The organism is Streptoverticillium olivoreticuli subsp. olivoreticuli (assembly GCF_003391135.1).
GTDB lineage: Bacteria > Actinomycetota > Actinomycetes > Streptomycetales > Streptomycetaceae > Streptomyces > Streptomyces blastmyceticus.
In genome coordinates this window covers 5,615,297-6,520,583 of the sequence record NZ_CP031455.1, presented here as the reverse complement: position 1 = coordinate 6,520,583, position 905,287 = coordinate 5,615,297, and the positions used below count along the sequence as shown (strand labels likewise).

At 71.4% G+C, this 905,287-nt stretch carries 839 protein-coding genes, 5 tRNA genes, 12 pseudogenes and 2 riboswitches (2 of these 858 cut by a window edge); of the genes and pseudogenes, 394 read left to right on the top strand and 462 right to left on the bottom strand.

Annotated features, from left to right (window positions below):
* Window positions 1-2,274 carry the 5' portion of a DUF6531 domain-containing protein gene (locus DXZ73_RS29050; RefSeq protein ID WP_240351529.1) on the bottom strand. It extends 1,104 nt beyond the left edge of the window, so the window shows 2,274 of its 3,378 coding nt (coding positions 1-2,274); its start codon is at window positions 2,272-2,274; the stop codon falls past the left edge of the window.
* A gap of 436 nt (window positions 2,275-2,710) precedes the next feature.
* Window positions 2,711-3,454 carry an XRE family transcriptional regulator gene (locus tag DXZ73_RS29045; protein ID WP_162890368.1) on the bottom strand — a complete coding sequence of 248 codons (744 nt, stop codon included), beginning with the start codon at window positions 3,452-3,454 and terminating at the stop codon, window positions 2,711-2,713.
* A 278-nt stretch (window positions 3,455-3,732) separates the two neighbouring features.
* Between DXZ73_RS29045 and DXZ73_RS29040 the strand changes: the two genes are divergently transcribed.
* Together DXZ73_RS29040 and DXZ73_RS38430 are read left to right on the top strand one after the other, a co-directional pair.
* Window positions 3,733-3,924 (top strand): hypothetical protein, encoded by a 192-nt coding sequence (locus DXZ73_RS29040; protein ID WP_116213973.1) that lies wholly within the window; start codon window positions 3,733-3,735, stop codon window positions 3,922-3,924.
* Window positions 3,921-4,097 (top strand): hypothetical protein, encoded by a 177-nt coding sequence (locus tag DXZ73_RS38430; RefSeq protein WP_162890367.1) that lies wholly within the window; start codon window positions 3,921-3,923, stop codon window positions 4,095-4,097. Before DXZ73_RS29040 ends, DXZ73_RS38430 begins: the two co-directional genes overlap by 4 nt.
* Before the next feature lie 87 nt (window positions 4,098-4,184).
* Here the strand turns inward: DXZ73_RS38430 and DXZ73_RS29035 are convergent, their stop codons facing one another.
* Entirely contained in the window at window positions 4,185-5,009 is an 825-nt protein-coding gene (locus DXZ73_RS29035) for an NAD(P)H-binding protein (RefSeq protein WP_116213972.1), read from the bottom strand.
* Between the two features lie 196 nt (window positions 5,010-5,205).
* The gene (locus DXZ73_RS29030) at window positions 5,206-6,231 is read right to left on the bottom strand and encodes an ATP-dependent 6-phosphofructokinase (RefSeq protein WP_116213971.1); all 1,026 of its coding nucleotides are present in this window, start codon (window positions 6,229-6,231) and stop codon (window positions 5,206-5,208) included.
* Between the two features lie 201 nt (window positions 6,232-6,432).
* Here DXZ73_RS29030 and pta point away from each other — a divergent pair, with 201 nt between their 5' ends.
* From pta to pyk, 3 genes are all read left to right on the top strand, one after another.
* Window positions 6,433-8,514, top strand: coding sequence for a phosphate acetyltransferase (gene pta, locus DXZ73_RS29025; protein WP_116213970.1), 2,082 nt, complete (start codon window positions 6,433-6,435; stop codon window positions 8,512-8,514).
* Between the two features lie 89 nt (window positions 8,515-8,603).
* Window positions 8,604-9,815, top strand: coding sequence for an acetate kinase (locus tag DXZ73_RS29020; protein ID WP_116213969.1), 1,212 nt, complete (start codon window positions 8,604-8,606; stop codon window positions 9,813-9,815).
* 72 nt (window positions 9,816-9,887) lie between these two features.
* A complete protein-coding gene (gene pyk, locus DXZ73_RS29015) occupies window positions 9,888-11,312 on the top strand; it encodes a pyruvate kinase (RefSeq protein WP_116213968.1) in 1,425 nt (474 codons plus the stop codon).
* Between the two features lie 76 nt (window positions 11,313-11,388).
* On the opposite strand, the gene DXZ73_RS38425 is transcribed toward pyk, so the two are convergent.
* The 4 genes from DXZ73_RS38425 to DXZ73_RS28990 all read right to left on the bottom strand — a co-directional run bounded on the left by DXZ73_RS38425 (window position 11,389) and on the right by DXZ73_RS28990 (window position 15,462).
* Window positions 11,389-12,651, bottom strand: coding sequence for a hypothetical protein (locus DXZ73_RS38425; protein WP_162890366.1), 1,263 nt, complete (start codon window positions 12,649-12,651; stop codon window positions 11,389-11,391).
* Window positions 12,641-13,144 carry a DUF6114 domain-containing protein gene (locus DXZ73_RS29000; RefSeq protein WP_116213966.1) on the bottom strand — a complete coding sequence of 168 codons (504 nt, stop codon included), beginning with the start codon at window positions 13,142-13,144 and terminating at the stop codon, window positions 12,641-12,643. The genes DXZ73_RS38425 and DXZ73_RS29000 overlap by 11 nt, the downstream gene beginning before the upstream one ends.
* Before the next feature lie 129 nt (window positions 13,145-13,273).
* A complete protein-coding gene (locus DXZ73_RS28995; protein ID WP_116213965.1) occupies window positions 13,274-13,912 on the bottom strand; it encodes a DUF6230 family protein in 639 nt (212 codons plus the stop codon).
* A gap of 575 nt (window positions 13,913-14,487) precedes the next feature.
* Window positions 14,488-15,462, bottom strand: a complete 975-nt coding sequence (locus DXZ73_RS28990; protein ID WP_116213964.1) for a tetratricopeptide repeat protein — start codon at window positions 15,460-15,462, stop codon at window positions 14,488-14,490.
* A 222-nt stretch (window positions 15,463-15,684) separates the two neighbouring features.
* On the opposite strand from DXZ73_RS28990, the gene DXZ73_RS28985 reads away from it, so the two are divergent.
* The gene (locus DXZ73_RS28985) at window positions 15,685-16,296 is read left to right on the top strand and encodes a TetR/AcrR family transcriptional regulator (protein WP_116213963.1); all 612 of its coding nucleotides are present in this window, start codon (window positions 15,685-15,687) and stop codon (window positions 16,294-16,296) included.
* 152 nt (window positions 16,297-16,448) lie between these two features.
* On the opposite strand, the gene DXZ73_RS28980 is transcribed toward DXZ73_RS28985, so the two are convergent.
* From DXZ73_RS28980 to DXZ73_RS28965, 4 genes are all read right to left on the bottom strand, one after another.
* Window positions 16,449-18,149, bottom strand: coding sequence for an acyl-CoA mutase large subunit family protein (locus tag DXZ73_RS28980; RefSeq protein ID WP_116213962.1), 1,701 nt, complete (start codon window positions 18,147-18,149; stop codon window positions 16,449-16,451).
* A 129-nt stretch (window positions 18,150-18,278) separates the two neighbouring features.
* A complete protein-coding gene (locus DXZ73_RS28975) occupies window positions 18,279-18,605 on the bottom strand; it encodes a DUF3817 domain-containing protein (protein WP_116215928.1) in 327 nt (108 codons plus the stop codon).
* Between the two features lie 64 nt (window positions 18,606-18,669).
* Window positions 18,670-19,215: a MarR family winged helix-turn-helix transcriptional regulator gene (locus DXZ73_RS28970; RefSeq protein ID WP_116213961.1), complete on the bottom strand. Its 546-nt coding sequence runs from the start codon at window positions 19,213-19,215 to the stop codon at window positions 18,670-18,672.
* A gap of 42 nt (window positions 19,216-19,257) precedes the next feature.
* On the bottom strand, window positions 19,258-19,653 hold the full coding sequence (locus DXZ73_RS28965) for a hypothetical protein (RefSeq protein ID WP_205519254.1): 396 nt from the start codon (window positions 19,651-19,653) through the stop codon (window positions 19,258-19,260).
* A gap of 445 nt (window positions 19,654-20,098) precedes the next feature.
* Between DXZ73_RS28965 and DXZ73_RS28955 the strand changes: the two are divergent.
* The 6 genes and pseudogenes from DXZ73_RS28955 to DXZ73_RS28930 all read left to right on the top strand — a co-directional run.
* Window positions 20,099-20,497, top strand: a pseudogene (locus DXZ73_RS28955) (amino acid permease); the annotation flags it as partial.
* 271 nt (window positions 20,498-20,768) lie between these two features.
* Window positions 20,769-21,998 carry a helix-turn-helix domain-containing protein gene (locus DXZ73_RS28950; protein WP_116215927.1) on the top strand — a complete coding sequence of 410 codons (1,230 nt, stop codon included), beginning with the start codon at window positions 20,769-20,771 and terminating at the stop codon, window positions 21,996-21,998.
* Between the two features lie 56 nt (window positions 21,999-22,054).
* A complete protein-coding gene (locus tag DXZ73_RS28945; protein ID WP_240351528.1) occupies window positions 22,055-22,492 on the top strand; it encodes a hypothetical protein in 438 nt (145 codons plus the stop codon).
* A complete protein-coding gene (locus DXZ73_RS28940; RefSeq protein WP_116213960.1) occupies window positions 22,489-22,686 on the top strand; it encodes a hypothetical protein in 198 nt (65 codons plus the stop codon). The genes DXZ73_RS28945 and DXZ73_RS28940 overlap by 4 nt, the downstream gene beginning before the upstream one ends.
* 91 nt (window positions 22,687-22,777) lie before the next feature.
* Entirely contained in the window at window positions 22,778-23,239 is a 462-nt protein-coding gene (locus DXZ73_RS28935; protein WP_116213959.1) for a glycine-rich domain-containing protein, read from the top strand.
* A gap of 83 nt (window positions 23,240-23,322) precedes the next feature.
* Entirely contained in the window at window positions 23,323-24,126 is an 804-nt protein-coding gene (locus DXZ73_RS28930) for a hypothetical protein (protein WP_116213958.1), read from the top strand.
* A gap of 379 nt (window positions 24,127-24,505) precedes the next feature.
* On the opposite strand, the gene DXZ73_RS38420 is transcribed toward DXZ73_RS28930, so the two are convergent.
* From DXZ73_RS38420 to DXZ73_RS28920, 3 genes are all read right to left on the bottom strand, one after another.
* Window positions 24,506-25,993 carry a hypothetical protein gene (locus tag DXZ73_RS38420; protein WP_162890365.1) on the bottom strand — a complete coding sequence of 496 codons (1,488 nt, stop codon included), beginning with the start codon at window positions 25,991-25,993 and terminating at the stop codon, window positions 24,506-24,508.
* Window positions 25,994-26,326: 333 nt separating this feature from the next.
* Window positions 26,327-27,823: a hypothetical protein gene (locus DXZ73_RS28925; RefSeq protein WP_116213957.1), complete on the bottom strand. Its 1,497-nt coding sequence runs from the start codon at window positions 27,821-27,823 to the stop codon at window positions 26,327-26,329.
* Window positions 27,820-28,527 (bottom strand): bifunctional DNA primase/polymerase, encoded by a 708-nt coding sequence (locus DXZ73_RS28920; protein ID WP_240351527.1) that lies wholly within the window; start codon window positions 28,525-28,527, stop codon window positions 27,820-27,822. The genes DXZ73_RS28925 and DXZ73_RS28920 overlap by 4 nt, the downstream gene beginning before the upstream one ends.
* Window positions 28,528-28,580: 53 nt before the next feature.
* Between DXZ73_RS28920 and DXZ73_RS28915 the strand changes: the two are divergent.
* The 5 genes and pseudogenes from DXZ73_RS28915 to DXZ73_RS28885 form a co-directional block, all read left to right on the top strand.
* Window positions 28,581-29,600: pseudogene (locus tag DXZ73_RS28915) on the top strand (amino acid permease); the annotation flags it as partial.
* 1,298 nt (window positions 29,601-30,898) lie between these two features.
* Complete coding sequence (locus DXZ73_RS28905; protein ID WP_240351526.1) at window positions 30,899-41,059, top strand: LamG-like jellyroll fold domain-containing protein; 10,161 nt, start codon at window positions 30,899-30,901, stop codon at window positions 41,057-41,059.
* A gap of 65 nt (window positions 41,060-41,124) precedes the next feature.
* The gene (locus DXZ73_RS38415) at window positions 41,125-41,589 is read left to right on the top strand and encodes an SMI1/KNR4 family protein (RefSeq protein ID WP_162890364.1); all 465 of its coding nucleotides are present in this window, start codon (window positions 41,125-41,127) and stop codon (window positions 41,587-41,589) included.
* Window positions 41,590-42,164: 575 nt separating this feature from the next.
* On the top strand, window positions 42,165-43,034 hold the full coding sequence (locus DXZ73_RS28890; protein ID WP_162890363.1) for an ALF repeat-containing protein: 870 nt from the start codon (window positions 42,165-42,167) through the stop codon (window positions 43,032-43,034).
* A 159-nt stretch (window positions 43,035-43,193) separates the two neighbouring features.
* Window positions 43,194-44,174, top strand: a complete 981-nt coding sequence (locus DXZ73_RS28885; protein WP_116213952.1) for a hypothetical protein — start codon at window positions 43,194-43,196, stop codon at window positions 44,172-44,174.
* 89 nt (window positions 44,175-44,263) lie between these two features.
* On the opposite strand, the gene DXZ73_RS28880 is transcribed toward DXZ73_RS28885, so the two are convergent.
* Entirely contained in the window at window positions 44,264-45,493 is a 1,230-nt protein-coding gene (locus tag DXZ73_RS28880; RefSeq protein WP_116213951.1) for an MFS transporter, read from the bottom strand.
* A gap of 65 nt (window positions 45,494-45,558) precedes the next feature.
* Here DXZ73_RS28880 and DXZ73_RS28875 point away from each other — a divergent pair, with 65 nt between their 5' ends.
* Window positions 45,559-45,948, top strand: a complete 390-nt coding sequence (locus DXZ73_RS28875; protein ID WP_116215924.1) for a MerR family transcriptional regulator — start codon at window positions 45,559-45,561, stop codon at window positions 45,946-45,948.
* 68 nt (window positions 45,949-46,016) lie between these two features.
* Here the strand turns inward: DXZ73_RS28875 and DXZ73_RS28870 are convergent, their stop codons facing one another.
* On the bottom strand, window positions 46,017-46,313 hold the full coding sequence (locus tag DXZ73_RS28870) for an MTH1187 family thiamine-binding protein (RefSeq protein ID WP_116213950.1): 297 nt from the start codon (window positions 46,311-46,313) through the stop codon (window positions 46,017-46,019).
* Entirely contained in the window at window positions 46,310-46,654 is a 345-nt protein-coding gene (locus DXZ73_RS28865; RefSeq protein ID WP_116213949.1) for a DUF3817 domain-containing protein, read from the bottom strand. The genes DXZ73_RS28870 and DXZ73_RS28865 overlap by 4 nt, the downstream gene beginning before the upstream one ends.
* A gap of 164 nt (window positions 46,655-46,818) precedes the next feature.
* On the opposite strand from DXZ73_RS28865, the gene DXZ73_RS28860 reads away from it, so the two are divergent.
* The 6 genes from DXZ73_RS28860 to DXZ73_RS28835 all read left to right on the top strand — a co-directional run bounded on the left by DXZ73_RS28860 (window position 46,819) and on the right by DXZ73_RS28835 (window position 50,582).
* The gene (locus DXZ73_RS28860; protein ID WP_116213948.1) at window positions 46,819-47,457 is read left to right on the top strand and encodes an AIM24 family protein; all 639 of its coding nucleotides are present in this window, start codon (window positions 46,819-46,821) and stop codon (window positions 47,455-47,457) included.
* A complete protein-coding gene (locus DXZ73_RS28855) occupies window positions 47,457-48,107 on the top strand; it encodes an AIM24 family protein (RefSeq protein WP_116213947.1) in 651 nt (216 codons plus the stop codon). Before DXZ73_RS28860 ends, DXZ73_RS28855 begins: the two co-directional genes overlap by 1 nt.
* On the top strand, window positions 48,104-48,868 hold the full coding sequence (locus DXZ73_RS28850; RefSeq protein WP_116213946.1) for an AIM24 family protein: 765 nt from the start codon (window positions 48,104-48,106) through the stop codon (window positions 48,866-48,868). Before DXZ73_RS28855 ends, DXZ73_RS28850 begins: the two co-directional genes overlap by 4 nt.
* Window positions 48,869-48,967: 99 nt before the next feature.
* Window positions 48,968-49,444, top strand: a complete 477-nt coding sequence (locus tag DXZ73_RS28845) for a MarR family winged helix-turn-helix transcriptional regulator (protein WP_116213945.1) — start codon at window positions 48,968-48,970, stop codon at window positions 49,442-49,444.
* Window positions 49,445-49,593: 149 nt separating this feature from the next.
* On the top strand, window positions 49,594-50,406 hold the full coding sequence (locus DXZ73_RS28840; protein ID WP_116213944.1) for a helix-turn-helix domain-containing protein: 813 nt from the start codon (window positions 49,594-49,596) through the stop codon (window positions 50,404-50,406).
* Window positions 50,403-50,582, top strand: coding sequence for a DUF397 domain-containing protein (locus tag DXZ73_RS28835; protein WP_116213943.1), 180 nt, complete (start codon window positions 50,403-50,405; stop codon window positions 50,580-50,582). Before DXZ73_RS28840 ends, DXZ73_RS28835 begins: the two co-directional genes overlap by 4 nt.
* Here the strand turns inward: DXZ73_RS28835 and DXZ73_RS28830 are convergent.
* Window positions 50,566-51,477, bottom strand: a complete 912-nt coding sequence (locus DXZ73_RS28830; protein WP_116213942.1) for a MerR family transcriptional regulator — start codon at window positions 51,475-51,477, stop codon at window positions 50,566-50,568. The genes DXZ73_RS28835 and DXZ73_RS28830 overlap by 17 nt on opposite strands.
* Before the next feature lie 113 nt (window positions 51,478-51,590).
* On the opposite strand from DXZ73_RS28830, the gene DXZ73_RS28825 reads away from it, so the two are divergent.
* On the top strand, window positions 51,591-52,415 hold the full coding sequence (locus tag DXZ73_RS28825) for an alpha/beta fold hydrolase (RefSeq protein ID WP_116213941.1): 825 nt from the start codon (window positions 51,591-51,593) through the stop codon (window positions 52,413-52,415).
* Here the strand turns inward: DXZ73_RS28825 and DXZ73_RS28820 are convergent.
* The 3 genes from DXZ73_RS28820 to DXZ73_RS28815 all read right to left on the bottom strand — a co-directional run bounded on the left by DXZ73_RS28820 (window position 52,385) and on the right by DXZ73_RS28815 (window position 55,256).
* Window positions 52,385-54,268 (bottom strand): transglycosylase domain-containing protein, encoded by a 1,884-nt coding sequence (locus DXZ73_RS28820; RefSeq protein ID WP_116213940.1) that lies wholly within the window; start codon window positions 54,266-54,268, stop codon window positions 52,385-52,387. The two genes, DXZ73_RS28825 and DXZ73_RS28820, sit on opposite strands and share 31 nt — an antisense overlap.
* A gap of 141 nt (window positions 54,269-54,409) precedes the next feature.
* A complete protein-coding gene (locus tag DXZ73_RS38410) occupies window positions 54,410-54,577 on the bottom strand; it encodes a hypothetical protein (protein ID WP_162890362.1) in 168 nt (55 codons plus the stop codon).
* Window positions 54,578-54,722: 145 nt separating this feature from the next.
* A complete protein-coding gene (locus DXZ73_RS28815; protein WP_116213939.1) occupies window positions 54,723-55,256 on the bottom strand; it encodes a GNAT family N-acetyltransferase in 534 nt (177 codons plus the stop codon).
* A gap of 557 nt (window positions 55,257-55,813) precedes the next feature.
* Between DXZ73_RS28815 and DXZ73_RS28810 the strand changes: the two genes are divergently transcribed.
* Window positions 55,814-57,286, top strand: a complete 1,473-nt coding sequence (locus DXZ73_RS28810; RefSeq protein ID WP_116213938.1) for an amino acid permease — start codon at window positions 55,814-55,816, stop codon at window positions 57,284-57,286.
* Between the two features lie 81 nt (window positions 57,287-57,367).
* On the opposite strand, the gene DXZ73_RS28805 is transcribed toward DXZ73_RS28810, so the two are convergent.
* The 3 genes from DXZ73_RS28805 to DXZ73_RS28795 form a co-directional block, all read right to left on the bottom strand.
* Window positions 57,368-57,862, bottom strand: coding sequence for a peptidylprolyl isomerase (locus DXZ73_RS28805; protein WP_116213937.1), 495 nt, complete (start codon window positions 57,860-57,862; stop codon window positions 57,368-57,370).
* A gap of 60 nt (window positions 57,863-57,922) precedes the next feature.
* Entirely contained in the window at window positions 57,923-58,879 is a 957-nt protein-coding gene (meaB, locus tag DXZ73_RS28800) for a methylmalonyl Co-A mutase-associated GTPase MeaB (RefSeq protein WP_116213936.1), read from the bottom strand.
* 79 nt (window positions 58,880-58,958) lie between these two features.
* Window positions 58,959-60,170, bottom strand: a complete 1,212-nt coding sequence (locus DXZ73_RS28795; RefSeq protein ID WP_116213935.1) for an acetyl-CoA C-acetyltransferase — start codon at window positions 60,168-60,170, stop codon at window positions 58,959-58,961.
* A 138-nt stretch (window positions 60,171-60,308) separates the two neighbouring features.
* Here DXZ73_RS28795 and mce point away from each other — a divergent pair, with 138 nt between their 5' ends.
* The 8 genes from mce (at window position 60,309) to DXZ73_RS28755 (ending at window position 71,814) form a co-directional block, all read left to right on the top strand.
* Window positions 60,309-60,749 carry a methylmalonyl-CoA epimerase gene (gene mce, locus DXZ73_RS28790; RefSeq protein WP_116213934.1) on the top strand — a complete coding sequence of 147 codons (441 nt, stop codon included), beginning with the start codon at window positions 60,309-60,311 and terminating at the stop codon, window positions 60,747-60,749.
* 176 nt (window positions 60,750-60,925) lie between these two features.
* Complete coding sequence (scy, locus tag DXZ73_RS28785; RefSeq protein WP_116213933.1) at window positions 60,926-65,647, top strand: polarized growth protein Scy; 4,722 nt, start codon at window positions 60,926-60,928, stop codon at window positions 65,645-65,647.
* Between the two features lie 114 nt (window positions 65,648-65,761).
* Window positions 65,762-66,700 carry a cellulose-binding protein gene (locus DXZ73_RS28780; RefSeq protein WP_116213932.1) on the top strand — a complete coding sequence of 313 codons (939 nt, stop codon included), beginning with the start codon at window positions 65,762-65,764 and terminating at the stop codon, window positions 66,698-66,700.
* Between the two features lie 163 nt (window positions 66,701-66,863).
* A complete protein-coding gene (locus tag DXZ73_RS28775; protein WP_116213931.1) occupies window positions 66,864-67,847 on the top strand; it encodes an ABC transporter ATP-binding protein in 984 nt (327 codons plus the stop codon).
* A 4-nt stretch (window positions 67,848-67,851) separates the two neighbouring features.
* Window positions 67,852-68,622 (top strand): ABC transporter permease, encoded by a 771-nt coding sequence (locus tag DXZ73_RS28770; RefSeq protein ID WP_116213930.1) that lies wholly within the window; start codon window positions 67,852-67,854, stop codon window positions 68,620-68,622.
* Window positions 68,623-68,729: 107 nt separating this feature from the next.
* On the top strand, window positions 68,730-69,602 hold the full coding sequence (locus DXZ73_RS28765; RefSeq protein ID WP_205519253.1) for a hypothetical protein: 873 nt from the start codon (window positions 68,730-68,732) through the stop codon (window positions 69,600-69,602).
* A gap of 89 nt (window positions 69,603-69,691) precedes the next feature.
* Window positions 69,692-70,924, top strand: a complete 1,233-nt coding sequence (locus tag DXZ73_RS28760; RefSeq protein ID WP_116213929.1) for an ABC transporter ATP-binding protein — start codon at window positions 69,692-69,694, stop codon at window positions 70,922-70,924.
* The gene (locus DXZ73_RS28755) at window positions 70,921-71,814 is read left to right on the top strand and encodes an ABC transporter permease subunit (protein WP_116213928.1); all 894 of its coding nucleotides are present in this window, start codon (window positions 70,921-70,923) and stop codon (window positions 71,812-71,814) included. The genes DXZ73_RS28760 and DXZ73_RS28755 overlap by 4 nt, the downstream gene beginning before the upstream one ends.
* Window positions 71,815-71,846: 32 nt before the next feature.
* Here the strand turns inward: DXZ73_RS28755 and DXZ73_RS28750 are convergent, their stop codons facing one another.
* Window positions 71,847-72,179, bottom strand: coding sequence for an ATP/GTP-binding protein (locus DXZ73_RS28750; protein WP_116213927.1), 333 nt, complete (start codon window positions 72,177-72,179; stop codon window positions 71,847-71,849).
* A gap of 205 nt (window positions 72,180-72,384) precedes the next feature.
* Here DXZ73_RS28750 and DXZ73_RS28745 point away from each other — a divergent pair, with 205 nt between their 5' ends.
* Window positions 72,385-73,410, top strand: coding sequence for an LLM class flavin-dependent oxidoreductase (locus tag DXZ73_RS28745; protein ID WP_116213926.1), 1,026 nt, complete (start codon window positions 72,385-72,387; stop codon window positions 73,408-73,410).
* Window positions 73,411-73,560: 150 nt separating this feature from the next.
* Here DXZ73_RS28745 and DXZ73_RS28740 read toward each other — a convergent pair whose 3' ends face one another.
* Window positions 73,561-73,953, bottom strand: coding sequence for an SCO5389 family protein (locus DXZ73_RS28740; RefSeq protein WP_116213925.1), 393 nt, complete (start codon window positions 73,951-73,953; stop codon window positions 73,561-73,563).
* A gap of 231 nt (window positions 73,954-74,184) precedes the next feature.
* Here DXZ73_RS28740 and nucS point away from each other — a divergent pair, with 231 nt between their 5' ends.
* Complete coding sequence (nucS, locus tag DXZ73_RS28735; protein WP_116213924.1) at window positions 74,185-74,847, top strand: endonuclease NucS; 663 nt, start codon at window positions 74,185-74,187, stop codon at window positions 74,845-74,847.
* A gap of 171 nt (window positions 74,848-75,018) precedes the next feature.
* On the opposite strand, the gene DXZ73_RS28730 is transcribed toward nucS, so the two are convergent.
* The 3 genes from DXZ73_RS28730 to DXZ73_RS28720 all read right to left on the bottom strand — a co-directional run bounded on the left by DXZ73_RS28730 (window position 75,019) and on the right by DXZ73_RS28720 (window position 79,306).
* Entirely contained in the window at window positions 75,019-77,661 is a 2,643-nt protein-coding gene (locus DXZ73_RS28730; RefSeq protein ID WP_116215923.1) for an ATP-binding protein, read from the bottom strand.
* A 336-nt stretch (window positions 77,662-77,997) separates the two neighbouring features.
* Window positions 77,998-78,321 (bottom strand): STAS domain-containing protein, encoded by a 324-nt coding sequence (locus DXZ73_RS28725; protein WP_116213923.1) that lies wholly within the window; start codon window positions 78,319-78,321, stop codon window positions 77,998-78,000.
* A gap of 136 nt (window positions 78,322-78,457) precedes the next feature.
* A complete protein-coding gene (locus DXZ73_RS28720) occupies window positions 78,458-79,306 on the bottom strand; it encodes a 3-hydroxyacyl-CoA dehydrogenase family protein (protein ID WP_116213922.1) in 849 nt (282 codons plus the stop codon).
* A 253-nt stretch (window positions 79,307-79,559) separates the two neighbouring features.
* Between DXZ73_RS28720 and DXZ73_RS28715 the strand changes: the two genes are divergently transcribed.
* Window positions 79,560-80,132, top strand: a complete 573-nt coding sequence (locus DXZ73_RS28715) for a cob(I)yrinic acid a,c-diamide adenosyltransferase (RefSeq protein ID WP_116213921.1) — start codon at window positions 79,560-79,562, stop codon at window positions 80,130-80,132.
* Window positions 80,133-80,321: 189 nt separating this feature from the next.
* Here DXZ73_RS28715 and DXZ73_RS28710 read toward each other — a convergent pair whose 3' ends face one another.
* The gene (locus tag DXZ73_RS28710) at window positions 80,322-80,897 is read right to left on the bottom strand and encodes a hypothetical protein (protein WP_116213920.1); all 576 of its coding nucleotides are present in this window, start codon (window positions 80,895-80,897) and stop codon (window positions 80,322-80,324) included.
* 159 nt (window positions 80,898-81,056) lie between these two features.
* On the opposite strand from DXZ73_RS28710, the gene DXZ73_RS28705 reads away from it, so the two are divergent.
* The 3 genes from DXZ73_RS28705 (at window position 81,057) to DXZ73_RS28695 (ending at window position 85,486) form a co-directional block, all read left to right on the top strand.
* Entirely contained in the window at window positions 81,057-82,277 is a 1,221-nt protein-coding gene (locus DXZ73_RS28705) for a sensor histidine kinase (RefSeq protein WP_116213919.1), read from the top strand.
* Window positions 82,274-83,023 carry a response regulator gene (locus DXZ73_RS28700; RefSeq protein ID WP_116213918.1) on the top strand — a complete coding sequence of 250 codons (750 nt, stop codon included), beginning with the start codon at window positions 82,274-82,276 and terminating at the stop codon, window positions 83,021-83,023. Before DXZ73_RS28705 ends, DXZ73_RS28700 begins: the two co-directional genes overlap by 4 nt.
* Before the next feature lie 132 nt (window positions 83,024-83,155).
* On the top strand, window positions 83,156-85,486 hold the full coding sequence (locus DXZ73_RS28695) for a glycoside hydrolase family 18 chitinase (protein ID WP_116213917.1): 2,331 nt from the start codon (window positions 83,156-83,158) through the stop codon (window positions 85,484-85,486).
* 18 nt (window positions 85,487-85,504) lie between these two features.
* Here the strand turns inward: DXZ73_RS28695 and DXZ73_RS28690 are convergent, their stop codons facing one another.
* The 25 genes from DXZ73_RS28690 to DXZ73_RS28570 form a co-directional block, all read right to left on the bottom strand.
* Window positions 85,505-85,951 carry a DUF2550 domain-containing protein gene (locus DXZ73_RS28690; RefSeq protein ID WP_116213916.1) on the bottom strand — a complete coding sequence of 149 codons (447 nt, stop codon included), beginning with the start codon at window positions 85,949-85,951 and terminating at the stop codon, window positions 85,505-85,507.
* Between the two features lie 118 nt (window positions 85,952-86,069).
* Window positions 86,070-86,444 (bottom strand): F0F1 ATP synthase subunit epsilon, encoded by a 375-nt coding sequence (locus DXZ73_RS28685; protein ID WP_116213915.1) that lies wholly within the window; start codon window positions 86,442-86,444, stop codon window positions 86,070-86,072.
* A gap of 111 nt (window positions 86,445-86,555) precedes the next feature.
* The gene (atpD, locus tag DXZ73_RS28680; RefSeq protein ID WP_116213914.1) at window positions 86,556-87,998 is read right to left on the bottom strand and encodes a F0F1 ATP synthase subunit beta; all 1,443 of its coding nucleotides are present in this window, start codon (window positions 87,996-87,998) and stop codon (window positions 86,556-86,558) included.
* Window positions 87,999-88,003: 5 nt separating this feature from the next.
* Entirely contained in the window at window positions 88,004-88,921 is a 918-nt protein-coding gene (locus DXZ73_RS28675; protein WP_116213913.1) for a F0F1 ATP synthase subunit gamma, read from the bottom strand.
* Window positions 88,922-88,944: 23 nt separating this feature from the next.
* Window positions 88,945-90,537, bottom strand: a complete 1,593-nt coding sequence (gene atpA, locus DXZ73_RS28670; protein WP_087926247.1) for a F0F1 ATP synthase subunit alpha — start codon at window positions 90,535-90,537, stop codon at window positions 88,945-88,947.
* Between the two features lie 140 nt (window positions 90,538-90,677).
* Window positions 90,678-91,493, bottom strand: coding sequence for a F0F1 ATP synthase subunit delta (locus tag DXZ73_RS28665; protein ID WP_116213912.1), 816 nt, complete (start codon window positions 91,491-91,493; stop codon window positions 90,678-90,680).
* Window positions 91,490-92,047: a F0F1 ATP synthase subunit B gene (locus tag DXZ73_RS28660; RefSeq protein WP_116213911.1), complete on the bottom strand. Its 558-nt coding sequence runs from the start codon at window positions 92,045-92,047 to the stop codon at window positions 91,490-91,492. Before DXZ73_RS28660 ends, DXZ73_RS28665 begins: the two co-directional genes overlap by 4 nt.
* A 42-nt stretch (window positions 92,048-92,089) precedes the next feature.
* Window positions 92,090-92,341, bottom strand: coding sequence for an ATP synthase F0 subunit C (gene atpE, locus DXZ73_RS28655; RefSeq protein ID WP_087926250.1), 252 nt, complete (start codon window positions 92,339-92,341; stop codon window positions 92,090-92,092).
* 76 nt (window positions 92,342-92,417) lie between these two features.
* On the bottom strand, window positions 92,418-93,212 hold the full coding sequence (gene atpB, locus DXZ73_RS28650) for a F0F1 ATP synthase subunit A (RefSeq protein WP_205519380.1): 795 nt from the start codon (window positions 93,210-93,212) through the stop codon (window positions 92,418-92,420).
* A gap of 279 nt (window positions 93,213-93,491) precedes the next feature.
* Complete coding sequence (locus DXZ73_RS28645) at window positions 93,492-93,929, bottom strand: hypothetical protein (protein WP_116213909.1); 438 nt, start codon at window positions 93,927-93,929, stop codon at window positions 93,492-93,494.
* A gap of 251 nt (window positions 93,930-94,180) precedes the next feature.
* Entirely contained in the window at window positions 94,181-95,521 is a 1,341-nt protein-coding gene (locus tag DXZ73_RS28640) for an MraY family glycosyltransferase (protein ID WP_116213908.1), read from the bottom strand.
* Between the two features lie 112 nt (window positions 95,522-95,633).
* The gene (gene glyA, locus DXZ73_RS28635) at window positions 95,634-96,929 is read right to left on the bottom strand and encodes a serine hydroxymethyltransferase (protein ID WP_116213907.1); all 1,296 of its coding nucleotides are present in this window, start codon (window positions 96,927-96,929) and stop codon (window positions 95,634-95,636) included.
* Window positions 96,930-97,098: 169 nt separating this feature from the next.
* A complete protein-coding gene (locus DXZ73_RS28630; protein WP_116213906.1) occupies window positions 97,099-97,758 on the bottom strand; it encodes a protein-tyrosine-phosphatase in 660 nt (219 codons plus the stop codon).
* On the bottom strand, window positions 97,755-98,402 hold the full coding sequence (locus tag DXZ73_RS28625) for an L-threonylcarbamoyladenylate synthase (RefSeq protein ID WP_116213905.1): 648 nt from the start codon (window positions 98,400-98,402) through the stop codon (window positions 97,755-97,757). Before DXZ73_RS28625 ends, DXZ73_RS28630 begins: the two co-directional genes overlap by 4 nt.
* Window positions 98,403-98,455: 53 nt before the next feature.
* On the bottom strand, window positions 98,456-99,301 hold the full coding sequence (gene prmC / locus DXZ73_RS28620; protein ID WP_116213904.1) for a peptide chain release factor N(5)-glutamine methyltransferase: 846 nt from the start codon (window positions 99,299-99,301) through the stop codon (window positions 98,456-98,458).
* A gap of 93 nt (window positions 99,302-99,394) precedes the next feature.
* Window positions 99,395-100,474: a peptide chain release factor 1 gene (gene prfA, locus DXZ73_RS28615; RefSeq protein WP_116213903.1), complete on the bottom strand. Its 1,080-nt coding sequence runs from the start codon at window positions 100,472-100,474 to the stop codon at window positions 99,395-99,397.
* 103 nt (window positions 100,475-100,577) lie between these two features.
* Entirely contained in the window at window positions 100,578-100,799 is a 222-nt protein-coding gene (rpmE, locus tag DXZ73_RS28610; RefSeq protein ID WP_116213902.1) for a 50S ribosomal protein L31, read from the bottom strand.
* A 156-nt stretch (window positions 100,800-100,955) separates the two neighbouring features.
* Window positions 100,956-102,074 (bottom strand): LCP family protein, encoded by a 1,119-nt coding sequence (locus DXZ73_RS28605; RefSeq protein WP_425315875.1) that lies wholly within the window; start codon window positions 102,072-102,074, stop codon window positions 100,956-100,958.
* A 295-nt stretch (window positions 102,075-102,369) separates the two neighbouring features.
* Window positions 102,370-104,451: a transcription termination factor Rho gene (gene rho, locus DXZ73_RS28600; protein ID WP_116213901.1), complete on the bottom strand. Its 2,082-nt coding sequence runs from the start codon at window positions 104,449-104,451 to the stop codon at window positions 102,370-102,372.
* Between the two features lie 407 nt (window positions 104,452-104,858).
* Entirely contained in the window at window positions 104,859-105,773 is a 915-nt protein-coding gene (gene thrB / locus DXZ73_RS28595) for a homoserine kinase (RefSeq protein ID WP_116213900.1), read from the bottom strand.
* 252 nt (window positions 105,774-106,025) lie between these two features.
* Window positions 106,026-107,096 carry a threonine synthase gene (thrC, locus tag DXZ73_RS28590; protein WP_116215921.1) on the bottom strand — a complete coding sequence of 357 codons (1,071 nt, stop codon included), beginning with the start codon at window positions 107,094-107,096 and terminating at the stop codon, window positions 106,026-106,028.
* Window positions 107,097-107,130: 34 nt separating this feature from the next.
* Window positions 107,131-108,423 (bottom strand): homoserine dehydrogenase, encoded by a 1,293-nt coding sequence (locus DXZ73_RS28585; RefSeq protein WP_116213899.1) that lies wholly within the window; start codon window positions 108,421-108,423, stop codon window positions 107,131-107,133.
* Window positions 108,424-108,544: 121 nt separating this feature from the next.
* Complete coding sequence (gene lysA / locus DXZ73_RS28580) at window positions 108,545-109,936, bottom strand: diaminopimelate decarboxylase (protein WP_116213898.1); 1,392 nt, start codon at window positions 109,934-109,936, stop codon at window positions 108,545-108,547.
* Window positions 109,937-109,949: 13 nt separating this feature from the next.
* The gene (nrtL, locus tag DXZ73_RS28575; protein ID WP_116213897.1) at window positions 109,950-110,771 is read right to left on the bottom strand and encodes an ArgS-related anticodon-binding protein NrtL; all 822 of its coding nucleotides are present in this window, start codon (window positions 110,769-110,771) and stop codon (window positions 109,950-109,952) included.
* A gap of 73 nt (window positions 110,772-110,844) precedes the next feature.
* Complete coding sequence (locus DXZ73_RS28570; RefSeq protein ID WP_116213896.1) at window positions 110,845-111,384, bottom strand: response regulator; 540 nt, start codon at window positions 111,382-111,384, stop codon at window positions 110,845-110,847.
* 102 nt (window positions 111,385-111,486) lie between these two features.
* Here DXZ73_RS28570 and DXZ73_RS28565 point away from each other — a divergent pair.
* The 3 genes from DXZ73_RS28565 to DXZ73_RS28555 all read left to right on the top strand — a co-directional run bounded on the left by DXZ73_RS28565 (window position 111,487) and on the right by DXZ73_RS28555 (window position 114,453).
* Window positions 111,487-111,558: transfer RNA gene (locus tag DXZ73_RS28565), tRNA-Arg, on the top strand.
* Window positions 111,559-111,871: 313 nt separating this feature from the next.
* Complete coding sequence (locus DXZ73_RS28560; protein WP_240351525.1) at window positions 111,872-112,813, top strand: hypothetical protein; 942 nt, start codon at window positions 111,872-111,874, stop codon at window positions 112,811-112,813.
* Window positions 112,814-112,914: 101 nt separating this feature from the next.
* Window positions 112,915-114,453: an amino acid permease gene (locus tag DXZ73_RS28555; RefSeq protein WP_116213895.1), complete on the top strand. Its 1,539-nt coding sequence runs from the start codon at window positions 112,915-112,917 to the stop codon at window positions 114,451-114,453.
* Between the two features lie 80 nt (window positions 114,454-114,533).
* Here DXZ73_RS28555 and DXZ73_RS28550 read toward each other — a convergent pair whose 3' ends face one another.
* Together DXZ73_RS28550 and DXZ73_RS28545 are read right to left on the bottom strand one after the other, a co-directional pair.
* Window positions 114,534-115,352, bottom strand: coding sequence for a polysaccharide deacetylase family protein (locus DXZ73_RS28550; protein WP_116213894.1), 819 nt, complete (start codon window positions 115,350-115,352; stop codon window positions 114,534-114,536).
* A 150-nt stretch (window positions 115,353-115,502) separates the two neighbouring features.
* A complete protein-coding gene (locus tag DXZ73_RS28545) occupies window positions 115,503-116,621 on the bottom strand; it encodes a ferritin-like domain-containing protein (protein WP_116213893.1) in 1,119 nt (372 codons plus the stop codon).
* A gap of 213 nt (window positions 116,622-116,834) precedes the next feature.
* On the opposite strand from DXZ73_RS28545, the gene DXZ73_RS28540 reads away from it, so the two are divergent.
* The 4 genes from DXZ73_RS28540 (at window position 116,835) to DXZ73_RS28525 (ending at window position 120,284) form a co-directional block, all read left to right on the top strand.
* On the top strand, window positions 116,835-117,767 hold the full coding sequence (locus tag DXZ73_RS28540; RefSeq protein WP_116213892.1) for an AurF N-oxygenase family protein: 933 nt from the start codon (window positions 116,835-116,837) through the stop codon (window positions 117,765-117,767).
* A 57-nt stretch (window positions 117,768-117,824) separates the two neighbouring features.
* Window positions 117,825-118,610 (top strand): TetR/AcrR family transcriptional regulator, encoded by a 786-nt coding sequence (locus DXZ73_RS28535; RefSeq protein ID WP_116213891.1) that lies wholly within the window; start codon window positions 117,825-117,827, stop codon window positions 118,608-118,610.
* 95 nt (window positions 118,611-118,705) lie between these two features.
* Complete coding sequence (locus DXZ73_RS28530; protein WP_116213890.1) at window positions 118,706-118,975, top strand: hypothetical protein; 270 nt, start codon at window positions 118,706-118,708, stop codon at window positions 118,973-118,975.
* Window positions 118,976-119,141: 166 nt separating this feature from the next.
* Complete coding sequence (locus DXZ73_RS28525; RefSeq protein WP_240351524.1) at window positions 119,142-120,284, top strand: C40 family peptidase; 1,143 nt, start codon at window positions 119,142-119,144, stop codon at window positions 120,282-120,284.
* 280 nt (window positions 120,285-120,564) lie between these two features.
* Here the strand turns inward: DXZ73_RS28525 and DXZ73_RS28520 are convergent, their stop codons facing one another.
* The 5 genes from DXZ73_RS28520 to DXZ73_RS28500 are packed head-to-tail and all read right to left on the bottom strand — an operon-like array spanning window position 120,565 to window position 126,065.
* Window positions 120,565-121,818, bottom strand: coding sequence for a styrene monooxygenase/indole monooxygenase family protein (locus DXZ73_RS28520; RefSeq protein WP_116213888.1), 1,254 nt, complete (start codon window positions 121,816-121,818; stop codon window positions 120,565-120,567).
* 57 nt (window positions 121,819-121,875) lie between these two features.
* Complete coding sequence (locus DXZ73_RS28515) at window positions 121,876-122,502, bottom strand: GTP-binding protein (RefSeq protein WP_116213887.1); 627 nt, start codon at window positions 122,500-122,502, stop codon at window positions 121,876-121,878.
* 28 nt (window positions 122,503-122,530) lie between these two features.
* Window positions 122,531-122,944, bottom strand: coding sequence for a DUF742 domain-containing protein (locus tag DXZ73_RS28510; protein ID WP_116213886.1), 414 nt, complete (start codon window positions 122,942-122,944; stop codon window positions 122,531-122,533).
* The gene (locus tag DXZ73_RS28505; RefSeq protein WP_240351523.1) at window positions 122,941-123,426 is read right to left on the bottom strand and encodes a roadblock/LC7 domain-containing protein; all 486 of its coding nucleotides are present in this window, start codon (window positions 123,424-123,426) and stop codon (window positions 122,941-122,943) included. The genes DXZ73_RS28510 and DXZ73_RS28505 overlap by 4 nt, the downstream gene beginning before the upstream one ends.
* A 26-nt stretch (window positions 123,427-123,452) precedes the next feature.
* The gene (locus DXZ73_RS28500; RefSeq protein WP_240351522.1) at window positions 123,453-126,065 is read right to left on the bottom strand and encodes a sensor histidine kinase; all 2,613 of its coding nucleotides are present in this window, start codon (window positions 126,063-126,065) and stop codon (window positions 123,453-123,455) included.
* Between the two features lie 235 nt (window positions 126,066-126,300).
* Here DXZ73_RS28500 and DXZ73_RS28495 point away from each other — a divergent pair, with 235 nt between their 5' ends.
* Window positions 126,301-127,065 (top strand): hypothetical protein, encoded by a 765-nt coding sequence (locus DXZ73_RS28495; protein WP_116213883.1) that lies wholly within the window; start codon window positions 126,301-126,303, stop codon window positions 127,063-127,065.
* Between the two features lie 234 nt (window positions 127,066-127,299).
* Here DXZ73_RS28495 and DXZ73_RS28490 read toward each other — a convergent pair whose 3' ends face one another.
* Window positions 127,300-127,773 (bottom strand): MarR family winged helix-turn-helix transcriptional regulator, encoded by a 474-nt coding sequence (locus DXZ73_RS28490; RefSeq protein WP_240351521.1) that lies wholly within the window; start codon window positions 127,771-127,773, stop codon window positions 127,300-127,302.
* A 218-nt stretch (window positions 127,774-127,991) separates the two neighbouring features.
* Here DXZ73_RS28490 and DXZ73_RS28485 point away from each other — a divergent pair, with 218 nt between their 5' ends.
* Window positions 127,992-128,858 carry a lysozyme gene (locus DXZ73_RS28485; RefSeq protein ID WP_116213881.1) on the top strand — a complete coding sequence of 289 codons (867 nt, stop codon included), beginning with the start codon at window positions 127,992-127,994 and terminating at the stop codon, window positions 128,856-128,858.
* Between the two features lie 73 nt (window positions 128,859-128,931).
* Here the strand turns inward: DXZ73_RS28485 and DXZ73_RS28480 are convergent, their stop codons facing one another.
* The 4 genes from DXZ73_RS28480 to DXZ73_RS28465 form a co-directional block, all read right to left on the bottom strand.
* A complete protein-coding gene (locus tag DXZ73_RS28480; protein WP_116213880.1) occupies window positions 128,932-131,688 on the bottom strand; it encodes a M4 family metallopeptidase in 2,757 nt (918 codons plus the stop codon).
* Between the two features lie 190 nt (window positions 131,689-131,878).
* Window positions 131,879-132,436, bottom strand: a complete 558-nt coding sequence (locus DXZ73_RS28475; RefSeq protein WP_116215919.1) for a Uma2 family endonuclease — start codon at window positions 132,434-132,436, stop codon at window positions 131,879-131,881.
* A 123-nt stretch (window positions 132,437-132,559) separates the two neighbouring features.
* Window positions 132,560-133,018, bottom strand: a complete 459-nt coding sequence (locus DXZ73_RS28470; protein WP_116213879.1) for a (2Fe-2S)-binding protein — start codon at window positions 133,016-133,018, stop codon at window positions 132,560-132,562.
* A gap of 18 nt (window positions 133,019-133,036) precedes the next feature.
* Window positions 133,037-135,223 carry a xanthine dehydrogenase family protein molybdopterin-binding subunit gene (locus tag DXZ73_RS28465; protein WP_116213878.1) on the bottom strand — a complete coding sequence of 729 codons (2,187 nt, stop codon included), beginning with the start codon at window positions 135,221-135,223 and terminating at the stop codon, window positions 133,037-133,039.
* 140 nt (window positions 135,224-135,363) lie between these two features.
* Here DXZ73_RS28465 and DXZ73_RS28460 point away from each other — a divergent pair, with 140 nt between their 5' ends.
* Entirely contained in the window at window positions 135,364-135,684 is a 321-nt protein-coding gene (locus tag DXZ73_RS28460; RefSeq protein ID WP_205519252.1) for a hypothetical protein, read from the top strand.
* A 53-nt stretch (window positions 135,685-135,737) separates the two neighbouring features.
* On the opposite strand, the gene DXZ73_RS38405 is transcribed toward DXZ73_RS28460, so the two are convergent.
* A complete protein-coding gene (locus DXZ73_RS38405; RefSeq protein WP_162890361.1) occupies window positions 135,738-135,911 on the bottom strand; it encodes a hypothetical protein in 174 nt (57 codons plus the stop codon).
* 686 nt (window positions 135,912-136,597) lie between these two features.
* Between DXZ73_RS38405 and DXZ73_RS28450 the strand changes: the two genes are divergently transcribed.
* The 11 genes from DXZ73_RS28450 to DXZ73_RS28400 all read left to right on the top strand — a co-directional run bounded on the left by DXZ73_RS28450 (window position 136,598) and on the right by DXZ73_RS28400 (window position 142,256).
* On the top strand, window positions 136,598-137,419 hold the full coding sequence (locus DXZ73_RS28450; RefSeq protein WP_116215918.1) for a helix-turn-helix domain-containing protein: 822 nt from the start codon (window positions 136,598-136,600) through the stop codon (window positions 137,417-137,419).
* Window positions 137,419-137,631: a DUF397 domain-containing protein gene (locus DXZ73_RS28445; protein WP_116215917.1), complete on the top strand. Its 213-nt coding sequence runs from the start codon at window positions 137,419-137,421 to the stop codon at window positions 137,629-137,631. Before DXZ73_RS28450 ends, DXZ73_RS28445 begins: the two co-directional genes overlap by 1 nt.
* Before the next feature lie 84 nt (window positions 137,632-137,715).
* A complete protein-coding gene (locus DXZ73_RS28440; RefSeq protein ID WP_116213876.1) occupies window positions 137,716-137,925 on the top strand; it encodes a DUF397 domain-containing protein in 210 nt (69 codons plus the stop codon).
* Between the two features lie 347 nt (window positions 137,926-138,272).
* The gene (locus DXZ73_RS28430) at window positions 138,273-138,803 is read left to right on the top strand and encodes a DUF6879 family protein (protein ID WP_116213875.1); all 531 of its coding nucleotides are present in this window, start codon (window positions 138,273-138,275) and stop codon (window positions 138,801-138,803) included.
* A gap of 28 nt (window positions 138,804-138,831) precedes the next feature.
* The gene (locus DXZ73_RS28425; protein WP_116213874.1) at window positions 138,832-139,680 is read left to right on the top strand and encodes a helix-turn-helix domain-containing protein; all 849 of its coding nucleotides are present in this window, start codon (window positions 138,832-138,834) and stop codon (window positions 139,678-139,680) included.
* 63 nt (window positions 139,681-139,743) lie between these two features.
* Window positions 139,744-140,079 (top strand): hypothetical protein, encoded by a 336-nt coding sequence (locus tag DXZ73_RS28420; RefSeq protein WP_116213873.1) that lies wholly within the window; start codon window positions 139,744-139,746, stop codon window positions 140,077-140,079.
* A complete protein-coding gene (locus tag DXZ73_RS28415; RefSeq protein ID WP_116213872.1) occupies window positions 140,076-140,300 on the top strand; it encodes a DUF397 domain-containing protein in 225 nt (74 codons plus the stop codon). The genes DXZ73_RS28420 and DXZ73_RS28415 overlap by 4 nt, the downstream gene beginning before the upstream one ends.
* A gap of 80 nt (window positions 140,301-140,380) precedes the next feature.
* Complete coding sequence (locus DXZ73_RS28410; RefSeq protein ID WP_116213871.1) at window positions 140,381-140,863, top strand: hypothetical protein; 483 nt, start codon at window positions 140,381-140,383, stop codon at window positions 140,861-140,863.
* A 113-nt stretch (window positions 140,864-140,976) separates the two neighbouring features.
* Window positions 140,977-141,105: a hypothetical protein gene (locus DXZ73_RS40155; RefSeq protein ID WP_275898597.1), complete on the top strand. Its 129-nt coding sequence runs from the start codon at window positions 140,977-140,979 to the stop codon at window positions 141,103-141,105.
* A 49-nt stretch (window positions 141,106-141,154) separates the two neighbouring features.
* Window positions 141,155-141,511: a VOC family protein gene (locus DXZ73_RS28405; RefSeq protein ID WP_116213870.1), complete on the top strand. Its 357-nt coding sequence runs from the start codon at window positions 141,155-141,157 to the stop codon at window positions 141,509-141,511.
* 301 nt (window positions 141,512-141,812) lie between these two features.
* Window positions 141,813-142,256 (top strand): hypothetical protein, encoded by a 444-nt coding sequence (locus DXZ73_RS28400; protein WP_116213869.1) that lies wholly within the window; start codon window positions 141,813-141,815, stop codon window positions 142,254-142,256.
* 161 nt (window positions 142,257-142,417) lie between these two features.
* Here DXZ73_RS28400 and DXZ73_RS28395 read toward each other — a convergent pair whose 3' ends face one another.
* Complete coding sequence (locus DXZ73_RS28395) at window positions 142,418-143,092, bottom strand: hypothetical protein (protein ID WP_116213868.1); 675 nt, start codon at window positions 143,090-143,092, stop codon at window positions 142,418-142,420.
* A gap of 229 nt (window positions 143,093-143,321) precedes the next feature.
* Entirely contained in the window at window positions 143,322-144,182 is an 861-nt protein-coding gene (locus tag DXZ73_RS28390; RefSeq protein WP_116213867.1) for a helix-turn-helix domain-containing protein, read from the bottom strand.
* Between the two features lie 171 nt (window positions 144,183-144,353).
* Here DXZ73_RS28390 and DXZ73_RS28385 point away from each other — a divergent pair, with 171 nt between their 5' ends.
* Window positions 144,354-144,944 (top strand): hypothetical protein, encoded by a 591-nt coding sequence (locus DXZ73_RS28385; protein ID WP_116213866.1) that lies wholly within the window; start codon window positions 144,354-144,356, stop codon window positions 144,942-144,944.
* A 64-nt stretch (window positions 144,945-145,008) separates the two neighbouring features.
* Here DXZ73_RS28385 and lon read toward each other — a convergent pair whose 3' ends face one another.
* Together lon and DXZ73_RS28375 are read right to left on the bottom strand one after the other, a co-directional pair.
* Window positions 145,009-147,402, bottom strand: a complete 2,394-nt coding sequence (gene lon, locus DXZ73_RS28380) for an endopeptidase La (protein WP_116213865.1) — start codon at window positions 147,400-147,402, stop codon at window positions 145,009-145,011.
* A 368-nt stretch (window positions 147,403-147,770) separates the two neighbouring features.
* On the bottom strand, window positions 147,771-148,550 hold the full coding sequence (locus tag DXZ73_RS28375; RefSeq protein ID WP_116213864.1) for a rhomboid-like protein: 780 nt from the start codon (window positions 148,548-148,550) through the stop codon (window positions 147,771-147,773).
* Between the two features lie 198 nt (window positions 148,551-148,748).
* Between DXZ73_RS28375 and DXZ73_RS28370 the strand changes: the two genes are divergently transcribed.
* From DXZ73_RS28370 to DXZ73_RS28355, 4 genes are all read left to right on the top strand, one after another.
* Window positions 148,749-149,438 (top strand): spermidine synthase, encoded by a 690-nt coding sequence (locus tag DXZ73_RS28370; protein WP_116213863.1) that lies wholly within the window; start codon window positions 148,749-148,751, stop codon window positions 149,436-149,438.
* Window positions 149,439-149,529: 91 nt separating this feature from the next.
* On the top strand, window positions 149,530-150,267 hold the full coding sequence (locus DXZ73_RS28365) for a response regulator transcription factor (RefSeq protein WP_116213862.1): 738 nt from the start codon (window positions 149,530-149,532) through the stop codon (window positions 150,265-150,267).
* Window positions 150,264-151,466, top strand: coding sequence for a HAMP domain-containing sensor histidine kinase (locus tag DXZ73_RS28360; RefSeq protein WP_240351520.1), 1,203 nt, complete (start codon window positions 150,264-150,266; stop codon window positions 151,464-151,466). Before DXZ73_RS28365 ends, DXZ73_RS28360 begins: the two co-directional genes overlap by 4 nt.
* 240 nt (window positions 151,467-151,706) lie before the next feature.
* Window positions 151,707-155,507: a multifunctional oxoglutarate decarboxylase/oxoglutarate dehydrogenase thiamine pyrophosphate-binding subunit/dihydrolipoyllysine-residue succinyltransferase subunit gene (locus tag DXZ73_RS28355; protein ID WP_116213861.1), complete on the top strand. Its 3,801-nt coding sequence runs from the start codon at window positions 151,707-151,709 to the stop codon at window positions 155,505-155,507.
* Between the two features lie 86 nt (window positions 155,508-155,593).
* On the opposite strand, the gene fxsT is transcribed toward DXZ73_RS28355, so the two are convergent.
* The 7 genes from fxsT to DXZ73_RS38400 all read right to left on the bottom strand — a co-directional run bounded on the left by fxsT (window position 155,594) and on the right by DXZ73_RS38400 (window position 167,150).
* The gene (gene fxsT / locus DXZ73_RS28350; RefSeq protein WP_116213860.1) at window positions 155,594-158,620 is read right to left on the bottom strand and encodes an FxSxx-COOH system tetratricopeptide repeat protein; all 3,027 of its coding nucleotides are present in this window, start codon (window positions 158,618-158,620) and stop codon (window positions 155,594-155,596) included.
* 60 nt (window positions 158,621-158,680) lie between these two features.
* Complete coding sequence (locus DXZ73_RS28345; RefSeq protein WP_116213859.1) at window positions 158,681-160,027, bottom strand: aKG-HExxH-type peptide beta-hydroxylase; 1,347 nt, start codon at window positions 160,025-160,027, stop codon at window positions 158,681-158,683.
* A 57-nt stretch (window positions 160,028-160,084) separates the two neighbouring features.
* A complete protein-coding gene (locus DXZ73_RS28340) occupies window positions 160,085-160,312 on the bottom strand; it encodes a hypothetical protein (protein WP_116213858.1) in 228 nt (75 codons plus the stop codon).
* Between the two features lie 103 nt (window positions 160,313-160,415).
* Window positions 160,416-163,460: an SAV_2336 N-terminal domain-related protein gene (locus DXZ73_RS28335; RefSeq protein ID WP_116213857.1), complete on the bottom strand. Its 3,045-nt coding sequence runs from the start codon at window positions 163,458-163,460 to the stop codon at window positions 160,416-160,418.
* A 6-nt stretch (window positions 163,461-163,466) separates the two neighbouring features.
* A complete protein-coding gene (locus tag DXZ73_RS28330; RefSeq protein WP_116213856.1) occupies window positions 163,467-164,474 on the bottom strand; it encodes an AAA family ATPase in 1,008 nt (335 codons plus the stop codon).
* A 148-nt stretch (window positions 164,475-164,622) separates the two neighbouring features.
* Complete coding sequence (locus tag DXZ73_RS28325; protein WP_162890360.1) at window positions 164,623-166,707, bottom strand: trypsin-like peptidase domain-containing protein; 2,085 nt, start codon at window positions 166,705-166,707, stop codon at window positions 164,623-164,625.
* A gap of 32 nt (window positions 166,708-166,739) precedes the next feature.
* Window positions 166,740-167,150 (bottom strand): CU044_2847 family protein, encoded by a 411-nt coding sequence (locus DXZ73_RS38400; RefSeq protein ID WP_162890359.1) that lies wholly within the window; start codon window positions 167,148-167,150, stop codon window positions 166,740-166,742.
* 181 nt (window positions 167,151-167,331) lie between these two features.
* On the opposite strand from DXZ73_RS38400, the gene DXZ73_RS28320 reads away from it, so the two are divergent.
* Complete coding sequence (locus DXZ73_RS28320) at window positions 167,332-167,514, top strand: DUF6104 family protein (protein ID WP_116213854.1); 183 nt, start codon at window positions 167,332-167,334, stop codon at window positions 167,512-167,514.
* A gap of 52 nt (window positions 167,515-167,566) precedes the next feature.
* On the opposite strand, the gene DXZ73_RS28315 is transcribed toward DXZ73_RS28320, so the two are convergent.
* Window positions 167,567-168,379, bottom strand: a complete 813-nt coding sequence (locus tag DXZ73_RS28315; RefSeq protein ID WP_116213853.1) for a hypothetical protein — start codon at window positions 168,377-168,379, stop codon at window positions 167,567-167,569.
* Window positions 168,380-168,520: 141 nt separating this feature from the next.
* On the opposite strand from DXZ73_RS28315, the gene DXZ73_RS28310 reads away from it, so the two are divergent.
* Together DXZ73_RS28310 and DXZ73_RS28305 are read left to right on the top strand one after the other, a co-directional pair.
* On the top strand, window positions 168,521-169,384 hold the full coding sequence (locus DXZ73_RS28310; RefSeq protein WP_116213852.1) for a DUF4097 family beta strand repeat-containing protein: 864 nt from the start codon (window positions 168,521-168,523) through the stop codon (window positions 169,382-169,384).
* Window positions 169,384-170,325: a helix-turn-helix transcriptional regulator gene (locus DXZ73_RS28305; protein ID WP_116213851.1), complete on the top strand. Its 942-nt coding sequence runs from the start codon at window positions 169,384-169,386 to the stop codon at window positions 170,323-170,325. The genes DXZ73_RS28310 and DXZ73_RS28305 overlap by 1 nt, the downstream gene beginning before the upstream one ends.
* A gap of 382 nt (window positions 170,326-170,707) precedes the next feature.
* On the opposite strand, the gene DXZ73_RS28300 is transcribed toward DXZ73_RS28305, so the two are convergent.
* From DXZ73_RS28300 to DXZ73_RS28290, 3 genes are all read right to left on the bottom strand, one after another.
* A complete protein-coding gene (locus DXZ73_RS28300) occupies window positions 170,708-171,874 on the bottom strand; it encodes a cellulase family glycosylhydrolase (RefSeq protein WP_116213850.1) in 1,167 nt (388 codons plus the stop codon).
* Between the two features lie 16 nt (window positions 171,875-171,890).
* Window positions 171,891-172,853 carry a zinc-binding dehydrogenase gene (locus DXZ73_RS28295; RefSeq protein ID WP_116213849.1) on the bottom strand — a complete coding sequence of 321 codons (963 nt, stop codon included), beginning with the start codon at window positions 172,851-172,853 and terminating at the stop codon, window positions 171,891-171,893.
* A gap of 236 nt (window positions 172,854-173,089) precedes the next feature.
* Entirely contained in the window at window positions 173,090-174,301 is a 1,212-nt protein-coding gene (locus DXZ73_RS28290) for an NAD(P)-dependent malic enzyme (RefSeq protein WP_116213848.1), read from the bottom strand.
* Window positions 174,302-174,804: 503 nt separating this feature from the next.
* Here DXZ73_RS28290 and DXZ73_RS28285 point away from each other — a divergent pair.
* The 4 genes from DXZ73_RS28285 to DXZ73_RS28270 all read left to right on the top strand — a co-directional run bounded on the left by DXZ73_RS28285 (window position 174,805) and on the right by DXZ73_RS28270 (window position 178,423).
* On the top strand, window positions 174,805-175,767 hold the full coding sequence (locus tag DXZ73_RS28285) for an ABC transporter substrate-binding protein (RefSeq protein ID WP_116213847.1): 963 nt from the start codon (window positions 174,805-174,807) through the stop codon (window positions 175,765-175,767).
* Window positions 175,768-175,910: 143 nt separating this feature from the next.
* A complete protein-coding gene (locus tag DXZ73_RS28280; RefSeq protein ID WP_116213846.1) occupies window positions 175,911-176,861 on the top strand; it encodes an amino acid ABC transporter permease in 951 nt (316 codons plus the stop codon).
* Entirely contained in the window at window positions 176,858-177,619 is a 762-nt protein-coding gene (locus tag DXZ73_RS28275) for an amino acid ABC transporter ATP-binding protein (protein ID WP_116213845.1), read from the top strand. Before DXZ73_RS28280 ends, DXZ73_RS28275 begins: the two co-directional genes overlap by 4 nt.
* A gap of 165 nt (window positions 177,620-177,784) precedes the next feature.
* The gene (locus tag DXZ73_RS28270) at window positions 177,785-178,423 is read left to right on the top strand and encodes a CGNR zinc finger domain-containing protein (RefSeq protein ID WP_116213844.1); all 639 of its coding nucleotides are present in this window, start codon (window positions 177,785-177,787) and stop codon (window positions 178,421-178,423) included.
* Here DXZ73_RS28270 and sodX read toward each other — a convergent pair.
* Window positions 178,318-178,779, bottom strand: coding sequence for a nickel-type superoxide dismutase maturation protease (sodX, locus tag DXZ73_RS28265; RefSeq protein WP_205519251.1), 462 nt, complete (start codon window positions 178,777-178,779; stop codon window positions 178,318-178,320). The two genes, DXZ73_RS28270 and sodX, sit on opposite strands and share 106 nt — an antisense overlap.
* A 159-nt stretch (window positions 178,780-178,938) precedes the next feature.
* Between sodX and sodN the strand changes: the two genes are divergently transcribed.
* Window positions 178,939-179,334 (top strand): superoxide dismutase, Ni, encoded by a 396-nt coding sequence (sodN, locus tag DXZ73_RS28260; RefSeq protein WP_116213843.1) that lies wholly within the window; start codon window positions 178,939-178,941, stop codon window positions 179,332-179,334.
* A gap of 81 nt (window positions 179,335-179,415) precedes the next feature.
* On the opposite strand, the gene DXZ73_RS28255 is transcribed toward sodN, so the two are convergent.
* The 3 genes from DXZ73_RS28255 to DXZ73_RS28245 are packed head-to-tail and all read right to left on the bottom strand — an operon-like array spanning window position 179,416 to window position 182,335.
* Window positions 179,416-180,642: a beta-ketoacyl-[acyl-carrier-protein] synthase family protein gene (locus tag DXZ73_RS28255; RefSeq protein WP_116213842.1), complete on the bottom strand. Its 1,227-nt coding sequence runs from the start codon at window positions 180,640-180,642 to the stop codon at window positions 179,416-179,418.
* Window positions 180,639-180,899, bottom strand: coding sequence for an acyl carrier protein (locus DXZ73_RS28250; protein WP_116213841.1), 261 nt, complete (start codon window positions 180,897-180,899; stop codon window positions 180,639-180,641). Before DXZ73_RS28250 ends, DXZ73_RS28255 begins: the two co-directional genes overlap by 4 nt.
* Window positions 180,896-182,335: a condensation domain-containing protein gene (locus tag DXZ73_RS28245; RefSeq protein WP_116213840.1), complete on the bottom strand. Its 1,440-nt coding sequence runs from the start codon at window positions 182,333-182,335 to the stop codon at window positions 180,896-180,898. The genes DXZ73_RS28250 and DXZ73_RS28245 overlap by 4 nt, the downstream gene beginning before the upstream one ends.
* Window positions 182,336-182,657: 322 nt before the next feature.
* On the opposite strand from DXZ73_RS28245, the gene DXZ73_RS38850 reads away from it, so the two are divergent.
* Window positions 182,658-183,272, top strand: coding sequence for a DUF3592 domain-containing protein (locus DXZ73_RS38850; RefSeq protein WP_205519250.1), 615 nt, complete (start codon window positions 182,658-182,660; stop codon window positions 183,270-183,272).
* Between the two features lie 106 nt (window positions 183,273-183,378).
* On the top strand, window positions 183,379-183,759 hold the full coding sequence (locus tag DXZ73_RS28235; protein ID WP_116213839.1) for an ATP-binding protein: 381 nt from the start codon (window positions 183,379-183,381) through the stop codon (window positions 183,757-183,759).
* Between the two features lie 32 nt (window positions 183,760-183,791).
* Here the strand turns inward: DXZ73_RS28235 and DXZ73_RS28230 are convergent, their stop codons facing one another.
* On the bottom strand, window positions 183,792-184,664 hold the full coding sequence (locus DXZ73_RS28230) for an RNA polymerase sigma factor SigF (RefSeq protein WP_205519376.1): 873 nt from the start codon (window positions 184,662-184,664) through the stop codon (window positions 183,792-183,794).
* Between the two features lie 183 nt (window positions 184,665-184,847).
* Between DXZ73_RS28230 and DXZ73_RS28225 the strand changes: the two genes are divergently transcribed.
* Window positions 184,848-185,273, top strand: a complete 426-nt coding sequence (locus tag DXZ73_RS28225) for an ArsR/SmtB family transcription factor (RefSeq protein WP_240351519.1) — start codon at window positions 184,848-184,850, stop codon at window positions 185,271-185,273.
* Window positions 185,257-187,968, top strand: a complete 2,712-nt coding sequence (locus tag DXZ73_RS28220) for a cation-translocating P-type ATPase (RefSeq protein ID WP_205519249.1) — start codon at window positions 185,257-185,259, stop codon at window positions 187,966-187,968. The genes DXZ73_RS28225 and DXZ73_RS28220 overlap by 17 nt, the downstream gene beginning before the upstream one ends.
* 273 nt (window positions 187,969-188,241) lie before the next feature.
* Here the strand turns inward: DXZ73_RS28220 and DXZ73_RS28215 are convergent, their stop codons facing one another.
* Both DXZ73_RS28215 and DXZ73_RS28210 read right to left on the bottom strand, forming a co-directional pair.
* Window positions 188,242-189,600, bottom strand: a complete 1,359-nt coding sequence (locus tag DXZ73_RS28215; protein WP_116213835.1) for a hypothetical protein — start codon at window positions 189,598-189,600, stop codon at window positions 188,242-188,244.
* A gap of 131 nt (window positions 189,601-189,731) precedes the next feature.
* On the bottom strand, window positions 189,732-191,192 hold the full coding sequence (locus DXZ73_RS28210) for an LCP family protein (RefSeq protein WP_240351518.1): 1,461 nt from the start codon (window positions 191,190-191,192) through the stop codon (window positions 189,732-189,734).
* 221 nt (window positions 191,193-191,413) lie between these two features.
* Between DXZ73_RS28210 and tatA the strand changes: the two genes are divergently transcribed.
* Both tatA and DXZ73_RS28200 read left to right on the top strand, forming a co-directional pair.
* On the top strand, window positions 191,414-191,683 hold the full coding sequence (tatA, locus tag DXZ73_RS28205; protein WP_116213834.1) for a Sec-independent protein translocase subunit TatA: 270 nt from the start codon (window positions 191,414-191,416) through the stop codon (window positions 191,681-191,683).
* A 96-nt stretch (window positions 191,684-191,779) separates the two neighbouring features.
* Window positions 191,780-193,159, top strand: coding sequence for an alkaline phosphatase (locus DXZ73_RS28200; protein ID WP_116213833.1), 1,380 nt, complete (start codon window positions 191,780-191,782; stop codon window positions 193,157-193,159).
* Between the two features lie 60 nt (window positions 193,160-193,219).
* Here the strand turns inward: DXZ73_RS28200 and speB are convergent, their stop codons facing one another.
* On the bottom strand, window positions 193,220-194,203 hold the full coding sequence (gene speB / locus DXZ73_RS28195) for an agmatinase (protein WP_116213832.1): 984 nt from the start codon (window positions 194,201-194,203) through the stop codon (window positions 193,220-193,222).
* A gap of 341 nt (window positions 194,204-194,544) precedes the next feature.
* Here speB and DXZ73_RS28190 point away from each other — a divergent pair, with 341 nt between their 5' ends.
* On the top strand, window positions 194,545-195,483 hold the full coding sequence (locus DXZ73_RS28190; protein WP_116213831.1) for a beta-ketoacyl-ACP synthase III: 939 nt from the start codon (window positions 194,545-194,547) through the stop codon (window positions 195,481-195,483).
* 456 nt (window positions 195,484-195,939) lie between these two features.
* On the opposite strand, the gene DXZ73_RS28185 is transcribed toward DXZ73_RS28190, so the two are convergent.
* Both DXZ73_RS28185 and DXZ73_RS28180 read right to left on the bottom strand, forming a co-directional pair.
* Window positions 195,940-196,152, bottom strand: coding sequence for a hypothetical protein (locus DXZ73_RS28185; RefSeq protein ID WP_116213830.1), 213 nt, complete (start codon window positions 196,150-196,152; stop codon window positions 195,940-195,942).
* 40 nt (window positions 196,153-196,192) lie between these two features.
* The gene (locus DXZ73_RS28180) at window positions 196,193-197,104 is read right to left on the bottom strand and encodes a glutaminase (RefSeq protein WP_116213829.1); all 912 of its coding nucleotides are present in this window, start codon (window positions 197,102-197,104) and stop codon (window positions 196,193-196,195) included.
* Window positions 197,105-197,270: 166 nt separating this feature from the next.
* Between DXZ73_RS28180 and DXZ73_RS28175 the strand changes: the two genes are divergently transcribed.
* Both DXZ73_RS28175 and DXZ73_RS28170 read left to right on the top strand, forming a co-directional pair.
* Window positions 197,271-197,861 carry an N-acetylmuramoyl-L-alanine amidase gene (locus tag DXZ73_RS28175; protein ID WP_116213828.1) on the top strand — a complete coding sequence of 197 codons (591 nt, stop codon included), beginning with the start codon at window positions 197,271-197,273 and terminating at the stop codon, window positions 197,859-197,861.
* A 31-nt stretch (window positions 197,862-197,892) separates the two neighbouring features.
* Entirely contained in the window at window positions 197,893-198,843 is a 951-nt protein-coding gene (locus DXZ73_RS28170; RefSeq protein WP_205519247.1) for a 1-aminocyclopropane-1-carboxylate deaminase/D-cysteine desulfhydrase, read from the top strand.
* A gap of 71 nt (window positions 198,844-198,914) precedes the next feature.
* Here the strand turns inward: DXZ73_RS28170 and DXZ73_RS28165 are convergent, their stop codons facing one another.
* Window positions 198,915-200,519 carry a Na+/H+ antiporter gene (locus DXZ73_RS28165; RefSeq protein ID WP_116213827.1) on the bottom strand — a complete coding sequence of 535 codons (1,605 nt, stop codon included), beginning with the start codon at window positions 200,517-200,519 and terminating at the stop codon, window positions 198,915-198,917.
* 55 nt (window positions 200,520-200,574) lie between these two features.
* On the opposite strand from DXZ73_RS28165, the gene DXZ73_RS28160 reads away from it, so the two are divergent.
* The 4 genes from DXZ73_RS28160 to DXZ73_RS28145 all read left to right on the top strand — a co-directional run bounded on the left by DXZ73_RS28160 (window position 200,575) and on the right by DXZ73_RS28145 (window position 203,019).
* Complete coding sequence (locus tag DXZ73_RS28160) at window positions 200,575-200,835, top strand: UBP-type zinc finger domain-containing protein (protein ID WP_116213826.1); 261 nt, start codon at window positions 200,575-200,577, stop codon at window positions 200,833-200,835.
* A gap of 63 nt (window positions 200,836-200,898) precedes the next feature.
* Window positions 200,899-201,444, top strand: a complete 546-nt coding sequence (locus DXZ73_RS28155) for a GNAT family N-acetyltransferase (protein WP_116213825.1) — start codon at window positions 200,899-200,901, stop codon at window positions 201,442-201,444.
* 209 nt (window positions 201,445-201,653) lie between these two features.
* Window positions 201,654-202,067 (top strand): anti-sigma regulatory factor, encoded by a 414-nt coding sequence (locus tag DXZ73_RS28150; protein WP_116213824.1) that lies wholly within the window; start codon window positions 201,654-201,656, stop codon window positions 202,065-202,067.
* Between the two features lie 55 nt (window positions 202,068-202,122).
* Window positions 202,123-203,019: an RNA polymerase sigma factor SigF gene (locus DXZ73_RS28145; protein ID WP_425315924.1), complete on the top strand. Its 897-nt coding sequence runs from the start codon at window positions 202,123-202,125 to the stop codon at window positions 203,017-203,019.
* A 54-nt stretch (window positions 203,020-203,073) separates the two neighbouring features.
* On the opposite strand, the gene DXZ73_RS28140 is transcribed toward DXZ73_RS28145, so the two are convergent.
* Window positions 203,074-203,568 (bottom strand): hypothetical protein, encoded by a 495-nt coding sequence (locus DXZ73_RS28140; protein WP_240351516.1) that lies wholly within the window; start codon window positions 203,566-203,568, stop codon window positions 203,074-203,076.
* Between the two features lie 125 nt (window positions 203,569-203,693).
* On the opposite strand from DXZ73_RS28140, the gene DXZ73_RS28135 reads away from it, so the two are divergent.
* Window positions 203,694-204,662, top strand: a complete 969-nt coding sequence (locus DXZ73_RS28135) for a diacylglycerol/lipid kinase family protein (protein ID WP_116213822.1) — start codon at window positions 203,694-203,696, stop codon at window positions 204,660-204,662.
* 320 nt (window positions 204,663-204,982) lie between these two features.
* Entirely contained in the window at window positions 204,983-205,240 is a 258-nt protein-coding gene (locus DXZ73_RS28130; protein WP_004937597.1) for a WhiB family transcriptional regulator, read from the top strand.
* Window positions 205,241-205,359: 119 nt separating this feature from the next.
* Here DXZ73_RS28130 and DXZ73_RS28125 read toward each other — a convergent pair whose 3' ends face one another.
* Window positions 205,360-206,829: a sensor histidine kinase gene (locus tag DXZ73_RS28125; RefSeq protein ID WP_116215911.1), complete on the bottom strand. Its 1,470-nt coding sequence runs from the start codon at window positions 206,827-206,829 to the stop codon at window positions 205,360-205,362.
* A gap of 533 nt (window positions 206,830-207,362) precedes the next feature.
* Here DXZ73_RS28125 and nagB point away from each other — a divergent pair.
* Window positions 207,363-208,148, top strand: a complete 786-nt coding sequence (gene nagB / locus DXZ73_RS28120) for a glucosamine-6-phosphate deaminase (RefSeq protein ID WP_116213821.1) — start codon at window positions 207,363-207,365, stop codon at window positions 208,146-208,148.
* A gap of 312 nt (window positions 208,149-208,460) precedes the next feature.
* On the opposite strand, the gene DXZ73_RS28115 is transcribed toward nagB, so the two are convergent.
* From DXZ73_RS28115 to DXZ73_RS28100, 4 genes are all read right to left on the bottom strand, one after another.
* Entirely contained in the window at window positions 208,461-209,945 is a 1,485-nt protein-coding gene (locus DXZ73_RS28115; RefSeq protein WP_116213820.1) for a glycoside hydrolase family 3 protein, read from the bottom strand.
* An 11-nt stretch (window positions 209,946-209,956) separates the two neighbouring features.
* On the bottom strand, window positions 209,957-210,787 hold the full coding sequence (locus DXZ73_RS28110; protein WP_116213819.1) for a carbohydrate ABC transporter permease: 831 nt from the start codon (window positions 210,785-210,787) through the stop codon (window positions 209,957-209,959).
* Window positions 210,784-211,755 (bottom strand): carbohydrate ABC transporter permease, encoded by a 972-nt coding sequence (locus tag DXZ73_RS28105; RefSeq protein ID WP_116213818.1) that lies wholly within the window; start codon window positions 211,753-211,755, stop codon window positions 210,784-210,786. The genes DXZ73_RS28110 and DXZ73_RS28105 overlap by 4 nt, the downstream gene beginning before the upstream one ends.
* A 100-nt stretch (window positions 211,756-211,855) precedes the next feature.
* Complete coding sequence (locus DXZ73_RS28100; RefSeq protein WP_116213817.1) at window positions 211,856-213,127, bottom strand: extracellular solute-binding protein; 1,272 nt, start codon at window positions 213,125-213,127, stop codon at window positions 211,856-211,858.
* A gap of 241 nt (window positions 213,128-213,368) precedes the next feature.
* On the opposite strand from DXZ73_RS28100, the gene DXZ73_RS28095 reads away from it, so the two are divergent.
* A complete protein-coding gene (locus tag DXZ73_RS28095) occupies window positions 213,369-214,145 on the top strand; it encodes a GntR family transcriptional regulator (protein ID WP_116213816.1) in 777 nt (258 codons plus the stop codon).
* Between the two features lie 234 nt (window positions 214,146-214,379).
* A complete protein-coding gene (locus DXZ73_RS28090) occupies window positions 214,380-215,138 on the top strand; it encodes a fibronectin type III domain-containing protein (protein WP_116213815.1) in 759 nt (252 codons plus the stop codon).
* 174 nt (window positions 215,139-215,312) lie between these two features.
* Here DXZ73_RS28090 and DXZ73_RS28085 read toward each other — a convergent pair whose 3' ends face one another.
* Complete coding sequence (locus DXZ73_RS28085) at window positions 215,313-216,896, bottom strand: S1 family peptidase (RefSeq protein ID WP_116213814.1); 1,584 nt, start codon at window positions 216,894-216,896, stop codon at window positions 215,313-215,315.
* A gap of 65 nt (window positions 216,897-216,961) precedes the next feature.
* Window positions 216,962-217,468 carry a hypothetical protein gene (locus DXZ73_RS28080; protein WP_240351515.1) on the bottom strand — a complete coding sequence of 169 codons (507 nt, stop codon included), beginning with the start codon at window positions 217,466-217,468 and terminating at the stop codon, window positions 216,962-216,964.
* A 344-nt stretch (window positions 217,469-217,812) separates the two neighbouring features.
* On the opposite strand from DXZ73_RS28080, the gene DXZ73_RS28075 reads away from it, so the two are divergent.
* The 8 genes and pseudogenes from DXZ73_RS28075 to DXZ73_RS28045 all read left to right on the top strand — a co-directional run bounded on the left by DXZ73_RS28075 (window position 217,813) and on the right by DXZ73_RS28045 (window position 227,100).
* Window positions 217,813-221,814, top strand: a complete 4,002-nt coding sequence (locus tag DXZ73_RS28075; RefSeq protein WP_162890358.1) for a polymorphic toxin-type HINT domain-containing protein — start codon at window positions 217,813-217,815, stop codon at window positions 221,812-221,814.
* Between the two features lie 17 nt (window positions 221,815-221,831).
* Entirely contained in the window at window positions 221,832-222,161 is a 330-nt protein-coding gene (locus DXZ73_RS28070) for a hypothetical protein (protein WP_116213812.1), read from the top strand.
* A gap of 683 nt (window positions 222,162-222,844) precedes the next feature.
* Entirely contained in the window at window positions 222,845-223,534 is a 690-nt protein-coding gene (locus tag DXZ73_RS28065; RefSeq protein WP_116213811.1) for a DUF4328 domain-containing protein, read from the top strand.
* Between the two features lie 79 nt (window positions 223,535-223,613).
* Window positions 223,614-224,090: pseudogene (locus DXZ73_RS28060) on the top strand (hypothetical protein); the annotation flags it as partial.
* A gap of 110 nt (window positions 224,091-224,200) precedes the next feature.
* A complete protein-coding gene (locus DXZ73_RS28055; protein ID WP_240351514.1) occupies window positions 224,201-225,709 on the top strand; it encodes an SCO4402 family protein in 1,509 nt (502 codons plus the stop codon).
* A 69-nt stretch (window positions 225,710-225,778) separates the two neighbouring features.
* Complete coding sequence (locus DXZ73_RS28050; protein ID WP_116213810.1) at window positions 225,779-226,087, top strand: DUF6980 family protein; 309 nt, start codon at window positions 225,779-225,781, stop codon at window positions 226,085-226,087.
* A gap of 404 nt (window positions 226,088-226,491) precedes the next feature.
* A complete protein-coding gene (locus tag DXZ73_RS38395) occupies window positions 226,492-226,818 on the top strand; it encodes a hypothetical protein (protein ID WP_162890357.1) in 327 nt (108 codons plus the stop codon).
* Window positions 226,819-226,857: 39 nt separating this feature from the next.
* Entirely contained in the window at window positions 226,858-227,100 is a 243-nt protein-coding gene (locus DXZ73_RS28045) for a hypothetical protein (protein WP_338059142.1), read from the top strand.
* 51 nt (window positions 227,101-227,151) lie between these two features.
* Here DXZ73_RS28045 and DXZ73_RS28040 read toward each other — a convergent pair whose 3' ends face one another.
* Both DXZ73_RS28040 and DXZ73_RS28035 read right to left on the bottom strand, forming a co-directional pair.
* Window positions 227,152-227,694 (bottom strand): NUDIX hydrolase, encoded by a 543-nt coding sequence (locus tag DXZ73_RS28040; RefSeq protein ID WP_116213809.1) that lies wholly within the window; start codon window positions 227,692-227,694, stop codon window positions 227,152-227,154.
* Between the two features lie 8 nt (window positions 227,695-227,702).
* Window positions 227,703-228,827 (bottom strand): adenosylhomocysteinase, encoded by a 1,125-nt coding sequence (locus DXZ73_RS28035; RefSeq protein WP_116213808.1) that lies wholly within the window; start codon window positions 228,825-228,827, stop codon window positions 227,703-227,705.
* Window positions 228,828-229,392: 565 nt separating this feature from the next.
* Here DXZ73_RS28035 and DXZ73_RS28030 point away from each other — a divergent pair.
* On the top strand, window positions 229,393-230,670 hold the full coding sequence (locus DXZ73_RS28030; RefSeq protein ID WP_116215908.1) for a transcriptional regulator: 1,278 nt from the start codon (window positions 229,393-229,395) through the stop codon (window positions 230,668-230,670).
* Here DXZ73_RS28030 and DXZ73_RS28025 read toward each other — a convergent pair.
* Complete coding sequence (locus DXZ73_RS28025) at window positions 230,651-231,313, bottom strand: HAD family hydrolase (protein ID WP_116215907.1); 663 nt, start codon at window positions 231,311-231,313, stop codon at window positions 230,651-230,653. The two genes, DXZ73_RS28030 and DXZ73_RS28025, sit on opposite strands and share 20 nt — an antisense overlap.
* A gap of 192 nt (window positions 231,314-231,505) precedes the next feature.
* Here DXZ73_RS28025 and DXZ73_RS28020 point away from each other — a divergent pair, with 192 nt between their 5' ends.
* The 5 genes from DXZ73_RS28020 to DXZ73_RS28000 all read left to right on the top strand — a co-directional run bounded on the left by DXZ73_RS28020 (window position 231,506) and on the right by DXZ73_RS28000 (window position 238,343).
* Window positions 231,506-232,375 carry a hypothetical protein gene (locus DXZ73_RS28020; protein ID WP_205519245.1) on the top strand — a complete coding sequence of 290 codons (870 nt, stop codon included), beginning with the start codon at window positions 231,506-231,508 and terminating at the stop codon, window positions 232,373-232,375.
* A 101-nt stretch (window positions 232,376-232,476) separates the two neighbouring features.
* The gene (locus DXZ73_RS28015) at window positions 232,477-232,755 is read left to right on the top strand and encodes a DUF3311 domain-containing protein (protein ID WP_116213807.1); all 279 of its coding nucleotides are present in this window, start codon (window positions 232,477-232,479) and stop codon (window positions 232,753-232,755) included.
* Complete coding sequence (mctP, locus tag DXZ73_RS28010; protein ID WP_116213806.1) at window positions 232,752-234,377, top strand: monocarboxylate uptake permease MctP; 1,626 nt, start codon at window positions 232,752-232,754, stop codon at window positions 234,375-234,377. The genes DXZ73_RS28015 and mctP overlap by 4 nt, the downstream gene beginning before the upstream one ends.
* 302 nt (window positions 234,378-234,679) lie before the next feature.
* Window positions 234,680-234,778: riboswitch (adenosylcobalamin-variant (AdoCbl-variant) riboswitch) on the top strand.
* Between the two features lie 170 nt (window positions 234,779-234,948).
* Window positions 234,949-237,327 (top strand): ribonucleoside-diphosphate reductase subunit alpha, encoded by a 2,379-nt coding sequence (locus tag DXZ73_RS28005; RefSeq protein WP_116213805.1) that lies wholly within the window; start codon window positions 234,949-234,951, stop codon window positions 237,325-237,327.
* Window positions 237,327-238,343, top strand: a complete 1,017-nt coding sequence (locus tag DXZ73_RS28000; protein ID WP_116213804.1) for a ribonucleotide-diphosphate reductase subunit beta — start codon at window positions 237,327-237,329, stop codon at window positions 238,341-238,343. The genes DXZ73_RS28005 and DXZ73_RS28000 overlap by 1 nt, the downstream gene beginning before the upstream one ends.
* A gap of 87 nt (window positions 238,344-238,430) precedes the next feature.
* Here DXZ73_RS28000 and def read toward each other — a convergent pair whose 3' ends face one another.
* From def to DXZ73_RS27960, 8 genes are all read right to left on the bottom strand, one after another.
* Window positions 238,431-239,060, bottom strand: coding sequence for a peptide deformylase (def, locus tag DXZ73_RS27995; RefSeq protein WP_116213803.1), 630 nt, complete (start codon window positions 239,058-239,060; stop codon window positions 238,431-238,433).
* 86 nt (window positions 239,061-239,146) lie between these two features.
* A complete protein-coding gene (locus DXZ73_RS27990; RefSeq protein WP_116215906.1) occupies window positions 239,147-240,133 on the bottom strand; it encodes a tetratricopeptide repeat protein in 987 nt (328 codons plus the stop codon).
* Window positions 240,134-240,390: 257 nt separating this feature from the next.
* Entirely contained in the window at window positions 240,391-241,656 is a 1,266-nt protein-coding gene (locus DXZ73_RS27985; RefSeq protein ID WP_425315874.1) for an HD-GYP domain-containing protein, read from the bottom strand.
* Complete coding sequence (locus DXZ73_RS27980; protein ID WP_116213801.1) at window positions 241,656-242,984, bottom strand: HD-GYP domain-containing protein; 1,329 nt, start codon at window positions 242,982-242,984, stop codon at window positions 241,656-241,658. The genes DXZ73_RS27985 and DXZ73_RS27980 overlap by 1 nt, the downstream gene beginning before the upstream one ends.
* A 211-nt stretch (window positions 242,985-243,195) precedes the next feature.
* The gene (gene rsrA / locus DXZ73_RS27975; protein WP_116213800.1) at window positions 243,196-243,525 is read right to left on the bottom strand and encodes a mycothiol system anti-sigma-R factor; all 330 of its coding nucleotides are present in this window, start codon (window positions 243,523-243,525) and stop codon (window positions 243,196-243,198) included.
* On the bottom strand, window positions 243,522-244,202 hold the full coding sequence (locus tag DXZ73_RS27970; RefSeq protein ID WP_240351513.1) for a sigma-70 family RNA polymerase sigma factor: 681 nt from the start codon (window positions 244,200-244,202) through the stop codon (window positions 243,522-243,524). The genes rsrA and DXZ73_RS27970 overlap by 4 nt, the downstream gene beginning before the upstream one ends.
* Before the next feature lie 284 nt (window positions 244,203-244,486).
* Entirely contained in the window at window positions 244,487-245,116 is a 630-nt protein-coding gene (locus DXZ73_RS27965) for an alpha/beta family hydrolase (RefSeq protein ID WP_116213798.1), read from the bottom strand.
* 304 nt (window positions 245,117-245,420) lie between these two features.
* A complete protein-coding gene (locus tag DXZ73_RS27960) occupies window positions 245,421-246,236 on the bottom strand; it encodes an SOS response-associated peptidase (protein WP_116213797.1) in 816 nt (271 codons plus the stop codon).
* 41 nt (window positions 246,237-246,277) lie between these two features.
* Here DXZ73_RS27960 and DXZ73_RS27955 point away from each other — a divergent pair, with 41 nt between their 5' ends.
* The 4 genes from DXZ73_RS27955 to DXZ73_RS27940 all read left to right on the top strand — a co-directional run bounded on the left by DXZ73_RS27955 (window position 246,278) and on the right by DXZ73_RS27940 (window position 249,812).
* Window positions 246,278-246,991 (top strand): M50 family metallopeptidase, encoded by a 714-nt coding sequence (locus DXZ73_RS27955; protein ID WP_116213796.1) that lies wholly within the window; start codon window positions 246,278-246,280, stop codon window positions 246,989-246,991.
* 27 nt (window positions 246,992-247,018) lie between these two features.
* Window positions 247,019-248,377: a 3-phosphoshikimate 1-carboxyvinyltransferase gene (gene aroA / locus DXZ73_RS27950; protein WP_116213795.1), complete on the top strand. Its 1,359-nt coding sequence runs from the start codon at window positions 247,019-247,021 to the stop codon at window positions 248,375-248,377.
* 18 nt (window positions 248,378-248,395) lie between these two features.
* On the top strand, window positions 248,396-249,400 hold the full coding sequence (gene rsgA / locus DXZ73_RS27945) for a ribosome small subunit-dependent GTPase A (RefSeq protein ID WP_116213794.1): 1,005 nt from the start codon (window positions 248,396-248,398) through the stop codon (window positions 249,398-249,400).
* An 88-nt stretch (window positions 249,401-249,488) separates the two neighbouring features.
* A complete protein-coding gene (locus DXZ73_RS27940; protein ID WP_116213793.1) occupies window positions 249,489-249,812 on the top strand; it encodes a DMT family transporter in 324 nt (107 codons plus the stop codon).
* Window positions 249,813-249,867: 55 nt separating this feature from the next.
* Here DXZ73_RS27940 and DXZ73_RS27935 read toward each other — a convergent pair whose 3' ends face one another.
* The 3 genes from DXZ73_RS27935 to DXZ73_RS27925 are packed head-to-tail and all read right to left on the bottom strand — an operon-like array spanning window position 249,868 to window position 253,851.
* Window positions 249,868-251,907: an ABC transporter ATP-binding protein gene (locus DXZ73_RS27935; RefSeq protein ID WP_116213792.1), complete on the bottom strand. Its 2,040-nt coding sequence runs from the start codon at window positions 251,905-251,907 to the stop codon at window positions 249,868-249,870.
* Window positions 251,888-252,835 (bottom strand): ABC transporter permease, encoded by a 948-nt coding sequence (locus tag DXZ73_RS27930; protein WP_116213791.1) that lies wholly within the window; start codon window positions 252,833-252,835, stop codon window positions 251,888-251,890. The genes DXZ73_RS27935 and DXZ73_RS27930 overlap by 20 nt, the downstream gene beginning before the upstream one ends.
* An 8-nt stretch (window positions 252,836-252,843) precedes the next feature.
* Complete coding sequence (locus tag DXZ73_RS27925; protein ID WP_425315873.1) at window positions 252,844-253,851, bottom strand: ABC transporter permease; 1,008 nt, start codon at window positions 253,849-253,851, stop codon at window positions 252,844-252,846.
* Between the two features lie 167 nt (window positions 253,852-254,018).
* Between DXZ73_RS27925 and DXZ73_RS27920 the strand changes: the two genes are divergently transcribed.
* Window positions 254,019-255,719 (top strand): ABC transporter family substrate-binding protein, encoded by a 1,701-nt coding sequence (locus DXZ73_RS27920; protein WP_116213790.1) that lies wholly within the window; start codon window positions 254,019-254,021, stop codon window positions 255,717-255,719.
* Here the strand turns inward: DXZ73_RS27920 and DXZ73_RS27915 are convergent.
* Window positions 255,712-256,392, bottom strand: a complete 681-nt coding sequence (locus tag DXZ73_RS27915) for a TetR/AcrR family transcriptional regulator (protein ID WP_116213789.1) — start codon at window positions 256,390-256,392, stop codon at window positions 255,712-255,714. The two genes, DXZ73_RS27920 and DXZ73_RS27915, sit on opposite strands and share 8 nt — an antisense overlap.
* Window positions 256,393-256,518: 126 nt before the next feature.
* Here DXZ73_RS27915 and hisN point away from each other — a divergent pair, with 126 nt between their 5' ends.
* Window positions 256,519-257,313 carry a histidinol-phosphatase gene (gene hisN / locus DXZ73_RS27910; protein WP_116213788.1) on the top strand — a complete coding sequence of 265 codons (795 nt, stop codon included), beginning with the start codon at window positions 256,519-256,521 and terminating at the stop codon, window positions 257,311-257,313.
* Between the two features lie 216 nt (window positions 257,314-257,529).
* Complete coding sequence (locus tag DXZ73_RS27905) at window positions 257,530-257,931, top strand: CBS domain-containing protein (protein WP_116215904.1); 402 nt, start codon at window positions 257,530-257,532, stop codon at window positions 257,929-257,931.
* A 143-nt stretch (window positions 257,932-258,074) separates the two neighbouring features.
* Here the strand turns inward: DXZ73_RS27905 and DXZ73_RS27900 are convergent, their stop codons facing one another.
* Entirely contained in the window at window positions 258,075-259,550 is a 1,476-nt protein-coding gene (locus DXZ73_RS27900; RefSeq protein WP_116213787.1) for a catalase, read from the bottom strand.
* Window positions 259,551-259,709: 159 nt separating this feature from the next.
* Between DXZ73_RS27900 and DXZ73_RS27895 the strand changes: the two genes are divergently transcribed.
* Window positions 259,710-260,123: a Fur family transcriptional regulator gene (locus DXZ73_RS27895; protein ID WP_116213786.1), complete on the top strand. Its 414-nt coding sequence runs from the start codon at window positions 259,710-259,712 to the stop codon at window positions 260,121-260,123.
* 79 nt (window positions 260,124-260,202) lie between these two features.
* Here the strand turns inward: DXZ73_RS27895 and DXZ73_RS27890 are convergent.
* From DXZ73_RS27890 to DXZ73_RS27875, 4 genes are all read right to left on the bottom strand, one after another.
* A tRNA-Met gene (locus DXZ73_RS27890) sits at window positions 260,203-260,276 on the bottom strand.
* Between the two features lie 115 nt (window positions 260,277-260,391).
* Window positions 260,392-262,278 carry a tetratricopeptide repeat protein gene (locus DXZ73_RS27885; RefSeq protein WP_116213785.1) on the bottom strand — a complete coding sequence of 629 codons (1,887 nt, stop codon included), beginning with the start codon at window positions 262,276-262,278 and terminating at the stop codon, window positions 260,392-260,394.
* 234 nt (window positions 262,279-262,512) lie between these two features.
* A tRNA-Met gene (locus DXZ73_RS27880) sits at window positions 262,513-262,586 on the bottom strand.
* A gap of 54 nt (window positions 262,587-262,640) precedes the next feature.
* Window positions 262,641-265,517 carry a UPF0182 family protein gene (locus DXZ73_RS27875; RefSeq protein WP_116215903.1) on the bottom strand — a complete coding sequence of 959 codons (2,877 nt, stop codon included), beginning with the start codon at window positions 265,515-265,517 and terminating at the stop codon, window positions 262,641-262,643.
* A 144-nt stretch (window positions 265,518-265,661) separates the two neighbouring features.
* On the opposite strand from DXZ73_RS27875, the gene DXZ73_RS27870 reads away from it, so the two are divergent.
* On the top strand, window positions 265,662-266,252 hold the full coding sequence (locus DXZ73_RS27870) for a PPA1309 family protein (RefSeq protein ID WP_425315872.1): 591 nt from the start codon (window positions 265,662-265,664) through the stop codon (window positions 266,250-266,252).
* Between the two features lie 64 nt (window positions 266,253-266,316).
* Here DXZ73_RS27870 and DXZ73_RS27865 read toward each other — a convergent pair whose 3' ends face one another.
* From DXZ73_RS27865 to DXZ73_RS27850, 4 genes are all read right to left on the bottom strand, one after another.
* Complete coding sequence (locus DXZ73_RS27865; protein WP_116213784.1) at window positions 266,317-267,408, bottom strand: YlbL family protein; 1,092 nt, start codon at window positions 267,406-267,408, stop codon at window positions 266,317-266,319.
* A 123-nt stretch (window positions 267,409-267,531) separates the two neighbouring features.
* Window positions 267,532-267,711 (bottom strand): hypothetical protein, encoded by a 180-nt coding sequence (locus DXZ73_RS27860; RefSeq protein WP_116215901.1) that lies wholly within the window; start codon window positions 267,709-267,711, stop codon window positions 267,532-267,534.
* A 164-nt stretch (window positions 267,712-267,875) separates the two neighbouring features.
* Window positions 267,876-268,343, bottom strand: a complete 468-nt coding sequence (locus DXZ73_RS27855; RefSeq protein ID WP_116213783.1) for a molybdopterin synthase catalytic subunit — start codon at window positions 268,341-268,343, stop codon at window positions 267,876-267,878.
* Window positions 268,344-268,473: 130 nt separating this feature from the next.
* Window positions 268,474-269,601: an SDR family oxidoreductase gene (locus tag DXZ73_RS27850; RefSeq protein ID WP_116213782.1), complete on the bottom strand. Its 1,128-nt coding sequence runs from the start codon at window positions 269,599-269,601 to the stop codon at window positions 268,474-268,476.
* 195 nt (window positions 269,602-269,796) lie between these two features.
* On the opposite strand from DXZ73_RS27850, the gene DXZ73_RS27845 reads away from it, so the two are divergent.
* Both DXZ73_RS27845 and DXZ73_RS27840 read left to right on the top strand, forming a co-directional pair.
* A complete protein-coding gene (locus DXZ73_RS27845) occupies window positions 269,797-271,236 on the top strand; it encodes a zinc-dependent metalloprotease (RefSeq protein WP_116213781.1) in 1,440 nt (479 codons plus the stop codon).
* Window positions 271,233-271,757 (top strand): NUDIX hydrolase, encoded by a 525-nt coding sequence (locus DXZ73_RS27840; RefSeq protein ID WP_116213780.1) that lies wholly within the window; start codon window positions 271,233-271,235, stop codon window positions 271,755-271,757. Before DXZ73_RS27845 ends, DXZ73_RS27840 begins: the two co-directional genes overlap by 4 nt.
* 54 nt (window positions 271,758-271,811) lie before the next feature.
* On the opposite strand, the gene DXZ73_RS27835 is transcribed toward DXZ73_RS27840, so the two are convergent.
* The 4 genes from DXZ73_RS27835 to DXZ73_RS27820 form a co-directional block, all read right to left on the bottom strand.
* On the bottom strand, window positions 271,812-272,573 hold the full coding sequence (locus tag DXZ73_RS27835; RefSeq protein ID WP_116213779.1) for an AIM24 family protein: 762 nt from the start codon (window positions 272,571-272,573) through the stop codon (window positions 271,812-271,814).
* 17 nt (window positions 272,574-272,590) lie between these two features.
* Window positions 272,591-273,274 (bottom strand): AIM24 family protein, encoded by a 684-nt coding sequence (locus DXZ73_RS27830; RefSeq protein WP_116215900.1) that lies wholly within the window; start codon window positions 273,272-273,274, stop codon window positions 272,591-272,593.
* A gap of 17 nt (window positions 273,275-273,291) precedes the next feature.
* Window positions 273,292-275,013, bottom strand: coding sequence for a TerD family protein (locus DXZ73_RS27825; protein ID WP_116213778.1), 1,722 nt, complete (start codon window positions 275,011-275,013; stop codon window positions 273,292-273,294).
* Between the two features lie 114 nt (window positions 275,014-275,127).
* Complete coding sequence (locus DXZ73_RS27820) at window positions 275,128-275,724, bottom strand: M48 family metallopeptidase (protein WP_116213777.1); 597 nt, start codon at window positions 275,722-275,724, stop codon at window positions 275,128-275,130.
* Window positions 275,725-276,032: 308 nt separating this feature from the next.
* Between DXZ73_RS27820 and DXZ73_RS27815 the strand changes: the two genes are divergently transcribed.
* Window positions 276,033-277,157 carry a ThiF family adenylyltransferase gene (locus DXZ73_RS27815; protein ID WP_116215899.1) on the top strand — a complete coding sequence of 375 codons (1,125 nt, stop codon included), beginning with the start codon at window positions 276,033-276,035 and terminating at the stop codon, window positions 277,155-277,157.
* Between the two features lie 42 nt (window positions 277,158-277,199).
* Entirely contained in the window at window positions 277,200-278,564 is a 1,365-nt protein-coding gene (locus DXZ73_RS27810; RefSeq protein WP_116213776.1) for an ABC1 kinase family protein, read from the top strand.
* A gap of 18 nt (window positions 278,565-278,582) precedes the next feature.
* Here the strand turns inward: DXZ73_RS27810 and DXZ73_RS27805 are convergent, their stop codons facing one another.
* The 5 genes from DXZ73_RS27805 to DXZ73_RS27785 form a co-directional block, all read right to left on the bottom strand.
* Window positions 278,583-278,798, bottom strand: a complete 216-nt coding sequence (locus tag DXZ73_RS27805) for a hypothetical protein (RefSeq protein WP_425315871.1) — start codon at window positions 278,796-278,798, stop codon at window positions 278,583-278,585.
* Between the two features lie 136 nt (window positions 278,799-278,934).
* Entirely contained in the window at window positions 278,935-279,261 is a 327-nt protein-coding gene (locus tag DXZ73_RS27800; protein ID WP_116213774.1) for a hypothetical protein, read from the bottom strand.
* A complete protein-coding gene (locus DXZ73_RS27795) occupies window positions 279,258-279,620 on the bottom strand; it encodes a WhiB family transcriptional regulator (RefSeq protein ID WP_116213773.1) in 363 nt (120 codons plus the stop codon). The genes DXZ73_RS27800 and DXZ73_RS27795 overlap by 4 nt, the downstream gene beginning before the upstream one ends.
* A 136-nt stretch (window positions 279,621-279,756) precedes the next feature.
* Window positions 279,757-280,056, bottom strand: coding sequence for a hypothetical protein (locus DXZ73_RS27790; RefSeq protein WP_116213772.1), 300 nt, complete (start codon window positions 280,054-280,056; stop codon window positions 279,757-279,759).
* Window positions 280,057-280,197: 141 nt separating this feature from the next.
* On the bottom strand, window positions 280,198-282,411 hold the full coding sequence (locus tag DXZ73_RS27785; protein WP_240351511.1) for an ATP-dependent DNA helicase UvrD2: 2,214 nt from the start codon (window positions 282,409-282,411) through the stop codon (window positions 280,198-280,200).
* A gap of 226 nt (window positions 282,412-282,637) precedes the next feature.
* Between DXZ73_RS27785 and DXZ73_RS27780 the strand changes: the two genes are divergently transcribed.
* Window positions 282,638-282,892, top strand: a complete 255-nt coding sequence (locus DXZ73_RS27780; RefSeq protein WP_116213770.1) for a mycoredoxin — start codon at window positions 282,638-282,640, stop codon at window positions 282,890-282,892.
* A gap of 51 nt (window positions 282,893-282,943) precedes the next feature.
* Here the strand turns inward: DXZ73_RS27780 and nudC are convergent, their stop codons facing one another.
* The 5 genes from nudC to DXZ73_RS27755 form a co-directional block, all read right to left on the bottom strand.
* A complete protein-coding gene (gene nudC, locus DXZ73_RS27775; RefSeq protein ID WP_116213769.1) occupies window positions 282,944-283,885 on the bottom strand; it encodes an NAD(+) diphosphatase in 942 nt (313 codons plus the stop codon).
* A gap of 50 nt (window positions 283,886-283,935) precedes the next feature.
* On the bottom strand, window positions 283,936-285,333 hold the full coding sequence (locus DXZ73_RS27770; RefSeq protein WP_116213768.1) for a dipeptidase: 1,398 nt from the start codon (window positions 285,331-285,333) through the stop codon (window positions 283,936-283,938).
* A 47-nt stretch (window positions 285,334-285,380) separates the two neighbouring features.
* On the bottom strand, window positions 285,381-288,935 hold the full coding sequence (locus DXZ73_RS27765; RefSeq protein ID WP_116213767.1) for an ATP-dependent DNA helicase: 3,555 nt from the start codon (window positions 288,933-288,935) through the stop codon (window positions 285,381-285,383).
* A 76-nt stretch (window positions 288,936-289,011) separates the two neighbouring features.
* The gene (locus DXZ73_RS27760) at window positions 289,012-292,383 is read right to left on the bottom strand and encodes an ATP-dependent helicase (RefSeq protein WP_116213766.1); all 3,372 of its coding nucleotides are present in this window, start codon (window positions 292,381-292,383) and stop codon (window positions 289,012-289,014) included.
* Between the two features lie 230 nt (window positions 292,384-292,613).
* Complete coding sequence (locus DXZ73_RS27755) at window positions 292,614-293,018, bottom strand: MGMT family protein (protein ID WP_116213765.1); 405 nt, start codon at window positions 293,016-293,018, stop codon at window positions 292,614-292,616.
* A 188-nt stretch (window positions 293,019-293,206) separates the two neighbouring features.
* Here DXZ73_RS27755 and DXZ73_RS27750 point away from each other — a divergent pair, with 188 nt between their 5' ends.
* The 7 genes from DXZ73_RS27750 (at window position 293,207) to DXZ73_RS27720 (ending at window position 303,730) form a co-directional block, all read left to right on the top strand.
* Entirely contained in the window at window positions 293,207-295,999 is a 2,793-nt protein-coding gene (locus DXZ73_RS27750) for a lysylphosphatidylglycerol synthase transmembrane domain-containing protein (RefSeq protein WP_205519243.1), read from the top strand.
* 115 nt (window positions 296,000-296,114) lie between these two features.
* A complete protein-coding gene (locus DXZ73_RS27745) occupies window positions 296,115-296,510 on the top strand; it encodes a TOBE domain-containing protein (RefSeq protein ID WP_116213764.1) in 396 nt (131 codons plus the stop codon).
* 20 nt (window positions 296,511-296,530) lie between these two features.
* Window positions 296,531-297,295, top strand: a complete 765-nt coding sequence (gene modA / locus DXZ73_RS27740) for a molybdate ABC transporter substrate-binding protein (protein ID WP_116213763.1) — start codon at window positions 296,531-296,533, stop codon at window positions 297,293-297,295.
* The gene (locus DXZ73_RS27735; RefSeq protein WP_162890356.1) at window positions 297,292-299,238 is read left to right on the top strand and encodes an ABC transporter permease; all 1,947 of its coding nucleotides are present in this window, start codon (window positions 297,292-297,294) and stop codon (window positions 299,236-299,238) included. Before modA ends, DXZ73_RS27735 begins: the two co-directional genes overlap by 4 nt.
* 209 nt (window positions 299,239-299,447) lie before the next feature.
* Window positions 299,448-300,920, top strand: a complete 1,473-nt coding sequence (locus tag DXZ73_RS27730) for an alpha/beta hydrolase (RefSeq protein ID WP_240351798.1) — start codon at window positions 299,448-299,450, stop codon at window positions 300,918-300,920.
* Between the two features lie 108 nt (window positions 300,921-301,028).
* Window positions 301,029-302,126 (top strand): hypothetical protein, encoded by a 1,098-nt coding sequence (locus DXZ73_RS27725; protein ID WP_116213760.1) that lies wholly within the window; start codon window positions 301,029-301,031, stop codon window positions 302,124-302,126.
* Between the two features lie 53 nt (window positions 302,127-302,179).
* On the top strand, window positions 302,180-303,730 hold the full coding sequence (locus tag DXZ73_RS27720; protein WP_116213759.1) for an alpha/beta hydrolase: 1,551 nt from the start codon (window positions 302,180-302,182) through the stop codon (window positions 303,728-303,730).
* A gap of 56 nt (window positions 303,731-303,786) precedes the next feature.
* On the opposite strand, the gene moeZ is transcribed toward DXZ73_RS27720, so the two are convergent.
* The 12 genes from moeZ to DXZ73_RS27665 form a co-directional block, all read right to left on the bottom strand.
* Window positions 303,787-304,965 carry an adenylyltransferase/sulfurtransferase MoeZ gene (moeZ, locus tag DXZ73_RS27715; RefSeq protein ID WP_116213758.1) on the bottom strand — a complete coding sequence of 393 codons (1,179 nt, stop codon included), beginning with the start codon at window positions 304,963-304,965 and terminating at the stop codon, window positions 303,787-303,789.
* 79 nt (window positions 304,966-305,044) lie between these two features.
* Complete coding sequence (locus DXZ73_RS27710; RefSeq protein WP_116213757.1) at window positions 305,045-305,824, bottom strand: spherulation-specific family 4 protein; 780 nt, start codon at window positions 305,822-305,824, stop codon at window positions 305,045-305,047.
* Window positions 305,812-306,726, bottom strand: a complete 915-nt coding sequence (locus DXZ73_RS27705; protein WP_116213756.1) for an NAD-dependent epimerase/dehydratase family protein — start codon at window positions 306,724-306,726, stop codon at window positions 305,812-305,814. The genes DXZ73_RS27710 and DXZ73_RS27705 overlap by 13 nt, the downstream gene beginning before the upstream one ends.
* A gap of 46 nt (window positions 306,727-306,772) precedes the next feature.
* On the bottom strand, window positions 306,773-307,912 hold the full coding sequence (locus DXZ73_RS40150) for a hypothetical protein (protein WP_205519242.1): 1,140 nt from the start codon (window positions 307,910-307,912) through the stop codon (window positions 306,773-306,775).
* Window positions 307,909-309,498 (bottom strand): DUF3492 domain-containing protein, encoded by a 1,590-nt coding sequence (locus tag DXZ73_RS27695; RefSeq protein ID WP_425315870.1) that lies wholly within the window; start codon window positions 309,496-309,498, stop codon window positions 307,909-307,911. The genes DXZ73_RS40150 and DXZ73_RS27695 overlap by 4 nt, the downstream gene beginning before the upstream one ends.
* Window positions 309,499-309,666: 168 nt before the next feature.
* Window positions 309,667-311,280: an ABC transporter ATP-binding protein gene (locus tag DXZ73_RS27690; protein ID WP_116213754.1), complete on the bottom strand. Its 1,614-nt coding sequence runs from the start codon at window positions 311,278-311,280 to the stop codon at window positions 309,667-309,669.
* Window positions 311,277-312,266, bottom strand: coding sequence for an ABC transporter permease (locus tag DXZ73_RS27685; protein WP_116213753.1), 990 nt, complete (start codon window positions 312,264-312,266; stop codon window positions 311,277-311,279). The genes DXZ73_RS27690 and DXZ73_RS27685 overlap by 4 nt, the downstream gene beginning before the upstream one ends.
* The gene (locus DXZ73_RS27680) at window positions 312,263-313,276 is read right to left on the bottom strand and encodes an ABC transporter permease (RefSeq protein ID WP_162890355.1); all 1,014 of its coding nucleotides are present in this window, start codon (window positions 313,274-313,276) and stop codon (window positions 312,263-312,265) included. Before DXZ73_RS27680 ends, DXZ73_RS27685 begins: the two co-directional genes overlap by 4 nt.
* Window positions 313,273-314,994: an ABC transporter substrate-binding protein gene (locus DXZ73_RS27675; RefSeq protein ID WP_116213752.1), complete on the bottom strand. Its 1,722-nt coding sequence runs from the start codon at window positions 314,992-314,994 to the stop codon at window positions 313,273-313,275. The genes DXZ73_RS27680 and DXZ73_RS27675 overlap by 4 nt, the downstream gene beginning before the upstream one ends.
* Window positions 314,995-315,157: 163 nt before the next feature.
* The gene (locus tag DXZ73_RS40310) at window positions 315,158-315,250 is read right to left on the bottom strand and encodes an Ms4533A family Cys-rich leader peptide (protein WP_311775550.1); all 93 of its coding nucleotides are present in this window, start codon (window positions 315,248-315,250) and stop codon (window positions 315,158-315,160) included.
* Window positions 315,251-315,400: 150 nt separating this feature from the next.
* On the bottom strand, window positions 315,401-316,705 hold the full coding sequence (locus DXZ73_RS27670) for a DUF3152 domain-containing protein (RefSeq protein ID WP_116213751.1): 1,305 nt from the start codon (window positions 316,703-316,705) through the stop codon (window positions 315,401-315,403).
* Window positions 316,698-317,684, bottom strand: coding sequence for an alpha/beta fold hydrolase (locus DXZ73_RS27665; RefSeq protein WP_116213750.1), 987 nt, complete (start codon window positions 317,682-317,684; stop codon window positions 316,698-316,700). The genes DXZ73_RS27670 and DXZ73_RS27665 overlap by 8 nt, the downstream gene beginning before the upstream one ends.
* Window positions 317,685-317,817: 133 nt before the next feature.
* On the opposite strand from DXZ73_RS27665, the gene DXZ73_RS27660 reads away from it, so the two are divergent.
* From DXZ73_RS27660 to DXZ73_RS27645, 4 genes are all read left to right on the top strand, one after another.
* Window positions 317,818-318,036: a hypothetical protein gene (locus DXZ73_RS27660; protein WP_116213749.1), complete on the top strand. Its 219-nt coding sequence runs from the start codon at window positions 317,818-317,820 to the stop codon at window positions 318,034-318,036.
* A 187-nt stretch (window positions 318,037-318,223) separates the two neighbouring features.
* Window positions 318,224-318,859 carry a TetR/AcrR family transcriptional regulator gene (locus DXZ73_RS27655; RefSeq protein ID WP_116215896.1) on the top strand — a complete coding sequence of 212 codons (636 nt, stop codon included), beginning with the start codon at window positions 318,224-318,226 and terminating at the stop codon, window positions 318,857-318,859.
* Window positions 318,860-318,988: 129 nt separating this feature from the next.
* Entirely contained in the window at window positions 318,989-319,216 is a 228-nt protein-coding gene (locus DXZ73_RS27650; RefSeq protein ID WP_116213748.1) for a DUF3107 domain-containing protein, read from the top strand.
* Window positions 319,217-319,402: 186 nt separating this feature from the next.
* Complete coding sequence (locus tag DXZ73_RS27645) at window positions 319,403-319,681, top strand: hypothetical protein (protein ID WP_205519241.1); 279 nt, start codon at window positions 319,403-319,405, stop codon at window positions 319,679-319,681.
* A 63-nt stretch (window positions 319,682-319,744) separates the two neighbouring features.
* Here DXZ73_RS27645 and DXZ73_RS27640 read toward each other — a convergent pair whose 3' ends face one another.
* A complete protein-coding gene (locus DXZ73_RS27640) occupies window positions 319,745-320,491 on the bottom strand; it encodes a ferritin-like fold-containing protein (RefSeq protein ID WP_116213747.1) in 747 nt (248 codons plus the stop codon).
* Between the two features lie 517 nt (window positions 320,492-321,008).
* On the opposite strand from DXZ73_RS27640, the gene DXZ73_RS27635 reads away from it, so the two are divergent.
* Entirely contained in the window at window positions 321,009-323,303 is a 2,295-nt protein-coding gene (locus DXZ73_RS27635; protein ID WP_275898596.1) for a DEAD/DEAH box helicase, read from the top strand.
* A gap of 576 nt (window positions 323,304-323,879) precedes the next feature.
* On the top strand, window positions 323,880-324,743 hold the full coding sequence (locus DXZ73_RS27630; protein WP_116213745.1) for an alpha/beta fold hydrolase: 864 nt from the start codon (window positions 323,880-323,882) through the stop codon (window positions 324,741-324,743).
* Between the two features lie 7 nt (window positions 324,744-324,750).
* On the opposite strand, the gene DXZ73_RS27625 is transcribed toward DXZ73_RS27630, so the two are convergent.
* Window positions 324,751-325,554, bottom strand: coding sequence for a VOC family protein (locus DXZ73_RS27625; protein ID WP_116213744.1), 804 nt, complete (start codon window positions 325,552-325,554; stop codon window positions 324,751-324,753).
* Window positions 325,555-325,728: 174 nt separating this feature from the next.
* Entirely contained in the window at window positions 325,729-326,667 is a 939-nt protein-coding gene (locus DXZ73_RS27620) for an NYN domain-containing protein (protein ID WP_116213743.1), read from the bottom strand.
* A gap of 163 nt (window positions 326,668-326,830) precedes the next feature.
* Here DXZ73_RS27620 and DXZ73_RS38390 point away from each other — a divergent pair, with 163 nt between their 5' ends.
* A complete protein-coding gene (locus DXZ73_RS38390) occupies window positions 326,831-326,983 on the top strand; it encodes a hypothetical protein (RefSeq protein ID WP_162890354.1) in 153 nt (50 codons plus the stop codon).
* A gap of 98 nt (window positions 326,984-327,081) precedes the next feature.
* On the opposite strand, the gene DXZ73_RS27615 is transcribed toward DXZ73_RS38390, so the two are convergent.
* The 4 genes from DXZ73_RS27615 to DXZ73_RS27600 form a co-directional block, all read right to left on the bottom strand.
* The gene (locus tag DXZ73_RS27615; RefSeq protein ID WP_116213742.1) at window positions 327,082-327,687 is read right to left on the bottom strand and encodes a MarC family protein; all 606 of its coding nucleotides are present in this window, start codon (window positions 327,685-327,687) and stop codon (window positions 327,082-327,084) included.
* Window positions 327,688-327,925: 238 nt separating this feature from the next.
* Complete coding sequence (locus tag DXZ73_RS27610; protein WP_116213741.1) at window positions 327,926-328,789, bottom strand: PHP domain-containing protein; 864 nt, start codon at window positions 328,787-328,789, stop codon at window positions 327,926-327,928.
* A gap of 113 nt (window positions 328,790-328,902) precedes the next feature.
* Window positions 328,903-329,544 (bottom strand): DUF6758 family protein, encoded by a 642-nt coding sequence (locus tag DXZ73_RS27605; RefSeq protein ID WP_116213740.1) that lies wholly within the window; start codon window positions 329,542-329,544, stop codon window positions 328,903-328,905.
* A gap of 74 nt (window positions 329,545-329,618) precedes the next feature.
* Window positions 329,619-330,203: a suppressor of fused domain protein gene (locus DXZ73_RS27600; protein WP_116213739.1), complete on the bottom strand. Its 585-nt coding sequence runs from the start codon at window positions 330,201-330,203 to the stop codon at window positions 329,619-329,621.
* Window positions 330,204-330,680: 477 nt separating this feature from the next.
* Between DXZ73_RS27600 and DXZ73_RS27595 the strand changes: the two genes are divergently transcribed.
* A complete protein-coding gene (locus tag DXZ73_RS27595) occupies window positions 330,681-331,787 on the top strand; it encodes a magnesium and cobalt transport protein CorA (protein ID WP_116213738.1) in 1,107 nt (368 codons plus the stop codon).
* Window positions 331,788-331,941: 154 nt separating this feature from the next.
* Here DXZ73_RS27595 and DXZ73_RS27590 read toward each other — a convergent pair whose 3' ends face one another.
* The gene (locus DXZ73_RS27590; RefSeq protein ID WP_116213737.1) at window positions 331,942-332,895 is read right to left on the bottom strand and encodes a DMT family transporter; all 954 of its coding nucleotides are present in this window, start codon (window positions 332,893-332,895) and stop codon (window positions 331,942-331,944) included.
* A 34-nt stretch (window positions 332,896-332,929) separates the two neighbouring features.
* On the opposite strand from DXZ73_RS27590, the gene DXZ73_RS27585 reads away from it, so the two are divergent.
* On the top strand, window positions 332,930-333,436 hold the full coding sequence (locus tag DXZ73_RS27585; protein WP_116213736.1) for a hypothetical protein: 507 nt from the start codon (window positions 332,930-332,932) through the stop codon (window positions 333,434-333,436).
* 28 nt (window positions 333,437-333,464) lie between these two features.
* Here the strand turns inward: DXZ73_RS27585 and DXZ73_RS27580 are convergent, their stop codons facing one another.
* Window positions 333,465-334,208 carry a hypothetical protein gene (locus DXZ73_RS27580; protein WP_116213735.1) on the bottom strand — a complete coding sequence of 248 codons (744 nt, stop codon included), beginning with the start codon at window positions 334,206-334,208 and terminating at the stop codon, window positions 333,465-333,467.
* A gap of 169 nt (window positions 334,209-334,377) precedes the next feature.
* On the opposite strand from DXZ73_RS27580, the gene DXZ73_RS27575 reads away from it, so the two are divergent.
* The 3 genes from DXZ73_RS27575 to DXZ73_RS27565 are packed head-to-tail and all read left to right on the top strand — an operon-like array spanning window position 334,378 to window position 337,419.
* Window positions 334,378-335,673 carry a magnesium transporter MgtE N-terminal domain-containing protein gene (locus DXZ73_RS27575; RefSeq protein WP_116213734.1) on the top strand — a complete coding sequence of 432 codons (1,296 nt, stop codon included), beginning with the start codon at window positions 334,378-334,380 and terminating at the stop codon, window positions 335,671-335,673.
* Window positions 335,663-336,214 (top strand): DUF1003 domain-containing protein, encoded by a 552-nt coding sequence (locus DXZ73_RS27570; RefSeq protein WP_116213733.1) that lies wholly within the window; start codon window positions 335,663-335,665, stop codon window positions 336,212-336,214. Before DXZ73_RS27575 ends, DXZ73_RS27570 begins: the two co-directional genes overlap by 11 nt.
* 44 nt (window positions 336,215-336,258) lie before the next feature.
* The gene (locus tag DXZ73_RS27565) at window positions 336,259-337,419 is read left to right on the top strand and encodes an Mrp/NBP35 family ATP-binding protein (protein WP_116213732.1); all 1,161 of its coding nucleotides are present in this window, start codon (window positions 336,259-336,261) and stop codon (window positions 337,417-337,419) included.
* 64 nt (window positions 337,420-337,483) lie between these two features.
* Here DXZ73_RS27565 and DXZ73_RS27560 read toward each other — a convergent pair whose 3' ends face one another.
* The 6 genes from DXZ73_RS27560 to sigE all read right to left on the bottom strand — a co-directional run bounded on the left by DXZ73_RS27560 (window position 337,484) and on the right by sigE (window position 342,414).
* Window positions 337,484-337,675 (bottom strand): YegP family protein, encoded by a 192-nt coding sequence (locus DXZ73_RS27560; RefSeq protein WP_116213731.1) that lies wholly within the window; start codon window positions 337,673-337,675, stop codon window positions 337,484-337,486.
* Between the two features lie 92 nt (window positions 337,676-337,767).
* Complete coding sequence (locus tag DXZ73_RS27555; RefSeq protein ID WP_116213730.1) at window positions 337,768-338,457, bottom strand: hypothetical protein; 690 nt, start codon at window positions 338,455-338,457, stop codon at window positions 337,768-337,770.
* 117 nt (window positions 338,458-338,574) lie between these two features.
* On the bottom strand, window positions 338,575-339,030 hold the full coding sequence (locus DXZ73_RS27550) for a sec-independent translocase (protein WP_116213729.1): 456 nt from the start codon (window positions 339,028-339,030) through the stop codon (window positions 338,575-338,577).
* 106 nt (window positions 339,031-339,136) lie between these two features.
* Window positions 339,137-340,693 carry a S1C family serine protease gene (locus tag DXZ73_RS27545; protein WP_116213728.1) on the bottom strand — a complete coding sequence of 519 codons (1,557 nt, stop codon included), beginning with the start codon at window positions 340,691-340,693 and terminating at the stop codon, window positions 339,137-339,139.
* 144 nt (window positions 340,694-340,837) lie between these two features.
* Window positions 340,838-341,647 carry an anti-sigma factor family protein gene (locus DXZ73_RS27540; protein WP_116213727.1) on the bottom strand — a complete coding sequence of 270 codons (810 nt, stop codon included), beginning with the start codon at window positions 341,645-341,647 and terminating at the stop codon, window positions 340,838-340,840.
* Complete coding sequence (gene sigE / locus DXZ73_RS27535) at window positions 341,644-342,414, bottom strand: RNA polymerase sigma factor SigE (protein ID WP_205519240.1); 771 nt, start codon at window positions 342,412-342,414, stop codon at window positions 341,644-341,646. Before sigE ends, DXZ73_RS27540 begins: the two co-directional genes overlap by 4 nt.
* Before the next feature lie 163 nt (window positions 342,415-342,577).
* Between sigE and DXZ73_RS27530 the strand changes: the two genes are divergently transcribed.
* Window positions 342,578-343,243, top strand: coding sequence for an O-methyltransferase (locus DXZ73_RS27530; protein WP_116213725.1), 666 nt, complete (start codon window positions 342,578-342,580; stop codon window positions 343,241-343,243).
* Window positions 343,244-343,387: 144 nt separating this feature from the next.
* Here the strand turns inward: DXZ73_RS27530 and DXZ73_RS27525 are convergent, their stop codons facing one another.
* Window positions 343,388-343,555: a DUF3117 domain-containing protein gene (locus DXZ73_RS27525; RefSeq protein WP_003985072.1), complete on the bottom strand. Its 168-nt coding sequence runs from the start codon at window positions 343,553-343,555 to the stop codon at window positions 343,388-343,390.
* A 309-nt stretch (window positions 343,556-343,864) separates the two neighbouring features.
* On the opposite strand from DXZ73_RS27525, the gene DXZ73_RS27520 reads away from it, so the two are divergent.
* Window positions 343,865-344,650 (top strand): enoyl-CoA hydratase/isomerase family protein, encoded by a 786-nt coding sequence (locus tag DXZ73_RS27520; RefSeq protein WP_116213724.1) that lies wholly within the window; start codon window positions 343,865-343,867, stop codon window positions 344,648-344,650.
* Between the two features lie 15 nt (window positions 344,651-344,665).
* Here the strand turns inward: DXZ73_RS27520 and DXZ73_RS27515 are convergent, their stop codons facing one another.
* Both DXZ73_RS27515 and DXZ73_RS27510 read right to left on the bottom strand, forming a co-directional pair.
* Window positions 344,666-345,256, bottom strand: coding sequence for a DNA-3-methyladenine glycosylase I (locus tag DXZ73_RS27515; RefSeq protein WP_116213723.1), 591 nt, complete (start codon window positions 345,254-345,256; stop codon window positions 344,666-344,668).
* Window positions 345,253-345,648: a DivIVA domain-containing protein gene (locus DXZ73_RS27510; RefSeq protein ID WP_240351510.1), complete on the bottom strand. Its 396-nt coding sequence runs from the start codon at window positions 345,646-345,648 to the stop codon at window positions 345,253-345,255. Before DXZ73_RS27510 ends, DXZ73_RS27515 begins: the two co-directional genes overlap by 4 nt.
* Before the next feature lie 106 nt (window positions 345,649-345,754).
* Between DXZ73_RS27510 and folP the strand changes: the two genes are divergently transcribed.
* Window positions 345,755-346,615, top strand: a complete 861-nt coding sequence (gene folP / locus DXZ73_RS27505; RefSeq protein WP_116213722.1) for a dihydropteroate synthase — start codon at window positions 345,755-345,757, stop codon at window positions 346,613-346,615.
* Window positions 346,616-346,695: 80 nt separating this feature from the next.
* On the opposite strand, the gene DXZ73_RS27500 is transcribed toward folP, so the two are convergent.
* Together DXZ73_RS27500 and dapE are read right to left on the bottom strand one after the other, a co-directional pair.
* On the bottom strand, window positions 346,696-347,445 hold the full coding sequence (locus DXZ73_RS27500; protein WP_116213721.1) for a TIGR00730 family Rossman fold protein: 750 nt from the start codon (window positions 347,443-347,445) through the stop codon (window positions 346,696-346,698).
* Window positions 347,446-347,510: 65 nt separating this feature from the next.
* Window positions 347,511-348,590, bottom strand: a complete 1,080-nt coding sequence (dapE, locus tag DXZ73_RS27495; RefSeq protein WP_116213720.1) for a succinyl-diaminopimelate desuccinylase — start codon at window positions 348,588-348,590, stop codon at window positions 347,511-347,513.
* A 138-nt stretch (window positions 348,591-348,728) separates the two neighbouring features.
* Here dapE and DXZ73_RS27490 point away from each other — a divergent pair, with 138 nt between their 5' ends.
* Window positions 348,729-349,658, top strand: a complete 930-nt coding sequence (locus DXZ73_RS27490; protein WP_116213719.1) for a hypothetical protein — start codon at window positions 348,729-348,731, stop codon at window positions 349,656-349,658.
* A gap of 287 nt (window positions 349,659-349,945) precedes the next feature.
* Window positions 349,946-350,359, top strand: a complete 414-nt coding sequence (locus DXZ73_RS27485; protein ID WP_116213718.1) for an ATP-binding protein — start codon at window positions 349,946-349,948, stop codon at window positions 350,357-350,359.
* Window positions 350,360-350,433: 74 nt separating this feature from the next.
* Here the strand turns inward: DXZ73_RS27485 and dapC are convergent, their stop codons facing one another.
* On the bottom strand, window positions 350,434-351,531 hold the full coding sequence (gene dapC, locus DXZ73_RS27480) for a succinyldiaminopimelate transaminase (protein ID WP_116213717.1): 1,098 nt from the start codon (window positions 351,529-351,531) through the stop codon (window positions 350,434-350,436).
* Between the two features lie 97 nt (window positions 351,532-351,628).
* Window positions 351,629-351,958, bottom strand: coding sequence for a ferredoxin (gene fdxA / locus DXZ73_RS27475; RefSeq protein WP_030366150.1), 330 nt, complete (start codon window positions 351,956-351,958; stop codon window positions 351,629-351,631).
* 114 nt (window positions 351,959-352,072) lie between these two features.
* Between fdxA and DXZ73_RS27470 the strand changes: the two genes are divergently transcribed.
* Window positions 352,073-353,071 carry a GNAT family N-acetyltransferase gene (locus tag DXZ73_RS27470; protein WP_116213716.1) on the top strand — a complete coding sequence of 333 codons (999 nt, stop codon included), beginning with the start codon at window positions 352,073-352,075 and terminating at the stop codon, window positions 353,069-353,071.
* Between the two features lie 79 nt (window positions 353,072-353,150).
* Complete coding sequence (locus DXZ73_RS27465) at window positions 353,151-353,984, top strand: transglutaminase-like domain-containing protein (protein ID WP_116213715.1); 834 nt, start codon at window positions 353,151-353,153, stop codon at window positions 353,982-353,984.
* Between the two features lie 17 nt (window positions 353,985-354,001).
* On the opposite strand, the gene DXZ73_RS27460 is transcribed toward DXZ73_RS27465, so the two are convergent.
* The 9 genes from DXZ73_RS27460 to DXZ73_RS27415 form a co-directional block, all read right to left on the bottom strand.
* A complete protein-coding gene (locus DXZ73_RS27460; RefSeq protein WP_240351509.1) occupies window positions 354,002-355,144 on the bottom strand; it encodes a PP2C family protein-serine/threonine phosphatase in 1,143 nt (380 codons plus the stop codon).
* Window positions 355,145-355,248: 104 nt separating this feature from the next.
* Window positions 355,249-355,890, bottom strand: a complete 642-nt coding sequence (locus tag DXZ73_RS27455; protein ID WP_275898595.1) for a response regulator transcription factor — start codon at window positions 355,888-355,890, stop codon at window positions 355,249-355,251.
* A gap of 162 nt (window positions 355,891-356,052) precedes the next feature.
* Window positions 356,053-357,264, bottom strand: a complete 1,212-nt coding sequence (locus DXZ73_RS27450; protein WP_116213714.1) for a sensor histidine kinase — start codon at window positions 357,262-357,264, stop codon at window positions 356,053-356,055.
* A gap of 38 nt (window positions 357,265-357,302) precedes the next feature.
* Complete coding sequence (locus DXZ73_RS27445) at window positions 357,303-358,046, bottom strand: ABC transporter permease (RefSeq protein WP_116213713.1); 744 nt, start codon at window positions 358,044-358,046, stop codon at window positions 357,303-357,305.
* The gene (locus tag DXZ73_RS27440) at window positions 358,043-358,996 is read right to left on the bottom strand and encodes an ABC transporter ATP-binding protein (RefSeq protein ID WP_116213712.1); all 954 of its coding nucleotides are present in this window, start codon (window positions 358,994-358,996) and stop codon (window positions 358,043-358,045) included. Before DXZ73_RS27440 ends, DXZ73_RS27445 begins: the two co-directional genes overlap by 4 nt.
* Window positions 358,997-359,161: 165 nt before the next feature.
* Window positions 359,162-361,882 carry a hypothetical protein gene (locus DXZ73_RS27435; protein ID WP_425315869.1) on the bottom strand — a complete coding sequence of 907 codons (2,721 nt, stop codon included), beginning with the start codon at window positions 361,880-361,882 and terminating at the stop codon, window positions 359,162-359,164.
* Between the two features lie 177 nt (window positions 361,883-362,059).
* A complete protein-coding gene (locus DXZ73_RS27425) occupies window positions 362,060-362,440 on the bottom strand; it encodes a DUF6113 family protein (RefSeq protein ID WP_116215892.1) in 381 nt (126 codons plus the stop codon).
* A gap of 5 nt (window positions 362,441-362,445) precedes the next feature.
* Window positions 362,446-363,339, bottom strand: a complete 894-nt coding sequence (gene mshB, locus DXZ73_RS27420) for an N-acetyl-1-D-myo-inositol-2-amino-2-deoxy-alpha-D-glucopyranoside deacetylase (RefSeq protein WP_116213709.1) — start codon at window positions 363,337-363,339, stop codon at window positions 362,446-362,448.
* A gap of 73 nt (window positions 363,340-363,412) precedes the next feature.
* Window positions 363,413-363,607: a hypothetical protein gene (locus DXZ73_RS27415; RefSeq protein WP_116213708.1), complete on the bottom strand. Its 195-nt coding sequence runs from the start codon at window positions 363,605-363,607 to the stop codon at window positions 363,413-363,415.
* Window positions 363,608-363,792: 185 nt separating this feature from the next.
* Here DXZ73_RS27415 and DXZ73_RS27410 point away from each other — a divergent pair, with 185 nt between their 5' ends.
* The 6 genes from DXZ73_RS27410 to DXZ73_RS27385 all read left to right on the top strand — a co-directional run bounded on the left by DXZ73_RS27410 (window position 363,793) and on the right by DXZ73_RS27385 (window position 372,176).
* Complete coding sequence (locus tag DXZ73_RS27410; RefSeq protein ID WP_116213707.1) at window positions 363,793-365,910, top strand: S9 family peptidase; 2,118 nt, start codon at window positions 363,793-363,795, stop codon at window positions 365,908-365,910.
* A 257-nt stretch (window positions 365,911-366,167) separates the two neighbouring features.
* Window positions 366,168-367,145 (top strand): ABC transporter permease, encoded by a 978-nt coding sequence (locus tag DXZ73_RS27405; protein WP_116213706.1) that lies wholly within the window; start codon window positions 366,168-366,170, stop codon window positions 367,143-367,145.
* A gap of 46 nt (window positions 367,146-367,191) precedes the next feature.
* Window positions 367,192-368,997, top strand: a complete 1,806-nt coding sequence (locus tag DXZ73_RS27400; RefSeq protein ID WP_116213705.1) for an ABC transporter substrate-binding protein — start codon at window positions 367,192-367,194, stop codon at window positions 368,995-368,997.
* Between the two features lie 84 nt (window positions 368,998-369,081).
* Window positions 369,082-370,059: an ABC transporter permease gene (locus DXZ73_RS27395; RefSeq protein WP_116213704.1), complete on the top strand. Its 978-nt coding sequence runs from the start codon at window positions 369,082-369,084 to the stop codon at window positions 370,057-370,059.
* Window positions 370,060-370,080: 21 nt separating this feature from the next.
* Window positions 370,081-371,109, top strand: coding sequence for an ABC transporter ATP-binding protein (locus DXZ73_RS27390; RefSeq protein WP_116213703.1), 1,029 nt, complete (start codon window positions 370,081-370,083; stop codon window positions 371,107-371,109).
* 8 nt (window positions 371,110-371,117) lie between these two features.
* Entirely contained in the window at window positions 371,118-372,176 is a 1,059-nt protein-coding gene (locus DXZ73_RS27385; RefSeq protein WP_116213702.1) for an ABC transporter ATP-binding protein, read from the top strand.
* A 213-nt stretch (window positions 372,177-372,389) separates the two neighbouring features.
* Here DXZ73_RS27385 and DXZ73_RS27380 read toward each other — a convergent pair whose 3' ends face one another.
* The 12 genes from DXZ73_RS27380 to DXZ73_RS27325 all read right to left on the bottom strand — a co-directional run bounded on the left by DXZ73_RS27380 (window position 372,390) and on the right by DXZ73_RS27325 (window position 388,646).
* Entirely contained in the window at window positions 372,390-373,442 is a 1,053-nt protein-coding gene (locus DXZ73_RS27380) for an ABC transporter ATP-binding protein (RefSeq protein ID WP_116213701.1), read from the bottom strand.
* Window positions 373,432-374,433 (bottom strand): ABC transporter ATP-binding protein, encoded by a 1,002-nt coding sequence (locus DXZ73_RS27375; RefSeq protein ID WP_116213700.1) that lies wholly within the window; start codon window positions 374,431-374,433, stop codon window positions 373,432-373,434. The genes DXZ73_RS27380 and DXZ73_RS27375 overlap by 11 nt, the downstream gene beginning before the upstream one ends.
* Window positions 374,434-374,444: 11 nt before the next feature.
* The gene (locus DXZ73_RS27370; protein WP_116213699.1) at window positions 374,445-375,416 is read right to left on the bottom strand and encodes an ABC transporter permease; all 972 of its coding nucleotides are present in this window, start codon (window positions 375,414-375,416) and stop codon (window positions 374,445-374,447) included.
* Entirely contained in the window at window positions 375,409-376,332 is a 924-nt protein-coding gene (locus DXZ73_RS27365) for an ABC transporter permease (protein ID WP_116213698.1), read from the bottom strand. The genes DXZ73_RS27370 and DXZ73_RS27365 overlap by 8 nt, the downstream gene beginning before the upstream one ends.
* A gap of 69 nt (window positions 376,333-376,401) precedes the next feature.
* Window positions 376,402-378,021: a peptide ABC transporter substrate-binding protein gene (locus tag DXZ73_RS27360; protein WP_116213697.1), complete on the bottom strand. Its 1,620-nt coding sequence runs from the start codon at window positions 378,019-378,021 to the stop codon at window positions 376,402-376,404.
* A 212-nt stretch (window positions 378,022-378,233) separates the two neighbouring features.
* Complete coding sequence (locus DXZ73_RS27355; RefSeq protein ID WP_116213696.1) at window positions 378,234-379,385, bottom strand: ABC transporter ATP-binding protein; 1,152 nt, start codon at window positions 379,383-379,385, stop codon at window positions 378,234-378,236.
* Entirely contained in the window at window positions 379,378-380,400 is a 1,023-nt protein-coding gene (locus DXZ73_RS27350; RefSeq protein ID WP_240351508.1) for an ABC transporter ATP-binding protein, read from the bottom strand. Before DXZ73_RS27350 ends, DXZ73_RS27355 begins: the two co-directional genes overlap by 8 nt.
* An 11-nt stretch (window positions 380,401-380,411) precedes the next feature.
* The gene (locus DXZ73_RS27345) at window positions 380,412-381,362 is read right to left on the bottom strand and encodes an ABC transporter permease (protein WP_116213695.1); all 951 of its coding nucleotides are present in this window, start codon (window positions 381,360-381,362) and stop codon (window positions 380,412-380,414) included.
* Window positions 381,355-382,284, bottom strand: coding sequence for an ABC transporter permease (locus tag DXZ73_RS27340; RefSeq protein ID WP_116213694.1), 930 nt, complete (start codon window positions 382,282-382,284; stop codon window positions 381,355-381,357). Before DXZ73_RS27340 ends, DXZ73_RS27345 begins: the two co-directional genes overlap by 8 nt.
* A gap of 142 nt (window positions 382,285-382,426) precedes the next feature.
* A complete protein-coding gene (locus DXZ73_RS27335; protein ID WP_116213693.1) occupies window positions 382,427-384,037 on the bottom strand; it encodes a peptide ABC transporter substrate-binding protein in 1,611 nt (536 codons plus the stop codon).
* A gap of 475 nt (window positions 384,038-384,512) precedes the next feature.
* Window positions 384,513-386,417: a translational GTPase TypA gene (gene typA, locus DXZ73_RS27330; RefSeq protein ID WP_116213692.1), complete on the bottom strand. Its 1,905-nt coding sequence runs from the start codon at window positions 386,415-386,417 to the stop codon at window positions 384,513-384,515.
* 189 nt (window positions 386,418-386,606) lie between these two features.
* On the bottom strand, window positions 386,607-388,646 hold the full coding sequence (locus DXZ73_RS27325; RefSeq protein ID WP_116213691.1) for an ABC transporter family substrate-binding protein: 2,040 nt from the start codon (window positions 388,644-388,646) through the stop codon (window positions 386,607-386,609).
* 308 nt (window positions 388,647-388,954) lie between these two features.
* Between DXZ73_RS27325 and DXZ73_RS27320 the strand changes: the two genes are divergently transcribed.
* From DXZ73_RS27320 to DXZ73_RS39630, 5 genes are all read left to right on the top strand, one after another.
* Entirely contained in the window at window positions 388,955-389,239 is a 285-nt protein-coding gene (locus DXZ73_RS27320) for a hypothetical protein (protein WP_116213690.1), read from the top strand.
* Between the two features lie 58 nt (window positions 389,240-389,297).
* Complete coding sequence (locus DXZ73_RS27315; protein ID WP_116213689.1) at window positions 389,298-390,137, top strand: hypothetical protein; 840 nt, start codon at window positions 389,298-389,300, stop codon at window positions 390,135-390,137.
* A gap of 15 nt (window positions 390,138-390,152) precedes the next feature.
* Window positions 390,153-392,096: a fumarate reductase/succinate dehydrogenase flavoprotein subunit gene (locus DXZ73_RS27310; protein ID WP_116213688.1), complete on the top strand. Its 1,944-nt coding sequence runs from the start codon at window positions 390,153-390,155 to the stop codon at window positions 392,094-392,096.
* The gene (locus tag DXZ73_RS27305) at window positions 392,093-392,860 is read left to right on the top strand and encodes a succinate dehydrogenase/fumarate reductase iron-sulfur subunit (RefSeq protein WP_116213687.1); all 768 of its coding nucleotides are present in this window, start codon (window positions 392,093-392,095) and stop codon (window positions 392,858-392,860) included. The genes DXZ73_RS27310 and DXZ73_RS27305 overlap by 4 nt, the downstream gene beginning before the upstream one ends.
* An 89-nt stretch (window positions 392,861-392,949) precedes the next feature.
* Complete coding sequence (locus tag DXZ73_RS39630; RefSeq protein WP_116213686.1) at window positions 392,950-394,959, top strand: TPM domain-containing protein; 2,010 nt, start codon at window positions 392,950-392,952, stop codon at window positions 394,957-394,959.
* A gap of 10 nt (window positions 394,960-394,969) precedes the next feature.
* Here the strand turns inward: DXZ73_RS39630 and DXZ73_RS27295 are convergent, their stop codons facing one another.
* From DXZ73_RS27295 to DXZ73_RS27270, 6 genes are all read right to left on the bottom strand, one after another.
* A complete protein-coding gene (locus tag DXZ73_RS27295) occupies window positions 394,970-397,489 on the bottom strand; it encodes a SpoIIE family protein phosphatase (protein WP_116213685.1) in 2,520 nt (839 codons plus the stop codon).
* Window positions 397,490-397,680: 191 nt separating this feature from the next.
* Window positions 397,681-398,100: an ATP-binding protein gene (locus DXZ73_RS27290; RefSeq protein WP_116215890.1), complete on the bottom strand. Its 420-nt coding sequence runs from the start codon at window positions 398,098-398,100 to the stop codon at window positions 397,681-397,683.
* A 186-nt stretch (window positions 398,101-398,286) separates the two neighbouring features.
* Complete coding sequence (locus tag DXZ73_RS27285; protein ID WP_116213684.1) at window positions 398,287-398,685, bottom strand: (deoxy)nucleoside triphosphate pyrophosphohydrolase; 399 nt, start codon at window positions 398,683-398,685, stop codon at window positions 398,287-398,289.
* Window positions 398,686-398,713: 28 nt separating this feature from the next.
* Window positions 398,714-398,893 carry an SPOR domain-containing protein gene (locus tag DXZ73_RS27280; protein ID WP_116213683.1) on the bottom strand — a complete coding sequence of 60 codons (180 nt, stop codon included), beginning with the start codon at window positions 398,891-398,893 and terminating at the stop codon, window positions 398,714-398,716.
* A 307-nt stretch (window positions 398,894-399,200) separates the two neighbouring features.
* Complete coding sequence (locus DXZ73_RS27275) at window positions 399,201-400,844, bottom strand: APC family permease (protein WP_240351507.1); 1,644 nt, start codon at window positions 400,842-400,844, stop codon at window positions 399,201-399,203.
* 328 nt (window positions 400,845-401,172) lie between these two features.
* Window positions 401,173-401,925 carry a GntR family transcriptional regulator gene (locus DXZ73_RS27270; RefSeq protein ID WP_116215889.1) on the bottom strand — a complete coding sequence of 251 codons (753 nt, stop codon included), beginning with the start codon at window positions 401,923-401,925 and terminating at the stop codon, window positions 401,173-401,175.
* Between the two features lie 361 nt (window positions 401,926-402,286).
* Between DXZ73_RS27270 and DXZ73_RS27265 the strand changes: the two genes are divergently transcribed.
* The 6 genes from DXZ73_RS27265 (at window position 402,287) to DXZ73_RS27240 (ending at window position 408,926) form a co-directional block, all read left to right on the top strand.
* On the top strand, window positions 402,287-403,231 hold the full coding sequence (locus DXZ73_RS27265) for an alpha/beta fold hydrolase (protein WP_116213681.1): 945 nt from the start codon (window positions 402,287-402,289) through the stop codon (window positions 403,229-403,231).
* 68 nt (window positions 403,232-403,299) lie between these two features.
* The gene (locus DXZ73_RS27260; RefSeq protein ID WP_116213680.1) at window positions 403,300-403,875 is read left to right on the top strand and encodes a Uma2 family endonuclease; all 576 of its coding nucleotides are present in this window, start codon (window positions 403,300-403,302) and stop codon (window positions 403,873-403,875) included.
* Window positions 403,876-404,050: 175 nt separating this feature from the next.
* Window positions 404,051-404,560: an SgcJ/EcaC family oxidoreductase gene (locus DXZ73_RS27255; protein ID WP_116215888.1), complete on the top strand. Its 510-nt coding sequence runs from the start codon at window positions 404,051-404,053 to the stop codon at window positions 404,558-404,560.
* A gap of 85 nt (window positions 404,561-404,645) precedes the next feature.
* Window positions 404,646-404,915 carry a type II toxin-antitoxin system Phd/YefM family antitoxin gene (locus tag DXZ73_RS27250; RefSeq protein ID WP_116213679.1) on the top strand — a complete coding sequence of 90 codons (270 nt, stop codon included), beginning with the start codon at window positions 404,646-404,648 and terminating at the stop codon, window positions 404,913-404,915.
* The gene (locus DXZ73_RS27245; protein ID WP_116213678.1) at window positions 404,908-405,171 is read left to right on the top strand and encodes a type II toxin-antitoxin system RelE family toxin; all 264 of its coding nucleotides are present in this window, start codon (window positions 404,908-404,910) and stop codon (window positions 405,169-405,171) included. The genes DXZ73_RS27250 and DXZ73_RS27245 overlap by 8 nt, the downstream gene beginning before the upstream one ends.
* Window positions 405,172-405,407: 236 nt before the next feature.
* Window positions 405,408-408,926: an ATP-binding protein gene (locus DXZ73_RS27240; protein WP_162890351.1), complete on the top strand. Its 3,519-nt coding sequence runs from the start codon at window positions 405,408-405,410 to the stop codon at window positions 408,924-408,926.
* Window positions 408,927-409,031: 105 nt separating this feature from the next.
* Here DXZ73_RS27240 and DXZ73_RS27235 read toward each other — a convergent pair whose 3' ends face one another.
* The 3 genes from DXZ73_RS27235 to ychF all read right to left on the bottom strand — a co-directional run bounded on the left by DXZ73_RS27235 (window position 409,032) and on the right by ychF (window position 410,851).
* The gene (locus tag DXZ73_RS27235) at window positions 409,032-409,286 is read right to left on the bottom strand and encodes a Txe/YoeB family addiction module toxin (protein ID WP_116213677.1); all 255 of its coding nucleotides are present in this window, start codon (window positions 409,284-409,286) and stop codon (window positions 409,032-409,034) included.
* Entirely contained in the window at window positions 409,283-409,564 is a 282-nt protein-coding gene (locus tag DXZ73_RS27230; protein WP_116213676.1) for a type II toxin-antitoxin system Phd/YefM family antitoxin, read from the bottom strand. The genes DXZ73_RS27235 and DXZ73_RS27230 overlap by 4 nt, the downstream gene beginning before the upstream one ends.
* 198 nt (window positions 409,565-409,762) lie before the next feature.
* Complete coding sequence (gene ychF, locus DXZ73_RS27225) at window positions 409,763-410,851, bottom strand: redox-regulated ATPase YchF (protein WP_116213675.1); 1,089 nt, start codon at window positions 410,849-410,851, stop codon at window positions 409,763-409,765.
* Between the two features lie 233 nt (window positions 410,852-411,084).
* Here ychF and DXZ73_RS27220 point away from each other — a divergent pair, with 233 nt between their 5' ends.
* Window positions 411,085-411,693: a DUF6542 domain-containing protein gene (locus tag DXZ73_RS27220; RefSeq protein WP_116213674.1), complete on the top strand. Its 609-nt coding sequence runs from the start codon at window positions 411,085-411,087 to the stop codon at window positions 411,691-411,693.
* Here DXZ73_RS27220 and ppgK read toward each other — a convergent pair.
* Together ppgK and DXZ73_RS27210 are read right to left on the bottom strand one after the other, a co-directional pair.
* Window positions 411,590-412,351: a polyphosphate--glucose phosphotransferase gene (gene ppgK, locus DXZ73_RS27215; RefSeq protein ID WP_116213673.1), complete on the bottom strand. Its 762-nt coding sequence runs from the start codon at window positions 412,349-412,351 to the stop codon at window positions 411,590-411,592. The two genes, DXZ73_RS27220 and ppgK, sit on opposite strands and share 104 nt — an antisense overlap.
* A 64-nt stretch (window positions 412,352-412,415) precedes the next feature.
* On the bottom strand, window positions 412,416-413,429 hold the full coding sequence (locus DXZ73_RS27210; protein ID WP_116215886.1) for a 4-hydroxy-3-methylbut-2-enyl diphosphate reductase: 1,014 nt from the start codon (window positions 413,427-413,429) through the stop codon (window positions 412,416-412,418).
* 97 nt (window positions 413,430-413,526) lie between these two features.
* On the opposite strand from DXZ73_RS27210, the gene DXZ73_RS27205 reads away from it, so the two are divergent.
* The 4 genes from DXZ73_RS27205 to DXZ73_RS27190 all read left to right on the top strand — a co-directional run bounded on the left by DXZ73_RS27205 (window position 413,527) and on the right by DXZ73_RS27190 (window position 417,420).
* Window positions 413,527-414,882, top strand: coding sequence for an APC family permease (locus DXZ73_RS27205; RefSeq protein ID WP_116213672.1), 1,356 nt, complete (start codon window positions 413,527-413,529; stop codon window positions 414,880-414,882).
* A gap of 161 nt (window positions 414,883-415,043) precedes the next feature.
* Complete coding sequence (gene xseA / locus DXZ73_RS27200; RefSeq protein WP_116213671.1) at window positions 415,044-416,264, top strand: exodeoxyribonuclease VII large subunit; 1,221 nt, start codon at window positions 415,044-415,046, stop codon at window positions 416,262-416,264.
* Between the two features lie 10 nt (window positions 416,265-416,274).
* Window positions 416,275-416,541, top strand: coding sequence for an exodeoxyribonuclease VII small subunit (locus DXZ73_RS27195; protein ID WP_116215885.1), 267 nt, complete (start codon window positions 416,275-416,277; stop codon window positions 416,539-416,541).
* A 288-nt stretch (window positions 416,542-416,829) separates the two neighbouring features.
* On the top strand, window positions 416,830-417,420 hold the full coding sequence (locus DXZ73_RS27190) for a malonic semialdehyde reductase (protein ID WP_116213670.1): 591 nt from the start codon (window positions 416,830-416,832) through the stop codon (window positions 417,418-417,420).
* A gap of 246 nt (window positions 417,421-417,666) precedes the next feature.
* Here the strand turns inward: DXZ73_RS27190 and DXZ73_RS27185 are convergent, their stop codons facing one another.
* Window positions 417,667-418,218 carry a DUF4245 domain-containing protein gene (locus tag DXZ73_RS27185; protein ID WP_275898594.1) on the bottom strand — a complete coding sequence of 184 codons (552 nt, stop codon included), beginning with the start codon at window positions 418,216-418,218 and terminating at the stop codon, window positions 417,667-417,669.
* Between the two features lie 184 nt (window positions 418,219-418,402).
* Here DXZ73_RS27185 and glpX point away from each other — a divergent pair, with 184 nt between their 5' ends.
* Entirely contained in the window at window positions 418,403-419,434 is a 1,032-nt protein-coding gene (glpX, locus tag DXZ73_RS27180) for a class II fructose-bisphosphatase (RefSeq protein WP_116213668.1), read from the top strand.
* A gap of 160 nt (window positions 419,435-419,594) precedes the next feature.
* Here the strand turns inward: glpX and DXZ73_RS27175 are convergent, their stop codons facing one another.
* Both DXZ73_RS27175 and DXZ73_RS27170 read right to left on the bottom strand, forming a co-directional pair.
* Window positions 419,595-419,900, bottom strand: coding sequence for a WhiB family transcriptional regulator (locus DXZ73_RS27175; protein ID WP_205519238.1), 306 nt, complete (start codon window positions 419,898-419,900; stop codon window positions 419,595-419,597).
* Window positions 419,901-420,121: 221 nt separating this feature from the next.
* A complete protein-coding gene (locus DXZ73_RS27170) occupies window positions 420,122-420,787 on the bottom strand; it encodes a DUF1707 SHOCT-like domain-containing protein (protein WP_240351506.1) in 666 nt (221 codons plus the stop codon).
* 146 nt (window positions 420,788-420,933) lie between these two features.
* Here DXZ73_RS27170 and DXZ73_RS27165 point away from each other — a divergent pair, with 146 nt between their 5' ends.
* On the top strand, window positions 420,934-422,604 hold the full coding sequence (locus DXZ73_RS27165; RefSeq protein WP_116213665.1) for a fumarate hydratase: 1,671 nt from the start codon (window positions 420,934-420,936) through the stop codon (window positions 422,602-422,604).
* Window positions 422,605-422,676: 72 nt separating this feature from the next.
* Here DXZ73_RS27165 and DXZ73_RS27160 read toward each other — a convergent pair whose 3' ends face one another.
* Window positions 422,677-424,194, bottom strand: a complete 1,518-nt coding sequence (locus tag DXZ73_RS27160; protein ID WP_116213664.1) for a ricin-type beta-trefoil lectin domain protein — start codon at window positions 424,192-424,194, stop codon at window positions 422,677-422,679.
* A gap of 108 nt (window positions 424,195-424,302) precedes the next feature.
* On the opposite strand from DXZ73_RS27160, the gene DXZ73_RS27155 reads away from it, so the two are divergent.
* From DXZ73_RS27155 to DXZ73_RS27135, 5 genes are all read left to right on the top strand, one after another.
* The gene (locus DXZ73_RS27155; protein ID WP_116213663.1) at window positions 424,303-425,697 is read left to right on the top strand and encodes a class II fumarate hydratase; all 1,395 of its coding nucleotides are present in this window, start codon (window positions 424,303-424,305) and stop codon (window positions 425,695-425,697) included.
* 194 nt (window positions 425,698-425,891) lie between these two features.
* Window positions 425,892-426,575, top strand: a complete 684-nt coding sequence (fomD, locus tag DXZ73_RS27150; protein ID WP_116213662.1) for a cytidylyl-2-hydroxypropylphosphonate hydrolase — start codon at window positions 425,892-425,894, stop codon at window positions 426,573-426,575.
* A gap of 140 nt (window positions 426,576-426,715) precedes the next feature.
* Window positions 426,716-427,390, top strand: coding sequence for a class I SAM-dependent DNA methyltransferase (locus DXZ73_RS27145; protein WP_116213661.1), 675 nt, complete (start codon window positions 426,716-426,718; stop codon window positions 427,388-427,390).
* A 58-nt stretch (window positions 427,391-427,448) separates the two neighbouring features.
* The gene (locus DXZ73_RS27140) at window positions 427,449-429,935 is read left to right on the top strand and encodes an ATP-binding SpoIIE family protein phosphatase (RefSeq protein WP_116213660.1); all 2,487 of its coding nucleotides are present in this window, start codon (window positions 427,449-427,451) and stop codon (window positions 429,933-429,935) included.
* A 183-nt stretch (window positions 429,936-430,118) separates the two neighbouring features.
* The gene (locus tag DXZ73_RS27135) at window positions 430,119-431,582 is read left to right on the top strand and encodes a catalase (protein WP_116213659.1); all 1,464 of its coding nucleotides are present in this window, start codon (window positions 430,119-430,121) and stop codon (window positions 431,580-431,582) included.
* Window positions 431,583-431,652: 70 nt separating this feature from the next.
* Here DXZ73_RS27135 and DXZ73_RS27130 read toward each other — a convergent pair whose 3' ends face one another.
* Window positions 431,653-433,911: a transglycosylase domain-containing protein gene (locus tag DXZ73_RS27130; protein ID WP_116213658.1), complete on the bottom strand. Its 2,259-nt coding sequence runs from the start codon at window positions 433,909-433,911 to the stop codon at window positions 431,653-431,655.
* A gap of 241 nt (window positions 433,912-434,152) precedes the next feature.
* Between DXZ73_RS27130 and DXZ73_RS27125 the strand changes: the two genes are divergently transcribed.
* Both DXZ73_RS27125 and DXZ73_RS27120 read left to right on the top strand, forming a co-directional pair.
* Window positions 434,153-435,112: an SPFH domain-containing protein gene (locus DXZ73_RS27125; protein ID WP_116213657.1), complete on the top strand. Its 960-nt coding sequence runs from the start codon at window positions 434,153-434,155 to the stop codon at window positions 435,110-435,112.
* Complete coding sequence (locus DXZ73_RS27120; RefSeq protein ID WP_425315868.1) at window positions 435,058-435,351, top strand: hypothetical protein; 294 nt, start codon at window positions 435,058-435,060, stop codon at window positions 435,349-435,351. The genes DXZ73_RS27125 and DXZ73_RS27120 overlap by 55 nt, the downstream gene beginning before the upstream one ends.
* A 141-nt stretch (window positions 435,352-435,492) precedes the next feature.
* On the opposite strand, the gene DXZ73_RS27115 is transcribed toward DXZ73_RS27120, so the two are convergent.
* On the bottom strand, window positions 435,493-436,509 hold the full coding sequence (locus tag DXZ73_RS27115) for a hydrogen peroxide-inducible genes activator (protein WP_116213655.1): 1,017 nt from the start codon (window positions 436,507-436,509) through the stop codon (window positions 435,493-435,495).
* Between the two features lie 132 nt (window positions 436,510-436,641).
* Here DXZ73_RS27115 and DXZ73_RS27110 point away from each other — a divergent pair, with 132 nt between their 5' ends.
* The 5 genes from DXZ73_RS27110 (at window position 436,642) to DXZ73_RS27090 (ending at window position 443,328) form a co-directional block, all read left to right on the top strand.
* The gene (locus DXZ73_RS27110) at window positions 436,642-437,196 is read left to right on the top strand and encodes a peroxiredoxin (RefSeq protein WP_116213654.1); all 555 of its coding nucleotides are present in this window, start codon (window positions 436,642-436,644) and stop codon (window positions 437,194-437,196) included.
* Between the two features lie 6 nt (window positions 437,197-437,202).
* Entirely contained in the window at window positions 437,203-437,736 is a 534-nt protein-coding gene (locus tag DXZ73_RS27105) for an alkyl hydroperoxide reductase (RefSeq protein WP_116213653.1), read from the top strand.
* Window positions 437,737-438,160: 424 nt separating this feature from the next.
* Window positions 438,161-438,691, top strand: coding sequence for a hypothetical protein (locus tag DXZ73_RS27100; RefSeq protein WP_240351505.1), 531 nt, complete (start codon window positions 438,161-438,163; stop codon window positions 438,689-438,691).
* Between the two features lie 161 nt (window positions 438,692-438,852).
* Window positions 438,853-442,815, top strand: coding sequence for a GDSL-type esterase/lipase family protein (locus DXZ73_RS27095; protein WP_240351504.1), 3,963 nt, complete (start codon window positions 438,853-438,855; stop codon window positions 442,813-442,815).
* A gap of 15 nt (window positions 442,816-442,830) precedes the next feature.
* Window positions 442,831-443,328: a hypothetical protein gene (locus tag DXZ73_RS27090; RefSeq protein ID WP_162890350.1), complete on the top strand. Its 498-nt coding sequence runs from the start codon at window positions 442,831-442,833 to the stop codon at window positions 443,326-443,328.
* 81 nt (window positions 443,329-443,409) lie between these two features.
* Here the strand turns inward: DXZ73_RS27090 and DXZ73_RS27085 are convergent, their stop codons facing one another.
* The 4 genes from DXZ73_RS27085 to DXZ73_RS27070 all read right to left on the bottom strand — a co-directional run bounded on the left by DXZ73_RS27085 (window position 443,410) and on the right by DXZ73_RS27070 (window position 448,578).
* Window positions 443,410-444,840 carry an AI-2E family transporter gene (locus tag DXZ73_RS27085; RefSeq protein WP_116213650.1) on the bottom strand — a complete coding sequence of 477 codons (1,431 nt, stop codon included), beginning with the start codon at window positions 444,838-444,840 and terminating at the stop codon, window positions 443,410-443,412.
* A gap of 137 nt (window positions 444,841-444,977) precedes the next feature.
* Window positions 444,978-445,703, bottom strand: coding sequence for a transglycosylase SLT domain-containing protein (locus DXZ73_RS27080; RefSeq protein ID WP_116213649.1), 726 nt, complete (start codon window positions 445,701-445,703; stop codon window positions 444,978-444,980).
* A 433-nt stretch (window positions 445,704-446,136) separates the two neighbouring features.
* Window positions 446,137-447,459 carry a PhoH family protein gene (locus tag DXZ73_RS27075; RefSeq protein WP_116213648.1) on the bottom strand — a complete coding sequence of 441 codons (1,323 nt, stop codon included), beginning with the start codon at window positions 447,457-447,459 and terminating at the stop codon, window positions 446,137-446,139.
* Window positions 447,460-447,816: 357 nt separating this feature from the next.
* Window positions 447,817-448,578 carry an isoprenyl transferase gene (locus DXZ73_RS27070; protein ID WP_116215883.1) on the bottom strand — a complete coding sequence of 254 codons (762 nt, stop codon included), beginning with the start codon at window positions 448,576-448,578 and terminating at the stop codon, window positions 447,817-447,819.
* A 105-nt stretch (window positions 448,579-448,683) separates the two neighbouring features.
* Here DXZ73_RS27070 and mgrA point away from each other — a divergent pair, with 105 nt between their 5' ends.
* The gene (gene mgrA / locus DXZ73_RS27065; RefSeq protein WP_425315867.1) at window positions 448,684-449,742 is read left to right on the top strand and encodes an L-glyceraldehyde 3-phosphate reductase; all 1,059 of its coding nucleotides are present in this window, start codon (window positions 448,684-448,686) and stop codon (window positions 449,740-449,742) included.
* 408 nt (window positions 449,743-450,150) lie between these two features.
* Here the strand turns inward: mgrA and DXZ73_RS27060 are convergent, their stop codons facing one another.
* The 3 genes from DXZ73_RS27060 to DXZ73_RS27050 form a co-directional block, all read right to left on the bottom strand.
* Window positions 450,151-451,338, bottom strand: a complete 1,188-nt coding sequence (locus tag DXZ73_RS27060) for an MFS transporter (RefSeq protein ID WP_116213647.1) — start codon at window positions 451,336-451,338, stop codon at window positions 450,151-450,153.
* Between the two features lie 127 nt (window positions 451,339-451,465).
* On the bottom strand, window positions 451,466-452,047 hold the full coding sequence (locus tag DXZ73_RS27055) for a TetR/AcrR family transcriptional regulator (protein ID WP_116213646.1): 582 nt from the start codon (window positions 452,045-452,047) through the stop codon (window positions 451,466-451,468).
* Window positions 452,048-452,113: 66 nt separating this feature from the next.
* Window positions 452,114-452,839, bottom strand: coding sequence for a prepilin peptidase (locus tag DXZ73_RS27050; RefSeq protein ID WP_116213645.1), 726 nt, complete (start codon window positions 452,837-452,839; stop codon window positions 452,114-452,116).
* Between the two features lie 101 nt (window positions 452,840-452,940).
* Between DXZ73_RS27050 and DXZ73_RS27045 the strand changes: the two genes are divergently transcribed.
* On the top strand, window positions 452,941-453,336 hold the full coding sequence (locus DXZ73_RS27045; RefSeq protein ID WP_116213644.1) for a DUF192 domain-containing protein: 396 nt from the start codon (window positions 452,941-452,943) through the stop codon (window positions 453,334-453,336).
* A 9-nt stretch (window positions 453,337-453,345) separates the two neighbouring features.
* Here DXZ73_RS27045 and DXZ73_RS27040 read toward each other — a convergent pair whose 3' ends face one another.
* The 12 genes from DXZ73_RS27040 to DXZ73_RS26985 form a co-directional block, all read right to left on the bottom strand.
* On the bottom strand, window positions 453,346-454,602 hold the full coding sequence (locus DXZ73_RS27040; protein ID WP_162890349.1) for a hypothetical protein: 1,257 nt from the start codon (window positions 454,600-454,602) through the stop codon (window positions 453,346-453,348).
* Between the two features lie 189 nt (window positions 454,603-454,791).
* On the bottom strand, window positions 454,792-455,406 hold the full coding sequence (locus tag DXZ73_RS27035; RefSeq protein ID WP_240351503.1) for an OmpA family protein: 615 nt from the start codon (window positions 455,404-455,406) through the stop codon (window positions 454,792-454,794).
* The gene (locus DXZ73_RS27030) at window positions 455,403-455,981 is read right to left on the bottom strand and encodes a hypothetical protein (protein ID WP_116213642.1); all 579 of its coding nucleotides are present in this window, start codon (window positions 455,979-455,981) and stop codon (window positions 455,403-455,405) included. Before DXZ73_RS27030 ends, DXZ73_RS27035 begins: the two co-directional genes overlap by 4 nt.
* A 45-nt stretch (window positions 455,982-456,026) precedes the next feature.
* Complete coding sequence (locus tag DXZ73_RS27025) at window positions 456,027-456,644, bottom strand: pilus assembly protein TadG-related protein (protein WP_116215880.1); 618 nt, start codon at window positions 456,642-456,644, stop codon at window positions 456,027-456,029.
* The gene (locus DXZ73_RS27020) at window positions 456,641-456,865 is read right to left on the bottom strand and encodes a hypothetical protein (protein ID WP_425315947.1); all 225 of its coding nucleotides are present in this window, start codon (window positions 456,863-456,865) and stop codon (window positions 456,641-456,643) included. Before DXZ73_RS27020 ends, DXZ73_RS27025 begins: the two co-directional genes overlap by 4 nt.
* Before the next feature lie 215 nt (window positions 456,866-457,080).
* Complete coding sequence (locus tag DXZ73_RS27015) at window positions 457,081-457,968, bottom strand: DUF5936 domain-containing protein (protein ID WP_205519236.1); 888 nt, start codon at window positions 457,966-457,968, stop codon at window positions 457,081-457,083.
* Window positions 457,969-457,978: 10 nt separating this feature from the next.
* Complete coding sequence (locus DXZ73_RS27010; RefSeq protein WP_116213640.1) at window positions 457,979-458,917, bottom strand: type II secretion system F family protein; 939 nt, start codon at window positions 458,915-458,917, stop codon at window positions 457,979-457,981.
* A 6-nt stretch (window positions 458,918-458,923) separates the two neighbouring features.
* Window positions 458,924-460,267, bottom strand: coding sequence for a CpaF family protein (locus DXZ73_RS27005; protein WP_116213639.1), 1,344 nt, complete (start codon window positions 460,265-460,267; stop codon window positions 458,924-458,926).
* Window positions 460,264-460,599, bottom strand: a complete 336-nt coding sequence (locus DXZ73_RS27000) for a hypothetical protein (protein ID WP_425315866.1) — start codon at window positions 460,597-460,599, stop codon at window positions 460,264-460,266. The genes DXZ73_RS27005 and DXZ73_RS27000 overlap by 4 nt, the downstream gene beginning before the upstream one ends.
* Window positions 460,600-460,820: 221 nt before the next feature.
* A complete protein-coding gene (locus DXZ73_RS26995; protein WP_116213638.1) occupies window positions 460,821-462,500 on the bottom strand; it encodes an AAA family ATPase in 1,680 nt (559 codons plus the stop codon).
* Between the two features lie 38 nt (window positions 462,501-462,538).
* Window positions 462,539-463,258 (bottom strand): Flp pilus assembly protein CpaB, encoded by a 720-nt coding sequence (cpaB, locus tag DXZ73_RS26990; protein ID WP_116213637.1) that lies wholly within the window; start codon window positions 463,256-463,258, stop codon window positions 462,539-462,541.
* 65 nt (window positions 463,259-463,323) lie between these two features.
* Window positions 463,324-464,208, bottom strand: coding sequence for a hypothetical protein (locus tag DXZ73_RS26985; protein WP_116213636.1), 885 nt, complete (start codon window positions 464,206-464,208; stop codon window positions 463,324-463,326).
* A gap of 309 nt (window positions 464,209-464,517) precedes the next feature.
* Between DXZ73_RS26985 and DXZ73_RS26980 the strand changes: the two genes are divergently transcribed.
* Entirely contained in the window at window positions 464,518-466,221 is a 1,704-nt protein-coding gene (locus DXZ73_RS26980; protein WP_116213635.1) for a glycoside hydrolase family 18 protein, read from the top strand.
* Between the two features lie 47 nt (window positions 466,222-466,268).
* On the opposite strand, the gene DXZ73_RS26975 is transcribed toward DXZ73_RS26980, so the two are convergent.
* From DXZ73_RS26975 to DXZ73_RS26950, 6 genes and pseudogenes are all read right to left on the bottom strand, one after another.
* Complete coding sequence (locus DXZ73_RS26975) at window positions 466,269-467,678, bottom strand: hypothetical protein (protein ID WP_116213634.1); 1,410 nt, start codon at window positions 467,676-467,678, stop codon at window positions 466,269-466,271.
* Window positions 467,679-467,775: 97 nt separating this feature from the next.
* The gene (locus DXZ73_RS26970) at window positions 467,776-468,645 is read right to left on the bottom strand and encodes a trypsin-like serine peptidase (protein WP_205519373.1); all 870 of its coding nucleotides are present in this window, start codon (window positions 468,643-468,645) and stop codon (window positions 467,776-467,778) included.
* A 172-nt stretch (window positions 468,646-468,817) separates the two neighbouring features.
* Window positions 468,818-469,066, bottom strand: a pseudogene (locus tag DXZ73_RS26965) (GntP family permease); the annotation flags it as partial.
* Window positions 469,067-469,364: 298 nt separating this feature from the next.
* On the bottom strand, window positions 469,365-469,778 hold the full coding sequence (locus DXZ73_RS26960) for a RidA family protein (protein WP_116213632.1): 414 nt from the start codon (window positions 469,776-469,778) through the stop codon (window positions 469,365-469,367).
* Window positions 469,775-470,551 (bottom strand): IclR family transcriptional regulator, encoded by a 777-nt coding sequence (locus tag DXZ73_RS26955; RefSeq protein ID WP_116213631.1) that lies wholly within the window; start codon window positions 470,549-470,551, stop codon window positions 469,775-469,777. The genes DXZ73_RS26960 and DXZ73_RS26955 overlap by 4 nt, the downstream gene beginning before the upstream one ends.
* Complete coding sequence (locus tag DXZ73_RS26950; RefSeq protein ID WP_275898592.1) at window positions 470,548-471,828, bottom strand: sugar kinase; 1,281 nt, start codon at window positions 471,826-471,828, stop codon at window positions 470,548-470,550. Before DXZ73_RS26950 ends, DXZ73_RS26955 begins: the two co-directional genes overlap by 4 nt.
* A 131-nt stretch (window positions 471,829-471,959) precedes the next feature.
* On the opposite strand from DXZ73_RS26950, the gene DXZ73_RS26945 reads away from it, so the two are divergent.
* The 4 genes and pseudogenes from DXZ73_RS26945 to DXZ73_RS26935 all read left to right on the top strand — a co-directional run bounded on the left by DXZ73_RS26945 (window position 471,960) and on the right by DXZ73_RS26935 (window position 477,013).
* Entirely contained in the window at window positions 471,960-473,240 is a 1,281-nt protein-coding gene (locus DXZ73_RS26945; RefSeq protein ID WP_116213630.1) for an amino acid deaminase, read from the top strand.
* A gap of 343 nt (window positions 473,241-473,583) precedes the next feature.
* Window positions 473,584-475,206 (top strand): annotated as a pseudogene (locus DXZ73_RS38385) (N-acyl-D-amino-acid deacylase family protein); the annotation flags it as partial.
* Window positions 475,207-475,305: 99 nt separating this feature from the next.
* Window positions 475,306-476,517, top strand: coding sequence for an aminotransferase class I/II-fold pyridoxal phosphate-dependent enzyme (locus DXZ73_RS38380; RefSeq protein ID WP_162890519.1), 1,212 nt, complete (start codon window positions 475,306-475,308; stop codon window positions 476,515-476,517).
* Window positions 476,518-476,599: 82 nt separating this feature from the next.
* Window positions 476,600-477,013 carry a hypothetical protein gene (locus tag DXZ73_RS26935; RefSeq protein ID WP_116213628.1) on the top strand — a complete coding sequence of 138 codons (414 nt, stop codon included), beginning with the start codon at window positions 476,600-476,602 and terminating at the stop codon, window positions 477,011-477,013.
* On the opposite strand, the gene DXZ73_RS26930 is transcribed toward DXZ73_RS26935, so the two are convergent.
* The gene (locus tag DXZ73_RS26930) at window positions 477,010-477,210 is read right to left on the bottom strand and encodes a hypothetical protein (RefSeq protein WP_162889883.1); all 201 of its coding nucleotides are present in this window, start codon (window positions 477,208-477,210) and stop codon (window positions 477,010-477,012) included. The two genes, DXZ73_RS26935 and DXZ73_RS26930, sit on opposite strands and share 4 nt — an antisense overlap.
* A 93-nt stretch (window positions 477,211-477,303) precedes the next feature.
* Between DXZ73_RS26930 and DXZ73_RS26925 the strand changes: the two genes are divergently transcribed.
* Window positions 477,304-477,666: a PadR family transcriptional regulator gene (locus tag DXZ73_RS26925; RefSeq protein WP_116213626.1), complete on the top strand. Its 363-nt coding sequence runs from the start codon at window positions 477,304-477,306 to the stop codon at window positions 477,664-477,666.
* Window positions 477,663-478,565 (top strand): hypothetical protein, encoded by a 903-nt coding sequence (locus tag DXZ73_RS26920; RefSeq protein WP_116213625.1) that lies wholly within the window; start codon window positions 477,663-477,665, stop codon window positions 478,563-478,565. The genes DXZ73_RS26925 and DXZ73_RS26920 overlap by 4 nt, the downstream gene beginning before the upstream one ends.
* 27 nt (window positions 478,566-478,592) lie before the next feature.
* Here the strand turns inward: DXZ73_RS26920 and DXZ73_RS26915 are convergent, their stop codons facing one another.
* Window positions 478,593-478,970, bottom strand: a complete 378-nt coding sequence (locus DXZ73_RS26915; RefSeq protein WP_116213624.1) for a hypothetical protein — start codon at window positions 478,968-478,970, stop codon at window positions 478,593-478,595.
* 146 nt (window positions 478,971-479,116) lie between these two features.
* On the opposite strand from DXZ73_RS26915, the pseudogene DXZ73_RS26910 reads away from it, so the two are divergent.
* Window positions 479,117-479,851: pseudogene (locus tag DXZ73_RS26910) on the top strand (helix-turn-helix domain-containing protein); the annotation flags it as partial.
* An 82-nt stretch (window positions 479,852-479,933) separates the two neighbouring features.
* Entirely contained in the window at window positions 479,934-480,137 is a 204-nt protein-coding gene (locus DXZ73_RS39625) for a DUF397 domain-containing protein (RefSeq protein WP_116213622.1), read from the top strand.
* A gap of 143 nt (window positions 480,138-480,280) precedes the next feature.
* On the opposite strand, the gene DXZ73_RS26900 is transcribed toward DXZ73_RS39625, so the two are convergent.
* Complete coding sequence (locus DXZ73_RS26900; protein WP_116213621.1) at window positions 480,281-482,122, bottom strand: phosphoenolpyruvate carboxykinase (GTP); 1,842 nt, start codon at window positions 482,120-482,122, stop codon at window positions 480,281-480,283.
* A gap of 276 nt (window positions 482,123-482,398) precedes the next feature.
* On the opposite strand from DXZ73_RS26900, the gene trhA reads away from it, so the two are divergent.
* The 3 genes from trhA to DXZ73_RS26885 all read left to right on the top strand — a co-directional run bounded on the left by trhA (window position 482,399) and on the right by DXZ73_RS26885 (window position 485,677).
* Window positions 482,399-483,145, top strand: coding sequence for a PAQR family membrane homeostasis protein TrhA (trhA, locus tag DXZ73_RS26895; protein WP_116213620.1), 747 nt, complete (start codon window positions 482,399-482,401; stop codon window positions 483,143-483,145).
* A 356-nt stretch (window positions 483,146-483,501) separates the two neighbouring features.
* A complete protein-coding gene (locus DXZ73_RS26890) occupies window positions 483,502-485,043 on the top strand; it encodes an MFS transporter (protein ID WP_116213619.1) in 1,542 nt (513 codons plus the stop codon).
* Window positions 485,036-485,677 (top strand): TetR/AcrR family transcriptional regulator, encoded by a 642-nt coding sequence (locus tag DXZ73_RS26885; protein ID WP_240351502.1) that lies wholly within the window; start codon window positions 485,036-485,038, stop codon window positions 485,675-485,677. Before DXZ73_RS26890 ends, DXZ73_RS26885 begins: the two co-directional genes overlap by 8 nt.
* 12 nt (window positions 485,678-485,689) lie before the next feature.
* Here the strand turns inward: DXZ73_RS26885 and DXZ73_RS26880 are convergent, their stop codons facing one another.
* A complete protein-coding gene (locus DXZ73_RS26880; RefSeq protein WP_116213617.1) occupies window positions 485,690-487,765 on the bottom strand; it encodes a thioredoxin domain-containing protein in 2,076 nt (691 codons plus the stop codon).
* A gap of 130 nt (window positions 487,766-487,895) precedes the next feature.
* Here DXZ73_RS26880 and DXZ73_RS26875 point away from each other — a divergent pair, with 130 nt between their 5' ends.
* On the top strand, window positions 487,896-491,180 hold the full coding sequence (locus DXZ73_RS26875; protein WP_116213616.1) for an ATP-binding protein: 3,285 nt from the start codon (window positions 487,896-487,898) through the stop codon (window positions 491,178-491,180).
* 3 nt (window positions 491,181-491,183) lie between these two features.
* Here the strand turns inward: DXZ73_RS26875 and DXZ73_RS26870 are convergent, their stop codons facing one another.
* Window positions 491,184-491,480, bottom strand: coding sequence for a hypothetical protein (locus DXZ73_RS26870; protein ID WP_162890348.1), 297 nt, complete (start codon window positions 491,478-491,480; stop codon window positions 491,184-491,186).
* 4 nt (window positions 491,481-491,484) lie between these two features.
* On the bottom strand, window positions 491,485-492,354 hold the full coding sequence (gene mca / locus DXZ73_RS26865) for a mycothiol conjugate amidase Mca (protein ID WP_116213615.1): 870 nt from the start codon (window positions 492,352-492,354) through the stop codon (window positions 491,485-491,487).
* 125 nt (window positions 492,355-492,479) lie between these two features.
* On the opposite strand from mca, the gene DXZ73_RS26860 reads away from it, so the two are divergent.
* The 3 genes from DXZ73_RS26860 (at window position 492,480) to DXZ73_RS26850 (ending at window position 494,886) form a co-directional block, all read left to right on the top strand.
* The gene (locus DXZ73_RS26860) at window positions 492,480-492,890 is read left to right on the top strand and encodes a DUF4307 domain-containing protein (RefSeq protein ID WP_116213614.1); all 411 of its coding nucleotides are present in this window, start codon (window positions 492,480-492,482) and stop codon (window positions 492,888-492,890) included.
* A gap of 186 nt (window positions 492,891-493,076) precedes the next feature.
* Window positions 493,077-493,574, top strand: coding sequence for a transcription elongation factor GreA (gene greA, locus DXZ73_RS26855; RefSeq protein WP_116213613.1), 498 nt, complete (start codon window positions 493,077-493,079; stop codon window positions 493,572-493,574).
* Between the two features lie 73 nt (window positions 493,575-493,647).
* Entirely contained in the window at window positions 493,648-494,886 is a 1,239-nt protein-coding gene (locus DXZ73_RS26850) for an IS30 family transposase (protein ID WP_116212261.1), read from the top strand.
* Window positions 494,887-494,954: 68 nt separating this feature from the next.
* Here the strand turns inward: DXZ73_RS26850 and DXZ73_RS26845 are convergent, their stop codons facing one another.
* From DXZ73_RS26845 to ilvA, 3 genes are all read right to left on the bottom strand, one after another.
* The gene (locus DXZ73_RS26845) at window positions 494,955-495,815 is read right to left on the bottom strand and encodes an ABC transporter permease (RefSeq protein WP_116213612.1); all 861 of its coding nucleotides are present in this window, start codon (window positions 495,813-495,815) and stop codon (window positions 494,955-494,957) included.
* Window positions 495,812-496,789, bottom strand: coding sequence for an ATP-binding cassette domain-containing protein (locus DXZ73_RS26840; RefSeq protein WP_116213611.1), 978 nt, complete (start codon window positions 496,787-496,789; stop codon window positions 495,812-495,814). Before DXZ73_RS26840 ends, DXZ73_RS26845 begins: the two co-directional genes overlap by 4 nt.
* Before the next feature lie 87 nt (window positions 496,790-496,876).
* Window positions 496,877-498,097, bottom strand: coding sequence for a threonine ammonia-lyase (gene ilvA / locus DXZ73_RS26835; protein ID WP_116213610.1), 1,221 nt, complete (start codon window positions 498,095-498,097; stop codon window positions 496,877-496,879).
* Window positions 498,098-498,396: 299 nt separating this feature from the next.
* On the opposite strand from ilvA, the gene DXZ73_RS26830 reads away from it, so the two are divergent.
* From DXZ73_RS26830 to DXZ73_RS26820, 3 genes are all read left to right on the top strand, one after another.
* The gene (locus DXZ73_RS26830; RefSeq protein WP_205519234.1) at window positions 498,397-498,888 is read left to right on the top strand and encodes a MarR family winged helix-turn-helix transcriptional regulator; all 492 of its coding nucleotides are present in this window, start codon (window positions 498,397-498,399) and stop codon (window positions 498,886-498,888) included.
* 69 nt (window positions 498,889-498,957) lie between these two features.
* Window positions 498,958-499,425 carry a sigma factor-like helix-turn-helix DNA-binding protein gene (locus DXZ73_RS26825; RefSeq protein WP_205519233.1) on the top strand — a complete coding sequence of 156 codons (468 nt, stop codon included), beginning with the start codon at window positions 498,958-498,960 and terminating at the stop codon, window positions 499,423-499,425.
* A complete protein-coding gene (locus DXZ73_RS26820) occupies window positions 499,422-499,673 on the top strand; it encodes a hypothetical protein (RefSeq protein ID WP_240351501.1) in 252 nt (83 codons plus the stop codon). Before DXZ73_RS26825 ends, DXZ73_RS26820 begins: the two co-directional genes overlap by 4 nt.
* A 72-nt stretch (window positions 499,674-499,745) precedes the next feature.
* Here the strand turns inward: DXZ73_RS26820 and DXZ73_RS26815 are convergent, their stop codons facing one another.
* Window positions 499,746-500,891 (bottom strand): cystathionine gamma-synthase, encoded by a 1,146-nt coding sequence (locus DXZ73_RS26815; RefSeq protein ID WP_116213609.1) that lies wholly within the window; start codon window positions 500,889-500,891, stop codon window positions 499,746-499,748.
* A 154-nt stretch (window positions 500,892-501,045) separates the two neighbouring features.
* Here DXZ73_RS26815 and DXZ73_RS26810 point away from each other — a divergent pair, with 154 nt between their 5' ends.
* The 4 genes from DXZ73_RS26810 to DXZ73_RS26795 all read left to right on the top strand — a co-directional run bounded on the left by DXZ73_RS26810 (window position 501,046) and on the right by DXZ73_RS26795 (window position 504,315).
* A complete protein-coding gene (locus DXZ73_RS26810; RefSeq protein WP_116213608.1) occupies window positions 501,046-502,131 on the top strand; it encodes a hypothetical protein in 1,086 nt (361 codons plus the stop codon).
* A 78-nt stretch (window positions 502,132-502,209) separates the two neighbouring features.
* Window positions 502,210-502,863: a peptide-methionine (S)-S-oxide reductase MsrA gene (gene msrA / locus DXZ73_RS26805; RefSeq protein WP_116213607.1), complete on the top strand. Its 654-nt coding sequence runs from the start codon at window positions 502,210-502,212 to the stop codon at window positions 502,861-502,863.
* Between the two features lie 194 nt (window positions 502,864-503,057).
* A complete protein-coding gene (locus DXZ73_RS26800; RefSeq protein WP_116213606.1) occupies window positions 503,058-503,711 on the top strand; it encodes an ATP-dependent Clp protease proteolytic subunit in 654 nt (217 codons plus the stop codon).
* 1 nt (window position 503,712) lies between these two features.
* Window positions 503,713-504,315, top strand: a complete 603-nt coding sequence (locus tag DXZ73_RS26795; RefSeq protein ID WP_116213605.1) for a ClpP family protease — start codon at window positions 503,713-503,715, stop codon at window positions 504,313-504,315.
* Window positions 504,316-504,365: 50 nt separating this feature from the next.
* Here DXZ73_RS26795 and DXZ73_RS26790 read toward each other — a convergent pair whose 3' ends face one another.
* Entirely contained in the window at window positions 504,366-504,758 is a 393-nt protein-coding gene (locus tag DXZ73_RS26790; protein ID WP_116213604.1) for a helix-turn-helix domain-containing protein, read from the bottom strand.
* A 63-nt stretch (window positions 504,759-504,821) separates the two neighbouring features.
* Complete coding sequence (locus DXZ73_RS26785) at window positions 504,822-505,388, bottom strand: class I SAM-dependent methyltransferase (protein WP_116213603.1); 567 nt, start codon at window positions 505,386-505,388, stop codon at window positions 504,822-504,824.
* Window positions 505,389-505,443: 55 nt separating this feature from the next.
* Here DXZ73_RS26785 and DXZ73_RS26780 point away from each other — a divergent pair, with 55 nt between their 5' ends.
* Window positions 505,444-506,307 carry a helix-turn-helix domain-containing protein gene (locus tag DXZ73_RS26780; RefSeq protein WP_116213602.1) on the top strand — a complete coding sequence of 288 codons (864 nt, stop codon included), beginning with the start codon at window positions 505,444-505,446 and terminating at the stop codon, window positions 506,305-506,307.
* 42 nt (window positions 506,308-506,349) lie between these two features.
* Here the strand turns inward: DXZ73_RS26780 and DXZ73_RS26775 are convergent, their stop codons facing one another.
* The 3 genes from DXZ73_RS26775 to DXZ73_RS26765 form a co-directional block, all read right to left on the bottom strand.
* A complete protein-coding gene (locus DXZ73_RS26775) occupies window positions 506,350-507,525 on the bottom strand; it encodes a DUF2786 domain-containing protein (protein WP_116215873.1) in 1,176 nt (391 codons plus the stop codon).
* Between the two features lie 148 nt (window positions 507,526-507,673).
* Window positions 507,674-508,678: a GNAT family N-acetyltransferase gene (locus tag DXZ73_RS26770; RefSeq protein ID WP_116213601.1), complete on the bottom strand. Its 1,005-nt coding sequence runs from the start codon at window positions 508,676-508,678 to the stop codon at window positions 507,674-507,676.
* A gap of 123 nt (window positions 508,679-508,801) precedes the next feature.
* Window positions 508,802-510,079: a L,D-transpeptidase gene (locus DXZ73_RS26765; RefSeq protein ID WP_116213600.1), complete on the bottom strand. Its 1,278-nt coding sequence runs from the start codon at window positions 510,077-510,079 to the stop codon at window positions 508,802-508,804.
* A 383-nt stretch (window positions 510,080-510,462) separates the two neighbouring features.
* On the opposite strand from DXZ73_RS26765, the gene DXZ73_RS26760 reads away from it, so the two are divergent.
* The gene (locus DXZ73_RS26760; RefSeq protein WP_116213599.1) at window positions 510,463-510,747 is read left to right on the top strand and encodes a hypothetical protein; all 285 of its coding nucleotides are present in this window, start codon (window positions 510,463-510,465) and stop codon (window positions 510,745-510,747) included.
* 10 nt (window positions 510,748-510,757) lie between these two features.
* Here DXZ73_RS26760 and hutH read toward each other — a convergent pair whose 3' ends face one another.
* The 5 genes from hutH to DXZ73_RS26735 all read right to left on the bottom strand — a co-directional run bounded on the left by hutH (window position 510,758) and on the right by DXZ73_RS26735 (window position 516,957).
* Window positions 510,758-512,302 (bottom strand): histidine ammonia-lyase, encoded by a 1,545-nt coding sequence (gene hutH, locus DXZ73_RS26755; protein WP_116213598.1) that lies wholly within the window; start codon window positions 512,300-512,302, stop codon window positions 510,758-510,760.
* Window positions 512,303-512,378: 76 nt separating this feature from the next.
* Window positions 512,379-513,521 carry a GGDEF domain-containing protein gene (locus DXZ73_RS26750; protein ID WP_116215872.1) on the bottom strand — a complete coding sequence of 381 codons (1,143 nt, stop codon included), beginning with the start codon at window positions 513,519-513,521 and terminating at the stop codon, window positions 512,379-512,381.
* A gap of 404 nt (window positions 513,522-513,925) precedes the next feature.
* Entirely contained in the window at window positions 513,926-514,720 is a 795-nt protein-coding gene (locus tag DXZ73_RS26745) for an enoyl-CoA hydratase/isomerase family protein (protein ID WP_116213597.1), read from the bottom strand.
* A 79-nt stretch (window positions 514,721-514,799) separates the two neighbouring features.
* Window positions 514,800-515,996, bottom strand: a complete 1,197-nt coding sequence (locus tag DXZ73_RS26740; protein ID WP_116213596.1) for an adenylate/guanylate cyclase domain-containing protein — start codon at window positions 515,994-515,996, stop codon at window positions 514,800-514,802.
* A gap of 91 nt (window positions 515,997-516,087) precedes the next feature.
* On the bottom strand, window positions 516,088-516,957 hold the full coding sequence (locus tag DXZ73_RS26735) for a biotin--[acetyl-CoA-carboxylase] ligase (protein WP_205519232.1): 870 nt from the start codon (window positions 516,955-516,957) through the stop codon (window positions 516,088-516,090).
* Window positions 516,958-517,090: 133 nt separating this feature from the next.
* Between DXZ73_RS26735 and DXZ73_RS26730 the strand changes: the two genes are divergently transcribed.
* The 5 genes from DXZ73_RS26730 to DXZ73_RS26715 all read left to right on the top strand — a co-directional run bounded on the left by DXZ73_RS26730 (window position 517,091) and on the right by DXZ73_RS26715 (window position 521,419).
* Window positions 517,091-518,698 (top strand): acyl-CoA carboxylase subunit beta, encoded by a 1,608-nt coding sequence (locus tag DXZ73_RS26730; RefSeq protein ID WP_116213594.1) that lies wholly within the window; start codon window positions 517,091-517,093, stop codon window positions 518,696-518,698.
* A 56-nt stretch (window positions 518,699-518,754) separates the two neighbouring features.
* Complete coding sequence (locus DXZ73_RS26725; RefSeq protein ID WP_116215871.1) at window positions 518,755-518,961, top strand: acyl-CoA carboxylase subunit epsilon; 207 nt, start codon at window positions 518,755-518,757, stop codon at window positions 518,959-518,961.
* Window positions 518,962-519,086: 125 nt separating this feature from the next.
* Window positions 519,087-519,218: a morphogenic membrane protein MmpB gene (mmpB, locus tag DXZ73_RS40145; protein ID WP_275898590.1), complete on the top strand. Its 132-nt coding sequence runs from the start codon at window positions 519,087-519,089 to the stop codon at window positions 519,216-519,218.
* Window positions 519,219-519,321: 103 nt separating this feature from the next.
* Window positions 519,322-520,788 carry a peptidoglycan D,D-transpeptidase FtsI family protein gene (locus tag DXZ73_RS26720; RefSeq protein ID WP_116213593.1) on the top strand — a complete coding sequence of 489 codons (1,467 nt, stop codon included), beginning with the start codon at window positions 519,322-519,324 and terminating at the stop codon, window positions 520,786-520,788.
* Between the two features lie 28 nt (window positions 520,789-520,816).
* Window positions 520,817-521,419, top strand: a complete 603-nt coding sequence (locus tag DXZ73_RS26715) for a Maf family protein (protein WP_116213592.1) — start codon at window positions 520,817-520,819, stop codon at window positions 521,417-521,419.
* An 86-nt stretch (window positions 521,420-521,505) separates the two neighbouring features.
* Here DXZ73_RS26715 and DXZ73_RS26710 read toward each other — a convergent pair whose 3' ends face one another.
* On the bottom strand, window positions 521,506-521,832 hold the full coding sequence (locus tag DXZ73_RS26710; RefSeq protein ID WP_162890347.1) for a hypothetical protein: 327 nt from the start codon (window positions 521,830-521,832) through the stop codon (window positions 521,506-521,508).
* A gap of 193 nt (window positions 521,833-522,025) precedes the next feature.
* On the opposite strand from DXZ73_RS26710, the gene DXZ73_RS26705 reads away from it, so the two are divergent.
* The 4 genes from DXZ73_RS26705 (at window position 522,026) to DXZ73_RS26690 (ending at window position 526,543) form a co-directional block, all read left to right on the top strand.
* A complete protein-coding gene (locus DXZ73_RS26705) occupies window positions 522,026-522,592 on the top strand; it encodes a DJ-1/PfpI family protein (RefSeq protein ID WP_116213590.1) in 567 nt (188 codons plus the stop codon).
* Window positions 522,593-522,681: 89 nt separating this feature from the next.
* Complete coding sequence (locus tag DXZ73_RS26700; RefSeq protein ID WP_116213589.1) at window positions 522,682-523,446, top strand: IclR family transcriptional regulator; 765 nt, start codon at window positions 522,682-522,684, stop codon at window positions 523,444-523,446.
* A gap of 387 nt (window positions 523,447-523,833) precedes the next feature.
* A complete protein-coding gene (locus DXZ73_RS26695; protein WP_116213588.1) occupies window positions 523,834-525,588 on the top strand; it encodes an acetyl/propionyl/methylcrotonyl-CoA carboxylase subunit alpha in 1,755 nt (584 codons plus the stop codon).
* 331 nt (window positions 525,589-525,919) lie between these two features.
* Entirely contained in the window at window positions 525,920-526,543 is a 624-nt protein-coding gene (locus DXZ73_RS26690) for a TetR/AcrR family transcriptional regulator (protein ID WP_116213587.1), read from the top strand.
* 9 nt (window positions 526,544-526,552) lie between these two features.
* Here DXZ73_RS26690 and DXZ73_RS26685 read toward each other — a convergent pair whose 3' ends face one another.
* Both DXZ73_RS26685 and DXZ73_RS26680 read right to left on the bottom strand, forming a co-directional pair.
* The gene (locus DXZ73_RS26685) at window positions 526,553-527,530 is read right to left on the bottom strand and encodes a DeoR/GlpR family DNA-binding transcription regulator (protein WP_240351791.1); all 978 of its coding nucleotides are present in this window, start codon (window positions 527,528-527,530) and stop codon (window positions 526,553-526,555) included.
* Window positions 527,531-527,674: 144 nt separating this feature from the next.
* A complete protein-coding gene (locus tag DXZ73_RS26680; RefSeq protein WP_116213585.1) occupies window positions 527,675-529,147 on the bottom strand; it encodes an NAD(P)H-quinone dehydrogenase in 1,473 nt (490 codons plus the stop codon).
* A gap of 178 nt (window positions 529,148-529,325) precedes the next feature.
* Between DXZ73_RS26680 and DXZ73_RS26675 the strand changes: the two genes are divergently transcribed.
* The 3 genes from DXZ73_RS26675 to DXZ73_RS26665 all read left to right on the top strand — a co-directional run bounded on the left by DXZ73_RS26675 (window position 529,326) and on the right by DXZ73_RS26665 (window position 532,991).
* On the top strand, window positions 529,326-529,763 hold the full coding sequence (locus tag DXZ73_RS26675; protein ID WP_116213584.1) for a gamma-glutamylcyclotransferase: 438 nt from the start codon (window positions 529,326-529,328) through the stop codon (window positions 529,761-529,763).
* 194 nt (window positions 529,764-529,957) lie between these two features.
* Complete coding sequence (locus DXZ73_RS26670; RefSeq protein WP_116213583.1) at window positions 529,958-530,773, top strand: purine-nucleoside phosphorylase; 816 nt, start codon at window positions 529,958-529,960, stop codon at window positions 530,771-530,773.
* 550 nt (window positions 530,774-531,323) lie between these two features.
* The gene (locus DXZ73_RS26665) at window positions 531,324-532,991 is read left to right on the top strand and encodes a phospho-sugar mutase (RefSeq protein ID WP_116213582.1); all 1,668 of its coding nucleotides are present in this window, start codon (window positions 531,324-531,326) and stop codon (window positions 532,989-532,991) included.
* Window positions 532,992-533,492: 501 nt separating this feature from the next.
* Here the strand turns inward: DXZ73_RS26665 and DXZ73_RS26660 are convergent.
* The gene (locus DXZ73_RS26660; RefSeq protein ID WP_116213581.1) at window positions 533,493-534,086 is read right to left on the bottom strand and encodes a PH domain-containing protein; all 594 of its coding nucleotides are present in this window, start codon (window positions 534,084-534,086) and stop codon (window positions 533,493-533,495) included.
* Window positions 534,087-534,220: 134 nt separating this feature from the next.
* Between DXZ73_RS26660 and deoC the strand changes: the two genes are divergently transcribed.
* The 3 genes from deoC to DXZ73_RS26645 are packed head-to-tail and all read left to right on the top strand — an operon-like array spanning window position 534,221 to window position 537,514.
* Window positions 534,221-535,204, top strand: coding sequence for a deoxyribose-phosphate aldolase (deoC, locus tag DXZ73_RS26655; RefSeq protein WP_116213580.1), 984 nt, complete (start codon window positions 534,221-534,223; stop codon window positions 535,202-535,204).
* A 2-nt stretch (window positions 535,205-535,206) separates the two neighbouring features.
* Window positions 535,207-536,637 (top strand): aldehyde dehydrogenase family protein, encoded by a 1,431-nt coding sequence (locus DXZ73_RS26650; protein WP_116213579.1) that lies wholly within the window; start codon window positions 535,207-535,209, stop codon window positions 536,635-536,637.
* Window positions 536,630-537,514 carry an aldehyde dehydrogenase family protein gene (locus tag DXZ73_RS26645; protein WP_116213578.1) on the top strand — a complete coding sequence of 295 codons (885 nt, stop codon included), beginning with the start codon at window positions 536,630-536,632 and terminating at the stop codon, window positions 537,512-537,514. The genes DXZ73_RS26650 and DXZ73_RS26645 overlap by 8 nt, the downstream gene beginning before the upstream one ends.
* Before the next feature lie 78 nt (window positions 537,515-537,592).
* On the opposite strand, the gene DXZ73_RS26640 is transcribed toward DXZ73_RS26645, so the two are convergent.
* Window positions 537,593-538,075: a hypothetical protein gene (locus tag DXZ73_RS26640; protein ID WP_338059140.1), complete on the bottom strand. Its 483-nt coding sequence runs from the start codon at window positions 538,073-538,075 to the stop codon at window positions 537,593-537,595.
* A 51-nt stretch (window positions 538,076-538,126) separates the two neighbouring features.
* On the opposite strand from DXZ73_RS26640, the gene DXZ73_RS26635 reads away from it, so the two are divergent.
* Window positions 538,127-538,783, top strand: a complete 657-nt coding sequence (locus tag DXZ73_RS26635) for a uridine kinase family protein (RefSeq protein ID WP_116213576.1) — start codon at window positions 538,127-538,129, stop codon at window positions 538,781-538,783.
* A gap of 135 nt (window positions 538,784-538,918) precedes the next feature.
* Here the strand turns inward: DXZ73_RS26635 and DXZ73_RS26630 are convergent, their stop codons facing one another.
* Entirely contained in the window at window positions 538,919-539,665 is a 747-nt protein-coding gene (locus DXZ73_RS26630; protein WP_116213575.1) for a SigE family RNA polymerase sigma factor, read from the bottom strand.
* 195 nt (window positions 539,666-539,860) lie between these two features.
* Between DXZ73_RS26630 and afsQ1 the strand changes: the two genes are divergently transcribed.
* The 5 genes from afsQ1 (at window position 539,861) to DXZ73_RS26605 (ending at window position 543,708) form a co-directional block, all read left to right on the top strand.
* Window positions 539,861-540,538 (top strand): two-component system response regulator AfsQ1, encoded by a 678-nt coding sequence (gene afsQ1, locus DXZ73_RS26625; protein WP_205519231.1) that lies wholly within the window; start codon window positions 539,861-539,863, stop codon window positions 540,536-540,538.
* Window positions 540,539-540,638: 100 nt separating this feature from the next.
* Window positions 540,639-542,144, top strand: a complete 1,506-nt coding sequence (locus DXZ73_RS26620; protein ID WP_240351790.1) for a sensor histidine kinase — start codon at window positions 540,639-540,641, stop codon at window positions 542,142-542,144.
* Window positions 542,141-542,746, top strand: coding sequence for a hypothetical protein (locus DXZ73_RS26615; protein WP_240351500.1), 606 nt, complete (start codon window positions 542,141-542,143; stop codon window positions 542,744-542,746). The genes DXZ73_RS26620 and DXZ73_RS26615 overlap by 4 nt, the downstream gene beginning before the upstream one ends.
* A gap of 88 nt (window positions 542,747-542,834) precedes the next feature.
* Window positions 542,835-543,389, top strand: coding sequence for a VanZ family protein (locus tag DXZ73_RS26610; protein WP_116213572.1), 555 nt, complete (start codon window positions 542,835-542,837; stop codon window positions 543,387-543,389).
* 106 nt (window positions 543,390-543,495) lie between these two features.
* The gene (locus DXZ73_RS26605) at window positions 543,496-543,708 is read left to right on the top strand and encodes a PspC domain-containing protein (RefSeq protein ID WP_116213571.1); all 213 of its coding nucleotides are present in this window, start codon (window positions 543,496-543,498) and stop codon (window positions 543,706-543,708) included.
* An 83-nt stretch (window positions 543,709-543,791) separates the two neighbouring features.
* Here DXZ73_RS26605 and DXZ73_RS26600 read toward each other — a convergent pair whose 3' ends face one another.
* Window positions 543,792-544,244: a hypothetical protein gene (locus tag DXZ73_RS26600; protein WP_116213570.1), complete on the bottom strand. Its 453-nt coding sequence runs from the start codon at window positions 544,242-544,244 to the stop codon at window positions 543,792-543,794.
* 164 nt (window positions 544,245-544,408) lie between these two features.
* Window positions 544,409-545,545, bottom strand: coding sequence for an adenosine deaminase (locus DXZ73_RS26595; RefSeq protein ID WP_116213569.1), 1,137 nt, complete (start codon window positions 545,543-545,545; stop codon window positions 544,409-544,411).
* A 103-nt stretch (window positions 545,546-545,648) separates the two neighbouring features.
* Between DXZ73_RS26595 and DXZ73_RS26590 the strand changes: the two genes are divergently transcribed.
* The gene (locus DXZ73_RS26590) at window positions 545,649-546,428 is read left to right on the top strand and encodes an alpha/beta hydrolase (protein WP_116213568.1); all 780 of its coding nucleotides are present in this window, start codon (window positions 545,649-545,651) and stop codon (window positions 546,426-546,428) included.
* A gap of 279 nt (window positions 546,429-546,707) precedes the next feature.
* On the opposite strand, the gene DXZ73_RS26585 is transcribed toward DXZ73_RS26590, so the two are convergent.
* A complete protein-coding gene (locus DXZ73_RS26585) occupies window positions 546,708-547,718 on the bottom strand; it encodes a LysR family transcriptional regulator (protein ID WP_162890346.1) in 1,011 nt (336 codons plus the stop codon).
* Window positions 547,719-547,780: 62 nt separating this feature from the next.
* Here DXZ73_RS26585 and DXZ73_RS26580 point away from each other — a divergent pair, with 62 nt between their 5' ends.
* Complete coding sequence (locus DXZ73_RS26580) at window positions 547,781-549,085, top strand: MFS transporter (protein WP_116213567.1); 1,305 nt, start codon at window positions 547,781-547,783, stop codon at window positions 549,083-549,085.
* Between the two features lie 91 nt (window positions 549,086-549,176).
* Here DXZ73_RS26580 and DXZ73_RS40140 read toward each other — a convergent pair whose 3' ends face one another.
* The 12 genes from DXZ73_RS40140 to DXZ73_RS26520 form a co-directional block, all read right to left on the bottom strand.
* A complete protein-coding gene (locus tag DXZ73_RS40140; RefSeq protein WP_116213566.1) occupies window positions 549,177-550,340 on the bottom strand; it encodes a TerD family protein in 1,164 nt (387 codons plus the stop codon).
* A gap of 176 nt (window positions 550,341-550,516) precedes the next feature.
* Entirely contained in the window at window positions 550,517-551,800 is a 1,284-nt protein-coding gene (locus DXZ73_RS26570) for a thymidine phosphorylase (protein ID WP_162890345.1), read from the bottom strand.
* Between the two features lie 94 nt (window positions 551,801-551,894).
* A complete protein-coding gene (locus DXZ73_RS26565; protein ID WP_116213564.1) occupies window positions 551,895-552,296 on the bottom strand; it encodes a cytidine deaminase in 402 nt (133 codons plus the stop codon).
* The gene (locus DXZ73_RS26560; protein WP_116213563.1) at window positions 552,296-553,582 is read right to left on the bottom strand and encodes an ABC transporter permease; all 1,287 of its coding nucleotides are present in this window, start codon (window positions 553,580-553,582) and stop codon (window positions 552,296-552,298) included. Before DXZ73_RS26560 ends, DXZ73_RS26565 begins: the two co-directional genes overlap by 1 nt.
* A complete protein-coding gene (locus tag DXZ73_RS26555) occupies window positions 553,579-554,694 on the bottom strand; it encodes an ABC transporter permease (RefSeq protein ID WP_116213562.1) in 1,116 nt (371 codons plus the stop codon). The genes DXZ73_RS26560 and DXZ73_RS26555 overlap by 4 nt, the downstream gene beginning before the upstream one ends.
* The gene (locus DXZ73_RS26550; RefSeq protein ID WP_116213561.1) at window positions 554,691-556,241 is read right to left on the bottom strand and encodes an ABC transporter ATP-binding protein; all 1,551 of its coding nucleotides are present in this window, start codon (window positions 556,239-556,241) and stop codon (window positions 554,691-554,693) included. Before DXZ73_RS26550 ends, DXZ73_RS26555 begins: the two co-directional genes overlap by 4 nt.
* Window positions 556,242-556,521: 280 nt before the next feature.
* On the bottom strand, window positions 556,522-557,553 hold the full coding sequence (locus DXZ73_RS26545; protein WP_116213560.1) for a BMP family lipoprotein: 1,032 nt from the start codon (window positions 557,551-557,553) through the stop codon (window positions 556,522-556,524).
* 166 nt (window positions 557,554-557,719) lie between these two features.
* On the bottom strand, window positions 557,720-558,964 hold the full coding sequence (locus DXZ73_RS26540; RefSeq protein WP_116213559.1) for an amidohydrolase: 1,245 nt from the start codon (window positions 558,962-558,964) through the stop codon (window positions 557,720-557,722).
* Window positions 558,965-559,077: 113 nt separating this feature from the next.
* Entirely contained in the window at window positions 559,078-560,247 is a 1,170-nt protein-coding gene (locus DXZ73_RS26535) for a hypothetical protein (protein WP_205519230.1), read from the bottom strand.
* A 12-nt stretch (window positions 560,248-560,259) separates the two neighbouring features.
* A complete protein-coding gene (locus tag DXZ73_RS26530; protein WP_116213557.1) occupies window positions 560,260-561,201 on the bottom strand; it encodes an N-acetylneuraminate synthase family protein in 942 nt (313 codons plus the stop codon).
* Between the two features lie 41 nt (window positions 561,202-561,242).
* A complete protein-coding gene (locus DXZ73_RS26525) occupies window positions 561,243-562,559 on the bottom strand; it encodes an acylneuraminate cytidylyltransferase (protein WP_116213556.1) in 1,317 nt (438 codons plus the stop codon).
* Between the two features lie 32 nt (window positions 562,560-562,591).
* Entirely contained in the window at window positions 562,592-563,881 is a 1,290-nt protein-coding gene (locus tag DXZ73_RS26520; protein WP_116215868.1) for a DUF6716 putative glycosyltransferase, read from the bottom strand.
* A 226-nt stretch (window positions 563,882-564,107) separates the two neighbouring features.
* Between DXZ73_RS26520 and DXZ73_RS26515 the strand changes: the two genes are divergently transcribed.
* From DXZ73_RS26515 to DXZ73_RS26505, 3 genes are read left to right on the top strand one after another with little or no spacing between them, the layout of a single operon-like run.
* Entirely contained in the window at window positions 564,108-565,085 is a 978-nt protein-coding gene (locus tag DXZ73_RS26515) for a glycosyltransferase family 2 protein (protein ID WP_116213555.1), read from the top strand.
* The gene (locus DXZ73_RS26510) at window positions 565,085-566,455 is read left to right on the top strand and encodes a polysialyltransferase family glycosyltransferase (protein ID WP_116213554.1); all 1,371 of its coding nucleotides are present in this window, start codon (window positions 565,085-565,087) and stop codon (window positions 566,453-566,455) included. Before DXZ73_RS26515 ends, DXZ73_RS26510 begins: the two co-directional genes overlap by 1 nt.
* Window positions 566,452-567,618, top strand: coding sequence for an acyltransferase family protein (locus DXZ73_RS26505; protein WP_116213553.1), 1,167 nt, complete (start codon window positions 566,452-566,454; stop codon window positions 567,616-567,618). Before DXZ73_RS26510 ends, DXZ73_RS26505 begins: the two co-directional genes overlap by 4 nt.
* Here DXZ73_RS26505 and DXZ73_RS26500 read toward each other — a convergent pair.
* Window positions 567,559-568,251, bottom strand: coding sequence for a TetR/AcrR family transcriptional regulator C-terminal domain-containing protein (locus tag DXZ73_RS26500; protein WP_116213552.1), 693 nt, complete (start codon window positions 568,249-568,251; stop codon window positions 567,559-567,561). The genes DXZ73_RS26505 and DXZ73_RS26500 overlap by 60 nt on opposite strands.
* Before the next feature lie 71 nt (window positions 568,252-568,322).
* Here DXZ73_RS26500 and DXZ73_RS26495 point away from each other — a divergent pair, with 71 nt between their 5' ends.
* Window positions 568,323-569,924, top strand: a complete 1,602-nt coding sequence (locus DXZ73_RS26495) for an FAD-dependent monooxygenase (RefSeq protein WP_116213551.1) — start codon at window positions 568,323-568,325, stop codon at window positions 569,922-569,924.
* On the opposite strand, the gene DXZ73_RS26490 is transcribed toward DXZ73_RS26495, so the two are convergent.
* Window positions 569,876-570,760 (bottom strand): NAD(P)-dependent oxidoreductase, encoded by an 885-nt coding sequence (locus DXZ73_RS26490; protein ID WP_116213550.1) that lies wholly within the window; start codon window positions 570,758-570,760, stop codon window positions 569,876-569,878. The genes DXZ73_RS26495 and DXZ73_RS26490 overlap by 49 nt on opposite strands.
* Window positions 570,761-570,908: 148 nt before the next feature.
* On the opposite strand from DXZ73_RS26490, the gene DXZ73_RS26485 reads away from it, so the two are divergent.
* The 4 genes from DXZ73_RS26485 to DXZ73_RS26465 all read left to right on the top strand — a co-directional run bounded on the left by DXZ73_RS26485 (window position 570,909) and on the right by DXZ73_RS26465 (window position 575,004).
* Window positions 570,909-571,925, top strand: a complete 1,017-nt coding sequence (locus tag DXZ73_RS26485) for a GlxA family transcriptional regulator (RefSeq protein WP_116213549.1) — start codon at window positions 570,909-570,911, stop codon at window positions 571,923-571,925.
* A gap of 47 nt (window positions 571,926-571,972) precedes the next feature.
* On the top strand, window positions 571,973-572,650 hold the full coding sequence (locus DXZ73_RS26480) for a ribonuclease H family protein (protein WP_116213548.1): 678 nt from the start codon (window positions 571,973-571,975) through the stop codon (window positions 572,648-572,650).
* Between the two features lie 361 nt (window positions 572,651-573,011).
* Window positions 573,012-573,293: a hypothetical protein gene (locus DXZ73_RS26475; protein ID WP_162890344.1), complete on the top strand. Its 282-nt coding sequence runs from the start codon at window positions 573,012-573,014 to the stop codon at window positions 573,291-573,293.
* Window positions 573,294-574,089: 796 nt separating this feature from the next.
* The gene (locus DXZ73_RS26465) at window positions 574,090-575,004 is read left to right on the top strand and encodes a helix-turn-helix transcriptional regulator (RefSeq protein WP_116213546.1); all 915 of its coding nucleotides are present in this window, start codon (window positions 574,090-574,092) and stop codon (window positions 575,002-575,004) included.
* A gap of 27 nt (window positions 575,005-575,031) precedes the next feature.
* On the opposite strand, the gene DXZ73_RS26460 is transcribed toward DXZ73_RS26465, so the two are convergent.
* Entirely contained in the window at window positions 575,032-575,460 is a 429-nt protein-coding gene (locus DXZ73_RS26460; protein ID WP_425315923.1) for a hypothetical protein, read from the bottom strand.
* Between the two features lie 166 nt (window positions 575,461-575,626).
* On the opposite strand from DXZ73_RS26460, the gene DXZ73_RS26455 reads away from it, so the two are divergent.
* Both DXZ73_RS26455 and DXZ73_RS26450 read left to right on the top strand, forming a co-directional pair.
* Entirely contained in the window at window positions 575,627-576,178 is a 552-nt protein-coding gene (locus DXZ73_RS26455) for a DUF6232 family protein (protein WP_116213545.1), read from the top strand.
* Entirely contained in the window at window positions 576,175-576,510 is a 336-nt protein-coding gene (locus DXZ73_RS26450) for a hypothetical protein (RefSeq protein ID WP_116213544.1), read from the top strand. The genes DXZ73_RS26455 and DXZ73_RS26450 overlap by 4 nt, the downstream gene beginning before the upstream one ends.
* On the opposite strand, the gene DXZ73_RS26445 is transcribed toward DXZ73_RS26450, so the two are convergent.
* From DXZ73_RS26445 to DXZ73_RS26425, 5 genes and pseudogenes are all read right to left on the bottom strand, one after another.
* Window positions 576,500-577,102, bottom strand: a complete 603-nt coding sequence (locus DXZ73_RS26445) for a GNAT family N-acetyltransferase (RefSeq protein WP_162890343.1) — start codon at window positions 577,100-577,102, stop codon at window positions 576,500-576,502. The two genes, DXZ73_RS26450 and DXZ73_RS26445, sit on opposite strands and share 11 nt — an antisense overlap.
* Window positions 577,103-577,161: 59 nt before the next feature.
* Entirely contained in the window at window positions 577,162-577,413 is a 252-nt protein-coding gene (locus DXZ73_RS26440; RefSeq protein WP_116213542.1) for a type II toxin-antitoxin system RelE family toxin, read from the bottom strand.
* Window positions 577,410-577,772, bottom strand: coding sequence for a hypothetical protein (locus tag DXZ73_RS26435; RefSeq protein WP_116213541.1), 363 nt, complete (start codon window positions 577,770-577,772; stop codon window positions 577,410-577,412). The genes DXZ73_RS26440 and DXZ73_RS26435 overlap by 4 nt, the downstream gene beginning before the upstream one ends.
* Window positions 577,773-577,843: 71 nt before the next feature.
* The gene (locus DXZ73_RS26430) at window positions 577,844-578,038 is read right to left on the bottom strand and encodes a DUF397 domain-containing protein (protein WP_116215866.1); all 195 of its coding nucleotides are present in this window, start codon (window positions 578,036-578,038) and stop codon (window positions 577,844-577,846) included.
* Window positions 578,017-578,196 (bottom strand): annotated as a pseudogene (locus tag DXZ73_RS26425) (gluconate transporter); the annotation flags it as partial. The gene DXZ73_RS26430 and the pseudogene DXZ73_RS26425, both read right to left, overlap by 22 nt.
* Before the next feature lie 93 nt (window positions 578,197-578,289).
* On the opposite strand from DXZ73_RS26425, the gene DXZ73_RS40135 reads away from it, so the two are divergent.
* The gene (locus DXZ73_RS40135) at window positions 578,290-578,400 is read left to right on the top strand and encodes a DUF397 domain-containing protein (RefSeq protein ID WP_116213540.1); all 111 of its coding nucleotides are present in this window, start codon (window positions 578,290-578,292) and stop codon (window positions 578,398-578,400) included.
* Window positions 578,401-578,444: 44 nt separating this feature from the next.
* Here the strand turns inward: DXZ73_RS40135 and DXZ73_RS26415 are convergent, their stop codons facing one another.
* The 3 genes from DXZ73_RS26415 to DXZ73_RS26405 all read right to left on the bottom strand — a co-directional run bounded on the left by DXZ73_RS26415 (window position 578,445) and on the right by DXZ73_RS26405 (window position 581,048).
* On the bottom strand, window positions 578,445-579,020 hold the full coding sequence (locus tag DXZ73_RS26415; protein WP_116213539.1) for a Uma2 family endonuclease: 576 nt from the start codon (window positions 579,018-579,020) through the stop codon (window positions 578,445-578,447).
* An 89-nt stretch (window positions 579,021-579,109) separates the two neighbouring features.
* On the bottom strand, window positions 579,110-580,507 hold the full coding sequence (locus DXZ73_RS26410) for a GntP family permease (RefSeq protein WP_116213538.1): 1,398 nt from the start codon (window positions 580,505-580,507) through the stop codon (window positions 579,110-579,112).
* A gap of 28 nt (window positions 580,508-580,535) precedes the next feature.
* Window positions 580,536-581,048: a gluconokinase gene (locus DXZ73_RS26405; protein WP_116213537.1), complete on the bottom strand. Its 513-nt coding sequence runs from the start codon at window positions 581,046-581,048 to the stop codon at window positions 580,536-580,538.
* A gap of 151 nt (window positions 581,049-581,199) precedes the next feature.
* On the opposite strand from DXZ73_RS26405, the gene DXZ73_RS26400 reads away from it, so the two are divergent.
* The 3 genes from DXZ73_RS26400 (at window position 581,200) to DXZ73_RS26390 (ending at window position 584,998) form a co-directional block, all read left to right on the top strand.
* Complete coding sequence (locus DXZ73_RS26400; protein ID WP_116213536.1) at window positions 581,200-581,901, top strand: FadR/GntR family transcriptional regulator; 702 nt, start codon at window positions 581,200-581,202, stop codon at window positions 581,899-581,901.
* Between the two features lie 90 nt (window positions 581,902-581,991).
* On the top strand, window positions 581,992-583,419 hold the full coding sequence (locus DXZ73_RS26395) for an amidase (RefSeq protein ID WP_116213535.1): 1,428 nt from the start codon (window positions 581,992-581,994) through the stop codon (window positions 583,417-583,419).
* Window positions 583,420-583,498: 79 nt separating this feature from the next.
* Window positions 583,499-584,998, top strand: coding sequence for an alpha/beta hydrolase (locus tag DXZ73_RS26390; protein ID WP_116213534.1), 1,500 nt, complete (start codon window positions 583,499-583,501; stop codon window positions 584,996-584,998).
* 56 nt (window positions 584,999-585,054) lie between these two features.
* On the opposite strand, the gene DXZ73_RS26385 is transcribed toward DXZ73_RS26390, so the two are convergent.
* Window positions 585,055-585,660, bottom strand: a complete 606-nt coding sequence (locus tag DXZ73_RS26385) for a disulfide bond formation protein DsbA (protein ID WP_116215865.1) — start codon at window positions 585,658-585,660, stop codon at window positions 585,055-585,057.
* Between the two features lie 104 nt (window positions 585,661-585,764).
* On the bottom strand, window positions 585,765-586,274 hold the full coding sequence (locus DXZ73_RS26380) for a hypothetical protein (RefSeq protein ID WP_162890342.1): 510 nt from the start codon (window positions 586,272-586,274) through the stop codon (window positions 585,765-585,767).
* 252 nt (window positions 586,275-586,526) lie between these two features.
* On the opposite strand from DXZ73_RS26380, the gene DXZ73_RS26375 reads away from it, so the two are divergent.
* Window positions 586,527-587,042 carry an EF-hand domain-containing protein gene (locus DXZ73_RS26375; RefSeq protein WP_116213532.1) on the top strand — a complete coding sequence of 172 codons (516 nt, stop codon included), beginning with the start codon at window positions 586,527-586,529 and terminating at the stop codon, window positions 587,040-587,042.
* A 57-nt stretch (window positions 587,043-587,099) separates the two neighbouring features.
* Window positions 587,100-587,780 carry a rhomboid-like protein gene (locus DXZ73_RS26370; RefSeq protein WP_240351498.1) on the top strand — a complete coding sequence of 227 codons (681 nt, stop codon included), beginning with the start codon at window positions 587,100-587,102 and terminating at the stop codon, window positions 587,778-587,780.
* Window positions 587,781-587,799: 19 nt separating this feature from the next.
* Here the strand turns inward: DXZ73_RS26370 and DXZ73_RS26365 are convergent, their stop codons facing one another.
* The 7 genes from DXZ73_RS26365 to DXZ73_RS26335 form a co-directional block, all read right to left on the bottom strand.
* Window positions 587,800-588,414 (bottom strand): ALF repeat-containing protein, encoded by a 615-nt coding sequence (locus DXZ73_RS26365; RefSeq protein ID WP_116213531.1) that lies wholly within the window; start codon window positions 588,412-588,414, stop codon window positions 587,800-587,802.
* A 103-nt stretch (window positions 588,415-588,517) separates the two neighbouring features.
* Window positions 588,518-589,465, bottom strand: coding sequence for a hypothetical protein (locus DXZ73_RS26360; protein ID WP_162890341.1), 948 nt, complete (start codon window positions 589,463-589,465; stop codon window positions 588,518-588,520).
* 189 nt (window positions 589,466-589,654) lie between these two features.
* Window positions 589,655-590,071 carry a lasso peptide biosynthesis B2 protein gene (locus DXZ73_RS26350; protein ID WP_116213528.1) on the bottom strand — a complete coding sequence of 139 codons (417 nt, stop codon included), beginning with the start codon at window positions 590,069-590,071 and terminating at the stop codon, window positions 589,655-589,657.
* A complete protein-coding gene (locus DXZ73_RS26345; RefSeq protein WP_116213527.1) occupies window positions 590,068-591,909 on the bottom strand; it encodes an asparagine synthase-related protein in 1,842 nt (613 codons plus the stop codon). The genes DXZ73_RS26350 and DXZ73_RS26345 overlap by 4 nt, the downstream gene beginning before the upstream one ends.
* A gap of 7 nt (window positions 591,910-591,916) precedes the next feature.
* Window positions 591,917-592,051 carry a lasso RiPP family leader peptide-containing protein gene (locus DXZ73_RS26340; RefSeq protein WP_116213526.1) on the bottom strand — a complete coding sequence of 45 codons (135 nt, stop codon included), beginning with the start codon at window positions 592,049-592,051 and terminating at the stop codon, window positions 591,917-591,919.
* Between the two features lie 110 nt (window positions 592,052-592,161).
* A complete protein-coding gene (locus DXZ73_RS38375; RefSeq protein WP_162890340.1) occupies window positions 592,162-592,398 on the bottom strand; it encodes a DUF6255 family natural product biosynthesis protein in 237 nt (78 codons plus the stop codon).
* Window positions 592,395-592,739: a hypothetical protein gene (locus DXZ73_RS26335; protein WP_116213525.1), complete on the bottom strand. Its 345-nt coding sequence runs from the start codon at window positions 592,737-592,739 to the stop codon at window positions 592,395-592,397. Before DXZ73_RS26335 ends, DXZ73_RS38375 begins: the two co-directional genes overlap by 4 nt.
* A gap of 176 nt (window positions 592,740-592,915) precedes the next feature.
* On the opposite strand from DXZ73_RS26335, the gene DXZ73_RS26330 reads away from it, so the two are divergent.
* From DXZ73_RS26330 to DXZ73_RS26310, 5 genes are all read left to right on the top strand, one after another.
* On the top strand, window positions 592,916-593,791 hold the full coding sequence (locus DXZ73_RS26330) for a helix-turn-helix domain-containing protein (RefSeq protein ID WP_162890339.1): 876 nt from the start codon (window positions 592,916-592,918) through the stop codon (window positions 593,789-593,791).
* Window positions 593,788-594,003 carry a DUF397 domain-containing protein gene (locus tag DXZ73_RS26325; protein WP_116213523.1) on the top strand — a complete coding sequence of 72 codons (216 nt, stop codon included), beginning with the start codon at window positions 593,788-593,790 and terminating at the stop codon, window positions 594,001-594,003. The genes DXZ73_RS26330 and DXZ73_RS26325 overlap by 4 nt, the downstream gene beginning before the upstream one ends.
* 64 nt (window positions 594,004-594,067) lie before the next feature.
* Window positions 594,068-594,409, top strand: coding sequence for a hypothetical protein (locus DXZ73_RS26320; RefSeq protein WP_116213522.1), 342 nt, complete (start codon window positions 594,068-594,070; stop codon window positions 594,407-594,409).
* A 50-nt stretch (window positions 594,410-594,459) separates the two neighbouring features.
* Window positions 594,460-594,909 (top strand): DUF6294 family protein, encoded by a 450-nt coding sequence (locus DXZ73_RS26315; protein WP_116213521.1) that lies wholly within the window; start codon window positions 594,460-594,462, stop codon window positions 594,907-594,909.
* Between the two features lie 111 nt (window positions 594,910-595,020).
* Window positions 595,021-595,410, top strand: coding sequence for a hypothetical protein (locus DXZ73_RS26310; protein ID WP_116213520.1), 390 nt, complete (start codon window positions 595,021-595,023; stop codon window positions 595,408-595,410).
* Here the strand turns inward: DXZ73_RS26310 and DXZ73_RS38370 are convergent.
* Window positions 595,367-595,702 (bottom strand): hypothetical protein, encoded by a 336-nt coding sequence (locus DXZ73_RS38370; RefSeq protein ID WP_162890338.1) that lies wholly within the window; start codon window positions 595,700-595,702, stop codon window positions 595,367-595,369. The two genes, DXZ73_RS26310 and DXZ73_RS38370, sit on opposite strands and share 44 nt — an antisense overlap.
* Before the next feature lie 216 nt (window positions 595,703-595,918).
* Here DXZ73_RS38370 and DXZ73_RS38365 point away from each other — a divergent pair, with 216 nt between their 5' ends.
* Together DXZ73_RS38365 and DXZ73_RS26305 are read left to right on the top strand one after the other, a co-directional pair.
* Complete coding sequence (locus DXZ73_RS38365; protein ID WP_162890337.1) at window positions 595,919-596,086, top strand: hypothetical protein; 168 nt, start codon at window positions 595,919-595,921, stop codon at window positions 596,084-596,086.
* 21 nt (window positions 596,087-596,107) lie between these two features.
* Window positions 596,108-596,419 (top strand): hypothetical protein, encoded by a 312-nt coding sequence (locus tag DXZ73_RS26305; RefSeq protein ID WP_116213519.1) that lies wholly within the window; start codon window positions 596,108-596,110, stop codon window positions 596,417-596,419.
* Between the two features lie 30 nt (window positions 596,420-596,449).
* On the opposite strand, the gene DXZ73_RS26300 is transcribed toward DXZ73_RS26305, so the two are convergent.
* The 3 genes and pseudogenes from DXZ73_RS26300 to DXZ73_RS38840 all read right to left on the bottom strand — a co-directional run.
* Window positions 596,450-597,055, bottom strand: coding sequence for a Uma2 family endonuclease (locus DXZ73_RS26300; RefSeq protein ID WP_240351497.1), 606 nt, complete (start codon window positions 597,053-597,055; stop codon window positions 596,450-596,452).
* A 72-nt stretch (window positions 597,056-597,127) separates the two neighbouring features.
* Window positions 597,128-598,387, bottom strand: a complete 1,260-nt coding sequence (locus tag DXZ73_RS40130; protein WP_116213517.1) for an alpha/beta hydrolase — start codon at window positions 598,385-598,387, stop codon at window positions 597,128-597,130.
* A 135-nt stretch (window positions 598,388-598,522) separates the two neighbouring features.
* Window positions 598,523-598,711: pseudogene (locus DXZ73_RS38840) on the bottom strand (hypothetical protein); the annotation flags it as partial.
* Between the two features lie 123 nt (window positions 598,712-598,834).
* Here DXZ73_RS38840 and DXZ73_RS26285 point away from each other — a divergent pair.
* The gene (locus tag DXZ73_RS26285; protein ID WP_116213516.1) at window positions 598,835-599,176 is read left to right on the top strand and encodes a hypothetical protein; all 342 of its coding nucleotides are present in this window, start codon (window positions 598,835-598,837) and stop codon (window positions 599,174-599,176) included.
* Window positions 599,177-599,249: 73 nt separating this feature from the next.
* On the opposite strand, the gene DXZ73_RS26280 is transcribed toward DXZ73_RS26285, so the two are convergent.
* The 7 genes from DXZ73_RS26280 to DXZ73_RS26250 form a co-directional block, all read right to left on the bottom strand.
* Window positions 599,250-599,462: a hypothetical protein gene (locus DXZ73_RS26280; protein ID WP_116213515.1), complete on the bottom strand. Its 213-nt coding sequence runs from the start codon at window positions 599,460-599,462 to the stop codon at window positions 599,250-599,252.
* Window positions 599,463-599,506: 44 nt separating this feature from the next.
* Window positions 599,507-601,111, bottom strand: a complete 1,605-nt coding sequence (locus DXZ73_RS26275; RefSeq protein ID WP_116213514.1) for an acyl-CoA mutase large subunit family protein — start codon at window positions 601,109-601,111, stop codon at window positions 599,507-599,509.
* Between the two features lie 267 nt (window positions 601,112-601,378).
* Complete coding sequence (locus DXZ73_RS26270) at window positions 601,379-602,917, bottom strand: hypothetical protein (RefSeq protein WP_116213513.1); 1,539 nt, start codon at window positions 602,915-602,917, stop codon at window positions 601,379-601,381.
* Window positions 602,917-603,567, bottom strand: coding sequence for an RNA polymerase sigma factor (locus DXZ73_RS26265; RefSeq protein WP_116215863.1), 651 nt, complete (start codon window positions 603,565-603,567; stop codon window positions 602,917-602,919). Before DXZ73_RS26265 ends, DXZ73_RS26270 begins: the two co-directional genes overlap by 1 nt.
* Before the next feature lie 34 nt (window positions 603,568-603,601).
* Window positions 603,602-604,618 carry a DUF4328 domain-containing protein gene (locus tag DXZ73_RS26260; protein ID WP_162890336.1) on the bottom strand — a complete coding sequence of 339 codons (1,017 nt, stop codon included), beginning with the start codon at window positions 604,616-604,618 and terminating at the stop codon, window positions 603,602-603,604.
* A 600-nt stretch (window positions 604,619-605,218) separates the two neighbouring features.
* Window positions 605,219-607,282: a glycosyltransferase gene (locus DXZ73_RS26255; RefSeq protein ID WP_116213511.1), complete on the bottom strand. Its 2,064-nt coding sequence runs from the start codon at window positions 607,280-607,282 to the stop codon at window positions 605,219-605,221.
* 341 nt (window positions 607,283-607,623) lie between these two features.
* Window positions 607,624-609,234 (bottom strand): beta-N-acetylhexosaminidase, encoded by a 1,611-nt coding sequence (locus DXZ73_RS26250; protein WP_116213510.1) that lies wholly within the window; start codon window positions 609,232-609,234, stop codon window positions 607,624-607,626.
* A 217-nt stretch (window positions 609,235-609,451) separates the two neighbouring features.
* On the opposite strand from DXZ73_RS26250, the gene DXZ73_RS26245 reads away from it, so the two are divergent.
* From DXZ73_RS26245 to DXZ73_RS26220, 6 genes are all read left to right on the top strand, one after another.
* Entirely contained in the window at window positions 609,452-610,126 is a 675-nt protein-coding gene (locus tag DXZ73_RS26245) for a 2-oxo-4-hydroxy-4-carboxy-5-ureidoimidazoline decarboxylase (protein WP_240351496.1), read from the top strand.
* Window positions 610,127-610,354: 228 nt separating this feature from the next.
* Window positions 610,355-610,735 carry a succinate dehydrogenase, cytochrome b556 subunit gene (gene sdhC / locus DXZ73_RS26240; protein ID WP_116213508.1) on the top strand — a complete coding sequence of 127 codons (381 nt, stop codon included), beginning with the start codon at window positions 610,355-610,357 and terminating at the stop codon, window positions 610,733-610,735.
* 6 nt (window positions 610,736-610,741) lie between these two features.
* Window positions 610,742-611,212 (top strand): succinate dehydrogenase hydrophobic membrane anchor subunit, encoded by a 471-nt coding sequence (locus DXZ73_RS26235; protein ID WP_116213507.1) that lies wholly within the window; start codon window positions 610,742-610,744, stop codon window positions 611,210-611,212.
* Between the two features lie 20 nt (window positions 611,213-611,232).
* On the top strand, window positions 611,233-612,987 hold the full coding sequence (sdhA, locus tag DXZ73_RS26230) for a succinate dehydrogenase flavoprotein subunit (RefSeq protein WP_116213506.1): 1,755 nt from the start codon (window positions 611,233-611,235) through the stop codon (window positions 612,985-612,987).
* A complete protein-coding gene (locus tag DXZ73_RS26225) occupies window positions 612,987-613,748 on the top strand; it encodes a succinate dehydrogenase iron-sulfur subunit (RefSeq protein ID WP_116213505.1) in 762 nt (253 codons plus the stop codon). Before sdhA ends, DXZ73_RS26225 begins: the two co-directional genes overlap by 1 nt.
* A gap of 90 nt (window positions 613,749-613,838) precedes the next feature.
* Window positions 613,839-614,621: an alpha/beta fold hydrolase gene (locus tag DXZ73_RS26220; RefSeq protein WP_116213504.1), complete on the top strand. Its 783-nt coding sequence runs from the start codon at window positions 613,839-613,841 to the stop codon at window positions 614,619-614,621.
* Between the two features lie 19 nt (window positions 614,622-614,640).
* Here DXZ73_RS26220 and DXZ73_RS26215 read toward each other — a convergent pair whose 3' ends face one another.
* Together DXZ73_RS26215 and DXZ73_RS26210 are read right to left on the bottom strand one after the other, a co-directional pair.
* Window positions 614,641-616,203: an ABC transporter substrate-binding protein gene (locus DXZ73_RS26215; protein ID WP_116213503.1), complete on the bottom strand. Its 1,563-nt coding sequence runs from the start codon at window positions 616,201-616,203 to the stop codon at window positions 614,641-614,643.
* 115 nt (window positions 616,204-616,318) lie between these two features.
* Entirely contained in the window at window positions 616,319-616,606 is a 288-nt protein-coding gene (locus tag DXZ73_RS26210) for an SCO4848 family membrane protein (RefSeq protein WP_116213502.1), read from the bottom strand.
* Window positions 616,607-616,718: 112 nt separating this feature from the next.
* Here DXZ73_RS26210 and DXZ73_RS39610 point away from each other — a divergent pair, with 112 nt between their 5' ends.
* Window positions 616,719-617,963: a D-alanyl-D-alanine carboxypeptidase gene (locus DXZ73_RS39610; protein WP_338059139.1), complete on the top strand. Its 1,245-nt coding sequence runs from the start codon at window positions 616,719-616,721 to the stop codon at window positions 617,961-617,963.
* 12 nt (window positions 617,964-617,975) lie between these two features.
* Here the strand turns inward: DXZ73_RS39610 and DXZ73_RS39605 are convergent.
* The 3 genes and pseudogenes from DXZ73_RS39605 to trpS form a co-directional block, all read right to left on the bottom strand.
* Window positions 617,976-618,806 (bottom strand): annotated as a pseudogene (locus tag DXZ73_RS39605) (YihY/virulence factor BrkB family protein); the annotation flags it as partial.
* A gap of 75 nt (window positions 618,807-618,881) precedes the next feature.
* Complete coding sequence (locus DXZ73_RS26200; protein WP_116213500.1) at window positions 618,882-619,466, bottom strand: 2'-5' RNA ligase family protein; 585 nt, start codon at window positions 619,464-619,466, stop codon at window positions 618,882-618,884.
* A gap of 173 nt (window positions 619,467-619,639) precedes the next feature.
* Window positions 619,640-620,653 carry a tryptophan--tRNA ligase gene (gene trpS, locus DXZ73_RS26195; protein WP_116213499.1) on the bottom strand — a complete coding sequence of 338 codons (1,014 nt, stop codon included), beginning with the start codon at window positions 620,651-620,653 and terminating at the stop codon, window positions 619,640-619,642.
* Window positions 620,654-620,756: 103 nt separating this feature from the next.
* On the opposite strand from trpS, the gene rocD reads away from it, so the two are divergent.
* Window positions 620,757-621,962, top strand: a complete 1,206-nt coding sequence (gene rocD, locus DXZ73_RS26190; protein WP_116213498.1) for an ornithine--oxo-acid transaminase — start codon at window positions 620,757-620,759, stop codon at window positions 621,960-621,962.
* A gap of 60 nt (window positions 621,963-622,022) precedes the next feature.
* Here rocD and DXZ73_RS38360 read toward each other — a convergent pair whose 3' ends face one another.
* From DXZ73_RS38360 to DXZ73_RS26180, 3 genes are all read right to left on the bottom strand, one after another.
* Window positions 622,023-622,196: a hypothetical protein gene (locus DXZ73_RS38360; RefSeq protein WP_162890335.1), complete on the bottom strand. Its 174-nt coding sequence runs from the start codon at window positions 622,194-622,196 to the stop codon at window positions 622,023-622,025.
* A gap of 101 nt (window positions 622,197-622,297) precedes the next feature.
* The gene (locus DXZ73_RS26185; RefSeq protein ID WP_116213497.1) at window positions 622,298-623,482 is read right to left on the bottom strand and encodes a glutathionylspermidine synthase family protein; all 1,185 of its coding nucleotides are present in this window, start codon (window positions 623,480-623,482) and stop codon (window positions 622,298-622,300) included.
* A gap of 6 nt (window positions 623,483-623,488) precedes the next feature.
* Window positions 623,489-623,794: a hypothetical protein gene (locus DXZ73_RS26180; protein WP_116213496.1), complete on the bottom strand. Its 306-nt coding sequence runs from the start codon at window positions 623,792-623,794 to the stop codon at window positions 623,489-623,491.
* A gap of 107 nt (window positions 623,795-623,901) precedes the next feature.
* Between DXZ73_RS26180 and DXZ73_RS26175 the strand changes: the two genes are divergently transcribed.
* A complete protein-coding gene (locus DXZ73_RS26175; protein ID WP_240351494.1) occupies window positions 623,902-624,735 on the top strand; it encodes a hypothetical protein in 834 nt (277 codons plus the stop codon).
* Between the two features lie 234 nt (window positions 624,736-624,969).
* On the opposite strand, the gene DXZ73_RS26170 is transcribed toward DXZ73_RS26175, so the two are convergent.
* Window positions 624,970-626,385, bottom strand: a complete 1,416-nt coding sequence (locus DXZ73_RS26170; RefSeq protein WP_116213495.1) for a PLP-dependent aminotransferase family protein — start codon at window positions 626,383-626,385, stop codon at window positions 624,970-624,972.
* A gap of 47 nt (window positions 626,386-626,432) precedes the next feature.
* Here DXZ73_RS26170 and DXZ73_RS26165 point away from each other — a divergent pair, with 47 nt between their 5' ends.
* The gene (locus DXZ73_RS26165) at window positions 626,433-626,909 is read left to right on the top strand and encodes a carboxymuconolactone decarboxylase family protein (protein WP_116213494.1); all 477 of its coding nucleotides are present in this window, start codon (window positions 626,433-626,435) and stop codon (window positions 626,907-626,909) included.
* 162 nt (window positions 626,910-627,071) lie between these two features.
* On the opposite strand, the gene DXZ73_RS26160 is transcribed toward DXZ73_RS26165, so the two are convergent.
* The 13 genes from DXZ73_RS26160 to DXZ73_RS26100 form a co-directional block, all read right to left on the bottom strand.
* Window positions 627,072-628,037: an ABC transporter substrate-binding protein gene (locus DXZ73_RS26160; protein WP_116213493.1), complete on the bottom strand. Its 966-nt coding sequence runs from the start codon at window positions 628,035-628,037 to the stop codon at window positions 627,072-627,074.
* A complete protein-coding gene (locus DXZ73_RS26155) occupies window positions 628,027-630,036 on the bottom strand; it encodes an ABC transporter permease (RefSeq protein WP_116213492.1) in 2,010 nt (669 codons plus the stop codon). Before DXZ73_RS26155 ends, DXZ73_RS26160 begins: the two co-directional genes overlap by 11 nt.
* 118 nt (window positions 630,037-630,154) lie before the next feature.
* Window positions 630,155-631,240 carry a quaternary amine ABC transporter ATP-binding protein gene (locus tag DXZ73_RS26150; RefSeq protein ID WP_205519369.1) on the bottom strand — a complete coding sequence of 362 codons (1,086 nt, stop codon included), beginning with the start codon at window positions 631,238-631,240 and terminating at the stop codon, window positions 630,155-630,157.
* Window positions 631,241-631,299: 59 nt separating this feature from the next.
* Window positions 631,300-632,862 carry a GMC family oxidoreductase gene (locus DXZ73_RS26145; protein WP_116213491.1) on the bottom strand — a complete coding sequence of 521 codons (1,563 nt, stop codon included), beginning with the start codon at window positions 632,860-632,862 and terminating at the stop codon, window positions 631,300-631,302.
* Window positions 632,863-632,915: 53 nt separating this feature from the next.
* Window positions 632,916-634,418 carry an aldehyde dehydrogenase family protein gene (locus DXZ73_RS26140; protein ID WP_116213490.1) on the bottom strand — a complete coding sequence of 501 codons (1,503 nt, stop codon included), beginning with the start codon at window positions 634,416-634,418 and terminating at the stop codon, window positions 632,916-632,918.
* Between the two features lie 208 nt (window positions 634,419-634,626).
* Window positions 634,627-635,466 (bottom strand): hypothetical protein, encoded by an 840-nt coding sequence (locus DXZ73_RS26135; protein WP_116213489.1) that lies wholly within the window; start codon window positions 635,464-635,466, stop codon window positions 634,627-634,629.
* 12 nt (window positions 635,467-635,478) lie between these two features.
* Complete coding sequence (locus DXZ73_RS26130; RefSeq protein ID WP_116213488.1) at window positions 635,479-636,015, bottom strand: hypothetical protein; 537 nt, start codon at window positions 636,013-636,015, stop codon at window positions 635,479-635,481.
* On the bottom strand, window positions 636,012-637,604 hold the full coding sequence (locus tag DXZ73_RS26125; RefSeq protein WP_116213487.1) for a hypothetical protein: 1,593 nt from the start codon (window positions 637,602-637,604) through the stop codon (window positions 636,012-636,014). The genes DXZ73_RS26130 and DXZ73_RS26125 overlap by 4 nt, the downstream gene beginning before the upstream one ends.
* Window positions 637,605-637,773: 169 nt before the next feature.
* A complete protein-coding gene (locus DXZ73_RS26120; protein WP_116213486.1) occupies window positions 637,774-638,763 on the bottom strand; it encodes a malate dehydrogenase in 990 nt (329 codons plus the stop codon).
* Between the two features lie 301 nt (window positions 638,764-639,064).
* On the bottom strand, window positions 639,065-640,114 hold the full coding sequence (locus DXZ73_RS26115; protein ID WP_116213485.1) for a helix-turn-helix domain-containing protein: 1,050 nt from the start codon (window positions 640,112-640,114) through the stop codon (window positions 639,065-639,067).
* Between the two features lie 386 nt (window positions 640,115-640,500).
* Window positions 640,501-641,721, bottom strand: coding sequence for an NADP-dependent isocitrate dehydrogenase (locus DXZ73_RS26110; RefSeq protein ID WP_116213484.1), 1,221 nt, complete (start codon window positions 641,719-641,721; stop codon window positions 640,501-640,503).
* A gap of 58 nt (window positions 641,722-641,779) precedes the next feature.
* The gene (locus tag DXZ73_RS26105) at window positions 641,780-642,193 is read right to left on the bottom strand and encodes a DUF3017 domain-containing protein (RefSeq protein ID WP_116213483.1); all 414 of its coding nucleotides are present in this window, start codon (window positions 642,191-642,193) and stop codon (window positions 641,780-641,782) included.
* The gene (locus DXZ73_RS26100; protein WP_116213482.1) at window positions 642,183-643,052 is read right to left on the bottom strand and encodes a bifunctional methylenetetrahydrofolate dehydrogenase/methenyltetrahydrofolate cyclohydrolase; all 870 of its coding nucleotides are present in this window, start codon (window positions 643,050-643,052) and stop codon (window positions 642,183-642,185) included. The genes DXZ73_RS26105 and DXZ73_RS26100 overlap by 11 nt, the downstream gene beginning before the upstream one ends.
* Window positions 643,053-643,213: 161 nt before the next feature.
* Here DXZ73_RS26100 and DXZ73_RS26095 point away from each other — a divergent pair, with 161 nt between their 5' ends.
* Entirely contained in the window at window positions 643,214-643,909 is a 696-nt protein-coding gene (locus DXZ73_RS26095; RefSeq protein ID WP_240351493.1) for an RDD family protein, read from the top strand.
* Window positions 643,910-643,975: 66 nt separating this feature from the next.
* On the opposite strand, the gene purH is transcribed toward DXZ73_RS26095, so the two are convergent.
* Window positions 643,976-645,556, bottom strand: coding sequence for a bifunctional phosphoribosylaminoimidazolecarboxamide formyltransferase/IMP cyclohydrolase (gene purH, locus DXZ73_RS26090; RefSeq protein ID WP_116213480.1), 1,581 nt, complete (start codon window positions 645,554-645,556; stop codon window positions 643,976-643,978).
* Window positions 645,553-646,185, bottom strand: a complete 633-nt coding sequence (gene purN / locus DXZ73_RS26085; protein WP_116213479.1) for a phosphoribosylglycinamide formyltransferase — start codon at window positions 646,183-646,185, stop codon at window positions 645,553-645,555. The genes purH and purN overlap by 4 nt, the downstream gene beginning before the upstream one ends.
* A 391-nt stretch (window positions 646,186-646,576) precedes the next feature.
* Between purN and DXZ73_RS26080 the strand changes: the two genes are divergently transcribed.
* Window positions 646,577-647,305 carry a hypothetical protein gene (locus DXZ73_RS26080; protein WP_116213478.1) on the top strand — a complete coding sequence of 243 codons (729 nt, stop codon included), beginning with the start codon at window positions 646,577-646,579 and terminating at the stop codon, window positions 647,303-647,305.
* Between the two features lie 155 nt (window positions 647,306-647,460).
* On the opposite strand, the gene DXZ73_RS26075 is transcribed toward DXZ73_RS26080, so the two are convergent.
* The 6 genes and pseudogenes from DXZ73_RS26075 to DXZ73_RS26055 all read right to left on the bottom strand — a co-directional run bounded on the left by DXZ73_RS26075 (window position 647,461) and on the right by DXZ73_RS26055 (window position 656,731).
* Window positions 647,461-649,662 (bottom strand): DUF6350 family protein, encoded by a 2,202-nt coding sequence (locus tag DXZ73_RS26075; protein WP_162890333.1) that lies wholly within the window; start codon window positions 649,660-649,662, stop codon window positions 647,461-647,463.
* 197 nt (window positions 649,663-649,859) lie between these two features.
* Window positions 649,860-650,744, bottom strand: a complete 885-nt coding sequence (sucD, locus tag DXZ73_RS26070; protein WP_116213476.1) for a succinate--CoA ligase subunit alpha — start codon at window positions 650,742-650,744, stop codon at window positions 649,860-649,862.
* Window positions 650,745-650,764: 20 nt separating this feature from the next.
* Window positions 650,765-651,940 (bottom strand): ADP-forming succinate--CoA ligase subunit beta, encoded by a 1,176-nt coding sequence (gene sucC, locus DXZ73_RS26065; RefSeq protein ID WP_116213475.1) that lies wholly within the window; start codon window positions 651,938-651,940, stop codon window positions 650,765-650,767.
* Window positions 651,941-652,181: 241 nt separating this feature from the next.
* Window positions 652,182-653,021, bottom strand: coding sequence for a VWA domain-containing protein (locus tag DXZ73_RS39600; protein ID WP_240351787.1), 840 nt, complete (start codon window positions 653,019-653,021; stop codon window positions 652,182-652,184).
* 369 nt (window positions 653,022-653,390) lie between these two features.
* Window positions 653,391-655,673: pseudogene (locus DXZ73_RS39595) on the bottom strand (DUF5682 family protein); the annotation flags it as partial.
* Window positions 655,631-656,731: an ATP-binding protein gene (locus DXZ73_RS26055; protein WP_116213473.1), complete on the bottom strand. Its 1,101-nt coding sequence runs from the start codon at window positions 656,729-656,731 to the stop codon at window positions 655,631-655,633. The pseudogene DXZ73_RS39595 and the gene DXZ73_RS26055, both read right to left, overlap by 43 nt.
* Window positions 656,732-656,859: 128 nt before the next feature.
* Here DXZ73_RS26055 and DXZ73_RS26050 point away from each other — a divergent pair, with 128 nt between their 5' ends.
* Together DXZ73_RS26050 and DXZ73_RS26045 are read left to right on the top strand one after the other, a co-directional pair.
* Complete coding sequence (locus DXZ73_RS26050; RefSeq protein WP_116213472.1) at window positions 656,860-658,233, top strand: SWIM zinc finger family protein; 1,374 nt, start codon at window positions 656,860-656,862, stop codon at window positions 658,231-658,233.
* Window positions 658,234-658,285: 52 nt separating this feature from the next.
* Window positions 658,286-659,875 (top strand): DUF5691 domain-containing protein, encoded by a 1,590-nt coding sequence (locus tag DXZ73_RS26045; RefSeq protein ID WP_116213471.1) that lies wholly within the window; start codon window positions 658,286-658,288, stop codon window positions 659,873-659,875.
* A 12-nt stretch (window positions 659,876-659,887) separates the two neighbouring features.
* Here the strand turns inward: DXZ73_RS26045 and DXZ73_RS26040 are convergent, their stop codons facing one another.
* Window positions 659,888-660,289 (bottom strand): cobalamin B12-binding domain-containing protein, encoded by a 402-nt coding sequence (locus tag DXZ73_RS26040; protein WP_116213470.1) that lies wholly within the window; start codon window positions 660,287-660,289, stop codon window positions 659,888-659,890.
* 384 nt (window positions 660,290-660,673) lie between these two features.
* Between DXZ73_RS26040 and DXZ73_RS26035 the strand changes: the two genes are divergently transcribed.
* A complete protein-coding gene (locus DXZ73_RS26035; RefSeq protein ID WP_116213469.1) occupies window positions 660,674-661,552 on the top strand; it encodes an esterase/lipase family protein in 879 nt (292 codons plus the stop codon).
* 253 nt (window positions 661,553-661,805) lie between these two features.
* Window positions 661,806-663,317: a M23 family metallopeptidase gene (locus DXZ73_RS26030; RefSeq protein WP_116215860.1), complete on the top strand. Its 1,512-nt coding sequence runs from the start codon at window positions 661,806-661,808 to the stop codon at window positions 663,315-663,317.
* A 59-nt stretch (window positions 663,318-663,376) separates the two neighbouring features.
* Here the strand turns inward: DXZ73_RS26030 and pcrA are convergent, their stop codons facing one another.
* Window positions 663,377-665,833 carry a DNA helicase PcrA gene (gene pcrA / locus DXZ73_RS26025; protein WP_116213468.1) on the bottom strand — a complete coding sequence of 819 codons (2,457 nt, stop codon included), beginning with the start codon at window positions 665,831-665,833 and terminating at the stop codon, window positions 663,377-663,379.
* Window positions 665,834-665,932: 99 nt separating this feature from the next.
* A complete protein-coding gene (locus DXZ73_RS26020; RefSeq protein WP_116213467.1) occupies window positions 665,933-666,286 on the bottom strand; it encodes a hypothetical protein in 354 nt (117 codons plus the stop codon).
* Between the two features lie 359 nt (window positions 666,287-666,645).
* Between DXZ73_RS26020 and DXZ73_RS26015 the strand changes: the two genes are divergently transcribed.
* Window positions 666,646-667,707: an NlpC/P60 family protein gene (locus DXZ73_RS26015; protein ID WP_240351492.1), complete on the top strand. Its 1,062-nt coding sequence runs from the start codon at window positions 666,646-666,648 to the stop codon at window positions 667,705-667,707.
* A gap of 164 nt (window positions 667,708-667,871) precedes the next feature.
* Here DXZ73_RS26015 and DXZ73_RS26010 read toward each other — a convergent pair whose 3' ends face one another.
* From DXZ73_RS26010 to DXZ73_RS25995, 4 genes are all read right to left on the bottom strand, one after another.
* Entirely contained in the window at window positions 667,872-668,987 is a 1,116-nt protein-coding gene (locus tag DXZ73_RS26010) for an alpha/beta hydrolase (RefSeq protein ID WP_116213466.1), read from the bottom strand.
* A gap of 147 nt (window positions 668,988-669,134) precedes the next feature.
* Window positions 669,135-669,818, bottom strand: coding sequence for a LuxR C-terminal-related transcriptional regulator (locus DXZ73_RS26005; protein ID WP_116213465.1), 684 nt, complete (start codon window positions 669,816-669,818; stop codon window positions 669,135-669,137).
* A complete protein-coding gene (locus tag DXZ73_RS26000; protein ID WP_240351491.1) occupies window positions 669,815-671,080 on the bottom strand; it encodes an ATP-binding protein in 1,266 nt (421 codons plus the stop codon). The genes DXZ73_RS26005 and DXZ73_RS26000 overlap by 4 nt, the downstream gene beginning before the upstream one ends.
* Window positions 671,081-671,148: 68 nt before the next feature.
* Window positions 671,149-672,753: a protein kinase domain-containing protein gene (locus tag DXZ73_RS25995; RefSeq protein ID WP_240351786.1), complete on the bottom strand. Its 1,605-nt coding sequence runs from the start codon at window positions 672,751-672,753 to the stop codon at window positions 671,149-671,151.
* Window positions 672,754-672,991: 238 nt separating this feature from the next.
* Here DXZ73_RS25995 and DXZ73_RS25990 point away from each other — a divergent pair, with 238 nt between their 5' ends.
* Both DXZ73_RS25990 and DXZ73_RS25985 read left to right on the top strand, forming a co-directional pair.
* On the top strand, window positions 672,992-674,308 hold the full coding sequence (locus DXZ73_RS25990) for a PspC domain-containing protein (protein ID WP_116215858.1): 1,317 nt from the start codon (window positions 672,992-672,994) through the stop codon (window positions 674,306-674,308).
* Entirely contained in the window at window positions 674,295-674,534 is a 240-nt protein-coding gene (locus DXZ73_RS25985; protein ID WP_116213462.1) for a hypothetical protein, read from the top strand. Before DXZ73_RS25990 ends, DXZ73_RS25985 begins: the two co-directional genes overlap by 14 nt.
* Window positions 674,535-674,590: 56 nt before the next feature.
* Here DXZ73_RS25985 and DXZ73_RS25980 read toward each other — a convergent pair whose 3' ends face one another.
* The 5 genes and pseudogenes from DXZ73_RS25980 to guaA form a co-directional block, all read right to left on the bottom strand.
* Window positions 674,591-675,121: a DoxX family protein gene (locus DXZ73_RS25980; protein ID WP_116213461.1), complete on the bottom strand. Its 531-nt coding sequence runs from the start codon at window positions 675,119-675,121 to the stop codon at window positions 674,591-674,593.
* Between the two features lie 128 nt (window positions 675,122-675,249).
* Window positions 675,250-676,275, bottom strand: coding sequence for a L,D-transpeptidase (locus DXZ73_RS25975; RefSeq protein ID WP_116213460.1), 1,026 nt, complete (start codon window positions 676,273-676,275; stop codon window positions 675,250-675,252).
* 157 nt (window positions 676,276-676,432) lie between these two features.
* Window positions 676,433-677,257: pseudogene (locus tag DXZ73_RS25970) on the bottom strand (class II aldolase/adducin family protein); the annotation flags it as partial.
* 88 nt (window positions 677,258-677,345) lie between these two features.
* A complete protein-coding gene (locus DXZ73_RS25965; protein ID WP_116213458.1) occupies window positions 677,346-677,930 on the bottom strand; it encodes a Uma2 family endonuclease in 585 nt (194 codons plus the stop codon).
* Between the two features lie 134 nt (window positions 677,931-678,064).
* Complete coding sequence (gene guaA / locus DXZ73_RS25960) at window positions 678,065-679,669, bottom strand: glutamine-hydrolyzing GMP synthase (RefSeq protein ID WP_116213457.1); 1,605 nt, start codon at window positions 679,667-679,669, stop codon at window positions 678,065-678,067.
* Between the two features lie 315 nt (window positions 679,670-679,984).
* Here guaA and DXZ73_RS25955 point away from each other — a divergent pair, with 315 nt between their 5' ends.
* A complete protein-coding gene (locus tag DXZ73_RS25955; RefSeq protein WP_116213456.1) occupies window positions 679,985-680,272 on the top strand; it encodes a chorismate mutase in 288 nt (95 codons plus the stop codon).
* A gap of 652 nt (window positions 680,273-680,924) precedes the next feature.
* Here the strand turns inward: DXZ73_RS25955 and DXZ73_RS25950 are convergent.
* From DXZ73_RS25950 to DXZ73_RS25930, 6 genes are all read right to left on the bottom strand, one after another.
* The gene (locus tag DXZ73_RS25950) at window positions 680,925-682,694 is read right to left on the bottom strand and encodes a GMC family oxidoreductase N-terminal domain-containing protein (protein WP_205519229.1); all 1,770 of its coding nucleotides are present in this window, start codon (window positions 682,692-682,694) and stop codon (window positions 680,925-680,927) included.
* Window positions 682,695-682,718: 24 nt separating this feature from the next.
* Window positions 682,719-684,359 (bottom strand): succinic semialdehyde dehydrogenase, encoded by a 1,641-nt coding sequence (locus DXZ73_RS25945; protein ID WP_116213454.1) that lies wholly within the window; start codon window positions 684,357-684,359, stop codon window positions 682,719-682,721.
* A 145-nt stretch (window positions 684,360-684,504) separates the two neighbouring features.
* Window positions 684,505-686,184: a serine/threonine-protein kinase gene (locus DXZ73_RS25940; protein WP_116215857.1), complete on the bottom strand. Its 1,680-nt coding sequence runs from the start codon at window positions 686,182-686,184 to the stop codon at window positions 684,505-684,507.
* Between the two features lie 87 nt (window positions 686,185-686,271).
* Window positions 686,272-686,574 (bottom strand): cupin domain-containing protein, encoded by a 303-nt coding sequence (locus DXZ73_RS25935; RefSeq protein ID WP_116213453.1) that lies wholly within the window; start codon window positions 686,572-686,574, stop codon window positions 686,272-686,274.
* Between the two features lie 10 nt (window positions 686,575-686,584).
* A complete protein-coding gene (locus DXZ73_RS40650) occupies window positions 686,585-686,857 on the bottom strand; it encodes a DUF6255 family natural product biosynthesis protein (RefSeq protein ID WP_425315865.1) in 273 nt (90 codons plus the stop codon).
* Window positions 686,854-687,192: a hypothetical protein gene (locus DXZ73_RS25930; protein WP_116213452.1), complete on the bottom strand. Its 339-nt coding sequence runs from the start codon at window positions 687,190-687,192 to the stop codon at window positions 686,854-686,856. The genes DXZ73_RS40650 and DXZ73_RS25930 overlap by 4 nt, the downstream gene beginning before the upstream one ends.
* A gap of 133 nt (window positions 687,193-687,325) precedes the next feature.
* On the opposite strand from DXZ73_RS25930, the gene DXZ73_RS25925 reads away from it, so the two are divergent.
* The 3 genes from DXZ73_RS25925 (at window position 687,326) to DXZ73_RS25915 (ending at window position 688,827) form a co-directional block, all read left to right on the top strand.
* Window positions 687,326-687,865 (top strand): GntR family transcriptional regulator, encoded by a 540-nt coding sequence (locus tag DXZ73_RS25925; protein WP_116213451.1) that lies wholly within the window; start codon window positions 687,326-687,328, stop codon window positions 687,863-687,865.
* A gap of 8 nt (window positions 687,866-687,873) precedes the next feature.
* Entirely contained in the window at window positions 687,874-688,641 is a 768-nt protein-coding gene (locus tag DXZ73_RS25920) for a GntR family transcriptional regulator (protein ID WP_240351490.1), read from the top strand.
* Between the two features lie 113 nt (window positions 688,642-688,754).
* A tRNA-Arg gene (locus DXZ73_RS25915) sits at window positions 688,755-688,827 on the top strand.
* 64 nt (window positions 688,828-688,891) lie between these two features.
* Here DXZ73_RS25915 and DXZ73_RS25910 read toward each other — a convergent pair.
* The 5 genes from DXZ73_RS25910 to DXZ73_RS25890 form a co-directional block, all read right to left on the bottom strand.
* Entirely contained in the window at window positions 688,892-689,530 is a 639-nt protein-coding gene (locus DXZ73_RS25910) for a TetR family transcriptional regulator (protein WP_425315922.1), read from the bottom strand.
* A 78-nt stretch (window positions 689,531-689,608) separates the two neighbouring features.
* A complete protein-coding gene (locus tag DXZ73_RS25905) occupies window positions 689,609-690,124 on the bottom strand; it encodes a thiol-disulfide oxidoreductase DCC family protein (protein ID WP_116215856.1) in 516 nt (171 codons plus the stop codon).
* 5 nt (window positions 690,125-690,129) lie between these two features.
* Window positions 690,130-690,558: a hypothetical protein gene (locus tag DXZ73_RS25900; RefSeq protein ID WP_116213448.1), complete on the bottom strand. Its 429-nt coding sequence runs from the start codon at window positions 690,556-690,558 to the stop codon at window positions 690,130-690,132.
* A 70-nt stretch (window positions 690,559-690,628) separates the two neighbouring features.
* Window positions 690,629-691,129: a GNAT family N-acetyltransferase gene (locus DXZ73_RS25895; RefSeq protein ID WP_116213447.1), complete on the bottom strand. Its 501-nt coding sequence runs from the start codon at window positions 691,127-691,129 to the stop codon at window positions 690,629-690,631.
* A 100-nt stretch (window positions 691,130-691,229) separates the two neighbouring features.
* The gene (locus DXZ73_RS25890) at window positions 691,230-691,940 is read right to left on the bottom strand and encodes a TetR/AcrR family transcriptional regulator (RefSeq protein WP_116213446.1); all 711 of its coding nucleotides are present in this window, start codon (window positions 691,938-691,940) and stop codon (window positions 691,230-691,232) included.
* A gap of 103 nt (window positions 691,941-692,043) precedes the next feature.
* Between DXZ73_RS25890 and DXZ73_RS25885 the strand changes: the two genes are divergently transcribed.
* Both DXZ73_RS25885 and DXZ73_RS25880 read left to right on the top strand, forming a co-directional pair.
* Window positions 692,044-693,555, top strand: a complete 1,512-nt coding sequence (locus DXZ73_RS25885) for an MFS transporter (RefSeq protein WP_116215855.1) — start codon at window positions 692,044-692,046, stop codon at window positions 693,553-693,555.
* 14 nt (window positions 693,556-693,569) lie between these two features.
* A complete protein-coding gene (locus tag DXZ73_RS25880) occupies window positions 693,570-693,995 on the top strand; it encodes a VOC family protein (protein ID WP_116213445.1) in 426 nt (141 codons plus the stop codon).
* A 159-nt stretch (window positions 693,996-694,154) separates the two neighbouring features.
* On the opposite strand, the gene DXZ73_RS25875 is transcribed toward DXZ73_RS25880, so the two are convergent.
* The 3 genes from DXZ73_RS25875 to DXZ73_RS25865 all read right to left on the bottom strand — a co-directional run bounded on the left by DXZ73_RS25875 (window position 694,155) and on the right by DXZ73_RS25865 (window position 698,271).
* Window positions 694,155-695,330 carry a winged helix DNA-binding domain-containing protein gene (locus tag DXZ73_RS25875; RefSeq protein ID WP_116213444.1) on the bottom strand — a complete coding sequence of 392 codons (1,176 nt, stop codon included), beginning with the start codon at window positions 695,328-695,330 and terminating at the stop codon, window positions 694,155-694,157.
* A 73-nt stretch (window positions 695,331-695,403) separates the two neighbouring features.
* A complete protein-coding gene (locus tag DXZ73_RS25870) occupies window positions 695,404-696,696 on the bottom strand; it encodes a M64 family metallopeptidase (RefSeq protein ID WP_116213443.1) in 1,293 nt (430 codons plus the stop codon).
* A 234-nt stretch (window positions 696,697-696,930) separates the two neighbouring features.
* Window positions 696,931-698,271, bottom strand: coding sequence for an alpha/beta fold hydrolase (locus DXZ73_RS25865; protein WP_116213442.1), 1,341 nt, complete (start codon window positions 698,269-698,271; stop codon window positions 696,931-696,933).
* A gap of 146 nt (window positions 698,272-698,417) precedes the next feature.
* Here DXZ73_RS25865 and DXZ73_RS25860 point away from each other — a divergent pair.
* From DXZ73_RS25860 to DXZ73_RS25850, 3 genes and pseudogenes are all read left to right on the top strand, one after another.
* Window positions 698,418-699,803 (top strand): annotated as a pseudogene (locus DXZ73_RS25860) (helix-turn-helix domain-containing protein).
* Between the two features lie 405 nt (window positions 699,804-700,208).
* Window positions 700,209-700,919, top strand: a complete 711-nt coding sequence (locus tag DXZ73_RS25855; protein WP_116213441.1) for a response regulator — start codon at window positions 700,209-700,211, stop codon at window positions 700,917-700,919.
* Window positions 700,920-701,130: 211 nt separating this feature from the next.
* On the top strand, window positions 701,131-702,279 hold the full coding sequence (locus tag DXZ73_RS25850) for a sensor histidine kinase (protein WP_240351489.1): 1,149 nt from the start codon (window positions 701,131-701,133) through the stop codon (window positions 702,277-702,279).
* A 37-nt stretch (window positions 702,280-702,316) separates the two neighbouring features.
* Here the strand turns inward: DXZ73_RS25850 and DXZ73_RS25845 are convergent, their stop codons facing one another.
* A complete protein-coding gene (locus DXZ73_RS25845; RefSeq protein ID WP_116213440.1) occupies window positions 702,317-702,685 on the bottom strand; it encodes an STAS domain-containing protein in 369 nt (122 codons plus the stop codon).
* Window positions 702,686-703,091: 406 nt separating this feature from the next.
* Between DXZ73_RS25845 and DXZ73_RS25840 the strand changes: the two genes are divergently transcribed.
* Both DXZ73_RS25840 and DXZ73_RS25835 read left to right on the top strand, forming a co-directional pair.
* Window positions 703,092-703,655, top strand: coding sequence for a sigma-70 family RNA polymerase sigma factor (locus tag DXZ73_RS25840; protein ID WP_116213439.1), 564 nt, complete (start codon window positions 703,092-703,094; stop codon window positions 703,653-703,655).
* Window positions 703,652-704,800: a maleylpyruvate isomerase N-terminal domain-containing protein gene (locus tag DXZ73_RS25835; protein WP_116213438.1), complete on the top strand. Its 1,149-nt coding sequence runs from the start codon at window positions 703,652-703,654 to the stop codon at window positions 704,798-704,800. The genes DXZ73_RS25840 and DXZ73_RS25835 overlap by 4 nt, the downstream gene beginning before the upstream one ends.
* A 28-nt stretch (window positions 704,801-704,828) precedes the next feature.
* Here the strand turns inward: DXZ73_RS25835 and purU are convergent, their stop codons facing one another.
* From purU to DXZ73_RS25820, 3 genes are all read right to left on the bottom strand, one after another.
* Window positions 704,829-705,713, bottom strand: a complete 885-nt coding sequence (purU, locus tag DXZ73_RS25830) for a formyltetrahydrofolate deformylase (RefSeq protein ID WP_116213437.1) — start codon at window positions 705,711-705,713, stop codon at window positions 704,829-704,831.
* Between the two features lie 57 nt (window positions 705,714-705,770).
* A complete protein-coding gene (locus tag DXZ73_RS25825) occupies window positions 705,771-706,217 on the bottom strand; it encodes an SCO4402 family protein (protein ID WP_205519368.1) in 447 nt (148 codons plus the stop codon).
* A 118-nt stretch (window positions 706,218-706,335) separates the two neighbouring features.
* Complete coding sequence (locus DXZ73_RS25820) at window positions 706,336-707,784, bottom strand: hypothetical protein (protein WP_116213436.1); 1,449 nt, start codon at window positions 707,782-707,784, stop codon at window positions 706,336-706,338.
* A 443-nt stretch (window positions 707,785-708,227) separates the two neighbouring features.
* Between DXZ73_RS25820 and DXZ73_RS25815 the strand changes: the two genes are divergently transcribed.
* The gene (locus DXZ73_RS25815) at window positions 708,228-708,530 is read left to right on the top strand and encodes a hypothetical protein (protein WP_116213435.1); all 303 of its coding nucleotides are present in this window, start codon (window positions 708,228-708,230) and stop codon (window positions 708,528-708,530) included.
* 134 nt (window positions 708,531-708,664) lie between these two features.
* On the opposite strand, the gene DXZ73_RS25810 is transcribed toward DXZ73_RS25815, so the two are convergent.
* The gene (locus tag DXZ73_RS25810) at window positions 708,665-710,053 is read right to left on the bottom strand and encodes a transcriptional regulator (RefSeq protein ID WP_116213434.1); all 1,389 of its coding nucleotides are present in this window, start codon (window positions 710,051-710,053) and stop codon (window positions 708,665-708,667) included.
* A gap of 329 nt (window positions 710,054-710,382) precedes the next feature.
* On the opposite strand from DXZ73_RS25810, the gene DXZ73_RS25805 reads away from it, so the two are divergent.
* Window positions 710,383-711,054, top strand: a complete 672-nt coding sequence (locus tag DXZ73_RS25805) for a bifunctional DNA primase/polymerase (RefSeq protein ID WP_425315921.1) — start codon at window positions 710,383-710,385, stop codon at window positions 711,052-711,054.
* 46 nt (window positions 711,055-711,100) lie between these two features.
* On the opposite strand, the gene DXZ73_RS25800 is transcribed toward DXZ73_RS25805, so the two are convergent.
* The 3 genes from DXZ73_RS25800 to DXZ73_RS25790 form a co-directional block, all read right to left on the bottom strand.
* Window positions 711,101-712,513 (bottom strand): FAD-dependent monooxygenase, encoded by a 1,413-nt coding sequence (locus tag DXZ73_RS25800; RefSeq protein WP_116213432.1) that lies wholly within the window; start codon window positions 712,511-712,513, stop codon window positions 711,101-711,103.
* Between the two features lie 123 nt (window positions 712,514-712,636).
* Window positions 712,637-713,500, bottom strand: coding sequence for an alpha/beta fold hydrolase (locus DXZ73_RS25795; protein WP_116213431.1), 864 nt, complete (start codon window positions 713,498-713,500; stop codon window positions 712,637-712,639).
* Between the two features lie 508 nt (window positions 713,501-714,008).
* The gene (locus DXZ73_RS25790) at window positions 714,009-714,701 is read right to left on the bottom strand and encodes a metal-dependent transcriptional regulator (protein ID WP_116213430.1); all 693 of its coding nucleotides are present in this window, start codon (window positions 714,699-714,701) and stop codon (window positions 714,009-714,011) included.
* A gap of 196 nt (window positions 714,702-714,897) precedes the next feature.
* On the opposite strand from DXZ73_RS25790, the gene DXZ73_RS25785 reads away from it, so the two are divergent.
* Window positions 714,898-715,653, top strand: coding sequence for an SIS domain-containing protein (locus DXZ73_RS25785; RefSeq protein WP_116213429.1), 756 nt, complete (start codon window positions 714,898-714,900; stop codon window positions 715,651-715,653).
* Between the two features lie 17 nt (window positions 715,654-715,670).
* Here the strand turns inward: DXZ73_RS25785 and DXZ73_RS25780 are convergent, their stop codons facing one another.
* Together DXZ73_RS25780 and pdxH are read right to left on the bottom strand one after the other, a co-directional pair.
* On the bottom strand, window positions 715,671-717,074 hold the full coding sequence (locus tag DXZ73_RS25780) for a PAS domain-containing protein (protein WP_240351488.1): 1,404 nt from the start codon (window positions 717,072-717,074) through the stop codon (window positions 715,671-715,673).
* A gap of 373 nt (window positions 717,075-717,447) precedes the next feature.
* A complete protein-coding gene (pdxH, locus tag DXZ73_RS25775) occupies window positions 717,448-718,152 on the bottom strand; it encodes a pyridoxamine 5'-phosphate oxidase (protein WP_116213427.1) in 705 nt (234 codons plus the stop codon).
* Between the two features lie 347 nt (window positions 718,153-718,499).
* Between pdxH and DXZ73_RS25770 the strand changes: the two genes are divergently transcribed.
* Window positions 718,500-719,600 carry a citrate synthase 2 gene (locus DXZ73_RS25770; protein WP_116213426.1) on the top strand — a complete coding sequence of 367 codons (1,101 nt, stop codon included), beginning with the start codon at window positions 718,500-718,502 and terminating at the stop codon, window positions 719,598-719,600.
* Window positions 719,601-719,800: 200 nt separating this feature from the next.
* Here the strand turns inward: DXZ73_RS25770 and DXZ73_RS25765 are convergent, their stop codons facing one another.
* From DXZ73_RS25765 to DXZ73_RS25735, 7 genes are all read right to left on the bottom strand, one after another.
* Window positions 719,801-720,424: a TetR/AcrR family transcriptional regulator gene (locus tag DXZ73_RS25765; RefSeq protein WP_116213425.1), complete on the bottom strand. Its 624-nt coding sequence runs from the start codon at window positions 720,422-720,424 to the stop codon at window positions 719,801-719,803.
* Window positions 720,412-721,152, bottom strand: coding sequence for an enoyl-CoA hydratase family protein (locus DXZ73_RS25760; protein WP_338059138.1), 741 nt, complete (start codon window positions 721,150-721,152; stop codon window positions 720,412-720,414). Before DXZ73_RS25760 ends, DXZ73_RS25765 begins: the two co-directional genes overlap by 13 nt.
* A gap of 33 nt (window positions 721,153-721,185) precedes the next feature.
* The gene (locus DXZ73_RS25755; RefSeq protein WP_116213423.1) at window positions 721,186-722,343 is read right to left on the bottom strand and encodes an acyl-CoA dehydrogenase family protein; all 1,158 of its coding nucleotides are present in this window, start codon (window positions 722,341-722,343) and stop codon (window positions 721,186-721,188) included.
* On the bottom strand, window positions 722,340-724,274 hold the full coding sequence (locus tag DXZ73_RS25750; protein WP_425315864.1) for an acetyl/propionyl/methylcrotonyl-CoA carboxylase subunit alpha: 1,935 nt from the start codon (window positions 724,272-724,274) through the stop codon (window positions 722,340-722,342). Before DXZ73_RS25750 ends, DXZ73_RS25755 begins: the two co-directional genes overlap by 4 nt.
* A 22-nt stretch (window positions 724,275-724,296) precedes the next feature.
* Window positions 724,297-725,895, bottom strand: a complete 1,599-nt coding sequence (locus tag DXZ73_RS25745; RefSeq protein ID WP_240351487.1) for an acyl-CoA carboxylase subunit beta — start codon at window positions 725,893-725,895, stop codon at window positions 724,297-724,299.
* Window positions 725,892-727,637, bottom strand: a complete 1,746-nt coding sequence (locus tag DXZ73_RS25740) for an acyclic terpene utilization AtuA family protein (RefSeq protein WP_116215852.1) — start codon at window positions 727,635-727,637, stop codon at window positions 725,892-725,894. Before DXZ73_RS25740 ends, DXZ73_RS25745 begins: the two co-directional genes overlap by 4 nt.
* Before the next feature lie 152 nt (window positions 727,638-727,789).
* Window positions 727,790-730,723, bottom strand: coding sequence for an FAD-binding and (Fe-S)-binding domain-containing protein (locus tag DXZ73_RS25735; RefSeq protein WP_116213420.1), 2,934 nt, complete (start codon window positions 730,721-730,723; stop codon window positions 727,790-727,792).
* Window positions 730,724-731,051: 328 nt separating this feature from the next.
* Here DXZ73_RS25735 and serC point away from each other — a divergent pair, with 328 nt between their 5' ends.
* From serC to DXZ73_RS25715, 4 genes are all read left to right on the top strand, one after another.
* On the top strand, window positions 731,052-732,170 hold the full coding sequence (gene serC, locus DXZ73_RS25730) for a phosphoserine transaminase (protein ID WP_116213419.1): 1,119 nt from the start codon (window positions 731,052-731,054) through the stop codon (window positions 732,168-732,170).
* A 118-nt stretch (window positions 732,171-732,288) separates the two neighbouring features.
* Window positions 732,289-733,233, top strand: a complete 945-nt coding sequence (locus DXZ73_RS25725) for a hypothetical protein (protein ID WP_116213418.1) — start codon at window positions 732,289-732,291, stop codon at window positions 733,231-733,233.
* Window positions 733,234-733,321: 88 nt separating this feature from the next.
* On the top strand, window positions 733,322-733,516 hold the full coding sequence (locus DXZ73_RS25720; RefSeq protein WP_162890329.1) for a hypothetical protein: 195 nt from the start codon (window positions 733,322-733,324) through the stop codon (window positions 733,514-733,516).
* 147 nt (window positions 733,517-733,663) lie between these two features.
* Window positions 733,664-733,972: a hypothetical protein gene (locus tag DXZ73_RS25715; RefSeq protein ID WP_240351486.1), complete on the top strand. Its 309-nt coding sequence runs from the start codon at window positions 733,664-733,666 to the stop codon at window positions 733,970-733,972.
* A gap of 88 nt (window positions 733,973-734,060) precedes the next feature.
* Here the strand turns inward: DXZ73_RS25715 and DXZ73_RS25710 are convergent, their stop codons facing one another.
* Window positions 734,061-734,333, bottom strand: a complete 273-nt coding sequence (locus DXZ73_RS25710) for a DUF1876 domain-containing protein (protein ID WP_116213416.1) — start codon at window positions 734,331-734,333, stop codon at window positions 734,061-734,063.
* A 175-nt stretch (window positions 734,334-734,508) separates the two neighbouring features.
* On the opposite strand from DXZ73_RS25710, the gene DXZ73_RS25705 reads away from it, so the two are divergent.
* The 6 genes from DXZ73_RS25705 to DXZ73_RS25680 all read left to right on the top strand — a co-directional run bounded on the left by DXZ73_RS25705 (window position 734,509) and on the right by DXZ73_RS25680 (window position 739,316).
* Window positions 734,509-734,985, top strand: a complete 477-nt coding sequence (locus tag DXZ73_RS25705; protein WP_205519228.1) for a hypothetical protein — start codon at window positions 734,509-734,511, stop codon at window positions 734,983-734,985.
* An 80-nt stretch (window positions 734,986-735,065) separates the two neighbouring features.
* Window positions 735,066-736,280 carry a helix-turn-helix domain-containing protein gene (locus DXZ73_RS25700; RefSeq protein ID WP_116213415.1) on the top strand — a complete coding sequence of 405 codons (1,215 nt, stop codon included), beginning with the start codon at window positions 735,066-735,068 and terminating at the stop codon, window positions 736,278-736,280.
* A gap of 101 nt (window positions 736,281-736,381) precedes the next feature.
* A complete protein-coding gene (locus DXZ73_RS25695; RefSeq protein WP_116213414.1) occupies window positions 736,382-736,837 on the top strand; it encodes a hypothetical protein in 456 nt (151 codons plus the stop codon).
* Between the two features lie 48 nt (window positions 736,838-736,885).
* The gene (locus DXZ73_RS25690) at window positions 736,886-737,959 is read left to right on the top strand and encodes a hypothetical protein (RefSeq protein WP_116213413.1); all 1,074 of its coding nucleotides are present in this window, start codon (window positions 736,886-736,888) and stop codon (window positions 737,957-737,959) included.
* On the top strand, window positions 737,929-738,369 hold the full coding sequence (locus tag DXZ73_RS38835; protein WP_205519227.1) for an inorganic pyrophosphatase: 441 nt from the start codon (window positions 737,929-737,931) through the stop codon (window positions 738,367-738,369). The genes DXZ73_RS25690 and DXZ73_RS38835 overlap by 31 nt, the downstream gene beginning before the upstream one ends.
* Window positions 738,370-738,434: 65 nt before the next feature.
* Complete coding sequence (locus DXZ73_RS25680) at window positions 738,435-739,316, top strand: phosphotransferase family protein (RefSeq protein WP_205519226.1); 882 nt, start codon at window positions 738,435-738,437, stop codon at window positions 739,314-739,316.
* On the opposite strand, the gene DXZ73_RS25675 is transcribed toward DXZ73_RS25680, so the two are convergent.
* Together DXZ73_RS25675 and DXZ73_RS38355 are read right to left on the bottom strand one after the other, a co-directional pair.
* The gene (locus tag DXZ73_RS25675) at window positions 739,220-740,131 is read right to left on the bottom strand and encodes a PrsW family intramembrane metalloprotease (RefSeq protein ID WP_116213412.1); all 912 of its coding nucleotides are present in this window, start codon (window positions 740,129-740,131) and stop codon (window positions 739,220-739,222) included. The genes DXZ73_RS25680 and DXZ73_RS25675 overlap by 97 nt on opposite strands.
* Window positions 740,131-740,307 (bottom strand): hypothetical protein, encoded by a 177-nt coding sequence (locus tag DXZ73_RS38355; protein WP_162890328.1) that lies wholly within the window; start codon window positions 740,305-740,307, stop codon window positions 740,131-740,133. The genes DXZ73_RS25675 and DXZ73_RS38355 overlap by 1 nt, the downstream gene beginning before the upstream one ends.
* A gap of 221 nt (window positions 740,308-740,528) precedes the next feature.
* Here DXZ73_RS38355 and DXZ73_RS25670 point away from each other — a divergent pair, with 221 nt between their 5' ends.
* The 3 genes from DXZ73_RS25670 to DXZ73_RS25660 all read left to right on the top strand — a co-directional run bounded on the left by DXZ73_RS25670 (window position 740,529) and on the right by DXZ73_RS25660 (window position 743,039).
* Window positions 740,529-741,197, top strand: coding sequence for an NAD(P)-dependent oxidoreductase (locus DXZ73_RS25670; RefSeq protein ID WP_116213411.1), 669 nt, complete (start codon window positions 740,529-740,531; stop codon window positions 741,195-741,197).
* Window positions 741,198-741,273: 76 nt separating this feature from the next.
* Window positions 741,274-741,960: a GDSL-type esterase/lipase family protein gene (locus DXZ73_RS25665; RefSeq protein ID WP_116213410.1), complete on the top strand. Its 687-nt coding sequence runs from the start codon at window positions 741,274-741,276 to the stop codon at window positions 741,958-741,960.
* A gap of 83 nt (window positions 741,961-742,043) precedes the next feature.
* Entirely contained in the window at window positions 742,044-743,039 is a 996-nt protein-coding gene (locus DXZ73_RS25660; RefSeq protein ID WP_116213409.1) for an aldo/keto reductase, read from the top strand.
* 359 nt (window positions 743,040-743,398) lie between these two features.
* Here the strand turns inward: DXZ73_RS25660 and thpR are convergent, their stop codons facing one another.
* The 4 genes from thpR to DXZ73_RS25640 all read right to left on the bottom strand — a co-directional run bounded on the left by thpR (window position 743,399) and on the right by DXZ73_RS25640 (window position 747,565).
* Window positions 743,399-743,962 (bottom strand): RNA 2',3'-cyclic phosphodiesterase, encoded by a 564-nt coding sequence (gene thpR / locus DXZ73_RS25655; protein WP_116213408.1) that lies wholly within the window; start codon window positions 743,960-743,962, stop codon window positions 743,399-743,401.
* Between the two features lie 78 nt (window positions 743,963-744,040).
* Complete coding sequence (locus DXZ73_RS25650) at window positions 744,041-745,405, bottom strand: MFS transporter (protein WP_116213407.1); 1,365 nt, start codon at window positions 745,403-745,405, stop codon at window positions 744,041-744,043.
* A 30-nt stretch (window positions 745,406-745,435) separates the two neighbouring features.
* A complete protein-coding gene (locus DXZ73_RS25645) occupies window positions 745,436-745,873 on the bottom strand; it encodes a MarR family winged helix-turn-helix transcriptional regulator (protein ID WP_116213406.1) in 438 nt (145 codons plus the stop codon).
* Window positions 745,874-746,098: 225 nt separating this feature from the next.
* Complete coding sequence (locus DXZ73_RS25640; RefSeq protein WP_116213405.1) at window positions 746,099-747,565, bottom strand: NCS2 family permease; 1,467 nt, start codon at window positions 747,563-747,565, stop codon at window positions 746,099-746,101.
* A 226-nt stretch (window positions 747,566-747,791) separates the two neighbouring features.
* On the opposite strand from DXZ73_RS25640, the gene DXZ73_RS25635 reads away from it, so the two are divergent.
* Together DXZ73_RS25635 and DXZ73_RS25630 are read left to right on the top strand one after the other, a co-directional pair.
* Complete coding sequence (locus tag DXZ73_RS25635) at window positions 747,792-748,061, top strand: DUF2530 domain-containing protein (protein WP_116213404.1); 270 nt, start codon at window positions 747,792-747,794, stop codon at window positions 748,059-748,061.
* A 245-nt stretch (window positions 748,062-748,306) separates the two neighbouring features.
* A complete protein-coding gene (locus DXZ73_RS25630) occupies window positions 748,307-750,676 on the top strand; it encodes an HAD-IC family P-type ATPase (RefSeq protein WP_116213403.1) in 2,370 nt (789 codons plus the stop codon).
* 11 nt (window positions 750,677-750,687) lie between these two features.
* On the opposite strand, the gene DXZ73_RS25625 is transcribed toward DXZ73_RS25630, so the two are convergent.
* The 3 genes from DXZ73_RS25625 to DXZ73_RS25615 all read right to left on the bottom strand — a co-directional run bounded on the left by DXZ73_RS25625 (window position 750,688) and on the right by DXZ73_RS25615 (window position 755,517).
* A complete protein-coding gene (locus DXZ73_RS25625) occupies window positions 750,688-750,879 on the bottom strand; it encodes a DUF1059 domain-containing protein (protein WP_116213402.1) in 192 nt (63 codons plus the stop codon).
* Window positions 750,880-751,160: 281 nt separating this feature from the next.
* Complete coding sequence (locus tag DXZ73_RS25620) at window positions 751,161-754,310, bottom strand: sacsin N-terminal ATP-binding-like domain-containing protein (protein ID WP_240351484.1); 3,150 nt, start codon at window positions 754,308-754,310, stop codon at window positions 751,161-751,163.
* Window positions 754,311-754,614: 304 nt separating this feature from the next.
* Window positions 754,615-755,517 carry a DUF3027 domain-containing protein gene (locus DXZ73_RS25615; protein ID WP_116213401.1) on the bottom strand — a complete coding sequence of 301 codons (903 nt, stop codon included), beginning with the start codon at window positions 755,515-755,517 and terminating at the stop codon, window positions 754,615-754,617.
* A gap of 340 nt (window positions 755,518-755,857) precedes the next feature.
* Here DXZ73_RS25615 and DXZ73_RS25610 point away from each other — a divergent pair, with 340 nt between their 5' ends.
* From DXZ73_RS25610 to DXZ73_RS25595, 4 genes are read left to right on the top strand one after another with little or no spacing between them, the layout of a single operon-like run.
* Window positions 755,858-757,291, top strand: a complete 1,434-nt coding sequence (locus tag DXZ73_RS25610; RefSeq protein WP_116215848.1) for an MFS transporter — start codon at window positions 755,858-755,860, stop codon at window positions 757,289-757,291.
* Window positions 757,292-757,317: 26 nt separating this feature from the next.
* Window positions 757,318-757,785: a DUF2771 domain-containing protein gene (locus DXZ73_RS25605; protein ID WP_116213400.1), complete on the top strand. Its 468-nt coding sequence runs from the start codon at window positions 757,318-757,320 to the stop codon at window positions 757,783-757,785.
* Window positions 757,786-757,805: 20 nt separating this feature from the next.
* Window positions 757,806-758,675 (top strand): futalosine hydrolase, encoded by an 870-nt coding sequence (locus DXZ73_RS25600; RefSeq protein ID WP_116213399.1) that lies wholly within the window; start codon window positions 757,806-757,808, stop codon window positions 758,673-758,675.
* Window positions 758,672-759,523, top strand: coding sequence for a 1,4-dihydroxy-6-naphthoate synthase (locus DXZ73_RS25595; protein WP_116213398.1), 852 nt, complete (start codon window positions 758,672-758,674; stop codon window positions 759,521-759,523). Before DXZ73_RS25600 ends, DXZ73_RS25595 begins: the two co-directional genes overlap by 4 nt.
* A 42-nt stretch (window positions 759,524-759,565) precedes the next feature.
* Here the strand turns inward: DXZ73_RS25595 and DXZ73_RS40125 are convergent, their stop codons facing one another.
* Entirely contained in the window at window positions 759,566-759,949 is a 384-nt protein-coding gene (locus tag DXZ73_RS40125) for a cold-shock protein (protein WP_116213397.1), read from the bottom strand.
* 207 nt (window positions 759,950-760,156) lie between these two features.
* On the opposite strand from DXZ73_RS40125, the gene DXZ73_RS25585 reads away from it, so the two are divergent.
* Window positions 760,157-760,441 (top strand): hypothetical protein, encoded by a 285-nt coding sequence (locus DXZ73_RS25585; RefSeq protein WP_116213396.1) that lies wholly within the window; start codon window positions 760,157-760,159, stop codon window positions 760,439-760,441.
* Here DXZ73_RS25585 and DXZ73_RS25580 read toward each other — a convergent pair.
* Window positions 760,372-761,073 carry an HAD family hydrolase gene (locus DXZ73_RS25580; RefSeq protein WP_425315863.1) on the bottom strand — a complete coding sequence of 234 codons (702 nt, stop codon included), beginning with the start codon at window positions 761,071-761,073 and terminating at the stop codon, window positions 760,372-760,374. The two genes, DXZ73_RS25585 and DXZ73_RS25580, sit on opposite strands and share 70 nt — an antisense overlap.
* A gap of 72 nt (window positions 761,074-761,145) precedes the next feature.
* Here DXZ73_RS25580 and DXZ73_RS25575 point away from each other — a divergent pair, with 72 nt between their 5' ends.
* From DXZ73_RS25575 to DXZ73_RS25565, 3 genes are read left to right on the top strand one after another with little or no spacing between them, the layout of a single operon-like run.
* Entirely contained in the window at window positions 761,146-762,180 is a 1,035-nt protein-coding gene (locus DXZ73_RS25575) for a FecCD family ABC transporter permease (RefSeq protein ID WP_116213394.1), read from the top strand.
* Complete coding sequence (locus tag DXZ73_RS25570; protein ID WP_116213393.1) at window positions 762,177-763,229, top strand: FecCD family ABC transporter permease; 1,053 nt, start codon at window positions 762,177-762,179, stop codon at window positions 763,227-763,229. Before DXZ73_RS25575 ends, DXZ73_RS25570 begins: the two co-directional genes overlap by 4 nt.
* Entirely contained in the window at window positions 763,226-764,065 is an 840-nt protein-coding gene (locus tag DXZ73_RS25565; protein WP_240351483.1) for an ABC transporter ATP-binding protein, read from the top strand. The genes DXZ73_RS25570 and DXZ73_RS25565 overlap by 4 nt, the downstream gene beginning before the upstream one ends.
* 13 nt (window positions 764,066-764,078) lie before the next feature.
* On the opposite strand, the gene DXZ73_RS25560 is transcribed toward DXZ73_RS25565, so the two are convergent.
* The gene (locus DXZ73_RS25560) at window positions 764,079-764,981 is read right to left on the bottom strand and encodes a hypothetical protein (protein WP_116213392.1); all 903 of its coding nucleotides are present in this window, start codon (window positions 764,979-764,981) and stop codon (window positions 764,079-764,081) included.
* Between the two features lie 209 nt (window positions 764,982-765,190).
* Here DXZ73_RS25560 and DXZ73_RS25555 point away from each other — a divergent pair, with 209 nt between their 5' ends.
* Window positions 765,191-767,692 (top strand): helicase-associated domain-containing protein, encoded by a 2,502-nt coding sequence (locus tag DXZ73_RS25555; protein WP_116213391.1) that lies wholly within the window; start codon window positions 765,191-765,193, stop codon window positions 767,690-767,692.
* Window positions 767,693-767,893: 201 nt separating this feature from the next.
* Window positions 767,894-769,543, top strand: coding sequence for a DNA repair helicase XPB (locus DXZ73_RS25550; RefSeq protein WP_116213390.1), 1,650 nt, complete (start codon window positions 767,894-767,896; stop codon window positions 769,541-769,543).
* 123 nt (window positions 769,544-769,666) lie between these two features.
* On the opposite strand, the gene DXZ73_RS38350 is transcribed toward DXZ73_RS25550, so the two are convergent.
* Window positions 769,667-769,810, bottom strand: a complete 144-nt coding sequence (locus tag DXZ73_RS38350) for a hypothetical protein (RefSeq protein ID WP_162890327.1) — start codon at window positions 769,808-769,810, stop codon at window positions 769,667-769,669.
* A 280-nt stretch (window positions 769,811-770,090) separates the two neighbouring features.
* On the opposite strand from DXZ73_RS38350, the gene DXZ73_RS25545 reads away from it, so the two are divergent.
* Window positions 770,091-772,148 (top strand): HelD family protein, encoded by a 2,058-nt coding sequence (locus tag DXZ73_RS25545; RefSeq protein WP_240351482.1) that lies wholly within the window; start codon window positions 770,091-770,093, stop codon window positions 772,146-772,148.
* A 20-nt stretch (window positions 772,149-772,168) separates the two neighbouring features.
* Here DXZ73_RS25545 and DXZ73_RS25540 read toward each other — a convergent pair whose 3' ends face one another.
* Window positions 772,169-772,867 carry a copper homeostasis protein CutC gene (locus DXZ73_RS25540; RefSeq protein ID WP_116213389.1) on the bottom strand — a complete coding sequence of 233 codons (699 nt, stop codon included), beginning with the start codon at window positions 772,865-772,867 and terminating at the stop codon, window positions 772,169-772,171.
* A 58-nt stretch (window positions 772,868-772,925) separates the two neighbouring features.
* On the opposite strand from DXZ73_RS25540, the gene DXZ73_RS25535 reads away from it, so the two are divergent.
* On the top strand, window positions 772,926-773,588 hold the full coding sequence (locus DXZ73_RS25535) for an HD domain-containing protein (protein ID WP_116213388.1): 663 nt from the start codon (window positions 772,926-772,928) through the stop codon (window positions 773,586-773,588).
* A 47-nt stretch (window positions 773,589-773,635) separates the two neighbouring features.
* Here DXZ73_RS25535 and DXZ73_RS25530 read toward each other — a convergent pair whose 3' ends face one another.
* Both DXZ73_RS25530 and DXZ73_RS25525 read right to left on the bottom strand, forming a co-directional pair.
* Window positions 773,636-773,917, bottom strand: coding sequence for a DUF4031 domain-containing protein (locus DXZ73_RS25530; RefSeq protein WP_116213387.1), 282 nt, complete (start codon window positions 773,915-773,917; stop codon window positions 773,636-773,638).
* A complete protein-coding gene (locus DXZ73_RS25525; protein WP_116213386.1) occupies window positions 773,914-774,273 on the bottom strand; it encodes a hypothetical protein in 360 nt (119 codons plus the stop codon). The genes DXZ73_RS25530 and DXZ73_RS25525 overlap by 4 nt, the downstream gene beginning before the upstream one ends.
* Before the next feature lie 63 nt (window positions 774,274-774,336).
* Between DXZ73_RS25525 and DXZ73_RS25520 the strand changes: the two genes are divergently transcribed.
* From DXZ73_RS25520 to DXZ73_RS25510, 3 genes are read left to right on the top strand one after another with little or no spacing between them, the layout of a single operon-like run.
* Window positions 774,337-775,269: a MurR/RpiR family transcriptional regulator gene (locus DXZ73_RS25520; protein WP_116213385.1), complete on the top strand. Its 933-nt coding sequence runs from the start codon at window positions 774,337-774,339 to the stop codon at window positions 775,267-775,269.
* A 33-nt stretch (window positions 775,270-775,302) separates the two neighbouring features.
* The gene (gene murQ, locus DXZ73_RS25515) at window positions 775,303-776,238 is read left to right on the top strand and encodes an N-acetylmuramic acid 6-phosphate etherase (RefSeq protein WP_116213384.1); all 936 of its coding nucleotides are present in this window, start codon (window positions 775,303-775,305) and stop codon (window positions 776,236-776,238) included.
* 22 nt (window positions 776,239-776,260) lie between these two features.
* Window positions 776,261-777,724 carry a PTS transporter subunit EIIC gene (locus DXZ73_RS25510; protein WP_116213383.1) on the top strand — a complete coding sequence of 488 codons (1,464 nt, stop codon included), beginning with the start codon at window positions 776,261-776,263 and terminating at the stop codon, window positions 777,722-777,724.
* 10 nt (window positions 777,725-777,734) lie between these two features.
* Here the strand turns inward: DXZ73_RS25510 and groL are convergent, their stop codons facing one another.
* From groL to thrC (DXZ73_RS25490), 4 genes are all read right to left on the bottom strand, one after another.
* Window positions 777,735-779,357, bottom strand: a complete 1,623-nt coding sequence (gene groL / locus DXZ73_RS25505) for a chaperonin GroEL (RefSeq protein ID WP_116213382.1) — start codon at window positions 779,355-779,357, stop codon at window positions 777,735-777,737.
* 434 nt (window positions 779,358-779,791) lie between these two features.
* Window positions 779,792-779,995: a cold-shock protein gene (locus tag DXZ73_RS25500; protein ID WP_005315736.1), complete on the bottom strand. Its 204-nt coding sequence runs from the start codon at window positions 779,993-779,995 to the stop codon at window positions 779,792-779,794.
* A gap of 437 nt (window positions 779,996-780,432) precedes the next feature.
* Window positions 780,433-780,708: a MoaD/ThiS family protein gene (locus DXZ73_RS25495; protein WP_116213381.1), complete on the bottom strand. Its 276-nt coding sequence runs from the start codon at window positions 780,706-780,708 to the stop codon at window positions 780,433-780,435.
* A gap of 58 nt (window positions 780,709-780,766) precedes the next feature.
* Complete coding sequence (gene thrC, locus DXZ73_RS25490; RefSeq protein ID WP_205519225.1) at window positions 780,767-782,050, bottom strand: threonine synthase; 1,284 nt, start codon at window positions 782,048-782,050, stop codon at window positions 780,767-780,769.
* 17 nt (window positions 782,051-782,067) lie between these two features.
* Window positions 782,068-782,209, bottom strand: a riboswitch (SAM riboswitch).
* Window positions 782,210-782,362: 153 nt separating this feature from the next.
* Between thrC (DXZ73_RS25490) and DXZ73_RS25485 the strand changes: the two genes are divergently transcribed.
* The 3 genes from DXZ73_RS25485 to DXZ73_RS25475 all read left to right on the top strand — a co-directional run bounded on the left by DXZ73_RS25485 (window position 782,363) and on the right by DXZ73_RS25475 (window position 785,803).
* Window positions 782,363-783,313 carry a glucosyl-3-phosphoglycerate synthase gene (locus DXZ73_RS25485; protein ID WP_116213379.1) on the top strand — a complete coding sequence of 317 codons (951 nt, stop codon included), beginning with the start codon at window positions 782,363-782,365 and terminating at the stop codon, window positions 783,311-783,313.
* 178 nt (window positions 783,314-783,491) lie between these two features.
* A complete protein-coding gene (locus DXZ73_RS25480; RefSeq protein WP_116213378.1) occupies window positions 783,492-784,940 on the top strand; it encodes an alpha,alpha-trehalose-phosphate synthase (UDP-forming) in 1,449 nt (482 codons plus the stop codon).
* 107 nt (window positions 784,941-785,047) lie between these two features.
* The gene (locus tag DXZ73_RS25475; protein WP_116213377.1) at window positions 785,048-785,803 is read left to right on the top strand and encodes a hypothetical protein; all 756 of its coding nucleotides are present in this window, start codon (window positions 785,048-785,050) and stop codon (window positions 785,801-785,803) included.
* A 2-nt stretch (window positions 785,804-785,805) separates the two neighbouring features.
* Here DXZ73_RS25475 and otsB read toward each other — a convergent pair whose 3' ends face one another.
* The 3 genes from otsB to DXZ73_RS25460 all read right to left on the bottom strand — a co-directional run bounded on the left by otsB (window position 785,806) and on the right by DXZ73_RS25460 (window position 788,394).
* Complete coding sequence (otsB, locus tag DXZ73_RS25470; RefSeq protein ID WP_116213376.1) at window positions 785,806-786,651, bottom strand: trehalose-phosphatase; 846 nt, start codon at window positions 786,649-786,651, stop codon at window positions 785,806-785,808.
* Window positions 786,652-786,846: 195 nt separating this feature from the next.
* Window positions 786,847-787,098, bottom strand: a complete 252-nt coding sequence (locus DXZ73_RS25465) for a DUF3263 domain-containing protein (RefSeq protein ID WP_116213375.1) — start codon at window positions 787,096-787,098, stop codon at window positions 786,847-786,849.
* Window positions 787,099-787,107: 9 nt separating this feature from the next.
* Window positions 787,108-788,394 (bottom strand): extracellular solute-binding protein, encoded by a 1,287-nt coding sequence (locus tag DXZ73_RS25460; RefSeq protein WP_116213374.1) that lies wholly within the window; start codon window positions 788,392-788,394, stop codon window positions 787,108-787,110.
* A gap of 187 nt (window positions 788,395-788,581) precedes the next feature.
* Here DXZ73_RS25460 and DXZ73_RS25455 point away from each other — a divergent pair, with 187 nt between their 5' ends.
* The 5 genes from DXZ73_RS25455 (at window position 788,582) to DXZ73_RS25435 (ending at window position 793,804) form a co-directional block, all read left to right on the top strand.
* Entirely contained in the window at window positions 788,582-789,517 is a 936-nt protein-coding gene (locus DXZ73_RS25455; protein WP_116213373.1) for an SIS domain-containing protein, read from the top strand.
* A gap of 241 nt (window positions 789,518-789,758) precedes the next feature.
* A complete protein-coding gene (locus DXZ73_RS25450) occupies window positions 789,759-790,715 on the top strand; it encodes an ROK family protein (protein WP_116213372.1) in 957 nt (318 codons plus the stop codon).
* A complete protein-coding gene (nagA, locus tag DXZ73_RS25445; protein ID WP_116213371.1) occupies window positions 790,715-791,878 on the top strand; it encodes an N-acetylglucosamine-6-phosphate deacetylase in 1,164 nt (387 codons plus the stop codon). The genes DXZ73_RS25450 and nagA overlap by 1 nt, the downstream gene beginning before the upstream one ends.
* Window positions 791,879-792,017: 139 nt before the next feature.
* Complete coding sequence (locus DXZ73_RS25440) at window positions 792,018-792,947, top strand: 1-phosphofructokinase family hexose kinase (RefSeq protein WP_116213370.1); 930 nt, start codon at window positions 792,018-792,020, stop codon at window positions 792,945-792,947.
* Window positions 792,948-792,952: 5 nt separating this feature from the next.
* On the top strand, window positions 792,953-793,804 hold the full coding sequence (locus DXZ73_RS25435; RefSeq protein ID WP_116213369.1) for a class II fructose-bisphosphate aldolase: 852 nt from the start codon (window positions 792,953-792,955) through the stop codon (window positions 793,802-793,804).
* Between the two features lie 24 nt (window positions 793,805-793,828).
* Here DXZ73_RS25435 and DXZ73_RS38345 read toward each other — a convergent pair whose 3' ends face one another.
* The gene (locus tag DXZ73_RS38345) at window positions 793,829-794,116 is read right to left on the bottom strand and encodes a hypothetical protein (protein WP_162890326.1); all 288 of its coding nucleotides are present in this window, start codon (window positions 794,114-794,116) and stop codon (window positions 793,829-793,831) included.
* Window positions 794,116-795,027 carry a hypothetical protein gene (locus tag DXZ73_RS25425; RefSeq protein ID WP_116213368.1) on the bottom strand — a complete coding sequence of 304 codons (912 nt, stop codon included), beginning with the start codon at window positions 795,025-795,027 and terminating at the stop codon, window positions 794,116-794,118. Before DXZ73_RS25425 ends, DXZ73_RS38345 begins: the two co-directional genes overlap by 1 nt.
* 233 nt (window positions 795,028-795,260) lie before the next feature.
* Between DXZ73_RS25425 and DXZ73_RS25420 the strand changes: the two genes are divergently transcribed.
* From DXZ73_RS25420 to DXZ73_RS25405, 3 genes are all read left to right on the top strand, one after another.
* On the top strand, window positions 795,261-795,638 hold the full coding sequence (locus tag DXZ73_RS25420) for a hypothetical protein (RefSeq protein WP_116213367.1): 378 nt from the start codon (window positions 795,261-795,263) through the stop codon (window positions 795,636-795,638).
* 595 nt (window positions 795,639-796,233) lie between these two features.
* Window positions 796,234-797,061, top strand: a complete 828-nt coding sequence (locus DXZ73_RS25410) for a helix-turn-helix domain-containing protein (RefSeq protein ID WP_116213365.1) — start codon at window positions 796,234-796,236, stop codon at window positions 797,059-797,061.
* Window positions 797,051-797,233, top strand: a complete 183-nt coding sequence (locus tag DXZ73_RS25405) for a DUF397 domain-containing protein (RefSeq protein WP_205519224.1) — start codon at window positions 797,051-797,053, stop codon at window positions 797,231-797,233. Before DXZ73_RS25410 ends, DXZ73_RS25405 begins: the two co-directional genes overlap by 11 nt.
* 465 nt (window positions 797,234-797,698) lie before the next feature.
* On the opposite strand, the gene DXZ73_RS25395 is transcribed toward DXZ73_RS25405, so the two are convergent.
* From DXZ73_RS25395 to DXZ73_RS25380, 4 genes are all read right to left on the bottom strand, one after another.
* Window positions 797,699-797,923, bottom strand: a complete 225-nt coding sequence (locus tag DXZ73_RS25395) for a DUF397 domain-containing protein (protein WP_116213363.1) — start codon at window positions 797,921-797,923, stop codon at window positions 797,699-797,701.
* A 114-nt stretch (window positions 797,924-798,037) separates the two neighbouring features.
* Window positions 798,038-798,883, bottom strand: a complete 846-nt coding sequence (locus DXZ73_RS25390; RefSeq protein WP_116213362.1) for a helix-turn-helix domain-containing protein — start codon at window positions 798,881-798,883, stop codon at window positions 798,038-798,040.
* 24 nt (window positions 798,884-798,907) lie between these two features.
* Window positions 798,908-799,432 (bottom strand): DUF6879 family protein, encoded by a 525-nt coding sequence (locus DXZ73_RS25385; RefSeq protein ID WP_116213361.1) that lies wholly within the window; start codon window positions 799,430-799,432, stop codon window positions 798,908-798,910.
* Window positions 799,404-799,646 carry a hypothetical protein gene (locus tag DXZ73_RS25380; RefSeq protein ID WP_116213360.1) on the bottom strand — a complete coding sequence of 81 codons (243 nt, stop codon included), beginning with the start codon at window positions 799,644-799,646 and terminating at the stop codon, window positions 799,404-799,406. The genes DXZ73_RS25385 and DXZ73_RS25380 overlap by 29 nt, the downstream gene beginning before the upstream one ends.
* A 247-nt stretch (window positions 799,647-799,893) precedes the next feature.
* Between DXZ73_RS25380 and DXZ73_RS25375 the strand changes: the two genes are divergently transcribed.
* The gene (locus tag DXZ73_RS25375) at window positions 799,894-800,994 is read left to right on the top strand and encodes a methyltransferase domain-containing protein (protein WP_116213359.1); all 1,101 of its coding nucleotides are present in this window, start codon (window positions 799,894-799,896) and stop codon (window positions 800,992-800,994) included.
* 45 nt (window positions 800,995-801,039) lie between these two features.
* Here the strand turns inward: DXZ73_RS25375 and DXZ73_RS25370 are convergent, their stop codons facing one another.
* Both DXZ73_RS25370 and cdgB read right to left on the bottom strand, forming a co-directional pair.
* Window positions 801,040-801,972, bottom strand: coding sequence for a carbohydrate-binding protein (locus tag DXZ73_RS25370; RefSeq protein WP_116213358.1), 933 nt, complete (start codon window positions 801,970-801,972; stop codon window positions 801,040-801,042).
* Window positions 801,973-802,167: 195 nt separating this feature from the next.
* On the bottom strand, window positions 802,168-803,922 hold the full coding sequence (gene cdgB / locus DXZ73_RS25365; RefSeq protein ID WP_116213357.1) for a diguanylate cyclase CdgB: 1,755 nt from the start codon (window positions 803,920-803,922) through the stop codon (window positions 802,168-802,170).
* A gap of 421 nt (window positions 803,923-804,343) precedes the next feature.
* Here cdgB and DXZ73_RS25360 point away from each other — a divergent pair, with 421 nt between their 5' ends.
* Window positions 804,344-804,895, top strand: coding sequence for a flavin reductase family protein (locus DXZ73_RS25360; protein ID WP_116215844.1), 552 nt, complete (start codon window positions 804,344-804,346; stop codon window positions 804,893-804,895).
* A 16-nt stretch (window positions 804,896-804,911) separates the two neighbouring features.
* Here the strand turns inward: DXZ73_RS25360 and arfB are convergent, their stop codons facing one another.
* On the bottom strand, window positions 804,912-805,340 hold the full coding sequence (gene arfB / locus DXZ73_RS25355; RefSeq protein ID WP_116213356.1) for an alternative ribosome rescue aminoacyl-tRNA hydrolase ArfB: 429 nt from the start codon (window positions 805,338-805,340) through the stop codon (window positions 804,912-804,914).
* Between the two features lie 220 nt (window positions 805,341-805,560).
* Between arfB and DXZ73_RS25350 the strand changes: the two genes are divergently transcribed.
* Window positions 805,561-806,136 (top strand): TerD family protein, encoded by a 576-nt coding sequence (locus DXZ73_RS25350; protein ID WP_116213355.1) that lies wholly within the window; start codon window positions 805,561-805,563, stop codon window positions 806,134-806,136.
* An 82-nt stretch (window positions 806,137-806,218) separates the two neighbouring features.
* Here the strand turns inward: DXZ73_RS25350 and DXZ73_RS25345 are convergent, their stop codons facing one another.
* Window positions 806,219-807,193, bottom strand: coding sequence for a zinc-binding dehydrogenase (locus DXZ73_RS25345; RefSeq protein ID WP_116213354.1), 975 nt, complete (start codon window positions 807,191-807,193; stop codon window positions 806,219-806,221).
* Between the two features lie 252 nt (window positions 807,194-807,445).
* Between DXZ73_RS25345 and DXZ73_RS25340 the strand changes: the two genes are divergently transcribed.
* From DXZ73_RS25340 to DXZ73_RS25325, 4 genes are all read left to right on the top strand, one after another.
* Window positions 807,446-807,646: a hypothetical protein gene (locus DXZ73_RS25340; protein ID WP_116213353.1), complete on the top strand. Its 201-nt coding sequence runs from the start codon at window positions 807,446-807,448 to the stop codon at window positions 807,644-807,646.
* 257 nt (window positions 807,647-807,903) lie between these two features.
* A complete protein-coding gene (locus tag DXZ73_RS25335) occupies window positions 807,904-808,092 on the top strand; it encodes an antitoxin (RefSeq protein ID WP_116213352.1) in 189 nt (62 codons plus the stop codon).
* 429 nt (window positions 808,093-808,521) lie between these two features.
* Window positions 808,522-810,069 (top strand): M4 family metallopeptidase, encoded by a 1,548-nt coding sequence (locus DXZ73_RS25330; protein WP_425315920.1) that lies wholly within the window; start codon window positions 808,522-808,524, stop codon window positions 810,067-810,069.
* Between the two features lie 158 nt (window positions 810,070-810,227).
* Window positions 810,228-810,725, top strand: a complete 498-nt coding sequence (locus tag DXZ73_RS25325; RefSeq protein WP_116213350.1) for a hypothetical protein — start codon at window positions 810,228-810,230, stop codon at window positions 810,723-810,725.
* Window positions 810,726-810,764: 39 nt separating this feature from the next.
* Here the strand turns inward: DXZ73_RS25325 and DXZ73_RS25320 are convergent, their stop codons facing one another.
* The gene (locus DXZ73_RS25320; RefSeq protein WP_205519222.1) at window positions 810,765-811,469 is read right to left on the bottom strand and encodes a pentapeptide repeat-containing protein; all 705 of its coding nucleotides are present in this window, start codon (window positions 811,467-811,469) and stop codon (window positions 810,765-810,767) included.
* Window positions 811,470-811,557: 88 nt separating this feature from the next.
* On the opposite strand from DXZ73_RS25320, the gene DXZ73_RS25315 reads away from it, so the two are divergent.
* From DXZ73_RS25315 to DXZ73_RS25305, 3 genes are all read left to right on the top strand, one after another.
* Window positions 811,558-812,562 carry a zinc-binding dehydrogenase gene (locus tag DXZ73_RS25315; RefSeq protein WP_116213348.1) on the top strand — a complete coding sequence of 335 codons (1,005 nt, stop codon included), beginning with the start codon at window positions 811,558-811,560 and terminating at the stop codon, window positions 812,560-812,562.
* Window positions 812,563-812,770: 208 nt separating this feature from the next.
* Window positions 812,771-814,375 (top strand): MFS transporter, encoded by a 1,605-nt coding sequence (locus DXZ73_RS25310; RefSeq protein ID WP_116213347.1) that lies wholly within the window; start codon window positions 812,771-812,773, stop codon window positions 814,373-814,375.
* Window positions 814,376-814,451: 76 nt separating this feature from the next.
* Window positions 814,452-814,940 (top strand): GNAT family N-acetyltransferase, encoded by a 489-nt coding sequence (locus tag DXZ73_RS25305; RefSeq protein WP_116213346.1) that lies wholly within the window; start codon window positions 814,452-814,454, stop codon window positions 814,938-814,940.
* Between the two features lie 11 nt (window positions 814,941-814,951).
* On the opposite strand, the gene DXZ73_RS25300 is transcribed toward DXZ73_RS25305, so the two are convergent.
* Window positions 814,952-816,091, bottom strand: a complete 1,140-nt coding sequence (locus DXZ73_RS25300) for an aminopeptidase P family protein (RefSeq protein WP_116213345.1) — start codon at window positions 816,089-816,091, stop codon at window positions 814,952-814,954.
* Window positions 816,092-816,318: 227 nt separating this feature from the next.
* Here DXZ73_RS25300 and DXZ73_RS25295 point away from each other — a divergent pair, with 227 nt between their 5' ends.
* A complete protein-coding gene (locus DXZ73_RS25295; RefSeq protein ID WP_116213344.1) occupies window positions 816,319-818,490 on the top strand; it encodes an MMPL family transporter in 2,172 nt (723 codons plus the stop codon).
* An 80-nt stretch (window positions 818,491-818,570) separates the two neighbouring features.
* Here DXZ73_RS25295 and DXZ73_RS25290 read toward each other — a convergent pair.
* Window positions 818,571-818,644 (bottom strand) — tRNA-Thr (locus DXZ73_RS25290).
* A 241-nt stretch (window positions 818,645-818,885) separates the two neighbouring features.
* On the opposite strand from DXZ73_RS25290, the gene DXZ73_RS25285 reads away from it, so the two are divergent.
* From DXZ73_RS25285 to DXZ73_RS25275, 3 genes are all read left to right on the top strand, one after another.
* Entirely contained in the window at window positions 818,886-820,016 is a 1,131-nt protein-coding gene (locus tag DXZ73_RS25285; protein ID WP_116213343.1) for an ABC transporter ATP-binding protein, read from the top strand.
* A gap of 421 nt (window positions 820,017-820,437) precedes the next feature.
* Complete coding sequence (locus DXZ73_RS25280; protein ID WP_116213342.1) at window positions 820,438-820,854, top strand: hypothetical protein; 417 nt, start codon at window positions 820,438-820,440, stop codon at window positions 820,852-820,854.
* 120 nt (window positions 820,855-820,974) lie between these two features.
* Entirely contained in the window at window positions 820,975-821,697 is a 723-nt protein-coding gene (locus DXZ73_RS25275) for a nucleotidyltransferase family protein (RefSeq protein WP_116213341.1), read from the top strand.
* Between the two features lie 70 nt (window positions 821,698-821,767).
* Here the strand turns inward: DXZ73_RS25275 and DXZ73_RS25270 are convergent, their stop codons facing one another.
* From DXZ73_RS25270 to cysS, 3 genes are all read right to left on the bottom strand, one after another.
* Window positions 821,768-823,399 (bottom strand): DoxX family protein, encoded by a 1,632-nt coding sequence (locus tag DXZ73_RS25270; RefSeq protein ID WP_116213340.1) that lies wholly within the window; start codon window positions 823,397-823,399, stop codon window positions 821,768-821,770.
* A gap of 153 nt (window positions 823,400-823,552) precedes the next feature.
* Entirely contained in the window at window positions 823,553-824,503 is a 951-nt protein-coding gene (gene rlmB, locus DXZ73_RS25265) for a 23S rRNA (guanosine(2251)-2'-O)-methyltransferase RlmB (RefSeq protein ID WP_116213339.1), read from the bottom strand.
* 109 nt (window positions 824,504-824,612) lie between these two features.
* On the bottom strand, window positions 824,613-826,007 hold the full coding sequence (gene cysS / locus DXZ73_RS25260) for a cysteine--tRNA ligase (protein ID WP_116213338.1): 1,395 nt from the start codon (window positions 826,005-826,007) through the stop codon (window positions 824,613-824,615).
* Window positions 826,008-826,191: 184 nt separating this feature from the next.
* Between cysS and DXZ73_RS25255 the strand changes: the two genes are divergently transcribed.
* Window positions 826,192-827,343 (top strand): acyltransferase family protein, encoded by a 1,152-nt coding sequence (locus DXZ73_RS25255; protein WP_425315862.1) that lies wholly within the window; start codon window positions 826,192-826,194, stop codon window positions 827,341-827,343.
* A 173-nt stretch (window positions 827,344-827,516) separates the two neighbouring features.
* Complete coding sequence (locus tag DXZ73_RS25250; protein ID WP_116215843.1) at window positions 827,517-828,737, top strand: acyltransferase family protein; 1,221 nt, start codon at window positions 827,517-827,519, stop codon at window positions 828,735-828,737.
* Window positions 828,738-828,750: 13 nt separating this feature from the next.
* Here the strand turns inward: DXZ73_RS25250 and DXZ73_RS25245 are convergent, their stop codons facing one another.
* The 4 genes from DXZ73_RS25245 to DXZ73_RS25230 all read right to left on the bottom strand — a co-directional run bounded on the left by DXZ73_RS25245 (window position 828,751) and on the right by DXZ73_RS25230 (window position 831,285).
* Window positions 828,751-829,158 carry a PPOX class F420-dependent oxidoreductase gene (locus DXZ73_RS25245; protein ID WP_116213336.1) on the bottom strand — a complete coding sequence of 136 codons (408 nt, stop codon included), beginning with the start codon at window positions 829,156-829,158 and terminating at the stop codon, window positions 828,751-828,753.
* 103 nt (window positions 829,159-829,261) lie between these two features.
* On the bottom strand, window positions 829,262-829,765 hold the full coding sequence (gene ispF / locus DXZ73_RS25240) for a 2-C-methyl-D-erythritol 2,4-cyclodiphosphate synthase (RefSeq protein WP_116213335.1): 504 nt from the start codon (window positions 829,763-829,765) through the stop codon (window positions 829,262-829,264).
* Entirely contained in the window at window positions 829,752-830,522 is a 771-nt protein-coding gene (gene ispD, locus DXZ73_RS25235) for a 2-C-methyl-D-erythritol 4-phosphate cytidylyltransferase (RefSeq protein WP_116213334.1), read from the bottom strand. The genes ispF and ispD overlap by 14 nt, the downstream gene beginning before the upstream one ends.
* A 280-nt stretch (window positions 830,523-830,802) precedes the next feature.
* Entirely contained in the window at window positions 830,803-831,285 is a 483-nt protein-coding gene (locus tag DXZ73_RS25230) for a CarD family transcriptional regulator (RefSeq protein WP_003953493.1), read from the bottom strand.
* 544 nt (window positions 831,286-831,829) lie between these two features.
* On the opposite strand from DXZ73_RS25230, the gene DXZ73_RS25220 reads away from it, so the two are divergent.
* Window positions 831,830-832,519: a DUF461 domain-containing protein gene (locus DXZ73_RS25220; protein ID WP_116213333.1), complete on the top strand. Its 690-nt coding sequence runs from the start codon at window positions 831,830-831,832 to the stop codon at window positions 832,517-832,519.
* Between the two features lie 102 nt (window positions 832,520-832,621).
* On the opposite strand, the gene DXZ73_RS25215 is transcribed toward DXZ73_RS25220, so the two are convergent.
* Together DXZ73_RS25215 and DXZ73_RS25210 are read right to left on the bottom strand one after the other, a co-directional pair.
* Entirely contained in the window at window positions 832,622-833,302 is a 681-nt protein-coding gene (locus DXZ73_RS25215; protein WP_017242433.1) for a response regulator transcription factor, read from the bottom strand.
* A gap of 58 nt (window positions 833,303-833,360) precedes the next feature.
* The gene (locus tag DXZ73_RS25210) at window positions 833,361-834,596 is read right to left on the bottom strand and encodes a sensor histidine kinase (RefSeq protein WP_116213332.1); all 1,236 of its coding nucleotides are present in this window, start codon (window positions 834,594-834,596) and stop codon (window positions 833,361-833,363) included.
* 197 nt (window positions 834,597-834,793) lie between these two features.
* On the opposite strand from DXZ73_RS25210, the gene phoU reads away from it, so the two are divergent.
* On the top strand, window positions 834,794-835,483 hold the full coding sequence (gene phoU / locus DXZ73_RS25205) for a phosphate signaling complex protein PhoU (RefSeq protein WP_116213331.1): 690 nt from the start codon (window positions 834,794-834,796) through the stop codon (window positions 835,481-835,483).
* 320 nt (window positions 835,484-835,803) lie between these two features.
* On the opposite strand, the gene DXZ73_RS25200 is transcribed toward phoU, so the two are convergent.
* From DXZ73_RS25200 to DXZ73_RS25190, 3 genes are all read right to left on the bottom strand, one after another.
* Window positions 835,804-836,610 (bottom strand): class F sortase, encoded by an 807-nt coding sequence (locus DXZ73_RS25200; protein ID WP_116213330.1) that lies wholly within the window; start codon window positions 836,608-836,610, stop codon window positions 835,804-835,806.
* Window positions 836,611-836,634: 24 nt separating this feature from the next.
* Entirely contained in the window at window positions 836,635-837,327 is a 693-nt protein-coding gene (locus DXZ73_RS38340) for a hypothetical protein (protein WP_162890325.1), read from the bottom strand.
* A 202-nt stretch (window positions 837,328-837,529) separates the two neighbouring features.
* Window positions 837,530-838,291, bottom strand: a complete 762-nt coding sequence (locus tag DXZ73_RS25190; protein WP_116215842.1) for a phosphoglyceromutase — start codon at window positions 838,289-838,291, stop codon at window positions 837,530-837,532.
* A 153-nt stretch (window positions 838,292-838,444) separates the two neighbouring features.
* On the opposite strand from DXZ73_RS25190, the gene DXZ73_RS25185 reads away from it, so the two are divergent.
* The gene (locus tag DXZ73_RS25185) at window positions 838,445-839,701 is read left to right on the top strand and encodes an MDR family MFS transporter (protein ID WP_116213329.1); all 1,257 of its coding nucleotides are present in this window, start codon (window positions 838,445-838,447) and stop codon (window positions 839,699-839,701) included.
* Between the two features lie 134 nt (window positions 839,702-839,835).
* Here the strand turns inward: DXZ73_RS25185 and DXZ73_RS25180 are convergent, their stop codons facing one another.
* Complete coding sequence (locus tag DXZ73_RS25180) at window positions 839,836-840,327, bottom strand: YbjN domain-containing protein (RefSeq protein WP_116213328.1); 492 nt, start codon at window positions 840,325-840,327, stop codon at window positions 839,836-839,838.
* A complete protein-coding gene (gene mshA / locus DXZ73_RS25175; protein WP_425315861.1) occupies window positions 840,320-841,681 on the bottom strand; it encodes a D-inositol-3-phosphate glycosyltransferase in 1,362 nt (453 codons plus the stop codon). The genes DXZ73_RS25180 and mshA overlap by 8 nt, the downstream gene beginning before the upstream one ends.
* Before the next feature lie 179 nt (window positions 841,682-841,860).
* Here mshA and DXZ73_RS25170 point away from each other — a divergent pair, with 179 nt between their 5' ends.
* Window positions 841,861-842,697, top strand: a complete 837-nt coding sequence (locus DXZ73_RS25170) for a class I SAM-dependent methyltransferase (RefSeq protein WP_116213327.1) — start codon at window positions 841,861-841,863, stop codon at window positions 842,695-842,697.
* A gap of 140 nt (window positions 842,698-842,837) precedes the next feature.
* On the opposite strand, the gene DXZ73_RS25165 is transcribed toward DXZ73_RS25170, so the two are convergent.
* From DXZ73_RS25165 to mshD, 6 genes are all read right to left on the bottom strand, one after another.
* Window positions 842,838-843,251 (bottom strand): NUDIX hydrolase, encoded by a 414-nt coding sequence (locus tag DXZ73_RS25165; RefSeq protein ID WP_116213326.1) that lies wholly within the window; start codon window positions 843,249-843,251, stop codon window positions 842,838-842,840.
* The gene (locus tag DXZ73_RS25160) at window positions 843,248-844,294 is read right to left on the bottom strand and encodes a CHAD domain-containing protein (protein WP_116213325.1); all 1,047 of its coding nucleotides are present in this window, start codon (window positions 844,292-844,294) and stop codon (window positions 843,248-843,250) included. The genes DXZ73_RS25165 and DXZ73_RS25160 overlap by 4 nt, the downstream gene beginning before the upstream one ends.
* 37 nt (window positions 844,295-844,331) lie before the next feature.
* The gene (locus tag DXZ73_RS25155; protein WP_240351481.1) at window positions 844,332-846,617 is read right to left on the bottom strand and encodes an RNA degradosome polyphosphate kinase; all 2,286 of its coding nucleotides are present in this window, start codon (window positions 846,615-846,617) and stop codon (window positions 844,332-844,334) included.
* 204 nt (window positions 846,618-846,821) lie between these two features.
* The gene (locus tag DXZ73_RS25150) at window positions 846,822-847,817 is read right to left on the bottom strand and encodes an ABC transporter ATP-binding protein (RefSeq protein WP_116213323.1); all 996 of its coding nucleotides are present in this window, start codon (window positions 847,815-847,817) and stop codon (window positions 846,822-846,824) included.
* A 64-nt stretch (window positions 847,818-847,881) separates the two neighbouring features.
* Window positions 847,882-848,271, bottom strand: coding sequence for a GntR family transcriptional regulator (locus DXZ73_RS25145; protein WP_116215840.1), 390 nt, complete (start codon window positions 848,269-848,271; stop codon window positions 847,882-847,884).
* A gap of 82 nt (window positions 848,272-848,353) precedes the next feature.
* A complete protein-coding gene (gene mshD / locus DXZ73_RS25140; protein WP_116213322.1) occupies window positions 848,354-849,277 on the bottom strand; it encodes a mycothiol synthase in 924 nt (307 codons plus the stop codon).
* A 128-nt stretch (window positions 849,278-849,405) separates the two neighbouring features.
* On the opposite strand from mshD, the gene DXZ73_RS25135 reads away from it, so the two are divergent.
* Entirely contained in the window at window positions 849,406-851,199 is a 1,794-nt protein-coding gene (locus tag DXZ73_RS25135; protein ID WP_116213321.1) for a bifunctional metallophosphatase/5'-nucleotidase, read from the top strand.
* 118 nt (window positions 851,200-851,317) lie between these two features.
* On the opposite strand, the gene DXZ73_RS25130 is transcribed toward DXZ73_RS25135, so the two are convergent.
* Complete coding sequence (locus DXZ73_RS25130) at window positions 851,318-851,560, bottom strand: DUF1876 domain-containing protein (RefSeq protein ID WP_116215839.1); 243 nt, start codon at window positions 851,558-851,560, stop codon at window positions 851,318-851,320.
* Between the two features lie 179 nt (window positions 851,561-851,739).
* Here DXZ73_RS25130 and DXZ73_RS25125 point away from each other — a divergent pair, with 179 nt between their 5' ends.
* The 11 genes from DXZ73_RS25125 (at window position 851,740) to DXZ73_RS25075 (ending at window position 863,097) form a co-directional block, all read left to right on the top strand.
* Window positions 851,740-852,882, top strand: a complete 1,143-nt coding sequence (locus tag DXZ73_RS25125; protein ID WP_116213320.1) for a S1C family serine protease — start codon at window positions 851,740-851,742, stop codon at window positions 852,880-852,882.
* An 85-nt stretch (window positions 852,883-852,967) separates the two neighbouring features.
* Window positions 852,968-853,702: a response regulator transcription factor gene (locus tag DXZ73_RS25120; protein ID WP_116213319.1), complete on the top strand. Its 735-nt coding sequence runs from the start codon at window positions 852,968-852,970 to the stop codon at window positions 853,700-853,702.
* Complete coding sequence (locus DXZ73_RS25115) at window positions 853,699-855,078, top strand: sensor histidine kinase (RefSeq protein WP_116213318.1); 1,380 nt, start codon at window positions 853,699-853,701, stop codon at window positions 855,076-855,078. The genes DXZ73_RS25120 and DXZ73_RS25115 overlap by 4 nt, the downstream gene beginning before the upstream one ends.
* A gap of 41 nt (window positions 855,079-855,119) precedes the next feature.
* On the top strand, window positions 855,120-855,944 hold the full coding sequence (locus tag DXZ73_RS25110) for an SAM-dependent methyltransferase (protein ID WP_116213317.1): 825 nt from the start codon (window positions 855,120-855,122) through the stop codon (window positions 855,942-855,944).
* Window positions 855,945-856,289: 345 nt separating this feature from the next.
* Entirely contained in the window at window positions 856,290-857,090 is an 801-nt protein-coding gene (locus DXZ73_RS25105; RefSeq protein ID WP_205519221.1) for a class II aldolase/adducin family protein, read from the top strand.
* Between the two features lie 30 nt (window positions 857,091-857,120).
* Window positions 857,121-858,113: a hypothetical protein gene (locus tag DXZ73_RS25100; protein WP_162890324.1), complete on the top strand. Its 993-nt coding sequence runs from the start codon at window positions 857,121-857,123 to the stop codon at window positions 858,111-858,113.
* A gap of 38 nt (window positions 858,114-858,151) precedes the next feature.
* Window positions 858,152-859,684 (top strand): FAD/NAD(P)-binding protein, encoded by a 1,533-nt coding sequence (locus tag DXZ73_RS25095; protein WP_162890323.1) that lies wholly within the window; start codon window positions 858,152-858,154, stop codon window positions 859,682-859,684.
* A gap of 40 nt (window positions 859,685-859,724) precedes the next feature.
* Complete coding sequence (locus tag DXZ73_RS25090) at window positions 859,725-860,162, top strand: tyrosinase family oxidase copper chaperone (RefSeq protein ID WP_116213313.1); 438 nt, start codon at window positions 859,725-859,727, stop codon at window positions 860,160-860,162.
* Window positions 860,163-860,174: 12 nt separating this feature from the next.
* A complete protein-coding gene (locus DXZ73_RS25085) occupies window positions 860,175-861,041 on the top strand; it encodes a tyrosinase family protein (protein WP_116213312.1) in 867 nt (288 codons plus the stop codon).
* 39 nt (window positions 861,042-861,080) lie between these two features.
* Window positions 861,081-861,536 carry a MoaF-related domain-containing protein gene (locus tag DXZ73_RS25080; RefSeq protein WP_116213311.1) on the top strand — a complete coding sequence of 152 codons (456 nt, stop codon included), beginning with the start codon at window positions 861,081-861,083 and terminating at the stop codon, window positions 861,534-861,536.
* Between the two features lie 64 nt (window positions 861,537-861,600).
* A complete protein-coding gene (locus DXZ73_RS25075) occupies window positions 861,601-863,097 on the top strand; it encodes an amino acid permease (protein ID WP_116213310.1) in 1,497 nt (498 codons plus the stop codon).
* A 92-nt stretch (window positions 863,098-863,189) separates the two neighbouring features.
* On the opposite strand, the gene DXZ73_RS25070 is transcribed toward DXZ73_RS25075, so the two are convergent.
* The gene (locus DXZ73_RS25070) at window positions 863,190-864,047 is read right to left on the bottom strand and encodes a helix-turn-helix transcriptional regulator (protein ID WP_162890322.1); all 858 of its coding nucleotides are present in this window, start codon (window positions 864,045-864,047) and stop codon (window positions 863,190-863,192) included.
* A 272-nt stretch (window positions 864,048-864,319) separates the two neighbouring features.
* Between DXZ73_RS25070 and DXZ73_RS25065 the strand changes: the two genes are divergently transcribed.
* The gene (locus tag DXZ73_RS25065; protein ID WP_116213308.1) at window positions 864,320-864,682 is read left to right on the top strand and encodes a YybH family protein; all 363 of its coding nucleotides are present in this window, start codon (window positions 864,320-864,322) and stop codon (window positions 864,680-864,682) included.
* Window positions 864,683-864,732: 50 nt separating this feature from the next.
* Here the strand turns inward: DXZ73_RS25065 and DXZ73_RS25060 are convergent, their stop codons facing one another.
* Window positions 864,733-865,452, bottom strand: a complete 720-nt coding sequence (locus DXZ73_RS25060) for a hypothetical protein (protein ID WP_162890321.1) — start codon at window positions 865,450-865,452, stop codon at window positions 864,733-864,735.
* A gap of 49 nt (window positions 865,453-865,501) precedes the next feature.
* Between DXZ73_RS25060 and DXZ73_RS38335 the strand changes: the two genes are divergently transcribed.
* Both DXZ73_RS38335 and DXZ73_RS25055 read left to right on the top strand, forming a co-directional pair.
* Window positions 865,502-865,900: a hypothetical protein gene (locus DXZ73_RS38335; protein ID WP_162890320.1), complete on the top strand. Its 399-nt coding sequence runs from the start codon at window positions 865,502-865,504 to the stop codon at window positions 865,898-865,900.
* A gap of 77 nt (window positions 865,901-865,977) precedes the next feature.
* On the top strand, window positions 865,978-866,439 hold the full coding sequence (locus tag DXZ73_RS25055; RefSeq protein ID WP_162890319.1) for an RICIN domain-containing protein: 462 nt from the start codon (window positions 865,978-865,980) through the stop codon (window positions 866,437-866,439).
* 210 nt (window positions 866,440-866,649) lie between these two features.
* Here DXZ73_RS25055 and DXZ73_RS25050 read toward each other — a convergent pair whose 3' ends face one another.
* A complete protein-coding gene (locus DXZ73_RS25050; RefSeq protein ID WP_116213305.1) occupies window positions 866,650-867,156 on the bottom strand; it encodes an ATP-binding protein in 507 nt (168 codons plus the stop codon).
* Between the two features lie 216 nt (window positions 867,157-867,372).
* Between DXZ73_RS25050 and DXZ73_RS25045 the strand changes: the two genes are divergently transcribed.
* Genes DXZ73_RS25045 through DXZ73_RS25030 form a run of 4 tightly spaced genes read left to right on the top strand, consistent with a single transcriptional unit; the run spans window position 867,373 to window position 869,077 of the window.
* A complete protein-coding gene (locus DXZ73_RS25045; RefSeq protein WP_116213304.1) occupies window positions 867,373-868,224 on the top strand; it encodes a helix-turn-helix domain-containing protein in 852 nt (283 codons plus the stop codon).
* A gap of 3 nt (window positions 868,225-868,227) precedes the next feature.
* Window positions 868,228-868,437 (top strand): DUF397 domain-containing protein, encoded by a 210-nt coding sequence (locus DXZ73_RS25040; RefSeq protein ID WP_338059137.1) that lies wholly within the window; start codon window positions 868,228-868,230, stop codon window positions 868,435-868,437.
* Window positions 868,434-868,613 carry a DUF397 domain-containing protein gene (locus tag DXZ73_RS25035; protein ID WP_116213302.1) on the top strand — a complete coding sequence of 60 codons (180 nt, stop codon included), beginning with the start codon at window positions 868,434-868,436 and terminating at the stop codon, window positions 868,611-868,613. The genes DXZ73_RS25040 and DXZ73_RS25035 overlap by 4 nt, the downstream gene beginning before the upstream one ends.
* Window positions 868,610-869,077 (top strand): GNAT family N-acetyltransferase, encoded by a 468-nt coding sequence (locus DXZ73_RS25030; protein ID WP_240351480.1) that lies wholly within the window; start codon window positions 868,610-868,612, stop codon window positions 869,075-869,077. Before DXZ73_RS25035 ends, DXZ73_RS25030 begins: the two co-directional genes overlap by 4 nt.
* Window positions 869,078-869,089: 12 nt before the next feature.
* Here DXZ73_RS25030 and DXZ73_RS25025 read toward each other — a convergent pair whose 3' ends face one another.
* Window positions 869,090-869,302, bottom strand: coding sequence for a hypothetical protein (locus DXZ73_RS25025; RefSeq protein WP_162890318.1), 213 nt, complete (start codon window positions 869,300-869,302; stop codon window positions 869,090-869,092).
* Window positions 869,303-869,600: 298 nt separating this feature from the next.
* Between DXZ73_RS25025 and DXZ73_RS25020 the strand changes: the two genes are divergently transcribed.
* Window positions 869,601-870,605: a hypothetical protein gene (locus tag DXZ73_RS25020; protein ID WP_116213300.1), complete on the top strand. Its 1,005-nt coding sequence runs from the start codon at window positions 869,601-869,603 to the stop codon at window positions 870,603-870,605.
* Window positions 870,606-870,685: 80 nt separating this feature from the next.
* Window positions 870,686-871,129 carry a hypothetical protein gene (locus DXZ73_RS25015; protein WP_116213299.1) on the top strand — a complete coding sequence of 148 codons (444 nt, stop codon included), beginning with the start codon at window positions 870,686-870,688 and terminating at the stop codon, window positions 871,127-871,129.
* 94 nt (window positions 871,130-871,223) lie between these two features.
* On the opposite strand, the gene DXZ73_RS38330 is transcribed toward DXZ73_RS25015, so the two are convergent.
* The 3 genes from DXZ73_RS38330 to DXZ73_RS25005 form a co-directional block, all read right to left on the bottom strand.
* Window positions 871,224-871,361 carry a hypothetical protein gene (locus DXZ73_RS38330; protein ID WP_162890317.1) on the bottom strand — a complete coding sequence of 46 codons (138 nt, stop codon included), beginning with the start codon at window positions 871,359-871,361 and terminating at the stop codon, window positions 871,224-871,226.
* 11 nt (window positions 871,362-871,372) lie between these two features.
* Window positions 871,373-872,443: an SAM-dependent methyltransferase gene (locus tag DXZ73_RS25010; RefSeq protein ID WP_116213298.1), complete on the bottom strand. Its 1,071-nt coding sequence runs from the start codon at window positions 872,441-872,443 to the stop codon at window positions 871,373-871,375.
* A gap of 103 nt (window positions 872,444-872,546) precedes the next feature.
* Window positions 872,547-873,578 carry a helix-turn-helix domain-containing protein gene (locus DXZ73_RS25005; protein WP_116213297.1) on the bottom strand — a complete coding sequence of 344 codons (1,032 nt, stop codon included), beginning with the start codon at window positions 873,576-873,578 and terminating at the stop codon, window positions 872,547-872,549.
* A 120-nt stretch (window positions 873,579-873,698) separates the two neighbouring features.
* On the opposite strand from DXZ73_RS25005, the gene DXZ73_RS25000 reads away from it, so the two are divergent.
* Window positions 873,699-874,595 (top strand): alpha/beta hydrolase, encoded by an 897-nt coding sequence (locus tag DXZ73_RS25000; RefSeq protein ID WP_116215837.1) that lies wholly within the window; start codon window positions 873,699-873,701, stop codon window positions 874,593-874,595.
* Between the two features lie 163 nt (window positions 874,596-874,758).
* The gene (locus tag DXZ73_RS24995) at window positions 874,759-875,898 is read left to right on the top strand and encodes a serine hydrolase domain-containing protein (RefSeq protein ID WP_240351781.1); all 1,140 of its coding nucleotides are present in this window, start codon (window positions 874,759-874,761) and stop codon (window positions 875,896-875,898) included.
* A 255-nt stretch (window positions 875,899-876,153) separates the two neighbouring features.
* Here DXZ73_RS24995 and DXZ73_RS24990 read toward each other — a convergent pair whose 3' ends face one another.
* From DXZ73_RS24990 to DXZ73_RS24965, 6 genes are all read right to left on the bottom strand, one after another.
* Window positions 876,154-877,137: a hypothetical protein gene (locus DXZ73_RS24990; protein WP_116213296.1), complete on the bottom strand. Its 984-nt coding sequence runs from the start codon at window positions 877,135-877,137 to the stop codon at window positions 876,154-876,156.
* Window positions 877,134-877,691, bottom strand: a complete 558-nt coding sequence (locus DXZ73_RS24985) for an RNA polymerase sigma factor (protein ID WP_116213295.1) — start codon at window positions 877,689-877,691, stop codon at window positions 877,134-877,136. Before DXZ73_RS24985 ends, DXZ73_RS24990 begins: the two co-directional genes overlap by 4 nt.
* A 99-nt stretch (window positions 877,692-877,790) precedes the next feature.
* Window positions 877,791-878,816 (bottom strand): LacI family DNA-binding transcriptional regulator, encoded by a 1,026-nt coding sequence (locus tag DXZ73_RS24980; RefSeq protein ID WP_116215835.1) that lies wholly within the window; start codon window positions 878,814-878,816, stop codon window positions 877,791-877,793.
* A 24-nt stretch (window positions 878,817-878,840) separates the two neighbouring features.
* On the bottom strand, window positions 878,841-879,629 hold the full coding sequence (locus DXZ73_RS24975; RefSeq protein WP_116213294.1) for a response regulator transcription factor: 789 nt from the start codon (window positions 879,627-879,629) through the stop codon (window positions 878,841-878,843).
* 445 nt (window positions 879,630-880,074) lie between these two features.
* Complete coding sequence (locus DXZ73_RS24970) at window positions 880,075-881,970, bottom strand: ABC transporter ATP-binding protein (RefSeq protein ID WP_116215834.1); 1,896 nt, start codon at window positions 881,968-881,970, stop codon at window positions 880,075-880,077.
* A gap of 110 nt (window positions 881,971-882,080) precedes the next feature.
* Window positions 882,081-883,814: an ABC transporter ATP-binding protein gene (locus DXZ73_RS24965; RefSeq protein WP_116213293.1), complete on the bottom strand. Its 1,734-nt coding sequence runs from the start codon at window positions 883,812-883,814 to the stop codon at window positions 882,081-882,083.
* Between the two features lie 173 nt (window positions 883,815-883,987).
* Here DXZ73_RS24965 and DXZ73_RS24960 point away from each other — a divergent pair, with 173 nt between their 5' ends.
* The 7 genes from DXZ73_RS24960 to DXZ73_RS24935 all read left to right on the top strand — a co-directional run bounded on the left by DXZ73_RS24960 (window position 883,988) and on the right by DXZ73_RS24935 (window position 888,252).
* Window positions 883,988-884,263 carry a MoaD/ThiS family protein gene (locus tag DXZ73_RS24960; protein ID WP_116215833.1) on the top strand — a complete coding sequence of 92 codons (276 nt, stop codon included), beginning with the start codon at window positions 883,988-883,990 and terminating at the stop codon, window positions 884,261-884,263.
* Window positions 884,264-884,273: 10 nt separating this feature from the next.
* On the top strand, window positions 884,274-885,485 hold the full coding sequence (locus DXZ73_RS24955; protein WP_116213292.1) for a hypothetical protein: 1,212 nt from the start codon (window positions 884,274-884,276) through the stop codon (window positions 885,483-885,485).
* Window positions 885,486-885,597: 112 nt separating this feature from the next.
* Window positions 885,598-886,305, top strand: coding sequence for an LmeA family phospholipid-binding protein (locus DXZ73_RS24950; RefSeq protein WP_116213291.1), 708 nt, complete (start codon window positions 885,598-885,600; stop codon window positions 886,303-886,305).
* Window positions 886,306-886,483: 178 nt separating this feature from the next.
* A complete protein-coding gene (locus DXZ73_RS40645; protein WP_359364022.1) occupies window positions 886,484-886,564 on the top strand; it encodes a putative leader peptide in 81 nt (26 codons plus the stop codon).
* Window positions 886,565-886,731: 167 nt separating this feature from the next.
* The gene (locus DXZ73_RS24945; protein WP_116213290.1) at window positions 886,732-887,568 is read left to right on the top strand and encodes a sulfurtransferase; all 837 of its coding nucleotides are present in this window, start codon (window positions 886,732-886,734) and stop codon (window positions 887,566-887,568) included.
* A gap of 35 nt (window positions 887,569-887,603) precedes the next feature.
* Complete coding sequence (locus tag DXZ73_RS24940; protein WP_116213289.1) at window positions 887,604-887,894, top strand: DUF1416 domain-containing protein; 291 nt, start codon at window positions 887,604-887,606, stop codon at window positions 887,892-887,894.
* Window positions 887,895-887,994: 100 nt separating this feature from the next.
* Window positions 887,995-888,252: a DUF3099 domain-containing protein gene (locus DXZ73_RS24935; protein ID WP_116215832.1), complete on the top strand. Its 258-nt coding sequence runs from the start codon at window positions 887,995-887,997 to the stop codon at window positions 888,250-888,252.
* Between the two features lie 44 nt (window positions 888,253-888,296).
* Here the strand turns inward: DXZ73_RS24935 and DXZ73_RS24930 are convergent, their stop codons facing one another.
* Window positions 888,297-888,665: a DsrE family protein gene (locus DXZ73_RS24930; protein ID WP_116213288.1), complete on the bottom strand. Its 369-nt coding sequence runs from the start codon at window positions 888,663-888,665 to the stop codon at window positions 888,297-888,299.
* Window positions 888,666-888,927: 262 nt separating this feature from the next.
* Between DXZ73_RS24930 and DXZ73_RS24925 the strand changes: the two genes are divergently transcribed.
* The 6 genes from DXZ73_RS24925 (at window position 888,928) to DXZ73_RS24900 (ending at window position 894,103) form a co-directional block, all read left to right on the top strand.
* On the top strand, window positions 888,928-889,515 hold the full coding sequence (locus DXZ73_RS24925) for an FABP family protein (RefSeq protein ID WP_116213287.1): 588 nt from the start codon (window positions 888,928-888,930) through the stop codon (window positions 889,513-889,515).
* 240 nt (window positions 889,516-889,755) lie between these two features.
* Window positions 889,756-890,847, top strand: a complete 1,092-nt coding sequence (locus DXZ73_RS24920) for a FecCD family ABC transporter permease (protein WP_116213286.1) — start codon at window positions 889,756-889,758, stop codon at window positions 890,845-890,847.
* A gap of 2 nt (window positions 890,848-890,849) precedes the next feature.
* Window positions 890,850-891,623, top strand: a complete 774-nt coding sequence (locus DXZ73_RS24915; RefSeq protein WP_116213285.1) for an ABC transporter ATP-binding protein — start codon at window positions 890,850-890,852, stop codon at window positions 891,621-891,623.
* A gap of 12 nt (window positions 891,624-891,635) precedes the next feature.
* A complete protein-coding gene (locus tag DXZ73_RS24910) occupies window positions 891,636-892,652 on the top strand; it encodes an ABC transporter substrate-binding protein (RefSeq protein ID WP_116213284.1) in 1,017 nt (338 codons plus the stop codon).
* A gap of 19 nt (window positions 892,653-892,671) precedes the next feature.
* A complete protein-coding gene (locus DXZ73_RS24905) occupies window positions 892,672-893,109 on the top strand; it encodes a Fur family transcriptional regulator (protein ID WP_116213283.1) in 438 nt (145 codons plus the stop codon).
* A 10-nt stretch (window positions 893,110-893,119) separates the two neighbouring features.
* The gene (locus DXZ73_RS24900) at window positions 893,120-894,103 is read left to right on the top strand and encodes a YgfZ/GcvT domain-containing protein (RefSeq protein WP_116213282.1); all 984 of its coding nucleotides are present in this window, start codon (window positions 893,120-893,122) and stop codon (window positions 894,101-894,103) included.
* 43 nt (window positions 894,104-894,146) lie between these two features.
* Here DXZ73_RS24900 and dtd read toward each other — a convergent pair whose 3' ends face one another.
* Window positions 894,147-894,572 carry a D-aminoacyl-tRNA deacylase gene (gene dtd, locus DXZ73_RS24895; RefSeq protein ID WP_116215831.1) on the bottom strand — a complete coding sequence of 142 codons (426 nt, stop codon included), beginning with the start codon at window positions 894,570-894,572 and terminating at the stop codon, window positions 894,147-894,149.
* A 148-nt stretch (window positions 894,573-894,720) separates the two neighbouring features.
* On the opposite strand from dtd, the gene DXZ73_RS24890 reads away from it, so the two are divergent.
* The 6 genes from DXZ73_RS24890 (at window position 894,721) to DXZ73_RS24865 (ending at window position 900,343) form a co-directional block, all read left to right on the top strand.
* Window positions 894,721-895,311, top strand: coding sequence for a hypothetical protein (locus DXZ73_RS24890; protein WP_240351479.1), 591 nt, complete (start codon window positions 894,721-894,723; stop codon window positions 895,309-895,311).
* A 43-nt stretch (window positions 895,312-895,354) separates the two neighbouring features.
* On the top strand, window positions 895,355-896,338 hold the full coding sequence (locus DXZ73_RS24885) for an asparaginase (RefSeq protein WP_116213280.1): 984 nt from the start codon (window positions 895,355-895,357) through the stop codon (window positions 896,336-896,338).
* Between the two features lie 174 nt (window positions 896,339-896,512).
* Window positions 896,513-897,751 (top strand): GNAT family N-acetyltransferase, encoded by a 1,239-nt coding sequence (locus DXZ73_RS24880; RefSeq protein WP_116213279.1) that lies wholly within the window; start codon window positions 896,513-896,515, stop codon window positions 897,749-897,751.
* A 103-nt stretch (window positions 897,752-897,854) separates the two neighbouring features.
* Entirely contained in the window at window positions 897,855-898,448 is a 594-nt protein-coding gene (locus DXZ73_RS24875; RefSeq protein WP_116213278.1) for an NADPH-dependent FMN reductase, read from the top strand.
* 105 nt (window positions 898,449-898,553) lie between these two features.
* On the top strand, window positions 898,554-899,411 hold the full coding sequence (locus tag DXZ73_RS24870) for a hypothetical protein (protein ID WP_116213277.1): 858 nt from the start codon (window positions 898,554-898,556) through the stop codon (window positions 899,409-899,411).
* 143 nt (window positions 899,412-899,554) lie between these two features.
* Window positions 899,555-900,343, top strand: coding sequence for a putative protein N(5)-glutamine methyltransferase (locus tag DXZ73_RS24865; RefSeq protein WP_116213276.1), 789 nt, complete (start codon window positions 899,555-899,557; stop codon window positions 900,341-900,343).
* A gap of 4 nt (window positions 900,344-900,347) precedes the next feature.
* Here DXZ73_RS24865 and DXZ73_RS24860 read toward each other — a convergent pair whose 3' ends face one another.
* From DXZ73_RS24860 to DXZ73_RS24840, 5 genes are all read right to left on the bottom strand, one after another.
* Window positions 900,348-900,806 carry a pyridoxamine 5'-phosphate oxidase family protein gene (locus DXZ73_RS24860; protein WP_116213275.1) on the bottom strand — a complete coding sequence of 153 codons (459 nt, stop codon included), beginning with the start codon at window positions 900,804-900,806 and terminating at the stop codon, window positions 900,348-900,350.
* Between the two features lie 87 nt (window positions 900,807-900,893).
* The gene (locus DXZ73_RS24855) at window positions 900,894-901,655 is read right to left on the bottom strand and encodes an SDR family oxidoreductase (protein ID WP_116213274.1); all 762 of its coding nucleotides are present in this window, start codon (window positions 901,653-901,655) and stop codon (window positions 900,894-900,896) included.
* Window positions 901,656-901,769: 114 nt separating this feature from the next.
* A complete protein-coding gene (locus DXZ73_RS24850; protein ID WP_116213273.1) occupies window positions 901,770-902,264 on the bottom strand; it encodes a cupin domain-containing protein in 495 nt (164 codons plus the stop codon).
* A gap of 137 nt (window positions 902,265-902,401) precedes the next feature.
* Entirely contained in the window at window positions 902,402-902,869 is a 468-nt protein-coding gene (locus DXZ73_RS24845; RefSeq protein ID WP_116213272.1) for an SRPBCC family protein, read from the bottom strand.
* The gene (locus tag DXZ73_RS24840) at window positions 902,857-903,753 is read right to left on the bottom strand and encodes an RNA polymerase sigma-70 factor (RefSeq protein WP_116213271.1); all 897 of its coding nucleotides are present in this window, start codon (window positions 903,751-903,753) and stop codon (window positions 902,857-902,859) included. Before DXZ73_RS24840 ends, DXZ73_RS24845 begins: the two co-directional genes overlap by 13 nt.
* 201 nt (window positions 903,754-903,954) lie before the next feature.
* Here DXZ73_RS24840 and DXZ73_RS24835 point away from each other — a divergent pair, with 201 nt between their 5' ends.
* Window positions 903,955-904,986 (top strand): alpha/beta hydrolase, encoded by a 1,032-nt coding sequence (locus DXZ73_RS24835; protein ID WP_240351478.1) that lies wholly within the window; start codon window positions 903,955-903,957, stop codon window positions 904,984-904,986.
* A 22-nt stretch (window positions 904,987-905,008) separates the two neighbouring features.
* Here the strand turns inward: DXZ73_RS24835 and DXZ73_RS24830 are convergent, their stop codons facing one another.
* Window positions 905,009-905,287, bottom strand: partial view of a DUF4232 domain-containing protein gene (locus DXZ73_RS24830; RefSeq protein ID WP_162890316.1) — the end only. It continues 306 nt past the right edge of the window; the window shows 279 of its 585 coding nt (coding positions 307-585); the start codon falls outside the window, past its right edge; its stop codon occupies window positions 905,009-905,011.

The window sequence follows — 905,287 nt, the reverse complement described above, 5'->3', positions numbered from 1 at the left end:
GGCTCCCGTGGGGTCGGTCGCCTTCGTGCGGTTGCCGTTGGCGTCGTAGCCGTAGCTCGTGGTGTAGGCCGCTGCGTTGGCCCCGGAGACATTGCCACGCGGCGAGACCACACTGATCAGCCGGTTCGCCTTGTCATAGGCGTAGGTGGTCCGGTTGCCGAGGGCGTCGGTGACCGAGGCGAGGTTCCCGTTGGCGTCGTAGGCACGGGTCTGCTTCTTGCCGGCCGGGTTGGTGGTTTCCGTGAGGCGGCCGGAACTGTCGTAGGCATACGCAGTGATGCGCCCTGCCGGGTCCTTCACGGAGGTGAGGCGACCGGCACCGTCGTAGCCATAGGCGGTCGTATGTCCCAAGGGATCCGTTGCCGCGCTGAGGAGACCCCGCCCGTCATAGGTATAGGTCGTGGTGAAGGCGACGGGTTCGGCGCCTGCGACATTGCCGCGCGGGTCTGTCATCGCAGTGACCCGACCGGCTGCGTCATAGCGGAAGGTCGTCTTCTCACCGAGCGGCGTCGTCACCGCAGTGCGGTTGCCCGCCGCGTCATGGATGTAGGCCGTTGTCCTGCCTCGCGGCGTGGTGACGCTCGCAAGGGCGCCTTGCTCCGTGTACGAGTAAGCGACCGTACCGCCCGCAGGGTCCTTGCCGACTACTACCCGATTGGCCTTGTCATAGGCATATGTTGAAGCCTTGCCCCGGCCATCAGTGTGACTGGAGATATTTCCCTGGGCATCGTAGTTCCAGGTCTCCGCCAGCCCCACCGAGGAGGGGGATCTCCGCGTGATCAGGTGGCCGGCCGCATCGTATGTCATCTCCGTCGTGTTGCCGGACGCGTCCGTGATGGAGACGGGATGCAGATTCCGGTCGTAGCTGTACGAGACCTTGTCGCCGTACGGGTTGAGGCTTTCCAGCAGCACGTTGCCGGAGTACACGTCGGTCCAGACGCCGCCGTTCGGATCGGTCACATGGGACTCGCGCTTGTTGTCCCAGATAAACGTCGACGTTTTGCCCGAGCCATCCGTCTGTGAGACCACTCGCCCTGAAGCGTCGTACGTGTTCGAGACCTTCCCACCGCCGCGCCCGGTGGCAATGGAAAGTCGCTTGTTGCCGTCGTAGGTGTACGTGCTGGTCTTGCCGATTTGGTCCTTCACGGACGTCAGCAGGCCATCGGTGTAACCGTAGGAAACCGACGTGCCGTCCGGCAGTGCCACTTGGGTCAGCAGCCCCGAACCGTCCAGGGTGAACGAGACCGAGCGCCCCGCCGCGTCCTTGACCGATGCGAGACGCCCGGACGAATAGGCCAACGTAAGTCCCTGGCCGCCGGCGCCCGTAATGGAGGTCAGCTGACCCGAGGTGCTGAACGTACGCCGAGTTCCATCAGGGCTGGTGACGGTGTACGCCGCCCCCACCTTGGTGAGCACGAGTGACGAGCCTGCCGGGGCCGTATAGCTGTTGCCACCTCCCTGGTCTTTGAACACCACCCGAGCACCGTCCGCGTCCTGGAGCGTGGCGCTGTTGCCTGTGGCGATCGTCAGCTTGGAGTCGAAAGGAGTCGACCAGCCTCGGCCGAGGAGCCCGGCTTCACCCGAATCGGACCTGTAGGTGCGGTCCAGCGAAAAGGGAGTGCCAACACCGACCAGGGCAACGTCCGTGCTCCGGTCGTAGAACGCTCCAGTGGCGGTGTTCACCGGATCCGCGCGGCGTACCTGCCCGTAGCAGTTGCAGAGCCCGGCCTGTGCCCCGGGAATGTCCGGTGTGTAGAAGGCCTGGACGAACGGCGACGTCGTTCCTCCGGGGCTCCCCGAACCGTCCGTCCCCTCCAGGAAGATCCAGGCGTAGTACTTCTTGCCGTCTTGGAGATGTCCACCATTCAGAGAAGAACTCCACCAGAAGCACTGGTCGGCAGGGTATGGATTGGACGGCCACCAGCCGTAGCACCAAGCCCCGTTCTCGAGGTACTTACCCGTCGGGTCGCCGGTTGAGCGCTTGATCTCCTGCTGAAGGACCGGGTACTTGTTCTCGTCCATGACATACAGCCACAGCCCGGAGACGGATGACGCGCTGACCGACGAGAACTTCGCCTGTCCGCCGATCGACAGCATGCCCGGGTAGGCGCTCGCGTAGGCCGATACCCAGTCCGGGTTGGGCACTCCTGCCGCAACACGCGCGGGCGACCCCTGCGCAGGCTTCGCCGCCGGTCCGATCTTCAGCGGCTTGTCAGGCTTCGGAGCGGACTCGGCGGGTGACTGCGGAGGCTTCGGCTTGAGAAACTCGCGCATCGGCGAGTAGCTCCCCTGCGAACTACGCACCTGAGCCTTGCGCTGTGCCAAGGTCATGGCCTTGGGCGGCTTCGGCAGGTCCTTCGCCGTACGTGTTGCGACAGTGGGCACTGTGTGCGGCCCACTTCGATCAACTGCCGCCCTGGCCCAGGCCGTGTCGGCGACCCCCACGGTTGCAAGTAATGCGCATGTCAAGGTTATGACAAGACTACGCCGCGCAGATTTGAACATGACTCACCCCACCCTCTCCTGATGGAAAACGAGGGGATCATCTGTCACACAGGCGTGACCGGGGGCGGAAACTCGAATCCATGGCCGAGAATGTGCGTTTAGCGGACTCGACTCACCTGCAGAGTCACAGGCCCTTTGGGCGTGGCGATCCCTTTTGGCTGGAACTCGCCGGATGAGGTGCGTGCTGCCGTCAAGGCGCAGACGCTCAGCCTTCGGCCGGAACCTCTACGGGCACGCCCCTCTCCCACAACTCTTCGGAGTGCTCGGCGAAGCGGGAGAACAGCCCGCAGTCACCTTGGCGGCGCAAGTGCAGCAGCGGGGAGTCGTGCCCGACCAGCCGCGCCAGATGTGGGGTCACCAAAAGCTCGTCATCGGAGCGAAAGACGGAAAGTGAGACATGGTTGACCGCATCCGCGGGAGCGGAGAAGCGGGCCTCCACCCCGTCCGCGGCGCCCAGCTTCCCCAGATGCTCCAAGGTGATCCTGATGCGCGTGGAAACCGTCAGCGCGACGTCTTCGAGCTGCTCGCGCTGACGCGTGACGTCACCTTCCGGGTCACCCAGAAGGAAGCGCACCCGGCATCCTTCGCCCGCCTTGCGGCGCAGAGTGCCGACGAAGTCGGGCTGGTCCAGCCAGAGGAAGTAATTCGTGTATCCGGCGAAGAGGAGATCCTGGGAAGAGCTCTCGATCAGCCCTCCCCACACCGTGGACGGACACGCGGACCGGTAGGGATAGCTGTGGACCAGTTCCCTGTCCGTACCGGTCTTGATGCGGTCCTTCACGGATTTCGGCCACAGCATCTCTTCGTCAACTCCCAGCTCGACGCAGGCGTCTTGGCGGTTCTTCCGGTGCGGAATCAACTCCGGATCGTTCAGCCACCGCTCCACGGTCTTGCCTGACACCCCGACTCTCATGGCCAGCTTGCGAGGGGTGAGGCCGGCATCGGCCATAGCCGATCGCAGAGCAGTGTTCAAGACCCAGCCTCCAGACGTTTGGGACGTCTTCCACGCTAGCGCCGAAACAGCCCAACTGTCCGGAGTTCAAGGCCGATACGTCCTTCTTGGGAGCCGAAGATGGCCCCGTGCCACCCGAGGCGAGCCGACCAGGCCGTCCGAAGGCCGGATGAGGAAGGACAGGCCATGAACGACACACCTGACACGGAGAAGCGCGACGCCGCTCTCCGCGACAAGGTCCGCGAGACCAACAAGCGCAGCATCGGGGGCCGTACATGATCGCTGTCGCGCACGCCTCCGCGGGGCCGTACACGATCGTCAAAGGGGACGCCAAGAGCTGCCGCACGTGCCGCCAGCTGGACGGCGCCCGGGCCCTGGCCCGGTCCCGACGGGACGCCACCGCCGAGGCGGCCTGCGCCGAGCGCGCCATGCGGCACTTCTACGACGCGCATCGAGTGAGCCCATGAAGTCGGACAACACCTGGTGCCTCACCTGCGCACGGCTCACCCTCACCCGCGCCGCCGCCTTCCGCTGCGGCGAGCACCAAGAGGTGCGTGCGGCCGACGCCGATCTACGGCGCCACCAGAACGACGCGCATTCCGGCGCCTCGGTCCCAATCCCGCTCCGCCCCCGCTGCTGAGACAGCGAGCACAAGTGCGGACGGGCTCCGAGACGGCCCGCACGCCCTCGAGGATCCCTGAGCGCGTGCGGGCCTGCCGTCAGCGAATCACTGGAAGTCGGCCGCGTGGTCCTTCGCCCACTGCGAGAACGGGACGGCCGGACGCCCCGTGGCCTCCCGCACGCCGTCGTGCACCGCGGCGGGTACGCCGTCGTGCGCGACGCGGTACGCGAGCAGGGCGTCGGCGATGGCAGGGGTCGCGAACCGCGCCGTACGCGCGTGCTCCTCCTCGCGGCTGACCAGCTCGATCCGGACCGGCTTGCCGATGGCGCGCGCGACGAGCCCGACCATCTGCTCCTCGCTGAGCGACTCGGGCCCGGTCAGGTGGTACGTCGCCTTGCGGTGCGCGTCGTCGAGCAGCGCCTGGACCGCCACCGCGGCGATGTCCCGTTCGTGCACGGGCGAGTTGTGCGCGCCCGGGAACGCGGACCGCACCACACCCTCCGCACGGATCGAGGACGCCCACTGGAGCGCGTTCGTGGCGAACGCGCCGGGCCGCACGAGCGTCCAGTCGATGCCCGATCCGGTCAGCGCCCGCTCCGCAGCAACGTGGAACGCGCCGATCGCGTTCGACTCCGGGTCCTTCTCCGCCGCCGACAGCGACGACAGCAGCACGATGTGCTCCACGCCCGCGGCGCGCGCCGCGTCGAGGAACGCGCCGATGCCCGCGGGATCCGCGTACAGGAACACCTTGCGGACCCCGTCGAGAGCGGCCTCGAACGTGCCGGGCTCGGAGAGGTCGAGCCGCACGGCCGCCGCCCCGCTCTCCTCGGGCCTGCGCCCGGCGGCCCGCACCACCGCGCCACGCTCCCGCAGGTCACTCAGTACGGCCGCGCTCACACGACCGCGCGCGCCGGTCACCAGAATCGTCATGGGATCTCCTGTCGACGGATGGAGCGACGAGTGCCGGGCACCGCCCGGCCGTGATCCGATCGTCCGCCCGAACCTGACGAACAGCCTTCTCAACTCACCACCGGGCCCCGGAATTCCCCCGTGCGACAGATGAACGCCAAGGCCCGGTACCGGAATTCCGGTACCGGGCCTTGGCAGCCGGTCTTGAGTCGACGGTCTAGAAGACCGACTCCGCCTCGTCCATGCGGCTCTCAGGCACCCGCTTCAGCTCGGTCACCGCGTCCGCGAGCGGCACCATCTTGATGTCCGTGCCGCGCAGCGCGGTCATCCGGCCGAAGTCGCCCCGGTGGGCGGCCTCGACCGCGTGCCAGCCGAAGCGCGTCGCGAGGACGCGGTCGTACGCGGTGGGCGTGCCGCCGCGCTGGACGTGGCCGAGGATGACCGGGCGGGCCTCCTTGCCGAGGCGCTTCTCCAGCTCCGCCGCGAGCTTGGTGCCGATGCCGGCGAAGCGCTCGTGGCCGAACTGGTCTATGGCGCCCTTGGCGTACTCCATGGACCCCTCGGCCGGGTGCGCGCCCTCGGCGACGCAGATGACGGCGAACTTCTTGCCGCGGGCGAACCGCTCCTCGACCATGGTGACCAGGTCGGCGACGTCGAAGGGGCGCTCCGGCAGGCAGATGCCGTGCGCGCCGCCGGCCATGCCGGACTCCAGGGCGATCCAGCCCGCGTGGCGGCCCATGACCTCGACGACCATGACGCGCTGGTGCGACTCGGCGGTGGTCTTCAGCCGGTCGATGGCCTCGGTGGCGACACCGACGGCGGTGTCGAAGCCGAAGGTGCGGTCGGTGGAGGAGATGTCGTTGTCGATGGTCTTCGGCACGCCGACGACGGGCAGGCCCGCGTCGGAGAGCATCTTGGACGCCGTGAGCGTGCCCTCGCCGCCGATGGGGATGAGCACGTCGATGCCGAGGTCGCGGGCGAGTTCCTTGGAGCTCTCGCAGGCCTCGCGCAGCCGGGCGCGCTCCAGGCGGGAGGAGCCGAGGATGGTGCCGCCGCGGGCGAGGATGCCGCTGACAGCGTCGAGGTCGAGCTTGCGGTGGCGGCCGTCGAGCAGGCCCTTGAAGCCATCCTCGAAGCCGATCACCTCGTCGTTGTGGCCGACGACCGCGCGGTGCACCACCGAGCGGATGACAGCGTTCAGGCCGGGGCAGTCGCCGCCTGCGGTGAGGACTCCGATGCGCATCTGGCTGTGTCTCCTGCTCGCTACTGGTACATGTGAGCCGAACCGATTGTTTCACGGGCCGGGAGGTGGGTGTGCGCACCTCATGAACCGCCCACTGACGCGCGCCTTATCCAGGGGCGCAGGTATTGTCAAGAGGGCAAGCCCACCATAACGGGTAATTTTTTACCGCATAAACACGGCGATGGAGCAAGGAGAGCACGCGTGACGCGCAGCGTGTACGTGACCGGGACCGACCGGGGCGACGGCCGCCAGGTCATCGAGCTGGGAGTCATGGAGCTCCTGACCCGCCATGTCGACCGGGTGGGTGTCTTCCGCCCGCTCGTCCACGGTGACGGCCCGGACCGCCTGTTCGACCTGCTGCGCTCCCGCTACCGGCTGAACCAGTCGCCGGAGAGCGTCAACGGCATGTCCTACGGCGACGCCTCCGCCCTGCAGGCGGAGCGGGGCACCGACGAGCTGGTCGTGGCCCTCGTCGAGCGCTTCCTGGCGGTCGCCCGAGAGTACGAGTACGTGCTGGTGCTCGGCACCGACTACGTGGGCTCCAACCTGCCGGACGAGCTGGCCCTGAACGCGCGCCTGGCGAACGAGTTCGGCGCCTCCGTGATCACGGTCGTCGGCGGCCAGGACCAGGACGCCGAGTCGGTGCGGGCCGAGGCGCGCAACGCCTACCGCGCCTACGAGGCGCTGGGCTGCGACGTCGTCGCGCTCGTCGTCAACCGGGTCGCCCCGGCCGACCGCACGGCCGTGGCCGAGCGGCTCGCCGCGAGCCTGCCGGTCCCCTGCTACGCGCTCCCCGAGGACGCCTCGCTGTCGGCGCCGACCGTGGCGCAGATCGTCCGCAAGCTGGGTGCCGAGGTGCTGCTGGGCGACGATTCCGGGCTCAACCGCGACGCCCGCGACTTCGTCTTCGGCGGTGCGATGCTCCCGGCGTTCCTGCCGGCGCTGACCGAGGGCTGCCTGGTGGTGACCCCGGGCGACCGCACGGACCTGATCATCGGCGCGCTGGCCGCGCACAGCGCGGGCGCCCCGCCGATAGCCGGCGTGCTGCTGACCCTCGACGAGCGGCCGGGCCCGGACATCCTGGCGCTGGCGGGCCGGCTGGCCCCGGGCACGCCGGTGATCTCGGTGCCGGGCGGCTCCTTCCCGACGGCCCAGGAGCTGTTCGCGATCGAGGGCAAGCTCAACGCCGCGTCGCCGCGCAAGTCTGAGACGGCCCTCGGCCTCTTCGAACGCCACGTGGACACCGCCGAGCTGACGAACCGCATCTCCGTGGCCCGCTCCAGCCGGGTCACCCCGATGATGTTCGAGCACGAGCTGATCGAGCGCTCCCGCTCCGGCCGCCGCCGCGTCGTGCTGCCGGAGGGCACCGAGGAGCGCGTGCTGCGCGCCGCGGACGTGCTGCTGCGCCGCGACGTCTGCGACCTCACCCTGCTGGGCGAGGAGGACGCGATCCGCAAGCGCGCCGGTGAGCTGGGCATCGACCTGGCCGGGGCGCAGATCGTCGACCCGCAGACCTCGGAGCTGCGCGAGCGCTTCGCCGAGCTCTACGCGCAGGTGCGCGCCCACAAGGGCATGACCGTCGAGCTGGCCCACGACATCGTCGCCGACGTGTCGTACTTCGGCACGCTGATGGTCCAGGAGGGCCTGGCCGACGGCATGGTCTCGGGCGCGGTGCACTCCACCGCCGCCACCATCCGCCCCGCCTTCGAGATCATCAAGACGGCGCCGGGCGCGCAGATCGTCTCCTCGGTCTTCTTCATGTGCCTGGCCGACCGGGTGCTCGTCTACGGCGACTGCGCGGTCAACCCGGACCCGAACGCCGAGCAGCTCGCGGACATCGCCATCCAGTCCGCGGCGACGGCCGCGCAGTTCGGCGTGGAGCCGCGGATCGCGATGCTGTCGTACTCCACCGGCACCTCCGGCTCGGGCGCCGACGTCGACAAGGTCCGCAAGGCCACCGAGCTGGTGCGCGAGCGCCGCCCGGACCTGCTGGTCGAGGGCCCGATCCAGTACGACGCCGCCGTGGACGCCGCGGTCGCCGCGACCAAGCTCCCCGGCTCCGAGGTCGCGGGCAAGGCCACCGTGCTGGTCTTCCCCGACCTCAACACCGGCAACAACACCTACAAGGCCGTGCAGCGCTCCGCGGGCGCCGTCGCGGTCGGCCCGGTCCTCCAGGGCCTGCGCAAGCCGGTCAACGACCTGTCGCGCGGCGCGCTGGTCCAGGACATCGTGAACACCGTCGCGATCACCGCCATCCAGGCTCAGGGCGAGCAGCGCCCCTGACGGCCGTTACTGTCGGTACGGGAGCCGCGCGGCCCCCGTACCGACAGAGCCTCCCGCGAGACCCCCCACAAACGACCCGGAAAGCCTTCATGACTGCCAACCCCACCCGAGTTCTCGTCCTCAACTCCGGCTCCTCGTCGGTCAAGTACCAGCTGCTCGACATGGCCGACCGCTCCCGGCTGGCCGTGGGCCTGGTCGAGCGCATCGGTGAGGAGACCTCCCGGCTGGCGCACACCCCGCTCGCGACCGGTGGCGCGAAGCGCGAGCGCGAGGAGCCGATCGCCGACCACGAGGCCGCGCTGCAGGCCGTCGCGCGGGAGCTGGCCGCGGACGGCCTCGGCCTGGACTCGCCGGAGCTGGCCGCGATCGGGCACCGGGTCGTGCACGGCGGCAAGAAGTTCACCGAGCCGACCGTGATCACCGACGAGGTGGTGGCGGAGATCGAGCGGCTGATCCCGGTCGCGCCGCTGCACAACCCGGCCAACATCACCGGCATCCGCACCGCCCAGGCGCTCCGCCCGGACCTGCCGCAGGTCGCGGTCTTCGACACGGCCTTCCACACCACGATGCCGGAGTCGGCGGCGCGCTACGCGATCGACGTGGAGACCGCCGACGCGCACCGCATCCGCCGCTACGGCTTCCACGGCACCTCGCACGCGTACGTCTCCCGCGAGACCGCGCGGCTGCTGGGCAAGGACCCGTCCGAGGTCAACGTCATCGTGCTGCACCTGGGCAACGGCGCCTCCGCCTCGGCGGTCCGCGGCGGCCGCTGCGTGGACACCTCGATGGGCCTGACCCCGCTGGAGGGCCTGGTCATGGGCACCCGCTCGGGCGACCTGGACCCGGCGGTGATCTTCCACCTGGCGCGCAACGCCGGCATGTCCGTCGACGAGATCGACTCGCTGCTGAACAAGAAGAGCGGTCTGATCGGTCTGTGCGGCGACAACGACATGCGCGAGATCCGCCGGCGCATCGACGCGGGCGACGAGAAGGCCGCGCTGGCCTTCGAGATCTACGTGCACCGACTGAAGAAGTACATCGGCGCGTACTACGCCGTTCTCGGCAAGGTCGACGCCGTGGCCTTCACTGCCGGTGTGGGCGAGAACGCCGCCCCCGTCCGGGAGGCCGCCGTCGCGGGCCTGGAGGAGCTCGGCCTGGCCGTGGACGCCGGCCGCAACGCCGTCCGGGCGGACGAGCCGCGGCTGATCTCCCCCGAGCACGCCCGGGTCGCCGTCGCCGTGGTGCCCACCGACGAGGAGCTGGAGATCGCCACCCAGTCGTACGCCCTGGTCAGCGCTTGATCACGGGTGGACTCCTGTCCTTTCCCACAGCTCGAATATTCCGCTCCGAAACAAACCGATAGGATCTGCCCCATGCGCCGTTCCAAAATCGTCTGCACCCTGGGCCCCGCCGTCGACTCCTTCGACCAGCTGAAGACGCTGATCGAGGCGGGTATGAATGTGGCCCGTTTCAACATGAGCCACGGGACCCACTCGGAGCACGAGGAGCGGTACCACCGCCTCCGTAAGGCCGTCGAGGACACCGGCCGCGCGGTCGGCGTCCTCGCCGACCTCCAGGGCCCGAAGATCCGCCTGGAGACCTTCGCGGACGGCCCCGTGGAGCTGGTGCGCGGTGACGAGTTCACCATCACGACCGAGGACGTCCCCGGCGACCGGACGATCTGCGGCACGACCTACAAGGGTCTGCCCGGCGACGTCTCCAAGGGCGACCAGATCCTGATCAACGACGGCAACGTCGAGCTCCGGGTCACCGAGGTCGAGGGCCCGCGCGTGCGGACCATCGTCATCGAGGGCGGTGTCATCTCCGACCACAAGGGCATCAACCTGCCCGGCGCGGCGGTGAACGTCCCGGCGCTGTCCGAGAAGGACATCGAGGACCTGAAGTTCGCCCTCGCGATGGGCTGCGACATGGTCGCGCTGTCCTTCGTCCGCGACGCCAAGGACGTCCTCGACGTGCACCGCGTCATGGACGAGGTCGGCCGCCGGGTGCCGGTCATCGCCAAGGTCGAGAAGCCGCAGGCCGTCGCCAACATGGAGGGCGTCGTCGCGGCGTTCGACGGTGTGATGGTGGCCCGTGGCGACCTCGCGGTGGAGTATCCGCTGGAGAAGGTCCCGATGGTGCAGAAGCGCCTCGTGGAGATGTGCCGCCGCAACGCCAAGCCGGTGATCGTCGCGACCCAGATGATGGAGTCGATGATCACCAACTCCCGGCCGACCCGCGCCGAGGCGTCCGACGTCGCGAACGCGATCCTGGACGGCGCGGACGCGGTCATGCTGTCGGCCGAGTCCAGCGTCGGCGCCTACCCGATCGAGACCGTCAAGACGATGTCCCGCATCGTCGAGGCGGCCGAGGAGGAGCTCCTCTCCAAGGGCCTCCAGCCGCTCGTCCCGGGCAAGAAGCCGCGCACGCAGGGCGGCTCGGTCGCCCGCGCCGCCTGCGAGATCGCCGACTTCCTCGGCGCGAAGTCGCTGGTCGCCTTCACCAAGTCCGGTGACACGGCCCGCCGCCTGTCCCGCTACCGCGCGGCCCAGCCGATCCTGGCCTTCACCACGGACGCCTCCACCCGCAACCAGCTCACGCTGAGCTGGGGCGTCGAGACGTACGTCGTGCCGCACGTCGACAACACCGACGCGATGGTCGACCTGGTCGACGCGGAGCTGCTGAAGCTGAAGCGCTACAGCAAGGGCGACACGATGATCATCACCGCCGGCTCGCCCCCCGGCATCCCCGGCACCACCAACATGGTGCGGGTCCACCACCTGGGCGGCGAGGGCTGAGCCCACACCGCACACGAACGCCGGACGGGCTGGATGCTTCCAGCCGGTCCGGCGTTCGCCGTTTCGGGGGGACGGCCTACGGATACGTGCCGTCCGTCAAGTACTGGTGCAGGTTCGGGATGTGCAGCGTCCCGCCGAACTGGCCGCCCTGCCGGAGCTTCACATTCGTGTAGAAGACGGGGATCGGCAGCTTCAGGCCGGGGATCAGCGGCGGCGGACTCGCCGGGCTCGCGGTCGACGGGATCAGACCCAGCAGCTTGCCCTTCAACTCCTCGGTGTACATCGTCACTTGCCCGCCGGTCACGGTCGAATCCGTGCCCGGCCCGGCGACGTGGTACTCCTTGCCGTTGCTGTTGACGATCTGGTGCAGGTCCTTGATGGTGAGCGCGTCCGCGGTGAACTTGAGCACGGACTTCTGCTGCCCGTTCACCATGGTGATCTTCTTGATGCCCTCGTACGTCAGCCCCTTGAGGGTGAGCACGCTCGCCTCCAGATACCAGGGCTGGATCGGGAAGGCGTGCCCCTCGTTCCCGTCCACCGCCTGCCCCTTGGGGCAGGGAGGCAGGGCCCCCGGGGAGCCGCTCGCCCCCGGCGAGGGCGTGGAGGGCGAGGTGCTCGGAGGCGCCGTGGACGGCTCGGTGGGCGGCTCGGTGGACGGCTGTCCACTGGGCGTACGGGCCCGGTCCGACGGGGCTCCGGCACCCTTGGGCGCGGCGGGGGCGGAAGAAGGCGCGGAGGGCGAGCCCGACGGGCCGGGTGCGGCACTGCGCGGCGCCGACGGCTGACCGTCGGGCTTCCTGCCGCCGTCCAGGATGTCCCTCAGCTTGTCGCCGAGACCCAAGGGGTCCAACGGGTTGAAGGACTTGGACGGCGAGGGCGACGTGGACGGCGGGGCCGAGGGTGGGGCGGACGACGGGCCGGTCTTCGCGGCCTTGCCCTTGTCCGGGCTCCTGCCAGGGTCCGGCTCGGCGCCGGGCTTGTCCTGAGGCTTCGCGGACGGGGACGTCGCCGGGGCCGGCTCCTTGGTGGGCTCCTTGGGCTTGGCCGCGTCCGTCTTCGCGCTCCGGCTCGGCTCCGGGCTCGCGCTCGTGCCCGGCTCCTCCGGCGACGCGTCCGGCGCCGTCGCGCACTGCCCCTCGAACGGCTCGGGCAACGGCGGCTTCGCCGAGGCCAGTTGAGGCGTGAGCCCCATGCCCATCAGGACGGCGGTCGGCATCGCCGCGATGGCGACGGCCTTGCCCGCGGGCATATGGAGCCGGGCGAGCAGCGGTTTGCGGGGGGCGGCGTGCCGGGGGCCGGATCTCACACCCTCGCCCTCGGGCTCTTCGTCAAGCGGCACTGTGGCCCCCGTCGGTGTCCTTGAGCAGGCTCAGTCCCGGCGGCGGCACGTCGGACCGCGGCTCGGAGCCGCCGTCCGGGTCCGCCTCGACGACCGGCTTGCCCGGCGCCCAGGAGACGCCGAGCGCGCCGCCGATCAGGGCCAGCAGGAAACCGACCAGGAACGCCCCGAAGTTGGACACCACCAGCGACACCAGCGCGAGCAGGATCGCCGCGACACCGGCGAAGATCCGCGACTGCTGCTGGAACCAGAGCGTCAGCCCGAGGACGACCAGCAGCACGCCGATGATCAGCGAGCCCGCGCCCGCCGTGGTGGCCATGCGGATGTGCAGATCGCCCAGCGTCATGGTCTGATACGGGATGTACATGATCGGGAAGCCGGCCAGCAGGGTCCACAGCCCGCCCCAGAACGGACGCCGCCCGCGCCAGTCCCGGAAAGAATGACGGGCGCGGCCGAACGATCCTGTGGGCCGGGGTCGCGTGTCGGCGCTCATGTCGTACAGCTCCTCGGGGGGCGATCGGGTGGAACGTGTTGCTCGATGTCTGGGCCGGGCCCGGCGAGCGGTGCGCGCGGTACGGGTACGGGATCGCGCTTCCCTTCCCGCACCCGTCCGTTCAGCGCGTCACTGCTTCTTCAGCTCGCACTTGGCCGCGCCCTTGGCAACGCTCAGGTGCAGACCCGGCAGCGTGAAGGTGCCCGCCGAGGTCGCCCAGGCCTTCTGGTCCACCGTGTCGAACCAGACCTCGTCGGCCTGCTGGGCGAAGGAGCCGGGCACATGCGCCCCCGCGGTACCCTTACCCGCCGCCGGGCCCGGGCCCTTGGTCGTGTCGTCCACGGACACGCCGATGTCGACGTTCTTGAACTTCGCGTTGGCGGTCATGTCGTCCGCGTCGATGTACAGCTTCGACGCCGTGACCTGCTTGTCCCCGCCCCCGGCCTTCAGTGTCATCGACACGTCGAAGCCGAAGGGGGTGGGAATGGTGACCGCCTGGCAAAGACCGTTGATCTCGGCGGTGTCGATGCCGACCACCGCGACCGGCTTCTGGCCCGCCTTGGTCTCGTCCAAGGCGCCGTACTGAACGAATCCGGTGCCATGAAGCTTGTCGGCCGTCACCTGGAACTGCTGGCCGGAGACACTGAACGAAGCCGCCAGCGCCCCCTGTGCCACCGCCACACCGATCGCGGCCGTCGCCGCCATACTGGGCACCATCACGACGGCGAACCGGCGCCATCTGGTCCCACCACGAGTCTGGGACTGCATGACTTTCCTCCTTCTCGGACGTACATCTCCGGTCGGGGCCTCATGGCCCGGGCCCGGGATGGGAGAAGTGCTACGTCCTCGGGAAGAAGAGCGCCGCCGCACCCGGTGGCGCGAAACGCCTCCGACGGCACCGGCGATCACCCCCGAGCGACAACCACTGGCCACGCGTTCGCGCAACCGCCGGGACAGGCCCTGCCGTTGACGGCGGGGACCCCCCTGTCCCTGGGCCGGCCCGACTGCGGGACGGCCCGCCCGGTGGGGACCCACGCCCCGCACACCGACCGGCTGCCGGGTAAGGGAATGGACCGAGCTTGGCCGATCGTGGTCCATTCACGGCCGGGGCACAAGAGGTTCATTACTAGCGAGTAACGGGCCGATAACCAAGGGGGGTCCGGAGCGCGTCGGCCGGTGCCGGGAGGGTTCCGCACCGTGTGCGGAAGAAGCGGGAGTCATACGAAAAAACCCGGGCGAATGCCCGGGTTTTTCTTACTCGCAGTAACGGCGCTCGCGATTACCAAGTTTTGGTAAAGCGCGGCCGTCCGTGCCGCCTGGGGCACAGGGGGAACAAGGGTCCGTCAGAACAGCGCGCGCGACAGCGCCGTACGCGCGGCGCCCACCCGCGGATCGTCCGCCCCGATCACCTCGAAGAGCTCCAGCAGCCGCACGCGGGCGGCGTCCCGGTCCTCACCGGCGGTCCGCTTGACCGCGTCCAGCAGTCGGCCGAAAGCGTCCTCCACATGCCCGCCGACCAGATCGAGGTCGGCCGCGGCGATCTGCGCCCGCACATCGGCGGGACCCTCCGCGGCGGCCTTGCGGACCTGCTGCGGGTCCATGTCCTGGACGCGCTGGAGCAGTTCGGCCTGCGCGAGGCCCAGCTTGGCCTCGGCGTTGCCCGGGTCGTCGGACAGCACGTTCTTGTACGCCCGCACGGCGCCGCCCAGGTCACCCGCGTCCAGCGCCTCGTGGGCCAGGCCCAGGGCGCTGTCGTGCGGGCCCGCGGGCGCGGCCGGGGCGGCAGCGGCCGCCTCGTCGGCGGCACCCGGCTCGACCGGGGCACCCACGATCCCGAAGCGCTGCTCCGAGACCTGGATGAGCTGGTCCAGCACCTCCCGGATCTGCGCTTCGGGCGCCGCGCCCTGGAAGAGCGGCAGGGCCTGGCCGGCCACCACCGCGAAGACCGCGGGGATGGACTGGACGCCGAACTGCTGGAAGAGGAGCTGATTGGCCTCGACGTCGATCTTGGCGAGCACGAACCGGCCGGCGTACTCCGCCGCCAGCCGCTCCAGCAGCGGGCCGAGCTGCTTGCACGGCTCGCACCAGTCGGCCCAGAAGTCGATGACGACGGGCACCTCCGCGGAGCGCTGGAGGACCTCCGCCTCGAACCCCGCCTCGTCTACGTCGAAGACCAGGCGCTGCGCGGCGGGGGCGGGCGCGCCGCCCCGGCGGGCGGCCTCGGCACGTGCCTGCTCCGCCTTCTGCTTGGCTTCCCCGGCGGCCTTCACCGCGGCGAGGTCGACCACTCCACTCATGGACATGTTCCGTGGCTGCATGGGCCTATCCTCCCCCCTCGGCGCGGCGATCGGAAAAGCGCGCCGTCGTAGGGCGCTCGGAGCATCGTTTCGGCGCCGGGTCCCCACCTGGCGCCTGTGGTTGTCGCTCTTTCGCTACGAGTCGTAGCGTAACTGGAAGCCGGTGCTCTGTAACGGGGCTTCCCCGGGCTTTTGCGTGATCTGGCTCATACCCGCGTGGCTACTCGGCGGTAAGGTCGCGGCATGACTTCCGCCCGCGCCCGTACGGGTCGGCCCCGCAGCGCCGAGGCCGACCGGGCGATCCTCGACGCGACGCGCGCCGCCCTGGTCGAACTCGGCTGGGGGAAGCTGACCATGGGCGACGTCGCGGCCCGCGCCGGGGTCGCCAAGACCACGCTCTACCGGCGCTGGGCGGGCAAGAACGAGCTGGTCGTGGACGCGGTGGCGGCGCTCTTCGACGAGCACCTGGACCTGCCCGACCTCGGCAGCCTCGCCGCCGACATCGAGGGCGTGGTGCTGCGGTTCGCCGCGCTGCTGGAGCGCCCGGAGACGAAGACGGCCCTCATGGCCGTGGTCGCGGAGTCCACGCGCGACGAGGCGCTGCGCGTACGGATCCGCCGCGCGATCGTGGACCGCCAGAAGCGGCTCGTCCTCCTCGGACGGGAGCGGGCGCAGGCGCGCGGCGAACTCCCGCTGGAGGAGGACGCGACGGCGGCCGCGCGCAACGCGGACCTGATCTTCGACGTGATCGCGGGAGCGGTGGTCCACCGGGCGCTGGTCAGCGGCCAGTCGGTGGACGAGGAGTGGGCCCGGGGCTTCACGGCTCTGCTGGTGGGCGGCTTGTCGGGCGTGTGATCCTGACGCACGCCGGACGGGCCGAATTCAGCCCGTCCGGCGTTTGAGGACGCGCCCGCAGGGCGCTCCCGCCGCAGGCGGTAACGGACCCGCAGCCGGGGGTCTGGGGCACAAGCCCCAGTTTCGGGAAGGGGCGGGGCTGGGGAAAAAACCTAGAAGCCGGCCGGCTCCACGTACGTCCCCCACTCCTCGCGGAGCACATCGCAGATCTCGCCCAGCGTCGCCTCCGCCCGCACAGCGTCGAGCATCGGCGAGATCATGTTCGCCCCGGACCGCGCAGCGGCCAGCATCTCGTCCAAAGAGGCACGTACGCGAGCGTCATCCCGCCCGGCCTTGCGGCCGGAGAGCGCACGCACCTGCTCCCGCTCCACCTCATGGCTGACGCGCAGGATCTCCAGGTCGCCGGTCACGGACCCGTGGTGGCAGTTGACGCCCACGACCCGCTTCTCGCCCTTCTCCAGCGCCTGCTGGTAGCGGAAGGCGCTCTCGGCGATCTCGCCCGTGAACCAGCCGTCCTCGATGCCCCGCAGGATGCCGGAGGTCATGGGCCCTATCGGGTGCGCGCCGTTCGGCACGGCCCGCGCGCCCCGCTCCTTGATCTGCTCGAAGATCTTCTCGGCGTCGGCCTCGATGCGGTCGGTGAGCTGCTCCACGTACCACGAACCGCCCAGCGGGTCCGCGACGTTGACGATGCCGGTCTCCTCCATCAGCACCTGCTGCGTGCGCAGCGCGATCTCCGCGGCCTGCTCGCTGGGGAGGGCGAGGGTCTCGTCGAGGGCGTTGGTGTGCAGCGAGTTCGTGCCGCCGAGGACGGCGGAGAGGGCCTCGACGGCGGTGCGGACGACGTTGTTGTACGGCTGCTGGGCGGTGAGCGAGACGCCGGCCGTCTGGGTGTGGAAGCGCAGCCACTGCGCCTTGTCGGTCTTCGCGCCGTAGACGTCGCGCATCCAGCGGGCCCAGATGCGGCGGGCGGCGCGGAACTTGGCGATCTCCTCGAAGAAGTCGAGGTGGGCGTCGAAGAAGAAGGAGAGGCCGGGGGCGAAGGTGTCGACGTCCAGGCCCCGGCTCAGGCCCAGTTCGACGTAGCCGAAGCCGTCGGCGAGGGTGTACGCCAGCTCCTGCGCGGCCGTCGCGCCGGCCTCGCGGATGTGGTAGCCGGAGACGGAGAGCGGCTTGTAGGCGGGGATGGAGCGGGTGCAGTGCTCCATGAGATCCCCTATGAGCCTGAGGTGGGGCTCCGGCGGGAAGAGCCACTCCTTCTGTGCGATGTACTCCTTGAAGATGTCCGTCTGGAGCGTGCCGTTGAGGACGGCGGGGTCGATGCCCTGCCGCTCGGCGGCGACCAGGTACATGCAGAAGACGGGCACCGCGGGCCCGCTGATCGTCATCGAGGTGGTGACGTCGCCCAGCGGGATGTCCTTGAAGAGGACCTCCATGTCGGCGGCGGAGTCGATGGCGACGCCGCAGTGCCCGACCTCGCCCAGGGAGCGCGGGTCGTCGGAGTCGCGGCCCATGAGCGTCGGCATGTCGAAGGCGACGGAGAGCCCGCCGCCACCGGCGGCGAGGATCATCTTGTAGCGCTCGTTGGTCTGCTCGGCGTTGCCGAAGCCGGCGAACTGGCGGATGGTCCACGTCCGGCCGCGGTAGCCCGTCGGGTGCAGGCCGCGGGTGAAGGGATACTCCCCCGGCCAGCCGATCCGCTCGAAGCCCTCGTACGCGTCGCCGGGGCGGGGTCCGTAGACGGGCTCGACCGGGTCGCCGGACAGTGTGGTGAAGTCCGCGTCGCGCTTGCGGGCCTTGTCGTACCGCGCCTGCCAGCGGCCGCGCCCCGCCTCGATCGCCTCTGCGTCCATGTGCTCCGAACCGCCTTTCCGCGCCCCGCGAATTTACTAGGACGTCCTAGTAAATGGTCGCGCAAGAAAGCCCCGAACACAAGGGTGTCCGGGGCTGTGCCGCGTGGCGCGAGGGCCCGCGCGCGAGGATCAGGCGGTGGCGGCCGCCTCCGCGACGAGCGGCTCCAGGTCGCGGGTGGCCTTGCGCTCGACGAAGAAGGCCGCCGTCGGGATGGTGCCGGCGACCAGCACCCACACCAGCCGGCCGAACGGCCACTTGGCCTTGGAGGCCATGTCGAAGGCGAAGACCAGGTAGAGGACGTAGAGCCAGCCGTGCGCGATGGCGACGACGCGGACCGGACCCGAGACGTCCATGTCCAGCCCGTACTTCGCGATCATGCCGATCGTCAGGAGGATCAGCAGCACACCCGTGATGTACGCCAAGACGCGGTAGCGGGTCAGCACGCTTTGTTTCATGCCCACGAGCGTAACCGCCCGTTCCGGGGCGATCTTCGCCACCCCCGGCGCGCGCCGGAGGGTGTCACCCGTCCGTGAGATCGTCCGCCCGGTCCCCGGCGGAATCCCCCGCGAAGTCCTCCGCCGCGACCCGCAGCGGCCGCAGCATCTCGAAGATCGCGCCGCACTCGTCCGCGCCGTACACCCCGAGCCCGAAGTCCATCGCCATCAGGTCGCGGGTGGCGTCCTCGACGACCTGCCGCCCCTTCTCGGTGATCGAGGCGAGCGTGCCGCGCCCGTCGTTGGGGTTGGGCCGCTTGGCGACGAGGCCGGAGACCACCAGGCGGTCGACGGTGTTGGTCACCGAGGTCGGGTGCACCATCAGCCGCTCGCCGATCTTGGACATCGGCAGCTCGCCGGCCCGGCTGAAGGTGAGCAGCACCAGTGCCTCGTAGCGCGCGAAGGTCAGCCCGTACGGCTTGACGACCGCGTCGACCTGGCCGAGCAGGATCTGGTGGGCGCGCATGATCGAGGTGATCGCGGCCATGGACGGCGCGGACCCCCAGCGCTGCTTCCAGAGCTCGTCGGCTCGGGCGATGGGATCGAAGGAGAGGCTGAGCGGCTTCGGCACGCGTCGAGCCTACCGTCAGGTCACATCGTGGGCGCCGTCATCTCACCTTCCGGGACCGGCCCCGCGGGGCCCCTGATCCGCCTGCTCCTGATCCGCCTGCTCCTGATCCGCCTGCTCCGCCGCGGTCTGCACCTCGCGCACCAGCTGCACCGCCTGCGCCAGGCCCAGCCCCGGCCGCGCCTGGCGCAGCGTCTTCACGGCGTGCACCTCCCGCTCGCGGGCGTCGACGCCCGCCTCGGCGAGGATGCCGCGCGCCCACTCCGCCCGCACCTCGTGCTCGGGGCGCTCCGCCTGCCGGGCGATCAGCTCGGCGGCCAGTTCCAGCCCCGGCCGCAGCTCCTCGCTCGCGCCGGCCAGCGCCTCGCGCACGGCCTCGGCGATCGCCTGCGAATCCCGCAGGACGACCACCTGCTCGCTCCTCCTGCTCCCGCCGAACATCCGCGCTCCCCCTTCGGGCCCTGAAGATCACTTGCTGGGCCGAGAGCGTACGACACTCCGTATCGCCGTCCCCGCCACCACCGTGCCGAGCGCACCCGCCCCGGCCACCACGTCGTGCACCGGGACGAATTCGGCCGCCGCGCCCGCGAGCGCCAGCTACCTCCCCCAGACTCCGTCCGGGGGTGCCCCCAGAGGTGCCTCCAGCGGGGTGGGCTTGTTCCCCTACCCCGCCCCTTCCCGAAACTGGGGCTCGTGCCCCAGGCCCCCGAGTGCGGGTCCGTTGCCGCCTGCGGCGGGAGCGGCCTGCGGCCGCGTCCTCAAACGCCGGACGGGCTGGATTTCCGCACCCCCGGCGGAGCCCTCGCAGAGCCGAAAGAGACTTGTCGCCGACGCCGTCGCTACTTAAGGTCGCCAGCCCAAGATCCGCGCGAGAAGGGCTTCGCGCATGCAGCCACCGACATCAGGCGAAACCACAGCGAAAGGCACGCGCGGCCCCGCTCAGGACGACTCGCCCGAGGGCTACAAGCGCGGCCTGGGATCCCGTCAGATCCAGATGATCGCCATCGGCGGCACGATCGGGACCGGACTCTTCCTCGGTGCCGGTACCGCGATATCCCAGGCCGGTCCCAGCCTCATCATCTGGTACGCCGCTGCGGGCGTCGTGCTCCTCTTCGCCATGCGCGCGCTCGGCGAGCTGCTCACCCACAAGCCCGTGTCGGGCAGTTTCGCGGAATACGCGCGGGAGTTCCTCGGACCGTTCTGGGGATACGCCACCGCGTGGACGTACTGGATCATGTGGGTCACGACCGGCATGGCCGAGATCACCGCGGCCGGACAGTATGTGAAGAACCGCCCGCATGATCCACTGACCTGCGCTGATCCACGGAAACCCCGGTTGACGTGCTAAAACTACGTTCAGTAGTTGCCGCCGTTTTCCGGGGTCTTCCTGGGTCTTGTGCCCTGGGTGTGCCCTCGAGGGCACAGAGTGCAAAGGCTTCCCTGCCCCACCACGGGCATGGGTACCGTTCTGGGGGATGAGCCCGAACGGATGGAGCCACGATGCCCTGCCGACCGCTTGAGCACAGCAGCCCCGCCGCAGCGTGGGAGGTGTGCTGATGTTGGAAGAAGCCGAAGAGATCGGCCGCCGCGCACGCAGGGCCCGCCTGCGGCTCGGCATGCCGCAGGCCGACCTCGCCGCCGCCCTGGGCAAGTCTCAGGGGTGGGTGTCCAAGATGGAGCGCGGCCAGATCGAGATAGACCGGGTCGGCCTGCTCAACCTGCTCGCCGCCGAGCTGCACGTGCACCCCAACGACCTGATCGGTCGCCCGTACACCAGCAGCCCTGCCGAGAATCAGTGGCAGGTCGCCGCGGCCTCGATCCTGCGGGAGCTGCGCCGCTACGACCTCACGCCAGTGTTCGACGGAACACCCCGCCCCTCTGGTGAGCTGTGGCGGGAGATGACGCGCCTGCACCGGCTGCGGGACACGGCGGCCAACGTCGCGATCCTGCGCGTCTTGCCCGACCTGCTGCGCGAGGCCCGCGCGCTCGCCGAGGTGGCCACGGGGCACGAGCGCGAGGAGGCGTACGCGGTCTACGCGGTCGCCTGCAAGTTCGCCCACACCGCCGCCCACGCCCTGGGGCACCCCGAGCTGATCGCTATGGCAGCCGAGCGCGCTGTGTGGTCCGCCCGTCTGTCCGGCGACCCCGTGATGCCCTCCCTCGCTGACTGGATGCGGGTATGGGACATGTGGGCGACTGCCGATTGGGCCGACTCCCTCGCGCTGTCGGACAAGGCCCTCGCCAACATCCAGGACGACTACGACCGTGGCGCCCCGCTCGCCGTGCGCATGTGGGGTTCGCTCCAGCTTCGGGCCGCTGTATCAGCCGCACGTGCGGGACGGACGTCCGAAGCCGAGGACCGCATCGGGTACGCGCGCAGCGCCGCCGACCGTATGCGCGATCACCAGGGCCCGCCGGTCTACGACCGGCACTCGGTCACGTTCTCCCCTGGCAACGTGCAGATCCACGCGATCAGCATCGCCCTCGAGACGGGCGAGCAGACCAAGGCCCTGGCCATAAACCGCCGCACCAGCCCCGAACTGGTCGCCGCGCTTCCCGGCTCCCGCCAGGGGCACCACCACATGGACCTCGCCCGCGCGTGGCTGTGGGACGGCAACCGAGACAAGGCGCTCGCCGAACTGGAGACCGCCGAGCGGATCGCTCCCCAGCTCGTGCGCAACCACCCCATCGCCCGGGCCACGCTCCGGAGCATCGTCTACGCCGAGCGAGCCGCGACGCGGGAGAAGCTGCGGCGCATGTCCGACCGCTTCCACCTGGACGGATGAGGGCCATATTCCTCCCATTCATATTCGCCCCCTGACGCGCTCCTAGCGTCGGGGGCATGACTGGACGACCGGCCCAACCCCGTTCGTTAGGCGCCGAGTTACTTGCGGCAGCCCCCTTCTTCCCCCAGCTCGGCGACCTCGCCCACGACACCGCCCGCGACGGGCGGATCGGCGTTGTGGTCGCCCTGCCCGGCCAGGGAGCAGCGACCTACCACCTGCGCCCGCCCGGCGGCGGCGCCGAGTGGTCCGCCCCGGCCGACGGAACCACCCTGCGACCGGTCCCGGCACAAGCCACTCACGTCACGCCCATGAAGCGGGACGCGGTCTACGACCACCATGCGCAGCAGGGCACCGTGCCCGTCCAGATCCACTATGAGGACGGCGGCACGAGCGAGGCGCTCCTCGTCCTCACCCCCGATCAGATGGAGCTCTACCACTACCAGGTAGGGCGCATCATCGGACTGCGCGGGAAGGCTCGCGAGGACGCCTCATGAGCGCCCGCCACGCCCACGCCGCCCACTCGCCGCGGAGCTCCGACCCCTTGGGTCTCGTCCTGGGCTGGCTGTGGGCCCTGGGCACGCTCGTCGGGTTCGTCTGCCTCGGCGCCATTGTCGGCAACGGCCTCGGCGACCGGGGAGACACCGGGCCCGCGCTGGCTGTCCCCGATTCCGCTCCTCCGGCGGTCTAGAACTCCCCGCCCGGTCGGCTGGACACGCCCCGGCCGGGCGGGGATCGCGAAGCACGTCCTACGCACCACCGAATCAAGGAGGCAAAGGACCGTGACCGTAGTTCAGGAACGTTCCGCGACCGACGCGCGAACGCTGCTCAGCGCCGACCTGCGGGCAACCCTCGCAGCCAACATCCGCGCCAAGTTCCCGGACATGACCGAGGGCAAGGCGCACCGCGGCATCGGACAGATGCTCGCCTTCCTCGCCGCGGGCGTCCACAGCCCCGTACCGCTCAGCCCGTCCCCGCTCCTGGATGACTTCTGGCACGCCTTCCTGCTCCACACCAAGGCGTATCAAGACTTCTGCGCGCAGACGCTCGGGAAGTTCGTGCACCATCAGCCCGGCTTCCTCGACAAGGAGGAGCACGGCGGCGGCAAGGCCCTGCGGGCACGCACGGTGGACGCCATCACTGCCGCCGGGTTCCTGATCGACATGGAGTTCTGGCCGGAGCTGGACATCGCCGACTGCTCGCAGTGCCACGCGAACTGCCACAACAGCCCCAAGCACGCCTGACAGTTCCCTGCGCCGGTCCTCTGCTTGTGCCACGCTGTGGCCGAGCCGGGGGCCGGCTTCTGTTCGTACGAGGAGAGACGCGGGTGGATCGAACGCCATGGCATGAACTCCCGCCCACCGCACGGCACGCCGTCGAGGCGCACACGGGTCCGGTCGAGTGGGCGGAGACCGCCGACAAGGGTGTGATGTCGCCTGTTGCCTGCGTCCTGCGCACCGGCTCGGGGCGCGTGTTCGTCAAGGGCGTCCGGCTCGACGACCCATCGGCATGGATGTACCGCAGCGAAGCGCGAGTGACAGATCGCGCGCCGCTCGCTCCGCGTCTGCTGTGGCAGGTGGAGGCGGGCGAATGGCTGCTCGTGGGGTACGAGTACGTCGACGGTCACCACCCCGATCTCTCGCCCGGCTCCGCCGATCTCGCCCCGCTCGTCGACGCGCTCACCGCGATGTCTGCCGCTCCGTGGCCCGAGGCGGTGCGTAAGAAGCCGCTGCACACCCGATGGGGCGCGCTCGTCCCGGACGGCCACGCGCACGACCTCGAGGGACGGGCACTCGTCCACACGGACATGTCGCCGTTGAACATGCTGGCCACAGCCGACGGGCTCGTTCTGGTCGACTGGGCGCTCGCCTGCCCGGCGCCGGACTGGGCCGACACCGCATTCACCGTGCCGCGCCTCATCCACGCAGGACACACCCCCCACCAGGCCGAATCCATCGCCCGACGGGTTCCGGCATACCGCGCGGCCTCCCCTGGTGCAGTCGACACCTTCACGCATGCCCTGTACGCGGTTTGGGAGAGCAGAGAACGGACAGACCCGCTACCGCACAGAGCAGCGCTCATCGCTGCCGCCGGAGCCTGGGTTGAGCACCGGGCTCTCACCGTGGCCTGAGCCGGGATTGGAGTCGGCGGCGCTCGCGCGCGTGGGGAAGGCATCGACCGGTCGCGGCGCGGACATTTGGCAGCTTCGGATGGGGACAGCGGGGACGCTGTCGCCGGACTCCTCTTCCTTTCTCCATCCTCTGCTTGCTGGGACAGAAGAGAAGGGGGTTTGGGGCATCCCTGCATCCCCCATGCTGGGCGGTGTGGTTGCTCCAGCGGAGTAAGCGGGGCTCTGTGGGGGACGCCCTGCGGTGCGGAACGCGTCCCCTGAGCGTCCCCCCTTTTTTTCGGCTATGCGAATGGCGGGACATGTCGGCCGCCCCATCGCAAGCCGGGCTCGTGTCGCACCGACCTCTGAGCTAGCATGCCACAGCCGAATCCTCCCGCAGCTAATTCACAAGGGCCTTAAACCTGCGGAACAGTAGCGGATAGCCCTCTACCCTCGGTTGAGTCTCCGGCTCGGCTTGAGGCCGATCTGAAGGTTTCCAATTAATGACTTCCATGACATCTGCAACAATCTCTCGAAGGTCATTGTCATCCAGCGCGATAACGTACCCTCGATGATCTAGAGCCGTATCCCTGCACCTCTTCAGAAACCGATCCTTGTCATCGAAGGAACGGCAGGCAAGTATTCCAAACCGCCCTCGAAGTGGCGAGAAACGCGAAGATAGCTGATCCAACTCTGGATTCCCTACCTCTTTCCCGTAGTTCTTGCATTCGATTATTACGTATGTGGACTTGATTTTGTGGCGCCCGAGAAATTGGAAGAATCCATCTTGGGCGACGTTTGTGTACGAGATGTCGACGCGTTTGCGCCCGTTGTGTATTTCCTCTTCCATCTCCGGCATCGTTAGAGATGGGTAAAATAGGGCGGTGAACAGTGCTTCGATTCGGTGGTGGTACTTGCCTGCATCGGCTTTTCCTGCCGGGGTGTCAAGGACATCTGCGAGCAACTTCTCGTAATCTGGGAGCGACGTGCGGTTGGCTTGGCTGAGCTCCTCGTGTGAGATTGGCGGCGGAGCGATATTCCTCTTGAGGCTCCTGTAGTTTGCGTAGACGTCAGGGCGAAGCAAAGATTCGCGTGTGATGTCAGTCTTTGAGCTCCCGTAACGCTCTTGAATGTCCCGCGTGTACACTTTCTTGCTGCCGTTCTTGAGAGTCCGAACGAGGTTACTGCTCGGGTTGTCTAGCTCCTCTGATCGGAGTGTCGGCACAAGGTGATTTCGATAGTACTCCGCGCGCGACAGGTACATGTCGCGACGCACTATCACCTTAGGGACCAGTAGCAGCTTATGGTCGCCAGGTATGGGGAGGCGTGTGTATCCGTGTTCCCATTCAAGGGTGTGGGGGTTCCAGACGGGGCCGCTAGTCACATCCTCATCGAGCGGGATTCCAAACACTGAGGCCATCTGTTGCGTGTAGGCGATAAGAGGTCCACGAATTATATTAGTCGTGATGTCTGAGACTATATCCTTGCCCACTTTGTCAATGAAGAAGGCCGTATCTTCGAGGTCCTCAATCAAGCCAGTCTGAGCTGCTTGGCTCGCTGCCAATTTCTCGGCAAGAAGATCACCCATCTGCCTGCCGAAGCCGCGACCCGCACTTCTTCCCGAGGAAAAACCGAGATGCGTCTCGTTAGGTTCGCCAAGGTTCCCGAGGAGACGCCTAGCTCGATCTTTGTCTCCTGAGCGCACTGCGTCCAGGACGCTATCGAAAAACGTGGTGAGCATGATGAGGCACTCCTTGCCCCAATCGTCGGGTAGGTGCCTGATCATGCCCGGATCGATATAGACTGGCACGTCGTCGGTTATGTCGACATCAATGAAATCAAGAGTTCCTTGGCTTCGGCCGATGTTGTAGAACTCTGAAACTCGCACGAACTCCCACCCCGCGTTCGCTAGACCTGATAACGGACCATCTGGTCCGTCCTACCCCACTTCGCCTGGTCTGCAAACCAAGATGGAGTTTGTCTGATACTCCAATCCGCTGCCTCCTCTGTAGGTACAGCCTCGGCTGCTTCACGATCTATGGAGGTAGAGATCGCGGGCATCCCATCTGCGCAGAAATCATCAGAGCTGCCTGACCAGGGGAAGTTCGACCGTCGATGGCCGAGGATCAAGGGTCACGACGAGGTGCGGGGATGAGTCAGGTTGGCGGGGTGTGGGTGACGGCCCACACTTTGCCGTTCTTGTTGCTGCCCGAGGCGCGCGCTACGTGGATGCCGCGGGCGCGACCTGGCGGATGCGAGCGCTGAGAACGGCGGATGTCTTGGGCCAGCCGTCGGCGAGGCCGCGCCCGTCGCTGCCGAGCATCCGGTGCAGCTCGGCCATGGTCCCCTGCCAACCGTTGGACGGGAAGGCGGGCGAGACGGTCCACTCGCGCAGCGCGGCGGCGACCGGGTGACCGTCGAGGACGGCGTCGTTCAGCGCGTCTTGCGAGCTGTTGAAGGCGGCGAGGCTGTGCCAGCCGGTGACGCGATCGAGGGCGTGCAGCAGCTCGGCGAAGTCGGCCAGCCGCGGGCGCTCGGTGAGGTCGACGGCGGCGGCGTACGGGAGGTCTGCCCATACGGCGGTGGCGAGGTCGAGCAGCGCGCCGAGGAAGCGCGGGTGCGCCTGCTCGTACGCGCTCCACAGAGCGCCCGCGGTGCGCCGCTTGTGCCGGGGGATGGGGGCGAGTTCGAGCGGCAGCATGCGCTCGGCGAGGTCGTTGCGCAGTGCGCCGAGGTCGATGCCGGTGAGCAGGACGGGGCGTTGGTAGGTGAGGACGTTCACGTCGTCGTCGGTGTACAGGGCGCGGGTCACCTGTGCCTCGCCCGTGACGACGCGGCACAGGGCGTCGGAGAGCCAGCCGGGCATGCCCGAGAGGTTGTCGAGCGCGAGTATCCATCCAGCGGCGGTGGTCGGCCCGAGGTCGCGCAGAGACTCGGGAGCCTGCCGCAGTGGCGCGCGGGCGCCCTCGATCACGCCGGCGAGCATCTGACCCGACGTGCTCTTGCCCGTGCCCTGCTCGCCGGTGAGGTAGGCGATGGGGCGAGGGATGCCGGGGCGCAGCGCGGCCAGCAGCCAGCCGACGGCGAGCGGCAACGTCTCGGGCGTGAACGGCAGCAAGGCGCCGAACTCCTCGAGCCCCGCGCGCCAGCCACCCGCCACCCGGTCTGGGCGCGGCAGGGGACTGACGAGCTTGCTGCGCCGCCATACCAGTCCGGCCTCGGGGCCGGGGTAGGTCAGTGCCCACCCATCGGGAGCGAGGCACACCGACTCCCCGTCGGGGCGCCCGAGGTCGAGCCAGGACACGGCAGGGTCCTCGGGGTCCGGAGCCACGCGCAGGTGCAGCTCGGTCTCGGGGACGCGCATGGCGAGAGCGTCGAGCGCGGCCAAGGCGTCGGCGAGGGCCGTCTGCGAGGGCGTCCGGTTGTGCTCGGTCACGTACGCGAGCGTGAGGTGCTGGCGCAGGCTTCCGGTGCCGGTGTGGGCGGCGGCGCGTAGCGGTACGGCGATGGTCGGGCCGTCGTACGGGACGGCGTACGGGGCGCCGTTGTGGTGGAGGTACCGGAAGCGGTTCTGTCCGAGCACGCGCAGCACTTCGGCCTGCGGTGGCCGGCGTTCCTGCTTCGGCACACGCGGCTGCTCCGCGCTCGCTTCCTGCCGGGGGAAGGGGACGATGGAGCGCGCGGCGGCGGCCGGATTGAAGGCGGGGGCGTAGGTCATGCTGCGGCTCCGGAGAGGGTGCGCGGGTGCCGCTCGCCTGCGGAGAGGCCCGAGCGTATTGCCGCATCGGCTTCCCGTTCGGGCAGTCCGGCGTGCTGGGCGGCGTCGCGCAGGACGTCGGCGAGCTGGTCGTGCTCGAGGCGCCCCACGGCGCACAGGGTGCCGAGGCTGAAGGCGGCGCGGTTGAGCGTGGCGTTGCGGGTGCCGGGCTGCGCCTCGGCGACCGCGCGCAGCTCGCTCTCGACGGCGGCGGCAACGTACCCACTACCCACGCTGCGAGAGCGCCAGGGCAGCGCGACGCGGGGCCGCTCGGGGCGTACGCGGTGCCCAGTGCGCTCGAGGTCGCGGGCGAGCCACACGGGCAGTTCGGTGACCGCACGGCAGTCTCCGAGTGCGGTGTACGCGCCATCACGGGTGACCGTGCCTGGCGCCACGGCGTACGACGATCCGGCGCGTACGTCCAACTGCCAGCCCAGCGCCCCCGCCTGCGGGCGCCAGGCCGTACCGGCGGGCGCCCGGAACCAGTAGTGAAACCCTCCCGAGGGGGTGCGCACGATGAGGGTTTCCGGGGCGCAGCCGGGGAGCGTGGCGCAGCGTACCTCGACGAGCAGCGCGAGCACGTCGCGGCCGTCAACGATGCTGCCCGGGGCGGTGTCGTTGGGCAGCTCAACGCCGGGCAGCAGCCGCTCGGGGTCGGTCGGCACATCTCCCCCGTGACAGTCGACATCGAGGATCACCAGTCCGGACGTACTGGTACCCCGGGATCGCGCAATGGCAGACGGCCCTGGTGGCCCTCGTCGTCCTGCTCGCCGTCAACCTCATCTCGGTGAAGGCGTTCGGTGAGCTCGAATTCTGGTTCGCCCTGGTCAAGGTCGTCGCGATCGTCGCGATGATCCTCATCGGGCTCGGGGTGCTCCTCATCGGTTTCGGCGACGTCGGGAAAACCGCCTCGGTGACCCACCTGTGGCAGGACGGCGGCATCGCCCCCAATGGCGTGCACGACTCCCTGATGACCCTCCAGATCGTGCTGTTCGCCTATCTCGGCGTGGAACTCGTCGGTGTCACCGCCGATGAGGCGGAGGACCCCCAGAAGAACATCCCGCGGGCGATCAACAGCCTTCCGCTGCGCTTCGGCCTGTTCTACATCGGCACCCTGCTGGTGATCCTCTCCGTGGTGAGCTGGACCGAATTCCACCCGGGCGTCAGCCCGTTCGTCGCGGCCTTCGCCAAGATCGGAATTCCGGCGGCGGCGGGAATCGTCAATTTCATCGTGCTCACCGCGGCCCTCTCCTCCTGCAACGCGGGCGGCCTCTACTCGACGGCGCGCATGCTGCGCACGGCCTCGGTCAACGGCCACGCGCCCAAGTCGCTGTCCAGGCTGACGGGCCGGGGCGTGCCCGCACAGGCGCTTGCGGTCTCGGCGGTGACCATGGGAGCGGGGGTGCTCATCAACGCGCTCGACCCCGAGCACGCGTTCACGTACATCACCTCGGTCTCCACCGGCGGCGCGATCCTCGTCTGGAGCATCATTCTGGTAACGCACATGCGCTACCGGCGCGCGGTGGCCGACGGCCGCGCGGAGCGCTCGCCCTATCGCATGCCCGGCGCGCCTTATACAAATTGGCTCGCGCTCGCCTTCTTCGCCCTGGTGACGGTGCTCATCGCATGGAGTTCGGACAGCAGGGTCGCGCTGTATGTGATGGGCGTGTGGGTGGCCCTGCTGGCGGCCGGGTGGGTGGTGCTGCGGAACAGGAGGGCGCGGCGCACGGCCTCTTAGTACTGCAACGACGGTTACGGGGGTGGGTGGCCTCGGCGGTGGTAGTGGCTGATACGGGATCGTCGCTGCTGCCGTCTGCGCCAATGTGAGCAGTACAGAATGTGTCCGATGTCGTCGTGGGTGGTGTGGACAATTCTGCTGAGCAGACGCCGGATCTCGTTCGGACCGAGCTGGACGAGATCGCGGCTGGTTCTGCATTTCCCAAGTCCCGACAGGTGGCTCGGAGCGCGGTGAAGCAGGCGGCGGCTGCCATTTCGAGAGTGGTATGCCAGTACCGGCCCCGGTGGAAACGGACCTGGTAGTGGTCAAGTCCGGCCTCGTTCTTCGCAGCCTGGAACGCTTCCCCGATCGGCCGCCGGGACCCGGCGGCACGCACGAGCCCGGGAAGCGGGTGCCTTCGGGTGCGTGCACCCGGTGGTAGGAGAGCTCGCCGTCCGTCATGCTGCGGCGGATCAGAAGGCCATCCTCGAACCTGTCGATGCTGCCGGGGAACTGGACCAACGCCCGGTCGTACTCGCGAAGCCCATGGGTGCCTCGACTGACGGATCGGGTCTCGAAAGCCTCCTGGGGCAGGATTGCCGCGAGAGTCCGGGCGTTCTGCCCGCGTGGGCCGCACCGGAACGACCAGGCACGGCTTGGCCGCAAAGCCGGCCTCGGGGCCGATCCGGGCAGCCGTCCGCCGTCGTAGTCCTCGGTCAAGGTGCTGGAACAGCTCACGGTCGATCACCACAAGAGCCTCTACGGCGACCAGAACAACCACTCCCGCTCCCGGATAAAACCGCGCTGGCTGGTGACGGACACACGGAAGGCCGAGGGCCGAGTCCGGAACAGTTGGGCCCGTCCCCTCATGCCCTGAGGTACCACCTTCACCACGCCGCGCACCGTTATGCCCATCTTTTTACTTGAGTAAAGATCGCGTGAGGTTGTAGACATGACAAGCTTTTACTCACGCCATAGGGATACCCATGCGTTTTTCACGCTATATAGCCTTTGCCATGGCTCTGATAATGGCCGTGCTATGCGGAACCGATCAGGTTGCACTGGCCGTTGGCCAATGGAGCCGCAGTACGTCCGGCCGAGACCCGGGCAAAAAACCCGACCAGCACTGGGGTTCCGCCGCAGGCCGCGGTCACCGGATGCCAGGAAGTACTACGGAGGCATCTGCCGCCGGTGGTCACCGCGGAGCGCTGGAGGCCCCGAACCAGTTGCCGCAAGAGCACAAGCTGTCGCAGCAGGATCTGGCCGGCACCCACAAGAAGCCCAGAATGGGGGCGGCGAAGGAAGTCAAGAATCCCGCCTTGTCGACTCCACAGGGCTTCTCGGAGAAGAAGAGCCGGGAAGTGCCTTCGGCGCGCAAGGAGCGGCAGCGCACCTTCCGCAACGAGGACGGCACGTACACCACTCGTTTCTACAATCAGCCCGTCAACTTCCCCGGCCGCGACGGCGCCTGGCAACCGATCGACCCGACCCTGGTCCGGACGACCCGGAGCGCCCGGGCCGTCGCCACGGACGGTCCGCTCTGGCAGACCCGCTCGACCGCCGCCGACATCACCTTCGCGCCTTCGGCGCACACCGACCCCGTGCTAACCATAAAGCTGGGCAACGGTCCCTCACTCGGCTACGGCCTCGCGGAAGCCGCTGACGTCATGGGCAAGGCCGACGGCAGCGTCATCACCTACCCGGATGTGCGCCACTCCGCGGATCTGCGGTACACCGCAAGCAGTGACTCCGTGAAGGAGACACTGATCCTCAAAGGCAAGGACGCTCCGACGGAGTGGCGGTTCCCCCTCCGCACGGACGGCCTCACCGCCCACCTCGACGACCAGGGCGCCGTGGTCTTCGCCGACCAGGACGGCCAGCAGCGCGCCCGGATGCCCGCAGGCTGGATGGAGGACTCCCACCTTGCGGAGAACGCCAACCAGGGCGAGATCTCCTCGGGCGTCCGCTACCGCCTCGACACGCAGAACGGCCGCCAGGTCCTCGTCGTATCGCTCGACAAGGAATGGCTGAGTGCGCCGGAACGTATCTTCCCCGTCAAGGTCGACCCGTCAGTCAACGGCATCGACGCCACCGCCAGCACCTACGTCCAGACCCCCTACAGCCAGGACTTCTCCAGCGACACCATCCTCAAGGCAGGAAGCTACGACGGCGGTACGCACAAGGCCGCGTCATTCCTCCGCTTCAACGGCGTCGAGAACTCGCTCAAGAACGCGTGGGTGCTGGATGCCAAACTGGCGCTTTACAACACCTGGTCGTACTCGTGCGACGCGCGGCCGGTGACGGTGCACGCCATCACCTCGGACTGGTCCGAGTCGTCGGTCAGGTCGTTCCCCGGCCCGGACGCCGGGCCCTCCTTGGTGTCGAAGAGCTTCGCGCACGGCTGGCGACCGCCGGACACCAACTCCTGGTCCTGTGATCCGGCGTGGGAGGCCATAGGCCTCGGCTCGGACGGTCGTCAACTCGTCGATGACTGGACGCACGGACGCAAGAAAAACTACGGTCTGGCCGTCAAAGCCTCGGATTCGGATTCCAAGGCATGGAAGCAGTTCGGCTCGGACAACTACCCCAATGGCAAGCCCAGCCTGGACATCACCTGGACCAGGTACGGAGCGACGTACGACGTCGGCGACTTCACCCAGCCGGTGACGGTCACGTCCCAGGGTTCGATGAAGGTCACCGTCACCAACCAGGGCCAGGAAACCTGGACCAAGGGCGGCCACATCCAGCTGCGCTACAACCTCTACGACGACTCGGGCAAGGAGATCACCGACCAGTCGAAGGTTGCCTGGACCCCGATGCCGGATGACGTCGCGCCAGGCCGAAGCATCACGCTCGACGCCAAGGTCGCGCCACTCCAGCCCGCCACTTACACGCTCGTGTGGACCATGGACGTCCTGGACGGCCCGAGGTTCACCTCCGAAGGCGTGCCGGGCCCGGCCATCAAGTTCGCCGCGGTGAATCTCCCTCCGCAGCTGACGGCCGAATCACCGGCCAGCGGCGCGGTGCTCTCCTCATTGACACCGACCCTGTGGGCCACCGGCAAGGACGCGGACCGCTCTCCGTCCAGCACCCTGCAGTACACCTTCGAGATCTGCGAGGTCGAAGGCAAGGACGCACGCAAGAACTGTCGCAGCGGTTCCCGCGGCACCGCCGAGCAGTGGACGGTTCCGAGCGGCTGGCTGTCGTGGAGCAAGAACTACGCCTGGTACGCCTACGCGTACGACGGGAAGGACACCTCGTCCCAGCCCACTCCCGCGTACTTCAGTACCCAGGTGGCCCAGCCGGCCGTGACAGGTCGCCTCGGCGGTGACGGCGATCACGAATTCGGCACCCGGGCCGGGAACTACTCCACCGCCGCCACCGACGCGGCGATTCCCACCGTCGGTCCCGAGCTGGCAGTCGTCCGCAACTACAACTCCCTCGATCCCCGGGTCGACAACGTCTTCGGCACCGGCTGGTCGACCCGCTGGGACATGCGAGCTGTCGCCGAGGACACCGGCAGCATCGTCGTCACCACCAAGGACGGAAGCCGCATACGCTTCGGCCGCAATGCGGACGGCGGCTACGCCGCACCGGCGGGCAGTCTGACCGCGCTCACCGCTGACAACGGCGGTGGCTGGGTGCTGCGCGACAAGTCGGCTGCCACGTACTCCTTCGACTCCTCCGGGCGCCTTTCCAGGATCGTCGACGGATCGGGCCGTGAACAGCGGCTGACCTACACCGACGGCAGGCTGACCGAGGCCCGGGACATGCTCTCGGGCCGCGCACTGAGCTTCTCCTGGAACGACGGCAGGGTCGCCTCGGTCACCACGAACGGGACCGGCCCCGGGACCGCCGGGCTGAAGTGGGCCTACAGCTACACCGGCAACCGCCTCACCAAGGTCTGCCCACCCGCCTCCATGGACAAGTGCACCGTGTACGAGTACGGCGACGGCTCGCTGTACCGCAGCATGGTGCTCGACCAGAACCCGGTGTCCTACTGGCGGCTGGGGGAGTCGACGGGGCCTGCGGCTGCCAGTGACGCCCCCTCCGGCACCGGCCTGAACCAGGCGGTTTACCGGGACGTGAAGCTGGGCGCCGCAGGGGCGGTATCCGGCACGAGCAACACGGCTGCCTCGTTCGATGGCACTAATTCCTATGCCGAGTTGCCCGAGGATACGATCCGCACCTCGACCCTCCTGACGACCGAGCTGTGGTTCAAGACTGCCAACCCCGGCGTTCTGGTCGGCTTCCAGGACAGGCGTCTGGCCGATGGCCAGCCCGGCGACTGGACCCCCGCTCTGTCCATCGACAAGTCCGGCAAGCTTGTCGGGCAGTACTGGACAGGACATGTCCAGCCCATCGTCAGCACCACCGCCGTCACCGACGACACCTGGCACCACGCCGCGCTCACCGCGGCCGGTACCACGCAGTCGCTCTACCTTGACGGTTTCCTAGTCGGCACGCTGGCCGGCCCCATCGATCACCGCAAGCAGTCGTTCACCTACCTCGGCGCCGGATATTCCAGTGCCGGCTGGGACGGGCAGGCCAGCGGTGTACGGCACTTCGCCGGTCTCATGGATGAGGTGGCCGTCTATCACCAGGCTCTCGATGCCGCCACGGTCGCCGAGCACTACCGCGCCCGAAACGCGTCGGGACGGCTGACCAGGGTCACACTCCCCTCGGGGCGCGTCCATGCCCAGGTTTCCTACGACGGAAGCACAGGACGGGTCGTCCAGGCCACCGACGGCAACGGCGGCACCTGGAAGATCTCCGCGCCCGCTTACTCCGCAGGATCGGCTGCCTACTCCGACGCTGTACGCGCGGCGGGCCCGGTCGACTACTGGCGGTTGGGAGACCGCAGCGGTTCCACCGCAGCGAATGACATCAGTGGAGGAGCCGACGGCGCCTACCGCGACGGCGTGACTCTCGGTGCGGTAGGCGCCTTTGCCGACGGCGACGACGGCTCGGCGACGCTCGACGGCTCGGCGGGCGCCGTGCAGGTCCCGACCGACCAGCTCAAGAACGCTGTCGCTCTCTCCTTCGAGCTGTGGTTCCGCACGGGCAAGCCGAACGGAGTGCTGCTGGGCATCCAGGACGTGGATCTCGGCGCGACACCGAAGGACTGGAATCCGAGTCTGCTGGTGGACGCCGACGGCAAGCTGCGCGGCCAGCTGTGGCACGGCGGCTCGTGGAAACCCATCGTCTCCGGGTCGGCGGTCACGGACAACGCCTGGCACCACGCCGTGCTCACCGGTTCCGGCAGCGGTCAGTCGCTGTACCTGGACGGGACAAAGGTCGGCAGCCTGAACGAGCCCTCGAAGTCGGAGACCCTGGCCCGCGCCTATCTCGGTGCCGGATTCTCCAGCGAGGGCTGGGACGGACAGAAGCCCGGAACCCGCTACTTCGCCGGCCAGCTCGACGAAGCCGCCTTCTACACCAAGGAGCTGACCGAGAGCACAGTCGCCGAGCACTACCGCTCGCGTACCGCGCTGGTCTCCGGTGACGGCGCTCACTACCGGAGCACGGTCACTGCGGATGCGCCCACGGGCTACTGGCGGCTGGACGAGACCAGCGGCGATAAGGCGCACAGCCGGACAGCGGCATATGCCGGGGACGGCACGTACAGCAAGGCCACGCTGGGAACGACCGGCGCCTTCGGGCCCGGTGACAACACCGCCGTGGCCCTGAACGGAGACGGTTCCATCGAGCTGCCGTACCAGGCCATGGGCAACACGGCCTCGATGTCGGCGGAACTGTGGTTCCGTACAACCAAGGCGAACGGTGTACTGCTCGGACTTCAGGACGCAGCGCTGGGCACCACGCCCACGAGTTGGAATCCGAGTCTGTTGGTGGACGCCGACGGCAAGCTGCGCGGCCAGCTGTGGCACGGTGGCACAGGGAAGCCGATCATTTCGCCGGCTCCGGTCACCGACAACGAGTGGCACCACGTGGTGATCACCGGCTCCGGTACCGGCCAGTCCCTGTACCTGGACGGCACCAAGGTCGGAGATCTCAACGCGGCCTCCAAGCCGGAGACCCTGGCCCACGCCTATCTCGGTGCCGGATTCTCCAGCGAGGGCTGGGACGGACAGAAGCCCGGAACCCGCCGCTTCACCGGGCAGCTCGACGAATTCGCCGTCTACCCAAAGGCACTGACCGAGGACCAGGTCACCGAGCACTACAGTGCCATGCGCCACTCCAGCGCGTCCTCGCTCACCTCGACGGTCACCGTCACCGACCCTGCCGACGGCACCCGCAGCGTCTCCTACGACGCCCTGCGCGGCCAGCGACTGCTGTCGGCCACCGATGCCGAAGGCGGTCGTACCACCTACGCGTACGACACCGGCGGCTTCCTGCACGCGGTGACCGACCCCAATGGGCACGTCACCGTCACAGGACACGACACGCGCGGCAATACGGTCTCCCGGACCATCTGCCGGGATGCGAACTCCTGCTGGACGTCGTTCACCGACTATTACTTCAACGACAAGGACCCGCTGGACCCGCGCAACGACAAGCCGACGGGCGTGCGCGACGCCCGCTCCACGAGCGCCGCCGACGACCGCTACCGCACATCGTTGAGCTACACGGCGCTCGGCCTGCCGGACACGACGACGCTCGCGGACGGACGGAAGTCCGCCACGGCCTACACCACCGGCAGGGAAGCGGCTGTCGGCGGGGGCACCGTCCCGGCCGGACTGGTCGCTACCGTCACCACACCCGGCGGCGGGGTCACCACATACGACTACAGCTCCCGTGGCGACCTAGTCCAGACGACAGCACCGTCCGGGCTGATTACGCGTTACGCCTACGACGGCATAGGCCGCAAGCTCTCGGAAACCCAGGTCTCCGACAGCTACCCGCAGGGTGTGACGACCACCTTCGCGTACGACACCATGTCCCGGGTCGTCTACGAGACCGGCGCCGCAGTGAAGAATGAGATCACCGGTACCGCCCACACGTCCCGGATCACACGTGACTTCGACCCCGACGGCAAGCTGCTGACGGAGTCCACGGAGGACGCCACGGGCGGCGACGCCAAGCGCACCGTCACTCACCACTACGACGACCACGGCCTGGAGGACAGGACCGCTAACGCCGAGGGCGGCGAGACGGCCTTCGCCCACGACATGTTCGGCCGCACATCCCGTACGACCGATGCCGTCGGCACCAGCTACGAGTTCCAGTACACGCCGGCCGGCCGCCATGCCGCGACGGTCCTGAAAGGCTGGAAGGGCGACCCCTCCAGCACCACCAAGGACCTGGTGCTCGTCTCCAGCGCCTATGACCCGGCCGGCCGACTGGCCACCACGACCGACGCCATGGGCGCCACCACCGCCTACACCTACTACGACGACGGAACTCTCGCCACGAAGACAGCCAAAGACGTCACCCAGGCCGATGGCAGCAAACACGACATCGTGCTGGAAGCCGACACCTACGACGGCGCCAGCCACATGACCAAGCGGACCACCGGCGGTGGTGCCACCACCGTCACCAGCGACGTGGACATCACCGGCCGAGTGACCCGCAGCGTCCTCGACCCGAATGGGCTGAACCGCTGGACCGAGTACACGTACGACGAGGAGGACCGGCCGGTCGAGCAGAAGACCGCGCTCAGCTCGGAGCGGTTCACCTACGACAAGGCCGGTGACCCCCTCACCCGAACCGTCGACGACGGATCGCACACGCGCACGGCGAAGTTCGCCTATGACCAGCGCGGCCTGCGCACTGCGGCGACCAGCCCGCGCGGCACCGAGGACGGCGCGGACGCCGCCGCCTTCACCGCCATCTACCGCTACGACCCCCTGGGCCGTCTCGTGGAGCAGATCGCCCCACAGGTCAATGAGGAGAAGCCCGGCACGCCGGCCGCAGCGGTCAAGCCGTCCACGGTCACGGGCTACAACACCTTCGGCGAGGCCACGGAAGCCCGGGACCCGAACGGTGCGGTGACGCGCACCGCAGTCGACAGGCTCGGCCGTGCCACCACTATGGCCCTGCCCGACTACACCCCTCCGGGAGGAGACAAGATCACCGCAGTTTCCCGGTTCTCGTACGACGCCGTGGGCCGCAGGACGACGAACACCGATCCGCTGGGCCGGACCGTGACATACGCATACGACCAGCTGGGGCATCTGATCCGGCAGGCGCTGCCGGTCACGAACCCGCTGGACCCGGCCCAGACGTCGTCGCCTCTCGACGACAAGGCGAACCGCTACACCTGGACGCCTACGGGTCTGCAGCTCTCGGCTACCGGCCCCACCGGGGCGCGGACCGAAGCCACCTACGACGAGCTCGGTCGGCAGATGACCGCGACGGCCATCGAGCGATACCCCGCTCCGGCGAACCTGACCACGCGCTATGCCTGGGACGACGCGGGGCACCAGACCGCATCCACCAGCCCGGCGGGCCGCATCACTTCGGCCACGTACAACGTGGCGGGCGAGGCTTTGACCGTCACCACACCCGGTGGCGGGGCGACGAAGTTCGCGTATGACGCCCTGGGCCGCAAGACCGACGTCGTCGATGCAACGGGTCGTAGGAGCACGACGCGCTACGACGCCTTTGGCGAGGTGGTCGGCACTGCGGACTTCGGCACGGGTGACACGACTCTGCGCTCGACCGCTGCCGAGTACGATGCCGACGGCCATCCCACCTCTGTGACGACGGCGGCGGGGGTGAAGACCGCTCTCACCTACGACGCCCTGGGCCACCTGACCCGACGGGTCGAGCCGGTCGCCGATGGCAAGTCCGTCACCACGGGCTTCGGTTACGACGCGGCGGGCCACCGTACGCGCCTGACCGACGGCCGTGGCAACGTCACCAACTATTCCTTCACGCCGTGGGGTCTTCCAGAATCCACGGTCGAGCCCGCGACCAAGGACCACCCGAAGCCGGAGGACCGCACGTGGACGTCCGTGTATGACGCGGCCGGCCAGAGTGTGGCCGAACTGCTGCCGGGCGGCGTGCAGCGCCACCGCACGTACGACGTCTACGGCCAGTTGATGAGGGAAACAGGCACCGGTGCCGAAGCCGACACCACCGACCGCCTCCTCAAATACGACCCTGCGGGACGCCTCATGGCCGCCGGCACGGGCGACCCGTTCAACCAGAACACCTACACCTACAACGACCGTGGCCAGCTGCTGAGCAGCGATGGCCCTGGAGGCAAGTCCGCCTACGCCTATGACGACGACGGCCATATGACGTCGCGCACAGACAAGTCGGGCACGACGGCATACGTCTACAACGGTCAGGGCCGTCTCTCCCGGACCGAGGACGCCATCACCGGTGCACAGACTTGGACCGACTATGACGCGGCGGGCCGCCCCAGCCAGGAGCAGTACGCGACCAGGTCGGCCGGAGGCGGCGACTGGGGCGTCGGCGCCAAGCGCACATATGACTACGACACGCTTGGCCGTCTGACGGCGGACAAGGTCACCAGCGTCGACGGCAAGACGGAGGTCATGTCAACGACTTACGGCTATGACGCGGACGACCGACTGACAAAGAAGGTCGCGAGTGGCACCGCCGGGGCCGGAACCAACGAATACGGCTACGACCCGTCGGGCCGTATGACCTCTTGGACGGCGGACGGCAAGACCACCCTCTACGCCTGGGACGAGGCGGGCAACCGTGTCAAGGCCGGTGACACGCAGTCGGCATACGACGAGCGGAACCGTCTGCTCAACGATGGCGCCGTGAGCTACTCGTACACTCCCCGAGGCACCCTGGCCTCGGCCGGCACGGGCAGCGGCACCCCACGCAAGCTGCGCTCCGACGCCTTCGAACGCCGGATCAGCGACGGCGACACGACGTACGCCTACGACTCACTGGACCGAGTGAAGCAGCGAGGTGACATCTCCTTCACCTATGACGGTGGTTCCAACTCGCTGGTCTCCGACGGTGCGAACACCTACAGCCGCACCCTCGGCGGCGGGCTGCTCGCGAGCACCGACGGCAAAACGGCCCAGCACGCGGTGACCGACGGCCACTCGGATGTGACGGCCGGTCTCTCGGCCGACGGCACGAAGCTGGTGGGCTCGACGGGGTACGACCCGTTCGGCACAGTACGCGCCAAGGGCGGCTCCCGCTCCTCCCTCGGCTACCAGTCCGGCTGGACGGATCCGCAGAGCGGTGACGTCAATATGGCCGCGCGCTGGTACCAATCGGGGGCGGGACGCTTCGCGTCGCGCGACACATGGCAACTGGAGCCATCACCTGCGGCGCAGGCGAACCGGTACGGGTACGGGAACGCTTCTCCTCTCAATGGCACCGACCCTTCGGGACACTGCATCGAGGACCTGTGTATCGGTGAGGGCGTCGTCTTCGGCGCGGCCTGGGGGCTCTCCGAGGCATGCGCCGCTTACTGCCAGGGCCTGTCGGACAGTTTGAACGACGCCGTGGACTGGACCCGCGAGAAGGTGCACGACTGGTGGAACAGCGACGACACGGACTCCGGGGGATATTCCGGCGAGGCTGATTTCAGCGAGACCGTTGAGGCCGAGAACGATCTCTTGAGTGCCCGCTTGCTGGAGCAGGCCGAGGATTTTGAGGCCCAGGCAGAAGATGAGGCCGCCAACGACGACGGCGGTGACGGCGGTCCGGACTACGGAGATCCCGAGGCCGACGATCCCGAAGGCGCGGACGACGAGCCGTCCTACCGCTCCTCGTACCGCACCGGCGAACGCGGCTCCGGCAGGACGGGAACCCGAACTCGCCCGGCCCGCCCCCCGCGACCGCGCATCCAGCAGAACCCCAACCGCGGCCGTTTCCCGAGACCCGCGCCCAAGCGCCCACCGCTGAAGCCCGACTGGGACCCGGGCAGGGGTGGCTGGAAGCCGGGCGATGTCGTGAAGGCGGTTGTCACCGCAGCGCGGATGCTCGACCTGTTCAGTAACGGACAGTTCCATCCGGATCAGTCGCAGCAGGCAAATCCGCATTCGGCACCCGGTGCCGACCCATCTCCCGGTGGGCGGACGGGTGGAGGCCATGGTGACGACGACCCGTGCTCCACACCGCGCCAAGCCCGCTATCACTACCAGCCGTTGGAGAACGGGCGGCCGATGGGAGCAACAGCCCTGATGTGCAAGGACGACATCAAGCCGACTGGCAGCAAGCGGGATGACGGCGCCACTGTCAACGTCGACGGATTCCCCGAAGGTAGCAACATCGGCCCGGACGGCACACCGATCTACAATCGGACCCACATAGTAGGCGACCGTTTCTACGGCGAATGGAAGTCCGAGAACCTCTTTACAGGCTACGCCCGCATGAACACCAGCGGAATGAAGCGGTGTGAGAACAGGATGGCGAGTCAGCTGAAGAAGGGAAATTGGGTGGAGTACTCGGGCCAGTTGGATTACGACGAAACGTCCGTCATCCCCAAGGGGATACAGATGACGGCAAGAACCAAGGACGGACCCTTGTTCAACGTATACGTCAAGAACCAAGCAGACTGGCAGGAGACGTGCTAATGCTTCACGAATTGGAGTCAGCGGTACCAGAGCTTTTTCGACAGCGCCCCAAAAATGTCCGGCAGGTGGACTGGCACAGCATTGAGGAACAGCTGCAGGTTGCCCTGCCTGCTGACTACAAGGAGCTGGCGGAGACGTACCCACCCTTCGTGGTCGACGCTTTCCTGAGCGTCCACATCCCCCGAGTCGGGCAGGAATCCGCCTTCTCTGACGGAGTAGCAAGCGGCTTGGAGACGCTGGCCGACCTGGTCGAGGAGGACGAGGCACATGGATATGTCGCTCACCCCGAGCCGGGCGGCCTCATTCCCTGCGCCTCCTCCTTCTCCGGGGATGTCTTCTACTGGCGGAACTGCGATGCAGATCCGAACCAGTGGCCAGTGGTCGTCAGTGGCAGGAACGACGACTGGTGGGAGTTTTCCGGTGGAATCGTGAAATTTCTTGCGGCTTGGCTCGGCGGAACCTTGGACAGGCGAGGCCTTCCAGACAACGTGCCGTCTGCGAATCCCCGGGCGCAAATCATAGGTAGCTAGCCAGGTCTGTATCCAGCAGAAGCGGCGGCCTCTCGCTCGAGATGCCGCCGCTTTTCAGGCCGTGACACCCACACCCGGCCGTACAGCATTCCGGAGTTCATGCCGCGCCGCGAAGAGGTCGGGTCATCTCGCACCCGGCCCCGAGGAATTCCGTCTCCGCTCTCACCCGGCCGTGCTGACCCAGCCTGGTTTTCGGGGGCCGATGGGGCGGGAGTCCTAGCACTTCGTGCAACGTGCGGCCTTCCGCGGCCCATCGCCGCAAGCAGTCCCGGTCCACCCAGTGCACATGGTGACGGTCGCCCCAGATGCAGGCGTACCGGGTACGTGCTCGCACTGCACCACGACCTCGCTGCCGATCTGGTCGCACCGACGCAGATGGAAACAGCAACGATCCTGCGTCAGCCACTATCACCACCGAGGCCACTCACCCGCCATAACCGTCGTTGCGGCACTAGCCAAGGAGGATCTGGAATTCGCGGCCCGGCCGGACCGACCCCCGGGTAAAGAGAACATCAAGGATATCCTACGATGATCAGGAAGTTTTGCGTTTTCCTGAGAAAAAGTTGGTGCAGCGCATGAAGTTGGCCCGAGTCTCTGCCGTGGTCGCGGCCGTCGCGATCGCCCCGGCGGTTCTGTTCTCCTCCCCGGCGGTCGCCGCCGACACCGTTCCGGCCACGGCCGCCTCCACGCCCGACAAGGCGGCGGAGGCCACGCCGGAAAAGAAGCCGGAGACGAAGCCGGACGCCGGCGTGAAGGACAAGCCCGCGAAGGAGCCCGTCAAGGAGCCTGCGAAGGAGCCGGGCAAGGAGGCCGCGAAGGCCGACGAGGACAACTTCATTGCCATCCTCAGGATGCTCAAGGGCGCCGGCCCCACCCTCTACGAAGCCGCGCAGGCAGCCCTCAAGGGCACCCCCGAGGACCGCGTGCGCTTCCTGGAGGACGGCCAGCACTTCGCCCGCCTGACGGACCTGCGGCTGCGCGTCACCCGGACCACGAACGGCGCCGGACACCATGTGAAGGAAGCCGCCAAGGTGGCGCTGGACAGCGACTCCATGGAGGACCTCCAGCACTACCTGGACGTCGGCCAGTACGAGGCCCGCGCCAAGGACGAGGCTGACGCGGCCGCGGCCAAGGAGAAGGCCGACAAGGACAAGGCCGACGCCGAGAAGGCGGAGAAGGACAAGGCCGAGAAGGACAAGAGCGAGGCCAAGGACGACAACGGCAAGCAGGACGCCAAGGGCGACCAGCAGAAGCCGGCCACCGTCAAGCCCGCGGTCGCGGCCGTGTCCGACAACGCCGCCAAGCCCGCCGGCGACACCACCGAACTCGCCTCCACCGGCGCGGGTTCCGCCACCCCCTGGGCGATCGGCGGCACCGCCGCCGCCCTCGCGACGGGCGCGGCCCTGGTCCTGACGGCCCGCCGCCGCATGCCTTCCGAGCGCTGACGACGCGGGGCCGGGGCGGCAACCGCAAGCGCGAGCGAACCCGCACCCGGCGGAAGCCGCGGCCAATATCCGCCGACCCTGTCGGCGAGCTTGCGGTGGTGCGCCTCCCGCGCCATGTTCGTGCGGCTGATGGACAGCCAACCCCGGCAGGAGGCATGGATGTTCCACTTACCGCTGATACGCGGCCGCGCCCGCCACGCGCTGTGCGCGGCCGCCGCGCTGCTCGCCGCGCTGGTGGCGCAGCCCCAGGCGGCGCACGCCGCGGGCTCGGACCGGGCCACCCGCGTGGCCGACAGGCCCGTCATGGCGTGGCGTGGTACGGGTCCGGACAATCTCATCTGGTGGTCGCAGTTCGACGGAACCAACTGGTCCACGCAACAGCCCCTCACCGACCGCCGCACCGAAGCCGCACCCGCCCTCACCCGCGGCACCAACGGGCAGCTCCTGATGGCCTGGCGGGGCGCGGCCGACAACCACATCTGGTGGTCGCAGTACGACGGCACCGGCTGGTCCGCGCAGCAGCCGCTGAACGACCGAAGAACCGACGGGTCCCCGGCACTGGGCACCGGAGCGGACGGTACGCCCGTCATGGTGTGGCGGGGTACGGGTACGGACAATCTCATCTGGTGGTCGCAGTTCGACGGAACCAACTGGTCCACGCAACAGCCCCTCACCGACCGCCGCACCGAGGCGGCGCCCGCCCTCACCCGCGGCACCAACGGGCGGCTTCTCATGGCCTGGCGGGGCGCGGCCGACAACCACATCTGGTGGTCGCAGTACAACGGCTACAGCTGGTCCGCGCAGCAATCACTCGACGACCGCAGGACCGACGGCTCCCCGGCGCTGGGGACGGGCGCGGACGGTACGCCGGTGATGGCGTGGCGAGGGACGGGTCCCGACACCCTCGTCTGGTGGTCGCACTTCGACGGTACGTCCTGGTCCGCGCAACAGCCCCTGGCGGACCGCCGCACCGAGGCGGCGCCCGCCCTCACCCGCGGCACCAACGGGCAGCTCCTGATGGCCTGGCGGGGCGCGAGCGACAACCACATCCTGTGGTCGCAGTACACCGGCTACAACTGGTCCGCACCGCAAGAGCTCTACGACCGCAGGACCGACGGCGCCCCCGCGCTGGGGTTCTGACAGCTCGTACCCGACACGAAAGGCCGGACGGGCTGGGGGTTCCAGCCCGTCCGGCGCACGAGGACAACGCGAGGGAAAAGCGCGCCCGTTCAGGAGCGCGAGCCCGGGCGCCGTGCCGGGAACCCGTGTTTGCGGGCCGCCAGCACCACGATCAGCACCGGGGCCAGGAGGACGAGCACGCTCCAGGGGAAGGCCGCCGACCCCACCAGGCCGAGCAGGACGCCGCCGAGCACTCCCCCGCCGGCCATCGCCACGTTCCAGAGCGTGACCAGCATCGCCTGTGCGGCGTCGGCCTGTTCACCGCCCGCGTCGCCCGCGGCCGTCTGGAGGATCGTGGGCGCGCCGCCCCAGCCGAGCCCCCACAGCGTCACCGCGACGTAGACCATGACCGGGCTCGCGGAGAGGACGGCCAGGGTCGCGGCCGCCACGGCGATCAGGAAGGCGCCGGCGATGGTGAGGGCGCGCAGGCGGCGGTTGATCTGCGCGCCGACGATCCAGATGCTCAGCAGGGAGGCGCCGCCGAAGACCAGGAGTACGAGGTCGGTCGAGCCGCCCATGCCGATGCGGTCGAGGTAGGTGGCGATGAAGGTGTAGAGGATGGTGTGGGCCAGCACGAAGACCAGGGTGACGAACAGGACGGGCGTCACGCCGGGCACACGGAGGGCCCGCAGCATGGGAGTTCCGCCGTCCTGGCGCTGCCCCGGGTGGTCCGGGACGACCGCGGTGATCCACGCGAGCAGGGCGACGGTCAGCGCGGTCATGGCGAGGAACGCCACCTGCCAGCCGGTCGCCTTGCCGAGGAACGTCCCGGCGGGCACGCCGAGCGCCAGGGCGACCGGGATGCCGGACATGGCGATCGCGATCGCCTTGCCCTGGAGGTGTACGGGCGCGAGGCGCCGGGCGTACCCCGCGAGCAGCGCCCAGGCCAGGCCCGCGGCCACCCCGGCGACGAACCGGGCCGCCATGGTCAGGGGGTAGTTCGCGGAGAGCGCCGTGACCGTGTTGGCGGCGGCGAACCCCGCCATCGACGTCAGCAGGAGCCGCTTGCGCCGCCACGCCGCGGTGGCGGCGGTCAGGGGGATCGCCGTGAGCGCGGTGCCGATCGCGTAGACGGTCACCGTCTGCCCGGCCGCGGACTCCCCGACGTGCAGGTCGGCGCTCATCGCGGGCAGCAGGCCCGCGGGCAGGGTCTCGGTCAGGCTGGTGACGAACACGGCCGTGGCGAGCGCGAGCAGCGCCGACATGGGCAGTTTGGGGGCTTCTTGGCCGTGGGTCCGGGTGCGGGGGCCGAGGGAGGGTTGCGTCTTGGTCGTTGCCATGCACAGGATGCTCGAACCTTCACATCTATGTGAGGGTCAACGCGACGGGCTGTGAGGTCGATCACATGCGTATCGGAGAGCTGTCGGAGCGCACCGGCACGCCGCGCCGGCTGCTGCGCTACTACGAGGAGCAGGGGCTGATCGTCGCCGATCGCGCGCCCAACGGCTACCGCGACTACGACGAGTCCAACGTCGACCGGGTCATGCAGATCCGCGGCCTGCTCGACGCGGGCCTGCCGACCAGGATCATCAAACAGATCCTGCCGTGCCTGGACAAGCCCCGGGTCATCCACTTCGCCGACGCGACTCCGGAGATGCTCGCGACACTGACCCACGAACGCGACCGGATCACCGACCGCATCTCGTGCCTGATCCGCAACAGGGACGCGATAGGCGAATACCTCGAAGCGGTGAGCGTCAACCGCCGCCCGGAGGCGGTCCCGACGGGGTCGTGACGGGCCCGGGAGCCGCACGGCGAAGGGCCCGGCCCCGGGACGGAGCGGGCCCTGACCAGAAGGGGAGGTCACCCCTCGGAGAGGTAGCGCTCCACCGTTTCGACCTTCGACGTGAGGCCGTTCGTGACGCCCGGGCGGATGTCCGCCTTCAGGACCAGCGAGACCCTGCCGCAGCGCGCCTCGACCGCCGCGACCGCGCGCTTGATCACGTCCATGACCTCGTCCCACTCGCCCTCGATGGACGTGAACATCGCGTCCGTGCGGTTGGGCAGGCCCGACTCGCGGACGACGCGCACCGCGTCCGCCACGTACTCACCGACGTCCTCACCCGCACCGACCGGGGAGACGGAAAAGGCGACGATCATGCGTTGACCGTACCTTCCTTGCGGGCGCGGGCGGCGATGACGCTCGCCTCGGCCTCGCGGCGCAGCATCCGCTCGGCGAAGAAGCCGCCGGTGGGCAGGACGGAGAGGATGAAGTAGAGGGCGGCGGTCTTCACGCTCCACTTGGTCTTGTTCCAGGCGTCGACCCAGAAGATCACGTAGATGATGAAGAGGACCGCGTGGACCGCGCCCATCACCGGCACGGCATTGAAGTCCGTGGTCCGCTTGAGGACCGAGCAGACGAGCAGCACGAGGAAGGAAACGGCCTCCGGGGCGGAGACCAGGCGGAGCCGGCGCAGGGCGGAGGCGGTCTTGATGTCCACGGGGGCACCTTCGGGTTCGGGACGTATCGGGACGACTACAGCTTGTGAGGGTATTCACAAGCGTGGCAGCCATTCTTGCAGCAGCGTTGTCGATCACCGGATCCGGGTCCGTTCAGGGGTCAGGGCCCTGTCGGAGGGGTACGGGCTGCCGCTAGCGTCGGGGCGTGGCTCAGTTTCGGCTCCAAGGGAGCAAAGTTCTTGCCGTCGATCTCTCCGGGGACACGGTCAAGGCAAAGAACGGCGCGATGGTCGCGTACGAGGGCGAGATGTCGTTCAAGAAGATGACCGGTGGCGGTGACGGCCTGCGCGGCATGGTCACCCGCAGGCTCACCGGCGAACAGATGGCGGTCATGGAGGTGAAGGGGCGCGGCACCTGCTATTTCGCCGACCGCGCGAGCGAGATCAACCTCGTGACCCTGCGCGGCGAGACCCTCTATGTGGAGTCCAGCAATCTGCTCTGCACGGACGGCGGCCTGCGCACGGGCACCACGTTCACCGGACTGCGCGGCGCCTCGCAGGGCAATGGCCTCTTCACGACGACCGTCGAGGGCACGGGCCAGGCGGCGATCATGTCCGACGGCTCGGCGATCGTGCTGCGCGTGGCTCCGGACATGCCGCTCCAGGTCGACCCCGGCGCGTACATCGCCCACACCGGCCGGCTCAAGCAGCACTTCCAGTCGGGCGTGAACTTCCGGACCTTCATCGGCGAGGGCTCGGGCGAGGCGTTCCAGATCCGCTTCGAGGGCGACGGCCTGGTGTACGTGCAGCCCAGCGAGCGCAACACGATCGGCGGCGACCTCTGATGCCCTTCCGCCTCCTCAACTCGCGCATGGTCGAGGCCCGGGTCGTGCCCGGGCAGCGGATGTTCAGCCAGCGCGGCGCGATGCTCGCCTACAAGGGCGACGTCTCCTTCACGCCCAGCATCACCGGCGGCCAGGGCGGCGTCATGGGCATGATCGGCCGCCGCATCGCCAACGAGGCCACGCCCCTGATGACCGTCGAGGGCGACGGCACGGTGATGTTCGGCCACGGCGGCCACCACATCCACGTCATAGAGCTGAACGGCGAGACCCTCTACGTGGAGGCCGACCGCCTCCTCGCCTTCGACGGGTCCCTCCAGCAGGGCACGATGTTCATGGGCTCGCAGGGCGGCGTCATGGGCATGGTCCGCGGCCAGGTCACCGGGCAGGGGCTGTTCACCACGACGCTCAAGGGCAAGGGCGACGTCGCGGTCATGGCGCACGGCGGCTTCATCGAGCTGCCCATCACCCCGCAGCGCCCCGTCCACGTCGACCCGCAGGCGTACGTCGCCCACCGCGGCGACGTACGCAACAAGCTTTCCACCGCCATCGGCTGGCGCGAAATGATCGGCCGTGGGTCCGGAGAAGCCTTCCAGCTCGAACTCTCGGGCCAGGGCACGGTGTACGTACAGGCGTCGGAGGAAAAACTGTGAACGGCCCCGTCATCCATGACGCGAATACGCTCCCGGTCGACGACAACGTCAATCCGTACGCCTTCAGCGTGGACCTCGACGGCCAGTGGTTCCTGCAAAAAGGCAAGATGATCGCCTATTACGGGCGCATCGAATTCCACGGCATCGGCCACGGTTACCTGGACGCGCTGATCCGCACCAGCTTCCACAGCCCCATGCACGCCGCGGACTGGGTCGTCGCCGAGGGCCGGGGCAAGATGCTGCTCGCGGACCGCTCCTTCGACGTCAATTCCTATGACCTCGAGGACGGCAACCTCACCGTCCGCTCGGGCAATCTGCTGGCCTTCCAGCCCTCGCTGTCCCTGAAGCAGTCGATCATCCCCGGATTCCTGACCCTGATCGGCACCGGCAAATTCGTGGCCGCCTCCAACGGCCCCGTCGTCTTCGCCGAACCCCCGATCCGCGTCGCCCCCCAGGCCCTCGTCGGCTGGGCCGACTGCCCCTCCCCCTGCCACCACTACGACCACCAGTACCTGCGGGGCGTGCTCGGCGGCGTACGGGCCTGGACCGGGTTCGGCGGCACGTCGGGAGAGGAGCACCAATTCGAGTTCGTCGGCGCCGGCACGGTGCTGCTCCAGTCCACGGAACAGCTGATGGAGGAAATTCCGACCGGCGAGACCCCCGAGCAGGACGGCGTCCCGCACGCAAGCCCGCATAATCAGCCATCTATGCCCCGCATGCCCGGCCAGCTAGGGGACCTCCAGCGCCGCTTCGGGCTGTGAGCGGTACCCTGCGGAGTGTGACGTCGAACGCCTGATCTCGCGTCCCGCACCCATACTGGTTAAGTTTTCAACTTTCTTAGGTAGAATTCCTCTATGTCTATGGACACCGAGAACGGCACTCGCTGGCTCAGCGAAGAGGAACAGCGCGCCTGGCGCGCCCATCTGGATGTCAGCCGGCTGCTGATGCATCAGCTCGAAAGGGACCTCCAGCCCTTCGGGCTCACCAACAACGACTACGAGATCCTGGTGAACCTCTCGGAGTCCGAGGACCACCGGATGCGGATGAGCGACCTCGCCACGGCCACCCTGCAGTCCAAGAGCAGGCTCTCCCACCAGATCACCCGGATGGAGAACGCGGGCCTCGTCCGCCGCGAGAACTGCGAGTCCGACCGCCGCGGTCTGTACGCCGTCCTCACCGAACAGGGGTGGGAAACGATGCGCAAGGTGGCTCCCCACCATGTCGCGTCCGTGCGGGAACACTTCATCGACCTGCTCGGCGATTCGGACCTCAAGGCGCTGTACGGCTCCCTGGCCCCGGTCGCCCAACACCTGCGCACGACGCGCGGCCGCGTCTGACAACTCCCCGCCGGGGCCCCTGCGTACGCGCGGGGGCCCCGCTTTCCGTCACCCGTGCGTGCGGAATCCGATTCGAACCCGACGTGTTCGACGCTTGCCCGTCCTAGCCTCCCTTGCTACCGACAGGAGTAGGGAAAGGCGGAGTTGCGATGACGGGTGACACCACCCAGCCACCGTTGGCATGGCGGTACTGCGGCAATCAAATGAAACTGTGGCGCACGGAAGCGGGGGTCAGCCGCGAGGAGTTGGCGGCGGAGGCGGGGTACGGCTCCGAGACGATCAAGTCGATGGAGCAGGGCCGACGGCGTCCGACCCTCCGGGTCCTTGAGATCGCGGACGACATGTGCGGCGCGCAGGGGAAGTTGAAGGCCGCGTATGTGTATCTGCAGCCGGACAAGGCACCTTCGCGCGTGCTCGCCTTCCTGGAGGCGGAGTCCAGGGCAGTCGCCGAGCATTCATACCAACCACTGCTCATCCCAGGACTGCTCCAGACCGAGGAGTACGCGCGGGCCCTGCTCCGCAGCCACTACCCGCCCACTGCCGAAGAGACCATCGAGGAGCGGCTGGCATCTCGGCTGCATCGCCAAGGGCGACTGGCTCAAAGCCCGTCCGTGCTCTTCACCTTCGTCATCTACGAGGCCGCGTTGCGCACCGGCGTCGGCGGACCAGCCGGGATGAAGAGGCAGCTGCACTACCTGCTGGAGGTCGGCGAACTACGCAATGTGTCCATCCAGGTTCTTCCTGCCAGTCAAGGCGTCCACGACTGCCTCAACGGGTCCCTGGTACTGCTGGAGACCTCCGAGCACGATCGGTACGCCTACTCGGAAGGTCAGGCAACCAGCAATCTGCTCTCGGAACCCGAAAAAGTCAGCGCCCTCACTGAGCGCTACGGCATGCTCCGTGCGCAAGCCCTCAATGTCGAGGATTCGGCAGAGTACATCAGGAAGTTGGCGGAGGAATGACGATCAACGAGTCGGCATGGTTCAAGTCCAGCTACAGCGACACCGAAGGCGCGGAATGCGTCGAAATCGCAGCAAGCCCCCACACCGTCCACATACGCGACTCGAAGCGCAAGAACGGCCCCCGACTCGACATACCCCACACCGCCTGGGCCCACTTCATCACCTACTGTCGCTAGACCCGAGCGCCGCCCGGAGCCACGTATCGGTCGCCCCCGGCGTCGGCTCCTGTGAAGCGTTCACTTCGGCGACGAGTTGCCAGTAGTGGTCGATGCGCGGCTCCGTGGCCAGCTGGACGCCGAGTTCACGGCGGAAGGCGGGAGTGTCCCGTACGCCGCGCGCGCCCGCGTGGGCGGAGACGAAGCAGTCGAGCGCCTCGCCCTCGCGCGGCGGGCGCCGCAACCGTACGTCCGCCGACGCCAGCGCGTACGCCTCGACGAGGCCGTCGTAGAGCACGGCGGGGCGGTAGCCCTTGCCCGGTTGGTGCACCTCGGGCTGGCCGCGGTCGGAGGAGCCCCGGCAAGGGCGGGAGGCGAAGGCGTGCAGCCGGGCGAAGGCCAGCACCTGGGCCGGGGTCGGCTCGGCGGGCGGTTGCGGAACGGCCTCTTCGATGATCGCGGAGACCAGCCGGGCCGGGAGCCGCGCGGGCAGCCAGCCCCGCCAGAACCGCGCGAGAGCGGCCGTGCTGGGCGGGGTGGCCACGGCGCCGACCAGGCGCAGCCGGTCGGCGCGCTCCTCGGGGGCACAGTCCTGGATCAGCTGGAGGGCCGCCTCCCGCCAGCGCAGGGCGGCCAGTTGCGAACCGAGCTCCCGCAGCTGTCCCGCGACCGCGTCCTCCAGCGCGTCCTCCAGCCCGTCGTCCTCCTTCTCCAGGACCCGGCCCACCTCAGGGACCGGCAGGTCGAGGGCGCGCAGCGAGCGGATCAGGCGGAGCCGGTCGAGCGCCTCGGGGCCGTACCGGCGGTGGCCGCCGGAGCTGCGGACGGCCTCGGGCAGCAGACCGCGGTCGGAGTAGAAGCGCACGGTCTTGACGGTGACGCCCGCGTGCTCGGCGAGCGCTCCGATGCTCCACATATCGTCATGCAACAAAGCTTGAACCTCCCCCTGGGGGAGTTTCTACCGTACTGCTGAGCCGCACGGCCCACGGGGGTGACCGTGCGGACGGAAAGCATCGCGAGGAGGCAGTCATGACGGCATTCGTGCTGGTACCGGGCACGCACATGGGCGGCTGGCTTTGGCGGGAGGTGGCCGACCGGCTGCGGGAGACGGGGGCCGAGGCGTACGAGGCGACGCTCACCGGCATGGGCGACCGCCGCCATCTGGCCGGGCCGGGGACGGATCTGGAGACGCACATCGAGGATCTGGTGCAGCTGATCGACCACGTGGACGCGCGGGAGGTCGTGCTGGTGGCCCACTGCTACGGCAGCTACCCCGTGCTGGGCGCCGCCGACCGGCGCCCCGAGCGGGTCTCCCGGATCGTCTATGTGAACACCCCTCTGCCGCAGGACGGCTACTCGATGCTCGGCCAGGTGCGGGAGCAGATGCAGGACGAGGCGACCCGCGAGGGGATGCTGCGCCGGGCAGAGGAGGCCGAGGACGGCTGGCGGATGATGCCGCCGACACTGGAGGAGCCGCGGAACTCGGCGAGCCTCACGGGGGTGTCCGAGGACGCGCTCGTGCGGCTGAACCGGCTCGCCGCACCGCAGCCGCTGGGCACGTTCACCCAGCCGCTGCGGCTGTCGGGCGGAACGGCAGAGATGCCGATGACCGGCGTCTTCTGCACGGAATCGGGGCCGGGCATCGCCATGGTCGAGGCCCTGGTGGCGACGGGGGACCCGCGCTTCCAGGAGCTCGCCGACCCCCGGTGGGGCTTCTTCGAACTCGCCACCGGGCACTGGCCGATGCTCTCCTGCCCCGACGAGCTGGCCGGGGTGCTGCACCGGGCCGCCGCGGACGAAGGGCGGCGGGTGACCGCCGGCGGTCAGGACGCGGACCGCGTCGCGGCCGCGTAGTCGGCCCAGATCCGCTCCGGGAAGCCGTTGCCCCGCTGCGACGTGTCACCGCCCACGTCCGACATGGGCAGCAGCTTCCCGTCCTCGGGCTTCATCCGGAACATGGTCACCGCCGTGGAGACCTCCTTCGTACAGCCGACGTACCAGGCCGACCTCAGCCGGTCCTGGTCGCCGGTGCGGCCCGCTCCACCCAGCGCGTCGGAGACGTCCTTCGCCACCGCCTTGGGCAGCGCGTGCCGCGCCTTGGCCCGGCTCTCGAAACCGCCGACCGGCTGGCCGTCCTTGAGCAGCTTGGTCACCGAATAGGGGTCGTTCTGCAGGCCCTGATTGGCGAATGTGCCGTACGCGCCGGCCATGCGGATCGTGCTGGGCGTGGACGTGCCGACGGAAAAGGAATCGTCCGGCTTGGCCATGCTGTCCTTGAGCAGGCCGGAGCGGACGGCGGTGTCCCGCACCTGGTCGAGCCCCACCTCCTTGCCGAGCCGTACGTAGGTGGCGTTGCCGCCCTTGGCGAGGGCCTGGCGGAGGCTGGGGTGGGAGTCGTCGGGCTGTGAATCCGCCGACGGATTCTGCAGGGTGCCGTCGTTGCCGTAGAAGCTGTCGGGCTCCACGTCCTTGCGGTCGCCGCCTTTCGTCTCCGCACCGTGCTGGAGGGCGGCGGCGAGGACGAACGGCTTGAACGCGGAGCCGACCGGGACGCCGGAGGTATCGGCGTTGTTGGTGAAGTGCTTGGTCGCGTCGGGGCCGCCGTAAAGAGCGAGGATCGCGCCGTCCGAGGGGCGTACGGAGGCGGCGCCCACCTGGACGTCCTCGTCGGCCGGACGCTTCTTGGGGTCGATGTTCTTGTCCAGCACACCCTGCACCGACCGGGTCAATTGCTGGACCCGGTTCTTGTCGAATGTGGTGTGAATCTTGTAGCCGCCGTGGGCCAGATCCTGATCGGTCAGCATCGAGTGCGACTTGATGTATTTGTTGGCGACGTCGACGAGATATCCGGTCTGGCCGCCGAGGTTGGTTGCCATGGACTGCTTGTGGGGCTCGGGGAAGGTCCGGTACTTCTCCCGCTCCTCCTCGGTCATCCGGCCGGTCTTGACCTGCCGGTCGAGGATCCACTTCCAGCGTTCCTCGGCGCGCTTGTGGTTGTTGGAGCCGGCCGAGGGGTCGTAAAGCTCGGCGCCCTTCAACAGCGAGGCCAGCAGCGCGCCTTGGCCCGGGTCGAGCTTCTTGGCGGGAATGCCGTAGTACGCCTGGGCCGCGGCGTCTATCCCGTACGCGCCGCGGCCGAACCAGCTGGTGTTCAGATAGCCCTGGAGCACATCCTTCTTGCTCTTGGTCCGGTCGACCTTGAGCGAGATGATGAATTCCTTGGCCTTGCGGGTGACGGTCTGTTCCTGGGAGAGGTACGTGTTCTTCACGTACTGCTGGGTGATCGTCGAACCGCCCTGTGTCTCCTGCCCCTGCGCGGTGCTGACGATGGCCCGGAAGATGCCCTTCGGTGACACGCCGCGGTCGCTGTAGAAAGTCTCGTTCTCCGCCGCTATCACCGCGTTCTGCACGGATTCCGGGACGTCGGAGAGCCGCACGATATTGCGGTTGACCTTGCCGATGCTGACCATCTGGGTGCCGTCCGCCCAGTAGTAGGTGTTCGCCTCCTGGACGGCGGCCGCGTTCTCGTCGGGAATGTCCACGCTCGCGTACACCCACGCGAACAGTCCGGCCAGCGCGCCGACGCCCAGCACGAACGTGCTCAGCCACTGCCGCCACGACGGCAGCCATCGGCGAATGCCGGCTCTTCCGTGCCGCGGGTAGTCGATGAACCGCTTACCGCGTGCGTGCCGCTGTCTCGTGCCCAAGGTTCGAAACGCTCCTGCAGATCGGCGTTGCCGTCGAAGACGGCCGCGCCGGGGGGCGCGGTTGGCCGATCTGTATGAGCGTTGTGTGACAGGCACTTCGGGCGTGGACCGGTTTCGGGCGATACGTCGCCGTTGACGGATTCAGACGGTGACGACACCCGCTTCCCCGGCGCCGGGGAGAGGACCACCGGCCTCGGGGAGCGAGATCCCGTCGGGGGTGCGGGAACCGTCCTTGACGTAGGCCACCCCCGTCGTCCCGAAGATCATCATGATGCCGACCAGGACAAGAAGCCCGAATCGCTTGACCATCAGCCCTCCCAAGGAGCACGAACAAAAGCCAACTCAGGCTGCCCGGTGCCGTGTTGGCCATTCCCGGTCCGCCCACAATGACCCCCACCGAGCGCCCTGGAGAACTCAAGTCCGACGGAGGCGGCGCCGACGGCGCCCCGCCCCGTTACGCCTGGTACTCCGTGAGGTCGATGGCGTGGATGCTCAGCGCGTGACCGTACTCCGGGTGCGCGGTCTCGCGCTCCGGTTCCATGCCGAGCTTGCGGATGACGTTCTCGGAGGCGTCGTCGCCCAGGCGGCTGACGCTGATGACGCGGTCCAGGCCGCGGTCCGTGAGCGCGAACTCCAGCGTGGCCTGCGCGGCCTCGGAGGCGTACCCCTGGCCCCAGAACTGGGAGCCGAGCCGCCAGCAGATCGACACCTCGGACCGCGCCTCCGGCAGGAACTCCGGCACGGTCAGGCCCGTGAACCCGATCAGCTCACCGGAGCCGAGGAGCTCGACGGCGAAGAGGCCGAAGCCCTCGTCGTCCCACTCCTCCTCCCACCGCTCGATGTCCTCCGCGGTCTGCTCCAGATCGCGCACGGCGCCGTCACCGACCCACCGCATGACCTGGGGGTCGGCGTTGATGTCCGCCATGGGCGCGAGGTCGTCGTCGTGCCAGCGGCGCAGGAGGAGGCGGGGGGTGCGGATCTCTGTCATGCACCTATCTTCGCCGGTCATCGGCGCGGGCCGCGCACCACCCACATTGGATGCAGTGCCACATACACATAAAAGAAGAGTGGAAGCGCATTTCCATTTCCACCCCGGGCGACGTGGAACACATTCCGGCCACGGGTAAGTGTTCTTCTCCACATTCCGGCGGGCGATCCACGACTTCCGGCGGGTCCCGCACATGCCGCCGCGATTCGGGAGCCGGTGAACTCTCGCACCCGACAAGGGAATCCGCACGTCGGGACCCCCCGGAAAATCACCCACGGCGCATAAAGCGTGTAAGCGGCCCATTAGCCGAGCACCCCTGACCCGCACAAGCCCTTACCCCGAGTACGACCGAAAATCAAATCTTCACAAACTCTTGACGTCCGGAGTGCGCGACTCACACCATTCACCGCAAGGCCTGCTCGACCGACACACCGGCCAGGACGGAATCCCGCCCTCTCCGGGCGGTACCCCCGGCCCCGCTCCCCCACAGCGGCCGCACCGCGGGACTCCCCGAGACATGGCCCGGCCCCGCTCCCCCCAATGAAGGCGATACCTCTATGAGTGACCGCACGCTCACCGCGGGCGACACCCGGCCCGACACGGCCGTCACGGCAACGGCGTCCCAGCACGTCGACGCCGGTGACGCGGGCTACAGCAAGGACCTCAAGTCCCGGCACGTCAACATGATCGCCATCGGCGGAGCGATCGGCACCGGCCTCTTCCTCGGCGCGGGCGGCCGCCTCTCCAGCGCCGGCCCCTCCCTCTTCATCGCCTACGCGGTGTGCGGCGTCTTCGCCTTCTTCGTCGTGCGGGCCCTCGGTGAGCTCGTCCTCTACCGCCCCTCCTCCGGCGCGTTCGTCAGCTACGCCCGCGAGTTCATGGGCGAGAAGGGCGCGTACACCGCCGGCTGGCTCTACTTCCTCAACTGGGCCACCACCGGCATCGCCGACATCACCGCGGTCGCCACGTACACCCACTACTGGGGGATGTTCAGCAGCCTGCCGCAGTGGGTGATCGCCCTGATAGCCCTCGCGGTCGTCCTCACCGTGAACCTGATCTCGGTGAAGTACTTCGGCGAGATGGAGTTCTGGTTCGCGATCATCAAGGTCGCCGCACTGATGGCCTTCATGGTCATCGGCATCTTCCTGCTGATGTCCCAGCACGACGTGGGCGGCCACACCCCGGGCCTGGGCAACGTCCTCGACCACGGCGGCGTCTTCCCCACCGGCGTGATGCCGATGCTGATGGTCATCCAGGGTGTCGTCTTCGCCTACGCCTCGGTCGAGCTGTGCGGCGTCGCGGCGGGCGAGACCAAGAACCCCGAGAAGATCATGCCGAAGGCGATCAACTCGATCATGTGGCGCGTCGGCATCTTCTACGTCGGCTCGGTGATCCTCCTCGCGCTGCTGCTCCCGTACACCTCGTTCACCGGCGACGAGAGCCCGTTCGTCACCGTGCTGTCCAAGATCGGTGTGCCGTACGCGGCCGGCGTGATGAACCTCGTCGTGCTCACCGCGGCCCTCTCCAGCCTCAACTCCGGCCTCTACTCCACCGGCCGCATCCTGCGCTCGATGGCGATGTCCGGCTCCGCGCCGAAGTTCACCGGCCGCATGAACAAGGGCCAGGTGCCCTACGGCGGCATCCTGCTGACCGCCTTCTTCTGTGTCCTGGGCGTCGGTCTGAACTTCGTCGTCCCCAAGGACGCCTTCGAGATCGTCCTGAACTTCGCGGCGATCGGCATCATCGGCACCTGGGGCATGATCATGCTCTGCTCCCTGCTGTTCTGGTACCGCTCCAAGGACGGCCGGGTCACCCGCCCCGGCTACCGCCTGCCGTGGGCCCCGTACACCCAGATCGTCACGCTGGTCTTCCTGGCCGGTGTGCTCGGCCTGATGGCCTCCGAGCCCGGCGCGAGCCGCACCACGGTCCTGTGCCTGCCGCTGATCGGGGCGATGCTGGTCGGCGGCTGGTTCCTCGTCCGCGGCCGGGTGGCCCGCACCCAGCGGGAGAAGGAGCTCCAGCAGGGGTAAGTGCTTCCAACGCCGAAGGGCCGGCCGGTACGGATGATCCGTACCGGCCGGCCCTTCGGCGTTGTCGGGGTGCGGGCGTCGTTACGCCACGGTCCCGGACTTCGCGATGGTGATCTTCGCGCGGGTCGCGCCCGAGTGGGTGCCCAGGGACTCGATCTTCTTCACCAGGTCCATGCCCTCGACGACCTCGCCGAAGACGACGTGCTTGCCGTCCAGCCACGGGGTGACGACGGTGGTGATGAAGAACTGCGAGCCGTTGGTGTTCTTCCCGGCGTTCGCCATGGAGAGCAGACCCGGCTTGCTGTGCTTCAGCTGGAAGTTCTCGTCGGCGAACTTCTCGCCGTAGATGCTCTTGCCGCCCGTGCCGTTGCCGGCGGTGAAGTCGCCGCCCTGGAGCATGAAGTCCGGGATGACCCGGTGGAAGCTCGAACCCTCGTAACCGAAGCCGTGCTGGCCGGTGGCGAGCTCACGGAAGTTCTTCGCCGTGTTGGGAACGACGTCGTCGTGCAGCTTGAAGACGATACGGCCCGCGGCCTCGCCGTCAATGGTGATATCGAAGAAGACGTTGGAAGACATGGAGGCATCCTGTCACAGGCGTCGCACGAGGTGGCGGAGGGCGCTCGCCGGCCGCGGGTGTCAGCTCTGCGTGATGCCCGTGATCAGTTCGTCCGCCGCCGCGTACGGGTCCAGGCCGCCGCTGACGATGCGCTCCGCCAGGGCGTCCAGGCGGCGGTCGCCGTGGAGGTCGCCGATGCGTGCGCGGAGGGCGGTGACCGCGATCGTCTCGACCTCGCGGGCCGCGCGGGCGATGCGGCGCTCGGCGAGGACGCCGTGCTCCTCCATCCAGGCGCGGTGCTTCTCCAGGGCCTCGACCAGCTCGTCCGTGCCCTGGCCGCGGGCCGCGACGGTCTTGACGATGGGGGGCCGCCAGTCGCCGGGGCCACGGGCCTCGCCGAGGCCGAGCATGTGGTTCAGCTCGTGGGCCGTGGCGTCGGCGCCGTCGCGGTCGGCCTTGTTCACGACGTAGACGTCGCCGATCTCCAGGATCCCGGCCTTGGCCGCCTGGATGCCGTCGCCCATCCCGGGGGCGAGCAGCACCACGCTGGTGTCGGCCTGGGAGGCGATCTCGACCTCGGACTGGCCGACGCCGACGGTCTCCACGAGGATCACGTCGCAGCCGGCCGCGTCGAGGACGCGGATGGCCTGGGGGGCGGCCCAGGCGAGGCCGCCGAGGTGGCCCCGGGTGGCCATGGAGCGGATGTAGACGCCGGGGTCGGAGGCGTGGTCGGACATCCGCACGCGGTCGCCGAGCAGGGCGCCGCCCGAGAAGGGCGAGGAGGGGTCGACGGCGAGCACGCCGACCCGCTTCCCGGCCTTGCGGTAGGCGCTGACCAGGGCCGAGGTGGAGGTCGACTTGCCGACGCCGGGCGAGCCGGTGAGGCCGACGACGTAGGCCCCGCCGGTCAGGGGGGCCAGGGCCGCCATCACCTCGCGCAGTTGGGGGGACGCCCCTTCCACCAGGGAGATCAGCCGGGCGACGGCGCGCGGCCGCCCCTCCCGGGCCTGCTCGACCAGTGCGGGGACGTCCGCCATGACTGCTCCGTTCCGACGTTTGCGACGTTTGCGACGTTTTCCAGGGGTTGCCGTGCGACCGCCTGTCGGCTGCCGGGCGTCAGTTCCCCGGGACGCGGACGATCAGGGCGTCGCCCTGTCCGCCGCCGCCGCAGAGCGCGGCCGCGCCGACCCCGCCGCCGCGCCGCTTGAGCTCCAGGGCGAGGTGGAGGACCGTGCGGGCGCCGGACATGCCGATGGGGTGGCCCAGCGCGATGGCCCCACCGTTGACGTTCACCTTTTCGGGGGAAACGCCCAGATCCTTTATCGACTGCACCAGAACGGCGGCGAATGCCTCGTTGATCTCGATCAGGTCGAGGTCGTCGACGGTCAGCCCCTCCTTGCGCAGCGCGTGCAGGATCGCGTTGGACGGCTGCGAGTGGAGGGAGTTGTCGGGGCCGGCCACATTGCCGTGGGCGCCGATCTCGGCGATCCAGGCGAGGCCCAGCTCCTCGGCCTTGGCCTTGCTCATCACGACCACGGCGGCGGCGCCGTCGGAGATCTGCGAGGAGGTGCCGGGCGTGATCGTGCCGTCCTTGGCGAAGGAGGGGCGCAGCTTGCCGAGGACCTCGACGGTGGTGTCGGGGCGCACGCCCTCGTCCTTGCTGAAGAGGACGGGGTCGCCCTTGCGCTGCGGGATCTCCACGGGGGTGATCTCCGCGTCGAAGAGGCCGTTCTTCTGGGCGGCGGCGGCGCGCTGGTGGGAGCGGGCGCCGATCTCGTCCTGCTCGGCGCGGCGGATGCCCAGGCGGGTGTTGTGCTTCTCGGTGGACTCGCCCATGGCGATGCCCTCGTAGGCGTCCGAGAGGCCGTCGTGGTGCATCGAGTCGAGCATCTCGATGGAGCCGTACTTGTAGCCCTCGCGGGACTTGGGCAGCAGGTGCGGGGCGTTGGTCATCGACTCCTGGCCGCCTGCCACCACGATGTCGAACTCACCGGCGCGGATGAGCTGGTCGGCCAGCGCGATGGCGTCGAGGCCGGAAAGGCAGACCTTGTTGACCGTGAGGGCGGGCACGCTCATGGGGATGCCGCCCTTGACGGCCGCCTGGCGGGCCGGGATCTGGCCGGCGCCCGCCTGGAGCACCTGGCCCATGATCACGTACTGCACCTGGTCGCCGCCGATGCCCGCCCGGTCGAGGGCGGCCTTGATGGCGAACCCGCCGAGTTCGGCGGCGGAGAAGGAGCGCAGGGAGCCGAGCAGCCTGCCCATGGGCGTACGGGCGCCCGCGACGATCACAGATGTGGTGCCGGTCGAACCGTTCGTACCAGTCATGAGGCGCGGCCCCTTCGAGGCGGAGAGGTTAACGATGGTTCCCGTCAATGTACTGAGCGGTAGGCGCCCGGTCACCGGGCCGAAGGTGTGATCGCGCGCACGTTGCGTAACCACGCCGGAGAGCGGTGCACTGGTTCCATGCTGACTCGTATCGACCACATCGGGATCGCCTGCTCGGACCTCGACACCACCGTCGAGTTCTACCGTGCCACGTATGGCTTCGAGGTGTTCCACACCGAGGTCAACGAGGAGCAGGGGGTGCGCGAGGCCATGCTCAGGATCAACGGGACCGACGACGGCGGCGCCTCCTACATCCAGCTGCTGGAGCCCACCCGCCCGGATTCCGCGGTCGGCAAGTGGCTCGCCAAGAACGGCGAGGGCGTTCACCACATCGCGTTCGGTACGCCGGATGTCGACGCCGACGCCGCTGCGATCGGCGGCAAGGGCGTACGCGTCCTCTACGAGCAGCCGCGTACCGGATCCATGGGCTCCCGCATCACCTTCCTGCACCCCAAGGACTGCCACGGCGTACTGACCGAACTGGTCACCTCGGCGCCTCCGGCGGACCCGGAGCACTGACCCGCACCTCCCCCGGCCGGTAGAGTGCAGGTTCGGCCGGGGTACGGGTGGGGCCCGGGCCGAGCTGTACCGATGATCTGACACCATTTCTTCGGAAGGGCAGGCTCCGGGTTCCTCCGGTTTATGCGGGACGGGGCCGGCCGCCAACGCGACCAGGGGACGGATGGGACCGCGCAGTGCGGGGCAACGACCGCTACGAGGCTGACGACCACCTCTCGCAATTCGAAGCCGAGATGGAGCGGCTGAAGAAGGAGCGGGAGAAGGCGGTCCAGCACGCCGACGACCTCGGCTATCAGGTCGAGGTGCTGCGCGCCAAGCTGCACGAGGCGCGCCGCAATCTCGCCCACCGTCCGGCATACGACACCGCCGATATGGGCTACCAGGCGGAGCAGTTGCTCCGTAATGCCCAGATTCAGGCAGAGCAGATGCGGACCGACGCGGAGCGCGAGCTCCGCGAGGCGCGCGCCCAGACGCAGCGCCTGCTCCAGGAGCAGGCGGAGCGGCAGGCCCGGATGGAGTCCGAGCTGCACGCGGAGGCCGTCGCCCGCCGCCAGCGCCTGGACGAGGAGCTCAACGAGCGCCGCCAGACCGTCGAATCGCACGTCAACGAGAACGTCGCGTGGGCGGAACAGCTGCGCGCCCGGACGGAGTCCCAGGCCCGGCGCCTGATGGAGGAGTCCCGGGCGGAGGCCGAGCAGTCCCTGTCGGCGGCCCGCGCGGAGGCCCAGCGGCTGACCGAGCAGGCCCGCGGCCGGCTCAGCGCCGCCGCGGAGGAGACGCGTGCCGAGGCCGAGGCGCTGCTGCGCCGTGCCCGCGCCGACGCGGAGCGGCTGCTGGCGGCGGCTTCCGCGCAGGCGCAGGAGGCCACCGACCACGCCGAGCAGCTGCGGACGGCGACCAGCACGGAGTCCGACCAGGCCCGCGCGGTCGCGGCCGAGCTGACGCGCACGGCGGAGGCGCGCCTGTCGGAGGCCGACGCCGCGCTGCGCGAGGCGCGGACCGAGGCGGAGAAGGTCGTCACCGAGGCGACCGAGTCGGCCACCCGCACGCTGTCGTCGGCGGAGTCCGAGCACGAGCAGCGGTCCCGTACGGCGAAGGCCGAGATCGCCCGCCTCGTCGGCGAGGCCACCAAGGAGGCCGAGGCCCTGCGGGCCGAGGCCGAGCAGCTGCGCGACGACGCCCGCGCCAAGGCCGAGCGGCTGCTGGCGGAGGCCGCGGAGAACGCCCGCAGCGCCGCCGCGGAGGACTCCGCGGCGCAGCTGGCGAAGGCCGCGCGCACGGCCGAGGAGGTGCTGACCAAGGCGTCCGAGGACGCCCAGGCCACCACGAAGGCCGCGGCGGCGGAGGCCGAGCGGATCCGGGGCGAGGCGGAGGCGGAGGCCGAGCGGCTGCGCGAGCAGGCCGCGGACACCGCCGAGCAGCTCAAGGGCGCCGCGAAGGACGACACCAAGGAGTACCGCGCCAAGACCGTCGAGCTCCAGGAGGAGGCACGGCGGCTGCGCGGCGAGGCCGAGCAGCTGCGGGCCGACGCGGTCGCCGAGGGCGAGCGGCTGCGGAGCGAGGCCCGGCGGGAGGCGCTCCAGCAGATCGAGGAGGCCGCCAGCACCGCCGAGGAGCTGCTCGCGAAGGCGAAGGCCGACGCGGAAGAGACCCGCGGCGGGGCGAGCGCGGAGAGCGAGCGCGTGCGCGGCGAGGCCGCCGAGCGCGCGGCGAGCCTGCGCAAGCAGGCCGAGGAGGCGCTGGAGCGGGCCCGCACCGAGGCCGAGGAGATGGCCGAGGAGGCCGAGGACCACGCGGAGCGGACCCGCACGGAGGCCGCCGAGGCCGCGAAGCAGCTGCGCGAGGAGGCCGAGCGGGCCGCGGAGGCGCGGCGCGCGGAGGCCGCCGAGGAGCTGACGCGGCTGCACGCCGAGGCGGAGACGCGCGTCGAGTCCGCCGAGAAGGCGCTGCGCGAGGCCCGTGCGGAGGCGGAGCGGCTGCGCCGGGAGGCCGCGGAGGAGACGGAGCGGTCCCGTACGGAGGCCGCGGAGCGGGTGCGCGCGCTGCGGGCGCAGGCCGAGACGGAGGCGGAGCGGCTGCGTGCCGAGGCCGCCGAGGAGGCGTCGGCCGCCCGTACGGAGGGCGAGTCCGTGGCCGCGCGGCTGCGGAGCGAGGCCGCCGCGGAGGCGGAGCGGCTGAAGTCGGAGGCGCAGGAGACCGCGGACCGGATGCGGGCCGAGGCGAACGCCGCCGCGGAGCGCACGGCCGCCGAGGCCGCCGAGGCCCTCGCGGCCGCGCAGGAGGAGGCCGTCCGGCGCCGCCGTGAGGCGGAGGAGCTGCTGGGCGACGCCCGCACCGAGGCGCAGGCGGAGCGCGAGGCGGCGCGCGAGCAGAGCGAGGAGCTGCTGGCTTCGGCGCGCAAGCGGGTCGGCGAGGCGCAGGAGGAGGCCCGGCGCCTGGTCGAGGAGGCCGAGCAGCGCGCCACCGAGCTGGTGACGGCCGCGGAGCAGACCGCCCAGCAGGTGCGGGACTCCGTCGCGGGGCTGCACGAGCAGGCCGAGGAGGAGATCGCCGGGCTGCGCTCGGCCGCCGAGCACAACGCAAAGCGGACGGTCACCGAGGCGCAGGAGGAGGCGGACCGGGTCCGTGCCGACGCCTACGCGGAGCGGGAGCGGGCCGGCGAGGACGCCGCCCGTACGCGCTCGGAGGCGCAGGCCGCGTCCGAGGCCGCGAAGGCGCTCGCGGAGCGCACGGTCTCCGAGGCGATCGCCGAGGGGCAGCGCCTGGAGGCGGAGGCCGCCCGGGTGCTGGACGAGGCGCGCGAGACCGCCAACTCCCGCCGTTCGGAGGCCGCGGAGCAGGCGGACGAGCTGCTCGCCGAGGCCATGGCCGAGGCGGAGAAGCTGATCACCGAGGCCGAGGCCGCGGTCGTGACGGCGCAGCAGGAGGCCGACGGCCACCGGGCACAGGCCGCGGAGCAGGCCGACCGCCTCAAGGCGGACGCCGAGGCGGAAGCCGAACGGCTGCGCGCCGAAGGCGCCGAGGCCCTGGAGACCGCACAGCACGAGGCCGCCCGTACGACGGACGAGGCACGCGAGGCCGCCAACGCCCGCCGCACCGAGGCCGCCGAGCAGGCCGACGAGCTGATCACCGAGGCGACGACCGAGGCGGAGAAACTCGTCGCCGAGGCGAAGCGCACCGTCGTGGACGCCCGGGAGGAGGCCGACGGCCACCGCGCGGAGGCCGCCGCCGAGGCGGAGCGGCTGGTCGCCGAGGCCACCCGTACCCTCGAGGAGGCGCGGGCGACCGCCGAGGAGCTGGTCGCGAAGGCGTCGGCCGAGGCCGACCGCATGGTGTCCGACGCGTCGGCGAAGGCGCAGCAGATGCGTACGGACGCGTCCGACGCGCTGGCCTCCGCCGAGCAGGACGCGGCGCGGGCGCGGGCCGAGGCCCGCGAGGACGCGAACCGGATGCGGACCGAGGGCCACGCCGAGGCGGAACGGATCGTCAACACGGCGGCCGAGCTGACCTCTTCGGCGCAGGACGACGCCGACAAGATCGTGGACGAGGCGCGCGAGGCGGCGGGCGCCCGCCGCACCGAGGCCGCCGAGCAGGCCGACGAGCTGATCGCCGAGGCCACGGCCGAGGCGGAGAAGCTGATCGCCGAGGCCGGCCGAAGGGTGGAGGAGGCCCGCGAGGCCGCCGAGGCCCATCGGGCGGAGGCCGCGGAAGCGGCCGACCGCCTCAAGGCGGACGCCGAGGCGGAAGCCGAACGGCTGCGCACCGAAGGCGCCGAGGCCCTGGAGACCGCACAGCACGAGGCCGCCCGCACCACCGACGAGGCACGCGAGGCCGCCAACGCCCGCCGCACCGAAGCCGCCGAGCAGGCCGACAGCCTGGTCGCGGAGGCGACGGCCGAGGCGGAGCGGATGGCCGTGGAGGCCGCGGAGGCGCTGAGCTCCGCGCAGGAGAACGCCAACAGCACGCGCGCGGACTCCGCGAAGCTCAAGGCCGACGCCGTCCTGGAGGCGGAGCGGGTGCTCGCCGAGGCGCGCGCCGAGGGCGACCGGACGGTCGACGCGGCGCGGGACGCGGGCGCGCAGAAGCTGACGGAGGCCGCCGAGAAGGCGGACGCCCTGATCGCCAAGGCGCAGGAGGAGGCCGTACGGACGGCCGCCACCGCCGAGGAGCAGGCCGACACCATGGTCGGTGTGGCCCGCCGTGAGGCGGAGCGGATCGTCACGGAGGCCACCGGCGAGGGCAACGCGCTGGTGGAGCAGGCCCGTACGGACGCCAACACGCTGCTGGCCGAGGCCCGCGGGGACGCGACCGCCATAAGGGAGCGCGCGGACGAGCTGCGCACCCGGGTGGAGACCGAGGTCGAGGAGCTGCACGACCGGGCACGCCGGGAGGCGTCCGAGGCGATGCAGTCGGCCGGCGAGCGCTGCGACAAGCTCGTGGTCGCCGCGACCGAGCAGCTCGCGGAGGCGGAGGAGAAGGCGAAGAAGCTGGTCTCCGACGCCAGCAGCGAGGCGAGCAAGGTCCGTATCGCCGCGGTGAAGAAGGCCGAGGGGCTGCTCAAGGAGGCGGAGACGAAGAAGGCCGCCGTCCTGCGGGAGTCCCAGGCGCTGCTGAAGGACGCCGAGGAGAAGAAGGCCGCCGCCGTACGCGAGTCGGAGCGCCTGCGCACCGAGGGTGCGGAGGAGGCCAAGCGCCTTGTCGAGGAAGGAAAGCGGGAGTTGGAGGTGCTGGTCCGGCGTCGCGAGGACATCAATGCCGAGATTTCCCGTGTCCAGGACGTGTTGGAAGCGTTGGAATCTTTTGAAGCCCCGGGGGCGGGAAGCGCCAAAGAGGGCGGGGTGAAGGCAGCAGCGGGTGCGGGTGCAACTCGATCGGGTGGCAAGCAGTCCCAGAAGTAGCCACTCAAACGAGGGGTCATTCTCCAGATCTGCCAACCGTCCACTCGATGACACGCCGCTCGCACCCCTAGGATTCCCTCTATCACCTCACCGGTCTCTTATGACAGGAACCCCATGAGCGACACTTCCTCCCCCTTCGGCTTCGAGCTCGTGCGGCGTGGATACGACCGCGGCCAGGTGGACGACCGAATTACCAAGCTCGTCGCCGACCGTGACAGCGCACTGACCCGAATCACCTCTCTGGAAAAGCGCATCGAGGAGCTTCACCTCGAAACGCAGAATGCTCAGGCCCAGGTCAACGACGCGGAACCGTCCTATGCGGGGCTGGGTGCGCGGGTCGAGAAGATCCTTCGGCTGGCCGAGGAAGAGGCCAAGGATCTGCGTGAGGAGGCCCGGCGCGCGGCCGAACAGCACCGTGAGCTGGCCGAGTCCGCCGCCCAGCAGGTGCGCAACGACGCCGAGTCGTTCGCCGCCGACCGCAAGGCGAAGGCGGAGGACGAGGGCGCCCGCATCGTCGAGAAGGCCAAGGGCGACGCCGCCACCCTGCGGGGCGAGGCGCAGAAGGACGCGCAGTCCAAGCGCGAGGAGGCCGACGCCCTCTTCGAGGAGACCCGCGCCAAGGCCGCCCAGGCCGCCGCGGACTTCGAGACCAACCTGGCCAAGCGCCGCGAGCAGTCCGAGCGCGACCTGGCGTCCCGTCAGGCCAAGGCCGAGAAGCGGCTGGCGGAGATCGAGCACCGCGCCGAGCAGCTGCGCCTGGAGGCGGAGAAGCTGCGCACGGACGCCGAGCGCCGGGCCCGTCAGACGGTGGAGACCGCGCAGCGCCAGGCCGAGGACATCGTGGCCGACGCCAACGCGAAGGCGGACCGCATCCGCAGCGAGTCCGAGCGCGAGCTGGCGGCGCTGACCAACCGCCGCGACAGCATCAACGCCCAGCTGACCAACGTCCGCGAGATGCTGGCCACGCTGACCGGCGCGGCCGTGGCCGCGGCCGGTGTCCCCGGTGACGACGAGCCGATCTCGCGCGGCGTCCCGGCGCAGCAGAGCCGCTGAGCCGCACCGCACGCCCCCGTACGAACCCCCGTACGCCGACGCCCCGTGTCCCGCCGAAAGGTGCCGCGCGGGGCGTCGGCGTCTTCCGCTCCGCTTGTGGCCGGGTCATCCGGATGGGCGGCCACCGGTGGCGCGGCGGCGGGTACGCCCTTAACGTGGCGGAATGATCGAGCTGCAGGGTCTGACCAAGCGCTACGGCGACAAGCTCGCCGTGGACGGCCTCACCTGCACCGTACGCCCCGGGATCGTCACCGGCTTCCTGGGTCCCAACGGCGCGGGCAAGTCCACGACGATGCGGATGATGCTCGATCTGGACCGGCCCACCGCCGGCTCGGTCCACCTGGACGGCAAGCACTACCGCCAGCTGAGGGATCCGCTGAAGGTCGTCGGCGCGCTGCTGGACGCCAAGGCGATGCACGGCGGGCGCAGCGCCTACAACCACCTGCTGTGCCTGGCGCAGAGCAATGGCATCCCCCGGGCCCGGGTGGCGGAGGTGCTGGACACGGTGGGCCTGACGTCGGTGGCGAAGAAGCGCTCCAAGGGCTTCTCGCTCGGCATGGGCCAGCGGCTCGGGATCGCGGGCGCGCTGCTGGGCGACCCGCAGGTGCTGCTCTTCGACGAGCCGGTCAACGGCCTGGACCCCGAGGGCATCCACTGGATCCGCAATCTGATGAAGAACCTCGCCTCCCAGGGGCGTACGGTCTTCGTCTCCTCGCACCTGATGAGCGAGATGGCCCTGACCGCCGAGCACCTGATCGTCATCGGCCAGGGGCGGCTGCTGGCCGACACCTCGATGGCGGACTTCATCGCGCAGAACTCCCGCTCGTACGTGCGGCTGCGCTCGCCCGAGCGCGAGCGGCTGCTGGATGTCCTGTCGGGCTCGGGCATCACCGCCGTGACGGCCGGCGACGGCTCGCTGGAGGTGGACGGGGCGGACGGGGCGCGCCTCGGTGAGCTCGCGGCCCGGCACCAGATCGTGCTGCACGAGCTGAGCCCTCAGCAGGCTTCGCTGGAGGAGGCGTTCATGCAGCTCACCGCCGAGTCGGTGGAGTACCACGCGCACAGCGCGCCGGCCCCGGGCCCCGCTCCGGGTCCGCAGCCCCCGGGGTCCGGCTGGGGCACCGACTGGCAGAAGAAGGGATCCTGAAGCGATGGCGGTGGCGACCCAGGTCCTCCAGTCCGAATGGACAAAGATCAAATCCGTTCGCTCCACGGTGTGGACGCTCGGCCTCGCCCTGGTCGTGACGGTCGCGCTGGGCATTCTGATCAGCGCTCTTTCCAAAAGCAACTTCGACAAACTGTCGCCGAAGGAGAGGCTCACTTTCGATCCGACGTTCACGAGTTTCGCGGGCATGGGACTGGGCCAGCTCGCAATGATCGTTTTCGGGGTGCTGGTCGTCTCCAACGAATACAGCACCGGAATGATCCGCACTTCGCTCGCGGCCGTGCCGCAGCGCGGCACATTTCTCTTCAGCAAGATCACCATTGCGACGCTGCTGACGCTGGCCGTCAGCATGGTCACGAGTTTTCTGGCGTTCTTTCTCGGCCAGGCGATGCTGGGCGAGCACAAGGCGTCCATCGGCGACCCGGGGGTGCTGCGCGCCGTCATCGGCGGCGGCCTCTACATGACCCTGATCACCGTCTTCTCCATGGGCATCGCCACGATGCTGCGCAGCCCGATGCTGTCGCTGGGCATCCTGATGCCGTTCTTCTTCCTGATCTCGAACATCCTCGGCGCGGTGCCGGCCACGAAGAAGGTGGCCCAGTACTTCCCGGACCAGGCGGGCCGCAAGGTCATGCAGGTGATCACGCTGGACGACGACGCCCCGTACGGCCCCTGGGGCGGTTTCGCGATCATGGTGCTTTGGGTGGTGGCGGCGCTGGTGGGGGCGTATGTGGTCCTGCGGGAGAGGGACGCGTGACCTGTACCAGCCCGTCCGGCGTTTGAGGACAGCGCGCGGAGCGTGCTGCGGGGTCTGGGGCGGAGCCCCAGTTTCGGGAAGGGGCGGGGCTGGGGAAAGAATGCAGCGTGACCCGCCACAGCCTGGGCCGCGCCCCCGCGGAGCACCCGCTCACCTACCCCGGCCGACCCGCCACCGAGCCCGTCCTGCTCAACGGCCGCACGCTGACCCCGCTGACCCCCGTACCCCACAAGCGCCTCGGCGACTGGACAGTCACCGCAGACGACGAGCCGACGCTCGACACCCTGCTCAAAAGCCTTCGCACCCCCACCACCGCCCACCGCCACCCCGTCATCGCCGTCGGCTCCAACGCCTCCCCCGCCCAGCTCCACCACAAGCTCGCCCGCCGGGGCCTGCCCACGGCCACCCCCATGGTCCCGGTGCGCGTGCGCGGCATCGGCGTCGGCTGCTCCGGGCACATCGGCCGGAACGGATACGTGGCGGCCGCCCCGTACGCCGAGCCGGACGCCGAGCTCGCCCTGGTGATCAGCTGGCTGGACACCGAGCAGCTGGGCGCGGTGGACGCGACGGAGTCCAACTACCGGCGCGTCCTGCTGCCCGGCGCCCGCTTCCCCATGACCATGCCGTCCGGTGAGGCGCTCGGCGGGGCGTATCTCTACGTCAGCCTGCACGGCGTCCTGACCGACACGGCGGACGGCCGCCCGCTCCCCGGCGGCGGCGACCAGCGCGTCCTGCTCACCCGGCTGCTGACCTCCTCTCCCGCCCTGCGGGACCTGCTCGGGCCCGGCCCGGAGAGCTGGGTGGAGCGGGCGCGGGCGGATGAGGCGGTGCGCCGGGAAGGCAGGCGGATCTTCCGGCGCCACGGCTGGGTGCTGACCGGCGGCGGCTTCCCCGCACCGGAGGAGACGTCCGCCACGCCACGCACCTACGACGAGCTGTCCCCGCCCCACGACGACACGCCTTACCCACCAGTCACATAAATCTCACATAACGGGAACCGTCAGCTCCTCGTTATGCTCCTAACCCTTACGGGGGCTTATGCCTCGAAGAAGCTCGCGAGGGGCGGAGAATGATCGAGGCAGTCGGCCTCACGAAGCGCTACGGCGCCAAGACGGCCGTGCACAATCTGTCGTTCCAGGTGCGGCCCGGGACCGTCACCGGCTTCCTGGGTCCCAACGGATCCGGCAAGTCGACCACGATGCGCATGATCCTCGGCCTGGACGTGCCGACGTCCGGCAGTGTCACCATCGGCGGTTACCCCTTCGCCAAGCTGCCCAACGCGCCCCGCCAGGTCGGCGCCCTCCTCGACGCGAAGGCGGTGCACGGCGGGCGCAGCGCCCGGCTGCACCTGCTCTCGCTCGCCCAGCTCGCGGGCCTGCCCGCGCGCCGCGTGGACGAGGTGCTCGGCGTCGTCGGCCTCCAGGACGTGGCCCGCAAGCGCTCCAAGGGCTTCTCCCTCGGCATGGGCCAGCGCCTGGGCATCGCGGCCGCGCTGCTGGGCGACCCGCAGGTGCTGCTCTTCGACGAGCCGGTCAACGGCCTCGACCCCGAGGGCATCCTGTGGGTCCGCAACCTGATGAAGCAGCTCGCGGCGGAGGGCCGTACCGTCTTCGTCTCCTCGCACCTGATGAGCGAGATGGCCCTCACCGCCGAGCACCTGATCGTCATCGGCCGCGGCCAGCTGCTCGCCGACATGACCGTCAAGGACTTCATCTCCGCGAACTCCGCGGACTTCGCGCGCGTGCGGACCGCGGACACCGAGCCCGAGGGCCGCGAGAAGCTGACGGCCGCGCTGGTCGAGGCGGGCGGCCAGGTGCTGGCCGAGCCGGGCGGCGCCCTGCGCGTCACCGGTGTGCCGCTCCCCCGGATCAGCGACCTCGCGCACGACGCGGACGTCCGCCTCTGGGAGCTCTCCCCGCACCAGGCGTCCCTGGAGGAGGCGTACATGCGGATGACCCAGGGCGCGGTCGACTACCGCTCGACCGCCGACCAGCGCGCGGGTCTGATGCAGGCCGACCCGTACGCCCAGGGGTACGGCTACGGCGCGACGCCCCCGCAGGGCCAGGGCTGGGGCCAGCCCGCGCAGGGCTGGGGGCAGCCGGGACAGGGCTGGGGGCAGCCCGCACCGGGCAACCCCTATCCCACGCTGACGGGCGAGCAGCCGAATCCCTACGCCCCGCCGCAGCCCGCCCAGGCCCCGGCCGCGCCGCCCGCCGGGCCTTCCGCGCCCGCCGCCCCGGCCGGCGCGCCCGCCACCGCCCCCGCCGACCTGACCAAGCGTGACAGCGAGGACGCCCGATGACCGCCCCCCAGCACCCGCAGCCGGCCGCGCCGCAGGCACCGGCCTTCGCGCCGGAGGCCCCTCAGTGGACCGGCGGGTACCTCTCCCCGATCCCGGTGCGGAAGGCGACCCTCGCCGACGCGCTCGCCTCCGAGTGGACCAAGATCCGCTCGCTGCGGTCCACGATGTGGACGCTGGGCGTCATGGTCGCGCTGGTCTTCGGCATCGGCTGCGCGATCGCGGCGGCGGCCACCGCCGTCGACGACAACGGCGGCGGCGGGAAGGACATGTCGGCGCTGAGCTTCGGCGTCTTCGGCGTGCTGCTCGGTGTCATCTGCGTCATCACGCTCGGTGTGCTGACGATCTCCTCCGAGTTCGGCACGGGGATGATCCGCACCACGCTGACCGCCTGCCCGAACCGCGCCCGCGTGCTGACGGCGAAGGCGATCGTCTTCTTCCTGCTGGTGTTCACGATCACCCTGGTGTCGACGACGCTGGTCGGCATGGTCGCCGAGTCGATGCTCCAGGGGCAGTGGACCGACCGCACGACGGGTGAGATGTGGCTGCGCGCGACGGTCGGCGTCAGCCTGTTCGTGGCGCTGATCGGGCTGCTGGCGCTGGCCGTGGGCACGATCGTGCGGCACTCCGCGGGGGCGATCACGGCGATGCTCGGCCTGATGCTGCTGCCGCTGGTCATGACGATGTTCATGTACGCGAGCGCGCTGTCGGAGGTACGGAAGTTCCTGCTCCAGTACTCGATCCCGTACGAGCTGTTCGTGCTCTTCGCCTCGGGTACCGACGGGCCCGACTCCTCCGGCCCCACGGGCTGGGACCCGGTCTGGATCATGATGGGTGTGGTGGCGGTCGCCCTGGGCGGCGCGTACGCGGCCCTGATGAAGCGCGACGCGTAGGACCGCGGCCGGCCGGAAGCCGGCCGATCGCCTCAATACCGAGGCGCGTTACGGGACCGCTGGAGCCGCGCGCTCCGGCGGTCCTTCGCGTTCCAGCACGCCTTGTGCCAGTGCCGCCGGTCCTCCACGCCGCCGCCGTGGAGCGGCCACGCGACGAGGTGCGGGACACCGGGCGGGATCTCCTGGTCGCACCCCGGGCACCGGTAGTGCTTCGCCGCCGCGCCGCCGCCGACCGTGCGGACGGCCCAGTCCTCGCCCTGCCAGCTCTCGCTGTGCTCCAGGCCGTAGCGGTCGCCGACGAACTCGCGCGGGGCGTCGGCTTGATGTTCTGCGCCGCCTCGCGGGCGGTTTCGGCGCGGGGACACGGGGCACCTCGGAGGTCTGGGGAGCTACGGGCCGTAACCAGGTTACGCGTCACCGTCACCGTCCCGGGCGGGCATCCCTCAAGCACCACCCGAGCACTCTCCGATCATCGTTAAAACTTAACGCGAGGCCGTGCCCATGGCACGTGTCAGCCGTTGATTCCGGTGGGGGATGCCGCGTCGGTCGCCAGCAAGGAGATTGAGAGCGATGCGCGTTGGAGCATTCGTCCTGGCCGCGCAGTTCCCCGGCCAGGGGCATGGGGAGGCACTGCACCGGGCCGTCCGGACGGCGGTGGTCGCCGAGGAGGCCGGGCTGGACGCGGTCTGGCTCGCGGAGCACCACTTCATTCCGTACGGGGTCTGCCCGTCGGCGGTGACGCTGGCCGGGCTGATGCTGGGGCGCACCCGGCGGATCGAGGTGGGAACGGCGGTGAGCGTGCTGCCCACCGTGCACCCCGTGGCGCTGGGCGAGCAGGCGGCGCTGCTGCACCTCGCCTCCGAGGGCCGGTTCACGCTGGGGGTGGGCCGCGGCGGCCCCTGGGTCGACCTTGAGGTCTTCGGCACCGGCCTGGAGGCGTACGAGGAGGGGTTCCCCGAGTCGCTCGACCTGCTGATGCGGTGGCTGCGCACGCCCCGGGTGAGCGCGACCGGGCCCCGCTTCCACTTCCGCGAAGTGCCCGTCGTGCCGCGCCCGGACGATCTGGAGGATCGTTCCGGCCCGCCGGTGCTCCTCGCCTGCACCTCGCCCGCGAGCGTCCGGCTGGCGGCCGCGCACGGGCTGCCGATGCTGCTCGGGATGCACAGCGCCGACGAGGAGAAGGCGGAGATGGTCGCCTTCTGGCGCAAGTGCGCGCTGGAGGCCGGGAGTTCACCCGAGGAGGTGGCGGCGGCGGGCCATGTGTCGGCCGGTGTCGCCCAGGTCGGGGACAGGCGGCAGGAGGCGGCGGAGACCCTCGCCAAGGCCATGCCGGGCTGGTTCCACCACGGGCTCGCCGCCTATGAGACGGTCGACGGCAGGCCGCGGCGGATGCGCGACCCGCTCGCGTACACCCAGCGGCTCTGCGAGCTCCACCCGGTGGGCCCGCCGCGGCTGTGCGCGGACCGCCTCGCGGCCACCTCCGAGCGCACGGGCATCACCCGCTTCGCCCTGCTGGCCGAGGGCTCCGGCGACCTGGCCGCCACCGAGGAGAACCTCCGCCGGCTGGGCTCCGAGGTACTGCCACTGCTCACCTGACCATCCGTTGCGGCCCGCAGTTTGAGGACGTGCCCGAAGGGCGCTCCCGCCGCAGGCAGCAACAGGCCCGCACCCGGCAACGCACCGTCCCCAGAGCTGCCGCCCGGCACTGATCGCACCTCCCGCGTGCGGAGCGGCAGCACGGATGCGTCAGCAGTCCCGCAGGATCGGGGACTGATTCAGCAGCTGGCCGCGGATCGAGGTGAAGCGGGCGAGGCGGTCGTCGGCCGACGGGTCGAGCGGGAAGACCGCCACCCGGTGGCAGTTCTGGAACGCCAGGCGCACGCCGAAGTGCCGCTCAAGCGCACCGCGGATCGCGTCACTCGCCAGGGCCCGCAGCAGCTGGCCACGGGCCTGCTCGTCCGGCGGAGGCGTCTGGTTGTCGGCGAACTCGCCACCGTCGATCTTGAGCCGGGCCACCAGGGAGCTGATCATCTCCCACGCATACGGCAGGGAGGTCCGGACGCAGTCGACGAATTCCGCTTCGTCGACCTCGCCTCGCTCGGCCTGTTCAAGGAGGGCCGGTGAGACGTCGAGCGACATGAGTTCTCCTCTCGCGACCCCGCGAGCGGGGTCTCAGGGATGGGCGAGCGGACGACGACGCCCTGTGCCCGTACGGCGACCGCCCGCTTCAACGGTAAATCGGCCACTGCGGGGGCACCAGGAGAACGGCACAACAACCGGCCACGGCCCAGGGCGTTCGGCGGTACCGCCGAAGGGGTTCAACAAGGGCGAATCGCGCCGAGGGGCGGGTGTCGAGTAGCGTGACTCACCATGCGTCTCGTCATCGCCCGTTGCTCCGTGGACTACGCGGGCCGGCTCACCGCCCACCTCCCCTCCGCCCCGCGACTGATCCTCGTCAAGGCGGACGGCAGTGTCTCCATCCACGCGGACGACAGGGCCTACAAACCCCTCAACTGGATGTCCCCGCCGTGCACCCTCAAGGAGGGGGACGGCTCCGTGTGGACGGTGGTCAACAAGGCGGGCGAGAAGCTGATCATCACTATGGAGGAAGTGCTGCACGATTCCTCCCATGAACTCGGCGTCGACCCGGGCCTGATCAAGGACGGCGTGGAAGCGCACCTCCAGGAGCTGCTGGCCGACCGGATCGAGACGCTCGGCGAGGGCTACACGCTGATCCGCCGGGAGTACCCGACGGCGATCGGGCCCGTGGACATCCTCTGCCGCGACGCGGACGGCGCGACGGTGGCCGTGGAGCTGAAGCGGCGCGGCGACATCGACGGTGTGGAACAGCTCACGCGCTACCTGGAGCTGCTCAACCGCGATCCGCACCTCGCGCCCGTCCGGGGCGTCTTCGCCGCACAGGAGATCAAGCCGCAGGCCCGCGTCCTGGCGACGGACCGCGGCATCGGCTGCCTCGTCCTCGACTACGACGCGATGCGCGGCATCGAGGACGACAAGCTTCGTCTTTTCTGACCTGGGTGTGTCAGCCGCAGGCCGAGCGCCTGCGGCGCTGTCCTCAAACGCCGGACGGGCTGGGAATCCAGCCCGTCCGGCGTTTGAGGACACGCGGCGAAGCCGCGTCGGGGGGCTGGGGGCAGAGCCCCCAGTTGCGGGAAGGGGCGGGTAGGGGAAAAGAAACCCCCGCTACGCCGAAGGGCTGCCCGCGCCCCCGTCCGACGGACGGCTGCCGGAGGAGCCCGCCGAGTGGCCACCGGTCGGCGGTCCGGCCACCGAACTCGACCCGCCCCCGCCCGTCGGCGGCTGCGACGGAGTCACCGGCGGAGAGGTGGGGCCCTTCGTCGGGTCCTTCGTCGGGTCCTTGGACGGAACGGGCGGCGTGGTCGGGTCCTTCGTGGGCTGCTTGGAAGGCGACTCCGACGGAGTCGAAGGCTGCGACGGCCCACCGGACGGCTTGCCGCCGCTGCTCGGCCCCGCGCTAGGAGCCGAACTGCCGGACGCGCCGGGGGACGCGCTGCCCGACGCCCCCGGAGAGGCCGACTGACCGGGCTTCCCCGGCTGTCCCGGCACCTGCGCGTGCCCCGCCTCGCCCGGCCGCGGCTGATCCGCGGTGAGGCTGTTGTCGCCGTCCTGCTGCGACGCGGACCGGTCGGGCGTCACCTTGCCGTCGGAGGCGTCCCCGTCGTGGCTGCCGGACGTGGCGCCGAGCGTCACGACGGTGCCGAGCACGGCGGCGAGCAGCGCCCCGGCGCCCGCCGCGGCGAGATTGCGCCGGCTGCCGCTCACCATCAGCTTTCTCGCCCACGGCTGGGACGACAGGCGCTTGCCCGCGCCGCCGACCGAACCCGCGCCCGCGCCGAGCCTGTTGATGGCCTCGGTCGTGACGCGGTCCTGGTCGACGGGCGTGACGAAGGGCGCCGCCGGCATCGCGGAGGGCGGCGTGGCCGACTCCTCGCGGCGCGCGTCGGGGATCTCCTCACCGGCGGTCGGCCGGGCGGCCGGGGGCACCGGCGGCGGGAAGGCGGGGGCCGGCGCGGACGGCACGGGGGCCGCCGGGGTCGCGCCGGGCTCGGTCCGTGGCACCGCGGGCCCGTTCGGCGTCCGACCGGAGCGGTCGGCGACGAGGGCGAGGGCGCGACGGCCCGCTATGGCACCGCGTTTGTCCGCCAGCACCCCGCGCATCCCGACGGACGCCTCCAGCTCGGCGCGCGCCCGGTCGATGTTGCCGGTGCACAGGGCGAGCACGCCCAACTCGTGGTGGAAGTACGCCTCTTCACCGACCTCACCCGCCCGCCGGGCCGCGGCCTGGCCGTGCCGCAGGCAGCGCTCCCACGCGCTCCAGTGCAGGGCCGCCGCGAAGGCGGGTGCCGCCGTGCGGGCCAGCCGCACCGCCGCTTCCGCGTGCGCGGCCTCGCCGTCGGTGGCCGAGGCCGCCAGCGCGGCGAGGATCGCGTCGGCCTCCTGGGCGGCCCGCTCGGGGGTGACGGAGGGGTGCCCGGTCCACCAGCCGTAGTGCTGGGCGGCGGAGTGCGCGAGGTCGGCGGAGTCCCGTCCGTACCCCTCCGCGAGCAGCTGGTCGGCGACGCCCGCCGCCAGCCGGTAGTGCGCGCCGGTGGCGGTGATCAGCCCTGCGGCGAGGAGTTCGCCGAGGGCCGCGTCGGCGTGGGTGTCGCCCACGAGGGCGGGCAGGTGCGCCTGGTGCGGGACCTCGCCGCCGAGGGCGACGGCGAAGCGCAGGGTGTCGCGGGCGGCCTCGCCGAGCCGGGAGGCGAGCCGGGGCGCGGGGGCCGTGGCCGAGGCGAGGGCGGGCAGCGGCACGTCGGACCGGTCGGCCGCGGCGGCGGGCTCCGGGTCGGCGGTCTCGGCGGCGGCGACGTAGGGCCGCTCGGCGAAGACGCCGAACTCGTCGGCCACGGCCGCCTCCGCGCCCGGCGGGTTGTCACGCTGCCGCAGCAGCGCCCCCGCCTGGACGAAGCGCAGCGGCAGCCCCTCGGACGCGAACCACAGGTCCGCCGCCCAGTCGGCCTCCTCGTCGCTGAGCGGTCGGCCGACGGCGTGCTCCAGCAGCTCCAGGCAGCCGGTGCGGTCGAGCCCGCCGAGGAAGACCTCTTCGAGGTGGGAGTCGGCGGAGGGCGCGGCGATCTCGGGCGTGGCCGAGAGGAGGAACGCGCACTCGGGGGTGGCGTCGAGGAGCTCGTCGAGCGCGCCGCCGCCGAATTCGAGGTCGTCCAGGACGACGACCGCGCCGATCTCGTGGACCAGCGCCAGGAGTTCGGCCCGGTCGGGCCGGTGCAGCGGCGCGTCGTGGACGGCGGCGAAGAGCTCGTACAGCAGGTCGGTGGTGGTGCGGTGGTGGCCGCTGAGGCGCACGACGCCGTCCGGCGCGAGGTCCGCGCAGTCCGCGGCGACGGCGTCGAGCAGGGCACTGCGGCCGGAGCCGGACGGGCCGGTCAGGCGTACGGAACGGCCGCGCGAGAGCAGCCGGACGAGTCGCTCGCGCTCCTCCTGCCGTTCCAGCAGGGGGAGTTCGGGGCCGGCCGCGCGGGCGGGCGGCGGCGGGCCCGCGGCGCGGAGCCGCTCGGCGCGCTCGGCGGGGCCGTGCTTGCCGGGGCGGCCGGGCTGCTGCCCGGGCAGGCAGGGTTCGATCTCGCTGCCGTCGACCGGGTTGACGGTGAGGACGTAGTCGCCGGCGACCAGCCGGACGACGCGGACGGGCGCGGGCCCCTGCCCGCCGCTCTCCTGACCCTGCGTCTCCCGCGCCGGGCCGCCGTCGGTGGCGGGCTCGTGGGCGCCGTCGCCGAATTCCTCGGATCGGTTCGTCGGGTCCATGGTGAAAGCCCCCAAATGCGTGGCGTGCCGTCGTGCCCTCCCGGCCTGTCCGCACTCCCTCGACTTCGGCCGGGTGCCGCCCGGCCGGCGCTCAGGGTCCGGTGCCCGCCGTGTGGGCATGGTTGTACGGCCTTATGCGGCGGGAAAACCGAACCTCAGACCTGCGCACAGTATCCATGAATCCGGTGGGGCCCCGCCGCCCGGGGGACGTCACAGTCTCGTGAGGATCGGCGGACGAAGCGGGCGAAAGCCGGAGCGGGGCACGGACGCCCCAACGGCCCCGGGCCGGGCCCTTCCTCGCAATTCCCCCGCTCCCCCATGCGCCCCTCCGGCGTCTCACACCCTGGGCAGGGACTCGGCCTCGATGCCGCCCTCGATGGCGAGGATGCGGTGCAGCCGGGTGGCGACCAGCAGCCGCTGCATCCGGTCGGGCACTCCGCGCAGGACCAGCCGCCGGCCGGTGCGCCCGGCGCGGCGGTGGGCGCCCATGATGACGCCCAGCCCCGTGGCGTCCCAGGAGTCCAGCTCGGTGAGGTCGAGCACCAGGTCACCGCGGCCCGCGTCGAGCGCGGAGTGCAGGACCGTACGGGCGTCCGCCGCACTGCGGACGTCGAGGCGCCCCCCGACGACCAGTTCGGCGTGGTCGCCCCTGATGTGCATATGCGCTCCCGGGAGTGGTGCGTGATGTGGATGAGGTTCTAAAGAACTGACTGCCTCTCACACGACAAGGTTGCCGCTTATTGGCGAACCGATACCTAATTCACCCTCGCGGGTGAACCAGATAGCGGATGTCCCGTCAGTGCTGGTAAAAGCCCTGACCGCTCTTGCGGCCGAGGTCTCCCGCGTCGACCATGCGGCGCATGATCTCCGGCGGCGCGAACTTCTCGTCCTGGCACTCGGCGTAGATGTTCCCGGTGGCGTGCGTCAGGATGTCGACGCCGGTCAGGTCGGCGGTGGCCAGCGGGCCCATCGCGTGGCCGAAGCCCAGCCTGCAGGCGATGTCGATGTCCTCGGCGGTGGCCACGCCCGACTCGTAGAGCTTCGCCGCCTCGACGACGAGCGCCGAGATGAGGCGGGTGGTGACGAAGCCCGCGACGTCGCGGTTGACGACGATGCACGTCTTGCCGACGCCCTCCGCGAACTCCCGTGCGGTGGCGAGGGTTTCGTCGCTGGTCTTGTGGCCGCGGACCAGCTCGCAGAGCTGCATCATGGGCACCGGCGAGAAGAAGTGCGTGCCGACGACCCGCTCGGGCCGCCGCGTGGCGGCGGCGATCTTGGTGATCGGGATGGCGGAGGTGTTGGAGGCGAGGACCGTCTCGTCCTTCACCAGGCCGTCCAGGGTGCGGAAGATGTCCCGCTTGGTGTCGACGTCCTCGAAGACCGCCTCGACGACGATGTCCGCGTCGGCGGCACCGTCGAGGTCGGTGGTGGTGGTGATCCGGGCGAGGGCCTGCCCGGCCGCGTCCGCGTCGAGCTTGCCCTTGGCGACGAACCGGTCGTACGAAGCCTTGATGCCGTCCGTGCCCCGCTGCAGCGCCGCGTCGGTGACGTCCCGCAGGACGACGTCCCAGCCGGCCTGGGCGGAGACCTGGGCGATGCCCGATCCCATCAGTCCGGCACCGATGACGGCGAGCTTCTTGGCCACGGTTGTCCCCTTACTCCCTGTGCACAACGCTGTTCTGTTCCGTACGCACTCTCTCGGCGGACATTAGCGCCCGTGGGGGCCGCTTTGGGCGGTTAGAGATGCGCGTCACGTCCCACATGACGGACATCACACCGAGACGGCTACGAGCCGCGCCTCACGCAGCAGTTGAGCCCCTTGCGCACCACCGATCACATGTCGCACGCCATGGCGGGGCGCTGCCGGGAACCCCCGCGCGGCGCATACGCTCGTCCCCATGGTCAATCTGACGCGCATCTACACCCGCACCGGAGACAGCGGCACCACCGCCCTCGGCGACATGAGCCGCACGGTGAAGACCGACACCCGGATCGCCGCCTACGCCGACGCCAACGAGGCCAACGCCGCCATCGGCGTCGCCATCGCGCTCGGGCAGCTGCCGGAGGAGGTCGTCAAGGTGCTCGTCCGCATCCAGAACGACCTCTTCGACGTGGGCGCGGACCTGGCGACCCCGGTGGCGGAGAACCCCAAGTACCCACCGCTGCGCGTCGAGCAGTCCTACATCGACAAGCTGGAGGCGGACTGCGACCGCTTCCTGGAGGACCTGGAGAAGCTCCGCAGCTTCATCCTCCCCGGCGGCACCCCGGGCGCGGCCCTCCTCCACCAGGCCTGCACGGTGGTCCGCCGGGCGGAGCGCTCCACCTGGGCGGCGATGGAGCTCCACGCCGACATCATGAACCCGCTGGCGGCGACCTACCTCAACCGCCTCTCGGACCTGCTCTTCATCTTGGCGCGCACGGCGAACAAGGAGCTGGGCGACATCCTCTGGGTACCGGGCGAGAACCGCTGACCGCACCGCCACTCCGGCTGGGGGTCCGGGGGTCACCCCCCGAGGGACGCAGCATCCTGGCGCGCACGGCGAACAAGGAACTGGGCGACATCCTCTGGGTACCGGGCGAGAACCGCTGACCGCGCCACCACTCCGGCTGGGGGTTCGGGGGTCACCCCCCGAGGGACGCAGCGCTGAGGTGAGGCGTGGTCAGAGCTTCTCGTACGTCCGGGGCGGCTCCTCCGTCGCCCCGGGCTCCGGCTGCTTGGGCCAGATCGTGTAGCTCACCGCGATCACCACGTTGACGCCGATCACCAGCAGCATCTTCGTCTGCCACGCCCGCAGCGAGCTGGTGTCGCCGGAGTCCCCGACGTACCAGACCGCGGCCTGGAGCAGCCCCGCCGCGACCGCCGCGGCCAGGCACCACCGGGCCGCCGACCTCCATTCGCGCACCGTGCGCGCCCGCCCGTGCTTCGGCGGCTTGACCGGGGGCGGGCCGCCCGCGAAGCGGTGGGCGAAGCGCTGGTCGGCCCAGGTGATGGTGGAGTGGCCGAGGCCGACGGAGAAGCCGATGTAGACCGCGGCCAGGCCGTGCTTCCAGTCGGCCTGGGCGCCGTTCTTCAGGTCGATCGCGGTGACCACCAGCAGGACCAGCTCCAGCACGGGCTCCAGCAGCAGCACCGCGAGGCCCGCGCGCGGCCTCCGGGCCAGGTAGCGCAGGCTCAGCCCGCCGGCCAGCAGCACCCAGAAGCCGACCTCACACGTGACGATCAACGCGACGATCACGGGGTTCTCCCTTCCCTCACCACCAGCGTCGCCCCCGCTCCCGCCCGTTTCCTCGTCGTCGGCGACGATCCCGCACTGCATCCTTCGATGTACCGCGGCCGCCCGCACCGCCCCCGGCAACGGACGCCCGCACCCCCTCCGACGTGCTGTGATGGACCCATGGCCCGACCCCACCGCGAAGAGGTGCCCATCGCCGCCGCCGGGCTGCTCGGCGGAGCCGCGCTGTACGCGCTGGGGCTGAGCAGCTCGCCGGCCTCGGCGATGCCCGGGCAGCTCGCGCTGGTGGCGCTGGCGGCCATGGCCGGTGCCGAACTGCTGCGCCGCAGGGCACCGCTGACGGGCCTCGCCATCGGGGTGGCCGCCCTGACGCTCGACGTGCTCTCGGGCAGCCTCATGGCGAACGTCGCGATGTTCACCGACCTCGTCTACGCGGCGGTGCTCTACGGCTCTCCGGCCGCGTACCGCCTCATCCCGCGCGCCGCCGAAGTGCTCACCGTCGTGGGCACGCTGCTGGCCGCCGCGATCGTCCGCTCCCCCACCGCACTGCTGGTCGGCATCGGGCTCGGCGTGATCACCATCGTCCCCGCGTGGACCGGGGTGGGGGTCCGGGTGCACCGGGACGACGCCCGGGCGGCCCGGCTGGAGGCCGAGCGGACCGCGCTGCTGGCCGAGTTGGACCGCCGGGAGGCGGTCGGCGCGGAGCGCGCCCGGATGGCGCGCGAGCTGCACGACGTGGTGGCCGGGCACCTGTCCGCCATCGCGATCCACTCCACGGCCGCGCTGTCGATCGGCGACCCGAAGGCGTCCGACGAGGCGCTGGCCGTCATCCGGGAGAACAGCGTGCAGGGCCTCGCCGAGATGCGCCGCCTCATCGGCATCCTGCGGGACGCGGGCGTGGCGGACGGGCCCGCGGCCGTGCCCCGGCTGGACGGCGTCGAGGCGCTGCTCGCCCACGCCCGCGGGGCGGTGCGGGACGACGGCCTCGCCTTCGTCCTCCACGACGAGCGGGGCCCGGGGCCGCTGCCCGCGCCGGTCGAGCTCGCGGCGTACCGCATCGTCCAGGAGTCGCTGACCAACGCGGTGAAACACGCGGGACGGGGTCCGGTGACGGTCGAACTGACGCGCCCCGGGCGGCGCCCCGGCCCGCTCGTCGTCCGGGTGACCAGCGGGCTGGACGACCGCCGCGGACCTCGTGTCCCGGGCGCCGGCGCGGGGCTCATCGGCATGCGCGAACGCGTCGCCCTGGTGGGCGGGCGGCTGACGGCCGGGCCGGTGCCCGGCCCGGAGCGCGGCGCGACGGTCTGGGAGGTACGGGCCGAACTGCCCGTGGCAGGCCCCGAGGAAGATACGGAGAACGTGGAGAGCGAGGGCAGCGCATGACCAGTCGGAACGAGAACCGCCCACCGGTCGCGGGCGGCACCCACCCGGTGCCGGGTGCCACGGGGGACAGCGCGCCGCCCCGCGAGGGGATTCGCGTGGTCGTCGCCGAGGACCAGGCCGCCGTGCGGTCGGGGCTCGTGCTCATCCTGCGCTCGGCGCCCGGCGTCGAGGTCGTGGGCGAGGCCGCCGACGGCGAGGAGGCCGTGCGCCTGGCCCGGGCGCTGGAGCCGGACCTGGTGCTGATGGATGTGCAGATGCCGCGCCTGGACGGGGTGTCGGCCACCCGGGTCATCACCGGGGAGCGGCTCGCGGACGTGCTGGTGCTGACCACCTTCGACCTGGACGAGTACGTCTTCGGGGCGCTGCGCGCGGGGGCCGCCGGGTTCCTGCTCAAGGACAGCGAGGCCGCCGACCTGATCGCGGCGGTGCGGACGGTGGCGCGGGGCGAGGGGCTGATCTCCCCGGCGGTGACGCGGCGGCTGATCGCGGAGTTCGCGCGGCCCGCGACCGTACGGCCGGCGGGCGCGCCGGACCCGGCGGTCCTGGAGCCGCTCACCCGCCGTGAGCGCGAGGTGCTGGTGTGTCTGGGCGAGGGGCTGTCCAACGCGGAGATCTCCGGGCGGCTGACGATGGCGGAGGCGACGGTGAAGACGCACGTCAGCCGTCTGCTGGGCAAGCTGGGGCTGCGCAGCCGGGTGCAAGCGGCCGTGCTGGCACAGGAATTGGGGCTGGTCCAGACCTCTTGACCATTGGTACGGACCTTTTTACTCTCCCCTCCACAGTCGCGGTGAACATGTCCGGATAGCGCACGCTCACCGGTCGCACCACGGCTCCCCACGCCCATCCCCCACCACCGAGGCCCCACTCGAGGAGCTCCCTTGAGCACAGGATCCTTACGACTCAGCAGACACCCCCTCTCCAGAACCGTCGCGGCGCTGTCCGCGCTGCTCCTTCCGGCCGCCGCGGTCGTCGGCCTGGCCTCCTCCCCCTCGCACGCCGCCCCCGCCCCGAAGGCGGCCTCGGTCACCGCCGCCTTCGTCAAGACCTCGGACTGGGGCACGGGCTTCCAGGCCGAGTGGACGGTCAAGAACACCGGCACGACCGCCGTCAACGGCTGGACCGTGGAATGGGACTTCCCCGCCACCACCACGGTCGGCGCCTACTGGGACGCCCTGATCACCGGCTCGGGCACGCACTTCACGGCCAAGAACCGGGAGTACAACGGCGCCATCGCGCCCGGCGCCGCCGTCACCTTCGGCTTCGTCGCCGCCGGTGACGGCTCCCCCGGCGGCTGCAAGGTCAACGGCGGCCCCTGTGACGGCTCCCCCGTCGACACCCCGCCGAGCGCGCCCGGGCAGCCCGTCTCCACCGGGGTGACGTCCACCAGCATCTCGCTGGGCTGGGCGGCCGCCACGGACGACCACGGGATCAAGAACTACGACGTCTACCGCGGTGAGACCGTTGTCGGCACGGTCTCGACCACCTCGTTCACCGACACCGGGCTCACCCCCGACACCGCGTACACCTACAAGGTCGTCGCCCGCGACACCGCCGGCCAGACCGGCCCCGCGAGCCCTCCGGCCACCCTCCGCACGAGCACCGGCGGTGGCACCGACAACCCGCCGTCCGCGCCGGGCACCCCGCAGGCGACGGCCATAACGGACACCTCCGTCTCCCTGAAGTGGCCCGCGGCCACGGACGACCACGGCATCAAGAACTACGACGTCTACCGCGGCACGGTGAAGGCCGCCACCGTCGCCAAGCTCGCCTACACCGACACCGGCCTGACGCCGGGCACCGACTACACCTACACCGTCGTCGCCCGCGACACCGCCGACCAGACCGGCAAGGCGAGCCCGCCGCTGACCGTGCGCACCACGGGCGGCGGCACGAAGCCGCCGGCCGGCTACGCCCGGGTCGGGTACTTCGTGCAGTGGGGCATCTACGGGCGCGGCTACACCGTGAAGTCCCTGGAGAACACCGGCGCGGCCGCGCGCCTGACGCACCTCAACTACGCGTTCTCCAACATCGACCCGACCAACCTCACCTGTCTCAACGGCGTCACCAAGGCCACCACGCCCAACCCCGAGGACCCCAGCCAGGGCGACGGAGCGGGCGACTCCTGGGCGGACTACGAGAAGGGGTTCGCGGCCGGTGAGTCGGTCGACGGCGTCGGGGACACCTGGGACCAGCCGCTGGCGGGCAACTTCAACCAGCTGAAGAAGCTCAAGGCCAAGCACCCCGACCTCAAGATCAATATCTCGGTGGGCGGCTGGACCTACAGCAAGTACTTCTCCGACGTCGCGAAGACCGACGCCTCCAGGCAGAAGTTCGTCAAGTCCTGCATCGACATGTACATCAAGGGCAATCTGCCGGTCAGCAACGGGCGCGGCGGCGACGGCACGGCCGCCGGGATCTTCGACGGCTTCGACATCGACTGGGAGTGGCCGGGCGCCGACGGCCACCCGGGCAACCACGTGTCGAAGGACGACAAGGCGAACAACACCCTGCTGTTCGCGGAGTTCCGCAGGCAGCTCGACGCGCTGTCCACCACGACCGGGAAGAAGTACCTGCTCACGGCCTTCACCCCGGCCGACCCTGCCAAGATCGACGCGGGCTGGGACATCACCACCAAGGACGGCACGCCCAGCGTCTTCGACTACATGGACTACGCGAACGTCCAGGGCTACGACTTCCACGGCTCCGGCAGCGACAACAGCTGGGAGCCCAACCTCACCGGGCACCAGGGCAACCTCTACGCCGACCCCAAGGATCCGTACACCACGAAGTTCAGCGTGGACAAGGCCGTGCAGACCTATCTCGACGCGGGCGTCGACCCGCGCAAGGTGATGCTCGGCCTGGCCTTCTACGGGCGCGGCTGGCAGCAGGTCACCGACGGCGGCGCGCACGGCACATGGCAGAAGGCGAACGGGGCGGCCCCCGGCCAGTTCCCCGAGGAGGCGGGCACGCGCGGCTACGACAACCTGATCGCGTCCGTGGCCAACCTGACCGTCTACCACGACGAGCAGACCGTCGCCACGTACGGCTACACCGGTGACAACGGCCAGTGGTGGTCCTTCGACGACGCGTGGTCCATCGGCAAGAAGGCGGCCTGGCTCCGCGGCAAGGGGCTGGGCGGCGTGATGATCTGGGAGATGTCCGGGGACAGCGGCACGCTGATGTCGGCCGTCGACGGCGGACTCAAATAATCACGACGGGACGCCGACTCAAGCCACATTGACTCTCTGCCCGGGAGGCGCCGCCTCCAGCCACGCCAGGAACCCGGTCAGCGCGTCCTCGCTCATCGCGAGCTCCAGGCGCGTGCCCTGGTGCGAGCAGATCAGCACGACCGCGTCGGAGAGCAGGGCGAGCTCCTCGTCACCGAAGGGCGGGCGCCGTTCGAGAACCTCGATCGACGCCCGCTCCAGCAGCCGGCGCGGCCGGTACGCGTAGGAGAAGACCCGGAACCACTCGATCCGGTCACTGTTGTAGCGGGCGACCCCGTAGACCCACCCCTTGCCGTCCAGCGGCACGTCCTCCGGCACGTTCCACCGCAGGCTGCAGTCGAACGTACCGCCCGACCGCTGGATGAGCCGCCTGCGCAGCCCGAAGACAAAGAGTCCGATCAACACCAGCAAGACGACGACGCCGCTCACGAGCAGAGCGAGGACCATCTCCACCGACCTCCTCGCATCATCTAGAGCAACCGCACCTGTATTGCCTCAGCCGCGGACCGCCCTGGAGTGATCCAGTGCGGTCCGCGGCTGAGGGACGATCTCTGTGGGTCGCGGGCTAGTGAACGCCCGTGACCGCACGCAGCCGGACATCCGCGCGACGCTCGGCGGCCGCGTCGGCCTCCGACTTCGCGCGCTCCAGCGCCCGCTCGGCGCGCTGGACATCGATCTCGTCGGCGAGCTCCGCGATCTCGGCGACCAGCGAGAGCTTGTCGTCCGCGAACGAGATGAACCCGCCGTGCACCGCGGCGACGACATTGCCGTCGGCGGTCTTGATGGTCACCGGGCCGGACTCCAGCACACCGAGCAGCGGCTGGTGGCCGGGCATGACGCCGATGTCACCCGATGTGGTACGCGCGATGACCAGAGTGGCCTCGCCGGACCAGACGCTTCGGTCCGCCGCGACCAGCTCGACGTGCAGCTCAGCAGCCAACGTGGCTCCTCGGGTCTGTCACCTGCCGAATCCGGCAGGTGTTGGGTCAAAGAATAGGGGACGTGACGACCGGGGGCGGGATCGCCCCACCCCCGGCCGTGAGCACGGGGCTCAGGAGACGCCCAGCTCCTTGGCGTTGGCCTTGAGGTCCTCGATGCCACCGCACATGAAGAACGCCTGCTCGGGGAAGTGGTCGTAGTCACCGTCGCAGATCGCGTTGAACGCGGTGATCGACTCGTCGAGCGAGACGTCCGAACCGTCCACGCCGGTGAACTGCTTCGCCACGTGGGTGTTCTGCGACAGGAAGCGCTCGACGCGACGGGCACGGTGGACGACGAGCTTGTCCTCCTCGCCCAGCTCGTCGATACCGAGGATCGCGATGATGTCCTGGAGGTCCTTGTACTTCTGCAGGATCGTCTTGACGCGCATGGCGCAGTCGTAGTGCTCCTGCGCGATGTAGCGCGGGTCCAGGATGCGGGACGTCGAGTCCAGCGGGTCGACCGCCGGGTAGATGCCCTTCTCCGAGATCGGACGCGACAGAACGGTCGTCGCGTCCAGGTGGGCGAAGGTGGTGGCCGGCGCCGGGTCGGTCAGGTCGTCCGCGGGGACGTAGATCGCCTGCATCGAGGTGATCGAGTGACCGCGGGTCGAGGTGATGCGCTCCTGCAGCAGACCCATCTCGTCCGCCAGGTTCGGCTGGTAACCCACCGCGGACGGCATACGGCCGAGCAGGGTGGACACCTCGGAACCGGCCTGGGTGTAACGGAAGATGTTGTCGATGAAGAAGAGCACGTCCTGCTTCTGCACATCGCGGAAGTACTCCGCCATGGTCAGACCGGCCAGGGCGACGCGCAGACGGGTGCCCGGGGGCTCGTCCATCTGACCGAAGACGAGCGCCGTCTTGTCGATGACGCCCGAGTCGGTCATTTCCTCGATGAGGTCGTTGCCCTCACGGGTGCGCTCACCGACACCGGCGAACACCGACACACCGTCGTGGTTGTTGGCCACGCGGTAGATCATTTCCTGGATCAGCACGGTCTTGCCGACACCGGCACCACCGAACAGACCGATCTTGCCGCCCTTGACGTACGGGGTCAGCAGGTCGATGACCTTGACGCCGGTCTCGAACATCTCGGTCTTGGACTCGAGCTGGTCGAAGTTCGGCGCCTTGCGGTGGATCGCCCAGCGCTCGGTGACCTCGGACTCGGCCTCCGGCTTGTTCAGGATCTCACCGAGGGTGTTGAACACCTTGCCCTTGGTGACGTCGCCGACGGGGACGGTGATGCCCGTGCCCGTGTCGGTGACGGCGGCCTGGCGGACCAGACCGTCGGTGGGCTGCATCGAGATGGCGCGGACCAGGCCCTCGCCCAGGTGCTGCGCGACCTCGAGGGTCAGCGTCTTGAGCTTGCCGTCCTCGGCCGGGTCGGCGACCTGGACGTGCAGCGCGTTGTAGATCTCCGGCATCGCGTCGACGGGGAACTCCACGTCGACGACCGGGCCGATGACCCGCGCGACGCGGCCGGTGGCCGTGGCGGTTTCAACAGTCGTGGTCATAGTGGTCAGTCACTCCCCGCGTTAGCGTCGGCCAGGGCACTGGAGCCACCGACGATCTCGCTGATTTCCTGGGTGATTTCGGCCTGGCGGGCCGCATTGGCAAGCCGCGACAGCGACTTGATGAGTTCGCCGGCGTTGTCGGTCGCCGACTTCATCGCGCGGCGGCGGGCGGCGTGCTCGGAAGCGGCCGACTGCAGCAGCGCGTTGTAGATCCGGCTCTCGACGTACCGCGGCAGCAGCGCGTCGAGGACGTCCTCGGCCGACGGCTCGAAGTCGAAGAGCGGAAGGATCTTGCCCTTCGCGGCCTCCTCGGGCTCCTCCGACTTGTCGAGGGTGAGCGGCAGCAGCCGCTTCTCGACGGGCGACTGCGTCATCATCGAGACGAACTCGGTGAAGACGATGTGCAGCTCGTCGACGCCGCCCTCGGCGGTGTCCAGCTGGACGGCCTCGATCAGCGGACCCGCGACGCGCTTGGCGTCCGCGTACGTCGGGCTGTCGGTGAAGCCGGTCCACGACTCCGCCACCGGACGCTCCCGGAAGCCGTAGTACGCAACGCCCTTGCGGCCGATGATGTACGTGACGACGTCCTTGCCCTCCGAGCGCAGGCGCCCGGTGAGGCGGTCCGCGGCCTTGATGGCGTTGGAGGAGTAGCCGCCGGCCAGACCGCGGTCGCTCGTGACGAGCAGGACCGCGGCCCGGACCGGGCGCTCGACCTCGGTGGTCAGCGCGTGCTTGGTGTTCGAACCGGTCGCAACCGCCGTCACCGCGCGGGTGAGTTCACTCGCGTACGGCGTCGATGCCGCCACCTGGCGCTGCGCCTTGACGATGCGCGAGGCGGCGATCATCTCCATCGCCTTGGTGATCTTCTTGGTCGCGGTGACGGAGCGGATGCGACGCTTGTAGACCCGGAGCTGGGCTCCCATGGATCAGGTCCCTTCCGTCGTCGTCACTTCGCGGAGCCGGCCGTGGCGTCGTCACCGAGAAGCTTGCCGTCCGAGGTCTCGAACTGCTTCTTGAAGGTGGCGATGGCGTCGGCGAGCGCCTGGAGGGTGTCGTCGGACATCTTGCCGCCCTCGACGATGCTGGTCATCAGGCCCTTGTGCTCGCGGCCCAGGTAGTCGAGCATCTCGCGCTCGAAGCGCTGGATGTCCTCGACCGGCACGTCGTCCATCTTGCCGGTGGTGCCGGCCCAGACGGAGACGACCTGGTCCTCGACCGAGTACGGGGCGTACTGGCCCTGCTTCAGCAGCTCGACCATGCGCTTGCCGCGCTCCAGCTGCGACTTCGAGGCCGCGTCCAGGTCGGAACCGAAGGCGGCGAACGCCTCCAGCTCGCGGTACTGGGCGAGGTCCACGCGAAGCCGGCCGGAGACCTGCTTCATGGCCTTGTGCTGGGCGGAACCACCGACGCGGGAGACCGAGATACCGACGTTCAGCGCCGGGCGCTGGCCCGCGTTGAACAGGTCGGACTCCAGGAAGCACTGGCCGTCGGTGATGGAGATGACGTTGGTCGGGATGAACGCCGAGACGTCGTTGGCCTTGGTCTCGACGATCGGCAGACCGGTCATCGAGCCGGCACCCATCTCGTCGGAGAGCTTGGCGCAGCGCTCCAGCAGACGCGAGTGCAGGTAGAAGACGTCACCCGGGTAGGCCTCACGGCCCGGCGGGCGGCGCAGCAGCAGGGACACGGCGCGGTAGGCGTCGGCCTGCTTCGACAGGTCGTCGAAGACGATCAGGACGTGCTTGCCCTGGTACATCCAGTGCTGGCCGATGGCCGAGCCGGTGTACGGGGCGAGGTACTTGAAGCCGGCCGGGTCGGACGCGGGAGCGGCGACGATCGTCGTGTACTCCAGGGCGCCCGCCTCCTCCAGCGCGCCGCGCACGGACGCGATGGTGGAGCCCTTCTGGCCGATGGCGACGTAGATGCAGCGGACCTGCTTCTTCGGGTCGCCGGAGCGCCAGTTGTCGCGCTGGTTGATGATCGTGTCGACGGCCAGCGCGGTCTTGCCGGTCTGGCGGTCGCCGATGATCAGCTGTCGCTGGCCACGGCCGATCGGCACCATGGCGTCGACGGCCTTGAGGCCGGTCTGCATCGGCTCGTGGACCGACTTGCGGACCATGACGCCCGGGGCCTGCAGCTCCAGGGCGCGGCGACCTTCGGTCGCGATCTCGCCGAGGCCGTCGATCGGGTTGCCCAGCGGGTCGACGACGCGGCCGAGGTAGCCCTCGCCGACCGCGACGGAGAGCACCTCACCGGTGCGCTGCACCGGCTGGCCCTCCTCGATGCCGCTGAACTCGCCGAGGACAACGGCACCGATCTCGCGCTCCTCGAGGTTGAGGGCGAGACCGAGGGTTCCGTCCTCGAACCGCAGCAGCTCGTTCGCCATGGCCGAGGGAAGACCCTCGACCTTAGCGATGCCGTCGCCGGCAACGCTGACCGTACCGACCTCCTCGCGCGAGGCCGCGTCCGGCTTGTACGCCTGGACAAAGTTCTCCAGCGCGTCCCGGATCTCCTCCGGCCGGATCGTGAGCTCCGCCATCTGGGTTCCCTGCTCTCCTTGTTGGGCCCGAAGTATTTCTTCTCCGGGGGCCGGTTTCCGCAGCGGTCGTGCTGCGGGCCCCCGGAGGACACCGTCGGCCCAACTCGGGCCGTCAGTCATGCTCTTGAGTTGGTGGCCGGTCAGCCGGCCATCCGCCGCTCCGCCTCGGCGAGGCGGTCGGCGATGCTGCCGTTGATGACCTCGTCGCCGATCCGCACCTGGACGCCGCCGAGGATCTCGGGGTCGACGTCCATGTTGAGGTGGACCCGGCGCCCGTACAGCTTGGCCAGCGAGTCACCGAGGCGCTGCTTCTGCGCATCGCTCAGCGGCACCGCGGAGGTGACCACCGCGACCATCCGGTCCCGGCGGTCGGCGGCCAGCTTGGACAGGGCGTTCAGCCCTGCCTCCAGGCTACGGCCACGCGGCTGACCCACCAGGCGGATCACGAGGCGCTCGGTGACCGGGTTGGCCCGGCCGCCCAGCAGCTCGCTCACCAGTCCGGTCTTGGCCGTGCGGTTCGCGACCTTGTCCGTCAGCGCGGAACGCAGCTCGGGGCTGCCGCCCACGATCCGGCCGAAGCGGAACAGCTCGTCCTCGACATCGTCCAGGACACCGGCCCGCTCGGCGGCGACGAGGTCGGCACCGGAGGCCAGCTCCTCGAGCGCGTCCACCAGGTCGCGCGAGCGCGACCAGCGGGAGCGGACCATGCCGGCCACCAGGTCGGCGGTCTCGCCGCCCACCTGGGTGCCGAGCAGGCGCCGGGCCAGCTCGGCCTTGGCCTCGCCGGACTGCGCCGGGTCGGTCAGGACCCGACGCAGCGACACCTCGCGGTCGAGCAGCCCGGTGACGGCGGCCAGCTCTTCGGCGAGCTTCGCCGCGTCCACGGAGGTGTTGTCCGCCAGTGCGTCGAGGCGCTCACGTGCGGAGGCCAGGGCCTCCCGGCTCGCTCCGCTCATCGGGTGGCCTCGACCTTCGTCACGTCGCCCGCCTTGACCTCGAGGTCGTCGAGGAAGCGGTCGATGGTGCGGCTCTGCCGGGCGTGGTCCACGAGGGACTCGCCGACGATCCTGCCTGCCAGGTCGGTGGCGAGCTTGCCCACGTCCTGGCGGAGCGAGGCCGAGGCGGCCTTGCGGTCGGCCTCGATCTGGGCGTGGCCGGCAGCGATGATCTCCTCGCGCTGACGCTGTCCCTCGGACCGCATCTCGGCGATCACCGCGACACCCTGCTCCTGCGCCTCCTGGCGCATCCGAGCGGCCTCGTGGCGGGCGTCGGCAAGCTGGGCCCGGTAGTCCTCGAGCACCTGCTGGGCCTCGGCCTGGGCGGCCTCGGCCTTCTCCATACCGCCTTCGATGGCCGCCCGACGCTCGTCCAGAGTCTTGTTGATGATCGGGAGGAGCTTCTTGGCCAGGAAGATGAAGACGATGGCGAAGGCGATCAGACCGATGACGAGCTCTGGGATCGGCGGGAGGAGGGGGTTCTCCACTTCCTCCGCCAATGTCAGGGCGTTCACATCAATGCCTTCCGTCGAAAACAGTGGTCGTCAGGCTGCGGATCAGGCAGACGGGTAGACGAACGGCATGACCAGACCGATCAGGGCGAGCGCCTCACAGAAGGCGAAGCCGAGGATCTGGTTGGCGCGGATCAGGCCGGCGGCCTCGGGCTGACGGGCCAGCGCCTGGGTGCCGTTACCGAAGACGATGCCGACGCCGACGCCGGGGCCGATCGCGGCGAGGCCGTAGCCGATCGAGCCCAGGTTGCCCTTGATCTCGACACCAGCGGCGATGGTCTGGAGAGCAGCAGACATGCTCGTTCTTCCTTCTCTTTCACGGACCGGTGGGGGTTGGCCACCGGACGATTGTTGGTCTGGGGAGCGGGGGTGCTCAGTGGTGCTCGGCGAGCGCGCCCTGGACGTAGTTGGTGGCCAGCAGCACGAAGACGTACGCCTGGACGGCCTGGATGAAGAGCTCGAACGCGGTCATGACGACGGTCATCACGAACGAGACGCCGGCGTAGGCGAAGCCGATGCCGTTCATCAGGTACCAGCTGGCGATGGTGAACATCAGGATCAGCACGTGACCCGCGAACATGTTCGCGAAGAGTCGCACCGCGTGGGTGAAGGGCCGCACCAGGACGTTCGAGAAGAACTCGATGGTCATGGCGAGCGGCAGCACCGGGCCGAGGGACTTGTCGTAGCCGGTGATGTTCTTCAGACCGCCGACGAAGCCGTGCTTCTTGAAGGTCAGGTACATCCAGAGGACGTAGACGATCAGCGCGAGGGCCGCCGGGAAGGCGATGATCGACGTCACGGGGAACTGGGCGACCGGAATGATCGACCACAGGTTCATGATCCATACGAAGAAGAACAGCGAGACCATGAGGGGGACGTACTTCTCCCCCTCCTTCTTGCCGAGCGCCTCGTAGACGATTCCGCGGCGGACGAAGTCGTAACCCGCCTCACCGACCATCTGAAGCTTGCCGGGGACCACCTTGGCCCGGCCGAACGCCGCCCAGAAGAAACCGATGACGATGACCGTGGTGAGCACGGCCAGCAGCATGGGCTTGTTGAAGTCGTAGCCGCCGACAGTGAAGAGCGGTTCAAACAAGAACGAGTGGAGCCCTGGGGCTGGGAAGCCGCACCCATCGAAGATGTGGCAATCGGTCTCGAAGGCGAGCATCTCGTTAGCACTCACCGCGAGCTCCTTCAGCGTGGCGCATAGGTACGGCAACCTCGTTGTGTCGGCGCGGCGCACAGCCGCGGAACGGCACTGGACTGGTCTTGCGGATGGGGGGGCAGGTGATCGGCGCGGGGCCGGTCGGGGTATTCGGCATCAGCTGCATGGACTGCCGATTCCGTCCCGGGAAACTCGGGTGTTCAGCTGCCTGCGCCCACTGTGCCTCAGATGGCACCGGACGATAGCAGGTGAGCGCCGGCACCTTTATCGCGGCCCTACCGGTCACGTCGGGGACCCGGCGGGCGCGGACTTCTTCGCCTCGACGGATTCCGGATCGACATAAAGGATCTTGGCCTTCAGGTAGGCGCGGGTCTGGGCGGCGGTCCACACGAGGACCGCGCCGAGCAGCGCGAAGGCGAAGGCCCGGGTGTTGAACAGCGTGGTGTCGCGGAAGACCGCCAGCACGACGGCGGCGATCAGGAACTGCGTCACGTAGAGCACCAGACCCATGGCCTGGAACAAGTGCGGAAACGACTTGGCGGTGCGCTGGAGAACGTAGAGACCCATGCCCATCACGCCGCCCGCGACCAAGGTGCCGACAGCGGCACCGATCGCGCCGTGACCGCCGGCCAGCACACCGCTGACGGCGACCGCGACCGCGCCTGCGGCGGCGGTCGGGACGGCGCACTGAAGGAGTGTTCGGGCGTCGTTGGACTGCATGAAGGGTTTCTCCGGCGATCGGTCGGAAGCAACGATTCGTCGTGAACGAGCGTATCCCCGGGAGTGAGACATGACTCTCGACGAAGGGCCGTCGCACTACGGTCCTTCGGCTCTAGCACCGGGTTTCGTGAACGGTATCACAAACTATTTGATGAGGTCTTTACCTACTTCGTGTGCCGGACGTCACACGTACGTGTCAACCCGCTGGTCATTGAGCTGACGCGACCGCGTTTCCTCTGCTAATGCGCGTCTCAGCGACGGTTGGTGATCTTCCTGGCGTGGTGGAAACGGGAGCGGTCGCCGATGGCGGTCGCCCCGTGGATCCCGGCCGGCACGGGCTCGCGTTCGCGCTCCTCGGGGGCGCCCGCGAGCGCCGGGGTCGCGGCGTGCGCGGCGGCGGTCTCCGGGGCGCCGGCCGCGCGCGCCTTGCGCCGGTAGCGCGGCGGAACGAACGCCTCCGCCCAACGCGGCGCACGCGGCTTGAAGCGCGGCAGCAGCAACAGCACCAGGCCGACGGCGCTGAGCGCCACGATGAGGAACACGATCCACCCACTGGCCGAGTGCACGGAGTACGCCACCGTGCCGAAGCCGATGAGCGCCGACCAGAAGTACATGATCAGCACGGCGCGGCTGTGCGAGTGCCCCAGCTCCAGCAGCCGGTGGTGCAGGTGACCGCGGTCGGCCGCGAACGGCGACTGGCCGTTCCAGGTGCGCCGCACGATCGCCAGCAGCAGGTCGGCCACCGGCACGGCGATGACCGTCAGCGGCAGCAGCAGCGGGATGTAGACCGGCACCATCGCCTGGATGGCCTGCCGCTCGCCGCCCACCTGCTGGTAGAGCAGGTCCGGGTCGACCTGGCCGGTGATGGAGATGGCGCCCGCGGCCAGCACGAGGCCGATGAGCATGGAACCGGAGTCGCCCATGAAGATGCGGGCGGGGTGCATGTTGTGCGGCAGGAAGCCCAGGCACATGCCCATCAGCACGGCGGCGAAGAGCGTCGCGGGGGCGGCCGCCTCGATGTTGTGTCCGTACCAGAGCCGGTAGGCGTAGAGGAAGAACGCCGCGGCGGCGATGCAGACCATGCCCGAGGCGAGGCCGTCCAGGCCGTCGACGAAGTTCACCGCGTTGATGGTGATCACGACGAGGGCGACCGTGAGCAGGGTGCCCTGCATGGAGGTGAGCGCGACCGTGCCGACGCCGGGCACCGGGATCCACAGGATCGTCAGGCCCTGGAGCACCATCACGCCGGCGGCGATCATCTGGCCGCCGAGCTTCACCAAGGCGTCCACGCCCCACTTGTCGTCCAGCACGCCGAGCAGCCAGATCAGCCCGGCGCCGGAGAGCAGGGCGCGTGGCTCGTTGCCGAGGTCGAAGACCTTCCCGAGGTTCGACAGGTGCGCGGCGACGAGCAGGCCGGCGCAGAGCCCGCCGAACATGGCGATGCCGCCGAGCCGCGGTGTGGGCTCACGGTGCACGTCCCGCGCGCGGATCTCCGGCATGGCGCCGGCCACGATCGCGAACTTCCGCACCGGTCCCGTCAGCAGGTAGGTGACCGCCGCGGTGACGCACAGCGTCAGGAGGTATTCACGCACGGGCCGCCCCAGAGGTCGCGCTGGTCATCACAGCCCCACACCATATTCGCGTCCGCCCCCGATACGTGAATACAGCTGTAGACGTACGGCCATCCCGAGATGGTTGCAGCCGTCAGATGTGGGCGGGATAAGGAGGGAAGGCCCGCACGAGCTCGGTGACCGCCGCGCGTGGCCCGCCGTCGGGGCCGCCGCCGAGCGCCGCGCCCAGCAGGACGGCGATCCGGGCCATCTCGGGCTCGCGCATGCCCTGGGTGGTGACCGCGGCGGTGCCCAGCCGCAGGCCGTGGGCGGTGCCGTGGGGCAGGCCGCAGATGTCGAGGACGATGCCCGCCGCGGCGAGCCGGGCGCGGGCCGTGACGGCGTCCAGGGCGAGCGCGGAGACGTCGCCGGTGACAATGTGCGTGTCGGTGCCGCCCGTGGTCACAGCGACGCCCTCAGCGGCCAGGGCGGCGGCAAGGATACGAGCGTTGGCCACGACCTGATGGGCGTACGCGGTGAAGGCGGGGGTCGCGGCCTCGCCGAAGGCCACGGCCTTGGCCGCGACGGTGTGCATCTGCGCGCCGCCCTGGGTGAAGGGGAAGACCGCGCGGTCGACGCGGCCCGCGAGCGCGGCGCGGCACAGGATCAGCCCGCCGCGCGGCCCGCGCAGCACCTTGTGGGTGGTCGCGCAGACGACGTCCGCGTACGGCACGGGGCTGGGGGCCGCTCCCCCGGCGATCAGGCCGATGGGGTGGGCGGCGTCGGCGACGAGGTACGCGCCCACGTCGTCGGCGATGTCCCGGAAGGCGGCGTAGTCGGGGTGGCGGGGGTAGGAGATCGAGCCGCAGACGATCGCCTGCGGCCGGTGTTCCCTGGCGAGGTCGCGCACCTGGTCGTAGTCGATCAGGCCGGTGTCGCGGCGCACCCCGTAGCCGACGAAGTCGAACCAGCGGCCCGAGAAGTTCGCCGGGGAGCCGTGGGTGAGGTGGCCGCCCTGCGGGAGGGCCATGGCGAGCACGGTGTCGCCGGGGCGCAGCAGGGCCGCGTAGGCGGCGAGGACGGCGGCGGAGCCGGAGTGCGGCTGGACGTTGGCGTGCTCGGCGCCGAAGAGCGCCTTGGCGCGTTCGACGGCGGTGCGCTCGGCGAGGTCGACCACTTCGCAGCCGCCGTGGTGGCGGGCGCCGGGGTAGCCCTCGGCGTATTTGTTGGCGAGCGGGGAGCCGAGGGCGGCGAGGACGGCGGGTGAGGTGAAGTTCTCGGCGGCGATCAGCTGGAGGCCCCTGGCCTGGCGGTCGGCCTCGGCTAGGAGGAGGCCGGCGATCTCCGGGTCCTGCCGCGTCAGCGCGTCCAGGCCGTGGGCCCAGTCGCCGCGCGGCCAGTCGGGTGCCGCGGCGGCACTGACGCCCTGGGTGGGCAGAGGGGTGGACATCGCGGACTCCGACCTGTGCGGTGCGATGGGCTCAGCACCAATGTAGGCCCGCGGTGTCCCGGATGCCCGGTTTTGCCGCTGATTGTTTCCGCACTGCTCCGGACTTTCCGGACTGTTCCGCGCTGTTCCGAATCGGCGTACCGCGGCGCCGCGGTACGCGAGCCGCGCGTCAGGGGCGGCCCGGTACCCCGGTGAGGGCGGTGAGGACCGGGTCGAGCGCCTGGTTGATCTCGTCGCCGATGGAGCGGAAGAAGGTGATGGGCGCGCCGTAGGGGTCGTGGACCTCGTCGGCCTCCGCGTTGGGCGCCAGCAGCCAGCCGCGCAGCGCGGCCGCGGCCTGCACCAGGGCGCGGGCGCGGTCGACCACCCCGCCGGCCCGCTCGGGGTCCGGGAGGGTCGCGGGGTCTATGGCCCGCACCAGCCGGGTGAACTCCTTCAGCGTGAAGGTGCGCAGGCCCGCGGAGTGGCCCATGGAGATGACCTGGGCACGGTGGTCGCGGGTGGCGGTGAGCACCAGGTCGGCACGGATGACGTGCTCGTCCAGGAGCTCCCGGCCGATGAAGCCGTGCGGGTCGGCGCCGAGGTCGGCCAGGACGGTGGCGGCGTGCGCCTCCATCGGGGCGCCCTCGTGTCCCCAGGTGCCCGCGCTCTCCACCACCAGGCCGCCCGTGAAGGGGTCGCCGAGGCGGTCGGTGAGGGCATGGCGGGTCAGCCGCTCGGTGATGGGCGAGCGGCAGACGTTGCCGGTGCTGACGTGGAGGATGCGGAAGGTGTCGGTGGAACTGTCCGTGCCCGGTCCCGCTATGCCACGCCCCTGCGGGGCGATCAATTCGCCACCTCGAGGTCGGGCACTACCTCGCGGAGCTGCTCGGCGCTGATGGCACCGGCGCGCAGCAGGACGGGGACCTTGCCGGTGACGTCCACGATGGAGGACGGCACGTCGGCGGGGGTGGGCCCGCCGTCGAGGTAGACGGAGACGGAGTCGCCGAGCATGCCCTGGGCGGCGTCGCAGTCCTGCGGCGCCGGGTGGCCGGTGAGGTTGGCGCTGGAGACGGCCATCGGGCCGAACTCGGTGAGCAGCTCGATGGCGACCGGGTGCAGCGGCATCCGGACGGCGACGGTGCCGCGGGTCTCCCCCAGGTCCCAGGTGAGCGACGGCTGGTGGGTGGCGACGAGGGTGAGCGCGCCGGGCCAGAAGGCGTCGACGAGCTCCCAGGCCTGCTCGGAGAAGTCCGTGACGAGCCCGTGCAGGGTGTTCGGGGAGCCGACCAGGACGGGCGAGGGCATGCCCCGGCCGCGGCCCTTGGCCTCCAGGAGGTCGCCCACGGCGTCCCGGCTGAAGGCGTCCGCACCGATGCCGTACACGGTGTCGGTGGGCAGCACGACCAGCTCGCCGCGGCGGACCGCGGCAACGGCCTCGCGCAGACCGGTCCTGCGGTCGGTCGCGTCGCTGCAGTCGTATCGCCGTGCCATCTAACGGACCTCCTCGTACGGGGCAAACAGGGCAGTTGTCCGGAGTGCCGTGGTCACGGCGTCGCCTTCCGGGCGGTGGCGAACCGGGGGCGGTTGTTGAGGTCGGGGTGGTCGGCCGCGTCGGCCCAGCCCCGCTCCTCGGTGAAGATCCACGGCACCTGGCCGCCCTGGGTGTCGGCGTGCTCGATGACGACGACGCCGCCCGGGCGGAGCAGCCGGTGGGCGGTGCGCTCGATGCCGCGGATGGTGTCGAGGCCGTCCTCACCGGAGAAGAGCGCGAGCTCGGGGTCGTGGTCGCGGGCCTCGGGGGCGACGTACTCCCACTCGGTGAGCGGGATGTACGGCGGGTTGGAGATCACCAGGTCGACCTGGCCGTCGAGCTCGGGGAGCGCGGTGAGGGCGTTGCCGTGGTGCAGGTTGACGCGCGAGCCCTCGACGTTCTTGCGGGCCCAGCCGAGGGCGCCCTCGTCGAGCTCGACGGCGTGCACGCGCGAGCGCGGCACTTCCTGGGCGAGGGCGAGGGCGATGGCCCCGGAGCCGGTGCACAGGTCGACGATGAGGGGTTCGACGACGTCCATGGCGCGCACGGCGTCTATGGCCCAGCCGACGACCGACTCGGTCTCGGGGCGGGGCACGAAGACGCCGGGGCCCACCTGGAGCTCCAGGTAGCGGAAGAAGGCGCGGCCGGTGATGTGCTGGAGAGGTTCGCGGGCCTCGCGGCGGGCGACGGCCTCCCAGTAGCGGGCGTCGAAGTCGGCGTCCGCCACGTTGTGCAGCTCACCCCGCTTGACGCCGTGCACAAAGGCGGCGAGCTCCTCCGCGTCGAAGCGCGGAGAAGGTACGCCGGCGTCGGCCAGCCGCTGAGTGGCTTGCGCCACCTCGGCGAGCAGCAGATTCACAGTGGTCCTCTCGCGCGTTCGTTCGGTCGTTCCGTCGTCGGGCGGTCCCGTTGCCGGGCCCGTCCGGCGATCGATGACGGGTCTGTCCTCGGATCAGCTCGCGTCGGCGAGCTTGGCCGCCGAGTCCGCGTCGACGCAAGCCTGGATCATCGCGTCCAGGTCGCCGTCGAGCACCTGGTCCAAGTTGTACGCCTTGAAGCCGACCCGGTGGTCCGAGATGCGGTTTTCAGGGAAGTTGTACGTCCGGATCTTTTCGGAGCGGTCCACGGTACGGACCTGGCTGCGGCGGGCGTCCGCGGCGTTCTTCTCGGCCTCTTCCTGGGCGGCGGCGAGCAGCCGGGACCGCAGGATGCGCAGGGCCTGCTCCTTGTTCTGGAGCTGGCTCTTCTCGTTCTGGCAGGAGGCGACGATACCGGTCGGCAGGTGGGTGATGCGGACGGCCGAGTCGGTGGTGTTGACGGACTGGCCGCCGGGACCCGACGAGCGGTAGACGTCGATGCGCAGGTCGTTGGCGTGGATCTCGACGTCGATCTCCTCGGCCTCGGGCGTGACGAGCACGCCGGCGGCGGAGGTGTGGATCCGGCCCTGGGACTCGGTGGCGGGCACGCGCTGGACGCGGTGCACCCCGCCCTCGTACTTCAGCCGGGCCCAGACGCCCTGGCCGGGCTCGGTGGCGCCCTGGCCACCCTTGGTCTTCACGGCGACCTGGACGTCCTTGTAGCCGCCCAGCTCCGACTCGGTGGAGTCGATGATCTCGGTCTTCCAGCCCACGCGCTCGGCGTAGCGGAGGTACATCCGCAGCAGGTCGCCGGCGAAGAGCGCGGACTCGTCGCCGCCCGCGCCCGCCTTGACCTCGAGGATGACGTCCTTGTCGTCGCTGGGGTCGCGCGGGACGAGCAGCAGGCGGAGCTTCTCGGTGAGCTGCTCGCGCTGCTTCTCCAGCTCCTTGACCTCGGCGGCGAAGTCGGGGTCGTCGGCCGCGAACTCGCGCGCGGTCGCGATGTCCTCGCCGGTCTGCTTCCAGGAGCGGTACGTCCCGACGATCGGGGTCAGCTCGGCGTAGCGCTTGTTGAGCTTGCGGGCGTTGGCCTGGTCCGCGTGTACGGCGGGGTCGGCGAGCCGCTTCTCGAGGTCGGCGTGCTCACCGATCAGTTCCTCGACTGCCTCGAACATCAAGTTTCCCTAGCTGGAAGTGACGGGCCTGCTGGACGACAAAGCGCCGGTCCGGTCACCCCTCGCACGCGAAGGGCGACCGAGAACCGGCGCCTGCGGGTCGCTACTTCTTGGCCGCAGCGGCCTTGCCGAAGCGGGCCTCGAACCGCGCCACACGGCCACCGGTGTCGAGGATCTTCTGCTTGCCCGTGTAGAACGGGTGGCACTCGGAGCACACGTCGGCACGGATGTTGCCGCCGGCGACGGTGCTACGCGTGGTGAACGAGGCGCCACAGGTGCAGCTGACCTGGGTCTCGACGTAATCCGGGTGGATTTCGCGCTTCAAGGGGATCTCCTAGGTTCGGGAGGGCTCCGGGTCGCAGGGCGGGATTGCCTTACGTGAACCGGGGCCGACGTACCAGTTTGCCAGCACTGGCCGTATCCCCCAAAACGAGAGGTGGCGGCCGGTTATTCCAGCGGGCCCCGAGGGGCCGCCGGGGCCCTATTTCACGACGTCGTCGGCGCCGGTCTTGGCCCCCGCACCGTCCTTGACCGCGGAGTCCGGGATCGGCTGGTCGCTCCGGAGGGCGTCCCAGAGCTGCTTGGACTGCTCGGGCATCGGGGCGACGCGGTTGGCGTCGATGGGGTCGTCGCCGACCGGCAGCGTCACCATGTGCATGTCGCCGGAACCGATGCCCTTGAGCCCGTCGGCGAAGGAGGAGAGCTTCTCCAGGGAGCCCAGCTCGCTGTCGGTGGTGAGCGTCTTGGTGGCGGTGTCGGCGATCCCGTAGAGCTTGGTGGGGCTGGTGAACAGGCCGATGTGCTTGACCTGGTCGAGCAGGGCCTTGATGAACGCCTGCTGGAGCTTGATCCGCCCGAGGTCGCTGCCGTCGCCGACGCCGTGCCGGGTGCGGACGAGCCCGAGGGACTGCTCGCCGTTGAGGGTGTGGGTGCCCGGCTCCAGATTGAGGTGGCTCCACTTGTCGCGGATCGGCTTGGTGGTGGTGACCTGCACCCCGCCCAGCTTGTCGATCAGCTTCTGGAAGCCGGCGAAGTCGACCTCCATGTAGTGGTCCATGCGGATGTTGGTCATCTGCTCGACGGTGGCGACCGCGCAGGCCGCGCCGCCCACCGTGTACGCCTCGTTGAACTGCGCGCGCTTGACGGCCGGGCTGGTCTTGCCGTCGGGCATCTTGCACGCGGGGCGGGGGACCATCGTGTCGCGCGGGATGCTGACGACGCTGGCCTTCTTGTGACCCGCGTAGACATGCACGATCATCGCCGTGTCGGAGCGGGAGCTGCCCTCGTCCTTGCCGTACTTGCCGTTGTCACCGGCGCGCGAGTCGGAGCCGAGGACGAGGATGTCCTGGGAGCCGTTGTCGATGTTGGCCGGGCGGTTCTTGCCCAGGGCCGCGTTGATGTCGACGCTGGTGAGGTTGCCGTTGAACTTGAAGTAGAGGAAACCGGCGCCGACGCCTCCGGCGACGACCACACCGGCCGTCGTCCACGCGGCTATTCGCCAGCCCTTGCGACGGGCCCGGACCTTGCGCCGCCGGCCACGCCCACCGCCGGCACGGCGGCGGTGCGAACCCGTCGGCGTACCCATGCTGTCGTCGCCCATGCGCTCCTCAGTCCTTCGCTGTCTGTCTGCCCCCTGCTGGTTGACGGGGAAGTCTGCGTCAGGGTTGCACAGCGGAATCTGAGGACCTTCTTAGAAAAGCCCCGGCCAGTGGCCCGTACACCTAACCGCCTCGCCCGCCGTCACCTGCGGTTTCGGCCATCCGCGGGGCATCGGTTCCGGCCAGGTTCACATGGCGGTCCCGTGACGCAGATCTCAGAAGATCACAAGCGGATAACGAAGCACGGGACCTCCCCGCCGGGCGGCGGGGAGGTCCCGTGTCGTGCGCGCTTACGGATCAGTCGTTGCCGTTGCCCGAGGAGGGCGTGGTCTTCGCGATCTGCATCAGGAACTCGGCGTTGGACTTCGTCTGCTTCATCTTGTCGAGAAGCAGCTCGATGGCCTGCTGCGAGTCGAGCGCGTGCAGCACCCGGCGGAGCTTCCAGACGATGGCCAGCTCCTCGCCACCCAGGAGGATCTCCTCCTTGCGGGTGCCGGAGGCGTCCACGTCCACGGCCGGGAAGATGCGCTTGTCGGCGAGCTTCCGGTCGAGCTTGAGCTCCATGTTGCCGGTGCCCTTGAACTCCTCGAAGATCACCTCGTCCATGCGCGAGCCGGTCTCGACCAGCGCGGTGGCCAGGATGGTCAGCGAGCCGCCGTCCTCGATGTTGCGCGCGGCGCCGAAGAACTTCTTCGGCGGGTAGAGCGCGGTCGAGTCGACACCACCGGACAGGATGCGGCCCGAGGCCGGGGCGGCCAGGTTGTAGGCGCGGCCCAGACGGGTGATCGAGTCCAGCAGGACCACCACGTCGTGACCCAGCTCCACCAGGCGCTTGGCGCGCTCGATGGCCAGCTCGGCGACCGTGGTGTGGTCCTCGGCCGGGCGGTCGAAGGTCGAGGAGATGACCTCGCCCTTGACCGACCGCTGCATGTCGGTGACCTCTTCCGGACGCTCGTCGACCAGGACGACCATCAGGTGGCACTCGGGGTTGTTGATGGTGATCGCGTTGGCGATCGCCTGCATGATCATGGTCTTGCCGGTCTTCGGCGGGGCCACGATCAGACCGCGCTGGCCCTTGCCGATCGGCGCGACCAGGTCGATGATCCGGGTCGTCAGCACACCCGGGTCCGACTCCAACCGCAGGCGGTCCTGCGGGTAGAGCGGGGTGAGCTTGCCGAACTCCGGCCGACCGCGCCCGGTTTCGGGCGCCATGCCGTTCACCGAGTCGAGGCGGACGAGGGCGTTGAACTTCTCGCGCCGCTCGCCGTCCTTCGGCTGCCGGACCGCGCCGGTGACGTGGTCACCCTTGCGCAGGCCGTTCTTGCGGACCTGGGCGAGGGAGACATAGACGTCGTTCGGGCCCGGGAGGTAGCCGGACGTCCGGATGAACGCGTAGTTGTCGAGGATGTCCAAAATGCCCGCGACGGGGATCAGGACGTCGTCGTCCGAGACCTGCGGCTCGTTGCCGAAGCCCTCGTCACGGCCACGACGGCCACGGCGGTCGCGGTAGCGGCCGCGGCGGCCGCGGCGGCCGCCCTCGAAGTCGTCCTCGTCCTGCGGGCCGCCCTGGGGGCCGCCCTGCGGCGCGCCACGGTTGTCGCGCTGCTGGCGGTTGCCGCCCTGCTGGCCGGCGTCCTCGCCGCGGTTGCCCCGGCGGTCGCGGTCGCCGCGCTCGCGGTCACCACGCTCGCCGCGGTCACCACGCTCACCGCGCTCGCCCCGCTGGCCGCGCTCGCCGCGGTCACGGCGCTCGCCCTTCTGGCCGCGGTCGCGCTCGCCGGCCTTGGCGGCCCTGCCCTCGGCGCTGTCCGCCGCGGCCTCGGCCCGCTCCTCGGTGCGCGCCTCGGCCTTGGCCTCGACGGCGGGCTCGGGGCTGCCCGAAGGCGCGGTCGCCCGGCGGCGACGGCGCTCGCCGGCCGGCTGCTCATCGCTGCTCGGCTGGCCCGGGATCTCGATCTGCTGCTGCGTCGCGGCCTTCTCGGCCGGCTTCTCGGCCTTCTCGGCCGCCTCGCCCGTACGCGCCTTGGAGGTGGCGCGCCGCTTGGGCTTGGTCTCGGTGTCGGACGCCGCCTTGGCGGGCTCGGCGCTCGTGGTCTTGGCGGGCGCGGCGGAGCCGGCCTGCTTCTCCTTGATGACCTCGATCAGCTGGCCTTTGCGCATCCGCGCGGTGCCCTTGATGCCGAGGCTGGAGGCGAGCTGCTGGAGCTCGGCCAGGACCATGGCGTCGAGGCCCGTGCCCGAACGTCGCCGCTTGGGGGCGGTGGCAGCACCGGTGGCAGGCGCGGCGGGAGCGTCCGTGGCGGGCGCGGAGGCATTGCCCGAGGCACTGTTGGCAGTGCCGGAGGCGGTCACGCCCATCAGATCGGTGGTGTCGCTCACGAAGGGGTCCTTCCCTGGAGCGGGCGTCGGCCTGTCTGGCTCGGCGACCGGTTGTGCTGTCCGGCTGCGGTCTGGCTTTGCGGACCGGGCCGGGGCGGTGGTCCGCCGGTACGGCGGAAGAATCAGTTCATTGGTTCCGGCGTGAAGAAATGAGGTGAAGACATGACGCATCAACTTCACTCATGTCGCCCACGCCGATTCCGGAGCGTGCTCGAATCTGCTCAGGCAGGCTGCTCAGGCAGTTTGGGAGGCTCCCGGAAGAAAAGCGGTCCCTGATCGGGACACAGAGCACCGAGCCGATGTGGCTTCGAGTGCAGACTTGAGGTTAACACTACCGGATCCCACAAACATTCCCCCTCTCAAAGACCGGCAACCGCTATTTTCGCGAGCCCCGGGGCCCGCGCTGGTCAGGCGAGCGGAAGCACGCTCGTCCCCCCGGCGTCGAGGGCCAGCCGGTTGGCCGCCCACCCCTCGCCCGCCAGCCGTGCGACCTGGGCGGCCGCACCGTTCTCGGCCAGCGCGAGCACCGTGGGGCCCGCGCCGGAGATGACCGCGGGGACGCCGTCCGCGCGCAGTCGGTTGACCAGGGCCACGCTCTCCGGCATCGCCGGAGCCCGGTATTCCTGGTGGAGCCGGTCCTCGGTGGCCGGCAGCAGCAGCTCGGGGCGCCTGGTCATCGCCTCGACGAGCAGCGCCGCGCGCCCGGCGTTGGCCGCGGCGTCCACATGGGGGACGCTGCGCGGCAGCAGCCCGCGCGCGGTCTCGGTCAGTACGGGTTTCGACGGCACGAAGACCACCGGAACGATGGAATCCGCAGGGTTCATCCGAATGGCCCGTGCCACGCCCGACTCCATCCACGCCAAGGTGAATCCGCCGAGCAGGCAGGCCGCGACATTGTCCGGGTGGCCCTCGATCTCCGTGGCGAGCTCCAGCAGCGCCGCGTCGTCGAGCTTCTCGGCCCCGCCTATGGTCACGGCGCGGGCGGCGACTATGCCCGCGCAGATGGCGGCCGAGGAGGAGCCCAGGCCCCGGCCGTGCGGGATGCGGTTGGCACAGACGACCTCCAGGCCGCGCGGCTGGCCGCCGAGCAGGTCGAAGGCGGTGCGCAGGGCCCGTACGAGCAGGTGGCTCTCGTCGCGCGGCAGGGTCTCGGCGCCCTCGCCCGCGATGTCGATGTGCAGCCCGGACTCGGCCACCCGGACCACGACGTCGTCGTAGAGCCCCAGCGACAGACCCAGGGCGTCGAAGCCGGGGCCGAGGTTTGCGCTGGTGGCGGGGGTGCGCACGCGGACAGCGGCGGCGCGGAACGCGGGACCGGCCATCGCTCGATGACTCTCCTTGGTGTGGCCTCGGCAGGGCGTGCAACATCCGCAAGGGCCGCGACGAGATGCCGCACGGTGACGGCGGGGGTCTGCGACGGGGCGGAGTGAGTACAGCCTATCGAAGGAAGGTTCAGCGGCGACATAGGGCACGGGAGGCGCGTCGCCTGCGCCGGACGGGCTCTCCCCGATTCGGGGGCCCGGCCCGTCCGGCGGTTTCGGGACCGGTCCGGGGCGGGGCCCCGGTTTCTGACGTCAGACCAGACCGAGCTGGCGGGCGGCGGCCTTCGCGTCCACCGGCACGGTGAGCGGCTGCGGAGCGCCCGCGACCGCCCAGTCCGGGTCCTTGAGGCCGTTGCCCGTGACCGTACAGACGATGCGCTGGCCCGGGTCGACCAGGCCCTGCTCGGCGGCCTTGAGCAGGCCGGCGACGCTCGCGGCCGAGGCCGGCTCGACGAAGACGCCCTCCTGCGAGGCCAACAGGCGGTAGGCGGCCAGGATCTGTCGGTCGGTCACCTCGTCGATGAGGCCGCCCGATTCGTCGCGCGCCTCCTCGGCGAACCGCCACGAGGCGGGGTTGCCGATGCGGATCGCGGTGGCGATGGTGTGCGGGTCCTTCACCGGCTCGCCGCGCACGATGGGCGCGGAACCGGACGCCTGGAATCCCCACATCCGGGGCCTGCGGGTGGCGATCCCGTCCGTGGCGTACTCGCGGTAACCGCGCCAGTAGGCCGTGATGTTGCCCGCGTTGCCGACCGGCAGGACATGGATGTCCGGCGCGTCGCCGAGCGCGTCCACGATCTCGAAGGCGGCGGTCTTCTGGCCCTCGATCCGCACCGGGTTCACGGAGTTGACCAGCGCGACGGGGTACTCCTCGGACAGCCCGCGCGCCAGCGTCAGGCAGTCGTCGAAGTTGCCGTCGACCTGGAGGATGCGCGCGCCGTGGACCAGCGCCTGGCCCATCTTCCCGAGTGCGATCTTGCCCTGCGGCACCAGGACGGCGCAGACCATCCCGGCCCGAACGGCGTAGGCGGCGGCCGAGGCGGAGGTGTTGCCGGTGGAGGCGCAGATGACGGCCTTGGCGCCCTCCTCCTTGGCCCGGGTGATGGCCATGGTCATCCCGCGGTCCTTGAAGGACCCGGTCGGGTTCGCGCCCTCGACCTTGAGGTGGACGTCACATCCGGTGCGCTCCGAGAGCACCTGCGCGGGGACGAGCGGCGTGCCGCCCTCGCGCAGGGTGACGACCGGCGTGTCGGCCGAGACGGGGAGCCGGTCGCGGTACTCCTCGATGATGCCGCGCCACTGGTGGGTGCCGGAGGTCCGCAGACCGTTGTTGGCAGACATTGCTTCCTTGCTCCCCTTATTCGCCTTCGACCCGCATGATGCTCGCGACACCGCGGACCGTGTCCAGCTTGCGCAGCGCCTCGACGGTCGCCGAGAGGGCGGCGTCGGGGGCGCGGTGCGTGACGACGACGAGGGACGCCTCGCCGTCCTTGCCCGTCTGGCGGACCGTGTCGATCGACACGCCGTGCGCGGCGAAGACCGTGGCGACCTGTGCCAGGACACCGGGCTTGTCGGCCACGTCGAGGCTGATGTGGTAGCGGGTGACCACATCGCCCATCGGGCTCACGGGCAGCCGGGTGTAAGCGGATTCGCCTGGTCCGGTGGTCTCCGCCACCTTGTTGCGGCAGACGGCGACGAGGTCGCCGAGTACCGCGGACGCGGTGGGCGAACCGCCGGCCCCGGGCCCGTAGAACATCAGCCGGCCGGCCGCCTCGGCCTCCACGAACACCGCGTTGTACGCCTCGCGCACCGACGCCAGCGGGTGGCTCAGCGGGATCATCGCCGGGTGCACGCGGGCGGTGACCGACCGGCCGTCGGCGGCGCGCTCGCAGATGGCGAGCAGCTTGATGGTGCAGCCCATCCGCTTCGCGGACGCGAAGTCCGCGGCGGTGACCTCCGTCATGCCCTCGCGATAGACGTCGTCGAGGCGCACCCGCGTGTGGAAGGCGATACCGGCCAGGATCGCGGCCTTCGCGGCGGCGTCGAAGCCCTCGACGTCGGCGGTCGGGTCGGCCTCCGCGTAGCCGAGCGCGGTGGCCTCGTCCAGCGCTTCGGAGTAGCCCGCTCCGCTGGTGTCCATCTTGTCGAGGATGAAGTTGGTCGTGCCGTTGACGATGCCGAGCACCCGGTTGACCTTGTCGCCGGCCAGCGACTCGCGCAGCGGCCGTACGAGCGGGATGGCGCCGGCGACGGCGGCCTCGTAGTAGAGGTCCGCGCCCTGGGCCTCGGCCGCGGCGTGCAGGGCCGCGCCGTCCCCGGCGAGCAGCGCCTTGTTGGCGGACACGACGCTCGCGCCGTGCTCGAAGGCCGTGGTGATCAGCGTGCGGGCCGGCTCGATGCCGCCGATGACCTCGACGACCACGTCGATGTCACCGCGTTTGACGAGCGCGGTGGCGTCGGTGGTGATCAGCTCCTCCGGCACCCCCGCCCGCACCCGGCCCGGACGGCGCACGGCGATACCGGCGAGCTCGACGGGTGCGCCGATGCGCGCCGTGAGGTCGTCCGCGTGCGTCGTCATGATGCGCGCCACCTCTGAGCCGACCACTCCACAGCCCAGCAGCGCCACTTTCAGCGGACGCGTACGCATCATCCGACCTCGTTTCTGTACATCTTCGGTGGTACACCAGTCTCACTCACCGGACGAGGGTTTCCGTCCCTCGTCCAGTATCCGAGATTTTTACTTCGGCTTTTCCATCGGCTTTCCCGTCGGATCAGCCGACGTCGAGGCGGAAGAGGTCCTCTTCCGTCTCCCGCCGGACGATCACCCGGGCCGCGCCGTCCTTGACCGCGACGACCGGCGGGCGCAGCGCGTGGTTGTAGTTGCTGGCCATGGAGCGGCAGTACGCGCCGGTCGCGGGCACGGCCAGCAGGTCGCCGGGGGCCAGGTCGGCGGGGAGGAAGGCGTCGCGCACGACGATGTCGCCGGACTCGCAGTGCTTGCCGACGACGCGCGAGAGCATCGGCTCGGCGGTGGAGGTCCGGGAGACCAGGGCGACGCTGTACTCCGCGTCGTAGAGCGCGGTGCGGATGTTGTCCGACATGCCGCCGTCCACGCTCACATACGTCCGCAGGCCCGGCAGCTCCTTGACGGTGCCGACCTCGTAGAGGGTGAAGGCGGTCGGTCCGGCGATGGCGCGCCCCGGCTCCACGGACAGCCGCGGCACCGCGAGACCCGCGGCCGCGCACTCGCGGGTGACGATGTCGCCGAGCGCCTTGGCGATCTCGTGCGGCTCGCGCGGGTCGTCGTCGGAGGTGTAGGCGATGCCGAGGCCGCCGCCGAGGTCGATCTCGGGCAGCTCGACGCCGTGCTCGTCGCGGATGTCCTTGAGCAGCCCGACGACGCGGTGCGCGGCCACCTCGAAGCCCGAGGTGTCGAAGATCTGCGACCCGATGTGGGAGTGGATGCCGATGAGCTCCAGGCCGTCGAGCTTGAGCGCGCGGCGGACGGCCTCGGCGGCCTGTCCCCCGGCGAGCGCGAGCCCGAACTTCTGGTCCTCGTGCGCGGTCGCGATGAATTCGTGGGTGTGCGCCTCGACGCCGACGGTCACCCGGATCTGCACGCGCTGGCGCCTGCCGAGCCGCTCGGCGATGTGCGCGACACGGACGATCTCCTGGAAGGAGTCCAGGACGATCCGTCCGACGCCCGCCTCGACGGCGCGGGTGATCTCGCGGGTGGACTTGTTGTTGCCGTGCAACGCGATGCGCTCGGCGGGCATCCCGGCGTCGAGGGCGGTGGCCAGCTCGCCCTCCGAGCAGACGTCGAGGTTGAGCCCCTCCTCGTGCAGCCAGCGGACGACGGCGCGGGAGAGGAACGCCTTGCCCGCGTAGAAGACGTCGGCCTCCGTGCCGAAGGCGTCGCGCCAGGCCCGGCAGCGCGCCCGGAAGTCCTCCTCGTCGAGGAAGAAGGCGGGCGTCCCGAACTCCTCTGCGAGGTCGGTCACCTTGATCCCGCCGACGGTGGCCACCCCGTCGGCGTCCCGCGAGACCGTACGGGCCCACACCCGCGGGTCCAGGTCGTTGAGGTCCGCGGGCGGGGCGGCGTAGTGCCCCTCGGGAAGGACGTCGGCGTAGCGGGGCCCGGCGGGGTGGGCGGAACGGCTCATGGCTCTGATCTCCTCAGAGGTGTGCGGGTGCGGTGATGCCGAGCTGGTGGAGGCCGTCGGCCAGCACCTTGCCCGTGGCCTCGGCGAGGGCCAGTCGGGCGCGGTGGACGGCCAAGGGTTTCTCGTCACCGCGCGGCAGCGTGGGACACGCCGCCTGCCAGCGGAGGAAGGCGTCGGCGAGACGTTCGAGGTGCCGGGCGAGCCGGTCGGGCGCGCGGGTGGCGCCGATGCGGGCGTGGTCCGCGAGGGCGGCGAGCACGGGGGCCGCGGTCTCGTCCGGGACGTCCCCCGGCTCGGAGCCGAAGCCCAGGTCATGGGCGTTGCGCAGCAGGGCCCGGCTGCGGGCGTGGGCGTACCGGACGCGGAAGAGGGGGTTGCTCTCGCGCTGCACCAGCAGCAGGTCGCGGTCCGTGCCCGGGGGGCAGAGCAGGCTCCAGCGGGCGGCGTCGGCGCCGAGTCGGCGGATGAGGTCGGGCGGCGGATCGGGCAGGTCCATCGGCCTGCCCGGCTCCCCCGCGTCGAGCACGTCCCGTACGAGCCGGATGTAGGAAGCGCCCTCAAGGGTGATGTTGAGGAACCCGGGTCCTGCGATCTCGACCGTCGCGATGCCGGGCTCGGCGGCGAGCCTGCGCCGCAGCACTTCGGCGATCTCGGGGGCCGGTCTGCCGCTCTCCTGGGCGAGCCGCAGGGCGACATTGGTGGCGTAGTCCCCGCACCCCGGCCGGGGCGGGACCCGCACGGTGACCCGGTCGGGCACGACGGCGCTCAGCTCGTCGGCCTCGATGGCACGTCGCACCGTGTGCAGAACGGTGCGGGAGAGATCGGCGGGGGTCACGGGGCCAAGCCTAGGCGAGAAGGGGGGAGGCTCGGCGAGCAGGTTTCGACAGGTGGGACACGGTCGTCGCGGGCTAGTCCGCTCTCCTCGCGGATTCCGCGCGGCAGACGGAACCCACGCCGTGGACGGAGCCGGTGTCCCCGGGGGCCGGGGCCCCCGGCAACCCGTCGTCGCCCTCTGCCTTGCGGTGCCGCATCAGCCTCCGGACGAGCCGGACCATCTCCGTCGGTTCGAAGGGCTTCGCCAGGAACGCGTCGACCCCGGCGGACCGCCCGCTGTCGACCTCCGGCTGGGTGCAGGCGCTGATGATCGCGATCGGTATGTCCCGGGTCCGCGCGTCGGCCCGCAGCCGCGCGGCCGTGAGCAACCCGTCGAGCCGGGGCATGACGACATCCAGGGTCACGACATCGGGACGCACGCGATGCACGATCTCCAGGCACTCGGCACCATCGGCCGCGGTCACGACCTCGAAGCCCTCCAGCTCGAGGTTGACCCTGATCAGCTGCCGGATGACCTTGTTGTCGTCGACGACAAGGACCCGGCCGGACAAGCCAGGCACACCCCGAGAGTAAGCGCGCCCGCCACGCTGCGTCCGGGTTTTCCCCACTTCCACCCCGTGCGGGCGACCTCCCCCGCCCCCACCTCCAACGACGTTGCGGGACACCCGTCCGGAGCTGGTAATGTTCTACCCGTCACCGCAACAAGCGGCCGACACGCCCCCGTAGCTCAGGGGATAGAGCAACGGCCTCCGGAGCCGTGTGCGCAGGTTCGAATCCTGCCGGGGGCACTTCGCTTCAGTCGGCGCCGCAAGGCCGCTGACCAGCCGAAGTGCCGGACATCGAGAGCGGGATCCAGTTTCACTGGGTCCCGCTCTTCGTCGTTCCCGGAGAAGTCCGCGCGAAGGCGGTGGGGCGGCGGCGGGGGTCCTCAAGGGCCCCGACGGGGCACCGCGGCGGGCCGTCAAGGGGTATGGTGCGGCCGTCGAGCAGCCGTGTACGCGTCATGTCCGTTTGCGGAGCGGCTATTTGACGTCGCATCAGGCACATGCAGGGACCGGCGTCGGAGCGGGGATGGTGGCTGATGGGTGGGGGCCGGGGGCTGTGAGGGGTCGGCGGGGTGGGGGGCAGGGGCTGGACGCGCATCCCGCCCGGGACGACCTCGCTCTGCGCTCCGTGCTGGAGGACGCCTCGATGGGGCGGTGGGAGGGGCCCCGGGATCTGCTCGCGGCGACCGGGGGCGACTGGGACCGGCGCATCTTCCGGCTCCAGGTGCTGGCGCGGGCGGGGGCGCCGTTGCGGTTCGCGGACACCTGGGCGCGGGCCGAGCCCAGGTCGGCGGACGCGCTCGCGCTGCTGGCGCATGTGCAGGCGCTGCGGTCGATTATCAGTGGAGTGGACGCGGGCCGCGCGGAGATGGAGCGCTCCTGGGGCACGTGTCTGGCCGCCGCCGAGGCCGGGCCGGCGGACCCCTCCCCCTGGGTGGTGATGCTCGCCCTGATCCGGGTGCACGCCCCCGGCCGGGAGGTGCTGCGGCAGGTGTGGGCCGAGGTGGTGGCCCGCGACCCGTACAACCGGGAGGCGCATCACGAGGTCCTCACCTATCTCTTCGGCCGGAACCACGGTTCGGGCGCGGAGATGTTCCACTGGGCGCAGGAGCGGGCGGACACCGCACCCAAGGGGCTGCCGATCGCGGTGCTGCCGCTGGTGGCGCTGGCGGAGTCGCACCGGCAGCGGATGCGGACCGAGGCGGGCAGCTACGGCCTGAGCATCCATCCCTGGATCGACTGCCCGCACATCGACCAGGTGCTGGAGAACTGGTGGCGCCACCGGCCGCCGCGCCCGCACGCGCAGTTCATGGACGACGCGAACTACCTGGCGCACGCGCTCGCCTTCGCCGGGCGCCACGTGGAGGCGTACGACGTCTTCCGGGCCATAGGGCCGTACGCCACGGATGTGCCCTGGGCGTACTGCGGGGACGCGCCGGAGCTGTTCCTCCGGCACCGGGGGTGGGCGGCCCGCGCCGTCCGGCCGCGCACCACGTAATCAAAGAAGCACCACATAGATAGAAGCACCACATAACCGAAGAGCGCATCGCACATTCCTTGACCGTCGTTCATCGCAACGATCACGAGAAAGAGAATCGCGTGCCACTCGACGTACCCGGCGTTTCCGACGAAGAGCGCCTGCGACAGCTCGGCTATACCCAGGTGCTGGCCCGGCGGATGTCCGGCTTCGCCAATTTCGCCGTTTCGTTCACGATCATTTCGGTCCTCTCCGGATGCATGACGATGTACGGCTTCGGAATGCGGACCGGTGGCCCGTCGATGCTGATGTGGGGCTGGGTCGGCGTCGGTGCCATGACGCTGGTCGTCGGGCTGGCGATGGCGGAGGTGTGTTCCTCCTATCCGACCTCGGCGGGGCTGTATTTCTGGGCGCACCGGATGGCGCCCGAGCGGTCACGGGCGGCGTGGGCGTGGTTCACCGGGTGGTTCAACGTGCTGGGGCAGATCGCGTGCACCGCGGGCATCGACTTCGGGGCGGCGTCCTTCCTCAACGCCTATCTGGACCTGCAGTTCGGATTCGCGGCGACTCCCGGCCATACGATCGCCCTCTTCGGGGCCGTGCTCCTGCTCCACGCGCTGCTGAACACCTTCGGCGTCCGGCTGGTCGCCTTCCTCAATTCCGTGAGCGTGTGGTGGCACCTGCTCGGGGTGCTGCTGATCGTCGGCGCGCTGGCATTCGTGCCGGACGGACATCGGTCGACGTCGTTCGTCTTCACCCATTTCGTGAACGACACCGGCTGGGGTTCCGGCCTTTACGTGGGGCTGCTCTCGCTGCTGGTGGCGCAGTACACCTTCACCGGTTACGACGCGTCCGCCCATATGACCGAGGAGACCAACGACGCCTCGGTGGCCGGGCCGCGGGGCATCGTGCGCTCGATCTGGGTGTCGTGGATCGCCGGCTTCGTGCTGCTGGCCGGGTTGACGTACGCGATCCAGGACTGGCCGGGCACCGTGGGCACCGAGACCGGGGTGCCCCCGGCGCAGATCTTCATGGACGCGCTCGGCGCCTCGGCGGGGAAGCTGCTGCTGCTCGTGGTGATCGTCGCGCAGCTCTTCTGCGGGATGGCCTCGGTGACCGCCAACTCCCGGATGATCTACGCCTTCTCCCGGGACGGCGCGCTGCCCTTCTCGCGGGTGTGGCACCGCATCAACCCGCAGACGCGCACGCCCACCAACGCGGTGTGGCTGGCCGCGGGCGGCGCCTTCCTCCTGGGGCTGCCCTATCTGGTCAACTCCACGGCGTACGCGGCGGTCACCTCGATCGCCACGATCGGCCTCTACCTCGCCTACGCGGCGCCGACGCTGCTGCGGCTGCGCAAGGGCGAGGCGTTCGAGCGCGGGCCGTGGCACCTGGGGCGGTGGTCGAAGCCGGTCGGGGTCACCGCCATCTCCTGGGTGGCCGTGATCACGGTGCTGTTCATGCTGCCGCAGTCCGGTCCCGTCACCGTCGACACCTTCAACTACGCGCCGATCGCGGTGGCCGCGGTCGGCGGCTTCGCGGGCGTGTGGTGGCTGGTGTCGGCCCGCCGCTGGTTCCTCGACCCGCGGCACCCGCGCAACCGGGCGGCGTCCGCCGAGGGTCCGGCCGCCCCGCCGTCGATGGACGCCTTCCGCTGGTGACCCCGCCCCCGTACCGCGGACGGCCCGGCCGCGTACGTGCGGCGGGCCGTCCGCAGGATCGGTTCCGCACCAGGGCGGTGTCAGACCTTCGGGTAGCCGAACGCGTAGCCCTGGCTCTTGAGCCAGGGGAGGATCTGGTCCAGGGCGGCCGCGGTCTGGCTGCGGTTCCCGCCTCCGTCGTGGAAGAGGATGGTGGGGCCCTCGTGGAGGTCCCGGTGGACCGCGTCGACGATCCGCTGGACGCCGGGGTTGGTCCAGTCGTGGGTGTCGACGTTCCAGCCGAGCGGGCGCATGCCGTGGGAGGCGGCGACCTCGCGGCTGTACGGGGTGAACGCGCCGCCGGGAGCGCGGTAGTAGAACACCCGGGCGTCCCGGCCGGCCGCGTCGAGGATCATCTTCTGGGCGTCGACTATCTGTTGCTGCTGATAGGACTCGGGACTTTTGTCCATGGCGGTGTTGTGATCCACGGAGTGGTCACAGAGCCGGTGCCCGGCGGCGACGACCTTCTTGACGAGCTCCGGGTACTCCTTCGCGCGCGAGCCGATGATGCAGAAGGTGGCCTTCGCGTCGTACTTCTTCAGTACGTCCAGCACCTTCAGCGTCCAGATCGGTTCCGGACCGTCGTCGATGGTGAGGTTGACGGCCTTGCCGGGGGTCTCCGATTCGTGGCTGATCGAGTCCGACACACGCCCCGGTGCGGCCGGTGCGGACGCCGAGGGCGACCGCGACTGCGAGGAGGACGGCGACTGCATCGCGTTCCGCTTGCCGTCCTGGCGGTGTTCCGGGCTCCTCGGGTCCTCCGTGGCCATGGCCACACAGCCCGGTATCGTCGCGGCGAGCGCCAGAACCGATGCCGCCGCCATCGCGAGGCGCCGCGTCCGGGCAGTGAGTCGCGCCATGAACTTCCCCTCCCTCGGTACGAGTTGTCCCGCAGGTGCACAGCAAAGACGCCCATAACGAAAAGAAGGTTCCAACCGCACGCAAGGCCTACACACCGTGCTATCGACACCTACATCCACCCCGAACGAAGTGGACGAAAACCTTCCGGTTCACTCCCCGGCCGGCACTCCCGCCCCGTCGGCGATCACCGCCGCCACCTCCGCCCGCCGGGCCGCCTCCTCGGCGGCGATGCGCCCCGCGTCGAGCCGCTCGGCGGCCTCCTCGTCCTGGGCCATGAGGAGGTCCAGGCTGCTGTCGCCGAGGTCGAGGACGCCCATGTCGACGTACGCGCGCTGGAGCCGCTCGCCCCACAGGCCGATGTCCCTCACACAGGGGACGATGCGGCTGAAGAGCAGCTTCCGGAACAGCCGCAGGAATGCGGACCGTTCGGCGAGCTCGACGGCGTCGGCGGCCGGTATGCCGAAGTCGGTGAGCACCACCTCGCCGCGCAGCCGGTCGCGCATCAGGTAACAGCCCTCGATGACGAATTCCTCGCGCTCGCGCAGCTCGGCCTCGGTCAGCTGCCGGTAGTGGTCGCGCAGCGCCATGCGGCCGAAGGCGACGTGGCGGGCCTCGTCCTGCATGACGTAGGCGAGGATCTGCTTGGGCAGCGGCTTGTCGGTGGTGTCGCGCAGCATGCCGAAGGCGGCGAGGGCGAGGCCCTCGATGAGCACCTGCATACCGAGGTAGGGCATGTCCCAGCGCGAGTCCCGCAGGGTGTCGTCCAGCAGCGCGCGGAGGTTGCCGTCGACGGGATAGACCAGCCCGACCTTCTCCCGCAGGAAGCGGCTGTAGATCTCCGCGTGCCGGGCCTCGTCCATGACCTGGGTCGCGGAGTAGAACTTCGCGTCCAGGTCCGGCACGGACTCCACGATGCGCGCCGCGCACACCATCGCGCCCTGCTCGCCGTGCAGGAACTGGCTGAACTGCCAGGACGCGAAACGGCGGCGCAGCTCGCGTCTGTCGGCCCCGCTCATCCGGTCCCAGTACGGGCTGTCATGGACGGGGAGGTTCCGGTCCGGGACGCCGAGCGGGTCGTACGGGTCGACGGGCAGGTCCCAGTCGATGCGGGTGACGGCGTCCCACTGTTTGTCCTTGCCCTTCTGGTAGAGGGCGAGCAGGTTGTCCCTGCCGTCCCCGTAGCCCCAGGCGAAGCGGGCGGCGCCGGTCGCCGGCACCTCCCAGGTGGGGTCTCCGGGGTCGTGGGCGTAGAAATTCCGCGTCGTCATGACGCCTCCCGTCCCTCACTGGACCGGTATGTCCCTTGCACGGGTGGACAGTTGGCAGGCTCACACAATGGTTACCGCCGGGTCAATGACCGGGCGGGCGGTCCCGTCGGCCGGATGCCGGGAGGTTGCCCCGGGGGGGATTGACGTCCTTGCTGACAGGCAGTCTCATAAGCAGGTGACCGCGGGTAACCCACAGACGAGGTGTCCTCAGCCATGACCACCGAGACCGCAGGACAGCCGCTCCGGGACGCGCTCGGCCTGCTCAGGGACCGCGAGAAGGTCGCCGAACGCCTGCTGGAGTCCTCGGCGAAGCACTCCTTCGACCCGGACACCGAACTGGACTGGGACGCACCCCTCGACGAGGGCAAGTGGTTCTGGCCGCCCGAGCTGCTCTCCCTCTACGGCACCCCGATGTGGCGGCGGATGCCGGAGGAGCAGCGCCTGGAGCTCTCCCGGCACGAGGCCGCGTCCCTCGCCTCCCTCGGCATCTGGTTCGAGATCATCCTGATGCAGCTGCTGGTCCGGCACATCTACGACAAGCCGGTCGGCAGCGCGCACGTCCGCTACGCGCTCACCGAGATAGCCGACGAGTGCCGGCACTCCCGGATGTTCGCCCGCATGATCGAGAAGTCGGACGCCCCCACCTACCCGGTCTCCGGGCTGCACCAGAACCTGGCCAGGATCCTCAAGTCCGTCTCCACCACGCCCGGTTCCTTCGCCTGCACCCTCCTCGGCGAGGAGATCCTCGACTACATGCAGCGGCTGACCTTCCCGGACGACCGCGTGCAGACGATCGTCCGCGGCGTCACCCGCATCCACGTCGTGGAGGAGGCGCGCCACGTGCGGTACGCCCGCGAGGAGCTGCGCCGCCAGATGGTGACCTGCCCGCGCTGGGAGGCGGGGCTGACCCGGCTGAGCTCCGGCGAGGCGTCCCGCGTCTTCTCGCTCGCGTTCGTCAACCCCGCCGTCTATACGAACGTGGGGCTCGACCACCGCGAGGCCGTCGCCCAGGTCAGGGCGAGCGGCCACCGGCGGGAGGTCATGCAGGCGGGCGCGAAGCGGCTGACGGACTTCCTGGACGAGATCGGGGTGATGCGGGGCGTCGGGCGGCGGCTGTGGCAGAGCTCGGGGCTGCTCGCGAGGTGACCCGGGGCGATTCCCGGCGGGGGCCACGGCCGTTACCGGGCGGATACCCTGCCGTGCATGAACGGCAGCGGAACCGCACCGACTCCGTCCCCCCGCACCACCTACCGCAGGCTCGGCGTCGAGGAGCGCCGCACCCAGCTGATCGCCGCCGCGCTCGCGCTCTTCGCGCACCGCGCGCCCGAGGACGTGTCCCTGGACGAGGTCGCGGCCGCCGCCGAGGTGTCACGGCCGCTCGTCTACCGCTACTTCCCCGGCGGCAAGCCCCAGTTGTACGAGGCCGCCCTGCGCAGCGCCGCCGACGACCTCCAGCTGTGCTTCGCCGAACCGCAGACCGGCCCCCTCACCGGCCGGCTGTCCGCCGCCCTCGACCGCTACCTCGGCTTCGTCGACGAGCACGACGCGGGGTTCAGCGCCCTGCTCCAGGGCGGCAGCGTCGTCGAGACCTCCCGCACGGGCGCGATCGTGGACGGCGTCCGCCGCGCCGCCGCCGAGCAGGTCCTCGCCCACCTGCGGGTACCCGAACCCGGGCCCCGGCTGCGGATGACGGTCCGTACGTGGATCACGGCGGTCGAGGCGGCGTCCCTGATCTGGCTGGACGAGGGCAAGCAACCGCCGCTGCCGGAGCTGCGCGACTGGCTGGTCGACGAGTTCCTGGCCCTGCTGCTCGCCACGGGGGCCGGGGACGAGCAGGTGTCGAAGGTGGTGCGGGCCGTGCTTTCGCTGGAGACACCGGAGGGGCGGGCGGGGCTGCTGGCGCGGCGGGTGGCACCGATGCTCTCGGCGGCGGACCACCTGCTGTGTCGGCCTCGGGTGCCGGGCGGTACGAGTGATCCGGGGGCGTAGCTCCGCCGCCTCATACCGCTCGGCGGGCACGGCCGGCCCGGATGGACCGCCCTACGGACGCGGGGTCCCGGGCGGGGCTGACGCAGACTGGTGATGTGAGAAGCGAAAATACGCCCTTCGTGGGCGGTCCCCTGGACGGGCGCGTACTGCCGGTACTGCTCGGGCTCTCCGGGCACCCGCCGAAGACCTACGAGATCCCCGTGCCGGACGGGAACGGGGGGACCGAGGTCGTACACGTGTACAGGCGGGTCCAGGCGGGCACGACGCGGCGGCTGGGGCTGCACAAGGGCTGGAAGTACGAGTACGACCCGGAGGGCGAGCCCGGCGGCGGCCTCAAGTGGCCGTGGTCGCGCCCCGGCGCGTAGGGCGGGCCGGGGGCCGGTGACGAGCGCCCCGCCGAACGGGTGACGGGCGGGCGACCGAGGGGTGAGCGGGTTAGGCGGATTCGCCCACCCCACTGCCGCAACCCCGGCCACCATGGCACGATCCTCCTTGGGCAAACGATCACGCCCACTCATCGGAGGTGAGCCCGTGTCAGGACGGTTCGTGCGTTCTGTCTGCACGGCGGCGCTGATAGCCGGCGCCGCGTCGCTCGTACTGCCCGCGCCCACGGCGTCGGCGGCACCCGCCGACCCGCCCGACCAGCCCGTGAGCTCCCTGCTCTCCCAGCTCCAGTCGCTCTACCGCAGGACCGAGGAAGCGACGGAGAAGTACAACGCGACCGAGGAGCGCCTGAAGAAACAGCGCGACCGGGTGAAGAAGATAGACGAGGACCTCGCCGACGCGCGGATCGCGCTCACCGGCAGCCGGGATGCCGCCGGGCGGCTGGCCCGGGAGCAGTACCAGGGCACCAGCGGCACCCTCTCCCCGTACATGGGCTTCCTCTTCGGCTCCGACCCCCAGCAGGCCCTCGACCGGGGCCACCAGCTCCAGCGGGCCGCCGGGCAGCGCGCCGCCACCGTCGGCCGGCTCGCGGAGAACGAGAAGCGGGCCGCGGACCTCGCGGGCAAGGCGCAGGACGCCCTCAACGCACAGCAGACGCTCGCCGCCCAGCAGAAGCAGCAGCGCGACGACGTGCGCAAGAGCCTCAACCAGGTCGAGAAGATGCTGGCCTCGCTGACCGGCGAGCAGCTCTCCGAGCTGCGGAAGCTGGAGCAGAAGGACATCGGCGAGGCCCAGCGCAAGCTGCTGGCCTCCGGGCGGCTGGGCAGATCGGCCATGCCGTCCGCGCTCGGCGGGAAGGCCCTGGAGTACGCGTACCAGCAGATAGGCAAGCCCTACGTGTGGGGCGCGGCCGGCCCGGACTCCTTCGACTGCTCCGGCCTCACGTCCCAGGCGTGGGCCCACGCGGGTGACGTCATCCCGCGGACGAGCCAGGAGCAGTGGAAGTCCCTGCCGAGGGTTCCGCTGGACGAGATCCGCCCCGGTGACCTGGTGATCTACTTCGAGGGGGCGACGCACGTCGCGATCTACATCGGCAACGGCCTCGTCATACAGGCGCCGCGGCCGGGGGCGACGGTGAAGGTCTCGCCGATCGCGGCGAACCCGCTGCTGGGGGTGGTGCGGCCGGACGCGGCGGCGCCGGCGTTGCGGGCGTACGATCCGCCGTCTTTGCCGAGTGGTTCGGCTACGGGGTCCGACGCGGGGTACGGGCGCCCGGGCGCGCCCTCCTGAACCCGGGGCTCCGCCCCAGACCCCGAAGCACGCTCCGCGCGCTGTCCTCAATCGCCGGACGGGCTGATTGTGCTGGCCACGGTCAGCACAATCAGCCCGTCCGGCGATTGAGGACGCGCCCGCAGGGCGCCCCCGCCGCAGGCGGCGAACCGGCCCGCAGCCGGGGGTCCGGGGCGGAGCCCCGGCCTCGGCGGAGCCGAGTATCAGACGCTGCGGGAAGGGGCGGGGCTGGGGAAACAAACCCGCCGGGCCGCACCCGAGCACGGGTCCGGGGCAGAGGCTAACCCTCCGCCACGCTCGACACATACGCCGCCGCCCGCTCCGCGTCGTAGAAGAAGTCCTCAAGGTCCGACGGATCGTCCACGCCCCGCGCCAAGCGGTCCGCCACCGGCTGGTGAGTCGCCGCCGCAGTCATGAGGTCCAGGACATGCTCCGGCCAGGAGTCGAGCATCGCGTTCGTCCACCGCGTCGTGTGGCGCGCCGATTCCCAGTGCCGGTCGAAGGCGGTCCGCATCCACGCCTCGTCGAAGGGCCGCTCCCCCCGCTCCACGATCGAGGCGAGATAGGAAGCCGCGCACTTCGCGGCCGAGCCGGCGCCCTGGCCGGTGACGGGGTCGTCGGCTACGACCGTGTCCGCCACGCCGAGGACCAGGCCGCCGGAGGGCAGCCGGGCGACGGGGTGCCGGACGGTGGGGGCGTGGCGGCCGACGGCCAGCGTGGCGTTGGCGTCGGTCAGTTCGACCTCCGTGGCCCGCGCGTATTCCCACGGGGCGAACCGTTCCAGCAGCTCCAGCGTCCGGGCCAGGTGCTCGCTCGGGCCCGTCGTCTCCCGGAAGACGTCCAGCGGACCGCCGGGCAGGCCCGCCCAGAGCAGGAGGTCGGCGCGGCCGGAGAGAGTGAGGGTGGGGACGACGAAGAGCTCGCCGACGCCGGGGACGAGGGTGCAGCGGACCGCGTCGAGACCGGGGTGCTCGGGGCGGGGGCCGAGCCCGTGCACACAGGCGACGGCGAGGGCCCGCCGCGGGGCGGAGTGCGGGGAGCGGTCCGCGTCCCGGCCGAACAGGGACGCCAGCTCGCCCCTGCCCACGGCGGCAAGCACCAGGTCGTAGCGCCCGGCGAGGACGTCGAGGTCGGAGACGGTCGCGGCGTGGATGACGAGCCGGCCGCCGCGCTCGGCGAAGGTGTCCAGCCAGCCGGCCGTCTTCACCCGCCGGTCGACGGACTGGGCGCAGCCGTCGAGCCTGCCGAGCCAGTCGACGACCCGGGTGCGGCCGCCGGTGGCCGGCTCGGGGCCGGCCACGGAGACGCCCAGGCCCTCGATCCGCGGGGCGCGGGCCGTCCAGAAGTCGAGCCCGAGCTCGCGCTCGTGGCGCAGCGCGGCCGGGAAGAGGCACTGGGGTGCCATGATCCGGCCGGAGCGCACCTCGTCGGCGGTGCGGTGGGACAGCAGGGTCACGTCGTACCCCTTGGACTGCAGGCCGAGGGCCAGCTGGAGGCCGGACTGGCCCGCTCCGACGATGAGGATCCGGCGCATGGGTGAAGCTCCTTCGTACGGGCGTGGCGCCGCGCCGCACCGGGCGGGGTGTGGCGGTTATCCGGGTGTGGTGTCGAGGGCCCGGCCGACGAGGATCAGCAGGGTGTCGACGACCGCGACCCGCTGCCTGGCGTCCATCTGGACCAGGGGCACCTGGTGGGGCAGGGCGAGGGCCTCGCGCACCTCTTCCGGGTCGTGGCGCGCGGTGCCCTCGAACTGGTTGACGGCGACGATGTACGGCAGGCCCGCGCTGTCGAAGTAGTCGAGGGCGGGGAAGCAGTCGGCCAGGCGCCGGGTGTCGGCCATGACGACCGCGCCGATCGCGCCGCGCACCAGGTCGTCCCACATGAACCAGAAGCGCTTCTGGCCGGGGGTGCCGAAGAGGTAGAGCACCAGGTCGGTGTCGAGGGTGATGCGCCCGAAGTCCATGGCGACGGTGGTCGTCGTCTTGTCCGGGGTGGCGGTGCGGTCGTCGACGGCCTCGCCCGCGACCGTCATGACCGCCTCGGTCCGCAGCGGGGTGATCTCGGAGACGGAGCCGACGAAGGTCGTCTTGCCGACGCCGAAGCCGCCCGCCACGACGATCTTCGTGGCGTGCGGGGCGCGGCTGCGGTCGGTCTGCCAGCCGCGGGGGACGTCGAGTGCGGCGGGCGGTCCCCCGCGCGTGGGGTCCTCGCCCCGCACCGCGAGGGCCGCCCTCCGGGGATCGGCGTCAGAGCCTGTGAAGTCCACCCAGCACCCTTTCCAGCAGCGCGCGGTCGGGCCGGCCCGTGCCGTGGCCGGTGTCGAAGACGCGGATCCTGCCCTGGTCGGCCAGTTCGAGGAGCAGGACCCGCACCACCCCGAGGGGCATTTTCAGCAGTGCGGCGATCTCCGCGACCGAGCGCAGCCGGAAGCAGAGTTCGACGATGGCGCGGGCCTCGGGCACGGCCCGTACCTCCGGGACGGAGCGGGGCGGCAGCGGCCCGCTCCCGTCCGGCGGCGGGCCGGGCGGGCCGTCGCCCGGGGTGTCGAGCGCCGCCACGAAGGTCTCGACGAGGAGCACCCGGCACCGGCGTTGCCTGCCGCCGGTGAGGGAGTAGGGGCGCACGCGGGCCGGTTTGCGGCAGAGGACCGCCTGGCTCATTCGACCGCCTCCACCGACTGCCGCAACTCCCTGCGGAGTTCGGGGGTGAGGACGTGCCCGGCCCGGCCGACGAAGAGCGCCATCTGATAGGCGACGACGCTCATGTCGCAGTCGGGGTCGGTGTGCACGCCCAGGAGCGAGCCATCGCTGATCGTCATCACGAACAGGCTCCCGTCCTCCATGGCGACCATCGTCTGCTTGACGACGCCGCCGTCCATCAGGCAGGCGGCTCCCGTCGTCAGGCTGCCCAGGCCCGCCACGATGGTGGCGAGGTCACCGGTGGAGCCGCGGGGGCCCGCGGGCCGGTCGAGGCCGGGCCGGGGGTCGCACTCGGGGTCGGAGGAGAGCAGGAGCAGACCGTCGGAGGAGACGACGGCGACGGACCGTACGCCCGGCACCTCGTCGACGAGACCGGCCAGCAGCCAGTGCAGATTGCGGGCTTCGTGGCTCAGCCCGTACACGGCGGGGCCGACAGGGGTCACGGGAGTCGCCTCCCGGGGAAATGCAGTCAACCGCGTGCCTCCTCGACAGTGCCGCCCTGAGCCGGCGGCCCCGCTTGGTTCGAATCAGTGGTGCGCGCCGCGATCTCCGCCACGGCGTCGCGCCGCCCCTCGGCCGCGCCCCGCTGGAATCCCGCGAGCTTGCGCCGCAGGGCCTCCGCGTCGACGCCCTGCCGCACCTGGGGCGCCTCGGCGCGCTGCGGTACGGGCTGGGGGGTGCGGCGGGGCAGGCCGTTGCCGGTGACCTGGGCCGAGCCCTGGCCGGGGACGGTGGGCGCGGGGCCGGCCGGGGCGCCGAGCGCCGACGGCCGGGCGTGCCGTCCCACGGGGACCGCGGGCGGCGGGCCGGTGGGCCGTATCCCGTCCGGGAGCTGCCCGGCGGGCGGATCCGCCGGGTGGACGGGCAGGGGGGACAGGGGCGGCAGGGGCGCGGGGGCGGCGTGTGCGCGGTTCCGACTGCCGGGGATCGTCGGCGAGTTGGCCTCGGCGACGGAGCCGGGGAGGTGGATCGGGGGTGCGGCCGCGGCGCCCGGCACGGGCGGGATGTCGCCGAGGCCGGTGACGGTGGGCGGCCCGTCGGCCAGGAGCACCGCGGGCAGGACGACGACGGCCGCGATGCCGCCCGTGGTCTGCTCGCGGAGCTGGACGCGGATGCCGTGCCGGGCGGCGAGCCGCGCGACCACATAGAGGCCGAGGCCCGGCGCCTGGCCGCCGTCGGCCGGGTGGGGGTCCGCGCCGCCCCCGACTCGTACCGGGCCGTCCGGGTCGGGGGCGGCGAGCAGGGAGTTGAGCCCGGCGAGCCGGTCGGGGGCGATGCCGATGCCCTCGTCCTGGACGGACAGCGCGATGTCGCCGGTCTCCAGGAGCCAGCCGGAGAGCTGGACCTGGGCGTCGGGCGGGGAGAACGTCGTGGCGTTCTCCAGGAGTTCGGCGACGAGGTGGCTGACGTCCTCGGAGGCGTGGCCGAAGAGCCGGGCGTGCGGGGGCAGCGACTGGATCCGCACGCGCTGGTACCGCTCGATCTCCCCCGCCGAGGCCCGCAGGACGTCCAGCAGGGGCACGGGCTCGGGGCGCCCGGTGACGCTGTCGGTCCCGGCGAGGACGAGCAGGTTCTCGCTGTTGCGGCGCATGCGGGTGGCGAGGTGGTCGAGCGTGAAGAGGGTCTCCAGGCGCTCGGGGTCGGTCTCGTGGGTCTCCATGCCCTCGATGACGGCGAGTTGGCGCTCGACGAGGCCGAGGGTGCGCAGGGAGAGCCCCACGAAGAGGCCGCGGGCCCGCTCGGCCGCGTCGCCGGGGTGCTCCGCCGTGCGGGCGGCCGCCTCCTGGGCCAGCTGCCCGGCGAGCTCCTCGTGCCGGTCGCGCAGGGCTTCGTGTTCCTCGGCGAGCAGGTGGCGGGCGGCGATGAGGCGGGTGCGCTCGCCTTCGAGGACGGCGATGCGCTCCTGCTGCCGGACGGCGGTCTCGTGGAGGACGTCGACGGCCCGCGCGGTCTCGGCGAACTCGTCGTCGCGGCCCTTGAAGCCGATGGGCTTCTCGGCGACGGGGTCGGAGCAGACGCGGCGGGCGCCGAGCCGCAGCGAGGTGAGCGGGCGGGTGATGGACCGGGCGGTCCGTACGCCGGTGAAGAGGGCGACGACCAGGCACAGCACGATCAGCCCGGCGCGCAGCTCCAGCGCGGTGAGCGCGGCGTGCCGCTGCGCTTCGAGGCGGTCCGTCCGGCCCACGGCGAGGTCCGACTCGGCCTGGCGCATCAGGTCCAGGCGGGAGCTGAGCGCCGAGCGCACCGGCTCGACGGGCTCGGCGGCCAGGGCCGCCGCGGTGACCTGGGGCCGGGTGAGGCGGTCGGTGTGGCCCGCGGCGGCGGCGACGTCGGGGCCGCTGACCGTACCGGCGTACGCGGAGCGGGACTTGGAGGTGGCGAGCCGGTCGAAGTCGGCGAGCGCGCCCTTCTCCGCCGCGGCGCTGCGCCGGGCGGCGGAGACGAGGGTGGCGTCGCCGTGCGCCGCGATGGCGCCGAGGAGCAGGGCGCGGGTGGCGGAGTCCTCCTCGACGGCGTGGCCGAGGGCGGGGAGGGCCGCGGCGTCGCCCCCGGTGCCGCCGTCGCCGTGCAGGGCGGCGGTGTCGGCGACGTTGTGAAGCGCCTGGACGATGCCGGTGTAGGCGGTGAAGACGGCCATGGCGTCGTCGCTGTCGAGGGCCTGGTGGCGGGCGCCGGTGAGGGCGTCGAGCCGGTCGCGCACGGCCGCGGGGGCGGCGGACCCGAAGTCCTCGATCTGCTGGTCGACATGGGCGCGTTGGCTCTTGATGGCGGCCGCCGCCGCGGTGTCGGAGCGGCCGCCCGCCACGTACTGCGTCGCGGCGTCGCGCTCGTCCGCGAGGGAGTGGGCGAGGGCGAGGGCCGGTGCGTCGGTGTCGGCGAGGGCCGCGAGCCGCTGGGCGCGGCTGAGTTCGCGGTCGGCGTCCACGGCGCCGAAGGCGCTCGCCGCGAGGACGGTGAGGGCGGTGACCGCGACGGAGGCGGTCAGCCGGTTACGCACGCGGGCGGTGCGCTCCCGCACCGCCGTGGACTGCCGCTCCCGCTCGCCGCCCCGCAGCCGCTTCTTCCGCACCGGTGCTCTCATTCTTCTCTCGCCTGCCCCACCCCTGGTACGGATTTGACCCTTTCAGCACCTCTGAGGAGAGGGTGCCCTTCGCCCGCCCGGCCACTCGAACGAGTGAACCTGGCCGAGGAATTGACTCGCGGTGCTTCACTCATCGCATACGGGCCAGGTCAGCACGTCACCTGGAGAACGCGGCATGTGCCTACAGGATGCGCACCCGCACGCCTTGATTTCCGGCATCCGGCACACTGGCCCCATGCGCATCGAACTCGCCACCCAGCCGGGGGATCCCCACCACCCGAACGAGGACTTTGCGTCCGTCGCCCTGCCGGCCTCGGGGCGCGGTGGCGCGCTGGTGCTGCTCGACGGGGTGACCCCGCCGCCGTCCGGCGGCACGGGCTGTACGCACGGCGTCCCCTGGTTCACCGCGCGGCTCGGCGGCGCCCTCCTGGAACTCGCCGTCTCACGGCCCGGCCTCGCGCTCGCCGACTGCCTCGCGGAGGCGATCTCCCGTACGGCGGACGCCCATCGCACCACCTGCGACCTCACCCACCGCCGCACGCCCCAGGCCACCGTCGTCGTGGCGCGCTGGGACGACGAGCGCGTGGAACACCTCGTCCTCTCCGACTCCGCCCTGCTCGTCGAGGCACCGGACGGCACGGTGACCGCGGTCCTCGACGACCGCATCGACCGCCTGCGCGCGCTCGGCCCCGTGACGGACGCGCAACGCAACGCGGACGGCGGCTTCTTCACGGCCGCGGCGTCCCCGTCCGTCGCCGGACTGGCGGTGACGGGGGTCTCCGAGCGCTCCTCGGTACGGGCGCTGGCGGCACTCACGGACGGGGCGGGGCGGTGGGTGGAGGTCTTCGGCGTCGGTGACTGGACGGAGTGCTTCGCGCTGGTGTCGAAGAGCGGGCCGCAGGCGCTGATCGATGCGGTGCGCTGCGCGGAGTCCGAGCCGGGGTGGCGGAGCGGGGGCAAGCGGCATGACGATGCGGCGGTGGTGTACGCGGAGCTCTAGGTGGGGGCGGGGGTTTTTCCCCAGCCCCGCCCCTTCCCGAAACTGGGGGGCAAGCCCCCCAGACCCCGGTCCTCAAACGCCGGACGGGCTGAATTCAGCCCGTGGGGGCACCTCCCAGCGGTAGCTGGGGGAGTTTGAGGACGCGCCCGCAAGGCGCTCCCGCCGCAGGCGGCAACGGACCCGCACCCAGCGGAAAGCGCAGGCGGCAGCGGACCCGCACCCAACAACAGACGGCTAACCCTCCGCGCTCACATTCAGCTGTCGGAGCAAGCGCGCCAGCTCCGCGATCTCCAGCCGATCCCAGTCCGCCAGCTTGCGTACGTACTGCGCCCGCCGGGCGTCCCGCACGCGCGTGAAGCGCGCGCGGCCCTCCTCCGTGATGCGGACCAGGGACGCGCGGCCGTCGGCCGGGTCGGGGGTGCGGGTGACGAGGCCGAGGTCGCCGAGGGCGCGCAGCTGCCGGCTCATGGTCGCCTTGCCGACGCCGAAGTACGCGGCGAGGTCCGTCGCGCGCTGCTCCCCCGCGTCCTCCAGCCGGACGAGGAGGCCGTAGGCGGCCGCCTCCAGTTCGGGGTGGACGGCGCGGGCCATCTCGCCGGACGAGGCGCGGGCGCGGCGGAGGAAGACGGCCAGCTCTCGTTCCAGCGCGAGGTAGGCCTGGTCCACACCACTGCTGTCCTCGGGACGCGGGGGAGTCGTCTGGTGCACGTCAGGGCCCTCTCCGGCTTTTCCGGCTGCTGAGAATTTCCGTCGGCCGCGGCACATAGCCGCAGCTCCGCCAGTATTTCGCAGGATCAGACCAACAACAGCACCGCGTCCCCACATGCCCGACGCGTCCGTGCTCGATATTTTGGGTATGACATGGTCACACCAATGCCGTGGCCTTCCGACCCCTCCCCCCACCCTGTCTCCCCCCGGAGTCCGCCATGCCCGCGCTCAGACCAGCTGCGGCCCGCCGCGAGCCCCCCACGGCCGTCGGCGTCCGCGTGCCCCTCCTGTCGTTACTTGTCGCCCTGTTGGCCCTGCTCGTCGCCCTGCCCGGCACCGCGTACGCCTCCCCCACGGCGAGCGGCAAGCGGCCGGCCCACCCCGAGCGGGACTGGCTCGGCTCCACCGTCCGCGGCCACGAGCACCCCACGGGCCGTATGCCGCCCCCCTCGCTCACCGCCTCCGTCGAGGGCGTCGACGTCAGCAGCCACAACGGCAACGTCCCCTGGTCCACCCTCTGGAACAGCGGCAACCGCTTCGCCTACGTCAAGGCCACCGAGGGCACGAGCTACACCAACCCGTACTTCGCCCAGCAGTACAACGGCTCCTACGACGTCGGGATGATCCGCGGCGCGTACCACTTCGCCCTGCCCGACAACTCCAGCGGTGCCGACCAGGCGACGTACTTCGCCACGCACGGCGGCGGCTGGTCCGGTGACGGCAGGACGCTGCCGGGGGTGCTCGACATCGAGTACAACCCCTACGGCTCGGTCTGTTACGGCATGGGCGCGGGCGCGCTGACCGACTGGATCGCGGACTTCCTCCGTACGTACCGGGCGCGCACCGGCCGGGACGCGGTGATCTACACCGCGACGGGCTGGTGGAAGCAGTGCACCGGCAACTACGGCGGCTTCGGCTCCACCGACCCGCTCTGGGCCCCGCGCTACGGCTCCTCCGTCGGCGAGCTCCCGGCGGGCTGGGGCTTCCACACCTTCTGGCAGTACACCGACACGGGCCCGACCGTCGGTGACCACAACCGCTTCAACGGCGCCTACAGCCGGCTCCAGGCGCTCGCCGACGGCTGAGGCACACCGGAAAAGACGCCGGGCCCCCCGCACATCGGCGCCGGGGGCCCGGTTCATTGCCTCATCTCACAGGTCAGCCGCAGGAGCCCGCCGGGCGGGTGCGGGTGACCAGGTCGGCGTAGCCGGTGGTGCCGTCGAGCCACACCACCTGCTTGCCCCCGGCCGCCGCGGCGGACGACTGCTCACCGCGGTTGCAGGAGACGCGGGCCCGCGTGGGGTCGGTCGAACCGTCCGTCGCGAACTGGAAGAGCTTCGGCAGCGCCTCGTTCTGCACGGCGCTCTCCGGCGGCAGGGAGGTGACCGTCACGGCGCTCTCCGAGGCCGTCAGGTCGAGGGGGAAGTACGCCTGCGCGCCCGTCTCCTTGCTGAGGTCGGTCACGCCGGTGCCGTCGAGGTTCGCGCGGCGCACCGAGGAACTGCCCTTGCCCTGGGCGTCGAAGTCGTACGCCAGCCAGAAGACGTGCTTGCCGTTGATGCCGGTCTGCCCGATGGCCGACGGCGTGTCGACCTGACCCATCACCGTCTTCTTGCCGGTCTTCAGGTCCAGCACCTCGGTGGTGGAGCGGAAACCGCCGCCCTCGGGAGCGACCCTCGCATAGGCGATCCGGCCGCCGTTGATCGACGCCGTGGCCGTGTCGGTCCCGGCGCGCCGGTCGTCCACCCAGGTCGGGGTCTTGTCGCCGGTCCGCAGGTAGCCGACGTGGCGGTCACCGAGAGCGACCTGCTCCTCGACGACCACGGTGTCGCCCTCGACACGCACCGCGTTGATCCCTGCGCTGGAGTAGAGCTTCTTGATCGTGCCGCCCGCGAGCGGCCGGGACAGCACGTCCATGCCCTTCGGGCCGACCGCCACCCACGCCACCGTCTTACCGTCCGTGGCCGGGTAGGCGTGGTAGCGCCCGTCGTTGGGGCTGATCAGCTTCTTCTCGCCGGTGCCGTCGGTGCGGCCCGCCCAGACCGAGTACGGCTCGGAGCCGTCGTCGTTGGACCGCGACGCGGCCCACCAGCCGCCGCCCGCGCCCACCCCGGTGCCCGCGGTGTTCACCTTGCCGGAGAGCAGGTCGGTGTCGACGCCGAGGGCCTGCTCCCAGTTGGGGACGATGCCGTGGGCGTTGAAGGAGCGTGTGACGGTGCCCAGTTCCTTCGCGGAGACGCCGAGCGCCTTGGCGGCGGCGATCACCGCGTCACGGCCCTCGGTGAAGCCGTCGAGCGGGGTCATGTACTCGGTGAGCGCCTTGTAGGCGATCTTGTCGGCGAGGGTGCGGCCGAGGTCCTGGCGGATGTTCCACAGCGCGCCCGAGAAGATGGTGGAGTTCAGGTGCACTCCGCCGTTGTCGGTGCCGAAGCCGACGCCCAGGAAGTTCTTGGAGGTCGTCTTGCCGTCGTTGAGGTCGCGGAACGCGCACTCGCGCGGCGACTTCTTGCGGCAGAGGTTCCCGCCGAGCAGGCCCGCGTCGGGGTCGTCCATGGAGATGCCGGCGGCGTCCACGGCGATGGCGTTGCCGAAGTAGTCGGCGAGCGCCTCGTTGAGGGCGCCGGACTGGCCCGCGTAGACGAGGTTGGCGGAGTTCTCCACGACGCCGTGCGTCATCTCGTGGCCGACCACGTCGAGGTCGGCGGAGAGCGTCTTGTACTCCTCGTCGCCCCCGCCGTACACCATCTTGGTGCCGTCCCAGAAGGCGTTGACGTACGCGCGGCCGCGGTCCGTGACGCCGACCAGGGAGTTGATGGCCATGCCCCGGCCGTCCAGGCTGTTCCGGCCGTGGACCTTCTTGTAGTAGTCGTAGACCTTGCCCGCCGCCCAGTGGGCGTCGACGGCGCCGGCCTCGGTGGCGTCCTTGCCGAAGTTCGGGCCGGGCGAGCCGAACTCCTTGATGCCGGAGGGCCAGCCGCCGGACGTCTCGCTGACATCCTTGCCTCGGGCGTCCCAGGTGGAGATCAGGTTCTGGGTGGAGTCCCACATCCGGGAGTAGTCGGTCATGACGTACTCGTTGCGGGCGGTGTCCTTGAACAGGCCGAGCTCGACGGTGGTGCCGTCGTACCTCACGCCGGAGCCCGCGACGCCGGGGCTGACGCCGTCGGCCTTGCCGGGGGTCCTGCCCACGGCGGACTTCGCGGAGGCCTCGGCGAGGGCCTTGCCCTTGCCGTCGGCTCCGAACGTCTTGATGCCGCTGTACTGCAGCACCGGGAAACCGGCCTTGGCGTCGATGTAGACCTCGCGCAGCACGGGCTTGCCGTCGGCCGGGTCGGTGCCGCGCACGGTGATGTGGTGCGTGAGGACGCCGGGGCCCTTGGGCACGATCACCAGGCCGTGCGCGGTGCCGGTCAGCGAGCGCGCCGCCCCGGGCTTGCCGGGCTGCTTGCCGCCGAGCTCGCGCAGGGTCGCCTCGACGGCCCTGCGCACCGCGAGCTCCTCGCCGACCTCGGCCTTCGTGTCGGCCTTCAGGCCGGTGAAGTACTTGCCGGAGGTGCCGGTGACGACGCGCTCGCCGTCCTTCTTCTCCATCCGTACGACGTACTGCCCGCCGAGTACGTCCACCCCGCGGTGCTTCTGCTGGAGCCGGACGATCTCGTCCCGGCCCGATCCCACGGTCTGCACGGGCCGCAGATCCCGCCCCGGGGCGGCGATGTGATAGCGGCCCTGCTTGTCGGCGAGGTGCTCGCGCGCGGCGTCGGCCGCGCTGCCGGTCGCCTTCACACCTTCGCGGATGCCGTCGACCAGGGAGGGGGTGGAGGTTCCCTTCCCCGGAATCACCTCGGCGGGCGCCGCGCCACCCGCGGCGACGGCCTGCCCGGGCACCACGGACACGACAAGGGCGGCAGCGCCCATCAGCGCCGCCGCCCCTGCTATGCCGCTCTTGGCGGCAGATCTTCCTGAACGCGCTCTGGATTTACGCAAGGTTGTTCCCCCTTGTACCTTCCGGAACATGTGCGGTCGTGGCACATGCAACCGGTGGGGTGGGGGCTGATCAATGATGCATGAGATTTGACCGGTGGCTTTCGGCCGCGCGGCGACGCGCTCAGTCGCGGGGGAACTCGTCGGTGGCGAGGGTCAGGCCGACGACGGTGTCGGTGAGGTCGATGGGGTCGCCGAACTTGAGCGGCGGCCCGGAGCGGTACTTGCCGTCTTTGGGGTCCGTGAAGAGCAGACACTCGCCGACATACGGGTCCACGATGATGTACACCGGCACACCCGCCAAAGCGAAGGCATCCTTCTTCGGCCCGTAGTCGTTCCTCGCGGTGCTCTTGGAGATCACCTCGGCGACGAACTCGACGTTCTCGTAACGCCAACGCCCCTCATCGTCCCTTGCCGCCCCTTCCTTGAACGTCGCGACATCACAGCAGAAACCGTTCAACTGGCCCGGGAAGTCGATGCGCACATCCGATGCCGTGCGACTCCTCGGGTACTTCGCCCGAAGTTGCTCGACAATGCCGAGAATGATCTCCCAGTGGATGTGCCGTTGCGGCGACATGTAGATGGCCCCCTCGACGATCTCTACCTTGTAGCCCTCGGGGACGGGCATCCGCTCCAGCCTGTCGAACAATTCGTCCAGGCTGAGCTTGTTGCTGTCGGCCATCACGATCCTGTCGGTCAGCGTGGCAGTCACTGTGCACTCCTCCCCGCTGCCCGTGGAATTCGGGCAGCCGGGTAGTACAACGATACGCACGGAAAACGGACACGCGACCGATCCCGGCCCATGTCACCCCATCCTCGCCGCCGCGCTCCGGATCGCCTCGCGGATGCGGAAGTACGTGCCGCAGCGGCAGACGTTGGCGATCTCGTCGAGGTCGGCGTCCGTGGGGTTCTTCGTGCGCTTCAGCAGGGCGACCGCCGCCATGATCTGGCCGGGCTGGCAGTAGCCGCACTGGGCGACGTCCTGCTCCAGCCACGCCTCCTGGACCGGGTGCAGGCGTTCGCCGTCGGCGAGGCCCTCGATGGTGGTCACCTCGCGGCCCTCGACGGTGGAGACGGGCACGACGCAGGGGCGTACGGCCTCGCCGTCCAGGTGGCTGGTGCACGCCTTGCAGACGTCGATGCCGCAGCCGTACTTGGGCCCGCGGATCCCGAGGTGATCGCGCAGCGCCCAGAGGAGGGGCAGGTCGTCGGGGGCGTCCACGGTGACGGCCTGGCCGTTGACGGTGAAACGGTGGGTGGGCATGGGGGCTCCTGTGGGGGCTCAGCGGGGGAAGGGGGTGAAGTCCACGTCGAAGTTGACCGGAAAGCGCCGCGGGCGCGTACCCGTGGCACGGGCGTACGCGTTCGCGATCGCCCCCACCGCCGCGGGCACCCCCAACTCCCCCGCCCCGCCCGGCTCTCCGGACGCCGGCATCACGAACACCCGCACATCCGTCGGCACGTCCCGCTGCCGCGCGTAGTGGAACTGCGAGTAGCTGCCCTCCAGCGGCAGCCCCTTGTCGAGGTGCAGCCCCGCCCTCAGGGTCGTCGAGATCGCGTCCGTCAGCCCGCCCAGCAGCTGCGCCTCCAGCCCTCGCGGGTTGACCGCCCTCCCGACGTCGGCCACGATCACCGCCTTGGTGACCCGGGGGCGCCGGGGGTCGGTCGCGTCGATCTCGACCAGGCAGGCCGTACGGGACTTGTACTCCTCGTGGAAGCCGATCCCCTGCGCGTGCCCGGCGGGCATCGGCCGCCCCCAGTCGCCCTCGCGCGCCGCCCTGTCGAGGACGGCCCGCTGGGCGGAGCTCTTGAGGGACGCACGCCGGAAGGCGACCGGGTCCTGGCCGAGCCGCTCCGCGAGTTCGTCGACGACGATCTCCTCGGCGCCGCGGGTGTTCGCCGAGTACACGGACCGCCAGGACGCGGTGGGCATCCGCAGCGGCACCTCGGTCAGGTGCTGGGTGGTGAGGCCGAAGCCGTAGGGCGACTTCACCGTCGTATGGAAGAGCGTCTGCGCGAACGTCGCGTTGCCGACGCTCCCGGGCAGCCGCGCCGCGGTCGCGGTGAGGATCTCGCCGAGCCCGTGCCGGAAGTCGGTCTCCACCGCGGCCACCCGGTGCTCGAAGCTCAGCACCCTGCCGAGCGCGTACGTGGCGCGGAGCCGGTGGTGGGTGGCGGGCCGCATCCGGCCGTGCCGCATGTCGTCGATGCGGGACCACATCAGCCGTACGGGCCGCCCGGCCGCCTTCGACACCTGGGCCGCCTCAAGCGCCGCGTCGAAGAACAGCCGCCGCCCGAACGAGCCGCCCGCCTGCACCACATGGACGGTGACCTTGTCGACGGGCAGGCCGAGTTCCTCGGCGATGGACTGCTGGGCGATGATCGGCGCCTTCAGCCCGGACCAGATCGTGGCCCGGTCCGGCGTGACGTCCGCGACCGCGGAGTTCGTCTCCATCGGCGCGTGGCTGACGAACGCGAAGTCGAACTCCGCGTCCAGGTGCGCGGTCAGCGGCGGAAGTTCGACCAGCGGGGCGGCCGCGTCGCGGAGCCTGGCGCGTACGTCGTCGTCGGAGAGGCCGTCGACGGTGCCGGGCCCCCAGACCACGTCGAGCGCGTTCTTCGCGTCGAGCGCCTGCCCGAACGTCTCGGCGACGACGGCCACACCGGTGGGGATCGCGAAGGTGCCGAGGACCCCGGGCATGGCCCGTACGGCGGCCTCGTTCCGTACGGACTTCACCGTGCCGCCCACGGTCGGCGGGCGGCGCACCATGCACGGCTTGGCGCCGGGGATGTCCAGGTCCAGGGTGTACTGCTGCTTGCCGGTGACCATCGCGCGGGCGTCGATGCGCGAGGCCGGGGTGCCGACGAGCCTGTGCGCGGACTCCGGCTTGGGCGTGGCGGTGAGCGCTCCGAGATCGCGCGCGGCGGCCGCGACCGCGAGCGAGGCGTACGGAGCGGTACGGCCGTCCGGCGCGTGGACGGCCCCGTCCCGGGTCGTGAGGGCGCCCGCCCCGAGGCCCCACTGGCGGGCGGCGGCCCGTACGAGCCGGGAGCGCGCGGCGGCCGCGGTCTGCCGGACGGGGTCGTAGAGCGATCGGATGGAGTTGGAGCTGCCCGTGAACTGACTGAACATCAGCTCGGGCCGGGCGTCCTCCAGTTGAACGCGCACCTGCCCGAGCGGCATGTCCAGCTCCTCGGCCACCAGCATCGCGACGGCCGTCGTCAGCCCCTGCCCGACCTCTTCCCTCGGCAGCCGGAAGGTGACACCACCGTCCTCGCCGACGGTCAGCACGAGCATGTGCGCGGTGGGCGCCCCGGCCAGGATCAGGATGTCGCCGAGGTCGACGATGTCGGCGACGGCCGCCTCGGCAGGCGCCTGGGCAGTGGCCACGGCGAGCGTCGGGGCGGCGATGAGGTAGGTGAGGAAGCGGCGTCTGCTGGGCGCGGTGGGCGCAGCCGGCTCCGTCATGGGGGCTCCTGTCGTGGGGGCGGCCGCTTGATCATTTACCGGCGGGTAGCGCGGGGGCAAGGGCGGGGGCCGCGCATCGGCGGTTTTTCCCCGCTGACCGGCGGGTGCCCTGACGGGAGGACGCACGTAGCCTCAGGGCCATGGACGATTTACTGCCACCCTTGGCGATCTTCGGCGGCCTGGCCGCGGTCCTGTGCGGCTTCGCCTGGCTGGCGTTCCACGTGCGCCGCCGGGGCACCGCGGGCACGGGCGTCACCGCGGCGCTGGCGGCGTGGGAGGAGGCGTACCGCGTGACGTCCCATGAGTCCTACTTGGAGATCAAGGCGCAGGCGGAGCGGCAGTCCCCCATGGTGTCGCCGGACGGCCACTGGCGACCGGGCGTCCGCGACGCGAGCCGGAAGAGCGCTCCTGCTGGGCGCGTGCGCCTTCGGCGCATGGGGCGGCGGTGGCGGCGCAGCTGATCGGGCGGTACTTCGGGGCGCGGCACGCATGGCCACGCCCCGAAGCACTTCCGTCACGCATGCGCCTCCCAGATGTGGACGCCCATGGCCTCGGTCATCTTCGCTGCTGCCTGACGGTCGCCGTTAGCCAGCGCTTGCGCTCTCTTGTGCTTGATGTCGCGACACTTCTGACACCGGGGAGGCCGGGGCTCGGACGGGGTCCCGTGTTCGGTGACCTTGTCGCTCATGCCAGGCCCTGCTCTCGCCTGCTCCGGTCGTTGACCTCGGTCACCTTCGTGCTCAGTTGGTCACCGGCGGTCGCCGGACGGACGTCGCACGGGAACGCCTCCCACTCCCGCCCACCGGCGGGAGGCCGCAACGCCAACCGCCCACCGGTGGAGGCCATCACTTCACCGATGCGGTTCCGTCGGACGTCGACGACCAATGTCCCTACGCGGGGCGCCCATTCGACTCCTTCGGCGGCCGTCATCGGCTCACTTCCGCGCCGTGCGGCTGCCGGGGGCGGAAGTCGATGCCGTGGGCGGTGATCCAGATGAAGTGGGGGTTGCTGGCGGTGGGCGGATCGGCGAGGGGGGGCTCGGGCATCGGCGAAGGCACCCGCGCCCCCTGGGCGGGGCGGCATGCAGGTGACTCGCAGCCGGGGGTCTCCGGCCGGAAGACTGCTCTCGCCCACGCGAGGCACCGGAGGATAAAGTCGTGCATTGCTAGCGCTCCTTGTCAGCGTTGGCCAAGCCCCCGGACCGGCGACACGGTCGCGGGGGTCTCGTATGCGGCATGTCCTGCCTGCCAAAGGGCAGGGGCGTCGACACCTCTGCGGTCCGTGATCAGGCGGTTACCAGGATTGAGCAGAGGGGCATACCCTCGCCAGGGGGAACGTGTACACAACTCGCGGATGGTGACGGGCGGTTGTTCGATGACAGAACGGGAGCAGGATGAGCGACTGACGGAGCGCCAAGTGCTCGGCGCGATGATCCAACACCTTCGAAAGCGCGAAGGGTTGTCGTTGCGGGACCTCGCCGAAGAAACACGCTACGGACACAGCTACATCAACAGGGTGGAGCTGGGGACCCAGTTGCCGTCCGACGCCCTGACAGATGCACTTGATCAGCGATTCGACATGGGTGGAACCCTCGTCAAGTTCCTTGAGATGACTCGCGAGGGATCAGTGCAGGAATACGGCCGAAAGGCCGCCGCACGGGAGGCCCAGGCCGAACGCATTCAGGTCTTCACAAGTAGTGCGATCCCGGCACTGTTGCAGACCGAAGATTACGCGAGAGCCCTGCTCCGAACAGCTCGGCCGAAAGCACCGAAGAACCACTTCGATGAAGCCGTAGCCAACCGGATGGCCCGCCAGCAGGTCTTCAATCGCGAGGAACGACCGCCGTACTGGGCAGTCATGGATGAGTCGGCACTCAGACGGCCCGTCGGCGGCCAGGCGACGATGCATGGGCAACTGCTTCACACGCTGAAGGTTGCCGAAGATCCTGACGTCACCATTCAGGTACTACCCTTCGAGCGGGGCGAGTACTGGATGCTCGGGGGCAGCCTGACACTCCTCACGGCACCCAACGGCTCGACAATCGCCTACGTCGAATCGTTCGGATCCGGCGAGTTGGTAGGGTCCCCAAAGCGGGTCGTGGAGCTCTCACAACGATTCGACACCGTACGCGGGTTGGCGCTACCGGAGTGCGAATCGCTGGAGCTCGTTCGTAAGCACTTGGAGGAATACCAGTGATCGAGATACCCGGTCTGGATGCCGCCAGATGGCGAAAATCCAGTTACAGCGGCTTGGAAAACGATTGCGTTGAGGTTGCCGATGGCTTCCCCGGTTTCGTTCCTGTCCGTGACAGCAAGACCCCGGATGTGCCCGCCATCATTCTCGGCTCCGGCGCCTGGTCGGCGTTCGTGGCCGAGATCAAGGCGGGGTCCTCTCCGGCCACCGATTGACCTCAGTGCGACTATGAACAGCCCAGGTTCGGGCACCCGGCCGGGGCGGATGCTTGCCAGTCAGCGACTCGGGAGGTAGCCGACATGGCTCACGATCTCGCCAACGCCCGGTGGCACAAGAGCACGTACAGCGGTGACTCCGGGGATTGCGTCGAAGTGGCCGACGGCTTCCCCGACGTAGTGCCCGTCCGTGATTCCAAAGACGCACTGGGCCCTTCCCTCCGGGTCGCCACAAGAACCTGGTCCGAGTTCATATCGGGCGTACAGGCCGGATCTTTCCGGACCGTCGACTGACCCCGTACCGCGTCAGCCCGGGCACAAGCGCTGGGCCGGGGCTGACGCACGCTCTCTTGACCGAGCCGGTGCGGACGGCCGACGGTCGTGCAACTGACCGCAACGGGTTCGACACGGGAGGTAGCCATGGCACTAACGTTCATCGGCATCGACCCCAACACTGGTCACAACGAGTGCCCGGCGGTGGGTCGATGCAGATGCGGAGCCCGAACCCGAACTCCTCTTCCAGGGCTGGCTGGCCAACCAAGCGACTCAAGCCGAGCGCCTGAAGGACAGCCCCAAACCCGACACGGAGGCTGTGGTCCGCATCCCTGTACGGATGGTGCCGCTGATCAGGAAGGCGTGCGATGTCGCAGAGCAAGCAGCAGCCCAGCTTTAAGGAACTGCTGGAGTCGGCGCAGGGGCCAGCAGTGCACCTGGAGATGCGCGACGCCTACGGGATCGGGCCGGAGGCAAGCGACTTCGAGGGGTGGAAGCGTACGGGCCGGCGGGATGTCGATGCGGCCTCGGACTACTGGGCTCCGTGGGTGGATCTCATCCGCCGGACGGTCGCCCGGGGGGCCGTCGTTCGCAGGGCTCACATTGTGTCCGAGCCGGTGACCGAGTACATCAGGTACGAACACGCGGGCACCCCTGTCAACATCGCAGCCGGGGAACAGATCCGCTGGCTGCCCCGTCGGCAGGCATCGGACATCGCGCTGCCGGGCAACGACTTCTGGTTGTTCGACGGCCGGGTCGTGATGTTCAACCACTTCGCTGGCGACGGCGCTTCGGCAGGCCCTTCAGCGACTGAGCCCCTTGCCACCGCCAAGCTGTGTGCCTCCGCGTTCGAGGCGGTGTGGGAGCGGGGCATCCCGCACGAGAGGTACACGGTCTGAGGCTCGCCACCACCAAGCTGACAACAACATGCCTACGTCGCCATCTCCCAGAGCCCAGGTCGCCCGTGAAGCACTTGCCGAACGGTTGAAGGAAATCCGGCAGGACGCAGGACTGACGGGCCACGACCTGGCCGTCCGGTGCGGCTGGCACAAGGCCAAGTCCAGCCGGATCGAGAATGCCAAGACGGCACCCTCGGACGCCGACATCCAGGCGTGGTGCCATGCCTGCGGCGCGGCAGAGCAAGCCGCTGATCTCGTCGCGGCGAACCGGACCGCTGACTCGCTGTACGTCCAGTGGAAACGCCTCCACCGGACGGGACTCCGCAGGATTCAGGAGTCCTATATTCCCTTGTACGAGCAGACGCGCCACTTCCGTGTCTACTGCTCAAGCGTCGTGCCCGGATTCCTCCAGACCGAGGCGTACGCAACGGCCCTGCTGTCGTCCGTCGCAGCCTTCCGCGAGTCGCCCAACGATGTCACCGATGCCGTCGCGGCCCGCCTCGCTCGCTCCCACGTCGTCTGCGACGGAAACAGGCGCTTCGCCATGCTCGTGGAGGAATCAGTCCTGCGCTACCGGCTGGGCGACGCCGAAGCAATGGCCGGCCAGCTCGGCTATCTGCTGTCGGTGATGTCCTTGCCATCCGTCTCTCTGGGCGTGATCCCGTTCGAGGCGATCCGCAGCCTGTGGCCGCTGGAGACATTCAACGTCTTCGATGACAAGCAAGCCGCCGTCGAACTCCTCACCGCACAGGTCACCGTGACCGCTCCTGGAGAGGTTGCCATGTACGTGAAGGCCTTCGTCGATCTCCAGTCCCACGCGGTGTACGGGTCCCGGGCAAGGTCACTGATCACAGCCGCGATCGATGTCCTCGGATGATTGCCCTGCAACCGTCTGCAACTTCGTAGCTGCGGACACTCCCCAGTTCCTACCGTCTTGCCCATGACCACGGACATCGAAGCAGCCGCACAGCAAGCCGACGCCTTCTTGGCAGGCAAGAAGAAGGCCGACGACACGGCCTTCATGCTGGGACGAGTGCTGGCGGAGATGGGCGTCAGGGTCGGTGACAGGGACTCGTGGGCCCAGCTGACGGGACGCGCGTCCCTCTCGGGTGAGCCGTACGTGTACCTGGGGACGGTGCCGCTGGCCACGGCCCGCAAGCTGATCAATGCCCTGATCCACGCGGAGTCGGCGAGGCGGAGCGCGCCCGAACAGCGCGAGTTCGGCCGCGACGTCCGGCCCGGTGTCCGTCCCGCCTATCAGGAAGGCTCATCATGACCGACCTGTACAGCCTCGCTCTCGACGGCGCCCGGTTCTCGAAGGCGTGCGGAGGCAACACGCACCCGGATGGCGAATCGTGCGTGACTCTCGCCCGGATCGGTGAGGGCGCCTATGCCCTCGGCGACAGCAAGCGGCCGGACGCGGAGCCGCTGAGGTTCACCGCCGCGGAGCTGGAAACCGCCGGTATCGACCCGGCCCGCTTCGGCCTCACGGCCTGACCGTCCGTTCACCGACTGGCGGCTTCCGCCCTCTGGGGAGGGCGGGGGCCGCCTCCAACTGTCCGGAACGGGAAGAACAATTGCACTTCCATGCGTATCTCTGGTCCGGCGACAAAGCACTGTTCGACAAGGAAAGCGTCCGCCGTCCACCGCCGTCGGCAGAGCCGACCGCCACAAGCCCCGCCGAAGTGGCGGCGCGGTACCGGGAAGCCGTGGCGGAGTGGAAGACGACCGGCGTCCCTCCGATCGAGACCGCCCTCTGGCTGGTGAAGCCGGCGAGGATGGTCCGGGGAACGTGGAAGCACCCGAAGGAAGCCGCCGACTGGCTGAGGGAGCGGCTCGCCGAGCACGCGCCTCGGTTCTCCTCCGAGCAGGACAAGGACCCGACACGATTGGCGGTTCTCGTCGCCTCGGCTGCCGAGCAGCTGGGACGGGGCGGTGACGTGTCCCACGGGTTCTATTTGGGGCAGCCGACGTTCCTGTCGCTGGCCTTGGTGACGTGCTCCCCGAACCGCGCGGAGCCGGAGCTGAGCTGCCCTCTCGGCCAGCAGGTCGAAGTATGACGTTCACCGGCCTGGAGAGAGGCACCCTTGCACCGCTTGTCGCCCTGGAACGTCGCGGCGTAGCCGTTGGTGAGCGGCCCCAGCCGGACGAGCCCGGACCGACACTCCGCGGGATGCGTCACATCTACCTGCGCCATGTCAACGAACTCGGCGCGCAGTGGAACGACCACAGCCCCGTACACGCCCTCACGGCGTTCGCCTCCGCCACCGGCCTGCGTTCCCTGCACGGCGCCCACGAGTGACCGACACGGCGGTACCGTGCCAACTCCCCGACGCATAGGAGAACCCCGAGTGCTGCGCGGTATCCGCACCGTCATGGTCTTCGTCGACGACCCCGAAGTCGCCGCCCGTTGGTGGGGCGACATCTTCGGATCCGAGGTCAAGCTCGACATCAACGGCACCGCCGTCTACGCCTGGCTGGATCTCGACGGACTCGAGTTCGGTTTCCACCAGGCGTCCCCCAAGGCCAACCCCCATGGTGGAAGCACCGTCCCGTACTGGAACGTCGAAGACCTCGACACCGAACGCAAGCGCCTCCTGGATGCCGGCTGCATTCACCACCGCGGCCCCCTCGACGTGGAACCCGGGCGACGCATCTGCCAGCTCGTCGACCCGTTCGGCACGATCTTCGGACTCGACGGGCCCTGACACCGGAGCCCGCCCATGCGCCACGGGGCAGCCGATATTCCTGTCGCCGACCCTGGTGGCCTGCTCCCCGAACCGCGCGCGGCCGGAGCTGAGCCGCCCTCTCGGTCAGGCAGTGTCCGATGGGTCAGAGCCTGAAGGCTCACCGGCAAGCCCCCCATCCCGAGTCGGAGCCGCCGAGCGGAAGCTCGGAGGTCGGCCGGGTGCGGCCACCAGGGGAAGTCTTGAAACGACCGGTTGTGCACTGCCCTACGGGGTATCTCGTGTCGGCGTCTTCAACCCGGACAGGAAAGAAGGCACCGACGTGAGACGGATACGAAGATCCCCCCTGGTCGTCGCGGCACTGCTGGCCGCAGTGGCCGGAATCCCGGCCGCGGCCGCCGGCCAGGCTCCGGCCCCGGAGCGGAGCGCCGCCGCTGCCAAGGTCCGAGCCGATGTCGACATCACCGGCCTCTACCGGCTCAACGCCAATGGCAGCACGGGCACGTTGCACATCCTGAGCGTCAACCAGGGCCAGGTAAAGGCCGACTTCCGCTACGACGTGATCAACCAGGACGAGCACGTGAGCGGCACCTGGGATGCCGCCAACTGGGTCCTCACCCTTGTGCGCCCGTTCGAGCCCACGCAGGTCTACACCCTGTGGTACGGCGGTAGTCCCACCTACCCGTCCCGTGTGGTCCTCGGCGGCTACTTCACCCAGAGCGGCAGTCGCATAGGCACCATCGCCGAGTTCATGTGGCGCGGATGAGCGGCGAGGAGTAGGAGACTTACGCAGGCGCCCGCTTGTCGAAATGCCCCGCACCATCCGCCGCACCGCCACCTGGTGGAACCATCCCACACCCTGTAGCCCGGACACGACAGCGCCCCAGCCACCGGGCCGGGGCGCTGCATTGGCGGCGCGCTGCTGCTTCAGCTCACGAACTCTTCGCCTCCGTAGCGCACTTCGGCCTTGTGCCAGTCGACGCCGAGGGCCTTCGTGAACTTCTGGGCCAGCGGCAGATCGGCGAGCGGGGCGACCAGGATGAGCCGCCCGCCGAGGGTGACCGAGCCGCCGCCCAGCTCGTCGCGGGCCTCGGGGTTCGCGAGCAGTGCGTCGTGGAGCCTGGTCGCGGAGACGCCGGGGGCCTGGATCTCGACCGCGTCGGTCTCCGGCGAGGTGCGCGGCAGACAGCGGAAGGTCAGCACCGACTCCTGGTGGTACTGCTTGGCGATGAGGCCGGCCATGTGGTGCAGCCCCTCCCGGCCGACCTTGTTGACGTCGAACTCCCGTGAGCGCTCATAGGTGGCCTGCTTGAGATGGCCCGACCAGAAGACGCCGTCGAGCAGCTTCGAGGCGCCGGGCCTCGCACCGTTGGCGCGGATGATCTGCCGCACCTCGCGGTCGAAGCGCGTCAGGCGGGTCTTGAGCCGGGGGTCGGCCGGATCCGTGATGATCGCGGTGTTGTCGGTGGCGAAGATCTCCCCCGCTGGGCAACCATGCCCCGCCGCGCCCGCCTGAGCACTTCCCGCGCCCGCAACCCCCAGCGTCAGGGCGGAGACCACGATCAGGATACGCGGCTGCCGCCGCGCGATGACGTTCCTCATACTGTGAGCAACGAGCTCCGGCGGAGTTCGTTGCGTCTGCCACAGGGCCGGTCGGCAGTCCGTGCGGACGACGCCGAGTTGCGCTCCTGCCCGCCTGTACAGGACGAAGGTCGGCAACAATCAGCCCGGCCGGCGATTGAGGCCGCGACCGCAGGGTGCCACCGCCGCAGGCGGCAACGGGCAGCCCGAAGCCGGCAAAACGGCCGCACCCAGCGGAAGGCGCACCCCGTCAGCGCGCCAGCAGAACGCTCGTCACATGCTCCGGGAGAAAGTCCAGGGAGTCATCCGGGCCGCCGCCCGACGAGCGCGCGTCGTGGAAGCGGCCCGGCGTGCAGCCGATCATCGTGCTGAACGTATGGGAGAAGTGCGCCTGGTCGTGGAAGCCCGCTCCGGTCGCCGCCAGGGTCCAGGACATGCCCGCCCGCTTCAGCCGCAGCGCCGCCTGGAGGCGCAGCACCTGCGCGGCGCCCTTGGGCGTGGGGCCGAGCTGTTCGCGGAAGCGTCGTTCGAGGTGGCGGCGGCTCCAGCCCGTGCCGGTGGCGAGGTCCTCGATGCGGATCCGGCCGTCCGTGCGTCGTAACTCGCCCCAGGCCCAGGCCACTTCGGGGTGGACTCGCGGGCCGGTGCGCAGCCGGGTGGCCAGGGCGTGGTCGAGCAGGGCGAAGCGGGCGGGCCAGTCCGGGCATTCGGCGAGCCGTTCGGTGAGCTGTCCGGCGCCGTGGCCCAGGAGGTCGCCGGGGTCGAGCGTGAGGTGGGCCCACTCGGCCATGGGGACGGCGAAGAGCCTGTAGGCCGCCGGAGGGGACAGCAGGACGGTGACGCCGTGCAGCAGCCCGCGGTGCACGCCGATGGCCGCGGTGGTGCGCAGGCCGTTGACGAGGGAGGTGGCCGTGGTCACGGCGCCCGGTTCGACCGCGTCGACCATGTCGAGCGGGGCGCCGAAGCCGAGCATCACCTTCACCACGCCGTCGGGCACCACGAGCCGGCGGCGCGGGCCGCGTACCCCGAAGTGGAAGCCGCGGTAGCCCAGGACCGATCCGCGCAGCTCGGCGGCCGGCGCGCTGCGGACCAGTTGCTGTATCGCGGCCACGGCTCCCCCACCCGGCGCGTGCCTATGACATCCGCTTCACCGTACGTCCTCGCGGGCCGGAACCCAGGCGGGAAATCGGTCGCTTTCCTACAATCCACGCCGCCGCCCGGCCGCCAGACTCGGCGTCGCGGGCATGGACATGCCCGCGACATACAAGGGGGAGGGAACACCGTGACCACACACCGGATCAGAGGCAAACGCCTGCTCGCCGTGCCCGCGTGCATGGCGCTGGCGCTCACCGCGGGGCTCGGGGCGTCGCACGCCACCGCGGCCGGGAGCGGCCGCTACGCGGCACAGGCGGAGCACGCCGGGCTGACCGGCGCGCAGTCCGTCGCGCTCCAGAAGGACGTGGACCGCTACGTCGCCCGGACCGGCGGCAAGCAGGTCTCGGCCAACCGGGTCGACGTGAAGGACGGCTTCCTGCTCGTCGCCGTACCGGGCGAGAAGTACGCCCGTGACCTGCGCACCACCACGCACCCGACGAGCGTGGCCGACTGCGACTACCTCAACTTCTGCGGCTGGCCGGAGGCGTACTACCAGGGCACCGTGTGGGAGCACTCCAAGTGCGGTGTCTTCTGGGAGATCCCGGACGGCTGGAACAGCGGCGGTTCGTGGTGGAACAACCAGTCGAAGGGCCGCGTGTCCAAGATGTACAACAAGAGCAAAAAACTCGTCTACTCGACGCCACCGGCCCAGGTGGGCGACGGCTCGTTCGACGCCACCGCCGACTGGCACCCGGTCTGGTACGTGAAGGTCTGCTGACCCGGCACCGAGGAGAGGCTCCCGCACGGGGGCGGGAGCCTCTCCTCGGTGGTGCCGGTGGGCGCTACGCCGCCATCGCCACCTGCGACGACGCCGGCTGGAGGGCCAGTTCGAGGACCTGGCGGACGTCGGCCACCGGGTGGACGTCGAGCTTGGAGAGGATCTCCTCCGGGACGTCGTCCAGGTCGGGTTCGTTCCGCTTGGGGATGACGACCGTGGTCACCCCGGCGCGGTGGGCCGCCAGCAGCTTCTGCTTCACGCCGCCGACGGGGAGCACCCGGCCGGTCAGCGAGACCTCGCCGGTCATCGCCACGTCGGGGCGGACCTGGCGGCCGGACAGCAGGGAGGCCAGCGCGGTCGTCATCGTCACGCCCGCGCTCGGGCCGTCCTTGGGGACCGCGCCCGCGGGGACGTGGAGGTGGACGCCCCGCTCCTTGAAGTCGCCGACCGGGAGCTCCAGTTCGGCGCCGTGGGAGCGGAGGAAGGACAGCGCGATCTGCGCGGACTCCTTCATCACGTCGCCCAGCTGACCGGTCAGGGTCAGCCCCGCGCCGCCCGTCTCCGGGTCGGCCAGCGACGCCTCCACGAAGAGCACGTCGCCGCCCGCCCCGGTCACCGCGAGGCCGGTCGCCACGCCGGGCACGGCCGTGCGCCGCTCGGCCGGGTCCTGCGCGGACTCCGGCGTGTGGTGCGGGCGGCCGATCAGGGCGCGCAGGTCGTCCGCGCCGAGGGTCACCGGCAGCTCGCGCTCGCCGAGTTCGTGCTGAGCGGCCACCTTGCGCAGCAGCCTGGCGAGGGCGCGCTCCAGGGTGCGTACGCCCGCCTCGCGGGTGTACTCGCCGGCCAGCGTGCGCAGCGCCCCGTCCTCCAGGGTCACCTCGTCGCCCGCCAGGCCCGCGCGCTCCAGCTGCCGGGGCAGCAGGTGGTCGCGGGCGATGACGACCTTCTCGTCCTCGGTGTAGCCGTCGAGGCGGACGAGCTCCATACGGTCCAGGAGGGCCTCCGGGATGGAGTCCAGGACATTGGCCGTGGCGAGGAAGACGACGTCCGAGAGGTCGAGTTCGACCTCCAGGTAGTGGTCGCGGAAGGTGTGGTTCTGCGCCGGGTCCAGGACCTCCAGGAGGGCGGCCGCCGGGTCGCCGCGGAAGTCCGAGCCGACCTTGTCGATCTCGTCCAGGAGGACGACCGGGTTCATCGAGCCCGCTTCCTTGACCGCGCGGACGATCCGGCCGGGGAGCGCGCCGACATACGTGCGCCGGTGGCCGCGGATCTCCGCCTCGTCGCGCACGCCGCCCAGGGCGACCCGGACGAACTTGCGGCCCATCGCGCGGGCGACGCTCTCCCCCAGCGAGGTCTTCCCGACGCCGGGCGGACCGACGAGCGCGAGCACCGCGCCCCCGCGCCGCCCGCCGATCACGCCCAGCCCCCGGTCGGCGCGCCGCTTGCGCACCGCCAGGTATTCGGTGATCCGCTCCTTCACGTCCGCGAGGCCCGCGTGGTCCGCGTCGAGGACGGCCTTGGCGCCGGGGATGTCGTACGCGTCCTCGGTGCGCTCGTTCCAGGGGAGCTCCAGGACCGTGTCGAGCCAGGTGCGGATCCAGCCGCCCTCGGGGCTCTGGTCGGAGGCCCGCTCCAGCTTCTCGACCTCCTTGAGCGCGGCCTCGCGGACCTTTTCCGGCAGGTCGGCGGCCTCGACACGGGCACGGTAGTCGTCCGGCTCGCTCTCGGGGTCTCCGTTGAGGTCGGCGAGCTCCTTGCGGACGGCCTCCAGCTGGCGGCGGAGCAGGAACTCGCGCTGCTGCTTGTCGACGCCCTCCTGTACATCCTTGGCGATCGACTCGGCGACGTCCTGCTCGGCGAGGTGCTCGCCGAGCCAGCCCACGGCGAGCTTCAGCCGGGCCACCGGATCGGCGGTCTCCAGCAGCTCGACGCGTTGGGCGACGGTGAGGAACGGGGAGTAGCCGGAGTTGTCGGCGAGCTGGGCCACGTCGTCGATCTGCTGGACGCGGTCCACGACCTGCCAGGCGCCGCGCTTGCGGAGCCAGCTGGTGGCGAGCGCCTTGTACTCCTTCATCAGCTCGGTGACCGAGCCGGGCAGGGGGTCGGGGGTGGCCTCCTCGATCCGGGTGCCCTCGACCCACAGCGCGGCGCCGGGCCCCGTCGTGCCGGCCCCGATCCGGACGCGCCCCAGCCCTCGGATGAGCGCGCCGGGGTCGCCGTCGGAGAGGCGGCCGACCTGCTCCACGCGGCCGAGCGTGCCGGTGCCCGCGTACGAACCCTCGACGCGCGGCACGAGCAGCACCTGTGGCTTGCCGTCACCGGCGGCGGCCTGCGCGGCCTCCACGGCGGCGCGCACTTCGCCGTCGGACAGGTCGAGGGGGACGACCATGCCGGGCAGTACGACCTCGTCGTCGAGGGGCAGGACGGGCAGGGTGAGCGGTGTGGACGTGAAAGCCATGATCTCCCCTTCGGCAGGCAAGTTGAGCTATGCCGACTCAATGCGTTTGGCTCCGCCGGTGTTCCCGGGTGGGTGTTCGCTCTGAGCGATCGGCTGGGCGCCGGGCCGTTGCCGCCTGCGGCGGGCTTGTTCCCCAGCCCCGCCCCTTCCCGAACTGGGGCTCCGCCCCAGACCCCGGAGCACGCTCCGCGCGCTGTCCTCAATCGCCGGACGGGCTGAAATCAGCCCGTCCGGCGATTGAGGACGCGCCCGCAGGGCGCCCCCGCCGCAGGCGGCAACGGACCGGCGGCCGGGGGTCTGGGGCACGCGCCCCAGTTTCGGGAAGGGGCGGGATAGGGGAACAAGCCCGCCGCAGGCGGCAAAAGCGGTCAGGCTTCGGGGGTGCCGGGGTCCGGCGCAGGCGGGCGGCGGGCGTCGCGGATGAAGGGGCCACAGGCCATCCCGGTGAGCAGCGCTATGGGATGGCCCCAGCTCGCCAGGGGGTCCGCGAAGTCGATCAAGTCCTGCGCGCACATCAGCACCGCGAAGCCCCGCAGCATCCAGCCCGCCGGGCGTCGCAGCAGACCGGCCAGGGCGCCCGTGCAGGCCATCACACCGAAGCTGATGCCGTAGTCCAGCCGGTGCAGCGACGCCTCCGGCAGCCGGCCCGCCGCCACCGCGCCGGCCACCGGCAGTTCCGTGGCGAGGGTGGCCAGGACGTGGCCGAGGAGGAAGACCCCGGCCGTGCGGGCGGGGCCGATGCGGCGTTCCAGGGCGCTGAGGACGAGGGCGAAGAAGATCCCGTACAGCGAATAGAGGCCGCCCGCCACCCACAGGGCGCTGGCGACGAGGACGACGAGGGGCTGTTCCGCGAGGTGGGCGGCGTCGGTGCTGGAGTCGCGCAGGAGCTGGTTGACGGTGGCCTCGTCGCCGAGGTCGGCGTAGAGCGCGGTGCCGAGCAGCACGAGTCCGTAGACGAAGGTGAACGGCGTACCGGTCGGCGTCGGCAGCACGCGCCGCGCCCACCCGAGCGGGGAGAACCGCCGCCGCGTCCGAGGGGGCGGAGCGGGCACGCCCTCGACCGGCTCGCGCTGGGCCGGCAGAGGGCCGGGCATGCCGCCCGGAGCGTCGTCCTCGGCCGTCCGCTCCCCGGGGTCAACCACAGTCACTCGGCCAGGCCCCTTTCCGGCGGCTGCGCGGCGGATCGCGGGCGGTCGTGCCCCATGCCTCACGCTCCGCCCTCACTGTGAACATTAAGGTCCCAGTGGCCCGGCAAATCAACCTCTGCCCGTGACTCCTGCCACGGGCCTCAACCGAAGATCCGTCCGCTGCGTCCGCCGGGCTCCCCGATCTACGGAGGCCCCGCCATGACCGATCAGGATGTCCGTTACGAGTCGCCCGTCACGGTGGACCGCCGCGAGGGCCCCCACGGCGAGGTCGTACTGCGCCGGAGGGGCGGGATCTACGAGATCATCGCGAACGGCTGCTTCCTGATGGACACCTCCGACGGGCGCTCGGAGCGCCTCCTGGTCGACGCGGCGCTGGCCGCCCTGCCCGCCGGGCGGCGGGACCCGGCGGTGCTGATCGGCGGCCTGGGCGTCGGCTTCTCGCTGGCGCGGGCGGCCGGGGAGCCGCGCTGGGGGCGGATCTCCGTGGTGGAGCGCGAGGCGGCGGTGATCGACTGGCACCGGAGCGGACCGCTGGCCGCGTTCTCGGGTCCGGCGCTCGCCGACCCGCGTACGGAGATCGTGCACGCGGACCTGGTCGCGTACGTAGGGACGACTCCTGTCACTTATGACGCGCTGTGCCTGGACATCGACAACGGCCCGGGCTGGACCGTCACCGAGGACAACGGGGGCCTCTACTCCCCCGCCGGGCTGCTGGCCTGCCACGACCGGCTGGCGCCCGGCGGCGTGCTGGCCGTGTGGTCGGCGCGGCCGTCGGAGGCGTTCGAGGACGCGCTCCGGAATGCCGGGTTCGAAGGGGTAAGAACCGAAGAGATCGCCGTTGCCCGGGGCGTCCCCGACGTAGTCCACCTCGCGCTCCGTGCCGCGTAGCCGTCCCCCGCCACCTGCCCGTACTCTGCTTGCCACAGCCGCAGGACTGTGTGGAGACGCAGGCCAACGGAAGACGCTAGGGGCGGGGCGCATGGAGCAGACACACATCGGCCCGAACGGTGCCGCAGCCTCCGCCGGGGCACAGCGCCGGGTGCTCGTCGTCGAGGACGACCGGACCATCGTCGACGCCATCGCGGCCCGGCTGCGGGCCGAGGGGTTCCAGGTGCGGACCGCGGGCGACGGCCCGGCCGCCGTGGACGCGGCGGAGGCCTGGCAGCCGGATCTGCTGGTCCTGGACGTGATGCTGCCGGGCTTCGACGGCCTGGAGGTCTGCCGCCGGGTGCAGGCGCAGCGGCCGGTGCCCGTGCTGATGCTCACCGCGCGCGACGACGAGACCGACATGCTGGTCGGCCTGGGCGTGGGCGCGGACGACTACATGACCAAGCCGTTCTCGATGCGGGAGCTGGCGGCGCGGGTGCATGTGCTGCTGCGCCGGGTGGAGCGGGCGGCGCTCGCCGCGCACACGCCGCGCACCGGCATCCTGCGCCTGGGCGAGCTGGAGATCGACCACGCGCAGCGGCGGGTGCGGGTGCGCGGCACGGACGTGCACCTGACGCCGACCGAGTTCGACCTGCTGGTCTGTCTGGCGAACACCCCGCGCGCCGTCCTCTCCCGGGAGCAGCTGCTCGCGGAGGTGTGGGACTGGGCGGACGCCTCCGGGACCCGGACCGTGGACAGCCACATCAAGGCGCTCCGCCGGAAGATCGGCGCCGAGCGGATCCGTACGGTCCACGGGGTCGGCTACGCGCTGGAGACCCCGGCGGCATGAGCGGCGGGACCGGCTGCGGGCCGGGCCGCACCGGCGGGGCGGGTGCCGCCGCCCGCGCCGCCGGGATCCGCGGCGCGGACGGCGGCGGTGCCACGGGCGCGCAGGACCGCCCCGTGGCGCCGGCGGGGCTGGGCGGCCGGGTCTGGGAGGCCCTGCGGCCGCTGGATCCCTACCGCTCGGTGAAGGCGGCGCTGGGCGCGCTGGTCATCGGGTCGGTGGTGATAACGACCTTCCTGGTCTTCGTGGCGCTGCACTCGGCGACCGAGCTCCGGGTGATCACCGTCTTCTCGATCATCGCCTCGCTGTTGATAACGCAGTTCGTGGCGCACGGGCTGACCGCGCCGCTGGACGAGATGACCGAGGTCACCCGGGCGATGGCGCAGGGGGACTACACACGGCGGGTGGGGGCCGGGCGGCGGGACGAGTTCGGGGACCTGGCCACGGCCTTCAACCGGATGGCGGCCGACCTGGAGGCGGTGGACACCCACCGCAAGGAGCTGGTCGCCAATGTCTCGCACGAGCTGCGCACCCCGATCGCTGGCCTGCGGGCGGTGCTGGAGAACGTGGTGGACGGGGTCTCGGCCGCCGATCCGGAGACCATGCGCACCGCGCTGCGCCAGACCGAGCGGCTGGGCCGCCTGGTGGAGCAGCTGCTGGATCTCTCCCGGCTGGACAACGGGGTCGTGCCGCTGCACGCGCGGCGCTTCGAGGTGTGGCCGTATCTGGCGGGCGTGCTGAAGGAGGCGGGGATGGCCAGCGGCTCGGGCTCCTCCCCGCACGCGCGCAAGGACGTCCATCTGCACCTGGACGTGTCGCCGCCGGAGCTCACGGCGCACGCCGACGCGGAGCGGCTGCACCAGGTCGTGGCGAATCTGGTGGACAACGCGGTCAAGCACAGCCCCCCGCACGGCCGGGTCACGGTGCGGGCGCGCCGGGGCGAGGGCGCCCAGTCGCTGGACCTGGAGGTGCTGGACGAGGGGCCGGGCATCCCGGAGGCGGAGCGGCACCGTGTCTTCGAGCGTTTCAACCGCGGCGGCTCGGGTCAGCAGGGGCCGGGCAGCGACGGCGGTACGGGCCTGGGGCTGGCGATCGCGCGCTGGGCGGTGGATCTGCACGGGGGAAGCATCGGCGTGGCCGAATCCCCTCAGGGGTGCCGCATACAGGTCACCCTTCCGGGAGGGCCTCGCGATCAAGGTTGACGTAGGGTCGGTGGCGGAAGCACACATTCGAGGGAGTGTGGGGCACGCTCAAGCGAACCCTGAATCTCTCCGGACCCGCGGAACCCCGTGTGTTTCCCGCCAAGTCATGCCTCGAAACCCCTCGAGGAATGTGACTTGCGCGACGACTGGCCCGGGTGGCCTGCATCATCGGTACAGACAGGCGTAGCCTTTATTTCCGCTGTCCATCACCTTGTGAAGCGGAAGAGGGCGGTTGCCGCCGTGTCGCCACAGTCCCCCAACACCTCGAGCATCTCGACCGGCCAGGACGGGCAGGGCAAGAGCCCTGCCGATGTCTTCGGTCCCAATGAGTGGCTCGTCGACGAGATCTACCAGCAGTACCTCCAGGACCCGAACTCGGTCGACCGAGCCTGGTGGGACTTCTTCGCCGACTACAAGCCGGGCCAGACGGCGGCTGCACCGCCGCCGGGTCTGACCGCGAGCGCTCCGGCGCCCGCGGCGCAGGCTCCCGCCGCCCTGGCTCCGGCCGCACCCGCGGCTGCGGCCCCCGCCGTGGCGAAGCCCGCGGTCGTGGCTCCGGCCACCCCGGTGGCCCAGCCCGCCGTGGCGAAGCCCGCAGCCGCGCCCGCGGCCAAGGCTCCGGCCGCCAAGCCGGCTGCCGCCGCCAAGGCCGCCGAGCCGACGGAGCCCGCCAAGGGTCCGGAGTTCGTGACGCTGCGCGGCCCCGCCGCCGCGGTCGCCAAGAACATGAACGCCTCGCTGGAGCTGCCGACGGCCACGTCCGTCCGCGCGGTCCCCGTGAAGCTGCTGTTCGACCAGCGCATCGTCATCAACAACCACCTCAAGCGAGCCCGGGGCGGGAAGGTCTCCTTCACCCACCTCATCGGCTTCGCCATGGTGCAGGCGCTGAAGCTGATGCCGTCGATGAACCACTCCTTCACGGAGAAGGACGGCAAGCCCACCCTCGTCAAGCCCGCGCACGTCAACCTCGGCCTGGCCATCGACCTGGTCAAGCCGAACGGTGACCGCCAGCTCGTGGTCGCGGCCATCAAGAAGGCCGAGACGCTCAACTTCTTCGAGTTCTGGCAGGCGTACGAGGACATCGTCCGCCGCGCCCGGGTCGGCAAGCTGACGATGGACGACTTCACCGGGGTCACCGCGTCGCTGACGAACCCCGGCGGCATCGGCACCGTGCACTCCGTGCCGCGCCTGATGCCCGGCCAGGGCCTCATCCTGGGCGTGGGCGCCATGGACTACCCCGCCGAGTTCCAGGGCACGTCGCAGGACACCCTGAACAAGATGGGCATCTCGAAGGTCATGACCCTGACCTCGACGTACGACCACCGGGTGATCCAGGGCGCCGCCTCCGGCGAGTTCCTGCGCATCATGAGCCAGCTGCTGCTCGGCGAGAACGAGTTCTACGACGAGATCTTCAAGGCGCTGCGCATCCCCTACGAGCCGGTCCGCTGGCTCAAGGACATCGACGCCTCGCACGACGACGACGTCACCAAGGCCGCCCGGGTCTTCGAGCTGATCCACTCCTACCGGGTCCGCGGCCACGTCATGGCCGACACCGACCCGCTGGAGTACCGCCAGCGCAAGCACCCCGACCTGGACATCACCGAGCACGGCCTCACTCTGTGGGACCTGGAGCGCGACTTCGCGGTCGGCGGCTTCGCGGGCAAGTCCCTGATGAAGCTGCGCGACATCCTCGGCGTGCTGCGCGACTCGTACTGCCGCACCACCGGCATCGAGTTCATGCACATCCAGGACCCCAAGCAGCGCAAGTGGATCCAGGACCGGGTCGAGCGCGGCCACTCCAAGCCGGAGCGCGAGGAGCAGCTGCGCATCCTGCGCCGGCTGAACGCCGCCGAGGCGTTCGAGACCTTCCTGCAGACGAAGTACGTCGGCCAGAAGCGGTTCTCCCTGGAGGGCGGCGAGTCCGTCATCCCGCTGCTGGACGCGGTGCTGGACGCGGCCGCCGAGTCGCGCCTGGACGAGGTCGTCGTCGGCATGGCCCACCGTGGCCGCCTGAACGTGCTGGCGAACATCGTCGGCAAGTCGTACGCGCAGATCTTCCGCGAGTTCGAGGGCAACCTCGACCCGAAGTCGATGCACGGCTCCGGCGACGTGAAGTACCACCTGGGCGCGGAGGGCACCTTCACGGGCCTGGACGGCGAGCAGATCAAGGTCTCGCTGGCCGCCAACCCCTCGCACCTGGAGACCGTCGACCCGGTCGTCGAGGGCATCGCGCGGGCCAAGCAGGACATCATCGGCAAGGCGGGCACGGACTTCACCGTCCTCCCCGTCCAGCTGCACGGCGACGCGGCCTTCGCGGGCCAGGGCGTGGTCGCGGAGACGCTGAACATGTCGCAGCTGCGCGGCTACCGCACCGGCGGCACCGTGCACATCGTCATCAACAACCAGGTCGGCTTCACCGCGCCGCCGGAGTCCTCGCGCTCGTCGATGTACTGCACCGACGTCGCCCGGATGATCGAGGCGCCGATCTTCCATGTGAACGGTGACGACCCGGAGGCCGTGGTCCGCGTCGCGCGGCTCGCCTTCGAGTTCCGCCAGGCGTTCAACAAGGACGTCGTCATCGACCTGATCTGCTACCGCCGCCGGGGTCACAACGAGGCCGACAACCCCTCGTTCACCCAGCCGCTGATGTACGACCTGATCGACAAGAAGCGCTCGGTGCGCAAGCTCTACACCGAGTCGCTGATCGGCCGTGGCGACATCACCCTGGAAGAGGCCGAGCAGGCCCTCCAGGACTACCAGGGCCAGCTGGAGAAGGTCTTCACCGAGGTCCGCGACGCCGCGGCCGCCCCGGCGGACTACGCGGCCCCGGCCGCGCTGCCGGAGTTCCCGGCCCAGGTGAACACCGCGATCTCCCAGGAGATCGTCAAGCGGATCGCCGAGTCGCAGGTCAACCTGCCCGACGGCGTCACCGTGCACCCGCGTCTGCTGCCGCAGCTGCAGCGCCGCGCGGCCAGCGTCGAGGACGGCACCATCGACTGGGCCATGGGCGAGACCCTCGCCTTCGGCTCGCTGCTGATGGAGGGCACCCCGGTCCGGCTCGCCGGCCAGGACTCGCGCCGCGGCACCTTCGGCCAGCGGCACGCGGTGCTCGTCGACCGGGTGACCGGCGACGACTACACCCCGCTGCTCTACCTCTCCGAGGACCAGGCGCGCTACAACGTCTACGACTCGCTGCTCAGCGAGTACGCGGCGATGGGCTTCGAGTACGGCTACTCCCTGGCCCGCCCGGACGCGCTGGTGCTGTGGGAGGCCCAGTTCGGTGACTTCGTCAACGGTGCGCAGAGCATCACGGACGAGTTCATCTCCTCCTCGGAGCAGAAGTGGGGCCAGACCTCCGGCGTCACGCTGCTGCTGCCGCACGGCTACGAGGGCCAGGGCCCGGACCACTCCTCGGCCCGGATCGAGCGCTTCCTCCAGCTCTGCGCGCAGAACAACATGACGGTCGCCATGCCGACGGTGCCGTCGAACTACTTCCACCTGCTGCGCTGGCAGGTCCACAACCCGCACCACAAGCCGCTGATCGTCTTCACCCCGAAGTCGATGCTGCGTCTGAAGGCCGCGGCGTCGAAGGTGGAGGAGTTCACCAGCGGTGCCTTCCGTCCGCTGATCGGTGACGACACCGTGGTCACCGAGGACGTCCGCAAGGTCGTCTTCTGCTCCGGCAAGGTCTACTACGACCTGGTCGCCGAGCGGACCAAGCGGGGCGCGAACGACACGGCGATCGTCCGTATCGAGCGGCTCTACCCGCTGCCCGGCGAGGAGCTCCAGGCCGAGTTCGCCAAGTACTCGGCGGCGGAGAAGTTCGTGTGGGCCCAGGAGGAGCCGGCGAACCAGGGTGCGTGGCCGTTCATCGCGCTGAACCTGATCGACCACCTGGACCTGGCCGTCGGTTCCGACATCCCGGCCCGTGAGCGACTGCGCCGGATCTCCCGGCCGCACTCCTCCTCCCCGGCGGTCGGCTCGGCCAAGCGCCACCAGGCGGAGCAGCAGGCACTGGTCGCCGAGGTCTTCGACATCTGATCCCGGCGCGCCCGCGCACACGCGAGGACAGGGCCCCCACCGCTGCGGCGGTGGGGGCCCTGTGCCGTCCCCGGCCGGGGCTGCGGTCAGCCCAGGTAGGGCTCGAAGTCCCAGTACGGGCGGGTGCGCTGGCGGGCGGAGAGGGCGTGCGGGTGCTGGGCGCCCAGGGTGCGGGTGAGCCGCTGGAGGGCGTCCTGCTCGACCTTGGACGCCTCCTCGTGCTCGCGCAGCGCCCTGAGGTCGGCGGCGAGGGCGACCTCGCAGGACAGGGTCAGGGGGTGGTCCTCGCCGAGGACGTGCCGGGCCCGGCGGAGGGTGTCGCGGCTGAGCTCCAGGGCGGCGTCGAGGCGACCGTTGAAGTTGCGCCCGGCGGCGGCGTTGAGGGCGCAGCCCAGCACCCAGGGGTGCTCGGGACCGAGGGTCGCGGACAGCCCGGCGTAGGCGGACTCGAACATGGTGAGCGCCTCGGCCCGCTCCCCGGACGCCTGGAGGACGAGGCCGGTGTTGGTGAGCATGCCGGTGGCGACGGGGTGGGCGGGGCCCAGGAGGGCGCGGAAGCCGGCCTCGCCCTCCTCGATGAGGTCGCGGGCGTGGCCGAGGTCGCCGTGCTCGCGGGCGTGGTTGCCGTAGTCGACGACGAGGCCGATGGTGGCGTAGTGGGAGCGGCCGTGCACCTGCTCCATCTGTTCGAGGAGGCTGGCCATGGCGGCGCCCACGTCCTGGAAGCCGCCCGCTCGCCGCTCGCACAGGACGAGGTTGTGGTGGGCGCGCAGGGTCTGCGGGTGCTGGGGGCCGAGGACCTGGAGGTGCAGCCGCATGCCGAGCTCCTGGCGGGCCAGCGCGTCGCGGTAGCGGCCCATCAGCCGCAGGTCGCGGGCGCAGGCGATGCCGGAGACGAGGGTGGCGGCGTGCCGGGTGCGCAGCAGGGACTCGCGCCTGCGGAGGTTCTCCAGGTCGGTGTCGTACGCCTCGGCGTAGCGGCCCAGCAGTCTGAGGCCGACGCCGAGATTGTGGTGGGCGTTGAGGGTGAAGTAGTCGTCGGGGCCGAGGAGTTCCTGGGCGGTGCGCAGGACCTCGCGCTGGAGCTGGAGGGCTTCGGTGTACTGGCCGAGATAGCGCTGGTCGGCGGCGAGGCAGCTGGTGGCGGTCATCAGGGCGGTGCCGCTGCCGGGCCGGGGGGCGGCGGGGGCGCTCGCGCGCAGCCGCTCCAGCATGCCCCGGTCGATTTCGTAGGCGGCGCGGAAGACGCCGTACGACCGGAGGATGTTGCCCTGGCGGACGGTGAGGTCGAGCATGCGGTGGTGCTCGGGCGGGAAGAGCTCGGACCAGCGGGCGCGGACCTGCTCGCCGAGCTCGATGCCGGTGCGGAACTCCCCGCTGCGGTGGCAGTAGTGCAGGCAGTTGAGGACGGTCTCCTGGACCCGCTCGTCGTGGCTGCCGAGGGCGCCGGAGGGCTCCAGGTGCGGGAGGAGCTCGGCGTAGCGCGGCCAGAGCCGGGTGTCCTGGGGGTTGCCGGGGTCGGCGGCGGCGAGCATCCGGCGGACGATGCGGCGGTGTTCGGCCCGCTCCTCGGGTGAGGTGAGGCGGGCGACGATGTCGTGGACGAGCCGGTGCATGCGCACGGACTCCTGCTCGGGGCCCGGCTCGCCGGGGATGGTGCCGCGGGTGTCGCGGGTGAAGACCGAGTAGTTGACGAGGGAGTCCAACGCCCGGGTCCAGCTGGGCAGGTCGGTGGCGAGCCAGCCGAGGCTCTCGGGCAGCTCGGCGGGCGGGAGGTGGCGAACGAGGCCGATGGGGATCCGGCCGGGGGCGAAGGAGGTGCACAGGGTGAGGAGTTCGACCGCGTGCGGCTGGGTCTCGCGGAGCCGGTTGATCAGTATCGACCAGGAGGTGAGGGAGGAGCGGGGCACTCCGTCGAAGTCGCCCTGGTCGGCGAGGCCGGAGAGCTCGCCGTCGCGGACCATGCGGAGGTAGTCGGCGACCTCCATGTCGGACTCGCCGAGCCAGGCGGCCGCCTGGACGAGGGCGAGGGGGATGTCGCCGAGCTCGGCGGCGACCTCGGTGGCCTCCTCGGCGGTGATCCGGGGCGCGCGGCGCATCAGATAGCCGGTGGACTCGTGGCGCTGGAAGCCGGGGACCTCGAGCGGGGTCGCGCCCTGGGTGGTCCAGCTGCGGTTGCGGGAGGTGATCAGCACATGGCCGGGGCCCTCGGGGAGGAGCTCGCGGGCGCCGTCGATGTCGTCCCAGCCGTCGAAGATCAGCAGCCAGCGGCCGTAGGGGTCGCCGCGGCGCAGGGCCTCGCGGACGGCGCGGATGCGCTCGCCGGGCTCGGAGCCGCTGGTCAGGCCGAGCTCGGCGGCGAGTTCGCCGAGGCGCTCGCGCTGGGTGCCGCGCATGTCGGAGTTGACCCACCAGATGACGTCGTAGTCGGAGCTGAAGCGGTGGGCGTACTCGGCGGCGAGCTGGGTCTTGCCGATGCCGGACATGCCGAGCAGCGCGCAGACGGCGGTGCCCTGCTCGGCGTCGGTCAGCTGCTCCTGGAGCTGGTTGAGGAGGTCGTCGCGGCCGGTGAACCGGGCGTCGCGGCGCGGCACCTCGCCCCACACGGCCGGCGGGTCGCCCGGGTAGCGGGAGCCGGGGCCGACGGGGATGCTGCGGCGCGGCGGGCCGGGCGGCAGGCCGAGCCGCCCGAGGAGGCGGCGCTCGGCCTCCTGGGAGCCGATGCCGTAGAGGTCGACGGGCTCCAGGACGGCGGTGGCGGGCAGCAGGGCGCGGTTGGTGAGGCTGACGGCGGCGAACCGCTCGGCGTTGGCGGCGACGATGCCGCGCAGCGCCTCGCTCCACTCGCCGTCGCGGCGCGGGCCCAGCTGGAAGAACCAGTCGCTCAGGACGAGCAGCAGCCGCCCCGAGGCCATCAGCAGGTCGCCGAGGGCGCTCTCCAGGGGGACCTCCCGGCGGGGGTCCCAGCGGTGCAGGGTGACCCGGTGGCCGTGGCTCTCCAGCCGGTGGCCGATCCAGGTGGCCCAGGGCCGGTGGAAGCCGGCGAACACCACGACGAAGTGCTCGCCCGCGGGGCCCGGCCGACTCCGCGCACCACCGGTTGGCTCACTCATGCGCACGTCCCCTCATCGCTCCGCGCCGCGGCGGCCGGGTGGGCCGACACGGCACCAAGATTACTGTACGTCACCGAATGGTGACGGTCCGCCGATGGCCTCGGCCGGCCCGGCGGTCCGCCCCAGGCCCGCGTGGTGCTGCCGCATGCCTGTCGCGAACTCGACGCCCGCGGGGGTGAGTTCATTGGATTCAAGCAGGATGGGCAGGGCTTCCGCGACCTGTCGGCGGTAGGAATCATGACGGGCGCGCGCGGCGGACCGGGCGCCGGCCGGCAGCCCCGCGCGCCCCGCGACACGGCCCCAGAAGTCGGCCAGCGCCAGATGCGCGTAGGTGCCCTGGAGGACACCCGCGAGCGGGCGCGGGTCGGGGCGCCAGGCGACCCGGTAGGCGGCGTACGGACCGGCGTGGTGCAGCGGCAGCAGGTCGTGGAGCACCGCCAGCTTGCCGTGCTGGGTCTCGTGGACGAGCACGGCGGCGAGGTCGGCGGCGGTCTCCGGCAGCGTGGCGAGGACCGCGCCGGGCGCCGCCCTGAAGGTCGCGCTCACCCCGCGCGCCCCCTGGCCGTACGGGCCGCTGCGGGCGAGCGGGACCAGGCAGCGCAGGAGGGCCGTGGTCTCCGCGGCGCGCCGCGGGTCGGTGGCGCGCAGCAGGGCGAGGGCGGAGCGCCACAGGCGGGGCCAGGGTTCGCGGCCGGTGTCGGCCCGGGGCGCGGCGGGCAGCGCGGCGTGGCCGACGCCCTCGGGCGGGGCGCGGTGGAGGTCGAGGTCGTCCAGGAAGGCGGTGGTGCCGGGCAGTCGGCGCAGGCCGCGCCAGCCGGGGCCCACGCCGTGGACCCGGCCGCCGGTGCGCAGCAGGACCGTCCCGGTGCCGCGCCCCCGCGGGCCGTCGGTGGTCAGGTGCGCGGTGTGCGCGCGGGCGGTGAGCCGCACGGCGGGGGCGGGGGTCGCGAGGGCGCCGATGCCGGGCAGGGCGAGCAGGCCGCCCCGGGGGTTGAGGGTGAGGGTGAAGGGGGTGCCCGCGCGGAGCGCGGCCGCGGCGGCGACGGCGCCGAAGTGGCCCAGGCCGCAGGCCAGATCGAGGCCGGCGGGGGCCGACAGGGTGCGGGCCAGCCAGATGCCGACGGTGGGGTAGTCGAGGGTGTCGTGGACGGCGGCGGGGTCGTGGTCCTCGGCGCGCTCCAGCAGCCGCCAGTGCTCCTCGAAGCGCGCGCGGACGGCGGCGGGCACGCTCTCCGCGCTCCGGTCCAGCCTGGCCAGCAGGGACTTGAGCAGGATCAGGCGGCGGCTGCGCCGGCCGCGGAGCAGGAGGTCGAGGTCGGCGGGGGCGGAGCGGGTGCGGGCGAGGCGCGCCAGGGCCGCGGGCGTCAGGGCCTGCGCCCCGCCCGCGTCGACGCGATCGACGGTCATCCCGGCTTCCCCGCTCCCCCGTGTCGTCCGGATGTCGTCCGGTTCTCGCCCCCGTGCTCAGGACCTGTCGGGCGCCCGCCCTCCGGTCGCGTCGTCGCCGCCGGAGTACCAGATCTCCTCGAACCCGCCCGGGTCCAGCAGGACTTCCTCCACGGCGGCGCCCAGGCGGGGATCTTCGGTGTGGCGCAGGGTCCGCAGGTCGATGCCGGTGAGGTCGGGCACCGTCGGCACCCGTTCCGCGACGCCCGCCGAGCGGGCCGCCGCGGTGCGCTTGAGCTTCGGCACTCTTGTCTCCTTCCCTGCCGCCCTCCACCGGCCTGTGGCCCCCGCGGCTGCACGGTTCTTCCCGGGGGCCGTCGGGCGGAAACCCGTTCGGGTGGCGTTCCGGTCACGGTCCTGTCAGGCGTGCCACGCTCTCCCGTGTCTCCTGGACCTCGGCCCAGGGGACCTCGGCGAGCCGGGCGGTGAGGTCGCTCCACTCGTGTGCGGCCTCGCGGTAGGCGGCGAGGGCCGCCCGTGGCCGTCCCATGCGTTCGAGCACCTCGCCGTGGCGGTGGGCGGCGCGCGCGGCGAGCACCGAGCCGGGCGCGCCGTCGCCTCCGCGCCGGGCCTCGCTCACGGCGGAGGTGAAGGCGGCGGCCGCGCTGTCGAGGGGTGCGGGTCCGCTCCGGTCGTGCAGGGTGAGCCGGGCCGTGCCCAGCTCCAGCCAGGCCTCGGCGCGGGTGCGCGCGTCGGGGGCGTGGCGGGCGGCCTGTTCGAGCAGGTGGACGCTCTCGTAGAGGTCGGGCAGGAAGGTCTGCCGGTCGAAGCGGAGGGCGAGCGCGCGCCCGAGGAGCAGTTGGAGGCGGGGGCGCCCCGGGTCCCGGCCGGGGCTGATCGCGAAGGCTTCCCGGAGCACCGACTCGGCCCGCGCGAGCGCCTCGGGGGCGGAGTCGCGCCGGGCGCGGTGCAGCAGCGCCTCGCCCCATTCGGCGAGGAGCGCGCAACGCCAGGGGCTGTAGGGGCCGGTGAGGTCGACGGCCTCGGTGTAGGCGTCGTCGGCCCCGGCCCAGGACCCGGCGGCCGTGCGGGCCCTGGCCAGCTCGGTGAGGCGGCGCAGGCGCAGCGGGTCGTCGGCGGCGAGGTGCCCGGCGCGGTCGAGGACGGCGAGGGTCTCGTCGGTGGGCGCGGCGGAGAGCCGCAGCGCCGTGGCGAGGTCGAGGAGGGCCGCGCACAGCTGGGGTTCGGGGGCGTCCGCGGCCTCCAGGAGGGCGCAGGCGGTGTGGAGTTCGACAGCGGCCTCGGGTGCGTACCGAAGGGGGTCGGGTGTCGCCTGGGCGAGGGCGAGGAGGACGCGGCCCAGGCGCAGCGCGCGGGTGGGGTCGTCGGCGGGGAGGGCGCGCAGGGCGCGTTCGGCGGCGAGCAGGTGGGCGGTGTCCCCGTCGTCCTGCCAGCGGGCGTGGTGGGCGGAGGCGAGTTCGAGCGCGGCATCGGTGTGCGGGGTGCTGCCGGGTTCTGCGTGGTCGTGGGCCTCGGTGAGCAGGGCGACGGCCTCCGTCAGGGTCGCGGTGCGGGCGGTGGGTTCGCGGCGTACGGCCTCGGTGCCGGCGAGGGCCCGGAGGATGCCGCCGAGCACGAGGCGGCCGCGGATGCCCTCGGGGGTGCCGGCGGGGCGGCGGGCATGGGGCGTGGCGTGCTCGCGGGCCTCGTGGAGGAGGGTGGGGTCGGCCTGGAGGTGCCAGAGCCTCAGCAGGCGCTCCGCCTCGCCGAGTTCACCGCTCCCGCCGGCGTCGGCGGGCAGGGGCCGGTACCAGCGCACCACGCGCGCGGGGACCTCGGCGAAGAGCTCGGGCTCGGTGCCCGCGCCGTCCTCGTCGGTGTCCGGCCGGTGTCCGTCGAGCGGTTCGGTGGTGCGGTGGGAGAGCTGGGCGACGGCGAGCGCGGAGAAGTTGCGGGCGCCCTTGCCGAAGTGCCGTTCGACGAACTCGGAGCAGTGCTTGAGGACGAGGGCGGCGGCGCCCTGGTCGAGGGAGAGCAGGAGCATCTCCCGTACGCCGTCGACGAATTCGTACGAGTGCCCGATGCCGGTCTCCGGGCCGGGCAGTTGCCACAGCAGGCCGCTGAGCAGCACCTCGGCCAGTTCCATGGGGCCGGTGTCGGGCAGCATGGCGCGCTGCACCACCTGCATCACGGGCAGGGCCAGCGGCACGGCGGCGAGGTGCACGGCAAGGCGCAGGGCACCCGGGGAGGCGCTGGCGCGGAAGGCCCGGAGCAGTTCGTCGGCGGTCGGCGCGGGGCCCGTGCCGGGGGTGGGGCCGGGGAGCGCGGGGTGGCGCGGGGCCACCCAGCCGGCGGCGCCGCGGACGGTGGTGCGGCCGGGCCCGGAGAGCAGCCGGGCCCAGGTGCCGAGGGCCTCGCGGGTGGGCAGCAGCACGGGGACGGGCAGGGCGCCGGGCGCGGGCCCGGGTCCGTAGCCCTCGGGGTCGAAGACCAGCCTGCCGCCGGAGGCGGGGTCGCGGGTCAGCAGCCCGGCGTCGGCGGGCAGGGCGGTGCGCGGCCACAGGCGGGGCGGCAGGGGCTGGACGACGGCGAGCGGCGAGGTCGGCGACCAGTGGTGGAGGAGCCGCTGGGCCCGGCCCTCCTGCCACAGCGGTCCCACGCAGTCGCTGATGACGAGGGTGAGGCGGCGGCCGGTGGGGTCGCGGAACTGGTCGGCAGGGCGCGGGTGGTGGGCGCTGCCGGGCCCCCGGCCGGGGGCGGCGGAGGTGCCGACCAGGGGGGTGCCGTCGGCGGCCCGGTGCAGATAGCGCACCTGGACGTCGCTGAAGACGCCCAACTGGGCGCAGGTCTGGCGCAGTTCCTCCAGCATCCGCTCCCAGACGACCATGGACGGGGAGACGTCCATGAGCAGCTGGATGGCGGCGGCGCGGCGCCCGCCCCGGCGGTAGAGGGGGTCGAGGACCCCGGTGCGGGCCGCCTGGTCGGCGGTGGCCTCCTCGTCGAGGGGGCCGCGCGGGGGCGTGGCGAGCGGGCGGTAGCCGCGCAGGGGCCGCAGGGCCCGCTGGAGGTCCAGGAGGCCGGGCAGCGACGCGGCCATGGGCACCCGTACGGGGAAGGCGTCGCCCCCGTCCCGGGCCCGCCGCCCCGGGTGCCGGCCGCTCTCCGCGTACAGCGCCACGGGGCCGGAGCGCTCGGTGTGCCGTACGGGCCGGCGGGCCGCGGCGGACGCCGGGGGCGCGTCGGCCGCGGGGGCGGTGGTCTCCGCGGCCGGCGACCCGCCGCGGGACGGCGCGTCACCGGACCGCGGCCCCGGTTCGGGGCAGGGGCGGTCGGCCGGGGTGGCCCACTGGGCGAGCCAGACCGCGTCGGCGATCTCCACGGGCGTGAGGTCCCAGGTCGCGGCCCGCAGGCGGGCGATCAGTTGCCCCAGCCGTGGGTCGGGGGGCGCCGTCATACCTCATCACCTCGGACGGTCCAGTGGCTGCATCAGCATGTCGGCGAGCCGGTCGCGCGTGACCCGTTCGGCACGGGGGGTGTGCTGGGTGAGGAAGAGGGCGTTGAGGAGCTGGTCGGCGGCGATGACCTCGCCGGGCTCCCGGTCGAGGAAGCGCTGGATGAGCTCGCCGCCCTCGCCGACCGCCTCGTCGCCGAGGTGGGCTCTGACCATCGCGGTGAGCTGCTCCTCGCCCGGCGGTTCGAGGTCGAGCTGGATGCAGCGGCGCAACAGGGCGGCGGGGAAGTCGCGTTCGCCGTTGGAGGTCAGCACGATCAGCGGGAAGGTGGTGCAGCGCACCCGGCCGCCGCTGATCACGGCCCGCCCGCCGTCGTCGGTGAGCACCTCCACCTCGGGCTCGCGGTCGGCGATGCGCTCCAGCTCCGGAAGCGTGAACTCGCCTTCCTCCAGGGCGTTGAGCAGGTCGTTGGGCAGGTCGAGGTCGCCCTTGTCGAGCTCGTCGACGAGCAGCACCCGCGGCCGGCCGGCGGGCAGCAGCGCGGTGCCGAGGGGGCCGAGGCGGACGTACGACCCGATGGACCGGCGCCCGTCGCCGTCCGCGCCCCCGGCCCGCTCCAGCTGGACGTCCTGGAGGCGGGCGATCGCGTCGTAGCGGTAGAGGCCGTCGTGGAGGGCGGAGCGGCTCACGATGGGCCAGCGGAGCACCCGGCCGAGGCCGAGCTCGTGGGCGACGGCGTGGGCGAGGGTGGACTTGCCGGTGCCGGGGTTGCCGGTGACCAGGAGCGGGCGGCGGAGGTAGAGGGCGGCGTTGACGGCCTCCACCTCGTCGGGGCGCGGGTGGTGGTTCTCCACCAGCCGGCGCAGCACGCCGAGCCTGCGGGCGGCGCTCGGGTCGCTGTCGGCGCCCGTGTCGGGGCCGGAGGAGGCGAAGTCGCGCCAGGGCGGGGGCGGCGGGAGGTGCCGTATCCCGTCGTGCGGCAGGCCCGCTCCCCGGTAGATGCGCCAGTCGTTCACACCGGTCTCCTCACAGCTGGTGGTGTCACCCTGCGGCCTGCTGTGCCGGGTGCCCCGCCGGGCCCCGGTCCCCGCTCGAAGGTACCGTCACGGCGCCGGGCCGCCGGGGCCCGGCACGGTCTCCTGTCACGCACTTGACGCCCCGTCATCATGGACCCCCGGGCCGGGGGCCGGGTGCGTACAGCGGGAGGTCGGGCAGCGGCGGGCGGTCCGGCGAGTCGAAGAGCAGGGCAATCGACCGCGCCCAGAGGACCTCGGGGTCGGGGTACTCGGGGTCGCCGCTGCGGATGCGCAGGCTGCGGATGCGCCGGTGGAGTCCGTCCGCGGTCTTGGCCTCGCACACGAGTTCAGCCACCTGCCGGTGAAATTCGGCGCAATCCGTATGCCCGGTGGCGCATCTGCGCCAGATCACGACCGCGTGTCCGGCGGCCAGCGCGGCCTCCATCGCGGCGGCCCCCGGTCCGGCCGCGACCGGCCCGCAGTAGACGGGCACGGCGCCGTCCTCGGCGCCGGACAGCCGGTCGTAGATGACGTGGCCGCTCTCCCGCCCCGGCCCGTCGTGCCCCCGCAGCTGTGCCTCGCGACGCAGCGGCACGGCGGTCAGCGGGCCGCGCGCGGCGCCGCTCCAGCGGCGCCGCCACTCGGGGATCGCGGGGTGGTCGCGCCGCCGCCGGTCGCGCAGCACGACGACGCGGCGCTGGCCCAGCGGCAGGGTGTCGGGGTCCAGGAAGGCCCCGGGGGCGCCGGGCGGGGAGAGCCGCCAGGAGTCCAGGGGCTCGTCCAGGAGTTCGCGCGGCACGACGACCTCGACGGCGGCCAGGTGCTCGCCCACGTCGCCCTGGCGCACGGCCTCGGCGATCGGCTCGCGCAGGGCCTCGCGCAACTGCGCCCGGGGGACGCCCTGTTCGTCGCCGCGCAGCGTGACGAGGTCGTCCTCGCGGAGCAGCTTGACGCGCCAGGGGTAGCTGTCGCCGTAGAGGAGGGGGTCTATCTCCACGAGCACGTCGGCGCGGGCGCGGGCGTCCGGCACGTCCGGCTCGACCTTGCGGCGCTCGGGCTTGCGCAGCTCGACGGTGCCGGGCGCCGGGTGCTCGCGCGGCTCCCGCGGGTCGGTGGCGCCGCCGTGCAGGATCTGGCCGATCTCCTCCCGTATGACGGGCTGGATCGGCTCCTCGCGCCCGGTCAGCCAGCCGCTCAGCTCACGCAGCGGCGTCTCGTCGTCCGGCCGCCCGGCGCGGCTGACGGCGGCGGCGACGCGCGCCGCGTAGAGCAGCACGGCCTCCAGCTCCAGATCCCGCTCGGGCGCGCGCCCTTCGTCGTCCCGGAGGTCGTAGAGCAGGCCCACGCCCTCCCGCCAGGTGCGCGGGTCGTGCTCGATGCCGGGCTGGTAAGGGGCCTGGATCATCCGGCGCTTGACCTCGTCGACGAGCGTCATGACCTCGCCGGGCGTGCCGGGCGGCGACAGCTCGGCGAGCCGGGCGAACAGGTGCGTGCGCAGGACCGGCGTGAAGCCGCCCGACCCGGCGGGCCGCAGGGCGTGCTGGAAGCCGGTCCAGCTGCCGCCCGTACCGACCGTGCGGTAGCGCCGCAGGTGGTGCAGGTCGTGGGCGCGGATCAGCGCGTGCAGCCGGTCCCGGCCGGGCCGTTCGTTGGCCATCCGGCGCAGCGCGGTGACGGGGACCGCGAGCCCGGCGGTGTCCTGGCCGCGCCCCTTGCACACCCCGACGACGGCGCCGCGCGCCACGTCGACGACGGGCCCGCCCGAGCATCCGGCGACGGGTATCTCGCCCCGCAGGAGCATGGCGCTGCCCTCGGGCCCGTCGGTGCCGCTGGCCGTGCCGACGCCGGAGCGCAGGGCCAGGTCGCCGGTCTCCGTCGACCAGCCGTGCAGGCTGATCCGGGCGGGCACGACGGCCGAACGGTCGCTGAGCCACAGGCACTCGGCGTCCTCGCCGCCGTCCACCTCGACCAGGGCCAGGTCGGGCAGCTTCCAGCTGCGGGGCGGGCGGTCGGGGTCGTCGGGCGGCGGCAGCACGAGGGCGACGCGGCCCTCGGTGGTGCGCTCGCGCGAGTCGGTGATGTCGATGGCCGCAGCGCCGCTCAGCACGTCACCACCCCCGTTCCCCACCACATGGGCGCAGGTAAGCACCCACCCGGGGGCGATGAAGAACCCGCTGCCCCAGAACCGGGCGCCGCTCGGGTCATACCCGCCGCCCGGCGCGGAAATGCGCACGACGGACCGGCGTACGGTCCCGTCCAGGGCGCTCAAGGAGCGCTGGGGGTAGCGGGCGGCTCCGCGGTCGCGGGCGGTGGCTCCCCGCGCTCCGACCAGGTGAGCGAGACGGTGATCGACGCCTTGCCCTCCCCGTCGGCGAGGAGGCTGATGACGTGGCCCGCCTTCGCGGACAGCTCGATGCCGAACTCGACCGTGACCTCCTGCGGCGCGACCGCCGCGAGCGCCGGGCGCAGGGAGCCGACGACGCCCCGTACGACATCGGTCAGCCCGCCCGCGAGCCCCGCGACGCGCCGGGCGGCGCCCCCGGCGCTGGAGTCCTCGTACCCCCCGGCGTATCCCCCGGCGCGGTCGCCTGGCCGGTCCAGTTCCTGTGCCTCGCTGATCCGCGCCCAGACGACCGTGCCGTCGTCCAGGCGGACCTGAGTGATCCCGTCGGACACGCGCCACCCCCGATCCCCGCGTCGTGTTGCAGCAGGCTAGCCCTCGGGCGGGACGGGCGCGAGAGGCCGTGGCCAAGGCCCCGCCTATCCTGGGCAGGAATGCAGTTATGCCCCTGGCAGGCGCCGGGCACTCCTGCTGTCGACCTCTTGTTGACCCCGACTATCCCTGACGGAGAGCACGTTGTACTTCACCGACCGCGGCATCGAGGAGCTCGAGAACCGGCGTGGCGAGGAGGAGGTCTCCCTCGGCTGGGTCGCCGAGCGCCTCCGCGAGTTCGTCGACCTCAACCCGGACTTCGAGGTCCCGGTGGAGCGCCTGGCGACGTGGCTGGCCCGCCTGGACGACGAGGACGACGACCTGTAGGGCCGTCCCGTCGGTGACCGGGGCCCGGGGCGGGGCCCCGGGACCCCGCGGCTCAGACCCGCTCGCGCCACCAGTCGTACGCGAGCGTGAGCGCCCCGTCCAGGGCCAGCACCCCGCCCGCCGTCGCCCAGCCGCGGCGCCCGGACCGGCGCCCCCAGCAGGCCAGCGACAGCCCCGCCACCAGCTCCGTGGCGCCGAGCGCCCGCGCCCGGGGCCCGCGCGTCCACGTCCCGAAGAACCCGCGCTCGGCCGCGTCGAGCCCGGACCGCACCGCCTCCCGCCACCCCGGCCAGTCGACCGCCTCCGCGACGGGGGCCGCGGCCGCGCGCAGCCGGGCGGCGCTCGCCCCCGGCGCGAGGCCGGACGGCAGCGTGAGGCCCGTACGGGAGAGCACCGCGATCAGGCCGAGCACCCGCGCGGCGGCGTCCGCGTCGGAGTCGGGCCGGGTGAGCTCGTCGAGCGCGGCCCCGTCGAGCACCGGGTCGAGGCCGACCCGGGCGCGCAGGGAGGCCATGGCGCTCTCCTCGCCGATCGGGGTGCCGTCGGCGGCCCAGGTGTAGCCGACCGTACGGCGGAAGCCCGCCGCCACCACGAAGCCCGCGTCGCCCGCGTCCCACCACAGCCCGACCACCGGCCAGGTCTCGGCCACGGCCAGCGCGTGCGCCCAGCCCGCCGCGGCGGCGGCCGGGTCGGTGTCCTCGGAGCGCCAGGAGTCCTCGCCGGGGATCAGCGCGCTCCAGCCTTCGCCCGCGGGGGCGAGGAGCAGTGGTTCGTTCAGGAGCTGCGCGGAGGGACGGACGCGGTCGGGCTCGGCCCGGCAGAGCAGCAGAACCCCGGCCGCGCGGCTGTGATCAGTTGCGGACATGCGACAACGCTATGCCACGGGGAAGGCACTTGACTTCACGAGACCGCGATATATCGTGTTTATCAGAGACGCGATAGGTTGCGTTCAGCTCCGTGTCGCGACAGTCGCGACGGTCGAGTCATGACATCAAGGAGGCCCGGCATGCCGGCCCAGTCGAAGTGGTCACTGTCCACGCCGCGGAAAGTCACCTTCGAGGAGCCGGTCACGGCTCTCGCCGTCCGGATCATCGGCGGCACGGTCAATGTCGTGGGCGACGCCACCGGGCCCGCCCGGCTGGAGCTCTCCGAGATCGACGGCCCGCCGCTGATCGTCACCCTCGACGGAGGCACCCTCACCGTCGCCTATGACGACCTCCCCTGGAGGAAGTGGCTCTCCCGCGGGATCTGGGGGCGCACCGCCACCGTCACCCTCACCGTGCCGACCGGCACCGACGTCGAGGTCGGCGTCGCCGGGGCGAGCGCCGTCGTCTCCAACGTCACCGGGCGCACGGCCGTCCGCGGAGTCAGCGGCGACGTCACCCTCGTCGGCATCACGGGACCGGTCCAGGCCGAGACCGTCTCCGGGCGGCTGGAGGCCCAAGGGATAGGCGGCGACCTGCACTTCAAGTCCGTCTCCGGCGACCTCACCCTCGTCGAGAGCTCGGGCGGCACGGTCAGGGCCGACTCCATCAGCGGCAATGTGGTCGTCGACCTCTCCCCCGCCGCCCCCGGCCCGTCCCTCGCGCTCGGCACCGTCTCAGGCGACGTCGCCATCCGCCTCCCGAACACCGCGGACGCCGAGGTGGACGCCAACACCACCAGCGGCGCGCTCTCCTGCGGCTTCGAGGAGCTGCACGTCAGCAGCCAGTTCGGTGCCAAGAGGATCACCGGCAGGCTCGGCGCGGGCCGCGGCAGCCTCAAGGTCACCAGCGTCTCCGGCGCGGTCGCGCTGCTGCGCCGCCCGGAGACCGACGACTGGACCCGGGCCGACCCCACCGACAGCACCCCCCAGGGAAAGGTCCTCTGATGCCCCCCGTCTTCGCCCACGGCAGGCTGCGGCTCTATCTGCTCAAGCTCCTCGACGAGTCGCCCCGCCACGGCTACGAGATCATCCGGCTGCTGGAGGAGCGCTTCCAGGGGCTGTACGCGCCCTCGGCCGGCACCGTCTACCCGCGCCTCGCCAAGCTGGAGGCCGAGGGCCTGGTCACCCACTCCACCGAGGGCGGCCGCAAGGTCTACTCCCTCACCCCCTCCGGCCGGGCCGAACTCGCCGACCGCCAGGGCGAGCTGGCCGAGCTGGAGCTCGACATCCGCGAGTCCGTCTCCACGCTCGCCGCCGACATCCGCGAGGACGTCCGCGGCGCGGCGGGCGACCTGCGGCGCGAGATGCTCGAAGCGGCCCGCCGCAGCCGCACCACCGGCAAGGAACCCGTCGATTTCCTCGGCGGCGCGTTCGGCGACAGCGAGGCGTGGCGACAGGCCAAGGAGGAGTTCCGGCACGCGAAGGAGGAGTGGAAGGAGCAGGCCCGCCGGGCGAAGGAGGAGAGCCGCCGCGCCCGCCAGGACGCGCAGCAGGCCCGCCGCCAGGCGAAGCAGGCGCAGGACCACGCGCGCGAGGAGGTCCGCCGCATCTCCCAGCGCGTGCAGGAGGAGGTCCAGGAGCACGTCCGCCACGGCGACTGGCCCAAGGGCATCGCCGAGGGCATCACCGCCCTCACCCAGGAACTGGGCAACCTCGCCGGGGGCCGGCCGGTGCCACCCGCGCCTCCGGAGTGGGCGACGTCCTCCGACGCGCTCTCCAAGGACCCGGCGCGCGATCTGGACCGCCTGCTGGACCGCTTCCGCGACGACATCCGCGACGCGGCGCGCGATCATGGTGTGACGGTGGATCAACTGGCGGCTTCCCGCGAGGCCTTGGCGGAGGCGGCGGCGCGCATCACGTCGATCCTGACCCCACCGCGGTCCTGACGGACGGTCTCCTTCCCCAACCCCGCCCCTTCCGGCTGTATCCGATATGCGGCTCCGCCCCCAGACCCCCAGGGGTGCGCAAACTCAGCCCGTCCGGCGTTTGAGGACGCGCCCGCAGGGCGCTCCGCCGCAGGCGCAATGGACCCGCGGTTGGGGGTCTGGGGCACGCGCCCCAGTTTCGGGAAGGGGCGGGGCTGGGGAACAAGCCCGCCGGGCCGCACCCGAGCACGGGTCCGGGGCGGAGCCCCGGCCGCGGCGGAGCCGCGCATCAGATTGGGGGCACCTCCCAGCGGTAGCTGGGGGAGGGAAGGGGCGGGGCTGGGGAAACAAACCCACCGGGCCGCACCCGAGCGAGGGTCAGGGGCGGAGCCCCCCGGCAGGGTCACCCCGGGCGATTCGCCGGCGCCACCACACGCGGCCAAGACAGCCGCTCCTTGTTGGGCCTGAAGCGACCCGCCTCGTCGACCGCGCAGTAGCCGCCCCCGTAGCACCACGTATAGCCCGCCCAGCCGGACGCGTAGCGCGCGAGGGACGCCAGGGCGTCGTCGTAGAAGCGGCGCATGTTCGGGAGGGAGGAGTCGGGCGGGCCCCACTCGCCGATCACTACGGGGACGCGCTGTTCGCGCGGGTAGCGGGTCACCGCTGACTCGTACGCCTCGATCCAGCGGGCGGCCGGGTCGTAGTCCCGCCCGGCTTCCATGGCGGTGTTGTAGAAGTGCGGGGCGTAGACGACCTTCGGGTCGTGGATGCGGCCGAGGCCGGTGGGGACGGCCTCGCCGACGACGGGGGTCGGTTCCACGAAGAGGTGGTGGCGCCGGTCGGCGCGGCGGACCGCCGCCGCGAGGCGGTTGTACATCGGGGTCAGCTGGTCCCGTTCGATGCGGCGGGCCGCGGCCGGCGGGTCCTCGCCGGAACGGAGCCTGCCCATCGGCTCGTTGATCAGGTCGTAGCCGAACACGGCCGGGTGCCGGCCGAGCCGTCCGGCGAGGAGCTCCCACATCCTCGCCTGGGCGCCGCGCAGGTCCGCGTCCTCGTAGAGGTGCTCGAAGGCGGCCTGCACGGCGGGCTCGTAGTATTCGGCGAACCAGTCGTCCGGGTGCGGCACATAGGCCAGCCCGTCGGTGCGCGTGGCCCACTCGGGGATGCCCCGGTGGCCGCCGAAGGCGGGCCCGAAGACGTCCTGGTGGGCGTCGATCACCACCCGGAAGCGGTAGCGGTGCGCCCAGTCCAGGATGTGTTCGATCCGGCGGAGATAGCGCTCGCTGTACTGCCCGGGCCGTGGCTCCAGGTCGTCCCAGAAGACCAGCAGCCGCGCCAGGCCGAACCCGGCGCGGGCCATGTCGCGGAAGTGCCGTTCGGTGACGCCGGTGAGGGCGTCGGCGCCGCGGTGGGTCTTGTCCTCGACGTTCCAGCCGCGCAGGTCCAGAACCCGCCCGCGCCCGTCGGTGAGGCGCGGGACGGACCCGTCCGTACGGGCCAGGGCGCTGCCCGGCGCGAGGAGCGCCGCCACCGCGGCGAGCACGGTCACCACCGCCCGCAGCCTGCGCACGGCACTCCCCCATGGGCTAGACGGTCAGGACCACCTTGCCGAACAGGTCACCGCCGGCCATCTTCTCGAAGCCCTCCCGCGCCCGGTCAAGGGGCAGGACGGAGTCGATCACCGGCCGTACGCCCGTCGCCGCGCAGAAGCTCAGCAGACCGGCCAGCTCCTCCTTGCTGCCCATGGTCGAGCCGACGACCTTCAGCTCCAGGAAGAAGATGCGGTTGAGCTCCGCCGACGCCGGGCTCTGGCCGCTGGTGGCGCCGGAGATGACGAGCGTCCCGCCGGGCTTGAGGGACTTGACGGAGTGTGACCAGGTGGCGGCGCCCACCGTCTCGATGACGGCGTCGACGCGGTGCGGCAGCCGGGCCCCCGGCTCGTACGCGCCCTCCGCGCCCAGCTCCACGGCGCGCCGCCGCTTGGCCTCGTCGCGGCTGGTGGCGAAGACCCGCAGTCCGGCCGCGGCCCCGAGCGCGATCGCCGCGGTGGCCACGCCGCCGCCCGCGCCCTGGACGAGGACGCTGTCGCCGGGGCGCACGTCCGCGTTGGTGAAGAGCATGCGGTACGCGGTCAGCCAGGCGGTCGGCAGGCAGGCGGCCTCCTCGAAGGAGAGCTCCTTCGGCTTCGGCAGGACGTTCCACGCGGGGACGGCCACGCGCTCGGCGAAGGTGCCCTGGTAGCGCTCGGTGAGGATGGAGCGCGACTCGCGCGGGCCAACGCCGTGGCCGGTCTGGCCGATGACGGAGTGGACGACGACCTCGTTGCCGTCCTCGTCGAGTCCGGCGGCGTCGCAGCCGAGGATCATCGGCAGCGCTTCCTCGCCGAGGCCGACGCCGCGCAGCGACCACAGGTCGTGGTGGTTGAGCGACGCGGCCTTGACGTTGACAACGGTCCAGCCGGGCGGAGCCTGGGGTTCCGGGCGTTCGCCCAACTCCAGTCCGTCGAGCGGCTGATCACGGTCGATGCGGGCGGCGTAGGCGGCGAACATGGTCCGAACCTAGCGCCGGGGGTAGGCCCGGTGGAACCACGCGGCGCTGTGACGCGCGTCGCCGCGCTTTTTCCCCACCCCGGACGAGCTGGATTTCGCGGACCGTAACCAGCGAAATCAGCCCGTCCGGCGTTTGAGGACGCTCCCCCAGACTCCGTCCGGGGGGACCCCCAAGGGCGCTCCCGCCGCAGGCGGCAACAAACCCGCACCCGGAAGCGCACCCGCACCCAGCGGAATCAGCGCCGCGCCACACCCTCCGCGCGGGCCGCCGCGGCCACAGCGGCTGTCACCGCGGGAGCGACGCGTTCGTCGAACGGCGACGGGATCACGCACTCGGCGCTCAGCTCGTCGGCGACCACGGCGGCGAGCGCCTCGGCCGCGGCGAGCTTCATGCCCTCGGTGATCCGCGAGGCCCGCACCTGGAGGGCGCCGGCGAAGATGCCGGGGAAGGCGAGGACGTTGTTGATCTGGTTGGGGTAGTCGCTGCGCCCGGTGGCGACGACGGCCGCGTACTTGTGGGCGACGTCCGGGTGGATCTCCGGGGTCGGGTTGGCCATGGCGAAGATCAGCGCGTCGGCGGCCATGGTGGCGACGGCCGACTCCGGGACCGTACCGCCGGAGACGCCGATGAAGACGTCCGCGCCCTTCAGCGCCGACTCCAGCGGGCCAAAGAGCCCGGCCTTGTTGGTGAAGCCGGCGAGTTCGCGCTTGACCGGGTTGAGGTCGTCGCGGTCCGCCGAGACGATGCCCTTGCGGTCGCAGACGGCGACGTCGCCGATGCCCGCCTCCACCAGGATCTTGGCGATGGCCACCCCGGCCGCGCCCGCGCCCGAGATGACGGCGCGCAGCCGGCCGAGCGGGCGGCCGGTGAGCTTGGCGGCGTTGCGCAGCGCGGCGAGGGTGACGACGGCGGTGCCGTGCTGGTCGTCGTGGAAGACCGGGATGTCCACGCGCTCCTGGAGCTTGCGCTCGACCTCGAAGCAGCGCGGCGCGGAGATGTCCTCCAGGTTGACGCCGCCGAAGGAGGGCGCGAGGCGGGCGACGGTCTCGACGATCTCGTCGACCTCCCGGCAGTCGAGCGCGATCGGCACCGCGTCCACGCCGCCGAACTGCTTGAAGAGGATCGCCTTGCCCTCCATCACGGGCAGGGACGCCTCCGGCCCGATGTCCCCGAGCCCGAGCACCGCGCTGCCGTCCGTCACGACCGCGACGACCTGGGACTTCCAGGTGTAGTCGTGGACGAGCTCGGGCTGTTCGGCGATGGCGCTGCACACCTTGGCGACGCCTGGTGTGTAGGCGAGGGACAGGTCGTCCCGGTCGCGCACGGGCACGGTCGCCTGGATGGCCATCTTGCCACCGCGGTGCAGCGCGAAGGCCGGATCGAAGAGCTCGTCGCGAGCTTCGTCCGCACCGTGGGCGCCGCGAGGATTCACAATCTCCGCTGCCACTTCATTGACCCCTTTGTCGAATTAGCTGTCGAGGGTAGCCGCCCGAGGTTGCGGACCGCCGGGCGCACCGCACATACGCCCTGAGCCCCGGGTCCGGGGGGTTGTAGCAGGTCTTTCTACCGGATGAGCGCTACGGCCGCCGAGTGAGTTCCCGGACGCCGCGGGTCATGGCATCGCCACAAGCACGTCGAAAGCGTGTCGACTGGTGCCGGAAGTCCATGGAGTGAGACAAGAGGTGCGTGAGATAGGTCTCGCACCGGAGAGGCACACCGAAGTCCGGTAGTACGAACCGACCTGGTACCGCACGGGGATCGCCCGTTATCCGATTTTGACATAGCTAGCCCCCCGAACGGTGCAGTCCAGATGGCAAGATGCCCAAATCACACGAGGTCGCGAACACCCATGGTGTGTGCTTGCGGCCCCGTATGTCCCCCCCGTGTTCCCACGCAGTGACCCCAGTGTTTAACAGTCGGCTATCCCCTCACCCGCAGGAGGAACCAGCAATGACCGCAAGCACCACCCCCCGCCCGGCTGCCGCCAGGAGTCGTTTGGCCGCCGCCGGCGCGATCGCGGTCGCCGGCGCCCTGCTGCTGACCGGCTGCGGCGACCAGCGGAACAAGCACGGCGGCGGGTCCGAGACCGCCTCGGGCTCCACGGCCCCGCTCTTCGCCAAGCTCCCCAAGGACATCCAGGACTCCAAGGTCATCAAGGTCGGCTCCGACATCGCCTATCCGCCGGTGGAGTTCAAGAAGGACGGCAAGACGGTCGGGATCGACCCCGATATCGCCGATGCCCTGGGCAAGGAACTCGGCGTGAAGTTCGAGTTCGACAACGGCACCTTCGACGCCCTGCTGACGGGTCTGCGCTCCAAGCGCTACAACATCGCGATGTCCGCGATGACCGACTCCAAGGACCGGCAGAACGGTGTCGACCCGAAGACGGGCAAGAAGGTGACCGAGGGCGTCGACTTCGTCGACTATTTCACCGCCGGTGTCTCGATCTACACCAAGAAGGGCGACACCAAGGGCATCAAGACCTGGGACGACCTCTGCGGCAAGAAGATCGCCGTGCAGCGCGGCACCGTCTCCCACGACCTGGCGAAGTCCGAGTCCGACAAGTGCGACAAGGCCGGCAAGGGCAGCATCGGCATCGAGGCGTTCGACACCGACGTGGAGGCGCAGACCCGGCTGAAGGCCGGTGGCGTCGACGCCGTGTCCAGCGACTTCCCGGTCGCCGCCTACGCGGTGAAGACCGCGGGCGGCGGCAACGACTTCGAGACGGTCGGCGACCAGGTGCAGGCCGCGCCCTACGGCATCGCCGTCCCCAAGGGCGACGCCCAGCTGCGGGACGCCCTGCAGGCCGCCCTTGACGCGATCATCAAGAACGGTGCGTACGAGAAGGTCCTCAAGACCTGGGGTGTCGAGGCCGGCGCGGTCAAGGAAGCCAAGACCAACGGCGGTTCCTGACCCGGCCGCCACGGGCCGTCATCTCCGCGCCGCCGCCCCTCCCCCGGGCGGACGGCTCCCCCCGCCGTACCCGCACGCGCGGCGGACGGCCCGCCCGGCGCCCCCTTTCTTCCCCCGAATACGGACCGCTGAAAGGCCATACCGTGACTGCTGCTCCCGAAAAGACGGGGCCCGCCGACGCCCCGCCCCCCGGCCGTGAGCCGGAGACCATCAAGGCCATTCCCGTACGGCACTACGGGCGGTGGGTCTCCGCCGTCGTGGTGCTGGTGCTGCTCGGGCTGCTGGTCAATGCCTTCGCCAACGCCAAGGTCAACTACCACGCCATCCCTGATTACCTGTTCAACTCGAACGTCCTCACCGGTCTCGGCAAGACAGTCCTGATCTCGGTGCTCGCCATGCTGCTCGGCCTGGTGCTCGGCATCGTGCTGGCGGTGATGCGGCTGTCGAAGAACCCCGTGACCTCTTCGGTCTCCTGGGCCTACATCTGGTTCTTCCGCGGCACCCCGGTCTACGTCCAGCTGCTGCTCTGGTTCAACCTCGCGCTGATCTTCCCGGAGATCAACCTCGGGTTCATCTACCGGGACTACACGAGCTCGTTCATGACCCCCTTCATGGCCGCGCTGCTCGGCCTGGGGCTCAACGAGGCCGCGTACATGTCGGAGATCGTCCGGGCCGGCATCCAGTCCGTCGACGAGGGCCAGACCGAGGCGTCGCACGCGCTCGGCATGAGCCAGGGCAGGACGCTGCGCCGGATCGTGCTGCCGCAGGCGATGCGGGTCATCGTGCCGCCGACCGGCAACGAGTTCATCAACATGCTCAAGACCTCGTCGCTGGCGGCGAGCGCGGCCCAGTACCTGGAGCTGCTGCGCTCCACCTCCGACATCGGCCAGACCACCGGCGCCACGGTCGAGATGCTCTTCCTCGCCGCGACCTGGTACCTGATCCTGACCAGCGTCTTCAGCGTCGGCCAGTTCTATCTGGAGCGGTACTACGCCCGTGGCTCGCTGCGCAGCCTGCCGCTCACCCCCTGGCAGAAGGTCAGGGCCAACCTGGCGATGATCGGCCAGCGCTCCAAGGAAGGCGTCCGCGCATGAACGCGATGGTGAAGGCCGAGGGCGTGCACAAGTCCTTCGGCGCAGCGCACATCCTCAAGGGGATCGACCTGGAGGTCGCCCAGGGTGAGGTGTTCTGTCTGATCGGCCCGTCCGGCTCCGGGAAGTCCACCTTCCTGCGGTGCATCAACCACCTGGAGAAGATCAACGCCGGGCGGCTGTACGTCGACGGCGAGCTGGTGGGCTACCGGCAGAAGGGCGACAAGCTCTACGAGCTCAAGGACAGCGAGGTGGCCCGCAACCGCCGGGACATCGGCATGGTCTTCCAGCGCTTCAACCTCTTCCCCCACATGACGGCGCTCGCCAACGTCATGGAGGCGCCGATCCAGGTGAAGGGCGAGTCCAAGGCGTCGGCCAAGGAGCGGGCCGTGAAGCTGCTGGACCGGGTGGGCCTCGCCGACAAGGCCGGCAACTACCCCTCCCAGCTCTCCGGCGGCCAGCAGCAGCGCGTGGCGATCGCCCGTGCGCTCGCCATGGAGCCGAAGCTGATGCTCTTCGACGAGCCGACCTCGGCCCTCGACCCGGAGCTGGTGGGCGACGTCCTCGACGTCATGCGCGGTCTCGCGGAGGACGGCATGACGATGATCGTCGTCACCCACGAGATGGGCTTCGCCCGGGAGGTCGGCGACGCGCTGGTCTTCATGGACGACGGCGTGGTGGTGGAATCCGGCCACCCTCGCGAGGTGCTCACCAACCCCCGGCACGACCGCACGAAGTCGTTCCTGTCGAAGGTGCTGTAGGGGTCCGCGGGCGGGAAGGGGCGGTGGCACGGGCGAGCCGTGCCACCGCCTCGGCTTTTGCCCCGCGCCGAGTAATACCCTCGATAGAGTGAGGGCTATTACCTTTAGCCGGGCGCCCGGAAAAACGCCTTGAGTCGCCGCTCGCACAAGCCATAAGGACCGAAAGTGGAACTGGCCTATTACTCGGACTATGCCGTGCGGCTGGTCAACACCGAGGAGCCCGCGCGCGGCACCGACTCGCTCACCTCCGTCGAGGCGGTGCGCGAGCTCTTCGGCGCCGGGGCGCAGGCCGCCCGCCGCGCGTCCGACAGCGACGTCACCCGGCTGCGGTCCGTACGGACCCGGCTGCGCGCGGTCTTCGAGGCGGCCGACGCGGGCGAGGAGGTGCGGGCGGTGGACCTGCTCAACGCCCTGCTGATGGAGTTCCCCGTCAGCCCGCAGATCTCCGGCCACGAGTACCGCGACGAGGACGGCCGCCCCAAGTGGCACATGCACATCGCCGATCACGCCGCCAGCGCCAGCGCCTCCTACACGGCCACCGCCTGCATGGGCCTGGCCGTCCACCTCACCGAGCTGGGCGTGGACCGCCTCGGCATCTGCCAGGCCGCCCCCTGCCGCAACGCCTACCTCGACACCTCGACCAACCGCTCGCGCCGCTACTGCTCCGACCGCTGCGCCACCCGCGCCAACGTCGCCGCCTACCGCGCCCGCAAGCGCCTGGAGAGCCGGGCGGCCGCGGGCGCCGCGCGCAGCGGCCGCAGCGCGGACGCCAGCCAGGACAGCAGCGCCCCCGGCGAGCGCTGACCCGCGCCCGGCGGGCGCCGCAGCCGCACCCAGGCGCGGGCCACCACGAACTCCTCGGGCACCGTGCCGAACTCCCGGCTGTCGTTCTCCACCAGCGGGTTGTCCCCCATCACCCACCAGCCGCCCTCGCGCCGCTCGACCACCCGCTTGACGATCAGCAGGTCCTGCCGGAACGGGTGCCGCAGCACCACCACATCACCCGGCCGGACGGCCGCCCCGTACTGCACGACGAGCTGGTCCCCCGGGTTCAGCGTCGGCACCATCGACGGGTTGTAGACCTCGGCCAGCCCGATCCGCAGCAGTCCGCGACGCTCGCGGTCCTGCTCCTGCCCGCGCTCGTCCACTTGCTCCTGCACCTCGGCACCTCCCGGTCCGTTTTTTCCTCCACCAGTCCCGGCAGCAGTTCCAGACTGACACCGGACTTTTGTCCTAAGCCCCCCGGGGCACCCGAGAAAAGCCTTCCCACACCGAGTAATCTCGCACCTGAGAAGACGATCACGAGGAAGGACAGTTTTATGCTCTCCCGCCTGTTCGCCCCCAAGGTGCAGGTCAGCGCGCACTGCGACCTGCCGTGCGGCGTTTATGACCCCGCCCAGGCCCGTATCGAGGCCGAGTCGGTCAAGGCAGTCCAGGAGAAGTACCAGGCCAACGAGGACCCGGACTTCCGCACGCGCGCCCTCATCATCAAGGAACAGCGCGCCGAGCTGGCCAAGCACCACGTCTCGGTGCTGTGGAGCGACTACTTCAAGCCGCCGCACTTCGAGAAGTTCCCCGAGCTGCACCAGCTGGTCAACGACACCCTCAAGGCCCTGAGCGCGGCCAAGGCGTCGAACGACCCGAAGACGGGCGAGAAGGCGCTGGAGCTCATCGCCGAGATCGACCGCATCTTCAAGGAGACGAAGAAGGCCTGACCCGTATCTCACGCGCGGCCGCACCCGGTCCGCGGCTCCGTCGGGAGCCCGCGGGCCGGGTGCGGCCGTTTCCGGGCGGGGTCAGGACCAGGGGCGGAAGGCCAGGACCTCGTTGTGGCCGCCGAAGCCGAACGCGTTGCTCACCGCGAGGCCGACCTCCTGCTCGCGCGGGGCCTTGTGGACGAGGTCCAGCTCGAAGTCCGGGTCGGCCGTCTCCAGGTTGGCCGTCGGCGGGACCAGCCGGTGCTGGAGCGTCAGCACGGTGAGGGCCGCCTCCACCGCGCCGCCCGCGCCCAGGCAGTGGCCCAGCGCCCCCTTGGCCGAGGTCACGCTGGGGGCGTGCGGGAAGACCCGGGCGAGCAGGGCGGCTTCGGTGGAGTCGTTGATCCGGGTCGAGGTGCCGTGCGCGTTGACGTGGTCCACCTCCCGGGGCGCGGCGCCCGCCTCGGCGAGCGCCGCGCGCAACGCGGCCTCGGCGCCCCGGTGTTCGGGGTGCGGGGCGGTGACGTGGTACGCGTCGCTCGTGGAGCCGCAGCCGGCCAGGACCGCGCGCGGCACCGCGCCGCGCCGCCGGGCGGCGTCCGCGCGCTCCAGGACCAGCACGGCGGCGGCCTCGCCGAGCACGAAGCCGTCGCGCGTGGCGTCGAAGGGACGGGAGGCCGCGGCCGGGTCGTCGCGGCGCCCCGAGAGGGTGCCCATGCGCTGGAACCCCACGGCGATCAGGGGGGTGACGGCCGCGTCCGCGCCACCGGCGACCACGATGTCGCAGGCACCGGACAGCAGCAGGGCCCGGCCCAGCGCGATGGCGCCGGCGCCCGAGGCGCACGCCGTCGACACGCTCAGGCTCATCCCGCGGACCTTCAGGTCCATGGAGACCTCGGCGGCGGGCATGCTGGGGATCATCTTCGGCACGAGCGCCGGGGAGACCCCCTCGTGCCCGTCCCGGAGCAGGTCGCGGTGGCCGTCCTCGCACGCTTGCTGACCGCCGAAGCAGGTGCCGACGACCACGGCCACCCGGCTGGCGTCCCAGACGCCGGGGTCGAGTCCCGCGTCCCGTACCCCCTCCCGGGCGGCGGCGACCGCCAGTTGGGAGCAGCGGTCCGTCCGCCACAGGGCCCGGCGCCCGAGGTGCGCCCCGGGGTCGAAGCCCGGGACGCGGCAGGAGAAGTCGACGGGCAGGCCCGCCAGCCGGGGGTCGGGCGACGCGGCCGGGCGGCCGTCGCGCACGCCCTCCCAGGTGGCCTCCGCCCCGACCCCGGCCGGGGTGACCATGCCGAGGCCGGTCACGGCGACCCCGGTACGGGTCACGGCATCACTCCCTGCGCCGCCCGCAGCGCGCGCTTCTCCTCCAGCAGGGCGACCAGCTGCGGGAGGGTGTGGTGCGAGGTCACCTCGTCCTCGCCGACTTTGACGTCCAGCTCCCTGCCCAGGGTGTAGAGCAGCTCGATCACGGCCAGCGAGTCCAGGTCCATGGAAGCCAGCGTCCCGTCGGCCGCCAGCTCCTCGGGAAGCACCTGGAACTTGCTCGTCAGAATCGCTTCCACGATCTCCCGCACTGGGGTCATGCAGTCACTCCTGTGGCACTCGTTGGGTCGGCGAAGGCGTAGTTGCCCGTCTTCGCCACGCTGTGGAGCACGTCCCGCACACGGTCGGCGAAAACGGCGACGCTGATTCCGGCGAGCTCCGTGTCGGGATGGCGTGCGGTGAACCGCACTCCGTCGTGGGTGCGGTTCACCCAGATGTTGGCCTTGTTGCCGCGGGTCATCCGGAACAGCGTCCGGGCGTTCCACTCGGTCCACCGCCCCGCGCCGGGGAACACCCGCATGTCGGCGAAGGAGACGAACGGGAAGAACTCGGGCATCGAGCGCTCCAAGTCCCGCTCCATGCCGAGGAGTTCGACGACCCTGAGGAACGGCACCCGGGTGAGCCGCATCGCCGTCCTGGCGGACCGGTGCGCACCGTGCACGGCGTCCTGGAACGTCCCCGCCGGACCGAGGTCGATCTCGACCGGGCCCACCCCGATGAACCAGCCCATCGAGCGCGCCCACTCCGGCCGGGAGCGCGTGTGCATCGGCATCACGGTCCGGTAGACCCGCGCGCCGGTGAGCTGGTGGGCGGCGATCGCGAAGGCGGCGAGCAGCCCGGCGAGGAAGCCGCCGTCCGCCGCGTGGCAGATCTCCTCGACCGCGTCGGCCTCGGCGGCGTCGACCAGCAAGGTGTCCAGCATGGTGTGCGGCACCAGTTCGCCCTCGGCGACACCGAGGTCGAGGGGGAAGCGCGGCATCCGTCCGCCGGCGTTCTCGACGAAGCGGCCCCAGTCCGCGACGGCGGGGTGGTCGGCGCCGATCTGTTCGGCGGTGGCGCGCTCCGCGACGCTGAAATCCACATAGCTGCCGATGCCGTCGTGCCCGATCGTTTCTCCGGTGGCGATCGCGGCGTAGAGGTCCTGCAGCTCCTGGACGGCCATCGCGACGGAGTACCCGTCGGCGTGCGCATGGTCCAGTCCCACGACGACGGTGGTGGAATCTGCGCGCTCCACGGTCTCCACCACGAAGCTGGGCAGCCGGAACGCCTCGGCGGCGCCGTCGATGCGCTCCTGGAGGTACCCGCAGATCTCCTCGCCGCTCGTGAAGTCGCCCAGGGCCACGTCCCGTACGGACACCGCGCGGCTGTCGACGGTGAACCGCTCGGGCTTCCCGCCCTCCAGCCGGAAGCCGCTGCGCAGCGTCTCGTGCCGTTCGGCCCAGGCGCGCACCGTCTCGCGGAACGCCTCGGCGTCGAGGGGCCCGGGGATCTCGAACCCGAATCCCAGCCAGTCCGGTGTTCCGAGACCGCGCTCCATGAGCTTCAGGAAGAATTTCAGGTGCAGTTGCTGGTTGTACGACAGGGGCGTCGCGTTCCCCGCCGTCCGCGCCGCCTCGTGGAAGGGTGCCGCGTCCAGCGTCCACTCCCGGAGCCGGCCGGGGGCCACGTAGTAGTCGGAGAGGGGGGTCATCAGCATCCGCGGACCCCGTCCCCGGTGCGCAGCCGATCCTCGGAGCCGGTTCCGACAACCCTCGCCACGCCCACGTGCAGCTCCCAGACCTCGCCGTCCGTCATGTCTCCGCGTTCAGTGCCCAACGGGGGTCCGACTCATGGCGCGCGGACCGACCGCGTACACGGATTGGCGAACCGTCCCCGAACCGGTGGCAGGGCCGACTCCCGTGGCGTAAAAGGCGGCGGGCAGCCCACCGGGACTCAAGTCGCTCGCGCGCAGGGCCCCGACCCGCTTGGATACGGGAACACACGTCCGTATCGCGGGGTCGGGAAAAGGTAACGGGAGCATGTTCGACGTATTCGTCCTGGCCGTGCCGGGGCTGATGGCAGCCGGTGGCATCGCGGGAATGGTGTGGGCGGTGCTGCGGATCGGACGGCTGAGAGCCGCGTGGCGCAGCGGCATCGAGGTGCGGGGGCGCTGCCTGCGGCTGTACGCGGCCACGACCACGCGCGGGCGCCGGCACGGCGCGCACGTCTCCTCCTCGACGACGCTGCACCACGTCTACGAGTTCACGACGCCCGAGGGCCGGGTGACGCGGTTCGAGGAGGCGGGCGGCCCGGCGACGGTCGTCGAGGGGGACACGGTCGTCGTCCGCTATCCGCGGGGACGGCCGGACCGGGCCACGGCGCTCGCGCCGGGGGACTCCCGGACGCTGGTGGGCACGGGGGTGCTGCTGGCCTTCCTCACGGTGTTCGTGGCGGCGTGCGTGGGTTTCGGCGTCTTCTATCTGTCGGTGTTCAAGCCGGCGAAGGAGAAGGTCGTGGAGCGGATCGAGCACTTCCCCGAAGACGCGACCCGGCCGCCCGAGGTGACCCCTCCGCCGTTCCCGACGCTTCCGACGGGCCCGCCGGACGGCTTCCCGACCGGCCCGCCCGAGGGGTTCCCGACGCCGCCGCGCTAGCCGGCGCGACGGTCGCGACGGCCCGCGGAATCGGACGCGCACTTTTCGGTCATGACCGGGCGAAGCCTGGGTAGGCGCCGTGACGAGGAGAGAAGGAGCCGCACAGATGGTCGTGATCGAATTTCCGTACGGGGATGCCGCCGGGGCCCGCCACGCGACGGCGGAGTTCCTGGCCCGGCACTGCCCGTGGGCGGATCTCGACGCCGTCGTGCTCGTGGTGTCCGAGCTGGTGGCCAACGCGATCCGGCACACCGGCGGCTGGTGGCGGCTGTGCGTGCGGGCCGTGCAGGGGCGGCTGGTGGTGGAGATCGCCGACGCCAGCCCCCGCCCGCCCGAGCCGCGCTCCCCGGACCTGACCGGTGGCGGCGGCTTCGGCTGGCACATGGTCGAGCGGCTGGCGAACCGGCTGGAGGTGGTGGACCGGCAGCCGGAGGGCAAGACCGTACGGGCCACCTGGCTGCGGCCCGTCCTCCCGGTCGGCGGCTGAGGCGCCGCCGCGGATCGAGCGGATCGATACGCCTAGCGCAGGCCAAGCAGTCCCAGCCGCAGCCTGCCCAGGATGCGGGACAGCAGCCGCGACACGTGCATCTGCGAGATGCCCAGCTCGGCGCCGATCTCCGACTGCGTCATCTCCCCGCCGAACCGCATGCGCAGGATCTGCCGTTCGCGGTCGCTCAACTCGGCGACCAGCGGCTTGAGGGCATGGAGGTTCTCCACGCCCTCCAGGGCCGGGTCGACGTCGCCGAGCCGGTCGGCGTAGCTGGTGCCCGCCTGGTCGGAGCCCTCGTCCACGGGCACGTCGATGGAGCCGGCGGTGTAGCCGTTGCTGGCGACGATGCCCTCGACGACCTCTTCCCGGGTGATCCCGAGGTGCTCGGCCAGCTCGGCGGGGGTCGGCGAGTGGTCCAGCTCCTGGGAGAGCTCGCCGGTGGCCTTGGCCAGTTCGACGCGCAGCTCCTGCAGGCGCCGCGGCACGTGCACGGACCAGCTGGTGTCCCGGAAGTGCCGTTTGATCTCACCGACGATGTACGGCACGGCGAAGGTCGTGAACTCCACCTCGCGCGAGAGGTCGAAGCGGTCGATGGCCTTGATCAGCCCGATGGTGCCGACCTGGACGATGTCCTCCATCTGGTCACCGCGGCTGCGGAAGCGGGACGCGGCGAAGCGCACGAGCGAGAGGTTCATCTCGATCAGCGCGTTGCGCGCGTACTGGTACGCGCGGGTGCCCTCCTCGAGCTCGGTGAGGCGGTCGAAGAAGAGCTTGGACAGCGCGCGGGCGTCCCGTGGCGCCACCGTCGTCGCGTCCTCGATGAACGGCAGCCCCCCGACCGACGCTTCGAACCGCCGCGCAACAGCGGCCGAACGCTCTGTCGTAACCGTGGATGCCGTGATGGTCACGTCGTCCTCCCCAGATCCGTTGCTGACGTCCGCCGCCTACCCGGGGACCCGGCGGGCATGCCTCCCTTTTCGCCGGGCGGGTCCGGCCCGCGGCGCTGTCCGCCCGTCCGTCCGTGCGGCCCCGCCTAGACTGGTCGTGCCGGGCGCCGGATGCCCGACAAGGACGGGAGAGCGACAGTGGCCGCAGGAGTCGGAAGGGTCGGAGGCTTCGAAGGGAGCCTCGACGAAGGCTTCGGCGACCCCTCGACGGAGGTGCTGTCGGAGGCCGCCGCGGCGTTCGGGCTGCTCGCCTCGTCGGCCCGGCTGCATCTCGTGTGGGCCCTGTCCCAGGGCGAGAGCGACGTCAGCGGGCTTGCCGAGCGGGTGGGCGGGGCGCTCCCCGCGATCAGCCAGCACCTGGCGAAGCTGAAGCTCGCGGGGCTGGTGCGGTCCCGGCGCGAGGGGCGCCGCGTGGTCTATCTCGTGGACGACCCCGACGTCGTCACGATCGTCCGTCTCATGGTCGGCCAGCTCGTCGACCGCAAGACCGGTGCGGAGGCCGTTCCCGGCGCGGCCGCCGGGTCGCGTGCCGGTTCCGGGCGCCTCCGTGGTCTGGGCGCCTGAGGGCCCTGCCGCGGGCGGGGCAGCGGCTGAGGAGGACACCCGGGAGAACACGGGGGAGCACGGCAGCGCCCTCGAAGTCCTGCGCGCGCTGGACAGCGGACCGCGCGGGCTCGTGGAGGCGGAGGCCGAGGAACGGCTCGCGCGCCACGGCGAGAACACCTTCCCCGGGCGCCGCCCGGCCTCCTGGCCGCGGCGGTTCGCCCGCAGCCTGCGCGACCCCTTCACCGCCGTGCTGCTCTGCCTCGGGCTGGTCTCGGCGGTCATGTCCGCGTGGGCCACGTCCTGTGTGATCGCGATCCTGGTCACGGTCAGCTGCGTCCTGCGGTCGACCGGCGAGCACCGCGCGGACCGGTCCGCCGCGGCGCTGCGCGACATGATCGCGACCACGGCGACAGTCCGGCGGCGGCCGTCGGCCGACGCGCCTCCCCTGACCCGCGAACTCCCCGTCGACCAGCTCGTCCCGGGCGACGTGGTCCTGCTCGCGCCGGGCGACCTGGTCCCGGCGGACCTGCGGCTGCTGCGGGCGACGGGCCTGACGGTCCATGAGGCGGCCCTGACGGGCGAGTCGACGCCGGCCTCCAAATCCGTACATAACGGGCATGGTTCGGAGCCGGCCCGCGCCGGCCTCTGCTTCCAGGGAAGCAGCATCGTCTCCGGCACCGGCATGGGCGTCGTGGTCGCGACCGGCGCCGGCACCGTGCTGTCGGGCGCGCTGCCCGACCGCGACCGCGAGCCGTACGGATGGCGCCGCCGGTCCGCCGCGGCCAGCCCGTTCGACCGGTCGGTCAACGGCATCGCCTGGACGCTCGTGCGCTTCATGCTGCTCACCGCCCCGCTCGTGCTGATCGCGGGTGCCCTGCTGCGCGGGCGCGGCATGGAGACCCTGCCGTTCGCGGTGGCGGTCGCGGTGGGGCTCACCCCCGAGATGCTGCCGGTCGTCGTGACGACCGCGCTGGCGCGGGGCGCGGCGCTGCTCGCGCGCGGCGGCGAGGTCATCGTCCGGCGGCTGCCCGCGCTGCACGACCTCGGCGCCGTCGACGTGCTGTGCGTGGACAAGACCGGCACGCTCACCCAGGACGCTCCCGTCGTCACCTGCGCGGTCGACGGCGACGGCCGGGACGACCCGGCGGTGCTGCACTGGGCGGCGGTCAACGCCCTGTGGACGCTCCAGCTGGCGGAACTGCCCGCGCCCGACGCCCTGGACGAGGCGATCCTCGACGCGGACGAGGAGCGCGGCGGCGGGGTGCTCGGCGCGGACAGCGTCGAGGGCGTCGCCGCGCTGCCGTGCGGACCGGGGCGCCTGGTCGCGACGGCCGTCGTACGCGGCCCGGCCCGTTACGAACCCGGCGGCACCGAAACGCCCGGCAACGTCCGCGCGCTCACCGGCGGTCCCGTACCGACGGCGGTGCACACGCTGGTGGTCAAGGGCGCGCCGGAGGAAGTGCTCCGGCGCTGCACGCGCCGGGCGGGCTCCCCCCTCGACGACGGGGAGCGGGCCCGGCTGGGCGAGCGCGCCGCCGCGCTGGCCGCCGACGGGCTGCGGGTGCTCGCCGTCGCGGTCGCGGAACGGCCCGCGCGGGGGCGGCCCTACACCCCGGCCGACGAGCACGACCTGACCTTCCTCGGCTTCGTCGGCCTCAGCGACGCGCTCGCGCCCACCGCCGCCGAGGCGCTCACCGCCCTCGCGGACCGCGGCGTCACGGTGAAGGTGCTCACCGGCGACCACCCGGGTACCGCCGCCCGCGTCTGCCGCGAGCTGGGCCTCGCGCCCGGCGAGGTCGTCACCGCCGACCGGATCGACGGGCTCGGCCCGCTGGAGCTGGCCCGCCTCGCCACCCGTACGACGGTGTTCGCGCGGTGCACGCCCGAGCACAAGGCCCGGGTCGTCCGGGCGCTGCGCGAGGGCGGGGGCCATACGGTCGGCTTCCTCGGCGACGGGGTCAACGACCTGTCCGCGCTGCACGCCGCGGACGTCGGGATCTGCCCGCGCGACGGGGTGGACGTGGCGCGCGAGGCGTCCGACGTGGTGCTCGCCTCGAAGGACCTCACCGCGCTGGAACGGGCGATCCTCGCCGGGCGGCGCAGCACCGGCAACATCGCCGCCTATCTGCGCATCACCCTCTCCTCCAACCTCGGCAACGTCATCGCGATGCTGGCGGCCGGGCTGCTGCTGCCGTTCCTGCCGATGCTGCCGGCGCAGGTGCTGGTGCAGAACCTGTGCTTCGACGCCGCGCAACTGGCCCTGGCCTTCGACCGGCCCGGAGCGTACGCGCTGCGGCACCCTGCGGTGCTGCGGCCGCGCTCGCTGTTCCGCTTCATGACCGGCTTCGGGCTGCTGAACGCGGTGGCCGACCTGACGACGTTCGGGGTGCTGGCGCTGGCCGTCCGGTCGTTCGACGACGAGCGGGGCCAGGCGGCCTTCCACGCGGGGTGGTTCACGGAGAACCTGCTGACGCAGGCCCTGGTGATGCTGCTGCTCCGCTCGGGCCGCCGGGCGGCCGAGGGCCGGACACCGGGCCCGATCCGGCTGGCGGCGTCGGCGCTGGCGGTGCTGGGTCTGCTGTTGCCGGTGTCTCCGGTGGGGCCGGCGCTGGGGATGACGGTGTTGCCGCCGCTGTATTACGGGCTGATGGCTGTGGTGCTGGCGCTCTATGGCGGGGCGCTGGTGGTGGCGCGATCACGTCAGCGGGGCTGAGCTCCGGGGGCTTTTTCCCCAGCCCCGCCCCTTCCCGAAACTGGGGCTCCGCCCCAGACCCCGAAGCACGCTCCGCGCGCTGTCCTCAAACGCCGGACGGGCTGGATATCCAGCCCGTCCGGCGTTTGAGGACGCTCCCGCAGGGAGCTCCCGCCGCAGGCGGCAACCGGCCCGCGGCCGGGGGTCTGGGGCACGCGCCCCAGTTGCGGGAAGGGGCGGGGTGGGGAACAAGCCCGCCGCAGGCGCACCGCACCCGCACTCGTAAGCCCGCCCTCACCAATCGCCGCCCCCGAAACCACCACCGTCGCCACCGCCGCCGAAGCCGCCCCCGTCACCCCATCCGCCACCGGAAAAGTCGTCGGAGTTGAAGTCGGACCCCGAGTAGTCGCCCCCCTCCGGCCCCGCCTCCGGCGAAGCCGCGTACGCGGGGCCGCTGAAGACGCCGCCGAGCATCGTGCCGACGAGAAGCGCCGGCAGCAGGCCGCCGCCGAAGTAGCCGCCGGCCCACGGCGCGTAGGCCGGTCCCGCGTTCCAGTACGGCTGGGGACCGCTCGCGGTCTGGACCTCGCGGGACATCGGCTCCACGCCGTCGGCGATCCGGGCGGCGTCGGCGGCGCAGGCCGGCACGGTCCGTACGGCGCCGCCGGGCGGTGCCCACTCGACGTCCTGGACGGAGGGCCCGTGGCGCGGGTCGAAGAAGCACGGGACGCGGCGCTCGGGCAGCGGCGACTTCGTGCGGCGCGCGGCGAGGGTGGCGAGGGCGAAGCGGCCCTTGTCGAGGGACTCGGTCACGCCCGTGACGTCCTGCGGCTTCGCGGCCGCGGCCATCTTGGACTTGGCCTCCTCGTAGGCGTCGAGGGCCTCCTCGTAGTCCTTGCGCATCGCGTCGTCCGCGCCGGGCTCGGCAGGGGAGAAGTCGAGCCGGTCGAGCTCCTCGCCGAAGGCGGTGATGTCCTCGTCGACCACGACCCGCAGGGCGTCGAGCTCGGCGCGCTCGCGCTCCTCGCGCTTCTTGCGGTTGCGGCGGTAGAGGGCGTACGCCCCGGCGCCACCGGCGACGATCACGGCGCCGCCGGTGATCAGCCCGGTCGCGCCGACGCCCCCGGCCCCCGAACCGCCCCAGGAGCCCGGCTCGCGGCCCTTGGCCTGCCGGTCGGCCTGGTCGACGAAGCTGTTGAGCTGGGTCTTGGCGTCGCCACCGGAGCGCCGGACGGAGTCGACGAGGTTGCGGGTGGCGTTCTTGGACATCACGCGGGGGTCGGCGCCCGCGTTGATGGCGTCGCCCAGGTGGATCACGTAGACGCCGGTGACGCCGACCTTGGTGCGCAGGTCCTGGAGGACGGTGGCCTTGGGGTATTCGGAGGCGGCGGACAGCACGGCGACGAACACCGGCTTGCCCGCGTCCCTGATCTTCTTCGCCAGCGCCTGGGCGTCGGCCGCCGGCAGCTGGTCGGTGGCCCGGGGGTCGACGTAGACCGGGCCCTTCCGCAGCGCGTCGGCGGCGGCGTCCAGGCCGGTGGTGCTGGTGTCGGCGTGGGCGGCCGGTGCGTACAGCGCCGCGCCGACCAGCACGAACAGGGCGGCGATCAGGGCCAACAGCGGCCTGGGCAGCGCCCGGGGGAAGGCGGGCATGGTGTTGCTCCTCGGAGACGGACTGCTCATGGAACTCTTCGGGCTCACGGGACTCACTCTGCGCTTACCACCAAAACGGAACAATCAGGCACGGGGTTCCCTCTCGACCACTCTTCCCCCCTTTGCACGGCTCAGCCGTAGGACAGGTTGGCGCAGGGGTCGTCGTCGGCCGACCGGGCCTTGTCCGCGATGTCGGAGGAGAGCGCGCCGCCGCCCGGCTGCGCCGGGGAGGGCGAGGCGGACGAGGCGGACGCGGGCCCGTCGGCGTAGTCGCGGCCGAGGACGATCGAGATCCCCGGTGTGGACGATCCCCGCACATAGGCGCCGGGGAAGAGCCGGGCCGCGGTCCGGGCGTGCTCCGCCTCGCCGGGGCCGAACTCGATCACGGTGGTGGACTGGCCCTGGGCGGCCGCGGTCGCGGTGCCGGTGACGGTGTAGCCGTGCTCCTCGAGGGTGCTCGCGGCCCGCGCGGCGAGGCCCTGGACGGTGGTGCCGTTGGTGACGGCGACGCTCACGCCCTTGCCGGAGACCGGGGCGTCCGCCTGGGTGGCCTGCTGCGGCTTCCGCGTCTGCCCGGCGTCGCCGTGCCCGCCCGCTCCCGCGTCCTTGCCGTCGATGGTGCGGTCGGCCTTGAGGGAGGCCCACAGGGCGTCGGCGTCGGGCTGCACGATGTCGACGCGGTTGCCCGCGTAACGCCAGGGCACGGTGATGAACTTGATGTTGTGCAAGTCGATGTTCTTCATCGACATCGCGAAGGACAGCAGCTTGTCGGCGGAGCCGAGGCCGGGGTCGACGGTCATCGACTTGGTGGCCGCGTCGGCCAGCGGCAGCAGGGTGGTGGGGTTGAACCCCTGCGAGCGCACCTTCTTGATCATGCTGGAGACGAAGGCCTGCTGTCGCTGTATGCGCCCGATGTCGGAGCCGTCGCCTATCCCGTGGCGCACGCGCACATAGTCCAGCGCCTTCCGGCCCGAGACGCTCTGCCGGCCCTTGGGGAAGAGAAGGTCGCCGCGCGAGCCGAGGTTCGGGTTGAGGTCGCCCTGATAGACGTCCTTCGGCACGCACACCTGGACGCCGCCCACGGCGGAGGTCATCGAGGAGAAGCCCGCGAAGTCGACGACGAGCGTGTGGTCCACCCGCAGACCGGTGAGCTTCTCGACGGTGTTCTGGGTGCAGGCGGGGTTGCCCTTGGCGGAATCCCCCACGGAGAAGGCCGAGTTGAACATCACATGGGTCTGCTCGGAGGTCCAGCTGCCGTCGGGCAGCTTGCACGGCGGGATGTCCACCAGGCTGTCCCGGGGTATGGAGACCCCGATGGCGTGCTTGCGGTCGCCGTAGACGTGCAGCAGGAAGGCGGTGTCCGAGCGGCCCACGTCGCCCTCGCCGCCGCCGAGGCTCGCGTTGCTCCCTGAGCGCGAGTCCGAGCCGATGACCAGGACGTTCTGCCCCGCGGCGCTCGCGCCGGGGCGGTTCTCGGAGAGGCCGTCGGCGCCGAAGGTGCTGATGTTGCCGTTGAGCTTCAGATAGAGCCAGCCGACGCCTGTGGCCAGCAGCACCACGAAAGCCAGGGCGACCAGGCCGAGGGTCCGCATTCTGTGATGCGCGCGCCTGTCCCGGGTGCCAGTCATGTGCGAGCCCTCATCCACTCCCCCGCTCCGTACGTCTCCCCACCGGAATAGACGGACGAGCACGGCCTTAGGTTGTCCAGTTGCGCAATCTAGCAAGTATGGTGAAGGCGGCCGTCGTACAGAGGGCCGGTGGAAGACAACCCAGACCAACCCAGCTCAACGCGGAAGAGAGAGGTGGATCCGTCATGTTTCGCAATGCCCTGGAGCCCTGGCACATCCTCGTCGTCGTACTCGTCGTGGTCGTTCTGTTCGGGTCCAAGAAGCTGCCCGACACCGCCCGCGCGCTCGGCAAGTCCATGCGCATCCTCAAGAGCGAGGCCAAGGCGATGAAGGACGAGGGCGGCACCGAGGCCGGCACCGTGGTGACCCCCGCCCCCGCCCCCGCGGCCACGGTGACCACTGCCAACAACGTGACCCCCACCACCCCCGTGAACCCCGTCGACAGCCCCAGGTGACCCACAGGCCACTCGACGGCCTCCTGAGGTACACCCTCCCCTGGTGAGCTTCCCCCGGCCGGGCATTCCCGCCGGGTCACCGAGGGAGGAAACACCATGGGTTCTCGTCCGTACGGGCGCCGTCTCGCCTGGGGCGCCGCCGCACTGCTCGTCGCCGGGGTCGCCGTACCGGCCGCGGCCTCCGCGTCGCAGTCGGGCGGCGCGTCGGACGTCTCCGCGCTGGGTGCCGGCCACGGCGCCAAGAAGGCCAAGAACGTCATCCTGCTCATCGGTGACGGCATGGGCGACTCGGAGATCACCCTGGCCCGCGACTACACCGTGGGCGCGGCCGGCCGGCTGAACATGGACACGTTCCCGCTGACCGGCGCGTACACCACGTACTCCGTCGACAAGAACGGCAAGCCGGACTACGTCACCGACTCCGCGGCCAGCGGCACCGGCTGGGCGACCGGGCAGAAGACGGTCAACGGCCGGATATCCAAGACGCCCGGCACGGACAAGCCGATGACGACGATCCTGGAGCTGGCCCAGAAGAACGGCCTGGCGACCGGCAGCGTCACCACCGCCGAGCTCACCGACGCCACCCCCGCCGTGCTCGCCTCGCACGCCACCGACCGCAGCTGCCAGGGCCCCGCCGACATGAAGGCGTGCCCGTCCGACACCGTCGCCAAGGGCGGCCCGGGCTCGATCGCCGAGCAGAGCGTGAACCACAAGGTGGACGTGCTCCTCGGCGGCGGCAAGGCCCGCTTCGACCAGAAGATCACCGAGGGCCCGTACCGGGGCATGACCGTCACCGAGCAGGCGCAGAAGCTCGGCTACCAGGTGGTGACCGACGACAAGGGCCTGGGGGGCGCCCGTTCCGGCAAGCCCGTGCTCGGCCTCTTCGCCCCCGGCAACGTCCCCGTCGAGTGGACCGGCAAGCCCGCCGCCCAGGGCGGCACGGACCCGCAGCGCTGTGTGACGAGCAACCCCGAGCGCGCGGCCGGCACACCGAGCCTGGAGGCGCAGACCCGCAAGGCGCTCCAGCTGCTGGAGCAGAAGCAGAAGGGCTCGGGCGACCGGAAGAAGGGCTTCTTCCTCCAGGTCGAGGGCGCGTCGATCGACAAGCGCGACCACGCGGCCGACCCCTGCGGCCAGATCGGTGAGACCGCGTCCCTGGACCGCGCCGTGAAGGTCGCCCGCGCGTACGCCGCCGAGCACCCCGACACCCTGGTGGTCACCACCGCCGATCACGCCCACACCAGCCAGATCGTGCCGCTGGAGGCCACCCCGCCCGGGCTGTCCTCGACGCTCGTGACCAATGAGGGCCAGCAGCTCAAGGTGAACTACTCCACCAACACGCCGGGCAAGTCGCAGGAGCACACCGGTACCCAGGTGCGCATCGCCGCGCAGGGCCCGCAGGCGGAGCGCGTCCTCGGGGTCACCGACCAGACCCAGCTGTTCACCACGATCCGCACGGCCCTGTCGCTGCGCTGATCACCGTCGCGAATCCGGCGTCCGGCCCACCGGCCGGACGCCGAATCGCGTTCCGTGCCGCTAGGGCTTGGTCCAGTAAACCGGGGCCATCTGCTTCGACATGATCGAGACCATTTCGTACGCCACGTGGGAGGCCGCCACCGCGGTGATGTCGGCGTGGTCGTAGGCCGGGGCGACCTCGACCACGTCGGCGGAGACCAGACGGCATTCGGACAGCCCGCGGATGATCTCCAGCAGCTCGCGGGAGGTCATGCCGCCGGCCTCCGGGGTGCCGGTGCCGGGGGCGTGGGCCGGGTCGAGGACATCGATGTCGACGGAGATGTACAGGGGGCGGTCGCCGATGCGCTGCCGCAGCTGGTCGATGACCTCGTCGACGCCGCGCCGCATCACGTCCGCCGAGGTGACGATGCCGAAGCCCAGCTTCTCGTCGTCCTCCAGGTCCTGCTTGCCGTACAGCGGGCCGCGCGTGCCGACGTGGGACAGCGCGGAGGTGTCGAGGATGCCCTCCTCGACGGCCCGGCGGAACGGCGTCCCGTGGGTGTACTCGGCACCGAAGTAGGTGTCCCAGGTGTCCAGGTGCGCGTCGAAGTGCAGCAGGGCCACCGGACCGTGCTTCTTGGCGACCGAGCGCAGCAGCGGTAACGCGATGGTGTGGTCGCCGCCCAGGGTCATCAGCCGGGTATCCGTGGCCAGCAGGCCGTCGGCCGCGGCCTCGATGGTCTCCACGGCCTCGTTGATGTCGAACGGGTTCGCGCTGATGTCACCCGCGTCCGCGACCTGGGAGTAGTGGAACGGATAGACATCCTGCGCCGGGTTGTACGGGCGCAGCATGCGCGAGGCCTCGCGGATGGCGTTGCCGCCGAAGCGGGCGCCGGGCCGGTAGGAGACGCCGGAGTCGAAGGGCACGCCGACCACGGCGACGTTCGCCTCCTTGACGTCCTCGATTCGGGGTAACCGGCCGAAGGTCGGCAGGCCCGCGAATCGCAGGGTCCGCTCGGACTCCTCCGGGGCGACCGGTGGGGTCTTGTCGTTGGGGAACGTCATTTCGGCCTCGTGTGGTGGGGGAATGTGGAATGTAAATTTCGCCTCTACCCTGACAAGGGCCGCGCTCCCCGAGAAACCCCTCACAACCCCACCCGGCGTCGAGCAGCCCCTGTTACCCCCGATATCGCCTCCGCGTGCGGACGCGGGCCCGGCCCCGTGACCGCGTCCGCGGCGGCATCCTGGAAGGTGGGCCCGCCGGGCGGAGGCCGGGCCCCTGCGGGTTGTGCCAGTTATACGGGCCGAACATTGGCGGATCACATACCTCCGGGCGGCCCCGCAGCACCGAGACTGGCAACCCCGTACCACCACCGCCCGTCCGCCCCGCGCAGGAGGAACCGCCGATGACCGGGTCCCGCATCCTCGCCCTCGGCCACTACCAGCCCGCAAGGGTGCTGACCAACGACGAGCTGGCGACCATGGTCGACACCAGCGACGAGTGGATCCGCTCCCGCGTCGGGATCCGTACGCGCCGGGTGGCCGAACCCGACGAGACCGTCGCGTCGATGGCCACGCAGGCCGCGGCGAAGGCCCTCGCGAACAGCGGGCTCGACGCCGAGGACATCGACCTCGTGCTCGTCGCCACCTGCACGGCGGTCGACCGCAGCCCCAACACGGCCGCGCGCGTGGCCGCCGCGCTGGGGCTGCCCTCCCCCGCCGTCATGGACGTCAACGTCGTCTGCGCGGGCTTCACCCACGCCCTCGCCAGCGCCGACCACGCGATCCGGGCCGGGGCCTCGACGAACGCGCTGGTCATCGGCGTGGAGAAGTTCACCGCCGTCGCGGACTGGACCGACCGCACCACGTGTGTCCTGGTCGGTGACGGCGCGGGGGCCGCGGTGGTCACGGCCTCGGCCACCCCCGAGATCGGCCCGGTCGTCTGGGGCTCCGTGCCGGGCATGGGCCACGCCGTACGGATCGAGGGCACGCCGTCCCGCTTCGCCCAGGAGGGGCAGTCCGTCTACCGCTGGGCCACGACGCAGCTGCCGCCGATCGCGCGCCGGGTGTGCGAGCGGGCCGGCATCGGCCCGGAGGACCTGGCGGCGGTCGTGCTCCACCAGGCGAATCTGCGGATCATCGAGCCGGTGGCCCGCAAGCTCGGCGCGGTCAACGCGGTGATCGCCACCGACGTCACCGAGTCCGGCAACACGTCCGCCGCGAGCATCCCGCTCGCCCTCTCCAAGCTCGTCTCCCGCGGCGAGGTGGCCTCCGGCGAGCCGATTCTCCTCTTCGGCTTCGGAGGCAACCTCTCGTACGCGGGCCAGGTGGTGCGCTGCCCGTAGGGCGAACGCGGCGAGGTGCGACGCCGTTGCCGCCTGCGGCGGGCTTGTTCCCCAGCCCCGCCCCTTCCCGCAGCATCTGATGCTCGGCTCCGCCGAGGCCGGGGCTCCGCCCCGGACCTCCGGTCGGGTGCGGCCCGGCGGGCACTTGTTCCCCAGCCCCGCCCCTTCCCGCAGCGTTTGATGCTCGGCTCCGCCGAGGCCGGGGCTCCGCCCCGGACCCCCGGTCGGGTGCGGCCCGGCGGGCACTTGTTCCCCAGCCCCGCCCCTTCCCGAAACCGGGGAGACCCCGGACCCCCTGAAGCGGCTGCGCCGCTTGTCCTCAATCTCCCCCAGCTACCGCTGGGAGGTGCCCCCACGGGCTGAATTCAGCCCGTCCGGCGATTGAGGACGCTCCCGCAGGGAGCTCCCGCCGCAGGCGGCAATCGGCCCGCACCCGGGGCCCGGGCGGAGCCCCGGCTACGGGGCCTCGCGCAGATACAGCGCCCCACACGCGTGGCACAGGTCGAGACCAGGCGTCCCCCAGTCGTCGGCGGAGCGCACCGCCGCCGCGGGCGAGAGCTCACGCCCGCACATGGCCGTCACGCCTTCCTCCCGCACCACATGCCACGTCTTGACCGCCGCTCCCGGCGACCCACCGTCCACGTACTCGGCCCGCAGCTCATGCTCCATGGCCCCACCATGCGACACAGCCGCACCACGCGCCACCGCGTCAGAAGACCGACCACCCCGTCAGCGTCGTGAAGTGGTCGAGCGCCGCGACGCCCGCGACCGAGTTGCCCCGCGCGTCCAGCCCGGGGCTCCAGACGCACAGCGTGCAGCGGCCCGGTATGACGGCGACGATGCCGCCGCCGACACCGCTCTTGCCCGGCAGCCCCACGCGGTAGGCGAAGTCGCCCGCGGCGTCGTACGTCCCACAGGTGAGCATGACCGCGTTGACCTGTTTGGCCTCGCGGCGCGGCAGCAGGCGCGTGCCGTCGGCGCGCAGGCCGTGGCGGGCGAGGAAGCCGCTCGCCAGGGCGAGGTCGCGGCAGCTCATCTCGATGGAGCACTGCCAGAAGTAGTGCTCCAGCACCGTGGGTACGGGGTTGTCGAGGTTGCCGTAGCTGGCCATGAAGTGCGCGAGGGCCGCGTTGCGGTCGCCGTGCTCGGTCTCGGAGGCGGCGACGGCCGGGTCGAAGGAGACGTCCGGGTTGCCGCTCTCCGCGCGCAGGAACTCCAGCATCGTGGTGCTGGCGTCGCCGGTCAGGGTCTGGAGCCGGTCGGTGACGACGAGGGCGCCCGCGTTGATGAAGGGGTTGCGGGGGATGCCGTTCTCGTATTCGAGTTGCACCAGGGAGTTGAAGGGGTTTCCGGACGGTTCCGTTCCGACGCGGTCCCAGATCCGGTCGCCGCCCTCGGCGAGGACGAGCGCGAGGCTGAACGCCTTGGAGATGGACTGTACGGAGAACGGCTGCTCCCAGTCCCCCACCCCGTACACCCCGCCGTCGACGTCCACGACGGCCATCCCGAAGCTGCCGATGTCGACGCCGGCCAGCGCCGGGATGTAGTCGGCCACCTGCCCACGGCCGACCAGCGGCCGCGCGAACGCGGCGACCTCTTCGAGAACGGTCTGGTAGTCCACTGTCCCGGGGCTCGCGTTTCCGTGTCGACGATGAGATTTTCGGCCTGAGGCCGGATCGGCTCGCACGATATCCGAACGCCCGGCCCACCTGCGAACTTTTGGGTACAAGGGGGTCATTCGGCCTACGCGTCCGGCGTACGCCACCCGGTTTCGCAAGGAGGGCGGCATGGCCCCACCCATGTCCGCGAACGAGTTCCTCGCCGCGCTCAGGCGCGAGGGCGCCACGGTCGTCGAGGTCGACGGCTGGCGCAACCACAACCGTGCCGGACACGGCCCCTGGGGCCCCGTCAACGGCGTGATGATCCACCACACGGCCTCCTCGGGCACCGACAGCACCGTACGGCTCTGCTGGAACGGCTACGACCAGCTCCCCGGCCCCCTGTGCCACGGCGTGATCGCCAAGGACGGCCGGATCCACCTCGTCGGCTGCGGCCGCGCCAATCACGCGGGCGGCGGCGACGGGGACGTGCTCCAGGCGGTGATCGCCGAGAAGCGGCTGCCACCCGTCCGCTGGGCGGACACCGACGGCAACGTCCACTTCTACGGCTTCGAGTGCGTCAACCTCGGTGACGGCAAGGACCCCTGGCCGGAGGAGCAACTGCTGGCCATCGAGCAGGTGGCCGCCGCGATCTGCCGCTTCCACGGCTGGACCGAGCGGTCCGTGATCGGGCACCTCGAATGGCGGCCGGGCAAGGTCGACCCCACCGGGTTCTCCATGGACCGGCTGCGCGAGCGCATCGGCGAGCGGCTCAAGTGACGGCCGCGCCCATCGCGGCGAGAATGGGGGCGTGACCAGCGATCTCCCCACCGTCCCCGCCGGGCTCGCCGCGCTGCGGCCCCTGCTGCCGTCCCCGCTGGAAGAGCTGCGGGACGAGCGGTTCGCACGCCGGGGCGTGACACTGCTGCTCAAGCGCGACGACCTGATACACCCCGACCTCCCGGGCAACAAGTGGCGCAAGCTGGAGCCCAATCTGCGGGCCGCCGCCGAGGCCGGGCGGCGCACGCTGCTGACCTTCGGCGGCGCGTACTCCAACCACCTGCGGGCGACCGCCGCCGCGGGCCGGCTGCTGGGCTTCGCCACGGTCGGCGTCGTCCGGGGCGAGGAGCTCGCCGACCGGCCGCTCAACTGGTCGCTCACGGCCTGCGCGGCCGACGGCATGCGGCTGCGCTTCGTCGACCGCGCCACGTACCGGCGCAAGACCGAGCCCGACGTCCTCGCCGGGCCGGCCGACGAGGACTGCTTCGTGATCCCCGAGGGCGGCAGCAACGCGGCCGCCGCGCGCGGCTGCGCCGGACTCGGCCGCGAACTGCGCGGCACGGCGGACGTCGTCGGCATCGCCTGCGGCACGGGCGGCACCCTCGCGGGCCTCGCGGCGGGGCTGTCCGGCACACAGCGGGCGATCGGCTTCCCCGTGCTCAAGGGAGGCTTCCTGGGCGAGGAGATACGACGCTTGCAGCGCGAGGCGTTCGGTGGGCCGCGGGGTGACTGGGCCTTGGACGAGCGCTTCCACTGCGGCGGTTATGCGCGGCTCTCACCGGAGTTGCTCGCTTTCGCGGACGATTTCGCCGTCCGGCACGGTATTCCGCTGGAGCGGCTGTACGTGGCGAAGATGCTGTACGGCCTGACGGCCTTGGTCGAGGAGGGAGCCTTCAGGCAGGGCACGACGGTGGCAGCGGTGATCACTGGGAGCGAGCCCCCAGACCCCCAGGTGCGCAAAATCAGCCCGTCCGGCGTTTGAGGACGCGCCCGCAGGGCGCTCCCGCCGCAGGCGGAAATGGACCCGCACCCGGACGCAGGGGCAGCAGCCTGCTACCCCGCCTCTTCCTCCCGATACGCCGCCGCCTCCTCCAGATCCAGCCGACGCAGCAGAAGACGAAGCATCTCGTCATCGATCCGCCGGGCGTCCCGCAACGACACGAACACCTCCCGCTCCGCCCCGATCATCTCGCGCGCCAGCCGCCGGTACGTGTCGTCCGCCGACTCCCCCGTCACCTCGTTGACCGCTCCGAGCCGCTCCCACACCGCGTTGCGGCGGCGTTCCATGACCGCGCGGAGGCGGTCGGCGAGGGGTTCGGGGAGGGCGTTGCGGTCGTCGGCGAGGAGTTCGTCGAGGCGGCGGTCGGCGGCGGCCGACGCCTCGCTCTGGGCCTGTGCCTCGGCGAGGGTGACGGCGCTCGGGTCGGGCGCGGGCAGCCGCAGCCGGCGGATGAGCGGGGGGAGGGTGAGGCCCTGGACGACGAGCGTGCCGATGACCGTGGCGAAGGTGAGGAAGAGGACCAGGTTGCGGGCGGGGAAGGGCTGCCCGTCGTGCGTGGTGACGGGGATCGAGAAGGCGATGGCGAGCGAGACCACGCCGCGCATCCCGGCCCAGCCGACGACGAGCGGCGCCTTCCAGGTCGTGTCGGGCTCCCGTTCGCGGATGCGGGCGGAGAGGGCGCGCGGCAGGAACGTCGCGGGGAAGACCCAGACGAAGCGGGCGGCCACGACGGCGGCGAAGACGGCGGAGGCGTACCAGAGGGCGGCCTGCCCCAGGTCGTACTCCCCCAGGCCCCGCATCACCACGGGCAGTTGGAGCCCGATGAGCGCGAAGACCCCGGACTCCAGGATGAAGGCGACCATGCGCCAGACGGCGGCCTCCTGGAGGCGGGTCGCGAAGTCGACCTGCCAGGCGTGGTGGCCGAGGTAGAGGGCGACGACCACGACGGCGAGCACCCCGGAGGCCTCGACCTCCTCGGCGGCGGCGTAGGCGGCGAAGGGGATGAGGAGGGAGAGGGTGTTCTGGAGGAGCGGTTCGCGCAGCCGCTTGCGCAGCCAGTGCAGCGGCACCATGAGGACCAGGCCGACGCCGATGCCGCCGACCGAGGCGAGCGCGAACTCGCGGAAGCCCTCGCCCCAGGTGGCCCCCTCGCCCACGGCGGCGGCGAGGGCCACCTTGTAGGCGGTGATCGCGGTGGCGTCGTTCACCAGGGACTCGCCCTGGAGGATGGTGGTGATGCGGGAGGGCAGGCCGAGGCGGCGCGCGATGGCGGTGGCGGCGACGGCGTCGGGCGGGGCGACGACCGCGCCGAGCACCAGCGCGGCGGTGAGCGGCAGCCCGGGCACGATCAGGAAGGTCGCGTAGCCGACGGCGAGGGTCGCGAAGAGGACGTAGCCGACCGACAGCAGGGCCACGGGCCGGATGTTGGCCCGGATGTCGAGGTAGGAGCTGTCGAGCGCGGCCGTGTGCAGCAGGGGCGGCAGCAGCAGGGGCAGCACGATGCCGGGGTCGAGGGTGTAGTCGGGTACGCCGGGCACGTAGGCGGCGACGAGCCCGACGGCGACGAGCAGCAGGGGGGCGGGCACGGGGGTGCGCCGGGCGGCGCCCGCGACCGCGGCGCTGGCCGCGATCAGCATCAGCAGTGGCATGACATCCATCGGTCCCGGCCGTCTCCGTTCGAAGCCCTCGGCAGTGCGAACTAGTCTGGCAATCATGAGCGAGTGCCCGCATGTTCCCGAGCTGCCGCGCCCCGAGCCCGTGCCGCTGCACGCGACCTGCCCGGAGTGCGAGGCGGCGGGCAGCCACCCGGTGCAGTTGCGGTTGTGCCTGGTCTGCGGGCATGTCGGGTGCTGCGACTCCTCGCCCTACCGCCACGCTACGGGGCATTTCGAGGAGACCGGGCACGCGGTGATGCGCAGCTTCGAGCCGGGGCAGAGCTGGCGCTGGTGCTACACGGACCAGCGGATCGTCTGAGGGAGCGGGGTGAGTGCCCGCGGTTGCCGGAGCGCTGTCACCGCCGACCGCTAGCATGCAGACATGATCCGACCCGCCACGCCCGACGACGTTCCCGTCATCCACGCCATGATCCGCGAACTGGCGGAGTACGAAAGGGCGCTGGAGGACGTGAAGGCGACCGAGGAGCAGCTGCGCGCGGCGCTCTTCGGCGCGGAACCGGCGGTCTTCGCGCTGATAGCGGAGAGTGACGAATCCGTCGTCGAGGGCGGGATATCGGCGGGCGACCCGGTCGGCTTCGCGCTCTGGTTCCGCAACTTCTCCACCTGGACGGGTACGCACGGTATCTATCTGGAGGATCTCTACGTACGGCCGGGGGCGCGCGGCGCGGGTCACGGCAAGGCGCTCCTCGCCACCCTCGCGCGGATCTGCGTGGACCGCGGCTACCAGCGTTTCGAATGGTCAGTGCTGGACTGGAACGCACCCTCGATCGCGTTCTACAAATCGCTCGGCGCCGAGCCGATGGACGAGTGGACGGTGCGACGGATGTCCGGAGAACCGCTCCGCACTCTTGCGGCGCTCGCGCAGAGTGACGAAAATCCCAACAGGGCGACTGCTCTTTCGATTTGAGACCGCAAGCCCCTAGCCACTGTCCGTGCTCATGGGTTTACCATGAGTGACAGTCGCGGGGCTGCTCCACAGAACCGCAGATCGCGATAGCGTCGCAGCCGAACCATGTGCCGCACCGGGCCGTGCGAAAGCCCTTCGTCCGAGGGGCGATCAGCGCGGGGCCGGTGCTCGTAACAGCTCAAGAAGCTTGTGCCACCTTGGAGGTGAGGGTGTCCCAGATCGCAGGCGAGCCCGGGACCCAGGACTTCGTGGAAGTCCGGCTGCCCGCTGCGGGTGCCTACCTGTCGGTGCTGCGTACGGCTACGGCCGGTCTCGCGGCCCGCTTGGACTTCACCCTCGACGAGATCGAGGACTTGCGTATCGCGGTGGACGAGGCGTGCGCGATCCTTCTGCAACAAGCCGTGCCCGGCTCCGTTCTCAGCTGCGTCTTCCGCCTGGTGGGCGACGCGCTGCGGGTGACCGTCTCGGCACCCACGACGGACGGCCGCGCGCCCGAGCGCGACACCTTCGCCTGGACGGTGCTCTCCGCGCTGGCCGGCGAGGTCGACTCGACGGTCGCGGACGACCGCACGGTCAGCATCAGCCTGCACAAGAAGCGCGGCGCCGGCCCCGGACAGCCGTGACGGAAGAGGGGGCTCCGTGAGTACTGCATCGTCGCGGGGAGTGCGTGCCCCGGCCATCCCGCAGCAGCCTGCCCGACAGCTTCCGGCGGAACCGGGAGAACCGGTGACACCGGTGCCGGGCGAGGCGAGCGACCCACCAGAGCGGGCGGACCACATGGAACAGCACCGGCATCAACAGTGGCACCAGCACCCCACCGCGCAGGACCGCAGTGGTGCCCGGGCCCTGTTCATCGAGCTGCGGGCGCTGCCGGACGGCTCGCTCGAACGGGCCGAGCTGCGCAATCACCTGGTGCAGATGCACCTGCCCCTGGTGGAGCATCTGGCCCGGCGGTTCCGCAACCGCGGTGAGCCGCTCGACGACCTCACCCAGGTCGCCACGATCGGGCTGATCAAGTCCGTGGACCGCTTCGACCCCGACCGCGGGGTGGAGTTCTCCACCTATGCGACGCCCACGGTCGTCGGCGAGATCAAGCGGCACTTCCGCGACAAGGGCTGGGCGGTGCGGGTGCCGCGCCGCCTCCAGGAGCTGCGGCTGGCGCTGACCACGGCCACCGCCGAGCTCTCCCAGCGGCACGGCCGCGCCCCCACCGTCCACGAGCTGGCCGAGCAGCTGGGGATCTCCGAGGAGGAGGTGCTGGAGGGGCTGGAGTCCGCCAACGCCTACAGCACGCTCTCCCTGGACGTCCCCGACACGGACGACGAGTCCCCGGCCGTCGCGGACACCCTGGGCGCGGAGGACGAGGCGCTGGAGGGCGTCGAGTACCGCGAGTCGCTCAAGCCACTGCTGGAGGACCTGCCGCCGCGCGAGAAGAAGATCCTGCTGCTGCGCTTCTTCGGCAACATGACCCAGTCCCAGATCGCCCAGGAGGTCGGGATCTCCCAGATGCACGTCTCCCGGCTGCTGGCGCGCACCCTCGCCCAGCTCCGGGACCGCCTGCTCATCGAGGAGTAGCCGGAGCGGACACCGGCGGAGACGGAGCGGACGGGGCCCTCCGGGGCCCCCGCGTCAGCTTTCGCGCGGGCCGATGCCGAGTGCCTCGGTCGCGGTGGGGTTCACCAGCATGACCAGGGTGGCCACGGCCACCAGTGCGAGCGCCACGCCCGCGGCGATCAGCGCGCCCCCGGCGTTGGCGAGCGTCCAGGCGACGGGCAGCGCCATGATCTGGGTGATCATCGCGGGTCCCCGGCTCCAGCGCTTCCGCTGCCACAGCCCCCGTGCCGCCGCCAGCGGCAGCACGGCGAGGGCGAGCACGGTCACCGCGAGCATCTCCGCCTGCTGGGGGCTCTCCGGCTTCCCGGCGAAGCCCATGATCAGCAGATACACCCCGCCGGCCAGAAGGGTCACACCCTCCAGCGCGGTGAGCGCGGCGGCCGCCGTCAGCCGCCCCGGGCGGGGGTCCGCGGGCTCGGGGGTACGGCTCTTCTCACCGGCCCGGCTCACCCGGTTGTCGTCACGGGTGCTCTTACGGGCGGACTTCGGCGCGGACTGCTTGCTGCTCACCCCGTCAGGGTAGCCCTGGCCCATTCCGTGCGGGGTCCTGCGGGCGCTCGACGTGACCGACGGGACACCGGTGGACCGCGGGCCGGGGATGGGTCGTGTACCGACAGGTAGGTAGGCTGGCGCGCATGCGTGCGCTTCTTGTGGTCAATCCGTCGGCCACCACCACCAGTGCCCGTACCCGTGATGTCCTGATGCACGCGCTCGCCAGCGACCTCAAGCTGGAGGTCGCCACCACGGAGTACCGGGGGCACGCCCGGGACCTGGCGCGGCGGGCAGCGGAGGACGGCACCACGGGCCTGGTGGTCGCGCTCGGCGGCGACGGCACGGTCAACGAAGTCGTCAACGGCCTCCTGCACGGCGGCCCCGACCCGGAGGGCCTGCCCCGCCTCGCGGTGGTGCCCGGCGGCTCGACGAATGTCTTCGCCCGCGCGCTGGGGCTGCCCAACGACGCGGTGGAGGCCACGGGCGCCCTGCTGGACGCGCTGCGCGACGGGACCGAACGCACGGTCGGCCTGGGGCTCGCCGCGGGCACCCCGGGCACGGCGGACGAGGGCGTTCCGTCCCGCTGGTTCACTTTCTGTGCCGGCTTCGGATTCGACGCGGGCGTCGTGGGCCGGGTGGAGCAGCAGCGCGAGCGCGGCAAGCGTTCGACACACGCCCTGTATGTGCGACAGGTGATGCGTCAATTCCTCGGCGAACCGAATCGCCGGCACGGCACGATCACCCTCGAACGACCGGGCGAGGAGCCACTCGAGAATCTCGTCATGTCGATAATCTGCAACACCGCGCCGTGGTCGTACCTGGGCAACCGCCCGCTCTACGCCTCGCCGCAGGCCTCCTTCGACACCGCCCTTGACGTGCTGGGATTCACCAAGCTGTCCACGGCGGCGGCCGGTCGCCATATCGCTCAGTTGATGACGTCGACGCCCGAACGAGGACCGCGCGGAAAGCATGCCGTGTCCCTGCACGACCAGACCGCGTTCACCTTGCATTCGCAGGTTCCACTGCCATTCCAGATGGACGGTGACCACCTCGGACTGCGTACGAGCGTGACGTTCACAGGCGTACGCCGTGCACTGCGTGTGATTGTGTGAGTGGTAGGGCCTAAAGTCCTTCCACTCGAACGTTTAGGCTGGGTTCCACCCCCTGGAAGTACGGCTGTGACCTAGCTGACACCGAGGAATCAAAAAAAACTTTCCAGAAGGGGTTGTATCCGCCGCCGAGGTTTGCGAGTCTCTTCATGGCGATCGGGACGGCCGCTCATCAAGGCTCCCCGACTCAGCCCGAACCCCCTCCCTTTTTCCTGGACTGCCCCAGTTTCGGCTGGGTATCAGCCCTTCCCTTGCGGGGGGATTCGTGAAAGCGTTCACATTCACAAGCAACGTAGCCGCAATAACGAGGAGATGGAGCAGCCATGGACTGGCGTCACAACGCCGTTTGCCGCGAGGAAGACCCCGAGCTGTTCTTCCCCATCGGCAACACCGGTCCTGCGCTGCTGCAGATCGAGGAAGCCAAGGCCGTCTGCCGCCGCTGCCCCGTCATGGAGCAGTGCCTGCAGTGGGCGCTCGAGTCCGGCCAGGACTCCGGCGTCTGGGGTGGACTCAGCGAGGACGAGCGCCGCGCCATGAAGCGCCGTGCCGCTCGCAACCGGGCGCGTAACGCGACCGCCTGACCCAACACCCCTTCGGCCACCCGAGCCGCAGCGCGCAGTACCCCCCGATGCGCATAGCTTTGAGCCCCGGACCTCTTGGTTCGGGGCTCGTTGCGTTGTGCGGCACCACGGGCCGGAAGCTACGGCTTGTCCGCCCTGACCGGCAGGTCCAGGACCACCTTCGTGCCGCCCCCGGCGGAAGGCCGCATGTCGAACGTGCCCCCCATCTCGCCCTCCACCAGCGTCCGCACGATCTGCAGGCCGAGATTCCCCGCGCGCTGCGGATCGAAGCCCTCCGGCAGGCCGCGGCCGTCGTCCTGGACGGAGATCAGCAGGCGCGCTTCCTTGCGGGTGCCGCTGCGGACCGCGGTGACCTCGACCGTGCCGGTCTCCCCCGGGCCGAAGCCGTGTTCCATCGCGTTCTGGAGCAGCTCGGTCAGCACCATCGACAGCGGCGTCGCGACCTCCGCGTCGAGGATGCCGAAGCGGCCCGTACGCCGCCCGGCGACCCGGCCCGGGGAGATCTCGGCGACCATGGCGAGCACCCGGTCGGCGATCTCGTCGAATTCGACGCGCTCGTCGAGGTTCTGCGACAGCGTCTCGTGGACGATCGCGATCGAGCCGACCCGGCGGACGGCCTCCTCCAGCGCCTCGCGCCCCTCGGCGGAGCCGATGCGGCGGGCCTGGAGGCGGAGCAGCGCGGCGACCGTCTGGAGGTTGTTCTTCACCCGGTGGTGGATCTCCCGGATGGTCGCGTCCTTGGTGATCAACTCGCGCTCGCGCCGACGCAGTTCGGTGACGTCGCGCAGGAGTACGAGCGAACCGATGTGATTTCCCTTGGGCTTGAGGGGAATCGCCCGCAGCTGGATGACGCCGTCGCTGCCCTCCACCTCGAACTCGCGCGGGGCCCAGCCGCTGGCGAGCTTGGCGAGGGACTCGTCCACCGGTCCGCGCGAGGGCGCCAACTGAGCGGTGGTCTCGCCCAGATGATGCCCCACGAGGTCGGCGGCGAGGCCGAGGCGGTGATAGGCGGAGAGCGCGTTGGGGCTGGCGTACTGCACGATGCCGTCCGCGTCGAGCCTGATCAGGCCGTCGCCGGCGCGCGGCGAGGCGTCCATGTCGACTTGTTGACCAGGGAACGGGAAGGTCCCGTTCGCGATCATCTGGGCGAGGTCCGAGGCGCTCTGGAGATAGGTGAGCTCCAGCCGGCTCGGCGTCCGCACGGTCAGCAGGTTCGTGTTGCGGGCGATGACCCCGAGCACCCGGCCCTCCCGGCGCACGGGGATGGACTCGACCCGGACCGGGACCTCCTCGCGCCACTCCGGGTCGCCCTCGCGGACGATCCGGCCCTCGTCGAGCGCGGCGTCGAGCATCGGCCGGCGGCCGCGCGGCACGAGGTGGCCGACCATGTCGTCCTGATAGGAGGTCGGTCCGGTGTTGGGCCGCATCTGGGCGACGGACACATAGCGGGTGCCGTCGAGCGTGGGGACCCACAGGACGAGGTCGGCGAAGGACAGGTCGGAGAGCAGCTGCCACTCCGAGACCAGCAGGTGGAGCCACTCCAGGTCGGAGTCGCTCAGGGCGGTGTGCTGGCGTACGAGGTCGTTCATGGAGGGCACGGCTGTGAGCCTACCCGCGCCCGGCTGCCTCATTTTGTTCCACCTGTCGGCCGCACGGGCATGGACATGGGCGAATGGTCTAGTCCACAATGAGTAAGCAAAGTTTCCGCCTTCCCCGCACAGGAGGGTGGATCGAGGCCCGGCGTCTTCTGCCCTGATCGCGCCATGGCCTCCGGTCGGCCGCTCCGGCCGCGGGGCCCGCACACCCCGCGCCACCGGTGGGCCGATGCCGGCTCCGGGCTGCGGCGCCTGGCCGGGCCGAGGGTCCCGGCCAGGCGCCGCGGCCCGTAGTGGCACATCCCCCGGGGCGGCTCACCCCCAGCCGCCGCCTCCCGCCGATATCCCCGGCCCCGCTTCGTCCTCAAACTCCGGGCGGGCCGATTTCCCGGGCCGTACGACCGGTCCCGGACGGGCCCCCGGTACGCGGGCGGGCAGGGAGGGGAAGCATCTCCTGGACACCCCACTCTGTTAGATTGGTCTATACCACAACCCCACAGCCCACTCTCCAGATCGGCAGGCACAGCGTGGAAGTTGTCATCGTCCCGGACGCCAAGGCAGGCGGCGAGCTCATCGCGGAGGCCATGGCCGAGCTCCTGCGCCGCAAGCCGGACGCCCTGCTGGGCGTGGCCACCGGCTCCACCCCGCTGCCCATCTACGAGGCGCTGACGGCCAAGGTCCGCGGGGGCGCCGTGGACGCCTCGCGCGCCCGCATCTGCCAGCTCGACGAGTACGTCGGCCTGCCCGCCGACCACCCCGAGTCCTACCGCTCGGTGGTGCTGCGCGAGGTCGTGGAGCCGCTCGGGCTCACCGAGGACTCCTTCATGGGGCCCGACGGCACCGCCCAGGACGTCCAGGCGGCCTGCGAGGCGTACGACCGGGCGCTGGCCGGGGCCGGCGGCGTGGACCTCCAGCTGCTCGGCATCGGCACCGACGGGCACATCGGCTTCAACGAGCCGTGCTCCTCGCTCGCCTCCCGCACCCGGATCAAGACGCTCACCGAGCAGACCCGCGTCGACAACGCGCGGTTCTTCGAGGGCGACATCGAGCAGGTGCCGCACCACGTCATCACCCAGGGCATCGGCACGATCCTGGAGGCCCGCCACCTGGTCCTGCTGGCCACCGGCGAGGGCAAGGCCGACGCGGTCGCGGCGACCGTCGAAGGCCCGGTCTCCGCCCTGGTCCCGGCCTCGGCGCTCCAGCTCCACCCGCACGCCACCGTCGTCGTCGACGAGGCCGCGGCGTCCAAGCTGAAGCTGGCGGACTACTTCCGCCACACGTACGCCAACAAGCCGACCTGGCAGGGGCTGTAGGCGCCCCTGCCAGGAGTGGCTGCTCCCGGGTGCGGCCCGGGGCGCCTGCGGCGGGCTTGTTCCCCAGCCCCGCCCCTTCCCGAAACCGGGGAGACCCCGGACCCCCTGAAGCGGCTGCGCCGCTTGTCCTCAAACGCCGGACGGGCTGGATTTTCCAGCCCGTCCGGCGATTGAGGACGCGCCCGAAGGGCGCTCCCGCCGCAGGCGGCAACGAACCCGCAGCCGGGGGTCTGGGGCACGAGCCCCAGTTACGGGAAGGGGCGGGGTGGGGAACAAAGCCCGCCGCAGGCGGCAACGGGCCCGCACCCCGGATCAGGCGCGAGCCACCCCGGTCACAACCTCCGCCGCCGCCACGCCGCAAACGCGCGCAGCCCCATGCGTGGCCACATGCAGCGCCCCCACCGCAGGCGCGACGTTCAGCCCCATCTCGACAACGACCGTGTCCGGCCGAGCGGCGAGCAGCTCGGAGAGCACCTTCGCCATCCACCCGTGCCGGTGCGCATCCCGCACCACCGCCACCACCCGCCGCGCCCCCGCGTCGGCCAGGACGCGCTCCACGCCCGCCTCGGCCGAGCCGTACGTACCGGTCGAAGTCCCCGGCAACAGCCGGGAGAGCTCGGCCGCCACCCCCCACGGCGTCTCGTCGCCGACGGCGAAGTTCGCGACGGGGGTGAAGGCGGCGACATGGGCGGGCCCGGTCAGCGGCTCGTACCCCGTCGGCGGAGTCACCCGCAGCGCGCGCCGGGCCGCCACCAGGCCCACCTCGGGCGCGGGCTTCACCTCGGCAGGCCCGCGGGCCACGTCGTGCGCCAGCGCCCGTACCCGCGCCGCCGCGTCGGCGAGCCGCTCCTCCGTCAGTTCCCCGGTGCGCACTGCGTGGACGAGCGCGTCGCGCAGCCGCAGCACCGTCTCCTCGTCGGCCAGACCGCCGCCGACGCAGATCGCGTCGGCGCCCGCGGCGACGGCCATGACGCTGCCGCGTTCGATGCCGTAGGCCGCGGCGATGGCCTGCATCTCCATGCCGTCGGTGACGATCAGGCCGCCGAAGCCGAGGCCGCCCTCGGTGACGGGGGCGCGCAGCAGCCCGTGCAGGGCGGCCGGGCTGAGGGTGGCGGGGAGCGCGGGGTCGAGCGCGGGCAGCAGGATGTGCGCGCTCATCACGGCCTTGGTGCCCGCGGCGACGGCCGCCCGGAACGGCACCAGTTCGCGTGTGTGGAGCGTGCGGAGGTCCGCGTCGATGCGCGGCATGTCGTGGTGGGAGTCGACGGCGGTGTCGCCGTGGCCGGGGAAGTGCTTGGTGCAGGCGGCGACGCCCGCGGCCTGCATCCCCTCGACGTAGGCGGCGGTGTGCCGGGCGACGAGTGCCGGGTCGGCGCCGAAGGACCGTACGCCGATGACGGGGTTGTCGGGATCGGAGTTGACGTCCGCGGACGGCGCCCAGTTGAGGTTGACGCCGCAGGCGGCGAGGCGGCGGCCGAGTTCCAGGGCGACGGCCCGGGTCAGCGCGGTGTCGTCGACGGCGCCGAGCGCGAGGTTGCCGGGGAAGGAGGAGCCCGTACGGACCTCGAGGCGGGTGACGTCGCCGCCTTCCTCGTCGATGGCCACGAGCACGTCGCCGCGTTCCGCCCGCAGCTGCGCGGTGAGGGCGGCGAGCTGTTCCGGCGTGGCGATGTTGCGGCCGAACAGGCCGACGGCCGCCAGCCCTTCGCCGAGTCTGCGCAGCAGCCAGCCGGGGGCGGCGGTGCCGGTGAAGCCTGGCTGGAGGACCGTGAGGGCGTCCCGGGTGAGCGTGTCCATGGAAGTAAGTGCTAGCCCTTCACTGCGCCGGACGTAAGGCCACCGACCGCCTTGCGCTGGAGGATGACGAAGAGGATGAGGATGGGGAGGGCGAAGAGCGAGGAGGCGGCCATCGTGGCACCCCAGTCGTCGCCGAAGGTGGAGCGGAAGCTGGTGAGCCACAGCGGGAGGGTCTGCGCGCCGGGCTCCTTGCTGAGGATCAGGACCATCGGGAACTCGTTCCAGACGGTGATGAAGCCGAAGAGCGAGGTGGCCATCACCCCGGGGGCGAGCAGCGGGAAGATCACCTTGATGAAGGCCTGGGCGCGGGTGCACCCGTCGACCATCGCCGACTCCTCCAGCTCCTTGGGCACGGCGGCGACGTAGCCGCGCAGCGTCAGCACGGTGAAGGGCAGCACCATGACCGTGTAGATGGCGATGAGCGGCGGGAGGCTGTTCAGCATCTCGGCGTCGCGCACGATCATGTAGTACGCGATGACCATGACCTCCCAGGGGGCCATCTGGGCCATCATCATCACGAGGATGAAGCTCTTGCGGCCCTTGAAGCGCATCCGCGCCACGGCGAACGACGCGAGCAGCGCGATCACCAGCGACAGCCCGACGGCGACCAGCGTCACGGTGAGGGAGTTGCCGACGAGCGTCCAGAAGCCGTCCGCGTCCACCGCCTTGCGGAAGTGCTCGAAGGTGGGGCTCGCGGGGATCCACTGGGGGGTGTCGCCGACGATGTCCTTGTTGGCCTTGAAGGCCGTGGAGAACATCCAGTAGACGGGGAAGACGAAGACCGCGAAGAGGACGACGGCGATCGCCCCGGGCCAGGCGCGGCCAAGAAGGGAGCGGTTCACAGCTCGTCCTCCTCTTGCTTGAGGACAAGGCGCAGGTAGTACGCCGTCAGGGCCAGCAGGATGACGATGGTGAGGATGGAGATCGCGGCGCCGACACCGAAGTGCTGGCTGCCCATGCCCTCCTGGAAGGCGTAGACCGGCAGGGTCTCGGTGAGCCGGTCGGGCCCGCCCTCGTTGATCGCGAAGATCTGGGTGAACGACTTGAAGACCCAGATGACTTCGAGGAACGTCGTGGCGAGGAAGAACGGCTTGAGGAAGGGGAAGGTCACCGAGGTGAACTGCTTCCAGCTGCCCGCGCCGTCCAACGAGGCCGCTTCGTAGAGCTCCTTGGGGATCGTGGTCGTCGCCGCGTAGAGGTTGATCGCCACGAAGGGGATCGACTGCCACACGATGAGCACGGTCACCACGAAGAAGGTGGAGAACTGGCTGCTGGTCCAGTTGTAGTCGGCCATGGAGTGCCAGCCGAGCTTGTCCAGCACGTAGTTGACGACACCGAACCGCTGGGCGAACAGCCACTGGAAGACGGTGGTCGCGGCCACGACGGGCATGGCCCAGGCGAGGACGAGGCCGAGCGCCAGCAGCAGCCGCGTCTTGGTGCCGAGGCGGGCGAGCAGCAGTCCGACGAGACAGCCGAGCGCCATGATCAGTACGACGTTGGCGGCGGTGAAGACCACCGAGCGTGCGGTGACCTTCCAGAAGTCGGAACTGCCGAGCTGCTCGCTGTAGTTGTCGAAGCCGATCCACTCGGTGAGGTGCCGGATCAGCTGCCGCCGGCCCAGGTCCTGGAAGGACAGCAGCCCGTTCTTGACCATCGTCCAGCCGAGCAGCAGCACGGTGACGAGGCCGGCGGGGAGGATCAGGAGGTACGGGGCGCCGGCCGCGGCCCGGCCGCGGCGGGGCGGCGGGGCGCCGCCTCTGCTGATCCGGGCGGCGGGATCGGCCGCCACCTCTTCGATCTGCGCTGACATCGTCGTCCGCCTTCTCCCCTGTCGAACGGTATTGCGTGGTGCGCGGCGGTGGTGAGAGGAGGTCCTACGGAAGGAGGGCCTCCTCTCACCACCGGCCGGGTCACTGCTTCTTGCTGAGGCGCTTGTTCATGTCGGCCTCGACCTGCTTGGCGGCTTCCTCCGGCGACTTGCCGCCCAGGACGGCCGTCATATAGGCCTTGATCGGGTTCGGGGCGTTCTCCACCTCGGCCCACTCGGGGATCAGCGGGGTGGTGCCACCGCCCTTGGCGGCGGGGGCCGCGGCCTCGGCGGCCGCGTTGCCCTTCACGTTCGCCAGCAGGGAGTCCTTGTTGGGGATGTTGCCGACCTCCTTGGCCAGCGCGCCCTCGTTCTTGTCGGACAGCGCGATCTTCAGGAACTCCTTGGCGAGGTCCTGCTTCTTGCTGCCCTCGGCGATGGCGAGGTTGGAGCCGCCGAGGAAGACGCCCTCGGGCTTGTCGGCGGTCTCACCGGGGATGGTGAAGTAGCCGATCTCCTTCTCGATGGCCGGGTTCGCCTTGATGGCGGTGGCCGCCTCCCAGCCCATGCCGATGAACGCGCCGGTCTTGCCCTTGGCGAAGACGTCGGCCTGCTGCGGGGTGGCCTCGTCCTTGTCCTTGGGCGCCTTGCTGAACGCCTGGTACTGCTTGTAGATGTCCATGGCCTTGGCGACCTTGGGGTCACCGAGGTTGGACACGTACTTCTTGCCGTCCTGCTTCACCAGGTCGGCGCCGGTGCCGATGGTGAGGCCGTCGAAGAAGTACCAGTTCTGGCCGGGCAGGTAGAGCGGCTCGGCGTCGCCCTTCTTCTGGATGGCGTCCAGGTCCTTGAAGAAGTCGGCGCGGGTCTTCGGGACGTCCTTGATGCCCGCGTCCGCCCAGATCTTCTTGTTGTAGATCACGACGCGGTTGGCGGCGTACCAGGGGGCGGCGTACTGCTTGCCCTCGAAGACGGACGGCTTGTTGAGGGACTCGGTCCAGTCCCCGCCGATCTCCTTCTTGAGGTCGCCGAGGTCGGCGAGGCCACCGGTCTGGGCGTACGAGGGGGTCTGCGTGTTGCCGACCTCGATGACGTCCGGCGGGGAGGACTCGGAGAGGGCGGTGGTCAGCTTCTGCTGGATGCCGTCCCACTTCTGGGTCTGGATGTTGAGCTTGGCGCCGGTCTTCTGCTCGAACTCGGCCTGCACCGACTTCGTCCAGCCCGCCGGGTTCGAGCCATCCATGAACCACACGGTCAGGCTCTTGTCCTTGGAACCGCTGTCGCCCGATCCCTTGTCACTGTCGCTGGACCCACAGGCAGCAACACTCACCAACATGGCCGCGACACCCGTCGCCGCTATGAGCCCACGCTTCACAGCACTCTCCTCAAGGACCGAATGTGGTCTTTAATGGTTTAGACCAGTGCCCGCAGCTTGGCCTAGACCTTTTGGGGTGTCAAGGGTGTATAAGAGTCGCTGTCGGCTCCGTTATCGGACCGACACCTCGAGGTCGACCTGGGCGTCTCCGGGCTCCTCGGGCTCTGCCCGTGCCACGATGTGACCGCGACAGACGGAGGAGCCGGTGACAGCAGCAGGATCGGAGTCGGGAAGGCACACGATGGTGACCGACGGTGGTACGGCAGGTGCGACGGAGGGCGGCAGCGCGTCGGGCGGCGCGCGGATCGCGCGCGTCCCCAAGTACTACCGCCTCAAACGCCACTTGCTGGAAATGACCGAAACCATGCCCCCCGGCACCCCGGTGCCGCCGGAGCGGACGCTGGCCGCCGAGTTCGACACCTCTCGTACGACGGTCCGCCAGGCCCTCCAGGAGCTGGTGGTCGAGGGGCGGCTGGAGCGCATCCAGGGCAAGGGGACATTCGTCGCGAAACCGAAGGTCTCCCAGGCGCTGCAACTGACCTCCTACACGGAGGACATGCGCGCCCAGGGCCTCGAACCGACCTCGCAGCTGCTCGACATCGGCTATGTCACCGCCGACGACCGGCTCGCCTCCCTCCTCGACATCACCACGGGCGGCCGCGTCCTGCGCATCGAACGCCTGCGCCTCGCCAGCGGCGAGCCCATGGCGATCGAGACGACCCACCTCTCCGCGAAGCGCTTCCCGGCGCTGCGCCGCAGCCTGGTGAAGTACACCTCGCTCTACACGGCCCTGGCCGAGGTCTACGACGTCCGCCTGGCGGAGGCCGAGGAAACGATCGAGACCTCCCTGGCGACCCCACGGGAAGCGGGCCTGCTCGGCACGGACGTGGGCCTGCCGATGCTGATGCTCTCGCGCCACTCACTGGACGCGCAGGGGGAGCCTGTGGAGTGGGTGCGGTCGGTGTACCGGGGGGACCGGTACAAGTTCGTGGCGCGGCTGCGGCGGCCGGCGGAGTAGTCGGCGGAGGCCCTTGTCGAGTGATCGGCGAGGGCCTTTCCTATTTCCCGGTTCAGCCCCGGGCCCAGCAACTCCGCCAGGTCCCGCCCCGCACCGCCGGGGCGCGGCCGCCGTGCGGCCCTGCCCCGGCGAACATTCACGGACGACGCATTAGTAGCTATCCGGACATGACATGATCTAACCGCCCCCCCCCACACACCTTGCGCCACAAGCTCCACAGCCAGGACTCACACCATGCTTCACAAGAACGGCGCACGCCGCGCCGCCCTGATCTGCGCCGCCGTCACTCTGGGTCTCGCCATCCCGGCGACAGCCGCCCACGCCGCGCCCACCGCCTCCGCGGCCGCTGCCTCAAGCACCCAGAACCTCACGCCTCCCAAGCCCGTATCGGGACTCCTCGCGTCCGAATCCGAGGACGGCATCTGGATTCACTGGGACGAGAACTACGCGAATCCGTGGGATCGATTCCCGACCGTGGACAAGAACGTCAAGTCCTTCGAGCTGTACCGGGCAGACGACAACGGCGAGCCTTTCAAGCACATCGCCACTCTGCCGGGAGAGTCCGCGGACAACGGCTTCATCGACGCGGAGATCAAGCGCAATCGGTACGCCATCTATTACGTGACCACGGTGGACATCGCCGGAAATGAGTCCGAGGCGTCCGACACGGCGACCGGAACGCCCATGATGCGGATCACGCGCGAGACCCCGGACACGCCTCAGGGGCTGAAGGCGAAGAGCGTCTCCGGCTCGGTCGAACTGAGCTGGACGACCGACCCCTACGGCACGCTTCCCTCGAAGTACCTGGTCTACCGCTACGACAAGGACCGGCTCAACCCGACCCTGGTCTTCGAGACGGACGCGACCACGTACTCCGACAGCCGCGACCTCAAGCCGGGCGCGAGCTACACCTACCGCGTCGTGGGCGTCAACTCGAAGGGCGAGGAAGGCCGTCGCTCGGACGCTGCGCAGATCACGGTTCCGCAGTCCTGAGGCGTCGGGCTTCCGCCTGCCCGTACGCGGCCGGGCGGGCGGAGGCCGCGCCACCGTTCCAGTCGCCCAACGCTGAGCGCCTGCCAAGTTGATACTCGTGGGCCCAATGCCGCAGCCCGTGTTCTGCCCGGCGGGTGCTGGGCAGAACACGGGCTGCGATGCGAGCGAGGCAGGTCAGTCGACGAGCTGGACCTCGCCGTGGGTGCCGGCGGCGTCGACGCCGGGGTAGTAGCTGAGCGGTCCGGCGGCCCAACGGACGAGGATGTCGTTGGGGCGGTTGGCGGCGGTGAAGGACCCGGTGGTGAGGATCTGGGCGTTCTTCCAGGCGGATTGCGGGGAACGGATGCCGGTGCGCCCGTGGTATCCGGTGGAGTCGACGTTCCTGAGGAGGCTTGCGCTGCCGTCGCTCCAGCGGATCACGAGGTCGGCGGTGCTGCCGCCGGTGAATTCGCCAGAGGTGATCTGCTCGGCTGCGGCCCAGGAGTCTCCCTTGTTGATCTGGTATTCCTTCGAGACCTGGTTGGTATCGGTGTCGGCGTAGAGCCCCGTCTTGCCGTCGTCCCAGACGACGACGAGGTCGTCGCGGAGGGCGTTGGCGGTGTAACGGCCCGCGGTGATCAGACGGGCGCGCTTCCAGGTGTCACTGTAGGCGAGGGTCTTCTCGTCGTGGAAGCCGTTCTGGTCGACGTGGGTGTACGTCGAGAGCTTGCCGCTGGCCCAGCGCACGGTGATGCCGTCCGAGCCGCTGCCGGTGAAGTTGCCGGCGGTGACGGCGCGGGCGTCCTTCCAGTAGCTGCCCGCGGGTGCGACCTTGTGCTCCATGGAGAAGGCGGGCTTGGGGTTGTTGTGGTCGGCACCCTGGAAGATGCTGGCCGAGCCGTCCTTCCACGCGACGAACAGGTCCATCCGGCGCTTGGCACCGGCGGAGTTGCCCGTGAAGTAACCGGACGCCATGTAGGCGGCGTTCTTCCAGTCGACCCGGGACAGGAGGTTCCGCGAGGAGACGGTCTGAATCCACCCGGCGATGTCGTCGACGCGGGTGTCGACGGCACCCTTACGGGTCTCGGACTCGTCACTGCCGAAGCAGCCGCCCTGCCCGGAGGTGCTGTTCACGCCGACCAGCTCGTACCGGCCGCCGATGTCACGGAATGCCGGGCCACCGGTGTCGCCCTGGCACACCACCGCGTCACCGGACTTGCCGGTGAGGCCGAGGGACGTGTCGTTGACCGTGCCCACAGAGAATTTCGCGTAGTGCAGGCGATCGGGCACCCACTCGTCCTTGGTGCGGCCATAACCGGAGACCCACAGATCCTCACCCGGCAGCACGGCGTTGAAACCGACACCGACAGGGGTGACCCCGGTGACGCGCTGGTCCAGCCGGGCCATCACCAGGTCACGGCCCTCGCTCGGCACGAGCTCCACGACATTCGCCACAACGCCGCTGTCACGGGTCAGGTCGGTACGCCCGATGGTGGCCGTCGTCTTCAGCTTCGGCGCACCAGCGGCAACCTTGAACCCCTGGGCCGGGTTGTCGGCGAAGCAGCTCGCGGCGGTGACCAGCCACTCCTGCTCGACCAGGGCCGCGGAGCAGCTGCGCTGCCCGCCACCGATGTCGAGCTTGGCTGTGAACGCGAAGGTGCCGTCCTTGGCCGCTTCGCCGACAACCGCGTGGGCGGGCACGCCGGTCAACAGACTCGTCGTGACAGCAGATGCGAGAAGCCCGGTCACCCACGCTGCGCGGGGACGTATGGCAGGCATGTTCTCTTCCTTACGAGGGTGGGGAGTTCGGGATGCGTGCACCCCTTGAGGAGCGTGACTGAGCGTCAGCCAGTGATGCGGAGCTCGACCAGAACGGTCGGGCTGCCGGGCGGGTTGGTGGCCTGCCCCACGGATTCCCCGTCGTTCTTCGCCACGTTGATGTCCTGGGTACGGCCGTCGGCGGTGAGGCTGGCGCGGACGGCATAGTCACCGGTCGCGATGCGATAGACCTTGGGGATCTCCAGGGAGAGGTAGCCGGCCTTGCCCGAACCGGTGACCTTGAAGCAGTACTGGCCCCGGTCCGGATTGGGCTCCTCGATCCGGGACGACCACACGACAATGTCCGTCGTGGCAGCACAGTCGGAGAGAAGGATATGCCCGTCACCCTTGCGCAGCGCGATGCCACGCTCCTTGAGGATCTTCGCCGCGTTCGGGTACTCGAACGTCTCGACGGCGGACGGGAGGGGCGCGTCGCCCCCGGGATTGGGCGCGGCCGTGGCGGTGAAAAGTGCCGAGCTTCCAAGAACGGCGGAGGCGGCTCCGACGGCACCGGCAAATGCGATTCTACGCACGCGAGACAACACCGATAATCCCTTCCAGGATTTCCGCAGAAGAAGTAAGTCGTTGGTAATGGCCAAACAAAGATGACGGGACGAGAACGTATCACCTCACGTGATCCGGCGGTTACTTGACGGTGCGTGATGCCTATCTCCCCTTGGCCTGCCTGGCGTTACCCTCGGTAGATAATTGTCAAGAGCATGACACTACCTTCTCCTCTCATGCAGGCCTGTGGGTCAACTCGCCCTTTGCCAAGCTAGATTTGAGTCAAGGTGACCTCGTATTCCGCTCAAGGATGCGGCTATGCTCCCGCGAGCCGAATAACGGCAACCGGAAACCTGCAAAGGGAATCTGATCGGTGAGAGACAGCATTTACTTCACAAGAGCCGAGGGAGGGTGGGCATTCGTCATACGCGCGCTGTGCCTGGCCCTGCTCCCCTTGGCCCTCCTCGCAGGGCTGCTGGCCGCGAACAGCCCCGCGTCCGCGGCGGACAAACCGGATGGCTCTGCTCCGGTTGACGGTCTGCCGATGTCCGACCGGGCTCGCGTCGTGGACCTTTGGGTGCGCGGTGGGCCCCAGGTCAAGGCCGCCGCGGAGGCAGCGCTCGTAGGCACCGACGCGGACATACGCAAGTTCCTCGACCATGACGAGGAACTTGCGGGGCTCAATGACGACCGCATCAACGCGTCCCAGATCTACTCCATCGGCGGGCCGGGCATCCGCGAGGCCGCAAGCAAGGCCCTTCTGGGTTCCGACGAGGACCTGCTCAAATTCCTGAGGTACGGCTGGAAGGCTCCCCTGGAGCAGGACCAGCGGATCCAGGTCGCGCAGATCATCGACGACGCCGGGCCGACCATCAAGGAAGCCGGGCAGAAAGCCCTCAACGGCTCGATCGACGACGTACGCAAGTTCCTGAACGACACCCAGTACACGGCCCAGGAAGCCGACGACCGGCTCCGGCTCGCCCAGATCATCAGCATCGGCGGCCCGGCCACCAAGGAAGCCGGCAATGTCGTCTTCAAGGGCTCCATCCAGGACGTCCGCGAGTTCCTGAACGTAGGCCAGTACATCGCCCGCAATCGCGACCAGGAGCGCCTGACCGTCGCCCAGTTGGCCAAACTGGCGGAAGACGCGGGCAAGGTGGCCAAGCGCGAGACCGACGCCGCGAAGAAGGCATCGGACCGCGCTGTGAAGGCCGCCGAGCTGGCGAAGAAGGCCGCCGAGAAGGCCCGCGACGAGACCAAGGCAGCCGCGAAGGACGTCAGCCGCGCGGCCGAGGCCGCAGGGCGCGCCGCGAGGGCGGCGAAGGGTGCCGCGGAAGCCGCACAGGAAGCCATCGGCGCTGCACAGGCGGCCAATTACGCGGCCCGCATGGCAGCCAATGCCGCAGCGAACGCCGCGGCGGCGGCGGCAGGTGCAGCCGAAGCGGCATCACGTGCTCGCAACGCCGCGGCGGATGCGGCGTCGGACGCCGGGCGTGCGTCGGACGCACGCCAGGCCGCCGAGGACGCCCGCGACGCTGCCGATGCAGCCACGGAAGCGAAGCAGATCGCCGGTCAGGTGAAGATCGCTGCGAAGGCTGCGGGTGATGCGGCGGAGGCTGCTGCCAACGCGGTCGGCAACGCCAATGCGGCAGCTGACGCGGCCGACGAATCCGGAGCCTTCGCCGACGCGGCAGGGGCGGACGCGTCGGAGGCCAGGGAGTGGGCGGCAACGGCCCGCAGTCAGGCCCGCGAGGCCGGACGTGCCGCCGGCAGGTCCCGGGCACTGGCCTACGAGGCCGCGGACGCGGCGGACGACGCAGCACAGGCGGCCGGTTCCGCCGCCGTGCACGCCGCGAACGCGGCCAAGGCGGCGGAGGAAGCCGCCAAGCATGCCGGGGAAGCAGCTACTGCTGCCGCTGAGTCGAAGAAGCACGCCACGGCCGCCAAGGAAGCGGCCGACACGGCGAAGGGCGCGGTCGACACGGCCATCAAGGTCCACAAGATCGCGGCCAAGATCGAGGAGGAGGAGCTCAAGTCCAGGACAGCCGCCAGACTGGAACAGGCCAAGGTCCTGAAGAAGGCGGATGACCGGCGTAAGGCCGATGCCGCACGCCAGGACAAGGCTCGCAAGGACCTCGACGCTCTGGCCGCAAGCCTGGCGGACGAGGCAGCCAAGCCGGGTACCGACACCAAGGCCCTGGCTGTCAAGGGACGCACGTTCGCGGTCCAGGTCATGAAGACCGGCGCCCCCTGGAGTCAGGCCGCCGCGAAGACCGCGCTCGCCGGTACTGACGACGACATCCGCACCTATCTGCGGACAGGTCGGCAGGAGGCTATCCGGGAGGACGAACGCGCCAGCGTCCAGCGCCTCGCGGTCGAAAGCCGCATAGATACCGTCCGCGGCGCGGCGAACAAGGCGCTCAAGGGCGACGCCAAGCAGATCTCCGAGTTCCTGCGCACTGGCCAGCATGACGTCGCGCTCAATGACTACCGCATCCGCGTCTCTCAGATCGCCGACGGCGCCGGCACCGAAGTGCGGAGCGCGGCGAACAAGGCGATGCTCGACAAGGACCCGGCCAAGCTCCGCGACTTCCTCACCACGGTGCAGTACACCGCCCGGGAAGCCGACGAGCGTGTCCGCGCCGCCCAGCTCATCGACAGCGGCGGCCCCGAAACCAAGGCAGCCGCCCAGGTTGCTCTGGAAAGCCCTCCGCAGCTCCTGCACGACTTCATCCGGGTCGGCCAGTACAGCACCGCCCGCCTCGATCACCTGACCGCAACCCACGTCGCAGGCATCAAACAGCTCATCGCCAACGCGTCCGCTGTGGCCGCGACCGCACAGCAGAACGCGGCCCAGGCAGCCGCAGCTTCCGCCGTAGCCGACAAGGCCGCGGCCCAGGCAGCCGACTACGCAAAACAGGCCAAGGAACAGGCGGGCCAGGCCAAACAATTCGCCGCCCAGGCAGCCGACTACGCCAAGCAGGCCCAGGCATCGGCAGCGGATGCAGCCAAATCGGCACAGGCTGCGGACAAGGCGGCGAAATCCGCCGCAGCGGATGCCGACGCTGCCGAAGCTTACGCGGCTCAGGCCGGGGAGTCGGCTGCTTCAGCACGCGCATCCGCTGACGATGCTTATCTCGCAGCGGCAGAAGCGCGAGCCGATGCCGAGAAAGCAGGCAAGGACGCCGACGCGGCCTCGATCGCGTATGCGCAGGTCAAGGCGGACTCCATGGCGCTCTGGATGAAGGAGCGCCAAAAGGAACTCAACGCGCAAGAGGAGAAAGAGGAGAAAGAAGAACGCGAAGCAGCCGCGAAACGTCGTGATGCCGAGATCGAAGAACAGGCTTCCAGTGACGGCCGCGAGAGCGCTCTCGAGCGCAGCATCCGAGAGTGCATGGACGCCCCTTGGTACAACCTCCCATGCGATGATGCTGTCCTCCTCGGGAGGGAAATTTTCGGCTTCAATGATGCAATTGACTGCAAAAACGACCTGGGGTGGAATGCGCAGTGCGGCTGGACTGCCCTCACGCTGATCCCCGTCGCGGGGTGGTTCGGGAAGCTTGCCAAGGCCAGCGGCAAGTTCGCGAAGATAGCGGAGATCGCGGAGCGCGTACGGATCCTGAAGGGGTGCAAGTGTTTCATCGCCGGCACCCAGGTTCTGATGGCCGACCGCTCCACGCGGAATATCGAAAACATCAACGAGGGTGACCGGGTTCTCGCGACCGACCCAGTCACAGGCCGAACAGAAGCCCGCGCGGTGACTCGCCTGATCGTCACCGACGACGACAAGCGCTTCAACGACCTGATGATCACTACCCCCGACGGCCCCAAGAAGATCACGGCCACCCATGAGCACCCCTTCTGGAGCCCCTCCAAGCATCGCTGGGTCGAAGCAGGCGACCTCAGGGCAGGCTCTGATCTTCTGAGCACCGATGGCGCCATCATCCGCGTCGAGGGAAATCAGGCCTACGAGCAGCAGGTACGCACCTATAACCTCACGGTCGAAGGGCTTCACACGTACTATGTGCTGGCGGGACAGACGCCAGTATTGGTACACAATTCGGGGCCGTGCCCAACTGGTGTTGACGCTGTCTGGCACGAGGGCACTTTCGAAAATCCCGGGGGCAGCTTCCAATATCACTGGGGAAAGCACGGCGAGCCATTGAATGTCACGCGTGAGAAGTACTTGCAAGATTCGAGCGACTGGGTAAAGCGGCTGGCTGAGCCAGGAGGAAAGAAGGGGTATAACGCAAAGAGGATGCCATTCGATGACGGCAAGTGGGGTGTGAAGTACTCGGATCCCAACGGAGGCAAGGGCGGGATCATCGGGCCGGACGGACGAGTCGTTTCCTTCTGGTACGACGAGGCTCATTAGAAATAGAGGAAAACACGATGCTCAGCTTCATTGACGCCTACACCCTATGGCGCAATCTGCCGTTCCCCCGGAGCGGGTCGAGCAAGGATCTGATTCTGACGCGCAGCGATCTGGCGGAAGCCGACGAATATGTGACGACGGTGATCCGATATGTGGAACGCGGGATCTTCAAGCCAGCACCCGTTGATGTCCTCGCAATGCTTCAAGCGCTGATGCGGCGAATGGATCGACTCGGTGACATAGCATCGGGTGACGACCAAACCGTCGCCCGCTCGCAGCACGCATACGCAGCACTGCTAGATCTCGTTTATCGACAGTTCCTGCAGGCGGGGCGCCCGAGTGAGTAGCGGAGTCGCCTTCCTCAGCACTAACCGACTCGGGGCGAAATAATGAGGACGGGCTGAAATTTCAGAGGACCCATCGGGTTTACCTCCAGCGATTAAGCGATAGAAATAAGCGTACCGCCCAAGCTGTCGCGGAAGAGCCGATGTGTCAAAACCGCGTCACGAGTGGCCCAAATTCTGCCGACCTTCGAAGCATCATCGACAGGGTAGGCAAGGCCAACTGCACGACGTCAGTGACATCTCGGCAGCCTTGAAACGAGGCCCTCCTGAAGTCTCAGGAGGGCCTCGTGCCGTTTGACGGCGGCAGTGGTGAGACCGCTCCGGATTCGGACATGGGAGCTTGCCCTCGACGACCACCCGAGCGTCCAGTCCGGCCGCGCCGACGAACACATCCACGCGATGCGCCCACGCATTCGCCCCTGCTTCAGGAACCACGCTGCACGTGATCTCTACGTGCGCGTACGGCTGGTCCATGTTGCCGCAGCCTGATCAAGCCACCCGCGGGCACACCGCTGCTTGAGCTGATCCCCAGCGCTGCCTGCGGGCGGGCGTCGATTACCCGCCAGGTCATCCGGCCTCCAGCTTCGCACGATTTTCGTTGGGCATGACATCTAAAGTGGCGTATGTTCCTTTCTGCGCCCGCCTGAGCGAGTGCGCTTTTTTGTTCCCGTGGGGGGTTCCGAACCATGTCCTTCAACGCTGTCCCGGTATCGGTCGGCAGACCTGCCCGTCAGCCATCGCGTGGCTGGGCGACAGCCGTTACCGTGCTGCTCGCATTGACCGCGGTCGCCGACCTCTTCGCGGTCTACGCCGATTACAACGTCTACTCGTTGATGGGTGACGTGCTGTCCACCAGTGACGAAGACCTGTCCCGTGCTGACGTTTTGTACGCGGCGGCCGGCCTCTGGCAGGCGGTGAGCATGCTCGCCACGGCCGTCGTCTTCATCGTCTGGTTCCATCGCGCCCGGGTCAACGCCGAATACTTCGCCCAGAACATCTGCACGATGGGCCGCGGCTGGGCCATCGGCGCCTGGTTCGTGCCGGTCGCCAACCTGTGGCTGCCGTACCGCGTGGCCCGCCAGGTGTGGGAGGTCAGCGCCCAGTCCACATCCGACGGCTCTTGGCGCAAGGTGTCCTATGCGCCGGTGAAGGCGTGGTGGTTCCTGTGGATCGGAGCCCTGGCGGTCGACAGGATCGGCTCGACCTTCTACAACCACGCGGATTCCGCGCACGCCCTGCGGCAGGCTGCGACCGTCGTGATGATTTCCGACCTGCTGTCCATTGCTGCGGCCGTCTTCGCCATTCTCTTCGTACGGAAGCTGACCGCCATGCAAGAGGTATCCGTTACCCCTGAGCCGACCACCGCCGCCCGGTAGCCGCTGCCGCAGGGACCCCTATGGGTTGGGCAAGGAAATCGGGTATGCGTCGAGAGAGTGCGGCGGGCAGGATGGCGGGGTGGCTGATCTATTGTGGGACGACGTCAAATGCTTCTTCGACCCCCGCCTGATGGGGTCGCTGCCGGACGTGATTGTTCCCGAGACTTCGGTGCAGGACTGGCAGGCGGTTCTCGACCTCGTCGGCGCGAGCGGCTGGAAATACCAATACTCCGAAGGCGAGACGATGCTTCCGGTGCCTCGGGCGGAGGCGCCGCTGTCCCGCCCGGCTGACGCCGAGTGCCCGCAGCTGCGGGTCTGGCCGACTGCTGATGTGCTGGCGATCTTCCGCTTCTATTCGGCCAAGCAGATCGACTTCGATGTCGACCTGCGGGAGCTCCAGGGCCAAGAACGACTCGACGTGTTCTACGGCTTCCTCACGGCGATCGGTCGGCGGCTGGGTAAGCCGGTGCTGATGGATTCCGAGGGCAGCAACCACAGTCGTCCGGCACTCGGGTTCGACGTTGAGACCGATCAAGTGATCCTGATGGCGGAGCCCTGGCCAGGTGAGCACTGCTTGTCAGGAGAGATGGGGGCACCCACCGACAGCTCGATCAAACAAAGCCCTCAGGACGCGCACGTCCTGCAAATGGAAACGCAGAACCAGCCATGAACCTCAAGCCTCGATCAATTCAACTCCCCGAGATGAGGGCAGAAGTAATTACCGCGGTACGGGCGCTCTCAGATCCTGAGTATCAGAAGAGGGTTTGGGTTGATCGACAGTACCCAAGCCCAGGGTACTTCGACGACTTCACCCTCAACGTGAACATCCTGGACGATGCCACGGTTCTCGATGCCCCCTACGCGACCATTGGGTTCACCCTGGCATCCGACGAGGAGGCTGGGGCGATGGCCGAGCTTGCAGGCTGCCTCGGCGAAGTTCTCGATGCCGTTGGCGCTGAAAGCCCCGATGATGCTTTCCTGGCATCACCCTTGTGGGAGAAAGTAGTGGCAGCCGCCAAGGCTGCCCTTGATGAGCTGACGCACCGAGGGAGTGTTCCGAAGTTCCTTCTGGTGGCCGAGAACAATGACGGCGCCGAGCAGTTGCTGACACGGTGCGCTGATGTCGATGGGCTGTTCGTAGCCCCGGAGCCAGCACCGAGAGAACGTTTGACCTTCCTCGGATGTACTCCACAAGGCCGGCTACGTACCATTATCGATCAGCCCGGCCCGACGAATGGCCGACTGGGCGACCTGTGCATCGAGGTCTCAAACGACGAGCGCCCGGTCGAATGGTGGGAGCTGTCCAATGCCGTCGTCCTGGCCCATCAGGTGAACGACGGCAATCCTTCACTGCTCGATATCGTTGTCGAGGCAGAGGTGGAAGAGCCCGATTGGGGCCTCGTCGAGCTGCCCGCGTCACCGCGGTTCGAGCTGTTCAAGGGAGATGAATCCCTCATCGAATCCTGCGAGGCGGTCGACGGCCTCCGCATCGCGCGGTCGGGCCCGGCCGAGGTCCCGATGACACTCATCGGGTGCCAGCCGGCGGAGCCACTGCTCGCCACGCTTCAGGAGTCCCGGCGAGGAGGGTGGGCCGAGCTATGGGCGTTGGACCGTACGGGCCGCCCGATGGCGCGTAGGAGCCTTGATCTGAACATCGTGGAATCGGGCCCCTCTGTTCTCGGCGGCGGCCTGATCGACATCACATTTGCCGACGGTCCCTACAGCCCGCCGCCACTGCTTGCCCGACCGGTGTGGGCAGCGTGGTATGAGGGGATCCCCAGCACGTTGAACCAATGGGCTCAATACAGCCCGGAGGGCAGGAATGAGTGGCTCATGCTCGCATTCCACAACAGGACCAACAGGGGTGCCGACCAGTCCGGCGCCACGTATCACCTCGACGGCAGATTCGTCACGGACGTCTCCAGCATGCACTGCGCAATGGGCGAGGCGCTTGCTGGACCTGGCGGGTACTTCGGCTCAGGATGGCAGGCGTTCAACGACTGTCTCGGGGGTGGATTCGGTGTGGCAGTGCCCTTCACACTGATCTGGCACGACGCGGAGATCGCACGCCGCTCGCTGGCCGGGGTCGTATACGACCTCGAGGGGCACCTCAACTACTTCGAGGAGACAGTGCAGCGCCTTGAACGCTACGGCGTCACAGTCGTCCTCCGATGATGAGGCGCACGTCTTGCCGATCTGCCGATGCCGGAAGAGGCCATCTGCCTTGGCTAGGAGAATGAGCGGATGACTGAGCACTGTTGTGAAGAGATGACACGCCACGTGGACTGGCACTGCGATACCCACGCCGACCCGTTCGCCTGCCCGGACGCGCTCGTTGACTTCAGTGCGAAGTTCCGGGAGTACGGACTGATCGTCCACGACGGCGGTACCTCGCGCATCGGCATGCTCTTCTGTCCGTGGTGCGGTCAGCGTCTGCCCGAATCTCAGCGGGACCGGTGGTTCGACGAACTTGAGGCTCGTGGCATCGATCCGTGGAAGGACGATGTGCCCGCAGAGTTCCAGGACGGCAGCTGGCTTCAAACGGCGTCATGAAATCTCCCGAGCACGGAATTCAGAACACGTAGCGGCGAGTAACTCGACTTACACGAACACGGTCCCGGGCCGACGGCGCCCAACAAGCGCGAAGCCCCGCCCACGCTCCTCGGATTGGGGGCACGGACGGGGCCACCGCATAGCCTCCGCTACGACCGACTGTTCTCCCGCACGCAGCCCAGATCACGAAGCGGTTGCTCGGAGGCGACGGGTGCGACTGGGGAGTAGTGAGCGCGAGTGAACGGCGTTGAGGTTCACCACGTACGTAATAAGGTCACCGGTGAAGTCGATGACTGCAAATTCAAGTAGGAGAGCTCGTGATCGTCAGGTGTGTCGCTAATAAAGGATCAGATATCGGGCCGTATCACCAAGGCCTCTTCTACACTCCGGAGACACGCTACGACTTGTCCATCGGCAGCTCTTACGAAGTCTTCGCGATGGCCTTGCTCAACAGTTCCCTGACCGTGCTCGTAGCTGACGACTACGATCAGCCCGCCTGGCTGCCGCTCCAGCTGTTCGAAGTGGAAGATTCGAGCCTTCCTGGTCACTGGGAATTTGCCGCTGGCGAAGCCGGTACGCCTCCTCCTGAGTCCGGTGAACTGATCTGCGGGGGGCGATGGGGTTATAGCGAGGTAGTGCACTCCGACACGCACTACTACGACCTCGAAGAACGAGACAGTGAGGCGCTGCGCGTGTTCAACGAGCAGCGTTCCAGAAGTTCTCACAGCTGAAGAGATCGACCACCTGCCCATGCGCCCCAGCATCCGGCGATGGTGGGCCGGGCACAGCGTCTCGTGACCAGCTGCGGATTCCATGTCGCCGTCATCGACGCGCCCGGTCACGGCGACCAGCCGCGTACAGCGCACGACACCGCGATCGGAATACCGCTGACGGCGATCGACCCCAGGATCACCGCCGCGGTCTTCAGTCAGCACTGGCCCGATGTCCTGTCCGACAGCACGGTCCGGTTCTTCACCCCTCACTTCGGCCGAGCGGTCACCTCGCTGTCCTGACGTGCGCGGTTACGGCGTCCGGCGACGGGTCGGCCGGGGCTAGGGTGCCAGTCACCGCAAGGCCCGCACGATGCGGCGGCGCAAGGTCTCGTCCTCGATGTTCTCGGCACTGCGCCAAGCTGCGGCAGTGACCTCCTCCGCCTGGATCTCGCCGATGTCGGCCGACGTGCGGAAGAGGAACCGGAAGTCGAAGTGTTGGTGTTCGGGCTCGCCCTTGGCGTCGTTGGCCGGGATGGGGTGCGCGTCGATGTGTACGGGGCACAGCCCGGCGGGGACGACGGCCGAGGCCGGAATGCCTGTCTCCTCGGTCAGTTCCCGCTGCGCCGCGTCGACGAGTCGGGCGTCCTCGGGCTCGATGTGGCCGCCGGGGAGGAGCCAGCGGTCGAGCGCGAGGTGCCGGATGTGGAGTACGCGGCCGGCCGGGTCGGTGAGGATCGCCCCGGCCGTGGCGTGGCCCCGGAATTCCTTCCGCGAGGTGAGATCGGCCTCGGCGTCGAGGAGATCGAGGGCGGGCGCGAGCCGCGTCTTCTCCTCGGGGTGTGCGTCGAGGTAGTCGTCGATGGTGTCGCGGATGTGGTGGGGCGCGATGGGCACGCCTGCTCCTATCGGTTGAAGTAGTCGAGCCATGTCGCCGCGATGACAGCGCGGTCGGCGGCGCTGATCTCGTGCAGGCCGGTGTCCAGGTCCCCGCGAGCGAGCGCAGCGGAGGCGGCGAGTATCTCGGCTTGCACGAGGAAGATGAACGGCCCCACGCTGGCCCCGTGCAGGAAGTTCACAGCGTTGCCACCGTTGAGCAGGTAGAAGTAGTGGCCGGTCGTGAGGTACCGAGTGATGTGGTCGCCGACGTGGGCTCGTTCGTAGACGTCCGGCAGTCCGGCGAGCTCGAGTTCGTCCTCGCTGCTGGTCACGGTGGCCACGTACGCGCCGTTGCGCAACCGCGGGAAGTCCTCACCGCGCAGCGCGAGTGAGCCCGTCGCACACAGCACGAGCCCGGCGTCCTTGAGCCCTGTCTCGCGATCGCGGGCCACTGCGAAGCCCTGCGAGAGTGCCTGTGTGCGGCGTACGGGGTCGATGTCGTACACCGTGACCCGTACGCCCTTGGCATGCAGGAGACGGGCAATGGAACTGCCCAGCTTGCCGAACCCGATCACGAGCGCGGCGCGACCGTGCAGGATGTCGCCCCGGCCGCGCATGAGCGCCTCGGTGGAAAAGACGACCGACTGCCCGACGAGGAAGTCCTCGGGGTCCTTCAGCGGCGAGCGTGCCACGGAGACGACGGGGCAGGCCGGCTTGCCGAGGTCGGCGTAGCGGCGGTGACCGTTCTCGGTGTCCTCGACGACCCCCAGCAAGCGCCCCGAGAAGCGGTCGCACAATGCGCTGAGGGCTGGGGCGAAGTACCCGCCTACGTCGAGAAGAACGACCGGACGTCCGGCGGCGCGCGCCTCGATGTACCGCACGGCGCGATCAGGATCCGCGAACATGTCACGCGACAACCTGTCGCACGCGTGACCGTCGCTCTCGACCTGGCGCAGCGCTTCGGCGTGCACGGACTTCGGCTTGGGCAGCACGGCACGCAGCTCGGTCACCCCTGCGATTCCGCGCACGAATGCCGGGCGCTCCGGCAGCAGGTGCGTGATCAGGAACGAGACCGGGCGTTCCTCGGGCGCGAATCGCGACGCGATGCGTCCGAAGTAGGCGTCGAGGCGGGCGAGCTCGAAGGTTTCCATTCCGGCCTCTCTGTGGTCTCGGCTGGTGGTGTTGAGTCGGCCGGCCGACGTTCATCAGACACTTCAGATGTACGGGTCAGGGGGATGATCGGCCGCGGCATCAGCATTGGGCCCGCCCGAGGCCCGGCCATGCTGCGGAGTCCGGCGCGCCCGCACCTGCGCGGTGCTGGTCGCACTGACACGGGGCGAGGGCCAGGGGTCCGGTGGACCTGTCCGGGCCATCAGCCGATTCCCCAAGGTCGCGCCGGATCACCAGCACCCCGCTCGCGCCACGGGGAGCCGCCATCCGGGCGAGCCTGGCTCGCGCTTCGCTCTTCATGCTTCCGCCTCTTCCGGTCCGATGCTTGCCGCCCATGCACTGCATGGCGATGAGTAACCATGGGAGTCCCATGGGCAGTTGGGGTCTTACGTGTGCACAGCGTCCTAGCCGTGTGCGCACGATTCGAGGGCTCTCAGAGGCCGTCAAGCGGACTTCCAAAGGACTTTGTTGCACCCACATGGGTGACTGCACGTCCGGGTGCAAACGACGTACCTTGTGGCCGAGAGCAGCATCCGAAGGGGAGCCATGTCGCGACCATCCGGCAATATCCGCCTCAAATCAGCACGAATGGCTGCTGGTTACTCCTCGCAACAAGCCCTTGCGGACGCCATCGCCGACACGGCGCCCAAGCTCGGGATGCGCGGGGTGGGTACGGGCGTACGCCAAGTCCGGCGCTGGGAGTCTGCCACGCCACCCTGGCCGCAACCCGACATCGGCCGGGTGCTCGTTCATCTTCTGGGGCAACCGCTCGAAGAGCTCGGATTCACGCCCCCGTGGGGAATGAGCGACGCGCAGAGACCGGTCCATCTCTCTCATCGCCTCGGCGTTGGGGCTGTTGCCGCGGCCGGCCCGACCGCAGTGCCGTCCCAGACCTGTGCCGAGCCTCAGCCTGCGAGTGTCGGATTCGACTTCAAGACCGTGACGACTTCCCATCGCCGTCTGTACTGGTCCGTGGCACCCGCGACCCTGCATCCCGCTGTCCTCGGGCACACCCGCCTGGGCTGTTCGCTGCTGCCGCAGACAAACGGCAGCTGCCACCGTGTTCTCGCGGCGGCGCTGGCCGAGAGCTATCTGCTCGCGGGGCGCATCGAATTCTTCGACTTACGGCAACCGGATCAGGCGAGCGAGACGCTGTTGCATGCCCTGCAGGCCGCGGGCGAGGCGGACGACCATCTGCTGGGCAGTGCTGTCCTTGCGCACACCGCGTTCATTCCCGGATGGGCCGGGCGGAGGGACGAAGCAGTCGAGCGCCTGGTCGCCGCCCGTGCCTACGCCCGCCGCGGCCCGGCCTCCGCGGAATTCTGGGCATGGCTGGACGCCGTCGAGGCAGAATGCGAGACCAGGTGCGGTGATATGCGAACAGCGCTCCACCTGATCCGGCACGGCGAGGACATTCTGGTAGCGGGATCCGAGCACCGGTCCCCGGAATGGCTCGACTGGTTCGATGAAACAAGACTCGCCGCGTTCAAGGGCAACACCCAGCTGAAGGCGGGGCATCTGCCCCAGGCTCGGGAGACCCTTCTGCATGTGCTCGATCAGCTGCCCGCCGCCTCGGCCAAGCAACGCACCGTCGTCTTCGGCGATCTCGCAGCGGTCGAGGCAGCGGCGAGCGACCCCGAGAAAGCCTGTGCATACGCAGGGCGGGCCCTGGATCAGCTTGGCGCAACGTGGTACGCGACCGGTATGGATCGGGTGCGGGAGGTGCGGCGGGCGCTCGGTCCCTGGCAGCACGAACGCTGCGTGCGGGATCTGGACGACCGCCTTTACGACTGGGGAACGACGGTCAGCGCTCTTCAGCGTTGAATTTGGCGACCTTTTCGGGAAGTTCCAGGAGCGAGTCGAGGCGCATGGTGGTCAGGCGATCCGCTTCAGGGTCGTTGCGCTGGATGGTTCCCCACGGCCCGCGCCGGATGAGGGCGGTCTTCATGCCCGCGGCGACGGCTGGACGAATGTCGTTGTCGATCCGGTCGCCAACGTACAAGATCTCGCCCGCCGTAAACGGCACGACCTCTGCCACCCGCGTGAAGAAGGCGGGATCGGGCTTGGACGCACCCCAGTCGTCCGACGTACCGATAAGGTCGACATCCGCGGTGAAGAGATCCCGCAGTATCCCGCCGGCGCGTACGGTCTGATTGCCCGCGATCGCCAGCCACAGACCGTCGGCACGGAGCTCGGCGAGAGCGGGCCGTACATCGGGGTAGAGATCCTTCTCGTCGAAGTGCTCGGGCTGCCCCGCCGCTGCTCGCTTTTCACGCTCCGCGTACAGGTCGAAGCCCCGCCGGAACTCCTGGAACGTCTCGCGATAGTCGCGCCCCTGAGCAATGACGGCGCCGAACATCGCGGCGAACGTATGCCTTGGCACACCCAGCCAGTCGGCCCAGGTCCCGTACTCACGAGTCTCATCCACAAGGCACTCGCCGACATCGAATACCACTGCACGAATCATGACGGCAGAGTAAGGCATGGGCAACGGCCCGGAACAAGGGCCGCACATCCACTCGAAGGGATCAACTTTCCTGAAGCGCCAGGGAAGTTGCTCCGCGCTGGGCTACCGTCGCTCACACGAAAACGACCCCCCACGCCGGGTGCAACCAGCGAAGGGGGTCTACACCCACCAGGAGTAAGGCCCTCCCAGCAAATGCTCAAGCATGCTATCGCCCCCGCACGCTTCTTCTCGCAGATCCCCAACGAGATCATCCGCCACCCCCGACTCTCCTCCGACGCCGTCCGTCTCCTCACCTGGCAGCTCTCGCTCCCCGACGGCGTCGATCAGAGGCTGTCGAAGACCGCCGAGCAGGCCGGGATCAAGAAGACCGCGTTCACCCGCGCCAAGCGGGAGTTGGCCGCCGAGGGGTACTTCCACGAGTGGCGGGGGCAGGGGGCCGGAGGGCTGTGGAGGACGCGGCAGTTGGTGTCCAACGTGCCGTTGTCGGAGGAGCAGGCGCTCGCTGTGCGGGACGGGATCACGCCACCGGGTGACGCGCGACCGGCCGTCGGTGAGCCGAGTCGCCCGGTCGTCGGTCGTTCCCAAGAAGAGAACACCGGGGAGAACACCTCCCACCCGCTCGCCGAGCGTGGGGCGCGGGCGCTCGTCGCGGTGTGCCACGCGGAGCGGCGGTTGCGGATTTCCGGGCGGGATCTGAAAGAGCTCGCGCCGCTCGCCGGGGAGTGGCTGTCGCGCGGGGCCACGCTCTCGGAGATGCGGGAGGCGCTCACCGACGGGCTGCCGGAGCCCGTCCGCTCCCCCGTCGGGATCCTTCGCGACCGGCTCACGCGGAAGATGCCGGAACCGGCTCCCGAGCCCGCGCCGCGCCCCAACCCCCTGCGCGCGTGCGGCGGTGGCTGTGGCCGCGTGATCCGGCCCGTCGCCGATGAAACCGAGTGCCGTGACTGCCGTTTGGAGACGGCCGGAAGCGACGCTTCCGGGGCGGTGGCAGCAACTCGGCGCGGCATGAGCGCCGTTCGAGCCTCGCTGGAGGCGTACGTACAGGCACGGCCCGCCGGATGACGTTGTCATACCGATATGCGGACAGGGGGTGACGCCCAGCAGGACCCTGACCTAGATTTCCTGCGCATCACGCAGTGATCACCAAAGGGGGAGTCGCCACCATGACCGAACCACCGATGGAACCACCGGAGAGCGGCCGCAGGGCTGCAGTCGTCACGGTGCCGATGATCGTGGCGGGGGTGTGTCTCGCCATCCCCTTCGTCGCGATGCTGTGGGTCGGCTCCTATGCCCGGCTCACGCCCACGTTCATCGGCATTCCGTTCTTCTACTGGTACCAGATGGCCTGGGTGCCGATATCCACCGGGCTCACCGTCATCGCGTACGTCATCGTGCGCCGCCACGAGCGGGCCCATAAGGCGGAAGCGGGTGAGCGGGCATGAAGGACGGCGTGAACGGCGTGGCACTCGCCGTGTTCATCTTCTTCTTCCTGGTCGTCACGGTCATGGGATTCGTCGCCTCGCGCTGGCGGCGGGCGGAGAACGCGGACAACCTCGACGAGTGGGGACTGGGCGGCCGTTCGTTCGGCACCTGGATAACGTGGTTCCTGCTGGGCGGCGACCTCTATACCGCGTACACCTTCGTCGCCGTGCCGGCGGCCATCTACGCGGGCGGCGCGGCGGGATTCTTCGCGGTGCCGTACACGATCCTCTGTTATCCGCTGGTGTTCACCTTCCTGCCCCGCCTGTGGTCGGTGGCGCACAAGCACGGCTATGTGACGTCCTCGGACTTCGTCCGCGGGCGGTTCGGTTCGAAGGGGCTCTCACTGGCCCTGGCGCTGACCGGACTTCTCGCGACCATGCCGTACATCGCGCTCCAGCTCGTCGGCATCCAGGCCGTACTGGACGTGCTGGGGGTCGGTGGCGGGTCCAACTGGTTCATGAAGGACCTGCCGCTGCTCATCGCGTTCGGCGTGCTCGCGGCCTATACGTATTCGGCCGGACTGCGGGCCCCCGCGCTGATCGCCTTCGTCAAGGACGCGCTGATCTACATAGTGATCATCGTGGCCATCATCTACATCCCCATCAAGCTGGGGGGTTTCGAGCACATCTTCGCGAAGGCGGGTGACGCCTTCGCCCAGAAGAATCCGGCGACGGGCAAACCGCGCGGCTCCCTGGTGAGCGGTCCGGACGCGCAATGGGCGTACGCGACGCTCGCGCTCGGCTCGGCGATGGCGCTGTTCCTCTATCCGCATTCGGTGACCGCGGTCCTCTCCAGCAAGAGCCGCAACGTCATCCGCCGCAACACCACGATCCTGCCGCTCTACTCGCTGATGCTGGGCCTGCTGGCCATGCTCGGCTTCATGGCGATCGCCGCGGGCGTCAAGGTGAAGAATGGCCAGCTGGCCATTCCGCAGCTCTTCGAGGACATGTTCCCGGACTGGTTCACGGGCGTGGCCTTCGCGGCGATCGGCATCGGCGCGCTGGTGCCGGCGGCCATCATGTCGATCGCGGCGGCGAATCTCTTCACGCGCAACATCTACAAGGACTTCATCAAGCCGGACGCCTCCCCCGAGCACGAGGCCAAGGTCTCCAAGCTCGCCTCGCTGCTGGTGAAGGTCGGCGCCCTGATCTTCGTCCTGACGATGGACAAGACGGTCGCGATCAATTTCCAGCTGCTCGGTGGCATCTGGATCCTGCAGACCGTGCCGGCGCTCGTCGGCGGGCTCTTCACCCGCTGGTTCCATCGGTGGGGGCTGCTGGCGGGCTGGGCGGTGGGCATGACGTACGGGACATGGCGGGCGTACGACACGCCTAGTGCCACACAGGATCATTTCGGGAATACCAACCTGATTCCGTTCATCGGGGAGAAGGGGTACATCGGGCTCACCGCGTTCGCGCTCAATGTGATCGTGGCCGTCGTGCTCACGCTTGTGTTCAAGGCGACGGGCGTGCGGGATGGTGTGGACGAGACGAAGCCGTCGGATTACACGGCGGATGCGGGCGATCCGGGCGTGGCGGAGGAGCTGCCGCCGGCGACGGCGGGGGCAACCGGGGGGCACTGACGCCTCCGGCGGAGCTCCCTGCGGGAGCGTCCCCAAACGCCGGACGGGCTGGATTGCGCACCCCAGGGGCCCGGGTGCTTGACCCCTAGACGCCCCTCAGGGCACCCCCAGGCGGGCCGCCGGGCGGCCCGCCACCCGCCGGATCACCGAGGGCCGTCGCGCGCCGGACAGGCGCGCGACGGCCCTTCGTCATGCCCCTTGCCGCCAGGCCCTGTTAGCACATTCAGACCCATCCGATTACCGCGCGACACAAGATGTGGTGGTGCATGCGACGGCCAGCACTAGATGTATGCTCGTCCTCGCTGTCGTCGCAGGGGAATCCGGTGGAAATCCGGAACTGTCCCGCAACGGTGCATGTATGCCGTAATGACGCATGCAGGAGTCCGAGTACCTGCCGACAGCACGCCCACCGCCGCGCCGCCCCGGCCGGCACCGGGCGTTTTGTATTCGTCCGGGCCTCGCGGGTTGGGCCGATGGACGCTACGAGCATGCCCTGGTGCAAAGAGGCATGCCCGTACGCGCCCGTCGCGCGCCACCCGCCCGGCCCTTTGCCGAGCGAGGGAGAGCCTCAGTGACCATCGCGCCCGCCGATCCGGTCTCAGCGTCCGCGGAAGCGACCGGCGGCCCCGGGACCGCGCTGCTGCGCACCCTGACCGACCTCACCGCCGATCTGCCCGCCACCGACCCCGGAAAGGTCGCCGCCGCCGCGCTGCGGGGCCGCCACCCGGGCTCGGACGAGGCCGAACTGCGGTCCCTGGCCACCGAGGCCGCCGCCGGTCTGATCGCCGAGGAGCCCGAGTACTCCAAGCTCGCCGCCCGGCTGCTCACCCTCGCCATCGCCGAAGAGGCCGCCGGACAGGGCGCGCTCTCCTTCTCCGCGTCCGTCGCGACCGGGCACCGCGAGGGCCTGATCGCGGACGACACCGCCGCCTTCGTCACGACCCACGCCGAGCGGCTGGACTCCCTCGTCGACGCGGCCCTGCTCGACGGCGCGGACGACCGCTTCGGCTACTTCGGCCTGCGCACGCTGCACAGCCGCTACCTGCTGCGCCACCCGATCACCCGGCAGGTCATCGAGACCCCGCAGCACTTCCTGCTGCGCGTGGCCTGCGGCCTGGCCGAGAACCACACGAAGCAGGCCCTGGAGGACGTCGCCGAGCTGTACCGGCTGACGAGCACCCTCTCGTACCTGCCCTCCTCCCCCACGCTCTTCAACTCCGGCACCCGCCACCCGCAGATGTCGTCCTGCTACCTGCTGGACTCCCCGCTGGACGAGCTGGACTCGATCTACGACCGCTACCACCAGGTGGCGCGCCTGTCGAAGCACGCCGGCGGCATCGGCCTGTCCTACAGCCGCATCCGCTCGCGCGGCTCGCTGATCCGGGGCACCAACGGGCACTCCAACGGCATCGTGCCGTTCCTGCGCACGCTCGACGCCTCCGTCGCGGCGGTCAACCAGGGCGGCCGGCGCAAGGGCGCGGCCTGTGTCTACCTGGAGACCTGGCACGCGGACATCGAGGAGTTCCTGGAGCTCCGCGACAACACCGGTGAGGAGGCCCGCCGCACGCACAACCTCAACACCGCGCACTGGATCCCGGACGAGTTCATGCGCCGCGTGGAGGCGGACGCCGACTGGTCGCTGTTCTCCCCGGCGGACACGCCCGACCTGGTCGACCTCTACGGCGACGAGTTCGACGCCGCGTACCGCGCCTACGAGGCCGCGGGCAAGGCCGTCAAGCAGATCCCCGCGCGGGTGCTGTACTCCCGGATGATGCGCACCCTCGCGCAGACCGGCAACGGCTGGATGACCTTCAAGGACGCGTCCAACCGCACCGCGAACCAGACCGCCGAGCCCGGCAAGGTCGTCCACTCCTCGAACCTCTGCACCGAGATCCTCGAGGTCACCGACGACGGCGAGACGGCCGTCTGCAACCTCGGCTCGGTCAACCTGGCCCAGCACCTGGGCACCGACGGCGAGATGGACTGGGAGAAGCTCGACCGTACGGTCCGTACGGCCGTGACGTTCCTCGACCGCGTCGTGGACATCAACTTCTACCCGACCGAGCAGGCCGGGAACTCCAACAGCCGCTGGCGCCCGGTGGGCCTGGGCCTGATGGGCCTCCAGGACGTCTTCTTCCGGCTGCGGCTGCCCTTCGACTCCCCCGAGGCGAAGGAGCTGTCCACCCGGATCTCCGAGCGGATCATGCTCGCGGCCTACGAGGCGTCCGCCGACCTCGCCGAGCGGCACGGCCCGCACCCGGCCTGGTCCGCGACCCGCACCGCCCGCGGCGTGCTGCACCCGGACCACTACCCGAACGCCGAGCAGCGCTGGGCCGGCCGCTGGGACGCGCTGCGCGCCCGCATCGCCCAGGTCGGCATGCGCAACTCGCTGCTGCTGGCGATCGCGCCGACGGCCACCATCGCGTCCATCGCGGGCGTGTACGAGTGCATCGAGCCGCAGGTCTCCAACCTCTTCAAGCGCGAGACCCTCAGCGGTGAGTTCCTCCAGGTCAACACCTACCTGGTGGAGGACCTGAAGAAGCTCGGCGTGTGGGACCGCACCACGCGTGACGCGATGACCGACGCCAACGGCTCGATCCAGGACATGCAGTGGATCCCCAAGGAGGTGCGCGACCTCTACCGCACCGCCTGGGAGATCCCGCAGCGCTTCCTGATCGACATGGCCGCGGCCCGTACGCCGTACCTGGACCAGAGCCAGTCGCTGAACCTCTTCATGGCGTCGCCCACCATCGGCAAGCTCAGCTCGATGTACGCGTACGCCTGGAAGCAGGGCATCAAGACGACGTACTACCTGCGCTCGCGCCCGGCCACCCGGATCGCGCGCTCCGCCGGTGCCGCCGCCACCGTCCCCGTGCAGCAGGCCGTGCCCGACGCCGACGCCGTCGCCTGCTCCCTTGAGAACCCCGAGTCCTGCGAGGCCTGCCAGTAATGTCGACCGCTGAACAGAAGAACCTGCTGGACCCGGGCTTCGAGCTGACCCTGCGCCCGATGCGGTACCCGGACTTCTACGACCGCTACCGCGACGCGATCAAGAACACCTGGACCGTCGAGGAGGTCGACCTCCACTCCGACGTCGCCGACCTGGCGAAGCTGTCCCCGGGTGAGCAGCACATGATCGGCCGCCTGGTCGCGTTCTTCGCGACCGGTGACTCGATCGTGGCGAACAACCTCGTGCTGACGCTGTACAAGCACATCAACTCCCCCGAGGCGCGGCTGTACCTGTCGCGGCAGCTCTTCGAGGAGGCCGTGCACGTCCAGTTCTATCTGACGCTGCTGGACACCTACCTCCCCGACCCGGACGACCGTGCCGCCGCCTTCGACGCGGTGGAGAACATCCCGTCGATCCGCGAGAAGGCCCAGTTCTGCTTCAAGTGGATCAACGAGGTCGAGAAGCTGGACCGGCTGGAGACGAAGGCCGACCGCCGTCGCTTCCTGCTCAACCTGATCTGCTTCGCGGCGTGCATCGAGGGGCTGTTCTTCTACGGCGCCTTCGCGTACGTCTACTGGTTCCGCTCGCGCGGTCTGCTGCACGGCCTGGCCACCGGCACCAACTGGGTGTTCCGTGACGAGACCATGCACATGAACTTCGCGTTCGAGGTCGTGGACACGGTCCGCCAGGAGGAGCCCGACCTCTTCGACGACGAGCTCCAGCAGCAGGTCACCGACATGCTGCGGGAGGCCGTCGAGGCGGAGCTGCAGTTCGGCCGCGACCTGTGCGGCGAGGGCCTGCCGGGCATGAACACCGAGTCCATGCGCGAGTACCTCCAGTGCGTCGCCGACCAGCGCCTCCAGCGCCTCGGCTTCGCCCCGGTCTACGGCTCGGAGAACCCGTTCTCCTTCATGGAGCTGCAGAACGTCCAGGAGCTGACCAACTTCTTCGAGCGCCGCGCGTCCGCGTACCAGGTGGCGGTCGAGGGCTCGGTCTCCTTCGACGACGAGTTCTAGCAGACGGTTTCCATCTGCCATGCCGAAGGGCCCGTACGGATCGCTCCGTACGGGCCCTTCGGCGTTGCTTCAAGCCGTGTGCCGCGCTCAGTCGTTGGGGACGACCTCGTACCGCGGCGTGCCCTCCGCCATCTGGCGAAGCGCGTCCTTGCGGTCGCGCTTGGAGAGGCGGTCGATGTAGAGGTAGCCGTAGAGGTGGTCCGTCTCGTGCTGGAGGCAGCGGGCGAAGTAGCCCGTGCCCTCGACCGCGATGGGGTTGCCCTCGGCGTCCTGACCGCGGACGACCGCGTAGTCCGGGCGGGCCAGCGAGGCGTAGGCGGTCGGGACGGACAGGCAGCCCTCGTTGGAGTCGTCGAGGATGCGGCGGTCGGCCGGGATCTCGTCGAGGACGGGGTTGCAGACGGCGCCCACGTGCCGCACGCCCTCGTCGTCCATGCAGTCGTAGACGAAGACCTTGAGGTCGACGCCGATCTGGTTGGCGGCCAGGCCCACGCCCTCGGCGGTGCGCTGGCTGGCGAACATGTCGTCGACGAGCTGCGCGAGCTCGTCGCCGAACTCGGTGACGTCCTTGCACTCCTTGTGCAGCACGGGGTTGCCGACGACGGTGATCGGGCGGGACGTGCCACGCTCGCGGTGCGCGAGCTCGCGCGCCTCGCAGTCCTCGGTGTCCACGATGAACTCGCCGGTCATCGGCTGATCGGTCTCTTGCTGCGCCATGCCGCCGTTACGCCTCTCTGCAAAACTCGGAAGTCAAACCCGGAAAAAGGGATGCCTGTACAGGGTACGGGGGCCACGGGCGCACCTCAGCAGACTTCTTCCAGATCCCGCCACTCCCGGGTGTCCGGGCTGTCCGCGACCCAGCCGTCGAGCAGGCCGCGCACGAGGCCGGCCGGGGCGGCGATGCCGCACTCGCGCTCGGGCACCCACAGCGAGCCGGAACCGGCCGTGCGGTGGCCGAGCGGGCCCGGGTGGCCCGGCTCGCTGTGGTCGTGCGGGTCGAGGTGCTCGCCGTCGCCCTCGTCGCTGGGCATCCGGCTCTCGGAGCAGGTGCGGCACAGCAGCCGCACGGAGGAGGACCAGTCCTCGGCGGCGAAGCCCGCGTCGGCCGCGAGCCGCTCCAGGGCGTCCCGGTCGGCCTCGGTGGCGGCCTCCAGGAGGACCACCCAGGTCGGCACGGGCGAGGGGGCCCACAGCTCGATCTCGTCGAAGACGGGGTAGGAGGGCCCGGCGGCGGTGACCCGCTCGCCGTGCGGGACGCCGTCGTGCAGCACGACCTCGCCCCAGCGCCGCCCGGACGACGGCAGCGGGATGGAGAGGACCTCCATCCGGGCCGGGTCGAGCCGGCGGCCCCAGACGACCTCCGCCTCGCCCTCCGGCGAGAGCCGTACGGCCGCGCTGCCCAGCTCCATGCCGACCGGCTCACCGGCCGGGGCGGCCTCGCCGGGCACCCGCAGGCCGTACGCCTGCCAGGCGCGGCGGGCCAGCGGCCAGTCCTGGAGGGCGGTGGCGGCGATGCCCACGTTCCACCAGTCGGGGGCGCCCGCCTCGCGGTCCAGCAGGGCGACGGCCCGCAGCCCGGCGGCGCGGGCCTGCTCCCAGTCGTGCCGGAACTTGTGCAGCAAGGCGAGGTTGAACCACGACTCGGACAGCCACGGCTCCATGTCGGCGGCACGGGTCAGCAGTGCGCCCGCGTCCTCGTACCGGCCGTCGCCGATCAAAGTGAAAGCACGGTCGGTGGCCTGCCGCCACGAGGCGGAAGGCCGATGCCGTACCTTGCCGAAGATCCTCACGATTCCCGCCTGCCGGTTTCTGCGTGCGACCACGCCGGATGACCCAGGTGACGGTCGCCGTCCTCCCTGACGACAACCTGCCACATCTCTTCTGCTCCGGGAAGCTGCGCCCGCCACTCCTCGATGGCGACGCGAGCGGCACCCCCCGTAGTCCGCGCTCTGTGTGTCGTTTTCTTCTCTTCGCATCCAACCATGCCCCTTTGGACGCCCGCTCATTACCCGTGGGTTCAGCGACCGCGCGGGCTTTGCCGGGGCTCCTACGGGTCAGGGGGCGGGGTCCGGGGCGGGCAGGGGGCGCGCGCCAGCACCCGGGCCAGGGCCTCGACGACCTGGGGGTCGTGGTCGTGGGCCGTGGCCAGGCGCAGCCGCTCCAGGGCGCGCAGCGGGCCGCAGGCGGCGGTCCCGGCGAGGTCGTCGTAGGCGTTGACGGTACGGACGATGCGGGCGGTGAGCGGCTGCTCACGGAAGGGGTCCGCCTGCCGCTCCACGACCACCGCGACCTCGGAGGGGACGCCGGTCTGCCGGACGACCGCGCCGCCCAGCAGGGCGATGCGGCGGCGTTCCGCGGGCGGCAGCGGCTCGGTCGCCCCGGCGGGCACGGGGTCCAGCAGCGAGAGCTGGCCGATGTCGTGCATCAGCGCCGCGTACTCCAGAACGGTGAGATCCGCCTCGGTCAGACCGAGCTCGCGGCCGGTGGCGCGGCTGAGCGCGGCGACCCTGCGGGCGTGCCCGGCCGGGGTGTGGCCGGCGATCTCCGTGGAGCGGGCCAGGGAGGCGATGGTCTGGTGACAGGTGGCGCGCACGGCGGTGTAGCGGCGGAAGGACAGCTGGGTGAGCAGCAGCGGCAGGCAGAAGACCGGCAGCGCCCAGAGCCCGGCGACGGCCACGGCGAGCGCCATGACGACGCCGGTCGCGCAGATCGCCGTGCCGATGCCGGGCAGGGCGCGCAGCTCGTCGCGCAGGGCCGGGCCGTACGGTCCGCCGGTGCGGGCCCGGGACAGGGCGGCGGCCAGGACGGCGTCGCACAGTGCGGTGAGGGCGAGCAGGAGCAGCAGGAACGGCGCGTAGTACGGGCTGTGGCCGGGCCAGCGGTCGAGGGCGCCGGTGTTGTGCAGGGGCTGGAAGCAGACGGCGGCGAAGCCGGTGGTGAGCAGGCGGCGCGCGAGGTGGTCGCGCGCGGGCGGGCGGCCGAGCGCGCCGGCGAGCGTGGCGGCGAGGACGACGGCGACGACCTGGGCCGGGCCGTGCGTGGTGGGCCGCCCGCCGACCTCGCCGAGCAGGGCGTACGCGAGGGCCCCGGCGGCTCCGACGGGCGCGGTCTCGCGGGCCTCGGCGGTGGCCGTGGGGCGGCGTCGCACGGCTTCACCGAGGGTGATCAACACTCCGTACGCGAAGGCCACTTGGGGCTGCGCCACGCCGCCGCGGGCGGTCCACGCGAGCGCGGTCACGGCGGCGGCCGCGGCGGCGGCGTGCACCCAGCGGACGGCCAGGGTGGCGTTCGACGGTTTCGATGGTGCGCTCATCATCCCTCGCCGCCGTGAAGGGTCGCTCCGGTGACCGAATCCCGCGCAGAAGGGACGTTTCCGCTGGGCAGAATTATGCATTCCGTGAGCAGGGAGCCCTCCGAAGTGACGGTCGGGTGCCAGCCGTGGTGCTCCAGCGCGGCCTCCAGCGCGTCGACCATGTGCGGGTCGAACTGGGTGCCGGAGCAGCGGTGCAGCTCGGCCATCGCGGTGGCGACCGGCCGGGCGCGGCTGTAACTGCGGGTGGAGGTCATCGCGTCGAAGGCGTCGGCGACGGCGACGATCCGCGCGAACTGCGGGATCTGCCGGCCGCTGAGCCCGTACGGATAGCCGCTGCCGTCCAGCCGCTCGTGGTGGTGGAGGATCGCCGCGCGCGCCTCGTCCAGGAAGCCGATGCCGCGGACCATCTCGTGCCCGTACTCCGGGTGGAGCTCGATGACGCGCCGCTCCTCGGGGGTCAGCGGGCCGTCCTTGCGCAACAGCCGGGTGGGGATGCCGAGTTTGCCGATGTCGTGCAGGATGCCCGCGAAGCGCAGCGCCTCCAGCCGCTCCCCCGCCAGGCCCAGCTCGCGGGCGATCAGCACCGACGCGCGGCCGACGCGCTCGCTGTGGCCGCGCGTGTAGCGGTCCTTGAGGTCGACGGCCTGCACCAGGGCCCGGATCGTGGCCTGGTGGGCGGCGCGCTCCCGCTCATAGCGGTCCAGGAACCAGGACGAGACGGACATCGGCAGCAGGACGAGCAGGGCGGCCAGCGGCCCGTACGCGCTGCGCCAGAGCACCGCCGTCATCAGGCCCGTGGGCCCGTGCACCAGCGCGGGCAGCAGCGCGCCCGGCAGCAGGCCGCACCAGGCGGCCCGGGGCGAGCGGCGCTCGGCGGTGAACCGGATGACGCCGTCGAGGACGGCGGCGGCGAGGGAGAAGGCGAGGGCGGCCGCGAGGGCGGGCGGCAGCGCGGCGGTGAACGCGGCGCCGGACGGGGCGGTGAGGGCGAAGACGTACGAGGCGGCGCACGCGGCGAGCGACAGCTGGGCGGCGTGCCACCAGCGCCGCGCCCACACCGGGCGCTGCTCGACGCGGCCCGCGAGGGCGCCCGGCACGGCGACGAGCGCGGCGGCGGCCGGGGGCAGCAGGAACGCGCCGGCGAGCAGGACGGGGAGCGTCAGCGTGCGGCGGGGCAGCCGCTCACAGGCGGCGCAGACGGCGGCGAGCAGGGCGGTCGCGGCCCAGGGGGCCGCGGTTCCGGCCCGCACGGCGGGCGCGGCACACAGGGCCGCGGCGACCACGGCGCAGGCGACACAGCCGCGTGCCACCGCCGGAAGTGCCCACATGGCGCGTCCTCCCCGTCCCGTACGAAGCAGGCCAGCTTGCCGTCAGGATGGGGAGAATAGGCTGAGGGGACGCCCTGGAACGGCGCATTCGGGTATTACCCCGGCCGAACCGACCGGTTGCACACCTTCGGGTGATGTTGCCCCGGGAGGGTGTTTGCCCAGGGGGCAGGCCCGCCGAAACGGCTCTTCGCCGAGCCCGGGGAGCGTGCGGTCAGTCCTGCGCGACCTTGCGCGCCGCCTCCGCCGCCCTGGCCTCGGCCACCACGTCGTGGTCCGGCACCGCCTGTCCGGCACGGATCATCTCGATGCGGCCCATGACCTTGGAGCGGAGGTCGGCGGGGACGTCGTCGTGGCCGCAGCAGCGCTTGACGAGCTTCTTCACCGCCTGCTCCAGGCCGTACTTCTCCAGGCACGGGGAGCACTCGTCGATGTGCACCTCGAACTTGGCGCAGTCGCCGTCGGGCATCTCGTGGTCGAGGAACTCGTAGAGATGGTCGAGGACTTCAGAGCAGTCCGTCTCGTGCGGGTCTCCGCAGCTCATGAGTCCGAGCCTTTCCGATTGTGCGACTCGTCGGAACCGTTCGGCGCCGGAGCTGTACCGGCCGGGACCAGACCGCGCTCGCGGGCGTAATCCTCCAGCATTCCGCGCAGCTGGCGGCGGCCCCGGTGCAGTCGGGACATGACCGTGCCGATGGGCGTACCCATGATGTCCGCGATCTCCTTGTAGGCAAAGCCCTCCACGTCCGCGAGGTAGACCGCTATGCGGAATTCCTCGGGAATGGCCTGAAGGGCCTCCTTGACATCGGAGTCGGGGAGGTGGTCCAGGGCCTGGGACTCGGCGGACCGCAGACCGGTCGACATGTGCGACTCGGCGCGGGCGAGCTGCCAGTCCTCGATCTCCTCCGACGCGCTGCGCAGGGGCTCACGCTGCTTCTTGCGGTAGGAGTTGATGAACGTGTTGGTCAGGATGCGGTACAGCCACGCCTTGAGGTTCGTACCGTCGCGGAACTGATGGAAGGAGGCGTACGCCTTGGCATACGTCTCCTGGACCAGGTCCTCCGCGTCAGCGGGGTTGCGCGTCATGCGCAGGGCGGCCGAGTACATCTGGTCGAGGAAGGTCAGAGCGTCCCGCTCGAAGCGGGCGTTGCGTGCCGCGGCGCTCTCGGCGCCGACGGTGCCGTCATCGGTCCCCTCGTCGGTCCCAGATACCGGACCCACCTCCTCCAACACCCTGGCGGATCCGGAAACGGGCCCGCTCGAATCGGAGAATAGACGACGATCCGGCCCGTCCGCCGCTCCAGCGGAAGCGGGCTGCGCCACATGCAGTGCCGACCATCCCAGGTCAGCGGTCTGCGGGCGGCGGGACAGGCAAGCGGTCGAACCCATGCTGCGAGCTCCCATTCCTCTGTCGTGCCAGTGCGTGGTGACGTTGTGCACAACAGCGGTGCCCGGTCCCGCATTCCCGAAGCGCGGGACGCTTTCCGCGGGGTCGGCCGAACGGGTCAGCCGGGCAGCCCGGCGAGCCACGCGGCGACCGCCTCGGTGATCACGGCGAGGGCGCCGTCCTGGCCGATGGCCGCCTTCTTCGGTACGGCGAAGCCGTGGTCGCCGTCCGGGACGGCGACCAGCTCGGTGCCGGACGGGAATTCCTGAGGGCGCCCGAAAGGGTCCTTGGCGCCCTGGACGACGAGCGTGGGCAGCGGCGCGGCGCCTGTCAGTTCCTCCGCGCGGGACTTCTCGGGCCTGCCCGGCGGGTGCAGCGGAAAGCTCAGAGCGAGGACGCCGACCGCGCCGAGCTCCTTCGCCGTGCGGCAGGCGACGCGGGCACCGGCGCTGCGGCCGCCCGCGACGACCGGCCGCCCCGGCTCGGCCAGCGCGGGCCACAGCGCGGTCCAGGCGGAGTCGAGCGTCTTCGGCGCGGGGGCGACCTTCTTGCCCGCGACGCGCCAGGGTTGTTCGACGAGGGCGACGGTGATCTTGTGCGTGGGGAGGGTGGCGGCGATCGCTTGAAGGTCGCGAGCCTCTACGCCGCCGCCGGCGCCGTGCCCGAGGGCGAGGATCAGGCGGGGCTTCGGGGCGGGGTACCAGTGGATTCTGGCTTCGCCGGTGGGGGTGCGCACTGTTTCGATCACGGGTCCATGGTGCGGCACGGCTGCGCCTGCGGCGGGCTTTGTCCCCACCCCGCCCCTTCCCACAGCGTCTGATGCTCGGCTCCGCCGAGGCCGGGGCTCCGCCCCGGACCCATGCTCGGGTGCGGCCCAGCGGTTTGTTCCCCACCCCGCCCCTTCCCGAACTGGGGCTCCGCCCCAGACCCCGAAGCACGCTCCGCGCACTGTCCTCAAACGCCGGACGGGCTGAATTCAGCCCGTCCGGCGTTTGAGGACGCGCCCGCAGAGCGCTCCCGCCGCAGGCGGCGACGGACCCGCACCCTGGCACTCAGAACAGCGTCGACTCCTCCGGTGCCTCCAGTTCGCGCAAAAGCTCCGGCGTGTTGTTGCGGACGTCGCTGACCGCCGTCGACACCGGATACGCGCGCACCAGCGAGGACCGCGGCGGCACCAGCAGCGACCGCAGGTCGGAAGGGTCCGTGCGGGAGGGGTCGAGCCAGGCGTCCCACCGGTCCGGCGGCAGGATCAGCGGCATGCGCGGATGGATCTCCGCCAGGGACCGCGGCCCCTCGCCGCCCGCCAGGGCGAACGGTTCCGGGGACGCCTCCGTCGTGATCACCGTGCACGTCGCCCACCACGCCTGCGGATGGTCGGCGGGCAGCGTCGGGTCGCGCCAGAACTCGTACAGCCCGGCCATGGCCATGACCGAGCCGTCCGCCGGGGTCACGAAGTACGGCTGCTTGCGGGAGCGCTTCCTGCGGCCGCGCTCCTCCAGCTCGCGCTCGGCCGCGCCGGTGACCCACTCGTAGTAGCCGTCGGCGGGTATCAGGCAGCGGCGCGCCTCGAAGGCCCGCCGGTAGGACGGCTTCTCGTGGACGGTCTCCGCCCGCGCGTTGATCATCTTCGCGGCTCCCTCGGGCGATTTCGCCCAGGACGGAACCAATCCCCACCGCAGCGAGCGGAGCTGGCGAACCGGACCGCGCTCCCTGGCGTCTTTAAGAGGACGTTCGAGCACCACGGGCACGCTCTTCGTCGGCGCCACGTTCCAGTCCGGAGCGAGCGTCTCCTCCGGTTCCCACTTCCCGACGCCGAAGAGCCCCACGAGATCCTCGGGACTCCGGCTCGCCGCATATCGACCACACATGTTCGCCACCCTGCCACGGACCCCTGAGGAGCCGCGCACAAATGGACACCACCAACGCCACCGCCCTGTGGGACCGGGTGGTCGGGACCCAGCCCGACCCCACGCTGTGGCTGGTGGTCGCCACCGGGGTCGTCGCGCTCGCCGCGGTCCTCCCGCGCCGGGTCTGGCTGGTCACCCGCAACGCCATCACGATCGCCCACGAGGGTGGCCACGGCCTCGTGGCCCTGCTCAGCGGCCGCCGCCTGGACGGCATCCGGCTGCACTCGGACACCTCGGGGCTGACCGTCTCCCGGGGCAGGCCCACCGGCCTCGGCATGATCCTGACCGCGGCGGCGGGCTACACCGCCCCCTCGCTGCTCGGCCTGGGCGGGGCCTGGCTGCTCGCGGCCGGGCACATCACGGCCCTGCTGTGGGGTGCCACGGCGCTGCTCGCCGCGCTGCTGGTGATGGTCCGCAACGCCTTCGGCGTGCTGACCGTGGTGCTCACCGGCGCCGCCTTCGTCCTGGTGTCCTGGCTGGCGGGCCCGGCGGTGCAGGCGCTGTTCGCGTACGGGGTCGTCTGGTTCATGCTGCTGGGCGGCGTCCGGCCGGCCTTCGAGCTCCAGGCGAAGCGGCGGCACGGCCGGTCCGGGGACTCCGACGCCGATCAGCTCGCCCGGCTCACGAACGTGCCCCCGGTGGTCTGGCTGCTGTTCTTCCACGTGGTCTCGCTGTGCGCGCTGACCGGAGGGGGCCGCTGGCTGCTCGGGCTGTGACCCGGTACGAGCCACTAAGGTAAAGACATGACCGAGAGCCCTGCGCCCACCGACCTCTGGCCTGCCCCCCTCGCGAGCGGGGCCGTCGACGCGACCGTCACCGTGCCGGGATCGAAATCGGTCACCAACCGTGCCCTGGTCCTGGCGGCCCTGGCCGCCGAGCCCGGCTGGGTCCGCCGGCCGCTGCGCTCGCGTGACACGCTGCTGATGGCCGAGGCGCTGCGCGCCATGGGCGTGGGCATCGAGGAGACCGTCTCGTCGAGCTCCACGGGCGCCGGTTCCGGCGAGGCGTGGCGGGTGATCCCCGCGCGGCTGCACGGCCCGGCCACGGTCGACGTCGGCAACGCCGGCACGGTCATGCGCTTCCTGCCGCCCGTCGCCGCGCTGGCCGACGGCCCGATCCGCTTCGACGGCGACCCGCGCAGCTACGAGCGGCCGCTGCACGGCGTGATCGACGCGCTGCGCGCCCTGGGCGCGCGTATAGACGACAACGAGCGGGGCGCGCTGCCGCTGACCGTGCACGGCGGCGGGGCGCTGGACGGCGGGACGGTCGAGATCGACGCGTCCTCGTCCTCGCAGTTCGTGAGCGCCCTGCTGCTGTCCGCGCCGCGCTTCAACCAGGGCGTGGAGGTGCGTCACACCGGCGCCGTCCTGCCGTCGATGCCGCACATCCGGATGACCGTGGACATGCTGCGCATGGCGGGCGCCCAGGTCGACACCCCGGAGTCGGGCGGCGAGCCCAATGTGTGGCGGGTCTCCTCCAGTGCCCTCCTCGGCCGCGACATCGTCGTGGAGCCCGACCTGTCCAACGCCGCGCCGTTCCTGGCGGCGGCCCTGGTCACCGGCGGCCGGGTCACCATCCCCGACTGGCCCGAGCGCACCACCCAGCCGGGCGACGCGCTGCGGGAGATCTTCACCGCCATGGGCGGCGCCTGCGAGCTGTCCGACGCGGGGCTGACCTTCACCGGCACGGGCCGGATCACCGGCATCGAGGCCGACCTGCACGAGGTCGGCGAGCTGACCCCGGTGATCGCGGCCGTCGCCGCGCTCGCCGACTCCGAGTCCGTCCTGAGCGGCATCGCGCACCTGCGGCTGCACGAGACGGACCGGCTGGCCGCGCTCGCCAAGGAGATCAACGAGCTCGGCGGCGACGTCACCGAGACCGAGGACGGCCTGCGCATCCGCCCGCGCCCGCTGCACGGCGGCGTCTTCCACACCTACGAGGACCACCGGCTGGCCACCGCGGCGGCCGTGATCGGCCTCGCGGTCGACGGTGTCCAGGTGGAGAACGTGGCGACGACCGCCAAGACCCTGCCGGACTTCCCGGAGCTGTGGACCGGGATGCTGGGGCCCGTCGCGGGGGCGACGACGGTGTCGAGAGCCTGAGAAGAGCGGAAGAGCACCATGCGCCGCTACGGCAAGAACCCCGACGAGGACGACATCCGCGTCCGCCCCAACCGCAAGGGCAACCGGCCCCGCACCAACATCCGCCCGAAGCACGAGGACGCAGCCGAGGGCTTCGTCCTCACCGTCGACCGGGGCCGGCTCCACGTCCTCGTCGAGGACCGCACCATCATCGCGATGAAGGCGCGTGAGCTGGGGCGCAAGGGGGCCGTGGTCGGGGACCGGGTCGCGGTGGTCGGCGACCTCAGCGGCGCCAAGGACACCCTGGCGCGGATCGTCCGGGTCGAGGAGCGCTCCTCCGTGCTGCGCCGTACGGCCGACGACGACGACCCCTTCGAGCGAGTCGTCGTCGCCAACGCCGACCAGCTCGCGATCGTCACCGCCCTCGCCGACCCCGAGCCGCGCCCCCGGCTGATCGACCGCTGCCTGGTCGCGGCGTACGACGCGGGCCTGGAGCCGCTGCTCGTCCTGACCAAGTCGGACCTGGCCTCGCCGGACAAACTGCTGGAGTCGTACGGCGCGCTGGGCGTGCCCCATGTGGTCACCAGCCGTGAGGAGCTGGCGAGCGGCGGGGCCGCCGACCGGGTCCGGGAGCGGCTGACGGACCGCGTCACGGCCTTCGTCGGGCACTCCGGCGTCGGCAAGACCACGCTCGTCAACGCCCTCGTCGAACGGCAGCGCGCCACCGGCCACGTCAACGCCGTGACCGGCCGCGGGCGGCACACCACGACCTCGGCGCTGGCCCTGCCGCTGCCCGGCGACTCGGGCTGGGTCATCGACACCCCGGGCGTGCGGTCCTTCGGCCTGCACCACGTGGACCCCTCCCGCGTCATCCTCGCCTTCCCCGACCTGGTGCCGGGCACCGAGGACTGCCCGCGCGCGTGCAGCCACGACGAGCCGGACTGCGCGCTGGACCAGTGGGTCGAGGACGGTCACGCCGATCCCCAGCGGCTGTACTCCCTGCGGCGGCTGCTTGCCACGAGGGAGCGGCGCGAAGGCGACTGATCGCCTACGTTTGCGAGTGACCGCCTGTGGCAAGTGCAACAAACACACCGGACGGAACGGCGGTCACCGAGACACGGGAGGCAAACTGATGGCGTGGCTGCTGGTCGTGGTCGCCGGTCTGCTGGAGACCGGCTTCGCCGTCTGTCTCAAGCTCTCGCACGGTTTCACCCGGCTGTGGCCGACGATTGCGTTCGCGTGCTTCGCCCTCGGCAGCTTCGGCCTGCTGACGATGTCCCTGAAGAAACTCGACGTGGGCCCGGCGTACGCGGTGTGGACGGGCATCGGCGCGGCGGGCACGGCGATCTACGGCATGATCTTCCTGGGCGACCTGGTGTCGACCCTGAAGCTCGTCTCGATCGGCCTGGTGATCCTGGGCGTGATGGGCCTCCAACTGTCGGGCTCGGCCCACTGAGGGCAGGGGGTCCGGGGGTCTGGGGCGGAGCCCCCCACGCGGCGGAGCCGCAAATCTACGCAGCCGGGAAGGGGCGGGGCTGGGGAAAGTGACAGGCGACCTCCCCCACCGGCCGCTCCCCTGCACACCGCGCCCGATCCCCCGCCCCCAGCCCGGCATACACAGGGCACCGCCCCACAAACCCGCACCCCTCCGCCCGCAGCACAGCGCTGGGCGGGTCTCCCGCCAGCAGGACGCGCGAGCGAGACCGCTCCGCCACAGGATCCGGCACCGGCACCGCCGACAGCAGCGCCTGCGTATAGGGGTGCCGAGGCCGGGCGAAGACCTCCTCGACGGCGCCCGATTCGACCGTACGCCCGAGGTACATGACGCTCACCCGGTCCGCGATGTGCCGTACGACGGACAGGTCGTGGGAGACGAAGAGGTAGGCGAGCCCGAGCTCGTCCTTGAGTCTGCGCAGCAGGTTGAGGATGCCCGCCTGCACGGACACGTCCAGCGCGGACACCGGCTCGTCAAGGACCAGCAGCCGCGGTTCCACGGCGAGCGCGCGGGCGATGCCGATGCGCTGCCGCTGTCCGCCGGAGAACTCGTGGGGGAAGCGCGCCGCGTGCGCCGCCTCCAGGCCGACCAGGCGCAGGAGTTCGGGGATCCGGCGGGCCACCGCGCCCCGGTCGGCGCCCTGCGCGCGCAGGGGTTCGGCGACGATCTCGCCGACGGGCTGCCGGGGGTCGAGACTGGCCATGGGGTCCTGGAAGACGATCTGCACGGAGCCGCGCAGCGCCTTGATCTGACGTTTCGTCAATTCCGAGGTGCGGTGGCCCAGTACCTCCACCTCGCCCGCCTCGGGGGCGGCCAGCCGGAGGATCTCCAGCAGGGTGGTGGACTTGCCGGACCCCGACTCCCCCACCAGGCCCAGCGTCTCGCCGCGCCGGATGTCGAGGTCCACGCCGTCCACCGCGTGGACGCTGCCGACCCGGCGTCCGAACGCGGCGCCCTTGAGGAGGGGGAAGGTCTTGGTGAGGCCTTCGACGCGCAGGACGGCGGGGAGTTCGCCGCGGGGCGTGACGGCGCGTACGGGCGCGGGCTCGTCCACCGGATAGACGTCCGTGGCGGCCAGGTCGCGGGCGGCGATCTCCGGTGCCTTCACACAGGCCGTGCGGTGCTCCTCCGGGCCCGCGAGCTCGGGTTCGGCCGTGCGGCAGGTGTCGTCGGCGAGCGGGCAGCGGGGCGCGAACGCGCAGCCCCGCGGCAGAAGGCGGAGCTCGGGCGGCGCGCCCGGCACAGGGGTGAGCACCCGGCTCCCGGGCCGGGGCACGGCGCCGAGGAGGCCCATGGTGTACGGCATGCGGGGCGCGGCGAACAGCTCGGGCGCGGGGGCGCTCTCCACGATCCGGCCCGCGTACATCACCGCGACCCGGTCGGCCATGCCCGCGATCACCCCGAGGTCGTGGCTGACGAGCAGCAGGGCGGCGCCGGTCTCCCGCTGCGCGGTCCGCAGCACCTCCAGGACCTGGGCCTGCACGGTGACGTCGAGGGCGGTGGTGGGCTCGTCGGCGAGGATGACGTCGGGGTCGTTGGCGATGGCCATGGCGATCATCGCGCGCTGGCGCATACCGCCGGAGAACTCGTGCGGGTAGGCGCGGGAGCGGTGCTCCGGGTCGGGGATGCCGACGAGGTCGAGGAGTTCGACGGCGCGGCGCCGGGCGTGGACGCGGCCGACATCCTGGTGGGTCCGTACGGCTTCGGCGATCTGGTCGCCGACGCGGTGGACGGGGGTGAGCGCGGAGAGGGGGTCCTGGAAGACCATGGCCATGCGGCGGCCGCGCAGCCGGGACAGCTCCCGGTCCCCCGCGCCGATCAGCTCGGTGCCGCCGGCCCGCACCGAGCCGCGGACCCGTGCCGTGCGGGGCAGCAGGCCCATGGCGGCGAGGGCGACGGTGGACTTGCCGGAGCCCGACTCGCCTACCAGGCCGAGGACTTCGCCGCGGCGCAGCGCGAGGTCCACGCCGCGTACGGCGGGGGCTCCGTCGAAGTCGACGTGCAGGCCGGTGATGTCGAGGACGGGCGGGTCCGCGTCAGCGTGCGGCGCGGTCATGGGTGGTTCCCTTCCGGCGCCGGCGGCGCCTGTGCTGTCCCGAGGTGGGGTCCAGTGCGTCGCGCAGGCCGTCGCCGAGGAAGTTCACGGCGAGGACGAAGACCACGAGCAGTCCGGCGGCGAAGAAGAACATCCACGGGTAGGTGACCGCGGCCCCCGAGCCGTCGGCGATGAGCGTGCCGAGGGAGACGTCGGGCGGCTGGACCCCGAACCCGAAGTACGAAAGCCCGGTCTCGCTCATCACCGCGCCGCCGACGGCGATGGTGGCGTCGACGATCAGGAACGAGGAGACGTTGGGCAGGATGTGCCGGAAGATGATGCGCAGCGGGTGCACGCCCATGAGTTCGGCGGCGCGGACGAAGTCGCGCTCCTTGAGGGACCGGGTCATCGACCGGACGACGCGGGCGGTGATCATCCAGCCGAAGACGGCGAGCAGCCCGACGAAGGCGAGCCAGCCGGTGTCGCGCAGCCGGGGCGAGACGATGGCGATGATCAGGAACGCGGGGAAGACCAGCAGCAGGTCGATGAAGAAGGTGACGAGCCGGTCGGTCCAGCCGCCGAAGTAGCCCGCGCAGGCGCCGACCACGGAGGCGAGGACGGTGGCGAACAGCGCCACCAGCAGCCCGATCAGCAGGGACTTCTGGAGCCCGTGCAGCACCTGGGCGTAGACGTCCTGCCCGATGCGGTTGGTGCCCCACCAGTGGGTGGCGGAGGGGGCCTGCCGCAGCGCGCTGTAGTCGATGTCCGTGTGGCTCCAGTGGGTGAGGTACGGGCCGCCGAAGGCGAGCAGGAAGAGCAGCAGGAGGGCGGCGGCGCCGACGACGGCATTGGTGCTGGCGGCGAAGCGGCGCAGGGCGACGCGGGTCCGTCCGGTGGGCTCGGGCGCTTCCGGGGCGGCGGTTTCGGGCGGGGTGGCGGTGATCGTCATGGGCGTTCCTAGCTGGTCCGGACGCGGGGGTCGAGCGCGGCGTGGAGCACGTCGGCCAGGAAGCCGGAGAGCAGCACCATCACGGCGGCGAACACGTTGACCGCGACGACGGAGTTGACGTCGCTCTTGCCGATGGCGTCGATGAACCAGGAGCCCATGCCGTGCCAGCCGAAGATCTTCTCCGTGAAGGCGGCGCCGGTGAACAGCGCGAGGAAGCCGTAGGCGAAGAACGTCGACATGGGGACGAGCGCGGTCCGCAGCCCGTGCTTGAGCACCGCCCGGCCGCGCGTCAGCCCCTTGGCGCGGGCGGTGCGCAGGAAGTCGGAGCCGAGGACGTCGAGCATCGTGCCGCGCTGGTAGCGGCTGTACGCGGCGGCGGTGCCCAGCGCGATGGACAGGGTGGGCAGCAGCAGATGGATGGCGCGGTCGCCGAGCAGGGTGGCGGTGGAGCCGGTGAGTCCGGGGGTCTTCTCGCCGGTGAAGGCGATGAGTTCGCTGCCCGCGCTCTGGTTGAGCCTCATCGCGCCGATCTTGAGCAGGACGGCGAGGAGGAAGGTGGGCGTGGAGAGCAGCAGGAACGCGAAGAGGGTGACGGCCCGGTCGGAGAAGCGGTACTGCCGTACGGCTCCCCAGGCGCCCGCCAGGATCCCCGCCAGGGTGCCGAGCGCCGTGCCCGCGAGGAGCAGCCGCAGGCTGACCCCGATCCGGCGCCCGAACTCCTCGCCCACGCTGCCGCTGTCGATGGTGCGCCCGAGGTCGCCGCGCACCGCGTGGGAGGCCCAGGTGGTGAAGCGGTCCATGAGCGGCGTGTGGTCGTTGATGCCGAGCGCGGTCAGCTGCGCCTCCACCGACGAGGCGGGCGGCGGTGGTTGGCGGCCCTCGAAGTAGCCGCGCGGGGACAGCGCGAGGGAGGACAGGACGTACGACAGGAAGACTGCCACGGCCAGGAGAACGGCGTAGTAGCCCAGCCGCTTGGTCAGGTAGGCGAGCACGGTGCGTGACGCTATCCGGCGCATTCGACGGCTCCGTTGCTCCCCATGTCCGCAATATGTCGGGTGGGATAAATGCACTGGCCCGGAGCTTCCCGGGCCTGTCGGGGGCACGGCGACGTGCTTACGGTGACCGGGCTCCGCCCAGCCGCCGCGCGCGTCGTGCCGTGCGCACCGACGAGAGGAAACCCGCCATGATCAAGGCTGTCAGAGCCGCCGCCGTCGTCGCCACGACCGTCTCCGCCGCCCTGGTGCTCACCGCCTGTGGCAGTGGCGGGGACGGCTCCTCCGACGACGGCGCGCAGGCGAAGGCGGCCCCCGCGGCCGGTGTGCAGGACCTCAATCCGCACCCGGTGGGCGACTTGAAGCAGGGCGGCGTCCACAAGGTGTCGATCGAGCAGTGGATCAACCAGTACAACTCCAACCAGACGGACGGCACCCAGGGCGACGCCACCGCGATCACCCAGCTGGTGGAGCCCGATCTCTTCACCTTCGACCCCAAGGGCGTGCCGCAGGCCAACCCCGACTTCCTGGTCTCGGCCGAGGTGACCTCGGCCGATCCCCAGGTCGTGACGTACGAGCTGAACCCGAAGGCCAAGTGGTCCGACGGGAAGCCGCTGGGCGTCGCGGACTTCGAGGCGCAGTGGAAGGCGCTGAACGGCACCGACGACCGCTTCCAGGTGGCGAACACCAGCGGCTACGACCAGATCGGCAAGGTCGAGCAGGGCAAGGACGCCCACGAGGTGCGCGTCACCTTCAAGACCCCGTACGCCGACTGGCAGGGCCTCTTCGACCCGCTGCTGCCGGCCTCCCTCAACGCCACCCCGGACAGCTTCAACAAGGGCTGGACGGGCCGGATCCCGGTGACGGCCAACGCCTGGAAGATAGGCGAGTACGACCGGACCGCGAAGACCATCACCGCGGTGCCGGACCCGGACTGGTGGGGCGAGAAGCCCCGGCTGGACAAGTACATCTTCTGGGCCATCGACGGCACCGCCAAGGTCGACGCCTATCTCAACAAGGAGATCGACGACACCAGCGCCGCCGCACCCGAGGCGTACAAGCGGCTGAAGCAGGACAAGGACACCGACTTCCGCATCGGTGCCCGCTGGGACCAGGTCACCCTCAGCCTCAACGGCGGCCGGGGCCCGCTCCAGGACGTGAAGGTCCGCCAGGCGGTCACGCTGGGCGTGGACCGCGAGGCGCTCGCGAACGTCGCGGGCAAGGACCTGCCGTTCCGGCCCAAGGTGGTCGGCAACCACTTCTTCATGCCGAACCAGGAGGGCTACCAGGACAACGCGGGCAGCTTCGCCAAGCGCGACCTGGAGCGCGCGAAGAAGCTGCTGGAGGAGGCCGGCTGGAAGGACGGGGGCGCCGGCAAGCCCCGTACCAAGGACGGCAAGCCGCTCTCCCTGGACTACGTCATGCCGTCGGACTCCACCGGGCTCGCCGAGGACCAGGCCAAGCTCACCCAGCAGATGCTCGGCGAGATCGGCGTCAAGGTCGAACTGCGCAAGGTGCCCGGTGACGACTACTTCGACAAGTACGTCCACCGGGGCAACTACGACCTGACGCAGTTCCGCCAGGTCGACCGGGTCTACCGCTCCAGCTCCTACCAGGACTACCGCATGCCGCAGGGCGGGAACGCCTTCGGCAACTACGGCCGGGTCAGCTCGCCGGAGGTCGACAAGCTGCTCGTGGAGGCGTCCCGGACCACCGACGCGAAGCGGCAGATCGCGCTCTACAACGAGGCCGACGCCAAGGTGTGGGAGCTGGGCCACTCGCTGCCGCTCTACCAGCGCCCGCAGATCCTGGCCGTCCGCAAGGGTCTGGCCAACACCGGCGCGCCCGGCCTCGGCGAGGAGAACCCCATCCACATCGGATGGCTCAAATAATGCGGTCGCCCTCCGCGGTGTCCGCCCCGTCCTCCGCGTCGCCCTCCTCGTAGCTCAGAAGGGCGCGGACCAGACGGGCGACTTGTCCGGCCGCCTCCTCGTACGACACGGCCGGGGCGAGCACATAGGACAGCGTCAGCCGGACGGCCGCCTCGCAGGCCCACAGCACCGCGTCCGCGGCGGGCTCCGGCCCCGCCCGCCGCAGGTCCGCCGTGACCGCGCGGGCCGTACGGTCGCGGATGCCGTCGGCCAGCGCCCAGGGCGTGGGGGTGCCGCGCGCCGGGGCGGGTCCGGACGGGCCGCGCGGTGCGGGCACGGCGGGCGCCGCGACGGCCGGGAGCCGGTCGCCGCGGCAGCCGGTCAGCGCGGCCCGCACGAGGGGGTTGGTGCGGGCCGCGCGCAGGATCCAGCCGGTCGCCGCGGCGCAGCGGTCACCGGCGTCGGCACAGTCCCCCGCGTCCGCGAGGGTGCGCTCCACACCGGCCAGCAGGGCGTCCGCCTCGCGGCGCACCAGGGCGCGCGCCAGGCCGGCCTTGCTGCCGAACTCGTTGTAGAGCGTCTGCCGGGACACCCCGGCCGCGGCCGCGACGTCGACCATCCGGACCCCGTTCCAGGGCCGTCTGTCGAGCGCCGCGTAGGCCGCGTCCAGCAGGAGCTCTCGTGCCGCGGGCATCGTCGCCTCCCCGGCCGTGCGGCCGCACGGCGGTAGTGGGCACAGAATTGACGTGCGACCGGACGGTGTCAAGAGCCCCGGGCGGGCCGCCGGTGTCCTGAGGGCACCCACAGGTACTGTTCAGCCATGTCCGACTACCACGATGATCTGCGCCTGGCCCACGTCCTGGCGGACGCCGCCGACGCGGCGACCATGGACCGGTTCAAGGCCCTCGACCTGAAGGTCGAGACGAAACCGGACATGACTCCGGTGAGCGAGGCGGACAAGGCCGCCGAGGAGCTGATCCGCGGCCATCTCCAGCGCGCGCGGCCGCGGGACGCCGTGCTGGGCGAGGAGTTCGGCGCCGAGGGCACGGGCCCGCGCCGCTGGGTGATCGACCCCATCGACGGCACCAAGAACTATGTGCGCGGGGTGCCCGTCTGGGCCACCCTGATCTCCCTGATGGTGCAGGTCGAGGGCGGCTTCGAGCCGGTCGTCGGGGTGGTGTCGGCGCCCGCGCTGGGCCGCCGCTGGTGGGCCGCGAAGGGCTCGGGCGCCTTCACCGGGCGCAGCCTGCTCTCGGCGAGCCGCCTGCAGGTGTCGCGGGTCGGCCGGATCGAGGACGCGTCGTTCGCGTACTCCTCGCTGACCGGCTGGGAGGAGCGCGGCCTGCTGCCCGGCTTCCTGGACCTGACGCGGGACTGCTGGCGGACGCGCGGCTACGGCGACTTCTGGCCTTACATGATGGTGGCCGAGGGCTCGGTGGACATCTGCGCGGAGCCGGAGCTGTCCCTGTGGGACATGGCGGCGAACGTGGTCATCGTCGAGGAGGCGGGCGGCCGCTTCACCGGCCTGGACGGCCGGCCGGGGCCGCACAGCGGTGACGCCGCGGCGTCGAACGGGCTGCTGCACGACGAGCTGCTGGGCTATCTGCGCACGTAGGCCCGTCCTCGGGGGCGCGCCCGCTTCTGTCCTTGGCGCGCGCTCCCGGTTCAAACATGGGCGCGGGAGCGGGAAGAAGCGGAATTCCGGCTCCACGCGCCTCTTGTTGTGTCCGCGCGGACATGTGACGATGAGGGGCCCCACGCTTGTGAACTTGTGAATTCCTTCCCGGAGTTCGCACCGGAGTTCACAGTCGCCAAGGAGGTGGCTCCGACCATGCTCGTCCGCGACGCCATGAGCACGGTGGTCCTCACCATCGGCCCCGCGCACACCCTTCGGCAGGCCGCGCGGCTGATGTCCGCGCGCAGGATCGGCGCAGCAGTCGTGCTCGACCCCGACACCTGCGGGATCGGCATCATCACCGAGCGCGACATCCTCAACTCCGTCGGCGCGGGCCAGGACCCGGACCGCGAGACCGCCCACGCCCACACCACCACCGACGTCGTCTTCGCCGCACCCGAGTGGACGCTGGACGAGGCCGCGTCCGCCATGTCGCGCGGCGGCTTCCGGCACCTGATCGTCCTCGACGGGCACGGCCCGGTCGGCGTGGTGTCGGTGCGCGACATCATCCGCTGCTGGGCGCCCGCGCGGACCCGGGCGGGCGCGCTGTCGTTCTGACCGGCCGCCGGGCCCGGGACGGAACAGCCGGAGAGGCCGGAGCCCTTTGGCGTCCGGCCTCTCCGGTTCTCACGGCAAGCCACTGGTGGGACAACCCCCGGCCGGTTCACCGCCGCTGACGGCGGATCAGCCGGCCTTCGGGGTCAGCCGCGCAGGGCCTGGACCGCGGCTTCCAGCCGCTTGCCGTAGTCGGGGTCCGCCTGGCGGAAGTTGTTGATCGCGCGCTCGGCGATGTCGTCGCGCGACACCTTGGCGATGAAGCCGGCGAGGTTGTCGATCAGACGGCCCTTCTCCTCCTCCGACATCAGGCGGTAGAGGTTGCCCGCCTGGACGAAGTCGTTGTCCTCGGCGTGCGAGGGGGCCTCGATGTTGCCCGTGGCGCCGGTGACGGTGACCGGCTGCCACAGCGGACGGCCGGTCTCCTTCGGGCCGCCGAAGCTGTTGGGCTCGTAGTTCTTGGCGCGGCCGTGGCGGCCGTCGTAGGCATAGCCGTCACGGCCGTACGTGCGCGCCTCGGTGGCGTGCGGGCGGTTCACCGGCAGGTGGTCGGCGTTGATGCCGACGCGGTAGCGGTGGGCGTCGCCGTAGGCGAAGAGGCGGCCCTGGAGCATCTTGTCGGGCGACGGGCCGATGCCGGGGACGAAGTGCGCCGGGGAGAAGATGGACTGCTCGACCTCGGCGAAGATGTTCTCCGGATTGCGGTTGAGCTCCAGCCTGCCGATCTCGATCGGCGGGTAGTCCTCGTGCGGCCAGACCTTGGTGAGGTCGAACGGGTTGAAGCGGTAGGTCGCGGCCTCGGCCGCGGGCATGATCTGCACCTGCACGGTCCAGGACGGGAAGTCGCCGCGCTCGATGGCCTCGCGCAGGTCGCGCTGGTGGCTGTCCGGGTCCTCGCCGGCGAGCTTGTTGGCCTCGGCCTGGGTGAGGTTCTTGATGCCCTGGTCGGTCTTGAAGTGGTACTTGACCCAGAAGACCTCGCCGGCCTCGTTGTTCCACTGGTAGGTGTGCGAGCCGTAGCCGTTCATGTGGCGCAGCGTCGCGGGGATGCCACGGTCGCCGAACAGCCAGGTCACCTGGTGCGTGGACTCCGGCGACAGGCCCCAGAAGTCCCAGACGTTGTCCGCCTCCTGCGAGCCGGTGTACGGGTCGCGCTTCTGGGTGTGGATGAAGTCGGGGAACTTGATGGCGTCCTGGATGAAGAACACCGGGGTGTTGTTGCCGACGAGGTCGTAGTTGCCCTCTTCGGTGTAGAACTTCAGCGCGAAGCCACGGGGGTCGCGCACCGCGTCGGCCGAGCCGAGGTTGCCGGCCACGGTGGAGAACCGCAGGAACGTCTCCGTCTGCTTGCCGACCTCGGAGAGGAACTTCGCCCGCGTCCACCGCGACACGTCGCGGGTCAGCGTGAAGGTGCCGTACGCGCCGGCGCCGCGGGCGTGCACGATGCGCTCCGGGATGCGCTCGCGGTTGAAGTGCGCGAGCTTCTCCAGCAGCAGCTGGTCCTGGACCAGAACCGGGCCGCCGATGCCCGCGGTCTCGCTGTTCTGGTTGTCCGCGACCGGAGCTCCGGACTCCGTGGTCAGCGGGCCCGCATTCGTCCTGGCCTCGTCCTGAACCGACACGTTCGCCTCCGTCTGATCGTCCTGCCACCTTGGCCTGCGCCGAGATCGATCCTACATTGGACTCTGTCTAAGTCAAGATGGATCCCATGGCGATATCCGATCCAGGGATGGACGAGGGCCGCTGCTACGCTGGTCCTATCTGACTGATAGGTGAATGGCATGAGTGACCTGCTGGAACGGCTCCGGGGACGCGGCTGGCGGCTGACCGCGCAGCGACGCGTCGTCGCCGAGGTCCTCGACGGGGACCACGTGCACTACACGGCGGACGAGGTGCACGCCAAGGCGGCGCACCTGCTGCCGGAGATCTCGCGTGCGACGGTGTACAACACCCTCGGGGAGCTGGTCTCCCTGGGCGAGGTCCTGGAAGTGAGCACGGACGGCCGCGCCAAGCGCTACGACCCGAACGCCCACCACGCGCACCAGCACCTGGTGTGCTCCCGGTGCGGCACGATCCGCGACGTCCACCCCTCCGGCGACCTGCTCGCGGAGCTCCCGGCGGAGGAGCGCTTCGGCTTCCAGGTCGCGGCGGTCGAGGTCACCTACCGCGGCATCTGCCCGAACTGCGCGTCGTGAGCGAGCGCGGCCGGGCCGGCGGGTCCGGCCGAGCACGACAAAGGCCCGGATCCTGAGGATCCGGGCCTGAGCACTTGAGTAGCGGGGACAGGATTTGAACCTGCGACCTCTGGGTTATGAGCCCAGCGAGCTACCGAGCTGCTCCACCCCGCGTCGGTAAACCAACCTTAACCCGCTCGGCCCACGAGAAGCAAACGGCTCTGCCGCCCCCGTACGGGGACCTTGCGGCCGCGGAGGCGCCACAGAGCGCACCCCGCAGCCGCGAACCCTAAGCGCTCAGCTCCTGCTGGAGCGCGTCCCGCAAGCGCGCGGCCCGCTCCGAGACCTCCGCGGGGCCCAGCTGCACGGCGCAGTCGCACCAGTGCCGCCCTTCGGTCAGGTCGCCCCGCCGCGCCGCCAGCAGGGCGAGCCGCAGCGCGGCGCGCCCGTGCCCGGCCTCCGCCGCCCGCGCCCACCAGAGCGCCGCTTCCGGTTCGCTGCCCTCCCGGGCGAGCAGCAGCCCGAGGTTGAAGGCGCCGTTGCGGCTGCCGGCCTCGGCCGCCTCGCGGTACCAGTGCGCGGCCTCGACCACGTCGCCCCGCTCGGCGACGAGCATGCCGAGCCGCACCTGGGCGCGCCGGTGACCCTGCCGGGCGGCCCGCCCGTACCACTCCTCGCACTCCTCGTGCGCGTGGTCGTCGCGGTCGAGGAGCGCGCCCAGCCGGAAGGCGGCCTCGGAGCTGCCACCGCGGACGGCGACCCTCAGGTGCCGCTCGGCGGCCTCCTCGTCGCCGTCCCGCAGGAGGGCGATGGCGACCTGGAGGGCCGCTTCGGTGTGCCCGGCGGTGGCCGCCCGCTCGTACCACTGGAGGGCCATGCGCTCCTCGCCGCGCCCGGCGTAGAGGATGCCCAGGTTGAACGCGGCGTCGACGCTGCCGGCCTCGGCCGCCTTGGAGAACCACGGTTCGGCCCCGGCCGCGTCGCCGCCCTGGAGCAGCAGCACGGCCAGCGCGTTGGCCGCCTCGCGGTGCCCGGCGTAGGCGGCGCGGCGGTACCACTGCTCGGCCTGGGCGGTGCGGCCCTGCTCGGCGCAGAGCAGCCCGAGGTTGTACGCGCCGTTGACGTCGCCGTGGTCGAGCGCCGTGCGGTACCAGCGCTCGGCCTCGCCGGACTCGCCGCGGTCCGCGTGCATGGCGCCCAGGGCGTTGGCGGCGTTGCCGTCGCCGTCCTGGGCCGCGCGGCGCCACCAGACGGCCGCGCTCTCGGAGTCACCGGCGTCGCGCAGCAGGAAGCCGAGCGCGCACGCGGCACGCGACTCGCCGTCCTTGGCGGACGTCAGATACCAGCGCGCGGCCTCCTGGGTCTCGCCGCGCCCCTCCAGCAGCGTGCCGAGGTGCAGGGCGGCGCGGCGGTGGCCGCGCGCGGCGGCCTGCCGGTACCACTGCTCGGCCTCGCGGGCCGGGCCTCCGTCGCGGCCGTCCGCGGCGGCGGCGCGCAGCTCGCGGACGGAGGTCTCCACACCGCCGGGGCCGAGGCCGCCCGCGAGCCCGCCGGAGCGGGCGCGGGGCGCCCGGCCGTCCAGGATGCGGGCCAGGCGGTACGCGGCCTCGCGGTGCCCGCGCTCGGCGGCGGCCCGGAACCAGCGCTCGGCGCCGACGTCGCTGCGGTGCTCCAGGAGGTCGGCGAGGGCATAGGCCCCGAGCGCGTGCCCGGATTCAGCCGATTGGCGCAGCCAGTACTCGGCGGCGGGCTCGTCGCCGCGCTCACGGTGGTAGCGGCCGAGCGCGTGCGCGGCGGCGGCGGAGCCGGCCACGGCGGCGATCCGCCACCAGCTCGCGGCCTCGTCGCCGTAGCCGCGCTGGTGCAGCAGCACGCCGAGGTTGTTGGCGGCGGAGCGGTCCCCGTCGGCGGTGGCGGCCCGCAGGTGACGCTCGGCGCCGTCGAGGTCGCCACGGCGCAGCAGGAGCGCGCCGAGCATGCTCAGGGCGGCCGGGTCGCCGGTCTCCGCGGCCCGGCGGCGCGCGGTCTCCAACTCGAGGTCGGCGGGGTCGCCCGCGTCGGCGGTCGCCGCCGCCTCCGGCCCGTACGCCGTCAGATCCTGTTCGCTCCCGTCACCGGGAGCCTCTACAAGCCGACGTGTCTCCCACAGCCTCGTCCTGTCCCCCATAAGCCCCATCGTCGCACCACCCGCAACCCGCGTACACCTGGTATGCCGCAGCCAGTGAGGTCACTTCAGCGTTTTGTCGACTTCCCGACTTCCCGACACGACGGGGCTCCAAACTCTCCACAGAAGCCCCGCACACAACCCGCACACACCGCGCCCTCCCGGACACCTTGCGGTACGACCGACCGCCCGGGTCCGGGCACAGAGAAGGCCCGGAGTCCGAGGACTCCGGGCCTTGTCTTTGAGTAGCGGGGACAGGATTTGAACCTGCGACCTCTGGGTTATGAGCCCAGCGAGCTACCGAGCTGCTCCACCCCGCGCCGTTGTGTGACAACCGTACCACGACGGCGCGGGGCAGATCTCCCGAATGGGTGTCAGCTGCCCGGCTTGCCGCTCTTGTCGGAGCTCCCGGACTCCGCCTTGGCGATCCGGTCGAGGGCGTCCTTCAGGTCCTTCTGGGCCTTGCCGTACGCGCCCCAGTCCTTGTCCCCGAGCGCCTTCTGTCCGGCGTCGTAGGCGTCCTGGGCGTCCTTCACGGCCTGCTTCACCGTCTGGTTGGCGGGCGGCTGTCCGGAGGGCTGCCCGGGCGGCTGCTTGGTGCCGTTGTCCGGCACCTTCCCGCCGAAGACCTCGTCGAGGGCCTCGTCCAGGGTGTCCTTGAAGGCGATCTTCTCGCCGTAGTTCACCAGGACCTTCTTGAGCAGGGGGTAATTCGTGCCCGCGCCCCGGAGATAGACCGGCTCGACGTAGAGCAGCCCGCCGTCCAGGGGAACGGTCAGCAGATTGCCGTACTCGACCTCGGAGTCGCCCCTCTTCCAGATGTTGATCGCGTTGGCGACCGCCGCGTCACTGTTGAATTTGCTCTGCGCCTGCTGGGGACCCCAGACCGTGGTCTCCGACGGCAGTTTCAGCACTCTGATGGCGCCGTAGTCCGGACTCTTCGCATCGGCGTCGACGGCCATGAAGGCACCGAGGTTCGGCCGGCTCTTGGGCGTGAAGGTCGTCGTCAGCGAGAAGGTCTGCTTCTGCTGGTCCGGCATCTTCATGCTCAGGTAATACGGCGGTACCGCGTTGCCTTCCTTGGTGGTCGGGTCGTCCGGCACCTGCCAGCGCTCGCTGCCCGTGTAGAACGTGCCCGGGTCGGTCACGTGATAGCGGGTCAGCAGCTCGCGCTGCACCTTGAAGAGGTCCTGCGGATAGCGCAGGTGGTCCATCAGCGCGGGGCTGATCTCGCTCTTGGCCTTCACCGTGCCCGGGAACGACTTCATCCAGGTCTTCAGCACCGGGTCCTTGGTGTCCCACTGGTACAGGCTGACCTTGCCGTCATAGGCGTCGACGGTCGCCTTGACGGAATTGCGGATGTAGTTGACCTGGTTCTGCTGGGCCACCACCGCCCGCTGCCCGGTCGTCAGCGAGTCCGCCGTGGTGTCACCGAGCGTGGTGCGGGAGGCGTACGGATAGCCGTTCGTCGTGGTGTACGCGTCCACGATCCACTGGATCCGGCCGTCCACGACCGCCGGATAGGCGTCGCCGTCGATGGTCAGCCAGGGGGCGACCGCCTCGACGCGCTCCTTGGGCGTGCGGTTGTAGAGAATCCGCGAACCCTCGCCGATGGCGCCCGCGTAGAGCATCTTCGGCTCACCGAAGGCCACGGCGTAAGCGGCGCGGTTCACGGGGTTCGAGAGGTTCACACCGCTCTTGCCCTGATAGCTGTAGCTCTTCTCGCCCTGGTCGCTGGAGTAGTCCAGCTCCTTCTGGGGACCGCCCACGATCGAATACTGGGTGGTCTTCTCGCCGTAGTAGATCCGCTGCTCGTACTTCCCGAGCACGCCCTCGGTGGGCAGGTTCTTCTCCGTGAAGTCCGGCTCGCCCTCACTCGTGATGGACGTGCCCTTCGCGGTGATGGCGCCGTAGCCGTGGGTGTATTTGAAGTGGTCGTTGATCCAGTTGCGCTCGGGAATCCCCTTGATGTTCAGCTCGCGCAGACCGATGACTGTGTCCTGCTCCTTGCCGTCCTTCTTGTAGCGGTCGACGTCGAGCGTGGACGGGAACTGGTAATAGCCACGGACCTGTTGCTGCTGCTGGAACGTGGGCGAGACGATATTGGGGTCCAGGAGCCGCAGGCTGGCCGTGGCGTTCACGTCCGCCCGCAGCTTGTCCTTGTCCTTCGGATCGCTCTTGCCCGCGTACTCCTTCACGTCGGTGCCGTCGATGCCATAGGCCTCGCGGGTCGCCGTGATGTTCTTCTTGATGTACGGCGCTTCCTTGGCCTGCTCATTGGGCTGGACCTGGAACTTCTGCACGATCGCCGGGTAGAGCCCGCCGATCAGCACCGCCGAGAGCACCATCAGGCCGAAACCGATGACCGGCAGCTGCCAGGTGCGGCGCCACAGCGTCGCGAAGAACAGCAGGGCGCAGATCAGCGCGATGATGAAGAGAATCGTCTTGGCCGGCAGATAGGCATTGGCGTCGACATAGCGCAGGCCGGTCCAGCCGTCGGTCGACTTCAGCCCGCTGGACTTCACCGCCAGGCCGTAGCGGTCCAGCCAGTACGCGATGGCCTTCAGGCCCACGAAGAGGCCCAGCAGCACGGACAGGTGCCCGGTGGCGGCGGAAGTGGCCCGGCCGCCGGGGCTGGTGAGCCGCAGCCCGCCGTAGAGGTAGTGCACCAGGGCGGCGGCGATCAGCGAGAGGACGACGGCGGCGAAGCCGAAGCTCAGCAGGAAGCGGTACCACGGCAGGTCGAAGGTGTAGAAGGAGATGTCCTTGTGGAACTGCGGGTCCTTCTGCCCGAACGGCACGCCGTTGATCCACAGGAGCCAGGTGCGCCACTGCCCGGCCGCGGACGCGCCCGCCACGAGCCCCACGAGCGTGGAGATCGCCAGCAGCGCCCATTTCTTGTACGGCGCGATGCTCATCCGGTAGCGGTCGAGGTTCTGCTGCTCCATCGACATCGCGCTGAGCGGCGGCCGCAGCCGGTGCGCCAGCCAGATGTTGATCCCCACCGCGAGGGTCATCAGCACCCCGAAGACGGCGAAGAGGCCGATCTTGGTGCCGAGGGTGGTGGTGAAGACCGAGGAGTACCGCACGGAGCGGTACCAGAGCCAGTCCGTCCAGAACCCGGCGAACATCACAAAGAGCATGACCAGCGCGGCCAGTACGCCCAAGGTCATCAGCAGGGTCCGGATCCGCCGGGACGGGCGGCCGACTCTGATCCGTGGCCCTGTCGGGCCTCCGCCGCGGTCCGGCATCTGGAAAGCCAAGGTGCGCACCTCGAAGTTCGCTGTGAGTGGAGCTGTCGATCAGGGCCCAGCGATCCTAGGGCCCAGTGTGGCAACTTACCGAGGCTTTACTCAGTTCCCATTTTTGGTCACTCTCAGGGCACGATATTGAGCATGTCCAGCACTTCCAGCATTCCCGACCCCGCCGACTCCTCCGGGCCCGCGCTGCCCAATACCCCGATGGCGGCCAGCCCGCTCACCCGTGCCGTGCTCGAGATCGACGAGTACGCGTCCACCCTGGGCTGGGATCAGCCCGCCCGGCTCTTCGCCCTGGTCGACACCGCGAAGCTGCGCGCCCAGGAGCCCGGCCTGGCCTCCCAGCTCGGCCTCGACGAGACCGCGCAGTCCACGCTCACCCCGATCGAGCAGGACGAGGTGCCGGCCGGCACGGCCCTGGACAAGTTCCTCGGCACCATCGCCTGGCCGGACGCGGTCACCGGCTGCGCCCTGACCGTGGAGCGGCTCATGCTGCCGCCGTCCGCGGAGGGCACCGTGCCCAACGGGCTGAACGAGAAGCAGCTCGCCAAGTGGGTCGCGGCGCACCCGGACCGCCAGGAGGTCCGGATGACGGTCGCGGTGCTGCGCGACGGCGCCCGCGAGTCCGCGGTGCGGCTGCGCGAGAAGGACTCCCCCACGGAGGTCCTCACGGGCGCCGATCTCGTCCCGGGTCTCGCGGAGGCCCTGGCCGCCACCTTCGAGGACTAGCCCTCCCGGCTCCTCGACCGCCGGACGGGCTCGGCCCCCGAGCCCGTCCGGGGGGAGGAAACGGCTACTTGCCCGCCGTGCACTGCGCCAGCCCGGCCGTGTCGCCCTTGCGGATCTTCTCCAGGGCGCCGAGCGCGTCCTTCATCGTGTCGACCTTCACCAGGGTGAGGCCGGACGGCCTGTCCTTCGCGGCGGCCGCGCAGTTGTCCTTCGGCGTCAGGAAATACTGCGCGCCCTTGGAGCGCGCGCCCACCGTCTTCATCTCGACGCCACCGATCGGCCCGACCTTGCCGCTGTCGTCGATCGTGCCCGTACCGGCGACGAACTTGCCCCCGGTCAGGTCGTCCGGGGTGAGCTTGTCGACTATCCCGAGGGCGAACATCAGCCCGGCGCTCGGCCCGCCGACGTCCGCCAGCTTGATGTTGATCGAGAACGGGAAGGTGTGGTCGGTCCCGGCCTGGATGCCGACCACGGCCCGCTTGTCGTCGGTGGCCTTGGTGGTGGTGAGGGTGACGGTGTCCTCCCCCTTGGGCTGCCGCTTCTCCTTCTCCGCCGCGGCCGCCTCCTTGGCCGGGACGATCAGGAAGGTGACCTTCTCACCGGGCTGGTGCTTGGTGACCAGCTTGGCGACGTCGCCGGGCTGCTTGATCTCCGTACCGTCGACGGCCTTGATCACGTCGCCCGCGTGCAGCTTGCCCTCCGCCGGGCTGCCCTTGACGACGGACGAGACGACGACACGGGTGCCGACCGGGATGTCCAACTGCTTGAGGGCCGCGACCTTGGCGCTCTCCTGGGACTGGCTGAACTCCTCGGCCGTCTCCTGGTTGAGCTCGTCGGGGCTCTTGTCGTCGGGATAGAGCGTGCTGTGCGGGACCACGAGATTGTCGTGCCCGAGCCAGCCGGCGATCGCCTCGACCAGATTCATGCGGTACTGCGAGCCGGTCACCCTGACCGTCGTCATGTTGAGGTTGCCGGTGGTCGGATAGGTCTTGTGCCCGGAGATCTGGAGCACCGGCTCGCCGCCGTGCTCACCGAGCGTGTTGACGGTCGGCCCCGGGGACATCTCCGAATACGGCACCGGGATCAGCACACCCGCGCAGAGCAGCGCGATCAGCATCAGGAGGGAGGCGAGCATCGTCGCTGTGCGGCGGGGCATGGAACGACAGTACGGGACGGGTCCGACAGTCCACCTTCGGGGCGGTCCGTACGGGGAAGCAGACGGGGGCGCGCCTTGCACAGAGGGGCGCCCGGTGGTGTCCGGGCGCGGTTCCGGACGGCGCTAGGAGACGCCGCTGCCCGTGTCCGAGCGCTCCATCGCCTCCCGGAAGCGCGCGTATCCGGCGAGCTCGGCGACGTCGCCCGATTTGCGGTTGCGGGCCGCCCAAGCTGCCCAGCTTCCCCACATGACGGCGACGATGACCGCGGCGACGGGAATCAGCAACCACACGAGCGCTGCCATGCCACCCTCCCGGCCCCAGTGCACCACCATGACTGACTGATGAGCAGATTAATCGTCCGTTCCCTCAACGCTCACGTCAGGGGGGCGGTTACGCAACCGGGGGCGGTCCGTGAGGGGTTGACGCAAGTGACTGGAGGGAGCCGTGTGCCGTCAAACGCGGAGCTTCACGCCCCCACCCATTCATCCGTCCCGTCCGCGAACGTCTGGTGCTTCCAGATGGGCACCTCGCGCTTGAGGTCGTCGATCAGCCGACGGCAGGCCGCGAACGCCTCCGCGCGGTGCGGGCACGACACCGCCACCACGACGGCCAGGTCGCCGATGGAGAGCTCGCCGACCCGGTGCACGGCGGCCAGCGCGCGTACCGGGAAGTCCGCGGCGACCTTCTCGGCGATCCGGCGCATCTCCGCCTCCGCGGACGGGTGCGCGGAATAGCCGAGTCCGGCGACGTCCGTGCCGCCGTCGTGGTCACGCACGGTGCCCACGAACAGCGCGGTGCCGCCCGCGGCGTCGTCACCGGCCGCGGCGAAGACCTCGTCCACGGACAGGGGGGTGTCGCGGATCGCCAGCAGGCGGATCGGGTCCGTCGCGGCGAGCTCGCCGGGGTGCTCGTAGATGGCGTCCATACGGTCCATCGTGCCGCACCCGGGCGGACGTCCGGGCATGGGCGTTCGACAGGCTGTTCGTGCGCCCGTATGGACGCTTCTCCAGCCGTTGCCGGGCTTCCGGGCCGTACGGGCGCCTCCGCGGCCCGTACGGGGGCCGCTACAGCCTGCGGCGGGCCTTGCGGGCGCGGCGGACCAGGGCGGCGGTGCCCAGCAGTGCCACGGTCGCCCCCGCGGCACCCGCGGCGGTGGCGTCCTTGCGGCCGAGCCGGCGGCCCGCGACCGTGTGCCGCCCGGCGACCTCCTCCAGCAGCTCCGCGAGGACCTCCTCGTTGGTCCAGCGGGGCCGCCAGCCCGCGTCGTGCAGCCTGCTCCCGCTGACCACCCACGGGTGCATCGTGTATTCCAGGTCGCCCGCGGGCGAGGGGGTCAGCCCCAGGCGGTGCAGCCGGGAGGCCGCGCCGAGCGCGACGGCCGAGGGCAGCTCCATGCGCCGGATGCCGGTGAGCTCCTCGACCTCCTCCTGCTCCAGCCAGCCGTCGCAGCCCACCGCCAGCTCGCCCTCGGCCTTCTCCAGGGCGGCGAACTCCAGCGCGCTCACGAGGTCCTCCACGTGGCAGAACTGCCACGTCGGCCGGGACCCGGCGACGACCAAGAGGCGGGGCGATTCGAAGTAACGCGTCAGGGCCGTGTCGGTGCCGCCGACGAGGACGGCGGGACGCAGCACCGTGACGTTCAGCCCGGGGTGCGCGCGAGGCGCCCTCCGGGCGAGCCGCTCTATCTCCAGCAGATCGCCCACACCCGTGGCCTCCGCGGTCGCCCGGAGCTCCGCATCCTCGGCGAGCGGCACGTCGTTGTCCGGCAGCGCGCCGTAGACCATCGCGGAGGTGCACAGCACCACGCGGTGCACCCCGGCGGCCGCGGCGGCCGTCAGCACGGTCTGGGTGCCCCGCACGTTGTAGGCGGTGCGGGCCGCCGGGTCGCTCTCCAGGTCGAGGTCGAGCGCGAGGTGCACGACGACGTCGGCGCCCCGCAGCTTCTCGGCGATCACCGGGTCCCGTACGTCCAGGACGTGCCACTGCGCCTCGGACACGTCGCCGCGGCGCTCGTCGATGGCGACGACCTGCTTGATCTCCTCGGAGGCGGCGAGCCGCTGCGTGAGCAGCGCGCCGACGCCGCGGGCGGCGCCGGTGACCGCGACGACCGGCCGACGGCGGGCATGCGGGCTCGTACTGTCACGCGCGGAACCGTTTCGCGCTGCGCGAACTTCTCGGTCAGGGGAACTCACCGGGCATCTCCAGCGGTTGTCTTCAGTACGTACGGGTCATGACACGTACGTACCAGGTGACGTCCATCCTGCCGCAGGCCCGGGGTCGGCGAAGCACCAAGCCCGGATACGGGCGGGGGTGTCTACGCTGGGTGGTGATGTCGGGCATTCGCCGTCGGTTCTCGAAGCCGGCGGCCCTACGAGCCGAGGAAACCCGTGAGTGACAACCCATTCGGATTCGGTCTGCCGCCGGAGGAGCCGGAGAACGGCGGCGACGGCAAGAGGAAGGGCGACGGCCAGGGCGGCCAGGGACCCGCGAATCCGTTCGGGTTCGGCGGCCCCGCGGGCGGTGGGGACAACCCCTTCGCCGCGATGTTCGGTTCCCTGAACCCGAACGACCTGGGCGCGGCCTTCCAGCAGCTCGGGCAGATGCTCTCCTACGAGGGCGGCCCGGTGAACTGGGACATGGCCAAGGACATCGCGCGGCAGACCGTCGCGCAGGGCACCGCCGACGGCTCCAAGGACGCCAGCGTCACGTCCGGTGAGCGGGCCGCGGTCGAGGAGGCCGTGCGCCTGGCGGACCTGTGGCTGGACGGCGTGACGTCGCTGCCGTCGGGCTCGGGCACGGCGGTGGCCTGGAGCCGCGCCGAGTGGGTCGAGGCGACCCTGCCGGTGTGGAAGGACCTGGTCGACCCGGTCGCCGAGCGCGTCGGCGCGGCCATGGGCGACGTGCTGCCCGAGGAGATGCAGGCCATGGCGGGCCCGCTGCTCGGCATGATGCGGTCCATGGGCGGCGCCATGTTCGGCACGCAGATCGGCCAGGCCGTGGGCGTGCTGGCGGGCGAGGTCGTCGGTTCCACCGACATCGGCCTGCCGCTCGGCCCCGCGGGCAAGGCCGCGCTGCTGCCGGTGAACATCGAGGCCTTCGGCTCCGGCCTCGGCGTCCCTCAGGACGAGGTCCGGCTGTACCTGGCCCTGCGCGAGGCCGCGCACCAGCGTCTCTTCGCCCACGTGCCGTGGCTGCGCTCGCACCTCTTCGGTGCCGTCGAGGGCTACGCCCGGGGCATCAAGGTCGACACCTCCAAGCTGGAGGACGTGGTCGGCCAGCTCGACCCCTCGCACCCCGAGCAGCTGCAGGACGCCCTCCAGCAGGGCATGTTCCAGCCGCAGGACACCCCCGAGCAGAAGGCCGCCCTGGCCCGCCTGGAGACCGCGCTCGCGCTGGTCGAGGGCTGGGTGGACGCGGTCGTGCACGCGGCCGCCGAACCGCACCTGCCATCGGCAGGCGCGCTGCGCGAGACCCTGCGCAGGCGGCGTGCCTCCGGTGGCCCGGCGGAGCAGACCTTCGCCACGCTGATCGGCCTGGAGCTGCGTCCGCGCCGGCTGCGCGACGCCTCCCGGCTGTGGGCGTCGCTGACCGACGCGCGTGGTCTGGAGGGCCGTGACGGCCTCTGGGAGCACCCGGACATGCTGCCGACGGCCGCCGACCTGGACGACCCGGACGGGTTCGTCCACCGCGAGCACCTGGACTTCTCCGAGATCGACAAGATGCTGGGCGAGGCGGCCGGTGGCGCCGCGAAGCCGGATCTGACGAAGGACTCCGGCACGGAGCCCAGTGCGGGCGACGACTCCGGCGAAGGTGACGACAAGAAGTGAGCCTGCACGAGAACGCCGTCCTCGTCCTGAAGGAGTACGAGGACCAGGAGGAGCTGCGCGGGCTCTATCTGGACCACCTCGCCGAGCACCCGGACGGCATGTGGAAGGCCTGCGGCGCCGGGCACATCACGGCGAGCGCGCTGGTGATCGACCCGGCGCGCGGCCGGGTGCTGCTCACGCTGCACCGCAAGCTGCGGATGTGGCTCCAGATGGGCGGCCACTGCGAGCCGGGCGACGGCACGCTCATGGAGGCCGCGCTCCGGGAGGCCACGGAGGAGTCGGGGATCGCGGGTCTGACGCTGCTGCCGGGCGGTCCGGTGCGGCTCGACCGGCATCCGATCCCGGCGCCCTGCCACTGGCATCTGGACGTGCAGTACGCGGCGCTGGTCCCGGAGGGCGCGGTCGAGGCCATCAGTGACGAGTCGCTGGACCTGCGGTGGTTCCCGTACGACGAGGTGGCCCAGGTCGCGGACGACTCGGTCGTCCAACTGCTGAAGCGGACACTGGCGCGGCTGTCGTAGCGAGCTGATGCGTGTGTAAGGGGCGGTCGCCTGGGCGACCGCCCCTTACACGGCTCAGCGGCTGGACCAGCTGTTGCCCTGGTTCTGGGCGTGCGCGCCCTGCTGGCCGATGCCGTACTGCGCCATGAGCCCCTGGCCGATCTCCGCGCCCTGCGGCGGGAGGAGCTCGCTGGGCTGGACGAGGGCCATACCGTGGCCCTGGAAGTTCAGCTCCCAGCCCTCACCCGTGCTGCCCCGGCGCCGCCAGACGCCCGACGAGGACGTGGGTGCCTGCATCTGGACGACCAGGGAGGTCGACCAGGCGACGACGGCGTCCGCGTCGGCGTTGACGTACTTGTCCGGGGTGACCTGGAGCATCAGCGGCTGGCCGGAGGTCATCAGGGCGACCTTGCCCTGTCCGCTGATGACGAGGTTGTACGCGCCGGTGCCGGAGATCCCGAACTGGCTGTCCACCGCGATGGTGTCCCAGTGCAGGGTGGAGTCCAGCGCGAGGACGTAGGCGCTGTCGACGGTGAGGCCGTTGTGGTCCACGTCGACCACGTGGACGTGCTGGGCGAGGTTGGCGAAAAAGACCGTGCCCTGCCCCGAGCAGCGCATCAGGTCCAGGCCCTCGCCGGTGCGCGTGAGCGAGGCGTGCTGACCGCGGGACTGGTACTCGCCGTCGAACTCCATCATGCCCTGGTAGGCGACCATGGAGCCCTTCCGGGCGAGGACGTCGTCGTGGCCGGTGAGGGAGACCCGCAGCAGCTGCGGGTTCTGCAGGGCGTAGCGCTCCTGCGTCTGTGCTTCGGTGTGGCCGAAAAGCGGGCTCTGCATGCTGTCTTCGCTCCCCCTCAGCCCCGCGCCCGGAGCCGGTCAGTGCTGTCCTCGCTGGGCTGTACGACCACGAATCCCTGGCCGGAGAAGCCCAGTTGATAGGCCTCGCCACTGCCCCGGCCGATCATGGAGGAGGCCTTGAAGCTGCGCTTCCCCTTCATCTTGAGGCCGGTGGACCAGGCGACGAGCGCGTCGGGGTCCACATAGGTCTCGTCGTCGCCACGGCCGCAGTCGACGACGATCGGGGTGCCGCGGGAGGTGAGCGCCACCCACCCGGTGCCGGAGACGGCCACGTTGAACAGGCCCTGCCCCGCGAACTTCGCCATCCCCTTCACGCGCTGCACGCCCCACTGCAGGTGGGCGTCGAAGGCGAGGATGTTGGTGCCGTTGACGGAGAGCGAGTCCCCGTCGAGCTGGAGGCAGACGACGTCCGCGCCGTAGTCGGCGAGGTAGAGCAGCCCGTCGCCGTGGCACTTCATCAGCGGCATGCCCTCTCCGGTGAGCCACTGGGAGGCCATCTGCCGGAGGGCGGGCGGGTTCGCCTCGTACTGGACGTAGCCCTCGTACGCGATCATCGAGCCCGTCCGGGCGAACAGGTCGTGGCCGGACTGCATGGCGACCTTCAGCATGTTGCTGCCGTGGTTCTCCATGCGCGCCACGACGGGGGTCGGGGCATGGCCCGCGAACGGTGTCTGATGCATGGTCATTTCGGGCTCCCTCAGACCTCGTAGGGCTGGACGACGATGAAATTGCCGGGCGCGCCGCGGAATTGGAGGTTCACGGTCTCTCCGCTGTGGCCCGGGTAGGAGTTGCGGCGCAGCCGCACCTGGCTGGAAATGATCACCTGTGCGGCGGCGGACCAGGCGACGACGGCGTTGCTGTCCGCGTAGGTCGTCGGGGTGACCGGCAGCACTACGGGAACCCCGTGGGTCTTGACGACGACGGTGCCGTGGCCCTGGAACTGCATGGTGAACAGGGCGCCGCCGGGGATGCCGTGGCCCTCGATCCGGCGGACCTCGTGCTGGAGCGACTCGTCGAAGGCGAGCACCGCGTCCGCGGAGACGCAGATGGCGTCGCCCTGGAGCTCGATCGGGTGCACATGGGCGGAGTTCTCGGCCAGGAAGACCTGTCCGCGGCCGGTGCAGCGCATCAGCTGCATCTCCTGGCCGGTGACATTGCCCATGATGCGCCCGGCGAAGCCCGCGCCCTTGTAGCCGAAGTCGACCTTGCCCTGGTAGAGCACCATGCTGCCCTGCCGGGCCAGCACGGGCTGCTGGTCGACTCCGAGGTCGACGCGGACGAGCTTGGAGTTCTGGAGCGTCCACCGCTGCCCGGTGGGCACTTCGCGGTACTTCTCGAAGGCCGCCTGGGCACCGCCCGACGCGGAGGCGCCGGGCGCGGCCTGGCCGTACGGCGCGGGCCGGCCGGGGTAGGGCACACCCTGCTGGGGCGCCGCCTGCGGAGACACGCCGTAGGGCTGCGGCGGCGGGCCGGGGTATCCGTACCCGCCCGGCTGCTGCCGGCCGTACGGAGCGTGCTGACCGGGCGCTCCCGGCGGGCCGGGCGGGTGCGGGAGCTGACCGCCGAGCGCGCCGCCACCGTGCTCGGCGAAGTAACCGGGCGGGGCGATCGGCGCGGCGAGCGTGGGCGCCGCGTGCATCTGCGGGGAGGAGGGCGCCGGGGGCGGGGTGCTGCCCTGCGGCGGCGGGGTCCGGTGCTGGTACGGGGGCGCGGGCGCCGGGGGCGGCGGGGTCTGGAAAGGGGCCTGCGGCGCGCTCGGGGGCGGTGGCGGTCCCTGCTGGGCCGGGGCCGCGAAGGCGGGAGGCGCCGCGGCCTGCGCCGGGGGCGCGAAGGCGGGGGCGGGAGCGGGGGCGGACACGGGGGCCGGTGCCTGGGCGGGCTCGGGCTCCTCGTCCAGCACCTCGCCGCCGAAATTCTTGAGGAGCGCTTCCAGTCCGCCGTCGAAGCCCTGTCCCACGGCGGCGAACCGCCAGAAGTCCTTCATATAGAAGTCGGCGAGCATCACCGCGCGTTCGGTGCTGAATTCCGCGCCGGTGAAGGAGTAGCGCGCGACTTCCTCGCCGCCGGCGACGACGCGGAGATACCCGGGCCCGATCTGCGACATCTGGCCGGCGCCGTCGACGGTGGCCGTGAAGGTCAGTTTCCGCACGTGCGCGGGAATCCGGTCGAGCGTGACGCGGAAGGATTCCGTGTCACCGGCCTGCGCGCCGAGTTGCCGAATGGCGCCCTCGGGCGACTCCGGCTGGTTGAAGAAGATGAAGTACCGGTCGTCGGACAGCCGCTCCTGGGCGTCGAGGCCGAAGCAGCTGATGTCGAAGGTCAGGCCGGGGCCGGCGATCTGCACACCCACGTACAGATCGGTCCCCGCCGTCAGATCACTGATCTTGGCCTTGTGGCCGCGCTGGAATTCCCTGGCCATGCGTAACGACCGTCCCCCATCCGAACGTGTGATGAATGCGTTGCGTCAGGCTAACGGCTGAGCCGGACCCTTACGGCTCCGGGCCGTTCGCACCCGGGCCGAAACGCGTTCGCGCTATTCGCTGCGCGCCGCGGGAAGATGGGGCAACCGGTCGGCGGCGACCACACCTTCGAGGTATCCACGGGCGCGCTCGGTCCGCGGATACGCCTCCAGGAGCCGCCAGAATCCGGGCCCGTGCCCGGGGACGAGCAGATGCGCCAACTCGTGGAGCAGCACATAGTCCACGACGTACTCCGGCATGCCCTTCAGCCGGTGCGAGAGGCGGATGCTGCCCTCGGCCGGGGTGCACGAACCCCAGCGGGTGTTCTGATTGGTCACCCAGCGGACCGTCTCCGGGCGGGCCCGGCCGCCGAGATACTGCGCCGAGAGCCGCCCCGCCCGGTCGGCGAGCTCGGCGTCGCCGAGCATCCGCTTGCTCTCCTGGGCAGCGAGCTTGTCGAGCATCACCGTCACCCAGCGCTGCTCCTCCGCATCCGACATCCGGGCGGGGATCAGCACGACGGTCCGGTCCCCCTCGCGGTACGCGGAGACCGTTCTGCGGCGGCGCGCGCTCCGTCTGACCTCGACCGCACTGGTATCCGATCCGCTGGTCAGCGGGCTCGGAATGCTGCGCGGTGGTCTTGCGGCACTGTGCAGAGGATCGACGGGCACGCCCCGACGTTACCCGCTGGCGGCGCGTGAAGTCCCGCCCATCGCTCCTTGTCGGGGGAAAGACACCGGAGAGTGCACGGCTTGTACGACAATCACCCAGCGCTTGTGGATAACTTCGCGCGGCGCACCGCCGGGAGGCCCACTCTGGAGGCCGACGGAGGGGGAAGACCATGCAGAGGAACGCAACGACGTGCGCGGACACCGCGTGGGACGGTGTCACGCGGCCCGGCTCCCCGCGGACGGCTCCGGGCGCCGGGGATACGAGCTCCGCGCCGCCGGGCCCCACCCAGCCGGACCGCGCGCACCCGATGCTCAAACCCGCGCTGCGCCGGAGCTGGCGCAATCGGGACACGGTGCAGTTCGGCGTGGCTCCCGCGCACGCGGTGGCCGTCGGGCCGGTGGACACGGCGACGGGCAGCTTCCTGCCCCTGCTGGACGGGACACGCGGCATGCCACTGCTCAGGGAGGAGGCCAGAGCCGTCGGCCTGCCCGAGGGGCGGGCCGACGCCCTGGTCGAGCGGTTGACCCGGGCCGGGCTGCTCGACGACCCACGGGCCGGGGGCGGAGGTGCCGCTGCCTTGCGCGACCAGGGTCCGGCGCTGGAGCGGCTGCGGCCGGACCTGGCCTCCTTGTCCGTCCTCCACGCCGGCGCGGGGGCGGCGATGGGGATCATGGCCGCCCGCCGTGCGCTGCGGGTGCAGGTGCGCGGCGCCGGACGGGTGGGCGCGGCCGTCGCGGCACTGCTGTCGGCGTCGGGGGTGGGACAGGTCGACGTCCAGGACGGCGGCTGTGTGGAACCTTGGGACGTGGGCCCGGGCGGTGTGGGTTTCGAGCGGATCGGGGAGCGTCGCGATGGCGCCGCGCGGCGGGTGGTCCGGCAGGCCGCGCCGGGTCCGCGGCCACGCTCCCCGGGTGGCGCCGGTGCCGAGCCCCCGCTGGCCCTGGTGGTGTTCGCCCCGCGTGACGGGCTCGCCGCCTATGCCCCCGACCCGGCGGCCGCGGAGGAGCTCGTCCTGTCCGGAACTCCCCATATGTACGCGGGCGTCCTGGAAGCCACCGGAGTGGTGGGGCCGCTGGTGGTGCCCGGCGGGTCGGCGTGCGCGGGCTGTGTGGAGCTCGGGCGGGCCGAGCGGGATCCGGCCTGGCCCCGGATGCTCGCCCAGTGGCGGTCCGGCCGTGGCTCGGGGGTACCGTCGTGCGACATGGCACTGGCCACGGTTGTGGCGGGGCTGACCGTGGGGCGGGCGCTGTCCTTCCTCGACGGCGGGTCCCCGGCGAGCGCGGGGGTGCGGCTGGAGCTGGCCCTGCCGGGCCCGGCCTGGTCCCCGCGGCCCGTCGAGCCGCATCCGCGGTGCCCGTGCGGCGCGGCGGGATCTCCGGATCCCGGATATGCCTCGGCCGCGGGGGCACCGCACGGGACAATGAGCAGGTAACCGCCGTCCGCGGCGTGGCTGTTCAGCTAGTTGGAGGGTCGCATGTCCGATCTACCCCGCAAGGCGGTCACACGTACCGCCAAGTTGGCCGCGCTGCCGTTGGGGTTCGCGGGGCGCACGGCGCTCGGGCTCGGCAAACGCATCGGCGGCCGGTCCGCGGAGCTGATCGCCACGGAGTTGCAGCAGCGCACGGCCGAGCAGCTGTTCGCGACCCTGGGCCAGCTCAAGGGGGGTGCGATGAAGCTGGGTCAGGCGTTGTCCGTCTTTGAGTCGGCGCTCCCGGAGCAGGTGGCGGGCCCCTATCGGGCGGCGCTGACCAAGCTTCAGGAGGCGGCCCCTCCGATGCCGACGAAGTCGGTGCACGCGGCGCTGGCGGAGCGGCTCGGCCCAAACTGGCGGGAGCTGTTCGAGGAGTTCGAGGACCAGCCCGCGGCGGCCGCGTCGATCGGGCAGGTGCACCGGGCGGTCTGGCACGACGGGCGCGAGGTTGCCGTGAAGGTGCAGTACCCGGGCGCGGGCGAGGCACTGCTGTCCGACCTCACCCAATTGGGGCGCTTCGCCCGGCTGCTGGGGCCGCTGATCCCGGGCATAGACATCAAGCCGCTCATCTCCGAGCTCCGCGACCGGGTGGCCGAGGAGCTGGACTACGAGCTGGAGGCCCGCGCGCAGGCGGCGCACGCCCGGGAGTTCGCGAGCGATCCGGATGTGACCGTCCCGGAGGTGGTGCACCAGAGCGATCAGGTGCTGGTCACGGAGTGGATGGAAGGGGTGCCGCTGTCCGAGGTGATAGCGGACGGCACCCAGGAGCAGCGGGACCGGGCCGGTCAGCTGCTGGCGCGCTTCCTCTTCTCGGGCGCGGCGCGCACCGGGTTGCTGCACGCCGATCCGCACCCGGGCAATTTCCGGCTGCTGACCGGGGACGCCCCCGACGGCCCGCCGGAGAAGTGGCGGCTGGGCGTGCTGGACTTCGGCACGGTGGACCGGCTGCCGCAGGGGCTGCCGCCGACGATCGGCACGGCGCTGCGGCTGACGCTGGACGGCGACGCGGAGGCGGTCCACGAGCTGCTGCGGGACGAGGGGTTCGTCAAGCCGGAGATCGAGCTGGACCCCGGGGCGGTGCTGGATTATCTGCTGCCGATCATCGAGCCCGCCCAGGTGGCGGAGTTCACCTTCACCCGGGGCTGGATGCGCGCCCAGGCGACGCGGATCGCCGATCCGCGCTCGCCCGCCTATCAGCTGGGGCGGCAGCTCAATCTGCCACCGGCCTATCTGCTGATACACCGGGTGACGACCAGCACCATCGGAGTGCTGTGTCAGCTGGGTGCGACCGTGCGGCTGAGAGACGAGATGGAGGCGTGGGTGCCCGGCTTCGCGGCGGCGGACGAGAGTCAGGAGACGCCCGCCTGACGGGCCGGGGGCGGGCCCTCACCACCAGGACGAGTCGAGTCGGCTCTCGATCGCTCTGAGGTTGGCACGGGCGCAGTCGTCGCAGAAGTAGCGGCGGCTGCCGTTCTCGACGGAGCAGGTCCAGGTCGGCGGCGTACCGTCGGCGGCGGTGCCACAGCGAGCGCACGTCACGGGCGCGGCGGTCTCGGTGGCCTCAGGGTCCAACTGCACTGATTCATGCGTCTTCTGGTCCACTCCCAGACGATATCCCCGTGGACGCGCCGGGAGGGCACAACGCACCCAACGCCCCGCGGGGCCGGTCCGTTCGGACCGGCCCCGCGGGGATCGGGATGAGCTCCGGGTGAGCCCTGGGCCCGGGCTGTGGCCCGGCTCAGTGCATCACGGCCATGGCCAGCGCGCGGCGGGCGCGCAGCGAGGCGCGCTCGGCGCGGCGCTGCATCCGACGGGCGGTGACCAGCCGGACGGCCCTTCGCTCGGCCTCGGCCACCCGGAGGCGTTCGTGCATATGAGCACGGGCCAGGGCTTCTGGGATGAGTTGCATTTCAAGGTTCCTGTTCTGGCGCGGGGCGGTCGCGCCGGCGGTGTCACGGGTGAGGGCTTCGGGGCCGAATGGCTCGGCGGAGGGGCGGTTCATCGTCGGATCCTGCTTCTTGGGGTCGTGCGTGGTGGGGCGGTCGATGGTGCCGAAGACGCTCATGCGGCGACCGGGTTCTTGCGCGGACGGCCACGGGGCCGCTTGCGGGCCACCACGACGCCCTGGACGAAGAGCTCGCCGCCCCAGACACCCCACGGCTCACGCCGGTCCAGGGCACCGGCCAGGCAGGCCTCGCGGAGCGGGCAGGTCTGGCAGAGCGACTTGGCGTACTCCACGTCGGCCGGGGTCTCGGCGAAGAAGACCTCCGGGTCGTAGCTGCGGCAGGGGACGGGCGTGCCCAAGTTCTCGATGGCGTCGTCGAGGTCGGTGAGGGCGGTGAGCGGGGTCAAGGAGTCCTCCGTGGGGACAGGCGGGGGGATCAGGTCGGTCGCTACTGACGGGGTGTGTGCCTTGAGTTGCACGGTGTTTGTTCCTCGTCTTGTCTTCCGGCTTGTGGCCGGGCTGGTTCCCCCCGCACGGGCGAGGGGGCAAACAAAAGGGCCGCGGATCCCGGTGTGGGTTCCGCGGCCCTGGAAGGTGCCGACCTGATCATGCCGATCAGGCTGGATCTCTCCAGGGTTCGAGCCCACGGAAGGCCCACATCGTGAGGTGCTGCTGCTGCGCGTTCAGGGATCCGGCGCCGTCGGTCGCCGCTTCAATGGCATAGGCCTGGGCCTGTGCCGCTGCTGCTGCCCTTACCGCGGACGCCTTGGTCGGTCGCTCATTGACCGGGGCAAAGCCTGCGATGGACAGACCGGTGCCCTGGAACAGGGAGAGAGAGCCGACAGTGAGGCCGAGGGGACGGGTGGCGACGACCGGACGATCGGTCATTTTGTTGCAGGTCTTGAAGCTGATCATTGGTCTCCGCCTCCTCTCGGCGTCTTGGGGACCGGTTGAAACCGGTCCGGACGGTTCAGTACAGCACGGATCCACCGGAACTCGAAAGAGCCGCTGTCTCCGTGCTCGGAAGGCTATGGGTATGCCGTCCGCGTGCGCAAACTATTTTTCCGGAGTTTCTTCCGAGGCGTCTTCCGAGGTCACTTCGGACGCGTCTTCCGATGCCGGTTCCCTGCCCGCGCACAGGGCCAGGACGTCGGCGCCGAACTTGTCGAGCTTCCGTCCTCCCACCCCTGAGATGCCCACGAGCTCCGATTCGGTTCCCGGCACGGCCTCGGCGATCGCCAGCAGGGTCTTGTCGGTGAAGACGCAGTAGGCGGGCTGGCCCAGCAGGCCCGCCTGCCCGGCCCGCCAGTCGCGCAGCCGCTCGTAGAGCGCCTCGTCCAGGTCGGAGGGGCAGTCCTCGCAGCGCGTCAGTTTGATCTCGCCCGCGTCCGTCAGGGTCTTGCCGCAGACCCGGCACCGCGCGGGCCCACGGCGCCTGCGCGGGCCGCCCCGCTCGACGCCCGCCGTGCCGCCGGTGAGGGCGGGCGCCCCTCCCCCGCCGGGGCGGGCGACGGAGCCGGGCCGCAGCCCGCTCAGGAAGCGGGTGGGGCGCCGGGTCGCGCGGCCGCCCGGGGTGCGGGACAGCGCCCACGACAGGGAGAGGTCGCGACGGGCGCGGGTGACCCCCACATAGAGCAGGCGGCGCTCCTCCTCGACCTGTTCGTCGGTCTTGGCATAGGTGATCGGCATCATGCCCTCGGCCAGCCCGACGAGGAAGACGGCGTCCCACTCCAGACCCTTGGCCGCGTGGAGTGAGGCGAGAGTCACACCTTCGACGGTCGGCGCGTGCTGGGCGGCCGCCCGTTCGCCGAGTTCGGTGACGAGGTCGGCGAGGGTGGCCGCCGGTCTGGCCCGTACGAAGTCCTCCGCCAGCCGCACCAGGGCCGCCAGGGACTCCCAGCGGTCCCGGACCGCCCCCGAGCCCGCGGGGGGCTCAGCGGTCCAGCCACGGGTGCCGAGCACGGCCCGCACCTGGGAGGGCACGTCGTCGGCGTCGGCGAGCTGGGGGTCGGAGTGCCCTCCGGCACGGGCGGCGCCCCGCAGCAGCAGGGTGGCCTCACGGACCTCCGGGCGCTCGAAGAACCGCTCGGCGCCGCGCAGCTGATAGGGCACCCCGGCGTCGGCGAGGGCCTGCTCATAGACCTCGGACTGGGCGTTGATGCGATAGAGGATCGCGATCTCGCTGGCCGGGACCCCGGAGCCGATGAGCTCGCGGACCCGGCGCGCGGTGCCCTCGGCCTCGGCGGGCTCGTCCGCGAACTCGGTGTAGCGGGGCTCGGGGCCCGCCGGGCGCTGGGAGACCAGCTCCAGCCGGTGCTCGGCGGCCCGGCCCCGGGCCTGCGAGAGGAGGCCGTTGGCGAGGTGGACCACCTGAGGGGTGGAGCGGTAGTCCCGGATGAGCTTCACGACGGTCGCGCGCGGGTGGCGGGTGCGGAAGTTCAGCAGGTGGTCGGGGGTGGCGCCGGTGAAGGAGTAGATGGTCTGGCTGGCGTCGCCGACCACGCAGAGGTTGTCGCGGTCGCCAAGCCACAGCTCCAGCAGCCGCTGCTGGAGCGGGCTGACGTCCTGGTACTCGTCGACCACGAAGTGCTGGTACTGGCGGCGCACCGTCTCCGCGATGTCGTGCCGGTCCTGGAGGACGCCGACGGTCAGCAGCAGGACGTCCTCGAAGTCGATCACGCCGCGGTCGCGCTTGAGCTGCTCGTACGTCCCGTAGATCAGGCCGATCTCGGCGGGGTCGCGGGGGGCTTCCCGGCCGGCCTTCGCGGCGGCGGGAGCGTAGTCCTCGGGGACGGTCTGGGTGACCTTCGACCACTCGATCTCGCCCGTCACGTCGCGCAGCTCGTTGCGGTCGAGCCGGATCCGGCAGCGGGCCGCGGCCTCCGCGACGAGCTGGACCTTCCGCTCGACCAGGCGCGGCACCTCGCCGCCCACGGCCTTGGGCCAGAAGTACTGGAGCTGGCGCAGCGCGGCCGAGTGGAACGTGCGCGCCTGGACGCCGCCCGCGCCCAGCTGGCGGAGCCGGCCGCGCATCTCTCCGGCGGCGCGGTTGGTGAAGGTGACGGCAAGCACACTCGCGGGCTGGAGCATCCCGGAGCGGACGCCGTAGGCGATCCGGTGGGTGATCGCGCGCGTCTTGCCCGTGCCCGCTCCGGCCAGCACGCACACCGGACCGCTGAGGGCCGTCGCGACCTCGCGCTGCTCGGGGTCGAGCCCGTCGAGCACGGCGTCGGCAGAGTCCGGGACCTGCGGGAAGAGGGTTGCTGTCACCCCGCCATGCTGCCAGGTCGGCGGGGGCGACCGGGAATGTCGTCCACAGGGACGGCCGACCGGTCGTATTAATGGCCGGGTCCACTCGGAGCGGCGGACGGGACCGCCGTACGGGCCGTGGGCGGCTCGGCGGCCGCCCCGTCGCGGCAGCCGCCCGGGAATGGTCCTGTACGAGCGCGCGTTCTACTCCTGGCACCACACCCACCACCGAAGGAGCACGAGGCGCATGTCGGGCACCGTGACGATGTACAGCACCACCTGGTGCGGCTACTGCCGTCGGCTGAAGAGCCAGCTGGACCGCGAGGGAATCGCGTACAACGAGATCAACATCGAGCACGACGCCGACTCCGCGGCCTTCGTGGAAAAGGCGAACGACGGCAACCAGACGGTCCCGACCGTCCTGGTGGTCTCCCCCAAGGGCACCGAGCTGGTCATGACGAACCCGAGCCTCGCCCAGGTGAAGGAAGCTCTGGCCGCCTGACCCCGGCCCGGCCGCGGGGCACCGGCTCGTGAGAACGGTGCCCCGGACGGCTCAGCTCGGGCTCTGCGGCAGCGGCTCGCCGTACCAGAGCTCCAGGAGGCGGGCCGCGATGGAGATGCCGGTGGGCGGCAGCACCTCGCCGGAGGCGAAGGCCGCCCGCAGCTCCTCCCGCGAGAACCAGCGGGCCTCGTGGATCTCCTCGCCGTCCACCTGGATGTCCGCGGACGTGGCCCGCGCCATGAAGCCCAGCATCAGGCTGGACGGGAAGGGCCAGGGCTGGCTGGCGACGTACTCCACGTCGCCGACGACCACGCCCGCTTCCTCGGCGACCTCCCGCCGCACGGCCTGCTCGATGGACTCGCCCGGCTCGACGAAGCCCGCGAGCGTCGAGAAGCGGCCCTCCGGCCAGTGCATCTGCCGGCCCAGCAGCGCCCGGTCCTCCTTGTCGGTGACGAGCATGATGACGGCCGGGTCGGTGCGGGGGTAGTGCTCCGCGCCGCAGGCGGGGCAGCGGCGGATATGGCCCGCGGCCGCCACCACCGTGCGCTCACCGCAGCGCGAGCAGAAGCGGTGCAGTCGCTGCCAGTTCTCCAGGGCCACCGCGTGCACCAGCAGCCCGGCGTCGCGCGGCGACAGCAGCAGCCCCGCCTCGCGGAGCCCGGCCGGGCGCGCCGACTGGTCCATGCGCCCGGGCAGCGTGTCCTTCTGGAGCGCGAAGTAGGCGACGCCCTTCTCGTCCTCGCCCAGGAAATAGCGGTGCGTCTCGGTGACCGGCGCCTCGAAGGCCGGAGTCATCACCAGCTCGGTGCGGCCGTCGGGAGTGTCGTCGATCAGCACCTGCCCGCCGGAGACCACGAAGACCCTCGTGGAGGGGTGGCTCCACGCGGCGGCGAGCCACGCCTCGTCGAGGCGGTGGTGCGCGGCGCGGTCGATGCCGCTGTCGCCGCTGAGCGTGATGGGCCGGGCGGCTGACAGATCGGTCCAGGTGGTCACGGCTGCTTCCAACTCCCCCTACGGATGGTGGTGTACGTCAAGAACGCGAGCTACCGGTCACTGCTTCCGGCCAGGTCGGACCAGAGATAGGCGCTGGTCTCGACGCCCTTCATGAGGAGGTCCAGCTCGACCTTCTCGTTCGGCGCGTGCCAGCCGTCCGACGGCACCGAGATGCCGAGGAACAGCACCGGCACGCCGAGCACGTCCTGGAGGTCGGCGGCCGGGCCGGAGCCGCCCTCGCGCGTGAAGAGGATCTTCTGCCCGAAGGCGCGGCCCATGGCCCGGACGACCGACTGGAGGTACGGGTGGTCGAGCGGGGTCAGGCAGGGGCGGGTCACGCCCCAGAAGTTGATCTCGTGGCGGATGCCCTCCGGCAGGCTGTCGGCCACCCACTTGCGCACGGCCTGCTGCACACCGTCGGTGTCCTGGCCCGCGACGAGCCGGAAGGACAGCTTGAGCTGCGCGGTGGACGGCACGATCGTCTTGCCGCCGGGGCCCTGGTAGCCGCCGCCCATGCCGTTGACCTCGGCGGTGGGGCGGGCCCAGATCCGCTCCAGGGTGGTGTAGCCCTTCTCGCCGAGGGAGGCGTGGGAGTGCGCGATGCGCAGCCACTGCTTCTCGTCGAAGGGCAGCTCCGCGAACAGCTCGCGCTCGCGGTCGGTCAGCTCCACGACGCCGTCGTAGAAACCGGGGATCGCGACCTTGCGGTCCTCGTCGTGCAGGGCGGCGACCAGGCGCGCCGCCTCGGTGGCCGGGTTGGGCACGGCACCGCCGAAGGAGCCCGAGTGGATGTCCTGCCCCGGCCCGTACAGGTCGATCTGGCAGTCCGTGAGGCCGCGCATGCCCGTGCAGACGGTCGGGGTGTCCTCGGACCACATGCCGGTGTCGGAGACGATCACGGTGTCGCACGCGAGGCGGTCGGCGCGGGCGCGGACGAGGGCCGGGAAGTGCGGCGAACCGGACTCCTCCTCGCCCTCGATGATCAGCTTGAGGTTGACCGCGGGCGCGGTGCGGCCGGTCGCGGCGAGGTGGGCCCGCAGGCCCAGGGTGTGGAAGAAGACCTGGCCCTTGTCGTCCGCGGCACCGCGGGCGTGGAGCCGGCCGTCCTTGAGGACGGGCTCGAAGGGCTCGGTGTCCCAGCCGTCCTCGCGGGCGGCGGGCTGCACGTCGTGGTGGCCGTAGACCAGGACGGTCGGGGCGCCGGCGTCGCCGGAGGGCCACTCGGCGAACACCGCCGGGGCGCCGTCGGTCTCCCAGACCTCGACGGTCGGGAAGCCGGTCGCGGTGAGCTTCCCGGCCAGCCAGTCAGCACTGCGGCGCACATCGGAGGCGCGGCCGGGATCCGCCGACACGGAGGGGATGCGGAGCCACTCGACCAGGTCGTCGAGGAAGGCGTCGCGGTGCTCTTCGATATACGCGCGGACAGCGCTGTCCGGGGTGTCGCTCATGACATCGAGCCTATCCGGCCACACGGCGTGACCATGACCGGGCTTGCTCATGCGCCCTCCCCGAGCAGGACCTCTTCGAGCCCCGCGCGGTCCGGCAGGCCCTCGGGGCGGACGGTCTCGCCGTCGCGCACGTAGACGAAGGCGGCCGTGACGGCGGACAGCGGCAGACCGTGCTGTTCCGCCCAGGCGACGCGGTAGATCGCGAGCTGGAGGGGGTCCGCATTGTGGGTGCGGCTCGTCTTCCAGTCGACGATCTCGTACGTGTCGCCGTGGGGGCCGCGCTCGCGGTAGACGGCGTCAATGCGGCCGCGGATCACTCGGCCCGAGAGGGTGAGCTGGATCGGCGCCTCCACGCGGTACGGCGTGCGGTGGGCGTACGGAGTGCGCTCGAAGGCGGCCTTGAGCGCGGCGAGGTCCCGTTCGTCGGCGATCTCCGGGGCGTCCGTGCCGTCCTCGGCGGCGCCCGGCAGCTCGTCGGGTCCCAGCATCGGGAGGGGCAGCGCCTCGAACCGGGACTCGATCCAGGCGTGGAAGCGGGTGCCCCGGCGGGCGGCGGGCTGCGGAGGGCGCGGCATCGGGCGGGCCAGCTCGTGCGCGAACCCGTCCGGGTCGGCGGCGAGCCGCACCAGCTGCGAGGCGCTCAGGGCCCCGGGCAGGACCACCTCGCGCACGCTCGCGCGTGCCCGGCGCAGCTCCCCGGCCAGCGCCTCCAGATCCCGGTCCCACGACCCGACGAGCCGGGCCTCCTCGGGCACGAGCGAGTGCCCCGCGGGCGGCTCGTCGAAGTCGAAGTGGTGACGCGGAGGGCCGGATCCGGGGTCGCCCTCCGGCCGCACGCGCGCGTGCGGCGTGCGTACGGGTCCGCCCGCGCCGTCCTCGTCCGGTGTCTGCCGGGGGGCGGGCAGGGGCGGCTGCGGGCGCGTCGTCGGCAGCGCGTCCCAGTCCGTGAGGTCCTCGTCGGCCGACGGCGGGCCCTCGTCGTAGGCGTCCGGGTGGTCCTCGTCCTCCGGCGGCGGCCAGTCCGGGTCGTGGGCGGGCTCCGGGTCGGGGTCGGTGGGGCGCGGGGGCTCGTCCTGCCGGGCCGCCACGCGGTCGAGGTGGGCGAGGACCGCGTCGGCGGCGGCCCGGCGGCGGGTCAGTGAGACCGGGTCGAGGGGCAGCGGCCAGGAGTGGTCCGTGTCCGGCTCGGCCAGGGCGGGGTTCTCCGCGCCCTCCTCGGGCTCCTCGGCCCAGACCTCGATCTCGCCGTTGCCCGCCTCGCAGTGCGCGCGCAGGGCCTGGAGGAAGTCGGACGGGCCGCGCGGCTGCTTCTGGCTGGGGCCCCACCAGTGGCCGGAGCCGAGGAGCAGGGACCGGGGGCGGGTGAAGGTGACGTAGCCGAGGCGGAGTTCCTCGGTCCGCTGGTGTTCCTTCATGGCTGCCTTGAACGCGGCCAGGCCCTTGCCGTCCCAGGCCCCGACGTCGGGCAGCGTGTCCGCGTCGCCGCGCAGGGCGTGCGGCAGCACCTTGGCCTGGGCGGTCCAGGACTCGCGGGACTGCTCGCTGGGGAAGGTCTTGGTGACGAGCCCGGGGACGGCGACCACGTCCCACTCCAGGCCCTTGGACTTGTGCGCGGTGAGGACCTTGACGGTGTTCTCCCCGCCGGGCAGGGAGCTGTCGAGGCCCTTCTCGTACTGCGCGGCGGTGCGCAGGAAGCCGAGGAAGGCGAGCAGGCCGGCCTCGCCGTCGACGGCGGCGAAGCCCGCGGCGATGTCCAGGAAGTGCGAGAGCGTCTCGCGTCTGCGGGCGGCCAGCGCGTGCGGGGAGGCGGACAGCTCGACCTCCAGGCCGGTGGCGGCGAGCACCCGGTGGAGGACGTCCATGAGCGGGTCGGCCAGCGAGCGCCGCAGGTCGCGGAGTTCGGCGGCGAGGCGGGCGAAACGGACGCGGGCCTCGGACGAGAAGGGCAGGCCGGCGTCCTGGCCCGCACCGGGCTCCGCCCGGGAGGGGCCGCCGGCCGTCAGGAAGCTGTCGAGGGCGTCGGCGAGGGAGACGACCTCGGCCGGGTCGACGCCCTCGACGGCCTCGGCGAGCCTGCGCTCGGGGTCCGTCCCGGCGCCGCCGTGGGGCACGAGCGTGCGGGCGAGGCGGCCGAGCAGCGCGAGGTCGCGCGGGCCGATGCGCCAGCGCGGGCCGATCAGCAGCCGCACGAGCGCGGCGTTGGCGGTGGGGTCCTGGAGGACCTCGCAGACGGCGACGAGGTCGGCGATCTCGGGCAGGTGCAGCAGCCCGGACAGGCCGACGACCTCCACGGGGACGTCCCGCTCGACGAGCGCGCCCTGGATCTGCGCGAAGTCGACGGCGGTGCGGCACAGGACGGCGATGTCGCCGGGCCGGGTGCCCGTGCGCACCAGGTGGTCGAGGGAGTCGGCGAGCCACTGGAGCTCCTCGGCGTGGGTGGGCAGCAGGGCGCAGCGCACCACGCCGTCCCGCTCGGCGCCGGGGGCGGGCCGCAGGGCCTCCACGCCCGCGTGGCGCGCGCGCAGCGGGGCGGCCAGGCCGTTGGCGAGGTCGAGGAGGCGGCCGCCGCTGCGGCGGTTCTCGCTGAGCGCGAACCGCCGGGCGGGGCTGCCGTCGGCGTGCGGGAAGTGGAGCGGGAAGTCGTCCAGGTTGGCCACGGAGGCGCCGCGCCAGCCGTAGATGGCCTGGCAGGGGTCGCCCACGGCGGTGACGGCGTGGCCGGTGCCGCCGCCGAAGAGGCCGGAGAGGAGCAGCCGCTGGGCGACGGAGGTGTCCTGGTACTCGTCGAGGAGGACGACGGCGAACTGCTCGCGCATGATCTGCCCGACCTCCGGCCTGCTGCGGGCCAGCTCGGCGGAGAGGGCGATCTGGTCGCCGAAGTCGAGGAGGTCGCGCTTGCGCTTCTCCTCGCGGTACGCCTCGACCAGGTGGAGGAGTTCGAGCCGGGCGCGGGCGGTGTCGGGCACGCGCCGCAGGTCGGCGTTGGAGAGCTTGGCCCCTTCGAGGGCGGTCAGCAGCCCGGTGTCGTACGCCCGGAGCCCCGCGGGCGCGACGAGGTGCTCGGCGAGCTCGCCGTCGAGGGCGAGGAGGTCGGGGACGAGGTCGCCGAAGGAGCGGGTGAGCGCGGGATACGGGCCCGGGGAGGTGCGCAGGACGCGGGCGGCGAGCTGGAAGCGGGTGGCGTCGGCGAGCAGCCGGGCGCTGGGCTCCAGGCCGATGCGCAGGCCGTGCTCCTTGAGGAGGCGGCCGGCGAACGCGTGGTACGTGGAGATCTGCGGCTCGCCGGGGGCCTGGTCGGGGTCGCCGGGCCTGGGGTCGGGGTCGGTGACCCCGGCCTCGACGAGGGCCTTGCGCACGCGCTCGGACAGCTCGCCCGCGGCCTTGTTGGTGAACGTGAGGCCGAGGACCTGCTCGGGGGCGACCTGCCCGGTGCCGACGAGCCAGACGACGCGGGCGGCCATGACGGTGGTCTTGCCGGACCCGGCGCCGGCCACGATGACCTGCGGGGCGGGCGGCGCGGTGATGCAGGCCGTCTGCTCCGGGGTGAACGGGATGCCCAGCAGCTCCTTGAGCTGCTCGGGGTCGGTCAGGCGCGGGGTCACCCGAAAACGCTAACCGGCGCCACTGACAATCCGGCACCGCCGCAGGTCGGGGCCGGTCCTGAGCAGCGGCCCCCGCTCACTCCACCACCTGCCGCCCCTCCGGCCGCGCCGTGCAGGAGGCCCGGAACGAGCAGTGCGTGCAGTGCGCGCCGGGCCGTGGGGCGAAGCGCTCCTCCAGGACCCGGCCCGCTGCCTCGGCGAGGAGGTCGCCGATCCACGCGGCGCCGTCCAGCGGTTCCTGCGCCTGCACCTTGGGGACGGTGTCCCCGCCGTTCTTCTTGATCGCGCCCTGCCGCAGCTGGACGAGTTCGGCGCCGCCCGCGGCGGGCCGTCCGCCGTCGAAGAGGTCGTCGACGGCGCCCTGTTCGACGGCGAGCTGGTAGACGGCGAGCTGCGGGTGGCGGGCGACGTCGTCCGCGGACACCGTGCCCTTGCCGGTCTTGAAGTCGACGACGTAGGCGCGGCCGTGGGCGTCGGTCTCCACGCGGTCCATGGAGCCGCGGATGCGCACCAGGTGGTCGGCGGCCTTGAGGGTGACCTCGAAGGGGTGTTCCGTGGCGACGGGCTCCCGCCCGCCGCGCTCCATCACGTGCCAGCGCAGGAAGCGTTCCAGGGCCGCGCGGGCGTTCTCCTTCTCCTGGACCGACTTCCAGGGCGCGTCGAAGGCCAGCGCGTCCCACACGGAGTCGAGGCGCTCCATGAGGACGGCGAGGTCGGCCGGGGTGCGGCCGGAGGCGACCTCGTCGGCGAGCACGTGCACGACGTTGCCGAAGCCCTGGGCGGCGGTGGAGGGGGCGTCCGCCTTCACCTCGCGGCCGAGGAACCACTGGAGCGAGCAGGTCCCCGCCGTACCCGCCAGCTGGCCGACGGCCGAGCCGGACAGGGCGACGGGCCGTGTGCGGTCGCGCAGCGGCACCTCGCTGTGCGTCGGCTCGTACAGGCCCCACCAGCGGTACGGGTGGGCGGCCGGCACGAGCGGCTGGCCCTCGTCGTCGCGCAGCGCGGCGAGCCGGGCGAGGCGTTCCGCGGCGGCCGCCCGCAGCGCGTCCGACACCTGCGGGTCCACCGTGGTGGCGCGCAGCTCGGCGACCAGCGCGGCGACGGCCAGGGGGCGGCGCGGGCGCTGGGTGACGTCCACGGGCTCGGTGCCCAGCTCGGCCAGGAAGCGGGAGGGCTGGTCGCCGTCCTCGGCCGCCGCCTTGACGGCGGTGACGACCAGGCGCTCGCGCGCACGCGTGGCCGCCACGTAGAACAGGCGGCGCTCCTCCGCCAGCAGCGCGCCGGGGCTGAGCGGCTCGGCGAGGCCGTCGCGCCCGATGCGGTCGGCCTCCAGGAGCGAGCCGCGGCGGCGCAGGTCGGGCCAGAGGCCCTCCTGGACGCCCGCGACGACCACGAGCCGCCACTCCAGGCCCTTGGAGCGGTGCGCGGTCATCAGGCGTACGGCGTCGGGGCGTACGGCCTTGCGGGTGAGCGTGTCCGCGGCTATGTCCTGGGCCTCCAGCTCGTCCAGGAAGTTCAGGGCGCCCCGGCCGCCGGTGCGTTCCTCGGCGCGGGCGGCGGTCTCGAAGAGGGCGCAGACGGCGTCCAGGTCGCGGTCGGCGTTGCGGCCCGCGGCGCCGCCGCGGCGGGCGGCGCGCTCCAGCCGCTGCGGCCAGGGGGTGCCGTTCCACAGCTCCCACAAGGCCGTCTCGGCCGTGCCGCCGGCCGCGAGGAGTTCGCGGGCCGCGAGGAGGAGCGTGCCCAGGCGCTGTGCGCCCCTGGCGTACGCCGTGTCGTGGGTGGCCAGGCGCCCGGGCTGGGCGAGGGCCTCGGCGATCAGGTCGTCCGAGGGCCGCGGCACGGGGCGGCCGGCGGCCCGCTCCTCGTCCCTGAGGGCCCGGCCCAGCCGGCGGAGGTCCGCCGCGTCCATGCCGCCCAGGGGGGACGTGAGGAGGGCGAGGGCGGTCTCGGCGTCGAGCCAGGGCCGCGGGTCGTCGGCCGGCGGTTCCTCGGCCGTCTCCTCCGGAGGGGTCCCGTGGGGTGCGGCCGCCGGTTCGGCCACTGCCCGCAGCGCCGTCAGCAGGGGGGCCACCGCCGGTTCGTGGCGCAGCGGTACGTCGTCGCCGTCGACCTCCACGGGGACGCCCGCCGAGGTCAGGGCGCGCCGCAGGCCCGGCATGGAGCGGGAACCCGCGCGCACGAGGACGGCCATGTCGTGCCAGGGGACGCCGTCCTCCAGGTGCGCGCGACGCAGGATGTCGGCGATGTTGTCGGTCTCGGCGCCCGCGGTCGGGTAGGTGTACGCCTCCACCCGGCCGCCCTCGCGCACGGCGGCGAGCTCCCGGTGTGCGCGTACGGCCTGTGCCGGGAGGCGGGTGAGAGGCATCCGGCGGGTGAGCAGCCGGGTGGCGGCCAGGAGGTCCGCGGCGGAGCGGCACGAGGTGGTGAGGACCTCGACGGGCGCCGGTGTGCCGTCCCGGCGCGGGAAGGCGTCCGGGAAGTCGAGGATGCCGTTGATGTCGGCGCCCCGGAAGGCGTAGATCGACTGGTCGGGGTCGCCGAAGGCGACCAGCGTCCGGCCGTCGCCCGCGAGTGCGTGCAACAGCCGCACCTGGGCCACGTCGGTGTCCTGGTACTCGTCCACGAAGACGGCGTCGTAGGCCTGCGCGAGGCCGGCGCCGATCTCGGACCGCTCGGTGAGGAGCACGGCGCGGTGGACGAGCTCGGCGTAGTCGAGCACCCCCCGCATGTCGAGCAGGTCCAGGTATTCGGCGAGGAAGGAGGCGGCGGCGCTCCAGTCGGGGCGCCCGGTGCGGTCGGCGAAGGCGCCGAGCGCGTCCGGGCCGAGCCCCAGCTCGCGGCTGCGGGCGAGCACCGCGCGCACCTCGTCGGCGAAGCCCCGCGTGGTCAGGCAGGCGCGCAGTTCGTCGGGCCAGCGCACCGCGCCGCGCCCCTCGCGCTCCAGGTCGGCCTGCCCGGCGAGCAGTTCGCGCACGACGGCGTCCTGCTCGGGGCCGGACAGCAGCCGCAGCGGGTCGACGAACAGGTCGGCGTCCTGGTGGGCGCGGACCAGGGCATAGCAGTACGAGTGGAAGGTCGTGGCCTGCGGTCCCCGGGCGCCGCCGAGCCGGGCGGCCATCCGGTCGCGGAGCTCGACGGCCGCCTTGCGGCTGAAGGTGAGGACGAGGATGCGCTCCGGGTCGGTGCCCCGCCGCACCCGGTCCGCGACGGCCTCGACGAGCGTGGTCGTCTTGCCCGTGCCGGGGCCCGCGAGGACCAGCAGCGGCCCTTCCCTGTGGTCAACCACGGCGCGCTGCCGCGCGTCCAGCTCAGGAGGGGCCGTGGGGCCCGGCCGGGTCCGCACGAGGCGGTACGCGCCCTGGGAGGGCTGCCGTGCCTGCCGCGGCGGGCGGACGGCACCGGGCGCGCCGGTCGTACCGGCCGTGCCGGGAGAAGGGGAGGAGCTCACGTGGGTTGCCGGTCCTGGTGGGGGTGCGGGGTGCCGTGCGGCGGGGTGCGCCGTACGGCCGGGAGGGGGTCCCGGGCGTGACGGCGGTTCTCGACGCTACGCCAGACGGCACGCGGGGCGCAGGGCGTACCGCGGGCCGGCGCACGGTCGTACGGCTCTCACCCGTTCGGGTCAGCCCTTGGGCGCACTGGCCGGGGTGTGGTCCGGGGGTTCCCGGACGGCGGATGCTGTCAGGTGTGAGGAGTCACACCGGCCGGGCCGCCGTCCTCGGCGGTGCCGTCCCAGCGCGCCCGTGCCATGGCGAGCCGCGGCACGTGCCCCTGGGCCGAGCGGCCGGCCTCGCGCAGCGGTGTGCCCTCCTCGCGGTAGTGGGCGAGCGCGCGCAGTTCGTGGCCGGGCAGCAGGGCGCCGTCCGAGCGGACCACCCGCCACCAGGGCACCGCGCCGCCGTAGAGCGCCATGACGCGCCCCACCTGGCGGGGTCCGCCCTCGCCCAGCCACTCGGCGACGTCGCCGTAGGTCATCACCCGGCCGGGCGGAATCCGCTCCGCCACGTCCAGCACCCGTTCCGCGTATTCGGGAAGCTCGGCGGCCTCTCCCCGGCCCGTGCGTACGTCCTCGCTCACCCGGCCCATCCTGCCGCACCCCGTCGGCGCCCGGCCGGGCGCCCGCCCGTACGCGGCACCGCCCGCCCGTCCGGCAAGATCACCCAGAGTGCGTATCCGTACTACAGGGCGTACGATCCGGAGTCCGCGCCCCCGAACCACACCCTGATGCCCCCTCGCCCGGCGGGGCCATGCCACCATCTTCCGGGCGGTGACTGGTGATACGAGACCAAGACGAGAAGACGGAGCGACAGCAGGGCGCGGAGCCTCAGGGAGGCGACCGCGCCCCCGAAGCGCTGTCCGGCTCCGACGGCCCCGCGGCCGGGGACCCGGACGGGCCCCGCGCCGAGCGGGCGGCACAGGCGTCCCCCGAGGGGGCGCGCGGCGGGTACGACTGCCAGGACGGCGAGGCGCACATCGACCAGGTGTCGGGTGACGAGCCGCTGCTGCCCGCCCGCGTCCACCGCCCCGCGGACCTGGTGCGGCTCTTCCTGGGCATCGTCGGCATCGCCCTCGTCCTCGCCCTCGCGGCCTTCGCCCACGGCACCACCCAGGGCCTGGAGAAGGACATCGGCGACAGCACCGGCCGGGCGCCGCAGCTGCTGGCGAACTTCGCGGGGCTCGCCGCCAACATCGCCATCTTCATCGTCCCGGTGGCGTTCGCCATCGAGCGGCTCATCAAACGCGACGGGCTGCGCATCGCCGACGGCGTGCTCGCCGCCGTCCTGGCGCACGGCGTGTCCCTCGCCACCGACCTCTGGGTGGCCGACACCGCGCCCGCCTCGATCCGTGACGCGCTGACCCAGCAGGCGCCCACCGGCGGCCTCACCGATCCGGTGCACGGCTATCTCGCCCCCGTGATCGCCTATATGACGGCCGTCGGAATGTCGCGACGGCCGCGCTGGCGGGTCGTGATGTGGGCCGTGCTGCTGCTGGACGCCTTCGCCGTGCTGGTGAACGGCTACACCACACCGTTCTCGATCGTCACCACCGTGCTGATCGGCTGGACGGTCGCCTACGGCACGCTCTACGCCGTCGGCTCGCCGAACGTCCGGCCCACCGGCCGCCACCTCCTCGCCGGGCTGCGCCGCGTCGGCTTCAAGCCGGTCACCGCGCTGCGCGCGGAGGACAGCGCCGACGCCGTGGGCACCGAGCCGTCGCACCCCCACGACCGGGGCCGCCGCTACATCGTCACCCTGGAGGACGGCCCGCCGCTCGACGTCACGGTCGTCGACCGCGAACAGCAGGCGCAGGGCTTCTTCTACCGCCTCTGGCAGCGGCTGGCGCTGCGCGGCATCACCCAGCCCCGCAGCCTCCAGTCCCTCCGGCAGGCCCTCGAACAGGAGGCGCTGCTCGCCTACGCGGCCATCGCCGCGGGCGCCAACGCCCCCAAGCTGATCGCCACCTCCGAGCTCGGCCCGGACGCCGTGATGCTCGTCTACGAGCACATCGGCGGCCGCACCCTCGGCGCGGTCCCCACCGAGGAGATCACCGACGAGCTGATGGCCGGTGCCTGGCGCCAGGTGCAGGCCCTCCAGTCGCGGCGGATCGCCCACCGCAGGCTCGACGGCGACGCCCTCCTGGTGGATCGTTCCGGCAATGTCGTCCTGACCGACCTGCGCGGCGGAGAGATCGCCGCGGGCGATCTGGTGCTGCGCATGGACGTCGCGCAGCTGCTGGTGACCCTCGGCCTGCGGGTCGGCGCGGAGCGGGCGGTGGCCACGGGCGTGGACGTGCTCGGCCCGGACGCCGTCGCCGACAGCCTGCCGCTGCTCCAGCCGCTGGCGCTCACCCGCATCAGCCGCGCGACCCTGCGGCAGCTCGCCCGGGAGCGCTCGCAGCGGGAGCGGGAGACCGTCCTGGAGGCCGCGCGCGCGGCCAAGGAGGCCAAGGAGACCGGGGCCGCCGAGGCGGGCTCGGAGGAGATGCCGGCGGAGGACCGCAAGGCGCTCAAGGCCGAGCGGCAGGCCCAGAAGAAGGCCATGGAAGAGGCCCTGGAGGAGGCGCGCGAGGAGGACCTGCTCGCGCAGATCCGCCGCCAGGTGCTGCTGATCCGTCCCCAGGCCCCGATAGAGCCCGTGCGCCTGGAGCGCATCAAGCTGCGCACGCTGCTCAGCTTCGTGGCCGGCGCCTTCGCCGCGTACTTCCTCCTCTCGCAGTTCACCCACGTCCAGTTCGGCGACCTCGTCGACAAGGCGAACTGGGCCTGGGTCGCGGTGGCCGTGGCCTTCCAGGTGCTGACCTATGTCGCCGCCACGATGAGCCTGCTGGGCTTCGTGCCGGAGAAGGTGGCGTTCGGACGCGCGGTCCTGGCACAGGTCGCGGGCTCGTTCGTGAAGGTCGTCGCCCCGGCGGCGGTGGGCGGCGTGGCGCTCAACACACGCTTCCTCCAGCGCGCGGGCATCCGCCCCGGCCTGGCCGTCGCGAGCGTCGGCGCCTCCCAGCTCTTCGGTCTGGCCTGTCACATCCTGCTGCTGCTGTCCTTCGGCTATGTGACCGGTACGGAGCGCAGCTCGTCGCTGGGCCCCTCGCGGACGATCATCGGCGGGCTGCTGACGGCGGCCGTGCTCGTGCTCGTCGTGGCGGCCGTGCCGGTGCTGCGGAAGTTCGTATCGACTCGGGTGCGGTCCCTGTTCGCGGGCGTCGTGCCGCGCATGCTGGACGTGCTCCAGCGGCCGCAGAAGCTCTTCGCGGGCATCGGCGGCATGCTGCTGCTGACGGCGGCGAACGTGATGTGCCTCGACGCCTCGATCCGCGCGTTCGGCGGCGATCTGAGCTACGCGAGCATCGCGGTGGTCTTCCTGACGGCCAACGCGCTGGGTTCGGCCGCACCGACGCCGGGCGGTGTGGGAGCGGTCGAGATCGCGCTGACCGGTGTGCTGACGATCGCGGGGCTGCCGGCGGAGCAGGCCACTCCCGCGGTGCTTCTGTTCCGTTTGATGACGCTGTGGCTGCCGGTGCTGCCGGGATGGATCTCGTTCAGCTATCTGACCCGCAAGGGAGCGATCTAGCCGACCGGGCGGGGTGCCCGCCGCTGCCGGGCCCTACGCACTCGCCGCCGCATCTGCCAGGCGAACCGGCCCATCGGCCTTGCACATGCGAGCCACCTGCTCATACCGTGCGCTCATGCAGACCTACACCATCGGCCAGGCCGCCAGGCTGCTCGGTGTCAGTCCCGACACCGTGCGGCGGTGGGCGGACGCCGGGCGGATACCCACGTCGCGGGACGAGACGGGCAAGCGGCTCATCGGCGGGTCCGATCTGGCGGCCTACTCGGTGGCGCTCGCCGCGGAGGCGAACGAGGGCGAGGAAACGGCGTACACCACCGCCCGCAACGCCTTCCCCGGCATCATCACCGCCGTCAAGCTCGGCGACGTCGCCGCCCAGGTGGAGATCCAGGCCGGCCCGCACCGCCTCGTCTCCCTGCTGACCAGGGAGGCCGTGGAGGAGCTCGGCCTGGCCGTCGGCATGGAGGCCGTGGCCCGGGTGAAGGCCACCAACGTGCACATCGACCGCGCTTGACCCGGCACCTGGAGAACCCGATGCACCGCACGCCCGTACGCGCCGCCCTCGCCGCCGCGCTCCTCGTCCCGCTCGTGGCCGCCTGCGGCGGCGGCGAGGACAAGAAGGACACCAAGTCCTCGACGACGCTCACCGTGCTCGCCGCCGCGTCCCTGACGGACGTCTTCAAGCAGGCCGGCGCGGCGTACGAGAAGGCGCACCCGGGCACCACGGTGAAGTTCTCCTTCGCCGGTTCGCAGGAGCTCGCCTCGCAGGTGCGCCAGGGCGTGCCCGCCGACGCGCTGGTGACCGCCGACACCACGACCATGGACGGCCTGAAGTCCGACACGGACAAGCCGGCGGTCATCGCCAGGAACCGGCTCACCATCGCGACCGCCCAGGGCAACCCGAAGGGCGTCAAGGGCCTCTCCGACCTCTCCAGGAGCGACCTCAAGGTCGTGCTGGCCGCGCCCGAGGTGCCGGTGGGCCGCTACAGCAAGAAGGTGCTCGACCAGCAGCACGTCACGCTCAAGCCGGTGTCCCAGGAGCCGAACGTCCGGGCCGTCCTCGGCAAGGTCTCGCTCGGTGAGGCGGACGCGGGGATCGTCTATCTCACGGACGCGGCGGCGGCCAAGGGCAAGGTCTCCACCGTCACCGTCCCGGACGCGCAGAACGCCGTCGCCTCCTACCCGGCCGCGACCCTCAAGAGCTCGAAGCACACCAAGGACGCCGCGGACTTCGTGAAGTGGCTCGGCTCGGACGAGGCGCAGAAGCTGCTGCGCGCGGCGGGCTTCCAGCAGCCGTGACCGGCGGGACGCGCCCGGGGCGCACGCCCTGGGCGCTCGGGCTGCCCGCCGCGCTGGCGGTGGGCTTCCTTCTCCTGCCCCTGGCCGGGATCCTGGCCCGTACGCCCTGGACCACCCTCCCCTCCCGCCTCGGCTCGCACGAGGTCACCGAGGCGCTCGGGCTGTCGCTCCTGGTCTCCGGCTGGGCCCTGCTGCTGTCCCTGCTCCTCGGCGTCCCGCTCGCGTGGCTGCTCGCCCGCGTGGACTTCCCCGGCAAGGCTCTGGTGCGCTGTCTGGTGATGCTGCCGATGGTGCTGCCCCCGACGGTCGCGGGCGTGGCCCTGCTCCAGGGCTACGGCCGCAGGGGCGTGCTGGGCCCCTGGCTGGAGTCCTGGTTCGGCATCACGCTGCCGTTCTCGACGGCGGGCGCGGTGATGGCCTCCACCTTTGTGGCGATGCCTTTCCTGGTGATCAGCCTGGAGGGCGCGCTGGCGGGCCTGCACCCCCGCTACGAGGAGACGGCGACGTCCCTGGGGGCGACCCCGCTGCGGGTCTTCCGTACCGTCACCCTCCCCATGGTCCTGCCGGGCCTGGTCGCGGGCGCGGCCCTGAGCTGGGCGAGGGCGCTGGGCGAGTTCGGCGCGACGATCACCTTCGCGGGCAACCTCCCGGGCACCACGCAGACCCTCCCCCTCCAGGTCTATCTGCTCCTCCAGGACGACCCCGAGGGCGCGACGGCCGTATCGCTCCTCCTGCTGGCGATCGCGACAGCGGTCCTGCTGTCGCTGAGAGGCCGCTGGCTGACGACGAAGAAACAGACCGGTCCGCAGCAGTCTTCCGGCCTCTCCGGGAGGCCGGAACGGCCGACAGGGTCCGTGGATCAGAGCGCCCCGGAGGGCCTGGACCGCCCCGGCCCCGCACCCGCGCCGCTCCCTCTGCGCACCACGGTGACCGGCGCGACGGCAGCGGAACTCGACGTGCGGCCGGGCACCACCATCGCCGTGGTGGGCCCCAACGGCGCAGGGAAGACAACGCTCCTGAGAGCCCTCCTGGGGCTCACGGACAGGGCCACGGCGCGCCCTCTGACCATTGGTGACACGGACGCGTCCGAACTCCCCCCGCACGAAAGGCGCATCGCCTGGGTCCCCCAGGACGGCGCCCTCTTCCCGCACCTCACCACCCTGGCCAACACCGCCTACGGCCTCCGCGCCCAGGGCGTCCCCAGGAAGGACGCGCACCGCGAGGCCCGCCACTGGCTCGCCCGGCTGGACGTGGGCGACCTCGCCCACCGCCGCCCCGGCGAGCTCAGCGGCGGCCAGGCCCAGCGCGTGGCCCTGGCCAGGGCCCTGGCCGCGCGCCCCCGTCTCCTGCTGCTGGACGAGCCGCTGGCCGCGCTGGACCAGTCGACGCGCGCCCGGGTCCGCCACACGCTGCGCACCCACCTCGCGGATTTCCCGGGCGTCTGCCTGATCGTCACCCACGACCCCGTGGAGGCCGTGTCGCTGGCCGACCGGATCCTCGTCCTGGAGGACGGCCGCACGGTCCAGTACGCGTCGCCGACGGAGCTGACCCGGCACCCCCGTTCCCCCTGGGTGGCGCGGATGCTGGGACGCAACGCCTGGCAGGGCACGTCCACGGCGGAGGGCACCCTGCTGCTCGAGGGCGGGGCGAGCCTGGTCGCGGCGGACCCGCTGCCCGGGGAGGCCGCGAGCGGGCTCGCCGTCGTGGGTCCGGAGGCGGTGTCCCTGCACGTGGAGCGGCCGGCCGGGAGCCCCCGCAACGTCTGGCGGGGAACGGTCCGCGAGATCACGGCACAAGGCGGGCGGCTACGCGTCCTGGTGGCGGGCGAGCCGGACGTGGTCGCGGAGATCACGCCGTCGGCGGCGGCGGACCTGGCGCTGAAGGAGGGCCTGCCGGTGTGGGTGAGCGTCAAGGCCACCGAGGTCACGTTCGTGGCCCTGTGAGCCTCGCGCGGCGGCCCCGGCACGGCGTCCGGGCCGGCGCGCGCGACCCGCGCCCGGCGGCCCACTACTAACCCGTACGCCCGCACCGCGCGCGCCCCTCACCGCCCGCCCGGACGATGGCAGTCCAACGCCTGCCGTCGACCCCCGGGAGTGCCGCCGTGTCCAGATCCGTAAGGGCCGGGGGGCTGCTCACCGCCGTGCTGCTGACGATGGCGGCGGTCACGACGGCCGCCGGTTGCGGCGGAGGGGACGACAAGCCGGTGGCGGACGTCTCGGACCGCCAGAAGCTCGCCTGGAAGGCGTGTCCGGCGCCGAGCGGCAGTCAGGGCGGCACGACGGACAAGGCGCCCGGCAACGACTGGGAGTGCGCGACCCTGCGGGCGCCCCTCGACTACGCCGCCCCCAAGGGCGAGACGATCGACATCGCGATGATCCGCGCGAGGGCCACGGACCCGGCGCACCGCATCGGCTCACTGGTCTTCAACTTCGGTGGCCCCGGCGGCTCCGGGGTCACCACGCTCCCGGCGTTCGCCGACGACTACAAGAAGCTGCGCACGCGCTACGACCTGGTGAGCTTCGACCCGCGCGGGGTGGGCCGCAGCAGCGGGGTCACCTGTCTGAGCGACAAGGAACTGGACGCCTATTACGCGGCCGACGCCACCCCGGACACCAAGGAGAAGGAAAGGGCGTTGGTCGACCGGGTGGCGAAATACGCCACCGCGTGCGCGAAGCACTCGGGGAAGATCCTGCCGTATGTGGGCACGACGAACGCCGCCCGCGACATGGATCTGATGCGCCAGGTGCTGGGCGAGGAGAAGCTGCACTACTTCGGGGTGTCCTACGGAACCGAACTGGGCGGTGTCTACGCCCACTTGTTCCCGGACAGGGTGGGCCGCGCCCTCTTCGACGGTGTCGTGGACCCGACGAGCGACCCCGTGCAGGGCTCCCTCGGCCAGGCGAAGGGCTTCCAACTGGCCCTGGGCAACTACATGGAGGCCTGTGTGAAGACCTCCGACAACTGCCCGACCGAGCAGCAGATCGGCGATCTGCTGCGACGCCTGGAGAAGAAGCCGATCCCCGGCACGGGCGGCCGTCTGCTGACGCGGTCCCTCGCCACCGGCGGGATCGCCCAGTCGCTCTACTCCAAGGACTTCTGGGACTACCTCACCGAGGGCCTGGAGGACGCCGGGAACGGTGACGGCAGGCTGTTGCTCTCCCTGTCCGACTCCATGAACGGGCGGGGCCAGGACGGGCGTTACAGCTCGCTCCAGTCCTCCCTCAACGCCATCACGTGCGCCGACTCCGCGCAGCGCTACACCACGGCCGAGGTCGAGGGGAAGGTGCCGGAGTTCCGCAGGGCGTCGGCCGTCTTCGGCGACTTCATGGCCTGGAGCCTCACCCAGTGCACGGGCTGGCCCGTCAAGGGCGAGTGGCGGACGCCCGACGTGAGCGCCGAGGGGGCGGCGCCCATCCTCGTCGTCGGCAACACCGGTGACCCCGCGACCCCTTACGAGGGAGCGCACCGGATGGCGCAGCAGCTCGGCACGGGCGTCGGCGTGGAGCTGACCTTCCGCGGCCAGGGGCACGGCGCCTACGACAGCGGCAACGCGTGCGTCAAGGGGGCTGTGGACGCCTACCTGTTGGAGGGTACGGTCCCTCAAGCCGGTAAGATCTGCTCATAGCACACATAGCACATATCACCGGTGGCCCGAACGACATGGATCGAATGTCAGTGGCCCGCACTACGATCGCCCGCACAGCAGTTCCGTGACGGACGGTCGGGGGACAAGGTGTCGTACAGCACGCTTCGCGACGGCGGCCGGACCGGCCGCAGGAGCCGGGTCCTGACCGGCGTCCTGGCCATCGCCGCGCTGGTGGCCGCCCTCGTGGCGCTCTGGCAGACCCAGTCCACCCCGCTCGCCCGGCGTTCGTACTGCTGGGGCGCCTGGCCCGAGGACGGCGGCCTCTTCCACCGCGGCGCCCACGACCGCACCGCGCGGGAGAGCGCCCCCGCGCCCGGCCGCCCCAGCGGCCTCTGCACGCTCAGCTGGCGCGGCGGCCAGGGCTCCGGGGCGTACGAGCAGCGGGTCGAGCTCCGTCTCGGCACCGGCCCCGGCGAGGCCGTGGCGCGCCGCGCGTGGCTCGACGGCCTCTTCGAAGGGGGCGACACCGCGCTCCCGGGCCGGCTGCCCGGATTCACGGCCGCCGGTTCCGGCGCCCTGGTGCTGCCCGCGAGCTGCGACGTGGGCGGCAGGCCGTCCGTCGTGACGTTCACCAGCTCCTACACGGACGCGGCCGGTCGCGGCGGCCACCCGGGCTTCCCCGACGGCACGTCCCCGGCGAACACGGGTGCGTTATTGGTGAGCGCCGCCAACCGCGCCGCCGAGGCGACGGGTTGTTCGTCGGCGCCACCGATGAGACTGCGCGCACGGGCGATGACGACGAGGCCCGTACGGGTGAACCCTGGCGCGTCGCCGGGGCGTTGCGCCATCCCCGGGCTCGGGGCCGAAGGAGCCCCTGCGGGCGGGCCGGACGACCGGCTGACCGACACCGTGGGCAGCGTCCACGACGACTTCCAGACCTGCGCGGTCTCGGGCGACGGGCAGTGGGCCGCCCGCTTCACCATGGTCGGCAGGCCCAGGATCGTCGCCCTCTTCGACGGCCTCACCGGGGACAGCCCGCCCGCCCCCGGCTGGCGGGCGCACGGCCGGATCGACGCGACCGGCGCGCTCATACGGGCCGACTGCGACGGCCGCGCCACGGTGTTCACCATGCGGACGGGCCCGGGCCGCACCCACACCGGCCTGGACGACCCGCGCCGGTCGTTCCCCGTCTTCGTCGACGCGGTGGGAGAGCGCATAGGCTGCGCGCGCCTGCGCGCCCGCTGAGCACTCCCTCTCCCGCGGGGACGGCGGGCCCGCCGCCTCGTAGAGTCGGTGGAATGACTCCCCTACGGCCACGGGCCGGCGCCCTCCTCCCCACCGCGCTCGCGGTCGCCCTCGCCACCGCCGGGTGCGGTGGCGGCTCAGGCGGCACGTCGGACGGCGCGGACGGCAAGCGCGGCGGCGCGTCCGTCGGCACCCAGGCGGCACCGCGCTGGTCGGCGTGCGCCGCGCCCACCGACGCGCAGGGCGGCGACGGCAAGGCGCCCGGCAAGGAGTGGGAGTGCGCCAAGCTGTCCGTCCCCCTGGACTACGCCGAGCCGGACGGCGAGAAGATCGACCTCGCCCTCATCCGTACGAAGGCCCGCGACCGGAACCACCGCATCGGCTCGCTGGTGTTCAACTTCGGCGGGCCCGGCGGCTCCGGGGTGGCGACGCTGCCGGGGCTGGCCGCCAGCTACGAGAAGCTGCGCGACCGCTACGACCTCGTGAGCTTCGACCCGCGCGGCGTGGGCGAGAGCGCGGGCGTGCGCTGCCAGAGCGACACGGAGCTGGACACCGCCGCGCAGATCGACGCCACCCCCGACGACGACGCGGAGCTCCGCACGACCCTGGCGGCCGACAAGGCGTACATCGACGCCTGCGCGAAGAACTCCGCCAAGCTGCTCCCCCACGTGGGCACGGTGAACGCCGCCCGCGACATGGACCGGCTGCGCGCCGCCCTGGGCGACGACAAGCTCTCCTACTTCGGCATCTCCTACGGCACCGAACTGGGCGGGGTCTACGCCCACTTGTTCCCCAAGAACGTGGGCCGCGCGGTCCTCGACGCCGTCGTGGACCCGACGCAGGACCCCGTGCAGGGCAGCCTGGGGCAGACCAAGGGCTTCCAGCTCGCCCTCGACGACTACCTCAAGGACTGCGCCACCCGCACCCCGGAGGCGGGCTGCGTCACACAGGACCGCATCACCGCCCTGTTGAAGCAGCTCGACGCGAACCCGCTGCCGACCTCCCAGGGGCGCAAGCTCACGCAGGACGAGGCGGTGAACGGCATCGCCTCCGCGCTCTACTCCAAGGACACCTGGCGCTATCTGACCGCCGGGCTCAGGGAGGCCACGACCAAGGGCACCGGCAACACCCTGCTGGTGCTCTTCGACGCCATCAACGGCCGCAACCCGAACGGCCATTACAGCAATCTCCAGGCGGCCAACCGGGCGATCTCCTGTGTGGACGCGGAGCAGCGCTACTCGGTGGACGACGTGCGGAAGTACCTGCCCCAGTTCCAGGAGGCGTCGCCGGTCTTCGGGGAGGACGCCGCCTGGTCCCTGCTCGGCTGCACGGGCTGGCCCGTCAAGGGCGGCTGGAAGACGCCGGACGTGAGCGCCGAGGGCTCCGCGCCGATCGTCGTCGTCGGCAACACGGGGGACCCCGCGACGCCGTACGCCGGTGCGCGGCAGATGGTCCGGCAGCTCGGGCAGGGCGTGGGCGTCGAGGTGACGTACAAGGGCGAGGGGCACGGGGCGTACAACAGCGGCAACCCGTGCATGGTGAACACGGTCAACAGCTATCTGCTGGACGGCAAGGTCCCGGCAGAGGGCACGACCTGCTCGTGAAAAAGGCGCCGGACGGGCCGAAAATTCAGCCCGCCCGGCGCCCGGGAAAAACAAGGTCAGTAGACCGGTTTCTCCGGCTCGATCTGGTTGACCCAGCCGATCACGCCGCCGCCCACGTGCACCGCGTCCGAGAAGCCCGCGGACTTCAGGACGGCCAGGACCTCCGCGGAGCGGACACCCGTCTTGCAGTGCAGGACGATCTTCTTGTCCTGGGGCAGGTCCTGGAGGGCGTTGCCCATCAGGAACTCGTTCTTCGGGATCAGCCGGGCGCCCGGGATGGAGACGATCTCGTACTCATTGGGCTCGCGGACGTCGATGATGTCGATGGTCTCGCCGCCGTCGATCCACTCCTTGAGCTGCTTGGGAGTGATCGTGGAGCCCATGGCCGCTTCCTGGGCCTCCTCGGAGACGACGCCGCAGAAGGCCTCGTAGTCGATGAGCTCGGTGACCGTCGGGTTCTCCCCGCAGACCGCGCAGCCGGGGTCCTTGCGGACCTTGACCTGGCGGTAGGTCATCTCCAGGGCGTCATAGATCATCAGCCGGCCCACCAGCGGCTCGCCTATGCCGGCCAGCAGCTTGATGGCCTCGTTGACCTGGATCGAACCGATCGAGGCGCACAGCACGCCCAGCACGCCGCCCTCGGCGCAGGAGGGCACCATGCCCGGCGGCGGGGGCTCGGGGTAGAGGCAGCGGTAGCAGGGGCCGTGCTCGGACCAGAAGACCGAGGCCTGGCCGTCGAAGCGGTAGATCGAACCCCACACGTACGGCTTGTTCAGCAGGACGCAGGCGTCGTTGACGAGATAGCGGGTGGCGAAGTTGTCGGTGCCGTCCACGATCAGGTCGTACTGGGAGAAGATCTCCTTGACGTTCTCCGCCTCCAGGCGCTCCTGGTGGAGGACGACGTTCACATACGGGTTGATCCCCTGCACCGAGTCCCGGGCGGACTCCGCCTTGGAGCGGCCGATGTCGGCCTGGCTGTGGATGATCTGCCGCTGGAGGTTGGACTCGTCGACCTCGTCGAACTCCACGATGCCGAGCGTGCCCACGCCCGCCGCCGCCAGGTACATCAGCGCCGGCGACCCCAGACCGCCCGCGCCCACGCAGAGCACCTTGGCGTTCTTCAGCCGCTTCTGCCCGTCCATCCCCACATCCGGGATGATCAGGTGGCGGGAGTACCTGCGAACCTCGTCAACGGTGAGCTCGGCAGCCGGTTCGACTAGGGGTGGCAGCGACACGGGGTCTCCGTAGGTCGGACGGAAGGGTCGTCCCCGCAGGTGCGGGGTGCTCTTCGGCGTAACACTGCCACGCCCCGCCTCATTCCGAGACACCAGGTCCGATGCGCGAGACGAGTTCGTCCCAGTAGCCGGGCATCACCTCCCAGGGGTCCGTTTCGTCCTGATCCGAGCGGTCGGTGACGTAGACCGTGCCCGCGCCCTGTCCCCGGGCGAGGCGCAGGGCCTCGTCCAGGTGCTGCCGGGGCACGCCGTGCACGAGGTGGCAGAAGCGCTCGGGCGGGTGGGCGGCCGTCCAGTCGGGCGCCTGCGACCGGCGGTACGCGGACCACGGTCCCCGGAAGGTCACCAACTGGTCGGCGAGACCGGCGTAGGCGGGGCAGGGGTGGGTGCCGTGCTGGAGCACGACGTAGGCGCGCTCCAGCAGCGTGCGCAGGCCCGCGACGGTGCGGCGGGTGCCGGGGAGCGCGGCCGGACCCGTGGGGGTGGCGTCCAGCGAGAAGCCGTCCACCTTGTACCAGTTGAGGTAGCGCTGCGCCTCCGACAGCAGCTCCGCGAAGGGCCGTTCGCCGAAGCCCGCGTCCAGGTGCCCGAGGACCCGGACGCCCGCCTCGTGCAGCCGGGTGGCGGCGGCGAGGCAGTGCGGGTCCGGCCGGGTGCCGGGGCCGCCCGACGCCTTGCCGCACTCCCCCAGCGCCCCGGCCCCGAACACCACCCAGTCCACGGGCACGTCGGGGCGCACCAGCTCGCCCCACTCGGCCGGCGCGAGCAGCGGGTGGGCGAAGCCGGGGACGCCGAAGCGCAGCGGCCGCCCGGCGGCCCGCGCGGCGCGGCGGTGGCCCGAGGGGCTCAGATGCGACACGCGGCCTCCATCCAGATGTCGGCCAGCGACTCCTCCAGGCCGATTCTGGGGCGCCAGCCGAGCCGGTCGCGGGCGGTGCGGACGTCGGCCTGCTGCCAGCTGCCGCAGCCGTCCGGGTAGGGGTACGCGGGCGGGCTGCCCAGGTGCGGGTCGTCCAGCTCGTGCAGGGCGCCGCCGAAGCCCGCGACCCTGGCCAGCAGGGACGCCGCGTCGCGCAGGCGCACGGCGCGGCCGGTGCCGATGTTGACGGCGCCCTGGGCGGCGGACAGGGAGGCGGCGTGGACGGCGCGGGCGACGTCCCGTACGTCGACGAAGTCCCGCTGCACGCCGAGTCCGCTGAGCTTCAGCTCGCTGTCGCCGCTCTGCATGGCGCGCCGCATGGCGTCGGCGAGCCGGCCGAGAGGGGACCCGGCGGGCGTGCCCGGTCCGACGGGCGAGAAGACGCGCAGCACGATGGCGTCGAGGCCGGAGCCCAGCACGAGTTCGGTGGCGGCGAGCTTGCTGACGCCGTACGGGCCGCCGGGGCGCGGCACCGCGTCCTCGGCGGTGGAGGAGCCGGGCTGCGAGGGGCCGTACTCGGAGGAGCAGCCCAGCTGGACCAGGCGGGCGCCGCAGCCGCTGCGGCGCAGCGACTCGCAGACGGTGGCGACCGCGACGGTGTTGTGCCGGGTGAGGTCGCGGGCGCCGCCGCGGGTGGCGCCCGCGCAGTTGATCACGACCCCGGGGTGGACGGCGTTGAGGAACCGGGTGAGCGCGCCGGGGCTGCCGCTGGCGAGGTCGAAGCGGACGTCCGCGTCGTCGCCGCGGCCGAGGGCGGTGAGCTGGACGGCGGGGTCGGCGAGCAGCCGGTCGGCCACATAGCGGCCGAGGTAGCCGTTGGCACCGAGCAACAGGACCCTCATCGGTCGCGCCCTCGCTCTCGCCCGGCGGTGCGGGTGGGGTGAACGGTCATCTTCCTTGCTCCTCTGACGGGGTGTGCGGCTCGGGGTGCGGTGGCCGGACCGGGGGTCCCGGTGCCTGTGGCATGGGGGGTGTGCCCGGGTCGGCGGGGTCGGTGAGGCCGTCGGGTGCGGTGGCGGGCGCCCCGCGCCGGTGGGCGGAGGCCCGGGACAGCGCGGTGAGCGCGTGGCCCAGCAGGGCGAGCGCGGGGACGGCACAGGCCACGAGGGGGATGGCGGCGGGGCCGTGGGCGGCAGCCGCGGAGGCGAGGGCGGCGGGCGGCCCGCCGCCCGGCAGCCACGCGCCGAGCAGGGGCACGGCCTCGGCCGCGCAGGCGGCCAGGACGGCGAGGGCGCCCGCCCTGGCGCAGCCGCGCACGGCCGTCAGCCGGGCGAGGAAGAGCAGTCCGCCGAGTGCCGTGGTGGCGGCGAGCGGGGCCGCGGGGTACGGGAGGGGGTGCCGGTCCAGTGCCGCGTGCAGGGCCCACAGGAGCGCGAGGAGCGCACCGAGGAACAGCCCGGTCGCACTCACCAGGGCGGGCCAGGCGCGCGTGCGGAAGGCGCCGAGGGTCCGGCTGACCGCCAGGGCGTGGCCCATGCGCAGGGCGTACCAGCGCGCGCACCAGGCGGCGAGCGCGACGGCGCAGGCCAGGGCGACGGCCGTGGGCGCGGCGGCCGACAGGGCGCGGACAAGGTCCATTCGGCCCGCCGGACGGCCGTCGAGCAGCACGGTGAGCAGCGGGTCGCCGAGGAGGCCGTAGGCGATCAGCCAGAGGGCCGCGAACCGCCCGGCGGTCCACCACCCGTCCGGGCCCGGAAGGCGCGCCGGGGGCGCCTCCCGGAATGCCGTGTGCCGGCCGGATCCCCAAACGGTCGGTGCCGGGTCGCGGCGCACGCGCGCGTAGAGCTCCTCGGCGAGGGAGAAGACGTCGCGGTGCCGGCATTCGGCGGCCACGCGCTCGGCGATGCCCCGGGCCTCCAGGACCGCCGCGATCTCCAGCGGGTCGACCGCCCGGGCGCACAGTTCGCGGTGGCGGTGCAGCAGCGCCTTCACCGGGTCGCCGGGCGCCGGGGTCACCGGCGTGGCGGTGTCGGCGGAGGGTATGCCGGCGGACGTCGGGGCGTTGCCGTCGCACAGGGGTGCGCTCATCGGCGGCCCGCCCAGGTGGGGGCCTGGCGCGCCGACCAGGAGAGCGGTGGGTGCGCCCCGGTGGCGTGGGCGAAGGGGACCGACGGATCGGCGGGGGCGTCCTGCCGCGCCGGCGCATGGGAGATGAGTTCGAGGTAGATGCCACCGAAGGCCGTCACGTGCCGCTCGACGGTGAAGAGTTCGAGGGCACGGGCGCGCGCGGCCGCGCCGAGGCGGGCGCGCCGCTCGGGGTCGCGCAGGAGGGCGAGGCAGGCGTCGGCGAGCTCGCGGGGGGCGCGCGGCGGGACGACCAGGCCCGTGCCGCCGATGACTTCCCGTACGGTGCCCGCGTCCGGTGAGACCGTGGCGCGGCCGCAGAACATCGCCTCCACCAGCGGCAGCGGGAAGCCGTCCGCGGCGCCGGCGAGGACGACGCTGCCCGCCGCGTACGTCTCCGGGCTCGCGAACTCCTCGAAGCAGACCCCGTCGGGCGGCTGGTTGCCCGGCAGGGGGGTGCCGACGACCCGCAGCCGGACGCCGGGCTCGGCCTCGCGCACTATGTCGAGGGCCTCCCACAGATAGGGCTCGGCGCGCCCGCCCGCCCACACCAGCGTCCGCCCGTCGTCGACGACCGTGCCCTCGGCGCCCTCGCCCACGTCCTCATAAGGCCGTTCGTCGACGCCGGGGGGCACGGTGCGCAGCCGCTCGCGGTCGGCTCCGCAGCGCTCCTGCCAGCGCCGCACCTGGGCGTCGCCGGGGGTGATGAGGTCGGCCCGGCGGTAGACCTCGGCGGTCAGCAGCCGGTGGAAGGCGGCGAGCAGGGTCCGTACGGGCAGGGACAGGCCCGCGGCGCTCGCGGCGCTGTTGAGGTAGTACGCGCGGAGCCGGACCTCGTACTCGGTGACGAGGAGCGGGGTACCGAAGAAGCGCTTGGCCAGCAGGCCCGGGAGCGCGGCGGGTCCCGCGGAGGTGGCGTGGCAGAGGTCGACGGCGGCGAGCCCCCGGTCGCCGTCGCGGGCGCCGTACCAGTCGAGGGACAGCGGCCGCAGCGCGCGTTCGAGCAGCGCGGAGGCGGCGAGCAGGTCGGCGACGCGGGTGCCGTAGACCGCGGGGTGTGCGCCGGGCGCGCGGCAGGCCGATTCCAGGGTGCGCAGGGCCTGTTCGGAGCGGAGGGCCGGGCCGAGTCCGCCGGCGTCGTGGGCCAGGTCGGCGAGGCCGTGGAGAGCGTCGGCGAAACGGTACGCCTGATCACTGGGGGAGCCGGTGGGACCCGGGTCGTCGGCCGGGTCGGAGGGGGGCGCACCGACCGAGCCGATGGCCGCCGCGAGCTCCCCGAAGTGCTCGCCGAACCGGCGCCGTTCGCGCTTGCCGTACGCGCCGCCCGCCGTTCCCTCCAGGGCCTCGGGCGGGTCGCCCCACAGGGGGGCGGTGCGCACCCGACGGACCTGCTCCGGCAGGCCGTACCACCCGCAGCGCTCCTGGCGGGCGCCCCGGCTCAGGGCATAGATCTCGAACTCGTGCCCGCCGAGCCCGCGCACCAGTTGGTCGCACCACTGACCGCCCTCACCCGCGGCATACGGATACCCACCCTCCGTGAGGAGTCCCACGCGCACGCACGCACCCCCGTCTGTCCACTGTGGCCACGCCGACCGCCGCCGAACGGCAGCGGGAGCACGCTATGCGCGCCGCCACGGGGCGCGACGGACGGTTGTCCGTCGCGCCACCGGAAGGGGTGAACAGAGGTGACTTTCCCGGAGATGGGACGTTGCTCCGCGCTATGCGGCGGCTTCCTCCCGTTCGAGCCGCGGGACGGCCGCCAGCAGGCCCTGCGTATAGGGGTGCCGGGGGTTCTCGTAGACGGAGTCCGCCGGTCCCTCCTCCACGATCCGCCCGCCGCGCATCACGACCAGCCGGTCGCTGACCTGGCGCACGACGGCGAGGTCGTGCGCGATGAAGACGAGCGCAAGACCCAGGTCGCGCTGCAGCTCCCCGAGCAGCTTGACGACCTGCGCCTGGGTGGTGACGTCGAGGGCGGACACCGGCTCGTCGCAGACGATCAGCCTGGGCTCGGGCGCGAGCGCCCGCGCGATGCCGACCCGCTGCCGCTGGCCGCCGCTGAACTCGTGCGGATAGCGGTGGTACGCGCCGGGGTCGAGCCCCACCCGCTCCAGCAGTTCGCGCACCCGGGCGGCGATCTCGGCGTCGGTGAGCTTCCCGGCCACGCGCAGCGGGTCGGCGATGGACTCGCCGATGCTGCGGCGGGGGTTGAGCGAGGAGACGGGGTCCTGGAAGACCATCTGGAGCTCGGCGCGGAAGGGCCGCAACCCGCTCTCCTTCAGGCCGCCGATGTCCCGCCCCCGGTAGCGCAGTTCGCCGCCGGTGGGCTCCAGGAGCCGTACGAGCATCCGCCCGAGCGTCGTCTTGCCGCTGCCGGACTCCCCCACGACGCCGACGGTCTCCCCGGCCCGTACGGTCAGCGAGACCTGGTCGACGGCGGTGACGGCCCGCTTGCCGCGGCCGAACTCCCGGGTCAGGCCGGTGGCTTCGAGCAGGACCGCGTCGTCGGCCTTCGCGGGACGTGCGCCCGGACGGCGGACGTTCATCCGCGGAACGGCCGCCAGCAGAGCGCGCGTGTAGTCCTCGCCCGGCGCGTCGAGCACCTTGCGGACCGCCCCGCGCTCGACGGCGCGGCCGTCCTTCATCACCAGCAGCTCGTCGACGCTGTCGGCGGCCACCCCCAGGTCGTGGGTGACCAGGATCAGGCCCATGCCGGTCTCGGCGCGCAGTTCGCGCAGGAGGCCGAGGATCTGGGCCTGCACGGTGACGTCGAGAGCGGTGGTGGGTTCGTCGGCGACCAGGAGGCGCGGTTCGCAGGCGAGCGCCATGGCGATGAGGGCGCGCTGGCGCATGCCGCCGCTGAACTCGTGCGGGCGGGAGCGGGCGCGCCGGGACGCGTCCGGGATGCCCACCCGGTCGAGCACCTCGACGGCGCGGGCGCGGGCCGCGCGCCGGGTCGTGCCGCGCCGGTGGACGCGGTGGACCTCGGCGATCTGGTCGCCGATGGCCTGGTAGGGGTCGAGCGAGGAGAGCGGGTCCTGGAAGACCATGGCCGCCACCCCGCCGCGCACCCGCCGCAGTTCGGCCTCGTCGGCGGCGAGCACGTCGTGGCCCGCGACCCGCACCTCGCCCGTGGCCTCGGCACCGGTGGAGCGGTGCAGGCCCAGCAGCCCGTACGCCACCGTGCTCTTGCCCGAGCCGGACTCGCCGACGAGGGCGAGCGCGCCGCCGGGCGCGAGCTCGAAGGAGAGCCCGTCCACGGCTCGGACGAAGCCGTCGCCCGCGGGGAAGGAGACGGCGAGGTCGGTGACCTTCACCAGGGGATCGGTCATCGCAGGGCCACCCTCCGGTCGGCGGCGGCGTAGAGCACGTCGCCGATGATGTTGGCGATCACCACGGCGGCGCCGATGACCATGACGATCGCGACGACGACCGGCAGGTCGACGGTCTGCACGGAGTGCACCAGCAGCTGTCCGACGCCGGGCAGGCCGAACATCGTCTCGGTGAGCATCGTGCCGCCCACCATCGACCCGAAGTCGACGGCCGCCATCGCGATGACCGGCGCGACCGCGCCGCGCAGCGCGTGCCTGCCGACGATCGCGCGTTCGGAGACGCCGTAGGCACGGAAGGTGCGGACGTGGTCCTCGGCGAGGGTCTCCAGCATGGAACTGCGGGTCATCCGGGCGTACTTCGAGGATTCGAGCAGGGCGAGCGCGACCCAGGGCAGCAGCATGTTCCAGGCCCACTGCTCGGGGTCGTCGGTCAGCGCCACATAGGACGGGAAGGGCAGCCACTCCAGGTACGCGCAGAAGACCATCAGCAGCGCGAGTCCGCTGATGAAGACCGGGGTCGCGATGCCGGCGAGGGTGAGCCAGGTGAGCGCGCGCTCGACCACGCCGCCGCGCCGGACGACGGACAGCAGGCCGGTGCCGATGCCCAGCAGCAGCGTCAGGGCCATCGCGCCGGCCGCCAGCGAGAGGGTGGCGGGCAGCCGCTGCGCGATCAGCTCGGTGACCTGCTGGTCGTTCTGGTACGACAGGCCGAAGCAGGGCGCGTCGCAGTGCATCACGCCGGTGCCGGTGGAGTAGTCGTGCCCGACGAAGACGCCCTGCAGGAAGTGCCAGTACTGCAGGTACACCGGGTCGTCGAGGCTCAGCTGCTCCCGTACCTGCCGGAGCTGTTCGGGGTTGCAGCGCGGTCCGCACGCGAGCTTCGCGGGGTCGCCGGGGGCGACGTAGAAGGTCGCGTAGATGACCACGGAGATCGCCAGGAGCACGAGGACGGCGCCGAGCGCGCGGCGCAGGAAGTACAGGCTCATGCCGCCTCTCCCCCCGCGGGCGCGGCGGCCTTGCGCGCCTTGGCGCGGCCGACGCGCAGCCGGGACGCGACGCGCGGGTCGAGCGCGACGCGCACGGCGTCGCCGAGCACGGTGAAGGCGAGCGTGGTGACGAACAGCAGCAGCGCCGGGAGCACCACGTACGTCGGGTCCGCGCGGAACCACGTGGTGGCCGAGGAGAGCATCTGCCCCCAGGAGGGGGTGGGAGGCTTCACGCCGACGCCGAGGAACGACATGGACGCCTCCAGGACGATGTTGGAGGGCAGCAGGTAGACCGCGTAGGTGATCACGGGTGCGGCGATGCCGGGCAGCAGTTCGCGCCGGGCGACGCGCCAGGTCGAGCCGCCGGCCAGCCGTGCGGCCGACACGTAGTCGAGCTTCTTCAGGCTGAGCGCCTGGGCGCGGACGACGCGGGCCAGGCCGCCCCAGGCGATCAGGCCGATCACGACGACGAGCAGCAGTGGCCGGGGGAAGTCGGTGGGGACGACGGCCGTCAGGGCGATCGCGAAGACCAGCAGGGGCAGCGCGATCATCACCTCGGTGATCCGGCTGAGGAAGCTGTCCACGAAGCGGTTGCCGAGCGCGGCGGCGAGCCCCACGACGACGGCGACGAGCACCTGCACCAGCGTCGCCCCGACGGCGACCATGAGCGAGACGCGCGCGCCGTACAGGAGGCGGACGAACAGGTCGCGTCCGGTGCCCGGTTCGACGCCGAGCCAGTGGTCGGCGCTGACGCCGCCGAAGGAGCCGGACGGCACGCCGCCGCGCGCGGAGTCGACGAGCGTGTCGTGGTAGGCGTTGACGTCCTGGCCCTCCAGCGCGGCCAGCAGGGGTGCGCCGAGGGCGAGGAGTACGAGCAGGCCCAGCACGGCGGCGGCCACGAGCGCGGACTTGCGCGCGCGCAGCCGCCGCCACACCTGCCGGGCGCCGGAGGCGGCGACTCCGGACGGAGTCACCGCCTCCGGCTCCTTGGTGCCGATGAGGTCCGTCACTTGACCGCGACCTGCGAGATGTCGAGGACGCCGGTCCAGTCGCTGATGACGACGTTCTTGATGTCCTTGCCGAAGAGGCGCTTGTAGACGGGGTGGAACAGCGGCACGGTCAGGGCCTGCTCACCGATCGTCCGGTCGAGAGCGCCCCAGCGCTTGGCGGCGGCGGCGAGGTCCGTCACCTTGTTGATGCCGTCGATCTCGTCGTTGACCTTGGAGTCGTCGAGCTGGGCGGAGTTGTAGTTCGAGCCGTCCTTGACGATCTGCCGGCCGTCGAAGATCGGGGCGAGGAAGGGGCCGCCGGACGGCCAGTCGGCGCCCCAGTGGGCGAGGAAGAGGTCCGGCTGCGTCTTGACCTGGTGGACCTTCTCGTCGTAGTCGTTGGTCTCCAGGCCCTGGAGCTTGACCGTGATGCCCGCCTGCTTGAGCGCCGCCTGGATCGCCGTGGCGATCTCGGGGCTGGTCTCGAAGTCCTGCGCGGTGGAGTGGGTGAGGGTGATCTCCAGGCCGTTCTCGTAACCGGCCTCCTTCAGCAGCTCCTTGGCCTTCTCCGGGTTGCCGGTCGCGCCCGCCGGGAAGTGGTCGTAGGGCGTGTAGCCGAAGGACTTCTGGTTGGGCAGGAAGGTCGTCGCCGGCTCGGCGAGCGAGGAGCCGCCCGCGGCGTTCACCACGCTGGTGCGGTTGATCGCGTACGCGATGGCCTGGCGGACCTTGGGGTTGTCGAACGGCTTCGCCTTGGGGTTGAAGGCGAGGTAGTTGGTGTAGCCGAAGTGGCCGGTGCCGACCCGGTCGGCGAGCTTCTTGTCGCCGGTGACCTGGGCGAGTTCGGCCGGGCCGAGGTTGTTGTCGGTGGTGACGGCGGCCGCGTCGGCGCCCTGGCCGGTCGAGAGCCGCTGGTTGATGACCGCGGAGTTCAGGCCCGCCTGCACATCGATGCTGTCGGGGTAGGCGTGGCGCTCCTTGTCGGTCTCCTCCGACCAGTTGGTGTTGCGCTCCAGCACCAGGTGCTCGCCGTCGCCCGTGTTCTTGACGACCTTGTACGGGCCGGACGAGACCGGGTGCTCGGCGTACTTCGCGCCGGTGTCCTTGGCCTTGGGCACCGGGGCGAACTGGGTCTGGGTGGCGACGAAGGGGAAGTCGCCCTCGGACTTGCGCAGGTGGAAGACGATCGTCTTCGCGTCCGGGGTCTCGATCGAGGCGAGGCCCTTGGAGTCCTTGTAGATGCCCTGGTAGTTCTCGCCGCCGACCAGCCAGTCGCGCAGATAGGGGGCGCCGCCGGAGAGTTCGGGGGCGAAGGAGCGCTCGATGCCGTACTTGATGTCGGCGGTGGTGATGGGCGAGCCGTCCTCGTACTTCAGCCCGTCCTTGAGCTTGAACGTCCAGACCCTGGCGTCGTCGCTGGGCGTGCCGGTGTCGGTGGCGAGGTCGGGCACGACCTTGGTGCCCTCGGCGCCGTTGGCGCGGTGGCGGGTGGTGAGCGTGCGGAAGACGAGCGAGGGGACGTTGCCGCCGCCGGAGGTGTAGAGCCGGGCGGGGTCGAACTGCTTCTGCGGCTGTCTGTTGAGGACGGTCAGGGTGCCGCCCTTCTTCGGCGCGCCGTCGGCGCCGCCGCCCTTGGCATCGCCGCTCTTCTCCGGACCGCACGCCGCCGCGCCTCCGAGCAGGACCACACTGACGGCTGCCGCGGCGACGCGGCGGGATATGGCGGGAAGTTGACGCATGACGAAGAGAGCCTTTCGCGGGACACGACGGGACGAATGCGAACGAAATGCACCCACGGAAGGCGGTTGGGAAGCGCGCGGACAGACGCGGGACCGCCCCCGGCGGACGCGACGCTAATGCGCGAGGGCGCAACGCGGAAGTACGCGGGGGGAAAGTGCGGTCTCAGCGACAGAGAATGTCGGCGACTGCGTGCGCGGCCACGCCGATCAGCGCCAGCTCGAAGCCGGCGTTCTCGGAGGCGTGGTGGTGCGACATGCGCAGAACACTGGACGAATTTTCGCCCAGTGGCAAAGGTGTCTCAGGCATAGAGACGGGGCGTCCCGCAGAACGAGACATTGGATCACGACATGCCGGACATGCCGGAGGTGGGGCCGGAATACCGGTTCATGGAACCGGCCGCTCCGGTCACTCCTTGGGGAAGGGCCAGGGGTTCGCCCGGCAGGTGACGCCCTCCGGCGACTTCAGGAACTTCGTCTGCTGCATCATCACCGGCGCCAGGGCGCCCTCCTTGGAGCAGCTCTCGTGGTCGTGCCCGAGCCGGTGACCGACCTCGTGGTTGATCAGCATCTGCCGGTACATGTGCATCTGGTCGCCGTAGGTCTGCGCGCCCTGCGCCCACCGATAGGCGTTGATCATGACCCGGTCGGTGGCGGCGGAGTCGCAGGAGACGTTGTCCTCGGTGGTGTCCAGGCCCGACTTGGCGCACCAGGCCGCCGTCGTGCCGGGAGTGGCGAGGGTGACCACGAAGTCGGCGTGACCGGAGGAGACGCGTTCGAACGTACGGGTACCGCCGTGGCCCCAGCTGCGGTCGTCGTTCAGCGTCCGCTGGACGGCCGTCGCGAAGAGCTCGCCGTCGAGCGGAAGCCCCTTTTCCACGTCAACGCGGTACCGCAGCACTTCACCCTTACCGGGGGCCTTGTCGTGGCCGCCCACGGTCTCGAAGTCACCCGATCCGTGGGCCTTCTCGTCCAGCGGGTACTTCTTGGCCATCTTCTCCTCATAGGTGGCCGCGACCGCGGCACCGCCGTTGGGCGTCGGCCTGCTGTCGGAGCGGGAGGCGGCGTCCGGGCTGCCGCGCTCGACGTCAGCGGACCGGGCCTGGGCCTTGCTGTCCGTGCTGTCATCGACCTGACCTGCGATGATGACGGCGAGAACGGCGGTAATCAGGGCGGCCGCGACGCCCGTCGCGGTCCGTGCCACGCCCTGGCCGGACTTCGCGGGAGCGGCCCGGCGCCGCGGGGCCGCGGTGCTCGTCTCGGGCCGCGGTGCGGGCACGCGCGCGGGTGCGGCGGCAGCGGCGGCCGGGACGGTGGCGGCCGGTGCGGCGGGCGCGCCGCCCTGCCAGTAGGCCGCGGACGCATATCCGGTGGAGTGCTGGGCAGACTCGGGTACGGGCTCGAATTCAGCGGCGTACCCCGGGCTGTAGGAGGCCCCGTAGCCGGCCGCCCGGCCCGCGTCCTGACCGCGCTGCACACCGATGACACCCCAGCCGACACCCTGCGTCCGCGGCTCGGGGTGCCCCTCGCCCGCGGACGGCTCCTCGGGCGCCCGCGACCCGTCCCCGCCCGTACCGACATCCTCCGGGGAAGGCTCCTCGGCGGCCTCGGACCCCTCGGCGGGCCGGGCCGATCGGCGTCCCGTGCCCCCCTCGGCCCCGGCGGCCGGGGGCCGGCGAGTGGCATGGGAGGCGCGTGCGCTGTGTTTACCCACGAGGCGTAGCGCTCCGTTCAGCAGTGGCGGCGGTGTCCGTGAGGAGGTCGCGGAAGGCACGAGCCACCGCGTCCGGGTCCTCCATCATGGCGACATGTCCTGATTCCAGGAGCGTCAGCAACCGCGAGTCGCGGAAAGTCTTGCTCGCGCGGTGCGCCATGCGGAAGGAGACGAGCTGGTCGCGCTTTCCGTAGACGAGCAGCGTAGGGGCAAGCACCTTCTCCGCCTGACGCCACAGCGAATGCTGGCCACCGAGGGTGTAGGAGTCGACTATGCCGCGCGCGGCGCGCGCCATGACGTCCCAGAAGTAGGGCAGCTCCAGCCGCCGCTCGAATTCCGCGACCGCCCGTTCGAATTCTTCCGGTGCCACCCGGCCGGGGTCCCCGTAACAGAGTGCGAGCACCTCGCGCGTACGTCTCTCGGGTGTCCAGTCCTTGGTCGCGCGGGCGAAGAGGGAGACGATCCCGGGCACGGCGAGCAGTCCGGTGGGCACCGCCGTGCGCTGCGGGCGCAGCTCGGGGAGCGCGGGCGAGATCAGGGTGAGCGTGCGGACCAGGTCGGGGCGGACGGCGGCGACGCGCGTGGCGACCGCCCCGCCCATCGAGTTGCCGAAGAGGTGCACGGGCCCGCGTCCACGGGCGTCCAGATAGCGGATGACCACGCGGGCGCAGCCGGTGATGGAGAAGTCCCGGTCGTCCGGTGGCGGTGAGTCGCCGAAGCCCGGCAGGTCGAGGGCCTCGCCGTCGACGTGACCGGCGAGCCGGTCCATGAGCGCGGACCAGTTCTGCGAGGAGCCGCCGAGCCCGTGCACGTAGAGCGCGGGCGGCAGCCCCTCCTGCGCGGGCTTCCGGGAGCGCACCGACATGGTGACGCCCGGCAGGGTCACCGTGCGGACCTCCTCGCCCCGGCTGACCCACGAGGGCCGCCCGGGCGGCACCACGGGGACGGCGCGGGCATCGGGCGACTCGGTCGAAGACATGCGGGCAATGTTACGAGACGATCACGCCGGGACTTCTGTGGCGGGCGTCACAGATCACCTGGCGTCGCGGGGCCGCCTCTCCTAGGCTCGTACCACGGAGTAAGAGGGCTTCCTCCCTGAGAAGGGGTACCGCATGACCGTTGACCCGTCCGACCCGGAAACCTTCGACGAAGCGACCGACGTCACGGAGTTCGACGTCGAGGCCCCGGAGGCGGACGCCGCGGAGCAGCACGCCGACATCGCACCGCGCCGGGACGATCCGCTGTCCGCCATCGACCCGGACAGCGCCAACGAAGCCGACGTGGCCGAGCAGGCCAGGGTGGTGGAGCTGGACGAGGACGACTACCGCTGAGAGCGGCCCCGTACGGCCGACGCCGGGGAGCAGGGAGTGAGCTGCGCGTCAATTGTCAGGATTTTGTTGACTTCCCACAGCGTCCGGTACATGAAATTCTCCGCTCCGACCACGCACGGCCCGGTTACCCAAAAGTACGATGGCGGGCGCGGTGCACACCGTGCAGGGAACGATCATGGGAGGCGGCGTGACAGCCATCGAGCAGACCGAGGCGCGGCCGCGAGGCACGCGTCTGCCGCGCCGAGCCCGACGCAATCAGCTGCTGGGCGCGGCCCAGGAAGTCTTTGTCGCACAGGGTTACCACGCGGCGGCGATGGACGACATCGCCGAGCGCGCCGGCGTCAGCAAGCCGGTCCTCTACCAGCACTTCCCCGGCAAGCTGGACCTCTATCTGGCCCTGCTGGACCAGCACTGCGAGGCCCTGCTGACCGCGGTCCGCACCGCGCTCGCCTCGACCAGCGACAACAAGCTGCGCGTGGCGGCCACCATGGACGCCTATTTCGCGTACGTGGAGGACGAGGGCGGCGCCTTCCGGCTGGTCTTCGAGTCGGACCTCACCAATGAGCCGGCCGTCCGCGAGCGCGTCGACAAGGTGTCGCTGGAGTGCGCGCAGGAGATCAGCGACGTCATCGCCGAGGACACCGGCCTGTCGAAGGACGAGGCGATGCTGCTGGCCGTCGGGCTCGGCGGGGTCTCCCAGGTCGTCGCCCGCTACTGGCTCTCCAGCGAGAGCAGCGTGCCGCGCGACACGGCGGTGCAGTTGCTGACGTCGCTGGCGTGGCGGGGCATCGCCGGCTTCCCGAAGAACCCGGCCGACCACTAGAGCGCGTCCGCCGTCCGTCCCGGGCGGGCACTGTTCGCTGCCAGCGTGGACGCACCCGCTCGGCTCGTGCCCGTACCGGGCTAATGTGTGGAAGGTACGGGACCCCAAACCTTCGGAGGGACATAAGCCGTGGAGGTCAAGATCGGCGTGCAGCACGCGCCCCGCGAGATCGTTCTCGAGAGCGGGCAGTCTGCCGAAGAGGTCGAGCGTGCGGTTGCCGACGCGCTCGGCGGCAAGGCGCAGCTGCTGAGCCTGGTGGACGACCACGGCCGCAAGGTCCTGGTTCCGGCCGACCGGCTGGCCTATGTGGAGATCGGCGAGCCGACCACCCGTAAGGTCGGTTTCAGCGCTCTCTGAGCGAGCGCGGACGCAGCAGCGAACGGCGGGGCCCCGGTGAGGAATTCACCGGGGCCCCGCTGTTGTCATAAGGGTCAGGAGCAGCGCCGCGGAGGGTTGCCGGGCCGCCCGGAGGGGTAGTACGGCTTCGACCGATTTGCACCTGCTCCTCGATCTCGCACGATCTCAGCACGGGAGGAAGTGACCATGATCCTCTGGGAAGCGCTCGGCTCGGTCCTCATCGGCCTCGCCGTCTCCTACGGAGCCCTGCGCTGGCTGCCCGCGCGGTACGGGCAGTTCCGCCCCCGGAGCCTGGCGCTGGCCACGGGTCCGGTCGCCGCGCTCTTCGGCGCCCTGATCGGCCACTCCGTGCTGGGCCCCGGCCACGCGCCGGCCGTCCTGGCCGTCTCGCTCGGCGTTTCCGTGGCGCTGCTGTCCCTCTTGGTGCGGCAGGGCGACCGGCCCCGCCGATCAGCCACCGCCTGACCCGGGCCCGCCCGGCTCCGGGGGCGCGTCGTGCGCCGCACGCAGCCGGACGGGCGAGGTGAGTCAGGCCGCCAGGCCCAGCGCGGCCATCCGCTTGGTGTGCGCCTCGGTGATCCGGGAGAACATCTTGCCGACCTCGGCGAGGTCGAAGCCGTCGGCCACGCCGCCCACCAGCATCGTCGACAGCGCGTCACGGTCGGCGACCACGCGCTGCGCCTGCGAGAGCGCCTCGCCCATCAGGCGCCGCGCCCACAGCGCGAGCCGGCCGCCCACCCGGGGCTCCGCCTCGATCGCGGCGCGCACCTTTTCGACCGCGAAGCTCGCGTGGCCGGTGTCGTCCAGGACGGCCAGCACCAGCGCGCGGGTGTCGGAGTCCAGGCGGGCGGCGACCTCGCGGTAGAAGTCGCTGGCGATCGAGTCGCCGACGTACGCCTTGACCAGGCCCTCCAGCCAGTCCGAGGGCGCGGTCTGGCGGTGGAACTCGTCCAGCGCCGCCGCGAAGGGCTCCATCGCGCCGGTCGGCTCCACGTCGATGGCCGCGAGGCGGTCGCGCAGCCGCTGGAAGTGCTGGAACTCCGCCGCGGCCATCTTCGCCAGCTCAGCCTTGTCGTCCAGCGTCGGCGCCAGTTTGGCGTCCTCCGCGAGCCGCTCGAAGGCGGCCAGCTCGCCGTAGGCGAGGGCGCCCAGCAGGTCCACGACCGCCGCCCGGTACTGCGGGTCGGCGGATGCCCGGGACCAGTCCTGGGCGGCGATTCCGGTGTGTGCGGCTACGGGCTCGGTGGCGTTCTCAGCGTTGTCGGGCGTCTCCATGGAGCGCACAATAGCCCGCCTGGGATCAGGGGGAAGGCCCTGGTCAGCCAGTTCCTCCTCATCTGTCCGAAGGATTGTCCGGACACACATGCGTGTTTCCGGGGTACAGTGGTAATGCGCCTGCCGAGTATTCGGCGGGCTGTCCCATGCTGTGTCTTCCGGTGGCGTCACTCGCCCGGCCCCCGGATCCCCAGCGGATGCCCGGTCGGTGGCCCGATCGGCTTCCAAAACCGACCGCCCTCCGCGCGGCGCATGCGAGACGTATGCGCTTGGAGGGATCCGCTCGCGGCACGTGTGCAAGAGCGAAGGCAGTGGTCCCGCGCGTCACCCGGCTTCTCCAAGGCCGGACAGTACCCCGGCGCGGTACGTACGACCCCCTTCGCCGCCTCGCGCCGCGTCTCACAGAAGAGGCAAGATCCTGTCTACTCTCTCCACCTTCCGAGAAATCGGGATTCTTCCCGAGACCGCCGAAGCCCTTGAAGCCGTCGGCATCGTCCACCCCTTCCCCATCCAGGAGATGACGCTCCCCGTGGCCCTGTCGGGCTCGGACGTCATCGGCCAGGCCAAGACCGGCACCGGAAAGACGCTGGGCTTCGGCCTTCCCCTGCTGGAGCGCGTCGTCGTCCCCGCGGACGTCGAGGCCGGCCGGGCCAAGCCCGAGCAGCTCACCGACGCCCCGCAGGCGCTCGTGGTCGTCCCCACCCGTGAGCTGTGCCAGCAGGTCACCAACGACCTCCTCACCGCCGGCAAGGTCCGCAACGTACGCGTGCTGGCGATCTACGGCGGCCGTGCCTACGAGCCGCAGGTCGAGGCGCTCAAGAAGGGCGTCGACGTCATCGTCGGCACCCCGGGCCGACTGCTCGACCTCGCGGGCCAGAAGAAGCTGGACCTCTCGCACATCAAGGCGCTCGTCCTGGACGAGGCCGACGAGATGCTCGACCTGGGCTTCCTGCCCGACGTCGAGCGGATCATGATGATGCTGCCCGCCAAGCGCCAGACGATGCTGTTCTCGGCCACCATGCCGGGCGCCGTCATCAACCTCGCGCGGCGCTACATGTCGCAGCCCACGCACATCCGCGCCACCGCGCCGGACGACGAGGGCCAGACCGTCGCCAACATCGAGCAGCACGTCTTCCGCGCGCACAACATGGACAAGCCGGAGATGGTCTCCCGCATCCTCCAGGCCGAGGAGCGCGCCCTCGCGATGGTCTTCTGCCGTACGAAGCGGACGGCCGCCGACATCGCCGACCAGCTGGCCCGCCGCGGCTTCGCCTCCGGCGCGGTCCACGGCGACCTCGGCCAGGGCGCCCGCGAGCAGGCGCTGCGCGCCTTCCGCAACGGCAAGGTCGACGTGCTGGTCTGCACCGACGTCGCCGCCCGAGGCATCGACGTCGACAACGTCACGCACGTCATCAACTACCAGTCCCCCGAGGACGAGAAGACCTACCTGCACCGCATCGGCCGTACGGGCCGCGCGGGCAAGTCGGGTACGGCCGTCACCCTCGTCGACTGGGACGACATCCCGCGCTGGAAGCTGATCAACAAGGCGCTGGACCTGCCGTTCGACGAGCCGGAGGAGACGTACTCCACCTCCCCGCACCTCTACGAGCTGCTGAACATCCCCGCGGGGACCAAGGGCATACTGCCGCGCTCCGAGCGGACCCGTGCCGGGCTCGCGGCGGAGGAGATCGAGGACCTCGGCGAGACGGGTGGCCGTGGCGCCCGTGGCCGCGGCCCGAAGCAGGCGCCCGTGGCGGAGGAGCGCCCCGCGCGCACCCGCACCCCGCGTCAGCGCCGCCGCACCCGTGGCGGTGCGACGGCCGGCGACGAGGCGCCGCTCACCACCGTCGCGACGCCCGCCGTGGCGGAGCCGGTGGCCGAGCCCGCCGCCCGGCCCGTGGCGGAGGGCGCTCCCGAGACGCCCTCGAAGCCGCGTCGCCGTCGCCGTACGCGCCACAGCGCGTCGTCGGCCGCACCTTCGGCTCCCGCCGTGACCGCGACGCCCGAGGCCGTTCCGGCTCCGGCCGCCGCTGTCGAGCCCGAGCAGCCGCGCCGTCGTCGTGCGCGGGTGGCGAAGCCGGTGACCACCGACACCGAGGCCGGTTTCCAGACCGTCGAGACCGCGGCCGCGGCCCTGGCGGCGGCGACGGCCACGATCCCGTCGCAGGCCACGGAGTCGACTCCGGTCGAGGCCGAGGAGAAGCCGAAGCGGACCCGCAAGGCGGCGGCCCCGAAGGCCGACGCGGCGGAGACGCCGGTGAAGCGCACCCGCAAGACCGCGGCCCCCAAGACCGAGGCGGACGCCGAGGTCACCGAGGAGAAGCCGAAGCGCACGCGCAAGGCGGCAGCCCCCAAGGCCGAGGCCGAGACGCCCGAGGCCGAGGCCAAGCCGAAGCGCACCCGCAAGACGGCAGCCCCGAAGGCCGAGGCCGAAACGGCCGAAGCAGAGGCCAAGCCCAAGCGCACGCGCAAGGCGGCAGCCCCCAAGGCCGAGGCCGAGACGCCCGAGGCGGAAGCCAAGCCGAAGCGCACGCGCAAGGCTGCGGCTCCCAAGGTCGAGGCCGAAACGGCCGAGGCCGAGGAGAAGCCGAAGCGGACCCGCAAGGTGGCGGCCCCGAAGGCCGACGCGGCGGAGACGCCGGTGAAGCGCACCCGCAAGACCGCGGCCCCCAAGACCGAGGCGGACGCCGAGGTCACCGAGGAGAAGCCGAAGCGCACGCGCAAGGCGGCGGCCCCCAAGGCTGACGCGGCGGAGACGCCGGTGAAGCGCACCCGCAAGGCGGCGGCTCCCAAGGCCACTGCCACGAGCTGACGCTCACCCTCTGACGACGGCCGGTCCCCCACGACGGGGTGACCGGCCGTCGCCGTCCCACGGCGGGTCGCTACCGCGACGGGGAGACACCCACCCGCGGCCCTGCGGACCGTCGCCCCCCGCCCGCCGCGGTCGGCTGCCCGCCGCTACCGCGGCGGGACACACCCACCCGCGACCGCCCGGCACTCAGAAGGTGATGGGCACCCTTTTCGGTGCCAACCACCCGCCGTCGGCGGCGTACGGCCGTCGCCCGGAGGACACCCCGAACGGTCCGCAGCTTGCCCTCCGGCGGAGGGGGTGGGGCCGCAGGGGTAGGGGTTCTGGACGCTGTCGTGTATTTGCGGCGCAAGCCCCGGGTGATCAATACCCCAGAGGGCAACGCGCCGTAAATATACGGTCCAGGACCCCTGCCCCGGAGGCCACGCCCCCGGCCCAGCCACAACCCAGCCCGTGGGGGCACCTCCCAGCGGTAGCTGGGGGAGCTTGAGGCCGCGCCCGCAGGGCGCCCCGCCGCAGGCGCAAACAAAGCCGCACCCACAAACAAACCGCCCCCACCCAACGGCTAGCCTCACCCCCATGAGCCGCCCTCCCTTCCTCACCCCGCCCCCTCAGGCCCAGGCCCGCCCCCTCCCCACCCCCCGCGGCGAGTTCGCGACGCACGACGCCCTCCCGGACGCGGCCGGGGTCGCGACCCGCGGCACCGTCCTGCTCGTGCCGGGGTTCACCGGGAGCAAGGAGGACTTCATCGCGTTGCTGGAGCCGCTCGCGGCGGCCGGTTATCGGGCGGTGGCCGTGGACGGGCGGGGGCAGAACGAGAGCGCGGGGCCGCGCGAGGCGTCGGCGTACGCGCAGGACGAGCTGGCCCGGGACGTCATCGCGCAGGCGGAGGCCCTCGGCGGTGGAGTGCACCTGCTGGGGCACTCGTTCGGCGGTCTGGTCTGCCGTGCGGCGGTGCTGCTGGACGCCTCGCCCTTCCGCTCGCTCACGATCATGAGCTGTGGCCCGGCGGCGATCGCGGCGGAGCAGCAGGCGCGTACCCGGCTACTGCTCGCCGCCCTGGGGCAGTTGGACAAGGAAGCGGTCTGGCGGGAGATGCAGGAACAGGATCGGGAGACGGCAGCCACGGAGCCCCGGGACCCCGCTCTGGAAGAGTTCCTGCACCGCCGCTGGACGCTCACGACGACGGAGCAACTCCTCGCCGCCGGGCACCAGTTGACCGTCGAGCCGGACCGTACGGCGGAGCTGGCGGCGGTCCCGCTGCCCAAGCACGTACTCTCCGGCCGCCTGGACTACGCCTGGCCGGTGCCGTCGATCGACGCGATGGCGAAGGAGCTGTCGGCGGTCCGTACGGTCGTCGAGGGCGCGGGCCACTCCCCCAACGCGGAGCGCCCGGCGGCGACGGCGGAGGCCCTCGTGCGCTTCTGGGACCTGGTGGTCTGAGGGCGGTCTACGAGGGATCCGGGGCGACGCCCGCCCCGCTCGTGGTCACGGTGAAGAGCCCGCCCTGGGGGTCGCGGAGCGTCGCCTCGCGGCCCACCTGGGACTGGCCCGGCTCGGCGGCGACCGTGCCGCCCGCGGCGAGGGCGGTCTCGACGGCCTTCTCGACGTCGTCGACGCAGAAGTAGACGTGCCAGCGGGGCCGGATCCTCGGGTCGGGCGCCGCTTCCACCGCGCCGCCGCGCAGGCAGGCGACGGTGTGCCCGGCGGAGCGGACCATCACGGCGTCGTCCTCGTAGCGCACCTCGCAGCGGTCGGGGCGGCCGGTGGCCCACTCGAAGACCTCGCCGTAGAACATGGCGGCGGCGAAGGCGTCGCGCGTGCGCAGCTCCAGCCAGGCGGGCGCGCTCTCCCGGCCGACGCGCCACTCGCGGAGGGTCTCGCCCTCCCAGAAGCCGAAGACGGCGCCGGCGGAGTCGGCGGCGAGGGCAGCCCGGCCGTGGCCGACGGCGATCGGTCCGACGGCGACGGTGCCGCCGCGCTCGCGGATGCGGGAGGCCACCACGTCGGCGTCCTCGACGGCGAAGTAGGAGGTCCAGGAGACGGCGACGCCCATGGTGCGGGCGACGTTGCCGATGCCGGCGACGGGTTTGCCGTCGGCGAGCGCCACGGTGAAGTTCTCGCCCAGCCTGCCGGACCGGAAGGTCCAGCCCATCACCGGGCCGTAGAAGTCCTGGGCGGCGGTGAGGTCGTGGGTCAGCAGGGACACCCAGCACGGCGCGCCCGGCACGGCACGGTCGGAGGACGACGCCATGGCCGATCGCCTCGATTCTGTTCGGGGTCTCTTCCGGGGATTTCCGGATTCCGGACGGTGGCAGCACTCTGGGGTGGCCGTGCCCCGGGGGCCACGACCACCCGAAGCAAGGGTTCCACTCACCGTCCCCGCGCGCATTCCGGCACGCGCACGCGCCACGCTGGTTCCGTATGTTCAGTACTGGGTGCCCAGGTGGTCCCAGAATCCGTCGCGCAGCGCCCGGCGCAGGTCCGCGTGGCCGCGCAGCGAGAGGCCGAGCAGTGCCTCGGCCTCCACCAGGAGTTCCTGGTCGACAGCGCCGGGGAGATAGGGGTGGCCGGGCAGCAGCTCGGCGAGGGTGTCGCGGCCGCGGGAGCCCAGCCACTGGGCGGCGACCTGGGCGCCGACGAAGCGCACGTCGTCGCGGCTGGGCGCGGGTGCCTGGTGGGCGGCGGCCTCGCCGTAGGGCTCGGGTACGGCGCGGCGGGCGACGTAGGGCTTGCAGAAGTCGAGGTCGAAGGTGCGCTGGCTGTCGACCTCCCAGAGCAGGGGCTCGGCCTGGTTGCGGCCGCCGACGGCCTCGATGCCCCAGAGGTGGACGCGGGCGCCGTAGCCCTGCGCGGCCTCGACGGCCGAGACGAGGTCCTCGTCGCCGCCGATGAGCGCGGCGTCGCTGATGGCGCGGTGCCGGGCGAGGGATTCGAGGTCGCTGCGGATGAGGGAGTCGACGCCCTTCTGCTGGTTGTTGGCGTTGAGGTTGCCGAGGCGGACCTTGACGTCGGGGAGTTCGGCGATGCTCTGCTGCTCGGCGGTGTGGATGCGGCGCCGGGCGCCGTCGTACCAGTAGACCCGCAGCAGCCTGCTGTCGGGGAAGATCATGCGGGCCTTGTCGATGAACGCCTCGATCAGCCCTTCGGCGTCGAGGTCGAAGGACCGCCGGTCCTCGGTGCCGGCGACGAGCCGGCCCGCGGCGGCGTAGACGTAGCCGGCGTCCACGAAGATCGCGTGGGTGGAGGGGGTGGTGGCGACCTCGGCGAGGACGCGGTTGAGCAGCTCATTGGTGCGCTCGATGCCCGCGGTGATCGCGGCCAGGTCCGGGGTCTGCGGGGGGTGTGCGACGGGGTGGTCGGTCATGTGCGAGCTCTCAGTAATTAGTCACGTTAAAAATTTCCTTAGCGTAGGGAATGTTTGAAGTGATCACCTCGTTGGACACGTATGTGAGCAGGTCGCACCGTCGCGACTCTCGTTCACCTACTCATGGAGTTCTCCTCAGGAGGATCAGACGAAGGGAGAAGCCTTGCGCTTCGAAATCATGCGCCTGGACGACATCGACGGCAGCGCCGTCGACAGCACCGTCGTGGACGCCGCCTCCGTCAACAGGATCGTGCAGCAGGCCGCGTCAACAGGCCAGCGCATCTACATCCGCCCGGCCCACACCGCGGCCCGGTAGTGCGCGAGCACTCCCACGTGCACGACACCCCCGTACGGGACCGTACGGGGGTGTCGTGCGTTTGCGGGTGAGCCGCGCCGGGTGCGGCGCCCGCGCGGTCAGCGGTTGGCGATGACCTGGGTGATGCCGTTGATGATCTGCTGGACGGCCAGCGCCGAGAGCATCATGCCCGCGAGCCGCGTCACCAGCACCACGCCGCCGTCCTTGATGACGCGGATGATCAGCAGCGAATAGCGCATCACCAGCCACAGCACGACGTGCATCGCGGCGATGGCGACCCACACCGAGATCTGGGCGCTGACCGAGTTCGCGTGCTGGACGGCGAGGATCACCGAGACGATCGCGCCGGGCCCGGCCAGCAGCGGCATGCCGAGCGGGACGAGCGCGACATTGACGTCCTTGGTCTGGGTGGGCTCCTCGGACTTGCCCGTCAGCAGGTCCAGCGCGATCAGCAGCAGGAGCAGACCGCCCGCGATCATCAGCGCGGGCGTGGTGATGTGCAGGTAGTCCAGGATCTGCTGGCCGCAGATGCCGAAGACGGCGATGACGCCGAAGGCGACCGCGGCCGCCTGCCAGGCCATGCGCCGCTGGACCTTGGCCGGGCGGCCGGAGGTGAGCGCGAGGAAGATGGGGGTGATCCCCGGCGGGTCCATGATCACGAAAAGCGTGAGGAAGAGGGATCCGAAGACGGCGAAGTCGAACACAGTGAGGCCTTGCGAGAGTGGTGCGAGCAGGAGCTGGGGGGGGGGAGGGAGCGGACGCGGGCGCGGGACAGCGCACGGCGGTGGGCAGAGGAGTGCGTACGAGCGGTACGCGCCGGTCGCACGGCAAAGGTGCTCAGGGGCGTACAGAGGTTCCCCCAGCTACCGCTGGGAGGTGCCCCCTGTCACGCACGTGCGGTCGGCACGCGCGCGGCCCGGAGGGACCGGGAAGAGGGAGGGGTCAGCCGCCGGCGCCCGGGACGGGGAACGCGCCCGTGGCCCGGCGGGTGATCTCGCCGTAGATCTCCGGGTCGGTGGTGAACTCACCGAGCCGGCAGGTCTTGCGGCTTCCGTGGTAGTCGCTGGAGCCGGTGGCCAGCAGGGAGAGGTCGGCGGCCAGGCCGCGCAGCCGGGCGCGTGTGGGCGCGTCGTGGTCCATGTGGTCCACCTCGACGCCGTCGAGACCGGCCGAGGCCAGCTCGGCTATCCCGCGCTCGGAGACACAGTTGCCCCGCTTGATCGCGAAGGGGTGCGCGAGGACGGCGACCCCGCCCGCCGCCTTGATCAGGCGGATCGCGTCGAAGGGGTCGAGCTCGTGCTTCTCGACGTGGGCGCGGCCGCCATCGGCCAGCCAGTCGGAGGTGAAGGCGTCGGAGACGGTGTCGACCACGCCCAGCTCGACCATGGCGCTGGCCACGTGCGGCCGGCCCACGGCACCGCCCGCGGCGAGCTCCGTGACGCGCTCCCAGGTGACGGGCACGCCCAGCTCGTTGAGCTTGCCGACCATGGCCCGGGCGCGCGGCACCCGGTCGTCGCGCACGAGCTCCCGCTCGCGGGCGAGCTCCGGCTCCAGCGGGTCGAAGAGGTAGGCCAGCATGTGGACGCCGAAGCCGTCGGGTCCCGCGAAGCGGCAGGAGAGCTCGGCGCCCGTGACCAGGGTCAGCCCGGCGGGCAGCGCGGCGATGGCCTCGGCGTGGCCGCCGACCCCGTCGTGGTCGGTCAGCGCGACGACGTCCAGCCCGGCGGCGGCCGCGTTGCGGACCAGCTCGGCGGGGGTGTCCGTACCGTCCGAGGCCGTGGAGTGGGTGTGCAGATCGATGCGCACGACTCGGACTCCTGGCAGTGGTACGGACGGGACCGGTTCAGGATAACCGGCGACCGGAAGTCTCCGGCCCCTGCGGGCTTATGAGATCGCTTACGCCCGCGGGGCCGTCCCGGTCAGGGCGCCAGCAGGCGCGGGGACAGCGCCCCGCAGGGCAGCAGCTCCACCTCCGCGCCCGCCTCGCGCAGATCCGTGAGCACCAGCTCGTCGTACATCAGCAGGCCCGAGCGCTCCGGCCAGACGACCGCCCACAGCCACAGCCCGCGCGCCTCGCCCGCGAAGACCGCCCGGTCCTCGGGCGCGCCGTCGACGTGCCAGAGGGGGGTGGGGCGGCCCGCCGCGTGCACCTTGGCGTGGGGAGAGCGGTCGACGGAGATATAGGGGCCGGGGTCGGGTCCGTCGATCCCCGCGTAGCGGGCGCCGAGGCCGACGCCGAGCTCCTCGGCGACGAGCAGCAGCTCGCCGGGGCCGCCGAGCGGGCTCGGCCCCGAGCAGGCGACGGCGGTGGCCCGGCCGCCGCTGCGGTCGTCGCCCGCGCACACCACGCCAGTGAAGAGCCAGCCGACGGGCAGCGGCCAGGGCATCCACACCGGGACCCGGGCACGGTTGACGACGACGGCGAGCGCCTCGACGCTCGGCGGAACGACCGGCTGCAAGGGGTGCACCGGGCCGTGCACGGAGCACTGCCAGGAGTCGGCGAAGAGACCGGGCGCGCGCACCCGGCCTCCGCACTTCGGGCAACTGGGTTCGCCCCTCATAAGGCCCAACGGTCCTCCGAGGCCGCCGTCGCGTCAAGGATGATCACCCGTCCGGACGCCGACACCCCGGAGCGTCACCCCAGGGGCACCCCGGGCCGCAGTGGGTCACGCAGATCGGTGCCGTGCCGCAGCCACCGCTCCTCCAGCGCGGCCGCTCCCTGGACCCGCTTCCACGCCGCCTCGTTCGGTGTCATCGGCAGCAGCGGGAGGAAGCGGACGGGGTCCATCGGGGCGTCCAGTTCGAGGTCCTCGACCAGGCCGCCGGACTCCGCGACGAGCACGGAGGTGAAGGGCGCCCCCGGCCACAGCGGCTCGCCCGTGTCCAGCGAGGCGCCGGGCGCCACGACGAGGCCCTCCACCTGTGGTGACGCGGCGAGCACGGCCAGCGGGCGGAGCACCTTGTCGGTGTCCGCGCGGCCGGCGCGCACGGAAAGGACCAGCTCGGCACGAGGGCCGCGCAGGGGGTCGGTGACAACGGCGGCCGGGTCGGCCATGGGCTGGGCGGACATGCCGAGGGTGGCGTAGCGGACGACGTCTCCGTCGAGAAAGCGGAGAACCTCGATCCGGTCCGTGCCGAGGAAGGTGATCGCGGCACGCGCGTCCGGTTCGCCCAGGGCTGTCCGCAGCCGGGCCTCGACCAGTGCGAGAACGTCTGACATGCAGTGAGCATAGAACGCGTATCGAACGGGCAAAGGAGGGTATTGACGGGTCCAGTGGCTGCTAGCCTTGGCCTCTGGTCAGGGAGTTACGTTCGTCCCCCAGCGGGGACCGGCCGGAGGAGGTGGGGCTGCGGTGGATCCTAGTCGACCGTGCAGTACCGATAGTTCTCCCGTCCCTCCGCTCCGGACGCGCTCCTTGTGACCTGAAGACTTCCCGCACCGGCCGCTTTTGCCGGAATTCGCCGGGATTCTCCCTGGAAGTCCTTTCGCGCCCGCAGCAATTGACGGAAGAGCGCCTTCTCTCGCTTTGTTCCGTGTTCTCTGCGAAGTTCTTGCGCACTGCCGTCAGTCCACCGCACCACGCGAAGCGCCGCCCGCTTTGCGGACGTACACCCTCCGCAATGGGACTACGTCCACGTTCCGGGCAGCGTTGCGCTCGCCCCCGTGACTGACGGCCGGCCCGTGAAGGAGCCTGCCATGTCGATGATCCGCGACCTGCGTGCCGCCGTCCGCCCCGCTCTGCGCCGGGGTGCCACTCCCTATGAGTACGACTCCACCCGGGATCCCTCGGTCAGCAGCGCCGTCGTCGACTGCGCCATCTACCGCGATGGCAGGCGGTCGAGCGACCACGTCGGCCCGGCCGAGGCCATGCGGCGCGTACGGGCCGACGGCGGCTTCGCGTGGATCGGGCTGCACGAGCCGACGGAGCGTGAGTTCTCCGGCATCGCCCAGGAGTTCGGGCTGCACCCGCTCGCCGTGGAGGACGCGGTCCACGCCCACCAGCGGCCCAAGCTGGAGCGCTACGACGACACGCTGTTCACCGTCTTCAAGACCATCCACTACGTCGAGCACGCCGAACTGACCGCCACCAGCGAGGTCGTGGAGACCGGCGAGGTGATGTGCTTCACCGGCCCGGACTTCATCATCACCGTCCGGCACGGCGGCCAGGGCTCGTTGCGCGCGCTGCGCCACCGCCTCCAGGACGACCCGGAGCTGCTCGCCAAGGGGCCCTCCGCGGTGCTGCACGCCATCGCCGACCAGGTCGTCGACGGCTACATCGCGGTCGCCGACGCCGTGCAGGACGACATCGACGAGGTCGAGATCGACGTCTTCTCCGCGCCCAGCAAGGGGTCCTCGCGCGGTGGTGACGCGGGCCGGATCTACCAGCTCAAGCGGGAGGTCCTGGAGTTCAAGCGGGCGGTCTCGCCGCTGATGCGGCCGATGCAGCAGCTCAGCGAGCGGCCGATGCGGCTGGTGGACCCGGACATCCAGAAGTACTTCCGCGACGTCGCCGACCACCTCGCGCGCGTGCACGAGCAGGTCGTGTCCTTCGACGACCTGCTCAACTCCATCCTCCAGGCGAACCTGGCCCAGGCGTCGGTCGCCCAGAACGAGGACATGCGGAAGATCACGTCGTGGGCGGCGATCTGCGCGGTGCCGACGATGATCGCCGGGGTGTACGGCATGAACTTCACGTACATGCCCGAGCTCAAGTGGAAGTACGGCTACCCGACAGTGATGGTCGTGACGGTGGCGATCTGTGTCGCGATCCACCGGGGTTTCAAGCGGAACGGGTGGCTGTAGCCGGGGGCAAGGTGCGTTTGCGGGTGCCGGTCCGTTGCTCCCCCGGCTACCGCTGGGAGGTACCCCCAGCGGCCCGAGCGGCCTCAATCGCCGGCCGGGCCGAATCTGCCGCACATGGTCGCCGACCTGCGGCACGTCCAAGCCCTCGCCCCGATCACCTGCCCCCGCGATCCCCTCTGATCACCAGGGTCAGGCCCGCCAGGATCACCAGGAGTGCCGGGTAGGCCGCCGCCGGTGGGAGCTGGTTCAGCCACAGTGCCGCGATCAGCGCCGCTCCCGGTGTCTCCAGCAGGATCGCCGTCGAGGTGACCGACGGACCGAGGCCCTTCACGACGCGGTTGATGAGCGAGTGCCCGAGCAGCTGCGCGGTGACCGTCAGCAGGGCCAGCTTCAGCCACGTACCGCCGCTGTAGCCGCCGAGCGAGGCGCCGGACAGCAGGCAGGTGCCGAGCAGCAGGACCGTCGTCGTGATGTACAGGACGTAGGTGTACGCCACGGTGCCCACCGTCCGCCGCACCTCCGCGCCCAGCAGGACGTACCCGGCGGCCGCGATGCCGCCCGCGAGTGCGAGCGCGTCCCCGGCGAGCGCGCGGGCGGATACCGCGAAGTCGACGCCCGTCAGGATCACGACACCGAGGAAGGCGAGCCCGGTGCCCGCCCAGACCAGCGCGGGCGGGCGGTGGCCGCGCAGGCGCAGCAGGAGCGTCGTCCAGATCGGGGTCGTCGTGACCAGCGCGGTCGAGGACGCGACCGAGGTCATCCGCAGGCTCGGCAGCCACACCGCGAAGTGCACGGCGAGCAGCACGCCCGCGGCCAGGGACAGCAGCACCGCCCGGCGCCCCATGCCGCGCAGCTCGCCGCGGTGGCGCACGAGCGCGAGCGGGGTGAGGGCACCGACCGCCATGGCGTTGCGCCAGAAGGCGATGGCGAGGGCCGGTGCGGCGATGGTCGCGGTGAGCGGCGCGGAGAGCGAGATCCCGGCGATGGCCACGGCGAGCAGGACGATGTCCGTACGGACCGGGGACGCGGCGCCCGGGCCTGGCGCCGTCGGCGGGGCGGCGGGGCCCCTGCGGGCGGTCCTGGCAGTCCTGGCGGTCCGGGCAGTCATCACCCGTCCAGCGTAGGCGGCATAAGGTGACCGTATGACGCAGACGCTGGCGCTGATCGAAGAGGCCACCAAGAAGTCCGGCCTCATCTGGGTGCAGGGTCCGACGGGTCCCAGCCGTGCGCTGTGGCACGTGTGGCACGAGGGCGCCGCCCACCTCGTCGGCGGGCCCGGCGAGCAGCCGCTGGAGGATCTCGGGCTCACGGACGGCGCGCGGGCGACCGTGACGGTGCGCAGCAAGGACAAGGGCGGCCGCCTGGTGACGTGGACCGCGCTCGTGGGCGAGCCCGCGGTGCGGGGCGAGGAGTGGACGGCCGCCGTCGCCGAGCTCAAGGGCAAGCGGCTCAACGCCCCGGACGCGGAGCGGATCGAGGAGCGCTGGGCCACGGAGTGCCGGGTGCTCCGCCTGGAGCCGACGGGTTCGACGGTGGAGCTGCCCTCGGGGGCGCTGGCCGCGGTGCCGTTGCCGACGGCGGCCACCACGCGCCTGCCCATGCCCGCGGCCCTGCCGCGGCTGCTGCGCGGCCGGCGCCGCCGGGGCTGACCGCACGCTCGGGCTCCGGAGGGCCGGCCTAGGGCTTGCCCGAGGACGGGTCCGCCCCGGTGGGGATCTTCTTGCCGTAGTCGACCGTGGCGCCCTTGTCGGGGACGGAGAGGGCGAAGTCCTGGCCCCAGTCGCCCAGTTCCAGCTGACCCGCCCCGCCGGCCCGCTGCACCCGCACGGGATACGGCGTGCCCGTCAGGGAGACGTCGAGCGTGCCGCCGCTGCCGTTGCCGCCGGTGACGCGGATCGTGCGGACCCCGGCGACCGTCCCGTGGTCGCCGCGCGTGAGCTTGCCGTGCAGGCCGAGGAGGCCGTCCAGCAGGACGTCCTTGTCGGTGAAGCCCTTGAACTGCTGGTAGGAGGGGTCGCCGGACGGGACCTTCACATACTTCTTCTCCAGCTTGCCGCCCGCCGCGCCGCCGCCGCTGCCCTGCGACCAGAACGCCGCCGGCGCCTTGAGGTAGAGCTCGTCGCCGACCCGCAGCAGCTCGAACGCGGTGGCGCCGGTGGAGAGCTGCCCGGTCCCGCCGTTCTTCTTCAGCCGCATGTCGATCTTGTACGTGCGGCCCTGGCTGACGACGTTGCCGGACAGATGGACCGCGTCCGCGCCCCGGGCGGCCTCGCGGGCCTTGTCCTGGATCTTCGCGGCGTCGAGCTTGCCCACGCCGTTGGTGCCCGCGTCGGGGTCCGTGGCCCCGCTGCCACAGGCCGTGAGCGCGGCGGACAGGCCGACGCAGAGCGCTCCGACGAGTGCCGCCTTCCGGGTTCGCACGTCTGCTCATGCCTCCTGTGACCGATGGAGTACGGCAGCGTACCCGGGCCGTACGGGGGCGGAAGCCGGGGCTCCGTACGGCCCTCTCTCCCGCGCCGGGGAGAAGCCGGTCACGTTAGCCTGAAACCGGACATCGCCCCTTCGGGAGCCCGGAGAAGGAGGACGCGCCATGGCGGGAGGCGTCCACCGGGTGTTCGTCTCGCACCTCTCCGGCGTGGCCGTCTTCGACCCCAACGGCGACCAGGTGGGCCGGGTGCAGGACCTCGTGGCGATGCTGCGCGTCGGCGGGCGGCCACCGCGCGTGCTGGGGCTGGTCGTGGAGGTCGTCAGCCGCCGCCGGATCTTCCTGCCGATGACCCGGGTGACGGGCGTGGAGTCCGGCCAGGTCATCACCACCGGCGTGATCAACCTGCGGCGCTTCGAGCAGCGGCCCACGGAGACGCTGGTCGTCGGCGAGCTGCTGGACCGCCGGGTGCGGCTGGCCGACGGGGGCGAGGAGGTCACCGTCCTCGACGTGTCGATCACCCGGCTGCCGGCCCGCCGGGACTGGGAGATCGACAAGGTCTTCGTCCGCAAGGGCAAGGGCGGGGCGCTGCGCCGCAAGGGCGAGACGCTGACGGTGGAGTGGTCGGCGGTGACCGGCTTCTCGCTGGAGGAGCACGGGCAGGGCGCGGCGAACCTCCTGGCCACCTTCGAGCGGCTGCGCCCGGCCGACCTCGCCAATGTGCTGCACCACCTGTCGCCGAAGCGGCGCGCGGAGGTGGCGGCGGCGCTGGACGACGACCGGCTCGCGGACGTCCTGGAGGAGCTCCCGGACGACGACCAGATCGAGATCCTCGGCAAGCTCCAGGAGGAGCGCGCGGCCGACGTCCTGGAGGCCATGGACCCGGACGACGCCGCCGACCTGCTGTCGGAGCTGCCCGAGGACGACATGGAGCGGCTGCTGACGCTGATGCAGCCGGACGACGCGGCCGACGTGCGGCGGCTGCTGGCCTACGAGGACCGGACGGCGGGCGGCCTGATGACCACGGAGCCGATCGTGCTCCGCCCGGACGCCACGGTCGCCGACGCCCTCGCGCGGGTCCGCAACCCCGACCTCTCCCCCGCGCTGGCCGCGCAGGTCTACGTGTGCAGGCCGCCGGACGAGACGCCGACGGGCAAGTACCTGGGCACGGTGCACTTCCAGCGGCTGCTGCGCGACCCGCCGTTCACGCTCGTCGGGTCGATCGTGGACACCGATCTGCGGCCGCTGCCGCCGGACACCCCGCTGCCCTCCGTCACCAGCTATCTGGCGACCTACAACATGGTCGCCGCGCCCGTGGTGGACGAGAGCGGCGCGCTGCTGGGCGCCGTGACCGTCGACGACGTGCTGGACCACCTGCTGCCGGACGACTGGCGGGAGACCGAGCTGCACTCCGGTGCACTGGGCATGAGCGATCTGCCGGAGGCCGCCGATGGGCACTGAACGCACCCGTGAGGAACGGGCCAAGGAGCGGGTGGCGCACACGCCGCGGGTGCGGCTGGACCTGCCGAGGGTGCGGCGGCGCAGCTGGCTGCCCGCGTACGACCCGGAGGCGTTCGGGCGCACCTCGGAGCGGATCGCACGGTTCCTGGGGACGGGCCGGTTCATCGTCTGGATGACGGTCGTCATCGTGCTGTGGGTGCTGTGGAACACCACCGTGCCGGGGCATCTGCGGTTCGACAACTATCCGTTCATCTTCCTCACCCTGGTGCTGTCGCTCCAGGCGTCCTACGCGGCGCCGCTGATCCTCCTCGCGCAGAACCGGCAGGACGACCGCGACCGGGTCAACCTGGAGCAGGACCGCAACCAGAACGAACGGTCGATCGCGGACACGGAGTACCTGACGCGGGAGATCGCGGCGCTGCGGATGGGCCTGGGCGAGGTCGCCACAAGGGACTGGATCCGCTCGGAGTTCCAGGATCTGGTGAAGGAGCTGGAGCAGCGGCGGATATTCCCGTACGAGAGTGAGGAACGCGACCGCTGAAGGGCCTTTCCGGAGGCCCCCTCGGGCGCCGTACCATCGTCTTCATGGCTACCGACACGAACGGCACGTCTGTGAGCGAGGACGCGATCCGCGCCGCGCTCGCGACGGTGAACGACCCCGAGATCCACCGTCCGATCACCGATCTCGGCATGGTCAAATCGGTGGAGATCGGTGCGGACGGCGCGGTCGCGGTAGCGGTCTATCTGACGGTCCAGGGCTGCCCGATGCGCGAGACGATCACGAGCAACGTGCGCAACGCGGTGGCGTCCGTCGAGGGCGTCACGGAGGTCTCCGTCGAGCTCGACGTGATGAGCGACGAGCAGCGCAAGGAGCTGGCGGCCTCGCTGCGCGGGGGCACGGCCGAGCGCGAGGTGCCCTTCGCCAAGCCCGGTTCGCTGACCCGGGTCTACGCGGTGGCGTCCGGCAAGGGCGGCGTCGGCAAGTCCTCGGTGACGGTCAACCTGGCGGCGGCGATGGCCGCCGACGGCCTGAAGGTCGGCGTCGTGGACGCGGACATCTACGGCCACTCGGTGCCCCGCATGCTGGGCGCGGGCGACAGCAGGCCCACCCAGGTCGAGAACATGATCATGCCGCCGTCGGCGAACGGCGTGAAGGTCATCTCGATCGGGATGTTCACCCCGGGCAACGCCCCGGTGGTGTGGCGCGGCCCGATGCTGCACCGCGCGCTCCAGCAGTTCCTGGCGGATGTCTACTGGGGCGACCTGGACGTCCTCCTGCTCGACCTCCCGCCGGGCACCGGTGACATCGCGATCTCCGTCGCGCAGCTCGTCCCGAACGCCGAGATCCTGGTGGTGACGACGCCTCAGCAGGCCGCCGCCGAGGTCGCCGAGCGCGCCGGTTCGATCGCCGTGCAGACGCACCAGAAGATCGTCGGCGTCGTGGAGAACATGTCCGGGCTGCCCTGCCCGCACTGCGACGAGATGGTCGACGTGTTCGGCACGGGCGGCGGCCAGACGGTCGCCGACGGGCTGACGAGGACGACCGGGGCGAACGTGCCCGTGCTGGGCTCGATCCCGATCGACGTCCGGCTGCGCGAGGGCGGCGACGACGGCAGGCCGGTCGTCCTGACGGACCCGGAGTCCCCTGCGGGCGCCGCGCTGCGGGCCATCGCGGGCAAGCTCGGAGGGCGCCGGCGCGGCCTCTCGGGGATGTCGCTGGGGATCACCCCGCGCAACAAGTTCTGACCGCCGTACGACGGCATGAGCACATGAGTAAGGGGCGCCCTCCATGGAGGGCGCCCCTTACGCGCTACTGCTTCCCCGTCTCCAGGTCCTTGACGGGTGCGTCGGCGGCGTTGTTCTTCACGGACGCGATGCCCTTCTCGGCCGCGGCCTTGCTGTTGTACGCCTCGCCGACGGCGATGATCTCGCCGTTGCCGGCCTTGAGGCGGAACCGGTGCTGACCGGCCTTGTCCTTGTAGAGCTCGAACGAACCACCCATGTCGTCTCACCTCTCCGAGTGCTGCCCCTGCCAGGCATTCAAGCCCGGCACCGGGGCGCACGCAGCTCGGGTGGGCCCGATGGGTGGCGTCCTCAGCTCCCGTAGGCGGCGAGGTCCTTGATCACCGAGAAGCCCATGCCGTACGCGCTCATGCCCCGCCCGTACGCGCCGAGGTGGACGCCCTCGGCGGAACCGGCGAGGACCCAGCCGTACTCGGACTCGCGGTAGCGGAAGTCGGTGGGCACCCCGTCGACCGGGAGCGACAGCGTCGACCAGGCGGGCTCGTCCAGGTGGTCCGCGAGCTCCCAGGCGAGGGCCGTCTGCTGGTCCAGCCAGTCCTGCCGCAGGGCGCGCTCCATCTGCGCGGGCCAGGTGCACGACAGCAGCCCCGAGCCGGCCAGCCAGGCGGCGGAGGAGACCGAGGTGGCCTCCAGCACGCCCGTGCCGTCGGCGCTGCGCCGGACGGGGCGGCTCGCGACGGTCACCACGACGGCGAAGCGCTGCTTCTCGGCGGCGGGGTCGACCCGCTCGCCGCGCGGCGAGGGCTCCTCGCCGTGGCCCGTGGAACCGTGCTCCACGGTCCCGTCGGCGGCGGAGCCGACCTGCATCAGCCAGCGCGGCCCGCTGTACGCCTCGTCCAGGCCGTACCACGGGAACGAGGCCAGCAGATAGCCGTCGACGGACCGCCGGGTACCGGGGCCGCTCTGTGCCGCATCCTGTGCGGCGGACGCACCGGCCTCACCGGCCGGTCCCTGCGCCCCTACCCGACTCGTCGTCTCCATCTGCGCGGCGCCTCCTCGTTGCCCGACGTCCTGGGCGAGCCCGCCCCCCTAGGACGACTTCACCCCAAACACAGGGAGGATAGCCACCCCCGTCAATGGCGCACGGGATGCGCGGACTCAGGTGGCGTCGGAATCGAAGGGCGGACGCTCACCGGGGTGCAGCCCTTCGCGCTTTTTGAGCAGGTCAGGGCCACCGGACGGGGACGAGGGGCCGGGGGCGGCCGGGCCGGAGGTCGGCTCCGGGGCACTGCTGCGCCCGTGGACGGCGTCGGCCACGTCGCCCATCTCCGCCTTGAAGTCGAAGCCGTTGCGGATCTCCTTCAGGCCCAGCTCGTCCTTGTCGAGCACATGCTTGCGCACGAAGGTCTTGGGGTTGAGGTCCTCGAATTCGAAGTCCTTGAACTCCGGGCCCAGCTCCGAGCGGATGTCCTGCTTGGCGTTCTCCGAGAACTGCCGGATCTTGCGCAACGTCCGCGACACGTCCTGGATCATCTTCGGCAGCTTGTCGGGGCCGAAGATGAGCACCGCGATCACCACGAGCGCGACCAGCTCGAGGGGTCCTATGTCGAGCACGTTGCAGCTCCTTGAGGCGTCGATGGCCGGGGGTCGCGGCCACCTATCACGGTACCTGGCCCGGGAACCCCCGCGGGCGTCGCCCGGGCCAACATCAGGCCAAAGGTCATCGCGCGCCCGCGGAGCCCAGGGTCAGCTCCACGGTCCGCTCCTTGCCGTCGTGCTCCACGGTGAGGGCGAGCCGGTCACCCGGACGGTGACTGCGGACCTTGACGATCAGCTCCTGGCCGCTGTGCACCGGCGCCCCGTCGATCTTCCTGATCACGTCCTGGTCCCGGATGCCCGCCTTGTCGCCGGGTCCGCCCGGGGTGACGGCCGGTCCGTCGGCGCCCTTGGAGTTCACCCGGGCGCCGTCGCCCGCGTACGTCATGTCCAGGGTCACGCCGATGACCGGGTGGGTGGCCCTGCCGGTGTTGATGAGCTCCTCGGCGACGCGCTTGGCCTGGTTGATCGGTATGGCGAAGCCGAGGCCGATGCTGCCGCCCTGGCCGCCGCCGAGGTCGGAGCCGTCGCCCGCGGAGCGGATCGCGCTGTTGATGCCGATGACACGGGCCTCGGAGTCCACCAGCGGTCCGCCCGAGTTGCCCGGGTTGATCGGGGCGTCGGTCTGGAGCGCGTCCACATAGCTGACGTCGCTGCCGTCCTGCTTCTGGCCGCCCGCGGTGATCGGGCGCTCCTTGGCGCTGATGATCCCGGTGGTGACGGTGCCCGCGAGGTCGAAGGGAGCACCGATGGCGACCACGGAGTCGCCGACGCGGACGGAGTCGGAGTTGCCGAGGGCGAGCGGGGTAAGACCGGACACCCCGGAGACCTTGATCACGGCCAGGTCGTAGCCGCTGTCCCGGCCGACGACGGTGGCCTTCGCGCTCTGGCCGCCGTTGAAGGTCACCGATATGTCGCCGCCGGAGCCCGCGGGCTCCACGACGTGGTTGTTGGTGAGGATGCGGCCTTCCCTGTCCAGGACGAAGCCGGTGCCGGTGCCCTGGTCGCTGCCGCCGCGCACATGGATGGTCACCACGCCGGGCAGGGTGCGCGCGGCGATCCCGGCGACGCTGCCCGGGGCCCGCCCGGACCGGTCGACGGGCGCCTGCGGCAGCCGCACGTGGTGTCCCACGACGCCGTCCCGCTCCAGATACGACCCGACGGCCCCGCCGGCGCCTCCGGCGACGAGCGCCACGATCAGCGCCCCGACGACGATGCGCCCCCGCCGCCGCCCGGCGGCCGGACCGGCCGGGGCTTCGGGGCGGGACGCGGGCGACACGGCCCAGGGGTCGTACTGCCAGGGCGCGGGCGCCCCGTACGGAAGGGGAGGTGTGAACTGCGGGCCGTGACCGGGCGGCACGGGGGGCATGCCCGCCGGCGGGAGGCGGGTGCCGTGCGCCGGGGTGACCGGGCGCTGGACGGGCGGCGCGGGCGCCCACGGGCCGGGACGGCCGTACGGCGGCGTGCTGTACGGGTCGGGCGCGTGCAGGGGCGCCGGGTCCTGGCCGGCCTCCGCGTCGTACGAAGGCGGGGGCGTGGCGTCCGCGGGGGCCGTGCCCGTCGGGACAGGTCCGGGCTGGCCCTCAGGGCCTGGTGACGTAGCGTCAGGCGGTGTCGTACGCCGGGGACGGCTCCACCACTGCGGCTTGGGGCCCATGGGCCGCGCCTTCCCCTCGTCCATCTTCTCCCCACCGTTCGCCGGAGGGCGCACGGCATCGCCCGAGGGATCCGCGGCCCACCAGGAATTCAACCAGGTCCGCGCGGACCTGCGCAGAGGGCCCGGGGCCGCCGACCGGATCCGACGGGCGCGGCCGGGTGGGACCGGTCAGTGACTGATCGGCGCGCTGTCCGCCGTCGAGAGGCCCGGGGCGGGGAGCGCGGCACGGATCAGGGGCGGGAACAGCGCCGCGCCGGAGGGCCGCAGCAGCGACACCTCCGCGGCCGGAGCCGCGGGCGCGGCCGGGGCGCCCGGCACACCGGGGCCGTCCCGCCCGGCGAGCGTGAGGGCCAGCGCGCGGCGGTCCTCGGCGGTGACACCGGGGGTCAGGGCGAGCGGCGCCGTGGCGACGCGTGGGTCCTCCGAGCGCGCGCTGGTGGTCTCACCGACCGAGGCGAGCGGCTGCGCGCTGCCCAGCGCGAACGCGGCGAGCGAGACCGCGCCCGCCGCCGCGAAGGCGAAGCGGCGCCCTCGCGAGGCGCCGCGGGACGCGTCGGGGAAGTCATGGATGCGGAAGCCGCGGTCACGCTGCCAGGGGGCGACGGCGGGGAAGAGGGCAAAGGTTTCAGCCCGGGTGCCGGCGCCGCCTTTTCCCTGACCTCCGGGCCGCCCGCGGCCGTCCGGGCCGGGCTCCGCGCCCTCACCGCGCGGCCTCTCGGCGCCATCGCCACCGGGGCCGGTGCCGGGCAGATTCTGCAGGCGGGCGAGCAGCGCGTCGGAGAGCGGCGGGGCGGCCGCTTCGGCGAACACGCTCTTGAGCCGGCGCTGGGCGTCGGCTTCTGCTTTGCATTTCCAACAGGTCGCCAGGTGCGCGAGCACCCGCTCCCGAGAGTCGTGTCCCAACTCCCCGTCGACCAGGGCCGCGAGGCGGTCGCCGAGATGGTGCTCGGCGGGGGACTGACCGCCTGAACCGGTCACGCGATCCCTACCTCCCCACTCAGCGGAACGCCTGCCACGGCCACAGCGCGCTGCTCGGCCCGGGCGGCGGGCGAGCGGTGCTGGAGCGCCTTGCGGAGGTGGGAGCGGCCGCGGTGGATGCGGCTGCGCACGGTGCCGAGCTTCACGCCGAGCGTCGCGGCGATCTCCTCGTACGAAAGGCCTTCGATGTCGCACAGGACGACGGCGGCGCGGAACTCCGGGGCGAGGGTGTCCAGCGCCTGCTGGACGTCCGCGTCGAAGTGGGTGTCGTTGAAGTGCTGCTGGGGGGAGGGCTCGCGGCTGGGCAGCCGCTCCGCGGCGTCCTCGCCGAGGGCGTCGAAACGGATGCGCTGGCGGCGCCGGACCATGTCCAGGAAGAGGTTGGTGGTGATGCGGTGCAGCCACCCCTCGAACGTGCCCGGGGTGTACGTGGACAGCGAGCGGAAGACGCGCACGAACACCTCCTGCGTGAGGTCCTCGGCGTCGTGCTGATTGCCGGTGAGGCGGTAGGCCAGGCGGTAGACCCGTGCACTGTGCGTGCTGACGATCTCCTCCCAGGAGGGAGGGGCCCACGCCTGCGAATCCGCATCGGTGGCGAAGGTCGCGGTGGGTGCGGAGTCGATGGTGCGCGAACGGTCAGCGGTCTTGGTCACGGATTTCGGCTCGCCGAGGGACCTGCGAAAGCGCTTCAGCACGCCCCGACGGTCTCCGGCCGCAGCCGCACCTCCCCTGTCGGCTCTGGTGGTGTCCAGTGGAGCCCCTACCATATCCATCCCACCCGTTAGCTCAGGATAAGGAATTTTGACCTTTATTTGGTCTTGATCCCCCGTCTTCGGCGTCTCCCCCCGGCTTCTCCCGCCGTAGCCCTCCGATTCTTCCCAACGCGCGGTCCCATCTGCGGGTTCCCGTGGTCAGCGGATACAGTCACGGTTGCGTCGACTACGGGGACAGGAGAGGGCCATTACCGGCAACCAGCAGACGAGCTGGGCGTTCGCCGATGCGTTCGTCGCCGAGGGAGAGGCGCTGCGCTGGGCCCGGGACCGGGCTCATGAGGCAGGTCTCCGCTCGGTGTCGTCCGGCACCGGCGCCGCGCTGCGCCTGCTCGCCGCGGCGGTGGACGCCAAGGCGGTGGCCGAGATCGGCACCGGCACCGGCGTCTCCGGCATCCACCTCCTGCACGGCATGCGGCCCGACGGCGTGCTGACGACCGTGGACAGCGACCCCGAGTGCCAGCAGTTCGCCCGGCAGGCGTTCCGCGCCGCGGGCTTCGCGGGCAACCGCGCGCGCTTCATCCCCGGCCGCGCGCTGGAGGTACTGCCGCGCCTCGCCGACGGCGGATACGACCTGGTGTTCTGCGACGGCGACCGGCTGGAGTGCCTCGACTATCTAGCCGAATCGTTGCGCCTGCTGCGGCCCGGCGGACTCGTCTGCTTCGAGGGCGTCTTCGCGGACGGCCGCACGGTCGACTCGGCCGCCCAGCCCGCCGAGGTGCAGCGACTGCGCGAGCTGCTGCGCGCGGTGCGCGAGTCCACCGTGCTGCTGCCCTCGCTGCTGCCGGTCGGCGACGGGCTGCTGTGCGCGGCCCGGCGCGGCTGACCCGCGGCACGGGACGCGTACGCCCACCGGGGCGCTCCACGGGCCGCCGCGCGCCCGGGGCGTGCGCCGGGCGTGGATACACCGCTGCCCCGGAGCCGGGAACGGGCCGGCGGCCGGGGCAGCGTGAGATTCGCAGGCCGTGCGTCAGACGGTGACCTTCTCCAGGGCCTCGCCGAGAGCCTTGGCCTCGTCCGGGGTCAGCTCGACGACGAGACGACCGCCGCCCTCGAGCGGAACCCGCATGACGATGCCCCGCCCCTCCTTGGTCACCTCGAGCGGGCCATCGCCCGTCCGCGGCTTCATGGCCGCCATGCTCGTTCCCCTTCCTGAAACCAGCTCGCCGCAGCCGACAACCCAGGTGTCACCGGCATCGAACACATTGCTTCCAGGCCATTATCCCGCATCGCGTGACCCGATGACCAACATCGGTCCGCATCCGGTCGGCAACGCGCTCTCGCAAAACCACCCAATTCGGCGATCGGACTGCGATACTGCGCGGCCATCGCGCCGCCTTGATGGCCGGTTTCTTTGACGCAGGTCACATATCGGCCGCCGGTGATCTCCGGCATGCTGAGCCCTGACGGCTGTCGACGCAGCCGCGACGAGGGAGGGAGCGGCTCCATGGCCGACACCGTGCTGTACGACGTGACGGACGGGCTCGCGACGGTCACACTCAACCGTCCCGACGCCATGAACGCGCTCGACATCGGAACGAAGATCGCCCTCCGCGACGTGCTGGGCGAGGCCGGCGCGGATCCGGCGGTGCGCGCCGTCCTGCTGACCGCCACGGGGCGCGCCTTCTGCGTCGGGCAGGACCTCAAGGAGCACGTCGAGCTGCTGGCGCGGGCCGAGTCCGTGATGAGCACGGTCAAGGAGCACTACAACCCCATCGTCACCGCGATCACCGGGATGCGGAAGCCCGTCGTGGCCGGGGTCAACGGGGTCGCGGCGGGCGCGGGCGCGGGCTTCGCCTTCGCGGCGGACTACCGCGTGGTCGCGGACACCGCCTCCTTCAACACGTCCTTCGCCGGGGTCGCGCTCACCGCGGACTCGGGCGTCTCCTGGACCCTCCCCCGCCTCGTCGGCCACAGCCGCGCCTCGGACCTGCTGCTGTTCCCCCGCAACGTGCCCGCCCAGGAGGCGTACGAGCTGGGCATCGCGAACAAGGTCGTGCCCGCCGCGGAGCTCGCCGCGGAGGCGGCGGCGGTGGCCCGCCGCCTCGCGGAGGGCCCGACCGCGGCCTACGCGGCGCTCAAGGAGTCGCTGGCCTACGGTGCGGACCACTCGCTGGCCCAGGCGCTGGCCAAGGAGGACGAGCTCCAGGCGCGCGCCGGGGCGTCGGAGGACCACCGCATCGCGGTGGACGCCTTCCTGAAGAAGCAGAAGCCACGGTTCGTGGGGCGCTGACGGCCCGGGCCGCCGCTACGCGGCCTCCCGCGCGTGGCACTTCGCCAAGTGGTCGTTCACCAGGCCGCACGCCTGCATCATCGCGTACGCCGTCGTGGGCCCGACGAAGCGGAAGCCCCGCTTCTTGAGCTCCTTCGCGAGGGCCGTGGACTCCGGGGTCGTCCCCGGCACGTCCGCCGCCGTGCGCGGCGCCCTGCGGGCTCCGTCCGGTGCGTACGACCAGATGAAGGCGTCCAGCTCGCCGGGCGCCCACTCCGCAGCCACCCGGGCGTTGCCGATCGCCGCGCTGATCTTCGCGCGGTTGCGGATGATGCCCGGGTCGGCGAGCAGCCGCTCCGCGTCCGCCTCCGTGAAGGCCGCCACCTCGGCGATGGAGAAGTCGGCGAAGGCCGCGCGGAAACCCTCGCGGCGGCGCAGGATCGTCAGCCACGACAGCCCGGACTGGAACGCCTCCAGGCACATCCGTTCGTAGAGGGCGTCGTCGCCGTGCACCGGGTGGCCCCACTCGGTGTCGTGATAGCGGCGGTAGTCCTCCATGGACTCCGCCTCCAGGCCCCATGGACAGCGCGCCAGCCCGTCCGGGCCGACGACCACTCCTGTGCTCATGCTTCCGTACCCCCGTTCCGCTCGCCCGGCGCGGCGTCGCTCGGCGCCTGCCCGGGGCTCTCCTCGTCCTTCTTCGCCGCGCCCCGCGCCGCCTCCGCCCGCGCGACCGCGAGAGCCCGCTCCAGCTCGGCGATCCGGGCGTCGCGCTCGGCCAGTTCGGCGCCGAGCCGGTCCAGGACGTCGTCGGTCTCGGTCATGCGATAGCCGCGCAACGCCAGCGGCAGCCGCACCGCGTCGACGTCGGCCCGGCTCGTGGGCCGGTCCGCGGGCAGCGGCCAGGCGATCCGGTCCGGCTCGGCCTCGGACAGCGAGACACCGCTCCCGCCGCCCACGACGAAGAGCGTGACCGCGGCCACCACCACGACCAGCGCGATGAGCAAGAACCAGAACACGACCATCTCCCAGGTGCGCCCGCCACACGAATCCGTCCTCCACGATCGTGCCATGCCCCACTGACGGTTAAGGTCGCTGGCGGACCACGCGAAGAGGAGTACGGAAATGCTGCGGCTGGGACGACGCGAGTTCGATGCGCACGAGCCGGTGATCATGGCGATCGTCAACCGGACCCCCGACTCCTTCTACGACCAGGGGGCGACGTTCCAGGACGAGGCCGCGCTGGCCCGCGTGGAGCAGGCGGTGTCGGAGGGCGCCGCCATCATCGACATCGGCGGTGTGAAGGCGGGCCCGGGCGAGGAGGTCACCGCCGAGGAGGAGGCACGGCGCACCGTCGGCTTCGTGGCCGAGGTCCGCCGGCGCCACCCGGACGTGGTGATCAGCGTGGACACCTGGCGGCACGACGTCGGCGAGGCGGTCTGCGAGGCGGGCGCGGACGTGCTCAACGACGCGTGGGGCGGCTTCGATCCCAAGCTGGCCGAGGTCGCGGCGCGCTACGGGGCGGGCCTGGTGTGCACGCACGCGGGCGGCGTCGACCCCCGGACGCGGCCGCACCGCGTCGCGTACGACGACGTGATGGCGGACATCCTGCGCGTGACGCTCGGGCTGGCCGAGCGGGCCGTCGCGCTCGGCGTCCGGCGCGACGCGATCATGATCGACCCGGGCCACGACTTCGGCAAGAACACCCGGCACTCGCTGGAGGCGACCCGGCGGCTGGGCGAGATGGCGGAGACGGGCTGGCCCGTCCTCGTCTCCCTGTCCAACAAGGACTTCGTCGGGGAGACGCTCGACAGGCCGGTGAAGGAACGGGTGCTGGGCACGCTGGCGACGACGGCCGTGTCGGCGTGGCTGGGTGCGCGGGTCTATCGCGTGCACGAGGTCGCGGAGACGAAGCAGGTGCTCGACATGGTCGCGTCGATCGCGGGGCATCGCGCGCCTGCGGTTGCCCGCCGCGGACTGGCTTGACCCCCGGAGCACGCTTCGCGCGCTGTCCTCGAACGCCGGACGGGCTGTTTCCGGCCCGTCCGGCGTTCGAGGACCCCCGGTTAGGCCCCGGCCTCCTTCGTCACCAAGGCGACCGCCTCGTCCACGTCGTCCGTCACATGGAAGAGATGCAGGTCGTGGAGGCCCGCCTTGCCCTCCGCGATCAGGGTGTCGCGGAACCACTCGACCAGCCCGCGCCAGTACGCCGTCCCGAAGAGGACGATCGGGAAGCGCGTGACCTTCTTCGTCTGCACCAGCGTCAGTGCCTCGAACAGCTCGTCCAGCGTGCCGAGTCCGCCCGGCAGCACGACGAACCCGCTCGCGTACTTCACGAACATCGTCTTGCGGACGAAGAAGTAGCGGAAGTCCACGCCGAGGTTGACGTAGGGGTTGAGCCCCTGCTCGAAGGGCAGCTCGATGCCGAGGCCGACGGAGACGCCGCCCGCCTCCATCGCGCCCTTGTTGGCGGCCTCCATCGCGCCGGGCCCGCCGCCGGTGATGACCGCGAAGCCCGCCTCGACCAGGCCGCGGCCGATGGCCACCCCCGCCTCGTACTCCGCCGAGTCCACCGGTGTGCGGGCCGAGCCGAACACGCTGATGGCGGGTGGCAGTTCGGCGAGCGCGCCGAAGCCCTCGACGAACTCGGACTGGATGCGCATCACCCGGAAGGGATCCTCGTGCACCCAGTCCGCGGTACCTCTGGTGTCCAGCAGATGCTGGTCGGTGGTGCCCTGTTGCATCTGGCCGTGCCTGCGCACGACCGGCCCGCGGCGCTGCTCCCGCTGGGCACGGGCTCCTTCGGGATGTGCCATTCCGCTCTCCCTACGCTGATCGTTGCTGTTCAGCGTAGGCCCCCACGGCGCCACGGGCGGGCCCGTCAGGAGGTGAGCCAGGCGCGCAGCCGCTCCTCGCACTCCGGGATCAGCGCCATACGGACTCGCTCGTCCCGCTTGTGTGCGACTATCGGGTCGCCGGGACCGTAGTTGACGGCGGGCACGCCGAGCGCGCTGAAGCGCGAGACGTCCGTCCAGCCGAACTTGGGCTTCGGCGTGGCCCCGACGGCCTCGATGAAGGCCGCGGCGGCCGGGTGGGACAGGCCGGGCAGCGCGCCGGGCGAGTGGTCGTCGACGACGAACTCGGCGACCCCGCAGTCCGCGAAGACCTCGCGGACGTGCGCCAGCGCCTCCTCCTCGCTCCGGTCGGGGGCGTAGCGGAAGTTGACGGTGACCGTGCAGGCGTCGGGGATCACATTGCCCGCGACGCCGCCCTCGATCCGTACGGCGTTGAGCCCCTCGTGGTACTCCAGGCCGTCGACGACGGGCCGGCGCGGCTCGTACGCCGCCAGCCGGGCCAGGATCGGGGCGGCCGCGTGGATGGCGTTGCTGCCCATCCAGCTGCGCGCCGAGTGGGCGCGCTCGCCCGCCGTGCGCAGCAGGACCCGCAGGGTGCCCTGGCAGCCGCCCTCGACCTGGGCGACGGTCGGCTCCAGCAGGATGGCGAAGTCGGCGGTGAGCCAGTCGGGGTGGGCGGCCGCGACGTGGCCGAGGCCGTTGAGGTGGGCGGCGACCTCCTCGTTGTCGTAGAAGACGAACGTCAGGTCGCGGTTGGGCTCGGGCACGGTCGCGGCGATGCGCAGCTGCACCGCGACACCGGACTTCATGTCGCTGGTGCCGCAGCCCCACAGATAGCCGTCGTCGTCCACGTGGGAGGGGACGTTGTCGGCGATGGGCACGGTGTCGATGTGCCCGGCGAGCACCACGCGCTCGGCGCGGCCCAGGTTCGTGCGGGCGACGACGTTGTTGCCGTACCGGTCGACGGTCAGGTGCGGCAGTTCGCGCAGCGCGCGCTCCACGGCGTCGGCGAGCGTCTTCTCGTTCCCGCTCTCGGAAGGGACGTCGACGAGCCGGGCGGTGAGGGCGGCGGCGTCGAGGGACAGGTCGAGTACGGCGTCATCCATGCCCGCGACTCTAACGCGGCCCGCAGGGCACCGGCCGTCGGGCCGGAAGGGCCCGCGGGAGCCCGCGCGGGGCGGGCGGGACACCGGTCGGGGATCCGGCCCTCATGATTCTCATATCTCTCCAGTAACGTTTGCCGCATGTCCCGGATCTTCGTCACCCGCCGTGGTCGCCTGCTGCGCGTCGTGGCCGCCTGCGCCGTGCTGCTGGCGCTGATCGGCTACGGCGTGGCCCAGCTGGTGACGGGCGGCCCCGGCGCCCCCCGCTGCACCGTGCGGGCCAACGGCGAGTCGTACGCCATGGCCCCCGAGCAGGCGGTGAACGCCGCCACGATCTCCGCCGTGGGCACCGCCCGCGGGCTGCCGGAGCGCGCGGTGACGATCGCGCTGGCGACGGCCATGCAGGAGTCGGGGCTGCGCAACATCCACCACGGCGACCGCGATTCGCTGGGCCTGTTCCAGCAGCGGCCGACGCAGGGCTGGGGCACGGCGGAGCAGATCACCGACCCGGTGTACTCGGCGGGCAAGTTCTACGACCACCTCGTGCAGGTGCCGGGCTATTCGCGGCTGCCCCTGACGGTGGCCGCGCAGAAGGTGCAGCGCAGCGGGTTCCCGCAGGCGTACGCCAAGCACGAGCCGGACGCCTCGCTGCTGGCGTCGGGGCTGACGGGCCGGGCGGAGGCCGCGTTCAGCTGCACGACGAGCCCGTCGGACGGCAAGCACGGGGACCCGTCGGCGGTACGGACGAAGCTGCGGCGCGAGTTCGGCGCGACGGTGCTGCCGGCCACGGACGGCACCGGGGGCGCGGGCACCAACGGCTCGGCGGGCGCGGCCGCCCGCACGGTGACGGTGCCCGCGCGGTCCGCGGCGGACGCTCCGGACGACGCACCGGCGCGGCGGGGCTGGCAGGTGGCCTCCTGGGCGATGGCCCACGCTTCGGAGCTGCGGATCGAGCGCATCGCCTTCAGCGGCCGGGAGTGGACGGCCGAGGACTCCCGCGACGGCTGGCGCAAGACGTCGGACGCCTCGGCCGCCTCGCCGTCAGAGGTCCGGATCACCACCGTTCAGTAGTACGAGGACCCCCTCCTGCGGGGCATCCGCCCGGGGCGCGGGCGGAAATTCGGCGTGCCCCGCCGTTCCCGGTCGGCTTCCCCCAAGTTCCTTGCGACTAAAGGCTTGTACGCCTTTAGGACAACGTCGCACCCGGTGCGTTTTGCCCGGGATTTCCCGAAACCGATAATGCGACGCATTACCAAGGCTTTACCTTCGGGCACCGCAACCTTCGAGGCTCTCACGCGGTAGTCACTGCGTCCGCTCGCCGGACAGCTAACGTCCTCAACTCCGCCAAAAGGAGCATCATGTCCCTCCCCCTTTCGCGTCGGATCGCCCGGGCCGCCCTGCTGGTCGCCGCCAGCGCGGCACCCGTCATCGGCGTGGCCGGAGCTGCCAACGCCGCGGACCTCAAGGCCCCCGACCTGGGCGGTCTGAGCGCGGTGGACGGCGCGAACCTGGGCAACAACATCGCCGCGACCTCGCACAAGGCCGGTGTCACCACGGCCGAGGTGGGCCACAAGGCCGTCGACACCGCCGCGCCGGGCGCCACGGACACGCTCGGCAAGACCGCCCAGTCCACCACCCCGGCCGCGCAGAAGGTCGCGGGCGACCTCGGCGGGTCCGCGGCGGGTGTCGTGAGCAGCACGGCGGAGACCGCGACGAAGGGCGGTCTCCCGACCAAGGGACTGCCCACCGGCGGACTCCCGATCGGCGGCTGACCTCGGTCAACCGGATCGTTCGGCGAAGAGGGCCCGGGAGGTGTCTCCCGGGCCCTCTCTCCGTGTGCCGGGGTTCAGGCGGACAGGCGGCGGACCGCCGCCTCCACCCGCTCGTCCGTGGCCGTGAAGGCGACGCGGACGAACCGCTCGCCCGCCACGCCGTAGAAGTCGCCCGGAGCGACCAGGATGCCCCGCTTCGAGAGGTCCGCCACCGTGTCCCAGCACGGCTCGTCGCGCGTGGCCCACAGATACAGCGACGCCTCGCTGTGCTCGATCCGGAAGCCCGCGCGCTCGAGCGCCGCGCGCAGTGCTTCGCGCCGGCGCGCGTAGCGCTCGCGCTGCTCGGCGACGTGCGCCGAGTCCCCCAGGGCGGCGACGGTGGCCGCCTGGACGGGGGCGGCGACCATCATGCCGCCGTGCTTGCGGATCTGGAGCAGCTCGCCGAGGACCGCGGCGTCACCGGCGAGGAACGCCGCGCGGTAGCCGGCCAGGTTGGAGCGCTTGGACAGCGAGTGGACGGCGACGATCCCCTCGTACGAGCCGCCGCACACGTCCGGGTGCAGCACCGAGACCGGGTCCGCCTCCCAGCCCAGCTCCAGATAGCACTCGTCGCTGAAGACCAGCACGCCGTGCTCGCGCGCCCAGGCGACCGCCCGGCGCAGCTCGTCGACGGTGAGGACCCGGCCGGTGGGGTTCGACGGGGAGTTCAGCCACAGCAGCCTCACCCCGGCCGGGTCGAGCTCCCACGGGTCGTCGTAGACGACGGGCTCGGCGCCCGCGAGCCGCGCGCCGACCTCGTAGGTCGGGTAGGCGAGCCGGGGATAGGCGACCTTGTCGCCCGCGGTGAGCCCGAGCTGGGTCGGCAGCCAGGCCACCAGCTCCTTGGAGCCGACGATGGGCAGGACGTTGGCGTGCGTCAGGCCCCGGGCGCCCAGGCGGCGCTCCGCCCAGCCGGTGAGCGCGTCGCGCAGCGCGACCGTGCCCCACACCGTCGGATAGCCGGGGCTGTCGGCGGCGTCGGTGAGGGCCCGCTGGATCAGCGCGGGGACGGGGTCGACCGGGGTGCCGACCGACAGGTCCACGATGCCGTCCGGGTGGGCGGCGGCCGTCGCCTTGTACGGGTCGAGCCGGTCCCAGGGGAACGCGGGAAGGCGGGAAGAGACTGCGCCCACGGTGCTCGCTCGCTCTCTTGCAGATAGGTGCTCGGTGTCAATGCCGCGGCCCCGCACGGCGTGAGGGCCGTACGGGGCCGTTGGCGGCTGCCGCGAATCAGTGCTCGGGGTTGATGTCCGCCGGCAGCGCGGCGATGAAGGGGTGGTCGCGCTCGATCAGGCCGAGCTTGGAGGCACCACCGGGCGAACCGAGCTCGTCGAAGAACTCGACGTTCGCCTTGTAGTAGTCCTTCCACTCCTCAGGAGTGTCGTCCTCGTAGAAAATCGCTTCGACCGGGCAGACCGGTTCACAGGCACCACAGTCGACGCATTCGTCCGGGTGGATATACAAGGACCGGGAGCCCTCGTAGATGCAGTCGACGGGGCACTCCTCGATGCACGCCTTGTCCTTCACGTCGACACAAGGCTGCGCGATGACGTAGGTCACGCTGTCGTTCCTCCTCGGTAGGGCTCATCTCGCGCGGGAGCGCGGCGTCGTCGATGCCCACACCTAGTATCTCCGTTCCCGGGCACTTGACGAACAAGAGGGGCGAGGAGAGCTGTGGAATTCACCACGGGCGGACGGCTCGAAGTCAGGATCAGTACCGCCGATGTGGGAAAAAGGGTATCTGTCCGCCGACTGAACGACCCGGGACGGTCCCCCGAGCGGTTCACGGACACGGTCGGGGTGCTCGACTCCTGGGACGCCGGTGTGCTGCGGATCACACGCCGGACCGGTGAGACGGTGGTGATCGAGGAGTCCGCGCTCGTCGCGGGCAAGGTGGTCCCGGCCGCCCCGGCCCGCCGGCGCGGGCCCGCCACGACGGTGCGGGAGCTCCAGGAGATCGCGACGCGCGGCTGGCCCGCGCGGGAGACGGCGGCGCTGGGCGGCTGGACGCTGCGGGCCGCGGGCGGGTTCACCTGCCGGGCCAACTCGGTGCTGCCCCTGGGCGATTGCGGGCTGCCGCTGCCGGACGCGCTGGAGCGCGTCGGCACCTGGTACGGGGAGCGCGGGCTGCCCGCGGTCGTGCAGGTCACCACCGGCGACCCGGAGCAGGACGAGCGGCTGGACGCGGAGCTGGCGCGGCGCGGCTGGACGGAGGAGCGGCATGCCGTGATGCGCACGGCCGCGCTGGCCCCCCTCGCCGACACCGGGGCCGACACCGGCCGCGTGCTGCTCTCCCGGCGGCCCGACGAGGCGTGGCTGCGGGCATACGGGCGTACGTCCGCGTCCGCAGCGGACGCGATGGCCGTGCTGACGGGCGGGCCCTCGGTGTGGTTCGCGACGGTGCCGGGCGAGGAGCGGCCCGCGGCCGTCGGACGCTGTGTGGTCGACGGCCGCTGGGCGGGGTTCTCGGCCCTGGACGTGGATCCGGCCCGGCGCCGGGAGGGCCTGGGCACCCTGGTCATGGCCGCGCTGGCCGAGCGGGCGCTGGCCGAGGGCGCCTCGGCCGCGTACCTCCAGGTGATGACGGACAACGGCGGCGCCGACGCGCTCTACGACGGGCTCGGCTTCACCACCCACCACGCGTACCACTACCGCCGCGCGCCACAGGGGTAGGCGGACGGGGCGGGCAGGGCCGCACCATGGACACCGGCGGTGGGACTTCACCCACCGCCCCGAGCGGGTACGAGGACCTATGGACGACGACACCACCGGCCGGCGGCGGCGGTTCGCGGAAGCGGCGCGGGAGGAGCGCCCCGACCTCGCGCTGCTCTGCCTCCTGATCGGCACCGAGGCAGACCCCATGGAGGGCGAGGCCGCGATCGACGCGGCGCAGATAGAACTGGACCGGCTGGCGGGGCTGCTCCCCGCGCTGGGCCGGGGCGCCGAGCCCCGGCGGTGGGCCGCGGCCCTCGCGGACCTGCTCGGGGAGCGCTGCGGGTTCCGCGGCTCCCCCGCCGACTACCGGCGGCTGGAGTCCTCGCTGCTCGGCGAGGTGCTGCGGCGGCGGCGCGGGCTGCCGATTCTGCTGTCCGTGGTGTGGATGGAGGTGGCCCGGCGGGCGGGCGCCCCGGTGTACGGGGTGGCGCTGCCCGGCCACTTCGTCATCGGCTTCGGTGAGCCGTACGGGTCGCACGTGCTGGCCGACCCCTTCGACGGCGGGCGGCAGCTGTCCGAGGCCGGGCTGCTGGTCGCGGGCGCGACCGGGGCGCCGCTGACGCCGTCGATGTTCTCCCCGGCCGAGCCGCTGGAGATCGTGCTGCGCGTCCTCAACAACATCCGCGCCTGGGCCGCGGCCCGCCCCGAGCGGAGCGAGGTGCAGCTGTGGGCGGTCGACCTCTCGCTGCTGCTGCCGAGCCATCCGGCGCGGCTGCGGTACGAGCGGGCGGAGCTGCTGGTGGAACGGGGGGATTTCGTGGGCGGGGCGCGGGAGATGGAGGAGTACGCGGAGGTCATCGACGCGCTGGAGCCGACGGTGGCGCAGTCGGTCCGGCGCGAGGCGCGGGCGGCGCGGGCGATGCTGAACTGACGGCCGTGGCCGCGTCCTCACGCCCGTCCGGCCTGTGAGGACAGCGGGACGCGCTCGCCGCACGCGAGCGCGTCCCGGACGATCAGGACCGCCGCGTCGTCCTTGAGCTCGCCCTCAGTGAAGGCCTCCAGATCCGCGCGGAGCGCACGCGCGAGGTCCGCCGGCGGCAGCCGCACCCAGCGGGTCAGCCGCTCACGCAGGGGGTAGAAGCGGCCCTCGGGGTCGCGGGCCTCGGTGACCCCGTCCGTGCACAGCACCAGCCACTCCGGCGAGGCCGGACCCGTACGGCAGGCCTCCGAATCGACGGCCCGGCGCGGCGCGCCGGTGAGCCCGCCGAGCCCCAGCGGCAGCCCGTGGTGTCCGGGCAGCCGCTCCTCGACCCGGTCGCCGCTGATGACGTAGTACGGGATGTGGCCGCAGGACAGCACCCGGGTCGTGGTGCCCGGCGGACCGACCTCCAGCAGCAGCGCGGTGACGAAGCGTTCGTCCGTACCGGTCAGCGACAGCGCGCTGTTGTGGCGCAGCAGCGCGCCCTCCATGTGGTCGGCGACGGCCTCCAGCGCGGCCTCGTGGTAGGCCGCCTCCCGGAACGACGTGAGCACCGCGTGCCCCGCGCCGATCGCCGGCATGCCCTTGCCCTGGACGTCGCCGATGAGGATGCGCTGTCCGTACGGGCTCTCCACCACCTCGTAGATGTCGCCGCCGACCCGGGCGCCCTCCTGCGCGGAGATGTAGAACCCGGCGATCCGCAGCAGCCCCGCGGTGATGGGCAGTTCCCGCAGCATCGTGCGCTGCACGGCGTCCGCGACCATCCGGGTCCGGTCGTACGCCGCCTCCCGCTCCAGCAGCGCCGCGCACAGGGCCACGGCGAAGCCCCCGACGAGGAGCGCGCCGAGGACGGCGACGAACACGCTCGCGACGTCCCAGCGCGGCACGATCACGCAGTGGATCACCGTCTGGGCCACCGCGAAGACCGCGGCGACGACGACCGTGCGGCGGAAGGAGCACAGCCGGGCGGCGATCAGCGGCATGACGCTCGCGATCAGGGCGAGCCGCAGCCGGGTGCCCGTCACGCAGTCGAGCACGGCCAGCGCGGCGATCCCGGCGATCAGTGCGACGGTCAGGACGCGCCCGCCGTCGGGAACGCGCTTGATGTGCACGGCGGCGTTCCCCTTCCCCCTCGCGTCTTCATGGTCGTAGGGACCCTACGACGGCCATATGACGGCCTTGCGACAGAGTGCCCGGTGCCCATGATCCCCTGCCGCTACAGCCAGCCCTTGTCCCGGGCGATCCGGACGGCCTCGGCGCGGTTGCGGGCCCCGCTCTTCTGGATGGCCGTGGAGAGGTAGTTGCGAACCGTGCCGGGAGACAGGTGCAGGGCCTTCGCCAGCTCCGCGTTGGTCGAGCCGTCGGCGGAGGCGCGGAGCACGGCGCGTTCGCGGTCGGTCAGCGGATTCGCGCCCTCCGCGAGCGCGGCGGCGGCGAGGGTCGGGTCGATCACCCGCTCCCCGCGCAGCACCCTGCGCAGGGCGTCCGCGAGCTGTGCCGCGGGCGCGTCCTTGACGAGGAACGCCTCCGCGCCGGACTCCATCGCCCGGCGCAGATAGCCGGGGCGGCCGAAGGTCGTGAGGATCACCACCTTGAGCGCGGGCAGTTCGCGCCGCAGCAGCGCGGCGGCGTCGAGACCGGTCATCCCGGGCATCTCGATGTCGAGCAGGGCGACGTCCGGGGCGTGGGCACGGGCGGCGTCGAGCACTTCGTCACCCCGGGCGACCTGCGAGACGACCTCGATGTCACCCTCCAGCCCGAGCAGCGCGGCGAGGGCCTCGCGGACCATGGACTGATCCTCGGCGAGCAGGACTTTGATCGTGCGCTGGGGTGGAACGGGGCTGGGCTGGTCGGTCACAGCGCCAGGGTAGGCGGTCCGGGACACCCCGCCGTACGCCCGAGGCGCCCCCCACCCCCGTGAGAGGCGCCTCGCCGCGGACCGGCCCACCCGGCGCCGGAGGGCGGGACCGGACTGGGTGTTGAACCCACATCAGCCGACAACGCCCGCCCCCGCCCACCGCTAGGCCTCCAACCGCACGCTCCGCGAGAGCGGCACGCAAGCCCGCAGGCGGAAGCCGCCCTTGGGGCCCGGGCCCGTCTCCAGGCGGCCGTCCGCGAGGGCGAGCCGTTCCGTCAGGCCGGTCAGGCCGTTGCCGTGCGCGCCCCGCGGGCCCCGGCCGTCGTCCGTGACGGTCAGGCACAGCTCGTCGCCCGCCTCCACCAGCGAGACCTCGCAGCGGCGCGCCCCGCTGTGCCGCACCACGTTGGTCACGGCCTCCCGGAGCGCCCAGGCGAGGGCCCCCTCCTCGTCGGGCGGCAGGTCCGCGTGGTGGGTCTCGACCCGGTCGAGGTCCGCGGCGATGCCCGCGGCGGCGAGGGCCGTACGGGCTCCGGCGATCTCCGCGTCGAGGGTGGGGCGGCGAAAGCCGCTCACCGCCTCCCGCACGTCGACCAGCGCCTGCCTGCTGACCCGCTCGATGTCCGCGACCTGCTGCGCGGCCTGGTCCGGCTTGTCCGGCAGCATCCGCCCCGCCAGCTCGCTCTTGAGCGTGATGAGCGACAGCGAGTGGCCGAGGAGGTCGTGCAGGTCACGGGCGAGCCGCAGCCGCTCCTCGTTGGCGGCGAGGTGGGCGACGGTGGCCCGGGCCTCGCGCAGCGCCCTGGTCGTACGGGCCATCTGCCGCACCCCGACCATCGCGAAACCGCCCAGCAGCGCCGGGAGGACGAGCGCGGGCATGTAGTCGCCGGCCTTCGGTGTGTTCGTTCCGACGGCGATCAGCAGACCCGTGGTCAGCAGGATCGGGTAGCGCGACACCGTCGTCGGCAGGACGGCCCCGCAGGCGACGCAGATATAGACGAAGAGGACGAGCCAGGGGGCGCCGAGCGCCAGTGACAGCACGAGCGCCATCGCCAGCAGCAGGACGAGCGTGGGGAACACCCGGATCCGCTCCAGCGGCCGCGAGGTCTGCCGGAAGACGAGGGCGAGGTAGGCGATCACGAAGACCACCAGGCCCAGCCCGCCGAGGACGTCGGCGGCCGCCGTGTGGTGGTCGCCGAGGATGTCCGCGGCCGGTGCCGCGAGATAGGCGAACCAGATGCCGATCCAGGCCAGCTTCACCAGTACCTGTCGGCGGTTGTCGGGCGTGGCCCCGATGCCGACGAACTCCACCTGCCCGTCCTCGGCCGCGAGGGCGCCCCGCCACAGTTCCCGGCAGCGCGTGAGCACGCTCATCGGTTCTCCCTCCTCGCGACCGTCCGGCACCGGGTGTGTCAGGCCTTGCGGGTGTCCTTGCGGTACAGCCAGGCGGCCGCACCCGCGAAGAGCACAAGATAGGCGACCAGGATGGACACGTCCTTCATGTGCGGGGCGTTGCCCTGCTCGATGGCCTGGCCGAGCGCGGCGTAGGCGTGGGTGGGCACCCACTCCGCGATGTCCTGGAGCCACTTCGGGAACGTCGAGGTCGGCATCCACAGACCGCCCAGGATGGACAGGCCGAAGTAGATGATCATCGTGATGGGGCGCACGGCGTCGCCGGTGGCGAGGTAGCCGACCGCCACGCCGAGGGCCGCGAAGACGATGCTGCCCGCCCAGATCGCGCCCGTCAGCGCGAACCACTGCCAGGCCGCGTCCATCCGCACGTTCTTGACGGCCGCGGCGACGGCGAAGACGACCAGGATCGACGGGAGCGACACCACGGCGGCGGAGGCGACCTTCGCCGTCACATAGCCGCGGCCGGGCAGCGCGGTGAGCCGCAGCTGGCGCACCCAGCCCTTCTCGCGCTCCTTGGCTATGCGCTCGCTGTTGCCCATGAGCACGGCGGTGATCGCGCCGAAGGAGGCCATGGAGACCATCATCAGCAGCGGCAGCGTCAGGTGCGTGCCCTTGACGACCTCCGTGGTGCTCGCGCCGCCCGCGATCAGCAGATAGAGGGCCGCCGGGTAGAGCACGGAGAAGAACATGAACTTCTTGTTGCGCAGGGTGCGCACGATTTCCAGCTTGATCAGCGTGTTCATCGGGCCGCCTCCTCGGCGGTCGCGGCGTCGGTGATGGCGATGAATGCCTGCTCCAGGCCGAGGCCCGCGACCTCGAGGTTGCGCGGGTAGAGACCGAGGCCGTAGAGGGCGTGGACGGTGGCGTCGGCGTCGTGCGACTGGATGCGCACGGTGCGGCCGGATATCTCCAGGGAGGAGAGGAACGGCAGTTCGCGCAGCGCGGCCTCGCCGATGTGCCCGTCCAGGTCGAAGACGATGCGCCGGGCGCCCGCCTTGGCCTTGATCTCGGCGGCCGAACCGTCGGCGAGGACCCGCCCGCGGTGCAGCACGATCACCCGGTCGGCGATCGCGTCGGCCTCTTCCAGATAGTGCGTGGCGAAGAGGATCGCGCGGCCCTCCCGGGCCTGCTGCCGCATCACGCTCCAGAACGCCTGCCGGGCGGTGACGTCCATCCCGGTCGTCGGCTCGTCGAGCACGACGAGCTCGTTGGCCCCGGCCGTCGCGAGGGCGAACCGCACCCGCTGCTCCTGGCCGCCGGAGAGCTTGTTGACCATGCGGTCGGCGATCTCGGTGAGATCCGCCTGCTCCAGCACCTGCTCCAGCGGATAGGCGCGGGGGTGCAGGTCGCAGGCGAGCTTCACCAGCTCGCGGACCTTCACGTCCTCCATGAGGCCGCCGCTCTGCAGCATCGCGCCGACCTTGCCCCGCGCGATGGCCTGCTGCGGAGTGGTCCCGAACAGCTCCACGCGCCCGGCGTCGGGGGTGCGCAGGCCGAGGAGGAGGTCCAGGGTGGAGGACTTGCCGGCGCCATTGGGGCCGAGCAGGGCGACGGTCTCCCCGGGATACAGCTCGAGGTCCAGATCGGCGACGGCCCGCACTTCGCCAAAGCTCTTGCTCACATGCTCAAAGCTGACCACGGGGGCGCCGGTGCGGCGCCCTTCCCCCGTGAACGTGCTCATTGTGGTGGTCATACGGATGATGGTTCCAGGCCGGGGCGCCGGTCGGCAGTGTCAGCCGTCGTGTACTGCCGATGACAGATGTCATGGATCCGATAACCAGCAGGTCACGGCGGTGAACACGGGCGAGCCCCCGTGCCGGGTGGGGCACGGGGGCTCGCACGGGCCGTCGGGCGTCGGTCAGCTCGGGTTGACCGGGATGACGCCGATGCGCTCGGCGGGCGTCTTGCCCATCAGGGCCTTGCGCAGGGGGCCTACGACATCCTGCGGGGTGACGTCGGTCCTGCTGCCGTCACCGCGCTGGATCTTGACCCCGGCGAAGACCGTCCCGTACAGCTCCTTGATCGCTTCGAGGTTGTAGGAGTCGACGAGCTTGCCGTTGACCTCCTTCACCGAAAGGATCTTCGGCAGCGAGCGTTCGGGACCGAACTGGATCTTGTGCGTCGCATCGGTCTGCACGGTGACCAGGCCGGACATGGCGGGCTTCGCGAAGCTCTCCATCTCCCGGTCGACCTCCGCCTTGTCCACCTTGGGCTGCTGCCCGGCGCTGGGCAGCTCGACGGTCTTGTCCTGGCCGGTGGCGGCGCGGTCGCGGTACGCCTGGGCGACGGCCGCGACGGCCTTGTCGGTGTCCAGGCCCTGGTAGGGCTGCCCGTAGACCGGCACGGCCTTGCCCGACTCGAACTTGATCGTGCCTTCCTTGGCCGCGCCCGTCTCGCCGGAGGCCCGCTTCAGGGCGTCCGCGATCTTCTCCTCGTCGGCGCCGATCGAGGGCTCGGCCGTACGGGTGCCGCCGACCAGGGAGCCGATGACGGTGAGCGGGTTGTAGTCCCGCCCGGCCGCATCCCGCACCGTGGCCTGCGTGTCGATGGTCAGCCCGGCCACCGACGGCTTGAGCGTCGCCTGCTTGCCGCCGATCGACACCTTCAGCGGCGCGGTCGCGCGGTCGCCGAGCGCGGAGTCGAGCTTCTGCACGGCCTGCTCCTTGGAGCTGCCGCCGATGGCCACGCCCAGCACGGTGGTGCCGTTCGGCACGTCGGCGTGGTCGAGCAGCAGCCCGGCGCCGTACGCGACACCGACGAGCGCGACGAGCGCGCCACCGGCCAGGACGAGCTTGGAGCGGCCCTTCTTCTTCGGGGCGCTCTTCGCGGGAGCGCTCTTGGCCGCCGGAGCGGCCGGGACCGCCGGCTTGGCGCCCGGTGCGGGCACCTTCGGCTTCGGCACGGCCACGCGGGGCGCGCCGCTGTCCACGGGCGCCGCCTTCGCGCCCGGACCCGCGGGCGGGGGCACGACGGGGACGCCGCTGACGAGCGTCTCGCCGGCCACCTTCTGCCCGGCGGGCGGGGGCACCTTGGGGCCGCCCTTCTTGGCCGCGCCCTTGCCGCCCTTGGGCTGCTTCGGCGCCTTGGCGGCCGCGGGGGCCTGCGGCGCCGCCTGCGCGCCGGTGGCCGGGCCCGGTACGCGCGGGAAGCCCTCGCGCGGCGTGTCCGTACGGCCCTCGGCGAAGGCACCGCCACCGGGCGGGGCGGGGGCGAACGGCGCGGCGCCGGCGCCCTGGCCCATGGTGGGCGCGGGGAACTGCTGCGTGGACTCCACGGCCGCGTCCCACGGCGCGGCACCGGCCGCCGGGGAGGCGCCCGGGGTGCCGCCGGCCATGGGGTCGGCGGGCCAGGGAGTGGCACCGGTCGTGGAGGGGTCGGCGGGCCACGGCGTGCTGCTCGTGGTGGACGCGTCGCCCGGAGCCCCGCCGGGCCACGGCGCGGCGCCGCCGACGGCCCCGCCCTGCGTGGGCTGCTGCGGCACGGCACCGGTCGTCGAGGAGCCCTCGGGCCACGCCGTGGCACCGGTCGTCGAGGACCCGCCGGGCCAGTCGTCGACCTGCGAACCGGAACGGCGCGCGGCGCGCGCCGCCGAGGCGTTGCCCTGCCAGGGCGCGGCTCCGCCGCCGGACGCGTCGAGCGGCCAGTCGTCGGCGGGGGCGGGCGCGGGCGCGGCCAGGCCGGCGCCCGGCCAGGGGCTCGCACCGGTGGTCTGGGAACCGCCGGGCCAGTCGTCGGCCGGGGCGGCCGGGGCGCCGTTCTGCCAGGGCGTGGCGCTCGTCGTGGAGGGGTCGAGCGGCCAGTCGTCCACGGGCGCGGCGACGGCCGGGGGCTCCTGCATCACGGGGTTCGCACCCGTGGCCATGGGGTCCGCGGGCCAGGGGGTGGCAGCGGTGGTGGAGGGGTTCTGGGCGCCGGGCATGGGCGCCTGTCCGGGGGCGCCCATGCCCGGGACACCACCGGAAGCGGAACCTCCACCGAAGCCGCCGGGAGCGCCGTTCGACGGGCCGCCGACACCGGCCGGACCGCCGGGCACGCCACCGGCCGCGCCGGAGCCGCCTGCTGACGCACCGCCGACAGCGCCGCCCTGCGCACCCGCCCGCCGGTTCGCACCGGTCGAGGGGCCGGGGGCCGACGGGCCGGACTTGCGCGGCGCGAACCAGTCGCTCGCCTTCTCCTTCTCGCCCGTGCCGCCCTGCCGCTCCGCCTCCGCGCGCGCCGGGGCCGCGGACGGCTCGGGGCGGCGGGGCAGGGCGGGCTTGCGCTCACCGACGGCGGGGCCGGCCGCGGCCGGAGCACCCGGCGCCGCGGGGGCGTCGTCGCCCGCGGCCGCCTCGTCACCGACGGGCGTGCGCATGATGACCGGCGGAATGGGTCGCGAACCCGGGATGTTGATGCGGATCCGCGTCGTCAGCGTGGTCTCGGTCCTGGGCTCTTCCGGCTTCGGCGACACGGCCGGCTCCTCGCTGACGCCACCGTCCGAGGACGCGTGGCGGGTTCCGTACGGCGGGGTCCCCGACGGGTAAGCGGCGCCACCGCGCCCCTGGGGCCCGGAGGACGAACTGTCAGATTCACGGCTCAAAGCAGGCTCTCCCGGTTGGCTCCGCCGCCCGTCATGACCTCGTTCGGGCGGCTCGGCGGCGCGCACCACCATACTGGGCACCGCGGACACGCACTTGACGGCCGCCGGATCGCCCCGGCGACAGGGAGCGCGGGGCGCGTCTTCGCGCCTCGCTCTCCTCAGGCAGAAATCGTCACGTCACTTGCCAAGTCGGACTGAAGGCCCGCCCGGTTGCGGCAGTTTCGGGAGGGTGGCGCACATCACAGCCACGGCCATCCCGCCCAGCAGGTAGGCGTACGAGCCCAGTCCGGCACCGAAGAGGAAGTCCCCCTCCGGCCTGCTCGTGGTCAGCAGCAGCACCGCGACGATCCAGCCGATGCCGGGCGCCATCCCGCCGGCTCTGGCGCGGGTCGCGAGGAGCCCGCCGTAGCTCAGCCCGGCGATGGCCAGCAGAGCCAGCATCAACCCGCCGGGGAACCAGCCGCCTTGCACGAGCGATCCGGCGACCCCGGCCAGCGCCCCGAGGACGGCCAGGCCGAGGTAGCCGCCGAGGCGCCCGGCGCCGAGCGGAGAGGCCATGCCGGTCACGCGTCCACCCCCGCGAACAGGTCGTCCTCGTGCGCGGCACCCGCGGTGCCCCGCACGAGCCGGTAGCACTCGGTGACGAAGAGCGGCTGTCCCAGGTCGTTGGAGAGCGCGAAGAAGGGGCCGTCCACCGCGATCTGCGTCGCGTGGGCACGCATCGCGGCGGCCTTCGCCGCGGCGAAGGCCGAGCCGTCGACGGCCGCCGTCACCTCGGCGTCGTCGACCACACCCGGCACGTCCGCCGGGGAGGCGACGCCCGGGAAGGGCTTCTCGAAGCCCTGCTCGCGCAGCCGCGCGAAGCCTTCCTCCAGGACGGAGCGCGGCACGCAGTTCCAGTAGACCTTCGCGATCTCGTGCGGGTCGCCGAGGTCGCGGCGGAACGCGGGCTCGCCCGCGAGCTCCACGGCGCGCATCGCGACGCGGTGCGCCTGGATGTGGTCGGGGTGGCCGTAGCCGCCCTCGGGGTCGTAGGTGACCAGCACCTGGGGCCGCACCTCGCGGATCACCTCCACGAGGGAGGTGGCGGCCTCGTCCACATCGGCCCGCCAGAAGCACTGGGGGCGCTCGTTCTGCGGGGCGCCCATCATCCCGGAGTCGCGGTAGCGCCCGGGGCCGCCGAGGAAGCGGTGGTCGGTGACGCCCAGCTCCCGCATCGCGTCGGCGAGCTCGCCGGCGCGGTACGGCCCGAGGGCGTCGTCCCGGTCGGCCACCAGGTGGGCCAGCCCTCCCGGGATCACCTCGCCCTCTTCACCCAGGGTGCAGGTCACGAGGGTGACACGGGCCCCTTCGGCGGCGTACTTGGCCATGGTCGCGCCGTTGTTGATCGATTCGTCGTCCGGGTGCGCGTGCACCAGGAGCAGCCGGCGGCCCGTCGAGGGGAAGCTGTCGGTCATGGGAACAGCCTACGAGCCCGATCGGCCCGGCGGGGCGCCCGCCCGCACTGTCGCCGGCGCCCACGGGCCGCCGTCAGAACTTGATGTTGCTGATGACGTCGGTTGCGCTCTTGGTCAGCTGGTTGAGCGTCGGGGCGATCGACGAGCTCGAGAGGTAGAACCCCAGCAGCACGCAGACCGCGGCGTGGCCCGCCTTCAGCCCGGACTTCCGGACCAGCAGGAAGACGATGATCGCCAGCAGCACCACCGCCGAAATCGAGAGTGCCACAGCGGTTCACCTCCATGTACGCGCGGTCGGACGGACAAGGGGCGGATGACATACGGATGCCAGCCGCGACATACCAACTATGCGTCAGTGATCATAACTTTCCGGTGCCCCGACCTCACTCGGTGCACAGGAGCAAATCCGGGGCGCACGGCGAGATCGCGCCGCCCCGCCGTAGGCTCACCGGCATGACCGGACAGCTCACGTTCCCACGGCAGTACGCCAGAACCCAGCGCTTCTCGCTCGGCGCGCCGCGCGCATTCACCGTGTCGCCGGATGGCTCGCGTGTCGTCTTCCTGCGCTCCCGCACCGGTGTCGATCGGGCAAACGTTCTGTGGGTGCTCGACCCCGGCACCGGACGGGAGCATCCGGCCGCCGATCCCGCGGTGTTGCTCGGCGGCGCCGACGAGGAACTGTCCGCGGAGGAGCGGGCACGGCGCGAGCGCATCCGCGAGGGCGCGGGGGGCGTTGTCGCCTATGCGGTGGACAGCGCAGTGGAGTTGGCGGCGTTCACCCTCTCGGGGCGGCTGTTCATCGCGGAGTTGCGCGGCGGGACCGCCCGCGAGCTGGTGGTTCCGGGCCCGGTGGCCGACCCGCGCCCGTCGCCCGACGGCCGCCGGATCGCCTATGTCGCCCATGGCGTGCTGCGGGTCGTCGAGGCGGACGGCAGCGGTGACCGCGCCCTGGCCGGGCCGGAGGGTGCCACGGTCACCTGGGGGCTGGCCGAATTCATCGCGGCCGAGGAGATGCACCGGACGCGGGGCTTCTGGTGGGCGCCGGACGGGCGGTCCCTGCTGGTCGCACGCGTGGACGACGCGCCCGTACGCCGCTGGTGGATCGCCGACCCCGCCAACCCCGACCGGGAGCCCGCCGAGGTCGCCTATCCGGCCGCCGGCACCCCGAACGCCCTGGTCACGCTGTCCCTGCTCGGTCTGGACGGCTCCCGTACGGACGTCGAGTGGGACCGCGAGCACTATCCGTATCTCGCACAGGTGCACTGGTCGGAGGGGCATCCCCCACTGCTGCTCGCACAGGCGCGCGACCAGCGCAGCCAGGTGTATCTGACGGTGGATACGGCGACCGGCAAGACCCACGTCCTGCACACGGAGGAGGACGGAAAGTGGCTGGATCTTTTCCCTGGCGTGCCCGCGTGGACCCCGGACGGCCGGCTCGTACGGATCTCCGACGAGGGCGGCGTACGGGCCCTGGCGGTGGGTGACCGGACCCTGACCGGACCGCGGCTGCACGTGCGCGCCGTACTCGACGTCGGCGCCGACGACCTGCTCGTCTCCGCCTCCGCCGGGCCCGGGGCGAAGGACCCGGAGACCGGTGAGACCCATGTCTACCGCGTCGGCGAGGAGGGCGTGGAGCGCGTCTCGGAGGGCCGTGGGTGGCACTCGGCGGTGCGTTCCGGCGCCGTCACCGTCCTGGTGTCGACGTCCCTGGAGCGCAGCGGGGCGACGGTTCGGGTCGTGCGCGACGGCGTACGGACCGCCACGGTCACCTCCCACGCGGAAGCGCCGGTGCTGGCCTCCCGCGCACGGCTCGTCGAGGCGGGCGCGCGGCGCATCCCGTGCGCCGTCCTGCTGCCGACCGGTTATTCGGAGGGTGACGGGCCGCTCCCGGTGCTCATGGACCCGTACGGGGGACCGCACGGGCCGCGCGTAGTGGCCGCGCACAACTCCCACCTGACTTCGCAGTGGTTCGCCGACCAGGGCTTCGCGGTGGTGGTCGCCGACGGCCGCGGCACCCCGCACCGCTCCCCCGACTGGGAGAAGGCGATCCGGGACGACTTCGCGGGCGCGACCCTGGACGACCAGGTCGAGGCGGTCCGGGCGCTCGCCGAGGACCACCCCCTGGATCTGGGCCGGGTCGCGATCCGCGGCTGGTCGTACGGCGGTTATCTCGCGGCGCTGGCCGTGCTGCGCCGCCCCGACGTCTTCCACGCGGGCATCGCGGGCGCCCCGGTCACGGACTGGCGGCTGTACGACACCCACTACACCGAGCGCTACCTGGGCGACCCGGCGGAGCGGCCCGCGGTCTACGCCCGCAATTCGCTGGTCACGGACGAGGGGCTGGGCGAGGCGGCCGAACAGGCACGGCCGTTGATGATCGTTCACGGCCTGGCCGACGACAACGTGGTCGCCGCGCACACCCTGCGGCTGTCCTCCGCACTGCTCTCCGCGGGCCGCCCGCACGAGGTGCTGCCGCTGTCCGGGGTGACGCACATGACGCCCCAGGAACAGGTCGCGGAAAACCTGCTGCTGCTCCAGGTCGACTTCCTCAAGCGGTCCTTGGGCATGTAGCCGGAACTCGCACGGGGCCCCGACCGGCGGGCTCGATGTGCCGCAGGCGACCGTCAACCTGCGGCACGTCCAAGCCCGGCAGGGCTGTCAAGCACAGCCCGCGCTCGATCCCCTCAACCTTCGCCAAAGAAGCACCACCGACAAGCGCAGCCCTCTTGACTGCGCCGTGAATCCATTGCCAAAGTCCGCGTCAACCCACCGTGCGTTCCACAGGTCCGCGATGGGCCAACTGGTCTACAGTGCGGGGGATTTACGCGATGACGAGTCCTTCCCGGGGCACCGTGGCACAACCGGAGCTGGCGGGCCGGTCACCCGGACAGTTGATGTGGCGGCGCTTCAAGCGCGACCGGGCGGGGGTGCTCTCCGCGTACGTGGTGCTGTTCTTCTTCCTCGTCGCGGTGGCGGCCCCGCTGATCTCCAAGGTCTACGGGAAGGACGCGACGACGACGTACGGGCTGAACGAACAGGGGCTGCTCAACGAGTTCGGCTACCCCGTGAAGCCCAACGGCGGTGTTTCCGGCCGTTTCTGGTTCGGCATCGAACCGACCCTGGGCCGTGACGTGCTCTCCCAGCTCGTCTACGGAATCCGCACGTCCCTGCTCATCGCGACCGCCGCCACCGTCCTGTGCGTGCTCACGGGCGTCCTGGTGGGGGTGACGGCCGGATATCTGGGCGGGCGGACGGACTATTTCCTGGGGCGCTTCATCGACCTGTTGCTGGCCTTCCCCTCCCAGCTGTCCTTCATCGCCTTCACACCGGTCGTCTACTCCCTTTTCGTCAGCCCGGAAAAGGAGACGCCCACCTATCTGCGGGTGGTGACCCTGATCCTGGTCCTGTGGGTGCTGGGCTGGATGGGGCTGGCGCGACTGCTGCGAGGGCAGGTGCTCAGCCTGCGGGAGCGGGAGTTCGTCGAGGCGGCCAAGGTCACCGGCGCCTCCCCCTGGCGGATCATCAGCAAGGAGCTGCTGCCCAACCTCTGGACCCCGATCCTGGTGCAGTCGACGCTGATGCTGCCCTCGATCGTGACCGTCGAGGCGGGCCTGTCCTTCATCGGCGTCGGCATCGTGGAGCCCACGCCCGACTGGGGCCGGATGTTCGCGAACGGCGCCCACTACTACGAGAGCGACATCACCTACATCTTCTTCCCCGGCCTCGCGATGATCGTTTTCGTGGTCGCCTTCAACCTGCTCGGGGACTCGGTCCGGGACGCCTTCGATCCCAGGACCGGACGCTGACGCAGTGCCCTACCAGTTATCGACGGACAGGCAGGTGCATCGACCCATGAACCCGCTGACGAGATACCGCAGATCCGGAGCCCGGTTGTCCACCGCCGTGGCCCTGGCGGCCGGGGCCCTGGTGCTCTCCGCGTGCAGCAGCGGAGGAGGCGGCGGGGGCGGCGGCAAGGACGAGGGGCCCGGCACGGACAAGAACAAGTCCTCGAACTACTCGGTCGGCACCAAGGCGGACTCGGCCGGCCCCGCCCCCGACGTCCCGGGCGCCAAGAAGGGCGGCACCGTCGGCGTCCTCCAGCGCGACGCCTTCGTCCACCTGGACCCGGCGCAGATCTACTACAACGACATGCTCGCCAACCAGATGCTCTACAACCGCACGCTGACCTCGTACAAGGTGGACGACAAGGGCCAGGTCAAGATCGTCGGCGATCTGGCGACCGACCCCGGCACCGCCTCCGACGGCGGGAAGACCTGGAAGTTCACCCTCAAGGACGGGCTCAAGTTCGAGGACGGCTCACCGATCACCTCCCAGGACATCCGGTGGGGCATCGAGCGGCTCTACGCCGACTTCGAGACGGACGGCCCGCAGTACGTCCCGCAGTGGCTCTCCGGCGACGGCGTCGCCTTCCGCAAGGCGCTGCCCGACGGCCCGTACAAGGGCAAGCACCTGCCCGCGTCCGTGCTGGACACCCCGGACGACAAGACGATCGTCTTCCACTTCCTGGCGCCGCACGCCGACGCCCCGTTCGCGACCGCGATGCCCAACATCGGCCCGGTCAAGGCGGCGAAGGACACCCAGCGGAAGTACGACAACGCGCCCTTCTCCTCCGGCCCGTACAAGGTCGGGGACTACAAGGTCGGCAAGTCGCTGACGCTGGTGCGCAACGACCAGTGGGACCCGAAGACCGACCCGGTCCGCCACCAGTACGCCGACCGGTTCGAGATCAGCTTCGGCCATCAGTTCGCCGACTCCACGCGCCGCTTCCTCGCCGACCAGGGAGGCGACAAGAACGCCCTGTCGTTCACCAACGCCGTCGCGCCGGAGATGACCGAGAAGGTGCTGAACCAGGCGGACACCAAGGCCCGCCGCTTCGTGGAGATCCAGCCGTACGTCGACTACATCAGCTTCAACATGGACCGGCTCAAGGACGTCAAGGTCCGCAAGGCCCTCGCGTACGCCATGCCCAACGGGCAGATCCTCCAGCAGGTCGGCGGCGCGACCGCCGGGGTGCTGGCCACCAACTACCTCTCCCCCGCCATGGACGGCTACAAGCCGACCGACCCGTACGGGAAGAAGGCCAAGCCCGCCGGTGACCCCGACAAGGCCAGGGAGCTGCTGAAGGAGGCCGGCAAGGAGGGGCAGGAGATCGTCTACGCCTACCCCAACACGGACATCCAGCAGAAGGTCTCCGTGGTCGTCACCCAGGCGCTGGAGCGCGCGGGCTTCAAGGTGCAGAAGAAGGAGATCGACTCCAACACCTGGCGGACCGCGATCGCCGAGGTGAAGAACAAGTTCGACATCTACCGCACCTCGTGGGGCGCGGACTGGCCCGTCTCCTCGACCGTGGTGCCCCCGCTCTTCGACGGCCGGCAGATCGCCGACGGCGGCCAGAACTACGGCCACATCAACGACCCCGCGGTCAACTCCGAGATCGACCGGATCGGCGCCGTCCCGGATGTGAAGAAGGCCGCGCCCGAGTGGCAGAAGCTCGCCGACAAGATCTTCACGGACGACGTCCCGGGCGTGCCGACCTTCTACAACAGCCAGTTCTCGCTGTGGGGTTCGAACCTCGGCGGGGTCCGCTACCACCCGGTCTACGGCACCGTCGACCCGACCGCCGTCTACGTCAAATAGCGCCCGCTCCCGTGCGGCCGGGCGCCCGCCGGCCCGGCCGCACCCCTCGCCGGCCCCGCACCGCCGACCGGAAGACCGCGACCCATGCTTCGATTCCTCGCCCGCCGCTCGCTCGGCGCGATCGTGATCATCCTGCTGATCAGCGCGATCACCTTCCTGCTCTTCTTCGCGCTGCCCTCCGAGCCGGCCCTGATGTCCTGCGGCAAGAACTGCACCCCGGACGCCATCGCCGTCATCAACAAGAACCTGGGGCTCGACCAGCCGGTGCCCGTCCAGTACTGGCACTACATGACGGGCATCTTCGTCGGCCGCGACTTCACCGTCGGCCACTGCCCGGCCCCCTGCTTCGGCTACTCCTTCTCCAACCAGCAGCCGGTCTGGGGCACCATCGTGGACCGCTTCCCGACCACCTTGTCCATCACCCTCGGCGGCGCGGCCGTCTTCCTCTTCGTGGGCGTCGGCATCGGGATGATCGCCGCCGCCTTCCGCGGCACCTGGATCGACAAGTTCTTCAGCTCCCTGTCGCTGGTCGGCAACGCCCTCCAGATCTACTTCGTCGGCGTGATCGCGCTCGCCGTCCTCGTCAGCGGGCTGCACTGGATGGACAACCCCGCCTACTACCCGATCACACAGAACCCCGGGAAGTGGTTCATGGGGATGCTCATCCCCTGGCTGGTGCTCTCCATCATCTTCATCGCCAACTACAGCCGCATGACGCGCTCCCAGATGATCGAGCAGCTGGGCGAGGACCATGTGCGCACCGCGCGCGCCAAGGGCCTCAGCCGGCGCGCCGTCTTCTTCCGCTACGCCTGGCGGGGCGCGCTCGCCCCCATCGTCACCATCTTCGGCATCGACCTCGGGTCGCTCTTCGGCGGCGCGATCATCACCGAGTTCACCTTCAGCCTGCACGGGCTGGGGCGGCTGGCCGTCTCCTCGGTGAGCGAGACCGACCTGCCCACCCTGATGGCCGTGATGCTCGTCGGCTGCACGGCCATCGTCGTCGCCAACATCGTCGTGGACGCCGCCTACGCCGTCATCGACCCGCGCGTGCGCCTCGCCTGACACTTTACGGAGAACCCCACCGTGACCACATCCGAGGGCGCGTTCCTGTCCGTACGGGACCTGTTCGTCCGCTTCGACACCGAGGACGGCGTCGTCAAGGCCGTCGACGGGCTCGGCTTCGAGCTGGAGCGCGGCCGCACGCTCGGCATCGTCGGCGAGTCCGGCTCCGGGAAGTCCGTCACCAACCTCGCGGTCCTCGGGCTGCACGACCCGCGCCACACCGAGATCAGGGGCGAGATCCTGCTCGACGGACAGGAGCTGACCGGCGCGCCCGAATCGGTGCTGGAGAAGCTCCGCGGCAACAAGATGGCCATGATCTTCCAGGACTCCCTCACCGCGCTCTCGCCGTACTACACCGTCGGCCGCCAGATCGCCGAGCCCTACCGCAAGCACACCGGCGCCACCCGGCGCGAGGCCCGGCAGCGCGCCGTCGAGATGCTCGACAAGGTCGGCATCCCCAACGCCGCGCTCCGCGTGGACGACTACCCGCACCAGTTCTCCGGCGGGATGCGCCAGCGGGCGATGATCGCGATGGCGCTCGTCTGCGACCCCGAGCTGCTGATCGCCGACGAGCCGACGACGGCCCTCGACGTGACCGTGCAGGCGCAGATCCTCGACCTGCTCAAGGAGCTCCAGCAGCAGACCGGTTCGGCGATCATCCTCATCACCCACGACCTCGGGGTCGTCGCCCACACGGTGGACGAGCTGCTGGTGATGTACGCGGGCCGGGCCGTCGAGCGCGGCACCGTCCGCGAGGTGCTGAGCGAGCCCCGCCACCCCTACACCTGGGGGCTGCTGGGCTCCATGCCGCTGCTGGACTCCGACGTCGAGGAGCCCCTCGTCCCCATCCCCGGCACCCCGCCGAGCCTGCTCAACCCGCCGCCCGGCTGCCCCTTCCACCCGCGCTGCGCCCACGTCGCCGAGGTCGGCGGCGACCGGTGCCGCACGGAGCGCCCCGAGCTGCCCCCGGGCCGCGGCGCCGCCTGCCACCTCCCGGCCGCCCGGCAGCGGACGGCCTTCCCCCAGCAGACCAAGCCCCGACCGGCCTGAGGAGTCCCATGAGCGAGCAGGTGTCCCCGGGCGAGCCGCTGCTCGTCGCCGAGGGGCTGACCAAGCACTTCCCGGTCATGGGCGGCTTCCCGTTCCGCCGGAAGGTGGGCGCGGTGCAGGCCGTGGACGGCATCGACCTGACCGTACGCGCGGGCGAGAGCTTCGGGCTGGTCGGCGAGTCGGGCTGCGGCAAGTCCACCACCGGGCGGCTGCTCACCCGCCTGCTGGAGCCCACGGCCGGCCGGATCACCTATCAGGGCCGCGACATCACCCACGCGAGCCGCACGGAGCTCGCGCCGGTCCGCGCCCAGATCCAGATGATCTTCCAGGACCCGTACGCGTCGCTGAACCCCCGGCAGACGGTCGGCCGGATCGTCTCCGGGCCGATGGAGATCAACGGCATCCACCCGGCGGGTGGCCGCGAGGCCCGCGTGCGGGAGCTCCTGGAGACCGTGGGCCTCAACCCCGAGCACTACAACCGCTTCCCGCACGAGTTCTCCGGCGGCCAGCGGCAGCGCATCGGGGTGGCCCGCGCGCTCGCGCTGGAACCGCGGCTGGTGGTGGCGGACGAGCCGGTGTCCGCGCTCGACGTGTCCATCCAGGCGCAGGTGGTCAACCTGCTCCGGTCCCTCCAGCGGGAGCTGGGCATCGCGTTCCTCTTCATCGCCCACGACCTCGCCGTCGTCCGGCACTTCTCGCAGCGCGTGGCCGTGATGTACCTCGGGCGCATCGTCGAGGTGGGCGACCGCGACGACATCTACCGCCGCCCGCGCCACCCCTATACGCACGCGCTGCTGTCCGCGGTCCCGGAGGCGCTCTCGGCAGGCACGCCCCGCGAACGCATCCGCCTGGCGGGCGACGTCCCGTCCCCCATCAGCCCGCCGTCGGGGTGCCGCTTCCGTACGCGGTGCTGGAAGGCGGAGCCGCGCTGCGGCGCGGAGGAGCCGCCGTTGGTACGGCTGGAGGGCAACGCGGAGGGCCACTTGACGGCCTGCCACTTCCCGGAGGCGGGCTCCACGACGGCCCGCACCCAGGACGTCGTCCTGGACCCGGCCCTGTCCGGCTGATTTTTCCCCAGCCCCGCCCCTTCCCGAAACCAGGGAGACCCCGGACCCCCTGAAGCGGCTGCGCCGCTTGTCCTCAAACGCCGGACGGGCTGATTTCAGCCCGTCCGGCGTTTGAGGACAGCGCGCGAAGCGTGCTTCGGGGTCTGGGGCGAAGCCCCAGTTACGGGAAGGGGCGGGACAGGGGAACAAAGCCCGCCGCAGGCGCCACGGACCTCAGCCCGGATCAGCCTCCGTCGGGGGCAACACATCCCGCTCTTCAGCGAAATGACACGCAGACTCATGCGTCGACCCCCCACCCCCCTCCCGGAACCAATCCGGCACTTCCAGCGGCGGCACAACCTCCGCACACTTCACCTGCGCCTTCCAGCACCGCGTACGGAAGCGGCACCCCGACGGCGGATGCGCGGGCGACGGCACGTCACCGGCCAGCAGGATCCGCTCCCGGCGCGTCCGCGCGCGCGGATCCGGCACGGGCACGGCGGAGAGCAGCGCCTGGGTGTAGGGGTGCGTCGGGTGTTCGTAGATCTGCGCGTCCGTGCCGACCTCCGCGAGCCGCCCGAGGTACATCACCGCGACCCGGTCGGAGATGTGCCGCACCACGGACAGGTCGTGCGCGATGAAGACGTACGACAGGTCGAACTCGTCCTGGAGCCGCTCCAGCAGATTGACGACCTGCGCCTGTACGGAGACGTCCAGGGCCGAGACCGGCTCGTCGGCGACGATCACCTCCGGGCGCAGGGCGAGGCCGCGGGCGATGCCGATGCGCTGGCGCTGGCCGCCGGAGAACTGGTGCGGATAGCGGTTGATGTATTCGGGGTTGAGGCCGACGACGTCCAGCAGGTCGCGCACCTTCTGCCGCCGGCTGCCCTTGGGTGCCACCTCGGGGTGGATCTCGAAGGGCTCGCCGATGATGTCACCGACGGTCATGCGCGGGTTGAGCGAGGTGTACGGGTCCTGGAAGACCATCTGGATGTTGCGCCGCACGGCCTTCAGCGCGCGCCCCGACAGCTTGGTGATGTCCTCGCCCTTGTAGCGGATCTGCCCGCTCGTCGGCCGTTCCAGGTTGACCAGCATCTTCGCGACCGTGGACTTGCCGCAGCCGGACTCGCCGACGATGCCGAGCGTCTCGCCGCGCCGCAGGTCGAAGGAGATCCCGGAGACCGCCTGGACCGCGCCGACCTGCCGCTTGAAGAGGATGCCCTGGGTGAGCGGGTAGTGCTTGACGAGGTCCCGTACCTCCAGAATCACCTCGCCGTCAGCTCTCATCGAGGGTGTCCTTCCAGAAGTGGCAGGCGCTGGTCCGGCCGGGGGCGACGGCGAAGAGCGGTGGCCGGTCGGTGCGGCAGATGTCCTGGGCGCGGGGGCAGCGGGGGTTGAAGGGGCAGCCCGGCGGGATGGCCATCAGGTTGGGCGGCAGGCCCTTGATCGCGTAGAGCTGCTGCCCCTTGCGGTCCAGGCGCGGGATGGAGTCGAGGAGGCCGCGGGTGTAGGGGTGGGCGGGCGCGGCGTAGAGGTCGTGGACGGGGGCGGTCTCGACGATCCGGCCCGCGTACATCACGGCGATCTTGTCTGCGACGTCCGCCACCACACCCAGGTCGTGGGTGATGAGGATGAGCCCCATGTTGTACTCGCGCTGGAGCTCGGCGAGCAGGTCCATCACCTGCGCCTGGACGGTGACGTCCAGGGCGGTCGTCGGCTCGTCCGCGATGATCAGGTCCGGCTCCAGGGCGATCGCCATCGCGATCATGATGCGCTGGCGCATGCCGCCGGAGAACTGGTGCGGGTAGTCGCCGACCCGCTCCCTGGCCGCCGGGATGCGGACCCGGTCCATCAGCTGGACCGCCTTGGCCCGGGAATCCTTGCGGGTCATCCCTTCGTGCACCTCGAACATCTCGCTGAGCTGGGCGCCCACGCTCAGCACGGGGTTGAGCGAGGACAGCGCGTCCTGGAAGACCATGGCGAGCTTGGCACCCCGCACCCGGCGGCGCGTCTCGGCGGGCATGGTCAGCAGGTCCTCGCCGCGGAAGAAGACCCGGCCGCCGGTGATGTGGCCCGGCGGCGAGTCGAGGATGCCCATGATCGCCTGCGCGGTCACCGACTTGCCCGACCCGGACTCCCCCAGCACGGCGAGCGTCTCGCCCTCGCCGACGCTGTAACTGACGCCGTTGACCGCCTTGGCCACTCCGTCGCGGGTGCGGAACTCCACTTGGAGGTCGCGTACGTCCAGCAGGACCGGCTGTGCTTCCTGGTGCTCCATCCGCCCGCTCCTCAGCGCAGTTTGGGGTCGAGGGCGTCGCGCACCGCGTCGCCGAGCATGATGAACGCCAGCACCGTGATGCTCAGCGCTCCCGCGGGCCACAGCAGCATGTGCGGGGCGTTGCGGATCTGGACGGAGGCGTTGGAGATGTCGATGCCCCAGGACACGGTGGGCGGTTTGAGGCCGACGCCGATGAAGGACAGCGTCGCCTCCAGGGCGATGTAGGTGCCCAGCGCGATGGTCGCCACGACGATGACCGGCGCGACGGCGTTGGGCGCGATGTGCCGCAGCAGCATCCGGCCGTTGCCCGCGCCGAGGGCCCGCGCGGCCTGGACGTAGTCGTTCTGCCTGGCGGTGACCACGGCGCCGCGGGCGATGCGGGAGATCTGCGGCCAGCCCAGCAGCACGATGAACCCGACGACGGGCCACACCGAGCCGCTGGTGACCACGGAGAGGAAGACCAGCCCGCCCAGGATGATCGGGATGCCGAAGAAGATGTCGGCGAGCCGCGACAGCAGCGCGTCCCACCAGCCGCCGAAGAACCCGGCGAGCCCGCCGAGCACGCTGCCGAGCAGGGTGGCACCGGCCGTGGCGCAGATGCCGACGGTGATGGAGGCGCGCGCACCGTGGACCGTACGGGTGTAGACGTCGCAGCCCTGCGCGTCGTAGCCGAAGGGGTGACCGGGCGCGGAACCGTCCTGGGCCTTGGCGAGGTCGCACTGGAGGGGGTTCCCGCTCGCGATCATCTCCGGCCAGATCGCGATCAGGACCAGAAAGACGATGATCAGCGCCGAGACCACGAAGACGGGGTTGCGGCGGAGGTCCTGCCAGGCGTCGGACCACAGGCTGCGGGGCCGGCCCGTGGGCACGCCGCCGGACGGCGGCGGCCCCTTCTCCAGCGTCTCCGCCTCGCTGGTCGCCAGGCTCATCGCACCGCCCCCGGCGGGGGTGATGGCGTCCTGTGGCTCAAGGGACTCAGGCATAGCGGATCCTCGGGTCGAGCACGGCGTAGAGGAGGTCGACCAGCAGGTTCGCCAGCAGGAAGACGATGACCAGGATCGTCACGAAGCCCACCACGGTCGGCGAGTTCTGCCGCAGGATGCCCTGGAACAGCTGGTAGCCGACGCCGTGGATGTTGAAGATCCGCTCGGTGACGATGGCGCCGCCCATCAGCGCCCCGACGTCGGTGCCGATGAAGGTGACCACGGGGATCAGGGAATTGCGCAGCAGGTGCCGGGTGATGATCCGGCGCCGCGGCAGACCCTTGGCCACGGCCGTGCGGATGTAGTCCGCGCGGGAGTTCTCCGCGATGGACGTACGCGTCAGCCGGGTGACGTACGCCAGCGAGGTCAGGCCCAGCACCACGCCGGGCAGGATCAGTTCGTCGACCGGTGCCTCGGGCGAGACCGCGGGCGGCACCAGCCCCCATTTCACGCCGAAGAGGAATTGCAGCACATAGCCGCTGACGAAGGTCGGGATGGAGACCACGACCAGGGTGAGCAGCAGCACCGAGGTGTCCACGGAGCGGCCGCGCCGCAGCCCGCTGAGGACGCCGAGCACGATGCCCACGACGATCTCGAAGACGATGGCGACGAGCGTGAGGCGCAGGGTCACCGGAAAGGCGTTGGACATCAGCTCGGTGACCTTCTGGCCGTTGAACGCCGTGCCGAAGTCACCGGTGAGGATCTGCCCCATGTAGTGCAGGTACTGCTTCCACAGCGGCTCGTCGAGATAGAGCTCCTGGCGGATGCGCGCGGCGGTCGCGGGGTCGGGCGCCTTGTCGCCGAAGAGCGCGGCGACGGGGTCGCCCAGGGTGTAGACCATGAAGAAGATCAGGAACGTGCTGCCGATGAACACCGGGATCATCTGGAGCAGCCGCCGGATCACATACCGTCCCATGGGGGCTCCGGGGGTCGTGGCGGGAGGGCCCGGCGGCGGGGCGCCGGGCCCGGTCCGTACGAAGGCTCGTCAGCCGACCTTGATCTGCTCGTAGACGGGCACGCTGAAGGGGTTGAGCGTGACGTCGGAGAGCCGCTCCGAATAGCCGGCGCTGCCGTTCTGGTACCACAGCGGAATGGCCGGCATCTGCTCGGCGAGGATCTTCTCCGCGTCCTGGAATTTGGCGTTCGCCTTGTCGGCCGAGCTCTCGGCGTTGGCCTCGTCGACGAGGTTGTCGAACTTCGGGTCCGAGAACTTCCCGTAATTCGACGAGGCGTCCGTGTAGTAGAGCGGCTGCAGGAAGTTCTGGATGAGCGGGTAGTCCATCTGCCAGCCCGAGCGGAAGGGATTGGTCATCCGCTGCTCGGTGGTCTGGGCCCGGAAGTCCGCGAAGGTGCCGATGGGGTTGACCGTGCACGCCCGGTCGTTGCCCAGGGCGTTGTTGATGCTGTTGCAGACGGCGTCCATCCACACGCGGTGCGAGCCGGTGTCGACGTTGGAGGTGAGGGTGATCCGGCCGCCCGGCAGCCCGCCGCCGTCCTGGATCAGCTTCTTCGCGGCGGTGGCGTCGTACTTGCACGCGTCCCCGCACAGACCCGCCTTGTAGCCGCCCTTGTCGCCGAGGGCCGGTGAGGTCCAGTCCGTCGCGGGCGTCCGGGTCTTCCGGTAGATCTGATCGGTGATCTGGTCGCGGTTGATGGCCATGGAAAGGCCCCTGCGGACCTTTTCCAGTCCGCTCTTCGACCAGGCCGGGTCGTACATCGGGAAGGCCAGCGTCTGGATGATGCCCGCGGGCTGGTTGATGTAGCGGTCGCCCAGGTCGTTCTTGACGTTCTTGAGCTGCGCGCTCGGAATGTCGTCGACCAGGTCGAGGTTCCCCGCCTGGAGATCGGTGTACGCGGTGTTGTTGTCGGTGTAGACCCGCAGCTCCACCCCGCTGTTCTGCGCCTTGTCGGGGCCGGGATAGGCGTCCCATTTGGAGAGCTTCATCGACGAGCCCTTGTCGTAGGAGTCGACGAGGTACGGGCCGTTGCCGACGGGCTTCTTCAGCCAGGCCGCGTGGTTCTCGAAGAAGGCCGCGGGCAGCGGGGCGTACGCGACGTAGCCGAGGGTGTCGGGCCAGGTCGAGAACTTCGTCCGCAGCTTGACCGTGAAGGTCCTGTCGTCCTTCACGGACAGGCCGGAGAGGGTCTTGGCGGTGGCCGTGCCGCTGGTCGGGTGGACCTTGTCGTAGCCGTCGACATAGGCGAAGAAGGAGGCGTTCTTCTGTTTGTTGTCGACCAGGGCCGCGTAGTTCCAGGCGTCCACGAAGGATTTCGAGGTGATCTTCTCACCGTTGCTGAAGGTCCAGCCGTCCTTGACGGTGACGGTGAAATTCTGCTGGTCGGACGTCTCGATCTTGTCGGCCAGCATGTTCTCGGCCGCGCCGCTGCGGGGGTCGTAGCGCTTGAGCCCCCGGAAGATCATGTCCAGCACCTTGCCGCCCTGGACCTCATTGGTGTTGGCGGGCTCCAGCTGATTCTGGGGGTCGCCCCAGGAGGCCCGCACCACTCCGGAACCGCCGCTGCTCCCGCCTCCCCCGCAGCCCGACGCCACCAGCGCCACCGACAGCGCACAGACGACCCACCGGGCGCGCGCGACTCCCCGCATGGAGTGCCTCCTCGTCCAAAGTCTTGCTTAGGACGAGATAACACCGTATTTGGTGACCTCTTGGGGCCTTCCGGGTGCTGGACGGGGCGGAAACCGCCCGTATGCGTGAGTGCGGTGTCCTCAAATGCCGGACGGGCTGGAAAACCAGCCTGTCCGGCGTTTGAGGACCGGGGTCCGGGGCGGAGCCCCGGCAACCGGCCCGCAGACGAAAACTACGCCGCCGGAACCACTCGCTTCTCCTCGGCGAAGTGGCACGCCGAATCGTGCGCCGCCGGGGTGTCCTTCCCCTTGAAGACCTCGGGGATCGCCAGCACCGGCAGCTCCTCCGCGCACTTGTCCTGCGCCTTCCAGCACCGCGTGCGGAAGCGGCACCCGGACGGCGGGTTCGCGGGCGACGGCACATCACCGGTGAGGATGATCCGCTCCCGGCCCTCGCGCGCCTCCGGGTCCGGCACGGGCACGGCGGAGAGCAGCGCCTGGGTGTACGGGTGCGTCGGGTGCTCGTAGATCTGCGCGTCCGTGCCGATCTCGGCCATCTTGCCGAGGTACATCACGCCGACGCGGTCGGAGATGTGCCGGACGATGGACAGGTCGTGCGCGATGAAGATGTAGGAGAGGTTGAACTCGTCCTGGAGCTTCCCCATCAGGTTGATGACCTGCGCCTGCACCGAGACGTCCAGCGCCGAGACCGGCTCGTCGCAGACGATGATCTCCGGGTTGAGCGCGAGGCCGCGGGCGATGCCGATGCGCTGGCGCTGGCCGCCGGAGAACTGGTGCGGATAGCGGTTGACGTACTCGGGGTTGAGGCCGACGACGTCCAGCAGTTCCTGCACCCGCTTGCGCCGGTCGCCCTTCGGTGCCACCTCGGGGTGGATCTCGAAGGGCTCGCCGATGATGTCACCGACGGTCATGCGCGGGTTGAGCGAGGTGTACGGGTCCTGGAACACCATCTGGATGTTGCGGCGCACGGCCTTCAGCGCGCGCCCCGACAGCTTGGTGATGTCCTCGCCCTTGTAGAAGACCTCGCCCGAGGTGGCCGTCTCCAGGGTCATCAGCAGCCTGGCGACCGTGGACTTGCCGCAGCCGGACTCGCCGACGATGCCGAGCGTCTCGCCCTGGTAGAGGTCGAAGGAGATGTCGTCGACGGCCTTGACCGCGCCGACCTGCCGCTTGAAGAGGATCCCCTGGTTCAGCGGGAAGTGCTTGACGAGGTTGCGGACCTGGAGAATCGGCTCACCCCGCTCGACCGGGGCGTCGAGAACCGCCTCGACCTCCGCGGTCGTGCTCGCGTCGCTGGAGACGACCTCGGTGACGTGCGGCGTCGCCTCGCCCACGGCCTCGTCCTTCTTGCCGGTCTCAGCCATGGATCGTCTCCTTCCAGAAGTGGCAGGCGCTGCCGCGGCCGGCGAGCACGTCGCCGTCCCGCTCGGTCACCTGGTGCAGGACGGGCACGTCCGTGCGGCAGGTGTCCTGTGCCATCGGGCAGCGGGGGTTGAAGGCGCAACCGGCCGGGATGTTCAGCAGGTTGGGCGGCAGGCCCTTGATCGCGTAGAGCTCCTGGCCCTTCTGGTCCAGGCGCGGGATCGAGTCGAGCAGGCCGCGCGAGTAGGGGTGCGCGGGGCGCTTGTAGAGCTCGTGCACCGGCGCGGTCTCGACGATCCGGCCCGCGTACATCACGGCGATCTTGTCCGCGACGTCCGCCACCACACCCAGGTCGTGGGTGATGAGGATGAGCCCCATGTTGTACTCGCGCTGGAGCTCGGCGAGCAGGTCCATCACCTGCGCCTGGACCGTCACGTCCAGGGCGGTCGTCGGCTCGTCCGCGATGATCAGGTCCGGCTCCAGGGCCAGCGCCATCGCGATCATGATGCGCTGGCGCATACCGCCGGAGAACTGGTGCGGATAGTCGTTGACCCGCTCCTTGGCCGCGGGGATCCGGACCCGGTCCATCAGCTCGATGGCCTTGGCCTTGGCTTCCTTCTTGGACATGCCCTTGTGCACGCGGAACATCTCGCCGAGCTGGTAGCCGACGCTGAGCACGGGGTTCAGGGAGGAGAGCGCGTCCTGGAAGATCATGGCGATCTTGGCGCCACGGATCTTCCGCCGCTCCTCGGCGGACATCTTCAGCATGTCCTCGCCGCGGAAGAGGATCTCGCCCTGCGGGATCTTCCCTGGCGGCATGTCGAGGATGCCCATGATGGCCTGCGCCGTCACGGACTTGCCGGAGCCGGACTCGCCGAGCACGGCGAGCGTCTCCCCGGAGTCCACGGAGTAGTTGACACCGTTGACGGCCTTGGCGACGCCGTCGCGGGTGTGGAACTCCACGTGCAGGTCACGGACTTCGAGCAGGGGCACTTTTTTGGCGTTCTTGTCGGTCACGTACGCCTCCCTCAGCGCAGCTTGGGGTCGAGGGCGTTGCGGACCGCATCGCCGAGCATGATGAAGGCCAGCACCGTGATGGAGACCATCAGCGCCGGGAACAGCAGGACGTGCGGCGCGTTGCGCAGCTGGTCCTTGCCCGCGGAGACGTCGATGCCCCAGGACACGACCGGGTCGGCAAGGCCGATGCCCAGGTAGGAAAGGGTGGCCTCGGCGGAGATGTAGCCACCGAGCGCGATGGTCGCGACCACGATCACCGGTGCGACGGCGTTGGGCAGGATGTGCCGCAGCAGGATCCGGCCGGTGCCGGCGCCGAGGGCCTTGGCGGCCACGACGTAGTCCGCCTGCTTGCAGGAGATCACCGAGCCTCGCATGACACGGGCGATCTGGGTCCAGCCGAGGAAGACCAGGGCCGCGGAGACCACCCAGACGGAGCGCACGTCGAAAGAAGTGAGCACGACCATGGCGCCGAGGAGGAACGGGATGCCCGCGAAGATGTCGGTGAGGCGGGAGAGCAGGCTGTCGAGCCAGCCGCCGAAGTAGCCCGCCAGCATGCCCACGAGGCCGCCGAAGAGGGTGACGGCGGCGGTGACCACGACACCGACGATGACGGAGGCGCGGGCGCCGTAGACGAGGCGGGCCCAGATGCTGCGGCCCTGGCCGTCGTAGCCGAGCCACTCGGCCGAGAAGACCTTCCCGTACTCCGGGTCCTTGAGGAAGGCGCCCTGCAGGTTGCCGTCGCGTGGCGAGGCGTCGGTGAACAGGCTCGGGAAGGCCGTCATGACCAGGAGCAGCAGGATCAGCACGGCCGACGCCACGAACAGCGGGTTGCGGCGCAGATCGCGCCAGGCGTCGGACCACAGGCTGCGCGGCTTGGCGCCGTCGCTCCTGCCCTGGCTCTTGGGCACGGCCTGCTCCTCGGCGGCCGGGAGCGTGGCGGTCCCTTCGGTTGCCTCAGGCATAACGGATCCTCGGGTCCAGGACCGCGTAAAGCAGGTCGACGATCAGGCTGGCCAGGAGATAGACGATGACGAGCAGCGTCACGACACCGGTGACGGTGGAGCCCTCATGGCGGTTGAGGGCCTCGTAGATGACGCGTCCGACACCGTTGATGTTGAAGATGCCCTCGGTGACGACCGCGCCTCCCAGCAGAGCGCCGAGGTCTGTCCCGAGGAAAGTCACCACAGGGATCAGGGAGTTGCGCAGCAGGTGGACGCCGACCACGCGGCGCCGCGGCAGGCCCTTGGCAACGGCGGTACGGATGTAGTCCGCGCGCAGGTTCTCCGCGATGGAGGTCCGGGTCAGCCTGGTGACGTACGCGAGGGACAGCGAGCCCAGCACGATGGCCGGCATGAACAACTGCCCGAAGTCCTCGGAGTTCTGGACGGTGGGCGTCAACCAGCCCAGCTTCATGGCGAACAGGAACTGGAACGCGTAGCCGAGGACGAAGGACGGCACGGAGACCAGCAACAGGGTGAAGAAGAGCACCCCCTTGTCCAGCAGGCGATCGGCGCGCAGACCGGCCAGCACACCGAGGCTGATGCCGACGACCACGGTGAAGACGAACGCGAAGAGCGCCAGCCTGATGGTCACCGGGAAGGCGTCGGCGATCACATCGGCCACAGGTCTCTGGCTGGCGATCTGAGTACCGAAGTCGCCCTGGAACAGCCCGCTCAGGTAGTTCCAGTACTGGTGCCAGAGCGGCAGGTCGAGCCCGAGGTCGTGCTTGACACGGGCGATCTGCGACGGATCGATGGCCTGCTCTCCCCACATCGCCCGCACGGGATCACCGGGCAGGGCGTGCATCATGAGGAAGATCAGCAAGGTTGACCCGAGGAAGACCGGGATCATCTGGAGCAGTCGCCGCGCGACATAGCGCCCCATGGTGCCTCCATATGGATAACGACGGCACCGGGGGCCGCCCCGACAGCGGGGCTGTGGGGGCGGCCCCCGGCGCCTTCCCGCCCGTACCGGATTACGGGGGTGGCGGGGGAACCGGTTGCGAAGGAATCCGCGAGGGCGGGGACTACTTGGGGGTGATCTCGGTGACGACGGGGTCGCCGCGGAAGTCGAACTTCACGTTCTCGACCTTCTTGGAGAACCCGGCGTTGGCCTTGTAGTTCCACAGCGGGATGGCCGGCATCTTCTGCGCCATGGCCTTCTCGGCCTCCTGGTAGAGCTTGACCGACTCGTCCAGGGTCTTGGCGTTGTCGCCCTTGTCGAAGAGCTCGTCGATGCTCTTGTCCGAGAAGCGGCCGCTGTTGGCCTCGGCACCGGTGCGGTAGAGCTCGCGCATGAAGTTGACGTTCAGCGGGTAGTCGGCGACCCAGCCACCGCGGTACATCGCCTTGACCTTGTTCTGGTCACGGACGTCGAGGTCGGCCTGGAAGTCCGGCTTGGCGTCGCCGAGGCACTCGATGCCGGTGTTCTGCCGGATGTTCTGGCAGACGGCGGTGATCCATTCCTTGTGGCCGCCGTCGCCGTTGTACTGGATCCAGATCTTGTTGCCCGGGACGCCGCCGCCCTCCTTGATGAGCTCCTTGGCCTTCGTCGGGTCGAACTTGAAGATGTCGACACCGAGGTCGGTCTGGTTGCCCATGACACCCGGCGCCGTGAAGCTGGTGGCGGGGACGCGGGTGTTGTTCAGGACGGTCTTGGTGATGGTCGGGCGGTCGATGGCCATCGACAGGCCCTGGATCACCTTGGGGTTGACGTTCTTGAACGGCTCGCTGTAGTAGGCCGGGACGATGCTCTGGACGGCCGCGTAGGGCTGCTCGATCGCCCGGTCGCCCAGGTCCGACTTGTACTTCGGCAGGTCCTTGGGCCCGACCTGGCGGATCACGTCCAGGTTGTCGGAGAGCAGGTCCTGGTAGGCGGCCTCGACCGTGGAGTAGGCCTTGAACTGGACGCCCTTGTTCTTGGGCTTGTCGTCACCCTTGTAGCCGTCGAAGGCGCCGACCTGGATGAGCTTCTTGTGCTCCCACTTCTCGAACTTGTACGGGCCGTTGCCGATCGGCTTCTGGCCGGCAGCCTTCGGGTCCTTGAAGAACTCCTTCGACTGCGGCATGAACGGCACGTAGCCCAGCTTGTACTGGAAGTACGGGACGGCGTGGCTGAGTTCAACGGTGAACGTGGTCTCGTCCACGGCCTTGAGCCCCGACATCTTGTCGGACTTCGGGTCGCCCTTCTCCGGGTGGACGTCCTCGTAGCCCTTGATGTCGTTGAACCAGAGGCTGTCCTTCTGGTTGTTCTTGACGTTGGCGCCCCAGTTCCAGGCGTCGATGTACGACTGGGCGGTGACCTTCTCGCCGTTGTGGAACGTCCAGCCGGATTTGATCTTGATCGTCCAGATCTTGGAGTCCTCCGTCGAGATCTTCTCGGCGGCGTCGTTCACGATCTTGCCCTGGTCGCCGAACTGCACCAGCGGCGAGTACAGCGCGGTGACGACCTGGTGACCGAAGGTCTCGTTCACATCCGACGGGATGAGCGGGTTCTGCGGCTCACCGTTGTCGATGGAGACATACCCCTGGGGTTTGCCCGAATCTGACGAGCTGTCGGATCCACCGCCACAAGCAGTTGCGGCCATCGCCACGACTATCGCGCTTGTGACCCACTTCGCACTCTTGGCACCGCGCATGGGTATGCCTCCTCAGGAGTCCACTGTCCACTACAAGAGAGGCGCCGGTCCCACGCTGACACCCCTGACAGCGGAGACGGAACCGGCACCTCGAGTGTGCTCGTGAGTCGGCGCTCCCCACAGCGCGTGACCCATTGACCCGAGCTCAATGAACCCAACTATTGAGTACGTCCGGCTTGTAAACCACACTTAAAGGGTCTCGCTTTGGTCACATCGATCACATTCACCTGTCCGAAATCCGGACAAAGCGAGGACAGACAGACACCCGCGAAACGGACTGTTAACACAACAACAGGTTCCGCATGTCCGCTATTCGGACACTCGGCGGTTAAACCTGGCGATAAATCACTTGTCTTGAGGGCACCGGAAGGGCAGCCGCACCCCGAGCATGCCAGAGGCCCGGCCCCACCACTTCGGAAAGTGGTGAAGCCGGGCCTCGGTGAACTGGCGGAGCGTCAGCGCTTCGCGCGGTCCTTTAGCGCTTCGCGCGGGACGCGGTGCGGCCGCGCTCCTTCTGGTCCAGGACGACCTTGCGGATGCGGACGGCCTCCGGGGTCACCTCGACGCACTCGTCGTCGCGGCAGAACTCCAGGGACTGCTCCAGCGACAGCTTGCGCGGCGGGACGATCGCCTCGAAGGAGTCGGCGGAGGAGGAGCGCATGTTGGTGAGCTTCTTCTCCTTGGTGATGTTGACGTCCATGTCGTCGGCGCGGGAGTTCTCGCCGACGATCATGCCCTCGTAGACCTCGGTGCCGGGGTCGGTGAAGAGGACGCCGCGCTCCTGGAGGTTCGTCATCGCGAAGGCGGTGACGGCACCGGCGCGGTCGGCGACCAGGGAGCCGTTGTTACGGGTCTTCAGCTCACCGAACCACGGCTCGTGGCCCTCGTGGATGGAGTGGGCGATGCCGGTGCCGCGGGTGTTCGTCAGGAACTCCGTACGGAAGCCGATCAGGCCGCGGGACGGGACGACGAACTCCATGCGGACCCAGCCGGAGCCGTGGTTGGACATGTTGTCCATGCGGCCCTTGCGGGTGCCCATGAGCTGGGTGACGGCGCCCATGTGCTCCTCGGGCACGTCGACCGTGAGGCGCTCGACCGGCTCGTAGGTCTTGCCGTCGACCTGCTTGGTGACGACCTGCGGCTTGCCGATGGTCATCTCGAAGCCCTCGCGGCGCATCTGCTCGACCAGGATGGCCAGCGCCAGCTCACCGCGGCCCTGCACCTCCCAGGCGTCGGGGCGCTCGGTGTCCAGGACGCGCAGCGAGACGTTACCGACCAGCTCGCGGTCCAGGCGGTCCTTGACCTGGCGGGCGGTGACCTTGCGGTCCTTGACGGCGGACTTGGCGTCCGCGCCCTTGCCCGTGCCACCACGGCCGACCAGCGGCGAGGTGTTGGTGCCGATGGTCATGGAGATCGCCGGCTCGTCGACCGTGATCAGCGGCAGCGCGATCGGGTTCTCCGGGTCGGCCAGGGTCTCGCCGATCATGATGTCGGGGATACCGGCGACGGCGCAGATGTCACCCGGGCCCGCCACCTCGGCGGGCTTGCGGGTGAGGGCCTCGGTCATCATCAGCTCGGTGATGCGGACGTTGGACGTCGTGCCGTCACGCTTGATCCACGCGACCGTCTGGCCCTTGCGCAGCTCGCCCTGCTCGACGCGGAGCAGCGCGATGCGGCCGAGGAAGTTGTCGGCGTCGAGGTTGGTGACGTGCGCCTGGAGCGGCGCCTCCTCCTCGAACGTCGGGGCCGGGACGTGCTCCAGGATGGTGGAGAAGAACGGCTCCAGGTTGGTGCTGTCCGCGGGGACGGTGCCGTCCTCCGGCTTGGTCAGCGAGGCGACGCCGTCACGGCCGCAGGCGTAGACGATCGGGAACTCGATCTGGTCCTCGTCCGCGTCCAGGTCGAGGAAGAGGTCGTACGTCTCGTTGACGACCTCGTCGATGCGGGAGTCCGGACGGTCCGTCTTGTTGATGCACAGGATGACCGGCATGCGCTTGGCGAGCGCCTTGCGCAGCACGAAGCGGGTCTGGGGCAGCGGACCCTCGGAGGCGTCCACCAGCAGCACGACCGCGTCCACCATCGACAGACCGCGCTCGACCTCGCCACCGAAGTCGGCGTGGCCGGGGGTGTCGATGATGTTGATCGTGATCGGGTCCCCGCCGTCCTTGGGGTGATACTTCACCGCCGTGTTCTTGGCGAGGATCGTGATGCCCTTCTCACGCTCCAGGTCGTTCGAGTCCATGACGCGGTCGTCGACGGACTCGAGCTGGTGCGCGGCGAAGGCGCCGGCCTGCTTGAGCATGGCGTCGACGATGGTCGTCTTGCCGTGGTCGACGTGGGCGACGATGGCGACGTTACGGATGTCGTGGCGGGTGGGCATACTTGCGGCGCTTCTCCCGGAATCGTGGATGGCGGCGCGTACGGTCCGGTACGCGTGCCTGCCGGGCAGAACACGCCACGGCCTCTCAGCCTCCATGGTACGGGCCCGGGCCGACTTCGGCGGCCCGGGGATGCGTACGAGTACTCTGACCTGCTCTTATTCTTTGAACCTGGCCGGAATCGAGCCCGCTCAGCCCCTGAAGCCCAGGTCCTGGTACCGCGGAGTGGCGAAGCCGAACGCCCCGGCGTTGGCCACGGTGTCGCGGGCGGCGACCAGCTCGGGGCGCTGGTAGAGGGGGATCGAGCCGGCCGCCGCCCAGATCCGGGCGTCCGCGCGGTCGACGAGCTCGCGGGAGACGTCCGCGTCCAGCTCGGTCGACGCCTGCTCGAAGAGCTGGTCGATCTGGTCCGTGCCGACCCGGGTGTAGTTCTGTTCCACCAGCAGCGAGCCGTCGGCCGCGGGCTGCGGCTTGGCGAAGACGGGCCGCGCGTCGGTCGCGGGGAAGGCGGTGGCGGGCCAGGAGTAGAGGGCGAGGTCGTAGGTGCCCGCTGCGATGTGGTCCTTGAAGTAGCCCGAGTCGCCGACCTTGGTGATGTCGGTGCGGATGCCGACCGCTTCCAGGCGCTGGGCGATGCGCTCGCCGACGGCCCGCACCGGCTCGGCGCCCGAGCCCTCCGGCAGGATGAAGCGGAGGGTGAGCTTCTTGCCGTCCTTCATCCGGACCGGGGCGGCGGCCGCCTTGCCGCCGGTGTCGCGGGAGCCCTTCTCGTCGACGTCCCCCGGCTGCCCGGTGCGCTCCTCGCGCTCCTGCCGCTCCGCGGCCGACTCCTCGGCGGCGTCCGCGCCCGGTTCGTCGCCGGTCCGGGTGCCCTCCTCGTCCTCCGCCGGGTCGGTGTCGCGGCCGGGACGGCCCGCCTTGTCCGCTTCCGCCTGCCTCCTCGCCAGCGCCGAGCCGCGGGGGCCCTTCTCCTGCCAGCCCGCGTCCGCGAGCAGCGCCTCGGCGGCCTTGGGGTCGGGCCCGCCGATGGCGTCGCTGTTGTCCTCGTACCCCTGCTGGCCGGCCATGAAGAGGTGGCTGCCGAGCGGGGCGGCGGGCAGCCCGAGCGGCGCCAGCACCGACTCGGCGAGGTCCTTGCGGTCGATGGCGCGGGCCACCGCGCGGCGGACCCGCTCGTCGGACAGCGGGCCGGAGGCGCCGTTGAGGGCGAGCTGGGTGTAGGCGGGCTCCAGGGACCTGCGGACGGCCAGCCCGCGCAGCGCCTCCGCCTCGGGGGGCCTGCCCACCACGGCCCTGTTCCCCTTCTCCCCGTCCCCCTTCTTCAGGGGCTTGTTCGCGGCAATGATGCGGTTCGCGACGGACGGGTTCACCTCGGCGAGGTCGAGCTTGCCGTCGGCCAGCGCGTCGGCCCGCTCGCCGCTCGGCACGGCCCGCAGCACGAGGCGGTCCAGCTTGGCCCGGTCGCCCCACCACTTCGGGTCGCGCACGAGCGTGAGCGTGCCCTCGTCCTTGTCGCGGGAGTCGACCCGGAAGGGGCCCGCGGAGACCTTCAGCTCGTTGCGGGCGCTGTCGTTGAAGCCGCCCGGGCTGCCCATCACGGACCTCGGGTAGAGCGGGGTGAAGAGCGAGGGCCAGTCGGCGAAGGGCTTGGCGAAGGTGACCTTGACCTCCTGGGCGTTCGTGCCCCGCTCGATCCGGTCGATGCGGTCGTAGCCGGCGTTGCGCGCCGTCCAGTACGCGCTGTCCTTGCCGCGCAGCGCCTTCCACTGGGCCTCGAAGTCGGCGGCGGACAGGGCCTTCCCGTCGCTCCAGGCCGCCTTGGGGTTGAGCTTGTAGACGACGACCTGCCGGGGCTCGCGCTCGACGACGGTGGCGGCCGTCAGGTAGTCGGCATCGCGCTGCGGCCGGCCGCGCCGGTCCATGGTGAACAGGGCGGGCAGCACCGCGCCCGCGACCCGCTGGGTGGCGGTGTCGGCGTCGGCCTGGAAGGTGTTGAAGGTCGCGGGCAGCGCGTCCACCGCCCAGCGCAGGGTGCCGCGGTCGGCGACCTTGGCCCGGGGGGCGGCGGCGATGTCGGGCGGGGTGACCGAGCCCTCGGCGCCGTCGTGGTCCGCGCCGCCGCAGCCGGCCAGGACGGGCAGCGGGAGCAGGACGCCCGCGGCGAGCAGCACGGCGGAGCGGCCCGTACGGGACCGGGCCAGGGTCGAGAGAGGGGCCGAGAGGGGTGCCATGGGATACCTCCGCCGGACGGGGCCGGCTGCCGGACGGTGCTCGATCGGCGCAATGCGCGGTTGATCGCATCTACCGACAACCACTGAAGGCGACGGGCATGGCGGAGAAGCGCCGACACGGCGCCGCCGGCCCGTACGCCACCCACGTGGGCGAACGATGCCCCGGGCCCCCGGCGCGGGGGGAACGCCTCCCCCGAAAGGGCGATCGCGAACGCTATCTTCCCCCGGAGGGGTGTGACGCGCGACACTCACTGTCGCAACACCGTCGCCACCCGCAACCGCCGACCGCGGAAGTGAGGGCAGGACCCATGTCCCTGAACGATGAAGTGACGGCAGTCCAGCGCTGCCTGGACGACCTCGGCCGGGCGCTCGCACGGCTCGAACCCCTCCTGGGCGCCAGGGACCTGGAGCTGCGACGCGTGCGCACCGACGCCGCCCACCTGCGCGAGAGCGTCACGCTCCTGCGCTCCGCCCACCCCACCGACCAGCCTCGCCCCGAGCCGGTGCAGGTCCCCGACGCCCCGTACGACGCCTCGCTGTGGAAGGACGCCGACGAGGAGGGGCTCGGGGCCCACGACCGGCACGCCCCCTGACACCCCCGGGCAGCGCGGCGAGAGACCGACCACCACCCACTCCTCCCCGGAGTCCCACTTGGCCACTGGTACCGATCCCCGGACAGGCACCGCCCCCAGCCCGGCCCCCGGCGGTGTGCACCACGCGTCGCGCGCCGCGATCGCCGCCCGCCACCTGCGCACCGACCGGTGGTGGCTCGCCCCCGCGGCCACGGCCGCCGGGCTGCTGGCGTTCGTCGTCTACTCCACCTGGCGGGCGTTCGCCAACGGCGACTACTACGCCGCCCCGTACGTCTCCCCGTTCTACTCCCCCTGCATCGCGAAGAACTGCGTCCCCATGAAGGACGGCGCGGACTGGGGCCTCTTCGGCTCGTGGTGGGGGCTGTCACCGGCCCTGCTGGTCCTGATCTTCCCGCTGGGCTTCCGGCTGACCTGCTACTACTACCGCAAGGCGTACTACCGCGGCTTCTGGGCCTCGCCCCCGGCCTGCGCGGTCGCCGAGCCGCACAAGAAGTACAGCGGGGAGACCCGCTTCCCGCTGATCCTCCAGAACGTCCACCGCTACTTCTTCTACTTCGCGGTGATCGTCGCGGGCATCCTCACCTATGACGCGGTGCTCGGCTTCCGCAACGCGCGGGGCGAGTGGGGCCACATGGGGCTCGGCACGCTGGTGCTGCTCGCCAATATCGCCCTGATCTGGGCGTACACCCTCTCCTGCCATTCGTGCCGGCACATCGTCGGCGGCCGGCTGCGCAATTTCTCCCGGCACCCGGTCCGCTATCGCATGTGGGGCTGGGTCAGCGCGCTCAACGCCCGCCACATGCAGCTGGCCTGGGCCTCGCTGGTCAGCGTGGGGGTCGCCGACTTCTACGTCTATCTCGTCGCCAGTGGCGCCTTCGACGATCCGCGCTTTTTCTAGAGAGGGGCAATCTTGATGTCGCGTACGGCCCGGCAATCCTGGGACGTGGTCGTGGTCGGTGCCGGAGGCGCGGGGCTGCGGGCCGCCATCGAGGCCCGGGAGCAGGGCCTGCGCTGCGCGGTGATCTGCAAGTCCCTGTTCGGCAAGGCCCATACGGTCATGGCCGAGGGCGGCATCGCCGCCAGCATGGGCAACGTCAACCAGGGCGACAACTGGCAGGTCCACTTCCGCGACACCATGCGCGGCGGCAAATTCCTCAACCAGTGGCGGATGGCCGAGCTGCACGCCCAGGAGGCGCCCGAGCGGGTCTGGGAGCTGGAGACCTGGGGCGCGCTCTTCGACCGCACCCCCGACGGGCGGATCTCGCAGCGCAACTTCGGCGGCCACGAGTACCCGCGGCTGGCGCACGTCGGCGACCGCACGGGCCTGGAGCTGATCCGCACCCTCCAGCAGAAGATCGTCTCGCTGCAGCAGGAGGACCACCGGGAGACCGGTGACCACGAGTCCCGGCTGAAGGTCTTCCAGGAGTACACGGTCACCCGCCTGCTCAAGAGCGGCGACCGGATCTCCGGCGCCTTCGGCTACGAGCGCGAGTCCGGCCGCTTCTTCACCCTCGAGGCGCCTGCCGTGGTGCTGGCCACCGGCGGCATCGGCAAGTCCTTCAAGGTGACGTCCAACTCCTGGGAGTACACGGGCGACGGGCACGCGCTCGCGCTGCTGGCCGGGGCGTCGCTGATCAACATGGAGTTCGTGCAGTTCCACCCGACCGGCATGGTCTGGCCGCCGTCCGTCAAGGGCATCCTGGTCACCGAGTCCGTGCGCGGCGACGGCGGGGTGCTGCGCAACAGCGACGGCAAGCGGTTCATGTTCGACTACGTCCCGGACGTCTTCAAGGAGAAGTACGCCGAGTCCGAGGCCGAGGGCGAGCGCTGGTACGAGGACCCCGACCACAACCGCCGCCCGCCCGAGCTGCTCCCCCGCGACGAGGTGGCCCGCGCCATCAACTCCGAGGTGAAGGCGGGCCGCGGCAGCCCGCACGGCGGGGTCTTCCTGGACATCTCCAGCAGGCTGCCCGCCGAGGAGATCCGCCGCAGGCTCCCCTCCATGCACCACCAGTTCAAGGAGCTGGCGGACGTGGACATCACCGCCGAGCCGATGGAGGTCGGGCCCACCTGCCACTACGTGATGGGCGGGGTGGACGTCGACCCGGACACGGCCGCGGCGGTCGGCGTGCCCGGCCTCTTCGCCGCGGGCGAGGTCGCGGGCGGCATGCACGGCTCCAACCGGCTGGGCGGCAACTCCCTCTCCGACCTGCTGGTCTTCGGACGGCGGGCCGGGCTGCACGCCGCCCGGTACGCGGCGGGGCTCGCGGCGGCGGACCGGCCGGCCGTGGCCGACGCCGACATCGAGGCGGCCGAGGCGGAGGCGCTGCGCCCGTTCGGCGTGGAGGGCGGCGACCCGGCCGTCTCGCACGGCGCGGCGGAGAATCCGTACGCCCTCCACCAGGAGCTCCAGCAGTCGATGAACGACCTGGTGGGCATCATCCGCAAGGGCCCCGAGATGTCGGAGGCGCTGCGCCGGCTGGCGGCGCTGCGGGAGCGCTCCCGGCGGGCGGGGGTGGAGGGCCACCGGCAGTTCAACCCCGGCTGGCACCTGGCCCTGGACCTGCGGAACATGCTGCTGGTCAGCGAGTGCGTGGCGCGCGCGGCCCTGGAGCGCACCGAGAGCCGGGGCGGGCACACCCGCGACGACCACCCGGCGATGGACCGGCAGTGGCGGCGGGTGAACCTCGTGTGCCGGCTGTCGGAGGAGAGCCCGGGCTCCGCGGCGGCCGATTCCCTGCTGGGTCTGGTGCGGGTGGCGCGCCGCGAGATGCCGCCGATCCGCGGTGACCTGCTGGCGCTCTTCGAGAAGGACGAGCTGGTGAAGTACCTGACGGACGAGGAGCTGACGACTTGAGCTACGACGCCCATTTCCGGGTCTGGCGGGGTGACGCGGACGGCGGGGGTCTCGTCGACTACACCGTGGCCGTCCACGAGGGCGAGGTGGTCCTCGACGTCATCCACCGGCTCCAGGCCACCGAGGCCGCCGACCTGGCCGTCCGGTGGAACTGCAAGGCGGGCAAGTGCGGTTCGTGCAGTGCGGAGATCAACGGCCGGCCGCGGCTGATGTGCATGACCCGGATGTCGTCCCTCGACCCGGACGAGACGGTGACGGTCACCCCGATGCGGGCCTTCCCGGTGCTGCGGGATTTGGTGACGGACGTGTCCTTCAACTACGCGAAGGCGCGCGAGGTGCCCGCGTTCGTACCGCCGCCGGGGGTGGCGCCCGGGGACTACCGGATGAAGCAGGAGGACGTCAGCCGGTCGCAGGAGTTCCGCAAGTGCATCGAGTGCTTCCTGTGCCAGGACACCTGCCATGTGGTGCGCGACCACGAGGAGAACAAGACCGCCTTCGCCGGGCCCCGCTTCCTGATGCGCGTCGCCGAGCTGGACATGCACCCCCTGGACGCGGCGGACGGGGCGGGCATCGACCGCAAGCGCACCGCGCAGGACGAGCACGGGCTGGGCTACTGCAACATCACCAAGTGCTGCACGGAGGTCTGCCCCGAACACATCAAGATCACCGACAACGCCCTGATCCCCCTCAAGGAGCGGGCCGCCGACCGTAAGTACGACCCACTGGTGTGGCTCGGGAACAAGATCCGGCGCCGCGGGGAGTGAGCCCGGCGCAAGCCGGGCGCGAACACGCTCCGTGGAGGGCTCCGAGCTCCCGGTAGCGAGTCGGGCAGTACCGCCATACGCTCCCAAATGTGACACGGCTTTCCAGGCGGTACGGGCCGGGGGCGCCGGGCCGGGCCAGGGTCAGGGCCCCCCTCGCCCTCCTCACGCTGTGCGCGCTCCTGGTCCCGGCCCCGCCCTCCCGTGCCGACACGCCCCTCGACCTGGACACCGGCGGCCGGATCACCGACACCGTCGGCGCCCTCGGGCAGCGCCGCACACAGGTCACCAGCGCCCTGAACCGGCTCCACACCGCCCACCACATCCAGCTGTACGTCACCTATGTGCGCGACTTCTCCGGCCGCTCCGGGCACGACTGGGCGAACGCCACCGCCGACCGCAACGGCCTCGGCCCGCACGACGTGCTGCTCGCCATCGCCACCCACGAGCAGCAGTACGCGGTCTCCGCCGCCCCCGACTCCGGCTTCCGCCAGGAGCAGCTGAGGGCCGTCGCCGGCACCGCGATCGCGCCCGCCCTGGCCCAGCACGACTGGGCGGGCGCCGCCATCGGCGCCGCCGAGGGCTACGGCGCCGTGCTCCAGGGCAAGCCGGTCCAGCTCCCCGCGATCTCGCCCGGCAGCAGCGACCCGGGCGGCGACGGGCTGGTGCCGGGCCACCGCCGGGTCTGGCTGCCGGTGACCGTGGCGGTCCTGGCCCTGCTGACCGGGCTCTACCTCTGCTTCTGCTCCCGCCGGGCGGCCCGCCGCCGCGCCGCCCGGCGGGAGCGGCCCACCGTCGCCACCTCGACCCCGCCCGGCCTCGCCCGGATGGCCCAGCCGCTCACGCCGTTGCCCGCGCTGGAGGCCGAGGCCGCGCGGAACCTCGTCGAGACCGACGACGCGGTCCGTACGAGCGCCGAGGAACTCCTCTTCACGACCGCACAGTTGGGCAAGTCGGCCACCCGCCCCTTCGCCGAGGCCGTCGCCTACGCGAAGAGCGAACTCGCCCACGCCTTCCGGCTGCGGCAGGGCCTGGACGACGCGCCGTACGAGGACGAGGAGATCCGCCGCCGCACCCTGGACGAGATCTGCTCGCACTGCACCAGCGCCAACCGCCGGCTGGACGCGGAGTCCGCGGCCTTCGACCGGCTGCGGGCCCTGAAGGTCAACGCCACCGGCATCCTGGAGCACGCCGAGGGCACCGCGCGGGCGCTCGGGCCGCGCGTCGATGTCGCGGAGGCCGCGCTGGCCTCCCTCGCCGACTGCTGCGCCACCACCGCGCTCTCCCCCGTGGCCCGGCACCCCGCCGAGGCCCGCGACCGTCTCGCCTTCGCCACGGCGGGCCTGGCGGAGGCGCGGCGCGCCCTGGCGGAGGGTGACTCGGACGGCGCGGCGATCTCCCTGCGCGCCGCCGAGGCCGCCCTCGCGCAGGCCCGCACGCTCACCACCTCGGCGCTGCGCCGGGCCCGCGAGCTCACCGGCACGGCCGCCCGGCTGCCGGTCGCCCTGGCCGACGCGGAGGCGAGCCTGCTGGCCGCCCGGGCCGCGGGCACCGCGGACGCCGAGCGGGTGGCGGCCGCCGAAGCGGCCCTCGTGGCGGCGCACCGGGAGATCGCGGGCGGGCGCTACGACCCCCGGGCGGTGCTGCGGCGCCTGCAGGAGACGGCCGCCGTCCTCGACGCGGAGGCCGGGGACCACGCCGACGAGGGGCGCGCCCGGCGGCGCGTGGAGCGGGCGCTGGGCGCCGCGCGGGGCGAGGTGGCGGCGGCGCGGGACTTCATCAGCACCCACCGGGGCGCGATCGGCTGCCGCGCCCGCACCCGGCTGGCCGAGGCGGAGCGCCATCTGGCCGTGGCCCGCGCCCTGGTGCCCGTGGGCGGCCGGGCGGTCCTCCACGCGACGGGCGACGCGGACTCCCTGGCCCGCCAGGCCCGCGCCCTCGCCGAACACGACGTCGCCGACTACGCCACCCCGTACGACCCGCACACCCCCCACCCCGCCCGGGCCCTCTGCGGGGCGCTGCTGGGCGGCATCATCCTGACGGGCCTCCTCCCCGCGACGTTCGGCGGCGGCGCGACGAGGGGCCGTCTGGCGGCGGACTGAGGGGCCCGGTTCAGTACAGGCTCATCAGCGCCTCCACCGCGTCCGGCGTGGGGGTGTCACCGTCAGGCAGGGCCAGTTCGAACCACACCGTCTTCCCGTGCGGCGTGCGCCGGCTGCCCCACGCCGAGCTGAGCAGCCCCACGAGCTGGAGCCCGCGCCCCCCTTCGTCCGTGTCGCGCGCCCGGCGCCGCCGGGGCTGGACCAGCCCGCCGTCCCAGACCTCGCACACCAGCGTCCGGTCGAGGAGCAGCCGCAGCCGGATCTCGCCCTCGCCGTACCGCAGGGCGTTGGTGGCCAGCTCGCTGACCAGCAGTTCCGTGGTGTCCACGAGGCTCTCCAGGCCCCAGGAGAGCAGTTGCTCGCGCGCCAGTTCACGGGCCCGGGCCACGGAACGGGCGTCGGGCGGCAGCGTCCAGTCGCCGACGCAGTCCGCGGGCAGGCCCCGCAGCCGCGCCATGAGCAGCGCGATGTCGTCCTCGCCGTGGTGGGTGTCCAGCGCGCCGAGTACGTGGTCGCAGACGTCCTCCAGCGGGCGCGAGGGGTCGGTGAGGGCGTCGCGGAACGCCTCCAGGCCCTCGTCCAGCGGGTGGTCGCGGGACTCCACGAGGCCGTCGGTGTAGAGGACGAGCAGCGCGCGGTCCGGCAGGTCGATCTCCACCTGCTCGAAGGGCTCGCCGCCGACGCCCAGCGGCATGCCGGGCGGCACGTCCAGCAGGAGCGCGGGCTCGCCCGCCTCGACGAGGACCGGCGGCAGGTGTCCGGCGTTGGCGACCGTGCAGCGCCGGGTGACCGGGTCGTAGACCGCGTAGACGCACGTGGCCAGATAGACCTCGGAGAGGTCGGCCGCCCGCACGCCGCCGCGCACGCCCCGCGACGCCGACTGCTTGCCGCCCGGCCGACCGAGGCCGTGGGCGATCTCGTCGAGCGCGGAGAGCACCTCGGCGGGCTCCAGGTCGAGCATGGCCAAGGTCCGCACGGCCGTGCGGAGTTCGCCCATGGCGACGGCGGCCCGCAGCCCGCGGCCCATGACGTCGCCGACGACCAGGGCGGTGCGGTGGCCGGGCAGCTCGATGACGTCGAACCAGTCGCCGCCCACCTCGGTGGCCGCGTTGGCCGGGAGATAGCGGCAGGCGATCTCCAGCCCGGCGGCGTCGGGGTCGCCCGGGGGCAGCAGGCTGCGCTGGAGGATCAGCGCGCGCTCGTGCTCGCGCCGGTAGAGCCAGGCGTTGTCGATGCAGACCGCGGCGCGCGCCGCGAGCTCCACGGCGAGCGCGGTGTCGCGCTCCCCGAACGGCTCGCTGCCCTTCGTACGGGAGAACCGCGCCAGCCCGACCACCGTGTCCCGGGCGACCATCGGCACCGCGAGCGTCGACTGCACGACCGCGCCCAGCTCCGGGCCGTCCTCGCGCTCGCGGCTCGGGACCACCTGCACCTGCGCGGTGCGCAGCGCCCCGGCGTACGGCGAGTGGAAGGCGTAGCGGTGCACCTCGCCGACCTGTACGGGCTTGTCGGCGCCGTCGACGGGCACGCCGGAGACCGCGCTGGCGTAGGCGACGCGACGCAGCTCGCCGCTGCCGTCGGCGAGGCCGGGCGGCGCCTCGTCACCGGCGAGCAGCCCCTGGTAGAGGTCGACGGAGGCGAGGTCGCAGAACTGGGGCACGGCGACGTCCAGCAGCTCCCGGGCGGTGGTCTCCAGGTCCAGGGAGTTGCCGATGCGCGCGCCCGCCTCGTTGAGCAGCGCGAGGTTGCGGCGCACGCCCGCGGCCTCCCGCTCCGCGCGGCGGCGCCCGGTGACGTCGGTGGCGAGCGCGGCCACCCCGATGGGCCGTCCGCTGCCGCTGTGCAGCCGGTAGAGCGAGACGGACCAGCGGCGGCGCTCGCTCTGGCCGGGCACCGGCCCCACGAGCTGGACGTCGGACACCGGCCGCCCGGTGTCGAGGACCTGTCGCAGCGCCGCGGTCAGCCGCTCGGCCTCGCCGCGGGGCAGGAAGTCGTGCGGGGTGCGGCCGCGGTGCCAGGCGGCGGGGCGGCCGAAGGTCTGGGCGAAGCTCTCGTTGACGCGGAGCAGGGTGAGGTCCGTGCCGAAGAAGAAGAATCCCAGGGGAGATTGGCCGAAAACGGCCTCGGAGGCCGCGATGTCGGTCTCTATTCCCCGCAGCGCCCGGGCGTCCACGGCCACGCAGAGCGCGCCGCGCTCGCCGTTCTCGCTCCGGGTGGGCATCACATAGATCTCGGCCAGCCCCGGTGACCGTTCGCCGCGTGGATAGGGCACGATGCCCGTCCACTCCCGGCCGTCGAGCCCGCCCTCGCCCAGGAACGGGGCGGCGGCGGGGTCCGGACCCCGCCTCGCCCCCGGCGCGGCGGGGGCGAAGATCTCCAGGGGGTCCTTGCCGACGGCGTGCCGGGCCGCTATTCCGAAGAGCTCCGCCGCGCGCTCGCTCCACTGCTGGATGCGCCCGTCGGCGCCCAGGGAGAACGAGGCCACGCGGATGTAGTCGTAGAGGGATCCCGGCGGGCTGTTCTGCCACATCGCGGTGGCCTGTGTTCCCTCCGGCGTACCGCTCGCCGTACCCGCTGGCTTTTCGCTCACGTGCCCGTCCCCTCCGGCTCATGTGCTCGCACCGGCATCAGAAGCCCGAGTATCCAGCACCGGGGCCTCTCGGAACACGGACTTCACGATCACAGCACGGTCTCAACCCGCTATGTCTCCCCAGGGGGTTACTAACCGGGCAGGCCCAGCTCGAACCACACGGTCTTGCCGGTGTTTCCCCTGCGCGTTCCCCACCGGCGGGATGTGCATGCCACCAATTGCAGGCCGCGTCCGCCCTCGTCGTCGGGGTGGGCCGCGCGCTCCTGGGGCGGGTCGGGCAGCGGGTCGGAGACCTCGACGAGCAGGACGGGGCCGGCGCGGGAGTACATCCGTACGCCGATGGGGCCGCTCGCGTACCGCAGGGAATTGGTGACCAGCTCGCTGACCAGCAGCACCGTCACATCGGTGACCGCCTCGAGGCCCCAGTCGCGCAGGGTGTCGCGCACGAGCGTACGAGCGGTCCGTACGGCGCCCGCCTCGGCGGGGAAGCTCCACTCGGCGAATCCGGGCGTGGACGCCAGGGTCCCTGCGCTGTCGCTCACGCCGACCACTTCCCAGACCGCTGCGAACCCCACCGGGATTGCCCCGGTTCGGGGAGAATAATCAGCACATACCCGATATGGCAGGCCGACTATCTTCTTGGCGGCGGCGGGCGGGGTCTGTGACACGGATGGAGTACGGCGCGACGGGCGGGTGACGGGGCCCGGCCAAGATCGCATGGCCCCGGCGGGCGGCCCCTACGCGCCCGCGAGCAGGCGGACGGCCGCCGCCACGGCGGGCCTGTCCTCGTCCAGCCAGTCGACCTCGTCGACGCGGTCGGGCGTCAACCAGCGCACCTCGTCGTGGTCCTGAAGGGCGCGCACCGTGCCCGAGACGAGCTTCGCCGTCCACACGTGCAGCACGAACGGCGGCCGCAGGGGCCACTCCCCCGCGACCCGCTCCAGCGGCTCGACCTCGACGCCGAGCTCCTCGCGCAGCTCCCGGACCAGCGCCTGCTCGGCCGTCTCACCGGGTTCGAGCTTGCCTCCGGGCAGCTCCCAGCGACCGGCCAGCTCGGGCGGCGCACTGCGCCGCGCGGCGAGCAGCCGCCCCTGGTCGAACACCGCTCCACCCACCACCACACGCGCCGTCGTCATGGGGTGCAGCCTATGCGCCGGGCTCGCGTCAGGAGACCGCGCGCCCCACCCGCACGACGACGTAGAGCTGTCGGCGGCCACCGGCGTCGAGCCGGTCGGCGACCTCCTCGGCCTCCGTCTTCGTGGCATAGCGCCCGACGCGGTAGCGGTTGCCGTTGCCCTCCTGACGGATCACCAGCCAGGGCAGGACCGGTCCGCTGTCAGTCATCGCCCCCGCCTTCCCGCCGCCGTGCCCACCGGCGCATACCGTCTGGCGTTTCCCGGAGAAACCGCAGTCCGCATATGCCCGAGCCTACGCCCGACCTTTACTCAGCGGATACGCTTTTTCACGAAGAGGTACGCATTTGGCCAAGCGGTCCCTCGCCGCTTCCCCGAGGCCGCTCCTGGCCGTTACCCGGACTTGCCCGCGGCATGCGCACGCGCAACCGCCGGATCTCCCCCGGAACGCCGCAGGGGGCGGTCGCAGGCCCGTCGTGGACCCGTGACCGCCCCCTGCGGGGACACTGCTTGCGGAGTTACGCCTTGGCGTCCGAGAGCGCGGCTTCCTCGTGCTCCTGCTCGGCGCGCATCTCCTTCTCGGTCTCGACCAGGGTGGGGTTGCGCCAGGCGCTCCGTACGCCCCACATGTAGAAGCCGAGCGCGAGCAGCACGACGACGGCGATGTCCCAGCCCTGGGCCAGGTAGCCCTTGCCGCCGAACTCCGTGCCGCCGGCCCACGACACAAAGGCCATGACCAGCAGGTACGCGACCATCCAGACGCCGGCCTTGAGGTGCGGCTTGAGCTCGGCCCACGGCTTGCGCAGCTCGTACCAGGCCCAGATCGGCAGGCCGACGGCCATGATCAGGATGACCTTGCCGGTGAGCGGCCAGCGGGCCCAGTACAGGACCAGCGAGCCGAAGACCATCGCGACGGGGGCGATGACCGGCATGGCCTTCAGCATGACCGGGCGCTTGATGTCCGGCGCGATGCGGCGCAGCGACATCACGGCGACGGGGCCGGTGATGTACGAGATGACGGTGGCCACCGAGACGATCTCGGCGAGCGAGCCCCAGCCGCGGAAGACGGCCAGGAACATGAACGCGACGACGAGGTTGAGCAGCAGCGCCGGGCGCGGCACGCCGGTCTTCTTGTCGACCTTGCCGAAGACGCCGGGCAGGTGGCCGTTCTCCTGCACGCCCTGGATCATGCGCGAGGTGGTGGCGGCGTAGATCATGCCCGTGCCGGACGGGGAGATGAAGGCGTCCGCGTACAGCAGCATCGCGAGCCAGTTCAGGCCCCAGGCGACGGCCAGGTCGGCGAGCGGCGAGTTGTAGATCTTGCCCAGGTCCACCCAGCCGTGGCTGGAGAGGTCGCTCGCCGGCACGGCCATCAGGAAGGCGATCTGGAGCGCGATGTAGATGACCAGCGCGATCAGGATCGAGCTGATGACGGCCTTCGGCAGCGACTTGCCCGGGTTGCGGGCCTCGCCGGCCATGTTCAGCGGGGACTGGAAGCCGTTGAAGGCCCAGACGATGCCGGAGAGCGCGACCGCGGTGAAGACCGAGCTCCAGCCGTTCGGCGTGAAGCCGCCCGCGGACTCGATGTTCTTGGTGTCGAAGTGCGCCCACATCAGGGCGCCCGCGGTCAGGACCGGGATGACGACCTTGAACACGGTGATCGCGTTGTTGGTCTTCGCGAAGAGGGTGATCGCGAACCAGTTGAGGAAGAAGTAGAAGAGCAGCAGGACGCTGGCCAGCGCCACACCGCTGCCCGTCAGCTCCTTGCCGTCGTACAGCTCCTTGGCCCAGCTCCACTTCCAGGAGCTCATGTACTGCACGGAGGCGGTCGCCTCACCGGGGATGACGGAGACGATCGCGATCCAGTTGGCCCACGCGGCGAGGTAGCCGGCGAGCGAGCCGTGCGAGTACTGGCCGTAGCGGACCATGCCGCCGGCCTTGGGGAACATCGCGCCGAGCTCGCTGTAGGTGAGCGCGATGGTCAGTGCGACGGCCGCGCCTATGACCCAGGCGAGGATCGCGGCGGGACCGGCGATGGCCGCGGCCCGCTGGGCGCCGAAGAGCCAGCCGGAGCCGATGATCGACCCGAGGCCGACGGCGGTCAACGCCACCGGACCGAGGGTCCGGCGGTAGTTGGAGTGGGAACCCTGCTCGGTACTCAACGCCCCGGATCTCCTTTGCTTTCTTCTCCCCCACGGGCAGGACACAAACCGCGCCATCGTACGAGCGATTTGGACGATTGCATTCCGCGAAAAGGCTCTGACCTGGCCGTATGTGAGGTTTGCAACACTAAAAAACGCCCTGCCCTATCGGGGCAAAGCGGTACACAATGCACACTTCCTACCTGCCGGTACAGATCGGGGAGTGGATCACGGGCGGCCGAAAACCGATCTTCAGGACGCGTACGCCGGACGTCCGGAGGCAGTTCACGCGGACTTCATGGCCGCTTGACGAGCAGGTGGTAGCGGACGCGGGTCCGGCGCGGCCTGGCTATTTGACCGGCAGGTGGTACGCGACGCGATAGCGCTCGGCGAGCACCACCACATCCGCCGTCTCGACCGGACAGCCGCCCGCGAAATAGGTGCGCGAGACCACCACCACGTAGTGCCCGGGGACGCCGCCGAGTGCCAGCACCTCCTCCGCGAGGCCGGGCCGCGCGCTGACCTCCTCCGCGACGTTGTCGACGATCAGGTCGATGGCGGCCATCCGCTCGACGACACCGCGCCCGGCCAGCGGCCCCTCCTCGGGGAGCATCACGGGCGTGCGCCCGGTGAGCGCGAGGGGCTCCCAGGAGGTGGAGAGCATCACCGGCTCGCCCCCGGCCCGGAAGAGATAGTCGGTGCGCATCGCGCGGTCGCCCGCGGCGACGCGCAGCCTGCGCGCCAGCACGGAGTCCACCGCGACCTGCTCGCTGCGCGACTCCCAGGTGCCCTTGACCCTGCTGTCGGCCTGCTCCTGACGGAACGGCGTGGACTCGCCGGCCGTGCGGTAGCCCGTACGCGCCAGGGCTCGCGGCACGGGCTGCTCGCGCACATAGGTGCCGGACCCGGATCTCCCCTCCACCAGACCCTCGGCCATCAGGACCTTGCGGGCCTCCAGGGCGACGGTGTCCGAGACGCCGTACTGCTCGCGGATGCGGGCCTGGGAGGGGAGGCGTGTGTGCGGCGGCAGCTCGCCTGCGACGATCTTCTGGCGAAGATCACCGGCGACTCGGAGGTATGCGGGCTGGTCACCGAAGGCCACGGCCACTCCCAACAGGTTGACAGTCCGCAACAGCTTGGCAACCCTGGGTTGCGATGCGCAACTACAGGCCAAGGATTCACTAGATGCAGTGAATTGCAGTTCAGGGACGTGTAGTTGGCGGCGAGAGCAGCATGTGCGACCGGCACTCCCCCCAGGCACTTCTGCAATTATGCGCCGCACGCTCACCATCCGATACCGCGCGTCCGCCACTCTCCGTGACGGAGCGGCAAGGTCGTCAACTACCGCTCCGGGCGCTCCAGTTGCCTCCCGAGGGCCTCTGGCCGATCTCCCCCGATGTTGTTATCTTCATCGAAATCACAGGGTTTGAAGTTCAAACCCACCGGGTTGAGGGGGAAGCGAAATGTCGACGGACACCGACACGGCACCGGATCCGGTCACGGGCGTCACGGGCGTCACGAGCGGGGAAACCACCGACACCCATCTGGCGGCGTCCCTGGACGGCGCCTTCAGCAGCCGGTACGCGAAGGTCAACGGGGTCGGACTGCACTATGTGACGGGCGGCGAGGGGACCCCGCTGGTCCTGCTGCCCGGCTGGCCCGAGACGTGGTGGGAGTACCGCAAGGTCATGCCCGCCCTGGCCGAGCGCCATCAGGTCATCGCGGTCGACATCCGGGGCATGGGCGGCTCGGAGAAGCCGCGGTCCGGCTTCACGAAGAAGAACATGGCCCGGGACGTCCACGAGCTGGCCCGCCACCTCGGCCACGAGCGGATCAATATCGCCGGGCACGGCATCGGTGCCATGGTCGCCTTCGCCCACGCCGCCAACCACCCGGCGGCCACGGCGAAGGTGGCGATCCTCAACACCACCCACATCGACGACAGTTACTACGACTTCCCCATGGTCCCCCGCCCCGGCGACCAGGGCCCCCACCGCTGGTGGCTCGCCTTCCAACAGGTCCAGGACCTCCCGGAGCAGCTCCTCGCCGACGGCCGCTACCGCCACCTCGTCGACTACATGTTCAACCTGAGCCTGCTGAACCCGGACGCGATCACCCCGCGCGACCGCGACATCTACGCCCGCGCCTACTCCGCGCCGGAGGCGATCCGCGCCGGCCAGGGCTGGTTCCAGGCCTACCGCGAGGACATCGCGGACTTCAACGCCTACCCCAAGGTGACCGCCCCGATGCTGGGCCTGGCCTACGGCGCCTTCTACGACTACATGCGCCGCGCCCTCCCCGCCCAGGGCACGGACGTCGAGGTCAAGGAGATCAAGAACACCCGCAACTACCTGGTGGAGGAACAACCGGAAGCGGTGACGGAGGCGCTGCTGGACTTCTTCGGGTGACGCGGGCAGGCGAGCGCACTGCCCGGGATCTCGTGGCCGGGGCCCGGCCGAATCGCTACGGTGGAGCCATGACCGCCCTGCCTGACTGGATGCATCCGCCCCGGCCCGAGGGCTGGGTCGCGGAGGATCTGGACCGACTCCCGCATGCGCCACGGCACACCGAGCTGATCGACGGAGCCCTTGTATTCATGATGTCGCCGCAGCGGTCCTGGCATGGCCGCCTTGTCACCGTTCTGACCGCGACCCTCATGGATCGGGCACCGACCGGCATCGAGATCGAGCGCGAGATGACGATCCGTCTCGACGAACACAACCGCCCCGAACCCGATGTTCTGGTGACCACCGCTCCCTTCGCCCCCGACCGCACCTGGTTCGCGCCGGAGGAGGTGCAGCTGGTGGTGGAGGTGGTCTCACCCGAGTCCGCGCACCGCGACCGGACAGTGAAGCTACACAAGTACGCCAAAGCGGGGATTCCGAATTACTGGTGCATCGAGGAGGAGGACGGCGCACCGGTCGTCCACGTCTACGAGCTGGACGGGCCGACCGGCCGCTACGCCCCGGCCGGGATCTTCCGGGGCACCCTGAAGCGTCCCGTGCCGTTCGACATCGAGCTCGACCTGGACGCGCTCGTTCCCGGCAAGTGAACGGCCGCCCGGGGCGGTGACGAACGTAAGGGCCGAGCTCACCGGAGCTCGGCCCTTACGTGTGTGCCGGTGACGAGCCCTGCCCCGCTTGCCGTCGGTCGGCGTGCCCTGGTCCCTGCGGGAGGTGATGCTGAAAGCGGACTTGATCGTTCCGCTGAGGATCACCGGAGGACCCATGACACGGAGAACCCCCGTCCGGACAGCCGTCGTCGCCGCCGCGGTTCTGCTCGCCGGCGCGGGTCCGGCCCACGCCGCCGGGGGTCCGCCCCCTGACGCGCGTACGGCGCACCACGCGGTTGTCGCGAAGCCCACCCCGCGGCGGATCGCCGCCCTGTTCGACCGGTGGAACGCGGCGCTGGCCACACGGAACGCCCGTGCCGTCGCGGCTCTCTACGCGCCCGACGCCGTCCTGCTGCCGACGCAGTCGTCAGAGATCCGCACCACTCACGACAGAATCGTCGACTACTTCGAGCACTTCCTCCAGCAGAAGCCCCAGGGCAGGATCCAGGAGCGGCACATCACCGTTCTCGGTCCCAGGTCGGCGATCGACACCGGCCTGTACCAGTTCACCCTGACGGACAAGAACGGCAAGGCCGGCAAGACCGACGCGCGCTACACATTCGTCTATGAACTGCGCGGCGGGCACTGGCTGATCGTCAACCACCACTCGTCGGTGGTGCCGTAGGGCCACCCCCAGGGACTCATCCGGCACGGGCCGATGGCAGCGAGAGCCGTTGTGTACACATGGTACATCCGGTACCCTTGAGCACATGACGCAGCCGCTGCCCATAGAGTCCATCCGTGACGTCCGCGCGCACTTGGCCGAAGTCGTCGAACGGGCCGACCGTGACGACGTGCCCACCGTGATCACACGACGGGGCAAGGAGGTCGCCGCCGTCGTCTCGATCGACGTCCTGCGCAAGTACCAGAAGTGGGAAGAGCAGGAGATCAACCGGATCATCGACGAGCGCATGGCGAACCGTTCGGCTGGCATCCCGATCGAGGACGTCATGAAGGAGACGCTGGCGCGCAGTGAGTAACTACCGCACCGTCTTTCGTCCCGAGGCCCATGCCGAGCTTCGAAAGATCCCACGGGACATGGCCCTGCGCATCCTGGCCAAGCTGACAGAGCTGGAGAGTGACCCCTTCGGCTTCAACACCACCGCACTCGTCTCCCAGCCGGAGCGCCGCCGCCTACGAGTCGGCGACTACCGGGTCGTCTACACCATCGACAACGGCGAACTGGTCGTGTGGGTCGTTCACGTCGGACATCGCTCCACCGTTTACGAGACCTGATCACCACTGACCCCGCGTCGGAATATCCAGCACCCATCCAGCACGGGAGCAGCGCAACCGCGCTTGCCTCCTTCGAAGGCTGGACAGCCACATCAGGGGCGAGAGCCACATAGCGTTCTGCACGACACCAGTCCCGGGTTCGAGGATCGCGGGGAGGACTGTCAGTGGGGTCCGGCATGCTGGAGGCAGCCCAGGGCAGAGGGGGAGACGTGGGTGGAGTTGACACAGCGCGGGGCATGGGGTTCCAGACAGCATGTGCCATTCTGCAACTGATTCGCACCCCGGAGCAGTATCCGGAGGCCGACACCTTTCGGGTTGAGGGCGCCGACGAAGCCATCGACTTCGAAGTACGAGACGTACAGGGGCAGCCGCTCTTGCTGGCCCAGGCCAAGACTCGGGTCGAGCCGGGCTCGTGGTCCGGCCCGGAGCTGGTGCGGCTCGCCCGTCGGTGGGGAGAGGCCGATCCGGGCGGCACGGCGGTGTTGCGGTTCCTCTCCGATGCTCCAGTGCACCCGTCATCGGGGCAGGCCGTGCGGGATGCGGCGGAGCTGGCCCGCACCGTTCCAGAACCGGACCGGTGGCTGGCCAAGTGCGCGGGCCTGCGGACCTCGATCACGCTCACCGCAGACGACCACGCGCTCCTGCGTCGGCTCGAGACCGACACCCGGATCGGCCCGTGGGAACAAGTCCTCGACCAGGCCCGGCTGGAGCTGTTGCGGATGTCCCCCACCGCCATGGCAGCGGCCGAGGTCGACGGCACCATCGACGCGTTGTTCGTGAAGATGTTTCAGTGGTCCGCGGACCGTCAACTCGCCCGACGTACGCTTCGGCTGGACGAGCTTCCGGGACTCCTGCATGGACACCGGACCGTGCCCGGGGCGAAGCCGGGCGAGCTGTCCGGACCAAGCCGCGCCCTGTTCCGCGGCGTACCCTCGGCCGCGGGCGTGCGCGGCAGGGAGCAGGAACTGACCGCACTGCGGGAGCGGTTCGAAAGAGACCCCGACACGGGGACGGTCCGCGTGGTCGTGTCCGGACTCGGGGGCATCGGCAAATCGAGTATCGCCCGGCTGTATGCCCACCGTTACCGGGATCAGTACGAATTTGTCTGGTGGATCCCCTCCGACACCCGGGAAGGCGTACTCGCCGCCTATCGGCGGATCGTCGCCGAGGAGCGACAGGAAGCCGAGCCGACCACAGAAGAGGAGGTCCTCGCCCAAGTCGGCTTCCGTCTCGCGCATCTGGGCACGCGACTGCTGCTCGTCTACGACAACGTCGCGAACCGGGAGCTGCTGCACGGGCTGCTGCCAGCCTGTGAGGGTACGCACGCACTGATCACCACCCGCGACTCGGCCTGGGCCGCGGCTGACGGTGGACTGGTCGTGAAACGGATGACCACCGAGGAGGCCACCGCCTGGGCCGGGGAGCGACTGCCGGATGTCTCCAAGACCGAGGTGTCCGAACTGGTCGACGCGGTGGAGGGCATCCCGCTCGGCATCGCCCAGGCCACCGGCTACATCGCGGCGACTCAGTGCCCGGTCGGTGTCTATCTGACAGAACTCGCCGCCTGCCGAGCCCGGTTGCTCGATGACTCCGGATTCGTGCCGCTCGACTACCAGGAGGGTGCGACGCTGACGGCGGCGGTGGCCCTCAGCGTCGGCAAGGTCCTAGATCAGGCGCTGCACTCGCCCGAGAATTCGGGACGGCATCTCGCCGCCGGCCTGCTCGCCCGCTGTGCTCTGCTCGCCCCGGACTTCATTCCGCTTCACCTCGCAACGCTCGACCTTCCGACCGGATCGGGCGTCTACAGTGCCGTGGCGGAGCTGCGCAGGTTCTCCCTGGTCGACCCCCGGGACGGCATGCTGGCAATCCATCGCATCGTCCAAGAGGTAGTCAGCGCGCTGATGGACGGCGAGGCCGTCGACATGATGCAAGAGCGCTTCCAGTACGAGCTGGTGAATCGGTTGGTGGACTGCCAGAAGCAGCACACGTGGACCGAAGCAGCCGCACTGATCGAGCATGCGGTACACGTGACGCATCACGTGATCGGCAGCGGCCACGCGGACGGCAGCACCGTGGCGTTGCTGGCGAATGTCGCGGGAGCGATCTCGAACATCCACGGCGATCTGGTGCGCAGTGAGGCGCTGTTGCGTGAGGCACTCGAGATCGTGGAACACGCCGACGAGGGGGCAGTGGACGATCCCGTGTACCGGCGGGCCGCGACGACGACCACACTGGCCCAGTGCCTTCTGAATCAGTCGCGGTTCGATGAGGCCGCGGAGGCGGCACGGATCAGCTGGAACCTGTTGGAAAGCAGGAACGCACTCGACGCTGAGGGCGTGCAGCACCTACTGCTGGCCCACGCAACCGACATGCGCGCGGCCGTGGCAACGGACCGCTTCGCCGACATCGCCCGCGCCAACGCCAGACTCGATGAGGTTCTGCAGCGCGAGGACGTGACCCCCTCAGTTGCCTTGGGGTTCCGGTTGGAACAAGTGCAGGTGCTCGTATGGATCCAGAACTGGGATGGCGCAGCCATGGCCATCGACCAGACCAAGGCGGAAGCCCCGGCAGAGGCGGAGACGAACGCGGAGCTGCACTTCCTGGACGCCATCGTGAAAGCGTCCACAGGCCAGCTGGAGGAGGCTCTCGCCGTCGCCGCAAGAATCCCCGAGCCCGCCGAGCGGGTAGCCGTGAACATCATGCGCCACCACGCGGACCACATGGTGGACACGGCCCATGCTGTGATGGTCGGCAGCCTCCACCGACAGAAGCACGAGCTGACCACTGACGTCTGGATCCTGCAGGCCGCAGAGTCATTGATCGACCGGGCCGAGGCCCTCCTCAGAGCGCACGCCGAAGCCGGGCCGGACGTACTGGCCTATGTCGTAAACCGGCGCGCAATTCTCGCCTGGACTCGGCATCTGCTGGGACATCCGGACGGAGATCCGGACCTGTGCCGCGCTCTCATACGAGAGAGTCTGGAGCTGTTCGAGGCAGCGGGACAGGCTCATGTACCGCTCGCGATCACCGCGCGCCAGTTCCTGGAACTGCACGAGCAGAGCTCCCATGACGAACCGTCCGAAACAGTGGGCGAGGACGGGCCTCCTCGCGTCCCGCTGCCACCGTCGAGCGGCAACGGTACACACCGGATATCCGAATACCCCTGGCGCGACGCCGTGGCCCTGACCCAGGCCGTTCCCCCGGATGCGCGCTTGGTGTATGGCCTGCTCGGAGCCACCTCCTACCACCTGGGCGGGCATGCGGCGCCCTCCTCCGCCTTCCTCGCCCTGGCGTTCGCCGCGGCTCTGCGCTCCATGGGCTTGGAATGCAGGCTGCTCCCGACCAGGTTGCGGGTGGCACGGGGTGACGACGAACCACTTGATCTGCCAGGCTGGCAGCAGCCGCCGATGGTTCTGCCGGACGGAGAGGTCCGCGGGCACGTGACCATCTGGTGCGAGGAAGCTGGGCGGCTGGTGGATCCGGCCCTGCTGCTCGGCCAGAGCCGATTCGCCCCCGGCACCACGGAGCGCAAGATCTTCCGGACCCCTGCGGTCTTGCCGGCGCCTGGACTGGAGACCCTGCTCAACGTCAGGCTGTCCACTCACCGTGAAGGGCACCTGCTCACATACGATTTCCGTCCCGACTGGGGCGACCGACTCGGTAACGTGGTCGCGTATCTGGACAAGACGGCGGTCGCCGACTTCGCGCGGCTGCTCGCCACCTCCGCAGCCCTTGCCACCAGCATCGATCGATAGCGGAGAAGACCCCGTGTGGCGGCTCCACGTCGCCTCTCTCAACCGTCTACAACACCTGAAGGGGGCAGGTCCAACACAGGATCTGCCCCTTCGACAGCGATGCGTCTAGTAGTGATAGCGAGCTGCGAGGATCACGATCTTCTTGTCCGTGACCAGGTAGACGAGGCGGCGCTCATCGTCGATCCGCCTCGACCACGCTCCAGGCAAGTGGTACTTAAGCGGCTCGGGCTTGCCGATCCCCGAGAAGGGATCGCGCTTGACGTCTTCGATGAGCTTGTTGATCCGGGTGAGCATCTTGCGGTCGTTCTTGAGCCAGGACGTGTAGTCGTCCCAGCCCTGATCCTCGAAGAGGAGCCTCACTCGGCACCCGCGCCTGCGTCCACCGAATCCGGATCGATCAGCTCACGCTCCGACACGCTGATGTTGGCCAGGGCATTCTCGTACGCCTTGAGGAGTCGGCGGGCGTTCGCCGGGGAGCGCAGCAGGTACGCGCCCTCGCGCAGCGCCGCGTAGTCCTCGGCCGAGACGAGCACGGCGTTGCCGTGCTTGGAGACGATCTCGATGGCGTCGTGGTCTTCGTCGACCTTTTTGATCAGCGGAAAGAGAGCCTTGCGGGCTTCGCTCGCGGTTATGGACATGACCTGCCCCCTTCCCTCAAGCGGTACCTAATGACGTACCACTCTCGGTGTCATTTGGGAGGGGAAAGCGGCTGATGGACGATCGGCTATCCCAGCACCGATCCAGCACGGGAAAAGCGTAGGGGCCCACCCCCGGAGGAGTGGACCCCTTCTGACCTGCATGTTTGCCAGATCAGCGACGTGGCGGTATGTCACCCACTACACGTTGAACCGGAACTCCACCACGTCCCCGTCCGCCATCACATAGTCCTTGCCCTCCATGCGGGCCTTGCCCGCCGCGCGGGCCTCGGTCACCGAGCCGGTGGCCACGAGGTCCTCGAAGGAGATGACCTCGGCCTTGATGAAGCCCTTCTGGAAGTCGGTGTGGATGACACCGGCCGCCTCGGGGGCCGTGGCGCCCTTCTTGATGGTCCAGGCGCGGGTCTCCTTGGGGCCTGCCGTGAGGTAGGTCTGGAGGCCCAGGGTGTCGAAGCCGACGCGGCCGAGGGTGGCGAGGCCGGGCTCGTCCTGGCCCATGGACTGGAGGAGCTCCAGCGCCTCGTCGTCGTCGAGCTCGATCAGCTCGGACTCGATCTTGGCGTTGAGGAAGATCGCCTCGGCGGGCGCCACCAGGGCGCGCTGCTCGTTCTTGAAGTCCTCGTCGACCAGCTCGTCCTCGTCGACGTTGAAGACGTAGAGGAACGGCTTGGTGGTGAGCAGGTGCAGCTCGTGCAGGAGGTCGCCCTGCTCGGTGCCCTTGGTGATGCCGGCGGAGAAGAGCGTCTGGCCGGACTCCAGGATCTTCTGGGCGGCCTCGACGGCGGCGAGGACGGCCACCTTCTCCTTCTGGAGGCGGGACTCCTTCGTCAGGCGCGGGACCGCCTTCTCGACCGACTGGAGGTCCGCGAGGATCAGCTCGGTGTTGATGGTCTCGATGTCGTCCTTGGGCGAGACCTTGCCGTCGACGTGGACGACGTTCTCGTCCTTGAAGGCGCGGATGACCTGGCAGATCGCGTCGGACTCGCGGATGTTCGCGAGGAACTTGTTGCCCAGGCCCTCACCCTCGGAGGCGCCGCGCACGATGCCCGCGATGTCGACGAAGTCGACCGTGGCGGGGAGGATCTTCTGCGAGCCGAAGATCTCCGCGAGCTTGTTCAGCCGGGGGTCCGGGACGCCGACGACACCCACGTTGGGCTCGATGGTGGCGAACGGGTAGTTGGCCGCCAGCACGTCGTTCTTGGTCAGGGCGTTGAACAGGGTCGACTTGCCGACATTCGGCAGACCGACGATTCCGATCGTGAGCGACACGTGGCGACTTCCCGTAGCGAGATTCCCGGGTCGGTTCCGGCAGCGGGTCGGCCGCCGCCTTCCCCGGGAAGGGTGTAAAGGGTCCGCGGCCCACGGCGGGGCCGGTGAACCAGTCTACGGGTCCGTGCCGCACCGCGGCCCCGGAAGGACTATCAGTCGAACGCGCGGCCAAGGTGGCCCAAACCGCGTGTCCAACGTCGGATTCCTCCCGCTTCTCGACCTAGTTTGGTCGGGTGGAGCAACCCAGCACCCGTGCGCCCCAGCCCAAGGTCCGCCGCACGCCCCCCGTGCCCAGGCCGTCCTCCCCCGTGGGAAACCCCGTGGGAAAGGGCGGGACAGCGACGGTCTACCGCGCGCGCTCCGGGCGCGCCTCTCCCCCGCTGCGGGTGCCCGGCCCCCGGCTGACCGGCTTCGGCTGCGGGCTCCTGACCACGCTGGCCATGCTGGCCGTCGGCGCCCTGGACTCCGTGGCGGGCCGCTCGCCCGCCGTCTACGGCGTCTTCTTCCTGCTGGCGGGCTCGGCCTGCGCGCTGTGGGTGAGGCCGGCCGACCTGGTGACCGCGCCGGTGACCGCGCCCATCGCCTTCGCGGTCGGCGCGGTGCCCCTCGCCGAGGGCCCGGACAGCTTCGCCGGGCAGGCCATGGGCCTGGTCACCGTGCTGTCCCTGCACGCCGGATGGCTCTACGCGGGCACCGCGCTGACCGGGCTGATCGCGCTCACCCGCCGGATGCTGCTGATCAGGCAGCAGCGGCGGGACCGGGCCAGGCCGCGCCGGCGGCCATCGCGGCCCCTACGATCCCCGCGTTGTTCTGCAGCTGAGCGGGCAAAATCTCCGCGCTGACGCCCTCGATCAGCGGGAGGAACTTGTCCGCCTTGCGGCTGACGCCGCCGCCGATGACGAAGAGCTCGGGGGTGAAGAGCTTCTCCACATGGGCGAGATAGCGCTGCACCCGGCGCGCCCAGCGCTGCCAGCTCAGATCTTCCTCGTCCTTGGCGCGGGTCGAGGCCCGCGTCTCGGCGTCGTGGCCCTGCAGCTCCAGATGGCCCAGCTCGGTGTTGGGGACGAGCTTGCCGTCGGTGAAGACGGCGCTGCCGATGCCGGTGCCGAAGGTGAGCACGACGACCGTGCCCCGGCGGCCGCGCGCGGCGCCGTAGTGCAGCTCGGCGAGGCCCGCGGCGTCCGCGTCGTTCAGCACGGTCACGGGCGAGTCGAGCCGCTCGCCGAGCAGCCCGGCCGCGTCCACGCCCACCCACTCCTCGGCGACATTGGCGGCCGTGCACGTCGTGCCGTCGACGACCACGCCCGGGAACGTCACCCCGACCGGCCCGGACCAGCCGAAATTCGCCACGACTTCCCGGACGCTGTCCGCGACGGCGTCCGGGGTGGCCGGCTTCGGCGTGAGGATCTTGAAGCGCTCCTCGGTCAGCTCGCCCCGCTTCAGGTCGACCGGTGCGCCCTTGATGCCCGATCCGCCGATGTCCACGCCGAATACGTCCATGCCGACCACGCTAAGGGGTGGGACCGACACTCACCCCTCGGAAAGCCCGGGCGGACCGCCCGGTTCAGGCCTTCCGCGCGCCGTCGCCCTCGGCCGACACCGCCGCGGCGGCCTCCGCCCGCAGATCCCGGCGCAGCTCCTTCGGCAGCGAGAAGGTGATCGACTCCTGGGCGGCGGTGATCGTCTCGACGTCGCCGTAGCCCCGCGCCGCGAGCCACTCCAGGACGCCCTCGACGAGGATCTCCGGCACCGAGGCGCCCGAGGTGACGCCGACCGTGCCGACGCCCTCCAGCCATGCCTCGTCGATCTCGTCGGCGAAGTCGACCAGGTGGGCGGCGCGGGCGCCGGCGCCCAGGGCGACCTCGACCAGGCGGACGGAGTTGGAGGAGTTCTTCGAGCCGACGACGATCACCAGGTCGGCGTCGGCGCCCATCTGCTTGACGGCGATCTGCCGGTTCTGCGTGGCGTAGCAGATGTCGTCGCTCGGCGGGCTGATCAGCTGCGGGAAGCGGCCCTTGAGCGCGTCCACCGTCTCCATCGTCTCGTCGACGGACAGAGTGGTCTGGGAGAGCCAGACGACCTTGGACTCGTCGCGGACCGTCACGTTGCCGACGTCGCCGGGGCCGTCGACCAGGGTGATGTGGTCGGGCGCCTCACCGCTGGTGCCGATGACCTCCTCGTGGCCCTCGTGGCCGATGAGGAGGATGTCGTAGTCGTCCTTGGCGAAGCGGACGGCTTCCTTGTGGACCTTGGTGACCAGGGGGCAGGTCGCGTCGATGGTGGCCAGCTTGCCGCGCGCGGCCTCCTCGTGGACGACGGGGGCGACGCCGTGCGCGGAGAAGATGACGATGTTGCCCTCCGGCACTTCCTCCGTCTCCTCGACGAAGATCGCGCCCTTCTTCTCCAGCGTCTGGACCACGTACTTGTTGTGGACGATCTCGTGGCGCACGTAGACCGGCGCACCGTACTGTTCCAGGGCCTTCTCGACGGCGATCACGGCGCGGTCCACACCCGCGCAGTAGCCACGGGGGGCGGCGAGCAGGACCTTGCGGGCGGCGGCAGCAGTCATGCCCTCCATCGTACGGGCCCGCCCTCCGGGGGCGTTCCGCCGACCGGCGTCGCGGCCGGAGCTGGTGCACGATGACGGGAGGTACGGACCGACGAGGGGCGACTTCATGGCCACACCACCCGGCGACGGCCGGAAGGACGCGCTCCGCCGCACGCTCTCGTTCCGGGACCTCGTGGTGTACGGCCTGCTCTTCATCGCCCCGATGGCGCCCGTCGGCATCTTCGGCACGCTCGACGCGAAGGCGCACGGCGCGGTCGCCCTGGTCTACGCGGTGGCGACCGTGGCGATGACCTTCACCGCCGTCTCGTACGCGCAGATGGTGCGCGTCGCCCCGCAGGCGGGCTCGGTCTACACCTACGCGCGCGTGGGGCTCGGCGAAGGGGCCGGGTTCGTCGCCGGCTGGATGGCGCTGCTCGACTACCTGCTGATCCCGGCGGTCGCGTATCTCTTCTCCGGCATCGCGATGCACGCGCTCGTGCCGTCCGTCCCGCAGTGGGTGTGGACCGCGCTCGCGGTGGTGGTGACGACCGGGCTGAACCTGTGGGGCGTACGGGCCGCGGCGGCGGTCGGGTTCCTGGTGCTGGCCATGGAGATCGCCGTGCTGCTGGTCTTCGTCGCCTCGGCGGTCTTCGCGCTGTCGGAGCACGGCACCCGGCGCGGGTGGCTGTCACCGCTGACCGGGGACGGCGGCCTGTCGACGGGGGCGGTGTTCACGGCGGTGTCGGTGGCGGTCCTTTCGTATCTCGGGTTCGACGCGATCGCCGCGTTCGCGGAAGAGTCGGCCGGGGGCTCCGAGCGGGTCGCGCGGGCCGTGCTCACGTGTCTGGCGGTGGCGGGCGTGCTGTTCGTCCTCCAGACCTACCTGGCGGCGCTGCTCGCCCCCATGTCCCCCGCGGAGCTGGCGGCGCACCCGGCCGACCAGGGGTCGGCGTTCTACGACACGGTCGACTCGGCGACCGGCGCCTGGCTGCACGACCTGGTGGCCGCCAGCAAGGCGATCGGCGCCGCCTTCGCCGCGCTGGCCGGTCAGGCGGCGGCGGGCCGGCTGCTGTTCGCCATGGCCCGCGACAGGCGGCTGCCGAACCTGCTGGCGAAGGTGGACCGCGGCTCCGGCGTCCCGCGGCCCGCGCTGCTGGGCGCGGCGACGGTGACCCTGGTGGCGGCGGTGTGGGCGGCCCGGCGCGACGACGGGCTGGACCGGCTGGTGTCGGTGGTCGACGTGGGGGCGCTGGCCGCCTTCGCCCTGCTGCACCTGTCGGTGATCGGGTGGTTCGCGGTACGGAAACGGGGCGGGCCCGTGCGGGCGGTGCGGCATGTGGTGGTGCCGTTGCTGGGGCTGGCGGTGGTGGTCGCGGTGATCGTGAAGGCGGCGGGGGCGGCGCAGTCGGTCGGAGCGATCTGGTGCGCGGTGGGGTTGGGCGTGCTGGGGGTGCAGACGTTCCGGCGGGCGCGGGTGGGCTGACGCGTCTTTTTCCCCAGCCCCGCCGCTTCCCTCCCCCAGCTACCGCTGGGAGGTGCCCCCACGGGCTGAATTCAGCCCGTCCGGCGATTGAGGACGCGGCCGCAGGCCGCCCCCGCCGCAGGCGGCAACGGGCCCGCACCCCCGCCGCTACCCTCAAGCGCATGGCCCTCAACACGTCACCCGACGCTCCGATCCCCGTAGGGCAGGTGTCCCGTCTCATCGGCGGGTGGATCGACCGGCTGGGCGCCGTATGGGTCGAAGGGCAGATCACCCAGCTGTCCCGCCGTCCGGGCGCGGGTGTCGTGTTCCTGACCCTGCGCGACCCGTCGCACGACATCTCGCTGTCCGTCACCTGCTACCGCGCCGTGTTCGACGAGGTCGCCGACGTCGTCTCGGAGGGCGCGCGCGTCGTCGTGCACGCCAAGCCCGAGTGGTACGCGCCGCGCGGCTCGCTCTCGCTGCGCGCCGCCGCGATCAGGCCGGTCGGCGTCGGTGAGCTGCTGGCGCGGCTGGAGCAGCTGAAGAAGTCGCTCGCCGCGGAGGGCCTGTTCGCCGCCGAGCGCAAGCGGCCGCTGCCGTTCCTGCCGCAGCTCGTCGGGCTGGTCTGCGGCCGCGCCTCCGCCGCGGAGCGCGACGTGCTGGAGAACGCCCGGCACCGCTGGCCCGCGGTCCGCTTCGAGGTGCGCAACGTCCCGGTGCAGGGCGTGCACGCCGTGCCGCGCGTGATCGAGGCGGTGGCCGAGCTGGACGCCGACCCGGACGTGGACGTGATCGTCGTGGCGCGCGGCGGCGGCAGCGTGGAGGACCTGCTGCCGTTCTCGGACGAGCAGCTCGTACGGGCGGTGGCCGCGTGCCGTACGCCGGTGGTGTCCGCGATCGGCCACGAACCGGACACCCCCCTGCTGGACCTGGTCGCCGACCTGCGCGCGTCCACGCCCACGGACGCGGCGAAGCGGGTCGTGCCGGACGTGGGCGAGGAACTGCTCCGCGTACGGCAGCTGCGGGACCGCGCGCTGCGCTGTGTCACCGGGCACCTGGAGCGCGAGGAGCGCGGGCTGGCCTCCGTGCGGGCGCGCCCGAGCATGGAGCGGCCGCAGCGGATGGTGGACGAGCGGGAGGCCCATGTCGCGGCGTTCACGGAACGCGGGCGGCGCGCCTTCGGCAACCGGCTGGACCGCGCGGACTCGGAGCTGACGCACACCCACGCGCGCGTGGTCGGCCTGTCCCCGGCGGCGACGCTGCGCCGCGGGTACGCGGTGCTCCAGCACGCGGACGGCTCGGTGGTGCGCGCCGCCGACGAGGTCGCGGCGGAGGAGGAACTGCGGGCGCGGGTCGCGGAGGGCGAGTTCACGGTGCGGGCCGTTGTCACACCCCCCGCTTAGGCTTGGCCGCATGGCGAAGACGGATGCGGCTGCCGCTGCCGATGCTGAGGGCGACGCGGGCGAGAGCGTGCTGGGGTACGAGCAGGCGCGGGATGAGCTGATCGAGGTCGTGCGGCGCTTGGAGGCGGGCGGTACGACGCTGGAGGAGTCGCTGGCGCTGTGGGAGCGGGGTGAGGAGCTCTCGAAGGTGTGCCGGCATTGGCTGGAGGGGGCGCGCGCCCGCCTCGACGCCGCGCTTGCGGCGGATTCCCCGGCCGCTGAAGGCCCGCAGGACTGACTCCCGCAGCGTCTGATGCGCGGCTCCGCCGCGGCCGGGGCTCCGCCCCCAGACCCCCGGGGTGCGCAAACTCAGCCCGTCCGGCGATTGAGGACGCGGCCGCAGGCCGCTCCCGCCGCAGGCGGCAACGGACCCGCACCCGGGACACAGCCGCGACCCGAGCAACCGCACCCCCACCGGAGGTGAGTCGCATCACAATGCCCAGGATTTAGTTGAAAGTTAACGTACTGCGCGCCAAAGTATCTCTTACCGCACACATTTCCGTACCCAAAGAGAAGGCGTGCCCCGATGACCCTCGCACTCGACCCCGCCGCCCAGGACCTGCTCTTCCGTGAGGCCCGTACATCCAACACCTTCTCCGACGAGCCGGTGACCGACGAGCAGATCCAGGCCGTCTACGACCTGGTGAAGTACGCCCCGACCGCGTTCAACGGGTCGCCGCTGCGCGTCGTCCTGGTCCGCTCCGAGGAGGCCCGTGAGCGCCTGGTGGCGCACATGGCGGAGGGCAACCAGCCCAAGACCCGTACGGCGCCGCTCGTCGCGATCCTCGCCGCGGACAACGAGTTCCACGAGGAGCTCCCGACGCTGTTCCCGCACTTCCCGCAGGCCAAGGACGTCTTCTTCAGCGAGCGTTCGGCCCGTGAGGGTGCGGCCTCGGTCAACGGCGCCCTCCAGGCCGCGTACTTCATCCTCGGCATCCGCGCCGCCGGTCTGGCCGCGGGCCCGATGACCGGCTTCGACTTCGCGGGCGTCCAGAAGGAGTTCCTGGACGACGACCACACCCCGCTGATGGTCGTCAACATCGGCAAGCCGGGCGAGAACCCGTGGTTCCCGCGCTCGCCGCGTCTGTCGTACGACGAGGTCGTCACCACCGTCTGAGAACCGACGGCAGTCGCGCCCCCGACCCCCGGCTGGGGGTCCGGGGGTTACCCCCCGAAGGACACAGTCCGCGCTCGCCGCGCCTGTCGTACGACGAGGTCGTCACGACCGTCTGAGAACCGACGGGAGACGCGCCCCCGACCCCCGGCTGGGGGTCCGGGGGTTACCCCCCGAAGGACACAGTCCGCGCTCGCCGCGCCTGTCCTACGACGAGGTCGTCACCACCGTCTGATCCAGCCGTCGCGCTCAGGCCTTTCCGGCCTTGAGCGCGGCGGCCATTTTCGTCAGCCGCTCCGGCGCGGCGGTGCCGGTGACCACCGTCGTCACGCCGTGCTCCTCGCGCACCAGGGCGTTGTACTTCTCGCCCTCGTAGCGCCGCCAGGTGGCGTCCCCCACCTTCTCGGTCCTGGGGGTCTTCGTCGCGCCCTGCGTCACGTTGTCGACGAACGACGCGGACGGGCCGTCGCTCTGCTCGACCGCGACGTACTGCGTGTCCGGGTCGAGGAAGCCGAGGTGCCAGGCCGAGCCGTCCTTGCCGCCCGCGCGGTACGAGACCGAGGTCGCGCGCCAGCCCGCGGCCAGCCCCTCGGGCGCGGCGACGGGGTACGGCGCGGCGCGCCGGGCCGTGTCGAGCTCCACCCGGTAGTCGACGGTCCTGACGGGGTCCTTCTTGTCGTCGTGCGGGATGAAGACATAGCTGACGAGGGCCACCGGGACGATCACCACCAGTGCCAGCAACATGTTCCGTACGGTCTGCGCCTTAGGGTTCCTACCTGCCACGCCCCCATCGTCCCTCATGGCCGCGCCGATCTTGACGCCGGTGCCGCACCGGGAGTCACCGGAAGACCTTGACGCCGCTCATGCGTGGGGTGGCCTGCTCACTCTCGCGGTCAACCGATAAAGTCAGCAGCACCCTCACCCTCTGCCCCCTTCGGGGGACGAGGGGTTCCACGGCCGTCGCCGTACAGAAAGGTGCGCTCCGATGACCGAAAATCATCTGCCGTCCCCGCTCGAGGTCAGCCCCGAGGCCCCCGACCGCAACCTCGCCCTGGAGCTCGTCCGGGTCACCGAGGCCGGCGCGATGGCGTCGGGCCGCTGGGTCGGGCGCGGTGACAAGAACGGCGCGGACGGCGCCGCGGTCAAGGCCATGCGCGCCCTCATCGGCACCGTCTCCATGAACGGCGTCGTCGTCATCGGCGAGGGCGAGAAGGACAACGCCCCCATGCTCTACAACGGCGAGCGCGTGGGCGACGGGACCGGCGCCGAGTGCGACGTCGCCGTGGACCCGGTGGACGGCACGACCCTCACGGCCAAGGGCATGGCCAACGCGGTCTCCGTCATGGCCGTCGCCGACCGGGGCTCCATGTTCGACCCGTCCGCGGTCTTCTACATGGACAAACTGGTCACCGGCCCCGAGGCCGCCGACTACGTCGACATCGACGCCCCGGTGGGCGTCAACATCCGCCGCGTTGCGAAGGCGAAGCACTCCTCGCCGGAGGACGTGACCGTCGTCGTCCTCGACCGCCCCCGCCACGACGGCATCGTCAAGGAGATCCGCGAGGCCGGCGCCCGCATCAAGTTCATCTCCGACGGCGACGTGGCCGGCGCCATCATGGCCGTGCGCGAGGGCACGGGCGTGGACCTGCTGCTCGGCATCGGCGGTACGCCCGAGGGCATCATCACGGCCTGTGCCATCAAGTGCCTCGGCGGCACGATCCAGGCCAAGCTGTGGCCCAAGGACGAGGAGGAGCGGGAGCGCGCGCTGGGCGCGGGCCACGACCTCGGCAAGGTCCTGCACACGAACGACCTGGTCAGCGGCGAGAACGTCTTCTTCGTCGCCACCGGCATCACGGACGGCGAGCTGCTGCGCGGGGTGCGCTACCGCGCGGAGACCGCGACCACGCAGTCCCTGGTGATGCGGTCCAAGTCGGGCACCATCCGGCAGATCGACTCCACGCACCGGCTGTCCAAGCTGCGCGCCTACAGCAGGGTCGACTTCGAGCGCCCCAGCTGACGCTCCGCCCCGGCGGCCTGCGCACGCGCCGGGTCACACGCCGAGGCCGCCGGGCGGGCTCCATCGGTGCGGGCCGGCCCGCACCCCCGAGCCCGCCCGGCGGCCCGGGACGGGATCCGCACCCGGGCTGCCCCCTGCCTGCCCGGGCACGGTCGAACGGTCAGCCCGCCGCGGCGATGCGCGTCGTACGCTGCAGTTCCGCCTCGCGCCGACGGCGCCGGGCCAGGACGACGCGGCGCTCCGCAGCGGTCAGCCCGCCCCACACTCCATAGGGCTCCGGCTGGAGCAGCGCGTGCTCCCGGCACTCGACCATCACGGGGCAGCGCGCGCAGACGCGCTTGGCGGCCTCCTCCCGGGAGAGCCGAGCGGCCGTTGGTTCCTTGGATGGTGCGAAGAAGAGCCCGGCTTCATCCCGGCGGCACACCGCCTCCGAATGCCAGGGGCCGGCCTGATCCCGGGCGGGCATCCGCTGGGACGGTACGGCGGCTTCAGGCAGGGGCTGATGCGGTAGCAGCACGGTCTACTCCTGACGACGGCTTGGCTTGGCCGATTGAGTCACCTTTGCCCGCCTCCACTGCGCACGGCCATTCGCACCGGCAGCCGTACGAGAGACGATGCACCAAGCTTTACCCGCTGTGCGCGTGCTTATTCACACCGTTGCCATGAGCGGAACGGAGTGACCCGCGATCAGGCGCGCGCCCGGAGGTTCCGAAGGCGCTTGCCGCGCTTGGGTTTGGCCTCCACGCCCCCGAAGATCGCGAAGCCCATCACCGTCACGACCGGGGCGGCCTCGTCCGGCGCCTCGGAGACCTTCACCTCGAAACCGCCGAAAATGCCGGTGCCCGTGGAGCGCAGGGTGACGTTCTCCGGCACCCTGATCTCGACGCCGCCGAAGATCGCGGTGGCGTTGATGACGATCTCCCGCTGCTCGAAGACCGCCTCCGTCAGGTCGATCTCCACCCCGCCGAACAGGGCGAAGGCATTGGTCCGCCGGGGAACGCGCCAGCGGCCCTTGCGCGTGGCGCCGCCGAAGACGGCGATGAGATTCTCGGCGGGCTCACCACCGGGGCGCACCGATGCGTCGTACGGGCGCGTGACCGCGGCGGGCGCGGACCGGTCCGGGAGGGGGAGGTCGCGGATCAGCGGCTCCAGCTCGCCGACGGTGCGCGCCTCGTACACCGCGCCGACCCGCTCTGCGTGCTCCTCGGCCGTGATCCGGCCCTCGCCCAGCGCCTCGCGCAGGATGTCCGCCGTCCGGTCCCGGTCGGCGTCGGAGGCGCGCAGCGCCCCCTCCGCCGGAGCGGTCTTCTCCAGCTTCACCGGGGAGCGCTTCTCGCGCGATGACTCGTCCACCCCGTCAGGGTAGCGAAACGCGATAGATCGCGACAGGGGCGGATGCCGGTGAGCCTTACCTCACAGCCGCGCGCCGGGCCCCGCGCTCTACGCTTGTGGGTGCTGTCGCAGTAGCCAGCATGTCTGCCGAGTGAGGAATGGCCGCAATGCCAGAGTTTGCCTACACGGATCTTCTGCCCCTGGGCGAGGACAACACTCCGTACCGTCTGGTGACTTCGGAGGGCGTGAGCACCTTCGAGGCCGACGGCCGTACGTTCCTCAAGGTGGAGCCGGAGGCGCTGCGGAAGCTGGCCGCCGAGGCCATGCACGACATCTCGCACTACCTGCGCCCCGCGCACCTCGCGCAGCTGCGCCGCATCCTCGACGACCCCGAGGCCTCGGCCAACGACCGCTTCGTCGCGCTCGACCTGCTGAAGAACGCCAACATCGCCGCGGCCGGCGTGCTGCCGATGTGCCAGGACACCGGCACGGCGATCGTCATGGGCAAGCGCGGCCAGAACGTCCTCACCGAGGGAGGGGACGAGGAAGCGCTCTCGCACGGCATCTACGACGCCTACACCGAGCTCAACCTGCGCTACTCCCAGATGGCGCCGCTGACCATGTGGGACGAGAAGAACACCGGCTCGAACCTGCCCGCGCAGATCGAGCTGTACGCGACGGACGGCGGCGCGTACAAGTTCCTCTTCATGGCCAAGGGCGGCGGCTCGGCCAACAAGTCCTTCCTCTACCAGGAGACGAAGGCGGTGCTCAACGAGTCCTCCATGATGAAGTTCCTGGAGGAGAAGATCCGCTCGCTGGGCACCGCCGCGTGCCCGCCGTACCACCTGGCGATCGTCGTCGGCGGCACGAGCGCGGAGTACGCGCTGAAGACCGCGAAGTACGCCTCCGCGCACTACCTCGACGAGCTGCCGGAGGAGGGCTCCCCGCTCGGTCACGGCTTCCGTGACAAGGAGCTGGAGGAGAAGGTCTTCGAGCTGACGCAGAAGATCGGCATCGGCGCGCAGTTCGGCGGCAAGTACTTCTGCCACGACGTGCGCGTCGTCCGGCTGCCGCGGCACGGCGCCTCCTGCCCGGTCGCCATCGCCGTCTCCTGCTCCGCCGACCGCCAGGCCCTGGCGAAGATCACGCCGGAGGGCGTCTTCCTGGAGCAGCTGGAGACCGACCCGGCGCGCTTCCTGCCGGACACCACCGAGGAGGAGCTGACCGCGGGCGCGGGCCCCGACCTCGACGCGGTCGCCATCGACCTGGACCGGCCGATGGACGAGATCCTCGCCGAGCTGTCCAAGCACCCGGTCAAGACCCGGCTGTCGCTGACCGGCACGCTGGTCGTCGCCCGCGACATCGCCCACGCCAAGATCAAGGAACTGCTGGACGCGGGCGAGGAGATGCCCGCGTACCTCAAGAACCACCCGGTCTACTACGCGGGCCCGGCGAAGACGCCCGAGGGCTACGCGTCCGGCTCCTTCGGGCCGACGACGGCCGGCCGGATGGACGCGTACGTCGAGCAGTTCCAGGCGGCGGGCGGCTCCAAGGTCATGCTCGCCAAGGGCAACCGCTCGAAGCAGGTCACCGACGCGTGTGCCGCTCATGGTGGCTTCTACCTCGGGTCGATCGGTGGTCCCGCGGCGCGTCTCGCGCAGGACTGCATCAAGAAGGTCGAGGTCCTGGAGTACGAGGAGCTCGGCATGGAGGCGGTCTGGCGGATCGAGGTCGAGGACTTCCCGGCGTTCATCGTCGTCGACGACAAGGGCAACGACTTCTTCGTCGACCCGTCCCCGGCCCCGACGTTCACGTCCATTCCCGTACGCCAGGCATAACGCTGGTCCTCAAGCGCCGGACGGGCTGATTTCGGCCCGTCCGGCGCTTGAGGCCGCGCCCGCAGGGCGCTCCTACGCGAAGCGCTGGGCCGACGAGCCGTCGCAGCGCTGCAACTTCACCGGATCCTTCGCCGCAGCGAGCGTCAAGCACAGATCAGGCGCGCCCACCGGGCGGAACGTCGAACCGTCCCGTACGAACTGCTGGTTGACGCCACCGTGGCAATCCCACAGCTCGACAGCCGCACCGGCCGCATACTTTCCACCCGGCACATCCACACACCGGTCCTGCGACAACTCCGTGTGCACGGACTTCCGCGACGCGTCGTACCACCAGCCCTGGTTGCGCGCACCGGAGCAGGGCCAGCCCCCGACCTCCGTGCCGTTGCGGCTGCTCGCCGCGTACGCGTCCACGCACGCGCCCGTCGCCTCGTTCTTCAGCGGCTTGTACGCGTCGTCCCACGCGCCCTTGTACAGCACCGGTGACCCCGTGCTCGCCGGGTCCGTGCAGCCCGCCTCGCGGTAGCCGGAGGCGTAGAGCCGGCTCAGGCAGGACGCGAAGGCGCCGTGGCCGCGGTAGTTGGGGTGGAAGGACTGGCGCACGGAGTTGGCGTCCGGGGGGAAGGGGTTGGACAGGTCGATGTAGAGGCCGCGCGCCCAGGTGTTCTCCGTGCACACCTCGTGGCCGTGGAAGAGGCGCGAGTTGTCGAGGAAGATCGCGCCGGTGTCGCGGGCGACCTCGCGCATGCCGCGCTCGAAGGCGGGCACGGCGGTGTTGCGCCCCCACGCGGCGTCGGAGGTGTAGCCGACGCAGCCGCCCGGGATCTTGCCCGGGTAGTCGGGGTTGTCCTCGAAGTCGGGCGAGATGGGGCTGGGGTAGCCCATGACGACGAGCTTGTAGTCGCCGTCGGCGTAGCCCGCGCCCGTCATGACGGTCCGCAGGTCCCGTACGGTCTGCTCGACCTTGGGCACGAGGCCGTCGACGCGGGCCTGCCACCCCGGCGCGTACTTCGGCTCGCAGGTGCCCTGGAGCAGCAGGTAGCGCTCGACGCAGTCGGTCATCACGGGGCCGAACTGGAGGTCGTCGTTGGCTCCCGCGACCAGCAGGACCAGCTTGACGTGGGTGTTGCGGGCCTTGATCGCCAGCGCGTCGCTCTGCACCAGCTCGTCCGCGTACTGCTTGCCGCCGCCGATGCGGATGTTGCCGGTGGCGGCGCCGGAGCAGGCGACGTTGTAGGTCACGTCGGCGGGGATGGTGGTGCGGTGGATGGCGGAGTCGGGCGAGCGGTGGCACCAGTTGGTGGGGCCGGCGGTGCCCGGCTCGTAGGTGCCGACGCCCTCGCCGGAGATCTCGCTGTCGCCGAGCGAGACCAGCGAGGTCTTGCGGTCGGCGAGCGGGCGCTCGGTGGCGTCGCCGTACAGCCCGGTCGCCTCGGCGGCGCGGATCTTCTCCAGTTCCGGGCTCAGGGGGGTGGAGGCGGCCGTACGGCCGGCGGCCTGGGCGGTGGGTCCGGTGGCGGCCATGCCGCCGAGCGCCGCGGTGAACGCGGCGACGGCGGCGAGGGCACAGCGCAGGGTGGGTCTGCGTGTCATGGAGCCTCCCCGATTTCAGTTGTTACCCGCGGTATTTACTAGGTGGGAGTGCCTCTTGGGAACACGTCGGACCGGACAAACGCTGTGCTGGACAGGAGGTAAGTGACGATGACCGACAGTGAGCAGTACCGGACCGAGCACGACTCCATGGGAGAGGTGCGGGTCCCGGCCCGTGCCAAGTGGCGCGCGCAGACCCAGCGGGCGGTGGAGAACTTCCCCGTCAGCGGGCAGCGCCTGGAGCGGGCGCACATCGAGGCGCTGGCCCGGATCAAGGCCGCCGCCGCCAAGGTCAACGCCGAGCTCGGCGTGATCGACAAGGATGTCGCGGAGGCCGTCGCGGAGGCGGCGGACGAGGTGGCGGAAGGGCGCTGGGACGACCACTTCCCGATCGACGTCTTCCAGACCGGCTCGGGCACGTCGTCCAACATGAACGCCAACGAAGTCATCGCCACCCTCGCCACCGAGCGCCTCGGCCGTGACGTGCACCCCAACGACCACGTCAACGCCTCGCAGAGCTCCAACGACGTCTTCCCCTCCAGCATCCACATCGCCGCCACCGCGGCCGTCACGGGCGATCTGATCCCGGCGCTGGAGCACCTGGCGGAAGCGCTGGAGCGCAAGGCCGCCGAGTTCGCGGACGTCGTCAAGTCGGGCCGCACACACCTGATGGACGCCACGCCCGTCACCCTCGGCCAGGAGTTCGGCGGCTACGCGGCGCAGGTGCGCTACGGCGTCGAGCGGCTGCTCGCCTCCCTGCCCCGCCTCGCCGAACTCCCCCTCGGCGGCACGGCCGTGGGCACCGGCATCAACACCCCGGCGGGCTTCTCCGCCGCCGTCATCGCGGAGGTCGCCCGCACCACCGGGCTGCCGCTGACCGAGGCGCGTGACCACTTCGAGGCGCAGGGCGCGCGCGACGGCCTGGTGGAGACCAGCGGCCAGCTGCGCACGATCGCGGTCGGCCTCACCAAGATCTCCAACGATCTGCGCTGGATGTCCTCCGGCCCGCGCACCGGCCTGGCCGAGATCAGCCTCCCCGACCTCCAGCCGGGCTCGTCGATCATGCCGGGGAAGGTCAACCCGGTGATCCCCGAGGCGGTCCTGATGGTGGCCGCGCAGGTCGTCGGCAACGACGCGACCGTGGCCACGGCGGGCGCCGCCGGGAACTTCGAGCTCAACGTGATGCTCCCGGTCATGGCGAAGAACCTGCTGGAGTCCGTCCGGCTGCTCGCGAACGCGTCCCGGCTGCTGGCGGACCGCACGGTCGACGGCATCACCGCCAATGTGGAGCGGGCGCGGGAGTACGCGGAGTCCTCGCCGTCCGTCGTCACACCGCTGAATCGCTACATCGGGTACGAGGAGGCGGCGAAGGTGGCGAAGAAGTCGCTCGCGGAGCGGAAGACGATCCGGGACGTGGTGCTGGAATCGGGCTATGTGGAGCGGGGGTTGCTGACGCGCGAGGAGCTGGACGCGGCGCTGGACGTACTGCGGATGACGCGGCCTTGAGATCTGCGGGCCCGCGCTTCGCGGACTGCGGTCCGGCGAACCAGCCCGTCCGGAGATCGAGGACACCGCCGCGCAGCGGTGGTGCGGACGGGACGGTCCGCAGACAAACACCCGCGTCAACCCCCGCCTCTGGACCGTACCAATTGCGGCGCACATCACGGCGCACCTGCCACCACCCCGCCTAGGATCTGCGCATGACAGCGGACACCGTGGACACGACAGCAGGCAGCGCCGCCCCCTGGGCGCCGGGGGACCACATCCTCTGGCGCTACCGGGGCAACGGCACCGATCGCGTCCACATCTGCCGTCCCGTCACCGTCGTCCAGGACACCGACGAGCTCCTCGCCGTGTGGATGGCGCCCGGCACCGACTGCGTCAAGCCGCGGCTCGCGGACGGCACGTCCATCCACGAGGAGCCGCTGGCCACCCGCTACACCAAGCCGCGTACCACCGTCGTCTCCCGCTGGTTCGGCACCGGCGTGCTCAAGCTCGCCCGGCCCGGCGAGGCCTGGTCGGTCTGGCTGTTCTGGGACCGTGACTGGGGCTTCAAGAACTGGTACGTGAACCTCGAGGAACCGCTCGCGCGCTGGGCGGGCGGCGTCGACTCCGAGGACCATTTCCTGGACATCGCCGTCTATCCGGACCGCAGTTGGGAGTGGAAGGACGAGGACGAGTTCACCCAGGCGCAGCGCGCGGGCCTGATGTCCGCCGGCCAGGCGGCCAGGGTGCGGGCGGCCGGGCACGACGCGGTCGCGCGCATCGAGTCCTGGGGGGCGCCGTTCGCCGGCGGCTGGGAGGACTGGCGCCCCGACCCCGCCTGGACCGTGCCCGCGCTCCCCGCCGACTGGGACCGCTCCCCGGCCCGGATCCGGGCGTAACCTCGGGAACCGCTTGGCGGGCCCCCGACGGACAACCGTAGGATCGGCCTCCGCGATACTGCACAGCAGCACGGCACGGCGCGAACAAAGCACGGCATGTGACGCATGATCACAGAAGACGGTCACAGGAGGGCGGAGCCGTGAGCGGTGACGAGGGGCGGGACTACGAGGGCTACGCCCGCTTAGGGCTGGACCGCAGTGGTCAGGCCGAGGCGTTCGACGCGATAGGCGAGCGCTACGACGAGGCCTTCCCGCACAAGGAGGGCCAGCTCGCGGCCGGTGCCTGGCTGGCGGGGACGCTGCCGCCGGGCTCCCGGATCCTGGACCTGGGCTGCGGTACGGGCCTGCCGACCGCCCGGCAGCTCAGCGACGCGGGCCACGAGGTGGTCGGCGTCGACCTCTCCCCCGGCATGCTGGACCTGGCCCGCGGCAACGTCCCCGGGGCCGAGTTCCTCCGCCTGGACCTGGCCGAACTGCGGGACGGGCGGCTGGGCTCGTTCGACGGGGTCGCCGCGTTCTTCTCCCTGCTGATGCTGCCGCGCGCGGAGATCCCGCACGCCCTGCGGATGGTGCGCGGGCTGCTGAGACCCGGGGGGCTGCTGGCCCTGTCGATGGTCGAGGCCGACGTGGACGACTTCGCGATCCCGTTCCTGGGGAACACGATCCGGGTATCCGGATATCTGCGGGACGAATTGCGCCAGGTCGTCTGCGAGGCGGGCTTCGACGTCGCCGGGGAAAGCGCGCTGGCGTACGCCCCGGCGAGTACGGACGTACCACCAGAGATCCAGCTCTTCTTCAATCTGCGACGCGCCTGACCCATGGTGCGCCCCTGAACGACCCGGGCGTACGGCCCCGACGGATGGAACCCCACGCGTGACGGAGCATCCCAACTCCCACGGAAGACAGCGGACCGCGCCGACGCGGCAGGCTGCCGCCCGGCAGCCCGCTGCCCCTGCGCCGGGTACGGCCGCGCTTGGCTCTGAGGCCGCCGCCGCGGCCGCCCGCCTGCCGCGCCAGCCGGACGGTCGCGCGGGTGGTCCGCGCGACCTCAGCCGTCCGGAATCCAGCGATCCGGCCACCGGCCGGGCCCACGCTTCCGCCGAGCCCGCCGAGCCCGGCCGCGCCGGGGAGCACGACGCTTCCACCGGCGGCCCTGCGGACGGGCCGGACCGGCAGGAACCGGGATCCGGCGATCCGGCATCCGGCCGGGCCCGCGCTTCCGGCGCCGCCGCGGACGGCCCGGCCCACCGGGGTCCGGATACCGCCGAGCCCGGCGGACCGGGCCGGGCGGCTTCCGGCCGGGGCGACCGCGACGACTCCGGCCGTGCCGGGGAGCAGGCCGTGGCGCACGACGACCCGGACGGCAGCGGCGCCCCTGACCCGTCCGGCAGCGGCAGGGCGCGGCCCGAGCCGGGCGCGGGCGCCCGGGGAGCGGCCGGTGGCTCCGAGGCGGCCGGCGGGGCGCACAGCGGGCCCGAGGCGCCGAGCGCCGGGCATCGCACGCCTGGAAAAGGCTCACCCTCCGAAGCGGCCGGCAGCGGGCGCCGCGCGCCCGGAAAGGGCTCACCCTCCGAGGCTGCCGACGCCGGGCGCCGTGCGCCGGAGGCGCCCGGTGCGGCCGGGATGCCCAGCGCCGGGACCACCGGTGGGGAGCGGCTGCGGTTCGTGGGGGCCGCGACGCGGCGGATCGCGCGCGGGATCGACCTGGACGAGATCGTGCTGGGCCTGTGCCGGGCCACCGTGCCGACCTTCGCCGACGCGATCCTCGTCTATCTGCGCGACCCGCTGCCCGTGGGCGACGAGCGGCCCGTGGGCCCCGTCGTCCTGCGGCTGCGCCGCACCGACCAGCTGCCCGAGCACGTACGGGGCCTGGGCGACCCCGCCGACCCCGACGCCCCGGCGGACCGCGGCGACCCCGCCACCGACCTGGCGGCCGTCGCGGCCGAGCGCTGCGAGGTGCGCATAGGAGGGCCGCTCGCGGAGGTGCTGCGAGGGGTCAGGCCCGTCTACGGCGACTCCTCCGCCGCGCGGGCGGCGCTCCCGGAGCTGCTGGGCGAGGACCGTACGGTGCCGGACCGGCAGCGGACGATCCTCGCGCCGCTGCGGGGCCGGCGGCGGGTGATCGGCGCGGCGGTGTTCATCCGCCGCGCGGACCGGCCCGCGTTCGAGGGCGACGACCTGCTGGTGGCGGCGCAGCTGGCCACCCACACCGCCCTGGGCGTGGACAAGGCCGTGCTCTACGGCCGCGAGGTCTACATCGCGGACGAGCTCCAGCGCACCATGCTCCCCGACTCCCTGCCACAGCCGACGGGCGTCCGGCTCGCCAGCCGCTATCTCCCGGCGGCCGAGACGGCCCGGGTGGGCGGCGACTGGTACGACGCGATCCCGCTGCCGGGCAACCGGGTGGCGCTGGTCGTCGGTGACGTGATGGGTCACTCGATGACCTCCGCCGCGATCATGGGCCAGCTGCGGACCACCGCGCAGACCCTCGCGGGCCTGGACCTGCCCCCGGCCGAGGTGCTGCACCACCTGGACGAGCAGGCGCAGCGGCTCGGCTCGGACCGCATGGCCACCTGCCTGTACGCGGTCTACGACCCGGTCGCCCACCGCATCGTCATCGCCAACGCCGGGCACCCACCGCCGATCATGCTGCACCGCGGCGGGCGCGCGGAGGTGCTGCGCGTGCCGCCGGGCGCGCCCATCGGCGTGGGCGGGGTCGACTTCGAGGCGGTGGAGCTGGACGCGCCGGCCGGGGCGACGCTGCTGCTGTACACCGACGGCCTGGTGGAGTCCCGGATAAGGGACGTGTGGACCGGCATAGAGCAGCTGCGGGAGCGGCTGATCGAGACGGCCCGGCTGACCGGCCCGAATCCGCCCCCGCTGGAGCCGCTGTGCGACGAGGTGCTGGGCATGCTCGGCCCCGGCGACCGGGACGACGACATCGCGCTGCTCGCGGCCCGCTTCGAGGGGATCGCGCCGAGCGACGTGGCGTACTGGTTCCTCGACCCGCGCCCGCAGACGGCCCGCCAGGCGCGCAGGCTGGCGAAGCGCGCGCTGGCGCGCTGGGGTCTCGACGAGCTCAGCGACGCGGTGGAGCTGCTGGTCAGCGAGGTGATCACCAATGCGGTGCGGTACGCCGAACGGCCCATATCCCTGCGGTTGCTCCGGACGGACGTGCTGCGCTGCGAGGTCGGCGACGATGTGCCCCAGCTGCCGCGGCTGCGGCAGGCGCGGCCCTCGGACGAGGGCGGCCGGGGGCTGTATCTGGTGAACAGGCTGGCCAGGCGGTGGGGAGCCACCCGGCTCAGCACCGGGAAGGTGGTGTGGTTCGAGATGGCGCTGCCCGCGCACGCCCGCTGAGGGCGCCGCGCACGCGCCGGGGTGCCGGGGCTTCCGGCGGGCCTTCCGTTTCGCCCGTACGGGGTGAAATTCTGGACAGTGTCCAGGCTCCTGTTGCCGACGCGCTGTCGGCGGAGTTCACTGGCTCGGGTGGAGGGCGGCACGGACGCGCCCTCTCCCAATCCCCGTTCCGGGAGGCGTCCCATGACCGACTCGGCGCAGCAGGTTCCGTACACCACGAACAATGCCGGCATTCCCGTGGAGAGCGACGAGCATTCGCTCACCATCGGCGATACCGGCCCCATCCTGCTCCAGGATCACTATCTGATCGAGAAGATGGCCCAGTTCAACCGGGAGCGGGTCCCGGAGCGGGTGGTCCATGCCAAGGGCGGCGGTGCTTACGGCGTCTTCGAAGTCACCAATGATGTCAGCCAGTTCACCAAGGCCGATCTGTTCCAGCCCGGCAAGCGGTGCGAGATGCTGGCCCGTTTCTCGACCGTCGCGGGCGAGCAGGGCAGCCCGGACACCTGGCGCGACCCGCGTGGTTTCGCCCTGAAGTTCTACACGGAACACGGCAACTACGACCTGGTCGGCAACAACACCCCGGTCTTCTTCGTGCGTGATCCGCAGAAGTTCCAGGACTTCATCCGCTCGCAGAAGCGCCGGCCCGACAACGGGCTGCGCGACAACGACATGCAGTGGGACTTCTGGACGCTGTCCCCGGAATCCGCGCACATGGTCACCTGGCTGATGGGCGACCGCGGCATTCCCAGGAACTGGCGCCACATGAACGGCTACAGCTCCCACACCTATATGTGGGTGAACGGCGGTGGCGAGAAATTCTGGGTGAAGTACCACATCAAGACCGACCAGGGCATCGACTTCCTCACCCAGGAGGAGGCGGACCGGCTGGCGGGTGCCGACGGGGACAACCACCGCCGGGATCTGTACGAGGCGATCGCGTCCGGCAACGCCCCGTCGTGGACCGTGAACGTCCAGGTGATGCCCTTCGAGGACGCCGCGGACTACCGCTTCAACCCCTTCGACCTCACCAAGGTGTGGCCGCACGGCGACTATCCGCTGATCGAGGTCGGCCGGATGACGCTGGACCGGAACCCGGAGGACTTCTTCGTCCACATCGAGCAGGCGGCCTTCGAGCCGTCCAACCTGGTGCCGGGCATCGGCCCGTCGCCGGACAAGATGCTGCTGGGCCGGCTGTTCTCGTATCCGGACACCCACCGCTACCGCATCGGCCCGAACTACGCCCAGCTGCCGCCCAACCGCCCGCGCTCGGTCCTCAACTCGTACGCGAAGGACGGTCCGATGCGCTACGAGCCGGCGAACACGCCCCGGCCGTACGCGCCGAACTCGTACGGCGGACCGGCCGCCGACACCGGCCGCTTCGGTGAGATCGCGGGCTGGGCGGCGGCGGGCGAGATGGTGCGCGAGGCGTACAAGCTGCACCGCGAGGACGACGACTGGGGGCAGCCGGGCACGATGGTCCGCCAGGTCCTCGACGACGCCGCGCGCGACCGGCTGGTCGCCAACGTCTCCGGCCACCTGCGGCAGGGCGTGAGCAGGCCCGTGCTGGACCGCGCCTTCCAGTACTGGCGCAACATCGACAAGAAGGTGGGCGACCGGATCGCCACCGCGGTCAACGGCGGCTGACGAGCCCGTACAACGCCTCCGGCCGCCGTCCCGCAGGTGCGGGGCGGCGGCCGGAGGGGTGTTCACCGGGTCAGTCGCGGTTGTTGAGCGGCGGGTCTCCGCCGTCACCGCCTGTGGGCGGCGTCGGCGGCGTGGGCGGCGTCGGCTTGGTCGTCGGCGGCGTGGGCGGCGTCGGCTTGGTCGTCGGCGGCGTCGGGCCGTGCGACGGCACGTTCCTGGAGTTGCTCGGCGACGGCGGCGTCGACGGGCCGGTGGACGGCGGCGGGGACGGCTTGCCGGACGGCGCCGTGGAGGGCCTGGTGGAGGCCGTCGGGGCCGGCGGCGGGGGCACCGCGCCCGCGTCGTCGGTCTTCAGGTCGAACTCGGTGTCGCCGTCGGCGACCTGGCCGGTGTACGCGGCCCAGATCTCGGCCGGGTAGCCACCGCCGTTGACACGGCCGCCCTCGACACCGCCGGTGCCCGTCAGCGGGACCTGCTTGCCGCCGGGGCCCTCGCCGAACATGCCGACCGAGGTGATGAGGTCCGGGGTGTAGCCGGAGAACCAGGCCGACTTGTTGTCGTCGGAGGTGCCGGTCTTGCCCGCCACCGCGTACTGCGAGCTCTGCACGACGCTGGCCGTACCGTCGTTGACCACGCCCTTGAGGACCTGGGTGACGTCGTCGGCGCTGGTGCGGTCGAGGATCTGCGGGCCGACCGCGTCCGGCAGGGCGGCCTTCTCACCGCCGCGGCTCAGGGAGGCGACGATGCTCGGGGTGGTCTGCTTGCCGTGGTTGGCGAGCGTGGCGTAGACCCCGGCCATGTGCAGCGGGCTCGCGCTCATGGAGCCGAGCGACATGGCGGGCCGCTCGACGAAGCCGCCGGCCTCGCCGTTCATGCCCATGGCGACCGCGGTCTTCTTGACCTTGTCGAGGCCGACATCGACGGCCATCTGCGCGAACGCGGAGTTGATCGACTTGTTCATCGACTCCTGGACCGTCACCGAGCCATAGCTCGTGTGGTCCTCGTTCTGCGGCGCGAACGGGGTGTCACTGCCCTTGACGGGCCGCTCGTTGGTGCCGTCGTACATCGAACCCGCCGTGATCGGCTGGCCGTCCTGCGTCTTGGACTTGTTCTCCAGGGCCGAGGCGAAGATCACCGGCTTGAAGGTGGAGGCCGGCTGGTAGTCCTCGCGGGTGGCGTTGCTGATCTGGTGCTTGGCGAAGTCCTGGCCGCCGTACAAGGCCACGACCTTGCCGGTCTTGCGGTCCACCGACACGGCGCCGACCTGGGCGTACGCGTCGACCTTGCGGGCCTGCGGGTCGAGCTTGGAGGTGACCTTGTCCTTGACCGCCTGCTCAAGGGCCTTCTGGCGCTTGGGGTCGATGCTGAGGGTGATCGTCCAGCCGCCGGCCGCGAACGCGCTCTCGCCACGCCCGTTCTTGCGGAAGGCCTGCTCGACCTCCTTCTTGGCCGCCTCGACCAGATAGCCGTTCTGCCCGTTCAGTCCCTTGGGGGGCGTGGGCTGCCTCGGCTCCTCGAACTTCATGTCCTTGCGCTTCGCGGGGTCGAGCCACTTCTGCTCGACCTCCTTGTCCAGGACGTAGTTCCAGCGCGCCAGGGCGTTGCGCTTGCCCGCGTCGGTGGCCGCCGTCCAGTCGTACTGGCTCGGCGCCTGGAGCAGGGCGGCGAGGTAGGCGCCCTCCTCGGCGGTGATGTCCTTGACGTCCTTGTCGAAGTACGCGCGGGACGCGGCCTGGATGCCGTAGGCGTTGCGGCCGAAGTAGCTGGTGTTCAGGTACCCGGCGAGGATTTCCTTCTTGTCGACCTTCTGGTCCACCTTGAGCGTGATGATGAGCTCCTTCACCTTGCGGGTGATGGTCTGCTCCTGGCTCAGGTAGGAGTTCTTCACGTACTGCTGGGTGATGGTCGAACCACCCTGCTTGCCACGGCCCATGACGGTGTTGAAGATGCCGCGCGCGGTGCCCTTGATGTCGACGCCGGAGTCGGTCCAGAAGTTCTTGTTCTCGGCGGCGACGACGGCGTTCTTGACGCTGTCGGGGACCTTGTCCAGCGTCACTTCCTCACGGTTGACCTGGCCCGTACGGGCCAGCACCGTGCCGTTCTCGAGCTTGTAGACGTTGCTCTGCAGCCGCATCTCGAGCTTGCCGTCGGGCACATCGACGTACATGTAGAGCGCCACGAAGGCGCCGGCGCCGAGGGCGATGACGGCCACGAAGTAGGCAAGCAGCTTCTTCCAGGTGAAGAAGCGGCGTATGCCGGTCTTCTTGGGCCTCTTGCCCTTTGCTGTGCGGGTGCTCTTCTGCGCCCGTCGCGCTTCCGCTCGGCCCATCTCTCCCGTAGCTCCACTCTGTCCGCCCCCAACCCAGCTCACGAAGCTAACACCGCAACTGTCACCAAACGCCCATCGATCAAGGCTTTGCGGCACGTGACATACAGCACCCCGGGTGGCGGGAACCGGGTACGGCGCCAGTGCGGAAAACCGTACAGGGCGGTAAAGTGATATCACTTTGCTAGACACCCACCGGGGTGCGGCCGACCACCGCGCGCCGCCGAGGAAACGGGGAACCTCCATGCAGGACACCGCCATCGCCTCCGCCGACACCGCGCCCGCGGCGGACGTTCCGGCCGAGCGGAAACCACGTGTGCGCGAGTTCCCCGCCCGTGACATCGGCGGCGGGACCGCCCTGTTGCTCGGGCTGGTGGGGCTGCTCGTCGCCGCGGGCGCCATCGCCCTCGCGGTGTCCTTCGGCCACGACGGCAAGAGCGCGCTGTGCGCCGCGCTCGTCGCCTGCGGCATCCTCATAGGCATCGGTTCGCTGACGGCCATGAGCGGGCTCAACACCATCGCCCCGGGCGAGACGCGCGTCGTCCAGCTCTTCGGCCGCTACCGCGGCACGATCCGCACCGAGGGCCTGCGCTGGGTCAACCCCCTCACCAGCCGCGACAAGGTCTCCACCCGGGTGCGCAACCACGAGACCGCCGTCATGAAGGTCAACGACGCCTACGGCAACCCCATCGAGCTGGCCGCGGTCGTGGTCTGGCGGGTCGAGGACACCGCGCAGGCGATGTTCGAGGTGGAGGACTTCCAGGAGTTCGTCGCCACCCAGACCGAGGCGGCCGTCCGGCACATCGCCATCGAGTACCCCTACGACGCGCACGACGACGACGCGCTGTCGCTGCGCGGCAACGCCGAGGAGATCACCGAGAAGCTCGCCGTCGAGCTGCACGCCCGCGTCGAGGCCGCCGGCGTCCAGATCATCGAGTCGCGCTTCACCCACCTCGCGTACGCGCCGGAGATCGCCTCTGCCATGCTCCAGCGACAGCAGGCGGGCGCCGTCGTGGCCGCCAGGAAGCTGATCGTGGAAGGCGCGGTGGGCATGGTCGAGGAGGCGCTGTCGCGGATCAGCGAGCAGGGCATCGTGGAGCTCGACGAGGAGCGGAAGGCGGCCATGGTCAGCAATCTGATGGTGGTGCTGTGCGGCGACCGCGCCGCACAGCCCGTCCTGAACACGGGCACTCTCTACCAGTGACAGAAGATCTCCCACCGCAGCAGCGGGGGCCGCGGCAGCGCAAGCAGGTGCTGCTGCGGCTCGACCCGCTCGTCCACGACGCGCTGACGCGCTGGGCCGAGGACGAGCTGCGCAGCGCGAACGCTCAGATCGAATTCCTGCTGCGCAAGGCCCTGGCGGACGCGGGCCGCCTGCCCCGAGGCACGACCGCCCTCCCCCGCAGAGGCCGCCCCCGCAAGTCCGAACCCGAAGCGGACTGAGTACCACCGCGAATTCAGCCCGTCCGGCGATTGAGGACAGCGCGCGAAGCGTGCTTCGGGGTCTGGGGCGGAGCCCCAGTTGTGGGAAGGGGCGGGTAGGGGAAAAGGCCCGCCGCAGGCGGCAACGGACCCGCACCCAAGTCACGCCTCAGCGATACGTACCGGCAAAGACGCAAGCGCCCCCCGCAACGCCCCCGCGAACTGCTCGAATTCGCCCTGCCGCGCCGCCCCCGACCGCATCGCGAGCGCCACCGTCCGCGACGGTGCCGGATCGGCGAAGTACCCCGTGGCCAGCTGGTCGTCGCGGCCGGTCTCCACCCGCAGCGCCGTCCGCGGCAGCAACGTGACGCCCATGCCGCCACCGACGAGCTGGACCAGCGTGGACAGCCCGGCGGCGCTGGTGGTGACGGGGAGCCCGGCCGTACGCCCCGCCTCGCGGCAGATGTCGAGGGCCTGGTCGCGCAGGCAGTGGCCCTCGTCGAGCAGCAGCAGGTCGAGTTCGCGCAGCGCGTCCCGCGGGATGTCCTCCCGCCCGGCCAGCCAGTGGTCACTCGGAGTGACCAGTACGAAGTCCTCGTCGAAGAGCGGCAGCTCGACGACCCCGGGCGCGCCGAGCGGCACGGCGAGCAGCAGCAGGTCGAGCCGCCCCTGGGACAGCCCGTCCAGCAGCGAGGAGGTCTGCTCCTCGTGCACCTGGAGGTCGAGGTCCGGATAGGAGTCGCGGACCAGCCGGAGCACCGTGGGCAGCAGATACGGCGCCACCGTCGGGATCACGCCGAGCCGGAGCACCCCGGTGAAGGGCGCGCGGGCGGCGTCGGCCTCCTCCAGGAGCGCGCCGACGGCGTCGAGGACGGCGCGGGCCCGTACGGCCAGGCGCTCGCCCGCGGGGCTGAGCAGCACCTTTCTCGTCGTACGCTCGAGGAGCTGCACGTCGAGCACCTCCTCCAGCGCCGAGACGGCACCGGAGAGCGCGGGCTGGCTCATGCCGATGGCGGACGCCGCGTCGCGGAAGTGCAGGTGCTCGGCGACCGCGACGAAGGCACGGAGCTGGGCGAGGCTGGGCTGGCGCGGCCGGGTCGGCACGGCCTTGGCGGGGCCGGTGCGCGGGGGTTCCGCGGGGGTACCGGAGGGCTCCGCCTCCGGGCTTATGGACGACATACTGATAACCACCTCCGATCAACTTCACTCAGTCTAGCTATTTCCGTTATCAATGCCTCCTGTGGCAGGGTGGCCGGAGTCCAACCCCCGCAGGAAGTTCCACGATGGTCTTCCTCGATGCAAGGAGAGCGCGTGCTCACTGTCGGTGACCAGTTCCCCCAGTACGACCTGACTGCCTGTGTGGACCTCGACGCGGACAAGGCCTTCGCGCAGATCGACAACAAGTCCTACGAGGGCAAGTGGCGCGTCGTCTTCTTCTGGCCGAAGGACTTCACCTTCGTCTGCCCGACCGAGATCGCCGCGTTCGGCAAGCTGAACGACGAGTTCGCCGACCGTGACGCCCAGATCCTCGGCGTCTCCGGCGACTCCGAGTTCGTGCACCACGCCTGGCGCAAGGACCACGCCGACCTGCGTGACCTGCCCTTCCCGATGCTGGCCGACGCCAAGCACGAGCTGATGCAGGCCTGCGGCGTCGAGGGCGAGGACGGCTACGCCCAGCGCGCCGTCTTCATCGTGGACCCGAACAACGAGATCCAGTTCACCATGGTGACCGCCGGTTCCGTCGGCCGTAACCCCAAGGAGGTCCTGCGGGTCCTCGACGCGCTGCAGACCGACGAGCTGTGCCCGTGCAACTGGAACAAGGGCGAGACGACCCTCGACCCGGTCGCGCTGCTCGCGGGCGAGTGACCTGAGATGGCCCTCGACGAGCTGAAGTCCCGGATACCGGACTTCGCCAAGGACCTGAAGCTGAACCTCGGTTCGGTCATCGGCAACTCCCCGCTCCCGCAGCAGCAGCTGTGGGGCACGGTCCTCGCCTGCGCGATCGCGAGCCGCTCGCCGATCGTGCTGCGGGAACTGGAGCCGGAGGCCAAGGCCAACCTCTCCCCCGAGGCGTACACCGCGGCCAAGTCGGCCGCCGCCATCATGGCGATGAACAACGTCTACTACCGCACCCGGCACCTGCTGTCGGACCCGGAGTACGGCAACCTGCGCGCGGGCCTGCGGATGAACGTCATCGGCAACCCGGGCGTGGAGAAGGTCGACTTCGAGCTGTGGTCGCTGGCCGTCTCCGCGATCAACGGCTGCGGCATGTGCCTCGACTCGCACGAGCAGGTGCTCCGCAAGGCCGGCGTGGACCGCGAGACGATCCAGGAGGCGTTCAAGATCGCCGCCGTCCTCCAGGCGGTCGGCGCGACGCTCGACTCCGAGGCGGTGCTGGCCGAGTAATTCGGCCCACAGCCCGGCGACACGAACAGGGCCCCACCAGGCATTCGCCTGGTGGGGCCCTGTTCGTGTCGCCGGTTCGCCCTGAAGGCAAATGGAATAGGAACTTCCGCCTCCAAGGCGTCAATTGAGCCCATCCACGACCTTTCGTGATCAAGGTCATAGTCACTCCCGGTGACCGTCCCCATCCCGCGACATCAGCGCGCCCACTACATACCGACCTTGCGGGATGTTTTCCGTGACGTTCAGTAGCGCGTGATCCACCTCCGTCCGGCGAGATCGGTCTCCCCCCTTTCCGGCATGCCCCTGTCAGCCGTAGGTTCCTCCTCGATCACCGAGGCGACCCACCCCGCACGACCGGCGGGCCAGGGGAATCGCCTTCTCCGTGATCCCGACCATTCAAGGAACCCAGGGGGAAGGGACAGCCATGTCCATCACCATCAAGTCCGCCGTGCGCGCCATGTCGGCCGTCGCCGTGATCGCCGCGTTCGGCCTCACCGCCCCGCAGGCATCCGCCGCCGACCACTCCGCACCGCGTGCCGGCCTCTCGGCCAAGGCCGACAGCAAGACCCGCGCGTTCGCGGCGGCCAACCCGAAGGCGGTCGCGGCGGCGGGGAACGCCTGCGGCGAGGGTTACGAACTGCAGCGGGCCATTCCGCTCCCGAAGGGCGTCGACCCGAAAATGCGCCTGGCGACCCTTTTCAATTACACCAAGGGCGGCAACAAGGGCGGCTGTTCCATCTATGACAACAACACGGGAAAGTCCCAGACCATGAGCGTCAAGGTGTGCGCATCGATGAGGGGCGCCTGCCAGGAGGACAAGGGTAATTTCACCCAGTACGCCGGGCCGGTCCGCACCGACGAGCCCGTGTGCGCGACCGTCACCGCGTACATGCAGGCCAGCAACGGTGTCCACTTCGCGGACTACAACTCCGAGTACGCCTACCTGTGCGACTGACCGCACCCCGGAATTCGTTGAATTTGGCATGAATTTAATTCACTGAATTCACGATTGCCTGCCGGATTTTTTTGTGTAGCGTATGACCCTGTTGCCGATATCGGCAATTCAAATGACACGGGGTCGATCACGTGAAACGAAGAAATCATTCCATAGCCGTCGTGGCCGCGATAATGGCCGCGGGGGCAACGGCATTCCAGGGGCCGACGTCCTGGGCGCTGGACCGGGCGGCCGCACCGGCCGCCGGTTCCCGGGCCGTACAGCAGGAAGGGTCCTCGCCCGCCGCGGTGGCCCCGAAGGACCGGAAGGCCACCCTCGGCAAGGGGTGGGAGGAGTCGGCGGACCGCGCCTGGACGTCCAGCGGCGACGCCGACGGATTCCACCTCCTCGTCGCGGACAAGAAGAACGGCTATGCCTGGCGGACCGCCGCGACGCTGTCGGAGCCCGGCTTCGACACGGACACGTGGATCGGCAACGCCTGCGTGACCGGCTCCGGGCAGCGCGCGGTGGTCGCCTACGCGCCGCGGACCTTCACCAACAAGGCCGAACTGATGGCCCGTGGCGCGTTCACCGCCGTGGTGGACCTGGCCTCGGGCAAGGTGACCAAGCTGGACAAGCAGGCGTCACTGGCCTACTTCAGCCCCGGCTGCGGCACGGGCGAGACGGCGGTGCTGACACAGGCCGGCGGCGAGGACAAGAACGCCACCCGGCTGATGAAGGTCGACACGCAGGCGGGCACGCTCGCCAAGCCGATCGAGCTCAAGGGCCAGGTCACCTCGGCGGTGCCGGTCGGCAAGGACATCGTCGCGGCGGACGACGCCCGGCTCGTGAGGATCGACGACTCCGGCAGGCGGACCGCGATCGCCACGACGGCCCGGATCCCCTTCCAGCTCAAGCCGGACGGCGACGGCGGCGTGGTCTATCTGGACCGCCCGGTGGACAAGTCCTCCTCGCTCGCCGCCCGGACGGACGCCTCGGCGAAGGGCGAGGTCCGGCGGGTCACCGCCCAGGACATCGCCAAGGGGGACGCGAAGAAGGCCAGGCCCGCGGTCCTGGCCAGCGGTGCCCTGACGAAGATGGACCTTTCGAGCAGTGCCCGCGGCACGGTGTTCATCACCGGTGAGACCAAGGCCGGGGCCGAGCTGCCCGGCTCGGTGAAACGGCCGTCCGGCGCGCCCAAGGAGGCGCAGGCGTCCACCCGCGGCGAGGCGCTCGTCACCGACACCACCTGGGTGGGAACCAAGGACTCCAAGGTCCGCCCGGAGGAGGCGCTCGCCGCCCGTACGGTCAAGATCGGCCTGAAGGTGCTCGGCACCGGCAAGGGCGCCGGGTTCGAGGTCGCACCGGCCAGTGCCGAGAAGACCGCGGCCACGGGCCGCGCGCCTTCGCCGAGCCTGACCGCGGGCGCCCCGGCGAAGGGCTCGGCCAGGCCCCGCGGCGTGACGGGCTCGCCGAGCAACCCCGTCGAGGACGAGCGGTACTGCGCGGTGCCCCGCAACGACCCGGGCAAGCAGGCCATGCAGCCGAAGCCGCGTCAGGTCGAGTGGGCCGTCGACCAGGCCATCACCAACAACCTCAACAAGTTCATCTCGCGCCCGGCGAACTGGAAGAACACGGGGATGTCGGCGTACCAGCCGCAGTCCCTCTTCCCGCGCACCGAACTCGACGGCGGCGGCCGCATTCCGGCCCAGGTGATGCTCGGCATCACCGCGCAGGAGTCGAACATGTGGCAGGCCGCCCGCATGGCCGTGCCCGGTGTCACCGCCAACTCGCTGATCGGCAACTTCTACGGCATCCAGTACAACCCCGACGGCAAGCAGGCCGACCCGTGGGCCATCAACTGGGACAAGGCCGACTGCGGTTACGGCATCACCCAGGTCACCGACGGCATGCGCATGCACGGCAAGGAGAAGCCGGACGAGAAGCCGCTCTCCACGACGCAGCAGGAAGCCGCCGCGCTGGACTACACCGCCAACATCGCCGACGGCATCAACGTCCTCATCGAGAAGTGGAACCAGACCCGCCGTGACGGTCTGATCGTCAACAACGGCAAGCCGCAGTACATGGAGAACTGGTTCTTCGCGCTGTGGGCCTACAACGCGGGCTACTACCCGAAGTCCGAGGCGGGCAAGCACGACGGCCTCTGGGGCGTCGGCTTCACCAACAACCCCGCGAACCCGCTGTGGAAGGCGAACCGTCTGCCCTTCCTGGAGGACGAGAACGGGCGCGACCGCTACAAGGACGCGGCGCACCCCCAGGACTGGCCCTACCAGGAGAAGGTGCTCGGCTGGGCCGCACGGCCCCTCGAAGCCCTGGAGTCGCCGGGCAAGATGGTCTCCGGCTTCCGTCCGGCGTGGTGGACCAACAACTCCGCCCGTACGACGGTGAAGCCCCCGGAGGGCCTGTTCTGCACGGCGTCCAACAGCTGTGACAAGAGCAAGATCGGGCCGAACGACTCGAACATGCCCGGTCTCGGCGCGTGCACCCGGCAGGACCTCAAGTGCTGGTGGAACGAGCCGACCGTGTGGAAGGACTGCGACACGGCCCGCGCGTGCGGGAACGAGATCCTGCGCTTCGACCCCACCTACCCGGAGGAGGCCGACGGCGAGGCCTACAAGCCGAACTGCTCCAAGGACGGCCTGCCCGCGGGCGCGCTCGTCGTCGACGACCTGCCGAACAGTACGCCGACGACCCGGCCGGGCTGCGGCAACAGCTCCTCCGACGGATCGTTCAAGTTCACCTTCGCCGGCAACGAGGGCGGCAACGGCCTCTACCCGTCCAAGATGGATGTCCATCAGCTGGGTGCCGGATACGGTGGCCACTTCTACTTCACCCACACCCGCGGCGACGGCACCGTGACCGACAACCACGACCTGACCGTCACCGGCACCTGGACGCTCGGCCAGCAGATCAACGGCTGGTCCCGGGTCATGGTCCACATACCCGACAACGGTGCGCACACCCGCCAGGCGAAGTATGTGATCGACACCGGCAAGGGCACCAAGTTCCGCGTCGTGCCGCAGCGCACGCAGGAGAACAGGTGGGTCTCCCTGGGCGTCTTCGAGTTCGCCGGCACCCCGAAGGTCTCCCTCGACAACCACTCGCTGGACGGGGACGGCAGCGAGGACGTCGCGTGGGACGCGGTCGCGTTCCAGAAGCTGCCCGGCAAGCCCAAGGACATCGTGGTCGCCATGGGCGACTCGTACTCCTCCGGTGAGGGCGCCTCGAAGTCCGGCGGCGGCGACTACTACAAGGAAACCGACGTCTACGGCGACAACGACAAGCTCCGCAACGCCTGTCACCGGTCCCGCTACGCGTGGTCGCGCCAGGCGAAGCTCGCCGACTCCGGCAGCTCGATCGGTGACCGGTCGGACTCCTGGGACTCCTCCATGGATTACCACCTGATCGCCTGCTCCGGCGCCACGACCGACAACATCCTGCCGGGCGGCGAGGGCGGCAGGGCCGCGTGGGACCAGATGCACTGGGGTGAGCTGACCCAGCTGGACCAGGGCTATCTGGACGAGAACACCTCGCTCGTCACCATCTCCATCGGTGGCAACGACTCCCGGTTCTCGAAGATCATCACCAAGTGCATCTTCGGCGGGATCGGCTGGCCCGAGGTCTGCCAGGAGGGCAAGCTGGGCAACGACGGCGAAGCGCTCAAGGACTCCCAGCCCAAGGTCATGAAGGGCGAGGTGCGGTCCAAGATCGCCCAGACCATGAAGGCCATCCACGCGAAGGCCCCCAACGCCAGGATCGTGCTGATGGGCTACCCGATCCTGCTGGAGAAGGCCGGCTCGTGCATCCCCGGCGTCGGCTCCGCGGAGGCACCCTGGATCAACGAGATGGGTGATCTCATGCTCCAGGTGATGCAGGACGCCACGGCGGACGCCAATGCCGCCGGAGCGAACGTCACGTTCTCCAACCCCAAGGAGTTCTTCAAGGGCAAGGCGGTCTGCGGCGATCCGGAGAGAATTCACGGCATCGTCCTGGACAAGACCCCGGGCGACAACCCGAGCACCTCTGATCAGCCGGCGTCGGGGCAGTCGTTCCACCCGAAGGTCGAGGGGGCCCGGCTCTACGCCGACTCCCTGGAGAGCACTCTCCGGACGATGGGCATGTAGCGAAGGGAGAGGAAGATGCGGAGCGCAGCCCGGGAGGACGGTCCCTCGGCACCACGCGTGAGCGACGACCGGCTGAAGGTTCTCGGCGCAGCCGTGGGCGGCGCCGCCATCGGCTGGGCCGGTCTCGAGATACAGCGCTGGGCCGATGCCGCCGAGTCCCGCGTGTGCCGACGGCACCCCCTCGACGGCTGCCTCACTCTCTACCCCGAGATGGGCATCGCCGGCTGGATCGCGGTGACGCTGGTCGGTTTCGTGGTCCTGCTGTGGGTCCTCGATGTCCGACCGCTGGCCGGGACGGTCACGGCGTGCCTGGCCCTGTCGCTGTGCACGCTGATGACCTGGGCGGATGTCGGAGGGCTCGCACGGTCCTGGATCTTCTACGCGCTGAGCGCGGCCGGGCCCGGGCTGGTAGCCGCCATACGGTCACCCCGTATGCGGCTCCCGGCGTCGATAGCCCTGGCCGTCCTGCTCGCCCCGCTCGTCGTATGGCTGGGGTGGCGGGCCGCCCGTTGATCATCCGGCTCTGAAACGTCGAGGCCGCAGCATCACTGCTGCGGCCTCGACGCGTGTGAGGGGTGGCGGGCCCCACCGGGGTCAGTGCCCGGGTTCGGAGCCTGTCGGTACCGGTGCCGGTGCCGGTGTCTGCGCCGGTTCCGCCGTGCTGACGGCGTGCTCTCTCGAATACGCCCGTAGGTATCCCACGACCGTGTTGGTGACCGCCACCAGCGGCACCGCGACCACCGCGCCGCCGACGCCCGCGATCAGCGAGCCGGCCACGACCGAGAGGATCACGGCCAGCGGATGGACGCGCACGGCGCGGCCGAGGATGAAGGGCTGGAGGACATGGCCCTCGATCTGCTGCACCGCGAGCACCACGACCAGCACCATCGCCGCCGTGAAGATGTCACGCGTCACCAGCGCCACGACGACGGCGAGCGCGCCGGAGGCGACCGCGCCGACGAGGGGGATGAAGGCGAAGAGGAAGATGAAGACGGCCAGCGGCACGGCCAGCGGGACGTCGAGGAAGAACAGCCCCACGCCGATGAAGATCGCGTCGATCAGGGCCACTATCACCGTGCCGCGCACATACGCGGTCAGCGTGGCCCACGCGCGCGGACCCGCGCCCGCCACGCCGTCGCGGGCGGCGCTCGGCACCAGCTTGAGCAGCCACTCCCAGATCTTGGGGCCGTCGTAGAGCAGGAAGAGCGTGCTGAACATCGCCAGCAGGATGCCGGTCAGCACCTCGAGGATCACCTGGACGCCCTCTATGCCGGCCGAGGTGATGTCCTTGGTGTTGCTGCCGATCGCCTTGCTGAGGTTGTCGGCGATGTTGTTGATCTGCACCTCGGTGACATGGAACGGGCTGTTCAGCAGCCAGCGCTTGAGTTCCTTGATGCCGTGCTGCACCTGTTGGGACAGGTCGTCGAGGTTGTCCGTCACCTGCCAGACCACGAACCAGCCGACCAGCCCCATCACGATGAAGCCGGAGACGAAGGTCATGACCGTGGCGAGCCCGCGCGGCACACCGCGCCGCTTGAGCATGGCGACGGTGGGCTGGAGCAGCGCGGTGATCAGCAGACCGGCGACGAAGGCCAGCACCACCAGGCGCACCGCGCTGATCACCCGCATCAGCACCCAGAGCGTTCCGGCCAGGATCAGCAGCCGCCAGCCCACCTCGGCCGCGACCCGCACGCCCCACGGGACGGCGGCGACCGGGTCGGGCCGCGCCGAGACGGCGGGCGCGTAGCTGGGCGGCGGAGGCACGGACTCCTGGGCGGCGGGGGGTTCGGGATCGGTCACCCGCGAACCGGGCGGCCCGGCGGTGGGCGACTCGGCGGCGGGCTGCTCGGTGACGGGCGCGGTGGCCGGATCCGGACGGGGGGCGGGGTCGGAGCCGGATGCGGGGCGGGGCGCCGACTGCGCGTCCGACGCGTCCGACGTCGCCGCCCCGCGGCTGTCGAGACGGTCGGCGAGTCGTATCAGACCCGTCCCCAGGCCGCCGACCCATTGTGGCAATCTGGACATTCTTCTTCCTCTACCCCTCGTCCCCCGTGGTCATCCGTGTCGACGGTACCTGTCTCAAGACGCCACGAAGCCCCCGACCGGTTGAGGTCGGGGGCTTCGTGAAGGCATGGGTCGGGACCGTCAGCGGTCCGGCCGCTCTAGTACCACTGGTTGGCCTGCCAGAACGACCAGGCGGCACAGGGGCTGCCGTAGGCCTCGTTCATGTAGTTGAGGCCCCACTTGATCTGGGTGGCCGGGTTGGTGCGCCAGTCGGCACCGGCCGAGGCCATCTTGCTCGCCGGGAGCGACTGCACCAGACCGTAGGCGCCGGAGGAGGCGTTGGTGGCGGTGTAGTCCCAGCTGCTCTCGTTGTTCACGATGTTGCTGAAGCACTGGAACTGGCCACCGGGGACGATCTGCCGCGCCATCGCCTGGATCTCGGCGACGGAGTAGGAGCCCTTGACCGCGAAGTCGGAGGCGTCGCGGGTGGCGGACCGGCTGCTGACCGCGTCCTTGTCCTCGCGCTCCTTGGCTTCCTTGGCCGCCTTGTCTTCCGCTTCCTTCTTGGCCGCGGCGTCCGCGGCCTCCTTCTTGGCGGTGGCGTCCTCGGCGGCCTGCTTGCGCGCGGTCTCCTCGGCGTCCTTCTTCGCGACCGTGTCGGCGGCGTCGGACTGGGTGTCCGCCTGCTGCGTCAGGAAAGCGGCCTGCTCCTGGACGTTCTGTCCGGCGGGGATGTCCGCGAGGAGGGTCGTGTCGGCTGCGGTGGCCTCGACCTGACCGGTCGTGCCCTGGTCGCTGCCCGACGCGACACCTACGACGGCGCCAACGGTGGTGACCGCGGTGGCGGATGCCACGGCGAACCCCCGGACCGAAATCCGGCTCACACGGTTTCCTTCCAGCATCGCCCGCTTAGGTGACCTCGCGGGCGCAATCGTGCCCCTGGCGCTGGCCCCCGTCTTGCGCGGCCCCGCGGGAAGGCGGGACCGGCCGGTCACAGGAGGCACTGACCCGGTGGGCCCTCCGCAGGGAGGTCCGCGTGATGCTCGGGCGGCATACGACGACGCTGTTCAGTTCTTGTGGTGCAGCACCCGGAGGGTGCTGAAGTGCCGTATGCGGGGCCTGACAGGACCCAGACTCTGCCCGACGTCGACGCCCCGAGGCAATTCCGCGTTGCGTGGGAAAGCTCACATGGTGTTTGGTCCAGGCGATTCACGGAAAGTGCGGCGCGGCACAACAGCGCGCGGCTAAGCTCCTTCGCTCCGCCGCGCGCCGCCGGTTCGGATCACCCCCGGTGGGGCGATTCCCCTGCCCACTCCCTCAGATGCGGCCGTCCTCCAGCATTTCGGTCACCAGTGCCGCGATGGGCGAACGCTCCGAACGCGTCAGCGTGACATGGGAGAAGAGCGGATGTCCCTTCAGCTTTTCGACCACGGCGACCACGCCGTCGTAGCGTCCGACCCGGAGGTTGTCGCGCTGGGCCACGTCATGGGTGAGCACCACCCGCGAATTGGACCCGATGCGCGACAGAACGGTCAGCAGGACATTCCTTTCGAGCGACTGCGCCTCGTCCACGATCACAAAGGCGTCGTGCAGCGACCGCCCGCGGATGTGCGTCAGTGGCAGCACTTCCAGCATGCCGCGCCCGACGACCTCCTCGATCACCTCGGCGCTCGTCACGGCGGAGAGGGTGTCGAAGACGGCCTGCGCCCAGGGGCTCATCTTCTCGGCCTCGCTGCCGGGCAGATACCCCAACTCCTGCCCGCCGACGGCGTACAGCGGGCGGAAGACCATCACCTTCCGGTGCTGCCGGCGCTCCAGGACGGCCTCCAGGCCTGCGCACAGCGCCAGCGCGGACTTGCCCGTGCCCGCCCGGCCGCCCATCGACACGATGCCGATGTCCGGGTCGAGGAGCATGTCGAGCGCCACCCGCTGCTCGGCGCTGCGCCCGTGGATCCCGAACGCCTCGCGGTCGCCCCGCACCAGCCGCACCGAGCCGTCGGCCGTGACCCGGCCCAGCGCCTTGCCGCGCTCCGACTGGAGCACCAGGCCGGTGTGCACGGGCAGTTCGGCCGCTTCCGGCACATATGCCACCTCGGCGGAGTAGAGCTCGTCCACCTGCTCGGCGGTGACGGCGAGTTCCGCCATCCCCGTCCAGCCCGAGTCGGTGATGGCGAGCTCCGCGCGGTACTCCTCCGCGAGCAGCCCGACCGCGGACGCCTTGATCCGCAGCGGCAGGTCCTTGGAGACGACGGTGACGTCGTACCCCTCGGCCTGGAGGTTGCGGGCCACGGCGAGAATGCGCGAGTCGTTGTCACCGAGGCGGAACCCGGCGGGCAGTATGCCGGGGTCCGAGTGATTGAGCTCGACCCGGAGCGTCCCGCCCAGCTCGCCGATCGGGATCGGCGAGTCGAGGCGGCCGAATTGCACCCGGTACCCGTCCAGCAGGCGCAGCGCCTGCCGCGCGAAGTAACCGAGCTCGGGGTGTTGCCTCTTGGCCTCCAGCTCCGTGACCACCACTACGGGCAGCACGACCTCGTGCTCCTCGAAGCGGGCCATGGCACCTGGGTCGGCCAGCAGGACGCTGGTGTCGAGGACATAGGTGCGCCGGTCGTTCTCACGGCGCTTCTTGCTGGTCACCACGGGTGGACGAACCCCCTCGGGGAGAGGTCGGGGCGCGACGACGTCGCCTGGGGAAGTGGGCCGGGTCCATGCCCTTCGAGGGCCGGACGCCGGCCCTCCGCGTCGTCCGCACGGGCCCGCGGGTCCGCTCGGTCCGCACGGTCGTCGTCCGTGTGCAAAGGGCCTCCCGGGCGGGCGGCCCCATGCCACCCGCTGGCAGAGCGACGGTCTTTGGACAGACCGTCGACCTGGAGGGGATATTCCCGCTGGACCGCTTGACCATGCAACGGCATATGCGACGGCGAGGTGAACGCCCGATCCGTCAGCGGCCGTAGCCGCGCCCGAACTCCGCCCGCGGAGCCCGCTCCCGTGCCGCGCTCAGTAGCCGTAGCGGCGGTGCCGCGCCGCGTAATCACGCAGCGCGCGGAGGAAATCGACCTTTCGGAAGGCCGGCCAGAAGACCTCGCAGAAGTAGTACTCCGAGTGCGCGCTCTGCCAGAGCATGAAGCCGGACAGCCGCTGTTCGCCGCTGGTGCGGATCACCAGATCCGGGTCGGGCTGGCCGCGCGTATAGAGGTGCTTGGAAATGTGCTCCACGTCGACCATCTCGGCGAGTTCCTCGAAAGAGGTGCCGTTGTCGGCCGCTTCGAGCACCAGCGAGCGCACCGCGTCCGCGATCTCCTGCCGACCGCCGTAGCCGACCGCGACATTGACCAGTATTCCGTCGACGCCGATGGTGTCCTGCTCGGCCTCCTTGAGCACGGACTGCGTACGGGCGGGCAGCAGGTCCATGGTGCCGACGTGGTGGACGCGCCAGCGGCCGTCCGCGGCGAGTCCGCGCACCGTGTTCTCGATGATGCCGAGCAGCGGGTTGAGCTGGTCCGCGGGCCGGTCGAGGTTGTCGGTGGAGAGCATCCAGAGCGTCACGACCTCGACGTCGGTCTCGGCGCACCAGCCGAGCAGCTCATGGATCTTGTCGGCGCCCGCCTGGTGGCCCTGCTCCAGCGTCCGGCCGTCGGCGCGCGCCCAGCGGCGGTTGCCGTCGAGGATGACTCCGATGTGCTTGGGCACCTGCGCATGGTCGAGGCGGCCTTCCACCCGGCGTGCGTAGAGCCTGTACACCAGGTCGCGCAACTTCACGTCTTCCAGCCCCTCCATGCCACGGCGGTCGCCCCGAGGGCGCCACACTACTGCCCGCGTGTCACGAGAACCCAACTCGGTCTGTCACAGGACCGTGATAGTCAGATGCACATGACCGATTCCACTCATTCCGCTCACCATCGTGCAGCCGAAAATCGCTATGACGCGATGGAGTACCGCCGCACGGGGCACAGCGGCCTCAAGCTGCCCGCCATCTCGCTCGGGCTGTGGCACAACTTCGGCGACGACCGCGCCCTGGAGTCCCAGCGCGCCATTCTCCGCAGGGCCTTCGACCTGGGCGTCACCCACTTCGACCTGGCCAACAACTACGGCCCGCCGCCCGGCTCCGCGGAGCTGAACTTCGGCAAGATCTTCGCGCAGGACTTCCGCCCGTACCGCGATGAAATCGTGCTCGCCACCAAGGCCGGCTATCTCATGCACCCCGGCCCGTACGGCGAGTGGGGCTCCCGGAAATACCTGCTCTCGTCCCTCGACGCGTCGTTGCGCCGAATGGGTGTCGACTACGTCGACATCTTCTACTCGCACCGCTTCGACCCGGAGACCCCGCTGGAGGAGACGATGGGCGCGCTCGCGTCCGCCGTCCAGCAGGGCAAGGCGCTCTACGCGGGCGTGTCGTCGTACAGCGCGGAGAACACCCGTGAGGCGGCGCGCATCCTGCGGGCGATGGGCGTGCCCGCGCTGATCCACCAGCCGTCCTACTCGATGATCAACCGCTGGACGGAGGACGACGGGCTGCTGGACGCCCTGGAGACGGAGGGCATGGGCTGCATCTCCTTCGCGCCGCTGGCGCAGGGGCTGCTCACCGACAAGTACCTGCACGGCGTCCCGGAGGGCTCGCGGGCGTCGCAGGGCAAGTCGCTGGACCCGGGGCTGCTGACGGAGGACGTCGTGCGGCGGCTGCGCGGGCTCGACGGGATCGCCCGGGGGCGCGGCCAGTCGCTGGCCCAGCTCGCCCTGACGTGGGTGCTGCGCGACCCGCGGATGACCTCGGCGCTGATCGGCGCGTCCAGCGTGCGTCAGCTGGAGGCGAACGTGGCCGCGCTCGGTGCTCCGAAGCTGACCGATGAGGAGCTGGTGGAGATCGATTCCTTCGCGGTAAGCACCGAGGGTGTCAATATCTGGGCGCGCCGCAACGGCTCCTAGCCCGTCTCTCAAACCTCATACGAATCATCACGCACCGTGATGTGAGGGAAAGAAAACGGGCCGGTCCGTGGGGGGGATACGGACCGGCCCGAGGGGGGGTTTCCACCTTAACCCCCCTGAGGCCGTGCTCCGCGCACCGACGAGGGTGACGGCGCGTGCGATGCTGACGCTCGGTGACGTTATTGATCTTGAACTCGACGGCGGAGCGACATCGCCCACGACCGCATAGGGCCTGCCAGCGCTGGGCTTACGGCGTAGAACAAGCCATTCGGGACTCGGCCGGATGTCTCCCCTCGGCCCTTACGAAAACTTCCTGAAAATTCATCATCAGCTTGACGCCTTTGACGTCTTTTGGCGGCTGACGGTCCGGGTCTGCCCCACGAGGGGTTCCTGGTGGATTGCACTCTTTTAGGCGATATACCCCTCCGATGGGGCGACCGGGCCCGCCGGTCCGGCCGGGCGGCGGGTGAGGGCGGGGACGAGGGTCAGGATGCCGATCGCGGCCATGCCCGCCCCGATCCACAGCGGCGCCCGCAGCCCGAAGGCGTCGATGGCCGGTCCGCCGACCGAGGTCCCGAAAACGATGCCGAAGGTGATGAACGAGGAGTGGATCGTGTTGACCAGCGGCCCGGCGTTGCCCGCGCGCTGGACGCGGGTGACCATCGCGGGGTTCATGGTGACGCCGACGAGGCCGACGCCCAGCATGAACGCGACCGCCGGTACGGGCAGGTGGGCGAACAGCGCGAACCCGGTGAGGAACGCCAGGTTCAGGGCGAGGCCGCACAGCAGGACGCCGAGGGTGTGGCGGTCGGCGAGGCGCCCGACGACGGTGTTGCCGACCACGGTGGCGGCGCCGTACGCGATGAGGAGCAGCGGCACGGTCCCGGCGGTGAAGCCCGTGACCTCGGTGAGGATCGGGGTGAGGTAGCTGAACGCGGAGAACGTCGCGCCGATGATGAAGGTGCTGGTGGAGAGGGCCAGCCACAGCGCGGGGCGGCGGAAGACGCCCAGTTCGCCCCGCACGCTCCCGCCGTTCTCGCCAGGGGCGCGGTCCAGGCGGGGGACGCCGGCGAGGGTGCACAGCGCGGCGGCGACGGTGAGCGCGGTGACGGCCCAGAAGGCCGCGCGCCAGCCGAGGTGTTCGCCGATCACGGTGGACAGCGGCAGCCCGAGCAGGGTGCCCAGCATCAGGCCGTTCATGGCCACCGCGATGGCGCGGCCGCGCGCCTCGGGGCGGGCCAGTTGGGCGCACAGCGAGATGGAGACGCCGAAGAACGCCTGTGAGGCGACGCCGGTGACGACGCGGGCCACCACCATGGCTCCGTAGGTGGGCGCGGTGGCGGCCAGCACATTGCCGGCCAGGAAGACGGCGAACAGCACCATCAGCGCCTGTTTCTGCCGCAGCCTCAGCACGGCCACGGTGAGGAACGGACCCCCGACGGCCATGGCCACCGCGAAGGCGGTGATGAGGTAGCCGATCTCCGGAATCGTCGCGTCCAACCCCTCGGCCATCTGCGGCATCAGCCCGGCGACGACGAACTCGCCGGTCACCATGGCGAAGATGCCGAGGGCGAGGACATATACGGCTCGTGGCACGGCAGGTCACCTTGTCGTTGTTTCGGAACACGTTCGGGAACAGGTTTTGGAACGCGCAGTTCAAAATCAGGGCGTGAAAAAGCAGGACGGAGGAGGGCGTCGACAGCGGGGGCGGTACGCGGGTGGGTCAGATCGCGGCGAGCGTGGCGCGGGCGACGCCTTCCAGCGCCGAACGGCCGGCCCCCGCGCAGGCGGAGACCCGCATGCCTCCGATGGCGGCGATGACGAAGTGCGCGAGGGCGCGGGCGTCCTTGCCCGCGTCGATGTCACCGGCGCGCTGCCCCTCGGCGATGGCGCCGGTCAGGAGCTCCAGCCGTCTGCCGTAGTCGCGCTCCAGCTCGCGCGCCACCTCGGCGTCACGGCCGGCGAGCTCGACGGCGGTGTTGACGACCAGACAGCCGCGGCGCTCGCCGGGCGGCCCGCATTCCTCCACGACGACGGAATCCAGCAGCGTGCGGAGCTTCTCCCGTACGGGCAGGTCGCCGCCGAACAGGGCCTGTTGGAACTCGGCCCTGCCGTCCATATAGCGCAGCAGGGCCCTGCGGAAGAGGTCGTGCTTGCTCTTGAAGGTGTTGTAGATGCTGCTGCGGCCCAGCCCTGTGGCATCGCACAGATCCTGGGTCGAGGTCGCCTCGTACCCGGCGGTCCAGAACGCCTGCAACGCGGCGTCGACCGCCCTCTCCTCGTCGAACATCCTCGGCCGGGCCATGCCTCGAACCGTACCTGTTTTGGATCACGCGGTCCAATACCTTGGCCCTCGGTGCGCATCCCCCGCTCACGCCCCTGTGGCACCTCCCAGCAGGAGGCCCAGCCACGCGCCCGCGAGCATGAAGGGCCCGAGCGCCAGGGCCGTGCCGCGGGCCGCCCGGCGGGTCATGAGCAGCGTCGTGCCGTAGAGCGAGCCCAGCAGCAGGCCCGCGAAGGCCCCCAGGAAGAGGACCTGCCAGCCGTACCACCCCAGGGCGCAGCCCAGGCCGACCGCCAGCTTCACGTCGCCGAAACCCATGCCGCTCGGGTGGATCAGGAACAGCGCGAGATAGCAGCCGCCCAGCACCGGCCCGCCCAGCAGCGCGCCCGGCCAGGACCCCGCCGACCCGGGTATGAGGGCCGCGAGGCCCAGCAGCGCCGCGACGCCCGCCGCCAGGGGCAGCGTCAGCACGTCCGGCAGCCGCCGCACCGACCGGTCGACCGCCGCGAGCAGCACCGCCACCGGCGCCGCCAGCAGCCACACCGCGAGCTCGGGCCGCGCCCCGACCACCGCGGCGAGCCCCGCGCACACCAGGGCGGTCGCCGCGGCCCACCACGGCGCGCCCGGCGCGTACCGCTCACCGCACTCCCCGCACCGGCCCCGCCCCAGCCAGCCCGCGAGCGCGTGCCCGCACGAGCCCACCGACCGCCACGGCTCCTCCGGCTCCACGCTCAGCCGATAGCGCGCCCGGGGCAGCGACACCCCTGCGACGGCCCCGTACAGGGCGGCGAGAACGATCAACAACGCGTCCATGAACCGAGGTTACGCAGAACCGCCGATCCCCGTCGGAGCCTGTGGATAAAGTGCCCGCGGGGCACCGCGCACCGCACGGGCCACGGCCGAAGGGACCTCTCATGCCGCGTCGGCACGACGGCACCGCAAGGCTCCGCGTCCCGCACGGGGACGGCGCGCCCGGCACGGAAGAGGGCACCGGCCACGACGCCGGCCTCGTGATCCCCCTGGAGGTCGCCGCGTCCTACCGCGCCCGCACCCGCGGTCTCCTCGGCCGTGACTTCTTCGAGGGCGCGCTGCTCCTCACCCCGGCGTCGTCGGTCCACACCTTCCGGATGCGCTTCCCCATCGACGTGGCCTATCTGGACCGGAACTTGACCGTCCTGGCCGTACGCACCATGCGTCCCTGGCGCCTGGGGGCGCCGCGCGTCCGCTCGCGCCATGTGCTGGAGGCGCCGGCGGGGGCCATGCGGCTCTGGGGCCTGCGGCCCGGGGTGCGCGTCGAGATCCTTCCCTGAACGGCGTCCTCACTCCTCGCCGCGCCGGGCCGCCAGCGTCCACCCGCCGAGGCCGAGGAGCAGCAGCGACCCGGTGGTGACGCCCGCGTAGCCGACGGCCCGCAGCCGTCCGTCCCGGTGCCGCACGGCGACCGCCGCCATCGGGCGCGTGCTCCCTCCGGGCTGCCGCGCCTCCTTCCGGGCCGCGCCGACGTCCACGGTGAGCGTGACGGGCACCCGGTCCGGCTTCCCCTGGCCCACCTTGGGGTTCAGACTGACCTGGAGGTAGTACCAGCCCGCGAGGCGCATGCCCCGGGCGGCGTCCCCGCCCGCGCCGCCACTGTCGCCCGCCGCGGCGGGCGTGGTCAGCGAGAGGGTGGCGGGCCTGCCCTGATAGCCGCCGGTCTTGTTCATGACGTAGCCGCGGGCCGCGTTGCTCAGCCCCATCCGCACCCCGGTGATCACATACGGCGGGCCCGCGGCGTCCGGGGCGCTCCCGAACCGGGCCTCCGCCGCGAGCTGCTCGCCGGCGCCGACGGGGACGCGGTAGAAGTGGGTCTCCCCGGGCCGGAGTTCGTCCTTCCAGACGCCGGGGCGGATCTCCGCGGCATCGTTGAACCCGGAACCTCCCTGGACGCCACCGCCCTGGACGCCCACTCCACCACCTCCCTGCCCTGGCGCGGCCCGCGCCGTCCGGTCCCCGGCCGGATCGCTCGCGGACGCCGAATTCGCGGGCACGCTCACGTACTTCAGCTCGACCGGCACGGCGGCCGGGTCGCCGCCCGCCGCGTCGCCGCGCTCCACGACGAGGCGGTACGTCCCCGCCGCCCTGCACGCACCGCCCGCGCCCGCGACCCGCTCCGCGTAGTCGGCGACCGGATAGGCGCCACCGGCCGAGAGGAACGTGCGGTGGCGGCCCACGCCGCACTGTGTGCCGTCCATGGCCTCCAGGGACACCGAAATCCCGTCCCGCGCCCCCATCGAGCTGCCGGGCCGGGGCACGGCCACGGCCGAGACGTACGCGCTGGACTCCGCGTCCAGTTGCACGGCGTAGTGCTTGCGCCGGCCGGGCTCGACGCGGTCCTTGTAGGTGTGCGCGCCCGGCTTCAGCAAGGGGGCGTCGGCGGTGGTCTCGGAGCCGTTCAGCTCCTGCGCGTCCGGGGCCATCCTGTACGAGGTGACGGGGGCGGTGCCCTCCCCTGTCGCTTCCGTCTTCGCGGCGGCGGCGACCAGCATGCTCAGGGCTGCCGCCCCGATGAGTCCGCCTCTCGCTCTCCCCCGGCGCATCTTCCGCCTCCCTAACACGTTCTGGCTTCCCGGGACTTATCCTGCCGCGTGGTGGGTGCTGTACGCGAGGCGCCTGCGGCGGGCTTTGTCCCCTACCCGCCCCTTCCCGAACTGGGGCTCCGCCCCAGACCCCGAAGCACGCTCCGCGCGCTGTCCTCAATCGCCGGACGGGCTGAAATTGCGCACCCACTAGCCGCGTGCGGGGAAGCTCACCTCCACTCGGCGGTTGCGGCGGCGGCCCTCCTCCGAGGAGTTGTCCGCGATCGGGTAGTCCTCGCCGTAGCCCCGTATCTGGTACGTGACGCCCGACGACCCGACATCCAGCGCCAGTTGGCGCTGCACCGCGTTCGCCCGCTGCTTCGACAGCTCCACCCCGTGCTCCGCGGAACCCAGGTTGTCCGTGAACCCGAAGACGCGGAGCGTGGTCGCGTGCCGCTTCCTGACCTCGTCCGCGATCGTCCGGATCCGTTTGTCCGCCTCCCCGCCGAGCGTCGCGCTGTCCTTGTCGAAGAGCACCTCCGCCTGGAGGGCGAAGGTGACGTCGACGTTGGTGTCCTCGCGCCGTTCGCCGCCGTCGCCCGTCTCGACGACGGACTTGATGTCCAGGACCCGGCCGGGCGCGAGCTTCGCGCCGGGGCGCATGCGCAGGCCGTGGGCGGAACCGTCGATCTTCACCGGCGGTCTGGTTTCGGCCTGGCTGCCGGGCCCGCTCTGCGCGCGGGCGGGGGCGGGGGCCGGGGCGGTGACCAGCAGGGCGGTGGACAGGGCCACGGCGACGGCCGGTCCCCAGCCGATCCGGCTCACCCCGAGATCCGCACGCGGACGGACGGCATGGTCGGCACCTGGAAGTCGACGTCCGTGACGTTCTCGGGCGGCGCGGGGAACTGCGCGAATACGGGCCTGCTCTCCTGCGGCTTGATGTTGGTCAGGCCCGTGCTGCACAGGCACTCGCCGTCCGTGTCGCGCAGCACCAGATAGCGCTTCTTGCTCGACCCGTCGACGAGCGAGGCGCCGGAGATGGAGGAGCGGGACTTCATGTCCGTCTCCTTCGACAGCCAGTGGATGGCGTTGAACGGTTTGCTCCCGCCGTTCGTCAGCGTGCCGCTGACGGTGACGAAACCGCCGCTGTCCCGTACCGCGGAATTGACGGCGATGACGACGCCGTCAGGTCCCTTCATCTCGCCTATGACTTCACCGGGCTTGCCGGAGGGGGCGTTCTTCGCGCTGCCCGGAGGGCCGGCCGACTTCTTGGCCGATGCCGCGTCCGCGTCCTTCCCGCCACTGTCGCCGCCGCAGCCGGACACGGCGAGGGCCAGGAGGGACACGGCCGCCACCGCCGCCGCGCGGCTACGGGACTTCGTGCTGTGCCGCATGCTCATGAGGACGCGTCCTTTCGGGGAACGTAAACCGCCGGGAGGGTCGCTTCAGTCGGCGAGGCGTACGGAGAAGAGCGCTCCGAGCGCTCTCGCGAGGTCGTCGGGGCGCGTCGGGTCGATCGTCACCACCCGCCCGTCGCACACGATGTCGAGGGGTGGCTTCCGGCTCTCGGGGGACCTTCCCGCGCAGCGCGGTTCCACGACCGCGCGGGCCGTGGCCGTCGCGTGGACGTCCTCGGTGCCGGGGACAACCGAGCGGCCGACGGCCGCCGAGGAGCGGACGGTGACGGTGAAGGCGACCGGGAGCGTCCCCGGGGCGGACGTCCCGCACCCGCCGACGACTTCGGCGCCGTTGCTGCGGGCGTACGTCCCGGCCTCGCCGCAGGCGGCCTCCGGGTCGCCCGTGCGCCCGTCGAGCCAGTCCGCCCAGCCGGTTCCGGCCCCCAGGGCCGTCAGCAGCCCCGTACGCAGCTGATCCCGGTAGCTCTGGGCCGCGGCGAGGGCGGCGGCGTCCGCGGCCGTCTGCGCGCCGTTCTTGTTCGCTCCCGCCTGGCCCACGGCGAAGAACGCCAGCGCGAGGAAGAGCAGTCCGGCGACGGCCGTGACGTAGATCGGGAACGCCTGTCCCCTGTCGCCCCGCGCGCGAAGGGCGGCGGCGCGGGTCAGCCGCTCGTGACCTGGGAGATCTTGTCGGAGATGGCGCTGGCGATCGCGCTGCCGAAGTCCGTCCGGGTCAGCACCAGGACGATCGCCACGACCACGGCGATGATGCCCAGGTACTCGATCGCGGTCTGCCCCCGGTCGCACCGGAATGAACGGCGGCGCTCCCCGGGGTCTCTCCCCGGGGAGCGGTCGTTTCCCGGGATGTGCTCGCGCGACGTCTCCATGCTGTTCCCCTCCATCGACGACAACCCCCGTGCGGTACGGAATCCGGGTGTGGTGCGTGGTGTCGCTCACGACACATGAAAAGTACGCCGGAACGGCACTTGCGGAACAGTGCGTCCGGCACCATTCCCTTCCCTTGAACGGGAGTTGGGACACCACCGAACAGATATGCCTCACGGAACCCGCTCGCCCCACACGCCTCACCCCCTACTCGGGCTCAACGCCCCATGATCGTCCCGAAGTTCGTCCCCGATCCCAGGAAGAATCCCGCCACCATCAGGATCATCGTGCCCGGCACCATGCAGGTGGTGATCACGACCGTGGCCTTGGGCACGGCGCGGGCCGCGCGGCGGCGGGCCCGCTGGGCGTCCGTGCGGCGCATGTCGTCGGCGATGGCGATCAGCGTGTCCACGATGGGCGCGCCGAGCTCCTCGCCCTGCTGCAGGGCCGTGACGAACTGCGCCACCTGTTCGGAGTCGTTGCGGACGCGCAGTTCCTCGAACGCCTGTCGCCTGCTGACGCCCATGTCCAGCTGGCGCAGGGTGATGCGGAGTTCGTCGGCCCACGGCCCCTCGTACTTCTCCGCCACCCGGTCGAGCGCCTGCCGGAAGCTCAGCCCCGCGCTCACGACCACGGCGAGGACGTCCAGGAAGTCCGGCAGCGTGCGGTCGATGGCGTCCTTGCGTTCGCGTACGGCGGCCCAGATGCCGACCTCGATCCAGAAGAGCCCGAAGGCGACCAGCAGCAGGGCGACGACCAGCCGCCCGTCGAGGAGCATGACGAGGGCGCCGCCGAAGCCCAGGAAACCGTAGACGGCGCGGCGGGCGGCGTAGCGGTCGACCGTGAGGCCGCCGGGGTTGCCCGCGCGGTCGATCCGGCCGCGCACCCTGGCGACCCGTTTCTCGCCCATCAGGCGCAGCACGAGCGGCGCGTACCGCATGCCGAGCCGGTCGACGGCCGAGCCCACGGCCGTGGTCCTGGTCGAGCCGACCTCCAGGGCCAGGACCAGGTCCGTCGGCAGCTTCACCTCGCTGCGGTAGAGCGCGATGCCCGCGCAGGCGCCCGCGGCGGACAGCGCGGCCAGCAGCCCCAGCAGAAAGCCCATGCCCACCCCCTCAGACGTCGATCCTGGACAGGCGGCGGATCGCGAGGAAGCCGAGCCCGTAGAGGCAGAACGCGGCGACGACGGCCGCCTGGCCGAGGAAGGTGGACGTCATGCGGTCGATCGACCCGGGGGCGATGCGGTCCATCAGCAGCAGGGTGCCGATGCCCATCAGGGGGACGACATAGGCCGTGACGGTCACCTGGGACAGCTGGGTGCGCACCTCCCGGCGGGTCTCCTTCCGCTCCTCCAGCGTCTTGGTGAGGTTGCGCAGGGACGTGACGACCGTGCCGCCCGCCCTGTTCGACAGCACCAAGGTCGTCACCAGGACGACGAGTTCGCGTGAGGGCAGCCGTTCGGCGAGCTCTCCGAGGGCGTCGTCGACCGAGTGTCCGATCGCCAGCTTGTCGGCGACCTTGGCGAGCTCCTCGCCCGCCGGTGCCTCCATCTCGTCGGCGGCCATGCCGAGGGCGGTACGGAGGGCGAGTCCGGCCTGGGTGGCGTTGGCGAGGATGCGGGAGAGCTCGGGCAGCTGGTTGATGAACCGCTCGATGCGCTTGCGGCGTTGCAGGCCGAGGAAGGCGGACGCGGACCACAGGGCGGCCAGGGCGGCCGGCGGCCCGAAGAAGGGCGCGAGGACGGAGGCCGCGACGAGCCACAACCCGGCCGCCCCGGCGACCGCGCAGACGGTGAACTCGCCCGGTGTGACGTCCAGTCCCGTCGACGCGAGCCGCCTCTCCAGGCGCCGCCCGGCCCGCGTGGCGCGCAGCCGCCGGTCGAGTCCCCGGAAGTGCCGCGCGCGCCCCGCGGGCGGCAGGGCCGGGGCGTCGGAGAGCCGCTCCACCAGTGACTGCCGCTGTGCCTTCCCGGCCGCGTACACCAGCACGCCTGCGGTGCCCAGCGCGCAGCACAGCAGGGTGGCCCCCGCGGTCAGCAGTACAAGAGCGTTCATGGGCGGCTACCTCTGCCTCGCCTCTCGGACGGTGAGCTCGGTGGGGAACGCGGCGACGCCGAACGCCGCGGGCACGGCCTCGTCGGCCATCCGCAGCCGTTCGGCGACGCGCTCGGGGACGGGGAAGCACGTGAACTGCCCGCGCACGATGCGGTCCGAGTCCATCGGCCGGGCGTCGAAGCGGCAGACGGTGGCCAGCCGGTAGTCCTCCCGGCCGTGCGAGTCGAGGAGGGCGATCTCGACGACGCGCCGTGAGCCGTCGGCGTGCCGGGTGAGCTGGACGATGCAGTCGACGGCGCTGTTGATCTGGTCGCGCAGCGCCTCGTACGGGATCTTCACCTCGGACATCGACGCGAGCGTCTGCAGGCGCATCAGGGCGTCCTCCGCGCTGTTGGCGTGCACGGTGGCGAGCGAGCCGTCGTGGCCGGTGGACATGGCCTGGAGCATGTCGAGCGTCTCGCCGCCGCGGACCTCGCCGACGATGATGCGGTCCGGGCGCATCCGCAGGGAGTTGCGGACGAGGTCGCGGATGGTGATGCGGCCCTTGCCCTCGACGTTGGGCGGCCGGGACTCCAGCCGGATGACGTGCGCCTGCTGGAGCTGGAGCTCGGCGGCGTCCTCGACGGTGATGATGCGCTCGCCCTCCGGGATGAGCCCGGAGAGCGCGTTCAGCAGGGTGGTCTTGCCGGAGCCGGTCGGGCCGGAGACGACGACGTTGAACTTCGCCCGGACGAGCGCGGAGAGCAGCACCAGCATCCGCTCGTCGAGCGTCCCCATGCCGATGAGCTCCGGCAGGGTGTACGCGCGGGGGAAGCGGCGGATGGTCAGCGTCGCGCCGTTCAGCGCGAGCGGCGGGATGATGACGTTGACGCGCTCGCCGCTGGGCAGCCGGGCGTCGACCATCGGATTCGACTCGTCCACCCGCCGGTTGACGGTGGAGACGATGCGTTCGATGGTCTGCATCAGCTGTTCGTTGGACGCGAACCGCACGGGTACGAGCTCCACTCGGCCGGCGCGTTCCACGAAGATCTGGTCGGGTCCGTTCACCATGATCTCGGTGACCGAGGGGTCCTCCAGGAGCGGTTCGAGGACACCGAGCCCGAGCGCCTCGTCGACGACGCGGCGGATGAGCCGGTCGCGCTCGGAGGTGGAGAGGACCGGGCCCTCCCGGCTGATGATGTGGCCGAGGACCCGCTCCAGCCGGGTGCGGCGCTCGGCGGCGGCGAGCGCGGACATCTCGGCGAGGTCGATCTCCTCCAGCAGCTTCGCGCGGTAGACGGGGACGAGATGGCTCGACTCCCGCCCGTCCGTGGGTGCTTCCGGTGCGGCGATCCGCGCCCGCAGGCTCATGGCGCACTCCTCGGCAGGGGCAGCGGTTCGGTTGGGCAGCGCATGGTGGCCCGGCGGGTGACGGCACGGTCGCCCAGGAGCGGCAGGACGGCCGGGATCCTGACGGTCACGGTGGCGGTGGTCTCCCCGGCCCCCTCGCAGGGGGGCGCGTCGGGCGCGCCGTCGGTCCGCAGCCACCCGCTGAGCGCCGCGCGGCCCGCGGCGGCCGGGGTGGTCCTCGGGTCGTCCTGGGAGGCCGTACGGGCTGCCGCCCGGGCCGCACTGCCGGCTTGTTGGGCGGCGAATGCGGCGAGACCGAGTTGCAGGGCGGCGAGTGCGACGAGGAGCAGCACGGGGAGGAAGCCGAGCAGCTCGATGGAGGCGGATCCGCGGTCGGGGTGACCTTGTGTGGGTGCGGCTCCGGTTTCGCCTGCGGCGGGCTTTTTCCCCAGCCCCGCCCCTTCCCGAAACTGGGGCGCGTGCCCCAGACCCCCGACTGCGGGTCCGTTGCCGCCTGCGGCGGGAGCGCCCTGCGGGCGCGTCCTCAAACGCCGGACGGGCTGAATGCACACCCTCACTCGCCCTCCTCCGACGCCGCGCCCGCCGATCCCTCCACCCGCCACGGCCAGCTGACCGCCCCCGGAAAGAGCACCGGCACCGACAGCGAGACCTTCGCGCGGTAGACGCCGTCCTCGGGGCCGCAGCCGATGCCGTCCGTGCCCCACGCGCCCGGTACGTCCGCGGACGCCGCCGCCGCGCAGTCGCCGCCCGCCGCTCCGGCGCGTGCGCCCTTGTCCGCCGCGTCGCCGGCGAGGGAGTACGTGTAGCCGATCAGTACGCACTGCCAGACCACGGCCAGCACCACCAGGATCAGCGGCAGGACGCCGAGGAACTCCACCGCCACCTGGCCCCGGTCGCCTCCGCGCCTGCGGAAGCGGCTCGTCGGTACGGGCGCGAGCTGGTCGGGGCCGGTGCCGCCCGAGCCGCCGGGCCCTATCGCCGCCCGGCGCCTGCGCAGGCCTCCGGTGAGCGAGCGGTCCGCGTGGGCGGCGGCGCGCGGCCTGCCCGCCGGGGCGGACCCGGAGGCGAGGCCGAGTTCGGCGGCGAGGGCCCACAGGGCCTGCCGGACGGCGGACCGGGCGTCGAGGTCCTGCATCCGGCCGGAGTCGACGGCGGCCTGGAGTTCCTTGTAGCCGGCCGGGACCGTCGTGCGGGCCGCCCGGGTGCCGGTGGCGCGCTCGACGAGGGGCGGCTGGATCTCCGCGCTGCGGGTGTGCCGGTTGACGACGGTGACGGTCTCGGCGGCCTTGCGGATCTGGAGCCGTTCCCAGAGCCGGACCATGCGCTTGGCGGCCCGTACGGACACCACGTCCGGTGTGGTGACGAGCAGGGCCACGTCGGCCGTCTCGACGACCGCGGCGCAGGCGGCGGTGATCTGGGTGCCGCAGTCCACGACGACGAGCTCGTAGCGGCCGCGCAGGGCGCCCACGATCTGCCGGGACGCGAGGTCGCCGACCTCCTCGCCGCGTTCGCCCTCCGCCGGGGCGAGCAGCAGGCCGAGCCCGGAGGGGTGCGGGAAGACGGCGTCCTGGAGGACGCGCGGGGAGATGTCGCTGATGCCGGCCAGGTCGGCGATGGACCGCCGGAACTGCACGTCGAGATAGGAGGCGATGTCACCGGACTGGAGGTCCATGTCGACCAGGGCGACGCTGCGCCCGGCGGCGCGGGCGGCCAGCGCGAGCTGGACGGCGGTGACGGTCGTGCCGACGCCGCCCTTGGCGCCGGTGACCGCGACGAGCGTGCCGCCGGGCCCCGTTCCGGCGGCCGCGTCGCCGCCGCTGCCGAGGTGGCGGCGCACGCCCGCGGCCCACTGGGCGGCGGCCTGCACCCGGACGCCCAGTTCGTCGTAGGAGAGCGGCAGCCCGGCGAGGCCGCGGGCGCCGGAGTCCATGGCGGCGGCGTAGAGCGCGGGGCTGGGGGACGCGGTGACGAGGACGACCCCGGTGGCGGGGAAGCGGAGGGCCACTTCCCGGATGAGTTCGAGCGCCGGTAACGGCCCGAGGCGCTCGTGGACGAGGACGACCTCGGGCAGCTCCTCGACCGAGGCGGCGCCCAGGACGGCGAGCGTGTCGAGGAGGCGGGTGGAGTCGCCCGCGGTCGGCAGGGGTTCGACGCCGGGGAGCTGGCCGAGGAGCCCGCCGATGGCGCGGGCGGCGTCCGGGTCGCCGATGGCCGGGAGAATTCTGATCGTCACCGTGTCCCTTGCCTCTCCTGGACCGCTGTCCGTCGCCGTTACTTGTCGCTGTCGAGCGTGTAGGTGCGGTCCGCGCCGCTGATCCCGTCGTCGCCGCCGGGGGCGACCAGGGCGAGCCGTACGTGGGAGGCGAACGACTCCGCGTAGGCGACGCGCTGGGCGTCCTTGGTGTCGAGGGCGAAGGTGATCGGCACGGCCTCCCCGGCGCGCCGGGTGGTGGTCCCCGTGGAGCCGTCGCGGTCGAGGGCCTTCAGCTTGCCGACGGCGATGACCCGGGCGCCGCTCACGATGACCTTGGAGACGGGCTTGGCGCCCTGGTCCTTGCCGTCGAAGGTGGCGAAGATGTTGACCTTCGAACCGGCGTTGATCTTCCCGGCGACGCCCGTCGCCGCGTCGATCATGATGGCGATCTCCTGCTGGCCCGGCTTGAGTTCGGGCCGGTCGGCCATCATGTCCTCCTGGAGGAGGGAGCCCTTGCGCAGGGGGGTGACGGCGATCTTCCCGGACAGCTCGCCCAGGTCGGTGACGGCGGTGGAGGGCAGCCAGCGCTTGGGCATGGAGATCCTCTCGAACCGGTCCCGGGCCTCTTCGAGCGGCTGGTAGGCGGGGATGTCGGCGCGCAGCCGGTACGCGGTGGTCCCGGGGCCGACCTTGGACTCCGCGTCGTGGATGACCGAGAAGACCCCGGCGAACGCTCCGAGGGCGCAGAGGACCGACAGGAGCAGCAGGATGATCCCGCGGCGCTGACGTGAGTTCATGGGGCGGCGGACCTCGTTCGGGGACGGTACCGGTGGTCGTGCGGCAGGGGCGGCGGCACGGCGGCTCAGCCTCCGGCCGGTGCGAGGCGGTGGCGCGCGGGCGGGTCGAGCGCGTGGCCCCCGGCCGCACGCGGCAGGGGGCCGGCGCAGAACCCGCAGCGGTCACCGATGAGTTCGAGTCCGCACCAGTGGCACTCCTCGCGCCTTACGGACGACACGAGCTGGTAGAGCACGGAGGGGTCGGGGATGGCGGCCGCGAACTCGACGGCCCGGTGGGTGCCCCACCAGCGGCCCGATTCGGCGGGCAGGGCGGTCTCCTGGACGCCCTGGACGCGCCAGTGCGGGGCGAGGGTGTCCACGACCCAGTCGTCGCCCCTGAGGGCCTTGCCGCGGGCGACGGTGAGCCGGGTGCCGAAGCCGGGGCCCTCGGGCGCCTCGTCACCGTTGATCCTGGACAGCCGGGGCACCGGGTTGACTAGGACCGCGAACCGGGCGCCCGGGAGTAACGAGCCGAGGTGGGTGGCGAGCCCCACGTCCACCCGGTCGAGCCGGGCGACGCTGGCGAGTTGGGCGCCCGCGTAGATGTAGTGCGCGAGCAGCCGGGCGGCGGAGGCGAGCACGCCGGGGCTGAGGTCGGAGACGGACAGCTGGCGCAGCTGGCGGGCCAGGACGCCGACGGCGAGCGGCGGCAGCGCGACGGGCAGGAGGGCGAGCCGGTCGCTCTCCAGGACGGACCGGATCATGTGGAGGCGCCGGACGTACGGGCCGGGGAGCGAGTCCGGGTAGAGGGTGACCACATAGCCGCACTGGTCGAGGAGGATCGCGGCCTGGGTGACCGCGGTGTCGAGCGGCTGCGCCTCGGGTGGCTGGAACACTGCGGCGTCGGGGGTCTGCCCATCGGGGGGTGGGAGCACCAGGTCGGGGCTGGTGACTGCTATCGCAATGGGCACGTCGGCTTCCCCGTTCACTCCGGCCGCTGGGGGCTGCGGCGGACGCAGATCGATACTGCCCTGTGCTGGCGCCTCCGCACTTTATCCACGAACGGGGCGGCTGAGAACCGCTCCTGGGGGTTTGAGCCGGGTGCCCCCGCGGTGGCCTGGGGGTCTTCACGGAAAGCCGTGCCGAATGTATTGACGGACGCATTGGACTAGACCATCTTTACGCCAGACGGCGGCGGCCGTCCGTCACATCCCCCACGTACAGACACCCGGGCATTCCCCGGAACCCCGCCCTCAACTCCCTTCCCACCGGAGGCAGTAGTGCACCATGCGATACGCAGCACCCGCACCGGAACGAGACGCCGCCTGGGCGCCTTCCTGGCGACCGCGCTCGCGGCCACCGGCCTGGCGGCGCTCGGCGGCTCGCCCGCGCATGCCGCGGACGTGAACCTCGTCAAGAACCCGGGATTCGAGTCCGGGATCTCCAACTGGACCTGTTCGAGCGACAGCGGCACCACGGTCGGTTCACCCGTGCACAGCGGCACGAGCGCCCTGAAGGCCACTCCGGCCGGCTCCGACGACGCCCAGTGCGCGCAGACCGTCAGCGTGAAGCCCAACTCCTCGTACGCCTTGAGCGCATGGGTGCAGGGGTCGTACGTCTACCTCGGCGCGAGCGGCACCGGCACCACGGACGTGTCGACGTGGACGCCGTCCGCGAGCGGCTGGCAGCAGCTGAGCACGACGTTCACCACCGGCGCGAACACCACGTCCGTCACCGTCTACACCCACGGCTGGTACGGGCAGCCCGCGTACCTCGCGGACGACGTCACCCTGACCGGCCCCGGCGGCGACCCGGGCAACCCCGGTGACCCCGCTCCCGCCGCGCCCGGCGGGCTCACGGCCGGGGCGGTGACGCCCACGTCGGTGGCGCTCTCCTGGAACCCGTCCTCCGGCGCGACCGGATACAACGTCTACCAGGACGGCACCAAGGTGCAGTCCGTGAGCGGCACCTCGGCGACCGCGACCGGGCTCGCCCCGTCGACCGCGTACCGCTTCGAGGTGACGGCCACGAACGCCACCGGCGAGTCCCCCAAGTCGGCACCCGTCACCGCCACGACCGGCGCGGGCAGCGGCAACGGCCCGTCCGTGCCCAAGCACGCGGTGACCGGCTACTGGCAGAACTTCAACAACGGCGCCACCGTGCAGAAGATCGCGGACGTCCAGAGCCAGTACGACATCATCGCCGTCGCCTTCGCGGACGCGACGACCACGCCGGGGGCGGTCGGCTTCACGCTCGATCCGTCGCTGAACTATTCGGAAGCCGCGTTCAAAGCCGACATCGCCGCCAAACAGTCGGCCGGGAAGAACGTCGTCATCTCCATCGGCGGCGAACGGGGCACCGTGAGCGTCAACGACTCCGCGTCCGCGAACAACTTCGCCGACAGCGTCTACGCCCTCATGCAGAAATACGGCTTCAACGGTGTCGACATCGACCTGGAGAACGGGCTCAACCCGACGCACATGACGCAGGCGCTGCGCGCCCTGTCGGCGAAGGCGGGCAGCAAGCTCGTCATCACGATGGCCCCGCAGACCATCGACATGCAGTCGGCGTCCGCGGGCTACTTCAAGACCGCGCTGAACATCAAGGACATCCTGACGGTCGTCAACATGCAGTACTACAACAGCGGTTCCATGAACGGCTGCGACGGCAAGGTCTACTCCCAGGGCACGGTGGACTTCCTCACCGCCCTCGCCTGCATCCAGCTGGAAGGCGGCCTCGACCCCTCGCAGGTGGGCCTCGGCCTGCCCGCGTCGACGCGGGGCGCGGGAAGCGGCTACGTCGACCCGTCGGTGGTGAACAACGCGCTGGACTGCCTGGCGAAGGGCACGTCCTGCGGCTCCTTCAAGCCGTCCAGGACGTACCCGGGCATCCGGGGAGCGATGACGTGGTCGACGAACTGGGACGCGACGGCGGCCAACACCTGGTCGAACGGCGTGGGCCCGCACGTGCACGGCCTGCCGTAGCGGCCAAGGGGGTGCGCACTCGCCGCGTGCACCCCTTCAGTCTCCCGTCATCCCTTGGGGAAGACGAAGATCCCGTCGTCCAGCGCCACCGCACCGTGGCCGTCCGTGCTGAAGACCGGGACCTGGTCCTCGTCGAGCTTCTCGGCGAGGACCTTCTTGGTCTTGATGTCAACGGCGAGCGGGTCGTGGAACTCGCCCGCGGTCTGGCCGGTGTAGCCGAACAGCACACCGTTCCCGGCGGCCACCGGCGAGAGCTCGCTCTCGTCCTTGTCCTGGGTCCACACCTGCTTGCCGGTGTTCACGTCGAAGACGGTCGTGCGATCGCTGTAACCGAGAGCCTGGCCGGACACGGCGACGAGGCCGGTCGCCGGGTCGGTCACGGTGTGCAGGAACGGGTCGCCGCCCGCGCGGTCGGTGTCGAACCCCACCCGCTGGGCAGTGACGGCCGGGCCGGTCGCGAGGAGCCGCCCGGTCTTGATGTCGTGCACGCCCATCACCCAGGACAGCTCGGACGACAGACTGTCCTTCTTCGGCATCAGCCACGCGACGACGAGCTTGTCGCCCACAACGGTGACCGGCCGGGCGTATGTCTGGCTGTCGGCCTTGTCCTCGGGCGCCGCCCCGTCGGGCCGCTGCGCGTCCTGCGACGTCCACGCCTTCTTGCCGGATCCCAGCTCGCTGACGATCAGGCGCTTGGGGTGGGCGAAGGGCCCCGCCTGACCCTCCTCCCAGGTGAAGCCGTAGCCGCCCGCGCTCAGCAACTGGGACTCGGGCACCCCGTCGCGCCCCGTTCCGGCCGGTCCCTGCATCCGCCAGACGTCACCGGCCCCGTCGAGCTTGTGCTCGGCCCCTCCTTCGGCGGGGCCGACCGCCCGGTCGTCCCTGAAGACCCACCCGTCCGCGAGCCGCTGCGACATCGAGTGCTCACCGAAGTCGACGCGGCCGAGCTTCTTGCCGTCGGCACCGTAGACGTCCGAGACGACGGTCCGCTTGGCGGCGGTCAGCCCGTCGGAGGCGGTGTGGGTGCTGGACTCCACCCGCAGCGCGGGCCTGCCGTGCCAGGTGGACGCGTACACCTGGCCGTCGTCGACGTTGACCGTCTGCCGCACCGTGCCGCTCCTGGCGTCCCGGAACTCGACCTTCTTCGCCCCCTCGCGCTCCGCGAACGGCCGCTTCTCGTCACTCGGCGGTCCGGCCTTGGAAGGGCCGGTGACCACGGCGAACGACTCCCCCACGGCGATGACGGCCGCGCTCCCGTCCCCCTTGGGCGCACTCCAGGCGGCGTCGCGCGCGAGGCCGGGCAGCCGGCCCCCGTTGTAGACCGGCCCGCTCCCCTTCGCCTTCGCCGCGGCGGACTGCTCGGGCGCGGACGACGGATCGGACTTGCCCCCGCAGCCGGACAGCAGGACGGCAAGAGCAGCGGCCGGCACGACGGCGGCGCGCTTGGTGAAACCCACGGAGTACCCCCATGATCGAATATGTGCAGGTCAGGAGGGTACTTCGGCGACTGCCGGACGAGCGCTCCGGCCCGTCCGGCAGGTGTTGGACCGCCGGCTACCGCTGCCGCGCCGGCCCGTCGTCCGTCGTGCGGGGGAGTTCACAGCCCGGCAGGGTCAGGTCCAGCTTGTTGCCGGAGCCGAAGCACTTGCCGATACCGTAGGTCTCCTCCGCGTAGTTGGTGCCCTGCCGCACGGTCACCTGGCCGTTCTCGTCCACCTCACAGGGGTTGTTCACGGTGCACTGCTCACCGTTCTCGTTGCCCGTGTTGTTGATGGCGATGACCTTGCCGGTGTTCGCGTCGATGACGGGCGAACCGGACGTCCCGCCTATCGTGTTGCACGACGGCGTGTAGCGCAGGGAGTCCTTCCAGGTCCAGTCGCCCTCGCGCAGTTGGTAGACGAAGCCGTCGACGTTGCAGGAGTAGATCTTCTTCCAGTAGCCGGAGACCACCTTGATCGGCGTGCCCGCGGCGGGGTGGTCGGCGGAGAGGTTCAGCGCGTCGATCCTGTAGCGCTGCTTGATCTGCGCGTACGTCATGTCCAGCTCGTACAGCGTGACGTCCGTGTCGGTCATCGTGGAGTACGAGACCTTGGTGGCGCGGAGCGTACCGGCCTTGCCCGCCGAGGAGTTGAGCAGCGTGAACGTGCGGGACGACGGCTGGTCGGTGATGACCTCGCCGGGGCCCGGCATGCCCGTCTCCAGACAGTGGCCGTTGGTCATGACGAGACCGGGGTCGTTGTCCGACGAGTTGGGCATCTTGATCAGCGATCCGGAGCAGTTGCTGAGCGCGACCGTGCCGGCGAAGTCGACAGCCTTGGTCTTGCCCGCGGGCGCCTGCGAGGCCGCGGACGCCGTGCCGGCGCCGGCGACGGTGGCCCCGGCGAGCAGGAGCGTCGCGAGCGTGCCGACGAGGGGTCTTCTGATGCGCGTCATGGGGGGTGGGTCCTCTCTGGAGGCATCCGGGACGTGCGTTCGCTTTGACGTGTGCATTGTTGGGGGTGGTGGGGCCCGGCGCAATGGGATCGGCCCGGATAGGTGATCTCAAATGTCACTCGGCAGGCCGGAGTTCACAGCCGCAACAACCGGAACACGTCCGTCAGACGACCGCACTCAGCGCGCAGACCACCCCGAACCCCACCACCGACAGCACCGATTCGAGTACCGTCCACGACGCGAGCGTGTCCCGTTCGGAGATGCCGAAGTACGTCGAGACCATCCAGAAACCGCCGTCGTTGACGTGCGAGGCGAAGATCGAGCCCGCCGAGATCGCGACGATGACCAGCGCGAGCTGCGGCTGCGAGTAGTGGCCGTCCGACAGCATCGGCGCGACGATGCCCGCCGCTCGCCGAACAGCGCCAGCAGCCGCGAACTCAGCGCCTCCGCACCACCATGGTGCAACGGCGTTGTCGGGTGCGGGTCCGTTGCCGCCTGCGGCGGGGGCGGCCTGCGGGCGCGTCCTCAATCGCCGGACGGGCTGAATTCAGCCCGCGGGGGCACCTCCCAGCGGTAGCTGGGGGAGATTGAGGACAGCGCGCGAAGCGTGCTCCGGGGTCCGGGGCGAAGCCCCCACGCGGCGGAGCCGCAAATCGACACAGCCGGGAAGGGGCGGGGCAGGGGAACAAAGCCCGCCGCAGGCGGGAGCCTCAGCCCAGAACGGCCAGCGCGTCCATCTCGATCAGCAGATCACCCGGCAGCCCGACATACACCGTCGTACGAGCGGAAGGCACCGACTTCAGATCGGCGAAGTACTCGTTGTAGATCGCGTTCATCTCGTCGAACTGCGACGGATCCGTCAGATAGATGCGCAGCATGATGACGTCCTCCCACGCCGCGCCCCCCTCCTCCAGAATCGCCTTCACATTGGCCAGAGTCTGCAGCGTCTGATCGCGCAGCGTCGGCCCCGCCGCGACCGGCTCCTCGCCCTCCGCGGCCGGCAGGAAGCCGACCTGACCGGCGACCTGGAGGATGTTCCCCTTCTTCACCCCGTGCGAGAACTTCGCGGGCGGCGCGCTGTGCCCGGCGGGGGTGATCGCTATCTTTTCGAGCTTCTCGGTCATGCCTTCTCCTTGGGGGAGTTCATGGGCGGTGTGGTGTTTCCGGAGTACTCCGCGCTGATGGCGTCGGCGGTGCGGCGCAACAGCGGGAGAAGGTGAAGGAGTTCCTCGGCGGAGACGACGACGTTCGGCGCGGAGATCGAGCACGCGGCGACCACGCGCCCGTCGACGCCCCGGACCGGCGCCCCGACGCAGTTGATGGACTCCTCGTGACCGCCGAGATCGGTGGCCCACCCCTGCGCGCGTACGGTCGCGAGCTCCTTGAGGAACGCGGCGGCGTTGGGTGTGGAACGGGCGGTGTACGAGGGGTAGTCGAGCCGCTCGGCGACGGCCCGCCGCTCCGGCTCCGGCAGGTCGGCGAGGAGCAGCTTGGCGACGGCGGCGACGGTGATCGCGACGGGCTTGCCGATGCGGGAGTACATCCGTACGGGATAACGGCTGTCGACCTTGTCGATGTAGAGGACCTCGTTGTCCTCCAGTACGGCCAGGTGCACGGTGTGGCCGCAGCGCTCGTTGAGGGCGACGAGGTGGGGGTGGGCGATCTCCCGTACGTCGAGGCTCTCCACGGCCTGCTGGGCGAGGGCGAAGAGGCGGGCGCCCAGGCGGTACCGCTGGTCCTGCTGCCGGTAGACGAACCCGTGCTCGTGCAGGGTGCGCAGCAGCCGCAGCGCGGTCGACTTGTGGACGTCCAGCCGCCGCGCGACCTGTTCGAGGTTGGCGGGCCCCTCGGCGAGCAGCGGCAGGATGCTGAGAGCGCGGTCGACGGTCTGACTCATACGGCGGTGCCTTCTTCCACACTCGCGCTCCGACCGGTCCAGCCGGGGCCGAGTCGCAGTCTCCCCCACGCGTCGTCGTCGAGCGCGACCAGCCGGTCGGCGTACGCCCGCTCCGGCGGCACGGCGAGATCCCCGGGCACGGTCAGCGCGGCGGCGGCGGCGAGATGCGCATGCCTTACGCGGGCTTCGAGGGGCAGCCCGCGCAGTGTTCCGGAGAGGAAACCTGCGGCGAAGGCGTCGCCTGCGCCTACGGGGGCTACTACGTCTACGTGCAATGCGGGAACGGTAACTGCGGCGGAGCGCCCTTGGGGGTCCCCCCGGACGAAGTCTGGGGGAGCGTCCTCAAGCGCCGGACGGGCTGAATTTGCGCACCCCGGGGGTCTGGGGGCGGAGCCCCCAGTTTCGGGAAGGGGCGGGGTAGGGGAACAAACCCGCCGGGCCGCACCCGAGCACGGGTCCGGGGCGGAGCCCCGGCCGCGGCGGAGCCGCGCATCAGACGCTGCGGGAAGGGGCGGGGCTGGGGAACAAAACGCCGTCGCCCCCACCGCACCCCCCTTCACCACCAAAACCGACGGCTCCGGCAAAAACGACCGCACCGCGTCAGCCCCCCGCACGCCCCAGACCGCCTCCGCCTCGTCCTCCCCCACAAAGACAATGTCCGAGCCCCGAGCAAGCCCGGCAAGAACATCAGCCGCTTCCGGCCCCCACAACCCCGCCCGGTAATTCACATCGAAAGACACCACCGGCCGCCCAGCCCCCCGAACCACAAGCTGACGCATGAGCGCCAGGCAATCCGCCGACAACGCGGCAGTGATCCCGGACAGATGCAGAATCCGACCGGACCACACATCCGAAGCAGGAATCAGCGCCGGGGACATCGCCGAAGCCGCCGACCCGGCCCGGTAGTAGACGACTTCGGAAGCGCCGGACTGAGGCAGGTCACCGAGCACCCGCTCCCCCGCCGTGCGGAAATACACCCCCGTAGGCCGCGAAGGGTCGCGCCGCACGCCGCTCACATCCACGCCGTACGCGGCGATCGCCTCCACCACATGGTCGCCGAAGCCGTCCGTGCCCACCCGGCTGATCCACCGCGTGCGGTGCCCGGCGGCGGCGAGCGCGCAGGCGACGTTCGACTCGGCGCCGCCGATGCCGCGCTCGAAGGAGGGGACGTCCGCGAGACGCCCGGGGCGGGAGGGCCGGAAGGTGACCATGGATTCACCGAGGCAGACGACGTCGGCAGCCACGATCCCGCTCCTTGATCCGCGCTTTATGCGCACTCTGTGACGGTCTCCCGGGGAGCCGGACGAACCGTTGACCCGGCGCTTGTCGGGATGTTAGACAGCGACGAGCGCCACACGCAATGGAAGTTGCACATGCTGCAATGCCACCGACACACCCTGGAGGCTCCATGGCCGCCGCCGGAGACGCCCTCGCCCGCCTCGCCGAGGAGCACGTCGACCACCGTTTCAAGGGCCTGCCCCCGGATGCCGAGGGGCTGACGGTCGGCGCGCTGGCGGCGGAGCGCCGTTCGCTGTTCACCGGTGGCTTCACCACGCCCGTACTCGCCCTCTCCGCCGAGGCGCTCGACCACAACCTCGCGCTCATGGAGCGCTGGTCCGCCGAGCACGGCCTCGCGTTCGCGCCCCACGGCAAGACCTCCCTCGCTCCGCAGCTGCTGGAGCGCCAACTGGCCCACGGCGCCTGGGGGATCACGGCGGCCGTGCCCACGCAGGTCCGCGTGTACCGCGCCTTCGGCGTCCGGCGCATCTTCCTCGCCAACGAGGTCGTGGACGAGGCCGCCCTGCGCTGGCTGGCCGCCGAGCTCGCCGCCGACCCCGACTTCCGCCTGGTCACGTACGTCGACTCCGTGCGCGGCGTCGAGCTGATGGACACCGCCCTGCGCGCGGCCGGCGCCAACCGCCCCCTCGACGTCGTCGTCGAACTGGGCGCCGAGGGCGGCCGTACGGGCATCCGCACCGAGGCCGACGGCACCGCCGTCGCCGACGCCGTGGCGGCCACGGAGACGCTGCGCCTGGTGGGCGTCGCCGGGTACGAGGCCGAGATCCCGGGCGCCGACGGCGAGCTCGTACGCGCCTGGCTGCGGCGGATGACCGCGCTGGCCGTCGAGTTCGACAAGGCGGGCCGGTTCGCGGGCGTGGAGGAGATCGTCGTCAGCGCGGGCGGCAGCGCGTGGTTCGACGCGGTCGCCGAGGTCTTCGCGGAGCTTCCGCCGCTGTCCGCACCGGTGTTGAAGCTGCTGCGTTCCGGGGCTTACGTGACGCACGACGACGGTTCGTACCGCCAGAAGACACCGTTCAACCGCAACCCCGAAGAGGGCGCCCTGCGCCCCGCGTTCCGCCTCTGGGCCCAGGTCGTCTCCCGCCCGGAACCGGGCCGCGCCTACCTCAACGCGGGCAAGCGGGACGCGGCGTACGACCTTGACCTCCCCGAACCCCAGACAGTCCGCTCCGCCCGCGACGGCTCCGTACGCCCGGCGACGGGCATGCGCGTGGTGGGCCTGGCGGATCAGCACGCGTTCGTCTCCCTGACGGAGGAAGCGGAGCTGGAGGTCGGCGACTGGGTGGCCCTGGGGTTGTCGCACCCGTGCACGGTCTTCGACAAGTGGCAACTCATCCCACTGGCGGAGGATTCTGGCACGGTCACGGATTACATCCGCACGTTTTTCTAAGCCGAGCGGACGCCTGCGGCGGGCTTTTGTTCCCCACCCCGCCCCTTCCCACAGCGTCTGATGCTCGGCTCCGCCGAGGCCGGGGCTCCGCCCCGGACCCCCAGTCGGGTGCGGCCCGGTGGGCACTTGTTCCCCAGCCCCGCCCCTTCCCGAAACCGGGGAGACCCCGGACCCCCTGAAGCGGCTGCGCCGCTTGTCCTCAATCGCCGGACGGGCTGATTTCAGCCCGTCCGGCGATTGAGGACAGCGCGCGAAGCGTGCTCCGGGGTCCGGGGCGAAGCCCCCCACGCGGCGGAGCCGCAAATCGGATGCAGCCGGGAAGGGGCGGGGTGGGGGAAAAACCCGCCCGCCACAGCGAAAGGCAGCGCATCCCATGGACCTCGTCATCCAGAACGCCGCCATCATCGACGGCACCGGCAAGCCCGCCTACAAAGCCGACATCGCCCTGGCCAACGGCCGAATAAAAGAAATCCACCCCGAAGGCCACGGAAACCGCCCCACAGCCAAGCGCACCCTCGACGCCACCGGCCTAGCCCTATCCCCCGGTTTCATAGACATGCACGCCCACTCCGACCTCGCCCTCCTCCAAGACCCCGCCCACACCGCGAAAGCCGCCCAAGGCGTAACCCTCGAAGTCATAGGCCAGGACGGCCTCTCCTACGCCCCCGTCACCCCCCGCACGCTCGAAGAGATCCGCACCCAGATCACCGGCTGGAACGGCCACGGCGAGGACATCGAATTCGACTGGCGCACCGTGGGCGAATACCTGGACCGCCTCGACCGCCAAGGGACGGCCGTCAACGCGGCCTACCTCATCCCCCAAGGCACCGTCCGCGCCATGACGACCGGCTGGGAGGACCGCCGAGCGACCCCCGCCGAGATCGAGCGCATGAAACAACTGGTCGCGGAGGGCCTGGAGCAGGGTGCGGTCGGCATGTCCTCCGGGCTCACATACACACCCGGCATGTATGCGACCGACGCCGAGCTGACGGAGCTGTGCCGTGTCGTGGCCGCGTACGGCGGCTACTACTGCCCGCACCACCGTTCGTACGGGGCGGGGGCCCTCGCCGCGTACGAGGAGATGATCGCCCTCACCCGCGAGGCGGGATGCGCGCTGCACCTCGCGCACGCCACCATGAACTTCGGGGTCAACAAGGGCCGCGCCCCGGAGCTGTTGGCCCTCCTGGACAAGGCGCTCGCGGAGGGCGCGGACATCACGCTGGACACCTATCCGTACACCCCCGGCTGCACCACGCTCGCCGCGATGCTGCCGAGCTGGGCGAGCGAAGGCGGACCGGAGGCGGTCCTCGCGCGGCTGCGGGACGACGCGACGGCCGAGCGCATCCGGCATGTGATGGAGGTCGAGGGCGCGGACGGCTGTCACGGCGTGCCGATCGACTGGGACACCGTAGAGATCTCCGGCGTCACGGAGCCGGCCCTCGGCGATCACGTCGGCAGGACGGTCGCGGAGACGGCCCGGCTGCGCGGCGAGGAGCCGTGGACGACGGCTCGCAGGCTGCTGGTCGCCGACCGGCTGGGGCCGACGATCCTCCAGCACGTGGGGCACGAGGAGAACGTCCGAGCGATCATGCGGCACTCCGTGCACACGGCCGGCAGCGACGGGATCCTGCACGGCAGCAAGCCGCATCCGAGGGCGTACGGCACGTTCCCGCACTACCTCGGACACTACGTGCGCGAGCTCGGCGTGCTGTCGCTGGAGGAGTGCGTGGCGCATCTCACGTCGCGCCCGGCGGCACGGTTGAGGCTGCCGGACAGGGGTCTCGTGCGCGAGGGATTCCGTGCGGATCTCGTTCTCTTCGATCCGGAGACAGTCTCCGCGGGCGCTACTTTCGAAGCCCCGAGGACCCTTCCGACCGGCATTCCTTTTGTCCTGATTGACGGGCGCTTTGTAATGGAAGACAGCAGGCGTACGGACGTGATCGCGGGGCGCACGGTCAGGCGCACGCCGGTCGCGTTATCCAGGGCGCGCCGGGCCCGTCCGCAGGCAACCCGGGCGGCCTTAAACCGCGCGCGACCCCATTTACGCCCCCGTAAGGTGGCCGTCATGCAGGTGATCCAGTCAACGAAGCTCGCCAATGTCTGCTACGAAATCCGTGGCCCGGTGCTCGAGGAGGCAATGCGGCTGGAAGCGGCAGGTCACCGCATCCTCAAGCTCAACACGGGCAACCCCGCCATCTTCGGTTTCGAGTGCCCGCCCGAGATCCTCGAGGACATGCTGCGCAATGTGGGCGACGCGCACGGTTACGGTGACGCGAAGGGCCTGCTGTCCGCGCGGCGCGCGGTGGTGCAGCACTACGAGACCAAGGGCATCGAACTGTCCGTCGAGGACGTCTATCTCGGCAACGGCGTCTCGGAGCTGATCCAGATGTCGATGCAGGCGCTGCTCGACGACGGCGACGAGGTGCTCGTCCCGGCGCCGGACTATCCGCTGTGGACGGCGTCGGTGTCGCTGGCCGGCGGCACGGCCGTGCACTACCGCTGCGACGAGCAGGCGGACTGGATGCCGGACCTCGCCGACATCGAGCGCAAGGTCACCGACCGCACCAAGGCCATCGTCATCATCAACCCCAACAACCCCACGGGTGCGGTGTACGACGACGAGATGCTGCGCGGTCTGACGGAGATCGCCCGCCGTCACAACCTGATCGTCTGCTCCGACGAGATCTACGACAAGATCCTCTACGACGGCGTGACGCACACGCCGACCGCCGCCATCGCACCGGACCTGCTGACGCTCACCTTCAACGGCCTCTCCAAGGCGTACCGCGTCGCCGGCTACCGCAGCGGCTGGCTGGCGGTCTGCGGTCCGAAGGCGCACGCCGAGAGCTATATCGAGGGTCTGACGATCCTCGCCAACATGCGGCTGTGCGCCAACATGCCCGCGCAGTACGCGGTGGCCACGGCGCTCGGCGGGCGGCAGACGATCAAGGACCTGGTGCTGCCGGGCGGCCGGCTGCTGGAGCAGCGTGACGTCGCGTACGACCTGCTGACGCAGATCCCGGGCGTGACGTGCGTGAAGCCGAAGGGCGCGCTGTACGCGTTCCCGAGGCTCGACCCGAAGGTCTACAAGATCAAGGACGACCGGCAGATGGTCCTGGACCTGCTGCGGGCCGAGAAGATCATGGTGGTGCACGGCACGGGCTTCAACTGGCCGGAGCCGGACCACTTCCGCCTGGTCACGCTGCCGAACACCAAGGATCTGGCGGAGGCCGTGACCCGGATCGGCAACTTCCTGGACGGTTACAGCCAGCCATAGATCCGGCCCGATCTGTAAGCGGAACAACTTTAGACGCCGTCTAAGTTAGGATGGCCTTCTTAGCGATTGCAGGAGGCCATCCATGTACGAGCCGATCCGCACGAAGTCGGTCCACACCATGGCCGAGCCGTGCCGCAGGACCCGCGGGCCGCAGCGCTCCCGCGAGGAGGAGCTGGACATCCGGCTCGCGGGCCACCTGACCGCGCTGCTCACCGTGACGGACGAGCTCCGCGCCCTGACGCCCGCGCCCGCGCTGGACGAAGCCGCGCAGCGCCTCGCGGACCGCGTGACGGCCCTGAACGACGGCCGCCCGCCCCTGCGGGCGACCCCGACGACGCCCGGCGCCACGGCGCCCCGCGTCACCGCCCTCCACCAGCGCGCCCACACCCTCGCGGGCCAGGCACTGGTCGTGGCGACGTCCTGCGCGGACGAGGCGGGCGCCCAACTGGCGGCCGAGCGGCTGCACTTCCACGCGACGGCGCTCGGCATCGCCTAGACCTGACGGGCATCCCCCTCGGAGTCGCCCGGGAACATCAGCTTCGCGCTGCCGCCGACCAAGCCCAACACGCCCAGCCCCAGGGCGAAACGCAACAGCTTCAGGCCGCCGTCCCACTCGTGGGGAGCTCCGAAGGCCAACCACAGGCCGAGGGCTATGCCGGCGAGGAGCACGACCACAGCGCTTAAGCGACGCATCACAAGACTCATGCGTTCATGATCTCAGCGGCAGCGCCGGGCACACAAACTCAATCGACCTCCATATGCCGATGATCGTCATATAGTGTTCGCATGACTGACCGACCGATGCAGGAGCCGACACTGCTGCTCCTGACCGCCCTGAGTGACCAGCCGCGGCACGGGTACGGCATCGTCCAGGAGGTCCTGGCCATCTCCGGCGGCCGGGTGAAGCTGCGTACCGGAACGCTGTACGCGGCCCTCCAACGGCTCGTGGACGAGGGGCTGATCGAGGTGCACCACGAGGAGATCGTCGACGGCCGGGCACGTCGCAGCTACGCCCTCACCGGCGGCGGCCGGGTGCGCCTGGCCGCCGAGGCCGAGCGGCTGGAGGCCACGGCGCGCGAGGCCCGGCGCCGCCTGAGCCTGGCCGACCGGAGCGGCTTCGGCCCGGCGCCGAAGGGGGCGACCGCGTGAGCCGGCCGCCCAGAGCGCTGTCGCTCTACCCCCGCGCGTACCGCATGGCGTACGGCGAGGAAATCGCCGCCCACTACGCCGAGTCCACCGCCGGCGCCTCACGCCTGGAGCGGTGGCGGGAGGAGGCGGACCTGGCCGGACACGGGGTGCGCCTCCGGTCCCGGCTGACCTCGACCGATACCGCAGGCCGGATACTGGCCGCGGCCGCTCCGTACGCCGCGATCGGGGCGGCGGCCTACGCCGCGCTCGTCTTCGCCCAATGGGCCGTGCTCGCGGCCCTGATGACCTCCCAGCCGGACGCACCCGCAGGGCTCCTGTTGGGGGCGGGGGCAGCGGGTGACCTGCTGCTGGCAGCGGCCGGTGCCACGGCTCTCGCAGGGCGGTGGCACGCCACGCGGCGACTGATGCTGCTCGGCACGCTGTTGCTGGCCGTCCAGTGGATCGGCGACAGGGTCTACGTTGTCGAAGGCCCGAGCCGGCCCCTGTCGCTCGGCCTCGCCCTGGTACTGGTCTTCGGCTGCCCGCCCGACACCCCGCCGGTCCGCAAGGGGCAGCGCGGACGAATGGCCGTCTTCGCCGCGCTCACTCTCGTCCTGCTGCCGGCCATGCTGTTCTCCGGCATCAACCCGGAAGTCGTCTTCGTGGGCCTCGGCAGCGCCGCGCTGCCCGTCCTGGTGCTCACGGTGCTCCTGGCCGTCGAAGGAGCACGTTCGGCCACCCCGGTGGTGCAGACGGCAGGCGTCGCGCTGTCGGTGTTGCCGTGGCTGACCTTCTTCGTACAGATCCTGCACTGGGAGCTGGACGTTCTGGCGCTCTACGGGATTCTCTTGGCGGTCGCCGTCCTCACCGTCTGGGCATGGCACTTCCGCCGATCCCGGTCCGTCGGCTCACCTGTCTGAGAAGTCCGGGCGGGGCCGGGGAAAACCTCACCGCCCCGCGGCCCGCAACGGCGGATGCCCCGCCCGGGCATGCTCCGCCAGCTCCCCGTCGAGCCGGAGCACTCGCTCCGAATCCAATTCCCTGAGCGCGACCGCCCGGTCCAGCCGCAACCGGTCGCAATAGCGGCATGAAACACGCCCCGTGGAACGGACATTGACCTCCGCCACCCGGTTTCTCAATGCCTGCTCCCGACTCAGCGGCCGAATATCGGGCAGCGCCGCATCCCACTCCCGTCCACCCCCGAGCGGACGCAGAGCGTAGAACTCTTTGCCCTTCGCCATGACCTCTCCGACCCGGTTCCGTGCGATATCGAGCACGGTCTCGCCGATTTCCGGCACATAGGGGGAGGGCGTCGTGTGCGGCATGCGGGGTTCCTCACGCATTTCGGTCCCATAGACAGTAACTTCCCTGACACACAACAGGTTTGCCTGTCAGGGGAGGGGGCCGCAACGCCCCCGTCGTTCCAAGGTCATCTGTCACGGGACACGGAGGGGAACCAGTGAATCGACGCATGTCCAGGCCGGAGCCGGGCGCGAGCACGGCTGCGGTGTTCGGGGAGCTCTTGAAGCACTTGCGCGAGGCGGCGGGCCACACGCAGGAGACGCTGGGGAAGCTGATCCCGTGCGACCGCTCGCAGGTAGCCAGGGTCGAGTCTGCGACGCGGGTACCGAAGGAGGAGTTCGTCGCTCGGTGCGATGAAGTGCTGGACACAGGCGGCATGTTGCTGCGCCTGTGGGTTCGCATCGACTGGTACCAGGAGGTGGAACGGCCGGACTGGTTCAAGCGGCGGGTCGAGATGGAGAAGGAAGCTGTATCCATCCACGAGTACGAGTCGCAGGTAGTGCTAGGGCTTCTGCAGACGGAGGATTACGCGCGAGCTCTGTTCTCCACAGCCACGGATCGGACGGAGTCCGAGGGTCGCGTACGCGCTCGCATGAGTAGACAGGAGCGCTTCCTCTGTCCGGATGGGCCAATGCTGTTCGCGGTGATGGATGAGAGCTGCATCCGCAATGTATTTGGGGGCCGACAAGTGATGCGCCGACAGTGCGCTCACCTGCTCGCCCTCGGAGAGCAGCCCAATATCCGCATCCAGTTCGCACCTGCCCAGGTCGCCAACCTCCTGCGCCCCAAGGCCCCCATGTCCATCCTCAGACTCCCGGACGGACATCAGTGGATCTACACGGAGTCGCTGCACCGGGGCCACTTCAGCGACGATCCAACAGTCGTGGCCCGACACTCCCGGACCTATGATGTGCTCAGAGCTGACGCCCTGTCGGCCAGCCAGTCAGCCGCCCTGATCAGCGAGGCGATGAAAGGGTACGAGCACGATGAAGAGGATCGAGCTCAGCTCAGCGACTTGGACGAAGAGCAGCCACAGCGACAACGACCACGGCAACTGCATCGAAGCAGCCCTCGATATCCCCGGCTCCGTCCCCGTCCGCGACAGTAAGAACCCCACCGGCCCCGTACTCGACCTCTCCCCCGCCGCGTGGGCGACCTTCGTCACCGCCGTACGCCAACAGCGGATCTGAAAATTGGCCGTATTTCCGGACACGCTTACCGGAAATGTAACAGCATGCAGAGGGCATCGATCTGCCGATGGTCCGTCAGGCGCCGGGCGAGGGTGGCCACATGTCGGCAGGGGCCCGCCCCGGAAGCCGGGGCGGGCGGGGCATCAGCCCAGGCGCTGGACCAGCGCGCGGTACTCGTCCCACAGCTCCTTCGGCGTGTGGTCACCGAAGGTGTTGAGGTGCTCGGGGATCAGGGACGCCTCCTCGCGCCAGACGTCCTTGTCGACGGTCAGCAGGAAGTCGAGGTCGGCGTCGTCGAGGTCGAGACCGGCGGTGTCCAGCGCGGCCTTCGTCGGCAGAATGCCGATCGGTGTCTCGACGCCCTCCGCCTTGCCCTCGAGGCGCTCGACGATCCACTTCAGGACCCGGCTGTTCTCGCCGAAGCCCGGCCACACGAACCGGCCGTCCGCGTCCTTGCGGAACCAGTTCACGTAGTAGATCTTCGGCAGCTCGGCGGCGTCCTTGTCCTTGCCGACCTCCAGCCAATGACCCATGTAGTCACCCATGTTGTACCCGCAGAAGGGCAGCATGGCGAAGGGGTCGCGGCGCAGCTCGCCGACCTTGCCCTCGGCGGCGGCGGTCTTCTCGGAGGCGACGTTGGCTCCGAGGAAGACGCCGTGCTGCCAGTCGAAGGACTCGGTGACCAGCGGGACGGCCGAGGCGCGGCGGCCGCCGAAGAGGATCGCGGAGATCGGGACGCCCTTGGGGTCCTCCCACTCGGGCGCGATGATCGGGCACTGCGAGGCGGGGACGGTGAAGCGGGCGTTGGGGTGGGCGGCGGGGGTCCCGGAGGCCGGGGTCCAGTCGTTGCCCTTCCAGTCCGTGAGGTGCGCGGGCTGCTCCTCGGTCATGCCCTCCCACCACACGTCGTTGTCGTCGGTGAGCGCGACGTTGGTGAAGACGGAGTTGCCCCACATGGTCTTCATGGCGTTGGCGTTGGTGTGCTCGCCGGTGCCGGGCGCGACGCCGAAGAAGCCGGCCTCGGGGTTGATCGCGTAGAGGCGGCCGTCGTCACCGAAGCGCATCCAGGCGATGTCGTCGCCGATGGTCTCCACCGTCCAGCCGGAGATGGTGGGCTCCAGCATGGCGAGGTTGGTCTTGCCGCAGGCCGAGGGGAACGCGGCGGCGACGTACTTCGACTCGCCCTGCGGCGGGGTCAGCTTGAGGATGAGCATGTGCTCGGCCAGCCAGCCCTCGTCGCGGGCCATGACGGAGGCGATGCGCAGGGCGTAACACTTCTTGCCCAGCAGGGCGTTGCCGCCGTAGCCGGAGCCGTAGGACCAGATCTCGCGGTCCTCGGGGAAGTGCGAGATGTACTTCGTGGTGTTGCACGGCCACGGGACGTCGGCCTCGCCCTCGGCGAGCGGGGCGCCGAGCGTGTGGACGGCCTTGACGAAGAAGCCGTCGGTGCCGAGCTCGTCGAGGACGGCCTGGCCCATGCGGGTCATGGTGCGCATCGAGACGGCGACATAGGCGGAGTCGGTGATCTCGACGCCGATCGCGGACAGCGGCGAGCCGACCGGGCCCATGCAGAACGGCACGACGTACATCGTGCGGCCGCGCATCGAGCCCCGGAAGATGCCCTGCTCGCCGGCGAAGCCGCTCCCTTCTCCGGTAAAGATGGCCCGCATCTCGGCGGGGGCCTTCCAGTGGTTGGTCGGACCGGCGTCCTCCTCCTTCTCGGAGCAGATGAACGTACGGTCCTCGACGCGGGCCACGTCGCTGGGGTCGGAGGCGGCGTAGTACGAGTTGGGGCGCTTGACGGGGTCAAGCTTCTTGAACGTGCCCTTGGCGACGAGCTCCTCGCACAGGCGCTCGTACTCGGCCTCGGAACCGTCGCACCAGACCACCCGGTCCGGCTCGGTGAGGGCGGCGATCTCGTCGACCCAGGAGATCAGCTCCTGGTGGTTGGTGAGGGTGGTGGGAGCCGCATTGCTGCGCGCCACGATCGCTCCGTCCCGCCGGAAACCACGCTGCCCCGGCGTCAGGTGTTGAGGGTTGAACGGGCCGGGCCGCGGCAGCTGCTCCGACGGCGTAGTCCGTTTCTGTGGAAGGTTGCCCCTTGGGGGCTGCGACCCAGACGCTTCGTGACCGCTCATCCGGTGCCGCCCGCACTCATTTGATCATCCGACTCCGATTCCGTTCTGTCCAGGGGGCGCTCCCGTGACCATCGCCACGTGATACTGATCCGTAACTTACGGTGGCGTAGGTAGCATGGCGCCATGACTCCCGCGCCCGACGCAGCGCCTTCCGCGCGCCCCGCTCCCGCCGGCGCCGCGGCCGCCGCACCCCCCGCCGCTCCCTCCTCTTCCGGCGCATCCGACACGGCACTTGACGCCAAGCCGCGACTGCGCGGCTGGCTGCACGCCGGGATGTTTCCCGCCGTGCTGATCTCCGGTGTCTTCCTGACCGCGCTCGCCGACAGCACCCGCGGCCGGATCGCGTGCGCGGTCTATGTGCTCTCCGCGTGCCTGCTCTTCGGCATCAGCGCGCTCTACCACCGCGGCAACTGGAGCCCCCGCGCCAACGCGGTGCTCCGCCGCCTCGACCACGCCAACATCTTCCTGATCATCGCGGGCACCTACACCCCGCTGACCATGCTGCTCGTCCCCGGCGGCCGGGGTCAGGTGCTGCTGTGGGCGGTGTGGGCGGCGGCCGCCGCGGGCATCGCCTTCCGCGTCTTCTGGGTCGGCGCGCCGCGCTGGCTCTACACCCCCTGCTACATCGCCATGGGCTGGGCGGCCGTCTTCTTCCTGCCCGACTTCCTGCGCACGGGCGGCATCGCCGTGCTCGTCTGCGTGATCGTCGGCGGCCTCCTCTACAGCGTGGGCGGCGTGATCTACGGGATCAAGCGGCCCAATCCGTCACCGCGGTGGTTCGGCTTCCACGAGGTCTTCCACTCACTGACGCTGGCGGCCTTCATCGTCCACTACGTGGGCATCTCGCTCGTCGCCTATTCGCACGCCTGACCCTCTCGGCGCCAGGCGCGCGGCACGCCCCGCACCCGCCGTCCCCAGTGGCCGTGGCCTCGACGCCACGGCCACTCGCCATGCCAGGGCCCCGACACCGGCCAGCGCCACCAGCACCACGGCGATCTCGCCGACGATCACATAGCCCCCGACGCACAGCGCCCCCACCAGCACGGCGAGCAACTTCACCATGACCAGCATGGTCACCACCCCTTATCGATCATCGCTGATCTCACCCCTGCCCAGCACCCAGCGTCACACACCCCACTGACAGTCAGCATGCCATTAAGAGTCCGCGCGATTGACAGCCTCAATCTTTTGAGAGTTACTGCCATTTAACGCCGACTCCCGGAGGTATGCCCGTGAGCAATCGACCCGACCCGCGGCGCTGGTGGGCGCTGGGCGCCCTCGTCGCCTGCATGCTCGTCCTCGGTTTCGACGCCACGATCCTCAATGTCGCGCTGCCGACCATGGCCACCCAACTGGGCGCCGACACCGGTCAGCAGCAGTGGATAGCCAACTCCTACCTCGTGGTCTTCGCCGCCCTGATGCTCCCCGCGGGCCTGCTCGGCGACCGCTACGGCCGCCGCCGCATGCTGATCACCGGGCTGACGGTCTTCCTCGGCGGCTCCCTGCTCGGCACCCTCGCCGACAGCCCCGGCCCGGTCATCGCCGCCCGCTCGGTCCTCGGCGTCGGCGGCGCGCTGATCATGCCCCTCGCCCTGTCCGTCCTGCCCACGCTCTTCCCGCCCGAGGAGCGCACCAAGGCCGTGGGCATGGTCTCCGCCGCCTCCGCGCTCGGCATGCCGCTCGGCCCGATCGTCGGCGGCTGGCTCCTCGACCACTACTGGTGGGGGGCGATCTTCCTGATCAACGTCCCGCTGGTGCTCGTCGGCATCCTCGCCTGCGTCTTCCTCCTCCCCGAGACCAGCGCTCCCTCCTCCCCCGCCGTGGACCCCCTCTCCACCGGCCTCACCGTCACCGGCCTCGGCGCCTTCGTCTTCGCCCTCAACGAAGGCCCGACCCGCGGCTGGACCTCCGCCACCGTGCTCGGCACGCTCGCCGCCTCGGTGCTGCTGCTCGCCTCCCTCGTCGGCCGGGAGCGGCGCCGCTCCCGGCCGATGCTCGACCTGGCCCTCCTGCGTCACCGCGGTTTCCTGTGGAACACCGTCACCGCGGCACTGGTCACCTTCACGTTCATGGGCCTGCTGTTCGTCCTGCCCACCTACCTCCAGGTGGTCAAGGGCCAGGACGCCTTCGGCACCGGGCTGCGGATGCTGCCGATGATGGGCGGGCTGCTCGTCGCCTCCCGGGCGGCCGGTCCGCTCGTCCAGCGCTTCGGGCCGCGGCCGGTCGTCACCGGCGCCCTGCTCGTCATGGCCGTCGCCGCGCTGCTGGGCAGCCGTACGGACGTCCACGACGGCTACGGCTGGACGGCCCTGTGGCTGACCCTCACGGGCTTCGGATTCGGCTTCGGCATCATTCCCGCCATGGACGGCGCACTGGGCGCCCTGCCGCGCGACCGCGCGGGCAACGGCTCGGGACTACTGATGACGCTGCGTCAGGTCGCCGGTGCCGTCGGCATCGCCGCACTCGGCAGCCTGATCGCGGGCACGTACACCCACCACCTCGACACCGCCGGGCTCCCGCCCGCGGCGGCCGACGCCGCCGAGGCCTCCGTCGGGAGCGCCCACCAGGTGGCCGCCGAGCTGGGCAGCGAGGCCCTCGCCCGCTCGGCGGACGCCGCGTACCTCCACGGCATGGACCTCGCCCTCCTCGTCGCCGGCATCGCCGCCACCCTGGCCGCGATGCTGACCACCGCCTGCCTGCCCGACACCCGCCCCGGCCGGCCCGCCTCCCGGGACCACGCTGTGGTCGCCGAGAAGACCGATGCCTGAGAATGCAGACATGGCCCCCGCGAACACCTCGTCCGCCGCGACGTCCGAGCCCAGGCTCGGGCTGCGCGAGCGGAAGAAGATCCAGACCCGTCAGGCGATCCGCCGCGCCGCCTACCTGCTCTTCGAGCGGCAGGGCTACGACGGGACCCCGATCGACCAGATCGCCGAGGCCGCGGACGTCTCCCCCAGCACCGTCTTCCGCTACTTCCCGACCAAGGAGGACATCGTCCTCACCGACGAGTACGACCCGGTGATGGAGGCCGCCATCCGGGCCCGCCCCGCCGACGAGAGCCCGGTCGAGGCCATCCGGCAGGGCGTCCACGTGGCCATGCGCCACATCATGGAGAACGACATCGTCGAGCTCAGGCAGCGCACCCGGCTCGTCCGCGAGGTGCCCTCCCTGCGCGGCCGCCAGGCCGAGGGCATGGGCCAGTCGGCCCGGATGCTGTGCACCGTCCTCGCCGAGCGCTCCGGCCGCGACGCGAACGACGTCGAACTGCGCGTCGTCACCAGCGCGATCCTCGGCGCCATGCACGAAGCCCTCATGTACTGGGTCGAACAGGGCCAGCAGGAAGACCTCATCGCCCTCATCGACCGCACCCTGGACGTCCTGGACCGCGGCCTCACCCTCTGACCGCGCCCCGCCTCACGCCTCCCCCGCCAGGCGCTCCGCCAACACCTCCGGATCGCCCGTCGGCGCCTCGCAGGTGAAGGCACGGCACACATAGGCGGCCGGACGGCCGTCGAGAAGCGTCCGGTGCGCCAGCAACGGCACCTCGGCGCCCGCCCCGTCACCGTCCGCGGGCGGGCCGCCGACCGCGACAGCCAGACCGGGCGCGGTGGACAGCAGGGCCGTGCGGTGCAGCTCGCGCGTGGCCGGATGGTCCTCCGGGCCGACCACCGCGACCTCCCGGGGGCCGTCGAGCAGCGCCTCCGCCACCGCCAGCCCCCAGCTGATGAAGCGCGGAGCCCGCGGCCCCAGCGCCCGTACGACACCGAGCGCCCGCTCCGCCGCCTCCCGGTGCGCACTGCTGCCGGTGTACGCGGCATACGTCAGCAGCGCACCACAAGCGGCGGTCCAGCCGGACGGGGTGGCGGTGTCGGTGGGGTCCTGCGGGCGGCGGATGAGCGCCTCGGCGTCGTCGGCGGTGTCGAACAGGCTGCCGTCCGGGCCGGTGAAGTGAATCAGCACCGTGTCCAGGAGCAGCCCCGCGAAGTCGACCCAGACGCCCTCGCCGGTGACCGCGCTGAGCGTGAGGAAGCCCTCGGCGACATCGGCGTAGTCCTCCAGGACACCCGCGTGGGACCCCGCGGCACCGTCCAGGGAGGTGCGGAACAGCCGCGCGTGCCAGTCCATATGGGTGCGCACGAGCAGATCGGCGGCGTCCGTCGCGGCCTGGATCAGATCCGGGCGGTCGAAGTACGCGCCGGTCTCGGCGAGCGCTGCGACGGCCAGACCGTTCCACGCGGCCACGACCTTGTCGTCGCGGCCGGGCCGGGGCCGCTGCTCGCGCGCCGCCAGCAGCCTGGACCGCACCGACGCGAGCTTCCCGGCGTCGAAGAGCCGCTCGCGGTCGGGCAGCTGAAGGACGGAGGCACCCTCCTCGAACGTGCCCTCCTCGGTGACGCCGAAGTGCGCGGCCGCCTGCAGCGCGTCCTCCTCGCCCAGGACCTCCCGCAGCTGCTCGGGGGTCCAGACGTAGAACGCCCCCTCCGCGTGCTCGTCCGACCCGTCGGCCACGGCGCTGTCGGCGTCCAGCGCGGACGCGAACCCGCCCTGGTCCGTGCGCATTTCACGGACCAGGAAGTCGGCCGTCTCCAGGGCCACGCGCCGCGCGAGGTCGGATCCCGTCGCCCGCCACAGGTGCGCGTAGACGCGGCACAGCAGGGCGTTGTCGTAGAGCATCTTCTCGAAGTGCGGCACCGTCCAGGTGGCGTCCACCGCGTACCGCGCGAAGCCGCCGCCGAGCTGGTCGTAGATCCCGCCGCGCGCCATCGCCTCGCACGTGGCCTGCGCCATCTGGAGCGCGGCCTCCGAGCCCGTACGGGCGTGATGGCGCAGCAGGAACTCCAGGGCCATGGACGGCGGGAACTTCGGCGCGCCCCCGAACCCGCCGCGCACGGCGTCGAATTCCCGGGTCAGACCCATCAGCGCCTGGTGGAGGTCCTCGGCGGCCGGCGGCCGCGCGCCCTCCTTCTCACCGGGCATGCCGAGGGCGAGGGTGCGCTCGGACAGATCCCGGACGATCCGGCCCGCGACCTGCCCGACCTCGTCGCGGCGGTCCGCCCACGCGGTCCGTACGCCCTCCAGGACCTGGGGGAACGACGCCGAGCCGTGCCGGGGCGCGGGCGGGAAGTAGGTGCCGAAGTAGAAGGGCTCGGCGTCGGGCGTGAGGAAGACGGTCATGGGCCAGCCGCCGTGCCCGGTGGCGGCCTGGACGGCCTCCATGTACACGGCGTCGATGTCGGGCCGCTCCTCGCGGTCGACCTTGACCGAGACGAAGTGCTCGTTGAGGAAACCGGCGGTCTCCTCGTCCTCGAAGGACTCGTGAGCCATCACATGACACCAGTGACAACTCGAGTACCCGACGCTCAGCAGCACGGGCACATCGCGGCGCCGGGCTTCTTCGAAGGCCTCGGGCGACCACGGCCACCAGTCGACCGGGTTCTCGGCGTGCTGGAGGAGGTAGGGGGACGTCTCATGCGCCAGGCGGTTCGGCATGACCCCCATCCTTCCCCACGCGGGCCCGAGGGCGAGTTATCCACAGGGCTGCCGGAAATCTCGCGGAGACGGAACACTTGAGGCACTGAGCACTTGAGGCACAGAGCGATCGCTGGTGGAGGGGGAAGCCATGGCGGGAGTGCGGGCCGTTCTGAGGGACAGTCACCGAACGGAAGTCGAGGATCTGCTGGGCCGGATGGCGGAGGAGGAGGTCCGCCGTTCGGGCGGGGCCACCGACGGCGCGGCGCTGCTGCGCCGCGCGCGGACGGAGCTCGAGGCGATAGCGGCCAAGGCCACCGAGGAGTACGAGGCGTATGTGCGCGCGCTCGACGAGGAGGCGGCCGCCCGGCGGCCTCTGACGGCCGGGCTCACCCGTTCGGCGCTGGCCGCCCCCGCGCTGGTCACGGCGGTGGCGGCGCTCTCGGCGGTGGGCACGGACCTCGGTTTCGGCACCTCGGCGGGCACGGCGCTGGGCGCGGGCGTCGGCGTGGCGGTGGCGGGCTCCGCGGCCACGGTCCTCAAGCTGACCGCGGGGCACTGGCCCGCCGCGCACCGGCGGGCCGGGCTGCGGGGGCAGCCGGGCGGCGCGCAGCAGTTGAGGCTGGCGTGGCTGACGGCGGTCGAGGTGCGCGGGGTGCGGCCGTTCCTGGACCAGCAGCGGATGCTGTCCGCGGCGACGCGGGCGGGCGGCGGCGGGCGGACGACGGGGCGGCCCGGCGCGAACGGCACGGCCCGGGGGCCGGTGCTGCGCGGAGCGGACCGCAGCGCGGCGGCCCGGCGGCGCAATGTGCTGGAGCACTCCTTCGACCACATCCCGGAGGCGGTGGGCCCGTTCGCGGGCCGCCGCGACCACCTCGCGCGGATCACCCAGTGGGTGCACCAGGCGCGGGCGAGCACGGAGACCAAGCCGACGGTGGTGCTGCTGCACGGGCCGCCCGGCTCGGGGCGCTCCACGCTCGCGATCCGGGCGGCGCACCACCTGCGCGACCAGTTCCGCGGCGCGTGCGTGGTGGATCTGCGCGGCGAGTCCGACGAGCCGCCGCTGCCGACGCGCGACGCCCTGCTGCATCTGCTCAACCGGCTGGGCGCACCCCGTGACCAGCTGCTCTTCCGCGAGCGGTCCTCGCACGAACAGCACCTCAAGAAGCTCTCCGAGCTCTATCACCAGCACCTCACCGACCTGCCGGTGACGGTCGTGCTGGACGACGCCTCGGACGCCGAGCAGGTCCGCACCCTGATCCCCGAGCGCTCCGAGAGCCTCGTCCTGGTCACGACGCGGGCCCCGCTGGCCCTGCCGCCCGATCTGGTGGCGTGGGTGCACGAGCTGCCCGTCGGCCCGCTGGACGAGGCGGGCGCGGAGGAGCTCCTGCGGGCGGCGTCCGAGGAGCCGCAGGCCGCTTCGTACGACGAGAAGGCCCTGGCCCAGGTGCGCGAGCTGTGCGGCGGGCTGCCGCTGGCCCTGCGGGTGGCGGGTTCCTCCCTGGGCGAGCGCGCCCCCCACCTGCTGGCCGCGGAGCTCGCGGCGTCCGGGCAGGACGACCCGGTGGAGCGCGTGCTGTGGCTGCGCTACATCGACCAGAGCGACAGCGCCCGGCAGCTGCTGCGGCGGATGGCGCTGGCGGGCCGGGCCTCGCTGGGCGCGGCCGCGGCGGCGGCGCTGCTCGCGCAGGACGAGCGGGAGGCCGGGCGCGAGCTGGCGGCCCTGGCCCGCGCGGGCCTGATCGAGCAGGTCCGCGCCGGCCGGTATCGGATGCACGACCTGGTCCGGGCCTTCGCTCACGCGCGGCTGCACGAGGAGGAGGGGCCGGGCGAGCTGAGCGCGGCGCAGGAGCGGCTGATCCGCAGCTACGCGGAGCTGGCGGACTCCGTGATCCGGATGGTCGACGGCAAGACCTCGACGCGGGCCGACATGTTCGTCAAGGGCGCGGCGAGCGGCCACGGCTTCACCTCGCTGGACGCGGCGCTGCGCTGGCTGGACGACGAATCGAGCTTCATCACGGCGGCGCTGCGGCACACCGAGGGCGTCGACCAGGCGGCGGTGCTGCATCTGCTGGGCGCCCTGTGCGACTACTGCCTGCTGCGCGGCGACCTGTACCGCCTGGGTGAGCTGAGCGAGCTGACCCAGGCGACCGACCGGAGCCTGCTGGTCCGCTCGGTGCAGTGGCGTACGGGCATCGCGGCCAGGCAGCTGGGCGAGCTGGACACCTCCCGTACGACGCTCTCGTCCGTCGTGGATCTGTATTTCGACGCCGAGCACCCCGCGGGCGCCGCCCGGGCGCTGCGCGATCTGGGCGTCACCCTCCAGCACCAGGGCCATCTGCGCGAGGCGACGGACAAGCTGCGGGAGGCGCTCGCCCTCCAGGAGGCCCGGGAGCTGAGCGGGGACCGGGCGTGGACGCTGCACGCGCTGGCCGCCGTGGAGCGCGACCGCGGCGGGATAGCGCGGGCGCTGGAGCTGCTGACCGAGGCGCTGGAGCTGCACCGGGAGAGCGAGAGCCTGCACGGGCAGGCGTGGGCGCACTTCCAGCTCGGTCAGGTGCGGCTGCGGATGGGCCAGGTCGAGCGGGCGGAGGCGGACTTCCGCGAGGCCCAGGAGCTCTACGGCCGCACCCAGGACGGCCGCGGCGGGGCCTGGGCGCTGACCCAGCTGGCGCGGGCCCGGCTGGTGGCGGGCGACGCGGGCGCGGCGGTGGAGCAGTTGCACCGGGCCGCGGCCCGGCACCGGGAGAACGAGGACGCCCGCGGCGAGGCCTGGTCGCTGTACTACCTGGGCCTGTCGCTGGAGGAGAGCGGCGACCGGGCGGCGGCCCTGCGCGCGCTGGAGCGGGCGCGCACCATGTTCAACCGGATGAGGGACGCCTACGGCCTGGCCTGTGCCCGGCACCACGCGGCGCGGGTGACCCGCGACCAGCGAGCGGCGCAGACGGGCAACCTGCGCAACAGCGGCTTCGCCCGGCAGCTGCTCCAGGACGCGCGGGCGGACTTCCGGCGGCTGGGCGTGCCGCACGGCGAGGCGTGGTCCTGTGTGGAGCTGGCCGTCGTCGACGCGGGCAACGGCCGGTCCGACTCCGCGCTGGAGCTGGTGACGGAGGCGGAGCGGCTGTTCACGGGCTACGGAGACCGGCGGGGCGCGGCCTGGGCCCGGTTCCTGCGGTGCACGCTGCTGCCGCTGACCTCGGCGGGCGGCTCCGTGGTGGGCACGGCGGTGGCACAGGAGGAGCTGGCGCAGCTGCTGTTCGAGCTGCGGTCCGCAGACTGGGCGACGGACCCGACGCTGGAGGACTGCGCGGACGCGTTCGCCCTGCTGCTGGAGCGCGGCATCGAGCCGGAAGAGGGATGGCAGGCATGGCGGCTCGGCATGGTGCCGGGCCGCCGTGCCCGGGAGGTCATGGCGGTGCTGTCCCGTGACAGCTGACCGTCAGCCCTCGGTGGAGTCGCCCTTGCCGTCGGCCTTGGCGGCGCCGCGGGCCGGCGAGGCCGAGGCGGCGGCCGGAGCGGCGGCCGTGGCCATGGCCACGCCGCCCTCCGGGATCTCGTCGAAGGCGACCTTCTTCATGTGCTTGTTCATGCTCTTCATCAGCATCCACACGGCGGCGCCGAGGAGAGCGAAGACGATGAAGCCGAGGACGCCGGGGGTGACCTTGTTCTTGTCAAGATCCTCAGCGGCGAGCGGCACGAGGTGGGTGGCGGCGAGGGAGACAGTCGCGCTCATCATGGGCTCAATTGTTGCGGATGCCCGCGAAGAGGTCGTCCTCGGGGAGGGATGTCCCGACGAGAGACTTCGCCAGTTCGTACTCCTCGGTGGGCCAGACCTCGCGCTGGAGGTCCAGCGGCACCCGGAACCAGCCGCCGTCGGGGTCGATCTGCGTGGCGTGCGCGATCAGCGCCTTGTCACGGATCTCGAAGAAGTCGCCGCAGGGCACATACGTGGTCAGGGTCCGCTCGCGGCCCATCTTGTGCCACCGCTCCAGCCACTCGCCGTACGGGGACTCCATGCCCCGCGCCAGGAGCGCCTCGTGGAGGGCGAGGGTGCGCGGCCGGTTGAAGCCCTGGTTGTAGTAGAGCTTCAGCGGCTGCCAGGGCTCGCCGGCCTCGGGGAAGCGCTCGGGGTCGCCCGCCGCCTCGAAGGCCACCATCGAGATCTTGTGGGTCATGATGTGGTCGGGGTGCGGATAGCCGCCGTTCTCGTCGTACGTGGTGACCACGTGCGGGCGGAACTCCCGGATGAGCTTCACCAGCGCGCCGGCCGCCTCGTCGACGTCCTGGAGCGCGAAGCAGCCCTCGGGCAGCGGGGGCAGCGGGTCGCCCTCGGGCAGCCCGGAGTCCACGAAGCCCAGCCACTCCTGCTTCACTCCGAGGATGTCGCGCGCCTCGTCCATCTCCTTGGCGCGCACCTCGTGGATGTGCTCCTCGATGTACGGGTCGCCCTGGAGCTTGGGGTTGAGGATGGAGCCGCGCTCACCGCCCGTGCAGGTCGCGACCAGCACGTCCACCCCCTCGGACACGTACTTGGCCATCGTGGCGGCGCCCTTGCTCGACTCGTCGTCGGGGTGGGCGTGCACGGCCATCAGTCGCAGCTGCTCAGTCAAGGCTTGATCCTCAGTCACTGGTCACGGCCCGTCTTATCGGTGTTTCGGGGCGCCTCCTATAGTGACCGAAGCAGGCGACGTTTCATTCCGGTCGATGGGACCGGTCCCCGACCAGGAGGAAGATCATGGCTGCGGCACGCGAGGGGCTGCCCGACGGTCGTTACGGCCGGTCGGCGGACCAGCGCGCGGACCGCAAGCTCAAGATCGTCGCCGCGGTGCTGGGCGTCGCGCTGGCCGGGGTGCTCGTCTGGTTCGGTGTGCACTACCTCACCAAGACGGATGTCAGCGCCCAGTTGATCCGCTCCAAGCCGATGACGGACACCTCCGTGCAGGCGGTGCTGGAGGTCCGCAAGAACAAGGGCGACACGGGCGTCTGCACACTGCGCTCGCTGGGCAGCGACGGCTCCGAGGTCGGCCGGGTGGATGTCACGCTGGACCGCCGTGAGGATCACTTCACCGAGCGCGTCACGTTCCGCACCACCAGGCACGCCGCCGCCACCGAGCTTGAGGGCTGCACCACCACGTCCCGGGGCTGACCGGCACTGACCTGCGTTGACGCGTTTCTTGCGCAGTTTCTCCCCGCGGCTTCTTCCCCCTTTCCGGACCTAATTGTTAGGCTCGTGGTTTCGCCCACCTTTGAAGGTGCACCCTTCTGAGTAGGGCGTTCATTTGTATCCCCGATGTATCCCCAAGTTTTTCCCCAGTACCGACGAGGAGCACCTGTGACCCAGACCAGCGACAACGTCACCTGGCTGACTCAGGAGGCGTACGACCAGCTCAAGGCCGAGCTGGAGTACCTGTCTGGTCCCGCTCGCACCGAGATCGCGATGAAGATCGCGGCGGCCCGCGAGGAGGGTGACCTGCGAGAGAACGGCGGTTACCACGCGGCCAAGGAGGAGCAGGGCAAGCAGGAGCTCCGCGTGCGCCAGCTCACCCAGCTGCTGGAGAACGCCAAGGTCGGCGAGGCTCCGGCGGCGGACGGCATGGTCGCCCCCGGCATGGTCGTCACCATCGCCTTCGACGGCGACCCGGACGACACCCTGGACTTCCTGCTGGCCTCCCGGGAGTACGCGAGCTCGGACATCGAGACCTACTCCCCGCAGTCCCCGCTGGGCACCGGCGTGAACGGCAAGAAGATCGGCGCCGACGCGGAGTACGAGCTGCCCAACGGCCGCAAGGCCAAGGTCCGCATCCTGGACGCCAAGCCGTACCAGGGCTGAGCCCTCGCGAAGAGCCCCGGGCCCTCACTTAGGTTCTAGTGGTCGTTGCAACACCCCAGCTCAGGGGATTGCGATGGACCATCAGATCCGGGAGGACCGGAGGCCGCAGGGACGGAAGAAGCTGATCGCTGAGCGGACGGCATACTTCCAGCTCATGCGGCAGGGCTACAGCAACAAAGAGGCGTGCCGGATCGTGGGTATCAACCCGCGGACCGGCAAGGTGTGGCGCAACGGCCGCCATGCTCACAAGGGCTTGTCGAAGGCGCGTCCCCCGGTCCACCGGGAGCCGTCTTCGGCAGGCCCTGGCCGCTATCTGCGGGAGTCCGAGCGCATCCATATCGCTGACCGGCGGCGGGAGAAGGCGTCCATCCGGACCATCGCGGCCGAGCTGGGCCGCAGCCCCTCAACAATCAGCCGGGAGATACGCCGCAACGGCATACCGCTGCACAGGGGCGGCTCCGGCTGGGCCTACCGGCCTCACGCCGCACAGGCCCGTGCTGATGCCCGCCGGCCCCGTCCGAAGCCCGGGAAGATCGGCCAGAACCCGGAATTGCGGGACTTCATCCAGGACCACCTGTCGACACGGTGGAGCCCTGAGCAGATCTGCCAGGCTCTGCGGGCACGCTTCCCCGACCAGCCGGAGATGCACGTGACCCACGAGACGATCTACCAGGCCCTCTACGTCCAGGGCCGCGGAGAACTCCGGCGCGGGCTGACCCGCGCTCTGCGCACCGGACGGGCCATACGTCGGCCGCACCGCCAGTCCCACAAGCGCCAGCCGCGCATGTCGACAGGCATGGTGATGATCAGCGAGCGTCCGGCAGAGGCAGCCGACCGGGCGGTCCCCGGACACTGGGAGGGCGACCTCATCATCGGCAAGGCGCACAAGTCCGCGATCGGGACGCTGGTCGAGCGGTCCAGCCGCTTTGTCGCCCTGGTCCACCTGCCCGACGGCCGCCAGCCCGCCCAGATGCGCGACGCGCTCATACACACCGTCTCAGCCCTGCCCGCCCAGCTCAGACGCTCACTCACCTGGGACCAGGGCTCCGAGATGCACCTGCACCAGCAGTTCAGCACCGCCACAGACATGCCCGTCTACTTCTGCGATCCCGGCAGCCCCTGGCAGCGCGGCTCGAACGAGAACACGAACGGCCTGCTACGGCAGTACTTCCCCAAGGGCACCGACCTGTCCGGCCACGACCCTGAGCACCTCAAGGCCGTAGCCATCGAACTGAACAGCCGCCCACGCAAAACGCTCGGCTGGGAAACCCCAGCCGAGCGTCTCGCTAAGCTTCTGGCCACAGCCAGTTGATCACTGTGTTGCAACGACCCCTGGAATTCGCCTCATGGGTCCGGGGCTCTTCGCGTGCCACGGGCCGCTCAGGCGGTGGCCGAGCGGTATTTGCGCACCGACAGCGTCCGGAAGGCCACGATGATCAGCACCGACCAGATCAGCGAGGCCCACACCGGGTGCTGCATCGGCCACGCGGACGGCACCGGATAGCCGTCCGGCAGATTGCCGAAGAGCTGCCGGGCCGCCTGCACGGTCGCGCTGAAGGGGTTCCACTCTGCGATGTTGCGCAGCACCATCGGCATGTTGTCGGACGGCACGAACGCGTTCGAGATGAAGGTCAGCGGGAAGAGCCAGATCAGCCCGCCCGAGGTGGCCGCCTCCGGGGTGCGCACGGACAGCCCGATCAGGGCGCCGATCCAGGAGAAGGCGTAGCCGAGCAGGAGCAGCAGGGCGAAGCCCGCCACCGCCTTGGGGATGCCCGCGTGCGTCCGCCACCCCACGATCACCGCGACGACCGCCAGCACCACCAGCGTCAGCGCGGTCTGCACCAGGTCCGCGAGCGTACGGCCCGTGAGCACGGCCCCGCGGGCCATCGGCAGCGACCGGAAGCGGTCGATGAGCCCCTTGTGCATGTCGTCGGCGATGCCCGCGCCCGCCCCCGCCGTGGCGAAGGTCACGGTCTGGGCGAAGATGCCCGCCATCAGGAACTGCCGGTAGGTGGAGGGGTCGGTGTTGCCGCCCACGGCGATCGAGCCGCCGAAGACATAGCTGAACAGCACCACGAACATGATCGGCTGGATCAGCCCGAAGATGACCACTTCCGGGATCCGCGCCATCCGGATCAGATTGCGCTTGGCGACGACGAGGGAGTCGCGCACGGACTGGCCGACACCGCCGAGCGCCCTGGGCGTCACGGTCCCGGCAGCGGCGCCGCCGAGGGTGCTCACGAGGCCGCCTCCTTCCTGTCCTGCTCCTCCTCGCTCACGGCGGCGTGCCCCGTGAGCGAGATGAAGACGTCGTCCAGCGTCGGGCGGCGCAGCGCGATGTCGTCGATCTCGATGCCGCGCCCGTCGAGCTCTCTGATGACCTCGACGAGCAGTTTGGCGCCGCCGGAGACCGGGACGGTGACCTTGCGGGTGTGTGCCTCGATCTTGGAGTCGCCCTTGCCGAAGCCGCGCAGGACCTCGTCGGCGACGCCGATGTGCTCGGGCGCGTGCACGACGACCTCGACGCGCTCGCCGCCCGTGCGGGCCTTGAGCGCGTCGGAGGTGCCGCGCGCGATGACCCGGCCGTGGTCGACCACCGCGATGTCGTGCGCGAGGTGGTCGGCCTCCTCCAGATACTGGGTGGTGAGCAGCAGGGTCGTGCCCCCGGCGACGAGCTCCTGGATGACCTCCCACAGCTGCTGGCGGTTGCGCGGGTCGAGGCCGGTGGTCGGCTCGTCCATGAACATCACGGGCGGGCTGACGACCAGGGCCGCGGCGAGGTCGAGGCGGCGGCGCATGCCGCCGGAATAGGTCTTGGCGATGCGGTCCGCGGCGTCGCCGAGATTGAAGCGCTCCAGCAATTCGCCCGCGCGGGCCTTCGCGTCGCGCGCGCTCATCTGGTAGAGCTGGCCGACCATCCGCAAATTCTCACGGCCCGTCAGATATTCGTCGACGGCGGCGAATTGGCCGGAGAGTCCGATGGCGCGGCGGACCTCGTTCGGTTTCTTCAGTACGTCGATGCCCGCCACCACGGCCGTTCCCCGGTCGGGTTTGAGTAGCGTGGTGAGCACACGTACGGCGGTGGTCTTGCCGGCGCCGTTGGGGCCGAGCAGTCCTAGAACGGTTCCTTCCGGTACGTCGAGATCGACGCCGTCCAGAGCCCTGACATCGCCGAAAGTCTTGACCAGGCCTTCGGCAAAAATGGCGCCTGGCATGGAGGTTCTCCCCGTTTGGGTGACGTATTACGCGATTTTACGTTCGTAGTAGTCGTTCCGCCCTGTGAATGAACCTCCCTCGCCGGATCAGTCCATGACCAGATATCCCGCGTCCCGCAAAGCCGATCCCACCTCGGCACAGTGCTCCGGCCCCTTGGTCTCCAGGTGCAACTCCACCTCCGCCTCCGTGAGCCCGAGCCGCGGATCGGTCCGCACATGGCTCACGTCGAGGACGTTCGCGTCGACCTCCGACAGCACCTCCAAGAGCGCGGCCAGCGCCCCGGGGCGGTCCGTCAGCCGCAGCCGCAGCGACAGATAGCGGCCCGCCGCCGCCATGCCGTGCCGCAGGATGCGCTGCATCAGCAGCGGGTCCACGTTGCCGCCCGACAGCACCGCGACCACGGGCCCCTCGAACGCCCCGGGATCGGACAGCAGCGCCGCCACCGGGCTCGCCCCGGCCGGCTCCACCACCAGCTTCGCCCGCTCCAGCAGGAGCAGCAGCGCGCTGGAGAGCTCGTCCTCGGAGACCGTGCGGACCTCGTCCACCAGCTCCTCGACGATGCGGAACGGCACCTCGCCGGGCCGCCCCACCTTGATGCCGTCCGCCATCGTCGCCGGCGCCTCGACCGAGACCGGGTGCCCGGCGGCCAGCGAGGGCGGATAGGCGGCCGCTCCGGCGGCCTGGACCCCCACGATCCGCACGTCAGGCCGCAGCGCCTTCACCGCCACCGCGATGCCCGCGGCCAGCCCGCCGCCGCCGATACCCACCACGACGGTGCGCACCTCGGGGCACTGCTCCAGGATCTCCAGGCCCACCGTGCCCTGGCCCGCGATGACGTCCGGGTGGTCGAAGGGGTGGATGAAGACCGCGCCGGTCGCCCGCGCGTACTCCTGCGCCGCCCGCATCGTCTCGTCCACGATCTGCCCGTAGAGGCGCACCTCGGCACCGTACTCCCGGGTCGCGGCGACCTTCGGCAGGGGCGCGCCCTCCGGCATGAACACCGTGGAGCGCACGCCCAGGAGCGCGGCCGCCAGGGCCACGCCCTGCGCGTGGTTGCCCGCGCTGGCGGCCACCACGCCCGCCGCGCGCTCCTGTTCGGAGAGCCCCGCGATGCGCACATACGCGCCGCGCACCTTGAAGGAGCCCGTCCGCTGGAGGTTCTCGCACTTCAGGTGGACCGGCGCCCCGACCAGCCCGGACAGGAAACGGCTGCCTTCGAGCACGGTGGTCCGGGCCACCCCGGAGAGCATCTTCTGGGCTTCGCGCACCTCGTCGAGGGACACAGCCGACACGGACGTACCGGACATCGGTGGAACCGCACCCGACTGGGCGGATACGTCGGACATGGCGGACGCCCCGAGGCCGTCCTCGTCACCAACTCGTGCAGCCATGCCGCCCAGTCTCGCAGCTCGCACCTGTGACGACCGACGCAGGAGGGATACAGCACGACATACCGGCACGGCGTACGGCGAGGCGTACGCGACCACGCATGACACCGCATACCGAGCGGTTTGCGAAGCACCCGTACGGGCGCCCTTCCGGCCGCGTACTCTGTCCCCCAATCCTCAGCGATTCCCTGCCCGCCGCACGAAGTGAGCCCCAGGCCATGCCCACCCCTTCGGACATGACGACCGACCTCGCCCCAGGCGTCCTCGACGCCCTCCAGCACCAGGTGGCCGTTTTCGCCCGCCGCGCCGAACAGACCCGGCTCGGCGGTGTAGGCCAGGTCCGCAACTCCATGGACCGCGCCGCGTATCTGCTGCTCAACCGCCTAGACCAGGAAGGCCCGATGGGCGTCAAGGCGCTCGCCGCGGGCATGGGCATCGACTCCTCGACCGTCACCCGCCAGGTGGCGCCGCTGGTCGACACCGGCCTCGTCAAGCGCACCTCGCACCCCGAGGACGGCCGCGCCGTCGTCCTCCAGCTCTCCCCCCGCGGCAAGGCCCGCCTCGACGAGGTACGGGCCTCACGGCGCGAGCTGATGGCCCTCGTCACGGAGGGCTGGACCGAGGACGAGCGGGATGTCTTCTGCACCCTGCTCACCCGCTTCAACTCCGCGCTCTCCGACGCCCTCCTCCCGATCGCGCCCACTTCTTGACGACCTCTTGACCGGGCGCCGCCGTCTGCCCTCTCCTGGTGCGTACGAACAGGAGCGCGCGGAGGCGCGGTGCGAGAGCGACAGGCGGCCAGGGAGCGCCGCCGCGCCCGGGAGTTCGAGGCGTTCGTCGGGGGCGCGGGCGGCAGGCTGCTGCGTGCCGCCGTCCTGCTCACCGGGGAGACCGGCCCGGTCGGCACGGGTCCGCACGAGGCCGCCGAGCGGCTGCTGACGGCTGCCCTGGCCGACACCTACGCCTGCTGGGACCGGCTGCGCGGCGAGGACCCGTACGACCACGCCCGGCAGGAACTCGCGACCCGCTTCGCGCGCTCCGCCCGGCGCTACCGCCATGCCCGCGGCGGGATCCTGGAGCGCCTCGCTCCGCGGGAGCGGCTGGTGCTCGTGCTGCGCCTCCACGAAGGCGTCGCCGAGGAACAGGTCGCGGCCTGCCTGGGCCTGCCCGCGGAGCGCGTACGCGTCCTGTGCACGCGCGCGGTCGCCGTCCTGCGCAGCCGCCGGACACCGTCGGGTGTGCCGTGAGCCCGTACGACCGCAAGGAGGACGAGATACGCCGGATGCTGGAGGGCCCGCATCCGGCGCTGCCGCCGGACCTGGCCCTGCGTGCGGCCGAGCGGGGCCGTCGCCTGCTGCGCAGACGGCGGGCCGTGCAGGTGGCGGCGTGGGGGCTGCTGGTGGTCGCGCTGGCGGTGTTCTGCGTGTGGGCGGCCACCGCGAGGCCCTGGGCCGTGCCGCCGGTGGACGTGGCGCCGCCGTTGCGCGACTGGTAGCGGCCGGTGGCGCCGCCTCCTCGGACGCCGGCCCCCCTGGTGGCACGGCGTCCGGGGAACGGCGGGCGTCGGCTAGCCCAGCGCCCGCGCCAGGTCGGCCAGGAGGTCGTCCGCCGACTCGATGCCGACCGACAGGCGCACGAGGTCCGCGGGGACCTCCAGCGGGGAGCCGGCCGTGGACGCGTGCGTCATCCGGCCCGGGTGCTCGATGAGCGACTCCACGCCGCCAAGCGACTCACCGAGGGTGAACAGCTCGGCGCGGTTGCAGACCTCGACCGCCGCCTCCTCGCCGCCCGCGACGCGGAACGACACCATGCCGCCGAAGGCGCGCATCTGCTTGGCCGCGACCTCGTGCAGCGCGTGCTCCGGCAGACCCGGGTAGAAGACCTGGGTCACCTTCGGGTGCGAGACGAGCATCTCGGCCACGCGCTCCGCGTTGGCGCTGTGGCGGTCCATGCGGACGGCCAGCGTCTTGATGCCCCGCAGCGTCAGCCAGGAGTCGAACGGGCCCGCGACGGCACCCATCGCGTTCTGGTGGTACGCCAGCTCCTCGGCCAGCGTGGTGTCCGCCGTGATGAGCGCGCCGCCGACGACGTCGGAGTGGCCGCCCATGTACTTCGTGGTGGAGTGGACGACGACGTCCGCGCCCAGCGACAGCGGCTGCTGCAGGTAGGGGCTGGCGAAGGTGTTGTCGACGACCAGCTTCGCGCCCGCCTCGTGGGCGACGCCCGCGACGGCCGCGATGTCGGTGATGCCGAGCAGCGGGTTGGACGGCGTCTCGACCCAGACGGCCTTCGTGCGGGGCGTGATCGCGGCCCGCACCGCCGCCGGGTCCGAGGTGTTGGCCACCGACCACTCGACGCCCCAGCGGCTGACGACCTTGGCGAAGAGCCGGAACGTTCCGCCGTAGGCGTCGTCCGGGATGACGACGTGGTCACCGGGCGACAGGAGCGTACGCAGCAGGCAGTCCTCGGCCGCCAGGCCCGACGCGAAGGCGAGGCCGCGGCGGCCGCCCTCCAGCGCCGCCAGGTTCTCCTCCAGCGCGGTGCGCGTGGGGTTGGCACTGCGGCTGTACTCGTAGCCGTTGCGCAGGCCGCCGACGCCGTCCTGCTTGTAGGTGGAGACTTGGTAGATGGGCGGGACCACGGCCCCGGTCAGCGGATCCGCCTCCTGACCTGCGTGGATGGCGAGGGTTTCAAAAGAGTGCTGGTCGCTCATTCCACCGAGGGTAGTACCCCGTTCACGTGAACACTCCTGTCATTTGTAACTGGAGGATGAACGATCCGCGGGGCTGCGGCGTTGTCACTCAGAGGGCCGCCGTTTCCGCCCCCGCCCTGTCTCCCGTTTCTGCCCCGTTCTGTCAGGAAAGCCCATGGAGTATCTGTTCATCCTGTTCGCCGTCGTCGTCATCTGCGGCGTCCTGGTCGTCCCCGCACTGCGTCGCAGGCGCGCCGGACAGGACGTCCTCCAGGGGCACCAGGCGGCCGTCGACCCGGCCGGGGCGTACGGCTTCGTCCCCGCCGAGCAGCTCGACGTGCGCCTGCCCGGGCCCGACCCGCAGCTGCTCGCGGCCGTCGAGGAGGCGAGCCGCACACAGGACTGGAAGCCCGCCGCCGAGCTCCTGGCCCGCACGGACGCCACCACGGACACCGAGCTGCGCTGGCAGCGCGTGCAGACCCTGGCGGGCGCGGCCGCCCACGAGCTGGCCCGGACGCCGGGCACCGGCGGGATGTGGCTGCGCCACTGGCGGGTCGTGGCCCCGAAGGACGCGGGCGGCGCGGCCGTGCAGGCGGAGTTCCTCGTCCAGCAGGCGCTGCGCGACCCGTCCTCGCAGGACTTCCGGATGATCCTGGAGGAGGCCCGCACGGTGTGCGGGGAGGCCGCCCTGCTGGCCCCGGGCGATCCTGTGCCGTACATCGTCCAGCTGGGCGTCGCGCGGGGGCTCGGCGCGAGCGAAGCGGAATTCCAGTCCGTCTGGGAGACGGTCGTCAGCCGCACGCCACACCACATGGGGGCGCACCTGGCCGCCCTGCGCTACTGGAGCGCGAAGTGGCACGGCTCGCGGGAGCAGGCCGACGCCTTCGCCCGGCGCGCCGCCGCGTCCGCGCCGTCCGGCAGCCTGCTGCCGGCCCTCCCGCTCTTCGCCGTCCACGACCACCTGCCGGACATGCTGTCCCGCGACGCGTTCCTCGGCACCGTCGTGTCCGAGGCGATCGAGGGGGCCCGGTTCGCGGTGGCGGGCGCGCCCGCCGACCACCCCGTGCTGCCGCACGTGCGCCACTTGCTGGTGTGGTTCCTGGTCCGGGCCGAGCGGTACGCGGAGGCGATGGAGCAGCTGCGCGCGGTCGACGGGCACATCGGCGCGGTGCCGTGGTCCTACGAGGCGGACCCGGTCGCGGCGTACGCGACGTACCGCGCGCTGGCCGTAGCGGGCTGGGAGCAGTCGGGCCGGCGCTGAGGGCGGAAACCGGGAGCGGGAATCGGCCTCCGCTCTCGTACGTTGTAGGGAGGACGCCACCTCCCTGGAGCCGCCGCCATGCTGTTCTCGCGCCACGAAACCCGCCTGCCGACCCCGGACGAGGCCCTCAAGGGCCGCCCGGAGCCGGAATTCCAGCTCCCCGGACGCCACACCGTCCTGGGCAATCCGCCGGCCGGCCCCTACCCCGAGGGCCTGGTCGTCGCCGACTTCGCCCTGGGCTGCTTCTGGGGCGCCGAGCGCAAGTTCTGGCAGACGCCGGGGGTGTGGACGACGCTGGTCGGCTATCAGGGCGGCCACACGCCGAACCCGGCCTACGAAGAGGTGTGCAGCGGGCTCACCGGCCACACGGAGGCCGTGCGCGTCGTCTTCGACCCGTCGGCGGTCTCCTACGAGTCCCTGCTGAAGCTCTTCTGGGAGTCCCACGACCCCACCCAGGGCTTCCGCCAGGGCAACGACAGGGGCACGCAGTACCGCTCCGCGATCTACACCCACTCCCCCGCGCACCAGTCGACGGCGGAGGCGTCCCGCGACGCCTACCAGTCGGTCCTGCGGTCCTCGGGCTACGGCGCCATCACCACGGAAATCCTCCCGGCGGGCCCGTTCTACGCGGCGGAGCCGTACCACCAGCAATACCTGGACAAGAACCCCACGGGCTACTGCGGCATCGGCGGTACGGGCGTGAGCTGCCCTATCGGCGTGGCCAAGGCCTGATCGGGTTCGTCGGCCTTCACCGAGCCCCCGTCTGTTCTTGCAGGCGGGGGCTCGGGGCTTTCCACGGAAGCCTGTTGGCGCTCTGCCCTCGGCAGATCTGCCAGGGGCAGAGAAAGCTGACGTCGGGGCGGGGCTGAGCCGAGAGTGGGAGGGCGCGGCCGGGAGCGGTCGCGTACGTCCCGAGGAGGCACCGCATGTCCACGCTCATCACCGGATGGGATCCGGCCCTCGCCCCGCGAGCCGCCGAAGGGGACACCCTTCCGTCGCGGTTCGACGACCACCTGTCCGCCCAACTCCTCGCGCAGCGCATCATCTTCCTCGGCACGCAGGTGGACGAGGTCTCCGCGAACCGCGTCTGCGCGCAGCTGCTCCTGCTCTCCGCGGAGGACCCGCGGACCGACATCAGCCTCTGCGTCAACAGCCCCGGCGGGTCGGTGACGGCGGGGCTCGCGATCTACGACACGATGCGGCTGATCCCGAACGACGTCTCCACGCTCGCCATGGGCTTCGCCGCGAGCATGGGCCAGTTCCTGCTCACCGTGGGGGCGGAGGGCAAGCGCTACGCCCTGCCGAACGCCCGGATCATGATGCACCAGCCGTCCGCGGGCATCGGCGGGACCGTCGCCGATATCGAGATCCAGGCGGAGAACCTGGAGTTCACCAAGAAGGCCATCGAGCGGATCACCGCGCGGCACACCGGGCAGAGCGAGGAGACGATCTCCCGCGACAGCGACCGCGACCGGTGGTTCACGGCCGGGCAGGCGAAGGAGTACGGCATGGTGGACCGCGTCGTCGAGTCGCTCGACGACGTCCGCCCGGCCGGTTCGCGTCGGCGGATGGGGATCTGAGATGAGCCAGTACACGATCCCGACCGTCGTCGAGCGCACCTCCAACGGCGAGCGGGCGTACGACATCTACAGCCGGCTGCTGTCCGAGCGGATCATCTTCCTCGGGACGGAGATCGACGACGGCGTCGCGAACGTCGTCATCGCCCAGCTGCTCCACCTCGAATCGTCGAGCCCGGAAGCCGAGATCGCGATCTACCTCAACTCCCCCGGCGGCTCGTTCACTTCCCTCATGGCGATCTACGACACGATGACGTTCATCGGCTCGCCGATCTCGACGTTCTGCGTCGGACAGGCGGTCTCGACCGCGGCGGTGCTGCTGGCCGGAGGGGACCCGGGGCGGCGGTTCATCCTCGAGCACTCCCGGGTCCTGCTGGGGCAGCCCGCGACCGGCGGCCACCAGGGCACGGTCTCGGACCTGGCCCTCCAGGCCAAGGAGATGCTGCGGGTCCGCTCCCAGGTCGAGGAGGTCCTCTCCCGGCACACGCACCACGACGTGGCGACGCTGCGCGCGGACATGGACCGCGACAAGGTCTTCACGGCGCACGAGGCGGTGGCGTACGGACTGGCCGACCAGGTGCTCGCCCGACGGCGGCCGGCCGCCTGATACGCCCGCGGGCTCCGGCGGCCGTCGTTCAGCGGGGGTACGGCCGCCGGTCAGGCCGCGAGGCGCACCTCGCCCTGCCGGCGGGCCACCGGCGCGCCGAGGGAGGTCACCGTGGAGCCGCGTCCGGCGGACGCGAGGCGGACGAGCTCGCCCTGGGCCAGGGCGAGGAGGTCGGCCAGGGTGAGACCGAGCGCGTGCGCGGCGGCGGCGAGCACCTCGGACGACGCCTCCTTGCGGCCGCGTTCGAGCTCGGAGAGATACGGCATCGAGATCCGCGCGGCGTCGGCCACGTCCTTGAGCGTGCGTTCCTGCGCGAGGCGTTCACGGCGCAGGACGTCACCGACGACGTGCCGCCACAGCGGCTCCTTGACCCCTGCCGCCGGAGCCTCCTGGGCCGGGCGCAGCGGAACGACACGGGCTCGGTTCGACGCGTGGCTGGTCACCTCTTCAGAGTAGAAGCGCGATGCCCGAGGAAGAACCAACCGGGTTCCGCCCGGGGCGAACGCTCACCGCCGGTACGCCAGGAAGCGGAAGCTGCCCTTTCCCAGAGCGACTTCGCAGTCGGCGAAGCCCGCCGCGCGCAGGCGCGCGGGCAGGGTCCGCGGGGGTACGGGCACACAGGTGTCGCCCAGGTGGACCAGCCGGAAGCCCCAACTGCCGAGGGCGTCGCAGCCGGTGAAGAGACCGCCGGGACGCAGCACGCGGTGGGCCTCGGCGAAGAGGCGGTCCTGCGCGGCGGGCGACGGCACATGGTGGAGCATCGTGAAGCAGGCGACGGAGTCGAAGCGGGCGTCGGGCAGCGGGAGGTCCGCGCCGTCGCCGTGGATGACCTCGACACGGCCGCCGAACTCGCGCCGCAGGCGCGCCGCGTAGCCCGCGTCGGCCTCCACCGCGCTGAGGTTGGCGACCTGGCGGAGCAGTACGCGCGTGGTGGCGCCGTAACCCGGGCCGATCTCCAGCGTGTCGGGCCCCAGCGGCACGCCCTCCAGGGCCCAGGGCAACAGCTCGTCCTCGACGGCGCGGGCCCACTTGTCGGAGGAGCAGAGACGGCGGTGGATGAGGTTCATCGGCATGCTCCGAGGCTAGGAAGAGGGCAGGTGTGTCGGATACGGGCCAGGAGGTCAACTCATGTCGCCAAAAGGACAACGGCCGTCCCCGGGCGAGCGACAGCCCTGGGACGGCCGGTTGAGCGCGGACGACCGGCACAGTGCCCCGCACCCCGCCGCGGGCAAGGCGGGCACCGGCCACCTCGTCGCCCCGCCCGGCGGCGCCGTCGCCGTGGGCAGCTTCGCGCTCGACGGCGGCGAGTGGTTCGACAGCCATGCGCACGGGGCGCATCAGCTCGCCTGGGCGCCGCACGGCGTCCTGGCCGTACGGGCCCGCGGCCGTACGTGGGTGCTGCCGTCGACCGTCGCCCTGTGGATCCCCGCGGGCACCGAGCACTCCACCGGCGCGACGAGCACGGCCCTGCTGCGCAGCCTGTACTTCTGGCCGGACCGCTGTCCGATCGCGTGGCGAGAACCTCAAGTCGTGCCCATGCCAGGGCTGTTGCGGGAGCTGATCGGCCATCTCGCGCAGGGCGCGGACGCGCTCACCGAGGAGGCCCGGCGGCGCGCGGAGAGCGTCGTCCTCGACCTGCTGCGCCCCGTGTCGGTGACGACCGTGCGCGCTCCCATGCCGGCGGACCCCCGTGCGCGCCGCGTCGCGCGGGCACTGCTCGCGGACCCGGCCGACAACCGCACGCTGGCCGAGTGGGGGACGGTCGTGGGGGCGGCGGGCCGGACGCTGGCCCGGGCGTTCGTGTCGGGGACGGGCATGACGTTCGGGCAGTGGCGCACGCAGCTGCGGTTGCAGGCGGCGATGCCCCTGCTGGCCGGGGGCGCGACGGTTTCCGCGGTGGCGCGGCGGGTGGGGTACGGGTCGCCGAGCGCGTTCGTGGCGGCGTTCCGCAGGGGGGTGGGGGTGCCGCCGGGGACGTACTTCGCGCCGTGAGCGAAGTGGTCGCACAGCCGCGGCCGGGCACCCGGCGCACCGCTAGCGCAGCTTCGCCGCGTCCGCCGCTTCCTCGCCCCGGGCCCAGCCGTCCGCGTCGCGGCCCTTCAGGCGGTGCGCCGTCGTCGTCGGGAACAGGCGTTCCGCCGTCTCGCCGACCGCCACCTCCCGCGCCGCCAGCACGGGCAGGACCTCGGTCTCGGTCGCCTCCTCCGCCCGGGCGGCCACCGTCAGGCGGTCGCGGATGCGGGCCGCGTAGGCGATGAGGAAGGACTGCCGGAAGTCACGGGTGCGGCGGGAGCGGCCGCGGGCGTGGTGGTCGTCGCCCGCGCGCCCCATCGCCGTGGTGGCCTGCACCAGCAGCGAGGTGTACATCAGCTCCACCAGCTCCAGGTCCGCCTCGAAGCCGACGACCGTCGAGAAGTCGTAGTCGCTCGACCACACCGACCGGCAGTGGTTGGCGGCGGCCACCGCGTCGAGGAGCAGCGCCTTCGCGGATTCGTACGGGCCCTCGACGCCGATCCTGCAGGTGCTCGGGCCGTCCACGGGCCCGGTGGCGTGGGCGGCGAGCAGCGCCTCGTCCATGGAGTGCCGCGCCATGAGCTGCTGTGCCTTGGCCGACAGGGCCTCGGCCTCCTCCGCGAACTGCGTCGACTCCGCCTTCGCCAGCAGCGCGCGGATCCTGGCGAGCATCTTCGGCGGGGCCGCGGGGGCGTCCGCCAGCCGGTGCCCGGCGCCCGGCAGCGGGCCGGCCGCGCCGATCCGGGGCAGTCCGCCGGCCAGCCGCAGCGCGCCGAGCGCGCAGGCCACCGTCTCGAAGCGGCTCAGCCGCTCGCGCCCCGCGAAGCCGTCCAGGAAGGCGTCGTCCGCCGCCCACCACACGCGGGCGTCGAGGTCCCGCAGCTGTGCCGCCCAGCGCGCGCCGAGCGTGTCCGGGGCATAGCGCCGTGCCTCCGCCGCGACGGCGTCGACGGTGAAGCGGACCTCCGCGGCGGTCAGCTCCCGCCGCGCGAGCCGGACCACGTCGGCGGGCTGCCAACCGCCTTCCCAGGCCCGGCGCAGCGCCGTGGTGGCCGCGCGCAGCAGGACGCGTCCGACGGCGGCGGGACCGGCCGGGGAGGCGGCCAGGGCCGACGCGGCGGCGTAGACGGCGTCGTCGAGGGCGTCCGCGCGCAGCCCGCGCAGCCCGGCCAGCGTGGTCTCGACGCCCGCGAGCAGCTCGTCGTCACCGGGCGGCTGCTCGGGCCGGCCTCCGGGCCGCTCCTGCTGCCGGTCGCTTCGCTTGGCCACGGGTCTCACTTCCGGGAAGGGGTACGTCAACGTCCGTACGCCCCATTCTCCCGGAAGGGGGACCCACGGCCGGACGTCACCCGGACGGGAGCCGCGCCTGGAACAGCCCGACCGACCGCTCGGGCCGGTAGCCGAGCAGCTTGTTGACGGCGCGCATCGGGCCGTTGTCGTCGGCGACGGTCGTGGCGATCTCCCGTACGGGCAGCCCCTGCTCGCGCAGCAGGCCCAGCAGCCGCCGTTTGACGGCGAGGCCGAGCCCGCGGCCGCGGTGGGCGGGGGCGACGCCGGTCGCGAACTGGATGGCCCGTACGTCGCCCGGGGAGCGCTGGACGACCTCCGTGTAGGCGGCGTGAGAGCCGTCCGGGGCGACCACGACGACGGTGAGCATCCGCCCGCCGCGCTCGACGACGGCCCGCTGCGCGTGGGTGACGCGCTCCGCGGTCGCCCGGGGCGGGCCGAGCTCCAGGTCGCCGTGCGGGGCGTCCCGCATGGCCTCGTGGACGACGGCGAGCCGCTCGGCGTGCTCGGCGGGGACGACGCCGGTCCACTCGGCGAAGCGGTAGCCGTCGGGGAGGCTCGGCTCGGTGGTCTCGTCGGCCACCCGCTGGACGTACCAGACCATCGGCAGCGCGCTGTCGAAGCCGCGCGCCTTGGCGAACTGTTCGCCCGGACCGCCGATTTCGACCGACACGGTCGCCGATGTCCGGCCCTCGTCGGTGACCGCCTTCCGCAGTTCCTGCCACAACCGGGTGCCGATGCCGCGGCGCCGCCGGTCGGGGCGGACGGCGAAGTCGCCTATGTAGGCGGTCGAAAGGTTCTCCTCGTCGTCGAACAACCGCACCCAGCCGACGCCCGCGTACGCGGGCCGGCCGTGGGAACCGGGGAGCGGCACGGCCACCTTGACGTAGTGGCTCAGCATGGCCGGCACCTGGAGGTGACCCGCGGTCTCGGCGCGGCCGGGCGGGGGCACGGTGGGGGGCATGTCGTGGAGGTGCGCGGTTCTGACGACGTCGTACCAGGCGTCCGTCTCGGCGGCGGTGGGGCACGGATCCAGTCGCACCACGGTCAGTTCATCGCTCATCCGGGGGACGGTACGTCGTGCGGTGCGGGCTGTCGCCGGGATTTTTCCCCCGGACGCCTCAAACGCCGGACGGGCGGGATGTGGCCAAGCTCGGCCACATCCCGCCCGTCGTCGGGTCAGGCGCTACGCGCCGGTCGCGCTGCCCGCCACCCACGCGTTCCAGTCCATGTTCCAGCCGTTGAGGCCGTTGTCCGGAGCGATGGTCTTGTCGTTCGAGTTCTTGATCTCGACGACGTCGCCGATCTGCGAGTTGTTGAAGAACCAGGCACCCGACGTGGACGGGTCGTCCGCGCCCTGCTTGTCCTCCAGGCCGACGCAGCCGTGGCTGGTGTTGGCCACGCCGAAGATGCCGCTGCCCCAGTAGTTGCCGTGGATGAACGTGCCCGACGTGGACAGGCGCATCGCGTGCGGCACGTCCTTGATGTCGTACTCGCCCTTGCCGTCGGCCTTGCTGAAGCCGACGGTGGAGCCGTCCATCCGGGTCTCCTTGAACTTCTCGGAGATCACCATCTTGCCGTTGTACGTGGGGTTCTCGGGGCTGCCGGCCGAGATCGGGATGGTCTTGAGGGTCTTGCCGTCCCGGACGACCGTCATCTGGTGGGTCTTCGCGTCGACCGTGGAGACCTGGGAGTGACCGATCTTGAAGGAGACCGTCTTCTTCTGCACGCCCTTGATGCCCGGGGCACCCTCGACACCGTCGAGGTCGAGCTTCAGGGTGACGTCGGAGTTGGCCTTCCAGTAGTCCTGCGGGCGGAAGTCGAGGCGCTGGTCACCGAACCAGTGGCCGACGACCTTCTGGCCGCTGCTGGAGTTGACGGTGATGCCCGACTGGACGGCCTTGCGGTCCTTGATCGGCTTGTCGAAGTTGATCGACACCGGCATGCCGACACCGACGGTGGAGCCGTCCTCCGGCGTGAAGGAGCCGATGAAGCTGTTGGTGGGCGAGACGGTGGCGAAGGAGGAGTTCTCCGTGGCCTTGCGGCCCTCGGAGTCCTTGGCCTCGACGACCACCTTGTACTTGGTCGACCGCTCGAGCTGCTTCGCGGGCTGCCACGACTTCTTGTCGGGCGATATCGTGCCCTCGACCGGAGTGCCCTTGTCGTCGGTCATCTTGACGCTGGTCAGCTCGCCGTCACTGACGGTGACCTTGGCGGCGTCGGTGGTGATCCCGGCGTTGGTCGAGCCGTCCTTCTGCGCGATCTTGATCTGCGCCTTGGAGGCTTCCTTGGCGGCCGCGGCGTCGACCTTGTTCTGCGCCTTGCCGTTGTTGCCGCCGGAGCCGTTCTTGCCGTCGTCGTCGCCACCGCCACAGGCGGCGAGGGTCAGCACACCACCGAGCACAGCGGCCGCGGCCACCAGGGCCTTGCGGCGCTTGCCGTCCGTCATCACACGCTTCTCCATTGCTCCTGGACCCCGAATCCCCGAGCCGAATCGTGGGGCAACACGTATACCGGCTACTGCTTGAGGAACGCCTGGACCGATTCGCCCGTTCCACCCCTCGGGGAAGTGTGGGGAAGACCACGCCAGTAAAGCCCCTCAGAGGGCCGACATGATAGCCGGGGTCTTGGTATGACCGTGTTGTCCATGATGCAGGCGGGGCGAGGACCCGGACCAGGGTCGAGGGCCCCTTGACATTCCTTCGGGGCGTCCCGGCGCGGCTCACGCGGTTCCGGGCCACTCTCCGGCTTCCCCCGGGCCCGTTCGTATCACTAACATCGGGTCAGTTGAGACGGCGCGCCGCTGCCGCTCCCTCAACCTCCGGCACATCGAGGGGGATTCGTTCCGTGACCGCACGCCGCCCGCTGCTGACCGCCGTCGCCGCCGGCTCGCTCCTGTGCGCGGTCTGGTTCATGCCGAGCGCGCACGCGACGCCCGAGCGGACCGCGCCCGCCCCTCGCGGGCACAGCCTGGAGCAGACCGCCGATCCGGCCGCTGACCAGCAGCTCTCCCTGGCCGACACCGGCAGCGTGGACACCACGCCGTACGTCTTCGGGGGCGTGGCCTTCGTCGCGGCGGGCGGTGCGCTGGTCACGGCCGCCGTGCGCAGATCGCGCACGACGGCTCGCTGACCCCGGTCGTTCAGGCCAGTCGCCCGGTCACCGGCTCGACGGTCTCCACCAGCTTCCCGGCACGGACGAACTCCTCCGCCGCCGCCAGGTCCGGGGCCAGGAAGCGGTCCCCGCCGGGGCCCTCGACACCGGCCTCGCGGACGGCCTTCACCACCGCCTGGCTCGCCGGTGCGGCCACAAGGCCCGTACGCAGCTCTATCGCGCGGGTCGCGGCGACCAGCTCGACCGCGATGACGCGGGTGAGGGCGTCAACAGCCGTACGCAGCTTGCGCGCCGCGGACCACCCCATCGATACATGGTCCTCCTGCATCGCGGAGGACGGGATGGAGTCCACGGACGCCGGCACGGCCAGCCGCTTCATCTCGCTGACCAGGGCGGCCTGGGTGTACTGCGCGATCATCAGACCGGAGTCGACGCCCGGGTCCCCGGCCAGGAACGGCGGCAGGCCGTGCGAGCGGTTCTTGTCCAGCAGCCGGTCCGTACGGCGCTCGGCGATCGAGGCGAGGTCGGCGGCGGCGATGGCGAGGAAGTCCAGGACGTACGCGACGGGGGCGCCGTGGAAGTTGCCGTTGGACTCGACCCGGCCGTCGGGCAGCACGACGGGGTTGTCGACGGCGGCGGCCAGCTCGCGGTCGGCGACCAGCCGGGCGTGGGCGAGGGTGTCCCGGCCCGCGCCGGCGACCTGCGGGGCGCAGCGGATGGAGTAGGCGTCCTGGACCCGCGGCGCGTCGTCCTGGTGATGCCCGGTCAGCCCCGAACCGGCCAGCACGCGCAGCATGTTGTCCGCGCTCGCGCCCTGGCCCGGGTGCGGGCGGATGGTGTGCAGCTCGGGCGCGAGGACCTTCTCGGAGCCGAGCAGCGCCTCCAGGGACAGCGCGGCGGTGACGTCGGCCGAGGTGATCAGCCGGGCGAGGTCCGCGCAGGCCATGACCAGCATGCCCAGCATGCCGTCGGTGCCGTTGAGGAGCGCGAGCCCCTCCTTCTCGCGCAGCTCGACGGGCTCGATGCCATGCACGGCGAGCAGCTCGCCGGCCGGGCGCAGCACGCCGTCCGGGCCCTCCGCCTGACCCTCTCCCATGAGGGTGAGCGCGCAGTGGGAGAGCGGCGCGAGGTCGCCGGAGCAGCCGAGGGAGCCGTACTCGTGCACGACCGGGGTGATGCCCGCGTTGAGGATCGCGGCCATCGTCTCGACGACGAGGGGCCGTACGCCCGTACGCCCCGAGGCGAGCGTCTTCAGCCGCAGGAACATCAGCGCGCGGACGACCTCGCGCTCCACGCGCGGGCCCATCCCGGCGGCGTGCGAGCGCACGATGTTGCGCTGGAGCTGGGCGCGCAGGTCGGGGCTGATGTGGCGGACGGCGAGGGCACCGAAGCCGGTGGAGACGCCGTAGACGGGGTCGGGCTTGGCGGCGAGGTCGTCGATGACCTGCCGGGAGGCGGCGACGGCGGCCAGCGCCTCTTCGGACACGACGACGCGCGCGCCGTTACGCGCCACGGCGATCACATCTTCCGCGGTCGTCCCGGCCGTCCCCACCACCACAGTGTGCATATCCATATTCAGGCACCCTAGAGACTGAATCGCCACCTGTCACTAGTCGTTTCGACCAGGCGTACTCCGGGCCCGGCCTCGGCTACTCACGGCGACCGCGGAAGCGGCGCCGTTCGGCGGGCTGCGGGGCCGGCGGGTGGTCCGCGAGCTCGATCACCGTCTCCCCCGGCCCGTCGCGGCCGGCGACAACCGGTTTCTCGGCGAGCGCCGCCTTCGCGCGGTACTGCGCCGCGTCCGCGAGCCGGAAGAGCCGCCGGGCCGTGCGCACCGGCCCGATCGGGTCCCCCGTGGAGGCGACCCCGCACGCGACGCCCTCGCCGAGCTCGAGGCCGCCCGCCCGGCGGCACAGTTCATCGGCGACGCGCACCACTTCGTCGGCCGTCGGCCCGACCGTCAGCAGGCAGAACTCGTCACCGCCCAGCCGCGCCGCGAGCGTCCCCGGCAGCATCGCCCCGCACAGGGACAGCACCGAGCCGAACCGTTCCAGCAGCCGGTCCCCGACCGCGTGCCCCAGGGTGTCGTTGACCCGCTTGAGGCCGTTGAGGTCGCACACCACGAGGCTGACGACCACGCCTTCCGCGAGGTGCCGCTCCACGGCCTCGTCGAGGCGGGCGTCGACCGCGCGGCGGTTGCCGAGGCCGGTGAGGGGGTCGGTGAAGGCGAGGCGGCGGACCTCCTCCAGCCGCTCGGTCTGGGCGATCCCGGCCGCCGCCACGGCCGCGAGCACGGTCGCGAAGTCCGCGTCCGTACGGTCGAAGGCGGGCGCACCGGGCGGGCGGGCCACGTACAGCTCGCCCCAGGCCCGGCCGTGCAGCACGATCGGGGCGACCACGCAGCAGCCCCGCCCGCGCCGCCGCAGCGCGGCCACCCGCTCCCAGCCGCCTCCGGTGGCCGCGCCGAGGTGGCGGTACGTGCCCTCCAGGCCGTACGCGCCGGACTCCGCCCCGCCCTCCGCGCACTCCACCCACGCGCGCGGCCCGTGGCCGCCTCCGGCCCACTCCTCGTGCAGGAACTCCGCGATCTCGGGGAAATCGTGCACCGGATAGGACTCGTCCTCCGGATAGCGCTCCTCGCCCTCGGCGAGCTCACCGGCGTTCACCAGCACGCGCAGCCGGCCATGCCCGCGCTCCCACGCCGAGATGGCCGCGAAGGTGCCGCCCAGCGCCGCCCGGGCCCGCTCCGCGGCGGCACCGACGGAGTCCAGGGGGGACTGGGCCGCCGCCATCGCCTGCGCGAGCTCCACCACGGCGCGCAGCCGGATGTCGCACTCCCCGCGTTCTGCCACCCGAGTGCCTCACATTCTTTCGCCGCGCGCGGATTATGCACCCAGCGTATGAATGTTGTCGGCGTTCCGCGCCGCGACCGGATTCTTGGACTCCGGTCGCAGGTTCCGGGCAGTGCCGCTGCCGCCTGCGGCGGGCTCGTTCCACTGCGGGTCCGTTGCCGCCTGCGGCGGGAGCTCCCTTCGGGAGCGTCCTCAAACGCCGGACGGGCTGATTCCGCGGACCGTAGCCAGCAAATTCAGCCCGTCCGGCGTTTGAGGACAGCGCGCGGAGCGTGCTTCGGGGTCTGGGGCGGAGCCCCAGTTCGGGAAGGGGCGGGGTGGGGAACAAGCCCGCCGCAGGCGCGCTACTCCCCCGGCCACTCCGGCGGGCGTCGCTCGTTGAATGCCGCTACTCCCTCCACCCGGTCGCCCGAGAAGGCCACCGTGCGCCAAGCCGCGTCCTCGACCTCCAGCCCCGTGCGGAGGTCCAGGCCATGGCCCAGCCGCAGCGCCCGCTTCGCCGCGCGCAGGCCCACAGGGGAGTTCGCCGCCATGCTCGCGGCCAGCGCCAGCGCCGACGCACGGTCCTCGCCCTCCGGTACGAGCTGGTCCACCAGGCCCAGGTCATGGGCCTCCGCGGCCGGTACCCGCCGCGCCGTGAAGATCAGTTCGGCCGCCCGCGCGGCGCCGACGCGGCGGGGCAGCAGCTGTGTGCCGCCGCCGCCCGGGATCACCCCGACCGACACCTCGGGCAGGCCCACCACGGCCGTGCTGTCGGCCACGATCACATCGCAGGACAGGGCCAGTTCGAACCCGCCGCCCAGAGCGAACCCGTGCACCGCCGCGACGGTCGGCATCGGCAGCTCCAGCACGCCGGTGTACGCGGCGCGGGCGTGCGGGCGCTGCCGCGCGAGGTCGGCGTCGGTGAAGGAGTTGCGCTCCTTGAGGTCGGCCCCGACGCAGAACGCGCGCTCGTGCGTGGACGTGAGCACGACGACCCGCACCGAGGGGTCGGCGGCGAGGGCCGCGGTGGCCTCCGCGATGCGGCGGCCCATCTCGGTGGAGACGGCGTTCATGGCCTTGGGGCGGTCGAGTACGAGCTCGGCGACGTGGCCGTGCCGCTGGATCCGGATCCATTCGCCGAAGCGCTGCTCACTCATGCGACCTCCTGTTAACGACCGTGAACCTTTCGCAAGGATCTTCGCCCGCCGAGGAGATGTCCAGAGCGGGGGCGAGCCGTCAGCCGCCCCTGCGGGTGAGCAGCCAGGGTTCCACCACGCCCAGGCCTCGCACCGGCCGCTGCCACATCGGCTGGAGCGCGAACCGGTACTGGTCGTCCGCCTCCGGCCCCACCTCCGCCTCCGACTTCGGGGCGTCGCCGCTGCGGGCCAGTTCCTCGGCGAAGGCGCTGTCGACGAGGACGGCGTCCTTCGGCGCTATCGACGTCAGCCGGGAGGCCAGGTTCACGGTCGTGCCGAAGACGTCGCCCATGCGGGTCGTGACGGTGCCGAAGGCGATGCCGACGCGGAGTTCGGGCATCGTCTCGTCGTGGGTCATGGTCTCGATCAGCCGCAGACCGATCTCGGCGGCGGTGCCCGCGTCGTCGGCCGCGTAGAGCACCTCGTCGCCGAGGGTCTTGATCAGCCGGCCGCCGTGCGCGGCCACGAGGTCGGCGGCGGTGGTCTCGAACGCCTCGACCAGCTCGCCCAGCTCCTCCTCCTCCAGACGGCGCGTCAGGCGGGTGAAGCCCACGAGGTCGGCGAAGCCCACGGCGAGGCGCCGGTCGACCATCTCCGCGTCGTCCTGGGCCTGGACGACGCGGCCGGTGGCGGCGGCGAGCTGGCGCCGCCAGACGTAGATGAGGAACTCCTCCAGCTCCGGCAGCAGCAGCTCGACCAGCGGATAGGTGATCTCCGTCCGGGTCATGCCCGGTTCCTGAGGCTCGGTCAGGCCCTCCAGGAAGGAGTCGATCTGCCAGTCGGCGAGCCGGGCCGTGGTCTGCCCGGTGGAGCGGGCGACCTGCACGGCCATCGGCTCGCTGAGCAGCCCGGCCTCGACCAGGCCGGCGAGGCGCCGCAGGGCGAGGACGTCCGCCTCGGTCAGCGCGCGGGCCTGGCCGATGTCGGCGAAGCCCATGGCGCGCCAGAAGCGGGAGGCCAGGTCCATGGAGACGCCGGCCGCGCGCGCGGCCTGGAAGGGGGTGTAGCGGCGCTCGGCGCCGAGGATCAGCGCTTCCAGCCGCAGGGCGATGGGGTCGCCGCCCTCGTCGCCGTACTCCTCGACACCCTTGGCGGCCGCGCGGCCGGTGTTCTCCGCGCCGCCGCCCGCGCCGGACCGGCCGGTGTCGCCCTCGGCTCCCCCGGCGTTCCCGTGCGCGGCACCGTCGTCACCCGTGGCCTCAACGGCACGGGAGGTTCCCCCACCGTCGGCGGTCACCGCCCGCCCCCTGTCAGTTCCGTGCGCACTGCCCTGCCGATCACTGCTCGCTTAGGTTCCGGGCACAACGATACGACAGGTGTGCCGTAGCTCACTCTTCCGACAGCGCGGGCCGTAGGTGAACGATGTCGCCCGCGCCCACCGGCTGCCGCACCCCGCCGCCCGTCGCCAGCACCAGCCGGCCGTCCCCGTCCACGGCCACAGCCTCCCCGACGAGCTCGCGCCCGCCGGGCAGTTCGGCCCGTACGGTGCGGCCGAGCGTGGCGCAGCCCGCCGCGTACGCCTCCTGGAGACGGCACGCGCCGGGGTCGCCCCCGGCGCGCCGCCACTCGCCGTACCACTCCTCCAGGGAGCGGAGCACGGCCCGCAGCAGTGGGTCGCGGTCCACGGAGTGCGCTCCGGCCAGGGCCAGCGAACCGGCCGTCGGCACGGGCAGTTCGTCGGCGCGCAGGGAGACGTTGAGCCCGATGCCCACGACAACGCTGTCACCGGCGCGCTCGGCGAGGATGCCGCCGGCCTTGCGCTCGGCGCCGTCGACGGTGACCAGCAGGTCGTTGGGCCACTTCAGGGCGGTGTCGACGCCCGCGGCCCGGGAGAGCGCGGTCGCCGTCGCCACACCGGCGAGCAGCGGCAGCCAGCCCCAGAGCCCGGCGGGCACGCCGGGGCCCGGGGTGAGGAGGACGGAGAAGAACAGCCCGGAGCGCGGCGGCGCCGACCAGGTACGGTCCAGCCGCCCGCGCCCGGCGGACTGTTCCTCGGCGACCAGCACCGCGCCTTCCTTCGCCGCGCCGGACGCGGCGGCGGCGACCAGGTCCGAGTTGGTCGACCCGGTCCGGGCGACCACGTCCAGGGAGGTCCACAGCCCGTCGGGCCGCAGCAGTCCGCGCCGGAGCGCGGGGGTGTTGAGGGGCGGGCGGTCCAGGTCGGACCAGCGGTTGCCGGAGGTGTCGGAGGGCGTCATAGGAGCCACCATAGGAGGCGGTCGGCGAGTGACGGGTGTGGCCAACGACGCAGTGCCGTAGCGCATCCACGCGGATACGCTACGAACCGGTAGCCCAGTCAGCCCCCTCTGGACGAGCAGGAGCCGCATCCCGATGTCCGAGCCAGACACCACCCGTGGATCCGATATCGACATCCACACCACCGCGGGCAAGCTCGCGGACCTCCAGCGCCGGATCGAGGAGGCGACGCACGCGGGCTCCGCGCGGGCGGTGGAGAAGCAGCACGCCAAAGGCAAGTTGACGGCCCGCGAGCGCATCGGACTGCTGCTGGATGAAGGTTCCTTCGTCGAGCTGGACGAGTTCGCCCGGCACCGCTCGACCAACTTCGGCATCGAGAAGAACCGGCCGTACGGGGACGGCGTCGTCACCGGCTACGGCACCGTCGACGGCCGGACGATCTGCGTCTACTCCCAGGACTTCACGATCTTCGGCGGTTCGCTCGGCGAGGTCTACGGCGAGAAGATCGTCAAGGTCATGGACTTCGCACTGAAGAACGGCTGCCCGGTCGTCGGCATCAACGACGGTGGCGGCGCGCGGATTCAGGAGGGCGTGGTCGCCCTCGGTCTGTTCGCCGAGATCTTCCGCCGCAATGTGCACGCCTCCGGGGTGGTCCCGCAGATCTCCCTGATCGTCGGCCCCTGCGCGGGCGGCGCGGTCTACTCCCCCGCGATCACCGACTTCACGGTGATGGTCGATCAGACCTCGCACATGTTCATCACGGGCCCGGACGTCATCAAGACCGTCACCGGCGAGGACGTCGGCTTCGAGGAGCTGGGCGGCGCCCGTACGCACAACACCACCTCGGGCGTGGCGCACCACATGGCGGGTGACGAGAAGGACGCCATCGAGTACGTCAAGGCGCTGCTGTCCTACCTCCCGTCCAACAACCTCTCCGAGCCGCCCGCCTTCCCCGAGGAGGCGGACCTGGAGCTGTCGGACACCGACCGCGAGCTCGACACCCTGATCCCGGACTCGGCCAACCAGCCGTACGACATGCACACCGCGATCGAACACGTGCTGGACGACGGCGAGTTCCTGGAGACCCAGGCGCTGTTCGCCCCGAACATGCTCACGGGCTTCGGCCGGGTCGAGGGCCACCCGGTGGGCGTCGTCGCCAACCAGCCCCTCCAGTTCGCCGGCTGTCTGGACATCAACGCGAGCGAGAAGGCGGCCCGGTTCGTCCGGACCTGCGACGCCTTCAACATCCCGGTGCTCACCTTCGTGGACGTGCCGGGCTTCCTCCCGGGCACCGACCAGGAGTACAACGGCATCATCCGGCGCGGCGCCAAGCTGATCTACGCCTACGCCGAGGCCACGGTCCCGCTGATCACGGTGATCACCCGCAAGGCGTTCGGCGGGGCGTACGACGTCATGGGCTCCAAGCACCTCGGCGCGGACCTCAACCTCGCCTGGCCCACCGCCCAGATCGCGGTCATGGGCGCCCAGGGCGCGGTCAACATCCTGCACCGCAGGACGATCGCGGCCGCGGACACCCCGGAGGAGCAGGAGGAGCTGCGCGCGAAGCTCATCGCCGACTACGAGGACACGCTGCTCAACCCGTACGCGGCCGCCGAGCGCGGCTACGTCGACGCGGTGATCATGCCGCACGAGACGCGCGCCCACATCGTGCGCGGGCTGCGGGCGCTGCGGGACAAGCGCGAGAGCCTGCCGCCCAAGAAGCACGGCAACATCCCGCTGTAGGCGGCCGGGCCGTGCCGGAGCCGCCGGAGAAACGACACGCCGTCGAGGAGCTGACCATGATCAAGGTCGTACGGGGCAACCCGACCCCCGAGGAGCTGGCCGCCGCCCTGGCGGTGGTCCAGGCCCGCGCGGCGGCCCGGGCGACCGCCACGCCGGAGGGCTCCGCCCGCACGGAGTGGGCCGACCCGGCCCGCCGGGTCACCGCCCGGCGCACGCCCCGCCCGGGGCCGCGCTCCTGGCGGACGTCGTACTGGCCCGCCTGAGCGCTCCTCCCGCCGGGCCCCGCGCGGGGCCCGGCACCGGCTTTTGCCGGAGTTGACCCTCGTACCGGCGTGCCTGAGTACGCGTACTCAGGCGCCGGAGGCGGTCCGGCAGCAGCATGGGAGCCATGCTGTGGTCGGACCCGCCCGAAGAGCCTCCCGAGGAGCTGCGCGAAGTCCAGGCGATGCTCCGCCGGGCGGGCTTCGTGCTGGCCATCGGCGTGGTGGCGCTGTTCGTCCTGCTCGGGCTGAGCCCCTGACGCACCCCGGGCGACACGCCCGGCCCCGGCGCATCTGCAACCGAAAACACGGCATTCACGTCATCCCCAGTGAATTGCCGCGATTCCGGGAGTGCGTCACAACATGAACAAACCCGTGCGTCACATATCCGTCTTCGTCGGAGTGCTGGTGCTCGCCCTGCTGGCGCAGGCGACCCTGCTCCAGTTCGTGCGCGGCAACGAACTCTCCGACAACGAGCACAACCGGCGCACGAAGATCGCCACCTTCTCCCAGCCCCGCGGAAACATCATCGTCGGCGGAGAGGCCGTCACCGGCTCCGTCGAGACCAACAGCGGCGATCTCAAGTACAAGCGGACCTACAAGGACGGCGAGATGTACGCCCCCGTCACGGGCTACTCCTCGCAGATCTACCTCAGCTCGCAGCTGGAGAACCTCAACGACAAGCTGCTGAGCGGCCGCGACGACAAGCTCCTCTTCCAGCACACCACCGACCTGCTCACCGGCAAGAAGCCGCGCGGCGGCGACGTGGTCACCACCATCGACCCCAAGGCGCAGAAGGCGGCCTACGAGGGCCTCGGCAAGTACAAGGGCGCCGTCGTCGCCCTGGACCCGCGCACCGGCAAGGTCCTGGCCCTCGCCTCGACCCCCTCCTACGACCCGTCGGTCTTCGCCGGTGACCGGACCAAGGACTCGGACGCCTGGAAGAAGCTGGAGGCCGACAAGAACAAGCCGCTGCTCAACCGAGCGCTGAAGGACCGCTACCCGCCGGGCTCCACCTTCAAGATCCTCACCGCGGCGGCGGCCCTGGAGCACGGTGTCGTCTCCGACATCAACGCCAAGGGCGACGCCCCCACCCCGTACAGGCTCCCCAACACCACGACCTACGTCCGCAACGACGTGCAGACCCCGGACTGCGACAAGGGCTCGCTGAAGTCCGGCCTCCAGTGGTCGTGCAACAACGTCTTCCTCGACCTCGCGGACAAGCTGGGCGTCGACAAGATGCGCGAGACGGCGGAGAAGTTCGGGTTCAACAACCCCAAGGTGGACATCCCCGTCCGGGCCGTCGAGAGCATCTACCCCAAGAAGCTCGACCGCCCGCAGACCGCGCTGACCGGCATGGGCCAGGGCAGCCTCGACAGCACCCCGCTCCAGATCGCCATGATGACCGCCGGGCTCGCCAACGACGGCAAGCTGATGAAGCCCTACATGGTGGAGGAGCTGCGCGGACCCGACCTCAGTGTCCTGGAGAAGCACAAGCCCGAGGTGATGGAGCAGGCCGTCTCCGCCGACACCGCGCGCAAGGTGCAGTCGATGATGGAGAACACCGCCGAGAACGGCACCGGCAAGAAGGCCCTGATCGACGGCGTCACCGTCGGCGCCAAGACCGGCACCGCGCAGCACGGCGTCAACAACGAGAAGCTGCCGTACGCCTGGTTCGTCTCCTACGCCAAGCAGGGCGACGGTTCGCCGGTCGCGGTCGCCGTCTTCATCGACCCGGAGGGCTCGGGCATCGACCGCGAGGAGATCTCCGGCGGCGGCCTCGCGGGCCCCATCGCCAAGAGCGTCATGCAGGCCGTGCTCAAGAAGTAGCCCGCCGGGGCCCCTCTACGATGGCGGGATGACCGCTCAGCGCCGCCTCGTCCTCGCCTCCCAGTCCCCCGCCCGCCTCGGGCTGCTCCGCAACGCGGGGCTCGCGCCCGAGGTGATCGTCAGCGGGGTGGACGAGGACGCGATCACCGCCCCGACCCCCGCCGAGCTCGCCCGGGTCCTCGCCGAGGCCAAGGCCGGGGCGGTCGCCGCGCGGGCGGAGGCGGCGGGAGCGCTGGTCGTCGGCTGCGACTCGGTGCTGGAGCTGGACGGCCGGGCGCTCGGCAAGCCGGCGGACGCCGAGGACGCCACGGCCCGCTGGAAGTCGATGCGCGGCCGCTCGGGCGTGCTGCGGACGGGCCACTGCGTGATCGATACGGCCACCGGGCGGAGCACCTCGGCGACGGCCTCCACGACCGTGCGGTTCGGCGAGCCGACCGACGCCGAGATCGCCGCGTACGTGGCCTCCGGCGAACCGCTGCACGTCGCGGGCGCCTTCACCCTCGACGGCCGGTCCGCGCCCTTCGTCGAGGGCATCGACGGCGACCACGGCAACGTCATCGGCCTGTCGCTCCCGCTGCTGCGCCGGCTCCTGGCCGACCTGGACACCCCGATCACGGACCTGTGGGTGTGACACCGCGCGGGTGAGACCGCAGCACGAACGCCGGTACGGGCCGGGTCTCGGCTCGTACCGGCGTTCGTGGGCCGGGGTGTCCGGGGTCAGGCCGGCACGAGCCCGGTGATCGGCGACAGCAGGCCCAGCAACGGATCCGCCGCCTTGGTGACCTGGGTGACCTGACCGAGCTGATTGAGCTTGCTCAGCTCCCTCGTGCCGTCCGGGGAGATGCTGGTCGGCGGCGCATCCGGGATCGACCCCATGTTCGGTGGGGCGACGGTCTCCCCCGCGTTCGAGGTGGGGGTATGCGGCATGGGTGCGGCCGAGGCGACGGTGGCGGTCATGGTGAGGGCGGCGCCGGCGAGAACGGCGGCGGCTGCAATGCGCTTGATCATGCCCCACCAACGAGGTCGGCGCGCGTCGGTCACCATTCCTTGCGCCACTCGGGGGGCCCGCCCCTCTGCGAGGCGCACAGGGCCGCCGACGGCCGCCGCGCGGGCCCGTGCCGCCCGCCCGAAGTCGGCGGGCGCGCCGCGCCGTTGACCGGACGACGGGCGCCCCGCCGGTTTTCCCGTCCGCGCCCCGGCGCATATTCGGGTTAACCGACACCGAGGAGCGCCAGCCATGCCGAGGATCCTCATCACCACCGGCGACGCCGCCGAGGACCTGGAGGTCATGTACCCCTACCAGCGCCTGCTGGAGGAGGGCTACGACGTCGACATCGCCGCACCGACCGTGAAGAAGCTCCAGTTCGTGGTGCACGACTTCGTGTCCGACTTCGACACCTACACCGAGAAGCCCGGCCACTGCTGGCCCGCCGACATCGCCCTCGCGCAGGTGAACCCCGCCGACTACGCGGCCGTGGTGGTCCCGGGCGGCCGGGCGCCCGAGTTCCTGCGCCTGAACGCCGACTTCCAGCGGATCATCACGGCCTTCTTCGCCGCCGACAAGCCCGTCGCGCACATCTGCCACGCCGTGGTGGCCCTCGCCCCGCTGGGCGTGCTCCAGGGCCGCAGGACCGCCGCCTGGCCCGCCTGCGAGCCGGACGTGCGGATGGCCGGGGGGACGTTCGTGGACGCCGAGGCCGTCGTGGACGGCAACATGGTGTCCGCCCGGGCCTGGAACGACCACCCGGCGTGGATGCGCGCGTTCGTCGACCTCCTGCGGGAGAAGGCGCCGCTCAAGGGCTGACACGGGCGCTCCCGGGCGCTGTGCCAAGCTGGAGGGTCCACGTCCGCATTCCGGTCCGGCCACGCCGGCGCCCGAGGAGCCCCGCCGCCATGCCCCAGTCCGTCGACCGCGCCCTCGACGTCCTCGACGCCGTCGCGAGCTCCTCCGGGCCCGTGACCGCCAAGGCGCTCGCCCGGCTGACCGGCTGCGGGCTGTCCACGGTGTACGAGCTGCTGGGCGCCCTCACGGCCCGGGGCCACGTCGTCCGGACCGCGGGCGGCTACACCCTCGGCTACCGCGTGCCGTCCCTGCACCGCGCCTTCCAGCGGCAGATGCGGCTGGACGACGAGGTGCACGGACTGCTGCTCTCGGCCCGGCTGGCGGTGGGCGCGGACACGTACTTCAGCACCTACCGGGACGGGGACATCGCCGTCCTCGCCGGAACCTCCGCCTCCGTTCCGGCCACCGGGGGCTTCGGCGTCGGGCAGGACCCCGACGGGCACGCGACGGCCCACGGCAAGATGCTGCTCTCCGCCCTCCCGCGCGCCGCGCGCCTGCGCTATCTGACCGCGACCGGCATGCGGGCCATCACCCCACGCACCATCACCTCGCCCGAGCGGCTCGACCAGGAGCTGATGCGGGTGCGACGGGAAGGGGTCGCGGTGGAGATCGAGGAGTGCGCGCCGGGAGTGGCGTGCGTGGCCGTGCCCGTGCCGTCCACCGACGGCGGCGCGATGACGGCCGTCTCCGCCGCGCTGCCGCTGGAGGACTTCCACCGGCGCAGGCGGGAGCTGACCCGGACGCTGCGCCATGTGGCGGCGGAGGCGGGCAAGTTGGCTGCCCGTCAGTGCGCCGGAGGTCCACCGGCGCACTGAGCGGACCGGAACGCTCCGCTCGGCCGGGTGGTTACCAACGGGTAGGCGAAGGATCGGCGCTACCCATGGGTACACCGGAGAAAGGGAGGGAGACGCGGCCCCCGCGTCCACTGCGACCGTCCGGCGACCGCGCAAACTTTCTGTCACCCCTTCGTAGGGAGTCAACAAAGAATGCGCACCGCATCTCAGGATCATTGATCGAGATCTTGCCCACACGCCCGGACCGCCATCGGCCGCGGAACCCGGCGTACCGTGGGAGAACCGGGATTTCCGGCCTCTTCCCGGCCCGTCTTTCACGCTCCGTGTGGGCAAGCTCACCCCGGGAGTCGGGTCGGCACAGAGTGTTGCCTGTACCTAAACTCACCTTGTTTCAAGGAGGGAGCCATCGTGCGCAAGGTGCTCATCGCCAACCGTGGCGAAATCGCTGTCCGCGTCGCTCGTGCATGCCGGGACGCCGGGATCGGAAGTGTGGCGGTCTACGCCGATCCGGACCGGGACGCTCTGCACGTCCGCGTCGCCGACGAGGCGTACGCGCTGGGCGGTGACACCCCGGCGACGAGCTACCTCGACGTGGCCAAGGTGCTTGCCGCAGCAGCCGAGTCGGGCGCGGACGCCGTCCACCCCGGATACGGATTCCTGTCCGAGAACGCGGAATTCGCGCAGGCCGTCATCGACGCAGGCCTGACGTGGATCGGCCCGCCGCCGCAGGCCATCCGCGATCTCGGCGACAAGGTGGCGGCCCGTCACATCGCCCAGCGCGCCGGTGCGCCGCTGGTCGCCGGGACCCCCGACCCCGTCTCGGGCTCGGACGAGGTCGTGGCGTTCGCCCGTGAACACGGCCTGCCCATCGCCATCAAGGCCGCCTTCGGCGGCGGCGGACGCGGCCTGAAGGTCGCCCGCACGCTGGAGGAGGTCCCCGAGCTCTACGACTCCGCCGTCCGCGAGGCGGTCGCCGCCTTCGGCCGCGGCGAGTGCTTCGTCGAGCGCTACCTCGACCGGCCCCGCCACGTCGAGACCCAGTGCCTGGCCGACAAGCACGGCAACGTCGTCGTGGTCTCCACCCGCGACTGCTCGCTCCAGCGCCGCCACCAGAAGCTCGTCGAGGAGGCCCCGGCACCGTTCCTGACCGAGGAGCAGAACGCCGAGCTCTACCGCGCCTCCAAGGCCATCCTCCGCGAGGCCGGATACGAAGGCGCCGGCACGTGCGAGTTCCTGGTCGGCCAGGACGGGACGATCTCCTTCCTGGAGGTCAACACCCGCCTCCAGGTCGAGCACCCCGTCACCGAAGAGGTCACCGGCATCGACCTCGTACGGGAGATGTTCCGCATCGCCGACGGCGAGGAACTCGGCTACGACGACCCGCCGCTGCGCGGACACTCCTTCGAGTTCCGCATCAACGGCGAGGACCCGGGCCGGAACTTCCTGCCCGCCCCCGGCACCGTCACCCGCTTCGACGCCCCCTCGGGCCCCGGCGTCCGCCTCGACGCGGGCGTGGAGGCCGGCTCGGTCATCGGCCCCGCCTGGGACTCCCTCCTCGCCAAGCTCATCGTGACGGGCGCGACCCGCGAGCAGGCGCTCCAGCGCGCGGCCCGCGCGCTGGGCGAGTTCACGGTCGAGGGCATGGCCACCGCCATCCCCTTCCACCGCGCCGTCGTCACCGACCCCGCCTTCACCTCCGACCCCTTCCGCGTCCACACCCGGTGGATCGAGACGGAATTCGTCAACGAGATCCCGGCCTTCGCGGGCGCGGTCGCCGAGGACGAGGAAGAGGCCCCCGGGCGCGAGACGGTCGTCGTCGAGGTCGGCGGCAAGCGGCTCGAGGTCTCCCTGCCGTCGTCGCTGGGCATGACCATCGCCCGTACGGCGGCGGCGGGCGGCGCGAAGCCGAAGCGGCGCGCGACGAAGAAGGCGGGCTCCGCGGCTTCGGGTGACGCGCTCACGTCCCCGATGCAGGGCACGATCGTCAAGGTCGCGGTCGAGGAGGGCCAGGAGGTCGCCGAGGGCGATCTCATCGTGGTCCTCGAGGCGATGAAGATGGAACAGCCGCTGAACGCGCACCGCGCGGGCACGGTCAAGGGCATCACGGCGGAGGTCGGCGCGTCGGTCTCCTCCGGAGCGGTCATCTGCGAGATCAAGGACTGACCCGGATCGAGCCCGCCGCGGGTACGCCTGCGGCGGGCTTTCCCCTACCCGCCCCTTCCCGGCTGTGTCGATTTGCGGCTCCGCCGCGTGGGGGCTCCGCCCCAGACCCCGAAGCACGCTCCGCGCGCTGTCCTCAATCGCCGGACGGGCTGAATTCCGCGGACCGTAGCCCGGAATTCAGCCCGTCCGGCGTTTGAGGACGCGGCCGCAGGCCGCCCCCGCCGCAGGCGGCAACGTACCCGCACCCGAAGGCAAAGGCGCGCCCACCCCAACCCGCCCCCGCGCAAGCGAATGGCATTCTTGAGCCGCGGGGACCCCAAGGGAGGCGGCAATGACCACGGAGACCACACACGCGCCACGCCCCATGCGCGCGGACGCCCGGCGCAACTACGAGCGGCTGCTCGTGGAAGCCCGTACCGCCTTCACCGCGCACGGCACGGACGCCTCCCTCGAAGACATCGCCCGCCGCGCGGGCGTCGGCATCGGGACCCTCTACCGGCACTTCCCCAACCGCACGGCCCTGATGAGCGCCGTCTTCCAGGGCGAGGTCGACGCCCTGCTGGCCCGGTCGCGGGAGCTGCTGGCCTCGCCCGAGCCCTGCCGGGCGCTCGTGGACTGGCTGCGGACGATCGTGGCGCACGCCAGCACCTACCGGGGGCTGTCGCGCGCCCTGATGGCCGCGCAGAGCGACGAGGCGTCCGCGATGTCGCGGTGCAGCCTGCCGATGCGGGAGGCTGGCAGCGAGCTGCTCGCCCGCGCCCAGGGGGCGGGGGCGGTCCGGGAGGACGTCGGCATCGTGGATCTGATGCAGCTGACCAACGCGATCTCCCTGGCCGTCGAGCAGTCGCCGGACGACCCCGGTCTTGCGGACCGGCTCCTGATGCTCACGCTCACCGGTCTGAAGGCGCCCGCGAGCGCCGGACGGGACTGCGAAGACACCCCGTCCGACGCCTGAGGCCCCGGGTCAGCGCCGCCTGGGCGCCAGGTCGGCCACCCGCGCGGTCGCCTGGTCGCCCAGGGACACCGCGCTGCGCAGCTGGGGGCCCGGCGGCCCCCCCTGCACCGGCCCGGGCGGCTGCCCGGGCCCCATCGGGTGGGTGCGCCGCTGTCCCGGCAGCGGCACGTCGCGGCGGCGACCCGGCGGCACCGCCTCGCCCCCGCCGGGGACGCCCGCCGGTCCCGAGCCCGACCCCGCGCCGGGCCCCGCGACCGAGATGTGGACGCCCTGGTCCGCGAGGGCCTGGAGCTCCGTGGCCGCGCGGTCGTCGTGCCCCGGGGGCGCGTCCGTCACCAGGCGGGTGATCACGTCGGTGGGCACCGTCTGGAACATGGTGTCGGTGCCCAGCTTCGTGTGGTCCGCCAGCACCACGACCTCCGCCGCCGCCTGCACCAGCGCCCGGTCCACGCTCGCGGAGAGCATGTTGGACGTGGACAGGCCGCGCTCGGCGGTCAGCCCGCTGCCGGACAGGAACGCTCTGGACACCCGCAGCCCGTGCAGCGACTGCTCGGCCCCGCTGCCCACCAGGGCGTAGTTGGAGCCGCGCAGCGTGCCGCCGGTCATCACGACCTCGACCCGGTTGGCGTGGGCCAGTGCCTGTGCGACGAGCAGGGAGTTGGTGACCACGGTCAGGCCCGGCACGCGCGCGAGCCGGCGGGCCAGCTCCTGCGTGGTCGTACCGGCGCCGACGACTACCGCTTCGCCCTCTTCGACAAAGCTCGCCGCGAGATCGGCGATGGCCGTCTTCTCCGCGGTCGCTAGATGGGATTTCTGCGGGAAGCCGGACTCCCTGGTGAAACCGCCCGGCAACACCGCACCGCCGTGCCGGCGGTCGAGCAGTCCTTCTGCCTCCAATGCCCGCACGTCCCGCCGTACGGTCACTTCGGAGGTCTGGACGACGCGGGCGAGCTCACGGAGCGAAACCGCTCCGTTGGCGCGCACCATTTCGAGGATCAATTGACGACGTTCTGCAGCGAACACGAAACCGACAGTAACGCCAACGACCATCCGTTTTCAGCAGGTTGCAGAATTTTACGGAAGTTGTCCGCTGCGGACCGTATGACGTGGTATAGGGAACCCCCCGGTCCGCTACCCCTCGCGCTGCGTCTTCCTCGCGTGCAGCTGGCGGGCCACCTCGGCGAGGGAGCCGGACAGCGAGGGGTAGACGGTGAACGCGTTGGCGATCTGCTCCACGGTCAGGTTGTTGTCGACCGCGATCGAAATCGGGTGAATCAGCTCGCTCGCGCGGGGCGCGACCACCACGCCGCCGACCACGATGCCCGTACCCGGACGGCAGAACATCTTCACGAAACCGTCGCGAATACCCTGCATCTTCGCCCGCGGATTCCGCAGCAGCGGCAGCTTCACCATGCGGGCGTCAATCTTGCCGCTGTCGACATCGGCCTGCGTATAGCCGACCGTCGCAATCTCCGGATCCGTAAATACGTTCGCGGATACAGCCTTGAGATTGAGCGGCGCCACCGCGTCACCCAGGAAGTGGTACATCGCGATGCGGCCCTGCATCGCCGCGACCGACGCGAGCGCCAGCACCCCGGTGCAGTCACCGGCCGCGTAGACGCCGGGCGCGCTCGTGCGCGAGACCCGGTCCGTCCAGATGTGGCCGGACTCCTTGAGCCGGACGCCGGACTCCTCCAGGCCGATCCCCTCCGTGTTGGGGATCGAGCCGACGGCCATCAGACAGTGCGTACCCGTGATCACCCGGCCGTCGGCCAGCGTCACCTCCACGCGGTCGCCGACGCGCTTCGCGGACTGCGCCCGCGACCGCGCCATCACGTTCATCCCGCGCCGCCGGAAGACGTCCTCCAGCACCGCGGCCGCGTCGGGGTCCTCGCCCGGCAGCACGCGGTCGCGCGAGGACACCAGCGTGACCTTGGACCCGAGGGCCTGGTAGGCACCCGCGAACTCCGCGCCGGTGACACCCGAGCCGACCACGATGAGCTCCTCGGGGAGCTCGTCCAGGTCGTAGACCTGCGTCCAGTTCAGGATCCGCTCGCCGTCCGGCAGCGCGTCCGGGATCTCCCGCGGGTGCGCGCCCGTGGCGATCAGCACCGCGTCCGCGACCAGGGTCTCCTCGGTGCCGTCGACGGCCCGCACGACGACCTTGCGCGAGCCGTCCGGGGCCTGGTGCGGCTCCAGCCGGCCGCGGCCGCGCAGCACGCGCGCGCCCGCCCGGGTGACGGACGCGGTGATGTCGTGCGACTGCGCCAGCGCCAGCCGCTTCACACGGCGGTTGACCTTGCCCAGGTCCACGCCCACGACCCGCGCCGCCTGTTCCTGCGGTGGACCCGCGGCGCAGCCGCTGTCGGATGCAGTGTCCGCGACGATGATCCCCAGCTCCTCGTACGAGGAGTCGAAGGTAGTCATCACCTCGGCCGTCGCAATAAGGGTCTTCGAGGGCACACAGTCGGTGAGCACCGACGCCCCGCCCAGACCGTCGCAGTCGACGACGGTCACCTCCGCGCCGAGCTGCGCGGCGACGAGCGCCGCCTCATAGCCGCCGGGTCCGCCACCGATGATCACGATCCGAGTCACGTACTCCATTGTCCCGCACCCATCAAAGCGACTTCTCCCGGGGCCTCCCCCGGCGGATCCGTACGTAAATACCTACGTACATCCCTACGGGCATCCGTGCGAGGACCGGCAGGAGGTTCCGGACGAACCTCCCTTCGAGACTGCCACCCCAAATGCCGTTCCGCCTCACTCCCGTACTCTCGGAGCCATGTCGCTCTACGCCGCGTACGCCGGCAACCTCGACGCGCGGCTGATGTCCCGCCGCGCACCCCACTCGCCCCTGCGCGGCACGGGCTGGCTCGCCGACTGGCGACTGACGTTCGGCGGGGAGCAGCTGGGCTGGGAGGGAGCGCTCGCGACCGTCGTCGAGGCGCCGCGCTCCCAGGTCTTCGTCGCGCTCTACGACATCGCCCCGATGGACGAGGACTCGATGGACCGTTGGGAGGGTGTCGGCCTCGACATCTACCGCCGGATGAGGGTCCGCGTGCACACCCTGGACGGCGAGGAGCCCGCCTGGGTGTACGTCCTCAACGGCTACGAGGGCGGGCTGCCCTCCGCGCGCTACCTCGGCGAGATCGCCGACGCCGCGGAGTCGGCCGGGGCGCCGCACGACTATGTGATGGAGCTCCGGAAGCGGCCCTGCTGAGGGCATCGGCGGTGCCTTGGCTGCGCCCTGGCCGTGTTGCTCGTACGGCGTCCGTGGCGGCCTGCGGGCCGCCGCGCCGGGCCCGGCGGATTTCTCTGACGAATGCGTCTCGTCGCATTCCACAAAGCAACAATCGGAACACCGTCACCAGCGACATCTACGCGCGTAGGCGAATAGCGGCTACCCTCGTCCGCGTGAACGCATCAGTTACCCCCCAGACCGACCCGTACACCGCGGCCGACGCCGCCGCCTCCCGCCTGCGCGAGCTCACGGGCGCCGAGACCCACGACGTCGCCCTGGTCATGGGCTCCGGATGGGTTCCCGCCACCGAAGCCCTCGGCACCCCCGAGATCGAGTTCCAGGTCACCGAGCTCCCGGGCTTCTCCGCCGCCGCCGTCGCCGGCCACGCGGGCACCGTCCGCTCGTACAAGGTCAACGACAAGCGCGTCCTGGTCTTCCTCGGCCGCACGCACTACTACGAGGGCCGCGGTGTCGCCTCCGTCGTGCACGGCGTCCGCACCGCCGTCGCCGCCGGCTGCAAGACCATCGTCCTGACCAACGGCTGCGGCGGCCTCCGCGAGGGCATGCGCCCCGGCCAGCCGGTGCTGATCAGCGACCACATCAACCTCACGGCGACCTCGCCGATCGTCGGCGCCAACTTCGTCGACCTCACCGACCTCTACTCGCCGCGGCTGCGCAGCCTCTGCCAGGAGGTCGACCCGACCCTCGAAGAGGGCGTCTACGTCCAGTTCCCCGGCCCGCACTACGAGACGCCCGCGGAGATCAAGATGATCCGCACGCTCGGTGCGGACCTGGTCGGCATGTCCACCACCCTCGAGGCCATCGCCGCCCGTGAGGCCGGCGCCGAGGTCCTCGGCATCTCCCTGGTCACGAACCTGGCCGCGGGCATGACGGGCGAGCCGCTCAACCACGAAGAGGTCCTCCAGGCCGGGCGCGACTCCGCGACCGCGATGGGGGCGCTGCTGGCTTCGGTGCTCGACCGCCTGTAGGTCTGTTGGGTGCGCTTTCCGCTGGGTGCGGTTCGCTTTGTGGGTGCGGCTTTGTTCGCGCCTGCGGCGGGGCGCCCTGCGGGCGCGGCCTCAAACGCCGGCCGGGCTGGGTTGTGGTGGGTGCCGGGGGCGTGGCCTCCGGGCTGGGAACCTGGAACGCGGTGCGTGGCGCTGTGACGCGTATTGCGTGCTGTGACAACGCACCGCGTTCCAGAACCCCACCCTGCGGCCCCACCCCCTCCCGCCGGAGAGCAACGTACGGGCCGTTCGGGGCAACCCACGCGGTACGGCCGTACGCCGCCGACGGCGGGTGGGTGGCACCGGAAGGGGTGCCCGTCACCTTCTGAGTGCCGGGCGGTCGCGGGTGGGTGTGTCCCGCCGCGGTAGCGGCGGGCAGCCGACGACGGCGAGTGGCCTGCCCCACAGCGCATCAACGTGTGATTTACCAGCCCTGCGTCAGGGCAACGATGCAACACCCGGCGACGGACCTGCGCACCCGGCAGAGCGCAGCGGACCCGCGCCCAGACTCGACCACTCCGGAGGAGAAACCGTGGAGCGAGACCTCATCGCGCGAGCCAAGTCGTGGCTGGCCGAGGACCCCGACCCCGACACCCGTGACGAGCTCGCCCGGCTCATCGACGCCGGGGACACCGCCGAGCTGAGCATCCGCTTCGGCGGCACCCTCCAGTTCGGTACGGCCGGTCTCCGCGGTGAGCTGGGCGCCGGTCCCATGCGCATGAACCGCGCCGTCGTGATCCGCGCGGCCGCCGGTCTCGCCGCGTACCTCAAGAAGCAGGGCCACGCCGGCGGCACCGTCGTCATCGGCTACGACGCCCGCCACAAGAGCGCCGACTTCGCCCTGGACACCGCGGCCGTGATGGTCGGCGCGGGACTCAAGGCCGCGCTGCTCCCCCGGCCGCTGCCCACCCCCGTGCTCGCCTTCGCGATCCGCCACCTCGGCGCGGTCGCGGGCGTCGAGGTGACCGCCAGCCACAACCCGCCGCGCGACAACGGCTACAAGGTCTACCTCGGCGACGGCTCCCAGATCGTGCCCCCGGCCGACGCGGAGATCGCCGCCGAGATCGCCGCGGTCGAGAGCCTGGACGACGTGCCCCGCCCCTCCGCCGGCTGGGAGACCCTCCGCGACACGATCGTGCAGGCCTACCTGGAGCGTACGGACGCGGTCCTGACCAATGGCTCCGCCCGGGACGTACGCGTCGTCTACACGCCCATGCACGGCGTCGGCCGCACCGTACTGACCGCCGCCTTCGAGCGGGCGGGCTTCCCCGCGCCGACGGTGGTCGCCGAGCAGGCCGAGCCCGACCCGGACTTCCCGACCGTCTCCTTCCCCAACCCGGAGGAGCCGGGCGCGATGGACCTGGCGTTCGCGACGGCCCGCGAGGCCCAGCCGGACATCGTCATCGCCAACGACCCCGACGCCGACCGCTGTGCCGTCGCCGTGCCGGACCCCGAGTCCGCCGAGGGCTGGCGCATGCTGCGCGGCGACGAGGTGGGCGCGCTGCTGGCCACGCACCTGGTGCACAAGAAGGCGCAGGGCACGTTCGCGACCACGATCGTCTCCTCGTCCCTCCTCTCCCGCATCGCGGCCGCCGCCCCCGGCGCCGACTACGAGGAGACCCTCACCGGCTTCAAGTGGCTGGCCCGCGTGGACGGCCTGCGCTACGCGTACGAGGAGGCGCTGGGTTACTGCGTCGACCCCGAGGGCGTACGCGACAAGGACGGCATCACCGCCGCCCTGCTGGTCGCCGAGCTGGCGGCCGAGCTCAAGGAGACCGGCCGTACGCTCACGGACCTGCTGGACGACCTCGCGGTCGAGCACGGCCTGCACGCCACGGACCAGCTCTCGGCGCGCGTCGAGGACCTGTCCCTGATCTCCGACGCGATGCGCCGCCTGCGCGAGCAGCCGCCCGCGATGCTGGCCGGTCTCCAGGTGACGTCGGCCGAGGACCTGGCCAAGGGCTCGGAGGCGCTGCCGCCGACGGACGGCCTGCGCTATCACCTCGCCGGTGACGCGTCCGGAACGGTCTCGGGGGCGCGGGTCATCGTCCGGCCGTCGGGCACGGAGCCGAAGATCAAGTGCTACCTGGAGGTCGTGGTCCCGGTCGCGTCGGCGATCGCCCTGACGGACGCGCGCGCCCGCGCGACGGATGTCCTGACCCACATCAAGCGCGACCTGTCCCAGGCGGCGGGCATCTAGGGCCCTTTCACGTCCCGCCGCGGCCGGCTGCCCGCTGCTACCGCGGCGGGACACACCCACCCGCGACCGCCCGTTACTCAGAAGGCGATGGGCACCCTTTCCGGTGCCAGCCGCTCGCCGTCGGCGACATACGGCCGCACCGGCGAGGGTTGCCCCACACGGGCCGCAGCCGCCCGGCACTCAGAAGATGACGCGCACCCCTTCCGGTGACGGCCCGCAGCCGTCCTCCGGCGGGAGGGGGTGGGGCCGCAGGGGTAGGGGTCCTGGACGCTGTCGTGTATTTGCGGCGCAAGCCCCGGGCACTCAACACACTCAGGGGCAACGCGCCGTAAATATACGGTCCAGGACCCCTGCCCCGGAGGCCACGCCCCCGGCCCAGCCACAACCCAGCCCGTGGGGGCACCTCCCAGCGGTAGCTGGGGGAGCTTGAGGCCGCGCCCGCAGGGCGCCCCGCCGCAGGCGCAACGAACCCGCAGCGGACCAAAACTCAGCCCAAAACCCTCAGCCCATAACCCCGAGCACAACCAAAAGCACAACCCCCACCCCCACCGGCACCAACACCTCATAAGCCCACCGCACCAACACCCCGCCGCCATCATCGGACGCATGGCGCGCCGCCAACTCCCGGATCTCCTCGATCGCCTGATCCGCCGGCGCCCGCACAGCACCGTCACCGGCCTCGGCCCCAGTCGACCCCCGCCGCGCCGCAGCCTTCCGCTTGCGCAGCGACACCGGGATCGACCAGAGCTGATACTTCGCGCCCCCGGCGTAGAGCTCGCTGGAGTACCCGGCCCGCACATCCTCGACGCAACCCCACGGCACGGTGATCGTCCGGAACGGGTTCCGCACCAGCAGCCGCTTCTCGCCCGCCCACACCGCGGGGCGCAGCGTGAAGGCGACGATCAGCGGTACGACGCACAGCAGGCCGGCGAGGGCCAGCCACGGCGTCCGGCCGGAGCCGCGGAAGACGGCGTCGCCGCCCAGCCAGGCGGCGAGGAGGAGCAGCAGCACGCCGCTCGCGATCCCCGCGGGCGAGCGGTAACACCGGTCGGCGTAAGGGGTCTGCGGGGCGGAGGAGTCGTCCGGGCTCGTCATGCGGCGATTGTGCCCCACCCGTCCCGGGAGAGGGCGGCGGGAGGACAGCAGACCACAAGGGAAGGTGCCGGACACCGGATCCGGCACAGGGGGGTGACACGCGCTACGCGCGTAGATATGCTCATCTGGTGACCATGCCCACCACAGTTCCCGCACACGGCAACGACGCCGCGGGGCGGCTGAAGGACCTGGCGGACGTGACCGCCTCCGACAGCACGCTGCGCCGCTTCCTGCACGGCCTCCCGGGCGTCGACGCGGTCGGGCTGGAGGCCCGCGCCGCCTCGCTCGGCACCCGCTCGATCAAGACGACGGCGAAGGCCTATGCCATCGACCTCGCGATCTCGATGATCGACCTGACGACGCTGGAAGGCGCAGACACCCCGGGCAAGGTCCGGGCGCTCGCCGCCAAGGCCGTCCACCCCGACCCGACCGACCGTACGACGCCCACGACCGCCGCGGTCTGCGTCTATCCGGACATGGTGGCGACCGCCAAGGCCGCCCTGAAGGGCACGGACGTCAAGGTCGCGTCCGTCGCCACCGCGTTCCCCGCCGGCCGCGCCGCGCTGCCGGTGAAGCTGGCCGACACCCGGGACGCCATCGCCGCCGGGGCGGACGAGATCGACATGGTCATCGACCGCGGGGCGTTCCTCGCCGGCCGGTACATGGACGTCTTCGAGGAGATCCGCACGGTCAGGGCGGAGTGCGGCGACAAGGCCCGCCTCAAGGTCATCTTCGAGACCGGTGAGCTGTCGACGTACGACAACATCCGCCGCGCGTCCTGGATCGGGATGCTCGCGGGCGCCGACTTCATCAAGACCTCGACCGGCAAGGTCGCGGTCAACGCGACTCCGGCCAACACGCTGCTGATGCTGGAGGCCGTGCGCGACTTCCGGGCGCAGACGGGCGTCCAGGTCGGCGTGAAGCCGGCCGGTGGCATCCGCACCACCAAGGACGCGATCAAGTTCCTGGTCCTGGTCAACGAGACCGTGGGCGAGGAGTGGCTGGACAACACCTGGTTCCGCTTCGGTGCCTCCAGCCTGCTGAACGACCTGCTGATGCAGCGGCAGAAGCTGAGCACCGGGCGCTACTCCGGTCCCGACTACGTCACGGTGGACTGATCATGTCTTTCACTTACGCACCGGCCCTCGAGTCGCGGGCGGTCGTCGACATCGCCCCGTCCTACGGCCTGTTCATCGACGGCGAGTTCACCGAGGCGACCGGCGGCAAGGTCTTCAAGACGGTCAGCCCCTCCTCCGAGGAGGTGCTGTCCGAGGTCGCGCAGGGTTCCGCGGAGGACGTGGACCGCGCGGTGAAGGCGGCCCGCAAGGCGTTCGAGAAGTGGTCGGCGCTGCCCGGCTCGGAGCGCGCGAAGTACCTCTTCCGCATCGCGCGGATCATCCAGGAGCGCTCGCGCGAGCTGGCCGTCCTGGAGACCCTGGACAACGGCAAGCCGATCAAGGAGACCCGCGACGCGGACCTCCCGCTGGTCGCCGCGCACTTCTTCTACTACGCGGGCTGGGCCGACAAGCTCGACCACGCGGGCTACGGCGCGAACCCCCGCCCGCTGGGCGTCGCGGGCCAGGTCATCCCGTGGAACTTCCCGCTGCTGATGCTGGCGTGGAAGATCGCCCCGGCGCTGGCGACGGGCAACACCGTCGTCCTGAAGCCGGCCGAGACGACCCCGCTGTCGGCGCTGTTCTTCGCGGACATCTGCCGCCAGGCCGGGCTGCCGAAGGGCGTCGTCAACATCGTCACGGGCGACGGCACCACGGGCGCCGCGCTGGTGGCGCACGAGGACGTGAACAAGGTCGCGTTCACCGGCTCCACGGCGGTCGGCAAGGCCATCGCCCGCACGGTCGCGGGGACGGACAAGAAGCTCACGCTGGAGCTGGGCGGCAAGGGCGCCAACATCGTCTTCGACGACGCCCCCATCGACCAGGCCGTCGAGGGCATCGTCCAGGGCATCTTCTTCAACCAGGGCCAGGTCTGCTGCGCGGGCTCCCGCCTGCTGGTCCAGGAGTCGATCCAGGACGAGCTGCTGGACTCCCTCAAGCGCCGTCTGTCGACGCTGCGCCTGGGCGACCCGCTGGACAAGAACACCGACATCGGCGCGATCAACTCCGCCGAGCAGCTGGCCCGGATCACCGAGCTGGCCGACAGCGGCGAGGCGGAGGGCGCGGAGCGCTGGGCCCCGGCCTGCGAGCTGCCGTCCGCGGGTTACTGGTTCGCGCCGACGCTGTTCACGAACGTCACCCAGGCCCACCGGATCGCCCGCGAGGAGATCTTCGGCCCGGTGCTGTCGGTGCTGTCCTTCCGCACCCCGGCCGAGGCGGTCGCCAAGGCGAACAACTCGCAGTACGGCCTCTCCGCCGGCATCTGGACGGAGAAGGGCTCGCGGATGCTGGCCGTCGCGGGCAAGCTGCGCGCGGGTGTCGTCTGGGCCAACACGTTCAACAAGTTCGACCCGACCTCGCCGTTCGGCGGCTTCAAGGAGTCGGGCTTCGGCCGCGAGGGCGGCCGTCACGGTCTGGAGGCCTACCTCGATGTCTGATCGCCTGGCTGTCTTCAAGACCTACAAGCTGTTCGTCGGGGGCAAGTTCCCCCGGTCCGAGAGCGGACGGGTGTACGAGGTGACCGACTCCAAGGGCAACTGGCTCGCCAACGCCCCGCAGTCCTCCCGCAAGGACGCCCGTGACGCGGTCGTCGCGGCCCGCAAGGCCGTCGGCGGCTGGTCGGGGGCGACCGCGTACAACCGCGGCCAGGTCCTCTACCGCGTCGCCGAGATGCTGGAGGGCCGCCGCGACCAGTTCGTGGCGGAGGTCGCCGACGCCGAGGGCCTGTCCAAGGCGAAGGCCGCGGCCCAGGTGGACGCCGCGATCGACCGCTGGGTCTGGTACGCGGGCTGGACCGACAAGATCGGCCAGATCACCGGCGCCACCAACCCGGTCGCCGGCCCGTACTTCAACGTCTCCTCCACCGAGCCGACCGGCGTCGTCGCCGTGCTGGCCCCGCAGGAGTCGTCGTTCCTCGGCCTGGTCTCGGTGATCGCCCCCGCGATCGCCACCGGCAACACGGTCGTGGTCGTGGCCTCCGAGAAGGCCCCGCTGCCCGCGCTGTCCCTGGGCGAGGTGCTGGCGACGTCCGACCTCCCCGGCGGTGTCGTCAACGTCCTGTCGGGCCGTACGGCGGAGATCGCGCCGTCGCTGGCCGCGCACCAGGACGTCAACGCGATCGACCTGGCGGGTGCGGACGCCGCGCTCGCGACGGAGCTGGAGATCGCGGCGGCGGACAACCTCAAGCGCGTTCTCCGTCCACAGGCTGTGGACTGGGCCGCGACGCCGGGCACCGACCGGATGACGGCGTTCCTGGAGACGCGCACGGTCTGGCACCCGACGGGTTCGCTGGGTGCGGGCGGCTCGTCCTACTGACGCCCCACGACCGGACGGGCTGGATTTTGGCTGAGCTCAGCCAAAATCCAGCCCGTCCGGAGTTTTGCGGGCGCCTGCCTAAATCGGCAACGGCGGCAACAGGCCCGCCGCCTGGTCCAGCAGGGCCAGGTCCCGGAGCGCGCCGCCGTTCGTCAGCGGCTCCGTGACGGAGGACGTGCTCACCGGCTCGAAGTCGGCGACCTGTGTGCCCACCGCGTTGGCGAACGGGTCGCTGCCCGTGCCCGCGAGCGGGTTGAGCTTCAGCGCCTCCAGGGACCGCAGCGCGCCCTCCGAGGACGCGCCGAGCGCCGTGTCCGCACCGGCCGTGGCCGCGTCGATGGACGTCACCCCCAGCTCGGCCCGGGGGCCCGCCTTGGGCGCCATGGGCGCGGCGTTCGCGGCTCCCGCGCCGCCCGCGACGATGGCCGCACCCGCCGAGACGGTCAGCCCGACGCGCACCAGACCGCGCGAGGAGGAGGGGCGGGAAGAGCGTGCGTGTCGTGCGTGCGAGGCCATGGGCACCTGCCGGGTCGTGAGGTACAGGATGGAACGACAACGCACCGTAGCGGGATCGTGACACTGCGCGCACCCTCCGACCCGGGGGGATCCCCCATGCGGCCCAATGCCTCACACTGGTGTCCCGTGACTCCCCATATGACCCCCGCGCGCGTCATCCTGCTGACCGGCCCGTCCGGTTCCGGAAAGTCGTCCCTCGCGGCCCGCACCGGGCTGCCCGTACTCAACCTCGACGACTTCTACAAGGAGGGGCACGACCCGACGCTCCCGCTGCTCGCGGACGGCTCGGGCACCGACTGGGACTCGCCCCTGTCGTGGGACGCCGACACGGCCGTGGGCGCGATAGAGGAGCTGTGCCGCACGTCCCGTACGAGCGTGCCGGTGTACGACATCGCCACCAGCTCGCGGACCGGTGCGAGCGCCCTGGACATCGGCCGCACCCCGCTGTTCATAGCGGAGGGCATCTTCGCCGCCGACATCATCGACCGCTGCCGTGAGCTGGGGGTGCTCGCCGACGCCCTGTGTCTGCGCGGCCGCCCCTCGACGACGTTCCGCCGCCGGCTGCTGCGCGACCTGCGGGAGGGCCGCAAGCCCGCGCCGTATCTCATCCGCCGCGGCCTGCGGCTGATGCGCGCCGAACGCGGCATCGTGGCCCGCCAGACGGCGCTCGGCGCGTACGCCTGCGGCAAGGAGACCGCCATGGGCCGGATAGCCGCCGCGGCCGCGGGCCGCCGGGAGGGCGTCCGCGTCTGACGCGGTGCCCGCTCCGGAAAACAGTGGAGCGGGCGGACATACCCCCCGGCTGTCCGCCCGCTCCTCCCCCGTGGCCCCATACGCTCCCCCGAGCGTTCCCCGTCCCCCCGGGGCCCCTTGGTTCTCCTGGTCCCCTCAGGCCACCAGCTCGCCGAAGGACTCCGCGACGCCCCGGCCGGAGCCGATGACCTCGTCGTCGCGCAGCCGGCGCAGGGAGCGCCAGATGCTGCTCTTGACCGTGCCGACGCTGATGTCGAGGATCTCCGCGATCTCCGGGTCCGTACGGCCCTCGTAGTAGCGCAGGACGAGCATCGTGCGCTGGAGTTCGGGCAGCCGGGCCAGTGCCTGCCAGAGGACGGCGCGCAGTTCGGTGCCACGCATCGCGTCGGTCTCGCCGACCGTCTCCGGCAGCTCCTCCGTCGGGTACTCGTTCAGCTTGCGCCGACGCCAGGCGCTGATGTGCAGATTGGTCATCGTGCGGCGGAGGTAACCGCCGACGGCCGCCTTGTCGGTGATCCGGTCCCAGGCGCGGTACGTGGAGAACAGCGCGCTCTGGAGCAGGTCCTCCGCCTCGTGCCGGTCACCGGTCAGGTGGTAGGCGGTCGCGTACAGGGAGGCCCGGCGCTCCTGGACATAGGCGGTGAACGCCGCTTCGGCGTCCGCCTGCTTCGTCCGGGACGCGCCCTTGCCCTCCCCCGAGGCCCCCGTGGCCTCCCCGTACGTGACCGCGTCGATCGCCACCATGTACGGCGGCCGTACACGTCCGGTGCCGCGGGCGCACCCCCGCCCGCCCACGGCACCGGACTTCTCCGGGCCCCGCCCGGCGTCGTGCAGGCGCGTGCGAATGACTGCGCTGGTCGTGGTGCTGTGCAGTGTGTTCATCTCGCGCCCCCCGTCGGTGGAGCCAGCTCGGTCCGTTTGCGTTCCCGGGCCGCCCTGCTGCCCGATGTCCCCAAGCCTGGCGGGCCAGTTTCATCGCGTTGTCCGCCGACTGTCACAGCCCTGCAACAGGCTGCGGGCCGCATGCGCGGCGGCTTCGGTCGAACTACCGGCCAGTCGTAGGCCAGAATGACCACCGTGCCTTTCCTGTTGCTGATCGAGGACGACGACGCCATCCGCACGGCTCTTGAGTTCTCCCTGTCCCGCCAGGGCCACCGTGTGGTGACCGCGGCGACGGGTGAGGACGGCCTGAAACTGCTGCGCGAGCAGCGGCCGGACCTGATCGTGCTGGACGTCATGCTGCCCGGTATCGACGGTTTCGAGGTGTGCCGGCGGATCCGTCGCACCGACCAGCTGCCGATCATCCTGCTGACCGCGCGCAACGACGACATCGACGTCGTGGTCGGGCTGGAGTCCGGCGCGGACGACTATGTGGTCAAGCCCGTGCAGGGCCGGGTGCTCGACGCCCGGATCCGCGCGGTGCTGCGCCGCGGCGAGCGGGAGTCGAACGACTCCGCGTCGTTCGGTTCCCTGGTCATCGACCGGGCCGCCATGACGGTCACCAAGAACGGCGAGGACCTCCAGCTGACCCCGACCGAGCTGCGGCTGCTGCTGGAGCTCAGCCGCAGGCCGGGGCAGGCGCTGTCGCGGCAGCAGCTGCTGCGCCTGGTGTGGGAGCACGACTATCTGGGCGACTCGCGGCTGGTGGACGCCTGTGTGCAGCGGCTGCGCGCCAAGGTCGAGGACGTCCCGTCGTCGCCGACCCTGATCCGTACGGTCCGTGGCGTCGGTTACCGCCTGGACACCCCGCAGTGATCGCCCCGGCCCGCCGCAACAGCACAGAGAGCACACCGTGACAGAAGAGCCCGGCCGGGAACGGGATCGGCGTCCGGCCAGGAACGCGCTGAAGCTGAGCATGCGGTGGATCAGCCTGCGGCTGCGGCTGATGCTGGTCTTCGCGCTGGTGGCGCTGGCCGCCGCCGTCTCCGCGTCCGCCATCGCCTATTGGCTCAACCGCGACGCGGTCCTCACCCGTACCCAGGACGCCGCGCTCGACGACTTCCGCAAGTCCTTGCAGGACAACACCGGTTCGCTGCCGCTGGCGCCGACCTGCCAGGAGCTCCAGGCGGCCGCGGACCGGATGGCGGCGACCTCGCAGAAGTACGAGGTGCTGCTGATCGGCAAGTCCGGTGGCGGCGACTGCGTCGCGCCCTCCAAGCCCGATCTGTTCACGCCGAAGGTCGTGCCGGAGTCGCTGCGGGCGGCGGTGGACCGCGAGCGCCGGATCGACGACTCCAACCGCTACGCGTACCACCTGTACTGGCAGCGGATCACGCTCGGCGGCAAGCCGTATCTGATCGGCGGCGCCAAGGTGATCGGCGGCGGCCCCACCGGCTATCTGCTGAAGTCCCTGGAGAACGAGCGCCAGGACCTGAACTCGCTGGCCTGGTCGCTCGGCATCGCCACCGGCCTCGCGCTGATCGGCTCCGCCCTGCTCGCCCAGGCCGCGGCGTCCACGGTGCTGCGGCCCGTGCAGCGGCTCGGCGACGCGGCCCGGCGGCTCGGCGAGGGGAAGCTGGACACGCGGCTCCAGGTGTCGGGCACGGACGAGCTGGCCGATCTGTCGCGCACGTTCAACAGGACCGCGGAGTCGCTCCAGAAGCGGGTCGAGGAGCTCAGCGCCCGGGAGGCGTCCAGCCGCCGCTTCGTCGCCGACATGTCGCACGAGCTGCGGACCCCGCTCACGGCGATCACCGCGGTGACGGAGGTGCTGGAGGACGAGGCGGACAACCTCGACCCCATGATCGCGCCCGCGGTGCAGCTGGTGGTGAGCGAGACCCGCCGGCTGAACGACCTGGTGGAGAACCTGATGGAGGTCACCCGCTTCGACGCGGGCACGGCCCGGCTGGTCCTGGACGACGTGGACGTCGCCGACCAGGTCACCGCCTGCATCGACGCCCGCGCCTGGCTGGACGCCGTCGAGCTGGACGCCGAGCGCGGCATGATGGCCCGGCTCGACCCCCGCAGGCTCGACGTCATCCTCGCCAACCTCATCGGCAACGCCCTCAAGCACGGCGGGTCGCCGGTCCGGGTGTCGGTGCGGACGGAGGAGGGCTCGCTGCGGATCGACGTGCGCGACCACGGCCCCGGCATCCCCGAGGACGTCCTGCCGCACGTCTTCGACCGCTTCTACAAGGCGAGCGCGTCCCGGCCGCGCTCCGAGGGCAGCGGCCTCGGCCTGTCGATCGCCCTGGAGAACGCCCACATCCACGGCGGCGGGATCACCGCCGCCAACTCCCCCGAAGGCGGCGCGGTCTTCACCCTGACCCTCCCCCTGGGCGAGGACCCGGCGGAGGCCGGCGGCACCTCCCTGCTCACGGACGAGCAGGGCCGGGACCGGGCGGAGGAGAGCGGAAAGTGAAGACGCCCAATGTGAGGATCGGAACCGCCGCCCTGGCACTGACGCTGCTCGGCTCCTTCCCCGCGCTCTCCGCGTGCGGGATCCGGGGCACCGCCGTGCCGGTGGACGCGGGCGGCGCGCCGTCCCGGGCGTCGTGCGTCGCCCGCCCCGACCCGAGCGCGGCCGCGGGCCTGGCCACCGTGACCGTGCAGCTGGAGTGCGCCTCGCAGCTGGTGCCGGTGACCCGCCGGGTCCCGCTGCCCGACAAGCCCGACGACGCGGCGGTCGTCGCCGGCGCGCTCCTCGACGAGCTGCGGAAGGTGCCGTCCGGGGAGGAGGCCGACGCAGGGCTGATCACCGTGGTCCCGCAGCGGCTGACCGTCGCCGGGCCGCGGCCGGGCGACCCGGCGGGCACGCTGCGGCTGAGCCGGGAGCCCGGTGAGCTGCCGCAGGTCGCGCTGGCACAGGTGGTGTGCTCGTTCGTGGGGACGGCCGCGGCCGACGGCAGGTCGACGGTGATCCTGGGCGGGCCGGGCGAGACGCGGCCGCTGAGCTTCGGCTGCACCGAGGAGATGCGGACGCATCCGGACACCGCGGACATCAGCGGTACGGCCGTCTCCTGACCCGGGCACTCTCCGTCACCGCGGCCGTCCGCCACTCTCCGTCGTCGAGGGCGGAACCGGACGGCGCACACCCCGCGTCCTGTGGGGCGTGCAGGGTCATGGTTACGGCGGTACGCCCGCCCTCCGATACCGCTACCGCGTCGCGGGGTGCGTGCTGCTCGTCGCCCATCTCCTGGCTGTCGGCTGGCTGGCCCTGCGTCCGCTGACGGCGCCCTGGGTGACGGCCGCGCCGCTGGAGCCGCTGGCCACGATCCGTGCCGACCTCGCCCTGAGTCCCTGGGAGGCGACGCGCGCGATCGGCGCGGGGATGCTGCCGCTGGCGCCGCTGGGGGTGCTGCTGCCGTGGGCGGGAGGGCGGCTCGACGCCTCGCCGCTGGGCTCGCTGACCCGCACGGTCTTCACCAGCGCGATGCTGTCGCTGGCCCTCCAGGTCGTCCAGAGCGGTGTGGTGGGCCAGGTGCTGGACGTGGACGCGCTGCTGCTGAACGTGACGGGCGTCGCCGTCGCGCACCTCGCGGTGGTGCCCGCGGTACGGGCCCGGCTCCGTCGCAGGGGTGACGGACGGCGACCGGAGGCCCTCCGCCGGAAGGAGCCGTCCCAGGGTCGGACCCCGACGATCCCCAGGGTCGGGATCGCCCCGTAGAGCGATGCTTCGCCCCGGCTCGTGGCCGTAGCGTCGTAGGCATCGGGAAACGTTCCCGCACGGCGCGTCCCCGACGCCGCCGGACCGACGACGAGGAGTCGCCATCATGTCCGCTCCCCTGGTCCGCCCCCGTGACCACAGGATGATCGCCGGCGTCTGCGCGGGCCTGGCCGAGCGCTTCGGCACCTCCCGCACCACGATGCGCGTCATCTTCCTGGCCTCGTGCCTGCTGCCCGGCCCGCAGTTCCTGCTCTATCTCGCGCTGTGGGTGCTGCTGCCCGCCGAGAAGGGCCACGGCGGGACTGCCACGTCCTGGTGATGCTCCCTGCCGTGCGGTTGACGCGACGGCGGGCCGCGCACCCCGGTGCGGGGGATGCGCGGCCCGCCGTTCGCGCAGGGGGTTCAGCCGCCGATGCTCGGCAGGGGCAGACCGTTGGTGGGCAGCGTCGGCAGACCGCCGAGCAGGCCCTTGTTGCCGGAGTTGTTCATCCTGCCGCTCGCGCTGCCGCCGCCGGTGCCGTTGCCGGCCGGGCTGCTGTCGGACTTCTTCGACACCACCGGGAGGTCGGGCGTCTTCGGGAGGTTGGGCGCCATGGCCTTGTCCACGGCCTGGGAGGGCGCCTTCAGGATGCCGCCCTGGACCGCGCGGTCCGCGGCGGCGACGACGGGGCCCCCGGCCGGGGCGAGCTTCGCGGCCTGCTGGATGGGCAGCCCGCCCATCGTGGTCGCGGCGGTGCCGGTGACCGACTCCACGGCACCCGAGGTCCCGAGCGCGGCTGCGTTGCCCACCGCCGTGGCGGCGAAGGCGACACCGAGCACAGCGACACCGAGAGTCTTGATGGTTCCCTGCTTCATCTGAATTCTGTCCTCGCGACGGGGGAATTTGGAGCGGCACTGCAACCTAGTCACGAGAGCCGGGAAGCCGCAATGAATGACACGGCCGGGACCTGAAGTCCCGGCCGTTTTCACGCTATTACCCGTGGATTCACCGTCGGTTGCGACGGGAACAGAATTGCTGGTCAGGCGGTGCCCGTCACGGTCTGCCGGAAGAGCCACTCCGACTTGAGCTCGGCATATCCGGGCTTGATGACGTCATTGATCATCGCGAGACGTTCATCGAATGGGATGAACGCGGACTTCATCGCGTTGACGGAGAACCACTGCATGTCGTCCAGGGTGTAGCCGAACGTCTTGACCAGGTGCTCGAATTCGAGGCTCATGCTGGTGCCGCTCATCAGCCGATTATCGGTATTCACCGTGGCCCGGAAGTGCAGCTTGCGCAGCAGGCTGATCGGGTGCTCTTCATAAGAAGTGGCCGCACCGGTCTGGAGGTTGGAGGTCGGGCACAGCTCCAGCGGAATGCGCTTGTCCCGCACATAGGACGCGAGCCGGCCGAGCCTGACCGTGCCGTCCTCGGCGATCTCGATGTCGTCGATGATGCGCACACCGTGGCCGAGCCGGTCCGCGCCGCACCACTGGAGCGCCTGCCAGATCGACGGCAGGCCGAATGCCTCGCCCGCGTGAATGGTGAAGTGGTTGTTCTCGCGCTTGAGGTACTCGAACGCGTCCAGGTGGCGGGTGGGCGGGAAGCCCGCCTCCGCGCCCGCGATGTCGAAGCCGGCCACGCCCGAGTCGCGGTAGCGGTTGGCGAGTTCGGCGATCTCCAGGGCGCGGGCCGCGTGCCGCATGGCGGTGAGCAGCGCGCCCACGCGGATGCGGTGACCGTTGGCGCGGGCGCGGCGCTCGCCCTCGCGGAAGCCCTCGTTGACGGCCTCGACGACCTCTTCGAGGGTGAGACCGCCCTCCAGGTGCTGCTCGGGGGCGTAGCGCACCTCGGCGTAGACGACGCCGTCCTCGGCCAGGTCCTCGGCGCACTCGGCGGCCACCCGGACCAGGGCCTCGCGGGTCTGCATCACGGCGCAGGTGTGCGCGAAGGTCTCCAGATAGCGCTCCAGCGAGCCGGAGTCGGCGGCTTCGCGGAACCAGACGCCCAGCTTGTCCGGGTCGGTCTCGGGCAGGCCGTCATAGCCCGTGGCGCGGGCCAGGTCGACGACGGTGCCGGGGCGCAGTCCGCCGTCGAGGTGATCGTGCAGCAGCACCTTGGGGGCGCGGCGGATCTGCTCGGGGGTGGGTTGGGAGGTGGTCTCGGTCGTCATTTCGGCACTCTAGCCCCTACGCGCGTAGATATCGGCGAACGATACGGAACGGTGACCCATCGGCGGGGTGGACACCGCGCGGCGTTCTGCCATCGTTTCTGCCATGCCTCAGCAAGCGTTGCCGCAGCGGGACCCACGGGGGCCGGGGACCGGCTCCCCCCGCCTCGGAAAACCGCTCGGCGCGGAGCATTCCGTGCACGGCGTGGCCCTGTTACTCCCCGGCGGGCGCCCCGCCGGGACCCGCCGCCCCTCGGCGCTGACACTGGCCGCGCAGCGGCCGCTGGCCCGCCGGCTGGCCCGCTCGGGCACGGCGGAGGGGCTCGTCACCCACGTCGTCCGCTACCGCCACCGCGGGTGGAACGGTTCCGCGGCCGATCCCGTACGGGACGCGGAGTGGGCCGCGGACGAAGTGCTGCGGCGCTACGGCGACGTACCGGTGTGCCTGGTCGGTACGGACATGGGCGGCCGGGCCGCGCTGCGCGCCGCGGGGCACCCGGCCGTCACCTCCGTACTGGCGCTGGCCCCCTGGCTGCCCGAGCCGGAGTCCGTGCTCGACCCCGATCCGGTGCGGCAGCTCGCGGGGCGGCGGGTGCTGCTGGTGCACGGCACCAACGATGAACGCACCGACCCCGATCTGTCGTTCCGGCTCGCCGAGCGGGCGAAGAAGGTCAATCGGGACGTGTGCCGCTTCGAGGTGCACTCCGATGGGCACGCGCTGCATCAGCATCGGGCCGAAGTGCTCGCCCTTGCCGTCGACTTCGTGCTCGGGTCGCTCTTCGGGCGCCACTACGCACGACCGGTGGCCGACGCGCTCGCGGCTCCGCCGCCGCTCGGGCTGCGCATGCCGCTCGCTTCTGGGTTCGGTGCGTCGCTGGGTTACTGACCATTGCCGAGCGCGGCACCGTTGCGCCTGCGGCGGGCTTGTTCCCCACCCCGCCCCTTCCCGGCTGTATCCGATTTGCGGCTCCGCCGCGTGGGGGGCTTCGCCCCAGACCCCGAAGCACGCTCCGCGCGCTGTCCTCAAACGCCGGACGGGCTGGAAAACCAGCCCGTCCGGCGTTTGAGGACGCGCCCGCAGGGCACTGGGGGTCCGGGGGTCTCCCCCGGTTTCGGGAAGGGGCGGGGCTGGGGAACAAAGGTCCAGGCCCGGGGCGGAGTCCCGTCAGCGCGGCAGCAACTGCCCCCTCCTGGACAGGAGGAAGCGCTTGAAGGCCGCCACCGGGGGCGTGTCCGGGTGCCCGTCCAACCACGCCACACCGATCTCGCGGACCGCACGCGGCGCCGTGACCGTCAGTTCCACGACGCCGGGCCGCGGCACCGCCGGCGGTGGCAGCAGCGCCACGCCCAGGCCCGCGGCGACGAGGCCGCGCAGGGTCTCCGGGTCCTCGCCCTCGAAGGCGACCTTGGGCGTGAAGCCCGCCTCCGCGCAGAGGGCGTCGGTGATCCGGCGCAGGCCGTAGCCGGGTTCGAGGGTGACGAAGAGCTCCGTGGCCGCCTCCGCGAGGCGGACCCGCTTGCGCCCGGCCAGCGGATGGTCGTCCGGGACGACGAGGCGGAGCTTCTGCTCGTCGAGGCGGCGGGCGACGAGGTCGGGCGCGTCGGGGAGCGGTGAGGTCAGGCAGAGGTCGAGGTCGCCGAAGCGCAGCCGTTCCAGCATGGCCTCGCCGTAGTTCTGCACGAGCTGGAACCGCACGCGCGGATGGTCGGCGCGGAAGGCGCGGATCAGCTCCGGCACGGTCTCGGAGCCCAGGGTGTGCAGGAAGCCGAAGGCGATCTTCCCGGCGGTGGGGTCGGCGTCGGCCCGTACGGACTCGGCGGCCCGCTCGACCTCCGCCAGGGCCCGCTCGACGGAGGCGAGGAACGTGCGGCCCGCGGCGGTGAGGGAGAGCGTGCGGCCATGGCGGGCGAACAGCGCGACGCCCAGGTCCTGTTCGACGCGCGCCATCGAGCGGCTGAGGGTGGACTGCGGCATCTCCAGCTGGTGCGCGGCCCGGGTGACGTGCTCGTGCCGGGCGACGGCGACGAACTGCGCGAGGCGGGGCGTGAGGGTCGCGGCCCAGGAATCCGCCTTGATGTCAGGAGTGTCGGGTGTTACCGAGTTGTCAAAAATCCTCGTCACGCTTTCATTGCCGGTTGGTGACAGAGACGCCCCTGGCCTGCGGTCATGCTGCATGGGATCGATTATCGCGAATTTGTGCATTGGACGCATGAGCGTTGCGTGCATACGGTCGATACATGCCTCCTGCCGATACCGGGGCATCCGTCGTCACCGTGCGCTCGGGTGCCTCCGCACTGTCGTCCCTCACTCCTTCCTCCGCCGATGACAACAAGCTGGTGCCCGGCGGGCCCGGCTACCGCAGGACGAGCCTCGCGCTCTTCGCCGCGGGTGTCGCCACCTTCGCCCTGCTCTACTCCACGCAGGCCCTGCTCCCCGCGATCTCCGACGACCTCGGTGTGACGCCGGATCAGGCGAGTTGGACCGTCTCGGCCGCGACCGGCGGACTCGCCGTCGCCGTCGTCCCGCTCAGCGCGCTGTCCGAGCGCTACGGGCGGCGGGCGATGATGACCGCCTCGCTGTGTGTGGCCGCCCTCGTGGCCCTGCTCGTGCCCTTCGCCCCCGACCTGGGCTGGCTGGTGGCGCTGCGCGCCGTGCAGGGTGCCGCGCTGGCGGGGCTGCCCGCCTCCGCGATGGCGTATCTGGCCGAGGAGGTGCGCGCCAAGGCCCTGGTCGGCGCGATCGGCCTGTTCGTGGCGGGCAACAGCCTGGGTGGCATGTCCGGGCGCATCCTCGCGGGCTGGGTCGCCCAGGCGTGGGGCTGGCGGGCCGGGCTCGGCGCGGTGGGCGTCCTGGCGGTGGTGTGCGCGGTGGCCTTCCGGCTGCTGATCCCCAAGGCGCGGCACTTCACCCCGACCACGGTCTCGCCGCGCGCGCTGGCCCGTACGGTCGGCGGCCACCTCGCGGATCCGCTGCTGCGCCGGCTGTACGCGATCGGCGCGCTCTTCATGACCGTCTTCGGCGCGGTCTACACCGTCATCGGCTACCGGCTGGCGGCGGAGCCGTTCAACCTGCCGCAGGGGGTCGTCGGCTCGATCTTCCTGGTCTACCTGGTGGGTACGGTCTCGTCGGCCGCGGCCGGGAAGCTGGTGGGGCGGCTGGGGCGGCGCGGGGCGCTGTATCTGGCGATGGGCACGACCACGCTCGGTCTGCTGCTCTCCCTGACGGATTCGCTGACCGCGGTGCTGCTGGGTCTGGTGCTCATCACGGCGGGCTTCTTCGCGGGGCACGCGGTGGCGTCGTCGTCGGTGAGCCGTACGGCGAAGACGGGCCGGGCGCAGGCGTCGGCGCTGTACCAGACGGCGTACTACCTGGGCAGTTCGGTCGGCGGCACGCTGGGCGCGCTCGCGTTCCGCAGCGCGGGGTGGGACGGCACGGTGGTGCTGGGCTTCCTGGCCATGCTGGCCGCGGCCTCGATCACGCTGTACGCGACGCGGCGCGCGCTGGTGGAGCGGCGCTCCCCGGCCGCGGTGGCCCGCCGCTAGGACCTCGCGAGAGGGCCACGGAAACCCGAAGGGCCCGTCCCACCACCTGTCCTGGTGGGGCGGGCCCTTCGCCGTTCACGGCGCCCGATGACTAGTAGTCGTCGTCGCCCTCGTAGTAGTTGTTGACGACGACGTCCGGCTCGTCGTCGCTCATCGCCTCGTTGAGGAGCGCGCCGCCGACGAGACCGGCCGCGCCGGCGCCGATGAGCGCGCCCGTGCCGAAGCGGCGGCCGCCCTGCTGCTGGTTGCCCTGCTGCGGGTAACCCTGCTGAACCGGCTGCTGGGGGTAGCCCTGCTGCGGGTAGCCCTGCTGGACGGGCTGGGGGTAGCCGGCCTGCGGGTAGCCCGCCTGGGGCTGGGGGGCCGTGTAGTACGGCGGCGGCGTGGTCTGCACCCGCTGCGCACAGCCGTTGCACGTCTGGATCTGGCGGGGCACACCCCACTGCGGGGACCACATCACGGACGCCATGCCGGGGCCATGGTTCGGGTCGAAGAAGCACGTCACGGTGGAACTCCCTGAGGATTGCTGAGGTACTGCAATGGGTGCGGCGACCGTGGGAGCCTGCGGCACGGTGCCGGCAAACGGTGCGGACGCCGTGGACGGCACGGGCGGTTCCGCCTTCGCGGTGGCCGCCTTCTCGGTGACCACCGGTGCCGGGCGGGCGTCGGAGGAGGGCGGGGTCTCGCGCAGGACGTCGACGCCGTAATCGGTGGCGATGCCCGCGAGCCCGGAGGCGTATCCCTGGCCGACCGCGCGGAACTTCCACTCCGCGCCGTGCCGGTACAGCTCGCCGAAGACCATGGCGGTCTCGGCCGAGCCCGCGCCGCCCCTGAGGTCGAAGCGCGCCAGCTCGGCGCCGCCGGCCTGGTCGACGACGCGGATGTGCGCGCTGTCGATCCGGTCGAAGCTCTGCCCCCGCTGCTCCGCCTCGTAGAGGGAGACGGGGAAGACGATCTTCGCGACCTCGGCCGGGACCCGGGCGAGGTCGACGTGGATCTGCTCGTCGTCACCCCCGGCGGCACTGCCGGAGTGGCTGACCGAACCGTCGGGGCTGCGCCGGTTGTTGAAGAAGACGAAGTGCTGGTCCGAGAGGACCTTCCCGGCCTGGTCGCACAGCAGCGCGCTGGCGTCCAGGTCGTATCCGGCCCCCGCGGTGGCACCCACCCGCCATCCCAGCCCGACCGTCACGGCGGTCAGACCCGGGGCCTGCCTGCTCAGTGACACGTTGCCGCCCTTGGCCAGGGACACGCCCATGAACTCTCCTCCAACTGTCCTGGCTTCCCGCGTTCATCGCGAACAACGGGGCACTCGCGCTCACAGTTCCTGGATTGCGCAACAGACAAAATATGCGATGCGGCCGACAACGCATCGGGCGCCCCGGCCGACGGCTTCCGTCGGCCGGGGCGCCCGGTCACCTCTTGTCGGACCGCTTACGCGATGCGGTCCAGCACGATCGGGTTCGGCGTGAAGGCCGTGCCCGGGGCCGAGATCTCGACGCCGCCCTCCAGGGACTGGAGCGCGTAACCGAACTTCTCGGGGGTGTCGGTGTGCAGGGTCATCAGGGGCTGGCCCTCCTTGACCTCGTCGCCCGGCTTCGCGTGGAGCTCCACGCCCGCGCCGGCCTGGACCACGTCCTCCTTGCGCGCGCGGCCCGCGCCCAGGCGCCAGGCGGCGACGCCGACGGCGTAGGCGTCGAGGCCGGTCAGGACACCGGTCGAGGTCGCCGTGACGATGTGCTGCTCGCGCGCCACCGGCAGGGTCGCGTCCGGGTCGCCGCCCTGCGCCCGGATCATGCGGCGCCAGTGGTCCATCGCGGAGCCGTCCTTGAGCGCCTTGGCCGGGTCGGCGTCCGGCAGGCCCGCCGCGGCGAGCATCTCGCGCGCCAGGGCGAGGGTCAGCTCGACGACGTCGGCCGGGCCGCCGCCCGCCAGCACCTCGACCGACTCGCGGACCTCGAGGGCGTTGCCCGCGGTCAGGCCGAGCGGGGTCGACATGTCGGTGAGCAGGGCGACGGTCTTCACGCCGTGGTCCGTGCCCAGGCCGACCATCGTGGAGGCGAGCTCGCGCGCGTCCTCGATGTTCTTCATGAAGGCGCCGGAGCCGACCTTGACGTCGAGGACGAGCGAGCCCGTACCCTCGGCGATCTTCTTCGACATGATGGACGAGGCGATCAGCGGGATCGCCTCCACCGTGCCGGTCACGTCGCGCAGCGCGTAGAGCTTCTTGTCGGCCGGGGCGAGACCGTCGCCCGCGGCGCAGATGACCGAGCCGACGTCGCGCAGGACCTGCATCATCTCGTCGTTCGACAGCAGCGCGCGCCAGCCGGGGATGGACTCCAGCTTGTCGAGCGTGCCACCGGTGTGGCCGAGGCCCCGGCCGGACAGCTGCGGCACGGCCGCGCCGCAGGCGGCGACGAGCGGGGCGAGCGGCAGGGTGATCTTGTCGCCGACGCCGCCGGTGGAGTGCTTGTCCGAGGTCGGGACGGGCAGGGACGAGAAGTCCATGCGCTCGCCCGACTTGATCATCGCGGCGGTCCAGCGGGCGATCTCGGCCCGGTCCATGCCGTTGAGCAGGATCGCCATCGCGAGCGAGGACATCTGCTCGTCGGCGACCTCGCCGCGCGTGTACGCGTCGATCATCCAGTCGATCTGCTCGTCGGTCAGACGGCCGCGGTCGCGCTTGGTGCGGATTACGGAAATGGCGTCCATCAGCACATTTTCCTTAAGTTCGTGCGTCCTCAGTCTTCCCGGGGCCGGAAAGTGACCCGGACGGGCTGATCATCAGCCCGTCCGGCGCTTGAGGACATCTTCAACGATTCAGGTCGGCGGGCCCAAACGCATCGGGCAGCAGCTCCGACAGCGGGCGGATGCCCGTCGTCGTGTCCACGGCCAGCTCGGGGCCGCCGTGCTCCCACAGCAGCTGACGGCAGCGGCCGCACGGCATCAGGACATTGCCCTTGCGGTCGCAGCAGGTGAAGGCCGTCAGACGGCCGCCGCCGGAGGAGAACAGCTCGGAGATCAGCCCGCATTCGGCGCACAGGGCGACACCGTAGGCGGCGTTCTCCACGTTGCAGCCGGTCACGGTGCGGCCGTCGTCGACGAGCGCCGCGGCGCCCACGGGGAAGTCGGAGTACGGGGCGTAGGCCCGGGACATGGCGTCCCGGGCCTGCGACCGCAGCTCGTCCCAGTCGACGGACTGAGAAGAAGACATCACTTGCCTTGGCCCTTCCGGTACGGCTTACCGTTCGCCTTGGGCATCCGCAGGCGTTGCGCGGAGACGCACAGCACCAGCAGCGTCACGACGTACGGGGTGGCGTCGACGAACTCCAGCGGCACCGTCTTGGTCAGCGCGTACCAGACGATCAGCGCGACGGCGAGGACACCGGCCGCGATCGCGACCTGGCGCTTGCCGGTCCGCAGCCGCCAGGCGGCGAAGCCGACGAGCAGCACGGCGAGCAGGAGCAGCAGCGCGTGGACGGTCGCGCCGCCGCCGCGCAGCTGGAGGCTGTCCATGAAGCCGAACAGGCCCGCGCTCATCGCGACGCCGCCCGGCCGCCAGTTGCCGGAGATCATGGTGGCGAGACCGATGTAGCCGCGCCCGCCGGTCTGGCCGTCGGAGTACATGTGCGTGCCGATGGCGAGGAACGCGCCGCCCAGGCCCGCGAGGGCGCCGGAGACGACCACGGCCGCGTACTTGTAGGTGTAGACGTTGACGCCGAGGGACTCGGCGGCGACGGGGCTCTCGCCGCAGGAGCGCAGGCGCAGGCCGAAGGCCGTGCGCCACAGCACGTAGAAGGTGCCGGCGAAGAGCGCCACGGCGACGATCGTCAGCCAGGACACGTCGGTGACCAGGCCGTCGACCATGCCGGCGAGGTCGGAGACGAGGAACCAGTGGTGCTTCTCCACGCTGTTCAGCCAGTCCGACAGGCCGGGGATGGAGAAGTTCGGCATGTTCTCCATGACGGGCGACTGCTTGTCGTTGCCGCCCGCCCTCTGGGCCGCGCTGCCTTCCGCGCCGAACGTCAGCTTGGCGAGGTACTGCGTGACACCGAGCGCCAGGATGTTGATGGCCACACCGGAGATGATGTGGTCGACGCCGAAGGTGACGGTGGCGATGGCGTGCACGAGGCCGCCCAGCGCGCCGCCGATGACACCGGCGAGCGCCGCGGCCCAGGGGCCGTGCTGCCAGCCCATCCAGCCCGCGCAGAAGGTGCCGAGCATCATCATGCCTTCGAGGCCGATGTTGACGACGCCCGCGCGCTCGGCCCACAGGCCGCCGAGGCCGGCGAGGCCGATCGGCACGGCGGCGGCGAGGGCGCCGCCGAACTGGCCGGAGGAGGTGAGGTCACCGGCACCGGTGATCGCGCGCAGCGCGGACACCAGGATCAGCGCGCCCGCGATGACCAGCAGGACGACGGGGGTGGAGAGCCTGCGCCCCCCGGGCTTGTTCTTGCCGCTGAGCGCGTTGCTCACGGCGTCGGTAAAGGTGGTGCTCACGCGGATACCTCCGCCTTGTCGCTCTTGCGGGCCTGGGCGGCGAGCTCCTCGCCGACCTTCCGCTGCTGGGTCTTGAGTCCGTAGCGGCGGACGATCTCGTACGCGATGACGACGCAGAGGACGATGACGCCCTGGACCACGCCGACGATCTCCTGCGCGTACCCCTCGAACTCCAGCTGGGTGCCGGTGCGCTCGAGGAAGCCCCACAGGAGGGCGGCCAGCGCCATGCCGACGGGGTTGTTGCGGCCGAGCAGCGCGATGGCGATACCGGTGAAGCCGATGCCGACGGGGAAGTCGGTGCCGTAGTTGTACGAGATGCCGAGCAGGGTCGGCATGCCGACGAGGCCCGCGGTCGCGCCGGAGAGCACCATCGAGGTGATCACCATGCGCTTGACGTTGACGCCGCTGGCCGCGGCCGCGGACTCGGACTGGCCGACGGTGCGCAGGTCGAAGCCGAACCGGGTGCGGTTGAGCACGAACCAGTAGGCGAGGCCGGCGATGGCCGCGATCACGACGAAGCCGTAGATCGGCTTGGGCTGGGTCGGGATCTCGAAGAAGTGCGCGGAGTCGGGCAGGACGGGCGTGTGGACCATGTTGCCCTCCTTCTTCCCGAGCCGGCCGTCCTGGAGGAAGTAACCGATGATCGAGCCGCCGATGGCGTTCAGCATGATCGTGCTGATCACCTCGTTGACGCCGCGGGTGACCTTCAGCAGGCCGGCGATGCCCGCCCAGATCGCGCCCACGACCATGGCGGTGATGATGATGACCGGGATCTGGATGAAGCCCGGCATCGTCATGGCGCCGCCGACGACGGCGGCGAAGAAGGCCGCGATGCGGTACTGGCCGTCGACGCCGATGTTGAAGAGGTTCATCCGGAAGCCGATGGCGACGGCCAGCGCGGACAGGTAGTACGGGACCGCCTTGTTGATGATCCAGACCTGGGAGTCGCTCTTGGACCCGTAGTCGACCATGACCTGGTAGGCGTGGAAGGGGTCCTTCCCGGTGATCGCGATGATCACCGAGGTGACGGCCACGGCCGCCACGATCGCCAGCAGCGGCGCGGCGAGGCCCAGGATCAGTTTGTTCTTGTCGAACTTCTTCGCGAGGCTCATGCGTCGTCGCCCCCTTCCTCTTCCTGCTCGTCTACGTGCTCAAGGTGGCCGGAGGCGGCGCCGGTCATGGCCGAGCCCAGCTCCTCCGGGGTGATCGCCGCGGGGTCGGCGTCGGCGACCAGGCGGCCGCGGAACATCACCCGCAGGGTGTCGGAGAGCCCGATCAGCTCGTCCAGGTCGGCGGAGATCAGCAGCACCGCCAGGCCCTCGTGGCGCGCCTCGCGGATCTGGTCCCAGATCTGCGCCTGCGCGCCGACGTCCACGCCCCGGGTGGGGTGCGCGGCGATGAGCAGCTTGGGCAGGTGGCTCATCTCGCGGCCGACGATCAGCTTCTGCTGGTTGCCGCCGGACAGGGACGCCGCGGTGACCTCGATGCCGGGGGTGCGCACGTCGTACTCGCGGACGATGCGCTCGGTGTCGGCGCGAGCGGCCTTGGGGTCGAGGAGCGCGCCCTTGCTGTTGGGCTTCTCGGTGACGTGGCCGAGGATGCGGTTCTCCCACAGCGGGGCTTCCAGCAGCAGGCCGTGCCGGTGGCGGTCCTCGGGGATGTAGCCGATGCCGTCCTCGCGCCGCTTGCGCGTCGGGGCCTGGCTGACGTCGGTGCCGTCGAGGGTGACGGTGCCGGAGTCCAGCGGGCGCATGCCCATGATGGCCTCGACGAGCTCGGCCTGGCCGTTGCCCTCCACGCCCGCGATGCCGAGGACCTCGCCCTTGCGGATGGTGAAGGAGATCCCGCCGAGCACGTCCCGGACGACGCCGTCGGGGTCGACGGCGGACATCTTGAGGTCCTCGACGGTGAGCATCGGGGTGTCGGTGACCGTCGACTCACGGGTCTCGGGCGAGGGCAGCTCGCTGCCGACCATCAGCTCGGCGAGCTGCTTGGGGGTGGTCTCGCTGGGCACCGCGCTGCCGACGGTGGTGCCGCGCCGGATGACGGTGATGTCGTCGGCGACGGAGAGCACCTCGCCGAGCTTGTGCGAGATGAAGATGACCGTCAGGCCCTCGGCCTTGAGCTCGCGGAGGTTGTCGAAGAGCGCGTCGACCTCCTGCGGGACGAGGACGGCGGTGGGCTCGTCGAGGATCAGCGTGCGGGCGCCGCGGTAGAGGACCTTGAGGATCTCCACGCGCTGGCGGTCGGCGACACCGAGGTCCTCGACCATGGCGTCGGGGCGGACGCCGAGGCCGTAGGAGTCGGAGATCTCCTTGATCTTCGCGCGCGCCTTGCCGCCGATGCCGTGGAGCTTCTCGGCGCCGAGGACGACGTTCTCCAGGACGGTGAGGTTGTCGGCGAGCATGAAGTGCTGGTGCACCATGCCGATGCCGCGCGCGATCGCGTCGCCGGGGGTGTGCAGGGTGACCTGCTCACCGTCGAGCGTGATGGTGCCCTCGTCCGGCTTCTGCATGCCGTAGAGGATCTTCATCAGGGTCGACTTGCCGGCACCGTTCTCGCCGCAGAGGGCATGGACGGTGCCGCGACGGACCGTGAGGTGGATGTCGTGGTTGGCCACGACGCCGGGGAACCGCTTGGTGATGCCGGCGAGTTCCACCGCGGGGGCTGTGGAACCGCTGGATTCTTTGGACGCTTTGATGGCGCACTCTCCTCGGGGAAGGGAGCGGGAGGAAACCGGGGCCGGCCGGGCGGGGACCGGGGTGGGCTCCGGGAGGGCGGGGGCGACGCTACAGCGTCAACAGGAAGCTACGCGCGTAGCGTTGGCCGGAGGCTCCCCGAGCGTTGTCGCGGGGAGCATGTGCGGGCCCGGCGGCGGGGGCACTCCCCCGCCACCGGGCCCGTGGCCGCGCAGGACCGGCCGGAGCCGGTCCCGCAGGTCACGGGGAGGTCTTGACCGTGATCTTGCCGTCCACGATGTTCTTCTTGGCTTCCTCGATCTTCGGCTTGATGTCGTCGATGAAGCCGCCCGAGGTCGCCAGCGAGACGCCGTTGTCCTTGAGCAGGTACTTGTGCTCGCCCGTGAAGGGCTTGCCGTCCTGGACGCTCTTGATGAGGTCGAAGACCGCCACGTCGACGTTCTTCACGACCGAGGTGAGGATGGAGCTCTTGTACTTCTCCAGGCCCGGCTGCTGGTACTGGTCGGAGTCGACCCCGATGGACCAGGCGCCCTTCTTGCCCGCGACGGCCTCCATCGAACCGTTGCCGGAGAGACCGGCCGCGCTGTAGATCACGTCGATGTCCGAGTCGAGCATGCCCTTGGCCTTGTCCTTGGCGGCCGCCGGGTCGTTGAAGCCCTTGTCGTTGTTCGTGTAGAGGTACTCGGAACGGATCTCCGCCTTGGAGTCCGTGTCCTTGACGCCCTGCTCGAATCCGGCCTGGAACTTCTGGATCAGCGCGTTCTGCACACCGCCGATGAAGCCGACCTTGTGGGTCTTGGACTTCAGCGCGGCGGCGACACCGGCGAGGTAGGAGCCCTCGTGCTCACCGAAGGTGATGCTGGCGACGTTCGAGCCGTTGGCGATCGAGTCGACGACCGCGAAGGTGGTCTTCGGGAAGTCCTTGGCCACCTTCTCGATCGAGTTCTTGTAGTTGAAGCCGACGCCGATGACCGGGTTGTAGCCCGCGTCGGCGAGCGAGCTCAGCCGCTGCTCGCGCTCCGCCTCGGTCTCGCCGTTCTTGGCGGTCATCATCTTGCCGCCGACCTTGAGTTCCTTCTCCGCCTTGTCCAGGCCGCGGGCGGCGGACTCGTTGAAGGAGTGGTCGTCACGGCCGCCGACGTCGAACGCCAGGCCGACGCCCTTGTCCTTGCTGCCACCCGAATCGGTGGAGGACTCACCACAAGCGGTGAGGGTGAATGCGAGAGCCGCGGTGGTGACACCCGCGACAGTGATTGTGGATACCCGGCGCACGAAGGGGCCCCTTCACTCGAAGCGCCTCCGTCGGCGCTGGTTCGCGGGCATCGTAACGCGCGTAGATGGAGATAAAAGGGGTGCTTCAAAGCCGTTATCGGATCGACGCGAACGCCTCTTGACCCGATTGCCGACGGATTGCCGACCGATTGCCGACGGATTTTGTCTATGAAGCGCGTCCGTCCAGCAGTGCCGCCGCGGTGAACAGCTCGACGCCGGCCTCGATGGACCCCTCGTCCACGTCGAAATCACCGCGATGCAGGTCACGCCGGGTGTTGTCGCCCACCGGCCGGACCCCGAGCCTGGCCATCGCGCCGGGGACGTGCTCCAGGTACCAGGAGAAGTCCTCCCCGCCCAGGCTCTGCTCGGTGTCCTCGACGGAGTGCGGCCCGCGGCGCGCCGTCATGGCCCGCCGGAGCAGCTCCGTGACCTCGGGGTCGTTGATGACCGGGGGCACCCCGCGGACGTAATTGATCTCCGACTTCGCGCGGTGCAGGGTCGCGACCTCGTCGATCGCGGCGTGCACCAGGTCGGGCGCGTCCCGCCAGGCGTGCAGGTCCAGGCAGCGGACCGTGCCGGAGAGCTCGCCGTGCTGCGGGATGACGTTGCAGGCGTGCCCGGCCTCCATCCGCCCCCAGGTGAGGGACAGGCCCGAGCGGGCGTCGACCCGGCGCGCGAGCACCGCGGGGACGTCCGTGGCCACCCGGGCCACGGCGGTCACCAGGTCGGTGGTGAAGTGCGGCCGCGCGGTGTGGCCGCCGGGGCCGTCCAGCGACACCTCCAGCCGGTCGCAGGCCGAGGTGATCGCGCCCTGCCGCAGGCCGATGCGGCCGACCTCGACCTTGGGGTCGCAGTGCACCGCGATGATCCGGCCCACGCCCTCCAGCGCCCCGCACTCGATGGCGTCGAGGGCGCCGCCGGGCAGCACCTCCTCGGCGGGCTGGAAGATCAGCCGGACCGGGTGCGGCAGCAGGCCCTTCGCGGCCAGGTCCGCGAGGACGAGACCGGCGCCGAGCACGGCGGTGGTGTGCACGTCGTGACCGCAGGCGTGCGCCATTCTGGGGACGGTCGAGCGGTACGGGACCGTCTTGGTGTCCGGGATGGGCAGCGCGTCGAGGTCGGCGCGCAGCGCGAGCATGCCCCGGGCGACGGTGGTGTGCCGGCCCGCCTCCCGCACGGCGTCCCGCCCGATGTCGCAGAACAGCCCGGTGCCTGTGGAGAGGGTGCGGGGCTTGAGCCCCGCCTTCTCCAGCCTCGCTTTGACCGCCGCGGTGGTACGGAACTCGCGGTTCCCCAGCTCCGGGTGCATGTGCAAGTCCCGGCGGAACGCGATGAGTTCGGCGCGCAGCGCGGAGGGGAGTGCACCGGGCAGCTTGGCGTCGACGGTGTCGGGTTCGGCGTCCAAAGGCATCAGATGGTTCACGCAGTGAAGGGTAGAGCCCTCACCCGGGCAACTGCCCCCAGATCTAGAAAAGTTCAGCCGCATGGATGGGTCGCGGGGAGGGTATGACCAATTATTACGGCTCAGGGGGCCGTCAGCGGCATGACCGGGAGTCGTCGCACATCAGGGGCGGTGTCGGTCACCTCGGAGAGGAAGCCCTCGGCCCTGGGCGAGGCGCCCTCGGTGAGCCATACGGGGTCGATGTCACAGACGGCGACGGTGACGCCGGTCCCGGCGAGGGCGAGCGGCAGGGTGTGCACCACGGTCGAGGGGAAGCTGAGGACGGTGCGGCCGATGGGGCCCCGGCGCGCGATCAGCTCCAGCGGCAGCTCGGGGCGTACGACCTCCAGGCCCACCACGGCCCCGATGCGCCGCAGCTTGTCGGTGCTCTCCCGGCGGTGCGCGAAGTAGCGGGTGGCACCGTGGGTGCGGGCGAGGGCCGCGACGGCGTCCAGATAGCGGTCCGGGTCGACGACGCCGGTCTCGACGAGCGAGGTGCCCACGAGGTCCGTGCCACGGGTGAGGCGGGGCGGGCCGAAGGTGGCGCGGGTCCAGGCGAAGTCGTTGGGCGTGACGGTCACGCCGGGCGGCGGCTCGACGGGCATCGCGGTGAACACCTCTACCGCCCGGCGGTCGTTCGGGGTGAGCCGACGGCGCGCGGAAGCGGAGACAGGCGCGAAGGCGATGTCACGCGCCCCACGGCTGCCGCGCCGGTGCCACCGCACGAGGCGCTCCCCGCGCGCGAGTTGGGAGACGAACTCCATGGTGGCGGTCCCGTCGTCCACCACGACCAGCTCCCGGGCCCGGGTGATCGTCAGCAGCAGCTGCACATAGCGCGAGAACGGGTCCCCGATGACGACGCGGTGCGCCTTGCGCAGGGCGCCCGCGAGGCCGCCGACGGTCTGCACCGGCGCCCCCGGCCCGCCCCGCGCCTCCTCCCAGCGCACCTGGTGCCCCTGGTCCCGCGCCAGCTCGGCCATGCGCCGCAGCTGACCCCGCGTCATGGGGTCGTGCGGGGCGAGGACGACGACCACGAGGCCGGTGTCGGCGGGCCTGACCGGCGCCGGGTCGCGGTCCCTGGGCTGGCGCGGGATGCCGTCGCGCAGCGGCCGGTCCCCTTCGCGCGGTCCGGGCACGGGGGTGTCCGTCCCCGGACCGCCGGTGACGTGCGCCCATTCGAGGACGTTGAGGAGCTGCACCGGGCTCTCGACGAAGGCGAGGGTGCGGGCGGACGGCCCGGCGGGCGCGGTCACCTTCAGGGCCCGTCAGACCGCGGCGGGTTCGCGGTCGGCGGCCTGCTCGCGGTCGCCCTGGGCGACGACGCCCGCGACGCGGCGCAGTTTGCGCATCGGCCCCAGCTCGCTCTCGTACACCCGCTTCACCCCGTCCCCCAGCGACTCCTCCACGACGCGGATGTCGCGCACGAGCCGCTGGAGGCCGCCCGGCTCGACGGACGCGGCCTGGTCGGAGCCCCACATCGCCCGGTCGAGGGTGATGTGCCGCTCGACGAAGGTGGCGCCCAGGGCGACGGCGGCCAGGGTGGTCTGCAGGCCCGTCTCGTGGCCGGAGTAGCCGATCGGCACGTTGGGGTACTCCGCCTGGAGCGTGTGGATCACCCGGAGGTTGAGCTCGGCGGCCTTCGCCGGGTAGGTCGAGGTGGCGTGGCAGAGCAGGATGTTGTCGCTGCCGAGCACCTCCACCGCGTGCCTGATCTGCTTCGGGGTGGACATGCCGGTGGAGAGGATGACCGTACGGCCGGTGGCGCGCAGGGCCCGCAGGAGTTCGTCGTCGGTGAGCGAGGCGGAGGCGACCTTGTGCGCGGGCAGGTCGAACTTCTCCAGGAACGCGACGGCCTCGGTGTCCCAGGGCGAGGCGAACCAGTCGATGCCGCGCTCGCGGCAGTGCTCGTCGATCCGGCGGTACTCCTCCTCGCCGAACTCCACCCGGTGGCGGTAGTCGATGTAGGTCATCCGGCCCCACGGCGTGTCGCGTTCGACGTCCCACTGGTCGCGCGGGGTGCAGATCTCGGGGGTGCGCTTCTGGAACTTCACGGCGTCGCAGCCGGCGTCGGCGGCCGCGTCGATGAGGGCGAAGGCCTTGTCGAGGTCGCCGTTGTGGTTGATGCCGATCTCGCCGGTGATGTAGACGGGGTGGCCGGGTCCGGCGGTCTTGGTGCCGAGGGGGCGGGTGCGCTGGGCGGGGCTCATCTGGGGCGGTTCCTTAGGGCTCGGAGAGGGCTCGGGGACAATCAGGCGGATCGGAGGGTGGGGCCGAGGATCCAGGAGGCGATCTCGCGGAGGGCTCCGCTGCCACCGGGTGCGGAGGTCACCGCGCGGGCCGCGCCGCGCACGGCGTCGTGGGCGTTCCCGACGGCGACGGGCCAGCCGACGAGGCCGAAGCACGGCAGGTCGTTGACGTCGTTGCCGACGTAGAGCACACGCTCGGGTGCGATGCCGCGCTCGTCGCACCACTGCTTGAGGGCCACGTCCTTGCGGTCGATGCCGTGCAGCACCGGCACGTCGAGCTTGCGGCCGCGCGCGGCGACCACCGGGTTGGCCTCGGTGGACAGGATCAGCAGCGCGAGCCCGGCGCGGCGCAGGGCGGCCACGCCGAGGCCGTCGCCGCGGTGCACGGCGACGATCTCCCGGCCGTCCGCGTCGATGAGCACCCGGTCGTCGGTCTGGGTGCCGTCGAAGTCCATGACGACGGCGTCGACGTCCTCCCGCGCGGGCAGCGCGGCGGTGGGGCCGTCGAGCAGCGGCGCGAGCGCCCGGGCCCGCGCGAGGTCGTGCGGGTCGTCGATCTCCAGCACGCGGGCGGGGTCGGTGCGGACGAGTTCGGTGCGGCCGAAGAACCGGTGGCGCTCCGCGCGGAAGCGGTCGGCGCGCATGGCGTAGGCGGCGCCGGTCTCCAGCAGGTCCTGGGGGCGGTCCTGGCGTCGGGGGCGGTGCGCTTTGTCGTGGTTGACGCCGCAGCCGCCGACGGGGGCGGATGTCTTTTCCCCGATCCCGCCCCTTCCCGAAACCGGGGGCAAGCCCCCGGACCCCCGAACCGCGCTTCGCGCGGTGTCCTCAATCGCCGGACGGGCTTGGCCGGGAAGGGGCGGGGCTGGGGAAAAATCGCCCTCCTCCCGCCACACGAAGCCGTGGAACGGGGCCACCGTCAGCGCCGTGTCCGCGCCCTGTTCGACCACCGCCGCCGCGACGCCGTCGACATCGGCCGCGGTCAGGAAGGGGCTGGTGCACTGCACCAACAGGACGGTGCCGATCTCCCGGCCGTACATCTCCTCGTACGCATCCATCGCATGCAGCACAGCCGCCTCGCTCGACGCCGTGTCCCCCGCGATCGCGGGTGGCCGCTGCACCACCACCGCCCCGGCCCCCCGCGCGACCGCCGCGATGCCGGGGTCGTCCGTCGAGACCACGACGTCCGTGACCAGGCGGGCCGCCCGGCACTCCCGTACCGCGCGGGCGACGAGCGGCACGCCGCCGACGGCCGCGAGGTTCTTGGCGGGGACGCCCTTCGACCCCCCGCGGGCGGGGATGACGGCCAGGACTGCGGACATGGTGGCTCCTTCAGCAGATGCGGCGGGCGCGCTCACAGCTCCCCCAGCCGCCGGATGACGGGCGCGACGCGCTGCACGCCGTGGCGGTACGCGCCGCGCGCCGCTTCCCGTACCGCCCGGCGCAGGGCGCTCGGTTCGCCGGGCGGCCGGGCGGCACCGGGGAGCGGCCGGCCCTGGGGGTCGAGGCCGTGGCGGGCGAGGACGGCGGGGAGGTAGCCGGGGGCGGTCGCTGCGGTGTAGTAGGGGGCGAGCGGCGGGAGCGCGGGGCGGGCGACGAGCGCGGCGACGCGCCGCCGGGCGGCGTCGTGGACGGTGCCGTGGGCGTACGGGCCGACGGCGGCGACGCCCTGGCGCGCGACCCAGTCCGCGTCCGCCTCGGGGAGGTGCCCGGCGTCGAGGCGGTCCCAGGAGGCGAGGCAGCCGGACCCGAGGAAGTGGTGGTTGCCGAGGGCCTCGCGGATGCCGAGGTCGGTGAGGACGGCCGTGGGCACGCCCCGGTGCAGGGACTCCAGGGCGGCCGTGGAGCTGACGGTGACGAGGAGGTCGGTGCGGTCGAGCACCTCGCCCATGTGGCCGTAGACGAGACGGCAGTTGGGGGGCAGGCCGCCACGGAGCCGGGCGGCCAGCTTCTGGTACGGGAGTTCCTCGATGTGCGTGGTGTGCTCGCCGGGCTTGCTGCGGAGCTTGATGAGGACGTCGCGCCGCGGGTGCTTCCGGGCGTGCTGGGCCGCGCGGTTCAGCAGATACGCACGGTCCGCGCGGCTCTCGGGCACGGAGGGCTGGGCGGCGAACACCACGGTGAACGGCCGGGGTTCGGGCTCCTCCTTGGAGATCTCGTCCGACAGGAACGGCAGCGCCCATTCCGTCACACTGTCCACGGGCGCCCCCACTCCCTCGTACACCTCACGGAAACGCTCCGCGTCCTGCGGGGAGTTGGCGAGGACGACGTCCGCGCCGTGGCGCAGGAGGAGGCCGTCGGCCAGCTTCTCGTAGACGACGCCGACGTAGCCGGTGACGACGACCGGGCGGGCGGGCGCGGACCCCCAGGCGCGGGCCAGTCCGTGGAGCATGGTCTGCACGGCGCCGCCGACACAGGCCAGCACGACGATGTCGTACCGCTCGCGGTCGGCCGTGCGGACGAACTCGACGCCCGTCACCTCGCGCAGCGTCTCCGCGCGCACGCCGACCTCGGCGAGCTGGCGGACGGTGGGCGTCGCGCGGCCCCTCAGCAGCAGGCCGTCGAGCCGGGCGCCCGGGGCGAGGCGGTGCGCCGTGAGCGCACCCCATTTCCACCGGGTGTCGGAGTCGGCGAGCACGGCGATCCGCGGCGCGGACGAGGAAGAGGCAGCTCGTGATGGCACGTCGCCGACGATAGAAATCCATTCCGTTTGGCTGCCCAACGCCAGCACAACAACCGGTAAACAGCACACCGACGATCGGCGAATCGGCTTGTCCACGCGGCGGGTTCATCATTCCGCCGCGCTTCGTTCACCTTCGCGCCCGCCCCAGGACAAGACGAATGCCGGGGGGCCACCTAATGTCCGGTGAGTGGTCAAGCTCTCCGTCATCGTGCCGTTCTTCAATGTGCAGACCTATGCGCCCGACACATTGAGGAGCCTGCAAGCGAACACCCGTGAGGATTTCGAATTCATTCTCGTGGACGACTGCTCGACCGACGGCACGCCGGAGCTCCTGGAGCGCGCCGCGCGCGACCTGCCGGGCGCCAGGGTCGTGCGGCACGCGAAGAACGGCGGCCTCGCCACCGCCCGGAACACCGGGCTGGACGCGGCGAGCGGCGAGTACCTGACCTTCCTCGACGGCGACGACTGGCTCGCCCCCGGCCACTACCCCCAACTGCTCGACGTGATCGAGGAGTTGGCGGTGGACTTCGTGCGCACGGACCACGTCCAGTGCACGGGCCGCGTCCGCACCGTGCAGCGCGTGCCGCACGGCAGGCGCGGGGTGGTGCTCGATCCGCGCGGCGCGATACTGCCCGCCGACCGCTCGACGTCCGTCGACTACGCCTACGCCTGGGCCGGGATCTACCACCGGCGGCTGCTGGACGAGGGGCTGCTGCACTTCCGGGACGGCCTGCGCACCGCCGAGGACCGGCCGTGGATCTGGCGATTGCACCGCGAGGCGCGGACCTTTGCCGTGACCGGACTGCTGGGTGTTTTCTACCGCCGGGGAGTGGCCACTTCGCTCACCCAGATCGGCGATGTGCGACAACTCGATTTCCTTCGCGCATTCGATCAGGTAATCGAGGAGACGGCGCGGGACAAGGACGCGGAAGCGCTTCTCCCGAAAGCCGTTCGAACATACTGCGCCATCATGTCCCACCAGCTCGGCACGATCGAACGCTTTGAACCCGCCGTGGCCCGCGCACTGCGTTCGAGAAGCGCGGCCGCACTTCGGCGAATGCCCCAGGAACTGGTCAAGGACGCTTTGAATTCCATGGATTACGACCGCGCCGCCCGGCTGCGCCGACTGCGCCGCCGGCCCACCGCCCCGGGGGTCTCCGCCTGATGCACGGCCGCCCCCGCACCCAGATCTTCCTGGCGTCGACCCTCTACGGGGCCGCGACGCTCGCCGCCGCCCTGGACACCGGCTGCTTCTCCCCCGCCGACCGCAGGCTGCTGCTCGTCGCCAACACCGCGGCCGTCCCGGAGACGACCCCGGCCCTGGACGAGGCGCCCGGCTTCGACCGGCTGCGCGCCCGCTTCGACGGGGTGCTGTCCTGGAACGCGGCGATCAGCCCCTTCCACCCCAACGGCTGGACGCCCCGCCCGGACGACGCCCCGCTGTGGGAGCGGCACTTGAGGCTGCTGTGGGGCCTGGGCTCCGACGATCTGGAGCTGATCGTGGAGTCGATCCAGGTCAGCCCGGCGCAGGCGCTGGCCCTGTGCTTCGCGGACGCCCCGCTGGAGGTCTACGCCGACGGGCTGATGAGCTACGGGCCCACGCGCAGCAAGCTGGACCCGCTCGTCGGCACCCGCGTCCGCCGGCTCCTGCACCTGGACCTGGTGCCCGGCCTGCGCCCGCTGCTGCTGACCGAGTTCGGGGTCGAGCCGGAGATCGTGCCGACGGCCGCCTTCACCGCCGTACTGGCCGAACTCGCCGACGCCGCACCCCCGGTGACCGCACCCGGGGGTGCGGCTCTGTTGCTCGGGCAGTATCTGTCGGCGCTGGAGATCCTCACGCCCGAGGAGGAGGAGCGGCTGCACGTGCGCATGCTGCGCGGCGCGGCCGCTCGCGGCCACCGGCAGCTGGTGTTCAAGCCCCACCCCTCGGCCCCGGCCCGCTGGTCGCGGATGCTGGAGGAGGAGGCGGAGCGCCTCGGTGTGGGGCTGACGGTGCTGGACACGCCCGTGCTGGCCGAGGTGGTCTTCCTGCGGATCCGGCCCGTGCTGGTGGCCGGCTGCTTCTCGACCGCGCTGCTGACGGCGAGCACGTTCTACGGGCTTCCGGTCGCCCGCACCGGCACGGATCTGCTGCTGGAGCGGCTCACTCCGTACCAGAACAGCAATCGCGTCCCCGTCACCCTCGTCGACGCGCTGCTGCCCGGTCTCGAGGACGCATCGGCGCACCGGCAGCTGTCGGTCGAGGAGGCCCAGGGGCTGCTGGCCGCCGTCGGCTTCGCCATGCAGCCGCAGGTCCTGCCCGGTCTGCGGGAGGCCGCGGAGCGGTATCTCGCCGCGCACCTCGACGCCCGTACGCGCCCCTATTTCAAGCGGCGCCGCCTGACCGCCCTCGCGCTGCCGGGGGCGGTCCCCTCCCAGCTCGCCTTCCTGCCGCGCAGTCCGACCGTACGGAAGGTGGCCCGCCGCGCGCGGGCCGTGCAGCGGCGGCTGGCCCGCAAGACGGCGAAAACGACGAAGACGACGGTGACGGCATGACGGCCCCGACCCTGCCCGAGGCCCGTACGGCTCCGCTCGCCACCGGCGCCGCCCCGCCGGCGAAGGAGTCGGGCAGCCGACTGAGGGCGCTGGACGGGCTGCGGCTGATCGCCGCGCTCATGGTGGCGCTCTATCACTACGGGGGCCGCGACGGCGATGTCAGCCGGGCGTGGGGCTCCTCGCCGCGCCATGAATTCCCCACGCTGTCCGGGGCGTTCGCGTACGGCTGCCTCGGCGTGGAGATCTTCTTCGTCATCAGCGGCTTCGTGATCTGCATGAGCGGCTGGGGGCGCCCGCTGCGCTCGTTCTTCGCCTCGCGGGTGGCCCGTCTCTATCCCGCCTACTGGGCGGCGATCGTGCTGGTGACGCTGGCGTTCGCGCTGCCGTGGGTGGCGTACAGGACGGTCTCGCCGAGCGACTTCCTGGCGAACCTCACCATGCTCCAGCAGCCGGTGGGCGCGCAGCGGGTGCTGGGGGTGTGCTGGACGCTCTGGGCGGAGCTGCGCTTCTACGCGCTGTTCGCGCTGTTCGTCGTCCTGCCGGGGGCGACGCGCCGCCGGGTGGTGCTCTTCTGCGCAGTGTGGACGCTGGCGACGGTGGTGACGACCGCGTCGCACGTGGAGCTGCTGCGGGTGGTGGTCATGCCGGAGTACTCCTCGTTCTTCATCGGCGGCATCGGCCTCTACCTGATCCACCGCTACGGCCATGACGCGCTGGCCTGGGGCATCGTCGGGGTGAGCTTCCTGATCGGGCAGCACTACGCGGTGGCGGGGCTGTGGCACCCGCCGAACCCGCACTACTTCTCCTACCGTTCGGCGTACGTCATCATCGCCGTGATCGCCCTGGGGTACGCGGCCGTCGCCCTGATCGCGCTCGGCAAGGTGCGCCGGGCGAACTGGCGTTGGCTCACCGTGGCGGGGGCGCTGACCTACCCCTTCTATCTGGTGCACGAGCACCTGGGGTGGGTGGTGATCGGGGCGCTGCACCGGAAGCTGGGCGTCCCGGCGTACGGGACGTTCGCGCTGACGATCGCCCTGATGCTCGGGCTGGCGTGGGTGCTGAACCGCTGGGTGGAGCGGCGGTTCACCCCCGCCCTGCGGCGGTCACTGCTGCGCGGGGTCCCCGGGAGCCTCTCCGGAAGCGGCGGAGCGGCCGCCCGGTAGCAGTGTGGCCTCGATGCCCGCTATGACGACGCGCAGCCCGTCCTCGTAGCCCGCGTCGAGGTCGTCGAAGAACTCCCAGCCCGCTTCGTCGGCCAGCGGGTGCCCGGCCAGGCGGCGGGCGCGCTCCTCCTTCTCGTAGGCGGGGTCGCGGTCGTCGCTCTCCGGCGTGGGGTGGACGGACTGCTCCTCGATCACATAGCCGACGGTGTACGTGCTGAGCGTGAACCAGGCGCGGGCGGCAGCGCGCGGGGTGAACCCGGCCTCGATGCAGTCGCGCAGCATCTTCTCCAGCGGGGTGGCGTAGCTGTCGTCGGTGAAGCGCGTGCCGCTGAAGACCTTGGCGCCGTCGCGGTAGCCGAGCAGGAAGCGGCGCTGCTCACGGATCGCGGCGGCCATCCGCTCCTGCCAGGTGTCGCCCTTGGCGTGCGCGATGGGCGCGGCCATGCGGCGGAACATCTCCGTCGCCACCTCGTCGAGCAGCTCCTGCTTGTTCTTGAAGTGCCAGTAGAGCGCGGGGGCCTGGACGTCGAGCTCCTTGGCGATCCTGCGCAGGGTGAGGCCTTCGAGGCCCACTTCGTTGAGCAGGCGCAGTGCGGTGTCCGCGACGAGGGCGCGGTCGATTCGGGTTGCCACCTTGACAGCTTAACGCTGTTCAGTTCACGCTGGGGGCAGAGCGAATTTAACGTTGTTAAGGGGGGTCCTCGATGGACACCATCACGACCACGTCCACGTCCGCATCCACGTCCTCCGACACCGAGGTGCTGATCGCCGGTGCGGGCCCGACCGGTCTCGTCCTCGCCGCCGATCTCGCCCGCCGGGGCGTCCGCCACCGGATCGTCGAGCGCGCCGGGCGCGGCTTCCCGGGCTCGCGGGGCACGGGCATCCAGCCGCGCACGCTGGAGGTGCTCGACGATCTGGGCCTCGCGCCCGCGTTCCTGGCGGAGGCCGGGCCGTGCCCGCCGGTGCAGACCTGGGAGGGCGCCGAGCGCCTGCGCACCTGGGATCTCGTCGAGCGGGGCGAGCCGACGCCCGCCGTGCCGTATCCCGAGACCCTGATGCTCCCCCAGTGGCGCACGGTGGAGCTGCTCTACGCCCGGCTCGAAGAGCTGGGCGGCCGGGTGGAGTTCAACGCCGAGCTCACCGGCTTCACCCAGGACGAGGACGGCGTCACGGCAACCCTGCGGCACACCGACGGCTCCGCCGAAAGCGTGCGGGCGCGGTATCTGGTCGGCACCGACGGCAGCCGCAGCACCGTCCGCAGGACGCTGGGCACGCCCTTCACCCGCACCCCCGTCGACGCGCGTCCGGTGCTCCTCGCCGACTTCATGCTGGACGGGATCGACCGCGACCACTGGCACATGTGGCCCACGGCGCCGGGCGGGATGATCGCCCTGCGGCCGCTGGAGAATGTGGAGACGTTCCAGCTCATCGCCGGGTTCGACGACACCGCCCACGAGCCGGACCCCGAGCGCGACGCCACGCCCGAGGCCCTGGCCCGCCTCCTCGCCGAGCGCACCGGGCTGAAGGGGCTGCGGGTGGGCGAGGTCCGCTGGTCCTCCGCGTTCCGGGCCAACGCCGCCATGGCGGAGCGGTTCCGCACGGGCCGGGTCCTCCTCGCCGGGGACGCCGCCCACATCCACGCCCCGGCGGGCGGCCAGGGCCTCAACACCGGTGTGCAGGACGCGTACAACCTCGGCTGGAAGCTGGGTGCCGTGCTGCGGCACGGCGCACCCGACGCCGTGCTCGACTCCTACGACACCGAGCGGGTGCCCGTGGCGGCCGGCGTGCTCAGCCTGTCCACCCGTCAGAACGCGGCGGACCGGGCCGCAGGCTCCGGCCTCTCGCCCCGCGGCTCCGAGACCCTCCAGCTGAACATCTCCTACCGCGAGAGCCCCCTCGCCCAGGAGCGCCGCCGCCACGTACCCGAGGACGGCCTCCGCGCGGGCGACCGCGCGCCGGACGCCCCCTGCCACGACCGCGCGGTCGAACCCGTCCGCCTCTTCGACGTCTTCCGGGGCCCGCACTTCACCCTGCTGGACCTCACGGAGCAGGGCGCCGACCTGCCGTCCGCCGAGTGGCTGCGCACCTGCCGCGTCGGGGGCCCGGAGGCGGACCTGCTGGACACGAGCGGCCACGCCAAGTCGGCGTACGGACCGGGGCTGTTCGTGATCCGCCCGGACGGCTATGTCGGCCTGGCCACGGACGACCCGGCGGACGTGCGGGAGTATGTGGCGGCGCTGCTCCCCCGCGCCGGCGGTCACTTCCCGTCCGACGAGCCCCTCAGGACCTCGATGACGCTCCCGTAGCTGTCGGAGCCGTGCCCGGCGCCCTTGGCGCGCTCCATGAAGGACTTCAGGAGAGCGGGCAGCGCGGTGTCAACACCACGCGCCTGGGCCGCGTGCAGCAGGTGGTCGATCGCCGCGATCTGCACATCGACCGTCGCGTCGTCGCCCGGGTAGCGCCCGGCGTCCACCTGCGGCGCGTAGGTCGCCATGAAGCCGGTCACGGCGGTGAGCCAGCGAATGGCGACGGGAGTGAAGGCCGTCGCCTCGGTGTTCTCCGCCGTGACGAGAGCGGTGCCGTGCAGCCAGCCGGTCAGGGTGGCCCACATCAGGCCGAGCAGGGCGGCGTCGTAGAGGGAGGCGAGCCCCGGGTCGGTGCCCAGGTGCAGCGGGTCGCCGAGAGCGGACAGGGCGGGCCTGTGGGCCTCGACGACCTCCGATGAGCCGCTGTAGAAGAACATCATCTCGGGGCTGCCGACGCCCGGCGGCGTGGTCATGATCGCGCCGTCGAGGTAGTCGGCACCGTGCCCGCGGGCCCATGCGGCGGTCTCGTGGGCCTGTTCCGGGGAGCCCGACGTGAGGTTGACCAGGGTCCGGCCCGCCAGGGTGCCGGCCACGGGGTCGAGGAGCTCGTGCATGACCCCGTAGTCCAGTACGCACACGATCGTGAGCGGGCTCGCGGCAACCGCCTCGGCGACGGACTCCGCGCGCCGCGCGCCCCGGGCGACCAGGGCGTCGGCCTTCCGCGGCGAGCGGTTCCACACGGTGGTGGGGTGCCCCTGCTCCAGGAGCGCGGCGGCCAGTGCCGAGCCCATCGAGCCCAGTCCGACGACAGTCACGGCCTCGCGTTCGCGGTTCATTGCTGTTTCTCCTTGATGCCCGTACATATCCGTCAACAGGCGCTTGTTCGCGTGTCGACCACGTACGGACCACTTTCGTGGAGCGCGACGGGCCGGGACAGTGACAGGGATGACTGCCGTCACCAAATTCCTGCCATACGCTCCGGGCATGAACGCTGGCTCCGTCGCGGTCGTCGTGACGCAAGACGTCGATGTGCCCTCCTGGGACCTGTACGAACTGAGCATCCCGTGCACGCTCTTCGGCAAGCCGCAGCCCGACCTGGTGGACACCTGGTACGACCTCCGGCTGTGCGCGGACGAAGCGGGGACGGGGCCCCGGGACGGTTCCCCGGCCGGGCTCTCGCTGCGGACCCCCTACGGCCTGGACGACCTCGCCGACGCCGACACGGTCATCGTGCCCTCCGTCCCGGACGCCTGCGTGGAGGACGGCATGCCCCTGCCGCCGAAGCTGATCAGTGCCCTGCGCCGGGCGCACGAGGCGGGCGCCCGGATGGTCTCCCTGTGCACCGGGGCGTTCGCGCTCGCCGAAGCCGGGCTGCTCGACGGCCGCCGCGCGACGGCCCACTGGATGCACACCGCCCAGCTCGCGGAGCGCTATCCGAAGGTGCGGGTCGACGACTCCGTGCTGTACGTGGACGACGGCGACGTCCTGACGAGCGCGGGCCTGACGGCGGGCCTCGATCTGTGCCTGCACCTCGTGCGCCGCGACCTGGGCTCGCACGTCGCCAATCAGCTGGCCCGCCGCATGGTGGTCCCCGCCCACCGGCCGGGCGGGCAGGCCCAGTTCATCGACCTGTCGGTGCCCACTGCCGACGACGAGGGCCTGGGCCCCGTACTGGAGTGGGCGCTCCAGCGCCTCGACCAGCCGCTCACGGTCGACGACCTGGCCCGGCGGGCGGCGATGAGCCCCCGCACCTTCTACCGGCGGATCCAGGCCGCCACCGGCACGACCCCGGTGCAGTGGCTGCTCAACCAGCGCATCGGACGGGCGCAGGGCCTGCTGGAGGCCACCGACCTGCCGGTCGAGAGGGTCGGCGAACTCAGCGGCCTCGGCACGGCGAACAATCTGCGGCACCACTTCACGCGCCACGTGGGGGTGTCCCCGACGGAGTACCGCCGGGCGTTCCCCGGAGCGGCACCGCACTCCCGGCCGTCCGGTGTGTGAGCTCCTCCCTTTTTCGTCCCCTGCGCCTCCACTGGCATGATCGGGGGATGTCTGACCGCATCATTGCCGCCTGCGACGGCGCGTCGAAGGGGAACCCCGGGCCTGCCGCATGGGCCTGGGTCATCGCCGATCCGCACGGGCGGCCCGAACGCTGGGCCGCCGGGCCGCTGGGCAAGGCCACCAACAACGTGGCGGAGCTGACCGCCCTGAAGGACCTCCTGGAGACCGTCCCGCCGGGGACGCCCCTGGAGGTGCGCATGGATTCGCAGTACGCCATGAAGGCGGTCACCCAGTGGCTGCCCGGCTGGAAGCGCAACGGCTGGAAGACCTCGGGCGGCAAGCCGGTCGCCAACCGTGAACTGGTCGAGCGCATCGACGAGTTGCTGACCGGCCGGGAGGTGGAGTTCCGCTACGTCCCGGCGCACCGCGAGGACGGCGATCACCTCAACGCGATCGCGGACCAGGCGGCCAGCGACGCCGCCGCGACCCAGCAGCCGGCCGGCACGGCGCTGGGCGCCGAGACCATGCCCGTACCGGCACCGGCCCGCAGCACCCCGGCGCGTACGGCGAAGAAGTCCACCGGCCCGAAGTCGGCGCCCCGGGGCGGCACCCGCACCATCAAGGCGAAGTTCTCCGGCCGCTGCCCGTGCGGGACGCCGTACGCGGCGGGGGAGGACATCACCAAGCTGGAGAAGGGCTGGGGACACCCGGCCTGCCGCGTCTGAGAGGGGCGCCTGAGGGAGAGCTTCCGCATCTTCCGGTCGTTTTCCGGTCAAACAGTGCCGCGAACACGTCATAGCCGTGCACGGTGGATCCTTCCGCCACGGCCTTGCTGACAGAGTCCCGGTGCGGTGCCCTGCCGGGCGCCGCACCGAGGTACCACCTGACGCAAGGAGTTCTCTGGTGAAGAAGAAAGTCGCCACACTTCTCGCAACCTCAGCACTCGCCGCCATGACACTCGCCGGGCAGGCGAGCGCGGCCCCTACGGACCACGCCTCCTCCGACGCCGCTAGACAGCCGGCGAGCGCGGCCATCAGAGCGAGCCAGGTATACAACGCGCCGTTCGCCCTGGGTCGCGGCGAGTCCGTGAGTTCCGACACGGCCACGCTGGTCATGCAGACCGACGGCAACCTCGTCATCTACGACGAGTTCGGCCGCGCCCGCTGGAACTCCAACACCGTCGGCCAGGGCTGGACGGCCCAGTTCCAGACGGACGGCAACTTCGTCGTCTACACCCGCTCCGGCCGCGCGGTATGGCACTCCCACACCTGGGGCCACCCGGGCTCCCGCCTGGCCGTCCAGGACGACGGCAACGTCGTGATCTACGACGGCAGCCAGGCGATCTGGTGGTCGGGCACGAACCACTGATCCTCCGCTTTCGCTTGCGGCCGGGCCCTGTACAGGGTCCGGCCGCACTTGCGCGTGCACCGCGCGAAAGCGCCGAACAGGGCGACCATGACGTGGAGTTGTATGGACACGCAACGGCAGCTCGGCAGGTCGACCACCCGGGTTCGGTCACTTGATCCGGTAGATCCGGGCGCACGACCGCAGTTGGGAGTATCTTGGTCCGAACAGTGCCAGAGAGCGACACGTCCGGCACGAATAGCAACGCGCCTCGGGGAGTGGCCGGTCCCGCATCGAGGCCGGCATCGGAGGAGAATCCCCCTCAGTGTCATCTGACAACCATAGCCGCATACCTCTTGCGATCGTTGGCGAGCTCCGGCTTCCAGCACGGCTCGCCAACTTCTGGCCGGTTGACCCCTCTTGCCGTTCGGGGGTGAGTTGATGGTCGGCAAACCCCTGGATGCGTCGAGCATCCAATCCAAGGACGTGCGCAAGGTCGTCGAGGAGCTGCTGAAAGAGGGCGGCTGGACCCTCCGCAAAGAAGGGCACGGCGCCCGCTTGCACTGCCCGTGCGACAACGCGTGCACAACGATTCCGGTTGCAGGGACACCGCGGAACGAGGGCAATCTCGCCAGACGGATCGCTCGCATGGCACGGCGATGCCCTCTTCCGCCAGACGCCCCGAACAGGAGTCTGACAGGGAGGCCTCGCGAGTGATATCCCACTCACAGGCTTGCAATTTGCCCCAATATGGGAGACCTTACTGTTGACGGTTGCCAACAGCTCAGGCACTCTAGCCACCAACACAGGGGGCATTCATATGGAGTATGAGTTCACGTTCGTCGTGGACGGAGCGACTGTCGACGACGACACAGCAGTCAACCGCCTCACAGATGAACTGGACGCAATGCTCGCCCGGGCCGGCGGTCAAAACCTCCTCAGCGTCTCTTCCTATGGGGACAATGCCGTCGAGGCCGCGCTCTCCGTGGCCCACATCGCCCGCGACCTGATTCCCGGGCTGCGACTGCTGCGACTGGACCGCGATCTGGTCGGGGTGCAAGAGATCGCCGAGCGAACAGGCCGTTCGCGTCAGAACGTTCATCAGTGGGCGACCGGCGCACGCCTCGCCGACAAAGAGCCCTTTCCCCAGCCGGAAGGCACCGTGGGCCGGGCACATGCCTGGCTGTGGAGCGAGGTGAATGCCTGGCTCCACCAGCACGGTCTTGACGACGGCGCCCTTTACCCGACTCGACACGAGATGACACAGATCGACTATCTCCTGGCGAACGGTCTGAGTTTCTCGTTCCGCTCCACTCCTGCGCAGGGGTTCAACGAGTCGAGGGAGGAAGTCGTCGCCGCGCTGATGGAACATCTCGTCGACTTCTCCCAGTTCCTGTCCCGCCTTCCACTGGAGAACGCAGCCGATCAGCACATCCTGGCCGTCGCCGGCCACGACGAGCCCGCTCATGAAGTCATGCGCTTCATAGCCGAGGCGAACCGGGATGTCGTACTGGTCAGCTCCAGGGACGGCGTGATCACGGGCGTCCACTTCTCAGTGGATACGAAGGGGCCGCAGAAGGTTGTCTATGTGCGGCATGACTTCACAGTGTGGGACTGGATGGACCTGGTGAGGGACGAGCCTTCAGCGACGTTTGTTGCCGAGAATCCCGCCCTCTTGGCGGCTCCACACTTCCATCACAGGCAAACACTGTCTTTCAACACGGCCGCGGCCTAGCCGGTCCAATCGTCAAAGCGGACGCTGCTACGCCGCGAGTTCGTACGCCTCCAGCCGCTTGATCATGCGCCGGACGATCAGCAACGGGATCACCCCGAAGAGTCCGAACGACATGTCGATCAGCTGCCAGTAGAAGGGGATTCCCCGGATCGGCCCGCAGATCAGGGCCAGCGGGACGATGGCGACGCACGCGATCATTCCGAATTCGATGACCCGGATATTGCGGACCGGGTCGCGGTAGGGGCCGTAGAAGGCGATCGCGATGACCAGGTGGGCGAAGGCCGGCCAGTCCGTTCCGTACAGCACGAACGGATATTTCGCGTCGGTCGCCTCCAGCCCCTCGCGAGCCCTGCCGACCCAGTCCACCAGCCCGGGCAACTGCCCGGGGACCGGCGATCCGTCGGACCGCGCCCATCGCCGTTCCCGCACCGGGTCCGTCGCCAGGGTCGGGTTGATCGGTTATCTGCACACTCCGTCGTAGCCACGGCTACGCCCATGAACCGGGAAGGGGGGCGTGCGGCAACTGATTACGCCCCCCAATTCCCCTTGTTCTCACATTAGTTCGTGAGGATTCTTGTCTACGACAGTGGGCTCCGCTCACGTCCGGCACGGGGGATCAGCCATGGCCAAACGCAAGGTCATCAACGTGAGCATCCGCGATCGGATTCTCTGGGTCGGCAGTGCGGCTTACCCCGTGCAGAACATCGCCCGGGCGATGACGGTCACATACGCTCCCAGGCGCGCGGCAGCCGTAGGTCGCTTCCTGGTGTCCATGCTGGTCCTGGCACTCGTGATGGTTGCTGCGACCGCCGCGATCGATAACACCCCCTGGCCTCTTGCGGACAAGGAAACCGCCAGGCGTGCCCTACGGCTCCTTGCGCTGGGGCTGATCGCCATCTTCACCATCCAGCTGCTCCGGGTGCTGCTGGCGAAGACGCGCCATGCGGTCTTCATCGAGACGTCGGGAAGCCCTCTTGCCGTGCTCGCCAGCACAAAGGAACAGAAGATGCGCGAGATCGTCGGCGAGGTCGCGAAGGCGATCAACAACCCACTCGCCCTTTACCACACCACGGTCAACAACCACCTCGGCGACAAGGTATTCGGAGACAAGGTCTCCGGTGACAAGTTCAACGTGTTCGGCAAACACAACGTGGGAAAGAGGAGGGAAAATTGACCGGCAACGGCGACAACGTCCACGGCGACAAGGTGTTCGGAGACAAGTTCACCGTGGAAGGGCACCACAACACCGGCAAGATCCAGAATCAGTATCACGATCGACAGGACGCCTTGATCAGTGCGGTCCAGGCGCTGAGGGTCCGGGTCTCGGCCGAAAACCGCCACGTTCTGGACGAGTCTCTGGACATAGTCCGGGCCGGCGACAACACCGATCCGGGAACCCTGCACCAGGCGCTCTGGAGCATTTCCGCGATCGCCCGGCGGGTCGGGGAGATCGGGGTCCCTGTGGCAAGGGCGGTCCACGAGGTGATGTCACTGCTCAACATGTAGGACAAGGGATGGGCAGGCGCAGCAGCAGGCCAGGGCAGTGACAGGGGCGACCGCACTGGGGGCAGGACTGGTCGCCGGTCGTTGTGGCCTGCAGCCAGTAGTCGTGGAGGATGGCGACCGGCTGCCAGCCGAGGGCCCTGAACAGGCCTTCACTGCGACCCTCCTGGTTGTGCAGCCAGGAAATCGTGTACGCCTCGGTGCACCGCTCTCCCAGCCACTCGGTGCGGTGTGCGGTAAGGGCACGACCAAGGCCACGTCCGCGCATCGGCGCGGTCACGGCCAAGGAGTTCAGCCGGCCGATCCGGCGGCCGTCGGCTGAGGGTGGAGCGGCGGGGAGGGTGCCGGATGGCATAGGGGCGATGAAGTCGCGGTAGCCGTCGTCGTCCAGCACACGCGCGGTCGCCACGCCCACCGGAACAGGAGGCTTCCCCGCGTATGCGGTCAGGAAGAGCAGGGCGCCGTCGCGGAGGTCGTCAAGGACTTGTTCGACAGTGAACATGCCACGTCCCAAGATGCTGTCGGCCAGGCTGCCGGCGTCCGCCACGGCTTGCCGGTCGTGTGGACCGAGTTCGGAGATGGCCCAAGTGGTCACAGCGTGATGCTGCCGGGCGTGTCGTGTCACCGTGCTTCAACGGACCGGCGAGGACGCACTCAGCCGGGGATGCGGCCGACGGTGATGACGTCGATGGAGACGCGCTGTCCGTCGATCTTGTAGGTGACGCGGTACGGGCCGACGCGCAGCCGATAGATCGGCCCGAGGCGGCTGACCCCAGCGGGCTGCGGGTCGTGGGCGAGTGCGTTGACGGCCGTCTTTACGGGCTTGAGTGCGTCGCTGCCGTCGCGGGCCTTGAGCTCACGGAACCCTGCCGTCGCGCGCGGGGTCCAGATGACCGTGTAGGTCATGCGGCATCCTCGGCATCGTTCAGCAGGGCTTCGACCTGGTCGTTGGTCAAGTCTCGTTCGCTGCTGCGAGTGTGCAGGGCCCACAGGGTGACGGCGAGGTCGGCGACGTCGATGGCGCGTTCCCGGCCATCGTCGGTGGCGGCAGAGACGGTGGCCTGGGTCCACCAGTTGTCGAGGAACGCTTCGAACATCCCGCCCTCGCCCAGAGTCGCCAGCTCGTTGTAGAAGGCACCCCGGTGATCCAGGGGGAGGGCGTCGCCGATCGCGGTCACGGTGCGGTCGATGAGGACGGGGAGGGTGTGTCCGAGCTGCCGCTCGGCGTCGGCCACGGCGTCGCGCCACGTCGCGTAGGTCGTCATGCCGGGCAGCCTAGCGTCGGGCCGGTCGCTCGGTCAGGTGGACAGGGCGGGCTGCTCGTCCTGGACCGTCCCTATGCGGTGAGGGTGTCGGCACTCACTGCGGTGATGAACGAGGACCAGGCGCCGGACGGGATTGCCAGGGCCGGTCCAGTGGGGTTCTTGCTGTCCCGTACAGGGACGATGCCGGGGAGGTCGTCGGCGACCTCGACGCACGTTTCCCCGTTGCTGCTGTACGAACTCTTACGAAGTACTCCTTCACCATCCAGAAGCCCGCGTCGTTCACATGGCTGAAGAAGAGCGAGCCCGCGCCCACGGCCAGTACCAGGAGCGCCGCGTGGGAGGTGCTCATGTCGGCGGCGAGGGGGGTCACCAGGCCCGCCGCGGAGATCGTGGCGACCGTCGCCGAGCCCGTCGCGAGGCGGATGCCGAACCCCGAAGGCGTCGTTTGCCCTTGGCGGCACGGCGGCCGCGGCGGCCGGGCTCGTGGCCTGGGCCGTACTGAGGGGCGGCCGGGCCCGTGGCGTGCGGCGACAGCAAAAGGCCCGACGGTCCCGCACTCTCGCTCACGCCGGCAGCATGGAGCTCGTTCGTCGACGAGATCAAGAGTGCGGGGCTCGGGACCGATTAGGGCGCGCCCTGCAACACCAGCGACACAACGGAGGGTTCTCGAGGTCAGCGGACGTAGTTCTTCAGCCGTTCGGTCGCCAGGGAAATGCCAAGGCCCGGAAGCGCGACGGTGTTCCCGAAGTCGGCAATGTGGGTGTTGCTGTACCGGCCATTCTCAGGCTGGGAGAACACCGTCACCGTGCATTGCTCCCTGTCGACCAGCAGGTACACGGGGATACCGCTCTCGGCGTAGGCGCGGGGCTTTTCCTTCCGGTCGCGCTGGTCGGTGTCCCGGTCCCAGGAGGTGATCTCCAACGTCATCAGCACGCCGTCCGGGTCGGCATACTCTCCCTGGCCGGTGAAGTGCTCTTCGGGGGCCAGAACGCCATCCGGCTTGACCCGGCCGTGACGGTAGGTTTCGACCTTCAGTCCTTGCTCGGGGAAGAGGTTCAGATCAGGCCGCTGCTGAATACATTGCCGGATGAGCCACATGATGATCTGGCTATGATCGCCATCGGGCACCGGCTTCGCTCCGATCTTTCCGTAGAGAAATTCGAGGGTCACGGTCTCCGGTGCCCGGAGGGAAAGCTCTTCGAAGTCCGCCACGTACATCTGCGGCCGTTCCCGCGCCGTGGGTGTCATAGCATGCGCTCCTTCATCGGTGCTCGGCCATCCTACTGAGGAGATCGGGAGCGCGGGGCTCGGGACCAACTGGGGCGCACCCAAAGGGCCTACAACACCAGCGACAGCAGCAGCACGAACCCCAGCGACACCACCGAGATCACCGTCTCCATCAACGACCACGTCTTGATCGTCTGGCCGACGTCCATGCCGAAGTACTCCTTCACCATCCAGAAGCCCGCGTCGTTCACATGGCTGAAGAAGAGCGAGCCCGCGCCCACGGCCAGTACCAGGAGCGCCGCGTGGGAGGTGCTCATGTCGGCGGCGAGGGGGGTCACCAGGCCCGCCGCGGAGATCGTGGCGACCGTCGCCGAGCCCGTCGCGAGGCGGATGCCGACGGCGATCAGCCAGGCCAACAGCAGTGCGGGGACGGACCAGTTCTGCGAGATGTCGAGGATCATGCGGCCGACGCCGACGTCGATCAGGGTCTGCTTGAAGCCGCCGCCCGCGCCGACGATCAGCAGGATGCCCGCGATCGGGATCAGCGACTTCTCGACGGTCGTGGCGAGCCGGTCGCGGCCGAAGCCGGCGGCGCGGCCGAGGGTGAAGAGGCCCACGAGCACGGCGGCGAGGAGGGCGATCAGCGGGGAGCCTATGACGTCGGTGACGCGCTGGACGTGGTCCTTGGGGTCGTCGACGACGATGTCGACGAGCGCCTTGGCGAGCATCAGCACGACGGGCAGCAGCACCGTTCCCACCGTGGCGGCGAAGCCGGGGCGGCGCTCCAGCTCCTCCGAGGGGCGCTGCGGGATGAGCTTCTCGGGCGGGGCGATGTCCACCCAGCGGGCGGCGATACGGGAGAAGAGCGGCCCCGCGATCACGGCGGTCGGCACGGCGACGAGCACGCCGAGCGCCAGGGTCACGCCCAGGTTGGCGCCGATGGCGTCGATGGCGGCGAGCGGGCCGGGGTGCGGCGGCACCAGGCCGTGCATCACGGAGAGCCCGGCCAGCGCGGGGATGCCGATGCGCATGAGGGAGAAGTTGCCGCGCTTGGCGACCAGCAGCACCACCGGGATCAGCAGCACGATCCCGACCTCGAAGAAGAGCGGCAGCCCGATGATGCCCGCGATCAGCACCATCGCCCAGGGCATGGTCCGGTTGCTCGCGCGGGCGAGGATCGTGTCCACGATCTGGTCGGCGCCGCCCGAGTCGGCGAGCAGCTTGCCCAGTATCGCGCCGAGCGCGATCAGGACGCCGACGCCCGCGACGGTCGCGCCGAGTCCGGTGGTGAAGCTGGTGATGACCTTGTCCATCGGGGCGCCCGCGACGGCGCCGAGCACCAGCGAGCCGATGGTCAGGGCCAGAAAGGCGTGCAGCTTCAGGCGGGTGATGAGGAGGACGATGACGGCGATGCCGACGAGGACGGCGATCCCGAGCTGTGCGTGACCCGCCGAAGTGATCGGTCCGGCGGGGGCCGCGGCCAGCATCTCGACGCTGAGAGTGCTCACGGGGCTTCCTAAGGGGGGAGGGAAAGGGTCAGAGCTTCCGCAGTGCGGCGGTCGCGCGCTCGGCGACGGCCTCGGGGCCGGGCGCGACGTCCACGGCGACGCCCGCCTCGTCCGCTTCGAGCGGTTCGAGGGTCGCGAACTGCGAGTCCAGGAGCCGGCCCGTCATGAAGTGGCCCTTGCGGGCGGCCATCCGCTCGGCGATCAGCGCGCGGTCGCCGGTGAGGTGGAGGAAGACGATGCCGGGGGCGGCCGCGCGCAGCCGGTCGCGGTAGGCGCGCTTGAGGGCGGAGCAGCTGACGACCCCGCCCAGCCCGGCGCGGCTGTGCGCCCAGGCGCCGACGGCGTCCAGCCAGGGGGCGCGGTCGGCGTCGTCCAGCGGGGTGCCGGACGACATCTTGGCGATGTTGGCCGGCGGGTGGAAGTCGTCCCCCTCGGCGTAGGGGACACCGAGGGCGTCCGCCACCAGGGGGCCGATCGTGGTCTTGCCCGTACCGGACACTCCCATGACGGCCACGACGTGGGGGGCGTGGGGGGCCTGCATCGCTACCTCGCTGTCTCCATTGACCTCGACGTCCGACCTCGACGTCGTCGGCGATGCGGCTCACTCAAGCTCATTGGTACGACGTATTCAAGCCCCTGTGACCTAAAAGTCATACTTAATTGCCGGTCCCCGGAAACCGTAGGCTGACCCCATGGAAAACCAGGGGCAGGGGCTGCACGCGCGCGTGCTGGAATCCCTCGGGCCCGCGATCACGGCAGGCGAGTACGCACCGGGCACGGTGCTGCGCACCGACGAGCTGGAGGAGCGGTTCGCCGTCTCGCGCACGGTCGTCCGCGAGGCCGTCCGCGTCCTGGAGTCCATGCGGCTGGTCACCTCGCGGCGCCGCGTCGGCGTGACCGTGCTCCCCACCGAGGAGTGGAACGTCTACGACCCGCGGGTCATCCGCTGGCGCCTCGCCGGCGCCGACCGGCCGCGCCAGCTCCGCTCGCTCACCGTGCTCCGCTCCGCCGTGGAACCCGTAGCCGCCGGGCTCGCCGCCCGCCTCGCCACCCCCGCGCAGTGCGCCGAGCTCACCGAGCACGCCCTCGGCATGGTCGCCACCTCGCGCGGCCAGCAGCTGGCCGGCTATCTGGTGCACGACATCGCCTTCCACCGCGTGATCCTGCGCGCCTCGGGCAACGAGATGTTCGCCCGCCTGGGCGACGTCGTCGCCGAGGTCCTCACGGGCCGCACGCAGCACGAGGTCATGTTCACCGACCCCGACCCGGCGGCGGTCACCCTGCACGTACGCGTGGCGGAGGCCGTACGCGAACACGACTCCGTCCGCGCGGAGGCCCTCACCCGCGAGATCACGGCGGGCGCGATGGCGGAACTGGACATTCTGGCGCCGTAGCCGGCCTCCCCGCCTCTGGCCTTCGGGTGACTGTTCCGGACAACTCGCGCACTACTAGCGTGTGTTCGAACGGGGGAAGGGGAACACACGATGGACCGCACAGCCGCCGGACTCGGCGAACAGGCGCGGGCGCTCGCAGCGGGGGACGTGACCTCGCGGACGCTCGTGGAAGAAGCACTGCGACGCATCGAGGAGACGCAGCCCGTACTGAACGCCTTCCGGCGGGTGCGGGCCGAGGCCGCACTGGCCGAGGCCGACGCCGCGGACCGGAGGCTCGCGGCGGGGCACCGGGCGCCCCTCCTCGGCGTGCCGCTGGCGGTGAAGGACGACATGGACGTGGCCGGGGAGCCGACCGCGTTCGGCTGCGCGGGCGACTTCCCGCCACGGCCCGCGGACAGCGAGGCCGTCCGCAGGCTGCGGGCCGCGGGCGCGGTGATCGTGGGCAAGACGAACACCCCGGAACTGGGACAGTTCCCCGTCACGGAGGGCCCCGCCTTCGGCGCCACCCGCAACCCGTGGAGCCACGAGCACACACCCGGCGGGTCGTCGGGCGGGGCAGCGGCGGCGGTCGCCGCGGGCCTGGTGCCGGCCGCGCTCGGCTCGGACGGCGCCGGTTCGCTGCGCATCCCCGCGGCCTGGTCGCACCTCGTCGGCATCAAACCGCAGCGCGGGCGCGTCTCGACCTGGCCGGAGCCGGAGTCCTTCCACGGCATCACCTGTCACGGCCCGCTGGCCCGTACGGTCGCGGACGCGGCGCTGCTGCTGCACGTGGTGAGCGGTTCGCACCGCGGCGACCTGCACCGGCCGCCCGCCGTCGACCTGCTCGCGGCGGCGGGCCGGGAACCGCGGCGGCTGCGGATCGCGCTGTCCTTCCGGCCCGCGTACGCCGTGGCCCGGCAGTGGCTGGACCCGGCCGTACGGTCCGCGACCCTGCGGATCGCCGAGCGGCTGGCGGCGCTGGGCCACGAGGTGGTCGAGGCGGAGCCGCGCTACGGACCGATCGGGCTCACCTTCGTACCGCGCTCGATGGCCGGGATCCGCGACTGGGCGGAGCGGGCCCCCGACCGGACGCTCCTCGACCCCCGTACGAACGCGAACGCGCGGAACGGGCGGCTGCTCGGCGGCCCCCTCCTGCGGGCCGCGCGGGCGGCGGAGGGCCCGCTGCGCCGCCGGGTCGGCGAGCTCTTCGGGCGCTTCGACGTGCTCCTGACGCCGACAACGGCCGTACCGCCCCTGCGGATCGGCGCACTGGACGGCCTCTCCACCCGGCACACGGACGAGGCGATGATCGGCGCGTGCCCGTACGCGTGGCCGTGGAACGTGCTGGGGTGGCCGGGGATCAGCGTACCGGCGGGCCTCACGGACGAGGGCCTGCCGATGGGCGCGCAGCTGCTCGGACCGGAGTCGAGCGAGCCGCTGCTGATCTCACTGGCGGCGCAACTCGAAGCGGATCAGCGATGGTTCGAGAGGTGGCCCGCGGGCACAGCCCCGGGGCTCCGCGAAGCCGGGCAGGCCTGAAAGGAGGGGGTTATCCCCACCCTTCAAGGAACGGCTGGCCGGATGGGCAGGCGGGCCCCGCCCGCATCACCCTTACCCCATGCGACCGTTGACACGTAAAGCCCTCCTGACCACCCTCTCCGCCGCCGCCTGCGCCGCCACTCTGACCGCTCCCACCCACGCCGCCACGCCCACCGCGAAGGCGCCGCGGCTCACCTGGCAGCCCTGCGCGGAGAAGGACGGGCGCGAGTGCGCCGTCCTTCCCATGCCGTTGGACTACAGCCGTCCCGGCGGGCCGACTGTCGACATCGCCGTGTCCCGGCTGCGCAGCGACCACCCGGAGGCCCGGCGCGGCACGCTGCTGCTGATACCCGGCGGACCGGGCGGCTCCGGGCGGGAGGAGGTGGCCCGCAGGGGTGCGCAGCTGCGCAAGGAGACCGGCGGCGCGTACGACATCGTCGGGCTCGACCCGCGCGGCGTCGGCGGCAGCACCCAGGCCGACTGCGGCATCTCCGACGACGACCGGCGGCCGGTCAACCTCCGCCCCTGGCCCGGGCCCGACGGCGACATCAGCGCCAACGTCGCCCGCGCGCGCCGGGTCGCCGACGCGTGCGCCCGCAACGGCGGCGCGCTCGTACGCAGCCTCTCCACGGCCAACGAGGTCCGCGACCTCGACCGCTTCCGGCAGGCGCTGGGCGAGGAGAAGCTGTCGGCCTTGGGCGTTTCGTACGGTACGTACGTGGGTGCCGTGTACGCGCAGAAGTTCCCGCAGCACACCGACCGTTGGGTGCTCGACAGCAGCGGCGACCCCGACCCGGAGCGGGTGGAGCGCGGCTGGCTCGCGAACATGTCGGGCGCCGCCGACGACCGCTTCCCCGACTTCGCCGAGTGGGCGGCCGACCCGGCGCGCGGCGATCAGCGGCTGGCCGCGAAGGCGGCGGACGTGCGGCCGATGTTCCTCGCGCTGGCGGCCGGGCTGGACCGCGAGCCGCGCGAGTTCGCCGACACCGGGCACGAGCTGACCGGCAACCTCCTGCGGCAGGTCATGCAGAACAGCCTCTACTCCGACGCGGATTTCCCCCGCCTCGCCGACCTGATCCGCGCCGCCCGCACGGGGACCGGCCCGCTGACCGTCGCAGACCCGGCGCCCCAGCCCCTGTCGCAGTCCGACGCGGCCGTCTTCGCCGGTGTCGTGTGCAACGACGTCGGCACCTGGCCGCGCTCGATCCCCTCGTACGCCCGCGCCGTCGCCACCGACCGCGCCCGCCACCCCCTCACGGCGGGCATGCCGGCGGGCATCCTCCCCTGCGCCTTCTGGAAGACGCCCTCGGCCGACAAGCCGACCCGCATCACACCGAACGGCCCGTCCAACGTCCTCATGATCCAGAACCTGCGCGACCCGTCGACGCCGTACAGGGGGGCACTCAAGATGCGCGCCGCGTTCGGGGAGCGGGCTCGGATGGTGACGGTGGACGCGGGTGGACACGGGGTGTATCTGGACAACGGGAACGCGTGCGGGGACCGGGCGGTGACGAAGTTCCTGGTACGGGGTGAGCGGCCGGGTGCGGACGCGTTCTGTTCAGCGGAGCCGCGCCACTGAGCAGAGGTGCGCTCCGGCCCCCAAGACGCCCCCTTCGCGGTGGGACCGTGAGTGCGTCAGCTGAAGTCCAGACCGCCCGTGCGAGTGCGCTTGAGCTCGAAGAAGTGCGGGTTGCCGGCCAGCAGTCGTACGCCGTCGAAGATCCGGGCGGCTTCCTCTCCGCGCGGTATCGCGTTCAGGACCGGGCCGAAGAACGCGACACCGTCGACGTGCAAGGTGGGGGTGCCGACGTCCTCGCCGACCGGGTCCATGCCCTCGTGGTGGCTCTTGCGCAGTTCCTCGTCGTACTCCGTGGTGTGCGCCGCGTCGGCCAGCGCCTCCGGAAGGCCGGCCTCGGCCAGCGCCTCCCGGATGAGGGCGTCGGAGACCTCGCGGTCGGCGTCGTGGATGCGCGTGCCGAGGGCGGTGTACAGATCGCGCAGTACGTGCTCCCCGTGCTCGCGCGCCGCGGCGATGCACACCCGCACCGGCCCCCAGCCCACGTCGAACAGCCGCTGGTACCGCTCGGGAAGGTCGGCGCGGCCCTCGTTGAGGACGGACAGGCTCATGACGCGGAACCGCAGATCGAGATCGCGGTGGCGCTCCACCTCGAGGATCCAGCGGGAGGTGATCCAGGCGAAGGGGCAGATGGGGTCGAAGTAGAAGTCGGCTTTGTGTGTCATGCCCATGAGGCTATGGCGCGGAACGGCCCATCGGGCAGGTCCATTTCCCATCGAAGATCATGGGCCAATCAGAGGCGGCGGATCGCCGAGTGGCCGGGTCGGCGCTACGGCAGGATCTCCAGCTGAACCGCGCTCCAAGTGCCCTGGAGGCCGGAGGCGAGGCAGTCCGTGGGCGATTGCCGGGGTGTCGAGGTCACGGTCCGGCGTACGAAGTGGCCTTCACCGCGGCCCTCGGTGACCCGGCCCGACTGTTGGGCGTCCAGCAAGCCCACGGCGCGGGCGGTGACACCGTCGATGACGATCACCGACCGGCCGCCGCCTTCGTAGCGGATGGTCTCGGTACCGCCGGCGCCGGACAGCGAGAGGCAGGACGCCGTGGGCGCGACGGCGTCGAAGGAGCCTGTCGCCGGGACGGTGTGGCCGGGGGCAGTGGTGCAGGTGTAGCGCACGTCGGCGTGGATGCGGGTCTCCTGGGGCCGGAGGGTGAGCGGCGGGTCGTAGCGTCCGTGGGCATTGCCCACACAGGTGACGGCCTCGTACTCGCCCGTCCCGGCCCGACCGGCCGGCGCCCACACCAGCGACGAGACCACCAGGGCCAGGGATCCCAGCATCACCGTCGTACCGCGGCCTCGAAACACATTCCCCTCCAGCAAGTTGTGCTCTTTTATGGGCACTTGCCTACCCCGGGGCCGCATCGGCTGATCCAGTGTCTCGAAGCGCGCCACCGGCGCGTGTCCGCCTCGGCGCACTGTCGCGCACGCCCACCCCCTCCCGGCGACCCGCTTGGCACCCGGGACGCGCCGGGTAGGAGGCGTCGGACGACCCCTCGTCGAGCGGGATCACGAACCGACCAGGAGGAGACCCGAGTGAGCCGTACGACTGCCACAGCCGCCACTGCCGCGAGAGTGCGCGTGTTCGCCATGATGGACGCCGACGGGGACCGGGTCGTCACACGGCACGACTACCTCTCCCGCATCGACCGGACCGTCCTGGCCACGGAGCGCATGGAAGATGACCCCCTTGTCGTCGCCGCCCGCGCGGCAGGCCTCAAGGCCTGGGACGAGATGGACGCGGACGGCGACGGGAAGCTGACCTTCGACGAGTACAACGCGTGGGTGGGCGCCGACAAGTTCGACAACATCTGCCGCTTCGCGCTCGGCGCGCTCTTCGACCTCGTCGACGCGGACGGCGACGGCGCCCTGGACAAGGCCGAGTTCACCACGCTGCGCACCGCGCTGAACAACCCGCCCGGGAACGCCGCCGCCGCGTTCGACGCGCTGGACGCCGACGGCGACGGCCGGGTGGGCCGCGCCGCGTACCTCGCGTCGATCCGCGCCTACATCGTCGGCGACAGCTCCCCGATGGGCGAGGCCCTGTACTAGCGGCACTGCCGACGGCCCTTACCGCGGCATGACACGCGTCTCGCCTACAGTTCCCTGATGGTCGGGAACAACATGGTGCGCGCCGTCCGGCGGCTGCCCGCGACGACGGCGTACGTCGCGCTGCTGGTCACCACCGCCGCGTGGATGTCCAGCCAGTCACTGCGCGAGCAGGCGCGGTTCGTGCGGCACAACAGCAGCAACGTCCACCACCTGGAGGTCGGGAAGTGGTGGACGCTGTTCACCAGCGGGCTGGTGGTCGACGGTGTGCCCGTGCTGCTCGGGATCGCCGCCGTGGCCGCGGTGCTCGGGCTGGCGGAGTGGCGGTGGGGGTCGCTGCGCGGGTTCGGTGTGTTCCTGCTGGGCCACCTCGTGGCGACCCTGCTGACCGAGGGCGCCATGTGGCTGATGCACCTCGCGCACCTGCCGGGCGTCCTGGCCAGGGCCCGTGACGTCGGGATCAGTTACGGCCTGGTGGCCACCGCCGCCTGCCTGCTCGCCCTCGGCGGCCACCGGGCCCGCCGCTACGGGCTCCCGGCCCTCACCGCGGCGCTCACCGTCGCCTGGATCGTCAACCACGAACTGGCCGACGCCGGGCACCTGGTGGCCCTCGGCCTCGGCGTCCTCGGGGCGCGCACCCGCTGGCTGCGCACGCCGAGAAGGGCTCCCCGAGAAGCCCCCCAGGAAGCCCTTCAGGCACGTGCGGCGACCGAGGCGCCCCCGGTCGCCGCCGTGCGCTAGCGCCGGACCGGGCCCCTGGCTAGCGCTTCTTGGCGGTGGGCTTCTTCTGCTCGTCGAGCTTGCGGGCCTCGTACTGGCCGACCTCGATGAAGTGACGTACGTCGGCGGCGGTGCCCTTCAGCGCCTTGTCGCCCGCCGCCTTCACGGCCTTGCCGCCCTTGGCCATGATGGTCAGGGCCTCGACGCGGTCGTCCTCCTCACGAGCCCGGAACTGACCCACCTCGATGAAGCGGCGTACGTCGGCGGGGGTGCCGTCCAGCGCCTGGCTGCCCGCGTCCTTCACAGCCCGACCACCCTTGCCCATGATCGTCAAAGCCTCGACGCGGTCATCCTCCTCACGAGCCCGGAACTGACCCACCTCAAGGAAGTGACGCAGGTCCGCGACAGTGCCGTTCATCGCCGCGTTGCCCGCGTCCTTCACGGCCCGGCCGCCCTTGCCCATGATCGTCAGCACCGCGACCCGCAGGTCGTCGTCCGACATGTCGGAGACCTTGGTGGTCTCGCCCTGCTTCGCCGTCGACACGGCGGCGGGCGACTTGGCGGCACCACCGGCGGCGAAGGACGGCGAGGACAGCAGGACCGCCGGAGCGATCGCGGCGGCCACGACGACGGCGGACACACGTGCCAACTTCATGCGGTACACCCACTCTTAGCTTTCAAGATCGTTAAATTGCTCCACAGGCTACGCCCCCTCCAGGCTCCGGCCACGGCGGGTCGGCGTCAGAGAAGCGTCAAGGTCAGACGAGCCTGATCCCGATGGTCCACGCCCAGGTGGTACCCGTGGCGGCCTCGGCATGGTCCTTGGCGCGCGCGGTGAAGGACTGATACCCGGAGTTGTCGATCGATGGCTCCAGACTCCACAGCGCGCAGCCCCAGCCGGCGCATTTGACCTGGCCACCGCCGCCGGTCATCACATACCCCGGCTGGACGCGGGCCGACGCCGACGGGTGGTTCGACACCCCCGAAGGCACCGGGTACGACGGGTAGGTGTCGATCCAGCCGACCGGAAGATTCCGCTTGATGCCGATGGCCCAGGTCTGGATGGTTCCCGGGGACGCGTGCAAATGGTCCTTCGAGCCGGCCGTCCACTCCACCGGGCCCGACGGGTAGGAACCGGTGGCCAGTTGACCCCACCCGTTCCAGTAGGTCCGGAACCCGCCGCCGAGCAGCACGTCGGTGTCGGAGTTCAGGTGCGACGAGGCCGAAGGGGTCGAACCGTACGCCTGTCCGTCGCTGTTGTAGACCAGGTAGTTCTTCAGCTCGTCCCGGGTCATGCCGGCGATCTTCAGCCCGATGACGTAGGTCGTGAGCTGGTAGGACTGCGCGATCGCGTGGTCCTTCGCGCTGACGATCCACCCCGTACGCGAATCGTTCGGATAGGACGCGGTCAGCAGGGCGCCCGCGGGGTACTCGACCGCGGTGGCACCGCCGCCGATGGCGACCATGGCGTCGTCGCCGACGGTCACCTCCTGGTTGTCCCAGATCTCCCGGTAGTCGGAGCTGACGTTCTTGAACACCGTGACCGTCACCCGGCCGGACGCGTCGTGCGCGGTGTACAGCGGCGATCCGCCGACGCTCCTCGGCGCCGCCACGGTCGCCGACGCCGTGAACTGGGAACTGAATATGAGCCCGACGGCCGCGGCCAGCACCAGCGACCAGAATCTTCGCGCAGGTCTCGATCCCATGCTTGTGTTCATCCTCATCTCTGCGTCCGTCGATGTGCGGTACGCCACCGGATAGTGCCCACGGCCCGCTCGGCGGACGCCCGTACGGATGCGGGTGCGCACAACCCGGCCACGTCGCCGACCGGGACGGATCACCGACCTGCGCCGGATCGGCGACGGCGGTTCCACAATCGGCTGAAACACTCGCGCTCAGCGCCCGGCCGCCACCCTCATCAGCGGTCGGTAGTAACCGGCCGGGAACGGCTCGCCGACCGGCTCGCCTTCCGCTTCGACCCAGGCATGGGCCCGGAACGGCGCCGTCCGCACGCCCGTGCACCAGTCCGGCCAGACGCCGCGCAGGCGGCACAGCAGTGCGGTCGCCACGGAACGCTGCAGGCAGCCCTCGCCCGCGCAGCGCGCGCTGGTCGCGACGACCGCCTGCCGGGCCGCGAGGGCCTGCGCCATCGTGGCGGGGGCGGCGCCCCGGCGGAGGAACGACAGGATCCGGCGGATCCGCCGGGGCGGCAGGAGGACGAGCAGCCGGGCGGTGGCCGCGGCCATGAACGCGGCGGGCCGCCCGGCGCGGGCGAAGAAGCCACGGGAGTACGGAACTTGGTGGATGCTCATCCGACCACCGCCTCCGGACCCGGGCCGCCCGCGCCGAGCGCCGAGCGCAGCCACATCTCGCAGGCCAGGGTGTTGTCGAGCGAGCGCATCAGGTCGGGCGACAGCTCGGGGCGCCGCAGGCTCGCGCGGAGGGCCGCCGCGTCCAGGAGCCCCGCGCGGGCGAGACGGGACTCGGCGACGATCTCCGCGAGCGCGGCCTTGTTCCGCCGCAGGCCGAGGTGGAAGTCGGCGCTGTACTCCCCCTTGGTGGAGCGCGCCAGCACGGTGTCCGGAACGATCCCGCTCATCGCCGTCGCGAGCACCGGTTTATAGCGGTCACGCGCACTGCGCTCGGCGACGCGTACGGAGAGGGCCGCCTCGATCACCCGGTCGTCGAGATACGGGGCGGCGTACGGCAGCCCCTGGGCGGAAGTCACCTGATCGACCTGCCGGAAGCCACGGCCGCACATCTGCACACAGGACAGGGCGGCGTGCTGGCCGCGCTGGGCCGCGAGCGGCTCCGGAAGGTCGGCGGCCGCCGCGCGCAGCAGACTCTGCACGGAACGGACCGCGTCCGGAGAGGCCCAGGGCGGCATCCGCAGGTCCGCTCCCCAGGCGGTGGAGGTACGGGCGGGGGACGGCCTACGCGTCCCGGTGAGGCCGTCGGCCCAGGCGGCCAGCCACTGACTGAACGTGCTGCGGTCCGCCAGCCCCCGGAGCAGGGGCCACAGCGACCACCTCTGAAGCAGTCGCTGTCTGCGCACCAGGCCGAGCGTGGGCAGCGGGTGACTGCGGAGGCTGTCGTGCACATACGAAGGGAAAGCACAGAAGAGCTCGTCACCACCGCCGCCCGACAGGTGCAGCTGCGAGCCGTGCTCGGTCATCAGCCCTACGAGCGTGGCGAGCCGGGCGCCGTCGCGCACCCAGCTGCCCGGTTCGTCGGCCGCCGCCTCCAGGTCGGCCAGTCCGCTGAACCACAGGGGCGCGCGCGACCGTTCGGGAACCACGTGCTCGGCGCTGCCCGGCAGCCGGGCGGCCGCCAGCCCGGCCCAGGCCGCGTCGTCGTTCGCCGCGTCGACGCTCTCCCAGCGGAAGGTGACCAGGCGGGCCTGGCCACGGGCGGCGAGGAAGCACAGGCTGGTGGAGTCCATCCCGCCGGAGAGGTCCGAGCTCACGGTCTTGGCGTCGGCGGTGCAGGAATCCACGGCGGCGGTGAGCGCCCGGCCCACCTCGACGGCACCCTCCGCCAGGGACAGTTGGGGTTCGGGGGGATTCCACCACCGGTGCACCTCGGCGCGCCCGTCAGCTTCGAGCAGCAGGAAGCTCCCCGCGGGCAGCGCCTCGACGCCCCGCCACAGGCCTGGACCCGCGTCGAGCGGATACGGCGGCGGGGAGGACAGCAGGTGGAGAGCCACCCGGCGCTCGTCGACCCCCGCGCCGACGGCCCGCGCCAGCACATCGGCACGGCTCGCCGCCACCGTCACCCCGTCCACCCGCGCCCGGAAGACGCGCCGCACGGCCGAGGCACTCCCGCGCACCCTGACCCGGCCGCCCACCGACGCGACCGCGTGGAAGCTGCCCTCCAGCCCCGCGAGCGCCCCCTCGACGTCGGCGACATCCCGCACCCGTCTCAGCCTCGACGCCAGCGCATCGGTGGTGACGGGACACCGCCCGATCACCGCCAGCCGCGCACCACCCACCGCGGCGACCACCACCTGCCCGGCCGGCCAGCTGCCCACCAGCCATGGACGGCCGGAGTGGTGGTCGATCACCTCAGTGGTACCGCGACGCAGCGCCCGCGCCGCGGTGCCCCCGGATTCGCCGTCGGGAAGGACCGCGAACCACGCCTCACTGGTCAACGTCCCGTCAGCTCGGTCGGACGTACCACGGGGCGTAGCCGCCTTCGAAATACGTGCCGTTGCCCGTGCCCAGCGTCAGCTCGGCGAAGTCACCGACCTCCATCAACTCGGGCGGCTCGTAGACCTCTTCCTGCTGCTCCACGACATTCCCCTCCCAACGTGATCAGCCCCAACAGCCGGGTAACTTCCCGATATCGCCCCCTAATTACTCCTGATCAACACTTCATCCACCCAAATGGGTGAGGATTACTGTCAGTTGACGGCCCGTCCCCACCACTCCGTACGGCGCCGCGTCCGCCTCATCACCCACAGCGCGGCCGCACGGTCCGCGCTCCCGCCGTGGGGCGGTTTCACCGCCTCGGCCAGGCCCGGCGGGCGCAGCGCGCCGTACTCCGTGAAGCGCACCACCCCACAACTCCCGCACCGCGCCTCACCCTTGCCCCGCACCCACCCCGCGCGGTGCGCGCACGTCGCCACCGCCGTACTCACGCCCTGCCTCCCGGCAGCATGTGCACCACCCGGCCGTGGCGCCGCAGCGCGACGAGCGCGGTCGCCTCCTTCAGCTTGTCGCCCCCTTCGGCGGCGTCCCGCCACGCGAGCTCCAGCGCCGGGCATTCCGGGCACCCCTTCCGCGACCGCGTGCCTCTCGGCCAGAGCCCGACCTCGTCCCGCTCCTCGCGCGTCGCCAACCGCAGGACGGAGAACGGCACTTCCCATTCGGCGCCGCCGCCGGGGGCTCGTACGTGTACGCGGCTGCCCGCGCTGTCGATCACTTGCCCGATCCATCCCTCGCGCGTGTCGACTACGAACGCGCCGTTTCTGTACGTCATTGCCGTGGGCCTCCCGGGTTCGCTCCACGCTGCCGCACTCGACAGCGACCTCATTCTGAGGCGGGCGCGAATCGCGCGAGCAACTTACGCCGGGCAAACCAACTCGATAGGGTGAACATTGGCATATGCCAAGCCAGTTGATGTCGGTAGAGTCGCTCGCAGAAGGGGGTGATCACATGTCTGACGCCAAACCGACCATGCTGCGCCGGAGGCTCGGAGCGATCCTGAAAACGATGCGAGTGCGGACGGGGCTCAATCTCGCGGAAGCCGCCAAACTGTTGGGCCTGGCCGGCCCGCCCGCCTTGAGCAAGATCGAGAATGGTAAACAGCGCCCCGATCTGGAGAAGTTCTTCACCGTGTACGGGGTGAAGGACGCGGTGCGCATCGCGGAGACGATGGAGATCGCGAGGCTCTCCGACAGTGCCCGCCAGCGGAGGATCTTCACGCAGTTCAAAGATGTGATCCGCCCGCAGTTCGCCGACTTCCTGGAGTTGGAGGAAATCGCCACCCACACGGATACCTACGCGGCGCTCGCCATCCCCGGTCTGTTACAGACCGCGGCGTATGCCAACGCGATCATCCAAGGAGGCAGCGTATGGAGCACGGCACGTGACGTGCGCGACTTCGTGGAGCTGCGCATGAAGCGCCAAGACGTCCTGGCGCTCACACCCGGCGACGAAGCCTCCAGAACCCCGCTCGCGCTCCGGTGCGTCCTCGACGAGGCATGCTTGAGGCGCGCGGTCGGCGGGCCCGACACCCTGCAAGGGCAGCTTGAGCACCTGCTCCTCATGTCGAAACTGCCGAACATCGAACTGCGGGTTCTCCCGTTCACGACAGGCGCGCACACTGGGATGGACGGCAGCTTCACGATCTTCCACCTGGCCGCAGGTGAGCCCGTGGTTGCCGTGGAGCCGCTGACGCACTCGCTCTACCTGGACGAGGACGCCCGGGTCGCTCGATACACCCATGCATTCGAGTACCTGCTGGACCAGGCACTGGCCCCCGCCGCATCACGGGACTTCATCACGCGGATCGCCAAGGAAACGACATGAGCCGATTCATAAAGAGCAGCTACAGCTCCGTGGTCGAGAACTGCGTGGAGATATCCCTCTCCCCCGACCTCATATCCATACGCGACTCCAAGAACCCCAACGGCCCCGCACTGCACTTCACTTCACTCGCGTACCGCCTATTTATTCACGCTCTTATGAACTGCGAACTCTGCTCACCCATTCGAGTGGCCGCACGTCAACACTCTTCCTAAACTCCCCAAAAAGTTGGGACGCTCCCATTCCATCCCCTGCCAAGAGGGAAGGGAGAGCGTCCTCATGCGCGCACTCCGAAAAATCGGCAGGATCGGCCTCACCATTGGCGCGGCCGCCGCGCTGGTGACGGGACTGACCGCCAACGCCCAGGCCGCCGACGGACCGTTCTCGTACATCAGGGCCGACACGGGAGCCCCCGACGAGCTCGACAACCCGCCGAACGACGTGTGCCTCCCCATCCCCGGCGGCGCGGCCCACGCCGAAAACGACACGGACGCCACGGCTTTCGTCTACTCCGACGGCTCGTGCCGCCGGCTTCTGGCGATCGTGGGAGTCGGGGGCACCTGGGACGAGACGGGCCCGCCGCCCGAGCCGGCCCACTCCGTGGGATTCGGCTCCGGATAAGAGCGCACGGCAATTGAAGGGGCTGCCCTCCTCCCGAACGGAGAACCCCCATGAAATCCCCCCGGCGGGCCATCAGGACTCTGCTGGCCGCGGCCGTCCTCGTCACGGCATTCGCCGCCCCGGCGGCGGCAGTTCCGGCCGACACGGACCCCGCAGCCTCGGGCACGGTCAGGCAGGGCATCGCCACGGACTACAAATGGTGGACCTGGGGCGACCTGAGCGCGGGCGACTGCCACCAGACCGGCGGAGAGCTGCGGCTCTACTCCGACGGCAAACTCACCTTCACCGCAAAGACGCAGACGACTTTCACGCTGAGCGGCGACATCTGGCACGCGCGCTTCGGCCTGAAGAACACGAGCGGCCAGGAGCTCTACAGGACCACGACCTACGACAGCCCGACGATGTGGCCGAGCAAGTGGTACGACATGAACGCACAGGGCACGTTCGAACCCAGCGTGTACGCGGCCACGGCCCAGGTCACGCAGTACTACTCCTGCTGACGGCCCGGCCGCCACGCCGTGCTCCAGGCCGCGCGAGCGGCTCGGAGTGCGGCGTTTGCCGTGCGTCCGGCCGATGCGGTTCCCTTGATCTACCCGGCGGAGGAGGAAACAGTGGAGTGGGCACGCAGGGAGGACGAAAGGTGGGCAGCCGCCTTCAAACTCCACCTGGTCACGACGTACGACCCGCCCAAGGGGCTGGCACAGCAGGCGCTGTCCGAGATCCACGAGACGGTGACCGAGGCCGACAGACCAGCGGAGGCGCTATTCGGCGACCCGCGACAGTACGCGGCCCAACTGGCCGGCCCACACCGCGCGCGACAGGCGCGGCGTCGAAAGACGTACGCGGCCGTGGCATTCGCACTGACCATCACCGTGGCGAGCACCGACGCCCTACGCGGCCTGTGCATGACCTCGTTCTGGTTCTGGATCGGCTTGCTGGCGGTGGTCTTCTCGGTGGTCAACGCGGTTGTGCTGTACGGGGATTTCCGCCGCCATCGGTGACGGGCGGCGGCACGGGACGACGCATCCGCCCGACCGCCGGGGGCTCCACCTCGGCACCGGACTGGGCGACGACGTCCTGACCGGGGTGCGTGGTCACGAGCTGGGCATTGATCTGCCGCACGATGCGGGTGGCGATGGCCTCGTGGCGCTTGACCGGGCTCATCATGACGACGACACCCGCCGCCCCGATCTCAACTGCCCATGCGCCTGGCATGCGTTCGATGATCGGCCAGAGCTCGTCGGCGATCTTCCGCATGCGCGCGTAGGTTTGTGGATCTACGACATCGGCCACGGCGCCTCCCCGGTCGCTCAGCTCCCACCACGCCGGACACCTCGACCGTACAAGGCGCGGCGCGCCGCCCGCTCTCACCGTTCCAGATACGCCAGAACCGCCGGCACCCGCCGGTTGCCGCCCTCGTTCGGGTGCACGCCCAGCTTCAGGGAGATACAGCGGGCTGCGGCAGGAGGTGGCCGCTCGCTATCCTCGGGGTGTCGAGGGGAGCCGCCGATGCCCGCACCGCAGGAGCAGACGTGCACGGCCTGCAACGGCGAGGGCATCACCACCAAGGTCGAGTACACCGTCGAGACCGATGCCCACGGGCACCAGAATCCCGTTACCCACACCAGCTATTCGTCCTGCACTCTCTGCGGCGGCACGGGCAGCACGTCGGGCTAGCCGTACAGGGAAGAGGTTCTCGTGCCATCCGAGCAGACCGAGCCGATGCGTCCTGTGTTCACCTGCGTGGTCTGCGGGTGCGTCTACATGCCGCCCAAGACCATGACCTACCCGCACCTGGGCCTGACCGCATCCCCTCTCCACTGCGGCGAAGCCCCCTGCCGACAGGTCGTCGCACGGCTGCCCCGACAGCTCCAGGGCCTCTACGCCAAGGCCGCCTGGTCCCGGGCGAAGGCATGGATGGCCAAGGAACCCACGGCCGCCCCCGCACACGCACGCCGCCGCGCCCGCGCGGCCACCCGGCCGCAGGGCGGCCGCTCCAAACTGCGCTGAGTACGAGCGCGGCCCTGGAAGCCCGTCCGCTCAGGCGTCGGCGTAGCGCTTGAAGTCGGTCGTATCGATGTTCCACGGGCCGAAAGGCACCTGGTCGCCGAAGACGTAGGGCAACACCGTCGCGTAGTGCGGCCCGTTGGAGCCGGGGGCGGGGTCGGCGTAGGTGTGGACGAGGCCCTTGCGAGGGTCGACCAGCAGGTACAACGGGATGCCCATGGCCGGGTAGTCGGCGGCCTTCTCGACGTAGTCGTTGTCCGGGTTGGGCTCGGACACCACCTCGACCACGGCGAGAAGGTCGGCGGGATCAACCGTCGCTCCCGGCTCGTCCAGAACAGCGAGCGGGACGACCACGGCGTCCGGGCGGCGCATCCGCCCAACCACCGGGTGCTCCACCTCGGCACCGGACTGGGCGACGACGTCCTGACCGGGGTGCGTGGTCACGAGCTGGGCATTGATCTGCCGCACGATGCGGGTGGCGATGGCCTCGTGGCGCTTGACCGGGCTCATCATGACGACGACACCCGCCGCCCCGATCTCAACTGCCCATGCGCCTGGCAAGCGTTCGACGATCGGCCAGAGCTCGTCGGCGATCTTCCGCATGCGCGCGTAGGTTTGTGGATCTACGACATCGGCCACGTTGTCTCCTGGTCGCTCGGCGCCCATCACGCCGGACACCTCGACCGTACAAGGTCCGGCGCGCGGCGCCCCCTACCTGCCGTCCGCCGGAAAGCGCTCCTCGAACCACGCGAGCACCCTGGGAAGTGCCGCCCGACGCGAGGGCGAATACTCCACGTCGCCGACGTCCGTGAGTGTCACCCTGGCACCGGCGGCGGTCAGTGCTCGTTCGCAGAGCAGGGAGTTCTCGTAGGCCACGTCCTTGTCGCCGTGGGCCGCGAAGAGGTGGACGGGGACGCGGGGGCGCCAGTCGGTGCAGCTGGTGTCGTTCTCCTCGTAGGCGCGCAGCAGGTTGCCCGTGGGGTGCAGGGCCCAGGCGATGACCTTCGGGGTGAGGAGTTGCCGCGGGGTGTCGGGGAGGGCGGTGAAGATCTCGGCGTCGCCGTGCGTGCCGTCGTAGAGGGATTCGACGGAGGCCGCGTACGGCGCCCGGAACACCTCGGACGGGTCGTCGTACAGGTGGTATTTGCGGTTCATGGCGATGAGCCAATAGGCGAAGAGGTAGTTGGTGTCCTTGCCCCGCAGCGTGCCGCGCTCCAGGCCCGCCGGTGCCTCGGCGTGCTGGGCGTCGTAGGGGCCGCTGACCGGGGCGAGCGACGCCAGGCCGAAGTGCGGGGCGGCGCCGCGCTGCAGGGCCCGGCCCAGGGCCATCGCGGCGGGACCGCCCTGTGAGAACCCGGTGACCTGGACGCCCCGGGCGAGGCGGCGCCCTTGGCCGTGGGCCACCGTGCGGGCGGCGCGCAACAGGTCGACCGAGGCGGTGGTCTCGGAGGCCAGGTCGTCGTAGGGGTGGAGGCCCGGGCCGCTGCCCAGGCCCAGGTAGTCGGGGGCCACTGTGGCGTAGCCGGCACCCGCGAAGAGCACCGAGTCGGCCCGCACCGACGGAGCCGCTGGCACGCGCGGGTCGCCGGACGGCGCGTCGCCCCGCGCGGCGAACGTACCGTGCTCGTAGACCACCACGCGCAGCTCCCGCCGGTCGTTCTCCGGCAGGCTGACCAGGCCGCTCGCGGTGGTGGGGCGGCCCTGCGGGTCGATCGTGCGGTAGAGCACCCGGTAGTGGTCCACTCCGTAGCGCGGCACCGCGGCGTCGTCGGCGTAGCCGCGGTCGTGCACCTGCTGGGCGGCGGTGGACTGCGGGATTCTGGCGACGAGCTCCGCGGAGACCAACTGGCCGCGCCGCAGGCCGTGATCGTCGGCGGTGGCCGAAGCGGGGACGGCCGAGGCGGCGAAGGCCACGGCGGCGCCGAGCACGGCGAGACAGTGGCGCGCGGCGGCGCGATCGGGGATTCTCATGCGCTCATCGTGCGCACCGCGGCACGCACCACGCCTCCGGGAACTCCCCTGCGAATACCCCGAGTTCACCCTGATCGGGGAGGCGCGCTCTCACCGCTCCAGATACGCCAGAACCGCCAGCACCCGCCGGTTGTCGCCCTCGTCCGGGTGCAGGCCCGGCTTCGGACGCAGTCCGGTGAGGGAGGTCAGCAGGTCGGAGCCGTTGTCGACGGCCGCGACGATCTCGTGGCCGAACGCCCCGAGCAGCCGTATCAGACCGTCCCTGAGCAGGAAGTGGTCTTCTGCGAGGACAACGCGGCCCGGGAAGCCCGTCCGTCCGCTCAGGCGTCGGCACACCTCGACCGTACAAGGGCCACAGCCGCTCCGAACTGCGCTGAGTACGAGCGCACGTACGAATGAGTACGCGCGCGCTGCCGGTACGACGACCCGCCGCGGTGGACTGGGTTCATGAACCCGACGCCGTCCCCACTGCCCTGCCCACCCCGCCCCGCGCCCGAGCCGGACGAGCTGTGGTGGCTGGCGCCCGCGATCTGCACACCCCTCGCCCTGCTGCTCGCGTACGCGGACTTCGCGGGCTCCGGCTTCCCGCTCGTCTGGGCCCTCGGCTACGCGCTGCCGCTCGCCTTCGTGGCGGGCGCGTGGGGCGGCGCGAAGGTGCGGTACAAGCGGGTGCAGCGCATCGTCCTCGGCATCACGGGCTGCGCTTTCGCGTTCGTGTACACCAAGGCCGTGATAGCGGCGTTCATGCCGATAGCCATCGTGCTGTGGCTCATCCACGGCGACGGGTGAGCGCGCTCAGGCCGTGGGTTCGCGCCGCCCCCACATCGACCGTCCGATATCCGGTCGAGGCTATGCGAAGGCCTCAGAACAGCTGCCCCTGCCCCTTCATGTCCGGTTCCTCCGGGTCGAAGAGGCGGGGTTCCGTCGAGAGGAGGGGGGCCGAGCGGCGGGAGCCGGGGCAGGAGATGAGGTCGTAGGACGCGCGGCGGCCCGGGGGGTCGTGGCGGGCGAAGCGACCGCCGACCACGGCGATCTCTCGGGAGCAGACGGGGCACGTGCGGCGCGGAGAGGACATCCCGCCATTTTCCCTCACCCGGCGGGCGCGGGTCCCCGGTCCGGTCAGAACGACTCCCTCGGCGCATAGGTGCCCCACACCTCGCGCAGCGCCCCGCACACCTCCCCCACCGTCGCCCGCTCCCTGAGCGCGGTCTTCATGGGGGGCAGGACGTTGTCCGTTCCCCCGGCCGCCTTCTTCAGACGGGCCAGCGCGGCCTCCACCGCCGCCGCGTCGCGGGCGGCGCGCAGCCGCCGCAGGCGCTCCACCTGCTGCTCCTCGATCGCGGGGTCGACGCGGAGCGGTTCGTAGGGCTCCTCCTCGTCCAGCCGGTAGCGGTTGACGCCGACGACGACGCGCTCGCCGCTGTCGGTCTCCTGGGCGATGCGGTACGCGTTGCGTTCGATCTCGGCCTTCTGGAAGCCCTCCTCGATGGCGGCGACCGCCCCGCCGCGGTCCGCCACCCGGGCCATGAGGCCGAGCACCGCCTCCTCGACGGCGTCGGTCAGCGACTCCACCGCGTACGACCCGGCGAAGGGGTCGACCGTGGCCGTCACGTCCGTCTCGTGGGCCAGCACCTGCTGCGTGCGCAGGGCCAGCCGGGCCGACTTGTCGGTGGGCAGGGCGATGGCCTCGTCGAAGGCGTTGGTGTGCAGCGACTGGGTGCCGCCGAGCACCGCCGCCAGGCCCTGCACTGCGACCCGTACGAGATTGAGCTCCGGCTGCTGCGCGGTCAGCTGCACACCCGCCGTCTGCGTGTGGAAGCGCAGCATCAGCGACTTGGGGTCGCGCGCGCCGAACTCCTCGCGCATCACCCGCGCCCAGATCCGCCGCGCCGCGCGGAACTTCGCGACCTCCTCCAGGAACGTGGTCCGCGCGACGAAGAAGAACGACAGCCGGGGCGCGAAGGCGTCGACGTCCATGCCGGCGGCGACGGCGGTGCGCACGTACTCGATGCCGTCGGCCAGGGTGAACGCGATCTCCTGCGCGGGCGAGGCACCCGCCTCGGCCATGTGGTAGCCGGAGATCGAGATCGTGTTCCACCGCGGCATCACCTCACCGCAGTACCGGAACATGTCCGCGACGAGCCGCAGCGACGGCTGCGGCGGGAAGATGTACGTGCCGCGGGCGATGTACTCCTTGAGGATGTCGTTCTGCACCGTGCCGGTGAGGCGGTCGGCCGGCACGCCCTGCTCCTCGGCGACCAGCTCGTACAGCAGCAGGAGCGGCGCGGCGGGCGCGTTGATGGTCATCGACGTGGAGACCTCGCCGAGCGGGATGCCGTCGAAGAGCACCCGCATGTCCTCGACGGAATCGATCGCGACGCCGACCTTGCCGACCTCGCCGCTCGCCAGTGGCGTGTCCGAGTCGTGGCCCATCTGGGTGGGCAGGTCGAAGGCGACCGAGAGGCCCATGGTGCCGTGCGCGATGAGCTGCCGGTAGCGCGCGTTGGACTCGGCGGCGGTGCCGAAGCCCGCGTACTGCCGCATGGTCCAGGGGCGGCCGGTGTACATCGTCGGGTAGACGCCGCGGGTGAAGGGGTACGCGCCGGGGGCGCCGAGCCGCTCGGCGGGATCCCAGCCGACGAGCGCCCCGGGTCCGTAGACGGGTTCGACGGTCAGCCCGGACTCGGTCGACCGCGTGCTGCTGCTGTCCGGCTCGCGCGCCATGGGTGCCGCCTCCCGCTGCTGCTCGTCACGCCGTGCGGTGTCGTCCTTCGGTACGTCTTCCGTACGTACAGGATGCTCCGCCGGGTGGCGAAGGGAAGCACCGGCGCGACGGCTGAGAGGTGACGGCTGAGGGGGGCGCGGGCAGAGCCGGGGGAAGAGCCCCGCCCGCGCCGGTGCGCCGAGCCGACGGTATGGGGGGAACTCCGGCTCGTACGCGGCCGATGACCAGTCGGCACACTTCTTACAGCGCCGGCGGCACGGAAAACGTCACACCAAGGGGGTGAGCGGGACCGGAAGCACCTTCGGGAGCTGGAGGCCGGGGCCGCCGAGGACGGGCGGCAACAGCCCGGTGGGCCGGCCGCGGTGGCCGCCGTCGCCGTCGTCACCGCCCTTGGCCTTGCCGTCGTCGCCGCCCTTGCCCGGGGCGCTCTTGCTGCCGCCGTCCGACGCATGGCGCTCGCAGTACGCGCGCAGGGCGTCCGCGCCCGCCGCGCCCACGACGTGTTCCAAGTCGCGGAGGTCGTGCTCGTCGACACCCTGGCCGGGGTGCTGCTGCGCGGCGAGGAAGTCACGGCACATGCGGGCGGCCCAGTCGGAGCCGCGCTTGGCCGTGTCCCCGTCGTCGTCGCCGTGGCCACCGCCGTCGCGGCGGGGGGTCGCCGAGGGGCCGCCCCCGGGTCCGTCCTCCTTGCCGCCGTGCCCGGTGGTGGCACCGCCGCCCTTCGGTGCGGGGGTGTACGGGCTGCCGCTCGGGCGGGAGTTGCCGTCCTTGCCGGGCGAGGGCGAGGGACCGGGCGTGCCGGAGGGAGGCAGCGGGGTCGCCATGCCGGTGTCGTCGAGGGCGGAGACGCTGGTGCTGGTCTCGGGCTCGCTCGTCGTACGCCCGAAGGGTGCCGACAACACGCCCGTACCGGCCGCGACCGCGACCCCGCCGAGCGCGCACCCGGCGACGGCCATCGCCACCGCGACCTTCACGGGCCGCCACCGCTGCCCGAACAGCCCCCGCGCTCTCTCGACGACGCCGATCCGGGCGACGGGGCCGGGGGGAGTTACGCGCGTAGTGGATGCGCTTGCGGCTGTCGCCGCGAGACCGGATGTGGGTGCGACATCGGCCGCGATGCGGGCGGCCCGCGCGTCTGCGGCTGCCGCCGCGGGGCCGGACTCGGCCGCGAGGGGGTGGGTGGCCGGGGCGTCCGCGCGCCCGGCGATTACCGACACACCGTCAGCTGTCCGGGCCGGACCGGTGGCGTCCGTCACCGACGGCGTGGCCCCGGGTATGAGTCCGTGCGCGTCCGCTCCGGGAGCGCCCTCCGAAGCACTCGCGGCCGCGAGACCCCGCACCGGTCCAGGGCCGTCCGCCGCGAACGCCCGGCCCGTACCGGGAGCGTCCGCCGCCGACGGCGCGACCCCGTACGCGTCCGCGCCGGGCGCGAACTCCGAAGCGCTCGCGGCCGCGGGACCGTGCGCCATGCCAGAGCCGTCCGCCGTGAAAGCGCGGCCCGCGCCGGAGGTGTCCGCCGACAACGAAACAGCCGTCGCATGGCCACCCGGCGCCGTGCCCGGAGCGGTCTCCTCCGCGAAGGCGTGCGCGTCGCGCGTGCGTTCCGCGCGGGCCGCCCGGAACGCCGCCAGGGCCGCTTCCTCGCCCGGCAGGGCGCAGGGCTGTGCCGGGGTCAGGGAGCGCAGGAGCGCTGCCAGCCGGCGCTCCTCCGCCGCCTCGGGGTCCGCCGAAGGCGACTGCGCGGGCGTGAGCAGACGCTCCACGGCGTCGTCATCCAGCCACTCGTACCGGTGGTCGTCCGCCATCACATGTCCTTCTGCGTCCGCGTACGCAATTGCGTCACACCGGTGGAAGCGTTCGCTCCGGTGTGTGACGGTTGTGCCTGCCGCTGCCCGGGGACGGCCTCGGGGGCCGTCACCAGTTCGGCCAGCCGCCGCAGGCCCCGATGGGCGGCGGTGCGGACCGCGCCCGGCCGCTTGCCGAGGACCCCGGCCGCGCTCTTCGCGTCGAGGCCGACGACCACCCGCAGCACGACGGCCTCCGCCTGGTCCTGCGGGAGCTGGGCTATGAGCGCGAAGGTGTGGTCCGTGCCGAGGGACTCCAGGGCCTCCCCTGCGGTGTCCGCGTCGGCCGCGCGGCCCGCGAGCTCGCTCTCGTCACCGCCGATGGCCGGGCGCCGGCCGCGCATCCGTATGTGGTCGAGGGCGCGGTTGCGAGCGATCCGGGCCGCCCAGCCGCGGAAGCGGTCCGCGTCCCCGGTGAACCGCTCCAGGTCGCGGGCGATCTGGAGCCACGCCTCGGACGCGACGTCCTCGGCCTCCGCGTCCCCGACGAGGGTGCGCAGATAGCCGAGCAGGCGGGGATGGACAGCCCGGTAGACGGTACGGAACGCCGTCTCGTCCCCGCTCTGCGCCGCGCGCACCGCGGCGGTCAGCTCAGTGTCGTCCCCCTGCACACCCTCATCCTGCCCCACTGGGAGAATCCTCGGCTCAGTAGCCGGCCGGGCCGTTGCCGTAAGGATTCTGCGATGGATGCGGCGGATGCGGCGGATTGCCCCAACCGCCCGCCATGGGACCGGCCATGGGACCCGCCATGGGACCGGCCACCGGACCACCCATCGGGCCGCCCATCGGACCCGGCATCTGGCCCGGCATCGGAACGCCCATCGGGCCCATCGGGCCCATGGCTCCCATCGGCGGTCCCATCGGCGCGGGACCCATCAGGGCACGCTGCTCCTGGAGCCGCGCCAACTGCCGTACGACGAAGATCGCGAGGACACCCGCCGCCGCCGTCAGCAGCGCCGCGAACCCGGCGAGGTTGGCCGCGGACTTCAGGGCGTCGACGTCGTTCTGCCAGGTGGAGCCGTCATAGTTCCGGGACCGGAGCCGGGCGCCAGCCGAGGCGGCCATGACGGTCGAGACCATGTTGAGGGCGAACGAGCCGATCCACAGGCTCCACCAGGTGTTCAGCAGTCCCTTGGGCGCGCTCTGCGGGCCCGCCGGGGCGCTGGCCCGGTAGATGTCGTTGACGATCTGCTTGGGGAACCAGAGGTTGACCACGGGGGTGAACCACGCGCCCGCCGCCCAGCCGGTGCCCATGCGGTGCGTACCGGGGGCGAAGAGCTCCGCGTTCAGCCGCGCGCGCCGGAACCACACGGCCCACAGCGCGGAGGTCACGGCGAGCGTCAGGAAGTAGAAGAGCTGCGCCGCCATGACGTAGCCGTCCGCGTCCTCGGCGCCGTTCGCCGCGCCACCGCCGACGCCGTCGTCGATGACCGTCTGGATCGCCGAACGCTGCTCCGTGCGCGCCCAGAAGACGAGCAGCAGCGCCACCACGCTCACCGACAGCATCACGCTCAGCGCGATCCGCAGGCCGCGGCGCAGGTCGGCGGCGCCGACGGGCATCGCGGCGGCGTACGGGTACGGCGGCGCGGGCGGCATGCCCATCGGCGGGGCCGGCTGCTGCTGATACGAGCCGCAGGCGGCGCAGCGGCCGTCCGGGCCCACGGCGGCAGCGCGGCATCGACCGCACGGATACATTTCTCAGACCCCCTGGGGACGTGGCCGAACTTACGGATACCCCCCGGTTCCCCGGCCACCGGGACCGAACGGGAGAGACGCGCGCCGCCTCGGGCGCGGACCCGCACGTTACGGGCAGGGGCCCGGCCTCGTCCAGAAACGGCCTCCGCCTTGCCGGTATGACAGTGTGACGGATTTCGGGGCTTCGGCGCTGTAGGTAGTGCGGGCCCCACCAGGGTTCGCACCGGATGGCGGTCGGGGCCTCTCCTGTGGGGGGTGGCGGCCCCGGCCGTCTCCGTCTGGCGCATGGGGCTGCGCGCGCCTTTTCTTTTCCCCAGCCCCGCCCCTTCCCGAACTGGGGGCTCCGCCCCCAGACCCCCGAGGTACGCGGATTCAGCCCGTCCGGCGTTTGAGGACGCGCCCGCAGGGCGCTCCCGCCGCAGGCGGCAACAGACCCGCGGCCGGGGGCCTGGGGCACGAGCCCCAGTTCGGGAAGGGGCGGGGCTGGGGAACAAGCCCGCCGCAGGCGGCAACGGACCCGCGCCCGACAGACGAACCGCACCCAGCGGAAAGCGCACCCAAAAACCGCTACGCGGCGTCCGCCGCTGACGCGTCCTTCACCGTCACCGTCAGATCGTTCGTCACCGTGAAGTACGGCCGCAGCCGCACCTCACCCCGCGCCGCCGCCGGGAACGTGTCGATGCCCTTGCGGTCGGCGAAGTCGCCCTCGATGCGGCCGACGCGTACGAGGGACGCGCCGGAGGCGGGGCGCGCCCACAGGTCCCACAGGTCCTGTTCGTCGGCGATGCGCTTCTGCATCGGCTCGTAGGGGAGGACGCCGGTGCCGTCCTCCAGGGGCACCCGGACGTCCCCGGCCGCGCCGTCGCCGTCGCGGAGCCGGGCGACGAGTTCGGCGCCGTCGCCCAGGGGCGTGCCGTGGAGCGAGACGGTGACGGTGATCCCGTCGGCGCCGACGCGCACCTCGGTGGCCTCGGCGTGCCGCTCGCGCAGCCACGTGCGGACGGCGAGGAAGCCGTCGCTCGTCTCGTACGGCACCCAGGCCGCGACCCCGGCGGCGCCCTCGGTGAGCGGGAGGCCGAGAAGCGCCTTCTGTTCGACGAGCGCGGCGGCCAGACGGCGCCGGGACTTGTCGCCGGCCCGCTCGACGTACGTGTCCCAGCGGCCCTCGGCCATGGTGTGCGCGGCGCGCTCGATCCGGGCCGTGCCGTCGGCGGACAGCGGTACGCGCACGGCCTCCTTGCCCTTGGTGCCGCGGTGGCGGAGCAGGACGTGGGTGTCGGCGCCGGTGAGCTGCTCCGGGCGCAGCCGTACGGTCAGGGAGCCGTCGGCGTCGACGGCGCAGCGGGCCTCGGGGTGGGCGGTGTCGCCCTGGGGCGAGGGGGCCTCGGCCGCCGGCTGCTTGGGGCGGCCGCCGCCGAAGAGGCCGCGCAGGAAGCCGCCCTTCTTCTCGGGGGCGGGCGCGGCGGCGGTGGAGCCGGGGCGGAGTTCCTCGAAGAGCTCTTCGTAGCGCTGGGCGATCCGGGACGGCTCGTAGCGGTGGGCGGTCTCGCGGGCCGCCGTGCCGAGGCGGCGGCGGAGGTCTGCGTCACCGGTGATCTTCAGGAGCGCCTCGGCGTAGGCGTCGACGGCGTCCGCGTCGTCGAGCGGGACGAGTACGCCGTCGGTGCCGTCGGTGAGGATCTCGCGGGGGCCGTACGGGCAGTCGGTGGCGACGACGGGGAGCCCGGCGTGCATGGCCTCGACGATGGTCATGCCGAAGGACTCGGCGTCGGAGGCGACGGCGGCGACGGCGCCCTTCGACCACTCGGTCTCGATGGGCGAGCGGGCGCCCATGAGCGTGACGCGCTCGTACAGCCCGAGCTCCTCGATCTGCTTGCGCAGCTTGGCCTTGGCGGGGCCACGGCCGTAGATCCGCAGGTTCCAGTCCGGGCGCTCGGCGGCGACCTTGGCGAAGGCGGCGACCAGGCGGTCGTAGCGCTTCACCGCGACGAGGCGGCCCGCGGAGACGATGGTCCGCGACGTGCCGTCGGAGGGTTCCGCGACGGGCGCCGGGACGGCGTTGGGGATGGAGAGGATGCGCGCGCGGGCGTCGGGGAGGGCCTCGCGGTAGTGCCCCGCGTCCGCCTCGGAGACGGTGGCGAACGCGTCGAGCGCGGCGATCGCCGGGTCCATCACGGCGTGCAGCTCGGGGACGTGCGCCTCGTGGGTGAGGTGCTCCTGGCCGAGGCGCAGGAAGCGGTCGCTGCCGTACTTCGCGAGGTAGCCGATGAGCTTGGGGCGGGTGGCGATGACGACGTCGGCATCGGTGGCGGCGAGGTGCGCGGCCACGCGCTCGTCAGTGAGGGCCGTCGCGGCCATCCGGCCGTTGTCGATGCGCTCGTCCCGGAAGATCTCGCTGGGCCGCTGGTTGAGGGGGGCCTCGTACTCGTCGGTGTCCGTGCCCTCGCGCAGGTCGACGAGCGGTGTGAGGCGCACGCGGGGGTCGATGGTGAGCTCGGGTTCGTCCACGGGGCGGTTGACACTGACGATGCGCACCTCGTGCCGGTCCGCGAGGGCGGCGGCGAGGTTGACGGTGGAGCGGATGGTGCCGCCGATGCCGTAGGCGTTGTGCAGCAAGAATTCGATCTTCATCGGGCCCTCGTTCAAGTGCGCGTGCGTACCTCCCGGAGGGTAGGGCCTATTGGTCCTGCGGGGGTATCCGGGCAGCTTGGGGTGCGGGCCGTTGCCTGGTGCGGGCCGGTTGCGCCTGCGGCGGGCTTGTTCCCCAGCCCCGCCCCTTCCCGAAACCGGGGCGCGTGCCCCGGACCCCCGGCTGCCGGTCCGTTGCTCCCCCAGCTACCGCTGGGAGGTGCCCCCAGCGGCGGAGCGCCCTGCGGGCGCGTCCTCAAACGCCGGACGGACTGGATTTCGCGAACCCTAGCCCGCAAATTCAGCCCGTCCGGCGTTTGAGGACACACGGAGCCCCGCAGTCGTCAGTGGACCTTTTGAGTGAGTGCCGTGAAGTCCTTCCAGGGCATCGGCGGCGGGCCCGCGTTCCAGAGGCGTTGGGCGAGGGCGGCCAGTGGCAGGTGGATTCCGTCGGCGACCTGCTGGGGCGACTGCGCGTCGGCGCGATCGCACCAGACCGCCAACCTGCCGCCGGGCACGCGCGCGGGCGTCGCGCCCCCTTCCACGGGAGTGGTGCCGCGCAGCACGGACGGCGACCACTGTTCGTAGATCCGCTGCCCGGTGGGGTACGTGAACTGGTTCGGCTGGCCGAGCACGTAATAGAGGTACTCGTCGTTGAGGTTGACGACCGTGCGTCCCTCGTTCAGGTATTCCTGCGGATCGCGCGCGCCGAGCTCCTTGCCGGTCCAGTACTCGACCTCGATGTCCTTGTCCGCGGTGATGACGCCGCCGGTGAAGAAGCCGTCGTTCCACGCCTTGGGCTTCCTGCCGAGGGTGTGCAGCACGGCCGCCCGGTCGTTGAGCCAGCCGGTGGCGAGGTCCTGGACGCGGGCCTGGGGTCCGTAGCGGCGGCGGGCCTCCTCGGCGAGGCGCGGGAAGGAGGACTCCGGGTCCTTGTACGTCAGCGCCCGGTACTCGTCGGCGCCGAGGTGGAAGTACGGGCCGGGGAAGAGGGGCGCGTACTCGCGCAGCAGGTCGTCGATCAGGCCGGCGGCATCGGGGTTCGCGATGTCGACGGCGCCGCGCAGGGCGGTGCCCGTGGTGTCGCGGAGCTGGAGGTCGGGGTGGGCGTCGATGACGGCGCCGAGGTGGCCGGGCGAGTCGATCTCGGGGACGACGGTGATGTGCAGGGAGTCCGCGAGGGCGAGGATGTGGCGGACCTCGGCCTTGGTGAGGTGCTCCGGGGAGACGATCTCGGGGTGGGTGTCGCTCTCGATACGGAAGCCCTGGTCGTCGGAGAAGTGCAGGCCGAACTGGTTGAGCTTGAGGTCGGCCAGCTCCCGCAGCCGGTCCTCGATCCAGGCGGCGGTGAAGTGCTTGCGCGCGGTGTCGAGGTTGAGCCCGCGCTGCGCGCGGTCCGGCGCGTCGCGCACGACGCCTTCGGGGAGCCCGCCGCCGGAGCGCACGGCCTGCAGGACGGTGCGGGTGCCGTAGAACACGCCCGCCTCGCCCTGCGAGGTGATCAGGACCTTCCGGTCGTGCGTGGCCAGTTCGTACGCCTCGGGGCCGCCGGCCTGGCCCGGGCGCAGCGCCAGTTCGATGTCGCCGGGGTGGGCGGGGCCGGCGGCGGTGCCGAGCTTCAGCTCGTCGGCCAGGCGGCGGGCCTCGTCGGCGAGGGGTCCGGCCTGGTCGGTGACGACGCGGGCGCCGGGGGCGGGCCGCCAGCCGGGCCCGGCCGCGGGCGTCGCGGAGCGCAGGGCGGGCACGGTGCGCGGGGTGCCCTGCGCCACGGGCGCCTGGCCGGCCGGCGGGGCGGCGGAGGAGGGGGATGCCTGGGGGGAGCGGGAGTCGTCCCGTGCGGGGTGGGTGGCGCTGTCCCGGGGGCAGCCCATGATCGTCATGGTGGCGACGAGCGCTACTCCGGTGACGGTGCCCCGCACCACGCCCGCCCGGGTGATTCTGACTGGTGGACCCATGGGAGCAAAGCCTCCTATTTGGGGCAAATATGAGGCGACCGTAATCTGCGCGTGCCCGTGGCGGGTGTCCACCACGCGCCCAGGAGCGGCCCGTCCGAAGGAAATTCGCGCATCCGTCGGACAGTGGCCGATAACCATCGCTACGGTGGCGGCCCAGTGTGCACGCCGGACCGTGGAGTTCTCACGCGTCCCCGCATCACAAGACCGTCACAACCGCATGACGAACCCGCATGCCGCGCCCGTCCCGTCCCGCATGGCCCCGCATCGCCCGTACGGCCCCGTGCACCGCTTCTCGTCCCCTGTGCGCGGATTCGTACGTCTTCACATCCGCACTCCCGAGGAGGCCACGCTGCACGGCCCCGCCCGCCACGGCCTCGACCGCCTCAACTCCGCGGTGCCCGGCGCCGCCGAAGCCGCCCTCCTGGCCTGCTGCGGCAGCCGCCGGTGGGCCCGGCAGCTGGTGGCCGGGCGCCCGTACCCCGATCTGGCCGCCCTGCTCCGGGCCGCCGACCGGGCCGCCCACGCCCTGACCCCCGCCGACCTCGCCGAGGCGCTCGCGGACGAGAGCGGCCCGTATCCGGCGCTCGTCCGCCGTACGGCCCCCGGCATATCCGCCGGCTCCGCCGCGCTCGCCGCACTGCGCCGGGCCCAGGCCGCCTACGAGCACAGATTCGGCCACGTCTTCGTGATGTGCCTCGACGGCTGCCGCCCCGCCGAGGCCCTCGACCGCGCCCTCGCCGCGCTCCGCGCCCGGCTGGAGGGCTCCGTCGGGGAGGAGGCCGCCGTCACCGCCGCCGAGCTCGCCCGGCTGGCCCGCGGCCGGCTGGTCCGGCTCGCCCCCGACACTCCGTGCACCCGGAACCACGACATCCGGCAGCACCACGGGACATAGCGCCTGAAGATCATCAAACCGGTGCCTGTCCGGCACTCGGACGCCCCCGAACAGCCCCTTTTGGGCCTCACACTGGGCCGTACGTGCGTGATTGACCACACCCGACGACCCCGGGAGAAAGAACCGACAAGGCGTCGCTACGATGGCCAGGGCCGGTGGACCGTACCCGGCCGGGCCCGCTGACAGTGAAGCCGGCAGGCCCCGATCCCCGCTCCCGGAGGGTTTTCCGTGCCGGCTGGAACGCTGTACCGCGGCCGGGAAGGCATGTGGTCATGGGTGGCTCATCGAGTCACCGGCGTCCTCATTTTCTTCTTCCTGTTCGTGCACGTCCTCGACACCGCTCTCGTTCGCGTCTCCCCGGAGGCGTACGACGATGTCGTCGCGACGTACAAGACGCCCGTCGTCAATGTGATGGAGTACGGCCTCGTCGCCGCCATCCTCTTCCACGCCCTCAATGGTCTGCGCGTCGTCGCGGTGGACTTCTGGTCCAAGGGCGCGCGGTACCAGAAGCAGATGCTCTGGACCGTGGTCGCCATCTGGGTCGTGCTCATGGCCGGCGCCTTCTACCCCGTGCTCCAGCACACGCTGCGCACGCTGTTCGGGAGCTGACGCGAGATGTCCGCTGACACCACCCCCGCTGTGAACGACACCGTGTCGCTGTACGACGTGGACCACCCGGCTCCGGTCATCGAGGCGCCGCGCAAGCGCACCAAGAAGACCCCGAAGTCGACCCGCACCAACTTCGAGATGTACGGCTGGCTGTTCATGCGGCTGTCCGGCATCGTCCTGGTCGTGCTGGTCCTCGGCCACCTGCTGATCCAGCTGGTGCTCGACGGCGGCGTGTCCAAGGTCGGGTTCGCCTTCGTGGCCGGCCGCTGGGCCTCCCCGTTCTGGCAGGCCTGGGACCTGATCATGCTGTGGCTGGCGATGCTGCACGGCGCCAACGGCCTGCGCACGGTCATCAACGACTACGCGGAGCGGGCCACGACCCGCTTCTGGCTGAAGAACCTGCTGTACGCCGCCACGGTGTTCACCGTCCTGCTGGGCACGCTGGTGATCTTCACCTTCGACCCGAACATCCGCTAGAGCCCGGGGCTGACGCGACCATGAAGATCCACAAGTACGACACCGTCATCGTCGGCGCGGGTGGCGCCGGCATGCGCGCGGCCATCGAGTCGACCAAGCGCAGCCGCACCGCGGTGCTGACGAAGCTCTACCCCACCCGCTCCCACACCGGCGCCGCCCAGGGCGGCATGGCCGCCGCCCTCGCGAACGTCGAGGAGGACAACTGGGAGTGGCACACCTTCGACACGATCAAGGGCGGCGACTACCTGGTCGACCAGGACGCCGCCGAGATCCTGGCGAAGGAGGCCATCGACGCGGTCCTCGACCTGGAGAAGATGGGCCTGCCGTTCAACCGCACCCCGGACGGCACCATCGACCAGCGCCGCTTCGGCGGGCACAGCCGCAACCACGGCGAGGCCCCGGTCCGCCGGTCCTGCTACGCCGCGGACCGCACCGGCCACATGATCCTCCAGACGCTGTACCAGAACTGCGTCAAGGAGGGTGTGGAGTTCTTCAACGAGTTCTACGTCCTGGACCAGCTGATCACCGAGGTCGACGGCGTCAAGAAGTCGGCCGGTGTGGTCGCCTTCGAGCTGGCCACCGGCGAGATCCACGTCTTCCAGGCGAAGTCGGTCATCTACGCCTCCGGCGGCACCGGCAAGTTCTTCAAGGTGACCTCCAACGCGCACACCCTCACGGGTGACGGCCAGGCGGCCTGCTACCGCCGCGGCCTGCCGCTTGAGGACATGGAGTTCTTCCAGTTCCACCCGACGGGCATCTGGCGCATGGGCATCCTGCTGACGGAGGGCGCCCGCGGTGAGGGCGGCATCCTCCGCAACAAGGACGGCGAGCGCTTCATGGAGAAGTACGCGCCGGTCATGAAGGACCTCGCGTCCCGTGACGTCGTCTCGCGCTCCATCTACACGGAGATCCGCGAGGGCCGCGGCTGCGGTCCCGAGGGCGACCACGTCTACCTCGACCTCACCCACCTGCCGCCGGAGCAGCTCGACGCCAAGCTCCCGGACATCACCGAGTTCGCGCGGACCTACCTCGGCATCGAGCCCTACACGGACCCGATCCCGATCCAGCCCACCGCGCACTACGCCATGGGCGGCATCCCGACCAACGTCGCGGGCGAGGTGCTCTCCGACAACGACACCGTCGTGCCGGGTCTGTACGCCGCCGGCGAGGTCGCCTGCGTCTCCGTGCACGGCGCCAACCGCCTGGGCACCAACTCGCTGCTGGACATCAACGTCTTCGGCAAGCGGGCCGGCATCGCCGCCGCGGAGTACGCGCACCGCTCCGACTTCGTCGAGCTGCCGGAGAACCCGGCGCAGCTCGTCGTCGACCAGGTCGAGAGGCTGCGCGAGTCCACGGGCAACGAGCGGGTCGCGGAGATCCGCAAGGAGCTCCAGGAGACCATGGACGCCAACGTCATGGTCTTCCGCACCGAGCAGACCATCAAGACGGCCGTCGAGAAGATCGCCGAGCTGCGCGAGCGCTACAAGAACGTGTCCGTCCAGGACAAGGGCAAGCGCTTCAACACCGACCTGCTGGAGGCCATCGAGCTGGGCAACCTGCTCGACCTGGCCGAGGTGATGGCCGTGTCCGCGCTCGCGCGCAAGGAGTCCCGCGGCGGTCACTACCGCGAGGACTACCCGAACCGCGACGACGTCAACTTCATGCGCCACACCATGGCGTACCGCGAGGTCGGCAAGGACGGCAAGGACTCGATCCGCCTCGACTACAAGCCGGTAGTGCAGACCCGCTACCAGCCGATGGAGCGTAAGTACTGATGGCAACCCCGACGACCCTGGACAAGCTCGAGGCGGACTCCACCACCTCGCACCTCATCACGGTCACCTTCCGGGTCCGCCGGTTCAACCCGGAGGTCGCGGCCGAGGCGAGCTGGCAGGACTTCCAGCTGGAGATCGACCCCAAGGAGCGGGTCCTCGACGGCCTCCACAAGATCAAGTGGGACCAGGACGGCTCGCTGACGTTCCGGCGTTCCTGCGCGCACGGCATCTGCGGCTCCGACGCGATGCGCATCAACGGCAAGAACCGCCTGGCGTGCAAGACGCTGATCAAGGACCTCAACCCGAGCAAGCCGATCACGGTCGAGCCCATCAAGGGCCTCACGGTCCTGAAGGACCTCGTGGTCGACATGGACCCGTTCTTCCAGGCGTACCGCGACGTCATGCCGTTCCTCATCACCAAGGGGAACGAGCCGACGCGCGAGCGCCTGCAGACGGCCGAGGACCGCGAGCGGTTCGACGACACCACCAAGTGCATCCTGTGCGCCGCGTGCACGTCGTCCTGCCCGGTGTTCTGGAACGACGGGCAGTACTTCGGCCCGGCGGCCATCGTCAACGCCCACCGCTTCATCTTCGACTCGCGTGACGAGGCCGGCGAGCAGCGGCTGGAGATCCTGAACGACAAGGACGGCGTGTGGCGCTGCCGCACGACGTTCAACTGCACCGACGCGTGCCCCCGTGGCATCGAGGTCACCAAGGCGATCCAGGAGGTCAAGCGCGCGCTGATCACGCGCCGCTACTGATCCCCGGTCGCAGCCGCGCATGAGGCCCCGCCCCCGCGAGGGAGCGGGGCCTCATGCGTTGACGGTGCGTCACATGACAGGCTCGACGGCATGACACAGCTTCCGATATCCCTGTCCGCCACGGTCCGCGGCTCCGGCCCCGGCGTGCTGCTCGCGCACGGCGCGGGCGGCAGCGTCGCGGGCAATTTCACGACGCTGATCCCCTCCCTCGTCGCGCACCACACCGTGGTGGCGCCCGACTTCCCCGGCTCCGGTGCCTCCCCGCGCGCGGACGTCCTGACGGCCGACCTGCTGGCCGACGCGCTCGTCGCGCAGGCCGACGCGGCCGGGCTCGACACCTTCACCGTGATCGGCTACTCGATGGGCACCCTGGTGTCCGTACGGCTCGCGGCCCGGCATCCCGAGCGGGTGCGGGGGCTGGTGCTGACGGCGGGTCTGGCCAAGGCCGACAACCGGTTGCTGGCCTCCCTCGACCTGTGGCAGAAGCTGCTTGCGGACGGCGACCTGGAGGCCTTCGCGCGGTTCACCGCGCTGAGCGGCTTCAGCCCGGGTTTCTTCAACGCCATGCCCGAGTACCAGCTCCCGGCCTTCTACAACCTGCTGATCAAGGGCGTCCCGGCCGGTGCCGCCGAGCAGGCGGCCGTGGTGCAGACGACGGACACCACGGGCGACCTCGCGGGCATCTCCGTGCCCACCCTGGTCATCGCCACCCTGCAGGACACCCTGGTCTCGCCCGACAACTCCCGGATCCTGGCCGACGGCATCCCGGGCGCGGAGTACGCCGAACTCGACACGGGCCACATAACCATGGCCGAACGCCCCGACCAGTGGTCCAAGCTCATCCTGGACTTCCTCTCCCGCCACGGCCTCTGAGCCCGCCCGCCGCCCGGGATCAGATGCGGTCGAGTTGCCACAGGCGCCAGGTGCCCGTGCCGTCCGAGAGGTATTCCGTGCCCGAGATGTCGGCGTCGCCCAGGACGTATTCCTTCTTCTGCCACAGCGGCACCAGCGGTACGTCCTCCGCGATGATCTTCTGGATGGCGCGGAAGTCGTCGGACGTGCGGATGCGCTGTTCCTCCTGCTGGGTGCCGCGGATGAGCCGTTCGACGCGGGCGCTGGTGTAGCCGGAGTGCAGGGCGGAGTCCTTGCCGACGACGGAGGTGGTGAAGGTGTCCGGGTCGGGGAAGTCCGCGAGCCAGCTGACGCAGTAGGTGTCGTAGGCGCCGCGGGCGTAGCCCGCCAGGAACTCCGTCCACTCCACGTGCTTGGTGGTCACCTTGAACAGCCCGGTGGCCTCCAGCTGCTTCTTCAGCAGGGCCGCCTCCTCGTCGGTGGCGGCCCCCTGCGAATAGGCGAGGCCGAAGCGCACCGGCTCGGTGATGCCCGCCTGGCTCAGCAGGGTCCGGGCCTTCTCCGGGTCGGGCGCCGGGTAGGCGTCGAAGAAGGACGTGCTGTGGCCGGTGAGGCCCTGCGGGATGAGCGCGTACAGCGGCTCGACGGTGCGCAGGTGGACGTCGCGCGCGAGGGCCTCGCGGTCGACGACCGCGGCGATCGCCCTGCGCACCGCGGCCTGCCGCACCGGCGAGCCGTCCCGCAGGTTGAAGACCAGCGAGCGGGCCACCGAGCCCGAGGACTCCATCAGCTTGGCGCTGGAGTCCGACGGCGACTGCCGGGCGATGTCCGCCGGTGGCAGCTGGCGGCCCGCGACCTCGATGCCCCGCCGCTTCCACGCCTCGCTCAGCTTCGCGGGCCCCGCGAAGTAGCGCACGTCGACGGCGTTGCCCTTGGGCTTGACCGCGCCCTGGTAGTGCTTGGCGGGCCTCAGCTCGGCGCGCACCCCCGGCCGGTAGCTCTTGAGGACGTACGGGCCCGAGCCGTCGGCCTCCGCCCCCGGCCGCAGGGCGTCCGCGGGATAGAGCGTGGAGTCCACGATCGACCCGGCACCCGTGGCGATCTTGAACGGGAAGGTGGCGTCCGGCGCCTTCAGCCGGAAGGTCACCGTCGCCCCGGCCGTCTCCACCGCGTCCAGCGTCGCCAGCAGCGCCGAGGGGCCCTGCTCGGCGTGGATGCGCCGGATCCGGTCGAAGGAGAACTTCACGTCCTTCGCCGTCAGTTCGTTCCCGTTGCCGAACTTCAGCCCGTCGCGCAGGGTGCACACGTACGTCTGCAGGCTCCGGCCCCGGAAGCCGCAGCGGCTCGCCGCGTCCGGCACCGGGGTGGTGGAGCCGGGCGTGAAGGTCAGCAGTGACTGGTAGAGGTTGCCGAACAGCGCCCAGGAGCCCACGTCATAGGCGCCCGCCGGGTCCAGCGCGGTGACCGTGTCGGTCGTGCCGACCGTGATCGGGCCCCGGTCCCCGTCGCCCGGTGACACCAGCCCGCAGCCGGCCGCCACCGCCGTCAGCAGCACCGCTCCCGCGGCCGCCGCCGCACCCGTCCGTAACCGGCCAGCACGCATCCCCCACGCCCCCTCCGCCCGTGATGCGCATCACCCAAACACACGAGCGCCCGTACGTCCCGGGAATCGGCCAAGTGATCGGCACCGGCCGGAGGAGGTGGCCGGAATCATCCCGCTATGAGGTGCGCCGCAACGCCCGCACCCCGCGCAACCCGATGACCCCTACAACCGTCCCCAGGAGAAACGAGGTGATCGCGAGCAGGAGATGCACCCAGAAGTACGTGGTCGGGTCACCCGCGTCGTCGAAGGCGAGCCCGCTGCCGTCCTTCCACAGATTCTTCGCGAAGGTGATCCAGATGACCCAAGACCACGCGCCGAAGGCGAGCAGGAACCAGGACACGCGACGGGAGAGGACGGCGGGGGCGGGAGAGGCGCCGGTGGTCTCCCGGGAAGAACTCAGCATGCGTTTCAGTATGCGTTCGGCCGCCTCGACTCCCCCTATCGGGTCCCCGGGCGGCACCCGCACCGGTGAGGCACCATCCACAGGCCACGGGCGGCGGGGTACGTTCACGGACGTGCCGACGACATCACACCCCCCGCGGTACGCCGCGACGCGCCGCTACCGCGCCGCCCTCGCGGCTGCCGCCTCGTTGCTCCTCCCGCTGATGACCGCCGCTCCCGCCGTCGCCGACAACCCGGCCGACGGCAAGGGCGCCCCCAAGACCCCGCCTCCCCGGATGTCCACGGTGGGCGGCGAACTGCTCGGCAGGCCCGGTCCCCAGGTGCAGCTGGGTCCGGGCGCGCCGCAGCTGCCCCAGGGCCTCAGCGGCCGCTCCTGGCTGGTCGCCGACGCCGAGTCCGGCGAGATCCTCGCCGCGAACAACGCGCACTGGCGACTGCCCCCGGCCTCCACCCTGAAGATGCTCTTCGCCGACACGGTGCTGCCGAAGCTCCCCCGCGACAAGGTCCACAAGGTGGTGCCCACCGACCTGGAGGGCATGGGCGCGGGCAGCAGCGCCGTCGGCCTCCACGAGGGCTCCTCCTACACCGTCCACGACCTGTGGCTCGGCGTCTTCCTGCGCTCCGGCAACGACGCGGTGCGGACGCTGGCCACGATGAACGGCGGCATCCCCCAGACCGTCAAGGACATGCAGGCCCACGCGGACGAACTCCAGGCCGCCGACACCCACGTCGTCAGCCCCGACGGCTACGACGAGGAGGGCCAGGTCTCCAGCGCGTACGACCTGACGCTCTTCGCCCGCTCCGGCCTCCAGAAGGCGGACTTCCGGGAGTACTGCTCGACGGTGACCGCGCAGTTCCCGGACGAGGAGAAGAAGGGCGAGAAGCGCACGTCGTCCACGATCGTCAACACCAACCGGCTCCTCACCGGACAGGGTGTACCCGCGTACAAGGGCATGGCCGGCGTGAAGAACGGCTCCACCACGAACGCGGGCAACACGTTCACCGGCGTCGCCCAGCACGACGGCCGCAAGCTGCTGGTGACCGTCATGAACCCCGAGAAGAGCGAGCAGTACGAGGTCTACACCGAGACCGCGAAGCTCCTCGACTGGGGCTTCGAGGCGGCCGGGCACGTCAAGCCGGTCGGCATGCTCGTCCCGCCCAAGGGCACGGCGGGCAAGTCCGGCGACGGGTCGGGCCGGCCGTCCGCGGACCGCACGCAGGCGTCGGTCGCCGGGTCCGGCGGCGGCATGTGGACGGCGGTGGGCATCGCGGGCGGCGCTCTCGCCGCGCTGGCGGTGGCGGGGTTCATCGTCCACCGCCGCCACCCGCTCCCCGACCTGGTGCGCAAGAAGCGCTGACGCGCTTGAGGGCGGCGTCGCCGTCCACGCCGCGCAGAAGAGCATCAGCTTCGCCGTGAAGTTGATCCAGAGGAGCAGCGCCACCGGGGCGCCGAACGCGCCGTACATGCTCTTGGCCGCGACGCCCTGGAGATAGCCGCTCAGCAGCAGCTTGAGGAGTTCGAAGCCGATCGCGCCGATCAGCGCGCCCTGCACGAGCCGCCACCGGTCCGGATGGACGCCCGGCAGGCGCGACAGCACGTAGATCATCAGCAGGAGGTCGGCGAGCACGGCGATGCAGAAGCCCGCCGCCGTGAGCAGGCCGCCGACGCCCTGCAGCCCGGCCTTCTCGACGACCCACCCCACGGCCGACGTGGCGAACGTGGAGCAGCCCAGCGAGACCAGGGCGACCCCTCCCAGGCCCAGCAGCACGGCCGCGTCCTTCAGCCGCAGCAGGACCGGGTTGCCGGGGCTCTCCTCGTACTCCCAGACGGCGCGCAGGCACTCGCGCAGGGAGCCGATCCAGCCCAGGCCGGTGAAGAGCAGTGCGGCGCCGGCGACGACACCGATGGTGCCCGCGTTGTCCACGAGGGTGCTGAGGTCGAGCTTGCCGGAGATTCCGGGCACCTGCTCGGCGAGCTTGCGTTCGAGCTCCTGCATCCGCTGGGTGCTGAGTATGGCGGCGCCGATGGCCGCGCCGACGGTGATCAGCGGGAAGAGGGACAGGAAGCTGGTGAAGGTGATCGCGGCGGCCAGGCGGCTCCACTTCACCCGGTCGAGGGTCTCGTAGGAACGCCATGCGTGGGTGCGCATGAGCCGGGCGATCAGGGGCCCGATCCAGGGCAGTCGGGTCAGCCATTGCATGGACCCACACATTGCCACTCCGGAGCACCCCGAATCCTCCGGGGAGGTGCCCTCACGGGCCGGTTTCCGGCCCGGCTAGCGCGAAGGCGCCGGGGGGCGGGCCACGTCCGACTGGCTGGGGACGGACGATTCCGCGCCCTCACCGAAGGGGTACTCCCGCTCCAGGCGCCACACCGCGTCGTCACCCTGTTCGTACAGCGCGAAGCCCGTGATCGTCCAGGCCGCCTCGAACTCCGACAGCTCCGCGTACGCCCGGTCCATCGCCTCCTCGGCGATGCCGTGGGCGATGGTCACGTGCGGGTGGTAGGGGAACTGGAGCTCGCGCGCGACCGGGCCGGACCCGTCGCGGATGCGCTTCTGGAGCCAGGCGCAGGAGGAGGAGCCCTCGACCACGTTGACGTAGACGACCGGCGACAGGGGGCGGAACGTGCCGGTGCCGGACAGGCGCATCCGGAAGGGGCGGCCGAGGGCCGCGACGTCGGCGAGGTGCCGCTCGATGGCGGGCAGGGACGAGGCGTCGACCTCGGTGGGCGGCAGCAGGGTCACGTGTGTGGGGATGCCGTGCGCGTGCGGGTCCCCGAAGCCCTCGCGGCGCTTCTGGAGGAAGCTGCCGTACGGCTCCGGGACCGCGATCGAAACGCCGAGCGTTACGGTCCCCATTGCGTTCTCCCTCCTGTGCGCCTGTGTGTCCCCGTGGCCAGTGTGACGGCTGGGCCGCCCCTGGTGCCAGGTTTCCTGGTCCCGCGCGCCCGGGGCACATGGTCCCGGGCGCGCGGCCGGCCGCCACCGGTCCGCTCGGCGCTTGATCGATGCCTGCTGCGTGCTCGCCGTGCTCAGTGCTTCGCGGGCAGGAAGCCCATCCTGTCGTACGCCTGCGCCAGGGTCTCGGCGGCGACCGCACGGGCCTTCTCGGCGCCCTTGGCCAAAATCGCGTCCAGCGTCTCCGGGTCGTCGAGATATTCCTGCGTACGAGCGCGGAACGGGGTCACCCACTCCACCATGACCTCGGCGAGGTCGGTCTTGAGCGCACCGTAGCCCTTGCCCTCGTACTTCTGCTCCAGTTCCGGGATTCCCGTGCCGGTGAGCGTGGCGTAGATGGTCAGCAGATTGCTGACGCCCGGCTTGTTCTCGGCGTCGAAGCGGATCACCGTGTCGGTGTCGGTGACCGCGCTCTTGATCTTCTTCGCGGAGACCTTGGGCTCGTCGAGCAGGTTGATCAGGCCCTTGGGGGTGGACGCCGACTTGCTCATCTTGGCGTGCGGGTCCTGGAGGTCGTAGATCTTCGCCGTCTCGCGGACGATGTGCGCGGCGGGCACGGTGAAGGTGTCACCGAAACGAGCGTTGAAGCGCTCGGCGAGATCACGGGTGAGCTCGACGTGCTGACGCTGGTCCTCACCCACCGGAACCGCGTTCGCCTGGTAGAGCAGGATGTCCGCGACCTGGAGGATCGGGTAGGTGAACAGGCCCACCGTGGTCTGGCCGGCGCCGTGCTTCGCCGACTTGTCCTTGAACTGCGTCATCCGCGACGCCTCGCCGAAGCCGGTGAGGCAGTTCATCAGCCAGCCGAGCTGGGCGTGCTCGGGCACATGGCTCTGCACGAAGAGCGTGCAGCGCTCCGGGTCGAGACCCGCGGCCAGCAGCTGGGCGGCGGCGCTGCGGGTGTTGGCGCGCAGCTCCTTGGGGTCCTGCGGCACGGTGATCGCGTGCAGGTCGACGACCATGTAGTAGGCGTCGTGGGTGTCTTGCAGCGCCACGTACTGCCGGACGGCACCGAGGTAGTTCCCGAGGTGGAACGAACCTGCGGTGGGCTGGATACCGGAGAGAGCGCGCGGACGATCGAGGGCCATGAGCACATTCTCTCAGGTGCGCAACCGGACCAGGTCCTGCGGTACGGGTGGGGGTGTAGAAAAGCAAGAGCAGCATGCCCCGCACACCGGAACGGAGCACACGGTGACATCCACGGAACGCAGCATCGCAGCCGCCGAGGCCCACAGCGCGCACAACTACCACCCGTTGCCGGTCGTCGTCGCGTATGCGGAGGGCGCGTGGATGACCGACGTCGAGGGGCGGCGCTACCTCGACATGCTCGCCGGGTACTCGGCGCTCAACTTCGGCCACGGCAACCGCCGGCTGATCAACGCGGCCAAAGCACAGCTCGATCGGGTGACGCTCACCTCGCGCGCCTTCCACCACGACCGCTTCGGCGACTTCTGCACCGAGCTGGCCGCGCTGTGCGGCAAGGACATGGTGCTGCCGATGAACACGGGCGCGGAGGCGGTCGAGACGGCCGTGAAGACCGCCCGCAAGTGGGGCTACCGCGTCAAGGGCGTGCCGGACGGGCAGGCGAAGATCATCGTCGCCGACAACAACTTCCACGGCCGGACCACCACGATCATCAGCTTCTCCACGGACGAGGAGGCCCGCGCCGACTACGGCCCCTACACCCCGGGCTTCGAGATCGTCCCGTACGGCGACCTCGCCGCGCTGGAGGCGGCCGTCGACGAGAACACCGTGGCCGTGCTGCTGGAGCCCGTCCAGGGCGAGGCCGGGGTGCTGGTGCCGCCCCCCGGCTATCTGCCGGGCGTGCGGCGGCTGACGGCCGAGCGCGGGGTGCTGTTCATCGCGGACGAGATCCAGTCGGGGCTGGGCCGCACGGGCCGGACCTTCGCCTGCGACCACGAGGACGTGGTGCCCGACATGTACGTCCTGGGCAAGGCGCTCGGCGGCGGGGTGGTGCCGGTGTCCGCGGTGGCCGCCTCCCGCGAGGTACTGGGCGTCTTCCGCCCCGGCGAGCACGGGTCGACCTTCGGCGGCAACCCGCTGGCCTGCGCGGTGGCACTGGAGGTCATCGCGATGCTCAGGTCGGGCGAGTTCCAGCAGCGTGCGACGGAGCTCGGCGAGCACCTGCACCACGAGCTCGGGCTGCTGGTGGGCGGCGGCGCGGTGGAGGCCGTACGCGGCAGGGGCCTGTGGGCGGGCGTCGACATCGCCCCCGCGAAGGGCACCGGCCGGCAGATCTCGGAGCAGCTGATGGAGCGCGGGGTCCTGGTCAAGGACACCCACGGCTCCACGATCCGCATCGCCCCGCCGCTGGTGATCAGCAAGGAGGACCTGGACTGGGGCCTCGACCAGCTGCGGGCGGTTCTGGCGGACTGAGGAGGGCGCGGCGGGGCGCCGGGCGGCGGCCGGGCCGCCGTCCTCGCACCCGTTCAGGCTTCAGGCATCGAAGTTCTTGTCGAAGATCTCGCGGGCCTTCCACTCCTCGACCTCGGCGTCCACCTTGGCCCGGCGGGCGCGGTCGTCGGCCTTCTCCCGCTCCTGGGCGGCCTTGGACTTCGCCTGGTCCTTCTTCTGCTCGGCCTTGTCCCGGGACTTGTCTCCACCGGCCATCTGCGTTCACTCCCCAGGGGTGACTTCGGGGATTCCGCTCTCGCCGTCAGGCTGTCACAGCCCCCGATCACCCGCAATCCCGTCGGGGACGGGCCCGCCCGTCAGCGGATGACGTGCGGCAGGAACCGGGCGTACCCGTCCGTGACCAGCCCCGCCGACTCGCGGATCCCCAGCCCCGCGGGGGCGCCGTCGACGGTCCACGCGCCGAGCACGACGTGGTTGCCGTCGAAGCCGGGCAGCGGCGCCAGTGCCTGGTAGCAGCACGGCTCCCCGGGCACGTGGCGTTCCGCGCCCGGCGGGTGCACGGTGACGCCCGCGCCCTCGCGGCCCAGGAGCGGCTTGGTCACATAGCCGCTCGTACGGGCCAGCTCGCGGGGCCCGTCGAGGTAGGCGGGCAGCAGGTTCGGGTGGCCGGGGAAGAGCTCCCACAGGACGGCGAGCAGCGCCTTGTTGGACAGGAGCATCTTCCAGGCCGGTTCGATCCACAGGGTGGAGCCCGTGCCGCCGCCGTTGTCGAGGGTGTCGAGGGCGTGCGGGCCGAAGCGGTCCGTGGCCAGCCACTCCCAGGGGTAGAGCTTGAAGCAGGCGCGGATGAAGGCGTACCGCTCGTCGACGAAGCGGCCGGAGAGCGGGTCCCAGCCGATGTCCTCCATGGAGATCGCGCGGGTGGCGATCCCGGCCTGCTCCGCGGTCTCCCGCAGATAGGCGACGGTCATCAGGTCCTCGCCGATCTCGTCGCCGGCGGAGTGCGCGAAGTGCAGCGGGGCGCCGGGCGGCAGCAGGTCCGCCTGGCGCTCCCAGGCGGCGACGAGGCGCTCGTGGAGGGAGTTCCACTGGTCGCCGTCGGGGAAGCGGTCCTCCATCCAGAACCACTGGGCGCTCGCCGCCTCCACGAGCGAGGTCGGCGTGTCGGCGTTGTACTCCAGCATCGTGGCCGGGCCGCGCCCGTCGTAGCGCAGGTCGAACCGCCCGTAGACGGAGGGCAGTTCGTCCCGCCGCCGCCAGGACTCGGCGACCAGGTCCGCCAGGCGCGGGTCGGTGATGCCGAGGTCGGCGAAGCGGTCGCGGCCGACGATGTGCGCCGCGGCGGTCAGGCACATCTCGTGCAGCTCCGCCACGACGGCTTCCAGCTCCTCGACCTCGGCGAGCGAGAAGGAGTAGTACGCGCTCTCGTCCCAGTACGGGCGCAGCGAGCCGTCCGGGTGGCGGGTGAGCGGATAGACGACGCCCTGTTCCTCGACGGTGGTCTGCCAGTCGGGGCGGGCGGTGATGCGGTGGCGTCGCACGGCCGGTCAGCCGCCGCTCGGACCGGAGCAGCCGAAGCCGCCGCGGTCGACGGCCTTGCTCCTGTCGAAGGTGCCGCTGCCGGTGTACGTGCCGGACTTGCCGCTGTTGTAGTACCACTTCCCCGAACCCTGGGACTTGCACGCCTTCGCGTCGAGGACGCGGTAGCCGCCCTGGGCCACGTCGTAACTCCTGGGGTCCACGCAGCGCTTGTCCGGCTCGGAGCCGCAGGAGGTGAGGGCGGCCGCGAGGGCTCCCATGCTGCCGAGTACCACCGTGGACGAGCGCAAGCGCCGTCGCCCTTTCTCCGCCATGTTCCGACCCCCGTCAGAATGCGTTCTGTTCAGCGTGTTCCCCCTGAGGCGTTCACCTTAAAGGGGGAATTCCTGTGGCGGGACGCCGGGCGGCCTACAGTCGGGGCGTGCTTCTAGGGATCCTCTGCGCGCTCGGTTCGGCGGTCTGTTTCGGCACCGCGTCCGTCCTCCAGGCCGTCGCCGCCCGGGCCTCCGCGCCCGGCAGCGGCTCGGGCGTGGACCCGGTGCTGCTGCTGCGGGTGCTGCGGCAGTGGCGCTATCTGGCGGGCCTGGCGCTCGACGGCGTCGGCTTCCTGCTGGAGCTGGTCGCACTGCGGTCCCTGCCCATCTACGCCGTGGGCGCCGCCCTCGCCGCGAGCCTCGCGGTGACGGCCGTGGTGGCCTCCCGGGTGCTGGGCGTGCGGCTCAGCGGCATGGAGTGGGGCGCGGTGTGCGTGGTCTGCGGGGGCCTGGCGCTGCTGGGGCTGGCCTCGGGGGCGGAGGGCCATGGCACGGGCTCCACGGCCCTGCGCGTGGGCACCCTCGCGGCCGCCGCCGCGGTGCTGGGCCTGGGCGCGGTGGCCGGCCGCCTGCCGGGCCGGGCGCGGGCGGCGGCGCTGGGTCTGGGCGCGGGCTTCGGCTTCGGCGTCGTGGAGGTGGCCGTCCGCCTGATCGACGACCTGTCGGTGGTGCGGGTGCTGACGAACCCGGCGTCGTACGCGCTGCTGCTGGGTGGGGGTGCGGCGTTCCTGCTGCTGACGTCTGCGCTGCAGCGGGGGTCTGTGACGGTGGCGACGGCGGGCATGGTGATCGGCGAAACGTTGGGGCCGGCGCTGGTGGGTGTGGCGTGGCTGGGTGACCGTACGCGGCCCGGTCTCGAGCCGTTGGCTGTGGCGGGGTTCGTGCTGGCGGTGCTCGGCGCTTTGGCGCTGGCACGCTTCGGTGAGGTGGCGGGGGAGTAATTCCCCGCAGCGTCTGTTGCGCGGCTCCGCCGCGGCCGGGGCTCCGCCCCGGACCCGTGCTCGGGTGCGGCCCGGCGGGGCTTTGTTCCCCTACCCCGCCCCTTCCCGAAACCGGGGAGACCCCGGACCCCCAGCGCCCTGCGGGCGCGTCCTCAAACTCCCCCAGCTACCGCTGGGAGGTGCCCCCACGGGCTGAATTTGCGCACCCTCTGGGGGCCTGGGGGCGGAGCCCCCTCACCCCGCCGGAAGGACTCGCAGCAACGCGGACAGTGCCCCCTCGAACGCGTGGGACGGTGGCGTCGCGTAGCCCACCACCAGGCCCTCCTCGCCCGTCGTCGGGCCCTGGCGGAAGCGGGAGAGGCCCTCCAGGGCCAGGCCCTCCCAGGCGCCCGCGCGCACCGTGTCCTGTTCCGTGCCGGGCGGGAGGGAGAGCACCGCGTGGAGGCCCGCCGCGATCCCGGTGACCCGGATGTGCGGCGCGTGGGCGGCGAGCGCGTCCACGAGCTGGTCGCGGCGCCGCCGGTAGCTCAGCCGCATCGCCCGTACGTGGCGGTCGTACGCCCCGCTGGTGATCAGTTCCGCGAGCGTGAGCTGGTCGAGGGCGCCCGAGCTCCACTCCCCCGCCCGCTTCAGCCGCACCACGTCGCCCACGAGGTGCTCCGGCAGCACCATCCACGCCAGACGCAGGCCCGGCGCGAGGGACTTGCTCGCGGTGCCGAAGTAGACGGCGTGCTCGGGGGCGAGTCCCTGGAGGCAGCCGACGGGCTGGCGGTCGTAGCGGAACTCGCCGTCGTAGTCGTCCTCCAGGATCAGCCCGCCGGTGCGCACCGCCCAGTCGACGACGGCCGCGCGCCGGTCGGGGTGCAGGGGGACGCCGGTGGGGAACTGGTGGGCGGGGGTGAGCATGACGGCCCGCAGGCCCTTGCGTTCCTCCAATTCCTCGACGCGCGCGCCGGATTCGTCGACGGTCAGCGGGGACGTGCGCAGCCCGTGCCGTTCGAGCGCCTCGTGGTGGAACCAGAGCCCGTACGACTCGACGCCCAGTTCGCGGGTCCCGCGCTCGCGCAGGACCCGGCTCAGCAGGGCGAGGCCCTGGGTGAAGCCCGCGCACACCACGATCCGTTCCGGGTCGGCGCGCACGCCGCGCGCCCGGGACAGATAGCCGGCGAGGGCCGTCCGCAGCTCGACGCGGCCGCGCTCGTCGACGTGGCCGAACGCGTCGGCGGGCGCCGCCGCCAGCGCCCGCCGGGCGGCGGTCAGCCACGCGGCGCGCGGGAAGGCGGAGACGTCGGCGGTGCCGCCCCGCAGGTCGTACACGGGGCGCGGGCGGGTCCGGGGCACGGGGGACCTGCGCTCGGGCGCGCCGGGCGCCGCGCGCGGGGCCACCCGGGTGCCGGAGCCCTGCCGGGCGGTGAGCCAGCCCTCGGCGACGAGCTCGCCGTAGGCGTCGGCGACGGTGTTGCGGGCCAGGCCGAGGTCGGCGGCGAGCGTGCGGGAGGCGGGCAGCCGGGTGCCGGGGGCGAGCCTGCCGGTGCGGACGGCGTCGCGCAGGGCGCGGATCAGCGAGGCCCGTACGCCGCCGGGACCGGTCAGGTCGAGGTGCAGGTCGGCGCCCGCGCCGGCACCGGAAATGGCCCACGTTCTCTCCATGGGAATGGACCATACCCGTGGGCTATCGGGAGCCTAGTGTCGTAGTCATGACGAACGAGACCACGCACCACCACAGCCCCCGGATGTTCCTCCACCAGCTCGCCCCCGAGGTGCAGAAGGCGATGATCGCCCTCTCCAAGGCCGCCACGAAGGGCCTGGAGCCGTCCCTCGTCGAGCTCGTCCAGATGCGCGCCTCGCAGCTGAACCACTGCGCGTTCTGCCTGGACATGCACAGCAAGGACGCGCGCAAGGCGGGCGAGACGGAGGAGCGGATCTTCCTCCTTCCCGCGTGGGAGGAGGCGCACGGCTTCTACACCGAGAAGGAGCGCGCGGCCCTCGCCCTCACCGAGGCGGTGACGGTCCTGACGGACGGCTTCGTGCCGGACGAGGTCTACGAGCGGGCCGCGCGCCACTTCCCCGAGCAGGAGCTGGCCCACCTGATCTCGCTGATCATCACGATCAACTCGTGGAACCGCATCGCCGTGACCACGCGGCTGGCGCCGGGCGCGTACGAGGTCCACTGACCTTCCGCAGGTCACAGGGGGTTTCCCGTCTCCCGCCCGAGGAGGAAACCGGGAAACGTCTTCACTGCCGGCCGTTTCCCGGCTGAACTGTTCCCCATCGGCCGGGCCAGGACGGTACGGGGGTCCGTCCCGGCCCGGCCGGTCCCGCGGGCAATCGGCCTTCTACGGAATCCACCGCTTCCAGACGTCCGGATGCTCCTTGACCCACCGCTTCGCCGCCTCGTCGGCGGAGAGCTTGTCCTCGGCGATCAGCTGTGCCACTTCGTTCTGGTCGCGCTTGGTCCAGTTGAAGTCGGCGAGGAAGCGGGCCGCCTTGCCGCCCTTGTGGGTGAATTCGGCGTTGAGGTACTTCTTCAGCGACGTCGTCGGGTACGCGCAGTCGACGGTGGAGGGGTCGGCCGTGCCCTTCTCCTCGCACGCGGAGGTGTGTTCGGGGAGCTTCACCTCCACCATCGGCACCTCGTTGAAGAGCCACTGCGGCTCGTACCAGTAGGTGAGGAACGGCTTCCGGTCCTTGGCGAACTGCTTGATCTGGGTGATCTGCGCGGCCTCGGAGCCGGCGAAGACGACCTGGTAGTCCAGGCCGAGGTTCTTCACCAGGGCCTTGTCGTTGGTGACGTAGGACGGGGAGCCGTCGAGCAGCTGGCCCTTGCCGCCGCTCTCGGGGGTGCGCAGCTGCGACGCGTACTTGTTGAGGTTCCGCCAGTCCAGGACGTCCGGGTGGGCGTCGGCGAAGTACTTGGGGACGAACCAGCCGATGTGCCCGGTGACCCCGAGCTCGCCGCCGGGCGCGATCGTCTTCTTGTCCTCGACGTAGCGCTTCTCCTGGTCCTGGTGGCCCCAGTCCTCCAGGATCGCGTCGACGCGGCCCTGGCTGAGCGCGTCCCAGGCGGGCACCTCGTCCACCTGCACGGTGTCGACGCGGTACCCGAGTTCGTGCTCCAGGAGGTACGTCGCGACGGCCGCGTTGGCCCGCGCGCCCACCCACGACTGCACGGACAGGGTGACGGACTTCGCGCCCCGCACGTTCGCGTACGGGGAGGACTGCTTGGTCATGTCGGCCGCGCCGCAGCCGGTGACGGCGAGCAGGCCGAGGGCGCCCGCCGCCACGATCCACTTACGAGCCATCACGGGCTCCTCCCTTCGTCGGCTGCGTGACCCGGTCGAGCATCAGCCCCAGGCACACGATCGCCGCGCCCGCGACGAGGCCGGTGGCCAGGTCGCCCTGGGCGAGGCCGAACACCACCTCGTAGCCGAGCGCGCCGCCGCCGACGAGACCGCCGATGATGACGACGGACAGCACCAGCACCACGGCCTGGTTGACGGCCAGCAGCAGCTCCGGGCGGGCCAGCGGGAACTGCACCTGGCGCAGCTGCTGGCCGCTCGTCGCGCCCAGCGAGCGCGCGGACTCCAGCGCGGCCGGGTCGGCCTGGCGCAGGCCCTGGCTGGTGATGCGGACGACGGCGGGCAGCGCGTAGACGATCGCGGCCGCCGCGGCCGGGGCCCGGCCGACGCCGAAGAGGGCGACGACGGGGATCAGGTACACGAACTGCGGCATCGTCTGGCACACGTCCAGGACCGGGCGCAGCAGCCGCTCGGCCCGGGCGCTGCGCGCCGCGGGCACGGCGATCGCGAAGCCGAGGACGAGCGTGACGGCGACGGCCGCCAGCACCTGGGACAGGGTGTCCAGGGAGGTGTCCCAGCGGCCCAGCACGCCGATCGCGGCCAGGGCGAGGACGGCGGTCAGCGCGGTGCGCCAGGTGCCGATCAACCAGGCCAGGGCGGCGACCAGCAGCAGCGCGCCCCACCAGGGGAGGGCCTGGAGGCCGTCGCGCAGCGGGTCGAGGACCCAGCCGGTGTAGTGCGCCGCCCAGTCGGCGGTGCCGCCGACGCCGGGCAGACCGGAGTAGAGGTGGTCGACCATCCAGTCCTTGGCGTCGTTGACGGGACCGGCGATGGCCACGTTCCAGCCGCCGGGCCAGTCGAGTGCGGACAGCGCCCGGCCCGCGAGGGCGACGGCGGCGGTGGCGCCCGCGACGAACAGCCAGGCCGTGCGCCCGCCGGTCCGCCGCCCGGAGTCCCCGGCCGCGCCCGCGGCGGCCGTCGTGCGGTCCATGACGACCGCCAGCAGCACGATGGGGATGCCCGCGGCCAGCGCGCTGCCGACGTCGACGGTCGACAGCGCCTGGTAGACGCGGTCGCCGAGGCCGTCCGCGCCGATGACGGACGCGATCACGGCCATCGACAGGGCCATCATGATGGTCTGGTTGACGCCCAGCAGGAGTTCGCGGCGGGCCAGCGGCAGGCGCGCGGTCAGCAGCCGCTGCCGTCCGGTCGCGCCGAGCGACTCCACGGCCTCCAGGACGCCCTTGTCGGTGGAGCGCAGGCCGAGCGCGGTGAGGCGGGCCATCGGCGGGGCCGCGTAGACGACGGTCGCGAGGACGGCCGGTGCCACGCCGATCCCGAAGATCAGCACGACGGGCATCAGATAGGCGAACGCGGGCAGCGCCTGCATGGTGTCAAGTACGGGGCGCAGGGCGCGGAACGTACGGTCCGACAGCCCGGCCGCGAGGCCCAGCAGCGCGCCCACCGCGACGGACGCGGCGACGGCCACGACCATCAGCGCGAGCGTGCGCATGGTGGGCACCCACATGCCGAGCAGCCCGCACACGGCGAACGACACGAGCGTGGTGACGGCCACCCGTACGCCCGCGACCCGCCAGGCGAGCAGCGTGGCGCCCGCGGCGACCCCGGCCCAGCCGAGGGCGAGGAGCACGGTGTAGACGGCGTGGACGGCGGCGATGATGCCGCCGCTGATGTAGCCGAAGAAGTAGAGGAACAGCCAGTGGCTGTCGCGGTTGTCGATGATCCAGTCGTTGGCCCGGCCGAGCGGCCCGCTCAGGTCGACGGTCAGCGCGTGCGGCCAGCTGCCGCTGCCCCACGTGGCCGCCGCAACGGGGACCAGGACGGCGGCCGCGACGGCGAGCACGAGGAGTTTGCGGGCGGCGGGGTTCCGGGTGAGAGCGCGCAGGCGCTCGTCCTGGCGGACAGGAGCGGTGTCGCCGCCCGCGGGCGCGGCGGGCGGTGCGGACACGGCGGTGTCGGCAGGGGTGGTCGTGATGCTCATACGGGGCTCCCGTCCGGGCGGGTGGCTCCGGGTCGTGTCCGGCGCGCGGGCTGCCGGGCCGAGGGCGGACGCCCGGAGCCGGTGGCGGGGCGCACGGCCGCGCGACACGCGTACTCCGTCATGCCGCCGCCTTCCCGTCGCTGTCCAGGCCGGCCACCACGCCGAGCAGGCTGCGGTGGTCCACGATGCCCAGACAGCGGCCGTCGTCCACGACGCGGGCCGCGGAGCCCGTACGGGCGACGGTCTCGATCGCGTCGGCGACCGTCGTCGCCGGGGTGAGGGCGGGGCCCGCGTCCTCCTCGCCCGGCAGGGCGGCGCGCATGGCGCGGCGGACGGTGAGGACCTGCTCGCGCGGTACGTCGCGGACGAAGTCCCGTACGTAGTCGTCCGCCGGGGAGCCGACGATCTCCTCCGGCGTGCCGCACTGCACGACGCGCCCGCCGCGCATCAGCGCGATCCGGTCGCCGACGCGCAGCGCCTCGGACAGGTCGTGGGTGATGAAGACCATCGTGCGGCCCTCGTCGTGGTGCAGGCGGACGACCTCCTCCTGCATGTCCCGCCGGATCAGCGGGTCGAGGGCGCTGAACGGCTCGTCGAACAGCAGGACTTCGGGGTCGGCGGCGAGCGCGCGGGCGAGGCCGACGCGCTGCTGCTGGCCGCCGGAGAGCTGGGTGGGGCGGCGGCCTTCCAGTCCGGCGAGGCCCACCTTCTCCACCATCTCGCCCGCCTTGGCCCGGCGTTCGGCCCGGCCGACGCCCTGGATCTCCAGGCCGTACGCGACGTTGTCGAGGACGGTGCGGTGCGGGAGCAGGCCGAAGTGCTGGAAGACCATCGCGGCGCGGTGGCGGCGCAGGTCGCGCAGGGCGCCGCTGTCCATGCCGCACACGTCCTCGCCGTCGATGGCGATGGTGCCGGAGGTCGGCTCGATGAGCCGGGTCAGGCAGCGGACGAGCGTGGACTTGCCGGAGCCGGACAGGCCCATGACGACGAAGACCTCGCCCTGGCGGACGTCGAAGGACACGTCGCGGACGGCCACGGTGCAGTTGGCGCGTTCGCGCAGCTCCTCCGGGGTGAGGTCGGCGAGGGAACTGCCGGGCACGCGCTCGGCCTTGGGGCCGAACACCTTCCACAGGTTGCGGACGGAGAAGACGGCCGGGGGGCCGTCGGGGACACTGCCGTCCGCGGCCGGGGCCGCGCCCCGCACCGGACCGTCCCCGACGATCTCCGCAGGAGAGCCCGGCGCGCCGGCGCCATCTGTGCCGTTCACTCGCGGTCACCCCCACCCGGTATGCCTGCTGCAAGCAAAGCGGCACACTTCTCTCCGACCATCAGGACGCCGATCATCGGGTTCACGGCGGGCATGGTCGGGAAGACGGAGGCGTCGGCGATGCGGACGCCCTCCAGGCCGCGGACGCGCAGCTGCGGGTCGACGACGGCCCCGGGGTCGTCGGCGGCGCCCATGCGGCACGTGCCGGCGGGGTGGTAGACGGTGTGCGCGACCTTCCGCGCGTACTCGCCGATCTCCTCGTCCGAGGTGATCTCCGGGCCGGGGCACACCTCGCGCTTGAGCCAGGTCGCCAGCGGCTCGGACTTGGCTATCTCGCGGGCGATCCTGATGCCGTCGACCAGGGTGCGGCCGTCGTAGTCGTCCTCGTCCGTGAAGTAGCGGAAGTCGAGGGCGGGCTTGACGGCCGGGTCGGCGCTGGTGAGGTAGAGCCGGCCGCGGCTGCGCGGCTTGGGGATGTTGGGGGTCATCGACACGCCGTGCGCGGGCTTCTCGTAGCCGAGGCGCTCGGGGTTGTCGGTGAAGGGGATCTGGTAGAAGTGGAACATCAGGTCGGGGCCCGGGGATTCGGGGTCCCGGCGCACGAAGAGGCCCGCGTCGGAGTCCATCGCCGAGTTCTCGGGGATCGGCCCGTGGGTCTCCCACACGATGACCGACTCGGGGTGGTCGAGGAGGTTCTCGCCGACGCCCGGCAGGTCGTGGACGGGGGGAATGCCCAGCGCGTCCAGGTCGGCCTTGGGGCCGATGCCGGAGTGCATGAGCAGCCGGGGCGTGTCGATCGCACCGGCGCACAGCAGGACCTCGCGGCCCGCCTCGACGAGGAGTTCCTCGCCGTCCTTGGTGCGCACGCGCACGCCCGTGGCGCGGGTGCCGTCGAGTTCGAGCTTGTACGCCCAGGTCTCCAGCAGGATGCGGAGGTTGGGGCGGTCGCCGGCCTCGATGTGCGGGTGCAGATAGGCGACGGAGGCGGAGGACCGCTTGTTGTTCTCCGGGTGGTAGGCGAGGTCGAAGAAGCCGACGCCCTCGTGGAACGGCTTCTTGTTGAAGCCCTCCACGCGCGGCACGTCGACGGCCGTCCGCGCGGCCTCCACGAAGTCGCGGGCGATGGCGTTGCGGTCCTTCTCGTCCACGGCGACGATGTTGTTGCGCAGCCGCGTGAAGTACGGGTCCATGGACGCCGCGTCCCAGCCCTCGGCGCCCGCGGCCACCCACTCGTCCCAGTCGCCCGGCAGCGGCTTGAAGGCGATGAGGGTGTTGTGCGAGGAGCAGCCGCCGAGCACCTTCGCCCGGCTGTGCCGGATGTGGGAGTTGCCGCGCGGCTGTTCGGTCGTCGGGTAGTCGTAGTCGAGGTCGCCGCCGAGGAGCCCGAGCCAGCGGCGCAGCGTGAGCACGTCGGGGCGGTCGATGTCGGACGGGCCGCCCTCGATGACGACGACGGACGTTCCGGGGTCCTCGGCGAGCCGGGAGGCGATCACCGATCCGGCGGTGCCGCCGCCGACGACGACGTAGTCAGCGGTGATCTTCTGGACTGCGGGGGGCATGGGCGTACTCCTCGGGGCAGAAAGGTTCTTCGCGTCGGGTCCTGCGGGCGGCCTCAGCCGGCGAACCAGCGCACCGGCTTCGGAGCGAGGTTCTGATAAATGTGCTTCGCCTCGCGGTACTCCGCCAGACCCGTGGGGCCGAGCTCGCGGCCCGTGCCGGACTTGCCGAAGCCGCCCCACTCCGCCTGCGGCAGGTAGGGGTGGTAGTCGTTGATCCACACGGTGCCGTGGCGCAGCCGCCCGGCGACGCGGCGGGCCCGGCCGGCGTCCTTGGTCCAGACGGCGCCCGCGAGGCCGTACTCGGTGTCGTTGGCGAGCTCGACGGCCTCGTCCTCGGTGCGGAAGGTCTCTACGGTGAGGATCGGCCCGAAGGTCTCCTCCCGGACGACCTTCATGCCGCGGTGGCAGCGGTCGAGGACGGTCGGCGAGTAGAAGTAGCCGGTCGCGGGCCGGACGTCGCCCGGCTCGGGCTGGCCGCCGCCGCAGCGCAGCACGGCGCCCTCGGCCAGCGCGGAGGCGACGTACGCCTCGGTCTTGTCGAGCTGCTGCGCGGAGACGAGCGGGCCGCACTCGACGCCCTCCTCGGTGCCCCGGCCGAGCTTGATCTTCTCGGCGCGGCGGGCGAGTTCGGCGACGAACCGCTCCCGCACGGACTCCTCGACGATGAGGCGGGAGCCGGCCGAGCAGACCTGGCCGCTGTGGATGAACGCGGCGTTGAGGGCCTGGTCGACGGCGGTGTCGAAGTCCTCGTCGGTTTCGCAGGCGTCGGCGAACACGACGTTGGGGTTCTTCCCGCCGAGTTCGAGTGCGACCTTCTTCACGCTCGGCGCGGCGGCCTGGGCGACCTTGACGCCGCTGGTGAGACCTCCGGTGAACGAGATCAGGTCGACGTCCGGGTGCTCGGACAGGCGGGCGCCGACGGGGTCGCCCGCGCCGGTGACCAGGTTGGCGGCACCGGCCGGCAGGCCCGCCTCGGCCAGCAGCCGGACGAGGTGCACGGTGGACAGCGGGGTGACCTCGCTGGGCTTGATGACGAAGGTGTTGCCCGCGGCCAGGGCCGGGGCGATCTTCCAGCTGGCCTGGAGCAGCGGGTAGTTCCACGGGGTGATCAGCGCGCAGACGCCGACCGGCTCGTGGACGACGATGCTGTGGACCTCGTCCGAGCCCGCGTCCACCACGCGCCCGCCGCCCTCGTTGATGACAAGATCGGCGAAATAGCGGAAGGCGTTGGTGACGTCGTCGACGTCGACCCGGCCCTCCTCCAGGGTCTTGCCGGTGTCCCGGCTCTCGGTCAGCGCGATCGTCTCGCGGTCGCGCTGGAGCAGATCGGCCACGCGCCGCAGCAGCGCGGCCCGTTCGGCGACGGGCGTACGCGGCCAGGCGCCGGTGTCGAAGGCGCGGCGGGCGGCGGCGACCGCGGCGTCGGTGTCGTCCACGCCGCCCTCGGCCACCACGGTCAGGGGCCTGGCGTCTGCGGGGTCGAGGACCTCCCGCTGCGCGCCGGATGCGGCGGCACGCCACACCCCGTCCACAAGGATGGTCTCGACTGACGACATGTCTCTTCTGCCTTCCGGTCCACTGGGCACTTCCCTGCCGTCCGGGCCCTACGGGGCCCGGCAACGGGGCGCGCCTAACCAGAAGGCGGCAACATATGTCACTTCTCTACCGAAGAGTGACCCGAGTCACTTATTTCTCACTACTGACGGGTAGGGCCGGGCCCGCCCCCTCCCGTTCGGGAAAGGGCGGGTGAGGCAGAACGCCCGGTCAGCCTCCGTTCGCGCAGTAGCCCGTCGGGCAGAAGGAGTTCAGCAGGACCTGGAAGACGCGGGCGTGTGCCGGCCAGTCCCCCGACGGCCCGGCCACCAGCAGTGCGTACTGCTGGTGGTCCGGTGCCACGAGGTCGTGGACGGCGACGTGGCGCGCGCCGCCGTCGCTGCGTGTGTAGGTGTACTCCAGCTCCGCCGCGCCGCTGCCGAGCCGGTCCATCCTGAGCCTGCGGTAGTCCGCGTTCTTCGACATGGCCGCCTCGGTGGCCACTATGGCGTCGTACGGCGTGGCCTCGGGCCCGTGCAGCTGGAACACCTGGATGAAGCTCTCGTCACCGGCCGTCCGGAAGAAGACGCTGGTGCCGTCCGTGGTGCGCTGCCACCCCAGCGGCACGTCGAGCGTGAAGCCCGCCGGGTCCCGGGTGCGCAGATAGCCCGCGGGGGCGGCGGCCGCGCTCGCGAAGGTGCTGGGCGGTGCGTACGTCGGCACGCCCGTCGCGCCGCCGATGACACCGCCCGAGACGGTCGAAGGGTCGTAGGACGGCCCGATGGTCGCGGGGGCGCTCGCGGTGGACGGGCCGCCGCCCCCGGGCGTGCCGCCCCCGCCGCCGTGGCTCAGTTCCCAGATGCCGAAGCCGATGCCGCCCGCCAGGACCACCCCGGCCAGCACACCGGCCAGGACCGCCGCGTGCGAGGGGCCCTCCGGCCCGTCGTCCGCGGGCCTCGGGCCCGACAGGACGTCCGGCTCGGTCGGCTCATGGGGCCCGTGGTGATGGGGCCTTCGGGGTGGCGGGTCGTCATCCACCCACTGCTGGAGATCAGCGTCCCAGCGGCTCATGTGCCCGCCTCCTCACGCCAGCAGCTGGCTGATCGCCTGGACGACGGCGAGCGCGGACGCGAGGCCCGCCGCCACCGTGGCGCCGCCGGTCAGTAAGGACCGCAGCCGTTCCAGCCGGCCGCGGTCGGCCCGGCCGGTCCGCTCGGCCTCGTCCTCCAGGCCGGCGAGCTCGCCGTCGACCGCGTCGAGCCCGTCGCCCTCGGCCCGTGCGAGCAGGGGCAGTTGGCCGCGCAGTTCCCGTACGGCGGTGAGCAGCGCGGCCGGCACCGGCAGGGGCTCCCGGGTGGAGTCCACCGCCTCGGCCTCGGGGCCCGCGGCGAGCGCGCCCCCCTCCAGCTCCCCCACCGCGATGCCGCCCTCGCCGGGCGCCTGCCGCGGCACGGGGGCTAAGCCGTCCCCTCTGGACGCGGCCCGGGCGACGCGCTCCGAGCGGTCCTCCGCCCGTGCCTCGCGGCCGCTGGCGACCGCGCCGCCGGTCATCCGCCCGATGGCGATGCCGCCGCCCTGCCGCGGTCCGCGGTCGTGTTCGTGCTCGTTCCGATCGGTCATGATCCCCCGCTTTTCACCGTGTTCTTGGCCTGCGCTCCGGCGCCCGTGGCGACCGCGCCGCCGCTCATCGAGCCGATGAAGACGCCGCCCTCGCTGATCTGCACGATCTGCTGCTCGAACTGGTCGGTCTCGAAGCCCTGGGAGCGCAGCGCCTCCCGTACGCCGCTGGCGATGCGGTCCTGGACCGTCTTCACATAGCGGCTGATGTCCATCTCCTGGAACAGCGACACCGACCGCGTGCCGCCCAGCTCCCGCACGGAGGTCGCCGGGCCGTCCGGCAGCCCGCGCCGCGGTTCGGCCAGCCAGGTGCGGAAGCCGGAGACGCCCGCGGAGAGCGTGGAGAGCGCGGACGCGAAGCCGGCGGCGGGTCCGCTCAGCAGCGCCCGTACGCCGTCGCGCAGCAGGTCGTCCTCCCCGCGCGCCGCGATCACGTCGACCGCCCGGAACTCCGGCCTGATCGGCGTCAGGACGTGCGGCACGACCTCCAGCACCAGCATGCCGCCCTGGGTGTGCACCCGGACCAGGACGGACACCACGACCTGCTCGTCCCAGGCGCCGACCCGCACCCGGAGGAAGTAGCGGCGCGCCTCGCCGCCCTCGTCGACCGACTCGGCGAGGTGGCGCAGGACGGTGGCTTCCGCGTAGTCGAGGCGGGCCCGCGGCGGGCCGACCGGGAGATAGACGAACTCCTCGATCTCCAGATCCTTCAGCCGGTCCCGGCTGGTCTCGGCGGCGGCCTGCCGCAGCGCCTCCAGGCGCGGGCGTACGAGCTCGACGACCGTGCGCCCGGTGAACGGGGCCGTGGCGTTGCCGAGACCGGCCGGCTCCTTGCGCCGCTTGAGCTCCAGGACGAACGACCAGGGCTCGTAGGGCTTCCCCATGCCGATGAAGGGACGGCCCGCGTCGTAGATGGTCAGTCCCGCGTACTGCTCGCGGTCGACGGCCCGCGCGATCCGCTGGTGGTACGGGGTGGTGGGCTCGGCCCTGCGCGCCTGGGCGAACGCCTCGCGGCTCAGTTCGTCGCGCATCACGGCCGCCACCCGCGTGCGGTGCGCCCACACGGGGAGGACCAGCAGCAGCGGGAAGACGACGCCGATCCAGTTGCCCGCGCCCGTGGCGAGGGAGTAGAAGGCGTAGACCCAGTAGGCGATCGCGAGCACCGCCGGGACCACGGGGACCAGCGCGCGCACGTTCCCCTTCATCGCCTCGCGCAGCGTGCGCTTGTCGACCACGTACACGGAAGAGCCGCGCCCGGCGGAAGCCGCGGCACCCCACTGGAAGAAGCTCACCAGCGCGTAGAGCCCGGACCAGAACGGGAAGCCGCCCTCGGCGGCGGTGCCCACCTCTATGCCGATGAAGGTGCCCCAGAGGGCGAGGAGCAACAGCGCGGTCCGGCCGTCCTGTCTGCGGGCGCGCAGCGCGTGCGCCAGCACCGGCACGACGTCGACGCCGAGCGACGGCGCTATGGGTCTCTCCTCGTGTTCCACCAGCTCCTCGATGACCCGGCGGCGGAACTCGATGTCCAGATAGGTCCCGGCACACAGAAGTCTGGTGGCCTCGGTGCGGGAGTCATGTCGAACACTTGCCATACAGTCCCCCGATCGTCGAACTGGCCTGCGTACGCACGGCAGTTGACGTATTTTCGGAGAACTCAGAATAAGCCAGAAGGCCCGCCATCGACCCCGGTCGGGGGTGAATGACGGGCCGGAAACCGACGCGTACGGGCGTACCCAGGCACGCCCGTACGAATGGGGTCGATCAGATGAGGCCGAGGGCGCGCACCGCGTCGCGCTCCTCGACGAGCTCCTGCACGGAGGCGTCGATGCGGGTGCGGGAGAACTCGTTGATCTCCAGGCCCTGGACGATCTCGTACTTGCCGTCCTTCGTGGTGACCGGGAAGGAGGAGATGATGCCCTCGGGCACGCCGTAGGAGCCGTCCGACGGGATGCCCATCGAGGTCCAGTCGCCGGCGGCGGTGCCGTTGACCCAGGTGTGCACGTGGTCGATCGCGGCGTTGGCGGCAGAGGCGGCCGACGAGGCGCCACGGGCCTCGATGATCGCGGCACCGCGCTTGGCGACGGTCGGGATGAAGGTGTCGGCCAGCCACGCCTCGTCGCTGACGACCTCGGCGGCGTTCTTGCCGGCGATCTCCGCGTGGAAGACGTCCGGGTACTGGGTGGCCGAGTGGTTGCCCCAGATCGTCAGGCGCTTGATGTCGGCGACGGACGTGCCGGTCTTCTGGGCCAGCTGCGAGAGCGCGCGGTTGTGGTCCAGGCGGGTCATCGCGGTGAAGCGCTCGGCCGGGACGTCCGGCGCGGCGGCCTGGGCGATCAGGGCGTTGGTGTTGGCCGGGTTGCCGACGACGAGGACCTTGATGTCGTCCGCGGCGTGGTCGTTGATGGCCTTGCCCTGCGGCTTGAAGATGCCGCCGTTGGCCTCCAGGAGGTCACCGCGCTCCATGCCCTTGGTGCGCGGGCGGGCGCCGACCAGCAGCGCGACGTTGGCGCCGGCGAAGCCGACGTTCGGGTCGTCGGTGATGTCGATGCCGCGGAGCAGCGGGAAGGCGCAGTCGTCGAGCTCCATCGCGGTGCCCTCGGCGGCCTTCAGGCCCTGCGGGATCTCCAGCAGGCGGAGCTTGACCGGCACGTCCGCGCCGAGCAGCTGGCCGGAGGCGATGCGGAAGAGCAGCGCGTAGCCGATCTGACCGGCCGCGCCGGTGACGGTGACATTGACGGGAGTGCGGGTCATGGCGATCTCCTGCTGCGAACTGGGGTTGGGTGTCCCTGCCCATTTGTGGGGATCTCTCTCGGTGTCAAGAGATCCGGCGTCAGGCTATCCGACGCGGCGCTCGCAGAACGTTCGCCCCCGTGTGGAACGCCTCACCGCTGCGCTCGGCTCGCGTACGGCCTTCCGGTGCGGCGGCTGACGCGCAGCGCCTGCGGCGCTGTCCTCACCCCGCCGGCTACCGCCGGGGGAGTTCGAGGACCGGGGGCCGGGGCGGAGCCCCGGCAACGGACCCGCACCCGGAGACGGAGGCCGCCCCCACGGATCACCGCGACAGCGAAGTGCACCCCCGGGGCCCCGACAGGAGCGTCGCGCAGGCCGTCGCCTGGTCCGGGGCGGACACCGTCACCATGGGCGTGTAGCCGTCCGCCGCGTGACCGGGGGTGGCCCCGACCCGGCCGGCCTCCGTGCGGCCCGGCGCCGAGCCGGTCGGGCGGGCGTTTATGCGCACGGCGTCACCGCTCGCGGCCTGGGTGATGCGGCCCCACGCCGCCCGGCAGACCTCGCTGTAGCGGACCTCGACGTAGGACGTGCCGACCGTCGCCGAGCCGGCCGTCGTGGCGCGGTTGCCACCGCAGCCCATCGCCTCGGGGTCCTTGCCCGCGCAGCTCTCACCGGCGCACTTCACCCCGGTCGGCAGGTCCGTGGAGGCGCTGACGGCCGGCGGGGCGGCGGGCGCCGTCGCGCCCTTGCGCTTGCCGTCGCCTCCCGAGCCGAGCAGCAGCGCGGCCGCGGCGACGAGGAGGAGGGCGCCCACGACGCCGGTGACGAAGAGCGCGACCCGGCGGCGCGGCGGCTGCCCGACGGGGATGGCCTTGGCGCGGTAGTCGGGCGGCCGGGGCGAGCGCGGCACGGAGGGGGCGCGGGGCGCCGGGGCCTCCTCGGCGAATGCGGTCCGCACCGCCTCGGGCCGCGGCGGGACCTCCTGGCACAGCGGCTCGGCGCGGACCGGTTCCGGGCGCGGGGCCGACGGGCCGAACTCGCCCAGCGCGGCCCGCGCCTGGGCGACCCGGACGGCCTCCATCGTCACGTCGTGCCGCAGCTCGGAGCGGCTCCAGGACCGCTCGGCCAGCTCCCACATGGTGCTCAGGTGCCCGACGTCGGCGCCCGTCACCTCGGCGAGCGCCTCGGCGGCGCCGAGCGGCGGCAGCAGCCGCCCGTTGAGATAGCGCTCCCAGGACGTCTTGCTGTAGCCGGTGCGATCGGCGACGGCACCGAGGCTCAGCCCGCTGCGCTCGACGAGTCTGCGCAGCTGTTCGGTGAATTCGCCGACCAGCGGATCGAGTTCTTCCGGTAGCGCCCTCCAGCGAGGCATTGCCGTCCCCCTGTCCCCCGATGCGTACGGATGTCCCCACGGTCCCGGTGCTGGCTACCCAAGGGGATGCCACAACCCAGCATGGCAGTTCCCGGCCGAGGGGCGCACGGTGGCATTTGGGGTGAACGGCCCGGCCGATACGCGCCCTTGTGACACCGCGGGCACAACTGGTACACGACGGGGACCTCGTCCCAGAACCGTCACTTCCCGGCCACAGGAGGCTTGAAGATCTTGATCGGTGCCGTCCCGATCATGATTCTCGATGTCGGGCGGTGTCCCGTCTTCCCACGGGGGTGGAAGACAGGACACCGTGGCCGCTCACCGAAGGGAAGGCGGTCCGTCCTCCCCCGCCAGGGGAGGACGGACCGCCTTCCCGCGTCGGGGGGTCAGCGGTCGGCCATCCGCTTGCCGAGCCTCTCGTCCAGCGCGTCCAGGAACTGCTCCGTGGTCAGCCACGGGGTGTCCTTGGAGATCAGCAGCGCCAGGTCCCTGGTCATCCGGCCGCTCTCGACGGTCTCGACGCACACCCGCTCCAGCGTCTGCGCGAACCCGGTGACCTCGGGGGTGCCGTCCAGCCTCCCCCGGTGGGCGAGGGCCCGGGTCCAGGCGAAGATCGAGGCGATCGGGTTGGTCGAGGTCGGCTTGCCCTGCTGGTGGTGGCGGTAGTGGCGGGTGACCGTGCCGTGCGCGGCCTCGGCCTCCAGGGTGCGGCCGTCGGGCGACATCAGGACCGAGGTCATCAGGCCCAGCGAGCCGAAGCCCTGCGCGACGATGTCGGACTGCACGTCGCCGTCGTAGTTCTTACAGGCCCAGACATAGCCGCCCGGCCACTTCAGCGCCGAGGCGACCATGTCGTCGATCAGCCGGTGCTCGTAGGCCAGCCCCGCCCGCTCGAAGTCCGCCCGGAACTCGGCGTCGAAGACCTCCTGGAAAAGGTCCTTGAACCGCCCGTCGTACTTCTTCAGGATCGTGTTCTTCGTGGAGAGGTAGACGGGGTAGTTCCGCGCCAGGCCGTAGCGGAACGAGGCGCGCGCGAAGTCGCGGATCGAATCGTCGTGGTTGTACATCCCGAGCGCCACCCCCGGCCCCGGGAACCTGTGCACCTCCAGCTCGGTCGGCTCGGAGCCGTCCTCGGGGGTGAAGGTCATGGTGAGGGTGCCGGGGCCGGGGACCTTGAAGTCGGTCGCGCGGTACTGGTCGCCGAAGGCGTGGCGGCCGACGACGATCGGCTCGGTCCAGCCCGGCACCAGCCGCGGCACGTTGGCCATGATGATCGGCTCACGGAAGATCACCCCGCCGAGGATGTTGCGGATCGTGCCGTTGGGCGAGCGGTACATCGCCTTCAGGCCGAACTCCTCGACCCGCGCCTCGTCCGGCGTGATCGTCGCGCACTTCACCCCGACGCCGTACTCCGCGATGGCCCTGGCGGCGTCGACCGTCACCTGGTCACTGGTGGCGTCGCGGTGCTCGATGCCCAGGTCGAAGTACTTCAGCTCGACGTCGAGGTACGGAAGGATCAGCTTGTCCTTGATGAAGGACCAGATGATGCGGGTCATCTCGTCGCCGTCGAGCTCGACGACGGGGTTGGCAACCTTGATCTTGGCCATGGGGAGATCTTCGTCCCGCGCGCCCGCCCAGTCACGTTTCTCCGCGCGCGCCACGCCCCTAGACCGTGAAGTGCAGTACGTCCTCCAGCAGCGGGATCTTCACCCAGGCGTGCGGCTGCGCCATCAGCGTCAGCAGGACGATCGCCAGGCCCAGCCCGCCGTACGTCACCAGGTCGGTGAACCGCGAGCGCACGGCCAGCATGCCCACCGACGGCAGCGCCCAGCGCAGCACCGCGCCGCCGAGCATCGCCACGCCGACCAGCAGCGTCCCGACCCGGAAGACGTCGAACGCGACGAGCAGCAGGCCCAGGCCCGTCACCCCCAGCACGGCCAGCAGCGGCCACTGGCGCGCGGGGGCCGGAGCGTCACCGGGGGCCGCGCGCCCGCCCCCCTCGGGGCGGGCGGTGTCCCGGGTGAGCTGGAAGCGGCGCGACTTGCCCGGGCCCGGGCCCGGGCCCGTCTCAGCCCGCATTGCCGATCCCGGCGGCGCGCTCCGCGGCCTCCACGACGTTGACCAGCAGCAGCGCGCGGGTCATCGGGCCGACGCCGCCGGGGTTCGGGGAGATCCAGCCGGCCACCTCGGAGACGCCCGGGTCCACATCGCCCATGATCTTGCCCTCGCCGTCCCGGCTGACGCCCACGTCGAGCACCGCGGCGCCCGGCTTGACGTCCTCCGGCTTGATCAGGTGCCCGACGCCCGCCGCGGCGACGATGATGTCCGCCTGGCGCAGCTGGGCCGGCAGGTCACGGGTGCCGGTGTGGCAGAGGGTGACGGTGGCGTTCTCGGAACGGCGGGTCAGCAGCAGCCCGATGGAGCGGCCGACGGTGATGCCGCGGCCGACGACCACAACGTGCGCGCCGTTGATCTCCACCTTGTGGTGGCGGAGCAGCTCGATGATGCCGTTGGGGGTGCAGGGCAGCGGGCCGGGCACGCCCAGGACGAGGCGGCCGAGGCTCATCGGGTGCAGGCCGTCCGCGTCCTTGGCCGGGTCCATCAGCTCCAGCACGCGGTTGGTGTCGATGCCCTTGGGGAGCGGGAGTTGGACGATGTAACCCGTGCACTCGGGGTTGTCGTTGAGCTCGCGTACGACCGCCTCGATCTCCTCCTGCGTGGCGGTGTCGGGCAGTTCGCGCTGGATCGACGCGATGCCGACCTGGGCGCAGTCACGGTGCTTGCCGGCCACGTACCACTTGCTGCCGGGGTCGTCGCCGACGAGGAGGGTGCCGAGACCGGGCGTGACGCCCTTGGCCTTCAGCGCTTCCACGCGGGTGGTGAGTTCGGACTTGATCGCGGCTGCGGTGGCCTTGCCATCGAGAATCTGGGCGGTCATGCCCCCCATACTCCCGGATGGACCGGCGCTCGTTCCAATCAGGTCACGTCCTTACGCGCGCCGTATATCACGCGTCCCCTGTGCCTACGATGATCCGCGCCGTGGCGGATGCCCCGGCCGTCCCCAGTTCAGCCCGGCACCGACCGCTCGAAGGACCTCAGGTGACCCACCCGAACCCGCCCGGCCAGTACCCGTCCTACCCCCAGCAGCAGCCGGGCCAGCCGTATGGGCAGGTTCCGCAGCAGCCGTACCCGGGACAGCCGTATCCGGGGCAGCCCTACCCCGGCCAGCCCTACCCGGGGCAGCAGTACCCCGGCGCCGGCTACGGCCACCCCGGCCAGGACCCGTACGCCATGCAGCGCCCGCCGCTCGCCGGCTGGGGCTCGCGCGTGGGCGCCAGCCTGCTCGACGGCCTGATCGGCGGCCTGATCCCGATGGTCCTGTTCGTCGTCGGCCTCGTCATGATGGTCTCGGCCGCGAAGGACACCACCTGCGACAGCTACTCCAGCTCCTCCGCGTACCAGAGAACCTGCACGGTCGACTCGGTCGACACGGGTGCGATGACGACCGGCGTGATCATGTTCCTCATCGGCGCCGTCGCCGCGCTCGTGATCGGCCTCGTGATGCTCTACAAGCAGGGCAAGACCGGCCAGACGTGGGGCAAGAAGATCGTGGGCATCAGCGTCCTGCGCGAGCGCGACGGGATGCCGACCGGCTTCGGCATGGCCTTCGTCCGCAACCTCTGCCACATCGCCGACGGCTTCTTCTACCTCGGCTACCTGTGGCCGCTGTGGGACGAGAAGAAGCAGACCTTCGCCGACAAGATCGTCAGCACGGTGGTCGTCCGCACCAAGTGACCGGCCGGTCACGGCAGGACGAGGCCGCGCCCCGGGGTTCCGGGGCGCGGCCTCGTCCGTTCGTCATCAGTGGAAGAAGTGGCGCGTGCCCGTGAAGTACATCGTCGCGCCCGCCGCCTTCGCGGCCTCCACGACCTGCTCGTCACGGACCGAACCGCCCGGCTGGACCACGGCCTTGACGCCCGCCGCCAGGAGGACCTCCAGGCCGTCCGGGAAGGGGAAGAAGGCGTCGGAGGCCGCGTACGAACCGGCCGCGCGCTCCTCGCCCGCGCGCTGCACCGCGAGCTTCGCCGAGTCGACGCGGTTGACCTGGCCCATGCCGACGCCGACCGTGGCACCGCCCTTGGCCAGCAGGATCGCGTTGGACTTCACGGAGCGGCACGCCCGCCAGGCGAAGGCCAGCTCGGCCAGCTCGTCGGCGGAGAGCGCCTCGCCCGTGGCGAGCGTCCAGTTGGCGGGGTCGTCGCCCTCCGCCTGGAGGCGGTCCTTGGCCTGGACGAGCGCGCCGCCCTCGATCGGGCGGTACTCGCCGACCGCGCCGGGGGCGTCGGGGCAGCGCAGCACGCGGATGTTCTTCTTGCGGGCCAGCGCCTCGACCGCGCCGTCCTCGTAACCGGGCGCGACGATGACCTCGGTGAAGATCTCCGCGACCTGCTCGGCCATCGCCACCGACACCGGGCGGTTGACGGCGATGACACCGCCGAACGCCGACAGCGGGTCGCAGGCGTGCGCCTTGCGGTGCGCCTCGGCGACGTCCGAACCGACCGCGATGCCGCAGGGGTTGGCGTGCTTGATGATCGCGACGCAGGGCGCGTCGTGGTCGTACGCGGCCCGGCGCGCGGCCTCGGTGTCGACGTAGTTGTTGTACGACATCTCCTTGCCGTGCAGCTGCTCGGCGACCGCCAGACCGGTGCCCGTGCCGTCGGTGTAGAGCGCGGCGGGCTGGTGCGGGTTCTCGCCGTAGCGCAGGACCTGCTTGCGGCTGAGGACGACACCGGCAAAGTCCGGCCACGGGCCCTCGTCGGCCGCGTAGCCGTCGGCGAACCAGCTGGCCACGGCCACGTCGTACGCGGCCGTGTGCTGGAACGCCTCGGCCGCGAGCCGCTTGCGCGCGGTCAGGTCGAACCCGCCGTCCGCGACGGCCTTGAGCACCTCGGCGTAGCGGCCGGGGTTGACCACGACGGCGACCGAGGGGTGGTTCTTGGCGGCGGCGCGGACCATGGAGGGGCCGCCGATGTCGATCTGCTCCACGCACTCGTCGGGCGAGGCGCCGGAGGCGACCGTCTCCTTGAAGGGGTAGAGGTTGACGATCACGAGCTCGAAGGGCTCCACGCCCAGCTCGGCGAGCTGCTCCCGGTGCGAGGCGAGCCGCTGGTCGGCGAGGATCCCCGCGTGGACGCGCGGGTGGAGGGTCTTCACCCGGCCGTCCAGACACTCGGGGAAGCCCGTCAGCTCCTCGACCTTGGTGACCGGGACGCCCGCGGCGGCGATCCGCCCGGCCGTCGAACCGGTCGAGACGAGCTGGACGCCGGCCGCGTGCAGCCCCTGGGCCAGCTCCTCGAGCCCCGTCTTGTCGTAGACGCTGACCAGCGCGCGGCGGATGGGCCGCTTCGCGCCGTTCGTACCGTTGGTGCCTTCGGCAGTCACGGGATTCTTACCTTTCGTCCCTCTATGCGGTAGCCGTTGTGGGCCAGACGCCCCACGACATCGACGAGCAGCTCTCGCTCGACTTCCTTGATCCGCTCGTGCAGCGCGGATTCGTCGTCCTCGTCCTGGACCTCGACCACGCCCTGCGCGATGATCGGCCCGGTGTCGACGCCGTCGTCGACGAAGTGGACGGTGCACCCGGTCACTTTCGCGCCGTACGCGAGCGCGTCGCGCACGCCGTGGGCGCCGGGGAAGCTGGGCAGCAGGGCGGGGTGCGTATTGATGATCCGCCCCCCGAAGCGGGCCAGGAACTCCTTGCCCACGATCTTCATGAACCCGGCGGAGACCACGAGGTCCGGCGCGTACGCCGCCGTCGCCCCGGTCAGCGCCCGGTCCCAGGCCTCGCGCGTCGGGTGGTCCTTCACCTTGCAGACGAAGGTGGGCAGGCCGGCGCGCTCGGCGCGCTCCAGCCCGGCGATGCCGTCCCGGTCGGCGCCCACCGCCACGATCCGCGCGCCGTAGCCGTCCGGGTCGGCGGCGATCGCGTCGAGCAGGGCCTGGAGATTGGTGCCCGAGCCGGAGACCAGCACGACGAGCCGGGCGGGGAGCGCGGGAGGCGGGGAGGCCACGGTGGGGCCCTTTCTCGCGGGTGGTGCGGTTTGTATGGTCGTACAAGTCGGAGGGGTCCCCGAATACGGGGGACTCTACGAAGCCGCCGACCGCCAGCAACGATACCGGCACGCGGAACGGCCCCCACGGGACGGGGGCACGCACGGGAGGTAGCGTCTGGAAGCAGCGCACGGAAAGCGCGGGCCACGCGCATGGAATCCGAGCGCGACGCCGTACGTTCGGTGTGCAGTACGTCATGGCGTGCGGGGCACGCCTGCGACGTACAGGACGACGACACAAGGGGAAGACACACTCCACATGCCGGACCGACGCCTCCACGCGGCTCACCGCTTCCCGCTGCCCACCGAGGCCCTCCGGGGAGCGGCCGTTCATCCGGGGAGGACCGCCCGCATGTCCCACGACCGCCCCTCCCTGGACAAGCAGCCGCCCTCGGAGGAGCACCAGGACAACCCCTTCGCACCGCCGCCGGAGGGCGGGCCCGACCAGCCCTGGCAGCCGCGCGAGCACCCCGAGGGGCGCGGCGGCGAGAACGGCGACGACACCGGGGAGGGATCCGGCCGGGAGGGCGGGCAGCCCCCCGCCTGGGGCAGCCAGTGGAGCAGCAGGCAGCCCGGCCGCCACGACGGCGGCTTCGGCGGCGGCCCGGGCGGGCAGCGCCCGCAGCCCGGCGGCCCGGGCGGGCAGGGCGGCGGCCTCCGCTGGGACCCGACGGACCCGGCACAGCGCCGGGCGCGCTACGCGCTGCTGGCGGGCCTGTGGGGGTTCTTCTTCGCCCTCTTCAGCATTCCGCAGGTCGCGCTGCTCCTGGGTGCCCTGTCCGTGTACTGGGCCATCAGCTCCCTGCGCGCGAAGCCGCAAGCGGAACGGCGCCCGGACCCCGACACCCCGCCCCCGCCGCCCCCCGCCCCCGGCACGGCCCGCCCGCAGACCACGGCGGCCGTGAGCGGCCTGGTCATGGGCGGCCTGTCCCTCGCGATCGTGGCGGCGACGTTCGCCTTCCAGATCGTCTACAGCGACTACTACACCTGCGTGGACGACGCCCTGACCCAGACGTCCCGCCAGTCCTGCGAAACCCACTTGCCGAAGCAGCTGCGGCCGCTGCTGGGGGCGCAGGACTGAGGGGGCTCCTCAATCGCCGGACGGGCTGGAAAACCAGCCCGTCCGGCGATTGAGGACAGCGCGCGAAGCGTGCTTCGGGGTCTGGGGCGAAGCCCCAGTTCGGGAAGGGGCGGGGCTGGGGAAAAAGCCCGCCGCAGGCGGCAACGGACCCGCGCTCACGCCCCATCCGACGGCCGGCTCAAATCGCGCGGCTCGAACTCCGGCACCAGCCCGCCCCCGGAATCCCGCAGTGCAGCCCACCGCACCTGCCGCGCCCCCGTCTCGTGCCAGGCCGCGACCCCCGCGTCGTACGCCGCCCCCACGACCACCCCCTCCACCGGCACCCGCACCGCTTCGGCGGCCGCGGCGTGCCGCCCGCGCCCCTTCTTCGCCGCGGGCCGCCACCAGCCACGCGCCCACGGCCACTTCGGCTCGCGCTCGGCCTCCAGGACCGCGGCCCCCGCCCGCTGCCGGACGGCGGGCCCGGGCAGGACCAGGGAGGCGGGCGACGGCGCGGGCCGCACCGGCAGCTCCTCCACGGCCTGGGCCCCCTCGGGCTCGCGAACCTCCGGTTCAAGTGGCTCGGGCACCTCGGGCTCACGCACCCCGGATTGCCGCGCCCGGACCTCACGGATCCGGCGCTCACGCCGTGAGGTCTCGCGCCTCGCGCCCCCGCGCCTCGACGGCTCACGAGCCGTCGCCTCGCTCCTCGGGGCCCCGGGGTCCGGAGCCTCACGGACCAGGGCGGCCGCACCGGCCGGACCTTCCGACGGCTCCTCCTCCGCGCTCTCCACCGGCTCCGCCTCCTCCGGAGGAGAGCTCGCGCAGAACCCCAGCCACGCCCCGGCCGCCCGCGCCGCCGCGCCACCCGGCCACCGGCGCGGCCGCGCGACCGGTTCGGGCCCCGGCTCCGCCGGGACCTCGCCGGACCCCGGCGGGACCATCCCCAGGGCCGCCACGGCCCCCTTGCACCACGCGGGCACCGGCTCCGGCTGCCGTGCCCGGTGGCGGGGCGCGCGGGCCGGTGCCGGGGGCACGGCCGGCTTCCGCCGGGCGTGCCGCCGCACCCAGCGCAGGATCAGCGCGCCGGGCACGCCGAGGACCGTCGTCCAGACCAGCGCCGCGGCGCCCACGAGCCACCAGGGCGGGCCGAAGTCCTCGAGCGTGGCGTGCCCGAGCGGGCCGGACGCCGCGTAGGACAGGACGGCCATCAGCACCGCGCAGAGCACCGCGCCCAGCGCGGCGGTCGCGGCCGTGCGGCCGGCCTTCGACCGGCGCAGCGCCTTCGGCTCCCGCGGTACGGTCGCGAAGGCAATCGCCACCCCCGCGCCGACCGACAGCGCCGACGCCAGCGCCAGGGCCGCCGGACCGGACGCGCCGGGCGGCGGCAGGGCCGCGAAGAGGGGGAAGCGCGGCATCAGCGGATAGCCGGCCACCCCCAGCGGGCCGACGACGCCGTCCACGCCGACGGTGAACCCGGGCCCCAGCCCGTACGCCACCGCCCACACGACCGCGTTCGGCAGCAGCGCCAGGCACAGCAGCAGCACGGCGACGCGGCCGGACCACGCGACGGTCATCTGGAGCAGCGACTGCTGGGCCACGGCCGCGTGCGCGACGAGCGAGCACGCCAGCAGCAGCGTGCCGCCGCCGAGCAGGGCGCCGGTGCCGACGGCCCCGGTCCGTACGATCTCCGCCAGCCGGGGGCGCGTGAACCAGCGCCGTACGCCCCTGGGGAGCCCCTCCAGCGCCCGGCGCGCGAACGGCGGGGGCGTGATGCCGGGGAAGCCCGCGGCCGCCCACGCCCCGCCGCCCACGGTCACGCCCGCGAAGAGCGGCAGGTGCAGCAGGGCGCTCAGCGGCGCCACCGGGAGGGGGCCGGAGGAGGCGTAGAGCGCGGCGGCCGCGGCCACCAGGAAGTAGCCGCCGAGCAGGACCGCGATCGCCTTGCGCGGGGTCAGCCCGGCGTGGCCGTCCGGGCCGGGCCCCGGGAGGCCGTCCGGCGCGTCGTCCGGCGGCGGGTCCTCCACCGGGTCGAGCGCGTGCCGGGTCGCCCGGTAGAGCAGCCAGCCCGGGAGCACCGTGAACAGCAGGGGCGTCAGGCCGATCGGCGCGGGCGTGCCGGAGAGCGTCTCGGTGCGTACGAGGTGCGCGCCGTGCGCGAGCAGCCACAGTGCGGCGGCGACGCGCAGGGCCGTCGCGGGGCCGCTGTCGGGATACGGGGAGGAGATCCACAGCGCCAGGACGACCACGGCGAGCGTGCCGAGCCCGAGGCCCGCGGCGACCATCCCGCCGAGGAACACCGCGCCCGCCGGTGGCCCCGCGGCGGTGGACCTGCTCCGCGAAGGCAACGGCGGGCTGTGATCGGCAAAAGGGGTCACGGGGCCATGCTGCCAACAAGATGGCTTTCGTACGGGTAGCAGGCAAATAGCCGTCGTGTCGCCCGGATTCGTTTATGCACCTTTTAACCCTGGCGGGCGCGCGACTTCACCCGGGCGGCCCCGCCGAACGGCCGTGGGCCCGCACCCCTCACGGGATGCGGGCCCACGGCCTGGAACCGTACGGCTCAGACGGACACTCAGGCGGAGAGCGCCTCGCGCGCCAGCAGGGCGGTCTCGGACGGCGTCTTGCCGACCTTCACGCCCGCGGCCTCGAGGGCCTCCTTCTTCGCCTGGGCGGTGCCGGACGAACCGGACACGATCGCGCCGGCGTGGCCCATCGTCTTGCCCTCGGGCGCGGTGAAACCGGCCACGTAGCCGACGACCGGCTTGGTGACATTGGCCTTGATGAAGTCCGCGGCCCGCTCCTCCGCGTCGCCGCCGATCTCACCGATCATGACGATCAGGTCGGTCTCGGGGTCGGCCTCGAACGCGGCGAGCGCGTCGATGTGCGTGGTGCCGATGACCGGGTCGCCACCGATGCCGACGGCCGAGGAGAAGCCGATGTCACGGAGCTCGTACATCATCTGGTAGGTCAGCGTGCCCGACTTGGACACCAGACCGATGCGGCCGGGCTTGGTGATGTCGCCCGGGATGATGCCGGCGTTGGACTGGCCCGGGGTGATGAGACCGGGGCAGTTCGGGCCGATGATGCGGGTCTTGTTGCCCTTCGAGCCCGCGTACGCCCAGAAGGCGGCGGAGTCGTGGACGGCGATGCCCTCGGTGATCACGACGGCCAGCGGGATCTCGGCGTCGATCGCCTCGACCACGGCGGCCTTGGCGAACGCCGGCGGCACGAAGACGACGGTGACGTTCGCACCGGTCTTCTCCATCGCCTCGGCGACGGAGCCGAAGACGGGCACCTCGGTGCCGTCGAAGTCGACGCTCGTGCCCGCCTTGCGCGGGTTCACGCCACCGACGATGTTGGTGCCGTCGGCCAGCATGAGCTTGGTGTGCTTCATGCCCGTGGCGCCGGTCATCCCCTGGACGATGACCTTGCTGTCCTTGGTGAGGAAGATAGCCATGGTTGTGGAGTCCTCGTCCCTTACTTCGCAGCCAGCTCGGCGGCCTTGTCGGCCGCGCCGTCCATGGTGTCCACGCGCTGCACCAGCGGGTGGTTGGCGTCGGACAGGATCTTGCGACCCAGCTCCGCGTTGTTGCCGTCGAGGCGGACGACGAGCGGCTTGCTGACGTCCTCGCCCTTGGCCTTGAGCAGCTCCAGGGCCTGGACGATGCCCTTGGCGACCTCGTCGCACGCGGTGATGCCACCGAAGACGTTGACGAAGACGGACTTGACGTCCGGGTCGCCCAGGATGATCTCAAGACCGTTGGCCATGACCTCGGCGGAGGCACCGCCACCGATGTCGAGGAAGTTGGCCGGCTTGACGTTGCCGTGCTTCTCACCGGCGTACGCGACGACGTCCAGGGTGCTCATGACGAGACCCGCGCCGTTGCCGATGATGCCGACCTCGCCGTCGAGCTTGACGTAGTTGAGGCCCTTGGCCTTGGCGGCGGCCTCGAGGGGGTTGGCCGCGGCCTTGTCCTCGAGCGCCTCGTGCTCCGGCTGGCGGAAGTCGGCGTTCTCGTCGAGCGAGACCTTGCCGTCGAGGGCCAGGACGTCGCCGTTAGCGACCTTGGCCAGCGGGTTGACCTCGACGAGGAGCGCGTCCTCGGCGACGAAGGTCTTCCACAGGGTCACCATGACCTCGGCGACCTTCTCGGCGACCTCGGCCGGGAACTTCGCCTGGGCGACGATCTCGCGGGCCTTCTCGATGGTCACACCCTCGTTGGAGTCGACCGGGACCTTCGCGAGGGCCTCGGGGGTCTTCTCCGCGACCTCCTCGATGTCCATGCCGCCCTGCACCGAGGCCATGGCCAGGAAGGTGCGGTTGGTGCGGTCGAGGAGGTACGAGACGTAGTACTCCTCGAGAATCTCGGGAGCGGTCTCGGCGATCATCACCTTGTGGACCGTGTGGCCCTTGATGTCCATGCCGAGGATGTCCGTCGCGCGGGCGACGGCCTCGTCCGGGGTGGCGGCCAGCTTCACGCCGCCGGCCTTGCCGCGGCCGCCGACCTTCACCTGCGCCTTGACGACCGACTTGCCGCCCAGCCGCTCAGTGGCCTTGCGCGCCGCCTCAGGCGTGTCAATGACTTCACCGGCCAGCACCGGTACACCGTGCTTGGCGAAGAGGTCCCTCGCCTGGTACTCGAACAGGTCCACGCGCGTCCGTCCCTTTTCCATGGATATCGCGGTTCGTTGTCTGCGCGGGCGTGCCGCAGGCCAGCGTGACGACGCGATCTTTTACGAGGGCGGCACACGTTCACCGTTGACGCGGCATGTCCGTCTCGCAGGTTATCCCCGAGGGACGGAGGTCCCTAAATCGCAGGTCACACTCCGGCCGTGATTACGCTCACAGATCGCACACGGGTCGCTCACGGATCGCACGCGGAGCCGCCTTTCGTCAGGGCTCCGGGACGGGCAGCGGACGCTTCTCCAGCGCGGCGGCCATCACCTCCGGGAAGAGGTCGGGAGTGCAGGCGAAGGCAGGCGTGCCCAGGGCGGCGAGGGCCGCCGCGTGCTCGCGGTCGTAGGCGGGGGCGCCCTCGTCGGACAGCGCGAGCAGCGTCACGAAGCACACGCCGGACGCCTTCATCGCCGCGACCCGCCCGATCATCTCGTGGCGTATCCCGCCCTCGTAGAGATCACTGATGAGGACGACAACGGTCTCCGCCGGGCGGGTGATCCGTGACTGACAGTAGGCGAGCGCCCGGTTGATGTCGGTGCCGCCGCCGAGCTGGGTGCCGAAGAGCACCTCGACCGGGTCGGCCAACTGGTCGGTGAGGTCGACCACGGCCGTGTCGAAGACGACGAGCCGCGTGTCGAGGGACCGCATCGAGGCGAGGACCGCGCCGAACACCGCGGCGTGCACGACCGAGGCCGCCATCGAACCGGACTGGTCGATACAGAGGATCACCTCCTTCCGCACCGAGCGCGCCGCCCGCCCGTGGCCGACGAGCCGCTCCGGGACGACCGTGCGGTGAGCGGGCAGGTAGTTCTTGAGGTTGGCCCGGATGGTGCGGTCCCAGTCGATGTCCCGGTGCCGGGGCCGGGCGACGCGGGCCGACCGGTCGAGGGCGCCGCCGACCACCGCCCGGGTCCGCTGCGTCAGGCGCTTCTCCAGCTCCTGGACGACCTTGCGGACGACGGCCCGCGCGGTCTCCCTCGTGGTCTCCGGCAACACCTTGCCGAGCGACAGCAGGGTGCCGACGAGATGCACGTCCGCCTCCACGGCCTCCAGCATCTCCGGCTCCAGCAGCAGGGTGGACAGCCCGAGCCGGTCGATGGCGTCACGCTGCATCACCTGAACGACGGACACCGGGAAATACGAGCGGATGTCCCCCAGCCAGCGGGCCACGTACGGCGCGGACCCCCCGAGCCCCGCGCTCCCGCGCGCGTCCCCGTAGAGCGCGTCGAGGGTCCGGTCCATATGGACGTCGTCCCCTCGAAGCGCCGGACTGTCGCCACCCCCGTCACCCCCGAGCACAAGCCGCCACCGCCGCAGCCGCTCGGGGTCGGGGTGCGAAGAATCAGCCCGTCCGGCATTTGAGGACAAGGGGGTCCGGGGGCTCGCCCCCGGTTCGGGAAGGGGCGGGGCTGGGGAAAAATCCGCCACCCCCAACAGCACGCGCAGCACAGGCACCACCGCCGCCGCCCGCGCCTCGTCCACCCCCGCCCCAAACCCGGACGCATCCCGCGAGGCCACCGCCCCGCCCCGCCGGATCAGCTCGCCCAGAACCCGCCGCACCCCCGCCCCGTACGCGGAGAACGTGCGCCGCAAGAGCGGCAACACCCCGGTGAAAGCGGGCGGCGGCACGGACACCAGCCACGAATCCACCAGCCCGCGCAACCGCTCGTCGTGGACGAGCAGCATCCCGCCGGAGTCCCCGTCGCCCAGGAACCCCTCGATCCACGCGGCCGCCTCCACCGGTGCGACCGCGCCCGAGAGGGCGAGCCCCATGAGCAGGGCGGCGCGGTCCTGCGTCAGCCCGCCGTCGTCCAGCAGCAGTCGTGCGGCCCGCCCCCGGATCCCGCCGGGCAGGGCGTCCCGCCCGGCGAGCAGCCGCAGCACTCCGGCCCAGCGCTCCCGTATGCCGGGGGCCACCGCGGACCCCGGTCCGGCGAGCAGGCCCACCGCGTGGTGCACCGCGTCCAGATGGCCGCGCATGTCCGCCGCCGCGTCCGCGTCCAGGCCGGCGCAGGCGGCGGGGAGGCCGACGAAGACGCGCTCGGCGAGGCCCGCGGCCACCTCGCCGAGGGCGGCGGTGTCCGTACGGCGCACGTCGCCGTACCGCATCGAGCGGACCAGCGCGGGCAGGGCCGAGGCCAGGTGCGCGACGTCCGCGTCGAGCGCGGCGCGGTCGGCGAGGACGCGCATCACCGTGGGGAGGGCGTCGGGAAGCCCGGCGAGCAGGCACCGCTCGGCGAGGGCGGTGAGACCGGCGAGTGCCGGTGTGGCGGCCGCCTCGGCCTCGGCCTTCGCCGTCGCGGCGGCCTCGACGGTCGTCCCCCAGGAGCCCGCCTCGGCGACCCGCACGGACAACTCGGGCTCCCAGCAAAGCCGCCAGGTCTCCCGGAAGGTGCCCGTGCCGCCGCGGGGCCGCGACGGTTCGCCCCAGTCGACGCCGAGGAGCCGCAGCCGGTGCAGCAGCCGGCTGCGGGCGGCGTCGGTGTCCTTGCGCAGGTCGAGCTCCCGGTCCCGGGCGGCCGCCTCCGGCTTGAGCCGCAGCGTGCGCTGGAGGCGGGTCAGGTCCCGCCGCAAGGGGGTGGCGGGCGCGGAGTCGGGCACTTCGCCGAGGTCGTCCCCGATGACGAGGCGCTCCTCCACCAGGGTCAGGGGCGCGTCGGAGCCGTCGCACATCACGGACCGGACGGCGTCGAGGGTCTCGGTGAGCCCGGCGAGCGGGCGGCCGCGCAGGGTGGCGAGGGTGTCGGCGAGCCGTACGGCCTCGATGACGTGCGCCGGGGAGACGGGGTGGTCCTCGGCGCGCAGCAGCCGGGCGACCTCGGTCATCCAGCGCTCGACGGGCCGGTCGGGGGCGTGGAAGAGGTGGCCGTACCAGCCGGGGGACTCGATCCCCGCGCCGTAACCGCTGTGGCGGGCGAGGCGCCTGTGGGTCCAGGGCACCCAGCTGAGCTCGGTCCTGGTCTTGGGCAGCCCCTTGAGCTCGGCCCGGTCGGCGGCGACGGTCCGCTTTCCGGTGAGCGCCGGGACGTGCCAGGCGCCGCAGACCACGGCGACCGCGTCGCCGAACTCCCGCCGTGCCTCCCGCAGTTTCAGCCGCATGTGCGCCTCGCGCGCGGCGTCCCGGCCGCCGGTGTCGCCGTGCGCGGCCCGCAGCTCGGCCATGGCCTCGGCGAGGGCGTGGAACGGCGCGAGCGCGTCGCCCGCGCGCGGGGTGCCGCGGTGCTCGACGGCGTCCTCCCACCAGCGCTCGGGGTCGTCGTGGCCCGCGGCCTCCGCGAGCGCGGCCAGCGGGTCGGCCCGCTCCTTCCGGCTTTCTTCGCCGGGCAGTTGCTCCTGGTCGCGCAGTGCGAGGGTGTGGGCCGCGGGCAGGTCGATGAAGCGTACGGGCACGCCGCGGGCGAGGGCCCAGCGGATCGCGGTCCACTCCGGGGAGAACGCGGCGAGCGGCCAGAACACGGACCGCCCGGGGTCGTCGACGGCGTGGGCGAGGAGGGCGACGGGCGGCCGCATGCCCTCGTCGTCGGCGAGGTGGACGATCGCGTCGGCCTCGGGCGGGCCCTCGACGAGCACGGCCCGCGGCTCGCACAGGTCGAGTGCCGCCCGGACGGCCCGCGCGGAACCGGGGCCGTGGTGGCGGACGCCCAGCAGGGCCGGGCCGGTCCCGCTCACGCGGCGGCCTCCCGGCACGCGCGGTAGAAGTCCTTCCAGCCGTCCCGTTCGCGGACGACCGTCTCCAGATACTCCTGCCACACGAGGCGGTCCGCCGCCGGGTCGCGGACCACCGCGCCCTGGATCCCGGCGGCCACGTCGCCCGCGCGCAGGACGCCGTCGCCGAAGTGGGCGGCCAGCGCGAGCCCGCCGGTGACGACGGAGATCGCCTCGGCCGTCGAGAGCGTCCCCGAAGGGGATTTGACCTTGGTGCGGCCGTCGGCGGTGACCCCGTCACGCAGCTCGCGGAAGACGGTGACGACGCGCCGGATCTCGGCGGCGCCGTCGGGGACGGCGGGCAGGTCGAGCGAGCGGCCGATCTGGTCGACACGCCGGGCGACGATGTCGACCTCGGCCTCCGCGGTGGCGGGCAGGGGCAGGACGACGGTGTTGAAACGGCGGCGCAGGGCGCTGGAGAGCTCGTTGACCCCGCGGTCGCGGTCGTTGGCGGTGGCGATCAGGTTGAAACCGCGCACCGCCTGCACCTCCTCCCCCAACTCGGGGATGGGGAGGGTCCTTTCGGACAGGGCGGTGATGAGCGTGTCCTGCACGTCGGCGGGGATGCGGGTGAGCTCCTCGACGCGGACGGTCGCGCCCGCGGCCATGGCGCGCATGACGGGGCTGGGCACGAGGGCCGCGCGGCTGGGGCCTTCGGCGAGGAGCCGGGCGTAGTTCCAGCCGTAGCGCATGGCCTCCTCCGGGGTGCCGGCCGTGCCCTGCACCAGCAGGGTGGAGTCGCCGCTGACGGCGGCGGCCAGGTGCTCGGAGACCCAGGTCTTGGCGGTGCCGGGCACGCCGAGCAGGAGGAGCGCGCGGTCGGTGGCGAGGGTGGTCACGGCCACCTCGACGGTGCGGCGCGGGCCCACGTACTTGGGAGTGATCACCATGCCGTCGGGCAGGGTGCCGCCGAGCAGATAGGTGGCGACGGCCCACGGCGACAGCCGCCAGCGCTCGGGGCGGGGCCGGTCGTCGGCCGCCGCGAGGGCCTTGAGCTCCTCCGCGAAGGCGTCCTCCGCGTGCGGGCGCAGAGCTTCGGTCTCGATTCCGGGCACGGTCACAAGTCCCCCTCGTTCGTGCGGTTCCGGGTCACGTGGACAACCCTGCACCACACCACTGACAATCGGCCCCGGCGCCGGGAAGCCGCAGGTCAGGGCGATTGTCAGTGGGGGGTCGTAGCGTTTGGGACATGAATCCGCAGGGGGAACGCTGGACGGGGGATCAGGTGCTGGCGCTGGCGCCTGACGATCCATCACGCAAGGCGGGCGGCAGGCTCGCGGTGCCGGGTCCGTGGTCGGGCGCGGGGGCGCGCACGGGCGGGGGCGCGGTGTGGGGGGAGTGCGCGGGCAGCGGCGGCACGCCTTATCGGACGGTCGTGGATCTCGACAGCGCCGAGGGGCCCGGCTTCCACTGCTCGTGCCCGAGCCGCAAGTTCCCGTGCAAGCACGCGCTCGGCCTGTTGCTGCTGTGGTCGGCGGGTGAGGAATCAGTGCCGGTCGCGGACGGGCCGCCGCCGGACTGGGCCGGGCAGTGGCTGGACCGGAGGCGGCAGCGGGCGGAGTCCGCGGCGCCGCCCTCCGCACCCCCGGATGCCGACGCGGCGCGAGGTCGCGCGGAGCGCCGGGTGCGGCGCATCGCCTCGGGGGCGCGGGAGTTGGAGCAGCGGCTCGGCGATCTGCTGCGCGGCGGTCTCGCGGCCGCGGACGGCTCGGAGTACGGACCGTGGGACGAAACGGCCGCCCGCATGGTCGACGCGCAGGCCCCCGGACTGGCCTCGCGGGTGCGGGAGTTGGCGTCCGTGCGCGGTTCCGGCGGCGACTGGGCGTCGCGGCTGCTGGCGGAGTGCGCCCTGCTGCACACGCTCAACCAGGGCTTCCTGCGCCTGGACGGGCTCCCCGGGCCCTTGGCCGCCACGGTGCGGACGCGGGTCGGCATCACCGCGGACTCCGCGTCCCTGCTCGCCTCCGCCACCCCCGTCCGCGATCACTGGCTGGTCCTGGCGCAGTCCGACGGCGACGACGGCCGCCTGATCACCCGCCGGATCTGGCTCCGCGGCCGGCGTACGGGCCGCATGGCGCTGCTCCTGTCCTACGGAGCGGCGGGCCGGGCGCCGGAGTTGTCACTGCCCACGGGTCTTTCCCTGGACGCGGACCTCGCCTATTACCCGTCGGCGCGCCCCCTGCGCGCCGCCCTGGGCACCCGCCATGCCGCCCCCGGGCCCAGCCCCGGGCCGCCTCCGGGCGGCGATGCCGGCCGGGCGCTGGCGGCGTACGGCGAGGCGCTGCGCGACGACCCGTGGCTGGACGCCTGGCCTGTGCTCCTGGAATCCGTCGTCCCGATACCGGACCCGGAGGGCGGCTGGCAACTGGCCGACGCCCAGGGCGACTCGGCGCTCCCCGTCGACCCCCGTCACCGGGACCGTACGGGCCTGTGGCAGCTCGCCGCGATATCCGGCGGCCGCCCCGTCACGGTCTTCGGAGAATGCGGCCACCGCGGCTTCACCCCGCTGTCCACGTGGGCCCCGGAACCGGTCCTGCTGTCACCCGGCCTGTCCGGCATCTGAGAACAGGAGGTCCGGGACCGGCGCCCGTACGACCACACGAAAGGGCAAGCGCATGAACACCACCTGGGACGAGCTGGTCTCCGCCGCCCTGCTCGGCACCGAGCGGCGCACCCCGCCCGTGCGGCCACGGGAGGGCCAGGACGTCACCGCGGCCCTGCTGGACGCCGCGGCCCTGCACACCGTCCGGCGGCGCGCCGGGCTCGTGCCCGCCGCCGCCCGCGCCCGGCCGGAGCCCGCGCCCGCGGACCCCCGGCCCGCGCTGCCGCCCGCGGCGCGGCGGCGGCTGGCGCTGCTGCTCGCCGACCGCTCCGGGTCCGGGAGCGGCGGAGGGCGGCGGATCGGCGCGCCCGATCTCACGGAGCTGCTGCCGCAGTGGCTGGCGACCGCCAATGGGCACGGCTATCAGGCACCCGCCGATCTGCTGCCCGCGCTGCTGGAAGCGGCCCGCGCCCGCACGGATCTGCGTCCCGCGGCGCTCGCGCTCGGCGGACCCCGGGCGCGGTGGCTGGCCGGGCTCAACCCGCAGTGGAAGTACGCGCTCCGCGCCGGGTCGGCCACGGCGCCCGGCCGCGCGGCGGCAGCGGGCCGGGCCGGCACCGACGAGGCGCGCCAGGTGTGGGAGGAGGGGCTGTTCGCCGAGCGGGTGGCCCTCCTCGGCTCCGCGCGGCGCCACGATCCGGCGGCCGCGCGGGAGCTGCTCACGAGCACCTGGCAGACGGAGCGCGCCGAGGACCGGCTGATGTTCCTGGACTCGCTGCGCGAGGGGCTCTCCCCCGGCGACGAGCCGTTCCTGGAGCGGGCCCTGGCCGACCGGAGCCGCAACGTCCGGAGCACGGCGGCCGAGCTGCTGGCGGCCCTCCCCCACTCCGCCCTCGCGCGGCGGATGGCCGAGCGGGCGCGTACGTGCGTGGCCCTGGAGCGGACGGGCGGTGCCGCCCGGATAGCGGTCGAGGCGCCGCACGAGTGCGACAAGGGCATGCAGCGGGACGGCGTCGTCGCCACTCCGCCGTCCGGCCGCGGCGAGCGGTCGTGGTGGCTGAGCCAAGTCGTGGAGGCGGCACCGCTGGCCATGTGGCGGGAGCGGTTCGGGGGCCGCGGCGCCGAGGCGGTCGTGACCCTGCCGGTCGCCGACGGCTGGCAGCCGGAGCTGCACGCGGCCTGGTGCCGGGCCGCCGTGCGCCAACGGGACGCGGAGTGGTCACGGGCCCTGCTCGGCCCGGCGACGGCGCCCCAGGAAGGCTCGTCGTGGCGGGACCCGGCGAAGCTCCTGTCGGCGCTGCCGCCGAGGGAACGGGCGGAGTGGGTGGCGGAGTTCATCGCGGCGCACGGGCTGTCGGAGGCGTTCCGGCTGCTGGGCGTGTGCGAGGTGCCGTGGGCGGAGCCGCTGGGCACGGCCCTGGTCGACGCGCTCGACATCGCCCGGGACGCGGGCAGCTATCCCTGGAGCTTCAGCGGGGTGATGGGCCTGGCCGAGCGCTGTCTGGACCCGGCGCAGGCGGACCGGCTGGAGATGCTCACGGCGCTGTCCGACGAGCCGCCCTCCGCGTCACCCGGCGCGGTCGCCTATTGGGCGGAGGCGTTCGGCCGGCTCGTCGGTACGTTGCGCCTGCGTGCGGTGATGGCCGCGGAGTTGGCGGGCTGAGGCGTGGGCCCCTCACGCCCTGACGTGCTCGTTGACCCACTCCACGATCGACGCCGTCGTCGCGCCCGGGGTGAAGATCGCGGCCACGCCCTGCTCCTTGAGCGGGGCGATGTCCGCCTCGGGGATGATGCCGCCGCCGAAGACCTTGATGTCCGCCGCGTCGCGCTCCTTCAGCAGCTCGATCACCTTGGCGAAGAGCGTGTTGTGCGCGCCGGAGAGGATGGACAGGCCGATCGCGTCGGCGTCCTCCTGGATCGCGGTGTCCACGATCTGCTCCGGTGTCTGGTGCAGGCCGGTGTAGATGACCTCCATGCCGGCGTCACGCAACGCACGGGCGATGACCTTGGCCCCGCGGTCGTGACCGTCGAGCCCCGGCTTGGCCACCACTACGCGGATCGGACCGGTCACTCCCATCACTGCCTCCAAGTACGACAAGTACGACGCCGGCGACCGGCCGAGAGGATTCCCCGCGCCTCGGGGGGCGGGGATGTGAACGAACGTTATCCCCAGCATCCCGCACGCGGCCGTTTCGCGGTGGAGAGGGAGGGGGAAATCACACGTGGGACAACACGTTCGCTACGCACCGCCCTCGCGCTTCCGTATCTCACGGGCCATGGAGCCTCTCGTGTCACCGGGGCGGCGGGGCAGCGGGCGGTCGCGAGGGGAGCCGCGGCGAACCCGCCGTATCACTGTGCCGACAGCCGCACGGCACAGCGGTGCGGCCGGTGGCGCACAGCTGCCCGTGAATGCGCACGGGGGGAGAGAGCCACCTTCTGTGTGCCGTTCAGGAGGTCGGCCATGGTGGCCCTTCGCTTGCTCACCATCCTCTCCGCCCTGCTGCGCCCCTCGGCGCTGCTCGTCCGGTCCACTCTGCTGGAGCTGGCGATCCTCACCGGCCACGCGCTGCTCTACCCCACCGGCCTGGCCCAGGAGCGCCGCCCGCCGCCCCTGCCCCCGCCACCCACAGGGCGCAACGACACGCCCGACGCCGAATCCGAATCGGGAACAAAAGGCCAAACAGCACAGAAAACAGAACAGGAGTCCCACCCGCCCGTGCTCCTCCTGCACGGTTTCATCGACAACCGTTCGGTTTTCGTCCTCCTTCGCCGCTCCCTCCGCAGGCACGGCTGGCAGCAGGTCGAGTCCCTGAACTACTCCCCGCTGACCTGCGACGCCCGGGCCGCGGCCGAGCTGCTGGCCCGCTACGTGGAGGAGCTCTGCGCGCGGACGGGCCGGGCGGAGGTCGACGTGGTGGGGCACAGCCTGGGCGGACTGATCGCGCGCTATTACGTCCAACGCCTGGGCGGCGACGCCCGGGTGAGGACCCTGGTCACCCTCGGCACCCCGCACGGCGGCACCCGCGTCGCGCCGTTGATGTCCGCGCATCCCCTTGTCCGGCAGATGCGCCCGGGGTCGGACGTCATAGCCGAACTCGCCGCCCCCGCCCCCGATTGCCGAACGCATTTCATCAGCTTCTGGAGCGACCTGGACCAGATAATGGTGCCGGTCGAGACAGCGCGCATCGATCACCCGGACCTGATCACCCGCAATGTCCGCGTGACCGGTGTCGGCCATCTCGCGCTGCCGGTGCACGGGGCGGTGGCGGCGGGCATCCGCCAGGCCCTGACCACGGAGGAAACCGCAGCTGACGCGTCCGGCGCGGCGTCGGTCGCCTGATCCCGGGCCGCCTCCCGAACGGCGTGCGCGGCCCCGCGCGTTCACCCCTGAGGGGGCACAAACTCGAATCCGCCCGACAGAAAACCGAACAAGTATCGAACGTCAAATCGGTTTCCCGGGATTCAGTCCACCGAAAGGCGGCCAAATGCCCGCCCCAGGACCACCTGAAACGTGACGAAGATTGTCGCCATCCCGAACCGCCGGGTACAGTCGCCGCTAATTCTCCTGCTCCCGAGGCGAAAGAGAAGTGGTGGTGAACGACCGTCACCCGTCGGCGGGCTCGAGCCCGGCCGGTCCCGCTCAGGACATCTCCTACGGGCACTACACGTCGTACGAGCAGCAGGCCACCCCGCACGGCTACCCCGGCTACGAAGGCCAGGACTCCGGCCAGTGGGACACCTCCGCCTGGGGCCACTCCCCCGACGCCTCCTGGGGCGGCAACACCTCGGGCTGGGGCCAGTTCGCCGACGGCGGCTGGGACCAGGGCGCCACCGGGCAGACCCAGACCTGGGAGTTCACCGGCTACGACACCGGGCAGACCGGCCAGTGGGACACCTCCGCCTGGGGCCACCCGGGCGGCGCCCAGGCCCCGGACACGGGCTCCTGGAACACGGCCGGCGCGTACGACACCTCCGGCTCCGGCTGGGGCCAGTTCGCCGACGGCGGCTGGGCCCCCGACACCTCCGTCCACGCCCAGAGCTGGGACACCACCGGACAGCACGCGACGACCGGGACGGCCCCCGACTGGGGACGGCAGCAGGCCGCCGGCTGGGGCGATGTCAGCGAGCAGCAGACGCAGACCTGGGACGCCGGCGCGTACGCGGCCGTGGAAGAGCCCGAGGCACAGCGCACCCCCACCCTCATGGTCGACCTCTCCGGCGCCGACCTGGACCCCGGACCCGGCGCCCGGTCCGTCGCCGACGCCGAGACCCGGACCATGTCGGTGATCGAGCCGCCGGAGCCCGGGGACGAGCAGGACGTGCCGACCGGACCGGGCATCCCGGCGCAGAGCCGCAGCCGCCGCAAGGGCGCACCCTCCCGGACCAACTACCGGCCGCGCCGCAAGGCCCTGTTGACCGTCGCCGTGCCGTCGGTCGCGGTCATGGGCGTCGCGGGCATCGCCGCCGCCTCCGTCTCCGGCGGCGGCAAGAGCGATTCCAAACAGACCCAGGCGGCCTCCGCTCCGGACGCCGCGGCCGTGCCCTCGATCGCCAACAGCAAGCTGGACACCCAGCTCGCCGGGCTCAGCCGGGGCGCCGACGACTTCGCCACCCGCGCCACCCGCACCCAGGAACGCCTCGACCTCAAGGCGCGCCAGGAGGAGGAGAAGAAGCGCAAGGCGGAGGAGGCGGCGCGCAAGGAGGCCGAGCGCCCCAAGTTCGCGCTCCCCGTCACCCAGCACGGGCTGAGCGCGTACTACGGACAGGCCGGCGTCAACTGGATGTCCGTGCACACCGGCATCGACTTCCCCGTCAGCTACGGCACGCCGGTCATGGCCGCGACCGACGGCACGGTCCGTACGCAGTACAACGTCGCCTACGGCAACATGGCCATGGTGACGTCGCCCGACGGCACCGAGACCTGGTACTGCCACCTCAGCAGCACCAAGCTCCGCTCCGGCCAGGTCAAGGCCGGTGACGTCATCGCCTACTCCGGTAACTCCGGCAACTCCACCGGCCCGCACCTCCACTTCGAGGTCCGCCCGGGCGGCTCGGCGGTCGACCCGCTGCCGTGGCTCCGGGCGCACGACCTGGACCCGACCTAGGCATACCCACCGCGCTTGTTCCGGCTGAGCTCAGCCGGAACAAGCGCGCCTCGTCAGGGCTAGAGCTTCTCCACCGGCGCGTACCGCAGCAGCAACCGCTTCGGCTTCTCCGCGCCGAAGTCGACCGTCGCCTCCGCGTTGTCACCGCTGCCCTTGACGCCGACGACCGTGCCCAGGCCGAACGAGTCGTGCGTGACCCGGTCGCCGACGGCGAGCGCCACCACCTGCCGGTCCTTCGCGCGCCGCGTCGCGAAGCCGCTCGGACCCGCCTTCTTGCCGCCGCCGGTGCGCGACGACGAGAAGCCGGACGTGAGCCCCGAGACCGCGCCCATCGACGCGGACGGCGTCGCGGGACCGGTGCGGCGCCACTGGAGATACTGCTCGGGGATCTCCTCCAGGAACCGCGACGGCGGGTTGTACGCGGGCTGTCCCCAGGCGCTGCGCATGCTCGCCCGGGTCAGATACAGCCGCTCGCGCGCCCGGGTGATGCCCACATAGGCGAGCCGCCGCTCCTCCTCCAGCTCCTTCGTCTGGCCGAGGGCGCGCATGTGCGGGAACACGCCGTCCTCCATGCCGGTGAGGAAGACGACGGGGAACTCCAGGCCCTTCGCGGTGTGCAGGGTCATCAGCGTGATGACGCCCGTGCCCTCCGTGTCCTCGTCCGGGATCTGGTCGGAGTCCGCGACCAGCGCGACCTTCTCCAGGAACTCCGCGAGCGTGCCCTGATCCTCGCCCTCCCGCTCCTGCTCGAACTCCAGGGCGACGGCCGCCAGCTCCTGGAGGTTCTCGATGCGGGTCTCGTCCTGCGGGTCGGTGGACGCCTGGAGCTCGGCGAGATAGCCCGTGCGCTCCAGCACCGCTTCCAGGACGGTCGCGGGCCCCGCCCCCGACTCGACGACGGTGCGCAGCTCCTCCATCAGGACGTTGAAGCGGTTGACCGCGTTGGCCGAGCGCGCGGCCATGCCGTACGCCTCGTCCACGCGCCGCAGCGCCTGCGCGAAGCTGATCTTCTCGCGCAGCGACAGCGCGTCGATCATCGCCTCCGCGCGCTCGCCGATGCCGCGCTTGGGGACGTTGAGGATGCGCCGCAGCGGCACGGTGTCCTCGGGGTTGGCGAGCACCCGCAGGTACGCGAGCACGTCGCGGACCTCCTTGCGCTCGTAGAAGCGCACTCCGCCGACGACCTTGTAGGGCAGGCCGACGCGGATGAAGATCTCTTCGAAGACGCGCGACTGGGCGTTGGTGCGGTAGAAGATCGCGACGTCGCCGGCCTTGGCGTCGCCGGCGTCGGTCAGCCGGTCGATCTCGTCGGCGACGAACTGGGCCTCGTCGTGCTCGGTGTCGGCGACATAGCCGGTGATGGACGCGCCCGCCCCGGCCTCGGTCCACAGGTTCTTCGGGCGGCGGTTCTGGTTCCGCTCGATCACGGCGTTGGCGGCGCTGAGGATCGTCTGGGTGGAGCGGTAGTTCTGCTCCAGCAGGATCGTGGTGGCGTCCGGGTAGTCCTCCTCGAACTGGAGGATGTTCCGGATCGTCGCGCCGCGGAAGGCGTAGATCGACTGGTCGGCGTCACCGACGACGCACAGCTCGGCGACGCCGTCCTCGGGGGCGTTGTCGGGGGTGCCGACCAGCTCGCGCACGAGGGTGTACTGCGCGTGGTTGGTGTCCTGGTACTCGTCGACCAGCACGTGCCGGAAGCGGCGGCGGTAGTGGTCGGCCACGTCCGGGAAGGCCTGGAGCAGGTGGACCGTGGTCATGATGATGTCGTCGAAGTCCAGCGCGTTCGCCTCGCGCAGCCGCGACTGGTACATCGCGTACGCCTGCGCCAGCGTCTTCTCGAAACCGTCGGCCGCCTGCGCCGCGAAGTCCTCCTCGTCGATCAGCTCGTTCTTGAGGTTGGAGATCTTCGCGCTGAACGACTTCGGCGGGAACTTCTTCGGGTCGAGGTCGAGGTCCCGGCAGACGAGCGCCATCAGCCGCTTGGAATCGGCGGCGTCGTAGATCGAGAAGGAGGACGTGAAGCCCAGCTTCTTGCTCTCCCGGCGCAGGATCCGCACGCACGCGCTGTGGAAGGTCATCACCCACATCGCGTTGGCGCGCGGGCCGACGAGCTCCTCGACGCGCTCCTTCATCTCGCCCGCGGCCTTGTTGGTGAAGGTGATCGCGAGGATCTGGCCGGGGTGGACATGGCGGGCGCCCAGCAGGTGGGCGATGCGGTGGGTGAGCACGCGCGTCTTGCCGGACCCGGCGCCCGCGACGATCAGCAGCGGCGAGCCCGTGTGCACCACGGCGGCGCGCTGCTGGTCGTTCATCCCCTCCAGCAGCGCGGCGGGGTCGACGGCGGGCCGGGCCGCGCCGTCGCGGTAATACGCCTCCCGGGGCACGGGCGCGTCGAAAGCGCCCCCGAAGAGGTCGTGCGGCACCGGCTCAGGGGCCGCGTCCTCCGGGGGCGGCGGGGGCTCCTCGCCGCTGGGGCCGAGATCCGCCAGGAAGCTGTCGTCAAAGAGGCTGCTCATCGCCTCCCGAGTCTAGGCCGCCCCACTGACAGCCGGTCCCACTTCCCCGGGCACCCCGCGAATCGGCCATGATCCGCGCCGGGCCCGGGGATCGCGGGGCTACGTCCAGAGCACCGCGATGAAGATGTTGGCCGCGGTCAGCGCGCCGACCGTGCCGAAGGCGGCCGCCTCGACCTTCTCGTCGTCCCGCTTCACATAGACCAGCCCGAGGATCACGATCAGGAACGCCAGCTTCACGCCGATCTTGAAGGTGTCCAGGGTGTAACCCTGGGCCTGGTTCAGGCCGACCAGCGCCATGCCGGTGACCAGCATCGTCAGGGCCCCGTGCAGCATCGCCGGGACCATGCGCGCCTCGCCCTTGCCCATGGCCTTCATCTGGGTCATGAAGCCGCCGAGCAGGGCGGCGATGCCGATGATGTGGAGGCCGACGACGGCGTGAATGAGTACGTCCATGAGGACCGACCCTAGCCGGGGCCATAGCACCCCCCGACGGCGAGGTGGGCCTCAATCGTCACTTCGATCACGCACGGCATATATCCATCCGTACCGACGCGTTCCGCTCGATCAACGGCAGTCGCATCATGGCCGATTCCATCCAGTACCGGTCATGTGCGTTCTCGGGCGTGACCCCTCGGATTAGCGTCCTGCCCCAGACGGCGGCGGTCCGCGCTCTCCCCCCTCCTGGCGGGCCGCCGCCGTCTGGGCCGCACGGCCGCGACAAGCCGTACGGCAGGACAGGGACAAGTCAGCACCACCAGCGCGAACCGCACCACCAGCACCACCAGCCGGTGTGGAAGGAAGTGACGGCCGACGTGGCATCGCACCGAAAGCCCAAGCAGCACCCGCTCACCAGCAACACCGTGCGGACCGCGGCCACACTGGCCCTGGCGGGCGCCGCCACCGCCACCCTGCTCGACGGCACCGGCCATGCCGCCCCCCGCCTGACCACCGCCCAGCTGCGGGACCGGGTCGACCGGTTCTACCAGCAGGCCGAGGTCGCCACCGAGCGCTACAACGGTGCGAAGGAGAAGGCCCACGCCGCGGAGACGGCGCTCGGCGGCCTGCAGGACGAGGCGGCGCGCAAGACCCAGCGGCTCAACGCCGCCCGGGACGCGCTGGGCTCCGTGGCCACCGCGCAGTACCGCGACGGCAGCGTCCCGACGGGCATGCGGCTCCTGCTGTCGTCCACACCGGGCCAGTACCTGGACCGGGCGTCCCTGGCCGACCAGGCGGGCAGCCGCGAGGCCGTCGCGGTCGACCGCTTCCGGCACGAACTGCGGGACGTCCAGCAGGTGCGGACCACCGCCGGCACCCGGCTCGCCGAGCTCAAGCGCCAGCAGTCCTCGATCGCGCGCGACAAGCACACCATCGAGGCGAAGCTCAACGAGGCCCGGCAGCTGCTCGACCGGATGCCCGCCCCGGCCCGTACGGCCGTCGAGCAGGGCGACATCACCTCCGCCCCCGCGCACGCCGTCGCCGCCGTCGTCCCCGCCGCGGCACAGGCCGTCCACACCGCTTCCACCACGGGGCGCGCCGCCAAGGCCGTGGCCTTCGCGTACGCGGCGCTCGGCAAGCCGTACGTCTGGGGGGCCACCGGGCCGTCGGCGTTCGACTGCTCCGGTCTGACCCAGGCCGCGTGGCAGGCGGCGGGGGTGTCACTGCCGCGTACGACCTACACCCAGATCAACTCCGGCCGGCGGATCGCCCGGGGTCAGTTGGCACCCGGGGACCTGGTGTTCTTCTACTCCGGCGTCAGCCATGTCGGCATCTACGTGGGCAACGGACAGATGATCCACGCACCGCACCCGGGCGCTCCGGTGCGGCTGGCCCCGGTCGACGAAATGCCTTTCGCCGGGGCGGCGCGGCCGGCTTGAGTGAGCGTCTGTTGCCGGGTGCGGCTCCGTTGCCGCCTGCGGCGGAGCGCCCTGCGGGCGCGTCCTCAAACGCCGGACGGGCTGAATATCCGCACCCGGGGGTCTGGGGGCTTGCCCCCGGTTTCGGGAAGGGGCGGGACTGGGGAACAACCCGCACCCACCGCTCAGTGCCTGATCTGCTTCGTCAGCCACCGGAAGACGTCCGGGACCTGGTGTTCCCAGACCACCGTGCCATGGCCGCCCGCGCCCGCCGGGACCTTCACCACGTCCACCGTCGTCGGCGCCTTCGCCGCCTGCTTGATCGCCATCCCGCCCTGGTAGCCGTCGCCCTCCGCGCCGGAGATGAACAGCGCCACCCGCGGCGGCGTCTTGGCCCGCTGGAGCATCTTCCAGGGGTTGTTCTCGTCGCGCAGCTCGGGCGTCCTGGCGGTCAGGGAGGCCGGCTCGCCCGAGGGGTCGTTGTAGCCGGACAGGCTGACACCGGCGCGGTAGCGGTCGGGGTGGGCGATGGCCAGCTTCGCGGCGCAGTGCGCGCCCGCCGAGTAGCCCGCGACGGCCCAGCCGTCCGGCTTGTCCTCCGCGCGGAAGTTGTCGACGACCATCTTGCGGACGTCGACGCTCAGCCAGGTGTCGGCGTTGACCTTGCCGGGGATGTTGGCGCAGCCGGTGTCCACGTCGCCGAGGAGGGTCGTGCGGGGCGCCACGATGATGAAGGGCGCGACCTCGCCCTTCTCCATCATCGGCTTGAGCTGCGTATTGACCTCCAGCGAGCCGAACCACGCCTTCGCCGACCCGGGGAAGCCGGGCAGCACCTCCACGACGGGGAACTTCTTGTCCTGGTACGCGGGGTCGTCGTACTGCGGCGGCAGCCAGACGTAGACCTCGCCCTCCACACCCGATATGTGCCCCTTCAGCTGGGTTTCCTGGACCCCGGCGCCCATGCGCTTGTCCGACGCGGGCGTGAACTTCTGGAGCACCTTCGGCTCGTCCTTCACCGACTTGCCGCCGGTGCCGTCGGGGCCGAGATCGGCGGCGGCCCGGACGTGGTTGCCGGTGCCGAGGAGGTCGGCCCAGTTGTCGAAGAGCCCGTTGGCGTTGTTGACGAGAACAAACACCAGGGTGATCGCGGTCGCCTGCGCGAACAGCAGCATGAAGAACCGGGTGACGTGCCGTACGGCCTTGGGGCCGCCGACCTTGCCCCACAGGGTCAGCGGCAGGGCGAGGGCCACCACGACCAGCACGATCGTGGTGAGGAGGAAGGGCGTCCCCGTCAGGCTCATCGGGCTCTCGTTTCGGATCGAAGGGCCCGTCCGGGGCCTCGGCCCTGCGGGAGTGAGAGCCTCTCGTCCGTTCTAGATGGCCTGGGGGCCGCGCAGGTTCCCGCCGGGCCCGGCCGCCGGACGGAGCGGCCGGGCGGGACGGACGCCTCAGACCAGCCGGCGGGCGGTCGCCCAGCGGGTCAGCTCGTGACGGTTGGACAGCTGGAGCTTGCGCAGCACCGCCGACACATGGGACTCCACCGTCTTCACCGAGATGAAGAGCTGCTTGGCGATCTCCTTGTACGCGTAGCCGCGCGCGATCAGGCGCAGCACCTCGCGCTCGCGCTGGGTGAGTCGGTCCAGGTCCTCGTCGACCGGCGGGGCGTCGGTGGAGGCGAAGGCGTCGAGGACGAAGCCCGCGAGCCGCGGGGAGAACACGGCGTCGCCGTCCTTGACCCGGAAGACGGCGTCGACCAGGTCGGTGCCGGTGATGGTCTTGGTGACATAGCCGCGCGCGCCGCCGCGGATGACGCCGATGACGTCCTCGGCGGCGTCCGAGACGGACAGCGCGAGGAAGCGCACCGGGTTCTCCGGGTCGGCCATCAGGGGAGCGCTGCGGCGCAGCACCTCGACGCCGCCGCCACCGGGGAGGTGGACGTCCAGGAGGACGACCTCGGGGCGGGTCGCGGTGATGACCGTGATCGCCTGGTCGACGTCCGCGGCCTCCCCCACGACCTCGACGCCCGTGCGGTCGGTGGCCCCGATCTCCGCCTGCACCCCGGTCCGGAACATCCGGTGGTCGTCCACCAGGACCACCCGCACATGGCGCTCCGCCGTCTCTTCGGTCGTCATGACGCCCTCTCCATTTCCAGCTCCACTTCGGTTCCCCCACCGGGCACGGAGCGCAGTCTCGCCGTGCCGCCGTTGCGCTGCATCCTGCCGATGATGGATTCGCGGACGCCCATCCGGTCGTCCGGCACCGCGTCCACGTCGAAGCCCGGGCCGCGGTCGCGCACGGAGACAAAGACCGTACGCCCCTCGACCTCGGCGTAGACCTGGACGGCGCCGCCCTCGCCACCGTACTTGGCGGCGTTGACCATGGCTTCACGGGCGGCCTGCATCTGTGCGGCCAGCCGCTCGTCCAGGGGGCAGTCGCCGACCACGACGACCTCGATGGGCACGCCGTGGTGGTCCTCGACCTCGGCGGCGGCGGCCTTGACCGCGTCGGCGAGGGTGGTGGGCTCCTCGGCCTCGTCCTTGCCGCGGCCCTCCGGCTTGTAGAGCCAGGCGCGCAGCTCGCGCTCCTGCGCCCGGGCGAGGCGGGCGACCTCGCGGGGGTCCTCGGCGTTCCGCTGGATCAGGGTGAGGGTGTGCAGGACGGAGTCGTGGACGTGGGCGGCGACCTCGGCCCGCTCCTGCGCCCGGATGCGCATGGTGCGCTCGGCGGAGAGGTCCTGGGTCATGCGGACGACCGAGGGGCCCGCCAGCAGCGCGATGCCGACGAGGACGGCCAGTGACGCCTGGAGGACCGTGCCCAGGTGCTCGGCCGAGCCCTGGAGGACGACGATGCCGGTGACGCCGACGCCCGCGAGCACGACGCCCGCCGCACCGCGTGCCAGCGGCAGGACGCGCTTGCGGCGGCTGACCTCCATCCAGTGCGCGCGCCGGGCGTTGTCGGCCTGCCGCCATACGAGGGCGACGCCCGCGCCGACCAGCAGCAGCGGCCAGATGTAGGCGTTGGCGCGGCCGAGGTGGAGGTTGTCGACGAAGATCGCGGCGCCGATGACGAGCGCGATCAGCGCGAAGACCTGTCCCCGGTCGGGCTTGCGGGCGAAGAGGCCACGCCGCCCGTCGGGGTAGGTCTCCACGGGCGCCGGGCGGGGCGCGTCGACCCCGCCGACACCGAGCGGCACGACGAACCAGAAGACGGCGTAGAGCACCGCGCCCATGCCCTGGGCGAGCAGCAGCGCCAGGAACACTATGCGCACCCACGACACCGGCACCCCGAGGTGCCCGGCGAGGCCGCGCGCCACGCCGCCGAGCATCCGTCCCTCGGCGCTGCGGTAGAGCTTGCGCAGGGGGCGGTCGTCGGCGTGGGGGGTGGCGGTGGTCATGGTCCGATCGTCACACGCGGGAGCGGCAGGGGGCATCAGGGTCGACCCTGACAAGACCCGGGGTCGGGCTACCGCCTGGGTCTGAAGCCCTCGCTCACCGCGTCGAAGACCGGCAAGTGGTGGTCCCAGTCGGCCGCCGGGGCGGAGAGGTAGATCGCGTACTCCTTGCCGCCCTCCCGCCCGAACCCGAGGTCGATCGCGCGGTAGTCGCGCGCCCGGCCCTTGAACGTGAACTCCCAGACCGCCGCGGGCTCGTCGCGGAAGCGCGTCCGCTGCATGCGCTTGAGCCTGTAGCCGCTGACCTCCGTCTTGAGCTGGCCCTCGACGTCCTTCCAGTGCTGGAGGTGGTCGGGTCCCGCGAAGTCGAGCGCGTTGATCTTGAGGTCGACCCGGCCTGTGGGGTCGATGTAGTCGACCTCCACCGCCGATTTCTCCTGCCGGGTCCAGCCGTTGGGCACAGGGAAGGACACGCCGAGCTTCTTCTCCTCCACCAGCCGGTAGCCGGGCGGCACGGGAGGCGGCGAGAAGAGCGTGGCGGGGCTCGGGGGCGCCGACGGCCGGGGCCCGCCGGACGCGGCCTCCTTGCCGGGCTCTTCGCGGGCGACGGTCTCCTCGGAGGATCCGCCGCCGCCCTGGAGCGCGAGGTAGAGGCCGCCCGCGATCCCCGCGGCCGCGACCACGGCCACCGCGCTCCACAGGAGCGCGCGCCCCTTGCGGGCCCCGCTGCCGCCGTCCGTGGGCGGGGTGACGGGCGCGGGCTCCGTCCTGACCTCCGTCGCCGCCTCGCTCGCGGCACGACGGCCGCCGTCCGCGGCACCGGCGCCGTCGGTACGCGCCTGCGTGTCCGTACGGGTCCCGGGCGGCCGCTCCCCCTCGCGGGCGGGCGGCACCGCCTCCGACACCGTCGGGTGCACCGCCGTCTCCGACTCGGCGGCGGGCTCCCGCAGGATCTGCTCGGCCAGCTCGGCCGGGGGCCGGATCGCCGGGTCCTTGGCCAGCAGCGTCTCGATCAGCCTGGTGAGCGGTCCCGCGTGGCGCGGCGGCGGCAGCGGGTCCATGGCGATGGCGTAGGCCGTCTCGACCGCGGTGTCCTTGCGGAACGGCGGGCGGCCCTCCAGCGCCTGGTACAGCGTGGCGCCCAGCGCCCACAGGTCGGAGGCCGGACCGGGCTTGGCGCCCTTGACCCGCTCGGGCGCGATGTAGTCGATCGAACCGACCATCTCGCCGGTCTTGGTGAGCGTCGAGGTGCCGGTGGAGTGCGCGATGCCGAAGTCGGTCAGCACGATGCGCCCGTCGTCGCCGAGCAGGACGTTGCCGGGCTTGACGTCACGGTGCAGCACCCCGGCCGCGTGGGCCGCGCGCAGGGCGGCGATCATGCCGCGGCCGATCCGGGCGGCCTCGTCCGGGGTGATCGTGCCGTCCTTGAGGACGTCGCCGAGCGTTGTCGACGGCACGTACTCCATCACGATGCAGGGCAGGCCACGGTCCTCGACCACGTCGTGGACGACGACCACATTGGGGTGGTTGATCCGGGCGGCGCTGCGGGCCTCGCGCCGGGTGCGCTCGTAGAGCGTGGCGAGCTCGTCCTCGTCCAGATAGGGCGAGACGTGCAGCTGTTTGAGGGCGACCTGACGGTCCAGCAGCGAGTCCTCGGCGCGCCAGACGGTGCCCATGCCGCCCCGGCCTATCCGGTCGAGCAGCCGGTAGCGGCCGGCGACCAGCCGACCGCGGTCCGACCCCGGCCCCACCGCCGCGGCCCCGGACACTGACTCAGACACCGTGCACCCCTCCGGTTCCCCCGTAAGTGTTCGATGCGCCACGATATCCGGCACCGTCTCAGGGGTGATCTCAGGGAACGGCCAGGGTTGTGAGGTGTGCCGAAAGCGCGTTCCGGTTGACACCATGTTCCGTATGACCGACACACCCACCACCGAGGACGCGCAACAGGCGGGCGCGGTTCACGGCTCCCCGCCGGATGTCCGGCCACCGCTGCGGCGCAGCCGTGAGCACAAGGTGGTCGCGGGCGTGTGCGGCGGTCTCGGCCGCTGCTTCGACCTCGACCCCGTCATCTTCCGAGTGGTGCTGGGCGTGCTCGCGGTCACCGGCGGCCTGGGCCTGATCGTCTACGGCTTCGCCTGGCTGCTGATCCCGCTGGAGGGCGACGAGGAGAACGAGGGCAAGCGGCTGCTGTCCGGGCGGGTCGAGGGCCCGGCCCTGACCGCCGTGCTGTGCGCGCTGGTGGGCTGCGGCCTGTTCCTCTCCATGCTCAACAACAGCGCGGTGATGTCGTTCTCGCTGATGCTGACGCTCGCCATGGCCGGGGCGGCCTACTGGTCGATCCACCGCCACCGGCCGGAGGCCGCCGAGGAGACGGCCGCCACCGCTCAGAAACCGCAGAAGACACAGAAGACCGTGGAGGCCCCTCCGGAGACCAAGGCGCCGCCCGCTCCGGGCACCCCGTCGTGGTGGCGCGACCCGATCGTCAAGGACGGCACCACCGGCCCCATGGGCTCGGAGACCGGCTATCTGTGGGGGCCCGACGACGGTCCGTACGACAAGGAGACCGCCAGGCGCACCCGGTCCCGCCCGGTCCGCCGCCCCCGCCCGCTCGGCGGCTGGACGTTCCTGCTGGCCTGCCTCCTCTTCGCGCTCGGCTCCGGCCTGTCCTGGCACCACCAGCCGCTGGGCACCAGCCTGGAGATCGGTCTGGCCTGCGCCCTGGGGGTCTACGGGCTCGGCATCGCGATCAGCTCGCTGTACGGGCGCACGGGCGGCGGCACGGTCGTCATGGCCGTGCTGACGGCGGCGCTGCTGGCGGGCGCGGCCGCGCTGCCCAAGTCGGTCACCACCGACTGGAGGCGGTCGACCTGGCACCCGGCGAGCGCGACCGCCGTGCAGGACACCTATCGGGTGGGCAGTGGCGTGGGCGTGCTCGATCTGACGGGCCTGCAGTGGCCGAAGGACACCCCGGTCCGTACTGCCGCCGAGGTCGGCGCGGGACAGCTCAGGCTGGTGGTCCCGGAGGACGTGACGACGAAGCTGACCGTCGACGTGGGCGTCGGTGACATCCGGATGCCCGGCGAGGGCCGCGACGACGTCGACATCAGGCCGGGCCAGAAGCAGCATCTGACGTTGGAGCCACGCGTCGGGCAGTCCTCGCGCGGCACCTTGGAGATCCGGTTGAAGGTCGGCATCGGCCAGGTGGAGGTGGACCGTGCGGCGGCATGAATTCGAGCCGGGCAAGCTCGTCGTCGGACTGGTGCTGCTGGGCGGCTGCTTCGCCTATCTCGCCATGGCCCACGGCTCCTGGCGCTTCCCCTCCTACGCCGTGCTGCCCGCCCTGGGCGTCGGCTTCTGCGTGGCCGGGCTGGTCTCCTCCCTCGCCTTCGCGGTGCGCCGGCACCGGACCCGCGGCGGCGACGCGGCCGAGCCCGTGGACCGGTCCCTGCGCTGAGGCCGCCGGGGCCGACAGAGCCGGCGATCCCCCGCGGGGCTCGGCGCGATGGCGGGTCAGCCGAAGAGCCTGCCCCGCCGCGCGTGGTCCCGGCGGCCGCGGGTCCATATCGCGTCCACCGACAGATACGGCGCGCCCGCGAGTATCAAGGGCAGCCAGGCCATCAGATAGGCGAGGTCGTTGCCGTAGTAGTAGGGCGTGGACGACCAGCTCACCGTCAGCCACAGGCTCAGCGAGATCAGGGCACCACCCGCCGCCGCGACACGGGCGAGCACACCGAAGAGGGTGCCTATGCCCACCGCCAGCTCCCCGAGGGCTATGGCGTAGCCGAAGCCGACCGGGCTCTTGAGCGCGAGGTCGACCAGGGCCGGGACCGCGCTGGTGTCCCGCACCGAGCGCAGCAGCTCGCCGAGGGAGCCGGCCCCGCCGCTCGCGAGGAAGGCTGCGTCGGTGAGCTTGTCGAGCCCGGCGTAGATGAAGGTGACGCCGAGGAAGATCCTCAGCGGCAGCAGGGCGTACCGGGACAGGGCGGACCGTCGCCCGCCCGCGCCACCGCCCACCGCCTCCCCGCGACCCAGGAGTGTCATGCCGTCCGCCGCCTCTCCGTCTCTGTCGTCATCCGACCATACGTACGGGAGGCGGTGCGTGTTCAGCCCTGTGGACAACCTGCCTGTGGACAACCCCCTCGGCTTCACCCACAAGGCTTGCGGATTTCTCAGCCCGTGCGGACGCCCAGCGCGCTGCCGTCCAGCCACTCCTGCCAGCTGAGGTTCCAGTCGCCGTAGCCGTTGCCGAAGTTGTCCATCGGCTTCGGCTTGGAACTGCCGGTGACCTGCACGACGTCGCCCTTGAGGCTCAGCCCGTACAGCCACTTGGCGTCCTCGGTGGACATGCCGATGCAGCCGTGGCTGACGTTCTCCTTGCCGAAGGCCTCGGCGTTGTCGGGGGCCGCGTGCACATACTCGCCGCTGATCGTCTCGCGCATGCTGAAGTCGTACGAGCCGTAGAACCCGTCCGGGTGGCTGCGCGGAATGCCGATGGACAGCGAGTCCATGACGACCCGGCCCTCCTTGGCGAGGATGGTCTTGACGCCGTCGCGGGTCTGGAAGTTCTTCGACTCGTCGCCGCCGCTGATGGGGATGGAGCGCAGCGTCCTGCCGTTGCGCACGACGGTCATCCTGTGAGCCTTGAGGTCCACGGTGTTGATCATCGAGTCGCCGACGGTGAAGGAGACCGTGCGGTCGCCGCCGCCCGCGGCCGTGCCGTCGGCGAGCTGGACGCCCGCGAGGCGCGCGTCCAGCGTGACCTTGGTCCCGGCGGGCCAGTACTTCTCGGGGCGGAAGTGGACGCGGGTATCGCCCTTCGTCTCGTTCCAGTGCCAGGCACCGGGGACGTTCGGCGAGGTGGAGACCTTCAGCCGGCCCTCGATGCCCGCGCGCAGCTCCTTCGGGACCTTCTGCTGCTTGAAGACCAGGGCGATGGGCTGACCGACGCCGACCTTCTCGCCGCCCGCGGGGGCTATCTCCGGCCGTACGACCTTGGCCGCGTTGGTCAGCATGCGGGCGGGCGGAGCGGGCTTCTCCGTGACGGGCGTGGCGGAAGGGGCCGGCGAGGACGGTGCCGACGAGGAGGACTTCGCGGCGGGCCGCTCCTCGGCCTCGGCGCCACCGCCGCAGCCGGTGACGGCCAGGCCCGCCAGGGCCAGGGCGGCGGACAGCCCGACGGAACGGGAGAGGCGCATGGTTCTCCAACCGGTTCATTGCTTCCAGGCACGACGGAGCCGAGGCGGCCACGCCCCGGCTCTCGACCATCGTAAGCAGGGCGAATGCCCCGAAAAGGCGCCCGGAAGAACGAGCGACCCCCGCCTGTCGGAGGGGGTCCGGCCACCGGCGCCGACCTCAGCCCAGCAGCTCCGGCTCGCTCCGCGTGATCTGCTGGTAGAGCGGCTGGTAGTTGATCCACGCCGCCAGGTCGCTGCCCAGCCTCTCCCGCGTCTCCTCGGCGTGCGCGGCGTCGATGTGCACCGGCTTCCCCGCGGCCTTGGCCAGGAGCTGCACCTGGCACGAGCGCTCCATGGTGATGAACCACCAGGCCGCCGCGTCCACGGAGTCCCCGACCGTGAGCAGCCCGTGGTTGCGCAGGATGACGGCCTTGTGCGGCCCCAGGGCGGTCGCGATGCGACGCCCTTCCTCCAGGTCCACGACGACTCCCGTGTAGTCGTCGAAGAGGGCGTGGTCCTGGTAGAAGGGGCAGACGTCCTGCGTGATCGGCTCCAGCAGCTCCCCGAGGGCGGACAGCGCGCGCCCGTACGTGGAGTGGCTGTGCGCCGCGGCCACGACATCGGGGCGGGCCCGGTGGATCTGCGAATGGATCGCGAACGCCGCCTCGTTGACGTGGTGGCGCCCTTCCACGACCTGCCCTTCGTGGTTGACCATGATCAGGTCGCTGACGGTGATGTGCTTGAAGGACATCCCGAAGGGGTTCACCCAGAAGCAGTCCGTGAACTCCGGGTCCCGCGCGGTGATATGACCCGCGACGCCCTCCTCGAAGCCGAACCGCCCGAAGAGCCGCAGCGCCGCGGCCAGCCGCTCCTTGCGGTGCCGCCGTTCGTCCTCGACGTTCTCGTGCCGGGGCGGCAGCGCGAACCGGAGCTGATCCGCGGGTACGGGCTCGGGCCTTGGCGACATGGGCTTCTCCTTACGATGCGCACGCGGTTCCGTACGCCACGGAAGCTACCTCCGGGTACGCGAGGAGAACAGGGTCCCGGCGCCGCGGGATAAGCAACCGCCGTGTGCGCCAGGACCGCTTCGGCTACAACTGGTTGATCTCCGTGAGGTCGATGTCGATATCGAAGGGGACGGAGAGCTTGAGGGTGTCGCGGTACGTACCGGTCGGGACGTAAGTGCGCGTCTCCTTGTCGAGCTCGAAGACCTGGACAATGGGCTGAAGGTCCGTACCGGCCATCTCGACCCGCCAGAAGTGCGGGATGCCCGCAGCGGCGTACTTGTGCGGCTTGGTGTCGGTGTCACGGGCCTCGGACTCCGGGGACACCACCTCGACCGCGAGCAGGACATCCCTGACCTGGAAGTAGGTCTGCTCCATGCTCCGCACCGCCCCGGCGCGGACGACGGAGATGTCCGGCTCTGGGCCGTTGCGCCTGTCAAGCACCACCGACATCTCCCGGGCGGCCCGCAGTTCGGGTGGCGCAGTGCGACGCAGCCCACTCACCAACAGGTCGATCACGATGCTGTGGAAATATCGCTGCGGACTCACGAAAACCAGGCTCCCGTCGATCAACTCCGTGTGCGGCGGGAGGTCGGGCAGCGTCAGCAGGTCGTCCACGGTGTAACCGTCCTGCGGCGGCACCGGCCAGGGGTGCGCGATCTCAGCGGTCATGAGTCCTCCCATGAACGGGATTCTGGGCCGTACGGTCAGCGTACCCACCCCAAATGACAATGCCGCCGCCCAAATGAATGAGCGACGGCACTGGCGTTCGACCTCAAGGAGCCTCAGGAGGTCTCAGGGGAGGACTACTCCCACTCGATGGTCCCCGGCGGCTTGCTGGTGATGTCGAGGACGACGCGGTTGACGTCGTCGACCTCGTTGGTGATGCGGGTCGAGATCTTCCCCAGGACGTCGTACGGCAGGCGCGACCAGTCGGCCGTCATGGCGTCCTCGGAGGAGACCGGGCGCAGCACGATCGGGTGGCCGTAGGTGCGGCCGTCGCCCTGGACGCCGACGCTGCGGACGTCCGCGAGCAGGACGACCGGGCACTGCCAGATCTCGCGGTCGAGACCGGCGGCGGTCAGCTCCTCGCGGGCGATGGCGTCGGCCTCGCGCAGTAGGTCCAGGCGCTCCTTGGTGACCTCGCCGACGATGCGGATGCCGAGGCCCGGGCCGGGGAAGGGCTGGCGCTGGACGATCTCGTCCGGCAGGCCCAGCTCGGAGCCGACCATGCGGACCTCGTCCTTGAAGAGCTGGCGGAGCGGCTCGACGAGCTCGAACTCCAGGTCCTCGGGGAGGCCGCCCACGTTGTGGTGGGACTTGATGTTGGCGGTTCCGGTGCCGCCACCGGACTCGACCACGTCGGGGTAGAGCGTGCCCTGGACGAGGAACGCGACGTCCTCGCCCTCGGCGCCCGCCTCGGCCACGATCTCGGCCTGGGCCTGCTCGAAGACGCGGATGAACTCCCGGCCGATGATCTTGCGCTTGGCCTCCGGCTCGGAGACGCCGGCGAGGGCGGTCAGGAAGCGCTCCTGCGCGTCGACGACCTTCAGCTGGACGCCGGTCGCGGCGACGAAGTCCTTCTCGACCTGCTCGGTCTCGCCCTTGCGCATCAGGCCGTGGTCGACGTAGACGCAGGTGAGCTGGTCGCCGATGGCCTTCTGGACGAGGGCGGCGGCGACGGCGGAGTCCACGCCGCCGGAGAGGCCGCAGATGGCGCGCTTGGTGCCGACCTGGGCACGGATCGCGGCGACCTGCTCCTCGATGACGTTGCCGGTGGTCCAGCTGGGCTCGATCCCGGCGCCGCGGTAGAGGAAGTGCTCCAGCACCTGCTGGCCGTGCGTGGAGTGCATGACCTCGGGGTGGTACTGGACGCCGTAGAGCTTCTTCTCGTCGTTCTCGAAGGCGGCGACGGCCACGACGTCCGTGGACGCGGTGACCGTGAAGCCCTCGGGGGCGGCCGAGCAGGCGTCGCCGTGCGACATCCACACCGACTGCTCGACCGGGGTGCCCTCGAAGAGGGTCGAGCCCGGCTTGGTCACGGTCAGAGGCGTACGGCCGTACTCACGCGCGCCGGAGTTGTCGACCGTGCCGCCGAGGGTGGTGGCCATCAGCTGGAAGCCGTAGCACATGCCGAAGACCGGGACGCCGGCCTCGAAGAGGCCGCGGGCGTCGTCGAGGCGGGGGGCGCCCTCCTCGTAGACGGACGACGGACCGCCGGAGAGGATGATCGCCTTCGGGTTCTTCGCGAGCATCTCCGCCACCGGCATGGTGGACGGGACGATCTCGCTGTAGACCCGCGCTTCACGGACTCGACGGGCGATGAGCTGGGCATACTGCGCACCGAAGTCGACAACGAGCACCGGTTCCGCGGTGTTGTCGTGGGCGGCGGCGGGGGGTGCTGCTGACACGGGAGCGGCCTTCCGGCGGTCGGTGAGGGGGTCTCTATTTGTCGATTCTACCGGGGCGCGGGTGCTTGCTTTTGTCTCACCATCCGAATCCGCGTTGGCCCCGGGGCCTCCCCCGGGCCATACTGTCCGCCATGCGCAAGCACCTGACCTACGTCTTTACCTATGGCAACCGGCCCGTCCGGCTGCCATGGTCGTGCTGCTTGAGCCACTGACAAGCGACTTCGACAGGCGCCCCGGGCCGACAAGGCCCGGGGCGCCTGTCGTTTTCCCGGACCTTGTCGCTCCGGGGGGCCGCGCCCCTTTGGAGGAACACACATGAGCACGCAGACCGTCGCGGAGACCGGAGCCCGTACCGACGAGGCCGCGGGCGTCATCACCGACGCGCGCGGGCGGATCGACGACCTGGACGGCCGGATCATCGGGCTCGTGCAGGAACGGATGGCCGTCTCGGCGGTGATCCAGCGCGAACGCATCGCCTCCGGCGGCCGGCGCGTGAACCTGGCGCGCGAGATGGAGATCCTCACCCACTACAGCGATCAGCTGGGCAAGCCGGGCACGACGCTGGCCATGACGCTGCTGGAGCTGTGCAGGGGGCGCGTCTGAGCCGGTGGTCCGCTCCCGCACCACCCCCTCGTCACTCGTACGACGCGTGACCGCGCCCTGACGCCTTCGTTGGACCCGGTGTCGCGCCAGCCAGGAGCGGCCCACCAGATCCACGCGTGGCTTCCGTCCCTGTTCATCTGGGCGCCCGGCAACGACAGGGCGGATCCACCGGAATGCGAGACGTACGCGTACGTACGTCGTGGGACCGCCTTCCGGTGGCACGGCGACCGGTCAGCAGGGGACAGCAGCCCGGCCGCCACTCGAAGGACGGTCGGTTCCGGGGACGCCTGGAACCGACCGTATCCGGTCGAAACGGTTGCGCTGGGCACGGCGTATCCCGCACGATGCCAAGGGACACCAAAGCCCCGGTTCCGTACCGCCATTGGTTCGACCACTGCGCCGCACGGACCGCCGCCGAGGCGCCCGTACGAGCCCGGCACGCATCAGCCGGGGCGCACTCAGGACCCGCAGCAAGCGACGCACCACCCCGAAGCCCGCGGCGCTCCCCCCGGCGCCGCTCCGCGGCACCGACTCCGCCCTGCCCCTCGGTGCCGGCAGTCAAGGGCCCCGTGGCCGCCCGCACGCCCCCGCGGAGGCGGCCCGGGGCCCTTCGCCGTGCGCGCCGCCGCAGGGGTCACAGGCCCGCTCCCGGCTAGGGCAGCCGCAGCGCCGCGAACGCCCCCTTCGGGACCGCCGGGTGCCGCGGGCGCACCACCGGCACGCGCTCGTACGCGGCGCCCTGCACAGGGCGCGTGTCGGGGTCGCCCTTGTTGGGCCAGAAGGACATCGCGCGTTCCGCCTGAGCCGTGATCGTCAGGGACGGGTTGACGCCGAGGTTCGCCGAGACCGTGGCGCCGTCGACGACCGAGATCCCCGGGTGTCCGTACAGCCGGTGGTACGGGTCGATGACGCCCTGCGAGGCGTCCGCGCCGATCGGGCAGCCGCCCAGGAAGTGCGCGGTGAGCGGGGTGCCCATCAGCTCGCCGACGTTGCTGCCCGCGAAGCCGTTGATCTCCCGCGCGATCAGCGTCGCGGCCTGTGCCGCCTCGGGGATCTGCGTCGGGTTGGGCGCGCCGTGCCCCTGTCGCGCGGTGAGCAGTCCCTTGCCGAGGCCCTTCTCCTTCCGGTACGTCGTCAGGGAGTTGTCCAGCGACTGCATGACGAGCCCGATGATCGTGCGCTCGGACCAGCGGTGGTTGGACAGCGACCGCAGCAGCTGCACCGGGTGCCGCGCGCAGTGCGCCGCGAAGGCGACGGCCCGCGGCGCGCGCGTGTCCACCGGCACCTGGAGGATCGACAGCGCGCCCATCGCGTTGGAGCCCTTGCCGTAACGGACCGGCTCGATGTGCGTGTTGGCGTTCGGGTGGATCGACGACGTGATCGCGACGCCCCGGGTGAAGTCGACCTCCGGCACGCCATGGGCCGCGCGGTAGCGGCGGTTGTCGGTCTGGGCGCCGACCACCGCCTCGGAGTTCGTACGGGTCAGCCGCCCGAGCCCGTCCGGGATGCGGGGCAGCAGCCCCTTGTCCTTCATGGTGTGCAGCAGCGTCTGCGTGCCGTACGTGCCCGCCGCGATCACCACCCGCTCCGCGCGCAGCACCCGGGGGCGGGCCTTGCGCCGTTTGTCGGTGGGGAGGGTGACGACGCGGTAGCCGCCCTCCCGGTGTTCCGTGACGGCGACGACCGTCGTCATCGGGTGGATGACCGCCCCGGCCCGTTCGGCGAGGTGGAGGTAGTTCTCATTGAGGGTGTTCTTCGCGCCGCGCCGGCAGCCGGTCATGCACTCGCCGCACTCGATACACGCCTTGCGCGCCGGACCCGCGCCTCCGAAGTACGGGTCGGCGACCTCCTCCCCGGGCCGCGCCCGGGCCGCGCCGTCGGCGTCCTGCCCGTCCCCGAAGAACACGCCCACCGGCGCGAGATGGAAGGTGTCCCCCACGCCCATCTTCTCGGCCGCCGCCCGCAGATGGACGTCCGACGGCGTCATGGTCGGGTTGAGCCGTACGCCCAGCATGCGCTGCGCCTGTGCGTAGTACGGCTTCAGCTCCTCCTGCCAGTCGGTGATGCCGGCCCACTGCGGGTCGTCGAAGAACGCCTTCGGCGGGACGTACAGCGTGTTGGCGTAGTTGAGCGATCCGCCGCCGACGCCGGCGCCCGCCAGGACCATCACATTGCCGAGCAGATGGATGCGCTGGATGCCGTAGAGCCCGAGGGCGGGGGCCCACAGGTAGTTGCGCAGGTCCCAGGAGTTCCTGGGCAGGGTGTCGCGCGTGAAGCGGCGGCCCGCCTCCAGCACGCCCACCCGGTAGCCCTTCTCGGTCAGGCGCAGGGCGGACACCGCGCCGCCGAAGCCCGAGCCGACGACGATCACGTCGTAGTCGTAGCCGCCCTCGCGGTCCTTTTCGTGAGCAGACGCCGGCACCAATACCTCCGTGAGAGCTTCCGGTCAGCGCAGGCGCAGTGCCTTCAGCGCGCGCAGGCTGCGGGTCATGAACTCCGCGTACTTCTCGTCCGTCATCCCGAAGGACGGTGCGAGCGGCATGACCCGCTGCTGGGCGACGGTCTGGGACTCGGTGTACTTCAGGATGCCCTCGGAGCCGTGCCTGCGGCCGAGCCCCGAGTCGCCCATGCCGCCCATGGGCGACTGCGCGCTGCCGTACGCCGCCGCGTACGCCTCGTTGACGTTGACGGTGCCCGCCCGCAGCCGGGCGGCGAGCGCGCGGCCGCGCCGCCCGTCCCTGGTCCAGACGGACGCGTTCAGTCCGTACGGGGTGGCGTTGGCCAGTGCGACCGCCTCGTCCTCGTCACGGAAGCGGTATACGGAGACGACCGGGCCGAACGTCTCCTCCGCGCAGACCGCCATCGGCGCCTCGACGCCTTCGAGGACGGTCGGTTCGTAGAAGAGCGGGCCGATGTCCGGCCGGGGGCGACCTCCCGTGAGGACGGTGGCGCCCTTGGCCACGGCTTCCTCGACGTGCCGGGTCACGGTCTCCAGCTGTCTGCCGGAGACGAGCGACCCCATGTCGGCGCCGTACGCGAGGCCCGTACCGAGCCGCATCGCGCGCGTGCGGGCGACGAAGCGCTCCACGAAGGCGTCGGCGACCGATTCGTGGACGTACAGGCGCTCGATGGAGATGCACAGCTGCCCCGCGGACGAGAAGCAGCCGCGGACCGCGCCCGCCGCCGCCTTCTCGACGTCGGCGTCGTGCAGGACCAGCATGGCGTTCTTGCCGCCGAGTTCGAGCGAGCAGCCGACCAGCCGGGCGGCGGCGCCCTCGGCGACCTCGCGGCCGGTGCGGGTGGAGCCGGTGAACGAGACGTAGTCGGCGTGCGCCACGACGGCGGGCCCGACGACCGGCCCCTCCCCCAGCACCATCTGCCAGACGGGCGCGGGCAGCCCCGCCTCGATCAGCAGCTCACGGGCCCACAGGGCGGTCAGCGCGGTCTCGGTGTCGGGCTTGGTGACCACGGTGTTGCCCGCGACCAGCGCGGGCAGCGCGTCGCCGACGGACAGCTCGAACGGGTAGTTCCACGGCGAGATCTGGCCGACGACACCGCGCGGCTGGCGCAGTTCGGTGACCTTGGTGAGCGTCGGCACGACGCCGGTGTGCCCCCTGGGCCGCAGATAGGCGGGGGCCTTGCGCCCGTAGTGCCGGGCGGCGACGGCCACCGCCTGCACCTCCTCGTGCGCGTGCAGGCGGGCCTTGCCGGTCTCCACCTGGATCAGGTCCAGCACCTCCGACTGGCGGGCCAGCACGAGGTCGTGGAAGCGCAGCAGGACGGCGGCGCGCTCCCGCACGGGCACGGCCGCCCACGCCCGCTGCGCCTGGCGCGCCCGCCCGAACGCGGCCGCCACGTCCTCCGGGCCCGACTCCGGCAGGTCAGCCAGCTTCCGCCCGGTGAGCGGCGTGTGGCTGACGGTCGTACCGGACCCGGTCAGCCCCCGGGTCAGCCGGGCGACGAGCGCGGGCGTGACGACGTCCGCGGCGGTACGGGCTCCGGGCGGGGCGACCGGGTTGCCGCCTTCCACGGGTATCGCCGCCTGTGCCGTTACCTCTGCTGCTGCGCCATGCCGCGAGTCGGTCATGAGGGCGAGCGTAGGCGGGCTCGCACACTTTGGGTACCCGGCAGTAACCACTTTCCGCCGGACCGGGACGGACGGCTGCGTCGCTTCCGTGACGGCCGTCAAGGGATTCCCGACGACCGTCGCGGACGACGTCCCGTGACGGCCGTCAGGGAACCGATACGGGTCTGACGCGCACGAACGTGTCGAGCGCCGTCTGCGCGTAGCGGCGCCCCTCGTCGGTCTGGTCGGCGGGCGACGCCACCCACACGTCGTACCTCCTGTCGCCTTCGTCCCAACAGACGTCGTACATATGCCGAGCGCTCCCGTCGTCGCCCGGATCCTCGTTCCAGGTGAACTCCCACCGGGCGGCGAAGGCGTCCTTGTGCTCGGTCGGCGCGACCGTGGCGTCGCGGTATCCCGGATAGCGGTCGGGGGCCTCCTCGGCGGCGGTGCGCAGCGCGCCCATGGGGCCGTCCTCCTGCCGGTCCTGGATCGTGACGCCGATGACGAACTTCCCGCCGGGCGAACGGAAGAGGACGCGCGGCGGCTCGAAGGAGCGGGTGAAGCCGTCCGGGACGGCGAGGGCGAACCCGGCGGGGTCCCGGACCGCCCGGTAGCCGGCCGGGGCGTCGACGACGGCGGTGGCGGGCGGCCCGGAGGGCGAGCGGGGCGAGGGCGTCAGCGGGCCGCTCGTCACATGGGGCGGCTTGTCGTCCACCCCTGTGGTGTGCGAGTCCGTCAGCAAGGTGGCGAGCCCGGCGCCCATTCCGGCCAGGGTCATCACGGCGACCCCGGTCATCAGGGCGAGCCGGGCACGGCCTTGAGACGGGGGCTCGAAGGGCGGCGGCTCGCACGGCGAAGGCAGTGCCGAGGTCGCGGCGCCGGGCGGTGGGGGCGTGGGGGCGTCGTGAACGCGCCGTCGGGCGCGCAGCCTCCCCCGGCGGCGGGGCCGCCCGGCCGTGCGGTCGCCGGTACCGGAGGGGGCGGCCGCCTCCGGCATGCGCCCCGACGCGAGATAGGCCAGCAGCAGCCACTCCGCCTCGTCCACGCGCATCCGGCGCTCGGGGTCGCGCTCCAGCAGCCCCCGTACGACCGGCAGCAGTGGTTCGGCCGCGGCCGGTGGCCGGATCTCGTCCTGGACGACGGCCTGCAGGATGCCGCCCAACGAGTCGCGGCGGAAGGGGGATTCACCGCTGAGCACCACGCAGAGCAGCACTCCCAGTGACCACAGGTCCGACGCCGGTCCGGTGCTGCGGCCCGCGATCCGCTCCGGCGCGGTGTATTCGGGCGAGCCGACGAACGCGCCGGACTCCGTGATCGTCGTGGCTCCGGACACCCGGGCGATGCCGAAGTCCGTCAGCACGACGCGCCCCGTACCGGCCTCCAGCAGGACGTTCGGCGGCTTGATGTCACGGTGCAGGACGCCCCGGGCGTGCGCGGCCCGCAGCGCTCCCAGCAGCGCGGTCCCGATGCGGGCCGCCTCCCGCGCGCCCACCGGCCCGTCCGTCGCCAGGACGTCGGACAGCGCGCGCCCCTCGATCAGCTCCATCACGATCCACGGGCGCCCCTCCTGGATCACTATGTCGTGCAGGGCGACCACATTCGGGTGATTGATCAGCGCGGCCGCACGGGCTTCCCTCAGGGTGCGGTCGACGCCGGACGCGGGAAGGGTGGCGGCTCCGGACAGCGGACGACCGTCGTCCATGTGCAGCTCTTTGACCGCGACTTCACGGGCGAGCAGCTCATCGGTGGCACGCCAGACGGTACCCATGCCACCGCGCCCGATCTTCTCCCTCAGGCGGTAGCGGCCGACGATCAGACCATCGTGCGCGGCGAAGGTCCCCATGAACACATCTTGCCCCTCCTCCCCCCACCTCACCGCGTGCGTACCGGCCGGTTGTGCGCATACGGATGACACGCCCCCGGAACCGCCCTACCGGGAGCTCTCCACGATCAGCAGCACGCCCTCGCTGCCGGGCCGTACGGAGTGCGGGGTGCGCGCCGGCACGACGCAGAGCTCACCGGCCGCCACGGTCAGACGGGTGCCCCGTATGTCGAGCTCCAGCCGCCCGTCGACCACGAACAGGACCTCGGCGCAGTCGTGCACTTCCTCTTCGAGCGGCAGCCCGTCCATCCGCAGCGCCTTGACGGCCACCCCGTCCACGTCACCGAGCACCCGCGAACGCCACGCGCCGGGGAGGGCGGCGGCCAGATCTCTCACCTTGATCGCTTCCATGAGGTGGACGCTAGTGGCGCGGGGCGAGGCGTTGGCTGACCGTTGGGCAAAGGTTCCCGGCCTCCGGCCGGAGCCACGGTTTTGGGCGCGGGGCGTTCCGCGCCACCCAGTGCGCGGCCGTGCGGTCGGCGCGGAGGGCGCTCCCCCGTGAGACGGTCACCGCCTGCGGCAGGCCGGGCGGGCGCAGCGCGCCGTAATCCGTGAACCGCACGACGCCGCAGCCCTCGCACCGCACCGCGCCGCGCGCCGGTGCCCATCCCATACGGTGCAGGCACGCGCTCACCGCGCCTCCCCTGCGAGCGTGTGCGCGTTCGTCCAGTGCATGCGCTGCGCGACGAGGGCGGTGTCCACGTCGGCCCTGCCCCCTCCGGCCTCGGCTTCCCGCAGCGCCACTTTCAGCTCCTCGCACTCCGCGCAACGCGCCGGTGCCCCTTCGGCCCACAACCCCACCGTGCCCCGCTCCTCCCGGGTCGCCAACCGCAGCGCGCCGAACGGCACTTCCCACTCGGCCCCGCCGCCGGGCTCCCGCACATTCACACGCTGCCCGCGGCCGCCGGTAACCTGCGCGATGCGACCGTCCCTGGTGTCCACGACGAACACACCGTTCCTGTAGGTCATCCCTCACACCCCCTCGATCGACCGTACTGCCATTCGCGAAATGCAGCCATGCCACGAAAGGGTGGCATTCTCCGAGAGGTCGCATACCGTGTGGGACAACACGGTGTAGGTCAACGGCCAGTGGGAGGACATCGTGAGCAACAGCCGGTGGGTCAGCAGCTCGATGCCGTATCTGACGCCGGACGCCGCCCGACCGGACGCCTGGGGCGCCGAAGCCGCTGCTCAGGGGCGCAAGGGGACTCAGCGCGTCATCCGCGCCGAGGAGGTTCCCGCACCGCCCGACGTCGCACTTCTGCTCGGACTGCACGAGGGAGAGTCCGTCGCCGTACGTCGCCGGATCATGTATCTGGACGACCGGCCCAATGAGTTGACGGACACCTACTACCCCGTCGGCATCGCCCGCGGCACGCGTCTTGCCGGGACGGCCAAGATCCCCGGTGGGGCGATCCGGCTGCTCGCCGAGCTCGGGTACGTGGGCGCGAGAGTCCGTGAGGACGTGGTCGCACGGATGCCGGATCCGGAAGAACGCACGCTGCTTCAGACCGCGCAGGACGAGCCGGTCCTGCAGCTGACCCGAGTCACCGCCGACAGCCAGGACCGGCCGTTCCAGGTCGACATGATGACCATGCCCGCGCACCGCCAGCGCCTGCGGTACGAGCTCACGATCGGATGAACCCGCCCATGACCGAACCCGGCACCTCCGACCGCCGATGCCTGCACGAGCGGATCGCCGCCGATCTGCGTGACGAAATCATGAGCGGCGACCTGGCCCCGGGGGCCGACCTGCCCTCCACCGCGCAGCTCAAGGCCAGGTTCGACGCCTCCAGCGCGACGGTGCAGAAAGCACTGCAACTGCTCAAGGACGAGCGCCTGATCATCGGGCGGCCCGGCACCGCGGTCACCGTGCGCGAGCGCCGGCAGCGGACCATGCGACCGGCCGCGTACATGGCGCCGTCGGCAGCGGGCGAACCGTACCGCTGGCTGACCGAGGCAGCCGGTCGCGGCCGCCGGGCCCGGAGCAAACTCCTCGGCGTCTCGGAAGCCACACCTCCCGCAGACGTCTCCGCGGCCTTGGAGCTGCCCGAGAACGGCACCGCGCTGCTCCGCCGCCAGGTGCTGCTGATCGACGACGAGCCGGTGGAGCTCGTGAAGTGCTACTACCCACTGGACATCGCCCACGGCACGCCCATCATGGAGCGCCGCAGGATCAGGGGCGGGACACCGACCCTCCTCGCCGGTCTCGGCTTCCCGCCCCGGCTCAGCGTGGACAAGGTCTCCGCGCGGGTGCCCACCCAGGAGCAGTACAACGCGCTCCGGCTGCCCACCAGCCTTCCGGTCCTGCGGACCCTCCGGGTCGTGTACAGCGACGACGAGCGACCGGTCGAGGCCGCCGTGATGGTCAAGGCCGGGCACCTGTACGAGTTGCGGTACGAATTCACACCGGAGTGACCTGCCGGACACGGCACCCCGTCGGCCGGGCGGGAAGGATCACGGAAATGTTCGGGTAATATTGCTCCCGCAACGCCGACCGGCAGCCTCTCGAAGGCCACCGGAAGCGCCGAGCACTCGTAGCTCAACGGATAGAGCACTTGACTACGGATCAAGAGGTTGCAGGTTCGAATCCTGCCGAGTGCACACTCACCGCCCCGGACGAATCATCGTCCGGGGCGGTTCTGCGTTGCCGCGCCGCACCCGTCGGTCACTTGCGCGAAGCCACCGTCTGCGCCATCCCCGGCAGGAAGTCCGTGAACAGTTCGTGGACTTCGTGGACGAGCGGGCGCAGTACGCGGAAGCGGGCCAGGGAGACGCCGCGTGTGGTCAGGCGGGCGCCGCGGTCGGCGAGGCGGCGGCTGCGGGTGCGGTCGGGGGAGCGGTCGAAGACCCAGTACAGGACGAGGCCCATCTGGGACAGCCACATCAGCTCGGGCAGCACGTCGGCGAGCTCGGCCGGGACCTTCGCCTTGGAGCCCGCCAGCACCTCGCGGTGCACGGCGATGGCCGCCTCGCGCGCGTGCTCGGACTCGGGCGAGAAGGGGCTGAGGGGGCTCTCGGGGTCGGCGGCGTTCTTGAAGAACTGCGCCGCGAACTCGTGGTACGGCGCGGCGATGTCCAGCCACGCCTGCAGGACCCCGGCGAGCCGCGCCTCCAGGTCGGTCTCCCGGTCGAGCACGTCGCGGACGGCCGTCTGGTGCTCGGCGGCGATCCGGTCGTAGAAGCCCTGGATCAGGTGCTCCTTGCCGGCGAAGTAGTAGTAGGCGTTGCCGACGGAGACCCCGGCCTCCTTGGCGATGGCCCGCATCGTGGTCTTGTCGTAGCCCCGCTCCTGGAAGAGCCGCATCGCGGTCTCCAGGATCAGGGTGCGGGTCTGCTCGCTCTTGGCGGGCCGGGGCTCGTTCTCTGCTGGCACGCTCAGAGCCTAATCGGGCGCGGCACAGCCGGTGTCGCAGGCCGAGGGGCCCACGAAGACCCACCCGGCCGCCGGGTCGTACGCCCAGCCGCTCCGCCCGCCGTACGCGTCACGGCCGGCCTTCCCGGAGCGCTGCCGCCACTGCGCCCCGCGGTACTTGGCCGCGGCCAGCACCGCACCGCGTGCCAGGCGGAGGCCGGATGGAGTGCTGAACCTGTGCGAGAGCGGGCGGTACTCGGCGAGCGCCCACAGGCACACCACCCAGGCGGCGGGCCCCCGGTAGACCTGTCCGCCGTCCCCGACCACGGTGATCTCCTCGAAGGTCGAGGCGTGATCGAGGTAGGGAAAGCGGCTCCGGGCCTCCTCGGAGCCGACCGGCACCGCGTCGAGCGGCACGAGCTGCCGCTGCCTCATGAGCCAGTCGCGCAGGAAGCGGCAGAGCGAGCACTGCGCGTCGTACAGCACGGTGAGCCGGCGGACCGGCGCGTACTGGACGCCCCGGCCGCCGACGGTGGTGGTCGTCACCGGACTCAGGCCCCGCCGGCCGGCGTGGCCCACGGCCCGGGCTGACCCATGTATCCCTGCGGCGGGACCGGCGGGATCTGCTCCCGCTCCACCATTCCGCGGCGGCGGAACTTGTTGAGCACGAAGACATTGCCGAGGTGCATGACGCCGAGCACGAGCAGCACGACACCGAGCTTCTTCGACAGCGCCTCGAACACGCCCCGGGCGTTGGCGATCGCGTTGTCGTCCTGCAGGTACAGGGCGATGAAGCCCATGTTCACCAGGTAGAAGCCGACCACCAGCAGGTGGTTCACGGCTTCCGCGAGCTTCTCGTTCCCGTGCAGCACGTCGGCGAGGAAGACCCGGCCGTTCCGGCTGAGCGTCCGCGCGACCCAGACCGTGAGGCCCAGGCTGATCACCAGGTAGATGACGTACGCGACGACTGTGAGGTCCACGCTCCCCACCCCTTCTTGAACGTGTTCAAAACTCTCTTGTCGGCGACTGTAGACCTGTTTTTGAACACGTTCAAGCGCGGAGTCGGGGGTGCCCTCCGGACGGCACCCCCGGCCAGACGTAGCGGATGTCCGGCTCCCTCTCCTCGTTCGCGCTGCCGTCCGTCCGCTCCGCCTCCGTGAAGCCGTGGCGTTCGTAGAAGCGGTGGGCCGGGATGTTGACCTGGAAGGTCCAGAGGTCGAGGCCGGCGGGGTGGCGCCGCTTCGCCAGGGCTACGAAGCGGTCGCCGAGGCCCCGGCCACGCCGGTCCGGCGCCAGGTAGAGCTGGTCGATGCGACCCTCGTGGAGGACCAGCACGCCGACGACCGGCCCGCCCGGTTCCTCCGCCACCCAGGTCTCGCGCTCCGGGATCACCACTGCCCGGAAGTAGTCACGGACCTCGTCGTCGGAGTGCGCCCGCCGGACCGTGGGCAGCGCCGCGTCGTACGAACGGAGCCAGACCTCGGCCGCCGGCCCCGCGTCGAGCGCCCCGGCCCGCCTGATGATCGCCTCGTGGGCGGTGTCGTCATCCATGCGGCGCACGGTTCCAGCGCCACCGCGTCACCGCACGCGAATTACTTCTCCCCGCGCGCCGTGCGCGCCGCGGGCCCCCAAATGCCGGACAGGACCGCCCTCAAGCCCCCGCGTCCAGCACGTCCGAGTCCGCGTACGCCCGGCCGAGGCGGTCGGCGGCGCGGTCGAGTGTCTCCCGGACCGCAGCGCGGACGCGGGCGGGCGGCTCGTCCGCCGCGAGCGTCACGTGCAGCACGTCGAACACCAACTGCCGCACGGCTACGGCGAGGGAAGCGAAGAGCTCCAGCTCCGCGCGGAGCCCCGGCTCGGCGAGCACGCGGGGGCCCGCGCGCTCGACGAGCATCTCCAGGAGCCGCTCCTGGCGGCGCCGCATGAAGGGCAGATAGCTGCGACCGAGGACGGAACTGCCGAGCAGCACCCGGGAGAAGACGCGCCCCTGGGCGATGGAGTCCTCGTCGGCGAGCGCCAGTTCACAGGCGTCCACGCACGCGACGATCAGGCCGTCGAGGAGCTCGGCACCGGTCGAACCGGGCCGCACCGCTTCCCACAGCCGCGCGTCGAACTCCTCACGGCGGCCGAAGAAGATGTCCTCCTTCGAGGCGAAGTGGGTGAAGACCGTGGCCGGCGCCACGTCCGCCTCGGCGGCGATCCGGGTGAGGGTGACGGCGTCGAACCCCTCCTCGGCGAAGAGCCGGAAGGCCGCGTCGGAGATCGCGCGGCGGGTGCGCTCCCGCTTGCGGCCGCGCAGCCCGGTCGCGGGCACGCAAGCGGGCCGCGTGGCGGAGGCGTCGGCGGTGACGTGCGTGGTCATGGACCCAAGGATACGTCCCCGGGAAACCAAAATTAGAGGTGCTACATTTTTAGAGCATCTCTAATTCCGGGGTGTGGTCAACCCTCGTGAGGACGTCTTCGCCATGCCCGATCCATCAGCACCGACGACCCGGACCCCGGCCCGGCCGGACGCGCCCCACCCGGCCGCGGCCCCCACGGGCCCCGCGTCCGGCGCGCCCGCCCGAGGCCCCCGGTCCACCGCCGCGATCCTGTTCATCGCCTGCGCGGCCCAGTTCATGGTCATCCTCGATGTGTCGATCGTGAACGTGGCCCTCCCCTCCATCCGCGCCGAACTGCACCTCAGCGGCGCCGGCCAGCAGTGGATCGTCAACGCCTACACGCTCGGCTTCGCCGGGCTCCTGCTGCTCGGCGGCCGCGCGGCCGACCTCGTCGGCACCAAGCGCGCCTTCCTGACCGGCCTCGCCGCCTTCACCCTGGCCTCCCTCGCGGGCGGCCTCGCGAACGACGGCGCACTGCTGATCGCCGCCCGCGCCGTACAGGGCATCGGCGGCGCGGTGCTCGCCCCGGCCACGCTCACCCTGATCATGACGACGTTCACCGAACCGGCGGCCCGGACAAGGGCGATGGGCGCCTGGAGCGCCGTCATGGCGGCCGGCGGCGCGGCGGGCGCGGTCGTCGGCGGCGTGCTCACCGAGTACGCGGGCTGGCGCTGGGTACTGTTCGTCAATGTGCCCATCGGCGTCGCGCTGCTGGCAGCCGCCCTGGTGTACGTCCCGGCCGCCGCCTCCGGGCGCGGTGGCGGACTGCGCCGCCTCGACCTCCCGGGTGCCGTGTCCGTGACCGCGGGTCTGACCGCGCTCGTCTACGGGATCATCTCCACCGAGACCCACGGCTGGGGCTCCCCCACGGTGTGGGCGCCGCTCGCCGCCGGGGTGCTGCTGCTCCTGGCCTTCCTCGCCGTCGAGTCGAAGGTGGCCCACCCGCTCGTACCGCTCGCCATCCTGCGCCGCCGCAGCCTGGCCACCGCCAACCTCGTCGTGATCGGGATGGGCGCGGCCACCTTCGCGATGTGGTTCCTGCTGTCGCTCTACTTCCAGCAGATCCTCGGCTACAGCGCGGTCAAGGCGGGCCTGTGCTTCCTGCCCGGCTCGCTCGCCATCATCGCGGGCGCGCAGCTCGCCACCCGGATCATCGCCCGCACGGGGCCGCGCCCGCTGCTCGTCATCGGCATGGCGCTCAGCACCGCGGGCTTCATCTGGCTCTCCTGGATCCGGGCCGACGGGAATTATGCAACTGATGTGGCGGCACCGTTCGTTCTCGCCACCTTCGGCGCGGGACTCGCGATGATGCCCGCCACCGTCGCCGCGACCAGCGGCACCGACCGCGCCGAGGCGGGGCTCGCCTCGGGTCTCGTCAACACCTCACGCCAGGTCGGCGGCGCGCTCGGCCTCGCCCTCCTGGCGACCGTCGCGACGCACATCACGGCCGGCCGACTGGCCGCCCACCCCCATGACGTCCAGCAGGCACTGACCGCTGGATACGGCAGGGCCCTGCTGATCGCCGCCGCGTTCACGGCATGCGCGGCCCTCGGAGCGCTCGCCGTGCCCGGCAGGGCGCGCAGGGTCATCTCATGAAGGAAGGATCCATCATGGCCAACGAGTTGAACCACATCATCGTCCACGTCAAGGACCGCCGGCAGAGCGCCGCGTTCGTCGCGGGGCTGATGGACACCGAAGCGCCGCTCGACTGGGGCCCGTTCACGCAGATCACCAGCTCCAACGGCGTGGGCATCGACTTCGCGGACGACCACGTGGCGCCGGACGCCATCAACGGCAGCCACCTCGCGTACCTCGTGACGGACGAGGAGTTCGACGCCATCTTCGAGCGGATCGAGAAGGGGGGCGTGCGGTACTGGGCGGATCCCGCGATGTCCCGCGAGGGCGAGATCAACCGCCACTACGGTGGGCGGGGGGTGTACGTCCTGGACCCGGGCGGCACGTGTGTGGTCGAGTTCATCACCACGCCGTACGGTGAGACGCCGTCGCCCGAGGTGAAGCACCCCGGGCGTATGTGACCCTGCTCGGGGCTCCGCCCCGGCCCCCGGTCGACCTGTGTCGGCGCCCCGGCCGCTGCTCCGTTGCCGCCTGCGGCGGGGGCGCCCTGCGGGCGCGTCCTCAAACGCCGGACGGGCTGGGTACGGTGCGGCCGGTGGATGGACTTCCAGTCCGTCGGGCTAGCCCACCAGCTCCCGTTCCAGCGGGGTGCGGAAGCGTGGGGTGACCCTCACCTCGCCCAGCCACGAGGACAGGCGCGCGGCCTCCGCCTCGATCGCGGAGGCCGCGTCGGTGCCCGCGTCCGACAGCAGCCGCCAGGCGATCTCGCCGTCCGGGCGCTGCGCCCAGCCGCCGACGACGCGGCCGTTCCACCACACGGTGGGGCCGATGTTGCCCGCGCGGTCGAAGAGGGCGGGCACGTGGTCCGGTGACAGGTACCAGTCGCGGTCACGCCAGCCCATGGCCGTGGGGTCGAGACCCGGGAGGAGCGCCGCCCACGGTTCCGCGGGTTCGACGTCCTCCAGGTCGTCCGGCAGCACGAAGCCGGGGCCGTGCGCCAGTTCCACGTTGTGGGCGCCCACGTCGGCCAGCGCCCGGCGGGTGTCGCCGAGCGTCCAGCCCGTCCACCACTTCAGGTCCGCCTCGGTCGCCGGTCCGAAGGACGCGAGCCACCGCCGTGCCACCTCCGCCTTGGATTCCCGCACGGGGAGTTCCGGCAACTGGTCCACGGGCGCCCATGCATACATGCTGCTGGTCCACGATCCGCGCGGGCGGCTGCGGCGTACGTGCCCGTCCGAGGCCAGCAGCCGCAGCAGTCGGCTGCCGACGCTCTGCCGCGCCGCGTACGGCTTGCCCGCCGAGACCAGGATCGTCTCCCGCAGGGCGGGCACGTCCTTGGCGAGCTCGGCCGTCGTCGCCTCACCGCGGGCGGCGAGGGCGGCCAGCACCTCCCGCTCGGTCCGCGCGAGCCGCTGTTCGTCCCAGCTGCCCTCGGTGCCCTGCTGCAGGAACTTCAGGAACGCCGCCCGCTCCCGCGCCGCGATCGCCCGGGCGGTGGAGGCGTCGACATACGGGGCGAGCCCGGAGCTCACGGCGAAGATGGTGCGCCGCATGGACAGCAGCTTCACCAGCGTCACGTCGTCGTACAGCCCGCGCTCCACCTCCGCCGTCGACGGCTCCACCAGCCGCGCGCACGCGGAGAGATACACGGTCGCCGCGTCGGTGGCGTGCAGCCCCACGAGGGCGTCCGCCACGTCCTCCACGGCGGTGACGCGGTGCGCGGGCGAGAGGAGGTGCCGACGGCCGAGGCGGGCGCGGCGCTGGTCATCGGTGATGCGGGGGCGGAGGCTGCTCATGGGGGTGAGCGTAGGAGGGATGTAGGACGGATCCTGTCCTATGGCGCGCGGGAGTCCGGGCGGCGCACCGGGTTCAGCACGCCGTCTCCCACGTCAGCGAGCTCCGCATCCGCTCGCGCAGCCGCGGGTCCCGTACGGCGTCCGTGCCGTCCACCGCCCTCGCCGTCACCGCGTGCGTCCGCCCGTCCGCGGGGACACCGAGCGAGCGGGGGGTCACCGAGACCCGTCCGCGCGCGTCGACGGCCTCGCGCCCGTCGACGTACCAGCGCACCACCGCGCTGCTCGCGGACAGCCGCACCGTGACGCGCTCGGCCCGGCCGATCCTGCTGTCCGTGCGGCGGTCGCTCGTCAGCACGCTCGCGTGCCGGTAGAACCCGGCGATCATCGCCTCGCGTCCGGGCAGGTTGAACTCGTGCCCCAGGGTGCGCATGATCGAGTTTTCGGTGGGCCGGAAGAGGCCCTTGGGGTAGTAGCCGCCGCCTTCGTACGCGCCGACCGTGCCGCCGTCCGGTGAGGTCCGGCCGATCCAGCGGTACCACTTCTGCCGTTGCGCGGCCATCTCGTCGGCGCTCAGCTTGGTGATGTTCGCCTCGGCGGGTTCGGCGCCGGTGTAGGTGCCGTACTCGTCGTACTGGTACTCGTCCGCGAGCTTCCCCAGCGAGTGGCCGGTCTCGTGGACGGCGATCTGGTCGGACTTGGCGTGGTCCGAGGAGGCGGTGGCGATGCCGTCGTAGCCCACCTTGGAGACGACGTCGTTGTAGCCCGCCCCGCCGTATTTGGTGGAGTTGGACAGGACCACCACGAGGTCGGCGGCGGGCGCCTTGGCGGCGTACGACTCGACCCTGCCGGTGTCGACGCACAGCAGCCGCTCGATGCCGTCGCAGAAGAAGGCGGAGCGGAGCGCGGTGTCCTTGACGACGTCCTTGCCCGGGTCTCCGGAGACGCCGGACTCCCGGGAGACGGCGTCCACGGCCCATACGTTGAACAGGTTCTTGTAGGAGGCGTACGGCTCGACGGCCGACATCTTCGCCCACTTGGCGCGTACGGCGGTGTGGAAGTCGCCCTGCTGGCCCGCCGTGTAGCCGTCGCCGACGAAGACGACGTCGAGCTTGCTGCCGACCGGGCCGTTCTCGACGATCGGGGTGACGTCGCCGTCGCCGCGGACCGACGGCCGCAGGGACCTGGGCGGCGTGGGGGACGCGGGGACGGTGGTGTGGCGGGGGTGGCCGTCGGGGCCGGTGAAGTATTCGACGTGCTGGGTGCGTTCGGGTCCCGGTGTGGCACCGGAGGCCACCGGTGCGGCCGTGGCGGCCAGCGCCGCCGTCAGGGCGGTCACGCCGACCGCGAGGGATATTCGTCTGCGCATGGGGGGTTCCTCCCGAATCCCCACCGCGGTGTAAGCGGCGGGTCAAGTCGAGTTAAGGCGCCGCTCAACGTAGGGGCTCGGGAGGAACTGGGCAATGGTTGCGGCGCAAGTGACGACTCGGAAAGAGGCGGGAACTTCCGGTGCGTCACGGGGAGTTATCACTCCGGTACGGCCACCCGCCGGTCCGTACCGGCCATGAGCACCACGGTCACCACCACCCGCCCCGAGCCACGGTCACCCGTCGTCCCGTACGAGCGTCAGCAGCCGGTCCAGCACCACGCGACCGCTCGCCCGTACGCCGTCGTGCTCGTATTCGTCGGTGACCCAGGTGCGCAGGCCGCCGATGGCGCGGGCGGTGCGCAGGGAGTGATCGGTGTCGACGTAAAGGTCGTCGTGATAGATCGCGGCGGCCACGGGGACGGTGTTGCGGGCGAGGCGGTCGGGGTCGTAGAGGGGCGTCCAGCCCTTGCGCTCGGCGAGGAGTTCCGCGGTGTGGCGCAGGGGGCGCAGGGCGGGGTGGGTGCGCAGCATCCAGGGGTGGACGGTCTCACCGGTGAAGAGGAAGCGCGCGCCGGGCTCGAAGTGGCGGTCGAACTGCGGGAATTCGGCCCGTACGCGCTCGGCGGACCAGTGCGTCGCACGCCCGTCCTGGGCATAAATGGCCTCATGGAGGATCGCGTAGAGCGGGCAGTGGGCGCGGGAGAGCACCGCGGCGACCGCTTCGGCGAACGCGTCGGACAGCCGCGGGCCCGCGACCGTGTCCACGAAGGCGTCCTCCAGGAGGTAGTGCAGCCGGTGCGAGCCGTCGCCGGTGCCGAGCAGGATGCCGAGCTGCTGGAACGCCTCGACGGTGAGCAGGGTGCCGTCGGGCAGCACCTCCTCGCGCCCGGCGAGGTGGGCGGCTATGCGCCGGGCGGCGGCCTCGTCGCCGGGGTAACGCGCGTAGTGCGCGAGGTTCTTGCGCTCCATGCGCGGATAGGCGGCGCGGTAGACGGCGTCCGGGTCGGCGTCGAGCGAGGGCAGGCCGCCGGTGATGATCACCTCCGCGAGCCCCTCGGGGGCGTACGAGAGGTAGGTGACCGCGCAGAAGCCGCCGAAGCTCTGGCCGAGCACGGTCCAGGGCCGCCCGCCGGTCAGCCGGGGGCGGATCAGCTCGCAGTCGCGGACGATGGAGTCGGCCCGGAAGTGGGCGAGGTAGTCGGCCTGTTCGGCGGGCGTGCCGCGGAGCGGGAGCGTCTGGCGGCCGGCGGGCGTGGAGCGGCCGGTCCCGCGCTGGTCGAGGAGGAGGACGCGGTAGTCCTCCAAGGCGCGGTCGAGCCAGTGCTCCCTGCCGACAGGGCGGCCCGCGGCGAAGCCGGGCCCGCCCTGGAGGTAGACCAGCCAGGGCAGGTCGTCGTGCTCGCGGCGGGTGGCGACGACCTCGCGGGCGTAGAGCCGGATCGTCGCGCCGCCGGGGTCGGCGTGGTCGAGCGGCACGTCGAAGTGGTGGTCGGTGAGGACGAGTCCGGGCTGCCGGAAGGTGGCCGTCCCGGCGGCTCTCGTCGTGGCGGCCGCCTCGCGGACGGTCTCCGGCATGGTTCTCCACCCTCATTCGGACGGGCCCGTCGGATGTCGGCCGGACATCGGACAGGCATCAGTAAGACATCGGACAGCCGTGAGCGGTCCCGGACGGGTTTGACTCACCGCGTGCATCGCACGGCGTAACCTACCGAGGGGCACCAGTGGCGGAGAACAGCACCCACGGCATACGGGCGGACGAGCCCGCCGACATCGGGCGGCGCGTGCTGCGGCTGCGCACGGAGAAGGGCCTCACCCAGCGCCAGCTGGCCGAGCCCGCCTATACGGCCGCGTACGTCTCCACCCTCGAGGCCGGGCGGGTGCGCCCCTCGGAGAACGCCCTGCGCCACCTCGCCGAGCGCCTCGGCACCACGGTGGAGGAACTCGCCACCGGCCGGCCGCCGCACCTGGCGACCGGGCTGCGGATGCGGCTGACGGACGCCCGGCGGACGCTGGCCACCGGAGCGGCGCAGGACGCGGCGGAGCAATTCCGCGCGCTGCGCGACGAGGCCGCCGGGCTGACGCTCGTCACGGAGCAGAGCGCCGCGCTCCTCGGGCTCGGCGACTGCGCCCTGGAGACCGGCGACCTGGTCGAGGCCCGCGACCACTTCGCCGCCGCCGAACAGCTCCTCGCGGACGAGCCGCTGCCGCGCCGCGTCCCCGCTCTCCGGGGGCGCGCCACCGCGCACCTGCTCGCCGGTGAACTGCGCTACGCCTGCTATCTGCTGGAGACCGCCGTCGACGAGCTGAACGCCTCGGGGATGCACGATCCGGACGCGCTGCTGCTCCTCTACACGGCCTCCATCGCGCCCTATATGGACATGGGGGCGCACGCACGGGCCGTGCACGCCGCGGAGCTCGCGCTGGCGCTCGCACCCAAGGTGGACGACCCGGCGCTCGTCGCGGGGATGCACCGGGGAGTGGCCCGTACGCTCATCGCCGAGGGGCGCATCGCCGAGGCCGACGCGTCCCTGGCCTAGGCGCAGGAGCTCTACCTCCAGCTGCACATCCGCACCGAACTCGCCCACTGCCACTGGATGCGCGGCTACGTCCGCGCGCAGGACGGCGACCTGAAGGGCGCCGAGAGCGAGCTGCGCACGGCCCGGGACATGCTGGCGTCCAAGCGGGCCGCGCTGTTCACCGTGCAGGTCGAGGTGGAGCTGGCGGACGTGCTGCGGCGGCGCGGCAAGACCGGCGAGGCGGAGCGGCTGCTGCGGCCCCTCCTGTCGCCCTCGGCGCTGGGCGCCGAGCGCGGCGCCGTCCACGCGGGCGGCGCGCACCGGCTGCTGGGTCTGATCGCGGAGGAGCGCGGCGAGACCGAGACCGCGGAGGAGCACTACTGCTCCGCCCTGTCCCTCCTGGAGCGCACCGGAGCCGCGGGCGACCTCGCCGACCTGTGCCGGCTGCTGGGCGATCTGCTGCGGCGTACGGGCCGGACGGAGGCGGCCCTCGACGCGTACCGCACGGGCCTGGGGCACCGCGCCGCGCCGGGGACGACGACGCTGGGGCCCGCGCCCACGGAGCCGCCCTTCCGGGGCGGGGTGCTGTAGCGGGGCCTTCCGAACCGCATATTTTCACCCCGAATTTTTCCGGTCGCGGCTCTCACGTCACAGGCCGCCGCTTGTGGGGGACGCGGCGGCCTGCGACCGCGAGCTGCCCGTGCCGTCACCGGTGGGGCGCGCGGGCGCGCCACGGGCGGCCGGGCGTACCGACGCGGGTCCCGGCATGGTGCAGCATGGACGTCACTCTGCCGGGCGATGCGCCCGGACGGTATCCGTCCCGGGTCAGAGCGGCACCCCCTCCGGTCGGCGGGGGTGCGTCACGGAGCGGACAAACCGACGACTGGAGCCTTACGCTCCGTTTCTAGCGGTCCGCACCGGAACGGTGCGGCAGGCTGGAGATCCGCCGGGTGGTCCGGACCGGCGGACAGAGCGCACAGGAAGAGGTAGCTGTCGGTGATCCGTGTTGCGGTGGTGGACGACGAGCAGCTCGTCCGGTCCGGGCTGCGGATGATCCTGGGCACGGCCCCGGACATCGAGGTCGTCGCGGACTGCGGCGGGGGCGAGGCCGTGGACACCGTGCGCGGATCCGCCCCGGACGTCGTCCTGCTCGACATCCGGATGCCGGACGTCGACGGCCTGACCGTGCTGCGCGGCCTGCGCGACCTTCCGCGGCCGCCCGCCGTCGCCATGCTCACCACCTTCGACGCCAACGAGTACCTCGCGGCGGCGCTGCGCGGCGGGGCCACCGGCTTCCTGCTCAAGGACACCGACCCGGAGCAGCTCGTCCAGGCCGTGCGCACCCTCGCGGCCGGTGGCAGCGTCCTCGACCCGGGCGTGACGCGCGCGGTCATCGGCGGCTACCTCGCCGCGGAGGCCGAGTCGACGGCCGCGCGGGCGGTGGCCACGCTGACCCCGCGCGAGCGCGAGGTCCTCACCCACCTCGGCGCGGGCCTGGCCAACCCCCAGATCGCCGAACGCATGGGGCTGGCCCCCAGCACGGTCAAGGACCACGTGCGCGCCGTCCTCGGCAAGCTGGGCGGCCTCAACCGCGTCCAGGCCGCGATCATCGCCGACCGCGCGGGCCTGGTCGCGACCCCCCGCCCGGCCCCCGCCCGCGCCCCGGCCCGCCCGGGCGACCACCCGGCGCCGCGGGACGCGCGGTGAGGCACACCGCGGCGGGCACACGGCGTGGCGACACGGCGGCGGCCGGACGGGGACCGCGCCGCGTGCCCGTGGACGTACGGGCCCGGTGCGCGAACCCGGCACACGTGGCGGACCACAGCGCACGGCGCGGGCCTGTGGACGCGGGCGGGCGCAGACCGCGACCCGCACGCGCGGCCCGGCCGGCCCCGCCTGCACCGTCCAGGAGTCCGCGGTGATCGGGAGAGCGGGGCGCCGGCTGCCCGCGAGGGTGCGGTCGGCCGTGCCCGTCCTCGTGCCCGCGCTGCTCGCCGCCGTGGACGCGCTGCTCGTCAACGGCGCCGGGTTCGGCCTGGGCATGGGCATGTCCCTGCTCGCCGCGGTGGCGCTGCTGTGGCGGCGGCGGTTCCCCGTTCTCGTCTTCCTGACCACGCTGCCGGGCATCTACATCGGCTACATCTGGTTCGCCCCGATGATCGCCCTCTACACCGTGGCCACCCACCGCACCGACCGCCGGCTGCTCGGCGCCGCCGGACTGCTGCTGGCCGTCGCGCACTTCGTGCCGTACCCGGTCTCCGACTTCTCCCTCTCCGACCGCCGCCAGACCGCCCTCCTGCTCGTCGACGCGCTGGTCACCGCCGCGACCCCCATCGCCCTCGGACTCCTCACCCGCACCCGCCGCGAACTCGCCACCCGGCTCGACGAGCTGACCCGCAGCCGCGCCCGCGAGGACCGGCTCCTCGCCGACCAGGTGCTGGCCACCGAACGCGCCCGGCTCGCACGGGAGATGCACGACGTCGTCGCCCACCAGGTCAGCCTGATCAGCCTCCAGGCGGGCGCCGTGCAGATCAGCACGCGGGACGCGCAGGCGCGCGAAGGGGCCACGAGGATCCGCGAACTGTCCGTGCGCACCCTGGAGGAGCTCCGCCACATGGTCGGCATCCTGCGCGCAGCGGGCGCGGACACCGAGGAGCTCACCCCGCAGCCGAGCCTCGCCGATCTGCCGCGGCTGATCGAACTGAGCGCGCTGGACGTCACGTACGACAGCGAGTGCGACCCGGCGGCGGAGCGCTCGGAGCCCGTGGAGCGCGCGGCCTTCCGCACGGTCCAGGAGGCACTGACCAACGCCCGCAAGCACGCACCCGGCGCGCGCGTACGCGTGCGCGTGGCCGAGACAGGTACGGGGACGGCGGCGCCCGGCCTGCTGGTCGAGGTGCGCAACGGCCCGCCGGACGCGGCCGCGGCCGCGCCGGACCTGCCGGGAGGCGGGCACGGTCTGGTGGGCCTGCGCGAGCGGGCGCAGAGCCTCGGCGGAACGCTCCAGGCGCACCGGACGGAGGACGGGGGCTTCGTCGTACGGGCGGAACTCCCCCTGGGGAGTTAGGCGCCCGACGGAGCCCCGGCCGACGCCCGAAGAACCGCTAGGCGGAAAGCGGCTCTTCGTGCGTCGCCGTCGCCAGGTCGGGGTAGATGTCGAAGAGACGGCGCACCCCGAGCGCCGCGAGGACCCTGTTGATGTGTGATCCGTCCGCACCGCCCTGCGCAGGCAGGATGAGTCTCAGCCGACCCTGACAGGAGCGCATCAGACGGCGGGCGGCGATCAGCACGCCGACGCCGCTGGAGTCGCAGAAGCGCACCTCGGCCAGGTCGAGCACCAGACTGCGGCGGCCCTCCGCGACCGCGTCGTGCACGCGTTGCCGGACCACCGGCGACGTCACCAGGTCCATCTCACCGGAGACCAGGAGGACTGCCCAGTCTCCCTGCTCGGCGTCCTTCACCTTCAGCGTCACGCGCTCGAAGCCCCTTCGCTCGGTTTCTCGTTCCCCGGAACGGACCCTTCCTCGGTTGCGGCTGCCCGACCGCTCTTCCGTGAAACGCCACAGCGCCAACCGGCCCTCAACGAGCCTATGCCCAGCTCGAACCCCGAATTCTCCTGGATCCGGTCACACACGCATAACACATCGGCACATTCGCGCACGTACGATCTATAACGATCGGACAATGGTGCGGAAAGTGACCGGGGCAATACCATCCGCAGCCACCGAGGGGCCTGCTTTGCCGCAAACGCGTCTGCGTTGTCACACCCGGCGACTAGATTCGAGAAGCATGTGACGCCGAGCACAAGCACGAGCGATCATCAGTACGAGCCACGGCACGGGCCACGCGACGACGGCAGGGACGCACGGAGGGGGCGGCATGGCGACCGACGCACCACCCAAGTGGGACCGCAAGATGCAACAGCGGCTCGCGCACGGTGAGGCGGCGGCGCTCGGCGAGCTCTACGACCGCTTCGCCTCCCTCGTCCACACCCAGGCCCAGCGGGTGCTCGGCGACGAGAGCGGCGCCGACCGCGTCACCCGCGAGGTCTTCGGCTATGTCTGGGAGCACCCCGGCGCCTACGACCCCAAGCAGGGCTCCCTGCGCTCCTGGATCGCCGCCCTCACCCACCAGCAGGCCGTCGAGCGGCTCCGGCGGGCGAAGAGCGACGACCGGAGCAGCCCGGAGGAGATCGAGGAGAAGGTCCGCGCGGCCTCCGCCGCCGCCCGCGCCGACTACATCGTCACCTCCATGCCCGCCCCGCTGCGCGCCGCCCTGGACCTCGCCTATCTGCGCCGCCTCGACTACCGCCAGGCCGCCGCCCACCTCGGCGTCACCGAGGACGAGGCCCGCCGCCGGCTGCGGCTCGGGCTGCAACTGCTGTCCACCGCGCACCACGGGCCCCGTGTGACCGCGCCTCGCACCCACGGAGGCGCACGATGAGCGGCACCGCTTCGGAGACCCGCCGGCCCCAGGCGACCCACAAGGTGCTCAAGTCGCTGCTCGGCGCCTGGGCGCTGGCCGCCTGCTCCAACGAGGAGACGGCCGCCGTCGAGGAGCACCTGACCGACTGCGCCACCTGCGCGGACGAGGCCGTGCGGCTGCGGGACGCGGTCGCGCTGCTGCACCCGGAGGACAGCCTCGACCTCGACCCGAGGCTGCGCTCCCGGGTGCTCGCCTCCTGTCTGGCCCGCCGCCCCGCCCGCGTCCCCGTGCCGGACTGGGCCGCGCCCTACGACGCCGAGACGGCCCGGCTCGACGCCCTGCTGCGCGACATCGGCGAGGCGGAGTGGCGGGCGCCGGTGCGGCTGAGGTGGTTCGACGGCGAGCGGCCCGTGGCCCGCGACCTCTCGGCGGCCGCCGTGATCGGCCATCTGATGGCCGTGGACGGCCTCGTCGCCGCCGCGCTCGGCCTCCCCGACCCCGTGGGCCCCGGCGCCACCGACTCGCCCACGGAGCGCACCGAGGCGCTCTGGGCACACCAGGCGGCCTCCGGCGCGCCCGACCGGCACGGCCCCGGCACGGCGCACGCGGCCTGGCGCGACCAGAGCACGGCGCTGATCCGCGGCGCGTCGTTCGCCGCCGACGAGGTGGCGGAGCTGCCCGTGTCCTACGGCGCGTTCAGCCTGCCGCTGCGCGACTCCTTCGTGGACCGCGCCTTCGAGTGCTGGGTGCACGCCTCGGACATCGCGGAAGCCGTCGACTATCCGTACGGCCCGCCCGCGCCCGGCCACCTCCGGCACATGGTGGGCCTGGCGGCGCGGATGCTGCCCGTCGCCCTGGCGGGCCGCCGCCGGGCCGGGCTCGCCCCACCGGCCCGCACCCTGGTCGCGGCGGGCGCCCCGGGCCGCACGCTCCATCTGGAGGTCGAGGGCAGCGGCGGTGGCCATTGGTACGTCCCGCTGGACTCCCCGGGCGCCCTCGGTTCACCCGAGGGGACGGTGGCGCACGTCGCGCTGGACGGCATCGAGTTCTGCAGGCTGGCCGCGGGCCACATACCTCCCGAGGACGCGGCCGTCGGCCGGACCGGCGACAGCGAGGCCATCGAGGACGTCCTCCTGGCCACCGCCTCCCTCTCCCGGCTGTGACCGGAGCGGGCGGAACGGGGGCGTCCGCCTAGGCGAAGACGACCGTCCGCCGGCCGTTGAGGAGCACGCGGTGCTCGCTGTGCCACTTCACGGCACGGGCCAGCGCCTGGCACTCCACGTCACGGCCGATCGCCACCAGCTGGTCGGGGGTGACGCCGTGACCGACGCGCTCGACCTCCTGCTCGATGATCGGGCCCTCGTCGAGGTCGGCGGTCACGTAGTGCGCGGTGGCACCGATCAGCTTCACACCACGCGCGTGCGCCTGGTGGTACGGGCGGGCGCCCTTGAAGCTCGGCAGGAAGGAGTGGTGGATGTTGATGATCTTCCCGGAGAGCACCTTGCACAGGTCGTCCGAGAGCACCTGCATATAGCGCGCCAGCACGACCAGCTCGACGTTCTCCGCCTGGACGAGCTCCAGCAGCCGCGCCTCGGCCTCCGCCTTGTTGTCCTTCGTCACCGGGATGTGGTGGAAGGGGACGCCGTACGAGCCGACCAGCTCGGCGAAGTCGGTGTGGTTGGAGACGACCGCGGCGATCTCGACCGGCAACGCGCCGATCCGCGAGCGGAACAGCAGGTCGTTGAGGCAGTGCCCGAACTTGGACACCATCAGCACGATGCGCATCTTCGCGTCGGCCCGGTGGATCTGCCAGTCCATCCGGAAGGAGTCACCGATCGCCGCGAAGCTGGCCCGCAGCTTCTCCAGCGTCACCGGCGCGTCCGCACCGAAGTGCACGCGCATGAAGAAGAGCCCGGTGTCACGGTCGCCGAACTGCTGGCTGTCCTCGATGTTGCAACCGGTCATGAAGAGATAACTGGACACCGCGTGCACGATGCCCTTCTTGTCCGGGCAGGAGAGGGTGAGGACGTACTGTTCCGGGGCCCCTTCGGTGACAGGGGACTGCGAGGCGTTCATAGCCCAATAGCGTCGCACACCCGGCGGCCCCTCCCGACCGCGCCGGCCGCGGCCCGCTCAGCGGGCGCCGGTGGCCAGGGCCAGGATCTCCAGCGAACGGGGCGGCGCGTCCGGGTCGTCACCGTCGTTCGCCGCCAGCCGGACGTGCGCCTCACGGGCGGCCCGTACGGCGTCCGGCCAGCCGTGGTGCTCCAGATACGCCGAGACCGGGGCGTCGGCCCCCACCTGGTGCATGATCCGCAGCACCCGCAGCACGGCGACGTCGACGACGGCGACCTCGGCGGAGTCCCGGAAGATCGTTCCGAGGTACTTCTCGGCCGACCAGTTGTCCAGCCAGGTGTCCTCGACCAGCCGGTAGACGGCGTCGGTCACGTCACCGAATCCCGCGCGCCCGGTCAGCCAGCACTCCTGCTGGAACACCGGGTCGGAGAGCATGTGCAGCGCGGAGCGCACGTTCACGCGCCAGCGCCACCACGGCATGTCATTGAGCGGCATGCCGTCCATGGTGGTCGAGCGGCGGCCGCGGCGGGGAGACTTCTCCGAAGCTTGCACGCGTCCGATCGTACGTTCCCCTCCCGGGCCCCCGGTCGGGGGTCCGGGCACGGCCACCCGCCACCCGCTGCTACAGCTGGGTCCATTTGTGCTGGGACAGGTGGTATTTCCTCGCGATCGGGTTCCACAGGTCGGCCGCCTTCTTCTTGGCAGCCGTCGCGTCGTCGCTCGCCTTGTCGCCCGCCGTACTGTCACCCGTCGGCTTCGGACGGCCCTTGACGCAGCCGCCCTTGCCGCCCGCCTGCCCCGCCCACGCCGCGTAGTGGCTGTCCGCCGCCGACGACGACTGCCAGGCCTTCGTCAGCTGCGCCGACAGCTCCGCACTGTCCGGAAGCTTGTCGACCGAGGTCTGCTGAAGGCGGGTCACCAGGCCGTCGCGCTGCTTCGCCGCGTCCCGGAGGTCGCTCGCCGACTTGTCGAGGTCCTTGCAGCTCCGGGTCGAGTCGACCGCCTTGATGACGGCGTCACGGCTGTTGTTGCTGTCCTTGAGGAGCGCGTCCAGCGCCTTCGCCTGCGCGAGTGCCGGGTCGTCGGCCTTGGGCGCCGGCTCCTGCTTGCCGCTGTCGGCCGACTGCTCGGGGGCGGGCGAGCTCGACGCCGTGTTCTGCTGGTCGCTCTTCTTGTCGTCGCCACCACCGCTGAGCAGCGCACCGGCGCCGAGCCCGGCCGCGGCACAGGCCGCGACGACGATGCCGACGATCGCGGCGGTCGGCAGCTTCTTGCGAGGCGCGGGGGGCTCCTGGGGCCGGGGCCGGGGCGGCGGGCCCGCGTGGGGGCCGCGCGGCGGCGGCACCTGCTGCCGGGGACCGGGCGCGGCGCCGCTCTCCCGGAACAGCCCGTCGAACTCGGCCGGCGGCGGCCGCTCCCCCGTCTGTGCGAAGGCCGCGCCACCGGCCTGGGGTATGTGCGGGGCGGCCGGATCCGGGCGGCCGGACGACACCGGCGGCAGGTACTGCGTGGCGGCGTCGTTGGTCACCGGGGGCAGGTACTGCGTCGCGGCGGACTCCTGCACCGGCGGCAGGTACTGCGTGGCCGCGCCGTTGTCGACCGGCGGCAGGTACTGGGGAAGCTCGGGCCCGCCCGGCTGCGGGGGAATGAGCTGCGTGGCCTCGCCGTGCGGGCCCGCGGGCACGGGCGGCAGGTACTGCGTCGCCGCGGACGCGGCGTCGGGCAGCGGCCCGCCGCCCACGGGCGGTATGTACCGGGTCGCCTCGTTCGCCGAGGTGGGCGGCAGGTACTGGGTCGCCTCCGACGCGGAGTCCCGCACCGGCGGCAGATACTGCGTGGCCTCCGGGGCACCCGGCGCATGGGCGGGCGGACGCGGCGCACCCGGCGGCGCCTCCGGCGGCAGCGGCGCACGCTGCGCGTCCGGCCCCCAGGGCTGACCCCACGGGCGGCCCGGCGCCGGGGCCTGGTGCCCGTCGGCGCCCCACGACTCCTGCTGAGCGGGCAGCACGACACCCTCGCGCGGCGCCTGCGCGGGAGGCTGCGGCGCGTTTCCCTGTCCGCTCTGCGTCACCGGGACTCCTAGCTGTACGGGACTTACGGAAGCGTCGGCTCACGCTACCGGTCGTCGTACGCCGGTGCCATGTCCGCTGGGTGCGGTTGCTTTTGTGGGTGCGGCTTGTTCGCGCCTGCGGCGGGGCGCCCTTGGGGGTCCCCCCGGACGGAGTCTGGGGGAGCGGCCTCAAACGCCGGCCGGGCTGGGATTGTGGTGCCGGGGCGTGACCTCCGGGGCAGGGGTCCTGGACCGTATATTTACGGCGCGTTGCCCCGAAGTGCGCTGATTGCCCCGAAGTTGCGCCGCAAATAGCACGTCAGCGTCCAGGACCCCCACCCCTCCCGCCGTGGAGATCGAATGCATCCGCCAGGGTCGCTTGTCAAGCGCGTGTGCGTGGGGTTGCGGGGTGCCCTAGCGTGCTCCCAAGTAGCCAGGAAACCATGGGCAGAAGGAGGGGAAGCGTGGACGAGGAGGAGGACCGGCGGCTGCGGGCGATCGCACCGGAGATCTCCCACACCACGATCGGCCTGATGCGGAAGGTCGTCGGACTCGAACCGGCCGAGCGGGTGCCCGAGGAGGCCATGCGGGTCGCCGACGAGGTGCTCGCCAAGCACGGCACCGACGGTCTGCGCGTACTCATCATGAGCCTGTCGGGATGGATGGCGGTCGGGATCGAGAACGTCGCCCACCTCACCCACCAGACGAACGAGGCCGTCATCGACAGCATCGAACTGACCTGCCTGGAGGCCAACCCCGACGGCTGACCTCCGGCGAGAGGGGCGGGGCCGCAGGGGCGGGGGTCCCCCGGCCCCACACCCCGGCCCGGTGGGGGCACGAGAGCGAGGCCGCCCGCCGCAGGCGCGAACAAGCCGCACTCAACGGAAGGCTCAGCCCCCGACTACGCCGCCACAACCTCCAAGCGCGCCCCGAACTCCCTCACCACCGGCTCCTCCCGGTACGGCGCCAGCCTCTGCTGGAAGTCGTCGAGATACTCCGCGCCCCGGTTGGAGCGCAGCGTGCCGAGCAGTTCCAGGGCCCGCGTGCCCGTCGCGCACGCCTCGTCCACGTCGCGCTGCTGCACCTGTGCCGTGGCCAGCAGCAGCATTCCGATGGCGCGGCGGCGCACCCGCCCCTCGGGGTGGCCCGCGATGGCGTCCTCCGCCTGGCGCCGCGCCTGGTCGGCCTGGCCGAGGTCGCGGTGGCAGTGGGCGAGTTCATCGGCGAGGTAGGCGTGGTCGAAGTGCCGGATCCACGGCGGGTCGTCGCCGGTGTCCTTGCCGGCGCCGGCCTGTTCGAGGTGGTTCAGGGCCCGCCCGGCGGCGGTCTGGAAGGCGCGCGCGTCGCCCATGAGCGCGTGCCCCCGTGCCTCGGCCGCGCAGAACATCGCTTCAGCGCGCGGGGTGACCTGCCCCCGCGCCCCTTCCTGCGCGGCCTTGGCGAGTTGGGCGATCTCCCGTGGGTTGCCGAGGGACGCGGCGAGGTGGCTCATGCCCGCCGCCAGTACGTATCCGCCGTAGCCGCGGTCCCCGGCGGCCTGGGCGAGCCGCAGGGCCTGGATGTAGTAGCGCTGGGCGAGCCCCGGCTGGCCGGTGTCGACGGCCATGTACCCGGCGAGCTCCGTCAACCGGGCGACGGCAGCGAAGAGTTCACGTCCGACGGATTCCCGGTACGAGCCGGCGAGCAGCCCGGAGACGACGCTGTTGAGGTAGTGGACGACGACGGGCCGGACGTGTCCGCTGCCGTAGCGGTGGTCGAGCTCGACGAGGGCGTCGGTGGTCGCCCGTACGGCCTCGACGTCGGAGGCGCCCACGCGGGCCCCGGCGTTGCGCGCGACCTGGGGGTCGGCGCCGGTGATCAGCCAGTCGCGGCTGGGCTCGACGAGGGCGGAGGACGCCACGGACGTACCGCTGAGGAAGTCCCGCCGTCCGACATCACTGCGCCACAGTTCGCAGACCTGCTCGATGGCTCCCAGTACGGTCGGGGAGAACTGGAGGCCGACGCCGGACGCGAGGTTCTTGCCGTTGGCCATGCCGATCTCGTCGATCGTGACCGTACGGCCGAGCTTGCGGCCCAGCGCCTCGGCGATGATGCCGGGAGCGCGGCCGCGGGGCTGCTGGCCGCGGAGCCAGCGCGCTACGGATGTTTTGTCGTACCGCAGGTCGAGGCCGTGCTCGGCGCCGCACATATTGACGCGGCGCGCCAACCCGGCGTTGGAGCAGGCTGCTTCCTGGATGAGCGCCTGCAGCCGTTCGTTCGGCTGCCGCGCCACGAGTGGCCGTGCGGCCATGCTGTACCCCCTGAGACTGCTAAGCGTTCGCGGCTCGCGCCGCGAGATGCGGAGAAGCTGAGACAGCTGCTGAGAGCGCCTTCCCCTGTGATCTTTGCCCCCTGAATGTCCGGAGAATGCGGACTTAACGGTAATGACAGCAAAGGCGGTAATGGCCAAACAATGACTGTCTCGCCCTTTCGCCTCGGAGGTGGCTACCCACCTGGGCGGGGAACCCGCGCCTGCGCCCCCGTACATGCATCCGTGCGCCCCATGTGCATATCCGACCGCCACCGACAAGCCCGACCCTGAGCCGTAACCCCTCGTGACAAGGGGGAGTTGTGAAGGACGTGGAAGAGACCATCGGAGTAGTAGGAGCACCGCTCGTCCCCCAACAGCGCGGCGAGCGGCTGCTCGACGCGGCTGTCCGGTATGCGGAAGAACGGCACTGGGACGTCTTCGCCGGCACCTGGCTGGAGGCCGAGGAGGGCCGGGAGCGCTGCTCGTGCGGCGAACTCGGCTGCCCCGCCCCGGGTGCGCACCCCGCCCGCCCCGACTGGGCGACCCAGGCCACCGGGAGCGCCGTCGCCGCCCGCCGGATGTGGGCCAGGCAGCCCGACTCCTCGGTCCTGCTGCCGACGGGGCGCACGTTCGACGCGCTGGACGTGCCGGACACGGCCGGGTGCCTGGCGCTCGCCCGCATGGAGCGGATGGGCACCCCGCTGGGGCCCGTGACCTGCACTCCGTACGGCCGGATGCTGTTCTTCGTGCTGCCCGGCGGGGCGTTGAAGGTCGGAGACCTCGCGCGGAAGCTGGGCTGGCACCCCTCCACGCTCGACCTGGTCGCCCGCGGCGAGGGTGACTACGTGGTGGCCCCGCCGACCCGGATGGGCTCGCGCGGCTCGGTGCTGTGGGCGCGCGAACCCACCGCCGCCAACCGCTGGCTCCCCGACGCGGAGGAGCTGGTCAGCTCGCTGGCGTACGCGTGCGGCCGGGACGCGGCGGACGCCCGGCGCAGGTGACCCCGCCCGGACGTCCCCGTTCCGCGGCACCCGCGCCCGGCCTGTGTCACGACACCTCGGCCACGTGCCCGTCCGGCCGCACGAGCAGCGTCAGCGGCAGCGCGTCGGCCCGGGTCACCGTGGTGACGTCCGGCTCGGGCCCCGCCTTCGCGCCGCGCGGCAGGACGCGTACGTACGCACCTGCGCGCAGCGCCTCGTACAGCCTCGACGGGCCGTCGGCGGTCTCGGCCAGCGGCAGGTCGGGGGCGCGGCGGCCGGTCATCGGGTGGGCGCCGGGAGGCGCGGGGTAGTCGATGCCGATGCCGGACACCAGGCTCGCGCCGCGGTCGACGGCGAAGGGCAGGGCGCCGACGGCACCGGCCGCGACATCGCGCAGGGCGCGCCCGGCGGGCGAGCCGATGAGGGCGGCGCGCACGATGGCTCCGCTGAGGCGGAGGATCAGCTTGCCGACCGGGTGGCGTTCGTCGTGGTAGCTGTCGAGCAGCGCGTCGGCGGCCCGCCCCTGGAGGACGGCGGCGAGCTTCCAGCCGAGGTTGGCGGCGTCCTGGAGCCCGGCGTTCATGCCCATGCCGCCCGCGGGCGAGTGGACGTGCGCGGCGTCGCCCGCGAGGAGGACCCGGCCCTCGCGGTAACGCGGCACCTGCCGCTCGTCGCTGTGGAAGCGCGAGGTCCAACGGGCGTCACGCATACCGAAGTCGGTGCCGAAGGCGTCGCGGGTGACGGCCCGCAGATTGTCCATGTCCACGGGCACGTCCGACGGCAGGCTGCTGCCGCGCTCCCAGGCGATCGCGCGGTACCAGCCGTCGCCGAACGGCACCAGGAACGCGAAGCCGCCGGTTCCCGCCTCGAACGCGGGCAGTCCGGGCGGCTCGGTGTCGACCCGGACGTCCGCGAGCATCACGGACCGCAGGACGGACTTCCCCGGGAAGGGCATCCCCAGCGCCCGCCGCACGGCGCTGTGCACCCCGTCGGCCCCCACCACATACGCGGCGCGCAGCCGCCGGGTCTCCCCGCCCTTCTCGCGCACGTCCACGTCGACGCCGTCGGCGTCCTGGCGCAGCCCGGTCACCTCGGCGCCCCGCCGGATCTCGGCGCCGAGGGCGACGGCGCGCTCCTCCAGCACGCGCTCCGTCTCGTACTGCGCGGTGAACAGGACGCCGGGGAAGCGGGTGGGCAGCCGGGTGAGGTCGATCCGGCCCCGCCCGAAGAGGCGCACGGAGCCGGTGAACGTCCCCGTGGCCAGCAGCTGTTCGGCGATCCCCCGGGCGTCGAACAGCTCCAGGGTGCGCGCGTGCACCGCGAACGCCCTGGTCAGATTGGACTCCTCGGCCCGCCGCTCCAGCAGCGCGACCCGCACTCCGGCGGCGGCGAGGTCCCCCGCGAGCAGCAGCCCGGTGGGGCCGGCGCCGACGACGAGGACATCGGCGGACAGGGACGTGGAAGGCAGCTGGGAGGACATGGTGTCTCCTCGGGTGCGCACGGTCGGTGCTCGGTGAGCCGTACCTCCAGTGCACACCCGCCGCCGAATTATGTCAACGCTTGTTGAATTAATCCCGGGCCGGGCCGGAGGGCCCGCTCCCGCCTACGCCGGGAGCGCCGTCTCCAGAAAGCGCTCGACCACGCGCCGCCAGGCGTCCGGCTGGTCGTAGTGGACGAAGTGCCCCGCGTCATGGACCTCCGCGTAGACCCCGCGCGGGAGCACCCGCACCATCTCGTGGGCCTCGGCCCGCCCCAGCTCGCCGTCGAGCCCCCGGACGACCAGCGTCGGGCACTGCACCAGCGCCAGGTCCTCCCAGTGCGCGTCACGTGCGTACGTCTCGCGGGCGATCAGCATCTGGCGGCGCGAGAAGACCGGGCGCCAGCCGTCGGAGCGCTCGGCCATCACCTCGGCGTAGAAATCACCGCGGGCGGGCTTGGGGCGCTCCAGGGCCGGGTCGTCCTCCCCGAACCACTTGCGGACGTCCGCGAGCGTGGCGAAGGGCACGGGCCAGGACTTGAACCACTCGCCCCACTCCCGCCGCCCGGCCACCCCCAGCGCGGAGGCCCGCATCTCGCAGATCACCAGGGCCCGCACGAGGTCGGGGCGGCGGGCGGCGAGCTGCCAGGCGGTGAGGGCGCCCATCGCGTGACCGATGAGGGTGACGGGCGCGAGGCCCAGGCGCTCGACGGCGGCCTGGGCGTCGGCGACATACGCCTCGCGGGTGAAGGGGCCGTCGACGGGGCGCTCGCTGCGGCCGTGGCCCCGCATGTCCAGGGCGACCGCGCGATGGCGGGTGGAGAGCCAGCGGGCGGTCTCCGCCCAGTGCGCGGCGCGGCCCATCAGGCCGTGGAGCAGCAGCACCGCGCCGGGGCCGCCCGCGCCGTCGCCGCCCTTCGGCGGGTCGGCGAACTCCCAGGCGGCGAGCCGCACTCCGCCGCTTCCACTCACGTCGATACGCCGCGCCATGAGCCTGGCACCCCCTCTTCTCCCCCGAGCAGCTCCACTGTATAGAACTGGTATTCGAACACTCGGCCGTCGCGCGCAACACCCCTCGTTCGAGTGACCTTGCAGAAGGGTTGACCGGCGGAGCCCAGGGGAGTAATCGACCTGGGCGTGGACCGCTCGGGGAAGAAGGTCCACGGGGCGGACCCTGGGAGCTCGGGGCTCCGGGTCGCCACGGGGGTACATGGGGAGGCGGGGCCCCGGCAGCTCGCAAGGGCGCCGGGGCCCTCGCCATGACCGTCCACCGACCTCATCGGAGCCCCTCCCCAGGACGACGGCGCGCCGCGCATATGCGTCAGCGCCAGCGTGGCACGCGAATGGGCGCTTCGCGCCCTATACGCGGAGTCCGGGCCTGAGTTGGCCGTCGGCCAAGGGTCCGTCGCGACCGCGGCGCGTCAAGGGCCCGGGGAGGAGCCCCGGGAGCCCGCGGGCAGCCGGACCGGCCGCCCGTCACCCACCGCGCCGCCGTCGGCTACCTCTTCGCCACGAACACGTGCGTGGCGATGTCCGCCTCCAGCTCCGCCGCCTCGCCGCCGCTGCCGACGAGGACGCCGCCCGCGGACTCCGTCACGCTGACGACCGCGCCCGGCTGCACGCCCGCCCGGCGCAGCGTGTACATCAGCTGGGGGTCCGTCTGGATGGGCTCGCCGATGCGGCGGACGACGACGGTCTTGCCGTCGGCGCCCGGCTCCAGGTCCATCAGGCTGACCATGCCGTCGTTGAGGAAGGGGTCCGGCTCGGGCTTCTCGCCCAGCTCCTCCAGGCCCGGGATGGGGTTGCCGTACGGCGACTCCGTCGGGTGGCGCAGCAGCTCCAGCACGCGCCGCTCCACCGCCTCGCTCATCACGTGCTCCCAGCGGCAGGCCTCGGCGTGCACCTGCTCCCACTCCAGGCCGATCACGTCGACGAGCAGGCATTCCGCGAGCCGGTGCTTGCGCATGACGCGCGTCGCCAGCCGGCGGCCCTCCTCGGTGAGCTCCAGGTGCCGGTCGCCCGCGACCGAGACCAGGCCGTCACGCTCCATGCGCGCCACCGTCTGGCTCACCGTCGGGCCGCTCTGGTCGAGCCGCTCGGCGATGCGGGCACGCATGGGGATCACACCCTCCTCCTCGAGCTCGAGAATGGTGCGGAGATACATCTCCGTGGTGTCGATCAGTCCGGACATGCGTGCCCCTTGATAAGTCGTGCGCTGGCCCTGGACTCAATTCTGACGCATATCACCGACAACGGTGCCGCGGACGGCCACGCCCGCCGCCGCCGTATTGACAGGGCCCAGGTCCAGACCGCAACGTGATCCGCGCCACGAGCGTACGCCCAGACGGTACGCGCCACCGGATCCCTAGCTAAGGAGCCCCGCAGCGATGAGCGAGAACAAGCTGGCCGGGCAGTTCTTCGACGCCGCGATCGGGCTGCTCCAGCGGGTGCGCGACGAAGAGGCGGGGCACATCGCCGAGGCGGGATCCGTGCTGGCCGACGCCGTGGCGGCCGGGGGCAGGCTCTTCGTCTTCGGCGCCGGGCACTCCTCGCTGCCCGCGCAGGACGTCGTCTACCGCGCCGGCGGCCTCGCCCTGATCAACCTCCTCGCCGTGCCCGGTGTCATCGGCCTCGACGTCATGCCCGCCACCCTCGGCAGCGCCCTGGAGCGGGTCGACGGCCTCGCCGGGGCGGTGCTGGACACGAGTCCGGCTCGGCCCGGTGACGTACTGATCGTCATCTCCCTGTCCGGGCGCAATTCGCTGCCCGTCGAGATGGCCATGAACGCCCGCGCGCTCGGGCTCACGGTCGTCGGCGTGACCTCGCTCGCGTACGCCGAGCACACCAGGTCGCGGCACACGTCCGGGACGTTCCTCAAGGACCACTGCGACCTCGTCATCGACAGCAAGATCGGCATCGGTGACGCGGAACTGACCGCCGACGGCATCGCCGCGCCCTTCGGGCCCGCGTCCACGGTGGTCACGAGCGCGCTGATGCAGGCGGTCGTGGCCTCCGCCGCCGGGGAGCTCGCCGCGCGGGGGATCGACCCGCCGATGCTCCGGTCCGGGAACGTCGACGGGGGCCACGAGTGGAACGGCCGCGTCATGGACGAGTACGGCGACCGCATCTTCTTCCGCCACTGACCGCTTCCGCGGACCCCTCACTCCCCCGTCGCCACCGCCAGGTCGACCGACGCCGCCACCCGTGAGGCGATGTCCTCCGCGTACGTCGCGTCCGCCCGGTCGAAGGGGCGGCGGGACGGGCCGCGCAGGAAGGTGACCACGCCGACCGTCCGGCCCCGGCTGCGCAGGGTCGTGGACAGGGCGTGCAGGGTGCCGTCGGGCCATTTGCGCGCCGCCGCCCACCCCTCGGAGCAGTCCGAGACCGCCCGTACGCTGCCGCAGCGCTCGACCGCCTGGAGCGCCGGGTGGCCCTCCGCATACGGGACCGGGATGCCGCCCCGGACGGTCGCCGGGGAGGCGGCCGGGCCGGGCATGCCGGCGGGCGTGGCCGCGGCCCGTACGAGCCTGACCGGCTCGCGCGGGGTCGCCTCCGGCTCCGGCAGCAGGTCGACCAGGGCGTGGTCGGCGAAGCCCGCGAGCGCGAAGTCCAGATAGAGGGTGGCGGCCTCCATCGGGTCCTCGCACTCGGCGACCGCCCGGCCCGCCCGGTGCAGTTGGCTGCTGCGGAAGCGCAGCCGCGCGCTGTCCTGCTCCACCAGCCGTGCCGCCGTCACGTCCAGGAACAGCCAGGCCACCCCCAGCGGCACCGGCTCCTCCGCCAGCGGCGAGGCCAGCCGCAGGAAGCCGCTGCGCCAGCAGCGCCGCTCCGGCGGAGCCCCGCCCTGGTCCCGCAGCGTCACCCACAGATCGGTGGGAGCGGGCGGCGCACCGGCCGCCAGTACGTGCTGGAGGGCGCCCTCGATCTCCTCCACGCCCTGGTCCAGCAGCTCACCGAGGGGGCGCCCCAACAAGGCCGTGCGCCCCGAGCGCAGGGCGCGCGCCGCGTGCGCGTTGGCGAGCGCCGGGCGCAGGTCGGCGTCCACGAGGACCACGCCCCACGACGCGTCCCCGAACAGCGCCTCGCTCAGGGCGATCGACCGTTCCAGGTCGATCTGGGTGTGCACCTCGCTGAAGGCGCAGTACGCGCCCGCGGGCCTGCCGTCCGCGCCGGGCACCGCCGACAGCTGCGTACGGACCAGGACCCGCCCGCCGTCCTTGGTGAGCAGCGCGAACTCGTGCACCTGGCGGCCGTGCGCCCGCATCGCGGCCATCAGCCGCGCGGTGACCTCCTCGGCGTCCGCGGAGCGCACCGCCCAGCCGGCCAGCCCCTGCCGCCCGACGGCCTCGGCCGCGGTCCAGCCCAGTATCCGCTCGGCCTCGCGGTTCCAGTGGGTGACCGTGCCGTCGGCGTCGAACGCGCACAGGGCCGCGTCCATGCCGTCGAGGAGCGCGGCGAGAAGGTCCGAGTCGTCGCAGTCGGCGCCGGGGACGGAGCCGGACCCGGACCCGGGCCCGGCGAGTGCTTCCGGGCGGGCAGGCCCGGACTGGTGTGGTGCGGTCACGAGGTACCCCCAGCTGGACGCGTCTGCATGTCCTGCACGACGGGTCATTCAACTCGACCGTGCTGGGCACCACACCGACTTCGGAGAAATCGTTGCCCACAGGAAATTGGGTTGTGGGCCCCGGACGCGCTTCCTAGGGTGGTGCGCACACGAGAAGGGAGGTGGTTCGGAACATGATTTCAATCCGGACGCGTGAGGTGACTGCGGGCTAGACGCCCGTCGTCGCGCATTGCGCAGCGCCGGCGTCGCCGGCCAATCCCGAGCAGTCACCCGATCCGTGGGCTGCCGAGTCGTCCGCTCGGCGTTCGTCATGACGACGAACAGTGGCCCACGGATCGCTGCGTTTCGAAAGCCCCTGCGGGTTTCGAAGCCCCTACGGGCAGAGGCGCTCCACCCGCCAGCCGTCGCCGGACCGCACATAGCGCAGACGGTCGTGCAGCCGGTTCTCCCGCCCCTGCCAGAATTCCACGGATTGCGCGGTCACCCGGAAACCGCCCCACCCCGTGGGGACCGGCACCGGTTCGCCCTCCGGATAGCGCGCGGCCAGCCGCTCGTACGCCGCGTCGATCTCCGCGCGCGAGCCGACGACCGTCGACTGCGCGCTCGCCCACGCGCCGAGCTGCGAGCCGTGCGGGCGGGAGTGGAAGTACGCGGCGGTCTCCTCCTGGCTCACGCGCTCCGCGGTGCCCGTGACGATGACCTGCCGGGCGAGCGGGTGCCAGGGGAAGAGCAGGCAGACGTGCGGATTGCCGTCGATCTCACCGGCCTTGCGCGAGCCGTAGTTGGTGTAGAAGACGAAGCCGCGTCCGTCGTAGCCCTTGAGCAGCACGGTCCGTGCGCTGGGCCGTCCTTCGGCGTCCGCGGTCGAGAGGATCATGGCATTGGGTTCCTGGAGCCCGCTCGCGAACGCCTCGGCGAACCAGACGGCGAACTGCTCGTACGGGCTCGCGGCCAGGTCCGCCTCCAGCAGGCCCGTGGAGCCGTACTGCTCGCGCATGGCGGCCGGGTCGAGGGCGCCCGCGTGGAACTCCGGTGCGTGGAACTCATCGGCGTGGGTCACGCGCCCATCTTCCAGCATCCGCCCGCTTCCCCCACTCGGGCGTAGCCGCTCAGTTTGCCCGGTGCGGGCCCTCGCCAACCCCTCGATCGGCAAAACCCGCGGTGTGCCGGACATCACCCTTCCCCGCGTCTGTCCGGACACCCCAAAATCGCAGGGCGGGAGGCTGTGGGACCCGCACATCACCAGCTATCGTGTCCGGCCTGAATCCGGCACCCGGCGCCCGCGAAGGGCCGGGCGCGGAGGCCGGGTGAAAGCCAGCCGCACGGGGCATGACCGGGTTGACCGTTCCGGACCGCGAGCCGCGCCGAGCGGCCGTGTAACCGGCCCGGCACCCGCTTGTCGCACACATCATGAGGAGCCGCCTGATGTCCGACTTCGTACCCGGACTCGAAGGAGTCGTCGCGTTCGAGACGGAGATCGCAGAACCCGACAAGGAAGGCGGCTCCCTCCGCTACCGAGGCGTGGACATCGAGGACCTGGTCGGTCAGGTGTCCTTCGGGAATGTCTGGGGTCTGCTGGTCGACGGTTCGTTCAACCCCGGTCTGCCGCCCGCCGAACCGTTCCCGATCCCCGTGCACTCGGGCGACATCCGCGTCGACGTGCAGTCGGCGCTGGCGATGCTCGCCCCCGTATGGGGCCTGAAGCCCCTCCTCGACATCGACGAGGCGACCGCCCGCGACAACCTCGCCCGCGCCGCCGTCATGGCGCTCTCCTACGTCGCCCAGTCGGCGCGCGGACAGGGCCTGCCGATGGTGCCGCAGCGGGAGATCGACAAGGCGGAGACCGTCGTCGAGCGCTTCATGAAGCGCTGGCGCGGCGAGCCGGACCCGCGGCACGTCAAGGCCGTCGACGCGTACTGGACGTCCGCCGCCGAACACGGCATGAACGCCTCGACGTTCACCGCGCGCGTCATCGCTTCGACCGGCGCGGACGTCGCGGCCGCCCTGTCCGGCGCGGTCGGCGCGATGTCCGGCCCGCTGCACGGCGGGGCGCCCTCCCGGGTCCTCGGCATGATCGAGGAGATCGAGCGCACGGGCGACGCGACGGCGTACGTCAAACAGGCCCTGGACCGCGGCGAGCGCCTCATGGGCTTCGGCCACCGCGTCTACCGCGCCGAGGACCCCCGCGCGCGCGTCCTGCGGCGCACGGCCAAGGAGTTGGCCGCGCCCCGCTTCGAGGTCGCCGAGGCGCTGGAGAAGGCGGCCCTGGAGGAACTCCACAACCGCCGCCCGGACCGGGTGCTCGCCACGAACGTCGAGTTCTGGGCGGCGATCGTGCTGGACTTCGCGGAGGTACCGGCGCACATGTTCACGTCGATGTTCACGTGTGCCCGCACGGCGGGCTGGAGCGCGCACATCCTCGAACAGAAGCGGACGGGCCGACTGGTCCGGCCGTCGGCCCGCTATGTGGGGCCCGGGCCCCGCAACCCCCGCGAGGTCACCGGCTACGCCGACATCGCCGGCTGACCGTTGCCGCCTGCGGCGGAGCTCCCTGCGGGAGCGTCCTCAATCGCCGGACGGGCTGGATTTCGCGGACCGTAGCCAGCGAATTCAGCCCGTCCGGCGTTTGAGGACAAGCGGCGCAGCCGCTTCGGGGGTCCGGGGTCTCCCCGGTTTCGGGAAGGGGCGGGGCTGGGGAACAAAGCCCGCCGGGCCGCACCCGAACCTCAGCGCGACGCCGCGGCAGCAGCGCGAAGCATCTCGTCCAAGACCCCCGACCAGTGCGCCACCACCCGCTCCCGACGCGCGCTGTCGTCCGTCAGCAAGTTGGCCAGCCCCAGCCCCCGGGCCATGTCCAAGAAGCCCTGCACAGTCTCCCGCACGCCCGGACGGCGCTCGTCCGCACCCAGCAGTTCGACGGCCATCCGGTGCACCTCGCGCCCCACCCGTGTCTCCAGGTCGGTCACCCGGGCCCGCAGCTGCTCCTCGTTCGTGGCGGCGATCCACAGCTGGAGGGCCGCGCGGAAGAGCGGGCCGGTGAACAGGCCGACGAGTTCCCGGACGGCGCCGTACGTCCGCGCGGGGCCCGAGATCAGCTGCACGGGGACGAGCGCGTTCCGCAGGACGGCCAGGCGCTGCTCGGCGACGTATTCGACGGCCGCCGTGAACAGGTCCTCCCGCGTACGGAAATGGTGCTGCGCGGCACCCCGCGACACCCCCGCCCGCTCGGCGACCACGGAGACCGTCGACCCGGCCCACCCGTACTCGGCGAGGCACTCGACGGCCGCCTCCAGCAGCCGCTGCCGGGTGGCCCTGCTGCGGTCCTGCTTGGGCGCGCTCACCGTGCCCATACGGGGTCCCTCCGCTCCAGGAACGCCGTCATGCCCTCGCGCGCCTCCTCCGACGCGAACAGCCGCGCGGACCGCCCGGCCAGCTCCTGCGTGTCGCGGTCGAGGACGCGCAGGAGCTCCGCCGTCACCAGGCGCTTGGACTCGGCGAGCCCCTGCGGCGACCCGCGCCGCAGTCCGTCCAGCACCGGCCCGAGCACCTCACCGGGCTCCCCGGCCAGCGTGATCAGCCCCATGCCGGCGGCTTCCCGCGCCCCGAAGCGCTCCCCGGTCAGGAAGTACCGCGAGGCCGCGCGGGCGTCCAGCCGCGGCAGCAGCAGCATGGAGATCACCGCGGGCGCCAGCCCCAGCCGCGCCTCGGTGAAGGCGAACGAGGACTTCTCCCCCGCCACGGCGATGTCGCAGGCCCCCAACAGCCCGAGCCCACCGGCCCGTACGTGCCCGTCGACGACGGCGACGACGGGCTTGGGCAGCTCCACCACCGCGCGCATCAGCCGTACGAGCCCCAGCGGGGCCGTCGCGTCCGACCCCGCCTCGCTCAGGTCGGCACCGGCGCAGAACGTGTTTCCGGTGTGCGTCAGCAGCACCGCCCGGACGTCGGGATCCTCCGCGGCCCGCGCGAGGGCGTCGTGCAGCTCACCGACGAGCCGTGCGGACAGGGCGTTGCGATTGTGCGGCGAATCGAGCGTGAGGGTGGCCATCCCCCGCTCGGAGGAACGACGGACCAGCATCCGGCAAACCACCTTCATTCATCGGGACTTGGTTCAGTAGGACTTGGGCAGTCCGAGGGTCCGGTGCGAGACATAGTTCAGGATCATCTCGCGGCTGATCGGCGCGACCCGTGCCACCCGGGACGCCGTGATCAGCTGTGCGAGCCCGTACTCGGTGGACAGCCCGTTGCCGCCCAGCGTGTGCACGGCCTGGTCGACGGCGCGCACGGCGGCCTCGGCGGCGGCGTACTTCGCCATGTTCGCGGCCTCCCCCGCGGCGATGTCGTCACCGGCGTCGTAGAGATGAGCGGCCTTCTGCATCATCAGCCGGGCGAGCTCGACCTCGATGTGCGACTGGGCGAGGGGGTGCGCGATGGCCTGGTGCGCCCCGATGGGCTGCTGCCACACCTGACGCGTACGGGCGTAGTCGACCGCCCGCCCCAGCGCGTAGCGGGCCATCCCGATGGCGAACGCGGCGGTCATGATGCGCTCGGGGTTGAGCCCGGCGAACAGCTGGAGCAGCCCGGCGTCCTCGTCCCCCACCAGGGCGTCCCCTGACAGCCGTACGTCGTCCAGGACCAGCTCGAACTGCAGCTCCGGCGAGGCGAGTTCCATGGGGATCCGGCGGAACGAGAACCCGGGCGCCTCGCGGTCGACGATGAACAGGCAGGGCTTGAGCTTCCCCGTCCGCGCGTCCTCCGTGCGCCCGACGATCAAGGTGGCGTCGGCGGCGTCGACCCCTGAGATGAAGACCTTCCGCCCGCTGAGCACCCACCCGTCGCCGTCCCGGCGGGCCGTGGTGGTGATGCGGTGCGCGTTGGACCCGGCCTCGGGCTCGGTGATGCCGAAGGCCATCCGGAGCGTTCCGGCGGCGAGGCCGGGCAGCCAGCGGCGCTTCTGCGCGTCCGTGCCGAAGCGGGATATCACGGTGCCGCAGATGGCGGGCGAGACGACCATCAGCAGCAGCGGGCTTCCGGCGGCGCCCAATTCCTCCAGCACGATGGAGAGTTCGGCGATGCCGCCACCACCGCCACCGTACTCGACCGGCAGATTGACCCCCAGATAGCCGAGCTCGCCGGCCTCCGCCCAGAGCTCGTCGGTGTGCTTCCCCTCCCGTACGGCCTGGGAGACGTACTCCCGCCCGTAGCGCCGCCCGAGAGCGGCGACGGCGGCGCGGAGATCGGCGTGTTCCGTGGTCTCGACAAGGGTCATGGCGTCGGCTCCTCGGTGACGACAGCGAGCAGGGCGCCGACCTCGACCTGGCGGCCGGGGACGGCGTGCAGGGCGGTGAGCGTGCCTGCGGCGGGCGAGACCACCCGGTGCTCCATCTTCATGGCCTCCAGCCACACCAACGGCTGCCCGGCGCGCACGGCTTCACCGACCGCGAGTCCGTCGGCGAGCCGCGTGACGACACCGGGCATGGGCGCGAGCAACGAGCCGGGCACGGCGTGGGTGCGGGGCTCGGGAAAGCGCGGCAGGGCGGTGAACGCGTGGGAGCCGCCGGGGGTGTCCACGTGAATCAGCGACCCGTAGGCCGCCACGTCGAAGACCCGGCGCACACCGTCGGATTCCAGTGCGACCCGGTGGGGATCGGCGCTCAGCAGCCGCACCCCGTCATGGGATTCCGCGACGAGCCCACCGCGCGCGAGCCGGTAGCGGACCTCGATCTCCTCGCCTTCGGGTTCGGCGCGATAGCGCTTGATCTGCGGCTGGGAGGGAAGATTGCGCCATCCGCCGATATGGCGGGGTACGGCGGGCGATCGCGCTGTCCGCCGCGCGGCGGAATCGGCGAGCGCGGCGGCAAGGGCGGCGAGTCGTACGGATTTGCCGTCGCCTTCGGCCGTGAGTGCGGCCAAGTGCCGGTCGAAGAACCCGGTGTCCATCTCCCCGGCGAGGAACTCCGGATGCCGAAGGGAGCGCACGAGCAATTCCCTGTTGGTCACGAGCCCATGGACGCGGGCACGCTCCAATTCATGGGCGAGCCGTCGGACGGCCTCGTCGCGCGTGGGCGCCCAGGTGATGACCTTGGCGAGCATGGGGTCGTAATGCACGCTGACGGCATCACCGCTCTCGACACCGGCGTCGACACGTACACGAGCGCCGCCGTCCCCCACGGACAGGCACCGCACGACCCCGCTCTGAGGGGCGAATTCCCGCGCCGGATCCTCGGCATACAGCCGGGCGGAAACCGCGTGCCCCGAAGGCGATGGCGCCTCGCCCAGGGGCGATCCCTCCGCCACCCGGATCTGGAGCGCGACCAGATCCACCCCGTACACGCATTCCGTCACCGGATGCTCGACCTGCAACCGCGTGTTCATCTCCAAAAACGCGGGCCGCCCGTCCCGCCCCACCAGGAACTCGACCGTTCCCGCCCCCACATATCCCACGGCCCGGGCCGCGGCGACGGCGGCGGACAGCAACCCGGACCGCACCTCCTCGGGGAGCAGCGGCGCGGGCGCCTCCTCGATCACCTTCTGATGGCGTCGCTGGAGCGAGCAGTCCCGGGTCCCGAGGGCCCATACGGAGCCGTGCGCGTCGGCGAGCACCTGCACCTCGACATGGCGCCCGCCCTCGACGTACGGCTCGACGAACACCTCGCCGTCGCCGAACGCGGCGAGCGCCTCGGCCCGGGCTGAGGCCAGCGCGGCGTCCAGCTCCGGGAGCGCCCGTACGACCCGCATCCCGCGACCGCCCCCGCCCGCTGCGGCCTTGACCAGTACGGGCAGGTCGGCGGCGCGGATCCCGGCGGGATCGAGGGGCGCGAGCAGCGGCACCCCGGCCGCCGCCATCAGTTCCTTGGCCCGGGTCTTCGACGCCATGGCCTCGATCGCGGACGGCGGGGGCCCCACCCACACCAGCCCGGCGTCGAGGACGGCACGGGCGAAGGCGGCGCTCTCGGACAGGAAGCCGTACCCGGGGTGCACGGCATCGGCCCCGGCCGTGAGCGCGGCCTTCACCACCAGGTCGCCGCGCAGATACGTATCGGAGGCGGCGGATCCCGGCAGCACGACGGCGGTGTCCGCCTCCCTTGCGTGCCGGGCGGTGGAATCGGCGTCGGAATGCACGGCGACGGTGGCTATTCCGAGTTCACGGCAGGTGCGGAAGACGCGGCAGGCTATCTCGCCCCGATTGGCGACCAGCACGGAATGAATCGTCACGAGAGCCTCACATCCGGAAGACGCCGAAGCCGCCACGCGCGCCCTCGACCGGCGCGGTGTGTACGGCGGAAAGGCAGAGCCCCAGCACGGTCCGCGTGTCGCGCGGGTCGATGACGCCGTCGTCGTAGAGCCGCCCGGAGAGGAACGCGGCCAGCGACTCGGATTCGATCTGCCGCTCCACGACGGCACGCAGAGCGGCGTCGGCCTCGTCGTCGTAGGGCTGTCTCTTGGCCGCCGCGGAGGCGCGGGCGACGATGGAGAGCACCCCGGCGAGCTGCTGCGGGCCCATGACGGCGGATTTCGCGCTGGGCCAGGCGAAGAGGAACCGGGGGTCGTACGCCCGCCCGCACATCCCGTAGTGCCCGGCGCCGTACGAGGCGCCCATGAGCACGGAGAGGTGCGGGACCCGGGAATTGGACACGGCGTTGATCATCATCGCGCCGTGCTTGATGATGCCGCCCTGCTCGTACTCCTGGCCGACCATATAGCCGGTGGTGTTGTGCAGGAAGATCAGCGGGGTGTCGAGCCGGTTGGCCAACTGGATGAATTGCGCGGCTTTTTGGGACTCGGCGCTGAAGAGGACGCCCTGGGCATTGGCCAGCACGCCCACGGGATATCCGTAGACCCGCGCCCACCCGGTCACCAGGCTGCTCCCGTAGAGCGGCTTGAACTCGTCGAAGTCGGAGCCGTCGACTACGCGCGCGATGACTTCCCGGGGGTCGAACGGCACCTTCAGATCGCCGGGGACGATCCCCAGCAGCTCGTCCTCGTCGAAAACGGGCTGCTCGAACAATTGCGAACCCGCGCCCGCTTTCCGCCAGTTGAACCGGGCGACGACCCGGCGGGCCTGCCGCAGCGCGTCGAGCTCGTCGACGGCCAGATAATCCGCGAGCCCGGACACCCGCGCGTGCATCTCGGCCCCGCCGAGCGACTCGTCGTCCGCGTCCTCCCCGGTGGCCATCTTGACCAGCGGCGGCCCGCCGAGAAAGACCTTGGCCCGCTCCTTGACCATGATGACGTGGTCGGACATTCCGGGGATGTACGCGCCACCGGCGGTCGAATTCCCGAAGACGACCGCGACGGTCGGCACACCGGCGGCGGACAGCCGGGTGATGTCCTTGAACAGGGCGCCGCCGGGGATGAAGATCTCCTTCTGACTGGGGAGATCGGCACCGCCGGACTCGACGAGCGAAATGCAGGGCAGGCGGTTCGCGTAGGCGATCTCGTTGGCGCGCAGGGCCTTCTTCAGCGTCCAGGGATTGCTGGCGCCGCCCCGTACGGTCGGGTCGTTCGCCGTGACGAGGCATTCCACGCCCTCGACCACGCCGATCCCGGTGACGATGGACGCCCCCACCGCGTAATCGCTGCCCCAGCCGGCCAGCGGTGACAGCTCCAGGAAAGGGGTGTCGGGGTCCAGGAGCAATTCGATGCGCTCCCGGGCGAGCAGCTTGCCGCGGGCGCGGTGCCGGGCGATGTATTTCTCCCCGCCTCCGGCGACGGCCTTCGCGTGCTCGGCGTCGAGCTCGGCGAGTTTGGTGAGCATCGCCTCGTGGCGGTCGCGGTATTCGGGGCCGGCCGGATCGAGCCCGGACGCCAGGGTGGTCACAGCAGCACCTCCGGTATCTCCAGGTGGCGTGCGCGCAGCCATTCGCCGAGGGCCTTGGCCTGCGGGTCGAAGCGCGCCTGGGAGGCGACGCCCTCGCCGAGGAGCCCGTCGACGGTGAAGTTGAGCGCCCGGAGGTTGGGCAGCACATGCCGCTCGACGGTGAACCGGGCGGTCTCCGGGAGGAGTTCGCGCAGCCGGTCGACGGTCAGCTCGTGGGCGAGCCAGCGCCAGGCCTCGTCGGTGCGGACCCAGACGCCGACGTTGGCGGACCCGCCCTTGTCACCGCTGCGCGCACCGGCGATCGTCCCGAGCGGAACGCGACGGGTGGGGCCGGGGGGAAGGGGCAGGGGCAGTGTGACACCAGGGTCGGGGGTCCCGTCCCCGAACACCGGGCAGGCCGGTTCCTGCGGACCGTGGCCGTCGGGCACGCACGCCGGGATCCTCACCCGCGTCGCATCGGGGAGAACCGCCACATGCCGCACCGCGTACGCGTCGATGTACGCCGCCTCGAAGACCCCGTACGGCATGCTCTTCCCCGGCGGCGCCGTGACGTGGAAGCCCGGATAGCTGGCCAGGGCGAGCTGGATCGCCGCGCTGCTGACGGCCCGGCCGACCACCTCGGGGTCGGGGTCGCGCACGACGAGCCGCAGCAGGGCGCTCGCCTCCTCCTGCACATCCGCGTCGGCCCGGTCCGTGCGGGCCAGGGTCCACCGGACCTCCGCCGGGCGCCGCCGGGCGAGCGCCGCTTCGAGCTGCTCGCGGACGAGGGCCGCCTTGGCCTCGATGTCGAGGCCGGTGAGGACGAACACGATCTCGTTGCGCCAGCCGCCCACCCGCGTCAGACCGGTCTTGAGGAACGGCGGCGGCGCCTCGCCCCGCACCCCGTCGATCCGCACCCGGTCCGGGCCGTCCTCCGTGAGCCGTACGGTGTCGAGCCGGGCCGTCACGTCCGGCCCGAGGTAGCGGGGGCCCGCCGTCTCGTACAGCAGCTGCGCGGTGACCGTGCCGACGGTCACCGCGCCGCCCGTGCCCGGGTGCTTGGTGATGACGGCGGACCCGTCCGCGTGGATCTCGGCGATGGGGAAGCCGGGGTGGTGGACGCCGTGCGGCCCGGAAATCTCCCGGAAGAAGGAGTAGTTGCCGCCTGTCGCCTGGGCGCCGCACTCCAGGACGTGCCCGGCGACGACCGCGCCCGCGAGCCGGTCCAGGTCCTCCGCGAGCCAGCCGAAGTGCGCGGTCGCGGGGCCGGTGACGAGCGCGGCGTCGGTCACCCGCCCGGTCACCACGACGTCGGCGCCCGCCCGCAGACAGGCGGCGATCCCGGCGCCGCCGAGATAGGCGTTGGCGGTGAGCACGCCCGGCCCCCACTCCCGCTCGGCGAGCAGGTCGTCGCCCTCGACATGCGCGACCCGCACGGGCACGCCGACGCGCTCGGCCAGGGCCCGGATCTCCTGGGCGAGCCCGGCCGGATTGAGCCCGCCCGCGTTCGTGACGAGCCGCACCCCGCGATCGACGGCGAGCCCGAGCCCCTCCTCCAGCTGCCCGAGGAAGGTCTTGGCGTAGCCGCGCTGGGGGTTCTTGAGCCGGTCCCGGCCGAGGATGAGCATGGTCATCTCGGCGAGGTAGTCACCGGTGAGCACGTCCAGGGGGCCGCCGGTGAGCATCTCGCGCAGGGCGTCGAACCGGTCTCCGTAGAAACCGGAGGCGTTGCCGACGCGGAGCGGGGAACGGTCCCCGGCCATCCGTAGGTCCTCGGCTGCCTCGACGGGGTTGACCACCGCGTACTCCTCTGGGACAGGTGATGTGACGAACGGCTGCGCCTACCCCCGTGCCTGACGTTTCCGCCGGCACCGAGCGTCCCAGCCCCCGGAGAAACAAGCAAGCGTGCTTGCCTTTATTTTTCGCCGTACTGACGGGAGTTGCCGGCGATCCCCTCCGCGAGCACCTCCGCCAGGTGGCGCCCGCGCCGCCCCGCCAGCTGCGCCAGCTGCGTACGGCAGGAGAACCCGTCGGCCAGCACCTCCGCCCCTTCTTCCGCCCCGCGCACGGACGGCAGCAGTTGCTCCTCCGCGCAGGCCACGGACACGTCGTAATGACCTTTCTCGAACCCGAAGTTCCCGGCGAGGCCGCAGCATCCGCCGCTCAACTCTCCGTGGAGTCCTGCTCTTCGCCTCAACCTCCGCTCCGCGTCATCCCCCAGCACGGCGTGCTGATGGCAGTGCGTCTGACCGACGACGGGACGGTCGAGGCGCGGCGGCTCCCAGTGCGGGGCGAGCTCTTCGAGCGTCTGGGCGAAGGTGCGGACGGAGGCGGCGAGCCGGTGCGCGCGCGGGTCGTCGGGGAGCAGCTCGGGCAGGTCGGTACGGAGCGCGGCGGCGCAGCTCGGTTCGAGAACGGTGACGGTGAGCCCGGCGTCGAGGGCGGGGGCCATGGTGTCAAGGGTCTGCTTGAGCTTCCGCCGGGCGGTCCTGAGCTGGCCGGTGGAGATCCAGGTGAGGGCGCAGCATGTGGTTTTTGCGGGGAGGGTGGGGGTGAGGCCGGCGTCCTGGAGTACGGCGACGGCGGCACGGCCGACGTTCGGGGCGAGGTAGTTGGTGAAGGTGTCGGGCCACAGCACGATGTGGACGCGATCCGGAAGATCCAGCCCGTCCGGCGTTTGAGGACAGCGCGCGGAGCGTGCTTCGGGGTCCGGGGCGGAGCCCCTCACGCGGCGGAGCCGCATAATCCGATACAGCGGGAAGGGGCGGGTAGGGGAAAAAGCCCACCACTCCCGGAACGTCATCGGCGGCAGCACCGGCAAGGCCCGTTCCCGCGCGATCCCCCCAACCCGCTTGGCCACCGCCCCCAACGGCCCGCGCGCCAGCGCATTGAGCAGCCCACTCAGCCGCAAAACCGAAACCCCCCGCAACCACACCGGCAGCCACCCCATCGAGTAGTGCCCCGCGGGCCGCACCCGCCCCGCATAGTGGTGGTGGAGGAACTCCGCCTTGTACGTGGCCATGTCCACGCCCACAGGGCAGTCGCTGCGGCACCCCTTGCACGACAGGCACAGGTCGAGCGCCTCCCGCACCTCCTCCGAGCGCCAGCCGTCCCGCACGACCTCGCCCGCCAGCATCTCGTGCAGCAGGCGGGCGCGGCCGCGCGTGGAGTGCCGTTCCTCGCGCGTCACGCGGTACGAGGGGCACATCACGGCCGTGCCGCCCACGGACGTCTCGCGGCACTTGGCGACGCCCACGCACCGCCGGACCGCCGCCGTGAAGTCCCCGCCATCACCCGGATAGGTGAACTCCACGGGCACCGGGCCCTTGGGCAGGGGTGCGAAGCGGAGGTTCTCGTCCAGGCGGTGGGGGCGGACGAGCATGCCGGGGTTGAGGCCGTTCGCCGGGTCCCAGAGGTCCTTGAAGCGCTCGAAGGCCCGCACCAGCTCAGGCCCGTACATCCTGGGCAGCAGCTCCGCCCGCGCCTGCCCGTCGCCGTGCTCGCCCGACAGCGAGCCGCCGTGCGCGACGACCAGCTCCGCGACCTCCCCGGAGAACTCCCGGAAGCGCCGCACCCCGTCCGCGCTCACCAGGTCGAAGTCGACGCGTACGTGGACGCAGCCGTCGCCGAAGTGCCCGTACGGCGCGCCGCGCAGCCCGTGGCGGCCCAACAGCGCCCGGAATTCCCGCAGATACGCGCCCAGCCGGGCCGGTGGGACCGCGCAGTCCTCCCAGCCGGGCCACGCCTCGGTGCCGTCCGGCATGCGGGTGGCCGTGCCGGCGGCGTCGTCCCGTACGCGCCACAGCGCGCGCTGCGCCGCCGGGTCGGTGAGCACCGTGTGCCCGGTCGTCTCCGGCGCCGCCGCCCGTACGATCTCCCGCGCGCGGGCCGCCGCCCCGTCCGCCGAGTCCCCGCCGGTCTCCACGAACAGCCAGGCCGTGCCCCGCGGCAGCGCGGAGGCGTCGCCCACGAGGTCGGCGGCCATGCCTTCGACGGTCAGCGGCCCGTACGGCAGCAGCAGGTGCGCCGCGTCGGCTGCCGCGCTCTCGTGCCCGTACCCCAGCACCGCCAGGGCGCGGGCGCGCGGCGCCGCCACCAGGCGGACCGTCGCCTCCGTCAGCACCCCGAGCGTGCCCTCGCTCCCCGTGAAGGCGCGGGCCACGTCGACGTGCTTCTCGGGCAGCAGCTGGTCCAGCGCGTACCCCGAGATCCGCCGCGGCAGCTCCGGGAAGCCCGTGCGCAGCAGCGCCAACTGCCCGTCGGCGAACCCCCGGAGCCCGTCGGCCAGCCGCGGCGGCAGCCCGCCGAGGCCGCGCGCGAGCCGGGCCCGCTCCCCGCCGTAGGTGAGAACCCTCAGCTCCGCTACGTTGTCGGCCGTCGTGCCCCAGGCGACGGAGTGCGCGCCGCACGCGTTGTTGCCGATCATCCCGCCGAGCGTGCACCGCGCGTGCGTCGAGGGGTCGGGCCCGAACGTCAGCCCGTACGCCCCCGCCGCCGCCCGCAGCGCGTCCAGCACGACTCCCGGCTGCACCACGGCGGTACGGGCCTCCGGGTCGATGCCGGTGATCGCGTCCATGTGCCGGGTGAAGTCCAGGACCACGCCCACGCCGGTGGCCTGCCCGGCGATCGACGTCCCCCCACCCCGCGCAACGACCGGCACCCCGCGCTCCCGGCAGACCGCGAGCACCGCCTCGACGTCGTCTTCGTCGCGCGGCGCGACGACGCCGAGGGGGACGCGCCGGTAGTTCGAGGCGTCCATGGTGACCAGGGCGCGGCTCCCGTCGTCGAAGGCGACGTCTCCTTGGATGACGGCTCTCAGGGCGCGCTGGAGATCGCGGGTTTCCTTCATGTCCCACAGCGTGCCCTCTTTTGGGACGGGTGTGGGCGCGGCCCGTCGCGCCTGCGGCGGGCTTCTTCCCCGGCCCCGCCCCTTCCCGAAACTGGGGGCTCCGCCCCCAGACCCCCAGGGTGCGCGAATTCAGCCCGTCCGGCGTTTGAGGACGCTCCCGCCGCAGGCGGCGAACCGGCCCGCAGCCGGGGGCCTGGGGCACGAGCCCCAGTTTCGGGAAGGGGCGGGGTGGGGAACAAAGCCCGCCGCAGGCGGAAACGGACCCGCACCCATCTCACCCGATGGACCACCCTCGAGCCCCACCCACGGTGCCGCTAGGCTCAGTCGCGTGGCTGATATCCAGATCCCCGCTGACATCAAGCCCGCCGACGGTCGCTTCGGCGCGGGCCCGTCCAAGGTGCGTACGGAGGCGCTCGGCGCCCTGGCTGCCACCGGAACCTCTCTGCTCGGCACGTCCCACCGCCAGGCCCCGGTCAAGAACCTGGTCGGCAAGGTGCGCGACGGTGTCCGTGACCTCTTCTCGCTGCCCGAGGGCTATGAGGTGATCCTCGGCAACGGCGGGTCCACCGCCTTCTGGGACATCGCGACGCACGGGCTGATCGAGTCCAAGTCGCAGCACCTTTCCTTCGGCGAGTTCTCCTCGAAGTTCGCGAAGGCGGCAAAGCTCGCGCCGTGGCTCCAGGAGCCCACGGTCGTCGCCTCGGAGCCGGGTACGCACCCGGAGCCGTACGCCGAGGCGGGTGTCGACGTCTACGCCTTCACCCACAACGAGACCTCCACCGGTGTCGCCGCGCCCGTACGGCGTGTCGAGGGTGCCGACGCGGGCGCGCTCGTCCTGGTGGACGCCACGTCCGGCGCGGGCGGGCTGCCCGTGGACATCGCGCAGAGCGACGTCTACTACTTCGCCCCGCAGAAGTCCTTCGCGTCCGACGGCGGGCTGTGGCTGGCCGTGTTCTCCCCGGCGGCCCTGGAGCGCGCGGCGCGCGTCCACGCGTCCGGGCGGCACATCCCGGAGTTCTTCTCGCTGCCGACGGCGATCGACAACTCCCTGAAGAACCAGACGTACAACACCCCCGCCCTCTCCACCCTCTTCCTGCTCAACGAGCAGCTGGAGTGGCTCAACGGGCAGGGCGGCCTGGACTGGTCGGTCGCGCGGACCGCCGACTCCTCCTCCCGGCTCTACACCTGGGCGGAGAAGTCCTCGTACGCTTCCCCCTTCGTCTCCGACCCGGCCAAGCGGTCGCAGGTCATCGGCACGATCGACTTCTCCGACGACGTGGACGCGGCGGCGGTCGCGAAGACGCTGCGGGCGAACGGCATCGTCGACACCGAGCCGTACCGGAAGCTGGGCCGCAACCAGCTGCGCGTGGCGATGTTCCCGGCGATCGAGCCGTCGGACGTCGAGGCGCTGACGGTGTGCGTCGACTATGTGATCGAGCGCCTCTGACCGTCGGGTGCTCCGTCCCGGCCGGGGACGGAGCGCCTCATTCGGGTGAATCTCCACCATTCCTCTTGTATTGCCGCGGGCGCGTCGCAAGCATTCGCAACACAGAGGAGGCGCGTCGATGACCAACTCACCCGACACTCCCGTCCCCACACCCAACACCGACCAGGAGCCGTCCGCCCCGCACTCGGACGAGCGCGAGACCTTCCGCCCCGCGGTCGACTATCGGCCCGACGAGCGTGCCGAGCAGGCGTTCCTGGCGAGCAAGGTGCACATCGCCCGTACGCACCCCACGCTGCACCCCGCAGAACGGCAGGCCACGCTCACCGAGTTGGCCGAGCGGCTCGGCGAACCGGCGCTCGGGCTGCGCGACCGCGAGGACGCCCCGACGCCCGGCGGCGTCGGCTACGGCGTCTTCTACAACACTCCGTTCAAGACCGGTTTCGCCCAGGGCACTTCCCTCTATTGGGAAGTGATCTGCCCGACCGCGCCCGGTGGCAACGTCAATACGTGGCTCTATCTCACCGCCATGAACAGGGCGGGCAAGGGCCTCGAGGCATTCGTCTCCTATTACGCCCAGGACGCTCCGCGTTTCAAGGTCTTCGACTGGGCGCGCGACGATCACTGGCAGATCGACATTCCATGGTCGTCCCTGGGCAGCTATCTGATGACCAGGTCCGCCCATGGCCAGAACTACCAGGCTCTGGGTGTGTGGAACAGCACCTGGCAGCTCTCCCCCAACCTCTGGCGGAATCAGGCGCTGCTGTGGAATCAAGCCGCCCAGCGGTACGACCTGATCTATCAGTACGACTACGCCGCCGCGCTCGCGGATCAGACCGGAGGGTGGATCGGCTCCTGGGGTCCGATCGTCGAGACCTTCCAGCCGTCGTACAGCCACACCAACCGCTTCGGTGCGCTCCGCACGATGCTGATCACCCGGGACAGCGGCGGCAGTTGGGGCTCCTGGCAGCTGCTGAGCAGCGGCGACAGCTATATCCGCACCGACAACACCGGATTCCGCTCGGTCTTCCTCGACCCGAACTACGCCTTCGCCGTAGAGAGCTGAGCGGGCCGCGATGTCCCGGCCTCCCGGCCCGCCGAGCGACCGCCGACCGGGCGACCCGGAAGCGGAGGAGCCGGCACCGATCGCGGACATGCGGAAGGAATTCGCCCGCAAATCCTCCCGTGAGCCACGGGACCGGGAAGCGGAACGCGCCTTCCTCAAAAACAAGATCGAAATTCTGCGCTCGGACCGGAAGCTCTCGGAATCCGAAAAGGAGGAGGCCGTCGCGGCGCTGCTGCGCGAACTGGACCGGCTGGAGGAAGAAGATCCCGACGGCCGATCATAGCCAACCCCTTTGACCGGGCCCGGATCCCCAGGATCCGGGCCTGATCCAATTTGCGGGGGAACATGTTGGCGAATTTCGACGCTTCGACCCGGGCCCGCCGCCTATAGGTTCACGTCGACCAGTGCAGCGATCCATGGGAGGGAATTCATGAAGCTCATGAAACGCCGCTTGACGTACGCCGCCGTATCCTCGGTCCTCGCAGCCGGCGGGCTGGTGGCAGGCGCGACCGCCGCCTCGGCCGCGCCCGCGCACGTCTCGTCCTGCGACAGCTTCCGCAACACGGGCACCGTCTGGACCGCCAACTGCCGCGTCGACTACGGCAGCACCCAGTCCTGGACCCAGTGCTCCGACGGCACCTGGCTGTACGGCGCGTGGGTCGGCCCGGGCTACTGGATCTTCAGAGGCGACTGCGGCGGACACGGCTACGTGGTGAACTACGGCTGGACCGACAGCTGATCGCGCGCAGCGCACCCTGAGGTTCTCCCTTCGTTCTGCCCCGTCGACCGGTCGGCGGGGCAGAACGCTGCTCCGGGCGTACTCGGCCCTAGGAGTCCAGCCCTGTGACGTGCTCCTGGGTGTGCGCCTCGATGTCCTCCACGGCGCTGTGGACGAGCTGGTGCGTCAGCCCCGACAGGGCCCGCGCCACCGCCAGCTCGTCCCCGATCTCCGGAACGTTCTCGTCCGCCGGATGGCAGCGGGCCGTCCCCTCACCGACCAGCTGCCCCGGCTTCTTGCCCGTGAGCCGGGCCTCGGCCGTGACCGTGTGGTCGTGCTCCTCGATGGTGATCTCCACCGTCCACAACTTCGCACCGCTCATGAGTGGGCTCCTTAACCACCGGCCGCACACCCTGCCACTCTCCACGTTGGCACCGTCTCCCCCCACCCGCACGCCGGGGCGTCCCCGCCGTCTCCGCCCGGGGGGGGCATGCGATACCGGTCTGCGACTACGCTCCGGGCGTGTGACCGAACGTGCCTGTGAGCGAGAGGGACGCATGAGGATCGGTATCACCGGGCACCGGGGTCTGTCCGACGACGTCGAACGGCTTGTGCGGCAGCAACTCGTCGAGGCAGTGAGCGCCCGTACACCCGACGGCCTCGTAGGTGTCAGCTGCATCGCGGACGGGCCGGACGCCTGGTTCGCGCAGGCCGTGCTCGATCACGGCGGCCGGATCGAGGTCGTCGTCCCCGCGGAGCGGTACCGGAACGGCCTGCCCGACTGGCACCACGAGACCTACGACGAACTGCTCCACCGCGCTTCGGACGTCCACCACACGGGCATGGCGGAGTCCGACTCACAGGCACATATGGCAGGCAGTGAACTGCTCATCGGCCTGGTCGACGAGGTGCTCGCGGTGTGGGACGGCCAACCCTCACGCGGCTACGGAGGCACCGCCGACGTAGTCGCCCACGCCATCCGCACCGGGGTGCCCGTGCGCGTTCTGTGGCCGGACAACGCATCACGGGACTGACGCCCCGGCTGACCGGACAACAGGATGAAGCTCCTGGCTTACGCGTCCACTTCGCCCCGACGCGGCGTAGCGTCGAAGGTATGAGCAGCGAGCACTTGGGCGATCGTGTGTACCGGCTTCGCCGAACGGCCGGCCTCACCCAGGAGGGTCTGGCCGGGCGGTCGGGTGTCTCGGTGGACGTGGTGCGCAAGCTGGAGCAGAAGCGCAAGAGCTCCGCCCGGCTGCCGACCCTCCACGCCCTCGCCAAGGGGCTGGGAGTCGAGGTCACCGCGCTGTTGGGCGATCCGCCCGCCGTGCCCTCCACAGGGGAGGCCGAGCCGCCCGCGCTGGTCGCCGTGCGGCGCGCCATCATGCCGCCGCTGTTCGCATCGCCCGTCGAACCGAGTGGAGTGGAGACCCTGTCGCTTCCCCTGCTCCGGGCCGAGATCGCGGCAGCGTGGACGCTGTACCACTCGGCGGACTTCGCCCAGGTGATGGAGATGCTCCCGGGCATCATCGCCGACGCTCGCCTCACCTCCGCCGTGGGAAGCATCGATCAACGTGCCACTGGGCAAGGCGCCTTGGCCAAGTCGCTCCAGCTGGGCGGCCATCTGGCCGTCAGGCTGGGCAAGACGGACTTGGCCCTGTCCAGCCTCGAACGCGCCCTCACCGCTGCCGACTCCTCGGACGACCCACTGCTCGCTCCGATGATCTGCGGCTCGGTCGCGTGGGCGTACCAACGCCAGAACCGGTTGGACGACGCGGGGAGCCTCGCGGTCCACGCGGCCGACAGCGTGGAGCGCGGTCACCTCCACCGCGCGGAAGGGGTACGCGTCTGGGGCGGACTGCTCATGTCCGCCGCTACCAGCGCGGCCCGCTCCGGCGACTACGACACCGCGAACGACATGATGCGTACAGCCGAACGCGCCACCCACCGGCTGTCCACCCTGCCTCCGCCGGCCGACGGCAGGCTGGTGAGCGTCTTCAGCAAGTCATCCGTACGGATCGAACGCGTACGCCTGGCCGTCCAGCACGCCCGCCCCGAGGAGGCCCTGCGGCTCGCGAGCGGCATGCGGCTGAGCACGGATACTCCGCTCTCCTGGCGCACCTGGCTGCTCCTGGACGTGGCCCGTGCGTACGCGGACACCGGTAACGCACGGGGCGCCGCCGACTCCTTGACGAAACTCCATCGCCTGGCCCCCGCCTGGATGCGCCACCACACCTTGGCAGTGGCGATCGTCCAGGACCTCCGAGCCGACTCCCCCGGAACCCCGGGGCTGCGCAGACTGGCCGACTTCCTGAACATCGCCGATTAGCGAGGCAAAACTAGGACGTTCCGTCCCTGGGCCATCCGGGTCCGCCGCGAAAACCTTGGGTGACGGGCGAGCAACGCCCGGTCCGCGGAAGGAGCGTCAACATGCTTGGTTTCATCTCCCGGTGGTTCGCACGGGTACGGGCACCCTTCGTACCCGGCACGCCCGGACGGGACCAACGCGCCGACGACGCCACCCCCGTAGCGCCCTCGGCGTCCACCCCCGACGTGCCGAGCGCGTACCGCTCACGCCCGCCGCAAGGCACCACGGGCGAGACCTACCTGTGGGTGACCGCGCACGGCATCGACCTCAAGCCGCACCATCAGCCGACCGCGCCACAGGGAGTGCCAGTCATCGGAATGTTCGTCATCGACACCGTCACCGGAGGCGCCGGAAAAGTAACGGCCGTGGACGGCAACGGAATGATCAGCATCCAGCACCCCAACGGCCACGCCTGGAGGTCCTGCACCGTCCGCCCCGCCGACCGGGTGGAGCGGCTCAACCTCCTCGCTGCGGACGCCTTGGCCGCGCAGCGCACCATCCAGTGGTCGGACGACTAGAAACACCCATCGCGCTTTCCCGCACCACAGCCTGGAGGAAGCACGACCATGACCTACACCTCCGACTGGCCGCGCGACATCCCGGTCGCGGTCAACGACTGCTACGGCGATCCGTTCATCATCGAGCAGGTCCCCGGCACGCTGGACAAGGTCCAGCAGCTGATGGACCAGACAGCGCCCATCGCGCTGTTCACCAAAGCACCGCTGAACCCAGCGGTGTTGCCCTACCTGCGTGACATCGCCGCCAACCCGATGGTGATCCCGTTCTACTCTCTGACAGGCCTCGGTGAAGGTGGCTACGACTTCGACCATCGGCGCCGCATGATCGACACCATGGGCGCCATCTTCGGCGATGTCGTGATCCTCACCCGGCCGATCATCGCCGGCCGCAACGACCATCCCGACAACCTTGCCCGCCTCGTCCGTGTGGCCGCCGAGGGAAGCCGGATCATGGTCCTCGGCGGCATCCATGACGCGAAGAAGCGCAAGCGCATGGACAACGATGTCGAGCAGATGCTGTTCGACATGTGCCGGGCCGGGGGTGTACGGGCCTTCCACAAGTCCAGCTGCCTCGGCGCCTACCTCTACGGCCTGGAGTGCTGGAACCACGACATGGGCACTCCACGGAACCTGAACGCCCTGCCGGAACTCGGATACGCCCACACCCTCGACGAGGACGGCGGCATTGTTCTCGGTGAAGCTTCGACCGGCGACCTGAACTTCCTGCGCATCCTGACCATGTCGGAGATCAGGGCCGGGTCGATCATCAGCAACTACAACCTGCTGACCGTCCCCAGCGGTGACCGCCCGTACGAGTGCACATCCAGCTGGATGGAGTGGTCGGAAAACATCGACACCTGCCTCGGCTGCAGCTACTGCATCATCCTGCAGATCGAGTACCTGAAGAAAACGCCCCGGAAGGTCGGCACCCACCCCAGAGACATGATCGCCACCATCCGGAGCGCCGACGGGGCAACGGACTTCTCCCGGTTCCGCAAGACGAAGCTGCCCGGCCCCGGGGACCAGCTCCACTCCTACGGTGATGTGCGGGTGGTGAAGTCATGCATGCGGCACGCGTACGATGCAGCGCCATGGCGCGGAGCGACAAGGATGACGGTGTGATGCCCGGGACCTCAGGTGCAGCCGCCCAGGGCAGAGAGTTCTGGCAGAAGCTGGACGCCTTCACCCAGGAGGCGGAGCTGAGGATCGACCGGCCGAAGTCAACGCCGCACCCACGCTTCCCCCAGTACGTCTACCCCGTCGATTACGGGTACCTCGACGGCACACAGGGCGGCGACGGCGAAGGGATCGACGTCTGGCGCGGCACGGGGGAGCCCCATGTGGTCGGCGTGGTCGCGACCCTCGATCCGTTCAAGAGGAATGCCGAGATCAAGATTCTCTTCGGGTGCCTGCCGGAAGAGATCAAGTCGATCGAGGACTTCTACGACGGCCAGCCACAGTCCGCGCTCCTCGTTATCCGCCCCAGCATGACCCTGCCGCCCGGCACGGGCGAGAACGGACAGGCGAGATAGCCCTGTTGTTCGGCGGATGCAACCCGCACGCCGTCGCCGCGGCCCCGTTCCGTCGAGGAAAGGTTGTGACGCGATTGCGAGTCGACTGGGCCACACTCCCCGAAGCCGTGCGCGCCGCGATCGAGCAGCGGAGCGGTGCCGTGCGGGCCGTGCAGGACATTCCGTACGGGATCACCTGCCGGTTCGCCGCGGCGCTGCGCACCCGCTCCGGGGCCGTCTTCGTCAAAGGCGTGCCCGTCGACGACGAGCGAGGGCGGACGGCTCAAGCACAGGAAGTGGCCATGAGCGGCGCCGTTCCCCGCGCGGTCGGGCCGCCGTTTCTGTGGCAGGTGGTGGCGGGCGGGTGGGACGTGGTCGCGTTCGTGTGGGTGGACGGGCGGCACGCCGATCTGGCGCCCGGGTCCCGTGACCTGCCGCTCGTCGCGGACGTCCTGCGCAAGGCGCAAGCGCTGCGCGCGCCCGCCGACCTCCCGCCGCTGGCCGACCGTTGGCCCGATCTCGGTGATGACGACCGCGCCCTGCTGGCCGGGGAGACCCTGCTGCACACGGACACCAATCCGCACAACCTCCTGGTCGGCCCGGAGCGGGCCTGGCTGATCGACTGGGCGATGCCCGCGTCCGGCCCCGCGTGGGTCGACGTCGCGTACACAGCGGTACGGCTGATGGAGAGCGGCCACGCTCCCGGCGACGCCCTCGCCTGGGCCGGCGCCTTCCCCTGCTGGCGGGCCGCGGACCCGCGCGCCGTCGCGGTGTTCGTGGAGGCGACGTGCCGGCAGTGGTCGGCCAGGGTGGGGGTACGCGGCGCCCGTGCGAGCAACGAGCGGTTCGCCGCGCTGCCGACGACGTCCCGTCAGCGCCGCCTCGACCCGCCGCGCGACACCGACAGCAGCCACGCCACCCCCAGCAGGGCCACCACGATCAGGCCTCCGTCGGACAACAGCGTGTAGAGATGCTTCTGTTCACCCGTGGGGCGCGGGATGTAGCCGTGGTCGAACAAGGCGTGCTGCTGCGGGCTCGCCGTCAGGACGTACACCAGCCAGACGGCGATGCCGCTGACCGAGTCCCACAGTGCGTGCAGCACGGACACGCCCGCGTACGTGCCGACGACGCGGCCGGTGAGGCGGAAGCGGCCGGCCTCGCGGTCGGCCAGCAGGGCGCCGCCGAGGATGGCCGTCCACAGCCCGTGGCCGAAGGGGGCCAGCAGACCGCGCAGGATCTCCGTCTCGACCAGGCCGCGCAGCGACATCCCGTGCAGGGTGAAGAGCGCGTTGAAGGCGTAGCCCGCGCTCTCGAAGGCGGCGAAGCCGAAGCCGACCGCCGCGCCGAGCACCAGGCCCGCGCGCAGGCCGTGGATCTCGCGGTGGCGGCGCAGCACGAACATCAGGGCGGCCGCCTTGACCGCCTCCTCGATCAGGCCCACGCCGAGGAAGAGCCAGAGGGAGGGGTGCAGCAGGTAGTACTCCAGGACGGACGCGCCGAGCACCCCCAGCACGCCGCCGACGACGAAGCAGCCGAGCAGCACGTCCAGCCCGAGGCCACGCTCCTTCTCGTAGGCCCACAGCGCGAAGCAGAAGGGGACGAGGAAGCTGCCCAGCAGGATGAGGGTGGGCAGCAGGTTCGTGTTCTGCGTCGCGTAGGTGACGACGAGGGCGAGCACCCACAGCGCCAGTCCGCCGAGGAAGCAGCGCCACCACATGGCCCGCGGGGCGGGGGCGGCGGGCGGGCCGCCGCGCCACTGGGCGGGCGGGCCCACCGAGGGCATCAGACGCCGGCCCGGAGCACGGACAGGGCGCCGCCCGCGAGCCGGAGCGTCAGCATCCGGTGGCCCTCCATGGACCGCTCGGACACTTCCAGGCCGAGCGTCCCGCCGTAGAACTCCTCGGCGCGCTCGGTGTCGTTCACCGCGAAGCTGCCGAATGCCTCGGTGTCCTTGAACATGGGTCGCGTTCCTTCCCTCGTACCGCGTGGTGATCAGCGGGTACGAGTCTTCGGCCCGCGCGCGTACGGGCCGCCGCCGAACCGCGGCGGCCCGGCGGAATGGCCGTGCCGATTCGCCCAGGAGAGGGACCGGAGAGGGAGTCGCCCGCGCGGCGGTGCGCGTCGTGCGGTCACATCGGCCCGGCGCGGTACGTCATAGGGGAGCGACGAGGGAGCAGCAGATGAAACTCACGATCTTCGCGGCGACCGGCGGCATCGGCCGGCGCCTTCTCGAACAGGCGGTCGCCGCTGGCCACGAGGTCACGGCGGCCGTACGCAGCCCCGCCACGCTCATGACCCCGCAGGTGCGCATCGTGACGGCCGACCTGGCGGCCGCCGGTCCGCAGACACTGCGGGCCGCCGTCGAGGGGGCCGACGCGGTCCTGTCCGCCCTCGGTCCCCGGTCGGGAGCCGAGGTCGGGGTGGCCCGGCAGGGCACGCAGGCGATCGTCACGGCGATGCGGGCGGCGGGGGTGCGGCGCCTCGTCGTGGTGAGCGCGGCGCCGGTCGGCACGGTGCCGTCGCCCGGCCGCCCGAGCCCGCCCCGGCACGATCCGGGCGACGGCTTCCTCATGCGCCACCTGGGCGCGCCCCTGATCAAGAGGGTGCTGCGCGAACGCTATGCCGACCTCGCCGCGATGGAGGACGTCCTGCGGGACAGCGGACTCGACTGGACGGCCGTGCGACCGCCCCGGCTGACCGACGAGCCGCCGGCCGGCGCGTACCGCACGGCCTACGGGCAGAACGTGCGCGGCGGCCGCAGCATCCCCCGCGCGGATGTCGCCCACTGCATGCTCCACGTCCTCGAACGCCCCGACACGATCGGCCGGACGATCGGGCTCGCGACGTAGGGCCACCGCCGGAAAGACGGCAGGCCACCGCCGGACACGCGTCCGACCGGCCCCGGCCGTGCGGGATGATGGAGGCATGCGGATCATGTTCGTCGGCGACTCCATGACGATCGGTAGCGCCGGTGACTTCACCTGGCGCTACCGCATGTGGCAGCACCTCAACGCCTCCTACGGCGGCCCGTACAAGATCGTCGGGCCGCGCGAGGAGCTGTACGAACCGGCCGCCGACGCGCCCGTCTCCCTCGACTACGGCGACCCGGACTTCCCCGGGCGCGCCCGCGCGCACCTCGCCGGCTGGGGCGAGGGCTGGCAGCACATGGCGCCGCTGATCGAGGACGCCGTACGGGCCGGGCGGGCCGACACGCTGCTGGTCTCGCTCGGCCTCATCGACCTCGGCTTCTACACCGACGCCGGGCAGACCGCCGCCAACGTCCGCCGCTTCCTCGCCGCGGCCCGCGAGGCGAACCCGCGCGTACGGGCCGTGCTGATGCCCGTCATCCCCAACGTCCGCGCGCTGGCCGACCCCGACTTCGCGGCCGAGGTCGAGCGGTTCAACGAGCTGCTCGGCAAGGTGGTCGCCGACCTCGACGCCCCCGGTTCGCCCCTGCTCCTCGCCTCGCACCCGCGGGACTGGGACATCGACGGCGACACCTACGACGGCACGCACCCCAACGCGTCCGGCGAGCACCGGATCGCCGCCGCGTTCGCCGAAGCGATGCACCAGGCGTGGGACGTGGGCGGGCCGTACGAGGGCCGCCCGTAGCGGCGTACGGCACCGCGACTCCGACGCCCCGTCAGGCGTGTGGCTCTTGATCGGAGCGCACTCGAAGGCGTTGGCTGGTTGCCATGGAGTACACGCAGCTCGGACGCACGGGGCTCAAGGTCGGCCGGATCGTTCTGGGGACGATGAATTTCGGTCCCCAGACGGACGAGGCCGACAGCCACGCCATCATGGACGCCGCGCTCGACGCGGGCATCAACTTCTTCGACACCGCCAACGTCTACGGCTGGGGCGAGAACAAGGGCCGCACCGAGGAGATCATCGGCACCTGGTTCGCCAAGGGCGGCGAGCGGCGCGACAAGGTCGTCCTCGCCACCAAGGTCTTCGGCCACATGGGCCCCGACGGTCCCGTCTGGCCCAACCGGGACCATCTGTCCGCCCTCAACATCCGCCGCGCCGTCGACGCCAGCCTCAAGCGGCTGCAGACGGACCACATCGACCTCTACCAGTTCCACCACGTCGACCGCGGCACGCCGTGGGACGAGATCTGGCAGGCCATGGACGTCCTGATCCAGCAGGGCAAGATCCTCTACGTGGGCTCGTCCAACCACGCCGGCTGGCACATCGCGCAGGCGAACGAGGCGGCCCGGCGCCGCAACGCGCTCGGCCTCGTCAGCGAGCAGTGCCACTACAACCTCGCCGAACGGCGCGCCGAGATGGAGGTCATCCCGGCCGCGCAGGCGTACGGGCTCGGCGTCATCCCCTGGTCGCCGCTGGGCGGCGGCCTCCTGGGCGGCGCCCTCCGCAAGCAGCGCGAGGGCGGCAGCGCCCGCACGGCGTCCGGGCGGTCGGCGGACGCGCTCGCCAGCACGCAGGTCCGTGAGCGGATCCAGGCCTACGAGGACCTGCTCGACAAGCACGGTCTCGCGCCGGGTGAAGTTGCTCTGGCCTGGCTCCTCACCCGGCCGGGGGTGACGGGGCCGATCGTGGGGCCGCGCACGTCCGATCAGCTCTCTTCCGCGCTGCGGGCGGTTGAGCTGAAGCTTTCGGAAGAGCTGCTCGGGGAACTGGACGCGATCTTCCCGGGGCCGGGGCCGTCGCCGGAGGCGTTCGCCTGGTAGGCGGCGGGGCTTTTTCCCCTACCCGCCCCTTCCCGAACTGGGGCTCGTGCCCCAGGCCCCCGGCTGCGGGTCCGTTGCCGCCTGCGGCGGGGGCGCCCTGCGGGCGCGTCCTCAAACGCCGGACGGGCTGGATTTGCGCACCCCGGGGGTCTGGGGGCGGAGCCCCCAGTTTCGGGAAGGGGCGGGGCTGGGGAAAAAGCCCGCCGCAGGCGCAACGGACCCGCACCCACAGGGGGCAAAACTCACCTCACCGCAGCCACCACGGCAACAACGACAAGCATCACGGCAAGCACACCGGTCATGATCCGGTTCCTGGTCTTCGGGTCCACCCCTTGAGCGTAACCGCCACGCGTAACCGCTCAGTGCCCCAGCCCCCACGCCGCCACCGTCTCGTAGCGCGGCCGCTCGCCGCGGATGCCGGACGCGGGAAGGACGCTGCGGACGAGTTCTAGGCGGTCGACCGTCCACGGCGTACCGGCGAAGTCCGCGAGGCCCTCCGCGTACGGGCGCAGGTGCACCGGGTCCGTGGCGCGGGCGAGTGTGAGGTGGGCGCGGAAGTCGTGCGTGCTGTCCACCGCGACCCCGGCGCGGCGGGCCCCGGCGGCGGTGGAGCGGGCGAGGTCGCGCAGCACGGTGCGTTCGCCGTCGGCGCCGACCCACAGGATCCGGTCGCCGAACCGCCCGCCGCCGGCGAACCTCAGCTCGTGCGGCGGGTGCCGGTGCGCGGCGCGCGCGAGCCGCTCGGTGAGCTCGGGCAGCAGCGCCTCGTCGACCTCGCCGAGGAAGGCGAGGGTGAAGTGCCAGGTGCGGGGCTCGGTCCACCGCAGGTGCTCCGCGCCGGGCAGCGAGTGCAACGGGTCGACGGCGGCCGCGAGTTCCGCGACGACCTCCGGCGGCGGGCTCACGGCGGCGAAAAGTCGCATGGGGTCAGTGTGCTCCCCCGTCGCCGGACGAGCTTCGCAAAGCCCGTCCGGCGCGTGAGGGCGGCCGTGACGGCGGCCTCAGGCGGCGGTCGTCAGCACGCGCGCCGGCTCCTTGGGGACGAACGCGACATGCGGATGGCCACGGCGCAGGTCGATCTTCAGGCGGAGTCCGCCCAGCCGGGCCAGGACGACGCCGACGCCGACCGCGGCCAGCGCGGAGACCGCGCCGCCCGCGCAGAAGCCGACGCGGGCGCCGTACTCGTCGGTGACCCAGCCGACCAGGGGGGCGCCCAGCGGGGTGCCCCCCATGAAGACCATCATGAACAGGCTCATCACCCGGCCCCGCATCGCGGGATCCGTGGCGAGCTGGATGCTCGAGTTGGCGGTGACGTTGATCGTCAGTCCGCACATCCCGATCGGCACCAGCAGCAGCGCGAAGAGCCAGAACTCGGGTGCCAGCGCGGCCGTGATCTCCAGCAGGCCGAAGAACAGGGCGGCGCCGACGAGCAGGCGCAGCCGTGAGGTGCCGCGCCGGGCGGCGAGCAGGGCACCGGCCAGCGAGCCGCCCGCCATCAGGGTGTTGAGCAGGCCGTAGGTGCCGGCTCCGGCGTGGAAGACGTCGTTGACGTACGCCGTGAGCCAGATCGGGAAGTTGAAGCCGAAGGTGCCGATGAAGCCGACGAGCACGATCGGCCAGATCAGGTCGGGGCGCCCTGCGACATAGCGCAGGCCCTCGCGGAGCTGGCCCTTGCCGCGGGGCGCGCGGTCGACCTTGTGGAGCTCGGCCGTGCGCATCAGCAGCAGACCGGTGATGGGGGCGATGAAGGACAGGCCGTTGAGCAGGAACGCCCAGCCGCTGCCCACGGCGGTGATGAGCACACCGGCGACGGCGGGGCCGACGAGGCGGGCGGACTGGAAGTTGGCGGAGTTCAGGCTGACGGCGTTGCGGAGGTCGTCCGGGCCGACCATCTCGACGACGAACGCCTGCCGGGCGGGGTTGTCCAGGACGGTGACGAGGCCGCCGGCGAGGGCGGTCAGATAGACGTGCCAGACCTGCACATGGCCGGAGAGGGTGAGCGCGGCGAGCGCGAGGCCGGTGACTCCCATCGCGCTCTGGGTGATGAGGAGCAGCCGCCGCTTGGGGCACCGGTCGGCGATGACGCCGCCGTAGAGCCCGAGGAGCAGCATGGGCAGGAACTGCAGGGCCGTGGTGATGCCGACGGCGGTGGAGGAACCGGTGAGGCTGAGGACCAGCCAGTCCTGGGCGATGCGCTGCATCCAGGTGCCCGTGTTGGAGACCACCTGGCCGGTGGCGAAGAGCCGGTAGTTACGGATCCTCAGTGAGCTGAACGTGCCGCCCTTGGGTTTGGTCAGGGCGGTGGTGCGTATGTCGTCGGGGGTGTTCGGTGCGGGTGCGGAGTCTGCTCCGGGTCCCGTACTCAAAGTGGGTTCGCCTCCTCACTTGTGTGGGTGTTACAGGTGCGCGAGCTTCTCCAGTACGGGTGCGGCGGCGCGCAGCGTCGCCCACTCGTCCTCGTCGAGCTTCCCGACCAGTTCGCTGAGCCAGACGTTGCGCTTGCGCCGGCTCTCCTCGAGCATGGCCTCGGCCCGCTCGGTCTGGGTGACCACCTTCTGGCGGCGGTCCTCGGGGTGCGGCTCAAGCCGGACCAGGCCCTTGGCCTCGAGCAGGGCGACGATGCGGGTCATCGACGGGGGCTGCACGTGCTCCTTGCGGGCGAGCTCGCCCGGGGTGGCGTGGCCACAGCGGGCGAGGGTGCCCAGCACCGACATCTCGGTGGGGCTGAGCGACTCGTCGACCCTCTGGTGCTTGAGCCGACGCGACAGACGCATGACACCGGAGCGCAGGGAGTCCACTGCGGCGGTGTTGTCTTTGGGGTCAGGGTCCGACATGTTCCTTAGGTTAACTCATTACCCGCGCTAAATAAAGCGGGAAGGCAGGGGCGCTCGGGGCGGGACGGGGGCGTCCGGCAGCAGGGGGCCCTGGGGCGGAACGCGTGCGCCCTGTCGCGCTCCCGCCCGCGCGGTTCCAGCCGTCCCGGCAGTGGCCCCACGACATGAGGGGCGGCCGGGTGCGTGTGCACCCGGCCGCCCCTCACGCGCGTACTGCCGCTGTCGCTACTTCACGCCCAGCATCTGCTCGATCGGGTTGAGCAGGAAGTAGACGAGGAAGCAGAGCCCGACCACGTTCAGCAGCCAGGGGATCTCCCGCGCCCGCTTGTCGGCGATCCGCAGCAGGATGAAGGCGAGGACGCCGATGCCGATGCCGTTGGTGATCGAGTACGTGAACGGCATCGAGATGGTCGTCAGGAACGCGGGGATCGCGATCGTGAAGTCGCTCCAGTCGATCTCCTTGACGTTGGCCGCCATGATCAGGAAGCCGACGACGAGCAGCGCGGGCGTCGCCGCCTGCGAGGGGACGATCCTGGCGAGCGGGGTGAAGACGAGGGCCAGCAGGAAGAGCCCGCCGGTCATCAGGTTCGCCAGGCCCGTGCGGGCACCCTCGCCGACGCCCGCCGTGGACTCCACGAAGCAGGTGTTGGCGGAGGCCGAGCCGAGGCCGCCCGCGGCGACGGCGACGCCGTCGACCATCAGGATCTTGCCCATGTTGGGCAGCTGGCCGTTCTCGTCGGTCAGCCCGGCCTCCTCGCCGACGCCGATGATCGTGCCCATCGCGTCGAAGAAGCCGGACAGCAGCACGGTGAAGACGAAGAGGCAGCCGGTCAGCCAGCCCACCTCGTGGAAGCCGCCGAAGAGGCTGACGTTGCCGACGAGGCCGAAGTCGGGGGTGCCGACGACGCTGTCCGGCACCTGCGGGATGCTCAGGCCCCAGTTGGCGTCCGGGATCGTGGCCAGCGAGTTGATGACGATCGCGATGAAGGTCATCACGACGATCCCGATGAGGATCGCGCCCCGCGTCCTGCGGACCACGAGGATGAACGTCAGCGCGAGGCCGACCGCGAAGACCAGCACCGGCCAGCCGTGCAGCTGCCCGCCCTCACCGAGGCCCATCGGCACGGTGGTGTGCGCGCCGTCCGGGTTGCGGGTGACGAAGCCGGAGTCGACCAGGCCGATCAGCGAGATGAACATGCCGATGCCGATGGCGATCGCGCGCCGCAGCCCGCCCGGGATCGCGTCCATCACGCGCTGCCGCAGACCGGAGGCGACCAGCAGCATCAGCACCAGACCGGCAAGCACCACCATGCCCATGGCGTCGGGCCAGCTCATCTTGGGCGCGAGCTGGAGCGAGACGACGGCGTTGATGCCGAGGCCCGCGGCGCAGGCGATCGGCACATTGCCGATCACGCCCATGAGGACGGTGGAGAGCCCGGCCATCAGCGCGGTGGCCGTGACCAGCTGACCGTTGTCGAGCTGGTGCCCGAACTTGTCGTGGCCGGCCCCGAGGATGATCGGGTTCAGCACGATGATGTACGCCATCGCAAAGAAGGTGGCCAGTCCGCCGCGCAGCTCACCCGTGATGGACGAGCCCCGCTCGGTGATCCGGAAGTACCGGTCGAGCGGATTGCCGGGCGGCGTGGGGGGCGACTGCTGGGCGTCGACCGGGGAGGTGGCCGAGGAGGGCATACGAGACCTCAGTCGTACGGGCCTGGGGGGAGGCGGGGGCAGCTGGGGGAGAACGGAAAGGATCTTGATTGGACGATCGAACGAAAGAATCCCATCAGATCCGGTTCGATTCAGTATGAATAAACAAACGCGGAATTGCTATCTCCGCGCGTAGACCCCTATAGGGCAAGGGCTCCCCCCGTGGCCGCCACGGGCGCGCCGGACCGCACGGACTAGGCTTTGCGCCATGACGAAGTGGACACCCAGGCACGAGGCACCGGAGCCGCTGGAGGGGCCGGTGGTGGCCACGATCACCGGTGGCACGATCTTGTGGTTCGTCCTCTTCTTGGCGCAGCTGCCGTTCTATGGCTGGTTCGAGGACCACGGACATCTGTGGTGGGTGTGGACGTGCGCGGCCGGGGGCGGGCTGGGCTTGATCGGCATCTGGTACGTGCGCGGGCGGGACGCGGCGATCCGTCGGCACGCGGCTGCGCAGGACGATGGCGTAACGGGCTGAGGTCCGCTTCCGCCTGCGGCGGGCTTCTCCCCACCCCGCCCCTTCCCGCAACTGGGGCTCCGCCCCAGACCCCGAAGCACGCTTCGCGCGCTGTCCTCAAACGCCGGCCGGGCTGAAATCAGCCCGTCCGGCGATTGAGGACGCGGCCGCAGGCCGCTCCCGCCGCAGGCGGCAACGGAGCTCAGCCCAGCCCGAAAGGTCGGTTCGGCGGGTAGATCTGCCGAACCGCCCGTACCGTCGGACTCATGAGCGATCCCGCCCACCCCCCGGCACCGCACACCGGCCTCACCAAGGCCGAGGTCGCCGAGCGCGTGGCGAGAGGCGAGGTCAACGACGTCCCCGTGCGCTCCTCGCGCTCGACCGCGGAGATCGTCCGGGCGAACGTCTTCACCCGCTTCAACGCCATCATCGGCGTCCTCTTCCTGATCATCCTGGTCGTCGGGCCGATCCAGGACGGCCTCTTCGGCTTCGTGATCGTCGCCAACACCGCGATCGGCATCATCCAGGAGCTCCGCGCGAAGAAGACCCTCGACTCCCTCGCCGTGATCGGCGAGGCGAAGCCGACCGTCCGCCGCGACGGCGTGCCCATCGCGATCGCCACCGGGGAGATCGTCCTCGGCGACCTCATCGAGCTGGGCCCCGGCGACAAGTGCGTCGTCGACGGCGAGGTCGTGGAGGCCGACGGGCTGGAGATCGACGAGTCGCTGCTCACCGGCGAGGCCGACCCCGTGCTGAAGAAGCCGGGCGACAAGGTCATGTCCGGGTCCTTCGTCGTCGCCGGCGGCGGTGCCCACACCGCCACCAAGGTCGGCCGCGAGGCGTACGCCGCCCAGCTCGCCGAGGAGGCGTCCCGCTTCACGCTCGTCCACTCCGAACTGCGCACCGGCATCAGCCAGATCCTCAAGTACGTGACGTGGATGATGCTCCCGACCGCCGTCGGCCTCGTCATCAGCCAGCTCGTCGTGCAGAACCACGACTGGAGGGAGGCGGTCCGGCGGATGGTCGCCGGCATCGTGCCGATGGTCCCCGAGGGCCTGGTGCTGCTGACCTCCGTCGCCTTCGCGATCGGCGTGATCCGGCTGGGCCGGAAGCAGTGCCTGGTCCAGGAGCTGCCCGCGATCGAGGGCCTCGCCCGCGTCGACACCGTCTGCCTCGACAAGACCGGCACCCTCACCGAGGGCGGCATGGACGTGAGCGAGCTGCGGGTGCTGCTGAAGAGCGCGGACGAGGCGTACGTACGCCAGGTGCTCGGCGCCCTCGGCGAGTCCGACCCCCGGCCCAACGCCAGTCTCCAGGCCATCATCGACGCCTACCCCGACGGCTCGGGCTGGCGCTGCACCGAGTCGCTGCCCTTCTCCTCCGCCCGCAAGTACAGCGGCGCCGCCTTCAACGGCCCCGACGCCGAGAGCAGCAACTGGCTCCTCGGCGCCCCCGACGTCCTGCTGCCGGACGGCCACCCCTCCCTTTCCGACGTCGAACAGCTCAACGCCCAGGGGCTGCGCGTCCTGCTCCTGGCCCGTGCCGAGCGCGAGCTCGACGACCCGCGCGTCGTCGAGGGCGTACGGCCCACCGCCCTCGTCGTCCTCGAACAGCGGCTGCGCCCCGACGCCGGGGAGACCCTGCGCTACTTCGCCCGGCAGGACGTCTCCGCCAAGGTCATCTCCGGTGACAACGCCGTCTCCGTCGGCGCCGTCGCCGCCAAGCTCGGCCTGCCCGGCGCGGAGGCCCCCGTGGACGCGCGCCGGCTGCCCGCCGAGAAGGAATCCATGGCCAAGGCCCTGGAGGCCGGTGCCGTCTTCGGCCGCGTCTCCCCGCAGCAGAAGCGCGACATGGTCGCCGCCCTCCAGTCCCGCGGCCACACCGTCGCCATGACCGGCGACGGCGTCAACGACGTCCTGGCGCTCAAGGACGCCGACATCGGGGTCTCCATGGGCTCCGGCTCCGAGGCGACCCGGGCCGTCGCCCAGATCGTCCTGCTGAACAACAGCTTCGCCACCCTGCCGTCGGTCGTCGCCGAGGGGCGCCGGGTCATCGGCAACATCACCCGGGTCGCGACGCTCTTCCTGACCAAGACCGTCTACTCCGTGCTGCTGGCGATCCTCGTCATCTGCTCCCGGGTGCCGTATCCCTTCCTGCCGCGCCATCTGACCCTGCTGTCGACGCTCACCATCGGCGTACCGGCCTTCTTCCTGGCCCTGGCCCCGAACACCGAGCGCGCCAGGCCGCACTTCGTGCGCCGGGTGATGCGGTACGCCGTCCCGGCGGGGCTGGTCGCGGGTCTGGCCACCTTCGCCGCGTATCTGATCTCCCGGGCCTACTACACCGGGCCGGACACCCTCGCCGCCGAGACCAGCGTGGCGACGCTGACGCTGTTCCTGATCTCGATGTGGGTCCTCGCGATCATCGCCCGGCCCTATACGTGGTGGCGGATCGCCCTCGTCCTCGCCATGGGCCTGGGCTTCCTCGTCGTACTGGCCACGCCCTGGCTCCAGCGCTTCTTCGCGCTGAAACTGGTGGGCACGACCATGCCGTGGACCGCCGTCGCGATCTCCGCGGTGGCGGCCGTGGCGCTGGAGCTGGTGTGGCGCCTGGTGGGACGCCGCTTCCCCGCCTGACGTCCGGGCGTTTAAGCCTTCGCCTTCTCGTCCTCCAGGAACTCCTTGATCTGCTCGCGCAGCTCGGGGCCTTCCTGGTGCTTGTGCACGGAGACGGCGTGCTGGGTGGCGGCTTCGAGGACCTCGTCCTCTTCGCCGGTGATGGTGAGCGTGCAGTTGGTTTCGCTGGGGAATCTGCGGCAGTCGGCGACTTTTCTGGTCATGACGGCCTCCTGGGTGGGTCCTCTTCCAGGGTAGATCGGGGTGGTGCGCGGCCTGGGCTCCGCCCTGGGCCCTCGTTCCCGGTGCGGCCCGGAGGTTCTGTTCCCCTACCCCGCCCCTTCCCGAAACTGGGGCGCGTGCCCCAGACCCCCGGCCGCCGGTCCGTTGCCGCCTGCGGCGGGAGCGCCCTGCGGGCGCGTCCTCAAACTCCCCCAGCTACCTCCCCCAGACTCCGTCCGGGGGTGCCCCCAGAGGTGCCCCCACGGGCTGGATTTACGCACCCTCAGTCGAACCAGCGTGCCCGGGCCAATTCCGTCGTGCGGGACAGGTCCTCCAGCAACGCCGCCGCCTCGAAGCGGCGGGACCACGCGCCGGACGCCCACGCGAGGCCCGCCGCCACGCCCTCCAGCGTCGTCGCGTGGAGCACGCCGTCCTGGCCGTAGCACCAGTCGAGCTCGACGCCGCCGACGACGAGCCCCTCGTGCTCGACGTACGTGGCCGGCGCGCCCGGCAGCAGCGCGCGGACGCCCTCGGGCACGCTCCGCGGCGCGCCCTCGCCGTCGGGGACGCGCACCGCGAAGACCTCGCTCAGCCGTCGCACCTGGAGCAGTTCCGCCAGCTCCGCGGCGCGCGCGGGCCGTACGGGCAGCAGCGGGCGCCCGGCCGCGAGCGGGAGCACGTCGGGGGCGTCGGCGACCAGCGCGTCCGCGGCGTCGACGACCCGGACCTCGCCGTCGACGACGGCGCGGAGCTCGTCCGGCAGGGTGACCTGGTCGGGGTCGAGCTCGGCCAGGATGCCGTAGACGGCGTGCAGTTGGGCCGCGTCGACCGGGCGGTCCTCGTCGGCGAGCCGCGCGAGCAGCTCCGCGGCGCCGCCCGGCTCGTCGAGGAGGGCGGCCACGGAGGTGCGCACGCCCAGCGCCCGCAGCACCTGGTCGTCGGCGAGGCCGGCCGCGTCGGCCGGTTCGTACAGCCCGCGCAGCAGCGGGTCGCCGCCCGCGACGCGCAGCCCGGCGGGCCTGCGGCCGTCCAGGACGGGGTGGCCGCGCAGCCACCACGCGGTGTAGGGCCGTACTGACTCGGTCGTGCCGTCGGGCAGCAGGACGCGCACGGGCGCGGTCAGCGCGTCCCGCAGCGGCGGCTGCGCCAGCATCGCGAGCGCCCGCGGCCAGGCGTCGTCGTCGACGAGGTCGAGGTCGCGCACGGCGACGATCTCGGTGGCGACGGGCGGCACGGAGGTGTCGGGCAGCTGGTCCAGGACGTCCTCGCACCAGACGTCGACGGCTTCGAGCAGGCCGACGTCGTCGGGCTCGGCGAAGTCGGTGTCGCGCGGCTCCAGTTCGTCCGGGTCGAGGACGACGTCCGTGGCGCGCACGAGCGCGAAGGTGGCCATCACCCCCACGGCGGCCAGCGGCTGCTCGCCCCAGCGTTCGGCCAGCGCGGCGTCGCAGGCGGCGAGCTCGCCGGGGCGGATGACGCTCTCGAAGGGGCTGCCGGGCAGGACGAGTTCACCGGCCGGGGCCGGCTCGCCGTCCTCGTCGGGCAGGGCGAGCGCGGCGAGCCAGGGCTCGTCGCCGGGGGCGAGGTTCGCGTCGCGGACGAGCGCGAGGACGGTCTCCGCGAGGGCCTCGCTGTCGAGGGTGTCCTCGTCCCAGATCTCGTCGGCGTCGAGCGACCCGGCGACGGCGGCCCGCACCTGAGGGGTCGTCAGGATCGCGCGGGGCGAGGCGGGCGTGGCGCCGAGCTTCTCCAGCAGCTGGTGGGCGGCGTCGGGGTGGACGACCTTGAGGCCGAGCCTGGACAGCCGCTCCGTGCCGCCCGGCGGCGGCAGCAGGACCTGCCGGGGGCCGATGGCCGTACGCCCTCCTCCGGCGAGGGGCACGGGCAGTCCGCTGAGCCGGTCGGGGTCGACACCGGCGAGGCTGTCGTAGAGCCGCCGCCACCACGAGGGTTCGCGCTCGACGCCCGCGAGGCGGTCGACGGCCTCGCCCAGCGGGACCCGGGTGACACCGAGGGCGCGCAGCTCGGGGCGGCGCTCGAGCCCGGCGGGCAGCAGGCTCGGGAACAGCTCGCCGAGCACGGCGGCGGTCTCCGACCCGGCGCCCTCCACCACCTCGGCCTCGACGGGCCGCAGCGGCTGGGCGTACGCGTCCCGCGCCTCCTCCGGCACGTCCGCGGGCCGCACGGCGCGCGGCAGGAAGGCGACGCGGGGCAGCTGCTCGAGGACCTGGCGGCGCACCTCCGCGTCCACGGCGCTGCTGGCCAGCGGCGACGGGACCAGGTCGAGGGTGCCGGTGGACACGGGCTGCCAGTCGCGCAGCAGCGCGGTGTAGGACTCGGCGGCGCGCTCGACGAGGAAGTCCGTCAGCGGGCCGGGGGCGGTGTGCCTGCGGGTGGGTTCGAGGGGGAACGTCGCGATGAGGAGCGCGGGCAGGCCCAGCGGCTCGTCGGTGGGGGTGGGCGCGTGCAGCACGGGCGCGGTCTCCGGCCGTGCGGGCGCGCCGTCCGGGCCCACCGGCACCGCCCAGGCCAGCGACCAGTGGGGGCGCAGCTTCTCCTCCACCGGCCGGTCGGCGAGCAGCTCCGGTTCCAGCCGGCCGCCCGCGCGCTCGACGCGCCAGCGGGTCGTGGCGCCGCGCGCGGTGTCGCGGACGAGGACGTACGGGCTCTCGTCGCGCCGGTCCAGGATGCGTACGGGCTCGCCGGGCATCTCCACGACGACCTCGGCCAGGCCGGGCAGGGCCAGCAGCAACGCGTCGTCGATCCCGGCCAGCAGACGCCTGGTCAGGTCCTCGGCGGCGCCGTCGCGCAGCGGGAGGACGACCACGGTCTCGTAGCCGTCGGGCGCGGAGCCCTCGGCGGGCAGCGGGAGCCGCAGCAGCGGCACATGGCCGTCGCGGCGGCGGATCTCCTCGGCGAGGTCGCGGTTGCCCGCGGCGGCCCCGGCGGCGAGGGCCTGTGCCTCCGCGAGGGACCAGCGGACGCCGCCGGAGCGGCCGACGACGGCGGGCTCGTCACTGACGGCCAGCACCGCGGAGAAGCCCACGCCGAACCGGCCGACCGCCTCCCGGGCGTCGTCCCGCTTCGCGGAGGCCCGCAGCGTGGCCAGGGACGCGACGCCCGCGGAGTCCAGCGGGGCACCGGTGTTGGCGGCGGCCAGCACGGCGGGCGCCCCGGCCGTGGCGGGGTGCAGGGTCAGGCGCAGCCTGCCGCGCACCCCGGCGCGGGCGGCGGCGTCGGCGGCGTTCTGGGCGAGCTCGACGACGAGGCGGTCGCGGTAACCGCCGAGGACCAGGTCCTCCTCGGCGTTGGCGTCCTCCCGGAACCGCGCGGGGGCGGTGATCCAGGAGTCCAGCGCGTTGCGTCGCAGCCGCGCGGTCCCGAACGGGTCCGTCCCGTCGGCTTCGCGGGGCGCGGATCGGATGCCGCTCACGTGTTCTCCCTGACCTTGGGGGTTGTATGGCCGAACGTACCGCTACGTCTTCCGCGCTTTCCGCCGGGTGCGGTTGCGGGTATCGGATTACCCCATTAATGAGGGTGCCTGGTCATGACCCCGCCGTCGCCGTCCGCCCGCCGCTGCCGCGGCGGGTTTCACCCACCCGCACCACTCGATACGCCGAAGGTGAAGGGTGGACTTTCCGGTGCCGCCGACTCACCGTCGGCGACGCCGAGGCCGCCCGCCGGCAGAGGGGGCGGGCCCGCGGGGCGCCGCGCCGCAGGCGCGGACAGAGCCGCGGCTACGAGTGACCGAGCTCCTCGTCCGGGCCGTCGGGCTCGACAGAGCCCTGCCGCACCGGATGCAGCTGCAAAGGATCCACCAGCGTCTCGTCGATCACCGGAAGCGAGGGCCGCGGAGCCTTCGGCATGACCGCCGCCTCGGAGTGCCCGCCGCAGCCGTACGCGAGCGACACGACATGGCCGTCCGCGGGCCCGAACTCGTTCGCGCAGATGCCGAACGCCTGCCCGAGGGAGCCGCCGAGCCGGACCAGGAAGCCACAGCTGACGCAGGACGCCGGGGCGGCCTGGGCCATGGGGGTCTTCGCGCCGTGGGACTCGTCCCAGCGGTCGGCCGCGGAGTAGAGGCCGTAGCGGGAGAGGACGCGCGCGCGCCGCATGCCGAGCTCCTCGGCGACGGCGGCGATGGAGCCACGGGCGGGGGGCACGGCCTGGACGGCGGGGGAACCGACGGTGACGTCGGCGTCCTCGGCCTCGGCGAGGCGGTCCATCTCCTCGGCGAGGGCGGAGTTCGGCGGCGGGGTGTCCTCGCCGGTCCAGCCGGGCTCCAGGCGGAGGTCGTCGGCCTCGGTGGGCAGCAGGTCGCCGGGGCCCATGTCACCGGGGCGCAGCCGCTCGCTCCAGGGGACCCACTCGGGGGCCAGCAGGGCGTCGGGGCCGGGCAGCAGGACGGTCTCGTCGAGGGTGACGGCCTTGGCGCGGGAGGCGCGGGCGACGGTGACGGCCCAGCGCCAGCCGCGGTAGCCGGGGTCCTCGCAGGCGAAGTAGTGGGTGACGACGCGGTCCCCGTCGGCGACGACCTCGACGTGGTCGCCGACCATGCCCGGCAGCGCCGCTTCCTCAGCGGCCGTACGGGCGAGTTCGACCGCCTCGGCGCACAGGCGGTCCGGGGTACGGCTTCGCATCGCAGCACTCACAAGAATCGATTCTCTCTTCCACGCCGTCTCACGAGTGCGCCAGCCGAACGGCCGGGTCGGCGGACGGAGCGGACCGGAGGACCGCGTCGACGTCCGCGCCCGAACGGCCTCGGGCGCACCTAGTCACTCCCATTCTGCGGGATCCAGACTCGGTGCGCGGCCAAGAACGACCACCGGTGGCGCGCTACGCACGCTACCCCGCCAGGACACCCGGGGGATACCCGGGCTTCGGCGAGCCCCCCGACGGGCTGCCGGTGAGGGCGCCTGGCACGCCCCGCGGAAGTACCGAAAGTGCCACGCCCCGTGGCAGTTGGGGCAGTATGGCGTGGTGGGAGCCATCCGGTCAGCCGAAGGCGGTCCGCTCCGCCGTACGGCCCGGGGCGCCGGCCGCGTGTTGCGCAGCCCGTTCGCATGGGCGGCGCGGGGCGTCCGCAAGGCCACGCACGCGCACGGCGCGGGCGAGTCGGGGCTGGGCAAACTGATCGAGCTGCACGCCGTGCACTCGGCGGGCGACATGCTGATCACGGTGGCGCTGGCGTCGACGGTGTTCTTCTCGGTGCCCACGGACCAGGCGCGCGGGCGGGTGGCGCTGTACCTGGCGGTCACGATGGCGCCGTTCACCCTCCTGGCCCCGGTGATCGGCCCGCTGCTGGACCGGCTGCCGCACGGCCGCCGGGCGGCGATGGCGGGCGCGATGATCACGCGGGCGGTGCTGGCGCTGATGATGTCGGGCGCGGTGGCGAGCGGCGGTCTCGAGCTGTATCCGGCGGCGCTGGGCGTACTGGTGGCGTCGAAGGCGTACGGCGTGGTGCGGTCGGCGGTGGTGCCCCGGCTGCTGCCACCGCGCATCTCCTTGGTGAAGGCCAATTCGAGAGTGACGCTCGGCGGGCTGCTGGCCACGGGTGTGGCGGCCCCGCTGGGTGCGGGGCTGCATCAGCTGGGGCCGCAGTGGCCGCTGTACGGGGCGTTCGTCGTGTTCGTCGGGGGCACGCTGCTGTCGTTCTCGCTGCCGCACAAGGTGGACTCCTCGAAGGGCGAGGCGCGGGCGCAGCTGGTCTCGGGCGAGCACCGCCCCCACCTGCGGCCCGCGCTCGAACGGCACCGCGGCGCCGTACGGCGCAAGGGCGCCCCGAAGCGGCAGCGGAAGAGCTCCAAGGCCCCCCGGCCCGGTCTGCGCACCGTGGGCAGCTCGGTCCTGCACGCCCTGCAGGCCAACAGCGCGATGCGCATGCTGTCCGGCTTCCTCACCTTCTTCCTGGCCTTCCTGCTGCGCGTACACCCGATCGGGGGGCTGAGCCCGGCGTTCTCGCTGGGCATCGTGGCGGTCGCGGCGGGCGGCGGCAACGCCCTGGGCACGGCGATCGGCGCGCTGCTGCGCTCCCGCGGCCCGGAGAAGACGATCGCGCTGGTGCTGACGCTGTCCCTGGGGGCGACGGTCGCCGCGGCGGCCTTCTTCAGCGCCTTCTTCGTGGCGGTCGTGGCGGCCGTCGCGGGCATCGCGCAGGCGCTGGGCAAGCAGTCGCTGGACTCGCTGATCCAGCGGGACGTTCCGGAGGAGGTGCGGACGTCGGCGTTCGCCCGTTCCGAGACGCTGCTCCAGATGTGCTGGGTGGTCGGCGGGGCGATCGGCATCCTGCTGCCGCTCAACGGCACCCTGGGCATGGCGGTGGCCGCCGGGGTCCTCGCGCTGGGCGTGGCCACTGCCGTACGGGGCCTGCTGACGGCGGCCCGGCGCGGCTCGCCGCACCCGCGCGTGGCGTGACGAGGCGGGCCCGATAGCCTGCGCGCATGACCGATGCGTTTTTCCAGGGCAAGCGCCGACGTGCCGCTGCCGCTGTCGGCGCCGTCGCCTTCGGCCTCGTCGCCCTTTCCGCCTGCGACAAGCCGACGCCCCTGGCAACGGTGACCGTCGGCACCACCACGGTGACCACCGAGGCCGCGTGCTTCGACGAGAGCAAGACGCTCGACGAGGCCGCTCTCCAGAAGTGCCTGGCCGACAAGTCGGTCAAGAGCATCAAGGTGAAGCAGGGCGACAAGATCCGCGTGGGCGTCGAGCCCAAGATCGCTGAGGAGAGCTGGTTCCTGGTGGCCGGCAACCAGCCGCGCTCCAACCAGACGAAGCAGACCTACACCTCGCTCAACGGCGACCAGCTCTTCTACAACCAGCAGATGGGCACCCTGGACAAGTCCACGGTCCTGTCGGTCGTCAGCAAGAACGGTGTGTGGAGCGTCAAGCTCGAGCTCGACAAGGACTGACGGCCCGGAGGCCCCCGCTGATGCGCGTACTCGTCGTCACCGCCGTCGCGGCCGAACGTGACGCGGTCACCCGAGGCACGGCAGGGGCCACCGCCCCGGCCGGCGGCCCCGCGGAGACCGTGGAGCGGGCCGTGCCGGGCTTCGTCCTGCACCGCACGGCCACTGCGGCCGGTCCCTTCCCGCTGGTCGTCGACGCGCTGGCCGCCGGTGTCGGCCCCGCCGCCGCTGCCGCGGGTGCCGCGACCGCCCTGACGGCCGCGGCGGTCTCCGGCAGCCCGTACGACCTGGTGGTCTCGGCGGGCATCGGCGGCGGCTTCACGGGCGCGGCGGCGGACGCCCCGGTGGGTTCCCTCGTCGTGTCCGACGCGATCGTCGCCGCGGACCTGGGCGCCGAGACGCCCGACGGCTTCCTCCCGGTCACCGAGCTGGGCTTCGGGACCGTGGAACACCTCCCGCCCGAGCCGCTCGTACGGGCCGTGGCCCGCGCGACCGGCGCGCGCCGCGGCGAGGTGCTGACCGTGTCGACGGTGACGGGTTCCGCCGAGCGGGCCCGCGCGCTGATCGCGCTGCGCCCCGGCGCGCTGATCGAGGCCATGGAGGGCTTCGGCGTGGCCGAGGCCGCCGCCGCGCACGGGGTGCCGGTGCTGGAGCTCCGCGCGGTCTCCAACCCCGTCGGCCCGCGCGACCGCGCCGCGTGGCGCATCGGTGACGCGCTCGCGGCGCTCGCGGACGCGTTCACGGTGCTGCCCGGGGCCCTCGCGGAAGCGGGTGCCGAGGTCTTCCCGCACGCCGCGCCCGGCCCGCACGACCTTCACGACGGCCGGCCCACGGACCCTCAGGGCGCGCCGGCCTCCGCAGCACCGTCACCGCACGCGAGGAGGACCCCGTGAGTGAACCGCTCAAGATCGCCTATTCGCCCTGCCCCAACGACACCTTCGTCTTCGACGCCTGGGCGCACGGCCGCGTCCCCGGCGCACCCGCCCTCGATGTCACCTTCGCCGACATCGACATCACCAACGGCATGGCCGAGCGCGGCGAGTTCGACGTGCTGAAGGTGTCGTACGCGGTGCTGCCCTGGGTCCTGGAGGAGTACGCGCTACTGCCGTGCGGCGGCGCCCTCGGCCGGGGCTGCGGCCCGCTGGTGCTGACCCGCGAGCCGGGCGAGGCCGCCGGTCTGGCCGGGAAGACGATCGCCGTGCCGAGCGAGCGCTCGACGGCCTATCTGCTGTTCCGGCTATGGGCCGCGACGGAGGTGCCGGGCGGGGTCGGCGAGGTCGTCGTCATGCCGTTCCACGAGATCATGCCGGCCGTCCGGGACGGCAAGGTGGACGCCGGACTCGTCATCCACGAGGCGCGGTTCACCTACCAGCAGTACGGGCTCGACTGCCTGGCCGACATGGGGCAGCACTGGGAGTCGACGACGGGGCTGCCGATCCCGCTCGGCGCGATCATCGCCAAGCGCTCGCTGGGCGCGGCCAGGCTGCGCGAACTGGCGCAGGCGGCACGGACGTCCGTGCAGATGGCCTGGGACGACCCGGAGGTCTCCCGGCCGTATGTGCTGGAGCACGCCCAGGAGATGGACCCGGCGGTCGCCGACCAGCACATCGGGCTCTACGTCAACGAGTTCACCGCCGGCCTCGGCGAGGCCGGCTATGCCGCGGTGCGCGGGCTGCTGACCCGCGCCGCGGCCGAGGGGCTGGTGCCGCCCCTCGGCCCGGAGGCACTGGAGTTCGCCTGACGGTTCGCACTTCCTGCGAACTCCTTCAAAGAGAAGCGGTGGTCAGACGTCCAGCTGGTCGGCCACCGCCCGCAGCATCCCGGCGATCTTCGAACCATGGGCCTTGTCGGGGTAACGGCCGCGCTCCAGCTGCTGGGTGACGTTCTCCAGGAGCGTGGTGAGGTCCTGGACGATCGACGCCAGCTCGTCGGGCTTGCGGCGCTGTGCGGCCGCGACCGACGGGGCGGGGTCGAGGAGCGTCACGGTGAGCGCCTGGTCGCCGCGCTGGCCGGCCACGACACCGAATTCCACCCGCTGTCCGGGCTTGAGGACGTCCACCCCGTCCGGGAGCACCGAGGAGTGCACGAAGACGTCTCCGCCGTCGTCGCGGGAGAGAAAGCCGAAGCCCTTCTCACTGTTGAACCACTTGACCTTGCCGGTAGGCACGTCTGTCCTCGTCCTCGTGTCTCGTCGGAAATACGGAAAACGTCTGCAATCAACGGAAAAACGGCTCTTGATAGCACTACAGCGGGTCGTAAGACCCGCTCCCCCCAAGGCTAATGGTCCCGGGCCCGGTGACAAGACGTCCTTTTCCGTACGGCGCCGGGGGCGACCGTGCCTCCACGCCGTCGGCTATGGATCTACCCTGGTCAGGTGAGTAGCGAAACTCCCCGGGACGGGGATCTGCTGGTACGCATCGGCGCCATCGTCTTTCTCGTAGGCGCGGTGGCCACCCTGGCGACGGTCGCCCCGCTGTTCCTGGGCGCCGATCCGCTGCCGTCGGCAGCGTACTTCGTCTGCATGCTGATGGGGGTCGGATTCCTGATCGCGGCCGCCGGGGTGCTGCGTTCCGTCGCGGCGCAGCGCCGTCAGGCGCGCGCCTCGCTGTCGGCGGCGATCTCCGGCGCGGTGTCCGGCACGGCCGCCTCGCCGCGGTAGCCGCGCAGCCAGCCGGGGAAGGCCGTGAGGTCGGCGAGGAGCACATCCGCCCCGGCGGCGCGCAGTTCCTCCTCGTCACACGGACCCGTCGCCACCGCTACGGACAGCGCACCCGCCGTACGCGCCCCGCGCACGTCCCCGGTGTGGTCGCCGACGTAGACCACCGCGCCGTGCGCGCGCAGCGCCGTCGCCTTGCCCTCCGCCCAGAGGTCGCCGACGAGGGCGTCGGGGGCGAGGCCGAGGTGGTCGAGGTGGAGCCGGGCGTTGCGCTCGTACTTCGCGGTGACGACGACCGACCGCCCGCCCAGCTCGCGCACGGCGTCGAGCGCCTCGTGCGCGCCCGGCATGGCGGGTGACGCCCCGATCGCGAGCGCGGGGTAGACCGCGCGGTAGGCGTCGGCGGCCGCGGCGACCCGGTCCGCGGGGAACCAGTGGGCCAGCTCCTGCTCCAGCGGCGGCCCCAGCCTGCTGCACACCAGGCCGACGTCGATGTACGTGCCCGTCGAGGCGGCCAGCGACTCGTACGCGGCCCTGATGCCCGGGACGGAGTCGACCAGGGTCAGGTCGAGGTCGAAGCCGACCGTGAACCGGGGGCGGTGCGGGGGCCGCGTACGCAAGGTCATGCCCCACATTCTGCCGTGATGCCCGACCCGTACACTTAGCCTCGCCTAACTTCCCCCGGTACCAGCCACGAAGTGGAAGCGATGTCAGCCGCCGTCCCGATCAGCAGCCCCCGATCCCCACGGGTCCGGCGCCGCGTCGGCTGGACGGCGGCCGCGGTCGTCGCCCTGCTGGCGGCGGTGCTGCTCAGCCTCGCCGTGGGCGCCCGCGCCACCGCGCCGTCCCAGGTCCTCGACGCGCTCTGGTACGGCACCCCGGGGAAGGCCACCGCCGTCGTGCGCGACATGCGGCTGCCCCGTACCGTCGTCGGGCTGATGGTCGGCGCGGCACTCGCCATCGCCGGAACGGTTCTTCAGGGCATCACCCGCAACCCCATCGCCGACCCCGGCATCCTCGGCATCAGCCACGGCGCCTCGCTGGGCGTCGTCCTCGCGATGACCCTCGCCGGGGTGCAGACCCTCTCCGGCTATGTGTGGTGGGCCTTCGCGGGCGCGGCCCTCGCCTCCGTCGCCGTCTACGCCGTCGCCGCGCGCGGCCGCGGCGGCGCCACCCCCGTGAAGCTGGCGCTGGCCGGAGCCGCGATCAACGCGCTGCTGCTGTCCGTCGTGCACGCCGTCCTCACCACCCACGCCGCCGTCCTGGACCGCTTCCGGTTCTGGCAGGTCGGCTCGCTGCCAAGCCAGGACACCGGGATCGCGGCCCAGATCTGGCCCTTCCTGCTGGTCGGCGTGGTGCTGGTGGCGAGCGTGGCCCGCGGCCTCGACGCGCTCGCGCTCGGCGAGGACGTCGCCAAGGGCCTCGGCCAGAACGTCGCCACCGTACGGATCGTCGGCGGCATCGGCGCGACGATCCTCGTCGGCGTCGGCGTCGCCGCGGCCGGGCCGATCGCCTTCGTCGGCCTCGCCGTCCCGCACATCGCCCGCGCGATCGTCGGCACCGACCACCGCTGGCTGCTGCCCATGGCCGCCCTCGTCGGACCCGTGATGCTGCTCGTCGCCGACACGGTCGGCCGGATCGTCTTCCCGCCGAGCGAGGTCCCCTCGGGCGTGATGACGGCGCTCATCGGGGTGCCGTTCCTGATCGCGCTCGTCCGCCGCAAGAAGGCGGTGGCCGCGTGACGCTCTCCCTCGCCCGCCCCGCCGGGTACACCCTCGTACGCGCCGGACGCGCCTCCTTCCTCGTGCACCGGCGGGCCACCGCCGTCGCCCTCGCCCTGACCCTGCTGCTGGCCGCCGCGTGCCTGACGTACCTGTGCGCGGCCCAGTCCTACGTGGCGCCCTCCGAGGCCCTGAAGGTCGTCCTCGGGCAGCCCTCGCCGGACGAGCTGACCGTCGGCACCTTCCGGCTCCCCCGGATGACCGTGGGCCTGCTCGTCGGCGCGGCCTTCGGGGTGGCCGGGGCGCTGATCCAGACCGTCTCCCGCAACCCCCTGGCCAGCCCCGACATCATCGGCGTCACCCAGGGCGCGAGCGCGCTGACGGTGGGCGCGCTGACCTTCGGCGTCACCTCGTACGCGTACCTCCCCTACCTGTCCGTCGCCGGCGGCCTGCTCGCGGCCGCCCTCGTCTACGTCTTCGCCTGGCGCGGCGGGCTGCACGCCACCCGCTTCGTCCTCATCGGCATCGGCTTCGCGGTCGCGCTGCGCTCGGTCACCAACCTCTTCATGACCAAGGGCGACTACCTGGTCGCCCAGCAGGCCAAGGTGTGGATGACCGGCTCGCTCGCCGACCGCGGCTGGGACGAGGCCGTCCCCGTGACCTGGGCGCTGCTCCTGCTCACGCCCTTCGTCTGCTGGGCGGCCCGCGCGCAGCGCACCGTGTCGATGGACGACGACACCGCGACCGCGCTCGGCATCCGGCTGGGCCGGGTCCGGCTCGGCCTCGCCCTCCTCGGCGTCGTACTGGCCTCCATCGCCACCGGCGCCGCCGGGCCCGTCGACTTCGTCGCCCTGCTCGCCCCGCAGCTGGCCCGCCGGATGACCCGCACGGCCCAGATCCCCCTGCTCTCCTCGGCGCTGACCGGCGCGGTCATCGTGGTCGTCGCGGACCTGCTCGGCCGCAAGCTCTTCGAACCGACGCAGCTGCCCGTGGGCGTCCTGACCGCCGCCGTCGGCGCCCCCTATCTGATCTGGCTCATCATCAGGGGCCGCACCGGAGGAAAAGCGTGACCGAGACCGATATCGAGACCGGGACCGGGACCGGTCGGCGCCCGGCCCGGCTCAGCGCCCGCGACCTGACCCTCGCCTACGAGGACCGCACCGTCGTCGACGGCCTCGACGTGGACATCCCGGACGGCGCCGTCACCGTCATCGTCGGCCCCAACGCCTGCGGCAAGTCGACCCTGCTGCGGGCCCTCGGACGCCTCCTCAAACCGGCCCGCGGCTCCGTGCTCCTCGACGGCACCGAACTGGCCCGGATACCCACCCGCGCCATCGCCCGGTCCCTCGGCCTGCTGCCGCAGAGCCCTGTCGCCCCCGAGGCCATCACCGTCGCCGACCTCGTCTCCCGCGGCCGCCAGCCGCACCAGCGCTGGTGGCAGCAGTGGTCCGACGCCGACGAACACGCCGTCACCGAGGCGATGACCCGCACCGACACGGCCGCCCTCGCCGAGCGCTCCGTCGACGAACTCTCCGGCGGGCAGCGGCAGCGCGTCTGGATCGCGATGGCCCTCGCCCAGGAGACGGACCTGCTGCTCCTCGACGAGCCCACCACATACCTGGACATCTCCCACCAGGTGGAGGTCCTCGACCTCTGCCGCCGCCTCAACCACGAGCGCGGCCGCACGGTCGTCGCGGTCCTCCACGACCTCAACCAGGCCGCGCGCTACGCGGACCACCTGATAGCGATGAAGTCGGGCCGGATCGTGGCCCAGGGCGCGCCGTCGGACATCGTGACGGCGGATCTCGTACGGGACGTCTTCGGCCTGGAGTCGGTCGTGGTCCCGGACCCGGTGACGGGCAGCCCTCTGGTGGTGGCGGGCCGTCCTTGGGGCGCGGGGGACTGACGGCGCCGCACCGCTATCCAGGGCGGCGGGAGCGCCAGACCACGTACAGCGCCGAGGCGACGGCCGCCGCGCGGATGGTCCAGGGCCAGGAGTCCGACAGGGCCGCGCCCAGGCCGCCCTCCGGGACGGGAGCGCCCCAGCGGCCCTCCGTGCGGCCCCACAGCCAGACCGCCCAGGCCGCGAGCGTCAGGCCCGGCACGCCCATGACCGCCCACTGCGACTCGGTGTGCGAGAGCTTGCGCGTGAGGTAGGCCAGCGCCCACCCCCCGGCGAGCACGAACCAGTTGCCCAGCACCGCGCCCACCAGCAGCACCAGGGCCACCAGGAGCAGCAGCACGCTGACGGGCTCCCCGTCCGGGCGGCGCAGCAGGCTGGGGCGGCGCCGGGTCTCCTCGGCCTCCTCCGCCTCCTCTTCCGGCTCCGCCGGGGCGGCCTCGGACGGCGCCGCCTCCACCGGCTCGCGGGACGGTGGCTTCAGTATCTCGGGGATCTCGATCCCGCCGACGAACCCGTGGACCGCCTCCCCCTTGCCGAACGGCCCCGGGTCCACCCGCCACCAGTCCGGCACCTCCCCGGAGGGGCTCAGCTCCTCCGGGGTCGCGAGATGCGGCGGTGTCACCGTGGGCACGGTCCGGACGGGCTCGTCCTCACGGCGCTGCGCCGGGACCCTGCCACTCTCGGCGGTGACGAAGCCGTTCGCGTCCGCGACGGCCTCGTCCGGGGTACCGAGCCCGGACAGGATGCGCTGCACGGCGGCGGGGCTGTCCGCGCCCTCGGACGATCTGCGGCGCTCGATCTCCGTACGCAGCCGCGAGACGAGCCGCATGCGGTCGGCGGAGGTCAGCGCGGTGCGTTGCGCGATGTCGCCGACTCGGCTCAGGTAGTCAAAAACAAGCTGATCGCTCTCGATCCCCACCGAATCCCCTAAGACCGCTCCTTCCCCGAAGGTACCGTCCCCTTCGGGGTGGCCGGTGGGTTTTGCGGCAGGTTGCGGCCTACGTGCGGCACATTCAGCCCGGCCGGCGATTGAGGCCGCCCGCCGCAGGCGCCGCGGACCGCACCCGACCGCGCACAGCAACCCGCACACCAAGCAGCAAAGCGCAGCGGACGGGTACCGTAAGCAGAATGACCACCCCGCGCCGTCCCACCAGCACCACCGGCGCCCCCCGAACCCTCGCGGAGGAGCTGCGCGGCCGGCCCGACGACGCCCTCGCCGCCCTCCTCCTCGCCCGGCCGGATCTCATCAATCCCATGCCCGGCGACCTCACGCAGCTGGCGACCCGCGCCGGCACCCGCGCGTCCGTCGTCCGCGCGCTGGAGCGGCTGGACCGGTTCGCGCTGCAGGTCGCGGAGGCGCTCGCGGTGGCCCCGGACCCCTGTCCGTACGCCACGCTGGACGCGCTGATGGGCGGCGACGAGCGCACCGACCCACGGGTCGCGCGCGAGCTGCCGCGGGCCGTGGCGACACTGCGCGACCAGGCCCTGGTGTGGGGCGGCGAGGACCGGCTGCGCCTGGTGCGCACGGCCCGCGAGCTGCTCGCGCCCAGCGCCGCGCACCCCTCCCCCACCGGCCTCGGCCCGTCCGTCGCGGAGGCCACGGCCGGCATGTCGCCGGGCCGGATCCAGCAGATCATCGCGGCGGCCGGGCTGCCCGCGACGCACGATCCGGTGACGGCCGTCGGCGCGCTGACCGAGCTGTTCGAGGACCGTACGCGCATGGCGGCGCTGCTCGACGCGGCCCCCGCCGACGCTACGGCCGTGCTCGGCAAGCTGCTGTGGGGCCCGCCGTACGGCACGGTCACCGCCCACCCCGCCCCGCACCTGCGCTGGCTGCTGGACCGCGGCCTGCTGCTGTCGGCCGGGCCCGGCAATGTGGTGCTGCCCCGCGAGGTGGCCCTGCACCTGCGCGCCGGGCGCGCGCACCGTACGCCCGAGCCGGTGGCACCCGGGCTCGCGCCGGTGACCGAGCACGCGGAGCGGACGGTGGACGCGACGGCGGCCGGGCAGGCGTTCACGGCGCTGGCGACCGTCGAGGAGCTGCTCAAGGAGTGGGAGACCGGCGGCCCGCCGGTGCTGCGCGCGGGCGGCCTCAGCGTGCGCGACCTCAAGCGCGCGGCGGCCGTCCTCGACACCACGGAGCCGATGACCGCGTTCTGGGCGGAGCTGGCGTACGCGGCCGGGCTGCTCGCCTCCGACGGCGAGGTCGACGAGCGGTACGCCCCGACCCCCGCCTACGACGACTGGCTCCAGCTGCCCACCGAACAGCGCTGGACCCGGCTGGCCACCGCCTGGCTCGCCGCCACCCGCGCCGCGGGGCTCGTCGGCGGCCGGGACGCCAAGGCCCGTACGCTCGCCGCGCTCGGACCCGACCTCGACCGCGGCCCGGCCCCCGAGGTCCGCCACCGCGTCCTCGCGCTCCTCGCGACCCTGCCGCCGGGCGCCTCCGTCACCCCGGACACCCTCCTGGCCCGGCTGCACTGGGAGCGCCCGCCGCGCGCCACCACCGGCCCGGAAGAGGACCTCCGCACCCGCCTCGCCCGCTGGACGGTCACCGAGGCCGAGCTGCTCGGCGTCATCAACCGCGGCGCGCTCTCCGCCCACGGCCGCGCCCTGCTCCCCGCCTCCGAGGCGGACGGGGTACGGGCCGCGTGGCGGCCGCCGACCGACGCGGAGCTGGGCGCCGCGGGCGTACGGGCCGCGGCCCTGCTCGCCCCGCTGCTGCCCGAACCGCTCGACCACATCCTGCTCCAGGCCGACCTCACGGCCGTCGCCCCCGGCCCGCTCGTCCGGCCGCTCGCGCAGACGCTGGGCGTGCTCGCCGACATCGAGTCCAAGGGCGGGGCCACGGTCTACCGCTTCACCCCCGCCTCCGTACGGCGGGCCCTGGACGCCGGGCGGACCGCCGACGACCTCAAGGCGTTCCTCACCGGCCACTCGCGCACTCCCGTGCCGCAGCCGCTCGCCTATCTCATCGACGACATCGCCCGCCGCCACGGCCATCTGCGGGTGGGCGCGGCCTCCTCCTACCTCCGCTGCGACGACGAGGCGGTACTCGCCGAGATCCTCGCCGACCGCCGCTCCGCACCGCTGCGGCTGCGCCGCCTCGCCCCGACGGTGCTGGCCGCGCAGGCGGCCCCCGACGCGCTCCTCGCGGGCCTGCGCGACATGGGCTACGCGCCCGCCGCGGAGTCCGCCGAGGGCGACGTGCTGATCTCCCGCGCCGACGCGCACCGCACCCCGCCGCGCACGGCCCCGGCCCCCGTCCCCGAGGGCCCGCCCGCACCCGACGCGACGCTGCTGGGCGCGGCCGTACGGGCCATCCGCGCGGGCGACATGGCGGCGACCGCCGAACGCAAACCGGTGGCCTCCGCCGGCCCCGCCCCCGGCGGCCTGCCGCGCACCACGTCCGCGGACACGCTGGCCGCCGTGCAGGCGGCCGTCCTCACCGGCACGCCGGTATGGATCGGCTACGTCAACGCGGAGGGCGCGGCCAGCCAGCGCGTCATCGCACCGGTACGGGTCGAGGGCGGCTTCGTCACCGCGTACGACCACACGGCGGACGAGGTCCGCACGTTCCCCTTGCACCGCATCACGGGCGCGGCGGAACTGGCGGACGACCCGGCGTAACGCTGTCCTCGCCGGACGGGCTTGATTTCGCAGGCTACGGTCCGCGAAATCAAGCCCGTCCGGCGATTGAGGACGCGCCCGCAGGGCGCTCCGCCGCAGGCGGCAACGGGCACCCCGAAGAGAAAAGCGCACCCAACCCCGCCCGGCCGAGCGCAGCGATCAGGCACACTGGACGTTTGGCCGAAAGAAATGGGTGAAGCGTTGAACGGACCCCTGATCGTCCAGAGCGACAAGACGTTGCTGCTGGAAGTGGACCACGACCAGGCAGACGCATGCCGCCGCGCGATCGCCCCGTTCGCGGAGCTGGAGCGCGCGCCGGAGCACATTCACACCTACCGGGTCACCCCGCTCGGCCTGTGGAACGCCCGGGCGGCCGGGCACGACGCGGAGCAGGTCGTCGACGCCCTGGTCGCCTTTTCCCGCTATCCCGTGCCGCACGCCCTGCTCGTCGACATCGCCGAGACCATGGCCCGCTACGGGCGGCTCAAGCTCGTGAAGCACCCCACGCACGGCCTGGTCCTGGAGTGCACGGACCGGCCGGTGCTGGAGGAGATCCTGCGGTCGAAGAAGATCCAGCCGCTGGTCGGCGCCCGGATCGACCCGGACACGGTGGCGGTGCACCCCTCCGAGCGCGGCCAGATCAAGCAGACGCTGCTGAAGCTCGGCTGGCCCGCCGAGGACCTCGCGGGCTACGTCGACGGCGAGGCGCACCCCATCGAGCTGAACGAGGACGGCTGGGCCCTGCGCCCGTACCAGAAGCAGGCCGTCGAGGGCTTCTGGCACGGCGGCTCCGGCGTCGTCGTGCTGCCCTGCGGCGCGGGCAAGACGCTCGTCGGCGCGGGCGCGATGGCCCAGGCGAAGGCCACGACGCTGATCCTGGTGACCAACACCGTCTCCGCGCGGCAGTGGAAGCACGAACTGGTCAAGCGGACGTCGCTGACCGAGGACGAGATCGGTGAGTACAGCGGCACGCGCAAGGAGATCCGCCCGGTCACCATCGCCACGTACCAGGTCCTGACGACGAAGCGGAAGGGCATCTACCCGCACCTGGAGCTCTTCGACTCGCGCGACTGGGGCCTGGTCGTCTACGACGAGGTGCACCTGCTGCCCGCGCCGGTCTTCAAGTTCACCGCCGACCTCCAGGCGCGCCGCCGCCTCGGGCTGACCGCCACGCTCGTGCGCGAGGACGGCCGCGAGTCGGACGTCTTCTCCCTCATCGGCCCGAAGCGCTTCGACGCGCCGTGGAAGGAGATCGAGGCGCAGGGCTACATCGCGCCCGCCGACTGCGTCGAGGTCCGCGTCAACCTGACGGACAGCGAGCGGCTGGCGTACGCGACGGCCGAGGCGGAGGAGAAGTACCGCTACTGCGCGACCACCGCCACCAAGCGGAAGGTCACCGAGGCGCTGGTCGCCAAGCATCAGGGCGAGCAGACGCTGGTCATCGGCCAGTACATCGACCAGCTCGACGAGCTGGGCGAGCACCTGGGCGCGCCCGTCATCAAGGGCGAGACGACCAACGCCCAGCGCGAGAAGCTCTTCGACGCGTTCCGCCAGGGCGAGCTGAGCGTCCTGGTGGTTTCGAAGGTCGCCAACTTCTCCATCGACCTGCCCGAGGCGACGGTCGCCATCCAGGTCTCCGGCACGTTCGGCTCCCGCCAGGAGGAGGCGCAGCGCCTCGGCCGCGTCCTGCGGCCGAAGGCGGACGGCCATGAGGCGCGCTTCTACTCGGTGGTGGCGCGCGACACGGTCGACCAGGACTTCGCGGCACACCGCCAGCGGTTCCTGGCGGAGCAGGGATATGCGTACCGGATCATGGATGCGGACTCGTTGCTGGCGGGCGAGGACGCGTAGCCGACTGCGGGTTCGTTGCCCCCCAGAGGTGCCCCCAGCGGCGGGGGCGCCCTGCGCGCGAAGCGTGCTTCGGGGTCCGGGGCGGAGCCCCGGGCAACGGACCCGCACCCGCTTGCGCCGAAATCAGACCGCTCGGACGGCCGGTTTGTCGCTGGTCTCGCCGAGCAGCACCACACTGACGGCCGCACCGGCGAAAACCTTGATCGCTCGGAGCGCCTGGGCGAAGGAGAAGGGCGTCGTGTCCTGGGTGACGGATGCGGTGGTCATGTCCTCCATGATGGTTCCCGGCGGCCCTCCGCCACATCGACCTGCCGGTGTAACCGCACCTGCGGCTCTGTACGACCCAAGGCGCATGCCGCCCCCTACGGAAGTGGGACGGCGACCCTGAGAAGGGCCGGGGTCATGGTCGAAAAAACCATTCGCCCGGCGGTTCGCCGCTGACTACAATCGCCCGTCTTGCCGCCTCCCGCCGCCCCGGGAGCGCCCCCGTCCGGACGGAAACCGGCGGGTCCCCGCTCGTCCACAGCACTCTCCCGGAGGCCCTGCCGTGCCCGCGCATGCAACGAACGCGAACGACCCCCTCTCCCGCGAGCGCGCCCACCTCTCCTCGTCCCGGGCAGCGCTGCGCGCGATGCGCGCCGACGTCGAGTCCCTGGACATCAAGGACGTGACCGCGAACTGGGTCAACGCCGCGGTCCTGCAACGCCAGATCGACGAGCGCATCACCGCCCTCGCGGACCTCGCGCACACCCCCCTCTTCTTCGGCCGCCTCGACTATCTGCACGCGCCCGGCGCCGATCAGGCGGAGGGCGCGGAGGGCGAGCGGTTCTATATCGGCCGCCGTCACGTCCACGACGCCGACGGCGATCCGATGGTGATCGACTGGCGCGCGCCCGTCTCCCAGCCGTTCTACCGGGCGTCCAAGAAGGACCCGATGGGCGTCCGTACGCGCCGCCGGTTCGGTTACACCGGCGGCGAGTTGACGGCGTACGAGGACGAGGACCTCACCGACACCGCGGGCGCCGAGCAGGCGAGCCGGCTCCTCCAGTCCGAGATCGAGCGGCCGCGCGTCGGCCCGATGCGGGACATCGTCGCCACGATCCAGCCGGAGCAGGACGAGATCGTCCGCGCGGGCATCGGCGGCACCGTGTGCGTCCAGGGCGCCCCGGGCACCGGCAAGACCGCCGTCGGCCTGCACCGTGTCGCCTATCTGCTCTACGCCCACCGCGAGCGGCTCGCCCGCACCGGCACGCTGGTCATCGGCCCGAACCGGTCCTTCCTGCACTACATCGAGCAGGTTCTGCCCGCCCTGGGCGAGTTGAACGTCGCCCAGGCCACCGTCGACGACCTCGTCGCCCACGTCGAGGTCCGCGGCACCGACTCCCCCGCCGCCGCCTGTGTCAAGGGCGACGCCCGCATGGCCGAGGTGCTGCGGCGGGCCGTGCGGTCCGGCGTGACGATGCCGGTGGAGCCGCTCGTGGTCGTGCGCGGTTCGCGGCGGTGGCGGGTCCCGGCGTACGAGATCGAGGAGATCGTCCGCGAGCTGCTCGCCCGCGACATCCGCTACGGCGCCGCCCGCGACGCCCTGCCGCAGCGCATCGCCCACGCCGTGCTCGTGCGGATGGAGGCCGCCGGTGAGGCGCCCGACGACCGCGTGCAGGACGCCGTGGCCCGCAACGCGGCCGTGAAGGCCACCGTCAAGACCGTCTGGCCGCAGGTCGACCCGGCGAAGCTCGTGCTGCGGCTGCTCTCCGACGCGGACTTCCTGGCCGAGCACGCGGACGGCGTCCTCACCCCGGAGGAGCAGGCGGAGATCCTCATGGACCGGCCCGCCCGGAGCGTCCGCTCGGCCAAGTGGTCCTCCGCGGACGCCGTGTTGATCGACGAGGCGTCCGACCTCGTCGCCCGCACGTCCTCGCTCGGACACGTCGTCCTCGACGAGGCGCAGGACCTCTCCCCCATGCAGTACCGCGCCGTCGGCCGCCGCTGCACGACCGGCTCCGCGACGATCCTCGGCGACCTCGCCCAGGGCACGACCCCCTGGGCCACCCGCAGTTGGACCGAGGCCCTCACCCACCTGGGCAAGCCGGACGCCTCCGTCGAGGAGCTCACCCAGGGCTTCCGCGTGCCCCGGGAGGTCATCGCCTACGCGTCCCGCCTCCTGCCCGCCATCGCGCCGGAGCTCAGCGAGGCGACGTCCGTGCGCGAGGCCGCGGGCGACTTCTCCGTACGGTCCGTGCCGGCCGGCTCCCTCGACGCCACGGTGGTGGCCGCCTGTCGCGCGTCCCTCGCGCACGAGGGCTCGATCGGCCTGATCGCGGCCGACTCGCGCATCCCCGCCCTCGCCTCCGCCCTGGCCGCCGCCGGACTGCCCTTCCTCGCCCCCGGCGAGGAGACGAGCGATTCGGCCCGGCTGACGCTGGTCCCGGCGACGCTGGCGAAGGGTCTCGAGTACGACTACGTCGTGCTGGACGAGCCGGAGGCCGTGGTGTCGGGGGAACCGGACGAGAGGACGGGGTTGCGCCGGCTGTACGTGGCGCTGACGCGGGCGGTCTCCGGTCTGACGGTGCTTCACGCCTCGCCGCTGCCGGGGGCGTTGGCCTAGCCCGTTCCGCGGGTGCGGCCTCAGCCGCCCACGGCCTCCCGCCAGATCGCGACCGCCTCCGGGGAAACCCCGCCCTCCCACCCCGAGGGCCGGGCCGCGCCCCCGATGTGGAAGCCCGTGATGCCCGCGCCCAGGAGCACCGGCACATGCTTGAGCTGGAGCCCGCCGCCGACCAGGATGCGCGGTTCGTAGCCGGGGTCGTCCGAGCGTCCGGCCTCGGCGAGCAGCGTGGCGATGCCGTCGTCGACACCGGAGGCGGAGCCGGCGGTCAGGTAGGTGTCGAGGCCGGGGAAGTCGACGAGCTGCTTGCGCAGCGCGTCCCGGTCCGCGGCGCGGTCGATGGCGCGGTGGAAGGTCCAGCGGGCGCGCGGCCCGACCGCCTCGGCGAGGGCGGCGACGGCGGTGAGGTCGGCGCGGCCGTCGTCGGTCAGGAAGCCGAGGACGAACTCGTCCGCGCCTTCCGCGGCCAGCGCCCGGGCGGACTCGCACAGGGCGGAGAGCTCGGCGGCGGTCCCGGCGGAGAAGCCGTCGGCGGCGCGCAGCATGACGCGCACGGGGAGGGAGACGGCCGCCCGGACGGCGGCGAACGTCCCGACGGAGGGGGTGAGGCCGTCCGCGGCCATGTCGGTGACCAGTTCGAGGCGGTCCGCCCCTCCGGCCTGGGCCGCCACCGCGTCCTCGGGGGTGAGCGCGATGACCTCAAGAATTGGTCTAGACATGTAACACAGACTGCCACACCGGCACCCGGCGTCAAAAGCCGTGCTCCACAATTGGCCTATGGCAGACACGTCCGAGCACCCGTCCGGCCCCGCACTGCGCGCCCGCTGGCGGGAGACCGTCGTACGGGCCCGCGGCGGGGCCCCCGCACCGGACCCCGGCCCGTACGCGGAGGACCTGCTGCGCCGCTGGTCGGAGCCGCAGCGCAGGTACCACACGGTCGATCACCTCGCGGCGGTCCTCGCCCGGATCGACGAGCTGGCGGAGCACGCGGACGACGTGGACGCGGTCCGCTTCGCGGCCTGGTTCCACGACGCCGTCTACCGCCCGGACCGCTCGGAGAACGAGGAGCGCAGCGCGCACCTCGCGGAGCGCGCCCTCCCGGAGCTGGGTCTTGACGCGGACCGGACGGCGGAGACCGCCCGGCTCGTACGGCTGACGGTGTCGCACGACCCGGCGGCCGGCGACCACAACGGCGAGGTGCTGTGCGACGCGGACCTGGCGGTGCTGGCGGGGGCGCCGCAGGAGTACGCGGCGTACGCGGCGGCGGTCCGCGAGGAGTACGGCTTCGTGCCGGACGCGGCGTTCCGCGAGGGCCGGGCGGCGGTGCTGCGCCAGCTGCTGGGGCTGCCGCGCCTGTTCCGCACGCCGCTGGGAGCCGGCCGCTGGGAGCCGACGGCGCGCCGCAACCTCGCCACCGAGCTGGAGCTGCTGACGGCCTGAGGGCCCAAGAGCCTAAGGGCCCGGAAGAGCCCGAGGGGCCGGAAGAGCTAGAGGAGCCCGCCCGCGGGCCGCTCGTGCTTGGGCCTGCGCAGCCCCGCCCCCACCAGCAGCCGCACCAGCTCCTTGCTGCCCACCTCCCGCGCACCCATCTGCACGGCCTTCCCGTACGACGTCGAGGGGATGTCGTAGTGGTCCCGGTCGAACGCCCGCGGGGGCGCGCCGAGCCGCGCCGCGAAGTCGTGCAGCTCGGCGTACGACACGTCGCTGACCAGGTGCGACCACATCCGGCCGTGGCCCGGCCAGGTCGGCGGGTCGATGTAGAGGGTCACCGCAGCGCCGTCCCCAGCGACCCCACCCGCGCCACCAGCACCGCCTGCTTGGCGCAGGCCCAGTGCGGGTCGGGGCCGAGCTCGGGCTCGACCTCCAGCGCGTGGGGATCGCCGGAATCCGTGCAGACCGGGCACAGCGGCCACCGGCCGTGCCGCTCCAGCAGCGCGTCCTGGACGTCCTGGGCGATCAGCCCGACGACGTACGACACGCCCTCCGGCCACTGCTCGACCCACCACCGGCGATGGACGACCGCGTCCTCGACGAGGGAGACGACATCGGCCTCCGCCACATCGCCGGCCACGAGGTCGGCGAGGACGAGGGCGCGCGCCGCGTGCAGTGCCTGTTCGAGCTCCATATGGTCCATTGTCCGGGACGCGGAGGGTTGACGGTTCACCGGTCCGAAAATACCTTTCATGAGGTGAGCAGCAAACTGAAAGAAACTTTCACGGCCGCCGACCGGGCACCCGCCGCCACGCCCCCGGCCCCCGGCGCCCTCGCCGCCAAGGTCCGCACGCTGGTGCCCTCGATGACCCGCTCCATGCAGCGCGTCGCCGAGGCCGTGGCGGGCGATCCGGCGGGCTCCGCCGCGCTCACGGTCACCGGCCTCGCGGAGCGCACCGGCACCAGCGAGGCCACCGTCGTCCGCACCGCCCGCATCCTCGGCTACCCCGGCTACCGCGACCTGCGCCTGGCCCTGGCCGCGCTCGCGGCCGAGCAGGCGGCGGGCCGGGCCCCGGCCGTCACGGCCGACATCGCCGTGGACGACCCCCTCGCCCGCGTGGTCGCCAAGCTCGCCCACGAGGAGGCCCAGTGCCTGGCGGACACCGCCGCCGCGCTGGACACCGCGCAGCTGGAGGCCGCCGTCGGCGCGCTGTCCGCCGCCCGGCGCGTCGACGTCTACGGCATCGGCGCGTCCAACCTCGTCGGCCAGGACCTGGTGCAGAAGCTCCTGCGCATCGGCCTGATCGCGCACGCGCCCGCCGACCCTCATCTGGCCGTCACCAACGCGGTGCAGCTGCGCGCAGGTGACGTCGCCATCGCCATCACCCATTCGGGCCGCACCACCGATGTCATCGAACCGCTGCGGGTCGCCTTCGAGCACGGCGCGACGACGGTCGCGATCACCGGCCGCCCGGACGGGGAGATCGCGCAGTACGCCGACCACGTGCTCACCACGTCCACCGCGCGGGAGAGCGAGCTGCGCCCGGCCGCCATGTCGAGCCGCACCAGCCAACTGCTCGTGGTGGACTGCCTGTTCATCGGCGTCGCCCAGCGGACGTACGAGAGGGCCGCGCCCGCCCTGTCCGCCTCCTACGAAGCCCTCGCCCACCGGCACGACCCCCGCCGCTGACCCGCCCGGCCCGTCACGGAAAGGCGCCGCTCCATGAACTCGCCCGCCCACGCGGCACTCCGCGCCGAGCTCGCCGCGCTCACCACCGAGGCGTTCCGCCCCGAGCTCGCGGACATCGACCGGCTGCCGACGCTCGACATCGCGAAGATCATGAACGGTGAGGACGCCACCGTCGCCACCGCAGTCGCCGCCCGGCTCCCCGAGATAGCGGCCGCCATCGACGCGATCGCGGCCCGGATGGCCCGCGGCGGACGGCTCGTCTACGCGGGCGCAGGCACCGCCGGCCGGCTCGGGGTGCTGGACGCCAGCGAGTGCCCGCCGACGTTCAACACCGACCCGGCGCAGGTCGTCGGGCTGATCGCGGGCGGCGCGCCCGCGCTGGTCTCCGCGGTGGAGGGGGCCGAGGACAGCCGGGAGCTGGCCGCCGGCGACCTGACCGCGATCAGGATCGGCGCGGCCGACGCGGTCGTGGGCGTCTCGGCGTCCGGCCGCACCCCGTACGCCCTCGGCGCCGTCGCCCACGCCCGGGCCGCGGGCGCGCTCACCATCGGGCTGTCCTGCAACGCCGGCTCACCGCTCGGCGCGGCCGCCGAGCACGCCGTCGAGGTCGTCGTGGGCCCCGAACTCCTCACCGGCTCCACCCGGTTGAAGGCGGGCACCGCGCAGAAGCTCGTCCTCAACATGCTCTCGACCATCACCATGATCCGGCTCGGCAAGACCTACGGGAACCTGATGGTCGACGTGCGCGCCTCCAACGACAAGCTGCGCGCCCGTTCGCGGCGCATCGTCGCCCTCGCGACCGGCGCCTCCGACGCGGAGACGGAGGAGGCGCTGGCGCAGACCGGCGGCGAGGTGAAGAACGCCATCCTCGTCGTCCTCGGCGGCGTCGACGGCCCCACGGCGGCCCGCCTGCTGGAGGAGTCGGCCGGGCATCTCCGTACGGCCCTGCGCACCGCCGCGGGGGACTGACCGAGGCAAGGCACTCGAACCCATGGCACCGGACGACAGACACAGCGCCACCGCCGCCGCGCTGCTCCCCCTACTCGGCGGCGCCGGGAACATCGCCTCCGTCGAGAACTGCATGACCCGCCTGCGCCTGGAGCTCCACGACCGCTCCCTCGTGCGGGACGAGGCGCTGCGCGCGCTGCCCGCCGTGCTGGGCGTGGTCGAGGACGGCACGTCGTTCCAGGTGGTGCTCGGGCCGGGGGCCGTCGCCCGGGTGGCCCCGGAGCTGGCGCGGCTGAGCGCGGCCGCGCCGGTCACCGCCGAGGCCCTGGCCGAGCGGGGCGCGGCGCTGCGGGCCGAGCGGAAGGAGCGCAACGCCACCCCGGGCAAGCTCTTCCTGCGCCGGATCGCGGCCGTCTTCGTGCCGCTGATCCCGGCGCTGATCGGCTGCGGCATCGTCGCCGGGCTCAGCGGGCTGCTCGCCAATCTGCGCCTGCTGCCCGGCCTCACGCCCGCGCTGACCGCGGTGGCGTCGGGCTTCATGTCGCTGATCGCGGTGTTCGTCGGCCACAACACGGCGAAGGAGTTCGGCGGCACCCCGGTGCTGGGCGGCGCGGTCGCGGCGATCACGGTCTACGGGGGCACGGGCCGGGTCGGCGCCTTCGGGGAGCAACTGGTGCCCGGCCAGGGCGGGGTGCTCGGCGCGCTGGCCGCCGCGCTGCTGGCGACCCGGGTCGAGCGCTGGTGCCGCAGGCGGGTGCCACAGGCCCTGGACGTCCTCGTCACCCCGACGCTCACGGTGCTGGTGACGGGCCTGGTCTCGCTGTACGGGCTGATGTACGCCGCCGGGAAGGCGGCCACCGCGATCGGCCGCTTCGCCGACTGGCTGCTGGCCAACGGCGGCGCGGGCGCGGGCTTCGTCCTGGGCGGGCTGTTCCTGCCGCTGGTGATGCTGGGCCTGCACCAGGCGCTGATCCCCATCCACACGACGCTGATCCAGCAGGAGGGTTGCACGGTCCTGCTGCCGCTCCTGGCGATGGCGGGCGCGGGCCAGGTGGGGGCGGCCCTCGCGGTCTACGTACGGCTGTCGCACAACGGCTCGGTGCGCGGCACGATCCGCTCCGCGCTCCCGGCCGGCTTCCTGGGCATCGGCGAGCCGCTGATCTACGGCGTCTCGCTGCCGCTGGGGCGGCCGTTCGTCACGGCGTGCGTGGGCGGCGCGTTCGGCGGCGGCTTCGTGGGCCTGTTCAACCAGCTGGGCGACAAGGTCGGCGCCACGGCCATCGGCCCGTCGGGCTGGGCCCTCTTCCCCCTGCTGAAGGGCGACCACGGCCTCGGGCGGGCGGCGGCGGTCTACGGCCTCGGCCTCCTGGTGGGCTACGCGGCGGGCTTCGCGGCGACGTACGCCTTCGGCTTCGGGAAGGGGGAGCTCGCGGCGCTCAACGCGCCGAGGGCGGCACCCCCTTCACAGGGAGTGCCGCCCTCGGCGTACAGCGTTCAGGACAAGTGACCCGTCAGGGTCAGAAGTCCATGTCACCGCCCGGCATGCCGCCCGGAGCGGCCGCGGCGGCCTTCTCCGGCTTGTCGGCGATGACGGCCTCGGTGGTGAGGAACAGCGCCGCGATGGAGGCGGCGTTCTGCAGCGCGGAGCGCGTGACCTTCGCCGGGTCGATGATGCCCTCGGCGATCATGTCCACGTACTCGCCCGTCGCGGCGTTGAGGCCGTGGCCGACGGTCAGGTTGCGGACCTTCTCCACGACGACGCCGCCCTCGAGACCACCGTTGACGGCGATCTGCTTCAGCGGGGCCTCCAGGGCCAGGCGCACGGCGTTGGCGCCGGTGGCCTCGTCGCCCTCGAGCTCGAGCTTCTCGAAGACCGAGGAAGCCTGGAGCAGGGCCACGCCACCACCGGCGACGATGCCCTCCTCGACGGCCGCCTTCGCGTTGCGAACGGCGTCCTCGATGCGGTGCTTGCGCTCCTTGAGCTCGACCTCGGTCGCGGCACCGGCCTTGATGACGGCCACGCCGCCGGCCAGCTTCGCGAGGCGCTCCTGGAGCTTCTCGCGGTCGTAGTCCGAGTCGCTGTTCTCGATCTCGGCGCGGATCTGGTTGACGCGGCCCTGGACCTGGTCGCTGTCACCGGCACCGTCGACGATGGTCGTCTCGTCCTTGGTGATGACGACCTTGCGGGCGCGGCCGAGCAGGTCGAGACCGGCGTTCTCCAGCTTGAGGCCGACCTCCTCGGAGATGACCGTGCCACCGGTGAGGATGGCGATGTCGCCGAGCATGGCCTTGCGGCGGTCGCCGAAGCCCGGGGCCTTGACGGCGACGGACTTGAAGGTGCCACGGATCTTGTTGACGACCAGGGTCGACAGGGCCTCGCCCTCGACGTCCTCGGCGATGATCAGCAGCGGCTTGCCGGACTGCATGACCTTCTCGAGGAGCGGCAGCAGGTCCTTGACCGAGCCGATCTTCGAGTTGACGATCAGGATGTACGGGTCGTCCAGGGACGCCTCCATACGCTCCATGTCGGTGGCGAAGTACGCCGAGATGTAGCCCTTGTCGAAGCGCATACCCTCGGTGAGCTCCAGCTCCAGACCGAAGGTCTGGGACTCCTCGACGGTGATGACGCCTTCCTTGCCGACCTTGTCCATCGCCTCGGCGATGAGCTCGCCGATCTGGGTGTCGGCGGCGGAGATGGAGGCGGTGGAGGCGATCTGCTCCTTGGTCTCCACGTCCTTGGCCTGCTCGAGCAGGGCACCGGAGACGGCCTCGACGGCCTTCTCGATACCGCGCTTGAGGGCCATCGGGTTGGCGCCGGCGGCGACGTTGCGCAGGCCCTCGCGGACCAGCGCCTGGGCCAGGACGGTCGCGGTCGTCGTGCCGTCACCGGCGACGTCGTCCGTCTTCTTCGCGACCTCCTTGACCAGCTCGGCGCCGATCTTCTCGTACGGGTCCTCGAGCTCGATCTCCTTGGCGATGGAAACACCATCGTTGGTGATCGTGGGGGCGCCCCACTTCTTCTCGAGGACGACGTTGCGGCCCTTGGGGCCGAGGGTGACCTTGACGGCGTCGGCGAGCTGGTTCATCCCGCGCTCGAGACCGCGCCGTGCCTCCTCGTCGAACGCGATGATCTTGGCCATGTGAAGTGGTCCTCCCAGGACGGGGTGGATTTCTCCGGACCGCGCTGGCGCCCGCGACGGACGGCTCACCGGCCTGATGGTTCCTTGCCCCACCCGGCCGACGGGCCTCACCGACGGTCCAAATCTGTCACTCTCACTCGGAGAGTGCTAACGCCAATGATTAGCACTCGACCCACCAGAGTGCAAGCGATCCGGCGACGAGCGCACCGGAAGTGGCACCGGGGGCACCTTGGGGGCACCCCCGGACGAAGTCTGGGGGAGGTAGCTGGGGGCGCAAGCGCCTCTGCAGAAGGGCACTCCTACGACGTGACTTCCGGGTACACAGGGAACGCGTACGCGCGTACGCGCGCGAGGGCACACGAAGGGCCCGTACCCCGGTGCTCGGGTACGGGCCCCTCGGCGAGCTGAGTGAGCCGGTGGTCGATGCGCCGAGATCAGACGGCGAGCTTGACCATGTCCGCCTGCGGCCCCTTCTGGCCCTGCGAGATCTCGAACTCCACTCGCTGACCCTCCTCGAGGGTGCGGTAGCCGTCCATCTGGATCGCGCTGTAGTGGACGAATACATCCGCACCACCGTCGACCGCGATGAAGCCGTACCCCTTCTCCGCGTTGAACCACTTGACGGTGCCCTGAGCCATGCCTAACTCCCCTATTACTGGCCCTTGCGCAGGACCGCACTTCGCGGACCCGGGTCAGACCTCACCCCCGGAACACTCCCCCGCCAGCGGCAGGGGGAACCCCGGTGGTGTGCGCCGGAACGCGTCGACCGCGGCTGAATGTATCTGCACGGATGCCGTCTGCAACAGGTCACTCGGACGAGAATTCCTGGCGCGGCCGATTGCCGAAATACGGCGAACTCCGGGGGATCCAGGGCAAGTCGGGCCGGGCATAGCACAAGCAACCCGACAATTCGCGCACACAGTTCGCGCACAACTTGACGGGTTCTCATATGCGTTCGGCACTGACGCCGGAGGGGGATCGCCTCAACTGTATCGCGCTCAACAGACGGAATCGCCCCGTCCACTTCATGGCCGGGGCGATTCCAAGGGTCTTTCACAGGAAGCTTTCGTAAAGCTCAGCCCCCGGCGACGGCAGGGATGATCGACACCCCGGCGCCGTCGGGCGTGGGAGTCTCCAGCCCCTGCTCGAACCGCACATCGTCGTCATTGACGTACACGTTCACGAACCGCCGCAGCTTCCCCGCGTCGTCGAGAACGCGGGCGGCGATGCCGGGGTGGTTCTTCTCCAGATCGCCGATCACCTCGGCGAGAGTCGCCCCCTCGGCGGAGACTTCGGCGACACCGCCGGTATAGGTGCGAAGGATGGTGGGAATGCGAACGGAGATGCTCATGGGTTTACACCTTCGGTGAGTAGGAAAGTGATCGTGGGCGCACACCGGCCCGCGGACGTCAGCCGGCGGCGAAGCCCGCCGCGCGGAACGCCTCCAGCGACGGCCGGATGGTCGCCGACGGCTCCGCCGCCACGGCGTCGAGCGTCTTCAGCCCGTCCCCCGTGTTCAGCACCACCGTCGTCAGCGACGGATCGAGCACTCCCCGCTCGAGGAGCTTCCGGGTGACGCCCACCGTCACCCCGCCCGCGGTCTCCGCGAAGATCCCCTCCGTCCGGGCCAGCAGCCGGATCGCGTCGACGATCTCCGTGTCGTCCACGTCCTCCACGGCGCCGCCCGTCCGCCGGGCGATGTCGAGCACGTACGGCCCGTCCGCGGGGTTGCCGATCGCGAGGGACTTCGCGATCGTGTCCGGCTTCACCGGCCGTACGACGTCGTGGCCGTCCTTGAACGCGCGGGAGACCGGGGAGCACCCCTCCGCCTGCGCGCCGAAGATCTTGTACGGCCGGTCCTCGACCAGACCCAGCGCGATCAGCTCCTTCAGCCCCTTGTCGATCTTCGTGAGCTGGGAGCCGGAGGCGACGGGGATCACGAGCTGGTCCGGCAGGCGCCAGCCCAACTGCTCGCAGATCTCGTACGCGAGGGTCTTGGAGCCCTCGCCGTAGTACGGGCGCAGGTTGACGTTGACGAAGCCCCAGCCCTCGCCGAGCGGGTCGCCGATCAGCTCGGAGCAGAAGCGGTTCACGTCGTCGTAGGTGCCCTCGATGCCGACGAGGTCGCCGCCGTAGACCGCGGCCATGACGACCTTGCCCGCCTCCAGGTCGTGCGGGATGAAGACGCAGGACTTGAAGCCCGCGCGGGCGGCGGCGGCGCCGACCGCGCCGGCGAGGTTGCCGGTCGAGGAGCAGGAGAGCGTGGTGAACCCGAAGGCGCGCGCGGCCTCGACCGCGATGGCGACGACGCGGTCCTTGAAGGAGTGCGTGGGGTTGCCGGAGTCGTCCTTGACGTACAGCCCGCCGGTGACGCCCAGTTCACGGGCGAGGTTGTCGGCCTTGACGAGCTTGGTGAAGCCGGGGTTGAGGCCGGGCTTGTCCGCGACGTCGGCGGGGACGGGCAGCAGCGGGGCGTAACGCCAGATGTTGTCCGGACCGGCCTCGATGCGGCGGCGCAGGGCCTCGGGATCGCCGGCGGGAAGGTCGTACGCGACTTCGAGCGGGCCGAAACAGGCGGCGCAGGCGAAGATGGGACCGAGGTCGAACCGCTCCCCGCACTCCCGGCACGAGAGGGCGACGGCGGGACCGAGAGCGACAGAAGTGGTTGAGCTTTCGACAGACTGCACAGCCATGGAGGCGAGGCCCTTTCTCCTCATCTTCCCCGTGGCGGACGTCGCCACGAGACGGAATTGGCACCTTCCCCGCCGGGAGCCTCGCTGCTGTGAGCAAGACCGGCTGGAGGGTTGCCGGGGCTTCAACGGGCCGTGTCCCTCTGCCCCTCTGGATGAGCGGTATGGCACTGGGCTCGGCCCAGGCGTTTGTGATCGCGGCGACCCCGACATACGTCGGCGTTCCGCGTTGTTCAGACTGTAACCGAAGGCACGGACACCCGAGACAGTCGTCCGTACCGCGAGATACGTCACAGGGCAAGAGGAGTCGTTCACGTGCTGGAAGAGGTGGAGCGCTGGCTGGACCGGCGGTCCTGGTCCGTCGGAGACCGTCCGCTCGACCAGCTGCTCGCGGCCAAACGGGACACCGGGACCACGGTGAGCGTGGTGCTGCCCGCGCTGAACGAGGAGGCGACGGTCGGCGCCATCGTGGCCACGATCCGGCGCGAGCTGATGACGGACGCGGTACCGCTGGTGGACGAGCTGGTGGTGCTCGACTCCGGTTCCACGGACCGCACGGCCGAGGTCGCCGCCGCGGCGGGCGCGCGCGTGGTGCACCGCGACTCGGTGCTGCCGCGGCTGCCCGCGCTGCCCGGCAAGGGCGAGGTGCTCTGGCGGTCGCTGCTGGCGACGAGCGGGGACGTCGTCTGCTTCGTCGACGCCGACCTGCGGGACTTCTCCGCGGACTTCGTCTCGGGCATCGTCGGCCCGCTGCTGACGGACCCCGGCGTGCAGTTCGTGAAGGCGATGTACGACCGCCCGCTGGGCGAGGTGGCCGGGCAGGGCGGCCGGGTGACCGAGCTGGTGGCCCGCCCGCTGCTGAACCTGCACTGGCCGCAGCTGGCGGGCTTCGTCCAGCCGCTGGGCGGCGAGTACGCGGCCCGCCGCTCGCTCCTGGAGCGCCTGCCGTTCCCCGTGGGCTACGGGGTGGAACTGGGCCTGCTGGTCGACGCGCTGCACACGGTGGGTCTGGACGCGCTGGCGCAGGTCGACGTGGGCATACGCGTCCATCGCCACCAGGACGGGCGGGCGCTGGGGCGCATGGCGGCGGCGATCTACCGCACGGCGCAGCTGCGCTTGGCGCGCGGGCATCTGGTGCGGCCTGTTCTGACCCAGTTCGAACGCACGGAAGAGGGCTTCACGCCGCGGACGTACGCGGTCGACACGGAAGAACGCCCCCCGATGGCGGAGATCCCGGAATACGTCGCGAGGCGCCGCGCGGCGTAGCGCCTTCCGCTGGGTGCGGGTCCGCTGCCGGGTGCGGGTCCACTGCCGCCTGCGGCGGGAGCTCCCTGCGGGAGCGTCCTCAATCGCCGGACGGGCTGGATTTCGCGGACCGTAGCAACGGACCCCCCGCCCCGGGGACAAACGTTTGAACAGCCGCCCGCCCGGCAAGGCTGGGCACATGCAACCGCACATGCACGCCGCGCGGATCGTCGTCGCCTCCAACCGCGGACCCGTCTCGTACAAGCAGGACGCGGACGGCCGGCTGACCGCCGGGCGGGGCGGTGGCGGGCTCGTCTCCGGGCTGAGCTCCATGGACCGCGACGCGGGCGCCGTATGGGTGTGCACGGCCATGGGCGAGGGCGACCGCGAGGCGGCGCGGCGCGCGGGCCGCAGACTCGACACCGAGGACACCGGCGGCCACCGGGTGCGCATGCTGGACATCGACCCGGACACCTTCGCCGCCGCCTACAACGGCATCGCCAATTCCGTGCTGTGGTTCATCCACCACCTGCTCTACGAGACGCCCCTGGCCCCCGTCTTCGACGCGGACTTCCGGCGGCAGTGGGCGGCGTACGAGGCGTACAACACGGCCTTCGCGGACGCGCTCGCCGAGGAGGCCGCGCAGGGCGCCGCCGTGCTCGTGCAGGACTACCACCTGACCCTGGTGCCCGCCCTGCTCCGGGAGCGGCGCCCCGACCTGCGGATCGGCCACTTCTCGCACACCCCCTGGGCCCCGCCGGACTACTACCGGCTGCTGCCGGACGACATCGCGGAGCAGGTGCTGCGCGGCATCCTGGGCGGCGACCGCGCGGCCTTCCTGACCGAGCGCTGGGCGGAGGCTTTCGCCGACTGCTGCGCGAGGGTGCTGGGGGCGGAGATCGTCCGGGGGGCGGGCGGGACGGCCGTGCTCTTCGAGGGCCGGACGACCCGGCTCGGCGTGCACGGGCTCGGCGTCGACGCGGACTTCCTGCGGGAGCGCGCGCACCGGGCCGACGTCGAGGAGCGGATGGCCGCGCTCCGGGAACAGATCGGGCCGGACCGCAAGGCGATCGTGCGCATCGACCGCACCGAGCTGTCCAAGAACATCGTGCGCGGCCTGCACGCCTACCGCCGGCTGCTGGAGGAACACCCGGAATGGCTGGGCAAGGTCGTCCACGTCGCCTTCGCGTACCCCTCGCGGCAGGACCTGCGGGTCTACCGCGACTACACGGCGGAGGTCGAGCGGGTCGCCCGGGAGATCAACTCCACGTTCGGCACGGTTGATTGGGAACCGGTCGCCCTGCACGTCAAGGACGACTTCGCCCGCTCCCTGGCCGCCTACCGGCTCGCCGACGTCGCCCTCGTCAACCCCATCCGCGACGGCATGAACCTGGTCGCCAAGGAGGTCCCCGTCGTCTCCGACCACGGCTGCGCGCTGGTCCTCTCCCGAGAGGCGGGCGCGGTGGCCGAGCTGGGCGACGACGCGCTCGTCGTCAACCCGTACGACGTGGAGGCGACGGCCCGCGCCCTGCACTCCGCTCTGCTGATGGACCCGGACGAACGGGGGGCACGCTCGAAGCGGCTGTCCGTGGCGGCCACTGCGCTCCCTCCGGCACGCTGGTTCCTGGACCAGCTGGCGGCTTTGTAGGCAGGAAAAACCGCCGGAGCGCGCGCCGGGCAAACAACCGGGCAGCCTTCGGCAAAGTGCTTCGGGCCGCCGCCTGCAACCCACCGCCCCCGGGTAACCATTGCGGCATGCCAATCGCCCCACCCCGTCGCCGAGCCGCCGTCACCGCGGCCTGCGCAGCAGTCGCCCTGCTGGCCCTGACCACGGGCTGCTCCTCCGACTCCGGAAGCAAAAGCTCCGACGCCAAGGACGCCAAGTCCGGCACCTCCCCCTCCACTTCGGCCTCAGGGTCCACATCACCCTCCACAGGAGGGGACGCCATACCCGCGGGCCCGGGTCCCCAGCCCGCGTACACCGTGCAGAAGCAGCCGGACCCCGGCACCTGTCACTACCGCTACACCACGGACAAGCAACCCCTGCCCGACCCCAAGTGCACTCCGGGGGCGACCAATCCGAAGGTCACCCAGGCGACGCTGAAGACCACGATCTGCCGCAGCGGCTACACCAAGGACATCCGGCCGCCCGTGAGCGTCACCGGCCGCGAGAAGACCGCGAACGCGGCGTCGTACGGCTACAAGGGCTCCCTGCGGGACTACGAGTACGACCACTTGATCAGCCTCCAGCTCGGCGGCGACCCCAACGACCCGCGCAATCTGTGGGTCGAGCCGCCCTCCCCCGGTCACAAGCCGGACGCCGGGCCCAACAACCCCAAGGACGTGGTCGAGACCAAGCTCAAGAACGCGATCTGCTCGGGCAAGACGGACCTCGTCAAGGCGCAGCAGGCGATCGCCCACGACTGGACGACGGCGCTGAAGGCCCTCGGCCTTCCCGAGAAGGCTGCCAGCGGCGAGCCGACGGCCGTCAAGGACCCGGACGACGGCTGAGGTCAGCCGGTGGTGAGACGGTCCGCGAGGGCCGTCAGCAGCTCCACGACGCCGGCCGGGCCGTCCACCACGAGATCGGCCCGTTCGGCGAGTTCGGTGACCTCCGTGCTCCCGCTGCACACGAGGAGCCCGGCCGTCCCTTCGGCGCGCAGCTTCTCCACGGCGGCGAAGGCGGCGAGGTCGCCGAGGTCGTCACCGGCGTAGAGGACGGAGCGGGCGCCCGTCTCGCGTACGTACTCGGCGAGGGCCACGCCCTTGTCGATGCCCGGCGGGCGCAGCTCCAGGACGAACCGGCCCGGCTCCACGATCAGGCCGTGGCGCTCGGCGAGCGCCGCCAGTGGGCCGCGCAGGGCGTCGTACGCGGCCTGGGGGTCGGCGGCGCGCCGGGTGTGCACGGCGATGGCGCGGCCCTTGTCCTCGACCCAGGTGCCCCGCCAGGAGCCGGACCGGTCGAGCTCGCCGGGCAGCGCCGCCTGGACGGCCGCGACGCCGGGGTGCGGGGCGGGGGCCTTCACGGTGCCGCTGACGGCGTCCCAGCGCTCGGCGCCGTAGTGCCCGAGGACGACCAGGTGCCCCAGCCCCTCGACCCCGGCGAACCCCCCGTAGCGCACGGCCACGCCCGCAGGGCGCCCGGTGATCACGGCGACGGACCGCACCTTGGGCGCGAGGCGCGCGAGCGCGGGCACGGCGCCCGGGTGGGCGCGGGCCTGTTCGGGGTCCGCGACGATGGGAGCGAGCGTGCCGTCGAAATCCAGCGCGACGACGCTCTTGTCCGGCGCGGCGAGCAGCTCGGCGAGGCCGTGACGCCCGGCGCGACTACGGGGTTCGGGAAGCGGGTGACTGCCCATGGGGGTGACCTTACTGCGCGGCACGCCTGTACGGGGCCTGCTTGCGCAGCGGCGGACTTGCCGGGGCTCCGCCCCGGACCCCGGGGTGCGCAATCCAGCCCGTCCGGCGTTTGAGGACGCGCCCGCAGGGCGCCCCCGCCGCAGGCGGCAACGAACCCGCACCCGGCAACGCACCCGCACCCAGAGCCGCCCCGACTACCGCCGCCCCCGCCGCGCGTCCCGCAGCCGGCGCAGCCGGTTCACCGTCACAGGGTCGTACGCCACCGCGGCCGCGTCGTCCAGCAGCGCGTTCAGCAGCTGGTAGTAGCGGGTCGGCGTCAGGCCGAGATCCTCGCGGATCGCCCGTTCCTTGGCGCCCGCGCTCGCCCACGTCCGCCGTTCGAACGTCAGCACCGCGCGGTCCCGCTCGGAGAGCCGCGGCGTCCCGTCGTCCGGATCGGAGCTCATGTGACCGTCCTAGCGCCCCTGGTTCGCGTTCTCCAAGGAGTTCGCCTCGCGCTCGATCTCGCTGAGGACGCTGCTCGCGTCGCCGCCGGCCTTCACCGTGGCGCCGATCTTCTCCTTGATCGCCTTGCTGACCGCCGCCCAGGACGTCTTGTCGGCGGGGTAGAACTCGGCGTTCTCCAGCTGCTCAAGGAACGGCCGCAGTTCCTTGCGGTTGTCGTCCGCGTGCATCTTCGCGGAGGCGGACGAGGTCACCGGCAGCAGGTCGTACTGGCCGGTGAAGTCCAGCACGTTCTGAGTGCTGTAGACGAAGTCGAGGAAGGTGCCGATCTGGTCGCGGTTGCCGTTCTCCTTGAACGCCATCATCCAGTCGGCGACGCCCATGGTCGACTTGGACCTGCCCTTGATGCCGGGCAGCGGCGCGGTGATGTACTTGATCCCCTTGGCCTTGGCCTGCTGCATCAGCGTGGGGTGGCCGTTGAGCATGCCGACGTCGCCCTTGCAGAAGGCGTCGAAGACGTCCTGCCGGTTGGTGCGGGCGGGGTCGCCGGGGCCGGTGAGCTTCTTGGCGACGAGCTCGTCGCGCAGCCAGTCCAGCGCCTTGGCGTTCTCGGCGTGGGCGATGGTGTACATGCCGTTGGCGTCGGTGTAGCCACCGCCGGCGCTGAGGAACCACATCATCGTCTCGGCCGGGGCCTCCTCCGGGCCGAGGGGCAGGCCGAAGGGTATCTTCACGCCGCTCGCCTGGAGCTTCTTCGCCGCGGCCTGGAGCTCGTCCCAGCTCTCGGGGGCCTTGACGATGCCGGCCTTGTCGAAGAGGTCCTTGTTGCAGAAGAGCAGGCGCGTGCTGGAGACGAACGGCATGCCGTACTGCACGCGGTGCACCTCACCCGCCTTCTCGATCGACGTGATGAACTCGGCCTGGGTGGGGACAGTGAGCAGCTGGTCGGCGCTGTAGAGCTTGCCCGCCGCGGCGTAGTCCGCGTACGCGCCGATCTGCGCGAGGTCGGGGGCCTTGCCCGCCGCGACCAGGTCGGCGACCTTCTTGTCGACCTCGGTCCAGCTGTAGACCTCGACGTCGACCTTGATCTTGCTGTGCTTGTCCTCGAAGTCGCGGACGAGGGCGTCCCAGTACTTCTTCGAGCTGTTGGACGGCTTGTCGCCGTAGTCCGCGGCGATCAGCTTCAGCTTCTTCGTGCCCGAACCGGGACCGCTGCTCCCGCAAGCCGTCAGTGCGGGAGCCAACGCCGCAGTGGCGGCACCCGCCGCCGTCATACCCAGGAACCGCCGCCGCTGCACTACTGCTTCCCACCTTCGTGGTTCGTGTTCGTCGCTGGAGACCGTGAGTCTCTCCCGCGCGCCACCTTACGGTCCAGCCGACTCCGGTTGCGCTTCGGTATCGCCCTTCCGCTCTTCCCTCCCTCACCGCTGGGCTGCTATCCACGTTCCCGACGCCCACCGCACCTCTCACAAGGAGCCTCAGCGCATGCAGCAGCCCTCTTCCTCACATTCCGCTTCCCGTACGGCGGCAGAGATCGTCACCCAGCCCGGCTGCTGGCGGCGCGCCGCCGACGCGGCGTCCATCGCCCCGGAACTGCCCCGGCCCGGCGAGCGGGTCGCGGTCACCGGGTGCGGCACGTCGTGGTTCATGGCGCAGGCGTACGCGGCGCTGCGCGAGGCCGCCGGGCAGGGCGAGACGGACGCCTTCGCGTCGTCGGAGTTCCCGCGGTCCCGCGCGTACGACCGGGTCGTGGCCATCACCCGGTCCGGCACCACGACCGAGGTCCTCGACCTGCTGTCGGCCCTGCGCGGCCGTACGCGCACCCTCGCGCTGACCGCCGACCCCGGGACGCCGGTCGTGGACGCGGCCGATTCGGTCGCGGTGCTCGACTGGGCCGACGAGGAGTCCGTCGTCCAGACCCGCTTCGCGACCACGGCCCTCGCCTTCCTGCGCGCGGGCCTGGAGCGCCACGGCCCGCTCCCCGCGGGCGTCCGCACCGTCCTCGAGGCGGCGGCGGACGCGGAGTCCGCGATCGCCGAGCCGCTGCCGCCGGCCGCGGTGTCGGCCGGGCAGTGGACGTTCCTGGGCACGGGCTGGACGTACGGCCTCGCGCAGGAGGCGGCCCTGAAGATGCGCGAGGCGGCGGGCGCCTGGACCGAGTCCTACCCGGCGATGGAATACCGCCACGGCCCGATCTCGATCACGGCCCCCGGCCGGGTGACATGGATCCTCGGCGACGTCCCGCCGGGCCTGCCGACGGACGTGGAACGCGCGGGCGGCACGCTCATAGCGACCACCGGCCGCGACCCGATGGCAGACCTGACCCTCGCGCAACGCGTCGCGGTGGCGGTGGCGGAGTCAAAGGCCCTCGACCCGGACGAGCCGCGGGGTCTGACGCGCAGCGTGATCTTGAACGGCTAACGCGGCTTCCGGCTGCGGGCTGGATGTGCTGGCTACGGTCCGCGAAATCCAGCCCGTCCGGCGTTTGAGGACAGCGCGCGAAGCGTGCTTCGGGGTCTGGGGCGGAGCCCCAGTTCGGGAAGGGGCGGGGTGGGGGAAAGCCCGCCGCAGGCGGAAACGAACCCGCACCCAAACGCAAGGGCAGCAGCCTGCACAAACAGTGGACTAGACCTTTCGCACCCCAAAGCGCGACACTACAGACGTGAAACACGTCATCGCCCTGGACGTCGGCGGCACCGCCATCAAAGCCGCACTGATCGGCCCCGAAAACCAACTGCTCCACGAAGCCCGCCGCCCCACCGGCCGAGACCGCGGCCCGGACGCGGTCATCACCGGCATCCTGGACTTCGCAGCGGAGCTCCAGGAAACAGGGCGCAGCCGATACGGCCGGCCGGCCGAAGCCGCGGGCGTGGCCGTCCCCGGCATCGTCGACGACAAGGCCGGCACGGCCGTCTACGCAGCCAACCTCGGCTGGCGCGACGTCCCCCTCCGCGACCTGCTGCGCGAGCGCCTGGGCGGCGGCACTCCCGTGGCCCTGGGTCACGACGTGCGCACCGGCGGCCTCGCGGAGGGCCGCATCGGCGCGGGCAAGGACGCGGACGCGGACCGGTTCCTGTTCGTGGCGCTCGGCACCGGCATCGCGGGAGCGATCGGCGTCGACGGCCGGATCGAGCAGGGCGCGCACGGCTACGCGGGCGAGATCGGGCACATTTCCGTACGTTCCGGCCCGGACGCCCCGAAGTGCGGCTGCGGCGGCCGCGGCTGTCTGGAGACGCTGGCGTCGGCGGCGGCCGTGAGCGCCGCCTGGGCACGGGCCGTCGACGACCCGGCCGCGGACGCGGCGGGCTGCGCCGAGGCCGTCGCGGCCGGCGACCCGCGCGCCCGCGCGGTGTGGCAGGAGGCGGTCGACGCCCTCGCGGACGGCCTCGTCATCGGGCTCACCCTCCTGGACCCCCATACGCTGATCGTCGGTGGCGGGCTCGCCGAGGCGGGGGAAACGTTGTTCACGCCGCTCCGCACCGCCGTCGCGGAGCGGATCACGTTCCAGAAGCTGCCCCGCATCGTCCCGGCGGCGCTCGGGGACACCGCCGGGTGCCTGGGCGCGGGCCTGCTCGCCTGGGACCTTCTCTCCACCGATTCCACGGAGGTATCCGCCTGATGGTCGAACGAACGGTTCTCGCCGGCGCCCGAGTGGTGCTGCCGACCGGCGTGGTCGAGAACGGGCGGGTGACGGTCGAGGGCCGGCGGATCGCCGGCACCTCCGTCGAGGGCCCCGCCGCCCCCGACGCCCCCGACCTGACCGGTCACTGGATCGTCCCCGGCTTCGTGGACATCCACGTCCACGGCGGCGGCGGCGCGTCCTTCTCCTCGGGCGACGCCGAGGAGGCGCTCACGGCCATCCGCACGCACCGCGCGCACGGCACGACCACCACGGTCGCCTCCACGGTCACCGGCGACCTGGACGACCTGGCCCGGCAGGCGGCCGTCCTCGCGGAGCTGACCGAGCAGGGCGACCTGGCGGGCATCCACTTCGAGGGCCCGTTCATCTCGCCGCACCGCTGCGGCGCGCACCAGCCGGAGCTGCTGCGCGACCCGGACCCCGCCGATGTGCGCAAGCTGATCGACGCGGCGCGCGGCGCGGCCCGCATGATGACCCTCGCCCCCGAGCTCCCCGGCGGCCTGGACTCCGTCCGGCTGCTCGCCGACGCGGGCGTCATCGCGGCGGTCGGCCACACGGACTCCACGTACGAGGCCACGATGGAGGCCGTCGACGCGGGCGCGACCGTGGCCACGCACCTCTACAACGCGATGCCCGCCCTGCTGCACCGCGCCCCCGGCCCGATCGCGGCCCTGCTGGAGGACGAGCGGGTCACCGTCGAGCTGATCAACGACGGTACGCACCTCCACCCCGCCGCCCTGCAGCTGGCCTTCCGCAGCGCGGGCGCGGACCGGGTCGCGTTCATCACGGACGCGATGGGCGCGGCCGGGATGAACGACGGCATGTACCCGCTCGGCCCGATGCGCGTCGAGGTCAAGGACGGCGTCGCGCGGATCGCGGACGGCCCGACGGCCGGTTCGATCGCGGGCTCCACGCTCACGCTCGACACCGCGTTCAAGCGCGCGATCACTGTCGACAAGCTGCCGGTCGAGGACGTCGTACGGGCCCTGTCGGCGAACCCGGCCCGCCTGCTGGGCGTCGACGACCGCGTCGGCTCCCTCGACGCGGGCAAGGACGCGGACCTCGTCGTCCTCGACGCGTCGTACGACCTGGTCGGCGTCATGCGCAAGGGCGAATGGGTGGTTAGGCCCGAAGTGCGGTAGTTCTCCGCGTGGTTGAACAGCGGCGGCGCGTCCGGGGTCTGGGCGCGCCGCCGCTGTTTTGGCATGATCGCTCGCGCAGTCTTCACACAGTCGTCACGCCGCCGTAAACGCCGTCCCCGGTCATGGGAGAGAGCCGCCGATGATCCTCACGGTCACGCTCAACACCGCACTCGATCTGACCTACCGCGTTCCACGTCTGGACCCGCACACCTCGCACCGCGTCACGGGCGTCACCGAACGCGCGGGCGGCAAGGGCCTCAACGTCGCGCGCGTCCTCGCCGCGCTGGGTCACCGCACGGTCGTCACCGGCTTCGTCGGGGGCGCGACGGGTGAGGCCGTGCGCCGCCTCCTCGCCGGGAGCGCCCACGCCACCGGGAACCTCACCGACGCCCTCGTCCCCGTCCTCGGCCCCACCCGCCGCACGGTCGCCGTCGTCGACGACTCCACCGGCGACGCCACCCAGCTCAACGAACCCGGCCCCGACATCGCGCCGGAGGAGTGGGCCGCCTTCACCGACTCCTACGCCCGCCTCCTCCGCGACGCCGCCGCCGTCGCCCTGTGCGGAAGCCTGCCGCCGGGCGTCCCGGTCGGCGCGTACGCCCATCTCGTACGGCAGGCCCGCGCGCTCGGCGTCCCCGTCCTCCTCGACACCGGCGGGGAACCCCTGCGCCGGGGCATCGCCGCCCGCCCCGACCTCGTCAAGCCCAACGCCGACGAACTCGCCGCCCTGACCGGCTCCACCGAACCGCTGCGCGCCGCCCTCGACGCCCGCCGCCGCGGCGCCCACGCGGTGGCCGCGTCCCTGGGCGCCGACGGCATGCTCGCCGTCACCCCCACCGGCACCTGGCGCGCCACCCCGCCCTGCCGCCTCACCGGCAACCCCACCGGAGCGGGCGACTCCGCCGTGGCCGCGCTCCTCTCCGGCTGGCTGGAGAACCTCCCCTGGCCGGACCGCTTGGCCCGCGCGGTGGCCCTGTCGGCCGCGACCGTACGGGCAGCGGCGGCAGGCGAGTTCGACCGTCCGACCTACGAAAGCCTGCTGCCCCAAGTGAAGGTAACGGAGGTGTAGCCGTCATGCCCCTCGTACGCACCGGCGAACTGGTCACCGAGGCGCGGGCCGCCGCGCGGGCGGTCGTCGCCTTCAACGTCATCACCGTCGAACACGCCGAGGCGATCGCCACCGGCGCGGAGGCCGCCGGCCTGCCCGCGATCCTCCAAGTCTCGGAGAACGCGGTCAAGTTCCACGAAGGCCGCCTGGCTCCCATCGCCGCCGCCGCGGCCGCGATCGCGAGCGCCTCCCGGGCCCGCCTGGCCCTCCACCTCGACCACGTCGAGAGCGACGACCTCCTGCGCCAGGCCCACGCACACGGCTTCGGCTCGGTGATGTACGACGCGTCGAAGCTCCCCTACGGCGAGAACGTCAAGGCCACGGCGGAAGCGGTCCGTTGGGCCCACGAACGCGACCTGTGGATCGAAGCGGAACTGGGCCGCGTGGGCGGCAAGGCGGGCGACGCCCACACCCCCGGCGTCCGCACGGACCCGGCCGAGGCCGCCGCCTATGTGACCGACACCGGCGTCGACGCCCTGGCCGTGGCGGTGGGCAGCACCCACGCGATGAACGAACGCACGGCAACACTCGACCACCCCCTGATCTCCCGACTGCGCGCCGCCGTACCCGTCCCCCTGGTACTCCACGGCTCGTCCGGCGTCCCGGACGGCGAACTCCGCCGGGCGGTGGCGGCGGGCATGACCAAAATCAACGTGGGCACGGCGCTGAACGTGGCGTTCACGGGAGCGGTACGAGCGTTCCTGGAGGCGCACCCGTCGGCGGTGGACCCGAGGAAGTACCTGGCCCCGGCACGGGGGGCGATGGCGGAGGCGGTGACGCGCTTCCTGAAGGCCGTACAACAACCGGACGGGCCCTGACCGAGCCCGTCCGGCGTTCGAGGGTCAGTCCTGCTCGGAGAAGAGCTCTTCGGCCGTGGCCACGATGAACGCCCGATCCAGCCAGCGCTCGAGAGCGTCCAGGTCGGTGCAGCTGAAGATGCGCTCCCGGGCCTCCAGCGAGATGTCGATGTCCCGGGTCCTCAACACTCGCACCACCGCCAGCCTGCGCCCCTCGGCCCGCCCTTCAACCAGCCCCTCGGCCCGCCCCTCGGCCCGCCCCTTCGCCTCGCCTTCGAGGAGCGCCTGCTCGATCATGGTCCCGCGGCCGGGGAAGTAGGTACGGATAGGCATCAGTCCTGCTCGGAGAAGAGCTCTTCAGCCGTGGCCACAGTGAAGGCCCGGTCCAGCCAGCGCCCCAGGGTGTCCAGGTCGGAGCAGCCGGCGATGCGCTCCCGGACCTCCGGCGGAATGGCGACGTCCCGGCTTCCCAATAGGCGCATCACCATCAACGCACGCTCCTCAGCCGCCCCTTCGGCCCGCCCCTTGGCCTCGCCCTCCTGGAGTGCCCGCTCGATCATGGTCCCGCGGCCGGGGAAGTAGGTACGGATGGGCATCAGTTTCCTCCAGGTCTCTCCCGCCCGGGAGTCCCCCAGGCCGATTTCCAGCAGTTCCGAGTAGTACGTCGAGGACTCCGAGGCGGCCGCGCCCAGGGCACGAGCCAGTGCGTCCAGTATGGCCGGAGCATCCTCGTGGCTGCTATGTGTCATGGCCGAGAACGTCGCCATGGTCAGGTCCCGGGCGGCTTCCTCCGGATCGGTGATCACCGGGACATTGCCCGGCCCCAGGACCAGCGGATGGACCGACAGCGAGGTCCAGTCCTCCACACCGAGCCGGAACGGACCGGCCGCCCAGTCCGCGGTCGCTTTGTCATGACAGACCACGAGGAGCAGCACGGGGCAGGCGTACTTCGCTTTCAGGAACGACATGTAGTACGCCCAGCTGACCGGCTTGGCCCGGTCCTGCCGCCCCTGCGCCTCGATGGCGAGGAGGAACCCACCGCCGTCGCCACTATCAAACGGCTTGATGCGAAGCACGCTGTCCACGCGCCGCTCCAGCGGTCTGATCTCCGTGACGTCCGCCGTGAGGACCTCGACGGCCGCCTTGGCGGGTAACGGCACACCCAACAGCCGGAACACCGGCGCGAGCAGCTCCGGCCGTTCCTGGAAGATCCGATGAGACGCCTCGTGACGCGAAGTAACCATGCAATGACACTAAGGCTCCGAACGGGGATCCATCAGACTCTCGCCCTACGTTCACTCGTTCGAGCAAATGGACCGCTCGCCAGTTCGACGAGTCCGCACGGCAAGAGCTCGCCGCAGGCCGAATTCCGCCTGTCCGCGGACGCCAGGCGCCCCTAGCGTCATGCACGCCTCCTGAGGCACACGCACCCCCACTCATGGATACGTCCACGCGATACGTCCAGTCGAGGAGCGTCATGAAGAAGGCACACCGCGCGTCAACACTGCTGGCCGCCATGGGACTCGTGGCCGCCGGAGTGTTCTTCACCTCGTCGGCATCGGCGAGCACACAGACATCACCCGAATCCCCCAACGGCATAAGAGCGGCATCGCTGGCACAGACCGTCTGCTGGCCCAACGTGACCGACGAACAGATCCTGACCTGGTACGGAGCACCGGTGACGGCATCGCAGCCCATCGTCGCCTCCGCTTCCGAGGGAGTCCTCCACGGAGAGGGCACCGGCGACGCTCACGTCTACTCGGAAAACGTCACTGTGCTGCCGAGCGCGGTACAGGTCCGGGTGCACACCGGCTGGTCGAGCCCCCTCAACGTCTGCGTCCATTTCGTCGGCTAGGCGCGATCTGCATGGCGCAGGGCCCCGAGCCCACGTCCGGGGCCCTGCTGCGGTTACGGCAGCTGATGCCGCACCAGCTCCGCACTCAACGCATCCGCACCCGCGAAGTCACCCTCCCGACGGGCGACCGCACGTGCGAGGAGGATCCGCGAACAGATCAGGCACCCCGAGTGCGGAGGCGGCACCGCCCGCGGCGCCTCCGGCCCGTGCGACGCGAGGAGGTGCCGGAGGATCTCCTCACCGCGCGCCGCTTCCGCGTCCCTGTCCCGCCTGACCCACGCCTCCGTACGCGCCCCGTACAGGCGGATGCACTCGGGGCACGACCGGGGATCCCCCGTGACCACCACGGACGGCCCGGACACATGCGCCACAGCAGGCCGGCTCACAGCTTGCCCCCCGTACTCCGCTTGTTCGCCTCGCCCACCTTCCGCCGCAGCTCCGCGTCCCGCTTCTCCGTCTCCGGATTCGGCTTGTCTGCCACTGGATCCCTTTCGTGCCGTTCCTTGCCGACTGCACCGACAGCGTTCCCGCGCGGGGCTAGCGTTGGAAGGGGTAAGCCCGCTACAACGGGCCTGTAAGGCAAGGGAGTTACGTCATGGCCAAGGGTCACGGACAGCACAAGGTCGGATGGGACTTCTTCGGCGCCGAACTCAAAATCCGCCGCGAAGCGGCGGGCTTCACACAGCAGGACCTCGGCACGCGAGTCTTCTGCTCGGGCTCCTACATCGGCCAGTTCGAAACGGGCATCCGCAAGCCGCAGCTGGATGTGGCGGAGCGGATCGATGCGGTGCTGAAGACGGACGGGTTCTTCGCACGGATGTGCAGGGAGTTGATCGACAGCTCGCCGTACGAGCATTACTTCGCCGAAGCGGCTTACCTCGAAGGGCTGGCCGACACCATCCGGGAGTACGCGCCGCTGTTCGTACCCGGCTTGGTCCAGACGGAAGCGTACGCGCGGGCCGTCTTTCTGGCGGGTCAACCTCATCTGGCTGACGAAGAGATCGACAACCGCGTCGCCGCACGACTGGAGCGGCAACGCCTGCTCGATGATCCAACAAAGCCCCTGTTGTGGGTGGTCCTTGATGAGAACGTCATCAGGCGCAGGGTCGGCGGCGCCTCTGTGATGAGCGAGCAGCTCACTCACGTAGCCGCCTTGACGCGCAAGCGCCGGATCACCATGCAGGTGCTGCCGATCCATGTCGGCGTTCCGGCTGTCGGCGCCATGCTCAGCCTGATGACCTTCAAGGACGCCCCACCGCTGGCGTACAGCGAAGCCGCCCACTCGGGAAACCTGCTGGATGACCCTGCCCGCGTAACCGGGCTCGAACGAGCCTACGATCTCGTCCGAGCCCACGCGCTCCCACCGGACGCGTCCTTGACGCTCATCGAATCGGTAGCTGAGGAATACGCAAATGAACACTGAGTACGCCTGGCGCAAGAGCAGTTACAGCGACGGCGTAGGAGGAAGCTGCCTCGAAATAGCCGACTCCATACCCGGCCTGGTCCCGATCAGAGACTCCAAGACCCCCCACGGCCCCACCCTGCTCTTCCCGGCCCGCGCATGGGCGGACTTCATCACCGCCCTCACCGCGTAACGGGACAGTCCAATTCAGGAGCCGCCCGGTTCGGCGAACACGAAACCACCGCAAGGCTCAGGAAGAGTGGGCGACCAAGGTAGTACCCAAGACACGCGTCACCGCCCCACTCAAGCATCTCCGCAACACAGGAGACCCTACCCGCGAGGCGAGCCGCGTCTCGGTCGCTCGCGGAGGCGAAGCGCGGCGCGTACTCCGTCAGCCGCTCACGTACCCACCGTGCGGCTTCTGTTGGGCTTTGCCAGCTCCCATGCATCAACTTGGCCGGCTTGCCGAGCCAGTGAGCGGCCTCCAGGGGTGGCACTTCGGTCTCCCTCGCGCGCCGGACGCTTTCCTTGTCGAAGACCGCTTTGTCTCCGACCCACAGGTAGCCGTGAAAATGCAAGGCGCATCCCATCCCATGCAGAGCGAAGCAGCTCCCGCCCTGGTGGAGCAGGAGGGCGGGAGCTGTGATTCAAGAGGGGGTCAGGCCGACAGCTCGAAGCGGCTGGGATCGATGCCCGCCGCGTCCAGTTCGGCCGTGGTGAACCTCAGCGGCTCGGCCTGGGGTCGCTTGCTGTCACCCACGGCCCACGCGTCCTCGCCGATGCGCGCGAGGAGCACGCAGGATTCACCGTCCGGGTGTGTGTTGCCACCACAGCTTTTGGTGAACTGAACGCCGTGGATGTCGATCCGATACAGGTCCGTCATGGTGAACCTTCCCGAGAGGTGGGGGGACACCGGCTTCGATGTCCGCGGTCATGGCCAGGACGCTAGAGACGCAAGGGAGCCCGGGGCCACACGGTTGCGGACGATTGCGGAGAATCACCCGAGGGCGTCGATGGCCCTGGTGACGCATGCACGCGCCTGCGTGCCGTAGACCGCCGTCTTCTGGAGCCGAGCGAATGCCTTGCCGTAGACGGCGATCTCCCCTGGAGACGTGATATTCACGAAGGCCGACAGTGTCTCGACGGAGACGAGAGCGCCGTCGAACATATAGAACGCTTCCAACGGCCACACCCGGCGCTCGGCCGTGAAAGGGATGATCCCGAGCGACACCGAGGGAAGCGGCATGACGGTGAGCAGGTGCCCGAGCTGTCCGGCCATCGTCGCGGCGTCGCCGATGCGGGCCCGCAGCACCCATTCCTCGAGCAGCACCGAGAAGCGGTGATCGCCCTCGTGCAGCAGGCGGGAGCGCGCCAGACGCGAGGCCACGGCCGCGTCCACGTCGTCGGGGGTCCCTTGGAATTCAGTGACGGAAGCCATCAGCGCGCGGGCGTACGACTCGGTCTGGAAGAACCCGGCGACGACGTTCGAGGCATAGACCCGGCAGACCCGTGTCCGCTCGTAGAGAGGCAGTACGTCCTCCTGCGACTTGCGCATGCCTGTGCGGTGGACGCGCTTCCATTCCGTGTACATGGACTCAGCGGTACGGGAGGCGGCGATGAGGTCGTCGATCTGGTCCTCTGCTCCGCAGGCAACGCACCACAGGCGGATATCCGCATCCGACGGCAGCGTCTTCCCATTGGCGATGCGGGAAGACTTCGCGGGGTGCCAGCCACAGCGCTCCGCCAACTCCTGCCCCGTGAGCCCGGCATCCTTCTTGATGTCGGACAGCCGCCCGGCGATGGCTTTCCGGGCGGCCTGAGCACTGGAGAATGGCGAGGGCATGAACTGTGGTCTCCGCATACAGCTCTAGATGACGAAGTCGGCGTGATCCTTCGCCCTGCTCCATACGGACTCGAAGGCCGAGACGCAGAACTGGATGACGGACAGGTCTTCCGAGAAATCGGTGTACATCCAACGCCCGTCGCCCGCGAAGATGTTGAACTGTACGAGCCGGTCGTCGAACAGCCAGAAGTCGTTACCGGGCAGAGGAATGTCCGACGCCTCGCGTCGGGGCAGCCATCGGACCTGTTCCCCCGCGGCCACATTCACCACGGTCGTCGCGTGCTCGAACCGGATGTAGTCGCTCGGAGGATCGGAGAAGACACGCGCCCTTCGCATCCCGACTCCCCGGCTCACAGCCTTCCGGACCATGACGGCCCAAGGCTGCCAATACTCTGAATCGGGATCGGCGTTGAAGACGCCGGACTCCTTCCACACCGCGAGATCCGACACCTCTCCCTCGACGCCATAGAAGTCACGCATCTCCAGATGGAGCGCGGAAACACGGGTGGCGTCGAGCAGTTCAGCGAAGCTCTCCAGGCTCTGCGACATCACATGCCTCCCTCAGCGCCCGCACCATACGGGCCGGAATCCGGATCACGGCCTCATGGGCCGGGATGGGCCCTACGCTCAAGACGTCGGCTTCCGTCCGCTCGTCCACTTTCCAACCCTGCAGGACGAAGTCGGAGGTCTCCTCGTCCACGAAGATCGACGGGGACCCGTTGACCCCCGACTTGTCGTCCTTGGCGATGAACCGTAGTGCCATGGAACCCTCCTGCGCCGAGTGGGTTGCGCCAGCTTGCCCGACCATCGCCCGGGTGAGGAGGAGGCGTCAAGAGGGCGCGCGAGGCTTCCGAAGTGCGCTGCGAGAGGCACCTTCCTGCCTCGCAGCCTGCCTGAACGTTCGGGAGCCGAAACCGGCGCGCAATCTCGTGCAAGAAGGTGGCCCGCGCCCCGTCACCGCCCGTACGGTCCTCCCGGCAGGCCGTGCAGCCCCCGAAGAAGTGAGGCCGGTGACGTCACAGGAACAGCTTCTCCAAGAGCTGGAACGCAAACGCGCCCTCACCCCGGAATGGCGCGACGCCGTCGCCTCCGTGGACCGCGCCCACTTCATCCCCGACACCTTCGAAGGCCACAATCGGGCTGAGAATCCCGGCCATTGGCAAGAAGCCGTCTATTCGGACGCGCCGCTCGTCACACAGGTCAACGACGGCAACCCGGTCACGGGCGGGGAGTTCACACTCTCCACGTCCTCCTCCTCGATGCCCTCCATCATGCTCGAAATGCTCGACCTGCTCGAAGTCGAATCCGGGCAGCGGGTCCTGGAAATCGGCACCGGCACCGGTTACAACGCCGCATGGCTCGCCCATCGCCTCGGCGACGCCAATGTGACCACCGTGGAATTCGACGCGGCGGTGCTGGCCACAGCCGTGGACAACCTCAAAAGAGCCGGCTACCACCCCACCGCGGTCCTCGGCAACGGCCGGTACGGGCACCCCGAAGGAGCCCCCTATCACCGCATCATCTGCACCTGCACCATGCGCCAAGTGCCGCGACCCTGGCTGGAGCAGTGCCCCGACGGCCGCATCCTCACCCCTTGGGGCAGCAGTTACTTCGCGAGTTCCTTCGCCACGCTCGACGTGAAGGGCGGAAAGGCCCAAGGCCGCTTCTCCGGCGACCCGGCCTTTATGTGGGACCGCACGCAGCGGGCGGGCGCCGGGCACGTCCGGGACTTCTACCGCGGGGAGAAGGGCAGAAAGAGCACGACCGATATCGAGCCGCGGAACGTCATCCAGGACGACCCCGCGTTCTTCATCGCTCTGAGCGTCACCGACGCGTGGTACCGATGGTGCGAGGCGGACGACGCCAGCGGAGAAGCCACGCTGTGGCTCTTCGCGGACGACGGCTCGTCCTGGGCGACGGTCGAGTACGCACCGGGCCAGGACACGTACGAGGTCGAACAGCACGGCCCCCGCACCCTCTGGGACGAGGTGCGAACCGCGTTTCTCCGCTGGCACGCACTGGGAACCCCGCAACGGGCCCGCTTCGGCCTGACCGTCGATATCGACGGTCAGCGGGTGTGGCTCGACAACCCGCGCAACACGGTCAGTTGATTGCAGAAATGACCGGAGAAGGGGCTTTCCTTCTCCGGCCGTTCGCTATGAGGTAGGCGGTCCACTCTTACTGATCGACAGCTGGTCAAGGTGCACGTCACACGAATTGCCCTGCTCGCAGGAGAGCTTGATGGAGTTCTCACCCTTCTTGAGCTGGATCAGGGACCAGGTGCCCTTCCACCCGTTCTCCCAGTCCTTCGTGCCCCCGAAGTTCTTCATGTTGATGGGCCGGGACTCGGCCTTGTCATTGATGGTGATGGTGAGATTGGCGTCCGTACCGGGGACTCCGTAGCGGGCGTCGAGACGGTATTCGCCATCCGCGTCGACCTTCACCTGCCACTCGACAGCGGCACCGACCTTGTTCATGCCGGTTATGTACAGGCCGCCGTCGGCCTGGGCGCCCTTCACCGTCTTCTCGGTGGTGGCTCCGCCCGAAAGATTGAGGGTTGCCGCGTCCCGCCGCTGAAGACCCGCCGCCGAAGAATTGCTCGGCTCGTCCTTCTTCTCCGGCTCCTTCGACTTCGCACCGTCCTGCGGCTTCGGCTTGTTGTCGCCGCCGTCCGCGTTCGTCTTGGAAGTGCTGTCGTTGCCGCTGTTGGTGATCATCGCCGCGCCGATGCCGCCCGCCACGACCACCACGACGGCTATCGCGGCGATGAGCAGGCCGCGCCGCTTCGGGCGCTGGCCGCCGCCGTGGCCGGGGCCCGGCTGGCGGGGGACGCCGCCGGGGAGGGTTTCGGGGGCCGCGTAGTGCGGGGCGGGCTGGTGCGGGGGCTGCTGGCCGCCGTACGTCTGGTTCTGCTGGCCGTACTGCCGCGAGCCGACCGTGCGGACCTGGTGGTAGGACGTGCGGGGGACGCCGGGCTGGTGCGCGGCCGGGCCGCTGTCGGTGTTCCCGTCACCGCCCTCCGAGCGGTACAGGTGCGCGAACGGGTCGTCGCCCTCCGGCGTTCCCGAACCGTTGTTACCGGCCGTCATCCCCTGTCACTCCCAACCTGGTGCCCACCGGCGCTCACGTGCGCGAGCGCCCCGGACCGCCGCTGCCGAGCCGGGGCGGCCCGAGGCATCCACGCGATCCGGATGGCCATTTTTCACGATCGATTCACGTCGGCGACAGTGCCGCATTCGGCGCAGCCTACCCCGATATCGCGGGCCCACGCCGTGGTACGGACCTCAGCCCGCCCGCCGCCCCGCCTTGGCGCGTGACCGCTTTTCGACATACATCCGCTGATCCGCGGAGCGGAGCACCTCGTCGGCCGACATTCCGCAGCCCGCCCAGCCGATCCCGAAGCTCGCGCCGACGCGTACGGCCCGGCCGTCGACCCTTATCGGCGGGATGATCGCGTTACGCAGCCGGACCGCGAGATCCTCGGCGTCCGCCTGGCCGAGACCGTCGGCGAGGACGACGAATTCGTCGCCGCCGAGCCGGGCCACGGTGTCCCCTTCGCGCACGCCCTCGGTCAGGCGGCGGGCGACCTCGATGAGGACGGCGTCGCCGGTGTGGTGCCCGAAGCGGTCGTTGATGGACTTGAAGCCGTCGAGGTCGCAGAAGAGCACGGCCAGGCCCTTGGTCCCGTCGTCCTCGGAATCCTCGTCGGGCGCGACGGTGTGCACATGGCCGGGATAGGGCGCGCCGCCGTGTTCGGCGCCGAATTCGCCGGTGGCGCTGTCGGGTGCGAAATCGGACGCGTAGTCGGCGGCGAAATCGGGGGCGTAATCCGGCCCGAGGTCGGAGCCGAAGCCGTGTCCGTACTGCCGGTAGGCCGTGCTCTCGACCTCGTCGAAGCCTTCGAGGGAGCCGTACGGGGCCGCGGCCACCGCCGCGTGCTCCTCGGACCGGGCCGGGGTGCCGCACAGCCGGCTGCTGAGGCGGGCGCGCAGTTCGGCGCTGTTGGGCAGGCCGGTCAGGGAGTCGTGGCTTGCGCGGTGGGCGAGTTGGAGCTCGTGGCGCTTGCGTTCCTCGATGTCCTCGACATGGGTGAGGAGATAGCGCGGGCCGTCGGCGGCGTCGGCCACCACGGAATTGCGCAGGGACACCCAGACATAACTGCCGTCGCGGCGGCCGAGGCGCAGTTCGGCGCGGCCGCCCTCGGCGGAGGTGCGCAGGAGGGTGCCTATGTCCTCGGGGTGGACGAGGTCGGAGAAGGAATAGCGGCGCATCTGGGAGGCGGACCGGCCGAGCAGCCGGCACAGGGCGTCGTTGGTGCGGTGCAGCCGCCCGTGCTGGTCGCCGCCCATCTCGGCGATGGCCATCCCGCTGGGCGCGTACTCGAAGGCCTGGCGGAAGCTTTCCTCACTTGCGCGCAGCGCCTGCTGCTCCCGTTCCAAGCGGACGAGTGCCCTTTGCATGTTTGCGCGCAGCCGAGCGTTGCTGATCGCAATCGCGGCCTGGAACGCGTACATCTGCAGGGCCTCCCGGCCCCAGGCCCCCGGGCGGCGTCCGTTGCGTGGTCTGTCGACGGAGATGACGCCGAGGAGCTCGCCGCCGGCGGTGCCCGCCGTGTACATCGGGGCGAAGAGGCGGTCCATGGGGTGCCACTCGTCCGGGAAGCGCGGTGCGGGCCCGGCGGTGTGCCACTGAGGCACGTCGTCGTCGTCGAGCACCCAGCCCTCGGTGTACGGGATGAAGCGCAGCGAGCCCCACTGGTCGGCCATGGCGAGCCGGCGCTCCCAGGACACGCGGGAGCCGACCCGCCCCGCCATCAGGGCTTCGGCGTGGGCGCTGCCCGCGACTGCGGCCACGACGAGATCCCCGTCGGGGCGTACGAGATTGACCGCCGAAAGCTCATAGCCGAGACCGGCGATGATGCCGTCGGCGACGGTCTGCAAGGTGTCCGCGAGGCTACGTGCCGTGTTCAGATCGGCAACCACCTGATGCAATCCCCGCAAGGTCGCAAGGCGGACGTACGGCTCCGACTCGGTCTCCATCTTCGCTCTCCCCCGAGACCTCGACAGCAACTCCAGGCTTCTTGTCGTCCGTTTATCACGGCCACTGAATCACAGCGAGCTGACCACTCGGTACACAGGGTCAACAATTAGCGCCCTCTGTGACTCATGTCACACTGCGTGATGAAGTCCGGCTACTGGCGTTCGAGCGCGCTCTTATGCTTCGTGAACGCAAATCCGAAACCCATACGACACCCATATGGACGCCATCCGGAAGCGAATCGGATGACACCCGAAGCGCATTCGGCCACGCATTGGCGCGATTCGGTCGCGGAGCGCGAGGATCCGCGGCGGCCGGAGGTTTTGCCCGGGAGACACCTTTTCGGCGGGCCCTTTCGACCTAGGACCCGGCTGGTCCTGAAGCCCGATGCGGGGAAACGGCGCGGCGGCTAGCGTGCACAGCGTGTTGCAGACGACTACGCCCCACGAGACCGCCATACCCCATGCTGAAGGGGTGAGCGCCGACGAGTTCCGTGCCGCCCTCGCCCGCCTCGCCGCGGGCGTCGTGCTGGTGACCGCCCACGACGCCGAGCACGGTCCGCACGGCGAGGACGTCGGCATGACGGCGACCGCGTTCCTGTCCGTCTCCCTCGATCCGCCGCTGGTGATGGTGAGCGTCCGCAACGACTCCCGCATGGACGACCTCCTGGAACGGCAGCCGCTGTGGGCGGTGTCCGTCCTCTCCGAGAGCCAGCGGCACATCGCGGGCCGCTTCGCGATGAAGGGCCGGATCAGCGACCGGCTGCTGTTCGAGGACATCCCCTGCGAGTCCGGCGAGGCGACGGGCGCTCCGCTGGTACGGGGCGCGCTGGCCGTCCTGGAGTGCCGGACCGAGCAGCGGGTCGAGGCGGGGGACCACACGCTGGTGATCGGCCGGGTGCTGACGGCGGGGGCGCCGAGCACGGAGAGCGGACCGCTGACGTACTTCCAGGGGCGCTACCGGCGGCTGGCCTGAGGTCTCCGGAAGGGGCTCAGCCCCAATCCCGCCCCGAGCGGCCGCGCTTGGTGTCGCCGCGCTGCTTCTTCTCGCGCAGCCGCCGCTCGTTGATGCCGCGCGGGATCTTCGTGGCCCGCCGCGGCCGGGGCGGGGGCGCGGATGCCTCGGCGAGGAGCGCGGCCAGCCGGACGGCCGCGGTCTCGCGGTTGCGCCACTGGGAACGGTGCTCCGACGCCCGTACGGTCACCACGCCGCCCACCAGCCGGCCCGCGAGCTTGGCGAGGGCGCGCTCCTTCCACACGACGGGCAGCGCGTCGGTGGCGGCGAGGTCGAAGCGGAGCTCGACCTGGCTGTCGCTGGTGTTGACGTGCTGGCCACCGGGGCCCGAGGAGCGCGAGAAACGCCACATGAGCTCGGCCTCCGGGAGGGAGACGGAGCCGCGGATGACGTAGGGACCGGACATGTCCCCATGATCCCGCGCCCGGGCCCGGGCCGTCACCCTGTTTTGCGCCCGGTGGCGGACGGCGGCGACGCCCCTGACGACGGCCCGGCGACGACCCATCAGGAAATGGCAAAGAAAGTAAAGCTGCCTGGAACCCTGGGTCCCCCGGACGGCGTTATCAAGGGTGACGGCGACCCGCGGTCGGGGGTCGCAGCGTTTCCATCAGAAAGGGACATTTCCCATGGCTGTAAGCCTGTCCAAGGGCGGTAACGTCTCCCTCACCAAGGAGGCCCCGGGCCTGACGGCCGTCACGGTCGGCCTCGGCTGGGACGTCCGCACCACCACCGGCACGGACTTCGACCTCGACGCGAGCGCGATCGCCGTGAACCCCGCGGGCAAGGTCTACTCCGACGCCCACTTCGTCTTCTTCAACAACAAGTCGACGCCGGACCAGTCCATCGTCCACACCGGCGACAACACCACCGGCCAGGGCGACGGCGACGACGAGTCGATCAACGTCAACCTCGCCGCGCTCCCGGCCGACGTGGAGAAGATCGTCTTCCCGGTCTCCATCTACGACGCGGTGACCCGCAGCCAGAACTTCGGCCAGGTCCGCAACGCGTACATCCGCATCGTCAACCAGGCGGGCGGCGCGGAGATCGCCCGTTACGACCTCAGCGAGGACGCGGCGACGGAGACGGCCATGGTCTTCGGCGAGCTCTACCGCAACGGCTCGGACTGGAAGTTCCGCGCTGTGGGCCAGGGCTATGCGTCGGGTCTGGTCGGCATCGCGCAGGACTTCGGCGTCAACGTCTGACGCTGACGCGTCGATACAAGTCGATATAAGTCATTACAAGTGAGAAGGCCGGCTCCCCGGGAGCCGGCCTCTTGCACCCCCGCTAGCGCGTCAGTACCACCTTGCCCTCCGCCTCCCGGGCCTCGAGAGCCGCGTGGGCGGCCGCCGCCCCGCTGAGCGGGAAGCGGGTGATGGGCGGGATGAGGCGGCCCTCGGACGCCTCCGACAGGGCGCGGGCCGCGAGCTCCTGCCAGCCGCCCGCGGGGGTCGCGTTCGGGCCGATGGCCCACGTAGCGGTCAGTTGGCGCTCTATGAGGTCGCGGGTGTGGATCTCGGTGGGTTCTCCGGAGGCCCAGCCGTGGAGGAGGAAGCGGCCGCCGGGGCCGAGCAGTTCCAGGGCCTGGCGGCCGGAGGTGCCGCCCACGCCGTCGAGGACCACGGTCACCTCGCGCCCGTCCAGCGCTTCCCGCACCCGTACGGGCCAGTCGGCCTCCCGGTAGTCCACGGCGATGTCGGCACCGAGCTCGCGGACGCGCTCCACCTTCGCGGGGCCCCCGGCCGCTCCGACCACGACGGCACCGGCAGCTCTCGCGGCCTGCACGAACAGGCTGCCCAGACCGCCGGCGGCGGACATCACCAGCACGACGTCACGGGAGGTGAGCCGTGCGACGCCGAGCACCCCCTGGGCCGTGGCGCCGGTGGTCAGGACGGCGACGGCGGTGTCGGTGTCGAGGTGTTCGGGGATCGGATGCAGGGCGCCGACGTCGGCGATCGCCTGCTCCGCGTACCCGCCCCCCGTCCCCAGTTTGGTCACGACCCGGCGGCCCAGCCACTCGGTGTCCACTCCGGGCCCCACCGCGTCGACGACGCCGGCGACCTCCTCGCCGGGAACCATCGGCAGGGCCGGCGGCCGGTGCGGGCCGACGGCTACGCCCCGGCGAAGTGTGGTCTCGATGAAGTGGACACCGCTCGACCGCACGTCGATCCGCACCTGTCCCTCGGCGGGGACCAGGTCGGGGACCTCCTCGTAGGTCAGGTTCTCGGCAGGGCCGAAGGCGTGCAGTCGCACCGCGTGCATGGCGTCGTCTCCTTGAGCGGGGCGCCGCCCGGCTGTGCGGCGCCTGACGCCATCATGGAACCTCAACCATGCTTGAGATCAAGGGCGGGCCGGTAAGTGGCCCGGGAGGGTAGAAGAGTCCGGGCACTTCGGCACACAGGTCACGGAGGGCGGTCGGCGCGCAACCGGGCCGCCGGCAGCAGAGTTGGGCAGCTCCGGGGCGGGTACGTAGTACCCAAGGAGGGGATCCCGTGGAGACAGGACACACGCACCATGGACGACGGCGACTCACTCGACCGCATCCTCGCCGCGGCGATCGGCGACCGGGATCGGGAGTACGAGCGCTGCCCGGACTGCCGGCATCCGCTGAAGGTGGTCGTCGTCGCCGAGCACCCCGGCGACACCACCTCACCGGTGATCGTCCGTGGCGTCTGCCCCAGCTGCCCCAGAGGGTTGAGCGCCGTCACCCCCTGACGCCCCTGGCACTCGCCTGCCCGAACTGCCAGAACATGATGCAGCAGATGGGCAACGGCGTGTACAAGTGCTGGAACTGCGGATATACGAGCACCGGCTGACCGCCCCCGGCGCCGCCCCGGCCTTGTGCGCCCCGCCGCGACCCCCCGCGCCGCCCGGGGGCCTCCGCGCGCCGCCCGCCGGGGATCCGCCGAGGATGCGGGCCGGGCGGAATGCGGCGATGCTGGGTGCGTCAGCGTTCCGTAAGGAGGACGGCCATGTCCATGCTCGACAAGCTCAAGGGCCTGCTCAAGGGCCATGAGGACACAGCCCGGCAAGGCGTCGAGAAGGCCGGTGACGCCTTCGACGCGAAGACGGGCAACAAATACCAGAGCCAGACCGACACGGTCCAGCAGAAGCTCAACGAGCAGATCGGCAACCAGCCGCCGACGGACGAGCAGCGGTAGCCCTTTACCTTCGCCCCACACCTGAGGCCGTAGCCTCACGCACCTGAGCAGTCCTGCCCCGAACACGGGGCAGGACTGCTCAGGTGCGTTTTCGTATGCGCGGACAACTTCCCGGCCTGTCCGGCATTTGAGACGCACCCGCAGGGCGCCGGGGTGCCACGAAACAAACCCCCGTCCCAGTTCACCGCATAGCGGAATCAAACAACCGCTCTTCGGAGAACGGGAGATCAAATCCTTGTTGCGCCCCTGTCAATGACGCCTGATCAATGGCACTCTCTCCTCAATTCGCTCCTGCACCACACGTGCACCACAGGGCGGTCGTACACCCGGCTGCTCCAACCCCCCTCATAGGAGACAGAGTTGAGAAGCATCACCTCCACCTCCCGTAAGAACACCCTGCGCGCCGCCGCCCTCGTCGCATCGGCGGCCATGGTCGTCGTCGGAGTGCAGAGCGGCTCGGCGACCGCCAAGACCGACCGTGAGAACGGCGCGCAGGCGCTCGCGCTCTCCGCGGGGCAGCGCTCCGCCGCGCTCAAGAGCGCGCAGACGGAGGCCGGAAGCACCGCCGCCAAGATCGGCCTCGGCGGCAAGGAGAAGCTGGTCGTCCGCGATGTCGTCAAGGACGCGGACGGCACGGTGCACACCCGCTACGAGCGGACGTACGAGGGTCTGCCGGTGCTCGGCGGCGACCTGGTCGTGCACGAGACGAAGAGCGGCTCGCGCAGCGTCGACAAGGCGACGGACGCCAACATATCCGTGCCCACGACGACGCCCTCCCTCGCGCCGTCCGCCGCGAAGAAGAGCGCGCTGAGCGCGTCCGCGGAGGAGAAGAACGCCAAGACCGACAGCCAGGCCCCGCGCAAGGTCGTCTGGGCGGCGAGCGGCAAGCCGGTCCTGGCCTACGAGACCGTGGTGACGGGCGTCCAGAAGGACGGCACGCCGAGCAAGCTGCACGTCATCACGGACGCGTCGACGGGCAAGAAGCTCTTCCAGCGCGAGGCCATCGAGACGGGCACGGGCACCAGCACCTACAGCGGCAACGTCCCGCTGACCACGACGAAGAACGGTTCGGGCTTCGAGCTCAACGACGGGGCGCGCGGCGGCCACAAGACGTACGACCTCAACCAGGGGACGTCCGGCACCGGTTCGCTGTACACCAACTCCACCGACACCTGGGGCGGCGGCCGCCAGACCGCGGGCGTCGACGCGCACTACGGCGCGGCCGTCACCTGGGACTTCTACAAGAACGTCCTCGGCCGCACGGGCATCAAGAACGACGGCCAGGCCGCCTACTCCCGAGTCCACTACGGCGACAACTACGTCAACGCCTTCTGGGACGACGAGTGCTTCTGCATGACGTACGGCGACGGTGAGAACAACAGCCACCCGCTGACCTCGCTCGACGTGGCCGCCCACGAGATGAGCCACGGTGTCACCTCGGCGACGGCCGGCCTGAACTACAGCGGCGAGTCCGGTGGCCTCAACGAGGCGACCTCGGACATCTTCGGCACCGCCGCCGAGTTCTACGCCAACAACGGCACCGACAAGGGCGACTACCTCATCGGTGAGGCCATCAACATCAACGGCGACGGCACGCCGCTGCGCTACATGGACAAGCCGAGCAAGGACGGCGCGTCGAAGGACTACTGGTCGTCGAGCCTCGGCAACAACGACGTCCACTACTCCTCCGGCCCCGCCAACCACTTCTTCTACCTGCTGTCCGAGGGCAGCGGCACGAAGACGATCAACGGCGTGACCTACAACAGCCCCACGTACAACAACTCCAAGCTCGCCGGTATCGGCCGGGACAAGGCCACCAAGATCTGGTACAAGGCCCTGACCACGTACTTCACCTCCACCACCAACTACAAGGCCGCCCGCGCGGGCACCCTGAAGGCCACCGCGGACCTCTACGGCTCCACCAGCGCGGAGTACAAGGCGGTCGCGGCCACCTGGACCGCGATCAACGTGAAGTGACCGGTCCGGAGGCGACTCCGGCACCCCTCCCGTGATCCGCCCGGACCGTGCCCCCGCCGCCCAGGAAGGCGGGGGCACGGTCCGGTGCGTACCGGGGGCGGTGGGCCCCCGGCCCGTACGTTTACGCGTACACCTCCCGGCCGTGTCACCATCGAAGCGTGATCGACCTCGGCTACTCGCTTTCGCGCCGCTTCCCCGACCCTCCGCAGATGGACTACCGCACCGCGGACGTGCGGACGCTGCGGCACGACCTCTTCTGCGGTGACGTCTACATCGCCGACGTGAAGTCGGACCGCGAGCTGTCCACAGCCTGGGGATGGGTGCCGGTCCTGGACTTCGCCTGGGCGCTGTGCGACATCCTCGAACAGGTCGACCAGGACCCCCGGGGCAACCGCGCGGCGGTCCCGCAGTACGCGGAGCTGGACTTCACCGAGTCGACCGACCGGATGCTCTTCGCCCGGCGCTTCGGGTGGGTGGAGGTGGAGGCCGACTGGATGCCGGCGGACGAGCCCCCGCTCACCTTCAACCACCGGGCGCTGCGGCGCGAGGCCCGGGACTTCCTGCACGACCTGATCGCCGACCTGTCGGACATGCACGAGGGCCTCGCCGACAACCCGGTGATCTGGGATCTCCAGTCCCGCTTCCCGCGGGTCTGACTCCCCCGCCTCCCTCCTGAGCCGCGCCCGCCGCAGGGGTCACCCGAGCGGCGCCTCCACCCGGACGCCCATCTGCGCGGCGAAGGCGGGGGCGAGATCCAGCAGTTGGGACGGGCTGATGACCGCGCCCGAGAGCTGCTCGATCCCCCGCGCGATGTCCAGCTCCCCGGCCTCCCGCAGGTCGACGTCCTTCATCCGGGCGGCCGTGAAGTCGACGCGCCGCAGCGCGCAGTCGCGGAAGGCGACGCGCTCCAGGACGGCTCCGCCGAAATCCGCCTCGACGAGGACGCAGCCCTCGAAGGTGACGTCCTTCAGCCTGGCCTTGCGCAGATTCAGGTAGTCGATCTTGCCGCCGCGGACCACCACCCGCTCCAGGACCGCGCCGTGCAGCTGCGTCCCGCCGAGCCGGGCGTCGCGCACCTCCACGTCGCGCAGACCGGCCTCGGCCAGGTCGGTGCCCACCCCGCGGACCCCGTCCAGGACACAGTCCACGAACCGCGCCCGGCTCAGCCGGGCCTCGTCCAGGGCGCAGCGGCGTATCGCGCAGTCCATGAAGCGCGCGCCGCGGGCGCTCTGCCCGGTGAAGTCGGTCTCGGTGAAGTCCAGGCCGTCGTAGTCGCCCTCCGGCTCCAGCCCGGGTCCCTCGTACGGCCGCAGCGGTGGCAGCCGCACCTCTGGGAGTCTGGCCGTGGGGGCCGCCTTCCGCGGCCTCGCCCTGCCCTGTGCCCGTTCGTCCATCGCCATGCACCCACGGTGGCACACGGCACTGACAACGCCTCTGACCTGGACCTATGCCCTTACCACCGGCACCCCGCCGCCGAGGAGGAACACCATGCACGCGATCCGGCTGCACGCCTTCGGTCCCGCCGAGAACCTCACGTACGAGAAGACCGACGATCCCGTGCCGGGCCCCGGCCAGGTCCGGATCGCGGTCGCCGCGGCGGGGGTGCACCTCGTCGACACGACCTTGCGGAAGGGCGAGACGAAGGGCCCGCACAAGCCTCCGGAGCTGCCCGCGATCCTCGGTCACGAGATCGCGGGCACGGTCGAGGCGCTCGGCGCGGGCACCGACCCCGCGTGGCTGGGCCGCCGTGTCGTCGCCCATCTGGGCCAGGTGCCGGGGGGCTACGCGCAGCTCGCGGTCGGCGACGCCGACAAGCTGCACGACATCCCCGAGGGGCTCGCCGACGACCACGCCGTCACCATGGTCGGCACCGGCCGCATGGCACTCGGCATCCTGTCGTACGCCGAGCTGACCGCGGACGACGTCGTCGTGATCACGGCTGCCGCAGGTGGCATCGGCACACAGCTGGTGCAGCACGCGAAGAACGCGGGCGCCACGGTCGTCGGGCTCGCGGGCGGGCCCGCGAAGGTGGAGCGCGTACGGGAGCTGGGCGCCGACATCGCCCTCGACTACACGGATCCTGCGTGGCCGGAAGCCGCCCGTACGGCGCTCGGCGGCCGGGCCGCGACCGTCGTCCTCGACGGAGTGGGCGGGGAGGCGGCCCGCGCCGCGGCCGGTCTGCTCGGGCACGGGGGCAGGCACCTGAACTTCGGCCGGTCCTCGGTGGCCCCCGGTGCCGCCCCGGTGCCTCCCTTCACCCCCGAGGAACTCGCCGCACGGTCCATCACCTCTGACAGCGTCGCCGGCTCACGGATGATGGAACGCCTCGGAGGAATGGCGGAGATGCGCCGTACGCAGGCGGAGTCGTTGGCGCACGCGGCGGCCGGGCGGGTGACCCCGGTCGTCACGCGCTTCCCGCTGGCGGAGGCGGCCGCGGCGCACCGGGCGCTGGAGTCGCGCGGGACGGTCGGCAAGGTCGTGCTGATCCCCTGACAGCCGGACGGCTTGATTCCGCCCCACGAGAGCCCCCCGCCGCGGCGACGCGGAGTCGATTCATCCGGATTTCATGGGCGAAATCAAGCCGATTCCGACAAGCGCGCGTCCCCCATCGGGCCTAGTCTGGATGGCGCGCGCAGGCGCATACGTTTACGCACCGCACGCAACCGCATACGCACCGGATCGGATGCGAGAGCAGGTTCCGATGAGCTCCACGAATACGGGCCCCATACCTCCACTGTCCACCGATCGGCAGACCGAGTGCGACCCCCGCCGCTGGTGGGGTCTGGTCGTCATCGCCATCGCGCAGCTCATGGTCGTCCTCGACGCGACCATCGTGAACATCGCGCTGCCGTCCGCGCAGCGCGCCCTCCACATGTCCGACGGGAACCGGCAGTGGGTGATCACCGCCTACACCCTCGCGTTCGGCGGTCTGCTGCTGCTCGGCGGCAAGGTCGCCGACCTGGTCGGGCGCAAGCTCACCTTCATGACCGGGCTCGTCGGCTTCGCCGCCGCGTCCGCGCTCGGCGGTGCCGCGCAGACGTCGGGGCTGCTCTTCATGTCCCGGGCGCTCCAGGGCGCGTTCGGGGCGCTGCTGGCGCCGTCCGCGCTGTCCCTGCTGACCACGACGTTCACGGATGTGCGGGAGCGCAGCAAGGCGTTCGGCATCTACGGCGCGATCGCGGGCGGCGGTTCGGCCATCGGGCTGATCGCCGGTGGTCTGCTGACCGAGTATCTGAACTGGCGCTGGTGCCTGTATGTGAACGTCCCGATCGCGGTCATCGCCTTCCTGGGTGCCGGGGCGTTCCTCCGCGACGACCGCCGCCGTGGCGAGGGCAGGCCGCAGCTGGACGTCCTGGGCGTCCTCCTGGGCTGCGGGGGTCTCGTGGCGATCGTCTACGGGTGCAGCGAGGCCGAGCCCCGCGGCTGGGGCGACGCGCGCGTGCTCGGGCTGCTGTGCGGGGGCGTGGCGCTGCTGGGGCTGTTCACCTGGTGGCAGACGCGGGCGCCGAGCCCTCTGCTGCCGCTGCGCATTCTGCGCAACCGCAACCGCGCGGGTGCGGTGCTGACGATGGCGCTCGCGGTCATCGCCATGTTCGGGATGTTCCTGTTCATGACCTACTACCTCCAGGTCGTGTGCGGCTATTCACCGGTCAGGACGGGGCTGGCCTTCCTGCCGCTGACCGCCGCGATCATCGTCGCCTCCACCCAGATCTCCGCGCGGCTGATGACCCATGTGCCGCCGCGGGCGCTGATCGTGCCGGGTGCGCTGTTCGCGGCGTCCGGCCTCTTCCTGCTGACCTTCCTGCCGGTGGAGCCCGCGTTCACCTCGCACGTCCTGCCGTCCGAGATCCTGGTGGGCCTGGGTATGGGCCTGATCTTCATGCCGGTGATGGCCACCGCGACGTCGGGGGTGGCACCGCGGGACTCCGGGGTCACGTCCGCCACGGTCAACACCGCTCAGCAGGTGGGGGGTTCCATCGGCACGGCGCTCCTCAACACGATCGCCACCTCGACCAGCGCCACGTACATCGCGGCTCGTCTGAGGACCGCCGCCGCCGAGGCGGGCGGGCGTCTGACCCCCGCCGTGCGGGACACCGTCGTGAAGACGGGCGTGGTCCACGGCTTCAACGTCGCCATCGGGTGGGCCTCGGGCATCATGCTGCTCGCCGCCGTCGTCGGTGGCCTGATGGTCACCACGGGCGCGCCCGGGCACGCCGCCCCGGCGACCCCGTCCGACCCCGCGCGGACGGAAGCGGAGGAACGCCATCACATGCGGGCCTACGAGCCCGGCGAGCCCACGGGCTGAGCCCGCCCGCGAACGCCCGTGCCGCGCGCGGAAATCCGCTCGCGTCACCCACCGCCCCGGCCCCATCCTGCTCCGCATGAGGATCAGAACCGCCGAGGCCGCCGACTGGCCCGCCATCTGGCCGGTCGTGCGCGCGGTCGCCGCCGCGGGCGAGACCTTCACCTATCCCCGCGACATCACCGAGGAGTTCGCCCGCGCGTCGTGGATGCTGTCCGCGCCGTCGCGTACGGTCGTGGCGGTCGACGGCGCGGGCACGCTCCTCGGCACCGCCAAGATGAACCCCAACCACATGGGCCCCGCCGCCCATATCGCCAGTGCCGGCTTCATGGTCGCGCCGGAGCACTCCGGGCGCGGCGTCGGCCGGGCCCTCGGTGAATACGCCGTCGAGTGGGCGCGCGCCGAGGGCTATCGGGCCATGCAGTTCAACGCGGTCGTGGAGAGCAACTCCCGTGCCGTGGCGCTCTGGAAGTCCCTCGGATTCACGGTCGTCGGGACGCTGCCCGAGGGCTACCGGCTTCCCGGCGGCCGCTATACGGGGCTGCACATCATGCACCTGGCCCTGTAAAGCGGTTCCGGTCAGCTCACGACGAGCAGTCTGCGGTCCGTGTTGTTCAGGCGGCGCCCGGCCGATTCGGTGCAGACGACAATGTCCTCGACACGGACCCCGAAGCGGCCCGGGAGATAAATGCCCGGCTCGATCGAGAAACACATTCCCGGCCGCAACGGCAGGTGCTCGCCCTCGACCAGATAGGGCGGCTCGTGGGTCGTCACGCCGATGCCGTGGCCGGTGCGGTGGATGAAGTATTCGCCGTAGCCGGCGGCCCGGATGACCTTGCGGGCCGCGCGGTCGATCTCCTGGCACGCCACCCCGGGCCGCACGGCCTCGAACGCCACCTGCTGCGCCTCGCGCACCACGTCGTGCACCTTGCGCTCCTCGGCGGTCGGCTCGCCCACGTGGACCGTACGAGTGGTGTCGGAGCCGTAGCCGTCCATGAGGCCGCCGAAGTCCATGACGACCATGTCGCCGTCCTCGATGACCTGGTCGCCCGCGTCGTGGTGCGGGTTGGCGCTGTGCGCCCCGGCGCCGACCACCGTGAAGTCGACCTGACTGTGGCCGTGTTCGCGCAGCAGCCGCGCCAGGTCCGCCGCCACGTCCTTCTCCCGCCGCCCGGCGAACCGCAGGCTCACGATGTCCTCGTACGCGGCGTCCGCCGCGGCGCCCGCCGCCGCGAGCCGCTCCACCTCGTACGCGTCCTTGACCGCGCGCAGCATCGGCAGCAGCTCCGTGAACGCCCCGAAGGACACGCCGGGACAGGCCCGCTGGAAGGCCAGCAGGTGCAGCGCCCAGGCGCTGTCCGAGATGCCGTAGCGGCCCCGCGGGTCGAACAGCGGCGCGAGGGCGGCATACGGATCCTGGCCGTCCGTCCAGCCGGTGATCGTCAATGCGTGGGCTCCCGGCGCCCGTTCGGCGTCCGGCGCCTCCAGGGCCGGGACCAGCAGCTGCGGCCGGCGGCCGGACACCAGCAGCAGCGCGGTGAGCCGCTCCGTGGTGTGCGGGCGGTAGCCCGTCAGCCAGGTGAGGTCGGGCCCTGGCGTGACCAGCAGACCGGCGAGACCGGCCTCGGCGGCCGAGACGGCGGCCCGCTCCATGCGGGCGGCCAGGACCATGGACCCCTCGGGCGCCCCGTAGGGGTCGGGCACGGCGGCATCACTCATGAGGGCAGCGTAATCCGGACGGAGGCGGTCGGCAGCGCTTCTCTCTACCTCACGGGTGAGAGCCCCTCATCCGCCCGGATGAGAAGCACCCCGACCCAGGACCGATTTCCCCCGGATTTCATTGTGGGCGGGAATCCCGCCCCCCTAGCGTGTTGACGCCCGAACTGAACTCATTCCGTTGTCGTTCTTCCGCCGGGCAGCGCTGGACCACACGTTGAAGGAGCACCATGTTCCGACGGATAGGACGGTTCGCCGTCCACCGCCCCTGGCTGACCATAGCGGGCTGGATCATCGCGGCTGTGGCACTCGCCATGCTCGCCCCGGGTTTGAAGTCGACAACCGATGAAACGGAATTTCTCCCTTCGCATTACGAGTCCGTACAGGCCGGGAAACTCCAGGAGAAGGCCTTCCCGCAGACCGAACAACCCTCCGCGATCGCCGTGTTCCAGCGGAGTGACGGCGGCAAGCTCACCCAGCAGGACCGGGACGCCGTCGCCCGGATCACCAAGGGCCTGGACGCCAAGCACCACAAGGGCATATCCAAGGTGGTGACCAGCCCCCAGGCCGTCTCCCCCAACGGCGAGATAGCCCTGGCCAATATCGTCGCCGTCGACCGCAACCCCCAGGACAGCGCCGCCCCCGACGCGGTCAAGGACCTCCGCTCGGACGCGAAGTCCCTGCTCAGCGGTACCCAGTTGAAGATGGGCATCACCGGTCAGGCGGCCACCACGCTGGACTCCAAGGAGTCCTCGGGCAACACCGACGCCATGATCATGTCGGCGACGCTCCTGCTGATCGTCGTCCTGCTGCTCGCCATCTTCCGCAGCCCGCTGATCGCCCTGCTGCCCGTGCTGATCATCGGCGTCGTCTTCAGCGTCGCCCTCGGCCTCATCGGCATCGTCGCCCACGCCGGCGGGCTCAAGGCCGACAACAACATCACTCCCATCCTCATCGTCGTCCTCTTCGGCGTCGGCACCGACTACCTCCTCTTCCTCCTCTTCCGCTACCGCGAGGAGCTGCGGGCGGGCGAGCAGCCGAAGAAGGCTCTGGTCAACGCCGTTGCCCGGGTGGGCGAGACGATCGCCTCGGCGGCCGGGGCGGTCATCGTCGCCTTCCTCGCCCTGCTGCTCTCCACCATGGGCATGATGCGCGCGATGGGCCCGTCGCTGGCCATCTCCGTCGCCGTGACCCTGGTCGCCGCGCTCACGCTCGTGCCGGCCGTCTTCTCCCTCCTCGGCACCAAGGCGTTCTGGCCGTCGAAGGCATGGAAGAAGAAGCCGCGCAACCGGATCTCGGACAGCCTCGGCTCGTCCGTCGCCCGCCGTCCGGGTGTCATCGCGGCCGCCTCCGCCGTGGTGCTCGCCGTGCTCGCGATCGGCACGCTCAGCTTCAAGGCGGAGTTCGACACCGACAGCCAGCTGCCCCAGAAGCTGGAGTCCGTCCAGGCCATGAAGGACCTCCAGCGCGGCTTCTCCGCCGGCCAGTCCGACCCCGCGATGATCTACGTCCAGTCCGGGAACGGCACCCCGCTCGACAAGGGCGCTCTGGACGCGTACCGAACCAGGCTCGCGGGGATCGACGGCGTCGGCTCCGCCGCGCTCACGGCGACCAGCCCCGACGGGACCGTCGCGCAGTACAGCGTGGTCCTCAAGTACCGCCCCACCGAGGACAAGGCCATCGAGCTGGCGGGCGGCCCGCTCCGCGACGCCGCGCACGCGGCCGCGCCCGAGGGCACCCGGGCCGTCGTCGGCGGCACCTCGGCCGTCCTCTCCGACGTGGAGAAGGCCGTCAACCACGACTACAAGGTCGTCTTCCCGGTCGCCGGCATCGCCATCATGATCATCCTGGGGCTGCTGCTCCGCAGCCTGGTGGCGCCGGTCTACCTGATGATCTCCGTCGCCCTGGGCTTCGGCGCGACGCTCGGCGCGACCGTCTGGCTCTTCCAGGGCGCGCAGCACAAGAGCGGCCTGCTGTTCATGCTGCCGATCATCGTCTATCTCTTCGTCGTCGCCATCGGCACCGACTACAACATCCTCATGGTCGCCCGCCTCCGCGAGGAGGTCCGCCGCGGCGTGCCCGCCCGCGAGGCCATCCGCACGGCGGTGTCCCGCTCGGCGCCCACGATCAGCTCCGCGGCGATCATCCTCGCGGGCACCTTCGGCGTCCTGATGCTGGCCGACAACTCCATGCTCCAGCAGATGGGCTTCGCGGTCGCCTTCGGCATCCTGCTGACGGCCTTCATCATGGCCATGCTGCTGGTCCCGACGGTGACCTCGCTGCTCGGCCACAAGGCGTGGTGGCCGGGCCACCAGGACGCACCGCGGGCGGAGCCGCCCGCCGCCGCCCACCCGCGGGACGCCGCCCCGCACCGGACGGAGGGCGAGGAGGTACGGCGCTGATCCGTACGCGCCCGCAATGACATCGGCCCTCCGTGAGAGATCACGGAGGGCCGATCCACGCGCTGGTGAGCGCTTGCACGAGCCGCCTGTCGGATTCGAACCGACGACCCTCGCTTTACAAGAGCGACGCTCTGGCCAACTGAGCTAAGGCGGCACGACGGACGCGGGACGGCGCCCACGAACGCTGCCCCACTCTACACAGCGCCTCCTTCTGCCATCCACAGAGTTGCCACGGGCGGAGGCCGGGCGGGGACGCGGGAAGGTTCCGCGCCCTTCGCTACTGACAACGGCCCCGGCCCCGGGTAGCGTCACCGGCAACCCCGTCCAATTGGACTGGACCACTCCTTTTACTCGGATCGTCCGGCACGTTCCTGCCGGTGAAGGGATCTCGAACCATGGCTACGGTCACGTACGACAAGGCGACCCGGATCTACCCGGGGAGCGACAAGCCCGCCGTCGACCAGCTCGACATCGCGATCGAGGACGGCGAGTTCCTCGTCCTCGTCGGGCCCTCCGGCTGCGGCAAGTCCACCTCGCTGCGCATGCTCGCGGGGCTTGAGGACGTCAACGGCGGCGCGATCCGCATCGGCGACCGCGACGTCACCCACCTGCCGCCCAAGGACCGGGACATCGCGATGGTGTTCCAGAACTACGCGCTCTACCCGCACATGACCGTCGCCGACAACATGGGCTTCGCCCTGAAGATCGCGGGCGTCAACAAGACGGAGATCCGGCAGAAGGTCGAGGACGCGGCCAGGATCCTGGACCTCACCGAGTACCTCGGCCGCAAGCCCAAGGCCCTCTCCGGCGGCCAGCGGCAGCGCGTGGCCATGGGGCGCGCGATCGTCCGCGAGCCGCAGGTGTTCCTCATGGACGAGCCGCTCTCCAACCTCGACGCCAAGCTGCGCGTCCAGACCCGCACCCAGATCGCCGGGCTCCAGCGGCGCCTCGGCATCACCACCGTCTACGTCACCCACGACCAGGTCGAGGCCATGACCATGGGCGACCGCGTGGCCGTGCTCAAGGACGGGCTGCTCCAGCAGGTCGACTCGCCGCGCAACATGTACGACCGCCCCGCCAACCTCTTCGTCGCCGGCTTCATCGGCTCCCCCGCCATGAACCTCGTCGAGGTCCCGATCACCGACGGCGGCGTGAAGTTCGGCAACAGCGTCGTGCCCGTCTCCCGCGAGGCGCTGACCGCCGCCGCGGACCGGGGCGACCGCACGGTGACGGTCGGCGTGCGGCCCGAGCACTTCGACGTCGTCGAGCAGGGCGGCGAGTCCACCGCGACGCCCCTCTCCAAGGACGCCCCCGCCGGCCTCGCGGTCACGGTCAACGTGGTCGAGGAACTCGGCGCCGACGGCTACGTCTACGGCACGGCCGAGGTCGGCGACGAGCGCAAGGACCTCGTGGTCCGCGTCAACGGCCGCCGCGTACCGGAGAAGGGTGCGCTCCTGCGGGTCGTTCCGCGCGCGGGCGAGCTGCACGTGTTCTCGACGTCGTCGGGTGAGCGTTTGAGCGACTGACGGGTGGGTGCGGGTCCATTGCCGCCTGCGGCGGGGGCGGCCTGCGGCCGCGTCCTCAAACGCCGGACGGGCTGATTTCGCTGACCGTAACCAGCGAAATCAGCCCGTCCGGCGTTTGAGGACAGCGCGCGGAGCGTGCTTCGGGGTCTGGGGCGGAGCCCCAGTTTCGGGAAGGGGCGGGGTGGGGAACAAACCACCGGCCCGCACCCGAGCACGGGTCCGGGGCGGGACTGGGGAACAGGCCTGCCGCAGGCGCGACGCACCCGCCCCCGAGCCCCGTTCCACGTTTGCGGCGTACCCCGACACGGGCCGTCTTTTCGAGCCCGTGCGTCAACTTCCGTACCACCCCGGCCCGCTAATCCTTCGCTCGACCGGGTGACTAAATGTCGCCATATCATTACCCCTCGCTACCATCTGCGACATGAACCAGGCCGCCCGCCGCATCGGCAGAACTCTCGCCCTCGTCCTCCCCGTCGTGCTCGTGCTCTCCGGGACCCTCGCCGTCACCCGCGTCCCGTGGGCCGCGCCGACCGCCGACTCACAGGTGCTGACCGCCTCGTCCGACACCGCCTCCACCCAGGCCAAGGCAGCCCGCGCGCCTTACGAGGTGCTGCGCGACCAGCTGTTGACCGAGCTCCAGGTGAAGAACCCCGGCGCCGCACTCACCCACCTCCAGGCCGCGACCAACGGCCGCCCCTCGCTCGCCCGGCACTGCGCCGACCTGGCCCGCGCCCTCGGCCGTGCCGCGGTCGCGAAGTACGGCCCCAAGCAGGCCCAGAAGTTCTCCCGGCCCGTCTGCGACACCTCGTTCGCCTCCGGCGTCGCGCAGGCCCACTGACCGGCGCCCACGGGCCCGGCCGCCGCAGCATCCGTACGGTTCGCCGTACGGCAGCACTCCGTACGACCGCGCGCACTGCCGCCCGCACCCCCGCCCGGGCCACGGCATATCGTGCGGAGCATGACAGGTACGCACGCGCATTCGTATCCCACCCAAGCCGTCGTCCTGGCCGGAGGCCAAGGGTCGCGGCTTCGCCCGTACACCGACGACCGACCCAAGCCGATGGTCGAGATCCCCGGCACCGGGACCCCGATCATCGGCCATCAGCTGGCCTGGCTCGCCGCCGAGGGCGTCACCGACGCCGTGGTCTCCTGCGGCCATCTGGCGGAAGTCCTCCAGGACTGGCTCGTGTCGGCCGATCTGCCGCTCCGGGTGACCACCGTGGTGGAGCAGGAGCCCCTGGGCCGCGGTGGCGGCCTCAAGTTCGCGGCCAAGTCGCTGCCGCACCCCGACCGCCCCTGGTACGCCACCAACGGCGACATCTGGACCCGCTTCTCGCTCCGCGAGATGGCCGCCTTCCACCACGAGCGTGACGCGACGGCCACCCTGGCCCTGGCCCGGCCGCGGATCCCCTGGGGCGCCGTGGAGACCGACGAGTTCGGTCACGTCCTCGACTTCATCGAGTCGCCGCCGTCCCCGTATCTGATCAACGCGGGCGTCTATGTCTTCTCCGCGGCCTTCGCCGATCTGCTGCCCGAGCGCGGCGACCACGAGCGCACCACCTTCCCGCGCCTCGCGCGCGAGCGCCGGCTGGCGGGCTACCCGCTGCCGCACGGCGCGTACTGGCGGGCCATCGACACGGCGAAGGACCTGACCGAGGCCGCCAAGGAGCTCGCGGGCTGACCCCGCACCCTGCCGCACGGGAGAGCCCCCGCACCCTGGTGGGTGCGGGGGCTCTCCCGTGGCCGGTACTTCAGCCGAGGAGGCCTCCCAGGGCCCCTCCGGTGCCGCTGGTCGAACCGCCGGAGGACGAGCTGCCCGACGAGCCCGTACCGCCGTTTCCGGAGCCACGCGTGGCCGACGAGCCGGAGGGGCTGCGCGGCGCCGCGGGAGCGGCGGGCCGCTCGTGCGTCTGCGGCGTGGAGTGGGCGCCCTGGCTCGCGCCCGGGTGCCCGGCGGCGCCCGCCGTGCTCTCGGGGGCCCGCGCGGCGCCGGGGACGGCGGGCCCGGTCGCGGACGGGGTGGCGGTCTTCTTGCCCGGGAGGGTCGGCTTGGGGGTGCCGGGGGTGGCCGACCCGTGGCCGGCCCTGGACGGGGAGCCGGTGCCCGGGGTCTCCGGGAGGTGGGTGCCGGGGAGGTTGTTGACCGGCGGGTCGCTCGGCCCGGGGGTCCGTACGGTCGACGAGGACCGCACGGCGCCGCCCAGCGTCGAGCCGGCGATCAGGGACAGGCCGATGACGACGGTGGCCATGACCGTGCCCCGGCGCAGCACGCGGCGGCGCAGCTCCCACAGCTCGGCGCGGGGGCCGAGCCGCCGCCACGCCTCTCCGGCGAGGCGGCCGTCGATGGAGTAGAAGGGCGCCCCGGCGATCACGAGGGGGCTCCACGCGGCGAGGTAGACGATGTCGGGCGCGTTGTAGACGGGCACAGTGCGCCAGCTGACCGTCATCAGGAGGACCGCGGACAGCAGGACGCCGATGCAGGCGGCGAGCCGCTGCCAGAGACCGAAGATGGTGAGGACGCCGACGACGACCTGGAGGAAGGCGACGGTGAGCCCGGAGCCGACGGGGTGGGCGAGGGCGAGGGAGCGCAGCGGCGCCGCGGCGGGCCAGGGGTGCAGCGCGGTCAGCCAGGTGACCATGGAGCCCCGGCGCCCGCCGTCGAAGTAGACGGGGTCGCAGAGCTTGCCCATGCCCGCGTAGATGGAGATGAGGCCGAGGAAGATCCGCAACGGCAGGAGCACGACGCCGAGGTTCATCCGGCGGCCGGGGTAATAGGCGTGGCGGACGGAGTCGTTGCCGCCGCGGTCGCGCCTCGGCCCGGAGTCCTCGCCGTCCTCGTCGTCGAACTGCTGGTAGTGGTACTGATCTTCGTCGTACGCACTGTCCGTGGGGCGTACCCCGCGCAGCAGTTGGGTCCGGGGGCCGACCGGTTCGACGAGCTCGCCGGGGGCGGTGCGCTCGCTGGAGCCGCGGGGGCCGACGACGGTCGGCGGGGGGCCGTCGACGCGGATCCGGGGCAGCACCTGGGTGGAGCCCGCGTCACCGCCGGTCGCGGTCTCCACGGGCCCGGTCGCGGAGTCCCTTACCGCTTGCAGGAGTTCGGTGGGCGCCGCGTCGCCGGGCCGGGTCCGGCCGCTCCACACCACCGGGGCGCGGCGCCTGGCCGCGCTCTTGACGGTGGGCAGCTGTGCCGTGTCGGCGACCCCGGCGAACTGGCGGGCGACGCGCGGCGGCCGGGCGAGCTGCACGCGGAAACTCATATGGTTGACGACGATCTGCGCCGGGTCGGACGGCACTTTCACCGTACTCAGCGCGGGCTGGTCGTCGTACCCGGAAGAGCTTCCCCCCGTGGGTGTGCGGGGTGTTCTGGTGTCCACACTCATCTAACCGAGTGACTTCTGATTAGGACACTGCCTTGACCGGTTCGAACTGTCCGAGACCCGTCAAGGTCATGAGACGCCGAACGCCGGACGGGCTGGTTTAACGGCCCGTCCGGCGTTCGATGTCGATTTGTGACCGCAAGCGGTCACTTGGGATCAGGCCCGGCGGCGCGAGGCCTCGTACAGGACCACGCCGGCCGCGACGCCCGCGTTCAGCGACTCCGCGCCACCCGGCATCGGGATCCGCACGCGGAAGTCGCAGGTCTCGCCGACGAGGCGGGACAGGCCCTTGCCCTCGCTGCCGACGACGATGACGACGGGGCCCCCGAGGGCCTCCAGCTCGTGCAGCTCGACGTCGCCGTCGGCGGCCAGGCCGACGACCACGAGCCCGGCCTTCTGGTACGACTCCAGCAGCCGCGTCATGTTGGTGGCGCGGGCCACCGGCGTACGGGCGGCGGTGCCCGCGGAGGTCTTCCAGGCGCTGGCGGTCATGCCGGCCGCGCGGCGCTCGGGGACGACCACGCCGTGGCCGCCGAAGGCGGAGACGGAGCGGACGACGGCGCCGAGGTTGCGCGGGTCGGTGATGCCGTCGAGGGCGACGATCAGCGGGTCCTCGCCGTCGTCGAACGCGGCGGCGGTGAGGTCGTCCGGGTGGGCGTACTCGTAGGGCGGGACCGACAGGACGAGGCCCTGGTGGTTGAGGCCGTTCGTCATCCGGTCGAGCTCGGGACGCGGGGCCTCCATGAGGTTGAGGCCCTTGTCCGTGGCGAGCTGGAGCGCCTCGCGGACGCGCTCGTCGTTGTCCAGGTACTGCTGGACGTAGAGCGTGTTCGCGGGGACGCCCTCGCGCAGCGCCTCGACGACCGAGTTACGGCCGACGACGAGCTCGTTGGTGCCCTTGGGCCCGCCGCGGCGCGGGGCCGGGCGCTTGGACTCGTGCCGGACCTTGGCGTTGGCGAGACGGTTCTTCTTGTGGCCCTTGCGCTCGGAAGCGGGCGGGGTCGGACCCTTGCCCTCCAGGGCACGGCGCCGCTTGCCGCCGCTGCCGACCGTCGCGCCCTTCTTGTTGGACGTGCGGCGGTTCCTGCGCTGGCTGTTGCCGGCCATGGGTGCACCTGTTTCTTCACTGCTCAGAGCCACCGGTGGGGCGGCTCTTGTAAACGTACGTACGAAAAGTGTCTCTCAGGACGGGCCGCGTCGCTTGAGGGCGGAGCCTCTAGGTGAGCGACCAGCGGGGACCGGACGGGGTGTCCTCGATGGCGAGACCGGCCTGCTGGAGCTGGTCGCGGATGGCGTCGGCGGTGGCGTAGTCCTTGCGCCCGCGGGCGGCCTGGCGCTGCTCGAGCACCAGCCTGACCAGGGAGTCGACCACGCCGTGCAGATCGTCACCGCGGCCCGACGCGGCACCGGCCCACTGCGGGTCGAGCGGGTCGAGGCCCAGCACGCCGAGCATGGCGCGGACCTCGGCCAGCCGGGCGACGGCGGATTCCTTGTCGTCGGCGGTCAGCGCGGAGTTGCCCTGGCGCACGGTGGTGTGGACGATCGCGAGGGCCTGGGGGACGCCCAGGTCGTCGTCCATCGCCTCGGCGAACGCGGGCGGCACCTCGGCGGCGGGCTCGACCGGACCGGCCTTCTCCACGACGCGCTGGATGAAGCCCTCGATGCGCGCGAAGGCGGACTCCGCCTCGCGCAGCGCCTCCTCGCTGTACTCGATCATCGATCGGTAGTGCGGGGTGCCGAGGTAGTAGCGCAGGACGATGGGGCGCCAGTGCTTGACCATCTCGGAGACGAGGACGGAGTTGCCGAGCGACTTCGACATCTTCTCGCCGCTCATGGTCACCCAGGCGTTGTGCACCCAGTAGGCGGCGAAGTCGTCGCCGAAGGCCTTGGCCTGGGCGATCTCGTTCTCGTGGTGCGGGAAGATCAGGTCCAGGCCGCCGCCGTGGATGTCGAACGCCGCGCCCAGGTACTTGTGCGCCATGGCCGAGCACTCCAGGTGCCAGCCCGGGCGGCCGCGGCCCCACGGGGTCTCCCAGGAGGGCTCACCGGGCTTGGCGGCCTTCCACATCGCGAAGTCACGGGGGTCGCGCTTGCCGGTCTCGCCCTCGCCGGACGGCTGGAGGAGATTGTCCAGGTCCTGGTTGGAGAGCTGGAGGTAGCCGGGGAAGGAGCGCACGTCGAAGTAGACGTTGCCCTCCGACTCGTACGCGTGGCCGCGCTCGATGAGGCCGCGCATCATCTCGACCATCTCGGTGACATGGCCGGTGGCGCGCGGTTCGTACGTGGGGGGCAGGCAGCCGAGCACGTCGTAACCGCTGTTGAAGGCTCGCTCGTTCTCATAGCCGATCGACCACCAGGGGCGGCCCTGCTCGGCGGACTTCTTGATGATCTTGTCGTCGATGTCCGTGACGTTGCGGACGAACGTCACGTCGTAGCCGCGGTGGGCGAACCAGCGGCGCATGATGTCGAAGTTGAGACCGGAGCGGATATGTCCGATGTGCGGAGCGGCCTGCACGGTCGCGCCACAGAGGTAGATCGAGACACAGCCCGGAGTGATCGGGGTGAAGTCACGGATCTGCCGGGCGCTGGTGTCGTACAGGCGAATGGTCACGCAACCAGGGTAGTGGGCTCCGGGGAGTGCCCCGGGCAAACGGCCGGTTCGTTCGTCGGACGGAACGTTTTGCCCCTTATTTGCTTATTGCGCCAAAAATATAAATTCGCGTGGTAACTTCCGCGGCACGAAGCCAACTTCTCGGTGACGACTTCTCGGTGAGGCGCCGCGGATCCCTGGAGGGGTGTTGCACTCCACTCTGCCGGTACAGCAGGAGCACCCGGAACGGCCGGGCCCGCCTGCCGGGCCCCTGGAGACGGCCCGCAGGCCGGGGAGCGACGGGCGGCGCGGGCGGCTGGCCGCGCTGGACGGGCTGCGACTGTTCGCCGCGCTGATGGTGGTGGCCTACCACTACGTGGCGTTCGGCAGCGGGGTCTGGACGCGGCCGTCCTCGGCGGTCTTCCCTACGGCCTTCCTGCCCGCGTCCTACGGCTGGCTGGGCGTGCAGCTGTTCTTCCTGATCAGCGGCTTCGTGATCTGCATGAGCTGCTGGGGGAAGAGCGTCGGCGAGTTCGCCGTGTCGCGCGTCACCCGGCTCTTCCCCGCCTACTGGTTCGGGGTGCTCGCCGTCGCACTCATCACCTATATGTGGCCCGCGGCGGACGAAACCCTCCGTCCGAGGGATGTCGCCGTCAACCTGACGATGCTCCAATCGCCCCTTGGAGTGGATCCGGTCGACGGCGTCTACTGGACGCTCTGGGTCGAGATGCGCTTCTACCTGCTCTTCGCGCTGATCGCCTGGCGAGGTCTGACCTACCGGCGGGCCGTCGGCTTCTGTGTGGTCTGGGGGTTCGCGGGAGCCGTCGCCGCCGCGGTGCACAACCCCGCGCTCGACCAGATCCTGATGCCTGAGGACTGCTGGTACTTCATCGCCGGCATCGCCTTCCACCTGATGTACCGCTTCCGCCCGAACCTGGCGCTCTGGCTGATCGTGGGCAGCTGCTTCCTGGTCGCGCAGCACGCCCTCCTGGACGCCCAGGCGCGCGCGGAAGGCCATATGGGCCGGCACGTGCCGCACTGGCCGACGACGGCGCTGCTCACGCTGTTCTTCCTCGCGGTGGCGGCGGTGGCGCTCGGCCGGACCCGGCGCCTGGACCGGCGGTGGCTGACCACCGCCGGTGCGCTCACCTATCCGCTCTATCTGATCCACGAGCGCGTCGGCTGGCTGGTCATCCGGCACACCGGGGGCCTGGTGCCGCGTTACGTGCTGCTCCCGGCCCTCGTCCTGGCGATGCTCCAGGCGGCATGGCTGGTACACCGGTACGTGGAACGTCCGCTCTCCGGAGCGCTCGGACGCGGTCTGCGCAAGGCCGCGACCGAGATCAGGACCGGGTGACCTGCCTTGTACGGATATCCGTGGACCCCGGCAAGATCGCCTGGCGGGAGGGACTTGGAAATACGTGAGAGACAGGAGATAACTGTCACGGCAGCACCAGGACCTCCTGTGTCAGCATGCGTGCGAACAGGCCTGCGTAGGATGAGCCGACTTAATCAATGGGAGAGGATGACATGCGTTTCGCCAGACGAGGTGAACTCGATGGCGGCAGGTCAGCCGTCCAGCAGCCCGCACCGCGGCTGTACGTCCTGGACGGGCTCCGCATCATCGCGGCCCTGATGGTCGTGCTGTTCCACTACGTCGCCCTGCGCGGCGGCTGGGGCAGGGACACCCGCGAGATCTTCCCCCACCTGAGCCTGATCACCCGGTACGGGTGGACAGGTGTCGAGATCTTCTTCCTGATCAGCGGTTTCGTCATCTGCATGAGCACCTGGGGGCGCACCCTGGGCGACTTCGTGGTCTCCCGGGCGTCACGGATCTATCCGGCCTACTGGGTGGCGATCTTCCTGACCGCGGGCGTGGTCACGCTGTGGCCGCAGGTGCGCCAGGTGCAGAACTGGGACACGGTCCTCACCAACCTGACCATGCTCCAGACGGGCGTCGGCGTCTGGGACGTCGACGGCGTCTACTGGACGCTCTTCGTCGAGCTGAAGTTCTACGTACTCTTCGCGATCGTCGTCGCCACCGGTGTCACGTACCGCAAGTGCGTCCTGTTCTGCGGCATCTGGACGGTGGCCGCGGTCACCTCGTCCAGCGTGGACAGCAAGATCCTCGACATGTGGGCGATGCCGCTGTACGCGCCCTACTTCATCGCGGGCATCGCCTTCTACCTGATGTACCGCTACAGGCCCACGGCGCTGCTCTGGGGCATCGTGGCCGTGTCACTGCTGCTCGCCGAGCACCACCTGCCACGGCGCGTGGCGGACAACTCCAGCCACACGATCCCGACCTGGCCGGCCTCGCTGATCATCTTCGTGGCGTTCGTGCTGATGGCGCTGATCGCGCTGGGCAAGCTGAACCGCGTGCAGTGGCGCTGGCTGTCGACGGCGGGCGCGCTCACCTACCCGGTGTACCTGATCCACCAGTACATCGGCATGACCGTCATCTACGCCCTGCGCGACCGCATCCCTCCGCACGTGCTCGTACCGGGCCTGATCGCGGTGATGCTGGGCGCGGCGTGGCTCCTGCACAAGTACGTCGAGCGGCCGCTGGGCAAGCGGCTCCGCAAGGGCCTGCTGAAGGGGATGGACGAGATGCGCCGCAATTCGGCGCCGCCCACGCCCGCGCCTGCGACCGCGCAGACCCGGGAAGGGCTGCCGATGCCGAAGCGGGTTCGTCTTTACGAACCCGCCGAGCCGGACCGTGTGGGTGCGGGCAAGTCGGACGGCGCCTGAGGACGCGCCTGCCCTAGATCGAGCCCACGACCTTGCGGGGAGCGATCCGTACGACCACCCGCTGCGCGTCTTCCGCCGACGCCGGGTTGAAGTCCGCGTAATCCTTCCCGGTGTATTTCCGGGACAGCGTGTTGATCAGCTCCTGGCCGCCCTCGGTGGTGAGCGTCGCGGCCCCCCGCACCTCCGCGTAGGTGTAGGGCGCGTTGTGCGGGTTGATCAGCACGGTCACCCGCGGGTCCCGCCGCAGGTTCTGTTCCTTGCGGCGGCCGACGGTCGTGGAGATCAGCAGGTCGTTCCCGTCGCGCGCGATCCAGGTGACGGAGACCTGGGGGCTGCCGTCGGGCTGGACCGTCGCCACGGCGGCGAAGACGGGGGCGTCGTCGAGGAGCTTCTTCAGGTCGTCGGAGAGTTCGGCAGACACGGTGCGGATCCTTCCCTCGGGTGACGGCTGAGGCGGGCCTCACGCACGGCGACCACCGGGTCACCGTGCGTCGACCACCGTATGCCCCCGAGGGCGGGTCCGGTCAGACCCTGGGGAAGACCAGCGCCGTGGCGACGGCCGCCAGGCCCTCCGCGCGGCCCGTGAGGCCCAGACCGTCGCTCGTGGTGCCGGAGACCGACACCGGGGCCCCGATCGCCTCGGAGAGGGCCTTCTGGGCCTCCTCGCGCCGCTTGCCGATTTTCGGGCGCACGCCGATCACCTGGACCGAGACATTGCCGATCTCGAAGCCCGCCGAGCGGACGATCCGCGCCGCTTCGGCCAGCAGGGTGACGCCGGAGGCGCCGGACCACTCGGGGCGGTCCGTGCCGAAGTGCTCGCCGAGGTCGCCGGCGCCCGCGGCGGAGAACAGCGCGTCGCACGCCGCGTGCGCGGCGACGTCACCGTCGGAGTGGCCCGCGAGGCCGTGCGTGGCGTCCTCCCAGAGCAGGCCCGCGCACCACAGCTCGCGGCCCTCCTCGAAGGCGTGCACGTCCGTGCCGATGCCCACCAGGGGCATGACCTGGGCGGGACGGCTAATACCGGTCATTGGCCCTCCTGCGGGCGAGTACGGCCTCGGCCAGGACGAGGTCCAGCGGCCTGGTCACCTTGAACGCCTCTTCGTGGCCGGGCACGACCACGACGGGCCGGCCGAGCCGCTCCACGAGCCCGGCGTCGTCCGTGGCGCCCTCGCCCTCCGTGACGATCTGCTCGTGCGCCTCGTCGAGGGTGCGCCGGTCGAAGCCCTGCGGGGTCTGCACGGCCCGCAGCAGCGCCCGCTCGGGCGTTCCGACGACGCGCTCGGGCTCGCCCGCGGCGTCACCCGTGCGGGGCTCGACCTGCTTGACGGTGTCGGCGAGGGGCAGCGCCGGCACGACGGCGGGGGCGCCGTCCCGTACGGCGGAGATCACGGCGTCGACGGTGTCGACGGGCACCAGCGGGCGCGCGGCGTCGTGCACGAGGACGGTGTCGACGTCGCCGGGGAGGGCCTTGAGGCCGAGGCGGACGGACTCCTGCCGGGTCCCGCCACCGGGGACGACCAGGATCTCGGCAGGGTCGTGGCCGGTCAGCGGATAGGCATCGAGGAGGTTGCGGACCTCGGGAGCACCGTCCGGCGGGGCGACCACGACGACGAGTCCCACGGCCCGGGAGGCTGCCATCGCGCGCACGGCGTGGACCAGCATCGGGGTGCCGTTGAGCGTGCGCAGGGCCTTGGGGGCACCCGGGCCGAGGCGGACGCCGCGGCCGGCCGCGGGGATCACCGCGGCGGTGCGCGAAGGAGTGACGGCGGGGGCTCGATCAGACATTGCGTTGGCGTTCAGGTTTGCTTCCTCGGCCGAATTGGGTATGGCCTCAGCGTGCCGGGCACGACGCCCCGACCAGCCCCTTCCGTGACACTGGTCGGGTCGACTGCCCGGGCCCGGCACGCCAAGCAGAGCGTGAACTTCGGCGCCTGAGCAGAGATGCCGCAGCGCCCGGCGGATGACTGTCGTCATCGCACGGGCACCGCGGCACTTCTTTCGTCCGGCACCTGCTGCGTTGCGCGCAGCGCTGCTGTGCTCCCTCAATGACGAGTGGAGCGCTGCGTCAGGACGCGAGAACCTCGTCGAGCAGGGCCTCGGCCTTGTCCTCGTTGGTGTTCTCCGCGAGAGCGAGCTCGCTGACCAGGATCTGGCGCGCCTTCGCGAGCATGCGCTTCTCACCGGCGGAGAGACCGCGCTCGCGCTCACGACGCCACAGGTCGCGCACGACCTCGGCGACCTTGATCACGTCACCGGACGCGAGCTTCTCGAGATTTGCCTTGTAGCGACGGGACCAGTTCGTCGGCTCTTCCGCATACGGTGCGCGGAGCACCTCGAAGACCCGGTCCAGCCCATCCTGGCCGACCACATCGCGCACACCGACGAACTCCGCATTGTCCGCCGGCACCCGAACCGTCAGGTCACCCTGGGCGACCTTCAGCACCAAGTAGGTCTTGTCCACGCCTTTGATCTGGCGAGTTTCGATGGCCTCGATCAGCGCGGCCCCGTGATGGGGATAGACCACGGTGTCGCCAACCTTGAACGTCATGTGACAGGTACCCCTTCCGTGGCTATCCAGTCTAACACGGGAACTGCCCGTTCTGAATGGCGTTTCCGCAGGTCAGGGCATATCTCAGGGCTTGACAACAGCAACCGGAACGTGCTGCGGGAGGCTTCCGGAAGCGGGTATTCGCAGGTCGGAGCGGTTCTTCGGGCAAGGCGAAACGGGCACGTTACACGCGCACGGAGAGGCTCGCGAGCGGTCGAACGTCCCGTTTTGCCGGGGTCCGGTCGGCGGACTTCCGCTACTCCGTTCGGGGCCGGACTCTCTTCATCGCCCGGATTCCGGAATTGATCACGACCGTCTTGATCAATTCCCGAACATCTTCCCGGAGCCTCCCGCATTCCCTGCGGATAATCCCCCGCATCACCCGTCACCCGGCCCCATGGGTGTTCGGGGCGGATATTCGGCCATGCCGCCGACAGGGGCCTAGTTGACCATGGGGGCGGGTCGGGTGCGAGGGCCCGCGGGGGGCTCGGTAACCTAAGCGCGCTGACACACCTCTTACTTCGTCCAAGGAGATGCCGCCGCCGTGAGCAGCAGCCTTCGACGCGGCACTCTCGCCGCTTCCGCCCTCGTGCTCTCGATCGCCTCGCTCTCCGCCTGCGCGGCGGGCAACAGCGCGCAGACGCTGGAGGTCAAGCCGGACAACGCCGCCACCTCGGTCGGCGACATCAAGCTCCAGAACATGAACGTGATCACCCAGCCGGACCTGGACGCCAAGGGCCCGGCCGTGATCACCGGCAAGCTCTTCAACAACGGCGACAAGGACCAGACGCTCAAGGCGGTCTCCCTCGTCGGCAAGAACGCGACCGTGAAGATCACCCCTGCGGGTGGCTCCGGCCAGCTCGTCGTGCCCGCGCACGGCTCCGTCGTCCTCGGCGGCAAGGGCAACGCCTCGGCGGTCCTGCCGAACGGCCGTGAGGCGCTCAAGGACGGCGAGCAGCAGAAGCTGACGTTCGACTTCAGCGACACCGGCGAGGTGGGCATCGGCGCCTTCGTCATGCCCGCGAAGAGCTACTTCAAGGAGTGGGGCCCCACCGAGGCGCCCTCGGCACCCGCCTCCCCGTCGCAGTCGGGCAAGCCGGGCGGCCAGGCCGGCAAGCCCGGCGACGAGGCCTCCACGGGCGCCTCGGAAGCCCCGGCGGGCGCCCAGCAGGGCAGCGGCAAGCCGGGCACCGGTGAGCCGTCGCAGGGCGGCCGGCAGCACGCCGGTCACTGAGCCGACGACCTGACGCCGAGGGGCCCGGAAGCAGCGCTCCCGGGCCCCTCGGCGTGGTTCCGGCGCCGGGCGGCCGCGCGCGGCCGCCCGTACGCCCGCCGGCTACGGCTCGAACTTGTAGCCCAGCCCGCGCACCGTCACCAGATAGCGCGGCGCGCCCGGGTCGGGCTCGATCTTGGCGCGCAGCCGCTTGACGTGCACGTCGAGGGTCTTGGTGTCGCCGACGTAGTCCGCGCCCCAGACCCGGTCGATGAGCTGCATCCGGGTGAGCACCCGGCCCGCGTTGCGGAGCAGCATCTCCAGGAGGTCGAACTCCTTCAGCGGCAGGTCGACCTTGCCGCCCGACACGGTGACGACGTGCCGGTCGACGTCCATCCGGACGGGGCCCGCCTCCAGGGCCGCGGGGGTGACCTCCTCCGGCTCGCCACGGCGGCGCAGGACGGCCCTGATGCGGGCCACCAGCTCCCGGGACGAGAAGGGCTTGGTCACATAGTCGTCGGCTCCTATTTCCAGGCCGACGACCTTGTCGATCTCGCTGTCCTTGGCGGTCACCATGATGACCGGCACATTGGAGCGCCCGCGCAGCTGGCGGCAGACCTCCGTGCCGGGCAGGCCGGGGAGCATCAGGTCGAGCAGGACCAGGTCGGCGCCGTTGCGCTCGAACTCGTCCAGCCCGTCGGGCCCGGTGGCCGCGACGGCGACCTCGAACCCTTCCTTGCGGAGCATGTAGGACAAAGCGTCGCTGAAGGATTCCTCGTCCTCGACGACGAGCACACGGGTCACGGATGGACCTCCGGTCGGGTCTGTGTGGGGGTAACGGGGGTCGTTCCCCGATCGCGGGTCACGGAAGCACCTCCGGAGTGGGAAGGTGTTCGCTGATGAAGGAGTCGTCGATGCGGCGGGGCCCGCGGCGGTCCCGGTCGCGGACCGAGCCCGCCTCCGGGAGCCGCAGGGTGAAGGTGGAGCCCTGGCCCTCGGCGCTCCAGACCGTGACCTCCCCGCCGTGCGAGGCTGCCACGTGCTTGACGATGGCGAGGCCGAGGCCGGTCCCGCCGGTGGCGCGCGAGCGCGCCGGGTCTACGCGGTAGAAGCGCTCGAAGATCCGCTCGCGGTCCTTCTCCGAGATGCCGATGCCCTGGTCGGTGACGGCGATCTCGATGAGGTCGCCGCCGGGTGCGGTGATGTGGCGGGCCGCGATGCCGACCCTCGTACGGGCGGGACTGTAGTTGACCGCGTTCTCCACGAGGTTGCCCAGGGCGGCGGCGAGCTGGCCGCGGTTGCCCCAGACGTGCAGGTCGGCGGTGCCTCCTGCGGCCATGGTGATCTGCTTGGTGCCGGCCTGGTGGCGGCAGCGGTCGATGGCCTCGGCGACCAGCTCGTCGACCCGGACGGGCTCGGAGTCCTCCAGCGGGTCGTCGTTCTGCACGCGGGAGAGGTCGATGAGCTCCTGGACGAGGTTGGTCAGCCGGGTGGCCTCGATCTGCATCCGGCCCGCAAAGCGGTTGACGGCCTCCGGGTCCTCGGCGGCGTCCATGACGGCCTCGGACAGCAGGGAGAGCGCGCCGACCGGCGTCTTGAGCTCATGGCTGACGTTGGCGACGAAGTCGCGGCGGACGGCCTCGATGCGGCGGGCCTCGGTGAGATCCTCGACCAGCAGGAGCACCAGCCGGGAGCCGAGCGGTGCCACTCTGGCCGAAACCGCGAGGGCGTCGCCGCGGCCCGTGCCGCGCCGGGGCAGGTCGAGCTCGACCTGGCGTATCTCGCCGTCGCGGCGGGTGTCGCGCGCCATCTGGAGCATCGGCTCGACGGCCAGCTTCCCGCCGCGGACCAGCCCCAGGGCGTACGCCGCGGAGCTGGCCTTGACCACGGTGTCGGCCTCGTCGAGGACGACCGCGGAGGAGCGCAGCACGGAGAGCACCGTGTCCACGCCGGGGGGAAGCACGGCGTCCGTGTGCAGTGAGCTGCGGGTCGGCCGGGCCTGGTCGCGCTCGCTCCAGCGGAACGCCAGCATGGCGATCACGCCGGTGCACAGGCCGGCGATCGCTGCCGCTGCGGCGACGGCCGCGTCCATGTTCATGAGTCAAGGTTATGCGGGGGGTACGACACATCCACAGCCAAACGAGTGCCACCTCGAACATACGTTGCCGAGAGTTCACCTTGAGGACGGCGCGGGTTCACTCCGGAGGCTGCCGGCCGTAGCGTTCCGGCCGGAACGTGGGGACCGTGGGCGGCCGAGGCACTCCTCGCCCACCGTTACTCAGAGAGAAGGTCAGGATGCGGGACGCGTACCACGAGGAGCTCGACTCGATCGGCGAGGGCCTCGTCGAGATGGCCCGGCTCGTGGGCTCCGCGATCGGGCGCGCCACCACGGCGATCCTGGACGCGGACCTCAAGCTGGCGGAGTCCGTGATCGCCGCGGACGCCAAGGTGGACGACCTCCAGCGCGATCTGGAGGCGCGGGCGATCGCCCTGCTGGCCCGCCAGCAGCCGGTCGCCACCGATCTGCGGATCGTGGTCACCTCGCTGCGGATGAGCGCCGACCTGGAGCGCTCCGGGGACCTCGCGCAGCACGTGGCCAAGCTGGCCCGGCTGCGCTTCCCGGACACGGCGGTGCCGCGCGACCTGCACGCCACGATCCTGGAGATGGGCCAGCTGGCGCAGCGCCTGATGGCCAAGGCGGGCGAGGTGATCATCACCAAGGACGTCGACCTGGCGCTCCAGCTGGAGCAGGACGACGACGCGATGGACCTGCTGCACCGCGCGCTCTTCCAGCACCTGATGGACGACCGCTGGCAGCACGGCATCGAGACGGCCGTCGACGTGACGCTGCTGGGCCGCTACTACGAGCGGTTCGCCGATCACGCCGTCTCGGTCGCCAAGCGGGTGGTCTATCTGGTGACCGGCGAGCACGCGGACGAGCTGTCCCAGGGCGAGGGGCGCACGGGAGCAGTCGACGGCGCATGACCTCGGGGAGTGCTCCCACACACCCTCCATGCGCCCGGACATACGTACGCGAGGGGCATTGACGGGCGAAGCGGACCGTCCTTGACTGTGGGTCAGGCAGACCACCCTTCGAGGAGGTACCGCATATGACCCACACCCCTCCCACTCCGGCCGCGGGATGCACCTGTGGTCCCGGCTGCTCCTGCGGCTGCCAGAGCGGCGGCTCGTGCCAGTGCGGCGGCGGTTGCGGCTAGCCGCCCACGCGCACGTCACTCACGGAAGCGGGCCCCCGGCCGGATGTCCCCGGCCGGGGGCCCCTTTCGCGTTTCGCGCGCCCCGCGCTACGGGCGGTAGGGATGGGGCCCGCCTGCCGCCGCCGTGTCCTGCGCGGCGGGCGGCGGGGGCACGGGCGCCGGAGGTGCGGGGGGCGCCGGGGGCGCTGGCGGTGGCGCGGGAGGCGCCGGGGGCGCGACCTTCGGCTCCACACTGCCGGTGAGGTAGGCGTAGACCACGATGTTGGCCGTGTAGGTGTGCTTGCCGCGGTCGTAGTCGCCGCCACAGGTGAGCAGGCGCAGCTCCGGGCGGTCCGGGTCGTCCTTGTCGCGCGGTCCGTAGACCTTGTCGTCGTCCCAGTGGTCGTTGGGGACGACGGCGACGTCCTCGACGGTGAACTCCGCGGTGGAGCCGTCCGAGCGGCTGACGTTGATCTTCACGCCGGGCTTGGTGTTGCTCAGTTCGTAGAAGACGGCCGGGGCCTTCTTGGTGTCCACGTGGCCGACGAGGACGGCGACGCCCGGGGTGCCGGGCTGCGGGCCGTCCTGGTACCAGGAGACGGCGTTGGCCCGCTCGTAGGGGGGCGCTTCGACGCCGCCCTGCGCGTCGAGGCCGTGGCCTTCGATCGGGGCCTTGACCCCCATGGCCTTGATGACGATTCCTTGGGGGCCCGCCCCCGGCAACGGTTCGTGTACCGGGGGCAGGCCGTGCGCGGGAGGGTGGCTCTTGGCCGCGGTTCCACCGGTCTTGCGGGCCTTGACCATCGGCTCGTCGGTGTCACCGCTGCCTACCAGGCACAGGGCGAGCACCACGGCCGCCCAGGCCACCCCTGTCAGCAGGCGCTTGGTGAAGCCGCCTGTGCGCTGTTCTGACATGTTGCCTGTTCGCTTCCCGTCACATCACTGCTTGGCCGAGGCGGCCCGGCGGCGGTACCAGAACATGCCGCCCGCTATGCCGACCGTGGCTCCCGCGGCGAGGATGAGGACGGGGGTGTCGCCGGACTCCGTGGAGGAGGCCATCAGTGCGGTGGCTCCACCACCCGCGTGGGCGTGCCCGTGCGGCCGGTGCTCGTCGTGGCGACCCTCGTGACGGCCGTCGTGACGCCCGCCGTGGTCCTCGCGGCCGTCGTGGCGGCCGTCGTGGTCCTCACGGCCGTCGTGGCGACCGTCGTGGTCGTGCCGGCCCTCGTGGTCGTGACGCCCGCCGTGGTCCTCGCGGCCGTCGTGGTCGTGGCGACCGTCGTGACGGCCGTCGTGGTCCTCACGGCCGTCGTGGCGGCCGTCGTGGTCGTGACGCCCGTCGCCGTCGTCGTCGCAGTCGTCGTCGTCCCACCGGCCGTCGTGGCGGCCGTCGTGACGCCCGTCGTGGTCGTGACGCCCGTCGTGACGGCCGTCATGGTCCCAACGACCGTCGTGGTCGTCGTCGCAGTCCTCCCGGTCCCGGTCGTGGCCGGTGGAGGGGACCGCGGGCGCGGCCTTCTCCGCCGGGGTCGCCAGGTTGCCCAGGTTGCCGAAGGCGTAGGCGGGAGCTGCGGGAACTGCACAGGCCGCGACTACCGCGGCGCCGCACAGAGCGGTACGGATTGAATCCATGGTGTTACCTCCTTGACAAGAGGCTCACCCCGCTACTCACGTGTCGCATCCGCACCGTGGTTCTCTTGCTCCATTCGGTGACCAACTTGCTCTGCGTCACCACGCGAAGCGCCGCGCAAAGGCCCCCTGTCCGCGGTGAAACCGCAGGCAGGGGGCCTTTTCCGAGCGGGTTTCGGGCGGGATCCGCCCGAGGTGGTGCGGGCTACTTCTTCTTGCCCTGGTTCTTCACGGCCTCGATGGCGGCCTTGGCGGCCTCCGGGTCGAGGTAGGTGCCGCCCTTCTTGACGGGGCGGAAGTCGGCGTCGAGCTCGTAGGCGAGCGGGATGCCGGTGGGGATGTTCAGGCCCGCGATGTCTGCGTCGGAGATGCCGTCGAGGTGCTTGACCAGGGCGCGCAGGGAGTTGCCGTGCGCGGCGACCAGGACCGTACGGCCGGCCAGCAGGTCCGGGACGATGCCGTCGTACCAGTACGGCAGCATGCGCGTGACGACGTCCTTGAGGCACTCGGTGCGCGGGCGCAGCTCGCTCGGGATCGAGGCGTAGCGCGGGTCGTCGCTCTGCGAGAACTCGGTGCCGTCCTCCAGGGCGGGCGGCGGGGTGTCGTAGGAACGGCGCCAGAGCATGAACTGCTCCTCGCCGAACTCGGCCAGGGTCTGGGCCTTGTCCTTGCCCTGGAGGGCGCCGTAGTGGCGCTCGTTCAGCCGCCAGGAGCGGTGGACGGGGATCCAGTGGCGGTCCGCGGACTCCAGCGCGAGCTGCGCGGTGCGGATGGCGCGCTTCTGGAGGGAGGTGTGGACCACATCGGGGAGCAGGCCGGCGTCCTTGAGCAGCTCACCGCCCCGGACAGCCTCCTTCTCGCCCTTCTCGTTCAGGTTGACGTCCACCCAGCCGGTGAACAGGTTCTTGGCGTTCCACTCGCTCTCGCCGTGGCGGAGGAGGATCAGCTTGTACGGTGCGTCGGCCATGCCCATGAGCGTAATCGACGGCAGGGGTGGTGCTGAAAGCCCCTGCCGTGGTACGGACGATTGACCACCGCCGTCAATTGAGTGGCGCCCCGGGAACAGAGCTATGTAAGTTGCGAGCTTCACAGGAGACACTTACATACCGGGGGTTGGGGAATGTCCGTAGCGAGCGTCGGGCGCGCCGCGAGGGAGAGCGTCTCGGGGTTGCCCCGGGACTTCTGGTGGCTGTGGACCTCGACCCTGGTCAACCGCCTCGGGGCGTTCGTCTCGGTCTTCCTCGCCCTCTATCTCACCGTCGACCAGGGCTACTCGGCCTCGTACGCGGGGCTGGTCGCCGCCCTGCACGGCCTCGGCAGCGTCGTCTCCTCGATCGGCGGGGGCGTGCTGGCCGACCGGCTGGGCCGCAGGCCCACGCTGCTGATCGCCCAGACCTCGACCGCGGTGTCCGTGGCCGTGCTGGGCTTCGCGCAGGGCCCGGTGGCCATCGCGGCGGTGGCCTTCGTGGTGGGCATGGCCGCCAACGCCTCCCGCCCGGCGGTGCAGGCGATGATGGCGGACATCGTGGCGCCCGAGGACCGCGTGCGGGCCTTCGCCCTGAACTACTGGGCCATCAACCTCGGCTTCGCGATCTCGTCGGCCGCGGCCGGGTTCATCGCGCAGTACAGCTACCTCATCGGCTTCCTCGGCGAAGCGGCCATGACGCTCCTGTGCGCGATCCTCGTGTTCGTCAAGCTCCCCGAGTCCCGCCCGGCCGCGCCGGAGGCCACCGGCGAGGACGAGCCCGCGATCAGCATGGGCACCGTGCTGCGCGACGGGCGCTACATGAGCGTGGTCGGGCTGTCCTTCCTGCTCGCCCTGATCTTCCTGCAGTCCTCGGTTGCGCTGCCCGTCGCGATGGCGAAGGACGGCTTCTCCACCACCGACTACGGCATGGCCATCGCCGTCAACGGCGTGCTGATCGTGGCCCTCCAGATCCCCGTGACCCGCTTCATCGAGCACCGCGACCCGGGGCGGCTGCTGGTGATCTCGGCCCTGCTCGGGGGGTACGGCTTCGGGCTCACCGCCTTTGCCGGCGGGTCGCTCGCCGCCTACATGCTGACCGTCTGCGTCTGGTCCCTGGCGGAAATCGTCAACTCCCCCACCCAGATGGGCCTCGTCGTCCGCCTCTCCCCCGTCCAAGGCCGCGGCCGCTACCAGGGCGTCTACTCCCTGTCCTGGTCGGGCGCCGCGCTGGTCGCTCCGCTGGCGGGCGGGGCGGTGCTCGACGCTTACGGGGCGGGTGCGCTGTGGGCGGGGTGTGCGGTTGTGGGGAGCGTGGCGGGGGTGGGGTACTGGGCGTTGAACCGGTCTCTGTCCCGGGGCTCCGTGGAGCGGGTGGAGGCCGAGCGGGTGGCGGAGCCGGCGTCGGTCTGACGGGGCTTGTTCCCCTACCCCGCCCCTTCCCTCCCCCAGCTACCGCTGGGAGGTGCCCCCAATCTGATGCGCGGCTCCGCCGCGGCCGGGGCTCCGCCCCGGACCCGTGCCCGGGTGCGGCCCGGCGAGCCGCGTCAGTCGTCCGCCTTCGACGTCAAGCGCGCGAACGCCTCCAGGTTGCGCGTCGACTCGCCGCGCGACGTGCGCCACGCGTACTCCTTGCGGATCGCGCTCGCGAAGCCCATCTCCAGCAGGGTGTTGAAGCTGCCGTCCGCGTTCTCCAGCACCGTCCCCAGGATGCGGTCGATCTCGTCCGGGGTGACCGCGGCCAGCGGCAGGCGTCCGACGAGGTAGATGTCGCCGAGCCGGTCCATCGCGTAGGCCACGCCGTACAGCCGCGTGTTGCGCTCCAGCAGCCAGCGGTGCACCGCCTCGTGGTTCTCGTCGGGGCGGCGCACGACGAAGGCGTTGACCGACAGCGAGTGCTTGCCGACGATCAGGGAGACGGTCGTCGACAGCTTGCGGGTGCCGGGGAGTTTGACCACATACGTACCGTCGGCGGGGCTCTCCCATTCGAGGCCCGCCTCGTGGAACGTCTGCTCGATGACGGATTTCGCGTCAGACATGCGACGAGCGTAGGCGACGCCGCCGGTCCTGGATCGCCGCGGTGTACACGTCGGCCGTGGCGGCCGCGGCCGTGTCCCAGCCGAAGGACCGCGCGTGCCGGGCCGCCGCCGCGCCCATCGCGTCCGCGAGCGAGGGCTGGTCGGCGAAGCGGCGCAGCGCACGCGCGTAGTCGGCGGGGTCGTGGCCGTCGACGAGGAAGCCGCTGACGCCGTCCCGCACGGCCACGGGCAGCCCGCCCACGGCCGCCGCGACGACGGGCGTGCCGCACGCCTGCGCCTCCGCGGCCACCAGGCCGAAGGACTCGCTGTACGACGGCATGACCAGCACGGACGCGGCCCGGTACCAGTCCGCGAGCTGCTCCTGGCCGACCGGCGGGCGGAACCGTACGACGTCGGTGATGCCCAGCCGGGCGGCCAGCTTGTGCAGCTCCTCCGGCTTGGCCAGGCCGCTGCCGCTGGGCCCGCCGACCACCGGGACGACCAGCCGCGTGCGCAGGCCGGGGTCCTGTTCGAGGAGCTCGGCGACCGCGCGCAGCAGGATGTCGGGCGCCTTCAGCGGCTGGATGCGCCCCGCGAAGAGCGGTATCAGGGCGTCGGCCGACAGCCCGAGCCGCTCGCGCGCCGCCGCGCGCCCGCCGCTCGGGGTGAAGCGGTCGAGGTTCACCCCGGGGTGGACCACGGCGACCTTGCCGGGCGCGGCGTCGTAGTGCCGTACGAGTTCCTCGGCCTCGCCGTCGGTGTTGGCGATCAGCCGGTCCGCCGCCCGGACGATCTGCGTCTCGCCGATCACCCGCGCGGCGGGCTCGGGGGTGTCGCCCGCGGCGAGCGCGGCGTTCTTGACCTTCGCCATGGTGTGCATGGCGTGCACGAGCGGCACGCCCCAGCGCTCCGCCGCGAGCCAGCCGACGTGGCCGGACAGCCAGTAGTGCGAGTGCACCAGGTCGTAGTGGCCCGGCCGGTGGCCCGCCCACGCCTGCATCACGCCGTGCGTGAACGCGCACAGCTGCGCGGGCAGCTCCTCCTTGGCCAGCCCCTCGTACGGGCCCGCGTCGATGTGCCGCACCAGGACGCCCGGGGCCAGCTCCACGGCGGGCGGGAGCGACCCGGTGGTGGCCCGGGTGAAGATCTCGACCTCGATGTCGAGCGCGGCGAGGCGCTTGGCGAGCTCGACGATGTAGACGTTCATGCCGCCCGCGTCGCCCGTGCCGGGCTGGTGCAACGGGGACGTGTGGACGCTCAGCATCGCGATGCGACGGGGGCGACGAGGGGTGCCGATGCGGCGCAGCGGGCTCTGGGCGAAAGTGCCGAGCGCGCGGCCGCGGCGTGCGCCGAGCCTGGATGCGTACTGGCTCACCGGGTGAGTCCTCCGTCCGCTTCTTGGGGGGCATTCAGCGCGTTACAAGGGGGCAACGTCGCGGAGGTCGCCTCCCATTTCCCCTTTACCAAAGTGTGACCCGGGGACGCGTGGGGCCGTGCGGCGGGCCCCGCCCGACGGCGGCGGCCGCGCGGGCGCGCTGGCCTAGAGTTGAGCGCATGGCCAGCCGTACCGCCCCCGCCCGCCGCCCCATCGGGACGGCCACCCGGGGGACGACCAACCCCAACCGGCTGCGCCGCATGGACCGCTGGATCGCCCGCACCCACGGCCCCGCCCTGCGCCGCAGCGCGGACCCCGTCGCCGTCGACCTCGGCTACGGGGCGGCGCCCTGGACGGCCGTCGAGCTGCTCGCCCGGCTGCGCACCGTGTGCGCGGCGGCGGAGGTCGTCGGCGTGGAGATAGACCCCGGGCGGGTCGCCGCGGCGAAGCCGTACGAGCGCGACGGCCTGTCCTTCGCGCACGGCGGCTTCGAGGTCCCCCTGAGCGGCGGTACGGGCCGGGCGCCCGCGCTGATCCGGGCGGCGAACGTGCTGCGGCAGTACGACGAGGACGAGGTCACCGCCGTCTGGTCACGGCTGTGCGCGCGCCTCGCGCCGGGCGGGCTGCTGGTGGAGGGCACGTGCGACGAGATCGGGCGCCGTCACGTCTGGGTCGCGCTCGGCCCGGAAGGCCCCCGCACGGTCACCTTCGCGGCCCGCCTCGGCTCGCTCGACACCCCGTCCGATCTGGCGGAACGCCTGCCGAAGGCGCTCATCCACCGCAATGTCCCGGGCGAGCCGGTGCACGCGTTCCTGCGGGACTTCGACCGGGCCTGGGCGGCGGCCGCGCCGTATTCGGCGCTCAGCGCGCGGCAGCGGTGGATCCGTACGGCGGCTTCGCTGGCGGCGGAGTGGCCGCTGACGGATGACGCGCGGCGGTGGCGCCAGGGGGAACTCACGGTGCGCTGGGACGCGCTGGCGCCGCGCGGCTGGCAATTCAGCCCGTCCGGCGTTTGAGGACGCGCCCGTAGGGCGCTCCCGCCGCAGGCGGCAACGGAGGGACAGCCGGGGGTCCGGGGCGCGAGCCCCGGTTTCGGGAAGGGGCGGGGTGGGGGAAAGCCCGCCGCAGGCGCAACGGGCCCGCACCCGGAAGCCGCTCACGACACATGCAGCGCCGAAAGCAACGCATCCACCAGCGAACGGTCCCGCTCCTGCGTCAGGCGAGCCCGCGCTGCCACCGGTGGCAGCCACAGGAGCGCGTCCACCTCACGGTTCGGCGCGAACGCGCCCGACGTCGCGCGGGCCGCCCAGTAGCGCACCTCCTTCGGCCGCCCGGCCACCGCGTAGTGCGCCGTCGGCAGCGGCGTCCCCACCTCGCACGCCATGCCCGTCTCCTCCAGCACCTCGCGCACCGCGCCGCTCAGCGCGTCCTCGCCGCGCTTGAGCTTGCCCTTGGGGTGCGACCAGTCGTCGTAGCGCGGCCGGTGGACGAGCGCGATCTCCAGCCCGCCGTCGAGCGGCGAGTGCCGCCACAGCACGCACCCCGCCGCCCGGATGACGTCGTCCCTCACAGCCCCGCCACCCCCGTCCGCTGCCAGACCCGGCCGAACGCGAAGCGCGCCGCCTCCACCTCGTGCCGCTGGTCGGCGTGGAGCACGCCGAGGGCGTACGCCGTGGCCGGGGCGATCCTCGGGGTGCGGGCGGCGGCCGCGGCGGCGGCGGCCGCCTCGGCGGCGTCGCGGTGCCGGTCCAGGGCCTGACCCGCGTTCAGCAGCCCTACGGAGAGGGAGGGTTCGACCTCGCCCTGCCCGTGCTCGTCGAGAACCTCCTGCGCGTACCGCCGCAGCCGTACGAGCTTGCGCACGTGGTGCCACGGCGCGTCCTGGCGCGCCTCCGCGGGCGGCGCGTCGGAGGACGGGACCGCGGCGAGCCCGTGGGTGAGGGCCTCCGCGTTGTACGGGTGCCCGGCGACGGACAGCGGCAGCAGCTCGACGGCCTCGACCAGCCGCCGGTGGGTCTGCTCCACGAGCCGGGGCAGCGCCTCGCGGGCGAGCAGGTCGTGCGCGGCCGGGTCGAGCGGCACCTCGGAGGCGAGTACGGCGGCCGCGTCGGCGACGGCGTGGAACCGCGAGGAGCCGAGGGCCTGCAGCGCCGCCGAGTGCGCACGGGTCCTGGCCAGCGTCAGCTGGCGTTCGAGCAGTGCGCCCGCCCGCGCGGCGCCGACCGTCAGCCCGCTCCAGGCCCGCTCCTCGCAGGGCGCCGACCCGGACAGCCGGTGCAGCGCCCCCCGCAGCCGGGCCAGCCTCGCCGCGTAGGCGTATTCGCGCCCCAGCGTCTCGGACAGCCACAGCAGCTCGGAGCGGAGGTGGTCCGTCCAGGCCGTGTCGGTGAGCGGCCGGTAGACGTGCAGGGCCCCGGAGATGCGGCGGGCCGAGCGGCGCAGCAGCCGGGCGGCCTCGGTCGCGTCCTCGGCGCCCGCGCCGCTGTCGCCGTGCAGCCGCAGGCTGCGCAGGAACTCGGCCGCCTGGCCGTGCAGATAGTCCGCCAGCACCTCACCGGAGGCCGCCGTGTCCACGGCCGGGTCCGGCGCGGCCGGCCGCTGTGTCGTCGTCATTTCCCGCCCCCCGGCCACGGTGACCGTAAGCGGCTGGTCATGGGGTCGCTGAGCCACGCCGGCGCCTCCGGGCGTCTATGAGCATCTCCTGTACGTTGCGCAGCGGCTGCCCGTCGGCGTCCGTCGCGTGCCGCCGCCAGCCGCCGTCCGGGCCCAGGTGCCAGGAAGCGGTGGAGTCGGACATCCCGGTCTCCAGCAGCCGGCCGAGCGAGGCCCGGTGCGCCGGATCGGTGACCCGCACCAGCGCCTCGATGCGCCGGTCCAGGTTGCGGTGCATCATGTCGGCGCTGCCGAGCCAGACCTCCGGGTCGCCGCCGTTCCCGAACGCGAATATCCGGGAGTGTTCGAGGAACCGGCCGAGGACGCTGCGCACCCGGATGTTCTCCGAGAGCCCGGTCACTCCCGGCCGCAGCGCGCAGATGCCGCGCACCCAGATGTCCACCGGCACGCCTTCGCGCGCCGCCCGGTAGAGGGCGTCGACGACGGCCTCGTCGACCATCGAGTTGACCTTGATGCGGATGTAGGCGGGCCGCCCGGCGCGGTGGTGCGCGACCTCCTTGGCGATCCGGGCGACGAGCCCGTCGCGCAGCGACCGGGGGGCGACGAGCAGCCGCCGGTAGGTCTCGCGGCGGGAGTAGCCGGACAGCCGGTTGAAGAGGTCGGAGAGGTCCGCGCCGACCTGCGGGTCGGCGGTGAGCAGCCCGAGGTCCTCGTAGAGGCGCGCGGTCTTGGGGTGGTAGTTGCCGGTGCCCACGTGGGAGTAGCGGCGCAGGGTGTCGCCCTCCTGCCGCACCACGAGCGACAGCTTGCAGTGCGTCTTCAGGCCCACCAGGCCGTAGACGACGTGGCAGCCGGCCTCTTCCAGCTTGCGCGCCCACTTGATGTTGGCCTGCTCGTCGAAGCGGGCCTTGATCTCGACGAGGACGAGGACCTGTTTGCCGGATTCCGCGGCGTCTATGAGGGCGTCGACGATCGGCGAGTCGCCGGAGGTGCGGTAGAGCGTCTGCTTGATCGCGAGGACGTCCGGGTCGGCCGCCGCCTGCTCCAGGAACGCCTGCACGGAGGTGGAGAAGGAGTCGTACGGGTGGTGCAGGAGCACGTCCCGCTCGCGCAGGGCGGCGAAGATGTCGGGCGCGGAGGCGGACTCGACCTCGGCGAGGTCCCGGTGGGTGCCGGCCACGAACTTGGGGTACTTCAGCTCGGGCCGGTCCAGGGTCGCTATCCGGAAGAGCGCGGTCAGGTCGAGGGGGCCTGGCAGTGGGTAGACCTCGGCGTCGCTGATCTTCAGCTCGCGGACGAGCAGGTCGAGGACGTACGGGTCGATGGTCTCCTCGACCTCCAGCCGCACGGGCGGCCCGAAGCGGCGCCGCATGAGCTCCTTCTCCAGCGCCTGGAGCAGGTTCTCCGCGTCGTCCTCCTCGACCTCCAGGTCCTCGTTGCGGGTCACCCGGAACATGTGGTGCGCGAGCACCTCCATGCCGGGGAACAGCTCCTCCAGGTGGGCCGCGATCACGTCCTCCAGCGGGACGTACCGCTGCGGGGAGGCCTCCAGGAAGCGGGACAGCAGCGGCGGCACCTTCACGCGTGCGAAGTGGTCGTGCCCGCTGACGGGGTTGCGCACGACGACGGCGAGGTTGAGGGAGAGCCCCGAGATGTACGGGAAGGGGTGCGCGGGGTCGACGGCCAGCGGCGTCAGGACGGGGAAGATCTGCTGCCGGAAGAGGGTGAAGAGGCGGCCCTGCTCCTTCTCGGTCAGCTCGGGCCAGCGGATCAGGTGGATGCCGCGCTCGGCGAGCTCGGGCGCGACGTCCTGCTGGTAGCAGGCGGCGTGCCGGGCCATGAGCTCGCGGGAGCGGGTCCAGATCTGCTCCAGCACCTCGCGGGGCTGGAGGCCGGAGGCGGAGCGGGTGGCGACGCCGGTGGCGATCCGGCGCTTGAGCCCGGCGACGCGCACCATGAAGAACTCGTCCAGGTTGCTCGCGAAGATCGCGAGGAAGTTCGCCCGCTCCAGCAGCGGGGTCGCCGGGTCCTCGGCGAGCTCCAGCACCCGCTCGTTGAAGGCCAGCCAGCTGCGCTCCCGGTCCAGGAACCGTCCGTGCGGCAGCGGCTCCGCTCCGTATGCGCCCTCCAGGCCCTCGTCGCCGTACGCGGGGTCACCGTAGGTACCCAGGTCCGAGGCGTCCAGGTCGGGCTCCAGGCCCGGCGAGTCCGGGGCCATGACCGCGTACGGCCGGTGGGCGGCGATGGAGCCGACGGAAGGCTGCCGATTGTCGAAACCGTCTCCGTGCGGATGGCCGTGTGCCTGGGCGCTCGACGAGGTCATGCCTTCATTGTTCCGCGTCACGGGCGGGGTGGGCGCGTCGGAGACGGGCGCCACGGCGGCGCGTAGCCGTCGGTCGGGTGCACGGTGCACGGCGGGCTGCATTCGGCAAGACTCGCAACCGCTGTTGAATCACGGGTAACGCCCACATGGCGCTAAGGAAAGCGGAGCCCTTCCGGAAGGGGCGTGCCACCTGCGACGGCGGGCTCAGGCGCCGTACGGGCTCGATGCCGCAGGACCCGGCCGGTTCCTGACCGCGAAGGCGCCCACGGCCTTGCTCCCCGCGCGCGGTTCCGCGCTCGGTGTGAGCAGGGGCGGTGCGTCCGGTGCGCGGAGGTGGGCGAGGAGGAGTTCCTCCAGGGTCGGCTCCGACATCTGCCACTCGCCGCGCACGGGGCGCCCGTCGGGGCGTATGAGCGCGGTGAGCTGACGGCCCGTCCGGCGCGTCTCCACGACCGTGTGGGCGGCGAACTCCCGCGGCGCGCCCGACTGCTCGTGCCAGCCGACGAGCAGCGTGTGGGCGGCGAGCAGGTCCTCGACCTCGCCCGCGAGCCGCACCTTGCCGTCGGCCACCAGCAGCAGGTAGTCGCAGATCCCGTCGAGCTCGGCGAGGATGTGCGAGGCCATGACGACGGTGACGGCGCGCTCGGCGGCCGCGGTCATGAGGGCGGTCGTCATCTGATGGCGCGAGAGCGGGTCGAGGTCGGCCATCGGCTCGTCCAGGAGCAGGAGTTCGGGCCGCTTGCCCAGCGCGAGCGCCAGCGCGACGCGGGTGCGCTGCCCGCCGGAGAGGTCGCCGACGCGCGCGCCCGGCGACAGCCCGCCGTCGTCCACGAGCCGCTCGGCGGTGGCCTGGTCCCAGCTCGCGGGGTTGAGCTCGCGGCCCATGCGGAGGGTGTCGGCGATGGTGAACCGGGCGTACAGCGGCTTGTCCTGCGAGAGGTACGCGACGCGGGGCCGCACCTCCGCGCCGCCGGGGCGCCCGCCGAGGACGGTGAGCGAGCCCTCGGTGGGTCTGCGCAGCCCGGCGGCCAGGGACAGCAGCGTGGTCTTGCCCGCGCCGTTCGGCCCGACGAGCGCGCAGACGCGGCCCGCGGGCAGCCGGAAGGAGCAGTCGCGCAGCGCCCAGGCGCGCCGGTGCCTCATGCCGAGCCCGACCGCTTCCAGGGCGGTGCGGCCGGGGCGGAAGGTGAAATCGGTCATCGGGCCCTCTTGTTCACGCTTGTCCACGCTTGTCCACATGGCGTTCAGACCGTGCGGACCGTGGTCACGCGGGGCCCTCGAAGCGCTCCTCCAGCACGGACGTGACCAGCGCGGAGACGTCCTCCCTGGCGAGCCCCGCCGCGTGGGCGCGCTCCATCCAGTCGGCGAGTTCGGCGCGCAGCGGCGAGTCCGCGCCGGCCTGCGGGCGCGCGAGGGAGCGCCGTACGAACGTCCCGAGCCCCGGGCGCGCCTCGACCAGGCCGTCCCGGGTGAGCTCGCGGTACGCCTTCAGCACGGTGTTGGGATTGATGGCCGTGGCCGCGACGACCTCTTTGGCCGTGGGCAGCTTGTCGCCCGGCGCGAGCAGACCCAGCCGGAGGGCTTGCTCCACCTGATGAACGATCTGCAGGTAGGTGGCCACCCCACTGCGCCGGTCGATCCGGAACTCGACCACGATCACCCTTCCACTACTTGACTAGTGAAAGGGTGATGCATGTGATCGGCGGCTGTCAAATGCTGTCGGCGTCGAGACGGGATCAGCTCTCGGTGCGGTACATCAGGTCCGTCTCGTGCACCGCGAACCCCAGCCGCTCGTAGACCGCCACCGCCGGCAGGTTGTCCGCGTCCACGTACAGCATCGCCGTCGGCAGCCCCTCGGCCTCCAGGTGCCGCAGTCCGATCGTCGTCAGGGACTTGCCGAGCCCGCCGCCCTGGACGCCGGGCCGGACCCCGAGGACGTAGACCTCGCCCAGTCCCTCCTCCGCGTGCACCTTCGTCCAGTGGAAGCCGACGATCTCCCCCTCGCGCTCCGCGAGGAAGAAGCCCTCCGGGTCGAACCAGCTCGCCGCCTTGCGGTCGTCGAGGTCCCGCTGCGTCAGCGAGCCCTGCTCGGGGTGGTGCGCGAAGGCGGCCGCGTTCAGGGCGAGCCACGCCGCGTCGTCCTCGCCGGGGCGGAAGGTCCGTACGGTCACGCCGTCCGGCAGGCGCGCGTCGGGGAGGTCCAGTCCGGCCAGCGGGCGCCGCATCTGGCGGAGCTCGCGGAAGAGGCTCAGCCCGAGCACCTGCGCGAGGTGCCGCGCGGCGGGGTGCCCGCCGTGCGCCCAGATGCGCAGCCGCTTGCCGGACTCCGCGAGCAGCGCGCCGCCCAGCGTCCGCCCGTACCCGCGGCCACGCCGGTCGGGGTGCACGACGAGTTCGCCCGCGGGCGCCTCCACGGGGTCGCTGTCCTCCAGCTGCCCATAGCCGATGAGCTCGCCCTCGTCGTCGCGCAGCAGGACGTGCCGGACGCCCGCGCGCCGCCCGCGCAGCTGCAGGCGCCCCTGCTCCGAGACGGCCGGCTGGCCGTCGACGGCGGCGGCTTCCTCCACCAGCCGCAGCACATCCCGCGCCATCTCGGGCGCGAGCTCCTCCACGACCTCGATCGACCGCTGCCCGCCTGTGTTGTTCGCGACGTCACTCATGGGTCGAGCCTACGACCTCGGCATCAGGAGCTACTGAATCGTCACCTCAACGCTCCTGACGCGCTACGCGCGTTGAACATAAAATTCCGGCGACCGAGCAACAACCACATATGCATAAAGGGGAACAAATGCACGCGACGCCGCCACGGAAGCGCCTCTCCAGACGGCTGAGCACCGCCGTCGCCGTCCTCGCCGCCACCGCCGGTGTCCTCGCCACGGCCGGTCCCGCGAGCGCCCACCACTCCCGTACGGTCGACGTACAGCTGCTCTCCTTCAACGACTTCCACGGCAACCTGGAGCCCCCGCAGGGCTCCTCCGGCACCGTCACCGAGCTGCAGCCGGACGGGAGCAAGAAGGTCATACCCGCGGGCGGCGTGGAGTACCTCGCCAACTCGCTGCGCACGGCGCGCAAGGGGCACCCCTATTCCGTGACCGCCGCGGCCGGCGACCTGATCGGGGCCAGCCCGCTGATGTCGGGGCTGTTCCACGACGAGCCGAGCATCGAGGCGATGAACAAGCTCGGGCTGGACGTCACTTCCGTCGGCAACCACGAGTTCGACGAGGGCCGCGCGGAGCTGACGCGGATGCAGAAGGGCGGCTGCCACCCGACGGACGGCTGCTTCGAGAAGGGCAAGAAGTTCCGGGGCGCCGACTTCCCGTACCTCGCCGCGAACGTCACGGACGAGAAGACCGGCAAGCCCATCCTCAAGCCGTACACGGTCTGGAAGCGCAACGGCGTGAAGATCGGCTTCATCGGCGTCACCCTCAAGGGCACGCCGGACGTCGTCACCGCGGAGGGCGTGAAGGGCCTGAAGTTCGGTGACGAGGTCGAGACGATCAACAAGTACGCCGCGGAGCTCGACCGCCAGGGCGTGAAGTCGATCGTCGCCCTCATCCACGAGGGCGGGCTGCCGGCCTCCGGCGCGTACAACTACAACTGCGACACCCCGGGCGCGGGCGCCGGGATCTCCGGCCCCATCGTGGACATCGCCAAGAAGGTCACGCCGAAGGTCGACGCCCTCGTCACCGGCCACACGCACGCGGCGTACACCTGCACCATCCCCGACCCGTCGGGCGCGCCCCGCACGGTCACCTCGGCGGCGTCCTTCGGGCGGCTGTACACCGACACCACGCTGACGTACGACCGGCGGACGAAGGACATCGTCCGCACGGCCGTCAAGAGCCCCCGCACGGGCAACCACGTCGTGGACCGCAACCAGCCGAAGGCCCCCGACATGACGGCCCTCGTCGACCGCTGGAGGAAGCTGGCCGCGCCGGTGGCCGACAGGCCCGTGGGCTACATCTCCGCCGACATCAACGGCCGTGGCGCGGAGGGGTACGAGAAGCCGCTCGGCGACCTCATCGCCGACGCGCAGTTGGAGGCCCTCGCACCGGCCGACAAGGGCGGCGCCCAGATCGCGTTCATGAACCCCGGCGGCATCCGCTCCGACCTCGCCTACAAGGCGTCGGGCTCGGAAGGGGACGGCGTCGTGACGTACGGCGAGTCGTTCACCGTGCAGCCCTTCACGAACATGATGGCCACGGTCGACCTCTCCGGCGCCCAGCTCCTCTCCCTGCTCCAGCAGCAGGTCAGCGGCGCCAACGAGGCCCAGCCGATCATCCTCCAGATCAGCAAGGGCCTGACCTACACGCTCGACCTGACGAAGAAGGGCGCGGCCCGGATCGACGTCTCCTCGGTGAAGCTCGGCGGCGCGGCGATCGACCCGGCGAAGACCTACCGCGTCGCGGCGAACGCGTTCCTCGCGGGCGGCGGTGACGGCTTCCCGGCGTTCAAGGACGGCAAGAACAAGCGCATCGGGGCGTCGGACCTGGACGTCTTCAACGCCTACCTGACGGCGCACTCCTCGAAGTCCACCCCGCTGGCCCCGCCGAAGGCGGACCGGATCACGGTGGTGAAGTAGCGGAACAGACGACTGGACGGGCTCGATTTCGCACCCGCATCAGCGAAATCCAGCCCGTCCGGCGTTTGAGGACAGCGCGCGAAGCGTGCTTCGGGGTCCGGGGCGAAGCCCCGGGGGGTCACAGATTCTGGACCTCAGCCCCGGCCTTCACCAAAAGCTGCTGCCCGATGTCGAGCAGCGCCCGCCCGCCCGCGAGCTCCTCGCCGATCCGCCGCTCGTCCGGGTCCCGGGGGTCGCGCGTGGCCTGGCCCCGCCCCCTCAGCTCCGTGCCGTCCCGCAGCCGCAGCAGCGCCGCCGCCCGCGTATGCGTCTCATCCTCGGCGAACTCGACTTCCACGTGCCAGCCCGCAACCTGCTGCATGATCGCCCTCTCCACGCCGGACCCCGAGATCTGGCACAAATTAGCCCGTATCCGCACGCCTCAAACCCCATGCGCCCGAACAGCCGAACCTCCGCCCTTATACCGGGCATACCCGCTTCTGTCGGGCTTCTCAGGGCTCACTCAGACGGTTTTCATATAGCCGGAGGACAGTCATAGCCATGACGGACAACGACCGCCGCAACGGCGCCCAGGACCCCGAGTTCCCGCAGCAGCCCTTCGCGTACCCGGCCCAGCCGCCGTACGCCCCGCAGCAGCCGGTCACCACGGCGACGGGCGTCACCGTCTGGCCGGGCGACGGCAGCGGCCCGTACGACGGCGGCACCCCGCACAGCGGTGGCACGGGCGGCCCCGGAGGCGGCGGCCACGTCGGCTTCGACGCCCCCGAAGGCCCCGGCAACGGCGGCGGCAACAGCCACGCCGCGCCCCGCGCCCGCCGCCCCGTCGCCCTCCTCGCCGCCTGCGCGATCGTCGCGGCCGTCGTCGGCGGCGGCTCGGCCGCCCTCGTCGGCGAGCTCACCACCCGCTCCGGCAGCAGCAGCCACTCCACGCCCGTGGAGAACGCCTCCTCCAAGACCAGCGGCGTCTCCGCCGTGGCCAAGGCCGTCAGCCCCAGCATCGTGGAGATCAAGGCGACCACCACCTCCGGCGAGTCCACCGGCTCCGGCGTCGTCATCACGAGCGACGGCGAGATCATCACCAACAACCACGTGGTCTCCGGCGCCGACACCGTGAAGGTCTCCTTCAGCGACGGCAGCAGCAGGACCGCGAAGGTCGTCGGCACCGACCCCGACAAGGACCTGGCCCTGATCAAGGTGAACGGCGCGAGCGGCCTCAAGGCGGCCAGCCTCGGCGACTCCGGCAAGCTCCGGGTCGGTGACGACGTCGTCGCGATCGGCTCCCCCGAGGGCCTCACCGGCACCGTGACCAGCGGCATCGTCTCCGCCCTCAACCGCGACGTCACCGTCGCCAAGGAGCAGGGCCAGGGCCAGGGGCAGCAGCGGCAGGGCCGTGGCCTCCCGCAGTGGCCGTTCGAGTTCGGCGGCAACCAGTACAACGGCGACACCGGCTCCTCCAAGACCACCTACAAGGCCATCCAGACGGACGCCTCCCTCAACCCCGGCAACTCCGGCGGCGCGCTGATCAACATGAGCGGCGAGATCATCGGCATCAACTCGGCGATGTACTCGTCCGCTTCCTCGGGCGGCTCCGGCGACTCCGCGGGCAGCGTCGGCCTCGGCTTCGCGATCCCGATCAACACCGTCAAGGCCGACCTGGCGAAGCTCCGGGCGGGCGGCAGCTGACCGGCGGCGGAGGAGCGCCCGGCCACCCTCCGCCGTGCGACGCTGAGAGGGACAGGAGACACCCGTACACCCGTGAGGTAAGCCGATGAGCCCCGCCGAGCACGGCGACCAGCCCGCCCGCGTCCTGATCGTGGACGACGAGCCCGCCGTCCGCGAGGCCCTGCGCCGCAGCCTCGCCTTCGAGGGGTACGGCACCGAGCTGGCCGTCGACGGACTCGACGCGCTGGAGAAGGTCGCCGCGTACGACCCGGAGCTGATCGTCCTCGACGTGCTGATGCCCCGCATGGACGGCCTGACCGCCGCCCGCCGGCTGCGCGCCTCCGGGGTCACCGTGCCCATCCTCATGCTCACCGCCCGCGACACCGTCGGCGACCGCGTCACCGGCCTCGACGCCGGGGCCGACGACTATCTGGTCAAGCCCTTCGAGCTGGACGAGCTGCTGGCCCGCATCCGCGCCCTGCTGCGCCGCAGCTCCTACGCGGCGGCGGCCGCCGAGGCCGTCTCCCACACGCTCTCCTTCGCCGACCTGCGCATGGACCTCACCACGCGCGAGGTGGCGCGCGGCAGCCGGCCGGTCGAGCTGACCCGCACGGAGTTCACGCTGCTGGAGCTGTTCCTCACACATCCGCGGCAGGTCCTCACCCGGGAGCAGATCCTGAAGTCGGTCTGGGGCTTCGAGTTCGAGCCCTCCTCCAACTCCCTCGACGTGTACGTGATGTATCTGCGCCGCAAGACGGAGGCGGGCGGCGAGCCCCGGCTCGTCCACACCGTCCGCGGCGTCGGCTACGTCCTGCGGGCGGACGGCGGCGGCTCCGAATGACCGGGAGATTCCGGCGGCTGAGCCTGCGCTCCCGGCTCGCGCTCCTGTCGGCTGTGGCAGTCGCCGTCGCCGTCGCGGCGGTCGCGGGAGTGTCCTGGTTCGTCCTCAAGCAGCAGCTCGAACAGCAGCGGGACACCACGCTCACCAACGTGCGCCCGACGGACGAGACCGTCGTCGACCTGCTGCGCTCCTGCGGCGCGGGGCTGCGGACCGGCCCCAGCCAGTACACCTTCCAGATCATCACGACGTCCGGCGCGATCTGCACCACCCCGGGCAAGTCGCCCGTCGAGGTGGACTCCGAGGACCTGGCCGTCTCCCTGGACCGGGGTCCGGTGCTGCACGACGGCCGGGCGAAGAACGGCCAGGAGATGCGCGTCGCCACCTCGGCGAGCAATGTGCCGGGCGTGTACGCGGTCTCCATCGCGCAGCCCCTCAGCGACATCGACCGGCCGCTCAACAAGCTCGCCATCGCCCTCGCCGTCACCGCCGGGATCGGTGTCCTCGGCGCCGCCACCGCGGGCCTGGGCATCGCCCGCGCCGGGCTGCGGCCCGTGGACCGGCTCACCGACACGGTCGAGCACATCGCCCGTACGGAAGACCTCGCCGTGCGCATCCCCGTCGACGGCGAGGACGAGATCGCCCGCCTCTCCCGCTCCTTCAACTCCATGACGGCCGCCCTCGCCTCCTCCCGCGACCGCCAGCAGCAGCTGATCGCCGACGCCGGGCACGAGCTGCGGACGCCGCTGACGTCGCTGCGCACCAACATCGACCTGCTCGTGCGGAGCGAGGAGACCGGCCGGGCGATCCCCCCTGAGGACCGCAAGGCGCTGCTCGCCAGCGTCAAGGCGCAGATGACGGAGCTCGCGGCCCTGATCGGCGACCTCCAGGAGCTTTCCCGCCCGGACTCGGCCTCCGACGGCGGCCCGGTGCAGGTGATCGCCCTGCACGAGGCGGCCGGGCGCGCGGTGGAGCGGGCCCGGCTGCGCGGCGCGGGCCTGACGTTCGCGGTGCGGCTGGACCCCTGGTTCGTACGCGCCGAACCGGCTGCCCTGGAGCGCGCCCTGGTCAACCTCCTGGACAACGCGGTGAAGTTCAGCCCGCCCGGCGGCACGGTGGAGGTCACCCTGACCGGCGGCGAGCTGACCGTGCGCGACCACGGCCCCGGCATCCCCGCCGACGAACTCCCCCACGTCTTCGACCGATTCTGGCGCTCCCCCTCGGCCCGCAGCCTCCCGGGCAGCGGCCTGGGCCTGTCCATCGTGGCCCGCACGATCCGCCAGGCGGGCGGCGAGGTCTCCCTCGCCCCGGCGGAGCACGGCGGCGCGGTGGCGTCCGTACGGCTGCCGGGCGCGGCGACGGCTCCGCCGGTTCTCTAGCGCGGGGTTTGCGTCCGCCGCCCGGTGCCCAGGTATGTGCCATGACCCAGGACAACGTGGCACGTACGTACTACGACACCGGCGATGTCGACGGCTTCTACGCGCAGGCGTGGGGCGGGGAGAACATCCACGTCGGGATCTACACCGACGAGCGCGAAGCGATCGGTGTCGCGGCCCGGCGCACCGTCGAGCGGATGGCGGCGAAGGCCGCGGACGCGCTCGGGCCGGGGCGCGCGATCCTGGACCTGGGGTCCGGGTACGGCGGCGCGGCACGGCAGTTGGCCGAGCGGTTCGGCTGTCGCGTCACCGGCCTGAACATCAGCGAGGTGCAGAACCGCCGGCACCGCGAGATCAACGCCGAGCGCGGCCTCGACGGGCTGATCGACGTGGTGACCGGCTCCTTCCAGGACGTGCCCGCGCCGGACGGCGCGTACGACGTGGTCTGGTCCCAGGACGCGCTGTGCCACAGTCCCGACCGGGCGACGGTCCTGCGCGAGGCGGTGCGCGTCCTCAAGCCCGGCGGGCACCTGGTCCTCACCGACTTCATGGCCGTCGAGGACGCCCCCGCCGACGAACTGCGCCCGCTCACGGACCGGCTGACGGTCACGGGCTTCGCGACGCCCGCCTTCTACGACGAGCAGCTGCGGTCGCTGCCGCTCTCCGACGTGAGCTTCGAGGACCTCGGCGAACACCTCCAGACCCACTACGAACGCCTCACCGACGAGGTCCGCGACCCGTCCCCGACTCTTGTGGCGTCGGTCAGCGCGGCGTACTTGGAGGGCCTGCGCGAGAGCCTCCCGCAGGTGGCGGCGGCGTGCGCGAAGGGGCTGCTGAAGTGGGGCATCTTCCACGCGCGCAGGGTGTGACGGCCGGAGCGCGCTGATTCCGGGCCCGGGGCGTGCGCCCCGGGCCCCAGGTGGCCGACAAGGGACCTTCCCCGGGGCGATTTGCCCACGTATGCACCGCAATAGAGCCCCTGCGCATCTGTGAAACTCCGCATCGTGCAGCGCGAAAGAGCCATCGAAGGCTGAATTCCGCCGCGCCGCCGGGACAAGATGCGTGAGCAGGAGCGGACGCCCCCGAGGCGGGATCCGCTCCGGGCCCGGCAGCCCCCACATCCATTCCGGGCCACTCCTCCGAAGTGCCCCCGAAGGCGTTCACGACCATGCCGTGGCGGGCCATTCCCCGACATTCATCAGGAGACTCGACCCGTGTCAACGGACACTTTGGCGAACCATCTCGCCGACACCCACACCGGGCTGCCGATCCCCGCCGACCGCGAGTTCACCTCGCCGGACGAGGAGCGCCGCCACCGCAAGCAGCGGCTCGCGGCGGCCATGCGGCTGTTCGGCAAGGCGGGCTTCGCGGAGGGCATCTCCGGGCACATCTCCGTGCGCGACCCGGAGGACCTCGACACCTTCTGGGTCAACCCCTTCGGCCTGTCCTTCAACCAGGTGCGGGTGCGCGACCTGATCCGCGTCGACGCCGAGGGCCGGGTCGTCGACGGCACGGGCAAGGTCAACCCCAGCGCCTTCACCATCCACTCCAAGATCCACGAGCGCCCCGAGGCCAACGCCATCGCGCACGGCCACACCGTGCACGCCCGCGCACTCGGCGCCCTGGAGCGCCTGCTGGAGCCCTACGACCAGGAGTCGGCGGCGTTCTACCAGGACCAGGTCCTCTACGGCGACTACGACGGCCCGGCGATCTCGGTCGAGCACGGGCAGGACATCGCCGACCGGCTCGGCGACCGGCGCGCGATGCTGCTCCGCCACCACGGCCTGATCACGGTCGGCGGCTCGCTGGAGGAGGCGGTGCACTGGTTCTTCACCTACGAGAGCTGCGCCCAGGTCCAGCTCCTCGCCCTCGCCGCGGGCAAGCCCGTGCCGATGAGCCACGAGCAGGCCCTGCTGGCGCGCGACGGCTTCGGCGACGAGCAGCTCGGCCGGTTCAGCTTCCAGATCATGTGGGACGAGATCACCGCCGACCAGCCCGACCTGCTCGACGAATAACCCACCCACGCCAGGAAGTTGGAGGAACCGATGAGTTCATCAGCCGCTCCGCGCGTGGAAGCGCGCAAGATTCTGATCATCGTCGCGGTCGTGCAGTTCGTGATCGGCGGCTGGTTCTCGTGGACGGCGTCGCACGCCAAACCGCGTGACCTGCCGGTGCTCGTGGTGTCCGCGAGCGAGGACCTCGCGGACTCGCTGCGCAAGGCCGCGCCCGGCGCGTACGAGATCACCACGGCCGCCGACACCGCCGCGGCCGACCGCAAGCTCGAGGACCGCGCGGCGTACGGCGCCTTCATCGCCACGCCCAAGGGCATCGAGCTCCACGTGGCCTCGGCCGCCTCGCCCACGGTGGCGCAGACCCTGACCCAGCAGGCGCAGCAGCTCCAGGACAAGCCGGTCGCCGTCACCGACGTCGTCCCGGCCGACGCCGACGACAAGCACGGCTCCGGCATGGCCATGGGCTTCCTGCCGCTGCTGATCACCGCTGTCATCGCGGGCCTGCTGTTCGTGCTGAAGGTGCGCGACGCCCGCGCCAAGCTCCTCGGGCTTGTCGGCTTCGCCGTGCTGTCCGGCCTGCTCAGCTCGCTGATGCTGACCCACCTCAGCGGCGTGCTGCCCGGCAACTACTTCGTCAACGCGGGCGTCATCGCGCTGCTGGAGCTGGCCATGGTCGGTGTCATCACCGGCTTCGGCTCGCTGGTGGGCCCGCCGGGGATCGCGGTGGGCGCGGTGCTGATGTTCGTCGTCGGCAACCCGCTGTCCGGCATGGCGTCGGCCCCCGAGATGCTGCCCCAACCGCTGGGCGCCATCGGCCAGTTCCTGCCCGCGGGCGCGGCCGCCACGCTCTTCCGCTCGGTCGGCTCCTTCCACGGCGCGGGCGGCGGCACACCCCTGCTGGTGCTGGTGGTCTGGTCGCTGATCGGCCTGGCCCTGCTGTTCCTGAGCGCCCGCCGCGCGGCCGGCCGGACGGCCCCCGAGGCGGCCCCGGCGCCCGATGCCCCGGTCACGGCCTCCGTGGGCTGACGCCCTCCTCAACGCTCCTCCGTTCCCGAAAGATGACCATGACCATGAACGCAAGTGACCACCCGCGGATGCGCATCGGCATCGTCGGCGGCGGAGCGGCAGCCGTCTGCCTGCTGGACCGGATAGCCCGCACTCCGGGGCGCGGCCCCGGGTCGATCACCGTCTTCGAGCCCTCGGACAACCTGTGGCGGGGCCGCGCCTACCAGCGTGACGTCGACTCCGTGCTGGCCAACATCATCCCCTCGGAGATGTCGGCCACCACGGACGACCCGGAGAGCTTCCTGCGCTGGCTCGGCGAGGCGGGGTTCCCCCACGGCGTGGGGGACTACGCGGCCGACGGCCACTTCCCGCCCCGCCATGTCTTCGGCAGCTATCTGGAGCGGACGGCCGAGCAGGCCCGCGCCGAACTCGCCCTCGGCGACTGGCCGGTGACCGTCGTCCGGGACGCCGTCGTCGGGGCCCGGCAGCGGGCGGACGACGTCGTCCTGACCACCGCCGGGGGCCGCGCCGAGAGCTTCGACTACGTGATCTGCTCGGTCGGCGCGGGCCGCCCGGCCGACCACTACGACCTGGCGGGCACGCCCGGGTTCCACGGCGACCCGTACCCGCTGACGCGGACGCTGCCCGCGATCCCGGAGACCGCCGACGTCACCGTGCTCGGCACCGGCCTCGCCGCCGTCGACGTCGTCGTCTCCCTGGCCGCGCGCGGCCACCGGGGCCGGATCACCATGGCGTCCCGCAACGGCGCCCTCCCGGCGGTCCGGCAGCGCCCCATCCACCCGGAGCTGCGGCACTTCACCCCCGCCTCCCTGCGGGCGCTGGCGGCCGGCGGCCCCGACGGCCGGATCGGGCTGGACGAGCTGCTCGGGCTGCTGGAGCGGGAGTTGGCGGAGCACGGCGCGGGCCCGTCCGGAGTGCTGGCCGAGCTGTTCTCCATCGACCGGGAGGATCCCGTCGCCCGGCTGATCCGCCAGTACGAGAACATCGACTCCACCGACCTGGGCATGCGGATCATGCAGCACGCGATCCCGGAGAGCGGCCCCGACGCCTGGACGCTGCTGCGCGCGGAGGACCAGGAGTTCATCCGCGAGAACCACTACCGGGCGATCATGAGCCTGTGCTGCCCGATGCCCCCGGCCAACGCCCGCACGCTGCTCAGGCTGCGCGAAGAGGGCCTGCTGCGGGTGACAGGCGGGCTGTGGAGCGTCAAGCCGCTCGCCACGGAAGGCTTCCACATCGCCGTCGGTGACGACAGCTACGAGACGGACGTGGTGGTCAACGCGGTCAGCGCGCCCTCCCACCGGGTCCCGGTGGAGGCCCACCCGTTCGTCGAGTCGCTCGTCGAGGAGGAGGCGGCCGAGTACCACCCCTCCGGCGGTCTGCACATCGAGCCGTCCACCAGCCGGATCGCTGGCCACGGCCGGGTGCACCGGCGCATGCACGCGATCGGCGACCTGGGCGCCGGGACGCTGTTCTTCACCTCCGGCATGCCCTCGGTGGCCGAGCGCGCCGACGACATCGTCCGCGCCATCGCCGAGGACATCGAGGCCGCGCGCATCGGCACCGCCTGAACCACGCGAACACCATCAAAATCACGGGGGAAACACCAGGATGACCACGGTCACCCGCAGAAATGTGCTCATGACGGCGTTCACCGCCGCCGTCGTCACCGGTACCGGCGCGGCGCTCGCGCCCGTCGTCCTGGCCGACCAGGACGACGGCGCGGCCGCCCCGAACGGGGGCCCGGACCTGGCGACGGACTCCTTCGAGGAGACCTACCGGGGCCGCCGCATCCAGGGCAGGACGCTGTCCACCTGCGGCGCGCGGCCCGCCGCCTACCGCAAGGGCGCCGCCGCCGCGCCCGACGTGCCCGGCATCGAGATCAGCATCGACGGGCGCCCGCTGCACGTGATGCGCCGTGCCGACGGCACCTATCTGAGCCTGGTGAACCACTACGAGTCGTTCCCCACGCCGCTCGCCGTCGCCCGCGCCGCCGTCGACCGGATCGGCACCGCACAGCTGTCGCTCACCACGACGCACCACCACTGATCCGGAGCACCGGTGTACACACGCAAGAACCAGAAGAATCTCACCAGCGCCGAGAAGAAGAAGTTCGTCGCCGCCCTGCTGGAGCTCAAGCGCCGGGGCCGCTACGACGAATACGTCAAGCTGCACGGCAAGTACTTCGTCTCCGACGGCGAAGCGGGCGTGCGGGTCGGCCACATGTCCCCCTCGTTCTTCCCCTGGCACCGCCGGTTCCTGCTGGAGTTCGAGCGCGACCTGCAGTCCGTCGACCCGGACGTGACCCTGCCGTACTGGGACTGGACCGTCGACCAGTCGCCCACCTCCTCGCTGTGGGCCGACGACTTCCTGGGCGGCACCGGCCGGGCCTCCGACGGGCAGGTCATGACGGGCCCGTTCGCCCACGCGGCCGGCCACTGGTCGATCGACGTGGGTGTGACGGAGGAGAAGTTCCTGATGCGGGACCTCGGCCGTCCCGCCGCCCCCGTCGCCCTGCCCACCAGGCAGGAGCTGGCCCACGCCGTCGACGACCCGGTCTACGACAGCGCCCCCTGGGACTCCACCGTCACCACGGCGGGCTTCCGCAACAAGATGGAGGGCTGGACCGTCGGCGCCGACCGGGGCTGGACCAACCACAACCGCGTCCACCTGTGGGTCGGCGGCCAGATGACCGGCGGCACCTCGCCCAACGACCCGGTCTTCTGGCTCCACCACACCTTCATCGACCTGATCTGGGCCCGCTGGCAGCGCAAGCACCCCGGCGCGAGCTACGAGCCGCGCAAGAAGGTGCCCGCCGGGGACCCCCAGTTCGGGCGGGTCATCAGCCTCGACGAACCCATGGACCCGTGGGGCGCGCGGCCGTCCGACCTCCTGGACCACGAGCGCTACTACCGCTACGCGGAATAACACCCTTCATTTCCCACTGAGTTGAGAAGAGGAATCACCATGCGCATTCGTCACACGGTCCCGGCTGTCGCGGCAGCCGCCCTGATCGCCCTCGGCGCGGCGGGCACCGCCCAGGCCGCCCCCGCCGACCCGGCCGCCGTGCCCGCCGCGTCCGTCCGCAGCACCACGCCCGCCTTCGCCGGGCACACCTACGTGCTGACCCTCGACAACGGCGCCGTCCTGCGCAACTCCTACTCCGCCGACGGCAAGACCCTCGACTGGACCGCCCTCGCCGGCCCCATGGAGGGCAGGAGCGGCCAGGAGAAGCTCACCGTCCGCGAGGTCGGCGAGGGCCTGTACTTCGTCAACTGGGTCGAGGCGTCCGGCATGACCGTCAGCCACGTCATGGACCTGCGCACCAAGACCGTGAGCATCTACTGGACGTACGGCACCCCCGACGGCGGCCGCGCCGGCGAGCTGCACACCGCGAAGCTGGAGCGCGTCTCCGCACAGTGATGTCCGTGGGCGGGGCCCGGCGGGCCCCGCCCACGCCTTTCTCTCCCCAGGAGCGATATCACCCATGGCCGCTCAAGCGACCAAGGCACCGGCCGAGGCCGGACACCCGTCGGCCGGATCCCCGGCAGTCGACCCGGCACCGCGGGCGGCCGACCAGAAGGAAGGCGGGGAGCTCGGCAACGGCCTGCGCCCCCGGCATCTGACCATGCTCGCCCTCGGCGGCGTCATCGGCGCCGGGCTGTTCGTGGGCTCCGGCACCGGGCTGCGCGTCGCCGGACCCGCCATCATCGTCTCGTACGCGCTCGCCGCGGGCCTCGCCCTGCTGGTGATGCGGATGCTCGGCGAGCTGGCGGCGAACATGCCCGCCAGCGGCTCGTTCTCCGTCTACGCCGAGCGCGCCCTGGGCAAGTGGGCCGGTTTCACCGCCGGCTGGCTGTACTGGTGGGTGACCGTCATCGCCATCGCGATCGAGCTGATCGCCGCGTCGAGCATCCTCCACCAGTGGCTGCCCGCCGTCCCGCAGTGGGCCTTCGCCCTGGCCGCCCTGGCCGTCTTCACCATCGCGAACATGCTCTCCGTCGCGTCCTTCGGCGAGGCCGAGTTCTGGTTCGCCGGCATCAAGGTCGCCGCGATCATCGCGTTCCTCGCACTGGGCGTCACCGCGATGTGCGGCGCCCTGCCCGGGGTGGACTCCCCCGGCCTGGACAACATCACCGGCCACGGGGGCTTCGTCCCGCAGGGCTGGAACAGCATCGTCGCCGGGCTGCTCGCCGTCGTCTTCGCCTTCGGCGGCATGGAGGTCATCACCATGGCGGCGGCCGAGTCCGGCGACCCCGCCCGCTCGGTCACCAAGGCCGTCAACAGCGCCATCTGGCGCATCAGCCTCTTCTACCTCGGCTCGATCGCGGTGATCGTCGCCCTGCTGCCCTGGGACTCCGCCGTGCCCGGCCGCAGCCCGTACGTCGCCGTGCTCGACCGGCTCGGCGTCCCCGGCGCGGGCCGGCTCATCGAGGTCGTCGTCCTCATCGCCCTGCTGTCGGCGATGAACGCCAACCTCTACGGCGCCTCGCGCATGGCCCACTCGCTCGCCGCCCGCGGCGACGCCCCCCGGGCGCTGCTGCGCACCTCGCGGCGCGGCGCGCCCCGGCTCGCGGTGGCGGCGTCCGCGGCCTTCGGGTTCTGCTCCATCGCGCTCGACTACGGATGGCCCGAGCGGATCCTGCCGTTCCTGGCCAAGGCCATGGGCGGGGCGATGCTCTTCATGTGGCTGACCGTGGCGGTGGCCCACCTGGTGCTGCGCCGCCGCCTCGAACGCGACTCGCCCGAGGCGCTGGTGGTGCGGATGCGCGGCTATCCGTATCTGTCCTGGACCGCCGTGGTGGGCATCGTGACGGTGCTGGTGCTGATGGCCCTCGACGTCAAGGCCCGTGGCCAGCTCGGGTGGTCGGCCCTGCTGGTGCTGGTGCTGCTGGGCATCTCGGCGGTACGCAGCATGCCGTTCGGCAGTGCCCCGAAGGGGCGCGGGGAACCGCGCGACCAGCCACGGCCCACCCGCGGCTGACGTACCGGACTTCCGGCGGAACGCTCAGGGCCGGGCCCGGGGACGAGCCGTGGCCGGGCGGGTGGCGACCCGCCCGGCCACGGCTCGTCCGGTCAGGCCGAGAGCTCCTCCTCCGGCTCCTCCGGCAGTCCGTCGTCCATCGGCAGCATCCCCGTCGTCGCGATGAGATACCCCAGCTGCGCCCGGCTGCGGCTGCGCAGCGACGCGGAGATCCGGCTCACCCGCCCGGCCACGGTCCGCCGGCTGATGCCCAGCCGGCGGGCGATCGCGTCGTCGGTGTAACCGGCCACCAGCATCCGCATGATGGCCCGCTGCGTCTCATCGGTGACGACCGGCTCCAGGGAGCGCGGGGCCGCGGCGACCACGGGGGTGGCCCGCTCCCACGCCTCCTCGAAGACCTGGACGAGGAACGAGACGATGTCGGGGTGCCGGATCTCCAGCGCCGTGGTGCGCCGGGCGTCGTCGCCCGGCACGTACGCCACCGCCCGGTCGATGACGACGAGCCGGTCGAAGACGTGGTCCAGCGTGCGGACCTCGCCGCCCGCCCCCACGATGTCCTCGATGTGCCGCATCGTCGCGGACTGGGTGCGCACCGCGTGCTGGTACAGGCTCCGGTGCCGGGTCCGGCGCCGTACGTGATCCAGCTCCTCCAGGTCGTAGACCAGTCGTTCGCCCCCCGGCTGTACGGTCATCAGCTCGTCCTGGCACGAGCGGACGGCGTGCACCAGCGTGGAGTTGATGACCCGTTCCCCGTGGATCGGCATCGCCCAGCCCTGGTGTTCCCGCTTGGCCGCGGTGTAGATCGCGTGCACCGGGACGAAGGCACCGGCGAGGCTCTGCGCGTCCATCCGCTGCCGCTCCAGCGACTGCTCGATGGGGCGCACGAGCTCAGCGAGCGCCACCTCGGGTGCAACAGGTACCAAAATGTCCGGGTCGTCTGGTGGCGTCACCAGCAACCCCTTCCGCAACAGACACTGCGGAGCCCCCTCCTTCGGTGTACATCCCTTGACCACGGCCTGCCGATAGCGCGTCAGACCCTCGCCGCACAGGGCATCGGCCCCGTCGGCAGGGTGCGACCCGCTGCAGCAATCCCCCAACTGCTTTGCGTGATCCTGCATGGCGCAATTATGCACCTTTCAATCAAAGATGTAGGGGCTTAGTGCGACACATACTGCTGGTTGCACAAACACGTAACCTTCGATACGCAGGGAATGAGGAGCGAATGATCGGCTCTGGTGTATTGGCGGGCCTGCTGGAGAACTGGCGGGTCTCCTTCGATGAACACCGGGTGAAGGACATCGTCGGCCTCTTCGCCGAGGACGCCCTATTCCAGGGTCTCTCCCCCCGGCTGCTGGTGGGCCGCGCCGAGATCACCACGTACTACGAGAACGTCCCGGCCGGCATGACGGCCGCCGTGGAGCTGCTCCACTCCCGCACGGTCGGCGCCGAGGCCGTGAGCGGCTTCGCGACGGTCACCTTCACGGACGCGTCGGGGGTCAAGCTGCCCGTACGCCTCTCGGTGCTGGCCCAGCACTTGGACGACGCCTGGCTCATCCGGCAGTACCACGTGTCGAAGCTCGGCTGACCATCTGTCACGCGGCCTGCCCGACACCGCCAGCCCCGCGCCTCGAACGCTCAAGTGGAATGCTTCTTCAGAACATCCTTGAGCTGCTGAGTGCCCTGCTTGACCGCTTGTTCGGTGACAGGGTGGACCGCTCCGCCGAGGCCGCCGTTGGTGAGGGTGAGGGCGTTCGGGCCGACGCGGACGGCGGCTGTGTCCAGGGTGAGGGTCGCCGGGAGGCCCTTGAGCGTGGTCTTGAGCGTCAGCTGCAGACCCACGTCGCCCTCGCCCACGCCGGGCAGCTTGGACGTGACAACCTGGCCGGAGCCCTTGACGCCGCCCGAGTAGGCGACATCGAACTGATCGCAGGCCTGCGGGAGCGTCTTGAGCCGCGCGATGCCCTTCTCCGCGTCGCCCGGCGCGTAGGCGGCCACGCGGTAGTGCAGGTCCGCGTTGCTGCCGCCGGTGAAGCGCCGGTCGGCCTGGTCCTGTGGCTTCTCGCCCAGGAGATTGCCACTTGCCAGATCGTCGAGGAACCGCTGGCACTGGGGGGTGTTCGCCTTGCCCCGGAGCAGCTCGTCCCCCGGGCCCCGGGCGTTGGACGTGCGTGTCCAGTTCCCCTCCAGGTTGGTCTCCGTGATCAAGGCGGAATCGGCCTGCGCCCGGGTGACCGCCGGGGTGGCGGCCCCGGGGCTCGGCGACGAGGCGCTCCCGCCCCCGCCTCCCGAGCACCCCGCGACGGGGAGCAGCGCGAGAGCGGCGGCCATGGCAACACCGCGCGGTGTGCGACGCATCGGGGACCTCCTGGACGGGGCGCGGATTCCAGGTCACCACCGGCGTCCGGTGCCCGCCACCGTTCCCGTCCATCCAGGTGAGCCGCCCCGGGGCGCCGGTACGGGCGGGACGCTCCCCCGGGCGCGCACGGCGCCGAAAGGAGGCCGTGCCGGACATCGCGGGCGAAGTCGTGAGCAGGATCGCGGACGCCGAGCGGCTCCCCGCCGAGATCAGCGCGCGACCGGCCGGACCGGTGTCGCCATCACGCACACCTATCGCAACAGCCGCCAGGAGTGGATCTCCGACGCGGACACGTACGAGTGCCTCGGACGGCGCGAGGTACTGGTCGAGCCGTACCGGGGCCTTGAGCCCGGCGCCGTCACCTCCGAAAGCGTGGTCGTCAAGCGGGCCGTGGTGAACGCCAAGAAAGAGCTGCCGGGCGGCGGGACGCTCAATTCGGGTGGCTGAATGCCCTCTTGATCACGTCGGGCTCCGCCACCTACCGTGCCGGGGTACCCACCGAATGTGATCTTGGAGGATGCGCCGTGCCGAAGCTCAGGGTTCTTGTCATCGGTGACGAATACATCAGCGTCGACGTGCCGGACGAAACGTTCATCACCCTCACGAAGAACCCGAACCTCACGTTCGACGTGTCGGGCGCCTCGAAGGACGCGGGCGCCGCGGCGATCCTGTGGAACCTCCACCGCGGAGCCAATCAGCGCTGGAAGATCCAGGCCGTCACCGGCTCCCGCTTCCGGATCGTCAGCGCGCACAGCGGTCTTTGCCTGACCCTGGGCGGCGACGGCATGGGACCCGTCACGCAGGTGCCCGCCAAGGACGGCGACTACACCCAGCTCTGGTGGCTGCGCAGCGTCGACGGCGGCTTCGAGATCGCCAATGGGGAATACATCTCCCGGATAGCGGCCGAAACCGCCACCGCCGGCAAGCCGCTGAAGGGCTTCCACGGAGATGACGGCAGCAGGATCTGGACCTTCACCGCGGTCTGAGACCTTCCGGTGCGCACCGATCCGCCCTGCCGGGATCTCTCCGGCAGGGCGGATCGGCGTGCGGACCGAACACCCGCGCGGGCCGCCACCAATTCGCGTGCAGTCAAGGGTACTTGCCGAGCGCCGTACGTATCCGCCGCCGTACGGCCCCTAGCTTGCCCATATGCATACGGCACGCAATACCGATGACCATGCGACCTGACCGTCTTCTCACGCCCCGCCGACCAGGGGTGTCACCTTGCGGCAACGGGCTCCCCCGGCGGGCTTCTTCGCGCCGAGCTCGCACCACAGCCACTTGCCGCGGAACCCCGGCCCCGACCAGCCCTCCCCGATGGAGTGGCTCCCCCAGTTGTCGGCGCAGCGCCGGACGATCAACAGCCCCCGCCCGTACGTTGTTTCCGCCGCCCTCCTGGGTGCGACGGGCCGGATCACGGGCCGGCCGAACGGCTCGGGGATGTCGGGATTCGTGTCCCAGACGCTGATGCGTACGCCCTCCTCGGGCAGTTCACGGATCCGCAGCTCGACGGGCCCGTCGGAGTACCGGTAGGCGTTGGTGACGAGCTCCGAGGTCAACAGCTCGGCGTCGTCCCGGAGTTCGTTGAGCTCGTGACTGCTGAGCACGCCGCGCAAGGTGATGCGGGCGATCCACGCGGAGCGTGGATCGTTCGGCAGGTTGAGCGTGTACGACCAGGTGTTCTCCGGGGATACGGTTGCCATGACGGCTCCTTGGAGGAGGTGGTTGCGATTGCCGCGCGGTGTCAATGTCGCCGAGCAGGGCGATGCGCTTCCGCGTTCGCGGCGGGCCGGGTGAGTGGCCTGCCTCACACGGTAGGCCAGTAGGTGGTAGACCTGCTACTGAAACGGCAGCCAGGCTGCTACTTACATCCGTGTGGGTGACGCGGGCTCTCCGAAGCTGAACGAAGAGGAGAAGAGATGCCGCCAAGTACGACGCCGTCGTTGAGGCAGCAGCGCCTGGGTACGGAGCTGCGCAAACTTCGAGAACGCGCGGGCCTGACCTCAACTGCGGCCGCCGCACTGCACGGCGTCAACCAGGCTCGGATGAGCAGCATCGAGGCTGGCCGGTACCCGGTGAGCGCAGACCGTGTGCGCACCTTCGCCCGCAATTACTCGTGTCCGGACGAAACACTCATCGATGCCCTTGCCTCCATGACCGGCGGGCGGACACGCGGTTGGTGGGACGAGTACCGCGAGCATCTCCCGGCAAGCTTTCTGGACCTGGCAGAGCTGGAACACCATGCGGTTGGTCTGCACGTAGCAGTCGTCACCCACATCCCGGGATTGCTTCAGACCGTCGATCACGCTCGCGCGGTCATCCAGGAAGTGGTGCCTCCGATGCGCGCCTTCGAAGTCGAGCACAGACTCTCTCACCGCATGAAGCGGCAGGGAATTCTGTACGGGAAGAGCCCAGTACCGTACTCCGCAATCATCCACGAGGCGGCGCTGCGGATGGAGTTCGGCGGAGCATCCACTGCCCGCACCCAGCTGCGCCATCTCATGGAATCGAGCGAGCTGGACAACATCACCATCCGAGTGATCCCCTTCATCGGCAGGGCGATTCCGGGAACAGGGCAGTCAACCGACTACGTATTCGGCCCGATGCCCCAGCTCGACACCGTACAGCTGGACGTTGCTCACGGCTGTCAGTTCATCGATGCTGAAGCCGAATTGGCAAAGTACAGGGCCGTTATGGACCGCATGGAAGCGGTCGCCTTGAAGCCCGCCGAGTCGCGGGACTTCATTCACAACATCGCGCGAAGCATCTGAGGGGTGAGAGGCGTGACTACGCACAATTGGCAGAAGTCGTCTTACAGCGGGGACGCTTCGAACTGCCTGAACATCGCCGCCGCGGATGGTTCCACCCTGCTCCTACGCGAGAGCGACAACCCCACCTCCATCCTCACCCCATCCTCGGCAAAGCTGGGTGCACTCATAAGCGCCGTCAAGGGCAACCGCTTCTCTCGGGAGGGGTGCCCATGACGCACACCTGGCAGAAGTCCTCCTACAGCACGCAAGGAGCGAACTGCCTGACCATAGCCGCCGCCCCCAACGGCAAACTACAGCTCCGCGAGAGCGACAACCCCGATACCATCCTCACCCTCACCGCCACCCAACTCCGCACACTCATCCGCATGCTCAAGGGAGAGATCCGTTGACCGAGTTCCAGATACGCGCCCTGGACATGGCCGACGAGCAGACCGCCGTCACAACCCACCGCATCGGCCGCAGTGCCTATGCCATAGAAGCCGAGCTCATCGCGTTCGACGGGATTCCCGCCCTCCGGGAAACCCTGGAAGAAATGCGCGCCCAGCCACTGAACTGGCTGGGCGCCGTACACGAGAACACCCTCGCCGCCTTCATCGCCTGGCGGGAGGACACCGACCCCGTAGAGATCGACCGGCTCTGCGTGGACCCGGAATTCTTCCGCAGGGGCCTGGCCGCGCGACTGCTGACGCACCTGCTCGACGAGATCGTCCCCGACCGCGACATCGTCGTGACGACCGGCGCCGCGAACCACCCGGCGGTCACGCTCTACAAGCGCCTCGGCTTCACGCGCGGCAAGGACTTCCAGCCGGTCCCAGGCCTGACCATGGCCTACTTCGAGATGCGCCGCCGCTGAACGCGCGTGGGGTCAGACAATCGGGGCGAGGAAGTTCGGCAGTTCGACGATGGGGTCGCTCCCGGGAGGAGCGGTCACGTCGATGCTGCCGTTCGTTTTCGCGCCGAGCAGGCCCAGGACAGTGGCGTCGACTTCCGCATGAGCCGGCGCCGCCAGCGCGGCAGCTCCGATGGTGAGCAGAAGACTCGCGGCGAAGGCGGTCACGGCGCGCTTGACGGTTCGCATGGTTCTCCCCTTGTCGATCACGCGTGGCAGGCGCGGGAGTTCTTTCCACCGGGTTGTCCGACAAACGGCGCCCGCCGGGGGCGCGGCAGCGCGAGCCCTCGCGCACGCCGAGGCGCGCGCCCACGCGCCGTGACGCCTGCGGCGGGCATCGCCCGTGGTCAACATGCGGTCACATGATAGGCGTTATGCACCCGTTGAGGTGAATTACGCGCGCAGCCCCTATTCGAGGTTGACGTGTCGCGCTGTGCTGCTGGTATTGCCCCGGCCAGGGCAATACCGTCGAAGAAGTGAGGCAAGCATGCCCTCTACATATTCTCCGACTCACCGCACGGGGCTCATCGTCCTGAGCGCCTTCGTTCTCGTCATCGGCTTCCTCTTCGCCGTCCCGCAGCGCGGGTTCGCAGCGGACCCGAAACCCTCGCCGTCGGCCCACACACCCGCCATCGCCAAACCCGTACCGGAGAAACCGGTCGACGTGCCGGAGAACACCAATCCCGTGACCTACCACGGCGGTCCGGTCCAGGACGCACCCCAGGTGTACGTCGTGTGGTGGGGGAATCAGTGGTCCAGCGGGAACAACGACCCCAAGAACGAGCTGTTTCTCCAGGCGGATTTCCTGGACGACCTCCACGGCGCCGGTGACAACTGGAGCACCTCGGCCACGCAGTACTGCTCCGGCATCGCGACCGGATCGAAGGACTGCTCCCGCGCCGCCACGTTCGTCGGGCATCCCGCTGTCAGCCCGCGGGTGGGCCAGTGGGACGACGAGAGCGCGCCCGCGCCGCAGACCCCCGGGCCGAATGACTTCGCGAATGAGGCCATCAAGGCCGCTCAGTACTTCGGCGTGAGCGGCACCAACGTCCAGATCATCATCGACACGCCGCCGGGGGTCGTACCCAGCGGCTTCAAGACTCAGTACTGCGCCTGGCACTCCGAGACCGCTCTGCCGGACGGCAGCCAGATCACTTTCACCAACTTCCCGTACATGACGGACGCCGGTGATGGCTGCGGCGCCAATAACGTGGCCGTCGGAAGTACCGGTGTCAACGCGAGCACCGAGGGCGTGACCATCGTCGGCGGCCACGAGTACGGCGAGACCCTCACGGACCCCGGGGTCGGTTCGGGCTGGACCGACAACACCGGAGGCACCGGCGAGACCGCCGACAAGTGCGCGTGGATCAGCACGGGCATCGTTTCGCTGAACAGCCACAAGTACGCCGTCCAGCCGTTGTGGAGCAATAACGCCAACAGCGGCGCGGGAGGATGCGTCAAGTACTACAACTCGCCGACCGACCAGGGCTGATCAGGTCCGGGTGGGCGGAGCCATGCGCTCCGCCCACCTCCTCCACGATCCCGCAGGCAACGCAGAAACGGCCCCGCAGCATGAGCCATCGCGTCCTCGCCCCCATCGCCCGTATCTCCCTGGCCGCCACCGCCCTGGCACCGCTCGCCCTCACCGGCTGCTCCGGCACCGCAGGACCGGCGGCCCATCCGTCATCCGCACCCGCGTGCCACGCCCCCGGCAAGGCGATCCTGCCGCACACCGACGGGACCATCACCGAGAACGACAACGGTGCACGCGTCTGCCTGGCCAAAGGCCAGCAGATCGCCGTATTCCTCAATGCCCGGAGCAAGGATTCCCGCGCACTCTGGCAGCCGGTCACGGCACAACCGTCATCAGCCGTCCGACGCGGTGACAGCGGTGTGATGACCCTGCCGATCGGCGTCACCGCCGCTCTGTTCACCCCGACCGCTGCCGGCGACATCCACTTGACCAGCCGCAGGGACTCCGGTGGAACATGGGCGGCCACCCTGGTCGTCCACTGACCGGTCGCGCATCGGATCGAGATCGCCAGGTACCGGCGGAGATGGCAGTGGCCACCTCCGCCGGTCATTGTGCGGATGGCCTGGAGCGCAGTCGCTAGTCGGCGTCTTCGACGACTTCCACTTCGGCGATTTCGACGACGTAACCCTCCGCCTGCAGGGTGGAGATGTCGGTGGACGCCTGCTGGGTGACGTCCATGACGGCGTACCGCAGGTCGGGATCGCGTGTGAGCATGTCTTCCTCCTTCACGACGGCTTGCTGTGAGCTGTGGTGTCCTTCATCGCTCTGCGGATCAACACACCGATCCGGCTGAGAAGTGCGGAGCGTTCGTCGTCACTCAGTGCGGCCTGCTGTGCGGAGGCGGCTTCGGGGTCGCGCATGAACTCGGCGAGACGGGCCGGATCCATTGCCAGCTCGGTCAGGTAGTCGGCCAACGGGCTGGGGCAGCGGGTCGGCACGTAATGGTCGATCGTTCCTCTCCTGCCCGGAGGGCGCTCGTCGTCGGCGACCGGCTCGGCGGACGCGGTGTCCGAGAACCGATGGGCCAGCCCCAGCCTCTCGGCCATCTGCTGATTGACCGGCCGTGGGCCGATGGGCGGAAGGTACAGGGTGGAGATGCCGGTCAGCGGCTCCTGCCGCAGCTCCCGCAGGGGCAAGGTGCGGATGTGAGGCGCACAGACCGGGTATTGGGACGCCTCGTAGTGGGTGATCAGGTGATCCGGCGGATAGAACCGGTCGAGGTACTCGGCCAGCACGCCCAGATGCTTGTTGGTGAAACCGGCGAAGTTGAACCCGAGGTCGCCGACGCACCCGGCCTGCCACACCACGACATGGGATTCCGCCAGAAGGGGCCGGTCGCGCAACAGCATGTCGGTGGCTTCCAGTTCCTGGCAGCCCGGCCTGGAGGGGTCCACGCCGAGGTCGGCGAAGAGACAGTCCAGCGCGGAGACGCCGGGCAGCATCATCGCCGGATACCCCTCTTCACGAACGGTGCGGATCGCCGCGTGCCCGGGGTGGACGAAGACGCCCGGGTGCCCGTAGAAGACGCCGCACACGTTCATGCCACGGCGGACCGGCTCGACCATCGCGTCGGTCATCTCGCGGTAGGTCCGGATGCGCGGCTTGTCGTTTCCGTACAGCCGGTACAGGTCGTCCGAGGACTTGCTGTGCTTCCGGATCCATACGTCCGTCACGGGGTCGGACACGCAATACACGACGTGGTCGGCCTGCTCGATCCAGCCGGCGGCTTCCTGTGTCAGGTGCGCTATGCCCTTGATGCCTGAGCCTGCCACTACCAGCGATCCGCCGCTCGTCACGGGGAACCCCTCTCGTCGGCCTGGGGTCAGGCTGGCAGCTCCGCCGAGCCTTCTCCAGGGGGCCGACCGGAACGGCGGAATCGTGCCGTTGAGGCAAGGGATGTCAGGTCAGCAGCCGCCATGCGGTGAGGGCGAGCCTGGCCCGTATCGGTCCGGTGGGTTCGGTGAGGTCGAAGCCCAGGGTCCTTCCGATCTGTTCGAGTCGGCGGGCGACGCTGCTGTGGTGCAGGTGGAGGAGGTCGGCCGCCCGGCGCAGGGAGCCGGTGGCGCAGTAGGCGTCCAGCGTCTCCAGATCTTCCGGCCTGCCCGCGATCCGGGCGATCGCGGCCACGTCGGCGTTGTCCCGTACGGCGTCCTGGGGGATCTCGGCCAGGAGTGCGAGCGCGCCCAGGTCGGCGTAGCGGATGACAGGTTCGCGTGGGGTGGTGAAGCGGAGGGCGGTGCGGGCCTGCTGCCAGGATCGGCAGGGGCTTTCGGCGGCGCCGATGCCCGCGTGCACGCCTGCTGGAAACCAGGCCCGGTCGACGGTGGTGGCCAGGATGACGCCGACGTCCGCGAGCCGTGCCGCCTTCACCGGGCGGGCCGGGCAGACCAGGCCGCCGATCCGGTCGAGCGGGAGCGGCGACCGTACGGCGACTACGTGGACCGGCAGGCCGGCGGTGAAACCCAGGAGCCGTAACGCCCGTGCTCCGGCCGCCTCGTCGCTGTCGGAGCTGATCGCCAGTTCGACGAGGGCCGGGTCGGCCATGGTGGTGCGGGCCGGGCCGTACCGCTCGACGGCCGTCGCGGCGGCGATGGCGAGCCGGTCGAGGAGGACTTCGTCGAGCGGGTTGGGCGGGCCGGGGCGTTCGAGCCACACCGTGCCGATCTCCTCCTCGTCGAGGATGACCGGCGCCGTGGCGGACGCGGGCGACGGCGGGGTGGACGCCTCCTTGCCGTGGGGCGAGACGCGGGTCGCCCGCCCCGTGCCGTGGAGTCGTATCCCGGCGACGCACTCGGCCAGGCCCGCCGAGGCCCGGACGAGTGCCGGGAGATCCACCCGTCGGCGCATCAGTGTGTCGTAGAACGCGACGATGCGGATCGCGCCGTCGACGTACGGATCCAGTCCCGACAGCCGTACTGCCAGTGCCTCCATGGCAGAAGGGTAGAAGAGAAGGCGCAGAAGGACAGGGGCGCCGATCGGCGCGTGATCGGGGTGGGATGCGCGACGGTTGGCGGGTGACCCCTCGGGGGGACGGCCGTGAGGATGGTCGTCATGGACCCCGAACTCGAAGCGTTCATACCGTTGTTCCCCCGGACCGACCTGACCGACCTGGTCGCCGCGCGCAGGAAATTCGCCGAGTTGGCCGCCGCGGTGCCGGCACCGGACACCGCGGACATGGAGGTCGAGGACCGCACGGTGCCCGCCGACCCGGACGTGGCGGTGCGGATCCACCGCCCGCGCCGGGCGCAGGGTGCCATCGTCTGGCTGCACGGCGGCGGATTCGTCATGGGTGACCGGGACACCGAGCACCCGTGGGCCACCCTGATCGCAGCGGGCTCCGGCGCGGTGGTGATCTCGGTGGGCTACCGGCTGGCCCCTGAGCACCGGTTCCCGGCCGCCCTGGACGACGCCTGCGCCGTACTGACCTGGACGGCCGAGCACGCGGCCGAACTCGGCGTCGACCCGGCGCGGATCGCGGTCGGAGGCCACAGTTCCGGCGGCGGGCTCGCGGCCGCGGTGGCGTTGCGGGCGCGTGACGAGCAGGGGCCGGCGATCCGCTTCCAACTGCTCAACCAGCCGGCCCTCGACGACCGGCAGGAGACGTGGTCGGCGCGGAACTTCACCGACACGCCCTGGTTCGACCGCGACAAGGCCACCACGGCGTGGCGGCACTACCTGGGCCCCCGGCCCGCCACACCGTACGCCGCCCCCGCGCGGGCCGCCGATCTGTCCGGCCTGCCACCGGCCTACATCGGCACCGCGGAGCTCTGTCCGAACCGCGACGAGGACCTTGCCTACGCGCTGCGCCTGCTGCAGGCGGGCGTGTCGGTCGAGCTGCACCAGTGGCCCGGCACCTTCCACGGGTCGCAGGCGATCCTGTCCGCCGAGGTCTCGCAGCGGCAGAACGCCGAACTCGGCGCCGCCCTGCGCCGCGCTCTGGCCGAGTGAGCCGTGCGTGTCGAAAGGCACGGGGAGAGCCCCCGTCGCACCCATTGATCATGAAAGGACGGATGTCTTGAAGATCCGACTGGTGTTATGCGGAAGCGTGGCCGCGCTGAGTGTGTGTGCGGGCACGGTGGCGGCAGTCCCCGCGCCCGACGGGGCAAGGGCCGTGCCGGCCGGCAGCGCGAGCCCGTCGACCGGCTTCGGTCCCGCGGAGCTGAAGTCCGCCGTGGACGGTGTCCACCGCGCGGGGATACCGGGGGTGTACGCCGAAGTGCGCGATGCCGGCCGGACATGGCGCGGCGCTTCCGGGGTCGCCGATGTCAGGACCGGCCGTCCCGTCACGCCCGGCATGCGGCAGCGCGTCGGCAGCGTCACCAAGACCTTCACCGCCGCCGCGGTCATGCAGCAGGTCGAGCAGGGCCGGATCCGGCTCGACGCACCGATCGGCGGCTATCTGCCGCGGCTGGTGCCGGGAGAGCGCGGCAGGAAGATCACGGTGCGGATGCTGCTCAACCACACCAGCGGGATCCCCGATTACGTCCCCTACGCGTTCCCGTCCCTCCAAGGGTTCCCTTCTCGGCCGGACGCCTCGCCCAAGAGCCTGGACGACAACCGGTTCAGGCAGTTCCGCCCGGCCGAGCTGATCGAGATGGGGGTCAACGCGCCGCCGGCAGGCGAGCCCGGAGCCACTCCGGGGGTGTACTCCAACACCAATTACCTGCTCCTGGGCCAACTCCTGGAGCAGGTGACCGGCACCACGGCCGAGGAGTACATCACCCGGAACGTCATCGAACGTGCCGGGCTCCGGCACACCGGGTTTCCGTCCGGGCCGCGCATCGAGGGACCGCACTCGCGGATGTACGAGGCTCTGAACGGCTTGCTCGACCCGCCGCGCGACTACAGCGTCTACAACATGTCCTGGTCGGGGACGGGGGCCGCTCTCGTGTCGACCATGGACGATCTCAACCGCTTCTACGGCAGGCTGCTCGACGGCAGGATCGTCAACCGGTCGTCGCTGGCGCAGATGCAGCGCACGCTCCCGGTCGTCGCCCTGGACGGATCGACGATCGAGTACGGGCTCGGTCTGCACAAGGTCGACATCCCGGGTTGCGGCACCTTCTGGGGCCACGACGGCACGGTCTGGGGGGCCGCAACGAGGTCCCTGACCCGCGCCGACGGCAAGCGGCAGATGTCCGTCGCGGCGAACCTCGTGAGGTGGAACAAGGTGGACTCCTCGGGGAAGCCGCAGCCTCACCCCATCGACGACGCGCTGTCGACGCTGTATCGGCAGGCGATGTGCGGGTAGGGACGCCTCCAGGTGACGCACCGTGGCGCCTGCGGCGGGCTTGTTCCCCACCCCGCCCCTTCCCGAACTGGGGCGCGTGCCCCAGACCCCGAAGCACGCTCCGCGCGCTGTCCTCAAACGCCGGACGGGCTGATTTCAGCCCGTCCGGCGTTTGAGGACGCGCCCGCAGGGCGCTCCGCCGCAGGCGCCGACAAGCCGCACCCGGCAATGGACCCGCACCCAGCGGAAAGCGCACCCGGCAATAAACCTCAACCGCTACGGCCGCGGCGCCTCCCACGCAGGCCCGACGGACAGATACGTGGTCCGCATGAGCAGATCCCCGGCCCGGAGCTCCTGCTTGCCCCACTTCAAGCCGTCGTTCCGCGCCGTGTTCACGAGCTCCAGCGCGTGGAACGTCCCGGTGTCGATGATCAGACGCTCGCGCCAGGTACCGGCGTCCAGGTCGACGGCCGTGCCGGCGCGCCCGGTGCTGTCCTTGACGTGCTCCGTCACCCGCGCCCCGGGAATCCGGGTGAGGACCTCGAACAGCGCGGCCCGCAGGCGCGGTTCGGCCGGGGAACCGGCGAGCAGCTCCTCGATGCCCAGGAAGAGCCCTTCGTCGGCCTCCTCACCGGTCTCCTTCCCGACGAGGCGGGCCCGCAGCTCCGCCGGGTCGGTGGGCAGCTTGTCGAGCTGGTCCCAATAGATCCGGTTGTTGCAGATGGTGTAGGGCACCCCTGCCACGTCCTGGGTGTAGTACTGGACCGGACCGTCACCGGACTGCCCGCGTGTGTCGCTCCTGCTCCGCCAGACGGTCTCGTACGACTCGTCCTTCTGCCGGGATTCACTGGTCCGGCTCCACTGGCGGGTCTGCACCTTCCAGTACGGCGCCGTCCCCGTCCGCTCCTGCGCCGCCGACCCCTGCGCAGCCGGGGAGGAGCCCCGCGCCTCACCGGAGTCCGACCAGGGCCCGAACGCGACGCCCGCCACGACCGCCACGACCGCCGCCGCCGAGGCGAGCACGGGAAGGCGCCGCCGCCACGACCGCAACGGGACGACCGCGGCCACCGGCTCCCGCTCGAGCTCGTACTCGACGGCCGGCCCGTTCCCCTCCGCGGCGCCGGCCGCCGACCGCACCGCGGCCAGCGCCGCGGCGACGGCGTCCGCCGAGGGCGGCGCGACCTTGCCCGCGGCCTTCAGCCGCCGGGCACCGGGGAAGTCGAGGAGGTTCCTGTCGTTCATGTCCTGCTGCCCGGTCATACGAGGTCTCCTGTCAGGGAAAGCGGGGCGGAGGGGCCGAGCGCCGCGCGCAGCCGGGTGCGCGCCCGGTGCAGCCGGGATCTGGCCGTGCCCGCGGGGACGCCGACGACGGCCGCGGCCTCGGTGGGGCTGAGCTGCTCCCACGCGATCAGGAGCAGCAACTCCCGCTCCACGGACGGCAGCTCGGCCAGGGTCCGGCGCATCAGCGGCGCGACCGCCGCCGCGTCCAGCCTCCGGTCGACGGCGTGCCACGGGTCGCTGCTCGCCTCACCGGCGAGCACAGCCGCCGCGGGCCGTTCCTGCCCGCGCCAGTGCGCGGCCAGCACGTTGCGGGCCACGCCGAAGAGCCATGCCCGGACCGGCCCGCGGGCCGCGTCGTAGGTGCCGCGCCCCGCGTAGGCCCGCAGCCACGCCTCGGCCAGCAGATCGTCCGCCGCGCCGGGCGCCCGGCGTGCGAAGTAGCCGTGGAGCGCCCTCGAATGGCGCTCCACGAGCGGTTCGAAGGCCGACGCGTCGGTTCCCGAGCGCGCCAGCAGTTCCTCGTCCGTCGCCACGGACCTCCCCTTCCACGGGCCGCGCCTCCCGCGGCCCCCACCCCCTACTTGTGTCCGCCCCGCAAGAGCGTTCGCGCGCAGGAAGCAGGTGGAGAGAGGTCAGCCGCCGCAGCCGCAGGAGCGGCGGATCACCAGGGCCGAGGGGAACTGCTTCAGACGCTCCCGGCGGGAGCCCGCCACGCGGAGGCCGTCGTCGAGGACGAGATCCACCGCGGAGCGGGCCATCGCGATGCGGTCGGAGGCGACCGTGGTCAGCGGCGGGTCCGTCAGGGCCGCTTCCTTGACGTCGTCGAAACCGGCCACGGCCAGGTCGCGCGGCACGTCGATGCGCAGCTCGCGCGCGGCGCGCAGGACGCCGATGGCCTGGTCGTCGGTGGCGCACAGGAGCGCGGGCGGCCGGTCGGGGCCGGAGAGCAGCTTGAGGGCGACCTGGTAGGCGTCATAGCGGTTGTAGGGGGCCTGGAAGAGCCGGCCCTCCAGGGACTTCCCGGCCTCGCGCATGGCCCGGCGCCAGCCCTCGACGTGGTCGGTGACGGGGTCGCCGACGGTCGGGGTCTCCTCCGTGCCGCCGAGGCAGGCGACGTACGGGTGGCCGTGCTCCAGCAGGTGGCGGGTGGCGAGCTGGGCGCCGCCCACGTCGTCGGTGACCACGGCGACGTCGTCGATCGCGTCGGGGCGCCGGTGCATCAGCACCACGCGGGCGTCCCAGGCGTCGATCTCCGTGGCGGCGTGCTCGCTGGGGCCCTGGCTGATCAGGATCAGGCCGGAGACCCGCATGCCCAGGAACGCGCGCAGATAGTGCACTTCGCGCTCGTCGAGATAGTCGGAGTTCCCGACGAGGACCATCTTCCCGCGCTCGGCCGCCGCCTGTTCGACGGCGTGTGCCATCTCGGCGAAGAACGGCTGCCGCGCGTCCGGGACGATCAGGCCTATGAGGTCCGTCCGTCGGGAGGCCATCGCCTGCGCGACCCGGTCGGGGCGGTAACCCAGCTCCTTGATCGCGGCCAGGACACGCTCGCGCGTGGCCGGGGCCACCGGCCTCGGACCGTTGTTGATGACATAGCTGACCACCGCGGTCGACGTCCCCGCCAGTCTCGCCACATCGTCCCGCGTCACCTTGGCCACGCGCGGCAGTCTACGCGGGTCCACCTAGCGTTTGGCCGGTCGAGCGCCATTGGTTTCCGGGGCCACGGGCTCCCCCGTCCGGGTCTTCGGGGAAGGCTCCTCGGGCTTGCGGTCCTCGGAGCGCTCGGCGGCCTTCTCGGGCTTCTCGGGGATCACAAATCGATAGCCGACATTCCGGACAGTGCCGATCAGGGACTCGTGCTCGGGACCGAGCTTGGCCCGCAGCCGCCGCACATGGACGTCCACGGTCCGGGTGCCGCCGAAGTAGTCGTAACCCCACACCTCCTGCAACAGCTGCGCCCGGGTGAAGACCCGGCCGGGATGCTGCGCGAGGTACTTCAGCAGCTCGAACTCCTTGAAGGTCAGATCCAGCACCCGCCCCTTGAGCTTGGCGCTGTACGTCGCCTCGTCCACGGAGAGGTCGCCCGTGCGGATCTCCATCGGGCTGTCGTCCATCGAGATCTGCTGGCGGCCCATCGCGAGCCGCAGCCGCGCCTCGACCTCCGCCGGGCCCGCGGTGTCCAGCAGGACGTCGTCGACGCCCCAGTCCGCGGTGACGGCGGCCAGCCCGCCCTCGGTGACCACCAGGATCAGCGGGCAGCCGGGGCCGGTGGAGCGGAGCAGCTGGCAGAGGCTGCGTACGTGCGGGAGGTCGCGGCGGCCGTCGATCAGTATGACGTCGGCCCCGGGGGTGTCCACCAGCGCCGGCCCCTCGGCGGGGGCCACCCGCACGCTGTGCAGCAGCAGGCCCAGCGCGGGCAGGACCTCCGTCGACGGCTGGAGTGCGTTGGTCAGGAGCAGCAGGGAGCTCATCGGCCGCCCCCTGCCAAGGTCGTCGTGCGTTTCCGGCACATCTGCGACGCGCTTCGCTCGCCCATGACGTCGGTCCTCCTCGGTCCCTGCGAAGGGGGTACCACCCAGGCTGAGGCACTGGGGGAGTGTGCGGCCCTGCTTCGTACGGTTTTGGGCTGCGCGCCCTGGAGCACGCATGCGCTCATTCGCGCGGGCGCGCGTCTGAATGCACAAAAGGACCCGGGGGCTGCTCTGCCCGGATCCTCTCTGCCCAGCAGGATAGCCCACGGGGCTTTCCCCGGCCGGGGCGATTTTGCACGAGCTTGTGTTTCGTCGATCACTTCGGGTGGTCATCGGCTGTTGGGCTTGACGTTACCGAGTGGAGGCATGAGGGGGCGCACGGAGGCATTCGGGGGGCCTCAAACGCCGGACGGGCTGGTTTTCCAGCCCGTCCGGCGTCAAGAACTCAGGCTCCCGCGACCGGCGCCGCGAACTGGGACGCGTACAGGCGCGCGTACGCCCCCTCCGCCGCCAGCAGTGAATCGTGCGTGCCCTGCTCCACGATCCGGCCGGATTCCATCACCAGGATCACGTCCGCGTCGCGGATCGTGGACAGGCGGTGGGCGATGACGAAGCTCGTACGGCCCGTGCGCAGCTGGGCCATCGCGTGCTGGATCAGCACCTCCGTGCGGGTGTCGACGGAGCTGGTCGCCTCGTCGAGCACGAGGATCTCCGGCTCGGCCAGGAACGCGCGGGCGATGGTGATCAGCTGCTTCTCGCCGACGCTGACGTTGGAGCCCTCGTCGTCGATGACGGTGTCGTAGCCGTCGGGGAGGGTGCGGACGAAGCGGTCGACGTGGGTCGCCTTCGCGGCCTCGACGATCTTGTCCATGGAGGCGCCCTCGGAGCCGTAGGCGATGTTCTCGGCGATGGTGCCGCCGAAGAGCCAGGTGTCCTGGAGGACCATGCCGATGTGGGAGCGCAGCTCCTCGCGGGACAGCTGCGCGATGTCGGCGCCGTCGAGGGTGATGCGGCCGTCGTTCACCTCGTAGAACCGCATCAGGAGGTTCACCAGGGTGGTCTTGCCCGCGCCGGTGGGGCCGACGATGGCGACGGTCTGGCCGGGGCTCACGGTGAGGGTGAGCCCGTCGATGAGCGGCTTGTCGGCCTCGTAGCGGAAGGAGACCTCCTCGAAGGCGACCTCTCCGCGCACGTGCACCGGCTCCGCCGGGGCGGCGGCGTCGGCCGACTGCTCCTCCGCGTCGAGCAGCTCGAAGACGCGCTCCGCGGAGGCGACGCCGGACTGGACGAGGTTGGCCATGGAGGCGACCTGGGTGAGCGGCTGGCTGAACTGCCGCGAGTACTGCACGAACGCCTGGACGTCACCGATGGACAGCGAGCCGGAGGCGACGCGCAGCCCGCCGACGACGGCGACGAGGACGTAGTTGAGGTTGCCGATGAACATCATCGCGGGCTGGATGATCCCGGAGATGAACTGCGCCTTGAAGCCGGCGGCGTAGAGGTCCTCGTTCTCCTTGCGGAAGGTCTCGGCGGACTCCTTCTGCCGGCCGAAGACCTTGACCAGGGAGTGGCCGGTGTACATCTCCTCGATGTGGGCGTTGAGCTTGCCCGTGGTCTTCCACTGCGCGACGAACTGCGGCTGTGCCCGCTTGCCGATGCGCGCGGCGATGACGACCGACACCGGGACGGTCACCAGCGCGATCAGGGCCAGCAGCCAGGAGATCCAGAACATCATCGCGAGCACGCCGACGATGGTGAGGAGGGAGGTGACTATCTGGCTCAGGGTCTGCTGGAGGGCCTGCTGGATGTTGTCGATGTCGTTGGTGGCACGGGAGAGGACCTCGCCGCGCTGCTGCTTGTCGAAGTAGCTCAGCGGCAGCCGGCCCAGCTTGTCCTCGACGTCCTGGCGCAGCCGGAAGGAGGCGCGCTGGACGACGGTCGTGGCGATGCGGGCCTGGAACAGCTGGAAGACGGACGCGCCGACGTAGATCAGCAGCACCCAGAACAGGACGCCGCCGACCGCGTCGAAGTCGATGCCGTGGCCGGGGGTGAAGTGGACGGAGTCGAGCAGGTCGGCGGCCTTGCCGTCGCCGTGCTTCCGCATGGCGTCGATGGCCTGCGCCTTGGTCACGCCGTCGGGGAAGCCCCGGCCGACGACACCGGCGAAGATCAGGTCGGTGGCCCGGCCGAGGATCTTGGGGCCGAGCACCGACAGGGCCACGCTGGCCACGGTGAGGAGCAGGGCCACGGTTATCAGGGCCCGCTCGGGGCGGAGTATGCCCAGCATCCGCTTGGCGGAGCCGGCGAAGTCCATGGACTTCTCGGTGGGCTGACCGCCCATGAGGCGGCCTATACCGGCCGCGGGTGCGGGGCCTCTGCGCAGCGTCCCGTCCGACGCCTCGCCGGACTGACCGCCCTTCCCGCCCGGCTGTGCGGGCTTTTCCGGGGACGTCACGCGGCCTCCTCCTCGGTGAGCTGGGAGAGCACGATCTCCCGGTAGGTCTCGTTCGTCGCCATCAGTTCGGGGTGGGTGCCGGTGCCGACGACCCGGCCCTCGTCGAGGACGACGATGCGGTCGGCGTCGCGGATGGTGGACACCCGCTGGGCGACGATGACGACCGTCGCGTCCCCGGTCTCGTCGGCCAGGGCGGCGCGCAGCCGCGCGTCGGTGGCGTAGTCGAGCGCGGAGAAGGAGTCGTCGAAGAGGTAGATCTCGGGGCGGCGGACCAGGGCCCGGGCGATGGCCAGGCGCTGTCTCTGGCCGCCGGAGACGTTGGTGCCGCCCTGGGAGATCGGCGCCTCGAGGCCGAGTTCCATGCTCTCGACGAAGTCGCGGGCCTGCGCTGTCTCCAGCGCCCGCCACAGCTCCTCGTCACTCGCGTCGGGCTTGCCGTAGCGGAGGTTGGAGGCGACGGTCCCGGAGAAGAGATAGGGCTTCTGGGGGACGAGTCCGACGGTCTCGGACATCAGGACGGGGTCGAGTTCGCGCACGTCCACGCCGTCGACCAGCACCGTTCCACCGGTGGCGTCGAAGAGCCGGGGCACGAGGCCCAGCAGGGTCGACTTGCCGCTTCCGGTGGAGCCGATGACGGCGGTGATCTCGCCGGGGCGCGCGACGAGCGAGACGTCCTTGAGGACGGGCTCCTCGGCGCCGGGGTAGCGGAACTCCACGCCCGTGAGCTCCAGATGGCCCGAGCGGCGCAGCTGCGTGACCGGCGCGGCCGGGGGCACGACGCTGGAGTCGGTGCCGAGGACCTCCTGGACGCGCTCGGCGCAGACCTCGGCGCGCGGCACCATCATGAACATGAAGGTGGCCATCATGACGGCCATCAGGATCTGCATGAGGTAGCTGAGGAAGGCCGTCAGCGCGCCGATCTCCATGTGGCCGCCGTCGATGCGGTGGCCGCCGAACCACAGGACGGCGATCGACGAGAGGTTCACGACGAGCATCACCGACGGGAACATCAGGGACATCAGCCGGCCGGCCTTGAGCGAGACGTCCATCAGCTCGGTGTTGGCGCTGCGGAAGCGCCCCCGCTCATGGGTGTCGCGGACGAAGGCCCGGATCACGCGGATGCCGGTGATCTGCTCGCGCAGCACGCGGTTGACGGTGTCGATGCGCTCCTGGACGCCCCGGAAGACCGGCCGCATCCGCCAGATGATCAGCGACACGATGATGCCGAGGATCGGCACGATCACCAGGAGCAGCGCGGACAGCGGCACGTCCTGGTTGAGGGCCATCACGATGCCGCCGACGCACATGATCGGGGCGGACACCATCAGCGTGAACGCCATCAGGACCAGCATCTGGACCTGTTGGACGTCGTTGGTGGTCCGGGTGATCAGCGACGGCGCGCCGAACTGGCCCATCTCGCGCGAGGAGAAGGACTGCACCCGGTCGAAGACGGCGGCGCGCAGGTCGCGCCCGAGCGCCATGGACGTGCGCGCGCCGTAGTACACGGCGCCGACGGCGCACACGACTTGGACGAGCGTCACCCCGAGCATCCAGCCCCCGTAGCGGAGAATGTATCCCGTATCACCCTTGACGACGCCGCCGTCGATGATGTCCGCGTTGAGGGTGGGTAGGTAGAGCGTGGCGAGCGTCTGTACGAGCTGCAAGAGCACGATCAGCGCAATGGATTTGGAGTAGGGCCTCAGATACGCCCGCGTAAGTCGTACCAACACACACGCAGCCTATGTGAGGGCTCCCCCGCGTGGGCTCCCGAATTGCGGGCGGGCGCCGTGACTCCGCATACACCCGTCATCATGGGAGGCGCACAAGAAGGAAAGGGGTCGCCGTGGCGACGACACAACCGGCACGGCCGGTGGAGGCCGGTGGCGCGGCCGCGCCGGCCGGGCTGCCGAGGCAGCCGGGACCGGCGGGCGTGATCCGGTACTGGGCCGCGGCCAAGGCCGCGGCGGGCACGGCCGAGGAGCCGTACGCTGCGGTGACGCTGGCGGACGCGCTCGACGCGGCCCGGCGGCGGCATGCCGCGCGCCCCGAATTCGCCCGGGTGCTGCTGCGCTGCTCGTTCCTCGTGGACGGCGACCCGGTCGGCACACGCGACCACACGACGGTGCAACTGGCCGAGGGCGGCACCGTCGAGGTGCTCCCGCCCTTCGCAGGAGGGTGACCCCGGCACGATGACCAATCAGCCGCACAACGGATACGGGCCGCGAGAGCCGTACGAACCGTACGAACCTCATGATCCGTACGGTTCCTACGACCAGCAGGGCGTACAGCCTCCGGCGCAGCCCGGCTACGACGCCTACCAGCCGTACGACCCGTACGCGCAACAGCAGCCCCAGCAGCCCCAGCAGCCGCAGAGCCCCGCGGCGTGGCCGACGACGCAGGGCGGCCAGCAGGGCTACGCGCAGCAGGAGCCCGTGACGCAGACCTGGCAGACCCCGACCTGGGACACGCAGACGTGGCAGCAGCCGGTCGCGCCCGCGCCCGCCGGGGACCACTCCTACGGCTCGCCGTGGCCCGGCGAGCCGGAGCCGGCCCCGCAGGCGCACGGCTTCGGGCACGCTCCGCAGGCGCAGCCGCCCGGGCCGGTGGAGGAGCCGCCCGCGCCCGCCGCGCCGGAGCGGCCGATGACCGCCGCCGAGAAGGCCAAGGCGGAGGGCCGCCCGCAGATCCTCGCGCCGGGCTTCCGGCCCGCCGTGCTGACCACCGTGCTCGCGGTGCTGCTGGCGGCGGCCGCGCCGCTGGGGCAGTTCGCGCTGGTCGTCCCGGTGGCGCTGCTCCAGGCGGTGACGGCGGCGGGCTGGTTCCGGCTGAACGGCATGTGGCCGGCCCGGCAGGGCATCGCCCTGGCGTTCCTCGGCGGCGTCGCCGCCGACATCGGGCTGCTGGCCACGGACGCCGACCAGGCGCCGACCGTCCTCATGGGCACGCTCGGCGTGTGGGTCCTGCTGACGCTGGTGCTCCAGCTGCGCAGCCACGCGGCGCCCGACGAGCGGCTGTACGGGCTGATGGTCGCCGGCGCGTCGGCCGCCCTCACGGTCGTCGCGGCCGGGCACCTGGCCGCCACGTCCTCCGACGCCGTCGTGATCGGCGCGGTCGGTGTCGCGGTGACGGCCCTGGCCCGCGCGCTGCCGCTGCCGAAGATCGCCTCCCCCGTCGTCGCCCTGATCGCGGCCGCGGGCTCGGGCGTCGCGACCGGCTCGCTGACCGGCTTCGGGACGTCCGCGGCGCTGCTCGCCCTGGCGGCGGGCGGCTGCGCGCTGGCCGGCCTGCGCGCGGCGAGCTACGACTACCCGTCGCGCTTCGTGCACATGACGGCGGGCGTCGCGCTCCCGCTGATGGCGGCCGCCCCGGCCGTCTATGTGCTGGGCAGGGCCCTCGGCTGATCGTCCCCCTGGTACGCCTGATCACCGGTTTTGTCGGTTTTCCGTACGGTCCGGTTAGGCTCCCTGCACAGGCAGGGGGCCTGACCGTGACCCGGGGGAGCGAGAGATACCGATGCGCGCTATACGGATAACCCTGATCATCGCCGTGGTGCTGGGGGCCCTCTTCGTCGGCGCGGACCGCGTCGCGGTGTACTTCGCCGAGAGCCAGGCCGCCGAGAAGATACGCAGCTCGCAGAGCCTGTCGGGCACCCCCGACGTGTCGATCAAGGGCTTCCCCTTCCTGACCCAGGTCGCCAACTCCAGCCTCGACGAGGTCGAGGTGAAGCTCGACGGCGTGACCGCCGGGGCGGGCGACCGGTCGATCCAGATCACGGGCTTCAACGCCAAGCTGCAGGACGTCCGGATCAACAGCAGCTTCACCTCCGCCGTCGCCGACCGCGCGACGGGCACCGCCCACATCTCGTACGCCGACCTCACCAAGGCCGCGAACGACCCGGCCGTGACGGTCGGTTACGGCGGCACGAACGCGGCGGGCAAGAGCCAGGTCAAGGTCACCGGCAAGATCTCGGCGATGGGCCAGAGCATCGAGCGCAGCGTCAACTCCACGGTGACGGTCGTGGGCGGCGACACGATCAGCGTGCGGGCGGACGAGATCCCGGCCGAGGGCTTCCCGGGCCTGGAGAAATTGGTCCGGCAGAAGATCGACTTCGACCGGAAGATCAGCGGCCTGCCGCGGGGCATCAAGGTGGACAAGGTCGTCACCACGCAGGACGGCGTCGACATCACGCTGACGGGCTCGCACGTCAATCTGGCGGGCTGAGGCCGTACCAACCGGCGAGACATCGCCGTCCGCACGCCAGACCCCTGGCGGGCGGACCCCCGGAAACGGCCTCTCCCCGGGGCCGCCCGACGCCTCGTATCCCACATTCCGGAATATTCCGTCTCACTATTCAACACACCGGTGACACACCCGCCTGTCCGTCCCTACGATCGGACGCATGAAGCGACAGGCGGACCTCACGAAGCGGCGGGCAGTCGACCTGTGCCGCGTCGCCGCCATGCTCTGTCGTCATGCCTGACGGGGGCGCGCACCCCTTGGCGGACTCAACCGCCGGTCGCCCGCCCCGCGCTCGTTCCCCCTCGGCCCGTCGAGGCCACCGCACCAACCGCTGCGCGGCACCGCACGCTCCCCCTTCGATCCGGAGCCCACCGCGCACACCCCGCAACTGCCCCGGAGGAGAACAGCATGAGCCGCAATGACGTCCTGGTGGACGCCGACTGGGTACAGGCCCGGATCGACGACCCGAAGACCGTCATCGTCGAGGTCGACGAGGACACCTCGGCCTACGACAAGAACCACATCAAGAACGCCGTCCGGATCGACTGGAGGACCGACCTCCAGGACCCGGTGCGCCGTGACTTCGTCGACCAGGCCGGCTTCGAGAAGCTGCTGTCGGAGAAGGGCATCGCCAACGACGACACCGTCGTCCTCTACGGCGGCAACAACAACTGGTTCGCGGCGTACGCCTATTGGTACTTCAAGCTCTACGGCCACCAGGACGTGAAGCTCCTCGACGGCGGCCGCAAGAAGTGGGAGCTCGACTCCCGCGACCTGGCGGCCGAGGTGCCGAAGCGGGAGCGCACCGAGTACCGCGCGCAGCCCCAGGACACCTCGATCCGCGCGTTCCGCGACGACGCGGTGGCGGCCATCGGCACGCTCAACCTCGTCGACGTCCGCTCCCCCGACGAGTTCAGCGGCAAGCTGCTCGCCCCGGCGCACCTCCCGCAGGAGCAGTCGCAGCGCCCCGGCCACATCCCGACCGCGCGCAACATCCCGTGGTCGAAGTCGGCCAACGACGACGGCACCTTCAAGTCGGACGCCGAGCTGAAGGCGATCTACGAGACCGCGGGCGTGGACCTGACCAAGGACACCATCGCCTACTGCCGCATCGGCGAGCGCTCCGCCCACACCTGGTTCGTCCTCCACGAGCTGCTCGGCCAGGCGAACGTCCGCAACTACGACGGCTCCTGGACCGAGTACGGCTCCCTCGTCGGCGTGCCGATCGAGCTCGGCGCCAACTGACCCCTCCCCCTCCCCTCATCCCTCAAGGAACGCTTATGTGTGGAGCAAAGGCCGGCGGCCCCGACGCGTCGACCGCCAAGCCCGGTGAGACGACCATCCAGGGCTCCGTGACCCGCGACGGCGAGCCCGTCACCGGCTACGTCCGGCTCCTGGACAGCACCGGCGAATTCACCGCCGAGGTGCCGACGTCCGCGACCGGCCAGTTCCGGTTCTACGCCGCCGAGGGCACCTGGACGCTGCGCGCGCTGGTGTCCGGGGCGACCGCCGACCGCACGGTCGTCGTCGCCGAGAAGGGCACCCTCGCGGAGGTCGCCATCGCCGTCTGACGGCACTCACGAACGGCCGGAGGGCCGCACCCCGGGGTTGGACGCCATGATGGGGGTGCGGCCCTTCGCGCCGCGCACGGTCCGGTCGTACGGTGGAAGCGTGTACGCGCGGCGCCGCCACTGGTACTTCGCCATGATGGGCACCTGCATCGGGCTGTTCGTCCTGGCGTGGGCGGTGGTGCGCCTGTTCTCCGTCCCGGCGGCGGTGGCGATGTGCCTCGTCGCGATGGTGATTCCCCCCGTCGCGGCGATCGTCGCGAACCGCCACGGCCCGGACGACCGCTGGTGGGACGACCCGTCGGGCGACCCGAAGTCGGACGAGTGGTGGGACGAACTGGACGGCAAAAGGCGGCGCTGAGCGCCGGCTCGTCCCCATGGGTGCGGCGGGCCCCGTGCAAACGGTCAGTACACCAGCGCCTGCACGCCGTCCCCCATCGCCTCCGCCACAAACACCTGCGCCCCGGCGATGCGCGCGCCCTCGATCAGGTCCTTCTCCTCGATGTCGCGCCGCGCAGCGCACTGCGTACACACCGTGATCATGCCCCCGCCGACCCGGATGCCCTCGATCAGATCCGCCAGCGGCGCCGCATGCGGCAGGGAGAACTCCGCCGCCCGCCCCGGCAGCGCGAACCACGACGCCTCGCCGGTCAGCCACAGCGACACCTCGACCCCGCTCGCCACGGCGACGGCAGCCACCGTGAACGCCTGCGAGCACCTCTCGGGCGCGTCCGCGCCCGCCGTGACCTTGAGGACAAGCTTCTTGTTCGCCATGCGATCACTGTAGGCCCGCCCCACCGACCTCACAGAGCCCCTGCCGACGCGTCCGACTAGACTCGGCAGCGGTCCGTACCCCCTCTCTCCGACCGAGGAGCACGCTCGTGCTTGAGGCAGTCTTCACCACCCTGCTCGTGCTGGTCGCCGTCGGCGTGCTCGCCTTCGCCGGGCTGACCTGGAAGAAGCTGTACCAGGGCCAGCGCTGACCCAAGGCAGCTGACCGTTCTCCCTCACCGTCTCCTACAGATCGTCTGAGCCCATGATCGAGATTCCGTCCGACCTCCACCCGGACCTCGTGCCCCTCGTCTTCCTCCTCGGCAAGTGGGAGGGGGCCGGCGTCGCCGACTTCCCCGGCTCCGAGAAGTGCAACTTCGGGCAGGAAGTCACCTTCACGCACGACGGCCGTGACTTCCTGGAGTACACGTCGCACAGCTGGGTGCTGGACGCCGAGGGCAAGATGGTCCGCCCGCTGGAGACCGAGAGCGGCTTCTGGCGGATCGGCAAGGACCGCAAGGTCGAGATCGTCATGATCCGCGACCAGGGCGTCGCCGAGGTCTGGTACGGCGAGCTGGCCGACAAGAAGCCGCAGATCGACCTGGCGACGGACGCCGTCGCCCGCACCGCGGCCTCCGGTCCGTACACGGGCGGCAAGCGCCTCTACGGCTACGTCAAGGGCGACCTGATGTGGGTCGGCGAGAAGGCCACCCCCGAGGTGCCGCTGCGCCCCTACATGTCGGCGCACCTGAAGAAGATCGCCGACCTCCAGGAGTGGGCCGCGAGCCTGCCCGACGACATGCCGGACGGCGTCGCCTTCTTCAACCAGGACGGCACGCCCTACACCGGCTGAGCACGACGCACGACAACGCAGAACGCGCCCCGCGGGGGAAGTCCGGTCGAAGTCCGGCGCTGACCCGCAACGGTAGGCGGAAGGTCCCCTCGGGGCCTTCCGCGAGCCCGATCACCCGCGGTGGCGTCAGCTCCTGACAACTCGCCGTGGACTGCGAGGGGACACCCGGGCCGCACCCTTGTCGCCCCCGGGCCGCTCCTTGGTACGTACGACGCGGCCCGAGGCGAAGGCGTACCGCTCGTGGCGACCCCCCTCAAGGCCCCCGTCCCCCGTGCGCCGGGCGGGCCGCCGCCACCCCGGCGGCTGCCGCTGCCACCGCTGCTGGGCGGGCTGGGCGCGGCCCTGCTCGTCTCCCTCGTGTGCGCGGTCGGCCTCGGCTCGGCCGGGGTGACCTGGGGCGAGACGCTCCGCTTCCTGCGGGCCGGGCTGACCGGCGGGACCATCGCACCGGACGAGGTCTCCGCCTACACCATCGTGTGGGAGCTGCGCTTCCCGCGCGCCCTGCTGGCCGCCGTCGTCGGCGCGGGGCTCTCCGCCATCGGTGTGGCCGTGCAGGCCATGGTCCGCAACGCGCTCGCCGACCCCTTCGTCCTCGGCATCTCCTCGGGCGCGGCCGTCGGCGCCAACGCCGTGCTGCTCTTCGGGGCGCTGGGCTCGCTCGGCGTCTGGGCGCTCTCCAGCGCCGCCTTCGCCTCGGCCCTCGCCGCGATGCTGCTCGTCTATCTCGCCGCGCGCACCCCGCAGGGGCTGACGCCGCTGCGGCTGGTGCTGACGGGCTCCGCGATGTACTACGGCTTCTCGGCCGTGACCACCCTGATGGTCTTCAGCGCCGACCGCGGCGAGGCCGCCCGCTCGGCCATGATGTGGCTGCTCGGCAGCCTCGGCGGCGCCACCTGGGCGTCCGTGCCCATCGCGGCCGCCGCCGTCCTCACCGGGCTCGGGTATCTGCTGTGGTCGGCGCGCGGCCTCAACGCCCTGGCCATGGGCGACGAGACGGCCGCCGCGCTCGGCGTGGACCCCGGCCGGCTGCGCCGCAGGCTGTTCGTCGTCGCGGCCGCCGTCACCGGTGCCGTCGTCGCCGTCAGCGGCGCGATCGGCTTCGTCGGCCTGATGGTCCCGCACATCACCCGCATGCTCGTCGGCGCCGACCATCGCCGGGTGCTGGCCGTGGCCCCGCTGCTCGGCGCGGTGCTGCTGGTGTGGGTCGACATCGTCTCCCGGCTGCTGCTGGCACCCGTCGAGCTGCCGGTCGGCGTCATCACCGCGATCATCGGCGTGCCCTGCTTCGTGCTGCTCATGCGCCGCCGCGGCTACAGCTTCGGAGGGTCATAAGGATGCGGGTCGACATCGAGGGCCTGTCGGTCGAGGTCGCGGGCGCGCGCCTGGTGGAGGACATCGCGCTGCGGGCGGAGTCCGGCCACTTCGTGGGCCTGGTCGGCCCCAACGGCAGCGGCAAGTCCACCCTGCTGCGCTGCGTCTACCGCGCGCTGCGCCCGGCCGCGGGCACCGTACGGCTGGACGGCGACGACCTGCACGGGCTGACCGCCCGCGAGGGCGCCCGGCGGCTGGCGGCGCTGCCGCAGGAGTCGGCGAGCGAGTTCGACTTCACCGTCGCCGAGATCGTCGCGATGGGCCGGCTGCCGCACCAGGGCGCCGCCGCGCGGGCGAGCGCGCGGGACGGCGAGGTGTGCGCGGCCGCCCTGGAGCAGGTCGGCGCGGCCCACCTCGCCGACCGGGCCTTCCCGACCCTGTCGGGCGGCGAGAAGCAGCGCGTGCTGATCGCCCGCGCCCTGGCCCAGCAGCCGAAGGTGCTGGTCCTGGACGAGCCCACCAACCACCTGGACATCGCCCAGCAGCTGGAGGTCCTCTCGCTCGTGCGCGGCGCGGGGCTGACCGTCCTGGCCGCGCTGCACGACCTGAACCTCGCCGCCACGCACTGCGACGCGCTGTACGTCATCGCGGGCGGCCGCATCGTCGCGTCCGGCCCGCCGGACGCGGTCCTGACCGCCGGCCTGCTGGCCGAGGTCTTCGGCGTACGGGCCCACCGGGTGCCGCACCCCGAGTCCGGTGCCACCCGCCTGCTCTTCGACCGCCTCCCGACCCCGTAAGGACCGCACCTCATGCGCGCTCTCCGCACCGCCGTCGCCCTGCTCGCCGCCCTGTCCCTCGCGGGCTGCGGGGCGAGCGTGTCGGATTCCCCGGCCGAGGACCCCAAGGGCAAGGCCTCCGGCCACTACCCCGTGACCGTGGAGAACTGCGGGGTGAGGACGACGTACGACAAGGCCCCGCAGCGGGTGGTCACCAATGACGTCGGCATAGCGGAGATCATGTTCGCGCTCGGCCTTGAGGACCACATGGCCGGTTACGTGGCGCCCGACTACAAGGGCGACCGCGAGTCGGTGCCGTGGGCGGACGGCTACAAGAAGGTGAAGTGGCTGTCCAAGAAGGAGATCACCAAGGAGATCGTCCTCGACGCCAGGGCCGACCTGGTCTTCGCGGGCTGGAACTACGGCTTCGGCGAGGGCAACGGCTTCACGCCCGCCGCCCTGAAGAAGCTGGGCATCGGCTCGTACGTCCTGACCGAGTCCTGCCACAACGGCACGGGCACCTCGCGCGGTGTGATGCCGCCGCTGGAGGCGCTCTACGCCGACCTGGAGACGCTCGGCAAGGTCTTCGACGTGGAGGACCGGGCGCGCGCGCTGACCGACCGCTTCAAGAAGCAGGTCGCCGACGCGCAGGCGCGGGTCCCGGCGGACGGCCCGAAGCCCAAGGTCTTCCTCTACGACAGCGGCCAGGACAAGCCCACCACCGCGGGCGCCTACGCGGGGCCGCACGACATCATCACCAAGGCCGGCGGCGACCACGTGATGAAGGACCTCAAGGACTCCTGGACGAGCGTCAGCTGGGAGACCGTCGTCGACCGCGACCCCGACGTCATCGTGATCAACAACTACGGGGACGTGTCCGCGGAGCAGAAGAAGAAGTTCCTGAAGTCCTACGGCCCGCTCGCGAACGTCTCCGCCGTCAAGAACGACCGCATCTTCGTCCTCGACTACGTCGACCTCGTCGAGAGCCCCCGCAACCCCGCGGCCATCGCGGCGCTCGCCGGCTTCCTCAAGGGGGTCCGCGGCGCCTGACGCTGCCTAGACTGGTGGCGTGGTGGACACCGACTGGCAGAGCAACCTCCGTAAGCGCGGCTACAGGCTGACGCCGCAGCGCCAGCTCGTCCTGGAGGCGGTCGACCGGCTGGAGCACGCGACCCCGGACGACATCCTCACCGAGGTCCGGCGCACGGCGGGCGGGGTCAACATCTCCACGGTCTACCGGACCCTGGAGCTGCTGGAGGAGCTGGGCCTGGTCAGCCACGCCCACCTCGGGCACGGCGCCCCCACCTACCACCTCGCCGACCGGCACCACCACATACACCTCGTCTGCCGCGACTGCACGACCGTGATCGAGGCCGACCTGTCGGTGGCCGAGCCGTTCACCGCGCGGCTGCGCGAGTCCTTCGGCTTCGACACCGACATGAAGCACTTCGCGATCTTCGGCCGGTGCGCCGACTGCTCCTCGAAGGCGACCGCCGCCGGGTCGTAGGCTTGTGCGCATGCTGCGTCATTCGAAAGCCAGCCCGCTGCTCTCGCTGCCCGGCGCCGTCGCCGCCGAGGCCCCCGACGAGGGTGTCGCCGCGCACTACGGCGACCTCTTCCGCGAGCAGCGCACGCTCGCCGGGGGGGCCGGTCTCGTCGACCTCTCGCACCGCGGCGTCGTCACCGTCACCGGGGCCGACCGGCTGAGCTGGCTGCACCTGCTCATCACCCAGCACGTGAGCGAGCTCCCGGCCGGGCAGGCCACGGAGGCGCTGGTCCTCTCCGCCAACGGCCACATCGAGCACGCGCTCTACCTCGTGGACGACGGGGAGACGACCTGGGCCCACGTCGAGCCCGGCACCCAGGACGGCCTGATCGCCTACCTGGAGAGCATGAAGTTCTTCTACCGCGTCGAGGTCGCCGACCGCACGGACGAATTCGCCGTGGTCCACCTCCCCGCGGGCTCGATCACCGAGGTCCCCGAGGGTGTGACGGTGCGCGAGACGGCGCACGGGCGCGATCTGTTCCTCCCGCGCGCACGCCTGGCGGAATTCGCCGCCGCGCACGGCCCGGCGGTGGGCGTGCTCGCCTACGAGGCGCTGCGCGTCGAGGGACACCGCCCCCGCGTGGGCCGGGAGACCGACCACCGCACCATCCCCCACGAGCTGGGCTGGATCGGCACGGCCGTCCACCTCCAGAAGGGCTGCTACCGCGGCCAGGAGACCGTCGCCCGCGTCCACAACCTGGGGAAACCGCCGCGCCGCCTGGTCTTCCTGCACCTCGACGGCAGCGAGGTCTCCCTCCCGGGCCACGGCACCCCGGTCCGCCTCGCGTCGGACGGCCCGGAGGGCCGCGCGCTGGGCTTCATCACCACGGCGGCCCGCCACCACGAGCTCGGCCCGATCGCGCTGGCCCTGGTGAAGCGGAACGTCGCGACCGACGCGCCGCTGCTCGTGGGCGAGGCGACGGCGGCGTCGCAGGAGGTCGTGGTGGCGCCGTAGCGCTTCGGCTGCGGGACGGGGTCCGGGGGCGAAGCCCCCGGCCCTACACCTCCACCAGCACCGTGAACGGGCCGTTGTTCGTCAGGGACACCTTCATGTCCGCCCCGAAGCGGCCCGTCTCCACGTGCGCCCCCAGCGCGCGGAGCTGCGAGACGACCGCATCCACGATCGGCTCGGCCAAGCCGCCAGGCGCCGCCGCGTTCCACGTGGGCCGCCGCCCCTTCCGCGCGTCACCGTAGAGAGTGAACTGGGAGATCACCAGCAACGGCGCCCCCACGTCCGAACAAGACTTCTCGTCCTCCAGGATCCGCAGCGACCACAGCTTGCGGGCGAGTTGCCCGGCCTTCTCCACCGTGTCCTCGTGCGTCACTCCGACGAGCACGCACAGGCCCTGTCCGATGATCTCGCCGACGGTCTCGCCGCCCACGACGACGCTCGCCCCGTCCACTCTCTGCACCACTGCACGCATACGGACCATGATGCCCTGCGTCCATCCAGGGCCGTTCGGGTGGAGAGACCCTGCGCCCGGGCATCACACAGTGGCACGATGCGTGCAGGCGGTGCCTCGTACGGGCAACGTGACCCGGACGCACGCCGCCCGAGGGGAACGGAAGCGCATGACCACACCCATTGAGGACGGTCCCATGCTCAAGACAGCGGACAGCCTGCACCCCAGGCCGCCGAGCCAGCGCACCGGACGGCTGGCGGACGTCCCCGCGCGGGAGCTGGGGGACCTGAGCCTGGCGGAGCTGCGCGTGCTGCGCAGGGACGCACAGCGGGACGAGGCGGATCTCAGCTACGTGCGGCGCCTGCTCCAGGGCCGCATCGACATCCTGCGCGCCGAGCTGGCGCGGCGCTCCGCCCCGGGCGCCCCGGTCATGGCCCGGCTCGTCGTGGAGCGCCTGTCGGAGATCCTCGCGGACGGACCCTCCACCCAGCGCTCCTCCGCCCGCCACGTGACGCTGGGGACCCCGCACAGCGAGGAGTCCCGGCGGCTGGTCGAGGACATGCTCGCCGAGGTGGAGCTCTCGGACCTGGGCGCCCGCACCGACCCCGAGCTGCTGAGCGGCATGCGCCGCCTGGAGGCGTACGAACGCCAGGTTTCGGTGCGCCGCCAGGGCCTGCAGCGCACGGCCGACGATTGCAGTGCCGAGATCGCCCGCAGGTACCGTGAAGGGGAAGCGCAAGTAGACGACCTCCTCTCGTGACCCACCGGGGGCGGTCCGCACCACCTCCCCCGGAAGGCCGACGATGACCTCCTCGACCCCTGACTCCCCCGCCACGGCCCCGGCCGGCATACCGCCGGTCCTCGCCGAGGTCGTACGTTCCGGCTTCGTCGAGGGCCACCACCGCGGTTCGCTGGTGGTGCTGGCGGCGGACGGCAGTGTCGAGCTGGCGCTGGGCGACACGTCCGCGCCCGTCTACCCGCGCTCCGCGAACAAGCCGATGCAGGCGGCCGCCGTGCTGCGGGCCGGCCTGGAGCTCTCCGGGGAGCGGCTGGCGCTGGCCGCGGCGAGTCACTCCGGAGAAACGTTCCACCGGGAGCTGGTGCGGACGATGCTCACGGAGTTCCGGATCTCCGAGGACGCCCTGCAGACCCCGCCGGACCTGCCCCTGGACCCGGTGGAGGCGGAGGCGTACCTCGCGGCCGGGCACGGCCGTGACCGCGTCACCATGAACTGCTCCGGCAAGCACACCGCCATGATCGCGGCGTGCGCGCTCAACGGCTGGGACACGGACTCCTACCTCGACGCCGACCACCCGCTCCAGCGGCTCGCCCTCCAGGTCGTCGAGGAGACGAGCGGCGAGAGCGTCACCCACGTCGGTACGGACGGCTGCGGCGCGCCCCTGATGGCGATCTCCCTCCTGGGCCTGGCCCGCGCCTTCCGCAGCTTCGTCCTGGCCGAGCCGGGCACGCCGGAGCGCCGGGTCGCGGACGCGATGCGCGCGCACCCGGAGTACGTCGCCGGTACGCGCCGCGCCGACACGTGGCTGATGCGAGAGGTGCCCGGAGCGCTGTCCAAGATGGGCGCCGAGGCGGTCCAGGCGGTGGCCCTCCCGGACGGCCGGGCCCTGGCCTTCAAGATCGACGACGGCGCGCTGCGGGCGACGGGGCCTGTGCTGGCCCGGGCGCTCTCCCTTCTGGGCGTGGACGTCCCGGCCGTGGCCCGCATGGCCGAGGCGCCGCTCCTCGGCGGGGCACGGCGGGTGGGCGAGATCCGCGCGACGTTCTGAGCGTTGCGCCTGCAAGGTGCGGGTTTGTTGCCGCCCGCAGGGCGCTCGGGGTCCGGGGGTTTCCCCCGGTTTCGGGAAGGGGCGGGGCTGGGGAAAAAGCCCACCGCAGGCGGCAACGGACCCGCACCCAAAAAACACATGCCCCCGCACCACCCACCCCCCTACCGTCCCCCCATGACGCCAGACATCCGCACCGTCACCGAAGCCGACCTCCCCGAATGGTCAAAGGCCCTGCGCACCGGCTTCCTCCGGCCCCCCACCCCCAGCAAGGAAGAGATCGAGTTCCGCACCCCGACCCACGCCACCCCACGGACGCAAGGCGCGTTCGACGGGGACCGCTGCGTCGCCACTTTCCGCAGCTTCACGCAGCGGCTCAGCCTCCCCGGCGGCGCGGACGTCACGACGGACGCGGTCAGCAATGTGGCGGTGTCCCCCACCCACCGCAGGCGCGGCCTGCTGAGCCGCATGATGGCGGACGATCTGCGCGCGGCCAAGGAGCGCGGGGACGCGGCGGCCACGCTGATCGCGGCGGAGTACCCGATCTACGGCCGCTACGGCTTCGGCCCGGCCGCCTGGGTGACGGAGTGGGAGGTCGAGGTGGCGCGCACGGGTCTCGACCGGCGCTACGGCGGCCCCGAGGACGGCGGCCGGGTCGACTTCGCGGACCCCGCCGAGGTCCGTGAGCACGGCCCGGGCCTGCACGAACGCATGCGCGCCGTACGGCACGGGGCCGTCGACCGCCCGGAGCGCTGGTGGCTGACGAAGACGGGCGCGCTCCCGAACGGCAACCCCTGGCAGGAGCCGTTCGCCGTCCTGTACCGCTCCCCGGACGGCACCGTCGACGGCCTCCTCGCGTACACCGCGGACGACACCTGGGAGACGAAGCTCCCCCACTGCTCGGCCACCGTCCTCGACCTCATAGCCGTCACCCCGGCCGCCGAACGGGCCCTGTGGCGCTTTCTGCTGTCGGTCGACTGGATCACCCGGGTCCGCACCGGGTTCCGCGCCCCCGACGACATCCTCCCGCTGCTGCTGCCCGACCCGCGCGCGGCGCGCGTCCTCTCCCACGCCGACTATCTGTGGGTGCGGCCCCTGGACGTACCGGCGCTGCTGGAGGCCCGTACGTACGCCTCGTCCGGCGCGCTCGTCCTGGAGGTGACCGACCCGGACGGCCTGGCGGGCGGGCGGTTCCTGCTGGACGCCGGGCCGGACGGCGCGCGCTGTACGCCCACCGGCCGGGCGGCGGATCTCACGCTGGCCGTGGGCGAGTTGGGCACGCTCGTCCTCGGTGACGAGTCGGCGGCGCGCCTCGCCGCGCTGGGGCGGATCGGTGAGGAGCGGGCGGGCGCGGTGGCAGTCGCGGACGCGCTGCTGCGCACGGCGCGCAGGCCCTGGTGCCCCGACACCTTCTGACGGCCCCGGGAAGACCGCACTTGACCTCAAGTGAGCTTGAGGTAGCAGGCTTCTTCTCAACAGCCCGCCGGACCCGCGCCGGCACGAACCAGGGGGGACCACCATGTCCGAGGACACCTACCGTCTTGCCGTCGTCATCGCCTCCACCCGTGAGGGCCGCTTCGCGACCACGGTCGCCAAGTGGTTCGCCGCGCAGGTCGCGGAGCGCGGCGACGTCGAGGTCGACGTCATCGACCTCGCCGAGCACCCGCTGCCGATGCACCTCTCCAAGGAGCCGAGTCCCGAGGACGCCGCGGTGCTGGCCGCGGTGACCCCGCGACTGGAGCGGGCCGACGCCTTCGTGGTCCTGACGCCGGAGTACAACCACAGCTACCCCGCGCCCCTCAAGAACCTCATCGACTGGCACTACACGCAGTGGCGCGCCAAGCCGGTCGCGTTCGTCTCGTACGGCGGGCTCTCCGGCGGTCTGCGCGCGGTCGAGCACCTGCGCCCCGTCTTCGCGGAGCTGCACGCGGTGACCATCCGCGAGGTGGTCAGCATCCACAGCCCCTGGGGCAAGTTCGACGAGGACGGCGGCCACCTGGACGAGACGGCCGGGAACGCGGCGGCCGGCGCGGCGAAGGTCATGCTCGACCAGCTCGCGTGGTGGGCGCTGTCCCTGCGCGAGGCCCGCGCGGCGCGCCCGTACGGCTCCTGACCTCTCCTGACGGGTGGGTCCGCGGAATCCGGCCTTCTCCCCGGGGCCGATCGTCCTCCCGGCCCCGGGTAGTTTGGCGAGGAGCCCGATCCACCAGGAGGAACGATGTCTTCCGAGCAGCGCCGCAGCCGCATTCTGTATGTCACCGACCTGGCCTACGAGGCCCGGGGGCGGCGGTACTGCGACGAGGACATCTTTCTCTCCTCCCGGCTGCGCGCGGAATTCGACATCGCGCTGTGCCACCCGCTGGACGCGGCCGCGCTGATGGCGGACTTCGACGCGGTCGTGGTCCGCAACAGCGGGCCGGTGCTGAACTACCAGGCCGAGTACGACGATTTCCGGGCGCTCGCGGAGAAGCAGGGCGTGCGGGTCTACAACCAGCTGTCCGGCAAGGCCGACATGGTCGGCAAGCGCTATCTCCTCGACCTGACCGCCGCGGGATATCCCGTCATACCGACCATCGACGACCCGCGGGACGTCGGCCGGCTGCCGGAAGCCGACGAATACGTGGTCAAGCCGAAGCTCGGCGCGGATTCCATAGGGCTGGAATTCGTCCCCCGGGACCGGCTCGCGGAACTCCCTTACGGCGACATCCTCGTGCAGCCGCGCATCCCCTTCGCCTACGAGGTGTCGTTCTACTTCGTCGACCGGTCCTTCCAGTACGCGCTGTACGCGCCCCGGCCCGAGCAGCGCTGGGCCCTGGAGACGTACGAGCCCACCGCCGCCGACCTCGCCTTCGCGCAGCGCTTCGTCGACTGGAACGACATCGAATACGGCATCCAGCGCGTGGACGCCTGCCGCGCTCCGGGCGGCGAACTCCTCCTGGTGGAACTGGAAGACCTCAATCCGTATCTGTCCCTGGACCTGCTGGAGCCCGCCGCCCGGGACGCCTTCGCCGAGAGCATGGCCGCGTCGGTCCACCGGCTGGTCGCCGACGGGCGCCCGTCGGCGGCCATCGGGTAATGTGAGCGGCTCAGGCAGTACGCGAATCGAGGAGGTGAGACCCATTACCGCTGTTCAGGTCGGGTGCTCTCCCCTCGTGGCCGTACGGTCCACCCCGCGCGGGTGAACCGCGAGAGCGCCCTTCGGCTTCCCGAAAGGCTCTCATGTCCGCTCTTGCGTCTCCCGTTTCCCCCTCCTCCGTCGTCACCCGGCTGCGCGCCGCAGGCTGCGTCTTCGCCGAGGACGAGGCACAGCTGATCCTCTCCACCGCGCCCACGCCGGACGACGTCGCCCGCATGGTCGAACAGCGGGTCGTCGGCCTGCCCCTGGAACACGTCCTGGGCTGGGCCGAGTTCTGCGGCCTGCGCATAGCCGTGGACCCTGGCGTCTTCGTGCCCCGGCGGCGCACGGAACACCTCGTCCGGCAGGCCGCCGCCCTGGCCACCGGCCCCTCCCCCGTGATCGTCGACCTGTGCTGCGGCTCCGGCGCGGTCGGCGCCGCGCTCCTCGCTGCGCTGCCCGGCGCGGAGTTGCACGCCGCCGACATCGACCCGGCCGCCGTGCGCTGTGCCCGCCGCAACATCGCGGCGGGCGGCCGCGTCCACGAGGGCGACCTCTACGCCCCGCTGCCCGCCGCGCTGCGGGGCCGCGTCGACGTCCTGGTGGCCAACGCGCCGTACGTCCCCACCGAGCAGATCGGACTGCTCCCGCCCGAAGCGCGCGTCCACGAGCCCCAAGTGGCTCTCGACGGCGGCTCCGACGGCCTCGACGTCCAGCGTCGCGTGGCCGCGGCGGCCCGCACCTGGCTCGCGCCCGGCGGCCACCTCCTGGTCGAGACCAGCGAGCGCCAATCCGCCGCCACGGCCGAGTGGTTCGCCCGGGCGGGCCTGATCCCCGAGGTGACCCACGACGAGGATCTCCACGCCACGGTGGTGACGGGCACGCTCCGGTGACCGCTCAGACCACCCACTCACCACCGCGCATCAGGTGCCGCCCCTGAAGCTCGTGCTCCTCGTGCCACGCCTGCACGGCCTCCGGGGTCACCCTGAAGTACGCGTACGGCTCGGCACTCCCGCGTGGATCCCACCCCGTGCGCCGCGCGAACGCGTCCGCCGCCGCGGCCGGCACCTCGGTCGCGGCGAAGGTCTCCACCGCGCCGTCGACGAGCACGACGTCCCGCGTATGCCCGAGCGCGAGCCGGGCGCGACCGCTGTCCCGGAGGTTGCGCCCGGTCGGGTTGGTGACGCGGGTGGAGAGCCAGAACGCCTCGCCGTCCCACACGAACCACAGCGGAACCAGACACGGCGCCCCGTCCGCACCGGCCGAGGCGACCCAGATGTCCAGCTCGCTCCCCCACCGCTCCAATACGTCGATCTTGCGCTGCCCCGGGCCGCGGGGCACTTCCCTGACCTTCATGTCCGGTGACGTTACCGACGCGTTCGCCATCGCGCCTCGGGCCTAGGTCGTAGGGAACGAGACCGATCCCCGGGTCGGGCCCGGGGGCTAACGCAGCCGCTCCGCCAGGAAGTCCTCCCAGGTCCGCTCGCCCACAGCGGCCCCTTCCAGTGACAGGTTCTCGCCCGCGCGGTACGCACGGCCCACCTTTCCCGGCATCCGGACCGGCAGCGTCAACCGGCTCCTGCCGCACGCCCGCAGATAGCCGCGGGTCAGCTCGGCCAGCTCGTACACCTTCGGGCCGGCCAGGTCGGGCACCAGGCCGGCCGGTTCGCCGAGGGCGAGTTCCACGAGCCGGGCCGCCACCTCGCGCGCGTCGACCGGCTGCCACCGGAGCCCGCCCGGGGCGGGCACCACCGGCATCTTCGCCATCTTCCCCGCCACGGTCAGGGCCAGGTCGTGGAACTGGGCGGCGCGCAGCGTGGTCCAGGGCAGGCCGGAGCCGGCCACGGCCTGTTCCGCGCCCAGCTTGGACCTGAAGTAGCCCAGCGGGATCCTGTCGGCCCCGATGACCGAGATGTACACCAGGTGCCGCACCCCGGCGCGCGAGGCGGCCCGCACCAGATTCCGGGTCGCCTCGTCGTCGCCCTTCGGACCGCCCGCGAGGTGCAGGACGGTCCCGGCCCCGGCCACCGCGTCCTCGATCCCCTCGCCCTTGAGGAGGTCGCCGGTCACGTACTCGATGCCGTCCGCGGACTCGCGGTCGTGCCGGCTGAGGACCCGCACGTCACGGCCGGCCGCCCGCAGCAGGGGCACGACATGGCCGCCCAGCGTGCCCGTACCGCCGGTGACCAGGATGGTCGACGTCATGGCTGCTCCAAAACTCGTTCGGTCCGGGGGACCGGCCCCCGGCGCCTTCGTTTTGCGGTTCTGCAGCTATGACTCCCGGCGGCGAAGGAATGTGACCGCTTTCCGGAAGGAAGATCACCGCACCGATTCGAGGGCGGCGCGCCACACCGGGCTGTCCACGTAGTGGTTGTCGAAGCGCTCGGAGGACTCCTTGATCTCCTGCGGGCTCGCCTCGCCGCGCATCACCCGGCCGAGCAGCCGGAGGTAGTCGAAGCGCGGCATGCCGGGGGTGAAGACGAACAGCACGTCGGCCTCGGCCCCGGGAGCCGCCGCGAAGGCGTGCGGGGTGTGCGGCGGTACGAGCAGGAGGTCGCCCTCGCCCAGGGTCTTGACCTCGTCGTCGACGAGCACCCGGAGGGAGCCGCCGATGACGAAGAAGAGCTCCGAGGCCCGGGTGTGGAAGTGGGCCGGGGCACCCACCGCCCCCTCGGCGAAGTGCGAGCGGTAGCTGGTGAGCGGGCTGCCGTCGGTGCCGCAGTCGGCGAGCAGGGTCATGACGCTGCTCGGGTCGCTGGTGGTCTCGGCGTCGGCGGCCCGGGTCAGAAGCGGCTTGAGTGCGGTGGCGTCCATGGTGGTGTCCCTCGTCCCGATCTGTGGCCGCGGTCTTCCGCCGCGGCTTCATGATCATGACTCTAGACGGCCAATAGCCCAGCGACCTGGTGCAATTCCTCACCATGATCGTGGGCCAATTGGCTCATCGGCCGCGCTCAGCGCGACTCGTCCCGGACGGGCCGCCGGGCCAGTGCGGTGTCGGCGGCGTCGAGGATGTTGCGGAAGGTGCCGGTGATGATCGGCCGCGCGACGCGCCGGGTGAGGAAGGCGCCGAGCAGCGGGACGGGGATCTCGGCGCGGGTCGTCCAGCGGACCCGGGTGCCGCCGTCGACCTCGGTGAACGTCATACGGCCGAGCTCGTGCCGGGACGGCGGCAGGCTGCGCTCGACGACGTACTCGGTGGCGTACGGCGCGTCGTAGTGGGTGATGCGCTCCCGGAACAAGCCGATCAGCCAGAGGTGATCGCGCACCGCGCCGACGCCGTAGGGCGCGCCCTCGCCGCGCCGGGTCAGCCGGCAGCGCAGCACCAGGGGCGAGCGCGTGTAGTTGGTGGTCGTGGTGAGCCAGGCGAACACCTCGTCGATCGGGGCGTGGACGGTGCGCTCGACGGTCATGGTTTCCATGGCTGGTGTTCTCCTCTGTCGAGTGGGAGCACCGTGTCGGCACGGTGCAGTTTGTCCGGGTTGCGAATGCCGTAGAGGCCGGTGATCCGCCCGTCGTGGATCTCGAACGCGACCAGCCAGTCGAGTTGGCCGTCGGTGACGAACCGCGCCGCGGGCATGCCGTTGCAGGTGGCGTGCTCGACGTGGGTCGTCGCCACGGTGGCGCGGATCACCCGGAGGACGAACCGGGCGACGTCGTCGCGGCCGGTGATCGGGTGGCGGGCGGCGACCACCTTCCCCCCGCCGTCGGAGATCTGCACGACGTCGGGCGCCAACAGCTCCATCAGCTCCCGGACTTCACCGGTGGCCGCCGCGAGCAGGAACCGCCGGACGATCTCCCGGCCGGCGGCGGAGTCGGGCTCGAAGCGGCGCCGCCGCGCGTGGACGTGCCGGCGCGCGCGGTGGGCGATCTGCCGGACGGTGACCTCGGTCTTCCCGACCGAGGCGGCGATCTCGCCGTGGGTGTAGCCGAACACGTCGTGCAGCACGAACACCGCGCGCTCGGTCGGGTTCAGCGTCTCCAGGACGAGCATCATGGCCATCGACACCGACTCGGCCAGGATCGCGTCCTCGCTCACCTCGGGCGCGGTGCGGATCGGCTCGGGCAGCCACGTACCGACGTACTCCTCGCGCCGCGCCTTGACCGCGCGCAGGTGGTTGAGCGCCTGCCGGGTCACCACACGGACCAGATAGGCGCGCGGATGCTCCACCGCGGCCGGATCGACCGCGCTCCACCGCAGATAGCTCTCCTGCAGCACGTCCTCGGCGTCGGCCGCGCTGCCCAGCATCTCGTAGGCGATGGTGAACAACAGCGGCCGGTGCTCACTGAAGGCGTCATCGGCCATTCCCGCTCCCCACTCGCACAGTCGCCACATCCGGCTCCTCTCCTCGGCCGCCCATCGAGACACGCCGCACCGGCGAACCGTGACAGGTCGTCAGTGTGATTCGCTTCACAGCGCGGTGGGGCGGGCGCCCGACTGCCCGCAGGGCGGTGTGATTGGCTACGCCGCATGGGTCTCAGGCGAGCGTTCCCCAGGTGCACGTGCGTGCAGCCGAACCGTCTCGACGGGGCGTCATCGGAGGCGGTGCCGCCCTTCGACCCCGAACTGGGCGTCGCGCTGGCGGCCTTGGGCCCGGAGTCGAGGGAGCCGGTCACCCCGGAGAATCTCCGGGCCCGGCAGGAGCGGGATGCCGCGGGCCGGCCCAGGCCGACGGCCGAGGATCTGCGCGCCGACGGCCGGTTCGAGGTGACGGAGCTCCGCGTGCCGGGACCGCCGGGCGGACCGGACGTCACGCTCGTGAGCGCCCGGCCCGCCGGGCTCACCGGGCCGCTGCCTCTGCTGTATTACCTGCACGGAGGCGCCATGATCATGGGCAACGCGTGGTCCGTGCTCCCGCGGATCCTCCGCGAGTGGGCCCTCCCTCTGGAGATGGCCGTCATCTCCGTCGAGTACCGGCTGGCGCCGGGGGCGCGGTACCCGGGACCGCTGGAGGACTGCTACGCCGGACTCGTCTGGGCGGCCGGGCACGCGGCCGAACTGGACATCGACCCCGGCCGCATCGTCATCGGAGGGAAGAGCGCCGGCGGCGGGCTCGCCGCGGCCCTCGCCCTGCTGACCCGTGACCGCGGCGGTCCCGGGCCGCTGGGGCAACTGCTGCTGTGCCCGATGCTCGACGACCGCGACAGCACCTTCTCCAGTCACCAGATGTCGGGCCGCGGCATATGGGACCTCACCTCCAACGAGACCGCGTGGAAGGCACTGCTGGGCGACCGCTACGGCGCCGCGGACCTGCCGCCCTACGCGGCCCCCGCCCGCGCCACGGACCTCTCCGGACTCCCCCCGGCCTATATCGAGGTCGGGTCGGCCGAGATGTTCCGGGACGAGGACGTGGCCTACGCGAACGCGATCTGGCAGGCCGGCGGCCAGGCCGAACTGCACGTATGGCCCGGCGCGTACCACGGCTTCGACGGCCTGGCGCCGAAGGCGGCCCTCAGCCGGGACGCGCGCGATGCCCGCACCCGCTGGCTGCGGCGCCTCCTCGCACAGTCCGGTACGAGGAGGCGGCCCGTCGGGTGAGGGCGGCTACGACAACGGGTGATCAGGACTGCACGGTCGCCTGCTCCATGGAGCTGATCGCGTCGTTGATGTTGCTCTCGTACAGGCCCAGCTTCGGGTTGAGCACCCGCGCGTTGGAGCCGACCGGGAAGTTGAGCGTCTCGGCGTTGGGCATGTCGCCGTGGGCCAGGACGTTCAGCTCGGCGCCCTGAGGGAGCGTGGCCCCGGCCTTGCCGGTGGGGTCGAGGTCGATGACCGCGTAGGCGGCCTGTCCGGCGTGGAGCGGGTACGCGGGCGCACCGCCGAGGCCGCCGGGGATCAG

Coding starts and splice junctions, on each gene's coding strand:
- DXZ73_RS26365 (WP_116213531.1), bottom strand. CDS start 588,414: ATGAAGTTGGCACGTGTGTCCGCCGTCGTCGTGGCCGCCGCGATCGCT.
- DXZ73_RS26110 (WP_116213484.1), bottom strand. CDS start 641,721: ATGGCCAAGATCAAGGTTGCCAACCCCGTCGTCGAGCTCGACGGCGAC.
- DXZ73_RS25410 (WP_116213365.1), top strand. CDS start 796,234: ATGGCCAAGGGTCACGGACAGCACAAGGTCGGATGGGACTTCTTCGGC.
- groL (WP_116213382.1), bottom strand. CDS start 779,357: ATGGCCAAGATCATCGCGTTCGACGAGGAGGCACGGCGCGGTCTCGAG.
- DXZ73_RS27090 (WP_162890350.1), top strand. CDS start 442,831: ATGCGGAGCGCAGCCCGGGAGGACGGTCCCTCGGCACCACGCGTGAGC.
- DXZ73_RS25825 (WP_205519368.1), bottom strand. CDS start 706,217: ATGGACGGCATGCCGCTCAATGACATGCCGTGGTGGCGCTGGCGCGTG.
- DXZ73_RS25665 (WP_116213410.1), top strand. CDS start 741,274: ATGCGGATCATGTTCGTCGGCGACTCCATGACGATCGGTAGCGCCGGT.
- DXZ73_RS25250 (WP_116215843.1), top strand. CDS start 827,517: ATGCGTTTCGCCAGACGAGGTGAACTCGATGGCGGCAGGTCAGCCGTC.
- DXZ73_RS26870 (WP_162890348.1), bottom strand. CDS start 491,480: ATGATGAGCGCGACTGTCTCCCTCGCCGCCACCCACCTCGTGCCGCTC.
- DXZ73_RS26125 (WP_116213487.1), bottom strand. CDS start 637,604: ATGGCAAGTGTTCGACATGACTCCCGCACCGAGGCCACCAGACTTCTG.
- ispD (WP_116213334.1), bottom strand. CDS start 830,522: ATGTCTGATCGAGCCCCCGCCGTCACTCCTTCGCGCACCGCCGCGGTG.
- DXZ73_RS38365 (WP_162890337.1), top strand. CDS start 595,919: ATGCCCGCACCGCAGGAGCAGACGTGCACGGCCTGCAACGGCGAGGGC.
- DXZ73_RS27575 (WP_116213734.1), top strand. CDS start 334,378: ATGGCGGGAGGCGTCCACCGGGTGTTCGTCTCGCACCTCTCCGGCGTG.
- DXZ73_RS27865 (WP_116213784.1), bottom strand. CDS start 267,408: ATGCCCCGCCGCACAGCGACGATGCTCGCCTCCCTCCTGATGCTGATC.
- DXZ73_RS28805 (WP_116213937.1), bottom strand. CDS start 57,862: ATGTCTTCCAACGTCTTCTTCGATATCACCATTGACGGCGAGGCCGCG.
- DXZ73_RS26155 (WP_116213492.1), bottom strand. CDS start 630,036: ATGAGCATCACGACCACCCCTGCCGACACCGCCGTGTCCGCACCGCCC.
- DXZ73_RS25740 (WP_116215852.1), bottom strand. CDS start 727,637: ATGGCCGGGGACCGTTCCCCGCTCCGCGTCGGCAACGCCTCCGGTTTC.
- DXZ73_RS27985 (WP_425315874.1), bottom strand. CDS start 241,656: ATGAGCGCACCATCGAAACCGTCGAACGCCACCCTGGCCGTCCGCTGG.
- DXZ73_RS27195 (WP_116215885.1), top strand. CDS start 416,275: ATGGCGAAGACGGATGCGGCTGCCGCTGCCGATGCTGAGGGCGACGCG.
- DXZ73_RS28190 (WP_116213831.1), top strand. CDS start 194,545: ATGACCGGGTCCCGCATCCTCGCCCTCGGCCACTACCAGCCCGCAAGG.
- DXZ73_RS28880 (WP_116213951.1), bottom strand. CDS start 45,493: ATGGCAACGACCAAGACGCAACCCTCCCTCGGCCCCCGCACCCGGACC.
- DXZ73_RS28365 (WP_116213862.1), top strand. CDS start 149,530: ATGGAGCAGACACACATCGGCCCGAACGGTGCCGCAGCCTCCGCCGGG.
- atpA (WP_087926247.1), bottom strand. CDS start 90,537: ATGGCGGAGCTCACGATCCGGCCGGAGGAGATCCGGGACGCGCTGGAG.
- DXZ73_RS28440 (WP_116213876.1), top strand. CDS start 137,716: ATGGCTCACGATCTCGCCAACGCCCGGTGGCACAAGAGCACGTACAGC.
- DXZ73_RS25725 (WP_116213418.1), top strand. CDS start 732,289: ATGACCAACTCACCCGACACTCCCGTCCCCACACCCAACACCGACCAG.
- DXZ73_RS24880 (WP_116213279.1), top strand. CDS start 896,513: ATGACGCCAGACATCCGCACCGTCACCGAAGCCGACCTCCCCGAATGG.
- DXZ73_RS24855 (WP_116213274.1), bottom strand. CDS start 901,655: ATGACGTCGACCATCCTGGTCACCGGCGGTACGGGCACGCTGGGCGGC.
- DXZ73_RS26170 (WP_116213495.1), bottom strand. CDS start 626,385: ATGGAGAGAACGTGGGCCATTTCCGGTGCCGGCGCGGGCGCCGACCTG.
- DXZ73_RS26465 (WP_116213546.1), top strand. CDS start 574,090: ATGGAGTATGAGTTCACGTTCGTCGTGGACGGAGCGACTGTCGACGAC.
- DXZ73_RS27815 (WP_116215899.1), top strand. CDS start 276,033: ATGCTCAAACCCGCGCTGCGCCGGAGCTGGCGCAATCGGGACACGGTG.
- nucS (WP_116213924.1), top strand. CDS start 74,185: ATGCGTCTCGTCATCGCCCGTTGCTCCGTGGACTACGCGGGCCGGCTC.
- DXZ73_RS28125 (WP_116215911.1), bottom strand. CDS start 206,829: ATGAACGACCTCGTACGCCAGCACACCGCCCTGAGCGACTCCGACCTG.
- DXZ73_RS28885 (WP_116213952.1), top strand. CDS start 43,194: ATGTTCCACTTACCGCTGATACGCGGCCGCGCCCGCCACGCGCTGTGC.
- pdxH (WP_116213427.1), bottom strand. CDS start 718,152: ATGCTGGAAGATGGGCGCGTGACCCACGCCGATGAGTTCCACGCACCG.
- pcrA (WP_116213468.1), bottom strand. CDS start 665,833: ATGAGCAGCCTCTTTGACGACAGCTTCCTGGCGGATCTCGGCCCCAGC.
- DXZ73_RS25575 (WP_116213394.1), top strand. CDS start 761,146: ATGTCAGCCGCCGTCCCGATCAGCAGCCCCCGATCCCCACGGGTCCGG.
- DXZ73_RS26650 (WP_116213579.1), top strand. CDS start 535,207: ATGTCTTTCACTTACGCACCGGCCCTCGAGTCGCGGGCGGTCGTCGAC.
- DXZ73_RS26035 (WP_116213469.1), top strand. CDS start 660,674: ATGGTGGCCCTTCGCTTGCTCACCATCCTCTCCGCCCTGCTGCGCCCC.
- DXZ73_RS27790 (WP_116213772.1), bottom strand. CDS start 280,056: ATGATCAGCTTCAAGACCTGCAACAAAATGACCGATCGTCCGGTCGTC.
- DXZ73_RS27015 (WP_205519236.1), bottom strand. CDS start 457,968: ATGGGCTTTCTGCTGGGGCTGCTGGCCGCGCTGTCCGCCGCGGGCGCC.
- DXZ73_RS28135 (WP_116213822.1), top strand. CDS start 203,694: ATGCGTGCGCTTCTTGTGGTCAATCCGTCGGCCACCACCACCAGTGCC.
- nagA (WP_116213371.1), top strand. CDS start 790,715: ATGGTCGAACGAACGGTTCTCGCCGGCGCCCGAGTGGTGCTGCCGACC.
- DXZ73_RS25005 (WP_116213297.1), bottom strand. CDS start 873,578: ATGGAGGCACTGGCAGTACGGCTGTCGGGACTGGATCCGTACGTCGAC.
- DXZ73_RS25710 (WP_116213416.1), bottom strand. CDS start 734,333: ATGAGCGGTGCGAAGTTGTGGACGGTGGAGATCACCATCGAGGAGCAC.
- DXZ73_RS27560 (WP_116213731.1), bottom strand. CDS start 337,675: ATGGGTGGTTCGTTCGAGCTCTACAAGGACAAGGCCGGTCAGCACCGG.
- def (WP_116213803.1), bottom strand. CDS start 239,060: ATGGCGCAGCAAGAGACCGATCAGCCGATGACCGGCGAGTTCATCGTG.
- glpX (WP_116213668.1), top strand. CDS start 418,403: ATGACCGAAAATCATCTGCCGTCCCCGCTCGAGGTCAGCCCCGAGGCC.
- DXZ73_RS25100 (WP_162890324.1), top strand. CDS start 857,121: ATGAGTTCATCAGCCGCTCCGCGCGTGGAAGCGCGCAAGATTCTGATC.
- DXZ73_RS28105 (WP_116213818.1), bottom strand. CDS start 211,755: ATGTCAGCGCAGATCGAAGAGGTGGCGGCCGATCCCGCCGCCCGGATC.
- DXZ73_RS27885 (WP_116213785.1), bottom strand. CDS start 262,278: ATGGGGCTTATGGGGGACAGGACGAGGCTGTGGGAGACACGTCGGCTT.
- DXZ73_RS26565 (WP_116213564.1), bottom strand. CDS start 552,296: ATGTCTTCTTCTCAGTCCGTCGACTGGGACGAGCTGCGGTCGCAGGCC.
- DXZ73_RS25170 (WP_116213327.1), top strand. CDS start 841,861: ATGGCCAGCCGTACCGCCCCCGCCCGCCGCCCCATCGGGACGGCCACC.
- DXZ73_RS25555 (WP_116213391.1), top strand. CDS start 765,191: ATGACCACCCCGCGCCGTCCCACCAGCACCACCGGCGCCCCCCGAACC.
- DXZ73_RS25125 (WP_116213320.1), top strand. CDS start 851,740: ATGACGGACAACGACCGCCGCAACGGCGCCCAGGACCCCGAGTTCCCG.
- DXZ73_RS28295 (WP_116213849.1), bottom strand. CDS start 172,853: ATGTTCGCCGCCTACGCCGCCCGCATCGACCGTGATCAGCCGCTCGAC.
- DXZ73_RS26135 (WP_116213489.1), bottom strand. CDS start 635,466: ATGAGCCGCTGGGACGCTGATCTCCAGCAGTGGGTGGATGACGACCCG.
- DXZ73_RS25405 (WP_205519224.1), top strand. CDS start 797,051: ATGAACACTGAGTACGCCTGGCGCAAGAGCAGTTACAGCGACGGCGTA.
- DXZ73_RS29040 (WP_116213973.1), top strand. CDS start 3,733: ATGATCGCTGTCGCGCACGCCTCCGCGGGGCCGTACACGATCGTCAAA.
- DXZ73_RS28945 (WP_240351528.1), top strand. CDS start 22,055: ATGACTGGACGACCGGCCCAACCCCGTTCGTTAGGCGCCGAGTTACTT.
- DXZ73_RS25310 (WP_116213347.1), top strand. CDS start 812,771: ATGAGCTCCACGAATACGGGCCCCATACCTCCACTGTCCACCGATCGG.
- DXZ73_RS38355 (WP_162890328.1), bottom strand. CDS start 740,307: ATGTTCAAGGACACCGAGGCATTCGGCAGCTTCGCGGTGAACGACACC.
- DXZ73_RS25670 (WP_116213411.1), top strand. CDS start 740,529: ATGAAACTCACGATCTTCGCGGCGACCGGCGGCATCGGCCGGCGCCTT.
- DXZ73_RS28535 (WP_116213891.1), top strand. CDS start 117,825: ATGAACGGCAGCGGAACCGCACCGACTCCGTCCCCCCGCACCACCTAC.
- DXZ73_RS27375 (WP_116213700.1), bottom strand. CDS start 374,433: ATGGAGCACCAGGAAGCACAGCCGGTCCTGCTGGACGTACGCGACCTC.
- DXZ73_RS27030 (WP_116213642.1), bottom strand. CDS start 455,981: ATGAGCATGCGGCACAGCACGAAGTCCCGTAGCCGCGCGGCGGCGGTG.
- DXZ73_RS28035 (WP_116213808.1), bottom strand. CDS start 228,827: ATGGAAACCTTCGAGCTCGCCCGCCTCGACGCCTACTTCGGACGCATC.
- DXZ73_RS27780 (WP_116213770.1), top strand. CDS start 282,638: ATGTCGGGCACCGTGACGATGTACAGCACCACCTGGTGCGGCTACTGC.
- DXZ73_RS25495 (WP_116213381.1), bottom strand. CDS start 780,708: ATGAGCATCTCCGTTCGCATTCCCACCATCCTTCGCACCTATACCGGC.
- DXZ73_RS26255 (WP_116213511.1), bottom strand. CDS start 607,282: ATGAAGATCGAATTCTTGCTGCACAACGCCTACGGCATCGGCGGCACC.
- DXZ73_RS28675 (WP_116213913.1), bottom strand. CDS start 88,921: ATGGGAGCCCAGCTCCGGGTCTACAAGCGTCGCATCCGCTCCGTCACC.
- DXZ73_RS26885 (WP_240351502.1), top strand. CDS start 485,036: ATGCCTGAGAATGCAGACATGGCCCCCGCGAACACCTCGTCCGCCGCG.
- DXZ73_RS26435 (WP_116213541.1), bottom strand. CDS start 577,772: ATGACGACCTACGCGACGTGGCGCGACGCCGTGGCCGACGCCGAGCGG.
- DXZ73_RS28605 (WP_425315875.1), bottom strand. CDS start 102,074: ATGGGCGACGACAGCATGGGTACGCCGACGGGTTCGCACCGCCGCCGT.
- cdgB (WP_116213357.1), bottom strand. CDS start 803,922: ATGGAGACCGAGTCGGAGCCGTACGTCCGCCTTGCGACCTTGCGGGGA.
- DXZ73_RS27295 (WP_116213685.1), bottom strand. CDS start 397,489: ATGTGGCAGAACAGCCCGCCGGGATCCCTCTACGACTACATCCGCGTG.
- DXZ73_RS27630 (WP_116213745.1), top strand. CDS start 323,880: ATGAGCCGCCCTCCCTTCCTCACCCCGCCCCCTCAGGCCCAGGCCCGC.
- DXZ73_RS38430 (WP_162890367.1), top strand. CDS start 3,921: ATGAAGTCGGACAACACCTGGTGCCTCACCTGCGCACGGCTCACCCTC.
- DXZ73_RS26840 (WP_116213611.1), bottom strand. CDS start 496,789: ATGCCAGGCGCCATTTTTGCCGAAGGCCTGGTCAAGACTTTCGGCGAT.
- DXZ73_RS25835 (WP_116213438.1), top strand. CDS start 703,652: ATGAGCGGCACCGCTTCGGAGACCCGCCGGCCCCAGGCGACCCACAAG.
- DXZ73_RS26635 (WP_116213576.1), top strand. CDS start 538,127: ATGCGGCCCAATGCCTCACACTGGTGTCCCGTGACTCCCCATATGACC.
- DXZ73_RS27490 (WP_116213719.1), top strand. CDS start 348,729: ATGTCCCGGATCTTCGTCACCCGCCGTGGTCGCCTGCTGCGCGTCGTG.
- ispF (WP_116213335.1), bottom strand. CDS start 829,765: ATGACCGGTATTAGCCGTCCCGCCCAGGTCATGCCCCTGGTGGGCATC.
- mmpB (WP_275898590.1), top strand. CDS start 519,087: ATGCTGTGGTCGGACCCGCCCGAAGAGCCTCCCGAGGAGCTGCGCGAA.
- DXZ73_RS27155 (WP_116213663.1), top strand. CDS start 424,303: ATGACCGACAGTGAGCAGTACCGGACCGAGCACGACTCCATGGGAGAG.
- DXZ73_RS25050 (WP_116213305.1), bottom strand. CDS start 867,156: ATGGCAACCGTATCCCCGGAGAACACCTGGTCGTACACGCTCAACCTG.
- DXZ73_RS25895 (WP_116213447.1), bottom strand. CDS start 691,129: ATGGATGACGACACCGCCCACGAGGCGATCATCAGGCGGGCCGGGGCG.
- DXZ73_RS27545 (WP_116213728.1), bottom strand. CDS start 340,693: ATGGACGAGGGGAAGGCGCGGCCCATGGGCCCCAAGCCGCAGTGGTGG.
- DXZ73_RS26495 (WP_116213551.1), top strand. CDS start 568,323: ATGGACACCATCACGACCACGTCCACGTCCGCATCCACGTCCTCCGAC.
- DXZ73_RS27250 (WP_116213679.1), top strand. CDS start 404,646: ATGACGCAGCCGCTGCCCATAGAGTCCATCCGTGACGTCCGCGCGCAC.
- DXZ73_RS27915 (WP_116213789.1), bottom strand. CDS start 256,392: ATGCCCGCGGCACGAGAGCTCCTGCTGGACGCGGCCTACGCGGCGCTC.
- DXZ73_RS25645 (WP_116213406.1), bottom strand. CDS start 745,873: ATGTCGGACCCTGACCCCAAAGACAACACCGCCGCAGTGGACTCCCTG.
- DXZ73_RS38350 (WP_162890327.1), bottom strand. CDS start 769,810: ATGACCACCGCATCCGTCACCCAGGACACGACGCCCTTCTCCTTCGCC.
- DXZ73_RS26000 (WP_240351491.1), bottom strand. CDS start 671,080: ATGACCACCGCCACCCCCCACGCCGACGACCGCCCCCTGCGCAAGCTC.
- DXZ73_RS26405 (WP_116213537.1), bottom strand. CDS start 581,048: ATGCAGGCCCCCCACGCCCCCCACGTCGTGGCCGTCATGGGAGTGTCC.
- DXZ73_RS27835 (WP_116213779.1), bottom strand. CDS start 272,573: ATGCAGAGCCCGCTTTTCGGCCACACCGAAGCACAGACGCAGGAGCGC.
- DXZ73_RS28500 (WP_240351522.1), bottom strand. CDS start 126,065: ATGAGAGCACCGGTGCGGAAGAAGCGGCTGCGGGGCGGCGAGCGGGAG.
- DXZ73_RS27825 (WP_116213778.1), bottom strand. CDS start 275,013: ATGGCCAGGGAATTCCAGCGCGGCCACAAGGCCAAGATCAGTGATCTG.
- DXZ73_RS27930 (WP_116213791.1), bottom strand. CDS start 252,835: ATGACGATCACCGCCACCCCGCCCGAAACCGCCGCCCCGGAAGCGCCC.
- DXZ73_RS28475 (WP_116215919.1), bottom strand. CDS start 132,436: ATGGCCGACAGCAACAAGCTCAGCCTGGACGAATTGTTCGACAGGCTG.
- DXZ73_RS26925 (WP_116213626.1), top strand. CDS start 477,304: ATGACTGACCGACCGATGCAGGAGCCGACACTGCTGCTCCTGACCGCC.
- DXZ73_RS26200 (WP_116213500.1), bottom strand. CDS start 619,466: ATGGGGACCGTAACGCTCGGCGTTTCGATCGCGGTCCCGGAGCCGTAC.
- rsrA (WP_116213800.1), bottom strand. CDS start 243,525: ATGAGCTGCGGAGACCCGCACGAGACGGACTGCTCTGAAGTCCTCGAC.
- DXZ73_RS25955 (WP_116213456.1), top strand. CDS start 679,985: ATGAGCACGCAGACCGTCGCGGAGACCGGAGCCCGTACCGACGAGGCC.
- DXZ73_RS26145 (WP_116213491.1), bottom strand. CDS start 632,862: ATGCCCCCCGCAGTCCAGAAGATCACCGCTGACTACGTCGTCGTCGGC.
- DXZ73_RS25335 (WP_116213352.1), top strand. CDS start 807,904: ATGTCCATGCTCGACAAGCTCAAGGGCCTGCTCAAGGGCCATGAGGAC.
- DXZ73_RS27260 (WP_116213680.1), top strand. CDS start 403,300: ATGACCGCCCTGCCTGACTGGATGCATCCGCCCCGGCCCGAGGGCTGG.
- DXZ73_RS25000 (WP_116215837.1), top strand. CDS start 873,699: ATGGACCCCGAACTCGAAGCGTTCATACCGTTGTTCCCCCGGACCGAC.
- DXZ73_RS28030 (WP_116215908.1), top strand. CDS start 229,393: ATGTCGCGACCATCCGGCAATATCCGCCTCAAATCAGCACGAATGGCT.
- DXZ73_RS28155 (WP_116213825.1), top strand. CDS start 200,899: ATGATCCGACCCGCCACGCCCGACGACGTTCCCGTCATCCACGCCATG.
- DXZ73_RS26530 (WP_116213557.1), bottom strand. CDS start 561,201: ATGAGCCCCGCCCAGCGCACCCGCCCCCTCGGCACCAAGACCGCCGGA.
- DXZ73_RS28840 (WP_116213944.1), top strand. CDS start 49,594: ATGACGGGTGACACCACCCAGCCACCGTTGGCATGGCGGTACTGCGGC.
- mce (WP_116213934.1), top strand. CDS start 60,309: ATGCTGACTCGTATCGACCACATCGGGATCGCCTGCTCGGACCTCGAC.
- DXZ73_RS25420 (WP_116213367.1), top strand. CDS start 795,261: ATGAAGAAGGCACACCGCGCGTCAACACTGCTGGCCGCCATGGGACTC.
- DXZ73_RS26705 (WP_116213590.1), top strand. CDS start 522,026: ATGCCGAGGATCCTCATCACCACCGGCGACGCCGCCGAGGACCTGGAG.
- DXZ73_RS38340 (WP_162890325.1), bottom strand. CDS start 837,327: ATGGATTCAATCCGTACCGCTCTGTGCGGCGCCGCGGTAGTCGCGGCC.
- DXZ73_RS24950 (WP_116213291.1), top strand. CDS start 885,598: ATGCGCGCTATACGGATAACCCTGATCATCGCCGTGGTGCTGGGGGCC.
- DXZ73_RS27525 (WP_003985072.1), bottom strand. CDS start 343,555: ATGGCGGCCATGAAGCCGCGGACGGGCGATGGCCCGCTCGAGGTGACC.
- otsB (WP_116213376.1), bottom strand. CDS start 786,651: ATGGGCAGTCACCCGCTTCCCGAACCCCGTAGTCGCGCCGGGCGTCAC.
- DXZ73_RS25115 (WP_116213318.1), top strand. CDS start 853,699: ATGACCGGGAGATTCCGGCGGCTGAGCCTGCGCTCCCGGCTCGCGCTC.
- DXZ73_RS27745 (WP_116213764.1), top strand. CDS start 296,115: ATGCAGACCTACACCATCGGCCAGGCCGCCAGGCTGCTCGGTGTCAGT.
- arfB (WP_116213356.1), bottom strand. CDS start 805,340: ATGTCCGGTCCCTACGTCATCCGCGGCTCCGTCTCCCTCCCGGAGGCC.
- DXZ73_RS25340 (WP_116213353.1), top strand. CDS start 807,446: ATGGACGACGGCGACTCACTCGACCGCATCCTCGCCGCGGCGATCGGC.
- DXZ73_RS25930 (WP_116213452.1), bottom strand. CDS start 687,192: ATGACCTACAGGAACGGTGTGTTCGTCGTGGACACCAGGGACGGTCGC.
- DXZ73_RS28825 (WP_116213941.1), top strand. CDS start 51,591: ATGACGGCATTCGTGCTGGTACCGGGCACGCACATGGGCGGCTGGCTT.
- DXZ73_RS38330 (WP_162890317.1), bottom strand. CDS start 871,361: ATGCTCACACGCGATCCCGACCTGCGGTACGCCGTCATGGACGTCACC.
- DXZ73_RS26005 (WP_116213465.1), bottom strand. CDS start 669,818: ATGACGACCGAAGAGACGGCGGAGCGCCATGTGCGGGTGGTCCTGGTG.
- DXZ73_RS28460 (WP_205519252.1), top strand. CDS start 135,364: ATGGACGATTTACTGCCACCCTTGGCGATCTTCGGCGGCCTGGCCGCG.
- DXZ73_RS26710 (WP_162890347.1), bottom strand. CDS start 521,832: ATGGTGACCGACGCGCGCCGACCTCGTTGGTGGGGCATGATCAAGCGC.
- DXZ73_RS25760 (WP_338059138.1), bottom strand. CDS start 721,152: ATGCTGGTCCGTCGTTCCTCCGAGCGGGGGATGGCCACCCTCACGCTC.
- trhA (WP_116213620.1), top strand. CDS start 482,399: ATGACTCCCGCGCCCGACGCAGCGCCTTCCGCGCGCCCCGCTCCCGCC.
- DXZ73_RS28185 (WP_116213830.1), bottom strand. CDS start 196,152: ATGGAGCATGAGCTGCGGGCCGAGTACGTGGACGGTGGGTCGCCGGGA.
- DXZ73_RS28995 (WP_116213965.1), bottom strand. CDS start 13,912: ATGCAGTCCCAGACTCGTGGTGGGACCAGATGGCGCCGGTTCGCCGTC.
- DXZ73_RS24930 (WP_116213288.1), bottom strand. CDS start 888,665: ATGGCGAACAAGAAGCTTGTCCTCAAGGTCACGGCGGGCGCGGACGCG.
- DXZ73_RS25180 (WP_116213328.1), bottom strand. CDS start 840,327: ATGTCTGACGCGAAATCCGTCATCGAGCAGACGTTCCACGAGGCGGGC.
- DXZ73_RS26690 (WP_116213587.1), top strand. CDS start 525,920: ATGACCACGGAGACCACACACGCGCCACGCCCCATGCGCGCGGACGCC.
- DXZ73_RS28965 (WP_205519254.1), bottom strand. CDS start 19,653: ATGTTCGGCGGGAGCAGGAGGAGCGAGCAGGTGGTCGTCCTGCGGGAT.
- DXZ73_RS27905 (WP_116215904.1), top strand. CDS start 257,530: ATGCTCGTCCGCGACGCCATGAGCACGGTGGTCCTCACCATCGGCCCC.
- DXZ73_RS28665 (WP_116213912.1), bottom strand. CDS start 91,493: ATGAGCGGAGCGAGCCGGGAGGCCCTGGCCTCCGCACGTGAGCGCCTC.
- DXZ73_RS27685 (WP_116213753.1), bottom strand. CDS start 312,266: ATGAGCCTGTACTTCCTGCGCCGCGCGCTCGGCGCCGTCCTCGTGCTC.
- DXZ73_RS28430 (WP_116213875.1), top strand. CDS start 138,273: ATGTCGCAGAGCAAGCAGCAGCCCAGCTTTAAGGAACTGCTGGAGTCG.
- DXZ73_RS26335 (WP_116213525.1), bottom strand. CDS start 592,739: ATGACGTACAGAAACGGCGCGTTCGTAGTCGACACGCGCGAGGGATGG.
- DXZ73_RS27875 (WP_116215903.1), bottom strand. CDS start 265,517: ATGCCGGACCGCGGCGGAGGCCCGACAGGGCCACGGATCAGAGTCGGC.
- DXZ73_RS25660 (WP_116213409.1), top strand. CDS start 742,044: ATGGAGTACACGCAGCTCGGACGCACGGGGCTCAAGGTCGGCCGGATC.
- hutH (WP_116213598.1), bottom strand. CDS start 512,302: ATGGATATGCACACTGTGGTGGTGGGGACGGCCGGGACGACCGCGGAA.
- DXZ73_RS27465 (WP_116213715.1), top strand. CDS start 353,151: ATGGACGACGACACCACCGGCCGGCGGCGGCGGTTCGCGGAAGCGGCG.
- DXZ73_RS28875 (WP_116215924.1), top strand. CDS start 45,559: ATGCGTATCGGAGAGCTGTCGGAGCGCACCGGCACGCCGCGCCGGCTG.
- DXZ73_RS24840 (WP_116213271.1), bottom strand. CDS start 903,753: ATGGCCGATGACGCCTTCAGTGAGCACCGGCCGCTGTTGTTCACCATC.
- DXZ73_RS27500 (WP_116213721.1), bottom strand. CDS start 347,445: ATGGCACATCCCGAAGGAGCCCGTGCCCAGCGGGAGCAGCGCCGCGGG.
- DXZ73_RS28830 (WP_116213942.1), bottom strand. CDS start 51,477: ATGTGGAGCATCGGAGCGCTCGCCGAGCACGCGGGCGTCACCGTCAAG.
- DXZ73_RS25345 (WP_116213354.1), bottom strand. CDS start 807,193: ATGCACGCGGTGCGACTGCACGCCTTCGGCCCTGCCGAGAACCTGACC.
- DXZ73_RS27645 (WP_205519241.1), top strand. CDS start 319,403: ATGATCCTCTGGGAAGCGCTCGGCTCGGTCCTCATCGGCCTCGCCGTC.
- DXZ73_RS25720 (WP_162890329.1), top strand. CDS start 733,322: ATGCGGAAGGAATTCGCCCGCAAATCCTCCCGTGAGCCACGGGACCGG.
- DXZ73_RS26715 (WP_116213592.1), top strand. CDS start 520,817: ATGACCGCTCAGCGCCGCCTCGTCCTCGCCTCCCAGTCCCCCGCCCGC.
- DXZ73_RS40645 (WP_359364022.1), top strand. CDS start 886,484: ATGAAGCGACAGGCGGACCTCACGAAGCGGCGGGCAGTCGACCTGTGC.
- sodN (WP_116213843.1), top strand. CDS start 178,939: ATGCTCTCCCGCCTGTTCGCCCCCAAGGTGCAGGTCAGCGCGCACTGC.
- DXZ73_RS26890 (WP_116213619.1), top strand. CDS start 483,502: ATGCCCGTGAGCAATCGACCCGACCCGCGGCGCTGGTGGGCGCTGGGC.
- DXZ73_RS25675 (WP_116213412.1), bottom strand. CDS start 740,131: ATGCCCTCGGTGGGCCCGCCCGCCCAGTGGCGCGGCGGCCCGCCCGCC.
- DXZ73_RS27620 (WP_116213743.1), bottom strand. CDS start 326,667: ATGACCGACCACCCCGTCGCACACCCCCCGCAGACCCCGGACCTGGCC.
- DXZ73_RS25465 (WP_116213375.1), bottom strand. CDS start 787,098: ATGAGCTCCGATCCGGACGACGGGACGCCGCGGCTCTCCGAGCGGGAC.
- DXZ73_RS26140 (WP_116213490.1), bottom strand. CDS start 634,418: ATGTCGTCAGTCGAGACCATCCTTGTGGACGGGGTGTGGCGTGCCGCC.
- DXZ73_RS28780 (WP_116213932.1), top strand. CDS start 65,762: ATGAGCGACACTTCCTCCCCCTTCGGCTTCGAGCTCGTGCGGCGTGGA.
- DXZ73_RS26800 (WP_116213606.1), top strand. CDS start 503,058: ATGTCCACGCTCATCACCGGATGGGATCCGGCCCTCGCCCCGCGAGCC.
- DXZ73_RS25065 (WP_116213308.1), top strand. CDS start 864,320: ATGATCGGCTCTGGTGTATTGGCGGGCCTGCTGGAGAACTGGCGGGTC.
- speB (WP_116213832.1), bottom strand. CDS start 194,203: ATGACGTTCCCCAACGACAAGACCCCACCGGTCGCCCCGGAGGAGTCC.
- DXZ73_RS26490 (WP_116213550.1), bottom strand. CDS start 570,760: ATGAACCGCGAACGCGAGGCCGTGACTGTCGTCGGACTGGGCTCGATG.
- xseA (WP_116213671.1), top strand. CDS start 415,044: ATGGCCCTCAACACGTCACCCGACGCTCCGATCCCCGTAGGGCAGGTG.
- DXZ73_RS27125 (WP_116213657.1), top strand. CDS start 434,153: ATGCAGGACACCGCCATCGCCTCCGCCGACACCGCGCCCGCGGCGGAC.
- DXZ73_RS24955 (WP_116213292.1), top strand. CDS start 884,274: ATGACCAATCAGCCGCACAACGGATACGGGCCGCGAGAGCCGTACGAA.
- DXZ73_RS28360 (WP_240351520.1), top strand. CDS start 150,264: ATGAGCGGCGGGACCGGCTGCGGGCCGGGCCGCACCGGCGGGGCGGGT.
- DXZ73_RS28980 (WP_116213962.1), bottom strand. CDS start 18,149: ATGGACGCAGAGGCGATCGAGGCGGGGCGCGGCCGCTGGCAGGCGCGG.
- DXZ73_RS25285 (WP_116213343.1), top strand. CDS start 818,886: ATGGCTACGGTCACGTACGACAAGGCGACCCGGATCTACCCGGGGAGC.
- DXZ73_RS27800 (WP_116213774.1), bottom strand. CDS start 279,261: ATGAGCGTCTTCGGCACCATCGACCGCCCCACCACGCACGACCCCAAG.
- DXZ73_RS38380 (WP_162890519.1), top strand. CDS start 475,306: ATGCAGGTGATCCAGTCAACGAAGCTCGCCAATGTCTGCTACGAAATC.
- DXZ73_RS28925 (WP_116213957.1), bottom strand. CDS start 27,823: ATGACCTACGCCCCCGCCTTCAATCCGGCCGCCGCCGCGCGCTCCATC.
- DXZ73_RS25870 (WP_116213443.1), bottom strand. CDS start 696,696: ATGCGCAGACGAATATCCCTCGCGGTCGGCGTGACCGCCCTGACGGCG.
- DXZ73_RS27675 (WP_116213752.1), bottom strand. CDS start 314,994: ATGCGTCAACTTCCCGCCATATCCCGCCGCGTCGCCGCGGCAGCCGTC.
- DXZ73_RS28245 (WP_116213840.1), bottom strand. CDS start 182,335: ATGCTGATGACCCCCCTCTCCGACTACTACGTGGCCCCCGGCCGGCTC.
- hisN (WP_116213788.1), top strand. CDS start 256,519: ATGTCCGACTACCACGATGATCTGCGCCTGGCCCACGTCCTGGCGGAC.
- DXZ73_RS28275 (WP_116213845.1), top strand. CDS start 176,858: ATGAACGCGATGGTGAAGGCCGAGGGCGTGCACAAGTCCTTCGGCGCA.
- DXZ73_RS25755 (WP_116213423.1), bottom strand. CDS start 722,343: ATGACCCTTGTCGAGACCACGGAACACGCCGATCTCCGCGCCGCCGTC.
- DXZ73_RS27665 (WP_116213750.1), bottom strand. CDS start 317,684: ATGTCTTCGACCGAGTCGCCCGATGCCCGCGCCGTCCCCGTGGTGCCG.
- murQ (WP_116213384.1), top strand. CDS start 775,303: ATGAACTCGCCCGCCCACGCGGCACTCCGCGCCGAGCTCGCCGCGCTC.
- DXZ73_RS27345 (WP_116213695.1), bottom strand. CDS start 381,362: ATGCCTGAGGCAACCGAAGGGACCGCCACGCTCCCGGCCGCCGAGGAG.
- DXZ73_RS25995 (WP_240351786.1), bottom strand. CDS start 672,753: ATGGGCACCGTCTGGCGCGCCGAGGACTCGCTGCTGGACCGTCAGGTC.
- DXZ73_RS25200 (WP_116213330.1), bottom strand. CDS start 836,610: ATGTCAGAACAGCGCACAGGCGGCTTCACCAAGCGCCTGCTGACAGGG.
- DXZ73_RS28095 (WP_116213816.1), top strand. CDS start 213,369: ATGGTGACCGACGGTGGTACGGCAGGTGCGACGGAGGGCGGCAGCGCG.
- DXZ73_RS26105 (WP_116213483.1), bottom strand. CDS start 642,193: ATGCGGGCTGAGACGGGCCCGGGCCCGGGCCCGGGCAAGTCGCGCCGC.
- dtd (WP_116215831.1), bottom strand. CDS start 894,572: ATGCGTGCAGTGGTGCAGAGAGTGGACGGGGCGAGCGTCGTCGTGGGC.
- DXZ73_RS26050 (WP_116213472.1), top strand. CDS start 656,860: ATGAATCCGCAGGGGGAACGCTGGACGGGGGATCAGGTGCTGGCGCTG.
- DXZ73_RS28940 (WP_116213960.1), top strand. CDS start 22,489: ATGAGCGCCCGCCACGCCCACGCCGCCCACTCGCCGCGGAGCTCCGAC.
- DXZ73_RS27705 (WP_116213756.1), bottom strand. CDS start 306,726: ATGAGGGTCCTGTTGCTCGGTGCCAACGGCTACCTCGGCCGCTATGTG.
- DXZ73_RS27380 (WP_116213701.1), bottom strand. CDS start 373,442: ATGAGAGCTGACGGCGAGGTGATTCTGGAGGTACGGGACCTCGTCAAG.
- DXZ73_RS28310 (WP_116213852.1), top strand. CDS start 168,521: ATGCCGGCCCAGTCGAAGTGGTCACTGTCCACGCCGCGGAAAGTCACC.
- DXZ73_RS25440 (WP_116213370.1), top strand. CDS start 792,018: ATGATCCTCACGGTCACGCTCAACACCGCACTCGATCTGACCTACCGC.
- DXZ73_RS28015 (WP_116213807.1), top strand. CDS start 232,477: ATGACCGAACCACCGATGGAACCACCGGAGAGCGGCCGCAGGGCTGCA.
- DXZ73_RS26955 (WP_116213631.1), bottom strand. CDS start 470,551: ATGAGTCAGACCGTCGACCGCGCTCTCAGCATCCTGCCGCTGCTCGCC.
- DXZ73_RS28285 (WP_116213847.1), top strand. CDS start 174,805: ATGACCGCAAGCACCACCCCCCGCCCGGCTGCCGCCAGGAGTCGTTTG.
- DXZ73_RS28705 (WP_116213919.1), top strand. CDS start 81,057: ATGGCCCGACCCCACCGCGAAGAGGTGCCCATCGCCGCCGCCGGGCTG.
- DXZ73_RS38405 (WP_162890361.1), bottom strand. CDS start 135,911: ATGAGCGACAAGGTCACCGAACACGGGACCCCGTCCGAGCCCCGGCCT.
- rsgA (WP_116213794.1), top strand. CDS start 248,396: ATGCGCCGCTACGGCAAGAACCCCGACGAGGACGACATCCGCGTCCGC.
- DXZ73_RS25275 (WP_116213341.1), top strand. CDS start 820,975: ATGACAGGTACGCACGCGCATTCGTATCCCACCCAAGCCGTCGTCCTG.
- DXZ73_RS27625 (WP_116213744.1), bottom strand. CDS start 325,554: ATGGCGTCGTCCTCCGACCGTGCCGTGCCGGGCGCGCCGTGCTGGGTG.
- DXZ73_RS28305 (WP_116213851.1), top strand. CDS start 169,384: ATGCCCCCCGTCTTCGCCCACGGCAGGCTGCGGCTCTATCTGCTCAAG.
- DXZ73_RS26660 (WP_116213581.1), bottom strand. CDS start 534,086: ATGACGAGCCCGGACGACTCCTCCGCCCCGCAGACCCCTTACGCCGAC.
- DXZ73_RS28480 (WP_116213880.1), bottom strand. CDS start 131,688: ATGGGCGCTGCCGCCCTTGTCGTGTCCGTGGTGCCCGGGCAGGCCGTC.
- DXZ73_RS26680 (WP_116213585.1), bottom strand. CDS start 529,147: ATGGAGTACGTGACTCGGATCGTGATCATCGGTGGCGGACCCGGCGGC.
- DXZ73_RS28715 (WP_116213921.1), top strand. CDS start 79,560: ATGGTCAATCTGACGCGCATCTACACCCGCACCGGAGACAGCGGCACC.
- DXZ73_RS28055 (WP_240351514.1), top strand. CDS start 224,201: ATGAACCTCAAGCCTCGATCAATTCAACTCCCCGAGATGAGGGCAGAA.
- DXZ73_RS27635 (WP_275898596.1), top strand. CDS start 321,009: ATGACGCTCCCCGTGGCCCTGTCGGGCTCGGACGTCATCGGCCAGGCC.
- DXZ73_RS28050 (WP_116213810.1), top strand. CDS start 225,779: ATGACTGAGCACTGTTGTGAAGAGATGACACGCCACGTGGACTGGCAC.
- ppgK (WP_116213673.1), bottom strand. CDS start 412,351: ATGGACGTATTCGGCGTGGACATCGGCGGATCGGGCATCAAGGGCGCA.
- DXZ73_RS25605 (WP_116213400.1), top strand. CDS start 757,318: ATGACCGATGCGTTTTTCCAGGGCAAGCGCCGACGTGCCGCTGCCGCT.
- DXZ73_RS25455 (WP_116213373.1), top strand. CDS start 788,582: ATGCAGCAGCCCTCTTCCTCACATTCCGCTTCCCGTACGGCGGCAGAG.
- DXZ73_RS28985 (WP_116213963.1), top strand. CDS start 15,685: ATGACTTCCGCCCGCGCCCGTACGGGTCGGCCCCGCAGCGCCGAGGCC.
- DXZ73_RS25295 (WP_116213344.1), top strand. CDS start 816,319: ATGTTCCGACGGATAGGACGGTTCGCCGTCCACCGCCCCTGGCTGACC.
- DXZ73_RS27040 (WP_162890349.1), bottom strand. CDS start 454,602: ATGCGCCGGGGGAGAGCGAGAGGCGGACTCATCGGGGCGGCAGCCCTG.
- thpR (WP_116213408.1), bottom strand. CDS start 743,962: ATGCGACTTTTCGCCGCCGTGAGCCCGCCGCCGGAGGTCGTCGCGGAA.
- phoU (WP_116213331.1), top strand. CDS start 834,794: ATGCGGGACGCGTACCACGAGGAGCTCGACTCGATCGGCGAGGGCCTC.
- DXZ73_RS26830 (WP_205519234.1), top strand. CDS start 498,397: ATGCCCACCCCTTCGGACATGACGACCGACCTCGCCCCAGGCGTCCTC.
- DXZ73_RS25075 (WP_116213310.1), top strand. CDS start 861,601: ATGGCCGCTCAAGCGACCAAGGCACCGGCCGAGGCCGGACACCCGTCG.
- DXZ73_RS25890 (WP_116213446.1), bottom strand. CDS start 691,940: ATGACCACGCACGTCACCGCCGACGCCTCCGCCACGCGGCCCGCTTGC.
- DXZ73_RS25510 (WP_116213383.1), top strand. CDS start 776,261: ATGGCACCGGACGACAGACACAGCGCCACCGCCGCCGCGCTGCTCCCC.
- fomD (WP_116213662.1), top strand. CDS start 425,892: ATGACAGCGGACACCGTGGACACGACAGCAGGCAGCGCCGCCCCCTGG.
- pyk (WP_116213968.1), top strand. CDS start 9,888: ATGCGCCGTTCCAAAATCGTCTGCACCCTGGGCCCCGCCGTCGACTCC.
- DXZ73_RS27160 (WP_116213664.1), bottom strand. CDS start 424,194: ATGACACGCAGACCCACCCTGCGCTGTGCCCTCGCCGCCGTCGCCGCG.
- atpD (WP_116213914.1), bottom strand. CDS start 87,998: ATGACCACGACTGTTGAAACCGCCACGGCCACCGGCCGCGTCGCGCGG.
- DXZ73_RS25810 (WP_116213434.1), bottom strand. CDS start 710,053: ATGGCCGCACGGCCACTCGTGGCGCGGCAGCCGAACGAACGGCTGCAG.
- DXZ73_RS25060 (WP_162890321.1), bottom strand. CDS start 865,452: ATGCGTCGCACACCGCGCGGTGTTGCCATGGCCGCCGCTCTCGCGCTG.
- DXZ73_RS25640 (WP_116213405.1), bottom strand. CDS start 747,565: ATGCCCTCCTCGGCCACCTCCCCGGTCGACGCCCAGCAGTCGCCCCCC.
- DXZ73_RS28700 (WP_116213918.1), top strand. CDS start 82,274: ATGACCAGTCGGAACGAGAACCGCCCACCGGTCGCGGGCGGCACCCAC.
- DXZ73_RS28485 (WP_116213881.1), top strand. CDS start 127,992: ATGCCCGCGCTCAGACCAGCTGCGGCCCGCCGCGAGCCCCCCACGGCC.
- DXZ73_RS26815 (WP_116213609.1), bottom strand. CDS start 500,891: ATGAGCGACCAGCACTCTTTTGAAACCCTCGCCATCCACGCAGGTCAG.
- DXZ73_RS25880 (WP_116213445.1), top strand. CDS start 693,570: ATGGCCAACGAGTTGAACCACATCATCGTCCACGTCAAGGACCGCCGG.
- DXZ73_RS25630 (WP_116213403.1), top strand. CDS start 748,307: ATGAGCGATCCCGCCCACCCCCCGGCACCGCACACCGGCCTCACCAAG.
- DXZ73_RS28235 (WP_116213839.1), top strand. CDS start 183,379: ATGGTCGTGATCGAATTTCCGTACGGGGATGCCGCCGGGGCCCGCCAC.
- DXZ73_RS26765 (WP_116213600.1), bottom strand. CDS start 510,079: ATGGAGAAGCGTGTGATGACGGACGGCAAGCGCCGCAAGGCCCTGGTG.
- DXZ73_RS26930 (WP_162889883.1), bottom strand. CDS start 477,210: ATGCGTCGCTTAAGCGCTGTGGTCGTGCTCCTCGCCGGCATAGCCCTC.
- DXZ73_RS27730 (WP_240351798.1), top strand. CDS start 299,448: ATGGCGGCGGTCACGACGGCCGCCGGTTGCGGCGGAGGGGACGACAAG.
- DXZ73_RS26080 (WP_116213478.1), top strand. CDS start 646,577: ATGTCCCACGACCGCCCCTCCCTGGACAAGCAGCCGCCCTCGGAGGAG.
- DXZ73_RS27325 (WP_116213691.1), bottom strand. CDS start 388,646: ATGGCACCCCTCTCGGCCCCTCTCTCGACCCTGGCCCGGTCCCGTACG.
- DXZ73_RS25940 (WP_116215857.1), bottom strand. CDS start 686,184: ATGGGGACCTTCGCCGCGCACGATGGTCTGATCGTCGGCCGCTACCGC.
- DXZ73_RS26630 (WP_116213575.1), bottom strand. CDS start 539,665: ATGAACACACTGCACAGCACCACGACCAGCGCAGTCATTCGCACGCGC.
- DXZ73_RS26750 (WP_116215872.1), bottom strand. CDS start 513,521: ATGGCGGCGGCCCAGTCCCCCCTGGACTCCGTCGGTGCCGCCGCGGAG.
- DXZ73_RS25695 (WP_116213414.1), top strand. CDS start 736,382: ATGCTTGGTTTCATCTCCCGGTGGTTCGCACGGGTACGGGCACCCTTC.
- ilvA (WP_116213610.1), bottom strand. CDS start 498,097: ATGTCCGGTACGTCCGTGTCGGCTGTGTCCCTCGACGAGGTGCGCGAA.
- DXZ73_RS26235 (WP_116213507.1), top strand. CDS start 610,742: ATGTCCGCTGACACCACCCCCGCTGTGAACGACACCGTGTCGCTGTAC.
- DXZ73_RS28510 (WP_116213886.1), bottom strand. CDS start 122,944: ATGAGCCAGGCGGTCCTCTGCCGCAAACCGGCCCGCGTGCGCCCCTAC.
- DXZ73_RS27920 (WP_116213790.1), top strand. CDS start 254,019: ATGATCAAGGCTGTCAGAGCCGCCGCCGTCGTCGCCACGACCGTCTCC.
- DXZ73_RS27100 (WP_240351505.1), top strand. CDS start 438,161: ATGTCCATCACCATCAAGTCCGCCGTGCGCGCCATGTCGGCCGTCGCC.
- DXZ73_RS25500 (WP_005315736.1), bottom strand. CDS start 779,995: ATGGCTCAGGGCACCGTCAAGTGGTTCAACGCGGAGAAGGGGTACGGC.
- DXZ73_RS25615 (WP_116213401.1), bottom strand. CDS start 755,517: ATGCGAAGCCGTACCCCGGACCGCCTGTGCGCCGAGGCGGTCGAACTC.
- DXZ73_RS27105 (WP_116213653.1), top strand. CDS start 437,203: ATGGCCCTCGACGAGCTGAAGTCCCGGATACCGGACTTCGCCAAGGAC.
- DXZ73_RS26585 (WP_162890346.1), bottom strand. CDS start 547,718: ATGCAGCATGACCGCAGGCCAGGGGCGTCTCTGTCACCAACCGGCAAT.
- DXZ73_RS38850 (WP_205519250.1), top strand. CDS start 182,658: ATGTTCGACGTATTCGTCCTGGCCGTGCCGGGGCTGATGGCAGCCGGT.
- DXZ73_RS25765 (WP_116213425.1), bottom strand. CDS start 720,424: ATGGGCACGGTGAGCGCGCCCAAGCAGGACCGCAGCAGGGCCACCCGG.
- DXZ73_RS25020 (WP_116213300.1), top strand. CDS start 869,601: ATGCCCTCTACATATTCTCCGACTCACCGCACGGGGCTCATCGTCCTG.
- DXZ73_RS24875 (WP_116213278.1), top strand. CDS start 897,855: ATGTCCGAGGACACCTACCGTCTTGCCGTCGTCATCGCCTCCACCCGT.
- DXZ73_RS25535 (WP_116213388.1), top strand. CDS start 772,926: ATGGCAGACACGTCCGAGCACCCGTCCGGCCCCGCACTGCGCGCCCGC.
- DXZ73_RS28545 (WP_116213893.1), bottom strand. CDS start 116,621: ATGACGACGCGGAATTTCTACGCCCACGACCCCGGAGACCCCACCTGG.
- DXZ73_RS28540 (WP_116213892.1), top strand. CDS start 116,835: ATGACCACCGAGACCGCAGGACAGCCGCTCCGGGACGCGCTCGGCCTG.
- DXZ73_RS29000 (WP_116213966.1), bottom strand. CDS start 13,144: ATGAGCGCCGACACGCGACCCCGGCCCACAGGATCGTTCGGCCGCGCC.
- DXZ73_RS39625 (WP_116213622.1), top strand. CDS start 479,934: ATGAAGAGGATCGAGCTCAGCTCAGCGACTTGGACGAAGAGCAGCCAC.
- DXZ73_RS28815 (WP_116213939.1), bottom strand. CDS start 55,256: ATGACAGAGATCCGCACCCCCCGCCTCCTCCTGCGCCGCTGGCACGAC.
- DXZ73_RS28890 (WP_162890363.1), top strand. CDS start 42,165: ATGAAGTTGGCCCGAGTCTCTGCCGTGGTCGCGGCCGTCGCGATCGCC.
- mgrA (WP_425315867.1), top strand. CDS start 448,684: ATGCACATGACCGATTCCACTCATTCCGCTCACCATCGTGCAGCCGAA.
- DXZ73_RS24900 (WP_116213282.1), top strand. CDS start 893,120: ATGCTGCGTCATTCGAAAGCCAGCCCGCTGCTCTCGCTGCCCGGCGCC.
- DXZ73_RS27405 (WP_116213706.1), top strand. CDS start 366,168: ATGACGAGTCCTTCCCGGGGCACCGTGGCACAACCGGAGCTGGCGGGC.
- DXZ73_RS28520 (WP_116213888.1), bottom strand. CDS start 121,818: ATGCGCCGGATCCTCATCGTCGGAGCGGGCCAGTCCGGCCTCCAGCTG.
- DXZ73_RS26645 (WP_116213578.1), top strand. CDS start 536,630: ATGTCTGATCGCCTGGCTGTCTTCAAGACCTACAAGCTGTTCGTCGGG.
- DXZ73_RS28725 (WP_116213923.1), bottom strand. CDS start 78,321: ATGCACATCAGGGGCGACCACGCCGAACTGGTCGTCGGGGGGCGCCTC.
- DXZ73_RS40310 (WP_311775550.1), bottom strand. CDS start 315,250: ATGTCGCACCACCACGCCTCCGAGAACGCCGGCTTCGAGCTGGCGCTG.
- DXZ73_RS27595 (WP_116213738.1), top strand. CDS start 330,681: ATGTCGATGATCCGCGACCTGCGTGCCGCCGTCCGCCCCGCTCTGCGC.
- DXZ73_RS24940 (WP_116213289.1), top strand. CDS start 887,604: ATGTGTGGAGCAAAGGCCGGCGGCCCCGACGCGTCGACCGCCAAGCCC.
- DXZ73_RS28315 (WP_116213853.1), bottom strand. CDS start 168,379: ATGTCCGCAACTGATCACAGCCGCGCGGCCGGGGTTCTGCTGCTCTGC.
- mctP (WP_116213806.1), top strand. CDS start 232,752: ATGAAGGACGGCGTGAACGGCGTGGCACTCGCCGTGTTCATCTTCTTC.
- DXZ73_RS26225 (WP_116213505.1), top strand. CDS start 612,987: ATGGCAACCCCGACGACCCTGGACAAGCTCGAGGCGGACTCCACCACC.
- DXZ73_RS27175 (WP_205519238.1), bottom strand. CDS start 419,900: ATGCCCGCCCGGGATCAGGCCGGCCCCTGGCATTCGGAGGCGGTGTGC.
- typA (WP_116213692.1), bottom strand. CDS start 386,417: ATGCCCACCCGCCACGACATCCGTAACGTCGCCATCGTCGCCCACGTC.
- mshB (WP_116213709.1), bottom strand. CDS start 363,339: ATGACCGACAGCTTCCCCTCGACGGGCCGCCGGCTGCTCCTGGTGCAC.
- DXZ73_RS25770 (WP_116213426.1), top strand. CDS start 718,500: ATGTCCGACTTCGTACCCGGACTCGAAGGAGTCGTCGCGTTCGAGACG.
- DXZ73_RS25865 (WP_116213442.1), bottom strand. CDS start 698,271: ATGCCGGAGACCGTCCGCGAGGCGGCCGCCACGACGAGAGCCGCCGGG.
- DXZ73_RS24870 (WP_116213277.1), top strand. CDS start 898,554: ATGTCTTCCGAGCAGCGCCGCAGCCGCATTCTGTATGTCACCGACCTG.
- DXZ73_RS26915 (WP_116213624.1), bottom strand. CDS start 478,970: ATGCCGCACACGACGCCCTCCCCCTATGTGCCGGAAATCGGCGAGACC.
- DXZ73_RS38345 (WP_162890326.1), bottom strand. CDS start 794,116: ATGCCTATCCGTACCTACTTCCCCGGCCGCGGGACCATGATCGAGCAG.
- DXZ73_RS26555 (WP_116213562.1), bottom strand. CDS start 554,694: ATGAGCCTCGCGAAGAAGTTCGACAAGAACAAACTGATCCTGGGCCTC.
- DXZ73_RS27935 (WP_116213792.1), bottom strand. CDS start 251,907: ATGACCGCGCCGCACGCTGACGCGGACCCGCCCGTCCTCGACATCACC.
- DXZ73_RS27855 (WP_116213783.1), bottom strand. CDS start 268,343: ATGGACCGTATGGACGCCATCTACGAGCACCCCGGCGAGCTCGCCGCG.
- DXZ73_RS27230 (WP_116213676.1), bottom strand. CDS start 409,564: ATGTCCATAACCGCGAGCGAAGCCCGCAAGGCTCTCTTTCCGCTGATC.
- DXZ73_RS28795 (WP_116213935.1), bottom strand. CDS start 60,170: ATGACTGGTACGAACGGTTCGACCGGCACCACATCTGTGATCGTCGCG.
- DXZ73_RS27450 (WP_116213714.1), bottom strand. CDS start 357,264: ATGAGCGTGCTCACGCGCTGCCGGGAACTGTGGCGGGGCGCCCTCGCG.
- DXZ73_RS38835 (WP_205519227.1), top strand. CDS start 737,929: ATGGCGCGGAGCGACAAGGATGACGGTGTGATGCCCGGGACCTCAGGT.
- DXZ73_RS26100 (WP_116213482.1), bottom strand. CDS start 643,052: ATGACCGCCCAGATTCTCGATGGCAAGGCCACCGCAGCCGCGATCAAG.
- DXZ73_RS26525 (WP_116213556.1), bottom strand. CDS start 562,559: ATGTCCGCAGTCCTGGCCGTCATCCCCGCCCGCGGGGGGTCGAAGGGC.
- thrC (WP_205519225.1), bottom strand. CDS start 782,050: ATGGCTGTGCAGTCTGTCGAAAGCTCAACCACTTCTGTCGCTCTCGGT.
- fxsT (WP_116213860.1), bottom strand. CDS start 158,620: ATGAGTGAGCCAACCGGTGGTGCGCGGAGTCGGCCGGGCCCCGCGGGC.
- DXZ73_RS28990 (WP_116213964.1), bottom strand. CDS start 15,462: ATGCAGCCACGGAACATGTCCATGAGTGGAGTGGTCGACCTCGCCGCG.
- DXZ73_RS25885 (WP_116215855.1), top strand. CDS start 692,044: ATGCCCGATCCATCAGCACCGACGACCCGGACCCCGGCCCGGCCGGAC.
- DXZ73_RS25735 (WP_116213420.1), bottom strand. CDS start 730,723: ATGAAGGAAACCCGCGATCTCCAGCGCGCCCTGAGAGCCGTCATCCAA.
- DXZ73_RS25935 (WP_116213453.1), bottom strand. CDS start 686,574: ATGGAAGCGATCAAGGTGAGAGATCTGGCCGCCGCCCTCCCCGGCGCG.
- rlmB (WP_116213339.1), bottom strand. CDS start 824,503: ATGGCCGGCAACAGCCAGCGCAGGAACCGCCGCACGTCCAACAAGAAG.
- DXZ73_RS26020 (WP_116213467.1), bottom strand. CDS start 666,286: ATGGACGTACTCATTCACGCCGTCGTCGGCCTCCACATCATCGGCATC.
- DXZ73_RS25280 (WP_116213342.1), top strand. CDS start 820,438: ATGAACCAGGCCGCCCGCCGCATCGGCAGAACTCTCGCCCTCGTCCTC.
- DXZ73_RS28690 (WP_116213916.1), bottom strand. CDS start 85,951: ATGGTCCTCGCTCTGCTCGTGAGCGGCGTCGTCGTCTTGCTGGTGTTG.
- DXZ73_RS27810 (WP_116213776.1), top strand. CDS start 277,200: ATGTCCGATCTACCCCGCAAGGCGGTCACACGTACCGCCAAGTTGGCC.
- DXZ73_RS27335 (WP_116213693.1), bottom strand. CDS start 384,037: ATGCGCGGTGCCAAGAGTGCGAAGTGGGTCACAAGCGCGATAGTCGTG.
- DXZ73_RS28070 (WP_116213812.1), top strand. CDS start 221,832: ATGCTCAGCTTCATTGACGCCTACACCCTATGGCGCAATCTGCCGTTC.
- DXZ73_RS24945 (WP_116213290.1), top strand. CDS start 886,732: ATGAGCCGCAATGACGTCCTGGTGGACGCCGACTGGGTACAGGCCCGG.
- DXZ73_RS25035 (WP_116213302.1), top strand. CDS start 868,434: ATGACGCACACCTGGCAGAAGTCCTCCTACAGCACGCAAGGAGCGAAC.
- dapE (WP_116213720.1), bottom strand. CDS start 348,590: ATGGATGACGCCGTACTCGACCTGTCCCTCGACGCCGCCGCCCTCACC.
- DXZ73_RS27265 (WP_116213681.1), top strand. CDS start 402,287: ATGTCGACGGACACCGACACGGCACCGGATCCGGTCACGGGCGTCACG.
- DXZ73_RS25330 (WP_425315920.1), top strand. CDS start 808,522: ATGGTCGTCGTCGGAGTGCAGAGCGGCTCGGCGACCGCCAAGACCGAC.
- DXZ73_RS27210 (WP_116215886.1), bottom strand. CDS start 413,429: ATGGAGGGCATGACTGCTGCCGCCGCCCGCAAGGTCCTGCTCGCCGCC.
- DXZ73_RS26860 (WP_116213614.1), top strand. CDS start 492,480: ATGGCTGCGGCACGCGAGGGGCTGCCCGACGGTCGTTACGGCCGGTCG.
- DXZ73_RS27830 (WP_116215900.1), bottom strand. CDS start 273,274: ATGCATCAGACACCGTTCGCGGGCCATGCCCCGACCCCCGTCGTGGCG.
- DXZ73_RS40130 (WP_116213517.1), bottom strand. CDS start 598,387: ATGAGAATCCCCGATCGCGCCGCCGCGCGCCACTGTCTCGCCGTGCTC.
- DXZ73_RS25600 (WP_116213399.1), top strand. CDS start 757,806: ATGCGCGTACTCGTCGTCACCGCCGTCGCGGCCGAACGTGACGCGGTC.
- DXZ73_RS25425 (WP_116213368.1), bottom strand. CDS start 795,027: ATGGTTACTTCGCGTCACGAGGCGTCTCATCGGATCTTCCAGGAACGG.
- DXZ73_RS25980 (WP_116213461.1), bottom strand. CDS start 675,121: ATGACACTCCTGGGTCGCGGGGAGGCGGTGGGCGGTGGCGCGGGCGGG.
- DXZ73_RS39600 (WP_240351787.1), bottom strand. CDS start 653,021: ATGCTGGAGGCCGTGGAGGCGGACGTGCATCTCGTCGGCACCCTGCTG.
- DXZ73_RS25920 (WP_240351490.1), top strand. CDS start 687,874: ATGACCGAACCCGGCACCTCCGACCGCCGATGCCTGCACGAGCGGATC.
- DXZ73_RS25965 (WP_116213458.1), bottom strand. CDS start 677,930: ATGACCGCTGAGATCGCGCACCCCTGGCCGGTGCCGCCGCAGGACGGT.
- DXZ73_RS27370 (WP_116213699.1), bottom strand. CDS start 375,416: ATGCCTGAGTCCCTTGAGCCACAGGACGCCATCACCCCCGCCGGGGGC.
- DXZ73_RS28025 (WP_116215907.1), bottom strand. CDS start 231,313: ATGATTCGTGCAGTGGTATTCGATGTCGGCGAGTGCCTTGTGGATGAG.
- DXZ73_RS25380 (WP_116213360.1), bottom strand. CDS start 799,646: ATGGCACTACGGTTCATCGCCAAGGACGACAAGTCGGGGGTCAACGGG.
- DXZ73_RS27940 (WP_116213793.1), top strand. CDS start 249,489: ATGGCGTGGCTGCTGGTCGTGGTCGCCGGTCTGCTGGAGACCGGCTTC.
- DXZ73_RS26720 (WP_116213593.1), top strand. CDS start 519,322: ATGAACAAACCCGTGCGTCACATATCCGTCTTCGTCGGAGTGCTGGTG.
- DXZ73_RS25370 (WP_116213358.1), bottom strand. CDS start 801,972: ATGACGGCCGGTAACAACGGTTCGGGAACGCCGGAGGGCGACGACCCG.
- DXZ73_RS27440 (WP_116213712.1), bottom strand. CDS start 358,996: ATGACCACCACAATGAGCACGTTCACGGGGGAAGGGCGCCGCACCGGC.
- DXZ73_RS27130 (WP_116213658.1), bottom strand. CDS start 433,911: ATGGGCCGAGCGGAAGCGCGACGGGCGCAGAAGAGCACCCGCACAGCA.
- DXZ73_RS25480 (WP_116213378.1), top strand. CDS start 783,492: ATGCAACCGCACATGCACGCCGCGCGGATCGTCGTCGCCTCCAACCGC.
- DXZ73_RS27010 (WP_116213640.1), bottom strand. CDS start 458,917: ATGAACGCTCTTGTACTGCTGACCGCGGGGGCCACCCTGCTGTGCTGC.
- DXZ73_RS28345 (WP_116213859.1), bottom strand. CDS start 160,027: ATGACCGTCGATCGCGTCGACGCGGGCGGGGCGCAGGCCCTGACGCCC.
- DXZ73_RS27955 (WP_116213796.1), top strand. CDS start 246,278: ATGGACACCACCAACGCCACCGCCCTGTGGGACCGGGTGGTCGGGACC.
- modA (WP_116213763.1), top strand. CDS start 296,531: ATGCACCGCACGCCCGTACGCGCCGCCCTCGCCGCCGCGCTCCTCGTC.
- DXZ73_RS26415 (WP_116213539.1), bottom strand. CDS start 579,020: ATGACACCCACGGCGCGGGAACGGCCGCAGATGTACGTGGCGGACTTC.
- DXZ73_RS28165 (WP_116213827.1), bottom strand. CDS start 200,519: ATGGATGTCATGCCACTGCTGATGCTGATCGCGGCCAGCGCCGCGGTC.
- DXZ73_RS26600 (WP_116213570.1), bottom strand. CDS start 544,244: ATGAAGCAGGGAACCATCAAGACTCTCGGTGTCGCTGTGCTCGGTGTC.
- DXZ73_RS27395 (WP_116213704.1), top strand. CDS start 369,082: ATGCTTCGATTCCTCGCCCGCCGCTCGCTCGGCGCGATCGTGATCATC.
- DXZ73_RS29020 (WP_116213969.1), top strand. CDS start 8,604: ATGACTGCCAACCCCACCCGAGTTCTCGTCCTCAACTCCGGCTCCTCG.
- DXZ73_RS24850 (WP_116213273.1), bottom strand. CDS start 902,264: ATGGACGCCACCGCACTCAAGCCGCTTCTGACCCGGGCCGCCGACGCC.
- DXZ73_RS26220 (WP_116213504.1), top strand. CDS start 613,839: ATGACACAGCTTCCGATATCCCTGTCCGCCACGGTCCGCGGCTCCGGC.
- DXZ73_RS28755 (WP_116213928.1), top strand. CDS start 70,921: ATGACCGCCCCCCAGCACCCGCAGCCGGCCGCGCCGCAGGCACCGGCC.
- DXZ73_RS27020 (WP_425315947.1), bottom strand. CDS start 456,865: ATGGAGACGTCGCGCGAGCACATCCCGGGAAACGACCGCTCCCCGGGG.
- DXZ73_RS27980 (WP_116213801.1), bottom strand. CDS start 242,984: ATGTGGGCACTTCCGGCGGTGGCACGCGGCTGTGTCGCCTGCGCCGTG.
- lon (WP_116213865.1), bottom strand. CDS start 147,402: ATGGCTTTCACGTCCACACCGCTCACCCTGCCCGTCCTGCCCCTCGAC.
- DXZ73_RS27255 (WP_116215888.1), top strand. CDS start 404,051: ATGACACGGAGAACCCCCGTCCGGACAGCCGTCGTCGCCGCCGCGGTT.
- DXZ73_RS25315 (WP_116213348.1), top strand. CDS start 811,558: ATGCACGCGATCCGGCTGCACGCCTTCGGTCCCGCCGAGAACCTCACG.
- DXZ73_RS25300 (WP_116213345.1), bottom strand. CDS start 816,091: ATGAGTGATGCCGCCGTGCCCGACCCCTACGGGGCGCCCGAGGGGTCC.
- DXZ73_RS27165 (WP_116213665.1), top strand. CDS start 420,934: ATGCCAGAGTTTGCCTACACGGATCTTCTGCCCCTGGGCGAGGACAAC.
- DXZ73_RS27755 (WP_116213765.1), bottom strand. CDS start 293,018: ATGGGCCGGGTGAGCGAGGACGTACGCACGGGCCGGGGAGAGGCCGCC.
- DXZ73_RS26275 (WP_116213514.1), bottom strand. CDS start 601,111: ATGGCGCGCGAGCCGGACAGCAGCAGCACGCGGTCGACCGAGTCCGGG.
- sigE (WP_205519240.1), bottom strand. CDS start 342,414: ATGGTAGGGGCTCCACTGGACACCACCAGAGCCGACAGGGGAGGTGCG.
- DXZ73_RS28845 (WP_116213945.1), top strand. CDS start 48,968: ATGGACACCGAGAACGGCACTCGCTGGCTCAGCGAAGAGGAACAGCGC.
- DXZ73_RS26590 (WP_116213568.1), top strand. CDS start 545,649: ATGCCTCAGCAAGCGTTGCCGCAGCGGGACCCACGGGGGCCGGGGACC.
- DXZ73_RS28090 (WP_116213815.1), top strand. CDS start 214,380: ATGCTTCACAAGAACGGCGCACGCCGCGCCGCCCTGATCTGCGCCGCC.
- DXZ73_RS28160 (WP_116213826.1), top strand. CDS start 200,575: ATGAGCGAGTGCCCGCATGTTCCCGAGCTGCCGCGCCCCGAGCCCGTG.
- DXZ73_RS27770 (WP_116213768.1), bottom strand. CDS start 285,333: ATGAGCGACACCCCGGACAGCGCTGTCCGCGCGTATATCGAAGAGCAC.
- DXZ73_RS25190 (WP_116215842.1), bottom strand. CDS start 838,291: ATGGCCGACGCACCGTACAAGCTGATCCTCCTCCGCCACGGCGAGAGC.
- DXZ73_RS25975 (WP_116213460.1), bottom strand. CDS start 676,275: ATGCGCCTCTCCCGTTCCGTCGGGCTGTCCGCCGCCCTGGCCCTGGCG.
- DXZ73_RS26320 (WP_116213522.1), top strand. CDS start 594,068: ATGCGCGCACTCCGAAAAATCGGCAGGATCGGCCTCACCATTGGCGCG.
- atpB (WP_205519380.1), bottom strand. CDS start 93,212: ATGCTCGCCTTCGAGACCGATTGCCACATCTTCGATGGGTGCGGCTTC.
- DXZ73_RS27660 (WP_116213749.1), top strand. CDS start 317,818: ATGACCGTTGACCCGTCCGACCCGGAAACCTTCGACGAAGCGACCGAC.
- DXZ73_RS26215 (WP_116213503.1), bottom strand. CDS start 616,203: ATGCGTGCTGGCCGGTTACGGACGGGTGCGGCGGCGGCCGCGGGAGCG.
- DXZ73_RS28450 (WP_116215918.1), top strand. CDS start 136,598: ATGACAGAACGGGAGCAGGATGAGCGACTGACGGAGCGCCAAGTGCTC.
- DXZ73_RS28200 (WP_116213833.1), top strand. CDS start 191,780: ATGGGTTCTCGTCCGTACGGGCGCCGTCTCGCCTGGGGCGCCGCCGCA.
- DXZ73_RS28370 (WP_116213863.1), top strand. CDS start 148,749: ATGACCGATCAGGATGTCCGTTACGAGTCGCCCGTCACGGTGGACCGC.
- DXZ73_RS26580 (WP_116213567.1), top strand. CDS start 547,781: ATGCCTCCTGCCGATACCGGGGCATCCGTCGTCACCGTGCGCTCGGGT.
- DXZ73_RS25015 (WP_116213299.1), top strand. CDS start 870,686: ATGAGCCATCGCGTCCTCGCCCCCATCGCCCGTATCTCCCTGGCCGCC.
- DXZ73_RS26040 (WP_116213470.1), bottom strand. CDS start 660,289: ATGGGAGTGACCGGTCCGATCCGCGTAGTGGTGGCCAAGCCGGGGCTC.
- DXZ73_RS26700 (WP_116213589.1), top strand. CDS start 522,682: ATGCCCCAGTCCGTCGACCGCGCCCTCGACGTCCTCGACGCCGTCGCG.
- DXZ73_RS27190 (WP_116213670.1), top strand. CDS start 416,830: ATGACCCTCGCACTCGACCCCGCCGCCCAGGACCTGCTCTTCCGTGAG.
- DXZ73_RS28335 (WP_116213857.1), bottom strand. CDS start 163,460: ATGACGGCGCCCCCCGACCCACGGCTGGGGCAACTGATCGCCCGCCTG.
- DXZ73_RS28470 (WP_116213879.1), bottom strand. CDS start 133,018: ATGCCCACCCACCGTTTCACCGTCAACGGCCAGGCCGTCACCGTGGAC.
- DXZ73_RS27960 (WP_116213797.1), bottom strand. CDS start 246,236: ATGTGTGGTCGATATGCGGCGAGCCGGAGTCCCGAGGATCTCGTGGGG.
- DXZ73_RS26945 (WP_116213630.1), top strand. CDS start 471,960: ATGGCCGCCGCCGGAGACGCCCTCGCCCGCCTCGCCGAGGAGCACGTC.
- DXZ73_RS28000 (WP_116213804.1), top strand. CDS start 237,327: ATGTCGACCGCTGAACAGAAGAACCTGCTGGACCCGGGCTTCGAGCTG.
- folP (WP_116213722.1), top strand. CDS start 345,755: ATGCTGCGGCTGGGACGACGCGAGTTCGATGCGCACGAGCCGGTGATC.
- DXZ73_RS28495 (WP_116213883.1), top strand. CDS start 126,301: ATGCGCATCGAACTCGCCACCCAGCCGGGGGATCCCCACCACCCGAAC.
- DXZ73_RS28175 (WP_116213828.1), top strand. CDS start 197,271: ATGGCCCCACCCATGTCCGCGAACGAGTTCCTCGCCGCGCTCAGGCGC.
- DXZ73_RS25435 (WP_116213369.1), top strand. CDS start 792,953: ATGCCCCTCGTACGCACCGGCGAACTGGTCACCGAGGCGCGGGCCGCC.
- DXZ73_RS27605 (WP_116213740.1), bottom strand. CDS start 329,544: ATGAGGGGCGAACCCAGTTGCCCGAAGTGCGGAGGCCGGGTGCGCGCG.
- DXZ73_RS26675 (WP_116213584.1), top strand. CDS start 529,326: ATGTCGCTCTACGCCGCGTACGCCGGCAACCTCGACGCGCGGCTGATG.
- DXZ73_RS25700 (WP_116213415.1), top strand. CDS start 735,066: ATGAGCAGCGAGCACTTGGGCGATCGTGTGTACCGGCTTCGCCGAACG.
- DXZ73_RS26045 (WP_116213471.1), top strand. CDS start 658,286: ATGAACACCACCTGGGACGAGCTGGTCTCCGCCGCCCTGCTCGGCACC.
- trpS (WP_116213499.1), bottom strand. CDS start 620,653: ATGGCCCTCGATCGTCCGCGCGCTCTCTCCGGTATCCAGCCCACCGCA.
- DXZ73_RS24845 (WP_116213272.1), bottom strand. CDS start 902,869: ATGGAAACCATGACCGTCGAGCGCACCGTCCACGCCCCGATCGACGAG.
- DXZ73_RS26505 (WP_116213553.1), top strand. CDS start 566,452: ATGACGGCCCCGACCCTGCCCGAGGCCCGTACGGCTCCGCTCGCCACC.
- DXZ73_RS26325 (WP_116213523.1), top strand. CDS start 593,788: ATGAGCCGATTCATAAAGAGCAGCTACAGCTCCGTGGTCGAGAACTGC.
- DXZ73_RS25150 (WP_116213323.1), bottom strand. CDS start 847,817: ATGACCGATTTCACCTTCCGCCCCGGCCGCACCGCCCTGGAAGCGGTC.
- DXZ73_RS25580 (WP_425315863.1), bottom strand. CDS start 761,073: ATGTGGGGCATGACCTTGCGTACGCGGCCCCCGCACCGCCCCCGGTTC.
- DXZ73_RS26360 (WP_162890341.1), bottom strand. CDS start 589,465: ATGGGATCGAGACCTGCGCGAAGATTCTGGTCGCTGGTGCTGGCCGCG.
- prfA (WP_116213903.1), bottom strand. CDS start 100,474: ATGTTCGAGGCAGTCGAGGAACTGATCGGTGAGCACGCCGACCTCGAG.
- DXZ73_RS25635 (WP_116213404.1), top strand. CDS start 747,792: ATGACGAAGTGGACACCCAGGCACGAGGCACCGGAGCCGCTGGAGGGG.
- DXZ73_RS26725 (WP_116215871.1), top strand. CDS start 518,755: ATGATCAAGGTCGTACGGGGCAACCCGACCCCCGAGGAGCTGGCCGCC.
- DXZ73_RS28130 (WP_004937597.1), top strand. CDS start 204,983: ATGGACTGGCGTCACAACGCCGTTTGCCGCGAGGAAGACCCCGAGCTG.
- DXZ73_RS27485 (WP_116213718.1), top strand. CDS start 349,946: ATGTCCCTCCCCCTTTCGCGTCGGATCGCCCGGGCCGCCCTGCTGGTC.
- glyA (WP_116213907.1), bottom strand. CDS start 96,929: ATGTCCACCCCTCTGCCCACCCAGGGCGTCAGTGCCGCCGCGGCACCC.
- DXZ73_RS25110 (WP_116213317.1), top strand. CDS start 855,120: ATGACCCAGGACAACGTGGCACGTACGTACTACGACACCGGCGATGTC.
- DXZ73_RS28645 (WP_116213909.1), bottom strand. CDS start 93,929: ATGCAGTCCAACGACGCCCGAACACTCCTTCAGTGCGCCGTCCCGACC.
- DXZ73_RS27600 (WP_116213739.1), bottom strand. CDS start 330,203: ATGTCAGACGTTCTCGCACTGGTCGAGGCCCGGCTGCGGACAGCCCTG.
- DXZ73_RS26780 (WP_116213602.1), top strand. CDS start 505,444: ATGTCGCCAAAAGGACAACGGCCGTCCCCGGGCGAGCGACAGCCCTGG.
- DXZ73_RS24910 (WP_116213284.1), top strand. CDS start 891,636: ATGCGCGCTCTCCGCACCGCCGTCGCCCTGCTCGCCGCCCTGTCCCTC.
- DXZ73_RS26510 (WP_116213554.1), top strand. CDS start 565,085: ATGCACGGCCGCCCCCGCACCCAGATCTTCCTGGCGTCGACCCTCTAC.
- DXZ73_RS28085 (WP_116213814.1), bottom strand. CDS start 216,896: ATGCCTGCCATACGTCCCCGCGCAGCGTGGGTGACCGGGCTTCTCGCA.
- DXZ73_RS27055 (WP_116213646.1), bottom strand. CDS start 452,047: ATGGCCCGGCCGAGGATGTTCGACGAGGAGAGGGCGGTCGACGCCGCG.
- DXZ73_RS28115 (WP_116213820.1), bottom strand. CDS start 209,945: ATGGACACGCTCACCCGGGACGCCCTCACGGTCCTCCAGCCAGGCTTC.
- DXZ73_RS27925 (WP_425315873.1), bottom strand. CDS start 253,851: ATGCGCCGGATAGCGTCACGCACCGTGCTCGCCTACCTGACCAAGCGG.
- DXZ73_RS26595 (WP_116213569.1), bottom strand. CDS start 545,545: ATGACGACCGAGACCACCTCCCAACCCACCCCCGAGCAGATCCGCCGC.
- DXZ73_RS28465 (WP_116213878.1), bottom strand. CDS start 135,223: ATGACGGAGCCGGCTGCGCCCACCGCGCCCAGCAGACGCCGCTTCCTC.
- DXZ73_RS25130 (WP_116215839.1), bottom strand. CDS start 851,560: ATGCAGCAGGTTGCGGGCTGGCACGTGGAAGTCGAGTTCGCCGAGGAT.
- DXZ73_RS27690 (WP_116213754.1), bottom strand. CDS start 311,280: ATGACCGATCCCCTGGTGAAGGTCACCGACCTCGCCGTCTCCTTCCCC.
- DXZ73_RS26390 (WP_116213534.1), top strand. CDS start 583,499: ATGCGACCGTTGACACGTAAAGCCCTCCTGACCACCCTCTCCGCCGCC.
- DXZ73_RS27045 (WP_116213644.1), top strand. CDS start 452,941: ATGCCGCGTCGGCACGACGGCACCGCAAGGCTCCGCGTCCCGCACGGG.
- mshD (WP_116213322.1), bottom strand. CDS start 849,277: ATGAGTGACGTCGCGAACAACACAGGCGGGCAGCGGTCGATCGAGGTC.
- deoC (WP_116213580.1), top strand. CDS start 534,221: ATGCCCACCACAGTTCCCGCACACGGCAACGACGCCGCGGGGCGGCTG.
- DXZ73_RS25320 (WP_205519222.1), bottom strand. CDS start 811,469: ATGGCGATGGACGAACGGGCACAGGGCAGGGCGAGGCCGCGGAAGGCG.
- DXZ73_RS26315 (WP_116213521.1), top strand. CDS start 594,460: ATGAAATCCCCCCGGCGGGCCATCAGGACTCTGCTGGCCGCGGCCGTC.
- atpE (WP_087926250.1), bottom strand. CDS start 92,341: ATGTCTGCTGCTCTCCAGACCATCGCCGCTGGTGTCGAGATCAAGGGC.
- DXZ73_RS26210 (WP_116213502.1), bottom strand. CDS start 616,606: ATGCTGAGTTCTTCCCGGGAGACCACCGGCGCCTCTCCCGCCCCCGCC.
- DXZ73_RS24925 (WP_116213287.1), top strand. CDS start 888,928: ATGATCGAGATTCCGTCCGACCTCCACCCGGACCTCGTGCCCCTCGTC.
- DXZ73_RS26400 (WP_116213536.1), top strand. CDS start 581,200: ATGGAAAACCAGGGGCAGGGGCTGCACGCGCGCGTGCTGGAATCCCTC.
- DXZ73_RS25990 (WP_116215858.1), top strand. CDS start 672,992: ATGACCGACACACCCACCACCGAGGACGCGCAACAGGCGGGCGCGGTT.
- DXZ73_RS25350 (WP_116213355.1), top strand. CDS start 805,561: ATGGCTGTAAGCCTGTCCAAGGGCGGTAACGTCTCCCTCACCAAGGAG.
- DXZ73_RS27005 (WP_116213639.1), bottom strand. CDS start 460,267: ATGAGCCTGCGGGCGCGGATCGCCGCACCGGAAGCACCCACGGACGGG.
- DXZ73_RS28775 (WP_116213931.1), top strand. CDS start 66,864: ATGATCGAGCTGCAGGGTCTGACCAAGCGCTACGGCGACAAGCTCGCC.
- thrB (WP_116213900.1), bottom strand. CDS start 105,773: ATGGCCGGTCCCGCGTTCCGCGCCGCCGCTGTCCGCGTGCGCACCCCC.
- DXZ73_RS28810 (WP_116213938.1), top strand. CDS start 55,814: ATGAGTGACCGCACGCTCACCGCGGGCGACACCCGGCCCGACACGGCC.
- DXZ73_RS27585 (WP_116213736.1), top strand. CDS start 332,930: ATGACGCAGACGCTGGCGCTGATCGAAGAGGCCACCAAGAAGTCCGGC.
- DXZ73_RS28950 (WP_116215927.1), top strand. CDS start 20,769: ATGTTGGAAGAAGCCGAAGAGATCGGCCGCCGCGCACGCAGGGCCCGC.
- DXZ73_RS28395 (WP_116213868.1), bottom strand. CDS start 143,092: ATGAGGAACGTCATCGCGCGGCGGCAGCCGCGTATCCTGATCGTGGTC.
- DXZ73_RS26180 (WP_116213496.1), bottom strand. CDS start 623,794: ATGGCGGAGAAAGGGCGACGGCGCTTGCGCTCGTCCACGGTGGTACTC.
- DXZ73_RS26785 (WP_116213603.1), bottom strand. CDS start 505,388: ATGCCGATGAACCTCATCCACCGCCGTCTCTGCTCCTCCGACAAGTGG.
- DXZ73_RS28760 (WP_116213929.1), top strand. CDS start 69,692: ATGATCGAGGCAGTCGGCCTCACGAAGCGCTACGGCGCCAAGACGGCC.
- DXZ73_RS26115 (WP_116213485.1), bottom strand. CDS start 640,114: ATGCCTCGCTGGAGGGCGCTACCGGAAGAACTCGATCCGCTGGTCGGC.
- cpaB (WP_116213637.1), bottom strand. CDS start 463,258: ATGAACTCACGTCAGCGCCGCGGGATCATCCTGCTGCTCCTGTCGGTC.
- DXZ73_RS25160 (WP_116213325.1), bottom strand. CDS start 844,294: ATGACGACGACACAGCGGCCGGCCGCGCCGGACCCGGCCGTGGACACG.
- DXZ73_RS28020 (WP_205519245.1), top strand. CDS start 231,506: ATGCTCAAGCATGCTATCGCCCCCGCACGCTTCTTCTCGCAGATCCCC.
- DXZ73_RS27515 (WP_116213723.1), bottom strand. CDS start 345,256: ATGAGCACAGGAGTGGTCGTCGGCCCGGACGGGCTGGCGCGCTGTCCA.
- DXZ73_RS25625 (WP_116213402.1), bottom strand. CDS start 750,879: ATGACCAGAAAAGTCGCCGACTGCCGCAGATTCCCCAGCGAAACCAAC.
- DXZ73_RS25875 (WP_116213444.1), bottom strand. CDS start 695,330: ATGAGCAGCCTCCGCCCCCGCATCACCGATGACCAGCGCCGCGCCCGC.
- DXZ73_RS26875 (WP_116213616.1), top strand. CDS start 487,896: ATGGCGGGAGTGCGGGCCGTTCTGAGGGACAGTCACCGAACGGAAGTC.
- DXZ73_RS26280 (WP_116213515.1), bottom strand. CDS start 599,462: ATGTCCTCTCCGCGCCGCACGTGCCCCGTCTGCTCCCGAGAGATCGCC.
- DXZ73_RS24890 (WP_240351479.1), top strand. CDS start 894,721: ATGACCACACCCATTGAGGACGGTCCCATGCTCAAGACAGCGGACAGC.
- DXZ73_RS26370 (WP_240351498.1), top strand. CDS start 587,100: ATGGTCGGGAACAACATGGTGCGCGCCGTCCGGCGGCTGCCCGCGACG.
- DXZ73_RS26935 (WP_116213628.1), top strand. CDS start 476,600: ATGTACGAGCCGATCCGCACGAAGTCGGTCCACACCATGGCCGAGCCG.
- DXZ73_RS26810 (WP_116213608.1), top strand. CDS start 501,046: ATGGAGTATCTGTTCATCCTGTTCGCCGTCGTCGTCATCTGCGGCGTC.
- DXZ73_RS28415 (WP_116213872.1), top strand. CDS start 140,076: ATGACCGACCTGTACAGCCTCGCTCTCGACGGCGCCCGGTTCTCGAAG.
- aroA (WP_116213795.1), top strand. CDS start 247,019: ATGACCGAGAGCCCTGCGCCCACCGACCTCTGGCCTGCCCCCCTCGCG.
- DXZ73_RS28975 (WP_116215928.1), bottom strand. CDS start 18,605: ATGAAACAAAGCGTGCTGACCCGCTACCGCGTCTTGGCGTACATCACG.
- DXZ73_RS40140 (WP_116213566.1), bottom strand. CDS start 550,340: ATGGGCGTGTCCCTGGCCAAGGGCGGCAACGTGTCACTGAGCAGGCAG.
- DXZ73_RS27310 (WP_116213688.1), top strand. CDS start 390,153: ATGTCGCGTACGGCCCGGCAATCCTGGGACGTGGTCGTGGTCGGTGCC.
- DXZ73_RS25120 (WP_116213319.1), top strand. CDS start 852,968: ATGAGCCCCGCCGAGCACGGCGACCAGCCCGCCCGCGTCCTGATCGTG.
- DXZ73_RS28770 (WP_116213930.1), top strand. CDS start 67,852: ATGGCGGTGGCGACCCAGGTCCTCCAGTCCGAATGGACAAAGATCAAA.
- DXZ73_RS26245 (WP_240351496.1), top strand. CDS start 609,452: ATGACGAACCCGCATGCCGCGCCCGTCCCGTCCCGCATGGCCCCGCAT.
- DXZ73_RS27590 (WP_116213737.1), bottom strand. CDS start 332,895: ATGACTGCCCGGACCGCCAGGACTGCCAGGACCGCCCGCAGGGGCCCC.
- DXZ73_RS26350 (WP_116213528.1), bottom strand. CDS start 590,071: ATGAGCATCCACCAAGTTCCGTACTCCCGTGGCTTCTTCGCCCGCGCC.
- DXZ73_RS25135 (WP_116213321.1), top strand. CDS start 849,406: ATGCACGCGACGCCGCCACGGAAGCGCCTCTCCAGACGGCTGAGCACC.
- DXZ73_RS27185 (WP_275898594.1), bottom strand. CDS start 418,218: ATGAGGGACGATGGGGGCGTGGCAGGTAGGAACCCTAAGGCGCAGACC.
- DXZ73_RS27570 (WP_116213733.1), top strand. CDS start 335,663: ATGGGCACTGAACGCACCCGTGAGGAACGGGCCAAGGAGCGGGTGGCG.
- DXZ73_RS25080 (WP_116213311.1), top strand. CDS start 861,081: ATGCGCATTCGTCACACGGTCCCGGCTGTCGCGGCAGCCGCCCTGATC.
- DXZ73_RS28065 (WP_116213811.1), top strand. CDS start 222,845: ATGTCCTTCAACGCTGTCCCGGTATCGGTCGGCAGACCTGCCCGTCAG.
- DXZ73_RS38360 (WP_162890335.1), bottom strand. CDS start 622,196: ATGGCCGGTGGAGACAAGTCCCGGGACAAGGCCGAGCAGAAGAAGGAC.
- DXZ73_RS27320 (WP_116213690.1), top strand. CDS start 388,955: ATGTCCCTGAACGATGAAGTGACGGCAGTCCAGCGCTGCCTGGACGAC.
- DXZ73_RS26480 (WP_116213548.1), top strand. CDS start 571,973: ATGTCTGACCGCATCATTGCCGCCTGCGACGGCGCGTCGAAGGGGAAC.
- DXZ73_RS25945 (WP_116213454.1), bottom strand. CDS start 684,359: ATGACCGACTCGCGGCATGGCGCAGCAGCAGAGGTAACGGCACAGGCG.
- DXZ73_RS29035 (WP_116213972.1), bottom strand. CDS start 5,009: ATGACGATTCTGGTGACCGGCGCGCGCGGTCGTGTGAGCGCGGCCGTA.
- DXZ73_RS27410 (WP_116213707.1), top strand. CDS start 363,793: ATGACCGGACAGCTCACGTTCCCACGGCAGTACGCCAGAACCCAGCGC.
- DXZ73_RS26120 (WP_116213486.1), bottom strand. CDS start 638,763: ATGACCCGCACTCCCGTCAATGTCACCGTCACCGGCGCGGCCGGTCAG.
- DXZ73_RS26130 (WP_116213488.1), bottom strand. CDS start 636,015: ATGACCGATCGGAACGAGCACGAACACGACCGCGGACCGCGGCAGGGC.
- DXZ73_RS29030 (WP_116213971.1), bottom strand. CDS start 6,231: ATGCGCATCGGAGTCCTCACCGCAGGCGGCGACTGCCCCGGCCTGAAC.
- DXZ73_RS28745 (WP_116213926.1), top strand. CDS start 72,385: ATGCGCGTTGGAGCATTCGTCCTGGCCGCGCAGTTCCCCGGCCAGGGG.
- DXZ73_RS26440 (WP_116213542.1), bottom strand. CDS start 577,413: ATGACCTACACGGTCATCTGGACCCCGCGCGCGACGGCAGGGTTCCGT.
- DXZ73_RS24860 (WP_116213275.1), bottom strand. CDS start 900,806: ATGAAGGTCAGGGAAGTGCCCCGCGGCCCGGGGCAGCGCAAGATCGAC.
- DXZ73_RS38410 (WP_162890362.1), bottom strand. CDS start 54,577: ATGGTCAAGCGATTCGGGCTTCTTGTCCTGGTCGGCATCATGATGATC.
- DXZ73_RS28550 (WP_116213894.1), bottom strand. CDS start 115,352: ATGGCGCGACTCACTGCCCGGACGCGGCGCCTCGCGATGGCGGCGGCA.
- DXZ73_RS40150 (WP_205519242.1), bottom strand. CDS start 307,912: ATGAGCGCACCCCTGTGCGACGGCAACGCCCCGACGTCCGCCGGCATA.
- DXZ73_RS25800 (WP_116213432.1), bottom strand. CDS start 712,513: ATGTCCTCCCAGCTGCCTTCCACGTCCCTGTCCGCCGATGTCCTCGTC.
- DXZ73_RS25305 (WP_116213346.1), top strand. CDS start 814,452: ATGAGGATCAGAACCGCCGAGGCCGCCGACTGGCCCGCCATCTGGCCG.
- DXZ73_RS26850 (WP_116212261.1), top strand. CDS start 493,648: ATGGACCATCAGATCCGGGAGGACCGGAGGCCGCAGGGACGGAAGAAG.
- DXZ73_RS25210 (WP_116213332.1), bottom strand. CDS start 834,596: ATGAACATGGACGCGGCCGTCGCCGCAGCGGCAGCGATCGCCGGCCTG.
- DXZ73_RS28210 (WP_240351518.1), bottom strand. CDS start 191,192: ATGCGGACCCTCGGCCTGGTCGCCCTGGCTTTCGTGGTGCTGCTGGCC.
- DXZ73_RS25385 (WP_116213361.1), bottom strand. CDS start 799,432: ATGTCGCAGAGCCTGGAGAGCTTCGCTGAACTGCTCGACGCCACCCGT.
- DXZ73_RS27360 (WP_116213697.1), bottom strand. CDS start 378,021: ATGCGGGGAGTCGCGCGCGCCCGGTGGGTCGTCTGTGCGCTGTCGGTG.
- DXZ73_RS28250 (WP_116213841.1), bottom strand. CDS start 180,899: ATGACCCCAGTGCGGGAGATCGTGGAAGCGATTCTGACGAGCAAGTTC.
- DXZ73_RS26385 (WP_116215865.1), bottom strand. CDS start 585,660: ATGACACACAAAGCCGACTTCTACTTCGACCCCATCTGCCCCTTCGCC.
- DXZ73_RS25840 (WP_116213439.1), top strand. CDS start 703,092: ATGGCGACCGACGCACCACCCAAGTGGGACCGCAAGATGCAACAGCGG.
- DXZ73_RS25095 (WP_162890323.1), top strand. CDS start 858,152: ATGACCATGAACGCAAGTGACCACCCGCGGATGCGCATCGGCATCGTC.
- lysA (WP_116213898.1), bottom strand. CDS start 109,936: ATGAGCCGTTCCGCCCACCCCGCCGGGCCCCGCTACGCCGACGTCCTT.
- DXZ73_RS25690 (WP_116213413.1), top strand. CDS start 736,886: ATGACCTACACCTCCGACTGGCCGCGCGACATCCCGGTCGCGGTCAAC.
- DXZ73_RS26540 (WP_116213559.1), bottom strand. CDS start 558,964: ATGCCTTTGGACGCCGAACCCGACACCGTCGACGCCAAGCTGCCCGGT.
- DXZ73_RS26735 (WP_205519232.1), bottom strand. CDS start 516,957: ATGACGCCCTCCGACACCTCCGGCAACCGCTGGTCCGACCTGGACCGC.
- DXZ73_RS26730 (WP_116213594.1), top strand. CDS start 517,091: ATGTCCGAGCCAGACACCACCCGTGGATCCGATATCGACATCCACACC.
- DXZ73_RS26250 (WP_116213510.1), bottom strand. CDS start 609,234: ATGGGTCCACCAGTCAGAATCACCCGGGCGGGCGTGGTGCGGGGCACC.
- DXZ73_RS27050 (WP_116213645.1), bottom strand. CDS start 452,839: ATGGACGCGTTGTTGATCGTTCTCGCCGCCCTGTACGGGGCCGTCGCA.
- DXZ73_RS28625 (WP_116213905.1), bottom strand. CDS start 98,402: ATGGCACGGCGATACGACTGCAGCGACGCGACCGACCGCAGGACCGGT.
- DXZ73_RS24990 (WP_116213296.1), bottom strand. CDS start 877,137: ATGACCGGGCAGCAGGACATGAACGACAGGAACCTCCTCGACTTCCCC.
- meaB (WP_116213936.1), bottom strand. CDS start 58,879: ATGGCGGACGTCCCCGCACTGGTCGAGCAGGCCCGGGAGGGGCGGCCG.
- DXZ73_RS25795 (WP_116213431.1), bottom strand. CDS start 713,500: ATGGCGCGGCGTATCGACGTGAGTGGAAGCGGCGGAGTGCGGCTCGCC.
- DXZ73_RS24970 (WP_116215834.1), bottom strand. CDS start 881,970: ATGGGCGGTCAGCCCACCGAGAAGTCCATGGACTTCGCCGGCTCCGCC.
- DXZ73_RS26770 (WP_116213601.1), bottom strand. CDS start 508,678: ATGAGCGATGAACTGACCGTGGTGCGACTGGATCCGTGCCCCACCGCC.
- DXZ73_RS27365 (WP_116213698.1), bottom strand. CDS start 376,332: ATGGGACGGTATGTGATCCGGCGGCTGCTCCAGATGATCCCGGTGTTC.
- DXZ73_RS28855 (WP_116213947.1), top strand. CDS start 47,457: ATGCCCTTCCGCCTCCTCAACTCGCGCATGGTCGAGGCCCGGGTCGTG.
- DXZ73_RS27355 (WP_116213696.1), bottom strand. CDS start 379,385: ATGGCTGAGACCGGCAAGAAGGACGAGGCCGTGGGCGAGGCGACGCCG.
- DXZ73_RS27400 (WP_116213705.1), top strand. CDS start 367,192: ATGAACCCGCTGACGAGATACCGCAGATCCGGAGCCCGGTTGTCCACC.
- DXZ73_RS29045 (WP_162890368.1), bottom strand. CDS start 3,454: ATGGCCGATGCCGGCCTCACCCCTCGCAAGCTGGCCATGAGAGTCGGG.
- DXZ73_RS27280 (WP_116213683.1), bottom strand. CDS start 398,893: ATGACTGACAGCGGACCGGTCCTGCCCTGGCTGGTGATCCGTCAGGAG.
- DXZ73_RS27895 (WP_116213786.1), top strand. CDS start 259,710: ATGAGTGACCTGCTGGAACGGCTCCGGGGACGCGGCTGGCGGCTGACC.
- DXZ73_RS27565 (WP_116213732.1), top strand. CDS start 336,259: ATGGCTACCGACACGAACGGCACGTCTGTGAGCGAGGACGCGATCCGC.
- DXZ73_RS27115 (WP_116213655.1), bottom strand. CDS start 436,509: ATGTCGTCCATAAGCCCGGAGGCGGAGCCCTCCGGTACCCCCGCGGAA.
- DXZ73_RS27720 (WP_116213759.1), top strand. CDS start 302,180: ATGACTCCCCTACGGCCACGGGCCGGCGCCCTCCTCCCCACCGCGCTC.
- DXZ73_RS25475 (WP_116213377.1), top strand. CDS start 785,048: ATGCCAATCGCCCCACCCCGTCGCCGAGCCGCCGTCACCGCGGCCTGC.
- DXZ73_RS27860 (WP_116215901.1), bottom strand. CDS start 267,711: ATGGCAGCGCTCGTGTGGTTGCTGATTCCCGTCGCCGCGGTCATCGTC.
- DXZ73_RS24885 (WP_116213280.1), top strand. CDS start 895,355: ATGACCTCCTCGACCCCTGACTCCCCCGCCACGGCCCCGGCCGGCATA.
- DXZ73_RS26620 (WP_240351790.1), top strand. CDS start 540,639: ATGCGGTGGATCAGCCTGCGGCTGCGGCTGATGCTGGTCTTCGCGCTG.
- DXZ73_RS26880 (WP_116213617.1), bottom strand. CDS start 487,765: ATGCCGAACCGCCTGGCGCATGAGACGTCCCCCTACCTCCTCCAGCAC.
- DXZ73_RS26165 (WP_116213494.1), top strand. CDS start 626,433: ATGACGAACGAGACCACGCACCACCACAGCCCCCGGATGTTCCTCCAC.
- DXZ73_RS27520 (WP_116213724.1), top strand. CDS start 343,865: ATGGCCGACACCGTGCTGTACGACGTGACGGACGGGCTCGCGACGGTC.
- tatA (WP_116213834.1), top strand. CDS start 191,414: ATGTTTCGCAATGCCCTGGAGCCCTGGCACATCCTCGTCGTCGTACTC.
- DXZ73_RS27205 (WP_116213672.1), top strand. CDS start 413,527: ATGGCCACACCACCCGGCGACGGCCGGAAGGACGCGCTCCGCCGCACG.
- DXZ73_RS27385 (WP_116213702.1), top strand. CDS start 371,118: ATGAGCGAGCAGGTGTCCCCGGGCGAGCCGCTGCTCGTCGCCGAGGGG.
- DXZ73_RS27870 (WP_425315872.1), top strand. CDS start 265,662: ATGTCCAGCACTTCCAGCATTCCCGACCCCGCCGACTCCTCCGGGCCC.
- DXZ73_RS25785 (WP_116213429.1), top strand. CDS start 714,898: ATGAGCGAGAACAAGCTGGCCGGGCAGTTCTTCGACGCCGCGATCGGG.
- DXZ73_RS25910 (WP_425315922.1), bottom strand. CDS start 689,530: ATGCGGCTCTTCCAGGAGCGGGGCTACGACAAGACCACGATGCGGGCC.
- DXZ73_RS24915 (WP_116213285.1), top strand. CDS start 890,850: ATGCGGGTCGACATCGAGGGCCTGTCGGTCGAGGTCGCGGGCGCGCGC.
- DXZ73_RS25230 (WP_003953493.1), bottom strand. CDS start 831,285: ATGACGTTCAAGGTTGGCGACACCGTGGTCTATCCCCATCACGGGGCC.
- DXZ73_RS25390 (WP_116213362.1), bottom strand. CDS start 798,883: ATGCCCTCGCCATTCTCCAGTGCTCAGGCCGCCCGGAAAGCCATCGCC.
- DXZ73_RS26285 (WP_116213516.1), top strand. CDS start 598,835: ATGAACCCGACGCCGTCCCCACTGCCCTGCCCACCCCGCCCCGCGCCC.
- msrA (WP_116213607.1), top strand. CDS start 502,210: ATGCTGTTCTCGCGCCACGAAACCCGCCTGCCGACCCCGGACGAGGCC.
- DXZ73_RS25270 (WP_116213340.1), bottom strand. CDS start 823,399: ATGAGTGTGGACACCAGAACACCCCGCACACCCACGGGGGGAAGCTCT.
- DXZ73_RS28730 (WP_116215923.1), bottom strand. CDS start 77,661: ATGGACCCGACGAACCGATCCGAGGAATTCGGCGACGGCGCCCACGAG.
- DXZ73_RS25715 (WP_240351486.1), top strand. CDS start 733,664: ATGAAGCTCATGAAACGCCGCTTGACGTACGCCGCCGTATCCTCGGTC.
- DXZ73_RS25025 (WP_162890318.1), bottom strand. CDS start 869,302: ATGCGAACCGTCAAGCGCGCCGTGACCGCCTTCGCCGCGAGTCTTCTG.
- DXZ73_RS28740 (WP_116213925.1), bottom strand. CDS start 73,953: ATGTCGCTCGACGTCTCACCGGCCCTCCTTGAACAGGCCGAGCGAGGC.
- DXZ73_RS25705 (WP_205519228.1), top strand. CDS start 734,509: ATGAGGATCGGTATCACCGGGCACCGGGGTCTGTCCGACGACGTCGAA.
- DXZ73_RS25525 (WP_116213386.1), bottom strand. CDS start 774,273: ATGGAGCTCGAACAGGCACTGCACGCGGCGCGCGCCCTCGTCCTCGCC.
- DXZ73_RS25540 (WP_116213389.1), bottom strand. CDS start 772,867: ATGTCTAGACCAATTCTTGAGGTCATCGCGCTCACCCCCGAGGACGCG.
- DXZ73_RS26745 (WP_116213597.1), bottom strand. CDS start 514,720: ATGAGTGAGCAGCGCTTCGGCGAATGGATCCGGATCCAGCGGCACGGC.
- DXZ73_RS28835 (WP_116213943.1), top strand. CDS start 50,403: ATGACGATCAACGAGTCGGCATGGTTCAAGTCCAGCTACAGCGACACC.
- DXZ73_RS27340 (WP_116213694.1), bottom strand. CDS start 382,284: ATGGGGCGCTATGTCGCGCGGCGACTGCTCCAGATGATCCCGGTCTTC.
- DXZ73_RS28870 (WP_116213950.1), bottom strand. CDS start 46,313: ATGATCGTCGCCTTTTCCGTCTCCCCGGTCGGTGCGGGTGAGGACGTC.
- DXZ73_RS26605 (WP_116213571.1), top strand. CDS start 543,496: ATGTCCGCTCCCCTGGTCCGCCCCCGTGACCACAGGATGATCGCCGGC.
- DXZ73_RS27085 (WP_116213650.1), bottom strand. CDS start 444,840: ATGTCCAGATTGCCACAATGGGTCGGCGGCCTGGGGACGGGTCTGATA.
- DXZ73_RS27135 (WP_116213659.1), top strand. CDS start 430,119: ATGACCGACTCGGCGCAGCAGGTTCCGTACACCACGAACAATGCCGGC.
- DXZ73_RS25045 (WP_116213304.1), top strand. CDS start 867,373: ATGCCGCCAAGTACGACGCCGTCGTTGAGGCAGCAGCGCCTGGGTACG.
- DXZ73_RS28425 (WP_116213874.1), top strand. CDS start 138,832: ATGCCTACGTCGCCATCTCCCAGAGCCCAGGTCGCCCGTGAAGCACTT.
- DXZ73_RS28585 (WP_116213899.1), bottom strand. CDS start 108,423: ATGATGCGTACGCGTCCGCTGAAAGTGGCGCTGCTGGGCTGTGGAGTG.
- DXZ73_RS25090 (WP_116213313.1), top strand. CDS start 859,725: ATGACCACGGTCACCCGCAGAAATGTGCTCATGACGGCGTTCACCGCC.
- DXZ73_RS25155 (WP_240351481.1), bottom strand. CDS start 846,617: ATGACCTCGTCGAGCGCCCAGGCACACGGCCATCCGCACGGAGACGGT.
- DXZ73_RS26010 (WP_116213466.1), bottom strand. CDS start 668,987: ATGAGCCTGACGGGGACGCCCTTCCTCCTCACCACGATCGTGCTGGTC.
- DXZ73_RS26795 (WP_116213605.1), top strand. CDS start 503,713: ATGAGCCAGTACACGATCCCGACCGTCGTCGAGCGCACCTCCAACGGC.
- DXZ73_RS24865 (WP_116213276.1), top strand. CDS start 899,555: ATGTCCGCTCTTGCGTCTCCCGTTTCCCCCTCCTCCGTCGTCACCCGG.
- DXZ73_RS27555 (WP_116213730.1), bottom strand. CDS start 338,457: ATGGAGACGACGAGTCGGGTAGGGGCGCAGGGACCGGCCGGTGAGGCC.
- DXZ73_RS26160 (WP_116213493.1), bottom strand. CDS start 628,037: ATGGCTCGTAAGTGGATCGTGGCGGCGGGCGCCCTCGGCCTGCTCGCC.
- DXZ73_RS26330 (WP_162890339.1), top strand. CDS start 592,916: ATGTCTGACGCCAAACCGACCATGCTGCGCCGGAGGCTCGGAGCGATC.
- DXZ73_RS27285 (WP_116213684.1), bottom strand. CDS start 398,685: ATGACGACGGCGCGTGTGGTGGTGGGTGGAGCGGTGTTCGACCAGGGG.
- DXZ73_RS26270 (WP_116213513.1), bottom strand. CDS start 602,917: ATGGCGGACGACCACCGGTACGAGTGGCTGGATGACGACGCCGTGGAG.
- DXZ73_RS26960 (WP_116213632.1), bottom strand. CDS start 469,778: ATGACCGAGAAGCTCGAAAAGATAGCGATCACCCCCGCCGGGCACAGC.
- DXZ73_RS25790 (WP_116213430.1), bottom strand. CDS start 714,701: ATGTCCGGACTGATCGACACCACGGAGATGTATCTCCGCACCATTCTC.
- DXZ73_RS26485 (WP_116213549.1), top strand. CDS start 570,909: ATGAACGCTGGCTCCGTCGCGGTCGTCGTGACGCAAGACGTCGATGTG.
- DXZ73_RS26455 (WP_116213545.1), top strand. CDS start 575,627: ATGGCCAAACGCAAGGTCATCAACGTGAGCATCCGCGATCGGATTCTC.
- DXZ73_RS26395 (WP_116213535.1), top strand. CDS start 581,992: ATGGACCGCACAGCCGCCGGACTCGGCGAACAGGCGCGGGCGCTCGCA.
- sdhA (WP_116213506.1), top strand. CDS start 611,233: ATGAAGATCCACAAGTACGACACCGTCATCGTCGGCGCGGGTGGCGCC.
- DXZ73_RS25185 (WP_116213329.1), top strand. CDS start 838,445: ATGTCCGTAGCGAGCGTCGGGCGCGCCGCGAGGGAGAGCGTCTCGGGG.
- DXZ73_RS27425 (WP_116215892.1), bottom strand. CDS start 362,440: ATGGCCTCTCCGCTCGGCGCCGGGCGCCTCGGCGGCTACCTCGGCCTG.
- DXZ73_RS27445 (WP_116213713.1), bottom strand. CDS start 358,046: ATGAACACGCTGATCAAGCTGGAAATCGTGCGCACCCTGCGCAACAAG.
- DXZ73_RS26685 (WP_240351791.1), bottom strand. CDS start 527,530: ATGGTGCGCGCCAACGGAGCGGTTTCGCTCCGTGAGCTCGCCCGCGTC.
- DXZ73_RS28420 (WP_116213873.1), top strand. CDS start 139,744: ATGACCACGGACATCGAAGCAGCCGCACAGCAAGCCGACGCCTTCTTG.
- DXZ73_RS28215 (WP_116213835.1), bottom strand. CDS start 189,600: ATGCCCGCCTTCCCCCGGGCGCTGCCCAGGCCGCTGTTGGCCCTGATC.
- DXZ73_RS25395 (WP_116213363.1), bottom strand. CDS start 797,923: ATGACGGACCTGTATCGGATCGACATCCACGGCGTTCAGTTCACCAAA.
- DXZ73_RS40155 (WP_275898597.1), top strand. CDS start 140,977: ATGCGTCACATCTACCTGCGCCATGTCAACGAACTCGGCGCGCAGTGG.
- DXZ73_RS24975 (WP_116213294.1), bottom strand. CDS start 879,629: ATGAGCTCCCTGCTGCTCCTGACCAACGCACTCCAGCCGTCGACGGAG.
- DXZ73_RS28045 (WP_338059142.1), top strand. CDS start 226,858: ATGGTGGGCCGGGCACAGCGTCTCGTGACCAGCTGCGGATTCCATGTC.
- sucD (WP_116213476.1), bottom strand. CDS start 650,744: ATGGCTATCTTCCTCACCAAGGACAGCAAGGTCATCGTCCAGGGGATG.
- purU (WP_116213437.1), bottom strand. CDS start 705,713: ATGAACGCCTCGCAGTCCCCTGTCACCGAAGGGGCCCCGGAACAGTAC.
- DXZ73_RS27640 (WP_116213747.1), bottom strand. CDS start 320,491: ATGGAGACGCCCGACAACGCTGAGAACGCCACCGAGCCCGTAGCCGCA.
- DXZ73_RS27240 (WP_162890351.1), top strand. CDS start 405,408: ATGGGGTTCCAGACAGCATGTGCCATTCTGCAACTGATTCGCACCCCG.